This is a genomic window from Bradyrhizobium sp. USDA 4011 (assembly GCF_054063415.1).
The window spans coordinates 4076534-4983789 of the sequence record NZ_JBSSGG010000001.1 but is presented as its reverse complement, the minus strand read 5'-3'; the positions used below and the strand labels follow the sequence as shown (position 1 = coordinate 4983789).

834 protein-coding genes, 9 tRNA genes, 1 other RNA gene, 21 pseudogenes and 1 riboswitch (2 of these 866 running past the window's edge) are annotated in these 907256 nt (G+C 64.7%); of the genes and pseudogenes, 429 read left to right on the top strand and 436 right to left on the bottom strand.

The features are described 5' to 3' along the window. The 13 genes from phoB to ACVW1C_RS23280 form a co-directional block, all read right to left on the bottom strand. A protein-coding gene (phoB, locus tag ACVW1C_RS23340; RefSeq protein ID WP_016844067.1) for a phosphate regulon transcriptional regulator PhoB crosses the window boundary here: on the bottom strand, positions 1-267 show its start. It extends 444 nt beyond the left edge of the window; the window shows 267 of its 711 coding nt (coding positions 1-267); it begins with the start codon at positions 265-267; its stop codon lies beyond the left edge, outside the window. A 130-nt stretch (positions 268-397) separates the two neighbouring features. Further along, entirely contained in the window at positions 398-1114 is a 717-nt protein-coding gene (gene phoU, locus ACVW1C_RS23335) for a phosphate signaling complex protein PhoU (protein WP_050403109.1), read from the bottom strand. Between the two features lie 11 nt (positions 1115-1125). Then, positions 1126-1947 (bottom strand): phosphate ABC transporter ATP-binding protein PstB, encoded by an 822-nt coding sequence (pstB, locus tag ACVW1C_RS23330; protein WP_456760414.1) that lies wholly within the window; start codon positions 1945-1947, stop codon positions 1126-1128. After that, entirely contained in the window at positions 1944-2789 is an 846-nt protein-coding gene (pstA, locus tag ACVW1C_RS23325; protein ID WP_456760413.1) for a phosphate ABC transporter permease PstA, read from the bottom strand. The genes pstB and pstA overlap by 4 nt, the downstream gene beginning before the upstream one ends. A gap of 4 nt (positions 2790-2793) precedes the next feature. Then, complete coding sequence (pstC, locus tag ACVW1C_RS23320) at positions 2794-3783, bottom strand: phosphate ABC transporter permease subunit PstC (RefSeq protein WP_456760412.1); 990 nt, start codon at positions 3781-3783, stop codon at positions 2794-2796. Between the two features lie 229 nt (positions 3784-4012). After that, positions 4013-5023: a phosphate ABC transporter substrate-binding protein PstS gene (pstS, locus tag ACVW1C_RS23315; protein ID WP_456760411.1), complete on the bottom strand. Its 1011-nt coding sequence runs from the start codon at positions 5021-5023 to the stop codon at positions 4013-4015. A 136-nt stretch (positions 5024-5159) separates the two neighbouring features. Then, positions 5160-6473, bottom strand: coding sequence for an ATP-binding protein (locus tag ACVW1C_RS23310; RefSeq protein ID WP_456760410.1), 1314 nt, complete (start codon positions 6471-6473; stop codon positions 5160-5162). Positions 6474-6557: 84 nt separating this feature from the next. After that, on the bottom strand, positions 6558-7613 hold the full coding sequence (locus ACVW1C_RS23305; RefSeq protein WP_456760409.1) for a UPF0104 family protein: 1056 nt from the start codon (positions 7611-7613) through the stop codon (positions 6558-6560). A gap of 354 nt (positions 7614-7967) precedes the next feature. Beyond that, positions 7968-8195 (bottom strand): SelT/SelW/SelH family protein, encoded by a 228-nt coding sequence (locus ACVW1C_RS23300; RefSeq protein ID WP_456760408.1) that lies wholly within the window; start codon positions 8193-8195, stop codon positions 7968-7970. 19 nt (positions 8196-8214) lie between these two features. Next, positions 8215-9117: a haloalkane dehalogenase gene (locus tag ACVW1C_RS23295; RefSeq protein ID WP_456763152.1), complete on the bottom strand. Its 903-nt coding sequence runs from the start codon at positions 9115-9117 to the stop codon at positions 8215-8217. Between the two features lie 2 nt (positions 9118-9119). Then, positions 9120-9710, bottom strand: coding sequence for a TetR family transcriptional regulator C-terminal domain-containing protein (locus ACVW1C_RS23290; RefSeq protein ID WP_456760407.1), 591 nt, complete (start codon positions 9708-9710; stop codon positions 9120-9122). Positions 9711-9818: 108 nt separating this feature from the next. Further along, positions 9819-10115, bottom strand: coding sequence for a hypothetical protein (locus ACVW1C_RS23285; RefSeq protein WP_456760406.1), 297 nt, complete (start codon positions 10113-10115; stop codon positions 9819-9821). A 2-nt stretch (positions 10116-10117) separates the two neighbouring features. Next, on the bottom strand, positions 10118-11512 hold the full coding sequence (locus ACVW1C_RS23280) for an OmpA family protein (protein ID WP_456760405.1): 1395 nt from the start codon (positions 11510-11512) through the stop codon (positions 10118-10120). Positions 11513-11681: 169 nt separating this feature from the next. Here ACVW1C_RS23280 and ACVW1C_RS23275 point away from each other — a divergent pair, with 169 nt between their 5' ends. Continuing rightward, positions 11682-12740, top strand: coding sequence for a polysaccharide deacetylase family protein (locus ACVW1C_RS23275; RefSeq protein ID WP_456760404.1), 1059 nt, complete (start codon positions 11682-11684; stop codon positions 12738-12740). A 257-nt stretch (positions 12741-12997) separates the two neighbouring features. Beyond that, entirely contained in the window at positions 12998-13798 is an 801-nt protein-coding gene (locus ACVW1C_RS23270) for an SDR family NAD(P)-dependent oxidoreductase (protein ID WP_456760403.1), read from the top strand. A gap of 175 nt (positions 13799-13973) precedes the next feature. Here the strand turns inward: ACVW1C_RS23270 and boxB are convergent, their stop codons facing one another. The 4 genes from boxB to ACVW1C_RS23250 form a co-directional block, all read right to left on the bottom strand. Further along, positions 13974-15410 carry a benzoyl-CoA 2,3-epoxidase subunit BoxB gene (boxB, locus tag ACVW1C_RS23265; RefSeq protein ID WP_456763151.1) on the bottom strand — a complete coding sequence of 479 codons (1437 nt, stop codon included), beginning with the start codon at positions 15408-15410 and terminating at the stop codon, positions 13974-13976. Between the two features lie 184 nt (positions 15411-15594). Next, complete coding sequence (boxC, locus tag ACVW1C_RS23260) at positions 15595-17283, bottom strand: 2,3-epoxybenzoyl-CoA dihydrolase (RefSeq protein WP_456760402.1); 1689 nt, start codon at positions 17281-17283, stop codon at positions 15595-15597. A gap of 164 nt (positions 17284-17447) precedes the next feature. Continuing rightward, on the bottom strand, positions 17448-18257 hold the full coding sequence (locus tag ACVW1C_RS23255) for an alpha/beta fold hydrolase (protein WP_456760401.1): 810 nt from the start codon (positions 18255-18257) through the stop codon (positions 17448-17450). A gap of 37 nt (positions 18258-18294) precedes the next feature. Continuing rightward, entirely contained in the window at positions 18295-19842 is a 1548-nt protein-coding gene (locus ACVW1C_RS23250; RefSeq protein ID WP_456760400.1) for a benzoate-CoA ligase family protein, read from the bottom strand. 165 nt (positions 19843-20007) lie between these two features. On the opposite strand from ACVW1C_RS23250, the gene ACVW1C_RS23245 reads away from it, so the two are divergent. Beyond that, a complete protein-coding gene (locus ACVW1C_RS23245; RefSeq protein WP_456763150.1) occupies positions 20008-20919 on the top strand; it encodes a helix-turn-helix transcriptional regulator in 912 nt (303 codons plus the stop codon). A 110-nt stretch (positions 20920-21029) separates the two neighbouring features. Here the strand turns inward: ACVW1C_RS23245 and ACVW1C_RS23240 are convergent, their stop codons facing one another. Next, on the bottom strand, positions 21030-21815 hold the full coding sequence (locus tag ACVW1C_RS23240) for an IclR family transcriptional regulator domain-containing protein (RefSeq protein ID WP_456760399.1): 786 nt from the start codon (positions 21813-21815) through the stop codon (positions 21030-21032). Positions 21816-21920: 105 nt separating this feature from the next. Between ACVW1C_RS23240 and ACVW1C_RS23235 the strand changes: the two genes are divergently transcribed. After that, a complete protein-coding gene (locus tag ACVW1C_RS23235; protein ID WP_456760398.1) occupies positions 21921-23279 on the top strand; it encodes an aromatic ring-hydroxylating dioxygenase subunit alpha in 1359 nt (452 codons plus the stop codon). A 193-nt stretch (positions 23280-23472) separates the two neighbouring features. Next, positions 23473-24909 carry a glutamine synthetase family protein gene (locus ACVW1C_RS23230; RefSeq protein WP_456760397.1) on the top strand — a complete coding sequence of 479 codons (1437 nt, stop codon included), beginning with the start codon at positions 23473-23475 and terminating at the stop codon, positions 24907-24909. 70 nt (positions 24910-24979) lie between these two features. Here ACVW1C_RS23230 and ACVW1C_RS23225 read toward each other — a convergent pair whose 3' ends face one another. The 5 genes from ACVW1C_RS23225 to ACVW1C_RS23205 form a co-directional block, all read right to left on the bottom strand. After that, complete coding sequence (locus ACVW1C_RS23225; RefSeq protein ID WP_456760396.1) at positions 24980-25723, bottom strand: ABC transporter ATP-binding protein; 744 nt, start codon at positions 25721-25723, stop codon at positions 24980-24982. Beyond that, positions 25716-26483 (bottom strand): ABC transporter ATP-binding protein, encoded by a 768-nt coding sequence (locus ACVW1C_RS23220; protein ID WP_456760395.1) that lies wholly within the window; start codon positions 26481-26483, stop codon positions 25716-25718. Before ACVW1C_RS23220 ends, ACVW1C_RS23225 begins: the two co-directional genes overlap by 8 nt. Beyond that, on the bottom strand, positions 26476-27423 hold the full coding sequence (locus ACVW1C_RS23215; RefSeq protein WP_456760394.1) for a branched-chain amino acid ABC transporter permease: 948 nt from the start codon (positions 27421-27423) through the stop codon (positions 26476-26478). Before ACVW1C_RS23215 ends, ACVW1C_RS23220 begins: the two co-directional genes overlap by 8 nt. Continuing rightward, positions 27420-28337: a branched-chain amino acid ABC transporter permease gene (locus ACVW1C_RS23210; protein WP_456760393.1), complete on the bottom strand. Its 918-nt coding sequence runs from the start codon at positions 28335-28337 to the stop codon at positions 27420-27422. The genes ACVW1C_RS23215 and ACVW1C_RS23210 overlap by 4 nt, the downstream gene beginning before the upstream one ends. Positions 28338-28597: 260 nt before the next feature. Next, complete coding sequence (locus ACVW1C_RS23205) at positions 28598-29770, bottom strand: ABC transporter substrate-binding protein (protein ID WP_456760392.1); 1173 nt, start codon at positions 29768-29770, stop codon at positions 28598-28600. A gap of 385 nt (positions 29771-30155) precedes the next feature. On the opposite strand from ACVW1C_RS23205, the gene ACVW1C_RS23200 reads away from it, so the two are divergent. Both ACVW1C_RS23200 and ACVW1C_RS23195 read left to right on the top strand, forming a co-directional pair. After that, positions 30156-30710: a DUF805 domain-containing protein gene (locus tag ACVW1C_RS23200; protein ID WP_456760391.1), complete on the top strand. Its 555-nt coding sequence runs from the start codon at positions 30156-30158 to the stop codon at positions 30708-30710. Positions 30711-30898: 188 nt separating this feature from the next. Continuing rightward, positions 30899-31939 (top strand): IS110 family RNA-guided transposase, encoded by a 1041-nt coding sequence (locus tag ACVW1C_RS23195; protein WP_456759367.1) that lies wholly within the window; start codon positions 30899-30901, stop codon positions 31937-31939. Between the two features lie 336 nt (positions 31940-32275). On the opposite strand, the gene ACVW1C_RS23190 is transcribed toward ACVW1C_RS23195, so the two are convergent. Then, a complete protein-coding gene (locus ACVW1C_RS23190; protein ID WP_456760390.1) occupies positions 32276-33172 on the bottom strand; it encodes a sigma-70 family RNA polymerase sigma factor in 897 nt (298 codons plus the stop codon). Between the two features lie 50 nt (positions 33173-33222). Further along, positions 33223-33531: a hypothetical protein gene (locus ACVW1C_RS23185; protein ID WP_092122972.1), complete on the bottom strand. Its 309-nt coding sequence runs from the start codon at positions 33529-33531 to the stop codon at positions 33223-33225. Between the two features lie 179 nt (positions 33532-33710). On the opposite strand from ACVW1C_RS23185, the gene ACVW1C_RS23180 reads away from it, so the two are divergent. Together ACVW1C_RS23180 and ACVW1C_RS23175 are read left to right on the top strand one after the other, a co-directional pair. Then, positions 33711-35201 carry an MFS transporter gene (locus ACVW1C_RS23180; RefSeq protein WP_456760389.1) on the top strand — a complete coding sequence of 497 codons (1491 nt, stop codon included), beginning with the start codon at positions 33711-33713 and terminating at the stop codon, positions 35199-35201. A 31-nt stretch (positions 35202-35232) separates the two neighbouring features. Beyond that, on the top strand, positions 35233-36507 hold the full coding sequence (locus ACVW1C_RS23175) for an NAD(P)/FAD-dependent oxidoreductase (protein ID WP_456760388.1): 1275 nt from the start codon (positions 35233-35235) through the stop codon (positions 36505-36507). Between the two features lie 2 nt (positions 36508-36509). Here ACVW1C_RS23175 and ACVW1C_RS23170 read toward each other — a convergent pair whose 3' ends face one another. Beyond that, on the bottom strand, positions 36510-37511 hold the full coding sequence (locus tag ACVW1C_RS23170) for an NADP-dependent oxidoreductase (RefSeq protein ID WP_456763149.1): 1002 nt from the start codon (positions 37509-37511) through the stop codon (positions 36510-36512). 53 nt (positions 37512-37564) lie between these two features. Beyond that, positions 37565-38422 carry an oxidoreductase gene (locus tag ACVW1C_RS23165; RefSeq protein ID WP_456760387.1) on the bottom strand — a complete coding sequence of 286 codons (858 nt, stop codon included), beginning with the start codon at positions 38420-38422 and terminating at the stop codon, positions 37565-37567. 115 nt (positions 38423-38537) lie between these two features. On the opposite strand from ACVW1C_RS23165, the gene ACVW1C_RS23160 reads away from it, so the two are divergent. Together ACVW1C_RS23160 and ACVW1C_RS23155 are read left to right on the top strand one after the other, a co-directional pair. Next, a complete protein-coding gene (locus tag ACVW1C_RS23160; protein ID WP_456760386.1) occupies positions 38538-39089 on the top strand; it encodes a TetR/AcrR family transcriptional regulator in 552 nt (183 codons plus the stop codon). 172 nt (positions 39090-39261) lie between these two features. Further along, positions 39262-40842 (top strand): tannase/feruloyl esterase family alpha/beta hydrolase, encoded by a 1581-nt coding sequence (locus tag ACVW1C_RS23155; RefSeq protein ID WP_456763148.1) that lies wholly within the window; start codon positions 39262-39264, stop codon positions 40840-40842. 19 nt (positions 40843-40861) lie between these two features. On the opposite strand, the gene ACVW1C_RS23150 is transcribed toward ACVW1C_RS23155, so the two are convergent. Continuing rightward, on the bottom strand, positions 40862-41812 hold the full coding sequence (locus ACVW1C_RS23150; RefSeq protein WP_456760385.1) for an AraC-like ligand-binding domain-containing protein: 951 nt from the start codon (positions 41810-41812) through the stop codon (positions 40862-40864). 149 nt (positions 41813-41961) lie between these two features. On the opposite strand from ACVW1C_RS23150, the gene ACVW1C_RS23145 reads away from it, so the two are divergent. Further along, positions 41962-42615, top strand: a complete 654-nt coding sequence (locus ACVW1C_RS23145) for an isochorismatase family protein (protein ID WP_456760384.1) — start codon at positions 41962-41964, stop codon at positions 42613-42615. Between the two features lie 166 nt (positions 42616-42781). On the opposite strand, the gene ACVW1C_RS23140 is transcribed toward ACVW1C_RS23145, so the two are convergent. Next, a complete protein-coding gene (locus ACVW1C_RS23140; protein ID WP_456763147.1) occupies positions 42782-44008 on the bottom strand; it encodes an ABC transporter substrate-binding protein in 1227 nt (408 codons plus the stop codon). A 56-nt stretch (positions 44009-44064) separates the two neighbouring features. Beyond that, positions 44065-45267 carry a cytochrome P450 gene (locus ACVW1C_RS23135; RefSeq protein WP_456760383.1) on the bottom strand — a complete coding sequence of 401 codons (1203 nt, stop codon included), beginning with the start codon at positions 45265-45267 and terminating at the stop codon, positions 44065-44067. Between the two features lie 82 nt (positions 45268-45349). Between ACVW1C_RS23135 and ACVW1C_RS23130 the strand changes: the two genes are divergently transcribed. After that, a complete protein-coding gene (locus tag ACVW1C_RS23130; RefSeq protein ID WP_456760382.1) occupies positions 45350-45874 on the top strand; it encodes a MarR family winged helix-turn-helix transcriptional regulator in 525 nt (174 codons plus the stop codon). Between the two features lie 549 nt (positions 45875-46423). On the opposite strand, the gene ACVW1C_RS23125 is transcribed toward ACVW1C_RS23130, so the two are convergent. After that, positions 46424-47464 (bottom strand): IS110 family RNA-guided transposase, encoded by a 1041-nt coding sequence (locus ACVW1C_RS23125; RefSeq protein WP_456759367.1) that lies wholly within the window; start codon positions 47462-47464, stop codon positions 46424-46426. A 218-nt stretch (positions 47465-47682) separates the two neighbouring features. Then, entirely contained in the window at positions 47683-49548 is a 1866-nt protein-coding gene (locus ACVW1C_RS23120; protein WP_456760381.1) for a feruloyl-CoA synthase, read from the bottom strand. A gap of 153 nt (positions 49549-49701) precedes the next feature. Here ACVW1C_RS23120 and ACVW1C_RS23115 point away from each other — a divergent pair, with 153 nt between their 5' ends. Both ACVW1C_RS23115 and atzF read left to right on the top strand, forming a co-directional pair. Further along, the gene (locus ACVW1C_RS23115; RefSeq protein ID WP_456760380.1) at positions 49702-50232 is read left to right on the top strand and encodes a MarR family winged helix-turn-helix transcriptional regulator; all 531 of its coding nucleotides are present in this window, start codon (positions 49702-49704) and stop codon (positions 50230-50232) included. A gap of 204 nt (positions 50233-50436) precedes the next feature. Further along, positions 50437-52257: an allophanate hydrolase gene (atzF, locus tag ACVW1C_RS23110; RefSeq protein WP_456760379.1), complete on the top strand. Its 1821-nt coding sequence runs from the start codon at positions 50437-50439 to the stop codon at positions 52255-52257. Between the two features lie 164 nt (positions 52258-52421). On the opposite strand, the gene ACVW1C_RS23105 is transcribed toward atzF, so the two are convergent. From ACVW1C_RS23105 to ACVW1C_RS23065, 9 genes are all read right to left on the bottom strand, one after another. Continuing rightward, positions 52422-53159, bottom strand: a complete 738-nt coding sequence (locus tag ACVW1C_RS23105; RefSeq protein ID WP_456760378.1) for a GntR family transcriptional regulator — start codon at positions 53157-53159, stop codon at positions 52422-52424. A 29-nt stretch (positions 53160-53188) separates the two neighbouring features. Beyond that, positions 53189-53581, bottom strand: a complete 393-nt coding sequence (hpxZ, locus tag ACVW1C_RS23100) for an oxalurate catabolism protein HpxZ (protein WP_456760377.1) — start codon at positions 53579-53581, stop codon at positions 53189-53191. Between the two features lie 2 nt (positions 53582-53583). Then, positions 53584-54960, bottom strand: coding sequence for an AtzE family amidohydrolase (locus ACVW1C_RS23095; RefSeq protein ID WP_456763146.1), 1377 nt, complete (start codon positions 54958-54960; stop codon positions 53584-53586). 28 nt (positions 54961-54988) lie between these two features. Next, a complete protein-coding gene (locus ACVW1C_RS23090) occupies positions 54989-55168 on the bottom strand; it encodes a DUF4089 domain-containing protein (RefSeq protein WP_456760376.1) in 180 nt (59 codons plus the stop codon). Positions 55169-55188: 20 nt separating this feature from the next. After that, on the bottom strand, positions 55189-56994 hold the full coding sequence (locus ACVW1C_RS23085; RefSeq protein WP_456760375.1) for a dipeptide ABC transporter ATP-binding protein: 1806 nt from the start codon (positions 56992-56994) through the stop codon (positions 55189-55191). Between the two features lie 283 nt (positions 56995-57277). Beyond that, the gene (locus ACVW1C_RS23080; protein WP_229167812.1) at positions 57278-58177 is read right to left on the bottom strand and encodes an ABC transporter permease; all 900 of its coding nucleotides are present in this window, start codon (positions 58175-58177) and stop codon (positions 57278-57280) included. Positions 58178-58187: 10 nt separating this feature from the next. Beyond that, positions 58188-59201: an ABC transporter permease gene (locus ACVW1C_RS23075; protein ID WP_176533972.1), complete on the bottom strand. Its 1014-nt coding sequence runs from the start codon at positions 59199-59201 to the stop codon at positions 58188-58190. Positions 59202-59427: 226 nt separating this feature from the next. Next, complete coding sequence (locus tag ACVW1C_RS23070; RefSeq protein ID WP_456760374.1) at positions 59428-61050, bottom strand: ABC transporter substrate-binding protein; 1623 nt, start codon at positions 61048-61050, stop codon at positions 59428-59430. Positions 61051-61324: 274 nt separating this feature from the next. Beyond that, the gene (locus ACVW1C_RS23065) at positions 61325-61750 is read right to left on the bottom strand and encodes a winged helix-turn-helix transcriptional regulator (RefSeq protein WP_456760373.1); all 426 of its coding nucleotides are present in this window, start codon (positions 61748-61750) and stop codon (positions 61325-61327) included. 117 nt (positions 61751-61867) lie between these two features. Between ACVW1C_RS23065 and ACVW1C_RS23060 the strand changes: the two genes are divergently transcribed. Then, the gene (locus tag ACVW1C_RS23060) at positions 61868-62740 is read left to right on the top strand and encodes an NmrA family NAD(P)-binding protein (RefSeq protein WP_456760372.1); all 873 of its coding nucleotides are present in this window, start codon (positions 61868-61870) and stop codon (positions 62738-62740) included. 122 nt (positions 62741-62862) lie between these two features. After that, positions 62863-63222 (top strand): DoxX family protein, encoded by a 360-nt coding sequence (locus ACVW1C_RS23055; protein ID WP_456760371.1) that lies wholly within the window; start codon positions 62863-62865, stop codon positions 63220-63222. 9 nt (positions 63223-63231) lie between these two features. Here the strand turns inward: ACVW1C_RS23055 and ACVW1C_RS23050 are convergent, their stop codons facing one another. After that, a complete protein-coding gene (locus ACVW1C_RS23050; protein ID WP_456760370.1) occupies positions 63232-64182 on the bottom strand; it encodes an aminoglycoside phosphotransferase family protein in 951 nt (316 codons plus the stop codon). Between the two features lie 287 nt (positions 64183-64469). Further along, positions 64470-65777 carry a sn-glycerol-3-phosphate ABC transporter substrate-binding protein UgpB gene (ugpB, locus tag ACVW1C_RS23045; protein WP_456760369.1) on the bottom strand — a complete coding sequence of 436 codons (1308 nt, stop codon included), beginning with the start codon at positions 65775-65777 and terminating at the stop codon, positions 64470-64472. Between the two features lie 188 nt (positions 65778-65965). Between ugpB (ACVW1C_RS23045) and ACVW1C_RS23040 the strand changes: the two genes are divergently transcribed. The 6 genes from ACVW1C_RS23040 to ACVW1C_RS23015 all read left to right on the top strand — a co-directional run bounded on the left by ACVW1C_RS23040 (position 65966) and on the right by ACVW1C_RS23015 (position 75700). Further along, positions 65966-66961, top strand: a complete 996-nt coding sequence (locus ACVW1C_RS23040; RefSeq protein WP_456760368.1) for a TRAP transporter substrate-binding protein — start codon at positions 65966-65968, stop codon at positions 66959-66961. 34 nt (positions 66962-66995) lie between these two features. After that, positions 66996-69062, top strand: a complete 2067-nt coding sequence (locus ACVW1C_RS23035) for an ATP-binding protein (RefSeq protein WP_456760367.1) — start codon at positions 66996-66998, stop codon at positions 69060-69062. After that, entirely contained in the window at positions 69032-70780 is a 1749-nt protein-coding gene (locus ACVW1C_RS23030; RefSeq protein WP_456760366.1) for an ATP-binding response regulator, read from the top strand. The genes ACVW1C_RS23035 and ACVW1C_RS23030 overlap by 31 nt, the downstream gene beginning before the upstream one ends. After that, positions 70777-71514 carry a response regulator gene (locus ACVW1C_RS23025; RefSeq protein WP_456760365.1) on the top strand — a complete coding sequence of 246 codons (738 nt, stop codon included), beginning with the start codon at positions 70777-70779 and terminating at the stop codon, positions 71512-71514. Before ACVW1C_RS23030 ends, ACVW1C_RS23025 begins: the two co-directional genes overlap by 4 nt. Before the next feature lie 214 nt (positions 71515-71728). Further along, positions 71729-74782, top strand: coding sequence for a DNA polymerase I (gene polA / locus ACVW1C_RS23020; RefSeq protein ID WP_456760364.1), 3054 nt, complete (start codon positions 71729-71731; stop codon positions 74780-74782). 282 nt (positions 74783-75064) lie between these two features. Further along, a complete protein-coding gene (locus tag ACVW1C_RS23015) occupies positions 75065-75700 on the top strand; it encodes a LysE family translocator (RefSeq protein ID WP_223974893.1) in 636 nt (211 codons plus the stop codon). Positions 75701-75947: 247 nt separating this feature from the next. On the opposite strand, the gene ACVW1C_RS23010 is transcribed toward ACVW1C_RS23015, so the two are convergent. Next, on the bottom strand, positions 75948-76574 hold the full coding sequence (locus ACVW1C_RS23010) for a glutathione S-transferase family protein (protein ID WP_456760363.1): 627 nt from the start codon (positions 76572-76574) through the stop codon (positions 75948-75950). Positions 76575-76788: 214 nt separating this feature from the next. Here ACVW1C_RS23010 and pyrE point away from each other — a divergent pair, with 214 nt between their 5' ends. After that, positions 76789-77352: an orotate phosphoribosyltransferase gene (gene pyrE, locus ACVW1C_RS23005; protein WP_173639249.1), complete on the top strand. Its 564-nt coding sequence runs from the start codon at positions 76789-76791 to the stop codon at positions 77350-77352. Positions 77353-77703: 351 nt separating this feature from the next. Beyond that, positions 77704-78501, top strand: coding sequence for a DUF2865 domain-containing protein (locus ACVW1C_RS23000; RefSeq protein ID WP_456763145.1), 798 nt, complete (start codon positions 77704-77706; stop codon positions 78499-78501). Between the two features lie 135 nt (positions 78502-78636). Here ACVW1C_RS23000 and ACVW1C_RS22995 read toward each other — a convergent pair whose 3' ends face one another. Beyond that, positions 78637-79068 (bottom strand): hypothetical protein, encoded by a 432-nt coding sequence (locus tag ACVW1C_RS22995; protein ID WP_092122888.1) that lies wholly within the window; start codon positions 79066-79068, stop codon positions 78637-78639. A gap of 186 nt (positions 79069-79254) precedes the next feature. Between ACVW1C_RS22995 and ACVW1C_RS22990 the strand changes: the two genes are divergently transcribed. Next, a complete protein-coding gene (locus tag ACVW1C_RS22990) occupies positions 79255-79545 on the top strand; it encodes a GIY-YIG nuclease family protein (protein WP_456760362.1) in 291 nt (96 codons plus the stop codon). 286 nt (positions 79546-79831) lie between these two features. Here the strand turns inward: ACVW1C_RS22990 and ACVW1C_RS22985 are convergent, their stop codons facing one another. Continuing rightward, entirely contained in the window at positions 79832-80065 is a 234-nt protein-coding gene (locus ACVW1C_RS22985; RefSeq protein WP_456760361.1) for a hypothetical protein, read from the bottom strand. Between the two features lie 244 nt (positions 80066-80309). Between ACVW1C_RS22985 and ACVW1C_RS22980 the strand changes: the two genes are divergently transcribed. The 3 genes from ACVW1C_RS22980 to rocF all read left to right on the top strand — a co-directional run bounded on the left by ACVW1C_RS22980 (position 80310) and on the right by rocF (position 84983). After that, positions 80310-82820, top strand: a complete 2511-nt coding sequence (locus tag ACVW1C_RS22980; RefSeq protein WP_456760360.1) for a glycogen/starch/alpha-glucan phosphorylase — start codon at positions 80310-80312, stop codon at positions 82818-82820. Positions 82821-82996: 176 nt separating this feature from the next. Next, positions 82997-83815, top strand: coding sequence for an acyl-CoA thioesterase (locus ACVW1C_RS22975; RefSeq protein WP_456760359.1), 819 nt, complete (start codon positions 82997-82999; stop codon positions 83813-83815). A gap of 190 nt (positions 83816-84005) precedes the next feature. Further along, complete coding sequence (rocF, locus tag ACVW1C_RS22970) at positions 84006-84983, top strand: arginase (protein ID WP_456760358.1); 978 nt, start codon at positions 84006-84008, stop codon at positions 84981-84983. 202 nt (positions 84984-85185) lie between these two features. Here rocF and ACVW1C_RS22965 read toward each other — a convergent pair whose 3' ends face one another. The 3 genes from ACVW1C_RS22965 to ACVW1C_RS22955 all read right to left on the bottom strand — a co-directional run bounded on the left by ACVW1C_RS22965 (position 85186) and on the right by ACVW1C_RS22955 (position 88425). Further along, positions 85186-86802, bottom strand: coding sequence for a phosphoenolpyruvate carboxykinase (locus ACVW1C_RS22965; RefSeq protein ID WP_456760357.1), 1617 nt, complete (start codon positions 86800-86802; stop codon positions 85186-85188). A 420-nt stretch (positions 86803-87222) separates the two neighbouring features. After that, positions 87223-87600: a hypothetical protein gene (locus ACVW1C_RS22960; protein ID WP_456760356.1), complete on the bottom strand. Its 378-nt coding sequence runs from the start codon at positions 87598-87600 to the stop codon at positions 87223-87225. A gap of 90 nt (positions 87601-87690) precedes the next feature. Further along, positions 87691-88425 (bottom strand): HugZ family pyridoxamine 5'-phosphate oxidase, encoded by a 735-nt coding sequence (locus ACVW1C_RS22955; protein WP_456760355.1) that lies wholly within the window; start codon positions 88423-88425, stop codon positions 87691-87693. Positions 88426-88663: 238 nt separating this feature from the next. Here ACVW1C_RS22955 and ACVW1C_RS22950 point away from each other — a divergent pair, with 238 nt between their 5' ends. The 5 genes from ACVW1C_RS22950 (at position 88664) to ACVW1C_RS22930 (ending at position 92660) form a co-directional block, all read left to right on the top strand. Further along, entirely contained in the window at positions 88664-89365 is a 702-nt protein-coding gene (locus ACVW1C_RS22950; RefSeq protein WP_016843287.1) for a response regulator transcription factor, read from the top strand. Positions 89366-89475: 110 nt separating this feature from the next. Further along, on the top strand, positions 89476-91284 hold the full coding sequence (locus ACVW1C_RS22945; protein WP_456760354.1) for a stimulus-sensing domain-containing protein: 1809 nt from the start codon (positions 89476-89478) through the stop codon (positions 91282-91284). Beyond that, positions 91281-91721, top strand: coding sequence for an HPr kinase/phosphorylase (locus tag ACVW1C_RS22940; RefSeq protein WP_456760353.1), 441 nt, complete (start codon positions 91281-91283; stop codon positions 91719-91721). The genes ACVW1C_RS22945 and ACVW1C_RS22940 overlap by 4 nt, the downstream gene beginning before the upstream one ends. Before the next feature lie 214 nt (positions 91722-91935). Then, entirely contained in the window at positions 91936-92337 is a 402-nt protein-coding gene (locus tag ACVW1C_RS22935; RefSeq protein ID WP_021076632.1) for a PTS sugar transporter subunit IIA, read from the top strand. After that, a complete protein-coding gene (locus ACVW1C_RS22930) occupies positions 92334-92660 on the top strand; it encodes an HPr family phosphocarrier protein (protein WP_456760352.1) in 327 nt (108 codons plus the stop codon). Before ACVW1C_RS22935 ends, ACVW1C_RS22930 begins: the two co-directional genes overlap by 4 nt. A gap of 185 nt (positions 92661-92845) precedes the next feature. Here ACVW1C_RS22930 and ACVW1C_RS22925 read toward each other — a convergent pair whose 3' ends face one another. The 3 genes from ACVW1C_RS22925 to ACVW1C_RS22915 form a co-directional block, all read right to left on the bottom strand. After that, a complete protein-coding gene (locus ACVW1C_RS22925; protein ID WP_456760351.1) occupies positions 92846-94459 on the bottom strand; it encodes a glycosyltransferase family 39 protein in 1614 nt (537 codons plus the stop codon). Positions 94460-94633: 174 nt separating this feature from the next. Next, positions 94634-95401 carry a M15 family metallopeptidase gene (locus ACVW1C_RS22920; protein ID WP_456760350.1) on the bottom strand — a complete coding sequence of 256 codons (768 nt, stop codon included), beginning with the start codon at positions 95399-95401 and terminating at the stop codon, positions 94634-94636. Beyond that, on the bottom strand, positions 95402-96775 hold the full coding sequence (locus ACVW1C_RS22915; RefSeq protein ID WP_456760349.1) for a YARHG domain-containing protein: 1374 nt from the start codon (positions 96773-96775) through the stop codon (positions 95402-95404). It lies immediately after the preceding gene. Positions 96776-96936: 161 nt separating this feature from the next. Here ACVW1C_RS22915 and lepA point away from each other — a divergent pair, with 161 nt between their 5' ends. Then, positions 96937-98748, top strand: a complete 1812-nt coding sequence (gene lepA, locus ACVW1C_RS22910; protein WP_456658930.1) for a translation elongation factor 4 — start codon at positions 96937-96939, stop codon at positions 98746-98748. A gap of 200 nt (positions 98749-98948) precedes the next feature. Then, on the top strand, positions 98949-99278 hold the full coding sequence (locus ACVW1C_RS22905; RefSeq protein ID WP_456760348.1) for a hypothetical protein: 330 nt from the start codon (positions 98949-98951) through the stop codon (positions 99276-99278). A 71-nt stretch (positions 99279-99349) separates the two neighbouring features. Here the strand turns inward: ACVW1C_RS22905 and ACVW1C_RS22900 are convergent, their stop codons facing one another. Continuing rightward, positions 99350-99796 (bottom strand): methyltransferase family protein, encoded by a 447-nt coding sequence (locus ACVW1C_RS22900; protein ID WP_456760347.1) that lies wholly within the window; start codon positions 99794-99796, stop codon positions 99350-99352. A 275-nt stretch (positions 99797-100071) separates the two neighbouring features. On the opposite strand from ACVW1C_RS22900, the gene ACVW1C_RS22895 reads away from it, so the two are divergent. Both ACVW1C_RS22895 and ACVW1C_RS22890 read left to right on the top strand, forming a co-directional pair. Then, complete coding sequence (locus ACVW1C_RS22895; protein WP_456760346.1) at positions 100072-101298, top strand: MFS transporter; 1227 nt, start codon at positions 100072-100074, stop codon at positions 101296-101298. A gap of 142 nt (positions 101299-101440) precedes the next feature. Beyond that, the gene (locus ACVW1C_RS22890; protein WP_456760345.1) at positions 101441-102613 is read left to right on the top strand and encodes an acyl-CoA dehydrogenase family protein; all 1173 of its coding nucleotides are present in this window, start codon (positions 101441-101443) and stop codon (positions 102611-102613) included. Between the two features lie 46 nt (positions 102614-102659). Here ACVW1C_RS22890 and ACVW1C_RS22885 read toward each other — a convergent pair whose 3' ends face one another. The 4 genes from ACVW1C_RS22885 to ACVW1C_RS22870 form a co-directional block, all read right to left on the bottom strand. Then, positions 102660-103184, bottom strand: coding sequence for a DUF2867 domain-containing protein (locus ACVW1C_RS22885; protein WP_456760344.1), 525 nt, complete (start codon positions 103182-103184; stop codon positions 102660-102662). 423 nt (positions 103185-103607) lie between these two features. Beyond that, positions 103608-104039, bottom strand: a complete 432-nt coding sequence (locus ACVW1C_RS22880) for a DUF2721 domain-containing protein (RefSeq protein WP_456760343.1) — start codon at positions 104037-104039, stop codon at positions 103608-103610. Between the two features lie 417 nt (positions 104040-104456). Then, the gene (locus ACVW1C_RS22875) at positions 104457-105884 is read right to left on the bottom strand and encodes a DUF1254 domain-containing protein (protein WP_456760342.1); all 1428 of its coding nucleotides are present in this window, start codon (positions 105882-105884) and stop codon (positions 104457-104459) included. Between the two features lie 281 nt (positions 105885-106165). Then, positions 106166-106285: a hypothetical protein gene (locus tag ACVW1C_RS22870; protein ID WP_456760341.1), complete on the bottom strand. Its 120-nt coding sequence runs from the start codon at positions 106283-106285 to the stop codon at positions 106166-106168. 425 nt (positions 106286-106710) lie between these two features. Here ACVW1C_RS22870 and ACVW1C_RS22865 point away from each other — a divergent pair, with 425 nt between their 5' ends. Together ACVW1C_RS22865 and ACVW1C_RS22860 are read left to right on the top strand one after the other, a co-directional pair. After that, positions 106711-108678 (top strand): methyl-accepting chemotaxis protein, encoded by a 1968-nt coding sequence (locus ACVW1C_RS22865; RefSeq protein WP_456760340.1) that lies wholly within the window; start codon positions 106711-106713, stop codon positions 108676-108678. A gap of 70 nt (positions 108679-108748) precedes the next feature. Then, positions 108749-109195: a DUF1801 domain-containing protein gene (locus tag ACVW1C_RS22860; RefSeq protein WP_456760339.1), complete on the top strand. Its 447-nt coding sequence runs from the start codon at positions 108749-108751 to the stop codon at positions 109193-109195. A gap of 237 nt (positions 109196-109432) precedes the next feature. Here the strand turns inward: ACVW1C_RS22860 and ACVW1C_RS22855 are convergent, their stop codons facing one another. Both ACVW1C_RS22855 and ACVW1C_RS22850 read right to left on the bottom strand, forming a co-directional pair. Next, a complete protein-coding gene (locus ACVW1C_RS22855) occupies positions 109433-111541 on the bottom strand; it encodes a putative bifunctional diguanylate cyclase/phosphodiesterase (RefSeq protein ID WP_456760338.1) in 2109 nt (702 codons plus the stop codon). Between the two features lie 407 nt (positions 111542-111948). Beyond that, positions 111949-112146, bottom strand: coding sequence for a hypothetical protein (locus ACVW1C_RS22850; protein WP_456760337.1), 198 nt, complete (start codon positions 112144-112146; stop codon positions 111949-111951). A gap of 223 nt (positions 112147-112369) precedes the next feature. Here ACVW1C_RS22850 and mepA point away from each other — a divergent pair, with 223 nt between their 5' ends. From mepA to ACVW1C_RS22820, 6 genes are all read left to right on the top strand, one after another. Continuing rightward, positions 112370-113332 (top strand): penicillin-insensitive murein endopeptidase, encoded by a 963-nt coding sequence (mepA, locus tag ACVW1C_RS22845; RefSeq protein WP_456760336.1) that lies wholly within the window; start codon positions 112370-112372, stop codon positions 113330-113332. 133 nt (positions 113333-113465) lie between these two features. After that, the gene (locus ACVW1C_RS22840; protein WP_456760335.1) at positions 113466-113975 is read left to right on the top strand and encodes a hypothetical protein; all 510 of its coding nucleotides are present in this window, start codon (positions 113466-113468) and stop codon (positions 113973-113975) included. A gap of 189 nt (positions 113976-114164) precedes the next feature. Further along, positions 114165-114950: a molybdate ABC transporter substrate-binding protein gene (gene modA, locus ACVW1C_RS22835; protein ID WP_456760334.1), complete on the top strand. Its 786-nt coding sequence runs from the start codon at positions 114165-114167 to the stop codon at positions 114948-114950. A gap of 2 nt (positions 114951-114952) precedes the next feature. Continuing rightward, positions 114953-115648, top strand: a complete 696-nt coding sequence (gene modB, locus ACVW1C_RS22830) for a molybdate ABC transporter permease subunit (RefSeq protein ID WP_456760333.1) — start codon at positions 114953-114955, stop codon at positions 115646-115648. Between the two features lie 2 nt (positions 115649-115650). Next, positions 115651-116322 carry a molybdenum ABC transporter ATP-binding protein gene (modC, locus tag ACVW1C_RS22825; protein ID WP_456760332.1) on the top strand — a complete coding sequence of 224 codons (672 nt, stop codon included), beginning with the start codon at positions 115651-115653 and terminating at the stop codon, positions 116320-116322. A 93-nt stretch (positions 116323-116415) separates the two neighbouring features. After that, the gene (locus ACVW1C_RS22820; protein WP_456760331.1) at positions 116416-117624 is read left to right on the top strand and encodes a hypothetical protein; all 1209 of its coding nucleotides are present in this window, start codon (positions 116416-116418) and stop codon (positions 117622-117624) included. Between the two features lie 9 nt (positions 117625-117633). On the opposite strand, the gene ACVW1C_RS22815 is transcribed toward ACVW1C_RS22820, so the two are convergent. Next, positions 117634-119427: a potassium/proton antiporter gene (locus tag ACVW1C_RS22815; RefSeq protein ID WP_456760330.1), complete on the bottom strand. Its 1794-nt coding sequence runs from the start codon at positions 119425-119427 to the stop codon at positions 117634-117636. A 323-nt stretch (positions 119428-119750) separates the two neighbouring features. Here ACVW1C_RS22815 and ACVW1C_RS22810 point away from each other — a divergent pair, with 323 nt between their 5' ends. Further along, positions 119751-121067, top strand: a complete 1317-nt coding sequence (locus ACVW1C_RS22810; protein WP_456760329.1) for a mechanosensitive ion channel family protein — start codon at positions 119751-119753, stop codon at positions 121065-121067. A 169-nt stretch (positions 121068-121236) separates the two neighbouring features. After that, positions 121237-122061, top strand: coding sequence for a type I methionyl aminopeptidase (gene map, locus ACVW1C_RS22805; protein ID WP_092122802.1), 825 nt, complete (start codon positions 121237-121239; stop codon positions 122059-122061). On the opposite strand, the gene ACVW1C_RS22800 is transcribed toward map, so the two are convergent. Then, positions 122015-122779: a DNA-3-methyladenine glycosylase I gene (locus tag ACVW1C_RS22800; RefSeq protein WP_456760328.1), complete on the bottom strand. Its 765-nt coding sequence runs from the start codon at positions 122777-122779 to the stop codon at positions 122015-122017. The genes map and ACVW1C_RS22800 overlap by 47 nt on opposite strands. A gap of 124 nt (positions 122780-122903) precedes the next feature. Between ACVW1C_RS22800 and radC the strand changes: the two genes are divergently transcribed. Beyond that, on the top strand, positions 122904-123617 hold the full coding sequence (gene radC / locus ACVW1C_RS22795) for a RadC family protein (RefSeq protein WP_456760327.1): 714 nt from the start codon (positions 122904-122906) through the stop codon (positions 123615-123617). Positions 123618-123824: 207 nt separating this feature from the next. Here the strand turns inward: radC and ACVW1C_RS22790 are convergent, their stop codons facing one another. Further along, positions 123825-124910 carry an IS4 family transposase gene (locus tag ACVW1C_RS22790; RefSeq protein WP_456756841.1) on the bottom strand — a complete coding sequence of 362 codons (1086 nt, stop codon included), beginning with the start codon at positions 124908-124910 and terminating at the stop codon, positions 123825-123827. A gap of 397 nt (positions 124911-125307) precedes the next feature. Between ACVW1C_RS22790 and glgX the strand changes: the two genes are divergently transcribed. From glgX to ACVW1C_RS22770, 4 genes are all read left to right on the top strand, one after another. After that, complete coding sequence (gene glgX, locus ACVW1C_RS22785) at positions 125308-127422, top strand: glycogen debranching protein GlgX (RefSeq protein WP_456760326.1); 2115 nt, start codon at positions 125308-125310, stop codon at positions 127420-127422. 348 nt (positions 127423-127770) lie between these two features. Next, positions 127771-129642: a sigma-54-dependent Fis family transcriptional regulator gene (locus ACVW1C_RS22780; RefSeq protein ID WP_456760325.1), complete on the top strand. Its 1872-nt coding sequence runs from the start codon at positions 127771-127773 to the stop codon at positions 129640-129642. An 81-nt stretch (positions 129643-129723) separates the two neighbouring features. Further along, positions 129724-131307 (top strand): hypothetical protein, encoded by a 1584-nt coding sequence (locus ACVW1C_RS22775; protein WP_456760324.1) that lies wholly within the window; start codon positions 129724-129726, stop codon positions 131305-131307. Continuing rightward, on the top strand, positions 131307-131711 hold the full coding sequence (locus tag ACVW1C_RS22770) for a hypothetical protein (protein WP_456760323.1): 405 nt from the start codon (positions 131307-131309) through the stop codon (positions 131709-131711). The genes ACVW1C_RS22775 and ACVW1C_RS22770 overlap by 1 nt, the downstream gene beginning before the upstream one ends. A 27-nt stretch (positions 131712-131738) precedes the next feature. Here the strand turns inward: ACVW1C_RS22770 and ACVW1C_RS22765 are convergent, their stop codons facing one another. From ACVW1C_RS22765 to ACVW1C_RS22755, 3 genes are all read right to left on the bottom strand, one after another. Next, a complete protein-coding gene (locus ACVW1C_RS22765) occupies positions 131739-132293 on the bottom strand; it encodes a flavin reductase family protein (protein WP_176534046.1) in 555 nt (184 codons plus the stop codon). A 79-nt stretch (positions 132294-132372) separates the two neighbouring features. Beyond that, positions 132373-133473: an LLM class flavin-dependent oxidoreductase gene (locus ACVW1C_RS22760; protein WP_456658903.1), complete on the bottom strand. Its 1101-nt coding sequence runs from the start codon at positions 133471-133473 to the stop codon at positions 132373-132375. A gap of 224 nt (positions 133474-133697) precedes the next feature. Beyond that, entirely contained in the window at positions 133698-136037 is a 2340-nt protein-coding gene (locus ACVW1C_RS22755; protein ID WP_456760322.1) for a mechanosensitive ion channel family protein, read from the bottom strand. Positions 136038-136361: 324 nt separating this feature from the next. Between ACVW1C_RS22755 and ACVW1C_RS22750 the strand changes: the two genes are divergently transcribed. Then, complete coding sequence (locus ACVW1C_RS22750; RefSeq protein ID WP_456760321.1) at positions 136362-138092, top strand: ATP-dependent Clp protease adaptor ClpS; 1731 nt, start codon at positions 136362-136364, stop codon at positions 138090-138092. A gap of 24 nt (positions 138093-138116) precedes the next feature. On the opposite strand, the gene ACVW1C_RS22745 is transcribed toward ACVW1C_RS22750, so the two are convergent. Then, complete coding sequence (locus tag ACVW1C_RS22745) at positions 138117-140207, bottom strand: tetratricopeptide repeat protein (RefSeq protein WP_456763144.1); 2091 nt, start codon at positions 140205-140207, stop codon at positions 138117-138119. A gap of 329 nt (positions 140208-140536) precedes the next feature. Between ACVW1C_RS22745 and ACVW1C_RS22740 the strand changes: the two genes are divergently transcribed. Next, a complete protein-coding gene (locus tag ACVW1C_RS22740; protein WP_456760320.1) occupies positions 140537-141001 on the top strand; it encodes an Rrf2 family transcriptional regulator in 465 nt (154 codons plus the stop codon). Further along, positions 140988-141818 carry a class I SAM-dependent methyltransferase gene (locus ACVW1C_RS22735; RefSeq protein WP_456760319.1) on the top strand — a complete coding sequence of 277 codons (831 nt, stop codon included), beginning with the start codon at positions 140988-140990 and terminating at the stop codon, positions 141816-141818. The genes ACVW1C_RS22740 and ACVW1C_RS22735 overlap by 14 nt, the downstream gene beginning before the upstream one ends. Positions 141819-141831: 13 nt before the next feature. Here ACVW1C_RS22735 and ACVW1C_RS22730 read toward each other — a convergent pair whose 3' ends face one another. From ACVW1C_RS22730 to ACVW1C_RS22695, 8 genes are all read right to left on the bottom strand, one after another. After that, the gene (locus ACVW1C_RS22730; RefSeq protein ID WP_456760318.1) at positions 141832-142017 is read right to left on the bottom strand and encodes a hypothetical protein; all 186 of its coding nucleotides are present in this window, start codon (positions 142015-142017) and stop codon (positions 141832-141834) included. 91 nt (positions 142018-142108) lie between these two features. Beyond that, on the bottom strand, positions 142109-142393 hold the full coding sequence (locus tag ACVW1C_RS22725) for a hypothetical protein (RefSeq protein WP_456760317.1): 285 nt from the start codon (positions 142391-142393) through the stop codon (positions 142109-142111). Positions 142394-142470: 77 nt separating this feature from the next. Further along, entirely contained in the window at positions 142471-142890 is a 420-nt protein-coding gene (locus tag ACVW1C_RS22720) for a DUF3597 domain-containing protein (RefSeq protein WP_456760316.1), read from the bottom strand. Positions 142891-143234: 344 nt separating this feature from the next. Next, a complete protein-coding gene (locus tag ACVW1C_RS22715) occupies positions 143235-143735 on the bottom strand; it encodes a Rab family GTPase (protein WP_092122751.1) in 501 nt (166 codons plus the stop codon). Then, entirely contained in the window at positions 143735-145486 is a 1752-nt protein-coding gene (locus ACVW1C_RS22710; RefSeq protein WP_456760315.1) for an OmpA family protein, read from the bottom strand. Before ACVW1C_RS22710 ends, ACVW1C_RS22715 begins: the two co-directional genes overlap by 1 nt. A 1-nt stretch (position 145487) precedes the next feature. Beyond that, positions 145488-145850, bottom strand: coding sequence for a hypothetical protein (locus ACVW1C_RS22705; RefSeq protein WP_456760314.1), 363 nt, complete (start codon positions 145848-145850; stop codon positions 145488-145490). Positions 145851-146009: 159 nt separating this feature from the next. Beyond that, complete coding sequence (locus tag ACVW1C_RS22700) at positions 146010-146666, bottom strand: response regulator transcription factor (RefSeq protein WP_050406118.1); 657 nt, start codon at positions 146664-146666, stop codon at positions 146010-146012. A gap of 46 nt (positions 146667-146712) precedes the next feature. Then, on the bottom strand, positions 146713-147783 hold the full coding sequence (locus tag ACVW1C_RS22695; protein WP_456760313.1) for a sensor histidine kinase: 1071 nt from the start codon (positions 147781-147783) through the stop codon (positions 146713-146715). A gap of 248 nt (positions 147784-148031) precedes the next feature. On the opposite strand from ACVW1C_RS22695, the gene ACVW1C_RS22690 reads away from it, so the two are divergent. Beyond that, positions 148032-148337: a hypothetical protein gene (locus ACVW1C_RS22690; protein WP_456760312.1), complete on the top strand. Its 306-nt coding sequence runs from the start codon at positions 148032-148034 to the stop codon at positions 148335-148337. Positions 148338-148374: 37 nt separating this feature from the next. Here the strand turns inward: ACVW1C_RS22690 and ACVW1C_RS22685 are convergent, their stop codons facing one another. Then, entirely contained in the window at positions 148375-149328 is a 954-nt protein-coding gene (locus ACVW1C_RS22685) for an alginate lyase family protein (RefSeq protein WP_456760311.1), read from the bottom strand. 251 nt (positions 149329-149579) lie between these two features. Here ACVW1C_RS22685 and ACVW1C_RS22680 point away from each other — a divergent pair, with 251 nt between their 5' ends. The 4 genes from ACVW1C_RS22680 to ACVW1C_RS22665 are packed head-to-tail and all read left to right on the top strand — an operon-like array spanning position 149580 to position 152196. Continuing rightward, a complete protein-coding gene (locus ACVW1C_RS22680; protein WP_456760310.1) occupies positions 149580-150032 on the top strand; it encodes a MarR family winged helix-turn-helix transcriptional regulator in 453 nt (150 codons plus the stop codon). Positions 150033-150072: 40 nt separating this feature from the next. Further along, complete coding sequence (locus tag ACVW1C_RS22675) at positions 150073-150648, top strand: isochorismatase family protein (protein ID WP_456760309.1); 576 nt, start codon at positions 150073-150075, stop codon at positions 150646-150648. Continuing rightward, a complete protein-coding gene (locus ACVW1C_RS22670) occupies positions 150635-150964 on the top strand; it encodes a hypothetical protein (protein ID WP_456760308.1) in 330 nt (109 codons plus the stop codon). The genes ACVW1C_RS22675 and ACVW1C_RS22670 overlap by 14 nt, the downstream gene beginning before the upstream one ends. Then, positions 150961-152196, top strand: coding sequence for an MFS transporter (locus tag ACVW1C_RS22665; RefSeq protein WP_456760307.1), 1236 nt, complete (start codon positions 150961-150963; stop codon positions 152194-152196). The genes ACVW1C_RS22670 and ACVW1C_RS22665 overlap by 4 nt, the downstream gene beginning before the upstream one ends. Before the next feature lie 37 nt (positions 152197-152233). Here the strand turns inward: ACVW1C_RS22665 and ACVW1C_RS22660 are convergent, their stop codons facing one another. The 7 genes and pseudogenes from ACVW1C_RS22660 to ACVW1C_RS22630 all read right to left on the bottom strand — a co-directional run bounded on the left by ACVW1C_RS22660 (position 152234) and on the right by ACVW1C_RS22630 (position 158809). Continuing rightward, positions 152234-153451 carry an acyl-CoA dehydrogenase family protein gene (locus ACVW1C_RS22660; protein WP_456760306.1) on the bottom strand — a complete coding sequence of 406 codons (1218 nt, stop codon included), beginning with the start codon at positions 153449-153451 and terminating at the stop codon, positions 152234-152236. A 90-nt stretch (positions 153452-153541) separates the two neighbouring features. Then, the gene (locus tag ACVW1C_RS22655) at positions 153542-153970 is read right to left on the bottom strand and encodes a phasin family protein (protein ID WP_456760305.1); all 429 of its coding nucleotides are present in this window, start codon (positions 153968-153970) and stop codon (positions 153542-153544) included. Positions 153971-153993: 23 nt separating this feature from the next. After that, entirely contained in the window at positions 153994-154608 is a 615-nt protein-coding gene (locus ACVW1C_RS22650) for an alpha/beta fold hydrolase (RefSeq protein WP_456760304.1), read from the bottom strand. A gap of 43 nt (positions 154609-154651) precedes the next feature. Further along, positions 154652-154801 (bottom strand): annotated as a pseudogene (locus ACVW1C_RS22645) (alpha/beta fold hydrolase); the annotation flags it as partial. Between the two features lie 136 nt (positions 154802-154937). After that, entirely contained in the window at positions 154938-156641 is a 1704-nt protein-coding gene (locus ACVW1C_RS22640; RefSeq protein WP_456760303.1) for an alpha/beta fold hydrolase, read from the bottom strand. Next, positions 156638-157114: a MaoC family dehydratase gene (locus ACVW1C_RS22635; protein ID WP_456760302.1), complete on the bottom strand. Its 477-nt coding sequence runs from the start codon at positions 157112-157114 to the stop codon at positions 156638-156640. Before ACVW1C_RS22635 ends, ACVW1C_RS22640 begins: the two co-directional genes overlap by 4 nt. A 42-nt stretch (positions 157115-157156) precedes the next feature. After that, a complete protein-coding gene (locus ACVW1C_RS22630) occupies positions 157157-158809 on the bottom strand; it encodes a fatty acid--CoA ligase (RefSeq protein WP_456760301.1) in 1653 nt (550 codons plus the stop codon). A 386-nt stretch (positions 158810-159195) separates the two neighbouring features. Here ACVW1C_RS22630 and ACVW1C_RS22625 point away from each other — a divergent pair, with 386 nt between their 5' ends. Beyond that, the gene (locus ACVW1C_RS22625) at positions 159196-160236 is read left to right on the top strand and encodes an AraC family transcriptional regulator (RefSeq protein ID WP_456760300.1); all 1041 of its coding nucleotides are present in this window, start codon (positions 159196-159198) and stop codon (positions 160234-160236) included. Between the two features lie 36 nt (positions 160237-160272). Here ACVW1C_RS22625 and ACVW1C_RS22620 read toward each other — a convergent pair whose 3' ends face one another. The 16 genes from ACVW1C_RS22620 to ACVW1C_RS22545 form a co-directional block, all read right to left on the bottom strand. Then, complete coding sequence (locus ACVW1C_RS22620) at positions 160273-160449, bottom strand: hypothetical protein (protein WP_224924689.1); 177 nt, start codon at positions 160447-160449, stop codon at positions 160273-160275. Positions 160450-160564: 115 nt separating this feature from the next. Beyond that, complete coding sequence (locus tag ACVW1C_RS22615) at positions 160565-160984, bottom strand: hypothetical protein (RefSeq protein WP_456760299.1); 420 nt, start codon at positions 160982-160984, stop codon at positions 160565-160567. Positions 160985-161106: 122 nt separating this feature from the next. Further along, positions 161107-161994, bottom strand: coding sequence for a lytic transglycosylase domain-containing protein (locus ACVW1C_RS22610; RefSeq protein WP_456760298.1), 888 nt, complete (start codon positions 161992-161994; stop codon positions 161107-161109). Between the two features lie 39 nt (positions 161995-162033). After that, positions 162034-162564: a YbjN domain-containing protein gene (locus ACVW1C_RS22605; RefSeq protein WP_456760297.1), complete on the bottom strand. Its 531-nt coding sequence runs from the start codon at positions 162562-162564 to the stop codon at positions 162034-162036. A 13-nt stretch (positions 162565-162577) separates the two neighbouring features. After that, on the bottom strand, positions 162578-163627 hold the full coding sequence (locus tag ACVW1C_RS22600) for a peptidylprolyl isomerase (RefSeq protein WP_456760296.1): 1050 nt from the start codon (positions 163625-163627) through the stop codon (positions 162578-162580). Next, positions 163624-164217 carry a hypothetical protein gene (locus tag ACVW1C_RS22595; RefSeq protein WP_456760295.1) on the bottom strand — a complete coding sequence of 198 codons (594 nt, stop codon included), beginning with the start codon at positions 164215-164217 and terminating at the stop codon, positions 163624-163626. Before ACVW1C_RS22595 ends, ACVW1C_RS22600 begins: the two co-directional genes overlap by 4 nt. 2 nt (positions 164218-164219) lie before the next feature. Beyond that, the gene (locus ACVW1C_RS22590) at positions 164220-166118 is read right to left on the bottom strand and encodes a putative porin (RefSeq protein WP_456760294.1); all 1899 of its coding nucleotides are present in this window, start codon (positions 166116-166118) and stop codon (positions 164220-164222) included. Positions 166119-166181: 63 nt separating this feature from the next. Continuing rightward, on the bottom strand, positions 166182-166991 hold the full coding sequence (locus ACVW1C_RS22585) for a TonB C-terminal domain-containing protein (protein ID WP_456760293.1): 810 nt from the start codon (positions 166989-166991) through the stop codon (positions 166182-166184). Continuing rightward, positions 166988-167521: a hypothetical protein gene (locus ACVW1C_RS22580; protein WP_456760292.1), complete on the bottom strand. Its 534-nt coding sequence runs from the start codon at positions 167519-167521 to the stop codon at positions 166988-166990. Before ACVW1C_RS22580 ends, ACVW1C_RS22585 begins: the two co-directional genes overlap by 4 nt. Positions 167522-167541: 20 nt before the next feature. Beyond that, positions 167542-167946, bottom strand: coding sequence for an ExbD/TolR family protein (locus tag ACVW1C_RS22575; RefSeq protein WP_092122695.1), 405 nt, complete (start codon positions 167944-167946; stop codon positions 167542-167544). A gap of 5 nt (positions 167947-167951) precedes the next feature. Further along, positions 167952-169997: a DUF2341 domain-containing protein gene (locus ACVW1C_RS22570; RefSeq protein WP_456760291.1), complete on the bottom strand. Its 2046-nt coding sequence runs from the start codon at positions 169995-169997 to the stop codon at positions 167952-167954. Next, entirely contained in the window at positions 169997-171655 is a 1659-nt protein-coding gene (locus ACVW1C_RS22565; RefSeq protein ID WP_456760290.1) for a ShlB/FhaC/HecB family hemolysin secretion/activation protein, read from the bottom strand. Before ACVW1C_RS22565 ends, ACVW1C_RS22570 begins: the two co-directional genes overlap by 1 nt. Positions 171656-172048: 393 nt before the next feature. Further along, positions 172049-173032, bottom strand: coding sequence for a FecR family protein (locus tag ACVW1C_RS22560; RefSeq protein WP_456760289.1), 984 nt, complete (start codon positions 173030-173032; stop codon positions 172049-172051). Between the two features lie 455 nt (positions 173033-173487). Next, complete coding sequence (locus ACVW1C_RS22555; protein ID WP_456760288.1) at positions 173488-174030, bottom strand: RNA polymerase sigma factor; 543 nt, start codon at positions 174028-174030, stop codon at positions 173488-173490. Positions 174031-174232: 202 nt separating this feature from the next. Beyond that, on the bottom strand, positions 174233-174961 hold the full coding sequence (locus ACVW1C_RS22550) for a TonB family protein (RefSeq protein WP_456760287.1): 729 nt from the start codon (positions 174959-174961) through the stop codon (positions 174233-174235). Then, the gene (locus ACVW1C_RS22545) at positions 174958-175719 is read right to left on the bottom strand and encodes an STN domain-containing protein (RefSeq protein WP_456760286.1); all 762 of its coding nucleotides are present in this window, start codon (positions 175717-175719) and stop codon (positions 174958-174960) included. The genes ACVW1C_RS22550 and ACVW1C_RS22545 overlap by 4 nt, the downstream gene beginning before the upstream one ends. 421 nt (positions 175720-176140) lie before the next feature. On the opposite strand from ACVW1C_RS22545, the gene ACVW1C_RS22540 reads away from it, so the two are divergent. From ACVW1C_RS22540 to ACVW1C_RS22515, 6 genes are all read left to right on the top strand, one after another. Further along, a complete protein-coding gene (locus ACVW1C_RS22540; RefSeq protein WP_456763143.1) occupies positions 176141-176848 on the top strand; it encodes a TetR/AcrR family transcriptional regulator in 708 nt (235 codons plus the stop codon). Positions 176849-176866: 18 nt separating this feature from the next. Beyond that, the gene (locus ACVW1C_RS22535) at positions 176867-177838 is read left to right on the top strand and encodes an ABC transporter permease (protein WP_207833677.1); all 972 of its coding nucleotides are present in this window, start codon (positions 176867-176869) and stop codon (positions 177836-177838) included. A 41-nt stretch (positions 177839-177879) separates the two neighbouring features. Beyond that, the gene (locus ACVW1C_RS22530; protein WP_050626838.1) at positions 177880-178896 is read left to right on the top strand and encodes a sugar ABC transporter substrate-binding protein; all 1017 of its coding nucleotides are present in this window, start codon (positions 177880-177882) and stop codon (positions 178894-178896) included. Between the two features lie 78 nt (positions 178897-178974). After that, positions 178975-181098, top strand: coding sequence for an ABC transporter permease (locus tag ACVW1C_RS22525; RefSeq protein WP_456760285.1), 2124 nt, complete (start codon positions 178975-178977; stop codon positions 181096-181098). Then, positions 181095-182192: a hypothetical protein gene (locus ACVW1C_RS22520; protein WP_456760284.1), complete on the top strand. Its 1098-nt coding sequence runs from the start codon at positions 181095-181097 to the stop codon at positions 182190-182192. Before ACVW1C_RS22525 ends, ACVW1C_RS22520 begins: the two co-directional genes overlap by 4 nt. After that, the gene (locus ACVW1C_RS22515) at positions 182189-183685 is read left to right on the top strand and encodes a sugar ABC transporter ATP-binding protein (protein ID WP_456760283.1); all 1497 of its coding nucleotides are present in this window, start codon (positions 182189-182191) and stop codon (positions 183683-183685) included. Before ACVW1C_RS22520 ends, ACVW1C_RS22515 begins: the two co-directional genes overlap by 4 nt. Positions 183686-183699: 14 nt before the next feature. Here the strand turns inward: ACVW1C_RS22515 and ACVW1C_RS22510 are convergent, their stop codons facing one another. The 6 genes from ACVW1C_RS22510 to ACVW1C_RS22485 form a co-directional block, all read right to left on the bottom strand. Then, complete coding sequence (locus ACVW1C_RS22510; protein WP_456760282.1) at positions 183700-184635, bottom strand: phosphatase PAP2 family protein; 936 nt, start codon at positions 184633-184635, stop codon at positions 183700-183702. Positions 184636-184813: 178 nt separating this feature from the next. Next, complete coding sequence (locus ACVW1C_RS22505; RefSeq protein ID WP_456760281.1) at positions 184814-185101, bottom strand: DUF5658 family protein; 288 nt, start codon at positions 185099-185101, stop codon at positions 184814-184816. After that, positions 185088-185888 (bottom strand): sterol desaturase family protein, encoded by an 801-nt coding sequence (locus ACVW1C_RS22500; protein ID WP_456760280.1) that lies wholly within the window; start codon positions 185886-185888, stop codon positions 185088-185090. The genes ACVW1C_RS22505 and ACVW1C_RS22500 overlap by 14 nt, the downstream gene beginning before the upstream one ends. Before the next feature lie 233 nt (positions 185889-186121). Continuing rightward, positions 186122-186379 (bottom strand): hypothetical protein, encoded by a 258-nt coding sequence (locus tag ACVW1C_RS22495; RefSeq protein ID WP_456760279.1) that lies wholly within the window; start codon positions 186377-186379, stop codon positions 186122-186124. A 184-nt stretch (positions 186380-186563) separates the two neighbouring features. Then, positions 186564-186640 (bottom strand) — tRNA-Arg (locus ACVW1C_RS22490). A gap of 153 nt (positions 186641-186793) precedes the next feature. Next, positions 186794-188272, bottom strand: a complete 1479-nt coding sequence (locus ACVW1C_RS22485; RefSeq protein WP_456760278.1) for an ATP-binding protein — start codon at positions 188270-188272, stop codon at positions 186794-186796. A 364-nt stretch (positions 188273-188636) separates the two neighbouring features. Between ACVW1C_RS22485 and rpmH the strand changes: the two genes are divergently transcribed. The 11 genes from rpmH to dapE all read left to right on the top strand — a co-directional run bounded on the left by rpmH (position 188637) and on the right by dapE (position 197585). Continuing rightward, positions 188637-188771 (top strand): 50S ribosomal protein L34, encoded by a 135-nt coding sequence (gene rpmH, locus ACVW1C_RS22480; RefSeq protein ID WP_008542748.1) that lies wholly within the window; start codon positions 188637-188639, stop codon positions 188769-188771. A 32-nt stretch (positions 188772-188803) separates the two neighbouring features. Next, positions 188804-189184, top strand: a complete 381-nt coding sequence (gene rnpA / locus ACVW1C_RS22475; RefSeq protein ID WP_456658865.1) for a ribonuclease P protein component — start codon at positions 188804-188806, stop codon at positions 189182-189184. A gap of 3 nt (positions 189185-189187) precedes the next feature. Further along, positions 189188-191059: a membrane protein insertase YidC gene (gene yidC / locus ACVW1C_RS22470; protein WP_456760277.1), complete on the top strand. Its 1872-nt coding sequence runs from the start codon at positions 189188-189190 to the stop codon at positions 191057-191059. Between the two features lie 158 nt (positions 191060-191217). Beyond that, positions 191218-191871: a ribosome biogenesis GTP-binding protein YihA/YsxC gene (yihA, locus tag ACVW1C_RS22465; RefSeq protein ID WP_173639330.1), complete on the top strand. Its 654-nt coding sequence runs from the start codon at positions 191218-191220 to the stop codon at positions 191869-191871. Further along, entirely contained in the window at positions 191868-192236 is a 369-nt protein-coding gene (locus ACVW1C_RS22460; protein ID WP_456760276.1) for a DUF423 domain-containing protein, read from the top strand. Before yihA ends, ACVW1C_RS22460 begins: the two co-directional genes overlap by 4 nt. Before the next feature lie 91 nt (positions 192237-192327). After that, positions 192328-193221 (top strand): acetylglutamate kinase, encoded by an 894-nt coding sequence (gene argB, locus ACVW1C_RS22455; RefSeq protein WP_016848093.1) that lies wholly within the window; start codon positions 192328-192330, stop codon positions 193219-193221. Between the two features lie 71 nt (positions 193222-193292). Beyond that, complete coding sequence (locus ACVW1C_RS22450) at positions 193293-194279, top strand: DUF1036 domain-containing protein (RefSeq protein ID WP_456763142.1); 987 nt, start codon at positions 193293-193295, stop codon at positions 194277-194279. Positions 194280-194462: 183 nt separating this feature from the next. Further along, the gene (locus ACVW1C_RS22445) at positions 194463-195158 is read left to right on the top strand and encodes a pyrimidine 5'-nucleotidase (RefSeq protein WP_456760275.1); all 696 of its coding nucleotides are present in this window, start codon (positions 194463-194465) and stop codon (positions 195156-195158) included. A gap of 143 nt (positions 195159-195301) precedes the next feature. Next, the gene (gene dapD / locus ACVW1C_RS22440; RefSeq protein ID WP_021079579.1) at positions 195302-196147 is read left to right on the top strand and encodes a 2,3,4,5-tetrahydropyridine-2,6-dicarboxylate N-succinyltransferase; all 846 of its coding nucleotides are present in this window, start codon (positions 195302-195304) and stop codon (positions 196145-196147) included. A 42-nt stretch (positions 196148-196189) separates the two neighbouring features. Further along, the gene (locus ACVW1C_RS22435) at positions 196190-196381 is read left to right on the top strand and encodes a hypothetical protein (RefSeq protein ID WP_456760274.1); all 192 of its coding nucleotides are present in this window, start codon (positions 196190-196192) and stop codon (positions 196379-196381) included. 49 nt (positions 196382-196430) lie between these two features. Beyond that, on the top strand, positions 196431-197585 hold the full coding sequence (gene dapE, locus ACVW1C_RS22430; protein ID WP_456760273.1) for a succinyl-diaminopimelate desuccinylase: 1155 nt from the start codon (positions 196431-196433) through the stop codon (positions 197583-197585). Between the two features lie 63 nt (positions 197586-197648). On the opposite strand, the gene truA is transcribed toward dapE, so the two are convergent. The 3 genes from truA to def all read right to left on the bottom strand — a co-directional run bounded on the left by truA (position 197649) and on the right by def (position 200015). Beyond that, entirely contained in the window at positions 197649-198386 is a 738-nt protein-coding gene (truA, locus tag ACVW1C_RS22425; protein ID WP_456760272.1) for a tRNA pseudouridine(38-40) synthase TruA, read from the bottom strand. Then, complete coding sequence (gene fmt, locus ACVW1C_RS22420; RefSeq protein WP_456760271.1) at positions 198386-199321, bottom strand: methionyl-tRNA formyltransferase; 936 nt, start codon at positions 199319-199321, stop codon at positions 198386-198388. The genes truA and fmt overlap by 1 nt, the downstream gene beginning before the upstream one ends. Before the next feature lie 166 nt (positions 199322-199487). Next, positions 199488-200015 (bottom strand): peptide deformylase, encoded by a 528-nt coding sequence (gene def, locus ACVW1C_RS22415; protein WP_456760270.1) that lies wholly within the window; start codon positions 200013-200015, stop codon positions 199488-199490. A 170-nt stretch (positions 200016-200185) separates the two neighbouring features. Here def and ACVW1C_RS22410 point away from each other — a divergent pair, with 170 nt between their 5' ends. Then, on the top strand, positions 200186-201394 hold the full coding sequence (locus tag ACVW1C_RS22410) for a DNA recombination protein RmuC (protein ID WP_456760269.1): 1209 nt from the start codon (positions 200186-200188) through the stop codon (positions 201392-201394). 321 nt (positions 201395-201715) lie between these two features. Beyond that, complete coding sequence (locus ACVW1C_RS22405) at positions 201716-203092, top strand: AmpG family muropeptide MFS transporter (RefSeq protein WP_456760268.1); 1377 nt, start codon at positions 201716-201718, stop codon at positions 203090-203092. A gap of 41 nt (positions 203093-203133) precedes the next feature. On the opposite strand, the gene ACVW1C_RS22400 is transcribed toward ACVW1C_RS22405, so the two are convergent. The 5 genes from ACVW1C_RS22400 to ffs form a co-directional block, all read right to left on the bottom strand. Then, positions 203134-203562 carry a hypothetical protein gene (locus ACVW1C_RS22400; RefSeq protein WP_456760267.1) on the bottom strand — a complete coding sequence of 143 codons (429 nt, stop codon included), beginning with the start codon at positions 203560-203562 and terminating at the stop codon, positions 203134-203136. A gap of 146 nt (positions 203563-203708) precedes the next feature. Beyond that, entirely contained in the window at positions 203709-204314 is a 606-nt protein-coding gene (gene recR / locus ACVW1C_RS22395) for a recombination mediator RecR (protein WP_028335942.1), read from the bottom strand. Further along, the gene (locus tag ACVW1C_RS22390) at positions 204315-204635 is read right to left on the bottom strand and encodes a YbaB/EbfC family nucleoid-associated protein (protein WP_166213505.1); all 321 of its coding nucleotides are present in this window, start codon (positions 204633-204635) and stop codon (positions 204315-204317) included. A gap of 21 nt (positions 204636-204656) precedes the next feature. Then, positions 204657-206510, bottom strand: coding sequence for a DNA polymerase III subunit gamma/tau (locus ACVW1C_RS22385; protein ID WP_456760266.1), 1854 nt, complete (start codon positions 206508-206510; stop codon positions 204657-204659). A 112-nt stretch (positions 206511-206622) separates the two neighbouring features. Continuing rightward, positions 206623-206719: signal recognition particle sRNA small type (gene ffs, locus ACVW1C_RS22380), an RNA gene on the bottom strand. A gap of 97 nt (positions 206720-206816) precedes the next feature. On the opposite strand from ffs, the gene ACVW1C_RS22375 reads away from it, so the two are divergent. The 4 genes from ACVW1C_RS22375 to ACVW1C_RS22360 all read left to right on the top strand — a co-directional run bounded on the left by ACVW1C_RS22375 (position 206817) and on the right by ACVW1C_RS22360 (position 209792). Continuing rightward, positions 206817-207236 (top strand): HIT domain-containing protein, encoded by a 420-nt coding sequence (locus ACVW1C_RS22375; RefSeq protein WP_456660736.1) that lies wholly within the window; start codon positions 206817-206819, stop codon positions 207234-207236. Positions 207237-207242: 6 nt separating this feature from the next. Then, the gene (gene nudC / locus ACVW1C_RS22370) at positions 207243-208193 is read left to right on the top strand and encodes an NAD(+) diphosphatase (RefSeq protein ID WP_456760265.1); all 951 of its coding nucleotides are present in this window, start codon (positions 207243-207245) and stop codon (positions 208191-208193) included. A 74-nt stretch (positions 208194-208267) separates the two neighbouring features. Then, positions 208268-209215, top strand: a complete 948-nt coding sequence (locus tag ACVW1C_RS22365) for a sugar kinase (RefSeq protein ID WP_456760264.1) — start codon at positions 208268-208270, stop codon at positions 209213-209215. Between the two features lie 76 nt (positions 209216-209291). Further along, a complete protein-coding gene (locus ACVW1C_RS22360) occupies positions 209292-209792 on the top strand; it encodes an Lrp/AsnC family transcriptional regulator (protein ID WP_024578797.1) in 501 nt (166 codons plus the stop codon). Positions 209793-209937: 145 nt separating this feature from the next. Here ACVW1C_RS22360 and ACVW1C_RS22355 read toward each other — a convergent pair whose 3' ends face one another. Further along, a complete protein-coding gene (locus ACVW1C_RS22355; protein WP_456760263.1) occupies positions 209938-211437 on the bottom strand; it encodes a phosphomannomutase/phosphoglucomutase in 1500 nt (499 codons plus the stop codon). A 671-nt stretch (positions 211438-212108) separates the two neighbouring features. On the opposite strand from ACVW1C_RS22355, the gene ACVW1C_RS22350 reads away from it, so the two are divergent. From ACVW1C_RS22350 to ACVW1C_RS22335, 4 genes and pseudogenes are all read left to right on the top strand, one after another. Further along, positions 212109-212762, top strand: a complete 654-nt coding sequence (locus ACVW1C_RS22350; protein ID WP_456760262.1) for a hypothetical protein — start codon at positions 212109-212111, stop codon at positions 212760-212762. Positions 212763-212774: 12 nt separating this feature from the next. After that, a pseudogene (locus ACVW1C_RS22345) lies at positions 212775-212955 on the top strand (IS701 family transposase); the annotation flags it as partial. Positions 212956-213176: 221 nt separating this feature from the next. Continuing rightward, a complete protein-coding gene (locus ACVW1C_RS22340; RefSeq protein ID WP_456760261.1) occupies positions 213177-213569 on the top strand; it encodes a hypothetical protein in 393 nt (130 codons plus the stop codon). Between the two features lie 4 nt (positions 213570-213573). Continuing rightward, complete coding sequence (locus ACVW1C_RS22335) at positions 213574-213729, top strand: hypothetical protein (protein ID WP_456760260.1); 156 nt, start codon at positions 213574-213576, stop codon at positions 213727-213729. 266 nt (positions 213730-213995) lie between these two features. Here the strand turns inward: ACVW1C_RS22335 and ACVW1C_RS22330 are convergent, their stop codons facing one another. From ACVW1C_RS22330 to hrpB, 4 genes are all read right to left on the bottom strand, one after another. Beyond that, on the bottom strand, positions 213996-215081 hold the full coding sequence (locus tag ACVW1C_RS22330; protein WP_456756830.1) for an IS4 family transposase: 1086 nt from the start codon (positions 215079-215081) through the stop codon (positions 213996-213998). A gap of 125 nt (positions 215082-215206) precedes the next feature. Further along, positions 215207-215719, bottom strand: coding sequence for a TIGR02281 family clan AA aspartic protease (locus ACVW1C_RS22325; RefSeq protein WP_456760259.1), 513 nt, complete (start codon positions 215717-215719; stop codon positions 215207-215209). Between the two features lie 347 nt (positions 215720-216066). Next, positions 216067-217533: an NCS1 family nucleobase:cation symporter-1 gene (locus ACVW1C_RS22320; RefSeq protein WP_456760258.1), complete on the bottom strand. Its 1467-nt coding sequence runs from the start codon at positions 217531-217533 to the stop codon at positions 216067-216069. A gap of 297 nt (positions 217534-217830) precedes the next feature. After that, positions 217831-220299 carry an ATP-dependent helicase HrpB gene (gene hrpB, locus ACVW1C_RS22315; protein WP_456760257.1) on the bottom strand — a complete coding sequence of 823 codons (2469 nt, stop codon included), beginning with the start codon at positions 220297-220299 and terminating at the stop codon, positions 217831-217833. Positions 220300-220523: 224 nt separating this feature from the next. Here hrpB and ACVW1C_RS22310 point away from each other — a divergent pair, with 224 nt between their 5' ends. The 9 genes from ACVW1C_RS22310 (at position 220524) to ACVW1C_RS22270 (ending at position 228784) form a co-directional block, all read left to right on the top strand. Beyond that, a complete protein-coding gene (locus tag ACVW1C_RS22310) occupies positions 220524-221591 on the top strand; it encodes an acyltransferase family protein (protein WP_456760256.1) in 1068 nt (355 codons plus the stop codon). A 246-nt stretch (positions 221592-221837) separates the two neighbouring features. After that, on the top strand, positions 221838-222449 hold the full coding sequence (locus ACVW1C_RS22305; RefSeq protein WP_456760255.1) for a sigma-70 family RNA polymerase sigma factor: 612 nt from the start codon (positions 221838-221840) through the stop codon (positions 222447-222449). A gap of 414 nt (positions 222450-222863) precedes the next feature. Continuing rightward, positions 222864-223559 carry a cytochrome c biogenesis CcdA family protein gene (locus ACVW1C_RS22300; RefSeq protein ID WP_456760254.1) on the top strand — a complete coding sequence of 232 codons (696 nt, stop codon included), beginning with the start codon at positions 222864-222866 and terminating at the stop codon, positions 223557-223559. Between the two features lie 18 nt (positions 223560-223577). Next, entirely contained in the window at positions 223578-224156 is a 579-nt protein-coding gene (locus ACVW1C_RS22295; protein ID WP_456760253.1) for a redoxin domain-containing protein, read from the top strand. 119 nt (positions 224157-224275) lie between these two features. Further along, entirely contained in the window at positions 224276-225682 is a 1407-nt protein-coding gene (locus tag ACVW1C_RS22290; RefSeq protein WP_456763141.1) for a cytochrome ubiquinol oxidase subunit I, read from the top strand. Beyond that, positions 225679-226689, top strand: a complete 1011-nt coding sequence (gene cydB / locus ACVW1C_RS22285; protein ID WP_456760252.1) for a cytochrome d ubiquinol oxidase subunit II — start codon at positions 225679-225681, stop codon at positions 226687-226689. Before ACVW1C_RS22290 ends, cydB begins: the two co-directional genes overlap by 4 nt. Positions 226690-226790: 101 nt before the next feature. After that, the gene (locus tag ACVW1C_RS22280; RefSeq protein WP_092122578.1) at positions 226791-226919 is read left to right on the top strand and encodes a DUF2474 domain-containing protein; all 129 of its coding nucleotides are present in this window, start codon (positions 226791-226793) and stop codon (positions 226917-226919) included. A 170-nt stretch (positions 226920-227089) separates the two neighbouring features. Further along, positions 227090-227683, top strand: coding sequence for a L,D-transpeptidase (locus tag ACVW1C_RS22275; RefSeq protein WP_176534117.1), 594 nt, complete (start codon positions 227090-227092; stop codon positions 227681-227683). Positions 227684-227746: 63 nt separating this feature from the next. Continuing rightward, positions 227747-228784 (top strand): amino acid ABC transporter substrate-binding protein, encoded by a 1038-nt coding sequence (locus ACVW1C_RS22270; RefSeq protein WP_456760251.1) that lies wholly within the window; start codon positions 227747-227749, stop codon positions 228782-228784. Positions 228785-229229: 445 nt separating this feature from the next. Here the strand turns inward: ACVW1C_RS22270 and ACVW1C_RS22265 are convergent, their stop codons facing one another. Together ACVW1C_RS22265 and ACVW1C_RS22260 are read right to left on the bottom strand one after the other, a co-directional pair. Beyond that, entirely contained in the window at positions 229230-230369 is a 1140-nt protein-coding gene (locus tag ACVW1C_RS22265; protein WP_456760250.1) for an acyl-CoA dehydrogenase family protein, read from the bottom strand. A 164-nt stretch (positions 230370-230533) separates the two neighbouring features. Continuing rightward, positions 230534-231718, bottom strand: a complete 1185-nt coding sequence (locus ACVW1C_RS22260; RefSeq protein ID WP_456760249.1) for an acyl-CoA dehydrogenase family protein — start codon at positions 231716-231718, stop codon at positions 230534-230536. Positions 231719-231885: 167 nt separating this feature from the next. Here ACVW1C_RS22260 and ACVW1C_RS22255 point away from each other — a divergent pair, with 167 nt between their 5' ends. After that, positions 231886-232431, top strand: a complete 546-nt coding sequence (locus tag ACVW1C_RS22255) for a carboxymuconolactone decarboxylase family protein (protein WP_456760248.1) — start codon at positions 231886-231888, stop codon at positions 232429-232431. A 134-nt stretch (positions 232432-232565) separates the two neighbouring features. After that, positions 232566-233060 carry a VOC family protein gene (locus tag ACVW1C_RS22250; protein WP_456760247.1) on the top strand — a complete coding sequence of 165 codons (495 nt, stop codon included), beginning with the start codon at positions 232566-232568 and terminating at the stop codon, positions 233058-233060. A 222-nt stretch (positions 233061-233282) separates the two neighbouring features. On the opposite strand, the pseudogene ACVW1C_RS22245 reads toward ACVW1C_RS22250, so the two are convergent. Together ACVW1C_RS22245 and ACVW1C_RS22240 are read right to left on the bottom strand one after the other, a co-directional pair. Next, positions 233283-233722, bottom strand: a pseudogene (locus ACVW1C_RS22245) (DUF2938 domain-containing protein). A 55-nt stretch (positions 233723-233777) separates the two neighbouring features. Then, positions 233778-234641, bottom strand: coding sequence for a class I SAM-dependent methyltransferase (locus ACVW1C_RS22240; RefSeq protein WP_456760246.1), 864 nt, complete (start codon positions 234639-234641; stop codon positions 233778-233780). Positions 234642-234736: 95 nt separating this feature from the next. Between ACVW1C_RS22240 and ACVW1C_RS22235 the strand changes: the two genes are divergently transcribed. Beyond that, on the top strand, positions 234737-235174 hold the full coding sequence (locus tag ACVW1C_RS22235; protein WP_456760245.1) for a helix-turn-helix domain-containing protein: 438 nt from the start codon (positions 234737-234739) through the stop codon (positions 235172-235174). A gap of 79 nt (positions 235175-235253) precedes the next feature. Here ACVW1C_RS22235 and ACVW1C_RS22230 read toward each other — a convergent pair whose 3' ends face one another. From ACVW1C_RS22230 to ACVW1C_RS22215, 4 genes are all read right to left on the bottom strand, one after another. Continuing rightward, on the bottom strand, positions 235254-236471 hold the full coding sequence (locus ACVW1C_RS22230; protein ID WP_456760244.1) for an MFS transporter: 1218 nt from the start codon (positions 236469-236471) through the stop codon (positions 235254-235256). Between the two features lie 118 nt (positions 236472-236589). Then, positions 236590-237834, bottom strand: a complete 1245-nt coding sequence (locus ACVW1C_RS22225) for an MFS transporter (RefSeq protein WP_456760243.1) — start codon at positions 237832-237834, stop codon at positions 236590-236592. Positions 237835-238125: 291 nt separating this feature from the next. Then, positions 238126-238623: a type II toxin-antitoxin system HicB family antitoxin gene (locus ACVW1C_RS22220; RefSeq protein WP_456760242.1), complete on the bottom strand. Its 498-nt coding sequence runs from the start codon at positions 238621-238623 to the stop codon at positions 238126-238128. Positions 238624-238936: 313 nt separating this feature from the next. Continuing rightward, positions 238937-239626, bottom strand: coding sequence for a DUF938 domain-containing protein (locus tag ACVW1C_RS22215; RefSeq protein ID WP_456760241.1), 690 nt, complete (start codon positions 239624-239626; stop codon positions 238937-238939). Positions 239627-239857: 231 nt separating this feature from the next. Here ACVW1C_RS22215 and soxX point away from each other — a divergent pair, with 231 nt between their 5' ends. The 8 genes from soxX to ACVW1C_RS22175 all read left to right on the top strand — a co-directional run bounded on the left by soxX (position 239858) and on the right by ACVW1C_RS22175 (position 245646). Further along, the gene (gene soxX, locus ACVW1C_RS22210; protein WP_456763140.1) at positions 239858-240148 is read left to right on the top strand and encodes a sulfur oxidation c-type cytochrome SoxX; all 291 of its coding nucleotides are present in this window, start codon (positions 239858-239860) and stop codon (positions 240146-240148) included. A gap of 32 nt (positions 240149-240180) precedes the next feature. After that, positions 240181-240675 carry a thiosulfate oxidation carrier protein SoxY gene (gene soxY / locus ACVW1C_RS22205; protein ID WP_456760240.1) on the top strand — a complete coding sequence of 165 codons (495 nt, stop codon included), beginning with the start codon at positions 240181-240183 and terminating at the stop codon, positions 240673-240675. 22 nt (positions 240676-240697) lie between these two features. Continuing rightward, positions 240698-241009 (top strand): thiosulfate oxidation carrier complex protein SoxZ, encoded by a 312-nt coding sequence (gene soxZ, locus ACVW1C_RS22200; RefSeq protein WP_456760239.1) that lies wholly within the window; start codon positions 240698-240700, stop codon positions 241007-241009. Beyond that, positions 241006-241866 (top strand): sulfur oxidation c-type cytochrome SoxA, encoded by an 861-nt coding sequence (gene soxA, locus ACVW1C_RS22195; RefSeq protein WP_456760238.1) that lies wholly within the window; start codon positions 241006-241008, stop codon positions 241864-241866. The genes soxZ and soxA overlap by 4 nt, the downstream gene beginning before the upstream one ends. Continuing rightward, entirely contained in the window at positions 241863-242177 is a 315-nt protein-coding gene (locus ACVW1C_RS22190; RefSeq protein ID WP_456760237.1) for a hypothetical protein, read from the top strand. Before soxA ends, ACVW1C_RS22190 begins: the two co-directional genes overlap by 4 nt. A gap of 35 nt (positions 242178-242212) precedes the next feature. Next, on the top strand, positions 242213-243961 hold the full coding sequence (soxB, locus tag ACVW1C_RS22185) for a thiosulfohydrolase SoxB (protein WP_456760236.1): 1749 nt from the start codon (positions 242213-242215) through the stop codon (positions 243959-243961). After that, entirely contained in the window at positions 243958-244413 is a 456-nt protein-coding gene (locus ACVW1C_RS22180; RefSeq protein ID WP_456760235.1) for a DsrE family protein, read from the top strand. The genes soxB and ACVW1C_RS22180 overlap by 4 nt, the downstream gene beginning before the upstream one ends. Before the next feature lie 192 nt (positions 244414-244605). Continuing rightward, positions 244606-245646 (top strand): MBL fold metallo-hydrolase, encoded by a 1041-nt coding sequence (locus ACVW1C_RS22175; RefSeq protein ID WP_456760234.1) that lies wholly within the window; start codon positions 244606-244608, stop codon positions 245644-245646. Positions 245647-245749: 103 nt separating this feature from the next. On the opposite strand, the gene ACVW1C_RS22170 is transcribed toward ACVW1C_RS22175, so the two are convergent. The 3 genes from ACVW1C_RS22170 to ACVW1C_RS22160 are packed head-to-tail and all read right to left on the bottom strand — an operon-like array spanning position 245750 to position 248399. After that, on the bottom strand, positions 245750-246541 hold the full coding sequence (locus tag ACVW1C_RS22170; RefSeq protein ID WP_456760233.1) for an ABC transporter substrate-binding protein: 792 nt from the start codon (positions 246539-246541) through the stop codon (positions 245750-245752). Between the two features lie 44 nt (positions 246542-246585). Then, positions 246586-247359, bottom strand: a complete 774-nt coding sequence (locus tag ACVW1C_RS22165) for an ABC transporter ATP-binding protein (protein WP_456760232.1) — start codon at positions 247357-247359, stop codon at positions 246586-246588. Further along, positions 247356-248399: a FecCD family ABC transporter permease gene (locus ACVW1C_RS22160; RefSeq protein WP_456760231.1), complete on the bottom strand. Its 1044-nt coding sequence runs from the start codon at positions 248397-248399 to the stop codon at positions 247356-247358. The genes ACVW1C_RS22165 and ACVW1C_RS22160 overlap by 4 nt, the downstream gene beginning before the upstream one ends. Before the next feature lie 112 nt (positions 248400-248511). Beyond that, a riboswitch (cobalamin riboswitch) is annotated at positions 248512-248709 on the top strand. Between the two features lie 181 nt (positions 248710-248890). On the opposite strand from ACVW1C_RS22160, the gene ACVW1C_RS22155 reads away from it, so the two are divergent. Both ACVW1C_RS22155 and ACVW1C_RS22150 read left to right on the top strand, forming a co-directional pair. Continuing rightward, positions 248891-251095: a TonB-dependent receptor gene (locus ACVW1C_RS22155; RefSeq protein ID WP_456760230.1), complete on the top strand. Its 2205-nt coding sequence runs from the start codon at positions 248891-248893 to the stop codon at positions 251093-251095. 110 nt (positions 251096-251205) lie between these two features. After that, the gene (locus ACVW1C_RS22150; protein WP_456760229.1) at positions 251206-251379 is read left to right on the top strand and encodes a hypothetical protein; all 174 of its coding nucleotides are present in this window, start codon (positions 251206-251208) and stop codon (positions 251377-251379) included. Between the two features lie 181 nt (positions 251380-251560). On the opposite strand, the gene ACVW1C_RS22145 is transcribed toward ACVW1C_RS22150, so the two are convergent. Further along, the gene (locus ACVW1C_RS22145; protein ID WP_456760228.1) at positions 251561-252850 is read right to left on the bottom strand and encodes a hypothetical protein; all 1290 of its coding nucleotides are present in this window, start codon (positions 252848-252850) and stop codon (positions 251561-251563) included. Between the two features lie 224 nt (positions 252851-253074). Between ACVW1C_RS22145 and ACVW1C_RS22140 the strand changes: the two genes are divergently transcribed. Then, on the top strand, positions 253075-254307 hold the full coding sequence (locus ACVW1C_RS22140) for an MFS transporter (protein ID WP_456760227.1): 1233 nt from the start codon (positions 253075-253077) through the stop codon (positions 254305-254307). A gap of 33 nt (positions 254308-254340) precedes the next feature. Here ACVW1C_RS22140 and ACVW1C_RS22135 read toward each other — a convergent pair whose 3' ends face one another. Both ACVW1C_RS22135 and ACVW1C_RS22130 read right to left on the bottom strand, forming a co-directional pair. Further along, a complete protein-coding gene (locus ACVW1C_RS22135) occupies positions 254341-255930 on the bottom strand; it encodes a CYTH and CHAD domain-containing protein (RefSeq protein ID WP_456760226.1) in 1590 nt (529 codons plus the stop codon). A 180-nt stretch (positions 255931-256110) separates the two neighbouring features. Next, positions 256111-256347 carry a hypothetical protein gene (locus ACVW1C_RS22130; RefSeq protein ID WP_456760225.1) on the bottom strand — a complete coding sequence of 79 codons (237 nt, stop codon included), beginning with the start codon at positions 256345-256347 and terminating at the stop codon, positions 256111-256113. Between the two features lie 23 nt (positions 256348-256370). Between ACVW1C_RS22130 and ACVW1C_RS22125 the strand changes: the two genes are divergently transcribed. Next, positions 256371-258089 carry an N-acyl-D-amino-acid deacylase family protein gene (locus ACVW1C_RS22125; RefSeq protein WP_456760224.1) on the top strand — a complete coding sequence of 573 codons (1719 nt, stop codon included), beginning with the start codon at positions 256371-256373 and terminating at the stop codon, positions 258087-258089. A gap of 249 nt (positions 258090-258338) precedes the next feature. Here ACVW1C_RS22125 and ACVW1C_RS22120 read toward each other — a convergent pair whose 3' ends face one another. Next, on the bottom strand, positions 258339-259655 hold the full coding sequence (locus tag ACVW1C_RS22120; RefSeq protein ID WP_456760223.1) for an MFS transporter: 1317 nt from the start codon (positions 259653-259655) through the stop codon (positions 258339-258341). Between the two features lie 248 nt (positions 259656-259903). On the opposite strand from ACVW1C_RS22120, the gene ACVW1C_RS22115 reads away from it, so the two are divergent. The 5 genes from ACVW1C_RS22115 (at position 259904) to ACVW1C_RS22095 (ending at position 265596) form a co-directional block, all read left to right on the top strand. After that, positions 259904-260662 (top strand): class I SAM-dependent methyltransferase, encoded by a 759-nt coding sequence (locus ACVW1C_RS22115; protein ID WP_456760222.1) that lies wholly within the window; start codon positions 259904-259906, stop codon positions 260660-260662. Positions 260663-260702: 40 nt separating this feature from the next. Continuing rightward, entirely contained in the window at positions 260703-261356 is a 654-nt protein-coding gene (locus ACVW1C_RS22110; protein ID WP_456760221.1) for an ABC transporter ATP-binding protein, read from the top strand. Continuing rightward, positions 261353-263812 carry an ABC transporter permease gene (locus ACVW1C_RS22105; RefSeq protein ID WP_456760220.1) on the top strand — a complete coding sequence of 820 codons (2460 nt, stop codon included), beginning with the start codon at positions 261353-261355 and terminating at the stop codon, positions 263810-263812. The genes ACVW1C_RS22110 and ACVW1C_RS22105 overlap by 4 nt, the downstream gene beginning before the upstream one ends. Positions 263813-263978: 166 nt before the next feature. Continuing rightward, the gene (locus ACVW1C_RS22100; RefSeq protein WP_456760219.1) at positions 263979-265100 is read left to right on the top strand and encodes a lipocalin-like domain-containing protein; all 1122 of its coding nucleotides are present in this window, start codon (positions 263979-263981) and stop codon (positions 265098-265100) included. Positions 265101-265206: 106 nt separating this feature from the next. Further along, positions 265207-265596 (top strand): MAPEG family protein, encoded by a 390-nt coding sequence (locus ACVW1C_RS22095; RefSeq protein ID WP_456760218.1) that lies wholly within the window; start codon positions 265207-265209, stop codon positions 265594-265596. A gap of 209 nt (positions 265597-265805) precedes the next feature. Here ACVW1C_RS22095 and ACVW1C_RS22090 read toward each other — a convergent pair whose 3' ends face one another. From ACVW1C_RS22090 to ACVW1C_RS22080, 3 genes are all read right to left on the bottom strand, one after another. Then, a complete protein-coding gene (locus ACVW1C_RS22090) occupies positions 265806-266996 on the bottom strand; it encodes an ABC transporter substrate-binding protein (protein WP_456760217.1) in 1191 nt (396 codons plus the stop codon). Positions 266997-267269: 273 nt separating this feature from the next. Then, on the bottom strand, positions 267270-270443 hold the full coding sequence (locus ACVW1C_RS22085) for an efflux RND transporter permease subunit (RefSeq protein ID WP_456760216.1): 3174 nt from the start codon (positions 270441-270443) through the stop codon (positions 267270-267272). Continuing rightward, on the bottom strand, positions 270440-271624 hold the full coding sequence (locus tag ACVW1C_RS22080) for an efflux RND transporter periplasmic adaptor subunit (RefSeq protein WP_456763139.1): 1185 nt from the start codon (positions 271622-271624) through the stop codon (positions 270440-270442). Before ACVW1C_RS22080 ends, ACVW1C_RS22085 begins: the two co-directional genes overlap by 4 nt. Before the next feature lie 873 nt (positions 271625-272497). Between ACVW1C_RS22080 and ACVW1C_RS22075 the strand changes: the two genes are divergently transcribed. From ACVW1C_RS22075 to ACVW1C_RS22055, 5 genes are all read left to right on the top strand, one after another. Continuing rightward, positions 272498-279076, top strand: coding sequence for a hypothetical protein (locus ACVW1C_RS22075; RefSeq protein WP_456760215.1), 6579 nt, complete (start codon positions 272498-272500; stop codon positions 279074-279076). A gap of 281 nt (positions 279077-279357) precedes the next feature. Continuing rightward, the gene (locus tag ACVW1C_RS22070) at positions 279358-279855 is read left to right on the top strand and encodes a phage tail protein (RefSeq protein WP_456760214.1); all 498 of its coding nucleotides are present in this window, start codon (positions 279358-279360) and stop codon (positions 279853-279855) included. Between the two features lie 12 nt (positions 279856-279867). Next, entirely contained in the window at positions 279868-280371 is a 504-nt protein-coding gene (locus ACVW1C_RS22065; RefSeq protein ID WP_456760213.1) for a phage tail protein, read from the top strand. A 9-nt stretch (positions 280372-280380) separates the two neighbouring features. Next, a complete protein-coding gene (locus ACVW1C_RS22060) occupies positions 280381-280908 on the top strand; it encodes a phage tail protein (RefSeq protein WP_456760212.1) in 528 nt (175 codons plus the stop codon). Between the two features lie 109 nt (positions 280909-281017). Next, positions 281018-281578 (top strand): N-acetyltransferase family protein, encoded by a 561-nt coding sequence (locus ACVW1C_RS22055; protein ID WP_456760211.1) that lies wholly within the window; start codon positions 281018-281020, stop codon positions 281576-281578. Here the strand turns inward: ACVW1C_RS22055 and ACVW1C_RS22050 are convergent. Next, positions 281560-281862, bottom strand: coding sequence for a DUF6916 family protein (locus tag ACVW1C_RS22050; RefSeq protein ID WP_456760210.1), 303 nt, complete (start codon positions 281860-281862; stop codon positions 281560-281562). The two genes, ACVW1C_RS22055 and ACVW1C_RS22050, sit on opposite strands and share 19 nt — an antisense overlap. A 480-nt stretch (positions 281863-282342) precedes the next feature. On the opposite strand from ACVW1C_RS22050, the gene ACVW1C_RS22045 reads away from it, so the two are divergent. The 9 genes from ACVW1C_RS22045 to ACVW1C_RS22005 all read left to right on the top strand — a co-directional run bounded on the left by ACVW1C_RS22045 (position 282343) and on the right by ACVW1C_RS22005 (position 292879). Further along, positions 282343-283497, top strand: a complete 1155-nt coding sequence (locus ACVW1C_RS22045) for an iron-containing alcohol dehydrogenase (protein WP_456760209.1) — start codon at positions 282343-282345, stop codon at positions 283495-283497. 88 nt (positions 283498-283585) lie between these two features. Further along, entirely contained in the window at positions 283586-285136 is a 1551-nt protein-coding gene (locus ACVW1C_RS22040; protein WP_456760208.1) for an AMP-binding protein, read from the top strand. Positions 285137-285258: 122 nt separating this feature from the next. Further along, positions 285259-285957: a DUF2270 domain-containing protein gene (locus tag ACVW1C_RS22035; protein ID WP_456760207.1), complete on the top strand. Its 699-nt coding sequence runs from the start codon at positions 285259-285261 to the stop codon at positions 285955-285957. Positions 285958-286036: 79 nt separating this feature from the next. Further along, positions 286037-286924 carry a TauD/TfdA dioxygenase family protein gene (locus tag ACVW1C_RS22030; protein WP_456760206.1) on the top strand — a complete coding sequence of 296 codons (888 nt, stop codon included), beginning with the start codon at positions 286037-286039 and terminating at the stop codon, positions 286922-286924. A gap of 420 nt (positions 286925-287344) precedes the next feature. Beyond that, positions 287345-288940 (top strand): ABC transporter substrate-binding protein, encoded by a 1596-nt coding sequence (locus ACVW1C_RS22025; protein WP_456760205.1) that lies wholly within the window; start codon positions 287345-287347, stop codon positions 288938-288940. 91 nt (positions 288941-289031) lie between these two features. Beyond that, entirely contained in the window at positions 289032-289979 is a 948-nt protein-coding gene (locus tag ACVW1C_RS22020) for an ABC transporter permease (protein ID WP_074129975.1), read from the top strand. 4 nt (positions 289980-289983) lie between these two features. Next, on the top strand, positions 289984-290877 hold the full coding sequence (locus tag ACVW1C_RS22015) for an ABC transporter permease (protein ID WP_456760204.1): 894 nt from the start codon (positions 289984-289986) through the stop codon (positions 290875-290877). Beyond that, positions 290877-291890, top strand: a complete 1014-nt coding sequence (locus ACVW1C_RS22010) for an ABC transporter ATP-binding protein (RefSeq protein WP_456760203.1) — start codon at positions 290877-290879, stop codon at positions 291888-291890. The genes ACVW1C_RS22015 and ACVW1C_RS22010 overlap by 1 nt, the downstream gene beginning before the upstream one ends. Next, positions 291887-292879: an ABC transporter ATP-binding protein gene (locus tag ACVW1C_RS22005; RefSeq protein ID WP_456760202.1), complete on the top strand. Its 993-nt coding sequence runs from the start codon at positions 291887-291889 to the stop codon at positions 292877-292879. The genes ACVW1C_RS22010 and ACVW1C_RS22005 overlap by 4 nt, the downstream gene beginning before the upstream one ends. Positions 292880-293059: 180 nt before the next feature. Here the strand turns inward: ACVW1C_RS22005 and ACVW1C_RS22000 are convergent, their stop codons facing one another. From ACVW1C_RS22000 to ACVW1C_RS21985, 4 genes are all read right to left on the bottom strand, one after another. After that, on the bottom strand, positions 293060-295039 hold the full coding sequence (locus tag ACVW1C_RS22000) for an acetyl/propionyl/methylcrotonyl-CoA carboxylase subunit alpha (protein WP_456760201.1): 1980 nt from the start codon (positions 295037-295039) through the stop codon (positions 293060-293062). Further along, a complete protein-coding gene (locus ACVW1C_RS21995) occupies positions 295036-296652 on the bottom strand; it encodes an acyl-CoA carboxylase subunit beta (protein WP_456760200.1) in 1617 nt (538 codons plus the stop codon). Before ACVW1C_RS21995 ends, ACVW1C_RS22000 begins: the two co-directional genes overlap by 4 nt. Beyond that, positions 296652-298247, bottom strand: a complete 1596-nt coding sequence (locus ACVW1C_RS21990; protein WP_456760199.1) for an AMP-binding protein — start codon at positions 298245-298247, stop codon at positions 296652-296654. The genes ACVW1C_RS21995 and ACVW1C_RS21990 overlap by 1 nt, the downstream gene beginning before the upstream one ends. Positions 298248-298356: 109 nt before the next feature. After that, a complete protein-coding gene (locus ACVW1C_RS21985; protein ID WP_456760198.1) occupies positions 298357-299223 on the bottom strand; it encodes a 3-keto-5-aminohexanoate cleavage protein in 867 nt (288 codons plus the stop codon). A gap of 215 nt (positions 299224-299438) precedes the next feature. Between ACVW1C_RS21985 and ACVW1C_RS21980 the strand changes: the two genes are divergently transcribed. Continuing rightward, positions 299439-300662: an ABC transporter substrate-binding protein gene (locus ACVW1C_RS21980; protein WP_456760197.1), complete on the top strand. Its 1224-nt coding sequence runs from the start codon at positions 299439-299441 to the stop codon at positions 300660-300662. A 43-nt stretch (positions 300663-300705) separates the two neighbouring features. Here ACVW1C_RS21980 and ACVW1C_RS21975 read toward each other — a convergent pair whose 3' ends face one another. The 5 genes from ACVW1C_RS21975 to ACVW1C_RS21955 all read right to left on the bottom strand — a co-directional run bounded on the left by ACVW1C_RS21975 (position 300706) and on the right by ACVW1C_RS21955 (position 306256). Continuing rightward, positions 300706-301530, bottom strand: a complete 825-nt coding sequence (locus ACVW1C_RS21975; RefSeq protein ID WP_456760196.1) for a helix-turn-helix domain-containing protein — start codon at positions 301528-301530, stop codon at positions 300706-300708. Positions 301531-301736: 206 nt separating this feature from the next. Then, the gene (locus ACVW1C_RS21970; protein WP_456760195.1) at positions 301737-302393 is read right to left on the bottom strand and encodes a glutathione S-transferase family protein; all 657 of its coding nucleotides are present in this window, start codon (positions 302391-302393) and stop codon (positions 301737-301739) included. Positions 302394-302492: 99 nt separating this feature from the next. Continuing rightward, positions 302493-303704 carry an acyl-CoA dehydrogenase family protein gene (locus ACVW1C_RS21965; RefSeq protein WP_456760194.1) on the bottom strand — a complete coding sequence of 404 codons (1212 nt, stop codon included), beginning with the start codon at positions 303702-303704 and terminating at the stop codon, positions 302493-302495. 60 nt (positions 303705-303764) lie between these two features. Next, on the bottom strand, positions 303765-304925 hold the full coding sequence (locus tag ACVW1C_RS21960) for an acyl-CoA dehydrogenase family protein (protein WP_456760193.1): 1161 nt from the start codon (positions 304923-304925) through the stop codon (positions 303765-303767). Positions 304926-305119: 194 nt separating this feature from the next. Further along, a complete protein-coding gene (locus tag ACVW1C_RS21955; protein ID WP_456760192.1) occupies positions 305120-306256 on the bottom strand; it encodes an acyl-CoA dehydrogenase family protein in 1137 nt (378 codons plus the stop codon). 215 nt (positions 306257-306471) lie between these two features. Here ACVW1C_RS21955 and ACVW1C_RS21950 point away from each other — a divergent pair, with 215 nt between their 5' ends. Continuing rightward, the gene (locus ACVW1C_RS21950) at positions 306472-308013 is read left to right on the top strand and encodes an acyl-CoA synthetase (protein WP_456760191.1); all 1542 of its coding nucleotides are present in this window, start codon (positions 306472-306474) and stop codon (positions 308011-308013) included. Positions 308014-308140: 127 nt separating this feature from the next. Further along, positions 308141-309361, top strand: a complete 1221-nt coding sequence (locus tag ACVW1C_RS21945) for an ABC transporter substrate-binding protein (RefSeq protein ID WP_456760190.1) — start codon at positions 308141-308143, stop codon at positions 309359-309361. Between the two features lie 289 nt (positions 309362-309650). Here the strand turns inward: ACVW1C_RS21945 and ACVW1C_RS21940 are convergent, their stop codons facing one another. Continuing rightward, entirely contained in the window at positions 309651-310415 is a 765-nt protein-coding gene (locus tag ACVW1C_RS21940; protein WP_456760189.1) for a helix-turn-helix domain-containing protein, read from the bottom strand. Between the two features lie 253 nt (positions 310416-310668). Here ACVW1C_RS21940 and ACVW1C_RS21935 point away from each other — a divergent pair, with 253 nt between their 5' ends. The 3 genes and pseudogenes from ACVW1C_RS21935 to ACVW1C_RS21925 all read left to right on the top strand — a co-directional run bounded on the left by ACVW1C_RS21935 (position 310669) and on the right by ACVW1C_RS21925 (position 316086). After that, positions 310669-312882: a marine proteobacterial sortase target protein gene (locus ACVW1C_RS21935; protein ID WP_456763138.1), complete on the top strand. Its 2214-nt coding sequence runs from the start codon at positions 310669-310671 to the stop codon at positions 312880-312882. A 201-nt stretch (positions 312883-313083) separates the two neighbouring features. Beyond that, complete coding sequence (locus tag ACVW1C_RS21930) at positions 313084-313695, top strand: class GN sortase (protein ID WP_456760188.1); 612 nt, start codon at positions 313084-313086, stop codon at positions 313693-313695. Positions 313696-313862: 167 nt separating this feature from the next. Then, positions 313863-316086, top strand: a pseudogene (locus ACVW1C_RS21925) (acetate--CoA ligase family protein). Between the two features lie 159 nt (positions 316087-316245). Here ACVW1C_RS21925 and ACVW1C_RS21920 read toward each other — a convergent pair. Further along, positions 316246-317007 carry a S1 family peptidase gene (locus ACVW1C_RS21920; RefSeq protein ID WP_456760187.1) on the bottom strand — a complete coding sequence of 254 codons (762 nt, stop codon included), beginning with the start codon at positions 317005-317007 and terminating at the stop codon, positions 316246-316248. Between the two features lie 439 nt (positions 317008-317446). Between ACVW1C_RS21920 and ACVW1C_RS21915 the strand changes: the two genes are divergently transcribed. The 10 genes from ACVW1C_RS21915 (at position 317447) to ACVW1C_RS21870 (ending at position 326471) form a co-directional block, all read left to right on the top strand. Continuing rightward, positions 317447-318121 (top strand): LuxR C-terminal-related transcriptional regulator, encoded by a 675-nt coding sequence (locus tag ACVW1C_RS21915; RefSeq protein WP_456760186.1) that lies wholly within the window; start codon positions 317447-317449, stop codon positions 318119-318121. Positions 318122-318471: 350 nt separating this feature from the next. Further along, on the top strand, positions 318472-320925 hold the full coding sequence (locus ACVW1C_RS21910; RefSeq protein WP_456760185.1) for a cyanobactin maturation protease PatG family protein: 2454 nt from the start codon (positions 318472-318474) through the stop codon (positions 320923-320925). A gap of 173 nt (positions 320926-321098) precedes the next feature. Beyond that, positions 321099-321290: a hypothetical protein gene (locus ACVW1C_RS21905; RefSeq protein ID WP_207833783.1), complete on the top strand. Its 192-nt coding sequence runs from the start codon at positions 321099-321101 to the stop codon at positions 321288-321290. 58 nt (positions 321291-321348) lie between these two features. Next, positions 321349-321528 (top strand): hypothetical protein, encoded by a 180-nt coding sequence (locus ACVW1C_RS21900; RefSeq protein WP_092126523.1) that lies wholly within the window; start codon positions 321349-321351, stop codon positions 321526-321528. A 36-nt stretch (positions 321529-321564) separates the two neighbouring features. After that, entirely contained in the window at positions 321565-321906 is a 342-nt protein-coding gene (locus ACVW1C_RS21895; RefSeq protein ID WP_456760184.1) for a hypothetical protein, read from the top strand. 99 nt (positions 321907-322005) lie between these two features. After that, positions 322006-322692: a methyltransferase family protein gene (locus tag ACVW1C_RS21890; RefSeq protein WP_456760183.1), complete on the top strand. Its 687-nt coding sequence runs from the start codon at positions 322006-322008 to the stop codon at positions 322690-322692. Positions 322693-322847: 155 nt separating this feature from the next. Beyond that, on the top strand, positions 322848-323480 hold the full coding sequence (locus ACVW1C_RS21885; protein WP_456760182.1) for an HAD-IA family hydrolase: 633 nt from the start codon (positions 322848-322850) through the stop codon (positions 323478-323480). A 172-nt stretch (positions 323481-323652) separates the two neighbouring features. Further along, on the top strand, positions 323653-323976 hold the full coding sequence (locus ACVW1C_RS21880) for a hypothetical protein (protein ID WP_456760181.1): 324 nt from the start codon (positions 323653-323655) through the stop codon (positions 323974-323976). A gap of 164 nt (positions 323977-324140) precedes the next feature. Next, positions 324141-325088, top strand: coding sequence for an AAA family ATPase (locus ACVW1C_RS21875; protein WP_456760180.1), 948 nt, complete (start codon positions 324141-324143; stop codon positions 325086-325088). Between the two features lie 6 nt (positions 325089-325094). Continuing rightward, positions 325095-326471 (top strand): vWA domain-containing protein, encoded by a 1377-nt coding sequence (locus ACVW1C_RS21870; RefSeq protein ID WP_456760179.1) that lies wholly within the window; start codon positions 325095-325097, stop codon positions 326469-326471. A 112-nt stretch (positions 326472-326583) separates the two neighbouring features. On the opposite strand, the gene ACVW1C_RS21865 is transcribed toward ACVW1C_RS21870, so the two are convergent. Beyond that, positions 326584-327111 carry a hypothetical protein gene (locus ACVW1C_RS21865; RefSeq protein WP_456760178.1) on the bottom strand — a complete coding sequence of 176 codons (528 nt, stop codon included), beginning with the start codon at positions 327109-327111 and terminating at the stop codon, positions 326584-326586. Positions 327112-327445: 334 nt separating this feature from the next. Between ACVW1C_RS21865 and ACVW1C_RS21860 the strand changes: the two genes are divergently transcribed. The 4 genes from ACVW1C_RS21860 to ACVW1C_RS21845 all read left to right on the top strand — a co-directional run bounded on the left by ACVW1C_RS21860 (position 327446) and on the right by ACVW1C_RS21845 (position 333838). Beyond that, complete coding sequence (locus ACVW1C_RS21860; protein WP_456760177.1) at positions 327446-328666, top strand: T6SS phospholipase effector Tle1-like catalytic domain-containing protein; 1221 nt, start codon at positions 327446-327448, stop codon at positions 328664-328666. 244 nt (positions 328667-328910) lie between these two features. After that, the gene (recQ, locus tag ACVW1C_RS21855) at positions 328911-330779 is read left to right on the top strand and encodes a DNA helicase RecQ (protein ID WP_456760176.1); all 1869 of its coding nucleotides are present in this window, start codon (positions 328911-328913) and stop codon (positions 330777-330779) included. Positions 330780-331062: 283 nt separating this feature from the next. After that, complete coding sequence (locus ACVW1C_RS21850) at positions 331063-332811, top strand: flavin-containing monooxygenase (RefSeq protein ID WP_456760175.1); 1749 nt, start codon at positions 331063-331065, stop codon at positions 332809-332811. A gap of 82 nt (positions 332812-332893) precedes the next feature. After that, positions 332894-333838, top strand: a complete 945-nt coding sequence (locus tag ACVW1C_RS21845; protein ID WP_456760174.1) for a metallophosphoesterase — start codon at positions 332894-332896, stop codon at positions 333836-333838. 178 nt (positions 333839-334016) lie between these two features. Here ACVW1C_RS21845 and ACVW1C_RS21840 read toward each other — a convergent pair whose 3' ends face one another. From ACVW1C_RS21840 to ACVW1C_RS21830, 3 genes are all read right to left on the bottom strand, one after another. Beyond that, positions 334017-335279, bottom strand: coding sequence for a S1C family serine protease (locus tag ACVW1C_RS21840; RefSeq protein ID WP_456760173.1), 1263 nt, complete (start codon positions 335277-335279; stop codon positions 334017-334019). A 204-nt stretch (positions 335280-335483) separates the two neighbouring features. Next, complete coding sequence (locus tag ACVW1C_RS21835) at positions 335484-335729, bottom strand: hypothetical protein (RefSeq protein WP_456763137.1); 246 nt, start codon at positions 335727-335729, stop codon at positions 335484-335486. Between the two features lie 383 nt (positions 335730-336112). After that, positions 336113-337126 carry a 1-aminocyclopropane-1-carboxylate deaminase gene (locus tag ACVW1C_RS21830; RefSeq protein ID WP_456760172.1) on the bottom strand — a complete coding sequence of 338 codons (1014 nt, stop codon included), beginning with the start codon at positions 337124-337126 and terminating at the stop codon, positions 336113-336115. Positions 337127-337287: 161 nt separating this feature from the next. Here ACVW1C_RS21830 and ACVW1C_RS21825 point away from each other — a divergent pair, with 161 nt between their 5' ends. Then, a complete protein-coding gene (locus tag ACVW1C_RS21825) occupies positions 337288-337752 on the top strand; it encodes an Lrp/AsnC family transcriptional regulator (RefSeq protein ID WP_456760171.1) in 465 nt (154 codons plus the stop codon). Positions 337753-337772: 20 nt separating this feature from the next. Here ACVW1C_RS21825 and ACVW1C_RS21820 read toward each other — a convergent pair whose 3' ends face one another. After that, entirely contained in the window at positions 337773-338015 is a 243-nt protein-coding gene (locus ACVW1C_RS21820) for a hypothetical protein (RefSeq protein ID WP_176534192.1), read from the bottom strand. Positions 338016-338311: 296 nt separating this feature from the next. Here ACVW1C_RS21820 and ACVW1C_RS21815 point away from each other — a divergent pair, with 296 nt between their 5' ends. From ACVW1C_RS21815 to ACVW1C_RS21805, 3 genes are all read left to right on the top strand, one after another. Then, a complete protein-coding gene (locus ACVW1C_RS21815) occupies positions 338312-338518 on the top strand; it encodes a hypothetical protein (RefSeq protein WP_176534193.1) in 207 nt (68 codons plus the stop codon). Positions 338519-339007: 489 nt separating this feature from the next. After that, positions 339008-339997 (top strand): LysM peptidoglycan-binding domain-containing protein, encoded by a 990-nt coding sequence (locus ACVW1C_RS21810; RefSeq protein ID WP_456760170.1) that lies wholly within the window; start codon positions 339008-339010, stop codon positions 339995-339997. Positions 339998-340053: 56 nt separating this feature from the next. Further along, the gene (locus tag ACVW1C_RS21805; protein ID WP_456760169.1) at positions 340054-340911 is read left to right on the top strand and encodes an NAD-dependent protein deacetylase; all 858 of its coding nucleotides are present in this window, start codon (positions 340054-340056) and stop codon (positions 340909-340911) included. Positions 340912-341031: 120 nt separating this feature from the next. Here the strand turns inward: ACVW1C_RS21805 and ACVW1C_RS21800 are convergent, their stop codons facing one another. The 8 genes from ACVW1C_RS21800 to ACVW1C_RS21765 form a co-directional block, all read right to left on the bottom strand. After that, positions 341032-341328 carry a hypothetical protein gene (locus ACVW1C_RS21800; RefSeq protein ID WP_092122321.1) on the bottom strand — a complete coding sequence of 99 codons (297 nt, stop codon included), beginning with the start codon at positions 341326-341328 and terminating at the stop codon, positions 341032-341034. After that, a complete protein-coding gene (minE, locus tag ACVW1C_RS21795; protein WP_171948207.1) occupies positions 341325-341603 on the bottom strand; it encodes a cell division topological specificity factor MinE in 279 nt (92 codons plus the stop codon). The genes ACVW1C_RS21800 and minE overlap by 4 nt, the downstream gene beginning before the upstream one ends. Then, positions 341603-342418: a septum site-determining protein MinD gene (gene minD / locus ACVW1C_RS21790; protein WP_456760168.1), complete on the bottom strand. Its 816-nt coding sequence runs from the start codon at positions 342416-342418 to the stop codon at positions 341603-341605. Before minD ends, minE begins: the two co-directional genes overlap by 1 nt. Positions 342419-342439: 21 nt before the next feature. Continuing rightward, on the bottom strand, positions 342440-343156 hold the full coding sequence (gene minC / locus ACVW1C_RS21785) for a septum site-determining protein MinC (RefSeq protein WP_456760167.1): 717 nt from the start codon (positions 343154-343156) through the stop codon (positions 342440-342442). 169 nt (positions 343157-343325) lie between these two features. Continuing rightward, on the bottom strand, positions 343326-343577 hold the full coding sequence (locus ACVW1C_RS21780; protein WP_456760166.1) for a hypothetical protein: 252 nt from the start codon (positions 343575-343577) through the stop codon (positions 343326-343328). A gap of 47 nt (positions 343578-343624) precedes the next feature. After that, the gene (locus ACVW1C_RS21775) at positions 343625-344341 is read right to left on the bottom strand and encodes a TetR/AcrR family transcriptional regulator (RefSeq protein ID WP_456760165.1); all 717 of its coding nucleotides are present in this window, start codon (positions 344339-344341) and stop codon (positions 343625-343627) included. A 201-nt stretch (positions 344342-344542) separates the two neighbouring features. Next, a complete protein-coding gene (gene pstS, locus ACVW1C_RS21770) occupies positions 344543-345553 on the bottom strand; it encodes a phosphate ABC transporter substrate-binding protein PstS (RefSeq protein ID WP_456760164.1) in 1011 nt (336 codons plus the stop codon). Positions 345554-345745: 192 nt separating this feature from the next. Further along, a complete protein-coding gene (locus ACVW1C_RS21765; RefSeq protein ID WP_456760163.1) occupies positions 345746-346561 on the bottom strand; it encodes a tripartite tricarboxylate transporter substrate-binding protein in 816 nt (271 codons plus the stop codon). A gap of 164 nt (positions 346562-346725) precedes the next feature. Here ACVW1C_RS21765 and ACVW1C_RS21760 point away from each other — a divergent pair, with 164 nt between their 5' ends. Further along, the gene (locus tag ACVW1C_RS21760) at positions 346726-346986 is read left to right on the top strand and encodes a hypothetical protein (RefSeq protein ID WP_456760162.1); all 261 of its coding nucleotides are present in this window, start codon (positions 346726-346728) and stop codon (positions 346984-346986) included. A 141-nt stretch (positions 346987-347127) separates the two neighbouring features. On the opposite strand, the gene ACVW1C_RS21755 is transcribed toward ACVW1C_RS21760, so the two are convergent. Further along, the gene (locus ACVW1C_RS21755; protein ID WP_456760161.1) at positions 347128-349392 is read right to left on the bottom strand and encodes a spermidine synthase; all 2265 of its coding nucleotides are present in this window, start codon (positions 349390-349392) and stop codon (positions 347128-347130) included. A gap of 171 nt (positions 349393-349563) precedes the next feature. Here ACVW1C_RS21755 and ACVW1C_RS21750 point away from each other — a divergent pair, with 171 nt between their 5' ends. After that, the gene (locus tag ACVW1C_RS21750) at positions 349564-349737 is read left to right on the top strand and encodes an AMP-binding enzyme (RefSeq protein WP_456760160.1); all 174 of its coding nucleotides are present in this window, start codon (positions 349564-349566) and stop codon (positions 349735-349737) included. A 60-nt stretch (positions 349738-349797) separates the two neighbouring features. Here the strand turns inward: ACVW1C_RS21750 and ACVW1C_RS21745 are convergent, their stop codons facing one another. Next, positions 349798-350745, bottom strand: coding sequence for a helix-turn-helix domain-containing protein (locus tag ACVW1C_RS21745; RefSeq protein ID WP_456760159.1), 948 nt, complete (start codon positions 350743-350745; stop codon positions 349798-349800). A 9-nt stretch (positions 350746-350754) separates the two neighbouring features. Next, the gene (locus ACVW1C_RS21740; RefSeq protein WP_456760158.1) at positions 350755-351234 is read right to left on the bottom strand and encodes a MarR family winged helix-turn-helix transcriptional regulator; all 480 of its coding nucleotides are present in this window, start codon (positions 351232-351234) and stop codon (positions 350755-350757) included. Between the two features lie 149 nt (positions 351235-351383). Between ACVW1C_RS21740 and ACVW1C_RS21735 the strand changes: the two genes are divergently transcribed. The 3 genes from ACVW1C_RS21735 to ACVW1C_RS21725 all read left to right on the top strand — a co-directional run bounded on the left by ACVW1C_RS21735 (position 351384) and on the right by ACVW1C_RS21725 (position 352489). Then, entirely contained in the window at positions 351384-351668 is a 285-nt protein-coding gene (locus ACVW1C_RS21735) for a hypothetical protein (RefSeq protein WP_456760157.1), read from the top strand. A 396-nt stretch (positions 351669-352064) separates the two neighbouring features. Then, entirely contained in the window at positions 352065-352310 is a 246-nt protein-coding gene (locus ACVW1C_RS21730) for a hypothetical protein (RefSeq protein WP_456760156.1), read from the top strand. A 2-nt stretch (positions 352311-352312) separates the two neighbouring features. Then, positions 352313-352489: a hypothetical protein gene (locus tag ACVW1C_RS21725; protein WP_456760155.1), complete on the top strand. Its 177-nt coding sequence runs from the start codon at positions 352313-352315 to the stop codon at positions 352487-352489. Here the strand turns inward: ACVW1C_RS21725 and ccoS are convergent. The 12 genes from ccoS to ACVW1C_RS21665 form a co-directional block, all read right to left on the bottom strand. Beyond that, positions 352471-352638, bottom strand: coding sequence for a cbb3-type cytochrome oxidase assembly protein CcoS (gene ccoS, locus ACVW1C_RS21720; protein WP_176533342.1), 168 nt, complete (start codon positions 352636-352638; stop codon positions 352471-352473). The genes ACVW1C_RS21725 and ccoS overlap by 19 nt on opposite strands. Next, positions 352638-354824, bottom strand: coding sequence for a heavy metal translocating P-type ATPase (locus ACVW1C_RS21715; protein WP_456760154.1), 2187 nt, complete (start codon positions 354822-354824; stop codon positions 352638-352640). Before ACVW1C_RS21715 ends, ccoS begins: the two co-directional genes overlap by 1 nt. A gap of 11 nt (positions 354825-354835) precedes the next feature. Next, a complete protein-coding gene (locus ACVW1C_RS21710) occupies positions 354836-355336 on the bottom strand; it encodes a FixH family protein (protein WP_456760153.1) in 501 nt (166 codons plus the stop codon). A gap of 15 nt (positions 355337-355351) precedes the next feature. Beyond that, positions 355352-356809, bottom strand: coding sequence for a cytochrome c oxidase accessory protein CcoG (gene ccoG, locus ACVW1C_RS21705; protein ID WP_456760152.1), 1458 nt, complete (start codon positions 356807-356809; stop codon positions 355352-355354). 96 nt (positions 356810-356905) lie between these two features. Further along, the gene (gene ccoP / locus ACVW1C_RS21700; protein ID WP_456760151.1) at positions 356906-357778 is read right to left on the bottom strand and encodes a cytochrome-c oxidase, cbb3-type subunit III; all 873 of its coding nucleotides are present in this window, start codon (positions 357776-357778) and stop codon (positions 356906-356908) included. A 6-nt stretch (positions 357779-357784) separates the two neighbouring features. After that, positions 357785-357949 carry a cbb3-type cytochrome c oxidase subunit 3 gene (locus tag ACVW1C_RS21695; RefSeq protein ID WP_050402627.1) on the bottom strand — a complete coding sequence of 55 codons (165 nt, stop codon included), beginning with the start codon at positions 357947-357949 and terminating at the stop codon, positions 357785-357787. 10 nt (positions 357950-357959) lie between these two features. Beyond that, positions 357960-358694: a cytochrome-c oxidase, cbb3-type subunit II gene (gene ccoO / locus ACVW1C_RS21690; protein ID WP_456760150.1), complete on the bottom strand. Its 735-nt coding sequence runs from the start codon at positions 358692-358694 to the stop codon at positions 357960-357962. An 8-nt stretch (positions 358695-358702) separates the two neighbouring features. Then, positions 358703-360325, bottom strand: coding sequence for a cytochrome-c oxidase, cbb3-type subunit I (gene ccoN, locus ACVW1C_RS21685; protein ID WP_456763136.1), 1623 nt, complete (start codon positions 360323-360325; stop codon positions 358703-358705). Between the two features lie 26 nt (positions 360326-360351). Further along, entirely contained in the window at positions 360352-360849 is a 498-nt protein-coding gene (locus tag ACVW1C_RS21680) for a hypothetical protein (protein WP_456760149.1), read from the bottom strand. Positions 360850-360962: 113 nt separating this feature from the next. After that, a complete protein-coding gene (locus tag ACVW1C_RS21675) occupies positions 360963-361190 on the bottom strand; it encodes a hypothetical protein (RefSeq protein ID WP_106320070.1) in 228 nt (75 codons plus the stop codon). 223 nt (positions 361191-361413) lie between these two features. After that, positions 361414-361623, bottom strand: a complete 210-nt coding sequence (locus ACVW1C_RS21670; RefSeq protein WP_456760148.1) for a hypothetical protein — start codon at positions 361621-361623, stop codon at positions 361414-361416. Further along, positions 361620-362369, bottom strand: a complete 750-nt coding sequence (locus ACVW1C_RS21665; RefSeq protein ID WP_456760147.1) for a CBS domain-containing protein — start codon at positions 362367-362369, stop codon at positions 361620-361622. The genes ACVW1C_RS21670 and ACVW1C_RS21665 overlap by 4 nt, the downstream gene beginning before the upstream one ends. A 696-nt stretch (positions 362370-363065) precedes the next feature. Here ACVW1C_RS21665 and ACVW1C_RS21660 point away from each other — a divergent pair. The 3 genes from ACVW1C_RS21660 to fixJ all read left to right on the top strand — a co-directional run bounded on the left by ACVW1C_RS21660 (position 363066) and on the right by fixJ (position 365789). Beyond that, a complete protein-coding gene (locus tag ACVW1C_RS21660; protein WP_456760146.1) occupies positions 363066-363422 on the top strand; it encodes a hypothetical protein in 357 nt (118 codons plus the stop codon). 331 nt (positions 363423-363753) lie between these two features. Then, positions 363754-365184, top strand: a complete 1431-nt coding sequence (locus tag ACVW1C_RS21655) for a PAS domain S-box protein (RefSeq protein ID WP_456760145.1) — start codon at positions 363754-363756, stop codon at positions 365182-365184. Then, positions 365181-365789 carry a response regulator FixJ gene (gene fixJ / locus ACVW1C_RS21650; protein WP_456760144.1) on the top strand — a complete coding sequence of 203 codons (609 nt, stop codon included), beginning with the start codon at positions 365181-365183 and terminating at the stop codon, positions 365787-365789. The genes ACVW1C_RS21655 and fixJ overlap by 4 nt, the downstream gene beginning before the upstream one ends. 2 nt (positions 365790-365791) lie before the next feature. Here fixJ and ACVW1C_RS21645 read toward each other — a convergent pair whose 3' ends face one another. The 3 genes from ACVW1C_RS21645 to ACVW1C_RS21635 all read right to left on the bottom strand — a co-directional run bounded on the left by ACVW1C_RS21645 (position 365792) and on the right by ACVW1C_RS21635 (position 368284). Further along, positions 365792-367480 carry a cache domain-containing protein gene (locus ACVW1C_RS21645; RefSeq protein ID WP_456760143.1) on the bottom strand — a complete coding sequence of 563 codons (1689 nt, stop codon included), beginning with the start codon at positions 367478-367480 and terminating at the stop codon, positions 365792-365794. A gap of 47 nt (positions 367481-367527) precedes the next feature. Beyond that, positions 367528-367743: a hypothetical protein gene (locus tag ACVW1C_RS21640; RefSeq protein ID WP_456760142.1), complete on the bottom strand. Its 216-nt coding sequence runs from the start codon at positions 367741-367743 to the stop codon at positions 367528-367530. 244 nt (positions 367744-367987) lie between these two features. Then, complete coding sequence (locus tag ACVW1C_RS21635; protein WP_456760141.1) at positions 367988-368284, bottom strand: hypothetical protein; 297 nt, start codon at positions 368282-368284, stop codon at positions 367988-367990. An 859-nt stretch (positions 368285-369143) separates the two neighbouring features. Here ACVW1C_RS21635 and ACVW1C_RS21630 point away from each other — a divergent pair. Next, on the top strand, positions 369144-371555 hold the full coding sequence (locus tag ACVW1C_RS21630) for a phosphoketolase family protein (protein WP_456760140.1): 2412 nt from the start codon (positions 369144-369146) through the stop codon (positions 371553-371555). Between the two features lie 9 nt (positions 371556-371564). Continuing rightward, positions 371565-372758 (top strand): annotated as a pseudogene (locus tag ACVW1C_RS21625) (acetate/propionate family kinase). Positions 372759-372848: 90 nt separating this feature from the next. On the opposite strand, the gene ACVW1C_RS21620 reads toward ACVW1C_RS21625, so the two are convergent. From ACVW1C_RS21620 to ACVW1C_RS21610, 3 genes are read right to left on the bottom strand one after another with little or no spacing between them, the layout of a single operon-like run. After that, positions 372849-373958, bottom strand: coding sequence for an ABC-type transport auxiliary lipoprotein family protein (locus ACVW1C_RS21620; RefSeq protein ID WP_456760139.1), 1110 nt, complete (start codon positions 373956-373958; stop codon positions 372849-372851). Positions 373959-373974: 16 nt separating this feature from the next. Next, positions 373975-374712 carry an ABC transporter ATP-binding protein gene (locus ACVW1C_RS21615; RefSeq protein WP_456760138.1) on the bottom strand — a complete coding sequence of 246 codons (738 nt, stop codon included), beginning with the start codon at positions 374710-374712 and terminating at the stop codon, positions 373975-373977. Between the two features lie 2 nt (positions 374713-374714). Continuing rightward, the gene (locus ACVW1C_RS21610; protein WP_456760137.1) at positions 374715-375827 is read right to left on the bottom strand and encodes an MlaE family ABC transporter permease; all 1113 of its coding nucleotides are present in this window, start codon (positions 375825-375827) and stop codon (positions 374715-374717) included. A 179-nt stretch (positions 375828-376006) separates the two neighbouring features. Between ACVW1C_RS21610 and ACVW1C_RS21605 the strand changes: the two genes are divergently transcribed. Beyond that, positions 376007-376417, top strand: coding sequence for a hypothetical protein (locus ACVW1C_RS21605; RefSeq protein WP_456760136.1), 411 nt, complete (start codon positions 376007-376009; stop codon positions 376415-376417). Here ACVW1C_RS21605 and ACVW1C_RS21600 read toward each other — a convergent pair. The 3 genes from ACVW1C_RS21600 to ACVW1C_RS21590 form a co-directional block, all read right to left on the bottom strand. Next, positions 376387-379158 carry a bifunctional acetate--CoA ligase family protein/GNAT family N-acetyltransferase gene (locus ACVW1C_RS21600; RefSeq protein ID WP_456760135.1) on the bottom strand — a complete coding sequence of 924 codons (2772 nt, stop codon included), beginning with the start codon at positions 379156-379158 and terminating at the stop codon, positions 376387-376389. The two genes, ACVW1C_RS21605 and ACVW1C_RS21600, sit on opposite strands and share 31 nt — an antisense overlap. Continuing rightward, positions 379140-379616 (bottom strand): CBS domain-containing protein, encoded by a 477-nt coding sequence (locus ACVW1C_RS21595; protein WP_456760134.1) that lies wholly within the window; start codon positions 379614-379616, stop codon positions 379140-379142. Before ACVW1C_RS21595 ends, ACVW1C_RS21600 begins: the two co-directional genes overlap by 19 nt. Before the next feature lie 74 nt (positions 379617-379690). After that, a complete protein-coding gene (locus ACVW1C_RS21590; RefSeq protein WP_456760133.1) occupies positions 379691-380164 on the bottom strand; it encodes an Hsp20/alpha crystallin family protein in 474 nt (157 codons plus the stop codon). Positions 380165-380296: 132 nt separating this feature from the next. On the opposite strand from ACVW1C_RS21590, the gene ACVW1C_RS21585 reads away from it, so the two are divergent. Genes ACVW1C_RS21585 through ACVW1C_RS21575 form a run of 3 tightly spaced genes read left to right on the top strand, consistent with a single transcriptional unit; the run spans position 380297 to position 383176 of the window. Then, on the top strand, positions 380297-381280 hold the full coding sequence (locus ACVW1C_RS21585; protein WP_456760132.1) for a zinc-dependent alcohol dehydrogenase family protein: 984 nt from the start codon (positions 380297-380299) through the stop codon (positions 381278-381280). Next, positions 381277-382890, top strand: a complete 1614-nt coding sequence (locus tag ACVW1C_RS21580) for a bifunctional aminoglycoside phosphotransferase/ATP-binding protein (protein WP_456760131.1) — start codon at positions 381277-381279, stop codon at positions 382888-382890. The genes ACVW1C_RS21585 and ACVW1C_RS21580 overlap by 4 nt, the downstream gene beginning before the upstream one ends. A gap of 37 nt (positions 382891-382927) precedes the next feature. Then, positions 382928-383176, top strand: coding sequence for a hypothetical protein (locus ACVW1C_RS21575; protein ID WP_456760130.1), 249 nt, complete (start codon positions 382928-382930; stop codon positions 383174-383176). Positions 383177-383408: 232 nt separating this feature from the next. Here ACVW1C_RS21575 and ACVW1C_RS21570 read toward each other — a convergent pair whose 3' ends face one another. From ACVW1C_RS21570 to phbB, 5 genes are all read right to left on the bottom strand, one after another. Then, entirely contained in the window at positions 383409-383579 is a 171-nt protein-coding gene (locus ACVW1C_RS21570) for a hypothetical protein (protein ID WP_456760129.1), read from the bottom strand. Positions 383580-383712: 133 nt separating this feature from the next. Beyond that, entirely contained in the window at positions 383713-385527 is a 1815-nt protein-coding gene (locus ACVW1C_RS21565; RefSeq protein WP_456760128.1) for a PHA/PHB synthase family protein, read from the bottom strand. Positions 385528-385612: 85 nt separating this feature from the next. Next, entirely contained in the window at positions 385613-385993 is a 381-nt protein-coding gene (locus ACVW1C_RS21560) for a hypothetical protein (protein WP_456760127.1), read from the bottom strand. Next, positions 385990-386469 (bottom strand): CBS domain-containing protein, encoded by a 480-nt coding sequence (locus tag ACVW1C_RS21555; protein ID WP_456760126.1) that lies wholly within the window; start codon positions 386467-386469, stop codon positions 385990-385992. The genes ACVW1C_RS21560 and ACVW1C_RS21555 overlap by 4 nt, the downstream gene beginning before the upstream one ends. A 14-nt stretch (positions 386470-386483) precedes the next feature. Next, positions 386484-387209, bottom strand: a complete 726-nt coding sequence (phbB, locus tag ACVW1C_RS21550) for an acetoacetyl-CoA reductase (protein ID WP_456760125.1) — start codon at positions 387207-387209, stop codon at positions 386484-386486. A 165-nt stretch (positions 387210-387374) separates the two neighbouring features. Between phbB and ACVW1C_RS21545 the strand changes: the two genes are divergently transcribed. From ACVW1C_RS21545 to hemN, 5 genes are all read left to right on the top strand, one after another. Beyond that, positions 387375-388211 carry a universal stress protein gene (locus ACVW1C_RS21545; protein WP_456718757.1) on the top strand — a complete coding sequence of 279 codons (837 nt, stop codon included), beginning with the start codon at positions 387375-387377 and terminating at the stop codon, positions 388209-388211. Between the two features lie 45 nt (positions 388212-388256). Next, positions 388257-388580, top strand: coding sequence for a c-type cytochrome (locus tag ACVW1C_RS21540; protein WP_173640686.1), 324 nt, complete (start codon positions 388257-388259; stop codon positions 388578-388580). 62 nt (positions 388581-388642) lie between these two features. Then, positions 388643-389365: a CBS domain-containing protein gene (locus ACVW1C_RS21535; RefSeq protein WP_456760124.1), complete on the top strand. Its 723-nt coding sequence runs from the start codon at positions 388643-388645 to the stop codon at positions 389363-389365. Between the two features lie 371 nt (positions 389366-389736). Then, the gene (locus ACVW1C_RS21530) at positions 389737-390414 is read left to right on the top strand and encodes a helix-turn-helix domain-containing protein (RefSeq protein WP_456760123.1); all 678 of its coding nucleotides are present in this window, start codon (positions 389737-389739) and stop codon (positions 390412-390414) included. 53 nt (positions 390415-390467) lie between these two features. Continuing rightward, positions 390468-391820 carry an oxygen-independent coproporphyrinogen III oxidase gene (gene hemN, locus ACVW1C_RS21525; RefSeq protein ID WP_456760122.1) on the top strand — a complete coding sequence of 451 codons (1353 nt, stop codon included), beginning with the start codon at positions 390468-390470 and terminating at the stop codon, positions 391818-391820. A gap of 27 nt (positions 391821-391847) precedes the next feature. Here the strand turns inward: hemN and ACVW1C_RS21520 are convergent, their stop codons facing one another. Further along, the gene (locus ACVW1C_RS21520; protein WP_456760121.1) at positions 391848-393041 is read right to left on the bottom strand and encodes an OpgC domain-containing protein; all 1194 of its coding nucleotides are present in this window, start codon (positions 393039-393041) and stop codon (positions 391848-391850) included. Positions 393042-393129: 88 nt separating this feature from the next. On the opposite strand from ACVW1C_RS21520, the gene ACVW1C_RS21515 reads away from it, so the two are divergent. Next, positions 393130-393951, top strand: coding sequence for a CBS domain-containing protein (locus ACVW1C_RS21515; RefSeq protein ID WP_456760120.1), 822 nt, complete (start codon positions 393130-393132; stop codon positions 393949-393951). A 69-nt stretch (positions 393952-394020) separates the two neighbouring features. On the opposite strand, the gene ACVW1C_RS21510 is transcribed toward ACVW1C_RS21515, so the two are convergent. Continuing rightward, positions 394021-394233 (bottom strand): DUF6894 family protein, encoded by a 213-nt coding sequence (locus ACVW1C_RS21510; protein ID WP_176533379.1) that lies wholly within the window; start codon positions 394231-394233, stop codon positions 394021-394023. Positions 394234-394436: 203 nt separating this feature from the next. Continuing rightward, positions 394437-394601 carry a hypothetical protein gene (locus ACVW1C_RS21505; protein WP_456659333.1) on the bottom strand — a complete coding sequence of 55 codons (165 nt, stop codon included), beginning with the start codon at positions 394599-394601 and terminating at the stop codon, positions 394437-394439. Between the two features lie 346 nt (positions 394602-394947). Here ACVW1C_RS21505 and mgtA point away from each other — a divergent pair, with 346 nt between their 5' ends. Next, positions 394948-397557 (top strand): magnesium-translocating P-type ATPase, encoded by a 2610-nt coding sequence (mgtA, locus tag ACVW1C_RS21500; protein ID WP_456760119.1) that lies wholly within the window; start codon positions 394948-394950, stop codon positions 397555-397557. Between the two features lie 373 nt (positions 397558-397930). Here mgtA and ACVW1C_RS21495 read toward each other — a convergent pair whose 3' ends face one another. The 5 genes from ACVW1C_RS21495 to ACVW1C_RS21475 all read right to left on the bottom strand — a co-directional run bounded on the left by ACVW1C_RS21495 (position 397931) and on the right by ACVW1C_RS21475 (position 400211). Next, entirely contained in the window at positions 397931-398191 is a 261-nt protein-coding gene (locus tag ACVW1C_RS21495; RefSeq protein ID WP_456760118.1) for a hypothetical protein, read from the bottom strand. Between the two features lie 9 nt (positions 398192-398200). After that, positions 398201-398413 (bottom strand): YgaP family membrane protein, encoded by a 213-nt coding sequence (locus ACVW1C_RS21490; RefSeq protein WP_210285273.1) that lies wholly within the window; start codon positions 398411-398413, stop codon positions 398201-398203. A gap of 121 nt (positions 398414-398534) precedes the next feature. Next, positions 398535-399356: a universal stress protein gene (locus tag ACVW1C_RS21485; RefSeq protein WP_456760117.1), complete on the bottom strand. Its 822-nt coding sequence runs from the start codon at positions 399354-399356 to the stop codon at positions 398535-398537. A gap of 112 nt (positions 399357-399468) precedes the next feature. Beyond that, entirely contained in the window at positions 399469-399753 is a 285-nt protein-coding gene (locus ACVW1C_RS21480) for a hypothetical protein (protein ID WP_456760116.1), read from the bottom strand. A gap of 86 nt (positions 399754-399839) precedes the next feature. Further along, positions 399840-400211 carry a carboxymuconolactone decarboxylase family protein gene (locus ACVW1C_RS21475; protein WP_456760115.1) on the bottom strand — a complete coding sequence of 124 codons (372 nt, stop codon included), beginning with the start codon at positions 400209-400211 and terminating at the stop codon, positions 399840-399842. 285 nt (positions 400212-400496) lie between these two features. Between ACVW1C_RS21475 and ACVW1C_RS21470 the strand changes: the two genes are divergently transcribed. Continuing rightward, the gene (locus ACVW1C_RS21470; protein ID WP_456763135.1) at positions 400497-401231 is read left to right on the top strand and encodes a CBS domain-containing protein; all 735 of its coding nucleotides are present in this window, start codon (positions 400497-400499) and stop codon (positions 401229-401231) included. Between the two features lie 303 nt (positions 401232-401534). Here the strand turns inward: ACVW1C_RS21470 and ACVW1C_RS21465 are convergent, their stop codons facing one another. Next, the gene (locus ACVW1C_RS21465; protein ID WP_456760114.1) at positions 401535-401876 is read right to left on the bottom strand and encodes a c-type cytochrome; all 342 of its coding nucleotides are present in this window, start codon (positions 401874-401876) and stop codon (positions 401535-401537) included. An 84-nt stretch (positions 401877-401960) separates the two neighbouring features. Then, positions 401961-402260: a hypothetical protein gene (locus ACVW1C_RS21460; protein ID WP_456760113.1), complete on the bottom strand. Its 300-nt coding sequence runs from the start codon at positions 402258-402260 to the stop codon at positions 401961-401963. Between the two features lie 206 nt (positions 402261-402466). On the opposite strand from ACVW1C_RS21460, the gene ACVW1C_RS21455 reads away from it, so the two are divergent. The 5 genes from ACVW1C_RS21455 (at position 402467) to ACVW1C_RS21435 (ending at position 408622) form a co-directional block, all read left to right on the top strand. Next, positions 402467-402610 carry a hypothetical protein gene (locus ACVW1C_RS21455; RefSeq protein ID WP_456760112.1) on the top strand — a complete coding sequence of 48 codons (144 nt, stop codon included), beginning with the start codon at positions 402467-402469 and terminating at the stop codon, positions 402608-402610. A 219-nt stretch (positions 402611-402829) separates the two neighbouring features. Further along, a complete protein-coding gene (locus ACVW1C_RS21450) occupies positions 402830-403930 on the top strand; it encodes an HlyD family secretion protein (RefSeq protein ID WP_456760111.1) in 1101 nt (366 codons plus the stop codon). Next, positions 403927-406665, top strand: a complete 2739-nt coding sequence (rbbA, locus tag ACVW1C_RS21445) for a ribosome-associated ATPase/putative transporter RbbA (RefSeq protein ID WP_456760110.1) — start codon at positions 403927-403929, stop codon at positions 406663-406665. Before ACVW1C_RS21450 ends, rbbA begins: the two co-directional genes overlap by 4 nt. 3 nt (positions 406666-406668) lie before the next feature. Continuing rightward, complete coding sequence (locus tag ACVW1C_RS21440; protein WP_456760109.1) at positions 406669-407796, top strand: ABC transporter permease; 1128 nt, start codon at positions 406669-406671, stop codon at positions 407794-407796. Between the two features lie 106 nt (positions 407797-407902). Next, complete coding sequence (locus ACVW1C_RS21435) at positions 407903-408622, top strand: CBS domain-containing protein (protein WP_456760108.1); 720 nt, start codon at positions 407903-407905, stop codon at positions 408620-408622. A gap of 36 nt (positions 408623-408658) precedes the next feature. Here ACVW1C_RS21435 and ACVW1C_RS21430 read toward each other — a convergent pair whose 3' ends face one another. The 4 genes from ACVW1C_RS21430 to ACVW1C_RS21415 form a co-directional block, all read right to left on the bottom strand. Beyond that, the gene (locus ACVW1C_RS21430; RefSeq protein WP_456763134.1) at positions 408659-410014 is read right to left on the bottom strand and encodes an MBL fold metallo-hydrolase RNA specificity domain-containing protein; all 1356 of its coding nucleotides are present in this window, start codon (positions 410012-410014) and stop codon (positions 408659-408661) included. A gap of 29 nt (positions 410015-410043) precedes the next feature. Then, positions 410044-411063, bottom strand: a complete 1020-nt coding sequence (locus ACVW1C_RS21425; RefSeq protein ID WP_456760107.1) for an LOG family protein — start codon at positions 411061-411063, stop codon at positions 410044-410046. Further along, positions 411060-411245 carry a hypothetical protein gene (locus tag ACVW1C_RS21420; RefSeq protein WP_456760106.1) on the bottom strand — a complete coding sequence of 62 codons (186 nt, stop codon included), beginning with the start codon at positions 411243-411245 and terminating at the stop codon, positions 411060-411062. The genes ACVW1C_RS21425 and ACVW1C_RS21420 overlap by 4 nt, the downstream gene beginning before the upstream one ends. Positions 411246-411430: 185 nt before the next feature. After that, on the bottom strand, positions 411431-411892 hold the full coding sequence (locus tag ACVW1C_RS21415) for a CBS domain-containing protein (protein ID WP_456760105.1): 462 nt from the start codon (positions 411890-411892) through the stop codon (positions 411431-411433). 69 nt (positions 411893-411961) lie between these two features. Here ACVW1C_RS21415 and ACVW1C_RS21410 point away from each other — a divergent pair, with 69 nt between their 5' ends. Further along, positions 411962-412330, top strand: coding sequence for a LysE family translocator (locus ACVW1C_RS21410; RefSeq protein ID WP_456763133.1), 369 nt, complete (start codon positions 411962-411964; stop codon positions 412328-412330). Positions 412331-412373: 43 nt separating this feature from the next. On the opposite strand, the gene ACVW1C_RS21405 is transcribed toward ACVW1C_RS21410, so the two are convergent. Continuing rightward, positions 412374-412838, bottom strand: coding sequence for a host attachment protein (locus ACVW1C_RS21405; protein WP_456760104.1), 465 nt, complete (start codon positions 412836-412838; stop codon positions 412374-412376). 129 nt (positions 412839-412967) lie between these two features. Here ACVW1C_RS21405 and ACVW1C_RS21400 point away from each other — a divergent pair, with 129 nt between their 5' ends. Further along, positions 412968-413654 carry a CBS domain-containing protein gene (locus ACVW1C_RS21400; protein WP_456760103.1) on the top strand — a complete coding sequence of 229 codons (687 nt, stop codon included), beginning with the start codon at positions 412968-412970 and terminating at the stop codon, positions 413652-413654. Between the two features lie 84 nt (positions 413655-413738). Here ACVW1C_RS21400 and ACVW1C_RS21395 read toward each other — a convergent pair whose 3' ends face one another. The 7 genes from ACVW1C_RS21395 to ACVW1C_RS21365 form a co-directional block, all read right to left on the bottom strand. Beyond that, complete coding sequence (locus ACVW1C_RS21395) at positions 413739-414509, bottom strand: S1C family serine protease (RefSeq protein ID WP_456760102.1); 771 nt, start codon at positions 414507-414509, stop codon at positions 413739-413741. Positions 414510-414526: 17 nt separating this feature from the next. Then, positions 414527-415027, bottom strand: coding sequence for a hypothetical protein (locus tag ACVW1C_RS21390; protein WP_456760101.1), 501 nt, complete (start codon positions 415025-415027; stop codon positions 414527-414529). A gap of 182 nt (positions 415028-415209) precedes the next feature. Further along, positions 415210-415815, bottom strand: a complete 606-nt coding sequence (locus tag ACVW1C_RS21385; RefSeq protein ID WP_456760100.1) for a c-type cytochrome — start codon at positions 415813-415815, stop codon at positions 415210-415212. A gap of 208 nt (positions 415816-416023) precedes the next feature. Then, a tRNA-Ser gene (locus ACVW1C_RS21380) sits at positions 416024-416113 on the bottom strand. Between the two features lie 442 nt (positions 416114-416555). Continuing rightward, positions 416556-418004 (bottom strand): trehalose-6-phosphate synthase, encoded by a 1449-nt coding sequence (locus tag ACVW1C_RS21375; protein WP_456760099.1) that lies wholly within the window; start codon positions 418002-418004, stop codon positions 416556-416558. Between the two features lie 214 nt (positions 418005-418218). Next, on the bottom strand, positions 418219-419052 hold the full coding sequence (otsB, locus tag ACVW1C_RS21370) for a trehalose-phosphatase (RefSeq protein ID WP_456760098.1): 834 nt from the start codon (positions 419050-419052) through the stop codon (positions 418219-418221). Positions 419053-419055: 3 nt separating this feature from the next. Next, a complete protein-coding gene (locus tag ACVW1C_RS21365) occupies positions 419056-420498 on the bottom strand; it encodes an MFS transporter (RefSeq protein WP_456760097.1) in 1443 nt (480 codons plus the stop codon). A 232-nt stretch (positions 420499-420730) separates the two neighbouring features. Between ACVW1C_RS21365 and ACVW1C_RS21360 the strand changes: the two genes are divergently transcribed. Further along, entirely contained in the window at positions 420731-421123 is a 393-nt protein-coding gene (locus ACVW1C_RS21360) for a DUF3175 domain-containing protein (RefSeq protein ID WP_456760096.1), read from the top strand. 56 nt (positions 421124-421179) lie between these two features. On the opposite strand, the gene ACVW1C_RS21355 is transcribed toward ACVW1C_RS21360, so the two are convergent. After that, positions 421180-423213, bottom strand: a complete 2034-nt coding sequence (locus tag ACVW1C_RS21355) for a methyl-accepting chemotaxis protein (protein ID WP_456760095.1) — start codon at positions 423211-423213, stop codon at positions 421180-421182. A gap of 453 nt (positions 423214-423666) precedes the next feature. Here ACVW1C_RS21355 and ACVW1C_RS21350 point away from each other — a divergent pair, with 453 nt between their 5' ends. Both ACVW1C_RS21350 and ACVW1C_RS21345 read left to right on the top strand, forming a co-directional pair. Continuing rightward, complete coding sequence (locus ACVW1C_RS21350) at positions 423667-424839, top strand: FIST N-terminal domain-containing protein (RefSeq protein WP_456760094.1); 1173 nt, start codon at positions 423667-423669, stop codon at positions 424837-424839. Then, a complete protein-coding gene (locus ACVW1C_RS21345) occupies positions 424836-426209 on the top strand; it encodes an ATP-binding response regulator (RefSeq protein ID WP_456760093.1) in 1374 nt (457 codons plus the stop codon). The genes ACVW1C_RS21350 and ACVW1C_RS21345 overlap by 4 nt, the downstream gene beginning before the upstream one ends. A 316-nt stretch (positions 426210-426525) precedes the next feature. Here ACVW1C_RS21345 and ACVW1C_RS21340 read toward each other — a convergent pair whose 3' ends face one another. The 4 genes from ACVW1C_RS21340 to ACVW1C_RS21325 form a co-directional block, all read right to left on the bottom strand. Next, the gene (locus ACVW1C_RS21340; protein ID WP_456760092.1) at positions 426526-427305 is read right to left on the bottom strand and encodes a LuxR C-terminal-related transcriptional regulator; all 780 of its coding nucleotides are present in this window, start codon (positions 427303-427305) and stop codon (positions 426526-426528) included. A 118-nt stretch (positions 427306-427423) separates the two neighbouring features. After that, a complete protein-coding gene (locus ACVW1C_RS21335) occupies positions 427424-428068 on the bottom strand; it encodes a response regulator (RefSeq protein WP_456760091.1) in 645 nt (214 codons plus the stop codon). Positions 428069-428206: 138 nt separating this feature from the next. Next, entirely contained in the window at positions 428207-429409 is a 1203-nt protein-coding gene (locus ACVW1C_RS21330; protein ID WP_456763132.1) for a c-type cytochrome, read from the bottom strand. 26 nt (positions 429410-429435) lie between these two features. Continuing rightward, positions 429436-431151, bottom strand: coding sequence for a PQQ-dependent dehydrogenase, methanol/ethanol family (locus ACVW1C_RS21325; protein ID WP_456760090.1), 1716 nt, complete (start codon positions 431149-431151; stop codon positions 429436-429438). A 408-nt stretch (positions 431152-431559) separates the two neighbouring features. On the opposite strand from ACVW1C_RS21325, the gene ACVW1C_RS21320 reads away from it, so the two are divergent. From ACVW1C_RS21320 to ACVW1C_RS21305, 4 genes are all read left to right on the top strand, one after another. Continuing rightward, the gene (locus ACVW1C_RS21320; RefSeq protein ID WP_456760089.1) at positions 431560-432045 is read left to right on the top strand and encodes a (2Fe-2S)-binding protein; all 486 of its coding nucleotides are present in this window, start codon (positions 431560-431562) and stop codon (positions 432043-432045) included. Positions 432046-432135: 90 nt separating this feature from the next. Next, on the top strand, positions 432136-434475 hold the full coding sequence (locus ACVW1C_RS21315; RefSeq protein ID WP_456760088.1) for a xanthine dehydrogenase family protein molybdopterin-binding subunit: 2340 nt from the start codon (positions 432136-432138) through the stop codon (positions 434473-434475). A 13-nt stretch (positions 434476-434488) separates the two neighbouring features. After that, positions 434489-435289 (top strand): FAD binding domain-containing protein, encoded by an 801-nt coding sequence (locus ACVW1C_RS21310; protein ID WP_456760087.1) that lies wholly within the window; start codon positions 434489-434491, stop codon positions 435287-435289. 249 nt (positions 435290-435538) lie between these two features. Further along, positions 435539-436651 carry a CaiB/BaiF CoA transferase family protein gene (locus tag ACVW1C_RS21305; protein WP_456760086.1) on the top strand — a complete coding sequence of 371 codons (1113 nt, stop codon included), beginning with the start codon at positions 435539-435541 and terminating at the stop codon, positions 436649-436651. Between the two features lie 71 nt (positions 436652-436722). On the opposite strand, the gene hppD is transcribed toward ACVW1C_RS21305, so the two are convergent. Then, a complete protein-coding gene (gene hppD, locus ACVW1C_RS21300; RefSeq protein WP_456760085.1) occupies positions 436723-437841 on the bottom strand; it encodes a 4-hydroxyphenylpyruvate dioxygenase in 1119 nt (372 codons plus the stop codon). Between the two features lie 123 nt (positions 437842-437964). Here hppD and ACVW1C_RS21295 point away from each other — a divergent pair, with 123 nt between their 5' ends. Next, a complete protein-coding gene (locus tag ACVW1C_RS21295) occupies positions 437965-438441 on the top strand; it encodes an Lrp/AsnC family transcriptional regulator (protein WP_456760084.1) in 477 nt (158 codons plus the stop codon). A gap of 84 nt (positions 438442-438525) precedes the next feature. Next, entirely contained in the window at positions 438526-438837 is a 312-nt protein-coding gene (locus tag ACVW1C_RS21290) for a DUF1272 domain-containing protein (RefSeq protein WP_456760083.1), read from the top strand. Between the two features lie 165 nt (positions 438838-439002). On the opposite strand, the gene fahA is transcribed toward ACVW1C_RS21290, so the two are convergent. From fahA to ACVW1C_RS21265, 5 genes are all read right to left on the bottom strand, one after another. Further along, positions 439003-440274: a fumarylacetoacetase gene (gene fahA, locus ACVW1C_RS21285; RefSeq protein WP_456760082.1), complete on the bottom strand. Its 1272-nt coding sequence runs from the start codon at positions 440272-440274 to the stop codon at positions 439003-439005. A 208-nt stretch (positions 440275-440482) separates the two neighbouring features. After that, entirely contained in the window at positions 440483-441829 is a 1347-nt protein-coding gene (hmgA, locus tag ACVW1C_RS21280; protein WP_456760081.1) for a homogentisate 1,2-dioxygenase, read from the bottom strand. Next, on the bottom strand, positions 441829-442785 hold the full coding sequence (locus ACVW1C_RS21275; protein WP_173639538.1) for an MBL fold metallo-hydrolase: 957 nt from the start codon (positions 442783-442785) through the stop codon (positions 441829-441831). Before ACVW1C_RS21275 ends, hmgA begins: the two co-directional genes overlap by 1 nt. A gap of 221 nt (positions 442786-443006) precedes the next feature. Further along, positions 443007-443234, bottom strand: a complete 228-nt coding sequence (locus tag ACVW1C_RS21270; RefSeq protein ID WP_456760080.1) for a DUF2783 domain-containing protein — start codon at positions 443232-443234, stop codon at positions 443007-443009. Positions 443235-443243: 9 nt separating this feature from the next. Further along, positions 443244-444869, bottom strand: a complete 1626-nt coding sequence (locus ACVW1C_RS21265) for an FAD-dependent oxidoreductase (protein WP_456760079.1) — start codon at positions 444867-444869, stop codon at positions 443244-443246. Positions 444870-445066: 197 nt separating this feature from the next. Between ACVW1C_RS21265 and ACVW1C_RS21260 the strand changes: the two genes are divergently transcribed. Beyond that, complete coding sequence (locus ACVW1C_RS21260) at positions 445067-445627, top strand: MarR family winged helix-turn-helix transcriptional regulator (protein WP_456760078.1); 561 nt, start codon at positions 445067-445069, stop codon at positions 445625-445627. Between the two features lie 210 nt (positions 445628-445837). Here ACVW1C_RS21260 and ACVW1C_RS21255 read toward each other — a convergent pair whose 3' ends face one another. Further along, positions 445838-446779 (bottom strand): NAD(P)-dependent oxidoreductase, encoded by a 942-nt coding sequence (locus ACVW1C_RS21255; protein ID WP_456763131.1) that lies wholly within the window; start codon positions 446777-446779, stop codon positions 445838-445840. After that, positions 446776-447582 (bottom strand): N-acyl homoserine lactonase family protein, encoded by an 807-nt coding sequence (locus tag ACVW1C_RS21250; protein ID WP_456760077.1) that lies wholly within the window; start codon positions 447580-447582, stop codon positions 446776-446778. The genes ACVW1C_RS21255 and ACVW1C_RS21250 overlap by 4 nt, the downstream gene beginning before the upstream one ends. Before the next feature lie 368 nt (positions 447583-447950). On the opposite strand from ACVW1C_RS21250, the gene ACVW1C_RS21245 reads away from it, so the two are divergent. The 4 genes from ACVW1C_RS21245 to ACVW1C_RS21230 all read left to right on the top strand — a co-directional run bounded on the left by ACVW1C_RS21245 (position 447951) and on the right by ACVW1C_RS21230 (position 454680). Beyond that, entirely contained in the window at positions 447951-449549 is a 1599-nt protein-coding gene (locus ACVW1C_RS21245; protein ID WP_456760076.1) for a caspase family protein, read from the top strand. Positions 449550-449689: 140 nt separating this feature from the next. Continuing rightward, complete coding sequence (locus ACVW1C_RS21240) at positions 449690-450340, top strand: OmpA family protein (protein ID WP_456760075.1); 651 nt, start codon at positions 449690-449692, stop codon at positions 450338-450340. A 256-nt stretch (positions 450341-450596) separates the two neighbouring features. Next, positions 450597-451514, top strand: a complete 918-nt coding sequence (locus ACVW1C_RS21235) for an efflux RND transporter periplasmic adaptor subunit (RefSeq protein ID WP_456760074.1) — start codon at positions 450597-450599, stop codon at positions 451512-451514. A gap of 13 nt (positions 451515-451527) precedes the next feature. Then, on the top strand, positions 451528-454680 hold the full coding sequence (locus tag ACVW1C_RS21230) for an efflux RND transporter permease subunit (RefSeq protein WP_456760073.1): 3153 nt from the start codon (positions 451528-451530) through the stop codon (positions 454678-454680). A gap of 374 nt (positions 454681-455054) precedes the next feature. Here the strand turns inward: ACVW1C_RS21230 and ACVW1C_RS21225 are convergent, their stop codons facing one another. The 5 genes from ACVW1C_RS21225 to ACVW1C_RS21205 are packed head-to-tail and all read right to left on the bottom strand — an operon-like array spanning position 455055 to position 460823. After that, entirely contained in the window at positions 455055-455690 is a 636-nt protein-coding gene (locus ACVW1C_RS21225; protein WP_456760072.1) for a pyridoxamine 5'-phosphate oxidase family protein, read from the bottom strand. Positions 455691-455714: 24 nt separating this feature from the next. Continuing rightward, a complete protein-coding gene (locus ACVW1C_RS21220; protein WP_456760071.1) occupies positions 455715-457418 on the bottom strand; it encodes a dipeptide ABC transporter ATP-binding protein in 1704 nt (567 codons plus the stop codon). After that, a complete protein-coding gene (locus ACVW1C_RS21215; protein ID WP_456760070.1) occupies positions 457415-458248 on the bottom strand; it encodes an ABC transporter permease in 834 nt (277 codons plus the stop codon). Before ACVW1C_RS21215 ends, ACVW1C_RS21220 begins: the two co-directional genes overlap by 4 nt. Beyond that, positions 458248-459249 carry an ABC transporter permease gene (locus ACVW1C_RS21210; protein WP_456760069.1) on the bottom strand — a complete coding sequence of 334 codons (1002 nt, stop codon included), beginning with the start codon at positions 459247-459249 and terminating at the stop codon, positions 458248-458250. Before ACVW1C_RS21210 ends, ACVW1C_RS21215 begins: the two co-directional genes overlap by 1 nt. Continuing rightward, on the bottom strand, positions 459246-460823 hold the full coding sequence (locus tag ACVW1C_RS21205) for an ABC transporter substrate-binding protein (RefSeq protein ID WP_456760068.1): 1578 nt from the start codon (positions 460821-460823) through the stop codon (positions 459246-459248). The genes ACVW1C_RS21210 and ACVW1C_RS21205 overlap by 4 nt, the downstream gene beginning before the upstream one ends. Positions 460824-461009: 186 nt before the next feature. Here ACVW1C_RS21205 and ACVW1C_RS21200 point away from each other — a divergent pair, with 186 nt between their 5' ends. After that, positions 461010-461870: an AraC family transcriptional regulator gene (locus ACVW1C_RS21200; protein WP_456760067.1), complete on the top strand. Its 861-nt coding sequence runs from the start codon at positions 461010-461012 to the stop codon at positions 461868-461870. Positions 461871-462113: 243 nt separating this feature from the next. Here ACVW1C_RS21200 and ACVW1C_RS21195 read toward each other — a convergent pair whose 3' ends face one another. Continuing rightward, positions 462114-462788 carry a Crp/Fnr family transcriptional regulator gene (locus tag ACVW1C_RS21195; protein WP_456760066.1) on the bottom strand — a complete coding sequence of 225 codons (675 nt, stop codon included), beginning with the start codon at positions 462786-462788 and terminating at the stop codon, positions 462114-462116. A 212-nt stretch (positions 462789-463000) separates the two neighbouring features. On the opposite strand from ACVW1C_RS21195, the gene ACVW1C_RS21190 reads away from it, so the two are divergent. From ACVW1C_RS21190 to ACVW1C_RS21165, 6 genes are all read left to right on the top strand, one after another. Then, positions 463001-465007: an AsmA family protein gene (locus ACVW1C_RS21190; protein ID WP_456760065.1), complete on the top strand. Its 2007-nt coding sequence runs from the start codon at positions 463001-463003 to the stop codon at positions 465005-465007. Positions 465008-465174: 167 nt separating this feature from the next. Next, positions 465175-467673, top strand: a complete 2499-nt coding sequence (locus tag ACVW1C_RS21185) for an adenylate/guanylate cyclase domain-containing protein (protein ID WP_456760064.1) — start codon at positions 465175-465177, stop codon at positions 467671-467673. A gap of 214 nt (positions 467674-467887) precedes the next feature. Continuing rightward, positions 467888-468097, top strand: a complete 210-nt coding sequence (locus ACVW1C_RS21180) for a cold-shock protein (protein WP_029084280.1) — start codon at positions 467888-467890, stop codon at positions 468095-468097. A gap of 233 nt (positions 468098-468330) precedes the next feature. Further along, on the top strand, positions 468331-468576 hold the full coding sequence (locus tag ACVW1C_RS21175; protein WP_456760063.1) for a hypothetical protein: 246 nt from the start codon (positions 468331-468333) through the stop codon (positions 468574-468576). Positions 468577-468674: 98 nt separating this feature from the next. Next, entirely contained in the window at positions 468675-468890 is a 216-nt protein-coding gene (locus ACVW1C_RS21170) for a hypothetical protein (RefSeq protein ID WP_456760062.1), read from the top strand. Continuing rightward, a complete protein-coding gene (locus ACVW1C_RS21165; protein ID WP_456760061.1) occupies positions 468887-469831 on the top strand; it encodes an efflux RND transporter periplasmic adaptor subunit in 945 nt (314 codons plus the stop codon). The genes ACVW1C_RS21170 and ACVW1C_RS21165 overlap by 4 nt, the downstream gene beginning before the upstream one ends. A 297-nt stretch (positions 469832-470128) precedes the next feature. Here ACVW1C_RS21165 and ACVW1C_RS21160 read toward each other — a convergent pair whose 3' ends face one another. Further along, positions 470129-470983: a caspase family protein gene (locus tag ACVW1C_RS21160; RefSeq protein ID WP_456760060.1), complete on the bottom strand. Its 855-nt coding sequence runs from the start codon at positions 470981-470983 to the stop codon at positions 470129-470131. Positions 470984-471343: 360 nt separating this feature from the next. Between ACVW1C_RS21160 and ACVW1C_RS21155 the strand changes: the two genes are divergently transcribed. The 9 genes from ACVW1C_RS21155 (at position 471344) to ACVW1C_RS21115 (ending at position 483420) form a co-directional block, all read left to right on the top strand. After that, positions 471344-473071, top strand: a complete 1728-nt coding sequence (locus ACVW1C_RS21155) for a hypothetical protein (protein WP_456760059.1) — start codon at positions 471344-471346, stop codon at positions 473069-473071. 256 nt (positions 473072-473327) lie between these two features. Next, the gene (locus ACVW1C_RS21150) at positions 473328-474053 is read left to right on the top strand and encodes a thermonuclease family protein (RefSeq protein WP_456760058.1); all 726 of its coding nucleotides are present in this window, start codon (positions 473328-473330) and stop codon (positions 474051-474053) included. Between the two features lie 81 nt (positions 474054-474134). Beyond that, entirely contained in the window at positions 474135-474965 is an 831-nt protein-coding gene (locus ACVW1C_RS21145) for an LssY C-terminal domain-containing protein (RefSeq protein ID WP_456760057.1), read from the top strand. A 132-nt stretch (positions 474966-475097) separates the two neighbouring features. Next, positions 475098-476282 carry a pyridoxal-phosphate-dependent aminotransferase family protein gene (locus ACVW1C_RS21140; protein ID WP_456760056.1) on the top strand — a complete coding sequence of 395 codons (1185 nt, stop codon included), beginning with the start codon at positions 475098-475100 and terminating at the stop codon, positions 476280-476282. A gap of 199 nt (positions 476283-476481) precedes the next feature. Next, complete coding sequence (locus tag ACVW1C_RS21135) at positions 476482-476790, top strand: GIY-YIG nuclease family protein (RefSeq protein ID WP_456760055.1); 309 nt, start codon at positions 476482-476484, stop codon at positions 476788-476790. Positions 476791-477054: 264 nt separating this feature from the next. Beyond that, the gene (locus tag ACVW1C_RS21130; protein WP_456763130.1) at positions 477055-478107 is read left to right on the top strand and encodes an ABC transporter ATP-binding protein; all 1053 of its coding nucleotides are present in this window, start codon (positions 477055-477057) and stop codon (positions 478105-478107) included. 23 nt (positions 478108-478130) lie between these two features. After that, entirely contained in the window at positions 478131-479195 is a 1065-nt protein-coding gene (locus tag ACVW1C_RS21125; RefSeq protein ID WP_456760054.1) for an ABC transporter substrate-binding protein, read from the top strand. A gap of 181 nt (positions 479196-479376) precedes the next feature. After that, complete coding sequence (locus ACVW1C_RS21120; protein ID WP_456760053.1) at positions 479377-481095, top strand: ABC transporter permease; 1719 nt, start codon at positions 479377-479379, stop codon at positions 481093-481095. Positions 481096-481311: 216 nt separating this feature from the next. Further along, on the top strand, positions 481312-483420 hold the full coding sequence (locus ACVW1C_RS21115; protein ID WP_456760052.1) for a S9 family peptidase: 2109 nt from the start codon (positions 481312-481314) through the stop codon (positions 483418-483420). A 343-nt stretch (positions 483421-483763) separates the two neighbouring features. On the opposite strand, the pseudogene ACVW1C_RS21110 reads toward ACVW1C_RS21115, so the two are convergent. The 4 genes and pseudogenes from ACVW1C_RS21110 to ACVW1C_RS21095 all read right to left on the bottom strand — a co-directional run bounded on the left by ACVW1C_RS21110 (position 483764) and on the right by ACVW1C_RS21095 (position 488675). After that, positions 483764-484782 (bottom strand): annotated as a pseudogene (locus ACVW1C_RS21110) (IS110 family RNA-guided transposase). Positions 484783-485209: 427 nt separating this feature from the next. Further along, on the bottom strand, positions 485210-485929 hold the full coding sequence (locus ACVW1C_RS21105; RefSeq protein ID WP_456760051.1) for a ribonuclease activity regulator RraA: 720 nt from the start codon (positions 485927-485929) through the stop codon (positions 485210-485212). 153 nt (positions 485930-486082) lie between these two features. After that, positions 486083-487823, bottom strand: a pseudogene (gene araD / locus ACVW1C_RS21100) (L-arabinonate dehydratase). A gap of 219 nt (positions 487824-488042) precedes the next feature. Next, positions 488043-488675, bottom strand: a complete 633-nt coding sequence (locus ACVW1C_RS21095; protein WP_173639567.1) for a response regulator transcription factor — start codon at positions 488673-488675, stop codon at positions 488043-488045. Positions 488676-488828: 153 nt separating this feature from the next. On the opposite strand from ACVW1C_RS21095, the gene ACVW1C_RS21090 reads away from it, so the two are divergent. Next, a complete protein-coding gene (locus ACVW1C_RS21090; protein WP_456760050.1) occupies positions 488829-489137 on the top strand; it encodes a hypothetical protein in 309 nt (102 codons plus the stop codon). Between the two features lie 166 nt (positions 489138-489303). Here the strand turns inward: ACVW1C_RS21090 and ACVW1C_RS21085 are convergent, their stop codons facing one another. From ACVW1C_RS21085 to ACVW1C_RS21060, 6 genes are all read right to left on the bottom strand, one after another. Further along, entirely contained in the window at positions 489304-489621 is a 318-nt protein-coding gene (locus tag ACVW1C_RS21085) for a hypothetical protein (protein ID WP_050404430.1), read from the bottom strand. A gap of 3 nt (positions 489622-489624) precedes the next feature. After that, positions 489625-490482 (bottom strand): CheR family methyltransferase, encoded by an 858-nt coding sequence (locus tag ACVW1C_RS21080; RefSeq protein WP_456760049.1) that lies wholly within the window; start codon positions 490480-490482, stop codon positions 489625-489627. 35 nt (positions 490483-490517) lie between these two features. Continuing rightward, positions 490518-490907 carry a response regulator gene (locus tag ACVW1C_RS21075; RefSeq protein ID WP_456760048.1) on the bottom strand — a complete coding sequence of 130 codons (390 nt, stop codon included), beginning with the start codon at positions 490905-490907 and terminating at the stop codon, positions 490518-490520. A gap of 43 nt (positions 490908-490950) precedes the next feature. Continuing rightward, complete coding sequence (locus ACVW1C_RS21070; protein ID WP_173639571.1) at positions 490951-491424, bottom strand: chemotaxis protein CheW; 474 nt, start codon at positions 491422-491424, stop codon at positions 490951-490953. Between the two features lie 23 nt (positions 491425-491447). Continuing rightward, the gene (locus ACVW1C_RS21065; protein ID WP_456760047.1) at positions 491448-494171 is read right to left on the bottom strand and encodes a hybrid sensor histidine kinase/response regulator; all 2724 of its coding nucleotides are present in this window, start codon (positions 494169-494171) and stop codon (positions 491448-491450) included. Positions 494172-494558: 387 nt separating this feature from the next. Then, positions 494559-496160, bottom strand: coding sequence for a flagellin N-terminal helical domain-containing protein (locus ACVW1C_RS21060; protein ID WP_456760046.1), 1602 nt, complete (start codon positions 496158-496160; stop codon positions 494559-494561). A gap of 556 nt (positions 496161-496716) precedes the next feature. Between ACVW1C_RS21060 and ACVW1C_RS21055 the strand changes: the two genes are divergently transcribed. The 3 genes from ACVW1C_RS21055 (at position 496717) to ACVW1C_RS21045 (ending at position 498745) form a co-directional block, all read left to right on the top strand. Beyond that, positions 496717-497427: a Crp/Fnr family transcriptional regulator gene (locus tag ACVW1C_RS21055; RefSeq protein ID WP_456760045.1), complete on the top strand. Its 711-nt coding sequence runs from the start codon at positions 496717-496719 to the stop codon at positions 497425-497427. A 193-nt stretch (positions 497428-497620) separates the two neighbouring features. Beyond that, positions 497621-498340, top strand: a complete 720-nt coding sequence (locus ACVW1C_RS21050) for a Crp/Fnr family transcriptional regulator (protein ID WP_456760044.1) — start codon at positions 497621-497623, stop codon at positions 498338-498340. Positions 498341-498496: 156 nt separating this feature from the next. Continuing rightward, a complete protein-coding gene (locus tag ACVW1C_RS21045; protein WP_456760043.1) occupies positions 498497-498745 on the top strand; it encodes a hypothetical protein in 249 nt (82 codons plus the stop codon). Positions 498746-498884: 139 nt separating this feature from the next. On the opposite strand, the gene ACVW1C_RS21040 is transcribed toward ACVW1C_RS21045, so the two are convergent. Beyond that, on the bottom strand, positions 498885-499493 hold the full coding sequence (locus ACVW1C_RS21040; protein WP_456760042.1) for a helix-turn-helix domain-containing protein: 609 nt from the start codon (positions 499491-499493) through the stop codon (positions 498885-498887). 575 nt (positions 499494-500068) lie between these two features. Here ACVW1C_RS21040 and ACVW1C_RS21035 point away from each other — a divergent pair. Continuing rightward, entirely contained in the window at positions 500069-500500 is a 432-nt protein-coding gene (locus ACVW1C_RS21035) for a hypothetical protein (RefSeq protein ID WP_456760041.1), read from the top strand. Positions 500501-500589: 89 nt separating this feature from the next. Here the strand turns inward: ACVW1C_RS21035 and ACVW1C_RS21030 are convergent, their stop codons facing one another. After that, positions 500590-500772 carry a hypothetical protein gene (locus tag ACVW1C_RS21030; RefSeq protein ID WP_207833927.1) on the bottom strand — a complete coding sequence of 61 codons (183 nt, stop codon included), beginning with the start codon at positions 500770-500772 and terminating at the stop codon, positions 500590-500592. 96 nt (positions 500773-500868) lie between these two features. Then, positions 500869-501870, bottom strand: a complete 1002-nt coding sequence (locus ACVW1C_RS21025; RefSeq protein ID WP_456760040.1) for a glycoside hydrolase family 3 N-terminal domain-containing protein — start codon at positions 501868-501870, stop codon at positions 500869-500871. Between the two features lie 187 nt (positions 501871-502057). On the opposite strand from ACVW1C_RS21025, the gene ACVW1C_RS21020 reads away from it, so the two are divergent. Beyond that, entirely contained in the window at positions 502058-504103 is a 2046-nt protein-coding gene (locus ACVW1C_RS21020) for an acetoacetate--CoA ligase (RefSeq protein WP_456760039.1), read from the top strand. Positions 504104-504119: 16 nt separating this feature from the next. On the opposite strand, the pseudogene ACVW1C_RS21015 reads toward ACVW1C_RS21020, so the two are convergent. Next, positions 504120-505042, bottom strand: a pseudogene (locus ACVW1C_RS21015) (LysR substrate-binding domain-containing protein). A 71-nt stretch (positions 505043-505113) separates the two neighbouring features. On the opposite strand from ACVW1C_RS21015, the gene ACVW1C_RS21010 reads away from it, so the two are divergent. Genes ACVW1C_RS21010 through ACVW1C_RS21000 form a run of 3 tightly spaced genes read left to right on the top strand, consistent with a single transcriptional unit; the run spans position 505114 to position 508092 of the window. Next, positions 505114-506274: a DSD1 family PLP-dependent enzyme gene (locus ACVW1C_RS21010; protein WP_456760038.1), complete on the top strand. Its 1161-nt coding sequence runs from the start codon at positions 505114-505116 to the stop codon at positions 506272-506274. Between the two features lie 17 nt (positions 506275-506291). Then, positions 506292-506948: an HAD-IA family hydrolase gene (locus ACVW1C_RS21005; protein WP_456760037.1), complete on the top strand. Its 657-nt coding sequence runs from the start codon at positions 506292-506294 to the stop codon at positions 506946-506948. 13 nt (positions 506949-506961) lie between these two features. Continuing rightward, positions 506962-508092 carry a threonine synthase gene (locus tag ACVW1C_RS21000; RefSeq protein WP_456760036.1) on the top strand — a complete coding sequence of 377 codons (1131 nt, stop codon included), beginning with the start codon at positions 506962-506964 and terminating at the stop codon, positions 508090-508092. A 24-nt stretch (positions 508093-508116) separates the two neighbouring features. On the opposite strand, the gene ACVW1C_RS20995 is transcribed toward ACVW1C_RS21000, so the two are convergent. From ACVW1C_RS20995 to ACVW1C_RS20980, 4 genes are all read right to left on the bottom strand, one after another. Continuing rightward, positions 508117-509148 (bottom strand): glycosyltransferase family 4 protein, encoded by a 1032-nt coding sequence (locus ACVW1C_RS20995; protein ID WP_456760035.1) that lies wholly within the window; start codon positions 509146-509148, stop codon positions 508117-508119. Beyond that, positions 509148-509984 carry a UDP-2,3-diacylglucosamine diphosphatase gene (locus ACVW1C_RS20990; RefSeq protein WP_456763129.1) on the bottom strand — a complete coding sequence of 279 codons (837 nt, stop codon included), beginning with the start codon at positions 509982-509984 and terminating at the stop codon, positions 509148-509150. Before ACVW1C_RS20990 ends, ACVW1C_RS20995 begins: the two co-directional genes overlap by 1 nt. A gap of 284 nt (positions 509985-510268) precedes the next feature. Beyond that, positions 510269-510928 carry a DedA family protein gene (locus tag ACVW1C_RS20985; RefSeq protein WP_456760034.1) on the bottom strand — a complete coding sequence of 220 codons (660 nt, stop codon included), beginning with the start codon at positions 510926-510928 and terminating at the stop codon, positions 510269-510271. A 10-nt stretch (positions 510929-510938) separates the two neighbouring features. After that, on the bottom strand, positions 510939-511517 hold the full coding sequence (locus tag ACVW1C_RS20980; protein WP_456760033.1) for a class I SAM-dependent methyltransferase: 579 nt from the start codon (positions 511515-511517) through the stop codon (positions 510939-510941). A 334-nt stretch (positions 511518-511851) separates the two neighbouring features. On the opposite strand from ACVW1C_RS20980, the gene ACVW1C_RS20975 reads away from it, so the two are divergent. Next, positions 511852-512526 (top strand): response regulator transcription factor, encoded by a 675-nt coding sequence (locus ACVW1C_RS20975; RefSeq protein ID WP_456760032.1) that lies wholly within the window; start codon positions 511852-511854, stop codon positions 512524-512526. Between the two features lie 5 nt (positions 512527-512531). Continuing rightward, positions 512532-513899: a sensor histidine kinase gene (locus tag ACVW1C_RS20970; RefSeq protein WP_456763128.1), complete on the top strand. Its 1368-nt coding sequence runs from the start codon at positions 512532-512534 to the stop codon at positions 513897-513899. 86 nt (positions 513900-513985) lie between these two features. Here the strand turns inward: ACVW1C_RS20970 and ACVW1C_RS20965 are convergent, their stop codons facing one another. After that, positions 513986-515179 carry a serine hydrolase domain-containing protein gene (locus tag ACVW1C_RS20965; protein WP_456760031.1) on the bottom strand — a complete coding sequence of 398 codons (1194 nt, stop codon included), beginning with the start codon at positions 515177-515179 and terminating at the stop codon, positions 513986-513988. A gap of 89 nt (positions 515180-515268) precedes the next feature. Next, positions 515269-516909 carry a flavin-containing monooxygenase gene (locus ACVW1C_RS20960; protein ID WP_456760030.1) on the bottom strand — a complete coding sequence of 547 codons (1641 nt, stop codon included), beginning with the start codon at positions 516907-516909 and terminating at the stop codon, positions 515269-515271. A 299-nt stretch (positions 516910-517208) separates the two neighbouring features. On the opposite strand from ACVW1C_RS20960, the gene ACVW1C_RS20955 reads away from it, so the two are divergent. After that, a complete protein-coding gene (locus tag ACVW1C_RS20955) occupies positions 517209-518111 on the top strand; it encodes a helix-turn-helix transcriptional regulator (RefSeq protein WP_456760029.1) in 903 nt (300 codons plus the stop codon). Between the two features lie 30 nt (positions 518112-518141). Here the strand turns inward: ACVW1C_RS20955 and ACVW1C_RS20950 are convergent, their stop codons facing one another. Next, the gene (locus ACVW1C_RS20950) at positions 518142-519176 is read right to left on the bottom strand and encodes an aldo/keto reductase (RefSeq protein WP_456760028.1); all 1035 of its coding nucleotides are present in this window, start codon (positions 519174-519176) and stop codon (positions 518142-518144) included. Between the two features lie 22 nt (positions 519177-519198). Continuing rightward, positions 519199-520380, bottom strand: coding sequence for an MFS transporter (locus ACVW1C_RS20945; RefSeq protein WP_456760027.1), 1182 nt, complete (start codon positions 520378-520380; stop codon positions 519199-519201). A 100-nt stretch (positions 520381-520480) separates the two neighbouring features. Here ACVW1C_RS20945 and ACVW1C_RS20940 point away from each other — a divergent pair, with 100 nt between their 5' ends. Together ACVW1C_RS20940 and ACVW1C_RS20935 are read left to right on the top strand one after the other, a co-directional pair. Continuing rightward, the gene (locus tag ACVW1C_RS20940) at positions 520481-521437 is read left to right on the top strand and encodes a LysR family transcriptional regulator (RefSeq protein ID WP_456760026.1); all 957 of its coding nucleotides are present in this window, start codon (positions 520481-520483) and stop codon (positions 521435-521437) included. 7 nt (positions 521438-521444) lie between these two features. Then, positions 521445-521933, top strand: coding sequence for an SRPBCC family protein (locus tag ACVW1C_RS20935; RefSeq protein ID WP_456760025.1), 489 nt, complete (start codon positions 521445-521447; stop codon positions 521931-521933). Positions 521934-521951: 18 nt separating this feature from the next. Here ACVW1C_RS20935 and ACVW1C_RS20930 read toward each other — a convergent pair whose 3' ends face one another. Then, positions 521952-522701, bottom strand: a complete 750-nt coding sequence (locus ACVW1C_RS20930; RefSeq protein WP_456760024.1) for a class I SAM-dependent methyltransferase — start codon at positions 522699-522701, stop codon at positions 521952-521954. Positions 522702-523043: 342 nt separating this feature from the next. Here ACVW1C_RS20930 and ACVW1C_RS20925 point away from each other — a divergent pair. From ACVW1C_RS20925 to ACVW1C_RS20915, 3 genes and pseudogenes are all read left to right on the top strand, one after another. Continuing rightward, positions 523044-525412: pseudogene (locus ACVW1C_RS20925) on the top strand (glucose/quinate/shikimate family membrane-bound PQQ-dependent dehydrogenase). Positions 525413-525561: 149 nt separating this feature from the next. After that, positions 525562-526881, top strand: coding sequence for an Hsp70 family protein (locus ACVW1C_RS20920; RefSeq protein WP_456760023.1), 1320 nt, complete (start codon positions 525562-525564; stop codon positions 526879-526881). A gap of 138 nt (positions 526882-527019) precedes the next feature. Beyond that, positions 527020-528603 (top strand): ABC-F family ATP-binding cassette domain-containing protein, encoded by a 1584-nt coding sequence (locus ACVW1C_RS20915; RefSeq protein ID WP_456760022.1) that lies wholly within the window; start codon positions 527020-527022, stop codon positions 528601-528603. Positions 528604-529438: 835 nt separating this feature from the next. Here ACVW1C_RS20915 and ACVW1C_RS20910 read toward each other — a convergent pair. The 6 genes and pseudogenes from ACVW1C_RS20910 to ACVW1C_RS20885 form a co-directional block, all read right to left on the bottom strand. Further along, a pseudogene (locus ACVW1C_RS20910) lies at positions 529439-531735 on the bottom strand (heavy metal translocating P-type ATPase). A 1776-nt stretch (positions 531736-533511) separates the two neighbouring features. After that, positions 533512-533805, bottom strand: coding sequence for a putative quinol monooxygenase (locus tag ACVW1C_RS20905; protein WP_456760021.1), 294 nt, complete (start codon positions 533803-533805; stop codon positions 533512-533514). Then, positions 533793-533999, bottom strand: coding sequence for a nuclear transport factor 2 family protein (locus tag ACVW1C_RS20900; RefSeq protein WP_456760020.1), 207 nt, complete (start codon positions 533997-533999; stop codon positions 533793-533795). Before ACVW1C_RS20900 ends, ACVW1C_RS20905 begins: the two co-directional genes overlap by 13 nt. A gap of 73 nt (positions 534000-534072) precedes the next feature. Beyond that, the gene (locus tag ACVW1C_RS20895; protein ID WP_456760019.1) at positions 534073-534846 is read right to left on the bottom strand and encodes an SDR family NAD(P)-dependent oxidoreductase; all 774 of its coding nucleotides are present in this window, start codon (positions 534844-534846) and stop codon (positions 534073-534075) included. 45 nt (positions 534847-534891) lie between these two features. After that, on the bottom strand, positions 534892-535188 hold the full coding sequence (locus ACVW1C_RS20890) for a YciI family protein (RefSeq protein WP_456760018.1): 297 nt from the start codon (positions 535186-535188) through the stop codon (positions 534892-534894). Between the two features lie 60 nt (positions 535189-535248). Next, positions 535249-536082, bottom strand: coding sequence for an oxidoreductase (locus ACVW1C_RS20885; protein WP_456760017.1), 834 nt, complete (start codon positions 536080-536082; stop codon positions 535249-535251). A gap of 169 nt (positions 536083-536251) precedes the next feature. Between ACVW1C_RS20885 and ACVW1C_RS20880 the strand changes: the two genes are divergently transcribed. Next, positions 536252-536845, top strand: coding sequence for a TetR/AcrR family transcriptional regulator (locus ACVW1C_RS20880; protein WP_456760016.1), 594 nt, complete (start codon positions 536252-536254; stop codon positions 536843-536845). 189 nt (positions 536846-537034) lie between these two features. On the opposite strand, the gene ACVW1C_RS20875 is transcribed toward ACVW1C_RS20880, so the two are convergent. Then, positions 537035-537226, bottom strand: coding sequence for a hypothetical protein (locus ACVW1C_RS20875; RefSeq protein WP_456760015.1), 192 nt, complete (start codon positions 537224-537226; stop codon positions 537035-537037). A 99-nt stretch (positions 537227-537325) separates the two neighbouring features. Then, positions 537326-537415, bottom strand: a tRNA-Ser gene (locus ACVW1C_RS20870). Positions 537416-537628: 213 nt separating this feature from the next. Between ACVW1C_RS20870 and ACVW1C_RS20865 the strand changes: the two genes are divergently transcribed. Continuing rightward, positions 537629-538504: an alpha/beta fold hydrolase gene (locus tag ACVW1C_RS20865; RefSeq protein ID WP_456760014.1), complete on the top strand. Its 876-nt coding sequence runs from the start codon at positions 537629-537631 to the stop codon at positions 538502-538504. 198 nt (positions 538505-538702) lie between these two features. Here ACVW1C_RS20865 and ACVW1C_RS20860 read toward each other — a convergent pair whose 3' ends face one another. Further along, the gene (locus tag ACVW1C_RS20860) at positions 538703-539860 is read right to left on the bottom strand and encodes an ROK family protein (RefSeq protein ID WP_456760013.1); all 1158 of its coding nucleotides are present in this window, start codon (positions 539858-539860) and stop codon (positions 538703-538705) included. Between the two features lie 453 nt (positions 539861-540313). On the opposite strand from ACVW1C_RS20860, the gene rplU reads away from it, so the two are divergent. From rplU to ACVW1C_RS20845, 3 genes are all read left to right on the top strand, one after another. Further along, positions 540314-540784, top strand: a complete 471-nt coding sequence (rplU, locus tag ACVW1C_RS20855; protein ID WP_456760012.1) for a 50S ribosomal protein L21 — start codon at positions 540314-540316, stop codon at positions 540782-540784. A gap of 103 nt (positions 540785-540887) precedes the next feature. After that, a complete protein-coding gene (rpmA, locus tag ACVW1C_RS20850; RefSeq protein WP_024583287.1) occupies positions 540888-541157 on the top strand; it encodes a 50S ribosomal protein L27 in 270 nt (89 codons plus the stop codon). 170 nt (positions 541158-541327) lie between these two features. Beyond that, entirely contained in the window at positions 541328-541924 is a 597-nt protein-coding gene (locus ACVW1C_RS20845; protein WP_456760011.1) for a GNAT family N-acetyltransferase, read from the top strand. A gap of 313 nt (positions 541925-542237) precedes the next feature. Here ACVW1C_RS20845 and ACVW1C_RS20840 read toward each other — a convergent pair whose 3' ends face one another. Further along, positions 542238-543278 (bottom strand): IS110 family RNA-guided transposase, encoded by a 1041-nt coding sequence (locus ACVW1C_RS20840; RefSeq protein WP_456759367.1) that lies wholly within the window; start codon positions 543276-543278, stop codon positions 542238-542240. Positions 543279-543479: 201 nt separating this feature from the next. Further along, positions 543480-544394, bottom strand: coding sequence for a DMT family transporter (locus ACVW1C_RS20835; RefSeq protein ID WP_456760010.1), 915 nt, complete (start codon positions 544392-544394; stop codon positions 543480-543482). Positions 544395-544560: 166 nt separating this feature from the next. Here ACVW1C_RS20835 and ACVW1C_RS20830 point away from each other — a divergent pair, with 166 nt between their 5' ends. The 12 genes and pseudogenes from ACVW1C_RS20830 (at position 544561) to ACVW1C_RS20775 (ending at position 555960) form a co-directional block, all read left to right on the top strand. Beyond that, entirely contained in the window at positions 544561-545043 is a 483-nt protein-coding gene (locus ACVW1C_RS20830) for a MaoC family dehydratase (protein ID WP_456760009.1), read from the top strand. Positions 545044-545192: 149 nt separating this feature from the next. After that, complete coding sequence (gene obgE / locus ACVW1C_RS20825) at positions 545193-546242, top strand: GTPase ObgE (RefSeq protein ID WP_456760008.1); 1050 nt, start codon at positions 545193-545195, stop codon at positions 546240-546242. A gap of 83 nt (positions 546243-546325) precedes the next feature. After that, positions 546326-547468 (top strand): glutamate 5-kinase, encoded by a 1143-nt coding sequence (gene proB / locus ACVW1C_RS20820; protein ID WP_456760007.1) that lies wholly within the window; start codon positions 546326-546328, stop codon positions 547466-547468. Between the two features lie 123 nt (positions 547469-547591). Further along, positions 547592-548884, top strand: coding sequence for a glutamate-5-semialdehyde dehydrogenase (locus tag ACVW1C_RS20815; RefSeq protein ID WP_456760006.1), 1293 nt, complete (start codon positions 547592-547594; stop codon positions 548882-548884). A gap of 45 nt (positions 548885-548929) precedes the next feature. After that, complete coding sequence (locus ACVW1C_RS20810) at positions 548930-549553, top strand: nicotinate-nucleotide adenylyltransferase (RefSeq protein WP_176534335.1); 624 nt, start codon at positions 548930-548932, stop codon at positions 549551-549553. Between the two features lie 201 nt (positions 549554-549754). Beyond that, a complete protein-coding gene (rsfS, locus tag ACVW1C_RS20805; RefSeq protein WP_173640701.1) occupies positions 549755-550123 on the top strand; it encodes a ribosome silencing factor in 369 nt (122 codons plus the stop codon). 50 nt (positions 550124-550173) lie between these two features. Further along, on the top strand, positions 550174-550656 hold the full coding sequence (gene rlmH / locus ACVW1C_RS20800; RefSeq protein ID WP_456760005.1) for a 23S rRNA (pseudouridine(1915)-N(3))-methyltransferase RlmH: 483 nt from the start codon (positions 550174-550176) through the stop codon (positions 550654-550656). Positions 550657-550696: 40 nt separating this feature from the next. After that, positions 550697-552097, top strand: a complete 1401-nt coding sequence (locus ACVW1C_RS20795; protein ID WP_456760004.1) for a murein hydrolase activator EnvC family protein — start codon at positions 550697-550699, stop codon at positions 552095-552097. Next, entirely contained in the window at positions 552094-553461 is a 1368-nt protein-coding gene (locus tag ACVW1C_RS20790) for a S41 family peptidase (RefSeq protein WP_456760003.1), read from the top strand. Before ACVW1C_RS20795 ends, ACVW1C_RS20790 begins: the two co-directional genes overlap by 4 nt. A gap of 150 nt (positions 553462-553611) precedes the next feature. Then, positions 553612-554828 (top strand): annotated as a pseudogene (locus ACVW1C_RS20785) (divergent polysaccharide deacetylase family protein). A gap of 81 nt (positions 554829-554909) precedes the next feature. Beyond that, positions 554910-555413: an RNA pyrophosphohydrolase gene (locus ACVW1C_RS20780; protein ID WP_092121642.1), complete on the top strand. Its 504-nt coding sequence runs from the start codon at positions 554910-554912 to the stop codon at positions 555411-555413. Between the two features lie 46 nt (positions 555414-555459). Beyond that, positions 555460-555960 carry an RNA pyrophosphohydrolase gene (locus ACVW1C_RS20775; RefSeq protein ID WP_456760002.1) on the top strand — a complete coding sequence of 167 codons (501 nt, stop codon included), beginning with the start codon at positions 555460-555462 and terminating at the stop codon, positions 555958-555960. 34 nt (positions 555961-555994) lie between these two features. On the opposite strand, the gene ACVW1C_RS20770 is transcribed toward ACVW1C_RS20775, so the two are convergent. The 6 genes from ACVW1C_RS20770 to ACVW1C_RS20745 form a co-directional block, all read right to left on the bottom strand. Next, positions 555995-556183 (bottom strand): hypothetical protein, encoded by a 189-nt coding sequence (locus ACVW1C_RS20770; protein WP_456760001.1) that lies wholly within the window; start codon positions 556181-556183, stop codon positions 555995-555997. A gap of 161 nt (positions 556184-556344) precedes the next feature. After that, positions 556345-556752 carry a F0F1 ATP synthase subunit epsilon gene (locus tag ACVW1C_RS20765; RefSeq protein ID WP_456760000.1) on the bottom strand — a complete coding sequence of 136 codons (408 nt, stop codon included), beginning with the start codon at positions 556750-556752 and terminating at the stop codon, positions 556345-556347. Positions 556753-556845: 93 nt separating this feature from the next. Then, on the bottom strand, positions 556846-558288 hold the full coding sequence (atpD, locus tag ACVW1C_RS20760) for a F0F1 ATP synthase subunit beta (RefSeq protein WP_456759999.1): 1443 nt from the start codon (positions 558286-558288) through the stop codon (positions 556846-556848). A gap of 26 nt (positions 558289-558314) precedes the next feature. Then, positions 558315-559193, bottom strand: coding sequence for a F0F1 ATP synthase subunit gamma (locus tag ACVW1C_RS20755; RefSeq protein ID WP_173639623.1), 879 nt, complete (start codon positions 559191-559193; stop codon positions 558315-558317). A gap of 119 nt (positions 559194-559312) precedes the next feature. Next, on the bottom strand, positions 559313-560842 hold the full coding sequence (gene atpA, locus ACVW1C_RS20750; RefSeq protein ID WP_456759998.1) for a F0F1 ATP synthase subunit alpha: 1530 nt from the start codon (positions 560840-560842) through the stop codon (positions 559313-559315). After that, positions 560842-561402 (bottom strand): F0F1 ATP synthase subunit delta, encoded by a 561-nt coding sequence (locus ACVW1C_RS20745; protein WP_456759997.1) that lies wholly within the window; start codon positions 561400-561402, stop codon positions 560842-560844. The genes atpA and ACVW1C_RS20745 overlap by 1 nt, the downstream gene beginning before the upstream one ends. Positions 561403-562032: 630 nt before the next feature. Here ACVW1C_RS20745 and ACVW1C_RS20740 point away from each other — a divergent pair. After that, positions 562033-562521, top strand: coding sequence for a septal ring lytic transglycosylase RlpA family protein (locus tag ACVW1C_RS20740; protein ID WP_456759996.1), 489 nt, complete (start codon positions 562033-562035; stop codon positions 562519-562521). A gap of 102 nt (positions 562522-562623) precedes the next feature. Here ACVW1C_RS20740 and ACVW1C_RS20735 read toward each other — a convergent pair whose 3' ends face one another. Further along, positions 562624-564834, bottom strand: coding sequence for a primosomal protein N' (locus ACVW1C_RS20735; RefSeq protein WP_456759995.1), 2211 nt, complete (start codon positions 564832-564834; stop codon positions 562624-562626). A 161-nt stretch (positions 564835-564995) separates the two neighbouring features. On the opposite strand from ACVW1C_RS20735, the gene ACVW1C_RS20730 reads away from it, so the two are divergent. Next, the gene (locus tag ACVW1C_RS20730) at positions 564996-565946 is read left to right on the top strand and encodes a tyrosine recombinase XerC (protein ID WP_456759994.1); all 951 of its coding nucleotides are present in this window, start codon (positions 564996-564998) and stop codon (positions 565944-565946) included. A 167-nt stretch (positions 565947-566113) separates the two neighbouring features. Next, a complete protein-coding gene (locus ACVW1C_RS20725) occupies positions 566114-566704 on the top strand; it encodes a DUF4337 domain-containing protein (RefSeq protein WP_456759993.1) in 591 nt (196 codons plus the stop codon). 143 nt (positions 566705-566847) lie between these two features. On the opposite strand, the gene ACVW1C_RS20720 is transcribed toward ACVW1C_RS20725, so the two are convergent. The 12 genes and pseudogenes from ACVW1C_RS20720 to ACVW1C_RS20665 all read right to left on the bottom strand — a co-directional run bounded on the left by ACVW1C_RS20720 (position 566848) and on the right by ACVW1C_RS20665 (position 581108). After that, positions 566848-567387, bottom strand: a complete 540-nt coding sequence (locus ACVW1C_RS20720) for a hypothetical protein (RefSeq protein WP_456759992.1) — start codon at positions 567385-567387, stop codon at positions 566848-566850. Between the two features lie 39 nt (positions 567388-567426). After that, positions 567427-568827, bottom strand: coding sequence for a dihydrolipoyl dehydrogenase (gene lpdA / locus ACVW1C_RS20715; protein ID WP_456759991.1), 1401 nt, complete (start codon positions 568825-568827; stop codon positions 567427-567429). A 182-nt stretch (positions 568828-569009) separates the two neighbouring features. Then, a complete protein-coding gene (locus ACVW1C_RS20710) occupies positions 569010-569759 on the bottom strand; it encodes an SDR family oxidoreductase (RefSeq protein WP_456759990.1) in 750 nt (249 codons plus the stop codon). Positions 569760-569831: 72 nt separating this feature from the next. Then, the gene (gene odhB / locus ACVW1C_RS20705; protein WP_456759989.1) at positions 569832-571079 is read right to left on the bottom strand and encodes a 2-oxoglutarate dehydrogenase complex dihydrolipoyllysine-residue succinyltransferase; all 1248 of its coding nucleotides are present in this window, start codon (positions 571077-571079) and stop codon (positions 569832-569834) included. 173 nt (positions 571080-571252) lie between these two features. Then, positions 571253-574213, bottom strand: a complete 2961-nt coding sequence (locus tag ACVW1C_RS20700) for a 2-oxoglutarate dehydrogenase E1 component (protein ID WP_456759988.1) — start codon at positions 574211-574213, stop codon at positions 571253-571255. A gap of 257 nt (positions 574214-574470) precedes the next feature. After that, positions 574471-575352, bottom strand: a complete 882-nt coding sequence (sucD, locus tag ACVW1C_RS20695) for a succinate--CoA ligase subunit alpha (RefSeq protein WP_456759987.1) — start codon at positions 575350-575352, stop codon at positions 574471-574473. A 37-nt stretch (positions 575353-575389) separates the two neighbouring features. Further along, positions 575390-575867, bottom strand: a pseudogene (locus tag ACVW1C_RS20690) (DUF1579 family protein). Between the two features lie 2 nt (positions 575868-575869). Then, positions 575870-577066, bottom strand: a complete 1197-nt coding sequence (sucC, locus tag ACVW1C_RS20685) for an ADP-forming succinate--CoA ligase subunit beta (RefSeq protein WP_456759986.1) — start codon at positions 577064-577066, stop codon at positions 575870-575872. A 159-nt stretch (positions 577067-577225) separates the two neighbouring features. Continuing rightward, the gene (mdh, locus tag ACVW1C_RS20680; RefSeq protein ID WP_456759985.1) at positions 577226-578194 is read right to left on the bottom strand and encodes a malate dehydrogenase; all 969 of its coding nucleotides are present in this window, start codon (positions 578192-578194) and stop codon (positions 577226-577228) included. Positions 578195-578415: 221 nt separating this feature from the next. Next, positions 578416-579612, bottom strand: coding sequence for a cell division protein ZapE (zapE, locus tag ACVW1C_RS20675; RefSeq protein ID WP_456759984.1), 1197 nt, complete (start codon positions 579610-579612; stop codon positions 578416-578418). Between the two features lie 133 nt (positions 579613-579745). Beyond that, positions 579746-580282, bottom strand: a complete 537-nt coding sequence (gene thpR / locus ACVW1C_RS20670; protein ID WP_456759983.1) for an RNA 2',3'-cyclic phosphodiesterase — start codon at positions 580280-580282, stop codon at positions 579746-579748. A gap of 166 nt (positions 580283-580448) precedes the next feature. Further along, positions 580449-581108, bottom strand: coding sequence for an arylesterase (locus ACVW1C_RS20665; RefSeq protein ID WP_456763127.1), 660 nt, complete (start codon positions 581106-581108; stop codon positions 580449-580451). Positions 581109-581163: 55 nt separating this feature from the next. On the opposite strand from ACVW1C_RS20665, the gene ACVW1C_RS20660 reads away from it, so the two are divergent. From ACVW1C_RS20660 to ACVW1C_RS20645, 4 genes are all read left to right on the top strand, one after another. Further along, a complete protein-coding gene (locus ACVW1C_RS20660; RefSeq protein ID WP_456759982.1) occupies positions 581164-581883 on the top strand; it encodes an ABC transporter ATP-binding protein in 720 nt (239 codons plus the stop codon). Between the two features lie 13 nt (positions 581884-581896). After that, a complete protein-coding gene (locus ACVW1C_RS20655; RefSeq protein WP_456759981.1) occupies positions 581897-584479 on the top strand; it encodes an ABC transporter permease in 2583 nt (860 codons plus the stop codon). Between the two features lie 234 nt (positions 584480-584713). Further along, on the top strand, positions 584714-585505 hold the full coding sequence (locus ACVW1C_RS20650; protein ID WP_021078796.1) for a Bax inhibitor-1/YccA family protein: 792 nt from the start codon (positions 584714-584716) through the stop codon (positions 585503-585505). A 90-nt stretch (positions 585506-585595) separates the two neighbouring features. Continuing rightward, on the top strand, positions 585596-586141 hold the full coding sequence (locus ACVW1C_RS20645; RefSeq protein ID WP_176534358.1) for a GNAT family N-acetyltransferase: 546 nt from the start codon (positions 585596-585598) through the stop codon (positions 586139-586141). A gap of 34 nt (positions 586142-586175) precedes the next feature. On the opposite strand, the gene ACVW1C_RS20640 is transcribed toward ACVW1C_RS20645, so the two are convergent. The 3 genes from ACVW1C_RS20640 to acnA form a co-directional block, all read right to left on the bottom strand. Next, positions 586176-586547 carry a DUF2794 domain-containing protein gene (locus tag ACVW1C_RS20640; RefSeq protein ID WP_456759980.1) on the bottom strand — a complete coding sequence of 124 codons (372 nt, stop codon included), beginning with the start codon at positions 586545-586547 and terminating at the stop codon, positions 586176-586178. A gap of 547 nt (positions 586548-587094) precedes the next feature. After that, a complete protein-coding gene (locus ACVW1C_RS20635; RefSeq protein WP_456759979.1) occupies positions 587095-587856 on the bottom strand; it encodes a DUF1223 domain-containing protein in 762 nt (253 codons plus the stop codon). A 161-nt stretch (positions 587857-588017) separates the two neighbouring features. Beyond that, on the bottom strand, positions 588018-590738 hold the full coding sequence (gene acnA / locus ACVW1C_RS20630) for an aconitate hydratase AcnA (RefSeq protein WP_456759978.1): 2721 nt from the start codon (positions 590736-590738) through the stop codon (positions 588018-588020). Positions 590739-590978: 240 nt separating this feature from the next. Here acnA and ccmA point away from each other — a divergent pair, with 240 nt between their 5' ends. The 6 genes from ccmA to ACVW1C_RS20600 all read left to right on the top strand — a co-directional run bounded on the left by ccmA (position 590979) and on the right by ACVW1C_RS20600 (position 594705). Further along, a complete protein-coding gene (gene ccmA / locus ACVW1C_RS20625) occupies positions 590979-591581 on the top strand; it encodes a heme ABC exporter ATP-binding protein CcmA (protein ID WP_456759977.1) in 603 nt (200 codons plus the stop codon). A 268-nt stretch (positions 591582-591849) separates the two neighbouring features. Continuing rightward, entirely contained in the window at positions 591850-592518 is a 669-nt protein-coding gene (ccmB, locus tag ACVW1C_RS20620) for a heme exporter protein CcmB (RefSeq protein WP_173639644.1), read from the top strand. Positions 592519-592606: 88 nt separating this feature from the next. Continuing rightward, positions 592607-593398, top strand: a complete 792-nt coding sequence (locus tag ACVW1C_RS20615) for a heme ABC transporter permease (RefSeq protein WP_456759976.1) — start codon at positions 592607-592609, stop codon at positions 593396-593398. Positions 593399-593402: 4 nt separating this feature from the next. Beyond that, positions 593403-593582, top strand: a complete 180-nt coding sequence (ccmD, locus tag ACVW1C_RS20610) for a heme exporter protein CcmD (protein WP_456759975.1) — start codon at positions 593403-593405, stop codon at positions 593580-593582. After that, positions 593579-594172 (top strand): DsbE family thiol:disulfide interchange protein, encoded by a 594-nt coding sequence (locus ACVW1C_RS20605; protein WP_456759974.1) that lies wholly within the window; start codon positions 593579-593581, stop codon positions 594170-594172. Before ccmD ends, ACVW1C_RS20605 begins: the two co-directional genes overlap by 4 nt. Positions 594173-594330: 158 nt before the next feature. After that, positions 594331-594705: a helix-hairpin-helix domain-containing protein gene (locus ACVW1C_RS20600; RefSeq protein WP_456759973.1), complete on the top strand. Its 375-nt coding sequence runs from the start codon at positions 594331-594333 to the stop codon at positions 594703-594705. A gap of 66 nt (positions 594706-594771) precedes the next feature. Here ACVW1C_RS20600 and ACVW1C_RS20595 read toward each other — a convergent pair whose 3' ends face one another. Together ACVW1C_RS20595 and ftsY are read right to left on the bottom strand one after the other, a co-directional pair. Then, positions 594772-595371 carry a septation protein A gene (locus ACVW1C_RS20595; protein WP_173639649.1) on the bottom strand — a complete coding sequence of 200 codons (600 nt, stop codon included), beginning with the start codon at positions 595369-595371 and terminating at the stop codon, positions 594772-594774. A gap of 132 nt (positions 595372-595503) precedes the next feature. Further along, a complete protein-coding gene (gene ftsY, locus ACVW1C_RS20590; RefSeq protein WP_456759972.1) occupies positions 595504-596448 on the bottom strand; it encodes a signal recognition particle-docking protein FtsY in 945 nt (314 codons plus the stop codon). 49 nt (positions 596449-596497) lie between these two features. Between ftsY and ACVW1C_RS20585 the strand changes: the two genes are divergently transcribed. Both ACVW1C_RS20585 and ACVW1C_RS20580 read left to right on the top strand, forming a co-directional pair. Further along, a complete protein-coding gene (locus ACVW1C_RS20585) occupies positions 596498-597199 on the top strand; it encodes an RluA family pseudouridine synthase (RefSeq protein ID WP_456759971.1) in 702 nt (233 codons plus the stop codon). 168 nt (positions 597200-597367) lie between these two features. After that, complete coding sequence (locus ACVW1C_RS20580) at positions 597368-598507, top strand: DUF2336 domain-containing protein (protein ID WP_456759970.1); 1140 nt, start codon at positions 597368-597370, stop codon at positions 598505-598507. Between the two features lie 551 nt (positions 598508-599058). On the opposite strand, the gene mtaB is transcribed toward ACVW1C_RS20580, so the two are convergent. Together mtaB and dapF are read right to left on the bottom strand one after the other, a co-directional pair. Continuing rightward, positions 599059-600321, bottom strand: a complete 1263-nt coding sequence (gene mtaB, locus ACVW1C_RS20575; protein ID WP_456763126.1) for a tRNA (N(6)-L-threonylcarbamoyladenosine(37)-C(2))-methylthiotransferase MtaB — start codon at positions 600319-600321, stop codon at positions 599059-599061. An 18-nt stretch (positions 600322-600339) separates the two neighbouring features. Next, a complete protein-coding gene (gene dapF / locus ACVW1C_RS20570) occupies positions 600340-601212 on the bottom strand; it encodes a diaminopimelate epimerase (protein WP_456759969.1) in 873 nt (290 codons plus the stop codon). Between the two features lie 346 nt (positions 601213-601558). Here dapF and ACVW1C_RS20565 point away from each other — a divergent pair, with 346 nt between their 5' ends. Both ACVW1C_RS20565 and ACVW1C_RS20560 read left to right on the top strand, forming a co-directional pair. After that, on the top strand, positions 601559-602269 hold the full coding sequence (locus ACVW1C_RS20565; protein ID WP_456759968.1) for a GyrI-like domain-containing protein: 711 nt from the start codon (positions 601559-601561) through the stop codon (positions 602267-602269). Positions 602270-602274: 5 nt separating this feature from the next. Then, the gene (locus tag ACVW1C_RS20560; protein ID WP_456759967.1) at positions 602275-603003 is read left to right on the top strand and encodes an SIMPL domain-containing protein; all 729 of its coding nucleotides are present in this window, start codon (positions 602275-602277) and stop codon (positions 603001-603003) included. 145 nt (positions 603004-603148) lie between these two features. Here ACVW1C_RS20560 and ACVW1C_RS20555 read toward each other — a convergent pair. Further along, positions 603149-604127: pseudogene (locus ACVW1C_RS20555) on the bottom strand (MBL fold metallo-hydrolase). Between the two features lie 520 nt (positions 604128-604647). Here ACVW1C_RS20555 and ffh point away from each other — a divergent pair. The 3 genes from ffh (at position 604648) to rimM (ending at position 607153) form a co-directional block, all read left to right on the top strand. Beyond that, entirely contained in the window at positions 604648-606195 is a 1548-nt protein-coding gene (gene ffh / locus ACVW1C_RS20550; RefSeq protein WP_207834007.1) for a signal recognition particle protein, read from the top strand. An 85-nt stretch (positions 606196-606280) separates the two neighbouring features. Continuing rightward, complete coding sequence (gene rpsP / locus ACVW1C_RS20545; RefSeq protein ID WP_029081296.1) at positions 606281-606613, top strand: 30S ribosomal protein S16; 333 nt, start codon at positions 606281-606283, stop codon at positions 606611-606613. 18 nt (positions 606614-606631) lie between these two features. Further along, the gene (gene rimM, locus ACVW1C_RS20540; protein ID WP_456759966.1) at positions 606632-607153 is read left to right on the top strand and encodes a ribosome maturation factor RimM; all 522 of its coding nucleotides are present in this window, start codon (positions 606632-606634) and stop codon (positions 607151-607153) included. Between the two features lie 13 nt (positions 607154-607166). On the opposite strand, the gene gcvA is transcribed toward rimM, so the two are convergent. Then, entirely contained in the window at positions 607167-608078 is a 912-nt protein-coding gene (gene gcvA, locus ACVW1C_RS20535) for a transcriptional regulator GcvA (RefSeq protein ID WP_456759965.1), read from the bottom strand. A 171-nt stretch (positions 608079-608249) separates the two neighbouring features. Between gcvA and ACVW1C_RS20530 the strand changes: the two genes are divergently transcribed. Further along, positions 608250-609443, top strand: a complete 1194-nt coding sequence (locus tag ACVW1C_RS20530; protein ID WP_456759964.1) for an MFS transporter — start codon at positions 608250-608252, stop codon at positions 609441-609443. A 470-nt stretch (positions 609444-609913) separates the two neighbouring features. On the opposite strand, the gene ACVW1C_RS20525 is transcribed toward ACVW1C_RS20530, so the two are convergent. Beyond that, positions 609914-610936, bottom strand: coding sequence for an IS110 family RNA-guided transposase (locus ACVW1C_RS20525; RefSeq protein ID WP_456759963.1), 1023 nt, complete (start codon positions 610934-610936; stop codon positions 609914-609916). Between the two features lie 181 nt (positions 610937-611117). Between ACVW1C_RS20525 and ACVW1C_RS20520 the strand changes: the two genes are divergently transcribed. The 5 genes from ACVW1C_RS20520 to ACVW1C_RS20500 all read left to right on the top strand — a co-directional run bounded on the left by ACVW1C_RS20520 (position 611118) and on the right by ACVW1C_RS20500 (position 615637). Next, entirely contained in the window at positions 611118-612200 is a 1083-nt protein-coding gene (locus ACVW1C_RS20520) for a zinc-binding dehydrogenase (RefSeq protein WP_456759962.1), read from the top strand. Positions 612201-612209: 9 nt separating this feature from the next. Then, positions 612210-612971, top strand: a complete 762-nt coding sequence (gene trmD, locus ACVW1C_RS20515; RefSeq protein WP_456759961.1) for a tRNA (guanosine(37)-N1)-methyltransferase TrmD — start codon at positions 612210-612212, stop codon at positions 612969-612971. 108 nt (positions 612972-613079) lie between these two features. Next, complete coding sequence (rplS, locus tag ACVW1C_RS20510; protein ID WP_050402537.1) at positions 613080-613460, top strand: 50S ribosomal protein L19; 381 nt, start codon at positions 613080-613082, stop codon at positions 613458-613460. 361 nt (positions 613461-613821) lie between these two features. Next, complete coding sequence (gene leuC / locus ACVW1C_RS20505; RefSeq protein ID WP_456759960.1) at positions 613822-615228, top strand: 3-isopropylmalate dehydratase large subunit; 1407 nt, start codon at positions 613822-613824, stop codon at positions 615226-615228. Positions 615229-615433: 205 nt separating this feature from the next. Beyond that, entirely contained in the window at positions 615434-615637 is a 204-nt protein-coding gene (locus tag ACVW1C_RS20500; RefSeq protein ID WP_456759959.1) for a hypothetical protein, read from the top strand. 52 nt (positions 615638-615689) lie between these two features. Here ACVW1C_RS20500 and ACVW1C_RS20495 read toward each other — a convergent pair whose 3' ends face one another. The 4 genes from ACVW1C_RS20495 to ACVW1C_RS20480 form a co-directional block, all read right to left on the bottom strand. Then, entirely contained in the window at positions 615690-616256 is a 567-nt protein-coding gene (locus ACVW1C_RS20495) for a hypothetical protein (RefSeq protein ID WP_456759958.1), read from the bottom strand. Positions 616257-616442: 186 nt separating this feature from the next. Further along, positions 616443-616757, bottom strand: a complete 315-nt coding sequence (locus ACVW1C_RS20490) for a hypothetical protein (protein ID WP_456759957.1) — start codon at positions 616755-616757, stop codon at positions 616443-616445. A 28-nt stretch (positions 616758-616785) separates the two neighbouring features. Beyond that, positions 616786-617121, bottom strand: coding sequence for a hypothetical protein (locus ACVW1C_RS20485; RefSeq protein ID WP_456759956.1), 336 nt, complete (start codon positions 617119-617121; stop codon positions 616786-616788). 500 nt (positions 617122-617621) lie between these two features. Next, positions 617622-617948 (bottom strand): hypothetical protein, encoded by a 327-nt coding sequence (locus tag ACVW1C_RS20480; RefSeq protein ID WP_173639671.1) that lies wholly within the window; start codon positions 617946-617948, stop codon positions 617622-617624. 114 nt (positions 617949-618062) lie between these two features. On the opposite strand from ACVW1C_RS20480, the gene ACVW1C_RS20475 reads away from it, so the two are divergent. The 5 genes from ACVW1C_RS20475 (at position 618063) to ACVW1C_RS20455 (ending at position 621000) form a co-directional block, all read left to right on the top strand. Further along, positions 618063-618461 carry a metallopeptidase family protein gene (locus tag ACVW1C_RS20475; RefSeq protein WP_456759955.1) on the top strand — a complete coding sequence of 133 codons (399 nt, stop codon included), beginning with the start codon at positions 618063-618065 and terminating at the stop codon, positions 618459-618461. A 187-nt stretch (positions 618462-618648) separates the two neighbouring features. After that, positions 618649-619251: a 3-isopropylmalate dehydratase small subunit gene (gene leuD / locus ACVW1C_RS20470; protein ID WP_456759954.1), complete on the top strand. Its 603-nt coding sequence runs from the start codon at positions 618649-618651 to the stop codon at positions 619249-619251. Between the two features lie 85 nt (positions 619252-619336). Beyond that, a complete protein-coding gene (locus ACVW1C_RS20465) occupies positions 619337-620128 on the top strand; it encodes a hypothetical protein (RefSeq protein WP_456759953.1) in 792 nt (263 codons plus the stop codon). A gap of 76 nt (positions 620129-620204) precedes the next feature. Next, positions 620205-620630 (top strand): hypothetical protein, encoded by a 426-nt coding sequence (locus ACVW1C_RS20460; protein WP_456759952.1) that lies wholly within the window; start codon positions 620205-620207, stop codon positions 620628-620630. 10 nt (positions 620631-620640) lie between these two features. Beyond that, positions 620641-621000: a c-type cytochrome gene (locus ACVW1C_RS20455; protein WP_176534390.1), complete on the top strand. Its 360-nt coding sequence runs from the start codon at positions 620641-620643 to the stop codon at positions 620998-621000. A 125-nt stretch (positions 621001-621125) separates the two neighbouring features. Here the strand turns inward: ACVW1C_RS20455 and ACVW1C_RS20450 are convergent, their stop codons facing one another. Beyond that, the gene (locus ACVW1C_RS20450) at positions 621126-622004 is read right to left on the bottom strand and encodes an HpcH/HpaI aldolase/citrate lyase family protein (protein WP_456759951.1); all 879 of its coding nucleotides are present in this window, start codon (positions 622002-622004) and stop codon (positions 621126-621128) included. Between the two features lie 142 nt (positions 622005-622146). On the opposite strand from ACVW1C_RS20450, the gene ACVW1C_RS20445 reads away from it, so the two are divergent. Beyond that, complete coding sequence (locus ACVW1C_RS20445) at positions 622147-622803, top strand: carbonic anhydrase (RefSeq protein WP_456759950.1); 657 nt, start codon at positions 622147-622149, stop codon at positions 622801-622803. Between the two features lie 124 nt (positions 622804-622927). Here the strand turns inward: ACVW1C_RS20445 and ACVW1C_RS20440 are convergent, their stop codons facing one another. Further along, positions 622928-623479 (bottom strand): TIGR00645 family protein, encoded by a 552-nt coding sequence (locus ACVW1C_RS20440; protein ID WP_050402526.1) that lies wholly within the window; start codon positions 623477-623479, stop codon positions 622928-622930. 28 nt (positions 623480-623507) lie between these two features. Next, positions 623508-624542 (bottom strand): aspartate-semialdehyde dehydrogenase, encoded by a 1035-nt coding sequence (locus tag ACVW1C_RS20435; RefSeq protein ID WP_456759949.1) that lies wholly within the window; start codon positions 624540-624542, stop codon positions 623508-623510. Positions 624543-624658: 116 nt separating this feature from the next. On the opposite strand from ACVW1C_RS20435, the gene ACVW1C_RS20430 reads away from it, so the two are divergent. Then, positions 624659-625453: a hypothetical protein gene (locus ACVW1C_RS20430; RefSeq protein WP_456763125.1), complete on the top strand. Its 795-nt coding sequence runs from the start codon at positions 624659-624661 to the stop codon at positions 625451-625453. 178 nt (positions 625454-625631) lie between these two features. After that, complete coding sequence (locus tag ACVW1C_RS20425) at positions 625632-626039, top strand: hypothetical protein (protein WP_456759948.1); 408 nt, start codon at positions 625632-625634, stop codon at positions 626037-626039. Positions 626040-626148: 109 nt separating this feature from the next. Here the strand turns inward: ACVW1C_RS20425 and leuB are convergent, their stop codons facing one another. After that, entirely contained in the window at positions 626149-627261 is a 1113-nt protein-coding gene (gene leuB, locus ACVW1C_RS20420) for a 3-isopropylmalate dehydrogenase (RefSeq protein WP_456759947.1), read from the bottom strand. Positions 627262-627411: 150 nt separating this feature from the next. Between leuB and ACVW1C_RS20415 the strand changes: the two genes are divergently transcribed. Together ACVW1C_RS20415 and ACVW1C_RS20410 are read left to right on the top strand one after the other, a co-directional pair. Next, positions 627412-627945, top strand: a complete 534-nt coding sequence (locus tag ACVW1C_RS20415) for a hypothetical protein (RefSeq protein WP_456759946.1) — start codon at positions 627412-627414, stop codon at positions 627943-627945. Between the two features lie 89 nt (positions 627946-628034). After that, the gene (locus tag ACVW1C_RS20410) at positions 628035-629213 is read left to right on the top strand and encodes a YbfB/YjiJ family MFS transporter (RefSeq protein WP_456759945.1); all 1179 of its coding nucleotides are present in this window, start codon (positions 628035-628037) and stop codon (positions 629211-629213) included. Positions 629214-629338: 125 nt separating this feature from the next. On the opposite strand, the gene ACVW1C_RS20405 is transcribed toward ACVW1C_RS20410, so the two are convergent. The 3 genes from ACVW1C_RS20405 to ACVW1C_RS20395 all read right to left on the bottom strand — a co-directional run bounded on the left by ACVW1C_RS20405 (position 629339) and on the right by ACVW1C_RS20395 (position 631503). Beyond that, positions 629339-630124, bottom strand: a complete 786-nt coding sequence (locus tag ACVW1C_RS20405; RefSeq protein WP_456759944.1) for a molybdopterin-binding protein — start codon at positions 630122-630124, stop codon at positions 629339-629341. 11 nt (positions 630125-630135) lie between these two features. Then, positions 630136-630768: a cytochrome b/b6 domain-containing protein gene (locus ACVW1C_RS20400; RefSeq protein WP_456759943.1), complete on the bottom strand. Its 633-nt coding sequence runs from the start codon at positions 630766-630768 to the stop codon at positions 630136-630138. Positions 630769-630948: 180 nt separating this feature from the next. Further along, positions 630949-631503, bottom strand: coding sequence for a fasciclin domain-containing protein (locus tag ACVW1C_RS20395; RefSeq protein ID WP_456759942.1), 555 nt, complete (start codon positions 631501-631503; stop codon positions 630949-630951). 310 nt (positions 631504-631813) lie between these two features. On the opposite strand from ACVW1C_RS20395, the gene ACVW1C_RS20390 reads away from it, so the two are divergent. Next, a complete protein-coding gene (locus ACVW1C_RS20390; RefSeq protein ID WP_456759941.1) occupies positions 631814-631963 on the top strand; it encodes a hypothetical protein in 150 nt (49 codons plus the stop codon). Between the two features lie 152 nt (positions 631964-632115). Here the strand turns inward: ACVW1C_RS20390 and ACVW1C_RS20385 are convergent, their stop codons facing one another. After that, positions 632116-632877 (bottom strand): SDR family oxidoreductase, encoded by a 762-nt coding sequence (locus ACVW1C_RS20385; RefSeq protein WP_456759940.1) that lies wholly within the window; start codon positions 632875-632877, stop codon positions 632116-632118. Positions 632878-632963: 86 nt separating this feature from the next. On the opposite strand from ACVW1C_RS20385, the gene ACVW1C_RS20380 reads away from it, so the two are divergent. Together ACVW1C_RS20380 and ACVW1C_RS20375 are read left to right on the top strand one after the other, a co-directional pair. Beyond that, on the top strand, positions 632964-634493 hold the full coding sequence (locus ACVW1C_RS20380) for a malonate--CoA ligase (RefSeq protein ID WP_456759939.1): 1530 nt from the start codon (positions 632964-632966) through the stop codon (positions 634491-634493). A gap of 26 nt (positions 634494-634519) precedes the next feature. Continuing rightward, positions 634520-635047, top strand: a complete 528-nt coding sequence (locus ACVW1C_RS20375; RefSeq protein ID WP_456759938.1) for a hypothetical protein — start codon at positions 634520-634522, stop codon at positions 635045-635047. Here ACVW1C_RS20375 and ACVW1C_RS20370 read toward each other — a convergent pair. Together ACVW1C_RS20370 and ACVW1C_RS20365 are read right to left on the bottom strand one after the other, a co-directional pair. Beyond that, a pseudogene (locus tag ACVW1C_RS20370) lies at positions 635025-635886 on the bottom strand (sulfite exporter TauE/SafE family protein). The gene ACVW1C_RS20375 and the pseudogene ACVW1C_RS20370 sit on opposite strands and share 23 nt — an antisense overlap. Positions 635887-635897: 11 nt before the next feature. Beyond that, the gene (locus ACVW1C_RS20365; RefSeq protein ID WP_456759937.1) at positions 635898-636146 is read right to left on the bottom strand and encodes a hypothetical protein; all 249 of its coding nucleotides are present in this window, start codon (positions 636144-636146) and stop codon (positions 635898-635900) included. A 104-nt stretch (positions 636147-636250) separates the two neighbouring features. On the opposite strand from ACVW1C_RS20365, the gene ACVW1C_RS20360 reads away from it, so the two are divergent. From ACVW1C_RS20360 to ACVW1C_RS20340, 5 genes are all read left to right on the top strand, one after another. After that, positions 636251-637171 carry a LysR family transcriptional regulator gene (locus tag ACVW1C_RS20360; protein ID WP_456759936.1) on the top strand — a complete coding sequence of 307 codons (921 nt, stop codon included), beginning with the start codon at positions 636251-636253 and terminating at the stop codon, positions 637169-637171. Positions 637172-637400: 229 nt separating this feature from the next. Continuing rightward, positions 637401-637799: a succinate dehydrogenase, cytochrome b556 subunit gene (gene sdhC, locus ACVW1C_RS20355; RefSeq protein WP_092121389.1), complete on the top strand. Its 399-nt coding sequence runs from the start codon at positions 637401-637403 to the stop codon at positions 637797-637799. A 14-nt stretch (positions 637800-637813) separates the two neighbouring features. Continuing rightward, positions 637814-638188, top strand: a complete 375-nt coding sequence (sdhD, locus tag ACVW1C_RS20350) for a succinate dehydrogenase, hydrophobic membrane anchor protein (RefSeq protein WP_083992366.1) — start codon at positions 637814-637816, stop codon at positions 638186-638188. A gap of 3 nt (positions 638189-638191) precedes the next feature. Then, positions 638192-640033: a succinate dehydrogenase flavoprotein subunit gene (sdhA, locus tag ACVW1C_RS20345; RefSeq protein ID WP_229169595.1), complete on the top strand. Its 1842-nt coding sequence runs from the start codon at positions 638192-638194 to the stop codon at positions 640031-640033. Positions 640034-640051: 18 nt separating this feature from the next. Further along, complete coding sequence (locus ACVW1C_RS20340) at positions 640052-640837, top strand: succinate dehydrogenase iron-sulfur subunit (protein ID WP_021078861.1); 786 nt, start codon at positions 640052-640054, stop codon at positions 640835-640837. Between the two features lie 28 nt (positions 640838-640865). Here ACVW1C_RS20340 and ACVW1C_RS20335 read toward each other — a convergent pair whose 3' ends face one another. From ACVW1C_RS20335 to ACVW1C_RS20325, 3 genes are all read right to left on the bottom strand, one after another. After that, entirely contained in the window at positions 640866-643616 is a 2751-nt protein-coding gene (locus ACVW1C_RS20335) for a bifunctional acetate--CoA ligase family protein/GNAT family N-acetyltransferase (protein ID WP_456759935.1), read from the bottom strand. Positions 643617-643729: 113 nt separating this feature from the next. Further along, positions 643730-645604, bottom strand: coding sequence for a ferrous iron transporter B (gene feoB, locus ACVW1C_RS20330; protein ID WP_456759934.1), 1875 nt, complete (start codon positions 645602-645604; stop codon positions 643730-643732). Further along, on the bottom strand, positions 645601-645888 hold the full coding sequence (locus ACVW1C_RS20325) for a FeoA family protein (RefSeq protein WP_456759933.1): 288 nt from the start codon (positions 645886-645888) through the stop codon (positions 645601-645603). Before ACVW1C_RS20325 ends, feoB begins: the two co-directional genes overlap by 4 nt. 361 nt (positions 645889-646249) lie before the next feature. Here ACVW1C_RS20325 and ACVW1C_RS20320 point away from each other — a divergent pair, with 361 nt between their 5' ends. From ACVW1C_RS20320 to ACVW1C_RS20295, 6 genes are all read left to right on the top strand, one after another. After that, complete coding sequence (locus ACVW1C_RS20320) at positions 646250-648394, top strand: ATP-binding protein (protein WP_456759932.1); 2145 nt, start codon at positions 646250-646252, stop codon at positions 648392-648394. Positions 648395-648632: 238 nt separating this feature from the next. Beyond that, positions 648633-650681, top strand: coding sequence for an ABC transporter ATP-binding protein/permease (locus ACVW1C_RS20315; RefSeq protein WP_456759931.1), 2049 nt, complete (start codon positions 648633-648635; stop codon positions 650679-650681). A gap of 30 nt (positions 650682-650711) precedes the next feature. Continuing rightward, a complete protein-coding gene (locus ACVW1C_RS20310) occupies positions 650712-651569 on the top strand; it encodes an FkbM family methyltransferase (RefSeq protein ID WP_456759930.1) in 858 nt (285 codons plus the stop codon). Positions 651570-651735: 166 nt separating this feature from the next. After that, a complete protein-coding gene (locus tag ACVW1C_RS20305; RefSeq protein WP_456757919.1) occupies positions 651736-652899 on the top strand; it encodes an IS4 family transposase in 1164 nt (387 codons plus the stop codon). Between the two features lie 180 nt (positions 652900-653079). Further along, positions 653080-653466 carry a VOC family protein gene (locus ACVW1C_RS20300; protein WP_456759929.1) on the top strand — a complete coding sequence of 129 codons (387 nt, stop codon included), beginning with the start codon at positions 653080-653082 and terminating at the stop codon, positions 653464-653466. A gap of 128 nt (positions 653467-653594) precedes the next feature. Continuing rightward, positions 653595-653828 carry a hypothetical protein gene (locus tag ACVW1C_RS20295; RefSeq protein WP_456759928.1) on the top strand — a complete coding sequence of 78 codons (234 nt, stop codon included), beginning with the start codon at positions 653595-653597 and terminating at the stop codon, positions 653826-653828. Positions 653829-654020: 192 nt separating this feature from the next. On the opposite strand, the gene ACVW1C_RS20290 is transcribed toward ACVW1C_RS20295, so the two are convergent. Further along, entirely contained in the window at positions 654021-654692 is a 672-nt protein-coding gene (locus tag ACVW1C_RS20290; protein ID WP_456759927.1) for a hypothetical protein, read from the bottom strand. A gap of 485 nt (positions 654693-655177) precedes the next feature. Here ACVW1C_RS20290 and ACVW1C_RS20285 point away from each other — a divergent pair, with 485 nt between their 5' ends. Then, positions 655178-656323: an OmpA family protein gene (locus tag ACVW1C_RS20285; protein ID WP_456759926.1), complete on the top strand. Its 1146-nt coding sequence runs from the start codon at positions 655178-655180 to the stop codon at positions 656321-656323. A 267-nt stretch (positions 656324-656590) separates the two neighbouring features. Here ACVW1C_RS20285 and ACVW1C_RS20280 read toward each other — a convergent pair whose 3' ends face one another. Then, positions 656591-656956: a nuclear transport factor 2 family protein gene (locus ACVW1C_RS20280; protein ID WP_456759925.1), complete on the bottom strand. Its 366-nt coding sequence runs from the start codon at positions 656954-656956 to the stop codon at positions 656591-656593. 96 nt (positions 656957-657052) lie between these two features. Between ACVW1C_RS20280 and ACVW1C_RS20275 the strand changes: the two genes are divergently transcribed. Next, positions 657053-657640: a TetR/AcrR family transcriptional regulator gene (locus tag ACVW1C_RS20275; protein WP_456759924.1), complete on the top strand. Its 588-nt coding sequence runs from the start codon at positions 657053-657055 to the stop codon at positions 657638-657640. A 62-nt stretch (positions 657641-657702) separates the two neighbouring features. Here the strand turns inward: ACVW1C_RS20275 and argG are convergent, their stop codons facing one another. The 6 genes from argG to ACVW1C_RS20245 all read right to left on the bottom strand — a co-directional run bounded on the left by argG (position 657703) and on the right by ACVW1C_RS20245 (position 663453). Further along, positions 657703-659040: an argininosuccinate synthase gene (gene argG / locus ACVW1C_RS20270; RefSeq protein ID WP_456759923.1), complete on the bottom strand. Its 1338-nt coding sequence runs from the start codon at positions 659038-659040 to the stop codon at positions 657703-657705. 78 nt (positions 659041-659118) lie between these two features. Further along, complete coding sequence (locus ACVW1C_RS20265; protein ID WP_456759922.1) at positions 659119-659901, bottom strand: phosphatase PAP2 family protein; 783 nt, start codon at positions 659899-659901, stop codon at positions 659119-659121. Between the two features lie 39 nt (positions 659902-659940). Continuing rightward, positions 659941-660426: a hypothetical protein gene (locus ACVW1C_RS20260; RefSeq protein ID WP_028340885.1), complete on the bottom strand. Its 486-nt coding sequence runs from the start codon at positions 660424-660426 to the stop codon at positions 659941-659943. 121 nt (positions 660427-660547) lie between these two features. After that, entirely contained in the window at positions 660548-661762 is a 1215-nt protein-coding gene (gene rlmN / locus ACVW1C_RS20255; RefSeq protein ID WP_456759921.1) for a 23S rRNA (adenine(2503)-C(2))-methyltransferase RlmN, read from the bottom strand. Between the two features lie 75 nt (positions 661763-661837). Then, a complete protein-coding gene (locus ACVW1C_RS20250; RefSeq protein WP_456763124.1) occupies positions 661838-662395 on the bottom strand; it encodes an invasion associated locus B family protein in 558 nt (185 codons plus the stop codon). 218 nt (positions 662396-662613) lie between these two features. Next, the gene (locus tag ACVW1C_RS20245) at positions 662614-663453 is read right to left on the bottom strand and encodes an SDR family oxidoreductase (protein ID WP_456759920.1); all 840 of its coding nucleotides are present in this window, start codon (positions 663451-663453) and stop codon (positions 662614-662616) included. Positions 663454-663558: 105 nt separating this feature from the next. Between ACVW1C_RS20245 and ACVW1C_RS20240 the strand changes: the two genes are divergently transcribed. After that, the gene (locus ACVW1C_RS20240) at positions 663559-664539 is read left to right on the top strand and encodes an NADPH:quinone oxidoreductase family protein (protein ID WP_456759919.1); all 981 of its coding nucleotides are present in this window, start codon (positions 663559-663561) and stop codon (positions 664537-664539) included. 171 nt (positions 664540-664710) lie between these two features. Here ACVW1C_RS20240 and ACVW1C_RS20235 read toward each other — a convergent pair whose 3' ends face one another. Continuing rightward, complete coding sequence (locus ACVW1C_RS20235) at positions 664711-665091, bottom strand: YkvA family protein (protein WP_456763123.1); 381 nt, start codon at positions 665089-665091, stop codon at positions 664711-664713. Positions 665092-665186: 95 nt separating this feature from the next. After that, positions 665187-665492: a 4a-hydroxytetrahydrobiopterin dehydratase gene (locus ACVW1C_RS20230; RefSeq protein WP_176534427.1), complete on the bottom strand. Its 306-nt coding sequence runs from the start codon at positions 665490-665492 to the stop codon at positions 665187-665189. 211 nt (positions 665493-665703) lie between these two features. On the opposite strand from ACVW1C_RS20230, the gene ACVW1C_RS20225 reads away from it, so the two are divergent. The 3 genes from ACVW1C_RS20225 to ACVW1C_RS20215 all read left to right on the top strand — a co-directional run bounded on the left by ACVW1C_RS20225 (position 665704) and on the right by ACVW1C_RS20215 (position 670101). Then, a complete protein-coding gene (locus tag ACVW1C_RS20225) occupies positions 665704-667110 on the top strand; it encodes a TAXI family TRAP transporter solute-binding subunit (protein ID WP_456759918.1) in 1407 nt (468 codons plus the stop codon). A 280-nt stretch (positions 667111-667390) separates the two neighbouring features. Further along, positions 667391-668953, top strand: coding sequence for an alkaline phosphatase D family protein (locus ACVW1C_RS20220; protein WP_456759917.1), 1563 nt, complete (start codon positions 667391-667393; stop codon positions 668951-668953). 149 nt (positions 668954-669102) lie between these two features. Next, on the top strand, positions 669103-670101 hold the full coding sequence (locus tag ACVW1C_RS20215) for an N-acetylmuramoyl-L-alanine amidase family protein (RefSeq protein ID WP_456759916.1): 999 nt from the start codon (positions 669103-669105) through the stop codon (positions 670099-670101). Between the two features lie 26 nt (positions 670102-670127). Here the strand turns inward: ACVW1C_RS20215 and ACVW1C_RS20210 are convergent, their stop codons facing one another. After that, positions 670128-671288, bottom strand: a complete 1161-nt coding sequence (locus ACVW1C_RS20210; RefSeq protein ID WP_456759915.1) for a hypothetical protein — start codon at positions 671286-671288, stop codon at positions 670128-670130. 93 nt (positions 671289-671381) lie between these two features. After that, positions 671382-671756 carry a response regulator gene (locus tag ACVW1C_RS20205; RefSeq protein ID WP_456759914.1) on the bottom strand — a complete coding sequence of 125 codons (375 nt, stop codon included), beginning with the start codon at positions 671754-671756 and terminating at the stop codon, positions 671382-671384. 200 nt (positions 671757-671956) lie between these two features. Between ACVW1C_RS20205 and ACVW1C_RS20200 the strand changes: the two genes are divergently transcribed. From ACVW1C_RS20200 to ACVW1C_RS20185, 4 genes are all read left to right on the top strand, one after another. Next, on the top strand, positions 671957-672721 hold the full coding sequence (locus ACVW1C_RS20200) for a Crp/Fnr family transcriptional regulator (RefSeq protein WP_456759913.1): 765 nt from the start codon (positions 671957-671959) through the stop codon (positions 672719-672721). Between the two features lie 264 nt (positions 672722-672985). Continuing rightward, entirely contained in the window at positions 672986-673147 is a 162-nt protein-coding gene (locus ACVW1C_RS20195; protein WP_456759912.1) for a hypothetical protein, read from the top strand. A gap of 285 nt (positions 673148-673432) precedes the next feature. Then, positions 673433-675259, top strand: a complete 1827-nt coding sequence (gene typA / locus ACVW1C_RS20190) for a translational GTPase TypA (protein WP_050400796.1) — start codon at positions 673433-673435, stop codon at positions 675257-675259. Between the two features lie 164 nt (positions 675260-675423). Then, a complete protein-coding gene (locus tag ACVW1C_RS20185) occupies positions 675424-676671 on the top strand; it encodes a flavin monoamine oxidase family protein (RefSeq protein ID WP_456759911.1) in 1248 nt (415 codons plus the stop codon). Positions 676672-676802: 131 nt separating this feature from the next. On the opposite strand, the gene ACVW1C_RS20180 is transcribed toward ACVW1C_RS20185, so the two are convergent. The 3 genes from ACVW1C_RS20180 to ACVW1C_RS20170 are packed head-to-tail and all read right to left on the bottom strand — an operon-like array spanning position 676803 to position 679020. Next, entirely contained in the window at positions 676803-677210 is a 408-nt protein-coding gene (locus ACVW1C_RS20180; protein WP_456759910.1) for a thiol-disulfide oxidoreductase DCC family protein, read from the bottom strand. Beyond that, positions 677207-678535, bottom strand: a complete 1329-nt coding sequence (locus ACVW1C_RS20175) for an SDR family oxidoreductase (RefSeq protein ID WP_456759909.1) — start codon at positions 678533-678535, stop codon at positions 677207-677209. Before ACVW1C_RS20175 ends, ACVW1C_RS20180 begins: the two co-directional genes overlap by 4 nt. A 17-nt stretch (positions 678536-678552) precedes the next feature. Beyond that, on the bottom strand, positions 678553-679020 hold the full coding sequence (locus ACVW1C_RS20170; protein WP_456759908.1) for a DUF2269 family protein: 468 nt from the start codon (positions 679018-679020) through the stop codon (positions 678553-678555). 372 nt (positions 679021-679392) lie between these two features. Between ACVW1C_RS20170 and ACVW1C_RS20165 the strand changes: the two genes are divergently transcribed. Next, the gene (locus ACVW1C_RS20165; RefSeq protein WP_173639947.1) at positions 679393-679902 is read left to right on the top strand and encodes a GNAT family N-acetyltransferase; all 510 of its coding nucleotides are present in this window, start codon (positions 679393-679395) and stop codon (positions 679900-679902) included. A gap of 165 nt (positions 679903-680067) precedes the next feature. Continuing rightward, a complete protein-coding gene (gene ppa, locus ACVW1C_RS20160) occupies positions 680068-680598 on the top strand; it encodes an inorganic diphosphatase (protein ID WP_024583161.1) in 531 nt (176 codons plus the stop codon). Positions 680599-680757: 159 nt separating this feature from the next. Here ppa and ACVW1C_RS20155 read toward each other — a convergent pair whose 3' ends face one another. The 3 genes from ACVW1C_RS20155 to ACVW1C_RS20145 are packed head-to-tail and all read right to left on the bottom strand — an operon-like array spanning position 680758 to position 682307. Further along, entirely contained in the window at positions 680758-681642 is an 885-nt protein-coding gene (locus ACVW1C_RS20155) for a bifunctional methylenetetrahydrofolate dehydrogenase/methenyltetrahydrofolate cyclohydrolase (protein WP_456759907.1), read from the bottom strand. 1 nt (position 681643) lies between these two features. After that, the gene (locus ACVW1C_RS20150; RefSeq protein WP_456759906.1) at positions 681644-681979 is read right to left on the bottom strand and encodes a DUF167 domain-containing protein; all 336 of its coding nucleotides are present in this window, start codon (positions 681977-681979) and stop codon (positions 681644-681646) included. Positions 681980-682016: 37 nt separating this feature from the next. Then, positions 682017-682307 carry a YggT family protein gene (locus ACVW1C_RS20145; RefSeq protein ID WP_456759905.1) on the bottom strand — a complete coding sequence of 97 codons (291 nt, stop codon included), beginning with the start codon at positions 682305-682307 and terminating at the stop codon, positions 682017-682019. Between the two features lie 297 nt (positions 682308-682604). Between ACVW1C_RS20145 and ACVW1C_RS20140 the strand changes: the two genes are divergently transcribed. Next, positions 682605-682680, top strand: a tRNA-Ala gene (locus ACVW1C_RS20140). 116 nt (positions 682681-682796) lie between these two features. Here the strand turns inward: ACVW1C_RS20140 and ACVW1C_RS20135 are convergent. From ACVW1C_RS20135 to ACVW1C_RS20105, 7 genes and pseudogenes are all read right to left on the bottom strand, one after another. Next, a complete protein-coding gene (locus ACVW1C_RS20135) occupies positions 682797-683606 on the bottom strand; it encodes an enoyl-CoA hydratase (RefSeq protein WP_456759904.1) in 810 nt (269 codons plus the stop codon). Between the two features lie 146 nt (positions 683607-683752). Beyond that, positions 683753-684556 carry a glutamine amidotransferase gene (locus ACVW1C_RS20130; protein ID WP_456759903.1) on the bottom strand — a complete coding sequence of 268 codons (804 nt, stop codon included), beginning with the start codon at positions 684554-684556 and terminating at the stop codon, positions 683753-683755. A gap of 143 nt (positions 684557-684699) precedes the next feature. Then, the gene (locus ACVW1C_RS20125) at positions 684700-685479 is read right to left on the bottom strand and encodes an SDR family NAD(P)-dependent oxidoreductase (RefSeq protein ID WP_456759902.1); all 780 of its coding nucleotides are present in this window, start codon (positions 685477-685479) and stop codon (positions 684700-684702) included. 226 nt (positions 685480-685705) lie between these two features. Next, a complete protein-coding gene (locus ACVW1C_RS20120) occupies positions 685706-686209 on the bottom strand; it encodes a tellurite resistance TerB family protein (RefSeq protein WP_092121262.1) in 504 nt (167 codons plus the stop codon). Positions 686210-686379: 170 nt separating this feature from the next. After that, entirely contained in the window at positions 686380-687789 is a 1410-nt protein-coding gene (locus tag ACVW1C_RS20115; RefSeq protein ID WP_456759901.1) for a DUF5939 domain-containing protein, read from the bottom strand. Between the two features lie 138 nt (positions 687790-687927). Beyond that, a complete protein-coding gene (locus ACVW1C_RS20110; RefSeq protein ID WP_456759900.1) occupies positions 687928-689313 on the bottom strand; it encodes a cytochrome P450 in 1386 nt (461 codons plus the stop codon). Positions 689314-689396: 83 nt separating this feature from the next. Next, positions 689397-690759 (bottom strand): annotated as a pseudogene (locus ACVW1C_RS20105) (hydrolase). A gap of 151 nt (positions 690760-690910) precedes the next feature. On the opposite strand from ACVW1C_RS20105, the pseudogene ACVW1C_RS20100 reads away from it, so the two are divergent. After that, positions 690911-692591: pseudogene (locus ACVW1C_RS20100) on the top strand (MFS transporter). Positions 692592-692651: 60 nt separating this feature from the next. On the opposite strand, the gene ACVW1C_RS20095 reads toward ACVW1C_RS20100, so the two are convergent. Both ACVW1C_RS20095 and ACVW1C_RS20090 read right to left on the bottom strand, forming a co-directional pair. Then, complete coding sequence (locus tag ACVW1C_RS20095; RefSeq protein ID WP_456759899.1) at positions 692652-692867, bottom strand: cysteine rich repeat-containing protein; 216 nt, start codon at positions 692865-692867, stop codon at positions 692652-692654. Positions 692868-693024: 157 nt separating this feature from the next. Continuing rightward, positions 693025-693315 carry a hypothetical protein gene (locus ACVW1C_RS20090; protein WP_456759898.1) on the bottom strand — a complete coding sequence of 97 codons (291 nt, stop codon included), beginning with the start codon at positions 693313-693315 and terminating at the stop codon, positions 693025-693027. A gap of 219 nt (positions 693316-693534) precedes the next feature. Here ACVW1C_RS20090 and ACVW1C_RS20085 point away from each other — a divergent pair, with 219 nt between their 5' ends. Beyond that, a complete protein-coding gene (locus tag ACVW1C_RS20085) occupies positions 693535-694590 on the top strand; it encodes a polysaccharide deacetylase family protein (protein WP_456759897.1) in 1056 nt (351 codons plus the stop codon). A gap of 290 nt (positions 694591-694880) precedes the next feature. Here the strand turns inward: ACVW1C_RS20085 and ACVW1C_RS20080 are convergent, their stop codons facing one another. Then, entirely contained in the window at positions 694881-695309 is a 429-nt protein-coding gene (locus ACVW1C_RS20080) for a hypothetical protein (protein WP_456759896.1), read from the bottom strand. 1001 nt (positions 695310-696310) lie between these two features. Then, a tRNA-Thr gene (locus ACVW1C_RS20075) sits at positions 696311-696386 on the bottom strand. Here ACVW1C_RS20075 and ACVW1C_RS20070 point away from each other — a divergent pair. Further along, positions 696360-696497, top strand: a complete 138-nt coding sequence (locus tag ACVW1C_RS20070) for a hypothetical protein (RefSeq protein ID WP_456759895.1) — start codon at positions 696360-696362, stop codon at positions 696495-696497. The two genes, ACVW1C_RS20075 and ACVW1C_RS20070, sit on opposite strands and share 27 nt — an antisense overlap. Here ACVW1C_RS20070 and ACVW1C_RS20065 read toward each other — a convergent pair. From ACVW1C_RS20065 to ACVW1C_RS20055, 3 genes are all read right to left on the bottom strand, one after another. Continuing rightward, positions 696494-698248 (bottom strand): heme biosynthesis HemY N-terminal domain-containing protein, encoded by a 1755-nt coding sequence (locus tag ACVW1C_RS20065; RefSeq protein ID WP_456759894.1) that lies wholly within the window; start codon positions 698246-698248, stop codon positions 696494-696496. The two genes, ACVW1C_RS20070 and ACVW1C_RS20065, sit on opposite strands and share 4 nt — an antisense overlap. A 20-nt stretch (positions 698249-698268) precedes the next feature. Continuing rightward, a complete protein-coding gene (locus ACVW1C_RS20060; protein ID WP_456759893.1) occupies positions 698269-699525 on the bottom strand; it encodes a hypothetical protein in 1257 nt (418 codons plus the stop codon). A 207-nt stretch (positions 699526-699732) separates the two neighbouring features. Further along, positions 699733-700470, bottom strand: coding sequence for a uroporphyrinogen-III synthase (locus tag ACVW1C_RS20055; RefSeq protein WP_456759892.1), 738 nt, complete (start codon positions 700468-700470; stop codon positions 699733-699735). A 174-nt stretch (positions 700471-700644) separates the two neighbouring features. Here ACVW1C_RS20055 and tsaD point away from each other — a divergent pair, with 174 nt between their 5' ends. After that, on the top strand, positions 700645-701718 hold the full coding sequence (gene tsaD / locus ACVW1C_RS20050) for a tRNA (adenosine(37)-N6)-threonylcarbamoyltransferase complex transferase subunit TsaD (protein WP_456763122.1): 1074 nt from the start codon (positions 700645-700647) through the stop codon (positions 701716-701718). 194 nt (positions 701719-701912) lie between these two features. After that, positions 701913-702893 (top strand): NAD(P)H-dependent glycerol-3-phosphate dehydrogenase, encoded by a 981-nt coding sequence (locus ACVW1C_RS20045; protein ID WP_456759891.1) that lies wholly within the window; start codon positions 701913-701915, stop codon positions 702891-702893. A 65-nt stretch (positions 702894-702958) separates the two neighbouring features. Here ACVW1C_RS20045 and ACVW1C_RS20040 read toward each other — a convergent pair whose 3' ends face one another. Then, positions 702959-703723, bottom strand: coding sequence for a haloacid dehalogenase type II (locus ACVW1C_RS20040; RefSeq protein ID WP_456759890.1), 765 nt, complete (start codon positions 703721-703723; stop codon positions 702959-702961). Positions 703724-703836: 113 nt separating this feature from the next. On the opposite strand from ACVW1C_RS20040, the gene ACVW1C_RS20035 reads away from it, so the two are divergent. The 3 genes from ACVW1C_RS20035 (at position 703837) to ACVW1C_RS20025 (ending at position 706569) form a co-directional block, all read left to right on the top strand. Beyond that, positions 703837-704742: a LysR substrate-binding domain-containing protein gene (locus tag ACVW1C_RS20035; protein WP_456759889.1), complete on the top strand. Its 906-nt coding sequence runs from the start codon at positions 703837-703839 to the stop codon at positions 704740-704742. Positions 704743-704864: 122 nt separating this feature from the next. After that, the gene (locus ACVW1C_RS20030; RefSeq protein ID WP_456759888.1) at positions 704865-705977 is read left to right on the top strand and encodes an alpha/beta hydrolase; all 1113 of its coding nucleotides are present in this window, start codon (positions 704865-704867) and stop codon (positions 705975-705977) included. 178 nt (positions 705978-706155) lie between these two features. After that, positions 706156-706569, top strand: coding sequence for an EVE domain-containing protein (locus ACVW1C_RS20025; RefSeq protein ID WP_456759887.1), 414 nt, complete (start codon positions 706156-706158; stop codon positions 706567-706569). 129 nt (positions 706570-706698) lie between these two features. Here ACVW1C_RS20025 and ACVW1C_RS20020 read toward each other — a convergent pair whose 3' ends face one another. After that, complete coding sequence (locus ACVW1C_RS20020) at positions 706699-707877, bottom strand: DNA topoisomerase IB (RefSeq protein WP_456759886.1); 1179 nt, start codon at positions 707875-707877, stop codon at positions 706699-706701. Positions 707878-708696: 819 nt separating this feature from the next. Between ACVW1C_RS20020 and acs the strand changes: the two genes are divergently transcribed. Next, entirely contained in the window at positions 708697-710637 is a 1941-nt protein-coding gene (gene acs, locus ACVW1C_RS20015) for an acetate--CoA ligase (RefSeq protein ID WP_456759885.1), read from the top strand. A gap of 373 nt (positions 710638-711010) precedes the next feature. Next, positions 711011-711526: a L,D-transpeptidase gene (locus tag ACVW1C_RS20010; RefSeq protein ID WP_456759884.1), complete on the top strand. Its 516-nt coding sequence runs from the start codon at positions 711011-711013 to the stop codon at positions 711524-711526. Positions 711527-711730: 204 nt separating this feature from the next. Here ACVW1C_RS20010 and ACVW1C_RS20005 read toward each other — a convergent pair whose 3' ends face one another. Both ACVW1C_RS20005 and ACVW1C_RS20000 read right to left on the bottom strand, forming a co-directional pair. Next, positions 711731-712339: a thermonuclease family protein gene (locus tag ACVW1C_RS20005; RefSeq protein ID WP_456759883.1), complete on the bottom strand. Its 609-nt coding sequence runs from the start codon at positions 712337-712339 to the stop codon at positions 711731-711733. 51 nt (positions 712340-712390) lie between these two features. Then, positions 712391-712618, bottom strand: coding sequence for a DUF1674 domain-containing protein (locus ACVW1C_RS20000; protein ID WP_456759882.1), 228 nt, complete (start codon positions 712616-712618; stop codon positions 712391-712393). A 183-nt stretch (positions 712619-712801) separates the two neighbouring features. Between ACVW1C_RS20000 and ACVW1C_RS19995 the strand changes: the two genes are divergently transcribed. The 3 genes from ACVW1C_RS19995 (at position 712802) to purH (ending at position 717883) form a co-directional block, all read left to right on the top strand. Next, complete coding sequence (locus ACVW1C_RS19995) at positions 712802-714148, top strand: RsmB/NOP family class I SAM-dependent RNA methyltransferase (protein ID WP_456759881.1); 1347 nt, start codon at positions 712802-712804, stop codon at positions 714146-714148. Between the two features lie 137 nt (positions 714149-714285). Beyond that, a complete protein-coding gene (locus tag ACVW1C_RS19990) occupies positions 714286-716037 on the top strand; it encodes a heparinase II/III family protein (RefSeq protein WP_456759880.1) in 1752 nt (583 codons plus the stop codon). A 253-nt stretch (positions 716038-716290) separates the two neighbouring features. Then, entirely contained in the window at positions 716291-717883 is a 1593-nt protein-coding gene (purH, locus tag ACVW1C_RS19985; RefSeq protein WP_456759879.1) for a bifunctional phosphoribosylaminoimidazolecarboxamide formyltransferase/IMP cyclohydrolase, read from the top strand. Between the two features lie 146 nt (positions 717884-718029). Here the strand turns inward: purH and ACVW1C_RS19980 are convergent, their stop codons facing one another. After that, on the bottom strand, positions 718030-719409 hold the full coding sequence (locus ACVW1C_RS19980) for an MFS transporter (protein ID WP_456759878.1): 1380 nt from the start codon (positions 719407-719409) through the stop codon (positions 718030-718032). Positions 719410-719535: 126 nt separating this feature from the next. On the opposite strand from ACVW1C_RS19980, the gene ggt reads away from it, so the two are divergent. From ggt to ACVW1C_RS19965, 3 genes are all read left to right on the top strand, one after another. Next, positions 719536-721281, top strand: coding sequence for a gamma-glutamyltransferase (gene ggt, locus ACVW1C_RS19975; protein ID WP_456759877.1), 1746 nt, complete (start codon positions 719536-719538; stop codon positions 721279-721281). 218 nt (positions 721282-721499) lie between these two features. Continuing rightward, positions 721500-722798 carry an MFS transporter gene (locus ACVW1C_RS19970; protein WP_456759876.1) on the top strand — a complete coding sequence of 433 codons (1299 nt, stop codon included), beginning with the start codon at positions 721500-721502 and terminating at the stop codon, positions 722796-722798. A 186-nt stretch (positions 722799-722984) separates the two neighbouring features. Further along, complete coding sequence (locus ACVW1C_RS19965; protein WP_456759875.1) at positions 722985-723881, top strand: SDR family oxidoreductase; 897 nt, start codon at positions 722985-722987, stop codon at positions 723879-723881. 1 nt (position 723882) lies between these two features. On the opposite strand, the gene ACVW1C_RS19960 is transcribed toward ACVW1C_RS19965, so the two are convergent. After that, positions 723883-724218 carry a GIY-YIG nuclease family protein gene (locus ACVW1C_RS19960; RefSeq protein ID WP_456759874.1) on the bottom strand — a complete coding sequence of 112 codons (336 nt, stop codon included), beginning with the start codon at positions 724216-724218 and terminating at the stop codon, positions 723883-723885. Positions 724219-724321: 103 nt separating this feature from the next. Here ACVW1C_RS19960 and ACVW1C_RS19955 point away from each other — a divergent pair, with 103 nt between their 5' ends. Next, positions 724322-724747, top strand: coding sequence for a DUF1330 domain-containing protein (locus ACVW1C_RS19955; RefSeq protein ID WP_456759873.1), 426 nt, complete (start codon positions 724322-724324; stop codon positions 724745-724747). Positions 724748-724755: 8 nt separating this feature from the next. On the opposite strand, the gene ACVW1C_RS19950 is transcribed toward ACVW1C_RS19955, so the two are convergent. Then, positions 724756-725421 carry a glutathione S-transferase family protein gene (locus tag ACVW1C_RS19950; protein ID WP_456759872.1) on the bottom strand — a complete coding sequence of 222 codons (666 nt, stop codon included), beginning with the start codon at positions 725419-725421 and terminating at the stop codon, positions 724756-724758. 131 nt (positions 725422-725552) lie between these two features. Here ACVW1C_RS19950 and ACVW1C_RS19945 point away from each other — a divergent pair, with 131 nt between their 5' ends. The 4 genes from ACVW1C_RS19945 (at position 725553) to panE (ending at position 729483) form a co-directional block, all read left to right on the top strand. Further along, on the top strand, positions 725553-726140 hold the full coding sequence (locus ACVW1C_RS19945) for a DUF2239 family protein (protein ID WP_456759871.1): 588 nt from the start codon (positions 725553-725555) through the stop codon (positions 726138-726140). Positions 726141-726361: 221 nt separating this feature from the next. Next, positions 726362-727717, top strand: a complete 1356-nt coding sequence (locus ACVW1C_RS19940) for an MATE family efflux transporter (RefSeq protein WP_456759870.1) — start codon at positions 726362-726364, stop codon at positions 727715-727717. A gap of 122 nt (positions 727718-727839) precedes the next feature. Next, the gene (locus ACVW1C_RS19935; protein WP_456759869.1) at positions 727840-728445 is read left to right on the top strand and encodes a DsbA family protein; all 606 of its coding nucleotides are present in this window, start codon (positions 727840-727842) and stop codon (positions 728443-728445) included. A 117-nt stretch (positions 728446-728562) separates the two neighbouring features. Next, a complete protein-coding gene (gene panE / locus ACVW1C_RS19930) occupies positions 728563-729483 on the top strand; it encodes a 2-dehydropantoate 2-reductase (protein WP_456759868.1) in 921 nt (306 codons plus the stop codon). 69 nt (positions 729484-729552) lie between these two features. Here panE and ACVW1C_RS19925 read toward each other — a convergent pair whose 3' ends face one another. From ACVW1C_RS19925 to ACVW1C_RS19905, 5 genes are all read right to left on the bottom strand, one after another. After that, positions 729553-730134, bottom strand: coding sequence for a c-type cytochrome (locus tag ACVW1C_RS19925; protein WP_456759867.1), 582 nt, complete (start codon positions 730132-730134; stop codon positions 729553-729555). Positions 730135-730318: 184 nt separating this feature from the next. Then, on the bottom strand, positions 730319-731596 hold the full coding sequence (locus tag ACVW1C_RS19920; protein WP_456759866.1) for a PQQ-dependent sugar dehydrogenase: 1278 nt from the start codon (positions 731594-731596) through the stop codon (positions 730319-730321). A gap of 268 nt (positions 731597-731864) precedes the next feature. After that, positions 731865-732131: a hypothetical protein gene (locus tag ACVW1C_RS19915; RefSeq protein WP_456759865.1), complete on the bottom strand. Its 267-nt coding sequence runs from the start codon at positions 732129-732131 to the stop codon at positions 731865-731867. A 154-nt stretch (positions 732132-732285) separates the two neighbouring features. Continuing rightward, positions 732286-732360, bottom strand: a tRNA-Gly gene (locus ACVW1C_RS19910). A gap of 183 nt (positions 732361-732543) precedes the next feature. Then, positions 732544-732975 (bottom strand): SRPBCC family protein, encoded by a 432-nt coding sequence (locus tag ACVW1C_RS19905; protein WP_456759864.1) that lies wholly within the window; start codon positions 732973-732975, stop codon positions 732544-732546. Between the two features lie 238 nt (positions 732976-733213). On the opposite strand from ACVW1C_RS19905, the gene trxA (ACVW1C_RS19900) reads away from it, so the two are divergent. Next, positions 733214-734134: a thioredoxin gene (gene trxA, locus ACVW1C_RS19900; protein WP_456759863.1), complete on the top strand. Its 921-nt coding sequence runs from the start codon at positions 733214-733216 to the stop codon at positions 734132-734134. A gap of 31 nt (positions 734135-734165) precedes the next feature. Next, entirely contained in the window at positions 734166-734840 is a 675-nt protein-coding gene (locus ACVW1C_RS19895; protein ID WP_456759862.1) for an LON peptidase substrate-binding domain-containing protein, read from the top strand. 16 nt (positions 734841-734856) lie between these two features. On the opposite strand, the gene ACVW1C_RS19890 is transcribed toward ACVW1C_RS19895, so the two are convergent. The 4 genes from ACVW1C_RS19890 to ACVW1C_RS19875 all read right to left on the bottom strand — a co-directional run bounded on the left by ACVW1C_RS19890 (position 734857) and on the right by ACVW1C_RS19875 (position 739087). Continuing rightward, entirely contained in the window at positions 734857-735411 is a 555-nt protein-coding gene (locus ACVW1C_RS19890) for a cytochrome b/b6 domain-containing protein (protein WP_456759861.1), read from the bottom strand. Positions 735412-735421: 10 nt separating this feature from the next. Further along, positions 735422-735706, bottom strand: coding sequence for a PepSY domain-containing protein (locus ACVW1C_RS19885; RefSeq protein ID WP_456759860.1), 285 nt, complete (start codon positions 735704-735706; stop codon positions 735422-735424). A 221-nt stretch (positions 735707-735927) separates the two neighbouring features. Then, a complete protein-coding gene (locus ACVW1C_RS19880; protein ID WP_456759859.1) occupies positions 735928-738462 on the bottom strand; it encodes a bifunctional diguanylate cyclase/phosphodiesterase in 2535 nt (844 codons plus the stop codon). Between the two features lie 274 nt (positions 738463-738736). Beyond that, positions 738737-739087: a hypothetical protein gene (locus ACVW1C_RS19875; RefSeq protein ID WP_092126409.1), complete on the bottom strand. Its 351-nt coding sequence runs from the start codon at positions 739085-739087 to the stop codon at positions 738737-738739. 93 nt (positions 739088-739180) lie between these two features. On the opposite strand from ACVW1C_RS19875, the gene ACVW1C_RS19870 reads away from it, so the two are divergent. From ACVW1C_RS19870 to ACVW1C_RS19860, 3 genes are all read left to right on the top strand, one after another. Continuing rightward, positions 739181-739717 (top strand): TetR/AcrR family transcriptional regulator, encoded by a 537-nt coding sequence (locus tag ACVW1C_RS19870; protein WP_456759858.1) that lies wholly within the window; start codon positions 739181-739183, stop codon positions 739715-739717. 47 nt (positions 739718-739764) lie between these two features. Further along, positions 739765-739962: a Trm112 family protein gene (locus tag ACVW1C_RS19865; RefSeq protein WP_018269337.1), complete on the top strand. Its 198-nt coding sequence runs from the start codon at positions 739765-739767 to the stop codon at positions 739960-739962. A gap of 62 nt (positions 739963-740024) precedes the next feature. Continuing rightward, positions 740025-740939, top strand: coding sequence for an alpha/beta hydrolase (locus ACVW1C_RS19860; RefSeq protein ID WP_456759857.1), 915 nt, complete (start codon positions 740025-740027; stop codon positions 740937-740939). A gap of 20 nt (positions 740940-740959) precedes the next feature. Here the strand turns inward: ACVW1C_RS19860 and ACVW1C_RS19855 are convergent, their stop codons facing one another. Further along, positions 740960-742180 (bottom strand): ubiquinone biosynthesis hydroxylase, encoded by a 1221-nt coding sequence (locus ACVW1C_RS19855; RefSeq protein ID WP_456759856.1) that lies wholly within the window; start codon positions 742178-742180, stop codon positions 740960-740962. Positions 742181-742411: 231 nt separating this feature from the next. Between ACVW1C_RS19855 and tesB the strand changes: the two genes are divergently transcribed. Continuing rightward, positions 742412-743275: an acyl-CoA thioesterase II gene (tesB, locus tag ACVW1C_RS19850; protein WP_212312813.1), complete on the top strand. Its 864-nt coding sequence runs from the start codon at positions 742412-742414 to the stop codon at positions 743273-743275. Between the two features lie 98 nt (positions 743276-743373). On the opposite strand, the gene ACVW1C_RS19845 is transcribed toward tesB, so the two are convergent. After that, positions 743374-744267 carry a DUF4339 domain-containing protein gene (locus ACVW1C_RS19845; RefSeq protein ID WP_456759855.1) on the bottom strand — a complete coding sequence of 298 codons (894 nt, stop codon included), beginning with the start codon at positions 744265-744267 and terminating at the stop codon, positions 743374-743376. 326 nt (positions 744268-744593) lie between these two features. On the opposite strand from ACVW1C_RS19845, the gene ACVW1C_RS19840 reads away from it, so the two are divergent. From ACVW1C_RS19840 to ACVW1C_RS19805, 8 genes are all read left to right on the top strand, one after another. Beyond that, positions 744594-744932, top strand: a complete 339-nt coding sequence (locus tag ACVW1C_RS19840) for a P-II family nitrogen regulator (protein WP_092121117.1) — start codon at positions 744594-744596, stop codon at positions 744930-744932. Between the two features lie 155 nt (positions 744933-745087). After that, a complete protein-coding gene (locus ACVW1C_RS19835; protein WP_456759854.1) occupies positions 745088-746404 on the top strand; it encodes an ammonium transporter in 1317 nt (438 codons plus the stop codon). A 141-nt stretch (positions 746405-746545) separates the two neighbouring features. Next, positions 746546-746860: an ArsR/SmtB family transcription factor gene (locus tag ACVW1C_RS19830; RefSeq protein WP_456729344.1), complete on the top strand. Its 315-nt coding sequence runs from the start codon at positions 746546-746548 to the stop codon at positions 746858-746860. Next, positions 746857-747225, top strand: a complete 369-nt coding sequence (locus tag ACVW1C_RS19825; protein WP_456759853.1) for an SRPBCC family protein — start codon at positions 746857-746859, stop codon at positions 747223-747225. Before ACVW1C_RS19830 ends, ACVW1C_RS19825 begins: the two co-directional genes overlap by 4 nt. Positions 747226-747280: 55 nt before the next feature. Further along, positions 747281-747883, top strand: coding sequence for an ATP-dependent Clp protease proteolytic subunit (locus ACVW1C_RS19820; RefSeq protein WP_456759852.1), 603 nt, complete (start codon positions 747281-747283; stop codon positions 747881-747883). A 314-nt stretch (positions 747884-748197) separates the two neighbouring features. Further along, complete coding sequence (locus ACVW1C_RS19815; protein ID WP_021082517.1) at positions 748198-748536, top strand: P-II family nitrogen regulator; 339 nt, start codon at positions 748198-748200, stop codon at positions 748534-748536. 39 nt (positions 748537-748575) lie between these two features. After that, positions 748576-750024, top strand: coding sequence for an ammonium transporter (locus tag ACVW1C_RS19810; protein WP_456759851.1), 1449 nt, complete (start codon positions 748576-748578; stop codon positions 750022-750024). Between the two features lie 197 nt (positions 750025-750221). Beyond that, a complete protein-coding gene (locus ACVW1C_RS19805) occupies positions 750222-750626 on the top strand; it encodes a GFA family protein (protein WP_456759850.1) in 405 nt (134 codons plus the stop codon). Positions 750627-750848: 222 nt separating this feature from the next. On the opposite strand, the gene ACVW1C_RS19800 is transcribed toward ACVW1C_RS19805, so the two are convergent. The 3 genes and pseudogenes from ACVW1C_RS19800 to ACVW1C_RS19790 form a co-directional block, all read right to left on the bottom strand. Continuing rightward, complete coding sequence (locus tag ACVW1C_RS19800; RefSeq protein WP_456759849.1) at positions 750849-751622, bottom strand: GGDEF domain-containing protein; 774 nt, start codon at positions 751620-751622, stop codon at positions 750849-750851. Between the two features lie 133 nt (positions 751623-751755). Beyond that, on the bottom strand, positions 751756-752058 hold the full coding sequence (locus ACVW1C_RS19795) for a hypothetical protein (RefSeq protein WP_456763298.1): 303 nt from the start codon (positions 752056-752058) through the stop codon (positions 751756-751758). Between the two features lie 70 nt (positions 752059-752128). Then, a pseudogene (locus ACVW1C_RS19790) lies at positions 752129-752230 on the bottom strand (NUDIX domain-containing protein); the annotation flags it as partial. A gap of 191 nt (positions 752231-752421) precedes the next feature. On the opposite strand from ACVW1C_RS19790, the gene ACVW1C_RS19785 reads away from it, so the two are divergent. The 4 genes from ACVW1C_RS19785 to ACVW1C_RS19770 all read left to right on the top strand — a co-directional run bounded on the left by ACVW1C_RS19785 (position 752422) and on the right by ACVW1C_RS19770 (position 758116). Then, positions 752422-753648 (top strand): aminotransferase class I/II-fold pyridoxal phosphate-dependent enzyme, encoded by a 1227-nt coding sequence (locus ACVW1C_RS19785; RefSeq protein ID WP_456759848.1) that lies wholly within the window; start codon positions 752422-752424, stop codon positions 753646-753648. Positions 753649-753664: 16 nt separating this feature from the next. Further along, positions 753665-756139 carry a DNA translocase FtsK gene (locus ACVW1C_RS19780; protein WP_456759847.1) on the top strand — a complete coding sequence of 825 codons (2475 nt, stop codon included), beginning with the start codon at positions 753665-753667 and terminating at the stop codon, positions 756137-756139. A 100-nt stretch (positions 756140-756239) separates the two neighbouring features. Further along, on the top strand, positions 756240-757064 hold the full coding sequence (locus tag ACVW1C_RS19775) for an outer membrane lipoprotein carrier protein LolA (RefSeq protein WP_456759846.1): 825 nt from the start codon (positions 756240-756242) through the stop codon (positions 757062-757064). Positions 757065-757300: 236 nt separating this feature from the next. Next, entirely contained in the window at positions 757301-758116 is an 816-nt protein-coding gene (locus tag ACVW1C_RS19770) for an exodeoxyribonuclease III (protein ID WP_456759845.1), read from the top strand. A gap of 36 nt (positions 758117-758152) precedes the next feature. Here the strand turns inward: ACVW1C_RS19770 and ACVW1C_RS19765 are convergent, their stop codons facing one another. From ACVW1C_RS19765 to ACVW1C_RS19755, 3 genes are all read right to left on the bottom strand, one after another. Next, positions 758153-759157 (bottom strand): IS30 family transposase, encoded by a 1005-nt coding sequence (locus ACVW1C_RS19765; RefSeq protein WP_456759844.1) that lies wholly within the window; start codon positions 759155-759157, stop codon positions 758153-758155. Positions 759158-759327: 170 nt separating this feature from the next. Further along, positions 759328-759768, bottom strand: coding sequence for a Crp/Fnr family transcriptional regulator (locus tag ACVW1C_RS19760; protein WP_456759843.1), 441 nt, complete (start codon positions 759766-759768; stop codon positions 759328-759330). Between the two features lie 57 nt (positions 759769-759825). Continuing rightward, entirely contained in the window at positions 759826-760512 is a 687-nt protein-coding gene (locus ACVW1C_RS19755; RefSeq protein ID WP_016841446.1) for a response regulator transcription factor, read from the bottom strand. A gap of 242 nt (positions 760513-760754) precedes the next feature. Here ACVW1C_RS19755 and ACVW1C_RS19750 point away from each other — a divergent pair, with 242 nt between their 5' ends. Further along, positions 760755-761294, top strand: coding sequence for a L,D-transpeptidase family protein (locus ACVW1C_RS19750; protein WP_456759842.1), 540 nt, complete (start codon positions 760755-760757; stop codon positions 761292-761294). A gap of 117 nt (positions 761295-761411) precedes the next feature. Beyond that, positions 761412-762197: a 2-keto-4-pentenoate hydratase gene (locus tag ACVW1C_RS19745; protein ID WP_456759841.1), complete on the top strand. Its 786-nt coding sequence runs from the start codon at positions 761412-761414 to the stop codon at positions 762195-762197. 165 nt (positions 762198-762362) lie between these two features. Here ACVW1C_RS19745 and ACVW1C_RS19740 read toward each other — a convergent pair whose 3' ends face one another. Then, positions 762363-763067 (bottom strand): YggS family pyridoxal phosphate-dependent enzyme, encoded by a 705-nt coding sequence (locus ACVW1C_RS19740; protein WP_456759840.1) that lies wholly within the window; start codon positions 763065-763067, stop codon positions 762363-762365. Positions 763068-763176: 109 nt separating this feature from the next. On the opposite strand from ACVW1C_RS19740, the gene ACVW1C_RS19735 reads away from it, so the two are divergent. The 4 genes from ACVW1C_RS19735 to holA all read left to right on the top strand — a co-directional run bounded on the left by ACVW1C_RS19735 (position 763177) and on the right by holA (position 769325). Then, positions 763177-764868 carry a sensor domain-containing diguanylate cyclase gene (locus ACVW1C_RS19735; protein WP_456759839.1) on the top strand — a complete coding sequence of 564 codons (1692 nt, stop codon included), beginning with the start codon at positions 763177-763179 and terminating at the stop codon, positions 764866-764868. 248 nt (positions 764869-765116) lie between these two features. Further along, positions 765117-767741, top strand: a complete 2625-nt coding sequence (gene leuS / locus ACVW1C_RS19730) for a leucine--tRNA ligase (protein WP_456759838.1) — start codon at positions 765117-765119, stop codon at positions 767739-767741. Further along, on the top strand, positions 767728-768285 hold the full coding sequence (gene lptE / locus ACVW1C_RS19725; RefSeq protein ID WP_456759837.1) for an LPS assembly lipoprotein LptE: 558 nt from the start codon (positions 767728-767730) through the stop codon (positions 768283-768285). The genes leuS and lptE overlap by 14 nt, the downstream gene beginning before the upstream one ends. 8 nt (positions 768286-768293) lie before the next feature. After that, the gene (gene holA, locus ACVW1C_RS19720; RefSeq protein WP_456759836.1) at positions 768294-769325 is read left to right on the top strand and encodes a DNA polymerase III subunit delta; all 1032 of its coding nucleotides are present in this window, start codon (positions 768294-768296) and stop codon (positions 769323-769325) included. Positions 769326-769448: 123 nt separating this feature from the next. Here the strand turns inward: holA and ACVW1C_RS19715 are convergent. The 7 genes and pseudogenes from ACVW1C_RS19715 to hemJ all read right to left on the bottom strand — a co-directional run bounded on the left by ACVW1C_RS19715 (position 769449) and on the right by hemJ (position 777874). After that, positions 769449-770340: pseudogene (locus ACVW1C_RS19715) on the bottom strand (ParB/RepB/Spo0J family partition protein). Between the two features lie 141 nt (positions 770341-770481). Continuing rightward, positions 770482-771333 carry a ParA family protein gene (locus ACVW1C_RS19710; RefSeq protein ID WP_207834163.1) on the bottom strand — a complete coding sequence of 284 codons (852 nt, stop codon included), beginning with the start codon at positions 771331-771333 and terminating at the stop codon, positions 770482-770484. A 31-nt stretch (positions 771334-771364) separates the two neighbouring features. Next, entirely contained in the window at positions 771365-772030 is a 666-nt protein-coding gene (rsmG, locus tag ACVW1C_RS19705) for a 16S rRNA (guanine(527)-N(7))-methyltransferase RsmG (protein WP_456759835.1), read from the bottom strand. A gap of 130 nt (positions 772031-772160) precedes the next feature. Next, positions 772161-774044 carry a tRNA uridine-5-carboxymethylaminomethyl(34) synthesis enzyme MnmG gene (mnmG, locus tag ACVW1C_RS19700; protein WP_456759834.1) on the bottom strand — a complete coding sequence of 628 codons (1884 nt, stop codon included), beginning with the start codon at positions 774042-774044 and terminating at the stop codon, positions 772161-772163. 265 nt (positions 774045-774309) lie between these two features. Further along, entirely contained in the window at positions 774310-775635 is a 1326-nt protein-coding gene (mnmE, locus tag ACVW1C_RS19695; RefSeq protein ID WP_456759833.1) for a tRNA uridine-5-carboxymethylaminomethyl(34) synthesis GTPase MnmE, read from the bottom strand. A 299-nt stretch (positions 775636-775934) separates the two neighbouring features. Beyond that, positions 775935-777200, bottom strand: coding sequence for a transcription termination factor Rho (gene rho / locus ACVW1C_RS19690; protein ID WP_028341998.1), 1266 nt, complete (start codon positions 777198-777200; stop codon positions 775935-775937). Between the two features lie 251 nt (positions 777201-777451). After that, positions 777452-777874: a protoporphyrinogen oxidase HemJ gene (gene hemJ, locus ACVW1C_RS19685; RefSeq protein ID WP_456763121.1), complete on the bottom strand. Its 423-nt coding sequence runs from the start codon at positions 777872-777874 to the stop codon at positions 777452-777454. Between the two features lie 449 nt (positions 777875-778323). On the opposite strand from hemJ, the gene ACVW1C_RS19680 reads away from it, so the two are divergent. From ACVW1C_RS19680 to dnaQ, 4 genes are read left to right on the top strand one after another with little or no spacing between them, the layout of a single operon-like run. After that, complete coding sequence (locus ACVW1C_RS19680) at positions 778324-779160, top strand: pyruvate, water dikinase regulatory protein (RefSeq protein WP_173639852.1); 837 nt, start codon at positions 778324-778326, stop codon at positions 779158-779160. A 24-nt stretch (positions 779161-779184) separates the two neighbouring features. After that, positions 779185-779793 (top strand): Maf family protein, encoded by a 609-nt coding sequence (locus ACVW1C_RS19675; protein WP_456759832.1) that lies wholly within the window; start codon positions 779185-779187, stop codon positions 779791-779793. 36 nt (positions 779794-779829) lie between these two features. Continuing rightward, positions 779830-780429, top strand: coding sequence for a dephospho-CoA kinase (gene coaE / locus ACVW1C_RS19670; protein ID WP_456759831.1), 600 nt, complete (start codon positions 779830-779832; stop codon positions 780427-780429). A gap of 31 nt (positions 780430-780460) precedes the next feature. Continuing rightward, the gene (gene dnaQ / locus ACVW1C_RS19665; RefSeq protein WP_092121030.1) at positions 780461-781183 is read left to right on the top strand and encodes a DNA polymerase III subunit epsilon; all 723 of its coding nucleotides are present in this window, start codon (positions 780461-780463) and stop codon (positions 781181-781183) included. 103 nt (positions 781184-781286) lie between these two features. Here dnaQ and secB read toward each other — a convergent pair whose 3' ends face one another. Then, positions 781287-781775: a protein-export chaperone SecB gene (gene secB / locus ACVW1C_RS19660; protein ID WP_092121028.1), complete on the bottom strand. Its 489-nt coding sequence runs from the start codon at positions 781773-781775 to the stop codon at positions 781287-781289. 421 nt (positions 781776-782196) lie between these two features. Here secB and ACVW1C_RS19655 point away from each other — a divergent pair, with 421 nt between their 5' ends. The 3 genes from ACVW1C_RS19655 to ACVW1C_RS19645 are packed head-to-tail and all read left to right on the top strand — an operon-like array spanning position 782197 to position 785070. After that, positions 782197-782901, top strand: a complete 705-nt coding sequence (locus ACVW1C_RS19655; protein ID WP_092121026.1) for a Tim44/TimA family putative adaptor protein — start codon at positions 782197-782199, stop codon at positions 782899-782901. Beyond that, the gene (locus ACVW1C_RS19650) at positions 782879-784483 is read left to right on the top strand and encodes an MltA domain-containing protein (protein ID WP_456759830.1); all 1605 of its coding nucleotides are present in this window, start codon (positions 782879-782881) and stop codon (positions 784481-784483) included. The genes ACVW1C_RS19655 and ACVW1C_RS19650 overlap by 23 nt, the downstream gene beginning before the upstream one ends. Then, the gene (locus ACVW1C_RS19645; RefSeq protein ID WP_456759829.1) at positions 784480-785070 is read left to right on the top strand and encodes a Smr/MutS family protein; all 591 of its coding nucleotides are present in this window, start codon (positions 784480-784482) and stop codon (positions 785068-785070) included. The genes ACVW1C_RS19650 and ACVW1C_RS19645 overlap by 4 nt, the downstream gene beginning before the upstream one ends. Before the next feature lie 59 nt (positions 785071-785129). Here the strand turns inward: ACVW1C_RS19645 and ACVW1C_RS19640 are convergent, their stop codons facing one another. The 4 genes from ACVW1C_RS19640 to hslV form a co-directional block, all read right to left on the bottom strand. Then, positions 785130-786254: a hypothetical protein gene (locus tag ACVW1C_RS19640; protein ID WP_456759828.1), complete on the bottom strand. Its 1125-nt coding sequence runs from the start codon at positions 786252-786254 to the stop codon at positions 785130-785132. A gap of 160 nt (positions 786255-786414) precedes the next feature. Then, positions 786415-787719: an ATP-dependent protease ATPase subunit HslU gene (hslU, locus tag ACVW1C_RS19635; RefSeq protein WP_456759827.1), complete on the bottom strand. Its 1305-nt coding sequence runs from the start codon at positions 787717-787719 to the stop codon at positions 786415-786417. A 124-nt stretch (positions 787720-787843) separates the two neighbouring features. Further along, entirely contained in the window at positions 787844-788329 is a 486-nt protein-coding gene (locus tag ACVW1C_RS19630; RefSeq protein WP_456759826.1) for a GNAT family N-acetyltransferase, read from the bottom strand. A 2-nt stretch (positions 788330-788331) separates the two neighbouring features. Continuing rightward, a complete protein-coding gene (hslV, locus tag ACVW1C_RS19625; RefSeq protein ID WP_024583062.1) occupies positions 788332-788889 on the bottom strand; it encodes an ATP-dependent protease subunit HslV in 558 nt (185 codons plus the stop codon). A 182-nt stretch (positions 788890-789071) separates the two neighbouring features. Between hslV and hisB the strand changes: the two genes are divergently transcribed. The 7 genes from hisB to coaA all read left to right on the top strand — a co-directional run bounded on the left by hisB (position 789072) and on the right by coaA (position 793932). Then, positions 789072-789665, top strand: a complete 594-nt coding sequence (gene hisB / locus ACVW1C_RS19620; protein ID WP_021078165.1) for an imidazoleglycerol-phosphate dehydratase HisB — start codon at positions 789072-789074, stop codon at positions 789663-789665. A gap of 86 nt (positions 789666-789751) precedes the next feature. Next, complete coding sequence (locus ACVW1C_RS19615; RefSeq protein ID WP_456759825.1) at positions 789752-790282, top strand: DUF2628 domain-containing protein; 531 nt, start codon at positions 789752-789754, stop codon at positions 790280-790282. After that, positions 790279-790929 carry an imidazole glycerol phosphate synthase subunit HisH gene (gene hisH / locus ACVW1C_RS19610; RefSeq protein ID WP_456759824.1) on the top strand — a complete coding sequence of 217 codons (651 nt, stop codon included), beginning with the start codon at positions 790279-790281 and terminating at the stop codon, positions 790927-790929. The genes ACVW1C_RS19615 and hisH overlap by 4 nt, the downstream gene beginning before the upstream one ends. Further along, the gene (gene hisA, locus ACVW1C_RS19605) at positions 790926-791657 is read left to right on the top strand and encodes a 1-(5-phosphoribosyl)-5-[(5-phosphoribosylamino)methylideneamino]imidazole-4-carboxamide isomerase (RefSeq protein ID WP_173639840.1); all 732 of its coding nucleotides are present in this window, start codon (positions 790926-790928) and stop codon (positions 791655-791657) included. Before hisH ends, hisA begins: the two co-directional genes overlap by 4 nt. A gap of 9 nt (positions 791658-791666) precedes the next feature. Beyond that, the gene (gene hisF, locus ACVW1C_RS19600) at positions 791667-792443 is read left to right on the top strand and encodes an imidazole glycerol phosphate synthase subunit HisF (protein WP_092121002.1); all 777 of its coding nucleotides are present in this window, start codon (positions 791667-791669) and stop codon (positions 792441-792443) included. A gap of 173 nt (positions 792444-792616) precedes the next feature. Beyond that, positions 792617-792940, top strand: coding sequence for a phosphoribosyl-ATP diphosphatase (locus tag ACVW1C_RS19595; protein ID WP_092120999.1), 324 nt, complete (start codon positions 792617-792619; stop codon positions 792938-792940). A 35-nt stretch (positions 792941-792975) separates the two neighbouring features. Next, entirely contained in the window at positions 792976-793932 is a 957-nt protein-coding gene (coaA, locus tag ACVW1C_RS19590) for a type I pantothenate kinase (RefSeq protein ID WP_456763120.1), read from the top strand. A gap of 64 nt (positions 793933-793996) precedes the next feature. On the opposite strand, the gene ACVW1C_RS19585 is transcribed toward coaA, so the two are convergent. The 3 genes and pseudogenes from ACVW1C_RS19585 to ACVW1C_RS19575 form a co-directional block, all read right to left on the bottom strand. Next, complete coding sequence (locus ACVW1C_RS19585) at positions 793997-796303, bottom strand: response regulator (RefSeq protein WP_456759823.1); 2307 nt, start codon at positions 796301-796303, stop codon at positions 793997-793999. Between the two features lie 103 nt (positions 796304-796406). Beyond that, entirely contained in the window at positions 796407-796925 is a 519-nt protein-coding gene (locus ACVW1C_RS19580; RefSeq protein ID WP_456759822.1) for a hypothetical protein, read from the bottom strand. Positions 796926-797044: 119 nt separating this feature from the next. Further along, positions 797045-797953, bottom strand: a pseudogene (locus ACVW1C_RS19575) (YifB family Mg chelatase-like AAA ATPase); the annotation flags it as partial. 153 nt (positions 797954-798106) lie between these two features. On the opposite strand from ACVW1C_RS19575, the gene ACVW1C_RS19570 reads away from it, so the two are divergent. Together ACVW1C_RS19570 and ACVW1C_RS19565 are read left to right on the top strand one after the other, a co-directional pair. Then, complete coding sequence (locus tag ACVW1C_RS19570; protein WP_456759821.1) at positions 798107-798958, top strand: hypothetical protein; 852 nt, start codon at positions 798107-798109, stop codon at positions 798956-798958. A gap of 108 nt (positions 798959-799066) precedes the next feature. Continuing rightward, positions 799067-799143, top strand: a tRNA-Ser gene (locus ACVW1C_RS19565). 605 nt (positions 799144-799748) lie between these two features. Here ACVW1C_RS19565 and ACVW1C_RS19560 read toward each other — a convergent pair. The 7 genes and pseudogenes from ACVW1C_RS19560 to rsmI all read right to left on the bottom strand — a co-directional run bounded on the left by ACVW1C_RS19560 (position 799749) and on the right by rsmI (position 806701). Continuing rightward, the gene (locus ACVW1C_RS19560) at positions 799749-800798 is read right to left on the bottom strand and encodes a hypothetical protein (RefSeq protein ID WP_456759820.1); all 1050 of its coding nucleotides are present in this window, start codon (positions 800796-800798) and stop codon (positions 799749-799751) included. Continuing rightward, the gene (locus ACVW1C_RS19555; protein WP_456759819.1) at positions 800795-802444 is read right to left on the bottom strand and encodes a recombinase family protein; all 1650 of its coding nucleotides are present in this window, start codon (positions 802442-802444) and stop codon (positions 800795-800797) included. Before ACVW1C_RS19555 ends, ACVW1C_RS19560 begins: the two co-directional genes overlap by 4 nt. Before the next feature lie 45 nt (positions 802445-802489). Then, positions 802490-803131 (bottom strand): annotated as a pseudogene (locus ACVW1C_RS19550) (magnesium chelatase domain-containing protein); the annotation flags it as partial. A 107-nt stretch (positions 803132-803238) separates the two neighbouring features. Beyond that, positions 803239-804210 carry an MBL fold metallo-hydrolase gene (locus ACVW1C_RS19545; protein WP_456759818.1) on the bottom strand — a complete coding sequence of 324 codons (972 nt, stop codon included), beginning with the start codon at positions 804208-804210 and terminating at the stop codon, positions 803239-803241. A 189-nt stretch (positions 804211-804399) separates the two neighbouring features. Then, the gene (gene gshB / locus ACVW1C_RS19540) at positions 804400-805347 is read right to left on the bottom strand and encodes a glutathione synthase (RefSeq protein ID WP_456759817.1); all 948 of its coding nucleotides are present in this window, start codon (positions 805345-805347) and stop codon (positions 804400-804402) included. 30 nt (positions 805348-805377) lie between these two features. Then, complete coding sequence (locus ACVW1C_RS19535) at positions 805378-805761, bottom strand: YraN family protein (RefSeq protein WP_456759816.1); 384 nt, start codon at positions 805759-805761, stop codon at positions 805378-805380. Then, a complete protein-coding gene (gene rsmI, locus ACVW1C_RS19530; RefSeq protein WP_456759815.1) occupies positions 805748-806701 on the bottom strand; it encodes a 16S rRNA (cytidine(1402)-2'-O)-methyltransferase in 954 nt (317 codons plus the stop codon). The genes ACVW1C_RS19535 and rsmI overlap by 14 nt, the downstream gene beginning before the upstream one ends. Before the next feature lie 250 nt (positions 806702-806951). On the opposite strand from rsmI, the gene ACVW1C_RS19525 reads away from it, so the two are divergent. Continuing rightward, positions 806952-808166 (top strand): penicillin-binding protein activator, encoded by a 1215-nt coding sequence (locus ACVW1C_RS19525; protein WP_456759814.1) that lies wholly within the window; start codon positions 806952-806954, stop codon positions 808164-808166. Positions 808167-808474: 308 nt separating this feature from the next. On the opposite strand, the gene ACVW1C_RS19520 is transcribed toward ACVW1C_RS19525, so the two are convergent. From ACVW1C_RS19520 to rph, 5 genes are all read right to left on the bottom strand, one after another. Then, entirely contained in the window at positions 808475-808771 is a 297-nt protein-coding gene (locus tag ACVW1C_RS19520) for a hypothetical protein (RefSeq protein WP_456759813.1), read from the bottom strand. A 13-nt stretch (positions 808772-808784) separates the two neighbouring features. Continuing rightward, positions 808785-809888: an IS5 family transposase gene (locus tag ACVW1C_RS19515; RefSeq protein WP_456759812.1), complete on the bottom strand. Its 1104-nt coding sequence runs from the start codon at positions 809886-809888 to the stop codon at positions 808785-808787. Positions 809889-809964: 76 nt separating this feature from the next. Further along, positions 809965-811122: a radical SAM family heme chaperone HemW gene (gene hemW / locus ACVW1C_RS19510; protein WP_456658418.1), complete on the bottom strand. Its 1158-nt coding sequence runs from the start codon at positions 811120-811122 to the stop codon at positions 809965-809967. Beyond that, positions 811109-811744, bottom strand: a complete 636-nt coding sequence (gene rdgB / locus ACVW1C_RS19505) for an RdgB/HAM1 family non-canonical purine NTP pyrophosphatase (RefSeq protein ID WP_456759811.1) — start codon at positions 811742-811744, stop codon at positions 811109-811111. Before rdgB ends, hemW begins: the two co-directional genes overlap by 14 nt. An 11-nt stretch (positions 811745-811755) precedes the next feature. After that, positions 811756-812469 carry a ribonuclease PH gene (gene rph, locus ACVW1C_RS19500; RefSeq protein ID WP_456759810.1) on the bottom strand — a complete coding sequence of 238 codons (714 nt, stop codon included), beginning with the start codon at positions 812467-812469 and terminating at the stop codon, positions 811756-811758. A 173-nt stretch (positions 812470-812642) separates the two neighbouring features. On the opposite strand from rph, the gene hrcA reads away from it, so the two are divergent. Further along, complete coding sequence (gene hrcA, locus ACVW1C_RS19495) at positions 812643-813731, top strand: heat-inducible transcriptional repressor HrcA (RefSeq protein ID WP_456759809.1); 1089 nt, start codon at positions 812643-812645, stop codon at positions 813729-813731. 165 nt (positions 813732-813896) lie between these two features. After that, positions 813897-814502: a nucleotide exchange factor GrpE gene (gene grpE / locus ACVW1C_RS19490; protein WP_456759808.1), complete on the top strand. Its 606-nt coding sequence runs from the start codon at positions 813897-813899 to the stop codon at positions 814500-814502. 45 nt (positions 814503-814547) lie between these two features. On the opposite strand, the gene ACVW1C_RS19485 is transcribed toward grpE, so the two are convergent. From ACVW1C_RS19485 to ACVW1C_RS19470, 4 genes are all read right to left on the bottom strand, one after another. After that, complete coding sequence (locus tag ACVW1C_RS19485) at positions 814548-814973, bottom strand: VOC family protein (protein WP_456759807.1); 426 nt, start codon at positions 814971-814973, stop codon at positions 814548-814550. Positions 814974-815040: 67 nt separating this feature from the next. Next, positions 815041-815835, bottom strand: a complete 795-nt coding sequence (locus ACVW1C_RS19480) for a helix-turn-helix domain-containing protein (RefSeq protein WP_456759806.1) — start codon at positions 815833-815835, stop codon at positions 815041-815043. A gap of 82 nt (positions 815836-815917) precedes the next feature. Beyond that, positions 815918-816628, bottom strand: coding sequence for a bifunctional nicotinamidase/pyrazinamidase (pncA, locus tag ACVW1C_RS19475; protein WP_456759805.1), 711 nt, complete (start codon positions 816626-816628; stop codon positions 815918-815920). A gap of 96 nt (positions 816629-816724) precedes the next feature. After that, on the bottom strand, positions 816725-817660 hold the full coding sequence (locus tag ACVW1C_RS19470) for a hypothetical protein (protein ID WP_456759804.1): 936 nt from the start codon (positions 817658-817660) through the stop codon (positions 816725-816727). Positions 817661-818232: 572 nt separating this feature from the next. On the opposite strand from ACVW1C_RS19470, the gene dnaK reads away from it, so the two are divergent. The 8 genes from dnaK (at position 818233) to ACVW1C_RS19430 (ending at position 825477) form a co-directional block, all read left to right on the top strand. Continuing rightward, complete coding sequence (gene dnaK / locus ACVW1C_RS19465) at positions 818233-820134, top strand: molecular chaperone DnaK (RefSeq protein WP_456759803.1); 1902 nt, start codon at positions 818233-818235, stop codon at positions 820132-820134. A gap of 158 nt (positions 820135-820292) precedes the next feature. Then, positions 820293-821420 (top strand): molecular chaperone DnaJ, encoded by a 1128-nt coding sequence (gene dnaJ, locus ACVW1C_RS19460; RefSeq protein ID WP_456759802.1) that lies wholly within the window; start codon positions 820293-820295, stop codon positions 821418-821420. Positions 821421-821520: 100 nt separating this feature from the next. Further along, the gene (locus ACVW1C_RS19455; RefSeq protein ID WP_092120946.1) at positions 821521-822123 is read left to right on the top strand and encodes a class I SAM-dependent methyltransferase; all 603 of its coding nucleotides are present in this window, start codon (positions 821521-821523) and stop codon (positions 822121-822123) included. Between the two features lie 131 nt (positions 822124-822254). Further along, the gene (locus ACVW1C_RS19450; protein WP_456759801.1) at positions 822255-822833 is read left to right on the top strand and encodes an NADPH-dependent FMN reductase; all 579 of its coding nucleotides are present in this window, start codon (positions 822255-822257) and stop codon (positions 822831-822833) included. 6 nt (positions 822834-822839) lie between these two features. Beyond that, positions 822840-823550 (top strand): orotidine-5'-phosphate decarboxylase, encoded by a 711-nt coding sequence (gene pyrF, locus ACVW1C_RS19445; RefSeq protein ID WP_456759800.1) that lies wholly within the window; start codon positions 822840-822842, stop codon positions 823548-823550. 23 nt (positions 823551-823573) lie between these two features. Further along, positions 823574-823870 (top strand): DUF1330 domain-containing protein, encoded by a 297-nt coding sequence (locus ACVW1C_RS19440; protein ID WP_456759799.1) that lies wholly within the window; start codon positions 823574-823576, stop codon positions 823868-823870. Positions 823871-823994: 124 nt separating this feature from the next. Further along, on the top strand, positions 823995-824807 hold the full coding sequence (dapB, locus tag ACVW1C_RS19435; protein ID WP_456759798.1) for a 4-hydroxy-tetrahydrodipicolinate reductase: 813 nt from the start codon (positions 823995-823997) through the stop codon (positions 824805-824807). A 46-nt stretch (positions 824808-824853) separates the two neighbouring features. Beyond that, positions 824854-825477 (top strand): 2,3-bisphosphoglycerate-dependent phosphoglycerate mutase, encoded by a 624-nt coding sequence (locus ACVW1C_RS19430; RefSeq protein ID WP_456759797.1) that lies wholly within the window; start codon positions 824854-824856, stop codon positions 825475-825477. 147 nt (positions 825478-825624) lie between these two features. Here the strand turns inward: ACVW1C_RS19430 and ACVW1C_RS19425 are convergent, their stop codons facing one another. Together ACVW1C_RS19425 and ACVW1C_RS19420 are read right to left on the bottom strand one after the other, a co-directional pair. Continuing rightward, a complete protein-coding gene (locus ACVW1C_RS19425) occupies positions 825625-826521 on the bottom strand; it encodes a methylated-DNA--[protein]-cysteine S-methyltransferase (protein ID WP_456763119.1) in 897 nt (298 codons plus the stop codon). 112 nt (positions 826522-826633) lie between these two features. Further along, on the bottom strand, positions 826634-827194 hold the full coding sequence (locus ACVW1C_RS19420) for a DUF2244 domain-containing protein (protein ID WP_456759796.1): 561 nt from the start codon (positions 827192-827194) through the stop codon (positions 826634-826636). Positions 827195-827216: 22 nt separating this feature from the next. Here ACVW1C_RS19420 and nth point away from each other — a divergent pair, with 22 nt between their 5' ends. The 3 genes and pseudogenes from nth to ACVW1C_RS19405 all read left to right on the top strand — a co-directional run bounded on the left by nth (position 827217) and on the right by ACVW1C_RS19405 (position 830869). Then, on the top strand, positions 827217-828002 hold the full coding sequence (nth, locus tag ACVW1C_RS19415) for an endonuclease III (RefSeq protein ID WP_456759795.1): 786 nt from the start codon (positions 827217-827219) through the stop codon (positions 828000-828002). A gap of 123 nt (positions 828003-828125) precedes the next feature. Next, positions 828126-829221, top strand: a pseudogene (locus ACVW1C_RS19410) (HlyD family secretion protein). Next, positions 829208-830869: an MFS transporter gene (locus ACVW1C_RS19405; protein ID WP_456759794.1), complete on the top strand. Its 1662-nt coding sequence runs from the start codon at positions 829208-829210 to the stop codon at positions 830867-830869. The pseudogene ACVW1C_RS19410 and the gene ACVW1C_RS19405 overlap by 14 nt, the downstream one beginning before the upstream one ends. Here ACVW1C_RS19405 and ACVW1C_RS19400 read toward each other — a convergent pair. The 3 genes from ACVW1C_RS19400 to ACVW1C_RS19390 all read right to left on the bottom strand — a co-directional run bounded on the left by ACVW1C_RS19400 (position 830866) and on the right by ACVW1C_RS19390 (position 834260). Continuing rightward, a complete protein-coding gene (locus ACVW1C_RS19400; protein WP_456759793.1) occupies positions 830866-831618 on the bottom strand; it encodes a sulfate transporter family protein in 753 nt (250 codons plus the stop codon). The genes ACVW1C_RS19405 and ACVW1C_RS19400 overlap by 4 nt on opposite strands. A gap of 150 nt (positions 831619-831768) precedes the next feature. After that, on the bottom strand, positions 831769-833181 hold the full coding sequence (locus tag ACVW1C_RS19395) for an MFS transporter (RefSeq protein ID WP_456759792.1): 1413 nt from the start codon (positions 833179-833181) through the stop codon (positions 831769-831771). Positions 833182-833336: 155 nt separating this feature from the next. Continuing rightward, positions 833337-834260, bottom strand: a complete 924-nt coding sequence (locus ACVW1C_RS19390) for a LysR family transcriptional regulator (protein ID WP_207834204.1) — start codon at positions 834258-834260, stop codon at positions 833337-833339. Positions 834261-834431: 171 nt separating this feature from the next. Here ACVW1C_RS19390 and ACVW1C_RS19385 point away from each other — a divergent pair, with 171 nt between their 5' ends. Both ACVW1C_RS19385 and ACVW1C_RS19380 read left to right on the top strand, forming a co-directional pair. Beyond that, positions 834432-835601, top strand: coding sequence for a CaiB/BaiF CoA transferase family protein (locus ACVW1C_RS19385; RefSeq protein WP_456759791.1), 1170 nt, complete (start codon positions 834432-834434; stop codon positions 835599-835601). Between the two features lie 7 nt (positions 835602-835608). After that, the gene (locus ACVW1C_RS19380; RefSeq protein WP_456759790.1) at positions 835609-836550 is read left to right on the top strand and encodes a hydroxymethylglutaryl-CoA lyase; all 942 of its coding nucleotides are present in this window, start codon (positions 835609-835611) and stop codon (positions 836548-836550) included. Between the two features lie 178 nt (positions 836551-836728). Here ACVW1C_RS19380 and nikR read toward each other — a convergent pair whose 3' ends face one another. Continuing rightward, positions 836729-837172 carry a nickel-responsive transcriptional regulator NikR gene (nikR, locus tag ACVW1C_RS19375; RefSeq protein ID WP_456759789.1) on the bottom strand — a complete coding sequence of 148 codons (444 nt, stop codon included), beginning with the start codon at positions 837170-837172 and terminating at the stop codon, positions 836729-836731. A gap of 189 nt (positions 837173-837361) precedes the next feature. Between nikR and ACVW1C_RS19370 the strand changes: the two genes are divergently transcribed. Then, entirely contained in the window at positions 837362-839524 is a 2163-nt protein-coding gene (locus tag ACVW1C_RS19370) for a TonB-dependent receptor domain-containing protein (RefSeq protein ID WP_456763118.1), read from the top strand. On the opposite strand, the gene ACVW1C_RS19365 is transcribed toward ACVW1C_RS19370, so the two are convergent. Together ACVW1C_RS19365 and ACVW1C_RS19360 are read right to left on the bottom strand one after the other, a co-directional pair. Beyond that, positions 839525-840745, bottom strand: coding sequence for a glycosyltransferase family 39 protein (locus ACVW1C_RS19365; RefSeq protein ID WP_456759788.1), 1221 nt, complete (start codon positions 840743-840745; stop codon positions 839525-839527). It abuts the gene before it with no gap. A 555-nt stretch (positions 840746-841300) separates the two neighbouring features. Then, a complete protein-coding gene (locus ACVW1C_RS19360; protein WP_456759787.1) occupies positions 841301-842182 on the bottom strand; it encodes a YiiX/YebB-like N1pC/P60 family cysteine hydrolase in 882 nt (293 codons plus the stop codon). Positions 842183-842380: 198 nt separating this feature from the next. Here ACVW1C_RS19360 and ACVW1C_RS19355 point away from each other — a divergent pair, with 198 nt between their 5' ends. Together ACVW1C_RS19355 and ACVW1C_RS19350 are read left to right on the top strand one after the other, a co-directional pair. Then, complete coding sequence (locus ACVW1C_RS19355; RefSeq protein ID WP_456759786.1) at positions 842381-843790, top strand: flavin monoamine oxidase family protein; 1410 nt, start codon at positions 842381-842383, stop codon at positions 843788-843790. A 233-nt stretch (positions 843791-844023) separates the two neighbouring features. Beyond that, the gene (locus tag ACVW1C_RS19350) at positions 844024-845064 is read left to right on the top strand and encodes an IS110 family RNA-guided transposase (protein WP_456759367.1); all 1041 of its coding nucleotides are present in this window, start codon (positions 844024-844026) and stop codon (positions 845062-845064) included. Positions 845065-845411: 347 nt separating this feature from the next. On the opposite strand, the gene ACVW1C_RS19345 is transcribed toward ACVW1C_RS19350, so the two are convergent. From ACVW1C_RS19345 to pheS, 5 genes are all read right to left on the bottom strand, one after another. Beyond that, positions 845412-846356, bottom strand: coding sequence for an MBL fold metallo-hydrolase (locus tag ACVW1C_RS19345; RefSeq protein WP_456759785.1), 945 nt, complete (start codon positions 846354-846356; stop codon positions 845412-845414). 34 nt (positions 846357-846390) lie between these two features. Next, positions 846391-847167 (bottom strand): sulfite exporter TauE/SafE family protein, encoded by a 777-nt coding sequence (locus ACVW1C_RS19340; RefSeq protein WP_456759784.1) that lies wholly within the window; start codon positions 847165-847167, stop codon positions 846391-846393. Between the two features lie 200 nt (positions 847168-847367). Then, positions 847368-849776, bottom strand: a complete 2409-nt coding sequence (gene pheT / locus ACVW1C_RS19335) for a phenylalanine--tRNA ligase subunit beta (RefSeq protein ID WP_456759783.1) — start codon at positions 849774-849776, stop codon at positions 847368-847370. Beyond that, positions 849773-850207: an endonuclease domain-containing protein gene (locus ACVW1C_RS19330; protein ID WP_456759782.1), complete on the bottom strand. Its 435-nt coding sequence runs from the start codon at positions 850205-850207 to the stop codon at positions 849773-849775. The genes pheT and ACVW1C_RS19330 overlap by 4 nt, the downstream gene beginning before the upstream one ends. A 182-nt stretch (positions 850208-850389) precedes the next feature. After that, complete coding sequence (gene pheS, locus ACVW1C_RS19325; RefSeq protein ID WP_456759781.1) at positions 850390-851472, bottom strand: phenylalanine--tRNA ligase subunit alpha; 1083 nt, start codon at positions 851470-851472, stop codon at positions 850390-850392. 195 nt (positions 851473-851667) lie between these two features. On the opposite strand from pheS, the gene ACVW1C_RS19320 reads away from it, so the two are divergent. Beyond that, on the top strand, positions 851668-852078 hold the full coding sequence (locus ACVW1C_RS19320; protein ID WP_456759780.1) for a hypothetical protein: 411 nt from the start codon (positions 851668-851670) through the stop codon (positions 852076-852078). A 2-nt stretch (positions 852079-852080) separates the two neighbouring features. Here the strand turns inward: ACVW1C_RS19320 and rplT are convergent, their stop codons facing one another. The 3 genes from rplT to infC all read right to left on the bottom strand — a co-directional run bounded on the left by rplT (position 852081) and on the right by infC (position 853697). Continuing rightward, entirely contained in the window at positions 852081-852440 is a 360-nt protein-coding gene (gene rplT, locus ACVW1C_RS19315) for a 50S ribosomal protein L20 (RefSeq protein WP_029081033.1), read from the bottom strand. Between the two features lie 75 nt (positions 852441-852515). Continuing rightward, positions 852516-852716 (bottom strand): 50S ribosomal protein L35, encoded by a 201-nt coding sequence (gene rpmI, locus ACVW1C_RS19310; protein ID WP_008539890.1) that lies wholly within the window; start codon positions 852714-852716, stop codon positions 852516-852518. Between the two features lie 441 nt (positions 852717-853157). Continuing rightward, positions 853158-853697, bottom strand: a complete 540-nt coding sequence (gene infC, locus ACVW1C_RS19305; RefSeq protein WP_456763117.1) for a translation initiation factor IF-3 — start codon at positions 853695-853697, stop codon at positions 853158-853160. Positions 853698-853925: 228 nt separating this feature from the next. On the opposite strand from infC, the gene ACVW1C_RS19300 reads away from it, so the two are divergent. Both ACVW1C_RS19300 and ACVW1C_RS19295 read left to right on the top strand, forming a co-directional pair. Then, a complete protein-coding gene (locus tag ACVW1C_RS19300; RefSeq protein ID WP_456759779.1) occupies positions 853926-854732 on the top strand; it encodes an alpha/beta hydrolase in 807 nt (268 codons plus the stop codon). A gap of 134 nt (positions 854733-854866) precedes the next feature. Continuing rightward, the gene (locus ACVW1C_RS19295; protein WP_456759778.1) at positions 854867-855337 is read left to right on the top strand and encodes a nuclear transport factor 2 family protein; all 471 of its coding nucleotides are present in this window, start codon (positions 854867-854869) and stop codon (positions 855335-855337) included. Between the two features lie 35 nt (positions 855338-855372). Here the strand turns inward: ACVW1C_RS19295 and ACVW1C_RS19290 are convergent, their stop codons facing one another. The 5 genes from ACVW1C_RS19290 to ACVW1C_RS19270 form a co-directional block, all read right to left on the bottom strand. Beyond that, positions 855373-857004 (bottom strand): PEP/pyruvate-binding domain-containing protein, encoded by a 1632-nt coding sequence (locus ACVW1C_RS19290; RefSeq protein ID WP_456759777.1) that lies wholly within the window; start codon positions 857002-857004, stop codon positions 855373-855375. Between the two features lie 13 nt (positions 857005-857017). Beyond that, on the bottom strand, positions 857018-858943 hold the full coding sequence (locus ACVW1C_RS19285; protein ID WP_456759776.1) for a hypothetical protein: 1926 nt from the start codon (positions 858941-858943) through the stop codon (positions 857018-857020). Between the two features lie 263 nt (positions 858944-859206). Next, positions 859207-860004, bottom strand: coding sequence for an acyl-CoA thioesterase domain-containing protein (locus ACVW1C_RS19280; RefSeq protein ID WP_456759775.1), 798 nt, complete (start codon positions 860002-860004; stop codon positions 859207-859209). 34 nt (positions 860005-860038) lie between these two features. After that, a complete protein-coding gene (queG, locus tag ACVW1C_RS19275) occupies positions 860039-861229 on the bottom strand; it encodes a tRNA epoxyqueuosine(34) reductase QueG (protein WP_456759774.1) in 1191 nt (396 codons plus the stop codon). Beyond that, positions 861178-861870, bottom strand: coding sequence for a glutathione S-transferase family protein (locus tag ACVW1C_RS19270; protein ID WP_456759773.1), 693 nt, complete (start codon positions 861868-861870; stop codon positions 861178-861180). Before ACVW1C_RS19270 ends, queG begins: the two co-directional genes overlap by 52 nt. A 263-nt stretch (positions 861871-862133) precedes the next feature. On the opposite strand from ACVW1C_RS19270, the gene ACVW1C_RS19265 reads away from it, so the two are divergent. Then, positions 862134-862940: an undecaprenyl-diphosphate phosphatase gene (locus ACVW1C_RS19265; RefSeq protein WP_456759772.1), complete on the top strand. Its 807-nt coding sequence runs from the start codon at positions 862134-862136 to the stop codon at positions 862938-862940. A 188-nt stretch (positions 862941-863128) separates the two neighbouring features. On the opposite strand, the gene ACVW1C_RS19260 is transcribed toward ACVW1C_RS19265, so the two are convergent. Continuing rightward, on the bottom strand, positions 863129-864097 hold the full coding sequence (locus ACVW1C_RS19260) for a complex I NDUFA9 subunit family protein (RefSeq protein WP_456759771.1): 969 nt from the start codon (positions 864095-864097) through the stop codon (positions 863129-863131). A gap of 148 nt (positions 864098-864245) precedes the next feature. Here ACVW1C_RS19260 and ACVW1C_RS19255 point away from each other — a divergent pair. Then, positions 864246-864332, top strand: a tRNA-Leu gene (locus ACVW1C_RS19255). A 260-nt stretch (positions 864333-864592) separates the two neighbouring features. Here ACVW1C_RS19255 and ACVW1C_RS19250 read toward each other — a convergent pair. Further along, positions 864593-865858 carry an MFS transporter gene (locus ACVW1C_RS19250; RefSeq protein WP_456759770.1) on the bottom strand — a complete coding sequence of 422 codons (1266 nt, stop codon included), beginning with the start codon at positions 865856-865858 and terminating at the stop codon, positions 864593-864595. Positions 865859-866221: 363 nt separating this feature from the next. On the opposite strand from ACVW1C_RS19250, the gene ACVW1C_RS19245 reads away from it, so the two are divergent. The 9 genes from ACVW1C_RS19245 (at position 866222) to ACVW1C_RS19205 (ending at position 873650) form a co-directional block, all read left to right on the top strand. Then, positions 866222-866836 (top strand): ribonuclease H-like domain-containing protein, encoded by a 615-nt coding sequence (locus ACVW1C_RS19245; RefSeq protein WP_173639784.1) that lies wholly within the window; start codon positions 866222-866224, stop codon positions 866834-866836. A gap of 182 nt (positions 866837-867018) precedes the next feature. Then, entirely contained in the window at positions 867019-867744 is a 726-nt protein-coding gene (gene lptC / locus ACVW1C_RS19240) for an LPS export ABC transporter periplasmic protein LptC (protein WP_456759769.1), read from the top strand. 5 nt (positions 867745-867749) lie between these two features. Next, positions 867750-868481 (top strand): LptA/OstA family protein, encoded by a 732-nt coding sequence (locus tag ACVW1C_RS19235; protein WP_456759768.1) that lies wholly within the window; start codon positions 867750-867752, stop codon positions 868479-868481. 262 nt (positions 868482-868743) lie between these two features. Then, positions 868744-869730, top strand: a complete 987-nt coding sequence (gene lptB / locus ACVW1C_RS19230) for an LPS export ABC transporter ATP-binding protein (RefSeq protein ID WP_456759767.1) — start codon at positions 868744-868746, stop codon at positions 869728-869730. 90 nt (positions 869731-869820) lie between these two features. Continuing rightward, positions 869821-871476 carry an RNA polymerase factor sigma-54 gene (rpoN, locus tag ACVW1C_RS19225; RefSeq protein ID WP_456759766.1) on the top strand — a complete coding sequence of 552 codons (1656 nt, stop codon included), beginning with the start codon at positions 869821-869823 and terminating at the stop codon, positions 871474-871476. Positions 871477-871661: 185 nt separating this feature from the next. Further along, on the top strand, positions 871662-872261 hold the full coding sequence (gene hpf / locus ACVW1C_RS19220; protein WP_456759765.1) for a ribosome hibernation-promoting factor, HPF/YfiA family: 600 nt from the start codon (positions 871662-871664) through the stop codon (positions 872259-872261). A 232-nt stretch (positions 872262-872493) separates the two neighbouring features. Beyond that, positions 872494-872955 (top strand): PTS IIA-like nitrogen regulatory protein PtsN, encoded by a 462-nt coding sequence (ptsN, locus tag ACVW1C_RS19215; protein ID WP_016843543.1) that lies wholly within the window; start codon positions 872494-872496, stop codon positions 872953-872955. A gap of 53 nt (positions 872956-873008) precedes the next feature. Further along, complete coding sequence (locus ACVW1C_RS19210) at positions 873009-873305, top strand: nucleotidyltransferase family protein (RefSeq protein ID WP_456759764.1); 297 nt, start codon at positions 873009-873011, stop codon at positions 873303-873305. 36 nt (positions 873306-873341) lie between these two features. Then, positions 873342-873650 (top strand): HepT-like ribonuclease domain-containing protein, encoded by a 309-nt coding sequence (locus tag ACVW1C_RS19205; RefSeq protein ID WP_456759763.1) that lies wholly within the window; start codon positions 873342-873344, stop codon positions 873648-873650. Positions 873651-873732: 82 nt separating this feature from the next. On the opposite strand, the gene ACVW1C_RS19200 is transcribed toward ACVW1C_RS19205, so the two are convergent. Then, positions 873733-874371 carry a TetR/AcrR family transcriptional regulator gene (locus ACVW1C_RS19200; RefSeq protein WP_456759762.1) on the bottom strand — a complete coding sequence of 213 codons (639 nt, stop codon included), beginning with the start codon at positions 874369-874371 and terminating at the stop codon, positions 873733-873735. A 331-nt stretch (positions 874372-874702) separates the two neighbouring features. On the opposite strand from ACVW1C_RS19200, the gene ACVW1C_RS19195 reads away from it, so the two are divergent. The 8 genes from ACVW1C_RS19195 (at position 874703) to ACVW1C_RS19160 (ending at position 881713) form a co-directional block, all read left to right on the top strand. Further along, positions 874703-875506, top strand: a complete 804-nt coding sequence (locus ACVW1C_RS19195; protein ID WP_456759761.1) for an SDR family NAD(P)-dependent oxidoreductase — start codon at positions 874703-874705, stop codon at positions 875504-875506. Between the two features lie 36 nt (positions 875507-875542). Beyond that, positions 875543-876673, top strand: a complete 1131-nt coding sequence (locus ACVW1C_RS19190; RefSeq protein WP_456759760.1) for a DUF5938 domain-containing protein — start codon at positions 875543-875545, stop codon at positions 876671-876673. A gap of 143 nt (positions 876674-876816) precedes the next feature. Further along, complete coding sequence (locus ACVW1C_RS19185; protein WP_456759759.1) at positions 876817-878367, top strand: AMP-binding protein; 1551 nt, start codon at positions 876817-876819, stop codon at positions 878365-878367. Between the two features lie 180 nt (positions 878368-878547). After that, the gene (locus ACVW1C_RS19180) at positions 878548-879021 is read left to right on the top strand and encodes a hypothetical protein (protein ID WP_456759758.1); all 474 of its coding nucleotides are present in this window, start codon (positions 878548-878550) and stop codon (positions 879019-879021) included. A 91-nt stretch (positions 879022-879112) separates the two neighbouring features. Continuing rightward, positions 879113-879355: a hypothetical protein gene (locus ACVW1C_RS19175; RefSeq protein WP_456759757.1), complete on the top strand. Its 243-nt coding sequence runs from the start codon at positions 879113-879115 to the stop codon at positions 879353-879355. Between the two features lie 36 nt (positions 879356-879391). Further along, positions 879392-879592 (top strand): hypothetical protein, encoded by a 201-nt coding sequence (locus tag ACVW1C_RS19170; protein WP_456759756.1) that lies wholly within the window; start codon positions 879392-879394, stop codon positions 879590-879592. Positions 879593-879695: 103 nt separating this feature from the next. After that, entirely contained in the window at positions 879696-880043 is a 348-nt protein-coding gene (locus ACVW1C_RS19165) for a DUF6665 family protein (RefSeq protein ID WP_456759755.1), read from the top strand. 338 nt (positions 880044-880381) lie between these two features. Next, on the top strand, positions 880382-881713 hold the full coding sequence (locus tag ACVW1C_RS19160; protein ID WP_456759754.1) for an MFS transporter: 1332 nt from the start codon (positions 880382-880384) through the stop codon (positions 881711-881713). Positions 881714-881816: 103 nt separating this feature from the next. Here the strand turns inward: ACVW1C_RS19160 and ACVW1C_RS19155 are convergent, their stop codons facing one another. From ACVW1C_RS19155 to ACVW1C_RS19120, 8 genes are all read right to left on the bottom strand, one after another. Further along, complete coding sequence (locus ACVW1C_RS19155; RefSeq protein ID WP_456759753.1) at positions 881817-882083, bottom strand: BQ00720 family protein; 267 nt, start codon at positions 882081-882083, stop codon at positions 881817-881819. Positions 882084-882133: 50 nt separating this feature from the next. Next, positions 882134-882559 (bottom strand): Hsp20 family protein, encoded by a 426-nt coding sequence (locus tag ACVW1C_RS19150; protein WP_092120814.1) that lies wholly within the window; start codon positions 882557-882559, stop codon positions 882134-882136. Between the two features lie 274 nt (positions 882560-882833). Continuing rightward, positions 882834-883916, bottom strand: coding sequence for a sn-glycerol-3-phosphate import ATP-binding protein UgpC (locus ACVW1C_RS19145; RefSeq protein WP_456759752.1), 1083 nt, complete (start codon positions 883914-883916; stop codon positions 882834-882836). Then, complete coding sequence (gene ugpE / locus ACVW1C_RS19140; protein ID WP_092120808.1) at positions 883916-884764, bottom strand: sn-glycerol-3-phosphate ABC transporter permease UgpE; 849 nt, start codon at positions 884762-884764, stop codon at positions 883916-883918. Before ugpE ends, ACVW1C_RS19145 begins: the two co-directional genes overlap by 1 nt. Next, positions 884764-885645 carry a sn-glycerol-3-phosphate ABC transporter permease UgpA gene (gene ugpA, locus ACVW1C_RS19135; RefSeq protein WP_173639768.1) on the bottom strand — a complete coding sequence of 294 codons (882 nt, stop codon included), beginning with the start codon at positions 885643-885645 and terminating at the stop codon, positions 884764-884766. The genes ugpE and ugpA overlap by 1 nt, the downstream gene beginning before the upstream one ends. 151 nt (positions 885646-885796) lie before the next feature. Beyond that, positions 885797-887113 (bottom strand): sn-glycerol-3-phosphate ABC transporter substrate-binding protein UgpB, encoded by a 1317-nt coding sequence (gene ugpB, locus ACVW1C_RS19130; RefSeq protein WP_456759751.1) that lies wholly within the window; start codon positions 887111-887113, stop codon positions 885797-885799. A gap of 263 nt (positions 887114-887376) precedes the next feature. Beyond that, the gene (locus ACVW1C_RS19125) at positions 887377-888582 is read right to left on the bottom strand and encodes a CaiB/BaiF CoA transferase family protein (RefSeq protein WP_456759750.1); all 1206 of its coding nucleotides are present in this window, start codon (positions 888580-888582) and stop codon (positions 887377-887379) included. Positions 888583-888790: 208 nt separating this feature from the next. Further along, complete coding sequence (locus ACVW1C_RS19120) at positions 888791-889216, bottom strand: organic hydroperoxide resistance protein (RefSeq protein WP_173639766.1); 426 nt, start codon at positions 889214-889216, stop codon at positions 888791-888793. A gap of 172 nt (positions 889217-889388) precedes the next feature. Here ACVW1C_RS19120 and ACVW1C_RS19115 point away from each other — a divergent pair, with 172 nt between their 5' ends. After that, complete coding sequence (locus ACVW1C_RS19115; RefSeq protein ID WP_212312971.1) at positions 889389-889850, top strand: MarR family winged helix-turn-helix transcriptional regulator; 462 nt, start codon at positions 889389-889391, stop codon at positions 889848-889850. A 15-nt stretch (positions 889851-889865) separates the two neighbouring features. Here ACVW1C_RS19115 and ACVW1C_RS19110 read toward each other — a convergent pair whose 3' ends face one another. From ACVW1C_RS19110 to ACVW1C_RS19100, 3 genes are all read right to left on the bottom strand, one after another. Then, positions 889866-890102 (bottom strand): GIY-YIG nuclease family protein, encoded by a 237-nt coding sequence (locus ACVW1C_RS19110; RefSeq protein WP_456759749.1) that lies wholly within the window; start codon positions 890100-890102, stop codon positions 889866-889868. A gap of 141 nt (positions 890103-890243) precedes the next feature. Continuing rightward, a tRNA-Ala gene (locus ACVW1C_RS19105) sits at positions 890244-890319 on the bottom strand. Positions 890320-890414: 95 nt separating this feature from the next. Continuing rightward, positions 890415-890822, bottom strand: a complete 408-nt coding sequence (locus ACVW1C_RS19100) for a TIGR02300 family protein (protein WP_029082481.1) — start codon at positions 890820-890822, stop codon at positions 890415-890417. 146 nt (positions 890823-890968) lie between these two features. On the opposite strand from ACVW1C_RS19100, the gene aroA reads away from it, so the two are divergent. From aroA to ACVW1C_RS19030, 14 genes are all read left to right on the top strand, one after another. Further along, the gene (aroA, locus tag ACVW1C_RS19095; RefSeq protein ID WP_456759748.1) at positions 890969-892306 is read left to right on the top strand and encodes a 3-phosphoshikimate 1-carboxyvinyltransferase; all 1338 of its coding nucleotides are present in this window, start codon (positions 890969-890971) and stop codon (positions 892304-892306) included. Further along, entirely contained in the window at positions 892303-892932 is a 630-nt protein-coding gene (gene cmk / locus ACVW1C_RS19090) for a (d)CMP kinase (RefSeq protein WP_456759747.1), read from the top strand. Before aroA ends, cmk begins: the two co-directional genes overlap by 4 nt. Before the next feature lie 41 nt (positions 892933-892973). After that, positions 892974-893243 carry a hypothetical protein gene (locus ACVW1C_RS19085; protein ID WP_456759746.1) on the top strand — a complete coding sequence of 90 codons (270 nt, stop codon included), beginning with the start codon at positions 892974-892976 and terminating at the stop codon, positions 893241-893243. Positions 893244-893306: 63 nt separating this feature from the next. Further along, positions 893307-895016, top strand: coding sequence for a 30S ribosomal protein S1 (rpsA, locus tag ACVW1C_RS19080; RefSeq protein ID WP_173639763.1), 1710 nt, complete (start codon positions 893307-893309; stop codon positions 895014-895016). A gap of 336 nt (positions 895017-895352) precedes the next feature. Continuing rightward, positions 895353-896330 (top strand): signal peptide peptidase SppA, encoded by a 978-nt coding sequence (gene sppA, locus ACVW1C_RS19075; protein ID WP_456759745.1) that lies wholly within the window; start codon positions 895353-895355, stop codon positions 896328-896330. Positions 896331-896504: 174 nt separating this feature from the next. Further along, the gene (locus ACVW1C_RS19070; protein ID WP_456759744.1) at positions 896505-896834 is read left to right on the top strand and encodes an integration host factor subunit beta; all 330 of its coding nucleotides are present in this window, start codon (positions 896505-896507) and stop codon (positions 896832-896834) included. An 83-nt stretch (positions 896835-896917) separates the two neighbouring features. Then, positions 896918-897304 carry a LapA family protein gene (locus tag ACVW1C_RS19065; RefSeq protein ID WP_207834248.1) on the top strand — a complete coding sequence of 129 codons (387 nt, stop codon included), beginning with the start codon at positions 896918-896920 and terminating at the stop codon, positions 897302-897304. A 77-nt stretch (positions 897305-897381) separates the two neighbouring features. After that, positions 897382-898053: a phosphoribosylanthranilate isomerase gene (locus ACVW1C_RS19060; RefSeq protein ID WP_456759743.1), complete on the top strand. Its 672-nt coding sequence runs from the start codon at positions 897382-897384 to the stop codon at positions 898051-898053. Then, the gene (gene trpB / locus ACVW1C_RS19055; RefSeq protein WP_456759742.1) at positions 898050-899267 is read left to right on the top strand and encodes a tryptophan synthase subunit beta; all 1218 of its coding nucleotides are present in this window, start codon (positions 898050-898052) and stop codon (positions 899265-899267) included. Before ACVW1C_RS19060 ends, trpB begins: the two co-directional genes overlap by 4 nt. Then, positions 899264-900100: a tryptophan synthase subunit alpha gene (trpA, locus tag ACVW1C_RS19050; RefSeq protein WP_173639758.1), complete on the top strand. Its 837-nt coding sequence runs from the start codon at positions 899264-899266 to the stop codon at positions 900098-900100. The genes trpB and trpA overlap by 4 nt, the downstream gene beginning before the upstream one ends. 104 nt (positions 900101-900204) lie before the next feature. Further along, a complete protein-coding gene (gene accD, locus ACVW1C_RS19045) occupies positions 900205-901146 on the top strand; it encodes an acetyl-CoA carboxylase, carboxyltransferase subunit beta (protein ID WP_092120775.1) in 942 nt (313 codons plus the stop codon). Positions 901147-901241: 95 nt separating this feature from the next. After that, a complete protein-coding gene (locus ACVW1C_RS19040) occupies positions 901242-902486 on the top strand; it encodes a bifunctional folylpolyglutamate synthase/dihydrofolate synthase (protein WP_456763116.1) in 1245 nt (414 codons plus the stop codon). Between the two features lie 76 nt (positions 902487-902562). Continuing rightward, entirely contained in the window at positions 902563-903303 is a 741-nt protein-coding gene (locus ACVW1C_RS19035) for a metallophosphoesterase family protein (protein WP_456759741.1), read from the top strand. A 156-nt stretch (positions 903304-903459) separates the two neighbouring features. Continuing rightward, entirely contained in the window at positions 903460-904482 is a 1023-nt protein-coding gene (locus tag ACVW1C_RS19030; protein WP_456759740.1) for an IS110 family RNA-guided transposase, read from the top strand. Positions 904483-905012: 530 nt separating this feature from the next. On the opposite strand, the gene trxA (ACVW1C_RS19025) is transcribed toward ACVW1C_RS19030, so the two are convergent. Together trxA (ACVW1C_RS19025) and addA are read right to left on the bottom strand one after the other, a co-directional pair. Beyond that, entirely contained in the window at positions 905013-905333 is a 321-nt protein-coding gene (gene trxA, locus ACVW1C_RS19025; RefSeq protein WP_016847387.1) for a thioredoxin, read from the bottom strand. A 115-nt stretch (positions 905334-905448) separates the two neighbouring features. Beyond that, positions 905449-907256 carry the 3' portion of a double-strand break repair helicase AddA gene (gene addA / locus ACVW1C_RS19020; protein ID WP_456759739.1) on the bottom strand. The gene runs 1669 nt beyond the window's last position, so 1808 of the gene's 3477 nt are visible here — the last part of the coding sequence; its start codon lies beyond the right edge, outside the window; its stop codon occupies positions 905449-905451.

Here is a 907256-nt window from a genome sequence, read left to right as displayed (position 1 = left end):
GCTCTCCTCGCCGCGCGCGGTGAGCATGATGATCGGAAGCTGCTTGGTCTCGGGACGCGCCCGCAGGCGGCGGCACAGCTCGATGCCGGACAGGCCCGGCAGCATCCAGTCCAGTACCACGAGGTCGGGAACGCGCTCCTTCAGGCGGGTGTCGGCATCGTCGCCGCGCCCGACCGTTTCGACATCGTAGCCTTCCGCATCGAGGTTGTAGCGCAACAGTGTCGTCAGCGCTTCCTCGTCTTCGACTACCAGAATGCGTGCGCTCATCGGTTTAAGTTCTCTCTCTGTGGTGATCCGTTGCCCAGACGCAAACCGAAACGCTTACTTTCCTGGGCATAATCCCCGCGGAAACGACTTGTCGTGAAGACAATCCGGCTCCGCGCCCGCGGATCATGTCCTAGGTACCCGGCACAGTGGTGGCAAAATTGGTCATGTCGCCCTTCGGGCGCTTGTCGGTGATCTGCTGGCCCTCGATCATGTAGAACACGGTCTCGGCGATATTGGTGGCGTGATCGCCGATCCGCTCGATGTTCTTGGCGCAGAACATCAGATGGATGCAGAACGAGATGTTGCGCGGATCCTCCATCATGTAGGTCAGCAGCTCGCGGAAAAGCGAGGTGCAGATCGCATCGACCTCCTCGTCGCCCTTCCAGACGTTCATCGCCGCCGGCAGGTCGTGCGCGGCATAGGCGTCGAGCACCGACTTGACCTGCGACAGCACGAGGTCGGTCATGTGCTCCAGGCCGCGGATCAGCTTCAGCGGCTGGAAATCGCTTTCCAGCGCCGCGACGCGCTTGCCCATGTTCTTGGCGAGGTCGCCGATCCGCTCGAGGTCGGTGGCCACGCGCATCGCGCTGACGATTTCACGCAGGTCGATCGCCATCGGCTGGCGGCGGGCGATCGTCAGCACTGCGCGCTCTTCGATGACGCGCTGCAGATTGTCGATCTCGATGTCGGCGGCGACCACGCGCTTGCCGAGAGCGACGTCGCGACGGATCAGCGCGTCGACCGACTCGGTGATCATCCGTTCGACGAGGCCGCCCATCTCGGCGACCAGGCGGGTCAACTCCTGCAGGTCGCTGTCGAATGCCTTGGCGGTATGTTCAGAAGCCATCTTGTATCTCCTCAGCCGAACCGGCCGGTGATGTAATCCTGAGTCCGTCGATCGCTCGGCGAGGTGAAGATCTTGTTGGTGTCGTCGAACTCGATCAGCTCACCGAGATACATGAAGGCGGTCTTGTCGGAGACGCGCGCCGCCTGCTGCATGTTGTGGGTGACGATCGCGATCGTGTAGTCCTCGGAGAGCTCCTGGATCAGCTCCTCGACCTTGGCGGTCGAGATCGGATCGAGCGCGGAGCACGGCTCGTCGAACAGGATCACCTCGGGCCGCACCGCCACGGTGCGCGCGATGCACAGGCGCTGCTGCTGGCCGCCGGAAAGCGACAGGCCGGAGGCGTTCAGCTTGTCCTTGACCTCGTTCCACAGCGCGCCGCCGCGCAGCGCCTTCTCGACCCGGTCGTCCATCTCGGACTTCGAGATCTTCTCGTAAAGGCGGATGCCGAAGGCGATGTTCTCGTAGATCGTCATCGGGAACGGCGTCGGCTTCTGGAACACCATGCCGACCCGCGCACGCAGCAGATTGAGGTCGAGCTTGGGATCGAGAATGTTGGTCTGGTCCAGCATCAGCTGACCGACCGCGCGCTGGCCCGGATAGAGATCGTACATCCGGTTGAATATCCGCAGCAGGGTCGACTTGCCGCAGCCGGACGGACCGATGAACGCGGTGACGCGGTTGGTACCCAGCGTCAGGTTGATGTTCTTCAGCGCGTGGTGCTCGCCGTAATAGAAATTGAGGTTGCGCACCGTGACTTTCGGCGGCGCTTCCGGCAGCGGCGTATGCGGTGCAACGTGGCTCGGGTTACTGGTTGAAACGGAGAGCTCGGTCATTTTGCGGCCCTTTCGGCACCAAGGATACGCGCGCCGATATTCAGCGCGAGCACGGTGAATGTGATCAGCAGTGCGCCGCTCCACGCCAGCTCTTTCCAGTAGGCGTAGGGGCTCTGCACGAAATTGTTGATGGTCACCGGCAGGTTGGCCATCGTCTTGGTCAAGTCCCAGCTGAAAAACTGGTTAGACAGCGCGGTGAACAGCAGCGGCGCGGTCTCGCCGGCGACACGGGCGGTCGCCAGCAGCACGCCGGTGATCAAGCCGCTACGCGCAGCACGATAAGCGATCCGCTTGATCACCAGCGAGCGCGGCAGGCCGAGCGCGGAGGCCGCCTCGCGCAGCGGATTGGGCACCAGCAGCAGCATGTCCTCGGTGGTGCGCAGCACGACCGGGATCACGATCACGGCGAGCGCTAGACTGCCTGCGATCGCCGAGAAGCCACGCATCGGCACCACCACAGCACCGTAGATGAACAGGCCGATGATGATCGAGGGCGCGCTGAGCAGGATGTCGTTGATGAAGCGGATCACCGAGGTGAGCTTGTCGTGCCTGCCGTATTCGGCGAGGTAGGTGCCGGCGAACAGGCCGAGCGGCGCCCCGATGCCGACGCCGATCACCGTCATGATGACCGAGCCGACGATGGCATTGAGCAGGCCGCCTTCGGTCGAGCCCGGCGGCGGCGTGTTCTGGGTGAACAGCTGCACGCTGAGGCCGGCAACGCCGTTGTAGACCAGCGTGATCAGGATCAGCGCCAGCCAGGTGACGCCGAACAGCGCCGCGCCGACACAGAGTGCGCGAATGACGATGTCGCTGCGGCGACGGGATTTGTAGATCGGGTTCATGACGCTAGTTCCCCGCTTTCGTTTCAAGCCGCATCAGCATCAGCCGGGCGCCGGCGAGCACGAAGAAGGTCAGCACGAACAGCAGGAGGCCGAGCAGGATCAGGCCGGACTGGTGCAGACCGTCGCTCTCGGCGAATTCGGAGGCGATCGCCGCCGAGATCGTGGTGCCCGGCGCGAAGATCGACGACGAGATGCGGAACGAGTTGCCGATGATGAAGGTCACCGCCATCGTCTCGCCGAGCGCGCGGCCGAGCGCCAGCATGATGCCGCCAATCACGCCGACCCGGGTGTAGGGGATCACGACGCTGCGGACGACTTCCCAGGTGGTGCAGCCCATGCCGTAGGCGGCCTCTTTCAGTACCGGCGGCACGGTCTTGAACACGTCGACCGAGATCGCGGTGATGAAGGGCAGCACCATGATGGCGAGGATCAGCGCGGCGTTGAACAGGCTGAGATAGGACGGCGGACCTGCGAACACCGCACCCAGCACCGGGACGCCCTCGAAGATCCGGATCATGAAGGGCTGGAACGTGTTGGCCAGGAACGGGCCGAGCACGAAGAAGCCCCACATGCCGTAGATGATCGAGGGAATGCCGGCGAGCAGCTCGATGGCGATGCCGATCGGGCGGCGCAGCATTTGCGGGCACAGCTCGGTGAGGAAGATGGCGATGCCGATGCCGACCGGAATGGCGATCGTCATCGCGATGACCGAGGTGATCAGGGTGCCGTAGATCGGGCCAAGCGCGCCGAGCACCGGCGGATCGGCAGAGGGCGCCCAGCGCTGCGTCCAGAGGAAGGCGAGGCCGTATTCCTTCATCGCCGGCCAGGCGCCGGCGACCAGCGACAGGATGATGCCGCCGAGGATCAACAGGACCGAGATCGCCGAGATACGGGTGATCCAATAGAAGGTGAGATCACCGAGCTTGAAGGCGCTGAGGGCCTTGGCGCGATCGTAAGGTCCGGCGGCTTCCATCACATCGCTCTGAACAGCCATGTCTGCCACGCCAATCCCCTCATTACCATGTGAAAGCTACGCAAACCGCTACGCCCCGAAGCGATCTTCACTGACGCATTTGGCCGGGCGTCGTTCCGGTTGCGCCTCGCAGGGCGCGAACCCGGACCCCGCCCCGCGCTTCTTGCCGCGGTGATGGAGCCCGGGTCTTAATCGCTCGACCTGTGCCGCCCTTGGGAGGCGGCACAGGTGTTGTTTCAAAGCGTCGGACTTAGCTCTTGATGTCCGAGGACCAGGTCTTCTCGATCTGCTGGATGACATTGGCCGGCATCGGGATATAGTCGAGTTCTTCGGCCATCTTGGCGCCGTTCTTGAACGCCCAGCGGAAGAACTTGATGGCTTCCTGGGAGGCCGCCTTATCCGTCGCTTCCTTGTGCATCAGGATAAAGGTCGACGCGGTGATCGGCCAGGACTTGTCGCCGGGCTGGTCGGTCAGGATCACGTAATAGCCGGGCGCATGAGCCCAGTCAGCGTTGGAAGCGGCCGCCTGGAACGCTTCGACCGTCGGCTGCACCGTCTTGCCAGCCTTGTTGACCATGCCGGTGTAAGTCAGCTTGTTCTGCTTGGCGTAGGCATACTCGACATATCCGATCGAGTTTTTGGTCTGGCCGATGTTGCCGGAGACGCCCTCGTTGCCCTTGGCGCCGACGCCGGTCGGCCATTCCACCGCGGTGCCTTCGCCGACCTTGCTCTTCCAGTCAGGGCTCACCTTGGAGAGATAATTCGTGAAGTTGAATGTGGTGCCGGACCCATCCGAGCGGCGAACCACCGTGATCGCGTCCGAGGGAAGCTTCACATTCGGATTGAGCTTCTTGATCGCCGGATCGTCCCACTTGGTGATCTTGCCGAGGTAGATGTTGGCGAGCGTCTCGCCGTCGAACACCATGTCGCCGGGCTTCACGCCCTCGAGATTCACCACCGGAACGATCGCGCCCATCACCATCGGCCACTGGACGAGGCCGTCCTTCTCGAGCTGCTCGGCCTTGAGCGGCATGTCGGTCGCGCCGAAGGTGACCGTCTTGGCCTGGATCTGCTTGATGCCGCCGCCGGAGCCGATCGACTGATAGTTCAGGCCATTGCCGGTCTCCTTCTTGTAGGCGTCAGCCCACTTCGAATAGATCGGGAACGGGAACGTTGCGCCTGCGCCGGTAATATCGGCAGCGAAGGCCGACGTCGAAGCGGCGACCATGCCGGCAGCGACGATTGCTTTGATGAAATTCATGGGGTGGTCTCCATCTTGTGAGCGAAGCGCCAATTGCGCCCGATCGCGCCCACGCCGGTCCATCTAGGAGCGGTCGGTGCCGCTTTTACGAAGGTTGGATGACAGTTGGATGACAGTACTAAGCGACTGAAAACGCTTAGCTTTGGGTCGGCAACGGGGCCTTCGGCCGGGGAAAACAGGCGGTAAAGGTCGCGCCATTGTTCGGCACGCTCTCGATCAGAAGACGCCCGCGATGACGGTTAAGAATATGTTTCACCAGCGATAATCCGAGGCCGGTTCCGCCCTGGTTGCGGCTGTCGCCGACGTCCACCCGGTAGAACCGCTCAGTCAGCCGCGGCAGGTGCTCCGGGGCGATGCCGGGGCCGAAATCCCGTACCAGGACACGGATTTCGGGACTTCCCTCGCCCGATGCGCCCGAAACGGTCTGATGGAGCGACACTATGACGCGGCCGCCCGAGGCGCCGTATTTGAGGGCATTCTCGATCAGGTTCTCGAACAGGCGGAGCAGTTCCTCGCGGTCGCCCGCAATCGTGACCGGGGTCGGCGGCAGGTCGACGTCGATCTCGACCTGGCGCTCGCTGGCCAGCGCCTCGAGCCCGTCGGCCACCTGGCGGATGATCGGCACGATATCGATCGACGCCTCGGGCCGCACATGGGCCGACAACTCGACCCGCGACAGCGACAGCAGGTCGTCGATCAGCCGCGCCATGCGGGTGGCCTGGGTGTGCATGATGCCGAGGAAGCGCTCGCGCGCCCGCGCGTCCTCGCGCGCCGGCCCCTGCAGCGTGTCGATGAAGCCGGACAAGGCGGCAAGCGGCGTGCGCAGCTCATGGCTGGCATTGGCGACGAAATCGGCGCGCATCTCCTCGACCCGGCGCAGCGGGGTCAGATCGTGGAAGGTCATCAGCATGCATTTCTCGGTGCCGCCGAACTGGGTCGGCACCGGCACCGGCGTGATCACCAGTTCCATCCAGCGATCGACCGGAACGTGGTCGGAGTAGGTGGCGCGGCGCGGCTCGGTGGTCGCGATCGCCTCGCGCAACGCAGTGATAATCTCCGGCGAACGCAGGGCAAATTGCGCCAGCTCGTTCTTGCGCAGGGCCGGCGCAAGCTGCGCCGCGGCGGTGTTGAGATGGATGACGCGGCCGGCGCGGTCGAGCAGCACGGCCGGGTCCGGCATGCCGGCGACGACGGCGCTGACGGCGGTCGCCTCGACCGGATTGCCGTGGCGGACATCCTCGCGCGAGGTGCCGGCATCATGCAGCCGCCATGGCACCAGCGCCGCGGCCGCGATGCAGACGAACACCGCGCAGGCGCGCACCAGCGACAACTCGCCGAGCGCGACCACCACGCTCAACGCCAGCGCTGCGGCAAGCAGGATCAGCGCGGAATGGCGCAAGCGGTCGGGCCAGGGCGAGAAGATCGAATGCGGCGTATCGTCAATGGCCATTGCGGCGGCTTTCTTCCCGTCGGTTCATGTCTCGCCCAGGCGCGGTCACATCGACCGTCCCTCGGGAGGCATCGGGCCGCGTCATCAGACCCCGGAGTCACCGCGCTTGCGAACCAGAACCGCCTCGTGGTGCGGCTCAGTGCGGGGCCCCGAATCAGTCTGCGGCAGCCGTTTGAGTCGGGCGCCGACGATAACCTCCCGAAACGTCAGCAAGATTACAGATATGACGAACGGCGCAATATAGTAGAGCAGCCGGAACAACAGCATACCGCCGAGCAGGTCCTCGCGGTCCATCTGCCAGAGGCCGACCAGCATGGCGGCGTCGAACACCCCGAGCCCGCCGGGGGAGTGGCTGGCGAAGCCGAGCAGGGTCGCCGACACGAAGATCACCGCGACCACGACGAAGCCGAGATTGGGCTCGTCCGGCACCAGCACGTACATCGCCAGCGCGCAGAAGCCGAGGTCGACGATGCCGATCGCGATCTGCAGCAGCGTCAGCGGGCCGCCCGGCAGGGTCACCGTCCAGGGACCGCGGCCGACCACCCGCGGCTGGGTCCAGACCCAGACCACATAGGCGACCAGCGCAATGATGATGCCGAACGCGAGCGTGCGGTTGAGCCAGGGCGGCAGCTGGTCGATGTTGGTTGCGGCTTCCGGATGATAGGCGATGCCGAGCCCGAGCACGGCGGCATTGCCGAGCCAGAAGGTCAGGCCGGCGAGAAAGCAGATCTTGGCGACGTCGATCGCGTTCAATCGCCAGGCCGAATAGATCCGGTAGCGCACCGCGCCGCCGGTGAAGACGCTGGCGCCGACATTGTGGCCGATCGAATAGGAGGTGAACGCCGCGAGCGCATTGATGCGATAGGGCACGTGGGCGTGACCGATCGCGCGCACCGCGAACAGGTCGTAGAAGGTCAGCGTGAAGTAGCCGGCTGCGACGAACAGTCCCGCCAGCGCGATTTGTCGCGGCTCGGTGCTCTTGATGGCCTCGAGCACCTCATTGGTGTCGATGCCGCGCAGCATATGATAGAGGACGTAGCAGGCGATGCCGATGACGGCGATGCTGATGACAACACCCAGCCGATGCAGGATTTGCTTCTGGCGCAGAAACGCCATCGCCCTGCGTATTGCTTCCAGCATCTAGACCTCGAATTGCGATCCCGCGACGACGGCTCGCGGGCGAACCCCGCCGGCGCTTCGCTGTGCCCTGACCCCTGTAGCGCGTTTTAAGCCGGAGTGGAATTCGTCAAACGACAATAAAACGCGCATCTTCAAGATATTAGGGATGATTCATGACAGCGGGTGCACAAATATGCGCGTTTCTCGCCACCTTCGACAAGACTTGACCGCGACGTGCGGCAGTTAGTCCGGCGAACGCTACGCAAGGTCATCCGGGAAACTACGGGAAGCGAGAGCGACGCCGCAGCGCCTGCGCAGCGAAAACCGCCGCCGCAATGGTGATGCGACGGCGACGAGACAAGCCTGCGTAGATTTTTATGCCCGTGCCGTAGTCACAGCGCTGACGATTTCGGCAGCATCCGGGAAATGCCCCTTGGCGCGCTTGGCGATCACTTTGCCGTCAAGCCTGACCTCGAAGACGCCGCCCTTGCCGGGCACCAGCTCGGCATCGAGCCCAAGGCGTTCGCGCAGCAGCGCGGCGGCCTCCCTGGCGCGCTTCTCGTAGCCGCAGGGACGGCAATAAATGATCGAGAGGTCGGTCATGGCGTGCGCTCCCATCCACTCATGCCGCGAGATGTTGCGCGTTCACGGCTTCGATGCCGGCGATCCACCCGGCCACCGAGCGGCCGATCGCCTCCGGATGGTCTTCCTGCAGATAATGCGCACCGGCGCCGAGCTGAATGACCGCGCAATGCTGCAACTTCGCCGCGAAATCGGCGGCGAAGGCCGGCGACACCAAGGCTCCGGGCGAGCCCGTGAACAGCAGCTTCGGATAGGTCGATGCCGCAAGCGCCGCATGCGCGACAGTGAGCGCCTGATCGACATCATCAGGTTCGCCCGCGATCGGCAGCTCGCGCGGCAGCATCAAGGTCGGCTTGCGGCTCTCGCGCGTCGCAAACGGCGCGCGGTAAGCTTCCATCTCCTCCTCGCTGAGCGTGCGCAGGATCGAGCCGGGCAGCACGCGTTCGACGAACGCATTGTTGTCGAGGATCATCGCTTCGCCCACTCCCGGCGTGCGGAATTTCCGGAACGTGTCCCTGGCGGCCTCGTGCTGGTGGAAGTCGGACCAATCCCGCATCGGCCGGATGAACTCCATGAAGGCCAGCCCACGCACGAGTTGCGGACGGCGCGCCGCGAGATGGAACGCGAGCGCCGTGCCCCAATCCCGCGCGACGAGATACGCCGAACTGATACCGAGCTGGTCGATCAGCGCATCGAGATAGTCCGCATGGTCGAAGAAGCGGTAGGCAATGTCGGGCTTGCCGGACTGGCCGTAGCCGATCAGGTCGGGTGCGATGCAGTGCCCGACCGGCGCCACCAGCGGCATGATGTTGCGCCAGATATAGGATGAGGTCGGATTGCCGTGCAGGAACAGCACGTGCGGCGCGTCGCTGCGCCCAAGCTCGCGATAGGCCATCGTGGTCCCGAACACCGGGCGATGATGCAGACTGATATCGGCAGACATGGTCACGGCAGCTCCTTGAACACGGTTTGGAAGGCGATCGTCTTGAAACGCTCGAGCGCGGCCGCGCTGCGCTCGACCTTCATGCGCAACATCGCGCCCTGCCAGGATGCGAGCAGGAAATCGGCAAGCTCATCGGGATCGAAGTCGGACGCGATCTCGCGTTTGGCCTGAGCTTCGGCGATGCAGGCCGCAAACGGCGCGCGCCATTCCCGGAAGATCTCGTCGAGCTGCTCGCGCAGCATCTCGCTCGAGCCCGACGCCTCGAGGCTGAAATCGCCGATCAGGCAGCCGCGGGTGAAGCCGTCATGCGCGAGCTTGCCGGTGATCAGATCGAGATAGCGCCGGAGCCTGTCGCGCGGCGGCAGCGTCGTGTCGCCGAGCGCTTCGGCGACGAGGCCGCGCACATAGAGGAAGTAGCGGTCGAGCACTTCCGACGCGAACAGCTCCTTGGAGCGGAAATGGTTGGTGAACGAGCCCTGCGGCGCGCCGGCCGCGGCGGTGACGTCGCGCACGCTGGTGCCGTGATAGCCGGTCCGGAACATTTCCTTCAGGCCGGCGTCGAGGATGGCATCGCGGAGAGAGGGCTTTGGCATGGGCGCGATTTAATACGTACGTACGTATTAACGTCAAGCAGCAAAATGCATGGGCGCGCGCCGCGCTTGGCGACGCCGCTCAGTCCTGTTGGGTCAAGGGTTTAGGGGTCAGCTCGCTGGCCTGCTGCGCGAAACCACCCAGTCGCGCAGCCAAGAGCCGATCGCGCAACCGACGAGATAGAGCGCGAACATGACGAGGAAGAGATCGAGCCAGTAGCCGAACCGGCCGGGCACGACCCGCGCAAACGATGCCGCGACCAGCGCGGCGGCGAGCAGCGCGAGCCAGCGCATCCACATCTTCGAGACGCCCTGCGCCCGATGCACCACCGCGATCCAGCCCATGCCGAAGCCGAGCAGCGCGGCGCCGAGCAGCCAACCCCAGAAGAATGTCGCAAGCGCGGTCATCGCTACTTCACCACGAATTCGATGCGGCGGTTCTGCGCCTTGCCGTCTTCACTCTCGTTGCCGGCGAGCGGCTGCGTGCTGCCGTAGCCGATCGGCGTGAAACGGTTGGCAGGCAGTCCGGCGCGCACGAGGTAATCGACCACGGCCTGCGCGCGGCGCTCCGACAAGGTCTGGTTGGCCGCCTCCTCACCGTCGCTGTCGGTATGGCCGGCGACTTCGATCGTCGCATTGGGACAGCGCATCGCGGTCTCGATCAGGCGGTCGAGCAGACCGGCGGAGTCAGGAACGATGTCGGCCTTGCCGGACTCGAAGCGGATCTTGCCCTTGGAGAGGATCTCGGAAAACAGCTGCTGACACACCGTCGGATCGACCGGCGCCGCCGCCGGCTTGACCGTGACCTCGGCCTTGTATTGCCAGCCCTTCGGAAAATCCTTGCCGAGCCCGTCGCGGATCTGGCCCGCCGCGGCATCATAGAGCGCATCGCCCGACAGCTTGACCTCGCGATCCGATACCACGAGCGTCCCGGTCGACAGCCGCGACAGCGCGCCGAGCGCAGGCACCACCGCCGCCGCAAATCCCGAGGGCGCGCCGATGCTGGCCTTGAGATTGTCGACCACCTTCTCGCTGAAGAACTTGCGGCCGGCGGCGGCGACCAGCGCGGCATGCACGTTGTTGTCGGGCACGTAGCCGGTCAGCGTCAGCGTCACCGCGACCGGGTCCTTGTAGGCCTGGAACACGTAAGGCGGCGCCTTGATGTCGTTGGCGGCGATCGAATAGCCTTCCGGCAGGTTCTTCAGCGCCGCCGCGACCGCCTCGCGTCCGCCGAGTTCGCGCGCCATGCCCGCAAGAGCAACCTTGTTGTCGGTCAGCGTGATCTTGCCTTCCTTCAGCTTGCCGATCTGGTCGAGCAGCAACAGCGCCGCCGGGTCGAACCGCGACGGCGCGCCGCGCGCGAGCGCCATCTGATCCACCACCTCGACACCGCCGAGACTGGCCTTCGCGGCCTCGGTCAGCTTGCTCTTGCTCGACGGCAGCGGCGCATTGCCGCCAAGCGTGACCCGAACCACGTCGCGTTCGGCTGACCACACAAATGGCTTGGCTTCGGGAACGAGGCGGGTCTCGTCGTTGACCAGCCGCACGCCCGGCACGGCCTCGACCGACGCCACTGCACTGAGACGGCCGTCCTCGGAGAAGGCATTGGCCGCAAAGGTCACGTCGCGGCCGTCGACGCTGATACGGCGCTTGTCGAGCACGGTGTCCTTGAGTGCGGCATTAGAGCGCGCAGCAAGATCGGCCTCGACCGTTCCTGTGCTGGTCCAGGCCGCGATGCCCCACAGGACGACCAGTGGAATCACCCCCGGCCACCACTTGCTACTCCACTTGAAAAGTCCGTGCATTCAGCGTCCTGCGGGTCTGGAACCAGAGAGAAATCAAACCCTTGGCTGACTGTCAAACCCCAAATCAAAGGCCATGGCGGGGGCGCCATATTGGATCGGGATAACAGTTTCTTCAGTGCTCTTTCGCTAAGTTTGCGACGGAATGCAAATCGGCCGGCCCGTGCCCCTCATGAAACAACTCCGCAACACCGTGATCCGTGCCGGGATGGAGGCGTTGTATTTCTCGGGTGCCCATATCCTGCTGCGGCCGATCCTCGCCGGCGTCGGCGCCATCTTCATGCTGCACCACGTCCGCCCGCGGCGCGCCGATGCATTCCAGCCCAACCATCATCTCGAGGTCACGCCGGACTTCCTGCGTGCGATGCTGACGCATCTGCGCGTGCTCGACGTCGAAATCGTCAGCATGGACGAGGCGCATCGCCGCCTCACCGAACGGAATTTCGCGCGGCGCTTCGCCTGTTTCACCTTCGACGACGGCTACCGCGACAACCGCGATTTCGCGCTGCCTGTCATGCGCGAGTTCGGCGCGCCGTTCACGGTCTATGTCGCGAGCGACTTCGCCGAGGGCTGCGGCAAATTGTGGTGGATCGCGCTGGAGCGGGTGATCGCGGCTGCGTCTGCCATCGAGGTGCCGATCGACGGCGTCATGACGCGGATCGATACCGCGACGCCGCAAGCCAAGCGCATAGCGTTCGGGCGCATGCACGACTGGTTGCGTTCGCTGCCGGGCGAGAAGGAGATGCAGGCCGAGATCTCCGCGCTGTGCGCCCGCCACGGCGTCGACGAGACCGGCATCGCGCGCGAGCTCTGCATGTCTTGGGACGAATTGCGCGGCTTTGCCGACGATCCGCTGGTCACGATCGGCGCCCACACCATCACCCATTGCAATCTCGCCAAGCAGAGCGAGACCATCGCATCGTTCGAGCTCGCCACCAGCCGGGCGCGGATCGAGGAGACGCTGCAGCGTCCGGCGCTGCACCTCGCCTATCCCTATGGCGACCGGATCGCCGCCGGGCCGCGCGAGTTCGCGCTCGCCAGATCGATCGGCTTTCGGACCGCGGTGACGACGCGGCCGGGCATGCTGTTTGCCGAAAGCGCCGACCACCTGACCGCGTTGCAGCGGGTCTCGCTCAACGGCAATTACCAGGACGCGCGGCTCTTGCCGGTGCTGACATCCGGCGCCGCGACCGCGGTGTGGAACGGCTTTCGCCGCATCGACGCGGCGTGATCCGCGTTTAGGACATATCGCCTCAGATCTTCAATCTTCTCCTTCCCCCTGAAAGGGGGAAGGTCGGGATGGGGGTCAGCCACAAACGAAGGTGTCTGCGGAGAGAGCGGATCCCCACCCGCTTTGCTCTGCGAGCAAAGCGACCTCCCCTTTTCAAGGGGAGGTGGCGAGCCATGCTCCCGATTGCGCCTCTTTCCCTCTTCTTGACTCGATCCCCGGCCGCGCCCAGAACCATCGGCAACGCAATGGAGGAGCGCATGTTCAAGGATCTGTTCTCACTGAAGGGCCGCGTCGCACTGGTGACCGGGGGATCGCGCGGCATCGGCAAGATGATCGCGGCCGGCTTCCTCGCGCAGGGTGCCGCCAGGGTCTACATCACCGCGCGCAAGGCCGGTCCCTGCGAGGCTACCGCCCAGGAGCTCACCGCCGCCTATGACGGCGAATGCATCGCGCTGCCGATCGACATCTCGACCGTCGAGGGCTGCGACAAGCTCGCGAACGAAATCATCAAGCGGGAGCCGAAGCTCGACATCCTGGTCAACAATGCCGGCGCGGCATGGGGCGCGGACTTCGACGAATTCCCGGAGAGCGGCTGGGACAAGGTGATGAACCTCAACGTCAAGTCGATCTTCTTCCTGACCAAGGCGCTGGCCAAGCCGCTGCGCGCGGCGGCGACGCATGACAGACCGGGCAAGGTGATCAACATCGCCTCGATCGATGGCATCTTCGTCAACCCGATGGAGACCTATTCCTATGCCGCCAGCAAGGCCGCGGTGATCCATCTGACGCGCCGGATGGCGACGCGGCTGATCAAGGACAACATCAATGTCACCGCAATCGCGCCCGGCGCCTTCAAGTCGGACATGAACCGCGCCGCGCGCGACCACGCCGACGAGGTCGCACAGCGCGTTCCGTCGCGGCGCGTGGGCAGCGACGAGGACATGGCGGGGACCGCGATCTATCTCGCCTCGCGCGCCGGCGACTATGTCGTGGGCAACACCATCGCGGTCGACGGCGGCGTGGTCTACGCCACCGCCGGGCTGGAGATCGCGGGGTAGGCGGCCGCGCCTCTCACGCGCATCGGCGCGCAGATGTGGCCTGACGAACTTGCAAATGACGATTGAGGCCAGCTTCGTACGGACATCTGACCAAAAAGAAAAGGGGCGAGCCAGGACCTTATCGGCTCACCCCTTTTCGGCCTCTCCGGGAGGAGAGGAACGCGTTAGTTGAGGATCAGCTCTCGATCCTCACATATTCGAAATCGCCCGGCTTGTTGTCGATGCCGACCTTGGGCGGCGAGATCCAGGAAGCGAACTCGCCGGGCTCGGTCACCGGCTTCATCAGCGAGGCGATGAAGTCGCCGTCGGCGGTCGACGGCAGCCAGTCGTTCTTGCGCTTCGCCCAGGTGGCGTCGTCGATCAAGAGGCCATCGGGCGTCGCATGGATGTCCTTGAACTCGCCGATCTGGCGGTGGAAGGCGGTGTGCGGCACCGTGAGCTTGTAGTCGATGCCAGCGGTCGAGATCACCTTGTTCCAGCGCAGCATACCCTTGACGCAATCCTGCGTGTAGTCGTCGCGCAGCCGCATGTTGAGCGCGGTCAGCGCCGGCTCGTCGACCAGCTTGATCTGGCCGTCCACCATCTTCATGACCGGATAGGTCGAGCTCTTGAGCTGGTGATCGTCGTCGATCGTGGTTTCCTTGTAGCGGCCCTTGATGCCGGCGTTGAAGGCGTTGGCCGCATTGGTCGACACTTCGGAGCCGAACAGATCGAGCGACAGCGAATAGTGCAGGTTCAGCTTCTTCTGGATGGTCGGCAGGTCGATGACGCCGAGCGCACGGACCCTGGCGATGTCGTTCGGATCGGTGATGCCGGCTTCCGTCATCGCATCGCAGGTGCGCTGCACGACGCGGGTGATGCCGGTCTCGCCGACGAACATGTGATGGGCTTCCTCGGTCAGCATGAAGCGGCAGGTGCGCGACAGCGGATCGAAGCCCGACTGCGCCAGCGAGTGCAGCTGCATCTTGCCGTCGCGGTCGGTGAAGTAGGTGAACATGAAGAACGACAGCCAGTCCGGCGTCGCCTCGTTGAAGGCCCCCAGCATGCGTGGGCTATCCGCATCGCCCGAGCGGCGGCGCAGCAAATCGTCGGCCTCCTCGCGGCCGTCGCGGCCGAAATACTTCTGCAGCAAATAGACCATCGCCCAGAGATGGCGGCCTTCCTCGACATTGACCTGGAACAAATTGCGCATGTCGTAGAGCGAAGGCGCGGTCTTGCCGAGATGGCGCTGCTGCTCGACCGAGGCCGGCTCGGTGTCGCCCTGGATCACGATCAGGCGGCGCAGCATCGCGCGATGCTCGCCGGGGACTTCCTGCCAGGCCGGCTTGCCGTAGTCTTCGCCGAACGGGATGACGCGGTTCTCTTCCTGTGGTGCAAGCAAAATGCCCCAGCGATATTCGGGCATCCGCACATAGTCGAACTTGGCCCAGCCGCGCGGATCGACCGAATAGGCGGTGCGCAGATAGACCAGCGACTCCTGGAAGCCTTCCGGCCCCATGTCGCTCCACCAGTCCATGTAGCCGGGGTGCCAGCCCTCCAGCGCCTTGAGCACCTGGCGGTCTTCGGCGAGATTCACGTTGTTTGGAATCTTGGTCGAGTAATCGACGTTCATGATGTTCATGGCGTGCTCCTTGGTATCGGTCCGACGTCTATCGTGTCTTGCTCAACCGTCATCCTGAGGAGCGGCGTCTTCGCCGCGTCTCGAAGGATGCTGGCTTGCTTCCAATCCTCGCTAACGCTCGCACCTCCAGCGACAATGGCGAAGCCATTGCGCGGGGATGACGGCGTCATTTGCCTCAAACGCGCGTCATGTCGAATTGCGCCTTCTGGCCGGTGCCGTAGCGGCGCAGCGCGCCGTCTTCCCCGACCGCATTGGGCCGCTGGAAGATCCAGTTCTGCCACGCCGTGAGGCGCGAGAAGATCTTCGATTCCATGGTCTCGGGCCCGACGAAGCGCAGATTGGCTTCCATGCCGGTGAGGCCGTCGGGCGAGAACGAGGCGCGCTCCTCGAAGAACACGCGGACCTCGTCGTCCCAGTCGATGTCGTCGAGCGCGAAGGTGACGAGACCGAGCTCCTCGGCCTCCTCCGCATCGAGCGCCTTGCCGATCGATGCCTGCGCCCGCTCCAGATCCATTGGGTCGGCCTGGAAGCGCGATTGCAGCCGGGTCAGGCCGTGGCTCATCGGATAGGGCCCGAAATTCATCGCCGTCAGCTCGATCGCCGGCGGCGGGCGGTTGTCGCCCTGCTTCTGGCCGATCAGCATGTAGGAGCGGTCGGCGGCGAACACGAGTTCGGCCAGGGTGCCGACGAAGCAGGAGCCGGGCTCGACCAGCGTCACCAGCGTGCGCGAGGTGACGTCGATGCGCTTGAGCACGCGCTTCCAGTAATGCCTCACCTCGTTGACCAGCCAGTGCGCCTTGTTGGCCTCCAGGAACGCGTCATAGGACACGACGTTGGCGCGGTCGCCATGGCTCTTGAACACCAGCATCGCGGTCTCGAGCTCGTTGATGCGCAGATGCAGGATCGCATCGTCGAGCTCGCGGGCGACCTGCAGCGGCCAGAACGAAGCGCCCTGCGCGATCATGCCGTCGACGTCGGCGGGCGCCGTGGTTTCCGGCGCCTTGATCGAGATGGTGGCGATGCGCGCCACGCGGTCGATGTCGACGCTGACAAAGCCATAGCGGATCGCGCTGTCGTCGATGGTGCGCTGAAGCGGCGACAGCACGATGCCTTTGCCCTCCCCGTTGCGCTTCGATTTGGCGGCGAATTCCTTGACGCGCTCGGCAAGCTTGCCTTCGAGCTTGGAGTTCGGCGCGATCTCGTCGACCAGGCGCCACTGCACCGCGCGCTTGCCCTTGATGCCTTCCTCGATGGTGCAGAAGAAGTCGGCGTGGTCGCGGCGCACCTTGCGCTTGTCGACGACGCGGGTCAGGCCGCCGGTGCCCGGCAGCACCGCGAGCAGCGGCACTTCCGGCAGCGCGACGGCGGCGGCGCCGTCGTCGGCCATCATGATGTGGTCAGTCGCGAGCGCCAGCTCATAGCCGCCGCCGGCCGCGGTGCCGTTGACGACGGTGATGAAGCTCTGGCCGGAATTGTCGCTGGAGTCTTCAAGACCGTTGCGGGTCTCGTTGGTGAACTTGCAGAAGTTGACCTTGTGGGCGTGGGTCGAGCCCGCCAGCATCCGGATGTTGGCGCCGGCGCAGAACACCCGGTTCTTGCCCGAGCGCAGCACCACGACCTTCACCTCGGGATGCTCGAAGCGCAGCCGCTGCACGGCGTCGGCGAGCTCGATGTCGACGCCGAGATCGTAGGAGTTGAGCTTGAGCTGATAGCCCTCGAACAGGCCGGCATTCTCGTCGACGTCCATGGTCAGCGTCGCGACGTCGCCCGCGACGTCGAGCTTCCAGTGCCGGTAGCGCGACGGGTTGGTCTGGAAATCGATGTACTTCGCCCCGCCTGCAAGGACGCGATCGTCACCAGCCATGGGCCACCCTTATCTGTTGTTCGTTTGAAGGTTCGTCGTCGTGATCTTCATGCACAATAATGCATGTTTTCGATCTGGTCTAGTTCAAAGCGCAAAAACATGCATTTTGTTTCATGTTCTGGAATTCACCCATTGGGCCAATGACCTGGCACCGGCACCAAATGTCAGGCCGCCAGTGCCGGGTCGTCCCGGAGAGTTGCCCTGGCGAATTCGGTGACCGTTTCCAGCGTCACCGCGGGCGCCTCGCGGTGCGGCGAGTGACCGGCACCTGCGATGGCCGCGACATCGACCGGGCAGTAGCACTCGTCCTGGGCGATCTCGACCTGGCGCATCGTGCCGTATTGATCGTCCGCGCCCTGCACGATCAGCACCGGCACGCGGATATAGGCGAGATATTCGGAAATATCCCAGTCGCGGAATTTCGGATCGAGCCAGGCGTCGTTCCAGCCATGGAAGGCGTTGTCGACATCCTTGTGCCAGCGCGCCAGCTTCTCCTTCAGATTGGTGGTCTCATAGGCCGTCTTGATCTCGGCGATCGACTTCACCGAGATGTCCTCGACGACGAAGTGCGGCGCGATGAGCGCAAGCCCGTGCAGGCGATGATCCTGATGCGCGCCGGCATAGATCGCCGCGATCGAAGCGCCGTCGGAGTGACCGACCAGCAGGCCGCGGCGGAAGCCGATCCGGTCGAGCAGTTTCGGCAGCACGTCGAGCGCCTCGCGATGCATGTAGTCGACCGGACGCGGCAGCTTCGCCGGCGACGAGGAGCCATAACCCGCGCGCGAATAGGCGAACACGCCAGCGCCGGTCGCCGCCTGCAGCTTCTCGGGAAAATCGCCCCACAGCCCGACGCAGCCGAGACCTTCATGCAGCATCACGAGGGTCGGCGCCTCCTCGGGTAACGGGCCGATCATCCGGTATTCGAGATCGGCGCCGTCGATGTTGAGAATGCCTGTGGGGTTCAAATTCGTCATGATGGGCCTTCCTCACTCGTCGTCCCGGCGAAGGGAGCTAGTGCTCGTGTTCTCGCAACTTGAACCGCTGGATCTTCCCGGTCGCCGTCTTCGGCAGATTGTCGACCACATCGATCCAGCGCGGATATTTCCACGGCCCGATCTTCTGCTTGACGTGCTCCTTCAGTGCCTCGTGCAAACCGTCGGCCGAGCTCTCGGGCCGCAGCACCACATAGGCCTTCGGCTTCAGCAGGCCTTCCGGGTCGGCCTCCGGCACGACGGCGGCTTCGAGCACCGCGGGATGGGTGATCAGCGCGCTCTCGACCTCGAACGGCGAGACCCAGATGCCGGAAACCTTGAACATGTCGTCGGCGCGGCCGCAGAAGGTGTAACGGCCGTCGGCATCGCGCGTGTATTTGTCGCCGGTGCGGGTCCACGCACCCTCGAACGTGGCGCGGCTCTTGGCACGCTGGTTCCAGTAGCTCTCGCCTGCCGAGGGCGCATCGACCAGCAGTTCGCCGACCTCGCCATCGGCGACATCGGCCCCTTGCTCGTTGACCAGCCGCACCTTGTAGCCGGGCACCGGACGCCCCGAGGAGCCGTACTTGATGTCGCCGGGCGCATTCGACAGAAAGATGTGCAAGAGCTCGGTCGAGCCGACGCCGTCGAGGATGTCGACGCCGAACCGCGCGCGCCAGGCATTGCCGACCGATTCCGGCAACGCCTCGCCGGCCGAGGTGCAGACCCGCAGGCGATTGCCCGCGGCTTGCGTCTTCATCGCCTCGTCGTTCAGCATCGACGCGAACAGGGTCGGCACGCCGAAGAAGATGCTGGGATGATATTTGTTCAGCAGCGCGAACATCACCGCCGGCGTCGGACGCTCCGAATTGAGCACCGTGCTGGCGCCGACCGACATCGGGAAGGTCAGCGCATTGCCGAGCCCATAGGCGAAGAACAGCTTTGCCGCCGACAGGCCGACATCATCCTCGCGGATGCCGAGCACCTGTTTCGCGTAGGTCTCCGCGGTCGCCGCGAGGTTGGAGTGCAGATGACGCACGCCCTTCGGCATCCCGGTCGAGCCGGACGAATAGAGCCAGAATGCCGGCTCGTCGGCATGGGTCGGCGCGGTGGCGAACACGTCGCTCTCGCGCGCGATTTCATCCGACAGCTTCTTGTGGCCGTGCGCGTCCTTGCCGGAGACCACGACATGCTCGAGGTCGGGTATGCGCGCGATGATGTCCCTCACGACCGGCAGCAGCGCCTCGGAGACGAACAGCACGCGCGCGCGGCAGTCGCCGAGGATGTAGGCGTATTGCTCCGCGGTCAGCAGCGTGTTGAGCGGCACCGGCACCACGCCGGCGCGGATCGCGCCGAGGAACACGATCGGGAAATCGATCGTATCCAGCATGATCATGGCGACCCGCTCCTCGCGGCGGACGCCGAGCCGGCGCAGCATGTTGCCGACGCGGCGGGTCTGCTGCTGCAACTGGCCGTAGGTGATTTGCGACACCGTATCGTCGAACACGACCTTGTCGCCGCGGCCCTCATCGACATTGCGGTCGAGCAGCCAGGACACAGCATTGTAAGGCACTGCGTTGGTGGTCATGGCCCGCTCCTCAGGCACAGGCGCGTCGCGCCTGCCCTCTCCCATCAAGATTTAAGAATTATAATTCATACAAAGCCACCACATTGGCTTGCTGTCAATCCTCGTCGGCATTATGTTTCCTAGATCATTGGACCTGATTCAGTCAGGACCGCGCGTCGCACGGGGATCATGACCGCAGCCAACGATCCGGAAGCCGACTTCCTCGAACAGCTCGGCCAGCGCGTGCGCACCATGCGCGCTTTGCGCGGCATGTCGCGCAAGGTGCTTGCCAAGGTCTCCGGCATTTCCGAACGCTACATCGCCCAGCTCGAAAGCGGCAAAGGCAATGTCTCGATCGTGCTGCTGCGCCGTGTCGCAGGCGCGATGGGCGCGCATCTCGAGGATCTGATCCCCTCGAGCGAGCCGGTTCCGGACTGGGCCGTGATCCGCGATCTCTTGCGCAAGGCGTCGCCGAACCAGATCGCGCAGGCCAAGGACATGCTCGCCGGCAGCAGCCCGCTGGCGCCGCGCGGCGCCTCGTTCTCCGGCATCGCGCTGATCGGCCTGCGCGGCGCCGGCAAGACCACGCTTGGGCGGATGCTGGCGAAGAAGATCGGCTGGAGCTTCGTCGAGCTCAACAAGGAGATCGAGGCGCAGAACGGCCTGTCCGTCGCCGAGATCATCGCGCTGTACGGCCAGGAAGGCTTTCGCCGCATGGAGCAGGCCGCGCTGACGCAGCTGCTCGCGCGCAAGGAATTGATGGTGCTGGCGACCGGCGGCGGCATCGTCTCCGAGGCGCTGACATTCGACCTGATCCTGTCGTCGTTCTACACGATCTGGCTGAAGGCCGAGCCGGAAGAGCACATGGCCCGTGTCCGCCGCCAGGGCGACCTGCGCCCGATGGCCGACGACCGCTCGGCGATGGCCGAATTGCGCAACATCCTGGTCAGCCGCGAACCGCTCTATGCGCGCGCGTCGGCGGTGGTCGACACCGCCGGACTCTCGGTCGACGCAGCCGCGGCGCGGCTGATCGATTCCGTGCGGCCGGTGCTACAGAACGAAGCGCGCTCGTTCGGGCTGCGTAGCGTGGCACTTTAGCTTCACAGCCGCCCCGTCATTGCGAGCGAAGCGAAGCAATCCATCTTTCCGCGCGCGGATGCATGGATTGCTTCGTCGCTATCGCTCCTCGCAATGACGGCGCGGAGCCCCTACAGCAACCGGCTCTTCACGTCCTCGGCGCCATCGCGCAGCAGCGGCAGGAAACGGTCGATCAATTCCTTGGCCGGCACGCGATCGACATGCGCGCCCATGTTGATCGCGGCGACGATGGTGCCGTCATAGCGACGCACCGGCACCGAGATCGAGCGGAAATGCGGCTCCGCCTCGCGGTCGACCAGCGAATAGCCCTGCGCGCGATCGGCGATGATGGTGGCGAGCAGCTTCTTCGGATCGGTCGTGGTCTGCGGCGTCACCGGATCGCGGCGCATCGCCTTGAGGCGTGCCGCGAGTTCGGCATCGCCGAGCCGGCCGAGCATGGCGCGGCCCACTGACGTGCAGAACGCCGGCAGCCGGTAGCCGATATCGAGACCGGCGGAAAACATGCGGGTCGGACTCGAGCGCGCGACGAACACGACGTCGTCGCCGTCGAGCAGCGCGAGCGAGGCGATCTCCTGCGCTGCGGTGGCGATGCGATCGAGCACCGGCTGCAGCACCGTCACCACCTGGTTGGATTGCAGGAAGGAGCCTGCCAGCGTCAGCACATGCGGGGTCAGCGTGAACAGCTTGCCGTCCGTGGCGACGAAGCCGCCATGCGCGAGCGTGAACAGGATGCGGCGCGCGGTGGCGCGCGGCAGATCGGCGGCACGCGCGAGATCACTCAACGTCGCTGGACCGCTGACCGTGCCGAACACCTGCAACAGGCGCAGGCCGCGATCGAGCGCCTCGACGAAGTCGGTGGCGCGCTCGTCCTGATCGGTCCGCTTCAGCTTGGGCATGGGCTTTGAACGGTTCAAAAATTACGCTTGCTGTTGGAATGAGACATGGCATAATTCGCACATTCGTTCAATAGGCGAACAAATCCAAATTCGGGAGACGCCGCCATGATGAGCCAGGAAGCGAACGATCTGATCACCCGCACGGGGGCCAAGGACCCTTGCGGAAAGCTGATGCGGATGTACTGGCAGCCGGCGGCGCTGGTCGATGAATTGGAAGGGCCGCGCCCGGTTCGGCCGGTGCGGCTGCTCGGCGAAAACCTGGTGCTGTTCCGCGGCGAGGACGGAAGCTACGGGCTGATCAATCGCCACTGCGCGCATCGCGGCGCCGACCTCGCCTTCGGCCGGCTCGAGCACGGCGGGCTGCGCTGCGCCTTCCACGGCTGGCTGTTCGACACCAGTGGCCAGTGCATCGAGACGCCGGCCGAACCGGTCGGATCGCAGCTCTGCAAGGGCATCAAGCAGCGCTCCTATCCGGTGGTCGAGAAGAGCGGCATCCTGTGGGCCTATCTCGGCGAAGGCGCCCCGCCGGCTTTTGCGGAGCTCGACTGCTTCGTTGCGCCCGGAAGCCATACGTTTGCGTTCAAGGGCCACATGAACTGCAACTGGCTGCAGGCGCTCGAGGTCGGCATCGATCCGGCGCACGCGTCTTTCCTGCATCGCTTCTTCGAGGACGAGGACACCTCGGCCGCCTACGGCAAGCAATTCCGCGGCGCCTCCGCCGGCAGCGACATGCCGATGACGAAAATCCTGCGCGAATACGATCGCCCGATCATCAATGTCGAGCACACCGAATACGGCCTGCGCCTGATCGCGCTGCGCGAGCTCGACGAGGAGCGCACCCATGTGCGCGTCACCAACCAACTGTTCCCGCACGGCTTCGTCATCCCGATGTCGACCGAGATGACGATCACGCAGTGGCACGTGCCGGTCGATGACGAGAACTGCTACTGGTATGCGATCTTCACCAGCTACGCGGCGCCGGTCGACAAGCAGAAGATGCGCGACCAGCGGCTCGAGCTCTACACACTGCCCGACTACAAGTCGCGCAAGAACCGCAGCAACGATTACGGCTTCGATCCGCACGAGCAGGCGACCGCGACCTATACCGGCATGGGCAGCGACATCAACGTCCACGACCAGTGGGCGGTGGAATCGATGGGCGCGATCCAGGATCGCACCAACGAGCATCTCGGCCAGAGCGACAAGGCGATCGTGCAATATCGCCGCCTGCTACGGCAGGAGATCGAGAAGGTCGGCGGCGGCGAGAAGCCGATGCTGTTCCTCGACGACGCCTCGGCGCGCAGCATCCAGGGCCCGGCGACGATGGACGGCATCGGGCCGACCCAAGGTTGGGAGCTCTACTGGATGGAGGTCGACGTCAAGCGCCGCCGCGGCGCGCCGTGGGCAGCTCCCGTGCCGCGCGAGTTCGCAGGCAAGGTGCATCATCTGACGGCGGCGGAGTGATGATGGCTCCGGTGGCGCCGCACTGTATCCTTCACCTCGCCCCGCTTGCGGGGAGAGGTCGGATTGCATCGCCAGATGCAATCCGGGTGAGGGGGTACAGGTCGATCGACATATCGTGGTGGCGGAGAGAGCCCCTCACCCCGACCCTCTCCCCGCGAAGAGCGGGGCGAGGGAGCAGCAAAGGAGTGCCGCAGTGAGTTTCGTCGAGCGTCACGGCCTGTGGTCGGATGAGCAGAAGGAGGCCGCGAACCGCCTCCGCCGTATCGTCGAGGAGAAGAACCTCGAAGTCGTCAGGCTGTCATTCCCGGACCAGCACGGCATCCTGCGCGGTAAGACGCTGATCGCCAGCGAAGCGGTGCGCTCGCTGGAGGGCGGCTGCTGCATCACCACGACGATGCTCGCCAAGGACACCTCGCACAAGACTGTGTTCCCGGTGTTCACATCAGGCGGCGGCTTCGGCATGAAGGAGATGGAGGGCGCGGCCGACGTGCTGATGGTCGCCGATCCCACCACGTTCCGCGTGCTGCCCTGGGCGGAGAACACCGGCTGGGTGCTCTGCGATCTCTACTTCAGCGACGGACGGCCGGTGCCGTTCGCGACCCGCAACCTCTATCGCAAGGTGCTCGATCAGCTCGGAAGCCGCGGCTACGATTTCGTCGCCGGCCTCGAGGTTGAATTCCATCTGTTCAAGCTCGACGATGCGCATATGGCGCCGGAGGATGCCGGCCAGCCCGGGCGACCGCCGTCGGTCAGCCTGCTGTCGCATGGCTACCAGTACCTCACCGAGCAGCGCTACGATCTGATGGAGCCGGCGCTCGAGATCATCCGCCGCGACATCCTCGCACTCGGCCTGCCGCTGTGCTCGGTCGAGGTCGAGTTCGGCCCGAGCCAGTGCGAATTTACCTTCGCGCCCACCGTCGGACTCGAGCCGGCCGACACCATGGTGCTGTTTCGTTCGGCGGTGAAGCAGATCGCGCGCCGCCACGGCTATCATGCGACCTTCATGTGCCGGCCGAAATTGCCGAACGTGTTCGCCTCCGGCTGGCACCTGCACCAGTCCTTGGTGTCGCGCGCCAATGGCGAGAATGTCTTCATGGCCAAGGAGAGCGGCGAGCCGCTCAGCGCGCTCGGCCGCGCCTGGCTCGCAGGCCTGATCGAGCACGCGCGGGCGTCGACCGTGTTCACGACGCCGACCATCAACGGCTACAAGCGCTACCGCTCCTATTCGCTGGCACCCGACCGCGCGATCTGGGGCCGCGACAACCGCGGCGTCATGATTCGGGTGCTCGGCGGCACGAATGATCCTGCGACGCGGCTGGAGAACCGGATCGGCGAACCGGCCGCCAATCCCTATCTCTACATGGCTTCGCAAATCCTCTCCGGCCTCGACGGCGTCGACCGCAAGCTCGATCCCGGCCCATCCGCCGACACGCCCTACGAGACCAAGGCCGCGCTCTTGCCGAAGTCGCTGCGCGAAGCCGTGTTCGCGCTTCAAGACGATCCGTTCTTCCGCCAAGCGCTGGGGCCGGAGTTCGTCGACTATTACGTCTTCATCAAGAACGCGGAGATCGAGCGTTTCCAGGCCGAGGTGTCGGACTGGGAGCAGCGCGAATATTTCGAGATGTTTTGATCCCCACTTTTCTCGTCGTCCCGGCCTACGCCGGGACGACGTTGAGTATGGTGCGAGAGCGGTGCCCGCCTCAAATCCCGAGATACTTGTGCTGCAGCTCCGGCTCGGCGATCAGCTGCTCGCTGGTGCCGCTCCACACCGTCCTGCCGCGCTCGATGATGTAATGGCGGTCGGCGATGCGGCTGAGGTTTCCGACGTTCTTGTCGATCACCAGCACCGACTGCCCGCGTCCCTTCAGCATCGACAGGCAGCTCCAGATCTCGTCGCGGATCAACGGCGCAAGCCCTTCGGTGGCCTCGTCGAGGATCAGGAGCCTCGGATTGGTCATCAGCGCGCGGCCGATCGCGAGCATCTGCTGCTCGCCGCCGGACAGCGTGACGCCCATATTGCTGGTGCGTTCGGCGAGCCGCGGGAACAGCGCATGGATCTTGTCGATCGTCCACGGATCGGAGGCGCCGAGCCGATTGCCTGATGCAGCGACGAGATTTTCACGCACCGTGAGATTCGGAAAGATCTGGCGTCCCTCGGGCACCAAGCCGATCCCAAGCTTTGCGATCTTGTACGACGGCAGGCCGCGCACCGCCTCGCCGGCGAAGCGGATGGCGCCTGATCGCGCGGGCGTCAGGCCAATGATCGAGCGGATGGTCGTGGTCTTGCCCATGCCGTTGCGGCCCATCAGCGCGACCATCTCTCCCGCCTTGATCTTGAGCGACAGGCCGAACAGCACCTGGCTCAACCCGTAGCAGGTCTCGATCGCGTCGACATCGAGCAGGGTTTCAGCGGATTTGGCGTCAGCCATTTTGGTATCAGCCATGGCGCGTCACCGCATGCTGATCGCCGAGATAGGCGCGCTTGACCTCTTCGTCCTTGCGGATCGCGTCCGGCACGTCGCAGGCGATGACGCGACCATAGACCAGGACAGTGATGCGGTCGGCGAGCGCGAACACCGCCTCCATGTCGTGCTCGACCAGCACGATGGTGACTTCCTTGCGCAGCTCCTTCAGCAGCGCGACCATCCGCGCGGATTCGGTGACGCCGAGTCCGGCCATCGGCTCGTCGAGCAGCAAGAGCTGCGGCTTGGTGGCGAGCGCGACCGCGAGCTCAAGCTCGCGCTGCTCGCCATGGCTCAGTTGCGACACCACGATATCGGCGCGCTGGCCGAGGCCGACGCGCTCCAGCGCCGCGCGCGCGGTGGCGCGTAGATGCCGCTCCTTGCGCGCATTGCCCCAAAAGCGGAACGAGTGGCCGTCGTGCGCCTGCGCCGCGAGCGCGACGTTGTCGATCGCCGAAAAGTCCTTCAGCAGCGAGGTGATCTGGAACGAGCGCGCCAGCCCGAGCCGGCTGCGCTTGTAGGACGGCAGGCTCGTGACGTCGCGGCCGGCAAAGCGGATGGTGCCGGAATTCGGCATCACCTGCCCGGTAAGCTGGCTGATCAGCGTGGTCTTGCCGGCGCCGTTGGGGCCGATGATGGCGTGCAGCTCGCCCGGCAAAACCTCCATCGAGAGATTGTCGGTCGCGGTGATGCCGCCGAAGCGGCGGACCAGATTATCGACGCGGAGCAAGGGATCAACCACGGCTCATCCTCCCGAGCAGGCCCATGATGCCGCCGCGCGCGAACAGCACGATCAACAGCAGCACCGGGCCGAGGATCAGTCCCGAATATTCGGTGAACTGCGACAGCAGCTCCTCGAGCAGGAGATAGATGGTCGCGCCGACGACAGGGCCGAACAGCGAGCCCATGCCGCCGAGGATCACCATCACCATCAGGTCGCCGGAGCGGGTCCAGTACATCACGGCGGGGCTGACGAAGTCGGTGTTGTTGGCGAGCAGCGCGCCGGCGAGGCCGCAGATCGTGCCGGCAATGACGAAACAGACCAGGCGATAGCGGTTGGCATGGAAGCCGATCGCCTGCATGCGCTGCTCGTTGGAGCGGACGCCCTGCACCACGAGGCCGAAGCGCGAATTGACGATCCGCCAGATCAGATAGAGGCCGCCGAACAGGCAGGCGAGGCAGAGATAATAGAACTGGTTGCGGTCCGACAAATTGATCAGGCCGGCGAAATAGCTGCGCTTGTAGACGGTCAATCCGTCGTCACCGCCATAGCGCGACAGCGCGGAGGCGACGTAATAGGCCATCTGCGCAAAGGCCAGCGTGATCATGATGAAATAGACGCCGCGGGTGCGCAAGCTGAGCGCGCCGATCAACAGCGCAAACAGCGCCGAGACCGCGAGCGCCACCGGCCACTGGATGAAGCCGGAACCGATGCCCTCGGCGGCGAGGATGCCGACGGCATAGCCGCCGATGCCGAGATAGGCGGCATGGCCGAAGCTCATCATGCCGCCATAGCCCATGATCAGATTGAGGCTCGCAGCCGCCAGCGCATAGATCGCGATGCGGGTGAACAGCGTGAGGATGAAGATGTTGCCCGTCACCGCCGAATAGACCGGCAGCAGAACCAGCGCGGCGCACAGCAGCGCCGCAACCGCGTTCGAAGCGTTGAGCTTGGGCATCATCGTTTGGCCGCCGGGAACAGCCCTTCGGGCCGCAGCACAAGGACGATCGCCATCAGCAGATAGATCAGCATCGAGGACAGCGCCGGCGCCGCGGTCGAGGCCGCCGCCCCGCTCAGCACCTTGCGCAGCAGGTCGGGCAGGAACGCGCGGCCCATCGTGTCGATGATGCCGACGAAGATCGCCGCCATGAAGGCGCCGCGGATCGAGCCGATGCCGCCGATCACGATGATGACGAAAGCCAGGATCAGGATGTTCTCGCCCATGCCGATCTGCACGGTGAGGATCGGCGCCTGCATCAGCCCGGCGAGGCCGGCGAGCGCGGCGCCAAGGCCGAACACCAGCGTGAACAGCAGCTTGATGTTGATGCCGAGCGCCCCGATCATCTCGCGGTTGGAGGCGCCGGCGCGGATCAGCATGCCGACGCGAGTGCGCATCACCACCAGATAGAGCAGGGCTGCGACCGCGAGCGCCACCACGATGATCATCAACCGGTAGGCCGGATAATACACGCCGGGGATGATCTGCACCGGCACGGTGAGCCAGGCCGGCAGCGGCAGCGCGAGGCCAGCCGGGCCCCAGATCAGCCGGACGGCGTCGTTGAAGAACAGGATGAGGCCGAACGTCGCCAGCACCTGGTCGAGATGGTCGCGGCCGTAGAGATGCCGGAGCGCGACATATTCGAGCACGATGCCGAGCAAGAGCGTCGCCCCCAGCGCCAGCAGCGCGCCGAGCACGAAGCTACCGGTCCAGGCCACGAAGGTCGCCGCGAAATAGGCGCCCATCATGTAGAGCGAGCCGTGCGCCAGATTGACGAAATCCATGATGCCGAACACCAGTGTCAGTCCGGCCGCCAGCAGGAACAGCAGCAGGCCGAATTGCAGGCCGTTCAGCAGTTGTTCGACGACGAGATACATCGTGAGGCTACATCATCCCTAAAAAAACAGCGGCAGTGCATGCCCACCGCCGCATCGCTCGCTGCGTCTTCTCCCTCGCCCCGCTCTTGCGGGGCCGGGACGAGCAAAGCTCGCCCTGAGAGGGTTGGGGTGAGGGGTAGCTCCGCAGACCGGATTCGCGGAAAGAGCCCCTCACCCAATCGCTTCGCGATTGACCTCTCCCCGCAAGGGCGGGGCGAGGTCAAAAAGAAGCAAAGCGTGGGCCAGGATTGCCCTAAGAATCACTTCATCGGGCACTTGTCGTGGAATTTGTCCTGGTCGTCCTTGACGATGGTCGCGACCGTCTTCAGCGAGAGCTGGCCGTCGGCGTCCTTGACCACGTCCTGCAGGTAGAAGTTCTGGATCGGGATGTGGTTGTTGCCATACTTGAACGGGCCGCGCAGCGACTTGAAGTTGGCCTTCTCCATCTCCGCCTTCAAGGCGTCCTTCTTGGTGAGGTCGCCCTTCACTGCGACGACGGCGCTATTGATCAGCTGGGCGGCGTCATAGGCCTGGGCGCCGTAATAGGTCGGGCGCAGGCCGGGATACTTCTTGCGATAGTCCTCGACGAACTTCTTGTTCTCGGCGTTCGGCAGGTCGTTGACCCATTCCTGCGCGCCGGGAATGCCGATCGCGTTGTCCTTCTGCAGCGGCAGCGACAATTCGTCGACCGTGAAGGCGGTGTAGAGCGGGATCTGCGCCTTGATGCCGGCCTGGGCGTACTGGTTCAGGAACTGGACGCCGGCCGCACCCGGATAGAATACGAAGATCGACTCCGCGCCCGAGTTGCGCGCCTTGGTCAGTTCGGCCGAGAAGTCGAGCTGGCTCGGCCACACCGTATATTCCTCGCCGACCACCTTGCCCTTGAAGGTGCTCTTCACGCCCGCGAGCATGTCCTTGCCGGCGGCGTAGTTCGGGCCGATCAGGAACACCGACTTGACGCCCTTCTGGTTCATGTAGAGGCCCATCGCGGCGGGCGTCTGGTCGTTCTGCCAGGAGGTCGAGAACACGTAAGGCGAGCACAATTCGCCGGCGAGCTGCGACGGACCGGCATTGGCCGAGATCAGGAAGGTTTTCGAATCGACCGCGGTCTTCAGCGACGCCAGCAGCACGTTCGACCAGATGTAGCCGACGATGAAGTCGACCTTGTCGGACTGCACCAGCTTCTCGGTCTTCTGCTTGCCTACGTCCGGCTTCTGCTGGTCGTCCTCGTAGATCACCTCGACCGGCTTGCCGTCGATCTTGCGGCCAAGATGGTCGAGTGCGAGCTCGAACGAATTGCGCATGTCGTTGCCGATCACGGCGGTCGGACCGCTGAAGGTCGAGACAAAGCCGATCTTCACGCTGTCAGCCGCCGTCGCGGGCTGCGCGAGCGCCAGGGCCATGGCGCCTGCCAGCCAAAATGCCTTTTTCATATTTCACTCCCCTCCTCAACCAAAGATCCCGCCAGGCTCGATCACGAGGGCCCGGGGGTCACGCTTTGCGCGCGCCGTTCTGTGACGTGTTTTGTGCGCGATATCGCAAGTGTGCAGCAAGCATGAACCGACAGCACTCGATTAGAACCTTCGGCGCATACCCCAGCGCCTTGCATCATAATTCGTCCAAATCAACCATTGCAAGAAATATAATGCCGGTTGCGTAGGCAACGATTGTCGCAGGGCGCGTCTCTCCCTTTGGGCGGTACAGCGGAATTGACACATCCGGTCAAGCAACCGGAAACCACCGCAGTCGGCGAACCCGGCGCGTTCATGGTCCGGAAAGTAGTGCCGCGCGAGCCTCAGCCGAGAGGAACGCATCACCATGTTGGGATTTCTGTTCGGTTTAAACGCCCGGATCGGCCGGCTGCACTATTTTCTCGCCTCGATCGCCCTTGGCATCGCGGTGACAGTGATGTGCATGGGCATCGCGAGCCAAGCCTATCAGAAGGTCCGCTACGGTGCGCCGCTGACGCTGGAGCAACTGGGCTGGCCCGTTCTCGCAGTCGCCGGCATCTTCATTGTGGCCTCGTTCACGCTGCACTGCATGCGCATCCGCGACATCGGATGGGATCCGGTCGTCGTGGTCGTCGGCTGGATCGCATTTACGATCATCGACGGGTTAATCGCCCAGAAGTTTCCGGCATGGGCGATCGGCGCCAGGCATCGAGCGACCGCCGTGGGTGCCTTTGTCAATCTCGGGCTGACGATCGCCCTCCTGTTCTGGCCGAGCGGTTATGCCGATGATGAGCCGCCAGCGCAGCCGCGCGATACAGGCGGCGGATCGGATGGCTTCTGGAGCAGGAGCAGCGCGCCGGCCACACCAACCAGCCGCATCGCGCGCATCGCCAATGGCGAGTTCGGCGGCAAGACGCGCTAGCGGCCTCACACTCTACCGTCGTCCCTGCGAAAGCAGGGACCCATAACCACCGTCCTGTGTTGTCGAAGCTAGCTGCTGCCCCAGCATCGCGCACCGACTGTCATTCGTGGTTGATGGTGTGGACGGCCCCCTACGGCATCAGTGTGCCAGAATGAGGTTGTTGCAAATCTCAGACATGGGAGCCGTCCGTGAACCAGATTATCCGCATTGGGATGGATACGTCGAAGCATATTTTTGTGCTGCATGGGGTTGATGCGTCCGAGCAGCCGGTCTTACGCAAGAAGCTTTCGCGCAAACTCGTGCTGGAGTTCTTCGCCAAATTGCCGCCGACGGTGATCGGGATGGAGGCCTGCGGGGCGTCGCAATATTGGGCGCGAGAGCTTTCCAGGCTGGGCCATGAGGTGAAGCTGATGGCACCGCAATTGGTGAAGCCCTACGTGATGCGGAACAAGAATGACGGGCGAGACGCAGAAGGCCTGTGTGAGGCGATGAGCCGGCCGAGCATGCGCTTTGTGCCGGTGAAAAGCGCCGAGCAGCAGGCTGCGCTGATGCTGATGGGGGTCCGCGACGGACTGATCGCCCGGCGCACCCAATTGACCAACACGATCCGCGGCCATGCGGCGGAGTATGGCCTGATCGCGCCCAAGGGGCTGGAGGCGATCGAACCGCTGCTGGCGCGGATCGCGCAGGACGAGACGCTTCCCGCTCTGGCGCGCGAGCTGTTTGCCATGCTGGGCCGGGAGTGCGTCAGGCTCGAGGACGAGTTGGAGGCGGTTGAGGCCAAGCTGATGGCCTGGCACCGCGGCGATGCCACGGGCCGGCGCCTGGCGCAGATTCCGTCGATCGGTCCGATCATTGCAACGATGCTGGTGATGAAGACACCTGATCCGGCCGCGTTCCGCTCAGGTCGTCACTTTGCGGCTTGGCTCGGCCTCACGCCCAAGGACCACTCCACCGCAGGCAAGACCAGGCTTGGCAAGATCACGCGGGCGGGCGATGAGGACCTGCGCCGTCTGCTGGTCGTCGGGGCCACGGCGGTGATCCAGCAGGCCAGGCGCGGACGCGGTCATCACTCGCGCTGGCTACTGGCGCTGATCAAGCGCAAGCCGCCGAAGCTTGCGGCCGTAGCGCTTGCCAACAAGGTGGCGCGCATCGCCTGGAAGCTGATGGTGACGGGTGAGAGTTATGACGCCGCACGGCTGAATGCCGCTACGACGGGTACCGCTTAACAGATTGGCCGGCCGGCGGGCTCGCTCGCCGACCGACCGACCGGAGCTGCAAGAGCAGATGGAGCGATCGATCGAGCAACGATGCGAGACAATCCGTGGGACCCATCGGCCGTCAACAGGTCGCGTGGTTGTTTGGAACTCGCATCGCGCAAACCATCTTGGCCAGCGATTCATTCGATCGCACTCAACAGGCCGGACATATGGATGCAAGCGATCCGATCAATCCCAGAAAGCTCTTGTGCCACGGGGGCCGTCCACATATGGGTCCCGGCTCGGAGGCCGGGACGACACGGAGTTTGCGGCACGGTCACTGAGCCCAGGCTCAGCCGCGACCGTTCACCCTTGATCCACCGCCCATTCGGCGTCGTCGATCGCATAGGGCGCGTGGCGGAAATCCCGGATCGTAGCGACCTTGTCGGCCGACCAGTCGAGCAGCATGAACGACCTCGGCGGAGCGCCCTGTGCGTTCGGATCGAACACCAGGATCGCGGGACGGCCCTCGACCTGTCCGGTCACCAGGTGCCAGTCGTCGATCTTCGAATAATTGCCGAAGTAGCGCGACACCTCGGCCTTGCCGTTGAGCCGCGTCTTGTTGACGAGCTCGAGCCTGATGTCATCGGCGATCATGGCGCGGATGGCATCGAAGTCGCGGGCGTTGAAGCGGCCGACATAGGCGTTCAGCCTGAGACGATCAGCCGGCGACAGGCCGGGCCGTGGCGCATCGTCGGGCTCGCGGGCGAATTGACGCAGTTGGGTGCGTCCGCGATGCAGTGCGGCCTTCACCGCAGGCAGGCTGAAATCCATGATGCCGCAGACCTCCTGCAACGAGCAGCCGAGCACGTCCATCAGGATCACGCTGGAGCGCTGCGCGGCCGGCAGCCGCATGAAGGTGCGCAGGCTGCTTGCTGCGATCTCACGGCGGCTGACGTCGTCAAGCTCTCCGGCCATCATGTCCACCTCCTCCGCTGCGTGCAGCGCGTCCTGGCGGTCGCGCCGCCTGAGGAAATCGAGCGCGGTGTTGTGCGCGATCCGGAACAGCCAGGCTTCCGGGTGCTGGATCGGGGCCGAGGGCGCGAAGGCTTCCATCGCCTTGATCAGCGCGTCCTGCAGCACATCCTCGCCGTCGATGACCGATCCGACCATGCGGGCGCAGTAGCGATGCAGCCTTGGCCGCATCGCCGCCAGCAGCGCCTCGACATCGGTCGCGGCCGGCGCCTGGGGTGGTGACGTCATGATGGCTCCGCCAGATCGCTTCAAGGCAAGTCGGTTCAAGGCCCGCCGGTTCACGGCGCATCCAGCATACGATAGTTTCCGACAATCACAGCACTGCGAACCAGCGGCGGCTCGGCGCAACGATCGCGGATGCCGTCCTGGAAGGCCTGGAAAGCCGCCAGCTTCGGAATCGGGCTCGAGCCGTCATCGGCGGCGGTCTCGACCATATGGATGAAGGTGTCGTCCTCCAGCCGCAGGGTCAGATAGCGCACGCCATCCGGGTTGGCCGCCTTCAGCTCGGCGAACACGGCCGCAACCAGCGCCGCATTCTTCTCCGCCATTTCCGGCTTGGTCTTGTACCTGATCAGGGTCCGTCTCATCGCAGCCTCCTTGGCCTGGTTCTGCGGCCCGAACAGGCCGCGTCATACCCAAGGACGTTCGCCGGCGGCGAAAGGATGCGGTCCGGCAAAAATAATTCTTTGCCGAATCCTTTGCCCATCCCGGATCGTCTTGTCGCCGAGCGCGCCGCACCCCAGCGGCACGCCAACGGAGAACGACCATGCAGACCCCTCGAGAGCGCAACGAGCAGCGCTGGGTGCTCGGCCTCACCGCGCTGGCATCCTTCATGATGGCGCTGGACGCCATGATCATGACCACCGCCTTCGCCACCATCCGCGCCGATTTCGGCAGCGCCGTGGAGACGCTGCAATGGACCGTCAACGCCTTCAATCTGACTTTCGCGGTGCTGCTCCTGACCGGCGCGGCGCTCGGCGACCGTTTTGGTCGGCGCAGGATGTTCGCGGCCGGGATCGGCCTGTTCGTCGTGGCCTCCGCGGCCTGCGCGCTGGCCGGCGATGCCGCGGCACTGATCGCCGCGCGCGCCCTGCAGGGCGCAGGTGCGGCGCTGGTGATGCCGCTGGCGATGGCGATCCTGAGCGGCGCGTTCGGCCGCGAGGAGCGCGCCCGCGCGCTCGGCATTTTCAGCGGCATCACCGGATGCGCGCTGATCATCGGACCCGCGATCGGCGGCTTCATAACCGAACATCTCGGCTGGCGCTGGATCTTCTGGATCAACCTGCCGATCGGCCTCGTCGCGATTGCCCTCGTGCTGGCGCGCCTGCGCGAAAGTTTTGGTCCGGCTGCGCCGCTCGACATCACCGGACTGTCGCTGGTCGCGCTCGCGGCGCTGGCGCTGGTCTGGGGCCTGTTGCGCGGCAACAGCGCCGGATGGGCGAGCGCGGAAGTGACGGGCGCCCTGATCGCCGGCGCCGCGCTGGCAGCAATGTTCGTACTGTGGGAGCTGCGCGCGGCCAGCCCGATGGTGCCGATGCGGCTGTTCGCGGCCAGACCGTTCGCGGCCGGCATCGCCGCAAGCGTGCTGTTCTATGCCACGATGTATGGCGTGCTGTTCCTGCTGCCGCAATTCCTGCAGATCGCGCTCGGCTTCGACGCCTTCGGTGCCGGGCTGCGGCTGTTGCCGTGGACGGCGACGCTGTTCGTCACAGCACCGATCGCCGGCGCCGTGGTCAACCGGTTCGGCGAACGCACCCTTGTCGTCACTGGCCTCCTGATGCAGGCGATCGGGCTCGGCTGGATCGGCGAGATCGTCACCCCGTCGATGCCCTACTCCGCGCTGGTCGCACCACTGGTGCTCGCCGGCGTCGGCGTATCGATGGCGATGCCGGCCGCGCAGAACGCGGTGCTGAGCGCGGTCGCCGTCAGCGAGATGGGCAAGGCGTCGGGCGTGTTCAACATGGGCCGCTTCCTCGGCGGCATGTTCGGCATCGCGGCGCTGGTGGCAAGTTTTTCCGCGAATGGCTCGGCCGATTCATCCGGACATTTCGCAAACGGATTCGCTGCGGCGATGAGCCTTGCGGCAACGCTGTCATTCGCGGGAGCCGTCGCGGGGATGTTCCTGCCGATGCGGCGACGAGTTGTCGCCACGGCCGCGCGGCAGGATGCGTCAGGCTTGCCGCGATTGGGCTTTGCTATCGGGCGATCGGGCATTTCGTGTTGGAATGAGACCGCGAATGACTACATAATCAAATGACGAAGCCGTTCGAAACCGAGGGCGACATCAGATGACGCAAGCGCCGGCCAAACCTCATCGCGTGGTGATCGTCGGCGCCGGCTTCGGCGGACTGGAAGCCGCCTTCGGTCTAGCGGGCGCGCCGGTCGAGATCACGCTGATCGACCGCCGCAACCACCATCTGTTCCAGCCGCTGCTCTACCAGGTCGCGACCGCATCGCTTGCCACCAGCGAGATCGCCTGGCCGATCCGCTATCTCCTGCGCGACCGGCCCGAGGTGACGACGCTGTTCGCCAATGTCTGCGGCGTCGACGCGGCAGCGAAGCAAGTGCAGCTCGACGATGGCGCCAGCATTCCCTATGACACGCTGATCCTCGCCACCGGCGCGCGTCACGCCTATTTCGGCCATGACGAATGGGAGCCGTTCGCGCCCGGCCTGAAGACGCTGGAGGACGCCACGACGCTCAGGCGGCGCATCCTGGTCGCCTTCGAACGCGCCGAGCGCGAGACCGATCCGGGCAAGCGTGCGGCGCTGCTGACCTTCGTCATCATCGGCGCGGGGCCGACCGGCGTCGAGATGGCCGGCACCATCGCCGACCTCGCCAAGGATACGCTGCCGCAAGACTTCCGTCACATCGACACGCGCAAGGCGCGCGTGGTGTTGATCGAGGCCGGCCCGCGCGTGCTGGCAGGATTTCCCGACGATCTCTCGGCCTATGCGCAAGCGTCGCTGGAGAAACTCGGCGTCGAGGTGATGCTGGGCGAGCCGGTCACCGAATGCTCGGCCGACGGCGTCGTGTTCGGCGGCAAGAGGCTGGAGGCGCGCACCATCGTCTGGGCCGCCGGCGTGCGCGCCTCGCGCGCCGCCGAATGGCTGAACGCGCCGGCCGACCGCGCCCATCGGCTGCAGGTCGAGCCGGATCTGACCGTGCCCGGTCATCCCGACATCTTCGCCGTCGGCGACACCGTCACGATCAAGGGCCCCGACGGCAATCCGGTGCCCGGCATCGCACCGGCCGCCAAACAGGAAGGACGCTACGTCGCCGCATTGATCAAGGCCCGGCTCGACGGCAAGACGCTGCCGCCGTTCCGCTACAAGCATGCCGGCAGCCTCGCGCAGATCGGCAAGAAGAAGGCGGTGATCGATTTCGGCTGGCTCAAGCTGCGCGGCTCGCTGGCATGGTGGATTTGGGGCCTCGCCCACATCTACTTCCTGATCGGCGTGCGCCATCGGATTGCGGTGGCGATGAACTGGCTCTGGATCCACACCCGCGACCAGCGCGCCGCACGGCTGATCACGCAGGGCAGCAGCAAGGTCGCGCAGTAGCATCACATCATCTGAACAACCACCTTGCCCTTGGCTCGGCCCGTTTCGAGATATGCGAGCGCCTGCTTGGCCTGTTCGAACGGAAATATCCTGTCGATCACCGGCCGGATGCGCCCCGCCTTGAGCAGCTCGCCGATTTCGGCAAGTTGCCTACCGTCGGGATGCACGAACAGGAACGAATATGCGACGCCGCGCCTCCTGGCGCGGCGAATGATTTTACGGCTCAGCAATCCGAACAGGAACACCATGAAGTAGTTCATCCCGCGGGCTTGAGCGAACGCAGCGTCTGGTGGGCCGACGAGCGAAGCAACGATGCTGCCAGGCTTCAAAATCCGAAGCGATTTCTCGATCGCATCGCCCCTGACCGTGCCCAGCACGGCGTCGTAGTGCTGCAGCACCTCCTCGAATTGCCGTTTCTTGTAGTCGATCACTTCGTCCGCACCGAGGCTCCGGACCAGATCCACATTCCCCGTGCTCGTGGTCGTCGCAACCATCGCTCCGAGGTACTTCGCAAGTTGGATCGCGAAGGTTCCGATGCCGCCGGCGCCCGCGGGGATAAACACCTTCTGGCCGGGCTTGAGACGGGCACGCTGCTTGAGCGCCTGCCAAGACGTCAGGCCGACCATCGGGATCGATGCGGCCTGCACGAAGTCCAGATTTGGCGGCTTGAGCGCGGCGGCATCCTCCGGCACGCGCGCAAATTCGGCGAGCGCGCCCGTTCCGAGATCGAAGATGCTGGCGAAGACGGCGTCGCCCGGCTTGAAGCGAGTCACGCGGCTTCCGACTTCGACGACAACGCCCGCCAGATCGCTGCCCAGCGTGGCCGGCAGTCGAAATCGAAGGATGGGCTTGAACGTCCCCTTCGGAATCATGTTGTCGATCGGGTTCAAGCCAGCGGCGTGAACCTGAACCAGAATTTCGTTCGGCTTCGGCGTCGGCCGAGGGATATCGACAATCGCCACCTGATCCGGCTTGCCGTAGCGCTTGAAGACAAGTGCTCTCATTTTGCTCTCGGTTCTAAGCTCCATGGCGGTGGCAGGAGGCGACGCTTCAGCGATCAGAAAGCCCGCGCAGTGCGGTTGGGCTGCGATGCCGCCGGCACATCGAGCCGGAGGTCCTTTCGAATCCCGGCATCCACCAGGCCTTGGGGCGCAAATCGGCGCAGCAGGCGCAGACGGTTCGCAAGCTTGCCGGCCGCGTATCGCAGTTTCGGGTGCGGCGCATTGGCGGCCTTCAGCACGGTGTCCGCCACGACGCTGGGCTGCTCGGCCGTTGCCATCACCTCGCCCAGCCTCTTGTTCATGCCCGTACGAGCCTCCCGGTACTCGTCGAGCTTGGCATCCGCCTCCATGAAGTTCGCGTCGAACGACGTCCGCATGTATGCCGGCTCGATCACCGAGACGCGGATGCCCCTCGTGCGCAGCTCATGGTCGAGCGATTCCGAATAGCCCTCCACCGCGTGCTTGGTTGCGGCATAGAGCGCGCCATAGGGCATCGGCAGGAAGCCCAGCACGGAGCCGATATTGACGATGCGGCCGCTCTCTTGGCGTCGCATGTGAGGCACAACGGCGCGCGTCATCCGGATCAATCCGAAGAAATTGGTCTCGAAGATCGAGCGGGCCTGCTCTATCGAACTCTCCTCCGCGCCGGCGGGCGCGACGCCGAAGCCGGCGTTGTTCACCAACAGGTCGATGCGACCGTCGCGCCGCATCACTTCGCTGACAGCGGCTTCCACCGATTCATCGCTGGTCACGTCGAGCGGCAGCATCTCGAACGATCGCTTGCCTGGCCTGGCTCCTCGTCGGCTGGTGCCGTAGACCTCGTAGCCGGCTTCAGCGAGCCGTTGGGCGACGGCCTCTCCGATGCCTGACGAGGCGCCCGTGACGAGGGCAATCTTTGGTCCGATGCCATTCATGAGCTTCTCCGATGACGCCGGCGGATCTCGATCCGCTTTGATTACGATCGTAACTATTGATATAAATGACGATCGCTATTATAATTGTCAAGGCCCGGGGAAAGGGATCTGCGTCATGCGCGTTTCAAAAGAAAAGGCGGCCCAAAACCGCGAACGGATTCTCGAGGCAGCCTCCCGCCTCATGCGGGAGCACGGCATCTCCGGCGCCAGTGTCGACGCGCTGACCGAGGCGGCCGGGATGACTCACGGCAGCCTGTACAGTCAGTTCGGCTCAAAGGAACGGCTTGTCGAGGAAGCCGTGACTCACGCGATCGCTTCCAAGGGACGGGATGTGTCCGAGGAAGCTGCGCTCGGCGACTATGTCTCGGAATACCTGTCGCCGGCGCATCGCGACCAACCGGGAAGCGGCTGCCCTTTCGCAGCGTTATGTTGTGAGATCCCGCGCCAAGGCATGGCCGTCAGAGAGCGGTTCACGGCCGGAGTGCGCGGCATGATGTCCCTGCTGAGCCGGCGAATGCAGTCCGGCCTGAGGCCACGGCAGCGCGAGGAGAAGGCGCTCGCGACCATGGCCTCCCTGGTCGGAGCACTGGTACTCGCCCGCGCCGTGAGCGACCCCAAGCTGTCGGACGACATTCTTCGCGCGACCCGAAACGAATTGGGCGACTGACCGCTCACCCGACTATTGCCACCATTGTGCGCCGATGCCGCGCGTGAAATACTTGCCGTAGCAACGATCATACGGGAGGAAAACGATGCGGATCGATGCGCCTGCGATCGCGCTCGCGGCCTGGCTTGTCACGCCGACGGCCGGAGCATGGGCAGAGACCGCCGACATCAAAATGACCGGCGCCCCCGCCGCGACCTGTAGCGGGCTTGCCGGCCTGGCCGACGGCGCCGTCAAGATCGACACGGCAACGCTGCAGCCGCCGACGCCGCTCTCGGTCGCCGACAAGGCGCCGACGCCGGCGGCGCGGATCATCCCGGCCAATCCCGCCTTCTGCAAGGTGCTCGGCCATATCGATCCCGCCGATCCCACGGCGCCACCGATCAAATTCGAGGTCAACTTGCCCATCGAGTGGAACGGCCGCTCGCTGCAATATGGCGGCGGCGGCTTCAACGGCGTGCTGGTATCAGGCCTCGGCCTGCCGCCGGCCTATCCATTCGACAAGGCCTCGCCGCTGGCGCTCGGCTTCGTGACCGTCGGCACCGACTCCGGCCACGAGCAGAAGCCCGGCGAGCCGCCGCAGCTGTTCGCGCTCAACGACGAGGCGTTCGAGAATTTCTCGCACAAGGCCTACAAGAAGGTGCGCGACGCCGCGCGGGCGCTGACGGTCCGCGCCTACGGCAAGCCGCCGGCGAAGATGTATTTCATGGGATCGTCCGAGGGCGGCCGTGAAGCGCTGACCATGGCGCAGCGCTATCCCGACGATTTCGACGGCATCTTCGCGCGCGTTCCGGTGATCAACTGGGTCGGGTTGCAGCATGCCGGCACCCGCTCCGGCCTCGTGACGATGGGCGAGGGCTGGATCAGGCCGGCCCAGGTCAAGCTCGTGGCCGACGCCGTGCTGAAAGCCTGCGACACGCAGGACGGCTCCGATGACGCACTGGTGCAGGATCCAATCGGCTGCAAGGCCAGGTTCAAGCCGGCCACGCTGGCATGCGCCGCGGGCCACAGCGGCGACGACTGCCTGACCGACAAGCAGGTCGCCGCGATCGAAACGCTGCATGCGCCGTACAAATTCTCGTTCCCGCTCGCCAACGGCCTCGACGACTATCCGGGCTGGGGCGTGTCGGGCGAGAACACGCCGGCGTTCGGCCCGACCGGCGGCTGGAAGGCCTGGTGGCTCGGCAGCACGGCGCCGGCGCAGCCACCGGCTCCGACCAATGGCATCGCCTGGATCTACGGCGCCGGCGGCATTCAATATGTCTTCGCCCGCGATCCGAAGCTCGACGTCACGACCTACAAACCCGAGGACCACAAGGCGCGCGTACTGGAAGTCTCCGCGCTGATGGATTCCACCGATCCGGACCTCACGCGCTTCCACGCCCACGGCGGCAAGCTCGTGATCCTCGAGCACATGGCCGACTACGCGCAAAGCCCCTATGCCGGGATCCGCTACTTCGAGAATGTCGAGAAGACGCTCGGCAAGGACAAGGTCGCGGAGTTCGCCCGGCTCTACACTGCGCCCGGCGTCGACCATGTCGGCTCCGGCGCACCCGCCAATGTCGACATGCTGGCCGTGCTGGTCGACTGGGTCGAGAACGGCACGGCGCCCGGCGATCTCGAAGTGCGCGAGCAGAAGACCGAGGCGCCGGCCTTCGACACCCTCCGCGCGCTGCCCTTGTGCCGCTGGCCGGCCTGGCCGCACTACAAGGCAGGACCGGTCACCGCGGCGGCGAGTTTCGTTTGCGCGCCGTGACGGGAAGTCGCCCCGCGCGTCACCCCATCACCTGATGCGGCGAGCGGCCGAACGCGGCCTTGAAGGCGCGGCTGAAATGCGAGACGTCGCTGAAGCCGAAGCTGAGCGCCGCATCGGTGACATGGCTGAAGCGCCGCTCAGCCAATGCCTGATAGGCGCCCGCGAGGCGCTGCTGCCAGAGCCAGCGGATCGGCGTCGTGCCCTCGCGCGCGAACAGGCGATTGAGCGTGCGCGGCGCCATGTTCTGCGCCGTGGCGATCGTATCGAGATCGAGCTCGGGATCGTCGAGATGGGCCAGAATGTAGGCCTTGACCCGTGCCAGCCGTTCGTCGCCGCGCCGCGGCACATCGTCCGTTAGTTCGGTCTGGAGCGTCGTCGCGAAAATATCGAGCATTGAGGCGCCAAGCTTTATCGCCGCAGGCCCGGCGTCGTCATCGAGCCGCGTCAGCCGGCGGATCAACGATCCCGCCAGCGCGCCCACTTTCGACGCGTTGCCGACCCGCCGTGCCGTCAGCCGCTGCGCATCCGGCAGCCGCGCGAGCAGCAGCGGCCGCGGGATCGACACCATGATCGAACGCGCGGCCGGGGCGAACTCGAGCGTGAACGGCTGCGCCTGGTCATGCAGCATGAGATCGCCCCGGCGCATGCACACCTCGCGGCCGCCCTGTGCGAAGCTGACCTCGCCGCGCAGCGTGAGCCACAGCATGAAATAATCGCGCGGGTCGCGACGGACGTCGCTCGCACTGCGCATCACCCGAATGCGGTCGGCGGCCGGCGTCGACGACCAGATGTCGTTGATCGCAAGCGGGCCGAAATTGCGGATCGAGATCGACGCGGCAAACGCCTCATCGGCGACGCGGCGGCATTCGGTCAGCGAGAATTCGCGGCAGGTGACGTAATGCCAGCGGTCGAAACTGTCACCCGGCGCAACAAGCGTTTGCGCGATGACTGGATGATCTGGGGTCTGCATCGGACCTTGCTCCCGCCCAACCCGGCAGGGGGATATACTGCGTCCAGCCCCCGTTTCTGGCAAGCAGAGTCCAGCGACTGGCCGGCGCAGCCAAGAACCGCCGCCGCGACGGAGGTAGAAAATATCTCCGACAGGACAGGAGACACCACATGGGCTACCAGTGCGAAATCATCGACCCGGCGCGAACCGTCATGATCGTTGTCGACATGCAGAACGATTTCGTGGCCGAGGGCGCCAAGCTGCGGTCGGCGCAGGCCGCCGCCATGGTGCCGAGGCTGGCGCAGACCCTGAAGGCCTGCCGCGACAAGGGCATCCGCGTCATCTACACCGCCCATGTGCATCGCCGCGACGGCAGCGATATGGGGCTCTATGACGATCTCTACGCGCCGATCGCCGACCGCTCGTCGCTGGTCGACGGCACCGCGGGCGTCGAAATCTTCAATGACCTGGCACCCGCACCGGGCGAGCATGTCATCAAGAAGCACCGCTACAGCGCGTTCTTCGCCACCGATCTCGACCTCATCCTGCGCGAATGGGGCATCACAACGGTTATCATTTCGGGAACGACCACCGAGAACTGCTGCCACGCCACCGCGCGCGACGCCATGTTCCACAATTACAAGGTCGTCTTCCTGTCGGACGCGACGGGCACGTTCGACTATCCCGACGTCGGCCAGGGCGCCCTGTCCGCCGAAGAGGTGCATCGCGCCACGCTGACGATCCTCGCGTTCTCGACCGCGCATGTGATGACGGCGGCCGAGATGCTGGGGCGGGTGAAGGTGGCGAGCCCGAAAGCGGCATAGTTTCTTCTCCCTCTCCCCGTTCTTACGGGGAGAGTGTTGGGGTGAGGGGTTCCATCCACGAACGCAATTCGCGGAGAGTCCCCCTCACCCGCCGCGCTCTTCGAGCGCGTCGGCCTCTCCCCGCAAGCGGGGCGAGGCGAACAGAGACGCGGGCGGCAGCCGTCCTTTATTTCACCAGCGAGCACCCGCCATCGGCCAGCGGGCGGAACGCCTGCTCGGCCGGGATGGTCGCGATCAGCTTGTAATAGTCGTAGGGGTATTTCGACTCCTCGGGCTTCTTCACCTCGAACAGGTACATCGGGTGGATGACGCGGCCGTCCTGGCGGATCGTGGTCTCGCCGAACAGTCTGTCCTTGCCCTTGAAGGTCTTCATCTGCGGCACCACGACCTTGGCGTCGTCGCTGCCGGTGGCGGCGACCGCGTTAAGATAGGCGAGCGTCGAGGCATAGACGCCGGCCTGGTTGCCGCTCGGCATCTTGCCGTTCATGCCGGGCCGCGCGGCAAAGCGCTTTGCGAACGCGCGGGTGTCGTCGTTCATGTCCCAATAGAAGGCCTCAAGCAGCTGCAGGCCCTGCGCGACCTTCAGGCCCATGCCGTGGACATCGTTCACGAACAGCAGGAACGCCACCATGGTCTGGCCGCCCTGCTGGATGCCGAACTCGGCCGCCTGCTTCACCGCGTTGATGGTGTCGCCGCCGGCATTGGCGAGCCCGATCACCTTTGCTTTCGAGTTCTGCGCCTGCAGCAGGAAGGACGCGAAGTCGGAGGTGCCGAGCGGATGCTTGCTCGATCCCAGCACCTTGCCGCCGTGCTTCTCGATGTAGTTGGTCGCCTCGGCTTCAATGCCCTTGCCGAGGGCGTAGTCGACGGTCACAAAATACCAGTCCTTGCCGCCACGCTGCATCATCGCGGCCGCGGTGGTGTTGCCGGTCGCCCAGGCGTCGTTGACCCATTGAATGGTGTTGGGCGAGCAGGCCTTGCCGGTGAGATCGGAGCTTGCGGTCGACGACGCCAGGAACGTCATCCGGCTGTCGCGCAGCACGGTGTTGATCGCAAGGCCGACCGCCGAGTTCGGCACGTCGACGATGGCGTCGACACCCTCGACATCGAGCCATTTGCGCGCGATCGCGGATCCCACATCGGCCTTGTTCTGATGATCGGCATAGACGATCTCGACCTTGATGCCCTTGCCGCCGCCGTTGAAATCCTCCGCCGCCATGCGCGCGGCCTCCACCGAGCCCATGCCGTTGGTGTCCTGGAAGATGCCGGAAATATCGTTGAGCACGCCGACGCGCACGACATTGTCGGAAATCTCCGCGCGTGCGCTGCCGGCGGCGCAGGCCAGTGCCAGCGCAAGTCCAATCCCAAATCGCCCAACCCCAAAGCCCCGCATCGTCTCCCCTCTCATGTTTCCTCAACCGGCCTTTTTTGCCGGGATTGAACTTCTCGTCAGGCCGGTGTGATCTCGATCGGCAGGCTGCTCAGCCCGCGCAGCGTGTTGTTGAACAGGCGCTTCGGCTCGCCTGACATTTCGATCCTGGCGACACGACGCGCCAGCGCCGCCATCATCACTTCGCCTTCGAGGCGGGCGACGAGTTGGCCGACACACATATGGATGCCCGAACCGTAGCCGACATGACCCGACGTGCGACGCGTGATGTCGTAGCTATCGGGCGCTTCCCAACGGCGCGGATCACGATTGGCCGCAGCCAGGAACATCAGCACCTTCTCGCCTTCGGGGATGCTGGCCCCGCTGAGCTCGACGTCGCGGGTCGTGGTGCGGAAGAAGGTCTGGACCGGGCTTTCGAACCGCACCGCTTCCTCGAAGGCGTTGCGCGCCAGCGTCGGATCGCCGCGGAGTTTCTGGAACTGGTCGGGGAAGCGGGCAAGGCAGAAGACGGCGGCGCCGATGCCGTTGACGGTCGTGTCGAGACCGGCCGATAGCAACGAGCGCACCAGCAGCGGCGCTTCGGTCGCAGTAATGGCACCGCTATCGACATGGGCGTGGATGCAGGCGCCGATGCCACCCGGGGTGAGATTGTCGCGTTGGCACTGTTCGGCGATATAGGCCTGGTGCGGCGCAGAGCGCTCGATCGCCTGCTTGCGCAACTCGTTCGGCGGCCCGAAGGCGTTGAACACCAGGCTTGCGTAAGGCAGCAGATGCTCGCGGCCCTCCGGCCGCAAGCCCAGCGCATCCGGGAAGATCGACAGCGGATAGGCCTCCGCCAGATCCTCGATCGCGTCGAACCTGCGCTTCTCCAGCAGCGCGTCGACCCGGGCCTCCGCGGCCGCGGCAAATCGCCCGCGAAGCTGCTTCATCACGGTCGCGGACAGCACCGTGCTCAGCACCGTGCGGGTGCGGGTGTGCGCCGGCGGGTCCGCCTCCAGGATCAGGCTCGGCGGCCGCCACGGCTTCTCCTTGGAGAAGTCGCTAAGGCCGACGCCGCGGCTGGAGCAGAACGTCTCGGGATCGTTCAGCACCGCATGGACCTCGGCATAGCGCGCCACGCCATACACATTCCACTTGTCGAGATAGACCACCGGCCCGGCCTCGCGCAGCCGCTCATGGGTCGGGAACGGATCGGCGAAGAATTCGAGCGCGAACGGATCGACGTCGAGATGCGGGACGGATGCACCTTCTGTTGCAGTCATCGGGACCTCCCGAGGTTTGAACTTGTCAACACGGGCCGCATGTCACTTGCTCCCGAACAGTTTCGCAGCGATGATTTGGGAAATGAGTAGCCAGCCCCTCCCCCGAAAGCCCCGCCGGCCAAGACCGGCCGATCCCGCAGATGCCACCGATGGCCCGCTGCTGGACCTCAATCGCTATGTGCCGGCGTTCATCACCTTCATCGGCAACAAGCTGTCGAACAGTGCCACCGCATTTTACCAGAAGAATTTCGGCGTCAACGTCACCGAGTGGCGAATCATCTCGCAGCTGGCGATCGAGCCGGGCATTCCCGCCTCCCGGATCTGCCAGGTGATCGGCTTCGACAAGGGCCCGGTCAGCCGCAACCTCGCGGCGCTGCAGAAGCGCGGCCTCTTGACCATCCGCACCGCGCCGGATGACGGCCGCACCCATTCGATCACCCTGACCGCGCGCGGCCGCGCCATCCACGACAAGGTCATCGTCGCGGCGCTGGAGCGCGAGCGGCGGCTGCTGTCTTGCCTGAAAAAGGACGAGCGCGAGGTGCTGATCGACCTGTTGCGCCGGCTGCATGAGAATATCGGCGCCGTGACCGGGCCAAGCACGAACTGACCGTGCGGCGACGCCGCGGGCGGCGCCCTGTGCCACCACGTTATTTGTCCGCGTGTCCATGCGTGCCGTTCGCGCCGTGCTGCGCAACATCGTCCTCCCAAAAGCGTGACCGTTGACCGGCCCTGTCCCTATGGGTGCGGAAACTCGCACAGCTTAGTTGCCATAGCAACTAAGAATACGAACCCCCGCGGAGCAAGGCCCCAAGGAACCGGAGCAGACGGCTCAAGTGAATGGCCCGCCAAACGTGTCACAAACTCGGTGTCGTCCCGGCCTCCGAGCCGGGACCCATATGTGGACGGCCCCCGTGGCACAAGAGCTTTCTGGGATTGATCGGATCGCTTGCATCCATATGTCCGGCCTGTTGAGTGCGATCGAATGAATCGCTGGCCAAGATGGTTTGCGCGATGCGAGTTCCAAACAACCACGCGACCTGTTGACGGCCGATGGGTCCCACGGATTGTCTCGCATCGTTGCTCGATCGATCGCTCCATCTGCTCTTGCAGCTCCGGTCGGTCGGTCGGCGAGCGAGCCCGCCGGCCGGCCAATCTGTTAAGCGGTACCCGTCGTAGCGGCATTCAGCCGTGCGGCGTCATAACTCTCACCCGTCACCATCAGCTTCCAGGCGATGCGCGCCACCTTGTTGGCAAGCGCTACGGCCGCAAGCTTCGGCGGCTTGCGCTTGATCAGCGCCAGTAGCCAGCGCGAGTGATGACCGCGTCCGCGCCTGGCCTGCTGGATCACCGCCGTGGCCCCGACGACCAGCAGACGGCGCAGGTCCTCATCGCCCGCCCGCGTGATCTTGCCAAGCCTGGTCTTGCCTGCGGTGGAGTGGTCCTTGGGCGTGAGGCCGAGCCAAGCCGCAAAGTGACGACCTGAGCGGAACGCGGCCGGATCAGGTGTCTTCATCACCAGCATCGTTGCAATGATCGGACCGATCGACGGAATCTGCGCCAGGCGCCGGCCCGTGGCATCGCCGCGGTGCCAGGCCATCAGCTTGGCCTCAACCGCCTCCAACTCGTCCTCGAGCCTGACGCACTCCCGGCCCAGCATGGCAAACAGCTCGCGCGCCAGAGCGGGAAGCGTCTCGTCCTGCGCGATCCGCGCCAGCAGCGGTTCGATCGCCTCCAGCCCCTTGGGCGCGATCAGGCCATACTCCGCCGCATGGCCGCGGATCGTGTTGGTCAATTGGGTGCGCCGGGCGATCAGTCCGTCGCGGACCCCCATCAGCATCAGCGCAGCCTGCTGCTCGGCGCTTTTCACCGGCACAAAGCGCATGCTCGGCCGGCTCATCGCCTCACACAGGCCTTCTGCGTCTCGCCCGTCATTCTTGTTCCGCATCACGTAGGGCTTCACCAATTGCGGTGCCATCAGCTTCACCTCATGGCCCAGCCTGGAAAGCTCTCGCGCCCAATATTGCGACGCCCCGCAGGCCTCCATCCCGATCACCGTCGGCGGCAATTTGGCGAAGAACTCCAGCACGAGTTTGCGCGAAAGCTTCTTGCGTAAGACCGGCTGCTCGGACGCATCAACCCCATGCAGCACAAAAATATGCTTCGACGTATCCATCCCAATGCGGATAATCTGGTTCACGGACGGCTCCCATGTCTGAGATTTGCAACAACCTCATTCTGGCACACTGATGCCGTAGGGGGCCGTCCACACCATCAACCACCAATGCTGATTATTGCACACCAGCGGAACGACGACGTTTATACACAACGTCGGCCGCGGAGTATGGGTCCCTGCTTTCGCAGGGACGACGGCGGAGGACGTGGCGTCCTCCCAACTCCGCGCCGGTACAAATCATGTCACGGGCAGGCACAGGCGATCGGCTCGGACGAGGCGTCGTCTTCCAGCACCGCCACCGCTGCGGTGCGGCGCGTCAGCACGGCGCGCTGGTTGATGTAGCCCTTGTCGGTGATCTCTCCGCCATCGACCGAGGCGGGCTCGGCGAGCAGCAGCGCGCGGGTGGCATGGCCGGAAGAATGGCCGCCCTGCGCCTTCAGCCGTGCCAGCCCTTGCCCGATCGCGGAACGGACCGCCGGATGGCCGATGACCTCCTGCGCGCCGGCGCTCTCGGGCAGTCCCGCAAGCGAACGGCAGGCGGCGAGGTTCGGGAACACCAGGAAACGGACCTCGTCGCGGCCGTGGCCCGCGACGACGATATCTTGCGCGAGCGGAGCCAGCGCCGCGATGCCGGCGACGCGCAGGGTGCCGACGCTGACCCAGGTGCCGGAATTGAGCTTGAAGTCCTCCGCCACGCGGCCGTCGAAGAACAGGCCAAGATCGGGCCGGTCGGGATCGGCAAAGGTGACGGCGTCGCCGATCTTGTAGAAGCCCTCGTCATCGAAGGCCTCTCGGGTGAGTTCGGGCGCCTTCCAGTAACCCGGCGTGACATTGGGCCCGCGCACACGCACCTCGAGCTTGTCGCCCGAGGGCACGAGTTTCAGCTCGGTGCCGGGGATCGGCACGCCGATATTGCCGGAGCGTCTGGCGAGGAAGTGGCAGTCGGTCGCCAGCGGCGAGGTCTCGGTCGATCCCCAGGCCGACACCATCGGCAGCCTGCGGCCGATCGTCTGCAGCGACAATTCCTCCAGCGCGTCCCACAAATTCTGCGGCAGCGCCGCGCCGGCATAGAAGGCGAACTTGGTGCCCGCAAAGAACTTGCGGCATAGTTCCTCGTCGGTGCGGAGCGCCGCGATCAGCATGTCGAAGCCGCGCGGCACGTTGAAATAGACCGTCGGTACCACGCTGCGCAGATTGGCGAGCGAGGTTGCGAACAGGCCGGGCGCCGGCTTGCCGCCGTCGATATAGAGCGTGCCGCCGTTGCGCAGCACCAGATTGAAATTGTGGTTGGCGCCGAAGGTGTGACTCCAGGGCAGCCAGTCCAGGATGATCAGTTCCTCGCCAACCTGCTCCAGGAACGTCCAGGTCTGCGCCTTGGCCTGCTGGCTCGAGGTCAGCATGCGCTGGGTGTTGATCACGGCTTTCGGCGTGCCTGTCGATCCCGAGGTGAACAGGAATTTTGCGATCGTGTCCGGCGTCACCGCGGCAAAGGCCTTGGCGACCTCTGATGCTTCCGGCGTCGCGACAATGGATCGGAATAGCAGCGCATCGGTATCGTCGGGATTGCCGCTGACGGTGGTTGCGCGATGCAGCGGCCGGATCGCGGTCAGCGCCGCCGCGAACGGCGTTGTGCCTGTGACATAGATCGCGCCGGGATCGAGCAGCGCGATCATGCTCTTCAGCTTGTCGAAATCTTTCGACATCAAGGAATAGGCCGGCGAGATCGCAGCCGAAGGCACGCCGACATGCTGGGCGGCAAGCGCGAACAGCGCGTGGTCGATGCCGTTGTCGGCGAGGATGACCAGCGGCCGCTCCGTGCTCAGCCCTTGCGCCAGGATCCACGACGCGGCCCGCCGCACGATTCCGAGCGCATCGCGATAGCTAACGGTGCTCCAGGGCGCTTCGGCGCTGGCGCGTTCGCCGAGGAAGATGCGATCCGGCGCCTGCTGTGCCCAGTGCTCCAGCCAGTCGCCGACGCAGCGGGCGCTTGCTTTCAGCGGCGTGGTGGAGCGGACCAGGATGCTGCCGTCGTCCCTGATATCGGCAACAATCGCAGGCGTCGCGAACAGGCGGTGCGGATCGTCTCCGCTGGCGGCGGCCGTCGTCATGGTTTCCTCCTCGCCCGTGTCTTTTCGGGATCGCGCCGCAACATGGTGCGACATCGCGGTCCCGGCCGGGCTCTTTGCCATAATGTCGCGGACATCAATTGTTGTCGTCAACAACAATCTTTCCCTCCCGTCTCGGGCGCGCTAGCCTTGGGCATGGCGAGCAAGCAACAGCCGTCGCGCAAGGCGACAGGAACGAAAGCGGCAATCCGCCGCCCCCGGACGCGCGCGGCGAATGGCCGGGCGCATGGCGGTGACGCCAATGACGACATCGGTCTCGACGCGCTGGTCGGCCACGCCGGCTATGCGGTGCGGCGCTTCCAGCTCTGGATCTTCCAGGACTTCATCAAGACGCTGGCAACCGTCGATATCCGTCCGACCCAATATTCGGTCATGACCGTGATCGGGGCCAATCCGGGCCTGAGCCAGATGGCGGTCGCGAAGCGGCTCGGGATCGAGCGCGCGCGCCTGGTGCACCTGCTCGACAGCCTGGAAGAACGCGACTTCGTCAGCCGGATCCCATCCGCCACCGACCGCCGCTCCCACGCGCTGCATCTGACCGCGCGCGGCAAGAGCGCGCTGGCCCAGTTCAAGCGGCTTGCCGCCGAGCACGAGCGGCATGTCGCCGAGAAGATCGGCAAGGAGAACCGCCAGCAACTGCTGCAGATCCTCGCCTGCTTCACCTGATCGAGCGACCGGATTTCGACTTGGTCACGCTTGCCTTAGAATTGAGCAGACGCGCTCTCAAGCGAGCCCGCGTCAGCTCCCCGCGACCATTTCAAGCAACTGATATTGTGCAATAATCTGTCGCGCCGCGGGCGCAGGTAAATTGTACACAATGGCACATTGCTTGCTTCGATCCGGCTGCAATTCCCTCGCGGCGGGCATCCCATGCCTCACCGCGCCAGAGACGAGGCCAACCACGTGACTGAAACTGTCGCCGCGATCGTTGCCGCACACCGCGCCGGGACCATGACGCCGGCACAAACGGTGGCGCGCAGCTACCAGCGCATCCGCGAGCACAATGATCCCGCCATCTTCATCACCCTGCGCGACGAGAGAGACGCGCTCGCCGAGGCCGCGCGGCTCACAGATCCGACGCTGCCGCTCTACGGCGTGCCGGTCGCGGTGAAGGACAATATCGACGTCGCGGGGCTACCGACCACGGCCGCCTGCCCGGCATTCTCCTACATGCCCGCGCAGGACTCCACGGCAGTCGCCAGACTGCGCGCGGCCGGCGCCATCATCATCGGCAAAACCAACCTCGACCAGTTCGCCACCGGCCTGGTCGGCGTGCGCTCCCCCTACGGCATTCCCAAAAACCCGGTGCGCGATGATCTGGTGCCGGGTGGATCGAGCTCGGGCTCCGCGGTCGCTGTCTCCGCCGGTCTCGTGCCGCTGTCGCTCGGCACCGACACCGCGGGCAGCGGCCGCGTGCCGGCGATGCTCAACAACATCGTCGGGCTCAAGCCGAGCCTCGGGCTGATCTCGAACGCGGGGCTGGTGCCGGCCTGCCGCACGCTCGACTGCATCTCAATCTTCTCGCTCACCGTCGACGACGCATTGGCCGCGCTTGCCGTGATGGCCGGGCCGGATGAAGCCGATCCGTTCTCGCGCGACCGGCCGCTGTCACCGCTAGCGGCCATTCCTTCCAAGCTGAAGCTCGGCATTCCCAAGAGCGGCCAATTGATCTTCTTCGGCGATCGCGAGGCCGAGAAAGCCTATGGCGAAGCCTGCAAGCGCTGGCAGTCGCTCGGCGCCGAACTCATCGAATTCGACCTCGAGCCGTTCTACGAGACCGCGCGGTTGCTTTACGAGGGCCCATGGGTCGCCGAGCGCTATCTCGTGATCCGCGACCTCCTGGCGTCGTCGCCGGACGCGATCCATCCGGTGACGCGCGAGATCACGATCGGCGGCGCGCGGCCCACCGCGGCGGATACCTTCTCCGCGCTCTATCGCCTCCAGGCGCTGCGCCGCGTCGCCGAGCGCACCTTCGCACAGTGCGATGCGATCGTGCTGCCGACGGCACCGACGGTCTATTCCACCGCTGACGTGCTGGCCAACCCGATCGAGCTCAATTCGCGGCTCGGCACCTACACCAATTTCGTCAACCTGCTCGATCTGTGCGGCCTGGCGCTGCCGGCGGCGATGCGGCCTGACGGCGCGCCGTTCGGCATCACGCTGCTCGCTCCCGCCGGCCGCGACGCGGCGCTTGCCGGCATCGGCCGCGTGTTCCATGCCGACACCGGACTGGCGCTCGGCGCCAAGGCGGTGCCGCAGCCGCCGCTGGCCGCAGTGCCGGCGCAGGCCGGCGCCGACGAAATCACGATCGCGGTGGTCGGTGCGCATCTCTCCGGCATGGCGCTGAATCGTGAACTGACCACGCTCGATGCGCGCCTGCTGGAAGAGACGGTCACCGCAGCGGACTACAGACTCTACGCGCTCGACACCACGCCACCGAAGCCAGGCATGCTGCGCATCGAGGCGGGCGCGGGTCATGCGATCAAGCTCGAGCTGTGGGCGATGTCGCCGGCCGCGTTCGGAAAATTCGTCGCCGCGATCCCGCCGCCGCTCTCGATCGGCACGATCAGACTCGCCGACGGACGACAGGCCAAAGGCTTTATCGTCGAGCCCGCCGCGATCGCCGGCGCGAAGGATATCTCGGCCTATGGCGGCTGGCGGGCGTTCATGGCGGAGAGGGCGAAGGCCTAGCAGCAGCGGCAGCGCGCTCCCTCGCCCCGCTCCTGCGGGGAGAGGGTTGGGGTGAGGGGCTTCTCTCGGCGAGCACTGCTTGTCGATAGACCTGTACCCCCTCACCCGGATCGCATCTTCGATGCGATCCGACCTCTCCCCGCAAGGGGGCGAGGTAGCAGGACCTACACCGACACTGCGTAGGTCTCATATTCCCCGCGCACCTGCTCGATATGGGCGCGCATCGCGGCGGCGGCGCCTGGCTTGTCGCCGCGCAGGATTGCGACGACGACGCGGTCGTGCTCGGCGTGGGATTTTGCCAGCCGCCCGAGGTTGCGGAACTGGGCGCGGCGGAACGGCTGCACGCGCACCCGTGTCGCCAGGGTGATCTCGGCGATATAGGCATTCTGCGATCCGGCGTAGATCGCGTTGTGGAAGCGCTCATTGACCTCGTGGAAGCGCTCGGGATTGCCGGTGTAGCTCAGCACCCGCAGCTCCTCGTGGACCGCCTCCAGCGCGTGGCGCTCCGCCGGCGTCATCCGCTCGGCGGCAAGGCCGGCGCACATCGCCTCGAGCTCGGCCATCGCCTCGAACATGCCGGTGAGCCGCTCGAGCGAGGGCCGCGCCACCACCGCGCCACGATGCGCGCGCGCGTCGATCAGGCCGCTGGCGGCGAGCTGCCGCAGCGCCTCGCGCACCGGCGTGCGCGAGACCTTGAAGCGGCGCGCCAGATCGGTTTCATCGAGCCCGGCGCCCGGCGGCAGCGTGCCGCGCACGATCTCGTCGGCGAGTTGCAGCCGGAGTTCTTCGGCGCGGGTCGTCTTGTCGACCAGCGACGACGCGCGATCGACACGCCGCACCAGCGGCTCCGGCTCGGTGCCCTGCGGCTGCGGCGCGCGGGTCGGAAGATCGTCCAGGCTCATGGCTGAAGCGCCCCTTCAATCATCCTGGTTCAAGCGCCCTTTGTTTCATCAATGACGCTGACATGGGCGGCGACGATTCTCCAGCCCTCGGCGAAGCGAATCCATGTCTGCATCTGCCGCCCCACCCGCCCGGGCGCGCTGTCCCGATAGAACAGCGTCGAGGCGATCGCGGTGTCGCAGCCATAGGTCGTGATCACGGTGCGGTCGATCCGGCGCATCAGGCCAACCGGCGAGCGCCCGGCGCGAAACGCTGTGATCTCGGCGTAGCCATAGAGGTTCTCGCCGATGCCGTAGCGCAGCGTGCGGCTGTCGTTGTGGAACAGCTCGTCGAGCACCGCGACGTCGTTCGACACCAGCGCCTTCTCGTAGCGCTGGAACTGCGCCGTCACTTCGGCAACCACCTCGGGAAGATCGATATCCATCATTAGATCCCTCTGGGCGCCGGCGCGACCGCGACGCCCATCTGTTCCAGCGCATAGGCGACCCGCAGCGCGATATCCTCGCGCCAGGGTGCGGTGATGATCTGAACACCGATCGGCAGCGGCTCGAGCGGCACCGGCACCGCCACGACCGGCAGGCCGATGAACGAGATCGGCTGGGTGTGGATACCGATATTGGCGCGCACCGGCAGCTCGACGCCATCGAGCGTGAAATTGACCTGACCCAGCTTCGGCGCCGTGCACGGCGTCGCCGGCGCCAGGATCACGTCGACCGACTGAAACAGCTCCAGCATCCTGGCGCGGTACCAGCGGCGGAATTTCTGCGCCTTGTCGACATAGACACCCGGCACCATCGCGCCTGCGATGAAGCGGTCGCGCACCGCCGGATCGAAATCGTTCGGACGCTTGCGTAGCCGGTCGAGATGCAGCGCGGCGCCTTCGGTGGTGGTGATGATATAGGCTGCGGCGCGGGCGCGCGCGGCTTCCGGCAATTCCACGGTCTGCTTCGCACCGAGCGCCTTGGCGACGCGCGCGACGGCTTCGATGGCCTCCGGAAACACGTTCTGCTGGAAATAGCCGCCGGCGATCGCGATCCGCAGCCCGCGGACATCGTTGGCCAGCAACGGCACGGTCGGCTCGACCGATTGCACGATGCAGGCGGGATCGTCGGCGTCAGGTCCCTGCATCGCGTCATAGGCCAGCCCGAGATCCTTCACGCTGCGCGCCAGCGGACCGAGATGATCGAGGCTCGCGACGAACGGATAGGAGCGCGCGCGCGACAGCCTGCCATAGGTCGGCTTCAGGCCGAACGTGCCGCAGAACGACGACGGCACCCGGATCGAGCCGTTGGTGTCGGAGCCGAGCGCGATCGGCACCAGCGCGCCGCCGACGGCGCTGCCCGAGCCGCCCGAGGAGCCCCCGGTCATCCGCGTCGGATCGTGCGGATTGCGCGACGGGCCGTCATGCACGTTCTCGCCGGTGAAGTCGTAGGCGTATTCGCCCATGTTGAGCGCGCCGACCAGCACGGCGCCGGCCGCTTCCATCCGCTCGATCAGCGCGGCATCGCGCGGCGACGGCGGCAGGTCGCGATTGATCTTGGAGCCGGCGCGAGTCGAGAGGCCCTGCACGTCGAACAGGTTCTTCACCGCGAAGGGCACGCCGGCGAGCGGGCCGGCCGGCTGGCCCGCCGCGATCGCGGCATCGACCGCCTTGGCCTTGGCACGGGCGCGATCGGCGGTGACGTCGGTGAAGGAGTTGAGCACCTCGTCATGCGCCGTAATGCGCGCGAGCGCGGCCTCGGTCGCGGCAAGGGCTGTCATTTTGCGGCTTGATACGGCCTGCGCGATTTCGGCGGCCGACATGGCAACGGAAGTTTCGGACATCGCGATCTCAGGTCGAATAGACGGCGGCTGACGCGAGATCGTCAGGCAGCGGGAAGTCATCGACCAGCCGCGCAAGCCGCAGCGCGACCTCGAGATTGGCGCGCACCGCGGGACGCCAGGCATCTTCCAGCGGCAGCGCCATCGCACTGGCGACCGCGTTCATGTAGTCGTCGAGATGATCGGCCATTTCACTCCCTGCATAATTTCTCAGGACACCGGCAACGGCGGGTGCGGGATCGCCGTGAGCAGCTCCCTTGTATAGGCATCCTGCGGATTGCCCAAGACGTGTTCGGATGCGCCCTGCTCGACGATGCGACCGCTGCGCATCACGATGACGCGATCACACAGCAGGCGCACCACGTTGAGATCGTGCGACACGAACAGATAGCTCATGCCCATCGATTGCTTGAGGTCCTGCAGCAAATTGAGCACCACCGCCTGCACCGAGACGTCGAGCGCCGCGGTCGGCTCGTCGAGGATCACGAGCTTCGGGTGCAGCGCGATCGCGCGCGCGATGCCGACGCGGGCCTTCTGGCCACCGGAGAGCTGGTGCGGAAAGCGGTCCAGCAGATTGACCGGCAGGCCGACCAGCCGCGCCAGCTCCTCGCAGCGGTCGCGGAGCGCGTCGCGTCCCCTGATATCGCTGAGCTGCATGATTGGATCCGCGATCGCGCGCGCCGCGGTGAAGCGCGGATTGAGGCTGTCGGTCGGATCCTGGAACACCATCTGGATCTGGCTGCGTCGCGGCAGCCGCGCGAAGGATTGCGGCATGATGCCGCCGATGTCCTCGCCGTCGAACGTGATGCGGCCGGAGGTCTGGTCGAGCAGCCGCATCACCATCATCGACGTCGTCGACTTGCCGCAGCCGGATTCGCCGACCAGCCCGACGCTCTCGCCATGGTCGATCGAGAAGCTGATGCCGTCGACGGCGCGGAAGATGTCCTCCTCGACCGGCGGCTTGCGGCCGAATAGTTTTGCGAGCATCGAGCCTGCACCCTGGCGGGGATATTCCTTGACGAGCTTTTCGACCAGCAGAAGGGGTTGTGTCTGCTCCCTCTCCCCGTTCTTCACGGGGAGAGGGTTGGGGTGAGGGGCTGCGTCCGCAGACACGGCTCGTGGAGAGTCCCCCTCACCCGCCGCGCTTCGCACATCGGCCTCTCCCTGCACGCGGGGAGAGGCAAGGGAATCTTCCTCCGGCAGCAGGTCCCGCAATGACACCCCGATCCGCGGCGTCGCGCGCATCAGCTTCTTCGTATAGTCGTGCTGGGGCGCGGCGAAGATGTCGGCGGACTTCGCCGTCTCCACCACGCGGCCCTTCTCCATCACCACGACGCGGTCGCAATAGGCGGCGGCGAGACCTAGATCGTGCGTGATCAGGATCGTCGACATCGATCGGCGCCGAGTCAGCTCGACGATCAGGTCCATCACCGCCTTCTGGGTGGTGACGTCGAGGCCGGTGGTCGGCTCGTCCGCGATCAGAAGCTGCGGGTTGCAGGCGAGCGCGAGCGCGATGACGACGCGCTGGCACATGCCGCCGGAGAGCTCGAACGGATAGGCGTGATAGCGCTCGCGCGGACGCGCGATCTTGACCTGCTCCAGCGCCTCGATCGCCGTCTCGCCGCGATCGGTGACCTGTGCTTGCTGCACATGCTGGCGCAGCACGTCCTCGATCTGGTGCCCGACCTTGCGGATCGGATTGAGGGCGGCGCGCGGATTCTGGAAGATCATCGAGACTTCGCGGCCGCGCAGATCACGCATCTGGCTTTCGGTTGCCGCCTTGACGTCGATGCCGGAAAACATCACCGAGCCTTCGGCGATCCGGCCGGCCCGGTCGAGAATCCGCATCACCGCATATGACGTCACCGACTTGCCGGAGCCGGACTCGCCGACGATGCCGACGGTCTCGCCCTTAGCCACGGATATGTTGACATGCTGCACCGCCTTGACGATGCCGCGACGCGTCGTGAACTCGACGGTGAGGTCGCTGACGTCGAGCAATGGCTGGGCGGTCATGTGCGGCTCTCAAGAAATATCGAAAACAACCCCATGCAAAGGAGCAGAACGGTATCACAGCACCGTACCGAGGCGGCCATCACGTCCTCCCCTTGTTCAGTGCGCCCCCTCGCCCCGCTCTTGCGGGGAGAGGGTTGGGGTGAGGGGCATCTATCGGCACGTACAACTGGCTAAGGAGTGCGCGGAGAGCCCCCCTCACCCGGTCCGCTAACGCGGCCCGGCCTCTCCTCGCACGCGGGGATAGGCGAAGAAAGCGCGCACGCGTTAGCCAGGTCCACATCATCTACGTCCTCCGCTGCGGGTCGACGATGTCGCGCAGGCCGTCGCCGAGCAGGTTGAAGCAGAACACCGCGATCATCAGCGCAAGGCCCGGGAACAGCGCGATCCACCATTCGCCCGACACCATGAAGCCGGCGCCCTCGGCAACCATGATGCCCCACTCCGCGGTCGGCGGCCGGACGCCGAGGCCGATGAACGAGAGTCCCGCGGCGTTGAGGATCGCGTAGCCCATGGTGAGCGACATCTGCACGATCATGATCGGCATGATGTTGGGCAGGATGTGCCCGAGCAGGATGCGGTACTCGCCATTGCCGGAGAGCCGCGCCGCCTGCACGAAGCCGGCATTGCGGCGGACGTTTGCTTCGGCGCGTGCGACGCGGGCATAGAGCGGAAAGTTCACGATCGCGGTCGCGATGATGATGTTCTGCACGGTGTTGCCGAGTGCCGCGACGATGCCCATCGCCAGCACGAACAGCGGAAACGCCATGATGGTGTCGGCGATGCGGCCGACGATGCGATCGGTCCAGCCGCCGAAATAGCCGGCGGCGATGCCGGCCAGCCCGCCCATCAGGAACACCAGCACGACGGAGGCGACCGCGATGAAGGTGTCGAGCCTGGTTGCAACGATGACGCGGCTGAAGATGTCGCGGCCGAGTTGATCGGTGCCGAACCAGTGCGCGGCGGACGGCGGCTTCAATGCAGCCGCGGTGTCGGAAGCGAGCGGATCATAAGGCACCACGTAGGGCCCGAACAGCGCGGCAAACATGATCACGACCAAGAGCGCGAAGGCAAAGCCGGTGACCTTGTTCTCGCCCAGCACATAGCGGGTCTGCTCGAAGACTGCGGCAAGCCCGGAGGTGCGGGCGGGACCTGCGGGTTCGACGGTCGGTGCAACGCTGCTCATACGCCCCTCCCTAGCCTTCCAGCCTGACGCGCGGATCGATCACGCCATAGAGGATGTCGATCAGGAGATTGAGCAGCACGTACATGACCGCCATGGTCAGCACGAAGCCCTGCACCGGCGCGAAGTCGGACGCGATCAGCGCCTCGACCGCGTAGGAGCCGATGCCGGGCCAGGCGAACACCTTCTCCACCAGCACATTGGCCCCGAGCAGGAAGGAGAACACCATGCTGAGCGTGGTGATGACCGGCAGCATCGCGTTACGGAAGGCGTAGGTCACGATCACCTTGCCGGGCGACAGGCCGCTGGCGCGCGCGGTGCGGACGAAATCGGACGCCAGCACCGCCAGCATCGAGGCGCGCGTCATGCGCGCGATCGGCGCCAGCGAGAAGATCGCGAGCGTCACCGCCGGCAGGATCAATTGGCTGAGCGCAGAACGAAAAGCCTCGAAGTCCCGCGCGATCAACGCATCGATGAGATAGAAGCCGGTGACGGTCGGCGGCGCGCTATAGAACACGTCGAGCCGGCCGAGCGGCGCCGGCGACCAGCCGAGCCGGAAATAAAACACGTAGACCAGCACGAGGCCGGTGAAGAACACCGGCAGCGACACGCCCGCCGTCGTGGTGACGCGGCAGAGATGATCGATCCAGGAACCCGGCCGCGTCGCCGCCAGCACGCCGAGCGGTATAGCGATCACGATCGAGACGACGAGGCCGAGCAGAGTGAGCTCGGCCGACGCCGGCAGGCGGTTGCGCAGCTCGGCGGCGACCGGCTGCCCCGTGGTCAGCGAGGTGCCGAGATCGCCATGGGCGAGATCGTTGGTGTAGCGGACGAACTGCTCGATCAGCGGCTTGTCGAAGCCGAGCTTCTTCCGGATCTGGTCGACCGCCTCCTTGGTTGCCGCAGGCCCTGCAAAATACGCCGCGGGATCGCCCGGCAGCGCGCGCGTCAGCAGGAATGTCACGATCACAACCCCGATCAGCGACGGGATCGCAAACAAGAGGCGCTTGCCGATGAGGGTCAGCATGGCGTGCTCCCGAATGTCTCGCGCAAAGCCACAACGGGACTGAGCGGGCTCCCTCCCCCCTTGCGGGGGAGGGTTGGGGAGAGGGGTAGCCACGAGCACCGCCGTCTGGGCTTACCCCTCTCCCTGCCCCTCCCCCGCAAGGGGGGAGGGAATGAGAGAGCGGTGCTCACCTCACTCGAACCAACAGCGCGTCCGGATGCGTCGTCGACTGCGAGCCTCACAGCACTCACCCCTTCGCCATCGCGCGATAGTCGAGCCGGCGGTGGAACCAGTACTGGTAGCCGCAGATGTTCTTCTGCATCGCGACGTTGACGAACGGCTGATAGAGCGGGATGCGCGGGATGTCGGCGAAGGCGAGATCGACAAAGCCCTTCACGTCGGCGTCGTAGGCGGCGGTGTCGCCGTTGGCGGCGGCGATGCGCGCGCCGTCGATAAGCTTGTCCATCTCCGGCGATTTGTAGCTCATCGTGTTGAAGATCGAATTGTTGCCGTGATAGCACCAGTAGAAGAAGTACTCGGGGTAATCGAGCCAGCCCGAGAACACGTTGGTGAACAGCGGCATTTCCTTCTTGGTGAGCTCGGTGCGCCAATTGGCGCCGGGCACCTTGTTGATGGTGGTCTTGATGCCGAGCTGCGCAAGGCTCTCCTGCACCAGCACGCAGAGCGGCTCGTTGACGCCCGCGAAATTCAGGTCGAACGAGATCGTGGTCTCGAAGCCGTTGGTATAACCGGCCTCCGCGAGCAGCGCCTTGGCCTTCTCCATGTCGGTGAAGTACTTCGTCGGCTGCGGCCAGGCGACCTCGGTCGGCTTGTCCTTCGGTGCGCCGAACATCGGGTTGGCGAGGCCGAACAGCACCGCATCCATGATCTTCTGGTACGGCATCGCATAGGCCATCGCCTGCCGCACCTTGGGATTGTCGAACGGCGGCTTGGTCACGTTCATGCCGATGTACTGGATGCCGTTGGAGAACGGCAGCGAGACCACGTTGAGCTTGCCGTTCGTCTTCATCTCCTGGAAGTCCTTGAACGGCAGTTCGTAGGAGATATCGGCATCGCCGCGCTCGAGCAGCGCACGGCGGTTGCCGGCCTGCGGCACCATGCGCCAGATCACGCGCTTGATCTTCGGCATCGGGCCAGAGACCCAGTCGTCGTTGCGCTCCATGATGACTTCGGTGCCGGCGGTCCATTTGGTCACCTTGTAGGCGCCGGAGCCCGCGGTCTGCTGCTTGGTGAATTCGAGACCCCACGGATCCTTCTCGCTGGCGTTCTTCTTCACCAGCTCGGAGTTGACGACGCAGGGCACGATCACCGCGAGGACGGGGATCGTCAGTCTGTCCTTCTTCAGGAAATCGACGCGCACCGTATGGTCGTCGACGACGACGAACTGCTCGGGCTTGGTCAGCGAGCCCGCGCTCATCTGGAAGGTCGGGAAGCCGCCGACGCTGACGGCACGGTCGAGCGACCATTTGACGTCCTTCGCCGTCACCTGCGCGCCGTCATGGAATTTGGCGTTCTTGCGCAGCTTGAAGGTGACCGACATGTCGCCGATGTTGAAGTCCTCGGCGAGCTCGGGCTTGAACTTGTCGCGGTCGTAATAGGGCACGCCGCCCGGACCGCTCTTCATCTCGTGGCTGATCAGCCGGTCGTAGCAATTCCACGACACTTCATAGCCGGGCACGTTGGTGCCGACGCCGTGGATATCGAGATTGTTGGGACCGCCTTCGGAGACGATCAGCAGCGTCTCGGAGCGCGCGTCGGCCTTGGCCGGCGACCAGATCGCGGGCGCGGTCGGCGCCAGCGCCCCCGCTGCCAGCCCGGACACCGATTTGAGGAAATCGCGACGCTTCATGTGATGCTCCAACGCCCGTGAGAATGGCCTTGGAACTCAGATCGCAAGGATTGTGCCAACCCTTAACGAAACTTTATGAGATGCTAACCATCTGAAGGAATGAAAGAAACCGTCAAAGGTATCTCGATCTGGTACTCGTGGGCGCGCTCGAAATTGCATACAAAGAGGGGTTATCTGCTCAATGAATAAGCAAGCCGCGAACGATGCTTGTTTTCTGGCCGACCCTACCACCGCCAAGCCTCACACGTGCGGCAAAGCGAACTTCAGCCCCGAATCACTGGCGCTGGACCTCACGGGGTGCTCCGTCAAAGCGGACGCGCGCGGCATGGATATCGGGATAGCGACGGTCGGCCCAATCGATGAGGCTCGCCATCGGCTCCAGCAGGGATTGGCCCAGCGGGGAAAGGCAATATTCAACGCTCGGCGGCTTGGTCGGAAAGACATGACGGGTGATCAGTCCGTCGCGCTCCAAGTCTCGCAGCGTCTGGGTGAGCATGCGTTTGGAGATGTCGCGTATGGCGCGATGAAGCTCGCTGAAGCGCTGCGGTCGCGTCGCGAGGGTCATGATCATGAGTATGCTCCATTTGTCGCCGATACAGTCGAGCACATCGCGCACCGGGCAATGGACGGGTTTTACTGACCGGGCGTCGTCCGATTGATATCGGCTGAATCGCTCGATCGCGCTCAATGCGTCGCTCATGCCGGGTCCCCTTTTTCTCTCCTGGTTACAAAAAACTGCCTCCTTACGGAGCAGGCCGAAGGTCTTTATCTGAGACCTACCCTCAAACATAGACCAGACTGGGCCAGGAGAATACGCATGTTTCTAGTCACTGGAATTACAGGAAAAGTCGGCGGCGCAACGGCCAGGCATCTGTTGGCGCAAGGCAAGAAAGTACGGGCGCTGGTTCGCGACCGCGCGAAGGCGGCAAGCTGGACGGACCAGGGTGTGGAACTGGTGGACGGCGACTGGAACGACACGGCCGCCATCGAGCGGGCGCTCAAGGGCGTCGACGGCGCGTTTGTCATGTTGCCAGCCGTCTGGGCCCCCTCGCCGGACTTCAAGGAAGCCAAGAGCGTCATCGCGAACTATGTCGAGGCGCTGACCAAGGCCGCGCCGCCGCGGGTCGTCGGGCTCTCGTCGATGGGCGCGAACAGAACCAGCGAGCTAGGGATGATCACAGCCCTGTCGTTGCTGGAGCAGAGCTTTCGTAAACTGACATCGCCGACCGCCTTTGTGCGCGCCGGCGGGTTTTTCGAAAACTTCCTTTACGGCCTGCACGTCGCCCAGGGCGGCACGCTCCCCGTGTACTACAACCCGACCAACCGGAAATCGACCATGGTCGCGACGAACGACATCGGTGCCGAGGTGGCGACGCTGCTGACTGGGCCGGCGTGGTCGGGGCAGCGCGTCATCGAACTTGGTTCGATGGTCAGCGCGGATGAAGTCGCCACGCAACTGGGCGATGTCATGCAGCGCGAAGTCACGGCCTTCGCTGTCCCGCGTGCCGAGTGGCCGGCAGCATTCGAGCAACTCGGCATCCCGAAGGGCCAAACCGGACCGGCTGAAGCGATGTTCGACGCCGTCAACGCTGGCTGGATGGACCTTGGCGTAGCGGGCACGGAGCGCGTCGCCGGCACAACGCTTCCCCGCGATGTCTTCGCGGCGGCCAAGAAGGCGGCTACGGCGTAGGTCCGCGGATCAGCGATGAGATGCGACTTCGGACCTGTTCCGGAAATTCGCATCTTCCTCGGAGCGAATGCGTCGCGGCCGGCCGTCTCTCCGCGACGCCCTCATCAGAAAAGGATGGACAAATGTCACCGATTTCCTGGCGCCGAGTCTCGGCCTTGGCGCTTGCAGCCTTCTTCGTCGTGGGATCGCTCAGCAACATCTTCGCCCCTGAGTCTATCTACGAAGAGTATCTGCGGTGGGGATACCCGCACTGGTTCCATTTCGTCACCGGATCGCTGGAACTCACGACCGCCGTTCTGTTGGCGCGGGCACGGACGCGGCTGTGGGGCTCGGCGCTCGGCTGTGCCGTGATGTTGGCGGCGCTCGCGACCGTCACCCTCCACGGCGAATACGGGCACGGGGTGCCGCCGACTATCGTGGCGACACTGTCAATAGCCGTTGGCTGGATCGCCTGGCGGATACGGCTCCCCAGATCGGCATGACTGTCACCGCTAGTCCGGCCAGACCAACTCCTGCAACTGGACGAAGTCATCGACCCGATCCGGCCAGCCCGCGATGCAGATATGGCGCAGCGGATCGCTGGCCGAGTGCAACATCATCAGCGCCATCAACCGCCGCTTCAGCGCGAACGTCACCTCGCTGCGCGGGATGCCGTAGCCGTCGAACAGGCTGCGCACCCGGCGCGGATGCCCGGCGGCCATGAAGGCGCTGGGGCCGAGCAGGTCGTACTCGCCCCATCCGGTCCGGACGTCGCCGAAGTCGAACAGGCCGGCGACGTGCCAGCCGTCGGCGCGGCGGCCCAGCAGGAAATTCTCCGGGATGTACTCGCCGGTCAGGATCACCGGCGGCGCGTGCATCGGGATCAACTCAGTGGCGTCGCGCAGGAGATCGTCGAGCGAGGTGAGCAATTTTGCCGGCAGGCCGAGCCGCTCGTGCCGCGCCCGGCACTGCGCGATCTGGCCGCGCATGAAGGCCTCCCAGCGCGGCTCGATCGCCAGCAGGCCGCCGGGCGGCACGCGCTGCACCTCGGCGATCACGGCGCTGATCTCGGCGAGCACGCGCTCGCGCTCGGCCTCCGACAGCGATGGCCACACCTCCGAGCCGACGGTGCCGGCGAGGTGTGTAATGACGAGATAGGGCCAGCCGTCGCGCTCGCCTTCCGCGATGAGATCGGGAATCGGAATGCCGAGCCGTCCGCGCAACTGTGCCAGCGCGCCGCGTTCGGACACGAATTGCGGGCGCAGAAACGGCGGAAACAGTTTCAGGATCAGCTCACCGTCGAGCCCGACGACGAGGTTGGTGCCGGTCGAGAACACGTGCGGCGCGGCGCAGGACAACCCATAGTCGTCGGCAATGTCGCGCGCGATGGGCAACCAGCGCGACGCGTCGCCGCGCCAGGCGCGGTAGGTGTCGTAGTCGGCAAATGGTGGAAGGGATATCATTTCAAGGAATCTCGTAGCCCACTCTATCCTCGTCATCCCTGCGCAAAGGCTTGTTCAACTGTCGTCCCTGCCTAGTGCGCAATTGCGCACGGGAGCAGGGACCCATACTCCGCGGCGGATGTTATAAAAGGGACTCGTCGTCCCTGTGGTGCACAACTATGAGCTTCGGTGGTTGTGGGTCCCTGCTTTCGCAGGGACGACACCGAATCTGATGCGCAGTCACGGAGTCATACATTCATCCAGGCTGCTCAACTGCTTGTCCGTCATCCTGGGAGGAAATGTGCCCTTCACCGATCCGGATTGGCGCGCTCGAACTGGCGCAGCAGGCGGTTGCCGCGCTCGACGGCGTTGTCCATCGCGGCCTGCGCCGAACGCTTGCCGGTGAACACCTGCTCGAGCTCCTCCTCGATCACGTCGCGGATCAGGACGAACGAGCCGAGCCGGATGCCTCTGGAATTGTCGGTCGGCGGCTTCAGCGTGACCTCCTCGATCGAGATCGAGGCGCCGGGATTGCGCTCGTAGAATCCCTGCGTGCGACTGAGATCGAACGCGGCGCGGGTGATCGGCAGGTAGCCGGTGTTCTGATGCCAGGCGGCCTGCACCTCCGGCCGCGACAGATAGGCGAAGAATTTCGCCACTCCGGCATATTCGGCGCGCGGCCGGTCGCGCAGCACCCACAGCGTCGCGCCGCCGATGATCGAATTCTGCGGCGCGCCCTGCACGTCGGGATCGAACGGCATCATGCCGTAGCCGACCTCGAATTTGGAATTGGCCTTGATGTCGGCACGGGTGCCCGACGAGCCGATGAAGATGCCGCACTCGCCCTTTTGAAAGCGCGGCTCGGCGGCCTGGCCACGGCCGCTGTAGTCGAAGGTCTTGTCGGCCTGCCACTGCGCGAGCTGCGCGATGTGGCGCACCACCAACGGGTTGTTGAAGATCAGCTGCGCGTCGAGCCCGGCAAATCCGTTGGCCTTGGTCGCGATCGGCAGGTTGTGAAAGGCGGAGAAATTCTCGACATTGATCCAGGACGGCCATGACGTGGTCACGCCGCACATCGCACCCGCCGCGCGCAGCCGCTTGGCCACGATGCCGAGCTCCGGCCAGGTCTTCGGAGGCTCGCTCGGATCGAGCCCGGCCGACCGGAACATATCCTTATTGTAGTACAGGATCGGCGTCGAGGCGTTGAACGGGAACGACAGCATATTGCCGTCGACATCGGCATAGTAGCCCGCCACCGCGGTCAGATAGGCCGACGGCGCGAACGCCTCCGATTGATCCCGCATCAGCTCGAACACCGGATAGATCGCGCCGCGCGCCGCCATCATGGTTGCGGTGGCAATCTCGTTGACCTGAACGATCGCCGGCTGGCTGCGCGAGCGGAACGCGAAGATCGCCGCGGTGACGGTCTCGGTGTAGTTGCCCTTGTAGGCGGGCACGATGCGGTAGTCGGATTGCGAGGCGTTGAAGTCGGCGGCGAGCTTCTCGAGCTGCTTGCCGAGCTCGCCCGACATCGCGTGCCACCACATGATCTCGGTCGCAGCTCGTGCCGGCGCCACAAGCAGAAGGGCCGCGACGACGAGGTGCAAGACATTCAAGGCGAGCTTCACAACCAACCGTTCCCGGATGCCAACACGCGGTCATAAGGCGCTACAACCACAAATTCAATCGACACCGCAGGTTGCAGCTCGGTTTTAACGTATGGCGGATGGGCGAACCACCGCCATTCTGCTAAAAGTGTTGAACCTTTTGCTCCCGCCCCAGACACAAACCACAAGGGGAATTGTTGCCTGTGTACCGCCGCGCCGGCCTTTCGCGGACAATAACGCTTGCCGTCGCGCTGTTATGCACAGCGGTCTCGGCGAGTGCTTTTGCGCGCGAATTCCGCACCGCCGATACCCAGAATGAAGACTATCCGACGGTCCAGGCGCTGAACTACATGGACCGCCTGATCGCCGAACGCACCGGCGGCCGGCACCGCATCGTGGTCTTCCATTCCCGCCAGCTCGGCGAGGAAAAGGAGACGCTGGAGCAGACCCGGGCCGGCGCCATCGATCTGAACCGGACCAATGTCGCGCTGATCGGAACCATGGTGCCTTCGGTGAACGTGCTGGCGATGCCGTTCCTGTTTCGATCCCTTGAGCATCTGCAGCATGTGCTGGATGGACCGATCGGCAACGAGATCCTGAACGGTCTCGAGGCCCACGGCTTCGTCGGGCTGACCTTCTACGATTCCGGCGCCCGCTCGATCTATAACAGCGTCCGCCCGGTACGTTCGCTCGACGACCTCAAGGGGCTGCGGCTGCGCGTGCAGCAATCCGAACAGATGTCGGACATGATCCGCGCGCTCGGCGCCCAGCCGGTCCAGATGGCCTATGGCCAGGTGCTGACCGGGCTCGCCAACCGGCTGATCGACGGCGCGGAGAACAACTGGCCGTCCTTCGTCACCACCGGCCACTACAAATACGCCGGCTACTATACCCTGACCCGACACACCGTGAGCCCCGAAGTGCTGGTGATGTCGCGCAAGGCCTGGGCCAGCCTCACGCCGGACGAGCAGACCATCTTCCGCGAAGCCGCGCAGCGCTCCAGCATCTACATGCGCGAGAAGTGGCGGGAGCTCGAGGAGCGCTCGCGCAGGCAGGCGGAGCAGGCCGGCGTCAAGGTCGTGACCGATTTCGACCGCAAGCCGTTCGAGGCGGCGATGGCCGGCATCTATGCCAAGGCGGAGCGCGATCCGGCGATAGCTGCGCTGATCGAACGCATCCGCAACATGGAGTGACCGGATCTTGGACGCGCCCAAACAGGACGGGACGATGCGACCGCGGGCGGCCTTTGGGCCGCAGGGCCGCTTCCGCATCGTCCAGTTGCTGCGTGCGGTGCCGATCCGCTGGCGCATTCTTTCGATCGCGCTGCTCAATTCCGCCGTCGTGGTCGTGCTGGCGGTGCTGATCTGGAACGGCTCGAAGGTGCTCGGCTCGGCCTGGGACGACGTCCGCCAGGTGCGGGAATCCGACAAGATCCTGGCCAAGCTCGAGAGCGAGACCAGCCGTCTGCAGAACCTGATCCATCGCTACATCAACCAGCCGAGCCCGGACCTGTTTGCGGAAATCCTGCTGCTCCGCGAGGCCGTGCTCGGCACGCTGACCAACCGGGCCTCGACCGACCCGATGCTGTCGGGCTCGGTCGAGCAGCTGGAGCGCGTCACCAGCCGTTTCCTCGACGGCTTCGGTGAATTGCGCACCCTGCAGACCACGATCTCCAAGACCTATGACGAGCAGGTGCTGTCGCCGACCAGGGACATGGCCGGGCTCTATTCGATCATCGAGGGCGCCACCGGCCATCGCGACGCGCTGATCTGGCCGGCGCTCGGCAAATCGCGCGAAGCCTTCACCTCGCTCCTGGTCGCCGCCAACGCCTACTACCTTTCGCTTGCCTCCTCGTCGGCCGAGGAAGCCCGCCGCAACATCGATACGATCGAGAAGACGATTCCCGTCATGACCGATCTGGCCGAGAACGACCTGCAGCGCATGGCGCTGGCGCGGCTCAAGGTCAAGACCGCCGAGCTGCGCGACGGGCTCGGCAAGCTCAGCGAACAGCTCACCAACCGCACCGATCTGTTGCGCAACTCGATCGACGCCAGCCAGGCCGACGCGATCGGCGCGATCGACGAGCTCTCGGTGAAGATGCGCCAGCGCGAGCAGAAGGCGCAGGAGACGTTCGACAAGACGCTGACGTCGATCTCGCGCCGGGTGCTGTCGATCGCCGTGATCTTCCTCGGCGTCATCATGTCGGCCGGCGTCATGATCGCACTCTCGATCCGGCTGCCGCTGGCGCAGATCATGGCCGCGATGCGCACCATCACCTCGGGCGACCTCGACCGGCCGGTGCAGGGCACCTCGGCCAAGGACGAGGTCGGCGCCATGGCGCGCGCGGTCGAGGTGTTCCGCGAAAACGCGATCGCCAAGCGCAAGACCGAGGACGAGCTGCGCAGCGCCAAGGAGAAGGCCGAGAGCGCGCTGCTCGAGCTCAACGCCGCCCAGCAGAACCTGATCGATGCCGAGCGCCTCGCCGCGCTCGGCGGGCTCGTTGCGGGCGTGGCCCACGAGGTCAACAATCCGATCGGCATCAGCCTGACGGTCGCCTCGAGCTTTGCCCGCCGCAGCGAGATGTTCGAGAACGACCTGAAGACCGAGCCGCTGCGCCGCTCCAGGCTCGACGAATTCGTGCGTGCCTCGCGTGACGCATCACAGCAACTGGTTGCGAACCTGCAGCGCGCCGGCGAACTGATCCAGTCGTTCAAGCAGGTCGCCGTCGATCGCTCACATGCCGAACGCCGCCAGTTTGCCTTGAGCGAATCGACCGACCAGATCGTGGCGAGCCTGCGGCCGGTGCTGAAGAAGGCCGCGATCGCGCTGTCCGTCGACGTGCCCGATGGGCTCCTGATCGACGGCTATCCCGGCGCCTATGGCCAGATCTTAACCAATCTTTTCCTCAACGCCGTCAATCATGCCTTCGCCGACGGCCGCTCCGGCAACATCACGATCTCGGCGCGCGGTCGCGGCACCGATGATGTCGAGATCATCTTCGCGGACGACGGGGCTGGCATGACGCCGGACGTGCAGCGACAGGCGTTTGACCCGTTCTTCACGACCCGACGCAACGAAGGTGGCACGGGCCTCGGCCTCCATATCGTCTACAACCTCGTCACCCAGCAGCTCGGCGGACGCATGATGCTGGAGTCAAGGGTAGGACAAGGCACCACTTTTCGCATTATCATGCCCAGGATCGCCAAGGGGGCTGCCATGGGCGAGCCCACGATCACTGACGCAGCAGCCGACGGAACCAGTCAATGGCCGAACAGGACGATGTCCTCCAACTGATCGACGACACCGAGAGCCCCCCGGAGGACTCGCCGGTACGGAAATGGAAGATCGCCGTGATCGACGACGATCACGCCGTCCACGAAGGCACCCGATTTGCGCTCAGCGATTACAACCTGAACGGCGCGACGCTGGAGATCCTGTCGGCCTACTCTGCGGCCGAAGGCCGCACGCTGATGCGGGACAACCCCGACATCGCGGCCGTGCTGCTCGACGTCATCATGGAGACCGACGTCGCCGGCCTCGAGCTCGTCGAATACATCCGCAACGACATCAAGAACGAGACCGTCCGCATCATCCTGCGCACCGGCCAGCCCGGCCAGGCGCCGGAGCGGCGCGTCATCGTGCAATACGACATCAACGACTACAAGGCGAAGACCGAGCTCACCGCCGACAAGCTGTTCACCTCGCTGACCGCCGCGCTGCGCAGCTACCAGCAGCTCGAGCGCATGGTGCAGACAAGGCGCGGGCTCGAGATCATCATCGATGCGGCCTCGACGCTGTACGACTTCAAGTCGATGCAGCGGCTGGCCGAGGGCGTGCTGACGCAGCTCGCCTCGCTGCTCAATGTCGATTGCGCCGGCATCCTGGTGCTGCGCGACGACGGCAACGCCGCCGCCGCCGATTTCTCGGTGCTGGCCTGCTCGGGCTGCTACAGCCGCTTCATCGGCACGACGTCATCGAAGGCGCTCGATCCCGACCTGCGGCACATGGTGGAGGAAGCGTTCCAGCGCCGCAAGAACGAGTTCGCCGACCACCGCAGCGTGCTCTATTCGCGCACCGGCAGCGGCCGCGAGGTCGTGGTGCTGCTACAGGCCGAGCGCCAGCTCTCCGACACCGACCGCGCGCTGGTCGAGATCTTCTCGAGCCGGCTGTCGATCGCGTTCGACAACGTGATCCTCTACCAGCAGCTTCAAGAAGCCAACACCCAGCTCGAGGACCGCGTCGCGCAGCGCACCCGCGCGCTGATGCAGGCCAACCGGCGGCTGTCGGCACAATGGCTGCGGCTGCAGCGTGCCAACGGCTTCAAGAACGAAATCCTCGGCACTGTCGCCCACGATCTGAAGAATCCGCTCGGCGTGATCCTCGGCCGCACCGAGATGCTGACCGAATTGATCAGTGCCGGCTCGCCGAAGGAGAACGTCACCGCCCAGGTCGAGCACATCAGGGATGCGACCAGGCGGCTGACCTCGATGGTCGACCACCTGATCTCGGATGCGATGGCCGACGCCTTCGACATCACCATCCGCCGCGAGCCGGTCGACGTCGCGGCCCTCGTCAACGAGGTCACCGAGGCTAATTTACCCTCGGCCGTCAACAAGCAGCAGAGCATCTCGGTCTCGGGGCCGCAGCAATTCGTCACGATGTGCGACGGCGACCGGATCCGCGAGGCGATCGACAATTTGGTCAGCAACGCCATCAAGTACTCGCCGATCGGCGGCAAGATCACGGTGGCGGTCAGCCACGAAGGTGACGACACGGTGATCCGGATCGCCGACCAGGGCCCCGGCCTCAGCCCCGAGGATCTCGGCCGGCTGTTCGGCCGGTTCCAGCGGCTGTCGGCTAAGCCGACCGCGGGCGAAAGCTCGACCGGCCTCGGCCTTTCCATTGTCAAGCGTATCATCGACATGCATGGCGGCCATGTGACCGCACAGAGCCCGGGCCCCGGACAGGGGTCGACCTTTACGGTTACACTGCCGGCGACAGAGACATCATGAACCAGAACCCGCATATCTTCATCGTCGACGATGAGGCGCCGGCCCGCGAGATGGTCGGCGATTACCTCAAGATGCACGGCTTCGGCGTGACGCTGTGCGATGGCGGCAAGAGCCTGCGCAAGGAGATCGAGAGCAGCACGCCCGATCTCGTGGTGCTGGACCTCAACATGCCCGAGGAGGATGGTCTGTCGATCATCCGCGACCTCAAGAGCAAGATCAACGTCCCCGTCATCATGCTGACAGCTACTGCCAGCCCGATCGACCGCGTGGTCGGGCTCGAGCTCGGCGCCGACGATTACGTGGCCAAGCCCTGCGAGCTGCGCGAGCTGATGGCACGCATCCGCTCGGTGCTGCGGCGGAGCGGACCCGCCAAATCAGCTGCGCCGGAACCGGCGAGCACCAAGGCCGAAAAGGAGCAGCTGGTGCGGTTCGGCACCAAATGGCTCGATCTCGAGGCCCAGGCGCTGCGCGACGACGAGGGCAATGAGCACCCGCTGACCGCCTCCGAATTCGGCCTGCTGAAGGTGTTCGCGGCCAATCCGAAGCGCGTGCTGTCGCGCGAGCGGCTGCTGGAACTGGCCAATGCGCGCGACGCGGAAGCCTTCGACCGCGCCGTCGACCTGCGCATCATGCGCATCCGCCGCAAGATCGAATTCGACCCAACCAAGCCGTCGGTGATCCGGACCATCCGCGGTGGCGGCTATCTGTTCTCGCCGACCGGGGACAAGGCGTAGCTTCTCGGCGTCGTGCTGGCGCTGTTCCCGTCATCCTAAGGAGCGCGTAGCGCGTCTCGAAGGATGCACGGCCCGGTCGGTGGCCGTCGATCCTTCGAGACGCCGCTTCGCAGCAGGATGACGGGTCTCAAATTCATCGAATTCGTTGTGTGGCACGGGCGGATTCAGCGACACAAAGGCTGTCAATCTCCGCAAAAATCCCTAAGTTTCGGCCATGCCGAAAACAGCCTCCAAAGACCCCGCCAAATCAGCCCCGCAGACCGCAGCCAAGCCCGTCGCCGCCAAGCCCGTTACTACCAAGCCCGCGGCGAAGGGCGACCATATCTTTTTGGTCGACGGCTCGGGCTACATCTTCCGCGCCTACCACGCGCTGCCGCCGCTGAACCGCAAGTCCGACGGGTTGCAGGTCAACGCCGTGCTCGGCTTCTGCAACATGCTGTGGAAGCTGCTGCGCGACATGCCGGACGACAACCGGCCGACCCATCTGGCGATCGTGTTCGACAAGTCGGAGATCACGTTCCGCAACAAGCTCTATCCCGACTACAAGGCGCACCGGCCGCCGGCGCCCGACGATCTGATCCCGCAATTCGCGCTGATCCGCGAGGCGGTGCGCGCCTTCGAGCTGCCCTGCCTCGAGCAGGCCGGCTTCGAGGCCGACGATCTGATCGCGACCTATGCGCGGCTCGCCACCGAGCGCGGCGCGACCACGACGATCGTATCATCCGACAAGGATCTGATGCAGCTCGTCAACGACAAGGTCGTGATGTACGACACGATGAAGGATCGCCGCATCGGCCGCGACGAGGTGATCGAGAAATTCGGCGTGCCGCCCGAGAAGGTCGTCGAGGTGCAGGCGCTGGCCGGCGATTCCACCGACAACGTGCCCGGCGTACCGGGCATCGGCATCAAGACCGCCGCGCAGCTGATCATCGAATATGGCGATCTCGACCAGCTGCTGTTCCGCGCCGGCGAGATCAAGCAGCCGAAGCGGCGCGAGGCGCTGCTCGAGAATGCCGAGAAGGCGCGCATCTCGCGCCAGCTCGTGCTGCTCGACGACAGGGTCGATCTCGAGGTGCCGCTCGACGACCTCGCCGTGCACGAACCCGACTCGCGCCGGCTGATCTCCTTCCTCAAGGCGATGGAGTTCTCCACCCTCACCCGCCGCGTCGCCGACTATGCGCAGATCGACCCCGCCGATGTCGATGCCGATCCCGGCAACAAGAGCGGCGCCAGCGTGTTCTCGCCGCTGCCGCCGTCGGACGTGACGCCGGCGCCGGGAGACGCTCCGACATCGGCCGCAGCACCACCCGCGAGGGCCAAGCCGACCGGCGCACGCGACGACAAGAACTCCAGCCTGAAGGGCACGCCGGCAACGCTGGCCGAGGCCCGCGGCGAGGCGATCCGCAAGACCGGCTTCGATCGCAAGGCCTATCAGGCGATCGGCAGTCTCGACCAGCTCGGCGCCTTTGTCGCGCGCGCGCACGACACCGGCTACATCGCGATCGAGGCGATGTCGGAATCGATCGACCCGATGCAGGCCGAACTGTCGGGACTGGCGCTCGCCGTGGCGCCCAACGATGCCTGCTACATCCCGCTCGGCCACCGGCAGGCCGGTGGCGGCGCCGGGCTGTTCGATGCGGGCCTCGCGCCCGGCCAGATCAAGACCGCCGATGCACTGAAGGCGCTGAAGCCGCTGCTGGAGTCCGCAGGCATCCAGAAGGTCGGCTTCAACGTCAAGTTCACCTCGGTGACCCTGGCGCAGCACGGCGTCACGCTGCGCAACATCGATGACGCCCAGCTGATGTCCTACGCGCTCGATGCCGGCCGCGGCTCGCATGCGCTGGAGGCGCTCGCCGAGCGCTGGTTCGGCCATGCCGTCGTCAGCTATGGCGGCCTCGTCGGCAGCGGCAAGGGCAAGCTGACCTTCGATCAGGTCACGATCGACAAGGCGACCGAATATGCGGCCGAAAGCGCCGACCTGATCCTGCGGCTGTGGCGGGTGCTGAAGCCCCGCCTCGTGGCCGAACGAATGACGACGGTCTACGAGACGCTGGAGCGGCCGCTGGTGTCGGTGCTGGCGCGGATGGAGCGGCGCGGCATCTCGATCGACCGCCAGGTGCTGTCGCGGCTGTCGGGCGATTTCGCCCAGACCGCGGCGCGCGTCGAGGCCGAGATCCAGGAGATCGCCGGCGAGCCGGTCAATGTCGGCAGCCCGAAGCAGATCGGCGACATCCTCTTCGGCAAGATGGGATTGCCCGGCGGCACCAAGACCAAGACCGGCGCCTGGTCGACCACCGCGCAGGTGCTCGACGAGCTCGCCGAACAGGGCCACGAATTCCCGAGGAAGATTCTGGAGTGGCGCCAGGTCTCGAAGCTGAAATCGACCTACACCGACGCGCTGCCGACCTACGTCAACCCGCAGACCCATCGCGTGCACACGACCTACGCGCTCGCCGCGACCACGACGGGCCGGCTGTCGTCGAACGAGCCGAACTTGCAGAACATCCCGGTTCGTACCGAGGACGGCCGCAAGATTCGCCGCGCCTTCATCGCAACACCCGGTCACAAGCTGGTGTCGGCCGACTATTCGCAGATCGAACTGCGGCTGCTCGCCGAGATCGCCGAAGTGCCGGTGCTGCGCCAGGCGTTTCGCGACGGGCTCGACATTCACGCCATGACGGCTTCCGAAATGTTCGGCGTGCCGATCAAGGACATGCCGAGCGAGGTGCGGCGCCGCGCCAAGGCCATCAATTTCGGCATCATCTACGGCATCTCGGCGTTCGGCCTCGCCAACCAGCTCGGCATCGCGCGCGAGGAAGCCTCCGCCTACATCAAGAAGTACTTCGAGCGCTTCCCGGGCATCCGCGCCTACATGGACGAGACCAAGGACTTCTGCCGCCGCAACGGCTATGTGACGACGCTGTTCGGCCGCAAGTGCTACTACCCGGACATCAAGGCGTCCAACGCCTCGGTGCGCGCCTTCAACGAACGCGCCGCGATCAACGCCCGCCTGCAGGGCACCGCAGCCGACATCATCCGCCGCGCCATGATCCGGGTCGAGGACGCACTCGCCGAGAAGAAGCTCTCGGCGCAGATGCTGCTGCAGGTGCATGACGAACTGATCTTCGAGGTGCCCGACAACGAGGTCGCGGCGACGCTGCCGGTGGTGCAGAAGGTGATGCAGGACGCGCCGTTCCCGGCGGTGATCCTGTCGCTGCCGCTGCAGGTCGACGCCCGCGCCGCGAACAACTGGGACGAGGCGCATTAGACTCCACCTCGCCCCGCCTGCGGGGAGAGGTCGGATCGCATGCAGCGAAGCGGAATGCGATCCGGGTGAGGGGGAATCTCCGCGAACTCACTCTCACCGTCTTTGCGGAAGCAGCCCCTCACCCCAACCCTCTCCCCGCATCCGCCTTCGCACGAAGGCGGGCTTCGGCGGACAAGAGAGCGGGGCGAGGGAGCAGAGCGACATTGCTCCGAGAGCAATTCCAACATGGCAGCGTGGCGGATGACGCGCTAGAAGTGTGCGTATCCCCTTGCGAGCCCCATTATGCCCCACACATCCGCGTTGCTCGGCTTTGCGCTCGTCTGCCTCGGCATGGTGCTGACGCCGGGACCGAACATGATGTACCTGATCTCGCGATCGATCACCCAGGGGCCGGCGGCCGGCATCGTCTCGCTCGGCGGCGTCGCGCTCGGCTTCGTGTTCTACATGCTGTGCGCGGCGTTCGGCATCACCGCGCTGCTGTTTGCGATTCCCTATGCTTATGACGCGCTGCGTTTCGCCGGCGCCGCCTATCTGCTCTGGCTGGCGTGGCAGGCGCTGAAGCCGGGCGGCCGCTCGCCGTTCCAGGTCAAGGCGCTGAAGGTCGACGGCCCGCGCAAACTGTTCGCGATGGGCTTCATCACCAACCTGCTCAACCCGAAGATCGCGATGCTCTATCTGGCGCTGCTGCCGCAGTTCATCGATCCCGCAGGCGGCAGCGTGCTGACGCAGTCGCTCGCGCTCGGCTCGATCCAGATCGTGATCAGCGTCAGCGTCAATGCGATGATCGCGCTCGCCGCCGGCTCGATCGCGGTGTTCCTCGGCACCCGCCCGACCTGGCTGCTGGTGCAGCGCTGGCTGATGGGCACGGTGCTCGCGGGACTTGCGATGAAGATGGCGCTCGAGGCGCGGCGGGCGTGACTTGCTCTCTTACCTCGCCCCGCTTGCGGGGAGAGCATAGGCCGCCTCCGGCGGCCGTCCTCAAGAACGCCGAAGCAAGGCTTCGGCTATGTCGCATCGCCAGATGCGATCCGGGTGAGGGGGAGCCACCGCGAATACAACTTCCAACTTCTTTGCCGAGAGAGCCCCTCACCCCGACCCTCTCCCCGCATCCGCCTTCGCACGAAGGCGGGCTTCGGCGGACAAGAGAGCGGGGCGAGGGAGAAGATCAATCCAGCTTCGCCTCCATGCCCCGCTTCGTCGCCGGGCGGGCCATCAGCGCATCGTACCAGCGCTTGACGTTGGGGAAGTCGGCCAGGTCGACCTTGTGGCGCGGATGGCGCCAGGCCCAGCCGAGGATGGCGAAATCGGCTACCGACAGATCGCCGGCGACGAACTCGCGGCCATCCAGCCGGCGATCCAGCACGCCGTAGAGCCGCCGCGTCTCGGCCATGTAGCGCTTCAGGCCATAGGCGCGGTCCTGCTCGTTCTCCAGCGCGATGAAATGGTGCACCTGACCCGGCATCGGGCCGAAACCGCCCATCTGCCACATCAGCCACTCATAGACCGGGATCCGTTCCGCCAGCGGCTTCGGCAGGAACTTGCCGGTCTTCTCGCCGAGATAGAGCAGGATCGCGCCGGACTCGAAGATGCTGACCGGCTTGCCGCCGGGACCATCGGGATCGATGATCGCCGGGATCTTGTTGTTCGGGCTGATCGCGAGGAACGCGGGCGCCATCTGCTCGCCCTTGCCGATATTCACCGGGATCACCTTGTAGGGCAGCCCCATTTCCTCCAGCGCCACCGAGATCTTGCGGCCATTGGGGGTGTTCCAGGTGTGCAGCTCGATGGTCATTTCCGCTTCCCGTGCAAGTGTTTGGCCGAGTGTTTGGCGCCTGCTTACGGGGATTGCAACGGCCGCACAACCCGCGCTTTCCGCACACGGCTGCGCTGAAAATGGCGGCGCGGGCACTGTTGACGGCGGGATTTACCCGCTGGAATGTGCGGGAGACCGCCGATAGATTGCCGGCCGTTTCAGAAGCCCCAAAGAACCCCCAAGGGAAAAGCCTTTGTCCAAGTCAGCCTCCCGTGCCCGCCTCGCCGAGATCATCCGCAAGCGCTCGTTCGGCCGCGGCGAGATCACCTTGGCGTCGGGCCGCAAGAGCGATTTCTATTTCAACCTGAAGCCGACGATGCTCGATCCCGAAGGCGCAGCGCTGCTCGCCGAGCTCACCTATGAGGCGCTGAAGGACGACCGGCTCGATTTCGTCGGCGGGCTCGAGATGGGCGCGGTGCCGCTCGCCGGCGCCATCGCCCAGCTCTCCTGGCTGAAGGGTCATCCGATCGCGGCGTTCTTCGTGCGCAAGAAGCCGAAGGAGCACGGCGCGCGGCTCGCCGTCGAAGGGCTCGCCAAGGGCGAGACGCTGGCAGGCAAGCGCATCGTGATCGTCGAGGACGTCACCACGACCGGCGGCTCGGCGCTGAAGGCGGTGGAAGCCGTGCGTGAGGCCGGCGGCGAGATCGCACTGGTCTTCACCATGGTCGACCGCGAGGAAGGCGCCACCGAGACGTTCGCCGAGGCCGGCTTGCCGTTCCGCGCGCTGTACAAGGCCGGCGAGTTCTTGAAGGACTGACGGTCTTTCCTCCCCCTCGCCCCGCTCTCTTGTCCGCCGAAGCCCGCCTTCGTGCGAAGGCGGATGCGGGGAGAGGGTTGGGGTGAGGGGCCTCTCTCGTCAGTTGCGATCGTCGAGAGACCTGTACCCCCTCACCCGGATCGCATTGGGCTACGCTCCATGCGTTCCGACCTCTCCCCGCAAGCGGGGCGAGGTAAGCGAGGTTCACACAATCTCGACTTCTTCCGGTCACCCCCAATCAATCGCCCGTTTACCATCACGCCTTAAGGTGAATCCGCCGGGGCACCTTGTCGCCGCGGCGAGGCGCGTCGGGTGGAGTTGGCGTTGCGTACAGAGTTGAGTGATCGGCGGATGCGGCGCCGCGTGATGCTTGCCGCCGCTGCGTTTGCGGGTTCCGTCCTGGTCGTGCCCGCTCCCGTCTCGGCCGAAGGGCTGTTCGACTTCTTCTTCGGCGGTTCCCAGAAGCAGCAGGGCCGGCAGGCCCCGCCGCAAGCCAATTTCTTCGCCGATCCGTTCGGTCTCAATCAGCAGCCGGAACGGCAGACGTCCGCGCCGGTCTCGGCGCCGCGCGTGGCCGGTTCCGGGCCGGCCTATTGCGTGCGCAGCTGCGACGGCAAGTATTTTCCGCTGACGATGCGCGGCAACGCGACGCCGGCGCAGCTCTGCCAGGCGTTCTGTCCCGCGAGCGCGACCAAGGTCTATTACGGCAGCCATATCGACAGCTCCGCCTCGGCTACGGGTGAGCGCTACGCCGACAGTGAGAACGCCTTCGCCTATCGCAAGGCGCTGCACGCCGACTGCACCTGCAACGGCCGCGACCCGGCCGGGCTCGCGCCGGTCGACCTCGCGCTCGATGCCTCGCTGAAGGCCGGCGACGTGATCGCGACCACCGACGGCCTCGTCGCCTATACCGGCGTCCGCGTCGGCAACGAGCAGTCCTTCGACTTCACGCCGATCGCTTCCTATCCCGGGTTGACCGCGGCGGTCCGCGCGCGGCTCGGTGAAATGAAGGTCGCGCCCGTCAGCGCGGAGATCGCGAGCGACGCACCGCTGCCGGAAACCAGCCGCGATGTCGCGCCATCGGCACCATCGTCCGTGGTGCCGAAGGGCAACGCTGCAAAGCCCGCCAAGCGGGCCGAGGCGAACTGACGGCCTGCGCTCGTCATTGCGAGGAGCTCGCGACAAAATTGCGAAGCAATTTTGCGCTGAAGCGACGAAGCAATCCACACTCGGGTTGCGGGACGATGGATTGCTTCGCTGACGCTCGCAATGACGGAGGGATAGCTACCGCGCCACGATCACGCCGATCACGTTCGGCGCGGCCATGTACTTCTCCTCGATCGCGGCCCGCGCCGCCGCGCGGTTCTCCGGGTTGAGGAGGCCGCGCTTCTCGGCGAGGATCATCCAGCAATAGCCCCACCAGTCGGTCAGCATGCCGTGATCGTCGACGAGGTCGTAGCCCTGCTCGCCGGCGAAGATGCGCGCATGCGCTTCATCGAGCGAATCGAGCCAGGCGTGATCCTCGTCCGAGAACAGCTCGTCGCTGAAATCATCGGTGGTGTAGCCCCAGATCGACATGCAGACCGCGTTGAACTCGCGGTCGAGCTGGTCATCGTCGATCGGCTGGCGCCGCGAGGCCTGGTGCAGCCGCGACAGCGACCGCGCGAAATCGGCAATCCGGGTCAGAGCGAATTGGTCAAAGGCGATGGTGGACATGTAGCCCTCGCGGAGACTGAGAGACCATAGATATTGTGTCGGCGCAGGTGCCGAATCACAATGATATATCAAAGACTTGCTAAAGTGTTCTTAATTCGTTCCAGCGCCATCAATGAGCATCGCCCCGGCGAAGGCCGGGGCCCATAACCACCGCGATCGGACAGTTCACGTGATCGGTGCCCCGAAATGAATGCGGCAGTCTATTACGTCTACATTCTCGCGAGCCGCCGCCATGGAACGCTCTACATCGGTGTCAGCAACAATCTTTGCACTCGGCTTGCGCTTCATCGCGCTGGACGCGGCTCACAATTCGTCAAGAAATACGGCGTCACGCGACTGGTTTACATGGAGGTCTACGCTTCACCACAAGAGGCGATCGCACGAGAAAAAGCGCTGAAGGAATGGCGCCGCGACTGGAAGGTGCGCCTGATCGAGCAAGATAATCCGGAGTGGAGCGACCTGTCCCACCTTCTCTGACGGCTGTGGTTATGGGCCCCGGCCTCCGCCGGGGCGACGAATCGCGGTGACTGCATTTGCCGCATGGGAAAAGCGGTCGCCATGTTCGCACAGCCCACAAAGCAATTCGGGCCGCTGACCAGGTCAGCGGCCCGTTGAAAAATTGCTTCGGAATGAAATGCGTCGAAGCTGGAAAATGTGCCCGCCCCACGCGCGACAGCTGTGTTTGTAAAGAACTCGTTAAGTCTTGGAAATCCGTATCAGCACGGTGTTCCCGATGGCGCGTAAAAGCGCGTTGTGCGGCCACCTAATTCGCTGCGGACAGCAGTTTGTCGCCGCAGGCATTCGCGTAAAACTTGCCGCCGCATTGCCGCTTGATGGCGGCGCAGCGCGCGGCAGGCGAAGCGTTCTGGGTCACGCTGTAGCTGCAGCGCAGGCTGTCGGCGCTGCGGCCAGGTTTGCCCGCCGCATAGGCTGCACTTGTGGCGGTGATGCACACCATGAGCAACGCCGTGGCCGCGATCTCGATCAAGAGTCTCATCACGCATCCTCCGCCAAATTGCCGCAAAATTCCGGCTTTCACGGCCGATCGTAGCACCGGCGACGATGGTTCCGAAGGCCCCTCAATCGGCCCGGTCCTTGCATAATATGCCGGCAGCGCCAGGCACGGCAACGCTTCGGGCGGTTTCGATTGCCGGGCAACGCGCGTATCATCGACTTGGGGCATGATCCGGACAATATGATCGCATCATGATCCGGACTCTGAACGGCAGGGATTGAGCGCTTTGCACGAACAAACAAACTACCCGGTGTTGAACCAGCCGATCGACGAGCTGGCGCTGACCGAGATCAAGGGCGCGATCCTCGCCAAGCTCCGGCTTGCGATCGGCAAGGACGCCACCGTCGCGACCAGGCGCGACTGGTACAAGGCGGCGGCGCTGGCGCTGCGCGACCGCATCGTGCACCACTGGCTGACGGCCGAGAAGCAGACCTACGACGCCGGCGCCAAGCGCGTCTATTATCTCTCGCTCGAATTCCTGATCGGCCGCCTGTTCACCGACGCGCTGAACAATATGGGACTGTTGCCGCTGTTCGAGGCCGCGCTCGGCGACCTCGGCGTCGATCTGTCGGACCTGCGCAAATGCGAGCCGGACGCGGCGCTCGGCAATGGCGGTCTCGGACGGCTCGCGGCCTGCTTCATGGAGAGCATGGCGACGCTGGCGATCCCGGCGACCGGCTACGGCATCCGCTACGATTTCGGCCTGTTCCGCCAGATCATGAACCATGGCTGGCAGCAGGAATATCCCGACGAATGGCTCGCCTTCGGCAACCCCTGGGAATTCCAGCGCCCTGAGGTGGTCTACAACGTCCACTTCGGCGGCCATGTCGAGCATGTCGACGACCGCGGCCGCGACCGCGCCACCTGGCATCCGGCGGAAACCGTCGAGGCGATGGCCTACGACACGCCGATCGTCGGCTGGCGCGGCCAGCACGTCAACGCGCTTCGGCTCTGGTCGGCGCACGCGCCCGATCCGCTCCAGCTCGACGTCTTCAACACCGGCGACTACGTCTCGGCCAGCGCCGAGCAGGCGCGCGCGGAGGCGATCTGCAAATTCCTCTATCCGAACGACGAGAGCGCGGCGGGCCGCGAGCTGCGGCTGCGCCAGGAGTATTTCTTCGTCTCGGCCTCGTTGCAGGACCTCGTGAAGCGGCATCTCGCCTCCGACGGCGGCCTGCGCAACCTCGCGCAGAAGGCGGCCGTGCAGCTCAACGACACCCATCCGAGCCTTGCGGTCACCGAGCTGATGCGCATCCTGGTCGACCTGCACAGTTTCCGCTGGGACGAGGCCTGGAAGATCACGGTCGCGACGCTGTCCTACACCAACCACACGCTGCTGCCGGAGGCACTCGAGACCTGGCCGGTCGAACTGTTCGAGCGGCTCTTGCCGCGACATCTCGAGATCATCTACCGCATCAACGTGGCCCATCTCGCGCTCGCCGAGGAGCGCTTCCCCGGCGACATCGAATACCGCGCCTCGGTCTCGCTGATCGACGAACGCAGCGGCCGCCGCGTGCGGATGGGCCAACTCGCCTTCGTCGGCTCGCACCGCATCAACGGCGTCTCCGCGATGCATTCCGACCTGATGAAGGAGACCGTGTTCCACGACCTTCATCATCTCTATCCCCAGCGCATCACCAACAAGACCAACGGCATCACCTTCCGCCGCTGGCTGATGCTGGCCAACCCGCGGCTGACCGCGCTGCTGCGCGAGACCTGCGGCGAGGCCGTGCTCGACGACTTCTCGCTGCTCGAACGGCTCGAGCCCCACTCAAGCGATCTGGAATTCCAGAAGCGCTTCCGCGACGTCAAGCATCACAACAAGCTGGCGCTGGCGCGGCTGATCGGCGAGCGCAACCACATCAAGGTCGACCCGTCGGCACTGTTCGACGTGCAGATCAAGCGCATCCACGAATACAAGCGGCAGCTGCTCAACATCCTGGAGACGATCGCGCTGTACCACGCGATGAAGGACGAGCCGCAGCGCGACTGGGTGCCGCGCGTGAAGATCTTCGCCGGCAAGGCGGCGGCGAGCTACCGCTACGCCAAGCTGATCATCAAGCTGATCAGCGACGTCGCCGAAATCGTCAACAACGACGCTTCGCTCGGCGGCAGGCTGAAGGTCGCCTTCCTCGCCGACTACAATGTCAGCCTCGCCGAGGTGATCATCCCCGCCGCCGATCTCTCCGAGCAGATCTCGACAGCCGGCATGGAGGCCTCGGGCACCGGCAACATGAAGCTCGCGCTGAACGGCGCGCTGACCATCGGCACGCTCGACGGCGCCAATATCGAAATCCGCGACAATGTCGGCGAGGAGAACATCGCGATCTTCGGCCTCGAGGCCGGCGACGTCATGGTCCGTCGCAAGCAGGGGCTCGATGCCAGCGACGTGATCGGCAAATCGCCGCGGCTCGAGCGCGCGATCCGCGCCATCGAGAGCGGCGAGTTCTCGCCGGGCGATCCCGCGCGCTTCGCCTCGATCGGGCACGCGCTGCGCTACCTCGACCACTACATGGTCTCGGCCGATTTCGATTCCTACTACGACGCGCAGCGCGGCATCGACGCGCGCTGGCAGGTGGCGCCGGCCTGGACCCGCGCTTCGATCCTCAACGTGGCGCGCATGGCGTGGTTCTCCTCCGACCGCACCATCCGCGAATATGCCGAAGACATCTGGCATGTGCCGGTGCACCCGAGCGCCTCGCCGCAGTTCGGCAACCAGCGCGAGGCGAAGGGCTGACAGTCCCGGGACGTGGAAATCGATGACGTCCGACGTCATTGAATTCCGCCTTCTTGCCGGGATATTGCTTGTCCGGATAAGGGCGTCATTGCGAGGAGCAAAGCGACGAAGCAATCCAGACTTGCTTTGCGGCTTTGGATTGCTTCGCTTCGCTCGCAATGACGGAACCGAAGAATATGCTCACCAAGACCCCGCATTTGTTCGACGAAGCCACCGCCGTCACCGCCGGCGACAGCCGCTGGCAGGGGCGAACCAGCCCGGATTACTGGGCGTTCGTCGGCCCGTTCGGCGGCTGCACCGCCGCGACGATCCTGCGCGCCGTGATGCAGCACCCGCAGCGGGCGGGCGATCCGCTGGCGCTGACAGTCAATTACTGCGCACCGGTCGCCGAGGGCATGTTCGATCTCGACGTCCGCCTGGTCCGTGCCAATCGCTCGAGCCAGCACTGGTCGGTCGAGATGACGCAGGGCGGCGGCGAGGTCGCGACCTTGGCGACCGCGGTGTTTGCCGAGCGCCGACCGTCGTGGTCGCATCAGCCCGCCGAGTTTCCCGGCGCGGTGCCGTTCGAGGAGCTGCGGCCCTATCCGAAGCTCGCGATGACCTGGGCCAATCAGTATGATTTCCGCTTCGCCGAGGGCGAACCGGAACTCGGCGGCGGCGCCGCCAAGCAACCGTCGAGCCCCTATTCAAAACTCTGGATCGCCGACCGCGTGCCGCGCAAGCTCGATGCGCTGTCGCTGATGTCGATGTCGGACGCGTTCTTCGGCCGCGTGTTCCACGCGCGGCACGAGCTGGTGCCGTTCGGTACGGTGTCGCTGACGACCTATTTCCATGTCGATGCAATCGACCTGGATGCGGAGGATACCACCCGCGTGCTCGCCACCGCCGATGCCAAGATCTTCCACAAGAGCTACGGCGACCAGCACGGCGAATTGTGGTCGCCGTCCGGCCGCCTGCTGGCCACCACGACGCAGATCGCCTATTTCAAGGCCTAGCGCGTTTTCAAGCGAAGCCTGTCCCGCACTTGATACGGGATGGGCACCGGTTCGCGGTGAAGAAAGCGCGTCAAATCTGGACGCACGACTCAACTATCCACATGGCCGGATTGGACCGGGTTGCCTATTTCAAGGGTTGGGGGAACAGTGGCGCGTCGCTTCTGTTCCACGACTTTGGGAGCCCTGCCGCATGTCCGAAGCCGACAACTCGAGACCCTCGCGCATCGCCCTGCTCGGCGTTCCCATCGAGATCGGGGCGTCGCAGCCCGGCCCGCTGATGGGCCCGGACGCGCTGCGCACCGCGGGCATCGCGCGCCTGCTCGAGCAGCTCGACTTCCGGGTCGACGACCATGGCAACCTTGCGATCCCGGCCGTGGTCGCCGACGGCCCGGCGCCGCCGAATACCAAGTTCTACGACGAGGTGAAGACCTGGACCCGCGCGCTCTCCGAGCGCGCCTACTGGCTGGCGCATTCCGGCGCGATCCCGATCTTCATGGGCGGCGATCACTCACTGTCGATGGGGTCGATCAACGGCGTCGCACGCTACTGGCAGGAGAAGGGCCGGCCGCTGTTCGCGCTGTGGGTCGACGCCCATGCCGACTACAACACGCCGTCGACCACCATCACCGGCAACATGCACGGCATGTCGGCCGCCTTCCTGTGCGGCGAGCCGGGGCTCGACAACTTGCTCGGCGGGCTGCCGCGGGCCTCGATCCCGCCGGATCAGCTCGACCTGATCGGCACGCGCTCGGTCGATCCGCTGGAGCGCAAGCTGCTGCGGCAGCGCAACGTCTCGATCGCGGACATGCGCCAGATCGACGAGTTCGGCGTCGCCGTGCTCACCCGCCGCGTCATCGAGCGCGTCAGGGCGAAGAACGGCGTGCTGCATGTCTCGTTCGATGTCGACTTCCTCGATCCGGCAGTGGCGCCCGGCGTCGGCACCACGGTGCCGGGCGGCGCGACCTATCGGGAAGCGCATCTGATCATGGAGCTGCTGCACGACTCCGGACTGGTGCGCTCGCTCGATATCGTCGAGCTCAATCCGTTCCTCGACGAGCGCGGCCGCACCGCGCGCGTCGCGGTCGAACTGATCGGCAGCCTGTTCGGCCTGCAGATCACCGACAGACAGACGCCGAGCAATGCGATGCTGCCGGAGATGGGGGAGTAGTCCCAATCCCGTCATCCTGAGGTGCGAGCGGAGCGAGCCTCGAAGGATGCACGGCCCGGCTGGTGGCCCCCTTCGAGACGGCCGCTTCGCGGCCTCCTCAGGTGACGGATTGAGGGAGTGTCGCGCGGATAGAGGAAGCGAGACTGCAACAAAAAGGCGGCCACGAGGGCCGCCTTTTCAAATCGCGTATCACTTGCGCGAACTACTCCGCCGCCAGCTTCACTTCCGGCGCGGCGGCGCGGACTTCGGCGTCGACCTGCGCTTCGAACTTGGCAAAGTTCTTCTGGAACATGCCGACCAGCGCACGCGCGGTCTTGTCGAACTCGGCCTTGTCGGCCCAGGTTTTGATCGGATCGAGGATGTGCGGCTCGACGCCCGGCAGCGAGGTCGGCACCGCGAAGCCGAAATACTTGTCGGTGCGGAAATCGGCGTTGCGCAGCGAGCCGTTCAGCGCCGCAGTGAGCAGCGCGCGGGTCACCTTGATCGGCATCCGGCGACCGGTGCCGTATTTGCCGCCGGTCCAGCCGGTGTTGACCAGCCAGCAATCGACATTGTGCTTGGCGATCAGCTCGCGCAGCATGTTGCCGTAGACCGACGGATCGCGCGGCAGGAACGGCGAACCGAAGCAGGTGGAGAACTCCGGCTGCGGCTCGTTGCCGAGGCCGCGCTCGGTGCCGGCAACCTTCGCGGTGTAGCCGGACAGGAAGTGATACATCGCCTGCGCCGGCGTCAGCCTGGCGATCGGCGGCATCACGCCGAAGGCGTCGGCGGCGAGCATCACCACGTTCTTCGGATGCGGCGCGCAGCCGGTGCGCGAAGCGTTGGGAATGAAATCGAGCGGATAGGCCGAGCGGGTGTTCTCGGTCTTCGAGCCGTCGTCGAAATCGGGCACGCGATCGTTGGCACCGAGCACGACGTTTTCCAGCACGGCGCCGAAGCGCTTGCTGGCGGCATAGATTTCCGGCTCGGCTTCGCCTGAGAGCTTGATGCACTTGGCGTAGCAGCCGCCTTCGAAGTTGAAGACGCCGTCCTCGCTCCAGCCATGCTCGTCATCGCCGATCAGCGTGCGCTTGGGATCGGCCGACAGCGTGGTCTTGCCGGTGCCGGAAAGGCCGAAGAAGATCGCAGTGTCGCCGTCCGGGCCGACATTGGCCGAGCAGTGCATCGGCATCACGCCCTTCTCGGGCAGGTAATAGTTCAGCGTGGTGAACACGCTCTTCTTCATCTCGCCGGCATATTGCGAGCCGCCGATCAGGACGATCTTGCGGGCGAAATCGATGGCGACGACGTTTTCCGACTTGCAGCCGTGGCGCTTCGGATCGGCGCGGAAGCTCGGCAGATCGATGATCGTGAGTTCGGGCACGAAGCTCGCCAGCTCCGACGTCTCGGGGCGAATGAGCAGCGTGCGGATGAACAGCGAGTGCCAGGCGAGCTCGGTGAAGACACGCGTCTTGATGCGATGTTTCGGATCGGCGCCGCCGTAGAGATCCTGCGCGAACAGCGTCATGCCTTCGGCATGCTTGAGGAAGTCGGCATGCAGCGTCGCGAACTGCTCCGAGGTGATCGACTGGTTGCCAGCCCACCACATGCTCTTGTCGGTGAGACCGTCGCGGACCGTGAACTTGTCCTTCGGGCTGCGGCCGGTGAACACGCCGGTGTCAGCGCAAAGCGCGCCATCGGCCGAGAGCACCGCTTCGCCTGATCGCAACGCGTGCTCGTAGAGTTGCGGCGCGCCATAGTTCCAATGCACGCCCTTGAGATTTTTTAAGCCGAATTTGTCGGCGCCGAAGGCACCGTTATGCACGCCCGTCTCTTGCACGAAGAACCTCCTCGAACCCGCGTATCCTTGTTCGCGCGAACATCGCTAGTCGCGCTCCGCCGCGGTGACCGTCATCAGAATAATATAGCCTCTCGGCCCCGGTCCGGCGACCTAATAGTGGGGATCGCCGGGCTTGCCAAGCCAGTCGAACGGCTTTTGGTTCATTCCAAGGCGGGCACATCATCGGGCGCAAATACCGCAGCGCGAAACACTTTCGCTTTGCTTTCGCTTTCTCGTTGTTTTCGCGGCGATCGGGCGATGTTTCGTGGCCTTTCCCGCTGCGAGCAAGGCGTTGCGATGCACAAAGAGTGCCAGCGACTGGCGTGTATCCGCGCCGAGCAACGCAGCAGGCACAGAGAATGCCGGGCATGCGTTTCGCGCTGAGGATGTGTCGTTGCGGCGGACCACCGCGAGTTGACCCTACGCTGCAGTGCCAGACATGTCGTCCACGATCGTGTTGCACGCGGATTGCACCACTGGGTCGGCATTGAGCTGCATGCGATTGAGCTCAGCCCCCGTCGTCGAAGCTGGATGATTGCAATGCTCGGCAAGCAGCGAATGTTCCGCAACGCGAGCTGCGTTCGGCGGCAACAGGATCACTGATCGTAGCGATCGATGGTAACGCAACCACCGCGCCGCACGTGCGTCAGCGCGGTTGAAGCTCGCGATCCGAGCGATCTTCCGGAACAGCAGCGCCAGGAATTCTCGCAGTCCGCATCGCGTCCATCGGCGGCGATACCAGCGCGGGCACGAAATGATCGCGCTGTCGGAGACGCCACACCCGGCCTCGGCAAACACGCACGCGGAGCCGCACCGTGCGACACCATGCCTCGTCGCGCACAGCACCGCCGCTCGGTGCCGACCGGCCGTGCTCCCAATCTTTCCCCTCTATCCCTTGGCGCGCGCCTCGCCGGCGAGCCGCACCAGCATCTTGCGCAACTCGGTGCCGTTGCTGACCCGCTCGGGGAAATCGAGCCGCAGCGTGTCGCGGCCGGCCTGCATGTCCATGCCGTCGGGATCGCAGCCGGTGCACAGCCAGTCGCCACTTTCCGCAGCCAGCAGCCGCGTGGCGTAGAGGTTCATGGCCTCGCGGTGATCCTCGTTCATATGCGCCACCGCGCCCGGCTCGGCCTCCAGCAGCGCTTCGGCACCGCCGAGGTCGGTCAGAAACTGCGCAGGCTTGAGGTCGACGATCCGGCCGAACCCGGCGACCAGATGGGCGCCGCTCGGCCGGATCACGAAAAACGAGAAATCCTTAAATTCTACAAAGGCTTCCGCTGATGGATGAGCGCCAAGGTAGCGCCGCCGGACGAGATCCTGCTCAGCCTCCGCGACCTCCTCCGCCCTCCCCGCGAGCATGATCCGGGCCCCCTCCAGCGGATCGCCCTCGGCGCGCTCGTCCAGCATCAGCGACACGCGGTTGTCGGCCAGGATATTCCTGGTGTGCAGCGCCAGCCGGGAAATCAGCAGGATCGGCGAGCCGTCGGGATGGCTGGCCAGATTGACCAGCGAGCAATAGGGATCGCCGGAACCGGCCATCAGCGTGGCGAGCGCGCCCTGGCGGCTGCGGCGGAGCAGCGAGCGGGCAAGATGGGCGGGGTCGAAGTCGGCGGTCGGTTGCATGGGCCTATCGGGTCATTTTGGAGGCGAATCGGGCCGGTTCCCGTTGAAAAAAGAGCCTTTTCTCACGGTCTCAGGATGCTATATGGGGGTCCAACGCGTGGGTCGCAGAGCGTTTTGCGGAACTCGGTCACACTTCAGCCCAGCTTGCATTGCTCGTTGACCGCGTTCGAAGCCCATATTCTACGGTGAGTCGCCAGAGTGCCCGCCGTCTAAACCACTCTCATTGTGAAAGCAGCTCATGCCCACAATCGCCTTGGTCGACGACGACCGCAACATTCTCACGTCGGTCTCGATCGCGCTCGAAGCCGAAGGCTATCGCATCATGACCTACACGGACGGTGCGTCGGCGCTGGATGGCTTTCGCACGTCACCGCCCGATCTTGCGATCCTCGATATCAAGATGCCGCGCATGGACGGCATGGAAACGCTGCGCCGGCTGCGCCAGAAGTCCGACCTGCCGGTGATCTTCCTCACCTCGAAGGATGAAGAGATCGACGAATTGTTCGGCCTGAAGATGGGCGCCGACGATTTTATCCGCAAGCCGTTCTCCCAGCGCCTGCTGGTGGAACGCGTCAAGGCCGTGCTCCGCCGCGGCCAGCCGAAGGATCCGACCGCGGCACCGAAGGAGCCGGACGCGCGCGCGCTCGACCGCGGCCTGCTGCGGATGGATCCGGAGCGCCACACCTGCACCTGGAAGAACGAGCCGGTGACGCTCACCGTGACCGAATTCCTGATCCTGCAGGCGCTCGCCACCCGTCCCGGCGTCGTGAAGAGCCGCAACGCGCTGATGGACGCGGCCTATGACGACCAGGTCTATGTCGACGACCGCACCATCGACAGCCACATCAAGCGGCTGCGCAAGAAGTTCAAGGTGGTCGACGACGATTTCGAGATGATCGAGACGCTGTACGGCGTCGGCTATCGCTTCAAGGAAGCCTGATCTGCGCTTCCCGGGCGGCTTGTTAACTGACAGGCCCTGCACGGCTGGGGTAAGCTCGGGCGAGGACCTGCTTCGCGGGACGACATCCATACCAACCGGCAGCTTTGCCAGTGCTTGATCGAACGCAGCTCGAGCAGGGACTGAACACCGAGGACGCGTCACAGCTCCTCGATCAAGAGGCCGTGGCCGACGATTTGGCGCGCGACAAAGGCTGGCGCCGCCCGCTCGGCTGGGTGCGCCGCGCCGGTCAGTTCTTCTTCGCGCTGTCGTTCTCGAGCCTGACGCGCCGCATCGTCTCGCTCAATCTGGCCGGCCTCGTCGCGCTGGTCGCCAGCATCCTCTATCTCTCGCAATTCCGCGCCGGCCTGATCGAGGCGCGCACGCAGAGCCTGCTCGTCTATGCCGAGATCATCTCGGAGGCGATCGCGGCGTCTGCGACCGTCGAAGGCAATACCGTCACCATCGATCCCGACCGGCTGCTCGACCTCAAGCCCGGCGAGAGCTTCGGCCAGCCGGATGAATCGGCGGATTTCCCGATCAACCCCGAGCGCGTCGCGCCGACCCTGCGCCGCCTGATCGCGCCGACAAAGACGCGGGCCCGCATCTTCGACCGCGACGGCGGCCTGATCCTCGACAGCCGCAACCTGTTCGCGCGCGGCGACGTGCTGCGCATGGAGCTGCCGCCGCCCTCGGAGAAGACGTCGCTGTATGAGAAGACCAAGGCCACGATCAAGACCTGGCTCAACCGCGGCGACCTGCCGATCTACCGCGAGCTCGGCCCCGAAGGCGGCAAGGGCTATTCCGAGGTCGCGCAATCGCTCGAGGGCATGAAGGGCAGCGCGGTGCGCGTCACCGACCGTGGCGCGATCATCGTCTCGGTTGCCGTTCCGGTGCAGCATTTCCGCGCCGTGCGCGGCGCATTGATGCTGACCACGCAGGGCGACGACATCGACCAGCTGGTGATGTCCGAGCGCCTCGCCATCCTCAAGATCGGCGGGGTCGCCTCCACCGTCATGATCATGCTGTCGCTGTTGCTGGCGAGTACGATCGCAGGTCCAGTGCGGCGGCTCGCCGACGGCGCCGAGCGCGTTCGTCACCGCATCCAGACCCGCGTCGAGATTCCCGACTTCACCGGACGCCGCGACGAGATCGGGCATCTCTCGGGCGCGCTGCGCGACATGACCAACGCGCTCTACAGCCGCATCGAGGCGATCGAGATGTTCGCCGCCGATGTCGCCCATGAGCTGAAGAATCCGCTGACCTCGCTGCGCTCGGCGGTCGAGACGCTGCCCTTGGCGCGCAACGAGAACAGCCGCGCGCGGCTGCTCGCCGTGATCGAGCACGATGTCAGGCGGCTCGACCGCCTGATCTCCGACATCTCCGACGCGAGCCGGCTCGACGCCGAATTGCAGCGCCAGGACATGGCGCCGGTCGATCTGCGCCGGCTGCTGACCACGTTGACCAGCGTCGCCAACGAGACCCGGCTCGGCCACGACGTCGCCGTCGAAGTCCGCTTCGAGGGCCGTGGACCGACCGACACGCTCTCGGTACCCGGCCATGATTCCCGGCTCGGCCAGGTGATCTCGAATCTGCTGTCGAACGCGCAATCGTTCTCCAAGCCGGGCGACAAGGTGCGCATCGTCTGCCGACGCACCCGCGGCGAGGTCGAGATCGTGGTCGACGATGACGGGCCCGGCATCGGCGAGGACGCCCTGGAGCGGATATTCGAGCGCTTTTACACCGACCGGCCGCACCAGGGCTTTGGCCAGAACTCCGGCCTCGGGCTCTCGATCTCCAAGCAGATCATCGAGGCGCATGGCGGACGCATCTGGGCCGAGAACCGTCTGGGCCCTGCGGACGAAGACCGCAAGCCCACGGTCGCCGGCGCCCGCTTCGTGGTCAGGCTGCCGACACTATGAGCGACAATTCAAGCGTGCACGCATCCGCCGTTCTGGTCGGCGAGCGTGCGGTGCTGATCCGCGGTCCGTCGGGCGCCGGCAAGTCGCGCCTGGCCTTCGACCTGATTCTCGCCGGGCGCACCGGAGCGCTTCCGCCGGCCATTTTGGTGGGGGATGACCGTGTCCATCTCGACACAGCCGGCGAACAATTGTGGGTTCGCCCGGCACAGCAATTGGCCGGTCTGATCGAGATCCGAGGCCTCGGAATCCGCCATTGCCCGTTCGCAGGTGAGGCTGTGGTCGGCCTGATCGTCGACCTTGCCGCCGACGATGCCGAGCGGCTGCCGCCGCCCGAGGCGCTCAAGATCCGCCTTAATGGTGTTTCAATACCGCGAATTCCTGTGCGGGCCGGCTTCCAACCCCTGCCGCTGGTTGTCGCTGCGCTGACGACAACCTGAAAGTTCATCCTCCCGTAATCTTGCGGCCAATTGTGGGAAGCGAATTGGTAACCATATCACGTCCACTATCGCGTCGGATTTTGCCGGCGCAGCCTCCCCTCTCTACCGCCAGGAACCGGGAGACTAGCCAAGATGCCCTCTTGCGCAGGGCCTCTGGATGGTCAAAGTGGCGCGTTCGTGCGGTGCACCAAAGGGCGCCCGCGAGGAGTTTCCGATGATTGGTCTAGTGCTGGTGACCCATGGGCGCCTTGCTGACGAGTTCAGAGCCGCGCTCGAACACGTCATGGGTCCGCAGAAACAAATTGAAGCAATTACGATCGGGGCCGAGGACGATTCCGATCTCTGTCGAAGCGACATCATCGAGGCGGTGAACCGCGTCGATAGCGGCGACGGCGTTGCGATCCTCACCGACATGTTCGGCGGCACGCCGTCGAACCTGGCGATCTCCTGCATGAGCCGCCCGAAGGTGGAAGTGCTCGCGGGCATCAATCTTCCCATGCTGGTCAAGCTTGCCAAGGTTCGCGAGGAGCGCTCGCTGCCCGACGCGATCGCGATGGCGCAGGAAGCCGGCCGCAAATACGTCACCATCGCCAGCCGCGTTCTCGCAGGCAAATGAGCGGCGATGCCCCGGGCGAAAACCATGTCGGCCCGGGCGTGCCAGCGGGCGCCATTTCGCGCGAACTTCTGATCGTCAACAAGCGCGGCCTGCATGCGCGGGCATCGGCCAAGTTCGTCCAGCTGGTCGAGCGCTTCAACGCCGAGATCTGGGTGACGCGCGGCGGCGAGACTGTCGGCGGCACCTCGATCATGGGCTTGATGATGCTGGCCGCAGGGCCCGGCACCACGGTCGTGGTCTCCGCGAAAGGCGACGAGGCGCAGCAGGCGCTGGACGCCATCGCCGAACTCGTCGCCAGCAAGTTCAACGAGGAAGGCACGTAAGTGCTGCCTCGCTCTCCAGCCGCGGATGCGGTCCACTCCCTCGCCCCGCTCTTGCGGGGAGAGGGTTGGGGTGAGGGGCTCTAACCGCCATGGCGGTCTACCGATAGACCTGTACCGCCTCACCCGAAATTCGAGCGCGCTCGAATTTCGACCTCTCCCCGCAAGCGGGGCGAGGTAAGAGGAAGCTACTTCGCCGGCGGCACCAGATAGACCTTCCACACCGTCGACGGACCGGGATGGCCGTTGAAGAAGCGCATGGTGTTCATCACCAACGGCTCGGCATCCTTGGCATGCTCCGCCATCCATGCCTCGCATGGCTGCAGGAACACCGGATCGGTGGTGTCGCAGACGCCGATGAAGCCGAGACGCTTGGCTTCGTCGAGCGACGTCAGCCCCGACGACCACGCTTCGCCCGGCACGAGCGAGGCCGGATGATCCGGACTGTAGAACGTCATCGGCTCGCCGATGTCGGAGCGTGCGACGACCACCGCCCAGCGCGAATGGAATCTGTCCTGCCAGGTCTGGGTGAGCTCGCGCGCCAATTCAGAGCGCGCGGCGTAGGTCGAGCCACCGACGCGGTTGGACGCGATCTCCTGCGTGGCGATGCTGGGCGCGGCGATCAGCGTGGCGATCGTGGCCACGAACCACACCGCCGTGATCGAGAACAGCGCCATGCGCGGGAAACGCAGCGAAGGGATCGCAACCAGCGCAAGCGGAACCAGGAAGAACAGCGGGATGCCCCAATCGGTCTTGATGTAGACGGTGAACGCCAGCGCGCCGAGCGGCGGCCCGATCGCGACGATCAGCTGGATGATCCAGATGTTGAGCGCCTGCGCAAGGTTGACGGCCGGATTGGGTCCGCGCGACCAGATCCGTGTCAGCACGTCCGACGGCCGCCACGGCACCGACCCCAGCAGCAGCGCGATGAGGCCCAGCACGATCGGAATCGCGAGCAGACCGAGATTGTGCACGATGTAGCCGATCACGAGCTGGACATTGAGCTCGCGGCTCGACAGCGCATAGACGTCGCCGGCATAGGTGAACGGCACGAAGTTCACCTCCTCCAGCCACACCAGATGCGGGATCATCGTCACGATCATGGTGCCGATCGCAACCCATGGCGCGGGCGAGCGCAGGAATTGCATCCGCTGCGGATGGATCAGCGCGGCAAGCCCGACGGCGCCGATCATCGTCACCACCCAGTATTTGGTCATCAGCGCCAGCATGCCGGCAAAGCCGAGCCAGAGCCCCGATTTGAAGCTGCGCTTCTCGAATGCGTTGAGATAGGCCAGCACCAACAGCGGCAGCGGCACCAGCTGCGCGAGGTCGGCGTTGTATTTGAAGCCCTTGAAATTGAAGATCGGGTAGAGCGCCAGCATCACCACCATGAAGAACGCACGGCGGCGATCGACGACGCGCAGCGCGATCAGCCAGCACACCACCAGCGCGAAGCTGACGGTTGCCATCGCGAGCGCGTAGGTCGACCAGTTGGTGACGGGAAAGATCCTGAACCAGACCCCGGCGATCCAGCCCGACAGCGGCGGATGCTTGCCATAGCCGAGCAGGAAGCGCTGGCCCCAGGCATAGGCCTCTGCGACGTCCATATGGACGTCCTGCGCAGCCTTGAGCTTGACCAGGATCAGCGTCCACAGCACCGCGTGAACCAATGCGAAGCCGATCACCAGCCACAGGCTGGTCTTGGGATCGGTGGCGCGCGAGGCAATCCAGGCGGCGATCCGCCGGATCGTCAGTCTGCGGGTCGTGCGCCTTGCGGCAGGGAGGGTGGTGGCGGTCGACATGGCCTGTGCCTGAGGCATGACCCGCAAACGTGGAAAGCGGTTTCCCGGTAGGATCATGCCGAATGGAAGCGGAAAGGGGCGATGAGTGAGTGCTCACCAGCATTTCGTCGCGCTTTAGCGCGTTTTTGTGACCAGTGTAATCAGCTTGGCGTGAGAACGCCTCCAGCCGCCGGTTCATTTTTCGAGAAGCTCAGGCCGGTACTCGAAATGCATGGTATCGTAATGATACCACTTGCCGCCCCAGATGAAGCCATGGCGCTCGAAAATGTCGACGATCTCGTGCGGCATCCGGTTCTTGTAGGGGATGGTTTTGCCCTTGCCCGCCCACAGCCAGTAATCCGAGACTTTCAGGTTGAGGTCGATCGCGGCCGCATAGCCATGCATGCTCATCCGCCCGGTATCGGCGACGGCGCGACAAGATAGCACACCGGCGATCGGAAAGGCCGCGGCGCGCAGCGCCGGATCGAGCGCGTCGATCTCGGCGGAGACCTGCTTGAGGCGCTCGGCCACGCCGTTGACCCGCGTGACCTGAACCGGCTTGGCCCAGGATCGCGGCAGCCAGGTGATGGTCACCAGGTTCCGCCTGACCTCGGCCGTGTTGCAATCGCCATACATCTTCTTGAAGAAGGCCTCGTTGCGGAAGCGTCCGGGATCGACGTTCGGGGCCGGTGGCGCCGCCGGCCCGGACGGATAGGGCTGCCGCATCTGGTCGAGGATCGAGGCATTGCGCAGCATCTGGTCGAACGGCTTGCCGGAGACGCCGTCGTCGACCTTCATCACCGTGCCGTCGCGCCAGGTGATCGTGGTGTCGTCATGGCCGGACAGCGCGTCCGGATAGGCGCGCACCAGGCGGTCGAGCAATTCGCTTTTGCTCTGCGCGTGCGCAAACGGCGGCAGCAGCGCCAGCAAGGCAACGATGCAGGCCGTGCCGCGCGCGGCCATTCAGCGCTTTCCGGCCTGATCGATCAGCGCGACATTGGCCTCCTCGATCGCGTTCAGCTTCGGATTCCAGCTGTTCGGCGCATACCAGGGAAAGCGCGAGAAATACGCCTTGAGATCGGCGGAATCGAAATATCGCCCCCTGCGGGCGAAGATCTCGTTGCGCGCGATCCGCAGCTCGTCCCGCGACAGCCGCCGCAGATCGGCAGGGGTCAGCAGACGGCGGTCGGAATCCGGGAAGATGAATCCGCTAGGTGCAGCGCCGCCGCCGGATTCGAAGCGATCGATCAGCGCGACATTCGCGCTCTCGATCGCATTGAGCGGCGGATCCCATGATCGGGGCACGTACCACGCGAACCTGCTGAATCGCGCGGTCAGGTCGGGCGCGTTGAAGTAGCGCCCGCGCCGCGCGAAGATTTCATTGCGCGCGATCCGCAGATCGTCCTTGCTGAGCAGCCTGAGATCGCTCTCCGACAGCAGGCGGCGGTCGGAATCCGCGATGATGAAGTCCGATTGCGTGCGCATCACCGGCGGCGCCGATGGCGGCACGTTTTGCGGCGGCAGGCTTTGCTGCGGCGGGATCGCCGTTGCCGGCGGATCCACGGTTGCAACCTGAGCCGGCGCGTTGCCGGCGAAATAGAACGAGCCGTCGATCGGCGAGGTCGAGACCCAGGGCTGCTGCGCGCTGCCGGTCGCGCGCTTGACGATGAGGCCGACCTGATTGAACGCCTGCAGCACGTCGAGCCCGGGCTTCTGCATGGTGTCGACGAGAGCACGCGTGTAGGGGCTGTGGCCGTCATCGCCGTCGAGCGCGACGTTGCCCGGCTGGGTCGCGTAGGACAACAGCGTGCCCTCCGGCGCGCGGATCTGGGCGAGGCCGCCGTCGGCGGCGCGCAAGCCGCGCCCGCCGAACGGATTGTTCCGGCAGGCGTCCAGGATGACGATGTTGAGCCGCGTGCCGGCGCCTTCCATCTGGCGCAGCACCAGGCCGACATCGACCATCTGGAAATCGACATCGGCCTCGCGCACAGGATTCGCCGAGACCGGCACCAGATAATTCGTTCCGCGCACCTGGATGCCGTGGCCGGCGTAATAGAACAGCGCGACGTCGGCGCCCATCAGCTGGCTGCCGAAGCGCTGGATCGCGGCATCGAAACCGGCCTTGTCCAGATCGACCTGGGCCTGCCCGCCGACCAGTGCAAAGCCGAGCCGCTGCAGCGTGTCGGCCACGAGTTGCGCATCGTCCTTCGGATTCTGCAGCCGCGACACGTTCTGATAGGTCGAATTGCCGACCACCAGCGCGACGCGTTTGTCGGCGGCTGCGGGCGTTGCGAACAACACGGCGAGCAATCCGGCGGCGAGAAGGGTCCAGCGCATCGTCAGATCCACGGTTTTGGGCCGAAAGACCTAGCAGAAACGTGCCCGAAAATCGATCACGGCAGATCTGACTGAAACACGGCCGTGATTCGCCGTCACAGCCCTGCAAAATACCGCAATATAGTTGCCCGCGCGGGGGTGCGGATGCTATCCCGCGCCCCATGACAACTGCCCCGATTTCGAACATCCGCAACTTCTCCATCGTCGCCCATATCGACCATGGCAAATCGACCCTTGCCGACCGCCTGATCCAGATGACGGGCGGCCTGTCGGATCGCGAAATGGCGGGCAAGGAGCAGGTGCTCGACTCGATGGATATCGAGCGCGAGCGCGGCATCACCATCAAGGCGCAGACCGTCCGGCTGAACTACCGCGCCAAGGACGGCAAGGATTACATCTTCAATTTGATGGACACGCCCGGCCATGTCGACTTCGCCTACGAGGTCTCGCGGTCGCTGGCGGCCTGCGAGGGTTCCCTGCTCGTGGTCGACGCCAGCCAGGGCGTCGAGGCGCAGACGCTCGCCAACGTCTACCATGCGCTCGACGCCGGTCACGAGATCGTGCCGGTCCTGAACAAGGTCGACCTGCCTGCGGCCGAGCCCGAGAAGGTCAAGCAGCAGATCGAGGACGTGATCGGCATCGACGCCTCCGACGCCGTGATGATCTCGGCCAAGACCGGCCTCGGCGTGCCCGACGTGCTGGAGGCCGTCGTCACCCGCCTGCCGCCGCCGAAGGGCGACCGCGACGCGACCTTGAAGGCGCTGCTGGTCGACAGCTGGTACGACGTCTATCTCGGCGTGGTCGTCCTGATCCGCGTCGTCGACGGCGTGATGAAGAAGGGCAGCCGCATCCGCATGATGGGCACCGGCGCGGCCTATGACATCGAGCGCGTCGGCTTCTTCACCCCGAAGATGCAGCAGGTCGAGGAGCTCGGCCCCGGCGAGATCGGCTTCATCACTGCGGCGATCAAGGAAGTCGCCGATACGAGAGTGGGCGACACCATCACCGACGACAGGAAGCCGGTCACCGAGATGCTGCCGGGCTTCAAGCCGGCGATCCCGGTGGTGTTCTGCGGCCTGTTCCCGGTCGATGCCGACGATTTCGAGACGCTGCGCGCGGCGATGGGCAAGCTGCGCCTGAACGACGCCAGCTTCTCCTTCGAGATGGAAACGTCCGCTGCGCTCGGCTTCGGCTTCCGCTGCGGCTTCCTCGGGCTGTTGCATCTGGAGATCATCCAGGAGCGGCTGTCGCGCGAGTTCGACCTCAATCTGATCGCGACCGCGCCGAGCGTGATCTACAAGATGAAGCTGACCGACGGCACCGAGCTCGAGATCCACAACCCGGTCGACATGCCCGACGTGGTCAAGATCGCCGAGATCGAGGAGCCGTGGATCGAGGCGACGATCCTCACCCCCGACGAATATCTCGGCAGCGTCTTGAAGCTGTGCCAGGACCGCCGCGGTTCGCAGAAGGAGCTCACTTACGTTGGCTCCCGCGCGATGGTGAAATACGACCTGCCGCTCAACGAGGTGGTGTTCGATTTCTACGATCGCCTGAAGTCGGTGTCGAAGGGCTACGCCTCGTTCGACTATCATCTGACCGACTACAAGCCGGCCGACCTGGTCAAGATGCAGATCCTGGTCAATGCCGAGCCGGTCGACGCACTGTCGATGCTGGTGCATCGGACCCGCGCCGAGGGCCGCGGCCGCGCCATGGTCGAGAAGATGAAGGAGCTGATCCCGCCGCACATGTTCCAGATTCCGATCCAGGCGGCGATCGGCGGCAAGGTGATCGCGCGCGAAACCGTCCGCGCGCTGCGCAAGGACGTCACCGCGAAGTGCTACGGCGGCGACATCACGCGCAAGCGCAAGCTTCTGGAGAAACAGAAGGAAGGCAAGAAGAAGATGCGGCAGTTCGGCAAGGTCGACATCCCGCAGGAAGCCTTCATCGCCGCGCTCAAGGTGGACAGCTGAGGCGCCGTCACGAACCGTCGCCAGCTTGACGACAGCGCGCCGGCCCGGTCCTAATCGAAAATCTCGAAAACAACCCCATGCAAAGCAGCCCGATAGCTGACACGCTGTCGCAGGCGCGCTTGTTGCCCGTTCTTGTCCCGGCAACAAAACGCACCATGATTTGAATCGCCACGGCGCGGCGCGCCGACTAAGCTCCCGTCATGTTGCGCATCCTGTCTCTCTCGATCGTCATCCTCGCCCTGCTGCAGCCTGACCTGAGCGCGGCCGCTTCCTCGAAGAAGCGGCAGACCGCCCGCTGGCATGGCTATGGCTTCCTGCCCGGCTACCGCCAGCCGCCCAACCAGACCATTCCGGTGCTCGGTCCGCGCGGCGCCGCCCGCGGCCGGCCGGATTACGCGCCGCAATACTGGTACGGCGGCGACTGGTACTATTTCGGCCGGCCGGGATTCTATCGCGGCCGCTACAATGGCGGCAGTTTTGGTCCATGCTGGACCTGGACGCCGATCGGACGGGCGTGGCAGTGCGGCTAGGCGCCAGCCGGTACCGCACGCCCTCGCAGCCAAGCAACGCGGCGTGAAGGCCGCAAACGAGCTTTGCTCATTCACACCCAGCGCCGCACCCGCGCGACATAGTCGTCATAGGCCGCGCCGAACTGACGGCGCATCTTGGTCTCCTCGAAGGGAATGTGGACCCAATTGGCGGTCGCGAATACTGCAACTGGCACGATGAACATCGGCCAGGCCCCGACCCACACCGCGATGCCCAGCACGAGCAGCACAAGGCCGGAATACATCGGATTCCGTGTGAACCGGTAGGGACCGCTGGTGACCAGCACGCGATTGGTCGGCGACGTCGGTTCGATCTCGGTGCCTTCGCGCCGAAACAGGACGAACGCCCACACCGGCGCGATGAACGCGATCACCACCAACGCGATTCCGAGCAGCGGAATCGGCAGCCCAGGGAGCGTCGGCCAGCCGAGCCACCAGCTCAGCGTCGCGCCAACAAGCAGATAGATCAACGTCCAGATCGGCGGAGGGAGCTTGAGCATGGTCGAACCCCGTTGCGATAGACGCACAATCAGCGTCTCGGTTGCCATTGCGGCGTAGTGCTACCACACAAACTTGTTCGCTTCGGGTTTTGCCGTGCCGATTCATCCAGCAAATGGAACGCGGCGCAGAATCGAGACGGCGTACACTTAATCCGGATCGTCGCGACGCCGCGATGACCAATCTGCGACGGATCATCTCACCTTGCCCTCATGCACCGGATGAGCGACCATTCCCCGGCCGTCCAGCAACAACACAAACGGGCGGGAGGAAACGCATGAGCAAGGACGCTCGGTTCGACTATGGCTGGGTCGTCGTCGGCGCGGGCGCGCTGATGACCTGCGTCGGCTTCGGCACCATGCTGTCGCTCGCGGTGTTCCTGCAGCCGATCTCGGATGCGATGGGCTGGTCGCGTGCCGGCGTATCGGCGGCGGCGACGCTGGATTTCCTCTGCATGGGTCTTGCGGCGTTCGCCTGGGGCGCGCTGTCCGACCGCTTCGGCACCCGCATCGTGGTGCTGGCGGGCAGCCTGCTGCTCGGGCTTGGCCTCGTGACGGCAAGCCGGGCGCAGAGCCTGTGGCAATTCCAGCTCTGCTTCGGCGTGCTGATCGGGATCGCCGCCGGCAGCTTCTATGCACCGATGATGGCGCTTGCGAGCGCCTGGATCGACAAGCATCGCAGCCTCGCCGTCGCACTGGTGTCGGCCGGCATGGGCGTATCACCGGTGACGGTCGCACCATCCGCGAGCTGGCTGATCACGGCCTATGACTGGCGCTTCGCGATGCTCGTGATCGGCATCGCCGCGTGGGCGCTGCTGATCCCCGCATCGTTCCTGGTGCGCCCGGCGCCGCAGGGAACGACCGTCGCGATCCCAACGGCTGGCAATGCACCGCAAGCGGAATGGAGCGTGGCGCAGGCGCTGCGCACGCCGCAATTCATCACGCTCGCACTGGCCCATTTCGCCTGCTGTGCGGCACATTCGGGCCCGATCTTCCACATGGTGTCCTACGCCATGGTGTGCGGCATCGCGCCGCTCACCGCAGTCACGGTCTACAGCCTCGCCGGCTTCTCCGGCCTCGGCGGGCGGCTGCTGCTCGGTGTGCTGGCCGACCGGCTCGGCGCCAAGCCGGTTTTGGTCGGCGGCCTCTTGGTGCAGGCGCTGTCGATTGCGACTTATCTTGCGGTGGCGCAGCTCGGCGAGTTCTACGCGCTGTCGGTGGTGTTCGGCCTCGCCTATGGCGGCGTGATGCCGCTCTATGCCGTGCTGGTGCGCGAGTTCTTCGGCGCGCGCATCATGGGCACGGTGTTCGGCGCCGTGTCGGCTTTTGCGAGCCTCGGCATGGCGCTCGGGCCGTGGGCCGGCGGTTACGTGTTCGACACGTTCCACGGCTACACGTGGCTGCACGCCGGTTCCTTCGCGATCGGCCTTGCCGCGGTCGCGGTGGCGCTGAGTTTCTCGACCAGGCGCCAGCCGTCGCTCGATCTCGGCCGCGCCGCCGCCTGAGCGCGGATGCATGCGTTGATCGCGCGCGGCCGCGATGGATAGCTGATCTGCGCCGGTGCCGCCCCGCCTTGCCCTCTCCTGCCGGATGGGCCACCATCGCCTGCCCCCAACAACAACGTCAGAAGGGGCGCCGAGGACACGCATGAACAAGCCGCAGGGAGTAGACCTTGTCGAGCGGGCGCGCGCGCTGGCGCCGCTGATCATGAGCGAAGCCGACGAGATCGAACGGACGCGGCGGCTGACGCCTTCCGTCACCGCGGCGCTCGTCGAGAACGGGCTCTATCGCGCGCTGCTGCCGAAGCGTTTCGGCGGCGCCGAGGCGACGCTGGACGCGTTCATGCAGATGCAGGAGGAGATCGCCAAGGCCGATGCATCGACCGCCTGGTGCCTCGGCCAGTGCAGCGTCTGCGCCATGACCGCGGCCTATCTCGAGCCCGACGCGGCCAACGAAATCTTCAACAACGCGCCCGGCATCCTGGCCTGGGGCGCGATCGCCCACGAGGTGCGCGCCGAGCCCGGCGGCTACCGCGCCAGTGCGCGCTGGGATTTCGCCTCGGGCTCGCGGCAGGCGAGCTGGCTCGGCGCCCATGTCCGCGTCATCGAGGCCGACGGCTCACAGCGCAAGAAGGCCGACGGCTCGCCGGAAATTCGCACCATCCTGTTTCCGGTGTCGCAGGCTGTGATGTACGACGTCTGGGACGTGATCGGCCTGAAGGGCACCGGCACCGATTCCTATTCGGTCGACAACCTCTTCATCCCCAACAAATTCGCCGCGCTGCGCGACGACCCGGCCGCGTGCCGCGAGCCGGGGCCGCTCTACAAGCTGTCCACCAACATGGTGTTCAGCATGGGCTTTGCCGCGACCTCGCTCGGCGTCGCCCGCGCCATGCTGGATGCGGCGACCGAGCTTGCCCGGGCCAAGACCCCGCAGGGCCTCAAGGCGATGCGCGACAACAACGCCGTGCAGGGCCAGATCGGCCGCACCGAGGCGAGCGTGCGCGCCGCGCGCGCCTATCTGTATGCGACGGCCCACGACGTCTGGAGCGATCTCGCCCGCGGCGATCCGATCAGCGAGGCACATCGCATCGCGATCCGCATCGCCTCGACCTGGACCATCCACCAGTCGGCCGCCGTGGTCGACATCGCCTATCACATGTCGGGGGCGACGGCGGTGTTTGCGAAGAATCCGTTCGAGCGCCGGTTTCGTGACATGCACGCGATCGCGCAGCAGATCCAGGCCCGCGACACCCAGTATGAGGACGCCGGCAAGGCGATCCTTTCGGGCAATCTCTCCGCGCCGCCTACGACGCGCTAAAGCGCGACGACGTCAGATTGAACCGGGGCGTGAACGCCATGCAGCTCTACTGCAGTTGTGTCTGTGCACAGCGTGCCAGATTGGCCCTGACCACGAGGTGATGAAAAGGCCTGATCGCGTTGAGATAGGTGAAGCCCAAGGCATTGTGGGTATGCACAACGGTTGTCGCGATGAGCAGCGTGCCCGTTGGAGAATGGCGCCGGAGCAGCGATAGCCGGAAGTCCAGGTGTCGATCATCCGTACCGAGCACAATTTCGTCCTTGCCCTCCCAGTGCACCGGGAAGAAGTCCACCCGTTCATGGCTGTCGGGAGACGTCCTGACGGTATCGGAGGTTTTGATGCCAAAGGGCGTAACCATGGCGTCGCGCAGCGCGATCAACGTCTTCTGCCACGCGGGTGGATTGACGAGTGTCCGCGTCGCCAGCTCGCGCATGCTCGGCTGTTCCGATGCACTCAAGTCAATGCTGTAGCTATCGAGTAAACTGGCGTTCTCGTACCAGCTCGCAACGACACTTTCCGGCGGCGGCGTCGTCCGGCGTACCTGCGGTTTGCGGTCTAAGCCCAGGCTCATGACGATGTCACCTATGCGAGGGGGCAATTGGAAAAGCTATTCTCAATCTTAGACGCGGTGATTTCCCTACGCTGAGCTCGCAACTCGTCACCGGTTTGCAGATCTTCAACTCTACGGTGATCGGCGCGGGGTCTCAAGACCGATCTGCGTGTCAAAGAATTGATGCCACGAACGATAGAGGGGTCAATGTGCGAGGCACGTTCACACTCAAATCGCGAGGGACTGATTGCAACTAGCTGCATTGAGAAGGACGCCCGCTTTAGGCCAAAAGCCGTCGATCGCGACCGAACCCAGGGACTTCCGGTTCACTTCGGAGAGCCGACCTTCCCGAAGGTCATTCAGACCGTCAGCTACGGGACCATCAACGGAATTGCCTCCATCGCCTGTTGAACAAGGGATGTGGCGGCGAAGGATCAGTTAGGCTCAGTCGTAGTTGTTGGGATCCATGATCGCTATTCGGATCTCCCGAGCGAAACTGATGAGAGAAACCCCAAATAGTATAAGTGCTAGGGTAAACAACAGAGCAACGCCTCTTTCATGAGGCAGCTCAAAAAACGCATCTACGAATGCGACGATCATGAGAAGAATGGTGACGAGCGCACTTGCTACCGCCCAAAAAAGCGCTCGGTTGATGAGCGCCGCACGGCGGTTAAGTTGCAACATATCGGGGTAAACCCGCTCCTTAGTCGGCTCGGCGCCTTCATGAAACCCAACAACGCGACACCTGTCGATGATCCGGTTGAGGCGTGTCACCAGAACAGATATGAAGCCGGCAACAGCGCCCAGGATGAATGCGGGCGCAATCGCGTGACTGATGACTTGGGAAAGCTGCGAGACTGATGGCGTTTCAAGCATGCGCGCCGGTCATCCCCGCACAGCACTACAGGTGTTGCCGGTGCAATCCCGATAAACACCCCGGCACTCCGGGGATGGTATTTGCTTCAAGGACAGGCAGTCGCGATATCGTGCACGGCAGGTATTCATGCATTGCTGTTTGGCCGTCTGAGCCGCAGCGAAAATGAGAGGGGCGAGATCGGCGTCGCGCGCATTGAGCGTTCTCGCACACCATGGCTGAAGAACTGCGAAGACCACGGAGACGACAGCAAACTGCTTACTACAATTCATGGCTCAGCCCCTTTAGGTCGAACAATGCGGCAATCAAATACCGGTCGTAGTTCGCGATTGACGTACTGCCCTTATGTTAGGCAACAACAAGGGTCTCACCAAGACGAGGAGTACGGGGTCTGCTCGACCCCGTGCTCACTCCCCACATCACACCTTCTTCACCGGCGGAATCTTCCATGATCCGTCGATAATCGAAGGATCGCTTTCGTCGGGCCAATACATCCGCAGCATCAGGATAAAATCACCGGGAGGTGCGGGAAGCCAGTTCGACTCCTTGTCGGCTCCGGGCGAGTCTTTCTGAATGTACAGATCTGTCGATCCATCCGGGTTCGATTTCAGTTTTTGCCGCGCGCTGATCGAGTAACGATTGAGCGGATTGTTTACGAAGAAGTAGCTGGCATCGTACATCGTTAACGACCAGAAACCCTCCGCAGGTGGTAGTTGGCCTTCGGAGAAGCGCATTACGTATTTGTTCGCGCCGTTGTACTTCTTGCCTTCTCCGTCCTTCATCGAGGTCGGGTAGACCGCATCCTGCGGCCGGTTGGCACCGAGCCCAATAGCGGTGACGAGCGCCCGCATCAGATAATCGGTACCATAGATGCCGGTCTTGGTCGTATAGGCCCAGCCGTTCTCGTCCTTGACGTCCTTGTTGATCTTGAACTGCAGCATGATCCGGTCGAAGCCGACCTCGGGCACGCGTTTGACGAAATCCGCCTTGAGCTTGGTCGCATCGAAGTCCTGACCGGGAACGATGCCAATGCTCGCAAACTTGGCGAGCTGAGGTGCGTCCGCTGCCGCTGGCGGATTTTCTTTCATGAGCTTGCAGAGCAGCGTGAAGTACGCCACAGCGTCCATGCGGTTGACCTGCTCGCGCACGGCCGTCTTCATGTCGATCGATGGATCGACCCTGCCTGCGGGAGGCGTGTAGGGTTTGCCGTACGAGCTAAGCGGCACGAGCTTAAACTCATCCTGCAGCTTGTGGACCTCGGCATAATCTTCAGGCGTGCCGGTGCAGTAGATGCGGCCTAGTAGCCAGACAATGTTGGTCGGAGATTTGTACTCCTTGACGCCAGCGGGCAGTGTGCCCTTCCATCCGGGGCCAGTTACCGCGTAGGTCTGCGCACCGGTACCGGTGGTACGCTTACCCGGCACCTGAAACACGGTGGTCCAACCATCCAGCATCGGGAAAAGCGCATAACGCCCGTTCATATCCGGAATGCTGAGTACCCAAGGCTCCTTGCCGACATCGAAGAACGCGGTCGTGTATAGCGTGTCGGCATTCGGCGCCGTTACGTCCCGGAACGAAGCATCTGGATACTGGCGTAGCTTGATGATTTGGCCCATCGGCCCGCGCGTTCCGATCGGGTCTGCCACGTTGGTTATGACCCTCCGCGTCGTCTCCATCGTGACCAGCGGATAGCCAAAGATGTAGGCGTCGGTGGCAAGTATGAAATCCTCAAGTCCTTCCCCGATCCCAAGAAAAGAGCCGAGTTCGGCCCGGCTTACGGTGCTTGCGGATGTTCCGGCTAGCAGGCTGAGACCGCCAAGCGTTGCGGCGCGGCGAGTGATGCTCATCATAATCCTCCAGTTGGGTTGCTGGCTCTCCGATGCTTTCAGCTCTCCCAAAGGTTACACCGTATCATGGCCTCGACCTGTGCGATATGCCCTTCCGGACAGCTTTGACGTCCGATCAGGGGCAAACTTACAGAGCAGCTGACCCTCGAAATAGGTCCGTACCCGATGCCGAACCCCAAGGCTGGCAAGGCCAGCCTTGGCATCGATCCAAGGTGCAAATCAAACCGGCGTCGCGAGCGGTTTGCCTTTCTCCACGATGTAATTGATCAATAACCTGGTTTTCATCTCGCAGGCTTGCCGCCGGCATGCGGGGTCTGAGGCCGGATCTGAAAGGCTTCGCCGACCTTGAGTATGCGCGTCGGTTGCCCCTCGACCGGAAGTTCGCCCCCACCACCTTCCATGACGTAACTCGACTCGATTCCTGGATGCGTGTGACGTGCTACCTCCGCTGGCGTTTATGAGTACGCGCCCTAACGACCGCGAGGACGCTGCGCTCCTCTCTCGCTCGTGGAGGGCTGGGGGTAGCGCCGCGAATGCCATCGTGGAGAGCCCCGCGCGCCGCGCTCCGGACGACGCTCCGGGTCGCTCGGGGCGCGTCGGCCTAAGAGCGAGCTTCGCTGGTCTCGACCGCCCCGCAAGCAACGGAGGCGAAGCGAGTTTGCGGTCCGACTGCTTCAACCCAGTCTCATCGCGTCTTAGCGAACGGTACGAAAGTAGCACCGGCAACAACGATCACGGTACGAATACCGGCGGCAACAACACCCGGTTGTTAAGCTTTTTCTGAGACTTTCCGGCCGCCGATAATGCCTGGAGTTCCACTGGCCCCATGTTCAAGCTTCGATCGATTGCCACCCGCCTGATCCTGGCGATTTCACTGACCGTGGCCGTCGCCTGCGCCATCCTCGGCGGCTTCTGTATCAGCCAGCAGCGCACGCTGACGCGGCTCGCGCTCGATCAGCAGCTCAAGCTGCAATATGACAGCGTGATTGCAGCGATCGAATACGAAGGTCGCGCGGCATTGGCCGTCAGTTCCGCCATCGCGGCGCTTCGGCCGGTCGGCGACGCGATCGTCAGGAACGATCGCGACGCCCTTGCGGCGCTGCTCGGAGACGCCAACAAGGCACTGATCGCGCAGGGCATCCCGCTGATTACCTTCCAGACACCCCCGGCGCTGTCGTTCTATCGCGTGCACGCTCCCAAGGTCTTCGGCGACGACGTATCCGGGCGCCGCACGACCGTGGTCGAGGCAATCAAGAGCGGCCGGTCGATCGTCGGCGTCGAGCCTGGCCGCGAGGCACTCGGCATCTTCGGCATGACTCCGATCATCCGCGACGGCAAAAGCATCGCCAATGTCGACGTCGGCGCCGCCTTCGGCAAGGAATTCGTCGACCGCGCCAAGAAGCGCTTCGGCATCGACCTCGCCGTGCATTCGTTCGACGGCAAGGGCTTCAGGCGGCTGTCCTCGACCTTCGGCGACACCGTGGTCGCGACCTCGGACGAGCTCAAGAGCGTGATGAACGGCGCAGCGCTGCTGCGCGATGCGAAGCTCGACGGCCATGCGGTGGAGCTCTATCTCGGGCAGATCAGGAACTATGCCGGCCAGCCGGTCGCCGTGCTCGAGATCATCAAGGACACCAGCGAATATGAAGCCGCCGCGGCGAGCGCGCAGCGCAATCTGATCCTCGGCACCGTCGCGATCCTGGCCGCGGCCGTGTTGCTCGCGTTCCTGCTCGGCCGCGGCCTGTCACGGCCGCTGACCGCGATCACCGCGGTGATGAACCGGCTGTCCAGCGGCGACACCAGCGTCACGATCCCCGGCAGCGAGCGGCGCGACGAGCTCGGCACGATGGCCAAGGCGGTCGAATTGTTCCGCCGCGGCATGCTCGAAACCTCCACGCTGCGCGATGCACAGGAGGCCGACAAGCTGAAGGCCGCGGCCGACAAGCAGGCGCTGCAGCGGCAGATGGCCGACCGCTTCGAAGCCGACGTCAAGGGCATGGTCGCCGCCGTCGCGCAGTCGTCGAGCGCCATGCAGCGCGTCGCGGGCGAGATCACCACCAGCGTCAACGGCACCTCCGAACGGACCGCAGCGGCAGCCGCCGCGTCCGAGGAGGCGTCGGCCAGCGTCAATGCGGTCGCAGCCGCCACCGAAGAGCTGGCCTCCTCGATCACCGAGATCGGCCGCCAGGTCAGCCATTCCAGCCGCGTCGCCGACAATGCGGTGGCCAAGGCGACGGAGACCACCGAGATGGTGACGAGCCTCGCCGCCTCCGCGGAGAAGATCGGCGACGTGCTGCGCCTGATCAGCGCGATCGCGAGCCAGACCAATCTGCTGGCGCTCAACGCCACCATCGAGGCGGCGCGCGCCGGCGAGGCCGGCCGCGGCTTTGCCGTGGTCGCCGCCGAGGTGAAGGAACTGGCAAGCCAGACCGCGAAGGCGACAGAGGAGATCGCCGGCCAGGTCGGCGCGATCCAGTCCGCCACCGGCAACTGCGTCAGCGCGATCGGCGACATCAGCGGCACCATCCGCGAGATTTCTGGCATCGCCACCGCGATCGCGGCCGCCGTCGAGCAGCAGGACTCGGCGACGAGGGAGATCGCCCGCAGCGTGCAGCAGGCGTCCTCCGGCACCGTCGAGGTCTCCGCCAATATCGCGGGCGCCAGCGAAGCCGCCGGCCATTCCCGCGCCCTCTCCGGCAACGTGCTGGATACGTCGAGCCAGCTCGGCGATCACGCCTCCGCGCTGTCGCACAGCGTCGACACGTTCCTCGCCGGTCTGCGCAACGCGGCCTGAGCGGCGGGCCATGTGACGTTCAAGGCGCTATGGTAGATTGACGCGAGACGTCGTCCTCGCGGAGCCCTCCATGCGCAAGCCGGCAACATCGACCAGCAAGGTGGCACGACGCCCGCAAGCAAAAGCGACGGACGCGCTGTTCGACGCATACCCTGCCCCCGTCAAGGCCAAGCTGCTGGCGCTGCGGCGGCTGATCTTCGACACCGCGAAGGCAACCAGGGGCGTCGGCGCACTGGAAGAGACGCTGAAATGGGGGCAGCCGAGCTACCTCACGCCGGAGACCGGCAGCGGCAGCACGGTCCGGATCGATCAGGTGAAGCCCGCCGCCGACCAGGTCGCGGTCTACTTCCACTGCCAGACCAATCTGGTCGAGACCTTCCGCGAGCTTTATCCCGAGCTCAGCTACAGCGGCAACCGCGCGATCCTGCTCGATGTCGCGGGCAAGCTCCCGGAGGCGGCGCTGCGCCACTGCGTGGCGCTGGCGCTGACCTATCATTTGAACAAGAAGGCGACGTAGCCCGTGATGAGGTTAGGTCGAGGAGCGGCGGCGGTGCGCTCCCTCGCCCCGTTCTTACGGGGAGAGGGTTGGGGTGAGGGGCCGTCTCCGCACATTCGGTGATAGCTGCGTTCGCGGAGACTCCCCTTCACCCGGAACGCATCTGACGATGCCTTCCGGCCTCTCCCCGCACGCGGGGCGAGGCGAAGCGGGGTTCGACGCTTGGTCCGAGATAACATCATTTCACTTTAGACTTCGCTACGCGGCCGTCGCGACGCGCTGCGCCTTCAGCAGGCTGATGACCTCGGCGTTCGGCCGGGCACGGCTGAACAGGAAGCCCTGGCCTTCGTGGCAGCCCTCGGCGCGCAGGCAGCTCAGCTCCGCCTCGGTCTCGACGCCCTCGGCGGTGATGGTGACGCCGAGCCCCACGCCGAGGCTGACGATCGAGCGCACGATCGCCTGCGCGTCCGGGTTCGCGCCGAGGTCGCGCACGAACGACTGGTCGATCTTGATCTTGTCGAACGGAAAGCTGCGCAGATAGCTCAGGCTCGAATAGCCGGTGCCGAAATCGTCCATCGACATCCGCACCCCGAGCGCACGGAGCGCATGCAGCGTTGCCAGCACCTGGCTGCTCTTCTCGAGCAGCAGCGTCTCGGTGATCTCGAGCTCGAGCCGTCGCGCCGGCAGGCCGGATTGCCGCAGCGCGTCGGTGACCAGCGCCAGCAGGTTGCCGGTGCGGAATTGCAGCGGCGACAGATTGACCGCGACGCGGACGTCGTCGGGCCATTGCGCCGCGTCCATGCAGGCGCGACGCAGCATCAGCGCGCCCAGCGGATTGATCAGGCCGGTCTCCTCGGCCACCGGGATGAACTCGCCGGGCGAGATCATGCCGCGCTCCGGATGCGGCCAGCGCACCAGGGCCTCGAAGCCGGTGATGCGACCGCTGGTGAGATCGACCAGCGGCTGGTAATAGGGCCGCAGGCCCTCATTCTGGATCGCGCCGCGCAGATCGATCTCGATCTTGCGGCGGCTCTGCGCGCGCGCATCCATCTCGGCCTCGAAGAAGGAGAAGGTGCCGCGGAATTCGCTCTTGGCGCGCGACAGCGCCATGTCGGCGCTCTTCAGGAGCTTCTCGGAATCCTCGCCATCGCCGGGCGACATCGCGATCCCGATGCTGGCGCCGACCACCACCGAATGGCCATCGAGCAGATAGGGCTCGCCGATCGCATCCAGGATCCGTCGCGCGAGAAGCACCGCGTCCTCGGGCCGCATCACGCCGCCCTGCACGATGGTGAATTCATCGGAGTTGAGCCGGGCCAGCGCGTCTTCCTCGCGCAGCGTCGAGCGCAGCCGCTTGGCGACCCCGCGCAACAGCTTGTCGCCGATGCCGTGGCCGAGCGTGTCGTTGACCGCCTTGAAATTGTCGAGCCCGAGCATCAGCACCGCGACCTTGTCGGTCGAGCGACGGGTGTGCTGCAGCATATCCTCCATCTGCTGGCGCAGCAGATTGCGGTTCGGCAGGCCGGTCAGGCTGTCGTGCTGGGCCATGAAGGCCAGCCGCGCCTCGGCGCGCTTGCGCTCGGTGATGTCCATCAGCGCGAGCAGCATCGCCGGCTGGTCGCCATGCATCAGCTGGCGCGAATAGATCGCCAGGTCGATCAGCGTGCCGTCCGCGCGCACATGCTTCCAGGTCCGCGCCGCCTGCTCGTCGCTGCTGCGGCCTGCGGCCCAGGGCAGCTCGGCATCGAACGCCTGCAGGCTCTTGATCGTCATCTTCTCGAATTCGGCACGGACATAACCATAGTGCGCGATCGCGGCGTCGTTGACCGCGAGGATCTTCTCGCCGTCGAGCGCGCACAGGATCATTGGCACCGGATTGCCGTCGAACAGCAGGCGGAACGAGGCCTCGCGCTGCTTCAGTTCGGTGATGTCGACGCGCAGGCCGACGATGCCGCCATCCGAGGTCAGCCGCTCCTCGATCAGCACCACGCGGCCATCGGCCAGCACCTGCTCGTGCCGCTCGCCCGGCCGGTACATCTTCTCGAGCCGCTCGGCGATCCACTCCTCCTCGCGGCCGGCGGCCTCGGGATAGTCGCCGCGCGCAACGCCGACGCGGATGGTGTCTTCCAGGCGCGCACCCTGCTCGAACAGGTCGGAACTGCGCTTGTAGATTTCCGAGTATTTCTTGTTCCAGAGGGTGTAGCGACCTTCGCGGTCCAGGAACACGATGCCTTGCGGCAGGATGTCGATCGCCTCACGCAGCCGCGCATTGGACTTGCGGGCCTCGGCGATCGCGGCATCGGCCTGCGCGCGCTGACGCACCAGTTCGCCGATCTCGACGGCGGTACGGCGCGAACTGCCGGACATTTTCGGCAGCGGCCTGGCTCGGCGGCCCCGAGGACCGGACAGTTTGGCCTGTTTCGGTTTCTTGATCTTTTTCGGCCGCATCATCGGTATCGCACGCCCCACGCGCATTCCAGTTCGACGACACTTCTGCGATAAGTGTCTGAAAAATTGGTATCTCTCGGCGAATAGCTGCGCTGTTTGAGAAAGCCGTACGTGCCTGCTTTACAGGCGAGCTCACGCCGAACGCGAGGGGCTGGCGCTGCGCAAGCGGCGAACAGCGCAGATTTGCAGCGTGGAAGCGCCGGAGCGTGGTGAAGGAAGGGTAAACCATCGTCCGCCTGCACAGTGAATGCGCCGAAACCGCTGCAAGCGCATCAATGTTTGCCAGCGTGTGACAGGGTTATCACGCGGTAAAGGCGCGACCGGATTCACGCCGTGCTGCGACGCCAGTTGGTGATCTCGATCCGCGTGCCGTAGCCGCAGCGCCCGGTCGGCACCGGCCAGTTTGAGCGCGTCGCGCCGTCGACGCTGACCGCCATGCGCTGCGCTGATTTATCGATGTGAACGACGATGTCGGCTTGCGCCGGAGAGAGTTCCAATGTCGACGCGGCAAATCGCGGCGGCATATGCCAGCCGTACGCAACATACGCCCGTCGTCATAACGCCTGCCCTGAAATGTTGCGCGCATGATGTCGCGAGCTGCGCGCTGGTAAAGTGGCGTAGCTCACATGCGAGCCGGGAAGCCGCGGGCCATCTTGATCGGCCTTGTGGGCGATCAAGCAAATGGGATGAAAGCGCGGTTGGCCGGCCTCGAATCCATGTTAGCCTTGCGCAGACAGAGTGATCCGAATGACACCCCGCTTGCGTCTGATCCCGCTCCTGATCTCGACCCTCCTCGCCTACAGCATCTCCGCGCGTGCGCAGGACAAGGGCTCGCTCAATCCGCAGCCATTGCCGCCGCTCGCCAACCCTGACGATCCAACGATCGGGGCGAAGCAGCTGTTCGCGCGCAAGGTTCTGCCGGCGGCGCTGCCGACCCAATCGATCGGCGGCTACACCAAGGGCTGTCTCGCCGGCGCCGCGCAGATGCCGCTCAACGGCGACACCTGGCAGGTGATGCGCCTGTCGCGCAACCGCTATTGGGGTCATCCCGCCATGATCGCGCTGTTGAAGCGGCTGGCGGCCAACGCGCACAAGGACGCCGGCTGGCCGGGCATCCTGATCGGCGACATCGGCCAGCCGCGCGGCGGCCCCGCGCTCTCCGGTCACGCCAGCCACCAGATCGGCCTCGACGCCGACATCTGGCTGACGCCGATGCCGGATCGCAAATTGTCGCGCGAGGATCGCGAGGAGATGTCGGCGGTGATGATGGTGCGCGACGACCGGCTCGATATCGATCCGCGCGTCTTCACGCCCGGTCATGTGCTGGTCCTCCGCGACGCGGCGCGCGAGCCGGCGGTGCAGCGCATCTTCGTCAATCCCGCGATCAAGAAGGCGTTGTGCCGCGAGGCCAAGGGCGACCGCCGCTGGCTGTCGAAGATCCGGCCGTGGTGGGGCCACGACTATCACTTCCACATCCGCATGCGATGTCCGCCCGGCAGCCCGGCATGCGAGGGACAGAAACCGCAGACCGAAGGCGAAGGCTGCAAGCCGTCCGATCTCGCCTTCTGGTTCAAGGATTCGGTGCTGCATCCCAAGCCTCCGCCGAAGCCGCCGAAACCGCGCCCGCCGATGACGCTGGCGCAGATGCCGGCGGCCTGCAAGACGGTGCTGAACGCAGCCGACGCCAAGCAGCAATATTCAGAGCAATAACATCTTTGTCAGGCGGCTTTTCCGGCCGGCTTGAACTGCGTTATGATCTCGCGTCGTCGCGCCGTAAGCGCGTTCGAGCGATGGATCGGGGCCGCTGATCTCTTTCCTCCGTCACAATTGCACTGGACCAGTCATGCGCAAATCGCTCCTCGCCGCATCGCTCCTGCTTGCCTCGGTTCCCGCCTTCGCGGCGGAAGAGCCGAGCGGCTGCGACAAGTTCAAATGGTCGATCGACCGCGCGCGCGCCGCGCTCACCGCGCCCGATCGCGCCAAGCTTGCCTCGGGCAGCGAACAGGCCGCGCTGCCGTCGACCGCCATCACGCTGGCGCTGGTCGCGCCCGGCGAGGCCAAACTGCCGACGCCGCCGGAGCGTGCACCGAAGGACGGCACCTTCGCCGGGTTCGCCAGCTTCAAGGCCGCACCGAAGGCCGGGCTCTACACCGTCAGCCTGTCGGCCGGGGCCTGGGTCGACCTGGTGCAGGACGGGCATTTCCTGAAGCCCAAGGCGTTCAGCGGCGCGACCGATTGCGACGGAATCCGCAAGACCATGAAATATGACCTCACCGCCAGCCCCTTCGTGCTGCAGGTCAGCGGCTCAAAAGAGAACTCGCTGTCGATCGCGATCCAGCCGTCGGATGAATAGCACCACCGGTTAGACAAACGGTCGCCTTTACCGTAAGTCCCAGCCTGCTATGTTTGCAGCGCGATATCCCGAGGACCGTAAGTCCTTCGGAGACCCGCGGAACAGCGCTTCCGTCCGTCGCGCCCAGAACCCACCCACCGCCTGTTTCGCGCGCGCCCGTTTGCGCGCGAGCTCGCACGGAGCGCTTCCATGTCACGACTTGCCGGACTTTTCACTGCCTTCGTCATCTTGCTCGGCGCGATCCATTCGCCCGCGAGCGCCGAAGACAAGACGCTCACCGTCTTTGCCGCCGCCTCGATGAAGAACGCGCTCGACGAGATCGATGCGGCCTACACCGCCAGGACCGGCGTCAAGATCAGCGCCAGCTATGCCGCGAGCTCGGCATTGGCAAGACAGATCGAGCAGGGCGCGCCGGCCGACGTGTTCGTCTCCGCCGACACCGACTGGATGGACTACGCGATCAAGCAGAAGACCATCAATGAGCCGACGCGGGTCAACCTGCTCGGCAACTCGATCGTGCTGATCGCGCCGAAAGATTCCATGATCGGCAAGGTCAGCATCGGACCCGGCTTCGATCTCGCCAGGCTCGCCGGCGACGGCAAGATCGCCACCGGCGACGTCAAGGCGGTGCCGGTCGGCAAATACGCCAAGGCCGCGCTGGAGAAGCTCGGCGCCTGGCAGGCAGCGGAGCCGAAATTCGCGATGGCCGAGAGCGTGCGCGCGGCATTGACGCTGGTAGCGCGCGGCGAAGCCGTGCTCGGCATCGTCTATTCGACCGACGCCAAGGTCGAGCCGGGCGTCAAGATCATCGGCACCTTCCCGGCCGACACCCATCCCGCGATCATCTATCCGGTCGCGGCGACCACGACCGCCAAGCCCGAGACCGCTGACTATCTCGCCTTCCTGCGTTCTTCCGCGGCGAAGACGATCCTCGAGAAGTACGGCTTCAAGTTCCTGATCAACCCGACGACTTGAGCGTGTTCGAGATCTCGCCGACCGAATGGACGGCGATCCTGCTGTCGCTGCGGGTCGCCGTCATCGCAACGGTGGTGGCGACCCCGTTCGGCATAGCGGTCGCCTGGCTGCTGGCTCGGCGTGATTTCTGGGGCAAGTCGCTGCTCGATGCCGCCGTGCATCTGCCGCTGGTGCTGCCGCCCGTCGTCACCGGCTATCTGCTGCTGCTGACCTTCGGCAAGCGCGGACTGGTCGGCGGCTGGCTGGCCGATCATCTCGGCATCGTGTTCGCGTTCCGCTGGACCGGCGCTGCGCTCGCCTGCGGCGTGATGTCGTTCCCGCTTCTGGTCCGCCCGATCCGGCTTTCGATCGAGGCGGTCGACCGCCGCCTCGAGCAGGCCGCCGAGACGCTCGGCGCCGCGCCCTGGCGGGTGTTCGCAACGGTGACGCTGCCGCTCGCGCTGCCGGGCGTGCTGGCCGGCATGGTGCTCGGCTTTGCCAAGGCGATCGGCGAATTCGGCGCGACCATCACCTTCGTCTCCAACATCCCCGGCGAGACCCAGACCATTTCATCGGCGATCTATTCGCTGATCCAGACGCCCGACGGCGACACGGCCGCAGCGCGGCTCGTGATCATCTCGGTGGTGCTCGCGGTTGGCGCGCTGGTCGCAGCCGAAGTGTTCGCGCGCCGCGCCACCGCCCGCCTGCACGGACAATAGCGATGCTGCGCGTCGACATCACCAAGCAGCTCGGAGAGTTCTCGCTGGCGGCATCGTTCACCAGCGAGGGCCGCGTCACCGGCCTGTTCGGCGCGTCCGGCGCCGGCAAGACGTCGCTGATCAACATGATCGCCGGGCTGGTTCGTCCTGATCGCGGCACCATCGTGATCGACGGCGAGACGGTCGACGACACCGCAGCCGGCATTCACGTCCCGACCTGGCGCCGCCGCATCGGCTACGTGTTCCAGGACGCCCGGCTGTTTCCGCATCTCGATATCAGGCAGAACCTCGATTACGGCCGCCGCATGAACGGCCTCACCGAGGATCCTGCGCAACACAAGCGTGTCGTCGACCTGCTCGACATCGGCGCCCTGCTTGACCGCCGCCCCGGAAAGCTCTCCGGCGGCGAGCGCCAGCGCGTCGCGCTCGGCCGGGCGCTGCTGTCCAAGCCGCGGCTATTGCTGCTGGATGAGCCGCTGGGTGCGCTCGACGAAAGCCGCAAGCTCGAGATCCTGCCCTATCTGGTGCGGCTGCGCGACGAGGCCGGCGTCCCGATGGTCTATGTCAGCCACGACGCGGCCGAGCTTCGCCAGCTCGCCACCCAGATCGTGATGCTGCGCCGCGGCCAGGTCACCGCGTTCGGCGGTGTTAAGGTGTTGACGGGCGGCGCGTAGCTGGCCGTTTTTCCGAAAGTCGGCATAAGATAGCCCATCTTATCTGCTAGGCCCGGATCGGGACGTCCGATCGGGCATGGGGAAAGGTGCACTTTGCGACTGACTGGCTGGGTATTGCTGCTGATCGGCGGGCTGCTGTGCGCCACGATTTCGTGGGCCGCGCTCGGCTTCCTGCTGATGGGCATCGGCCTGATCTCGCTGCAGGTCGCCGAGCGCCGCCGACGCCTCGGCGATGACGCCGTGCCGGCCGGGGCTGGGGGATTTACCCCACCGCGCCTCAGTGCCGGGCTGCAGCCGCCGACCCTCGACCCGGTCGCTGGCCAAGACACCGGCCGGGACACCGGGCCGCTGCGCCAGCCGCGCCGGGTGGCATGGCCCGACAAGAACGCGGACGCGCCCTATGACCGGCAGGCTTGGCGCCGGCTGGTCCAGAGCGATCCCGATCTCGCCCAGCTCGCCAAGGTGCTGGCCGATTACGGCCCGCAATATGTCGATGAGCTCGCGGCCAGCTATCTCGCCGCCCCCGACAAGAGCCGCCTGGGCGCGATCGTCGACGGCATCATCGCGCGGGCCCGCGACGGCCAGCCGGCCCCGCCGCCCACGCCGGTCGAAGGATCGCAGCCACCGCCGCTGCCGCCCCGGCCGGAGCCGCCTCAGGTGGCCGCACCTGCCGCCAAGCCAGCGACTTCGCCGAGCAATTCCGCCGATGCGCTGGAAGCGTCCCTGCTCGCCACGGTCGAGCAGGCTTCCGCCAGGATCGCGGCCGAACGCGCGGGTCTCTTCAAGCCTGCCAGGGACCTTGGAAAGGAGCCGGGCAACGCCACCGACAGCCGGCCATCGACGGCGAGCCAGCGGGAACCGCTGTTCGGTCGTGCACGCCGGGACGCAAAGCCCCCCGAGCCGCCGCCAATGCCAGCGGCACCGCCCCCGGTCCCGACCGGGACGCCCGCCGACCTCGAAGCATCGTTGATCGCCGCGGTCAGCGAGGCCGCCGCCAGACGGGCCGACACATTCAAGCCGGAGCCGCCAGAGCCAACGCCGCCGAAGCCCGAGATCCGCGCCGTCGCTCCGCCGAAGCCCGTTGCGCCACCGCCCGCCAACACGCCGCCTGCAAAAACACCGGCCGACAATCTCGACGAGACGCTGCTCGCGGCGCTGGCCGAGATTTCCGGCCAGAAGTTCAAGGACGAGCCGAAGCCGGACGCTGCGTCCAAGGCCCCGCCGGGCACACCGACGGACGACAGCCTGTCCGACATGATCAAGAAATTCGCCCCGGATTCGAGCTTCCTGCGCAAGCAGTGACGGCGCGGCTCAGACGCCGGCGACCGACGCCCAGATATCGGCGAGCTTGCGCCGGACGGTCTGCATCCGCGTCTGCGGTGCGACCTCCTCCTCTTCCTCCGGCAGGCGCAGACCGACGACATTGACGCGGCCGCCGCTGATGCTGCGCGCCACCAGCACGATCTCGTCGAGCGCGAGCTCGGCACCTTCCTTCGGCGCGCGGTCGAGATTGACGTCGAAATAATCCGCCAGCGTCAGCTTGGCCTGGTGCTCGTCGACCTTGACGCCGTAGATCTCGGCGAGCTCGCCGAGCGTATGCTCGCCGGACACCATGAAGTCGCCGAGCAGATGCGGATCGGGCGCGCTCGACGGCGCCATGTCGACAAAGAAGCGATCGAGCGCCTCGGCGCGCTCCGGCGGCGCCAGCAGGTAGATGTAGTCACCGGGCGCAACCGGATCGGCCTCGACAGGCGTCAGGATCCGCTCGTCGCGGATCACCAGCGTCGGCTTCGACCAGGACGGGATCAGGCCGCGGCGGAAATACAGGCTCTTCGGCCGCACCGGATAGCCGACGAGCTGCTGCTCGAGCTGGCCGGGCAGATCCAGTTCGACACGGCGCGGGCCGCGTTCGGCGCGCGGCAGCGCGACGTGCAGCCGCCGCGCCGCCGGCGCCAGCGTCCAGCCCTGCAGCAGCAGCGAGATGATGACGACGACGAAGGCGACGTCGAAATAGAGATAGGCCTTCGACAGGCCGACCAGCATCGGGATCGAGGCCAGGAAGATCGCGACCGCGCCGCGCAGGCCCGTCCAGGCGATGAAGACCTTCTCCCGCCAGTTGAACTTGAACGGCGCTAGACAGACCAACACCGCCAGCGGCCGCGCCACCAGCATCAGCGCGAACGCCACCAGCACCGCGCCGCCCGCGCTGGAGAGCAGGCGATGCGGCGACACCAGGAGGCCGAGCAGCACGAACATCACGATCTGCGCCAGCCAGGTCGCGGCGTCGAGGAACGTCACCACCGAATTGTGCGCGCGGGTCGGCCGGTTGCCGATGATGATACCGGCGAGATAGACCGCGAGGAATCCCGAGGCATGCACGATCTGGGAGCCGCCGAAGATCACCAGCGCCGCGGTCGTGACGAACGGCGCATGCAGGCCCTGCGGCAGCGCGACGTGATTCAGCGCGATCACCACCAGCCGGCCGCCGATCACCCCGATGATGGCGCCGAGCACGGCTTCCTGGATGAACTCCATCGCAATGTGCGAGGCCGAGCTCTGGCCAATCGAGATGAACTCGACCAGCATCAATGTGAGGAAGATCGCGAACGGATCGTTGGTGCCGGATTCCGCCTCCAGCGTCGCGCCGACGCGCGGGCGCAGGCGCAGGCCCTGGGTGTGCACCAGGAGGAACACCGCCGCCGCGTCGGTCGAGGCCACGACGGCGCCGACCAGCAACGACTCGGTCCAGTTGAGGTCGAGCACATAGCGCGCGACCGGCGCCGTGATCAGCGCGGTCAGCAGCACGCCGGCGGTCGCCAGCATCATCGAGGGCGCCAGCACCGTGCGGATGCTGGCAAACCGCGTCTTCAGTCCGCCGTCGAACAGGATCAGCGCGAGCGCCACCGAGCCGACCAGATAGGTGGTGCGGACGTCGTCGAACTGCAGCCGCCCGGGGCCGGAATCGCCCGCCAGCATGCCGACCAGCAAGAACACCAGCAGCAACGGGGCGCCGAACCGCAGCGCCAGCAGGCTCGACAGGATGCCGGCCATCACCAGCACCGCGCCGAGCAGGATCGCTATACTGACGGAGTCGAGGGATGCCATGCGCCTTCGGAGGTCTCAAATACTTGCAATTGCATCCTTATCGTCGCCACACTGGGACGCCAACCGATTTCTGTCCTAAGCGGCAATGTGCCCGCTCCCGTCAGCCCCAAGAGCCTTTTCCGTTCCGATAAATCGGAACGGGGCTCTCGATTCTTGTTTTGACGCGTTTTCTTCACGCGAACCGGTGACCACTTCGCTCGAAAACGCTCTAACTCGCCCCGACACTGTGGTGTATCGATGGTCGCGCGCGCGCCTTTGTGGGAATCTCCCTGCATCATCGAATCACATTTGCCTGACCCGCGCTTCAAGTTGAGATTTTGCCGATGGACATGAGCTGGAAGGACGTCCTGGAATCGATCCAAATGGCAGCGCGCTCGGTCGGCGCCGAGATCGCCTCGCCCTGGTTCTACCTGCAGTTCGGCATCATCCTCGCCGCAACGGGCCTCGCCTACGCCGCCGATACCGCCATACATGCGCGGGTCAATATGTCGTCGCTGGCGAGCCGCTGGCCGTTGCCGCTCCGGCACTTTGCCCGCGTGATGGTATCGAGCGCCTCCACCGCCGTGTTCGCGATCCTGATGGTGATCTCGCGCATCGTGATGTGGCACGCGACCTGGCCGAGCCGCAGCTATTTGATCGCGGTCTCCGCCAAGCTGGCGCTGGCCTGGCTCGTGATCCGCCTCGTGACCTCGGTGATCGACAACGCCTTCATCGTCAAACTGGTCTCGGTCGCGGCCTGGGTGGTCGCCGCCCTCAGCATCATCGGCCAGCTCGACTGGGCGGCCGATACGCTGGATTCGTTCGCGGTCGTCGTGGGCGGTCTGCGGCTGAGCCCGCTGCTGCTGATCAAGGCCGGCGCGGTGCTGATCCTGGCGCTGTGGCTGAGCAATATCGCCAGCAATTTCATCGACGGCCAGATCACCCGCTCGACCGACCTGACCCCGTCGATCCAGGTGTTGCTGGTCAAGATCATTCGCATCGGCCTGATGGTGGTCGCGGTCGCCATTGCCTTGAGCGCCGTCGGGATCAACCTGTCGGCGCTGGCGGTGCTGTCCGGCGCCGTCGGCGTCGGCATCGGCTTCGGCCTGCAGAAGATCGTCGCCAATTTCATCTCGGGCATCATCCTGCTGGTCGACAAGTCGGTGAAGCCGGGCGACCTCGTCACCATCGGCGACAGCCAGGGCCGCATCAGCGCGATGAAGACCCGCTACATTTCCGTCGCCGCCGGCGACGGCCGCGAATTCCTGATCCCGAACGAGGACCTGGTGACGCAGAAGGTCACCAACTGGACCTACACCGACAAGAATACGCTGGTGAAGATCGCTTTCGCCGCCAATTACGACGCCGATCCGAGGCTGGTCTGCAAGCTCGCGATCAACACCGCTACGGCCCACGCCCGCGCGCTCAAGGGCAAGCCGCCGAACTGCATCCTGACCGAATTCGCCGAGCTCGGCATGAAGTTCTCGCTGACCTTCTGGATCGCCGACCCCGACGGCATGGACAATGTAAAGAGCGACGTCATGCTGTCGCTGTGGGATGCCTTCAAGCAGGAGGGCATCAAGGTGCCCTACCCAGTGCGGGAACTCCGCATCCGCGGCGGCGCGCTGCCGGTCGAGAGCGCGGTCGAGGTCTCCAGCTAGCGCCTCCGTGCGGCTTTTTCGGACAAGCGGACGCGGCTGTTCCGGATTTGGCCCGAAAAATCAAGCCGTTTGAGCATTGTCCCCATGCCCAACCTTGGCTTGCGCCGGGCGCGCCGATCATTAAATTAGGGCCTGAAATCAGCCCCTTGCCCACAGAAACATCCCGACCATGAGCTATATCGACGCCACCGACACCTCGCTTCGCAAGACCGGCCAGATCAAGCTGCACGGACCGAGCGGCTTTGCCGGCATGCGCAAGGCCGGCGCCCTGGTGTCGAAATGCCTCGACGCACTCACCGACATCGTCAAGCCGGGCGTCCCGACCTCCGTGATCGACGATTTCGTCCGCAAGTTCGCCTTCGACCACGGCGCCTATCCGGCGACGCTGATGTATCGCGGCTATCGCTACTCGACCTGCACCTCGATCAATCACGTGGTCTGCCACGGCATGCCGGGCGACCGCCCGCTGAAGGAAGGCGACATCGTCAATGTCGATGTCACCTTCATCGTCGACGGCTGGTACGGCGATTCCAGCCGCATGTATGCGATCGGCGCCATCGCGCGGAAGGCCGAGCGGCTGATCGAGGTGACCTATGAGGCGATGATGCGCGGCATTGCCGCCGTGAAGCCCGGCGCCACCACCGGCGATATCGGCCATGCCATCCAGAGCTTCGTCGAACCGCAGGGCATGAGCGTGGTGCGCGATTTCTGCGGCCATGGCCTCGGCCGCCTGTTCCACGACGAGCCGAATATCATCCATATCGGCCGCCCCGGCGAGGGCGCGCCGCTGAAGCCCGGCATGTTCTTCACCATCGAGCCGATGATCAATCTCGGCAAGCCGCATGTGAAGATCCTGTCCGACGGCTGGACCGCGGTGACCCGCGACCGCTCGCTGTCGGCGCAGTTCGAGCACTCGGTCGGCGTCACCGCCGACGGCGTCGAGATCTTCACGCTGTCCGAGCGCCACGGCGAGAAGCCGTGGGTTCAGGTGTAAGCGGCGGCGCCCGCGTACGCCTCTCGATCTCCTCGGGCGTGTGGTTCTCGCCGACCGACATCGCGCAGATCCGCGACAGATGCAGATAGGACAGCCCGGTCTCCTCCGCCCAGGCGTTGAACTGCGCCTGCACCTTGGCGAGATCGCGCTTCGACTTGACCTCCTCGGCAATATCGAGCCCGGCATCGCGCAGGCAGGCGACGACGTCGCGCGAGGTGACGAAACCGTCCCAGCCGAGGAAGCGCAGCAGCATCTGCCCGGTGTTGCCGCCGAGCCGGCTGCCGCGCTTGGTCAGCAGATCCAGCAGCCCGATCTCGTCCGATGACGGCCACGCTGCGAGGAATTTGCCGAAGCTGCCGTGCTCGCGCGCGATCTCCTGCACGAAGCGGCCATTGTCGCGCACCGACATGATCTTGGCGCCGTTGCGCACGATCCTGGTGTCGCTGGTCAGCTTCTCCCAATATTCGTCGGGCTTGAACGCGAGCTTGGCGGGCTGGAAGCCGAGAAAGGCGTCCTCGAAGCCAAGCCATTTGGCGTCGATCACGCTCCAGGCGAAGCCCGCGCAGAACACGCGCCTGGTCATTTCGGCCAGCACGCGGTCGTCGCCGAGCTTTGCCAGCGCCTTGGCGCCCGCCGGCGGCCGCAGCAGTTTCTCGAGCGCCTTCGGCCCGCCCTTGCGCTTCTCGGCGCGCGAGCGGATCACCTTGAATGATGTCACGCCGCCCTCCCCCTCTTCGATCCTGAACGCTGCAGGTAACGGTAATTCGCCCGTCGCATGGTGGCAAACCGGGACATTGCATCGCCCCTTGCAAAACGCGGCAGGCACGGCATGGTTGTGACCGATGCCCGCCAAACCCGACGCCAGCAACGACGACACCAGTGAGACGCCGCATTATCACGGCCATCGCGAACGGCTGCGCGAGCGCTTCTACGCCGCCGGGCCGGACGCGCTGACCGACTATGAGCTCTTGGAGATGGCGCTGTTCGCCGCGATCCCGCGCCGCGACACCAAGCCCTTGGCCAAGGCGCTGTTGAAGAAGTTCGGCTCCTTCGCCGAGGTCGTGCATGCGCCGGTGCCGCGGCTGCGCGAGGTCGACGGTGTCAAGGATGCCTCGATCCATCAGCTCAAGCTGCTCGCCGCGGCAGCGGGCCGGATCGCCAGGGGCGAGATCAAGCGCAGCATCGCGCTGTCGTCCTGGAACGACGTCATCGACTATTGCCGCACCAGCATGGCGTTCGCCGACAAGGAGCAGTTCCGCCTGCTGTTCCTCGACAAGCGCAACCAGCTGATCGCCGACGAAGTGCAGCAGACCGGTACCGTCGATCACACCCCGGTCTACCCCCGCGAGGTGATCAAGCGCGCGCTCGAACTGTCCGCGACCGCGCTGATCCTGGTGCACAATCATCCCTCCGGCGACCCGACCCCGTCGCAGGCCGACATCCAGATGACCAAGGCGATCGTCGAGATCGCAAAACCGCTCGGCATCGCCGTGCATGATCACATCATCGTCGGCAAGAACGGGCATACGAGCCTGAAAGGCATGCGGCTGATGTGAAGCTCGCCGTCGTCCTGGCTTTCGCCCATAGGCGCTAAGATAGTTTGATCATTGCCTGATAGCGGCGCTTGCGTCTGGGGGGCTCGCGCAGATGTCGCCGGAGAGCACGGCTTGCTCTGCGCAGACAAGCGATCGTGGGTTGGGGAATGACGGCTTGGAGCAATGAGGCGATGAGCTGACGTAGCAGGCGCCATGCGGAAGGTCTGGTCAGGCGGCTTCGTCCAAGCGGGGAGAGTCCTCGAGTTCGTCGACCAGCGGCTCGAGCAGTAGAGTGATCAGCAGGTGAGCGAGGATATGGGGTTTAGCGGACCGCTGGTCAGTTCCGGGAGGTCCCTTCAAGCCAATCAAGCTCTTCAGCCGCTTGAAGCCGAGCTCAATCCGCCATCGCAACCGGTAGAGGGCAATGACGTCAGCAGCCGTGAAGTCCTCGCCCTTGAGCGAGGTCGCCAGGATTACCCAATCTGCGGCCTCAAGCGTTTGCCTGGAGAGTTGATGGCCTCCCTTCTGGGCTGTCCTGCGTGCCTTGCGTCGCGCCTCCGCGGCCGCATGCGCCGGCTTTTTGACCGCGACCAAGCGCACAGCAAGCGGTTGCGCACCGGACTTGCGCTCTATCCAGATCGGTCGATCGATCATGCCGCCTGCCAAGGCCTTGCGCAGCTCTGCGATGAGATCGACAAGGTTGCCGTTGCGATCCAGCCAACGCGCGCTCTTCCAGCCCGCGCGGATCACGAAGTCCGCGCCGGCATCGACCAGATGCGCCATGCGCTCTGGTTGCAGGTAGGCACGGTCGGCAAGACGGATCTCGCCGGCAGTCACGGGTATCCGATCCAGTGTCTCGCCTGCGCCCTCATCGGTCAGCTCGAAGTGCCCAAAGCGCTCTTGCGGAAGATCGAACGCACTGTGGATACGCCACACTGCGTTGTTTTGCCTGCCCTCGGTTCCGGCTTTGGGGACCGTCGTGGCGTCAACGATGCGGATCAGCCGACCGCGGCTTGCCTTCGGCGCACCACTCGCAAGTGCCTGACCTATCAGTTGCGCCAGCCAATCTCCGGACTGACGCAAGCGATACAACAGAGCCACGTTGGAGATGTCGACAAGGCCCACCGACGTCGCCCACGCCGCCGTCAGCCGCAAACCCCGCGTGCCCAGACAATACGCAAGGATCAGCCGCAGCAAATCAACCGCATTGGTGATCTCGCGCGGACGAACAAACGCCTTCGTCTCGCGCGCGCCAACCTCCAGAGCCTTAGCCCCACCAAGCCGAGCAACAACACGCGCCCAGTCTTCGTTCACAAGCGATTCGTGTCTCATCCCTTCTTGGAATCACATACAAATTCAACGCGCAAATCCTATTTTAGCGCCTATGGGCTTTCGCCAGGACGATATTTTGCACGATCGCAAAGCTCGTTCAGCGTCATCACCCGCGCATGCGGGTGATCCAGTATTCCAGAGGCCGCAGTGCTTGAACCGAGAGGCCGCGGCGTACTGGATCGCCCGGTCAAGCCGCGCGATGACATAGGTGAGTGGGGACGCAACCTTCCATCTTGCGGCACCGGAAAGACTTCGCACGCGCCCCGGCGTCATACGGCCATGTGTTGCTGCCGATAAAATCATCAATGCAACGTTTCCTGCGTGGCGGCGTTTGTTGCAGGTTGATTTGATAGCTGTGTTCCAGACCCTGGGGGGACCGATGTCCGATTATGTCATTGAGGAAGGGCTGCCCTATCCGCTCGGCGCCCATTGGAGCGGCCACGGCACCAACTTCGCGGTGTTTTCCGCCAACGCCACCAAGGTCGAGGTCTGCCTGTTCGACGGCGAGCGCGAGACGCATCGCTTCGAGCTGCCCGAATATACCGATCAGGTGTTTCACGGCTTCATCAACGGCGTACAGCCCGGCACGTTCTACGGCTATCGCGTGTACGGCCCCTACCAGCCCGATGGCGGCCACAGGTTCAATCCGAACAAGCTGCTGCTCGATCCCTATGCCTGTGCCCATGCCGGCAGCCTGACCTGGAATCCGGCGGTGTTCGGCTACAAGATGGAAACCGGCGACGATTTGACCTTCGACGAGCGCGACAGCGCGCCGTTCATGCCGAAATGCGTGGTGGTCGATCCCAATTTCGACTGGGTCCAGGAAGCGCAGCGGCAGGACGTGCACTGGGACGAGACCGTGGTCTACGAGACCCACGTCAAGGGTTTCACCAAACAGCATCCGGGCATCCCCGAGAACCTGCGCGGCACCTATGCCGGCTTCGGCGCGAACGCGGCAATCGATCATCTGAAGGCGCTCGGCATCACTTCGGTCGAGCTGCAGCCGGTGCATTCCTTCATCAACGACAGCAATCTGCTGGACAAGCACCTCACCAATTACTGGGGCTACAACACGATCGGCTTCTTCGCGCCGGACCCGCGCTATGCAGCCGACGTGCCGAACAGCCTGCGCGAATTCAAGGAGATGGTGTCGCGGCTGCATGGCGCCGGGCTCGAGGTGATTCTCGATGTTGTCTACAACCACACCGCCGAAGGCAATGAACGCGGCCCGACGCTGTCGTTCAAGGGCATCGACAATGCGAGCTATTACCGGCTGCTGCCCGACAAGAGGCGCTACTACATCAACGACACCGGCACCGGCAACACGGTGAACCTGTCGCATCCGCGGGTGATCCAGCTGGTGATGGACAGCCTGCGCTACTGGGCCGGCCACATGCATGTCGACGGCTTCCGCTTCGATCTCGGCACCATCCTGGCGCGCGAGGTCTATGGCTTCGACGAGCAGTCCGGATTTCTCAAGGCTGTCAACCAGGACCCGCTGCTTTCGACCGTCAAGCTGATCGCCGAACCCTGGGACTGCGGCCCCGGCGGCTATCAGGTCGGCGGCTTCCCGCCGGGCTGGGCGGAATGGAACGACAAGTATCGCAACACCGTGCGCGATTTCTGGCGCGGCGAGACGCCGCCGAGCGCGCTGGCGCCGCGGCTGCTCGGCTCGCACGACGTGTTCAACCGCGAGGGCCGCCGCACCTGGGCCAGCGTCAATTTCATCACCGCGCATGACGGTTTCACGCTGAACGACTGGGCGAGCTACAACAACAAGCACAACGAGGCCAACGGCGAGCACAACAACGACGGCACGTCCGACAACCACTCCTGGAATTGCGGCGCCGAGGGGCCGACCGACGACCCCGAGATCCGCACTTTGCGCGAACGCCAGAAGCGCAACATGCTGGCGACCCTGCTAGCCTCGCAGGGCACGCCGATGCTACTCGGCGGCGACGAGTTCGGCCGCACCCAGCGCGGCAACAACAACGCCTATTGCCAGGACAACGACATCTCCTGGTTCGACTGGAATTTTTCCGACGACGCCAACAGGCTGCTCGCCTTCACCAAGCGGATGATCAAGCTGCGGCGCGATTATCCGATCCTGCGCCGCAGCCGCTTCCTCGCAGGCGATCGCGATTCCCAGCTCGAGATCCGCGACGTGGTCTGGATCAACAGCTCGGGCGTGGAGATGACGCAGGCCGACTGGACCACCGGCTGGATCAAATGCTTCGGCGTCGTGCTCGACGGCCGCGCCCGCAAGACCGCCATCGCGCGCAAGGGTGAAGACGACACCGTGCTTGTGATCCTCAACAGCTACGAGGGCGAGGTCGACTTCAAGCTGCCGCCGACGACCGCCGGCCCGCAGTGGTCACTGCTCGTGGATACCAACGCGCCGGAGCAACCGGCGGGTGCGCAGTTTGCGTTTGGCAGCATGTACAAGACGGCCGGGCGTTCGTTCGTGCTGCTCACGGCCGGTGAGGTGAAGTAGCTCCGTAGCCCGCCTTCTCCTTCCCCCTGAAAGGGGGAAGGTCGGGATGGGGGTCAGCCACAAGCGACGCTCGATGCGGAGAGAGTAGATCCCCACCCGCTTTGCTCCGCCGAGCAAAGCGACCTCCCCTTTTCAAGGGGAGGTTAGAACCGTGCGCCTGCACTCAGACCGTGCAGGCCTGAACGATCTTCGCCGGAACCGCACGCGGAATGGCGGATGACGCTTCGCTGATCCACCCCACACTCCCCACGTCCACCCAACCTCCCCCTCCCCGCGACCCCGTCGGCCAATTGACATTCGCTGTCGGGATGCCAGACTTCGCGGAAAATTAGGGGTGGAGACCTCTGGATGGCCAATCTTTCGGCCTCGAATCACGTCGCCCGTGTTTTATCGGCGGCCAATCAGGTGGCCAGCGTCGACACCGAGGCGCGGATTGCCGCGTCCTGGCGGCGCTGCGTGGTCAATCACAACCTCGATCCGGCCCGGCGCGGACCCCCGCAGACCCTGACCGAAGCCGAGGTCCGGCACATCGCCGAACCGATGGAGGATTTGATCCAGGTCGCAATCCCGGAGCTCGAGGACCTTGCCCGCGTGCTCCACGACTCCGGCTACTGCGTCAACCTCGCCGATCCCAACGCCACGATGCTGGTGAGCCGCCTGCCCGGAGGCGACTACGCGCGGATGTTCCTGGAGTGGAAGATCTACACCGGCTCGAACTTCGCCGAGACCTTCGAGGGCACCAACGGGCTCGGCACCGCGCTCGCCGAGCAGCGGCCGATCATCGTGCACGGCGACGAGCATTTCCGCGAGCAGTGGCACATGTTCACCTGCGCGGTGTCGCCGCTGTTCGACCATGCCGGCCGGCTCGCCGGCGCCGTCAACATCTCCTCCTGCCGCAGCGATCTCGGCCGCAGCGCGCATGAACTGGCGCTCGCCGTCACCGCGGAGGCGACGCGGCGGATCGAGCAGTCGTTCTTCCGCCGGCGCTACCGCGCCTCCTGGATCGCGACGCTGCCCGGCGACGGGCATGGCATGCTCGCCTATGACGACGACCGCCGCGTCGTCGGCGCCTGCCGCACCGCGCGCGGCGAGTTCGGGCTGACCGATGCGATGATCGATGACGGCATCGACCTGTCGTGCCTGATTCAACTGGACGATCGCGCGGCGCGTTCCGCGGACGAACCGGTCACGCTGCGCCGGGCCGACGGCACGCCATGGGGCCGCGGCCGCGTGGCGCCGCCGGTGCGCGCGCGTGTCACCCGCCCGCTGCCGGCGCCGGCGCCGGCGCGCGAGGCGCCGGCCGGACAGTTTTCCGGCCTGCACCGGCTGGCGGGGCGCGATCCCGTGCTGATCAAGGGCGTGAAGCGGCTGATGACAGTCGGCAATCTCGATCTGCCGATCCTGCTGCGGGGCGAGACCGGCGCCGGCAAGGACGTGTTCGCGCGCGCCATCCATGCGGCGAGCAATCGCGCCGGCCGCAATTATGTCGCGCTGAACTGCGCGGCTATGCCGGAGAGCCTGATCGATGCCGAGCTGTTCGGCTACGAGGCCGGCGCCTTCACGGGCGCGCGGCGCGAGGGATCGAAAGGGCTGATCGTGCAGGCCTCTGGCGGCACCCTGTTCCTCGACGAGATCGGCGACATGCCGCTGTCGCTGCAGACGCGGCTGCTCCGCGTGCTGGAAAATCGCGAGGTCTGGCCGCTCGGCGCGCTGAAGCCGGTCGCTGTCGACATTCGCCTGATCAGCGCGACCCATCGCGACCTCGCGCGGATGGCCGAGGACGGCAGCTTCCGCTCCGATCTGTATTACCGGCTGCGCGGCATGGAGATCCGGCTGCCCGCCTTGCGCGAACGCGCCGACCGCAGGGACATCATCACGCAGATCGCCGACGAGGAAGCGCCGCACTGCCGCATCTCGGCCGATGCCTGGGCGCAGCTGATCGCCTATCCGTTCCCCGGCAACATGCGCCAGCTCCGCCACGTGCTGCGGCTCGCAGGCGCCACCGCCGAGGGCGGCGTCATCACCGAGGCCGACCTCGATCTGCCGCCGTTCGGCGCACGCCACGTGGGGGCCGATCACGCGGCGGCCGATCGCGCCGCGATCGTCGATGCGTTGCGGACCAATGACGGAAGAGTGACGGACGCGGCGAAGGCACTCGGGCTCAGCCGTGCGACGTTGTACCGGAAGATCAAGGCGTTAGGGATCGAGCTGGACAGCTAGACCAGAAGCGCAGCTCCTGTTCCGGCCGCGCGGGAACGGTGTTATCATACGCCTTTCATTCAACGCCACGGAGCGGGTCCCATGACACGGTTTCCCCTCGCTGTGGTCGTTGGCCTGGTTGCCGCGACCATTTCGCAGCCTGCCGCCTCGGATTCTACTGAACAACGATTGGGCAAAGTCCATTTTGCGACATCCTGCAAACCGGAAGCGCAGGAGGCGTTCGATCGCGCCATGCTGTATCAGCATTCGTTCTGGTACAGCGCATCGCGACGCACCTTCGAGGAGGTGCTCGAGGCCGACCCGCAATGCGCCATCGCCTATTGGGGGATCGCGCTCAGCTATCTCTACAATCCGCACGGCCCGCCGCCGCCGGAGAACCTTCCGCTCGGCCTCGAAGCCGTGAAGAAAGGCCAGGCGCTGGGCGCGAGCACTCCGCGCGAGCGCGAATATATCGATGCGATCGCGGCGATGTATGTCGACTATGACAAGGTCGATCACCGCACTCGCGTGCAGAGATTCCTCGCGGCCGAAGAGCAGGTCGCGACACACTATGCCGACGATGACGAGGCGCAGATCGCTTATGCGATCACGCTCAACGTCGCAGCATCCCCGAGCGACAAGACCTATGCCAACCAGCTGAAAGGTGCGGCGCTGCTCGAGCCGATCTTCAAGCGCCAGCCCGAGCACCCCGGCATCGCCCACTATCTGATCCATCTCTACGACTATCCGGCGCTCGCGGAGAAGGGCCTCCCCGCGGCGATGCGCTATGCCAAGATCGCCGAACGCGCGCCGCATGCACAGCACATGCCGTCGCACATCTTCACGCGCGTCGGCTACTGGAAGGAGTCGATCGCCTCGAACAAGGAATCCGCGCGCATCGCCAAGGAAGACGGCGAACAGCAGGACCAGGCGCACGCGATGGACTATCTGGTCTACGCCTATCTGCAGCTGGGCCAGGACAAGGAGGCCCGCGCGGTGGTCGACGAGCTCGGCAAGCTCGAGTTCAAGCAGGATCGGTTCGCCGGGCCTTACGCGGTGGCGGCAAGCCAGGCCCGCTATGTGTTCGAACGCGGCGACTGGAAGGAAGCTGCCGCGCTTCAGGTCCGTCCGACCAAATACGCCTATGCGGACGCCATCACCTATTTCGCGCGGGCGGTCGGCGCCGCGCGCTCCGGTGATCCGGCGGCCGCCAAGGCCGATGTCGCCAAGCTCGCCGAGCTGCGCGACAAGCTGAAAGACGCCAAGGACGCCTACTGGTCCAACATCGTCGATATCCAGCAGCAGATCGCGAGCGCCTGGGTGCTGTACGCCGAAGGCAAATATGACGAGGCGCTCGGCGCGATGAATGCCGCTGCGGAGGCGGAAGACAAGACCGAGAAGCATCCCGTCACTCCGGGACCGCTTGCGCCCGCGCGCGAGCTCTACGCCGCCATGCTGCTCGAGCGCGGCAAGGCCGCCGACGCGCTCGCCGCCTACGAGGCCGTGCTCAAGAAGGAGCCCAATCGGCTGGCGGCCTATGTTGGGATGATCAAGAGCGCCAGGGCGGCCGGCGATCAGGCCAAGACCCGGGAATGTGCTGATCACATCGCCCAGCTCACTGCGGATGCGGATCTGTCGAGGCCGGAGCTGATCGAATTGCGCCAGACAACCGGAAGCAAGCTGTGATGCCGCTGACGAAATGGCGCAACGGTGGTGCGGCGCTGCTCGGCGCCGTTGCGCTCTGTCTTTGCCACGTGCCGCCGCTCGGTGCGATGGAGATCCTCGGCCAGGCCGGCGTGCTCGGCGAATGGGAGCTGACCGGACATCTCACCGAAAGCGGACCGGATGCGCGCAAGCAATTCGCCGGGCCGCTGAAGATGAAGCATGTCGGAATCTGCGTGCAGGACGGACCGGAGGAACGCGCCGGCGAGATCCGGCTGCAATTCACAGGCACGGATTCGCAGGTCACGGCCGAACTGGTGCTGGACGGCGCGCCCTGCACCTACAGCGCCCGCAAGACGCACAATTATGAGGGCACGCTATCCTGCGAGGGCCGCGCGCCCGTCCCGCTGCTGGTGTGGCTCAAATAGAAGTTGTCGTTGAGATCTGCCGCCGCTTCACGAAAACTCGTTCCAGCTGACACGCCGCGCGTCGACGTCGCCAAGCGTGATCGGATCGTGGATGTTGCGCACGCTCTGGAAGCCAGAGCGCAGATAGATCAGCGGATCGACCGTGGTCACGGCGCGGACATGCTGGACTTCGCCGATGAAGATCGAATGGGTCTTGGTCTCGAGCTCCTGCGCCAGGACGCAATCGAACGCCGCGACGGCATCCTCCAGCACCGGGGCGCCGGTGGCGCCGGTGGTCCAGCGGCCGAAGCCAAAGCGGTCGTCGCCATTGACGCCCTTCTGGCCGGAGAAGGTCAGCGCCAGCAGCGCGTGGTCCTCGTTCAGGAAGTTGATGACGAAATGGCGCTCGGCGCGGATGCGCTCATGCGCGCTGGCATTGCGGTTGACGCAGACCAGCACCGAGGGCGGATTGTCCGACAGGGAGCAGGCCGAGGTCACCGTCAGGCCGGTGCGCTGCCCCGGCTCGCGGCCGACCGTCACCAGCGCCACCGCACCCGCGCAATGCCGCATCGCCTGCTTGAAACTCTGTGCGTCGACCGTCATGCCCGGACCCTGATGCGAAAAACCACGGTTAAGATATGCGAGGCAGGGTGCGAGGCAAGCCCCGCACCCTGCCTATCTGTCATGCAGCCTTCTCGAACTCGGCGCCGAGATGCTTGAGCCGCGGCATCACCTCGTTCTTGAGCAGGTCCAGCGAGTGCCGCCAGGCTTCCGGCTTGTGCTTGTAGTCGAAGCCGAACACGCAGAGCACGCCGAAGCCGCCGACCTCCCGGTAGATCTTCTCGATCTTCTCGGTGACGGTCGCGGGTGAGCCGACGATCCAATTCCGGCGCGCGCAATATTCGACGGTGACGTCGCTGTCGGGCACGTCGGGCGCGTGCTTCAGATAGTCCTTGAAGCCGAAATGGCCGAGCAGCGGCAGGAAATACTCGCCCATCATCCGGCCCATCATGTCGCCGGTCGACAGCCTCCACGCCTCCTCATCGGTATCAGCCACGAACACCTCGCGCACCAGCCGCCAATCCTTGCGGCTCGGCTTGCGGCCGGTCTTGGCCGCGCCGGCTTCCACCGAGTCCCAGTGGCTGCCGACATAGGCCGGGTTGAGGTTGAGGCTCATCGGGATGAAGCCGCGCTCGCCGGCGAGTTTCAGCGTGTCGGAATTCTTCGACAGGCCGGCGACGCCGATCGGCGGATGCGGTGCTTGCTGAGGCTTGATGTGCGGTTTGAGGAAGTCGAACATCGTGTCCGGCTTGCTCACCGTCCAATACTTGCCCTTGTGCGTCCACGGTCCGGGCTCGGACCACATTTTCAGGATGATCTCGAGCGCCTCACGGGTCATGTCGCGGTTCTGGCCCGACATGCCGTCGACGTTGAACATCGCCCAGTCGCTCGGCAGGCCCGAGGCCGCGACGCCGAAGTTCAGCCGCCCGTTCGAGAGATGGTCGAGCATCGCCACGCGGTTGGCGAGTTCGGCCGGGTGATGATACGGCAGCAGGAAACCGCCAGGTCCGATGCGCAGATTCTTGGTCTGCAGCAGCGCCTGCGCGACCAGCAGGTCGGGCGACGGATGCGGCTCCCACGGCGCGGTGTGATGCTCGCCGATCCAGGCTTCCTGATAGCCGAGCTCGTCGAGCCAGCGCAGCGTCTGCAGGTCCCAGTCGTGGCCCTCCTTCAATCCGCACTCCGGCGGGTGCGAGGGCATGGTGAAGTAGCCAAGCTCCATGTGCGTTTCCTTCCTTTGCTTGAGATTCAGTCATGCAATGCGTCTTGCCGCGCATTCGAAGCTGCATTGAGCAAGCGCTGTGCCAGCGCTGAAATCGCGGGAGAGGAGGAGAAAGGCGGCGTTTTCGGCCAAGTGCGAGCCATGCCTCGGGTCCAGCGAGGCCCTTGCCGTCTCACCGTCGCGAGACAGTGTCGCAACGATGAGACGCAACGCGGTGTCGCAAATCAGCCCGCCGCGCGGCGCGGCAGCTTGTTGGAATCCGGCTCCGACGGCGCGGGGAGCTGCATCAGGATGGTCTGGCCCATCGAGGCGATCTCGATGCCTTCCTCCTGGAAACGCCGCTTCATGCGGCGGTTGAACTCGCGCTGCACCGACCAGCGGCCGCCGTCGGTGCAGCGGATCTGGCCGACGATGGTCACGACCGAGCCGTCGACCCTGTCGACGCCCCACAATTCGAGATCGCCGCGGATCAGCGCGCGATACGCCGTCTCCTGACGCATTTGGGCGACGATGTCCTTCAGCACCTCGCCGGCGCGATCGGTGTCCTCCTTGTAGGACACGTTGACGCTGACCGCGGCGTTGCCGGCGCCGCGGCTGGCATTGGTGATCGTCGTCACCGCGCTGAACGGCACGATATGCACCGAGCCGTCGCCGGCGCGCAGCCGCATGGTGCGGATCGAAACGTTCTCGACCACGCCCGACAGGCCTGACACCGTGACGGTGTCGCCGACCTGCACGGTGTTCTCGAGCAGCAGGAACAGCCCGGTGATGAGATCCTGCACCAGCTTCTGCGAACCGAAGCCGATCGCGATGCCGACGATGCCGGCGCCGGCGAGCAGCGGCGCGACATTGACGCCGATCTCGCTGAGCGCGGTGAGCCCGACCACCGCGACGATCACGCAGAACAGCGCGGTGCGCAGCATCGGCTGGAAGGTGCGCAGGCGCGCGGCGCGGGCGAAATGCCCCTCACGCGACAGCGTGTCGATCTGCCGGTCCATCAGCGCATTGGCGACTTCCCAGATCACCGCCGCGGCGAGCGCGGCAATGCCGATCGTCACCAGCGCCGAGATCAGCCGAGAGCCGATCTGGCCGCCATAGAACCAGACGATGGCATCGACCCCCCAGACCTCGAGCAGCGCGACGAAGCCGACCAAAGCGATCACCGCCGTGACCACCTTGCGCAGCAGCGGCAGATAGCGATTGGCGCGGGTCTCGAGCCCCGGGAAGCGCTGCATCAGGTCCGGGCTGATGCGGAAGCCGCGATCGATCAGACTCAGCACCACCATGGTGACGAGCCGGGTGACCAGCAGCACCGCGACGGTGCCGACGAAATATTGCAGCAGCAGCGAATAGCCGTTTCGGATGTTGAGCGCCCACACCGCCCACAGCGCGAGATCGAGCGCGATCGCCAGCACATGCCACAGCGAAGCGAGACGGTTGCGCGTCCGCGCCGCGAGGCCGGTGCGATCGGCCGGCGCGCGGATGACGTCGGCGACCTGGCGGCGGCACTGCAGGATGATGACGACGATGAAGAGATGCACCACCAGCATCACGAGCCGGAGCAGCGCGGCGTAGCCGGCGTGGGACAGCCCAAGCAGCAATGCGACATTGGCCAAGCAGATCCCCGAGACCCCGACGGCGACGATGCGCCGTGCCCATATCTCGATATAGGCCGCGGTCTCGGCACGGACGCGGACCAGGCCGAACGGGCCGGCCAGCGCGCGCACCGCGCAGATCAGCGCGCGCGAGAAGGCATAGGCGTTGATCACCGCGAGGATCACGAGCCGCGTGGTCGACTGATTGCCGATCTCGGTGCTGAGCAGCGCGGCGGCCACGCTGAGAAACACGACCACCGGCAGCAGCTCGAGCACGAGGCGCCCGAGCACGAAAGGCAGCCGGACCAGCGACTGCCAGGCCCGTGCCAGGCTGAGCCGGCGGCGATGCAGATCGCCCTCCGGCGTGACGTCGGCAACCGACGACGGCGGATCGGCGCTGGCGAGCGCCTGCACCGGCACGCGCGCGGTCTGCGGCAGCCGCGCTTCAAGGAACGCGACCGGCCGCTTGATCAGGCGGAACACCACCCATTCGGCTGCCAGCGCGCAGCCGAGCACCAGCGCCAGCTTCCAGGCGATATCGATCATGAGGCCATAGGCGGCCGGATCGTTGGCGGTGCGCAGGAACCAGTAATAGAACGCCGGGAAATGCGTCAGCGTGCGCGCCACGTCGGCGACCTCGCGCGACATCTCGCCGACCTGCTCCGAGACCATCAGCAGAAGCTGCGCTCCGAGGCTGTCCGCGCTGAGCGGGATCGGCGACTGCTGCTCGGGCGCCGCCTGCGCGGCCGCCTGCGGCGAGGCATTGGCGATGGCGCGCAGCGTGTTGATGATCTCGCCGCGTTTCTTGTCGTCCTGCAGCGTCTCGAGCGCGCGCTTCGCCTGCTCCGGCGTCAATGCGTCGCTGGTACTGGACTGCGGCGGCGCCGGCTTGGCGGCCGGCTGCGCAAGCGCCGGCGAGACGAACAGGGTGAGGATGAGGAAAAGCGCAAAGCGAAATCTGTGCGACACGAGGGCCTCTTACTAAAAGTCATTGCGCGACGGCTGATCCCTGGAAGGAATCAGCACTCGCGCTCGCGCCATGTCGGATGCTCCTTTTCGCCCCGATGATGTGTCGGAAGTTTGCCTCTGTGGCGGCCATGTCTTGGCATTTGCCGCAACACAGACGTCACAAGTGTTGAGCGGCGTTTACGCATGCAGCGCGCACCCGGCTGGCCGGCCGATCGGCTCACCACACGTTAGGGATGAGGCCGCGGAATCTTTCGCTTGACGTAGGCCGGCGGCCGTGATGTTCTTATTTTGTTCTTTTGGTTCCGATTGCGTTTCGAGGTGATCATGCACGATGTCTTTGCCGAGGGCGGCCCGATCAAGCTGTTCATTCACGACGATAGCGAGACACCGATAGAATTCATGCGCGACCTGCTGCGCACGGTATTCGGCAAGTCCCGGAAAGAGGCGGTTGCCGCCACCGCACGGATCGAGACCCTTAACGGAATCGCCTGCGGCCCCTATCCAGCGGCCGTGGCCCAGGCGCTGTTGGAGTCCGCCCAGCAGCTGATCCGCAGCAATGGTCATTCGTTGCTGATCACGAGCACGGCTGCCGATGCGGCCAGGCCGTGCGACCTCTGTGGCGCGCTGGATCCTGTGACGGACGTTTTTCTCAGCCGCAAGACGGTCTGCCTGTGCAGCAACTGCCTGCTCGCCGCCAGGGCCAGTTCGGAAAAGCTGCCGGGCGAGGAGTTCCGATATGCCTTCATAGCGCTCGATTGGCATTTTGCGGGAGTGCCACGCAACCAGATCCTGACCCGGTCGCGGCAATTTCCCGGTCACATGCGTGCCGATGTTCAGATCGCGATCGACCGGCTGTTCGATGCGCCGCTCCATTTCTTCGGCCTCCATGAGGAGCATCGCTACGAGACCCTCGCTTTCGCCGCGCTGATGGAAAACAGCCGCAACGCTCCGGCGATCGCGCCGCCGCAATATCACGACGTCGACGTCGGCGGGTCCGAGCCGGTGAAATGCCTCACCAATGGCTTGTGGCTGTGCCAGACCGAAGAGCTGCGCTACGCGGTGCTGCTCAGCCACCATCGAGATTATCGGAGCGAGCCGGGCTTGCGGATCGAGCTCGCGGTGCCCGCAGGCATCGCCGGAAACGCCTTGGTGCAACGAACCTTTGCCGAGCTAGAAGCGGCCGTGCATGCGGCACGATCCTATCGCGGCAAGATTCTGTCGCTGGAAGATGCCGCCGACTATCGCGGCCGCGCCCGCGGCGTGACCGTGCATCGGCTGCCGACGGTTGCCCGCGATGACGTGATCCTGCCGGAGCGGACACTGCGGCTGCTCGACCGCAACGTGCTCGGCTTTGTCGAAAGCCGAGATCTGCTGCGCAAGCTCGGGCAGTCGACCCGCAAGGGCATCCTGCTCTACGGCCCGCCCGGCACCGGCAAGACCCACACCATTCGCTATCTCGCCACCAACCTGCCAGATCATACCACGCTGATCATCACCGCCGAGCAGGTCGGCCTGCTCGGCGCCTATATGAACCTCGCCCGCCTATTGCAGCCGACCATGGTCGTGATCGAGGATGTCGACCTGATCGCGCGCGACCGCGACGAGATGAGCGGACCGTGCGAGGAATCGCTGCTCAACAAGCTGCTCAACGAGATGGACGGCCTGAAGGAGGATTGCGATATCCTGTTCCTGCTGACCACCAACCGTCCTGAAGAGCTCGAGGGCGCACTGGCCGGCCGGCCCGGCCGCATCGACCAGGCGATCGAGATGCCGCTGCCTGACGAGACCGGGCGCGGCAAGCTGGTCCGGCTCTATGGCAAGGGCCTGCCGCTCACACAGCCCGTCATCGACGAGGCCGTGCGACGCACCGAAGGCGTCAGCGCGGCCTTCATCAAGGAGCTGATGCGCCGTCTCGCCCAGGCCAGTATCGTCCGCGATGGCGGCGGGGAGATCACCGCCTCCGACCTCGACGGCGCGGTCAGTGAAATGCTGTTCGACGGCGGGCGGCTCAACGCCAAGCTGCTCGGCGGCGCGCAGGGGATGAGCGCGGGGTGACTGGCCGGGAGGCTCGGCTGGTCGTCAGCGGTGCGTCGTTTGCGGCAGCAGCAGGTGCCGCTCCCCCCGTGCGACGCGCGCGAGCTCGTCGGCCATCCGTGTCAGCACGGCCTCCCAGGCCTGCGGTCTGTCCTGGCGGAACAGCCGCATGGTCGGATACCAGGGCGTGTCGGCGCGATCGCGCAGCCAGCGCCAGTCGAGCGCATAGGGGCACAGCATCCAGACCGGACGGCCCAGCGCGCCGGCGAGATGCGCCACCGAGGTGTCGACGGCGATGACGAGATCGAGCGCGCAGACGGCCGCGGCGGTATCTGCAAAATCGCCGAGCGTCGGTGCGAGGTCGACGATATCGGCACCAAGGCCGCGCAGCACCGGGGCATCGTCCGGCCGCGGCTCCTTCTGCAGACTGTAGAGCTGGACGCCAGGTGTGACCAGCCGCGGCAGCACGGCATCGGCCGGCAGCGAGCGCTGGCGGTCGCCCTTGTGCCTGGCATTGCCGGCCCAGACCACGCCGACCTTCAGCGCGGACACGCCGGAGAGCGCCTCGCACCAGCGCGCGAGCTTGGTGGCGTCCGCCTGCAGATAGGACACGGCAGCGGGAATGGTCTCGACGGTGGTGCGGAAGATCCGCGGCAGGCTCAGCAGCGGCAGTTGCAGGTCGAACGGCGGCAAGGGCTCGCCGCGCGCGAACACCGCGACATCGGGCAGCAGCGGCCGCAGCAGCGAGACCAGCGCCGGCTGTACCTGCAGAATGATCCGGCCGCCTCTGCCCGCCAGCATCGGCACATAGCGGACGAAATTGATGGCGTCGCCGAGCCCGTATTCGGCAAACAGCAGCAGCGTGCGTCCCGCCAGCGGCTCCCCCTGCCATTCCGGCTCGTCGAACACGGGATCGCCTTCGCTGAGCATCTTGGTCTTGCGGCGCCACTGATATTCTTCAAAACCTTCCTCGAACTCGCCGTTCATCAGCAGGAAATGCGCGTGGTTGTAATGCGCCAGCGGCTGCTCGGGATCGAGCGCGATGGCGCGGCGCGAGGCCACCAGCGCGGCATCGATCTCGCCGGCATTGCGCAGCGCGACCGCAAGATTGGCATGGCCCTTGGCGTAATCGGGTTCGAGCTCGATGGCCCTCCGATGCGCGGCGACCGCCGCCTCGACCAGATTCTGCGCCTCGAAGATGATTCCAAGATTGGTGTGCGCGGCGGCATAGTCCGGCTTGAGCGCCAGCGCCAGTTCGGCGCAGGCGATGGCGTCGTCGACCTGTCCGAGCTCGAACAGGCAGGCGCCGAGATTGTTGAGGATGACGTGATCGGACGGATCGCGGGCCGAGACCTGCCGATAGATGCGGACCGCCTCCTCGCGCGCGCCCAGCTCGTGCAGCACCATGGCCAGCAGGCGCCGCGGCGCGAAATTGTCGGGCTCGAGCGCGATCGCGCGGCGATAGTGCTGGACCGCGTCCTCCAGCCGGCCGAGGCGGTAGAGCGCCGCCCCGAGACCGCTATGCAGGCCCGGATGATCGGGATCCGCGCCGAGCCCGCGGCGATAGGCGGCGGCGGCGGCGTCGTGCTTCTTCTGATCGGTCAACGCATTGCCAAGGTTGAGCCAGACCCCGCGATAGGTCGGATCGCGCGCGATCACCTCGCGATAGGCCTGCTCCGCCTCGACCGGCCGCAGCTGCCCGGCCAGCGCAACGGCGAGGTTGAATCGCGCCCGCGTCAGGCCGCCATCGAGTGCGATCGCGCGGCGAAACGCCGCCTCGGCCTCGTCGAAGCGCGACAGCTCGCATAGCGCAACGCCGAGCTTAATGTGCAGGCCGGCATCCTTCGACCGCAATGTGATGCCGCGCTGGAACGCCGCCACCGCGCCCTCGTGCTCGCCCTTCACGGCGAGCGCATCGCCGAGCGTGGCGAACGCCGGTCCATGATGCGGATCGAGGCTGAACACCCGGTTCAGCAGCACCGCGCCTTCCGCGGCGCGATCGGTCACGAAGGCGATGACGGCGGACAGATGCAGCGCCGGAATATGGTCGGGATCGGCGGTGAGGATGTCGCCGCACAGCGTGCCGGCCTCCGTCGCGCGGCCCGCGCCATAATGCGCCACCGCATCCAGCAACATCCGATCAACAGCCACACTGCCCACGATACCGCCCCCGCCTCTCAAGACCCCGATGGGGATTAAACGGGCGGCGCCGCCAAATCCGGCACGCGATCCATGACCTGGGTGCAGGCCCTGATCTCTTCTCCTTCCCCCTGAAAGGGGGAAGGTCGGGATGGGGGTCAGCCACACGCACCGCTGCTCTCGGATAGAGCAGATCCCCACCCGCTTTGCTCTGCCGAGCAAAGCGACCTCCCCTTTTCAAGGGGAGGTGGAAGGGCGACCAGGACCGATGATGCCCGCCATCGCCCCTCTTGACGTCGGGCCCATCATGCAACATGTAAAGTTACATGATACGCGATAGCCGTCTATCCGGTGTCCTGCACGGCCTGCTCCACATGATCGGAGGGGGCGAATCGGTCACGTCGGAGCAACTTGCACAGGCGATGGCCACCAACCCGGTGGTCGTCCGCCGCGTGATGGCGGGCCTGCGCGAGCAGGGCCTGGTCCGCTCGGAGAAGGGCCATGGCGGCGGCTGGACGCTGGCGCGTGATCCGGCCGACATCAGCCTCGCGGACATCTATCGCGCAGTCGGCGCGCCGACGATCGTTGCCATGGGCCACCGCTCGGAAAATCCCGGCTGCCTGGTCGAACAGGCGGTCAACGACGCGCTGTCAGGCACGTTTCGCGAGGTCGAAGCACTCTTCCTGAAGCGGCTCGGCGCGGTGACGCTCGACGCGCTCGCGAAGGATTTCAAGCGCCGGCTCGCCAAACACAAGCAAAGTCTCGAGGACCAGATTCATGCAGAAAAGTGAGCAGGCGAAACCGCTTCCGTTCAACGATCCCGCGCACTGGGACAAGATGGTCGCGACCTACGAGGCGCAGTCGCAGCCGTTCACGACACACTTCGCCGAGGCCGCCGTCGCGATGCTCCCGATCGGCCCGTCATCGAAGGTGCTCGACGTCGCCACCGGTACGGGGGCCGCGGCGCTTGCGGCCGCGCGCAGGGGCGCCGACGTCACCGCGATCGACTTCTCGGCCGGTATGGTGGCACGGGTCCGCGCGCATGAAGTGGCGAATATCGAGGCGCGGCAGATGGACGGCCAGGCGCTCGATCTGCCCGATGCGGCCTTCGATGCGGCGGTGTCGGTGTTCGGCGTGATGCTGTTTCCGGATTGGCGCGCCGGGCTGCGCGAGATGGCGCGTGTGACGCGCCCTGGCGGATCGGCGGCGATTGCGGTCTGGAAGAGCGCCGACGGCGCCGCCGTGCATCTGCTGCTCTCGCAGATCATCCGGCGGCTCTATCCCGATAACGTCACGCCGATGCCGTGCACGGGCCTCGCCGAACTCGCCGACCCCGGCCGCCTCAGTGCGGCGGTTGTCGCGGCCGGCTTCTGCGATCCTGTCGTCGCCGAGATCACCCACGACTTCAAGCTCAACGTCGCCAATTCTGCCGACGTCGACAAACTGTTCGAGTTCATGCCGCATTGGAGCGGGCTCGACGCAGAGCAGAGCGCCGCCGTTGCCCGCGCCTTCCGGAGCGAGATCGAGCGAGGGCGGGTCGGAGACACCTTCGCGATTCCCTCGACCGCACTGATCGCGACGGCCCAGCGGCGCCAGCGCCACGCGTAGCAATCGCCGCAGATCAATTGCCGATTGGAGCACGCCAGTGCTTGTCGTCGTCCTTGTCTCCGTCACTCGGCGGCTGCAGGCCGGGGCTGTTGGCCCAGCGATCGAGCTCCTCGATGACCCGCCGGTGGCTCGGCCGCAGCGACCGCGGAGCACCGGGCTCTTGCGACAATTTTCGGGGCAGCTTGACCTGTTCTGGCATGGTGAGGCTCCAGAGCCGGGCGGCGTGCGGGCCACTCGCCGCGACCGTCACGCAAATGCGCGGATCGCCGGCCGCAACGATGGCACGAAGATTATTTGTGGTCCGACGGCTGCGCTGACGCTGCGACCGGCTGCACCGGAGCAGCCTGCTCCCACGGCGCCGGCAGGATGACCCGCGCCGGCGGCAGGGTCTGCGCGGCACGCTGTACACCGGCATTCGCGTGCACCGCCTGCGGCTCGTCGCCGACGTTGTCGGCGCGCGCGACGGCGATGGAGATGCCCAGCACCATTGCCGCAAGGCCGAGTCCCGCGCCGATCGAAGCGGCAACGACGCCGGTCCGCGGCCTGTTCAGGATAGCAAGATGAGATGGGGTCATCGCAACTGCTCCTCACGCGATACGCATCGTTCGGAGCCGTGCGGGACGCGTGCGCCACGCACGGCTCAAGGCTGAGATCAAGTCTTGATATCGGCCGGCAGCTTGCCGCCATTGGCGGCGAGCTTGGCCATCACCTGCTGATGCAGCCAGACATTCATGGTGGCGGTGTTGTTGGTATCGCCGGTGTAGTGCAGCTCCTTGGCGAGCTCCTTGCGCGCAGCAAGGCTGCTGTCGAGGCCGAGCGCCTTCATCAGGTCGACGATCGAGGTGCGCCAGTCGAGCTTCTCGCCGGTGGCAGCCGCCGCCTTGTCGACGATCGCCGCGACGTCGACCGTCTGCGCCGCTGATGTGCCGGCTGCCGGCGATGCAGATACAGATGCAGACGTTGACGTCGATGCCGGTGCAGTGCCGGGTGCTGCCGTCGCCGTGGTCTCAACGGTTTTGGCCTGGGCGCCGTGGCCGAAGATTGCACCCATGATGCTTCCAAAAATGCTCATGATCTCTCACTCCGTGCGCCCGGGACACCGTTGGTCCCGTGACTGGTTCCAGTGACGAGTGAACGATAGGCAGGCCATTGACCGAGCGGAAGATGACCATCGTCACTATCGGAGTGTGGGACGGCGTGGTGCAGTTGGAGAGAGAATCGTGCGGTCCTGCACCGCACGTCGCGCGCGTTTCATCGTACGCCCCACGTGCGATGAAGTCAGCCGTCCCGGCCCGATTCGCCAGCCCCGAGAAGTCGGGGCGGCTGACACAAACCTGTGCGGAGTTATAAGAACTAAAGCGTTTTCGAGCGAAGTGGACACCGGTTCGCGTGAAGAAAACGCGTCAAAACAAGAATCTAGAGCTGACGGCGGCGGATGGTCTGGGCCAGCTCGACGAAGCTTTCGGCAATGCCGACGCCGGTCTTGGCGCTGACCGGCTTGACGCTCGACTTGGCGAGTTCGGCAATCGCGCCGGCGCTGCCGGCGGCTTCGGGCAGATCGATCTTGTTGAGCAGTGCCCGGTAGGGCCGGCCCGGGAAGCGCTCCTCGAAACCGCGGACCAGCTCGACCATGCGGGTCACGGTCTGCGGCCGCGTGACATCCGACACGATGATGGCAGCGGATGCACCGGTGACATAGACGGTGTCGAAAATCTGCGTGCCGAAATCGCCGTCGGTGTCCCACAGCACGAGGCGCATCGGATCGCTGCCATCCGCCGGCACCACGTCATGGCTCAGAATCTCGACGCCCAGCGTGGATTTATACTGGCCCTCGAACCGGTTGTAGATCAGCCGATAGAGGATCGACGTCTTGCCGACCCCCATATCGCCGAGCAGCATGACTTTTGCGGTGAGCATCAGCGGGCCACTTCGCCCCGGTAGACCGTCTCGAACGCCACGCGGCGGTTGCCGCCGACGGTCGCGTCGAGCCGGTCGGTGATCGGCATCGTCGCAGCGCGCGACACCAAAATCAACCGCGACGGATCGACCCCGAGCGCGGTCAGCTTGCGCTGCACCTGCTCCGCCCGCTTGCGCCCCAGCGTCTTGTTGGTGCCTTCGGTGCCGCTCTGATCGGCGTAGCCGACGATCCGCAGCCTGAGATCATTGTTCGTCAGCAGCCCGGCGACCTCGCGCAGCTGCTGCTCGGCCTGGTCGTTGTCGAGGAATTCGTCTGAATTATTGACGAAGAAGATCGCGGTCGAGGCGATGAAGCGGTCGAGCCGCGCCGCCGGGCCGTCGGCGACGGATTGCAGCTTCGCAGCCTGCTCGCTCAACTTCGCGTACTGCTCGCCGAGCTTGTCATATTGCGCGGTCAGCGCGGCATATCTCTGGTCCGCCGACTTCGCCTGCGCGCCCATCGCCTCGCGCATCTGGTCGAGGCTCGCCTGCAGGCGCGTCAGGCTCTGCTGCAGGCCTGCAATGCCGGCCTGCGATGCCGCCGCCTGCTCCGGCGTGGACACCGATCCAATGCGGTCGACCACCTTATAGGGTGCCGCGGCCGCAGCGAGCGCGTCGATCAACGGCGCGGTTTCCAACCGGCTCGGCTCGATGCCCGAGACGGCCACACTTCGGCTGCCGTGATCGAAGTCGAGCCGCAGCGGGAAGGTGACGAGCAAGGGCTGCTTCGCGGCGAGCTGCTCCAGCGCGGCATGGGTCCGCCGCTCCAAAAGAGCGCGCGTCACCATGGTCGCGGCAAAATAGAGCAACAGCGCGGCCACAGCGGCGAGCATGGCAAACAGGATCACCTTGCCGCGCCGGCTCGCGATCCGCCGCGGCGTGTCGTCGGTCTCGATCGCGGCTGCGAGCGAGGCCAGCATCGGCGCATCGCAATCCGCGCCGCGGTCGATGCGCTCGATCGCATCGAAGAACAACGAATTGATCCTGGCATTGTCGGTTGGGCGCAGCGGCCCCAGGCACTCCGCCGCCAGGATGAAGCGGGGCGAGGCGCGCAGCGCCAGCTGCCGACCGCCGAAATCGAGCGTCTGCAGATTGCCTTCGCCGGCCAGCGCCTGCACGGAGAATTCGAGGATCGCCGCAACCATGGCGCTGAGCAGGTCGGCGCGCTCGTCGACGGTCGCCTCGCGCTTCCAGTCGGCGATCAGGCGGCCATTGCCGCGTTCGATGATCAGCAGCCGGTTGATCTGCGGCGGACTGTCGGCGAGCACGAACTCGCTGATCGGACGTCCCGTCACCAGCGACTTGACCCGCCCGACCCACAATTGCGCCGAGGTCAGGGCATTGATGCGCTGCTCGAGCGAGGCGACCAGTTCCCGGAACGCGTTCGCGACCGCGGCGCTGACCAGCCGGCCGACGATCGGATAGAGCGCCTCGATCATCTGCTCGCGCGAATTCTTGATCTCGCTGCGGATCGCGGAGACCACGACCGGCGCAATCGCGCTGGCGAGCTCGCGCGGCCGGTTGACTTCGGCGCGCTCCAGCGCCTCGACCAGAATGCCGGCGGTGGCCGTCTCCAGGCGATCGGCGTTGCCGACATAGCGCTGCAGCGAGTCGAGGTCGGCCTCCAGCGACGTCAGACGCGTCGCTTCGGGCTGAAACAGCAATGTCTTGAGCTGCTCGATCTCGCGGTTCTGGCCGGCAGCGGCTGCCATGCTATTTGCCCGTGCGGCCGGATCCCAATCCGCTGATCGCAGCGCCGAGCTGGGTGATGGCCGCACCGACATCCTTCAGCGAGTCGAGGCGCTTCTGCTCGGTATCGCGTTCGAGGTCGGAGAGCCGCGCCTGCAGCGCGGTGAGCTCGTTGGTGAAGTCCGCCTGCATCTGCTTCAGCGATGCCTGCATCTCCTGGCGCAGACCCGAGAGGTTGGTCTCGAGCGAGCGTTGCGCGCCGCCGAACAGGAGATCGCGGACCTGATCGATTGCCGCCATGCCATGCGCCGCGGCATCGGCGCCGTTGCCGACCGCCGCGTTTGCCAGTCCATCCGTATCCTTGGTCTGGCGCTCGATACCCTTCATGGTCATTCCCTGTTTAGTCAAAGCCGCGCAATCCGGACCTGCGTGTCAAAAAAAGCAAATCCGAAACAATCCTATAGCCAATTTTGTCGGCGCGGCCCAGAAAAAGGCGAGCAATCTCAGCCGGATCAACCGCGTGGTGTGCGACCGGAGCAATTATTTCTAGTAAGTTATTGCCTTTATTGCCAGTTCCGTACGGTTCTTGACCTGGCATTTCTCCAGGATGGTGCTGACATAGTTCTTCACCGTGCCCTCGGCCAAATGCAGCCGTTCACCGATCTCGGTATTGCTCTTGCCCTCGACGATCAGCGTGAGAATTTCATTCTCCCGCGCCGTCAGCCCGTCGCGAACCGGCAGCTTCGCCGAGACGCGCGGGCCGCGCAGCCGCTTGAACTCGTCGAGGATGCGCGCGGCGACACTGGGCGACAGCCCGGACTGGCCGTTGATCACCGCGCGGATGGTCGATGCGATCTCCTCCATCCTGGCGTCCTTCAGGAGATACGCCTTGGCGCCCGCGCTGACCGCCTCGAAGATCAGATCGTTGGTCTCGAACGTCGTCAGCACGACGATATGGGTCTGCGGCAGCTCGCGCAGGATCCGCTGGGTCGCCGCGATGCCGTCGACACGCGGCATCTGCAGGTCCATCAGGATGACGTCCGGCCGATAGCGCCGCGCGAATTCGATGGCCTGCTCGCCGTCGGACGCACCGGGAAGGATCTCGAAATCGTCGTTCTGCTGGGCAAGCAGGGTGGCGATACCTTCCCTGATCAGGGTCTGATCCTCGGCGATCAGCACCCGCACCTTCTCAATTCTGCTCACGGGCTTCAATCATCCTCTCGAAGGTCTCGAATTGGCGGCAACGACATCAATCGGCCAGCAGGCCGGCAGACGCTGCCGGCGGCACCGCCACGGGGAGCGATATCCGGACCAGCGTTCCCTGTCCGGGCGCGCTCTCCACCGCGCAGCTTCCGCCGACGAGTTCAGCAAATTCGGCCATCCCGATCAATCCGAAATGTCCGGGAGTGGGCACCGCGAGATCGAAGCCGCGACCGTCGTCGCGGATCTCGACAATGAGCTTGCGACCGACCGCGGCCGGCGCCTCGAAGGCGTGAAACGAGACTCGGCGTGCTTGAGCATGCGCCTGAACGTTGCGTAACGCCTCGCTGAGGATGCGTTGGACCGTCAAGCCGCAATCGCGCAAGCCGGGACGCGCCTCTTCGTCGATCTGGATCGACACCCTGACGCCGCTGCGCGCGGCGAAGTCGCTGAGCAGTCCCTCGACATCGGGATCAAGCTTCAAATCGTCGGGCGTGCGCAGGCGATCGATGGCCTCGCGGGCACGCGAGAGGCCGCTCGCGGCTGCGTCTTCGGCGGTTGCAAGGCTGTCCGCCACGCGCGCCGGGTCGGCCGAAAGATAATGCCTGATCAGCCGGATCTGGGTCAGCAGCGCCACGATCGAATGCACCAGCGTATCGTGCAGATCGCGCGCCAGCCGCAGCCGCGTCCGCGCCAGCGAGGCAAAGCGCACTTCCGCGCTCGCCGCCTCGAGTTGCTGCTCCATCAGGCGGCGGGCCCTGCGCTCGCTGCCGAGCAGCGTTTCGACCTGACGTCCCGCGAAGTCCGGCATGGCGATGACGAAGTAATGCGACTGCGCGCCGTTCCACAGCACGACCGCCGTCATCGGCTGCGCGATGTCAGGCGAGGCACCGCGGACACCGGCCAGTGCGATCATGTCCCGCTGGCCTGCGGCAAGCGCCGCCAGCTCGGCCTCCATGCCGACCAGCAGCATGCATTCGCAACAATCGACGCCGATCGCGGGAAGCCATTCGACCAGCCGCCCGATCTTCCGCTGCATGCTTCGGTCGGCACCGATGACGGCGAGACCGATGACGTCGGCTCCTGCCGCCGCAAGCAAATCCGCGCTCAAATCGATCATGCGTTGCCCATCAACCCAGCGAGCAGCCCACTGTGGCGTAAGCCGGCAGCGGCCGCAAACGAATATGACTTTCGTCATAACTGATCCTGACTTTCGTCAGATGCCGCCGCCGCTCGAAATGCGGTTCTGTCTTACGAATGAGCAACAGCGCAAGCCATGATGTGCCACATGCCGGCGTCCATGGCGATGCCGGCCGGGCGCCGCGCCTCGCGGAAGGTCGCGCCAGTCGGCCGGAGTGTGAGCTGACAATGAAGGCAGCGCCACGGAAATCGTTGGGTATCGAGCTCATGTTGGCGGAAGCGGAAAAACCTGCGCGGCGCCGGCGCCTGAGCGCGACCCAGAGGCTGGCGTTGCAGGAAGCGCTCGCCGGCCGCCTGCAGCTCTACCCGCGCGGATATGCCGCGAGCAAGACCGGCCCGTTCCACTCGCGCCGCGCCATCCTGGGACTGGTGCGCGCCGGCCTGATGACCCTCAGCGCGACCGCGCGCTATGCGGCGGTGACCAAGCGCGCACGGGACATGTACGCGGCGCCGGCGGCCAGCGAGAGCGAATAACACGCGTCATCGGGGTGCTGAGCACCTCCGACCGGGCCTAGTCCGGCAGGGGTGCGCCCCAAGTCGCCGTCACGTTGCCGCCCAGCCTCGGATTATCCAAGGGCCTTCTCGAGCTGAGAATTGGCGGCAAGCGCGGATCGTGAAACCGGGCGTAATACGGCTCCATCCAGGCAAGGTCTCCCTGGAACGTCCAGGGGAAGAGCTGCTGCGGAACATTGGTGAGAGCGCCGAAGCTGCGCTCGTCCTGCACCGCGCGAACAATCAGGTCGGCGAGCCGACGGATCGCTCCGTTGTTCTCCGCATAGAGGTCGAGCTTCCGGCGGCTGGCGAGCACGGCGCAGAACACCAGCGGGATCAGCGCAAAGTTGTGGTAGTGCAGCGCGCGCTCGCCGCGCTTCAACTCGCGTTCCAATTCGCCGTGGGCGCCGATGTCCCTGATGCCCTGGCGCGCCCGGGAAATGCCGGCATCGACCAGATCAGCCCGATCCGTCAGGGTGCCGATCGACATCAGATCGAGCCCGGCCCAATAGACCAGATTGTTGCCGAGATGGTTGATGCGATCGGCATCGCGGGTTTCCTCGGCAATCCGGATCAGCCACGGCTTGATCTGCTGGAAACGGTGATCGGCCTTGGTCGACGCGTTGGGGAAGCGCAGCAACGCCAGCGCGAAATCGGTGCCTGCCCAGGAGCGTTCGAAATCGCCCTGATAGTTCGCGCCGATCGTCAGCAGCGCACTTCCGCAGGCCCAGCCTGCGAGCAAGTCCATGACGCAATCCAGATCGCGTTCATCGGCGGCCTTGTTGACCTGTGCAATGAACGCATGCAGCGGCTTGATCGCTTCCGCGTAACCGCCTGCATCCCGGTAGAAGCCGGGCGGATCGACCGATGTCAGCGCCGGTGGCGGCTCGCAGGTCCGGGCCGCTGCCGGCTGCGCGAGGCAAGCAAGGACGATCGATACGCCGATCGCCCTTAAACGAACATCAAACTTCATTCCAAACAACTCCGCGAGCCACCGCGGGGACGAGACGCCGCATCGTGATCGCCGGCGCAGTCATCGACAAACGCGCGCAACATGACAACCAAATCTAATGTGATGCGCACCAGAACCGAGTTCAGCGGCCGTTCAGATTTTCAAGCATCGTCCAGCAATGCTCTGCCGCGCGCTGACGATCACGGTAATATGAAGGTAATCTGCGAAGATAATCTTTACAGTTTACCTTCATATATGCCAGGATGATCGGCATGAACAATGCAGCGGCCCGTACCGGATCAGCGCGCACATCGGCGCTCGCCGAGGATCTTCGTTTGTTGATCGGAACGCTGAAGCGCCGGCTGCGCGAGCAGGGCCAGCGTGAGGATCTTCCGCCGTCCCAGGTCGCGGTGCTGCTGCGCCTCGAAAAGGACGGCCCCGCGACCGTGTCCAGCCTGGCGCGGTCGGAAGGCATGCGTCCGCAGTCGATGAGTTCGGCGATATCAGCGCTCGAGGCCGCAGGCCTGGTGCGCGGCGCGCCCGATCCGGACGACGGCCGCCAGACCATCATGTCGCTCACCGATATCTGCCGCGAGCGGCTGCGCACCGGCCGCGCCGCGCGGCAGGACTGGCTGTCGCGCACCATCGCCGCGCGGCTGTCGGCGCGGGAGCAGGATGAACTCGCCGCCGCCGTCGGCCTGCTGAAACGGCTGGTCGCGGATTGATGCCGGCCGCGCCGCGCAATTGTGGAAACAGGAAGCGATCATGGCTCTGACGACGCTCGATCCGATCACCGCCCTCATTGTCGTAGATCTGCAATCAGGGCTCGTCGGCGCACCGTTCGTGCATCCGTTCGGAGACGTCGTGGTTCGCGCCCGCGCCCTCATCAATTCGTTTCGACGGCATGGACTGCCGATCGTGCTAGTCAATGTCGACGGCACGGCACCCGGACGAACCGAGCGGCCGCGCCACAGTGGACAATTTCCCGACGGCTGGACCGATCTGATTCCGGAGCTCGACCGGCAGCCGGGCGACATCGTCGTGACCAAGCGGACGTGGGGTGCGTTCGCCAGCACCGATATTGAGAAGCAGCTGCGCGCCCGCGGCGTCACGCAGGTCGTGGTCGCCGGCGTTGCGACCGGCACCGGCGTCGAATCCACGGCACGGCAGGCCTACGAGGCCGGCTTCAACGTCACGCTTGCGATCGACGCCATGACCGATGCGCGGCCGAACGCACATGACTACAGCATCGAACAGGTGTTCCCGCGGCTCGGCGAAACAGGCTCGACGCAGGCGATCATCGATCTGCTTGAAAGGACCAATGCGCATGAGCTGGCTTGACCTCGTCGCCTACTTCTTCGGCGGCGCCTTCCTCACCAACGCGATCCCCCACGTCGTCGCCGGCATGATGGGCGAACCGTTCCAGAGCCCGTTCGCAAAGCCGGCGGGCGAGGGCCTGTCGTCATCAACCGTCAACATCGTGTGGGGTTTCTTCAACCTCGCCGTCGGATATCTCCTGGTCTGCCGCGTCGGCGACTTCGGCCTGAGAACCACCAGCGACGTCGCAGCGCTCGGTCTCGGCGGCCTGCTGATCGGCCTGTTGCTGGCGCGGCGGTTCGGACGGTTTCACGGCGGCAATGATCCGCAGAGACCATGAGACGCGTCTTTCGATCGCTCGCAAGCTTCAACTACCGGGTCTGGGCGGCCGGCGCGCTGGTGTCCAACATCGGCACCTGGATGCAGCGCGCCGCCCAGGACTGGCTCGTCCTCACCCAGCTCACGCAGCATAGCGCATCCGCCGTCGGCATCGTGATGGCGCTGCAATTCGGCCCGCAGCTATTGCTGATGCCGTGGAGCGGCTTTGCCGCCGATCATTTCAACCAGCGCAAGCTGCTGATGGCAACCCAGGCGACGATGGGCGCGCTCGCGCTGGTCCTCGGGCTTCTCACCGTCACCGGACTGGTGCAGCTCTGGCACGTCTATGTGTTCGCCTTCCTGTTTGGCTGCGCCGCAGCGCTCGACGCGCCGGTGCGCCAGACCTTCGTGGCCGAACTGGTCAGCGACACGAACCTGTCGAACGCGATCGCGCTGAACTCGACCTCGTTCAATGCCGCGCGCATGATTGGCCCCGCCGTCGCCGGCCTGATCATCGCCTCCGTCGGCACCGGCTGGGCGTTCCTGTTCAACGGCGCATCGTTCCTGGCGGTGCTGACCTCGCTGATCCTGCTGCGCACCTCCGAACTGCGTCCGAATGCGCGGGCCCATCCCGCCAAGGGCAGCGTCATGCAGGGCTTCCACTATGTGTGGTCCCGCCCAGATCTGCGGGCGACGCTGATCATGCTGTTCCTGATCGGGACCTTCGGACTGAACTTTCCGATCTTCATTTCCACCATGGCGGTCGGCGTGTTCCACACCGATGCGCGCGGCTTCGGGCTGCTGTCATCGGTGATGGCGCTCGGCACAATGTCGGGCGCGCTGCTGGCCGCGAGCCGCGATCGACCGCGATTCTCTTCCCTGATGCTGGGCTCTGCGATCTTTGGCCTCGGCTGCACGCTCGCCGCGCTGGCGCCGAACTATTGGCTGTTCGCCGCCGCGCTCGTCGTGATCGGCGTCGCCGCGCTGACCGTCACCAACACCTCGAACGCGCTGATGCAGCTCTCGACCGAGCCGGCGATGCGCGGCCGGGTGATGGCGCTGCGGCTCGGCGTGGCGCTGGGCGGCACGCCGATCGGCGCACCGATCGTCGGCTGGGTCGCCGATCACCTCGGCCCGCGCTGGGCGCTCGGCGTCGGCGCCGCCGCCGGCTTTGCCGCCGCGATCGTCGCCCTTGGCATGCTGTCGCGGACAACTGCCGAAGCTGGCCATGGCAGCCTGCCGCGGGCGGAGTGAACCAGGGTCTCCTTCGACGGCGTGGCTGCGCCGCGCCTCAGACGAAGGCGCTCAGTCCCGTGATCGACTTGCCGACGATCAGGGTGTTCATCTCGCGGGTGCCCTCATAGGAATAGATCGCCTCGGCATCGGCCACGAAGCGGCCGATATGGTTCTCGAGCAGGATGCCGTTGCCGCCGAGCAGTTCGCGCGCATAGCCGACGGTCTCGCGGCATTTGACGGTGCAGAACGCCTTCGCCAGCGAGGCATGCTCGTCCAGCATCACGCCCTCGTCCTGCATCTGCCCAAGCCGCAGCATCATCGCCTGCGTCGCGGTGACGTTGCCGAGCATCCGGACCAGCAGATCCTGCACCAGCTGGAAGCCGCCGATCGGCCTGCCGAACTGCTGCCGCTCGGTTGCATAACGCAGCGCGTGCTCATAGGCGCCCATTGCGCAGCCGACGGCAAACCACGCCACGCCGGTGCGGGTCATGCGCAGCACCTTGGCGGTGTCCTTGAAGGAGTTGGCGTTCTGTAGGCGGTCCGCCTCGGGCACGCGGCAGTCCTTCAGCGTGATCAGGCCGTTCTGCACCACGCGCAGCGCCATCTTGGTCTTGATCTTCTCGACCGAGAAACCGGGATTGTCCTTGGCGACGACAAAGCCCTTGACCTGGTTCGAGCCCTCCTCGCGCGCCCAGATCACGTTGATGTCGGCGAAGGTGGCGTTGCCGATCCACTTCTTCTGGCCGTTGAGGATCCAGACGTCACCCTCGCGCCGGCAGGTGGTCAGCATCCCGCCCGACGTTGCCGAGCCGACCAGCGGCTCCGTGAGACCAAACGAGCCGATCTTCTCGAAGCGCATCATCGCAGGCAGCCAGCGCTGCTTCTGCGCCTCGTCGCCGCACAGATAGATCGAGCCCGCCGAGAGCCCGGTGTGCACGCCCCAGAAGGTCGCAACCGAGGAATCGACCCGCGCCAGCTCCATCGCGACAAAGCCGTTCAGCAGCCAGCTGCCGCCGGCGGCGCCATAGCCCTGGTAGCCGACGCCGCCGATGCCGATCTCGGCCATCTTTGGAATGATCGCGAACGGGAATTCGTCACGGCTCCAGAACTCTTCGATGACCGGCGCGACCACACCCTCGGTGAATGCGCGCACGCGCTGCACCAGCGCGCGCTCCGTGTCGTTGAGGACGGTCGCAATCCCGTAGAAGTCGCCGTTGATCGGCGGCGGCGCGTAATCCGGCTTGGCTGATCGTGTCGCCTGCGCGTTAGCCATGGTGTCCTCCCTGATGCATGGCGATGCGTCGCCCTTATCCCGCGCTCCCGACAGGACCCACGCCCTGCCGGGATTCATCTCAACGTGACGTCAGGTTGGCTTGTTCGGGCGGACGCTGGCGCGGAACTCCTCGAAATTCTCCTTCATCCGGTCCTGGATGATCTTCACTGCTTCCGTGGTCGACTGCCGCGCCGTCGACGCGCTGTCCTCCGCGCCCTTGACCGCGATATCAAACACCTTCCGCGCGAATTCGGTTTGCAAGGCGAGGTTCTCATGAATCTTGCCGAGCGGCTTGTACTCGCGCGCCAAGGTCGAGGCCTCGCGCAAGCCCGCCTCAATCACCTCGCGCTGCTTCTGCGCCACCGATTGGGCGCCCTGGGCCGCAACCTTCGCGCTCTGGCCGAGCGCCTCGAGGTTCTTCTTCTGGGCCTGCAGCAATTCGTCCACGTTCAGCTTCGGCAAGCCGAGATCACTGCCGAACTTCCGCAGCATGTCGATGTAAGAGGTATTGTCGGTCACGATATCCTCCCTGGTTGCCGTGTTTAAGGCTTCTGCTGTCCGCCTCCGGACGTTGGAACGAGATCCCTGAAGTAGCTCGTCGTGCGCGAGAGCAGGGATGACGATACGGCCTGACGGCTTTCGTCAGCCAGAAACGCTTCGATCAAGTCGGCGGTTTCCGTTGGCCGCGTCACCATGAACAGATGCCCATCGTCGATCAGGCGCAGCTCGGCATTCGGGATCAGGCTCGCCATGATCTGACCGTTGACCGGAGGGACCAGCGGATCGTCATGGCCCATCAGGATCAGCGTCGGCTGCGGCAGCGACCACAGCCAGGGCAGGCTGGTCCAGCCGGTCATCGCGAGCAGCTGATAGAAGTAACCCATGCTGCGCGCGCCGTGCATCGCGGCCGCATGCCGGCCGATCAATGACGGATCGTCGCGAAACGCCCCGCCATAGATTTCGGCGGCGATCGTTTTCATGTAGCCCTTGTCGGTGTAGCGGCGCGGCGTCGCCATCTTCCACAGCACCGCAGGGCTTGCCGGCACCATGGTGAAACCTGGCGCGGTCGCGGCGAGCACCAGGCGGCGGCAGCGCTTTGGAAACTGATGCGCGAATTGCTGCGCGATGCCACCACCCCAAGGACACGCCGGCGACATCGACCTCGGCGTAGCCCAGCTCCGCGACGAGCCCGGCGGCAAGCCGCGCCAGGGTCGACGGACGATAGGGCCATGCCGGCCTTGGCGATCCGCCGACCCCGGGCACGTCGAAGATGATGGCGGTGGTGCCGGTCAGCGCATCGAGGAACGGTCTCGCCAGCTCCCAATTGGCGCCGATCCCGTTGAATAGCAATAGCGGCGGCCCGCTGCCGTCGCCGTGCCGGATCGCGACCTGAACCAGCTGGCCGTCGATCGCGATTTGCCGCGTCTCGATCGTGCCGCGCTGCCTAACTGGCGCCGGCCCGGCCTTGTCAGCGCTGGTGAGATCGTCAGTCAAAGACGTAGGTCCCCGGTGCCGCGCCAAGGGATGGATAGCGCGCGCTGCCGAGCGAGGCGGGCGCCCCCACCTCGTCGCCCGAACGCGCCTGCAGCCAGTCGCGCCAGTCGAGCCACCAGCTGCCCTTGCGCTTCTCCGCCGAGGCCATGAACGCATCGGGCTTGTCCGTGGAGATCGGCCCGATCATGAAGGACGCCTTCGGATTGCTCGGCGGATTGAGCAGGCTCTGCAGGTGCCCGCTGTTCGACAGCACGAAGGTGGTACCCTCGCCCATGATCTGCGCGGTCTTGTAGACGCCCTTCCACGGCGTGATGTGGTCGGTCACGCCTGCGACCACGTAGCTGTCGGCCTTGACCTTGCTCATGTCGATAGTCTTGTCGTTGAGGGTCAGCTTGCCGGCGTTGACGAACGGGTTGGAGAAATAGAGATCGAGATAGTCGCCGTGCAGCGCCGCCGGCAGACGGGTCGTGTCGGCGTTCCAGTACAGGATGTCGAACGCCGGCGGCTGGTTGCCAAGCAGGTAGTTGTTCACCCAGTAGTTCCAGATCAGGTCGTTGGGCCGCATCCAGGCGAACATCCGCGCCAGGTCGTGGCCGTCGACGATACCGCGCAGCTGCGACGTCGCCTTGGCCGCGCGCATGGTCTCCGGCGTCATCAGGCAGCCGAACGTGCTCTCCTCGGCCGAGTTGGGATCGAGCAGGCAGACCGCCAGCACCAAATTCTTGATCTTCTTTTCAGTGGTGCTGCCGAGCGTCGCGAAATAGGCCGTCGAGGTGATGCCGCCGGAGCAGGATCCCATCATCGAGATGTCCGCGCTGCCGGAAATCTCGCGCGCCGCGTCGACCGCCTCGTCGAGCGCCGCGACATAGGTGTCGAGCCCCCAGTCGCGATGCGCCGCGGTCGGGTTGCGCCAGCTCACGGCAAAGACCTGAAAGCCGCTCTCGAGCAGGAAGCGGACCAAGCTCTTGTCCGGCGACAGGTCGAGCGCGTAGTACTTGTTGATCTGCGGCGGCGTGATCACCAGTGGCCGCTTCCTGACCGTCGGCGTTGTCGGGGTGTACTGGATTAACTCGAGCAGCTCGTTGCGGAAGATCACCGCGCCCGGCGTGGTCGCGAGGCTCTCGCCGACCTTGAACGCGCTCATGTCGACCATCGACGGCATGCCGCGATTCTGCGTCAGATCGCCGATATAGTTCTTCAGCCCGCTCCACAGGCTTTGTCCGCCGGTGTCGATGAACTTGCGGACCGCCGCCGGGTTGGTGAGCATGGTGTTGGTCGGCGCGACCGCATCGATCAGGATATCCGTGATCAGATGCGCGCGCTGCTTGTCGATGTCGCCGAGGCTGGTCTTGTCGACCAGGCCGTTGACCGCCTCGCCCCACGCCAGATAGGCCTTGAGCAGGCCGGAGTGCAGCGAGCTCTCCTTCCAGGTCGGATCGGCAAACCGCTTGTCGCCGGCCTTCGGTGCGCGCTCGGATTTGCCGGCGGCGATCGAGCCGAGCTCGCCGACGAACGACAGCCACTGCTCGGTCGCGACCTTCGGCTCGTTGATGACCGCCTTGAACAGGATGCCGGCGCCCTCGACGAGGTCCTGCCCCTGGATGCCGACCAGCGGATTGAGCGCCAGCGTATTCCTGGACGCCGCCTCGGACATGTCAGACGCCGGGGACTCCAGACTGCGATTTTCCGTGCTCATTGCTTTGCTCCCGCCGCGGGGATCAGAAGGGCCAGCGTTTCGGCGATCAGCGCCGGCTTCTCGGAACCTTCGACCTCCAGCGTGTTCAGGGTTTTCATGATCACCTGGCCGCCGTCCCTCGGCTCAACGCCGGACAGCACGACTCTCAGCCGCACCCGCGCGCCTGATGGCACCGGCGCCAGGAAGCGCACCTTGTCGACCCCGTAGTTCAACCCGGCGGCGGCATCGCGCGGGATGATGCCGACCTGCATCGCCAGCGGCGCCACCATCGCAAGCGTCAGATAGCCATGCGCGATCGGGCCGCGGAACGGACTCTCCCGCTTCGCGCGTTCGACATCGACGTGAATCCACTGGAGATCGCCGGTGCAGGACGCGAACGCGTCGATGCGTTGCTGATCGATCGTGACCCAATCGGAGAGCCCGAGCTCCTTTCCGAGGTGTTCGCTCAGGCCGGCAAGTGTGAGGTTGCTCATGACGTCGTCCTCCACGATCTTTTCTCGACTGCACCGAAGCCGTCATATGTCGCCGTACAGCTCGCGCAGCTCCTTCTTGTTGATCTTGCCGACACTGGTCTTTGGAATGCTGTCGATGAACAGGATCTTGCCGGGGATGCCGTATTTCGAGATCACGCCCTTGTCGGCGAACAGCTTGAGATGATCCTTGACGGCCTCGTCGCTGAGACCGTCGGCACCCGACGGTTTCTTGACCACGAGCGCGAGCGGTCGCTCGCCCCATTTCTCGTCCTTGACGCCGATCACCGCAGCCTCGGCCACGCCGGCGCATTGCGAGATCAGATCCTCGATCTGCAGCGAGGAGACCCATTCGCCGCCGGTCTTGATCACATCCTTGATCCGGTCGGTGATCTGGACGTAGCCGCCCGGGCTGACCACGGCGATATCGCTGGTGTGCAGATAGCCACCCTCCCAGAGTTGCTCCGAGCCCTCGGGATTGTTGAAGTAGCCCTGGGTGAGCCAGGGCGCCCGCAGCACGATCTCGCCGGGTGACTTGCCGTCATGCGGCACGTCCTCCATGTCGGGATCGACGATGCGCAAATCGACCAGCGGGCCGGCCATGCCGGCGCGGGTGCGAAATTCCACCTCGCCGTCAGGATCGCCGCTGAGATCCCTGGATTGGACATGGGACACCGCGGCAAGCGGGCCGGTCTCCGACATGCCGTAACCCGCGAAGATGTCGATGCCGGCCTCCATCGCCTGCTTGGCCAGCGCCTTCGGCAACGCAGAGCCGCCGATCACCATCTTGAGGCCCTTGAGATCGACCTTGGCCGCAGCGGCGGCGTTGAGCAGCATCTGCAGGATGGTCGGCACGCCGTGGGTGAAGGTGACGCCTTCGCTCTTGATCAGCTTGACCAGCATCGCCGGCTCGTAGCGCCCGGGATAGACCTGCTTGGTGCCGGCCAGCGTCGCCGACCATGGAAAGCCCCAGGCGTGAACGTGGAACATCGGCGTGATCGGCATGTAGACGTCGTCGCGCGAGAAGCGCCCCTGCGACCCGGCCATGCCGAACAGTGCAAGCCCGGCGATCGTGTGCAGCACGAGCTGGCGGTGGCTGTAATAGACGCCCTTCGGCAGACCGGTGGTGCCGGTCGTGTAGAAGGTGGTGGCCTGGGTGTTCTCGTCGAAATCGGGAAAGTCGTAATCCGGCGAGGCCGCCGCGAGCAGGCCCTCATACTCGCCGATGAAGGACAAGCTGCCGGTCTGCGGCGACGGCTTGTCCGACATCACGATCATCCGCTCGACCTTGGGCAGCTGCGCCTTGATGCCCTCAAGCAATCCGACGAACTCTTCATTGACCAGCAGCGTCGACGCGCCGGCGTGATCGATCGTATAGGCGATCTGCTCCGGCGACAGGCGGACGTTCACCGTCTGCAGCACGGCCCCCATCATCGGGATCGCGAAAAACGCTTCGAGGAAGCGATGGCTGTCCCATTCGAGCACGCCGACGGTGTCGCCGGGCTCGACGCCGGCCTTGCTGAGCGCCGAGGCGAGACGGCCGATCCGCTCTCGGGTTTGTCGATAGGTCTGGCGCTTGAGATCGCGATAGACGATTTCCTGGTCCGGCGCCTGGACGCTCGGCGTGTGCCAAAGCTGCTTGAAGATGAGCGGATAGTGATAGGCGGATTGGGCAGTCTGAATCAGCCTTCCAACCATGGAAGCCTCCCTCGACCTGGCATGTCCTCCGACCGTTGCGTCCGCAGTTCTAAGCGAGCGGATCGTGCGGTCTGCCGTGCTGCATCACGACGGTCTGACCGTGTGACATTAGGACGAAGCCTCGCGTGACGCCCGAGATTTGTGAAGGTCCGAAACGGACATCGGCGGGGTCTCAACCGGACAAGGTGCTTTTCATCAATGGCGACGGTCTTGCTGCTGCGCAGCAAGGGAGGCCCATTGATGAGTCTTGGGTTTTGGCGCGGACCGGCTATGTTCCAGGGGCTCGCGAACGGAAATCCACTCGGGCCAGGTTTGCGGCGCACTGCTTTCCGACCGAAGGGAAAGGCTGGTTCACTTTGCAACCAACCACGCGACTGAAGAGGCCTGTGGGCTCCCGCAACGACATCCTGACCGTCGGCACCGGCGACAAGGTCTATGAGACGACCAAGCTTGGCGCTGTCTTCGACATGCTGGCCGGCGCCGGCGTCCCGGCCGACGCCATCCTGCGCGACACCCGCATTCCGCTGGCCGATGTCCACTCACCGCAGGCGCGGATTTCGCTGACGCAGCTGATGACGGTTTGTCAAAACGCCCTACGCCTGTCGACCGACCGTCACCTGCCCTATCGCATCGGCGCATCGATCCACATCTCGACCTACGGAATGTACGGCTATGCGCTGCTGTGCTGCCCGGACTTTCGCAAGGCAATGGAATTCGCGATGCGCTACCACGCGCTCGCCGCGCCGCTGGCGACGATCGAATTCAGCGAGGACAAGGCCCATGCGAGATGGACCATCGAACCCAATCTGCACGCACTTGCCGATTCCGCCCTGTACCGGTTCGTCGCCGAGATGCAGATCGGCATCCACATTTCGCTGATGCGCGACATCATGGGACCAAGCTTCGCTCCGTTTGAAATCACGCTCGCCTATCCGCAGGCACAGGATTTCGATCTCCCGCTCGATCACGTCGGGTGCCCGGTGCGCTTCGATCAGCCGGCCAACCAGATCGTCTTCAAGGCGCAGTTGCTGGACCGGAGAGCCGATCTCGGCAACAAGACGACGTATCCGACCATCGTCGCGCTCTGCGACGAGTTGCTCGGAGACTTGAGATTGCGGACCGGCATTGCCGGAAAAATCCGCGCCATCCTGCTTCGCGACATCGCAAACCCGCCGACCTTCGAGGCCATCGCCAAGCAGCTCGGCGTGAACGACCGGTCGTTGCGCCGCCAGCTTCGTCAGCAGGGCTTTTCCTTCCGGGGGCTGCACGACGAGCTGCGGACCCAGATTGCGCTGAAATATCTCCGCAGCACGACGCTGGCCAATGACGACATCGCATTGGCGCTCGGCTTCAGCGATGCGGCAAACTTCAGGCGTGCGTTCCACCGCTGGACCAACAAGGCCCCGAGCGATATCCGCGGCGAATGATTGCGGGCCGCGATCGCACCGCTGCTGGCGCGAGCACTAATACGCGTAGGATGTCTTGCCCGGCTGCACGGTCAGCCGAAAGGCGACGTCTGTCGAACCGTCCATCAGCTCGATCAACTGGTCACACACCAGGCATCGAAACTCGCCGGCGATGCCGCCCTTCGACGTCAATTCGATCCGGCGATAGCCGGCCTGGCAATGGGGGCACGTCACGTCAGATTTTCGCATGGAATCAGCAAACCGTTACTCTCTCTATCTTCCATATGCCCATCGTCAGAAATGTGACGGCGTCACGATCTGTGCGAAACGGACGGTGTCTTCGCTGACGTTATCGATGACTGTAGACGGGTGCCGGCGGGCGATAGGGAAACGCCGAGACTCCAAAGTTGCGGCCATATTGCTGCTGCACCGCCGGGACGTTGACCACGCCCACCTTGAGGTCCTGCGATTTCGCGTCGATCGGCGGCGTGTTGGTGACGGGCGGATTGACCCGATCGACCTGCTTCTTCAACCGCTCGTTGATGCAGCCAAGCGAGGCCGCATCGCCGCAGCGCTCGGCCGGCGCGCCCGCGCCGCCACCTCTTGCCGCAGCCCGGCCGGTGCCGCCACTGGCGTCGCGGTTCAGGTTGAGCACCGGCGGCGGTGTGCCGACGACAATTTCCGGCAGCGGCGTGTGCTGCTGCGTCTGCGCCTGCGCCTGCATCGCCGACAATCCGGCAACGGCGACCGCCAACATGATCACTTTCATCGGTACTGCTCCTTGCAGAACCAGAATTGTTTCAAACGATAGGAAGCCAAGGGCGGATATCAAGGACAGATATCAAGCGAGGATATCGAGGTAACGATATGAATTCGGGCGGCACGGCCTTGCTATTTCCCTCCCCGGGCCTGGATCACGAGCGCGTTGAGCCGCGTGTTGAGCGCGACGAGATCGACGCGCCCGATGCGTCCGCCGCCGCCGAGGCATTTGCGGCCACATCCGCCGCCACCGCCACGGCCCGGTTCGCCGAAGGTCGCGACCGGTACGGTGCCGGTCACCCGAAAGCCGCGGGCAAACAGCCGGGCGCGCACCGCCACGCAATAATTCACCGACAGATAGGAGAAGCGGGTCTCGCCATGACCGGCGCGGTACTTCATGACCGCGGTGCACAGGTCGCCGCCGGCAAGGCGCCATGCTTGCGCAAGATACATGACGCCGAAGTGAATGTTGTTTTCGGGAATCGCGAGTTCGGCAAGCGAGCCGGAAAAGCCGAGCATGCGCGCGGTCGACGGTAGCAGTTGCATCAGCCCGATTTCGCCGACGCCACCGATCACGTCGGGATTGTAGCCGCTCTCCACGCCCATCACCGCCTCGGCGATCTCGGGCGCGAGCCCGCTTCCGGCCGCCTCCTTCTCGATCAGCGCGCGATAGCGCATGCGCGCGTCCGACACCGCGGGCTGGCTTACCGGCGGAGGCGCGAGCGCTTTCCCGCCGGCGTCCTTCGCCGCATCTTTGGCCGGCGCGGCCGGCTTCGCCGTCGCCTCGGCCGGCGGCTTAGCCGTGGCGTCGGCTGAAGGGTCTGCCGACTCGACGGCGGCAAAGCGCGTGCTGAATGACGACGCCGGCCTCTCTCCCTCGGCATGGGCGGGCTGGACAAGACAAAGCGCGAGCACAAGACCGCCGGCTGCGATGCGGCTGCCCCGGTGACGAGCAGGATCAAGCAGCTTCCGCCATCGGCTGAAGCTGCCCGCCTTCATCGTTGAGGCACCGTCATTCATCGGTCGCTTACGGCCCTGATCGTCGCGTGTCCGCATGATCTACTGGATGGTGGGAACTGCCCCCGCTTCCGCGGCGTGCTCATGCGCCGGCTGCTGGACCGGCGCACTCGGCTGCGGGGCAGCCGCCGCGCCATTGCGGGCGACGATCTTCGGCAGCTCCTCGCGCAGATAGCCGATCAGCTCCTGAACCAGCCGGTCCCAGACCTCGATCTGCGCCCGCACGAAGTTCGGCGCCACGCCGCCGGCCACGGAGATATCGAGACAGAACATCAGGAATGGCTGGCTGAACTGCAGCCGCCCGAATCGCCGCGTCGTGTTCCAGCGATTGACGAGGTCGAGCGGCAGCTCGCCCTGCACCTGAAGCGTGGTGACCAGCGTGGCGTCGACAAAACTCTGCTCCTCGCCGACGAGCTGGTTTCCCGGACGGATCTCGAAGCCGAGCCCCGCCGTCGCCGAGCGCAGATAGGTCGTGTTGACGACCGGATCGGTCAGCGTTTCGACGCGATAGCCGACATTCTGGAAGCCGTCGCGCAATCCGTCGATGGTGAGTTTGGTGATGATCTCGGACATCTCTATCTCCGTATTACTTCTTCGACGCGTCGAGCAGGCTCGACAGTGCAAGCTCGTTGAGGACGGGCGGATGCTGCTTCAGCAGCTCGGCGAGATAGGCCCGTCGCATCATGTTCGACCGCTCGGAGCGGATCTGCAGCACCAGCTGGTCGCGCACTTCCGGCAAGGTGCGGGTATAGGACGCCTTGGTGTCGAGCAGCTTGATGATGTGCCAGCCGTCGTCGAGCTTGATCGGCTCGGACACGCTGTTCTTGGCGAGCCCCATCACCTGGTTGCGGATCTCCAGACGGATCTGGCTCTCGGCAACCCAGCCGAGGTCGCCGGCATCCTTGGCGGCGTTGTTGTCGCCGCGCGCGATCGCCGCGAAGTCGGCTCCCGGCGCCTTCAGCTTGCGCTGCACGTCGTCGAGCTCCTGCTTCGCCTTGTCCTCTGCGGCCTTGTCGCCCTCCTTCGGAGCGGCGACGAAGATCTGCGCGAGCTGGAATTGCCGCGGCATCAGGAATGCGGCGCGATTGGCCTCATAGACCTTCTGCAAATCGTCCTCGCTCGGGAAATTGGCCGGCGGCGTCGACACCGATTGCAGGTAGAGCTCGACCACCGCGCCCTCGCGTGCCCGGTCGAGCTGCGCGGCGACGGCGGGTTGCTGATCCCACTTCTTCGCCACCGCCTCCTGCAGCACGAGGCGGTTGGCGAGCAGCAGCCGGACCGCCTGGCTCAGCATGGCCGGATCCTTGGCCAGCGCAGCCTGCTCGCGCGGCGCGAGGGCTGCGACATAGCTGCGGAGATCATCGGCCGAGATGTTGGTCTCGCCGACCCGCGCGATGACATTCTCGGGCGCGGCGGGCTTCGGCGCGGCCGCGACCGGCGCGGGCGTGGCGGCGGCTTGCGCCTGCGCGGCGGGCTGTGGCTGCAGCTTCCTGACCGGAGCCTGCACGGCGCGCGGCGCGGGAGCCTGGGTCTGGGCCTGCGGCTGCGCCGAGACATCGAGCGGCGCAACGAAAGCCGCGACGGCGACGGCGAGACCGATCGACCGGAGCGGCTTCACAATAAGAGCGGTCGTCATGGATTCACCTTCTGATCAAGGAACTTGTCCTGGCTTTCCTGCAGCTGATTCTGGATTTCGACGCGGCGCTGCTGGATCATCGGCTCACGCGAGACCACGATCTCGCCGATGGTCAGGTCCTTGTAGCGCTGCACCATCTCCTTGCCGGCCTTGATCAGCTGAGTGTTCTTGGCAATGCAGCTTTTGGTGCTGGCCTTGTAGGCGGTGGCCTCACCTTCGAACCTGGCCCGCTCGGCGTCCTTGGTGCGGGCGACCGTGGCAGCTTCTTCGTAAGCCGACTTCCACTTCTCCAGCGTCTCATCGCGTTCGGCGAGCCGTTGATTGAACTCGTCGACGGCGTCGCGATGCTCCTTGTCGGCTTTCTTCAGCTGCGCCTTGAGGTCGTCGACCTCCTTCTTGGCCGCCGCCTTCTCGCGATCGGCGTCGGCGACCTTGGCCTGCAACGCCGTGCGCTGGTCTTCCAGCGCACGGGTCTGCGCCGTCGCGCTGCGCAAGGCGTCGCGCAGGCGGTCGGTCTCGGACTGGGCGAATGCGGTGCCGGAGCTCAATGCTCCGATCGCCATCATCAGGACGAAGAGTGCGGTGCGCATGGTCAGAACTTCGCGTTGAGGTCAACTTGCAGGACGTCGACGGCATAGGGGCTGCCGGCGATGCTGTTGGCGCTCATCCAGCGCAAGGTCGCCCAGACATTCTCGCCGAGACCGATATTGCCGCCGACGAAATAGCCCTTGAGATTGGTGCCGCCGAGACCGAAGTCGGAGTCGGCGAAGGCATCGATGGTGGCGTCGGATTCCAGGTATTTGTAGCCGGCGTGGACGTTCCAATCCCAGAGATGCTTGATCTCCCTGTTGCCGACGGTGACGCGGCCGAGCCAGCCCTGATTGCCGCCGTTGAACGGGCCCGGCGTGGTGCCGCCATCCGGGCTTGGCCCGCGGTTGTTCATCAGCACCCCGTAGGTTGCCGCGGCCGTGTTCATGAAGGAGCGGCTGAACGCGGTGTTGTAGACATACTCGCCGTCGAGCACGATGTGGGTCGGATGGAATTGTCCGAGATCGAGCTGTCCGCTGACAACGACCGGCCGATATTGGCTGACCAATCCGAAATATTCGAACTGGTTGATCGTGCCGCCATTGTTACCGGTGCCCGGAGGATCGGCGATGATGTTACGCAGCGGGAAATAGGTATTGCCCTTCTGCGCGAAGGACGGCCGGGTCAGGTCGGTGTCGCAGACGTCGGATGCGGACGAGACCCTGCAGGGGCTCGAGAACTGGCCCTGAACATTGTCGAAGTCGTAGAAGGCAACGCCGAACCGGAATGAGTATTCCGGGCTGAACCGGGCATTGAAGCCAACCTGGCCTCCGAACAGCCACTTGTCGTGGCTGGCAAACTTGCTGGGCGGCGAGTTCAGGTTGCTCGGATCGGCCGGTAGATTGCTGCCGGCATTGAAATCGGTGTTGTAGATCGGGAACGCACCGCCCACGGCAAACGGAGTGAAGCCTTTCCAAACCTCGTGCTTGGCCTGAACGGCAAAACCGTCGAAGCCGAGCTCCTTGTACCAGACCAGATCGGTCGGCGACCAGAATGGATTGTCGATGCGACCTGCCGAGATCCTCAGATCGTCGCCCCAACTCTGCCAGTTGATGTAGCCGCGATCGAGCCAGACGCCATACTTCGAGAAGTTGCCGCCGCCGCCGCCAAGGGTCTGGTTGGTCGACACCGGCGAGCTGTTCTCGCCGGTCGCAATGCGCAGACCGGCAGTGAACCCGTACAGCAGGTCGGCTTCCATGCCGAGCCGGCCGCGGAAGCGGAACTGGTTGCGATCCTGCGTGGCGTCGTAGGTCGGACCAAACGCCGTGCTCGAAATGTCATACGGCGGCCCGGTATTGATCGCGTTGTAGTTGGCCGCGCCGGCCTGGTCGTTGCCGGTCGGGAAATAGTTGCCCTGGTAGCGCACGCGCGCATCGCCGTAGAAGCGGATGCGTTGCGCCCATTCCGGGTAGGTTCCGGGCGACGCCCAATTTTCTTTCTGCGCCTTGGCCATCACCTCCTGCTTAATCTCTTCCCGTAACTGTCTTTTGACGACTTCGGGAACGTAGGTGACGTGCCGCGTGCCGGGCGGCTGCGCCGCCGCCGCGGCGGCGGTTGCGGCCTTGGTGGCGTCGTCGGCCTTGGTCGTGGCGTCCTTGGCGGCCTGGCGGGAGACATAGGCCTCGTCCTCGGCCTGCTTGATCAGCGCCTGGGCCTGCTCCTCCTTGAGGACGCCCTGCTGCACCAGCAGATTGACGAGGTTGACGGTGGCATTCGACGATGTCGGCTTGGTGCTCGACACCTTCGGCTTCTTTGCGTCGGTCCGCTTCGCCGCGGCGCCGGGACCCTGCTCGGCAGCCTGGTCCGCGGTCTGGCCCACGGCCGGCGTTGCGCAGGCGAGCGCGCTCAGCGACACCGCAAGCGGCAACGCGCGCCATTCTGCGTGAGCTCGTTTCTTAAACATCAGTCCCCCAGTTCTCACTCGCACATTGAATTTCGAAGGTTGGTCGTTCGTCAGTCGGCCTGGTCAGCTCGGCCGTCGCGCGGTGACGCGCGTGACCACCGGCATCGGCATGTCCTTGGGTGGCGGCTCGCGCAGCGTCAGGCTGCCGATCACCTCGTTGCGAAGCGCCGCATCGATCTCCGGATTGCCGGAGGACGGCGTCAGGACGACACGGGTGACGTGGCCGGAGCCGTCCACCCACAGCCGCACCTGGATTTGCGTCGCCATGTTGCGGGTCTTCGGATTGGCGCGGATCGCCGCCTCGACCTGCGAGGTGATGATCGTGGTGTACCAACCCCAGCGGCTGCCACCGCCGCCGCCTCCGCCATACGGGTTGCCGCCGGGCTTGCCGCCGAGATTGAACAGATCGCCGGGTCCGGTCGGCTTGGCATCGAGCGACAGCGGACCGGGCGGCTCGTCGTTCTTGGCGTCCTTGGCCGGCTCGTCCTTCGGCTTGTCGACCGGCTTCTCTTCGTTGAACTCGGGCTCCGCCATCTTGGGCTGCTCGATCATCTTCTGCTCGGGCTGCGGCTGCGGCGGCGGAGGCGGAGGTGGCGGCGGCAGCGTCACATTGACGATGGTGAGATCGCGCACCTGACGCGGCGGCGGCAGATCGTCGTGACCGAGAAAGAAATAGACGATGCCGCCAAGGAACAGCGCGACCACCGCCACCACCGCGCCGTAGCGCAGCAGTGCACTGCGCTCGCCCTTCCGGGCGGCCGTGTTGCGGGCGGCGGTCGGCGGCGCCGCGGCTGTTGCGGGCGCGACGGCAACATCGTGATCGTCGACTGGCGGCGCGGCACGCGCGTTCTGGTCCCGCATCGGCGCGTTCATGGCGCGGCCTCCGCCGAGGCGCGGTCGAGCAGCCTGTCATTGACGTATTGCATGACGAAGCTGGCAAGCGCGTCGAAGTCCGTGGTCTTCAGGATGACCTTGGTGTCGGGGCCTGCTTCGATCGCTGCGTGAAAGGTCTCGACCTCGCTCAGATAGTCGACATAGGCCATCGCGTCGATCGACAGGCGGGCCCACGGGCATCGCGAGATCGTCAGCCGCAGCGGGTTGTCGGCGGGCCCACGGCCTGCGACGTGCCGGCGCAGCACGTCCGCGAGCTTGACCAGCAAGGCCTCGCCATGAACGGGAAATGTCACCACCTCGCCGCGCGGCTCTTCGCGCCCAACCGGGGCGACCGGCAACACGGGGAGGTCCGCGCCAATACCGGCGCGGATCGACACCTGCGACACGGGCTCGGCACGCGTGACGTCCGCGGCACCGCAGCCATGATCGAATGATCGCATCATGCCGCTCAGCCACGACCGCAGCGTCCTGCGCTCGGTCAGCGGGAAAGGTGATGGCTGCGTGATCATGGCGTCGCTTCCCGACTGGCTCACTTCACGAGCGGCTTGGTGGCGAGCCCGACCTGGCTCAGGCCAATACGGCTGAGCAGATCGAATACATCCATCACGCTCTGGTACTGCGCCTGCGCATCGCCGCGCAGCACCACCGGAAATTCCGGCGTCAGCGCCTTCTGCTGGATCAGCCGCTGCTCGAGCTCGGCCAGAGTCACCGGAATGGTGTCGAGGAAGATCTTGCCGTCATTGGCGACCGTGATCGCCTTGGTGGTCTGGGTCGCAAGGCTCGGCGCCGCCGAGGCCTTCGGCAGATTGACCTTCTGGCCCTGCACGGTCGCCGTCGTCATGATGATGAAGATCACCAGCAGCACGTAGGCGAGGTCCAGCATCGGCGTGATGTTGATGTCGTCATAGGGCTTGGAGTCGGCCTGGATCTGCATGGCCGTTACTCCGCGGCGATGCGGTGTTCGATCGGGTCCGGCCGGTCGGCGGAATAGAATTCCGCCATCTTGGTCACGAACTCGTCGACGAAGACCTGAATATCGTTGGTCAGGTCCTTGATCCGGGAGATCAGGTAGTTGTAGCCGAACAGCGCCGGGATCGCGACGCCGAGACCGGCGACGGTTGCGACCAGCGCCGCGGCGATGCCGGGCGCGATCGCGTTGACGTTGACGTCGCCGCTCGCCGCGATCGCCGCGAAGGTGATCATGACGCCGACCACGGTGCCGAGCAGGCCGAGGAACGGTCCGCCGGAGATCGCGATGGTCAGCACCACCATCAGGCGGTTGAGGCGCTGCATCTCCTTGACGACGCCGGAGTCAAGCGCCGCGCGGATCGCCGCGATCGAGACCGCCGACAGCACCGGCGCGCGCTGCGAATTATTCGCCCCGAAGCGATGGCGGATTTCCGCGGCGCCGATGTGGTAGATGCGGTAGAGCGAGGACGAGCGCATCATCTTGGCGTCGGCCTCGGTGAGGCGTCCGCCCAGCGTCGAGATGTCGTCGGCATCGCCGCGATCCAGCATGGTGAGATCAGCCGCGATCTCGCGGAACCCCTTCATGAACTGGGCATTCGCCTTGGCCTGCTTGCTGAGATACGAGGCTCTGTCGAACATCACCACCCAGCTGACCGCCGCCATGATCAACAGGATGCCGATCACCACCCAGCCGTCGAGCGTCACTGACTTCAGGATCACCGCGAAGTAGCCGGACAGCCAGCTTGCGGTCTCCTCGTCGACGCTGAATGCCATCAGCTTGGCCTGGTCGGGCCCCTGCCCGATCGCCATCACCTTGATGAGTCCGGCGGGGCGCGCGACCTTGCTGATCTGCAGTTCGTCCATGTCGCCGACGAAGCCGGCCATCGCGGCGGCTACAGGCGCCGGTGCCGGCGCTGCCGCCGCATCCGGCGTCGCCGCGGGCGCGGCGCCACCGTCCGCAGCCGACGCATCAGGGGGCACTGATGGTGTTGCTGCGGACGGGGTCGTCGCAGGCGCGATCGGAGAGGCACTGGAGGTCGACGAGTCTCCTCCGATCAGGCCAACGGTATTGAGGGCAGGCAGGCTCGCGCTGAGCGCGGCGTAGGATACGCCGTCGAGATAGAGCGTGACCTGGCCGTTTCCGGCAACGACGGCGACATGATGCCAGCTGCCGGCCGCCACCGGCGCTCCGGCGCTCGAGCGCTGCACGGAGCCCGCGTTGGTGACTTCGACAAACGGGCTGCCATTGTCGACACCGACCACCAGCGCGTTGGCGCCGTCACGCCGGCTGAACAGCGCGGCGTTGGGCTGCAAGGCGGCCGGCTTGATCCAGGCCGACCAGGTCAGCGCAGCACCATCGGGCGATGCGAGCGACGGCGAGGCCGGCACAGTTACCGGCGCACGGCCGTCGAGCCGCAAGCCGGTCCCGATCAGCGAACCGTCCGCCGGCTGGCCGACGCTTTGGGCGTTGTTGGCCCAGACCGAGGAATCGATCGCCGGCGTGCCGCGCTCGTTGAAATGATAGACCGTCAGGGTATCCGGATCGTAGGTGCCCTTCGGATCGCTGGTCGCGAGCGCTTTCTTGTTGCCGTAATAGAGCCAGATATCGGTCCGCGCGCCCGGCGCGATGTTGGGCACCGCGACCCAGACCAGGCCTTCGCCAAGCAGCGAATCGAACTTCTCGATGTGATGCTTCAGCGGCGTCTTGTCGTCACCGGCGACGAACCGCAGATCGCTACCGTCGTCTTTGGCCGAGCTGAAGCGGAAGTTGCCGACATGCAGCCGCACCAGCACCGGCACCCCGCCGATCGGATCGGTGACGTTGGCGCCCGACGCGCTGGCATCGATCGTGATCTTCTTGCGCAGCGACCATTCGTCGTTCCACCACGCATTGGCGGGCGCGAGCGACGCCACCAGGGCGACGAGCCCGAACAACAATGCCGTCGCGGCGTTCGCAATGCCTCGGCGCAGCGCCGGCCGGCGCGTGCCCCGCTCGAGAGTAAGACCCATCCCCATCAGAATTCACCCCAGATTCGGAAGTTCACGCGCGGACTATTTGCGTGCGTGTATTGTTGAGCGACCCCGGGCACCGAAAGCGCGACCATGCCGTTGAAATATTCGAAGGTCTTGAATCGGGTGCCGAGGCCGTAGCTCCATGCGACGAATGACGATTGCTGATCAGGCAACGGCTGCTGGATCGACGCGTAGCCGGCATCGAAGAACGTGAAGAAGCGCCAATCGTTGAAGGTGATGAAGCGCGGCTTGCCGTCGCCGGTTTCGCTCTTGAGCTCGCCTTGCAGCATGCCGCCGACATTGGGCGTGCGCAGCTCGAAATTGGCGACCGCGCCGTTGTCGCCGAGCACCTCGGATTCGAGGTAGCCGCGAACGGTATCGAGACCGCCGAGGCTGAACTGCTCGCTCGAGACCAGCGGGCCGTCGGCAATCTGGCCCTGCACCTTGCCGTAGAGCTGGAACCCTTCCGGCAGCTCCTGGGTATGCGAGACGTCGAGGTTGAGGTGGGTGAAGCTCGGCGAAGCCTTGAAGCGCTTCGCGTCGAACTCGTCCCACGGGCTGCTCAGCGTCCGGATGTTGTAGGTGACGCCGGCATTGAACTGCGTCGTGAACTTCTCTTCCTGGAACGTCGCCCCGTAAGTCGCGACGACGGGATAGTAAGTGACTGGTGACGAGAACCCGTCGGTGCCGAGCTTCACGGTCTGGTCGAAATGCTTGTAATCCATGCCGACCGACAGCGTGTGGAAGAGACCCTCGCGCGTCGGCAGCGTGATCACGGCGCGCTCGCCGATGATCGTGCCGGGACCGACCACGTTGGTGCCGCCGATCGTCGCGACATTGCTGTTCGACTTGACGCTGTAGAACAGCAGACTGAGCCAATCGGCGTTCGGTATCCGCGCCATGTACGAGCCGGAGAACACCTCGGCATCGCTCGGGCGCTCCGGCGCGACCTGATAGGTGAAGCTCAGAGAATGCCCGAGCTGCCACAGATTGTCGTAATGCACGGTGGCGGAGACGCGGCTCGCTGTGGTGGACGGCGATTGCCGGTTGTTGGCTTCGACGCTGGCGTGGAACGGTGCCTTGTCCTCGACATTGAGATCGACATCGACGGTGCCCGGCGCAACGCCGGCGCGCAGCGCCGGAGTCACGCGGCGATCCGGCCACTGGTTGAGCGACACGATGTCCTTGGTGACGTCACCGAAATTCGGGACGGTGCCTTCCTTCAGCGAAGGCGCGCTGTCCTTGATCCGGTCGAGATCGAAATAACGCGAGTTCTTCACCCGCAGCCGCCCCACCTTCAGCTCGGTCACCTTGAGGGTGACCACACCGCCGGTCACGTTCTGCTGCGGGACCGCGACGCTGACGGTCTGGAAGCCCTTGTCGTGATACGCCTTCTCCAGCGCGGCCCGCGCCTTCTCGACGTCCTCCGAGGTCTTGCCCGGACCGAGGAAGGGATAGATCGCCTCCTCGATCTCGACTTGCGGCAGTCTATCGGCGCCCTGCACGGCGAAGTCGTCGATGTCGAAGCGCTGCAGCGGCGCCGACGGCTTTTGCGCCGGTGCATTCGCCTGCGTCGGCTGCTTGTCCGCCGCCGGCGCTGCGGCCGTAGCCGCATCTTTCGCTGCTTCCTTTGCCGCACGCGCCGGAACGATGGCTGCCACGGAGCCAACCACGGTGAGTGCCGCAGCCGACACCCGCAACCCGATCCGGCATCGCTGACGATGCCCGAAAACCCGATGATCTCTTCGACTACGCACAGACGTCCCACTTACTTCGCGCAGACGCGCGCCATCGCGACAGGAAGGCCGCGATGACGACGCCTTACTCAAAAGACGACTGGGCGAACGCAAACCCGCAAAAGAATCTGCGGCAGCGCAAAAGAAATTTTTGGTTTGTTAGGAGATCGAACGACGCGGCGCCGATTCGTTCGACTTTAGCCGCGCTTCGATTGCAGCGAACGGGACTAATGCATCTTTCTGATGCGTCGTCTTCACGCGAACCGGAATCCATCCCGCATCAAGTGCGGGACAGGCGTCGCTCGAAAACGCTTCACGTCAACTCATCAGCACCACACCGCCGGGCAGCGATGTGATCCGCGCGCCGAACAGTTGCTCGACCTGAGCGACGAAATTGTCGAGCTTGTCGACCTGGAAAGTGCCGTTGACCAACCGGCGTTTCAGTTCCGCGTTGGTAATGATGATCTTTCCGGCGCGGTACCGGTTCACTTCGTCGACGACGCTCGCCAGCGGCCGGTCGCGGAAGATCAACAATCCGGTCTGCCAGGCCGCGACCTGCTTGGCGTCGACCGGAAGCGATGCCTGCAGGCCCGCGCGCGAATAGGTAACCTGTTCGGCCTTGCGAAGCTGCACAGAACGGCCGTCCTGCTCGACGGTGACGATGCCGTCGAGGCACGTCACCGAAACCACGCCATCGAGGCAGCGCGCATTGAAATCGGCCTGCAGCGCGCTGATGCGCCCGTCGCGCGCCAGCATCACCAGCGGCATCGGCGACGACCTGCGGGCGACCACCGAGGCCTCGCCCGAAATCAACTCGACCCGCGTCTCGTTCGGCGCGGGTCGCAGCGCCAGGCTGGTCTGGGTATTCAATTCAACCGAAATGTCGGGCGCCAGCATCACCTTGCGCTGTTCGCCCTTCGCGGTCCGGTAGTCGGCCGAGAGCTCCTCGATCGACGGCCACATGTCGAGTGGCGGGCGGATCATCACGTAGCCGGCTGCGGCTGCGATCGCACCGCCTAACACGATGCGCCGCGTCAAGAGGCGTGATGGCCGGGGCGGCAACGCCACCACGGGGGCCGCGGCGGCCTGCTCATCGGCGAGTTCCTTTGCCGCGGCGCTGGCGTTGCGGAGCAGCCGGGCAGCCGCCCTGAAAGCATCCTCGTGGTCGGGACTTTGCGCGCGCCAGCGTTGCAACGCGTCGACGTCGGCGCGTGTCGGCGCGCCGGCTTTCAGCCGAACAACCCAGTCAAGCGCCTCATCCAGCAACGGATCGGGCCCGGAAGTGCGGGTCGGCTCGGTCACGACGGATTGCTCATCACCCTGCTCGCCAACCTCAACCTCCCGACCGCGTCGAGCACATAGCGAAGGTTGCTATATAGACGATTCCGACGGCAGCATGGCACCGCAATCGGCCGCGCACAACGCAGGCAGAAACATCCGGTAATCGCAGCTTGCGCCCCATCGCGCGCCCGAAGGCCGCGCGGCGTTCGCATGCCAGGGCGATCAGGCCTGCATGTGTTTTCAGCCGACGCAACACTTCCGGCGAACCTTTCCCTGGCACCCAACCGGTCCTTATGAGATCGCTCTCTACCCTATAGACGACGGAAAGCCCGCTATCCCGCAGAACAGAGGTTGAAAATCCTGCAGCTTTTGCCCCCTGATTTCAGGTCAAACGCCTGCAGTTGTTGGAAATAGTTCCGGCAACAAATTTCGACGGCCCGCCGCGCGTGACGGCGTGCGCCGCGACCGCGGCGGGATCACGTGCGGGGACGAGGACCGCCGAGACGACGGATCAGAGTATAATCGAGGCAATCGGCACAATGGCTCAGGGCCAACTTCAAATCGCTTTCCACCGTTCGCACGCTGACACCCAGGCGGGTCGCCACGTCGCTCGGCGTCCGTCCCTCGATCGTAATACTATAAAGCACATCGCGCGGCCGCTCCGGCAATTCGGCCAACGCCCGCTTGAAAGCATCAATATCGGAGCGAGCCTCGACGATTCGCGCCGGGCTCGGTCCGTCGTCGCTGACGTCGAGCAATGAATCGATTTCGGCCGCGCTGACGCGGAGATTCTGCGCCTTCTGGCGATCCCGGGCGATGTTGATCGCGATACGGAAGATATAGTCGGCTGGGCTGCGGATCGGCACCGCGTCAGTGACCCGCTCCAGCCGCAGAAACGTCTCGTGTAGGGCTTCGTAGGCGAAGTCCGACGATCCCAGACGGCGGGTCAATTTCCTGACCAACCCGTCGTAGTTCTCTGCAAGCTGGCCCCGCAGCCGCACTCGATTGATTTCAGCCACGTTTCGCGGCCTCCCAGACACCAGCCCGATATCCAGATTGAATTGTTCTTGAAGCTGCCCGTCTCGTAACGGCCGCGCACAACACATTTATGACGGCAACAAGTCGGCGCCGAACGACACGCAAGCTGGTTACATCGCGGTCACATCCAAACAATGAACTGCCGCTCGCGCTTGCGAAGCCGAACGGGCCCGCGCAATTGGATCAGGCCGGGTCGAAGACCAAAGTGATCTGAATATTGAGCCGGTCGGGCAGCGCCGACGGGATCAACGGCAGCGGCTGCGCCCGCCGGATCGCGTCGACCGCAGCCTTGTCGAGCACGGCCTGTCCGGAACTGGTCTTGACCCAGACATCGAGCAGGGTGCCGTCCCGCTGCATGGAGAACAGCGTCTCGACCGCCCCATGCAGCCGACCAAGCCGCGCCGCGTTCGGATAGCGCTGGTAGCGTGCCACGTGGCGAAGCAGCGCCTGCTGAAATTTCACGGCGACACTGTTGGGCGGCGCATCGGCGGGCGACGGCGTCGGACGCAGGCTCGGCACGGCAGGCTCCGCCGGCATCGGCTCCCGTGCCGGGGCCGCGGTCAGATTGTCGAGCGGCGGATCGGAGTTCTCCAGCGACACCTCGGTCCGGCTCGCGAGGGTCGCGGTTTGCGGCTGCGACACGGGTGCAACCGGTATAGGCGCAGGTGATGGGCTCGGCAGCAACCGAACCTGGACGATCGAGCTCTGCTCCCGGCTTGCCGGTCCGGCCGGCGGCTGCAACCGGATCCAATAGATTCCCCCGACGAACAACAGGGCTGCGATCGCCGGCACCAGGAGCAGGCGCAGCACCTCGCCCGAGGTCCAGGCGCTCGGATCCTCGGGATGAAACACCAGGGTCATCGGACTCATGCCGCCCACGCCATCGGGTCCGCTGCTGTCGTCGGCACTCATTGGAACGATTTCACCCGGATCGCGATCCGCACCGGCTGCGACGCATTCGCAGGCGTCGTTCGGCTCACGGTCAATCCTTGCAGCGCCGCGGTCACGGCGGCATCACGGTTCTGATCGCCGGTCGATCGCGACAGCCGGGTTCGCTGGATCGTACGCGAGGAATCGATCCACAGATCGACGACGAGCTGATAGCTGCCGCCGCGAGACCCAATATTCTTCTGCAGCGCTTTTTGAATGTCGAGCTGCAGGCTTTCGCTGTAGTCGCGCAACGCGCTGGTGTCGTTGCCGTCACCGGTCGCGCGCACCTGCAGCGTCCCCAGCGACAGATCCGCGGTCGCAAGCGGGCTCGCCGGCGGATGGTCGGCGCGCGAAGCAAGCGTGATGGCGTCCGGACGAATGTACTGGACCTTCAGATCGGTTCCCTTCAGAAGCAGGTTCAATGCTTCCTCAGGCGTGAGGGTCCCTTCGACCGGCGCCGACTTCCGGCCGGTTGCCGAGTTGCTCTCGTAAAGCACCTGCACGCCGGTGCGTTCGCCATAAGCCTGCAGCGCGCTCGCAAGCGGCTGGGACGGGATGTTGAAGTCGATCGGCGTGGATGTGGCAACGATCTCGCGCTGCTGCGCGGCGACCGCGCAAATGCCGCCGATCAACAGCGCCGCGCAAATCCCGAACAGATACCGCGACGTTGCGGAGGCTCCCGGAGCGCCAGCGCCGATCGCAGCGCCCGCGCGTGCACAATATGATCCAACTGCCGTCATAACCTTGCTTCGGCCCAAAGTGACCGTGGGTGAAATTCGGCCAGCATGTCTGTGCGGGTTGACCTTCCGGGCCGGCGAGCCTGCGTTCTTTATATCTGGAATGTGACGGCCGTCTAACCGGCGACATGATCGGCCGGAGTGCCGGGAATTTGTGCTGACCTTTCAGCGCGAAAAGTTCCCGAACAGCGCCGGAGCTGCGCCGGGCTCCAGGCAAGCGACGCGGCGCGGCCCAAAAAACGAGCGAGCGCTCTCTCAGAAAAATTGATCATCCCCCTTTTCCGAACCGCGGTTCGTGGGCTAGGAATTGAGCAAGGGCGAAAAGCCCGGCCCGGATCGGCAACCAAATGAAATGATCCGGGGACATAGCCAGGGAGGCAACGTGGGTCTCGCGCGTCAGCGGCCGGGGACGAATGCGTTCGCGATGGACGTGCTTTGCGCACGCATTCTCGAACGCCATCGTGATTCCATCCGGGTCCAGAAGCCGCATCTTGCCGTTCCGAACCTCACGCGCATCATCGGCGCGACGCTGACGCTGTCCAACAAGCACGGCTTTCATGCCACTACGCTGCGCCAGCTCGCGGAGGCGTCAGGCCTCAGCATGGGCGGCCTCTATACCTATTTCGACAGCAAGCCGACGCTGCTGTCGATGATCCTCGGCGAGGTCGCCGAAACGGCCGCCGAGGTCCTCACCGCACCGCCCGCCAGCGTGAAGCAGGATGCGCGCAAGCACCTGCACTGGATCATCGCCACCCATGTTCGCATGAGCGAGGCGATGCAGCCCTGGTTCGTGTTCTCCTTCATGGAAGCGAAGTCGTTTCCGCCCGCGGAGCGCCAGCGCGCCGTCGAGATGGAGGTGATGACCGAGAAGATCATCGCCGACGTCCTCAAACAAGGCGTCGCCAGCGGGGTGTTCGCCATCGACCAGGTCACGCTGACGGCCTCGCTGATCAAGCCGCTGCTGCAGGACTGGTACGTCAAGCGCGCGAAGTACCGCAGACGCGGCACCTCGATCGAGGCCTACATCAACGCCGTCGGCGCCTTCGTCGACGCCGCGGTCGCCGGCCGGACGCGGCCCGGCCGCGTCGCGACCGGCTCCCGCACGAGATCCAGGCCGACGGCGCAGCCATAGCAGCAGGAAGGACGAGGAATGAAGCGATTGCGGTTCAATCAACAGGAGATCGTCTTCGCCGTATTCGCCGTGCTCTTCCTGGCGTTCTCGATTTTCCTGCGCGGCTTTCTGACGCCCGAGAACATGCTGACGCTGCTGCAGAACGTGGCGGTGCTGGGCATCCTCGGGCTCGCCATGGCGCTGGTCGTGATCGGGCGCGGCATCGACATCTCGCTGATCGCAGCGCTCGCGGTCCCTCCGGGGCTCGTGCTGCAGATGGTGCAGAACGGCCACTCGCTGCCGGCCTCGCTGCTGACGGCCGTGCTGCTCACGATCGCCTTCGGCCTGGTCAATGGCTGGCTGATCGCCTACGCCGAAGTCCCTTCGCTGTTTGCGACGCTGGCGACCGGCCTGCTGCTCGCCGGTCTCGGACAGGCCGCGCTGTTTCAGCTCGACGTCGTGCAGTGGAGCGACGGCATGCAGGGCTTCGAGCGGCTTGGACAAGGCACCATCCTCGGCATACCGACCTCGATCGTGATGTTCGCGATCGCCTGCGTGGTGGTCGCCTTCCTGCTGCGCCAGACCCGCTGGGGCGCCTATATCTACGCGATCGGCGACAATCCCTATGCGGCTCGCGTCACCGGCATCCCCTCGCGGCCGATCATCGTGCTGCAATATGTCGTCGCGGCCCTGATCGGCTGCTTCGCCGGCCTGGTGATGGCGGCGTCGGTCAACTCGATGCCGACCCGCGTCTTCAATTCGACCCTGATCTACGACGTCATTCTCGTCGTCGTGCTCGGCGGCATCGGGCTGTCGGGCGGCCGCGGCGGCGTTCTCAACGTCATCATCGGAACGCTGCTGATCGGCACCATGCTGAACGGCATGACCATCATGGACATTTCCTACGCCGGACAAAACCTCGTCAAGGGCGTCGTCCTGCTGCTCGCCGTCATCACCGATTCATTCCTGAATCCGCGCAACGAAGAAACCGCACAGCAGGGCGACATCTGAACCAAGCTACAAAGAGATCAATCACGACCAAGGAGGAAGCAATGAAGTACGCTGTCAGGACTGCCAAGGTGATCGCCGCAGCGCTCGGGCTCGCGGCCATCGCCGCACCCGCTTTGGCCCAGCAGGGCCTGGACGAGCCGTTCCAGAAGCCGTTCAAGGAATCGCTCGCCGGCAAGACGGTGGCCTATGTTCCGGTCGCCATGAATTTCGACCTCACCGAAGGCTGGTACGCCGGCATGAAGAAGGAGCTCGAGCCTTACGGCGTCAAGTTCGAGATCCGCGATCCCAATTGGAACACCAATGCCGGCGCGCAGGCGGTGACCTCGCTGATCTCGGAGAAGCCGGCCGTGATGGTGATCCATAATCCGGACGTGCAGACCTACGCCAAGCTGCTGCAGCGCGCCGAGAACGAAGGCATCTACGTCATCCAGATCAACATGGGATCGGCCTATCGCTCGTCGGCCTTCGTCGGCGCCAACTGGATCGAGATCGGCGAGAAGGACACTGAGGCCGTGGTCAAGGCCTGCCAGGGCAAGTCGAATAAGATCGCCATCGTGCAGGGCGCGCTCTCGGCCGCCGCCAGCGCCTACACGCTCAAGGGCGTCGAGAACGTGCTCGCCAAGCATCCGGAGATCAAGGTGGTCTCGAGCCAGGCGGCCGACTGGGATGCGGCGAAGGCCAAGGCGATCACCCAGACGGTGCTGAAGCAGAATCCCGATCTTTGCGGCATCGTCGGCTTCTGGGACGGCATGGACATCGGCACCGCGGCGGCGGTGAAGGAAGCCGGCCTGACCGGCAAGGTGTTCGTCGCGACCTCCGGCGGCGGCGAGCGCAAGGGCGCCTGCGAGCTCGTGAAGTCCGGCGCCTTCGACCTCAACCTGAGCTACGACGTGCCGACCCAGGCGGCGCAGATGGCAGGCACCATCAAATGGCTGCTGTCGTCGGGTGCCAAGGCCGGTTCGATCAAGGGTTCGGAATACACCACCCTGATTCCGATCACCAAGGAGAACGCGGACAGCCAGACCGCGTGCTGGAATCTCAGTGACCTGAAGAAATAGCCCGGCCATTCCCCGCTGAACGTCCCGGGCGCATCCCGCCCGGGACGTTCATCTCCCAAAATCGAACGCCTTGCTGGAATGCCGATGCGCGATACCCTGACGAGCCTGCGTTACCGCTATTGGCCGGATCATCTCCTCGGCGAGATCCTGTCCAAGCGTTGGACCGAGACCGCTATTCCGGTGATACTGCTCTTGATCGTCGGCTTCGCGCTGAGCCGCTCCATCGATCACTTCCTGTCGCCGGCGAGCCTTGCCGACACCGCGCGGCAGGCCGGCGAGATCGGCTTCATCGGGCTCGGCATGGCGCTGGTGGTCATCGTCGGCGGCATCGATCTGTCGGTCGGCTCGATCTTCGCGCTGACGGATTTCTGCGCGCTCTATCTGCTCGACGTGCTGAACTGGCCGGTGCCTGCGGTGGTGGTCGCCACCGTCGCCTGCGGCGCGCTGCTCGGCGCCGTCAACGGCGTCCTGATCGGATATCTTCGGCTGCGCGCCTTCATCACCACGCTCATCACCTTGATCATCTACCGTTCGGCATTCGATCTGCTGATCCAGCGCTACTCCAATTCGATCGCCGCGGCCTTTCCCGACATCCCGTCCTGGAATTTCATCGGCGGCGGCGACGTGTTCGGCATTCCGAGCGTCGCGCTGGTCTACATCGCGATCGCGATCTTCGGCCATATCTTCATGACACGGCTGCGCCCGGGCTGGCACATCACCGCGATCGGCGGATCGCGCCGTTCGGCCTACAATTCCGGCATTCCGGTTCGCCGCACCATCGCGCTGTGCTATGTCGCGAGCGGCGTGCTGACCAGCATCGCCGCATTGTTCTTCGCAGCACGGCTCGGCACCGTCGGCGGCGACATCGGCGTCGGCCTCGAGGTGATCGTGCTGACCGCGACCGTGCTCGGCGGCATCACGCTCGGCGGCGGCAAGGGCTCGGTCGCCAAATCGCTGGTCGGTGTTCTGATCGTGCTCCTGATCACCAACGGCCTGACCACGCTCAATGCCCGCGGCGGCATCAACCGCATGGCGCTCGCGGGCATCCTGCTGATCGCCGCGATGGTCGACATCCGCTGGCAGAAGAACCGCACCCGCATCATCAGCAAGGTCTATGTCGCGCCGACCTATCACGCTTTGCCGCCGCCCCCGGCCACCGAGATCGGCGAGGGCGGCCCGTTCGAGCAGAACGACAAGCTGCGCGACGTCGAATTGATCGGTCTCGGCCGCATCGAAGCGCCGGAGGACGTGATCCTCGATCGCAACGACAATCTCTACGCCGGCTCGCGCCACGGCGACATCATGCGCTTCTTCGCGCCCGACTATCAGCGCATCGAGGTGTTCGCCCATATCGGCGGCCAGCCGCTCGGCATGGCGTTCGACCGGCAGGACAATCTCTATGTCTGCATCGGCGGCATGGGCCTGTACCGGATCACGCCCGACGGCACCGTGGAGAAGGCGACCGACGAGACCAATCGCAGCATGCATTCGGTGAACGACGACAGCCGCCTGCGGCTGGCCGACGACCTCGACATCACCGACGACGGCCTGATCTTCTTCTCCGAAGCCACCGTGCGCTACGAGATGGACGAATGGCCGATCGACGGCCTCGAGGCGCGCGGCAACGGCCGCATCATCTGCTACGACACCAAGACCGGCGCCACCCATACGGCGCTGCGCGGCCTCAAATTCCCCAACGGCATCTGCGTCGCCAGCGACGGCCAGTCGATCCTGTTCGCCGAAACCTTCGGCTGCTCGATCAAGCGGCTGTGGTTCGCAGGGCCGAAGAAGGGCCAGGTCGAGGTGGTGATGGACAATCTGCCGGGCTATCCCGACAACATCAACCTCGCCTCCGACGGCAATTACTGGCTGGCGCTGGTCGGCATGCGCAGCCCCTCGCTCGACCTCGCCTGGAAGATGCCGGGCTTTCGCCGCCGCATGGCCAAGCGCGTCCCGGTCGACGAATGGCTGTTCCCGAACATCAACACCGGCTGCGTCGTCAAGTTCAACGAGCAGGGCAAGATCCTCGAATCGTTATGGGACCTGCGCGGCGAGAACCACCCGATGATCACCTCGATGCGCGAGCATCGCGGCTACCTCTATCTCGGCGGCATCATGAACAACCGGATCGGCCGCTACAAGCTCGAGAACGCGGACCCGAACTTCGTGCAGTATGACAAGCGCTGGGGGAAGGCGTCGTGATCGCGGCCGTCAGGGAATTCGCCAACCGCTTTCTCGGCCGTGGCGAGGCCACCATCACCGTGCCGTCGTTCGACGGCGCGCTCAAGCCCAACCAGAAACTGGAGGCCGCGACCATCCTGCTGGAGTGCGAGGCTCCCGAGGATCTCGCGACCGACGGCCGCAATCTCTATGTCGCCGACGGCCGGCGTCTGCTGCGCCTCGACGGCAGCGCCGCGACCGAGCTGCGCAGCTTCGAGCAGCCGATTTCGGCACTCTGTATGCTCGCCGACGGCGGCCTCGCGATCGCGCTCGGCGGCCGCGAAGTGCGCCTCTACGCCAATCCTTCGGCGGGCGAGCCTGGCGTGACATTCCGCGACGCCGCCTTCAATGCGATCAACGCGCTGACGCTGGCGGACGACGGAGCCTTGATCGCGACCGACGGCTCAGCGACCTGCGGCGTCGACGATTGGGCCCGCGACCTGATGGAGCTCAACCGGAGCGGCCGCGTGTTCCGGCTCGATCCCAGGACCCGCTCGGTGAAGCCGCTGGCCTCGAAGCTCGGCTACGCATTCGGCGCCTGTGCGCGCGGCGATGGCGTCTTGGTCAGCGAGAGCTGGCGGCATCGTCTCGTGCTCATCGCGGATGGCAGGCCGCCGCAGATCGTGCTCGGCCACCTGCCGGTCTATCCGTCGCGGCTGTCGAAGGCCACCGGCGGCGGCTATTGGCTCACCGCGTTCACCGCACGCACCCAGCTGATCGAATTCGTGCTGCGTGAGCCCGCCTATCGCCGTCGCATGATGGCCGAGATCGACCCGGCCTATTGGGTGGCGCCGCGGCTGCGCTCGGGATTCTCGTTCAAGGAGCCTATGCAGGGTGCGCACATCAAGACGATGGGCGTCATCAAGCCGTGGGCGCCGCCGCGTTCCTACGGCCTCGTGATCCGGCTGGGCGAAGACGGCAAGCCGCTCTATTCGCTGCACAGCCGGGTCGACGGCGTCAATCATGGCGTCGTCGCAGCGCTCGAGCTGGGCAGCGACCTCGTGCTGATCGCCAAGGGACCGGGCCGCGTGCTGAAACTGCCCCTCGCCGGGCTCGCCGAGGAGGTCGGCTCATGAGCGACACCGTGCTGTCCCTGCGCAAGGCCACCAAGCTTTACGCCGGCGTGCCCGCCATCGAGGGCGTTGACTTCGAGCTTCGCCGCGGCGAAATCCATGCGCTGGTCGGCGAGAACGGCGCCGGCAAGTCGACGCTGACCAAGGTGATGGCCGGCGTCGTGACATTGACGTCGGGCAGCATGACGGTCGACGGCTCCGACGTCGCGCCGCGCACGCCGCTCGAGGCCCGCAATCTCGGCATCGCCATGGTGTTCCAGGAGAACAGCCTGGTGCCGACCATGACCGTGGCGCAGAACCTGTTCCTCGGGCAGGAGAAGTTCTACAACCGGCTGCGCGGCATCTACATCGCCGCCCAGCAATTCCTGCAGTCGCTCAACTTCGACGTGACGCCGACCGCGACCGTGAGCGGACTCGGCGCTGCCAAGAAGCAGATGGTGGAGATCGCGCGCGCGGTCCTGCACAAGGCCAAGGTCATCATCTTCGACGAGCCGACCGCATCGCTGACGCCGGAAGAGAAGAAGTATTTCTTCGACCTCGTCCGAGACCTCAAGAAACGCGGCGTCTCGATCATCTTCATCTCGCACGCACTGGAAGAAGCCCTGCTGCTCGCCGACCGGATCACCGTGCTGCGCGACGGCAAGCACGTCATCACTGACGATGCGGCGAAGTTCGACCGCGCGGCGATCGTGCAGGCGATGGTCGGACGCGACCTCTCCAACACGCTGTACGGCGCCAGGAAGACCAGCGTGCGGCCCGCCGGCGCGCGCGTGCTCACGGTGCAGAATCTCAAGATGGCGCCGATGGTAAAGAACAATTCGCTGTCGGTGTTCGCCGGGCAGATCACCGGCGTGTTCGGCCTGGTCGGCGCGGGCCGCACCGAGACCTTCAAGATCGTATCCGGCGTGTTGAAGCGCGACTTCTTCCATGGCGGCGAGATCCTGCTGCATGACAAGCCGGTGCGCTACCGGGTTCCGGCGCCGGCGGTGAAGGCCGGCATTGCCTATGTTACCGAGGATCGCAAGGTCGAGGGCTTCTTCGAGACCGCCTCGATCGCCCGCAACATCTATCTCGGCCTGCTCTCGAAGTTTCCGGCCGGCCGGATGTTGCTGTCGCGACGCGAGACCAACACGGTGGGCAAGACCTGGACCCAGCGGCTGAAGGTCCGCGCCATCGGCGACGAAGCCAGGGTGGTCGAGCTGTCGGGCGGCAATCAGCAGAAGGTGGTGATCGCCAAGTCGCTGGTGCAGGAGCCCGAGCTGATCATCTTCGACGAGCCGACCCGCGGCGTCGACGTCGGCGCCATTGTCGAGATTCACGAGTTGATCAACCAGCTCGCCGACGCAGGCAAGGCGGTGGTGGTGATCTCATCCTATCTGCCCGAGATCATGGCCCTCTCCGACCGCATCCTGGTCTCGCGCCAGGGCAAGGTGGTCGAGGAATTCTCCGCGGTCGAGGCGACCGAGGAGAAGATCATGTACGCGGCGATCCATTGAGGGCTGAAATGCTCTTAGAACGAAAGTTTGCGCGCTCGCAACACGAACATGGCCGCAGGCACGGTGGCCAGCCCGACGACAATATCGCTCAGATGGTGACCGCCAGCGGTCAGCGCCGATACGATGATGAGCACGTTGAGCGGGAGAAAGACGGCGAACAGGAAGGTGCCCCGGCTCGACAGGATGAGGATCAGTGCAAGCGCTGCATGGAATGAAGGAAACTGAATGATGCCGTTGATCCTGGACAGATCGATAACTCTCATGGATCCGTCGCGGATCGCATAGAAGTCAGCCAGGTAATAGGCGCTTGTCAAATGCGACACGCCGTAATGCGCCCAGGCTCCCTCCGCAGGCAGCAGCATCGACAGCGGAAGGATCATCAGCAGCGTGAGCACGAAGAGCCAGGCGAGTTGTCTTGCCCTTTCGAGCTTTCCGATTGTGTTCAGCACGACCAGCAGGATGCCGAACTCAATGAAGAGCGTATCGTAGATGATATCGAGCGACCAGCCGATGGTGGGATGCGCCAGTTTCACCCAGTTGAAGTATGCGAGCCAATCGAAGCCGATCGCGGAATCGGTCGCCGCAAGAGCGTTGTCGACCAGAGGAAATCCGGCGGACGCAGCAAGATAGCTGAGAACGGTTCCGACGTTGGTGAACGCAACCAGCTGCGCGGAGGTGAGGGCAAATGACGCGATGCGTCTGTTGGGCCTGATCCTGGTGTAGACCACATTGAGGCCGACCAATGCCAGGAAGCCGACGACGATCGCAGGGTTGAATGAGATCCGAAGTCCCGACAGAACGAGCCCGGCGGCGGCAACTCCGGTGAGCGCGGCGATGACGATCCAGAGGCTCTTGGCTTCTGCGGCTTCAGAATATCGGTGAGGGAACGCGCGCGCGGCCAGCGCAACCGGGCCGGGCGAACAAGGTTGCACCCCGTCAACATTACCCATGGAAAGCCCTTATCGTTCTAAAATACCCGAATCACACCACAGCAACGCCGGGGCGATCAACGCCGGCGGATTTCGCTGTCATTATCGTCCTGCTGAGCGAGTGGATCGTCCCGCGCCGGGCGCGATTCTGTTTGATCGTGCTTGCAGCAAGATGCTGCCGGACGAGCGCTTCGCCGGCTCAGCTCGTACCCGCGATGATGACGAGATTATTCAGGACAGGCGTACAGCAGAAGGCGACGACGAGAGCGATGTTGTAGACGTTATTGCTGCGCCAAAGTAACCAAGTCAGGACAAACGTGAGACCGAGCTTGGGGACCAGCCACCATACGCCGAACCAGGTCTGGGCCAGATGCATGAACGGGTTCAACTCGCCCAACCCGAGAGTCAAAATCACATTCGTCGACACGAGGTCGGCGTACCCCAGGAGCAAGGCAAAGAACAGCAACAGACCTTTAACCCAGTTCATTCTTTGACTCTCCATGCCGAAGATGCCGGATCGGCCAGATCACGCTATTGATGATGTCCACCCGTTCGGCAGGCACGAGTCCTGTCGCAGGATACTCGTCCGGCTTCGGCACCCACGCCGTGCCGAACAGAATGTCCAGGAGCGGAAAGAAGGCAGCAAAATTCTTGTCCCGATGCTCGGGATGGATCGAATGATGAATCCGGTGCCATTGCGGATTGTTGATCCAGGTTACGAAACGACCGAGTGGGATGCGGACGTTGAGATGCGCACAGGCATCGGGGACGAAGAAGATAAATCCCGCGGCAATGGCCATATCCGGCGGGATCAGAAACAGGATCGCCAGAATAGGAAGAAAGGCGTCAGACAGCACCCTCTCCAACCAGAAATGCCGGGCGCCGGTAATGAAGGTAATGCCGTTCGCGCTGTGGTGGAACGAGTGCATCGCCCAAAGAAAGGGGATCGCATGTTGGAGGCGATGGAATGTATATTTGTAGAGATCGAGCGCCACCACGACGATTGCGAGGGAGGCGTACCACCAGTAGCCTTCGGTCGGCAACTTGATCCAACCGACCCCGGCGAAGCTCGCAATCGCACCCGCGCTGATCGCCGCGATCGGGGCCAGCATGTGCTCCAACCCGACGCTTACGATAACGGCTAGCCAATCATCGCGAAACTCGGCGCGGGAAACATCGGCAATGGGCCACCTCTTCTCGAGGATGCGACTGCCGTAGATGACCCCCAGAAATATCGCTGCTAACAAAACAGCGTTTGAGATCTCGCTCGACATGACGGATGACCCGCCGGTTCAAATGGACAGAAAAAATCAATAAAAACGTTCTGCTGCTTATAGGCTGAAAGACCTTATTTTTTCTCAACGGTCCGACGAGCGCAAGCAGGGTTTTTACGGGACGGCCCCTCGCCTTCACCCGCTCCGGCGACGTCTGCAGCGTTCGCAGGCTCGCATATAAGGAAGCCCGCGACGTTGTCGCGGGCTTTCTCAAGGCGGACCGGCTATGCCAGTCAGTGCAACGAGCGGACAGAAGCCCGAGCGGTCGTGATCTTGCTTCGCGGCGTCAGAACATTGAGCTGATGTGGAGTGGCCGACGTCGCGGCTACCGGCGCCTGCTCGTGGACGTTGGCAGCGCCAAGCACACCAGCCTGCACCGGCGAGATCGGCAGGCCCGCGGCTTCGAAAGTCGGACGCTCCGCAGCGGATGCGACCGTCGCGCTCGCGATCACAAGGGTGGCGGCTATGATGGAAAGAGAAATCTTGGTCACGTGAAGGCTCCTCGATAGGACTCGAGCAGCACACGTAGATTCATTTTATTGCATTGCAATAAAATATGCTGCGCCGCACAGGTGTTTGATGCGCGCACCAAGCCTGGGCATTGGCGATCAACGGCACAGCCGTCGCTTCGACCAGCGGGATGCGACGCGAAACTTCAATGAAAACAAAGGCAAATGGCGCGCCCGGAACGATTCGAACGTCCGACCCTCAGATTCGTAGTCTGATGCTCTATCCAGCTGAGCTACGGGCGCATTTTCGCGGCAAGGCTTGAAACCCGCATGGCTCCGGCAGCCCCGGAACGTCGCGAAAGAGCGCTCTAGCTACAGGCTCCCGGTCCGGTTGGCAAGCTCTGGAAACGCCAATTTCGGCGGCGGTTTCAGCCGCCCCGGAATACCAGGAAACCTCTAGGCCCTCGCCCGCTCGCTGCGGACCGACAGCAGTTCCACCGGGCGATCCGGGATCGAAATCCGGAAGGTGGCGCCGATGGTGCCCTCGACCAGATGGATATGGCCGCCATGGGCGCGGATCAGCTCGGCGGCGATCGCAAGGCCCAGCCCGCTGCCGCCGGGGCGGCCCGAGGTCTGGAACGCCTCGAACAGATGCTCGCGCGCCTTGGCTGGAACGCCGGGGCCGGTGTCGGAGACCTCGATGATCGCAACCGTCCCCTCGCGGCGGCCGGTGATGCGGATCTGCTGGGCACCGCCGTCGCTGTCCTGCCGGGTCTCCAGAGCCTGGGTCGCGTTGCGCACCAAATTGAGCAGCACGCGGAACAGCTGGTCCGGATCGGCGTCGATGGTGAGGCCGCGCTCGATCGCACTGATCCAGGTGATCGAGTCATCGGTTGCAAGCCCGGCAGACTCGCGCACCTCGGCAACCGCAGGCTCCACCATGATCACGCGGCGGTCGGGCGCCGCCTCCTGCGCGCGGCCATAGGACAATGTCGACTGGCAGAAGGCGATGGCGCGCTCCAGCGAGCGCAGCAGCTTCGGCGCGAAGCGCTGCACCCGCGGATCCGGCACGCTGGCGAGCTGGTCCGACAGCAGTTGCGAGGACGCCAGCAGGTTACGCAGATCGTGATTGATCTTGGAGACGGCGAGCCCGAGCGCGGCTAGCCGGCTCTTCTGATGCAGCATCGAGACCAGGTCGCGCTGCATGTCCGACAGCTCGCGCTCGGCAACGCCGATCTCGTCGCCGCGCTGGCTGGGCACGATGATTCGCGCCGAGCTCTCCGGATTCTCGTGGAAGCCGACCAGGCTCGCGGTCAGCCGCCGCATCGGGCGGACGAACAGATAATGCAGCGCCAGATAGACCAGGCCGGCGGTCAGGCCGGCGATCAGGAGCGCGACGACCAGAACGTTGCGCGAGAAGCGGTACATCGCCTGCCGCAGCGGCTTCTCGTCGATCACGACCTCGATGAATTGCGCCTGGCCCGGCGCGGGTCCGACCACGCGGATGGTCTGGTCGCCGTGTTCGAGCATGATCTCGAAGGCATCGACGATCGCCGACCACACCGTCATGGCCCGCATGTCGACATCATGGTCGATCGCGGCCGGCAGGTCGGCGCTGGCGAGCAGGCGGCGCTGCTGCCCGAGCTTGATGGCGACGGCGCGGGCGCCGATGCTGGTCAGGATCTGCCGCGCCAGCGAATCCGGCACGAGGCCGGAGGGGGCTGCATCGAGCACCAGCGCCGCGGTGTTGGCGGCGGCCAGGCGGTCATTGAGCCGGTTCATCCGGAAGTTGGCGATGGCCGGCACGTAGATCAGGAGCCCGGCGATCATCACCAGGGGGATCGTCAGCAGCAACAGCTTGCCGGACAGCCCGAGCCGAAGGGGCGGCTTGGGCCGCTGCTTCTGCGCGGTCGCCTGATCGTCAGTTAGAGCCACAAGATAAGGCCTTGTTGGGCTTAGGGGTCGGAAGATGCGGCCCGGCCCCCAAGCCGGTCAAATTACGGATCGCTAATGTCGGCGGTTCCCCGAACGCCCCAAAGCGCTCCTCACTGGCAAAAACCCCGCGAAAACAGTTATATTCGCCCCAATTGCGACGTTTCAAAGAAGCCTCTTTGCGACGCCCTGTGACATTGACGAAAACAGGGCGCTCCCTTATAAGCCGCGCCAACTGTCCGCGATGGCCCGGTTCTTGACCGGGGGCGGCTCATTTGGGGCCGTAATCGGCTCGCTTGGGCCTGCCAGCATCATCGGACTCCATCTCAATACAACGGCAAATTGCCCGGTCAGCGGAGAATTACCCGTGAAGCGGACTTATCAACCCAGCAAACTGGTGCGCAAGCGCCGTCACGGCTTCCGCGCCCGTCTCGCCACGGCCGGCGGCCGCAAGGTCCTCGCTGCGCGCCGTGCGCGTGGCCGCAAGCGCCTGAGCGCCTGAGCCCGGACGTCTCCTCTCCGGAGATACCCAGTATGGATCGGCTGAGGCAGCGGGCGGATTTCCTCGCCGTTGCCAATGGCGCACGGGCGAATACCGCAGCTTTTGTGCTGCAGGGCCGCCGTCGCGACGATCAGGGCCCGATCCGCGTCGGCTATACCGTCACCAAGAAGAACGGCACCGCGACCGAGCGCAATCGCATCCGCCGCCGGCTTCGCGAAGTGATAAGACGGGTCGATGCCGTATTCATGCGGCCGCACCATGATTATGTGCTAGTCGGCCGTCGTGACGCGCTGACCCGCGACTTTGCGACCATGATTGACGACCTGCGGTCGGCGCTGCGCCGCCTCGACCGGCCTGCGCCAAAGGCGGGTAACAAGAGCGCTCCCAATCCGAATGGAATGACGAGACCCTAAGAGATGTCCGACAACCGCAATACGATCATCGCCGTCATTCTGTCGGGCCTCGTCCTGATCGCCTGGCAATATTTCTATAACGTGCCGCAGATGGAGAAGCAGCGCGAGGCGCAACGCCAGGCCGAGCTGTTGAAGCCGGCACCGCAGGCGACCCCTGGTGCTGCTCCCGGCGCCGCTCCCGGAAGCTCCGCGACGCCGTCACCGACGGCAGCCGTGCCCGCTGCCGACGCTCCGGTGGCGAGCCGCGAGACGGTGCTCGCAGCCGGCCCGCGCATCAAGATCGAGACCCCGCGCGTGATCGGCAGCATCGCTCTGAAGGGCGCCCGGATCGACGACATCTCGCTGGTCCAGTTCCGCGAGACGGTCGATCCCAAATCGCCGGCCGTCGTGCTGCTGTCGCCGTCGGGCACGGCCGAGCCTTATTACGCCGAGTTCCTGTGGCTGACCGCCAGCGGCTCTTCGGTGAAGACCCCGAACGCCGAAACCGTCTGGCAGCAGGAGGGTTCGAACAGCCTGTCGCCAAGCACCCCGGTGACGCTGAAATACGACAACGGCCAGGGCCTGACCTTCCGCCGCATCATCTCGATCGACGATCGCTACCTGTTCAGCATCAAGGACGAGGTCGTCAATCAAGGCAGCGCGCCGGTGACGCTGTATCCGTTCGGCCTGATCTCGCGCGGCGGCAAGCCGCCGGTCTCCGGCTACGCGATCCTGCACGAAGGCCCGATCGGCTATCTCGGCGAACAGGGCCTGCAGGAATACACCTACAAGAACCTCGACGAAGCCAAGACCCCGACCGGCGGAAATTCGCGCGGCATCGTGTTCTCGAAGGTCACCGACGGCTGGCTCGGCATCACCGACAAATACTGGGCCACCGCGCTGCTGCCGGAAACCAATGCGACGCTGGACACCGCCCGCTTCACCACCGGCGACAAGCGCTACCAGGCCGACTACATGCTCGGCGCGCAGACCATTCCGATCGGCGGCACCGGCGTTGCCAATGCGCGGCTGTTCGCCGGCGCGAAGGAGGCCGCCACGGTCGGCCTCAACTTCCCGCTGGTCGGCTTCGGCGGCTACAACAAGCAGCTCGGCCTCAACCATTTCGATCTTCTGATCGACTGGGGCCATTTCTACTTCATCACCAAGCCGATGTTCCTGGCGCTCGACTGGTTCTATCGCCTGGTCGGCAATTTCGGCATCGCGATCCTGCTGGTGACCGTGATCGTGAAGCTGTTGTTCTTCCCGCTCGCCAACAAGTCCTACGCCTCGATGGCGAAGATGAAGTCGGTGCAGCCGCAGCTGCAGGCGCTGAAGGAGCGCTATCCTGACGACCGCGTGAAGCAGCAGCAGGAGATGATGGAGATCTACAAGAAGGAGAAGATCAACCCGATCGCCGGCTGTCTTCCCGTCGCCTTGCAGATCCCGGTGTTCTTCTCGCTCTACAAGGTGCTGTTCATCACCATCGAAATGCGGCACGCACCGTTCTTCGGCTGGATCAAGGACCTCTCCGCGCCCGATCCGACCAATCTGTTCACGCTGTTCGGGCTGATTCCGTTCGATCCGATCGCGCTGCTCGGACCGCATTTCGGCGCCTATCTCGTGATGGGCATCTGGCCGATCATCATGGGCATCACGATGTGGGTGCAGATGAAGCTCAACCCGGCGCCGCCGGATCCGACCCAGAAGATGATCTTCGACTGGATGCCGCTGATCTTCACCTTCATGCTGGCCGGCTTCCCGGCGGGTCTCGTGATCTACTGGGCCTGGAACAACACGCTCTCCGTGCTGCAGCAGAGCTTCATCATGCGCAAGAACGGCGTCAAGGTGGAGTTATTCGACAATCTGAAGTCGACCTTCGCCAAGAAGCCGACATAGCTTCCTGCGCCCGATCTATCACTGCGTCATGCCCGGCCTCGTGCCGGGCATCGACGTATTTGGCGGCCAGCAAAACGTTGACGGGGATGGCCGGGTCGTCTTACGCCAAAGCTGCGCCCGGGGCTTTCGCCCGGCCACGATGAAATGGGATCCTTCGCATGACCGCCGAACCTGATGCGGAGCTGATCGAGCAGGGGCGAAAGCTGTTCGCCGGCGACTGGCGCTTCATCTGGGCCTCGCCCTCGATCGAGACGCTGCCGCCGATGGCCGGCCTCGAGGTCGCCTTCGCCGGCCGCTCCAATGTCGGCAAGTCGAGCCTGATCAATGCGCTGACCGGCCGCAATGCGCTAGCTCGCACCTCGCATACGCCGGGCCGCACCCAGGAACTGATCTTCTTCGAGGGCCCGGAAAACGCGGACATTCGTCTCGTCGACATGCCCGGTTACGGCTACGCCTCGGCGCCGAAGACCAAAGTGGCGTCATGGACGGCGCTGATCCACAAATTCCTGCTCGGGCGCGCGACGCTGGCGCGGGTCTACGTGCTGATCGACGCCCGCCACGGCATCAAGGACGTCGATCTCGACGTGCTGAAGACGCTGGACAAGTCCGCGGTCAGCTACCAAGTCGTGCTGACCAAGGCCGACCAGGTCAAGGCCGGCGAGCTCAAGACCGTCACCGCCGAAACCATCGCAACGCTCGCAAAACATCCCGCCGCGTTCCCCGAAGTGCTGGTGACCTCGTCGCGCACCGGCGACGGCATGCCGGAGCTGCGCGCCGCCATGGTGCGCCTGATCGAGGAGCGGCGCCGATGAACGGCGCATCCCGGCTCCTGATCGGCCTAGCCGCTATCATGGGCGCCTGCGGCGTGATATTGGCGGCAGCCGCGGCCCATCTACCGGACGCTTCGCGGCTGGCGGCAGCGTCCTCGATGCTGCTGTTCCATGCCACCGCCGCCATCGCGACCATTGCGGTCGCGGAGCGCGGGATCATCCATCTGAAGCTCGGCGTCGTGGCGGCGGCAGGCTTCGTCATCGCGGCGTCATTGTTCGCGGGCGACCTCACGCTGCGCCAATATGGCGGCCATGGCGTGTTTCCGATGGCGGCTCCATCAGGCGGAACGCTGCTGATCCTGAGCTGGCTGGTGCTGGCGGTTTCGGCCATGTGGCCGAAGCGTTGATCCGTCGCCCGGAATACCTCTCCCACTTTGCGCCCTGCCCGGCAATCAGATAGAACCGCGCCCGTCCCTCCGCTGACGTGAGACCAGCCCCATGACCGACCAGCACATCAGCCCGCTCGATCAGGCCCGCATCCTGTCCGAGGCGCTGCCGCACATGCAGGAATATGACGAGGAAACCATCGTCATTAAATATGGCGGCCATGCCATGGGCGCCGAGGACACCGCCAAGGCGTTCGCGCGCGACATCGTGCTGCTCGAGCAGACTGCGATCAATCCGGTGGTCGTGCACGGCGGCGGGCCGCAGATCGCGACCATGCTGAAGCGCCTCGGCATCCAGTCGGAATTCGCCGCCGGCCTGCGCATCACCGATGCCGCGACCATCGAGATCGTCGAGATGGTGCTGGCGGGCTCGGTCAACAAGCAGATCGTCGGCTACATCAACGAGGCCGGCGGAAAGGCCGTGGGCCTCTCCGGCAAGGATGGCAACATGGTGAAGGCGTCGAAGACGACCCGCACCATGGTCGACCCGGATTCCAACATCGAGAAGGCCATCGATCTCGGCTTCGTCGGCGACCCCGAAAAAGTCGATCTCACCCTGCTCAATCAGCTGATCGGCTATGAGCTGATCCCGGTGCTGGCGCCGCTGGCGACCTCGCAGGACGGCCAGACCCTGAACATCAACGCCGATACCTTTGCCGGCGCGATCGCGGGTGCGCTGAAGGCCAAGCGCCTGCTGCTGCTGACCGACGTGCCCGGCGTGCTCGACAAGTCCAAGAAGCTGATTCCGGACCTGTCGATCAAGGAGGCCCGCAAGCTGATCGCCGACGGCACGATCTCCGGCGGCATGATCCCGAAGGTCGAGACTTGCATCTACGCGCTCGAACAGGGCGTGCAGGGCGTCGTGATCATCGACGGCAAGACGCAGCACGCCGTGCTGCTCGAACTCTTCACGAACCAGGGCACCGGCACGCTGATCCATAAGTAATGGCAGACGAGGTCGTCATCGCGGGACGCGCGGCGAGGATGCCTCGCCGGTCGCCGCCGGCGCGGCTCGCGATGTCGCTGCCGGCCGCGCTGGTGTCGTTCCTGTTCTCGTCGGCGCCGGCGCATGCCGATCTCAAGCTCTGCAACCGCATGAGCTATGTGATCGAGGCGGCGATCGGCATCGACGACAAGGCCGCGACGGCGACACGCGGCTGGTTCCGGATCGATCCCGCGACCTGCCGCGTCGTGGTGCAGGGGGCGCTGACCGCGGACCGCGTGCTGCTCAATGCCCGCGCGCTCGGCGTCTACGGTGCGTCGCCGATCCCGCAGAACGGCACCGATACGCTCTGCGTCGCGCAGGACAATTTCGTGATCGCGGCCGCGCGCCAATGCCGCTCCGGCCAGACACCGGCGCAGTTCACCCAGATCACGCCGACGCAGACCGATGACGGCAATCTCGTCGCCTACCTCGCCGAAGACAGCGAGTATGACGACGAGCAGGCGCGGCTCGCCGGCATCCAGCGCCTGCTGGTGATCGCAGGCTACGACGCAGCACCAATCGACGGCGTCGACGGACCGAAGACCCAGAGCGCGCTGTCGGCATTCCTCAGGAGCCGCGGGCTCGGCAGCGACATCGTGCAGTCGCCGAACTTCTTCGCCACCATGATCGATGCCGTGCAGAAGCCCTCGCCGTCGGGACTGACCTGGTGCAACGACACGCCGCACAAGGTGATGGCCGCGGTTGCGACCGACGACGGCAAGATGGTGACCAGCCGCGGCTGGTATCGGATCGACCCCGGCAAATGCCTGCATCCCGACGTGTCCGGCACGCCGAAGCAGATCTATTCCTTCGCCGAAGCCGTCGACGGCGACAACCGCGCCATCCGCATCAAGGACAAGCCGCTGAACTGGGGCGGCGCGGTCCAGCTCTGCACCCGCGAAAGCAAGTTCGAGGTCAACGAGCAGGGCGACTGCGCCACCCGCGGCCTCACCGCGCTCGGCTTCACCACGGTCGACATGACCAGCGGCGGCAAGACGCTGCGCTTTGCGATGCCGTGATGAAGACAGTGGCGCCACATGGATCACCGTCGTCCTGGCGAAAGCCAGGACCCATTACCACAGGCAATCATTTGGCGAAGACTGGTAGTGACCGACCGTTGCGCGGTATTGGCACCGCGCTTCATTTGATGGATCACGCGGTATGGGTCCTGGCTTTCGCCAGGACGACGACGGAAAGATAACATGAAAACTCCCCGCAGCTTCGGCCATGTCGAGACCTGGGTGTTCGACCTCGACAACACGCTGTACCCGCATCACGTCAATCTGTGGCAGCAGGTCGATGCACGGATCGGCGAGTTCGTCGGCAACTGGCTGAAGATCTCGCCCGAGGAAGCGCGGCGGCTGCAGAAGGACTATTACCTGCGCTACGGCACCACGATGCGCGGCATGATGACCGAGCACGGCGTGCAGGCGGACGACTATCTAGCCTATGTGCACAAGATCGACCACTCGCCGCTGCAGCCGAATCCGGCGATGGGCGCTGCGATCGCCAAGCTGCCGGGGCGCAAGCTGATCCTGACCAACGGCTCGGTCGACCATGTCGACGCGGTGCTCGGCCGGCTCGGCATCGGCCACCATTTCGACGGCGTGTTCGACATCATCGCCGCCGATCTCGAGCCGAAACCGGCGCCGCAGACCTATCAGAAGTTCCTCAGGCTTCACGACGTCGACCCGGCGAAGGCCGCGATGTTCGAGGACCTCGCGCGCAATTTGGTGGTGCCGCATGAGCTCGGCATGACCACCGTGCTGGTGGTGCCCGACGGCAGCCAGGAAGTGGTGCGCGAGACCTGGGAGCTCGAAGGCCGCGACGCCGCTTATGTCGACCATGTCACGGACGATCTCACCGGGTTCTTGCAGCGGCTCGATCGGAAGCGGTAGCCTCGGGTGTCGTCCCGGCCTGGTGCGCAATTGCGCACGGGAGCCAGGACGCGGTGGGGTTTGCCTTGACTCCATGGCCCCAAATTCCGAAAAAGCCCTGCAAAATTCCCGTCATATCCCCGATACGCCCAAGGATTGTCCCGATGTCGCTGTCCGCCCTCGAAACCACCGTCAACACCGCGTTCGACGCCCGCGAAGGCATCTCGACCTCGACCAAGGGCGAGGTCCGCGAGGCCGTCGACCACGCGCTGGAGCTGCTCGACAAGGGCGAGGCCCGCGTCGCCGAGCGCGAGGCCAGCGGCAAGTGGAAGGTCAATCAGTGGCTGAAGAAGGCGGTGCTGCTCTCGTTCCGCCTCAACGACATGGGCCAGATCGCGGGCGGCCCGGGCAAGGCCTCGTGGTGGGACAAGGTGCCCTCGAAGTTCGAGGGCTGGGGCGAGAACCGCTTTCGCGACGCCGGCTTCCGCGCCGTGCCGGGCGCGATCGTGCGCCGCTCCGCCTTCATCGCCCGCAACGTCGTGCTGATGCCCTCCTTCGTCAATCTCGGCGCCTATGTCGATGAAGCCACCATGATCGACACCTGGTCGACGGTCGGCTCCTGCGCCCAGATCGGCAAGCGCGTGCACATTTCCGGCGGCGTCGGCATCGGCGGCGTGCTCGAGCCGCTGCAGGCCGAGCCCGTGATCGTCGAGGACGACTGCTTCATCGGCGCGCGCAGCGAGGTCGCCGAAGGCGTGATCGTGCGCAAGGGCGCGGTGCTGTCGATGGGCGTGTTCCTCGGCGCGTCCACCAAGATCGTCGACCGCGAGACCGGCGAGATCTTCGTCGGCGAAGTCCCGGAATATGCCGTCGTGGTGCCGGGCACCCTGCCGGCCAAGCCGCTGAAGAACGGCCAGCCGGGCCCAGCCACCGCCTGCGCCGTGATCGTCAAGCGCGTCGACGAGCGCACCCGCGCCAAGACCAGCATCAACGAGCTGCTGCGGGACTGATCGAACCAGATTCCGTCTGACGCCGATGGTTCCTACTGGCTGATGGCCGCGGGCGCGGTCGTCTTCGTGCCCTATGTCTGGGGCTTCATCGAGCTCGCGTTTCTGCCCGGCACCCGCTACCCGAATCGCTACGGTCCCAATCCGCTTGGAAAAACCCATGTGAGCCGAGGCGGCAACCGCGACAGTGGGTCGCGCTCCAGGCACGGCTGGGATCAACAGAGCGAGCTCGAATGATGCGGTACAAAGCTGGTCCACCCGCGGTGTGACGTGTTAAGCGAGGCGCATGACCGATGCCGTCTCGATTACCCGCGATCTGGTTCGCTGCCCCTCCGTCACCCCGGCCGACGCCGGCGCGCTTGGCGTTCTCGAAAATTTGCTGAAAAGCGCAGGCTTCGACGTCCATCGCGTGACCTTCTCCGAGCCTGGCACGGCCGATGTCGACAATCTCTACGCCCGCATCGGCACTTCCGCGCCGCACATCACCTTTGCCGGCCATACCGACGTGGTGCCGCCCGGCGATGAGGCGGCGTGGACGCTCGGCGCGTTCTCTGGCGAGGTCAAGGACGGCTATCTCTACGGCCGCGGCGCCGTCGACATGAAGGGCGGCATCGCCTGCAGCGTCGCCGCGGTGCTGCAATATCTGCGGGATCATGCTGGCAAGGCAAACGGCTCGATCTCCTTCCTGATCACCGGGGACGAGGAAGACGTCTCGATCAACGGCACCGTCAAGCTGTTGAAATGGTGCGCCGAGCGCGGCGAAAAATTCGACCATTGCGTGCTCGGCGAGCCCTCCAATGTCGAGGTGCTCGGCGACACGATCAAGATCGGCCGGCGCGGCTCGCAATCCGGCACGCTCATCGTCGATGGCGTGCAGGGCCACGTCGCCTATCCGCACCGCGCCTCGAATCCCGTACCGGATATCTCGCGGCTGATCGTCGCGCTGAGCGACGAGCCGCTCGATCACGGCAGCGCGCAATTCCAGGCCAGCAACCTCGAATTCACCACCGTCGATGTCGGCAACACCGCGAGCAATGTGATCCCCGGCCAGGCGCGGGCGAAATTCAACATCCGCTACAACGACAACCACACCCAGGAGAGCCTGCGGCAGCTGGTCGACGCACGACTGGCGAGGGCCTGCGGCAACCGCATCCGCGCCCATATCGACTGGCAACCGTCGAACTCCAACGTGTTCGTCACCCAGCCCGGGCCGTTCACCGACCTCGCGGTCGCCGCGATCGAGGAGGTCACCGGCCGCAAGCCGGAGCTGTCGACCTCGGGCGGCACCTCGGATGCGCGCTTCATCTCGAGCTATTGCCCGGTGATCGAGTTCGGCTTGGTCGGCCAGACCATGCACCAGATCGACGAGCGCACGCCGGTGGCTGACCTGGAGAAGCTGACGCGGATCTATCGGGGCGTGCTGGACAGGTATTTTGCGTGATCCAGCCGCTCGGCTGGACAAGAACATCGAAAACAACCCCATGCACAGTAGGGATTGGGGCCGCTAGTAGTCCACCCGCACCAGATATAGCCCCTCCGGCGGCGCGACGGGGCCGCAGGCGGCACGGTTGCGGGCGGCGAGCGCACCAAAGAGATCGTCCGCGCTCCAGCGGCCCTCGCCGACCCAGACCAGCGATCCCACCATCGAGCGCACCTGGCTGTGCAGGAACGAGCGCGCCGACGTCACGATGTTGATGGCATCGCCCTCGCGCGTGACGTCGAGCTGATCGAGCGTCTTCTCCGGCGACTTGGCCTGGCACTCGGTGTCGCGAAAGGTGGTGAAATCGTGCTTGCCGAGCAGCCGCTGCGCCGCCTTGTGCATCGCGTCGGCATCGAGCGCACGCGGCACGCGCCAGACGCGACCGATGTCGAGCGCGAGGTTCGCGCGGGTGTTGGTGATGCGATAGAGATAGTGCCGCTTGATCGCCGAGAACCGCGCCTCGAAATCGTCGGGCACGATGTCGGCCGCCAGCACGCCGATCGGATTGGGCCGCAAATGCGCGTTCAGCCCGTCGCGAAAGCGGCCGGGCGGGAAATGCTTGGCGACGTCGCAATGCGCGACCTGGCCGCGCGCATGCACGCCGGCATCGGTACGCCCTGCGCCATGGACGCGCACGTCCTCGCCGCAGATCGCCTTGACCGCCGTCTCCAGCGCGCCCTGCACGGTCGGTGCATTGTCCTGAATCTGCCAGCCGGAGAACGGCGTCCCGTCATATTCGATGGTGAGCTTGTAGCGCGGCATCAGGCGAGCCGCGCCGGCGGCTTCAGCGGCGTGCCGCGCAAAAAATCCGCCGCCTTCATCGGCGCCTTGCCGGCGCGCTGCAATTCGAGGATCCGGATTGCGCCATCGCCGCAGGCGATCGCAAGATTGTCGTCGAGCACATCGCCCGGTTCGCCCGCGCCTTTCGCCAGTTCGCAGCGCAGGATTTTCAGCCGCACCGGCTCGCCCTCGCCTACGAGCTCGCACCAGGCGCCGGGGAACGGCGAAAGCCCGTGAATGTGCCGCAGCACCGCACGCGCCGGCTGCTTCCAGTCGATCCGCGCCTCGGCCTTCTCGATCTTGGCGGCGTAGGTGACGCCGTCTTCGCTCTGCTTCGTCAGCTGCAACCCGCCACGCTGCAGCGCGCCCATCGCGCGCACCATCAGATCGGCGCCGAGCGGCGCCAGCGCGTCGTGCAGGTCGGATGCCGTCATGCTGTCGGAGATCGGCAGCCGCTCGACCATCGCGACGTCGCCGGTGTCGAGGCCGACATCCATCTTCATCACCATCACGCCGCTTTCGGCGTCGCCCGCCATGATGGCGCGGTTGATCGGCGCGGCGCCGCGCCAGCGCGGCAATAGCGAGGCATGCAGGTTGAAGCAGCCGAGCTTCGGCGCGTCGAGAATCGCTTGCGGCAGGATCATGCCATAGGCGACCACGACGGCTGCATCGGCGTCATGCGCGCGAAATTCCTCGAGCGCCTCCGGCGTCTTCAGCGTCTTCGGCGTCAGCACGGGAATGCCGAGGCGGCGCGCCTCCTGCTCGACCGGCGTCGGCTGCAACTGCAGGCCGCGCCGCCCGCCCGGCTTCGGCGCGCGGGTATAGACCGCCACGACCTCGTGGCCATGGGCCACCAGCTCCAGCAGCGTCGGCACCGCGAAGTCGGGCGTGCCCATGAAGATCAGACGGAGAGGCATCAGACAGGGCTCGATGGCATTTGGAGTGCTCCGTTATGCACGGGCTCAAGCGCGAAGCGCGTCTTCGCATCAGAGGCCCCGGGCATCCACGTCTTTCGTATCAGCGAAGCAAGACGTGGATGGCCGGGTCAAGCCCGGCCATGGCGCGTCCAGGGAAGCGACTGCGTCACTCCGCCGCGCGCTTGGCGGCCTTCTCGAATTTCTTGAAAACGCGGTCGCGCTTCAGCTTCGACAGATAGTCCACGAACAGCACACCGTTGAGATGGTCGATCTCGTGCTGGATGCAGGTGGCGTAGAGCCCCTCGGCATCCTCCTCGTGCAGCTTGCCGTCGAGGTCGGTGAAGCGCAGACGGACCCGCGCCGGGCGCTCGACCTCCTCGTAATATTCGGGGATCGACAGGCAGCCCTCTTCGTAGACCGACAGCTCTTCCGAATGCGAGATGATCTCCGGGTTGATGAACACCCGCGGCTGCGGCGTGGTCTCGCCGTTATCGTCGCGCCTGGCGAGGTCCATGGTGATCAGCCGCAGCGGCTGCGCGACCTGGATCGCCGCCAGCCCAATGCCGGGCGCGTCATACATGGTCTCGAGCATGTCGTCGGCGAGCTTGCGGATCTCCGGCGTCACCTTCTCGATCGGTTTCGACACCAGACGCAACTGCTTGTCCGGCAGGATGATGATTTCTCGTAATGCCATGGCGGCGATTTAAGCTGCTGACTTCATGGGGTCAATGCGCTCAGGAACCGGTTAAGGCGGCCTTAACCACGTTTCTTCACGCAACGTTAACCAGGAAATTTAAGGGAGGGTTTACCATAAATGTTCCCTTTTCGTTCGATGACGGTGCCGAATCGGCTACAACTGATGGCATGAACGAGATTCTGCTCACGATTGGCGACCTCCCCGTCCGTGTCTCCGACGCGTTGATCGGCCTTGGCGCGCTGGCGCTGATCCTGCTGCTCGCCATCGCCGTGGTGATTGCGCGCGCCAGCCGGCGCGGCGCGGAACTCGCGATGGCCCAGGCCGTTCGCGCCGACGAGCTGGAGGAGCGGCTCGCCGACATGCTACGGGCCCAGAGCGAGGCCTCGGGACGGGTCGACGCGATGGGGCAGGCACTGGCCGGCCGTCAGGCCGAGATGGCCCGTGCCGTCAACGAGCGGCTGGATTCGGTGACCCACCGGGTCGTCCAATCGATGGAACAGACCACGCGCAACACGATGGATTCGCTGCGCGTGCTGCATGAGCGGCTCGGCATCATCGATCACGCGCACAAGAACCTCAACGAGCTCACCACCCAGGTCACGACCTTGCGCGACGTGCTCGCCAACAAGCAATCGCGCGGCGCCTTCGGCCAGGCGCGGATGGAGGCGATCGTCCAGGACGGCATGCCGAAGGGCTCGTTCGAGTTCCAGTACACGCTGACCACGGGCAAGCGGCCGGACTGCGTCGTGTTCCTGCCCGACCAACGCCCGCTCTGCATCGACGCGAAGTTTCCGCTGGAGGCCATGACCGCGCTGCACGACGCGCGCAGCGACGAGGAACGCAAATTCGCCAGCCAGCGGCTGCGCGCCGACGTGCTGAAGCATGTCAGCGACATCGCGGAGAAATACCTCATCCCGGGCGAGACCCAGGACACCGCGCTGATGTTCGTGCCGTCGGAATCGGTCTACGCCGAAATCCATGACGGCTTCGACGACGTGGTCCAGAAGGCCTATCGCGCCCGCGTCGTGCTGGTGTCGCCCTCGCTCTTGATGCTGGCGATCCAGGTGATGCAGCAGATCCTGAAGGACGCCCGCATCCGCGACGCCGCCGACCAGATCCGCAACGAGGTGATGCATCTCGGCGACGATCTCGGTCGCCTGCGCGAGCGCGTGCTCAAGCTGCAAAATCACTTCGGCCAGGTCAACGAGGACGTCAGGCAGATCCTGATCTCGGCCGACAAGATCGAGAAGCGCGCCGGCCGCATCGAGGAACTCGACTTCAGCAAGTCCGAGACCCCGATCGAGGTGCCGCGGTTCGTGAAACCCAGCGCGCCCGAGCTGTTCCCTGCCCCGCGCAAACTGCAGGCGGGGGAGTGAGTGTCGAACCGCGATTTCACCGCATAATCGCGGTCATCGTCCGACTTGACCGCGGCCCGGTGAAGCCGGTCGACGACAGACGAAGGTGGGAACCAGATTATCTCCACCTGTCGTCCCTGCGAAAGCAGGGACCCATACGCCGCGGCTTTCGTTGTTGAAGGGGCTCGTCGTTCCGACATCGCCCACCAATCACCATTGGTGGTTATGGGTCCCTGCTTTCGCAGGGACGACACCGATGTGGCATCCGCGCCAAGCTTTCGGTGTCGTCACCCGCCGGGCGATGACAGTCTTTTTGCTGCCGAATCTGGTAACACCTCATCTATGACAGCACCTGAAGCGACGTCGGACGCGACTGCAAGGCCGGAACCAAAGCCCGCCCCCACCTCGTGGCGCGACAGCTTCGCGGTGTATTTGCAGCCGCGGGTGCTGATCGTGTTGCTGCTGGGCTTCTCCTCGGGCCTGCCGCTGGCACTATCGGGCTCGACGCTGCAGGTTTGGATGAAGGAAGCCGGGGTCGATCTCGGCACCATCGGGCTGCTCGCGCTGATCGGCACGCCCTACACGCTGAAATTCCTCTGGGCGCCACTGGTCGACGCGCTGCACGTGCCGCTGTTCACGCAGGTCTTCGGTCGGCGCCGCGGCTGGCTGCTGCTCTCGCAGCTGTTGCTGATCGCGACGATCCTGGTGCTGGCGCTGGCCGATCCCGCGCGATCGCCATGGTTCGCGGCCTTCGCCGCGCTGCTGGTCGCCACCGCTTCGTCGACGCAGGACATCGTGGTCGATGCCTTCCGCGTCGAAAGCCTGCCTGAAAGCGAGCAGGCCGCCGGGATGGCATCCTATGTCGCGGCCTATCGCGTCGGCATGCTGGTCTCCACCGCAGGCGCGCTGTTCATCGTCAGCGGTTTCGAAACCGCCGGCGTCGCGCGCCCGTCGGCATGGATGTGGGGCTATGTGGTGATGGCCGCGCTGGTCGCGATCGGCATCGTCACGGCGCTGGCTGCGACCGAGCCTGCGCAATCGAAAGGCGCGGAGGCGGCCACGCATGCGCAGAACGCCGCCGAACGCGTCCTGCACGCGGCGCTCGGCGCATTCTCCGAGTTCCTCAGCCGCAAGGACGCATTGGCGGCGCTCGCCTTCGTGGTGCTGTTCAAGTTCACCGACGCCTTCTCGGGCACCATGACCGCGCCGTTCGTGATCGACATCGGCTTTTCCAAGGTCGATTACGCCGCGATCGTGAAGGGTGTCGGCCTTGCCGCAACCTTGATCGGCGGCTTTGCCGGCGGCTTCGTGGCGCGGCGTTATTCGCTGGCGACCAGCCTGTGGATCGGCGGCGTGCTGCAGGCGGTCGCCAATCTCTCGTTCTCCTGGCTCGCGCATGTCGGCGTCGATCAATGGGCGCTGGCGCTTGCGATCACCGCGGAGAATTTCACCAGCGCGATCGGAACCGTGATCTTCGTCGCCTACCTTTCGGCGCTATGCCGCAATCCGCTGCACACCGCGACCCAGTATGCGCTGCTCACGGCGCTCGCCGCGGTCGGCCGCACCTATCTGTCATCGGGCGCGGGCTATGTGGCGAAGGCCGTCGGCTGGCAAATGTTCTTCGTGATCTGCGTGCTGGTCGCGATCCCGAGCCTGATCCTGCTCGCCTGGCTGCAGCGGCGCGGGCATTTCGATGAGCTGGGGCCGGTGAGGGTTTAGCTCCGCTGTCATCACCCGGCTTGCCGCCTCCGCTGACGCAGCTACTTCGCCACCACGCTCCACTTGGTGACGATGGCTTCGCTCATCTCGCCGGCATCCTTTGCGCAGGCGATCTCGTCGACCTTCACCGAGATGGCCTTGCCGGAGAGGCTCTTGAGCTGCGCGGCCTGGGCGTCGTTGGTCGGAATCAGCTGAAAAGTTTCCGGCCCGGTTTCGAGGTTGCAGAGACCGTTCGGCGGCGGCAGGCGGCGCGGCTCGCTGGTGATCTGGTAGGTCGCGACGCGCTTGCCGCGATGCTTGGTGTCGCGCACCTTCATGACGCCGAGTTCTCCCGACAGCACGTCGCCGGCCCGGATCATCTTGCCGGGCTTCTGCGGCGCGTCGCTCTGCTGCGCGATTGCACAGGGCGCGGCGAAGGTGACCGCCAGAAGCGCAACGCCCAGGCGTACGCCGAATCGGTGTATCGTCATTTGCAGTGGTTCCGTACTTGATTCGTCAGAGCGTGGATGACCGTCCCCGAATCGTCATCCACCCTATCGTTTTGTTTCAGTGCGATCTTTTCGACTTATGAAGGATCGCCCGGCAAACGCCGGTGCGTCCGGCCTTCGAGCGCGCGCTAGAACAGCGTCCGCTGCCGCATCGCAGCCGATAGCGTACCTTCATCGAGGTAATCAAGCTCTCCGCCGACCGGCACGCCATGCGCCAGCCGCGTCACCCGCACATTGGCCTCCGACAGGAGGTCGGTGATGTAATGCGCGGTGGTCTGGCCGTCGACGGTGGCATTGAGCGCCAGAATGATCTCGCTGACCTCGGGCGCATGTGCGCGCGCCACCAGCTGATCGATGGTGAGATCCTGCGGGCCGACACCGTCGAGCGGCGACAGCGTTGCGCCGAGCACATGATAGCGTCCATTGGTCGCATTGGCGCGTTCCAGCGCCCAGAGATCGGCGACATCGGCGACCACGACGATGATCGAGGGGTCGCGGCGTGGATCGGTGCAGACCGTGCAGGGGTTTTGTGTATCGATATTTCCGCAGGTCTTGCAGACCTGGATCTTGTCGATCGCGACCTGCAGCGCCGCAGTGAGCGGCGTCATCAAGGCCTCGCGCTTCTTGATCAGATGCAGCGCCGCGCGCCGCGCCGAACGGGGCCCTAAGCCCGGCAGCCGCGCCAGCAACTGGATCAGGCGTTCAATCTCGGGGCCGGCAACGCTCGCAGCCATTTAGGTCGGACCAAATCCCGGCGGCAGGCCGAGCCCGCCGGTAAGCGCCATCATCTTCTCCTGCATCGCGGTCTCGGCCTTGCGACGCGCGTCGCCCAGCGCGGTGACCAGCAGATCCTCGAGCACCTCGCGCTCCTCCGGCTTCATCAGCGACGGATCGATCTTGATGCCCTTCACTTCCATCTTCGCGGTCATGCGCACGGCAACCAGGCCGCCGCCGGAGATGCCCTCGACCTCGACATTGCCGAGCTCGTCCTGCATCGCCTGCATCTTGGATTGCAGCTGCGCTGCCTGCTTCATCATGCCGAGAAAATCAGCCATGGGTGCGTTCCTATCGCCAGATCAATCGTCGTCGCTGTCGGAAGTTTCAATCGGGTCTTCGCCGGTCGCGTCAGCCGCCGGAACCTCGGCGGCAAGGCGGCGGACCTCGACCACCTTGGTGCCGGGGAAGCGGGCCAGCACCTCCTGTACGCGCGGATCGGCCTCCGCGGCACGCTGATGCTCGCTGCGCGCCAATTCGTTCTGCGAACGCACCGTGGGCTGGCCGGCCTCGTTGGAAATGATCACGGTCCAGCGCCGCCCGGTCCATAGTTCGAGCTTGCGCGACAAATCGGTAACGAGCGCGCGCTGCGCCTTCGGCTCGAGCGCGATTTCGAGCTGGCCGTCCTCGATGCGCACCAGCCGCACATCGGCCTCCAGCGCGCTCTTGGTCATGATATCGCGCTTCTCGCCGGCGAGCGCGATCAGTTGCGGAAAGCTGGTGATGCGCAGCGCCGGCGCGGCATCGGCGACCGGCGCGGCCATCTGCGGACGTGCGGCGAGATCGACGCGCGACGAGGCCTGCGGCGCCCGCATCGGCGCCGACGGCATGGCCGACATCGTCGAGGCCGGCGCGCCACGTGGCTGTGGCGAGGCGGTAGAACCTGACGTCGCGGGCGCCGCGCCGCCGCCATTCTGCTCGATCATCCGGATCGCTTCATCCGGCGTCGGCAGGTCGGCAACATAGGCGATCCGCACCAGCACCATCTCGGCAGCGGCGGCCGGGCGCGTCGCGGTCTGCACCTCGGCGATGCCCTTGAGCAGCATCTGCCACATCCGCGACAGCACCCGCATCGACAGCTTGGCGGCGAATTCACGCGCGCGCACCCGCTCGGTCTCGCCGAACGCGACATTGTCGGCCGTCGATGGCACGACCTTGACGCGGGTGACGAAATTGACGAACTCGGCAAGGTCGGACAGCACCACGACCGGATCGGCGCCGACATCATACTGCGCGCGGAATTCGGCGAAGGCGCTGGCGAGATCGCCGCGCGCCAGCGAATCGAAGAGATCGATGACCCGGGTGCGGTCGGCGAGGCCGAGCATCTGCCGGACTGCGTCGGCCTTCACGAGGCCTGCGGCATGCGCGATCGCCTGGTCGAACAGCGACAGGGAATCGCGCACCGAACCTTCGGCGGCGCGCGCGATGATGCCGAGCGCCTCGGGCTCGACCTCGACGCCTTCCTTGGCCGCGATGTTACCGAGATGCTTCATCAGCACGTCGGCCTCGACGCGGCGCAGGTCGAAGCGCTGGCAGCGCGACAGCACCGTGATCGGAACCTTCCGGATTTCGGTGGTGGCGAACACGAACTTGGCGTGCTCCGGCGGCTCCTCCAGCGTCTTCAGGAAGGCGTTGAAGGCCGCCGTCGACAGCATGTGGACTTCGTCGATGATGTAGACCTTGTAGCGCGCGCTGGCCGGCGCATAGCGCACGCTGTCATTGATCTGGCGGACATCGTCGACGCCGGTGTGGGACGCGGCGTCCATCTCCAGCACGTCCATGTGCCGGCTTTCCATGATCGCCTGGCAGTGCACGCCGAGGTCGGGCATGTGGATGGTCGGCCCCTTCACCGAACCGTCCGGCTTCGCGTAGTTCAAGGCACGGGCGAGGATGCGCGCGGTGGTGGTCTTGCCGACCCCGCGGACGCCGGTCAGGATCCAGGCCTGCGGAATCCGCCCGGTCTCGAAGGCGTTCGAGACGGTGCGTACCATGGCCTCCTGGCCGATCAGATCCTCGAAGCTGGAGGGACGGTATTTGCGGGCGAGAACGCGGTACGGCTTGGCCGTATCAGGCGCGCCACCCAAATCAAAACCGCCGTCAAGGCTTGCTTTGCCTGCGCCGTCGGACGGTTGGGAGGGGTCGCCAGCGTCGTTCATGCATCGATCCGCAACTTGGGAATTGTTTCGTCAACCGGCGTGCGGATAGGAGCCGAAATCGAGCGCCGGGCGCGGAGACCGCCGTTCCAGCGCGATTCGCTCGGAAAAACAGGTAGGAGACTGACGAGCGACCCGATCCGGACCTCGTTAGGGCTGCTTCCTTCCGGACCTGACCCGGTTGGCGAGTGGCTCGTCCACCGCCAATCTCCCGGTCCCTATTTGGGGCCAAAACCGCCGGAAAGCAAGCGGCCTGACCGGGCTTTGTGGGGCTTGTCTGGGAACACGGAAAGGCATTACTTGCGCCTCATGCCCGCCTCCAACTGGTCGCTGCATTCGCAGCTCAAGAAAGACACCATCGACATCGGCGACCTGCCGCTGTGCAAGGTGCTCGTCATCAAGGATGCGCATTATCCCTGGCTGCTGCTGGTGCCGCGGCGCGACGGCGCGGTCGAGATCATCGACCTCGACGAGGTCGAGCAGGCGCAGCTGATGACGGAGATCACCCGCGTCTCGCGGGCCCTGAAAGAGGTCACCAAGTGCGACAAGCTGAATGTCGCAGCGCTCGGCAACCTCGTCCCGCAACTCCACGTCCACGTCATCGCGCGCCGCACCAGCGACGCTGCATGGCCGCGTCCCGTTTGGGGCGTGATGCCGCCGCTGGCGCATGACCCCGAGGAAGTGCAGAATTTCATCAACGCGCTTCGCCGCAAGATCTGGTTGGGTTGATTTTCGATGTCTGCATCCGATTCATTTCCGCTCGGCCAGCCGGCCTTCGTCACCCATGTGCTGGACCGCGCCGCGCATCTGCGCAGCAATGACGAGAAGCTGTTCGCGCTGGAAGGCCACCGCGAGGCGAGAGCCTATGTGATCTATCGCGACTCGCTGGTCGTGAAGCAGGAGGAAGGCGGCGCCCGCGCCCTGCTCTCGCTGGAGGAGGCCCGCAGCTTTGGCGCCAATCCCGGCACGATCTTCCTGGGGCTACGCGATGCCGCGCCGATCTTCGGCATGGGGATCGCGCCGCAGGCGGCCGAGAAGCTGGTCGGGCGCAGTGACGTCGCGATCACCGAATTGCGCGGCATGGCGATGCAGGGCGTGGTGCCGCCGGAGCAGCTGTCGGCCATCGCGATGGCGAAATCGATGGTGACCTGGCACCAGCGCCACGGCTTCTGTCCGAACTGCGGCACCCGCACGGCGATGAAGGACGGCGGCTGGAAGCGCGAATGCCCGAGCTGCAAGGCCGAGCACTTTCCGCGTACCGATCCGGTCGTGATCATGCTGGTCACGTCGGGCGACAAGGTGCTGCTCGGCCGGCAGAAGCAGTTCATGCCCGGGATGTATTCCTGCCTCGCCGGCTTCGTCGAAGCCGCCGAGACCATCGAGGACGCGGTCCGGCGCGAGATTTTCGAAGAGGCCGGCATCCGCTGCACCGACGTCAATTACTACATGACGCAGCCCTGGCCCTATCCGTCATCGCTGATGATCGGCTGCACCGCGCGTGCGACCAACGAGGACATCGTGGTCGACCGCACCGAGCTCGAGGACGCACGCTGGTTCGACCATGCCGAGGCGACGCTGATGCTCAAGCGCCAGCATCCCGGGGGCCTGGCCGGCCCGCATCCGTTCGCGATTGCCCATCATTTGCTCGGCCGCTGGGTGCACCACCGAAATCCGTTGGACCAGTAGCGGGAACCGGACATCGTTCTGCCGATTACATCCGGACAGGTTGAGTTGACGGAACCATTGCGACGGACCCCTGCATGAATTTTCAGAACGGCGCCACGAAAGTCCCGCCCCGCATCCTCTGCATCGGCCTGCCGGTGCGCGACCTGACCTTCCGCGTCAACGTACCGGCCCGCGGTTCCAAGGAGAACGCCACCCATTTCGACGAGATCTGCGGCGGCAACGCGCTGAACGCCGCCATCGGCATCGTGCGGCTGGGCGGCCGCGCCTCGATCTGCGGGCCGATGGGCGATTCGCGGGAGACCTCGAGCCGCTACATCTTCGACAAGCTGGCCCAGGAAGGCATCGAGACCAACCATCTCATCCACATGCCGGACCTGGTTACCCCGATCTCGGCGATCATGATCGACGACACCGGTGAGCGCACCATCGTCACCTTCCGCGATCCCGAGCTGTGGAAGGTCAAGCTGCCGCCGACCGAGCTGCTGCTGGAGGATTGCGCGGCGATCCTGACCGAGAGCCGCTGCGCGCCGTTCTGCACCGAGCTTTGCGCCGAGGCGGTCAAACGCGGCATTCCCGTGGTGGTCGACGTCGACCGCGCGATGTCGATGCGGGAAGGGCTGCTTACCGCCTCCTCCCATCTGGTGTTTTCCAGCGAGCCGCTGCAGCAGACCGCCGACGTCACCGACGACGGCCAGGCACTGCAAAAGCTCGCCAAGCTCACCCCGTCCTTCCTGGCCGGCACGCGCGGCCCTCAGGGCACGATCTGGCTCAACGAGAAGGGCGGGCTCGAGGAGACGCCGGCCTTCCCGGTCCATACCGTCGACACGCTGGGCGCCGGCGACGTCTTCCATGGGGCGTTTGCCCTCGCCATTACCGAGAAGCAGGAGCTGCGGCAGGCGCTCCGCTTTGCCTCGGCCGCCGCCGCGCTGAAATGCACCCGGTTCGGGGGCGCTTATGCCGCACCGCAACGTACTGAAGTTGAAGCGTTTTTGGGCGAACACGCCGACGTCCGGCCGGCCTGATCGGCCACGACCCGCTTGATTTGGAAGATTTTTCTCTATATGAGGGAGTTTGAACCTTCATGTGGAACTTTCTTCTATGACCGATGTCGCCATTCAGCTTCATGACAACAACCGCCGCCTCGACGCGATCGATCGCAAGATCCTGACCGTGTTGCAGGAGGACGCCTCGCTCTCCGTCGCCGAAATCGGCGACCGGGTCGGGCTGTCGTCGACGCCGTGCTGGAAGCGCATCCAGCGGCTCGAGGCCGACGGCGTGATCCTGCGCCGCGTGGCGCTGGTCGATCAGAACAAGATCGGGCTCGGGATTTCGGTGTTCGTCTCGGTCGAGAGCGCCGACCATTCGGAAGCCTGGCTGCGCAAATTCGCCGACGCCGTAAGCGCCATGCCCGAAGTGATGGAGTTCTACCGGATGGCCGGCGACGTCGACTACATGCTGCGCGTCGTGGTCGCCGACATGCAGGCCTACGACGTGTTCTACAAGAAGCTGATCAGTGCCGTGCCGCTGAAGAACGTCACCTCGCGCTTCGCGATGGAGAAGATCAAGTCGGTGACGGCGCTGCCGGTGCCGGCGGCGTAAGCGCCGCCCGCTGAACCGCCATCGCGCGGCTCGACCGGGCGATCCAGTACGCCGCGGCCTCTCGGCTCCATTACTACCGTCTCTGGAATACTGGATCACCCGCATGCGCGGGTGATGACCCCATTCTTCGCGGCGAGTACCCAGCTCAAATCTTCTGATTGTATTCGCCGACCTCGGGGTGCGTGCGCAGCACCGAATCCATCGCCTCGAACATGTCGCGCATGCGCTGCTCGCTGACCGGGCTTTCCACCACGACCACGAGCTCCGGCTTGTTGGAGGATGCGCGCACCAGGCCCCAGCTGCCGTCAGCGACCGTGACGCGCACGCCGTTGACGGTGACGAGATCGCGGATGTACTGGCCTGCGACCTGCGCGCCGTTCCGTTGCAGCGTCTCGAAGTGCTTCACGACCGCGTCGACCACGCCATACTTCGCCTCGTCGGCGCAATGCGGCGACATGGTCGGCGACGACCAGGTCTTCGGCAGTGCGTCCTTCAGGTCGGCCATCGACTTGCCGGGGGCGCGGTCTAGCATCTCGCAGATCGCGATCGCCGACACCAGGCCGTCGTCATAGCCGCGGCCGAACGGCTTGTTGAAGAAGAAGTGGCCGGACTTCTCGAAGCCGGCGAGCGCGCCCAATTCGTTGGTGCGGCGCTTCATGTAGGAATGCCCGGTCTTCCAGTAGACCGTTTTCGCGCCCTGCTTCTGCAACACGGGATCGGTCACGAACAATCCGGTCGACTTCACGTCGACGACGAACTGCGCATTGGCGTTGATCGCCGACATGTCGCGCGCCAGCATGACGCCGACCTTGTCGGCAAAGATCTCCTCGCCGGTGTTGTCGACCACGCCGCAGCGGTCGCCGTCGCCATCGAAGCCGAGACCGACATCGGCCTTGTGCGCCAGCACCGCATCGCGGATCGCGTGCAGCATCTCCATGTCTTCGGGATTCGGATTATATTTCGGGAAGCTGTGATCGAGTTCGGTGTCGAGCGGAATCACCTCGCAGCCGATCGCCTCCAGCACCTGCGGCGCGAACGCGCCCGCGGTGCCGTTGCCGCAGGCCGCCACCACCTTCAGCTTGCGCTTCAGCTTGGGCCGGCTGGTGAGGTCGGCGATGTAGCGCGCCGGATAGTTCTCGTGAAACTGGTAGGAGCCGCCGGCCTTGTTGTCGAACGCGGCGTTGAGCACGATCTCCTTCAGCCGCGTCATCTCGTCGGGGCCGAAGGTGAGCGGACGGTTGGCGCCCATCTTGACGCCGGTCCAGCCATTGTCGTTGTGCGAGGCGGTGACCATCGCGACGCAAGGCACGTCGAGATCGAACTGCGCGAAATAGGCCATCGGCGTCACCGCGAGCCCGATGTCGTGCACCCTGCAGCCCGCCGCCATCAGGCCCGAGATCAGCGCGTATTTGATCGAGGCGGAATAGCCGCGGAAATCGTGACCGGTGACGATCTCCTGCTTGACGCCGAGCTCCGCGATCAGCGCGCCGAGCCCCATGCCCAGCGCCTGCACGCCCATCAAATTGATCTCCTTGTTGAACAGCCAGCGCGCGTCGTATTCGCGAAACCCGGTGGGCTTCACCAGCGGCTCGGATTCGAACGCGTAGGTGTTCGGCACCAGCGCGGATTTCGGCTTGGGAAACATCAGAAATGGCCTCGTAGAAATGCGGAGGAACAATGCCGCTGGCTTTAGCGAATGCATCGCCGCAGCGGAAGGCAGGATCGACGGGTTCTGGCTAATAATTACGGCAGATTTGGCGTCGGCGAAATACTTGCACGCCCGCGCAATACGCCGCGCTGTTGTGCCATACGAGCTGCTTGACCGCCAATCGCTCCGACCCAGCATGGTTTCGGCAGAAGGTGTGACGCCAGGCAAGGACAGGCATTGCCGTGCGGTTATTATTTCAGCCGCTCTGCAATCTGCCCGTCGAACAGATCAGCCCGTCGAATAGTTACACGTCGGGCAACTCACCGATATATTTTCACCATCGCAACAATTGAGCCCGCACCGGAAAATCCGCTGCGGGCTTTTTGAATCGGACAGGCCGCTGTCGGCCAATACGCTGCCGAGCGCACCGAAATTGGCCACCGCAGCGAACCGAACTGGCTGATAGCCAGGGCCGCCCCCACCGACAGACGGACGCCCCGCGAAGACGATGGGCAAGCCGAACCGGAAGCGACACTTCCGCACCATCGCGCAAGCCATCCTTCAAGCGCCTGCCTTCAAACATCCAACGCCAACCCAGCCCTCTCCGCGAGGTGCGGTCACGCACGGGCTCGCTCGAAGCTGTCCGTAACATCTGTAGGTGATGATCAATGCCCGATTACTCTCTGGTGCCGGTAGACCATCAGCCGGATTTCGATGACTACTCGCTCGTTCCGGTTGACCACGATCCGTTCGCCGCGGATCGCCTCGCTCAACAGGCGCAGATTCAACTGGCTCAGTCCCGGCCGCAAGGCCCACAGCAGCAACAGCCAGCAACGGAAGCCGGTCAGCCCGACGCCGGTGCGCCTGCTGCAGGCGGTGATCCCAGCGGATCGGTAGGCGGCGGCATCGGCCCCGCTGGACGTGTCCCCAACCCGACCTTGGATCAAGGCGCAGCCAAAGCTGCTCCCTTTGGCGGCCACGCTAATCCGACGCCAACAGACTCGCTTCCATCACACGGTGGCCCAATTCCCTTGCTTGAACATGGTAAGGTTGACAGCTATTTTTACGCAAAGAACTCGATTGGCACCCCGCCAGAAGGCCCGCAGGTTACTACTGCCAATCGGAATCTCACCATCACTGCCACTGACAACGCCAAACCCACGAATTTCAGTGGGGTTTATGGACATACGCTAACGTTCTCAGAAGCCGGTAGCAATAATTTGAGAATAATCACCGCTGCCGACCCAACTGGTTTGTTAGTAGCGACCCCGGTTGAAGGTAATCCAAACCTCCTGAGTGTCAGAGAGTACAAGGGCTACTAAGTAACCGCGGTCGAGCGGCATATCCCCGATGTATTGTCGACGGCCGCCGAAGACACGCTGGCCAATGCCAAGTGGCAAAAATGCGAACTGGCGAAACTCGACCAAGGGCCGGCGGGAAGCTGGCTTCGCCGCGGTTCGCGCGCGGACCGCTGATGGACCTGCCAGCCTTGTGCCAAGCCATCGTCGAACTCATCGTTCGACTACGAACTCTCGAGGCCCGTACTGCAATAGACAAATCGGTGAAAAGCAACGGCGTGAATAAATCTGCCAAAATAGTGCCAGACTATGGACTCATTGGTGCGTAGCCAAATGCGGATTGATGCGAGTTTGACGAATGCCGGATAACTAGCTGCGAGTTTATCGTATCTGATTGCGACGCGGTCCGCATCACAGGGGAAGACATGGAGAGGTCTTATGAGGCTTCTGAGGACCGGGATACTCGCACTTTCGCTAACCGTGACGGCGACCGTTGGGCTGGCTGCGGATTACGAAATTTTCGCTGAGTTTGCGACTGTGGAGACTGGGGTAAACCATTATGCTGTCGAACGCCTCGACCACAAGAACGAGAAGCTTCATCACTGCACCGCAGTCCTCGACGCCGAGACTAAGCAATTGACCGGTCAATGCACCGAGAGGCCCGGCTTTCCGGAGAAACCGACCGGCAAAGGACTTAACGTACAGGGAGGGATTTCAAACATTTTTGGCGGATTGCCAGTGTTAGGCTCTTGGAAAATCGATCAGACTACCGGGAAAACTGAGTTCTGTATTTCAGACCCTGCTCAGTGCGTGGAGGTAACTCCGCAATAGACATTTGAAAAATGCCAAGCTGGCCCAGGCCCAGCCGCAAAGCCCACCGCAGCAACAGCGCGTCAAAGTCAACGACGACTTCATCAACTATGTGCCGGAGTGGCCGCAAGCCGAGGGGTCAGGCGCGGCGACGCGCAAGATGTGTCCCATATCAACGTGACACCGGAGGTTCGCGCCGGCCTCCTCAGCATGACGGTGACAGATTCGAGCCCGCGATCTCGGCAATCGTCGTCCTGGCTTTCGCCCATAGGCGCTAAGATAGTTTGATCATTGCCTGATAGCGGCGCTTGCGTCTGGGGGGCTCGCGCAGATGTCGCCGGAGAGCACGGCTTGCTCTGCGCAGACAAGCGATCGTGGGTTGGGGAATGACGGCTTGGAGCAATGAGGCGATGAGCTGACGTAGCAGGCGCCATGCGGAAGGTCTGGTCAGGCGGCTTCGTCCAAGCGGGGAGAGTCCTCGAGTTCGTCGACCAGCGGCTCGAGCAGTAGAGTGATCAGCAGGTGAGCGAGGATATGGGGTTTAGCGGACCGCTGGTCAGTTCCGGGAGGTCCCTTCAAGCCAATCAAGCTCTTCAGCCGCTTGAAGCCGAGCTCAATCCGCCATCGCAACCGGTAGAGGGCAATGACGTCAGCAGCCGTGAAGTCCTCGCCCTTGAGCGAGGTCGCCAGGATTACCCAATCTGCGGCCTCAAGCGTTTGCCTGGAGAGTTGATGGCCTCCCTTCTGGGCTGTCCTGCGTGCCTTGCGTCGCGCCTCCGCGGCCGCATGCGCCGGCTTTTTGACCGCAACCAAGCGCACAGCAAGCGGTTGCGCACCGGACTTGCGCTCTATCCAGATCGGTCGATCGATCATGCCGCCTGCCAAGGCCTTGCGCAGCTCTGCGATGAGATCGACAAGGTTGCCGTTGCGATCCAGCCAACGCGCGCTCTTCCAGCCCGCGCGGATCACGAAGTCCGCGCCGGCATCGACCAGATGCGCCATGCGCTCTGGTTGCAGGTAGGCACGGTCGGCAAGACGGATCTCGCCGGCAGTCACGGGTATCCGATCCAGTGTCTCGCCTGCGCCCTCATCGGTCAGCTCGAAGTGCCCAAAGCGCTCTTGCGGAAGATCGAACGCACTGTGGATACGCCACACCGCGTTGTTTTGCCTGCCCTCGGTTCCGGCTTTGGGGACCGTCGTGGCGTCAACGATGCGGATCAGCCGACCGCGGCTTGCCTTCGGCGCACCACTCGCAAGTGCCTGACCTATCAGTTGCGCCAGCCAATCTCCGGACTGACGCAAGCGATACAACAGAGCCACGTTGGAGATGTCGACAAGGCCCACCGACGTCGCCCACGCCGCCGTCAGCCGCAGACCCCGCGTGCCCAGACAATACGCAAGGATCAGCCGCAGCAAATCAACCGCATTGGTGATCTCGCGCGGACGAACAAACGCCTTCGTCTCGCGCGCGCCAACCTCCAGAGCCTCAGCCCCACCAAGCCGAGCAACAACACGCGCCCAGTCTTCGTTCACAAGCGATTCGTGTCTCATCCCTTCTTGGAATCACATACAAATTCAACGCGCAAATCCTATTTTAGCGCCTATGGGCGAAAGCCAGGACGACAGCGAGTGTGTTGCACGGTACCCCGTGAGCATAGTTACTGCTCCAGCAACAATTTGCCGTTGGCGTATTCGAAGCGCTTCAGCTTGGACAGGAAGGACAGGCCGAGCAGGTTCTCGGACAGCGCCTCGTCCGGCAGCACCATCGCGTCGACGTCACGCACAGTGAGGCCGCCGATCTCGATCATGGCGAGGCGAGCCCGTGCCGCCTTGATGGTGCCATTGGCGGTGGTGACACGCGAGGTGTAATCGCCCGGCACCGGACGCAGGCCGAAGCGCGCCGCCGAGGTCTCGTTCAGGGCGACCACGGAAGCGCCGGTGTCGACCATGAAGTTGATGCGCTGGCCGTCGATCCGGCCGTCGGCCGCGAAGTGACCGCGCGGATCGGGCGCAATGCTGAGCGTGCGGGCGCTGGCCTGCGCCACCGTGACGGCTGGGGCCATGGTCTGCTTCGCGGTGGTCGCGGCGGCGGGCGACATCTTGCTGGCCATCTGGGCCATGAAGGTGCCCAGCCCGATCAGGATGGCCGCGAAAATCATCAGGTTACGCATGACACCATACTCGGAAAACCGAACACGCAATTTCACCACGCCCGCCGCCCTGCCGCGAGCGAGGGCTGCAGCGCGAGGCTGCCATTTTGGCGAAAAGGATGAGCGAAGAGTTAATATGAGCCGGCAGAAACGGCCGAACTGCATCGCCGGACGTTCACCTCTCCCTTGGGAGAGGTCGGCGCGTAGCGCCGGGTGAGGGGTTACGCTCTCTCGTTGGAGCTGCGGCCCCTCACCCGATTTGCTGCGCAAATCGACCTCTCCCCAACGGGGAGAGGTAAGTCCGGTCTGCGGACCCTGCTCAACCCAAACTCATACCGGTTCAGGTGGCCATTCAAGCGACGCCGCCATCAGGCGGTCTTGGCGACCGGGCTCGGCATCGCAACGCGCAGCGCGTAGTAGACCGCGCCTGCGATGGCGACGCCGAAGAACCAGCCATAGACCGCCCACCAGGCCGGCAGGATCGAGGTGAAGTTCGGCAGCACCGACGAGAACAGGGCGCCGATCGCGGCTGCGATCAGCGCGCTGACGTTCCAGCCGTTCTGGAAGCGATATTCGCCGTCCTCCTGGTACAGCGCCGGCACGTTCACGCGACCCTTGGCGATCAGATAATAATCGACCATCATGATCCCGAAGATCGGCCCCATGGTCGCGCCGATCAGCCCGACGAACGAGGCGGCACTGCCCTCCCAGGGCGCGAACGGATACAGCGCCAGCGCGATCAGCGCCGCGATGTAGCCGCCCTTCTTGAAGTCGATATGCCGGGGAAACACGTTCGAGAAATCGAACGCCGGCGAGACGAAGTTGGCCACCACATTGATACCGAGCGTTGCCACCGCGAAGGTGACCGCCGCGAGCAGCGCCAGGAACCAGCTATCGAACTTCGCCGAGATCTGGTCGGGATGCAGCAGCACCTCGTGATAGACGTTGAACGCCGCGATCGTGGTGACGCCGGCGACCAGCGAGAACAGGATCAGATTGACCGGCAGGCCCCAGATATTGCCCTTGCGCAGGGCCTTGGCGTCGGGTGCGTAACGCGAGAAGTCGCAGAAGTTGAGATAGAGCGCCGCGAAATAGGTGATCCAGGTCGCGGCGACGGCGCACAGCGCCGGGAACGAGCCTGGCACGCCGGGTACGCCGGCATCCCTGGTCTTCTCCAGCAGCACATCCTGCGGGATCGGCGCGGTGAGCGAGATGCCGCCGGCCGCGATGCAGAGATAGATCGCGAGGATCAGCATCATCAGCCACACCGCCGGCCCCGCCCAGTCCTGGAAGCGGCGCACCGTCTCCATGCCGCGCTGGATGATCAGGAGCTGCAGCGCCCAGATCACGACGAAGCAGATCACCTCGAGCCCGGAATGGCCGAGCACATGGGTGGACTGGTGGAACGCCTTGAAGCTGTCGATGCGGCTCAGCAGCGCGACGATGGCGCCCGAGGCCGCCGCGGTCTGCGCGCCGTACCAGAAGCAGGCGACGATGGCGCGCACCAGCGCCGGAATGTTGGCGCCCCAGATTCCGAACGAGGCTCGGGCCAGCACCGGATAGGGCACGCCGGTCTTCACGCCGGCATTGCCGATCAGGCTCATCAGCACGAAGATCACCAGCGAGCCGGCACCGATCGCAAGGATGAAGTTGACGAAGCTGCCGCAGAGCAGGAACAGGCTGGCGGCGAGATAATAGCCCCACAGGCTATGCACGTCCGAGGTCCAGACATTGAAGATGCTGAAGGCGCCCCAGTTGCGCTCCTTGGCTGGCGCCAGGTCCTCATTGTACAGCGACGGCGAGGCGTTCTTGATCTCAGGATTTTCGAGGTTCATGCGGCGTCCCCAGGTTGCGAGCCCGTGATCCCGGCATGCAAATCTAACCACCGTTGACGAACACTTGCCAGCGCCAGACCTCAGAGGTGTGAATCTTTGCAACCCGTCGTCCCTGCGAAAGCAGGGACCCATAACCCCTAAAGGCCACAGTTGCGCGACGCTGTGGCCACAGCGTTCTTCAACGACCCAACCCTGTGGCTATGGGTCCCTGCTTTCGCAGGGACGACACTGGATGTTTGGTGCCGCTCGTGGGTCACATTCTCTCAGGACGACGGGTCATAGGGAATTCACAAGCCCTCAAGTGCCGCGAGGCTTCACGCGCCTGGTCGGCATCGCGCTGGCGGGATCTTCCGGCCAGGGATGGCGCGGATAGCGGCCGCGCAGGTCGGAACGCACCGCAGCGTAACTGCCGCGCCAGAAGCCCGGCAGATCGCGCGTCACCTGCACCGGCCGCTGCGCCGGCGACAACAGTTCCAGCACCAGCGGCACCGCGCCCTTGGCGATCGAGGGATGGGTGTTGAGCCCGAACAACTCCTGCAGCCGCACCGCGATGGTCGGGCCCTGCTCGGCCTCGTAATCGATCGCAAGCTGCGTTCCGGTCGGCGCCTCGAAATGCGTCGGCGCCTCGCGATCGAGCCGCGCGCGTAACTCCCACGGTAGTAGCGTCATCAGCGCGTCCGACAGGTCACCGGCGGACAGATCCTTCAGCGCGGTCTTGTCGTAGAGCGCGGGAACCAGCCAGTCGTCGGCGCGCGCGGCGAGCGCCGTGTCCGACGGATCGGGCCAGCTGTCGTCCTCGGCTTTGCGCAGGAACATGACGCGGTCGCGCCACTGTTTCGAATGCTTCGACCACGGCAGCCGGTCGAGCCCGGCCGCGATCAAGCCGTCGGCGAACACGCGCGCGGTCTCGGCCGATGGCTTGAGCGACATCGGCGCTTCCGACAGCGTGATCGCATGCAGCGAACGGCGGCGGCGCGCGCGCAGCGCCATCGCGCCGCGGTCGAACGTCACCTCTTCCACGCTCTCGATCTGGTCGGCGAAGCGCTGCTCGATCTCCTCCTGGGTGATCGGCGCCGCCAGCAGGATGCGGCCGCTCGCCGCCGTGCCGGTCAGTTCGGCGACCACGATATAGGGCAGCCGCGCCAGCGCCGCGGTCTGCTCCACGGCGGCGCCGCGGCCATTGGCCAGCACGAAGCTGCCATTGCCGCGGTTCTTCGCAACCCGGTCGGGAAAGGCGAAGGCCAGCATGACGCCAGTGGAGAGATGCTTCCGCTCGCCGGTCGCCGCCTTCACCTGCGAAGCCCAGCGCGCGGCCATGCTGCGCGCGCTCGATGCCCGCTGCGAGCGGTCGCGGCGGAACTGGTCGAGCCTGTGGTCGAGATCGACGCTGTCGCCGCCGAGCCCACGCTCGCTCAGCACGGCGGCAATCTCGGCCGCCTCCTCGCCCGCACCAAACCGCGCGGAATCCACGATCATGCGCGCCAGCCGCGGCGGCAGCGCCAGCGCGCGCAGGCTCTTGCCCTCCTCGGTGATGCGGCCGTCGCCGTCGAGCGCGCCGAGCTCGCCGAGCAGCGATCTCGCTTCCTTCAGCGCCGGTCCCGGCGGCGGGTCGAGGAAGGCAAGGCTTGCGGGATCGCTGACGCCCCATTGCGCGAGGTCGAGCACCAGCGAGGACAGATCGGCGGAGAGGATCTCGGGCGCGGTGTAGGCCGGAAGCGACGCGGTCTGCGGCTCGTCCCACAGACGGTAGCAGACGCCGGGCTCTGTACGGCCGGCGCGGCCGCGCCGCTGATCGACCGCGGCGCGCGAGGCCCGCACGGTCTCGAGCCGGGTCAGCGCAATATCCGGCTCGTAGCGCGGCACCCGCGCCAGGCCGCAATCCACCACGATGCGCACGCCCTCGATGGTCAGCGAGGTCTCGGCGATCGAGGTCGCCAGCACCACCTTGCGAATGCCCTTCGGCGCCGGCGCGATGGCGCGATCCTGCACGGCGGCATCGAGCGCGCCGAACAGCGGCACGATCTCGACCGAGGCGTCGTGCACGCGCTCGGCGAGGAAGGTCTGGGTGCGGCGGATCTCGGCCGCGCCCGGCAGGAAGGCCAGCACCGAGCCGGCATCGGCACGCAGCGCGGTCGCGATCGTCTCGGCCATCTGCCGCTCCAGCGGCGCGTCGACCTTGCGGCCGACGTAACGGGTCTCGACCGGGAAGGCGCGGCCCTCGCTCGCGACAACAGGCGCGTCGCCGAGCAGCCTTGCGACGCGCGCGCCATCGAGCGTTGCCGACATCACGAGAATGCGCAGGTCATCGCGCAGGCCGGTTTGCGCGTCGCGCGCCAGCGCCAGCCCGAGATCGGCATCGAGCGAGCGCTCATGGAATTCGTCGAACAGCACCGCGGCGACGCCGTTGAGCTCGGGATCGTCGAGGATCTGGCGCGAGAAGATGCCCTCGGTGACGACTTCGATCCGCGTCGCGCGCGACACCTTTGAGCCGAAGCGCACCCGATAGCCGACGGTCTCTCCGGGACGCTCGCCGAGCGTCTTCGCCATCCGCTCGGCGCTGGCGCGCGCGGCGATGCGGCGCGGCTCCAGCACGATGATCTTCTTCCCCTTGGCCCACGGCGCGTCGAGCAACGCCAGCGGCACGCGCGTGGTCTTGCCGGCGCCCGGCGGCGCGACCAGCACGGCGGCATTGTGGCGATCGAGCGTGCGGTCGAGTTCATCGAGCACGGCGTCGATCGGCAGCGGGCTATCGAAATGGTGCGGCAAGGAGTCTCATCGCGGCAGCGGCCCTCGGCCGACCTGCGTCCTGTGGTTAACGAACCCCGGATTCGCTCAGGATTCTCTTGGGATTTCCGGGCCTCTTAGACCATTCGCCGGTTACAGGGAACCGGGGAAAGGTCCGCCTTCGGCGGCACATCATTTGTAAGGATAAAGGAGAAAGCAACCGATCGGGCCGATGATGAGCCCGATCACGCCGGAACGGGACAAGGATGACCACAAACGGCACACAGGCTGCGACAGATCGTTCCGCCGGGAACGCGGCCGCGCGCGTCGATTGGGTCGACTATGCCAAGGGCATCTGCATCGTCATGGTCGTGATGATGCATTCGGTGCTGGGGGTCGAGAAGGCCGCCGAGCAGACCGGCTTCATGCATTATGTCGTGATGTTCGCAAAACCGTTCCGGATGCCTGACTTCTTCTTGATCTCGGGGCTGTTCCTGTCGGTCGTGATCGATCGCGATTGGCGCACCTATCTCGACCGCAAGGTGATGCACTTCGCCTATTTCTATGTGCTGTGGGTGTCGATCCAGTTCGGCTTCAAGGCGCCGTCGCTGGCCGCTGAGGTAGGCTGGGCCGCGGTCGGGCTGCAATATCTCGAGGCCTTCATCGAGCCGTTCGGCACGCTGTGGTTCATCTATCTGCTGCCGATCTTCTTCGTCGTCACCAAGCTCACGCGCAATGTCCACCCGCTCGCGATCTGGCTCGTTGCCGCGGCGCTGGAGAGCGCGCATATCGTGACCGGCTGGACCGTGATCGACGAGTTCTGCGCCCGCTTCGTCTACTTCTTCACCGGCTATGTGCTCGCTGCTTACGTATTCGCGCTGTCGGACCGCGCCCGGGCACGGCCTGCATTTGCGCTGCTCGGGCTTGGGCTCTGGGCGCTCGTCAATGGCAGCCTGGTCGCGCTCGATATCAGTGAATGGCCGCTCGTCTCGCTGGCCCTCGGCCTGGCCGGCGCCTGCGCGATCATCGTGACCGGCACCCTGCTGGCACGCGCGCACCGGCTCGGCTTCCTGCGCTTCTGCGGCGAGCACTCGATCGTGATCTACCTTGCCTTCTTCCTGCCGATGGCCGCGACGCGCACCCTTCTGCTGCGGTTCGATGTCATCCACGACATCGGCCTGGTCGCGCTGATCGTCACCGCGGTCGGCGTCGCCGGCGCGCTGCTGATCTGGCGGCTGGCGCTGGCGGCCCGGGCCAATTTCCTGTTCGAGCGGCCCGACGCGTTCTGGATTGCCCCGAAAAAGGCGGCGCCCACGCTGCAGGCGGCCGAATAGGCCGCCGGTAGTGCCGGAAGTCATGGACCGGATTCGTTCCGACAGCGGCGAACCTGGCCATTCCAATTTTCCGTACGTTGAAATGACTGGCTTTTTAGTCCCGAATGTTTCGTCGCCGGGGCCGCGACGAAACAATTCTCCCGGTCACGAAACCATTTTCCGCTTTTCGCGCAGACATCCGGAAACGGGCGCTAACTAACAATTCTCCCAACGAACCGCCGCCCAACGGCGAACTGGGAGCCTGTCATGCCGAACGTCATCGCCATCAACCCTGCAGCCAGCAAGCACATCGACGCTGCACGCGCGACCTCGGATGAAACGCTGCTCGCGCATATCGCCAAGAATAACCGCACCTCGATGCACACGCTCTATGCCCGTCACAACGTCCGGGTTTACCGCTTCGTGCTCCGCATGGTGCGCGACACCACGATGGCCGAGGACCTGGTCAGCCAGGTGTTCCTGGACGTCTGGCGCACCGCGGCCCAGTTCGAGGGTCGCTCGCAGGTCTCGACCTGGCTGCTGTCGATCGCCCGCTTCAAGGCGCTGACCGCGCTGCGTCAGCGCAGGCATGAGGACATCGACCAGGACGACGTGCTGGAGATCGCCGACGGCGCCGACACGCCGGAAACCTCGCTCGATCGCGCCACCACCAGCGAGATCCTGCGCGCCTGCGTGGCCAAGCTGTCGCCGGCCCACCGCGAGATCATCAATCTGGTCTACTACCATGAGAAGTCGGTCGAGGAGGCCGGCCAGATCATCGGTATCCCGCAGAGCACGGTGAAGACCCGCATGTTCTATGCCCGCAAGCAGCTCGCCGACCTCCTGAGGGGCGCCGGCGTGGACAGCGTCGCGGCCTAAAGTAAAGCAAAATCAGGTTCTTAGCAGGAGATCAAGCAATCCTGGCAATTGTCCACGAAGCCAAAAAAGTTCGGCGACGAAACAATTGAAACAATCGACGACATCACCCGGAAAAACGCGATCTCTATACCCATATCCAACGACGCAACCTCAACCCCAATTCACTGACCCAGATTTCGATACCTCCCTAGTTCTAACCTCCCAAGTAATCTCCAACGACCCGGCCGGGATGCCCCCCAGCCGGGTCGCTCTGTTTCTGGCGCGCGGTCGTGAAGCCGAACGCAGTTCGTCTCACACGGACGTGACGTCGTCCGCGGCCAACTCTCCGTAACGGCCACGCCGTCCTCGCGAAGAACATCAGGCGTACCCGGCACGGCCCTCTGGCGCGCCGGGACTTCTGATGGACGGACGACGATGCTCAGCCTTGCCCTTGCCCTGCTTGCCGGTGTCGCAACCGTCGCCGCCCCTTGCACCCTGCCGATGCTGCCGATCCTGCTCGGGGTATCGATAGGCCAGACCGGCAAGGCGCGGCCCGCGATGATCGCGCTCGGCTTCGTGATGTCATTCTCCGCGGTGGCATTGCTGCTGAGTGCGATCACGCGTGCCTTCGATTTCGATCCGAACCTGCTGCGGACCGGCGCCGCCATCCTGCTCGCGGGCTTCGGCCTGTTGATGATCTGGCCGGCGCCGTTCGAGTGGCTGTCGATCCGGCTCAGCGGCGCCGCCGGCAGCCTCAGTCAGGCCGGGCCGTCGCCGAGCCTGTTCGGCGGCTTCGTGCTCGGCTCTACGCTCGGCCTGGTGTGGACGCCGTGCGCCGGTCCCGTGCTCGGCTCGATCCTGACCATCGTCGCGACCTCGAAGGACACAGCGTGGGCGAGTCTGCAGCTCGTCACCTACGCGATCGGCGCCGCGATCCCGATGCTTGCCATTGCCTATGGCGGGCAGGCCGTCACCACCCGCGTGCGCAGCATGGCGCGGATCGCGCCGCGCCTGCAGCAAGGCTTCGGCGTCGTGATCATCGCCTTCGCCGCGCTGTCCTACCTGCAATACGACACGCTGATCGTGGCGTGGCTGACCCAGTTCTATCCCAACGGCCAGATCGGCCTGTGAGCTCATAAGGAGAGATCGATGTCCCTGCGCTTGATTGCTGTATCCACCCTTGTTGCGGGCCTTGGCCTCGGCGGCGCCATCATCCCCGGCCTCTGCACCGAGTCCAACGCGCCGGCCGTGCCCGTTCCAATGGCCACCGCGATGACCACCGCGCAGAGCCAGGCCGCGCCCGAATTCGCAGGGATCAGCAACTGGTTCAATTCGCAGCCGCTGAAGCTCGCCGATTTGCGCGGCAAGGTCGTGCTGGTGGATTTCTGGACCTATGGCTGCGTCAACTGCGTCAACACGCTGCCGCACGTCACCCAACTTTATTCAAAGTACCGGGATCGTGGCCTCGTCGTGATCGGGGTCCACACGCCGGAATTCCCGTTCGAGCATTCGGCCTCCAACGTGCAGGCGGCGCTGAAGCGGCACGGCATCCTCTATCCGGTGGCGCAGGACAACAATTCGCAGACCTGGAACGCCTACGGCAACCAGTATTGGCCGGCGCAATACATCATCGACCAGAACGGCAAGATCGTGTTCCAGCACGCCGGCGAGGGTCAGTACGACGAGATCGACCGCACCGTCGCCCGGCTGCTCAACGCCAATAGCTGATTGGACAATTTGTCAGCCAATTGGACAATCCGCCGTCATTCCCGGCATGATAGGCTTAACGCCGGGAATGCGCGATCCCGAACGTGATCGCGCCCGACATGAATGACGGACGGTGCGTGATGTTCGAAGGCTGGGATGCGGTCGTACTCGCCCGCGCGCAATTCGCTTTCACGATGTCGTTCCACATCGTGTTTCCCGCATTCTCGATCGGGCTTGCGAGCTATCTCGCAGTGCTGGAAGCACTGTGGCTTGCCACCGGGCGCGAGGTCTACATCAACCTGTTCAATTACTGGCTGAAGATCTTCGCGGTCGCGTTCGGCATGGGCGTGGTCTCGGGCATCGTGATGTCCTACCAGTTCGGCACCAACTGGTCGTCATTTGCCGACAAGACCGGGCCGGTGATCGGCCCGATGATGGCCTATGAGGTCTTGACCGCGTTCTTCCTCGAGGCCGGCTTTCTCGGCGTGATGCTGTTCGGGCTGGAGCGCGTCGGCCCCAGGCTGCATTTCGTGGCGACGCTGATGGTCGCGATCGGCACGCTGATCTCGGCGTTCTGGATTCTGTCGGCCAATTCCTGGATGCAGACGCCAACCGGTCATGCCGTCAATGCCGACGGCCAGTTCGTCGCCGCCGACTGGCTGAAGGTGATCTTCAATCCGTCCTTTCCCTATCGCCTCGTGCACATGGTGCTGGCGGCGTATCTCACCACCTCGCTCGTGGTCGGCGGGGTCGGTGCCTGGCACCTGCTGCGCGACCAGCATCTCGCCGGCCCGCGCGTGATGTTCTCGATGGCGATGTGGATGGCGACCCTGGTGGCGCCGATCCAGATCCTCGCCGGCGACCAGCACGGCCTCAACACGCTGGAGCACCAGCCGGCCAAGGTGATGGCGATGGAAGGCCATTATCAAAGCCACAAGGACGGCGCGCCGCTGATCCTGTTCGGCTGGCCCGACCAGCGCGATGCCAGGGTGAAATACGCGATCGAGGTGCCGAAATTGTCGTCGCTCATCCTGAAGCATTCGCTCGATGCGCCGCTCGCCGGCCTCGACACCGTGCCGCGCGAGAACTGGCCGCCGGTGCCGATCACCTTCTGGTCGTTCCGCATCATGGTCGGGCTCGGCTTCCTGATCCTGGGGCTCGGCCTGTTCAGCCTGCTGATGCGCTGGCGCGGCATGATGTACCGGTCACAGCTGCTGCATCGCTTCGCGGTCCTGATGGGCCCGGCCGGCTTCGTCGCGGTGCTCGCCGGCTGGATCACCACCGAGACCGGGCGGCAACCGTTCACCGTCTATGGGCTGCTGCGCACCACCGATTCGGCATCGCCGCTGGCGGCGCCGGCGGTGGGCTCCTCGCTGATCGCCTTCATCATCGTCTATTTCGCCGTGTTCACCGCGGGCGTGATCTATATCCTGCGGCTGATGGCGCAGCCGCCGCATCCCGGCGAGCAGGGCCCGACAAAGGACCTTCCCGCCCGTGCGGCCGGCATCACGCCGGCGGCAGGTGCAGCCGTGGAGGGCGTGCGATGAGCATTCCCATCGACCTCGCCACGATCTGGGCCTTCATCATCGCCTTCGCCGTGTTCGTCTATGTCGTGATGGACGGCTTCGACCTCGGCCTCGGCATCCTGTTTCCGCTGTTCCCGCAAAAGACCGATCGCGACGTCATCATGAACACGGTGGCGCCGGTGTGGGACGGCAACGAGACCTGGCTGGTGCTCGGCGGCGGCGGCATGATGGCGGCGTTTCCGCTGGCCTATGCGGTGCTGATGCCGGCGCTCTACACGCCAATGATCGCGATGCTGCTCGGCCTCGTGTTCCGCGGCGTCGCCTTCGAATTCCGCTGGCGGACCCAGAAGGCGCGCAACAAATGGGACCTCGCCTTCGCCGGCGGCTCGCTGGTCGCGACGCTGGCGCAGGGCATCGCGCTCGGCGCCATCCTGCAAGGCATCCATGTCGAGGGACGCCACTATGCCGGCGGCTGGTGGGACTGGCTGACGCCGTTCAGCGTCCTGACCGGCATCGCGCTGGTGATCGGCTATGCGCTGCTGGGGGCGACCTGGCTGGTGATGAAGACCGAAGGCGAGCTGCGCGAGCGCGCCTATCATCTGAGCTGGATGTTGTTGGTCGCGATGCTGTGCGCGATCGGCGCCGTCAGCATCGCAACCCCGTTCCTGAGCGTGCAGTACACCCAGCGCTGGTTCGCCTGGCCCAACATCATCCTCACCGCGCCGGTGCCGATCGCGGTCGCCGCCGTCACCGCGCTCTTGCTGCGCGCGCTCAGCAACAAGAACGACCACCAGCCGTTCTTCCTGGCGCTCGGGCTGTTCGCACTGTCCTATGCCGGGCTCGGCATCAGCATGTATCCGTACATCGTGCCGCAGAGCATCACGATCTGGCAGGCGGCAGCGCCCGCCAACAGCCAGATCTTCATGCTGGTCGGGGTCTCGATCCTGGTGCCGCTGATCCTCGGCTACACCGCCTGGGCCTATTGGGTGTTCCGCGGCAAGGTGCGCCCCGGCCACGGATACCACTGATGCTACCAGAACGTTTTCCAGCGAAATGGATCCCGGTTCGCGTCAAGAAAACGCGTCAAAAAGGGAATCGAGAGCCTCGTTCCGATTCCATCGGAACGGAAATGGCTCTCGTGCCGAATCAGCGGCCGCTCGGCCAGCGCCTGCTGTGGTTCGCAGCGCTCTGGCTCGGCGGCGTCGGCACCGTGACCCTGGTCTCTTTCGCGTTGCGACTCTGGATTGCGCCGAAATAAGCCAGCCAGTCTGGCGCGCTCCAGCGCTCAATGACAAAAAACAGAAGAATTACAGAGATATACCTATAGCGTCGCCCTAAACTTGCCATCAAGCTGCCGCTGAGATTTGATGCCTCCCGCGAATTGGGCGAAGCAAGCAATTTGGCCGCGTGCCACAAGGAGAGCTTTGCATGACGAAACTTCGTCACCTGGTCTGGATGTTGATCGCCACGGGCGCTCTCGTGCTGTCGACATCGCAAGGCTTTGCCCAGAGCCGACCCGATGCCGACGAGCCGGGCTTGGTCGCCGACGACAGCTACGAGCTCGATCCGGAATGGCAGAAGCAGGTTGTCTACTACCGGACCAACGAGGCGCCGGGCACCATCATCGTCTCCACCGCCGAACGCCATCTCTACCTCGTGCAGGGCAACGGCCGCGCGCTCCGCTACGGCATCGGCGTCGGCCGCGACGGCTTTCAATGGCAGGGCCTGGTGACCATCACCCGCAAGGCCGAGTGGCCGGATTGGACCCCGCCGCCGGAAATGATCGCCCGCCAGCCCTATCTGCCGCGCTTCATGGCGGGCGGCCCGGGCAATCCGCTCGGCGCCCGCGCGATGTATCTCGGCACCACGGTGTACCGCATCCACGGCACCAACCGCCCCGACACCATCGGCACCGCAATCTCGTCCGGCTGCTTCCGCCTGGTCAACGCCGATGTCGCCGATCTCTACAATCGCGTTCCCGTCGGCACCAAGGTGATCATCCGGCAGAAGCCCGAACTGTAATCTCGACCCACCCGCCTTCGATATTCGACCTGTTTTTCCCCGATCATTCGCGAGAGAGAATCCATGCGTACATTTCGAGGCGGCCTGACGATCGGGCTCGCGGTCGCCGCGCTGGTTGCGGCCGCCGCCATCACTTATGAGCGTTACGACACCCGCACGCTGAAGCGCACGGTCCGCCGCGGCGACGTGCTGTGCGGCGTCAACAAGGGCCTGCCGGGCTTCTCGAACCCGGACGACAAGGGCAACTGGACCGGCTTCGACGTCGACTTCTGCCGCGCGGTGGCTTCGGCGATCTTCGACGATCCGTCGAAGGCGAAGTTCGTTCCGCTCGACGCCAGCGAACGCTTCAAGGAGCTGCAGAACCGCAAGGTCGACATCCTCTCGCGCAACTCCACCTGGAGCATGTCGCGCGAGACCAATTACGATCTGTATTTCCCGGCGGTCGCCTATTATGACGGCCAGGGCTTCATGCTGCCGCGCGCGCGCAACATCGATTCCGCGCTCGACCTGAACGGCAGCAAGGTCTGCGTGCAGGCCAACACCACGACGCAGCTCAATCTCGCCGACTATTTCCGTGCCAACAACATGAAGTACACGGAGATGAAGTTCGACAAGCTGGAGGATGTCGTGAAGGCCTATGACACCGGCCAGTGCGACACGCTGACCTCGGACGCCTCGCAGCTCTATGCGCTCAGGCTCAACCTCTCCAAGCCGAACGACCACACGATCCTGGCCGACATCATCTCCAAGGAGCCGCTGGCGCCGGTGGTCCGGCAGCGCGACGACGACTGGATGATGATCGTGAAGTGGACGCTCTACGCCATGATCAACGCCGAGGAGCTCGGCATCACCTCGAAGAATATCGACGAGGCGCTGAAGTCGAAAAAGCCGGAGGTGATGCGGCTGGTCGGTACCGAGGGCTCCTATGGTGAGGATCTCGGCCTGACCAAGGACTGGGCCGTGCGCATCATCCGCCATGTCGGCAATTACGGCGAGGTCTACGACCGCAACGTCGGCGCCGATTCCAGGCTGAAGATTCCGCGGGGCATGAACCAGCTCTGGAACGCCGGCGGCGTCCAGTACGCGCCGCCGATTCGCTAGACTCCTTCCATCGTCATTGCGAGGAGCGAAGCGACGAAGCAATCCATTTCACCGCGCGTGGAAAGATGGATTGCTTCGCGTCGCTCGCAATGACGAGCCTATTCCGAGCCACCTCACCGCTGTCACCCGCGAAAGCGGGTGATCCAGTACGCCGCGGCCTCTCCGCTCAAATACGACTGTCTCTGGAATACTGGATCGCCCGGTCGAGCCGGGCGATGACAGTGAGGTGTGCGGAGATGTCCCCGCCGCTGATCGACGGCGCGGCCTGAACCACCGTTGCTACCGCATCCTCAATTGTCATCACCCGCGAAAGCGGGTGATCCAGTACGCCGCGGCTTCTCTACTCAAATACGACTGTCTCTGGAATACTGGATCGCCCGGTCGAGCCGGGCGATGACAGCCTGCTGTGTGGCGACAGCGCGTTGCGCGGCGCCGACACGGCCTCTCAGTAGCCCTTGCCGCTCGCCAGCTGGTCGGTGTGAAAATTGCTGTCGCCGAACAGCTCCTGGCAGACGCGGGCGCGCTTCATGAAGAAGCCGATGTCGAACTGGTCGGTCATGCCCATGCCACCGTGCATCTGCACGCCCTCCTGGACGGCCCGCGTCGCGGTGGTGCCGGCGCGCGCCTTGGCCACCGCGACCGCATTGCCCGCCTTGCCCAGATCGGCATCCAGCGCCTGCAGCGCCTTCAGCACGGCGGCGCGGGTGATCTCGATATCGATGTAGAGTTCGGCGGCGCGGTGCTGCAGCGCCTGGAATTCGCCGATCGCCTTCCCGAACTGCTTGCGCTCCTTAAGATAGGTCACGGTGCGGCCGAACACTTCGTCGGAAAGACCGACCATTTCGGACGCGACCGCGCCGCGGCCGATATTGAGCACACCTTCGAGCAGCCCAAAGCCCTGATCGACCTCGCCGAGCACGCTGTCGGCATTGACCTCGACATTGTCGAACACGATGCGCGCCGCGTTGTGCGAATCGACCATCGCGGTGCGCTCGACCGCGAGGCCCTTCGCCTTCGGATCGACCAGGAACAGCGTCAAGCCGTTCTTGTCGCCGGCGCTGCCGGCCGTGCGCGCCGCGACGATCAGAAGATCGGCGGTGTGGCCATCGACCACGAAGGCCTTGTCGCCAGACAGCCTGAAGCCGTTGCCGGAGCGCGTCGCCTGCAACTTGGTCTGCAGCGGGCGATGCTTGGCGCCCTCATCGATCGCGAGCGCGGCGAGCAGCGAGCCGTCGGCGATGCCAGGCAGATGCTGCGCCTTCTGCGCCTCGCTGCCGCCGCGCGACAGCGCCGAGGCCGCAAGCACCGAGGTCGCGAGGAATGGCGAGGGCATCAAGGTGCGGCCGATCTCCTCCATGACGATGCCGGCCTCGACGCAGCCGAGCCCGCTGCCGCCGAACTGGTCCGGCACCAGGAGGCCGGAGAAGCCCATCTCGGCGAAGGTCTTCCAGAGCTCGCGCGAGAAGCCGGTAGAGTCCTTGCTGTCGCGCAAGGAGCGCAGATGCGCCACCGGCGCCTTGTCGCTGATGAGACCGCGCGCACTGTCGCGCAGCATGGATTGTTCTTCGGTGAGGACGAGGGCCATGGATGGATTCCGCTCTTCAATAATTCAGATTCAGACGATGTTGAGTTCGTCATTCCGGGGCGCGACATAGTCGCGAACCCGGAATCCATACTCCCGATCGTGGTTATGGATTCCCGGCCTGGCCCTTTGGGCCATCCCGGAATGACGCGTGGTGAAACTGCGCCTCACGCGCCCGGCAGATCGAGGATGCGCTTGGCGACGATGCCGAGCATCACCTCCGAGGTGCCTCCCTCGATCGAGTTGGCCTTGGTGCGCAGCCAGGCGCGCGGGCGGGCGCCGCCCCTGGAGCGGTCGCTCTCCCATTCCAGCGCGTCGATGCCGCCCGCCGACATCAGGATCTCGTAGCGCCGCTTGTTGAGCTCGGTCCCGTAATATTTCATCGCCGACGAGAATGCCGGATGCGACTGGCCCGCCTTGGCGAGATCGACCGCGCGCTCCGCCGCCGCGGCGAGCGCGGCCTCGTCGACCTCGAAGCTCGCGATCTGGCTGCGCAGCTGGGCGTCGTCGAGCTTGCCTTGCGCGTCCGCGCCGACCGAGTCGGCGGCGATCTGGCCGAGCGGACGGCCGACGCCGCGCTCGCCCATGCCCGAGATCATCGCGCGCTCGTGCTGCAGCAGGTATTTCGCGACATCCCAGCCGCGATTGACGGTACCCACGACGTGCGACTTCGGCACGCGGACATTGTCGAAGAAGGTTTCGCAGAACGGCGAATAGCCCGAGATCAGCAAGATCGGCTTCGTGGATACCCCCTTCGACGTCATGTCGAACAGAATAAAACTGATGCCGTCGTGCTTCTTGGCTGCGGGATCGGTGCGCACCAGGCAGAAGATCCAGTCGGCGTAATTGGCGTAGGACGTCCAGATCTTCTGGCCGTTGATGATGTAGTCGTCGCCGTCGCTCACCGCGCGGGTCTGCAGCGAGGCGAGGTCGGAGCCGGCGTTCGGCTCGGAATAGCCCTGGCACCAGCGGATCAGGCCCGCGGTGATCTTCGGCAGATGCTCCTTCTTCTGCTCCTCGGTGCCGTATTTCAGCAGCGCAGGTCCGAGCATCGAGATGCCGAACGAGGTCAGCGGCTGACGCGCGCCGATCGCCGCCATCTCCTGGCGCACGATCTTGGCTTCCTCGCCGTCGAGGCCGCCGCCGCCATATTCCTTCGGCCAATGCGGCACGGTCCAGCCCTTGTCGCGCATCCGCTCGAACCAGACCCGCTGCGCGTCCGACGAGAATTTCGTGTTGCGGCCGCCCCAGAAGGTGTCGCCATCGGAGGTCATCGGTTTGCGCATCTCCGCCGGGCAGTTCTGCTCCAGCCAGGCGCGGGTCTCAGCGCGGAATTTCTCGAGGTCAGCCATGGTGCGTTTCCAGTCAAATCGTCGAATTGGAATCGACCTTAGCCCCGCGCGGCCGCCGAGTTCAATATGCCTCGCAGCCGCGCCATGCTCTGGCGCCGCTACTCCCCTCACGCGATCGGGTGTATCGCCGAAGTGGGGTAACGATTGAAAAACAAGAGGAAACGGACATGCGGCTGAAGCTGCTTTCGCCTAGCGAAATGAACCCCGCCCAGAAAGAAACCTACGACGAGTCGATCGCCGGCAAGCGCGACGCGCCACCGGCACCGATGATGGCCTGGCTGAACAGCCCGGAGATGGCGCGGCATGCCACGCGGCTCGGCGAGGTGCTGCGGTTCGACACGGTCTTCCCGCCGAAGCTGTCGGAAATCGCGATCCTCGTCACCGCGCGGCACTGGACCGCGCATTACGAATGGTATGCCCACAAGCGCCTCGCGCTGAAGGGCGGCCTCGATCCGAAGATCATCGAGGACATTCGGGTGCGCCGGACGCCGAGCTTCGACGATCCTAAGGCCAGGATGATCTACGACGTCGCCAAGGCGCTGCACGAAGGTCATGGCCTGCCGAAGGGACTGTATGACGAGGCGGTCGAGGTGCTGAGCCTGCGCGGCCTGGTCGAGGTGATCGGCCTCTGCGGCTACTACACCATGGTGTCGATGACGCTGAACACGTTCGAGTTCCAGCTGCCGGGCGGCGAGTTGTCGGAGCTCTGCTAGGCTTGGCCGACCGTGGCGCCGTTCGGAAACGCTGCGTTTCAGGATGCGTGCTCCGGCCCCGGCAAATCCGGACTATATCAGGTGACGAAGCCCTGCCCCTGACGGCACGGCATTGATGCCAACGGAGCCAGGTCATGCCGGAAAATCCCCCCATCATCGCGGGCACGCGGATCGGGCATGTCCACCTCAAGGTCGCCGATCTCGAGCGGGCGCTCGGCTTCTATTGCGGCGTGCTCGGTTTCCAGTTGCAGCAGCGCATGGGCGCGGACGCGGCCTTCATCTCGGCCGGCGGCTATCATCACCACATCGGCCTCAACACCTGGGAGAGCAGGGGTGGCCATCCGCCGCCGCCCGGCACCACCGGCCTGTTCCACACCGCCATCCTTTATCCGACCCGCCCGGCGCTCGCCGATGCGCTGCATTGCGTGCTGTCGGCGGGCATCCAGCTCGACGGCGCCAGCGACCACGGCGTCAGCCAGGCGCTCTACCTGCGCGACCCCGACGAGAACGGCGTGGAGCTCTATTGGGACCGTCCCGAAGCCGAATGGCCGCGCAGCGCGGACGGCAAGCTTTCGATGTTCACGCGACGGCTGGACCTCGAAGACCTGCTGAAGCAGCGGGTGGCGTAATTCCGCAAGTCGGATAATTTCGCAGCCCCGTCTCGCGTCGCCGCATCCGGCTACAAGTGTTTATTCCCCTTCCCCCTGAAAGGGGGAAGGCCGGGATGGGGGTCAGCCGCGGGCTCTGCAGCAAGTCGAGAGAGCAGATCTCCACCGCTTTACTCTTGCGAGCAAAGCGACCTCCCCTTTTCAAGGGGAGGTGGAACGGTAGATCGGGCAGAGCCAACGGGGCTACGGATGCAGCAATAGGCGTGTCAGCCAGCCAGCAGCGTAGAGCCCAACGCCGAACACCGCATGTGTCAGGAGGCTTTGCAGCCGCGCGGCCCATGGCTGGGGCGTGCGGCTCGCGGCAATGCCGGCGCCCATCGCGGGCTGCATCACCAGGAACGGCGCGGCCACGCTGCCGCTCCCGACGATCAGAGCCGGACCGATGCTGGGCTGCCGCGCCCAATCAATGCCGAAGGTCGCAAGCAGCACGCCGGCAAAGCCGATCCCGATCAGATAATGCGCGGCCCATCCGATCGCCCGTTCGCCCGCGACCCGCGGCGAAGCGGCGATGCGGTCGTCATGCAGGCGCCGGATGCGAAATGACCGAGCCAGCGGCCGACCAGGGCATAGTCCAGCGACGGGATGCCGAGCAGGCGCTTGCGGACCAGTCCCCAGATATCCATCACGACCGTCGCCCCGGTCCCGATCAGCGCCGCGCGCACCGGAAAATCCACGGCGTCAACCATGCGCAGCCTCCACTGGTGCTCGTGCCGCGACCATCCAGCAGGCCGCGGTGAAGCGAATTTCGTTGCCGTGGACGTAGCGATCGAAGGCAGCGCGCACGGCCTCGATCACTTGCGTGCGACGCGGCTCTTCCATGCCCTGTAGCATCGTCCCGACCGGGCCGAGCCAGCTCACATAACGGGTCAGCTCCGATGCCGGAAAGCGCAAGGCAACATCGATCGGCTCGAGCGCGATCGCGCCCCAGCCGCTGTCCTCCAGGATGCGCGCGACCCGCTCCCCGTCCGCGAAGCCGAACTGCCCCGGCGCGTCGGGACGCCGCGCCGGAAGATCCGGCAACAGCGGCTTCGCCGCCCGCTCCGCCGTGGTCATGAACGGGTTCTCGGCCGCATCACGCCAGGCGATGAAGCGGAGCGCAGCACCCGGTCGGGCCGCGCGGCGCAGATTGGCGAAGGCCTGCACCGGATCGGCAAAGAACATCACGCCGAGACGCGAGATGATGATGTCGAAGCTCGCCGGCGCAAAGCCATGGGACTGTGCGTCGGCGCAGATGAAGTCGGCAGGCCGCCCTTCCCGCTCCGCGCGGTCACGCGCCGCCGCGATCATCGGTTCGGAGATGTCGATGCCGGTGCAATGCCCCTGCGGGCCGAGCACGTCAGCGACGGCGAATGTCGTGGCGCCCGTGCCGCAGCCGATATCCAGCACATGGCCGGCCCCGGCATCGGCCACCGCCCGGATAAGCAGCTCTTCAAGCGGCTTGAACATCCCCTCCAGCACGTCGCGTGTCTCGACCCAGGCGCGCCCGGCTGCGCCGTTCCAGAGTTTGACCTGCTCGTCCCCGGCCTGCGGTGCGATACTCATGATCTCGTCCTTTTGCTATTTGCCCGTCCTGATGCTTGCCTTAGGCAAGCGCCTGGCGGCACACTGCCAGTTCAAGTGAACTTGAGGTCAAGGCCATGCGGGACGTCGACATCGCGGAGGTGGCGCAATTGTCGGGCGTTCGCGCCTCGACTTTGCGCTTCTACGAGGAAAAAGGACTGATCGCCTCGCATGGACGGCGCGGGCTGCGCCGGCTGTTCGATCCTGCAGTGCTCGACCGGCTGGCGCTGATCGCGCTCGGGCGCGCTTCCGGCTTCTCGCTCGACGAGATCGCGAGAATGTTCGCACCCGACGGCAGGCCGCGCATCGACCGGAAGATGCTCACAGCCAAGGCCGACGACCTCGACCGCACCATCCGCCGCCTCAACGCGATGCGCGACGGCCTGCGCCACGCCGCCGTCTGTCCCGCGCCGACCCACATGGAATGTCCGACCTTCCGACGCCTGCTGCGGGTCGCGGCGGCCGGCAAGATCGGCGAGCCGAAGAAGGTGCGACGGCCACGGAAGAAATCGTAGATGGGGTAACGGGCCGGCCGCCCGATCGCTACGGCGCGATTTGGAAGCGCGCTCGCGAGCGGCCGGCCCGTTACCCCATCTACGTTTTTCGGCCGATCATGATCGTCACCGCCGCGATCAGTTCGAGACCGATACAGCCGTAGAACGGCAGCGTGTAGCTGCCGGAGAGGTCGTGCAGCAGCCCGATCACGCCGGGGCCGAACGCATAGGTGATCTGGTTGATCGCGGTGATCAGGCTGACCAGCACCCCGAACGCGCGCGGGTCGAATTCGCGCTGCACGATCAGCGCCGGCAGCGTGATCAGATTGCCGACGGAGAAGCCGAACAGCGCGCAGGCGGCGATCTGCGCGACGTCGTTGTGCACATTGATGATGATGACGAGCGCGATCGCCTGACTAACGAAGGATAGCGCCGACGCCAGCCGCTGGTTGAGCCGGTCGATCACGAAAGAGAAGGAAACGCGGCCGACCACCGCCATCGAGGTCAACAGCGCCATCGCCACCGTCGCGCGCTCGCGCCCGATCACCTGATCGAGATAGGCGATCAGATGCACGATGAAGCCGACCTGGGCGAACAGCACCAGTGCAAAGGCAATCGAGACCGAGAGGAAACGGATGTCGCGCAGTGCCCGGGCGCGCACCTGGGTCGCCGACGGCGCATCGGCCGCCGCTGAAGTCACGGCATGCGGATGCACCGGTGGCCGCCCGACGAAGATCAGGATCACAGGCACCATCACCACGACGAGCGCTACCGCGGCCGCGATCATCGCGCCGGAGAAGCCGAAAGCGCCGATCGCCGCCACCAGCAGCGGCACGCCGACAATGCCGCCGAAGCTGGCGCCGTTCAGCGCCAGGCTGATCGCCATGCCGCGCTTCCTGTCGAACCAGAGACCGAGCGTGTTGGTGATGATGCCGAGGCTGGTGCCGGCCCAGCCGAACGCCAATAGCGCGTCGGCGAGATAGAGCTGCCAGGGCTCACGCACCTCGCCGATCGCAACCGCCGCAACCGCCATCGCGAGGGTGCCCGCGATCAGGCAGCTGCGCGCACCGAACGCCTTGATCGCCTCGCTGACAAAGGCGACCAGCGCGGCTCCGAACAAGTAGAAGAAGGTCGTGCCCGACGAGATCAGCGACGCCGGCCAGCCGTGCAGCCGCTGCAGCTCGGCGACATAGACGCTCTGTCCATAGAAGCCCAATCCCCAGCCGAAGGTCGCAAGCAGGAAGCAGACGACGACGATCCGCCAGCCTTCGTAGCCGAACGAGGATTCGTCATGCAGCGTGGGCGATGATGCGTCCATTTCTTGCTCTTGCTTCTCACATCGTCATGGCCGGACCAATCCGTTCCCACGATGTGAGCAGCCTTGCAAGCCGGTCATTTCGAAGCCGATCGAAGTGTCAGCAATTGGCAGCAGGAAATCAGATGCTGGGGTCTGGAATCTCGGCCACCGCGCGTAATCTCGCCCGACGCTTGGCGAACGACGCGAGCGACAGCACGGCAAGGCCGAGCAGCACCGGCGGAAACACCACCATGTTGACGGCGTTCCAGCCGTAATGCGCCAGCATCTGGCCCGACGAGAAAGAGCCGATCGCCATCATGCCGAACACGAGGAAATCGTTGAACGCCTGCACCTTGTTGCGTTCCTGCGGCCGGTGCGTCTCCAGCACCAGAGCGGAGGCGCCCACGAATGCAAAATTCCAGCCGATGCCGAGCACGAACAGCGTGGCCCAGAAGTGCGGTGCCGTGATCCCTGACAACCCGATCATCGCGGCGACCGCCTCCAGCGCCAGCCCGAGCGCGACGATGACGGGCGCGCCGAAGCGGGCGATCAGCGAGCCCGTGAAGAAGCTCGGGCCGTACATCGCCACGATGTGCCACTGGATGCCGAAATTGGAATCGCTGACCGACAGCCCGCACATCTTCATGGCGAGCGGCGCCGAGGTCATCACCAGATTCATCATCGGATAGGCGATCACGCCGCACATCGCCGCCGCAATGAAGCGCGGCTGTCTGGCGATCTCGAGCAGAAGGCGGCCGCCGTGCAGATCCGCCGCCGCGGGCTTCGGCGCGTCGACGCCCGACAGCACCGCCATCGCCACCAGCGCGACCAGCGCCTGCATCACGAAGGAGAACGCGAACAGATAAGGCGGCCAGATGTCCATGGTCCATTGCACGAGCTGCGGCCCGAGCACGCCGGCGAACACGCCGCCGGCCATTACCCACGACACCGCCTTGGGCCGGAATGCGACGCTGGCGCCATCGGCGGCGGCAAAGCGATAGGACTGCGCGACAGCACCATAGAGCCCGCCAAGGAAGGTCGCGCCGCAGAACAGCCAGAACGATGAGTGCAGGATCGCCCAGGCGCCGAGCGCACCGGTGAGCGTGCCGCAGAAGGTGCCGACGATGAAGGCGACCCGCCTGCCATAGGCGCGCGAGATCGCGCCGGTCGGCAGCGTGCCGGCGGCAAGCCCGAGCACATACATCGAGAGCGGCACCGTCGCGAGCGAGATGTCGGGCGCCAGCGTCGCACCGACGATCGAACCGGTGGCGAAGATCACGGCCGAATTGGCGCCGGTCAGCGCCTGCGCCGCCGCCAGCCGCCACACGTTGCTACGCGCCCGCGCGTCATCGCTGATTTCGTCCGCAGCCGTCACGTCGATCATCGGTCGTCCCGCCTTGAAGCCCCGGCGGGAGCCTCCAATCGCGCGCACTATGGAGAGCAGGTGCAGGCCGATCAACCGGCGCAAACGGACGTAGGCCATGCGGGAGGCGCACAAGGGTTAGCTGGTCGAATACTCACGCCCCGCGTCGCCCTGGCGAAAGCCAGGACGCATAACCACCGAGTTTTGTCGTGAGAGGGATCGCGGCCCCAGCTACGCGCAACAACCAGCATTTGGCGTAATGGGTACTGGCTTTCGCCAGGACGAGGCCACGCGTGTTACATCGCGCGTCACCTACCGCGCAGGCTTCTTCCCCGGCCGCTTCTCGGCGCGCAACGCGCCGGTCTTGTGCACCTTGGAGCGCGGCGTGATCGGGGCGCCGCGCGGATAGCCGCCCGGCCATTCGAGCGCGAGCGAGCTGGCAAACCCGAAAAAGCTCGAACGGCTCATGCCGAGCTCGGCGGCGCGCCTGTCGATGCGCGCGATCAGGCTTTTCGGCAGGTAAACATTCACGCGCTCGGATGGATCGGGCGGATCGACCCCGACCATGAAGAAGGCGGCAACGTCGGAGCCTTTCGGCGGCACGATCCGCGCGATCGGCGTCGGCTCCGGCAGCGCACGGCCCTGCTCGGCCCAGCCGTCGACTGCCTGCGCCAGGGCCCGCTCGGCCCGCTCGATCGCCTCTTCCTGCGACTTGCCGCCGGCAACGCAGCCGGGAAAGTCGGGAAACCAAGCCCCGAACGCGCCGCGCGGCCCGCGCTCCAGCACGGCCGGATAAAGTCGCCTCGTCATTCTGGGCCTCCGTCCTTAGAGTATGCTATTTCACACACTTCGGTGCGTCAAATGACACATCTTGGATCAACGAGGCAAGCCTGGCGATCGACGACGGCGGCTGACACGAGGTGACGCAGCAGTGCCGGGATTGCCGACGAACGTTGCCGGCTGCGTGGGGACTAATGGTGCCCGGCTTATGGCTAAGCCAATATGACCTTGCAGGGCGGTCTAGCGAAGCATAACCCGCCATCGTTCGCGGCACGTCACAATGGTGGATTACGCCTTCCGCCTTCGCACGCTGCGCTACGGCGGACGCAGTCGGCTAATCCCTCTACGATTGAGCCGCATCCTTCCGGACGAACATCAGGATCATGTTGTTGGCCGGCATCTCGAAGCTGCGGTCGAGCTTCAGCCCGACGCTCTTCGCAAGAGTCTCGACATCGGCGATATCGCGCACGCCCCACTCGGCGTCGCGTTCGCGCAGCGACGTGTCGAACACCGCGTTGCTGAGCGCGGTGTGCTTGCCACCGCGCTTGAACGGGCCGTAGAGGAACAGCCGGCCGTCGGCGCGCAGATGCCTGGAGGCGCCGGCGAACAGGCCCTCGGCGACGCGCCACGGCGCGATGTGGATCACGTTGGCGCAGAAGATCGCGAGCAGTTTGTCCGGACCTTTGCCGTCCGATGACACGGGCGACCATGTCGGATCCGACAAGTCGATCGGTTGCGGCGGCTGGATGTTTGGGAAGCCGGCATGCACACGCCAGGCCTCGATGCTGCGCAGATGCGCGGCATGGAGGTCGCTCGGCCACCAAATGATGTCAGGCGTCCGACCGGCGAAGTAGACAACATGCTGGCCGGTGCCGCTGCCGGCTTCCAGCACGTCGCCGGATCGGCCGGCAAGGTAGTTCTTCAGGACCGCCCAGATCGGCTGGTGATTGCGGTGGAACGCTGCCGCGTCGAGCCGCCCGTCCACCTCGACCGGCCTGCCGTCCTTGCCGAACTCCACCACAAACTCCGCCACCGCGCCTTCTCCTTAAGGGCTCAACTACACAAACATGACAGGCGGACGGACCGCCACGCTTCCATTAACCCCGTCGCAACACGCCTATTCTCCGAGTTGCCAGCCGATGGCCTTTGTGCTTTCCACTCTTTATATTGCGATGGGATCATCGAGATTGAAGCCCGGGAAACGTCCTTGATCGCCACTTTCTCCAAGCCAGCCCTTGTCCTGGCGCTGCTGGCCGGCACCGCCATGGCTGCGCCCGCGCAGGCCCAATCCGCCGCCGAGGGTGAGAGGCTCGCCTTCGACCGCGGCAAGGGCAATTGCCTGACCTGCCATGTCATCAAGGGCGGCGAGCTGCCCGGCACGATCGGCCCCGAATTGACCGGGCTCAAGGCAAAATACAGCCGCGACGAGCTGATCGCGATCGTGACCGATGAAACCAAGCGCAACCCAAAGACCGTGATGCCGCCGTTCGGCCGCAACCGGATTTTGAGCGAGAGGGAAATCAACGCGGTGGTGGATTTCCTGCAGACGCTGTGACGCGGCGACATCAGCTTGAGGAGCTTTTTTCGATGAACATCACGACCAGCGAATTTTTTAGGGACCGCCGCCTGGTGCTGAAGAGCGCGGGCGTCGCCACGCTGATCGGCCTTGGCGTCATTCCGTTCGACGTGCCGCAGGCGCTCGCCGCCGCCAACGACAAATATCCGGAAGAGGCGTTCAAGCAGAAGAACGAGGCCGATGCGATCAAGGCGCTCTACGGCAAGACCGCCGAGCCCTCGGACAAGGTCAAGATGGACGCACCCGAGATCGCCGAGAACGGCGCCGTGGTGCCGATCTCCGCCACCACGACGCTGGCCGACGTCACCTCGATCTCGTTCCTGGTCAGCGAAAACCCGATCTCGCTGATCGCCTCGTACAGGATTCCGGCCGGCACGCTGCCGAGCGTCGCCAACCGCATCAAGATGGCCAAGACCAGCAACGTCACCGTGATCGTCGAGGCCGGTGGCAAGCTCTACAGCGCCCAGAAAGAAATCAAGGTCACCGTCGGCGGCTGCGGCGGCTGAGCTCAATCAAGGGACAATCAAGATGGCATCGAGCATTCGCGTGCGCGCCACGTCAAACGGCGACACCACCGAGGTGCAGGCGCTGATCCAGCATCCGATGGATTCCGGCTTCGTCAAGGACGCCAAGGGCCAGATCATCCCGCCGCATTTCATCCAGGTGCTGACCTTCGAGCATGACGGCAAGCCGGTGTTCGTCGCCGACTGGGGCGGCGGCGTCTCCAAGGATCCCTATGTCAAGTTCGCCTTCAAGGGCGGCAAGAAGGGCGACGACCTGAAGGTCAGCTGGGTCGACAACAAGGGCGCGACCGACACCACCACGGCGAAGATTCAATGACGCGGCGGTTCGCAATCCGCGCAGCAATTGCCACGCTCGCCCTCGGCACTCTCGCGAGCACGCCGGCTGCGCACGCAGCCGGCGCCGTCGATCCCGCCGCCGACAAGGCCGCGTTCCAGAAATTCTTCACCAGCAAATTCCCCAAGCTGAAGCTCGAGGATTTCGTCAACGGTCCCTATTCGATGAATGAGGACCTGCACAAGCAGTGGGAAGAGAAGGAACAGTTTCCGCCCTACGAGTTCTCGCTCGAAGCCGGCAAGGAGATGTTCTCGACGCCGTTCAAGAACGGCAAGACCTACGCCGACTGCTTCCCGAACAAGGGCATCGGCATCCGGCAGAACTATCCTTATTTCGACGAAAAGGAAGGCAAGGTCGTCACGCTCGAGCTCGCGCTCAACCGCTGCCGCGAGGCCAATGGCGAGGCGCCGTTCTCCTATGTGAAGGACGACATGGCGGCGCTCACCGCCTACATGGCCTTCACCTCGCGCGGCAAGCCGATGGACATCAAGATTCCGGACGATCCGCGCGCGCTGGAGGCCTATCAGAAGGGCAAGGAGTATTTCTATACCCGCCGCGGCCAGCTCAATTTCTCCTGCGCCACCTGCCACGTCCAGAGCCCGGGCGAGCGCATCCGCGCCGAGGTGCTGGCGCCGGCGCTCGGCATCCTGAACGCGATGCCGATCTACCGCTCGGAATGGTCGGGCATGGGCACGACCAGCCGCCGCTTCACCACCTGCAACAGCCAGATCCGCGGCGTGCCGCTCAACCCGCAGGACGACGAGTACCGCAACCTCGAATACTACCTGTCCTATGTCAGCAATGGCCTGCCGATTTCGGGTCCGGGAGCAAGGCCATGAGCGCGGCCATCAGAGCCATCTTCGCGGCATCGGCCCTGCTGATCGCGACGGCGACCGCAGCCCTCGCCGCCTCCGAAGCCGACTACAAGGCGGCCTACGCCGCGGCTGAGGCCGCCAACAAGGAAGCAGGCCTGCTGCGCAACCAGTGGACCACGACCGCCTCGACGCTATCCGCCGCAAAAAAGGCCGGTGAGGCTGGTGATTTCGACACCGCAGTCGCCCAGGCCAAGGAGGCCGAGGCGCTGGCAAAGGCATCGATCTTCCAGGCGACCAGCGAAAAGGAACGCTGGAAGGACATGGAAGTTCGCTAAAGGCGCGCAGGCCACGGGGCCGCGCGGAGAGAGTGATGATCATCCGCCGCCGCGATTTCCTGAGAGCTTCGGCCGCCGCAACGCTTGTGGCCGGCCTGCCCCGGCTCGCGCGCAGTGCCGATACCGCCAGCGTCTACGACTTCGAACGCTTCGGCAACGCCCGCATCCTGCACATGACCGACACGCATGCGCAGCTGAAGCCGGTGTTCTTCCGCGAGCCCGGCGTCAATATCGGCGTCGGCGCGATGGCCGGCCAGCCGCCGCATCTGGTCGGCAAGGCATTCCTCGACCGTTTCGGCATCCGGCCCGACAGCGCCGATGCCTATGCCTTTACCTGCGTCGAGTTCGAGAAGGCCGCCGTCCGCTTCGGTCGGCTCGGCGGTTTCGCCCATCTCAAGACGCTGATCGACAAGCTGCGCGCCGATGTCGGCGAGAAGCGTTCGATCCTGCTCGACGGTGGCGACCTCTGGCAAGGCTCAGGGCTCGCCAACGCCATGAACGGCGCCGACATGGTGGAGGCCGCCAATCTGCTCGGCATCGAGGCTATGACCGGGCATTGGGAATTCACCTATGGCGAAGAGGTGCTGCGCGACAATCTCTCCCGCTTCGAGGGCGAGTTCCTGGCGCAGAACGTATTCCTGACCGAGGAGGCCGCGTTCAACGACGCCAAGGCGTTCGATCCGGCCTCGGGCCGGGTGTTCAAGCCGTCTGTCATCAAGGAAATCGGCGGCCATCGCGTTGCGATCATCGGCCAGGCCTTCCCCTATGTGCCGATCGCGCATCCCAAGCGCTTCACGCCGGACTGGAAGTTCGGCATCCGCGACGAGGAGCTGCAAAGACTCGTCGACGGCCATCGCAACAACGACAAGGTCGAGGCGGTGATCCTGCTGTCGCATAACGGCATGGACGTCGACCTCAAGCTCGCCAGCCGCGTCACCGGCATCGACGTCATCCTCGGCGGCCACACCCATGACGCGATCCCGATCCCCATCACCGTGACCAATGCCGGCGGCGTCACGCTGGTCACCAATGCCGGCTCCAACGGCAAGTTCATCGGCGTGCTCGATCTCGACCTCGCCAAGGGCAAGGTCGCCAATCTCCGCTACCGCCTGCTGCCGGTGTTCGCCGAGCTCTTGAAGCCCGATCCGGCGATGCAGACGCTGATCGACAAGATGCGCGATCCGCATGCCGACGAATGGAGCGACAAGCTCGGCACCGCCGACCGCCTGCTCTACCGTCGCGGCAATTTCTCCGGCACCGTCGACCAGCTGATCTGCGATGCGCTGCTGAACGAGCTCAACGCCGAAATCGCGCTGTCGCCCGGCTTCCGCTGGGGCCTCACCACGCTCGCCGGCCAGCCGCTGACCATGGAAGACGTGCTGTCGGAAACCGCGATCACCTATCCCGAGACCTACGTCGCGACGATGACCGGCAGCCAGATCAAGGATGTGCTGGAAGACGTCTGCGACAATCTGTTCAATGTCGATCCCTATTATCAGCAGGGCGGCGACATGGTCCGCGTCGGCGGTCTCGCCTACACCTGCACGCCGGGCGAGACCGTCGGCAAGCGCATTTCCGAGCTGAAGCTCGGCAACGGCAAGCATCTCGAAGCCGGCAAGCATTACAAGGTCGCGGGCTGGGCCTCGGTCAACCAGCAGAACGGCGCGCCGATCTGGGATGTCGTGGCCAGGCATCTGCGCTCCGGCCGGCCGCCGAACCGCGACGAACCCGGCGTGACGCTGAAAGGCGTCGAGGACAATCCGGGCATTGCGAGGCACGGATGACGCGGCGCGCGCTCATCGCGGCGCTCGGCCTTGCGGCGATCGCGCTGGCAACGCCGCCGGCCCGCGCCCAGCTCGCGCCGCTGCAGGACAAGCCGTTCGCCGAGCACAAGGTCGTGCTGCAGCTCTCCGACAATGATCCGAAGAAGCAGGGCCTCGTCATCAGCGTCGCCAACAACCTGATGAAGCACTACGACCCCGACAAGGTCGCGGTCGAGATCGTCGCCTTCGGCCCGGGCATCGAACTGCTCAAGCCCGATAACGCGAACCGCAAGCTGGTCGAGAGCCTGGTCGCGCAGGGCGCGCGGGTCGACATCTGCCTCAACACCGTCGACACGATCGAGCGCGACACCGGCAAGCGGCCGGACTACATCGCAGCCGCCACCCCCGTGCAGGTCGGCGTCGCACAGATCCTGCTTCTCACCGAGAACGGATACACGCTGGTCCGTCCTTAACACCGCGGTCGCCTGAACGCGCACAACCCCCTCCCGCCGAAGGAGCAGGCCGTGCGCCCTTCGAGACGCCGCGACGCGGCTCCTTGGGGTGACGGGGATGGGCTTAGTTGGGGGATGGATTTGCTTTGAATCGACCCAATCTATGGAATAATATCCTCCATGTGACTCGCCCCGGAGAACAGGTAAGCCGTCATGATCTTTCGCCAGCTGTTCGACAGCGTGTCCGGCACCTACAGCTATCTGCTCGCGAGCCGCGCCGGCGGCGAGGCGCTGATCCTCGATCCCGTGCTGGAGAAGGCCGACCGCTACTGCAAGCTGCTGCAGGAACTCGACCTCCGACTGGTCAAGGCCGTCGATACGCACCTGCATGCCGATCACATCACCGGCCTCGGCGAGCTGCGCGACCGCACCCAGTGCATCACCATCATGGGCGAGCAGAGCAAGGCCGACGTGGTGTCGATGCGCGTCTCCGACGGCGACAAGGTGACGATCGAGGGCCTCTGCCTCGAAGCGTTGTACACGCCCGGCCACACCGACGATTCCTATAGCTATCTGATGGGCGACCGCGTCTTCACCGGCGACACGCTCTTGATCCGCGGCACCGGCCGCACCGATTTCCAGAACGGCAGCGCGCGGGCGCAGTATGATTCGATCTTCAACCGCCTGCTCAAGCTGCCGGAGGAAACCCTGGTATTCCCCGCGCATGACTACAAGGGCGACACTGTCTCCACCATCGGCGAGGAAAAGCGCTACAATCCGCGGCTGCAGGTGAAATCGATCGACGACTACGTCGAGCTGATGAACAATCTTCATCTCCCGAACCCAAAGATGATGGACGTCGCGGTACCCGCCAACATGCATGTCGGCCTGCACCAGGACGAGCTTGCCAAAGAAGGCCTCTCCCTCAGCGCGCGCGACGCCATCGCGAGCCTCGGCCGGCCCGATATCCTGCTGGTCGATTTGCGCGAGAGCGGCGAGCGGGCCAAGCACGGCATGCTGCCCGGCGCCCTGCACGCGCCCTATCCCGGGATCTGCGCCACATTGCAGCCCGGCGGCATGCTGCGCGAGGTCGCGGCCGCGACCGGCCGCCGCGTCGTGTTCTTCTGCGCCTTCGGCGAGCGTTCCGCGATGGCCGTTGCCGCCGCGAAGAAGGCAGGGCTGGCGAACACCGCCCATATCGAAGGCGGCATCGACGCCTGGAAGAAGGCCGGCGGGCCGTTGGTGCAAGGGTAGGTCACTTCCCGTCATTGCGAGGAGCGAAGCGACGAAGCAATCCATGCTGCAGCACGCGGAAGGATGGATTGCTTCGCTTCGCTCGCAATGACGATAGAGATTCCTACCGTGTCACGCGCTGCAACTCCGCCGTCAGCCGATCCAGCGCATCGGCCAGCATGACGCCGCCGCACACCGTCAGCCGCTCCGGCACCACGATCCGCTTGTCGGCCGGATAGAAGCGTTCCAGCGCCGGATGCAGCAGGAAGGCGCGGCCCTCGTCCTGGGCGCGATCGCCGGCCTCCGACACCAGGATGAAATCCGGCCGCAGTTTTACGATTGCCTCCAGCGAAGCAAATCCGCCCGCGTCGAGCCCGAGTTCGCCGGCCGCGTTGCTCAGGCCGGTTGCCGCCAGCAGTGAGCTGATCAGGCTGCTGCGACCTGCGACAAAGCCGCGGCGCTCCACCGGCAGCACGCGATAGTGATGACCATCAGCCGCCGCCCGCGCCCGCGCGATCGCCGCATCGAGCCGCGCAATCTCGGCTCGCGCACGATCCGGATGCTGCAACACGTCGCCCATCGCGCGGATCTGGTCCCTCACCTCATCCAGCGTGCGCGGCACCGTGAATTCGACCAGGTGCAGCCCATTGGCCTTCAGCAAGTCGCGCGTCGCGCGCTTGTCGAACAGGCTGACCACGACAAGGTCGGGCTTGAGCAGCAGCACATCCTCGGCCTCGCCGGACAGGCGCGGAAAGTTTTGCGCCTGCTCGGCGGCCCAGGATTGCCAGGCATCGCGCGAAAAGCGGCTGAGGCCGAGGATCTGGTCCGGGTCGGCCAGCGACAGCACGAGCTGGTCGTTGCAGACGTTCATCGAGACGATGCGCGGTCCGGCGGCGGACGCGGCTGCATACGACATCAGCCATGCCGCTGCGGCCACCGCTGCGAGACGCCGCATCCCCATCACACGTCGGCCCATGGCACGATGACGGCCTCGCGCTGAAATTCGGTGCGGTAGGCGCTGACCCGGAACACGCGGGCCAGAACATTCTCGGACAACGCCTCAGCAGGCGCGCCTTGCGCCGACAGCCGCCCCTCCGACAGCACCAGCACATGGTTGGCAAAGCGCGCGGCGAGCCCGAGATCGTGGGTCACCACGATGACCAGCACGCCGGTGTCGGCGACGTTGCGCAGCTTCTGCATCACGTCGATCTGGTGACGCGGATCGAGCGAGGCGGTCGGCTCGTCGGCGAGGATCACCGGCGCCTCCACCGCTAGCACCCGGGCCAGTGCGACGCGGCTGCGTTCGCCGCCGGACAACTCAGTGACACGGCGGTCGCTGAATTCAGTGACGTCGACCGCCTGCATCGCGCGCAGCACCGCCTCCATATCCCTCGGCGACAACCGCGCCGGATCGGTCGCGCCATGCGGATAGCGGCCGAGCGCGACGATATCGCGCGCCGGCAGCGGCCAGTGCACCATGTGCCCCTGCGGCAAATAGGCGAAACGCTTCGCCCGCTCGCGCAGCGGCAGCGAGGCCAGCGCGTCGCCGGCGATCCGGATCTCGCCGTCGGATGGAATCAGCCCGGCGAGTGCGCGCAGCAGCGTGGTCTTGCCGGCGCCGTTCGGGCCGACCAGCGCAACCAGATGGCCCGCTTCCAGCGACAGCGAGACATCGTGCAGCACCTTGCGGCTGCCGAGCGAGGCATTGAGCGCGGTGGCGGAGAGCAGCGTCATGCCACGCCTCCGCCGAGCGCGCGGCGTTCGCGCATGATCAGATAGAGGAAGAACGGCACGCCGATGATCGAGGTCAGCACGCCGACCTTGATATCCGACGTCGAGGGGATGATGCGCACCGCGATATCGGCGGCGAGCAGCAACGCCGATCCGGTGAGCGCGCTCGGCACCAGCAGCCGCGCCGGATCGTGACCGATCAGAGGGCGCATCAGGTGCGGTGCGACGAGACCGATGAAGCCGATCGTGCCGGTGACCGCGACCGCGCCGCCGACGCCGAGCGCAACACCCGCGATCACGAGCAACCTTAGCCGCCCGACATCGACGCCGAGACTCTGCGCGGCTTCCTCGCCGAGCGTCAGCGCACGGAAGGCGCTCGCCTGGCTGAGCAGGATGGCCGCGCCCGCGATGATGAAGGGCAGCGCCAGCGCCACGTGCTGGAAGCTGCGGTCCTCCAGCGAACCGAGCAGCCAGAATGCGATCTCCAGCACCACGAACGGATTGCTGGAGAGATTCATCACCAGCGCCGTCGCCGCCCCCGCAAAGCTCGAGATCGCGAGTCCCGCGAGGATCAGGATCAAAAGCCCGGCATTGCGGCCGGCAATCGCCAGCAGCGCGAGCACCGAACCGAACGCGGCGATGATCGCCACCACCGGCAGCGCGTAGGAGCGCACATCGGCGAGGCCCAGCGCAATCACCAGCACCGCACCGAATGCCGCAGATTGCGGCGCGCCGAACAACGACGGCGAGGCCAGCGGATTGCGCAGCAGGCCCTGCAGCGCTGCGCCCGATAGCCCGAGAATACCGCCGATCGCGAACGCCAGGATGGTGCGCGGCAGCCGGATCTCGCGCACGATCACCTGCGCCACGTCGCTGCCGCCGCCGAACAGCGCCTCGATCACCGCAAGCGGCGACAGCCGCACCGGCCCGATGCCGAGCGAGAGCACCAGCAGCAGGACCACGAGCGCGAGCAGCGCCGCGGTAGCGCCCCACCGGCGCCGCGCCGCGACCTCGGCCGCCAAGGCAAAATCCTGCACGTTCATTGGATCCATGCTCTTACAGCGATCGCCGTGGCAGACAAGCGACACTCGACAGAAACCGTGGCCGCGTCGTCCCCGCCCGACGTCCGCCGGATTGACTTTGCCGCCCGGCCGAACCCTAGATGAACATGACGGTTCTTTCATGAGATGAAAAGGGAATGCGGTGCGGGGAAACCTCCTCAACGCCGCGGCTGCCCCCGCAACTGTATGCGGTGAATCCTTCGTCACAGGCCACTGGGAGTCTCGGTCCTGGGAAGGCGACGAAGGGTAACGACCCGCGAGCCAGGAGACCTGCCGTCAGCCGTGGTCACACGCGAAGATGCCGGTCGGGGAGTACAGGCATGAGCTTCACCTGAGGCTGCAAGCAGCTGAGCCTGCGAGCACGATGGTGAGACTGGTTCGCGGTGACGTGCCACTGACGTTACCGAGGTCTCACCTAGATGTTCTCCAACTCTTCTTCCCGGCGCCGCCGCGCGCTTCTGCTCGCGTCGACGATGATCGTGCCGACAATCGTTCTCTCGACCGCACGGGCGCAGCAGGCGCCCTCTCCCGATCAGCTGCCAGCCATCGAAATCACCAAGCCGGGCGACCAGAATGTCACGCGCGCCAGGCCGGCCGCGGACGAAGCGCCGGCCCCGCGCCGCCCGGCGCCGGGCACAGGACAGGGCAGCGGGAGCGGATCGGGCTCGACAGGGACCGGACCGGCCACCGGAACGGGCGGCACCGGCGGCGGCGGCCGCCAGTTCGCCGGCATTGTCGGCTCTTCCTCGACCGTGATCACCGCCGACGACATCGCGCATTCGCCGGTGCAGTCGCTGCCCGAGATTCTCGCGCAGGTGCCGGGCGTGCAGCTGCAATCGCTTTATGGCGGCCCGAACGGCGCCAAGACCGCGGTCGACCTGCGCGGCTTCGGCGCATTCGCCTCCGACAACACCCTGTTCCTGCTCAACGGCCGACGGCTCAACGACGTCGACAAGGCCGGCTTCGATCTCACCACGATCCCGCTCGATTCGATCGAACGCGTCGAGATCACGCGCGGCAACAGCGGCGCGGTGCTCTACGGCGACAACGCGGTGGGCGGCGTGGTCAACATCATCACCAAGACCGGCGCTGGCGGTCCACCGGCGACGATACGGGCCGAAGGCGGGTTCGGCTCGTTCAACACCCGCATGGCCGCGGTGTCCGCGGCGCTCAATTCCGGCCCGTGGTCGACCTCGTTCTACGGCAACGGCATCAAGTCCGACGGCTACCGCGTCAACAACGCGCTCGACCAGCGCAACGCCGTCGGCAACGTCAACTACACGACATCGGACCTCACCGCCTTCCTCACCGTCACCGGCAGCGACCAGAAGCTCGGCCTGCCCGGCGGACGACTGGTCGATCCGTCGATCGGCGTCAACGAGCTGCTCACCAATCGCAGAGGCGCAGCGACGCCGTTTGACTATGCCAATCAGCAAACCGCCAGCGTCACCACCGGCTTCACCAAGACGCTGATGAACGGCGTCGACCTTATCGTCGACGGCGGCTGGCGCCAGCGCGAGACGCAAAGCGGCTTCTTCGGCACCGTGCCGACCATCAGCTTCGCCTCGACCTATAATGATGCCGCGCTACAGACCTGGTCGATCACGCCGCGGCTCAGCGTCAAGAACGTGATGCTGGGAATGCCGTCCACGGTCCTGACCGGCATCGACTATTACGACTCGACGTTCCGTGAGGCACGCGGCGCCTATCAGGGCGTCGATCCCTACCACATCTACAATATCGAGCAGCAGACCGTGGCCGGCTACTGGCAGCATACACTGGGCGTGCTGCCGACCACCGATTTCTCGTACGGCGCGCGCGTCCAGAATACCAGCGTCTCGGCACGCGACCGCTACGACCCGAACGCACCGTTCGCCTTCGACGCGCAGGCGGCGCCGCTCGACAGCAACGAGACCCAATACGCGCTGCATGTCGGCGCCGAGCATCGCTTCACCGACACCTTCTCGGTATTCGGCCGCGCCGCGCGCGCATTCCGCACGCCCGACGTCGACGAGCGCGTCGCGTCGGGTCCGTCATTCGATCCGCTGACCTTCGCCCCGATCCCGCAAAACTTCCAGCTCAGAACCCAGACATCGCAGGACGTCGAGGGCGGGTTCCGCGTCAAGACCAACCTGTTTCAGGTCCAGACCAGCGTCTATCTGATGGATCTCGAGAACGAGATCCATTTCAACCCGGTGCTGTTCTACAACGTCAACCTCGACCCCACCCGCCGCTACGGCTCCGAGACCAGCGCCTCGCTCAAGGTCAGCGACACCGTGACGTTGCGCGGCGGCATGGCGATCACCCGCGCCGTCTTCCGCGAAGGCATGTGGACCGGCAACGACGTGCCGCTGGTGTCGCGCTATACCGGCAATCTCGGCGTGACCTGGAATATCTGGCAGAACTATCTGGTGTTCGATGCCACGGTGCGGGCCTGGAGCTCGCGCATCATGGACAACGACCAGGCCAACACCCAGAACCGGATTCCCGGCAACGCCACCGCCGATCTCAAGCTCAGCGGGCAATACGACCGCTTCTTCTGGTCGCTGAGCGTGAACAATCTGTTCAACGCGCTCTACTACGACTACGCCATCGCGAGCTCGTTCACGGCCGGCCGCTTCTCGGCCTATCCGCTGCCCGGCCGCACCTACATGGTCAAGGCTGGCGCGACGTTTTGAGCTATCCGGCGCGGCGGGTGTGACCGGCCGCGCCCATCTCCTTACGTTACAAGCACCGGCGAACTGGGGTAGAATTCCGGCTGCTGATTTGACCCGCGCAGGGGAAACGGATGGCCAAGGCCGGAAAGAAGAGCAAGGGCGGCGGCAAGATCGACGACAAGACCGACGACAAGTCGAAAAAGCCTCCACCGCCCGCGGCGCCACAGGACGACGATTATTACGAGGATGGCGACATCGCCACGCCGAAGCTCGATCGCTACGGCAATGATGACGAGCCGTTGTGAGGGACGAGCGCAATATAAGTCGCCGTCGTCCTGGCGAAAGCCGGGAGCCACAACCACAGGATTGAATTGTTGAAACGCGCTGTGGCCCCAGCGCGTCGTAACAATCACCGCTGATGGTTATGGGTCCCGGGTCGCGCTTCGCTTGCCCGGGACGACGTGGGGATGGAGATGCGTCCGGTGGTTATGGGTCCGGGCTTTCGCCAGGACGACGTGGTGAGGTATCGCGCAAAAAATCCTCCCGCTCGATCGTCTTGATACTGCCGCGATCGAGCAGATGCGCACCGAAGCCGCCGCGCGCCAGCGATGAGGCGATCGGCGGCGATGCCAGCAGCAGCAGTGTCGTCATCGCGAGCGGCACGGCACTGAGCCAATCGAGTCGCACCGGCGTCAACTCCTCGCTGCTCCCCCGATAGAGACCTTCGCCCGCGGCGATGCGGCCGCACTCCCTGATCAGGTCGCGCCGGGTGCCGTCGCGCGAGGCGCTGCCGAGCAGCGCCTGCATCGCCAGATGCGTGCGCACCCCGGCGCGGCTCTCGGCCAGCGGCGCCGGCGTCTCGCCGAGCGAGACCCGCAGCAGCAGGTCGACCAGATCGGTGCCGGACCGGTACGCGTTGACAGGCTCGACCAGCCGCGGGTTGCAGTCGATCAACAGCGGCGTTGCGCTGTCGAGCGGCATGATGACGTCGACCGAGAGCGCGCCGTGCCAGCCGAGATGCGCGCCGATGGTCTCGAGCGCGGCGCGGATCGCCGGCCGGCTCACGCTGTCCTTGATCGCCTCACCGCCGCCGACGCCGGCCGCGATCTGCCGGTAGGCGTGAAAGCCGACCAGCGTGCCGCGGCAGAACACCGACTGGGCCTTCTCGACGGTGCCGGTGATGAGATCCTGTGCCAGCACCTCGCCGGCAAAATCGCCGGCGGATTCGAGATCGTAGAGCGCGCGGTTGAGATCGCCGGCGTCGCGCACGAACCAGACGCCGCGGCTCGCGGTACCGACCGACGTCTTGACCACGGATGGAAACCGCACCGCCTCGCGCAGTCCGTCGGCCGAGTTCACGATCCGGGTCGGCGGCTGCGGCAGGCCGATGTGGTCGAGCAGGCGGCTGAAGCCGGCCTTGCTGTGCACCGCGCGATAGCTGGCAAAATCCGGCAGCGCCAGGCCGGTACGTGATGTCAGCCGCGCCGCGGCGCGGGCGAACAGAAAGCCCTGCTCATGGGTCGGCAGCAGCACGTCGAAATGTCGTGACGCCAACAGGCGCTCGACGAAGCGGAGGAAGCCGGCCGGATCTGACCGCAGCGGCGGACAATGGTGGTATTTGCGGACAAAGCGGGAATAGCGCGCCAGGCACCAGCGCGAGGGGTCGCAGACCTCGACGTGATGGCCGGCCAGCCCCAGGATCGTGATCGCCTCGCGGCCGGAGGTGCTGGAGCCCTCTGACACAAGCACCCGGAGCGGCTTTTTGGCGTCGATCATGGCCGATCATCACCGCAGGACCACACTTTGTCGCCGCCTTTAATGCCGCATGTGTCGATCCGGCACGCTCGCGCCGGGGGCAGCCATGCAGGGGCGTTCATGGACAATTGGCGGCCAGCCTTTATTTTCTGCGGGCCCTGCCGGGCTTTTTTTTGACGCGTTTTCTTCCCGCGAACCGGTACCCACTTCGCTCGAAAACGCTTTGGAATTGGGGTTTCACGGACATGGTCGACATTCTGGCCGCACCGCAGCAAGCGAAAGCCGACAGCGCGCTGCGCACGCTGACGGGGATTTCGGTCGCCCATTGGGTCAGCCATTTCCATATCTTCGTGCTGCCGATGCTGTTCCCGTTCCTGAAGCAGCAGCTCGGCGTCGGCTATGTCGAGCTCGGTTTCGCGCTGACGGTGTTTGCGGTGGTCTCCGGCCTGACCCAGGCGCCGATCGGCTACCTCGCCGACCATATCGGCGCGCGCAAGATTCTGCTGGTCGGGCTGACCATCGGCGGCTGCGCGCTGATCGGGCTCGGCCTGCATCTGAGCTATACCTCGCTGATCGTCTGCGCCGTGCTGCTCGGCCTCGCCAACAGCGTCTATCATCCCGCTGACTACGCGATCCTCTCGGCCCATATGGACGAGGCGCGGATGGGCCGCGCCTTCTCGATCCACACCTTTGCCGGCTTCCTCGGCGGCGCGGTGGCGCCTGCGATCATGGCCGCGCTGGTCGCCTCGATCGGCGGGCTCGGCGCGCTGATCGTCGCCGGCGCAGTGGGACCGCTCGTGGCACTGTTTTTGATCGTGCTCGGCATTCCCGATGCCGGCGCCAACAAAAGCAAGTCGAAGGACGATGCGGCGCCGAAGGCGAGCGTGATCACGCCGGCGCTGATGGTTCTGACCGCCTTTTTCACGCTGCTCAGCCTGTCGACCTCGGGCATCAACAATTTCGGCGTGGTCGCGCTGATGGGCGGCTACGGCGCGTCGTTCTCGACCGCCAACATCGCACTCACCGCCTTCCTCGGCGCCAGCGCCGCGGGCGTGCTCGCCGGCGGCTATCTCGCCGACTGGACCCATCGCCACAGCCAGCTCGCCGCGGCCTGCTTCGCGGTCAATGCCGTTCTGGTGCTGCTGATCGCGCTGATGAACCTGCCGCCGGTCGTGCTCACGCTCGCGATGGGGCTTGCCGGATTCCTCGGCGGCGTGATCGCGCCGTCCCGCGACATGATGGTGCGCAACGCGGCGCCTCCCGGAGCCGCCGGCCGCGCCTTCGGCATCGTCTCCACCGGCTTCAACTTCGGCGGCATCGTCAGCCCGCTGCTGTTCGGCTGGATCATGGACCAGCACATGCCGCATTGGGTGTTCGGCGCGTCGGTGTGCTTCATGGTGATGACCGTGCTGCTTGCGCTGGTCACCGAGCGCAAGCCGCAGACTTCCGCAGTTGCAATGCAAGCGCAGTCCCGTTAGGCAACCCGCGCGGATCGCCTTCCGCTGCCAAACTCATCGGCCCCAGAATGCCGGCGTCGTCTTGAACCGCCGCCAACTCTTGCGCAGCGTTTTCGCCACCGCGATCTGATCGCGGGCGAGCCAGCCGGCCATCGCGCCGATGCCGAGATGCAGCGCAGGCTGGTCGTCCTGCCGGATCGCATGGAGCAGCATGCGCGTGCTTCCGATGTCGCAGACCCGCCCCAGACTGGTCTGCAGCCCGGCGAGCCGCTTCACGTAGCGCTTCGCCGGCGCGTGGGACGCATAGAGCGGCAGGAAGAACTCCGCTGCATAGCGCAGCTTCTTGAGGTTGATTCTGAGATTGTGCTGCGCGTGGATATCGAGCCGCCGGAAGCGCGCACCACGCTTCAACGTCTTGCGATGCAATCGTTCCAGAATTTTGTCGGCGAGCACCGGCATCGGTTGCGACAGGACAGCCAGCGCTTCGCTGTCGATCTCGTTGCGCCAGCTGCGGCGTTCCACCACCTGCCCCAGCGAGAGCAGGAAGCGGCTGCAACGGGGATCGGCCAGAGCGCCATGCAAGGTGCCGTAGCTCGACTTCCGCTGCTGTTCAACCGCCTGGCGGAGGCCATCCAGGTCGATATCCGGAGCCGCGCGGGCCAGGCGGGCAATCGTCTCCTTGGCGAAGACGTCCCAATCCCGGGCCTGGCCGAGCTGCCGCATCAGCCATTTTGCTTCGCTGTTGATCGCCAGGAATGCCGGCGACGGAATGTCGCGCCGGAACAGCGCACAGATCGTCCGCAAGCGCCGCAACGCCACCCGCATCTGGTGCACGCCTTCGGGGTCGGATCCCTGTTCGGCCACCGCGTGATTTCTCAAAAGATGATGCCAGCAGGAGCCCACCAGCAGCGCGATGACGTCGTCGACCACAAGTTCCGCGGTGATGCCTGACAACTCGGCTTTCGCTGCCGATGGCGCGACATCATACGCTAGCGCATAGCCGCGTTCCGCCTTGCTGCGCGTGCCGATCTGCAGCGGCGCCGCATCGAGCAACTGGGTTCCGAGATCGAACAGGACGCCGGCATTGCCGCTCTTCAGTTCAAGCTCGATTTCCGACAGGACCTCCCGGCGCGCATCGGCCTCGATCGTCCCCTCATCGAATACGACTTCAACCGACGCATCGGACAGATCGAGCTGCCGTGCGTGCCGGCGTACCTTTGTCGCGAACACCGGCACCAGCGCATCGTTGCTCAGCGCCGCCACGGGATCGCCGACCTCGTCGGCGGGCAATCGCGCCAGATCAGGGGCGATGCTCTCAAGTGGCACCTCCCATTGGCGCCGCCTCAGAGGCTGCGAGCCATTCGGTGAAAGCTTCAGCGTCTGGATGAAGGTTTTGCCGCTGCGTCGCACGCGCAGTGACATGCCATGCTGAAACAGCAGCCGCTCCGGCGTGTCGTAATAGACCGTCTCCAGCCGGTGAAATGCACCGCGATTGCGCGCATGCTGCACGATGCAGGCTGCCTCGCGCAGTTTTTCGAGGCTTCCTTGCGGCGCAAGCAGCTTGAGTTCGATTTCCGCCTGATCGCCATGCCTGACGGCAATGGCAGTGCCCGCCTCGGTCACGACCGGCTGCCGCTCATTCAATGATATCGCCCCCAAGTGCAGCGTATGAAGCTTTCATGACAATAACAAGCCATATCCCCTGTATTGCAGCGTGCATTGGCCGCGAATTATATCCAGCTTAGCGCCGTCAAGTTGCATTTGACTGCGCGCTGCCAGCCAAGGGCGAGGAACTCCTCGCAAAGCATCGGGCACGCCGCGCATTCATTCCGATCGCCGCGACAGCACTTGCTCCAAGAGCGGCTCGATCCGCGACAGCTCATCGAGATGAACCGCAGACAGTTCGGCGAGATGACCGGCCAGATCGCCGATCGTGACCGGGCCGCCGCCCGGATCCGCCGCGGAACAAATCCTCGCCGGCAAATCGCCGCCAGCGCATCCCAGAGCTTCATCGGCGCTGGTTGACAGCATCAGGGGCTCACCCATGATGCCGGCAACCAAGAACAGCCTCGGGATGAAACGCCATGACCTCGACCCCAGACCTCGTGATCCGCGGCGGCAACATCGCCGACGGCAAGGGCGGCGACCTCTATGAGGCCGATGTCGCGATTTCGGGCGGCAGGATCACCGAAGTCGGCAAGGTCTCTGCAAAAGGCAAGGAGGAGATCGACGCGCGCGGCAGACTGGTGGCGCCCGGCTTCGTCGACGTTCACACCCATTACGACGGCCAGGTGACCTGGAGCCAGGACATCACGCCGTCGTCGCAGAACGGCGTCACGACGGCGATCATGGGCAATTGCGGCGTCGGCTTCGCGCCGTGCCGGCCGAGCGACCACAACAGGCTGATCCAGCTGATGGAAGGCGTCGAGGACATTCCGGAGCCGGTGTTGAGCGCCGGCATTCCCTGGGCTTGGGAAAGCTTCCCCGACTACATGGAATGGCTGTCGAAGCGCAGTTTCGACATGGACATCGGCGCGCAACTGCCGCACGCGGCGCTACGCGTTTATGTGATGGGCGAACGCGGCGCGCGCCGCGATCCCGCAACGCCCGAGGACAACCAGGCGATGGCCGCACTCGCGGGCGATGCGGTGCGCTCGGGCGCGCTGGGTTTCTCGACCTCGCGCACGCTCAATCACCGCACCTCGACCGGCGACTACACGCCGACACTGAAAGCGGGCGAAGATGAATTGACCGCGATCGCCGGCGCGATGCACGGCGTCGGCCGCAGCGTGCTGCAATTCGTGCTCGACCAGAGCACCGTCCACGAAGACCTGCCGATGATGCTGCGGGTCGCCGAGAACACAAGATGCCCGATCTCGTTCTCCGTCGCCCAGGCCGACAAGGCGCCGCGGCGCTGGCGGCAGACCATGGACACCATCAATGAGGCCGCCGCGCGCGGCCTGTCGATCACGACCCAGATCGCGGCGCGGCCGGTCGGGCTGCTGCTCGGGCTCGAATTGTCGCGCAACCCGTTCCAGACTCATCCGAGCTATCGCGCGATCGCCAGGCTGCCGCTGGCCGAGCGGCTGACGCATCTGCGCCGGCCCGAGGTGCGCGCGGCGATCCTGAGCGAGAGCGCGACAGCAACCGACGATCCGCTGTTCTTCCGGCCGAACTACGACAAGATGTATCTCCTGGGCAACCCGCCGGACTATGAGCAGCCGCCGGAGAACGCGCTCGGCCCGCAGGCGCGCCGCCAGGGCCGCCAGCCGGAAGAACTCGCCTATGACGCGATGCTGACCGACGAGGGCCGCGGTATGCTCTATGTGCCGTTCCTGAATTATGCGGACGGCAATCTCGATGCCGTGCATGAGATGCTGCGCGAACCCAGCGCCGTGCCCGGCCTGTCCGACGGCGGCGCGCATTGCGGCATCATCTGCGATGCCAGCTTCCCGACCTATCTCTTGACGCACTGGACGCGCGACCGCAGCCGCGGCGAGAAGCTCTCGATCCCGTTCGTGATCGCGGCGCAGTCGCGCAAGACCGCGCTGTCGGTTGGGCTCACTGATCGCGGCGTGATCGCGCCGGGCTTCAAGGCCGACGTCAACGTGATCGACTACGACCGGCTGCATCTGCATCCGCCGAAGGTGCATTACGACCTGCCGGTCGGCGGCCGTCGCCTCTTGCAACAGGTCGACGGCTACGACGCCACCATCGTCTCCGGCGTCGTCACCCAGCGCGAGGGCAAGGCCACCGGCGCACGGCCGGGCAGGCTCGTCCGCGGCGCGCAGGGAATGAACTGAGGTAGCTTGTAGCCCGGTCCGGGCCACAGAGAGCTCGACATTGACGCGAACCGCGGCCGCCGCGTCACCCTCGCCTGGAGGGGGAGGGTCGCTGGGCATGTAGCGAAGCGGAATGCGCAGCGGGGTGGGGTGACGGTCTCTCCACACGGATGCTGCCCGTGTTGAGAGATCACCCCACCCCGTCTCACATTTCGCTGCGCTCAACGTGATCCGACCCTCCCCCTCCAGGGGAGGGTGGAAGGCACGCCCCTACGTCGGCGACATCGCGCCCTTGATCGTGCCGGCGGGCTGCGCGCTGCCGGTCAGCCGCGCACGCTCGGTGTTCGGCCACAGCAACAGCAAGCCGAGCAGGCCCGACCCCGCCATGATCGCGGCGTTGATGGTGAAGCCGCTCATGTAGCCGGCCATCGGGGTCGTGGCGTGCTGGATCACATTGCCCATCACCATCGGCGCCAGGATGCCCGAGATGGTATAGAGCGCACCGTAGATCGCGATGATCGCGCCGCGCTGCGACACCGGCGTGAACTCGCCGAGCATCGGCGGGCACACCACATAGATCGAGCCGCACAGGCCGGAGCCGATCACCAGCAGTGCGATCATCAGCGCGCCCGGCGGCGCATAGGGCAGCGCAGCGAGGATGCAGCCGCCGACGATCAAGGGCACCGAGCCGAGCACGCCGCGCGCGCCGCGGGTGGTGAAGCCGCGCGCCAGCATCAGTTGCGAGATCCAGCCGGTCAGGATCACGATCGTCGCACCGAAGATCCAGGGCAGGATCGAGACGAAGCCGGCTTGGTGCTGCGAGAAGCCGAGCCCCTCGATGATGAAGGAAGTGAACCATGTCAGCCCGAGCGACAGCGCCCAATAGGCGCCGAAGGTCGCGACCACGCAGCCGACGAAGGTGCGCGAGGTCAGGAGCTTCCAGTACGGAATCCTCGGCTCCTCGGCCATCACGGCCGCGGTCGAGACCAGCGGCCCCTCCTTGCCGAGCGCGAACCAGGCGACGGTCCAGATCAGGCCGACGATGCCGAGCGCGCCGAAGGCGTGATGCCAGCTGTGATTGACGATGATCCAGTTCAGCGCCGGCACCGCGAGGATTACGCCGAACGCCGAACCCTGCGACAGGATCGCGGTCGGCAGCGTGCGCTTCTCGTCCGGAAACCATTTGTAGATCGCGTGCGCGGCGACCGAGAAGGCCGGCCCCTCGCCGGCGCCGAGGATGATGCGGCAGATCACCAGCGTCGCGTAGCTGACGGTGCCGATCATCGGGAATTGTGCCAGCGACCAGACCACCGCCAGGATCAGCAGCACCCAGCGCGTATCAACGCGGTTGACGATGAAGCCGACCACGATCGCCGAGATAGAGAACAGGATGAAGAAGGCCGAGCCCAGATCGCCGAACTGCTCCGGGGTGAGACCCATCTCCTTCCGGATCGGCACGCCGGCGAGCCCAACCACGATCTTGTCCGCAAAGTTCACCACCATGAACAGGAACAGCAGGAAGGTGATTGTCCAGGCGCCTTTGGGCGTCCCCGCTGACGTCCCCTTGGGCGTCGGTTGCGTCGTCATGTCTGGCTCCCCGTCGTTTCGTTTTTTGGCTTCGTAAGATCGGCCCCGTCAGGCGATGCTAGCCATGCCTCGCCGCGCAACGCAACCCGCATTTCCTCGGGTTCTGTGGCCGGCGCGACACGATGGCCGGGCAAGCGCGCCCCGATCACGATCGCGTCGTCGCGGCCAGTGAAGCGGTGATCTGTCATGGGCCGGCTGCTATGCTCGGGGCAACGAAAAGCTGAGGTTATCCAAGGTTGGGTTATTTCATGAACAGATCGATCCTTCGCGCGGCCGCCTGCGCTGCGCTTGTGTCCGCCACGCTGCTCGCCGTGCCTGAAGTCCGCGCCGAGGACGCGGCAAGCCCGGACTATGCGGTGATCGTCGCCGCGCCCGATCGGAGCGAAGCGGATCGCCAGGTCGACCAGCGCCGCCAGCCGGCCAAGATGCTCGCCTTTGCCGGCGTCAAACCGGGCATGACCATCCTCGACATGGCGGCGAGCGCCGGCTACAGCACCGAACTCCTGGCGCGCACCGTCGCCCCTTCGGGCAAGGTCTACGCGCAGGATTCGGCTGCCGTGCTCGAGCGCTTCGTCAAGGACAAGTTCGACACCCGCGCCAAGGCGCCGGCGATGAAGAATGTCGTCCATGTCGTGCGCGACTACGACGACCCGATCCCGCCCGAGGTCAGCAACCTCGACATGATCACCTTGTTCTTTTTCTATCACGACATCAGCTATCTGCCGGTCGATCGCGCCGCGATGAACAAGAAGATGTTCGCCGCGCTGAAGCCAGGCGGCTTCCTGGTCATCGCCGACCACTCGGCCAAGGCCGGCGAAGGCACAAGCGTCGCCAAGACGCTGCACCGGATCGAGGAGAGCACCCTGAAGCAGGAGATCGAGGCGGCCGGCTTCAAGCTGGTGGCGGAGGCCGATTTCCTGCATCATGCGGAGGACCCGAAGGACATTCCCGTCTTCAAGGCGCCGGTGCCGATCGACGAGTTCGTCCTGAAATACCAGAAGCCTTGAATGAGGCACGGCCATCGCTTCACCAGACCAGACCGCCGCGGTGCTTCGCGTCACCGGCCTGACCAAGAGTTACCGCTCTGCCGGTGAAGACGTCGCGGTGCTGCGCGGCGTCGATCTCACTGTCACAACCGGCGAGAGCGTGGCGCTGTCAGGCGAATCCGGCAGCGGCAAGAGCACGCTGCTGCATCTGATCGCGGGGCTCGATGCCGCCGACAGCGGCGAGATCAGGCTTGCCGACATCGCGGTCTCCGGGCTCAACGACGCCGGCCGCGCCGAGCTGCGCCGCGACCGGCTCGGCCTCGTGTTCCAGCAGTTCAACCTGATCCCGAGCCTGACGGTTGCGGACAATCTCGTGTTCCAGTCGCGCATCGCCGGCCGCCACGATGCCGCCTGGCATGACGAGTTGGTCGAACGCCTCGGGCTCAGGCAGCTCATGAAGCGCTATCCCGAGCAATTGTCCGGCGGCCAGCAGCAGCGCGTCGCGATCGGCCGCGCCCTGGCGCCGAAGCCGCTGTTGCTGCTTGCCGACGAGCCGACCGGCAATCTCGACGAGGACACCGCCGACGAGGTGCTGCATCTGGCGCGCGATCTGGTTGCTCGCACCGGCTGCGGCTTCCTGATGGTCACTCACAGCGCGCGGCTCGCCGCGACGCTCGACCGCCAGGTCACCCTGCATGCCGGGGTGATCGCATGAGGCGGGCGCTGTGGATCCTCGCCGTGCTGCTCAGCCATTGGCGACGGCATCCGATGCAGCTCGCAACGCTGCTGATCGGGCTGATCTCGGCCACCGCGCTGTGGAGCGGCGTGCAGGCGCTGAACCAGCAGGCGCGCATCGCCTATGACCGCGCCGCCGCGACCTTCGGCGGCTCGCGCACCGCCATGCTGGTGAGCCGCGACAGCGCGACCTTCCCGCAAAAACTGTTCGTCGATCTGCGCCGCGCCGGCTGGCCGGTGTCGCCGATGCTGGAGGGCCGCGTCCAGATCGACGGGCGCAGCTTCCGCCTGCTCGGCGTCGAGCCGGTGACGCTGCCGTCCGAGGTCGGCAACGCGCCGGCGGTCGGACGCGGCAGCCTGCTATCCTTCGTCACGCCGCCCGGTGAAATGCTGGTGGCGGCCGAGACGCTGCGCGATCTCGGCCTCAAGGAAGGCGAACGGCCGCAGGCCAACGGCACGAGCTTGCCGCCGCTGCGCGTGCAGGCGGAGCTCGCACCCGGCGCACTGGTCGTCGATATCGGCATCGCGCAGGACATCCTGAAGATGCCCGGCCAGGTGTCGCGCCTGCTGGTCGGCAAATCGCCAGCGCCGCGTGCGGCGTTGGAGAACGTTGTCGGCGACAAGCTGCGGCTGGTCGAGCCGAGCGCCGAGAGCGACCTCGAACGGCTGACCGACAGTTTCCATCTCAACCTCACCGCATTCGGCCTGCTGTCGTTCTTCGTCGGCCTGTTCATCGTCAATTCCGCGATCGGCCTCGCTTTCGAGCAGCGGTTGCCGATGCTGCGCACCTTGCGCGCCTGCGGCGTCTCGGCGCGGCTGCTCAACACCGTGCTGGTGATCGAGCTGGTGTCGCTGGCGCTGGTCGCCGGCCTGATCGGCCTCGTCTGCGGCTATTTCATCGCGGCGGCCTTGCTGCCCGATGTCGCGGCCTCCCTGCGCGGGCTCTATGGCGCGCAGATCCCGGGACAGCTTTCGCTCAAGCCCGTCTGGTGGTTCGCCGGCATCGCCATCAGCATTCTGGGCGCGCTCGCAGCCGCCGCCGCGAGCCTTGCCAAGGCGATCCGGATGCCGGTGCTGGCGACGGCGCAGCCGCAGGCCTGGCAGCAAGCGCAACGGCGCTGGCTCATGTTCCAGAGTGCCGCGGCGCTCGCGGTGTTTGCGGTCGCGGCGGCTCTGATTCAGTTCGGCGATTCCCTGATCGCGGGCTTTGCGGTGCTAGCCGCGCTGATGCTCGGCGCGGCGTTGATCCTGCCGATGGTGCTGCAAATCGCACTCGCGTTCGGCCAGCGCAGCGCGCGGGCGCCGGTCGGCATCTGGTTCTGGGCCGACAGCCGCCAGCAGCTCTCGGGCCTTTCGCTGGCGCTGATGGCGCTGTTGCTTGCGCTCGCGGTCAATGTCGGCGTCAGCACCATGGTGGAGAGCTTCAGCCGCACCTTCCTGGTCTGGCTCGACGGCCGGCTCTCCGCCGACGTCTACATCAGCGCGGCCAGCGATCAGCAGGCAAAGGAGATCAAGGCGTGGCTGCGCGATCGGCCCGAAATCGCGGCGATCCTGCCCGGCGGCCGCGCCGATACCCAGCTCGGCGGCGCGCCGGTCGAGGTGCTCGGCCTGCCCGACCACGCCACCTATCGCGACAACTGGCCGTTGCTGGAGAGCACGTCCAATGCCTGGGTCAGGCTGCGCCCCGGCGACACCTGTCTGGTCAGCGAGCAGCTGTCGCGTCGGATGAAGCTTGCTCTCGGCGATCATATCGAGGTCCCTGCCCCCGGCGGCAACTGGCCGCTCGAGATCGTCGGAATCTATGCCGATTACGGCAACCCCAAGGGCCAGATCGCCGTCAACTTCGCTGCGCTGACCCGGCGTTTCCCGCAGACGCCGCAGACCCGGATCGGACTGCGCGTCGCGCAAGATCACATCGCACCGCTGATTGCGGCATTGCAGGAGAGGTTCGGCCTCGACGACCGCAACGTTGCCGACCAGGCGACGATGAAGCGGGAATCCAAACGGGTGTTCAACCGCACCTTCTCGGTAACCGCTGCGCTCAACGCCTTCACGCTCGGCGTCGCCGGCATCGCGCTTTTGACCAGCCTGCTGACGCTGGCAAATTCGCGGCTGCCTCAGCTTGCGCCGCTGTGGGCAATCGGCCTGACGCGGCGGCGGCTCGCGGCGCTCGAACTGTTGAAGACCATGGCGGTCGCATTGATCACCGCACTGTTCGCGCTGCCGCTCGGCCTTCTGGTCGCCTGGTGCCTGCTTGCGATCGTCAATGTGAAGGCGTTCGGCTGGCGGCTGCCGTTCCAGGTCTTCCCGCTGCAGCTGATCGAGCTGCTCGCGGTGGCGCTGGCTGCCGCGTTCTGCGCGGCGGCGCTGCCGGTCGCTAGACTGGCGCGCATGCAGCCAGCCAGCCTGATCAGGATCTTCGTCAATGAGCGCTGAGACGCGATGAGGGCAATCAGCGACCGCAAAGAAACTCTTTCCCCTCTCCCGCTTGCGGGGGAGGGTCAGGGTGGGGGTATCTCCGCGAATCGCATTGCGGAAAGAGCCCCCACCCGTATCGCATCTTCGATGCGATACGACCTCCCCCGCAAGCGGGAGAGGTGACATGAGGTTGCGGATGCGCTGGTCCGTACGACATACGCTCACCGCTCGCGCGATCATCACCCGTCGCGCTTTTGCCGGCGGCGCGCTGGCGCTCGCGCTTGGCAGCAAAAGCCTTGCGCAGGGCTTTGCCGGGCTTGGCGAGAATGCCGAAGGTTTTGCCGCCGTCACGCCCGGCAAACAGTTCGTATTTCCCATCGATCACGGGCCGCATCCGGAGTTCCGGATCGAATGGTGGTACGTGACGGCGAATCTCTCCGACGCGAATGGCGCGGCCTATGGCGCGCAATGGACGCTGTTCCGCCAGACCATGAAGCCGGGCGGACCTGCCGAGGGCTGGGCCAACCAGCAGCTCTGGATGGGCCACGCCGCGGTGACCAGCGCCACCACGCATCGCTTCAGCGAAACCTTTGCGCGCGGCGGCGTCGGTCAGGCCGGCGTCGAGGCCACGCCGTTCCGTGCCTGGATCGACGCCTGGGAACTGCACGGGCTCGAACTGTTCGATGCGCAGCGCGTCGCACCGCTCGAGCTGACGGCCTCGGCTGCCGACTTCAGCACCGCGCTCCGCCTCGAGGCCAATCGCCCGCTGGTGCTGCAAGGCGACCACGGCTACAGCCGTAAGTCCGATCGCGGACAGGCCTCCTATTACTACAGCCAGCCGTTCTACCGGGCGTCCGGCCGCATCGCGATCGACGACAGACCGGTCGACGTCACGGGCATGGCCTGGCTGGATCGCGAATGGAGCAGCCAGCCATTGGCGGCGGACCAGACCGGCTGGGACTGGTTCTCGCTGCATCTGCCCGGCGACGAGAAGCTGATGCTGTACCGGCTGCGCCAGAAGGACGGTCGCGAGAACCTGTTCGGCAACTGGTTCACGCCGGACGACCGCTCGGCCGAGATCGCTGGCCCCGGCAACAGCATCACGCCGGTTGCGACCACCGAGATCGACGGCCGCAAGCTGCCGACATCATGGCGCGTCGCCCTTCCGGCGCGCGGCCTTGCCATCGAGACCACGCCGGTCAATCCACGGAGCTGGATGGGGACCAGCTTCCCCTATTGGGAAGGCCCGATCCGCTTTGCGGGCAGCCACGCGGGAATCGGCTATCTTGAGATGACCGGGTACTGAAACGCCGACAGAAGATCGGCGCGCCCAAAATCGTCCAGCCAGTCACACTGGTCGCTGCCGCCCCGTCAAGACATCGGGGCCAATGAAACAAGAGGACACGCCTGACATGTACCACTACACGGCCATCGTCACCTGCCTTGCGGTCGCGTTCTATTTCTTCACCTCGACACAGGTCTCACGCGCCCGAGCCGCCTATGGCGTCAAGCTGCCGGCGATCTCGGGTAATCCGGATTTCGAGCGCATCTTCCGCATCCAGATGAACACGCTGGAATGGATGCCGATCTTCCTGCCGTCGCTGTGGCTGTTCGCGATCTATATCGGCGACGCAGCAGCCGCAGCCATCGGCGCACTCTGGGTGATCGGCCGCATCGTCTACTTCATCGGCTATCGCGAGGCGGTGGCAAAGCGCAGCCGCGGTTTTGCCATCCAGGCGACAGCGTGCATCGTGTTGTGGATCGGCGTGCTCGGCGGCGCGGTGTGGCGGCTGGTGCATTGAAGGCGCGATCGCGCCACACACTCCTCTGTCGTCCCGGGCTTGACCCGGGCCCCATAACCACAGGGTCGAGTTTTGCGATGGCTGGGGCCCCAGCCTGATCTCACAACCAAGTTCGGTGGTTGTGGGTCCCTGCTCCAGTGCGCAATTGCGCACAAGGCAGGGACGACGGTGATGTTGTGTCACGAGCTGCGTGATACGTCAGCTGCGCGTCACTTGGTCAGCGGGCAGCCGCTCTCCTTGGCGGAGAAGAAGGCCTTGTCGCCGGGCACCACGGCGAGCTGCTTGTAGTAGTCCCAGGGCTTCTTCGATTCCGAGGGCTTCTTGACCTCGAACAGGTAGAGGTCGTGGACCATGCGGCCGTTCTCGAGCACCTTGCCCTTGGCGAAGGCGTCGTCGACCGGCAGCTCCTTCAGCTTCTTGGCGACGGCTTCGCTGTCCTTGGTGCCGGCCGCCTTCACGGCCTTGAGGTAGCTCAGCGTCGCCGAATAGGTGCCGGCATGGATCATGCTCGGCATGCGGTTGGTGCGTTTGAAGAAGCGCTCGCTGAAGGCCCGCGAGGCATCATCGTGATCCCAATAGAACCCCTCGGTGAGCACGAGACCCTGCGCCGCCTCGAGCCCGAGACCGTGCACCTCCGACAGCGTCATCAGCAGGCCGGCAAGCTTCTGGCCGCCGCGCACGATGCCGAACTCGGCCGCCTGCTTGATCGAGTTGGTGGTGTCGAGCCCGGCATTGGCGAGCCCGATGATCTTGGCCTTCGAGCTCTGCGCCTGCAGCAGGAAGGACGAGAAGTCCGACGAGTTGAGCGGCACGCGGACCGAGCCGACCACCTTGCCGCCCTTCGAGGCGACGATGTCGCTGGTGTCCTTTTCCAGCGCGTAGCCGAAGGCGTAGTCGGCGGTCAGAAAGAACCACGTGTCGCCGCCCGCTTCCGTCAGCGCGCCGCCGGTCCCGACCGCGAGCGCGCGGGTGTCATAAGCCCAATGGAAGCTGTAGGGCGTACAGGCGTCGCCCGAGATGCGCGAGGTCGCCGCACCGACCACGATGTCGATCTTCTTCTTTTCCTTCGACAGTTCCTGCACCGCAAGCGCGACCGACGAGGTGGTGAGCTCGGTGATCATGTCGACGTTCTCGACCTCGTACCAGCGCCGGGCAATCGCGGTCGCCAGGTCCGGCTTGTTCTGGTGGTCGGCGGTGACGATCTCGATCTTCTGTCCCAGCACCTCGCCGCCGAAATCCTCGACCGCCATCCGCGCAGCTTCGAGCGAATATTTGCCGCCGTAATCGGCGTAGACGCCGGACTGATCGTTCAGGATCCCGATCTTGACCCCCTGGGCCATCGCCGGCGCCGCCAGCATCAGGCTGCAAGCCGCGACCGCGGCCAAAAATCCGGACTTCATTTCATGCTCTCCCAGCAGTTTCTATCAGGAAAAATCGGCGCGACATTATTTAATAACCCCGCGCCTGCCCATCTCTTTCGGCTCAGCCGTTAGTATGGGCTGCCGACGCAAGTCCGCACAATATCTGCTCCGTCACCCTGAGGTCCGAGCGCAGCGAGCCTCGAAGGGTGAACGGCCACCAACCGGGCCGCGCATCCTTCGAGACGCCTGCTTCGCAGGCTCCTCAGGATGACGGGGAAAGACTTGCTGCCGCGGTACGCCGAATGCCGCTCACTACCCCGCCACGCTCGCTGCGGGTTCCTTCGGCTTGCCCTCGTTCTTTCCTTCCGCGAGGTTGCGCACCACCATGTAGAAGATCGGCGTGAAGACCAGGCCGAACAGGGTGACGCCGAGCATGCCGAAGAACACGGCGACACCGACCGCCTGGCGCATCTCCGAGCCCGAGCCGGTCGACAGCACCAGCGGCAGCACGCCGAGGATGAAGGCGAACGACGTCATCAGGATCGGCCGCAGGCGAAGCCGGCAGGCCTCGATGACCGCCTCCAGCCGTGGCCTGCCCTCGAGCTCGATATCGCGCGCGAACTCGACGATCAGGATCGCGTTCTTGGCGGCGAGGCCCACCAGCACCACGAAGCCGATCTGGGTCAGGATGTTGACGTCTTGGCCCATGATGCGCACGCCAATCGTGGCCGCGAACAGGCACATCGGCACGATCAGGATCACCGCGAACGGCAGTGTCCAGCTGCCATATTGCGCGGCCAGCACCAGATAGACGAACAGCACGCAGATCGGGAACACGTAGAGGCCGGCGTTAGCGCCGTTGATCTGCTGGTAGGACAGATCGGTCCATTCGAACGAGAAGCCGCTCGGCAGGGTTTCGTCGGCGAGCTTCTTGATGGCGTTGAGCGCCGTCGTCGAGCTGACGCCCGGCGCCGGCTCACCCTGCAGTTCGGATGCCGAGTAGAGATTGTAGCGTGCGACACGGTCGGGGCCCGAGATGTCCTTGAAGTCCACGACACTGCCGAGCATCACCATGTCGCCGGCGGCGTTGCGGGTGCGCAACCGCGAAAGATCGGTGGTCTCCTTGCGGAACGGCAGATCGGCCTGCGCCGTGACGTGATAGGTGCGCCCGAACAGGTTGAAGTCGTTGACATAGGTCGAGCCGAAATAGGTCTCGATCGTGTCGGTGATGTTGGCGATGGGAACGCCGAGCTTCTGCGCCTTGACGCGATCGATGTCGACGAACAATTGCGGCGTGTTCGCGGAATAGGGCGAGAACACCGAGGTCAGGCTCGGCGACTTGCGCGCAGCCAACACCAGTTCATCGGTCGCGGACGCCAGCAATTCGGGCCCGCGCCCCTGTCGATCCTGGACGCGGATGGTGAATCCACCGCCGGTGCCGATACCGGGCACGGCCGGCGGCGGAATGACGATGATGAAGGCGCCCTGGATCACCGACAGGCGCTTGCGCAGGTCGGCCGTGATCGCGGTCGCCGTCAGTCCCTTCTTCAGGCGTACCTCCGGCTCGTCGAACACCGGGAACAGCGCCGCGGCATTACCCGCCTGCGTGCGCGTCGCGCCGGAGAAGCCGGCGAAGGCCGCGACGCGAACGATACCGGGCGTATCCAGCGCAATCCGCTCGATCTCGCGCACGACAGCCGTGGTCCGCGCCAGCGATGCGGCGCCCGGCAGTTGCGCCGAGATGATGACGTAGCCGCGATCCTGCGCCGGAATGAAGCCCTGCGAGGTGGTCGCGAGCAGCCAGCCGGCGCTGCCGATCAACACGAGGTAGATCGCGACCATCACCACCGTGTGCCGGATCACGAAGTCGGCGACCGCCGCGTAGCCATGCGCCAGCCGATCGAATACGCGGTTGAACAGCGCGGTGAAGCTGTCCCAGCCGCGCGCGATGATGTTCCAGCGTGCCGGCGGGCGTTTCTCCTCGTGCGGGACCAGGATCTGCGAGGCCAGCGCCGGCGACAGCGTCAGCGAGCAGAAGCAGGAGATCGCGGTCGCGACCGCGATGGTCACGGCGAATTGCTGGAAGAACTGTCCGGAGATGCCGCCGAGGAAGGCGGTCGGCACGAACACCGCGCACAGCACCAGCGCGATCGAGACCAGCGCGCCGCCGACCTCCTCCATGGTCTTGAGCGCAGCCTCGCGCCGGCTCATGCCGTGCTCAAGATGCCGTTCGACATTCTCGACCACCACGATGGCGTCGTCGACCACGATGCCGACCGCGAGGACCAGGCCGAACAGCGTCAGATTGTTGATCGAGAAGCCGAGCGCGGCCATCACCGCGAAGGTGCCGACCAGCGACACCGGGATCGCAATGATCGGGATGATCGCAGGCCGCCATCCCTGCAGGAACACCAGCACCACGATGACGACGAGCGCCATCGCCTCGTAGATCGTCTTGATCAGCTCATGAACCGATTGGGCGATGAACTCGGTCGGATTGTAGCCGATGTTGTAGTCGAGCCCCTTCGGGAAACCCGCCTTCATGTGCTCCATCGTGTCGGAGATGCTCTTGGCGGTAGCGAGCGCGTTCGATCCGGGCCGCTGCGTCACCAGCAGGGCGACCGCCGATTTGCGCAGCAGGAAGCTGTTGGTGGCGTAGGACAGCGCGCCGAGCTCGACGCGGGCGACGTCGCGCAGCCGCACGGTACGGCCGTCGGAGCCGGCCTTCACCACGATGTCCTCGAACTGCCTGATGTCCTTGAGGCGGCCGGTGAAGACGAGGTTCGGCTGGAAGGCGCGATCGGCGATCGGCGGTTCCGCGATCTGTCCGCCCGCGATCTGCAGGTTCTGCGCCCGGATCGCGGCCAGCACCTCGCCCGAGGTCAGGCCGAGATTGGCGATCCGGTCGGGATCGAGCCACAGCCGCATCGAGTAATCGCGCGCGCCGAACATCTGGATGTCGCCGACGCCGTCGAGCCGCAACAGCTGGTCACGGACCTGCAGCAATGCGTAGTTGGAGATGTAAAGCTGGTCGAACGTGTCGTCGGGCGACAGCATGAACACGACCATCAGGATGTCGGGCGAGTTCTTGCGGGTGACGACGCCGTTGCGCTGCACTTCTTCAGGCAGCCGCGGTTGCGCGATCGCGACGCGGTTCTGCACCAGCACCTGGGCCTTGTCGAGGTCGGTGCCGAGCTTGAAGGTCGCAGTGATCGTGAGCTGGCCGTTCGAGGTCGCCTGACTGTAGAGATACAGCATGTCCTCGACGCCGTTGATCTCCTGCTCGATCGGAGCGGCGACGGTGTCTGACACGGTCTGCGCCGAGGCGCCCGGATACTGCGTGGTCACCGTGACGGTCGGCGGCACGACCTGCGGATATTCCGAGACCGGCAGCGTCGGATAGGCGATCGCGCCGACGATCAGCAGCACGATCGACAGCACCATCGCGAGGATGGGCTGGTTGATGGAGAGCCTGCCGAGATTCATGGCTTGGCACCTGCCGACGGCTTGTCTCCAGCCGGTGACTTGTCGCCTGCCGGAGGCTTGGTCTCAGCCGGAGCCTGCGCCATTTTCGGCGTCACCTTGGCGCCGACGCGGGCGCGTTGCAGTCCGTCGACAATCACATGGTCCTCCGGCTTGAGGCCTTCGCGAATCACGCGCAGGCCCTCATCCAGCGGTCCGAGCGTGACCGCTCGTGCTTCCACCGTGTTGTCGTCCTTGACCACGAACACGATCTTGCGCGACTGGTCGGTGGCGATGGCGGTATCCGGGATCAGCAGCGCCTCATAAGGCGAGGAGCCGATCAGGCGGACGCGGCCGAACTGGCCGGGCAGGATCGAGAGGTCCTTGTTCGGGATCACCGCGCGGCTGCGCAGCGTTGCGGTCGAGACATCGAGGCGGTTGTCGAGGAAGTCCATCTTGCCCTCGTGCGAGGGCTTGGTCTCGCCGGTCAGGGTCACCTGCACCGGGTTCGGCGTGTCGCGCGAGCTCGGCCGCTTGCCTTCGAACCATAGCTTGCTGTTGCGCTGATAGGTCGCCTCGTCGACGTCGAAATAGATGTAGATCGGATCGAGCGAGACGATCGAGGTGAGCAGCGTCGCTCCGCTCTCGCTGCCTTGCACCAGGTTGCCCGGGGTCACCAGATGCCGGCTGACGCGACCGGTGATCGGCGCCAGCACATGGGTGAATTCGACGTTGAGCTGCGCGGCCTTCAGCGTGCCCTCGGCCTGTGTCTCGGCGGCGCGCGCGGCCTGCAACGCCTGGCGGCGCTGGTCGACGACCTGCTCCGAGACCGCGCTGGTCTGCACCAGGTTCAGCCCGCGCTCGAGATCGCGCTTGGCAAGCTCCCCCTTGGCGCGCGCATCGGCGAGCTGACCTTCGGCCTGCAGCACGACCGCCTCGAACGGCCGCGGATCGATGACGTAAAGCAGGTCGCCGGCGTGGACGATCGCACCGTCCTTGAACTCGACGCTGTTGACGAAGCCGCCGACGCGGGCGCGGACCTGAACCTCCTCGATCGCCTCGAAGCGGCCGGTGAATTCATCCCAGTCGGTAACGGTGCGCTTGACCGGCTGCGCGACGGTCACGGGCGGCGCCGGAGGCGCGGCCTGCGATTGCGCGCTCTTGTCGCCGCAGCCGCCGAGCGCCAGCGCGGCCAACAGCCCGATCGGCGCGAGGCCACGCCGGCATGCCCTGACAAATCCCTGGCGGCGAAGCGAATGGCGCCCGACGCCGGTTACCGGAGCCGGACGCTCCGTTCTGTCAATCGAACTCAATTCGCTCTCCCCCAAAAGACTACGAAGCACGCCGACCAAATCAGGGCTACGAAAGTCGCAATTGAACTTGCGGTGATTCAACGCGGCTGGACCACCGCAATGTCGCGGCAGCGGACGTCACAGATGTAGCCGCACCCCAGTCTGTTCAAGATGGCCGCCGGATCAAGCGAATAGTTGCGCAATCTGAACGCCTTACGACACGCTCGCGAAACCGTGACGACGAAAAGGGGCAGTTTAGCTGGCCTATCGGAGCTGCGAGGTCACAGAGAGGTCGTCTCGAATCAATCACAGCGCGAGTTCGCTTCACAGATTCGTCACACTGGCCCCGAGTCCACTTTTGGCACAGAAACCTCCGGCCCGCTGATGGCCGGACCAGTCGACTTCCCATACTCTACCTCCCGCTGTACGGGCGGAATTATGACTAACGGCGTGGTTGTTATCCCGGCACACATTGACACCCGGTAGTATCGCCAATACGGTCATGGTTGCCAAAGCATGAATATTCTTGGCCGGCCGCGTTTTTCTCGAACATTCATTGTGTTTTGTCGCGGCGCGAGTGTGTGAAGGCGACTACGTAAATGGCACGCGCATTTGATCTTGCTGATGCCGCGGCTCCGCGAACATCGCGGCTTTCTCGAATTGCAGGCGGCTTGGCGCGATCGCCGGCCGCGGGCGATCAACTTAAACGTGTGAGCGGCTTCACACGTCATCGTCCCCAACAATTGTAAATATTGATCGGCTTTCACGCCGGTTGCAGGAGCGCGCATGACGACCATACCTGCTTATACAATCGGTGGTTTAACGCGCCCCGAACTTCACCTCGATCCGACCGGTCATATCGTCCTCGACGCGGCCGCCCAAGCGTTCGCTGACACGTATGGTCTGCAATATCTCTACCTCGGCTGCCCTCCCGGCACACTTTGGCCGCCGGTCACGGACTCGCTGTCGGCGCCGGTCGACGCCAATTCGGCAAACAACGCGGTCATCGAGGGCGCCGCGGCCAACACACTCGTCAACGTCACCGCGCTGGCCGCCAGCAGCAGTGGCAATGCCGTCACCTATTCCTTGACCGGCGACACTTCCAGCGGCGGGTTCAAGATCGATCCGAACACCGGCATGGTGTCGGTCGCGAACCCCGCCAAGATCAACTACGTGACCAGCTCAGGTCATGCCTACACCATCACCGTTCAGGCGAGCGACGGCATCGCGACGAGCGCGCAGAGCTTCACCATCGCAGTCACCGACGTTGCACCGTCCACGCCGGTCGACAGCAATGCAGCAGCCAACAAGGTGGCGGAAGGCGCCGCGGCCGGCACGGCTGTAGGCATCACCGCGACATCGACCGATATGAATCCCGTGACCTACAGCCTGACTGGCGACAGTTCGGGCGGAGGCTTCACCATCAATGCCACGACAGGTGTCATCACCGTCGCCGATCCCAGCAAGATCAACTATGTCAGCGCGCCGGGTCACGCCTATACCGTCACCGCGACCGCGAGCGACGGCACCCTGAGCAGCTCGCAGACCTTCACGATCGATGTGACATTGGGTGCGGCAACTCACTTCGCCGTGAGCATTCCTGCCAACGGCGCAGCGGGAACGCCAGGCACGGTCACCGTCACCGCGCTCGATGCCTTGAACCACGTCGTCACCAACTACACGGGCACGGTTCACTTCACGTCAACCGACGGCCACGCCGCGCTGCCCGCCGACGTGACGTTGACCAACGGCACCGGCAGCTTCAGCGAGACCCTCGACACCGCCGGCAGCCAGACCATCACCGCGACCGACACAGTGAACAGCGCCGTCAAGGGCACATCGAATTCCGAGATCGTGACACCGGGCCTCGCCACGCATTTTTCGGTCAGTCTCCCCGCCAACGGCACGGCAGGGACACCGGGCTCGGTCATCGTCACGGCGCTCGATGCCCTCAACAATGTCGCGACCAGTTATTCGGGGATCGTCCACTTCACGTCGAGCGACGGCAGCGCCGTGCTGCCGGCCGACATGACGTTGACCAACGGCGCCGGCAGCTTCAACGAGACATTCAAGACCGCCGGCAGCCAGACCGTCACCGTGACCGACACGGTCAGCGCCATCACCGGCACGTCGAACACCGAGACAGTGACGGGCGGCGCCGCCACGCATCTTGTGGTCAGCATTCCGGCGAACGGAGCCGCGGGGACACCAGGCTCGGTCATCGTTACCGCGTTCGATGCCTTCGGCAACGTCGCCACCGGCTATTCGGGTACCGTGCACTTCACATCGAGCGATGGCCACGCCGTGCTGCCCGCCGACGTGACACTGACCAACGGCACCGGCAGCTTCAGCGAGACATTCGAGTCGGTCGGAAGCCAGACCATCATCGCGACCGACACGCTCAGCCCCGGCATCACCGGCACCTCGAATGCCGAGACCGTGACGGCGGGTCCCGTCACACACTTCGCGATCAGCATTCCGGGCAGCAGCACCGCGGGAGTCGCAGGTTCAGGCACCGTGACCGCGCTCGACGCCTTCGGCAACGTCGTCACCGGCTACACAGGAACCGTGCACTTCACGTCGACCGACGGCCATGCCGTGCTGCCGGCCAACATGACGTTGACCAACGGCACCGCCACGTTCAGCGAGACGCTCGACTCCGCCGGAAGCCAGACCATCACCGCGACCGACACGGTGACGAGCGCGATCACCGGCACCTCGAATGTCGAAACCGTGACGGCGGCCGCCGCCACGCACTTTGCGGTCAGCATCCCGGGCAGCGGCTCTGCCGGTACCGCAGGCTCGGGCACGGTGAGCGCGCTCGATGCCTTCGGCAACGTCGTCACCGGCTACACCGGAACCGTGCACTTCACGTCGACCGACGGCAGCGCCGTGCTGCCGGCCGACATGACGCTGACCAATGGCACCGGAACCTTCAACGAGACCTTCGATACCTCCGGCAGCCAGACCATTACCGCGACCGACACGGTCAGCGCCATCACCGGCACGTCGAATGCCGAAAACGTAGCGCCCGGCCCCGCCACGCACTTCGTGGTGAGCATCCCGGCCAACGGCCGGGCGGACATCGCGGGACCGGTCACGGTCACGGCGCTCGACGCCCATGGCAACGTCGCCACCGGCTACACCGGCACCGTGCACTTCACATCGAGCGACCCGAGCGCCGTGCTGCCCTCTGACACGACGCTGACCGGCGGCATCGGCACCTTCACCGAGAAATTCGAGACCGCCGGAAGCCAGACCATCACCGCGACCGACACGGCCAGCGCCGGCGTCACCGGCACGTCAAATGCCGAGACCGTGGCTCCTCCGGACGCACCGCCCGTCGTGACCGGCGGCCATACCCTGAACTACATCGAGGAGCAGGCCGCCACCGCCTTCGACCCGGCGCTGACGGTCACCGATGCCGACAACGCGACGCTCGATCACGTGACGGTGCAGATCACCGGCAACTATTTCAACGGCCAGGATGTCCTCGGCTTCGTCAACACCGCGAACATCATCGGCGCGTGGGACGCCTTGCACGGTGAGTTGACCCTGACCGGCACCGCCGCCTCCACGGTCGCCGACTTCCAGACCGCGCTGGATTCGATCACCTACTTCAATACCAGCAACAATCCGTCCGGTCTGGCCCGCGCGGTGACCATCACCGCAAATGACGGCACGCTCGACGGCGCGCCTGCGACCGACACCATCGACGTCACGCCGGTCAACAACCCGCCGGTGGTGACAATCGGCACCATCACCGACTTCAGCGAGCCGCCGGTCGGCACACCGCCGGCGAATTCGATCCCGGTCACGATCGCCCCGAACCTCACGATCACCGACGTCGACAGCGCCAACCTGATCAGCGCGACTTTCGAGCTGAGCGACCTCAAGCCGTCGGACGTGCTGTCGATCGCGGGTCACGCCGGCACCAGCGGTGACATCGGCAATATCCACTTCGCGATCTCCAGCACGGCCACCACCGAAACTGTCACCCTGACCGGGACCGACACGATCGCGCATTACAACGCGGTGCTCGATGCCGTCCAGTTCAACAACACCGGTGAGCCTCCCGACACCACGGCGCGCTCCTATACCGTGACCGCCGTCGACGACGGCGGCACCGCGAACGGCGGCAACGACACGGGATCGGCAACCGCAACCCAGACCGTCACCGCGATCGACGATCCGCCGACCGCGACGGTGCCGACGGATTCATCGGTTGGGACGGCCTTTTCGCACACCAACCTCGCGATATCGGGGCTTTCGGTCGCCGACATCGATTCCGCAGGCGGTAACGAAACCGCAACGATCACTTCGAACCACGGCGCGCTGTCTTTCGACCCTACCGGACTTGCCAGTTTCACCAACAACGGCAGCCATACCGTCACGCTGACAGGGACGATCGCGCAGCTCAACACCGCGCTGGCGACGCTGACCTACAACAGCGACGACGGCTTCACCGGCAGCGACACGATTTCTCTGAACATCAACGACAACAGCCATACCGGCACCGGCGGCCCGCTCTCATCGGGCGCCCAGAGCTTCCATGTCGGCGTCGTTCCGCAGGTGTTCTACATCGACAACTCGACGACAGGCACCAGCCACAATCTCGGCACCCAGGCCGATCCCTACACCTCGATCGCCGCCTTCAACGCAGCGAATCCGGCCGGCTCCGGCGACTATGTCGTGCTCGAGCACGGCACCGGCACCTACAGCGAAGCCAACGGCATCAACCTCGCCAGCGGCGTCAACCTGATCGGCGGCAGCCATACCCTGACGTTCACCAATCCGGTGACCAACGCCACGGTGACCGCGAATGTCGGCACCGGCACCGATCCGGTCATCCATGTCACCGGCGCCGATAACGGCATCGACCTGCTCGGCACGTCGGGCCACACCATCACCGGCGTCAGCATCGACACCTCGGCCTCGACCGGCATCGGCATCAGCGACGACGGCAACAATGTCGGCACCGTCACGATGTCCGACATCGTGATCAAGACGGCCAGCGGGGCCGGCATGAACTTCACCCATGGCGGCACCATCACCGTCACAGGCAGCAACAACACCATCACGTCGACGACTGGCACCGCCCTCGATGTCGAGCACACCAACATCGGCGCCGGCAATCTCACCTTCAAGAGCATTTCGGCGACAGGCTCGTCGGGCAATGCCGGCATCATCCTCGACACGACGGGAACGGCCGGCGGGCTCACGGTCACCGGGACCGGCTCCGCGGGATCCGGTGGCACGATCAACAACAAGACCGGCGGCGATATCCTGAGCGGCACCGACGCCGGCGGGCAAACCACATCGGGCGACGGCGGTACCGGCATTTTCCTGCACAACACCGCCAACGTGTCGCTGACTGACATGACGCTGCACGACTTCAGCAACTTCGCGATCTACGGCAATGGCGTCACCAATTTCACGCTCGCCAATAGCGCGATCAGCGGCACCAACGGCACCACCAATGCCGGCGACCGCGAGGAAAGCAGCATCCGATTCGACAATCTGCTCGGCACCGCGTCGATCACGGGATCGAGCATTTCGGGCGGCTTCGCCCAGAATGTCGATCTCTACAACACCAGCGGCACGCTGAACCGCCTGACCATGGACAGCGACACGTTCGGCCTGATCGGCTCGAGCGGCAACGACAACGTCCTCGGCCAAGTCTACAACTCCGCGACTGCCAACTACACGGTGACCAACAGCACGTTTTCCGGCACACGGTCCGACTTCATCGCGTTCGTCGCCAACAACAATTCGTCGATGGACGCCGTGGTGCGGAGCAACACCTTCCACAACGGCCAAGCAATCGTTCCCGGCGGCGGCACGGCGGTCGACATCAGGAGCGGCTCCGGCGGCAATGTCTCCGCCGCGACCACCACGTTCGACATCTCGCACAACATCCTGACCGACGGCGGCGCCAACGCCTTCGACACGGTCGGCATTTTCGTGGCGAAGGGCCAGGACAACGGCACCATGTCCGGCACCATCGCCAGCAACGATATCGGCCCGGCGAAGGTGGGATCCAACTCCGACGGCATCTTCGTCCGCGACGCAGGCGCCGGCAGCCTGACGATGCTGATCCAGAACAACACCATCACCGGCGTCGGCGACGCCGGCATCGCGCTGCAGAATAACGACGGCAGCTCGACCCTCAACGCCACGCTCTACGGCAACTCGGTGTCGTCTCCGACCTCCAACGGTCCGTTCGCGGCGCTCGATGTCGAGAACGGCGCGACGGCGACCGACACCAGTACGACGAATGTCGTCATCGGCATGGGCGCCGGCGGCACGGGCAGCAAGAATACGCTGAACCATAGCACGCTCTACGCCACCGACGTCGAGTTGAGCAATTTCGGCGCCAGCACCCATCTGAACCTCTCGAAGAACGGTTCAACATCGGGGACCGCCGCAGGCGTGATCACCGACGACAACACCAGCGCCACGGGCGGCATCACCGTCGACACCACGGGCGGCAACGGCATGACGACGCTGGTCAGCACGCTGCCTGCACTGCCCGCGGCGGTCGCGCCGCTGCTTGCCGAAGCGGGCGGCGTTCAGGCGTCGACCCCGAGCACCGGCGAGATGCACCTGACGCAGGCCGAGCTCAATTCGGTGGTGTCGGCGGCGATCGCCGAATGGGCGATTGCGGGCGCCAACGCGACGCAGCTTGTCCTCCTGCATGCCGCGACCTTCAGCATCGCCGACCTCGCCGGCCAGATTGTCGGTCAGGAAGGCGCCTTGCATATCACGATCGACGCCGATGCCGCCGGCCATGGCTGGTTCATCGACCCGACCTCGTCGGACAATTTCGAATTCACCCACGCCGTCAACGCCGCCGGTACCGATCTCCTGACCGATCCGTCGACGGCCGCGGCAGGTCATCTCGATCTGCTGACCACCGTGGTTCACGAACTGGGTCACGTGCTCGGCCTTCCCGACTCGATTTCGCCGTCGGATGCCAACAGCCTGATGTATATCGGCCTCGCCGACGGCGAACGCCGGCTTGCCACTACCTCGGATGTCGCCCAATCCAACGCGGCCTTGCAGAAGGCGATGCCGACGCAAGGCACCGCAACCTCGAACCAGCAAACCGCCACTTTGCAGACCACCGGTACGCTCAAGGTGACCAGCGGCGACAGCTTCGACTTCTCGTCATTGACCCAGACGCAGTCGCAGACCAACACAAGCCATACGGACCTGACCGCGAACACCCAGACCTTGTCCGATCTGTTCAGCGGACAGTCCAGTGGCGCGACGCCATGGTGGGTCGGCCACGAGATGACCTGCGCCGCCATGGGCGGCAACCCGACCGATCATCTCCAGACCCATCACGATCTGGTGGTTTGATCGAACGTCGCAACAGCCTGAGCAACGCCTGCTGGAACGATCCGGCAGGCGTTTCGATTCGGTCGCGCCGCATTCACGGCAATCGTCGTCGCGAAGCGCCACGTCATCGCAACGACATCCGCGCGTCATGCGCTCGAACAAAAATCACAAAACTCCGACAATCGTTTAGGTTGCACTTGGCGCAAAACACGCTATCGTGCATTCGTAATCGCGCGACCGCATTTGCCTTGCATTTTCATTAATTGAGTCACTGACGAGACGGATCGTCTGACGGAGGATCGATGTCCCTACCGTTTCTCTCTGAAATCAGGATGATGTCGTTCAACTTTCCGCCGAAAGGCTGGGCCTTCTGCAATGGCCAGTTGCTGCCGATCAACCAGAACCAGGCGCTGTTCTCGTTGCTCGGCACGATCTATGGCGGCAATGGCCAGACGACCTTCGCGCTGCCCAACCTGCAGGGAAAAGTGCCACTGCATGCGGGGTCGGGATTCACGATCGGGCAGACTGGCGGTGAAACATCCCACACACTATCGATCGCCGAGATGCCACAGCATCCGCATATTTTTCAGGGCACGACCAACGGCGCAGACAACGCCGCGGTCACCAACAATCTGATGGCGACGTCGGCCAATCTCTATACCGCTGCCAGCAATTTGACGACACTGGCTCCGAGCACCGTCGGCAATGCTGGCGGCTCACAGCCGCACGAGAACATGCAGCCCTATCTCACGCTGAGCTTCTGCATCGCATTGCAGGGCATCTTTCCCTCCCGGACCTGAAGGACGCGCGCCATGGGCCAGCCTTACGTTGGCGAGATTCGCATGTTCGCCGGCAATTTTGCGCCGGTTGGCTGGATGCTCTGCCAGGGACAGATCCTGCCGATCTCCCAATACGACACGCTGTTCAATCTGATCGGAACCACCTATGGCGGTGACGGCCAGCAGACGTTCGCCCTGCCGAACCTGCAAGGCCGTCTGCCGTTGCACCAGACCAGTGGCTTCGTCATCGGGCAGACCGGGGGCTCCGAACAGGTGACGCTGACCACCCAGCAACTGCCCACCCACAACCACTCGATGGCTGCGTCCCTGAACAATGCGACCGGCAACACGGTGACCGGCAATGTCGTGGGCGCGGTGGGAGCGACCCAGATCTACCGCGAGGTCGCGGCCGCCTCGCCGATGGCGAGCCAGGCGTGCTCATTCGTCGGCGGCAGCCAGCCGCACGACAACATGCAACCCTACCTCTGCTACAACTTCATCATTTCACTGTTCGGCGTTTACCCGAGCCAAAACTAGGACGGGACCATGTCTGATCAATTCCTTGCCGAGATCCGCATTTTCCCGTTCAACTTCGCGCCGTTGGGGTGGGCCGTCTGCAACGGGCAACTCATGCCGATCTCGCAGAACACCGCACTTTTCTCCCTGCTCGGCACCTTTTATGGCGGCGACGGCAAGAGCAACTTTGCGTTGCCCAACCTGCAAGGCAGCGCGCCGATGCAGCAGGGGCAGAGTTCCTCCGGCACTTTCTACGACATCGGACAGTCCGCCGGTACGACGACCGTGACGCTGCTGCAAAGCCAGATGCCCCAGCACAACCATGGGGTTCTGGGCAATATCAATCAGTCTCAGCTTGCCACGCCCGGTCCGGCACGATCCCTTGCACGGGCAAACCCGGGACAGGCCTACACGGCGACGCTGACCAACGTTTCGCCGTTCTCGGCAACCAGTTCAATTCTGCCGAACGGCGGCAGCCAGCCCCACAACAACCTGATGCCCTATCTCACGTTGAATTTCTGCATCGCGTTGCAGGGCATTTTCCCGCAGCGCAGCTAGAGCGTTTTCGAGCGAAGTGGACACCGGTTCGCGTGAAGAAAACGCGTCAAAACAAGAATCTAGGGCTCCGTTCCGATTCAATCGGAACGGAAAAGGCTCTAGACCGGCCATGACGGATGGTTTGAGCACTGATGCGGCTGCCGCGGCGTTCGGATGGACGCGCGCCGCGGATGCGGGCCTGAGCTTCCGTCGTATCGCCGATGCCGATTTGCCCTTCCTGTCGCGGCTCTATGCTTCGACGCGCACCGATGAACTGGCAGTTGCACCGTGGAGCGCGGAGCAGAAGGCCGCTTTCCTGGCGATGCAGTTCCAGGCGCAGCATGCGCATTACCAGCAGCACTATCCGACGGCCGACTGGTTGGTGACGATGCGCGGTGGAGAGGATATCGGCCGGCTCTATGTCGACCGCTGGCCGAGCGAGCATTGCGTCATCGATATCGCCTTCCTGCCCGAACGCCGCGGATCGGGTCTCGGCGGCGCGCTGATGCGCGACCTGCTCGACGAGGCCGCCGGCGCAGGCAAGGCGATGTCAATCCACGTCGAGAAGTTCAATCCGGCGATGCGGCTCTATCGCCGGCTCGGCTTCGTCACCGAGGAAGACAGGGGCGTCTACGACCTGATGCGCTGGCGCGGGACCGCAGGTTCCGACCGTCAGGTGAAGACCGCCTGATAGCCGTTGCCGTCTCCGAGCGGGCCGATCGGCACCAGGAAGATCTCGATCACGCCGAGTGCCGGATGCCGCACCGGATAGATCGCCTGCGGCAGCCAGGCTCCCTTCGGCCTCGCGAACAGCAGCGAGAACGCGCCGCCCGGCCGGCCGCTGTTGCCCGCGGGCTCGACCTTGGCAAGCTTCAGCGCCAAGACGCCTTCCGCCGTCTGCATCTCGAACTCCGCGTCCTGATGCGGCCGGAAGTCATCGATATGCAGTTTCGCGAGATCGACGGTGGATGTCATGCGCACGCCTCTGTTGCCTTCGAGGTGTAACACACGCTGCGATGTTGCCGTCAAGATTTCTGCCGGCCATCCGCGGTCTGAACCAAAGCACTTCGTCATTCCGGGGCGCCGGGGAATTGCGGGTGGATGGAGCCGTGCCCCTCCTGCCGCACCGGCTTTCCCTGCGCTCTCTGCTCAAGTGGAAGGCAGGTAAACGCAAGACTCGGGTGCAGCGCGCCGCGAGGATGGGGATGCATGACTCTCAAGCCGCGCAACATACTCGGTGTCGTCCCGGCGGAGGCGGGGACCCATAACACCAAATGCAAGTCGTTGCGCGATGCAGGAAGCACGAGCCCCGGCGTATGGATCCCGGCCGACTACGGTGAACGCGGAGCCTCCGACCGTACAGCCCAGAGCCCTGATGACGGCTCCGATTTCCTCCGCTAACCTCTCGGCAAACGGCCGCCGGCAAGGCGGGCCATCTTGAGGGAGGACAGCCGCGTGCATCGAGGCCGTGTCGTATTCGGCGCCATGGACGAGGTCGTGTTCGGGCGGCCCGCCCGTGAGGCCGTCGTCGAGCAACTGGACCGGCTTGGCGCCCAGCGCGCCTTCCTGATGGTGTCGGGTACGCTGAACCGCGAAACCGACGAGATCGAAAAAGTCCGCCAGGCGCTCGGCGCCCGCTGTGTCGGCACCTTCGATCAGATGCCGGCACACACGCCGCGCGCCGCGGTGATCGCGGCGACGGCACAGGCGCGTGATGCCAAGGCCGATCTGATCGTCACCATCGGCGGCGGTTCGATCACCGACGGCGCCAAGGCGGTGCAGCTTTGCCTTGCCAACAACGTCACGACATCGGACGGCATCGACACGATCCGCACCCGCGGCGGCGTCTCGCCCGAGATGAATCCTCCGGCCGTGCGCCAGATCAGCGTGCCGACCACGATCGCCGGCGGCGAGTTCTCGTCGATCGCAGGCGTCACCAACGAGGCCAAGCGGCAGAAGGAGATGCTGCGCCATCCCCTGGTGATGCCGCGCGCCACCATCCTCGATCCGGACCTGTCGGTGCACACGCCGGACTGGCTGTTCCTGTCGACCGGCATCCGCGCGGTAGATCATTGCGTCGAGGGCATATGCTCGCGCGAGGCGCATCCTTACGGCGATGCGCAGGCGCTGAAGGGGCTCGAGATGCTGGCGCAGGGCCTTCCGCGGGTGAAGGCCAACCCGAAGGATATCCCGGCGCGGATGGATTGCCAGATCGGCACCTGGCTCTCGACCGGTCCGCTCGCCTCCGGCGTGCCGATGGGCGCGAGCCACGGCATCGGCTACGTGCTCGGCGCCGAGTTCGACGTGCCGCACGGCTACACCTCATGCGTGATGCTGCCGGCGGTGATGCGCTGGAACAAGCGCGACAACGCCGACCGGCAGGCGCTGGTCGCGACCGCGATGGGGCATCCGGGCGCCGACGCCGGCGACGTGCTCGACCGCTTCATCCGCGACCTCGGCATGCCGCGCAGCCTGAGGGAGGTCAACGTCGGCCCTGAGCATTTCGACCGCATCGCGGCGGGTGCGATGCGCACGCCCTGGGTGCCGCGCAATCCGCGCAAGATCGATGGTCCGTCGCAGGTTCGCGAGATTCTGGTGATGGCCGCTTAAAGCATGGTCCGGAAAGGTGCGAAGCGGTTTTCCGACAAGATCATGCTCAAACAAGAAGCAAAGTGACATGAGGGAGATCTGAGCTTCGATGTACACCGGCAAGCATGCTTACCTGCGCCCGCTGCAACCGGCCTTCATCATGGCCGGGACCGGCGAGATCGTCACTTATCGAGAGCTTGAGGCACGCAGCAACCGTCTCGCGCATCTGTTCCGCAACCGCGGCATGAAGCGGCTCGACCACTATTCGATCTTCATGGAGAACAACAACCGCTACCTCGAAGCCTGCGGCGCCGGGGAACGTTCCGGCCTCTACTTCACCTGCGTCAATTCCTACCTCACGGCCGGCGAGCTCGCCTACATCCTGACCAACAGCCGGTCACGGATCCTGATCACCTCGAAGCTGAAGCTCGACATCGCGCGCGAGGCGCTGAAGGAGTGCCCGCAGGTCGAGCTCTGCATCGTGGTCGACGGCGACAGTGAGAGTGATCGCATCGTCGGACTGCAACAGGCGACCGCTGGCCTGCCGGCGACGCCGATCGCGGACGAATATGCGGGCACCGCGATGCTCTATTCTTCCGGCACGACCGGCCGGCCGAAGGGCATCGTGCGGCCGCTGCCCGAGCAGCCGCCGTCGCAAAACCTTCCGCTGTTCGACTTCCTGACCAAGCTCTGGCACTACCGCGAGGGCATGGTCTATCTGTCGCCGGCGCCGCTCTATCACTCGGCGCCGCAGGCCGCGGTCAATCTCACCATCCGGATGGGCGGCACCGTCGTCATCATGGAGAGCTTCGATCCCGAGCGCTATCTCCAGCTGGTCGAAAAATGGGGCATCACCCACAGCCAACTGGTGCCGACGATGTTCTCGCGCCTGCTGAAACTGCCCGAGGAGGTTCGCAGCCGCTACGATCTGTCGACGCTCGAGATCGCGATCCATGCCGCGGCGCCCTGCCCGGCGCTGGTCAAGGACGACATGATCAAATGGTGGGGCCCGATCATCCACGAATATTACGGCGCGACCGAGGGCCTCGGCTTCACCGCCTGCAACAGCGAGGAGTGGCTCGCCCATCGCGGCACCGTCGGCAAGGTGCTGCTCGGCGACCTGCATATCCTCGACGAGAACATGCAGCCCTGCCCGAAGGGCACGCCGGGGACCGTGTGGTTCAAGACCGCCACGCCGTTCGAATATTTCAACGATCCGGCCAAGACCAGCGAGGCGCGCTCGGCGGACGGCAGCATGAGCACGGTCGGCGACGTCGGCTATGTCGACGACGACAACTTCCTCTATCTGACCGACCGCGCCACCTTCATGATCATCTCCGGCGGCGTGAACATCTACCCGCAGGAATGCGAGAACCTCCTGATCACTCATCCCAAGGTCGCCGACGCCGCGGTGTTCGGCGTGCCCAATGTCGATCTCGGCGAGGAGGTGAAGGCGGTGGTGCAGCCGGTCGACGGCATCGCGCCGGGGCCGGAACTCGCCGAGGAGCTGATCGCCTTCTGTGCAAGCTCGCTGTCGCGCCAGAAGGTGCCGCGCTCGGTCGATTTCGAAGCCGAGCTGCCGCGGCTGCCGACCGGAAAACTCTACAAGCGACTGCTGCGCGATCGCTACTGGGGCAACAAGACCTCGCGGATCGTGTGAACATTTGATGCGGCGAGCCGGACCGTCGCAGCCCGGGACGCCGGGCGGCGTAACGGACTCGCCCCTCGCGCGGATTTCGCGCTATGCTCCGGGATCGCAAGCCAGCTTCGCCGGAGGCCGCCATGCCGTCGCCCCAACCGCGCGAGCCCGAGCCGGTACAGGCCGGAAGGCTCGAATTCACCGCCGCCGAGATCGGTGCGCTCGCCCATCTCTATCGTGGCGAGGTCTACCGCAGCACGGTCTGGCGCACCCGCCTGGACAGCTCGACCAACTGGGCGGTGGTCACGACCGGCATCGCGCTGTCGGCGACCTACAGCAGCGCGGAGGCTTCGCCTTTGCCGATGGTGCTGGTCGGGTTGCTGGTCACGGTGTTTCTGTTGTTCGAGGCGCGGCGCTATCGCTACTTCAACGTCTGGCGCGCCCGCGCGCGGCTGCTCGAAACCGATTTCTACGCGCCGATGATCCGCGGCGAAGGTCCCACGCCGAACTCGGCCTGGACCGAGCTGCTCGCCAACGACTACCGCCGCCCGAGCTATCACATCAGCCTTGCCCGGGCGATCGGCCGACGGCTGCGCCGGACCTATGGCTGGATCTTCGCGATCCAGGCCATCGCCTATTACGGCAAGCTGGCGATCCACCCCCTGCCGCTGACCACGGTGAGCGATATCTGGGACCGCGCCTCGATCGGCCCGATTCCCGGAGCCATCGTGGTTCTGGCCGGCGTCGCCTTCCATTCCAGCTGGGCCCTGTTCGCCTTCGTCACGCATCGCATGGAGGTCGCCGACCGGCGGACGCGGCACAAACTGATCGCGATGGGGTGAGGCGGCGCGAGCCGCGTTGCCGCTGGCCGGCTTTTCCCCTAACCTCGCCTCAACAAGAAACGTCAGGGAGGATTTGCCGATGGAAGTGATCCCACTGCGCGAGGGATTCGGAGCCGAACTGCGCGGCGTCACGCTTTCGGATGTTGCCGCCAGCGATGCCCCCTATGCCGCGGTCCGCGCTGCGTTCGAGGAACATTCGGTGCTGGTGTTCCGCGGCCAGGAGGTCAGCGACGACATCCAGCTCGCCTTCTCGCGCCGCTTCGGTCCGCCTGAGACGACCAAGGTCGGTTCGATGGGCACCGGCTCGCATTTCGTGATCCTCTCGACCTTCGGACCTGACGGCAAGGTGGTTCCGTCCGACCATCGGCAGCAGCTGCGCGCCAGGGCCAACCAGCTCTGGCACACCGACTCCTCCTTCAAGCGCGTGCCGGCGCTGACCTCGATCCTGTCCGCGCGCATCATCCCCGAACATGGCGGCGAGACCGAGTTCGTCTCGATGCGGCTGGCCTTCGAGCGGCTCGACAAGGATGTGGCCAAGCGGCTGGAGAACTCCTTCGCCTGGCACTCCTACGCGCATTCGCGCAGCAAGGTGGCCACCGGGCTCGCGACATCGGAGGAAGTCGATGCACTGCCGCCGGTGTGCTGGCGCATGGTCTGGCGCAATCCGGTCAACGGCCGCGGCGCACTGTATCTCGCCTCCCACGCCTATGGCGTCGAGGGCATGGATGCCGATGCCGGCAAGGCGCTGATCGAGCAGCTGACCGAAGCCGCCACCGCGCCCGGCGTCAGCTATCTGCACCAGTGGAAGCAGGGCGACGTCGTGATGTGGGACAACCGCGCCACCATGCATCGCGGCCGCCCCTGGCCGGCGCATGAGGGCCGCCTGATGATCCGCACCACGATCTCGGCGACCGAGGCCGATGGTGTCGCGAACATGCAGCCGCCCTCAACGCAGGCGGCGGAGTGAGGTGATGTGGCGCCGGTCATGCCGTCATCCTGAGGAGCCGCGAAGCGGCGTCTCGAAGGATGAACGGTCCGGCTCGTGGGCCTGCATCCTTCGCGGCTCGCCCAGCGGCGCAATTGCGCCGCAAGGCTCGCGCCTCAGGAAGACGGTGAGAAGCATCGCGATTGGATCGGCGACAAACTGTCGCTCATTGTGGGGCGCTTCACGCCTCGAATTTGAACGGAGAGGCGTCACCACCGCGTAGCAAACCAACCAGAGTTCCCCGCACAATCACAGCCATTATCCCCCGTCCGTGGAAATTTTAACGCTGCCACGTCATCCGAATTGCCAATCTCCGCACCGCCGTCGCCGGTTGCCCGACAGCCTCACCGTGGTATCGTCGATGCCAATCGGCCATTGAGACCGAAATTCGTGGAGGGGACCATGCGGAGCGTGCAAGCGCTGGCCGTCGCGGTGTTGTTTGTGCTGACCATCGGCGGCGTTTCACGCGCAGCCGAGCCGAAAGCCGGCGGCATCTTCAGGATCTATCACCGCGACAGCCCCGGCAGCGCCTCGATCCACGAGGGTGCGACCTATTCGGTGAACATTCCGTTCATGCCGATCTTCAACAACCTCGTCATTTTCGATCAGCACATCGCCCAGAACAGCGCCAGCACGATCCGGCCCGAGCTTGCAGAGAGTTGGGCCTGGAGCGGCGACAACAAGACTCTGACCTTCAAGCTGCGCAAGGACGTCAAGTGGCACGACGGCAAGCCGTTCACCGCGGCCGACGTCAAATGCACCTTCGACATGCTGATGGGCAAGTCGCCGCAGAAGTTCCGCCAGAACCCGCGCAAGTCCTGGTACGAGCAGGTCGACGAGGTCACGACCAACGGCGACTATGAAGCATCGTTCAAGCTGAAGCGCCCGCAGCCCGCGCTGCTGTCGCTGCTCGCCTCGGGCTATTCGCCGGTCTATCCCTGCCATGTGTCGCCGGCAGAAATGCGCACCAAGCCTGTCGGTACCGGCCCGTTCAAGTTTGTCGAGTTCAAGGCCAACGAGTCGATCAAGCTGACCAAGAACCCCGACTACTTCAAGAAGGGTCTGCCCTATCTCGACGGCATCGAGTTCACCATTATCACCAACCGCTCGACGGCGATCCTCGGCTTCGTGTCAGGCAAGTTCGACATGACGTTCCCGACCGAGGTCTCGATCCCGCTGCTCAAGGACGTCAAATCGCAGGACCCGACAGCGATCTGCGTGGTGGAACCGAACAACGTCTCCACCAACATCATCATCAATTCGACCGCGCCACCGTTCGACAATCTCGACATCCGCCGCGCGCTGGCGCTGGCGCTCGACCGCAAGGCCTTCATCCAGATCATGTTCGAGGGCCAGGGCGACATCGGCGGCACCATGGAGCCGGCACCCGACGGCCTGTGGGCGATGCCGAAAGAGATGCTGGAATCGATCCCCGGCTACGGTCCCGACATCGAGAAAAACCGCGAGGAAGCGCGCAAGCTGATGCAGAAGGCGGGCTATGGCCCGGCCAAGCACCTGCAGATCAAGGTGTCGACCCGCAACATCGCGGTCTACCGCGATCCCGCGATCATCCTGATCGACCAGATCAAGAGCATCTATATCGACGCCGAGCTCGACGTCGTCGACACCGCGCAATGGTTCCCGAAGGTCGCCCGCAAGGATTATTCGCTCGGCCTCAACCTCACCGGCAACGCCGTCGACGAGCCTGACCAGTCCTTCTACGAGAACTATGCCTGCGGTTCGGAGCGGAACTACACCAACTATTGCAACAAGGATATCGAGAAACTGTTCGATCAGCAGTCCGAGGAGACCAACGTCGACAAGCGCAAGAAGCTGGTCTGGGAGATCGACAAGAAGCTGCAGGAAGACGTCGCGCGCCCGATCATCTTCCATGCCCGGACCGGCACCTGCTGGAAGCCTTACGTGAAGAATGTCACGATCATGTCCAACAGCTCCTATAACGGCTATCGCTACGAAGACGTCTGGTTGGACAAGTAGCGCGAAGTGTTTTCGAGCGAAGTGGACACCGGTTCGCGTCAAGAAAACGCTTCAAGCGAAATCCAAAGGCGAGATCAGGGAGGGAGCCAGGGTGTTTGCCTATATCGTGCGGCGACTGTTCCTGATGCTCGTGACCCTGTTCGGGATCTCGGTCATCATCTTCGTGCTGCTGCGCGTCGTTCCCGGCAACATCGTCGATATCCTGTTCGACGCCGCAGGCTTCGTCGATCCCGCCGACAAGGCCAATCTCGAGCGCGAACTCGGCCTGAGCCAGCCGATCGTGATCCAGTATCTGCATTGGATCGGCGGCCTGCTGCACGGCGACCTCGGCTATTCCTATGTCTCGGAGAAGCCGGCGCTGGAGGAGATCCTGCCGCGGATCCCGATCACCGCGCGGCTGGCGGGGCTGGCGCTGCTGTTCTCCGCCTCGATCGGCATTCCGCTCGGCGTCATCAGCGCCGTGCACCAGGGCTCGAAGCTTGACTATGCGCTGCGCGTCGTCAGCCTCAGCGGCCTGTCGTTGCCGTCGTTCTGGCTCGGCCTGTTGATCCTGATGGCCTCGGTCTCGCTGTTCGGCACCATGCCGATCTTCAATCCGAACCCGAAGACCTGGCTCGAGGCGCTGACCATCTACGCGGTGCCGGCGATGGCGGTCGGCTTCCGCAGCGCGGCGCTGACCATGCGCATCACCCGCTCCTCGATGCTGGAGATCCTGCGCCAGGACTACATCCGCACCGCGCGCGCCAAGGGCGCCTCCGAAGCTTCCGTGAACTATCACCACGCGCTCAAGAACGCGGTGCTGCCGGTCATCACGGTGATCGGCATCGAGGCCGCCTTCCTGATCGGCGGGCTGATCGTCACCGAGACCGTGTTCAACATCCCCGGCATCGCCCGCTTCCTGGTCGAGGCGCTGCGCTGGCGCGATTACCCGATCGTGCAGAACCTCGTGATGTTCATCGCGGTCGTCGTCGTGGTCGTGAACTTCATCGTCGACATGCTCTATGCGGCAATCGATCCGCGCATCCGGTTCGGAGACTGAACGCGTGGCAACGATCAATTTCGACAGCGAACTGCGACGCGCCGGAGCCAACGCCACGACCGGCTGGGGGCGGTTCGCATTCCTCGCGCAGCGCCATGTGCTCGGCACTATCGGCCTGATCATCATGCTGTCGTTCGTGCTGACCGCCATATCAGCCGATCTGATCAGCCGCTACGATCCGCTCACCGTCGATTCCGCGCACCGGCTGGCCGCCCCCTCCACGCTGCACTGGTTCGGTACCGATTCCTTCGGCCGCGACGTCTGGAGCCGCATCGTCCATGGCGCGCGGATCTCGCTTGCGGTCGGCATCGGCTCCACGACGCTCGGCGCCACGCTCGGAGTCATTGTGGGTCTCACCTCCGGCTATCTCTCCGGCTGGGTCGATCTCGTTTTCCAGCGGGTGACCGACATCCTGCAATCGCTGCCACTCCTGGTGCTTGCGCTGGTGATGACCGCGGCGCTCGGCCCCTCGCTGCCGAACGTGATCCTTGCCATCGCCATTCCCCTGATCCCGACGGTTGCCCGCGTGATCCGCGCCAACACGCTGGCGCTGCGCGAACAGCCGTTCGTGGAGGCCGCCAAATCGATCGGCATGAGCGAGACGCGCATCGCGCTGCGCCACGTGCTGCCGAACACCATCGCCCCGCTAATCGTGCTGGCCACCGCGCAGCTCGGCTCAACCATCCTCACCGAAGCGTCGCTGTCGTTCCTCGGCCTCGGCATTCCCGAGCCTTATCCGTCCTGGGGCCGCATGCTGTCGGAATCCGCCGCTGAATATGTCCGCACCGCGCCGTGGCTCGTGATCTTCCCCGGCATCGCGATCAGTCTCGCGGTGTTCGGCACCAATCTGTTCGGCGACGCGCTGCGCGACATACTCGATCCGAGGCAGCGCGGCTGATGAGCGACGCTCTTCCTGCAGAGACGGTTCTCGAGGTGAAGAACCTGCAGACGGTGTTCTTCACCAACTCCGGCCTGTTCCGCGCGGTCGACGACGTCTCGTTCTCGGTCCGCCGCGGCGAGACGCTGGCGATCGTCGGCGAATCCGGCTGCGGCAAGAGCGTCAGCGCGCTCTCGATCATGCGCCTGGTGCCCGACCCGCCCGGCCGCATCGTCGGCGGCTCCGTGACGCTCGAGGGCACCGACCTCCTGAAGCTCGACGATGCCGCGATGCGCGCCATCCGGGGCAACCGCATCTCCATGATCTTCCAGGAGCCGATGACCTCGCTCAATCCGGTGATGCGGATCGGCGACCAGATCACCGAGGCCGTGCGCCTGCATCGGAAGATGAGCAGCAAGGAGGCGTGGGCGCAGGCGGTCGACATGCTGCGGCTGGTGCGCATCCCGGAGCCGGAGCGCCGCGCGCAGGAATATCCACATCAGCTCTCCGGCGGCATGCGCCAGCGCGCCATGATCGCGATGGCGCTGGCCTGCCGCCCGGCGCTCCTGATCGCGGACGAGCCGACCACCGCGCTCGACGTCACCATCCAGGCGCAGATCCTGGCGCTGATCGTCGATCTGCAGCAGCGTCTCGGCACCGGACTGATCCTGATCACCCATGACCTTGGCGTCGTCGCGCAGACCGCGCGGCGCGTGATCGTGATGTATGCCGGCAAGAAGGTCGAGGAGGCGACAGTTGAATCCTTGTTCGAGACGCCGCTGCATCCCTATACGCGCGGGCTGATGGCCTCGATGCCGGCGGTGATCGCGCTCGGCGCGACGACCGATGCGCGACTGACCGAAATTCCCGGCATGGTGCCGTCGCTGACCAATCTGCCGCCCGGCTGCGCCTTCGCGCCGCGCTGCAAGCTCGCGATCGACCGCTGCCTCAAGGAGTATCCGCCGCTCGACGAGGTCAAAGCCAAGCACTGGGCGGCCTGCTGGCGCGCCGGCGAAATGGTCGAGGCGTCATGACCGAGCAACGCCCGCTCCTCGAGGTGACCGATCTCGTCAAGCACTACGCGGTGCGCGGCGGCGTGCTGCGCCGGCAGGTCGGCACCGTTCACGCAGTCGACGGCGTGAGCTTTTCGCTCGGCGCCGGCGAGACGCTCGGCCTGGTCGGCGAATCCGGCTGCGGCAAGTCGACGGTCGCGCGCACCGTGCTGCGGCTGGTCGAACCGACCAGCGGCGCCATCAAGCTGGATGGCGAGGACATCGCACCGCTCAGCAAGAGCGCGCTGCGGCCGTATCGCCGCTCGATGCAGATCGTGTTCCAGGACCCGTTCGCCTCGCTCAACCCGCGCATGACGGCCGGTGACATCGTCGGTGAGCCCCTGACCGTGCATGGGCTCGCGACCGGCACGAAGAAGCAGGAGCGCGTCGCGGAGCTGTTCCGGCAGGTCGGTCTCCGGCCCGACCAGATGAAGAATTTTCCGCATCAATTCTCCGGCGGGCAGCGCCAACGCATCTGCATCGCCCGCGCGCTGTCGCTCGGCCCGCGGCTGATCGTTTGCGACGAGCCGGTTTCCGCGCTCGACGTCTCGATCCAGGCGCAAGTAATCAATCTGTTAATCGACCTGCAGCGCAAGCAGAACTTCTCCTACTTGTTCATCGCGCACGATCTCGCGGTGGTCGCCCATATCAGCCACCGCGTCGCGGTGATGTATCTCGGCCGCATTGTCGAGATCGCCGACAAGCGCGAGCTGTTCGCCAATCCGCGGCATCCCTATACGCAAGCCCTGCTCGCCTCGGTGCCGATCGCCGACCCCAAGGCCAGGCGGCTCACGCCGCTGATCGATGGCGACGTGCCAAGCCCGATCAACCCGCCGCCTGGCTGCGCCTTCCACACCCGCTGCCGCTACGCGATCGATCGCTGCAAGACCGAACGCCCGGCGCTGCAGGCGGCCGGCACCGGGCATCAGGTCGCCTGCTGGCTGAATGACGGGACGGGGCGCGAGGCGTGAATGGTTCGGTGTCGTCCCTGCGAAAGCAGGGAACCATAACCACGAATGTTCATTGTTGCGCCGAGCTGTGGCCACAGCCTGTCCAACAACATCGATCGGTGGTTGGGTCCCGAGTCGCGCGGAGCCTGTCATCGGGCGGCGCTTCGCGCCGACCCGTTGGCTTGCCCGGGACGACAGCAGCTATGCCGCCGCCTCGATCTCCACCACGATCTTTCCCGTGGTCACCTGCTCGCCCTCGGCAACGTCGATCGACGACACTGTGCCCGCGACACCCGCCGTATGCACGTGCTCCATCTTCATCGCCTCCAGCGTCATCACCGGCTGGCCGGCCGCGACCTTGTCGCCGGCCTTCACCAGCACCGCGACGACCCGGCCGTTCATGGCCGCGCGGACCCTGCCATCGCCCCCGGCAGCCGCAGCGCTCTGCGGCGGCGCGAGCGTGAGATCGCGTACCGATAGCGTGACGCCGCGGTGCAGGATATGGAGCCGATCGCCGTCGCGCAGGAACCTGGCCTGCTCCGTCAAGCCATCGTGATGGAAGCGGATGCTGTCCTGATCCAGCTCGTCGATCTCGAAGCTGAAGCGATCGCCGTTGCGGGTCGCGCGGTAGCTGCCGTCGCGCTCGCGGACGATCTCGATCTCCTGCACGCCGTGACCGAGGTCGATCCGCAGGCCGAGCGGAAATGTCGCCGACAGCGAGCGGCCGCGCCGCCATGGCGGCGCGTGCGGATTGGTGACGTAGAGCAGCAGCGCCGCGAGCGCGAGGTCGCTGCCGCGATCGGGCCGCGGCGCCAGCAGGGTATCGCGGTTGTTGCCGATGAAGGCCGTGGTCGCCTCGCCCTTGGCAAAGACCGGATGACGCAGGCAGTCGATCAGGAAGCCCTGATTGGTGGTGACGCCGAAGGCCGTGACCTGCTCCAGGGCGCAGATCAGCTTGCCGCGCGATTCATCGCGGGTTGCGCCGTGGCTGATCACCTTGGCGATCATCGAATCGTAGAACGGCGGAATCTCCGAGCCGGACTGCAATGCGTGCTCGACGCGGATGCCTTCAGGCATCCGCCACCGCGCCATCGTGCCGGATTGCGGCATGAAATCATGCCCGGCATCCTCCGAGCAGAGCCGCACCTCGATGGCATGACCGGAGAAGGTGATGTCCTCCTGCCTCAGGCCGAGCCGCTCGCCGCTGGCGACGCGGAGCTGCAGCTCGACCAGATCGAGCCCGGTGATCGCCTCGGTGACGGGGTGCTCGACCTGAAGCCGCGTGTTCATCTCCATGAAGTAGAAATTGCCGGCGCGATCGAGCAGGAATTCCAGCGTGCCGGCCCCCTCGTAGCCGATCGCCTTGACCGCCTGGACGGCGACCGCGCCCATCCGCGCGCGGAGCTCCGGCGTCACCGCCGGTGACGGCGCCTCCTCGATCAGCTTCTGGTGCCGCCGCTGCACCGAGCAATCGCGCTCGCCGAGATGGACGGCGTTGCCATAGCGATCGCCGAACACCTGGATCTCGATGTGGCGGGGATCGACGATCGCGCGCTCGAGGATGACGGTGGGATCGCCGAACGCGCCCTGCGCCTCCGACCGCGCACTGCGCAGCGTACCCGGAAACGCCGCGGCATCCGCGACCAGCCGCATGCCACGGCCGCCGCCACCGGCGACCGCCTTGATCATGACCGGAAAACCAATTGCCTTGGCTTCCGCCAGCATCACGGCATCGCTCTGGTCGGCGCCCTGATAGCCGGGCACGCAGGGCACGCCAGCCTTCTGCATGATCTCCTTGGCGCCGGCCTTGTTGCCCATCGCAAGGATCGCCTCCGGCGACGGGCCGATGAACACGAGCCCGGCATCGCGGCAGGCCTGCGCAAAGTCCTCGTTCTCGGCGAGGAAGCCGTAGCCGGGATGCACCGCGCCGACGCCACTCGCCTTGGCCGCTGCGACGATCGCGTCGATCTTCAGATAGGATTGCGCGGGCAGCGCCTCGCCGATCCGCACCGCCTGATCGGCTTCGCGCACATGCAGTGCGTCGCGGTCGGCGTCGGAGTAGACCGCGACGACGCCGTAGCCGAGCCGCCGCGCCGTGCGCATGATGCGCAGCGCGATCTCGCCGCGGTTGGCGATCAGGATCTTGAAGAACGGTGTCCGCTTCACGATTGCCCCGCTCATGGCCGCGCCACCGAGAACTGCATCCGCTGCGGGCTGCGCGCCTCGGCCTCGCGGCAGATCGCCAGCACCTCGGCGAGCACCGTCCGCGTATCGCGCGGATCGATCACGCCGTCATCGAGCACCCGGGCGCTGGTCGAGAACACGTCCATCTGGCCATCGAACACACCGGTGATCTGCGCCTTCATCGCCTCCAGCTTCTCCTTCTCGATCGGCTTGCCGCGCCGCGCAGCAGCGGCCTCGGTAACGATCGCCATGGTTTCGGCAGCCTGCTCGCCGCCCATCACCGCGGTCTTGGCGTTGGGCCAGGAGAAGCAGAAGCGCGGATGGAAGCCGCGGCCGCACATGCCGTAATTGCCGGCGCCGAACGAGGCGCCGCAATACAGCGTGATCTGCGGCACCGTCGCCGAGGTTACCGCCTGGATCATCTTCGAGCCGTGCTTGATCATGCCGGCCTCTTCATAGGCGCGGCCGACCATGTAGCCGGTGGTGTTGTTCATGTAGAGGATCGGCGTGCGCGACTGGCAGCAGGCCTGGATGAAATGCGTTGCCTTGTTGGCGCCGGGCACATCGAGCGGCCCGTTATTGGTGATGATGCCGATCGCTTGGCCCTCGATACGGGCATGGCCGCAGATCGTGGCCGGACCGTAGCTGGCGCCGAACTCGGTGAAATCGGAATCGTCGATAAAGCGCGCGATCGCCTGGCGCATGTCGACGGGCCGCTTGTGGTCCATCGGCATGATGCCGAGCAGCTCCTCCGCGTCATAGCGCGGCGGCTTGAATGCGGCCGGCTCCGGCGCCGGCCGGTCCCACGGCAGCTTGGCCATGATGTCGCGCGCGATGCGGAGCGCATCGCGATCGTCCTCGGCGAGATAATCGCCAAGCCCGGATACCTGCGTATGCATCTCGGCGCCGCCGAGCTCCTCCTCGGTCGCGATCTCGCCGGTGGCGGCCTTGAGCAGAGGCGGGCCGGCGAGGAACGCGCGGGTACGGCCGCGCACCATCACAATGTAATCGGAGAGGCCTGTCTGGTAGGCGCCGCCCGCGGTCGAGGAACCATGGGTGACGGTGACAACGGGAAGCCCCGCCGCCGACAGCCGCGCCAGATTGCGGAAGATGTTGCCGCCGCGCACGAAATCCTCGACGCGGTAGCGCAGCAGATTGGCGCCGGCGCTTTCGACGAGCTGCACATAGGGCAGCTTGTTCTCCAGCGCCAGCTCCTGCACCCGCAGCGTCTTGTCGAGCCCGTAGGGTTGCAGCGCGCCGGCGTCGATGCCGGCATCATTGGCGCTGACCATGCAGCGGATGCCGGAGACGAAGCCGATGCCGGCAACCAGGCCGCCGCCGGGCACGCTCTTGTCCGCGTCCGGCACGTCGAACATGTAGCCGGCGAGCGTCGCCAGCTCGAGGAACGGCGAGCCGGGATCTAACACCAGCGCGACGCGCTCGCGCGGCAAGAGCTGGCCGCGCTTGTGGAAGCGGTCCTTTGCCACGGCGGAGGCCGCGCGCGTCCGCTCTTCCAGCCCCCGCATCCGGGCGATCAGCGCCAGCATGCCGTCGCGATTGCCCTGGAACGCGGCGCTGCCGGTGGCGATGGTGTTTTCGATGATGGTCACTAGGCGCGCTCCACAAAATGCCCGCTGTACTGCTGCCGCAGCTCGACCTTGCGCAGCTTGCCGGTCGCGGTCATCGGCATCTCCTCGAGGATACGCACCAGCTTCGGCACCTGGAAGCCGCCAAGATGCTTTCTGCAATGCGCCTCGATGCCGGCCTCGTCGGCCACCGCGCCGGGTTTCAACTTGACGAAGGCGCAGACCGCCTCGCCCCATTGCGGATGCGGCAGGCCGACCACCGCGGCATTCTGCACGGCGGGGTGCGCCAGCAGCGTCTCCTCGATCTTGACGGAAGCGACGTTCTCGCCGCCCGACTTGATCATGTCCTTCTTGCGATCGAGGAACAGCACCTCGCCATTGGCGTCGATCAGGGCAAGATCGCCGGTATGGTGCCAGCCGAACTTGCGGGCCTCCTCGGTCGACTTCGGGTCCTTGTAATAGCCCATCATCACGTTGGGGCCGCGATGCACGAGCTCGCCAATCTCGCCGCGCGGCAGCAAATTGCCGTTGTCGTCCATGATCGCGGTCTCGTTGACGATCAGCGACTCGCCCCAGTAATTGCCGAAGCGCTCGAGCTGCACCTCGGGCCGCGACATCGTCGCTGGATACATTTCGGTCTGGCCGCTGGACAGCACGAAGTTCGGACAGAGATCGGCGATCGCGCGCTCCAGCAGCGGCTTACCCATCGGCGCCATGGTGTAGATGCAGCAGCGCAGGCCCGATAGATCATATTCGCGCCGGCGCGGATGATCGAGGATCGCCTGGTACATCAGGGACAGGCCGACGAACACCGTGAGCCGGTCCCGCACGATCGCCTCCATGCAGACCACCGGGTCGAAGCCACGCATCAGCGCCATGCGGCCGCCGACCGAGAGATAGCTCAGCAACAGCACGTGGCCGGCGCAGTGGAACAACGGAAACTGCCCGGTGATCCCGTCATCGCGCGAAAGCTGCATCTCGATGCAGTTGCTCATCACGGCCATGACCACGGCAAGGTGGCAATGCATCGCCCCCTTCGGCCGCGAGGTCGTGCCTGACGTATAGATGATCATCGCAAGATCGCGGTCGTTGATCTCGATGTCAGGCTCGATATCGGATTGCCCCTTGAGGAGACCGTTAAACTCCTGCAAGCCGGTCTTGCCGGCATTGCCGGTCAGGTCGACCGCGATCATCTCCACGCCGCGCCCTTCCAGCGCGGCGCGCCGGTCGACCTGACCGTGGAGATTGTCGTCGATGACGGCAAAGCGCACCTCGGCATGGTCGAGGATGTAGTCCATGTCCGACGGCCCAAGCATGGTGTTGATCGGCACCCAGACGAGACCGGCGCGGTGGATGCCGAACAGCGCTTTGACGAACTCGACCGAGTTGTTGCAGATCGTCGAGATCTTCTCGCCCGGCTTCAGCCCGCGCTGCACCAGATGATTGGCGAAGCGATTGGCGTCGCGGTCGAGCTCGGTGAAGGTGACCTGCCTGCCGCCATCGGTCAGCGCGACGCGATCCGGGAACCGCCGCGCTGCGCGTTTGAGGAGATCGCCGATCGCGACCCGTCCGATGCGGCCCGGCCCGGTGACGCCGCTGGTTGCTGCGAGATTGTCCATGTGATTTTCTCCTGCCTCGTCATTGCGAGGAGCGAAGCGACGAAGCAATCCACCCTATCTTCGAGTGGCAAGATGGATTGCTTCGCTCGCAATGACGGCCGGGTTGACGTCAGTGCCTGACCCCAAAAATCTGCCGTGCTTCCGCCGGGCTCGCGATCTCGCGCCCCGCACGCCGCGCGCAGGCGGCGAGTCCTTCGACGAGCTGCCCGTTCGACGTCACCTTGGTGCCGTCGCCGAGATAGAACGTGTCCTCCAGGCCGCTGCGCAGATGACCGCCGAGGTCGGCGGCGCGCTGGTGCAGCGGCCAGATCTCGGCGCGGCCGATCGCCGTGACCTGCCAATGCGCTTCCCCCACTTTCAGCTTCAATAGGATCGGCAACAGCTCCGGATCGGCCGGCATCCCCGAGGCGACGCCCATCACGAAATTGTACTCGAGCGGGCCGGAATACATGCCGGTCTGCCGGTACATGCCGACGCAGCGCACGATGCCGACATCGAAGCACTCGAATTCGGGGATGGTGCCGGCCATATTCATCACGTCGAGATAATCCTGAACTTTCTCGACCGCGTTATCGAACATCATCGGCGGCCAGGCCCAGGTGTTGTCGGCCTTGACCTTCAGATAGTTCAGCGAGCCGGCATTGCAGGCCGCGATCTCGGGTTTTGTCTCGCGCACGCAGTCGAGCGCGCCCTGGTAGTTCGGGCCCGAGGTGCCGGTGGTGTGGTTGATGATCACGCCGGGGCAGGCCTCACGAATCGCCTGCTGGATTTCCTTGCTGACGCCGACCTCCCACGACGGCAGGTGGCCCTCGTTCGGCGCCTGCTGGCGCAGATGGATGTGCATGATGCTGGCGCCGGCGTTGAACGCGGCCTTGGCCTCGCGCGCCATCTCTTCCGGAGTCACCGGAACATTGTGCTGTTTCGGGTCGGTAAGCACGCCGTTCAGCGCGCAGGTGATGACGGCCTTGTCGCTCATGGGTCTCTCGTCCGGGTTGCAGCGCACCTGCGCGGCTGATTTTCCCATGATGAGAAATTTGTCTGTGCGCCATCTTGCGTTGACTGGCTAAGTGGATGCGCTCACGACGGAATCCGCCGTCAGCCGGTTAACACAAGACGCGACGCCCGCGCGGCGCATAGAGTTGCTTGCAAAGCAGAAGCGGCGCAACAAGCCGGCATCACGGGGAGAAGATCATGGTCTCGATCAACCGGCGCAGATGGCTCACCGGCGCCGCAGGCGCGGGGCTTGCCGCGGTCGCGGGCCTCAAGCCCTCACTTGCCGAAGATACGCCCGGCGTCACCGCGACCGAGATCAGGATCGGCAGCACCACCTCGCTCAGCGGCCCGGTGTCCGCGCTGGGCGTGCAGGCGCGCTGCCAGGAAGCCTATTTCAAGATGCTGAACGAGCAGGGCGGCATCGCCGGCCGGCAGATCAAGTACATCTACTACGACGATGCGTTCAATCCGGCGAAGACCGTCGAGCAGGTGCGCCGCCTGATCGAGAGCGACAATGTCGCCTTCCTGTTCAACATGCTCGGCACCGCGCCGAATTCATCGGTCGTCAAGTACATCAACGCCGCCAAGGTGCCGCATCTGTTCCTGTCGGTGAACGGCGACAAATGGGGCGACTACAAGACCTATCCCTGGACCATGGGCTTTGCGCCGAGTGCGCGCACCGAGGCGCAGGTGTTCGTCAAATATGCGCTGAGCCAGAACAAGAACGCGAAGTTCGCCGTGCTCTACCAGAACGACGATCTCGGCAAGGATTTCGTCGCCGGCGCCAAGGATGTGCTGGGTGAGCGGTTCGCGACATCGGCCGTAGTGGCTTCGCACGAGGTCACCGATCCCACGATCGATTCCCAGATAGTCGCGCTGCGCGGCGCCAATCCCGACGTGCTGATCTCGGGCACGACGGCGAAATTCTGCGCGCAGTCGATCCGCAAGATCTACGAGCTCGGCTGGAAGCCGATGCATTTCATCGCCAGCGGCGCGGCCTCGATCTCCTCGACTATCGCGCCCGTCGGTCTCGACAAGTCGCAGGGCACGATCTCGTCGGCCTATGTGAAGGACGTCGCCGATCCGGCCTGGGCCAACGACCCGGGCGTCAAGGATTTCCTCGCCTTCATGGGAAAATACTTCCCCGACGGCAATCCGAAGGAAGGTTACAGCCTCTACGCCTACACGGTGGCGCAGGTGCTCAAGATCGTGCTCGAGCAGTGCAAGGGCAATTTCACCCGCGACAACATCATGGCGCAGGCGAACAGTTTAAAAGATGTCGAGGTCCCGACGCTGTTACCCGGCATTCGCGTCAACACCAGCCCGACCAATCACCACCCACTGCAGCAGCTTCAGCTGCAACGGATCGAAGGGCCCGGCTGGCTGCGGTTCGGCGAGGTGATCCAGGGCGCGAATTTGTAGCGGCAGAAGAATCCCAAATGTCGTCCAGGCGAACGCCGGATGGTTACGTCAACGCGCGCTCTTGCCCAGTGCGATAAATCGCAAGATCCCGCGAGCCGGAGAAGATCGCGCGCGGCTTCAGGCCGTAGAAGCGGCGGATCGAGTGGCTGAAATGCGTGCTGTCGGGATAGCCGATATCCTGCGCGAGATGCGCGAGGTTGATGTCCTGGTTGGCGAAATGCAGCAGATGCCGTGCGCGCTTCCAGGCACGGAAGGAGCGGAACGAGATTCCGGTCTCCTCCTTGAACAGATGCAGGAAGCGCGAAGGCGACAGCCCGGCCTCGGTGGCGCAGCCTGCCGCGGTCACCGGCTCGCCGGAGAACTGCCCGATGCGGCCGATCGCACGCACCACCCGCGGATCGAGCACACGCTGCGGCAGCGCGTCGCCGAAGCACATGGTGTCGAACTCGGCATTCGCGATCGCGTCGCGATGCTGCATCTCGGCAAGCGTCGCATAGGCGTTGCGAATCCGGTTCGCGAACAAATGGGAGTCGGGTCCTTGCAGGCGGCGCGCGACTGCCTCCAGCGTGCCGTCGGGCACGCTCTCCGGCTCGATCGCGACGCAGATCGCGGAACGATATTCGCTGGTGATGGTGTGGCGCAGGTTCGGCATCGTCACCGCGAGCTCGCCGTGGGATTCGCGGCCCTCGCTGGTCGACAGATGCAGGCCCTCGCGGATCGCGACATAGACATGGAACGCTCCGGGACAGCGCTCGCGCGGACGGCCGAGCAGCCCGGCATAGAACACCCGCTCCGGCGTGATCAGCATCCGGTGGCCGGACTGCTGCTGGCCGGACTCTTGGCACTTCGCGTCCACGATGGCGTCCATGGCGGTTCCTCCTCGCGCGGCTCTTTAGGCCGCTGCGGCGGAGCTACCATAGCGCAAATTCGCAAAAGCGATACGTCGTCATTCCGGGGCGATGCGACGCATCGAGCCCCAATGCGCAATTGCGCATTGTGGGATCTCGAGATTCACAGATGCACAATTGTGCATCTGTGGTGTGGTCCTTCGGACCACCCTGGAACAACGCATCATCAGGGCCGCGCTCGCGGCGCAACGTTCTGTTCCTGCCCGGCTTTTTGCTCCGACGCCACCGCGCGCCTGTAGCCTTCGCGCTGCTGCAGCCGCGCCCAATAGGCCGCGACATTCGGCCCGAAATCCTTGGCGAGGCCGATATTGCTGGCGAGCCGGAGCGCATAGCCGTTGGCAATGTCGGCGGCCGTGAACCGTTCCGCACAGAGGAATTCAGAATTCGCGGTAACGGCCTCGACCGCGCGCAGGCGGCCCAAGAACCATTTTGCATAATCGGCCGAGACCTGCGGGTTGCGCCGCTCCTCCGGCTCGAGCTGGCTGTAGCGAAGCACCAGTGTCTGCGGAAAGGTCAGCGTCGCATCGGAAAAATACATCCAGTTCAGGAACGCGCCATAGGCCGGCTCGTCGGGACCTACGACCAGCGGCGTCGGGCCGTATTTGGTGCCGAGGTAGTGGCAGATGCCGGAGGACTCCGTCATCTTCGTCTCGCCATCGACCATGAACGGAATGGTACCGAGCGGATTGATGCCGAGATATTCCTTGGCGAATACGCGCGGCGGGAACGGCAGCATCTTCAGCTCATAGGGCAGCCCGAGCTCCTCCAGCATCCACAACGGACGGAACGAGCGCGCGGCATCGCAGTGATAGAGCGTGATCATCAGGCGTTTCCCATGTTCTTGATCGCCGCCACCATGGAGTGCCGGCGAGGTGACTGCAACATTGTCGTGCGCGATGCCTTCCTCCCGCACATTTCCGGTTCAGGCATTGCCGTATTTGCGTAGCTCGAGCCGCGCGATCTGGTTGCGATGGACCTCGTCCGGACCGTCGGCGAGACGCAGCAGCCGGGCCGTCGCATAGGCTGCGGCGAGCCCGAAGTCGTTGCTGGTGCCGCCGCCGCCATGCGCCTGGATCGCCCAGTCGATGACCTGGCAGGCCATGTTGGGGACCGCGACCTTGATCATGGCGATCTCGGCCTTGGCCACCCTGTTGCCGACCGTATCCATCATGTGGGCCGCGTTGAGCGTCAAGAGCCGCGCCTGCTCGATCATGATGCGCGATTCCGCGATCCGCTCCTGCGTAACGGTCTGCTCCGCGACCGGCTTGCCGAACGCGACCCGGCTCCTGGTCCTGACGCACATCTTCTCAAGCGTGCGTTCGGCAAGCCCGATCAGCCGCATGCAGTGATGAATGCGGCCCGGGCCGAGCCGCCCCTGCGCGATCTCGAAACCGCGGCCCTCGCCGAGCAGCATGTTGCTTGCGGGCACCCGCACATTGGTGAACACGACCTCCGAGGCACGGTCCGGCACGCCGTAGAAGCCGAACACCGGCAGCGGCCGTAGCACTTCGATGCCCTGCGTATCCATCGGCACCAGGATCATCGACTGTTGGCGATGCCGGTCCGGATTATCGGGATCGGTCTTGCCCATGAAGATGCAGATCTTGCAGCGCGGATCGGTGGCGTTGGTGGTGTACCATTTGCGGCCATTGATGACGTAGTCATCGCCGTCGCGCACGATCGAGCTCTCGATGTTGGTCGCGTCGCTGGAGGCAACGGCCGGCTCGGTCATCGCGAAGCAGGACCGGATCTCGCCCGCGAGCAGCGGCTTCAGCCATCGCTCCTGATGCTCCCTGGTGCCGTAACGCGCCAGCACCTCCATATTGCCGGTGTCGGGCGCCGAGCAATTGAAGAGCTCCGGCGCAAGATGCGACCGGCCCATGATCTCGCACAACGGCGCATATTCGAGATTGGAGAGACCTGCGCCGTGCTCGCTCTCGGGCAGGAACAGATTCCACAGCCCCTCGTCCCTGGCTTTCGGCTTCAGCTCCTCGACGACCGGAAAGACTTTCCATGGGCCGAGCTCTTCCGCCTCGCGGTAGAACCGTGCCTCGTTCGGATAGACATGGCGATCCATGAACGACTGAAGCCGATGCTTCAGCTCCACGACTTTCTGGCTCTCCTGATAGAGCATATCGGCCTCCATCCCTGCGGTCGTACCGGCGGCGCATGCGATCCGCCGGACGGCTTCGTGCTAGTTCGTCTTCATCCCGGGCAGCGTGCCCATCATCTTGCACAACACCATCAGCATCACCTCGTCGGCGCCGCCGCCGATCGAGGTCAGGCGGCTGTCGCGATAGGCCCGGCTGACCGGCGTCTCGTTGGTGAAACCCATGCCGCCCCAATATTGCAGGCAGGCGTCGGTGAGCTCGCGGCCGAGCCGGCCGGCCTTCAATTTCGCCATGGTCGCAAGCCGCGTCACATCCTCGCCGGCGACCAGCGCCTCGCCGGCACGATAGATCAGCGAGCGCAGCAGCTCGACCTCGGTCTGCATCTCCGCGAGCTTGAAGTGCACCACCTGGTTGTCGAGGATCGAGCCGCCGAACGCCTTGCGGTTGCGCGTGTAGTCGATGGTCTCGTTGATGATGTATTCATGCGCCTTCAGGCAGGCGGCCGCGCCCCACAGCCGCTCTTCCTGGAACTGGATCATCTGGTACGTGAAGCCCTGACCCTCCTCGCCGATCCGGTTGCGCTTCGGCACCCGGACATTGTCGAAGAAGATCTGCGCGGTGTCGGAGGAGCGCATGCCGAGCTTGTCGAGCTTGCGCGCGACCTGCACGCCTTTGGTCTTCATCGGCACGCAGATCAGCGACTTGTTGCGATGGACCTGGCCGTCGCTGGTGTTGGCGAGCAGGCAGATCCAGTCGGCCTGGGTGCCGTTGGTGATCCACATCTTGCCGCCATTGATGACGTAGTCGTCGCCGTCGGAGCGGGCATTGGTCTTGATCGAGGCGACGTCGGAGCCGGCGCCGGGCTCGGAGACGCCGATGCAGGCGACCTGGTCGCCTGCAATTGCAGGGACCAGGAATTCGCGCCGCACCTCGTCGGAGCCGAACCGCGCCAGCGCGGGCGTTGCCATGTCGGTTTGCACCCCGATCGCCATCGGCACGCCGCCGCAGGTGATGGCCCCTAACTCCTCGGCCATCATCAGCGCGTAGGAATAATCCAGCCCCTGGCCGCCGAATTCGACCGGCTTGTTGAGGCCGAGGAAGCCGAGATTGCCGAGCTTCTTGAACAGCTCATGCGCCGGGAAGATGTCGGCCTTCTCCCATTCATCGACATGGGGATTGATCTCGGCCGCGATGAATTTCTGGAGCGCGCGGCGCGGTTCGTCGTGATCGGCGGTGAAGAGCATTGTTGGTCTCGTCTTTCCGTGGTCGTCTCTCTCTTCACCTCCCCCTGAAAGGGGGAGGTCGGCGCGCTCGGCAACGCCGAGCGGGCCGGGTGGGGGTCAAACTGCCAATCGGACTCGCGGCTTGCCCCCCACCCTGTCCTCCCCCTTTCAGGAGGAGGGTGTTTCCTCACGCACCGCGTCGTCTGCTGCCTCGTTCACAACCCCATCTGCCGGCTCGCGAGATCCTTCATGATCTCCTCGGTGCCGCCGCCGATGGCGTTGACCTTGACCTCGCGGTAGATGCGCTCGACCTTGACGCCGCGCATGAAGCCGGCGCCGCCGAAGATCTGCACCGCTTCGGAGGCGCAATGCGCCATGGTCTGCGTCGCCTGGTTCTTCATCATGCATATCTCGGCGACCGGGCTTTCGCCCTGGCCGAGCCGCCACGCCAGCATTTCCAGCATCGCCTGCGAGGCCGCGACCTTCTGCGCCATGTCGACGATCTTGTGCCTGATCACCTGGTGCTGGGCGATCGGCTTGCCGAAGGTCTTGCGCTCCTTGGCATAGGCGACCGCCTCGTCGAGGCAGACGCGTGCATAGGCGGTGCAGCCCGCCGCCATGCCCATGCGCTCGCTGTTGAAGTTCTGCATGATGATCTTGAAGCCCTGGCCTTCCTCGCCGATCAGGTTCTCGACCGGCACGCGGCATTCGTCGAAATGAAGTGTCGCGGTATCAGACGCCCACCAGCCCATCTTCTTCAGCTTGGTGCGGGAGAGGCCCGGCGTATCGCCTTCGATCAAGAGCAGGCTGACGCCGCCGGGGCCCTCGCCGCCGGTGCGCACCGCGACCGTCAGATAGTCGGCGCGCATGCCCGAGGTGATGAAGGTCTTCTCACCAGAGACGACATAATGGTCGCCGTCGCGCCGCGCCTTGGTGCGGAGGTTCGCGACATCGGAGCCGCCGCTCGGCTCGGTGATCGCCAGCGCGGAGATCTTCCTGCCCGCAAGCACATCCGGCAGCACCCGCGCCTTGACCTCGGGGCGGGCGGCGCGGGCGATCGGCGGCGAGCCGATGGTGTGGCTCATCAGGCTCGCGGAGACGCCGCCGGCGCCGGCGCGTGCCAGCTCCTGCGAGGCCACGATCTTCATGAACTGGTCGGCGGCGATCCCGCCATATTCTTCCGGGAAACCGAGGCCGAGCAGCCCGATTTCGGACGCCTTGGCATAGAGCGCGCGGGGAAACTCGCCCTCTTCGTCCCATTGATGGGCATAAGGCTCGATTTCCCTGGCCACAAAGCGCCGCATCACCTCGCGAAAGGCCTCATGCTCGCTGGTGTAGAATGGGTTTGCCATCCGCGTGCTCCGTTGATTCCCGCCTCCGACGATGTCCGGATTCTTCCCGGTTCACTTGCGTCGAGTGGCTGTCGCTGGACCGGCCTTCCATCTCGCCAGCCGCCAGCCACTAAACGCAAGACAGTATCCCCGATACGCCCCCTCCATTGCCAATTCATGGCATCAATCGAGCTAGGAACAGGCGGCGCAAGACTGCCGTTCCAGAGGAGGGACATTTGCCGGTTCGTTATTACGACTGGATCGCGCATCATCGCCGGCGCACGCCGGACAAGATGGCGCTTGTCGATCTCGCAAGCGGTCGCCGCTTCAGCTATGCGGAACTCGACGCCCGCGTGTCGCGGCTCGCGGGCTATCTGCGCGACGAGCTCAAGGTCGCCAGCGGCGACCGGGTCGCGGTGCTGGCGCTGAACACGACGGATACGCTGGAGGTCCAGTTCGCCTGCTTCCGGATCGGGGCGGTCTTCCTGCCGCTCAACACCCGCCTCACCGTTCCCGAGCTGCGCTACATCACCGGCGACGCCGCGCCGAAGGTGATGATCCATGACGACGACCTCGCCGAGACGGCGCTTGCGGTCGCCAAGCTCTGCGATGTCGCGTCGACCGTGCGGCTCGGACCCGGCGGTGCCTATGAGGCCGGCATCGCGGCGGCGAAACCGCTCGAAAGGTTCGAGGAGGTCACGCTCGATGACATATCGACCATCATGTACACCTCGGGCACCACGGGCCAGCCCAAGGGCGCGATCATCACGCATGGGATGACGTTCTGGAATTGCGTCAATCTCGGCGGCCCCGCCTACATCTCGCCGGCCTCGGTGCTGCTGACCGTGCTGCCGCTGTTCCACACCGGCGGGCTGAATTGCTACACCAACCCGGTGCTGCATGCCGGCGGCACGGTGCTGATCATGCGCGCGTTCGATCCCGGCGAGGCGCTGAAGCTGATCAGCGATCCCTTGCAGGGCATCAACGTGTTCTTCGGCGTGCCCGCGATCTACCAGTTCATGGCGCAGCATCCGGCCTTCGCGTCAGCGGATTTCAGCCGCCTGATAATCGGCGGGGTCGGCGGCGCACCGATGCCGGTACCGCTGCTGAAAACCTGGGAGGCGCGCGGCGTGGCGCTGCAGCAGGGCTACGGCATGACCGAGACCTCGCCGGCGGTGATGGTGCTCGACCGCGAGGATGCCGCGCGCAAGGCCGGCTCGTCCGGCAAGCCGGTGCTGCACACCGAGGTCCGGATCGTGCGGCCCGACGGCAGCGATGCCGCGGTCGGCGAACTCGGCGAACTCTGGGTCAAGGGCCCGAACATCACGCCGGGCTACTGGAACCGGCCGGACGCCAACGCATCCTCCTTGACCGACGGCTGGCTGCATACCGGCGACGCCACGCGGATCGATGAGGAAGGCTTCTACTACATCGTCGACCGCTGGAAGGACATGTACATCTCCGGCGGCGAGAACGTCTATCCGGCCGAGGTCGAAAGCGTGCTGCATCAATTGGCCGCCGTCGCCGAGGCCGCCGTCATCGGCATCCCGAACGAGCAATGGGGCGAGGTCGGGATGGCCGTGATCGCCGTGAAGCCGGGCCACACGCTGACGCCGGCCGAGATCCACGCGCATTGCCAGGCCAATCTGGCGCGGTTCAAGTGCCCGCGCCTGATCGAATTCATCGATGTCCTGCCGCGGAATGCGACAGGCAAGATTCATAAGCCGACGCTCCGGCAGCAATTCAGCCAGCCGAAGCCAACCGATACCGCGGCGTGATCCGAAAACAAGCCTCGCGCGTTTCGGATCTCACAGTGACAAGAATTGCCCCGCAACCGTCTGCCGGGACCGGCTGCGGGTTCGTTGCGTAAGTCCCCAACCAGAATCAATCGAGGAAATTGCCTTTATGAAAGCCACAAAATTGTCGCTGCTGGCCGCCGCCGCGGCGCTCTGCCTGCTCTCAACCCAGGCCGCCTTTGCACAAAAGAAGTATGACAGCGGCGCCTCCGACACCGAGATCAAGATCGGCAATGTCGAGGCCTATAGCGGTCCCGCCTCCGCCTACGGCGTCATCGGCAAGACCGAAGAAGCCTATTTCAAGATGATCAACGATCAGGGCGGCATCAACGGCCGCAAGATCAACTGGATCTCCTATGACGACGGCTACTCGCCGCCGAAAACCGTGGAGCAGATCCGCAAGCTGATCGAGAGCGACGAGGTCTTCCTGGTGTTCAACGCGCTGGGCACGCCGACCCAGACCGCGGTGCAGAAGTATCACAATGCCAAGAAGGTGCCGCAGCTGTTCCTCGCCACCGGCGCCAGCAAGTGGAACGATCCGAAGGATTTCCCGTGGACCATGGGCTTCCAGCCGAGCTATCGCGTCGAGGCGCGGATCTTCGGCAAGTACATCCTCAAGGCCAAGCCGGATGCCAAGGTCGCGATCTTCTATGCCAATGACGATTTCGGCAAGGACTACCTGGTCGGCCTCAAGGAGGTGCTCGACAAATCGAGCGCCAAGATCGTCGCCGAGGAAAGCTACGAGACCACCGAGCCGTCGATCGACTCCCACATCGTCAAGCTGAAGGAGACCGGCGCCGACGTGTTCGTCAACATCTCGACGCCGAAATTCGCGGCGCAGGCGATCAAGAAGATCGCCGAGCTCGGCTGGAAGCCGATGCACGTGATGACCGACGTCTCGATCTCGATCGGCGCTGTCATGAAGCCCGCTGGCCTAGAGGCTTCGGAAGGCGTGCTGTCGGCCGGCTACCTCAAGGACGCGTCCGATCCGCAGTGGAAGAACGACGAGGGCATGAAGAAGTTCATGGCCTTCGCCGAGAAGTACATGCCGGGCGCCAACCTGTCCGACGCCAATCTGGTCTATGGCTACGCCGCGGCGCAGACCATGGTTCAGGTGCTGAAGCAGGCCGGCGACAACCTGACGCGTGAGAACGTGATGAAGCAGGCCGCCAGCCTGAAGGACTTCACGCCCGACACGCTGATCCCCGGCATCCGGATCAACACCAGTGCGACCGACTTCGCCCCGGTCGAGCAGCTCAAGATGATGCAGTTCAAGAACGGACAGTGGGAGCTGTTCGGCGACATCATCAGCGCCGAGACCGGCGGCTAGCGCCACGCGCACCGCGACCAAACATCAGGCATTGCGAAGCCGCCCAATCGGGCGGCTTCGTTGTTCTTGCGGAGTGCTTTGTATGAAGCGAGAGGCCAGATTGAACCAGCCGGTGGCACACCACTCTCTCACCGTCACCCTGAGGAGCGCGCTCTTGCGCGCATCTCGAAGGGTCGACGGCCCCGCTGGTGGCCGCGCATCCTTCGAGGCTCGCTCCGCTCGCACCTCAGGATGACGGGGCTAGCATCGGAGTGTACCGACGACGTCCTTGTCGCCGCGTAACCTGCGACTATGCCGGCAGGAAGATCGCGAACGGCTCGTCGATCGTGCGGCGCAGATGCTCGCGGTAGAGGGCGTAGTTCGCATCATCGGCCGACACCCGGCCGAGGCTCGGCTTCGGCACGTTCTTCACCGGCAGGAATGCGATCGGCGCGGCGACCGGCGTCAGCAGCGAGCCGCGACCGGCGAGCAGCGTCGTGATGATGCCGTACATCTCACCGGAATTGCGCGGGCGCGAGACCGTGATCACGCGATGCTGGCCATGCCGGTTGGTCACGAGATAGACGAAGCCCGATTCGTTGGGCACCGCCACCTCACCATACTGGGTGTAATCGGCATCCTGCCGCTCGCCCTCGCGGAAGCCGAGCGATGACGCCGCATCGTCCCAGGCGATCTCCGTCCGATAGGCATAGACCGCGCCCTGCTCGCCGAACGACGGGCGCACCGTGACGTAAGTCCCTTCGATCCGCGCCACCGAGCGGCGCGAATAGGATCCGAGGCTGTCGGGCGCGATCCCGCCATTGGCAGGCGCGGCCACCGTGATCGTCTCCGGCAGCTTGCGCAGGGACACGCCGAGCGCCTGCTCGAGCCGCACGGTGGTCGCCAGCGTGAACGGGCGGCGGCCGCCGAGCACCTTTTCCAGCGTCGAAAGGCTGAGCTTCGCCTGCTCGGCCAGGGTCTGCCGCGAGATGCGGCGGCGCGCGATCTCCTCGCGGATGGTCTCCGCGACCTGCTGGCTCAGCTCGGCGGAAAGCTGCTTGTCAGGCGTCGGCATCGTGATTCCTGCCCGGTTCCCCTTGATTCCGCGCAGTCTAGCAGACCGGACAATCCATCACAAAACCGCACAAACCCGCCTCCGACAGCGGCGGGCCGCGACGGATGGCGGCCAATCATTGCCGATCATTCTGCTCGCGCCAAAACCGCCGCTCTCCATGATCGCGAGGCAGCGAAAGTCTCGCTCGGGAGTGACGAAAATGACGATTTACGATGCATGTGAGAGCGGCCCGCAGATCCGGCTGTCGCGCCGGATGCGCATTGCGCTGTTCTTCCTGGTGGAAGGCGTCGCCGCGCTGGCGATCGGCTTTGCGGCGCTGTTCGTGAGCTTTGATCCGGTGTGGTCGGCCGAGTTGCCGCAACAGGCGGTGCTGCGGCCAAGCGACGCGCGCTCCGGCTCGCTGCTGTTCAAGACCGACGACGGCTATGCCGACGCGCTGCGGCTCGGTGTCGATGTCGATCTCACGGTGTCGGGCCCGACCGTCCGCGCCCGCGTCACGCAGATCTTCCGCAACCCGACCAAGGACTGGGTGGAAGCGACCTATGTCTATCCGCTGCCGGCAGGCGGCGCGGTCGACACGCTGAAGATGGTGGTCGGCGACCGCATCGTGGTCGGCGACATCAAGGAGCGGCAGCAGGCCCGCGCCATCTACGAGCAGGCCAAGCAGAATGGCCAGAAGGCCGCGCTCACCGAGCAGGAACGGCCGAACATCTTCACCAACTCGGTCGCCAATATCGGTCCCGGCGAAACCGTGCTGGTGCAGATCGAGTATCAGGAGCCGGTGCAGCAGAACGGCAACGAATTCTCGCTGCGGGTGCCGATGGTGGTCGGACCGCGCTACAATCCGCGCCCGGTGGTACAGAGCGTCGACCTCCGCGCCGATGGCAGCGGCTGGGGCGCCACCACCACCGATCCGGTGCCGGACCGCGATCGGATCGCCTCCGAGGTGCTCGATCCCGCGACGAACGCGCCGGTCAATCCGACCAACATCACGGTGCACCTCAACGCCGGCTTTGCGCTCGGCGAGGTGAAGAGCCATTTCCACCAGGTCAGGATCGAGAGCCCCGACAGCACCACGCGCGTCGTCAAGCTCGCCGAAGGTCCGGTGCCGGCCGACCGCGATTTCGAGCTGAGCTGGAGGCCGGCCGCCGAAAAGGCACCATCGGTCGGGCTGTTCCGCGAGCATGTCGGCAATTCCGACTATCTGCTGGCTTTCGTCACCCCGCCAGCGGTCGAGCAGGCGCAACAGAAGCTCCTGCCGCGCGAAGTGATCTTCGTGATCGACAATTCCGGCTCGATGGGCGGCACCTCGATCATCCAGGCCAAGGCGAGCCTCATCTACGCGCTCGGCCGCTTGCAGCCGACCGATCGCTTCAACGTGATCCGCTTCGACGACACCATGGACACGCTGTTCCCGGCGCCGGTTGCGGCCAATAGCGCCAATATCGGCAACGCGACGTCGTTCGTCAGCGCGTTGCAGGCGCGCGGCGGCACCGAGATGGTGCCGGCAATGCGCGCGGCACTCTCCGACACCAATCATGACGACGCCGACCATGTCCGCCAGGTCGTGTTCCTGACCGATGGCGCCATCGGCAACGAGCAGCAATTGTTCGAGACCATCAGCGCGCTGCGCGGCCGCTCACGCGTCTTCATGGTCGGCATCGGCTCGGCGCCGAACACCTACCTGATGACGCGCGCCGCCGAGCTCGGCCGCGGCACCTTCACCCATATCGGCTCGGTCGAGCAGGTCGACGAGCGGATGCGCGACCTGTTCGCCAAGCTGGAGAATCCCGCGGTGACGAACCTCGCCGCAAAGTTCTCCGATACAGCGGCCGACTTGACGCCGTCCGCACTCCCCGACGTCTACCGCGACGAGCCGCTGGTGCTGGCCGCGAAGCTCGAGAAGCTTGCCGGCTCGGTGGAGATCAAGGGCCGCATCGGCGACCGTCCGTGGAGCGTGACGCTGCCGCTCGCGAATGCGGCCGAAGGCAAGGGCCTCTCCAAGCTGTGGGCGCGCCGCAAGATCGCGGATGCCGAGGTCGCGCGCACCACGCGGCAGGCGAGCCCGGAGGACGCCGACAAGACCATCCTTGCGTTGGCGCTGGAGCATCAGCTTGTGACGCGGCTGACCAGCCTCATTGCGGTCGACAAGACGCCGAGCCGTCCCGAAGGCGAGCCGCTCAAACTCTCCGAACTGCCGCTCAACCTGCCCGCCGGCTGGGATTTCGCAAAGGTGTTCGGCGAGCGTCCGCGCCTGCCGGCCGCACCGACCGAACGCCGCGCCGACGGCGGCGACGTGCAGCTCGCCGCGCTGAAGCGGTCACCGGTCGCGACGCCAGGTCCCGGCACGATCCAGCTGCCGAAGACCGCGACCGATGCCGAACTGAAGATGATCGCGGGTGTGATCCTGCTCACGGTCAGCCTTCTGCTTCTGGTGTTCAACCGGCGTCAGACGTCGTCCCACTGACGTCGGATGAAAGGAGGAGGTGCCCCCCGACCTCCTCTTTCAAGAGCGCGCGCGGCCTTCTCACCCGTCCCCCATGGGCCGCGCGCGCCACTTCTCTCGCTAAGCGTCATTGCGAGGAGCGAAGCGACGACGCAATCCATGGCTCCCCATATGCCGCATGATGGATTGCTTCGCTTCGCTCGCAATGACGGGAGTAAGCATATGCGCCGCTTCATCCTCCCGCTCGTCTTCGCCCTCATCGGCCTGATCCTGCTCGGCCAGGGCACCTATATCCACGCCAAGGCACTGCTTGCGCAGGTGTTGCTGGAGCGCGCCTTCGCACAGAGCATTGCGACCGGCCACCCCGTGAAGCCGTGGCGCTGGGCCGATACCTGGCCGGTCGCCCGGATCGAGGTGAAGCGCCTGCACGCGTCGGCAATTGCGCTTGCCGGCAGCAGCGGCCAGGCGCTGGCGTTCGGCCCCGGCCATGTCGAACAGACCGTCGATGCCGGCGAGCCGGGCGTTGCGGTCTATTCCGCGCATCGCGATACCCATTTCCGCTTTCTGAAGGATGTCACAATCGGTGACGAGATCGACGTCACGAGAAGCGACGGCAAGATTTTTCGCTACCTCGCCGATCGCAGCGCGGTCGTGCTCTTCGACCAGTCCGGCATCGATCCGCTCACCAACCGGTATGAGCTGGTGCTGTCGACCTGCTGGCCATTCGACGCGCTGACATCGGGGCCCGAGCGCTATCTGCTGCACGCGACCATGATCGACCCGGATTCGAACCCGTTCGAGACGGATTCGAGCCGAGCCAAATCAGGTTCCTGATCGGCATCGATTTTGCGCCTGCCGGGATATTACAAGCGATGCCTGACTTGCATCAGCGTGAGTTGCTACCCCCTTCCATCAGCCATAAAAACAATGAAAAATCGCGTTCTGCGGTGATGCGCCGTGGGCCAGAGGAAACAAGTAGAACAAGGATAAGGGCAGGCTCCATGGAAGCTTTCGCAGGCACCGCGTCACATCCGTCCCGCAAATGGGCACCGCCCGCTGACGCGAGCGACATCGTCAAGAGCATCCATGCGATGCTGCACCCGCGCAACATCGTGCTGGTCGGCGCCACCGACAAGCCCGGCAACTACGCCGAACGGATCTGGAACAATCTGATCAAATACGAGTATGCCGGCGGGCTGTTTCCGATCAACGCCAAGCGCGAAAACGATCTGGGGCGTCACCTGCTACAAGGATTTCGCCAGCCTTCCCGAAAAGCCCGACCATGTGCTGGTGCTGGTACCGGCCCGCTTTGCCGTGCAGGTGATCCGCGATGCGGCCGCCGCCGGCGCCCGCTCGGCGACCATCGTCACCTCCGGCTTCAGCGAGCTGCAGGATGAAGAGAGCCAGCGGCTCGCGGTCGAGCTGAAGCAGGCGATCAAGGAGACCGGACTTGCGGTCACCGGGCCGAATTGCCTGGGCAATCTCAGCGCCGGCGAGAATCTGTTCACCAATATCGACGACCGCATCGTCACCATGGAGCCAGGCCCGGTCGCGATCGCCGGCCAATCCGGGGCGATCGTGATGGCGATCCGCCAGGCGCTGGAGGATCGCGGCGTCGGCGTCGGCTACATGGTCACGACCGGTAACGAATCCGGCCTCGAGACCCCGGACCTGATGAGCTATTTCGCCGCCGATCCGAGCGTCCGCGTCATCGTGGTCTATCTCGAAGGCGTCAGGAACACGAAGGTTTTCCGCGAAGCCTGCAAGGCCGCGCGCGCCGCCGGCAAGCCGGTGATCGCACTCAAGCTCGGTGCCTCCGAAGGCGGCCGCGCCGCCGCGATGGCGCATACCGGCGCGCTCGCCGGCTCGATCGAGACGTTCGATGCGATCTCGACCCGCGAAGGCGTGATCCGCGTGCGCGGCCTGGATGAACTGATCGAAACCACCGAGTGCTTCGTCCATGCCGATCCGCCGAAGGGCAGCCGCCTTGCGGCGGTGTCGCTGTCCGGCGGCAAGCGCGGGCTGCTGATCGACGCGTTCTATTCCGCCGGCCTGAATTTCGCACCGCTGAGCCCGAACGCGACGGAGCAGCTGGCGAAGATGCTCGGGCCCGGCAGCATCGTCGGCAATCCACTCGATGCCGGCTTCGCCGCGGTGGTCGATCCCTCCGTCTACATGAAGTCGATCAAGATCATGATCGACGATCCCGATACTGACATCGTCATCATCGATGCCGAGCTGCCGAAGGCGCCGCATGAGCTGCGCGAGCGCAATCTGCGCATCGTCAACGAGATGGCGGGCCGGGCCAACAAGCCGGTGATCTATATCAGCGCGATGTCGATCGGCTTCACCGAATTCACCAAGGGACTGCGCAAGTCGCTGCCCAATATCGCAGTCATGCAGGGTCTTGACCGCGCAGTCGGCGCGATCAAGTCGCTGATCGAATATGCCGGTCTGCGCAAGGAAGTGCCCGACATCGTGTCAAGCTCGAAGGCATCCGCGCGCGCGATGCTGGAGAAGACGCTGAAAGCGGCCAACGGCGCCGCCGCACTCGACGAGGTTGCCTCGAAGCAGCTGCTCAAGGCCTACGGCATCCCGATCTCCAAGGAAGACGTCGCGCAGACCGCGGCGGAGGCCGTAAAGATTGCCAAGGCGATCGGCTTCCCGGTGGTCGCGAAAGTTGTCAGCCCCGACATCCTGCACAAGTCTGATATCGGCGGCGTGGTGCTGAACCTTGCCAACGCGGCCGAGGTGAAGAAGGCGTTCAACGACATCACCGCGCGGGTGAAGAAGCTGAAGGGCAAGCCGAAGCTCGAGGGCATCCTGATTGCGCAACAGGTCAAGGCCGACCTCGAGCTCGTGGTCGGCGCCTCGCTCGATGCCGAGATGGGCCCCGTGGTGCTGTTCGGTACCGGCGGCGTCGATATCGAGCTGCTGAAGGACGTCGCCCTTGCCGGCGCGCCGCTCGATGCCGCCGAGGCGAAAGAGCTGATCGCCAAGACCAAGGCCGGGGTCAAGCTGAAGGGCTATCGCGGCAAGCCCGCGCTGCACGAGCCGTCGGCGGTGAAGGCGCTGGTCGGACTCTCGAACCTGATGGCCGACGCCAATGGCCGCATCGCCTCGATCGACGTCAATCCGTTCCTGATCAACAGCAAGCTCGGCGTCGCCGTCGATGGCCTGATCGTGCTGAACAACGCCGCCGCGAACAAGGCAGCGGGGCATTAGGGCTCTCATCTCCCTCTCCCCGTTCTTACGGGGAGAGGGTTGGGGTGAGGGGCTATCTCCGCATACACAATGGCAAGCCGATTCGCGGCGACTCCCCCTCACCCTGATCGCATCTTTCGATGCGATCCGACCTCTCCCCGCAAGCGGGGCGAGGTAACTTCAGAAGCTCGCACCCCACTGCCGCGCGGTCTGCATCACCCAGTCGCGATAGAGCGTGAGCGGCGTCACCCCGGTGATGCCGCCGCAGCCGGCGGTGCCGTTCGGGCCGGTGGACCAACTCACCACGCCGACGATGACAGGCCCGCCTGGCTTGTCCTCGAACACGGGCGCACCGGAATCGCCGGTGCAGGCGCCGAGCCCGTCGCGCACGCCCTGCCCGACCGGATCGACCAGACGAATCTGCAGCGTGCCGGGCTTGCCGCTCGCGATCAGGCCGGCGACGCGAATGCTGCCGCCGCTCTTGCCGTCGCCGCGCACGGTGACACCGACGCCTGCGACCGTGAAGCGGCCGCCGACCTGGATCGGAATGTTGGGCATACCGAGCACGGCCGGCGCCTTGCCTGCGGCTGGGTCCGCAAGCTGCAGCAGCGCGACATCGGCGGTCGCGACATGATTGGTCATCGCCTGCATCCGGAAGGCTGGATGAATCGCGACCGTCTTGACGTCCTGCAGCTTCGGCTGCCGGTCCGGCCCATAGTCGACGATCTTGTAGTCGGCACCGGGCTGCACGCAATGCGCCGCGGTCAGCACCACCTTCGGCGCGATCAGCGCGCCGGTGCAGAAATTGCCGCGCGAGCCGACGATGGTGACGACGGCGCGCGCGACGCCATCGGTCGACGGCGCGCCACCACCGACGATCGCGAAGGCCGGCGTTGCCGTCAACAGGGTCAGAAAGGCTGTCACTCGAATCACGCTCGTCATGGAATCCTGTCGATCTGCATCTGGATTGAGCACATCCGAGGCGCGGCATTGCGTCGCTCACACTCGGTCGAAGAACACGCAATCTTGTACAGAGCACCTGCGCCGACACGCGTCAATTATCTAAATATCTAGGCGTCGATCACTACGGCGTTGAAGTCACCACGAGATTTCCTGCAGCCCTTGGTGCGCACGCGCTGCGTCTCGTCACCTTGCCGCGATATCCATCACATCGTATCCTGCATCGTGCTGTCGGCACGACGTTCGAATGTGAACTGTATCTCTTGATCCCGCGCGTATCAGAGCCGTAATTTCGACCTGATAATATAATACAACTTCTGGCAGCATACCGCATACTTACCTTCATGACTTTCTGGATGCCGGTGCCGTCGACATGCAGACGGCTTTTCATCCGCCATTTCGTTGAGTTTCGAGGATAATGATGAGGATCGCGGTCGTCACGCCGATCAGGCTGTTCAGCGAGGGGCTTGCCTCGAGTTTCCGGAACCACGCCGAGTTTGCCGTCGAGGCGGCGGTCGCCGATCTTGCCGGCCTGCGCGCGACCCTCGAGACCGGTAATGTGAGCGTCATTCTGATCGACGTCACACAGGGCATCGATCTCGACGAGGTGCGTGTGATTGCGAGCGAGCATGCGGAAATCGCGCTGGTAGCGCTCGGCCTCAACGAGGACCGGCGCGACGTGGTCCGCTGCGGCCGGGCCGGATTCAGCGGCTACATTTCCCGGAATGCCAGCTTCGACGAGCTGTGCCGCGCACTGTCTGACGTGGCGTCAGGGCGGCTTGCCTGCAGCGCCGAGATTTCCGGCGGATTGCTGCGGGCGTTGTTTTGCATGGAACGTCAGACGGATACGATCGATACGGACCAGGGACTGACGCGCCGCGAAAGCGAGGTTCTCAAGCTCATCGGGCAGGGCATGTCGAACAAGGAGATCGCGCGCGATCTCAGTCTCAGTCTTGCAACCGTCAAGCATCACGTCCATCACGTGCTGCAAAAGCTCGGCCTGCCGCGCCGGGCGCAGGCGATGCGGCGGGTCCGCGAAGCGCCGTGGCTCGCATCATCTGCGCCGGCTCTCGATCGCCGCCGCGAGCTCGACTGACACCAGCGACGTGAATTCCGTATTCGACTGACCGCAGCGCGCGCGCATTGGTGCGCAGATGCGGCGCCGCTTTGCACGCATGCGCGCCGCATCACATCGCGAGACAGATCCCGACTAAACCCTTTGATCGATCTTTCGAGGCGCAGGATCGATCTCATGGATCGGTCGATCCGTATCATCGGCTCGATCCTTTCTGATCCACCACGACGAATAGGCCTTTCGCGGCACACCTGCCACAACAGCACCAACGCAGCGACATGCCGCTCTTTTCGTTCGCTGCGCGATTGCAGATTGCCGTGGAAGACGGATCGGCTGCACGAATTCGCAGCAGATCGGCCAGGATCGATTTCATGAATCCAGTTGCCGACATCGCTGGTCTGGCTGCCTTGTGGCAGAGAACGTCGGGTGGCGACCCCGCGGTGAAGATCGCGATCATCGACGGCCCCGTCGATCTCAATCATCCCTCGCTCAGGCAGGCCCGTGTCGCCATGGGCGGCGAGTTGGTCGTGCCGTCTTCATCGATCATCCAGTCCGAGCACGGCACGCATGTCACGAGCGTGCTGATGGGCACGCCCGGCAGCCCGGCGCTCGGCGTCGCGCCGAACTGCAGCGCAACCGTGTTCTCGATCTATCGCGAGAATGCCGCCGGACAGATCGAGCCGTCCTCGCAAAGCACCTTGGCGCTCGCGATCAACCAGGCGCTGGCGGTGGGCGCCGACATCATCAACATCAGCAGCGGTCAGCAATCCGCGACGGGGCAGGCCGATCGCATTCTGGTCGACGCGGTGCGGGCCTGCGAACGCGCCGGCAAGCTGATCGTCGCCGCCGCCGGCAATGATGGCTGCCGCTGCGTCCAGGTGCCGGGCAGCCTCGCTTCGGTGCTTGCGGTCGGCGCGTGCGATCTGGCCGGCAACCCGCTGCCGTTCAGCAATTTCGGCGACGCCTATCTCGAGAACGGCATCCTGGCGCCGGGCGAGAACATCGCCGGCGCCTCGCCGGTCCGCAACGTCAGCCTGCGTTCCGGAACGAGCTACGCGGCGCCGATCGTCACCGGTGTCGTCGCGCTGCTGCTCTCATGCCTGCGCCAGAACGGACGCAAGGCCGATCCGCAAGCCGTTCGTGCCGCGCTGCTCGAAAGCGCGGTTCCCTGCCGCAACGATGGCAGCGCCGCGCGCTGTCTCGCCGGACGGCTCGATATTCCCGCGGCTGTCGCCGCCCTGCTTGGCGAGCAGGCGGACGCCGTCATGCCGTCGGGTGCCACGGCCGCGCCTCCCCGCTTCTGGGGAGTGTCCGCGCGCCCTTTCGTCCAACCGTCATCCGCCGCTCAGCCAACTGCAACCAGAGAGGGTTCCATGGGAGATCTATCAGCAATGTCTGCACCATCGGCTCCGCGCATATTCGGGCCGGACGGCTCGGTCCTGCGAAGCAACGGCGGGATCATGCCAAGCGAGGCGCAGCCCGCCGCGCCGGCGGCACCTGCGGCCATGGCCGTCCCCGTTGATCACGGCGTCGTCGCCGCGCCGATCGCCGCACCCGCGCCTTATCCGTATCACGCTCCCCATGCGGGCGGCGACATGGTCTGGATGCCGGCACCGGCACCCCAGATGGTGATGCCGCCGATGATGATGCCGCAGATGGCGATGCCAACGGCCAGCATGATGCCGCAAACCTGGCTGCAGCCGCAGCAATTGCCTACGCTGATGCCGAGCAACGCGCTTCCCGTCGCAATGCCCCAGGCGCTGCAGGCGTATGAAGCACCCGCGGTGCGAACCAGCGAAAGGAGCTGCGGCTGCGGCGGCGGCATGCGTCCGCAGGGCGCTGCGTCCGAGTCCACCGGTCAGCTCGCCTTCCCGATCGGCCGGCTATTCTACGATTTCGGCAAGGAAGCTCGCCTCGATTACTTCGTGCAGGCGATCGCCAACTGGCGCGACAGCCTGATCGGACGCGGCGATCCGGTGTTCGGGCCCGAGCGCGACCGCTCCGGCGATACCTCGGCGCCGTACAATCCAGCGATCATGGCACGCTATCTGTTGAACCAGGCCGAAGGCGAGACCGCGACGCCGGCCGGCTCCGGCAACAACTTCCCGGATGCCGACGCCATCATCTGGACGATGACGATCGACTCGATTCCGATCTACGCGGTCAAGCCGCTCGATGTGTTCGGTCTCGGATTCTTCGCCGCGCTGATCCTGGCGCTTTGGCACCAGGAGGTCTCGCATGACGATCCGTCGAACACCCGAAGCGTGGTGGCGGCAGCACGTGGCGGCGACGACACCCCACCGACCACGCCACCAGCGTTCCCGCCGCGCGGCGGCGTTGCGCGGATTTCGATGGCCGGCTGGGTCGACAGCACCAACACGACCAAGCTCCTGAACGGGACCGTCGTGCCGACGCTGGTGACCGACTGGCGCGGCTTCTACCAGTGGGATCTCTACACGCTGTTCGGACCAGATCCCGAGACCTGGCCCGACGGCGCCGAGGGTTTCCTCGAGCGGATCTACAACGAGTTCCGCAATGTGGGCCTCTCGCCGCAGGATCGCGCGCTGAACTATTCGGCGATGAACGCCTACAACACGCGGAAGATCTTCACCGACGTCGCCAAGAAGGGCCTGCGGCTCGACACCGTGGAAGTTGACCAGAGCGTCATTTGCCGCCCGGAATCGATCTGCCACGACGTGACCTACCGCTTCTTCAATCCGACCCAGGTCCTGACCCAGGCTCGCGAAGTCTATCAGTACACGATCGACGTGAGCGACGTGGTGCCGGTCGCGGTTGGGCCGCTGCGGCAGTGGCAGGTCTACTGAGGCGATTGCTCCTCTGCATCCGGAGGAGATCAGAACGTGGCGCGATTTAGCGTCACGTGGTCCGGGGGACCGACGCGATGAGCGATCCCCTGGGCGACGTCCAGCGACGGCTGCCCGGTCGGTGCCCACCTCCCGTAGCTGCCGTCAATTCAAACCGAAAGAAGGAGCTGAACATGTACGCAAGGAACGACTTTGAGACCTTCGGCAGCGTGCGTAGCCCGATCCAGTGTGAGGGCATCGAGCGCGGTCCGAAGCGGATTGCCGAAGTGGCGACCAACGGGTCGGTCAACCCGCAGGGTTGGGGGGACATCCTCGGCGGCGTCGCGCAGGCGCTGCCGGGCGTCCTCGGTGCTTTCGGCATCTGATCGCCAAACTCGGGGCCCGGCGCTGTCGGGCCCCACCCCTGCCCTCGAGGAGGCCGACATGATGCAGAAATCCACCGCCAGGAGCCCACAGCAACAGCAGCAGAACGGTCGCCGGATCGAGCCGTCCGGAAAGATCGTCGTGTCGTCAGTCGTGAGCCACGCCTCGCTGCTCGCCGCGATCAGCGACCGCAACCCGATCATCGCCAAACGCACCACATCCGACGAAGACAAATCCTGACGTCGTCGTCATCACCGAACCAATGGAGCCGATGCCATGGCAAAACCGCCCCGCAAATCCGGATCCGACAGCGCCGCCTCTCCGCCGCCGGCGGAAACACCATCCGCAGCGTCAAGCCTTGCCGACGCGCGGCGCCCGTTGGAGGCGGCTGTTGTCGCCCGTCCGAAGATCGCCACCACGCCCGCCCCGCCGACAACGTCGGCCTACATGGCGCCGCCGCAAGGCCCCGGTGCTGCGCAGCAGATGCGCCATGATGGCTCGCCGCGTTCGGAGGAGCGGCTCAACACCGCGATGAAGATCCTGCTCGATCCCACGGCCCGCGCGCTGCCGAGCAAGGTCTATTCCGGACAGGCGCGAAACTGGACCCGCAGACCGTAACCAGGCCCACGCACTGAGCGGCGCTTCGATCCGCTACCCGGACATGCAACGGCCCGCCCGATCCGGCGGCGCGGCCGTTGCCGCTCGTCGGAGAGAGACATGAACCAGAACGGCAGTTCTCCTCGCATCAATCTGCGCCGCGCCGCCTGCACAGTTGCGGGCCTTGGGACGCTCCTGTTTCTAGCGGCCGGCACCATGCGATGGGCCGGCGCCTGGATGTTCCTGCTCGAGATCACGATCGGCGGACTGATCACCGAGGCATGGCTCGCAAGACATGATCCGGGGCTACTGGCGGAGCGCCGCACCGCGCGCGGCCAGGCCGGGTGGGATCGCGTCATCACGACGATCATGCCGCTGTTGTGGCTGACATGGCTGCCGCTGATGGCGCTCGACGCGGCGCGCTACCGGACATCGTTCGTCCCGTTCTGGCTGCAATGCGCCGGCGCGGTGATGATCGCGGCATCGTTCTGCATCGTCTATCGGACCTACCGCGAAAACAGCTACGCCGCCCCGGTCGTGAAGATCCAGCGCGAGCGCGGGCATGCTGCGGTGACCACGGGGCCGTACGCCTATGTGCGCCACCCGATCTATGCGAGCGGCCTGTTGACCTATGTCGGCACGCCGCTGCTGCTCGGATCCTGGTGGGGCCTTGGCATCGTGCCGGTCATGGCGGCGCTGCTCGGCCTGAGATCCATGATGGAGGAGCGGATGCTCACTGCCGAGCTCGACGGCTATGCCGAATATCTCGCCCGCGTGCGTTACCGCCTGGTTCCGATGGTCTGGTGAGCCCGTTCCGCGTGGCGGAGTTTGCCGCGAACTGGCGGCTTGCCTGATTGGCGGCAATTCCAATAAAGAAGGCTGAACGCGTGTTTCCCTGTCTTCGGCCAAAACGGCCGGACGACCCGAGGCGAAGCCGCCGCGTTGCAACGGGCAGGACATTGATGATCGAGGCAGTGATCTGGGATTTCGGCGGCGTCTTGACCACCTCGCCGTTCGAGGCCTTCGCGCGCTACGAGACCGAGCGCGGCCTGCCGATCGACATCATCCGCCGCACCAACGCCGCCAACCATCTGGAAAACGCGTGGGCCAAGTTCGAGCGCGCCGAGATCGGTATCGACGCATTCGACGAGCTGTTCGCCACGGAATCGAAGGCGCTCGGCGCCGAGGTGCGCGGCAAGGACGTGCTGCCGCTGCTCTCCGGCGACCTGCGCCCGGAAATGGTCGAGGCGCTGAAGCGCATCAAGGCAGAATTCAAGACCGGCTGCATCACCAACAATCTGCCGTCGAACGCAATCGGCAGCCACAGCGGACGCACGCTCTATGTCGCCGAGGTGATGTCACTATTCGACCACGTCATCGAGTCCGCGAAGATCGGCCTGCGCAAGCCCGATCCGCGCATCTACCAGATGATGGTGGGAACGCTGCAAGTGAACCCGAAGCACTGCGTCTATCTCGATGATCTCGGCGTCAACCTGAAGCCGGCGCGCGAGATGGGCATGACCACGATCAAGGTTGCGAACGCCGCGCAGGCGATCTCCGAGCTCGAAGCGGCGACCGGTCTCACGCTGAGGTGAAGTGGCCTGCCGGCATATTCACTCCGCGTTCAGGCGGCAGTCGCTAGTTCTCAGCCTCCCCTGGGTCACGGCGCGACTATGGAATCGCATCGTGATCCCATTCCCGGTCTGAGCATGACGTTCCGGAAAACCGACGTTCGCTTCTCCGGATCATGCCCGCGGAGGCACCCCCATGAAACATCTCGTCGTCGCCCTGGTCTCGGCTGGTTCGCTGCTGGTCTCGGTCGCAGCGTTCGCGCAATCAACCTCAACCCCCGCACCGGCGGCAGCGCCGGCGGCGCCTCTCGCGCAAGAGAGCACGTCGGCGGCAGCGCCCGTCCCCGGTGCCAAACGCGCGGCCTGCCAGAGCGCAGCGCAGGCGTTGAAGGGACAGGACCGGCATGATCAGATGCAGCTCTGCATGGCGCAGGCGCATCTCGACTACCTGAAGCAGGCGATCGACCAGAAGATCGTCGGCCCACAGCGCAAGGATTTCGTGAAGAGCTGCGCGGGCTAGAGGCTGCCGTCTCCTCCGTATTGCGCTCGGCGGAAATAGCCCGGAACCATGCGCTAACTCCAGCCTTTAATCCCTTTGCCTTTGTCGGGCAAACGAGCCTTGTGCTTTGCCCGCAACGGGAGCAGAACAGGTCCGAGTTCAAGGCAAATTCGGAGCTGATCCTCGTGGCTGACACCAGGCCCACCGCCTCGATCGAGGCCGTGGAAAGCGGCCTCGCCGCGCAAGGCTATATTGCGAGTCGGCAGATCGCGACCGCCGTCTATCTGTCGCAGCAGATCGAGAAGCCGATCCTGGTTGAGGGCCCTGCCGGCGTCGGCAAGACCGAGCTTGCGAAGGCGATCGCCGCCTGGCGCGGCCTGAAGATGATCCGTCTGCAGTGCTATGAAGGCCTCGACGAAGCCAAGGCACTGTATGAGTGGAAATATGCCAAGCAGCTGCTCTACACCCAGATCCTGAAGGACAAGCTCGGCGAGGTGCTCGGCGGCGCGCAGACGCTGGCCGCAGCGCTCGACCAACTCCACACCTTCGGCGACGTGTTCTTCTCCAAGGAATTCGTCGAGCCGCGACCGCTGTTGCAGGCGCTGGAGCAGCCCGCCGGCTGTGTGCTGCTGATCGACGAGATCGACAAGTCGGACGCCGAATTCGAATCGCTGCTGCTGGAAATTCTCTCGGACTTCCAGGTCACGATCCCCGAGCTCGGCACCGTCTCCGCGGTGGCGCCGCCGACCGTGATCCTGACCTCCAACAGCGAACGCGATCTCGGCGATGCCTTGAAGCGGCGCTGCCTGCATCTGCATATCGGCTTCCCCGAGCAGAAGCTGGAAGAGCGCATCGTCGAGAGCCGGATTCCCGGCATCTCGCAGACATTGCGCAAGCAGATGGTCGGCTTCATCCACGAGATCCGCTCGCTGGACCTGAAGAAGCTGCCCTCGGTCAGCGAGGCGATCGACTGGGCGCGCGTGCTGGTGCTGCTGCAGGCGAGCGAGCTCGACACCGAGATCGTCAAGGACACGCTCAACGTGCTCCTGAAATACGAGGCCGACATCGAGGCCGCGACGCCGCAGATTTCGTCCTTCATCGCCAAGGCGTCGCGCCAAGGCGTGTTCAGCTAGACCAAGATGCGCGAGAACCTGCATCGCTTCTTTCGTGCGGCGCGGGGAGCCGGGGTCCGGGTCTCGCCCGCCGAAAGCATCGATGCGATGCGGGCGGTCGCCCAGGTCGGCTTTGCCGACCGCGACATCCTGCGCGACACGCTCCTGCTGACGCTTGCCAAGACCCAGGACGAGAAGCGCTCGCTCGGCGAATGCTTCGACCTGTTCTTCAGCCAGCCCGAGCCGCAGCAGGAAAGCGCCGAGCAGAACAAGACCGACGACAACCGCGAATCCGGCGCCAACCCGTCGGCCGATGAGCATGGCGATGCGGCGGGCGGCGCCGCCGGCGAGAATCTCGGGCCGCTGGCGCAGATGCTGCTGTCGCAGGATCGCTCCGCGATATCGACGGCGATCGCCAATGCCTCCGGCGCCGCCTCGCTGCCCGATATCCGCTACTTCACCCAGCGCGGCATCTTCCAGACCCGCATCCTCGATGCGATGGGCATCCAGCGCCTGCGCGACGACATCGACGAGCAGACCACGCGCAATCCGGCGCTCGCCGAGCGGCTGCAGGAGGCGCTCAACGGCCTGCGCGGCACCGTCCGCGACGCGGTCTCGCAAGCCTTGCTGCTCTACGGGCGCGAAGAGACCGAAAACCTGCGCAATGAGATCCTGCGCAACGCGCCGCTGGCGCGGATCGAGCCGCGGCAGGTCGAGCAGATGCGCGCGCTGATCCGCCAGATCGCGCGCCGGCTGCGCGAACGCTATTCCAAGCCGCGCAAGCGCCAGCGCCGCGGCCATCTCGACGTCCGCCGCACGCTGCGCCGGAACGCGGCCTGGGGCGGTGTGCCGTTCCTCACCGCATGGAAGCGCAAGCATCGCGACCGGCCGAAGATCGTCGCGCTGTGCGACGTCTCGGGTTCGGTTGCCCGCGTCTCGGACTTCTTCCTGCTCCTGATCCACAGCCTGCACGAGGTGGTCGACGACGTCCGCTCCTTCGCCTTCTCGGGCCATCTGATCGAGGTCAGCGACATCCTGGAATCGAAATCGCCTGAAGAGGCGATGAAGGAGATCATGTCCAAGGTCGGCTTCGGCTCGTCCGACTACGGCAATTCCTTCGCCGACTTCGAGGACAATTGGATGAGCGCAATCACGCCGCAGACCACGGTGATCGTGCTGGGCGACGCCCGCAGCAACAATCTCGATCCGCGCGCCGACATCCTGCGCCGCATCGGCGAGCGTTCGAAGCGGCTGGTATGGCTCAATCCCGAAGGCCGCATGGTCTGGGGCTTCGGCGATTCCGAGATGCCGCGCTACGCAACCTTCTGCACTGTCGTGCGCCAATGCGCGACCGCCCGGCAGCTCGAGCGCGCCGTCTCCGACATCGTGGCGACCTATCAGTAGACGCCAGCGCTTTAGCGCGTTTTCGAGCGAAGTGGACACCGGTTCGCGTGAAGAAAGACGCGTCAAAACAAGAATCTGGAGCTTCGGTTCTGATTCAATCAGAACCGAAGCTCTAGAGGCGAAGCGAGTTGCTGTGAGATAGCCATCCGGCAAATGCGACCAGCGTCAGCACGATCGAGGCAAAGATGCTGACGAGCTTGATCGTCGTGATCGCCTTCAGGATCGAGACGGAACGTGCTGCCGCATGCGGGTCGCCGTGCAGCAACAGCCAGGCCAGCAAGCAGTCCTCGATCAGGTCACTCAGCAGATACACCGCCGGCACGACCAGGCCGAGCCACGCTACAGTCGGATAGATCTGGTCGAGCCAATATGACGACGCCGCGCCCATCGCGCCCGCCAGCGCCAGCATGACGATAAGATCGAGCGGGAACAGAATCGGGAAGACATATTTCATCCGGAGATCGGATTGCACCAGCTCGCCGAGCTGATCGCCGCTGTAACTCAGCGTCTTCTCCGGAAAGCGGGTCCGAAATCTGTTGGCGAATACGCGATCGGAGTAGCTGCCGACCCACCAGAACAGTCCGAACGCACTCACCACCAATCCCGCGAGAATGACCGTCACGAGAGCTTGGTGGCTCATGCCGATCCATTCCCGTCCAGGCTAAGGAAGCTGCGGAAGGCAGCGGGCGAGATGATCGCGCGCACCGGCGAAATCCCTGAAGGGGAGGAAAATATCGACGCAATATCGCAATGACTGGCGATGAGATTCCCACCTTTTCCAAAGTGTTGCAATTGAATTCTGCGGATCGCTGGTTAGAGCGAGCACGCGCGCCCGATGCCGGCCGCAGACTCCGAAACGACAGTTGGCGGTCACACCGCGTACACAGAACCGTCTTCAATTGGAGATTGAACCGTCCCCGTGTTCTGCCGTACATTGAGGTCGCGAATTTTCACGGCGGCCGCGGGGGCAACGGATGCCGAAGGATATTGTGATTTGTTGCGACGGCACCGGCAACGAAATCGGCGCCAATATTTCCAACGTCCTGAAGCTGTTTCGCGTCGCCGACAAGGATGACCGGCAGCGGATCTACTATCATCCGGGTCTCGGCACGATCGGCCTGCAGAACAGCTGGGGCCGCTTCAAGCAGGAAATGCGCGGCCTTTTCGGGCTGGCCTTCGGCGCCGGTCTCGACGAGGACACGCTTGGCGCCTACCGGTTTTTGTGCCGGCTCTGGGAGCCCGGCGACCGGGTCTGGATGTTCGGTTTCAGCCGCGGCGCCTATACCGTGCGCACGCTGGCGGCCTTCGTCCATGTGATGGGCCTGTTGCCGGTCGACCAGCTCGACCTCGCCAGCTACGCCTTCGGCACCTACAAGAAGGCCAGTTCCGATGCCCAGAAGTCCGACGGGACGTTTGACCCTGCCCCGTTGAAGGAAGTCTGGCACTTCAGCCAGATCGCCGGCGGACGCAACATCGACATCGAGTTCGTCGGAGTCTGGGACACCGTGGCCTCGATCATCGTGCCGCGGCAGGACAACTTCCTGTTCGACATCCAGACGCTGCTGTTCACGCGCACCAATTCCAGTGTCAGGCGATTCCGCCAGGCGATCTCGATCGACGAACGCAGGCGCATGTTCCGCCTCAACCGCTGGATTGAACCGCAGAAGTTCCGTTCCGATCCGTTCGATCCGGCGACGGAGGTGGAGCAGGACATTCGCCAGGTCTGGTTCGCCGGCGTGCACTCAGACGTCGGCGGCGGCTATCCCGAGGACAAGAGCGGGCCGTCAAAATTTCCGCTGATCTGGATGCTCGCGCAGGCCGGGGGCGCCGGGCTGCACCTGGATCAGGCGCTGATCGATCATCTCGCCTGGGGGACGCCGCTGCCGCCGCACAAGCACGACTATGTGCCGCCGAGCGCGACGGCCCCGCTGCACAATTCGCTGACCGCCGCCTGGGAAATCCTGGAATGGATTCCGAAGAGCGACAAATGGAAGGAATGGCCGGAGCGGAAGTCCTTCCTCGGCTTCTATCTGCCGCGCGGCGAGCCGCGGCCGATACCGGAAGGGGCGACCATCCACGCCTCGGTACTGGAGCGCATGGAGAAGGATCCGGCCTACCGGCCGATCAACCTGCCGAAGACCTACAAGGTCGAGCCAATGACGCCGCCACCGGCGCCGCCCGCTCCGACGGCCTGACGGCGTCGGAGTTCCCCATCTTGAGGCGCTTTTCTTCACGCGAAGCGGCATCCACTTCGCTCGAAAGCGCTTTGCGCATCGATCGGCATCCTTGATCCGCGTGCGGCTGAGCTCAGCCGACCGCATCGGCGCGCGCGACGGCCGGCAGCCATGGCCTCAATTGAGTTTATCGCGGGACGGTGTATTAACACGTTTCGTTCCGGAATCGTTCGATCCGGGAATCCGAATCGCCCTCTCAGGGATCATGACCGCCCAACCAGCCCTCGATCGCGCATCCGACCCGTCTCGCGACGCGCTGTCCGTGCTCAGTTCCGTATTCGGCCTGTCCGGCTTCCGCGGCGCGCAGGAGAAGATCATCCGCCACGTCACCGATGGCGGCAATTGCCTGGTGCTGATGCCGACCGGCGGCGGCAAGTCGTTGTGCTACCAGTTGCCGTCGCTGCTGCGCGACGGCTGCGGCATCGTGGTGTCGCCCTTGATCGCGCTGATGCGCGACCAGGTCGCGGGCCTCTCGGAGGCCGGCGTCAACGCCGCGGTGCTGAACTCGACGCTGTCCTATCAGGAAGCCTCCGAGGTCGAGCGCCGGCTGCTCGCCGGCGATCTCGATTTGCTCTATGTCGCGCCGGAACGGCTGCTCACGCCGCGCTGCCTCAATCTGCTCGGCCAGGCGCAGATCGCGCTGTTTGCGATCGACGAGGCGCATTGCGTCTCGCAATGGGGCCACGACTTCCGCCCGGAATATATCGGCCTGTCCGCACTCGCCGAGCGCTTCCCCAATGTGCCGCGCATCGCGCTGACGGCAACCGCGGACGCATTGACGCGAAAGGAGATCGCCGAGCGGCTGTCCCTCACCGACGCGCCGGAGTTCGTCGCAAGCTTCGACCGCCCCAACATCCGCTACGAGATCGTCGATAAGCAGAACGCCACCACGCAGCTGAAGTCCTTCATCAAGGAGCGGCATGCCGGCGATGCTGGCGTGGTCTATTGCCTGTCGCGCGCCAAGGTCGAGGACGTCGCGGCATCGCTCTGCGAGGCCGGCATTCCCGCGCTGCCCTATCACGCCGGGCTCGATGCCAGCGTGCGGGCCCGGCATCAGGACCGCTTCCTCAACGAGGACGGCATCGTGATCGTCGCTACGATCGCGTTCGGCATGGGCATCGACAAGCCAGATGTTCGCTTCGTCGCGCATCTCGATTTGCCGAAGAGCATCGAGGCCTACTACCAGGAGACCGGACGCGCCGGCCGTGACGGCAAGCCGTCGGCGGCGTGGATGGCCTATGGCCTTTCCGACATCGTGCAGCAGCGCCGCATGATCGACGAATCGACCGGCTCCGACGCCTTCAAGCGCGTCTCGATCGGCAAGCTTGACGCGCTGGTTGCGCTCGCCGAGACCGTGCATTGCCGGCGGCAGCGCCTGCTCGGCTATTTCGGCGAGACCCGCTCGGATGAAAGCTGCGGCAATTGCGACAACTGCCTGACGCCGCCGCGTGTCCGCGACGGCAAGGTCCTGGCGCAGAAGCTATTGTCCTGCGTGTATCGCACCGGGCAGCGCTTTGGCGCCATGCATCTGATCGACGTGCTGGTCGGGCGGCTGACCGAACGCGTCAAGCAGTTCAACCACGAGCAATTGTCGGTGTTCGGCATCGGCCGCGAGCTCAACGAGAAGCAATGGCGCGCGGTGCTGCGCCAGCTGGTGGCGATGGGCCATCTGCGCGCCGACAGCGACGCTTTCGGCGCGCTGAAGCTGACCGACAGCGCCCGCGGCGTGCTGAAGGGTGAGACCGCGGTGATGTTGCGCGAGCAGCCGGAAGGCGCGCGCAAACGCGCGGTCCGCGGCAAGTCGCGCCGCGGCGAGCTCGCGCCCGCGGCCGACAGTCCCGGCGGGGCCGTCGGCCCGGCGTTGCATGCCGCCCTGCGCGCCTGGCGCTCGGAAGTCGCACGCCAGCGCGGCGTGCCGGCCTATGTGGTGCTGCACGATTCGACCATCGACGGCATCGCCGCGATGCGTCCGGATACGCTGGGCGAACTGCGCAACATCGCCGGGATCGGCGACAAGAAGCTCGAGCATTACGGCGACGAGCTGATCCGGATCGTGAAATCCAACGACGGCTGAACGTCGCGCAGGGCCTTGAGCCGGTCCAAGCGTACCGCATTGACTGCGGTCGCAAGCTCCGCAGGGGCCGCCCACCTCCACGCAATCCTCGGCTGCATCGTCCCAACCTGCTCCGGATACCGCAGCGAACGGCGCCCAGGCATAGGAGCCATACCGGCGGGGCAACGCGTGCGCTTGCGGGCCGCGCCGCCCTCGCCCTAATCTTTCGGTCGTCGCATCCAACGAGGCGCGGCCGAGACTTAACGACAAGACATAACGACAAAAGATAGGGAAGAGACGGGCCATGGCTCAGGAGAGCACCGCGCGCAGAGCCGCGCGCCCTGCCGAAAGTGGAACGTTCGACGCCGTTGTGATCGGCGCGGGGTTCGCCGGCATGTACATGCTGCATCGGCTGCGCGGGCTCGGCTTCACCGCGCGGGTCTACGAGGCCGGCGGTGGCGTCGGCGGCACCTGGTACTGGAATCGCTATCCCGGCGCGCGCTGCGATGTCGAGAGCCTGCAATACTCCTTCTCGTTCTCCGAGGAACTCGATCAGGACTGGAGCTGGTCGGAGAAATATTCTCCGCAGCCCGAAATTCTCGCTTACGCCAACCACGTCGCCGACCGCTTCGACCTGCGCAGCCAGATCGTGTTCGACAGCCGCGTCACCGCGGCGACCTTCGACGAGAAGGCAGGCAGCTGGCTGATCGAGACCGACCGCGGCGACAAGGTCACCGCCAAATTCTGCATCATGGCGGTCGGCTGCCTGTCGGCGCCGAACCGACCCACTTTCACCGGGATGGCAGATTTCCGCGGGCCGATCTATCACACCGGCGAATGGCCGCATGAGGGTGTCGATTTCACCGGCCTGCGCGTTGGCGTCATCGGCACCGGCTCGTCCGCGATCCAGTCGATCCCGATCATCGCGCAGCAGGCGTCCGAGCTCACCGTGTTCCAGCGCACCGCGACCTGGTCGGTCCCGGCATGGAACGAGCGGCTGTCGGCGGAGTATCTCAAGGAAGCCAAGGCGCATTATCCGGAGCTGCGCGCGAAAGCGCGAGCGCGCCCGACCGGCTTCTACTTTCAGTTCAACGCCCAGCCCGCCTTGCAGGCGAGCGAGCAGGAGCGCGAGCGGCTCTATGAGGAAGCCTGGCAGCGCGGCGGCCTGCCCTTCCTCGGCGCGTTCGGCGACCTCCTGTTCGAGAAGGCCGCCAACGACACCATCGCCGATTTCGCGCGCGAGAAGATCCGCGGCATCGTCAAGGATCCCGCCACCGCCGAGCTGCTGTGCCCTCGAAACGTGTTCGGCTGCAAGCGGCTCTGCGTCGATACCAACTACTTCGAGACCTACAATCTGCCGCATGTGAAACTGGTCGACGTGTCGAACACACCGATCGAGCGCTTCACCACCAACGGCATCGTGGTCGACGGCACCGAATACAGATTCGACGCGATCGTCTCCGCCACTGGCTTTGCCGCCATGACGGGCTCGTTCGACAAGATCGCGATCACCGGCCGCGGCGGGCAGACGCTCGCCGAAAAATGGCAGGCCGGCCCGCGGGCCTATCTCGGCCTCGCCTCGGAGGGATTTCCGAACCTGTTCATGATCACCGGGCCCGGCAGCCCATCGGTGCTCGCGAGCATGATCCAGGCGATCGAGCAGCATGTCGACTGGCTTGCCGATTGCCTCGGCCATATGCGCGACGTCGGCGCCGGCACGATCGAGGCGGTGCGCGACGACGAGGATGCCTGGGTCGCCCATGTCAACGACGTCTCCACGGTCTCGCTGCGCTCGACCTGCAGCTCCTGGTATGTCGGCGCCAACATCCCGGGTCGTCCCCGCGTGTTCATGCCCTATATCGGCGGCTTCCCGATCTATGTGCAGAAGTGCAATGAGGTGATGAATTCGGGCTATGACGGCTTCGTGCTGCAGGGTGGGCGCAAAGGCAACGAGCCGCCGCAGGTCCGCTTCACCGAGCGCTGGCAGGTGCCGCTTGATATCGAGGTGATCTCGCCGGCAGCGGTCGCCGCCAAGCGCGTCCCGGTGGTCTGAACCTCAGCCGTATCGCCGCCGGGATTGCGCATGATAGTGTCGTGCCATACCGCGTTTCGCATCGCGGGCCGCACGGGGGACGATGGCCGACACGGCATTGCAGGGATTGGTCGAGCGGATCGGCGCGGATCACGTCGTGCGCCGACTTGGAATCGAGGCCGCGCACGAGAGGCAGCTGTTCGGACAGGGCACACTCGTGTTCAACGTCGAGAACTGGAAGCTGGCGCCATGGGTCGTCGAGACTGCGCTCAAGCTGGCCGGCCTCCATGGCCGCGCCCGCCGCAACGCCGACCGGGTCGAGGTCCGACGCAACCTGGTGACGTCGGCGCGCCTGCCGGCGGCGTTCGACGGCTTCACCATCCTTCATCTCAGCGATCTCCACGCCGACATCAGCCAGGGAGCGATGCGGCATCTGGCGGACATCGTCCGCTATGTCGCCGGCGACATCTGCGTCCTGACCGGCGATTATCGCGGCAAGACGTTTGGCCCGTTCGAGAGCAGCCTCGCGCTGATGAAGGATCTCTGCGCGCGGATCAAACTGCCGCTCTACGGCATCCTCGGCAATCATGACAGCATCCGCATGACGCCGGCGCTGGAGGCGATGGGCATCAGAATGCTGTTCAACGAGCAGGAGCCGATCACGCGCGATGGCGCGACGATCCATCTCGCCGGCATCGACGATGCGCATTTCTATCGCACCGACGACATTGCAAAGTCTGCCGCGGCGATCCCGCGCGATGCGTTCTCGATCCTGCTCGCGCATACGCCGGAATCCTATCGCGCGGCGGCCGCCGCCGGCTTCGACCTGATGCTGAGCGGCCATACCCATGGCGGCCAGCTCTGCCTGCCCGGCGGCATCGCGATCAAGCTGGAGGCGCGGCTACCGCGCAGGATGGGCAAGGGCGCCTGGCGTTTCCAGACGCTTGCCGGTTACACGTCGGCCGGAGCCGGCACCAGCCTGGCGCCGGTGCGGCTGAACTGCCCGGCCGAGATCACGGTGCATACGCTGCACCGGCTCGGCCGCTGAACTCGGATACGCCGCCTGTACGTCGCAGGCGTGGGCGTAGGCGCGCATTGCCAAAATATCGAAAACAACCCCATGCAAAGCAGCCGGCGGCTGCCCGGACTCAGCAAGGAAAGGCATGTGGCCGATGGCCATATACGATCGCCGTGCCGTAAGGATGGGAGAGAGAGTAGCGGAGGTCTCAATTGCCCTTCTTCGCGCTCGCGCTCTGCTCGTTCACCGTGCAGGTGATCAACAGGGTGTAGCCGCGCGCATCCTTGGCGATATCGGACGTCTCCTTCTTGGTCCCGTCGCGCCATTCGGCGGTCCGGTACATCACCGCGCTGTTGTCGAGGAAGTCGCGCAGCGCGCCGGTCTTGATGGCGAAGTTGATGTTTTCCGGGATCGATCCCGTGGCCCGCGCCATCCTGACCGCGTCGAGCTTCGCGGCCACCACGCCGACCACGGCGCCGCCGAGATCGAACAGCGGCCCGCCGCTGTTGCCGGGCTGTACCGCGGCGCTGATCTGCAGATGACGCGTGTCGTTGAGGATGCCGCTCAGCGAAGAAACGATGCCCGTGGTCACGGTGAAATCGGATGTCAGCAGGCCATGATAGGGGTAGCCGATCGCCACGACTCCGTCGCCAACCCTAATCGAGTTCTGCCGGATGCTCGCGACATCCTTGAACGGGGACGGCGCCTGCAGCAGCGCGAGATCGTTGGTCTCGTCGTCGGACACTAACCGCAATTTGACCGCCGCCGCACCGCTCAGATTGCCCGTGATCTCGCTGCAACCATCGACGACATGATGGTTGGTGACGACGTGGCCGCTATCGCTGACGACGAAGCCGGTGCCGGTGCCTGATCTCGCCTGCTTCGTGGGCGGCGCGTTGGGTGCAGCCTGCTGCGGCGGCGCAGCCGCAGGCTTTGTCGCGACCGCGAACTCGCCGGCGTTGGAGACGCCGTTCTTCTTCACAGAGACCACGCAGTTGAGCAGCGCCGGCAGCAATTGCGCGGTCTGATTGAGATTGAACTGAAACAGTTGCCCTTGCGCGAACGCCGTCATCTGGCGCGCCTTGCGGAACTGATTGATCAGCGCCGAATTCACCGGCATCTCGACATTCACGAGCTTCTCGCCGAGCGGCATGCCGTAGACATTGAACGCGGGCTGGCCGTCAAAGGTCAGCGCGAGCGGAAAGGCTTCGCCCGGCGTCAAACGCCAGCTGTCATGAGCCAAGCCCAGCCGCCAGCTGCCATTCGCGGCAACCGCCACCATGAAGAAGATGCCGCTCTGGTATGTGCTCCCCGCCGAGCAATGCGTGAACGCACCGCTCTTGTCGTCGGTAAAGGCGCCGCCCTTCCAATTGCCGACCGTGATCGAGCCGTAGGGACCGCGGGCGCTCGATGGAGTTGCGGACGCAAACAGCCACGCGGCCACAACGGCCGCCCAGATCGCAACTCTCATGACATCCACTCCCCAGCCACAACCCCTTATAGGAGGCGGAGAAATTCATCCGCAAGTGGTGCGCGGCTTGGCCTTTGCTGCAGCGGCCACGCAATACCGCCGCGGATGAGGCGATCGCCACACCCTCAGGTTACAGACGGTATGTTCCTATTATGTTCCGAAGATGTCAACCCGGACATAGCCAGCCGCCGCGCCAGGCGGACGCTATTGCGGCTCCCGAACCGAAGACTGCGCCGGCGGATTTGGATCGCTGGACCAGTAGCGGGATGCGAAGGCATGCACGCCGACGCCGATCAGGAAGATGCCGGCATAGAGCTCGATCTCGCTGTTCATCGCCAGCAGGCGGGCGCGCAACAAGGCGCCGTGGCCCGGGTAAGCCCAAAACCAATGCCCCACCGCGACGATGCCGACGCCGAGCGCGGCGATGGCTCGGCCGGCCGCATTCATCATCCTCACGCGAAGGTCTCCCGACTCGCCCGGCCTGGACAGGATATCGGGAGAAGCTGACGCCGACCTGACGCGTCAGCCTCGCGAGAGCCCGTGGACGTAGCCCGGACGGAGCCAACGGGTCGCGCAAACGCGCGCCCGATGACAGGCTCCGCACAATCCGGGACGGTCTTTCCGCGGAGGGGTGCCTGTCTTCTCCTTCCCCTGAAAGGGGGAAGGTCGGGATGGGGGGCAGCCGCAGGCGATGCTGCAAGCGGAGAAAGCAGATCCCCACCCGCTTTGCTCTGGCGAGCAACGCGACCTCCCCTTTTCAAGGGGAGGTTTGGAGCAGCGTCGCCCGGAGTTCGCTTCCGTCCGGTCTATGAAACTACAAAGCGTGCCCCGCCTCAGCCGTTCCTGAATGCGTAGGCGTAGCCGTTGAGCGCCGGCGCACCGCCGAGATGGGCGTAGAGCACCTTCGACCCGGCCGGAAAGAAACCCTTCTGCACCAGATCGATCATGCCCTGCATCGATTTCCCCTCGTAGACGGGGTCGGTGATCATGCCTTCCAGCCGCGCGCTGAGCCGGATCGCCGCCTTGGTCTCCTCCGACGGCACGCCATAGGCGGGATAGGCGTAGTCCTCGATCAGCACGACATCATCCTCGACGATGTCGCGGCCGAGCTCGACCAGGTCAGCGGTATTCTGCGCGATCGACAGCACCTGCGCCTTGGTCTGCGCGGGCGTGAACGAACCGTCGATGCCGATCACGTTGCGCGCGCGCCCGTCGGCGGCGAAGCCGACCAGCATGCCGGCATGAGTCGAGCCGGTCACCGTGCAGACGATGATGTAGTCGAACTTGACGCCGAGCTGGCGCTCCTGCGCGCGCACCTCTTCGGCGAAGCCGACATAGCCGAGCCCGCCATATTTGTGCACGGAGGCGCCGGCCGGGATCGCGTAGGGCTTGCCGCCCGCCGCGTTCACTTCCTCGATCGCCTGCTCCCAGCTCTTGCGAATGCCGATGTCGAAGCCCTCGTCGACCAGGCGCACATCCGCGCCCATCACGCGCGAGAGCAGGATGTTGCCGACGCGGTCATAGACTGCGTCCTCATGCGGCACCCAGCTTTCCTGCACCAGCCGGCACTTCATGCCGATTTTGGCCGCGACCGCCGCGACCATCCGGGTGTGGTTGGATTGCACGCCGCCGATCGAGACCAGCGTGTCGGCGTTGGAGGCGATCGCGTCGGGGATGATGTATTCGAGCTTGCGCAGCTTGTTGCCGCCGAAGGCGAGCCCGGAATTGCAATCCTCGCGCTTGGCATAGAGCTCGACCTTGCCGCCGAGATGCTTTGACAACCGATCGAGCTTCTCGATGGCCGTCGGCCCGAAGGTGAGCGGGTAGCGTGCGAACTTCTCCAGCATACTGGCATCCTCTTTGGTGGTCTGGAACGGCGGCCAGAACTATCACTACAGCCGCGAAAGGTGCTCTCTAAGTCAGGCCGCCTGATCGCCGAAGATTGCCGAATTCGCACCAAATGATATGTTTTCTCTCACATTACTGGCCATCAGTGAGAGATTCTTTCATGTCCGCCCGGCTCGACCGGATCGACCTCAAGATATTGAGATTGCTGCAAAAGAACGGCCGGCTCAGCAACGCCGAGCTGGCCGATCAGGTCGGCGTCAGCCCCGCCACCTGCCATCGCCGGACCCAGGCGCTGTTCGACGAGGGCTATGTCAGCGGCGTCCGCGCCATGGTGGCGCCGCGCAAGGTCGGCAAGGGCGCGCTGGTGATGGTCGGCGTCGTGCTCGACCGCTCGACGCCGGAGAGCTTTGCGAGCTTCGAGCAGGCGGTGGCGAAGCTGAAGTTCGTGCTCGACTGTCACCTCGTCGCCGGCGACTTCGATTATTTCCTCAAGATCCGCGTCGGCGACATGGAGGACTTCAACCGCATCCATGGCGACCAGCTGATCGCGCTGCCCGGTGTGCGGCAGACCCGCACCTTCTTCGTGATGAAGGAAGTGGTGGACAATGCGGAGCTGGAGTTCTGAGCTGCGGCTCCGCTCGGCAGCTACTTGGATGCTTTGGCGATCTTGTGCGCGAGATGGCCGGTCTGATGATCTCTGCGGAGCTGGCTCAGCGAGGTCTCGTTCAGCGCAGCCAGGACATCGCTCAGCTTCTCGGTTTCGGGATAACCCGCCGCGAAACCTGGCCCGTAAACCTTGCGCAAGGTGCGGAGCAGCGTGTTTCCGTGCTTGCCGCTGATTTCGCCATCCTTGTTGGGATGCCGGTGGTCGAGACCTGCCTTGCTCATGTCGCTCTCCCTTGTACCATTGACTGGCAGCATCTGCCTGCGGAGATCAAATGGCAATTGAGGCCGCAAACGGCCGGGAACCCACCCAGCGCCCTCACCCATCCTTGGTCGAAGGCGAGTATTCGGTGGCTATTTGCGGCGTATTCGGTCAATGTAACCAACGTGCTCCTGCGGACTCCGGAGAGGCCTGACGCGGCCATCGAAGCAGCAAGTCGCGTCCATACGGGAAGCCACAGCTCCATTGCGTCACAGCATAGTCCTGCGTGAGAGCACCCCCAAACTGCAGAGGTGGACAGATGTCATATGCCTACAAGCTGAATGAAGACGTTCACCACCGGGCCCAGGGGCCGCAAGGTCGTGCCGAGGCCGATGAGCCGGCGGTCTACACCATCATTCAACGCATGCCGATTGAAGCCGACGGGCGGCTTCGGTACCGGATCAGAAGCAAGGCAGGTAATATCGAGCGCGTGGTGACGGAAGAACAGCTGTCGTATTCGCAATAGGCAACGTGCCGCCGTCGAAGATCGGCGCAGGCCATCTGCCGCGGACCGCGAGCGAGCGTGCAGCGAAGATTTACCCGTAAGTCTGAGCAGGACATCAACCCGGCCACTGTTGTCGTGCGCGCCACCGGTGGCGGACCATGCGGCGCCGGAGTTCTGAGCCAGACGCGATCTCCAACAGCTGCTGCGTCGGCCAGCCTGCCCGGGAGGAGTAGCCCTTTCATTCGACTTGATGGGCCGCGCAAATCGGCGCAGTCTCTCCCGCGGACTCCCCACAGAGCCGCAGGGTCGCGCGCGCGGATACGCGGGTCGATTCATCGGGGGATGACAGTCATGAACGTCACGGCGATGAGACTGGCCATACCGTTGCTGGCACTTGCGGCCGGCGGCACCGCTGCGTTCATCTTTGGCATCCACCAAACCCAGCAGATCCTGGGCGTAAACACCCGCTTGATGGCGACGGCGCCAGCGGCGCCCGCGCGAGAGCAAGACGTGGGGAACCAAGACAAGACTGCGCTGGCAAAGACACAGACCGAGACCGCGGCGCTGGCCAACGCTTTGGCAGGACCGTCGCCAACACCGGGCGGCAACGCGGTGCCGGAGTTCGACGTCGTCAGCATCGAGCCGACCGGCGAGACCGTTGTCGCCGGCCGGGCGCTCCCTGGCGCGACGGTGGAATTGCTGCGCAATGGCGAGGTGCACGATCGCGCCGTGGCGGACAAGTCCGGCCAGTTCGTCATGGTGCCGCGCCCGCTTCCGCCCGGAAACTACGACCTCACCCTGCGCATCACGCATGACGGCAAGCCAGTGACCTCCAAGCAGAGCGTGGCAGTGGCGCTCGACGCGGCGGCCAGCGAGCGGCCGATGGTCGCGCTGATGGCGCCGGACAAGCCGATCCGCGTGCTGTCGCAACCTGCGGCGGCGACGCACGGGAAGGTGGCTGTCGAGGCCGTCGAGACCGAACCGGGCGGCAAGCTCCATGTCAGCGGTCAGGCAACTCCCGGCGCGACCGTCAGGCTCTATCTCAACGACAGTCTGATCACATCCGCGACTGCCGACGCGGCGGGACACCTCTCGGTCACGATCAACAAGGGCGTAACGACCGGCGATTATCGGATCCGGCTTGACGACGTCGACCCCGGCTCTGGCAAGGTCCGCGCGCGTGCCGAAGTGCCGTTCAACGTTCCGGACACGACGACGACCGCATCGATCCCGGCGCCTGCGGCTGCGTCCGGCCGTACGGATGGGACCACGCCGCAGCTCGCGGCGGCAACCACCGCCGCATTGAGCTCACCCTCCGCCGTGATCGTGCCGAAGATCACCACGACCACCGTGGCGCGCGGCGACAGCCTGTGGCGGATCAGCCGGCGCACATTGGGTGCCGGCCAGCGCTACGCGGTGATCTATCGGGCCAACTCGCAGCAGATCCGCAATCCCAATTTGATCTATCCCGGTCAGGTGTTCGTGCTGCCGGCTCGGTGAGGCCGGCATTCCGGCATCGGTCACCCGCCTCAGGGCCACGCCGGTTGTTGCCGTCCTTGGCGGGGTGGCAGGTCTGGCGCCCCCGCGCGCGCCACACTAGATGTGCTGCCATGCAGCACCCCGCCCTTGAGGATTTCGTCGCCGGCCACCAGCGCCTGTTTGTCCTGACCGGGGCCGGCTGCAGCACCAATTCCGGCATTCCCGACTATCGCGACAGCGACGGTAACTGGAAGCGGACGCGGCCGGTCACGATCCAGGCATTCCTGGGTGAGGCGGCGACGCGGCAGCGCTACTGGGCGCGCAGCATGGTCGGTTGGCGGCGGTTCGGCCGCGCGGCGCCGAACGGCGCGCATCGCGCACTGGCGAAGCTCGAACAACAAGGCCGTTGCGAGCTGCTCTTGACGCAGAACGTCGACCGCCTGCACCAGGCCGCGGGCAGCCAACGCGTGATCGATCTGCACGGCCGGCTCGATGTGGTGCGCTGCCTCGGCTGCGGCGCGACCATGCCACGCGAGCAGTTTCAGGGCGAGCTCGCGCGACTGAATCCGGCCTGGCTCACGCTCGATGCCGTCGATGCCCCTGACGGCGATGCCGATCTCGAGCAGGATTTTTCGTCGTTCGTGGTGCCGGCCTGCGAGGCCTGCGGCGGCGTGCTGAAACCCGACGTGGTGTTCTTCGGCGAGAACGTGCCGCGCGATACCGTCGCGTCGGCGCAGGCGCATCTCGAACAGGCCGACGCTCTGCTGATCGTCGGCTCCTCGCTGATGGTCTATTCCGGCTTTCGCTTCGTCCAGATGGCGGAGCAGCGCGGCTTGCCGATCGCCGCGGTCAATCTCGGCCGCACCCGCGCCGACGAGCTGCTCACGCTCAAGATCGAGGACCAGTGCGAGACCGCGCTGGCGTTTTTGCTGTAGCGCGCCGCACGCTCCACGTCATTGCGAGGAGCGACAGCGACGAAGCAATCCATTGTCACCCCGTGCGGAGGGATGGATTGCTTCGCTTCGCTCGCAATGACGACGGGCCGGATTATCCGCTCACGCGCGATGGCGCTGCGACTTGGCCATCGGCATGTTGGCGTTCCAGTGCGTCCAGCTGACGCTGGCAAGGCTGCCCCGGTCCGTTGCCAACGGACGACGCGTGCGGCGCTCGTACTCGGCGATGCAGCGGCCGGATTCGCCGATCTTGCGCTGCAATTCATCGATCGTCATCTGCGTCGCGCGGCCGCAATTGGCCTTGCCGAGCTGATCGACCTCGATCGCCTTCAACGCCGCACGCAGCTTCTTCAGCTGCGCGCGCTGCCAGGCAATGTGACTGTTGCTGTCTGCTGTCATGTGGCCGCCACCATCTTTGATCGTTGCACGCCGTTGGGAACCTCGATGTCGACTTCCAGCATCGAGACGAACTTGCCCCGGTCCATCCGGACCACGACCTTGTCGGGATCGACGTCGATATGCTTGGAGACCACGCCCAGGATTTCCGAGCGGAGCATCTCCAGAAGGTCCGGCGTGCCGGTCCGGCCGCGCTCATGCGAAAGCAGGATCTGCAACCGCTCCCGCGCGACGGGCGCCGATGCAGAGCGGCCGCCGAACAGCCGCATTACGTTCATCATGCCGCCCTCCGTCGCAGCAACCGGTCCATCAGCCCCTTGCGTTCGACCGGCACGGTCATCTCCACCGCCTCGCCCATCAGGCGCCGCACCGCGTCGGTATAGGCCCGCGCCGGCGCGCTGCTCGCAGCGTTCAGCGTGACCGGGCAGCCGACATTGGAGGCGCGCAGCACGTCCTGGCTTTCGGGGACGATGCCGAGCAGCGGCGTGGCAAGGATCTCCAGGATGTCGTCGATCGACAGCATCTCGCCGCGCGCGGCGCGGGCGCTGTCGTAGCGGGTGACCAGCAGATGCTTCTCGACGCGCTCGCCGCGCTCGGCGCGGGCCGTCTTGGAATCCAGCATGCCGATGATGCGGTCGGAATCGCGCACCGACGACACTTCCGGATTGGTGACGATGATGGCCTCGTCGGCATAGCGCATCGCGAGCGTCGCGCCGCGCTCGATGCCGGCCGGGCTGTCGCACAGGATCCAGTCGAACTTGGTCTTGAGATCGGCGATCACGTGCTTGACGCCTTCTTCGGTCAGCGCGTCCTTGTCGCGGGTCTGCGACGCCGGCAGCAGCCAGAGATTCTCCAGCCGCTTGTCGCGGATCAGCGCCTGCGGCAGCTTGGCGACGCCCTGCACCACATTGATGAGGTCGAACACGACCCGCCGTTCCGCGCCCATCACCAAATCGAGGTTACGCAGGCCGACGTCGAAATCGATGACGACGACGTTCTGGCCCATTTGCGCGAGCGCCGCGCCAAGCGCGGCGGTGGAGGTCGTCTTGCCGACCCCGCCCTTCCCGGACGTCACGACCAATACCTTGGCCATTCTCTCTCTCCTTGTGGTCGATCAGTTCAAAGCTGTGATGCGCAGCATTTCGCCCTCGAGCCACGCCTGGGCGGGTCGGTTGCGCAAGCTGTCGGCGATTTCATCTGCGGTCTGGTAGTAGCCATCGATGGCGAGCAGTTCGGCCTCGATCTTCTGGCAGAAGATCCGGGCCGCCGAATTGCCGTTGATGCCGGCCATCGCGCGGCCGCGCAGCGTGCCGTAGACATGGATCGAGCCGCCCGCGACGATTTCGGCGCCGGAGCCGACCGAGCCGAGCACGGTGACATCACCTTCGGCAAACACGATCGACTGGCCTGAACGCACCGGGCTCTCCAGCAGCAGCGACGGCAGCTTGGTCTTGTCCTTGTCTTTGTTCTTTTCCTGCGCCGGCGGCGTCTTCGGCTCGACATGGGTGATCGCGCACGCGCGGCCGCCGGTCAGAAGCGGCGGCAGGTTGGCGCCGAGCTTGGATTCGTCGACACCTTCGATGCCGAGAATGCGGATGTTGCGTTCAGCGAGGCTGCCGACCAGATGCGCGATCGCGGCCTGGCTGAGGTCGACCGCCGAGAGGTCGAGCACCACAGGCTTGCCGGCGAAGAAGCCCGGCGACTTCCCCAGCGTCGCGTCGATCTCGGCGAGCCAGGACACCACGGGCACGACGGGCGTGAAAACGAACGCAACATAGGAACGGCCGCGCATGCGGACCTGCTGACGTGCCACCTGTTGAGTTGCGTCCATCGCCCCTGACTCGGCTGTATTTTCGAATGGTTAACAATCGGCCCGCATGGTTAATCAAAGGTTAACAGAGGGTGGTGTTTTCACGGATTTGCGAGGGCTGCTCCTCTGGCAACCGCTGTTGGCTGCGACCTGTTGCCTGGACGCATGATTCCGGGACCGGCGGCGCGAATCACCGCCGAGCTGTCGGCGATCGCTCGGCCTGCACCGACGCATCGAACACCGCGCGGCATGACGGGCTGAGCTGTTCGACCTGCGCGGCCATGCAATCCGTGATCCGGCCGCGATCCGGAATGTAGGCGCCGCACAGCCGGACCGCGTCGCCCATGCAGGCCTGACGCTGCATCGATTCGTTTGGACCGGACTGGGCCATAACGGGCGCGACGGTCGCACCGAGAAGCACGAGGGCAAGGCGAAGTCTCATGGATCACTCTCTCACTGGCAGGTTGAAGTGGTGGTCGAGACTGGATGTCACGACAGCGGCGTGCGGCCGCTGCCGGCGGCGGATTCGGCGTCGGTTTGCGACGGCGGAAGATGCAGAAGCGTTGCGATCGTCGTATCGAGCAGCTGCGTCCGCGCTGTCTCGGGATCGATCTCGGGCGCAAACCGGCCGAGCAGCATCGGAAACGCCGGCGGCTGGTTGAGCGCCGCGTTGAGCAACGCAAAGAACAGCGCCGGATGGCTGCTGCGGATGATGCCCGCCGCGATGCCGGCCTCGAAGAGCTCGCGCGCGCTCTCATACGCCGGACGCAGCAGCTTTTCGGTCACCATTGCGGAGCGCTCCGGCGCCTCCGCGCCGTGGCGAACCACAAAGTCCCTCACCTGCGGATGCGCGGCATAGAACGTGGCGACGCGGATGATGAGATCGCGCAACCGGTCGCCCAGCGAGCGGTTCGCGTCGGTGGCGATCGCATGCACCTCGGCCATCACGGGTATCGCAAGCACCACGATGCGGTCGAGACAGGCCTCCCACAGCGCGGCCTTGTTGCCGAAGTGGACGCGCACGAGATTCGGCGCGACGCCCGCCGCCGCCGCGACGCTGCGCAGGTCGGCGCCGTCGAAACCGAGACTCGCAAAGGCCTCGGTCGCCGCGATCAGCAGCGCCTGGCGGCCGTCGGGCATGTCCTTGCTGCGGCGTCCCTTGGGCCGGGAGGCCGGCAGCGCGGCGGCAGTTATCGCTCCAATCATCGCACACCAAATATGTTCAGATGAACATATAAATTGGTGAGTCCGCATTTCAAGTTCGGGGCACAATCAAAAAAAGACAAAAAAAACTCAGATAGATAGAGGAAATGCCGCGAATGTGAGCGTGGCGGCCAACCGGCAAAGAAAAAGCCGGCGTCAATCGACGCCGGCTTCATGCCATTGAGCGGGTCCGAAAGGGGCAGCTCAGCTCTTGACCTCAGCAGTCCAGGTCTTCTCGATCTGCTTCACGACGCTGTCGGGCATCGGAATGTAGTCGAGCTCTTCCGCGCTCTTGGCGCCCTTCTCGAAGGCGAACTTGAAGAACTTGAGCGCTTCCTTCGAGGCTGCCTTGTCGGTCGCATCCTTGTGCAACAGGATGAACGTCGAAGCGACGATCGGCCAGGACTTGTCGCCCGGCTGGTCGGTCAGGATCAGGTAGTAGCCGGGCGCGTTGGTCCAGTCGGCGTTCGACGCCGCAGCCTGGAACGCTTCGTTGGTCGGCTGAATGGTCTTGCCCGCCTTGTTGATCAACGCGGTGTAGGTCAGCTTGTTCTGCTTGGCGTAGGCATACTCGACATAGCCGATCGAGTTCTTGGCCTGCGCGATATTGCCCGCGACGCCTTCGTTGCCCTTGGCGCCGACGCCGACCGGCCATTCGACCGCAGTGCCGGAACCGATCTTGCTCTTCCAATCCGGGCTGACCTTGCTCAGGTAGTCGGTGAAGTTGAAGGTCGTTCCCGAACCGTCGGCGCGATGAACCACCGAGATCGCCTCGGACGGCAGCTTGGCCTTCGGATTGAGCTTCTTGATCGCGGTGTCATCCCACTTGGTGATCTTGCCGAGGAAGATGTTGGCAAGGGTCGGACCGTCGAGCACCAGATCGCCGGCCTTCACGCCGTCGAGGTTCACCACCGGAACGATCGCACCCATGATCATCGGCCACTGCGCAAGACCGTCCTTCTGCAGCTGGTCGGACTTCAACGGCGCGTCGGTGGCACCGAAGGTCACGGTGTTGGCTTCGATCTGCTTGATGCCGGCACCCGAACCGATCGACTGGTAGTTCACGCCACTGCCTGAATCCTTCTTGTAGGCGTCGGCCCATTTGGAGAGGACAGGGAAGATAAATGTCGAACCGGCACCGGTGATGTCGGCTGCGAAGCTCGGCGTCGCCATAGCCACCAGACTGGCGGCCACGATTGTCTTGACGAATTTCATGTTGATCTCCGTGGAAACGCGAGAGGTCTCGCGCGCTCGATGCTCTCGTAAGCAGCCGCAACGTTTTTTCGGAGGCCCATGACGATGGGATGACAGTGCCCCGTAACCTTCGGCCTACGTCAAAAGTTCGGAACCGCACGGGATACCGCCTGTCGCGGTTCCCCTGAGTTTGACGGAGCGTTGTGCTGGAAGTTATTCCGCCGTGATGTTGGCCGACTTGACGATCGGCCACCATTTCTCGACCTCGGCGGCTTGATGGTCGCGCAGCGCGGCGGGGGTCTGCTTTTCCGGTGACGGGATCTCCTGCCCGAGTTCTGCGAAGCGTTGCCGAACGACGGGCTCGGCGAGCGCCGACATCACCGCCTTCGACAGCGTCGACACGATATCGGCCGGTGTGCCCTTCGGCGCCCAGATGCCGTGCCAATAGGCGATGTAGAGACCCGGCAGTCCGGCTTCGTCGACGGTCGGAATCTCGGGTGCCGATGCGAGCCGCGACGACGCGGTCACCGCAAAGGCCTTCACGGTGCCGCTCTTCACCTGCGGCAGCGAGTTGGAGGCCTGATCGAACATGATGTCGATATGCCCGGCCATCAGATCGTTCAGCGCGGGGCCGGCGCCGCGATACGGCACGAACGAGAAGTGGGTGGCCGTCAGCTGCTGGAAGAACACGCCCGCGACATGCGCGCCCGAACCCGGGCCCGCGGTGCCGGCGGTCGCCTTGTCGCCGTTGGTCTTGAGCCAGGCGATCAGCTCCTTCAGATTTGCCGCCGGCAGATCGGGCCGCCCGATGATGAGCTGCGGTCCGCTCGCGACCAGTGCAATCGGTGCGAATTCGCGCACGTCATATTGCAGCTGATAGATCGCGCCATTGAGGCAATGCGTGCCCCAATGTCCGATCGTGATCGTGGTGCCGTCCGGCGCCGCGCGCGAGGCGCGCAGGCCCGCGACAGTACCGGAGGCGCCCGTGACATTCTCGATGATGACAGGATGGCCGAGCGTATTGCGCATATATTCGCCGGAACTGCAGCAGGCGACCAATCCGGCGACGCCATCCCTACTACGCAGATGCCAAGGCTTACATCCTGGCCCACGCCGCCGATCTGCATATCCAGAAGCTGCTCGACCGCGACGAACTGACCAAGCTCTATGAGGATCCGTTCCACAACAGCCGGGTGCCGGACTTCATCGCCATCACCGATCATGGCGTCATCTGCACCGGCGGCAGCAAGCTCGCCGAGCATGGCGGTTTCTCCAACGACGATCGCAACGTGCTGCTGCTGGTCTCTTCGCCGCGCATCAAGCATGCGAGGGTCGTCGAGGAGACGACCTTCACCACCCAGATCGCGCCGACGATCCTCCATGCGCTCGACCTCAATCCGCGCAGCCTCCAGGCGGTCCGTGACGAAGGTGTCGAGGCCTTGAAGATAAAATAGAGCCGCAAAGGGGCATTCCCTCCAGCGGCACAACGCACCAAACGGCTTGCATCGGCACGCCGTGACCGGGCACGCCGAGCGGCCTGGCCTACATATCGGCGCCCCTATCGCGGGGCGCCGATGCTGTTTGCCATGACAGCGTCAGGAGCCGAGCTTCGCCCGCAGCATGGGACCAAGGAGATTCGAGTAGTCGTCCGTCCAGAGTGCGCTGGCCGCATCCGGCGACATGGCGGCCCAATGCCGGGCCGCCATGCCGACATCGTCAGGCATGCGCGTAAGCATCACCACCCGAGACGCCGTCCTCAGCGTGGTCATGACGTCGCCGACGGGATGTCCTTCCTTGAAGAGTGCGATCAACCCCTGGGACTGCGCGATATTCGCCATGATCGGCGCGAGATCGAGATGGCGGTTGGAGATGTGCACGAGGATGACCCCGTGCGGCGCCAGCTTCGACACATAGCCGGCGATCGCTTCACGCGTCAGCAGGTGGACCGGAATGCTATCGGACGAGAAGGCGTCCAGCACGATCAGGTCGTAGCGATCAGGTGAGGCCTGCAGTGTGAGACGCGCATCGCCGAGCACGAGGCTGGCCTTCGGCGCGCAGCGCGACAGGAACGTGAAGAAGGCAGGATTGCTCGCGATCCGGATCACCTCGGGATCGATCTCGAAGAATGTCCAGTCCTCTTCGCCGCCACGGTAGCAGGCGAGCGAACCAGTACCGAGACCGACCACCGCAACCCGCTCGAGGCTTCCCTTGACGCTGCGTGCCGCCGCGATCCCTTCGGCAAGCGGGCTGCCCGGGTAGTAGTAGCTCTGAGGCTCAGGCGCGCCGGAGACTGGCGTGCCGTCGTCGTTCCGCAACCGCTCTGCGCCATGCATCGTGTTGCCGTGGAACAGCAGCCGCGCGCGGCCGTCCGCGAGGTCGACCACGGTGTGGACCCCGAAGAAGCTGCGCGCGGTCTCGATCGGGGCCATGCCGGGACGCCAGAACGTCGTCAGCATCAGGCCGGCGATCGCCAATCCGGCGAATGACACCGGCCGCTGGCGCAAAAATATCATGCCGGCCGCCAGCAGGACCAGCAAGGCCCGGAACGGCAGCTCGAAGGAGGCCGGAAGCTGCAGTTGGGTCACGTACCAGACCGTGGCAAGCGCGATCGCCACCGCCAGCCATGGCGACGCCTTCATCAGCGCGTGGCGCGCACCGCCTGCGAACATGCCGGGCAGTGCCAGCAATGCGAGTGCGATCAGGATCGGATATTCGTAATTGCCGGAAAATATCTGCGGCGCCAGCAGCCCCGCGAAGGCGCCGCCCAGCACGCCGCCGAGCGAGGTGCAGAGGAAGAACTCCGTCAGCCGCTGCGGGTGCGGGCGCCGGGCATAAAGCTCGCCATGACAGAGCAGCGCCAACAGCGCGAACACGACGAGATGGAGCACGATCGTCGTGAACCAGAACACCTTGGCGCCGACCAGACTGATCGCAAGCGGGGCCACGGCGAACGGAACGAGGCGCACCACGGTCGCGTGGCTGATCCACGGCCGATCGCGGAACACGACAACGAAAGTGAACAGATAGAGCGCCAACGGAATAACCCAGAGAAAGGGCGCGGCCGCGACGTCAGTCGTCAGATACGCGGTCACCGCGATGACCAGCCCAGACGGAATGGCCGCAAGCGCGATCCATTGCAGCCTGTCGGCCGCGCTGACGACCGGTGTCTCTGGCGACGGCGTCGCCTTCGCGGCGCCATCGCCTCGTCCGAGCATGAAGGCAACCGCCGTGACGAGCAGCGCGAGGACCGCAAAGCCGACCGACCAGATGCTCGCCTGCATATTCAGCGCCAGGAGTGGCTCGATAACGACAGGATAGGCAAATAGGGCCGCGAACGAGCCAAGATTCGACGCGGCATAGAGCACATACGGATTGCTTGCATCGCGATGGCCGCTTCCGGCGAACCAGCTCTGCAGCAAGGGGGCGCTCGCGGACAACGCGAAGAACGGCAGGCCGATTGACGCAGCGAACAGCCCGAACAGCCAGAGCGCGGTTCCATCGGCGGGTGGCGCCCCCCAATTGGGCGCGATCGCGATCGGCAAGGTCATGGCCGTGACGGCGAGCAGGAGCAGGTGGACGAGCCCCGCGCGCTGCGGCCCGAACAACCGGCTGAGCAGATGTGCATAGGCGTAGCCGGCGAGCAGGACGGCCTGGAAGAACACCATCGCCACCGACCAGACCGAGGGCGCGCCACCGAGCTTCGGCAGCACCATTTTCGCGAACATCGGCTGAATCAGGAACAGCAGTAGCGCGGATACGAACAGCGTCGCCACGCTGAGGACCGGCAGCAGGCGCGTTTCATCGGCAGAACGCGATACCTCTGGGAGCGTGCGCTCCGGCGCGTTCTCGAAAAGTGACACTGGTTGATCCCTGCAATCCGTGCTTCAGGGTAGATTAGGCGCGCCTAAGCAAGCGTTAATCGGAGTTCAGGGAGCGTCTATCGGTGGCAGAGAAAGGCCCGGCAATCTTGTTGAATGACAAAGCAATCGTCGACCTGCTGGGAACCCACCAATTGAGCCATTACCGGCGGGGTGGTCAAGGCCTCCATCGTCCCGGTCCCGCGTGCCGAACTGGACACCGCCCAGCTCGTGGCATGGGCGCGCCGGAACATGGCGCCTTACAAAGTACCGCGCGACGTCAGCTTCGTTACGGAGTTGCCGCGCTCACCGGCTGGCAAGCTGTTGCGGCGGTTGCTCAAGGACTGACGCTGCAGTGAACTTGCCCCGACCGGCTGACGGCGCCAGCCAGACGCCGGCTCCGCCGACCTAGAACCCTCGTACCCGTGAGAGGGTTTCCGACGGCATCTCGCCATATGCTCGGCCATAACATCTCGCGAAGTCGCTCATGTGCCAGAAGCCGTTGGCCCGCGCCGCCGCGGTCACGGTAACGAGCGGGCCTCCTTTGACGAGGAGCTTGCGGACCGACCACATGCGTTTCGACCGCAAATGTTGATGCAGGCTAACGCCAAAGACGCGCTGTACGGCGGTCTGGAGCGTACGAACGGAAACGCCGAGCGTCTGCGCGAGACTAGCGCTGTAGAGGTCGGCCTGTCCCAAAGTGGCCACCAGTTCATCCAAGCGTTCAACCAGCTTCCGATGCCGGTCGAACGAGCCCGGAGGCGCCCGCTTGACACTGTCCTCGACGAGGGCGCTGTCGAGCCCGGCGACAAGCGTTTCCTGCAGCCTTCCGCTCAATAGCTCGAATTCCCCGAGATCCGTGCAGTTGGAAGCCAGGCAAAACATGTCCAGAATTGCCGATCGTATCGCCAGCATCTTGACCGGCGCCAGCCGGAACAGCTCGATTCCCTTGTCGAAGTCGGCCCACCCGCGATTGCTCATGTCGGAGCGGAAGCGCAGCATGAGATAGGTGTTTGCATGCCGTTCGAGGACATCGACAGGCGCCTGGCCGCGAATGACGCCGATCGTGGAATTGCCGACCTCGGTCCCGTTCATCGTTGCGTGGAAGGCCAGAGGAATGACGACCCCAACCCCGCGATTTGCTCCGAGATCTCCCTCCATTCGCCGGGCGAAAGATCGCTGCAGCACGAGAAGGCAGTCGGGAAGCGCCAGAATACTCCGCGAAGCCGAGATGGGCGACGAGTCCAGCGGCGTACTTCTCATTCCGCCAATAACATCGTTGGGACGGAATTCGTCGAAGCTGCTGAAGCGCTCGACACGCAGCACCGGCGACGGATCGAGCCAGCGGACGGGCATCGTGACCTCCTACGAGAGCGGATGATCCAGCAGGGCCTCGCCCGCGCGCGCAATTCCCTTCATCAGTTCGACTGCCGACCGGAAGCTATCTTCGCCGAACCGTTCGGCCAAATTCGCCTGTACTTCTCGCCAGCGCGGCAGTGCACGCGACAAGGTTTTCCTGCCTTTGGCGGAGATCGAGATGTCGCGCACGCGACGGTCCGCTCCGGGCGCGATCCTCACCAGACCGCGACGTTCAAGAATCGTGATGTTGCGTGCGAGCGCGCTTGGGTCCATCGACATCCTCCTCGCAAGTGCTCCCATGGTCACAGTCTCTTGCCGCGCGCAGGCAACGAGCAACATAAATTGCGTTGGCTCCACCCCGACCGGCGCGAAGGCCTCGGCATAGAGCCGGGTGATCACGCGGCTTGCCTTCCGGACATTGAATGCGGCGCAGCAACTACCCACCACGGCTAGTTCCTCGGGCATTGGCGACACAACCTGCTTCATCGCGCACCTGCGTTATATGCATATACTGGTATTAAATTCCCGCAATTTGCCGGATTCCGATAATCGTATTGATCAAGCAATTAAGACGGTGCCCTCAATATTCCCCCGAAAGGACATCGACACCGAGCACACGCCAAGGGAGAACCACCATGCCGGACATCGCGAACCTTGATCGACGTAAGCGTCACCGCCCCGCGCCGTCGCTGGCATGCCGAGCAGCGCCGATCGATCCGTTTGAGCTTTGGAGTGTTCACCGGCAGAATGCGCGCGAGGCGCTACAAGAGGCGGTCTTCGCACTTCAGATCACTCATGCCCGAACATCGATCGCGATCGAAAAGATCGACAATCTGGAGAATCGCAAACAATTGCAGGCGCAATCCACGCGGATCGGTACGCTGATCGACCTCGCCTGGCGCAGACTCGGCGATATCTGAGCGCTGGCCGCCCGGTTCGGCTCGGAGGGAGCCGCCCCTCCCGCTGCTCATCCGCTTGCTGCCGCGATGCCGACGACCGTTGGACATCTAGACTAAAGAGAAAACGCGCCATTCCGATGAGCGTCGAAAGCGACTGCGATCACCGATCATTGAGCGGCCCGACCTGCCCTCGGGACCGCCGATGACGCAGCCTGGCAGGATACATCCTGCCGGGCTGCGATGCACGCTGCGTCGCTTGCGTATCGGTCATTTCCAGAATACGCCGCGTTTCCGGTAGTCGACCTGTATCAAGCAACGTCGACCTCCTTGCTGCCAACCTGCTCTCGGTTGAGCCACATCAATGCATCGGCGATCGGGCGTGCGATCATTGCTCATTCTAGTCAGAGGCTTCGCGGCATGCGTCGAACATTCCCCTCACTGTTCCGCTGGCTCACCCTTTTCGGGTGGCGGGACATCGCGACCGCCCCGGTCGACTGCGCGGTCGAGATTGCCGTGATCGACGTCGAACAGCACAGGCTAGGCTTCCCCTGTCTCAAGCATGGCGGTGGATGGTTCGATGCCGCGACCATGCAGCCCATTGCGATGGCGCCGACCCACTGGCGCTACTGGCAGCCCGACGTCCCGCCGATGAGTTGTTGCTGACCATGCCACGCCTTGCCGCCATCAATCGGCTGGTCGCGGTGCTGCTGCTGCTGCGGTCACGTGCTTCTCCGTCGCAGCGGCGTCCCGACTGGACGCTGATCCTGGCGCTCGCCAGCACGGCGCTGACTGTCGTCTCGGCAGTCTCGCTGGTCTATTTTCACTATTTGGACGGACCCTGATCGTTCGCGGGTTCGTCGTCGGCAATGGCTCGCCACGCCGCGCCATCGAGATCGTCATACTGGCCGCTCTTCAGCGACCATAGAAAGCCCAGCAGCCCGACGAAGCCGAGCGCAAGGGCGAGCGGAACCAGATAGACCAGGACTTCCATCAGACCGTCCCCCGCCCCCGCGCCCTCATCGCGTTGAGCATGACCAGCACCGACGAGCCGGACATCGCCGCCGCTGCGATGAGCGGCGTCACCAAGCCTGCGATCGCGATCGGAACCGCAAGGACGTTGTAGACCACGGCAAGCCAGAGATTCTGCCGCATCAAGCGCAGCGCCTTGCGCGAGACCACGATCGCTGTCCGCACCGGCGCGAGGCGTTCGCCGAGAAAGACCGCATCCGCGACCGCCTGGCTCACATGGGTCGCACTAACCGGCGACATCGAGGCATGCGCCGCGGCTAGCGCCGGCGCATCGTTGAGGCCGTCACCGACCATCAGCACCTTGCAGCCCTGACGCGCCAGTTCCTCGATCCGGGCGATCTTGTCGACCGGAGAAACCCCGGCGCGCCATTCATGGATGCCGAGCGTCTCGGCCGCGAGTCGAACGGCGGGTTCGCGGTCCCCGGAAACGATCTCGACCGCCAGGCCGAGCCGTTCCAGACCCGAGACAACGTCAGCCGCGTCGGCCCGCAGCTTCTGGCGAACGGCGAAGACGTGCCTGGTGTCGCCATGGCTGAATGCGACGACGGAGGACTCAGGGTCGCGATGCAGAAGCTCGTTGGCGAGGCTGTCGGCACCGCAGAACGACGGCCGGCCAAGCCGGATCGGCTGACCCTGGTGGTAGCCGTGGACGCCCTGCCCCGGATCTTCCTCGATACCCGGCAGCGGCGCGGCGGCGCCGGCCGCGCGCGCCACGGCGGCCGCGACCGGGTGACGGCTCGACAGGGCCAGCCGGCCGGCAAGCTCGATGACGTCGTCGGGAATGCTCGCGAGATTGGCGACATCGAGCTCGGGCAGCGTCAACGTGCCTGTCTTATCGAAGATCACGCGATCGATCTCGGCAATGCGTTCGATCGCATCGCCGGCATTGAGCAGCACGCCCGAACTGAACAGCGCACCCGATGCAACGGTCTGCACGGCCGGAATGGCGAGCCCCAGCGCGCAGGGGCAGGTAATGATCAGGACCGCAATCGCCGTCACGATCGAGTCATGAAAACTCGCGCCATAGGCCAGCCAGCCCAGCATCGTCAGCAACGCGGTCGCGTGCACCACCGGGGCGTAGAGCCTCGATGCACGCTCCGCCAGGCGAAGATAGCGCGAGCGCGCCTGCAGCGCGTGATCGAGCAGCCGGGATATCTCATCCAGCAACGTGCCACCCGAGGCCGCCGACGCGCGGACGCGCAATGTGCCGGAACGGATCAGCGTGCCCGCGAACACGGCGCTGCCGGGCGCCGCCATCGCCGGCAAGGTTTCGCCCGTAATCAGGCTCTGATCGACCTCCGAGCGGCCATCGATCACATTGCCGTCGACCGCGCAGCGCTCGCCGGGCCGCAGCAGCACGATGTCGCCGGGGCGGATCGCAGCTGCCGGGACCGTTCTGATCTCGGTTGGGCTAATGAACTTCGTCGCGGTCTCCGCCTTCAGCGCCGCGAGGTTACCGGCAAACGCCCGAGTACGCCGTCGCATGTTCTGATCGAGGTAGCGACCGGCGAGCAGGAACGCGATCAGCATGATCGCGGCATCGAAATAGGCGTGTTCGGCGTGATTTATCGTCTCGATCACCGAAATTGCCAGCGCGAGCACGATACCGATACTGATCGGAACGTCCATGTTGACGCCGCGCGCTCGCAGGGCTGACAGCGCCGACGAGAAGAAAGGCTGCGCCGAATAGGCTGCGGCCGGCAGCACGATCAGCGCCGACAGCCAGTGGAAGAAATCGCGCTGCTCCGGCAGCATGTCGGAGACGTTGCCGGACCATACGGGTATCGACAGCATCATGACGTTCATCGCGGCAAAGGCGGCGACGCCCAGCCGTCGCAACAAGCCTTGGGCTCGCTGCGCATCCAGCGTTTCGGCGTCATTCCGCTCGAACGGATAGGCCTTGTAGCCGAGCTCAGCGAGCCGGCTTACGAACAGCGCCGGATCAAGAGCACCCGCCTTCCATTCCAGCGCCAGACGGCTGTCGGTCAGGTTTACGCGAGCCGAGGTGACGTCCGGTATGGTTGACAGATTGCGCTCGATCTTGGCCATGCAGCCCGCGCAATTGATGCCCTCCACCGCGAGATCGAGATGGATGAGCCCGGCGCCCGCACTCTTCAGATAATGTGAGAAATCGATATCCGCCTGCATGAGATGCGCCCTCAGTTCAGGACGATTCGGTTCTTCGACAGGAACATGCGGCGGCCATCCGCGTCGCCCTCGATCACGAGGTCCCACTGCCCCGCGGCGACGCCCTCGGCGCGGCCGCGATAGCTGCCGGGGCCGGTCTCGCTGATCTCGATCGCCCGATCGGCGCGACGATCGATCGGGCGTTCGAGCCGAGCAAGGAAATTCAATGCCGTCAGGAGCTCGCCAGCGTGATCGCGCGCCTCAAGTGCAATTGCGGCACTTCCATCGGGCCGCCGATCGATATGCGCCTGGACCTGCCAGTCGCGCTCGTTCTGCTGCCTGGCTGCGTCGATCTCGCGCTGATAGGCGAGGCTGGCACTGTAGGCGCTGTCGACCTCGGTGCCCGGAAGAGTCGTGATGGCGAGGCGCATCATGACTATGTTCACGCTGATCACGACGGCGAAGAACGCGATCGTCGTGATCAGGACGAAACGTCCGGTGATGGGTCGCGCGACTGGACTTGAGGCTGCCATGGCTAGATTCCATCGTTATGGAAGGACGAAGTGGTCGGTCGCGGAGGCGACCTCTCCGAGACCGATGTCAGTGACGCGAAACGTGACCGGCACCGACTTTTCCGCTTTTTCATTTAGCGGTGCCGTCACCAGCACCCGAAGTTCGGTGGTGGTATCACGGCCGAGGACGATCATCGGACGGTCTGGCGTCACCGAGTCCGCACCGATGACGTGCAACTTCGCATCGGCCGGTCCATCGACGTCGATCGCGATCACACGATCGAAGCCGCGCTTGTTGAGGAAGCGCAGCGTGTATCCATTGCGGATCGCGCCGTCGCTGAGACGCACCGCGATCGGGTTGCGGTCGTGCAGCACGTTGACGTCGAGCAGGGTTCGCGACATCAGCGCGTAAAGCATCACCGCGCAGACCACGGTGATCAGGCTGGCGTAGACGACTGTGCGAGCGCGAACGGGCTTGAAGATTTCCTCCTTGCCGGCAAGGCGTCGCTGAATGTTGATATCGTTATCGTAACCGATCAGACCGGTCTTGCGGCTGACCTTGGTCATGACGGCGTCACAGGCATCGATGCACAGGCCGCACTGGATGCAGCCGAGTTGCGCGCCATCGCGGATGTCGATCCCGGTCGGGCACACGGCGACGCACTGGTTGCAATCGATGCAATCGCCGGCCTTCTCGCCGAGCGCTCGGATGTCGAACGCCTTCTTCACCGAGCAACGCGGCTCGCCGCGATCGTATTTATAGGTGACGTTGAGCGCCCATTCGTCGGTCAATGCGGCCTGGATCCGCGGCCACGGGCACATATAGACGCAGACCTGCTCGCGCATATAGCCGGCCAGCAGATAGGTCGACGCGGTCAGGATCGCGATCCAGAGGTAGGCGATCGTCGGTGCCTGAAAGGTCGCCAGATCGCGCACCAGTGTCGGCGCATCGGCGAAGTAGAGCACCCATGCGCCGCCGGTCCACCACGCGATCATCAACCAGATCGCGTGCTTCAGCACTCGGCGACCGGCGCGCTTTACGGTCATTGGCCCGGCATCGGCCTTCATCTGTGCGCGACGGTCGCCTTCGACCAGGCGCTCGACCGCATAGAACAGATCGGTCCAGACCGTCTGCGGGCAGAGATAACCGCACCAGATTCGGCCGCCGAGCGCGTTCATCAGGAACAAGGCGAACGCCGCCAGCACCAGAAGGCCCGTGAAGTAGTAGACCTCCTGCGGCCACAGCTCGATGAAGAAGAAATAGAAGCGGCGGTTGGGAAAATCGATCAGGACCGCCTGATCGGGCGCGCCGAGGCCCCGATGCCAACGCACGAAGGGCAGCAGATAGTAAACGCCGAGGCAAACGGCCATCAGCCGCCATTTGATCGAACGGAATCGGCCGGAGACGCTCTGGGGAAAAACCTTCTTGCGAGGCGCATAAAGCGGCCCGTCTTCGTCGGCTATGAGTTTATCAGGGGGCACGGGCTTGTTCATGGATTGCTCGAATGAGGCTCTCGTTGAAACCTACATCCCCGCACCAGGTCCGGGTTTGACCTCGGTCAATGAACCCGGACGCCCTCGCAGTGGCGGCTACCTGCCGCCCCCCAACGAGTGCACATAGACCGTCAGCGCCTTGATGGTGACCGGGTCGAGCCGACCGACCCAGGCCGGCATGACGCCGGTGCGGCCATTGGTGATGGTCTCGACCAGCGTCTCCTCGTCGGAGCCGTAGAGCCAGATCTGATCCGTCAGGTTCGGCGCACCGAGCTCCGGGTTGCCCTTGCCGCTGTCACCATGGCAGCTGGTGCAGTTCTCGGTGAATATCTTCTTTCCGGCAGCGGGGTCGAACTTCGGCATGGTGGAAAGACCGGAAAGCGAGCGCACGTAGTTGGCGACGGTCACGATCTCGTCCTTCTTGAGGACACCGTCGCGGCCGAACGCCAGCATCTGCCCTTCATGGGTCTTTGCGTGTCCGGAACGTGCGCCGAACTGGATAGTCTGCATGATCTGGTCAAGCGAGCCGCCCCACAGCCAGTCGTCGTCGTTCAGATTCGGATAACCCTTCGCGCCGGCGCCGCCGCTGCCGTGGCACGGCGCACAATTGTCGGCGAACACGGTCTTGCCGCGGGCACGAGCCAGCGCCAGCAGGGCCGGATCCTTCTCGATGTCGGCCAGCGACGCGTTGCCGAGCACCGCCATCTTCTCGCCGCGCAGCTTCTCGAGATCGGCAAGGTCGGTCGCGACACTGGCGCGGGTGGAATACTGGAACAGACCGGTGGTGTAGCCTGAGACCAGCGGCCAGGCCGGATAGACGACCCAGTAACCGATCGCCCAGATGATCGTTGCATAGAATGTCAGGACCCACCACCGCGGCAGCGGAGTATTCAGTTCCTTGATGCCATCCCACTCATGACCGGTCGTGCTGCGGCCGGAAACGCGGTCGATCTCATTGTGCTCGCTCATGATCGGTCAGTCCTCCCGCAGCGGCATCCGGGCTGCAGCATCGAAGAGAGATTTGTTGCGGGGCCAAAGCGCGTAGACGACGATGGCGATGAAGATCCCGACAAAGACCGGGGTCCAAAGTGTACCGACCAGGCTCGACGCAAAATTCTCGACTTGAATGATCGCTTTCATGCTCGTGCCCTCAGCGCAGATTGGCTTTTTCGTTGTAGAGTTTGAAGTCGACGAGCGTGCCGAGCATCTGCAAATAGGCGATCAGCGCGTCGAGTTCGGTCGGATTGCCGGCCTTGCCGTCGAAGTTGCGGACCACCGCCTTCGGATAGCGCTTCTGGAACGCGTCGGAGCCGGGGTTGTCGGGGTCGACCTGCGCCTTGAGATCGGCGGCCGCGTTGGCGATCTGCTCGTCGGTATAGGGTACGCCGACCGCGCGATTCGTGCGTAGATGGGCGGCGGCGTCCGATGGGTCGAGCTCCGTCCTGGCGAGCGCCGGGTATCCGGGCATCACCGATTGCGGGACGATCGAGCGTGGATTGATCAGGTGCGTGACGTGCCAGTCGTCGGAGTACTTACCGCCGACGCGCGCAAGGTCTGGTCCGGTGCGCTTGGAGCCCCACTGGAACGGATGGTCATACATGCTCTCGGCGGCCAGCGAGTAGTGGCCGTAGCGCTCGACCTCGTCGCGCAGCGGGCGGATCATCTGCGAGTGGCAGAGATAGCAGCCCTCGCGGACATAGATGTTGCGGCCTGCAAGTTCGAGCGGCGTATAGGGCCGCACACCGTCGACCGCCTCGATCGTGCTCTTCAGGTAGAACAGCGGCGTGATCTCGACCAGTCCGCCGATCGCAATGACGACGAGGATGCCGACGATCAGGATGATCGAGTTCTTCTCAAAGATCTTGTGTCTGTTCCAGAGAGACATATCGTGACCTATTCGGCAAGCTGGAGAGCACCGGCGCCCTCGGTTTCGCTGGCTTGGCCGGCGTTAACCGTCATCCAGAGGTTGAAGGCCATGATCAGGGCGCCGACCAGGAACAGCGCGCCGCCGGCCGCGCGGATGATGTAGAAGGGATGCATGGCCTCGACGGACTCGATGAAGGAGTATTCGAGGAAGCCGAGCGAGGTGTAGGCACGCCACATCAGGCCCTGCAGGATCCCCGACACCCACATCGCGGAAATGTAGAGCACGATGCCGATCGTCGCGATCCAGAAGTGCCAGTTGACGAGCTTCAGACTGTAGAGCTGGCGATTCCACAGCCACGGGACGAGGCAGTACAGTGCGCCGAACGAGACGAAGCCGACCCAGCCCAATGCACCGGAATGCACATGGCCGATGGTCCAGTCGGTATAGTGGCTCAGCGAATTGACCACCTTGATCGACATCATCGGGCCTTCGAAGGTCGACATGCCGTAGAAGGCGACCGACACCACCATCATGCGCAGCACCGGGTCAGTGCGCAGCTTGTCCCAAGCTCCCGACAGCGTCATCAGGCCGTTGATCATACCGCCCCAGGACGGCATCCAGAGCATGATCGAGAACGTCATGCCGAGCGTCTGCGCCCAGTCGGGCAGCGCCGTGTAGTGCAGGTGATGCGGGCCGGCCCAGATATAGAGGAAGATCAGTGCCCAGAAATGGATGATCGAAAGCCGGTAGGAATAGATCGGACGCTCCGCCCGCTTCGGGATGAAGTAGTACATGATCGCCAGGAAGCCGGCGGTCAGAAAGAAACCGACCGCATTGTGGCCGTACCACCACTGGAACATCGCATCCTGCACACCGCCCCAGGCGATGTAGGACTTCGAGCCGAGGAAAGAGACCGGCAGCGCGGGGTTATTGCCGAGATGGAGCACCGCAATCGTGATGATGAACGCCAGGTAGAACCAGTTGGCGACGAAGATATGCGGCTCCTTGCGCTTCACCAGCGTCATCAGGAACACGAGCAGATACGTCACCCAGACGATCGTCAGCCAGAGGTCGGCGTACCATTCCGGCTCGGCGTATTCCTTCGACTGGGTGACTCCGAGCAGGTAGCCCGTGCCGGCGATCAGGATGAAGAAGTTGTAGCCGACCACGACGAACCAGGGCGACAGGTCGCCTGCAAGGCGCGTGCGGCAGGTCTTCTGCACGACATAGAACGACGTTGCGATCAGGACGTTGCCGCCGAACGCGAAGATCACGGCCGACGTATGCAGCGGCCGCAGGCGACCGAACGTCGTCCAGGGCAGATCGAAGTTAAGCGCCGGCCAGGCCAGCTGCATGGCGATGATCAAACCCACCGTGAAACCCGCGATGCCCCAGAACATCGCCATGGCCGAGGCGAACTTGATCGGGCCGAGATTGTAATTGGGGCGCCCGCCGATCTCCGCCGGAGGCAGTTGCGCCGGACGGGCAAGGTAGCGATTGCCGATCATGATCACGGAGATCAGGCTGACGGCGCAAGCAAGCGACGCGTGAAAGCTGAACGCCGCATCGTGCCCCATCGCCGCGCCGAGAAAGCTGACGAAGGCAGAAGCTGCGAGTACCGACACCAAGCCGGCTTCGCCCATCGTCATCGACTTTGAAACGGAAGATGGACCTGTCATGTGGAGGCTTTCTTTGGGTGCGATGAGGTCATGAAAATCACACTCTCGCTGCCAGCCGTTTGATCGGCATCAATTCCTGCGCCATGCCGCGTGCCGCTGGCGCCGCGGCCCAGCGCGGCCAGGGTCAGTTCGTTCGGACAATATCTTGCCGGACTCGCCCGCCGCTCCCGCGCGAGATCCGCGGCACAACGTGCCTTCTCACGGCATAGACCGCACACTCGCTGCAGATCACGCAACACATCGCAATAGGAAGAGGTGAGCATCTGCTCGGACAGACCTGCATGCTCAAGACGCTTGCTCAGCAACTCCGGCGAGCCTCGCTCACGGGCGAGCGCACGAAGGTCCGACGTCGAGAGATTTAGCTCATGCGCGATCTCGTCGACCTCCCGATCGGTCATCAGATCGAATTCGCGGCATCGAGACAGAAACGCACGCAAGCGACCGATGAGACTCTCGAACTGCGGCGAGCTATTGCCAGCTGATCGATCGGTCATTTCTCATACCCCCCTTTTGGCTCGCCACCTTTAGCTAAGGAAGCTGATTTCCGATTTGATCTTGGTCAAACGCGATGCCGCGGCAGTCGACCGCGATCGCCGCCCAAAAATCGTCAACCGCCCCAGGCTGATGGCAAAGCCGGCGGTGTCCGAAGCTCCATGGAATCGGCAAAGATCGTCCAGTCTCGGACACCCTTCTGTCTGCAGAAGTCGGCCTCGGCCAACTGTGCAGCCGTGGAAAGCGAGGCGGCGTCGACCTTGAACGCTGCCTGGCAGGCGCGATGTTCATGGCCGGTGTCGTCGCAAACGGTCTTGATGAAACGAACGTCAAATGATGGCATGGCACCCTCGCATGGGCTGGTTGGTTATTGTTCACGCTGCCATGAGTGCGCGATGCCGGTATTGATCTTTCGCAAGAATGTCGTGCAGGAGCAGATGTCGTATCTGTGGAGGATAGCGAATGCGAGCAGGGCCATCAGCGATCCCGACCACAACGTCCATGAGCCGCGCACGTATCGTGACGCGCAGCTCACGAGATCCGCAAACAGGGCCGGACGGGAGCTGCTATTTGCGGTGAGATTTCCGGTCTGCGGATGACGGCCGAACTGCTGTTGTTGACATCGTCTTGCCGTTGACGGTCCAACCGGAGGCAACGATCGCGAAGCCGACGATCAGGCAGATCGCAAGTAACGTTACGGCGAATCCCACGACTTCTGCGCTGACCACTGCGGTTGCGATCAACGGGAACACCAGGATTGCGGGACGAGCGATCATCCTGCCATCTCCTTCGTAGCTTTCGCGGCAGCCGCTCGTTCGTCCTCCGCGGATTGGATATAGAAGCCGGAATAGGTTTCGACGTAGCACAGGTGATCGTGCACTTCCTTGACGCCGGCGACATTCTCCGCGGCGACAATCGCCGCCTGCCTCGCCCGCTCATCCATGATGACTCCGCGGAGATGCACCACGCCGTTGCGCACCGAGACTTGCAGCCCGAGCGGGCACCAGTTTGCACCATCGAGTGCCCGCACGATGCGATCGTGGATGTGGGTGTCATCCGCCGTGGGATCCGGAATCTGGTGCGCGATGGACGCTACTGCCCGCAGCAGGTCCGCGCGGGTCACGAGGCCAACGAGTTGCCCGTCGCGCATCACCGGCAGCCGCTTGACGCCCTTCTTCTCCATGAGATCGACCAGATCAGGCAAGGGCGTTTCTTCCGTCACGGTGACGGGATCGCACGACATGATCTCTCCGACCTTTCGGCCGCGCTCGTGGACGAAGTCCGCGGCTGCATAGCCGGAGCCGAGAAGGAACTGAAACCAGCGGCCGCGCCGGCGTTGTGTGCCGATCTCGCTTCGCCGCAAAAAGTCGCTCTCCGAGAGGATGCCGACCAGCCTTCCAGCCGCATCGACCACCGGCAGGCCACTGATATGGTGATCCATCATCAGCTTCGCAGCATCGAGAATGGATGCCTCGGTTCCGACAGTGATGACGTGTCTCGCCATGATCTGATGTGCGCGCATTGCTGGTCTCCTTCCATCGCCTACCACCAAGGTCACACGCAATCGGCTCATCTGCTTTGATCTCCCTCAACGCCTGCGCTTGACGGAAATCAAGGCGACGCGACCGATGATCGACGATGCTGACGCCCTGTCAGGAGATCACATTCATGTTGCAGAACCTGCTTGCCTCGATGGGAGTGCTGGCGATTGTCGTTGTGACGTTCGCCTGGATGCGCCTGCCGCCAAGGCGGCCGCTAAGGCAGCCCGCCAGGTCAGGCACCCACCGGCTCCGTCGGCGCCGACCGTTCTAGGCCGCCGCCCCGATCCGACCACCCGGGCGGAATTTTGACCTGCATCAAACCGGAGCGCCGCGCCGCCGCTAAGGATGCTCATCCGTCAGGATCGTGCAAATGGCAGACATAAGGGCTTGGCGCCCTATCATCTTCTCGTGTCCAAATACCGGCGATCGGGTTCAAGGCTTGCTACCCGCCGACGCATCCGAGCCGCTGGCTGGCGAGCTGCACTCGATCACCTGCGCTGCCTGCGACAGCGTCCACTTCATCAATCTGCGTACCGGTGCCGTCGTCAGTCCCAAGCGCAGCTAGCCTGGTCGCGACAACCAGCGCGGGCCGGAAGCCACCATCAAGTTGACGCGCGTCAACGCGCAGGCGCGGCCGGCATGAGAAACAGTACTTCCCTCAACGAAGGATGTTGGACATGACAGACCATAGCGAAGCCCGTCCCGTCTCCGACGCCATCCAGAGCTACGCGAAGCGGGCAATGGCGGTCCAGTCGGAATTCTCGGAAAAACTGATCGAGGCAAACCAGCACTGGTTCGAGCAGATCCAGATCGAATCGAACGAAGCCTGGGAGCTTTTCCGCAGGTTCAATTCCACCGCCTCGGTGGCCGAGAAGATCACTGCTCTGCAGGACTGGGCCAAAGGCGTCACCGCGCGCGGGGCGAACGACGCGACGTACGCGATCGAGACCGCACGTTCGCTGGGCACGATCGAGCTGAACCTGCTCGCACGAAAGACCCGCAGTGTCGACGAGGCCGCTCAGAAGGCTGCCTGACGTGCCAGCACGCGACGCTCCCGAACGCCCTGAGGCAGGCGTCAGCGCGATATGGGAGGGGGTCGCGACGGCCCCCTTCGGTCGAGATCTCGAACTCGCCGTGATCGAGGGCAACGCCATTCACAAGCTCGTCTTTCCATGCCGCCGCATCCCGGGCGGTTGGGCAAAGGCGGAGACCGCCGAACGCATCATGGTGCAGCCGACGCATTGGCGTGCCTGGGTCAGATAGACCTGTCCCCCGCCGCCGTGGCCGGCTCGTGCCGAGCGGCCGGTGGCTTCGGCCGTCCGAACGTTGTAGTATCGATTCAACTGAGGGCTTCGCCGGGGAAATATGTCCGATCGCATCTGGTACCGCTATGGCACTGCCGTGGCAGCGGCCGCGCTCGTATTCGCGGTGCGCGCGGGGCTTGATAGTTATTTCGAAGACCGGACCTTCACGATCATCTATGTGCCCGCCGTGCTGTTTGCCGCTTTCGCCGGAGGTCGCGGCCCAGCAATCGTCACCACCCTGCTCTGCCTCGTCATCAGCGTCAAATTCCTCGGGACAAGCCTGGTTACTGAACCTGCGAATCTGATGGATATCGCTTGCTTTGCGATCCTCGGCCCGATCCTCGGCTTCATGGGCGACCGGCTCTTGAGGGAAAGCGATCAGGCGCGAAATCGCCAGGCCCACCTACAGTCGATCCTCGACACGGTCCCCGACGCCATGATCGTCATCGACGACCACGGTATTATTCGTTCCTTCAGCGCAGCGGCCGAGCGGCTGTTTGGCTGGAGACCGGACGAGGTCGTCGGCAGGAACGTCTCGAAGCTGATGCCCCAGCCATATCGCGGCGAGCACGATCGGTACCTCGAACGCTACCTTACGACTGGCGAACGGCGCATAATCGGCATCGGCCGCATCGTGGTTGGAGAACGCAGCGACGGCTCGACCTTTCCGATGGAACTCGCCGTCGGCGAAGCCAAGGTAGGTGGAGAACGCTTTTTCACCGGCTTTATCCGCGATCTCACCGAGCGTCGAGCGCAGGAGCGGCGGCTTCAGGAGCTGCAGTCCGAGCTGGTTCATGTGTCGCGGCTGACCGCCATGGGCGAAATGGCGTCCTCTATCGCCCATGAGATCAATCAGCCACTATCCGCCATTACCAACTATATGCGCGGCGCGAGCCGGCTGCTGACGCCGGAGACACCGGACGCGACGCGAATTCGTGACGCGCTCGAGCGAGCCGCACAGCAAGCGCTGCGAGCCGGCGACATCATCAAGCGTTTGCGCGAATTCGTTGCCAAAGGCGAGACCCAACACTCCCTGGAGAGTCCCGCCAGCCTGCTCGAAGAGGCCGTCGCACTAGCGCTGCTCGGCGCCAAGGAGCAGGGAGTCAGGTTCGCGATCCGCAGCGACCGGGATATGCCCTCGATCATCGTCGACAAGATCCAGATTCAGCAGGTCGTGCTCAACCTGGTTCGCAATGCGATCGAGGCGATGGCCTCCAGCCCGCGCCGCGAATTGACCGTCGGCGTCACCAAGACTAACGGTGTAGCGACGTTCACCATTGCCGATACCGGTCCGGGCATCAGCCCTGACATCGCCGAACGCCTGTTTCAGCCCTTTATCACGACAAAGGAGCATGGCATGGGCGTCGGCCTCTCGATCTGCCGGACCATCATCGAATCCCATGGTGGACGCATCGAGGTGATGCCAAACGCCGGAGGCGGCACAGTTTTTCAGTTCATCCTCCCGTTCGCGGAGGACGGAGAAGAAGCATGACGACGCGGCGTACAATTCTTGTCATCGACGACGATCCCGCGATGCGGGACTCACTGGCATTCCTGCTCGATGTCAACGGCTTTGCCGTAACGACTTATGAGACGGCAACCAGTTTTCTCGATCATCTCAAGAGCAGCACGGTCGACTGCATCGTATGCGACATACGCATGCCCGGCATGAGCGGCCTCGAACTGGTCCGCAAACTCAAGGCTGACGCAGCGGCATGCCCCGTCATTCTGATGACTGGCCATGGTGACGTCGCACTTGCGGTCGAGGCGATGAAGGCTGGCGCGGTTGACTTCATCGAAAAGCCGTTCGAGGACGAAGCGCTGTTGCGTGCGATCCGCGAGGCCCTGCAAACACAGTCAGCAGTACCGGCCGACGAAACGGTCAAGCGCGACGCTGAAGCTCGTCTGGTGGACCTCTCGCCGCGCGAACGTGATGTCTTGCGAGGGCTCGTGGCGGGCAAGATCAACAAGGTGATTGCCCATGACCTTGGCATCAGCCCGCGTACGGTCGAGGTTTACCGAGCGAACCTGATGGCCAAGACCAATGCGCGCAGCATGTCCGAGCTGATGCGGATCGCGATCGCTGCCGGGCTCTAGCCTTAAGCTGCTGCCGAATGCGCGCACTCGCTCGAGAGTACCGCAGCCAACTTTTGCTCGGTTTCCGCCGACAGATTCAGGTTAATCAATACCGCGCCGGGATCCATACGCGCGACGACACCGCCAAGTCGGAACGAGAGCCCATCAATCGCCAGTTCGACGGGCTCGCCTGTCGCTGCGTCCGGCAATGCGCACTCGATCGATACCGCCTCCATCGACACGTCGCGGACCTTGATATCCTTCGTCTCGCTGCGCCAAACCAAGGTACCGGATCGTCGAAGCGCAACGCGTGACGAGCGCCGACGATCAACATCGGTGGTCGACGTACGAATGACACGGATAAGCGTCGTGCGCAGTTCGGCCACTTTCTCGGCAATTGCCGTTGATCCGTCGTGCATCTCCGACGCCCGTCTGCCGGTTTCAACCGCTTCGGCAGACACCGAGGCGATTTGAGACGCCACCTCGCGGGCAGCGTGCGAGGTCTCTTCGACCGTCCGCGAGATATCGGCCGTGACGACGTTTTGCTCCTCGACCGCGGCGGAGATCGCGGCTGATACGACGCTGCGAATGACCTCACCAATGGTGCCCATGGACGCAACCGAGGCATGTGTCGCCTCCTGGATCTCGGTGATCTGATGCGCAATCTCGTTTGTTGCTCTCGCGGTCTGTTCGGCCAGCGACTTCACCTCGACCGCAACGACTGCGAAACCGCGACCAGCAGTTCCGGCCCGGGCGGCTTCGATCGTCGCGTTCAATGCCAGGAGGTTTGTCTGGGCGGCAATTTCGCTGATCAGGCTCGTCACAGTTCCAACCTTCGAAGCAGCCTCCGACAGCTTGACGATTGTCGCCTGGGCCTGTGTCGATGCCGTCACAGCCTCCAGTGTCAACGAACGCGACGCTCCCACTTGATCGACGATCTGCGATATCGAAGTAGCCAGCTGGGAGGATGCTCTTGCGACCGTCTGGGCGTTGGCGAGCGCCTCCTCGGCAGCGGCCGCAACGCTACTGCTGTTTCTCTCCAGCGTCAGCGCCGTATCCCTCATCATGGACGCGTTTCTTGCCATGCGATCCGTGCCGGAGGCAACTTCGCCGACAGCGACCTTGGTGGCATTTTCGACGTTCGCCGCCATTTGCTGCAACGCCGATGCCCTGGCTTCCTCGGTAGCGCGCCGCCTCTCCTCGTCTTGCCTGACCTCGTCACGCACCTTCTCGGCAGCTCTGACCCTGAACTGTTCGATTGAGCGGGCCATGTCGCCCAGTTCGTCGGACCGCTCGAGCCCCGGGAGCTTCATGTCGAAATCACCGCCGCTCAAGCGGTTGAGAGCACTGGTCATTGTCACCAGAGCCCCCGATATCCGTCGCGCAAGCAGTAGTGTTATCAGCCCGACGGACATCACGATCGCAGCTGCAACAATGATGATGCTTCGTACCCGCTCCCAGACCTGCGCCTGGAGATCGTCCACATACACGCCTGTCCCGATGACCCAGTTCCACGGTTGAAAGCCCGCGACAAACGATAGCTTCGGTTGCGGCGTATCCAGTCCCGGCTTTGGCCATTGATAGTCGACAAACCCCTCGCCGTTTCGCTTCACGATCTCGGCAAATTCGACAAAGAGCTGCTTGCCGGTTGGATCCCTGATGTCACGCAAATCCTTGCCGTCGAGCTCCGGCTTGATCGGATGCTTGATCATCGCGGGACCGAGATCGTTGATTCAGAAATAATCCCTGTTGCCAAATCTCAGCGCGCCGATTCTGGCTGCTGCATTGCGGCGTCATGCTCCTCCTGCGCAATGCCAAGAGCCAATTGGGTAAGGTGCTTCAACTCGCTCTGCCGCTGCCCGCGCAAAGCATCTGCCAGATTGCTTGTCTGGATAGCCGCCAGCCCGGTCAACCCACAAAAGCTCAGCCCGACAATTGCGTAGATGCGCTGCGCCAGAGAGATCCTGAAATTCATCGCTCTTCACCAACCGATCTACCGCAAACGGGTTGCCCGATCTGACCTGGGCATGGGCAAGTCAATATCGGCCGCCTGGGCCGGTGCGGACTATTGGGCCGCGAGATTTAACTCACGTAAAATCCCCTATCGGAATTCTGCAGCAGGGCTCATTTTTCGCATGGCGACGGCCAGGACGATCTGTCGTCAATCCGATGAAATGTTGCGCCTCGGCGAATGGTGCCGCCCGCAATGTGGACCGACATCAATCGCCGATCAGCGCTCGCGCATGCTGTCGCGTGACCGCAAGGCGACCGAGTAGTTGGTCGTGCTGCTGCTGCAGCTTCGTTCTGGCCTCTCCGGCCGGACACACGGCGACCAAGCCGCTGATCTGGAGCAGTTGCAGTTCGAGCATCAACAACACTTGACGGAAGGAATGGCGAACGTCCGCTCTCGACGCCACCTCTCCGTGGTTCGCCCGACGCGATTCCGGAAAGTGCACGAGGTTTCCCATCACCCTGGCCAGCCCATCTTCGAGAGGAGGAAGCTCAATGGCAAGCAAGCTCCCTTTCGACCATCAACAGCAAACGAGATGCGCCTATTCCGCCTTGATCCGGATCAAACGAAATGAGCTGAGGCAGATCAAGATGCTGTCGCCATAAGGCTTTGCCGGGTGACGTCGACCGAACGAGAAAGGGGCATCAATGGACGGGATCACGCATTTCATTGCCCTGCCGTACGACCGGACCGATGGCGGGCTCGTTCCGGGCCAGCAGGCCAAGTGCGCCAGCCCTGCAGCGGCGATAGAGCATGCCAAGCACTTATGGAAGACATTCGGCCACGCTGGTGCCGCAGCTATCGTCCGTACCGGCCATCCGGAGATGAGAACCACCGTGCTGAGGACATATGGAATGGTGCCAAACGACCTGGAGCAAGAACCATCCGCTCTCCATTTGAGGTGAGGAGCAATCTGCGATTCCTTGCGCTGGCTCAAATCGCCGCGGGCCGCCGCATGCTTACATTAAGAATGAGTACCCCATACTCCCGTGTTAATGCCCGGCTCGCTTTTGCCGGGCATCTTTTTGTCCTGCCGCGTGGGCTGACGACAGAGCAAAGGCAGGTGACGGATGTTGTCCACGACAGCGGAGCGCCGCGCCAGCGCAGGCATGCTCACGAAGCAAAACTCACCGGAACTCCTGGAGCGCGAGCTAAACTGACCTCGCGGGGGTCCGGTTCCGTTTCCGACATCGACTTTCCGTTCCTTGAACGTCCCGTGTGGGCGGACGTTCAAGGAATGCGGCCGTTGGGGCCCGAATTGGCATGCGTCTTTGAGTTGGCTCAAGCCATTCCCGTCATATTCGCCCTCTAACGTGGAACCGATAGCGGCGTCCGAGGTCATCTTCGAATCCCGGGAGAGCGACATGCAATCTGCGACCCGTCCAAACGAGCAAGCACGCATGGATGATCTTGAACTGCTCGACCGTTATTGGCGAGCCGCCAATTACCTCTCCGTTGGGCAGATCTATCTGCTTGCGAATCCCCTCCTGAAAGAGCCGCTGAAGCCAGAGCATATCAAGCCGCGCCTGCTCGGGCATTGGGGTACCACGCCCGGGCTCAATTTCATCTATGCCCATCTCAATCGCGCAATCCGCGCTTCCGACCTCAACGTCATCTATATTTGCGGTCCCGGTCATGGTGGTCCCGGCATGGTTGCGAACACCTATCTCGAAGGCACCTACACCGAAATCTATCCGGAGGTGACGCGCGATGCGGACGGCTTGCGCAAGCTGTTCCGCCAGTTCTCCTTCCCCGGCGGCATTCCAAGCCACGCGGCGCCGGAGACGCCCGGCTCGATCCACGAAGGCGGCGAGCTCGGCTATGCACTGGTTCACGCGTATGGCGCAGTGTTCGACAACCCCGATTTGGTTGCCGTTTGCGTCGTCGGCGACGGCGAGGCGGAGACCGGTCCGCTCGCGGCGTCCTGGCATTCCAACAAGTTCTTGAACCCGGTACATGACGGCGCAGTGCTGCCAATCCTGCACCTCAATGGCTACAAAATTGCCAATCCCACCGTGCTTGGGCGGATGGATGATGAGGAAGTCCGTAGCCTCTTCATCGGCTACGGCTACGAGCCGCTGTTCGTCGAAGGCGAAGATCCGCATGCCATGCATCGGTTGATGGCCGACACGCTCGACACCGCGCTCGCCGGCATCCGCTCGATCCAGCAAGCCGCACGCCAGCAGACCGGCGGCCTTAAGCGACCGCGATGGCCGATGATCGTGCTGCGCAGCCCGAAGGGCTGGACCGGACCGAAGGAAGTCGACGGGCTGAAGGTCGAAGGCTTCTGGCGTGCACATCAGGTTCCGATCGCCAACCCGCGCGGCAACCCCGAGCATCTGAAACTGCTCGAACATTGGATGAGCACCTACGAGCCCGACAAGCTGTTCGATTCGAACGGCCGGCTCGTACCTGAATTGCAAGCCCTTGCGCCCGCAGGCGACCGTCGGATGGGGGCGAACCCGCACGCCAACGGGGGCCTCCTGAAGCGGGAATTGAAGCTGCCGGATTTCCATGCGCATGCGGTCGAGGTCACCGCTCCGGGTGACGCCGTCGCCGAAGCCACGCGAGAACTCGGCAAATTCTTGCGCGAGGTCGTAGAGCTGAATGCGGAGGCCCGCAATTTCCGCATCATGGGTCCGGACGAAACCGCATCCAACCGGCTCGACGCGGTCTTCGAGGCCACCGACCGGGTCTGGATGGAGGGCATCGAGCCCTATGACGTCCATCTGGCTCATGACGGGCGAGTGATGGAGGTCCTAAGCGAGCATCTCTGCCAGGGCTGGCTCGAGGGCTACCTGCTTACCGGCCGCCACGGCTTCTTCTCCTGCTATGAGGCCTTCATCCACATCGTGGATTCAATGTTCAACCAGCATGCCAAATGGCTGAAGGTCTCGCGCGCGCTGCCCTGGCGGCGGCCGATCGCGTCGTTGAACTATCTCCTCACCTCGCATGTCTGGCGTCAGGACCACAATGGATTCAGTCATCAGGATCCCGGCTTCGTCGATCTCGTCACCAACAAGAAGGCCGACATCGTCCGCGTCTACTTCCCGCCTGATGCGAACACCCTGCTCTGGGTCGCGGACCACTGCCTGCGCACCTATGACCGCATCAATGTGATTGTCGCCGGCAAACAACCCGCGCCGCAATGGCTCTCGATGCGCGATGCGATCACCCATTGCGAGGCGGGCATCGGCATCTGGAAATGGGCCGGCACCGAAACAGTCAACGCCGAGCCGGACGTGGTGATGGCCTGCGCGGGCGACGTTCCGACGCTGGAGACGCTCGCCGCCGTCGATCTGCTCCGCAAGGCGCTGCCGCAGTTGAAGATCCGCGTCGTCAACGTGGTCGACCTGATGACGCTGCAGCCGACGGAGCAGCATCCGCACGGCCTGTCCGACCGCGACTTCGACAGCCTGTTCACCCGCGACAAGCCCGTCATCTTCGCCTATCACGGCTATCCCTACCTGATCCATCGCCTGACCTACAGCCGCACCAATCATGATGGAATGCACGTGCGGGGCTTTGCGGAGGAAGGCACCACCACGACGCCGTTCGACATGGTGGTGTTGAACGGCCTCGACCGCTTCCATCTCGCCATCGAAGCAATCGAACGCGTGCCGGGGCTCGACATCGCGGCCGCCCACGTCAAGCAGCAGTTCCGTGACGCCCTGATCGAGCATACGCGCTACGTGCGCGAGCATGGCGAGGACATGCCTCAAATCCGTGACTGGGTCTGGCCCTACGGCGCGACAGGTCACAAATCCGTTGACTGAGGCACACTCATGTCCGACAGCGTCCTGGTGCTTAACGCCGGCTCGTCCAGCATCAAGTTCGGCCTGTTCGACATCGCGCCGTCCGAGCCAGAGCTGCAATGCAAGGGGCTGCTTGACGAGCAGGAGAAGGTCCCGCGCATCGTGGTGAGCGATGTCGGGCAGGCCGCTGTTCGAGAAGCGCCGCGCGAGCGGCACGTTGGAAGACAACGGCCTGTTCGGCGATATCTTTGCCTGGATCGAGGACTATCTCGACGGCGGCAGAATCGCCGCCGTCGGCCATCGCATCGTCCATGGCGGCCGTGAGTTCTACGGGCCGGTCGTCATCGCAGGGCAGACTCTCGATGCGCTGGAGGCGTTGACGCCGCTGGCGCCGCTGCACCAGCCGCGCTGCCTTGCGCCGGTCCGGGCCGTGCGGTCACTGCAGCCGGAGCTGACGCAGATCGCCTGCTTCGACACGGCCTTCCATCACGGTCTGGCGCCGCCGGTGAGCCGCTTTGCCATCCCGCAGCAGTTTGAGCAGCGCGGCATCCGCCGCTACGGTTTCCACGGCCTTTCCTTCGAATACGTCGCCAGCCGGCTCGCCGCGATCGCGCCGCAATGGGCCGACAAGCGCGTCGTCGTGGCACACCTCGGCAATGGCGCGAGCCTCTGTGCCTTGCGAAAGGGCGACAGCGTCGACACCACGTCGACACCACGATGGGATTGACCCCACTCGACGGTCTCGTGATGGGGACACGCTGTGGAACGATCGACCCCGGCGTGCTGCTTTATCTCATGCAGGAAGAGAAAATGTCGGTCGATGACGTGCAGCACCTGCTGTATGAACGTTCGGGTCTGCTCGGCGTCTCCGGGGTGTCAGCCGACATGCGCGCCCTGCTGGCGAGCCATGATCCTGCGGCTCGCGAAGCCGTCGATCTCTTCACATTTCGTGTCGCCGCAGAAGTCGCCTTGATGGCAAATACCCTCGCCGGCCTCGATGGCCTGGTGTTCACCGGCGGCATCGGCGAGCACGCCCCGGAAATCCGTCAGCGCATCTGCGATCGTCTCTCCTGGCTCGGGGTCAGCATCGATGCAGCCGCAAATGCTCAGGGCGCACAGCGTATCGCCGCGAAGGGCAGCCCGGTCGACGTACTGGTCATTCCGACCAATGAGGAAGTCAGTATTGCGCGGCACTGCCGCAGCCTGCTGGTCACAGGTCGCTAGGTCGCTAGGTCGCGACGACCTTGGCTCGGCGGCAGCCGCCGAGCAAGCCTGATCCAGGACGTTCGTTGTGAGACGCTGCAACGATCTGGTTCAGTCCGTCGCCGCAACCCACATCACGAGCTCCCTCGCGAGGGTGCCGAACGCCTTATCGAAGGCGGCGGCCGCCTCGGACGGCATCAGCGCGCTAATTCCTTCGGATCCCTCGAGAAGCTTTGCAGCCTTTACCTGACCATTTCGATCCACGATCTTCGCGGACAAGGAGATCGTCGCGCGCGGTTGCGGTCCCTGCACGATTTCGAACCGGCGCAGGTCGATCAGCAGACGCGGCGCACCTTCTACGCCGCTGTCGGCGCGCAGTGGCGCATGCTCGACGTCGTAGTTCTCGAAGCTCTGCAGCAACCGCGCCTGCACCAGCACGGGGAGACTATCGCTCCACTGCGCACCTTCGAATCCCTGAATTTCCTCATCCGGCATGAACAAGAAGCGCTGGGTCTGGAGGCGGGCGATCGCGGTCGGCTCCGCCATGACCAGCTGCTCGGGCAGATTCGCATGGCGTTGCGCGCCGAAGCTGTCCACCGCGTGAAGGTCATACGCCACCTTGCGCGGCGCGGGCGCACCGCCGCCGGTCATGCGTTCGAGTCCGGCCACAATTCCATCGAGCTTCGGCGTGTTGCGCGCGAGCCCTTCAGCGAACGTGCTGAGATTGTCGATCGTGCTGTGCAGCGGCGCGGCGTTGTCGGACAGCACGGCGTCGACCCGGCGTAGCGCATCGCGGGCGGCCTGCGTCATGCTCCGCCCGGCCCCCTTTTCGGCCACCAGCGGTTCTCGCGCCGGCGGCGCCTGGGGATCATCACCGCCTTCCAGCGCGATCACCGGGACACCAGTCAATCCCTGGAAGTCGAGGCCGACGCGCGTGTCGGTATGCACCGGCGTGCGCTCGGCGACTGCGATTCTGGCGCGAACCTCGCGCGGGCGCTCCGGAACCAGTTCAAGGGCCGTGACCTCGCCGACGCGGATACCGTTGAAGAGAACGCCCGCCCCGACGAGGAGACCAGGCACGGGGTCAGTAAAGACGAGCTGATATGTCTCCCGCTTTCCAATTCCACCGAAATTGTTCAGCCAGTAGACGAAGCCGAACACGGCGACGATGGCCGACAATACGAATGCACCAATGACAATGTAGGGCGCGCGGATTTCCATATGTGTCTCTCTCTGCCTAATTGCCGAGACCAAGCTTTTGCGCCCGAGCTCCGTGAAAGTAAGCCTGGACCCAGGGGTGATCGGACTTGAGCACCGATGACAGCCGCCCGATTGCTGCGATCCTGCCGTCGGCAAGGGCGGCGACGCGGTCGCAGATGGCTTGCAGGCTGTTCAAGTCGTGCGTCACCATGAACACAGTGAAACGCAACGTCCGATGTAGCGTCCGGATCAGGGTATCGAATTCGCCCGCAGCGATGGGATCGAGCCCGGACGTTGGCTCATCGAGAAACAAGAGCGAGGGGTCGAGCGCCAGTGCCCGCGCGAGCGCAACCCGCTTGGTCATGCCGCCCGAGAGCTCGGACGGATACTTGTCCCCGTCTTCGCGCGTCAGGCCGACCATTTCGAGCTTGGCGTCCGCAATTTCGTCCAGCAGCCCTGGCGACAGCCGGGCGCGCTCGCGCAGCGGAAACTGGATGTTCTGGCGAGCCGTCAAGGCCGAGAACAGCGCCCCCTGCTGGAACAGCACGCCCCAGCGGCGTTCGTCATCGCTGTCGCCTGCGAAATCGATCTGCCCGCTCCGCTTCGGAAGCAAACCGACCAATGACCGCATCAGCACCGACTTTCCGCCGCCGGACGCACCCACGAGGCCGAGAATTTCACCGTCGTTCACATCGAGATCGAGATGATCGAGAATGATCTTCTCGCCGAAGCCGACCACGAGGTCGCGGATATGGATCGCTGGCGTGTTGACCATGGCTACATCCCGATCGATGCAAAGAACACCGCGAACAATCCGTCGAGCACGATCACGAGGAAGATCGATTTCACGACCGACGCCGTCGTCTGCTGCCCCAACGACTCCGCGCTGCCCTTGACGCTCAATCCCTCCACCGCCGCGACAAGCCCGATCACGAGTGCCATGAATGGCGCTTTGATGATACCGACCTCGAAATGAGTGACTGAAACCGCGTCGTGAAGGCGCGCGATGAAGATCGCCGGACTCATGCCGCCATAGAGCCAGGCGACGAGCCCGCCGCCATAGAGCGCCGCGAGCGAGCCGAGAAAGGCGAGAATCGGCAGCGCCACCACCAGTGCCAGGATCCGCGGCAGAATCAGGACTGCGACAGGATCGAGCCCCATGGTGCTGAGCGCATCGATCTCCTCACGCATCTTCATCGCACCGATCTCGGCCGTATAGGCGCTGCCCGAGCGCCCGGCCACCATGATGGCCACGATCAGCACGCCAATCTCGCGCAGCACGAGGATGCCCACCATGTCGACGACATAGGATTCCGCGCCAAAACGGCGGAAATGGAAGATGCCCTGCTGAGCAATGATGGCGCCGATCAGGAACGTGATCAGCACCATGATCGGCACCGCTTGCCAGCCCACCCGGCCGAGCTGATAGACGGTCGACGTCAACCGGAACGATCGCGGATGCCTGAGAATGCCGAGCAGCGCCACGCTGAAGGCGCCGAGCATATGCAAGAATGCCGCCGAATCGGACGCCAACCGCCTGCTGCCGCGGCCTAGCTGATCGAGTCTCTGCAGCACGGGGTTGACTGATCTGCGTTCGGCGGGGCCGGAACGGTTCAGTCCTCGTACCTCTTCCAGCAGGTCGCCATATGGACCGTCGGCACCTGTGAGGGCTGCTCTGGCAGCGCCACCGCGGGCAAGCTTTTCAAGAAGCCAGGCCCCGACGGTGTCGAGCGCGGTGACACGACGTACATCGATCGAGCCGATATCGGTGCGCGCGGCGTTCGTACACAGCCGCTCCAGCGCTTCGACGTTGGCAACGTTCCAGGCCCCACATGCGGTAAGCACGCGCGGATCGTCCGCATTCGCTGTCAGGGCCGGGGCGTTGAGCAAGATTCTCACTCCAATTTGCAGCTTACCTTAGGCTGCTGGAGAGGGTTGTGTTTGACGCAGCGCAATCGACTTCACCGTGCCCCAGACATGCGCTTGACCCAAATCAACGGCTTGGCGCGCCGCGGCTCTAGAATTGAGCAAATTGCCCGACAGCTCGGGCATGTTCAGGGAGATTTCTGATGAATCGCGCCGCCTTCACGCCTCTGCAAAACACTGCGTTGCCGCACTCGTTCAGGCAGGTTCGGCTTGAGCGCGCGCGCGAGCATGATCACCCCGAGGGCGCGCCCGCGATCGGCTATATCATCGTCGCCCCGCTCGACACGGCATCACGGATCGATGTCGAGACCTGGAAAACCCATCGCGAGGCTTGCCGCGTCGTGCGTCAGCGCCCCACGGAAGACGATCAGCTCGGTCACCTCGTTCATGGTCCGGGCGGCAGCTGGCGCTTCCATTACGACGTGGCCGGTTCGACAGCCGATGAAGCCGGATATCATTTCGGCAACGAGCGCTTTCGGCTCGGCGAATACGTCTCCGTTCATGAGGCGGACGGCATGCACCCCTACCGGGTCGTCTCCGTCACACCGCTTTGATCGCGACTGCGCCGGATCAGGATGTCGGCGCCCAAGGCATCGACTGCCGAAACGGAGAGGTCGAGGACGACATTGACGATCCGGTGGTCGGTCGGCGCCGTCACGGCGGTGAATCCGAGTTCATGGCACATGTTCAGCATGGTGGTGTTCTCGGCCAGCACTTCACCTGACAGCCGCTTCAGCCCTTCCGACCTTGCATACTGAATCAGAAGCTGCATCAGCGCCCACCCAAATCCTCTGCCCTTGAGGTCGGATTGCAGCAGGATAGCGTATTCGGCATTCTCGTAGAGCGAGTCCGAATGAAGCTGGACCGCTCCCACCATAGCACCGGTGCTCGGATCCAGCGCCGCAAAGACCATCGCACGCGCATAGTCGAGCTGGGTCAGCCGGGCAATGAACGCATGCGAAAAATTCTTCATTGCCTGGAAGAAGCGAAGCCTGAGATCCTCGGCCGTTACACGCCTGAAGAAGCTCTCGACCATGGGCTCATCTTCCGGCCGCAACGGTCTTATCACGACGCGCGAGCCGTCCCTCAGGGCAAGCTCTCCTTCCCATTGCGACGGGTAAGGCCGCACCGCGAGCCGCGTCCGACCTGCAAACAGCCGCGCCGGCTTGCGGACCGCCACCCGCGCATCGAGCGCGAGCACGCCGGTTTCATCCGCCAGCAGCGGATTGATATCGAGCTCTGCGACTTCCGGAATATCGGCCGCCATCTGCGCCAGTTTGACGAGGGTGAGGGGCACGACCTCGGCCGGGACCGCGGGCACATCGCGATAGGCAGCCAGGAGCCGCGAGACCTGTGTCCGGCTCACCAGGTCGCGCGCCAGGTTCATGTCGAGCGGTGGCAGCGCCAGCGCCTTGTCGTTCATCACCTCGACCGCGGTGCCACCGCGGCCAAACACGACGACGGGACCGAAGGTCGGATCGTCGGCAATGCCGAGGAGCAACTCGCGTGCCGCCCGTCGCTCGATCATCGGCTGGATCGTCACGCCTTGCAGGACGGCATCCGGACGCGCGTTCCGGGCGCGCGACAACACTGCCCTCGCTGCCTCGGCGACACGTTCGCGCGTCCGCAAGCCGAGGATGACGCCGCCGACATCCGACTTGTGGCTGATGTCGCGGGAGAACACCTTGACCGCAACCGCAAGTCCCTGGGCCAGAAACGGCGCCGCCTTGTCTGCGGCATCGTCGGCACCACAGGCGGCGACGGTAGGAACGATCGGAATATCGTAAGCCTCAAACAGGGCGACGATCTCGGCCGGGTCGAGCCATTCCCGCCCTTCGGACAGCGTCTTCGCTATCACGCTCCTTGCCGCCGCCGTTTTCGGCGTAAACGTCGAGGCGATACTGGGCGGAGTTGCAGCCAGCGCGGTGGAGGCCTCGCGATATCTCACCAAGTACATGAACGCGCGCACTGCGTCATCTTCGGTGGGGAAATGCGGGACGCGGGCCGCTTCGAAGGTTGCCGCCGTGCGCTCGTCGGCACCATCCCACGATGCAAGCACCAGCACGGCAACGTCGCTCTTTTTGGCCCGACGGTCGCGAACACATTGTGCCACCGCTTCGGCGATTCCTTCGGTCGGCGCGACCGCGGTTTCCACGTTCATGACCAGCACGGCGTCGCTGTTGACGTCCTCCAGCAGCACGCCGAGCGCAGATACGTAGCGGGCAGCATCGGCATCGCCGGAGATGTCGACGGGGTTCGCGCGAGACCAGCCTTGCGGCAGAACCCGATCGAGCGCCGCGATCGTCTCAGTCGACAGGCTCGCTGGAACACCCCCGAGCTCAACGAGCCGGTCGATCGCGAGGATGCCCAGCCCGCCGCCATTGGTCAGGATCGACAGCCGGTTGCCGCGCGGAACGAAGCCGCGGCCAAGCAACTCGGCGCAGTCGAACAATTCCCGAAGGTCGTACACGCGCAGCATGCCGGCCCGGCGGAACGCCGCATCATAGACCGCGTCCGAACCGGCCAGCGCGCCGGTATGGGTAGCGGCGGCCTTGGCGCCCTGGGCCACTCGGCCCGCTTTCACGACAATCAGTGGCTTGAGCCGCGCCGCGGCGCGCGCGGCCGACATGAATTTGCGCGCGTCCTTGACGGCCTCGAGGTAGAGCACGATCGCGTTGGTATGATCGTCCTGCGCGAAATAGTCGAGCAAATCAGCGACATCGACGTCGAGCTGGTCTCCGATCGATACGATACCGGAGAAGCCGAGCCGCCGCTCTGCCGCCCATTCGATCATCGCTGCAGCAATCGCCCCGGACTGCGAGATCAGCGCAAGACGCCCGTCGGCGGGCCGATGTGCGGCAAAGCTCGCATTGAGCTTTGCGCGCGGCACCATGACGCCGAGACAGTTCGGCCCGATCAGGCGCATACCCTGCATGCGCGCCGTCCGGGCGACCGTCTCGGCAAACGAGCCGACGCCATGTCCGAGACCGGACGACAGGATCACCGCACCGGCGACACCGACCGCAGCAGCGTCCGAGATGATTCCGGGAATCGCTGTCGCGGGCGCCGTGATTGCGAGGAGGTCCGGAACGAATGGAAGTGACTTGAGATCCGGGAATGTAACCTCGCCATCGATCGCAGTGTAATTCGGATTGACCACGGCGATGCGGCCGGAAAAGCCGCACGCCTTGAGGTTCATGAGCACCGCCAAGCCGAGCGAAGATGGACGCGAACTGCCGCCGACAAGTGCGACCGTTCGAGGCGAAAGAACCCGTTCTAGACCAAACGTAGACATCGGACGGTCTCGCAGGGAACGAGCGGAGGCGCCTGCCGTTTCGTGCAGCGCGCCAGAGCCCGCATGACATCCTCGCGAGCAATGATCCCGACCAGGTGGTGATACTTGTCAATCACGGGCAGGCTCTTAAGCCGATGTGCGACCATCATCTGCAGAACACGCTGCAAATTCATGTCCGGCTCCACCGCGATCACGTCGGACGACATGATCTCATCGACCGTCGTTCCCATCCGATCGTCGTAACGTGGCAAGATGTGATCTGTCGGACAGGCGAACACCTTCAGGGCGTCGAGCTTCGTGACGAAGCCGACCACGACATCGTCGCGGAGCACGGGATAGGCGTCATAGTCGTCTTTTGCGAACAACCGGTACAAGTCGCTGACCGTCATTTCGGGAGCGACGCTTCGTACCGACCTCGTCATGTTGCTCGCGACGGTTTCCTGAAGAAACTCGTACATGGCTAATCCCCTTGGATGGATGGCTATTTCGTGGGCGCGTCGCTCGCCGACGGGCGACGCACCCGGCAGGGCGGCTACGCTGCCGTCTTGATCTCGATCTGCCTGCTTTGCTTGGGAGCCGGCTTCTTGACGGTGACCTTGAGCACGCCCTTGGCGATTTCGGCGCTGACGTCTTCCGCCTTGACGCCCTCGGGCAATGCAACGGACCGCGAGAACGCGCCGAAGCTGCGCTCGATCAGGTGATAGTCCTTGTCCTTCTCCTCGCGCTCGCTCTTCTTCTCACCCCGGATCGTGAGCGTGTTGTCGGCGAGATTGAGCTGAACGTCCTTGGTCTCGAGGCCAGGCAGCTCGGCGGAGATCTCGACGGTCTTGTCGGTCTCGCTGACGTCCATTCGCGGCATCATCGCCTGCGACGCGGCGAATGTCGGAAAATTGCGGCCGAATCCATCGAACAGCCGATCGATTTCCTGCTGCAGAAATGTGAAGGGGTTGTTCTCCCGCCGCGCCAAGGCGCGCTCGGTTCGAACGGGGATCATGTCGTTGACCATCAATACCTCCTGTTTGAGTGTCGCTTACGTGTCAACGTTAATCAGGAGCAGCCACGCGGCTGTTGACCGGGATCAAAACCGGGCCAATGTGATGTGATCAAAGGAGGGGCACAGACCGAAGCGAGTCCCGTCATGCACGCCATGATCCTGCCCGCGCGAAGCGCGCGGCTGCAATATGCGGAGCGGCCCGACCCACTTCCGGGACCGGGCGAGGTCCGCGTCAAGGTCGGCGCCTGTGGCGTTTGCCGCACTGACCTGCATGTCGTCGACGGAGAGCTGCCCGACATCGCCTATCCGATCGTTCCCGGCCATGAGGTGGTTGGCCGTATCGATGCGACCGGCGACGGCGTAGACCATGCGCATCTTGGCACCCGCGTCGGCGTTCCCTGGCTTGGATCGACCTGCGGGCATTGTCCCTACTGCCGGGAAGGCAAGGAAAACCTCTGCGACGCCCCCCTGTTCACCGGCTATACGCGGGACGGCGGCTTTGCCACCCACCTGGTGGCAGACGCGCGCTATTGCTTTCCGCTCGGCGAAGACGGCGAGGACGCGGAACTTGCACCGCTGCTCTGCGCCGGCCTGATCGGCTGGCGCTCCCTGGTGATGGCTGGCGACGGCCGCAAGCTCGGCATCTACGGTTTTGGCGCGGCGGGACATATCGTCGCGCAAGTGGCGCGTTGGCAAGGGCGGGATGTGTACGCTTTCACCCGTGCGGGCGACACCGAGGCCCAACACCTGGCTTTGTCGCTCGGCGCATGCTGGGCCGGCGCTTCGGGAGATCGGCCGCCGGCCGAACTTGATGCCGCAATCATCTACGCCCCGACCGGGCCGCTTGTCCCGCTCGCGCTGCGCGCGCTGCGCAAAGGCGGACGTGTGGTCTGTGCCGGCATTCACATGTCGGATATTCCGAGCTTTCCCTACGACATCCTTTGGGGTGAACGGCAGATCGTTTCCGTTGCCAACCTGACGCGACAAGATGGCGTCGACTTTCTCAAGACGGCGGCAAAAGCTGGAATCCGGACGCACGTCACCGTCTTTCCGTTGGATCAGGCGAATGAAGCACTGGCGCGCTTGCGGGACGGCAAGCTCGTCGGCGCAGCCGTTTTGAAACCATGACGACGCCGACATCAACACCCGGCGCGGCCACAGGCGAAACTGGCCAAGCCGCTGTATTGTCGTTCCTGGCCGGGTCTGGCCAGCCGACCGTGCCGGTAAGGCGGATCGACACCCATTGTTCGATCGTCTTTCTCGAACCTTCGCGTGTTCTGAAGATCAAGCGAGCTATCAAGCTGCCATATCTCGACTTCTCGACACTGGAGAAGCGGCGGCGCGCCTGCGAGGATGAGATCGCCATCAACAAGCGCAACGCCCCCGCCATCTATCACAGGGTGGTTCCGATCACGCGCGGGCGCGATGGTCTTGCGATCGGAGGGAACGGACCGGTTGTCGAATGGGCCGTCGAAATGGCTCGCTTCGACGAAAACAAGACGCTCGATCGTCTTGCCGAGCAAAATGCAATCCGGCCGGAACTCGGCGAGGGACTGGCCGCCATCCTGCTCGAATCCCATCGGACCGCAACCAGACGCGAAGGGACCCCATGGCTTGCCTCGCTCCCGGTCATCATCGATCGCAATACGGAGCAGTTTTGCGCCGAGCCAGTTCTCTCCCGGCAGGAAATCGATAGATTGCACGAACGGAGTCATCAGGCCCTCGCGCGCAACCTCGAACTGCTGCGCCGCCGCGCCGCCGCTGGGCAGGTCCGGCACTGTCACGGCGATGCACATCTCGGCAACATCGTCCTGCTCGACGGCCAGCCCGTTCTGTTCGATGCGATCGAGTTTGACCCCAATATCGCGACGACCGACGTCCTCTATGACCTCGCATTCCCCGTGATGGACCTGCTGTACTTTGGGCAGGAGCCGACGGCCAACAGACTGTTCAACAACTATGCGCAAGCCACCTGGGATGCACAATCGAACGCGCTGTCCTTGCTACCGCTGTTTCTGTCGATGCGCGCTGGAATACGCGCCAACGTGCTGTTCACCAAGCGGCGACAATACCAAAGCGACCAAACGATCACCGCTCACGCAGAACGGTATTTCCAGCTTGCGCACCGGCTCATTGAACCCGGGCCATCCCGCCTGCTTGCAATTGGTGGGAAGTCCGGTACCGGCAAGAGCGTGCTGGCACGCGACATGGCGCATCTGATCACGCCGTCCCCGGGCGCCCTGGTTCTGCGATCGGATGTCATTCGCAAGCAGCTCAACCAGGTCGCCGAGCACGCCACGTTGCCGCCGGAGACCTATACTCCCGAAGCATCCGACCGCGTCTACCAGACCATGCTCGATCGTGCCGGGCACGCCTTGGCGCAAGGAATCTCAGTTATTCTCGACGCCGCATTCCTGCAGCAAGCCGAACGCGACGCCGCAAAAGCAGTTGCGCGCCGTGCCAAGGTCGAATTCAGCGGGATATTTCTGACTGCCGATGACACCCTGCGGCTGCAACGTGTCGCATTGCGGCGACACGACGCCTCCGATGCGACGGTCCACGTTGTCAACGCCCAAGCGAAGATTGATACCGGCGAGGTCGATTGGGAAATCGTGGACGCCTCCGGTTCGCCGGCCACGACACTCCACCGCAGCATGTCCTGTTTCAAAACGAACCGTGCCCCTCCAACGCGCGGAAGGCCCCCTAAGGGAATATCCGGAATTGGTCGAGCCGACTAAGTCTGTCAGCATCCTTTTACGAGAACAGGAGGATGCTATGAAACGCGCATTGGGTGTTCTTTTTGCCGGAAGCGCAATCGCTACGGCGGCGCTTGTTCTATTCTACAATTGGTTCTTCCCCGACGCGATGCCGCTAGCCTCGACCGAGCCGCTTCTGGCTTGGCGATTTGACGCGGCCTTTGTCGTATCGGCGGTAGCTTGGACCGCAGCCTTTGTGGCAGCGGCGTCTGCGTTGTCGTTGCTGCTGATAGCCTTCACCGGTCGGGACGCCACCGTCGAGCGCTAGAAGGGGTCGCCTAACCAGCCTTGACGTCCGCCATGCATCGAGGGCCGACCTTGCAGGGGCCGGCCCTCGATGCATTCGCATGAAAGATCATCCACAGGCTGGCGATCGGCGGCTGCGCTCGAAGCTGACGTTCAAGCCTCGTCGACGTGAGCCGATCCGGTGCTTCCCAGGATCGCAGCGAACCGAGCCGCCATGCTGGAGCGACACCGCCACTCACGCGGATGATGGACGGTCACGCCTGGCGCCGCCACACACTCCAGAGCGCACCGACCATCAGAAGTCCGGTTACGAGTAGAACGACGACGAACATCTGCATGATGTCGAAATTGAGTGTATCGCGCGCGACAAACAGCGCTGCGACGAACCCCGCGAGTATCAAGAGAATTCGAACGATGAGATTCACGGCTCACTCCTGCAGACGGCGGGGCATTGAACCAGACCCTCAACCCTGCGGGCGGCGCTGCTACCATAGGGACCAGACACCAGCGAAGCTTTGCGGCAGATCAAGCCCGTCTCCTCGGCGACAGCCGGCCGGATCAATGCTGCAGGACGTACTGTCCGGGCGCATCGTCGAGCGGCAATCTACCCTCGGGCGCGCAAAGCGCCGACTGCGCCGGCACCCATGCACCGGAATGCGCCGTGAGGAAACGAACCCACTCCAGCCACCAGGATCCGTCGCGATTCACCGCCTTCCGCAGCCACTCGTCGGGGCCGACATAAGGTTGATCCGCCTTCTTCTCCAACAACTGATAACTGCGCCCCTCCTCCGAGGGCGAAGCAACGATGCCGGCGTTGTGACCGCCGCTCGCCAGCACGAAGGTGATATCGGCATCGGCCAACAGGTGAATCTTGTGAACCGACCGCCAGGGCGCGACGTGATCACGAACGGTGCCGACCACGAACATGGGGGCGCGAAGGTCGGAGAGGGCCACCGGCTGCCCGTCCGCCAAATAGTGGCCCTCGGCAAGGTCGTTGTTGAGAAACAGCTTGCGCAGATAATCCGAATGCATCCGGTAGGGCATGCGAGTCGCATCCGCATTCCATGACATCAGGTCACTCGGTGCGGCGCGCTCTCCCATGAGATAATCTCGTACCAGGCGCGACCAGATCATGTCGTTCGACCGCAGCAACTGGAACGCACCGGCCATCTGCGCCGTCTCGAGCACGCCGCGCTGCCGCATCATATCCTCCAGGAACGCAACCTGGCTTTCGTTGATGAAGAGCGTCAGCTCGCCAGCATCGGTGAAATCGACCTGAGCTGCCAAGAGCGTCACCGAGCGCAGGCAGCCGGGCCGCTCCTTCTGCAGCCGAGCAGCCGCAATTGCGAGTAGCGTTCCGCCAAGGCAGTAGCCGGCCGCATGGATTGGACGTTCGGGAGCAAGCTGATTGATCACGTCGATCGCGGCGTCGATCCCAAGCTTGCGATAGTGATCGAGACCAAGTTCGCGATCGGCTGGCCCGGGGTTGCGCCATGAGATCATGAACACCGTAAAGCCGCGTTGAACCAGGAAGCGCACGAGCGAATTCTGCGGCGAGAGATCTAGGATGTAATACTTCATGATCCACGCCGGCACGATAAGTACCGGTTCGGGGCAAACGTCGGCCGTCTCGGGTGCGTATTGGATGAGCTCGATCAGCTCATTCCGGTAGACAACCTTGCCCTTGGTCGCGGCAACATCCTTGCCGACCACAAATGGGACGGGTCCGGACGGACTGGCGCTCAACAGGTCCCTGCAATCTTCCAGCCAGTTATGCCAGCCCGACACGAAGTTGCCACCACCTGAATCCATCGCCCGCCGCAGCACCTCGGGGTTGCTGAACGCGAAGTTGGACGGCGCCACGACATCGAGACATTGGCGGACGGTGAAATCGACAATTGCTGCATTTGCCTTCGAGACGCCACGCAGGTCGCTGGCCGCCGAATGCCACCACTGTTCGCCCAGCAGGAAAGCCTGGGCCATGATATTGAAGGCCGGCAGCGACCAATCCTGGCCGGAAAACCTATTGTCGCCCGGCTGAGGCTTGACCATGAACCAGGGCTGCCAGGCCGCATGCGGCGTCGACACCATTCGCGCGAAGCGTGAGCCGTCACCAAGAGCTTTCAGTGCAAGCTCAAGCCGTTTTCCGGGCGACGCCGCGAGGTGGAGCTGCCAATCGGCAAACGCGAGCGCAAGGCTCGCCGGCGAGATGCCCCCAGTCCATCGCGCCATTGCCGCGTGAGCCAACTGGTCGATCGATTCGGCCGCCGTCGATCCTTCACTTTCAGGGACCACGGAGGCTGGCTTTCTGGCAGCCGCCACATCGTCGTTGGCCGGGGATGTGGTCTGGTCGAGAACTGCTTGGACTGTCATCGCTCACCTTCTTGCTCGAGCGGGATGAGCTCGGCCCTTACTTGTGTTCGCGTTCGGCGCCTGCTCCGACGCCAGACGTCCCTGCCTATTCGAAACGGAACCGTTTCCGGCCCAATGCCACGATCTCGCCGTCCGTCGGATGATCGCTCGGCTCAACATGCACATTGAGGTCGGGCCTTGCCGTTCTGAGATACTGCATCAGCTCGGTCTTCTCGGTGCCTGGTCCGATGACGATCAGATCGCTGCAACCGCCCACAGCCTCCCCTACCCGGGCGAGGAATGTCGCGTCGGCCTGGACGCGGCCGTCACCGATGGTATTCGCCTTGTGATGCAGATGCTGCGAGGGCAAATGCGCATGAACGGCCGCGGCGCTGACGCCTGTCAATCCAATGCCGAAAACCTTCGCGACAAGGTGATCGATCCAAACGACGACATGCGCATGTGTTTGCAAGGCGATCTCGCTCATGAAGTGACTCCGGTGCTTGCTTTCTCTGCTTCTCTCAATCGTTGCGCCAATGCTGCAAGCAGTTCCCTGCGGCTAACAATGCCGACGACGGCACCGGCACAGACCACGGGAACCTGGGCAACATCGTAGATATCCATCTGCGCGACGACGTCCTCGATCGAGGCCTCGACATCGACGGTGATCGGAGAAGAGCTCATGAGCGAACCGACCCGCAAGGTGCGCATGCGTTCGCGTTCGGGCGTGTTCTCTGCAATGCCGAGCAGCGACTCCAGCCAGTTTCCGGATGGTGGGCTGACGCCAAGCTCGTCACGGTGAAGGAAATCGCCCTCCGAAACCATGCCAATGAGAGCTCCAGCATCGTCGATCACCGGCAGGCCGCGCTGATCGGTCTCAAGCAGCAGGTCGACGGCGTTGAGCACCGTGGCGGTCGGCTTGATCGTCGCGAATGAACTGCGCATCACATCGGTTGCAAGCATGGTCATTCTCCCATTCAGCACATGTGCTGGCCGCCGTTGATCGACAGCGTCGACCCGGTGATGAACCCTGCTTCGTCGGCGGCAAGAAATGCGACGGCACGGGCAATTTCTTCCGGCTGCCCCAGCCGCCCAACCGGGATCTGCGGCAGAATTGAGTTCTGCATGACTTCAGTCGGCACCGCGGCCAGCATCTCGGTATTGATGTAACCCGGGCAGATCGCATTGACCGTAATCCCAAACCGCGCGCTTTCGAGCGCGAGCGCGCGGGTGAAGCCGAGCTCGGCGGCCTTCGCCGCGGCATAATTGGTCTGGCCGATCTGGCCCTTCTGCCCGTTGATGGACGAAATGTTGATGATCCTTCCGAACTTGCGCGCCCGCATGCCCTCGATCAGCGGCCTGCACATGTTGAACAGCGAATCCAGATCAGTTCGGAGCACCGCGTCCCATTGCGGCTTCGTCATGCGGTGCAGCGCGGCGTCGCGCACGATGCCGGCATTGTTGACCAGGATGTCGATCGGACCGAGCGCGGCTTCGACCTCGCGGACACCAGCTGCGCAGGCATCGAAGTCGGCAACATCCCACCGGAAGGTGCGAATTCCGGTCTGCTCGCCAAATCGGCGCGCAGCGTCCCCATTTCCGGCATAGCAGGCCGCAACCCGATATCCAGCAGCTGCGAGGGCGCGCGAAATCGCCGCGCCGATTCCCCTGCTTCCACCCGTAACCAATGCGACGCGCGCCATGCCCGCTCCTCCAAGCTCGGCGCAACATTTGCGCGAAATACACGCTCGATGAATTGATCTCGCTCAATCAGAATCCACGAACGCGCATGAGGCAGATCAAATCGGCCCACCTCGACCGGTGCTTTAATGACACATGCTCTTCCACCCCCCTTTGGAGAACGGCCCATGTTCAAGAACATCCTGGTCCACATTCCGACGGAGCTGTCGCCACGTCCCGCGGTCGACGGATCGGTTTCGCTCGCGCTCGGCATCGGCGCGCATCTCGACGCAATGGCGATCGGCTACGAGACTGCCAGCGTACCGCTGGTCGCCGAAGGAGGGGTGGCGGTCGCCTCCCTGTTCGAGGCCGAGCACGATCAGGCTCTCGAACGCGCCGAGGCGGCGCTGCGCGTCTTCGACATCGAGGCACGGAATGCAGGGATATCCTACGCGACCCGCGCCGTGGGTGCGCTTCCGATCGATGCGCGCGAGATCATCTGCGCGAACGCGCGTCTGCACGACCTCACCGTGGTCGCCCAGCCGCTGGGCGACTACAACAGCTATGACAATGTGATCCCACGTGAGCTTTTGTTCCAGGCCGGCGGTCCCGTCCTGTTCATGCCCTACACGTTCCACGGCGCATTTTCAGCGAAGCGGATCGGGATCTGCTGGGACGGCAGCCGGCTTGCCGCCCGCGCGCTGCATGATGCGATGCCGCTGCTGCGCGCTGCCGACGCCCTTGCCATCATCACCATCGATGGCCCTGACCCTATCCCTGCGGAGAGCTCCGCCGACCATCTGGTGCGATATCTTGCCAAGGCCGGTCTTCCGGCCAAGATCACATCGTTGCCGGCGTCCAAGTCGGAGGTTCAGTCGATCCTGCTGTCGATCGCGGCGGATGAGAGCCTGGATCTTCTGGTGATGGGTGGGTACGGCCACTCCCGTCTGCAGGAAACTCTGCTCGGCGGCGTCACGCGCGACATGCTGCGCGCGATGACCGTTCCGGTCCTGATGTCTCACTAAGCGAGGCGAATTGTGAAGTATCCTGCCGGAACATTTCCAAGGCATGTGGCCCGCGGATTCGCCATCATCGGCGCGATCTGCGCCGCACTGACTCCAGCTGCTGCGGACCAGGCGCAAGGCCGTCGCCTTGCGCAGCTCTACTGCGCCCGCTGCCATGCAATCGACAAGGTGAGCCCGAGCCCGCTGAGGATAGCACCTCCGTTCCGGACATTGCACGAACGCTATCCGGTCGAGATGCTGCAGGAATCGCTGGCGGAAGGAATCGTCACCGGCCATCCGACCATGCCCCAGTTCAGCTTCGAGGCGGACCAGGTGGGCGACTTCATTCTGTTCTTGAAATCACTGGAGCGCGGGCAAGCAGACCGTTGAGCCAGGTCAATGTGCGGAGGGCACGGCGCTTTATTGTATTTTTCTCAACACGGAGGTCCGACATGCGTGCGCATCAGATCATGACCAAGCATATCATCGCCGTCAGTCCGCACACGAAGATCCTGGATGCGGCCAACATCATGCTGCGATGTCACCTCAGCGGTCTGCCGGTGATGGACGAAGACGGCACGCTCAGGGGCATGGTGTCCGAGGGAGATTTCCTGCAGCGCGGCGAGATCGGCACGGGCCACAAGCGCTCAGCATGGCTGGAACTGTTCACCGGCGTGGGTCGTGCCGCGACCGATTTCGTGCACGAGCGCGGTCGCAAGGTCGAGGATGTCATGACCGCGAACCCGATCACCGTCGAGGAGCAGACGCCGCTCGACGAGATCGTGCATCTGATGCAGAAGCATGGCGTGAAGCGGGTGCCGGTCGTGAACGGCAAGACCATGGTCGGGATCGTCACCCGGGCGGACATCCTGCAGGCCGTCGCATCGCTGGCGCGCGAGGTTCCCGACCCGACCGCCGACGACAGCCATATCCGTGAACGGATCCTGCGCGAAATCAACGCCACCGGCTGGCGTCCCGCCGGCTTCCAGGTCTGGGTCCGCAACGGCGTCGTGCATCTGCACGGCCTGATCTTCGATGACCGCGCGCGCCAGGCCGCGATCGTGCTCGCCGAGAACACCTCGGGCGTCAAGGAGGTCCATGATCACCTCTGCTTCGTCGACGGTTATTCCGGCTACTATGTGGAATCGCCGGAAGACATCAAGGCGGCCGGCTGATCAGATCGAGGAGCTCAACATGGCAATGAGTACACTACTCGTCGTCACAGCCGTCTGTCTCATCTTCTCGATCTTTGCGCTCGCGCTCGCCTTGACCGATCGCAGCACGACGCGCTGGCGTCGGGAACAGGATGAGAATCGAGCCACCACACGCGCTGCCTATCCCGATAAGAACGGGACCTAGCCTCGCTTTTCGTCCCGCGCGCCGAGACACTGATGTCTCGGCGCGCGGCCACCGTCTGTCCCTCTATCCCCTGGACCTACGTACAAATACGTAAGTGGCTTCTACTTAGGGGAAATATCCAAATTTCCCAATCCGTGAGATGCGATCAACCTGGCTCCATCGATCTTCCCATCCATGGAGCATCGCCATGCAGACCCAGAACGCCATTTCTCTCGAGAACAGCCGTCACCCGACCAGCATCCTCAACCGACAGGCGCGCGTTGAAGGGCCCTTCGGCATGATTGGAACGCCGATGCGGTTCGCACGCAACAGCGAGATTTACGGCGAGGATGAGGCCGCGGAATACCTCTACCAGGTCGTCTCCGGCGCCGTCCGAACCTACAGAATTCTGGAAGACGGGCGTCGCCAGATCGGCGCTTTTTATCTGCCCGGAGATATCTTCGGCTTCGAGGCCGGCGAGACCCATATCTCCTCGGCCGAGGCCGTCTCCGAGGCCCGGGTCATCGTGGTCAAGCGCGCCGCGCTCATGGTCCGTGCCGGCCACGAAAAGGATCTGGCACGGCAGCTGTGGGACGCGACGGCCCAAGAGCTGCGCCGGTTCCAGGAGCATCTGATGCTCCTGATCTGCAGCGCCGAAGATCGTGTCGTCGGCTTCCTTCATGACATGGCGCGCCGCGCCTTCAAGAATGCCGCCATCGAGCTTCCGATGTCGCGCCAGGATATCGCGGACTATCTCGGCCTGACGATCGAAACGGTGTCACGCACCTTTACCCAGCTTGAGCAGAACGGCGTGATCTCGCTTCCGACCTCGCGCCGGGTGGAACTGCGCAACTGTGCGATGTCGAACCGGATCATGGCGGCGTGAGAAAGGCGCGCCAGGCTCCGAGAGCCGGCGGCGAGTGAGAGGCAAGGAATCGAATGCGGTCGAACTTGGCGATCACCTATGGGCAGGACAGGCTGCCGCGCTACACCAGCTATCCCACGGCTCCGCATTTTACCGCGGAGGTTTGTGAGGCTGATTACCGGACATGGCTCAGGTCGGTTTCAACTCGCCGGCCGGCGTCGATCTACCTGCATGTGCCGTTTTGCCGGTCGATGTGCTGGTACTGCGGGTGCCACACCTCCATCACCCAGCGTGACGAACCGGTCGCCATTTACACCGCCGGCCTTCGTACCGAAGCGTACCTCGTTGCGGAAGCGGTCGGTCAGCGATTGCCCGTCTCCCACATCCATTTCGGTGGCGGCACCCCGACGATCATGACGCCCGAAACCTTCGCCGATCTCGTCAGCGCGCTACGCTACTCGTTCTTCGTGCAGCCCGACGCCGAGGTCGCCGTCGAAATCGATCCCCGCACCCTGACCGAGCCGATGGCGGAGGCATTGGGCTACAGTGGCGTCAACCGCGCGAGCCTTGGCGTTCAGAGCTTCGATCCTGTCGTTCAGCACGCCATCAATCGTTCGCAGACCCTTGAGCAGACCGCGGAAGCGGTCGAGCGGCTGCGCCGTGCTGGCGTCGGTCGCATCAACTTCGACCTGCTCTACGGCCTGCCCTCTCAGACTGTCGCGTCCTGCCTGGATACCGTCGGCAAATGCGTCGCGCTGCGGCCCGACCGATTTTCCGTGTTCGGATATGCCCATATTCCCTCCTTCAAGAAGCACCAGCGCATGATCGACGAAGCGTCGCTGCCGGATAGTCTCGACCGGCATCGTCAGTCCGAAGCAATCGCGCAGGCGCTGACCGATGCCGGATACATTCGTATCGGCCTCGACCATTTCGCGCTCCCTGGCGATAATCTGGCCATGGCAAAGCGCCAGGGCCGGCTGCGGCGTAACTTCCAAGGCTATACGGACGATTCTGCCGAGACCCTGATCGGTCTGGGGGCCAGCGCAATCGGCCGCATGCCGCAAGGCTTCGTGCAGAATGCAGTCTCGACACGCGACTACCTTGCGCGCATCGCCGAGGACCGGCTTGCCACCGTCAAGGGCTACATGCTGACCGCGGAGGACCGTTTCCGTGCCGACATCATCGAGCGCATCATGTGCGACATGGCCGTGGACCTGCCGGGAATGTGCCGCCGACACCGCTGGGATCCTGGTTCGGCCGTCGTCGATCGTTCCAGGCTCGACAGGCTGATCGCGGACGGTGCCGTGACGATGAAGGGTGATCGCCTCTCGATTAACGATGACGCGGAATTCCTGGCCCGAAGCGTCGCCTCGGCGTTCGACGCTCACCTTGGTCGCGCCGCGGCTCGGCATAGCCAAGCGGTCTAGGTTGCGACCATGGCTTGGGGCGCCCCCTTAGAGCAACTTTGGATGTTGCCTGCTTCGTTTGCTGATCCAGGTCATGCATGTCGCGAGCAGAACGAGCACCGCGATCCCTGCAGCGCTTACCACGAACTGCGACGCAATGCCGTTGGACACTTCGGTGAGATAGCAACCCGCCAGCAGGGATAGCACGACGGCCGCACAATAGGTTTCGAGCGAACGCTCGCCGCAACGAATTGCGCCCTTCAGGCCGCCCCTGGTAAATCTCTGCCAATTCGGCGGCACAAACCTCGCCACGACGACCGCGATCGCCAGGAAATGCAGGAGCCGCAGCGGGTCCAGATCCGTCTTGTCGATTGGATAGATCACCCGCGCAATGTAGCTCGGGATCGCGGCCGCCAGTGGCTCGATCTCCCAGCTCAATGTGATCACGAGGCTAAGGCCGAGATACGCTATCGCAGTTACAACGACGGGCCACGACACGATTTCCCGCCCGAATATTCGGTAGCCCCGAATCGCCCACCACGCCCCAAGAACGACGAGGAACTGCCAGGCAAGCGGGTTGAAGTACCACTGATTGACCGGCCACTCCGGCAAGTTCCAGTCGTAAAATTGGACCAGCGCATAGATGAAGGCGGAGATCAGCAGGGACGCATTCGGAAACTTCAATATTCCCCAGAGGACAGGTGCAAACGATAGATGAAACAGCACGAAGGTCGGCAGGACATCCGTATTCACGGGGCGATACATCAGGATGGCGGCATGGGCCAGCGCTGCACCCGGCTTTTGCAGCAGGATCTTCACGTTGGCTTGGTCCGCCAGTTGGTCGCTACCCGAGCCATACACGACCACGGCAAGCGCTACGGTCAGGATGAGGAAGGCCGCGTAGATCTCCCAGCTTCGCAGCAGCGTATGCGCGAAGACTGAAGCCCACCCATCACGACGGCGGACATCGCTGTAGCTCAGCGCACAGGTCACGCCGGACACGAACATAAAGACTTCGGTCGCATCGCTGAAGCCATAGTGGCGCAGGGTCAACCAGCTGAAGATATTATTGGGAACGTGATCGAGGAAGATGCACCAGAGAGCAAGACCTCGGCACACGTCAAGCCGGAGATCGCGGTCCAAGGGCACGCCGTCGTCGTTCCCCGGATGAACCGTCAGGGGTGCGTGATTCCGGTGAACATTCCGGCCGGTCAGGCGGCCGGTCGAACAATCAGAGAGCATCGACCGTTACCAACTGTGGGCGGCTTGCCCAACTCGGTTGCCTGCCCAATACCGAACATATCAGCGCTATTACACGGCTGTCCGGTTGATGAGGATCAACACACATTGTTCCTTCCAGGAGCTAGCATATCAGCTCATGTCGGAGGATCTAGGCGTGCGCGTACGGGAGATCATGTCACGGAACGTCATCACAATCGATGCCGATGCATCGGTGATCGATGCCATCAAGACAATGCTATCCTATCACATCAGTGGCCTTCCGGTCGTCGATCGGGATGGAGCACTTGTCGGAATTTTGTCGGACGGCGATTTCATCCGCCGCGTGGAAGTTGGAACGGAGAAGCACCGCGGCCGCTGGCTTGCGATGCTCGCAGGCACGAGCCAGGTCGCGCTCGACTTCACCCGTCAATACGGCCGCAAGGTCAATCAGATCATGTCACCCAACCCGATCACTATCGAGGAGGACACCCCGCTCGAGCAGGTCGTGCAACTCATGGAATCGCACGGCGTCACGCGATTTCCGGTCATCCGCGATAAGAAGCTGGTCGGGATGGTCACACGTACGGATTTCATGACCGCCATCGCAAACCTTCGCCTCGACCTATCCTCCTCTTCCGGCAACGACGACCAGATTTGCGCATCCGTCATTGCGGCACTGGCGCATGCGCCCTGGCGACCCGCTGCGCTGAACGTGAGCGTGCGTGACGGGGTCGTCAGCTTGCGCGGCAACATCCGGAACGACAATGCGCGCAAGGCCACGACGGTTGCAGTGGAGAACATTGCGGGCGTGAAGCGGGTCGACGACCAATTGGTGAAGATCACCTACCCGCCGCCGGAGGAGGACTATGGCGGTGGCGACTTTGTCTCGTTGGAGGAAGAGCCTTCGACCGAAGACGATCAGCCCTTGTAGGCTTGGGGAGAGGCCCGACGATCGTGCCAATGGCGCCTGGGCGTCCCAGTTTAGGCGCCAACTCCGTCTTCAGGCAGGATAGATCGCCTCCCGGTGAATTTCCTCGCCCGACTCGTCGATGACCACCACGTGACGATCGACGTCGCCAGAGGGATTCTCGCGGCGAATCCTGCCCGCCATTTGCTTGCCGTGCGTGATCGCGGCAGCGGCGTTCGCGAATTCAAGTCCGATGCGATCCCGGACCGGGACACCATCCTTCGTGTCGAAATAGTAGGTTCTCATCAGGATCTACAGGTCTCCGATGGAACAGCGTCCCCAAAGAAGCTGCCAGCTTGCGCCAGCCGACAGCTTCAGTGGGCTGCTGTGCGCAGTTGGGGGATCTGCGCGACCCAAGCAAAGCGGATTGCTGAGGCGTCGGACTTGATCTGCATCAATCCGGATTGCGGATCCTCGGTCGTGCCGTGCCCATGATCGTGACACGGACCTTATTCTGCGGCCTTTGGGCTTGGGTTTTGCTTGCGCCACTCGGCTAGCTTGGCTTCTTCCTCAGCCAGCAACTTATGAAGCATTTCGATCTTCCGTGCGTCAGTCTCTGTGGCCAGCAGCTCCTTGTAGTGCGCGATGTTCGCCCTGAAGATGAAATCAGCCATGGCTCATTCCCCTTACATAGGAGCCAAGAAACGATTTTGTCGGACTGGTGCGGGCATAACAATATACGTTGCTATGTATACCGTGGAACTACGGTGCGGCCAAGCGTCAGCAAATCTACCCTACCGAGACCGCCCTCCCAAGCAGCTCAAGCCATTGCGGTCGGAAACAGGCCAGCAACAACAAGCCACTCCGGGATCATCAAGCCGCGAGCGGCGCTGTCAGACCTCGGCACCAATGGATTGCTGGCAATGGGTCTTAGCCCGGGCGGCTTGAGCCACGTCAACCCCGGACCCAAACGGCCGCACTAGGTTTCGTTGCCAATCCTTCCAGCAGCGCGAGACTCTCATGCCGCTCAAGCCGTCTGTGTATGGCCCAGCCACTGAAGCGTTCTGGCGCCAGCCAACCAGTTCGCTCTTGCGTAGTCTCGACACTCAACGTTGCGGTTTGCGCCAACGGGAGGCCGAGAAGCGGCTCGCCCGGATCGGCCCGAACCTCGCAGAGCCATCGCAAACGCGATCAATCCTGCAGAAGATCGTACATCGTCTGGTCAACCCGCTGATCGCCATCCTGATCGCGGCGGCAGCGGTGTCGGGGTTCAGCGGCGACCTCGCGAGCTTTGTGATCATTACGCTTGTGGTAGGCCTGTCGCTGACGCTGGACATCTTGCAGGAACATCGCGCGGAAATCGCCGCCGATGCCTTGCGGCGCTCGGTCGCGATTCAGGCCGATGTCATTCGCGATGGCGCAATCGTCGCGCTGCCGGTGAGCGAGCTCGTGCCTGGAGACGTCGTTGAGCTGCGGACCGGCGACCTCGTGCCGGCCGACGGGGTCGCGCTTATGGCCCGCGATTTCCAGCTGAACGAGGCCCTCATGACGGGTGAACCGTTTCCGGCCGCCAAGACGACCGAGCCATGCGCCACCAGTCTGCCCGCGGAAGCGAGCAATGCCCTGTTCGCCGGCACCAGCGTCGTCGGCGGCAGCGGGGTCATGCTGGTCGTCGAGACCGGGCGTCGTACGCGCTTCGGCATGATCAGCGCCGAGCTGTTGGCGAACGATCCCCCAAGCGCCCTCGAGCAAGGCGTCCAGAAGCTTGGCCTGCTCATTCTCAAGCTGACGCTTTTTTTGACGCTGTTCGTGCTGCTCGCCCATCTCATGGCACATCGGCCAGCCATGGAATCGTTCCTTTTTTCCGTCGCGCTGGCTGTCGGCCTGACACCCGAGCTCTTGCCGATGGTGATGACGGTGACATTGGCGCGCGGAGCGCAGCGGATGGCGAAGCGCCAGGTGATCGTCAAGAGGCTGTCCGCAATCCACGATCTCGGTGCGATGGACACGCTATGCGTCGACAAGACCGGTACGCTGACGGAAGCCAAGATCACGCTCGCGGCACATCTCGATCCTGCGGGACGCCCCAGCGATCGGGTGCTCGAGCTGGCCCGATTGAACAGCGCTTTCCAAACCGGCATCCACAGCCCGCTCGATGAGGCGTTACTTGCCGCAGACAGCCCGCCGGGAAGCAGCGCCTGGACCCGGCTCGCCGAGATTCCCTTTGACTACGAGCGGCGCTGCCTCTCGGTCCTTGCGGCGCGAGACAACGACCGATTTCTGATCGTCAAGGGCGCGCCGGAAGCGATCATGGCCCGCGCGGTCGCGGTCGAGGTCGATGGCTTGGCCCGACCGCTGGATGATAGCCACCGTACTCAGCTCGTTCGTCTGGAGGATGACCATGCCCGGCAGGGCTTTCGGCTGCTCGGCGTCGCTATCCGAAGCATGGCGCCGGACCGGGTCAATGTCACGACCGAGGATGAATCTGTCCTTACGGTGGTCGGTTTCTGTGCCTTCGCGGACCCTCCCAAGCGCGATGCGGCCGACTCGGTCCGGGATCTGAAGGCGCGCGGCGTCGGCATCAAGGTGCTCTCCGGCGACCACGCTGCGGTGGTCGCGCATGTCGCGGATGCCGTCGGTCTCCCCTCCGGTCGCATCCTGACCGGCGGCGAGATCGCCGATTTGAGCGATCAGGCGCTCGCCGCGCAGATCGAGGATGTCGACTTGTTTGCCAGGATCGATCCCGAGCAGAAGAGACGGATTATCCGGGCCTTGCGTCAACGCGGTCACGTCGTCGGCTTCATGGGCGACGGCGTCAACGACGCTCCGGCGATTCACGCCGCCCATGTCGGAATTTCCGTCGCCGGCGCGACCGAGGTGGCACGCGCCGCCGCAGACATGATCCTGCTGGCCCCTGACCTCTCGGTGCTGGGTGCGGGCGTGATCGAGGGACGGCGAACGTTCGCAAACATCTCCAAATATGTCCGCATGGGAACCAGCTCGAATTTCGGCAACATGCTATCCATGGCCCTGGCATCCATTGCCCTGCCGTTCCTGCCGCTGTTGCCACTGCAGATCCTCCTGAACAACCTGCTCTACGATCTCTCCGAGATCGGTATTCCATTCGATGAAATCGACGAGGAGGATGCCGAGAGACCCCAATCATGGAATATGGCGGATATCCTGCGGTTCACGTTCGTCATGGGCTCGATTTCATCGCTGTTCGACGTTGCGACTTTCACCATTCTCCTGAAGGTCTTCCACACCGATGCGGCCGCATTCCAAACCGGCTGGTTCCTGGAATCCATTGCTACCCAGATCCTCGTGATTTTTCTGATCCGCACGCGGCGGCCGCCATGGCGCGCCAGCCGACCGCATCGCATCCTGGCGTTGGGCTCGCTGGGCGCGCTTGCTTGCGGCATTTTCCTGGCGCTGGGACCGGCCGGTTCCTTGTTCGGTTTCGCCGGCCTGCCGCCTGTGCTGCTGGGTGCGATAGCTTTGATAACGATCAGCTACCTCGCCACGGCCGAGGCTGGAAAGCATCTCGCTCTCCCAGTCGCTGCACGTGAGAGAAATCGCGATGCGCTACGGCCACAGCATCCTGCTAGCGATGCCGCGGTGAATGGATGATCCGCAGACGCCACACATTAGCGGGACCGCGTGACCGGAGTTGATCCGCATCAAGGCCTTTCGTCCCCCGAATGCGATCATTGTATTATACGATGCATGGCTTTGACCACAAATGGATCGATCGCGGCAACGGAATGAGCAGAGACCGGGCGACGCGAGCGATAGCGATGCTCACGCCGTCGCAACCTCGGCGCCGGCGCCAACGCTCGACCAACCGATGCGACGCCGGCCTCCTCGGAACGGTCCGACCGTCTCATGGTACGGCCGTCTGATGATCGTCGGCGCATTGCTGGTTGGCGCCGGCTGGGAGATCTTCCGGCTGCTCCTAACCATCATCACTCTCGACTGAAGGTTCGTTGAATGGATTTCGGATTCAGCGTGACGTTGGGGGCGCGTCCTGCACCAACTCGACCGAACGATACGCGTCGGGGTTCGATTTTCGGAAGTACACCGAGCCGTCTCCCGGAACGCTCACGCAATGGTGCTTCCTGGCAAATTGTGCGGCCTTGGCGGCAGCGACCTCGTTGATCCCAAACAACCGCTCATAATCATGATCGGAGATTCTTAAAACAGCGCCAACGCCGAGACGATCGAGTCGCGAGCGCAACTCAGCAAGGGTCAGGTCTTTATTCATACGCTATCTCTAGACCGAACTGGACTTCTGCCGAGTGTTGATTCCCAGCAACGTGTAGAGCGGACAGTACGAGAAGAATGCTGTCGCGATCAGAACGAATCCGAGTGTCCCGGCAACCAGCCATCCTGCTCCAAGCGAGCCGTCCCTCAGCGTATATGCGATTACAGCCAAGCCGATGATGATCCGGGCGTACTGATCAATGAGTCCGACGTTGCGTGTCATGGCAATGTGCCTCCTCTGATACAGTTCAATTTTGAACGCATTCCGGCTCACGGCCCTTGATCGTGATCAATTCACACGGTGCAGACCAACCAGCGCCAGGCCCCGGGGGGACACAGCCGGTCTAATGCGACATCAGCAGGCAGATTGGGGCGTGCTGCAGCAAGCCGCGCGTCATGCCGCCGAACATCCATTCACCGAGCCGGCTATGCCCGTAGCCCCCGGTGACGATGAGGTCGGCGCCTTCGTTCCTTGCCAGCCTGACAAGGTACTCTGCGTCCGGCTCGGCCGTGTGGACGCGAACGTCGAACTGGCAATTTACGCTGTGCTGTTCGAGATAGCTCGCGACATCTCGCAAGCGGCGGTTCGCTGCGTCCTGCTCGTCAGACGTGCAGATTTCGGCGACAGTCACCTTCGAAGCCCGGGTCAGGAAGGGTAATGCGTCGCGGACCGCCAGGCGGGCCTCGCGGGTGTCCTTCCAGCCGACGACAATGCGGTCGGCCGACAAGCCGGTCACGCCTTCCGGCACCGACAGCGTGGGACGTCCCATCCGCAGGATGGCCTCGGCCGAGTCGAGGTAATGGAAATTGTCGGACTGGCCTTTCCGGCGCTTGAAGACAACCAGATCTGCCACCCTGGCCTGCTCCGCCAGGAATGCAGTCGGGGATTCCAGCGCCCATCGCCATTCCACTTTATGGCGCTCCCGCCCGACGATCTTCCTGAACCAATCGCCCTTCGCCGCGAGATCGGCCCGCATCCGCTTGATATCATCCTCGGTAGTCTGCTCGATGATCACGCCCTCGGCGACAAGGGGCGGATCGATGGCTGACGCTGAAACGCCGATCATCGATGCATGAAGCTTGTCCGCAATGCCTTCGGCGACACGAACCTGTCCCTCGTCCTGCTGCTGAGGGTCAACGTAAACCATGACATTGGCCAAATACATGTGCCTGCTCCACCAAGGTGAAATGATCGTCTATTGTTGGGCGTGGCGTCGCTGCCAACGTTGAGCCAGGTCAAGCCTGCCTCGACCCCTTAACTATTCGTCGGTCGCCTGCCTAATCTGGATCCCGCCCGACGCTGCGAGCCGAGCGCGCGAGCGCCTCATATCCGGCCGCAATCTTCATGAAGTGATCGCGAGTCGCCTGGTCCTGATGTCGTGCAGCCTGGCGCTTCGTCCGCTCGGCGCGGGACGCCCAGTATGAAGCGTCGTCCTGAGGCTTTCCGGCACGCGGCTTCTTCTGCGCGACCTCAGCGGCATTCTTCGCCGCCTGACGTGGCAACTGCGCTTCGGTACCGCCTTGCTGCGACGGCGGCTGCTTGGCATATCCAGAGCACATCATACAAATCTCCCAGCTGTCGAAGCACGACAACTCCGGTGCCATCCGGTCGTTCGCCAACCGCCTCGCGGCGGGCGGCGTCGATCGGATCAATCCATCGCCGGCTCGGCAACCACAGCGCGCTCCTGAAACTGGTCGTAAGCCCCGATCGCGTCAGCGGCGTACATCAAGGACGGTCCACCGCCCATGTAGACCGCCATCGCGAGCGCCTCCTCGACCTCCTTGCGGCCGACCCCAAGCTTGACCAGGGTCTCGGCGTGGAAGCCGATGCAGCCGTCGCAATGAGCGGCAACGCCCAATGCGAGCGCGATCAATTCCTTGGTCCGGACATCGAGCGCGCCACTTCTGGTGGCCGCCTGCGCCATGGCCGAGAACGCGCGCATGGTTTCAGGAATGCCCTTGCGCAGCTGGCCCAGATTGCTGGAGATGTGCTTGCAGACGTCGGCATAATCCTTTTGCATGCGACCCTCGATCTTTGATACTGGAACGGTCCAGGCGAAGGGCGGCTTACCGACGGGGATGCACCGGCGAACGCCGCCCTCATCCAACGCAGCCCGGCAACACGATCCGGCCTCTCTGAAGGACATGCGTGTTCGGCCTGCAAGGACGCGGACTTTTTAGCGCAGCGATCCCGCGTGACATTGCGCCAGATCAAACCGCGTGCAGTTTGCTGCTTGCGTCAGATCAACACGTCCCACGCATCTGGCACTAAGCTGCCAAGTTCCAGAACGATGGGAGATATTCGGATATATGCGCACCAGATCATGGCTCGCAAGGTGCTTTCGACAACGCCGGACAGCACGATCCTCGACGCGGCAAACATCATGCTTCAGCACCGTGTCAGCGGGCTCCCCGTGGTCGATCGCGACGGCACGCTCGTCGGCATTATCACCGAAGGCGATTTCCTTCATCGCAGCGAGATCGGCACCGAGAGGAAGCGCAACTGGCTGGCGACTTTCGTCCTTGGACCGGGAAAGTGGGCAGAGGACTACGTATTCGAGCATGGACGCAAGGTATCGGAGATCATGACACGCACGCCGGTCACCGCGGCCGAGGATGCACCGCTGACAACGGTCGTCGAACTGATGGAGAAGAACAACGTCAAGCGGCTGCCGGTGGTTCGCGGCGGCAAGCTTGTCGGCATCATCACCCGCAGCAACTTGCTGCGAACGGTGGCGAGCCTTGCACGCGATGTATCCGCTCCGACGGAGAACGACGACCAGATCCGGCGGCGCATTCTGGACGAGATCGAAGGGCACGCCTGGTGCCCCTTGGGACTCAGCGTCATCGTCCGAAACGGTATTGTCCACTTGAACGGCGTGATTACCGAAAGCAGATTTCGCAAGGCTGCGATCGTCGCGGCTGAGAACGTGCCCGGAGTCCTCGAGGTGCATGATCACCTCTGCTGGGGTGATAGCTTCTCGGGCTACTATCTGAAATCTCCTGAAGATCAGGAGATGGAGGAGAAGCAGGCTCACTGAAAGCGGGCTCGGTCCGCGCGGGATACGCCGCGATCCTATCCATCGCTTCCGGTATCATCGTTCTCCGGCGGTCCGTCGGTTACACGGCCTTGGCTTTCGCCGGCAACTGCGCCCTGTGCGACAAGCTCCTCGAACCTGCCGTAGGGATTGGTTTCGATGGTGTTGCGCGCAATCAAGTACCACTGCATCAAGAAGATGCCGAACCAGCCAAACGCCGGTATCGCAAGCCAATGAGACCCGCTTCCGCGTCGTTGACTTTTCGCTCATCTCCTGCGGTCCTCCGACCATCGTTACGCGCCGCGATCAGGAATGATCACGCAGGCTGAGGATATAGGCGACGACCTCATCAATCTGATAATCCGCCAAGCGTGGATTCGGCATGCGCCCGGACGGCCCCATATCCGGATGCTTCGTATCAAGATAGGTACGCAGACCGCCGTCGGTCGTGGATGCCCGCCTGGCGATCTGCACGAAAGATGGACCCGGGTCGCGCAGGATCGGTGTCTGCCTGTCTTCGGATACGACGTGACATGCGCTGCATACAAGTTCCGCGAAATCGCGGCCACGAGATACCAGATCGGATTGCGCGTGAAGAAAGCCACCGCAGCACGCGCTTACCGCGACCAAGGTCCACCACTGTCGCATCGCGATTTCCCGATCCCGACGTGAGCCGACGCCAGATGCGTCACAATGCTCGACCTGTGAGCCTGTATTATCGGTCGATGGCCGCTAGCGGCGGGCCTTGGCGTCACGCGCCAATTCCAAGCATATCAGCAGCTCAACGTAGCTACCGCTACCGTCGGCGGTTGTCGCGCGCGCGCAAGCCCGCCTGTCGGCGGTCACGAATTGCGTCCACTGGGACTGTAGCTGCGACCGCGCCTGCTCCTCGTCCTTCACGCATCGCTCGAGAGACACGTCCGGTCCGCTTTCAGACCGGCATTCGCGCGCGATGTCGAGTTTTGGGATCACGCTTGCCGCACTCGTCAGGGGCAGCGCAGCCAGCATCACAATCGGCAGGTACAAGAACATCACGTTCTCCCAAGCTCATTCAGCAGCTTTTTTTTGCCACTGTCTCGCTTGTTCAGGTTTGATCCGTGTCAAGAAGTCCGAACGCGACGTTGCACGCCTCGCGGGCGACTGCATCAAGCGCTTCGGTTGTCGCTTTATTGATTCAGAGCAACAACATGCCGCTGCTATTGCGCTCAACTTCAGGCCACGCATCCGGAGGCTCTCGCATGACCAGTGAAACGGTAAAAGCCCTTTTGATGGTTTTCCTGTTCACGTCGCTTTCAGTTGCCATTTACGTGTCGGAGAGCAGCGCGACGAAGCGACTGAGGGTACTGGCACTGCAGGCACTACGCCGCGCTCAACGTCAATAGGACGATACTCAGTGCAACTGCATCGAGCGCCTTGGTCGCGCGTTCATTGTCTGATGGGGACAATGAGGCGGATCATGTTCAGGAATCATCTGGCTCGACCAAACGATCGCCACGCGCCGCAATCGACGCGCTCGTTTCATTCGCATGATCCAACGAAGCTTACGTCGATGCGGTTGGCCGTGTCGATGCCGATGTCGCACTAGGGGAGGCCGCGAAATCATGAGCAACCAGGAAGACCGCGTTCTGGACAAGGCGCAGCCGACCGGGCATCCCGAGCCGAACGCGGTGACCGTAGTCAATCGCACGACACTGCCCTCGACCGTACCGCCGCCAGAAGTCAAGCGACGCAGATGGACCCTTGCCATTCCACTCCTTGCAATCCTGCTGATCGGCGGTGGCGGCGGATATTATTGGTGGGCCCTCACGCACCCTCCGCTGCCGGCCGGCATCAGCCTGGGCAACGGGCGTATCGAGGCGGAAGAAATCGATATCGCCACCAAATACGCCGGCAGGGTCTCGGAGCTGTTTGCCGATATCGGCGACATGGTCGAGCCGGGGCAGGTGGTAGCGCGAATGGATACGCGCGATTTGCAGCAGTCGCTCTCGAAATCCGAAGCACAGGGCCGGCAGGCGCAGCACGCCGTAGACGAAGCCCGGGCTAATCTCGCGCAACAACAGACGCAGAAGCTTCTGGCCCAGCAGGAGATGGACCGCGCCAGCAACCTGCTTAAGCACGGCTGGACCACGCAGGAGATCGTCGACCAGCGCAGGCAGGCGCTTGATGCGGCCATCGCCGGGCTGAACGTCGCGCAGGAGAGAATAGCGCAGACACAGCACGCGCTTGATGCAGTCGAGCATGATGCCGGCTACTTCCGGGTGGAGATCGCTGACAATACGCTGGTCGCCCCGAAGACGGGGCGCATCCAGTACCGACTCGCGAACCTCGGCGAGGTCCTGCCAGCGGGCGGCAAGGTCTTCACCATGCTGGACTTCACCAACGTCTACATGGACATCTACTTGCCGACGCAGCAAGCCGGCAAGGTCAAGATCGGGGCGGATGCACGCATCGTGCTCGAGGCCTATCCCGATCATCCAATCCCTGCGAAAGTCTCCTTCGTCGCAAGCCAGGCACAGTTTACGCCAAAGACAGTCGAGACCCAAACCGAACGCGACAAGTTGATGTTCAGGATACGGGCCCGCATCGACGAAGAGCGACTGCGCGCACACATCGATGCCATCCGAAGCGGGCTGCCAGGCATGGCGTATATCCGTTGGGACCAGACGGCGGCCTGGCCGAAAAATCTGCAAGGTTCGCCATGAGCGCCGTCAGGCGTCCGGTCGCGGTCGTTGCCAACGTCTCGCACCGCTACGGCAAGGTGACCGCGCTTGATAACGTTTCGCTCGAAATTCCCTCGGGGTGCATCGTTGGCCTGATCGGTCCGGACGGTGTCGGCAAATCGTCGCTGCTCGCAATCCTGGCCGGCGCGCGCGAGATTCAGCGCGGCCGCGCAACCATCCTGGAGGCTGACGTATCGGACGCACGGGCACGCGCGCGGGTGTGCCCACGCATAGCTTATATGCCCCAGGGGCTCGGCAAGAACCTCTATCCCGATCTCAGTGTGCGCGAGAATATCGAGTTCTTCGCGAGGCTGTTCGGGCAGACACAGGACGAGCGCAATTGGCGGATTGACGAACTGTTGAAGAGCACGGCGCTCGCCGATTTTGCCGGCCGCCCGGCTGGGAAGCTGTCCGGCGGCATGCGGCAGAAGCTCGGGCTCTGCTGCGCACTGATCCACGATCCCGATTTGCTGATCCTGGATGAACCGACGACGGGCGTTGATCCCCTGTCGCGTCGCCAGTTCTGGGACCTGATCGATCGCCTGAGGACACGCAGCTCATCGACGATGAGCGTGCTCGTGGCCACGGCCTATATGGAGGAGGCAGAGCGCTTCGACTGGCTGATCGCCATGAATGCGGGCTCTGTGCTGGCGGTCGGATCGCCGTCCGACCTGAAGCGCCAGACCGGAACCTCCTCGATCGAGGACGCCTTTGTCTCACTGCTGCCCGAGCAGCCGCGTGCCAGGCGCCCCGAGCCTGCTGGACAGCCAGCGCTCGAACCAGACAGTACGCCCGTTATCATTGCCCGGGACCTGACCTGCCGCTTCGGTGATTTCACCGCGGTCGACCGGGTCAGCTTTTCGATCAGACGAGGCGAGATATTCGGCTTCGTCGGCTCGAACGGTTCAGGCAAGACCACCACAATGAAGATGCTGACGGGCCTCATCCCGCCCACTGACGGCGAGGCGCTCATCTTCGGCGGGAGCCTGCAGGCCGGGGACCTCGAGGCGCGGCGGCACGTCGGCTACATGTCGCAGTCCTTTTCCCTCTACGGTGAGCTCACGATTCGGCAGAACCTTTCCCTGCATGCCAGGCTGTTCAACTTGCCGCGTGCATTCGCAGAAAGCCGGATCACCGAGCTGGTGGACGCGTGCGACCTCGCCGATCACCTCGACAGTCTCGCATCGTCGCTGCCGCTCGGGATCCGCCAGCGATTGTCGCTCGCCGTCGCCATCGTCCATCAACCCGAACTCCTCATTCTCGACGAGCCGACCTCAGGCGTTGATCCGGTCGCGCGGGACCAGTTCTGGCGCCTGCTGATCGACCTGTCGCGCAATCAGGGAATGACCATCTTCGTGTCGACGCATTTCATGAACGAGGCCGCTCGCTGCGACCGGCTGTCGCTGATGCATGACGGGCGCGTGCTGGCGACGGATACCCCCGAGGGACTGATCAGACAACAGAACACGAACAGCCTTGAGGATGCGTTCATCGGCTTCCTCGAGGACGCGGCCGCGGTCCGCGCTGCGCCTGGCTTGAGGACGCTGCCGCGCGACCATGCTCCGGTGGAGCGGAAGAAGCCGGCGAGTACCCTGTTCAGCTCGCGCCGGCTATTCGCCTATACCATTCGCGAAGGCCTGGAACTGCTCCGCGACCCGATCCGAATGACGTTCGCGCTGTTCGGCACCGCATTCCTGATGGTGGTGTTCGGCCTTGGCATCTCGACCGACGTCAACAATTTGACGTTCGCCGCGCTCGATCGCGATCAGACGCCGGAGAGCCGTGCCTACCTCGAAGAGCTGAGAGGCTCGCCGTATTTTGTCGAGAAGGCACCTCTGACCGACTATGCCGGACTCGAGAAGCGGATGAAGAACGGCGACATTCGGGCCAGCATCGAAATTCCGCCGGGCTTTGGAATGGATATCAAGCGCGGTCGACCGGCATGGGTCTCGGCGTGGGTCGACGGCGCCATGCCATTTCGAGCGGAGACGATCCGCGGTTACCTGCAAGGTATGCACCAGCTTTATCTTACCGACCCCATGGTGAAGACGACGCAGCCCGCAGCTCCCACGCCCGCCGATATCGAAGTGCGCTTCAAATACAATCAGGACTTCGACAGCGTCTATGCCATGGTGCCGTCGACGATCGCGATGATGCTGGCGCTATTTCCGGCGATCTTGATGGCGCTCGCCGTGGTGCGAGAAAAGGAGCTCGGCTCGATCACAAACCTCTATGTGACTCCGGTGACGCGACTGGAATTCCTGCTCGGCAAGCAGCTTCCCTATGTTGCCGTGGCGTTGGTCAATTTCGTGATCATGCTTCTGATGGCGCTGTTTCTGTTCGGGGTGCCGCTGAAGGGCAGCCTCCTCGCGCTCATGGCCGGAACCGTGATCTACGTGTTCACCACCACAAGCTACGGGATGTTCATCTCGACTTTCTGCAAGACCCAGATTGCCGCCCTGTTCGGCACCGCGATCCTTACCACGCTGCCTGCCAGCGAGTTTTCGGGCATGAGAGTGCCTGTTTCGTCGCTGTCCGGCTTGGCGCAAATCATGGGCCTGTGCTTCCCGATGACCTATTTCCACCCGATCAGCGTCGGCACCTTCACCAAAGGGCTTGGATTTCCCGATCTTTGGATGAGCATGCTGGCGCTCGCCCTGTTCATTCCAGCGCTTACCATGGCGAGCCTATTCTGCCTTCGGAAGCAGGAGCGCTGAACCATGCGCTCGCTGTCCAACATCTTCTGGCTCGGCACCAAGGAACTGCGCAGCTTCTTTAGCGACTTCGTGCTGCTCGGCTTCGTGGTCTATTCGTTCTCGCTTACCGTGATCAGTCAGGCGCATAGCAATTCCCAGGAGCTCTACCACGCCTCGGTCGCGATCGCTGACGAAGATCATTCGGAGTTATCGCGCCGGATCGCGCACGCGTTCCTGCTGCCCTATTTCAAGCCGCCCGTCTCGATCTCGCAATCCGAGATCGAGCCTCTGATGAACAAGGGTCGTTTTACTTTCGCACTGGACATCCCGCCGAACTTCGAGCGCGATGTGCTGGCCGGCCGACGGCCCGGCCTGCAGGTCAACGTCGACGCAACTGCTATGGTTCAGGCCGGATTGGGCGCCGGCTATGCGCAGCAGATCATCAGCACCGAGATCGCGAATTTCGTGTCGAAAGAGCAGGATACATCGCTGTCACCAGTCAACCTGGTGGTCCGTATCGCGTTCAACCCGAACGTCACCACTTCGTGGTTCACCAGCGTGATGGGCATCATCAACAACGTCACCATGCTCGCGATCATCCTTGCAGGCGCAGCGCTGGTACGGGAGCGCGAACACGGCACCATGGATCATCTCCTGGTCATGCCGCTGAGTCCATTCGAGATCGCCATGTCCAAGATATGGGCGAACGGTCTCGTCATCGCCGTTGCCGTCGGATTGTCGCTGTATCTGGTCGTCCGCATGCTCCTGCAAATACCGATCAACGGCTCGATCCCCCTCTTCCTGTTCGGCGCAGTTCTCTACCTCTTCTTTGCAACCGCTATCGGGCTGTTTCTTGGAACGATCGCGCGTTCGATGCCCCAACTGGGGCTGATCTACATGCTGGTGGCCCTTCCGATGAACCTGCTGTCAGGCAGCGCCACGCCGCTCGAAAGCATGCCCCCGTTCCTGGCCACAGCCATGCAGGCTTCGCCTTCCACCCACTTCGTCTCGTTCGCCCAGTCGATCCTCTATCGCGGTGCGGGCCTGGACGTGGTCTGGCCGCAGTTCGTCGCCGTGGCAGGCATCGGGGCGCTGTTCCTGTTCCTCTCGCTGCTGCGCTTTCGCTCTGCGGTAACATCGAGCTCCTCCTGACGGACGGAATCGATCGTGGCGAACGCCGTTGCAGCCGGTTGAGCCAGGTCAAAGCAGGGAGCCGTAAAGCCCCTATTTTGACCCGACAGGTTCAGTGGAGGCATTTATGCGCGCCCACCAGATCATGACCAGGAATGTCGTCACCGTTACGCCTCGGACCTCGATCGAGGAGGCCGCCAACATCATGCTTCAAAACCATATCAGCGGCCTGCCGGTCGTCGACAAGGGCAAGTTGACGGGAATTGTCTCGGAAAGCGACTTTATGCGCCGGCGCGAAATCGGAACCGCGCGCAAGCGCTCGGCTTTTCTCCAGTTCCTGGTCGGACCTGGCCGCGCAGCGGAGGACTTCGTCCACGAGCGCGGTCGCAAGATCGAGGACGTGATGACGCTGGATCCGGTCACGGTCGAAGAACAAACGCCGCTCGAGGAGTTGGTGCACTTGATGGAGAAAAGGGGCATCAAGCGCCTGCCCGTGATGCGCGGCAAGGACCTTGTCGGCATCGTGACCCGGTCAAATCTGCTCCAGGCCGTGGCCAGTCTGGCGCACGAGATTCCGGATCCGACCGCAGACGACGATCATATCCGCGATCGTATCCTCCGGCAGATCGACGCCGTGAGCTGGCGCCCTATCGGGTTCGAGGTGACCGTCCGCAACGGCGTTGTCCATCTGCATGGCATCGTCACCAGTGACCATGCGCGCGAAGCAACCATCGTGGCCGCGGAGAGCACCGCCGGCGTCAAGCAGGTACATGATCACCTCTGCTTCGTGGATACCTATACCGGCTTCTACGTCGAATCTCCCGAGGACATGAAGGCGGCGAGCTGAAACGACCGGATCGTCCGACTCGCTTTCGCAGGCCGCCTAGAGATCGAACACGTCGCCCAGGCGCGGCAGCTCGACCCGCTGGCCCTGCAAAAGCGCGGCGAGTGCCTGCATTGCGGGCTCTTCGCCATGGACCAGGAACGTTGCCTCGCATCCCTCGATCGCGCGTCGCCATGCGAGCAACTCCTCCTGGTCGGCGTGAGCTGAAAATCCGTTGATCGTGTAAATCGTGCTGCGAACCGCAATGTCTTCGCCGAACAGCCGCACCGACTTGGCCCCATCGATGATCTGCCGCGCGATCGTTCCCGAGGCGGCGTATCCGACGAATACGACCGCCGATTCCTTGCGCCAGATATTATGCCGAAGATGATGGCGAATTCTGCCGCCGGTGCACATCCCGGACCCGGCCATGATGACGGCACCGCCGGTTATCCTGTTGATGGCAACCGAATCGGCACTCTCGCGGACCAGACGCAGGTTTGCCGGGCGCAATGGATCCCGCCCTTCACGAAACATCGAAGCGGCCTCAAGGCTGAGGCATTCGGAATGCCGCTTGAATATCTCGGTCGCCGAGATCGCCATCGGCGAGTCCAGGAAGATTTGCATTGCCGGCGGCAGCCTGCTGCGCTCTACCCCCTGGCGCAGCACATAGAGGATCTCCTGGGCACGCTCGAGCGCGAAGGTCGGAATGATGACGTTGCCGCCGCGCGCCAGCGTGCTGCCGATCGCGCCGTAAAGCTCCTCGATGGAGTCTTTCAGCGATCGATGACGCCTGTCTCCATACGTCGATTCCATGACGACAATGTCGGCGCGAGCCGGAGGGCTCGGCAGCCGCAGCAGCGGACGACCGGCGTTGCCGAGATCACCCGAGAACAGAACCGAACGCGTGCGGCCGTGCTCGGCGGCCTCGATCAGGATGCTCGCCGAGCCCAGGATATGGCCGGCATCGAAGAAGGTCGCTCGGAGTCCCTCCGCGAGTTGCAGCGGCTGTCCATATTCAGCCGTCCTTCCAAACCGATCGAAGCAATCGAGGACATCGACAACGGTGTAGAGCGGCGACGACCTATCTTCTTCCCCACGCCTGCGCCACTGGCGGGCCCTCCGCTGCGCGTCTTCCTCCTGAAGATGCGCGGCATCGACCAGCACGAGGCGGGTCAGTTCACGACTGGCCGCAGTCGTGATCACCTCACCCCTGAACCCTCGCTTGGCGAGCAATGGAATCCTGCCGCAGTGATCAAGATGAGCGTGGGTGAGCAGAATATAGTCGATGGTCGCGGGATCGAATTCGAAGGCGGCGACGTTCTCTTCTACCAGGTCGCGACTTCCCTGAAAAAGTCCGCAATCGATCAGAATGCGTCGGTTCAGGCATTCGACCAGGTGACAGGACCCGGTCACCGCCCGGTCGGCGCCATGAAAGGATAACTTCACGATCCGACCTCTTGACTGATCGACCTGCCGCGTGAGGCGTCGTCTCCAACCGGAAGAAGCGGCCGGCCGGCCGCCTCGTACCACCGCAGAATGCCTCGCCAGGCTTCCTCGGCGGACTCTGCAAACCAAAACAGGTTCCTGTCTTCCGGATCGATGACACCCTCCTCCACAAGGAAGTCCGGGTCAAACGCGCGACGCCAATACGACTCGCCAACCAGCACGACCGGCACCGGCGCAATCTTGCGGGTTTGCGCCAACGACAGCACTTCGAACAGCTCGTCCATCGTGCCAAAGCCACCCGGGAACGCCACCAACGCCCGCGCGCGCATCAACAGATGCAACTTTCGCATCGCAAAATAGTGAAACCTGAAGCAGAGCTCGGGCGTGACATAGGGGTTAGGGTCCTGCTCCTTTGGAAGGGTGATGTTCAGTCCGATCGACTGGGCCCCGACGTCGTGCGCACCCCTGTTGGCTGCTTCCATGATGCCCGGGCCGCCACCGGTCATGATCAGGAGGCGCCCGCCGATGGCCTTTTCGCTTGCGGCACCGACGAGCTGTCCAAATTCGCGCGCGATTCGGTAATACTTGCTGTTCGCCGCAATACGCCGTGCCGCCTTGAGACGACGCTGCAAACCGTCGTCGTCGGGATTCAATGCCAGCGCATCAGCTATCGAGGCGACGGCGCGGCGCGCCGCCGGCGCCTCGCAAATGCGAGTGCTGCCAAAGACGACGATCGTATGAGCGATCTGATGCTCTCGCAGCAAGGTTTCGGCCTTGAGAAAATCAAGTTGGAGGCGAATGCCGCGTGTGGCTTCGCTCTGCAGGAAATTTTCGTCCTGATCCGCCTCCTGATAGCTTGGCGATTGCAGGATGCTGCGCAGAGCGCCGGACGCGCGAGTACCCTCTTCGGCGTCCTCGGGCTGATCACTCGGGAGTGCCGCGGCCTTGTCGACACGGTGGGGCGGCTTCGGGATCGAGCTCGGACGGGTTGATCGCGGACCGCCTTCGTCAATCATGCGCTGGCCTGTCGTTTTGCTTTGGAGGGAGCAAGCGCCGCATCGTGCTTCAGGACCTCACGAACTTCGTCGTCCTCCAACGCATCCAGAAGCCGGCGGCGATCGCGCGACCATTCGCAACCAATATTTGCTCCATATTTCACAGGTTGCTCGACGGCAGGCAACTTCATTCGATCAGTCATGGCGGACCTCCTAATGCCTAGCATCCAAGACCGGATGCATAGATACCTTGAGCAAGGTCAATTCAGCAGTAGCATTCTTGATGGAAAGGCACGGCGATCACCCTACTTCTCGCTCTTCCTGCGCTCGACCAGAAATGCGCCCGAATCGCTCGCACGCTCCACAATTGTCTGCCGCGGTCTCCGCGTCAGTCGCCCTCGGATCGCGCGAGTATTCGCTCAAGCGCGATGATCAGCTGCACGCGGCCAACGATGCCAACGACCCGCGTATCTCGGAGAACCATGACTTGCGATATCTGGTGATTGTCCATTTCGGCGACGATCTCATCCACAGTCGCGCGTTCGTCGACGCAAACCGGCTCGCGGCTCATCACAGCGTCGACGCTGAGGGCCCGGGTCCGCTCGCGGACCAGCCGCCCCTCCTCTCTGCTCAGCAGCCATTCGAGCCAAAAGCCCTCTGGCCAATGCACTCCGAGTTCGCGACGGTGAAGAAAGTCGCCCTCGGAGATAATACCGACCAGCGCCCCTGAGCCATCGAGCACGGGCAAGCCGCGCTGGCCAGTTTCCAGCAATAGACGAACGGCGTCGAGCAATGGCGCGCCCGGTTTGATCGTCGCGAACGACGTGCGCATGACATCCAAAGCCAACATGGCAAACTCCCCAGAGCTTGGTGTCTGCCAGCATCGATCAAAAATGGAAGGTCAGGCTGATCTGGATCAATAAGCCGTGCAGCTTTTGTAGCCGCTGGTTTTCGCCGCGAGACCATTCGGCGAACTGCGACGGCGAACACCAAATTCTTTCTCAGGGGCTTGATTACCAATCTGCTCAATCCCAAGGCCGGTGTGTTCTATCTATCGATTTTTCCAACCTTCATCGATGAGGCACGGCCATTGCTTCCGCAGACTGCGATTTTGCTGACGGCGTACGTTACGATAGCGACCATAATTCATTCGGCTGTTGTCGTTTCAGCAAGCGCCATCCGGCCAAGCATCGAAGAACGGGCAAACACAATGCTCATCGGGCGGATAATGTCGGTGTTGCGGGCCGCTGTCGCAATCTGGCTGTTTTATACGACGAGACGGACTTAGTCTTGAACTCGCTCCTCTTGAGACACAGTCGGCCGTACAGTGGCTATCGTGTGGGCGACGCAAGCGCTTCCACAATGTGCTTTTCAATTTCCCCGACGGGAAGCCTGGTCAAATCCTTGGGAATCTCCGCAATGATGTCGCGCCTGACATCGGCAGCGAGTGTCGCTCGAAGCTGTGCCAGAGTACGCGGTGGAGCGACGATGACAAGCGCCGTCGCTCTTCCACTCCGGACAATGGCCTCTGCAGCCCGCGCAACTCGCCTTGTGAACCGATACTCCTCGAGCTCGTGCCAGTTCGTCGGCTCGACGGCTCCCCGCTGACCGGAGACGACCCCCTTTACGAAGTGTCCGGGGCGGTCCGTGCCTTGCAGATGCGTCGCCGGGTTCTGATCTTCGAAGACAGCCCCCGCCTTCAGGTTGGGGAACCGATCGTCGCCTTCGTTGCGGAGCAACAGCGCCTTGCGACCGTCTCCGACAAGCACGAGCGCCTTCCTTGGAATTCCCGCCATCTCGACATCCTCCGCTTCAACGAGTCCTCTCTACGGCCAGGAAACTCCAGACCGATTGATCGGGGTCAAATCACCCCTGCGCGAGATCCCGCAGAATGTGACATCTTCCCGTCTACGGAGAGCACGATCATGCAAGCGCGCGACGTCATGGTGTCACCCGTCATCACGGTGGACTCCAACGCAACGGTGCAGCGGGTTGCTTCCCTGCTGCTCCAGCACCGCATCAGCGCCGTTCCTGTTGTGGGCAAGGACAGCGAACTCGTCGGAATCGTCACGGAAAGCGATTTGATGCATCGGACCGAAGCCGGCACCGAGCGCCCGTATTCGTGGTGGCTGCGACTTCTGGTCGGCGACGCGCAAATGGCGTCCGACTACGTGAAGTCCCATGCTGTCAAGATAGCGGACATCATGACCCGTAAGGTCGTGACCGCGGCGCCGGAGACACCTCTGCATGAAATTGCGATGCTGCTCGAGAACCATGGCATCAAGCGCGTCCCCATCGTCAATGAAGCCGGCCACCTCCTCGGCATCGTCAGCCGGGCCAACTTGCTGCAGGCCGTCGCGAGCGCCCGGCCGAAGTTGGAGATATCACCCACCGATTCCGCTATCAGGAAGAAATTACTCGGCGAGCTTCGCGAGCAACCATGGGCACACACCTTCAATCTGACCGCGACCGTACAGAACGGCGTCGTCGACCTGTGGGGATATGCGCCATCCGCTGCCGAGCGCACGGCGATCCGGATTGCCGCGGAGGCAATCCCCGGTGTCGTTGCAGTGAACGATCACCTGCTGGAAACGCCGATCATGGTCTACTGATCTCTCGGCGGCGATCGCAGCGCGGCCACCAATCAGTCAGCGGATCAAACGGCTTCAAATCGATCCACGGATCGAACTGAATACCTAGTTCATCCTAATGAAGAGGCGATCGATGGCATCCGAGGGAATCGCAAAGGCGCGCTCGGATTCGGTCTCGCCGGTGCTGGCGGCAACGATGCCGATCACTTCGCCCCGCAGATTGAACAGCGGCCCGCCTGCACTGCCGCGATCCAGCAGGGCGTCGGTCTGAATGAGATCCTGGCAAGGGATGCCGGGCCATGAACGATGCAGAGCGCTGACGATACCGAAGCTAATGCTTTGAGTGAGCCCCGAAGAGCCGCCGACCGCAAGGACGAAATCCCCGGGCTCTGCGTCGATCGATCGACCGATGCGGGCTGCGGTCAGGCCCGATGCCGAAATCCTCAGCATCGCCAGGTCATATCGCTCGTCGGCCACCACGAACCTGGCGTCAAGCTGGCGTCCGTCCGGCAATCGGACCGAAAGTGTCTTGGCGCCGCTGACCACATGATTGCTCGTCACGATCAATCCGGGCTCCGCCTTGATGATGACGCCCGCACCATACACATCCTTCGTCGTGGAAGGCGGACCATTGGGAAGCCCGGGCCCCGTGTCGATCGACCGGGAAATCGCCGCTGTCTCCGTAGTGGCTTTTATGCCGACGACACTTTGGATGATCTTCCCGACCAGAGGCGCAAGTGTCTGCACATCCCGGATTTCTCCTGCTGGCACCTGTCCGGGCCACAGCAGGAGCATCCACGTCATGATCACCATGGATGCCGACAGGCGGCCGGCCCACTTCCTCGCCAGCCTGCGGCAGGGCCCTTTCGGGTTCATCTCGTGCCCGCCCCGCACTATTCGGCTGCGGTGATTGGCAGCACGCCAGGCCTCTCCGCCGTAATGAGTGCCTTCCACAATGCAGCGATACTGTTCTGGGTGGCTGGCAGGATCGAGCAGTGCCCGGCGGCATCGAAATCACAGAACCGCGCGGCAGGATCGTCACACATCTCGGCGAACGCCCGGTTGATGAGGTCGAGGCATTCGAGGAGCTTGGTGATATTCTCCAAACCAGCACGACGCTGAAGATCGAGGAGACGGAACGTCACGACCGGCGGATCGCCGAAGGAGAGCTCGGGATGGGCGAGCCCGAAGAACACTTCGACAGCAAACGGCACCTGTCTAATGCGACTGAGAAGGTTCGCTGCCTGAGCTCCAGTGCAAGCAACCAGGTGCGGCGACGACGCTCCGGGTGCCGGCCTTGGACCGAGAGCCGCCGATATCTGCTGCTCCAGCCAGAGGCGAACGGGAGCCGGGGCGCTCTGAATTTGCTGGGCATCAAGCACTATGCTGGTCATCATTGATCCTCCACTTTCCATATGACCACTAACGACTTTGCTCGCAGCGGCCTTGATGGGGATCAATGTTGCGCGCGGCGGCCGTCGCGCACACAGCGCTGCCGCTCATCCATTGCAGGAGATCGCGTCGCCGCGGCCGAGCAGCGTCGGCAGCACGACGATCCCGAACGCCTTCACGGTCGCTACTTTTGCTGAATGCGGTTCAGATAATCGATAACGGCGAGGATTCGTGTTCGCACGACGACCTCCCGCAGATCCCGGGAAGGATCGAGCGCGTCGTAGGCCGGATCGACAATGTGAGGCAAGCTTTTAACGGGATTGTATCGTTCCCCCCAAATCGGCATCTCATGCGTGCCGTGCGCGGAAATTGCTCTTCGCCCGTCTATGGCTTCATAAACGGCGGTTATAGGAAAGACCCCGTTGTTGTTCTTGGCCAACGCCGTCAAATCGGCAGGCGGCGCCTTCAACTGCTGAGCGACGGGTCCCCTGCCCTTTCCATCCACGCCATGGCAGCTTGCGCACGAGGCTTGAAATTCGACCTTGCCGACATCGGCATCTTCAGCGTGAGCGGCCGCAGCGAAAACAGCGATCAGACTGACGATCATCAGCGGCTTCAGGCAAACGGCCATCATATCGCGCCCCCGGGGCTTTCGGATAAGTCCGTTTAGCGGTGATGGATTTGCTTCAGTTTGACGTAAATCAATGGAAAGCAAACTCGCGGCCTTGCCGCGCAGCCGACGCCTCTTCAGAACGGAGATCGACGGAAGCATCTGGTTGCTGGGCTTCATGCAGCACGATCTCGCACAGTTCGGCCTGCAACCCTCTCGACAATCCGTTCGGCGCGGGGTTGTCTCACGTGGAGCTGCGATCGGTTACCTTAATCCTGGAGCTGGACGGAAGCAAAGTGGCGGAGGGAGTTTCAGTCAACTCTAAAGCGCTGTCATCTAGCGCATGACATCGCGGGAAATCGCAGTCTGGCGTACAAAATCGTGCAAATGGCGGAGAGAGTGGGATTCGAACCCACGGTACGGTTTCCCGCACACACGCTTTCCAAGCGTGCGCCTTAAGCCACTCGGCCATCTCTCCGGGAGGCCTCTCTTGAAGGGCCGAGGCGGATTTTGCAAGGGGCGTGCGGCCGGACTGCGAAATTTCCCCAATTAGTTGAAAATACTGGGCAAATTGGCGGCGCCCGTAGCCCCGTCCGGCGGCCTTGCTTGCAACCGCGCGCGATTTTGGCCGCTGGCCGGTCAAGATCGGCGCAAATCACGCCATGCAATCGATCGGCCGCTCCTCGTCACGCCTAGGTGTGCAAATGCGCGCCCCGGCGCATCCGGCTGTCGACCTTTGCTCGGGGCCCATGAGTGCGATCGGCGCCCGGGCTTTCCTTGCGCCCGCTGTTCGCAGGGCGACGAGACGAAATGCAGAGCTCGGACAAATCATGTCGCGAGAATGCGAGTCCTCCAAGGCCGTGCCGCACCTTCATTGTCGTCCCGGCGAGCAAGCGCGCCAATGCTGCTATGCGATACGACTAGTGATATCGCGCGGCGAGATCCGCCGTGCGGCGCGGCCACAGGCTTGGCTCCGGCAGCGCCGCGGCACCCGCACTGTGCGTATCCTGCAGCGCCTCGATGAAATCGGCGAACCATTGCTGGATGGTGCCGCTGTTGAGCTTCTTCATCATGGCTTCCCAGCGCATCCGCCGCTCGGTCAGCGGCATCGCGAGCGCCGTTGCCAAGGTGCGCGCCATGCCGTCGATGTCATGCGGATTGACCAGCAACGCGGCGTCGAGCTCGTTCGCGGCACCGGCGAATTTCGACAGCACCAGCACGCCGGGGTCGGCCGGATTCTGGGCCGCGACATATTCCTTGGCGACGAGGTTCATACCGTCCTGCAGCGGCGTCACCACGCCGACCTGCGCGGTGCGATAGAGGCCTGCGAGCACGCCCTGGCCAAAGCCCTTGTTGAGGTAGCGGATCGGAGTCCAGTCCACCTCGCCATGCACGCCGTTGACGTCGGTGACGAGCTTCGCGACCTCGCTCGCGAGATTGCCATAGGCCTCGATCGCGCCGCGCGACGGCGTTGCGATCTGCAGCAGCGACACCGAACGCTTCAGGTTCGGGTGCAACGTCCACATCTTGTCAAATGCCTTGATGCGGTTGACGAGGCCTTTGGAATAGTCGAGCCGGTCGACGCCGATTGCGAGCTTCTCGCCATTGAGGCTGCGCCGCAGCCGCGTCACGTCGGGATGCATCATCGCCTTGGTCGCCTGCTGCGCGAACTTCCCGGGATCGATCCCGATCGGAAACACCGCAGCGCGGGTGCGGCCGAACGACGAATTGATCACGCCGTCGCGCACCGCGAATTCGAGATCGTTCTGCACGTAGCTAAGGAAGTTCTCGCGGTCCTCATCGGTCTGGAAGCCGATCAGATCATAGGACAGCATCGCCTCGATCAGCTCGCGATGATTGGGCACGCCCGCGATCACTGCGCGCGCCGGCCAAGGCGTGTGCAGGAAGAAGCCGATCGGCTGCGTGACGCCGAGATCGCGCAGCTCGGCGCCGAGCGCGAGGAAATGATAATCCTGGATCCAGAACACGGAATCAGGCTTGCGGAAGCGCAACAACGCGCGCGCCATGAACGCGTTCACTTCGCGATAGCTCTTATAGTCTTCGTGCGAGGCACGGATCAGGTCGGCGCGCGAATGCATCGCGGGCCACAGCGCCGAATTGGCAAAGCCTTCGTAGTAGCCGCCATAGTGCGCGGCCGGCAGATCGAGCATCGCCAGCGCGCCAGCGCCGAGAGCTTCGACCTCTGCAAAAGGTTCCTTGTGGTTCCCGTCGCGGACACGTCCGCTGGAACCAACCCATATTGCCCCTGTCTTTTCCACCACCGGCAACAAGGCCGCAGCCAGCCCCCCCGTCATGGGTTCATTGGGTTTTCCGCGCGAGACGCGGTTCGATACGACGACGAGGTTCACCCGGTCCCCTCCTGTTGGTCAACTCGCGTATTAACAACCATTCATCAAGATGGTTCCGGATCAAGGAATCTCCCAATTGAAACCGAATTCTGGCGAAGCGCGAAGGAACTCGCGGGAACTCGCGAAAAGAAAAATTCACGCGAGACGTCCGCCACGACGCAAAACGACCGCATTCGGCAAATGCGCCGCGCGACGTGCGATGCTGATGATTTGGTTAGGACAGGCTGCCGTCCCTATCGTCGTCGATCAGTTGCGCGAGAAACGCGCGCACATCGCTCGGCCCGTCGAAATGTCCGGCGACGCCGGTGGCGCGGCGGCCGACGGAGAACGCGAGACCGTTGAAATCCGACATGATCGCAAACACGGTCTCGTCGGTGACGTCGTCGCCGATGAAGAACGGGCGGCGTCCCTTGAAGGGTTCATGCGTCATCAGCTCGAGCACGCCGGTCGCCTTGGTGAAGCCCGAATGCTTGATCTCGCAGACGCTCTTGCCCGGCAGCACCTCGATCGGCGCATTCGGCAGCTCGGCGCGGATCAGCGACACCGCCTCATAGATCGCCCTCTCCGCCTGCGGCGCCAGCCGATAGTGCAGCGCCAGCGAATAGCCCTTGTCCTCGAGCAGAATGCCGGGGCTGAGCTTGGCGATCGCGGCGAGCCGGCGCTTCAATTCCTTGTCGAGCGGCGGCGCGTGCGCGGCGACCGCCTCGCTGTCCGGCTGCAGCCGCATCTCGGCGCCATGGCCGCCGACCGCGGGAAACTGGTCCGGCGCGAAGATCAGGTCGATGTCGTTGAGCGAACGGCCGCTGACCAGCGCCAGCGCGCCGCCAGTGCGCTCATGCAATTGCTTCAGCGTGGTCGCGAGCTCCGGCGGCACCCAGACCTCACGCGGGGTCGGCGCGAAATCGAGCAAGGTGCCGTCGATGTCGAGCAGCACCGCGGTGCGATCCAGCGGCGGAATCAGCGATGCCGGCGCCGACACGCTGCCGGTCGTCGCATTGGGGGCGATGTCGTCATCCAGGGGCATTTCGGCCAATTCATGCTTCGTCATAGTCTACTCCACAAATGCCAACGGTCGCGCGACAGATTCGAGCGATTTTCGCTCGGCCGCGATGGCATAGCGCCATGCAACGGCTGCGGCGACCATCATGAGTGCCGACCCCAGAAGGTAGCCGGCGAACACGCTGTTGCGCGATCCGGTGTCGATCAGCACGCCGAACAACGCCGGTCCAATCACGCCGCCGATGCCGGTGCCGACAGCATAGAAGACGGCGATCGCAAGCGCCCGGACCTCCAACGGAAACGTCTCGCTGACGGTGAGGTAGGCGGCGCTCGCCGCCGGCGAGGCGAAGAAGAAGATCACCATCCAGGCGATGGTCTGGGTCTGCGCGCTGAGCGCGCCGATCGAGAACAGGTAGCCGGACAGCGCCAGCAGCACGCCCGAGATGCCATAGGTCAGCGCGATCATGGTGCGGCGGCCCAGCGTGTCGAACAGGCGGCCGAGCAGCAGCGGCCCGAGGAAGTTGCCGGCGGCGAACGGCAGGATGTACCAGCCGACATGGCTGGCGGCGATGCCGAAGAAATCGGTCAGGATCAGCGCGAAGGTGAAGAAGATCGCGTTGTAGAAGAATGCCTGCGCGGCCATTAGCGCGAGCCCGACCAGCGAGCGCTGCCGGTAGGTGGAGAACAAGGTCACCGCGACCTCGCGCAGCGGCGTGTGATGGCGCATCCGCAGCTTGATCTTCTCGAAGCTCTCGCTCGGCTGTTCGTGACCGAGCACGGAGGTCTCGATATCGGCAACGATCTTGTGGGCTTCTTCGGGGCGTCCATGGATCATCAGCCAGCGCGGGCTTTCCGGAATCCACATCCGCATCAACAGCACGACCAGGCCGAGCGCCGCGCCGGTGAAATACGCGATCCGCCAGCCGTGATCCGGCGCAAGCAACGCAGGATCGAGCAGGACGATCGCGCTCACCGCACCGATCGCGGCGCCGATCCAGAAGCTGCCGTTGATGACAAGATCGGTCCAGCCGCGATAGCGCGCCGGCACCAGCTCCTGGATGGTCGAATTGATCGCGGTGTATTCACCGCCGATGCCGGCGCCGGTGAGGAAGCGAAACAGCGCGTAGCTCGCGACATTCCACGACAGCGCGGTCGCGGCCGTCGCCGAGAGATAGAGCGCGAGCGTGATGAAGAACAGCTTCTTGCGGCCGATCCGGTCGGTGAGCCAGCCGAAACCGAGCGCGCCGAGCACGGCGCCGGCGAGATAGGCGCTGCTGGCAAGCCCGACATCGGCGTTGGAAAAGCTCATCGTCGGGCTCTCCTTCAGCGCGCCCGACAGCGCTCCGGCCAGCGTCACTTCGAGCCCGTCGAGAATCCAGGTGATGCCAAGCGCCAGCACGACGCGGGTGTGGAAGCCGCTCCAGCGCAGGTTGTCGAGGCGGAGGGGAATCGAGGTCTCGATGATGCGGTCGTCATTCGGCGTGACTGGAGTCATCGCCTCGTGCGTCGTCGCAGAACTCAACTGTGTCCGCTGCAGTGTCATCAGAATGGACCAATGGGAAACACCCCGGAAGCGCTGTGTTCCAAGGTGCTCTTTCCCAGGATTGCGGCAAACGAGTGCCCGCCACGCGATGTCAACGCCGCAGCTCGGCAAGGGTTCCCGCAATGCGGCATAGGAACCGCGATTGCGGCGGACGGTTTTCGGCTCTACAGCCACGGAGGAATTGATGGCCGCACACAAGAAAGCCACGCGCAAGACGGCAAGAAAATCAACGGGAAAACCAGCAAGGAGGTCGGCCGCACGATCCGCCAGCATGACACGCCGCAAGCGCGGAGCGAGCAAGACGACGACGAAGCGCTGGTCGCAGCGGGTCACGAAGGAGAGCGATGCGCTCGACCTCAAGCGCGGCGTGTTCAAGCAGACGAGCGCGAAGAAGATCGCATCATCGCTGAAAACATCCGCCGAGCACAGCACGCGCCGCAAGAGCGGCGCCTATCGTTCCGCGTTGTCGATGCTCACCTTCTATATCAACCGCGCCGGCAAGACGCTGCCGAAGCCCGAGCGCTCACGGCTGGAGCGTGCCAAGGTCGAATTGAAGCACCTGTTCGGACGGGATTAACCCCGTCGTCTCGCCAACCGACGGTGTCGTCCCGGGCCGGGACGACACTTGTGGGTCTACGCCGCGCGGATGTTCGCCATGAAGCGGTCGAGCTCCTCGCGCAGCCGCGAGCTCTCGACCGACAGCGAGCGGGCCGAGTTCAGCACTTCTTCAGATGCGACTCCCGTCTCGGTGGCGCCGCGGTTGACCTGGGTGACGCTGGAGGCGGCTTCCTGGGTGCCCTGCGCGACGTTCTGCACGCTGCGCGCGATCTCCTGCGTTGCCGCGCTCTGCTGCTCGACCGAGCTCGCGATGTTGGTCGCGATCCCGGAGATCTGCCCGATCGTGCCGCCGATCTCCTTGATCGCGGCAACCGATTCCTGCGTCGCGGCCTGCATGCCCGAGATGTGGGTCGAGATCTCGTCGGTGGCTCTCGCGGTCTGGCTCGCCAGCGACTTCACCTCGGCGGCGACCACGGCGAAGCCGCGGCCCGCATCGCCGGCGCGCGCAGCCTCGATGGTGGCGTTCAGCGCCAGGAGATTGGTCTGCTCGGCGATCGCCGTGATCAGCTTGACCACGTCGCCGATCTCCTGCGCGGCGCGCGAGAGCTTGCCGATCCGCGCGTCGGTCTGCTCGGCCTGACGCACGGCGGAATCGGCGATCTGGCTGGATTCCTTGGCGCGGCGCCCGATCTCGTCGACCGACGCCGACAGCTCCTCGGTCGCGGAAGCAACCGACTGCATGTTGCTGGAGGCCTCCTCGGAGGCGCCGGCGACCTGGCTCGACAGGTTCTGCGTGGTCTCGGCAGTGCGGGTCAGCGTGCCTGCCGCGGATTCGAGCTGCACGGCGGAAGCCGACACATTGGAGACGATCGAGCCGACGGCGGATTGGAATTCATCGGCGAAGCGGATCAACTCGGCGCGCCGCACGGCCGCGCTCGCCTTGTTCTGCGCTTCCTGGGTCGCGGCATCGCGCTCGGCCTTGGCGACCGCCTGGACCTTGAACTCTTCGACGGCGCCGGCCATCTCGCCGAGCTCGTCGCGACGGCCGAGGCCCGGCAGCACCACGTCGAAATTGCCGGCCGCAAGCTCGCGCATCGCCGCACACATCGCCGCGATCGGGCGCGAAATGCCCTTGCCGAGCAGGAAGGCCCACACCAGTCCGAGCACGAAGCTGCCGGCCGCAAGCATCAGGATCAGCTGCTCGGTCTCGCCGATCATGGAATGCGATTCGTTCTCGAGCCGCTTCTGGTCGGCGAGCAGGTCGGACTTCATCGCCGCCGCACCCTGGCTGATGGCGGCCGCGGATTCCGTCATCTCGACTGTCAATTCGTCGATCGACTTCGCATTCGCGATCAGCTTGGCCAGCGCCTCGCGGTACTCTTCAAGCAACCCGGTGATGTCCTTCACGCCCTGGGCGATCCGCTCGTCCTTCGAGGTGATCCCCTTGACGAGATTGTCGGCGAATTTCAGCCGGGCGAGCGCGCTGGAGGCGACCGTCTTGTCGCCGTTGACGACGAACGTGTTGACGGCGCCGGTGATCGACTGCAGCTGGTCGGCGACCTTCTTGGCGCCGAACTGGATCGACTGCAGCTCGGAATCGTCGGCATTGCTCGGCAGATCGTCGAGCTTGTAGCGCATCGAGGTCGCACTGCGGACCAGTCTGTTCTGCGCGGTCTGCGCGCTCTCGTCCTTGATGCGGACGATCTCGGCAAAAATCTTGGTGAAGGCGCGGAATTCGCGCTCCAGCTTGGTGATCTGCTCGAGCCGGGCTGGATTGCTGGTGCCCTTCATCGACGCCACGATGGCATCCTTCAGGCTGGCCTCGGCGGCGAGCGCGGCCTTGGCGTCGTCCTCCTTGCCGGTGGCGACGTAGTAGCGCACCAGCGAACGGTAGGAGATCAATTCGCGATCGATGTTGCGGGCGAGGTCGGCTTCCGCGACGCTCTGGCGGTAGGAGCCGACACCGGCGGAGACCCGCTCGAAGCCCATATAGGCAAAGCCCATGGTGGCCGCCGACAGCGCCAGCGTGACGGCAAAGCCGAGCATGATCTTGGCGCGGAATCTGAGGGTTGGGAATCTGATCGACAACGATCGCTTCAGTCCCGGCATTCCAACCCCCGTCTTCATTCTGAAAACCACGCGGGGTCCGGCAGCAACCCGCCCCAGCCCCCGGAGGGCAAAACTAAGGCAGAATCGATAAGGCCCGGTAAATGGGCAGCGGCTGCCCGGTACTACCTTGGTCGGGCAAAGGCGGTAGGCTTGCGGATTGACGCGCCGATCCGGCCCGATAGTTTAGAACCGATCAAACCTGTCCCTGCCCGGGCCGGGAGAACACATCGGGAGGTGTCCCATGTCATCGCGTCGAACGGCGCCGTTGGCGCTTGCGGCGTGCGTAGCTGCCGGCGAAGCCGCGCGGCCCATGACATCCCCCTCACGACCTAGAACATAAAGGCCAGGGCGGACCGCGAACCATCGCGGCTTGGCCCGGATGCCCTTACGGCCCGCGCGGCTTCAACCGGCCGCGCCAAGAAAAGCAAAAAATTCTGGTCAGGGAGAACGCCTTTGGCGAAGCAGAACGGCAGCGCCACCGACAGTATTGTCGTGGTGCAGGCAAAGACCAACGGGCCGCAGGAAGCCGCCGACGAGATCGCGCGCCAGTTGGCGGCGGCTGATCTCGCCATGCTCGTGGTGTTCGTGTCGCCGTTCTATGACCCGAAGGAATTCATTGCCGAACTGTCGAGGCAGATGCCCGACGTTCCGATCTTCGGCTGCACCACGGCGGGCGAATTGTCGCCCGGCGGCTGGGATGAGGACAGCGTCGTCGCGATGGGCTTCAACGCCGCCGATTTCGTCATCGCGGCCCGGCCGCTGTTCGATCTCGCGACATTCCGGGTCGATCACGGCCGCTCGATGTGCACCGAGTTGCAGAACGAATTCGCGCAACGCACCGAGCATTGCGATCACACCGACGATTCCTTCGGGCTGCTCTTCATCGACGGCATGTGCCAGCGCGAGGAAACCATCATGTCGGCGATCTACGCATCGCTCGGCGACATTCCGGTGGTCGGCGGCTCCGCCGGCGATGGCCTGCGCTTCGAGAAGTCGTGGATCTTCTACGGCGGCGAAGCCTTTACCGACGCTGCCGTCCTGATCCTGATCCGGACGCGGCTGCCGTTCCGCACCTTCAAATGCGACCATTTCGAGCCGACCTTGACCAAGATGGTGGTGACCGAGGCCGACATCGAGCACCGTATCGTCAAGGAATTGAATGCCGAGCCCGCCGCGATGGAATATTCGCGTGCCGTCGGCCTCAGCGACAGCAAGCTTGAACTGTTCTCGTTCGCCGCGCATCCGGTCCTGGTGCGCGTCGGCGGCGCCTATTACGCGCGGTCGATCCAGCGGACCAATCCGGACGGGTCGCTGCAATTCTTCTGCGCCATCGACGAGGGCATGGTGCTGACGGTGGCGCGCGAGCGCGACCCGATCGACGTGACGAGCCGCCTGCTCCAGGAGCTGACCGAGGAGCTCGGCGAGGTCTCGATGTTCATCGGCTTCGAATGCGTGCTGCGCCGGCTCGATGTCGAGCAACGCCAGCTGTCGCGGGAGATGTCGGAGCTCTATCGCCGCAACAAAGTGATTGGCTTTCAGACCTATGGCGAGCAGTATCGCTCCATGCATGTCAACCAGACGCTGACCGGCATCGCCATCGGCAAGCGGGCTGTCGCCCCGCAATGACCGACAGCACGACCACGCGCATTGCGGCCCTCGAACGCGAAGCCGAGAAGCTGCGCAAGATCAACGCGGCGCTGATGTCGCGCGTCGAACGTTCGACCGACCAGCAGCTCAATGCCTTCTCGCTGTTCGAGACCGCCATCGCGCTGGATCAGCAGGTGCGTGACCGCACCCAGCAGCTCAAGCAGGCGCTGCAATCGCTGGAAAAGACCAACGGACGCCTGCTGCAGGCCAAGCAGCAGGCCGAGGCGGCAAGCTCGCTGAAATCATCGGTGCTGGTTTCGGTGACGCACGACCTGTTGCAGCCGCTCAATGCGGCGCGGCTGACGCTGTCCGCGCTGACCGAGATGGCCAACGAATCCAAGAGCGTCGCGCTGACCGACCAGATCGACCGTTCGCTGGCGACGCTCGAGGACATGTTGCGGACGCTGCTCGACATCTCGAAGCTCGATGCCGGTGTGCTCAGGCCCGAATTCGGTCCGGTCGCGATCGCCTCGCTGTTCGAGCCGCTGGAGCAGGAATTCGTGGCAACCGCCGCCAAGCGCAACCTCGGCTTCAAGATCATGCCGTCGTCCGCGGTGGTCCGCTCCGACCCGCTGATGCTGCGCCGCATCCTGCAGAACCTTGTGGCCAATGCGCTGCGCTACACCCAGCGCGGCACCGTACTGATGGGGTGCCGCCTCAAGGGCGACGACATCTGCATCGAGGTGCATGACACCGGGCCGGGTATCCCGGAAGCCCAGCGCGAAGCCATCTTCGTCGAGTTTCAGCGCGGGGACGCCGGCAGAGGCGACAAGGCCGGCATCGGGCTTGGCCTTTCGATCGTGCGCCGGTTTGCCGACCTGCTCGGTCATGACATCAGGCTGAGTTCACGCGCCGGCAAGGGCTCGGTGTTCTCGGTCACCGTGCCCCGCACCCTCGATCCGGTTGCGATCCCCGTGCGCGAACAGGCCAGCGTCGACTATCGCTATGGCGGCATGGAGGGCGCGAAGATCCTGCTGATCGAGAACGACCTCTCGAGCGCCGAGGGCCTCGCCCATCTGCTGGAGAAATGGGGCTGCGACGTCGCCGTGACGATCTCCAAGACCGAGGCGCTCGAGCGCATCCACGCGCTGGACGGCATCCCCGACGCCATCATCGCCGACCTGCACCTCGACAATGGCGAGACCGGCATCCAGGCCGTCGACGTGATCCGCGGCGAGATCAACGCCAAGGTTCCGGCGATCATCGTGACCGCCGACTACTCGGCCAAGGCCGCCTCCGACGTCTCGGCCTTCGGCCACGAATTGCTGAAGAAGCCGATCAAGCCCGCCGAGATGCGCTCGCTGCTGTCGTTCCTGCTGGCGGCGGAGCAGTCGAGCGCACGGCTATGATCAGAGCGTTTTCGAGCGAAGTGGATACCGGTTCGCGTGAAGAGAACGCGTCAAGACAAGAACCTAGAGCCCCGTTCCGATTCCATCGGAACGGGAAGGCTCTAAAGCATGATGAGATTAGGTTAAGCCGGATCGGCATCGGAGGTTCACCTCTCCCTTGGAAGAGGTCGATTTGCGTAGCAAATCGGGTGAGAGGTTACGGTCGATCGAGAGAGCAAGAGCCCTCACCCGGATTGCTTCGCAATCCGACCTCTCCCCGTCGGGGAGAGGTGAACCGAAGCCGCCGTGAGCCGATTTAACCCAATCTCATCGCGCTTTAGTCGCCGTGCGACGGCGGCGAGACCATCACCGGTGCGTGATCGTGCTTGCCGAAATCCAGTTTCGACAGCGCGATGATGGCCTCGGTCCGGCTGCGCACACCGAGCTTCCGCAGGATCTCCGAGACGTGCACCTTCACGGTGGTGACCGAGATATCGAGCTGATAGGCGATGTGCTTGTTCTGCAGGCCGCGGCAGATCATGTCGAGCACGCGAAGCTGCTGCGCGGTGAACTGGCCGAGTTGCTGCACCAGTTGCCTGGTGTCGGCCTGGCCCTTCCGTGCGGCAGCTGAATCGCGGAAACGCGTCGGCAGGCACACCTCGCCTTCGAGAATGCCGCGCAGCAGGCGCGCCAGTTCGACCTTCGGCGTCGACTTCGGAATGAATCCGGAAATGCCGAGCGCGATCGCGCTGCCGATGATCCGTGAATCGTCATGCGCCGACACGATCACGAGCGCGCTACGCGGCGCCGCGGCCCGCACCCGGTAGGCGCCGAGCAGGCCAGTGGTTCCCGGCATCGACAGATCGAGCAGGATCAGATCGAGGCCGTCGCGCGCGGCGATCACGTCGAGCGCGCCGTCAATCGAGGTCGCCTGCAGCACCTCGGCGTCGGGAAACTCGGCCCCGATCACGCCGATCAGGGCGGCACGGAACAGCGGGTGGTCCTCGACGATCAGCAGTCGAGGCGCACCCGCCTTATCGAGCGGCGGCTGGTCCGCCAGGGGCGCGGTCGTGGTCAATGCTGCGCCGTCCTCCCTCGGATCGCTGATGACAGCCATTGTTCGGACGACGTTATCTCAAAGCCGGGCGGCAGCCTATAGGTAGCACCCCGGATGGTTTCGCCTTGCAGCGCAGCAAACCTAGGGCGCCTTCTCTGCCTTCGCACCCGAGCTGGCTTCAAGGACCGGGAAGCGGAATCTTGCCGAGCTCGATGATCGCCTTGTTGCGGCTGAACAGCTTCAGCTTGCGCAGGATCTCGGTGACATGCGCCTTCACGGTGGATTCCGCGAGCTTGAGCTCGGCGGCGATTTCACGGTTCTGCAGGCCGCGGATGATCAAGTGAAGCACGCGGATTTGCTGCGGCGTCAGCTTCTGGATCCGCTCGCGCAGCGTCCGCGCCGTCTCGGACTGTTCCAGCGCGCCGACCGCGACGAAGTCCCGCGGCGCCGAGACCGATCCGCTCAGCACGCGCGCGATCGCCTGCGAGAGCTCGCCGAGCGAGGTCGACTTCGGTAGGTAGCCGACCGCACCCATTTCCAGTGCCTCGCGGATGGTGTGCTTGTCCTCCTCGCTCGAGACGATCGCGATCGGCAGCCGCGGATAGCGATCCCTGATCTTCTGAAAGCCGGAGAAGCCGACGACGTCGGGCAGCAGCAGATCGAGCAGCGCGAGGTCGATATTCGGCTCGCTGGCGAGGATGCCAAGGGCCCCCTTGATGGAGGTGGCCTCATAAATCCGGGCATCGGGATGCGAGATGCGGATGGCGTTGCCAAGCGCCTCCCCAAACAGGGGGTGATCGTCGATGATCAGGAACCCCATCATGAGGACCCTCGCACTGCTCGAGCCGTTTCCGTTCCGATTGAATCGGAACCGGGCTCTCGATTCATGTTCTGATGCGTTTTCTTCACGCGAACCGGTATCCACTTCGCTCGAAAACGCTTCTATTGCGGATCGCGGCAGCTAATTCGACCCGCCGGTATCCTGCAGACCCTGCAGATAGGCATATACGTTTCTGAGCTCGTCGTCGCTGAAGACGTCCTTCCAGGCCGGCATGCCCTTGGCTGGCCGCCCGTCATGGACCGTCTTCCAGAAGGTCGACTCCATGTCATCAGCATAACGCTTCTTGAGCAACCTGAGATCGATCTTTCGCTCGGCCTGCACCGCGTCCGGACCGTGGCAATGGGCGCAGGTGCCGTTGAAGACCTCCCGCCCCGCCGTGGCATCGCCTTTGGCATCCCCGGCGGTTGCGGCGGTCTGGACCGGCTTCTCCGCCGAAGCCGCCTGCCCGACCGTGACCGGTTCGCTGGCTCCGGCGGACGACGTCGTCGCCCGGTCTGCCTCGCCGAACTTCACCGGAGCGCCGTTCGGCACGCCATATTTGGCAAACAGGGCGGAAATCTCCGGCTGCAGCGACGGCAGCACGGCGTCGACTTCATCGCGCAGCGCGCCGGACGCCTTGGCGAAGCCGACCGCGGTCGCCCAGAGCAGGCCGTCGCCCTCGGTCGAGACGATCTGGTACTTGTCGCCGTAGCTGGTCTTGTTGAGCCACCCCGCCACCGGCGCCCAGATGAAGGCGATGTCGACCTTGCCCTGTTCGAGGGCGGCCATGCCCTCCTCGGGGCTGAGCACGGTGACCTTCTGGATGTCGTCACGCAGCGCCAGCAGATTTTGCGGCGTCGATTGATATTGCACCGCAACCCGTAATCCCTTGAGGTCGTCGATGCCGGCCAGTTTGCGATCCCTGGCGCCGACCAGCGCATAGCCTTCATGGGCGATCGGCTTCGAGAAGATCACCGCCGGCCCCATGAAATCGTCGACCAGCGGCAGGCCGACCATGGCGTCGCACTGCTTGCTGAGCAGCGTCTCCCGCACGGTGCGCTTGCCGAAATAGGACTTGTACCAGTTGGTGCTCACCGTGCGGCCGAGCTTCTGCGCCACCGCCTGGCCGATCTCGAGATAGAGGCCGGGCTTGCCCGGGTCGTCGCTCGAGAACGGCAGGTTGGTCGGGTCGGCGCAGAGCCGCAGCGGCGGTTTTGTCTCGTCGGCGCCGGCCGCCAGGGCCGGCACCATAAGCAGGGCGGAGAGCAGCACGGTCCGGATTGCATGTTCCAACCGCGTGTTGCGCGAGGGGGTGCGCAGTTCGTTTCGGGCGATGCAAGACACGGACAATGCTGCCTCCTTGACGATCGTTATTGCAGGGCGAACACGAACAGCGAGCCGCCTTCCGGCGCCGCGGCGACCATCTTCTTGCCGATGTCACCAAGGAAGGCGGGCAGCGCCGCGGTACGACCGACCACGATCGCGACATACTGCTTGCCGTCGACCGAATAGGTCACGGGACCCGCGCCGATGCCGCTGCCGAGGTTCTTGCTCCACAGCACCTTGCCGTTCTTGGCATCGATGGCGCGGAAGTCGCCATGCAGATTACCGGAGAACACCAGATTGCCCCCGGTCGTCAGCGTGCCACCGTTGAAGGGCAGGTCTTCCTTGATGCTCCACACCTTCTTGTTGGCGATGGGATCCCAGGCCACGAGTTCGCCGAGGAAGCCGCCAGGGCCCGGCTTGGTGGGGAATTCGGCGCCGAGATAGAACACGCCGCGCTTGTAGTTCACGTCGGAGACCGACCAGTCCATGCACACGTTGTTGCTCGGAATGTAGACGAGGCCGGTCTGCGGGTTGAACGACATCGGCTGCCAGTTCTTGCCGCCGATCAGGTTCGGGCAGATGTCCTTGGCGGGATGGCCGGGGCCGGGACGCTTGTCCGGATCCTCTTCCGCCCGCATCGTGTTGATGTCCCACTTCTTGGCCCAATTGGCGAAGACGTACTTCTCGGCCGAGATCACCTTGCCGGTCTCGCGGTTGGCCACGAAGAAGAAGCCGTTGCGGTCCGCCTTCATCAGGACGGGCGTCTCGGCGCCCTTGATCTTGAGGTCGGCGAGCAAGAGCTCGTTGACGCCGTCATAGTCCCAGGCGTCGGCCGGCGTGCCCTGGATGTGCCACTTGATCTTGCCGGTGTTGGGATCGATCGCCAACGTCGAGGCGGTGTAGAGATTGGTCAGCTTGCCGAAATTGCCGTCGCCGGTGGAGCGTACGCCTGTATTCCACGGCCCCGGATTGCTGGTACCCCAGTAGACCGTGTCGGACTTGGCATCGTAGGAGCCCACCAGCCAGGCGGCGCCGCCGCCGTGCAGCCCGGTGTCGCCCTTCCAGGTGTCGCTGCCGGGCTCGCCCGGCGCCGGCACCGTGAAGGTCTGCCAGAGCAGCTTGCCGTCCTTGAGGTTGAACGCCTGCAACGCACCGCGGACGCCGTATTCGCCGCCGCCGAAGCCGGTGATCACCTTGTCGCGGACGATCAGCGGCGGCGAGGTGATGACCGAGCCCTGCTTGTAGTCGACCACGGTCGAGGTCCAGAGCTCCTTGCCGGTCTCGGCGTCGAGCGCGGTCAGCTTGCCGTCGAGGCGGCCGACCAGGATCTTGCCGTCGGCGTAGGACACGCCGCGGCTGTTGACGTCGCAGCAGGCGTATTGAAGCACGTCATCCGGAATGTCGGGCTGCCAGGTCCATTTGCGTGCGCCGGTCGCGGCGTCGATCGCATAGACGTATTTCGGCCCCCACGAGGTCGACACGTAGAGGTTCTTGCCGATCACGACCGGCGAAGCCTCGTTGGAGCGCAACGAAGCCAGCGACATCGAGTAGACGAGCTGCAGCTTGCCGGCGTTCTCGGAATTGATCTGCTTCAGCGGGCTGAAGCGCGTGTTGCCGTAATCGTGGCCGGCGATCGCCCATCCGTTCGGATCGGACACCGCCTTTGCGACGGAATCATTCGCTTTCGACGCAGTAATACCTGCCATCACCATGGCAACCAGCGACACGCCGGCAAAGAAAATCCCGCTCCTCAGCTTCATTGGCTTCCTCCAATATGGTTTCGTTGCCGCGATGGATGCATCGCGCGCCGCGTCTCACTACCCAATTCGTGAACCAGCGATCTTCAGTCGCTATGTGCGATGAAAATGCCAGCTAAGCTTTTTTGTCGTTATAGGCGGAAGGTAGTAGCAATCGCCGTGGCGGTTTCGACATGGCGCAAACCATATCGGCCGGCGGAAAATCCGTTGCGCTGCGGCGCGATTTCGTCGCGCCGGAGCACGCCAGAAGCAGCTTGCAAATTGCCCCTCGAACGGCTGCCTGCTAGGATCGCAGCCACTGCCCGCCGCCTTTCATGACAGGGCCGCGACTACGACTTTGATCGCGGTTACGGCCCAAATGAAGCGTGGTCTACTGGGCCCATAACGAAGCTAAGCTATTGGGAGAAACGCGTGTCTACAGTCAAACTGACGGTAAACGGCAAGGCGGTCTCGGTCGACGTCGAGGACCGAACCCTCCTCGTGCATCTCTTGCGCGAAAACCTCAACCTCACCGGCACCCATGTCGGCTGCGATACCAGCCAGTGCGGCGCCTGCGTCGTCCATGTCGATGGGCGGGCGGTCAAATCCTGCACCATGCTGGCCGGCCAGGCGGCGGGCTCCAACGTCATCACCATCGAAGGCCTCGCCAAGGGCGACGAGCTGCACCCGATGCAGGCGGCGTTCCGTGACAATCACGGCCTGCAGTGCGGCTATTGCACCCCCGGCATGATCATGTCCGCGGTCGATATCGTGCATCGCCATGGTGGCAAGCTCGACGAGGAAACCGTTCGCCACGAGCTCGAAGGCAACATCTGCCGCTGCACCGGCTACCACAACATCGTCAAGGCGGTGCTCGATGCAGCCGGCCGCATGAACGTCGCGCAGGCCGCCGAATAGCCGGCCCACGCAGTACACACGATCAAGCTCATCACCGCCGGTCTCGATGGAAACGGCGGCAAATCGAATCTCCGTCGGGAGGACTAGACCATGGGTGTTGAAGGAATTGGCGCACGCGTCGTGCGCAAGGAAGATCGCCGGTTCATTACCGGCCAGGGACGTTACGTCGACGACGTCAAAATGGTGGGCATGAGCTACGCTCACTTCATCCGCAGTCCGCATGCGCATGCCAAGGTCAAGGGCATCAACTCCACCGAGGCCATGAAGATGCCCGGCGTGATCGCGGTGCTGACCGGGCAGCAGATCGTCGACGACAAGGTCGGCAATCTGATCTGCGGCTGGGCCATCACCTCGAAGGATGGTTCGCCGATGAAAATGGGCGCGTGGCCGGCGATGGCGCCGGAGACCGTGCGCTTCGTCGGACAGGCGGTCGCGGTCGTGATCGCCGAGACCAAGAACCAGGCCAAGGACGCCGCCGAAGCCGTCGTCGTCGACTATGAAGAGCTTCCCGCGGTGGCCGACATCAGGGCCGCGATCAAGTCGGGCGCGCCGCAACTGCATCCGGAGGCCCCCGGCAACATCGTCTATGACTGGCATCTCGGTGATGAAGCCGCGGTCAAGGATGCGTTCAGCAAGGCTGCCAATGTGGTGACGCTGGACCTCACCAACAACCGCCTGGTGCCGAATGCGATGGAGCCGCGCGCAGCGGTCGCGCATTACGACCAAGCCGAGGAGCACTACACGCTCTACACGACCTCGCAGAATCCGCACGTCGCCCGCCTCGTGCTGTCGGCGTTCTACAACATCGCGCCCGAGCACAAGCTGCGCGTGATCGCCCCCGACGTCGGCGGCGGCTTCGGCTCCAAGATCTACATCTATCCGGAAGAGATGGTGGCGCTGTGGGCCTCGAAGAAGGTGGGTCGCCCGGTGAAATGGACCGGTGATCGCTCCGAAGCCTTCCTCACCGACGCGCATGGCCGCGACCATGTCTCGAAGGCCGAGATGGCGTTCGACAAGGACAACAAAATCCTTGGCCTGCGGGTCAAGACCCACGCCAATTTCGGCGCCTATATGTCGTTGTTCTCCTCGGCGGTCCCGACCTATCTCTATGCGACACTGCTGTCGGGCCAGTATGTGATCCCGGCGATCTATGCCGAGGTGATCGGCGTCTACACCAACACCACGCCGGTCGACGCCTATCGAGGCGCCGGCCGCCCCGAGGCGAGCTATCTGCTCGAGCGGATGATGGAGACTGCCGCGCGGCAGCTGAAGGTCGACCCGACCGAACTGCGCAAGAAGAACTTCATCAACCAGTTCCCGTACCAGACACCGGTCATCATGGCCTATGACATCGGCGACTTCCACGCCTCGCTCGATGCCGCGATGAAGGCGATCGATTATGCCGGCTTCCCGGCCCGCAAGGCCAAAGCGAAAGCCGACGGCAAGCTGCGCGGCATCGGCGTCTCCTGCTACATCGAGGCCTGCGGCATCGCGCCGTCGAAGGCGGTCGGCAGTCTGGGTGCCGGCGTTGGCCTGTGGGAATCGGCCGAGATTCGCGTCAATCCGGTCGGCACCATCGAGGTGCTCACCGGCTCGCACAGCCACGGCCAGGGCCATGAGACGACGTTCTGCCAGATCATCGCCGAGCGGCTCGGCGTGCCGATCAGCCAGGTGTCGATCGTGCATGGCGACACCGACAAGGTGCAGTTCGGCATGGGCACCTACGGCTCGCGCTCGATCGCGGTCGGCGGTGCGGCGATCGTAAAGGCGATGGAGAAGGTGGAAGCCAAGGCCAAGAAGATCGCGGCGCATGCGCTCGAGGCCTCCGAGAGCGACATCGTGATCGAGAACGGCGAGTTCAAGGTCACCGGCACCGACAAGTCGATCGCGCTGCCGATGGTCGCGCTCGCGGCCTACACCGCGCACAATTTGCCTGACGGCATGGAGCCCGGCCTGAAGGAGACGGCGTTCTACGACCCGACCAACTTCACCTTCCCGGCCGGCGCCTATATCTGCGAGCTCGAGGTCGATCCCGGCACCGGCAAGACCTCCTTCGTCAACTTCGTGGCAGCGGACGATTTCGGCCGACTGATCAACCCGATGATTGTCGAGGGCCAGGTCCATGGCGGCCTGGCGCAGGGCATCGGCCAGGCACTGCTGGAAGGCGCGGTCTATGACGGCACCGGCCAGCTCGTGACCGCGTCGTTCATGGATTACACCATGCCGCGCGCCGATGACCTGCCGTCGTTCCAGCTCTCCCACACCACGACGCTGTGTCCGGGCAACCCGCTCGGCGTCAAGGGCTGCGGCGAAGCCGGCGCGATCGGCGCCTCTGCTGCCGTGATCAACGCGATCACGGACGCCATCGGCAACAACAAGCTGGAAATGCCGGCGACGCCCGATCGCGTCTGGCACGCCATTCACGGTTGAGGGAGGAAGAGCCATGTACGAGACAAATTATCACCGCGCTTCCTCGGTCGCCGACGCCGCGGCCACGTTTGCCAAGGGCACGGAATCCAAATTCCTTGCCGGCGGACAAACCCTGCTCCCCGTGATGAAGCAGCGTCTCGCCGCCCCGTCCGACGTGATCGACCTTTCCAAGGTGCAGGAGATGATCGGTATCGAGGTTTCGGGCGACACTGTCACCATCAAGGCCGCGACGCCGCATTACGATGTGGCGCAAAGCGATGCGGTCAGGAAGGCAATCCCGGCGCTTGCCAATCTGGCCTCGATGATCGGCGACCCCGCCGTGCGTTATCGCGGCACGATCGGCGGCTCGCTCGCCAACAACGACCCGGCGGCGGATTATCCGGCGGCGGTGCTGGCGCTCGGCGCGACGGTCAAGACCAACAAGCGCTCGATCCAGGCGGATGACTTCTTCAAGGGCCTGTTCACGACGGCGCTCGAGGATGGTGAGATCATCACGCAGGTCACGTTCCCGATCCCGGCCAAGGCGGGTTATGCCAAGTTTCCGAACCCGGCCTCGCGCTTCGCCCTGACTGGCGTGTTCGTCGCCAAGACCAAGTCGGGTGACGTCCGTGTCGCCACGACCGGTGCATCGCAAAGCGGCGTCATGCGGGTACCGGCGATCGAGCAGGCGCTGAAGGCGAATTGGGCGGCCTCGGCGCTCGACAGCGTCACGATCGCGGCGAGCGGCCTGCTCGCCGACATCCACGGCTCGGCTGACTACCGCGCGAATCTGGTGAAAGTGATGGGACAGCGGGCGGTGACTGCCGCCGGCTGATAGCGCCTAAATACAAGTCGAGCGGCGGCGCGCAGCGATGCGCGCCGTTCGCGTTTTACCGCCGCCTCGTTTTACCGGCACTTCGGGGCAAAAGACGCTTGCCTCATCGCGCGTTCGGCGAGACAATTTAGCTAATCAGCTAATTAAAAATTCCGTCCCACGGACGGCTGGGAGAACGCATGACATTCGGCGCCAAGCCAGCCGTAAGCATCTCAGCCGCTTAACGCCCCACAACGAACGGATAACAACGTGCTCGATAAACCTGCCTCCCAGACCGCCACTCGCATTTCGGGCCCGCTCGCCGGCTTCCGCATCGTCGAATTCGCCGGCATCGGCCCCGGCCCGTTCGCCTGCATGTTGCTCGCCGATATGGGTGCCGAGGTCATCACCCTCGATCGGGTCGGCGCTGGCAAGAATTTGAAGGCGGTGGCAACCCGCGGCCGCAAGGTCATCGAGCTCGACCTCAAGAACAAGACGACGATCGCTGAAGTGCTCGACCTGCTCAGCCACGCCGATGCGCTGATCGAAGGCTTCCGCCCCGGCGTGATGGAGCGCCTCGGTCTCGGCCCGGATGTCGTGCTGGCGCGCAATCCGAGGCTGGTCTTCGGCCGCATGACCGGCTGGGGCCAGGAAGGCCCGCTGGCGAACGCCGCCGGCCACGACATCAACTACATCTCGATCACCGGCGCACTCGCTGCAATCGGACCTAAGGAGAAGCCGGTGCCGCCGCTCAATCTGGTCGGCGATTTCGGCGGCGGTGCGCTGTATCTCGTGGTCGGCGTGCTCGCCGCGCTGCTGGAAGCGCAGAAGTCCGGCAAGGGCCAGGTGGTCGACGCCGCGATGTGCGACGGCGCGGCCTCGCTGATGTCGATGTTCTACGACATGCGCGCGCAAGGCCGCTGGAGCGGCGGCCGCGACCAGAACTTCCTGGACGGCGGCGCGCATTTCTACGGCGTCTACGAATGCTCCTGCGGCAACTTCATCTCGATCGGCTCGATCGAGCCGCAGTTCTACGCGCTGCTGCGCAAGCATGCCGACCTGACCGACGCCGACTTCGACGCCCAGATGGACCGCAAGGCCTGGCCCGCGCTGAAGGAGAAGCTGACCAAGGTGTTCAAGAGCAAGTCGCGCGCGGACTGGTGCACAATCATGGAAGGCACCGACATCTGCTTCGCGCCGATCCTGACCATGGAAGAGGCCCCGAAGCATCCGCACATGGCCGCCCGCCAGGTGTTCGTCGAACGTCACGGCGTCACCCAGCCCGCCCCCGCGCCGCGCTTCTCGCGCACGCCGTCGGCGATCCGCGAGCCGGAGCTGGCCAGCATCGGTGACGTGACGAACGCGTGGAAGGCGGGAAAATAGCCTCGCTGTCGTCCCGGCGAAGGCCAGGACGACAGCTTCGACCTTGCGCCGGCGAACGCCCCTTGCGCTACTCAGGCCGCGTGATCGACCTTCAGCACGCCGCGGCGGATCTGGTCTTCCTCGATCGATTCGAACAGCGCCTTGAAGTTGCCTTCGCCGAAACCGTCGTCGCCCTTGCGCTGGATGAATTCGAAGAAGATCGGCCCGATCGCATTCGCCGAGAAGATCTGCAGCAGCACCTTGGTCTGGCCGCCGGCGACCACGCCCTCGCCGTCGATCAGGATGCCGTTGGTCTTTAGCCGCGCGACGTCCTCGCCATGTTTCGGCAGGCGGGCGTCGATCCGCTCGAAATAGGTGTCGGGCGGCGACGGCATGAACGGCAGGCCGTCCGCGCGCAGCGTCTCCACGGTGCGGTAGATGTCACGTGCGCCGCAGGCGATGTGCTGGATGCCCTCGCCGTGATAAATGTTGAGATATTCCTCGATCTGCCCGGAATCGCCGGCATCCTCGTTGATCGGAATCCGGATCTTGCCGTCCGGGCTGGTCAGCGCGCGCGAGAACAGGCCGGACGCGCGGCCCTCGATGTCGAAGAAGCGGATCTGGCGGAAGTTGAACAGCTTGGCATAGAAGCCGGTCCAGACATCCATGCGGCCGCGATGGACGTTATGGGTGAGATGATCGATGTAATACAGGCCTGAGCCTGCGGGACGCGGATTCTTCTCTCCGAGCCACTCGAACTCGGCATCATAGGCCGAACCCTTGGCGCCGTAGCGGTCGACGAAATACAGCAGGCTGCCGCCGATGCCCTTGATCGCGGGCACATCGAGCGTCTTCTCCGCGGACGACACATCCGCCGGCTCCGCGCCGAGCGCGATCGCGCGCTCATAGGCCTGCTTCGCATCGACCACGCGGAACGCCATCGACGGCGCACAGGGGCCGTGCGCGGCGACGAAGTTGAAGCCGTGAGTACCCGGCTCTTCGTTGACGAGATAGTTGATGTCGCCCTGGCGATAGACCGTGATGGTCTTGGCCTTGTGGCGGGCGACCGCGACAAAGCCCATCAGCTTGAACAGGCCATGCAGCTCGCCGGGATTGGGGTGGGCATATTCGACGAACTCGAAGCCGTCGGTGCCCATCGGGTTCTCAGTGCTGATTTCGGCCAGTGGCGCATCGTGCGGAAACGGTCCCATGGCGGTAACTCCCTGATTTGTCTGGAAGTTAGTTTCCGTCACCTGCCGCGCAACGTGCGTGCAAACTGGCCCCTTATTTGCTAGAACTACGCACGATCCGTGCATGAAATGGACATTCTACGCATGCCAGACGTCGATGCCTTCGACCTCAAGATGCTCGCCGCGCTGCAGGATGACGGCCGGCTGACCAACCAGCAGCTCGCCGACCTGGTCGGGCTCTCCGCCTCGCAATGCTCGCGGCGGCGGATGCGGCTGGAGGAGGAGAAGGTGATCTCCGGCTATCACGCCGACCTCGCCGGCGAGGCACTCGGCTTCGGCCTGATTGCCTTCATCCACATCACGCTCGCGACCCACTCGCCCGACAACGCCAAGCGGTTTCGCGAGCTGGTCAACCGCGTTGACGACATCCAGGAAGCCTATGCGCTGACGGGCGATGCCGACTATGTGCTCAAGGTGATGCTGCGCGACCTGAAGAGCCTGTCCGACATCGTCAACAACGTGCTGATGCCGCACCAGAGCGTGGCCCATGTGCGCTCATCGATCGTGCTCGATCGCCTGAAGGAGAGCACCAAGCTGCCACTAAAATCGCTCCAGGCGTGATGGCTCAAATCGAGGGAATTCCGTCATTCGCTTCGGTGGCACGACCTGCGATCATTCCACCAACATCCAGTTAGAGAGACGACCATGGCGCTGCAGCTGCGACCGAACTGCGAATATTGCGACAAGGACCTGCCACCGAGCGCCACCGACGCGCGGATCTGCTCCTATGAATGCACGTTCTGTGCGGATTGCGCCGAAACCAAGCTCGGCAATGTCTGCCCGAACTGCGGCGGCGGCTTCGCGCCGCGGCCGATCCGCCCCGCCAAGCCGTGGCGGCCGGGCGTCTGCATCGTGAACCAGCCGCCGTCGGACAAGCGGGTACACCTGAAATACAGTCTCGATGAGTGTGCGGCGCACACGGCGCGCTTGAGGGATATCAGGCCGGAGGAACGGTGAGGCTGCACGGCTGTCGGGCACCTTCCCCCTGAAAGGGGGAAGGTGGGATGGGGGTCAAGCCGCGAGTGCTGGCGTTGGTGGAGAGAGCAGATCCCCACCCGGCTTGCTGCGCAAACCGACCTCCCCTTTTCAAGGGGAGGTGGAGCAGCGCAAGACGGCCAACAGCTACTCCGCCGCGACGATCGTGCCTTCGACCTCGCCAAAGCCGATGCGATAGCCGTCGCCCTGGCACCAGCCGCGCATCACGAGTGAATCGCCGTCCTCCAGGAACGAGCGCGTGACGCCGCTGGCGAGTTCGACCGGCTCGGTGCCGTTCCAGGTGATTTCCAGGAGGCTGCCGCGCTGATGCTTTTCGGGACCGGAGATCGTGCCGGACCCTAAGAGATCGCCGACATTCATCGCGCAGCCGCTGGATGCATGGTGCACGAGCTGCTGCACCGACGACCAGTACATGTATTTGAAGTTGGTGCTGCAGATCGTCTTCGCCTCGTTCATCGCTCCGGCGCGCAGCGCGACGTCGAGTTGCATGTCGTAATTGTTCGGCTGGGTCGGCTTCAGGTATGCGAGCGGCTCCGGCTCTTGCTTCGGACCCTGCATCCGGAACGGCTCCAGCGCCTCACGCGTCACCACCCACGGCGAGATCGAGGTCGCGAACGCCTTGGCCTGGAACGGGCCGAGCGGCACGTATTCCCATTGCTGGATGTCGCGCGCGCTCCAGTCGTTGAGGATGACGAAGCCGAAGATCATCTCCTCGGCCTGCTTCTCGGTCAGCATCTCGCCCATCGCTGATGCCTGTCCGACGACGACGCCCATCTCGAGCTCGAAGTCGAGCCGCTTGCAGGGGCCGAAGCTCGGCACCTCAGCGGTCGGCGGCTTCAGCTGGCCACGCGGCCGCCGCACCTTGGTGCCACTCACCACCACCGTCGAGGCGCGGCCGTTGTAGCCGATCGGCATGTGCAGCCAGTTCGGCTGCAGTGCATTGTCCTTGCCGCGGAACATGACGCCGACATTGGTGGCGTGCTCCTTCGACGAATAGAAATCGGTATAGCCCGAGACGGCGAACGGCATGTGCAGCCGGACGTCCGCCATCGGCACCAGCGCCCGCGCCCGCAATTCCCTGTTGTCGCGCAGTTCGGGATGATCGGCGCGCAACAGCTCGCTGATCCGCGCCCGCGTCGCCGACCAGACCTTCGGCCCGAGCGCCATGAAGGCATTGAGCGACGGCTGCGAGAACACGCCGAGCGGCCCGACGTCGAGCCGCGCGTCCTGTTCGAGCTCCCAGAGGTCGAGCACATAGTCGCCGATCGCGACGCCGACGCGTGGCGCAAGGCCGTCCTTCGACGAAAACACGCCGTAGGGCAGGTTCTGGATCGGGAAGTCCGAAGTGGGCGCGATGTCGATGAAGGAGCGGAGCTTTGGGTCGTTGGGGTGGGGCATGGGGGTTCCGATGTGCAATCAAGTGCAACAGCTGATCTTCTTGATCCTCCCCTGGAGGGGGAGGGTCGACGCGAATGAAATGCGCGGCGGGGTGGGGTGACGGTCTATCCGCGAACACATCGCCCGCTTGAGAGATCACCCCACCCCGTTTCGCATTCCGCTTCGCTGCATGCGAACCGACCCTCCCCCTCCAGGGGAGGGTGAATGCTTACGGCTTGGTCGGGTCGAACTTCTTCTCCAACCCCTTCCAGCAATCCGAGTAGTCGTCCTGCAGCGTCGCCGAGGTCGCGGCATGCTGCGTCACCCGCTGCGGGTAGCGCGTCTCGAACATGAAGGCCATGGTGCCGGTCAGCTTCACGGGCTTGAGCTCGCCATTGCTGGCATGCTCGAAGGCTTCACGATCAGGGCCATGCGGCAGCATCATGTTGTGCAGCGAAATACCCCCGGGCACGAAGCCCTGCGGCTTGGCGTCGTAGACGCCGTAGATCAGGCCCATGAACTCGGACATGATGTTCATGTGGTACCACGGCGGCCGGAAGGTGTTGTCGGCCACCATCCAGCGTTCCGGGAAGATCACGAAGTCGATGTTCGCGGTGCCGGCGGTCTCCGACGGCGAGGTCAATACCGTGAAGATCGACGGATCGGGATGATCGAACGCGATCGCGCCGACCGGCGAGAAGGTGCGCAGGTCGTACTTGTACGGCGCATAATTGCCGTGCCAGGCGACAACGTCGATCGGCGAATGCGGCAGCGTGGTCTTGAACAGCGCGCCGCCCCACTTCACGTAGAGCTCGGTCGGCGTGTCCTTGTCCTCGTAGGCAGCCACCGGCGTCAGGAAGTCGCGCGAATTGGCCAGGCAGTTGGCACCGATCGGGCCGCGCTCCGGCAGCGTGAAGGCGCCGCCGTAATTCTCGCAGAGATAGCCGCGCGCAGGGCCATTCGGAATCTCGACGCGGAACTTGACCCCGCGCGGGATCACCACGATCTCGCCCGGCTCGGCATCGATCCGGCCGAACTCGGTGACGAGGCGCAGATTGCCCTGCTGCAGCACGAACATCATCTCGCCATCGGCATTGTAGAAATGCTGATCGACCATCGATTTGGTGATGAGATAGATGTGCGCCGCCATGCCGGCCTGCGTATTCGCGTCACCGGCCGTGGTCATGGTCTGCACGCCCTGCAGGAAGGTCATGTCCTGCTTCGGGATCGGAGCAGGATCCCAGCGCAGCTGCGCGATCGGCATGTCGTATTCGTGGCACGGCGCGGTGCGCCACAGCCCGGCATCCGCCTTGGCGAAGCGGCCGGAATGCCGCACCGACGGACGGATGCGGTAGAGCCAGGAGCGCTCATTGGTGCCGCGCGGCGCCGTGAACGGCGAACCCGAGAGTTGTTCGGCATAGAGCCCATAGGCGCAGCGCTGCGGCGAGTTGCGCCCCATCGGCAGCGCGCCGGGCAAGGCCTCGGTCTCGAAGCTGTTGCCGAAGCCGGACATGTAGCCCGGCGTGACTTGCCCCGAGCTGCGAACGATCTGATCAGGCGAGGTATTGATGTTCATCATGATCCTCCTTGCAGGGCGGCCCACATTTCCTGGTCGCGCTTGTCGGTCCAAATCACGGGATCGTCGATCCCGGACGCCTCGTCATAGGCGCGCGAAACGTTGAACGGCAGGCAGTGCTCGTAGATCGCAAACTTCGAGAATTTCGGATCCATCACCTCGCGCGTCGCCGCCATCGACTCCTTCAGGCTGCGGCCCTTGGCAACGGACGATTCGGCGGCGCCGTAGAGCGTGGTGACGAAATCGCGGGTCATCGCGATCGCATCGCGCCCGGTCTCGAGGCCCTTTAGCGCATCGCCGCGGCCCGGCGCGATCGCCTTCGGATTGAAGGCGCGGATCTCGTTCAAGGTCATCGGCCATTCGCGCAGATGCGCGTCGCCGCAATAGCAGGCCGAGTGATACTCGATGAGGTCGCCGGAGAACATCACCTCGGCATCCGGCACCCAGGCGACGATATCGCCCGAGGTGTGACCGGCGCCGAGCTGCATCAGCCGCACCTCGCGCTTGCCGAGATAGATCGACATCTCGCCTTCGAAGGTCAGCGTCGGCCAGGTCAGGCCGGGAATGCTCGCGGCATCCTGAAACAGCCGCGGGAAGCGGCCATATTCGGAATCCCAGTCCTGCTGGCCGCGCTCCTGGATCAGGCGATAGGTCTCCTGCGACGCGACGATGCCCTGTGCGTGATAGGCCGAGGCGCCAAGCACGCGCACCGCATGATAGTGCGACAGCACGACGTATTTGATCGGCTTGTCGGTGACGGTCTTGACCCGCTCGATCACCTTGTTGGCCATCGCGGGCGTTGCCTGCGCGTCGAACACCAGACAGCCGTCCTCGCCGACGATGACGGCGGTGTTGGGATCGCCCTCGGCGGTGAAGGCGTAGAGATCGGTGCCGATCTCGGAGAAGGTGACCTTCTTCTCCGCGAGATCCGTGGTCGATGCAAAACCTTTGGCCATCAGTTCAATCCTGTCTTCATGCACTCCCTCTCCCCGTTCTTACGGGGAGAGGGTTGGGGTGAGGGGCTGTCTCCGCATAAACGGTTACAGATGCGTCCGCGGAAGCTCCCCCTCACCCGGAACGCATCTGACGATGCGTTCCGACCTCTCCCCGCAAGCGGGGCGAAGTGAAGCGAAAGCTGCCGTTCGATTTGATCCACAATCATCCAGGCTTGCCCGTGCTATTGTTGTTGCTGTTGTTGCTGCTGGCTCGTATCCAGCGTACGCCGCTTCGCCAGCGCGATCGCCTCCCGCAGCACGTCGAGATCGCCGATATGGTTGGCGAGCACCAGAACCAGCGCGGCGTCGAGATCGGCGCTCTGCGCCTCTGTGAGGCCGCGATGCGCCTCGACGATGGCGCGGAAGGCGTCATCGGGACTGACGAAGTTCGAACTGGTCGACAGCGCCATGACCGCTCCTCAATTCAGGCCGGCTGCGCGCGCCAACGCCGCATCGAGGGCCGGCCGCGTGACGTTGCGGAAGCGTGCCGCGACATAGCCGTCCGGCCGCAGCAGATAGGCGGTACCGGGCTCGGCATCGTAGCGCTTGCCGGCAAGACCTTGCGCATCGACCAGCCCGCCCTCGCCGCCAACCCGGATGGTGCCGACGCCGTCAGGGACATCGGCAGCCGCGCCATTGCCAAACTCCAGCAGCGTGAAACGCGTTCCCTGCCGGATGAAAACGTCGGTCAGATAGCTGGATCCGCCCTGCTCGGTCACCGGCGCGTCCAGCATCGAGGCGCCCGGCGGCGGGCCGCCGCGCCAGCTGTCGCGATCGGCGGTCGACAGCGGCGTGTCGTAGACCGACGGCACCGACAGCCGGCCGCCATTGACCATGCGCTTGCCGAACTCGGTATCCTCGGCGAGCGACAGCACAGCCTGGCGCAGCCGCGCCTCCTGTTTCGTCACCGGCGCCATGAAATCGGTCGAGCGGGTGGACTCGCGGATGTTCTCATCCGCCGCCGCACTGCGCTCGATATGATAGCTCTCCAGCAAGCCCTCGGGCGACAGCCCGCGCAGCACACGATCGAGCTTCCACGCCAGATTCTCGGCATCCTCGAGCCCGGAATTGGCGCCGCGCGCACCGAACGGCGAGACCTGGTGCGCGGAATCGCCGGCAAAGATCACGCGGCCATGGATGAACCTGGCCATCCGGCGGCACTGGAACTTGTAGAGCGAGATCCATTCGAACTCGAACTTGTCGTGCCCGAGCATGCGCTCGATCCGCGGCCGGACATTCTCCGGCTGCTTCTCGGCCACCGGATCGGCATCCGGATTGAGCTGCAGGTCGATCCGCCAGATGTCGTCCGGCTGCTTGTGCAGCAGCGCCGAGCGTCCAGCGTGGAACGGCGGATCGAACCAGAACCAGCGCTCGGTGGGGAACGCGGCGGTCATCTTGACGTCGGCGATCAGGAACTGGTCCTCGAACACCTGCCCCGCAAAGTCCGCACCGACCATCTGCCGCAGCGACGAGCGGGCGCCGTCACAGGCGACGACAAACGACGCGCGCACCTGGTAGGTGCCTTCCGGGGTCGCGATAGTCAATGCAACGCCATCGTTGCGGCTCTCCAGCGCGATCACCTTGTTGCGCCAGCGCAGATCGATTTCAGGCAACTGCTCGACCCGGTCGACCAGATAGGCCTCGGCGTAGAACTGCTGCAGGTTGATGAAGGCGGGCCGCTTGTGACCTTCCTCGGGAAGCAAATTGAACTGGTAGAGCTGCGAGGCGCCGTGGAAGATCTTGCCGACGCTCCACACCACGCCCTTCTCGACCATGCGATCGCCGACCCCGAGGCGGTCCCAGAACTCCAGCGAGCGCTTCGAGAAGCAGATCGCGCGCGAGCCCTCGCCGATCCGGTCGGCATCGTCGAGCAGCACCACGCGCTGGCCGCGCTGCGCAAGGTCGATCGCGAGCGACAATCCCACCGGCCCGGCGCCGACCACCACGACCGGATGCTCCGCGACGTTGGCGCCCGACCGGTCCTGGTCGGGATGACGGCGATAGCCGAACTGGGTTTTGGCCTGTGCCGTATTGGCTTGTGCCATTGCGTGACCCTGATTGCGTGACCCTGGATGTTCCCGGATGCCGCCGGCTTTTGGCTGCGGCTTGTGCGCCCGGTTTGCGACCAGGACCTTTTGCGACAAAACCTTGCGAGCCGGCCGCAACCTTGCTAAATTAGTCTCACCTGCAACTATCTTAAACTCCCAGTCGGGCTCGCCGTCAACTCAAATTGGAGGAATTTTTGGCCAGGACCTCTGCAAGCCAGCCTCCAGCCCGGCCGCGCAACGCCGTGGAAGCGGACGCGCGCGACAATGCAGCAGCAACCAAGAAGCGCCTCGACCTCTTCCACTTCATGCCGTTCCGCCTGAACCGGCTGGCGGCCGAGGTGTCCTCGGCGCTGTCGAGCGAATATCAGGCGCGCCACGGCCTCGACATTCCCGAGTGGCGCGTGCTCGCCACGCTCGGCTTCCGCAGCGATCCCTGCAGCGCGCAATATATCGCGCATTGCACCCGCACGCACAAATCCACCATCAGCCGCGCCGTCTCCGCGCTGATGGAGCGCGAGATCGTCGAGCGCGTCGAGAACGCGGACGACCGCCGCGAATTCCGCCTGCGACTGACAAAGAAGGGCCAGGCGCTGTATGAGGAGCTGATCCCGCGCCTGCTGCGCAAGGAGCAGGAGATCCTGTCCTGCCTGTCCGCGCAGGAGCGCCGCGATCTCGCAAGCCTGCTCGGCAAGGTCGAGACCAGCCTCGAGCTGGTGCAGACCAGCGAAGAGGCCGACGCGAAGGACGTGTATTAAACCCTGCCGTCGTCCTGGCGAAAGCCAGGAACTATACGCCGCGGCCGGTGTTGCGGACGGGACTCGTCGTTCCTGCGAAGCACAACAAGCGACATTTGTGGTTATAGGTCCTGACTTTCGCCAGGACGACGCTGGGGGTTGGCCGGCGTCCCAACACGAGCACTGCCGCGTAGGGCGGATCCGCCCTACGCGGCTCGTGCGGCGCGAGAGCTACGCCCGATCGATATGTTTCGCGATCACCGGGAAATAATTATCCTTCGATCCCTTGTCGATCGCCTCCTGCAGTACCGTGCCGATCAGTTCCGCGCCGCGGATCTTGATGCCGGCGTCGGCGGCGAGTTCCAGCGCGTAGGACAGATCCTTCAGCGCATATTCGGTCGAGAACGCGCGCTCCGGAAACACGCCGGGCACGATCGCCTTCATGCCGTGGTTGCGCAGCGCAAAGCTGTCGGCCGAGCCCTTCGACAGGGTTTCCAGCAGCAGCTTTGGGTCGACGCCATTGGGCTTCGCCACCGCGACGGCCTCGGCCAGCGCGTTCACCGTCTCGAACAGCACCATGTTGTTGAGGATCTTGGTCACCTGCCCCGCGCCGACTTCGCCGCATTTGGTGACATCGGTGGCAAAGCAGCGGATCAAGGGCTCGATCGCGGCATAGAGCGCGGGCACCGCACCGACCATCACGCTGAGCGTGCCGTCCTGCGCCGCCTGCCGGGTGCGTGCGATCGGCGCGTCGGCCCACGCCGCGCCTTTGGCCTGCAGCTGCCCGGCGAAGTCGCGGGTCTGGCTGACCGAAGAGGTGCCGAGATCGACCACGATTTGGCCGGCTCTCGCATTCTTCAGAATGCCGTCGCCCTCGAACACCGCGCGCACATGCCTGGCGCTCGGCAGGCAGAGGAACAGCACATCGCTTTGCTTGATGACATCGGCGACCGAGCCCGCAATCTCGGCACCGTCGGCGCGCAGACGCTGCAGCGGCTCGGTCGACAGGTCGAACGCGATAACGCGCTTGCCGCTCTTCTTGACCAGGTTGCGGCAAATCGGCTCACCCATCACGCCGAGGCCGATGAACCCGAGAGTCTTGTATTCAGTCATATCGCTTCTTCTTTTTGACGTTTCTTGACGTGTTACGCCTCGCCCAGCCGGCGAGGCTATTTCGCGAACGATCGCGACGGCGCCAGATGCAATGCGAACGCATCGACCTTGTCGCTGGCGCGCGGATAGATCTCGCTGACGATCGGATCGTGGCCCGGGATGAAGCGGTCGGGATGACCGGCAAGCCGCTCGACGGTCTCCCAGCCCTGCGCCATGTCGCCGACATTGTAGACGATCGGGAACGGGCTCTTCTTGTGCAGGTTCGCATAATAATGCGCGGCGTCCGATGCCAGCACGACCGGCCCGCGCGCGGTCTCGACCCGCACCACCTGCAGGCCGTCGGAATGGCCGCCGACGCGATGCACGGTGACGCCGGGCGCGATCTCGCCGTCACCGGAATGGAAGGTGACGCGCTCGCCATAGACATGGCGCACCATCCGCGTGACATGTTCAATGGAGAACGGATGGCGCAGCATGCCGTTGCACATGCAGCGGCCGGTCGCGTAGCTCATCTCGCGTTCCTGCAGATGGAATTTGGCATTCGGGAAGCGATCCAGATTGCCGGCGTGGTCATAATGCAGATGGGTGACGATGACGTCGCGGATCGCATCGGCGCTGACGCCGAAGTCGGCCAGCGCATCGACCGGGTTGAGCGTCAGCTTGCGGGCGCGCGCCTTGGCCTCCTCGGCGTTAAAGCCGGTGTCGACCAGGATGTCGCGGCCGTGGCCGCGAATCAGCCAGACGAAATAATCGAGATCCTGCGCCGTGGTGTCGTGCGGATCGGGCACCAGGAAATTGAGGTGGGGCGTGCGCGGCGACATCGTCGCATAGCGCAGGGCGTAGATTTCGTAGGCGTTTCCCATCGGTATCGCTCTTGTTGGCTGTTCTTGAATAGCTTGGCGTCCCGACCACAAAGCCATCGCCTCGCGCAAAGGTCAAACCGCGCAGAGTGCGACGAGCGCATGACAGGACGACCGCAGCCTCTGTAAATGCAATTACACTATCCGGTCGCAGGAACCTGCACCATGCCGCGGAGGCGATGGCCGCCATGATCGCGGCTGTTGCACTGCGGCCTCGTTATCGCCGCCGCGATTAGCGATGGTGCAGCAAGCCGTTGACGGGGGTTTGGCCGTGGTTTGATAATGGATTTTCGCTAGAGTAAGGTTCCCGGGGCGCAGGCTGAAAGCGGCGCCATTTCATTGCAATGCCGCGATCTGGATTAGCCGCGATTATGAGAATCCGCCTTGCCTTGCTCGCCACGCTGATTTTTTCAATCGCGTCGCCAACCCTGTCCGTTGCCGCCGGCGATCGTTTCGCGCTGGTCATCGGCAACGCCAAATATCCCGACGCCGACGCGCCGCTGAAGGAGCCGGTCAACGACGCGCGTGACGTCGCCGATGAGCTCAAGCGCGACGGCTTCACCGTCGAGGTCGGCGAGAATCTGACGGGCGACGGCATGCGGCGCGCCTTCGACCGGCTCTATGGCAAGATCAAGCCGGGCTCGGTCGCGCTGATCTTCTTCTCGGGTTACGGCATCCAGTCGAACCGGCAGAGCTACATGATCCCGATCGATGCCCAGATCTGGGCCGAGGCCGACGTTCGCCGCGACGGCTTCAGCCTCGAGACCGTGCTCGGCGAGATCAGCAGCCGCGGTGCCGGGGTCAAGATCGCCCTGGTCGACGCCTCGCGGCGCAACCCGTTCGAGCGCCGCTTCCGCAGCTTCTCGGCGGGGCTCGCCCCGGTGATCGCACCCAACGGGACGTTGGTGATGTATTCGGCCGCGCTGTCGTCCGTGGTCTCGGACAATGGCAGCGACCGCAGCCTGTTCGTGCGGGAACTGCTGAAGGAGATCCGCACCCCCGACCTGATGGCTGAGGAAGCGCTGAACCGCACCCGCGTCGGCGTCACCCGCGCCTCACGGCAGGAACAGGTGCCGTGGATCTCGTCGTCGCTGGCCGAGGATTTCTCGTTCAGTCCGGGCGGCGCAGCCATTCAAGCCGGCGCAGCGACTCCAAGCGGCGCAGCCGTTCCAGGCGCCGCGCCGGCGCCGTCGAACGCTGCGCCCGGGCCGGCCGCATCACCGTCGCCCGAGGTGGCAACGGCACCGCCGGTCTCGCCGCCGCCAGCCCCGCCCGTTGCAACGCCGAAGCCGACACCGACGCCTCCGGCGGCAACCGCGCCACCGCCGGCGCCGCCGAAGCCAGCCGTCGCGACAGCGCCGGCCGCACCCCCGCCTCCGCCAAAAGCGCCCGAGATCGCGCTGCCGCCTCCCGCGCCTCCGCCGCCGGTGGTGATCCAGCCCACGCCGGCCCCGAGCAATTCGCCCGTGCTCGCGGATGATCCGACGATCAAGAGCCTGAACGAAAGGCTCGACAAGAACCCGGATGACGCGGCTGCGCTGTATCGCCGCGGCCAGGTCTTTGCCAGCAAGGGCGCCTACGACCTCGCGGTCAAGGACTTCACCAATTCGCTGCGGCTGAACCCGAAGGATGTCGAGGCCTATAACAACCGCTGCTGGGTTCGCACCGTGATCGGCGACCTGCAGGCGGCCCTGAAGGACTGCAACGAGGCGCTGCGGCTGCGCCCGAACTTCGTCGATGCGCTCGACAGCCGCGGCCTGATGAACCTGAAGGGCGGGCAGAACAAGAACGCCATCGCCGATTTCGACGCCGCGCTAAAGATCAACCCGCGGCTGACTTCGTCGCTGTACGGGCGCGGCCTTGCCAAGAAGCGCAACGGCGCGGTCGCGGAAGGCGATCTCGACATCGCCAACGCCAAGGCGATGGACCCGAACATCGTCAAGGAATTCGCCGACTACGGCGTGCAGTGACAAATGAACGAGGCCTGCCCGCGGCTCGAACCGCGGGCGAAATTGCGCGACTAATCAGCGGGTGCGTGCCGGGCAGCGATGCCCGCGATCAATCCGAAGAATTGCATGGAACCGCGCCAGCCGGCGCAGGAGGGACCGAAATGTTCAAGCCGTCGGCAAGGGCCGCGCTCCTTTCAATCGTGACCGTCGGCGCCGTGCTGTCGTTCGGCATGGCGGCCGCCTGTGCCGGTGACAACGTCACCGAGGACCAGATCATCAAGGCGCTGACGCCCGAGAAGAAGCCCCTGACCCGCGGCCTCTCGGTCGGCCCGCAGACCTCGCCCGGGTTGAACGCCGACCAGGCCAAGTTCGTGCAGAGCATCCGTGGTCGCGCCACCCGCTCGCTGTCCTCGACTGAGCGCGAGGAAATCGCGACTATCGTCCAGGACAAGCCGAAGATCGATCTCGAGATCAATTTCGACTACAATTCCGCCGACATCAGCGCGAAGTCGCTGCCCTCGGTGCAGGCGCTCGGCCGCGCCTTGACCAATCAGGACCTGAAGGGCTCGACCTTCGTGGTCGCCGGCCACACCGACGCCGCCGGCAGCGAGGACTACAATCAGGGCCTCTCGGAGCGCCGCGCCGACGCCATCAAGCGCTATCTGGTCGACAAATATGGCATCAACGGCAGCGATCTCGTCACTGTCGGCTATGGCAAGAGCAAGCTGAAGGACCCGAGCCACCCGATGGCGGACGTCAACCGGCGCGTCCAGGTCGTGAACGTGGAAAACAAGGACACCGCGTCCAAGTGATCTAGAGGTGATGGGCGGTGGCGCGGCCCCTTTTTGAGGTTACAATGCGTCCCGCACCCCGGCGGGGCGCATTTGCTTGTGGGCGAACGCCCAAAGCGGCCCACAGGTGCCCCGCCTCACATGACATCAGGGCATGATCCGGAACAACGGACCCCGGCCTTTCCGATGCCCACACAATACGACGGCGAGATGAGACTTCGACGAGCGCCCAAGACAATCACTGTCGATACGCGCCAAGTTCTGGATTGATCAGGCGATGAATTTTTCCCAATACCTCAAGCCTGCGCTCGGCACGGTGGTCTTCCTCGCGCTGGCTGTCGCCTATTACACGTTCGAGCACCGCTCCCATCCGGAGGAGAAGGAGACGCCGGGCCAGGCGCTGGTCGTGGTGACGAAGTCGACCAATGCCTGCTTCTCCGACATGGTCCGCGTCACCGGCTTCATCGTGCCGCGCCGCGAGGCGCAGGTGAATGTCGACCAGGACGGCTCCAAGGTTACCGATGTGCTGGTCCGCGAGGGCGACACCGTGACCGAGAACCAGGAACTGGCGCGGCTGACCCCGCCGCCGCAGCAGGCGGCGCAGGGCAATGCCAAGCCGATCGTTCTGCGCGCGCCGGCCGCCGGACTCGTCACCGAGGTGCGCACCGCGCCCGGCGCTCCGGCCTCGCCGCAGGCTCCGCCGATGTTCAAGATCTCCGTCAACAACGAGATCGAGCTCGACGCCGAGGTGCCGGGCTTCCAGCTCCTGAAGCTCAATCCCGGCGCCAATGTCCGGATCAGCCGCGACGACGCGCCCGACATCGTCGGCAAGGTCCGCCAGATCTCGCCGCAGATCGACCGCGCCACCCAGCTCGGGCACGTCCGCATCACCATCAACAACAATCCGACGCTGAAGGTCGGCATGTTCGCGCGCGCCAATATCGACGCCAAGCGCTCCTGCGGCGTCGCGGTGCCGCGCACCGCGATCGACCGCCTCACCCTGCAAGTCGTGAAGGGCAACACGGTCGAGACCCGCAGGGTGCGCGTCGGGCTGACCTCCGACACCTCGACCGAAATCCTTGAAGGCCTCGACGTCGGCGAAATCGTCGTGGCCGATGCTGGCACCTCGCTGCATGACGGCGACCAGATCAAGACCATGTTCGCCGACGAACTCGATCGCACGCGATCACGCTAATTCGGGCACGCTAATGGCTTTGAACATCTCGGCATGGTCGATCCGGAACCCGCTTCCCTCGATCGTCTTCTCGATCATCCTGCTGGTGCTGGGCTGGGTCTCCTTCACCAAGCTCGCCGTGACGCGGCTGCCGAGCGCCGACATTCCGGTGATCTCGGTCGCGGTCTCGCAATTCGGCGCGGCGCCCTCGGAACTTGAGTCGCAGGTCACCAAGACGATCGAAGACGGCGTCTCCGGCGTCGAGGGCGTGCGCCACATCTCCTCCTCGATCACCGACGGCCTGTCGGTGACCACGATCCAGTTCGCGCTGGAGACCAACACCGACCGCGCGCTCAACGACGTCAAGGACGCGGTGACGCGGGTGCGCGCCAACCTGCCGCAGAACGTCACCGAGCCGTTGATCCAGCGCGTCGACGTGATCGGCCTGCCGATCGTGACTTACGCCGCGATCTCGCCCGGCAAGACGCCGGAGCAGCTCTCTTACTTTGTCGACGACGTGGTCAAGCGCGCGCTGCAGGGCGTGCGCGGCGTCGCCCAGGTCGAGCGCATCGGCGGCGTCGAGCTCGAGATCCTGGTCTCGCTCGATCCCGACAAGCTGCAGGCGGTGGGGCTCACCGCGGTCAATGTCAGTCAGATCCTGCGCGGCACCAATGTCGACGTCGCCGGCGGCCGCGCCGAGATCGGCAAGAACGACCAGGCGATCCGCACCCTGGCCGGCGCCAAGACGCTGAACGAGCTCGCGGGCACCATGATTCCGCTGTTCGGCGGCGGCGAGATCCGGCTCGACGATCTCGGCACCGTCACCGACACCATCGCCGACCGGCGCACCTTCGCCCGCTTCAACGGCGAGCCGGTGGTGGCGCTCGGCATCAAGCGCTCCAAGGGCGCCAGCGACGTCGTCGTCGCGGCCGCGGTGCAGAAGCGGATCGACGCCCTGAAGGTCGCCTATCCCGACGTCGACCTCAAGCTGATCGATACCTCGGTCGAGTTCACCAAGGGCAATTACGAGGCCGCGATCTCGACCTTGTTCGAGGGCGCGATCCTCGCCGTCATCATCGTGCTGCTGTTCCTGCGCGACATGCGCGCCACCATCATCGCCGCGGTCTCGCTGCCGCTGTCGATCTTCCCGGCATTCTGGGCGATGGACCTGCTCGGCTTCTCGCTCAACCTGGTGTCCTTCCTCGCCATCACGCTGTCGACCGGCATTCTGGTCGACGACGCCATCGTCGAGATCGAGAACATCGTCCGCCACATGCGGATGGGCAAGACGCCCTACCGGGCCGCGCTTGAAGCCGCCGACGAGATTGGCCTCGCGGTGATCGCGATCTCGCTCACCATTATCGCGATCTTCGCCCCCGCAAGCTTCATGTCCGGGATCGCCGGGCAGTTCTTCAAGCAGTTCGGCATCACCGTGTCGGTGCAGGTGTTCTTCTCGCTGCTCGCCGCGCGCTTCGTGACGCCGATGCTGGCCGCCTATTTCCTCAAGCATCATGACCACGACGACCCGCCGCCCGGCCGCATCCTGCGCAGCTATCACGGCCTCGTCACCTGGTCGGTGAAGCACCATTACATCACCGTGCTGATCGGCTTTGCGGTGTTCGCCGCGTCGATCTGGAGCATCACGCTGCTGCCGCAGGGCTTCCTGCCGGCGCAGGACACCGCGCGCTCGCTGCTCGCGATGGAGCTGCCGCCCGGCTCGCAGCTGGCCTATACCGAGAAGGTCACCGAGGAGATCGTGGCGCGGCTGCGCAAGCGGCCCGAGGTGCGCAGCGTGTTCGTCGACGGCGGCCGCGTGCCGCCGGGCATCCAGGAAGTCCGCCGCGCCGCGCTGATCATCAACTACACGCCGAAGGCGGACCGCAGGATCACCCAGCGCGAGCTGGAGCTGTCGATCGGCAAGGAGCTCGATAACGTCCCCGATATCAGGTTCTGGTTCCTCGACGAGAACGGCCTGCGCGCCATCTCGCTGGTCGTCACCGGCACCGACAGCAACATCGTCAATAACGTCGCCAGCGAGCTGGCGACGCAGATGAAGCGGATCCCGATCATCGCCAACGTGATCTCGGAGACCGCGCTCGACCGGCCCGAACTGCGCATCCGTCCGCGCGCCGAACTCGCGGCGCGGCTCGGCGTCTCGACCGAGAGCCTGTCGCAGACCATCCGCGTCGCCACCATCGGCGACGTCGGGCCGGCGCTGGCGAAGTTCGACGCCGGTGACCGCCAGGTGCCGATCCGCGTCCAGCTCGAGGACAGTGCGCGCAGCGACCTTCAGATGCTCGAGCAGCTGCGCGTGCCGCTCGGTCAGCGCGGCGAACGCGGCGGCGTGCCGCTCTCCGTCGTCGCCGACATCCAGCTCGATCAGGGCCCGACCAGCATCAACCGCTACGACCGGGAGCGGCAGGCCACCGTCGCGGCCGACCTCGTAGGCAATGCCGCGCTCGGCGATGCCACCAAGCTGATCTACGACCTCCCGGTCATGAAGAGCCTGCCGAAGGGCGTGAGGGTCAGCCCGTCCGGCGACGCCGAGAGCCTCGCCGAACTGTCCGACGGCTTCGCGACCGCGATCACCGCCGGCCTGATGATGGTCTACGCCGTGCTGGTGCTGCTGTTCGGCACCTTCCTGCAGCCGATCACCATCCTGTTCTCGCTGCCGCTCTCGATCGGCGGCGCGATCGGCGCGCTGCTGCTGACAGGCAAGCAGCTCACGACGCCGGTGTGGATCGGCATCCTGATGCTGATGGGCATCGTCACCAAGAACGCCATCATGCTGGTGGAATTCGCGGTGGAGGCGATCCGCGACGGCAAGGCGCGCGAGGACGCGATGATCGATGCCGGCATGAAGCGCGCCCGCCCGATCGTGATGACGACGATCGCGATGGCCGCCGGCATGATGCCGTCAGCGCTGGCGTTCGGCGCCGGCGGTGAATTCCGCTCACCGATGGCGCTCGCGGTGATCGGCGGCCTGATCTTCTCGACCGTGCTGTCGCTGGTGTTCGTGCCGGCGATGTTCATGGTGATGGACGATATCGGCGGCTTGATCTGGCGCTTCGGCAAGCGGCTCGTGGTCTCGCATGCCGACCACGAGCTAACCCCGAGCGAGCCCCAGACCGACCAGACCAAGCGGCCGCCCGGCCCGCCAAGCGTCATCTCGCCTGCGGCGGAGTAAGCTGAGGGCGCGGCGCGTCAGCGCACGATGAAGGGGTGCCCACCAAAATATCGAAAACAACCCCATGCAAAGTAGCCGGCGGCTGCCGGCGTTCGACACGGCAGCTTGACTCGTCGGGCAACTCAGCGGTATTTTTCCATTATTCCGAAATTATGATGTGTGTCTGCCGGCTCACGTCGTCCCTGCGAAAGCAGGGACCCATACTCGGCGGCGGACCTTATTGAAGGGACTCGTTGTTCCAGCATCGTCCAGCAATCGGCAGGCGTGGTTATGGGTCCCTGCTTTCGCAGGGACGACGTGTCGAAGGATCTCGATCCAAGGCGTCACACCACCCGGTGTCATCACCCGCATGCGCATGCGGGTGATCTCAAGCTCTAATACAGCCGCGTGCGATAGGCCTCTTCCATCGTCTTCTCGGCGACCTCGACCTCGACCGCCGCGGTCTGCTCGGCGATGATCCGGCCAAGCGTCGGAAAACTGTGGCGCTCGACCTGCACGGCCGGGTTCCAGAGCTTTGAGCGCATCAGCGCCTTGCCGCAATGGAAATAGGTCTCATCGACATGCACTTTCATGCCGATGATCGGCGTGACGTTCTGCACCGTCAGCGGCGTCAAAAGATCCGGCTCCTGCGAGATCTCGGCCCGCCCGTTGATCCGCAGGGTCTCGTTGATGCCCGGCACCATGAAGATCAGGCCGACCCCGGGCGAGGCCAGGATATTGCCGAACGTATCGACGCGGTTGTTGCCGCGCCGATCCGGGATCAGCAGCGTCTTGTCGTCGATCACCGAGACGAACCCCGGCGCATCGCCGCGCGGGCTGGCGTCGGCATGGCCCTTGCCGTCGCTGGAGGCGATGACCAGAAACGGCGACAGCGCGATGAAGTCGCGGCAGAACTTGTCGAGATGATTGAGCACCTTCTTCTCGGCGAGCGGGCTCAACTGCCCGAAATGCGCGCGAAGATCCTCCTGCGACTTGACCGGCGGCTTGCCGCCTGCGCCCTCGTGACCCATAGCGAACCTCCCTTTGTTGTTAGTTTATACCGCGTCGATGCCGGAATCGATCCTCGCCGTCTGGCGTGCGCCGTCCGCGGCCGCAAAGCCCGGCTGGTCGAAGAAATCGCGGCCGGGAATCGCATCGAGCAGATCGCGGGTATAGGCCTGACGCGGCGCGGTGAAGACCTCGGCCGTCGTGCCTTCCTCGACGATGCGCCCCTTCTGCAGGACAATCACGCGGTCGGCGATCTCGGCGGCGATGCGCAGATCGTGGGTGATGAAGATCATCGCAAGCCGCATTTCCTGGCGCAGCTCGGCGAGCAGTGCCAGCACCTGGGCCTGCACCGAGACGTCGAGCGCCGACACCGCCTCGTCGGCGATCAAGACCCGCGGCTTGAGCGCGAGCGCCCGCGCGATGCAGATCCGCTGGCGCTGGCCGCCCGAGAATTCGTGCGGATAGCGATCCGCAGCGGTCTCGGACAGGCCGACCCGGACCAGCAGCTTCCTCGCCTGCGCCATCGCTTCGGCACGCGATGTGCCGTAGGCCATCGGGCCGCGCGCGATGGCATCGCCGACCTTCTGGCGGGGATCGAGGCTGGCAAACGGATCCTGGAACACGATCTGAAGCTGCCGCCGCGCCTGACGCAGCGCCTCGCCGCGCAGCTGCCGGAGGTCGGCGCCGCCGAAGCGGATGGCGCCGGCATCCGGCTCGGTCAGCCGCAGGATCATGCGGCCGAGCGTCGACTTGCCGGAGCCGGATTCGCCGACGACGGCAAGCGTCTCGCCCTCGTGCAGCGTCAGCGAGATGCCATCCGCGGCGACCACCTCGCGCGGCGGCTGCAGCCAGCCGCGCTTGACCCGAAAGGTCTTTTGCAGGCCGACGATTTCCAGTAGCGGCTCCGGTCGCACGATCGTGTCATGGATGTCGGCGAGCCGCGCCTTCGGGACCGCGTCGATCAGTTCGCGCGTGTAGGCGGCTTGCGGATTGCGCAGCACCTCGCTGACGGTGCCGTGCTCGACCACCTTGCCGTGGCGCAGCACCACAACGCGGTCGGCGACATCGGCGACGACGCCGAAATCATGGGTGATCAGCAACACGCCCATGCCGCGCTCGCGCCTGAGATCGTCGATCAGGCGCAGGATCTGACGCTGGGTCGTGACATCGAGCGCGGTCGTCGGCTCGTCCGCGATCAGCAGCGCAGGCCGGTTGGCCATCGCCATCGCGATCATCACGCGCTGGCGCTGGCCGCCGGACAGCTCGAACGGGTAGCTCTTTTCCAGCAGAAGCGGATTCGGTAACCCGACCTGCGTCAGCAGCGTCTGCACCCGCTCGCAGACCTCCGCCATCGATGGCGTGGGCCGCTGGTGCGCAAGGATCATCTCCTCGATCTGTTTGCCGACCCGCTTCAGCGGATTGAGCGAGGACAGCGGCTCCTGAAAGATCATCGCGGCATCGCCGCCGCGCAAGTTCCGCAGGCCACGGCTGTCGAGCTTCGACGGATCCCGTCCCGCGACCGTCACGGCGCCGGATGCGATATCGACGCCCCGCGGCAACAGCTGCAGCACCGCATGGGCGATCATCGACTTGCCGGAGCCGGATTCGCCGACCAGACAGACCACCTCGTTCGGCTTGATCTCAAACGACACATTCTCGACCGCGAAGGGCCGGTCGCCGCCCTTGGGAAGCGCGATCGAGAGGCGATCGACGGCGAGAACCGGCGCGCTGGACTGCATGGTTTCGCTCATGACCGGCGCCTCGAGACGCGCGGGTTGAGCACATCGGACAGGCCTTCGCCGAACAGGTTGATCGCCAGCACGGTGACGAGGATGGCAAGGCCGGGAAACACACTCATCCACCACGCATTGCGGATCACGGTGCGCCCCGCGCCGATCATGAAGCCCCATGACATCAAATTGGGATCGCCGAGCCCCATGAAGGACAGCGCGCTTTCCAGCAGGATCGCGGTCGCCACCGTCAACGACGTCACGACCAGGATCGGCGAGATCGCGTTCGGCAGGATATGGCCGAGCACGATGCGCCAGGTGCGCTCGCCCTGGCACAGCGCCGCCTCGACGAACTCACGATGCCGCAGGCGCAAGAATTCCGCGCGCGTCAGCCGCGCCAGCGGCGGCCAGCTCACCGCCCCGATGATCAGGATGATCGTGAGCAGCGACGGATTGAAGGTTGCGACCAGCAGGATGGCCAGCACGAAGGCCGGAATGGTCTGGAACAATTCCGTCATCCGCATCAGCACCAGATCGACCTTGCCGCCGAAATAGCCCGAGATCGCGCCGACGACGACGCCGATCGCCATCGCGGCGAGCGCCGACGCGATGCCGATCAGGAGCGAGACGCGCGCGCCATAGGCGACGCCGGCCGCGACATCGCGGCCGAGCGTATCGCCGCCGAGCCACAGCCCGTCCTCGCCGGGCGGCGTGAACGGCGCACCGACCATCTCCCAGGGCGAGACCGGAAACACGATCGGCGCGATGATCGCGACGACCACGACGACGAGCAGCAGGACAAGCCCGATCATGCCGCTGGGATGCCGCAGGAACGCGCGCACCGTCTCCATCACGCCGCTCCCGTGGTCATGCGCGGATCGATCAGCCGGTAGACCAGGTCGGTCAAAAGGTTGAGCGCGATCACGACGATCGAGAGGATCAGGAAGATGCCGAGCAGGACCGGATAGTCGCGCTGCAGCAGGGCCTCGAAGGTCAGGCGGCCGAGGCCGGGCCAGGCAAACACCGTCTCGATCACCACGGCGCCGCCGACCAGCGCGCCGGCCTGCATGCCTGCGACGGTGACGACCGGCACCAGTGCATTGCGCAGCATGTGGCCGACGACGATCCGCGTTCCGGACAGGCCCTTGGCGCGCGCCGTCTTGATGAAATCCTGCTGCGCGACCTCGATGATCGAGGACCGCATCAGCCGCGCATAGATCGCCAGATAAATCGCCGCCAGCGAAGTCACCGGCATGATCATGTGTTTCATGATGTCGAGCGCGTGCTCGATCGGCGAGAGCTGGACGTTGATGGTCTCGTAGCCGAACGGCGGCAGCCAGCCGAGCGTCACCGAGAACACCAGCACCAGCATCAGGCCGAGCCAGAATACCGGCGTCGCATAGAGCACGAGCGAGAGCACGGTGAACACCGTGTCGAGCACGCTGCCGGCCGCGAGCCCCGCCAGCGCGCCGAGCGCGGTGCCGATCAGGAGCGCGAGACAGAACGCCGTGACCGTCAGCAAGAGCGTCGCCGGCAGCCGTTCGAGGATCAGATCGACGACCGGGCGGCGCTGACGATAGGAATAGCCGAGATCGAGCCTGACGACGCGGCCGAGGTGGTTCACGAGCTGGACGAAATACGGCTTGTCGAGCCCGTACTCCTTGCGCAGATCGTCGAGCAGCTTTGGATCGGACGCGCCGGATTGTCCGGCCATGACCTGGGCCGGGTCGCCGGGCGCAGCGCGCACCAGCACGAAGTTGAACGTCGCGATGACGAGGATCACGGCGACGAGCTGGGCGATGCGGCTGATCGCCTGGAGCCCGATCGCCGCTGCGCTCCCGAACCGCGTCACGATTTGTAGACCGACCCGAAGGTTTCGTGCGAGCCGATGCCCGTGGTCACGATGTTCTTGAACGCCTTGTCGTAGATGATCGGATATTCGATCTCGAGCGTCCAGGCTACCGGAACATCCTCGACCAGGATCTGCTGCACCTTGCTGTAGAGCTCCTGGCGCTTGGCTTCATCCAGCGTGATCGCAGCTTCGTCGAACAGTCTGTCGACCTCGGGATTCGAGTAGCCTTGGGTGTTCGAGAACAGGATACCCTTCTTGATGTTCGACGAAATATAGGTGCGCGCCACGCCGAGCGCGGGATCACCGAGCTGGTAGAGCAGGTTCTGGGTCATCTCGTAATCCCAGTTGCCGACCTTCTCGGCCCAGCCGGCCATGTCGGTGCCGACCAGCACGAGATCGATGCCGACGCGTGCAAAGCTCTGCCGGAAGAACTCGCCGGCGCGCTGATAAGACTCGCCGTAGGGCGGCACGATGTACTTGATCTCGGCCCGCTTGCCGCTCGCGCCAGGCTTCAGTCCCATGTCGTCGAGCAGCGCCTTGGCCTTGTCCACGGAGAATCCGTAGCGCTTCACGTTCGGATCGTAGAACCGCGTCTTCGACGAGATCGGGCCGGTCGCGACCTTGGCGTTGCCGAAATACACGCGCTTGCTGAACGCCTCGCGATCGATCAGATGCATCACCGCCTGCCGGAACCGCTTGTCATTCATCGGCGCGATGCGGTTGTTCATTTCGAGCCATTGATGCGGCGCGAAATACTCGTAGCCCTTGGTGGTGAATTCGAGGTTCTTCTGCGCCTTAAAGCGCTGCACGTCATAGAATTCGACGTCGGACCATTGCACCAGCTGCACCGTGCCGTTCTCGAGCGCGAGCGCACGCGACGCCGCGTCCGGAATCACGCGGTAGACGATCTCGTCGAGATAAGGCTCGTCCTTCAGATAGTAACCGTCATGGCGGACCAGGTGAACATGCGAGCCGCGCACCCATTCCTTCAGCTTGAAGGGGCCGGTGCCGATCGCCTTGTCGTTCTCCGGGTTCTTGCGATAGTCGGTGCCGTCGTAGATGTGCTTGGGCACGATCGGCGCGGACGTGCAGTCGAAACAGCCGATGAACGGCGCGAACGGCTGCTTCAGCTTGAACACGACGGTGAGCGGATCTGGCGCTTCGGCCGACGCCACGCGGGCGAAGTTCTGCCGCGCGCGCGGATGCGTCTCCACCGGCAGCTTCATGCAGCTGAAGACCACGTCCTCCGAGGTCATCGGCTTGCCGTCGTGGAAGGTGATGCCGGGAAACAGCTTGAATGTGTAGGTCAGGCCGTCGGGCGAGATCTCCCAGGACTGCGCCATGCCGGGCATCGGCTTGAGGTCGGCGCCATATTTCAGCAGGCCTTCATAGATCTTGCCGCCGAGCGTCAGGGTCGGTTGCTGCTGGTTCAGCGCGGTCACCAGAACCGGCGGCTCCGGCTGTATGATGGTGTTGAGCGTTCCACCGCGGGTCTGGCCCGCCGCCCGCGTGATGCCGAACGGGATGGCTGCACCGCAGGCCAGCATCGCCTTGGTGAATTCGCGTCTGTTCATCGGACCTCTCCGTCGCCGCGCGTCAGGCATTCGATTTCGGCGAATGTCGCGGGGTGAGGCATTGTTGCCAAACGCCGTATCCCGCGCTACCTGATTGGGGACAACAACCATCGCGATCGGGCCAACTGGCCCGGAAGATGCATGAGCGCCCTGCGAAAACGACGATCGATCAGGAGCTCACGACACTTGAAAGTCGCAGCGCGACGAAATGACACCGCCGGCCTGCGCGTGTGCCGCAAGCAATCCGGTCCCGCAGCTGCCGCGCATTATGCCGGACAACTGCAACAGGTCGAACGGCCGCTCGCGGCCATGGCGGCCTCTTATCCGAACGAAAGCACGAGCGCGCGACACGCGCATCGACGCGACCAGTTCATCTTGCAGACCGCAGGCGTGACCTCGATGATGACCGAGCGCGGCCACTTCGTCGTGCCGCCTGGCCATGGCCTGTGGATTCCGGCCGGCGTCGCGCACCAGTCGCGTGCATGGGGCGAGGTCGAGATCCAGACCATCTATGTCACGCCGGACCGTGTGCGGAATGCGCCGGCAACCTGCCGCCTGATCAAGGTCTCCGCATTGGTCGAAGCACTGATGGAAGAGGCGGTGCATATGCCGACGCGTTACGACCCCGAAGGGCGCGACGGCCGGCTGGTCGACTTCCTGCTCGATGAGATCGGCAGGATGCCCGAAGTGTCGCTGCATGTGCAGGTGCCGCCCGACCCGCGGCTTGCCGCGATCTGCGAAGCGGTGCTGGTCGATCCGAGCTCCGATCTGACGCTCGACCAATGGGCCGACCGCTGCCAGCTCAGCCGGCGGACATTGACGCGCCTGTTCCGTCGCGAGACCGGACAGAGCTTTGCGGCCTGGCGCCAGCGGGTGCGGTTGCTTGAAGCGCTGGCGCGGCTCGGCGCCGGCGAGGCCGTCACCTGCGTCGCGCTCGACGTCGGCTATGACAGCCCGAGCGCGTTCGCCGCGATGTTCAAGCGCGAACTCGGCGCCGCGCCGCGCCAGTATCTGCGCTGGGCCAATCCCGAAGTGGTGTTGAGGTAGGCGAATTCGCGTCACGCATCTGCGGAACGCAAAACCCCTGCGGTCAACGGGAAAGACCGCAGGGGTTTGCAGGTGGATGGCGTGAGGCCAGCGAGGCTGGGTGTCACCCCAAGGACCGGCACGCGGATGAAAGCGATACCCGCCTCCTCATGCAAGCAAGACTTTTAGGCAGGAGTGCGTCAACATTCGCAAGCAAGGCGCGCGAGAGGACGCGATCCTCGCGCGCGCGTTGCATGCAACCGTTTAGTCGTTGCGTGCGACCGCCGTCAGCTTGGTCATGTTGTGGAGCATGATCCGGCCGCGCTGCAGGTCGACGATGCCGTCCTTGCGCCAGGTCTGCAGTTGCCGGTTGACGCTCTCGCGCGCCGCGCCGACGAAGATGCCGAGCTGTTCCTGCGAGATATGCACCTCGGAACCGAAATCCTCGGCCAGCGCGCACAGCCGGCGTGCGAGGCGGACCGGCAACGGCTGCAGCACGGATTCTTCCATCCGCTCGCTCTGCCAGCGGATGCGCTGGCACAGCAATTCGATCAGGCGGACCGCGACCTTCGGCTCGCGCTCGAGGAAGCCCAGGAAATCCTCCCGCCGCAGGACGAACAATTCGGTGGGCTCGCCGGCGGTCGCATCCGCGGTGCGCTCCTGACCGTCGAGGACGGCGACTTCGCCGAACAGGTCGCCGGATCCCATGAAGTTCAATGTGAGCCGGCTGCCGTCGGCGGCGCCGGTTTCGATGCGAATCTGGCCGCGGCGGACCCCAAACAGGGCGTCGCCGGGATCGCCTTTCTGGAACAGCACCTCGCCGGCAGCGAGCTGCTGGGTGTGGCAAAGGCCCGCAAGCCGCGCCAATTCGTCCGCACCGAGATCGGCGAACATCGGGTTCATTTTCAGAATGACCGCAAATTCGGCCTGTTTGCTCATTGTATTGCCTTCCAAATCCATCCGAGCGGTCCCCCGACGCCGGGTTAGCAACAATCACCCTCATAAGAGTGTGTGAGAGGTCACATAAGTTCATGCTGGTAACGGATTATTTTTCCAGCCGTTGGAGCGAGGTCCCGTTTGCGGGATAATCTCGTGCGTTCGGCCGTGCCTTTCCACGGCGGAACCCTGTCTGCCCGGCCTGGAATATCGAGATGAGAGCACTGAAATTCGCCGGGGCCGCCATCGCTGCCGTGATCGTGATCATCGCGCTGGTGGCCGCGGTCGGGATCCCGTCCTCGTTCCTCACATCGGCCATCACCGAGCGGGTCGAGCGGGAGACCGGCTACACGCTCACCATCAATGGCGGCGCCAGGATTGGCCTCTGGCCGGCCGTCAGTCTGACGCTGCGCGACGTCGTGTTGCAGGATCCGCGCGAGCGCGAGGCCAACAACCGGTTCGCGGCTGATCGGGTCGAGGCCGCGATGACGCTGTCGAGCCTGTGGTCGGGCGAGTCCGACATCACCGACCTCGCGATCGTCAAGCCGGTGATCAATCTGCCGCTGCAGCGCGAGCGCACCCGCGACCACAATCCGCCGGCGAAGTCTTCCGCGTCCGACAGCGGCGGCCTCACGATCCGGCATGTCAGCGTCACTGGCGGCACCATCGTGTTCTCCAATGTGCGCGACCGGGTCGAGAACCGGATCGAGGCACTCAATGCCGATGCGACCATTGGCAACGACCGCAAGATCGTCGTCACCGGGAGTGCGAGCGCCAGTGACAAGCCACTGAAGTTCGAGATCCGCGCGACCGCGCCACAGGCAGCGCTGGAACGCCGGAACGTGCCGGCGGAGTTCAACATCGACGCGCCTGGCCTGTTGCCCGCGGCGATCAAGGCGAATGCGGAAGTGCGCCTGAACGGCACGGTGGTGATGTTCAACGGCGTGTCCGGCACGCTCGGCGATGGCGGCTTCACCGGCTGGGCCTCGGTCGACTTCGCCAGCAACAAGCCGCTGGTTAAGCTCGATCTCGACTTCCAGCGCATCTCGATGGCGCTGACGCCGAGCCAGCCCGATGCGGCGCAGCCATTGGGCACCAACAGCTGGAGCAATGCGTCGATCGACCTTGGCGGGCTTAACTATGTCGACGCGCAGGCGCGCATCTCGGCGGCGGAGCTCGTGATCGGCGCCGGCCGCTTCGCGCAGGCTGAGATCGATGCATCTGTTGACAGCGGCGTGCTGAAGGCCCGGCTCGCCAATCTCGGCGCCTATGAGGGCACCGCCAATGGCGACGTCACGATCGATGCGAGAACCACCACTCCAACCTACGCGCTGCGGCTCGACCTCGCCGGCGTGCGCGCGCTGCCGGTGCTGAGGAGTCTTGCCGAATTCGACAAGCTCGACGGCAAGATGCAGGCGAAGATCGCGCTGACATCGCAAGGCACCAGCGCACGCACGATCGTCGGCAATCTCGGCGGCACGGCCTTCGTCGTATTCCAGGATGGCAAGATCCTCGGCCTCAACGTCGCGCAGATGATCCGCAACCTCACCACCAGCACGCTGTCGGGCTGGCAACAGGGCCAGGAGCTGTCGACCGATCTCAGCCAGCTCTCGGCCTCGTTCAAGCTCGACAAGGGCCAGGCCGTCACCACCGATCTCAACCTGATCGGGCCGCTGGTGAAAATGACCGGGGTCGGCACCGTCGATCTCAATACCCGCCAGATCGGGTTCCGCGTCGAGCCGCAGCTCGTAATGACCACCGAAGGCCAGGGTCGCGCCGGCAATCCGGTCGGCCTCGGCATCCCCGTGATGATCGAGGGGCCCTGGGTGTCCCCGCGGATCTATCCGGAGATGCAGGGCATCCTCGACAATCCAGAGGCGGCCTATGCCAAGCTCAAGGAGATGGGCAAGGGTTTGTTCGGCGCGAACGGCCAGGGGCTGAGCCAAGGCCTGAACGGGCTCAGCAACCTCCTCAACGGCGTACAGGGCGGCGGAACCGGAGCGCAGTCCGGCACGGGCCAGGCGCCTGGCGGTGCGACCGCCGGCCAGAACACCCCGCTCGGCGGGCAGCTCGGCGACACCATCGGGAACCTGCTGCAGCAGGGCCTCTCAACCCTCAATCAGGGCAGCGCCTCCCGCCCGAGCCGCAGCCTGGCCCAGCCCACCCCGGACGCGCCGCCGCCAGCCGACACCGCCCCGAGCAGCACGACAATCCCGCGATGAACGACTGCTGCGGCAGCTGTTCAACCGTTGAAATATTCCCGGGTCGCCCGCCGGAATGCGAGGGCTAACCATGCGACGGGAGGCCCCGCCCTGCCCGGCCGATCCGTGCTAAACAGCAACGACAAAGTGGCGCACCCGACTGATCGGAGGGGAACGGACGAGGCTGGATGAACGGGGCTACGGACAAGGGCAAGAACTGGTTCCTGCGCGGCGGCCTGTTCGCCAAATACGTCCTCGCGCTGGTCGGCCTCGTCGTCTTCGTGCTGGCGGTCAACGGCGCGCTCGAGACCTGGATCAGCTACCGCGGCATCAAGAGCACGCTGACCGACGCGATGAGCGAGAAGGCGGACGCCACCGCCAAGCGCATCGAGCAGTCGATCGCCGATCTGGAGCGGCAGATCTCCTGGGTGACCCGCGCCTCCTCCAACACGATCGAGCTGCGCCGCGCCGATTATGCCCAGCTGCTCGGCCAGGTGCCGGCGGTGAACCAGCTCACCCTGATCAACGGCCAGGGCCGCGAGATGCTGCGGCTGTCGCGCCAGACCTACACCGTCAATTCCAACGCCGACTTCTCTCGCGACCTCCGCTTCACCGAGGCGATCGAGCGCGGCACCGCCTACGCGCCGGCGTACTTTCGCGACGAGCGGCCGTATATGTCGATCGGCGAGCAGCATTCCGGCTTCAACGCCGGCGTCACCGTGGCCGAGATCGACCTGCGCTTCCTGGGTGACTATTTCCGCGATTCCCAGGTCGGCCGCACGGCCTATGCCTATCTCGTCGACGCCAAGGGCCGGGTGCTGGCGAGCTCATCGAAAGGCCCCGAGGTCGGCAAGGATCTTGCCGCGCTGCCGCAGGTCGCCGCGGTGCTCGCGCCCAATGGCAGGCCGATCACCTCCGGCAAGGATGTCGACGGCAACGCGGTGCTGACGACCGTGACATCGGCGCCCGACCTCGGCTGGCATGTCTTTGTCGAGCAGCCGACGGCGCAGGCGCTGTCGCCGATCCGCGACCAGCTGGTGCGCATCGCGCTCTTGATCGCGCTCGGCCTCGTGGTCGCCATCATCGCCGGCACGATTTTGGCGCGGCGCATGCTGGTGCCGATCACGGCGCTGCGTACCGGCGCGCGGCGGTTAGGGGCCGGCGATTTCGGCCACCGGATCGAGGTGAAGACCGCGGATGAGCTGGAGGAGCTGGCCGGGCAATTCAACAGCATGGCCTCGCAGCTTGCCGAGACCTATTCCGACCTCGAAGGCAAGGTGAAGGAGCGCACGCGCGATCTTGCGCAATCGATCAACGAGCTGAAGGTGCTGGAGGAGGTCGGCCGTGCGGTGGCGTCCTCGCTCGACCTCAACGCGGTGCTGCCGACGATCGCCGCCCGCGCGCTCGAGATCACCCATGCCGACGCGGTGCTGATCTATGGTTATGACGCCGCACAGCGCACGTTCAACCTGACGCAATCGATCGGCATCGACGCCGATGCCGAGGGCCATCATCGCGCGATCGACGCGGCGAACAGCCCGCTCGGCGAAGCCGCGGCCAAGGGCGAGCCGCTGGCGTTTCCTGATATCGCAACTAGAGCGTTTTCGAGCGAAGTGGATACCGGTTCGCGTGAAGAAAACGCGTCAGAACAAGAATCCAGTCCCGATCATCCGCTGCGCGATGTCGTGGTCGGCGCCGGCTTCCACTCGGTGCTGGTGGTGCCGCTGGTCGATCAGCAGGGCGTGCTCGGCTCGCTGGTGGTGCTGCGCAAGGCGGCCGGCGATTTCCCCGCTGGTCTGATCGGCCTGATGAAGACTTTTGCGCACCAGGCGGTGCTGGCGATGCGCAATGCGCGGCTGTTCACTGAAGTGGACCAGAAGAGCCACGCGCTGGAGCAGGCCAACGCCACCGTGCGCGAGCAAGCGGACAAGCTGAGGCAGCAGACCGAAGAGCTCACCGACTGGAACAAGTCGCTGGAGGCTCGCGTCGAGACCCAGCTCACGGAGATCGAGCGCATCCGCAAGCTCGAGCGTTTCCTGGCGCCGCAGGTGGCGCAGCTGATCGCCTCCTCCGACGGCCATGAAGGGCTGCTCGACAGCCACCGCCGCGAGGTCACGGTCGTGTTCTGCGACCTGCGCGGCTTCACCGCCTTCACCGAGGCGACCGAGCCGGAAGAGGCGATGAACGTGCTGCGCGAATATCACGCAGCGCTCGGCAAGCTGATCTTCAAGTACGAAGGCACGCTCGACCGCTATGCCGGCGACGGCGTGATGATCCTGTTCAACGCGCCGATCCAGCTTGCCGACCATACGCTGCGCGCGGTGAAGATGGCGGTCGAGATGCGCGACACCATCGGCGCGCTGACCGAGAAGTGGCGCAACCGCGGGCACAGTCTCGGCTTCGGCATGGGGATCGCGCTCGGCTATGCCACGCTCGGCCAGGTCGGCTTCGAGCAGCGGCTGGAATATGCCGCGATCGGCAGCGTCACCAATCTCGCTTCCCGCCTGTGCGGCGAGGCCAAGGCGGGCCAGATCGTGGTGAGCCGCCGCGTCTACGGCATGGTCGAGCCCCATGTCGAAGGCCGCGCCATCGACGACCTCGTGCTGAAGGGCTTCAATCACCCGATCCTCGCCGCGGAGATTTTGCGCTGGAAGGGCGAGCCGTCAGCGGAAGCGGCGGCGGAGTGATCCGCGCTCCCTCCATTCCGTCAGTCCGAGCGGGAACCCACTACCGCCCGAACCTTGCATTCGCGCGGAAAGTGTGTATATTGGGCCCATTCGATTAGCCGTTGCGCCTTGTTGAATGGTCAGAACGGCCCTCCTCCAAAGACATCGTCAGTTGAATGGATGGCGCGCGATTCTGCGCAACACATGCGCAGATGCGCATTTTGGAGAAGAGAAGATGGCGACAGGTACTGTGAAGTGGTTCAACGGCCAGAAGGGCTTTGGTTTCATCGAGCCGAGCGATGGCAGCAAGGATGTGTTCGTTCACATCAGCGCAGTCGAGCGTGCCGGTCTGACTGGCCTGGCTGAAGGCCAGAAGGTCTCGTTCGAGCTGAAGACCGACAAGATGCGCGGCAAGACCAGCGCCGAGAATCTTCAGATCGTCTGAGCTTTTTACTCGGGCATGATTGCCGCGCAAACGCGTTCCGCGTTTGTCGCGATCATGCCGGTTCGTCATTCCACGGATGTACTGGGATGACGTTGCGGCCCGCTCGATCCCCCCGGATTGGGCGGGTTTTAGCATGTCTTGCTGCGCGTGATCCCAAAGCACGCTGCATCGCGCCGTTCTGTGCACCAGGCGCGAAGCGTTCGCAGAGGGATGATGCCTTGGAGAGAATGCCGATGACCGCCAGGAAGCCCACGCCATCGCCCGCGAGCCTCGCCAGGGCCGACCGCCAGCGCCTGGCTGCCGAGGAAGGCGCGCGCGCCATCGCCGAAGTCGAGCGCGACGGAGCCGCGATCCGCAAGAACATGGAGCGGCTGCGGGCACTGCGCGAAGCCCGCGAGGCCCAGGCCGCCGCCGAGGCCGAACTGGCGCCTACACCCATCGCAAAGAAGAAAGCGCGCGTGAAGCGCATCGTGCGCTGACGCTGCTGCAACGACCGCCGTCATTGCGAGCAAAGCGACTTGTCCGCCGAAGCCTTGGCGAAGGCGGAAGCAATCCATAGTTCGGCATACGCGGAGCCGTGGATTGCTTCGTCGTTATCGCTCCTCGCAATGACGGTCTCAATTCCGTCATCCTGCGGATGATCGAGCAGGCCGACAAGCTGCCTTACGATTTCAACGCCGCGTCCGCCTTGCGGGTGCCGACGCTGCTGGTGTCGGGCGGCGCAGCCGGCTGGCTCGGCGAGGCCGCATCTGGTATTCAGGATCCCCTCATTTTGGGGATAATCTGCAGATGAGTTTGAGGCTCGAGCGATTGATGGGTTTCGCGGAGTTTATCATCGGGCCGCGCGTTGCGCGGACCCGTTGGCTCTACCCATCCTACGGACCGTCGATTGTCGTCGCGCTGCTGTTGCTTGCGGCCTCTCCCGCGCTTGCCGCGGGCGAGGCCGACGCGGTGCCGAAGGGTGCGGCGGTGACGGTGCTGAAGGCCTCGAAATTCTGCTTCGGAAATATCGTCGAGGTGTCGGGCATCGTGCTGCCGCGCGACGAGCAGCAGATCCGGCCCGACCGCTTCGGCTTGAAGGTGGCGGAGGTGAAGGCCGATCCCGGCGACACCGTCACCGCGGGCCAGGTGCTGGCGCGGCTGACCGACGGCACCAACGCGATCAACCTCACGGCGCCGGTGGCGGGCACCATCTCGGCGTCCTCGGCGATCATAGGCAGCCCGGCCTCTGGCAAGGACGCGCTGTTCTCGATCATTGCCCGAAACGAATACGATCTGGTCGGCATGGTGCCGACCCGCGACATCGCCAAGCTCAAGACCGAGCAGACTGCGCGGCTAAAGATCATCGGCGCCGGCGAGATGGACGGCAAGGTGCGGACGATCGCGCCGACCATCGAGCCGAACAGCCAGCTCGGCCAGGTGTTCGTCGGCATCGCCTCGAACCAGCGGCTGCTGGTGAATTCGAGCGGGCGGGCGCAGATCAAGACCGGGCAGAGCTGCGGCGTCGCGGTGCCGCTGACCGCGATCCTCTATTCCACCGCCGGCACCGTGGTGCAGGTGGTGCGCGGCGGCCGCGTCGAAACGCGGCGGGTGGAGACCGGATTGATGTCGGCCGGCCAGGTCGAGATCCGCGACGGCATCCAGGAAGGCGACATCGTCGTCGCCCGCGCCGGCGCGCTGCTGCGCGAGGGCGATCCGGTGCGGCCGGTGGGCGCGAGCGCGGATGCGAAGTAGGCGGCGCCGCTAGATTCGTCGCGCAGCGGAGCAAGCGGCACCCCTCTCCCTAACCCTCTCCCGCAAGGGGAGAGGGAACCCGCCCGCCGGGGGCTCCCTTACACGACGTGCCTATGCAACGCATGCTAAGACACGCGGACGTGCAGCGTGAGACCGTCATGCAGCGTGAGGTGAGCACGCATGTCAGGCTCCCTCCCCCTTGCGGGGGAGGGCTGGGGAGCGGGGTTCTCTCCGCTGGGCATGCTTGTGATTTTGGAACGGAAGCGCGGGCCAAGCCCGCGCGGAAAATCCGAGGCCTCAGCCGCCGAGCTTGATGTCTTCCAGCAGTGACGACGACACGCTCGGCACCTGCTCGCCTTCGCTGGCGCGGGAGATCGCGACGCGGGTCTTGTTGAAGGCGGCCTCGGCGCCGGCCTGGGCGTTGAGGTTGTTGATGAGCTCGGAGACCAGCACGCTGTTCGGCGCCTTGGAATCGTCGGCGACCTTGCCCGGCGTCGCCGATGTCAGCACGATCGTATTCTCCGGCGGGCTGATCGGGGCGAGGCCGTGCGAGAAGGCACGGAAGCGGCGCTCATAGGGATTGCGGCGCGAGGCATCGAGCACGACGAGCTTGGCCTTGGCGCCACGCTCCTTCATCGCATCGAGCACGGACTCGACGCTGACGCCGGTGCGCTTGACGTCGGCTTCCTTCCAGATCGTGGCATCGACCGGGATCATGTAGCTCTCACGGCCGACCTGCACGCCGTAGCCGCCGAAGAACAGCATCACGACGGTGTCGGGGCGGATCTTGGCCTTCATGCGCTCGACCGCGCGGAACATGTCGTCCTTGGTCGCGTCCTCGACCACGTCGACGTCAAAGCCTTCGCGGCGCAGCGCCGACGACAAAGTGCGGGCATCGTTGATCGGCTGGGCCAAAGGCGCCGCAGCGTCCGGGTAATGTCCGTTGCCGATGATCAGCGCGAGGCGGGAGGAGCCGCCCGCAATGCTGCCGGTCTGCCCGGCGGTGACGGCGCCTGCGACAGTCTCCCTGGCAACATCCGGTGTTCGCTTGTTGAGCGCGGCATGGGCGCCAATCGCTAGCGACACCGTGCCGGCCACCGCCACGCAGACGGCGATGGTGCGACGGGAAATATGAAGCTGCCTAAGGTTCATAACGTTCTAGTCCCAATCTCTATCCCGATGGCGTTCGAGCGAAATCGCGCCAGTTAGTCGCGTCAGTGACGATCAGGTTTAATGGGGTTGAGGTGTGTGTGCCGTTGAATTCAGCTCAATTTGCGGCGCCGCAACAAACACTCCCTTAACCCGGCTGGACCGCCGGAGCAACCCGGTTTGCAGCATGCTGCCGCCCGGCACAGGCCATTGACGCCGTTAAGATCCCGTTATGTGACTTCGGTCACATTTGTATTCTGTACGGATTCATGTAGCTTTCCAAAGGCTTGCGCGTTTGGGGGGAGGACCGGAGGAAACACCGCCGGGGCGGCGGCGTTAACCGGTTCCTTGAGAAAGGGATTCATGAGCCTTCATGAGATCGCCGGCGCCGTGTGCCGGGCGCTGACCGCAAAGAAGGACGGCCCGTCGCTTTACGACGTCTGCGACCCCGTGCTGCAGGCCTATCGCGGCGGCGATGCCCATCTCGGGAAGTTCTACCGGACCGCGCTCGGCAATCCGCCGCTGCGCGCGCTGCTCCGCCGCACCGGCCTGCCCGCCCTCAACGACGCCGACCGCCTGGCGGGCCTGCGCGCGGCGTTGACCGAGGCGCGCGACGCCGCGGCGCCGGACTGGGCCGCGATCGGCGCCCCGGTCGCCGACCTGATGGACGGCATCGGCGTGCGCCACCCCGCCCCGCCGGCCGCGACGACGACTAGCCATCCGCCCGCGATGGCCGAGATCGACCGGGTGATCCGTTTGACCGGCGCGCATCTGCTCGGCTCGTTCGGCCGATGCGGCTTCATCCCGACCTATGCCGCCTTCAACCTGATCGGCGATGCCGACATCGGCGGGCGCGAGATGCTGATGGCACTGACCGGGCTGAACGCCCGTGGCTACAAGAACTCGACCTTGCTGTTCAGCCTTGCGCGCATCTTCATCGCACATTCGCCGGCGCGCGCGCTGATCAACCCGCCATGGCGCGGCATCGCCGAGCCGATGTGGGAGCCGGTGCAGATCCGCCATCGCTCGGCCTATTACGATGCCTTCTTCACCGAGGCGCTGCTGAGCTATGTCGAGACCGGGCTCGCGTCACCGGATGAGGCAGGCGCGGCCCGGCGCGCGGTCGCCGAGATGGTGGAGTTCTGCCTGAAGACCAGCGCCGAGGAGGTGCCGTCGCATGACGGCTCGGTCGTGAAGGTAATCACCGCGCTGGCGCCGGGACGGCATCCGCGTTTCTCGCGCTTCTTCGCCCAGATCAAGCAGGACCTCGGCTTCGGCGTCTATGTGCCCGACTGCGACACCACGGCGTGCGCATTCTCGGCCGCAACGCAAGCCGGCTCCGACGATCCGATCCTGCAGCAGCCGCTGCTGGATTTCTACCGCGGCTACCAGGTCCGCGCAGGCGCCAACGAGCCGCGCGTCACCGTGCCGCTCAACGACAACATCGATTATGAGGGCGGCGTCGTCACCTGGATCGACAATCTCGCCGGCGAGCGGCCTTATGGCAACGACCTCGATCCAACGCTGAACCTCGACATCCTCGAGGTCTCGTTCCGCAACCTTGTCCGCTGGCAGATCATCGAGACGCCGCAGCGGCTCGAGACCGTGCATCGCATCATCGCGTTCCAGAAGAATCTGGTCGAAAGCGGCGCGTTCAGGAATCCGCGTTCGCACATCTATTATCTGCCGGAACTCTATTCGGCCTATTTCGGCCGCTGCTACGCCGCCTTCATCGCCCTGCCGCTGGCGGCGCAGCGCGTCATCGATCCCGGCAATGTGTTCGCGCTGATCCGCGCCCGCGTGCTCGGCTACGTCCAGGGCGAACTGATCGCGCATGAGATGAACCCATTCGACGCGGCACTCGCGCTGATGGCGCTGGCGCATCTTGGCGCCGAGGTCTCGACCTTCACGCCAGCGCTGCACTGCATCGTGCAGGGCCTCGGCGAAGGCGGCCGCAAGGGGCCCTACAGGGCCTATGAATGGAATAAGATGAAGACGCCGACGCGGATCCTGGTCGGCGGGCCCGAGGTGACGTCGGCCTTCGTGCTGATGGCCCTCGCGCTGGCCAGGAAGCGGATGGTTGCGGTGTAGCGGCGTAGGATGGGATCCCTCCACACGGGCACCGTTTCTGCGGAGAGACTGTCACCCCACCTCGGTTCGCATTGCGCTTCGCTTCATGCGAACCGATCCTCCCCCTCCAGGGGAGGATGACATCGCGGAGCGGGATGACGCGAAGTTGAAACTGGCGGAAGCACAACACCACTGGCAGGGTTGCCCAATTGCCCGCACAATCCTCGCCGATCCTTTGGGCCCTGAACGCTGAACGAAAGACTGGCCGGAAACGCCGATGCTCAAGACGCTGCTCACTGCTGGCCTGCTGCTGTCGCTGCCGACGCTGGCTGTCGCCGCCGACATCACCGGCGTGCCAAAGATCCGCGACGGCGACCAGCTCATGATCGGCAATGTCAAGATCCGGCTCGGCGGGATCGACGCGCCGTCGACCGACCAGCTCTGCCTCAACACCAAGGGCGAGCGCTGGACCTGCGGCGTCGCCGCGCGCGACGAGCTGATCAAGCATGCCGGCAACAAGAGCTGGACCTGCCACGCGCGTTCGGTCGATCGCCGCGGCCGCACCATTGCGCGCTGCGAGGTCGACGGCGAGGACATCCAGAAATGGATGGTCAGCAATGGCTGGGCGCTGGCCTACACCCGCATCTCGCATGACTACGAGCCGGACGAGAAGGCGGCGCGCGAGGCCAAGGCCGGGATGTGGCAGGGCGCATTCATCGCGCCGTGGGACTGGCGCGTGCGCAACAAGAAGACCACCGTGCTCGGCACCGTGAAAGTGCCGGAGAGTGCACACTCGATCCTGCTCGCCTCGGCCTCCGGCCCGGTGGCGCCCTCGCCCGACTGCACCATCAAGGGCAATGTCAACCGCTCCGGCGAATGCATCTTCCACCAGCCGACCAGCCGCTGGTACGCCAAGATCGAGATGAAGATCAGCAAGGGCACGCGCTGGTTCTGCTCGGTCGAGGAAGCCGAAGCCGCCGGCTGCCGCGAGACGCGGCGCTGACAAATGATGGAATGAGATTGACGTGCGGCCGCATCGGCAATGCGCTACCTTCCCGCTTGCGGGAGAGGTAAGGAGGCGGTCGTGACCAACGTCGAGACCAACCCGCCTGCGGCGCGCCGTCGCAAACGCGTGCGCTATCTGCAGCTGCTGCTGTTCGTCCTGGTCATCTATCTGATCGCGGCCTATCTGGTGCTGCCGGCGCTGTGGACGCATCACGAGCACCAGAAGGGCCTCGCCAATCTGCCGATGGTGACCCGCACCGCGCAGGGCATTCCCGGCGACCCCATGAATGTCGGGCTGATCGGCGACACCAAGGACGTGGTCTGCGCGATGCACGAGGCCGGCTGGTTCCCGGCCGATCCGGTCACGCTGAAATCCTCGATCGAAATCGTAGGCAGCGTGCTGCTCGACCGTCCCTACAAGGATGCGCCGGTGAGCAACCTGTTCTATCTCGGCCGCCGCGAGGACCTCGCCTTCGAACGGCCGGTCGGATCGAGCGCGGATCGCCGCAACCATGTCCGCTTCTGGCGGGTGCTCGACCAGGGCGAGGAGAAGCGCCCGGTGTGGCTCGGCGCTGCGACGCTCGACCGCAGTGTCGGTGTCAGCCACTACACCGGCGCGGTGACGCATCATATCGCGCCTGATCTGGACGCCGAGCGTGCGCTGCTCGCCGCTGATCTGGAATCCGCCGGCATGGTCACCGCGAAATATCAGGTCACCGGCATCGGCCCGACCTTCAACGGCCGCAATGGCGGCGGCGACCTCTATTACACCGACGGCGAGATCTGGGTGCTGCGGCTGGTCGAGGCCTGCAGCAAGAACCACGGCGCCGTCGCGCAAATCCCGAGCCCCGCCGCGACCGAATTCAAGGACCAGATCTGGCGCGCGGTCGTCGAATCGATTGGAAAATAAGGCTGTGTCCCGCGCTTTTGGAAACGCTGGATTGCTTGGACCTGCTCGCAATCGCGGCCGCGATGGCATATCCTTCACCCTTGACCCCTCAGACGCATGATTTGCGTAGCTTTACCCAAAAGGAACAGGACGATGACCGTTCGCGCGGGCCGGGAATTTCTGGCCATCCCCGGGCCCACCACGATGCCTGATCAGGTGCTGCAGGCGATGCATCGCCCGGCGCTCGATATCTACTCCGCCGAGATGTTCGAACTGACCGAAAGCCTGCTGCGCGATCTCTCGAAGCTGTTCGCCACCATGGGCAAATCCTACATCTACATTGCCAACGGCCACGGCGCCTGGGAGGCGACGCTCTCCAACGTGCTGTCGCGCGGCGACAAGGTGCTGGTGCTGGAGAGCGGGCGCTTTGCGATCGGCTGGGGCCAGGCGGCGGCCGCGATGGGCGCCGATGTCGAGGTGCTGAAGGGCGACTGGCGCCGTGCGATTCGCCCGGCGGAGGTCGAGGAGCGGCTGCGCCGCGACAAGGAGCACAAGATCAAGGCGATCCTCGCCGTGCAGGTCGACACCGCCTCGGGCGCCTATAACGACATCGAGGCGATCGGCAGGGCGATCAAGGCGGCGGGCCATCCCGCGCTGTTCATGGTCGACACCGTCGCCTCGCTCGGCTGCATGCCGTTCGAGATGGACAAATGGTATGTCGACGTCGCGATGTCCGGCTCGCAGAAGGGCCTGATGACGCCGCCCGGCCTCGGCTTCGTCGCCGCCAATGACCGCGCCTGGGACGCACACAAGAAGGCCGATCTGCGTACGCCGTATTGGGACTGGACCGAACGCGAGGGCTCTGAGCACTACCGCAAATATGCCGGCACCGCACCGGTGCATCTGTTGTTCGCGCTGCGCGAGGCGATCAACATGCTGCACGCCGAGGGCCTCGAGAATGCGTTCGAACGGCACCGGCTGCTCGGCGAAGCCGTGCGCCGCGCCGTCGCCGTTTGGGGCGAGGGCCAGGTGCTCGGCTTCAACATCACTGAACCCGCCGAGCGCTCCAACACGGTGACGACCGTGACCGTGAAGGGCGCCGATCCCGCCGCGATTCAGCGCTATGCCAAGGAGAAATGCGGTGTGGTGCTCGGCACCGGCATCGGCGACCTGCAGGGCCAGGCCTTCCGCATCGCGCATATGGGCCACGTCAACGCGCCGATGATCCTCGGCACGCTCGGCGTCGTCGAAGTCGCGCTCACCGCGCTGAACATCCCGCACGGCAAGGCCGGCGCCGACGCCGCCATCCAATGGCTCGGCGAGAACGTGAAGGCGTAACGGGCGAGCAGCAGATCGAGCCGCCGCCGAATCCGTCACCCTGAGGAGCCGCGCTTCGCGCGGCGTCTCGAAGGGTCGACGGCCGAGCTGCCGCCGCGAAGCTGACACAGGCGCGCGGAGATATCCGGGCCGTCGATCCTTCGAGGCTCGCTCCGCTCGCACCTCAGGATGACGGGACACTGGTCACAGGGTCATCACAATGGGCATCTACGTCTACATGCTTCGCTGCGCCGACAACTCGTACTATGTCGGCAGCGCAACGGGCGATGACCTTGCACCGCGCATCGAGCAGCACAACGCGGGCACCTTCCCCGGCTACACCTACAATCGGCGACCAGTCGTCCTCGTCTGGTCGGAGTACTTCGAGCGCATCACCGACGGCATCGCGACGGAACGGCAGATCAAAGGCTGGGGCCAGGCGAAGAAGGAAGCGCTGATCCGATCGGATTGGGTCACGATCAGCCAACTGGCCCATCGACGCGGAGCAACTCCTTCCCCGTCATCTTGAGGAGGCCGCGCAGCGGCCGTCTCGAAGGATCGACGGCCGAATTGCCGCCGCGCGGCAAGATGAGCGCGCCGAGAAATCCGGGCCGTCCATCCTTCGAGGCTCGCTCCGCTCGCACCTCTCAGGATGACGGGAAGGGAATTGCGCGAGGCGCATTGCTAGAGATGCATCAACACTATTCGTCGTCATCATTTTCCGCTTTACTGCCGGCAACAGCCGGGCACGGATCCCTGCGACAGAACAAAATGGAGGGATCGCTTGGCATCGGTGGAGCTGCGTGGCCTGGTCAAGCGGTTTGGATCGTTTGTCGCGGTTGATGACGTCTCGCTCAGGATCGATCACGGCCAGCTGGTCTGCCTGCTCGGGCCGTCCGGCTGCGGCAAGACCACGACGCTGCGGCTGATCGCAGGCTTCCTCGAACCATCCGGCGGCGAAATCCGCGTCGGCGACCGCGTCGTGTCATCGAAGGCGCGCACGCTGCCGCCCGAGCAGCGCAACATGTCGATGATCTTCCAGAGTTACGCGCTGTGGCCGCATATGACGGTGGCCGAGAACATCGTCTATGGCCTGCGCCTGCGCAAAATGGATCGCGACACGATTGCGAAGAAGCTCGCCGCGATCCTGGCGACGACCAGGCTGGAGCCGCTGGCGCAGCGCTATCCGGGCGAGCTCTCCGGCGGCCAGCAGCAGCGCGTCGCGCTGGCGCGTGCGCTGATCGTCGGCCCCGAGACGCTGCTGCTCGACGAGCCGCTGTCCAATCTCGACGCCAATCTGCGCGAGGAGATGCGGTTCGAAATCCGCCGCCTGCACGACGAATACCGCTACACCACGGTCTACGTCACCCACGATCAATCCGAGGCGATGACGACGGCCGACCTGATCGCGGTAATGAATGCCGGCAAGATCGACCAGCTCGGCGCGCCTGAGGACATCTATGCGCGGCCGGAATCCGAATTCGTGGCGCGCTTCATCGGCGCGGCCAATGTGATCAAGGGCACCGCGCGCGATGCGAGCCATGTCGAGTTCGCCGGCGCGACGCTGGAAGTGGTCGGCGCCAGGCTCACGGCCGGCCAGAGCGCGCCGGTTGCGATCCGCCAGCACGAGATCCAGCTCTCGACGCAAGCCCCCGCAGGCGCGCAGAACACCCTCAAGGCTACCGTGACGCGGCAAGTCTATCTCGGCATGAATCGCGACTACATGGTGGAAACTCAGGACGGCACGTCGCTGCGGGTGACCACGCCGACCGAGACCGCGGTCGAGAAGGGCAGCGAGGTCTGGCTGACACTGCCGGCGGAACGCTGCCGGGCACTCAGCCGATAACGAACAAGAAACGGAGGGACGCGATGCGGAAGCAAATCTCCAGACGCCACGTCCTGAAAGGCTCCGCGGCGCTTGCGTTCGGCAAGCTATTCGCTTCGCCCGCACGCGCCGCGCCACCCGAGCCGGCCGCGATCACGCCCGAGCGGGTGGCGGCCGCGACCAAAGAAGGCAAGCTCGTGTTCTATTCGTCGATGGACCTGCCGGTCGGCGAGAAGCTCGGCAAGGCGTTCGAGGCCGCCTATCCCGGCATCGCCGTGCAGATCGAGCGCTCGGGCTCGGAGCGGCTGTTCCAGCGCGTGGCGCAGGAATTCGACGCCAACATCCATGCTGCCGATGTCATCAACAGCGCCGATGCCTCGCACTTCATTCCCTGGAAGAAGAGCGGCTGGCTGATGCCGTTCGTCCCCGAGGACGTCGCAAAGCATTTTCCCGACGGATATCGCGACCCGGACGGCATGGCCGTGACCACGCGGCTGTGGCTGTCGTCGATCGCCTACAACACCAATCTGGTGAAGGCGGAGGATGCGCCGAAGAGCTTTGCCGATCTGCTCGACCCGAAATGGGCCGGCAAGATGGTGAAGGGCCATCCGGCCTATAGCGGCACCATCATGACCGCCACGTTCCAGATCGTGCGCGAGCTCGGCTGGCCTTACCTGGAGAAGCTTTCGAAGCAGCGCGTGATGCAGGTGCAGTCGTCGACCGATCCGCCGAAGAAGCTCTCGCTCGGCGAGCGCGCCGTGATGGCCGACGGCAATGAATACGGCATCGTGCTCTTGAAGGAGGCCGGACAGCCCGTCGAGCCGGTCTACCCGACCGAGGGCACGCCGACGATCTCGGGACCGACCGGCATCTTCGCCGGCGCGCCGCATCCGAACGCCGCAAGGCTGTTCCAGGCCTGGCTACACACCCGCGCGACCCAGCAATTCTTCGTCGACTTCACCGGCCAATATTCGGTGCACGCGCAGGTGCAGCCGAAGGCCGGCCGGCGCAAGCTCGCCGACATCAAGCTGATGAAGGAAGATCCGGCGGGGGTCGAGGCGATGACCGAAGAGATCAAGACGCGCTATGCGCGGTTGTTTCGGGTTTGAGGATGCGACGTAACCCTCACTATCGTCATTCCGGGGCGTGCCAACGGGTCCGCGCAGAGCGCGGCCCGATGACAGGCTCCGCGCGAGCCCGGAGTCCATTTCTCCGCCTGCACCCGCGGCCCGATGGATTCCGGGCTCATCGCTTCGCGATGCCCCGGAATGACGAGGGGAGATATCTCGCATGACTCTTACAACCACCTCCCCCACCGCCCACGCCCGCATCGACTGGACGCGCCCCGTGCTGTGGCTGTTCGCGGCGGTGCTCATCCTTCTGATCCTGCTGCCGCTGTCGTGGCTCGCGGTCTACGCCTTCACCGACAAGAATCGCCATCCGACACTGCAAAACTTCGTCACGCTGTTCAGCAATCCGGATTTCCTCGATCCGCTGCTGACGACCGCGATCATCGCGACGACGTCGGCGCTGATCTGCTGCATCGTCGCGGCGCCGCTCAGCTGGCTGGTGTCGCGCACCGACATGCCGGGCCGGCAGACCATCCGCGCGCTGGTGACGGCCTCGTTCGTGACGCCGCCGTTCCTCGGCGCGGTCGCCTGGGAACTGCTGGCGGCGCCGAATTCGGGGCTGCTCAACCAGCTCTACCGGCTGTTCGCGGGCGAGGATGCCGACGCGCTGTTCAACATCTATTCGATGACCGGGATCATCTTCGTGATCTCCTGCTACACATTCCCGTTCGTGTTCGTGCTGGTGGCCAATGCGCTCGACACCATGCCGGGCGAGCTGGAGGACGCCTCCGCGATCCTCGGCGGCAATGCCTGGACCACGGCGCGGCGGGTGACGATCCCGCTCGCGCTGCCCGCGCTGGTCGCGGGTGCGCTGATCGCCTTTCTGCAGGCGATGACGCTGTTCGGCTCCCCCGCGATCCTGGCGCTGCCGGCCGGCTTCCACACCATGACGACCAAGATCTGGAGCCTGTTCCAGTATCCGCCGAAGCTCGAGCTCGCGGCGGCGGCTGCCGTGCCGCTGCTGGTGCTGACGATCCTGCTGTTGCAGGGCCAGAAGGCGCTGCTCGGCCGCCGCGGCTATTCGGTGATCGGGGGCAAATATGGCGCGCCGCGCCGGGTCGAGCTGCGCGGCTGGCGCTGGGCCGCGCTCGGCTTCTGCCTTTTGGTCTTGCTCAATCCCGTGTTCCTGCCCTATCTGGCGCTGCTCAATGCCGCGTTCTCGCCGAACGCTACCACGCTGGTGACGCCGACGACGGCAACGTTGCACAACATCGTCTTCGTATTCACCGAGCTGTCGTCGACCCAGCTCGCGCTGAAGAACACTGTGATCCTCGGCACCGCCACCGCGACGATCGGCACCATCCTCGCGCTGGTTATCGCCTATGTCACGACGCGGAAGGTGATCGCGGGCCACCGCATCCTCGGGTTCCTCGCCACGGCGCCCGTGGCCGTCCCCGGCATCGTGCTCGGTGTCGGCCTTTTTCTAAGCTACACGCGGCCGCCCTTCGTGCTCTACGGCACGCTCTGGATCCTGCTGCTGGCGTTCCTCACCATCAATTTGCCGTCGGCCTATCAGCAGCTGCAGGCGGCATTCACGACCATTCATCCCGAGCTCGAGGAGGCGAGCCGTATCCTCGGCGCGACGCGGCTGCAGGCGCTGCGCCAGATCACCGCGCCGCTGCTGCGCACCGGCGTGATCGCAACCTGGTGCTTCATCTTCATCGGCGTGATGCGGGAACTGTCGGCCGCGATCGTGCTGTTCACCTCGCAGACCAAGGTGCTGTCGGTCCTGATCTACGACCTCAACGAAGGCGGCGACCTCGCCGCGATCGCCGTGCTCGGCATCGCGATGCTGGTGATCACATTCGCCGTAGTGCTGGCGGTGAACCAGATCCCGATGTCCGGCGGCAACGCGGGTGCGAAGCTGCGGAACGGGTAACGCTTGATCCGCACCGTCATTGCGAGCCAACGGGTCGCGCGAATGCGCGCCCGATGACAGGCTCCGCGAAGCAATCCATCAGTCCGCTTACGCGGAGACATGGATTGCTTCGTCGCTCCGCTCCTCGCAATGACGGGAAAAACGGCAGAGCTTCCCCATCTGGCAATCGCCACATTCATCCCGATATAAGGCGGAACCCCGCACCATGAGGATCGTGTGACCAAATCCGCCACCACAACACCGCCCCCTGTCGCGCCGCGCCGGCCGCATTCCTTCACCACCCACGGCATTACGGTGACGGACGACTATGCCTGGATCAAGGATCCGAAATGGCAGGAGGTGCTGCGCGATCCCTCGATCCTCGATCCTGACATCCGCAGCTATCTCGAAGCCGAAAACGGCTACACCGAGAGCCTGCTCGGCCACACCGACGGCCTGCAGAAGCGGCTGGTCAAGGAGATGCGCGGGCGGATCAAGGAGGATGATTCCAGCGTGCCGTCGCCGGACGGCCCGTTCGCCTATTTCCGCAAGTTCCGCGAAGGCGGCCAGCACGAGCTGTACTGCCGCACGCCGCGCGATGGCGGCGACGCGCATGTCGTGCTCGACGGCGACGCACTGGCAAAGGACCACAAATATTTCAAGTTCGGCGGCAGCCGGCATTCCAACGACCACCGCCTGCACGCCTGGAGCGCCGACACCAAGGGCTCCGAATACTTCTCGATTCGCGTGCGCGACTGGGCAACCGGCGGCGACCTCGACGACCTCGTCGAAGAGACCGACGGCGGCGTGGTCTGGGCCGCGGACTCCAAGAGCTTCTTCTACGTCAAGCTCGACGACAATCACCGCCCGATGCAGGTGTGGCGGCACAGGCTCGGCACCAGGCAGGCCGACGACACCCTGATCTATGAGGAGCAGGATTCCGGCTGGTTCACGCATCTGCACGAGAGCGCGAGCGGCCGCTTCTGCGTCATCGCGGGCGGCGACCACGAGACCTCGGAACAGCGACTGATCGATCTTTCCAATCCCGACGCGCCGCCGCGGCTGGTCGCGGCGCGCGAGGAAGGCGTGCAATATTCGATCGCCGACCGCGGCGATGAGCTGTTCATCCTGACCAATGCCGACGACGCGATCGACTTCAAGGTCGTCACCGCGCCGCTTGCGTCGCCGGAACGCGCCAACTGGCGCGACCTGATACCGTATCGCGAGGGCGTCTATGTGCTCGACGTCGAGCTCTATGCCGGGCACATGGTGCGGCTGGAGCGCGCCAATGCGCTGCCGGCGATCATCATCCGCGACCTCAAGAGCGGCGAGGAGCACGCCATCGCGTTCGACGAGGCGGCCTATTCGCTCGACACCATGGGCGGCTACGAATTCGACACCACCAACCTGCGCTTTGCCTATTCGTCGATGACGACGCCGTCGGAGGTCTATGACTACGACATGACGACGCGGACGCGCGTGCTGCGCAAGCGGCAGGAGATTCCCTCCGGCCACAACTCGGCCGACTACGTCACCACGCGCATCATGGCGACCTCGCATGACGGCGCGCAGGTGCCGGTCTCGATCCTGCACCGCAAGGACTTTGCCCGTGACGGCAACGCGCCGCTGCTGCTCTATGGCTACGGCTCCTACGGCATGGCGATGCCGGCGTCGTTTGCCGCCAACCGGCTGTCGCTGGTCGACCGCGGCTTCGTCTATGCTATCGCGCATATCCGCGGCGGCGCCGACAAGGGCTGGGGCTGGTATCTCGACGGCAAGCGCGAGAAGAAGACCAACACGTTCGACGATTTCGCTGCCGCCGGCCGCGCGCTGATCGAGGCGAAATACACGGGTGAAAAACGCATCGTCGGCCATGGCGGCTCGGCCGGCGGCATGCTGATGGGCGCAGTCGCCAACCGCGCCGGCGAGCTGTTTGCCGGCATCGTCGCCGAGGTGCCGTTCGTCGACGTGCTCAACACCATGCTCGACGACACGTTGCCGCTGACGCCTCCGGAATGGCCGGAGTGGGGCAATCCGATCGAGAGCGAGAAGGATTTCCGCACCATCCTGTCCTACTCGCCGTATGACAATGTCGCGGCAAAGGACTATCCGGCGATCCTCGCGATGGGCGGGCTCACCGACCCGCGCGTGACCTATTGGGAGCCGGCGAAATGGATCGCGCGGCTGCGCGCCACCATGCGCGGCGGCGGCCCGGTGCTGCTGCGGACCAACATGGGCGCCGGCCACGGCGGCGCCTCCGGCCGCTTCAACCGCCTCGACGAGGTCGCGATCGTCTACGCCTTCGCGCTGTGGGCGGTGGGAATGGCGGAAAGAGCGGAGGTGTAGGGCGCCGTAGCTCGGATGAAGCGCAGCGAAATCCGGGGCGGGTCGCGCCGCATGCAAGAGTCCCGGATTACGCTTCGCTCCATCCGGGCTTCTGTAACGGGCCTTGTTTAGTCAATCCCTTTTTGCGTCATCCACTCGCCGGGCACTTGCTTCTGTACGGGATCGGCGCGGTGGCCGTCGCCTGATGGGGTGCATTGAGGAGCCGGCCGGCCAATCTACGGAAGCGTGGTTGTGAGCCACTTCCCGGATGGCGGCCTGACCGGATCCATCGTCCCGGCGAAGGGACTTCGCTCGGGGAGAGCCTGGTGTCGTGGCCCGCCCAGAACCGATTGATGCTCCTGGTTTAGATGGCGTTGGCCAACGGGTTGAATGGTTTCGCATCGGCGAGCATGCGATGCAGGATGACAGCGAGCTTGCGCGCCAGCGCGACCTTGGCCTTGCGCATGCCGGCACGCCTGGCGATCCGCATGGCCCAGCCCTTCAGCGCCGCGCAATTCCTGACCGGCTTGGTCAGCATCACGTGAGCCGCCTGATAGAGCGCCTCGCGCACGGACGCATCGCCGATCTTGCTGATGCGGCCGGTGTAATCGGTTTCCCCCGATTGGTATTTCTTCGGGGTGAGGCCAAAATGCGCTCCTGTCGCCTTCGATGACCGGAAGCGCTTCGGGTCGTCGACCGCCGAGGCGCCACGATCGGGCCGACGGACGGCGTCGTCATCAAGAGCCTGGCCTGCGGGTGCGATTTGGCGAGCTTCTGGACCTGCTTGTCCAGGCTGTTGAACTCGCGCCGCAGCACGGCATGGGCTTCGAGCAGCGCCTGCGCCACCACCTCAAGTCCAGGATGGCCCGCAACGAGCTCCCGGATGCGTTCGGCGAAGGTGCGCTCGGTGGTCGCGCCGACCTTCAGGCCAAAGCCGCGGAGCACGCCGCGCAGGCTGTTCTCGACGTCGCGCAGCTTGGATTGCAGCAGCTTGCGCGCCGTCAGAATGGCACGGCTCTCCTGCGCCGCGATCGATTTGCAGTGCACCGGCCGGAACCAGCCGAGCCGCATCAGTTGCGCGATCCCGCGCGCATCATTGCGGTCCGACTTCACCACCATTGCCTTGAACGCATCGCGCACATGCCGGGTCTCCAGAAGCTCAACCGCAAGTCCCGCCTCCCGCATCGCCGCGTACAGCCATTGCGACAAGGGACCTGCCTCCAGCCCGATCCGCTCAAGCACCAGCCCCAGCGACCGGAACCAGCCGATCAGGGCCTCCGGCTCGCTCGCAACCTTCGCCTCGCGCAAAATCTTGCCGGCCCCGTCGACAAGGCAAACACTCGAGCATTCCAAAGACACGTCGATTCCTGCATAGTGGTACATGGTCGTCCCTCATGATGCTTGGAGCGGGCTTGCCTCACTCCGTTTGACACCATCAGTTCGAGGGACGACCGCCTTCCAACCAACAGGCCGCTCGCGAGCGCGCCTCCAAATCGCGCCGTAGCGAGCGGGCGGCCGGCCCGTTACCCCATCTACGAGCGCGACCGAGGCTACTGGCAGCGGTTGGCTTGCCCGGCCCCATCCCCATCGTCGTCCCGGCGAAGGCCGGGACCCATACCGCGTGATCTATCGAGCAGGGAAGTCGCAGTACCACGGCACACAACGCAACTGCCAGTCTTAGCCAAACTCCTCCCTGTGGTTATGGGTCCCTGCTTTCGCAGGGACGACAGCGGAATGTATGGCGGCCGCTCATCAAGACGGCGGAATGTGTGGCGATCGCTTATCAAGAACGACGGCGGAGAGTGAGCGGCTACCGCCCCTTCGCCTTCCGCCAGGCCGCGAAATCCTTCAGCGTCTGCTCGTCGGTCGCGGGATAGAGGCCGAAGATGCCGCGGCCGTTCTGCACCTGCTCGGTGACGAAATCCTCGAATGCGGTCATCTCGAAAGTCTCGTTCGCGATCTCGTCGGCGAGGTGCGCCGGGATCACGATGACGCCGTCGCTGTCGCCGAGGATCACGTCGCCGGGAAACACCGGCGCGTCGCCGCAGCCGATCGGCACGTTGATCTCGATCGCCTGATGCAGCGTCAGATTGGTCGGTGCGCTCGGGCGATGATGAAACGCCGGGAAACCGAGCCGCGCGATCTCGGCCGAATCGCGGAAGCCGCCGTCGGTGACGACGCCGGCGCAGCCGCGCTTCATCAGCCGCGTCACCAGGATCGCGCCGGCAGAGGCCGCGCGCGCATCCTTGCGGCTGTCCATGACCAGCACGCTGCCCGGCGGGCAGTCCTCGATCGCCTTGCGCTGCGGACGCGCGCGGTCGCGGAACACCTCGATCGTGTTGAGATCCTCGCGCGCCGGCATGTAGCGCAGCGTGAAGGCCTCGCCGACCATGGTCGGCTGATCCGGGCTCAAGGGGTGAACATCCTGGATCATCTGGATGCGCAAGCCGCGCTTGAACAGCGCGGTCGCAACCGTCGCGGTGGAGACGGATTTCAGCTTGTTGCGGGTGGTGTCGCTGAGTTTTGACATGACTTGCTTGCTCTCTCCATTCGTCATTCCGGGATGCGCCGAAGGCGCGGGCCCGGAATCCATTTCACCACAGCGCATGCGGCCCGCTGGATTGCGGGCTCACCGCTGCGCGGTGCCCTCAGCTGCGCAATTGCGCACCTGGGAATGCCAGCATCAATAGATCGACGGCTCGCCCACCGGTTTGCCAAAGCCGGCCTCGAGGAAATCGAAGTCGCAGCCTTCATTGGCCTGCTTGATGTGCTTCGAGAACATCCAGCCATAGCCGCGCTCGAAGCGTTTCTCAGGCTGCTTCCATTCCGCGCGGCGCCTGGCCAGCTCCGCCTCTGGCACATCGAGATCGATGGTGCGCGCGGCGACGTCGAGCGTGATGCGGTCGCCATTGCGGACCAGGGCCAGCGGGCCGCCGATATAGGATTCCGGCGAGACGTGCAGGATGCAGGCACCGTAGCTGGTGCCGCTCATCCGCGCATCCGACAGCCGCACCATGTCGCGCACGCCCTGCTTCACGAGCTTGGTCGGGATCGGCAGCATGCCCCATTCCGGCATGCCGGGCCCACCCTGCGGGCCGGCATTGCGCAGGATCAGCACGTGATCCGCTGACACGTCGAGATCGGGGTCATCGACCGCCATCTTCATCGAGGGATAGTCGTCGAACACCAGCGCAGGTCCGGTGTGCTTGAGGAAGCGCGGATCGCAGGCGGACGGCTTGATGACGCAGCCATCGGGCGCGAGATTGCCCTTCAGCACCGCCAGCGCGCCCTCCTTGTAGATCGGGTTGTCGACGGTGCGGATGACATCGTCGTTATGAACCTCCGCGCCTGCGATGTTCTCGCCGAGAGTCTTGCCTGACACAGTCATGCAGTCGAGATGCAGATGCTGCTTGATCCGGTTCATCAGGCCTGGCAGTCCGCCGGCATAGAAGAAATCCTCCATCAGATAGAGGTCGCCGCTCGGCCGCACGTTGGCGATCACAGGCACCTTGCGGCTTGCGACTTCGAAATCGTCGAGCGAAATGTCCTGGCCGGCGCGGCGCGCCTGCGCAATGAGGTGTATGATGGCGTTGGTCGAACAGCCCATCGCCATCGCCACCGTGATGGCATTCTCGAAGGCCTTGCGGCTCTGGATTTTCTGCGGGGTGAGATCCTCTCCACACCATCTCGACGATGCGGCGGCCGGTTTCCGAACTCATCCGGATGTGGTTGGCATCGGCCGCGGGGATCGACGAGGCCCCGGGCAGCGTCATGCCGATGGCTTCGGCGATCGCGGTCATGGTCGAGGCCGTGCCCATGGTCATGCAGGTGCCATAGCTGCGGGCGATGCCGGCCTCCATGTCGACCCAGTCCTTGTCGGAAATCTTGCCGGCGCGGCGCTCGTCCCAGTATTTCCAGGCATCCGAGCCGGAGCCGAGCGTCTTGCCTTTCCAATTGCCGCGCAGCATCGGTCCGGCCGGCAGATAGATCGACGGCAGGTTCATGCTGGTGGCCCCGAGCAGCAGGCCGGGCGTGGTCTTGTCGCAACCGCCCATCAGCACCACGCCATCGACCGGATGGCCGCGCAACAGCTCCTCGGCGTCCATCGCCAGCATGTTGCGGTAGAGCATCGTGGTCGGTTTCAGCAGCGATTCCGACAGCGACAGCGCGGGCAGCTCGAGAGGAAAGCCGCCGACCATCAGCACGCCGCGCTTGACGTCGTCGACCCGGCTCTTGAAGTGCATGTGGCAGGGCTGCGCGTCCGACCAGGTATTGATGATCGCGATCACCGGCCGGTCGCGCCATTCCTCCGGCGCGTAGCCCATCTGCATCGCGCGCGAGCGATGGCCGAAGGCTCTGAGATCATCGGGCGCAAACCAGCGCGCGCTGCGCAGTTGATCCGGGGTCTTGTTCTTCTTGGTCATCTTGGTTGCGCCATATGTTTCGATATCGCGTGTCTCGACATTGCTGGCACGCGCGCGGTCTCGGCACGCATGCCCTGCGCCACGCATATACAGGATTTCCGGACGTCTCGTCCCGCGCGCGGCGCAGACGTGCCGTTCGCCGCCCGTGTGCCGGGAGTGCGGCGCACACACCCCGCGATGTGCAAATCGGAGCGTAAACCGGGCTTGCCCGGCCCTGGCTTACTTCTGCTGCGCCGTCATCACGATGCGGACGAGGTCGGCGGCGTTGCGCGCGCCGAGCTTCTTCATGATGTTGGCGCGGTGATCCTCGATCGTCCGCGGGCTGATCCCGAGGTGACGCCCGGCCTCCTTGTTGGAAGCGCCCGCGGTGAACTGCTCGAGCACCTCGCGTTCGCGGCGGGTCAGCGGCTCGCGCCCCGGAAAATGCAGCGAGGCGATGCGCGACGCCGAGGTCTCGGCCTGGCGCCTGGTATAGGCGTCGATCGCCTCATTGAGGCGGCTGACGATCTCGTTGCCGCGGAACGGCTTCTCGATGAAGTCGAGCGCGCCATTCTTGATAGCGCTGACCGCCATCGTGATGTCGCCCTGGCCGGAGATCATGAAGATCGGCGCCGGATAATCCTCGCCGTGCAGCTCCTTCAGGATATCGAGGCCGGATTTGCCCGGGATATGCACGTCGAGCAGGATGCAGGCCGGCGTCCGGCTGCGCGCCACCGCGAGCAGGGCAGCGCCGTCCGCAAAGCAGATCACCTTGTAACCGGCGGTCGACAGGACCACGGAAAGCGTCTCGCGAACGGCGGGGTCGTCGTCGACTACAAAGATTTCCCCGCGAGGAGCGCCATTCTCAACCATATGTCTCGTCCATCAGAGGTGAAGCGTGCTGCCCGGACTGCACAAGAAGTAACTCGACCATCTCGATCAATGGACCCGTATTTGTACGGGACGTACGCTTAACGCACAAGTAGCACCGCATTCCCTAAAAGTGGGGGCAGTGAGGAAACATGCATGGAAAATGCAGCGGCGGACGGCGTTGCGGTGTGCCTGGACGAGGGCAGCGATCCCTACAGCCTGATCGTGACGGACCTGGTCGCGCTGATCGGCCATGTCCAGGCGAGCCTGCGGCTGATCGAGGCGGCGATTGCGCGCGAGGCATTTCTGGCCGAGCAGGATGCTGCCGCCGACATCTTCGTGCTTGACGACGTCACCCCGCGCTATGCCATGGCGTCCACGGCTCTGAAGGCCTGCGACGCCAGCCTCGGCACGGCGTTGGATCGGCTGCGCGATCCGGAGGCGCAGGCACGCCTCCTGAACTGACCAGCCGGACCGGCCGCCACCGAATTCGGCGCCATCATGCAGTTGTGCCGACGACGCCCCAACCCTCGAGGCGGCCAACCGTTCCACATTCGGATTGGCGGCAGGCATCGACCGTCAAGCCGGGTCAGGCCTTCGTCAGGCCTCGCGACGTCGGGCCTTCTTGATATCAGGCTCTGGCCCGCTCTTCGTCGGAGCCCGACCGCCGCTTGCTCGGCTTGCCCTTGAGGAAGCTGATGTCCATTTCAGTGCCGTTGACACGGACGAGCTCGCAGCGGCGATAGGCGAGCCCGGTCGACGACAGCAAGAGGAAGAACTCCTTCAGGTTGAGCCCCTGAATGGAACCCTCGACGGTCAACGCTGCGTCATTGTCGGAGATGGCATTGAGCTGGCAGTCGCGCCGCCAGGTGCCGTCGATGGCCATGATGCAGACATCGACGCCCCGGCTGAACGTGACACGCTCAATGGATTTGCCGTCCTCCGTCATCGCTCAATATCCGACCGCCATGGCAGGCCTCGGCATCGCAAGCGCCGCCCGCACCCCGCTCGGCCGGTAGAGGCCACGCCGCTCGGGAATCGGCTTGAACGTGTCGGTCAGGCCGACCACGGTTTCGGCGGCGCCGAGCACCAGGAAGCCGTCGGCCTCCATCAACCGGGCGAGCCGGTTGAAGATGTTGATCTTGGTGTCCTGATCGAAATAGATCAGCACGTTGCGGCAGAAGATCACATCGAACGTGCCGAGCTGGGAGAAATCGTGCAGCAAATTGAGCTGACGGTGCTGCACCATCGCGCGCAATTCGGGATTGATCTGCCAGTATTCACCGGACTGCTTGAAATATTTCACCAGCAGCTGGATCGGCAGCCCGCGCTGCACCTCGAACTGGCTGTAGATGCCGGCCTTCGACTTCTCCAGCACCTCCTGCGACAGATCGGTCGCTGTGATCTCGACCCGCCATCCGGCAAGCGCCGTGCCCATCTCCTTGAGGCACATCGCCAGCGAATAGGGCTCCTGGCCGGTCGAGCCGGCGGCGCACCAGATCCGGATGTTGCGGCGCGCGGCACGTGCCTTCAGGACCTCGGGGATGATGGTGTCCCGGAAATGGTCGAACGGCACCTTGTCGCGGAAGAAGAACGTCTCGTTGGTGGTCATGGCCTCGACCACCTGGACGGTGTGCGTCGATGAGCCGGCCCTGATCTTGGCGATCAGGTCGGGGATGCCGGACAGGCCGCATTTGCGCGCCAGCGGCAGCAGGCGGCTCTCGATCAGATATTGCTTGTCCGCGGACAGATCGAGACCGGAATGGTCCTTCAGGAGCTTACGCAGATACTCGTAGTCGGGGGGCGTCACGGGAGCCTCGCAAAGGCAAAGGGTGAAACTGGGTGTTAGGCTTCGGCCGACGCATCGAACGCCAGCAGACCCACTTCCTGGAATTTCGCGATCACGATATCCTTGTCGAACGGCTTCATGATGTACTCGTTGGCGCCGGCATGCAGCGCCCGCGAGATGTGGTCGATGCCGTTCTCGGTGGTGCAGAACACCACCTTCGGCACGTCCCCGCCCGCCATGCGGCGGAGCTGCACGAGGAATTCGAAGCCGTCCATGACGGGCATGTTCCAGTCGAGCAGCACCGCGTCCGGCATGGCCTGCTTGCAGGCTTCGAGCGCGACCGCGCCGTCCTCGGCTTCGATGACGGTGAATTCCATTCCTTCGAGGATGCGGCGTGCGATCTTTCGCACCACACCGGAATCGTCGACGACAAGACATGTCTTCATATGTTGGCCTCCTTGTAGAGTCCGCCGTCTCCGCGGCGGAGCGTTACGCTGCAGCAAGTGTCTTCGGCACCAGTTCGAGCACGCGATCGACATCGAGGACGACCATGAGCTGGCCATCGAGGCGGTGAACGCCGCCGGCGAGCCTCGCCATGCGGGGATCGAGGTTGACCGGGTTGTCCTGGCGGCTGTCGTCGGGCAGCCGCAGCACCTCGCCGATCTGGTCGATCAAGAGGCCGTAGGATTCGCCGCGCTGGTCGACGCCGACCGCCATCGGCGGCGTGCCGTCGTCGGCCTTCGGCAGGCCGAGCCGGGCCCGCATGTCGACCACGGTGACGATGCGGCCGCGCAAATTGAGCACGCCTGCGATCTCGCTGGAGGCCAGCGGCACCCGCGTCAGCCGCTCCGGCATGAACACGTCCTGCACCCGCGAGATCGGCAGGCCGAACAGCTGCCCGCCGATCACCGCGGTGACGTATTCGGCCATCGCGCCTTCACTGGTCTCGGTCTTGCTGCTCATCGAAGCTGTTTCCCTGGGTTCCGTCATGCCGCCCGCCGGATCTCGGCGGTCTGCTCTTTCAGCGCCGCGATCAGCCCGGGACGATCGAACTTGGCGACATAGTCGTGGAAGCCGGCCTGGCGGCCGCGCTCGATCGCCGCCGGCGACACCATCGCCGACAGCGCGATGATCGGCAGCCCGACGAGGTTGTGGTCAGAGCGGATGTTCTCGGCGAACTCGAAGCCGTTCATCTCGGGCATCTCGATGTCGGTCAGCACGACGTCGAAGGCCTGCCCCGAGCGTAGCGCGGCGAGCCCTTCCTGAGCGCCTCCCGCGGTCCGCACCTTGTAGCCGGCGGCCTTCAGCACCGGCGCCAGCATGTTGCGGAAGAACGCCGAGTCGTCGACCAGCAGCACCGACTGCGCCGTGGCCGACGGGCGCATCTCCTTGCGCGAGAACCAGTCGGCGAACGCCATCGGGAGGAAGTGGCCGACGTCGATCACCTCGGTGGCCTGGCCCTTGATCACGGCCGAGCCCAGAATGCCGTCCTGCGAGCCCGCGACCTCGATGTTGAGCCGCTCCTCGACGATGTCGATGATCTCGTCGACCACGAGCCCCATCGAGCGGCCGTCGTCGGCGAACACCAGGATCGGCTGCGCGCCTTGGGTCCGCACCTCGACGCCTGCCATCTGCACCAGCGGCATCAGCTGCTCGCGGTACTGCACCATGTAGCGGCCGTTCGAGAGCTCGATCTTGTCGGTTGCGATCTCCTCCAGCCGGGTGACGAGGCCGAGCGGCACCGCCTTGGGCTGGCTCGAACCGGCGCGGAACACCAAAAGCGAAGTCAGCTGCTCGCCGCTCGAGGCATGCGCCGCGGCATTGTCGTCGGCCATGTCATGGGCCGCCGCGCTGGAGGCGCCGAGCGCCTTGGCGATGCCATTGGGGTCGATGATCATGATGACAGCGCCATCGCCCAAAATGGTGTTGCCGGAGAACATGTCGATGTGCCGCAGCTTGGTCGACATCGGCTTGACCACGATCTCCTCGGTGTGGAACACGCCGTCGACCACGATGCCGAAGGTCTGGCTGCCCACTTGCGTGACCACGATGAAGCCGTTCTCGGCATCGCTGGTCGCGCCGTCGTCGATCTTCAGCAGCTTCTTCAGATGGATCAGCGGCAGCAGCTTGTTGCGCAGCCGCAGCACTGCCGTGTCCTTGATCCGCTCGATGCGGTGCTCGGAGTTGGCGCGCGCCCGCACCAGTTCGACCACCGACAATTGGGGAATGGCAAAACGGTCGCCGCCGGCTTCCACGATCAGGGCGGAGACGATCGCCAGCGTCAGCGGGATCTTGATGGTGACGGAGGCGCCCTCGCCGGCCACGCTCTTGATGTCGATGGTGCCGCCGATCTGGTCGATATTGGTGCGCACCACGTCCATGCCGACGCCGCGGCCGGACACCGAGGTCACCTGCGCGGCGGTCGAGAAGCCCGGCGCGAAGATGAACTTGTGGATCTGGGCCTCGGTCATCTTCTCCAGTTCGGCCTCGGTGACGAGACCGTTCTGGAGCGCCTTGGCCTTGATCCGCTCGGTGTTGAGCCCGCGGCCATTGTCGGCAATGCAGATGATGATGTGGCCGCCCTCGTGATAGGCGCTGAGGCGGATGGTGCCCTGCTCGGGCTTGCCGCTAGCGACCCGCTCGGCGGTGGTCTCCAGGCCGTGATCGGCGGAGTTGCGCACCATGTGCGTCAACGGATCCTTGATCAGGTCGAGCACCTGGCGGTCGAGCTCGGTGTCGGCGCCGTGCATCTCCAGCTCGATCTGCTTGCCGAGTTCGCCGGAGAGATCGCGGACGATGCGCGGCAGCTTCTGCCAGGCATTGCCGATCGGCTGCATGCGCGTCTTCATGACGCCTTCCTGCAGCTCGGCGGTGACGTTGGAGAGCCGCTGCAGCGGCACCTTGAACTCGGTGTCTTCGTTGCGCCTGCTAATCTCGAGCAGCTGGTTGCGGGTCAGCACCAGCTCGGAGACCATGGTCATGAGGTGTTCGAGGGTGTCGACATTGACCCGGATCGACTGGTTGGCGATCTTGTCGCCTTCCTGGACGTCCTCGGTGGCGGCCTTGCGGGCCGGCTTCTTCGCAGCCTCGGCCGGATCGGCTGCGGGCGCAGCGGCGACGGGCTTCGCGACCGGGACAGGCGCGGGTGCGGCGACTTCGATCTCGGTCTCGCGGAAGGCGCGCTCGAGCTCGTCGAGCGAGACCTCGCCCGGGCGCAGCGGACGCTCCAGCGTCTGCACCACCAGCGTGCCTTCGGTCATGGCTGCCTGCAGTGCCGGCGCTTCGACGACGGGCACATCTTCTCCAGCATCCTCGCCGGCTGCCATTGCGGCCATGCCGTGCTCGACCATCGCTTCGAGCTGATCGATCAGGTCGCGGTCGTTGCCCTCGGGCTCGGCCTCGGTCGCCTCCAGCCCGCCAAGGATCTCCTTGATGCGGTCGATCGAGGACAGGATCAGCGTCACGGCTTCCGCCTTCACCGGCATGCCGTCGCGGAATTTGCCCATCAGGGTCTCGCCGGCATGCGCCAGCGCTTCCAGCCGCGGCAGCCCGAGGAAGCCGCAGGTCCCCTTGATCGTGTGCACAAGCCGGAAAATGTTATCCAGGATCTTCGCGTTGTTCGGATCCTGCTCGAACTGCACCAGCTGGTTGTCGACCGTATCCAGGCTCTCGCTGCTCTCCGTCAGGAACTCGCGCAACAGATCGTCCATGGATAGGTCCCCTCAAGGTGCTACGGAACGCACGCCTCGCATCGATAACTTGGCCGGCTTCACGGCGACGTTAATTTCGTCGTCCGTGCAAATACGGACGATGAAGCCGTTCAAGGACGACGCATCACAGCATCACAGCCGGTTTCACAGCAACAAGGCCTTACCACCCGGACGGGAAAGAGCCCGTTCCACCCGCCGTCGCAATTTGAACGAAATGAGATCGAGGGGTCGTCAAATCCAGCGAAACGCTGGCGGACACGACATCCACCTGCATCAGGACGTGATCGCCCATGGGTTGAAACCGGTCGCATGGTTAAGCGAACCCAAAAACAAAGGCGGCGGAGTTTCCTCCGCCGCCTCGATAGTCGTTGTCTGTCGCGGCTACGCTTAGCGGAGCAGCTGCAGCACGCTCTGCTGCGACTGGTTGGCCAGCGCCAGCGCGGACACCGCGATCGACTGGCGGGTCGACAGCGCCTGGCTGTTGGCCGCTTCCTCGTTGGTGTCGGCCAGCGTCAGGTTGGACGAGCCGGTCTGCAGCACGTTGATCAGGTTCTTCGAGAAGTCCTGGCGGATCTGCACGATCGACAGGTTCGAACCGAGGGTCGAAGCCTGGGTGCGCAGCAGGCCGCTCGCGCTGTTGAGCGTCTTCAGCGTAGCGTTGGCCGAAGCGTTGTCGATGAAGTCCGTGCCGGCGGTCAGCTTGGAGAGGTTGAGACCGGCGGCATTGAAGGTCACGCCCTGGATCTTCAGCGTCGAGGAGCCCGTCTCGTTGAAGGTCAGCTTGAGCTGATCGCCGTTGAGCAGGTTGATGCCGTTGTACGACGCGTCCTGGGCGGTCGTGGTGATCTGGTCCAGGATGTTGTTGTACTGATTGACCAGGTTGGCGCGGTTCGCCAGCCCATTCGGGTCCTGCACCGGAGCGCTGCCCGCCAGGCCGTTGAACAGCTTGCCTGCGCCGGCTGCCGTGCCACCGATCGTGCCGATGGTCGCGGACGCCGCATCGTTGGTGGTGCTGATGGTGAGCGCACCGCTCGCGCTGAGCGACGCCTGCAGGTTGTTGGCCGACAGGGCGTTGTTCAGGTCGTTGAGGGATTTCACCTGGCCTGCGCCGCTGCCAAACGTGATGTTGGTGGCGGTGCCATTGCCGGTCGCGCCGATCGTCAGCGTCAAGCCGTCCAACGGTGAAGGCGTTGCCACGGTGCGCGCCGTGGTTCCGGCGGTAAGGCCGAAAGCGCCCAGCGCGGAGCCGGAGATGTTGAGATCCTGGTTGATGCCGGTGCTGATCTGGAGCGCGCCAGCCGCCGACACGGTGGAGGCCGTGGTCGCACCGGTGATGCCGTCGATCGCCGAGAGCAGGTCGCCGACCGTCAGCGTGCTGCCCGCGCCCGTGCCGAGGGTCACGTTGCCGGACGAATCGCTCGTCGAAGTGGTCTGCGTGTTCGAGAACGTGATCGTCTTGCCGTTGACGCTGATCGTACCTGTCGGGGTCGCCGCCAAGGTATCGGAGTTGGTCGCACTGACGAGCTTGGTGGCGGCGGTGATCGGCGCGGGCGTCGTGAGATTATTGTTGACGACCGTACCAGCCAGGGTGGCATTGCTGTAGGTGGCGGTACCGCGGATATCGTCGGTGGTCGCGCCAGTGACCACGGCGGTCGTCACCTGCGATTTCTGGGAATAGCCGACCGCGGCCTGCAGGGCCTGGTTGGCGACCGACTTGGCGCTGTCGACGAGCTTCTGCAGCGAGGTGATGCCCGTGTTGGCGGCCTGCAGCACCTGCACGCCGTTACCGATTCCGTCCAGCAGGTTGTTGATGTCACTGGCGCGGTTGTCGAGCGACTGCGCCGTGAAGAAGTTGGTCGGATTGTCGAGAGCGGTGTTGACCTTCTTGCCGGTGGACAAGCGGTTCTGCGTGGTGGCGAGCAGGTCGGCCGTCGACTGCAGCGAAAGCAGGTTCTGACGGACCGATGACGAAAGGACGATGCCGGACATACTGGTACCCTTCTGGATGAACACGATTGACGCGACGCCGTAAATTTCGCACGGCGACCGGTGCCACACTGGTCCGTCCGCGCTACCCGTTCGTTAAGGGGCCGCTCCGTACAAATACCCAGAATAGCTTTGCCGGTAATTATGCGGCCGCCGCGCAGACGCGCGGTTGGACGGCGCGTATTCACCGCCGGATCAATCTCGTGACAGCGAATTTGTCCCCGCCTTTGCGGGACTTGCCCGCATGCTAGCACTGCCGACCGCGGGCTTCGACATCCGCAACGGCAGCCGCGACGATGTGCGCTAGGGTACGCATGAGGGTTAATGGAAATCAATAAATGCGAGACAATGTCGCAACCGTCTCGTCCGGGAGGCGCGGCATTCGAATCCCCTCGAGCGCCGCGCAGGCCGATGCGATTGCCGACCGTCTGCCCCCTAGAGGGTATGGAGTTCGCACCACAACCCTTGTGCTATTGGACAGGCAAGCTATGTTCGCTCTCCACACGCCAAGAGTAGGTGATGCGAGACCGTAGTGCTCCCGCCCTCGGCAGGAGCTCCAATGTCTGCGGTATCGCGTCCGCCCAATCGTCTGTTGCAAGCACTTCCCTCCCCGGAATACGCGCAACTTCATCCCCTTCTGGAAACCGTCGACCTGACCAAGGAAACGGTGCTCGCCGATGCCGGCGCGCCGGTGCAGCGGGTCTATTTCCCGCACGGCGGCGTGGTCTCGATGATGGTCAATCTGTCCGACGGGCAATCCGTCGAGATTGCAACCATCGGTCGAGACGGCATCGTCGGCGCATCCGCCGCCCTCCATGAGCGGCCGCTGCTCGCCGACGCGATTGTCGTGGTGCCGGGCACGGCATCGATGGTGCGGGCGGAAGATTTCCGCGAGGCCGCCAATCGCAGCGCGGAGTTCCGGACCCTGGTTGCTCTCTATGAGCAGGCGCTGATGGCGCAGACCCAGCAATCGGTCGCCTGCAACGTGTCGCATCCGGTGGAGGCGCGGCTGTCGCGCTGGCTGCTGCGCGCGCGCGACCTGTGCGGCAGCGAAGCCTTGCCGCTGACCCAGGAGATGCTGGCGCAAATGATCGGTGTGCGGCGCAATGCGGTTTCGATCGTCGCGCATGGGTTTCAGCAGGCCGGTATCCTGCGCTACAGCCGCGGCCATATCGAAATCACCGATATCGACGGTCTGCGGAAGGCGGCGTGTGAATGCTATGCGACCGTCAAGGCGCACGCCGAACAATTGATCGGGCCGGAAGATTGATCGGGGCGGCGCGCACGCTCAACTGATTGCCAGGCAACACAAATGCGATCCCGGGGCGATATGTATTCCTAATGGAACCAAGATATGTTTCCATTGGAACCAAGATGTGCCAGAATAAGTTGCATAACTGCTCAACTGCACGCGTCAGCCCTGATGACCAGAGACAAGCTTTGCCGGGAGGCAGGAGGTTGCTTTGGATACGGTTCCGCGATCGCCCAACGGATTTCTGTCTTCGCTCTCGGAGAGCGATTTTGGGCTGATCCGGCCCTATTTGCGGACGATCGACCTCGCCGCCGAGTCGGTCCTGATCGAGACCGACGAGATGCTGGAGCGGACATACATGCCGCACAAGGGGGTGATCTCGCTGGTGGTCAAGCTGGCAAGAGGCGTGTGCGTGCAGATCGCGATGGTCGGCCGCGGCAGCATCTATGGTGCGTTCGCGGGGCTTGGTGAAGCCCCCACGCTGAACAGCGCCGTGGTGCTGGTGCCTGGCGTCGCTTCGACGATCGAGGTCGAAGCCTTGCGGGCGGCCGCCGGCCAGAGCCCAACTCTGCGAGCGAAGCTGATTCGGCACGGTCTCGCCGTCTATGCCCAGATCCAGCAGACGGCCGGCTGCAACGCCGCGCACACCGTCGAGTCGCGGCTGGCGCGATGCCTGCTGCAGACGCGCGATCTCTCCGGCAGCAACAAGATCGCCCTGACGCAGGAGGCGATGGCCCAGATGATCGGCGCACGCCGCAACAGCGTGTCGCTGGTCGCGCATACCTTGCAACAGGCGAATTTCATCCACTACAGCCGCGGCCACATCGAGATCACCAATGCGGATGGACTGATCAGGACCGCGTGCGAATGCTATGCCACGGTCAAGGCGCAGTATGCGAGGCTGCTGGGCTGCCAGGAAACCGGCGGCTAAAGCTGCCATTCTTGACGCGTCTTCTGCACGCGAACCGCTACCCCGCTTTGCGCAAAAGCGCTCCCGCCGGCGCACAAGCCGTACTTCTACGGCGTACGATTTTCACCGTCGGATAACGCTGCATCCGCAAAGTCGCGTGGACGCACGGGGGAGCCGATGTTCACGTACGAGACCACCGACCGGAAGGAAGCCCGGCGCTTCCGCATGGCCCAGTTCAACGGCCGGACCGCCACCATCAGGTCCGCCGGCGCGACGGTCACGGGACGTGTGCGCGCGATCGTCGAAAGCAAGTCCGGCGCGACGGCGGCATGGGTGGTCACGATTGTTCCGGACGAACCGAAGACAGCCGCTTCCGCCGAGCGGCTCGCGCCGCGCCTGTGCTTCGCCGCGGAAGACGATTTCTGAGTACCGCCAACCAATTCACCGCTCAGAGCCCGCTCCGACGGAATCGGACGGGCTCTGGACTTTTGTTTTGACGCGTTTTCTTTGCGCGAACCGGTACCACCCCGCATCAAGTGCGAGGCAGGCTTCGCTTGAAAACGCTTTATGCGGAGTGCAACAAGGCCTTGCGGACGAGATCTGCGGTGTTGCGCGCACCCAGTTTGCGCATGGCCTCGGCGCGATGGCTCTCGAACGTGCGCGGGCTGATGTTCATCCGCAGCGCGCCCTGCTTGTTGGAATAGCCGTCGCTGATCAGGCTGAGCACCTCACGCTCGCGCTTGGTCAACGGCTTGCGCCCTGCCTCCGGCGTGAACATGACATCGGGTGACCGGGCGTCTGCCGGCTTGTCGTCAAGCGGCGGCCTGAGATCGGTGGCCGGTATCGCATTCGGGTAGAGATCGGAGATCTGCTTCAGCATCGCGGACACTCGCTCGGTCTGCTCGAGCGCGTTCTCGATCACCTGCCGCAGATAGACGCCGTTGCCGGGCGCATGCGCGAACTGCTGACTGTGCTGTTTGAGCTCGTTCATGTAGAGCAGCAGCGCCGTCACCGGCCCGTTGAACTGCCGGACGATCGCCGCCCCGGCGTCCGCGGTCACCTGCGTTCGCGGCCCGGCGGCTCCCTGAATCTCGGGTGGCTGCGCCTCGAGCGTCGCGGTTCCGCCCATCCATGGCGGAAGGCGCGCCTCGGCTCGATTGTCATGTTGCGTCATAAGTATGGTTTACCGAAGGTGAACTTGTGGCCGCGTTAACACGGGACTCCGTAGAACTACGGGTGACGCAACTGTGACCTCGGGCCCCGATCTGCCAAGCAGGCGCAGATTACCGCTGATTTGGCAACGAATCTCGCTTGTTTGAGCTGAAGGACAGTAGTCTTACGGGACATCGAGGCGCTCTAGCTCGATGATCCCACAGCTGGAATTTTACCTCCCCGAGGCGCTTCCGGCCGCATTCGCGCCCACATCCGCCTTTGGCTTCAGGTTGAAATGGGCGGGATACGTGCCGCCCGTCAGACATCAAGGGCGCCGGAGCCGAAGGAATTTCTGCAGGAACCGTCCCGAAAGGACGAACCTGAACCACCAATACGCCATTCGCCGGGTCGTCATCGACCACCTCCGGGCATCGGGATCGCATCGAGTTACCGCACGCCGGGCGCCGCGCTTATGAGACGGATCACATTGGCCCGAGGTCGCGTCGATCGGCGTCGGGTCAGGCGAATGTCAATTTACAGCCCCGGCATGCGCCACGATGATCGCCGCCTCTCGATCAACAACAAAAAGGCGCGACCATGAAGCGAGGGCGGACCGGGCGGATTGGATCCTGGATGACGATTGCGGCGCTCGCCGCAGCACTGTTGGTCAGCACCGGCGCGCGGGCCCAGACCACGCCGACCGGCAATGCCGCGCCAACGTCAGACGACGCGATCATGGTGACCATCTTCTTCAGGCATGATCAGTCACGCCCGCTCGGTGAGTTGAATGCGCAACTCGAGCGGCAGGGCTTCTACAAGGCGTTTCCGCCCGAAGGTGTCGAGGTCGTGAGCTGGTACGTAATGATGGGGGTCGGCCAGGTGGTGACCCTGCGGCTACCGGCCTCGCGGCTGCGCGAGGTCAACCGCGTCATCGAGAACAGTGCCTGGGGCGCCTACCACACCGAGTTCTATCCGACCTACGATTACAAGGCGGTCGGAGTCGACAAGCATGAAAAGGCAAAACAATAGCCGGCCGCGAGAGTAGAGTTGAAGCCATGCGCCGGACTTACCGGTTCTGAATCAGTCAGAACCGGTTCACCTTTGACCCGATGCATTGCCTATGCGTGGGCCCGCGTGCGCTGGCTCAGCCGCTTCGCCAGTGTCCGCAGATCCTGGCGGCGCCCGCTGCAAAGCAGGCGGCTGAATTCGTCGGGATCGATGGAGGCAGGTGGAAGATCGGCTGGGCTGCGTGCGACGCGGCGTAGCCAGGTCAATCGGAAGAGACGCTTGAGCATCTTCATGGTTGTTAGCCCCGATGAGCGTCTTTGTTAAATCGCGGCAATGAAATTTGGTTCCGCTCTCTATGGTCGCGCGGCAGAGAATTTGGTTCAATGCCGTCAGGCGAGCAGTGCCTTGCGCTGTTGCACCCGCGCAATGGAGCGCTGCACCGCGGCCTGATCTAGCGATCCGTCGTGCGCTGCCCCCTCGACCGCGGTGGCGATGCCGGCCATCGCCTGCTCCTGGTCGAGCAGATTGTTGCCGATGCAGATCATGTCCATGCCGGCGGCGATCGCCTGCAGGCTGGCCGCGCTGGTGCCGAGCGCCTTCTGCAGCCCCTGCATCTGCATGTCGTCCGTAATCAGCAGCGTCGCGGGCAGCCGGTGGCGCAGCCGGCCAATTCCCGCCGGCGACAGGGTCATCGGATGCTGCGCGTCCCACCGGCGGACAATGGCGTGGCTGACCAGCACCGCATCGCCGAAGATCTGCGGCGCCAGCGCGTAGAATAGTTCTTCCTGCTCCGGTCGTAGCGCATCGGAGATGTCCATGAACTCCAGATGTGAATCGACGTGCGCGCCGCCGATGCCCGGATAATGCTTCAGGCAAAGACCCACGCCTGCCTGCCGCGCCGCAGCGTCGACCAGGCGGGCATTGGCCTCGACCTCGCCGATCTCGGACGAATACGACCGCTTGATCCTGCCGACGTTGGGATTGTCGGGATTGTAATCGACGTCGATGACGGGCGCGAAGTTGTAGCGGATGCCGAGCCGACGCAGCTCGCCATAGCTTGCAGCCAGGATCGTCTGCTTTTCCGCATGGCCGAGCCGGTTGAAATCCTTCGCGCTCGGCAACGGCTGGAAACCCAGCCCGTCCTTGAGCCGGCGCACCAGACCGCCCTCCTGGTCAACGAAGACCAGCGGCTGCGACGGCAGCGCCACGATCTCGGCGCAGAGCGACTGCACCTGCGCGGGCGAGGCGATATTGTTGTCGTATTGCCGGGTCTGGCAGGAATAGTCGAACAGGATCACCCCACCGAGCCCGAACCGCGCGGCAAATTCCCTCAGCCAGGACGGGATGGCCTTGCCATGGAAGCCGAGGATGAAAAGTTCGCCGACGGACATCGCCGCTCGCTCGTTGGATACACATGGAATCAGCCCGCACCCCTACCGAATAGCATGCTGCGACGACGGTAAGAATATGACGCAGCTTGCTGCGCGACTGCGTTCCCCGCGTTCGCATCACTATGTTAAGACACGCAGGCACGCCTCGATCGCGCATGCCACAACACAAGACATTTCGGAAACGCCCATGACAGCACCTTACGTCCCGCAAATGGCCCTTTACCGCCAATGGCTGAAGGACACGCGCGGCCTCGCGTTTGCGGATTTCGAGGCAATGCGGCGCTGGTCGGTCACCAATATCGACGCCTTCTGGCAGAGCGTCTGGGATTATTTCGATCTGCGCTCGCCGACGCCGCATTCGGCGGTGCTGGCCGAGCGCAAGATGCCGGGCGCGATGTGGTTTCCCGGCGCTTCGGTGAATTACGCGCGCCAGGTTTTCCGGCACGTCGCGCCGGCGCATGCCGCCGGCCTGCCGGCCCTGATCTCGAGCGGCGAGGACGGCAAGCTTTCGGAGACCAGCTGGCCGGAGCTGCAGCGCAAATCAGCGGCGCTTGCACTGCACCTAAAGGCCAGGGGCGTTCACGCCGGCGATCGCGTCGCGGCCTATCTGCCGAACATCCCCGAGACGATCATCGCGTTTCTTGCGACCGCGAGTATCGGCGCGATCTGGAGCGTCTGCGCGCCCGACATGGCGGCGCCCGCCGTGATCGACCGCTTCAAGCAGATCGAGCCGAAAGTATTGATCGCCTGCGACGCCGTGACCTATGCCGGCCGGCGCCATGACCGGAAGTCGGTGATCGAGGAGTTGCGGCGCGCGCTGCCGACGGTCGAGCATGTCATCCTGCACAGCGATGCCGCGCCGTCAGAGATACGATTGTCATCCATCCTTGCGGGCGAGAGCGCGGAGATCGACGCGTTCGAGCCCGAATGGCTCCCGTTCGATCATCCGCTCTGGATCGTCTACTCCTCCGGCACCACGGGATTGCCGAAGCCGATCCTGCACAGCCATGGCGGCGTGATCGTCGTGGCGCTGCCGCTCTCGACCCTGCACAACGACATCGGCTGCAGCTACCAGCCGAACTCGTTCGGCGAACGCTTTCACTGGTACTCGTCGACCGGCTGGATCATGTGGAACTGTCAGACCAACGGCCTGCTCAACGGCACGACCTGCTGCATCTTCGACGGCAGTCCCGGCGGCACCAAGGACAAGCCGGACTGGACCACGCTGTGGCGCTTCGTCGCCGACGCCAAGGCGACCTTCTTCGGCGCGGGCGCGGCGTTCTTCGCCAATTGCACCAAGGCGGAGATCGATCTCGCTGATGTCGGCGACCTCTCCGGCCTGCGCACGCTCGGCTCGACCGGCTCGCCGCTGTCAGCCGACACGCAAGCCTGGTTCAACGAGCGCTTCGCCGCGCTTTCGACGCAGAATGGCAACGCCGCGCAGGCCGACATGTGGTGGGCCAATATCTCCGGCGGCACCGATTTCGCCGGCGCCTTCATCGGCGGCAATCGTGAACTGCCGCAGACTCCGGGCATCATGCAATGCCGGCTGCTCGGCTGCGCGGTGGAAGCTTTCGACGAGCAGGGCCGTGCCGTGATCGACGAAGTCGGTGAGCTCGTCTGCACCGAGCCGCTGCCCTCGATGCCGTTGCGCTTCTGGAACGATCCCGGCAATGCGCGCTACATGGCGAGCTATTTCGAGACCTATCCCGACAATTTCGACGGCACCGGCCGCGGCCCGGTGTGGCGGCATGGCGACTGGCTCAAGATCAACCCCGACGGCTCCTGCGTGATCTACGGCCGCAGCGACGCCACCATCAACCGCCACGGCTTGCGGATGGGCACCAGCGAGCTCTATTCGGCAATCGAGGCGCTGCCGGAGGTGCTGGATTCGATGGTCGTCGACCTCGAATATCTCGGCCGCGACAGCTACATGCCGCTGTTCGTGGTGCTGCGCGAGGGCATTGTCCTCGATGCCGCGATGAAGGCAAAGATCAACAAAGCGGTCGAGGCCGGGCTGTCGCGCCGCTTCCTGCCCAACGACATCTTCGTCGTGGCCGAGATTCCGCGCACGCTGTCCGGCAAGAAGCAGGAGTTGCCGGTCAAGAAGCTGTTGCTCGGCCACCCCGTCGAGAAGGTCATCAACCGCGACGCGATGGCCAATCCCGGCTGCCTCGACTGGTACCTCGACTTTGCCAGGATCTATCTGAGCAGGCAGGCCGGCGCGGCGTAAGCGATCGCGACGTCTGTCAGCGCGGCCTGCTGCGCCACGGCGGCGGCACGAGGGCGGTGCGCAGATGCTGGACGAAAGCCTGCGTGCGCCTGGCCCGGCCGCCGCGGCCGGGATTGAGCAGCGCGACGATATCAGCGGGCGGCAGGCGAAAGTTCGGCAGGACCCGCACCAGCCGGCCACCGGCGAGATCCTCGGCGACATCCCACTCCGACCTGACGATCAGGCCGTGATCCGCCAGCGCCCAGGCCTTCACCACCTCGCCGTCATTGCTCGACAGCATCGGCTCGATCCTGATGACGTCAGGCTGCGCCGGCGCGCGCCTGTGCGAGAAGCGCCAGAGCGTCACGTCCTCCTCGTTCTCGCGCAACGCGATGCATTGATGCGCGCGCAGCTCCTGCGGGTTCGCCGGCGTTCCGCGGCGCTTCAGATAGGCCGGCGAGGCACAGAGCAAGCGTTCATTGGGCGCAAGGCGCAGCAGGCGAAGGTGGAGTCCTTCAACGCACCGATATGGATCATGACATCCCACGCACTCGCTGCGGCACGTCCCGGCCGATCGGACAGTTCGAGCTCGACCGACACGTCGGGATGGCGGGATCGGAAGGCCGCAACGGCCGGGGCGATGTAGCGGCGTCCGAAGCCGAGCGGCGCAAGAATCTTCAGATGGCCCGCGATGGTTCCGCGACGCGCCTGCAGCGCTTCCGTCAACTCCGTCGCCTCGTCGAGCAGCGTGCCGCCGCGCAGCACCAGCAGCTCGCCCTCGTCAGTCAATGTCAGCCGCCGGGCCGAACGGCTGACCAGTTGAACGCCCAGGCGCTGCTCGAGGCTCTGCAGCCGCTGCGAGACCGCCGATGGCGTCACGTCGAGCGCCCGCGCCGCGGCCGCGAGCGACCGGGCCGCAGCGATGGCCAGGAAGAAGCGGATGTCGTCGGTCGAGAGCATTAAGTCCAGACTTAATATAAGAATGACATTCGGTAAATTGTACTTAGCATGGAAACGGCTAGTCTCGCCGGATGTCATCAGCCCCTGTTTTGAACGCCTCGCATCCGCTTGCCGATATCGAGACGCCCTGCCTCGTGCTCGACGAGGACCGGATGCTGCACAACATCGCCCGCCTGAAGACGCGGCTGTCGCGGCTCGGCGTGCCGCTGCGCCCGCATCTGAAGACCGCGAAATCCATTCCGGCGGCGCGCGCCGTGATGGACGGCCCAGGCGGCCCGGCGGCGGTCTCGACCCTCCAGGAGGCCGAGGTCTTTGCCGCGGCAGGCGTCAAGGACATCCTCTACGCCGTCGGCATCGCGCCGCAAAAGCTCGATCGCGTCGCCGCGCTGCGGCGGCAGGGCGTGGACCTGTCCGTGGTGCTCGACAGCATGGAGCAGGCGGCCGCCGTCACCGCGATGGCGCGCATGACGAACGACCGCATTCCCGTGCTGATCGAGATCGATTGCGACGGCCATCGCGCGGGTGTCGGCGCGCACGATCCGCTGCTGGTCGAGATCGGCCGCGCGCTGCATCAAGGCGATGCCGAACTGCGCGGCGTCATGGCGCATGCCGGCGAATCCTATTCCTGCCGTAGCGTGGCGGCGCTCGAGCAGGCGGCCGAGCAGGAGCGCGCCGCCGCGGTTGCCTGCGCCGAGGCGTTGCGCGCAGCCGCACTGCCCTGCCCCATGGTCAGCGTCGGCTCGACGCCGACGGCACATTTCGCCGGCCGGCTCGACGGCGTCACCGAGGTGCGCGCCGGCGTCTTCGTGATGTTCGACCTGGTGATGGCCGGGATCGGGGTCTGCGCGGTCGAGGACATCGCGCTGTCGGTGCTCGCGACGGTGATCGGCCATCGTGCCGATCGCGGCTGGACCTTCATCGACGCCGGCTGGATGGCGCTGTCGCGCGATCGCGGCACCGCGAAACAGCCGATCGACCAGGGCTACGGCATCGTCTGCGACATTCATGGACGGCCCTATCCCGATTTGATCGTGACCGAAACCAATCAGGAGCACGGCATCATCGCCCGCCGTCCCGGCAGCACAGCGCCGCAAGTGACGCTGCCGGTCGGCACGAAGGTGCGGATCCTGCCGAATCATGCCTGCGCCACCGGAGCCCAGCACGACCGCTACCATGTCGTCGCCGCCGGCTCCGACACGGTCAGGCAATGGGAGCGATTTCGCGGATGGTAGCAGACGGAGCGCAGCCGATGACCCGAGCCTATGACGCCGTTCTGTTCGATCTGCTGACCGCGCTGCTCGACAGCTGGACGCTCTGGAACAAGGTCGCGGGCTCCGATGAAGCCGGGCTACGCTGGCGAGCCGAGTATCTCAGGAACACCTACGCCACCGGACGTTACCGTCCCTATGAGGATCTGGTGGGCGAGGCGGCGCGCAACGTCGGGCTGCCGTTCGAACGGGCTGGGGAGCTCGGCGCGCGCTACGCGGAGCTCGTTCCCTGGCCCGAGGTTCGCGATGTTCTGCAAACACTGCACGATGCGGGCGTCGCGCTCGGCGTCGTGACCAACTGCTCGGAGCGGCTCGGCCGCATCGCCGCCGATCGCATCGGCGTTCCCTTCACGGTGTTCGTGACGGCCGAGCGCGCCGGCTATTACAAGCCGCAGCCGCAACCCTATCAGCTCGCGCTCGACGAACTGCCGGTCCCGGCCAATCGATGCCTGTTCGTCGCCGGGTCGGGCTATGATCTGTTCGGCACGGCACGTGTGCAGTTGCCGACTTGGTGGCATAATCGGGCCGGAATGAACCTGCCGGAAGGGGCGCCCGCCCCGATCGTTGTTCGTGACAGCCTTGCGACCTTGCCGGCCTTCGTGCTCGGTCGCGAGATGTCCGGCCGGCGCGCGACTTGAGGACCGAACCGAGATGCCATCACCCAGCTACATCGACCCGCTCAACGGAAAGCTCTATCCGCTGGATGTCCCGCGCTGGTGCTCCGACGAGGGCAAGCCGCTGCTCGTCACAGCGCTGCCCGGCATCTCTCGCGACGAGGTCGAGCGCGGGACGCGGTCGCTGTGGCGCTATCGCGCGGCGCTGCCGGTCGAGATCAAGCAGCCGATCACGATGGGCGAAGGCTGCACGCCCGCGGTCGAGAAGGCGTGGGGCGATCTGCGGCCGCATTTCAAGCTGGAATGGTTCAACCCGACCGCGAGCTTCAAGGATCGCGGCACCACGGTGATGCTGTCCTTCCTGCGCCAGCTCGGCGTCGACGCGGTGCTGGAGGACAGCTCCGGCAATGGCGGCGCGTCGGTCTCGGCCTATGGCGCGGCGGGCGGCATGCGGGTCAGGATCCTTGCGCCGGCGACGACATCGCCGATGAAGGTGGCGCAGATGCACGCCTTCGGCGCCGAGGTGCAACTGGTCGAAGGCCCGCGCGAGGAGTCCGAGGCGGAGGCGATCCGCCAGTCGAAGCGGATCTTCTACTCCAGCCACAACTGGCAGCCGTTCTTCCTGCAAGGCACGAAGTCTCTGGCCTACGAGATCTGGGAAGGTCTTGGCTTCACCGCGCCCGACAATGTCATCATGCCTGTCGGTGCCGGCAGCAGCCTGCTCGGCTGCTATATCGGCTTCAAGGAGCTGCTCGCGGCCGGGCAGATCACGCGGCTGCCGCGGCTGTTCGCGGCCCAGCCGCTCAACTGCTCGCCGGTCGATGCCAGCTTCGTCGCCGGCGTCGATACGCCGGTCGATCGCGCGGTCCACAAGACCATCGCCGAAGGCACCGCGATCAAGCATCCGCTGCGCCTGAAGCAGATGATCGCAGCGCTGAAGGAGAGCGGCGGCGGTACCGTCGCAATTCCCGAAGACGGCATCGTCGCCGCATTGAAGCGGCTGGCGCGTACCGGCCTGTTCGTCGAGCCGACCTCGGCCTCGGCCGCCGCCGCGCTCGACGTCCTGGCGGCGCGCGGCGCGATCCGGCCGGCCGAGCGCACCGTCGTCATCATCAGCGGCACCGGGATCAAGGCAGCCGGGCTGATCACCGAATTGCTGGGCAGCTAGTCGGCCCGCGAATCGAGCGCAGCGTCAGCCTCGCGCGACTGCTGCGCGCGCCGCCGAGGCGTGCGCCCGTCCGATGTTGTCGAGGAACTGCCGCACGCTTTCCCGCCAGGTGAAGGTCAGGGCGTGGGCGCGGCATTTCTCGCGCGGCACCAGCAGCGCGCCGAGTGCCGCGCGGCGCAGATCGTGATCGAGACAACCGCAGCCCGACTTGCCGATCACATCGAGCGGGCCCATCACCGGAAAGGCCGCGACCGGCAGGCCGCTGGCCAGTGCCTCGAGGATCACCATCCCGAACGTATCGGTCAGACTTGGAAATACCATGACGTCGGCGGACGCATAGACATCGGCGAGCGCGCGGCCCGTCCGCGTGCCGAGAAAATGGACGTGCGGAAACCGGACCTGCAAGCTGCTGCGCAGCGGCCCGTCCCCGACCACGACTTTCGAGCCCGGCAGGTCGAGACCGAGAAAGGCGTCGAGGTTCTTCTCGACCGCAACGCGGCCGACATAGAGGAACACCGGTGCCGGGAAGGCGAGCGGCCGCTCTGTACGCGGACAAAACAGCTCGGCGTCGACCCCGCGCGACCACGGCATCAATTTGCGGAAGCCGTGCGCCTGCAGCGCCTGCTCGAGCGACGGCGAGCCGACCATGATGCCGTCTCCGCTATTGTGGAAACGGCGCAACGCCGCATAGCTCCACCGCAGCGGAACCGGCAGCCGCGCGGCTAGATATTCGGGAAAGCGCGTGTGGTAGCTGGTCGTGAACGGATAGCCGCGCGTCCGGCAGACATGCCGGCTGATCCATCCGATCGGACCTTCGGTCGCGATGTGCACCGAGTCCGGGCGCGCAGCTGCGATCGCGCGCGCGATCCGCCCGACCGTCGGCAGCGCGAGCCGGATTTCCGGATAGCCGGGCAACGGCACGGTGCGGAAATCGGCCGGCGTCAAGAAGGAGATTTCCGCGCCGAGCGACGGCGCTTCACTGGCGAGATATTCGAGTGAGCGGACCACACCATTGATCTGCGGCCGCCAGGCGTCGGTTGCCACCAGCACGCGCATCAGGCGACCGCCTGCGTGAGCGGCGCGAGGTCTGCCCTATTCAACGCCGCCCGCGCTTCCGTCCATCTGACGATTTCAAACTGCCCGTCATAGCGTTCGACCACGCCCGTGCACGACTCCACCCAATCCCCGGTGTTGATGTAGCGGACGCCGAAATCGTCGTGCAGCGCCGCATGATGGATGTGGCCGCAGATCACGCCTTGAACGTTGCTGCGCGCGGCTTCCGATGACAGCACCTCCTCGAACCGGCCGATGTGGTTGACCGCATTCTTGACCCGCAACTTCGCCCAGGACGAGAACGACCAATAGCCGAACCCAAATCGGCGCCTGACCCAGTTGAGCCAGACGTTGCAGGCCAGCGCGGCGCGATAGCCGACATCGCCGATCAGCGCGAGCCAGCGCGCATGCCGCACCACGAGATCGAAATGATCGCCGTGTACGACGAGATAGTCGCGGCCGTCGAGGCCACGATGGATCGCCCGTTCGACAATCTCGACGCCGCAGAACGCCGCGCCGGCATAGTCACGCAGGAACTCGTCGTGATTGCCGGGAATGTAGACCAGGCGACGGCCCCGTTGCGCGAGCTCGATCAGCTCCCGCACGACGGCATTGTGCGCCGTTGGCCAGTACCAGCTCGACCGCAGACACCAGCCATCGACGATGTCGCCGACCAGGAACACGGTTTCGGCATCATGGTGGCGGAGGAAGTCGATGAACCGCTCGGCCTGGCATCCCCGGGTTCCGAGATGGACGTCGGAGATAAACAGGCTCCTGACCTTGACGACATCCCGCGGCGCGGCCCGCCTCGCTTCCGCGCGATCGCTTGCCCCATGCATCGCAAATCGGGAGTCGGCTTTGCCGCCGTCCGGTCGAAACGCCGCCGCCATGGCCTCGGCCAATCCCGCGAGAACCTTCGTGACATCGCGGCTGGCGCATCGCCTGAAGATCGAGCGGTGCCAATAGATGCCTGCGATAAGCACCAGCAGCGCGAACTCGGCCGCGCGATATCGCCCGCCGGAAGCAGCGTGACCGAACTGATAGCTCGCGGCCAGGACCAGCAGGGTCGCGGCTGCACGCTCGAGCGTATCCGAGCCGGGCCGCAGGCGGGACAGCAGGGCTCTCATACGCCTTCCTCCACCGGCAAGCGTGAGGGTAGTAAGCGTGGCTCCCCGAGAGGGCGCGGCGCGAGCGAGCGCTTATAGAAGCGAAACCCCAGGAACAGCGCGACCTCCACGGCGATCAGGATGACCACCACCCAGAAGCCGAGGCTGACCGGATCGTGGCTGCTTCCGCGCAGGGCATAGCCGAGAGTGAGGAACGGCATGTTCCAGATCACGGTGCCAATCGCCGTCGCCATCACGAAGGCGCGCGGCTCCAGGTGCAACACCCCGGCCGGGAGAGCGAGGTAAATCCGCACGGTGGGCAGCGTCTGACCGATCAACGTCACCCAGAAATGATTGCCGCGATAGGCGTCGGTGAGCTGTCGGTAGAGCGAAGGCCGCAGCAACACGAACTTGCCATAGCGCGCCACCAGCCCTTCGATGCGCCGCGAGCCGAGCGCGCGCCCGAGCCCGTACCAGCCGACGGCACCGACGACGGACCCGACGCTGGTCGCGAGGATGGTCATCGCGAGCATCGTGCCGTCGGGGACCGCCAAGCCGAGCAGCATCAGCAGGACGTAGGACGGCAGCAGCGGAACGAACTTCTCGGCGACGGCGAGGCAGCCGATGCCCACCAGGCCGAAGTGCAGAAACATCGCGATCGTGCTCGACGTGTCCATGGCGTCTCGGTCAAGCGTGGGAGTGGCGGCGGCTGATCCGGTACACGGAAGCCGGAGGCAGGTTGAGGAACGTCTGCCCGATGCAGTTCGCCTGCAGATCGAGGCGATCCAAGATCGCGTCTGCGACAGGACAACGCGGACCATAGGTGATCTGGTAGAACGCCCCGCCGGCGCGGAGATAGCCGAAGGCGCCGTGGAGGATGGTTATGACTTTCTCCGGCGGCATCATGAGGAGCCCGAGGCCGCTCACGACCGCACCGACCGGCGCCCCATCGAACAGCCTTTCCCTCCGCAGCCAGGCCGCGTCCATCCACAGCACCCGCGCGCCCGGGAAGCGCCGCTGCAGCAGCGGGATGAACTCGGAGCCGTATTCCACCAGCGTCAGATCCTGCTGCCTGACGCCGCGCTTCAGCAACGCGCGGGTAAAGACGCCCGTTCCGGGGCCAAGCTCGAGCACGGGGCCGGTGTCCGCGGTGATCTCCTGCGCCATGAGCGACGAGACAGCAGGCCCGGACGGCGCGACCGCGGCGACACGCAACGGATTGCGCACCCAGGCGCGGACGAACGGCAGGATGTCAGCGGCCGACATGCTGGAGCTCCCGCACGATGAGCGCGCAATCGGTCTGGCGCCACGGATTCATTAACAAGGCCATTCGCATGTCTTTCGCATTGCGGGTGCCCACCATCATGTGTGGCACGCTCCCGCCGGTTGAGCAGTGTCGTTCGGTGTCGAGACGATTCGACCGTCCCGATGCACGTCTCTGTCTCATGCGAAGGTTGCGCTAGCCTGTCGCGAATGCGCGCGCGTGCGAAAATTTGGCTTGCGACGCATTCGCGCGGAGAAAACCGCAAGGTTGCCGCAATGAATCGGGCATAAAGCCGGCGGATCGAATGACGAACCGATGCAGGGATAAGGACGACGAATGCGCGTGCTGTTGGTGGAGGACCAGCCGGACATGGTCGCGGCGCTGCGTGCGGCACTCGCGCGCCACGACATGCTGGTCGATCACGCGCCGGATCTTTTGGAAGCCGAGGCGATTGCCGCAGCGGGAAGTTACGACGCGATCGTGCTGGATCGCCAGTTGCCTGATGGCGACGGGCTGTCGCTGATTCCGAAACTGCGTGCGAGCGGCAACACCGTGCCGGTGCTGGTGCTGACCGCCCGCGGCGAGCTCGCGGACCGGGTCTCGGGTCTCGATAGCGGCGCCGACGATTATCTCGGCAAGCCGTTTGCATTCGAGGAGTTGCTGGCGCGGTTGCGCGCGCTGTTGCGCCGCCCCGCGAGCGTGCAGGAGCATGTCGCGCGGATCGGCCGCCTGTCGTTCGACTTCACCCATCGCGAGGCCAGCGTCGATGGACATCCCCTGGAGATGCCGCGTCGCGAGCGGCTGGTGCTCGAGACGCTGCTGCATCGGATGGGACGCATGGTGCAGCGCTCCGCGCTGATGGAGGCGGTCTACGGCCTCGACGACGAGGTGCAGCCCAATGCGCTCGACACCCATGTGTCGCGTTTGCGCCGCAGGCTCACCGAGGCCGACGCCGGCGTCACCATCAACGGCGTTCGTGGCCTCGGCTATGTGCTGCGGGAAACACCGTGAGCGTACTGCGACCGCGATCCCTGACCTGGCGCCTGATCGGGCGCCTCGCGGGCCTGCAGGCCGTCACGCTGACTCTCCTGATCCTGCTGATCGGAGCCGCCGCGATCGGGCTGCTGCGAGCGGGACTGCTGATCGGCGAGTACGAAGGCAGTACGCTCGATACGCTGCGCGACGCCATCGCCCGCGATGAAGCGGGCGGACTGACGCTGCGCCAGACGCCGGAACTGGCCGCCTTGCGCGCCGAGCACGCCGATCTCTGGTTCGTCATCCGCGACGCCGAGGGACACCGGTTGGCCGAAGGCGCGGTGCCCGCACAATTCGCGCCGATCGCCTCAGCGCTCGATCATGTGAGCGAGGCGCGGCTCAAATGGAATGCGGCGGAAGCCACGCGGCCCGCAGGTCTCGTCAAATGGGTCGATACCTCGGCAGGGCAGATCCAGATCCTGACCGGCACTTACGGCCAGCTCTCGATGTGGCGCGCGCTGGAGAGCACACCGCTGCTGTTCCTCAACATGATCCTGCCGATCGTCGTGCTGATGACGCTGGCGACGCTGGTCGCGACCCCGTTCGTGGTACGCCGGGCCATGAAGGGCCTCGCACAGGTCGCGGCGCAGGCCGAGCGTATCGACATCGACCAGCGCGGCGCGCAGTTGCCGCTCGACGAGGTGCCGATCGAGATCACCCCGCTGGTCAAGGCCATCAATGCCGCACTCGACCGCCTCGACAAGGGTTACGAACGCCACCGCCGCTTCCTTGCCGATGCCGCGCACGAGTTGCGCACGCCGATCGCGATTCTCTCGACACGGGTCGCTTCGCTCGAGGCCGGACCGGAGAAGACCCATCTGCTCGAGGACGCGACACGCCTCAGCGTCATGGCGGGCCAACTGCTGGACCTGCAACGGCTCGATCAGCGCGCCGACACGTTCGGGCCCGTCAATCTCGTCGGCATCGCGCGGCAGGTCGTGCTCGACCTCGCGCCGCTCGCCTTCGCGGCGGGATATGAAATGTCGTTTGAGCACGACGTCGAGACGGTCATGGTGAGCGGCGACCAGACCTCACTCGAACGTGCCCTCACCAATCTCGTGCAGAACGCGATCGACCACGGACAACGGCGCGGCACGATCCTCGTTCGGGTGACGACAGCCGGTTGCCTCGAGGTCTGCGACGACGGCGACGGCATTCCGCCCGACGAGCGCGAGCAGATCCTGGAGCCGTTCCGCCGGCTGCATCCCGGCGGACGCGGCGCCGGCCTCGGCCTCGATCTGGTGCAGAGCATCATGCGTCTGCACGGCGGCCGGATCGAGGTCGATCAGGCGCCGTCCGGCGGCGCCCGCATGCGCATGGTGTTCCCGACGGCTCAGCCGGCGTGCTGATCGAGCGGAGGTGGTCGCGGCACGCCGCGACCAGCGCCGTTCCGATGAAATCGGAACGAACTCGCCGTCCGCCTCGCTTGAACGTTCTAACCCGCCTTGCGCAGCTTCAGGGCCTCGTAGAATGCTGTCTCGAGATTGATGTAGCCGATGAAGGATGTCGGATCGCCAAACGGCAGGATCTGCGTCGCCCAGAATCCGCCGAAACCGTTCTGGCGATCGATCCAGTAGAACAGGTTGGCGAGGCCGGCCCAGCCGAGCGCGCCGGCGGGACGGCCGGTCGGAGCCTGCTCGTCATTGATCATGAAGCTGAGCGCCCATGATTTCGACTGGCCGGGGAAGAACTCGGCGTCGTTGGCGAGCGAGGTAATCACGCCGGTGATGGCGGTGACCTTGTTGTTGCCGAGATGGTTCTTCTCCGCCATCCGCACGGTTTCGGCCTTCAGGACCCGGCCATGCTCGCCGGCGCCGTCGTTCAGCCACATCCGGATGAAGCGCATATAGTCGCCGATGGTGCCGTAGAGTCCGTGACCGCCCATATGGATCTCCGGATCGGCCGGCAGCTCGAAATCCATCGGCGTGAGCGAGCCGTCGGCGCTACGGGCGTGAATGCTGGCGAGCCGGCGGCGCATCGCGTCAGTGAGCTCAAATGCCGTATCCTGGATTCCGAGCGGCTCGAAGATCCGTGTCTTGAAGACCTCGCCGAGCCGCCGGCCCGTGATCGCCTCGACGATCTGGCCGCACCAATCCAGGTTGGTGCCGTATTCCCATCGCTCGCCGGGATCGAACAGCAGCGGCGTCATCAACGAAGCCTTGGACGCCGTGATCACGCTGGGCTGCCCCTTTTCCTGCGCGAGGCGATTGTAGGTGTGATTGATGAAGTCGTAGCCCAGGCCCGCGCTGTGAACCATCAGCATACGCGTGGTGATGTCGCGCTTCGGTGCACGCAGCCGCGGTTCGCCTTTGTCGTCGAAACCCTCGATGACCTGGAGCTTGCCGAGGTCGGGTGCGTAGGTCTTGGCCGGCGCATCGAGATCGAGCTTGCCTTCCTCGACGAGTTGCAGGACGGCCGTCCCGGTGATCGCCTTGGTGGTCGAGAAGATGGCGAACACGCTGTCGGTCGTCATGTCCGCGGCCTGATCGAGGCGGCGCTTGCCGGCGGCACCTTCGTAGATGTTGCGATGGCGGTCGGTCACCATGGCAACGACGCCGGGAACGCGCGGGTTCGAGGTCACCACGCCGTCGAGAATCGCATCTGCCGTCGCACCGAAATTCGTGCTCATTGTCTTTCTCCCATAATGATTGTGATATCGTCGATCGCAGGCAGCGCCGCCGGTTCACGAAGACTGCGGCGCCAAGTCGCGATCAGGCGCTATTGCACGGCGAAGCCCTGATAGCCGCTCGCGGCGACCTCGTCGCATTTCTGGCGATAGGTGCCGACGCCGCCGCAATAGGACAGCACCCGGCGCGGCTTGCCCTCGACATTCGAGCCGAGGTACCAGGAGTTGGTCTTGGCGATCAGCGTTGCGTTGGCGGTCTCGTCGTGGTGCGCCACCCATTGATCCTCGGCGCCTCTGGTCGGCTCGATGACGCTGAGGTTCCTGCCGCGCAGATACTTGATGCAGTCGGCGATCCACTCGACCTGCTGCTGCAGGCAGGTCGTCATGTTGCAAAGCGCCGCCGAGGGCGCGAGCGGCACCGCTGTCGTGAACAGGTTCGGATAGCCGTGAACCTGCAAGCCCATCGTGGTGCGGATGTCCCTGCCCCAATCATCCTTCAGCGATCGTCCGTCGCGACCGCGAATGTCGATGCGCGTCAACGCCCCCGTTCCGGCGTCGAAGCCGGTGGCCAGTATGATGACGTCGAACGCGTGCACGGAGCCGTCTGCGGTCTGGATGCCCTCCGGCGTGATGCGGGCGATCGGATTGTTCTTGACGCTGACGATCTCGACATTGGGCCGGTGGAAGGCCTCGAGGAAATTGCTCTCCAGCGGCACCCGGTGCGTGCCGAAACCGTAGTCGGACGGAATCAGCTGCTCGCACAGCTTGGGGTCCTTGATCCGCTCGCGCATCTTTTCGCGCACGAACTCCGTGATCTCGGCGTTGATGGCTTCGTCGAAGAACAATTCGGCGAAGGACGAAACCCACAGTTTGAGCGATCCGTCATTCCAGCAGTCCTCGATCACCTGGCGGCGCTGCTGCGGCGTCAGGTCGGCCCAGACGTGCTCGAAGTCGAACTCGAATCCAGTGAACGTCTTCGGCAGCCGTTCGGTAAGGAACTTGAATTTCGACTTGTAGGCCTCGGCATCCGCCGCGTCCCATTTCGGGTTCTTCATCGGAATGATGTATTGCGGGGTGCGGATGAAGACCTTGAGATGGCCGACCTCGCCGGCAATCGACTGGATCACCTGGATTCCGGTCGCGCCGTTGCCGACCACGCCGACACGTTTGCCGGCGAGTTCGATCGGTCCCTTGGGCCAGCGCGCGGTATGGAACAGCTCGCCCTTGAAGGTCTCCTGTCCGGGGAAGGACACATGCGGCGCCGAGAGCATGCCGCAGCAGGTGACCAGGAATTGCGCGTCGATCACATCGCCCTGGTCCGTCGTCACCAGCCAGCGTTGCGTCGCCTCGTTGAAGTGCGCGCTCTTCACCGTGGTGCCGAACTGGATGTCTTTTCGGAGGTCGAGACGGTCGGCGACGTAGTTCAGCCAGCGCTCGATTTCCGGCTGGCCCGGGAACCGCTCGCTCCAGCTCCAGCCTTTGTAGAGTTCTTCGGAAAACAGGTACTGATAGGTGTGGCCTTCGGAATCGAAGCGGGCGCCGGGATAGCGGTTCCAGTACCAGGTGCCGCCGACGCCTGAACCGGCATCGATTGCCTTCACACTCAGTCCCTGCTCACGCAGGCGGAACAATTGATAGAGACCGGCGACGCCGGCGCCGACGACCACGGCGTCGAGCCTGGTCGTTGCACGCGCACCATTGCTTCCATTCGACCTTGTGACGGTCTCGGCCATCGTTTCCTCCTGTTGTCTTGCTTCGCACGCGCTCATACCCGCCGTGTCGCCGGGTGATGGTGCGTTGCGTCAATTGGGTCTCGGCCACTGGCGTTGTCGCCGAGACGCAGAGCAGGCTACGGATTGTGCGACCGAGCGGCTTGGATGAAACCGACAATCTCTGGAACGCGGCCGTTCAATCGAGCCATCGGCCGTTGGTCGGCTTGGCAAACCGCGAAAGCGGCCTATCCTGCGCTCCAGACGTCCAGCCAAGAAGAAGCGCTCAACCGCGCCACGGATCCACGGAGGAGGCTCGCGCGATGGGCCAATTGATCACGGTCGAGGAGCTGCCGCGCTACGCGCCCGGAGAGATGAAGCTGGACAGCGCCTCAGTCGGGAGGAGCGACTTCCGGCTGCGGATTTTCCGCTACAAACCATCGGATATCTGGGTTCCCCCGTCGGAAAACTTCCTGCTCGTGCTCTATCGCGACGGCGTGACGTCGATGAACCGTCGCGTCACCGGCGCGTGGAAGCAGGATCACGTCGGTCGCGGCGTCACGTCGTTGCTGACCCGCGCCGAGCCATCGAGCTGGCACTGGAAGAACGACATCGAGGTCACCCATTTCTATATCGCTCCAGCGCTCATGATGAAGACCGCGAGCGATGCCTTCGACCGCGACGCCGAGGCGATCGAGCTTCACGACCTGCTCAAGGCCGAAGACCCGATGCTGACCTGGATCAACGACCAGATGGTCCAGGAGGTTGCCGCAGGCGGTCCGGGCGGACGCCTCTGCTATGACGCGCTGGCGCTGCAGGCCAGCGTGCACATCCTGCGGAAATATGCGGCGATCGAATTCAAGATGCCGTGCGCGCAAGGACGCTTTCGCCCGGCACATGCGCGCTTGATCGAGGACTATATCGAGCAGAACATTTTCCGGAACATCACGCTGGAAGAGCTCGCGAACATCTGCAATTGCACGCCGATCCAGTTCGCCCGCAAATTCCGCGTGCATTACGGCACGCGGCCGCATGCCTATGTCCTGCGGCGCAAGGTGGAGCACGCGTGCCAGCATCTGCGCAAGGACCGCGTTGCGCTGAAGGAGATCGCGCTGCTGAGCGGCTTTGCCGATCAAAGCCACCTCAATCGCGTGTTCCGGCAGCACATGAACGTCACGCCGGCGGAATATCGCCGGCAGGTCTGCAAACATTCCGCGCAAGCGTGAGACCATGATGCCGGCGGGCCGGCGGCCGGCTCACACCGGTGGCGGGTTGAGCCGCGCAAAGCCGTCCTGGATTCGATAAGGGTAGTACGGATAAGCCGGCATCACCGCGCTCGCTCTGTCGAGACGCGCGATCTGGTCTGCCGAAAGCGACCATCCGACCGCGCCGAGATTGTCGCGAAGCTGCGCTTCATCGCGCGCGCCGATGATCACCGACGACACGCTGGGCCGCGCCAGCAGCCAAGCAATCGCGACCTGCGGCACGCTGCGGCCAGTCTCTGTGGCGACGACGTCCAGCGCGTCGACGATCGCGTAAAGCTTCTCGTCGTCGACCGGCGGCCCGAACTGCGCGGTCTCATGCAGGCGGCTGTTTTTCGGCAATGGTTGCCCGCGCCTGATCTTGCCGGTGAGCCGGCCCCAGCCGAGCGGACTCCAGACCAGCGCACCGACGCCCTGGTCGAGCGCGAGCGGCATCAGCTCGGATTCATAGTCGCGGCCGACCAGCGAATAATAGACCTGGTGCGCGACGTAGCGCGGCCAGCCGTGCCGCTCGGCGATGCCGAGCGATTTCATCAGGTGCCAGCCGGAGAAATTCGAGGCGCCGACATAGCGCAGCTTGCCGACGCGCACCAGCGCATCGAGCGTCGACAGCACCTCGTCGATCGGCGTGAAGGCGTCGAAGGCATGAAGCTGCAAGAGGTCGATGTAGTCGGTGCCGAGCCGGCGCAGCGCGGCGTCGACCGCGGCGACGAGGCGGTATCGCGACGAGCCGGCATCGAGCGGGCCGTCTCCCATCGGCAGGCCGGTCTTGGTCGAGATCAAGACCTTGTCGCGGCGGCCCTTGATCGCGGCGCCGAGGATCTCCTCCGATGCGCCGTTCGAATAGACGTCGGCGGTGTCGAACAAGTTGACGCCGGCATCGAGGCAGATGTCGATCAGCCGCCGCGCTTCGTCGACACCGCTGCGGCCCCAGGCCGAGAACAAGGGTCCCTGGCCGCCGAAGGTGCCGGTGCCGAAGCTGAGCACGGGGACCTTGAGGCCGGACGCGCCGAGATTGCGATATTCCATCGTCATACTCCTTTGATCCGGTTCATTCCGCAGGGCACTGCGTGGCGAGGACCGCCGGCCGGTCGAGGCGCAGGCTCCAGAGCGCAAGCAGCAGCCCGACCGCGGTGATGACGGCGGCAACCAGCGGCAGCGCGCCGAGACCAAGACCGCGATCGATGGTGACGCCGCCCGCCCAAGCGCCGAGCGCGTTGCCGAGATTGAAGGCCGCGATGTTCAGGCTGGACGCCAGCGTCCGACCTTCCACGCCTGCGGCCTCCAGCACGCGGAGCTGCAGCGGCGCGACGGTCGCGAACGCGGCGATGCCGAGCACGAACAACAGGGCGACCGCCAACGCCTTGATCGAGATCACCGCCGCCAGCGCGACCAGCACGGCGGCGAGGCCGCCGAGCGATACCAGCAGCGCACGCGCAACTCCCTCGTCGGCGAGCCGGCCGCCCGCGACATTGCCGATCGCGAGGCCGGCACCGAACACCAGCAGGATCGGCGACACCGCTGCCTCGGAAAATCCGGTGAGCCGCGTCAGGATCGGCTGCACATAGGTGAAGACCGCGAACAGCCCGCCGAAGCCGAACACCGTCATCGCAAGCCCGAGCAGGACCTGCGGGCGGCCGAGCACGGCAAGCTCCTCGCGCAGCGGCGCCGGCTTGTCGTTGGCTCCGACATGGCCGGGCACCAGCATCGCCAGCACGACGAAGGCGATCACGCCGATCGCCGCCACCGCCCAGAATGCCGCGCGCCAGCCCAGCATCAGGCCGAACCACGCGCCGAAGGGAACGCCGAGCAGGGTCGCGACCGTCAGCCCGATGAACATCGTGGCGATCGCCGACGCGCGCTTGTCCTCCGGCACGAGGCTGGTCGCGACCACCGAGCCGACGCCGAAGAAGGTGCCGTGCGCCAGCGACGTCAGAATGCGCGCCGCCATCAGCAGTTCGTAGTTCGGCGCCAGCGCGCAGGCCGCGTTGCCGAGCGTGAAGATCGCCATCAGCGCCAGCAGCACCGCCTTGCGCGGCATCCGCCGCGTGGCCAGCGTCAGGATCGGCGCGCCGACGAACACGCCGAGCGCGTAGCCGGAAATGAGCAGCCCCGCGGCGGAGACCGACACATGCATGTCGGCGGCGACCTGCAGCAGCAGTCCCATGATGAGGAATTCGGTGGTGCCGATGCCGAAGGCACCGGCGGTCAAGGCAAGGACTGCAGCAGGCATGTGTCGCTCCGGAGGGAAGGATTCCGCAATGCGACATAGCGGTCCGGACGAGGAAGGATTAGAATGGCCGCAATCCAATCATTTGTGACGTGAATTCAAGATGTCCCGAACAGACACCAACCGCTCCGGGGAGATGGACGTGTTCGTCCGCGTCGTCGATCTCGGCGGCTTCACGGCGGCCGCGAACAGCCTGCGGCTGACGCCGTCGGGCGTCAGCAAGCTGGTCTCCCGGCTCGAGACGCGGCTCGGCACGCGGCTGGTCAACCGCACCACCCGCAAGCTGCAGCTCACCGAGGAGGGCCAGGCCTTCTATCAGCGCGCCCAGCGCATCCTCGCCGACATCGACGAGGCCGAACGCGAGGCCGCCTCCTGCGTGCCGCGCGGCCATCTCACCGTGAACAGCAACATCCCGTTCGGCATGCTGCATGTGATGCCGCTGCTGCCACGCTTCATGCGCGAGCATCCCGACATCACGCTCGACATCGTGCTGACCGACACGCTGGTCGATCTGATGCAGGAACGCGCCGACGTCGCGATCCGGGTCGGCCCGCTCGGCGCCTCGCGGCTGATCGCACGCAAGCTCGGCACCAGCCGCATGGTGATGGTCGCCGCGCCGTCCTATCTCGCGCGCTTCGGCACGCCGAAAACCCCGGCGGACCTCGCGGCGCATCGCGGCATCGGCTGGACCTTTCCGCGCAGCATCCGCGGCTGGCCGTTCCGCCGCGCTGAAAAAATCGAGGAGGCGCTGCCGCCGCCGGTCGCCCGCGTCAGCGACGGCGAAGCCGCGCGCCAACTTACGCTCGGCGGCATCGGGCTCGGACGGCTGGCGCTGTTCCACATCGGTCCCGACATCGATGCCGGACGTCTCGTGCCGGTGTTGCAAAACCTGAATCCCGGCGATCGCGAGGACATCCACGCGGTCTATGTCGGCCACGCCGGCCCGCTGCCGGCGCGGGTACGTGCCTTCATCGACTTTCTCGCGCAACACATCCGCATCGGCGATCCGGCGCTGCGACGTGGCGCGGACGGAAAATGGAAAGTCGTGAGCGACAAGTGAGCATGCAATGACGGATGAACCGCTGGCCTTGCAGACTGTCACCGGATCGATCCGAATTGCCGCGCAGGCTGAACAGGTGTGGGACGCGATCACGGATCCCAGGGCCGGCGAGCTATGGCGCAACGCGCATTTCAACACCGATTGGCAGATCGGCGCACCGATCGAGATCGAGGCCGAGATCGGCGCGAAGCGCTATCGCGACAAGGGCTACGTGCTCCATGTCGAGCCGCTGTCCCGGCTCGCTTACTCCTATTGGTCGCAGGTCTCCGGCCTGCCGGATATTCCGCAATCCTATGCAACAATCACGATGACGCTCGCGGCTGACGGCGGTGAGACGTTGCTGACCGTCACCCAGCAGGTGCCGCCGTCGCCGATTCGGCGCGGGGACGGTTGGGAAATCGGCGCCGACTCCGGTGCGAAGCACGTCGCGTTCTACTGGCGCATGACGCTGCCGCGCCTGAAGCAGGCCGTCGAGCAAGGACGCGCCGCGCAATAGCGAGGTCTCGAAAACGCTCTACGTCCGCTTCAGCAAAAAGAGCTGCGTGACATAGGGAAACACCACCTCGTCGGCATCACCGAGGCCGGCCTCACGCAGGATGGCATCGGTCTTGTCGCGAAGGACCGCCTTTTCGGCGTCGGGAAGATTGGCGACATAGCTCGTCGACACGACGCGTTCATAGACACCCTGTCGCGCCATCCGATGCGGATGCTCCTGCACGATTTCCTTCTCGAGCGCGAAGCGAGGGTCTTTCAATATCCAGCGCCAGCGTCCTGTCCGCTGCCGAGGCGTATCTCCGGCGTAGCCTTCGATCATGACGGACAAGGCGTCGACCCACGGTGCGCGGTCATCCCTGTTGTTCCAGACCAGCGCCAGCATACCGCCGGGATGCAAGAGGCGCGCGATCTCGGCGACCGACGCCTCGTTGTCGAACCAGTGGAACGCCTGCGCGCAGGTCACGAGATCGACGCTGCCGGTTTCGAGGCCGATCGCATCGGCGTGGGTGTTGATGACCTCGATCCCGGCTTCGTTCGCGAGTTTCGCGGACATTTCGGCGACGGGCTCGATCGCGACCAGACGCGCCGCCTCGGACAAATGCGGAAGCAGCAGGCGAGTGAACTTGCCGGTTCCGGCGCCGAGATCGACAACACAGCGCGCGGCCTGCAGCGGCAGCGCGGCGACGATCTCCGCCGGATAGCTGGGGCGGCCCGCCTCATAGGCGGCGACCGCGACGCGATAATTCCTGGCCGTAGGGTTCAGTGTCATGTTCGCTTCTCCTGCGAGCCGACGTTCTGCCGTGAAATCTACCCGACGTTATAGAGCAGCGCCTGCACAGGACTGGAAGAGGGCGTCGATTCAAAATTCGCTTGGGATCGTCACCTTTGCGTCAGCGCACCGGTCCGGTGCTGCTTGTTCAACAAGACACGCGCATTTTGAACGATTTTTCTTCGGCTGGTCTTGCACGGCAACCTTGCGCGCTTGTGTTGCATCGAGGCCGCAGTTCCAGGTTGCAAGTTACGATGGACTGAATGACAGTTATTGATAGCGGACGCGGTCTGTTGCGCTTGCGCGGGACAAGTCCAGTCCCGCTTCCGCACCGGAGCGACCATGCAGCGATCCAGGGCAGTCTTCATCACCGGTATTGTCTACGCCTTGATCGGCCTGGTCCTCACCGGCGGCGGCATCTGGCTCGCCGCGTTGGGCGGGTCCATCTCCTACATTGTCATCGGCGTCGGCATTCTTGCTACGGCTGCGCTCTTGCTGGCGCAGCGACATCACGCGCTCTGGCTGTTTGCGATCGTGCTGGTCGGCACGCTGGCATGGGCCGTCTACGAGGTGCGATTCGACTGGTGGTCGCTCGCGGCGCGCGGCGACATCATCTTCCCGATGGCGCTCTGGCTGCTGACACCGGTGATGGTTCGCGGGCTGCTGCGAAACGAGCCGATGTCCTACGCGCGCGCGACCGCGCCGCTCTGGGTCGGCGTCGTGGCGGCTGCGGCGGTCCTCGTGGCCGGGCTGCTGTCGAGCTATCACGACATCAACGGCACGATTGCCGAAGCCGGGCCCGCCGTGCAGCAAAGCGAGGCCGACCCGCAACCGGACGGCGATTGGCGCGCTTATGGCCGCACGCAATTCGGACAGCGCTATTCACCGCTGAAGCAGATCACGCCCGACAATGTCGGCAACCTCAAAGTCGCCTGGACCTTCCGCACCGGCGACGTGAAGACCCCGGAGGATTCCGGCGAGACCACCTTCGAGGTCACCCCGATCAAGGTGCGCGACACGCTCTATCTCTGCTCGCAGCACCAGGTGCTGTTTGCGCTCGATGCCAAGACCGGCACCGAGCGCTGGCGATACGACCCCAAGCTTGTGCACAACAAGACGTTCCAGCACATGACCTGCCGCGGGGTCTCCTATCACGAGACCACGGCTGGTGCCGTCGACAGCAGCGGCGGTCCGGCGCCGGCCGAATGCCCACGCCGGATCTTCCTGCCGGTCAACGACGGCCGCATGATCGCGCTCGATGCCGACAGCGGCAAGCTCTGCGATGGCTTTGCCGATCACGGCATCCTCGACCTGCAGCAGGGGATGGGGATCAAGACCGCCGGGTTCTTCGAGCCGACCTCACCGCCGGTCGTCAGCGACAGGATCCTGGTCGTCGCCGCCGCGGTGATCGACAATTACGGCGTCGAAGTACCGTCGGGCGTGATCCGCGGCTTCGATGTCTACACCGGCAAGCTGGTCTGGGCCTGGGACTCCGCCGCGGCCGACGAGAACGCGCTACCGTCGCCGACGCGCCATTACACCAACGGCTCGCCGAATTCCTGGATCACGGCCTCGTTCGACCCGAAGCTGAATCTCGTCTACATCCCGACCGGCAACAACGGGCCCGACATCTGGGGCGGCAATCGCGATGCGCTGGTCGAGCGCTATTCCAGCTCGATCGTCGCGCTGGATATCAACACCGGCAAGCGCGCCTGGTCGTACCAGACCGTGCATCACGATCTTTGGGACATGGACGTTCCCTCGCAGCCGAGCCTGGTCGCTGTGACGACAGCGAAAGGCGTCGTCCCCGCAATCATCCAGCCGACCAAGGTCGGCAACATCTTCGTGCTCGACCGCAGGACCGGCGAATTGATCGTGCCGGCGCCGGAACGTCCGGTGCCGCAGGGCCCGGCGACCGCTCCGCACCGACCCAGCCGTTTTCCGAGCTGACATTCCGACCGGAGGCAAAGCTGACCGGCGCCGACATGTGGGGCGGCACGATCTTCGACCAGCTGCTGTGCCGGATCATGTTCCACCGCTTGCGCTACGAGGGTACGTTCACGCCGCCCTCGTTGCAGGACACGCTGGTCTTTCCGGGCAATCTCGGCATGTTCGAATGGGGCGGCATCGCGGTCGATCCTGTCAGGCAGATCGCGATCGCCAATCCGATGTCGCTGCCGTTCGTCTCAAGACTTATTCCACGTGGCCCGCAAAATCCGCCGGCGCCGACCGCCGAGAAGCCGGTCGGCAGCGAGGTCGGGGTGCAGCCGATGTACGGCACGCCGTTCGGGGTGGATATCTCGAGCTTCCTCTCGCCGCTCTCCGTGCCGTGCTACCGGCCGCCATGGGGCTCGATGGCCGCGATCGATCTCAGGACGATGCAGATCGTCTGGCAGCATCCGAACGGCACGATCAGGGACACTACGCCGCTGCCGCTTCCGTTCAAGATGGGCGTGCCGATGCTGGGCGGGCCGATCACCACCGCCGGCGGCGTCGCGTTCTATACCGGGACCTACGAGTATACGATCCGCGCCTATGACGTGCGCGACGGCAAGGTGCTCTGGGAAGATCGCCTGCCTGCCGGCGCCCAATCGACGCCGATGAGCTACGAGGCTGGCGGCAAGCAATACGTCGTCACCGCGGCCGGCGGCCACGGCTCGTTCGGCACCAAGCGCGGTGACTATGTCATCGCCTACGCATTGAAGGACTGAGCTCTTACGGAGTGCGACGCCGCCGAGATAACGCGGTGGTGATGAGACGTTGGGCCTGAGAAATGAGTTCCGTGATGCCCAGACGGGTTGGCAAGACCGGCCAAAGCCGCTAAAGGTCCGCCCCCTTTCACAGACAATCCGAGCATGACATGACGAGCGCCCCGCCCGCCGTCTCGATTGGCGTCGATTTTGGCACCAGCAACACCGTGGTCGCGCTGTCCGATGCCGACGGCCGCGTCGAGGCGATCCGCTTCGACCATGGCGGCCGCACGCATAGCGTCTATGTCTCCGCGCTGTGCTTCTGGGAGGACCGGCCGGGCGCCGGCCTGCATCCGCGCGCCGAGGGTGGCCCGTGGGCGATCGAGCAATTCCTCGAGGGACGCACGATCCATCGCTTCATCCAGTCGTTCAAAACCTTTGCGGCAAGCTCAGCGTTCAACACCACCCAGATCTTCCGGCAGCGCTACAAGTTCGAGGATTTGCTCGCGGCGTTCCTGCGCACGCTGACGCGCCATGCCGGCGAGGGCTTCGACTTGGGCGCACCGACCATCATGGTCGGCCGCCCGGTGAAGTTTGCCGGCGGCAATCCCAACGACGAGCTCGCCATGCAGCGCTACCGGGCCGCGTTCGAGCGGCTCGGCGCCGGCCACGCGCGCTATGTCTACGAGCCGGTCGGCGCCGCTTTCTCCTTCGCGCGCAGCCTCGATCACGATGCGACCGTGCTGGTCGCCGATTTCGGCGGCGGCACCAGCGACTTCTCCGTGATGCGCTTCTCGCGCAAGAGCGGCGTGCTGCGCGCCGAGCCGCTGGGACATTCCGGCATCGGCATCGCCGGCGACACCTTCGACTACCGCATCGTCGACCACATCGTCTCGCCGCGGCTCGGCAAGGGCACCAACTACCGCTCGTTCGACAAGGTGCTGCCGATCCCCAATCACTATTATTCGAGCCTCGCGCGCTGGCATCAGCTCGCGATGATGAGAGGCAATGGCGATTTGCGCGAGTTGCAGCAGCTCGCGCGCACCGCGATCGATCCGGCGCCGCTGCACGACTTCATCACCATCGTCGACCACGATCTCGGCTTCGCGCTGTACCGCGCCGTCTCCGACACCAAGGTCGCATTGTCGAGCCGCGACCGCGTCGAGTTCCGCTTTGCCCGCCAAGGCATCGATATCGGCGCAACCGTGACGCGCGACGATTTCGAATCCTGGATCGCCGACGACATCGAGCGGCTGGGCGCAACGGTGGACGAGGCGCTGGCGAAGTCGGGCATCACCGCGCGCGACGTGGAGAAGGTGTTCCTGACCGGCGGCACCTCGTTCGTGCCGGCGGTGCAGCGCCTGTTCGCCGAGCGTTTCGGCGAAGCGCGGCTGACCTCGGCAGATCAGTTCGAATCGATCGCCTATGGTCTCGCGCTGATCGGCCGCACCCCTGATCCCGACCGCTGGACCTTCGCCGAAGCGGCGTGACGAAGAGCGTCGTGCCTTGATCGGGGCTCAATAGACGATTACATCTGCTCAATCATCAATTCGAGAGGATGCCGACAGCCATGGATTTCATCCGGACAGCAACGCCCATCAGCCTTGCCCACGGGGATATCCATTGCCATGCCTGCATCGATCACGCTCTCCCATCTGACCCTGTCCGTGCCTGACGGCCGGGTTCTCCTCTCCGATATCGACCTCAGTTTCGGACCCGAACGGACCGGCCTTGTCGGCAGGAACGGCGTCGGGAAGACGACGCTGCTCGGCCTGATCGCGGGCGGGCGCGCGCCGCAATCCGGCACCATCGCGGTTCAGGGACGCGTCGCGATGCTGCATCAGACAGTTCAGGTGACGCCGGACGAAAGCGTGGTCGACCTGTTCGGCGCGCGCGGTGCGCTGGCCGCGTTGCGCCGGGCCGAACAGGGCCTTGCGAGCGCCGAAGAGCTTGCGGATATCGACTGGACGCTCGACACCCGCATCGCATCAGCGCTGACGCGCGTTGGACTGAACGACGTGCTGGACGCGCCGCTGGCGACGCTGTCCGGCGGACAGGCCACCAGGGCGCGCCTCGCCGCACTGACCTTCGCGCAGCCGGACTTTCTGCTGCTGGATGAGCCCACCAACAATCTCGACCGCGCGGGACGCCAGGCGGTCATCGACCTGCTCGCCGACTGGCGGCACGGCGCTATCATCGTCAGCCATGACCGCGAGTTGCTCGAGACCATGGATGCGATCGTTGAACTGACCTCGCTGGAAGCCCGACGCTATGGCGGCAATTGGAGCCAGTACCGCGCCCGCAAGGCCATCGAGCTGTCGGCAGCACGACACGATCTGGCCGATGCCGAGAAGCGCGTCGCCGAGATCGACCGCAAGGCGAGGGAAACGTCTGAACGGCAGGCGCGCCGGGACGGCGCCGGCTCGAGGAAGCGCGCCAAGGGCGATCTGCCGCGCATCGCCGCCGGGCTGCGCAAGGATCGCAGCGAGGACACCGGCGGCGAGAACGCCCGCCTCGCCGAGCGGCGGCGGACGCAAGCGCTCGAATTGGCCGCCGCGGCGCGCCAGCGCATCGAGGTGCTGCAACCGTTCTCGGTGCAGCTGCCGTCGACGCAGCTGCCGGCGGGCCGGATGGTGCTGCGGATCGAAGGTGCCGATGCCGGCTACAGCGCGGGCGCGCCGATCCTGCGCGATCTCACCTTCTCCATGTCGGGTCCGGAGCGCGTTGCGATCACGGGCCCGAACGGCGCCGGCAAGACGACGCTGCTCAAGCTCGTCAGCGGCGACCTGACCGCGGCGCGCGGCAGCGTCGAGGTGATGACCCGCTTTGCGATGTTCGATCAGGCGGTCAGCCTGCTCGATGCGTCAGCCTCGATCCTGGATAATTTCCGGCGCATCAATCCGGATGCCAATGAGAACGCCTGCCGCGCCGCGCTGGCGCGTTTCATGTTTCGCGCCGATGCCGCCCTGCAGACTGTCTCCAGCCTCAGCGGCGGCCAGTTGCTCCGCGCCGGCCTCGCATGTGTGCTGGGTGGCGTGAGCCCGCCGCCGCTCCTGATCCTCGACGAACCGACCAATCACCTCGACATCGAATCGATGGAAGCGGTCGAGGCCGGGTTGCGCGCCTATGACGGCGCACTGCTGGTGGTCAGCCATGATGAAACCTTCCTCGAGGCGATCGCAATCACCCGCAGGTTGGATCTCGCTTCGTGAAGATGATGCGGAGATTTGGAGGAATTGCCATCACGATCAGTGCTTCGAACGACGAAGGTCGGTCAGGAAGTGAACAGCCGAGCACGCGTCGCCTTGGGGCAGGTTATAGGCGCGGTGCTCGGCTGTCAGGCCGCGCGGCGGTGCGGCCATCCCGCCAGCCACGCTCACCCCCATGAGCGAGGCCGTCGGAACCAAATCTCGCCTGTTGCTAAATCCGCGCCGTCGAATGGAGTGCGTTTCTCCAGAGGGCAAATGCGACGAAGCCTGCCAGCAGCAAAGAGCCGCCACCGGCCGCGATCAAGACATGCGCGAACGTCATCTTGGAAATCCCAATTGAGAAGCATCATGCGGCGCGACATGCACCGCAACCTGGCAATCAAATGCACTTCAGAATTGATTTGCCCCGCCGGCCGCAGCCGGACAGCCCGAAAGGTGGCTGGCACTGCGCTCTGCCCACCCTTCGATTCCAGAGAGGCCGTCAAGCCACTCGGCTGTTTCCCCTCGTCGTGCGGTTCGTCACACCGCTCAAGTGTCACCAGGATAATCGATAAAACTTTATCGACAATCGAAACGGAAAATTAAGGTTACCGGCGCGCCGGCAAGGATCGATCGCCGCCGGCGGCCGCGGCTCCCAGCAAAATATCGAAAACAACCCCATGCAAAGTAGCCCGCGGCCACCGCTCCGGCCTGAGCGGCGGTCAACCGGAGCAACGCCGCATGCCGGTTTCTCTTACTGGCAGGGCGGGAGCACGGCTGGTATTCAATTAGAGGTGATCGGACCCACACGGGAGCCGCCCGACGTATCCAGGAAATATCTCACTTATCGTGCTCGGAACTAAGCTCCAACGGCTTGCTCGTAGATATCTTCCTCCTGGGCATTATGGATACGCACAAGCGCTTCAATCCCCTCAATGACGCGCTGCGCGTCCCTAATCAGGTAATGGTCCGTATCCGGGGGAGTGAGGCCATCGGTGAGCCGACGCAGAAGTCGCGCCATGTGTATAATCTCGCGGTGCGCTCGGCTCATTGCCCCTAGCCCGTGGCGATTTCCCAAGAATTTAGCGACGCGCGGATATACGACACTTTCATCGTCGCGCTCATGTTCGGCGATCTGCCTCGAAACGATATCGTCAGCTTCGGAAATCAGCGTCACCGCTCCCGCTCCCTCAACGGCATCAAGCGCATCCGCAATTTCTCTCAGCCGGTCGAGCGTCGGCCCCATTCGCTCGTGGTCCTGGCGCAGCGCTGTAGCTGCAGCCGCCGGCATTTTTTTGTGACCAAACTCGTGGCCGGAAGTCAACGCGCGCAACGCATTGAGGATCACCGCAACATCGATGGCTTCCTGCGTCAAAGCACCTGCGATTGGCGGCAACAGGCCGACGGCGGCAAAGCACATTGCCAATCCGGAGAGTGCCATTCCGCAAACTATGCTCTGCAGCGCGATGCCGCGGGTACGCCGTGCGATGGCGACGGCATCGGAAACTCGATCGAGACGATCGACGAGAATTACAACATCGGCTGCTTCCGACGAAGCACTTGCGCCGCGGGCCCCCATGGCGATGCCGACGTTAGCTGCCGCCAACGCAGGCGCATCATTGATACCGTCACCGACCATCACGGTGGGGCTTTGGCGCTGCTCGGTTGCGACGGCATCGACCTTGTCGGCCGGCTCCCGTTCAGCAAGAACCGCATCGAGATCAAGCGCGGCGCCGATCGTCTCAGCGGCGTCTGCTCGATCGCCCGTCACCATGACGATCCGCGCAACCCCGGCCGCTCGCAGCGATTGTACGGCGCGCGGCGTCTCGCGTCGAAGCTCGTCAGCGAGCAATACTGCGCCGATCGTGCGTCCACCTACGGCGACAAATACACTCAGCGCGGAGCGCCATGTTGCACGTCTCAGGGCCCGAGACGCCCAGGTCTCCGGCTTGCGAGCCCCATGGACCATTTGATACGACCCCACTCGAACAGTCTGTCCGTCAACCACACCTTCCAAACCAGAGCCCATGGTCTCTCGGACTTCGGATGGAATAGTAAGCTTGAGCCCCTTCCCCATGGCCGCTTCGACGATCGCCGCAGCGACTACATGATGTGAGGCTTGTTCCAAGGAACCTGCGATCCGCAGAACTTCGTCAGCGCTTTGGGCGGGAGCGACCTCAATTGCAACGAGCCGCGCCCCGCCGACCGTCAGCGTACCCGTCTTATCGAACATCACCGTATGAGTGCGAGCGAGCGCTTCGAGCGGCGCACTGCCTTTGATGAGAATTCCGCGCTTTGCGGCCTGTGCGACCCCCGCGATGAAGGCGACCGGCGCCGCCAGAATAAGCGGGCATGGCGTTGCTGCGACCAGCACGGCAAGTCCGCGGACAGGATCGTCAGAGAAGAACCAGCGCCCCCTGCAATTGCCAGCGTGATCGGCAAGAGCAGCAGCGCAAAGCGGTCTGCCAGGCGTATGAATGGAGACTTTGCCGTCTGCGCCGCACTGACCATGCGGACAATGCCCGCATAGGTACTTTCGCTTGCCGGGGCGGATGCGCGGAGTTCGAATGTATCTCCAGCGTTGAGAGAGCCGCTTCGAGCGAGTTCACCAGCTCGACGGGAAACCGGAATCGGCTCCCCGGTAAGTGCCGCCTCATCGATCGTGGCCAACTGGCTGGTTATGAACCCATCGACAGGTATGACTTCGCCTGCGCGAACGAGAATGTAATCACCGACCACGACTTGCTCGATAGGCACGTCATCGATAATCGAGTCGATGCAACGATGGGCAATTCTTGGTGCTCTATCAATTAACGACCTAAGATCACGCTCAGCCCGTGCGACCGCAAAGTCCTCAAGCAGATTTCCGCCCGCGTACATGATGGCGACGACGATGCCGGCCAAATTCTGCCCGAGCACGAGCGCGCCCGACATTGAGACGAAGGCGACCGAATCCACCCCAATACGACCCGCCAAGAAGTCGCGGATCATGGAAATCAGTAGACCTAACAACACCGGAAAAGTGCCGGCGCCCCAACACCAATTTGCAACATCGCTCCGCCCATTGGCCCAGGCCACAACTCCAAAAGCGAGCCCGCCAAGCGCTATCGCAATCAATGCTCGTCGAAACATCCTTTCAGTCAGCAGCCCCGACATCCAAGTGTCCCCCGGAGGATAGAGCGAGATCATATGTAATTAGCACCAAACCAGGTACGCTGATTGACCGAAATCAAGGGTAGTGATTAGCGGAAGTGCGAGTTGGGTCTGTATTGCAAACGGCGCCGGAGTGTCCGAGAAGGGCCATCAAGCGACATGGCAAACTTGATCTGATGATCTGATAAAGAAAGAGCCCGCCAACTGAAGCGGCCTCACGGAATCGGAGTAGCCGCGGGATGTGGCGACAGGTGAGCCGCTCGGCTCGCTGTTGGGTGCAGCGAGTGGATTTATTGGCGTCTTCCATGCTGTGCGGAAGTCGAGCAAGCCAACGCCCACGAACTAGGCCATGGAACCCGTCGGATGAGCGAGGTCTCCGGTTACTCTCAAAAGCAGACATCGACGATGTTAGAGTGAATGTCCGGGCGCGGCCTACCTAGGTGTCCCCGCAGACTGGACTCAGCCTTAATCGTCGTCCCAGGTTCGCTCGTGGCATACGCTGCACTCGAACATGCGGACGTGCTTGCCAGTGTGGATACTCAGCATGGTCCGGACCAAATCTTGCGGCTTGCCGCATCGACAAGGTTTGATCGGTTGGTTTTCGATCTCTTGGATTCTCTGCCCGATTGCGCTCATGACCTTGCCCCCTCCAGCGAGGCGAGAACCTAAGTTACAAAGTGAACACTTGTTCCTAGGTCGTGGGGCAGAATCCACAAAAGACATGGAACGTTCTTGGTTGAGCACTCTGGCCGGTACCCCGTGATTTCCCTTGCGGAGAATCACGTAAGGAACGGCTTGGTGACCCCATAAAATTCCCCTATGGGCGTAAGGTCGATGCCCCCACTGCAAACGCCGCCAACCGATTAAGGGTACTGCGAAAATCAAGCGAGGCAGTCACGGTAAAGACCGGCGGGCACTACCGCATGAATGAGAACGAAAGCAGACTCATCCCCGAAGCCGCCCTTGGGTCAGCGGCCCGGCACGGTCCAACCCGTAAGCCCCCAAAGCGGGACCGTGCTTTTTGAATCGCGCCCCTTGCCCGCCAACGCAGAACAGCAGGCAGGAGTTTGCGCGTCGAAACGACGTGTCCCTGCTGATGCGAGCCGCTCTCCGGCGTAGATCGTCCGTTGAGCCGAAGTCGACGTACCACAAGCGATGGCCCCGTGCTCCTCGCGAACCTTCGGGAGACAAACTTCGCGCTGGTCTGAAAGGGTGGCCTGCCACTTGACGGCCGGCAACGCGCAGGGTGGCGGAGAGGGAGTCAGTCAATCCCCATTGAAAAATAATGCATTTTTGATTTTCTTAGGCGGCCATGACGCACCAGTTGAGCTACGGCGAAATTGTCGTTTCCATGCTTCATTTGGAGTCCGAAAGCCGAACGTCCGCTGTCCGCCCAAGAGCCGTTTTCCCCGCCCGAAAATGGCTGGCTCCGCGGCGCGGGACACTGCAGCCGCCGACGGACGTGGCCGCGCCCTGGTGGTGGACGCGGCGGCGGCCTCTCCATTGGGGTACTCGGAGACCCTATCGCCGGAAGCGCCGATGGTTTGGACCGAATCGTGGTTTACCGGCGCCGTGAGTGACTCGCAAGCGGTCAATGCCTTGCGGATCGGCGTGCGCGCTCCCGGTATCGACGCGTCGATCGTCGCTCGACCGGGCAGGCAAGCGCGAAGTTGTCCTACGCTATTAATCGGCTTGGGGTCCCCACGCCGATCGGCGCGCTAAGTCTATGATTCAGATAAAAAGCGAAGGAGTCATGGTTCGGCGCCGATCTACGGCCGCTCATTCGGTTAAGTCACAACGCACGCCATTGAGGCTCACTTGCAGTCCGGCCGAATCGCGCCGCATCTGCTGGATCGAGGCGCCGGTCAGGTGAGCATCGAATGCCTCGCTCGATGCATACACTTCATACAGCATGACGGTGTCGGCTTCCGCTTGCGGCAGGAGTATCTCAAAAACCAGAGTGCCAGGCTCTGTCGCTCTGCAACGCTGTGCGTGAGCGTTCAGGTGCTTTAGGTATTCGGCCCGCTTCCCGGCGGCGGTCTTGATCGTTGCGACGATTGCTAGTTTAGCCATGTGCTGATCTCCCGTCTGGTCAAGCCTGTGATCGGCTCGAACTGTGCCGGATTGTGATAGGTCACGTCGTCGACCAGCAAAGCGGGGAGTTGGTCCCAATCTCGCTCCGTCACGATGCGGTGCCACTCCTCCAGGGCAGCTTGCGCTGCTGGATGCGGCACGCTTGTGCGAAGGTTTGAGTTCTCGTGACCCATATCAGTCTCCGTCAGTTGAAGGGTTTTGCGGGATGAGCGGGTAAATCAGTGGCGACGACGACCAACTTCGCCCTCAGGCCCGATAACGCGCGGCGGGCTTGGCGTTGTTAAAGCCTGCCGCCAAAACACCGCGCGCCTTCTCAAAGGCGTCCCACGCCGCCACATCGGGCACCGGCGGAATCGTCACCAATTCCTTGCGATCGAAGCCGACCAGCGCCGCATCCACGAGATCTTCAACCTCCATGACATTGGGCACCTTGCTGGCGTCGCCACCAGCTCGTTCGTAGATTTCGGTGCGCGTGGCCGCAGGGAGCACGGCCTGCACATAGACGCCTTTCGACGCGACTTCGGCAGCAAGGCCTTGCGACAGCGTCATCAGGTAGGACTTGGTCGCCGGGTAGATGCCCCGGGAATATTCGGGGAGCAGAGCCAGCACCGACGCGATGTTGATGATCGCGCCGTTGCCGCGTTCAACCATGCGGCCGACGACGGCGGACGCGAGCAACGTCGGCGCGACCACATTCAGCCGTAGCAACTCGTCCATCTTGGCCGGATCGGCGGTCGCGAAATCGCCGATCAACGCCGCGCCTGCATTGTTGACGAGGATATCGATAGGCGGATCGGAGCGGAGGCGCCGGAGAACCGGTTCGAGTTGGGAGCCGTCGACCAGGTCGGCCGTGATGACTTCGACCGCAACGCCTTGCGCATTGCGTAACTCGGTGGCGAGGGTGTTGAGCCTGTCGGTCGCGCGAGCGATGAGCACGAGATCGTGGCCGCGTGCGGCCAGGCGGCGTGCGTAAACTGCGCCGATGCCGCTCGAAGCGCCCGTGATGAGTGCTGTGGTCATGGGTTGCCTCGGTGAGTGTTGCTAAAAAGGGTGGCAGCAGGCAGGTCAGCCGCGCGCCTTCAAATGCAGCATGGGATGATGCTCATAGTGCCCGGCGCCATTCTTCACGATCGGGTCTTCCGAGGTAATCGACTCGATGTCTTGGTCATCGGCGATCTGATAGAGCGACACGCCATAACCGCCACTCGGGTCCATGACAGGGCCGTGCGCGACGACCTGCCCCTTTTCGAGCAGGTCATCCAGGAACGCGCCGTGCTGCTTCATCCATGCTTTCTCATCCGCGGTCATGGTCGCGAGAAAATCGGCGCGCGGCGGGACGTACTTGCACAAATAGTACTTCATGGCTCGCTCCACGGTGAAAGAGACATTTCAGCTTGCTTGGCGATCTCTCGATTTGAGGGATCAATCGGCCACGCCCATCTGCTTGCGAAAACTCTTCTCGAAGGTCTTTTCGGGAACAAAGCGCCGCATCAGACGGAGACGGCCCGCCACCTTTCCAGGCGTGTACCGAATGCTCGGCTGTTTTTCGGTGGCAGCCTGCACCACCTTGTCCGCCACCGCTTCCACGGGATCGCCCGCCGCGATGCCGTTGCGCCAGGTCGAGTTCATGGCCGCGCGTCCCTTGTCGTAGACGCTCAGGATCCGATCGGGCTTGTCGCCATTCTCTTCCAGCGCGGTGCGGGTGAAGACCGGCTCGACCAGTGAGACACGAATGCCGAACGTTCGCAGTTCGTGATCGAGCGATTCGGAATAGCCTTCGACGGCGTGCTTGGTGGCGGTGTAGAGCGCTGTGTATGGTCCGGGCAGGAAGCCGGCCACCGAACTGATGTTGATGATCCGGCCCTGGCCCTGCTTGCGCATGATGGGCAGCACTTCAGTGGTGGTGCGAAGGATGCCGAAGACGTTGATGTCGAACAGGCTCTGGGCTTGAGCGAGAGATGATTCCTCGGCGGCGCCGATCAAGCTGCGGCCGGCATTGTTCACGAGCACGTCGATCCGGCCTGCAAGCCCGACGACGTCCTTGATCAGTTGTTTGACGGACTCATCATCGGTGACGTCGCAGCGGAGCATATGAATGCCCTGTCGCACCTCGTCGGGCGCGGCCTGACGGCTGGTGCCGAACACCCGATATCCCGTGCGGATCAGGGCAACTCCGGCCGCAAGCCCGATGCCCCCGGAAGCGCCGGTGATCAGGGCGACCTTTTCGCCCGCTGCGCGTGATTGTGCCTGTGCCATCTCGCATTCCTTGTCAGCACCGCTTAATGATTATGTTCGTAATCATCGTGGATTTATGATTATGTACGTAATCATTGTCAAGGGGTTTTTGGGACCACGGTTCGAGCCCCGATGAAAGAGGTCACGCCGGCGTTATGTTTCGGCCGTCGCCATCGGAAGGAGAGGGCTCGTGAAGGTCAGCAAGGAAACGGTCGAGCAGAATCGCGAGCGGGTGATCGCGACCGCCGCAAGGCTGTTCCGGGAACGTGGGATCGACGGTATCGGGCTTGTTGACTTGATGAGGGCTGCCGGACTCACTCCCGGAGGCTTCTACCGGCAGTTCAAGTCAAAGGACGACCTCATCGTTCAGGCGGTCAAGCGGGCCTACAAGGATATGAGCGAGGATATCGCGGGCCGAATTGCAGCGAGCGATGATCCGCTGGAAACCCTCGTGCGTTATTACGTATCGGACTACCACCGAGACAATCCGGGGCAGGGGTGCGGCCTTGCAGCAATGGCTGCCGACGCAGCACGTCACGACGATCCGGCGCTGCGGGAGTGCTTCGGCAGCATCGTCGGCAACTATATCGGGCTTCTCACCAAGCTCGTGCCGGGAAGTAGTGGAAAAACGAAACGGAATGCGGCGATAACGGCGCTTGCCGAGATGATCGGATCGGTTGTCCTCTCCCGCGTGGTGTCAGATCCCGCACTGTCCGGTGAGATCATCGACACGGTCTCGAATGATCTGGTGAAACGTCATGCGAAATCTTCTCGAACCGCTTGATGAGCCGCTCGCACTTTAGCCGGGAATCCAGAAACTTTGCTCGACTTGATTGAACGAATAGATGGGGATTGCTCGCTTCACTTATCCTCTGAACTACGAACCTTTGCTATCCTGACAGGTGTCGCGTTCGAATATCCACGAGACGTCGGCCGTGTTCTTGCTCCCCAAGGGCACCGCGGCACGAGCGCTTCAGCCACGCGGCAGCCAAGCAGGCGTATAGCTCACGCGAGTTGGGTTTTCCCGATGGTGTGTCGGATTGGGGGAAGCGATGCCCACCGCTTTGTGAGCCGGCATCGCGGCCACCTCGGCCTCGAGCGCGACCTGCATTTCAAGGCCACCGATCGGTGGTTTCGGTGCGGCAATCTTCACGTTCGGCGACAAAAAAGCCTCATGAGGCTTCTGTTGTTGCCTTAGGCCGTAGGCGTGCATTCGGCAAAACTGACTGACCCACGCGCGTGAAATCGTACAAAATCGTGTAAATGGCGGAGAGGGAGGGATTCGAACCCCCGATAGGCTTGCACCTATGCCGCATTTCGAGTGCGGTGCATTCAACCACTCTGCCACCTCTCCGATGGCCCGGGTGATTTGCGCCACCCGCGGTCGGGGCGTGTTCTAGGCGAGGATGGCGGGCCAGACAAGGCGCTGCAATAATATTTCCGTCACCGGCGCCTCGCGCCATCGAAGCACCGGGATGACGCAAGAAAGTGCGCGGAAACAAAGCGCTAGCGGGACCGGTCGGGTTCGATCGGCGCGCGGGCGAAGCAAAAGCAGCAGGAGCGGCCCATGGAGCATGTGACGATTCGAGCCAATGGCGCGGCGTTGCACGTCGCGCGGACCGGGAGCGGCAGGCCGCTGCTGCTGTTGCACGGCTGGCCGGAATTCTGGCTGACCTGGAAGCCGGTCATGGCGCGCCTCGCCGACCGCTACACCCTGATCGCGCCCGACCTGCGCGGCTTCGGCGACAGCGACAAGCCGCAGGGAACACGCCAGGGTTCATTTGGCCCCGATCAGCATACCGACGACATGCTGACGCTGCTGGACGCGCTCGGGATCGAGGAGGCCGGCGTGGTTGGCCACGACGTCGGCGGCGCCGTGATGCAGCCGCTCGCGCGCAAGGCGCCCGAGCGCATCGCCGGGCTGTTCTTCTTCGATTTCGTCTATCCCGGTATCGGGACGCGGATGGCCGCGCCCGACCGGCTGAACCACATCTGGTACCAGTCGTTCCACCAGATGGAGATGGCGCCCGCGCTGGTCGGCGCCAGCCGCGAGACCTGCCGCACGTATATCGGCCATTTCCTGCACAACTGGACGCACCGCAAGGCCGCGTTCGACGACGTGATCGAGGACTTCGCCGATAACTTCCACAAGCCCGGCAATCTCGCCGGCGGCTTCGCGCATTATCGCGCGTCGCATGCGGGGCGCGTCAAGATGATGCAGGGCGAAGCGCCGGCGCTGCCGCCGATCACGGTGCCGACCTGCGTCCGCTGGGCCGAGCATGACCCGCTGTTTCCCTATGCCTGGACCGACCGGCTGGGCGAGACCTTCTCGAATCTGGACCTGAAGATGTTCCCCGATGTCGGGCACTTCCCGCATCGCGAGGATCCCGACCGCGCCGCGGCCGAGACCGCCGGCTTCTTCGCGCGGATCAATTGGAAGTAGAAAGTGGTGGGACCGCCAGGACGCGACAAAAACTGGCGGTCCCGTGCCGCTTCTCAATATTGCCGGCCGGGAAGTGCGGCTTCGCCGGTCGGCGGGAGCGACGCCTCCACGGTAGCGGCCGGCGCTGGATCAGCAACGCGAACCCGATCTTAACCTAACCGATCAACCTTACCGCGCGATCGGCTGCACCCAAGAGCCTCAGGCATCGGCCTTCCTGGCTTTCCTGGCCTTTTTCTCGCCGTTTTCGTCGTCGTCGTCCTTGTCCTTTTTCTCGGCCTTCTTGTCGCCCTTGCCGTTGTCTTTCTTGCGATTGGTGTAGCGGGCATTGCCGAGCCCGGTTCCGATCGTCAGCACGCCCCAGCGCGCGACATCCTGCATGAACGGGACCTCGGCCAGTCCCTGCGCCACGCCGTCATTGTGCATCACGATCGCAGTGTCATGATCGCCGATCTGCGGGATCGCCTCGACCAGGCTCGCCGGCAGGTTGAATTTGCTGCTCTCCCAATTGCCCGGCAGATTCTGTGCGCCCTTCTCGATCGAGCCGTCCTCATTGATGACGCCGGGACAGGCGATGCCGATGAACGGCGCGAGCTTGAGGTTCTCCTTCTCGGCGGCGGCAATCAGATCCTTCAGCATCTTCACCAGCCGCTTCACCGCGCCTTCACGCGTCGGCTCGTCATTGGCGTGGCGCCACAGCTCGGATTTCCAGACCGCCGCCTTGGAGAGATCGGGCGCCTTCTTCCAGCGCGTCTCGACGATGCCGCAGCGGATATTGGTGCCGCCGATATCGACGGCGAGCACGCCGTCATGGGCCTCGAAAATCCACGACGGCGCCAGATGCAGCGTGCCGATCAGCCCGGCATCATCGGGATGAAAGCGGATCGGCACCAGATCGACCTTGAAATCCTCCGACTTCAGGATGATGTCGGTCCGCGCGATGGCGAGTTCGCCGAGCCTGGAGTCGCGAAAGCCGCCGCCGACCACGATGCGCTCGGTCTTGGCCCAGGCCTTGGTGCCGAGGAAGCGCCGCGTCACATAGGCGAGCTCCTGCGCAAACTCCTCGATCGCACTGTGCACGACCGCGGAGGCCTCGGTGTCCTCGCCGATCAGCAATTCGTCGAGCTTCTTCTTGCTGATCTGGTCCGAGGGCTCGTCGCCGAACGGATCCTCCCCCGATTTGCGCAGCGGCTTGCGCCAGCGGTCGAGGATCTTGCGAAAAGCGCCCTTGGAGGCGCGATCGCCGAGAAAACCCTCGTCGTCCTTCAGCTCGATGTTGAAGCTGTCGATGTCGACGGATGGCAGCCGCGCGGCACCGTGGTGCGCGATTCCCGTGGTCAATCCAGTGTCTTCGGCCATTCGCCCTGCCCGCTTGACGTTCCCACCACCAACGGCTGGGAACTCAAATGGTTGCTTCCCGTGCAGCGTGCTTAGGCCGCCATTCAATGAACGAAATTGCACCTGGCCTTGCCGACCGCGAGCGGATGCGGCGGGCGTTCTGCGGGTGTTGGCCCGGCCACTCCAGGCCATCCGACGGCGCCGGGGCGCAGGCTTGAGCCGCCAATCCAGGCCAAAATCACGCCAAACCCTTCATTTTTGGCCAGTTTTTGCCCTGCTTTACCTTGACTCCGCGTCGTCAGCAGCTATAAGTCCGCCCATCCGGCGCGGAGTTTTCTCGCGCCGATTGTTTTTGTGCGATCCAGTTTGGGAATTCATTCCCTTCGCGCGAAACACATAACCCATAGCGACTGAACAAAAAGCCGACCCGGGCTAACCGTCCGAGGCCGGAACCGAACACGAAGGAATCAAACGATGTTCGCAGTCATCAAAACCGGCGGCCGGCAGTACCGTGTCGTTCCGAATGATGTACTCGAGATTGGCAAGATCGCCGGCGATGTCGGCACGATCGTGCAGCTAGGCGAAGTTCTGGTGCTCGGCGGTGACACGCCGGTGCTGGGAACGCCCACCGTGGCAGGCGCCACCGTTGCGGCCGAAGTGCTGCAGCACAAGCGCGGCGCCAAGGTGATCGCGTTCAAGAAGCGTCGCCGCAAGAATTCACGCCGCAAGCGCGGCTATCGCGACGAGCTCACGGTGCTTCGCATCACCGAGATCCTCGCCGATAACGCCAAGCCGACCGTCGGCCCGCGGCCGAAGAAGGAAAAGGTCGCAGCGCCCGCCGATGATGGCGAGGACGCAGCACCGAAGGCGGCCAAGAAGAAGGCGCCCGCAAAGGCGCCGGCCGCGAAGAAGGCTCCGGCCAAGAAGGCCGCGGCCAACAGCTAAGTAAGAAGTGATCGTCGCGCCTTCAGATTTGAAGCGCGACAAAACGTGAAATGATTCCGTCAAGGAATTGATCTAGAGATCAAAGCGAAGTCGGAGACGAGCTATGGCTCATAAAAAAGCAGGCGGTTCATCGCGCAACGGACGTGATTCCAAGGGCAAGCGCCTTGGCATCAAGGCGTTCGGTGGCGAGCGCGTGATCCCCGGAAACATCATCGCGCGTCAGCGCGGCACCACCTGGCATCCTGGCCTTAATGTCGGCATGGGCACCGATCATACTCTCTTCGCCAAGGTCGAGGGTCATGTCGAGTTCCGTGCCAAAGCCAATGGCCGCACGTTTATCTCGGTTATTCCGATGGCAGAGGCGGCCGAGTAGACGGTGGACACACATGAGTCCGCCGGGTCCTGTTGAACCGGCGGAGCAGCACAAGAGCTCCAAGGGGAGGCGGGATGACCGGCCTCCCCTTTTTGTTGCGCGCGTTCGACTTCGACCGCGCGCGACGTTCCAAGCGTTGCGTACCGATTGTCGCATCACAGGAGCTCGACATGTTGCAGGACATCCCGACGCCGACCTTGCGCGAGGCAAGAGCTTGCGTCCTCGAGACCGAACGGCTGACATTGCGCAAGCCGACGCTCGCGGACGTAAAAGCCATCGCACGCCTCGCCAATGACCGACGCATTGCGGAGAACACCCGCCGCCTGCCGCATCCCTATACCCAGGACGACGCCATCGACTTCGTGCGCGCGCTCGGCGCCGGCGGACGCGAAACCGTCTTCCTGATCGAGAACAATCACACGCCGATCGGCATGGTCGGCATCGACTGGCGCGACGAGACCGCGGCCGAACTCGGCTACTGGCTCGGCGTCGATTATTGGGGCCAGGGTTTCGGCACCGAGGCCGCGCGCGCGGTGATCGACTACTTCTTCGAGGAATTCGATCTCGACCAGCTGATCGCGGGCGCCCGCGTCGTCAACCCGTCGTCGCGCAACATCCTCGAGAAGTGCGGCTTCCAGTGGAGCGGCGTCGAGCTGCACCGCTTCGAGGCGCTGGGCTCATCGAGCCCGGTGGATGCCTTCCGGCTCTCGCGCGGCGTCTGGGCGTCGCTGAAGAGCTGGAACAACTCGACCCGGCGGGAGAGCTAAGGCTCGATCCACAACAACGGTCGTCGTCCCCGCGAACGCGGGGACCCATATGTGGACGGCCCCCGTGGCACAAGAGCTTTCTGGGATTGATCGGATCGCTTGCATCCATATGTCCGGCCTGTTGAGTGCGATCGAATGAATCGCTGGCCAAGATGGTTTGCGCGATGCGAGTTCCAAACAACCACGCGACCTGTTGACGGCCGATGGGTCCCACGGATTGTCTCGCATCGTTGCTCGATCGATCGCTCCATCTGCTCTTGCAGCTCCGGTCGGTCGGTCGGTCGGCGAGCGAGCCCGCCGGCCGGCCAATCTGTTAAGCGGTACCCGTCGTAGCGGCATTCAGCCGTGCGGCGTCATAACTCTCACCCGTCACCATCAGCTTCCAGGCGATGCGCGCCACCTTGTTGGCAAGCGCTACGGCCGCAAGCTTCGGCGGCTTGCGCTTGATCAGCGCCAGTAGCCAGCGCGAGTGATGACCGCGTCCGCGCCTGGCCTGCTGGATCACCGCCGTGGCCCCGACGACCAGCAGACGGCGCAGGTCCTCATCGCCCGCCCGCGTGATCTTGCCAAGCCTGGTCTTGCCTGCGGTGGAGTGGTCCTTGGGCGTGAGGCCGAGCCAAGCCGCAAAGTGACGACCTGAGCGGAACGCGGCCGGATCAGGTGTCTTCATCACCAGCATCGTTGCAATGATCGGACCGATCGACGGAATCTGCGCCAGGCGCCGGCCCGTGGCATCGCCGCGGTGCCAGGCCATCAGCTTGGCCTCAACCGCCTCCAACTCGTCCTCGAGCCTGACGCACTCCCGGCCCAGCATGGCAAACAGCTCGCGCGCCAGAGCGGGAAGCGTCTCGTCCTGCGCGATCCGCGCCAGCAGCGGTTCGATCGCCTCCAGCCCCTTGGGCGCGATCAGGCCATACTCCGCCGCATGGCCGCGGATCGTGTTGGTCAATTGGGTGCGCCGGGCGATCAGTCCGTCGCGGACCCCCATCAGCATCAGCGCAGCCTGCTGCTCGGCGCTTTTCACCGGCACAAAGCGCATGCTCGGCCGGCTCATCGCCTCACACAGGCCTTCTGCGTCTCGCCCGTCATTCTTGTTCCGCATCACGTAGGGCTTCACCAATTGCGGTGCCATCAGCTTCACCTCATGGCCCAGCCTGGAAAGCTCTCGCGCCCAATATTGCGACGCCCCGCAGGCCTCCATCCCGATCACCGTCGGCGGCAATTTGGCGAAGAACTCCAGCACGAGTTTGCGCGAAAGCTTCTTGCGTAAGACCGGCTGCTCGGACGCATCAACCCCATGCAGCACAAAAATATGCTTCGACGTATCCATCCCAATGCGGATAATCTGGTTCACGGACGGCTCCCATGTCTGAGATTTGTAACAACCTCATTCTGGCACACTGATGCCGTAGGGGGCCGTCCACACCATCAACCACCAATCATCGCTGCTCGGCCGAGCTGCGGCCCCAGCCCGTGCAGCGACAGGCAACGGTGGTTGGGTCCCTGCTTTCGCAGGGACGACAGCTCCGTGCGTGGACGCACTCATCCCACATAGTCACGCCGGCGGATTGATCGCAGAATCCGCCCGTCCAAGCTGCTGCTCGCGCACGAAGATGTAGAGGCCGGCCGCGATGATGATTGCGGCGCCGATGATCGTGGCCCAGGACGGCACGTCGCCGAACACCACAAAGCCGAAGATCACCGCCCAGACGATCATCGAATACTGGTACGGCACCACCACGCTCGCCGGCGCGAGTTTCAGCGAGCGGTTCACGCACAGCAGCGCCGCGACCGAGATGATGCCGGCGGTGAAGAACAGCACGAGGCTGCCGGGGGTCGGCGTCACCCAGCCGATCGGCGAGAGCACGAGGCCCAGGATGAAGGTGCCGCCGAATTGCGACGTCGCCAGCACGATATCGGGCGTCGCGCGCAGCGAGCGCGTGATCAGCATCAACACCGCAAACGACAGGCTGCCGCCGAGCGCGATCATCGCCGGCCAGCTGATGGTCTGCGCCGATGGCCGCAGCGCGATCAACACCCCGCAGAAGCCGACCAGGATCGCGGTCCAGCGCCGCCAGCCGATATGCTCGCCGAGCACGAGGCCCGACATCGCGGTGACGAAGATCGGCCCGGCCAAATAGTAGGTGATGACGTCGGCGAGCGGCAGATAGACGGTCGCCAGGAAGAACGCCGCGACCTCCAGCGTCGACAGCGTGACGCGCAGCAATTGCAGCCACGGACGCTCCAGATGCAGGAAATCCGCCCGCCGCTGCCACACGATCGGCAGCAGCACGAGCAGCGCCGCGCAGGCGCGCAGCCACAGCAATTGCCCGACCGAATAGGTGGCGACGATGAATTTGCCCATCGCATCGCCGAACGAGAACATGAAGATCGACAGCAGCATCAATCCGATGCCGGCGAGCCGCGCCGATCGATCGTCGTAGGAGGACAGTTTTGCGAACAGGCTCATTGTTCTCTTGTTGTCGCCGCCTCTGAGTCGGGCCGGTCCTGCCGCCGTTTTACCGACGTCGTTGCGCAGGACAACCCCGGCAGCTGCAGATCGAACCAATTGTCGCAGCGCGGCGCCTGCGCTACCGGTACGGCAGCCATTCAAGAAGCAGAGCAGGAAACGCCGCATGAGCGAATTCGACCCCACCCAGCATCGCATGGTCCCCGCGCAGCGGTGGTTCGAGGATTTCGTGCTCGGCGAGCGCTTCGTGATTCCGAGCCGGACCCAGACCTCGGCCGTGTTCGCGGCGTTCCAGACCGCCAGTGGCGATACCCATCCGATCCATTACGACGCCGAATATTGCCGCACGCGGGGCATGCCTGACCTGCTCGCGCATGGCTTCCAGACCCTGGTGCACACCGCGCCCGGCGCCGGGCTGTTTCCCTATGTCGTGGAGGAGTCGCTGGTCGGCTTCCTGGAACAGTCGAGCAAGTTCCTGAAGCCGGTCTATGCCGGCGATACCATCTACCCCGCGCTGGAGGTGGTCGAGCTCGCGCCCGGCCGGACCACGGGCGTCGTGACGCTGCGCTCGACCGTGCACAACCAGCGCCGCGAGCTGGTGCTGGAGGGGATGCAGAAATTCCTGGTGCGGCGGCGGCCCGCAGCATGATCCGGAAAAGTGTGAAGCGGTTTTCCGAAAAGTCCATGCTCAAACAAGGAGCTTGGGCCGTAAAAAGGCCCGAAAATTAAGGCTTTTCGCCGAAGTCAGGGCCTTTCCGGGTTGCCGCCGCGGCCCCCCTGCCCTAACTAGTACGGATCATGAAATTCCTCGATGAAGCCAAGGTCTATATTCGCTCCGGCGACGGCGGCAACGGCTGCGTCGCGTTCCGGCGCGAGAAGTTCATCGAGTTCGGTGGTCCCTCCGGCGGCAATGGCGGCCGCGGCGGCGACGTCATCATCGAGTCCGTCGACGGACTGAACACGCTGATCGACTACCGCTACCAGCAGCACTTCAAGGCGCAGAAGGGCGGCAATGGCATGGGCAAGGATCGCCATGGCGCCAACGGCAAGTCGATCGTGCTCAAGGTGCCGGTCGGCACCCAGGTGTTCGACGAGGACCGCGAGACGCTGCTGCACGACTTCACCGAGCTCGGCGAGACCTTCGTGCTCGCCAAGGGCGGCAATGGCGGCTTCGGCAATGCGCATTTCAAATCCTCCACCAACCGCGCGCCGCGCAACGCCAATCCCGGCGCGCCGGGTGAGGAGCGCTGGATCTGGCTGCGGCTGAAGCTGATCGCCGATGCCGGCCTGGTCGGCCTGCCCAACGCCGGCAAATCGACCTTCCTGTCGGTGGTCAGCGCGGCACGGCCGAAGATCGCCGACTATCCCTTCACCACGCTGCATCCGCAGCTCGGCGTCGTGAATTACGGCGGCCGCGAATTCGTGCTCGCCGACATCCCCGGCCTGATCGAAGGCGCGCATGAAGGTGCCGGCCTCGGCGACCGCTTCCTCGGTCATGTCGAGCGCTGCCGCGTGCTGCTGCATCTGGTCGATGCCACCAGCGAACACGCCGGCAAGGCCTACAAGACGGTGCGCACCGAGCTCGAAGCCTATGAAGGCCAGCTCGCCGACAAGATCGAGATCGTCGCGCTCAACAAGATCGATGCGGTGGAGCCGGACGAGTTGAAGAAGCAGAAGGACCGCCTCAAGCGGGCGGCGAAGAAGACGCCGCTGTTGCTCTCAGGCGTGACCGGCGAAGGCGTGCAGGATGCGTTGCGCGCGCTGGTCGAGGTGATCGGCGAGGCGCCGGTGTCCAACAAGGCCAAGGGCCAGGCGGAGCCGTGGGCTGTGCCAGTGCCGCAGGGTTGAGCGGCACATCGATCTCTCAGGCCACCCCACTTCCAAGCCCATCGTGGCGCCTCTTGCTTCCACCTTCCTGCCAGACCGAACCCATGAAACGCCCCGCGCTCAAGAACTTTCGCCGCATCGTCGTCAAGGTCGGCTCATCGCTATTGGTCGACTCGCAGGCCGGCGAAGTCCGCGCGTCCTGGCTCGCCGCGCTGGTCGACGATATCGCAAAGCTGCACAAGGGCGGCCGCGAGATCATGGTGGTGTCGTCGGGCTCGATCGCGCTCGGCCGCAGCCGCCTAAAGCTGCCGCGCGGCCCGCTGAAGCTCGAAGAGAGCCAGGCCGCCGCGGCAGTCGGCCAGATCGCGCTGGCGCGAATCTGGTCGGAGGTGCTCGGCCATCACGGCATCGGTGCCGGGCAGATCCTCGTGACGCTGCAGGACACCGAGGAGCGCCGCCGCTATCTCAATGCGCGCTCGACCATCGCCAAGCTGCTGGAATGGCGCGCGGTGCCCGTCATCAACGAGAACGACACGGTCGCGACCACCGAGATCCGCTACGGCGACAATGATCGCCTCGCCGCCCGCGTCGCCACCATGGCGAGCGCGGACCTGTTGATCCTGCTGTCCGATATCGACGGCCTCTACACCGCGCCGCCCGCGCTCGATCCCGACGCGAAGCTGATCCCGGTGGTCGAAAGCATCACCTCGGAGATCGAGGGGATGGCCGGCTCGGCCGGCTCCGAACTGTCGCGCGGCGGCATGACCACCAAGATCGAGGCGGCGAAGATCGCGACCACCGCCGGCACCCATATGCTGATCGCCTCCGGCAAGATCGAGCATCCCTTGCAGGCGATCGCCGACGGCGGCCGCTGCACCTGGTTCCTGACCCCGGCCAATCCCGTTACCGCGCGAAAGCGCTGGATCGCAGGCTCGCTCGAGCCGAAGGGCACGCTGACCATCGATGCCGGTGCGGTGGCGGCGCTGCGCGCCGGCAAGAGCCTGCTGCCAGCCGGCGTGATCCGGGTCGACGGCCAGTTCGCCCGCGGCGATGCCGTGGTGGTGCGCGGCCCCGACACCCATGAGATCGGCCGCGGCCTCGTCGCCTACGACGCCGAGAATGCCGAGAAGATCAAGGGCCGCTCCTCGCCCGACGTGATGGCCATCCTGGGCATCAGCGGCCGGTCGGAGATGATCCACCGCGACGACCTCGTGATCGGCCCGGCCGGCGCGATCCCGGCCAAGTAGGCCATCGGGTAGGCCATTGGCCGAGCGAGGCAGCCTGCCGCCCACCTGCCATGCCGGTTCCGCGCCTCGCCACCCCTCAATTGCCATGCTAGAACATGGCCTTAATCCAAAGCCGGAAATTCCATGAGCGCCCCCCTGAAGGCGATCGACGGCAACGCCGATCTCGCCGCCCTGATGACCGACCTCGCCGCCAAGGCGCGCGCCGCCGCGCGCGTGCTGGCGCTGGCGCCGCCGGAGCAGAAGAACCAGGCGCTCGCCGCGATCGAGCGCGCGATCCGCGCCAACGCGCCGGCCATCCTCGCCGCCAATGCCGAGGATGTCGCCGAGGCGCGGGCTGCCGGCATGACCTCTGCCTTCGTCGACCGCCTGACGCTGACGCAGGCGCGCGTCGCCGGCATGGCCGATGGCGTGGCCACCGTGCGCGAGATCATTGATCCGGTCGGCGCCGTCACCGAAAGCTGGCAGCGCCCGAACGGCATGACCATCGAGCGTGTCCGCGTGCCGCTCGGCGTGATCGGCGTGATCTTCGAAAGCCGCCCCAACGTCGCCGCCGACGCCGGCGTGCTGTGCCTGAAATCCGGCAACGCCGTGATCCTGCGCGGTGGCTCCGACAGCTTCCGATCCTGCCGCGCGATCCATGATTGTCTGGTGCAGGGCCTGCGTGAAGCCGGCCTGCCTGAGGCCGCGATCACCTTGGTGCCGACCCGTGACCGCGCGGCCGTCGGCCTGATGCTGACGGGATTGAACGGCGGCATCGACGTGATCGTGCCGCGCGGCGGCAAGAGCCTGGTCGCGCGCGTCGAGGCGGAGGCGCGCGTTCCGGTGTTCGCGCATCTGGAGGGCGTCAACCACATCTATGTCGATGCCAGCGCCAGGCTCGATATGGCCAAGGCGGTCGTGCTGAACGCCAAGATGCGCCGTCCCGGCGTCTGCGGCGCCGTCGAAACCCTCCTGATCGATCGCAACGCTGCCGCGACGAAGCTGAAACCGCTGGTCGAGATGTTGATCGATGCCGGTTGCGAGGTGCGCGGCGACGACATCGTGCAAGGCGCCGATGCCAGGGTGAAGCCCGCATCCGACGAGGACTGGGACACCGAATATGAGGACGCGATCATCTCGGCGAAGATCGTCGGCAGTCTCGATGAAGCGATTGCGCATATTCAAGATCACGGCTCGCATCACACCGATGCGATCGTGACGGAGGATGCCGCTGCCGCGCAGAGATTTCTCAACGAGGTCGATTCGGCGATCGTGCTGCACAACGCCTCGACCCAATTCGCCGATGGCGGCGAGTTCGGCTTCGGCGCCGAGATCGGAATTGCCACCGGCAAATTCCACGCCCGCGGGCCGGTCGGCGCCGAGCAGCTGACGAGCTTCAAGTACCGCGTCCACGGCACCGGGCAGACCCGGCCGTGATCATTGTCGCACGCGCACGGTAGACCCTTGCAACAAGCTTCCACCGTGCCGTTATCCCCAGCCCAGGCGCTTCCGTTCTATACCAACGGCATGCGCATCGGGCTGCTCGGCGGCTCGTTCAATCCGCCGCACGCCGCGCATCGCGCCATCAGCCAGTTCGCGCTCAAGCGTTTGCAGCTCGACCGCGTATGGTGGCTGCTGACGCCGGGCAATCCGCTGAAGAACCATGACGGCCTGCATGCGCTCAACGAGCGCGCCGCGGCCGCGCGTCGCGTTGCCGACGATCCGCGTATCGACATCAGCTGTCTCGAAGCTGTCATCGGTGTCCGCTACACTGTCGACACGATCATCCATTTGCGCCGCCGTGTCTCCGGCGTGCACTTCGTCTGGATCATGGGCGCTGACAATCTCGCGCAATTCCATCGCTGGAAAGATTGGCGGCGCATCGCGTCCGACGTGCCGATTGCCGTGATCGACCGTCCGCCCCAGAGTTTCCGCGCCCTGGCCGCACCGGCGGCGCAGGCGCTCATGCGCTATCGTTTGCCCGAAAATCAGGCGACACGGCTGGCCGACCAACAGGCGCCGGCATGGGTGTTCCTGACAGGAATGAAATCCAATCTGTCTTCGACCGGACTGCGGAACCCGGACGGGAGCTGGAGAACGGCGTGAGGCGCAAAAGGGTTACTGGAATATTGAAACCATTAACCCCACATGCGTAATATGGCGCGTGGGGCCGAGGATTCGGCGCCCGCGATACAGTGAAAGGAATGGTCCCTGGCCACATCTGTATTGTCCAAGTCTGTTTTACCCAAGGTTCCCAAGACTTCAGGTCCCAAGACTGCGCGTAAAACATCGACGAAAACCGCGGCCTTGCAGGCGCAACCGGATGCCGACAAGCCGGATGCCAACAAGACGCTGAGCCTGATCCTCTCTCGCCTCGACGACATGAAGGCGGAAGAGACGGTCACCATCGACCTTCGCGGCAAATCCGCATATTCCGACTACATGATCGTCACCACCGGCCGGGTTAACCGGCACGTTGGCGCGATCGCGGAAAATGTGACGAAGAGCCTCAAGGAAAACGGGGTCAAGAACATCCACGTCGAGGGCTTGCCCAATTGCGACTGGGTGCTGATCGATTCCGGCGAGGTGATCGTGCACGTGTTCAGGCCTGAGGTGCGTGAGTTCTACAACCTCGAGCGGTTGTGGACTCAGAACCCGGCGGTCGCGGCGGTCTAAGGCGTATCGAAGCCGATGCGAATCGGCTGCAGCGCATATAGTTTGCGCTGATGCGCCTTGTCGTGATCTGCATCGGCCGCCTGAAACAGGGCCCTGAACGGGAGCTCGCCGAGCGTTACCGCGAGCGCTTCGAGGATATCGGCCGCAAGCTCGGCTTTCGCGGCCTCGACATCCATGAGATTGCGGAGAGCCGCGCGCGCGACACGCCCGCGCGCATCGCCGAGGAGGCCGCGGCGATCGCGGCGCTGCTGCCGGAAAAGCACATGCTGGTCGCGCTCGACGAACGCGGCAAGAGCATCGACAGCGCAAGCTTTGCGCAGCAGCTCGGCCGCTGGCGCGACGAGGGGGCAGCACATACTGTCTTCTTGATTGGCGGCGCGGACGGACTTTCGCCTGAATTGCAGCGCAAGGCTTCGTTGCGTATTGCATTCGGCTCCGCGACCTGGCCGCACCAAATGGTCCGCGTCATGCTTCTGGAACAGATTTATCGGGCCGCAACCATTTTGGCCGGCCACCCCTACCATCGCGCCTGAGGCGCGGTGACGGACAGTCGAAAGCGCCGAACGCACGCGAATGCAGCACAAGCGGGACACAGCTTCGGATTCGCATCTCGGCACCGCCCGCCGCCGCTGGTTGCCGGCATCCCTGCCTCTGTCGATCGCCATGCTCGCCGCGTATCCGCTGGCCGCGGCGCATGCGCAGGCGACACCACCCGCGCAACAGTCCGCCCCGCCGGCACAGCAGGCCGCAACAGCGGAGACATCGCCCGACGCCATCAAGCAGCGCGAGCAGGAGCTCGAGGCCGCGCGCGAACAGCAGCGCAAGGCCACCGAGTTGCAGGAGAAGCTGAAGGCCGACATCGCCGCGATCGGCCAGGACCGCAGCAAGCTCAATCAGCAGCTGATCGACATTGCCGGCCAGGTGCGCGGCGTCGAGACGCGGATCGCCGACGCCGAGGCGCGCCTGCAGCCGCTCGACGGCCGCGAGCGCGACATCCGCGGCTCGCTCGATTCACGCCGCTCCGAAGTGATCGAGGTGCTGGCCGCGTTGCAGCGCGCCGGACGGCGCACGCCGCCAGCGCTGCTGGTGCGGCCCGAGGACGCGCTGCAATCGCTGCGCACCGCGATGCTGCTCGGCGCGGTGGTGCCGGAATTGCGCGTCCGCGCCGAAAAGCTTGCGGCCGATCTCGGCGAACTGGTGGCGCTGCGCAAGACCATCTCGACCGAACGCGATGCGCTGGCGGCCGACCGCGACAAACTCAGGGAAGACCAGACCCGCCTGGCGGCGCTGGTCGACGAACGGCAGCGCCAGCAAAGCGCGGCCGAAAAGGACTTGGAGGCCGAGGGCGCCCGCGCCATCGCGCTGTCGAAGCAGGCCGCCGATCTGCAGAGCCTGATCGCCAAGATGGAGCAGGATCTCAAGAGCGCAGCCAAGGCCGCCGCCACGGCCAGCCTCCAGGGGGCCCCGGCGACCGTGAACGGCAAGCCCAATCTGGGGGCGCTCAAGGACCCGGCCCGCATGAGCCCGGCGGTCGCCTTCGCCTCGGCCAAAGGCCTGTTCTCCTATCCCGTGAATGGCACCAAGATTCGCGAATTTGGCGGTTCCGACGGCGCGGGGGGCGTACAAAAGGGCATTTCCTTGGTCGCCAAACCGGGCGCGCAGGTCACAACCCCGTGTGACGGCTGGGTTGTTTACGCTGGTCCTTTCCGCAGCTATGGACAACTCTTGATCCTCAATGCCGGGGGCGGGTATCATGTCCTGATCGCCGGGATGGAGCGTATTTCGGTAAACATCGGCCAGTTTGTGCTAACGGGGGAGCCGGTTGCGACCATGGGGTCGACGTCCCAGGTTGCATCCATTCTCGCGACCAATGCGAGCCAGCCAGTGCTCTATGTCGAGTTCCGGAAAGACGGCACTCCAATCGATCCAGGTCCATGGTGGGCCGCAAATGAAGGCGAAAAGGTTCGCGGATGATGCGCAAGACTTCGGTAATTCTCCTTAGCGCCGCCACCGGCGCGGCCCTGACGCTTTTCGTCACGCAGCCCCGCGCTGTGCTGATGGGATCGAGCGCGCGCGCCGCGACGTCGGACACCTACCGCCAGCTCAATCTGTTCGGCGACGTGTTCGAACGGGTGCGCAGCGACTATGTTGAGAAGCCGGACGACAGCAAGCTCGTCGAGTCCGCGATCTCGGGCATGCTGTCCGGTCTCGATCCGCACTCGAGCTACATGGACGCCAAGAGCTTCCGCGACATGCAGGTGCAGACCCGCGGCGAGTTCGGCGGTCTCGGCATCGAGGTCACGATGGAAGACGGCCTGATCAAGGTCGTCTCGCCGATCGACGACACCCCGGCCTCGAAGGCCGGCATCATGGCCAACGACATCATCACCAATCTCGACGACGAAGCGGTGCAGGGCCTGACGCTGAACCAGGCCGTCGAGAAGATGCGCGGTCCGGTCAATACCAAGATCAAGCTCAAGATCATCCGCAAGGGCCAGGACAATCCGATCGACGTCACGCTGGTGCGCGACAACATCCGTGTCCGCTCGGTACGGGCGCGCGTCGAGGCCGACGACATCGCCTATATCCGCATCACCACCTTCAACGAGCAGACCACCGAAGGCCTGAAGAAGGAGGTCGCCAACCTGCAGAGCCAGATCGGCGACAAGCTGAAGGGCTACATCATCGATCTCAGAAACAACCCCGGCGGCCTTCTTGAAGAAGCGGTCACGGTGTCCGACGCCTTCTTGGAGCGCGGCGAGATCGTCTCGACCCGCGGACGCAATGCCGAGGAAACCCAGCGCCGCGCCGCGCATCCCGGCGACCTGACCAAGGGCAAGCCGGTCATCGTGCTGATTAATGGCGGCTCGGCATCGGCCTCCGAAATCGTCGCCGGCGCGCTGCAGGACCACAAGCGTGCGACGCTGGTCGGCACCCGCTCGTTCGGCAAGGGTTCGGTGCAGACCATCATCCCGCTCGGCTCGGGCAACGGCGCACTGCGCCTGACCACCGCGCGCTACTACACGCCATCGGGCAAGTCGATCCAGGCCAAGGGCATCGTGCCCGACATCGAGGTGCTGCAGGACGTGCCGGAAGAGCTGAAGGCGCGCACCGACACCAAGGGCGAGGCCTCGCTGCGCGGCCATCTGAAGAACGACGGCGACGAGAAGACCGGCTCGCAGTCCTACGTCCCGCCGGACGCCAAGGACGACAAGGCGCTGAAGATGGCAGACGACCTGCTGCACGGCATCAAGTCGACCTCGAGCGCGACGCCGGCACCGGCAGCGCCCGGCGACAAGGCCGCGGTCGACAAGCCCGGCAACAAGGCCGCGAACTGATCCCATCCAATGGTTTAGGCGAAAAGGGCGGCCCTCGGGCCGCCCGTTCTGCTTTCGCCGTCCACCGCCAGCCGTGCTTTGACGGGGAGGCTGGCGCGCGGGAATGCACCGCATCGTGCTATCGTTCGCGCTGTTGATTCGGGGAGGGTCATGGCAGAAGCGGCCGACGAACTGAGCACGCCGCTTGGGCAGAACACCGTGGGCAGGACGCGCCGTGTCCGCTTGCCATTCACGGCGATGCAGGCGTTAGCCGTGCTGCTAGGCCTCGTGCTGGTCGGCTTCGCCGGCGTCGCGCTGTTCAACGACAATCCGCTCGGCGGCGAACCGATTGCCCGCATCACGCTCCGTAATCCCCCGCCCGCAGCCGCCGACGATAAACACGCCCCGGCCGAACCCGTGGTCAAATCCGCCACCAAGGCGCCGGCCGCAGCCGGCGATGCCAAGAACGACGCCAGGACCGTCACCATCATCGACGGCTCCAGCGGCAAGCGCCAGGACGTGGTGATCGGTGCCGGCGATCCGGCCGAAAAGACGACGGATGGCGACGCGCCGCCGCTCGCGATGACCGGGATCGACCCGCGCCTGCTGGAAAAATCGCGCTACGGCATGATCCCACTGCGGTCGCCGACGGCCTGAAGCCGTTCACGGTCTATGCGGCCGAAGCCGACCGCGCCAAGGCGGCCCGGATGCCCGTGGTCGCCATCGTGGTCGCCGGCCTCGGGGTCGGCGCCGCCAAGACCACCGACGCCATCATGAAGCTGCCGCCGGCCGTGACGCTGGCCTTCACGCCCTACGGCGCCGATCCCGGCAAGCTCGCGGAACGCGCCCGGACGCAGCGCCACGAGATCCTGCTGCAGATCCCGATGGAGCCGTTCGACTATCCCGACAACGATCCGGGCCCGCAGACCCTGCTGACCACATTGAGCAGCGAGCAGAATCTCGACCGTCTCTATTGGCACCTCAGCCGCCTGCAGGGATATGCCGGGATCGCCAATTTCATGGGAGCCCGGTTCGTCGCGACCGATCCCGTGATGCAGCCCATCGTGCGCGAGGCGGCCAAGCGCGGCCTGAGCTTTTTCGACGACGGTTCCACCCCGCGCAGCGTCGCGCAGAGCCTCTCGACCGGCCAATCGTTGCCGTTCGCCAAGGCCGATTTCGCCATCGACGCGGTGCCGACATCGGCGGAAATCGACCGCGCGCTGGTCAAGCTGGAAACGATCGCCAAGGAACGCGGCACGGCCGTGGGCGTCGCCTCGGCGCTGCCGGTCTCGATCGAGCGGCTCGGTGCCTGGCTCAAGACACTGGACTCCAAGGGTATCATGCTTGTGCCATTGACAACGGCGATGCTGAAATCAAAATCGGGCTAGAGATCAATCTGTTGGTGCAACCTAAGACCTTGCCGGGGGGCCGGGTCGGCGGCGCCAGGAACTGTGCGAGGTAGCGGCGGCATGGCACGTTATGAAGACCTGCCCTATCGAACCTGCGTCGGCATCATGCTGCTGAATACGGCGGGACTGGTCTTCATCGGACGCCGCGCCGGCGGCATCGAGCATGTCGACGACGCGCATGTCTGGCAGATGCCGCAAGGCGGCGTCGATCCCGGCGAGGATACGTTTCAGGCCGCACGGCGCGAGCTCTATGAAGAGACCAGCGTCAAGTCGGTGGAGAAGCTCGGCGAGGTCTCGGACTGGCTGATCTACGATATCCCGCGCACGGTCGCAGGGCGCGCCTGGAAGGGTCGCTACCGCGGCCAGCGGCAAAAGTGGTTCGCATTGCGCTTCACCGGCGACGAGAACGAGATCAACGTCGCCCACCCCGGCGGCGGCCACAAGGCCGAGTTCATCACCTGGCGCTGGGAGCCGATGAAGAATCTGCCGGAGCTGATTGTGCCGTTCAAGCGTCCGGTCTATGAGCGCGTCGTGAAGGAATTCGCCGGTCTGGCGGCCAAATAGACGGCCATATGATCGGCCAGACAAACGCGCGGCGGCACCGGTCGAGATGTCATCAGATAAGCCCTATCGCCCCAATGTGGGCATCGCGCTGTTCAACGGCGACGGACGCGTGCTGATCGGCCATCGGATCAAGGACGACGGCCCGGAGATCGTGCTGCCCGGCCTCGAATGGCAGATGCCGCAAGGCGGCATCGACGCTGGCGAGGACCCGCGCGAGGCCGTGATGCGTGAATTGTGGGAAGAGACCGGGGCGGTCAACGCCGACTATCTCGGCGAGACCGACTGGATGACCTACGAATTCCCGGCCTATGACGGGCCGGCATCGCATCGGCTGGCCAAATTCCGCGGCCAGCGGCAGAAATGGTTTGCGCTGCGCTTCACCGGGCGCGACGAGGATATCGATCCATTGACGCCGCGCAACGGCCAGCCCGCCGAGTTCGATCAATGGCGCTGGGAGCGTCTCGATCGCGTCGCCGATCTGGTGGTGCCGTTCCGCCGCGAGGTCTATCGGGCGGTCGCGATCCGGTTCGCGGAATTCGCCGGCTGATCCTGCGGCGGAAGGCGCCGTGCATCACCCGGCGTCATGCCGGCTCAAACAGCGCATGCAATTGCCGGAGTGAAGTGCCGAGCTCGGTGGCGACCGCGGCCGGCGTGAGCGAGGCGCGATGCAGATCGCACAGCGGGATTTCTTGCGCGGCATGAAAGTAGCCGGCGCGCAGCGCGGCACGCCGTCCCGGCGTCCCGACCGCAACGCGCAGTCCTGCCGTCACACACGCTTCCGGGCGCAACAACAATCCACCGCCCGCCGGCGTACGGCGAGCGTTGAATGCTTCAAGTCTTGACAGACGATGACTGGAAAAGTGTGAGCGATTTCACAAAGGGAGCCGGCTCACTCGACGATATGGCGCGATCGCTGGTCGGCAATCGCGCCTTAGTGCATAGCGGTCGCGTTGAGCTCGTGCTGGATGCTCTTGAAGTGATCGAGCCGCTCGATCTCGTGGTCGAGCTCGGAGCCTTCCTTCTCGGAGAGCTTCTCCTGCATCTCGTTGATCGTCTCGGCGAACTTCGCGCGATCGAGATCAGCAAGCGTGGTCGCGACGTCGGCGAGCACGGTGAGGCCCTTGTCCGACACCTCGGCAAGGCCGCCGAGCACGATCACCTTCTCGCGCTTGCCCGCGGTCGTGATCGTCAGGATACCCGGACGAATCGTGGCGACGACCGGCGCGTGTCCGGCGAGCACACCGAAATCACCCTCCACACCGGGGACGTCAACCTGATCGACCTCGCCGGAGAAGGCGAGCTTTTCGGGAGAGACGAGATCGAAGTGGAAGGTGGCCATGGGAACCTGCGAATAGTGAGTGGCGAATAGCTGATGGCGATGCAGGGAGTAGGCGATTGACTATTCGCTACTCCCTATTCGCCATTCGCTTGCTTAGGCCGCTTCGGCGGCGAGCTTCTTGCCCTTCTCGATGGCTTCCTCGATGGTGCCGACCATGTAGAACGCCGCTTCCGGCAGATGGTCGTACTTGCCCTGGCAGAGATCGCGGAAGCCCTTGATGGTGTCGGCGAGGTCGACGAACTTGCCCGGCGAGCCGGTGAAGACTTCGGCGACGTGGAACGGCTGCGACAGGAAGCGCTCGACCTTGCGGGCGCGGGCGACCGTCAGCTTGTCCTCTTCCGACAGCTCGTCCATGCCGAGAATGGCGATGATGTCCTGCAGCGACTTGTAGCGCTGGAGGATCTGCTGGACCATACGCGCGGTGTTGTAGTGCTCTTCACCGACGACCAGCGCCGACAGCATGCGCGAGGTCGAGTCGAGCGGGTCCACCGCCGGATAGATGCCCTTTTCCGAGATCGCGCGCGACAGCACCGTGGTGGCGTCCAAATGCGCGAACGAGGTCGCGGGCGCCGGGTCGGTCAAGTCGTCGGCCGGCACGTAGATCGCCTGCACCGAGGTGATGGAGCCCTTCTGGGTGGTGGTGATGCGCTCCTGCAGCGCGCCCATGTCGGTCGCGAGCGTCGGCTGATAACCCACCGCCGAAGGAATACGGCCGAGGAGCGCCGACACTTCCGAACCCGCCTGGGTGAAGCGGAAGATGTTGTCGACGAAGAACAGCACGTCCTGGCCCTGGTCGCGGAAGTGCTCGGCGACCGTCAGACCGGTCAGACCGACGCGGGCGCGGGCGCCCGGCGGTTCGTTCATCTGGCCGAACACCAGCGCGCACTTCGACTTCACGCTCGGATCCGGATTGTGCGGATCGGCGTTGACCTTCGATTCGATGAACTCGTGATAGAGGTCGTTGCCTTCACGGGTCCGCTCGCCGACGCCGGCGAACACGGAGTAACCACCGTGCGCCTTCGCGACGTTGTTGATCAGTTCCTGGATCAGCACGGTCTTGCCGACGCCGGCGCCGCCGAACAGGCCGATCTTGCCGCCCTTGGCGTACGGAGCAAGAAGATCGACGACCTTGATGCCGGTGACGAGAATTTCCGCTTCGGTCGACTGGTCGGTGTAGCTCGGCGCTTCCTGGTGGATGGCGCGCAGGCCTTCGGACTTGATCGGACCGGCTTCGTCGATCGGCTCGCCGATGACGTTGATGATGCGGCCGAGCGTGCCTTCGCCGACCGGCACCCGGATCGGCTCACCGGTGTCGGTGACTTCCTGGCCGCGCACCAGACCTTCGGTGATATCCATCGCGATGGTGCGGACGGTCGATTCACCGAGATGCTGCGCGACTTCGAGCACCAGGCGGTTGCCGCCGTTCTTGGTCTCGAGCGCATTCAGAATCGCCGGAAGGTGGCCTTCGAACTGCACGTCGACCACGGCGCCCGTGACCTGGGTAACGCGACCGATCTGATTGGCTGCTGTAGCCATGGACTATTCTCCTTCGAAAATCTGCCTTAGACCGCCTCAGCGCCGGAGATGATCTCGATCAGCTCCTTCGTGATCTGGGCCTGACGGGTTCGGTTGTAAATCAGGGTTTGCTTACGGATCATCTCGCCGGCGTTGCGCGTCGCGCTGTCCATCGCGCTCATCTGCGCGCCGTAGAACGAGGCGTTGTTCTCCAGCAGCGCACGGAAGACCTGCACCGCAAGGTTGCGCGGCAGCAGGCTGCCGAGAATCTGGTCCTCTTCCGGCTCGTATTCGTACGAGGTCGCGGGAGCCGCGCTGGCGGCCGGTGCAGCCACCTCGAGCGGGATGATCTGCTGCGCGGTCGGGATCTGCGCGATCACCGACTGGAAGCGCGAATAGAACAGCGTGCAGACATCGAATTCGCCGGCCTCGAACCGTGCCAGCACCTTGTTGGCGATGTCCTCGGCGTTGACGAAGCCGATCTGCCGCACCGAACGCAGGTCGAGGTGCTCGACAATCCGCTTCTCGAACGTCCGCCGCAGCTGCTCGTAGCCCTTGCGGCCGACGCAGAAGAATTTGACTTCCTTGCCTTGCGCGAGCAGCGCGTTCGCCCGCTCGCGCGCGAGGCGCACGATGGCGGAGTTGAAAGCGCCGGACAGGCCGCGCTCGCCGGTGCAGACCAGAAGCAGGTGCACCTGGTCGTTGCCGGTGCCCGCCAGCAGCGCCGGCGCGCCGGGCGAGCCGTTGGCCGCGGCGGCGATGTTGGAAATCACCGCATCCATCTTGGTGGCATAGGGCCGCGCCGCCTCGGCGGCGTTCTGCGCGCGGCGCAGCTTCGAGGCTGCGACCATCTGCATGGCCTTGGTGATCTTCTGCGTCGCCTTGGTCGAGGCGATGCGGACCCGCATGTCTTTCAGTGACGCCATTCTTCGTCCACCCCGGCAATCCGACCGCAACGGTCAGATCGCAAGCCTCTCTGTTCCTATCGCCCGGCCGACGGCCAGGCGATGCCCCTGTGCGAAGGTCTTCCTACGCAAACGTCTTCTTACGCAAACGTCTTGGCGAAGCCCTCGACCACCGTCTTGAGCTTGGCTGCGGTGTCGTCGGACAGATCGCGACTGGTGCGGATCGCGTCGAGGATCTCGACGTTCTTGCCGCGCAGCAGCGACAGCAGGCCGTCCTCGAACGCCTTCACCTTGTTGAGCGGCAGCGGATCGAGGTAGCCGTTGGTGCCGGCCCAGATCACGCAAACCTGCTCTTCCATCTTCAGCGGCGAGAACTGCGGCTGCTTCAGTAGCTCGGTCAGGCGGGAGCCGCGGTTGAGCAGGCGCTGGGTCGAGGCGTCGAGGTCCGAGCCGAACTGCGCGAACGCCGCCATTTCGCGGTACTGCGCGAGCTCACCCTTGATCTTGCCGGCGACCTTCTTGGTTGCCTTGGTCTGCGCCGACGAACCGACGCGCGACACCGACAGACCGACGTTCACCGCCGGGCGGATGCCCTGGAAGAACAGGTCGGTTTCCAGGAAGATCTGGCCGTCGGTGATCGAGATCACGTTGGTCGGAATGTAGGCCGACACGTCGTTGGCCTGGGTTTCGATGACCGGCAGCGCCGTCAGCGAGCCCAAGCCATGCTCCTTGTTGAGCTTGGCGGCGCGCTCGAGCAGGCGGGAATGCAGGTAGAACACGTCGCCCGGATAGGCTTCGCGACCCGGCGGGCGACGCAGCAGCAGCGACATTTGGCGGTAGGCGACGGCCTGCTTGGACAGATCGTCATAGATGATCACGGCGTGCATGCCGTTGTCGCGGAAGTACTCGCCCATGGTGCAGGCGGTGAACGGCGCAATGTACTGCATCGGGGCCGGATCGGACGCGGTGGCCGCGACGATGATCGAGTATTCCAGCGCGCCCTGCTCTTCCAGCACCTTGACGAACTGCGCGACGGTGGAGCGCTTCTGGCCGATCGCGACGTAGACGCAATACAGCTTGAGGTTCTCGTCCGGCTGGGCGTTCAGCGGCTTCTGGTTCAGGATGGTGTCGAGCGCGATCGCGGTCTTGCCGGTCTGACGGTCGCCGATGATCAGCTCGCGCTGGCCGCGGCCGATCGGAATCAGCGCATCGATCGCCTTCAGGCCGGTGGCCATCGGCTCGTTCACCGACTTGCGCGGAATGATGCCGGGCGCCTTGACGTCGACGCGCTTGCGTTCGGTGGCCTGGATCGGGCCCTTGCCGTCGATCGGGTTGCCGAGCGCGTCGACGACGCGGCCGAGCAGGCCCTTGCCGATCGGCGCGTCCACGATCGCGCGGGTGCGCTTGACGGTCTGGCCTTCCTTGATCTCGCGGTCGGCGCCGAAAATCACGACACCGACGTTATCGGTTTCGAGGTTGAGCGCCATGCCGCGCGTGCCGTTCTCGAACTCGACCATTTCACCGGCCTGGACGTTGTCGAGACCGTAGACGCGAGCGATACCGTCACCGACCGACAGCACCTGGCCAACTTCGGTGACTTCGGCTTCCTGGCCGAAATTCTTGATCTGGTCCTTGAGGATCGCAGAAATTTCTGCGGCGCGGATGTCCATCAGCCTGCCTCTTTCATCGCGTTCTTGATCGAATTGAGTTTGGTGCGAAGCGAACTATCCACCATGCGGCTGCCGAGCTTGACCACCAGGCCACCGATAATGGAGGGATCGACCTTCACGTTGAGCGCGACGTCCTTGCCCGTCACTGATTTCAGTGCGGCCTTCAGCCCGTCGAGATTCTTGTCACTGAGTAGCTCGGCGACGGTGACTTCCGCAGTCGCCTCGCCCTTGAACTTCGCCACCAGCGCGCGATAGGCGCGGATCACATCGGCCACGACGAACAGCCGGCGATTGGCGGTGAGCACCTTGAGGAATTTCGCCGACGTGCCGGCGATGCCGGCCTTGTCGAGCACCGCCGTCAGCGCCTTCAGCTGGGCGTCCGCGGCAAACACCGGGCTGCGGACGAGGCGCTTGAGATCGGCGCTGTCGTTGAGCATGGCTTCGAACTTGTCGAGATCGGCCCTGACTTGATCGACGGATTGCTCGTCGCGCGCCAACTCGAACAGGGCCGTTGCGTAACGACCGGACACTCCCGAAACGGACGGATCTTCAGCAGCCACGAGCTCGCTCTTTTTTGCTGTCAAATTCGCAAGGGAAAAACCGTCGCCACCAAAGCAGCGCCTAGCGATCCAAGCCCTTGGAATTCAAGCGGGACTTCGATTTTCGACCGGCACAGGACGTGCCGGGATCGTTAAAATCGCGGCTTTGCTAACATAGCAATCGCGCAGGTGCAACATGACGGCATCGTGCGAGCCGCCTTGTCGCATGCGGTTTTTGGCGACCGCAGCCGGCGCTCCAATCAGAAAAATTCGGCGCGCGGAAATTCAGCGCGCAGCTCCCGAGCCACGTCATCGCGTATTTGTTCCATCGAAAATTGCATGGGCCTATGGCCGAGCGCGCAAGGAACCCGAAACGCACAGCCGTTTCATTTGGCGATTACTTACTGAAAACTTACCGCTAGCCTACTAATCAGTATTCGCGAGTATATTCTTGGTTAAAAATTCGTTAAAGGCCAAGATTACGGAACCTCGATTGAATACCCCAACGCGGTAACAAGATATTTCAGCCCGAGACAATTGGGAATTACTGCCCAATTCGTGCCTCATTGCGAAACCAAACGGCTTTGGTCAACGAAGGGACGGGGGTTCCACTTGCCGTGTTAGCGGCAATACTGTCTGAGGGTCTTATCAATGCTGAATATCAAGAAGCCGGCGGGCAATGTCACCCGCTCGCGTACGGCGCTTGCTTTTGTAGCCGCAACTATCCTGGTCGGGGGCAGCGTGACCGAGGCGTCCGCGAAGTCCAGGCACCACCATCATCGCCATCATCATCACCAGGCCCGCGCCGAAGGTTCGTCCTGGCGCGATGCCAATGCATCGATCCAGCCCTCCGGCGGCCACACGTTCTCTGGGATGGCCTCGTTCTACGGCAATGAGTCGGGCAGCCGCACCGCTTCCGGCCAGCGCTTCAACCAGAACGCCATGACTGCGGCCCACCGCTCGCTGCCGTTCGGCACCAAGCTCCGTGTCACCCATGGCGGCCGCAGCGTCGTCGTCACCGTGAACGATCGTGGCCCGTTCGTCCGCGGCCGCGTGCTCGACCTCTCGACCGGCGCAGCCCGCGCCATCGGCCTGACCGGCGCCGGCGTCGGCCGCGTCACCGCCGAGGTCGTCTCGTAAGCGCTTCAGTAAGCGTTGCGTTGCGTAACGGCCGCGAGGCCTGCTTCGCGCCAAAAGGCCTGCCGTCGCGAATGACGGCAGGCTTTTTCTTTGCCGGCTCGCCTACAGGAAGCTCTGCGGATCGACGTCGACCTCGAGCTTCAGATTGCCCTTGGTCTTCGGACCGGCCTCGAGCCATTCGCGCAGATATTGTGACAGGTCGACATTGCGCAGCGACTTCACCAGCAGGCGGAAGCGGTAGCGGCCCTTGATGACGGCAAGCGGGGCCTCGGCGGGGCCGAGCACCTGGATCCGCTCGTCGAGCGGCGCCATCGCGGCGAGCTTGCGGGCAAAGCCTTCCGCCGTCGGGCGATCGCCGGCGGAGACGATCAGGCTCGCCAGCCGGCCGAACGGCGGATAGCCGGTGCGCTCGCGGATATCGATCTCGCTGGCGTAGAACGCCTCGCGGTCGTTCGCGATCAGGGCCTTGATGACCGGATGTTCCGGCTGGTGGGTCTGCAGATAGCCGATGCCACGGCCCTGCTCGCGGCCGGCACGGCCGACCACCTGGTTCAGCAACTGGAACGTCCGCTCGGCGGCGCGCGGATCGCCGTTGCTGAGGCCGAGATCGGCATCGATGACCCCGACCAGATTGAGCCGCGGGAAGTTGTGCCCCTTGGCCACCAACTGGGTGCCGATGATGATGTCGACGCGGCCCTCGGCGATCTCGTTGAGCTCGCTGCGCATGGTCTCGATCGAGGTGATGAGATCGCTCGACAGCACCATGGTGCGGGCCTCGGGGAAAATGTGAGCGGCCTCCTCCTGCAGGCGCTCGACGCCGGGACCGACGGCGGCCAGCGATTCCTCGGCCGCACAATGCGGGCAGATGTTCGGACGCGGCATCGAGAAGCCGCAGTGATGGCAGACCAGCCGCTGCCGGAAGCGATGATCGACCAGCCATGCGTCGCAGATCGTGCAGGCGAAGCGGTGGCCGCAGGCGCGGCAGAGCGTCAGCGGCGCGTAGCCGCGACGATTGAGGAACAGCAGCGCCTGCTCGCGGCGCTCGATCGCATGGCGAATCTGCTCGGCCAGAACCGGCGAGATGAAGCGCCCGCGCGGCGGCGGCGCGCGGCGCATGTCGATCGCCTCGATGTGCGGCATGTGCTGGCCGCCGAACCGCGACGGCAGCGCCACGCGCTGGTAGCGCCCCTTGCGCGCATTGACCTCGCTCTCGACCGAGGGCGTCGCCGACGCCAGCACGATCGGGATCCTGGCGATATGGGCGCGGACCACCGCCATGTCGCGCGCGTGATAATGCGCGCCCTCGTCCTGTTTGTAGGCCTGGTCGTGCTCCTCATCGACGATGATGAGACCGAGATCGGCGTAAGGCAGGAACAGCGCGGAGCGGGCGCCGACCACGACCGGCGCCTTGCCCTCGGAGATCGCCGCCCAGTTTCGCGCCCGCGTGCGCGGCGTGAGCTCCGAATGCCATTCCAGCGGTCGCACGCCGAAGCGCTGCGCGAAACGGTCGAGGAACTGGCCGGTCAGCGCGATTTCCGGCATCAGGATCAGGGTCTGCTTGCCGCGGCGGATATTCTCCGCGATCGCCTCGAAATAGACCTCGGTCTTGCCGGAACCGGTGACGCCGTCGAGCAGTGCGACGTGAAAGCTGCCGCTCGCCGCCAGCGTCCGCATCACATCGACCGCGCTGCGCTGCTCGCGCGAGAAATCCGGCTGCGCATAGGAGGGATCGGGAATGGGTGGCGGTGCGGGCGGCGGCATCGCCTCGACCGTCAGCGTGCCCTCGTCGACCAGGCCGTCGACCACGCCCGAGCTGACGCCGGCCTCCCGCGCCGCCTCGGACTTGCCGTGCAGCAAGCCATCCGACAGCACCTCGATCAGCCTCCGGCGCGCCGGTGTCAGGCGCCGTGGCGGCTCGCCCACGAGGCGCACCCCGAGCCGCGTCCGCTCCGGCCCAAGGTTGTCGCCCATCCGCAGCGTCATCCGCAGCACCATGCCGCGCGCCGACAGAGTGTAAGTGGAGACCCAGTCGACGAGCTGGCGCAGCTCGGCCCTGAGCGGCGGAACATCGAGCTTCTCGCTGACGTCCTTGAGCCGGTTGTGCAGCCGCGGATCCGGCTTGGCATTCTCGGCCCACACCACCGCGACGACCTCGCGCGGCCCAAGCGGAACACAGATCACATCGCCGGGCGCAAGCTCCATGCCGCGCGGCACGCGGTAGGAATAGGTCTGGTTCAGCGCGACAGGCACCAGCACGTCGACGACGCGGGTCGTCGATGCGGAGGCTGGGCTGGGGCGCGTGGTGTGGTCCATTGAATCAGAGCTTTGAGCCGGGCTAGCACCGCTGCGCGGTCTTAGCGAACGGTAAACGAAGGCAGTGCGATATAATCAGGAGATTAGCAGCGCCAATAGCCCTTAAGGACGTGCCCGCTCAAGACATGCCCGCTCAAGACATGGCCCGGACCGATCAGCCCATGCAACCGCTTGAGTTCGACTGCGCCGACGTGTCGGTCACGCAGGAGATGACGCGCTGGCTGTCGCATCTGCGCGCCGAGCGGCGGCTGTCGCCGAAGACGCTCGAGGCCTACGCCCGCGATGTGCGTCAATGCCTGACCTTCCTGGCCGGGCACTGGGGCGCGCGCGTGACGCTTGCGGCATTTTCCGCGCTCGAGGCCAGCGATGTCCGCGCCTTCATGGCGATGCGCCGCACTGAGGAGATCGGCGGGCGATCGCTGATGCGGGCGCTGGCCGGCCTGCGCTCGTTCGGACGTTTCCTGGAGCGCGAAGGCAAGGGCAAGGTCGGTGCGCTCTCGGCGATCCGCGCCCCCAAGGTGGCGAAGAGCCTGCCGAAGCCGATCCATATGGAAGCGGCGAAGCGCTTTGCCGATGCCGACGAGCGCGCCGGCGAAACCCGCGAGACCTGGATCCTGGTGCGTGACGCCGCCGTGATGGCGCTGCTCTATGGCTCCGGTCTGCGCATCTCCGAGGCGCTGGGGCTGAAGCGGCGCGACGTGCCGCAGCCGGGCGAAGGCGACGTGCTGGTCGTCACCGGCAAGGGCAACAAGACCCGCATGGTCCCGGTGCTGCACAACGTGCTGCAATTGATCGCGGACTATGCGGCGATCTGTCCGCATCAGCTCAGCCCGACCGGGCCGATGTTCGTCGGTGCGCGCGGTGGACCCTTAAGCCCGCGCATCATCCAGCTCACCATGGAGCGGCTGCGCGGCGCGCTCGGCCTGCCCGACAGCGCAACGCCGCATGCGTTGCGGCACTCCTTCGCCACCCATCTGCTCAGCCGCGGCGGCGATTTGCGCGCGATCCAGGAATTGCTCGGCCACGCATCGCTGTCGACCACGCAGATCTACACCGGCATCGACAGCGAGCGCCTGCTCGAAGTCTATCGCTCCGCGCACCCACGCGGCTGAGCGCCCGAGTCCAAGTTCAAAATGAGGCGCGGGCTCAGGCCCCGCACCGATGCGCCGTTCATCTTGCACCGTTCATATTCATTCATACGGCTGCCACAAATCGCTCGGCCCTTGCCTTGTGCGCCGCATTCAGCAATCGTGGCGCGGTCTCATCCGGAGGGGGAATCATGAGCGCGCATGAAAGTATGGAGCACGCGGAGCATGCCGAGCATGCGTCGGCCGAGAACAGGAAGATCGCCCTCCTGATCGCCGTGATCGCGCTCTGCCTGGCGCTGTCGGAAACGCTCGGCAAGGGCGCCCAGACCGAATCGATCAGCAAGAACGTCGAGGCCTCCAACCTCTGGGCCTTCTTCCAGGCCAAGAGCATCCGCCGCACCGCGGTGCAGACCGCAGCCGAACAGGGCAAGCTCAACCTCGCGACCACCACCGACGAGGCGGCCAAGGCCGCGCTGCAGAAGCAGATCGACGACTGGCAGAAGACCGCGGCACGCTACCGCTCGGAGCCGGAGACCGGCGAGGGATCAGAGCAACTCTCCGAACGCGCCAAGCACGCCGAGCATCAGCGCGACGAGGCCACCGCGAAATATCATCACTTCGAGCTTGCCTCCGCCGCCTTCCAGATCGCCATCGTGCTGGCGTCCGCGACCATCATCACCGGCATCGCCGCGCTGGCCTGGGTGTCAGGCCTGGTGACGCTCGCCGGCGTCGCGATGACCTTGCTCGGCCTGTTCCAGCCGCATCTGCTGCCCTTGCATTGAGCTGAAAGGCTCCGCCTTCCCTCCGTCATCCTGAGGAGCGCGCATTGCGCGCGTCTCGAAGGATGAACGGCCTGGCTGGTGGCCGTCGATCCTTCGAGGCTCGCTCCGCTCGCGCCTCAGGATGACGGGGAAAGGGTCGTTGCCTAGAGCACCTTGCTGGTCTGGTGGACGCTTTTGCGGAAGCGCGCGATCAGGCGCAGCGTGCGCGCGGTCCAGCCGTCACCATCGCCACTGATCATCTCGAGGATGCGCCGCTTGACCGGCTCGACCAGCGCGGTGGCCTTGGCGCGCAGGGCCATCACGTAATTATAGAGCGCCTCGAACCAGGGCATCTCCAGCAGTTTCGATCGCGTCACGTCGAACAGGAAAGCGGTGACGCCGACGCCGACGATCTTGGCGAACAGGATCAGCGAGACCGCGCTGAACCAGTATTGGTTCGCCAACAGCCAGATTCCGACCAGCTTGAGGGGAAACAGCGGGATCAGCGGCACGACGAAGACGATCAGCGTCATCGCCGGCGACAGTGAATCGACCCGGTCGGCAAGCCATTGCTTGAACGCGGGCAGCGGGATCCACGCCACCACCCGGGCCACGATCGGCTCGACGTGATCCCATAGCCAGGCCTCGATCAGGAAGATGATCGCAAGCAGGACCCAGAACGGCTGAAGCAGGCGGCGCAACATCACTACGATCTCTACCCGGCACGCGACCGGGATGTTCGATCACATATGGATGGCGCGCTTGCCCACCGCAAGCGCGGCTTCCTTGATCGCTTCGGAGCGGGTCGGATGTGCGTGACAGGTGCGCGCCAGATCCTCGGCCGAACCGCCGAATTCCATCAGGACGCAGGCCTCGTGGATCATTTCGCCGGCTTCCCGGCCGACGATGTGCACGCCGAGCACACGATCCGTCTTCGCATCTGCGAGAACCTTCACGAAGCCGTCGGTGGTCTGATTGACCTTGGAGCGGCCGTTCGCGGTGAACGGGAATTTGCCGACGGTATAAGCGACGCCGGCCTGCTTGAGATCTTCCTCGGTCTTGCCGACCGACGACACTTCCGGCGTGGTATACACCACACCTGGAATGACGTCGTAGTTCACATGGCCGGCCTGGCCCGCGATGATCTCCGCGCAGGCAACGCCCTCGTCTTCCGCCTTGTGCGCCAGCATCGGCCCGGCCACGACGTCGCCGATCGCGTAGATGCCCTTCACATTGGTCGAGAAGTGCGCGTCGATCTCGACGCGGCCACGATTGTCGAGCGCAACGCCGGCTTCCTTCAGCCCGAGGCCTTCGGTGTAGGGCACGCGGCCGATGCACACGAGCACGACGTCGGCTTGGATGGTTTCCGCGGCGCCGCCCGCGGCTGGCTCGACCTTGACCTGAAGCGTCTTGCCCGAGGTGTCGACCGCGGTGACCTTGGCGCCGAGCTTGAAGGCAAAACCCTGCTTTTCCAGGATGCGCTGGAATTGCTTCGCCACTTCGCCGTCCATGCCGGGCAGGATGCGGTCGAGGAATTCCACGACGGTGACCTTGGCACCGAGACGATGCCAGACCGAGCCGAGCTCGAGCCCGATCACGCCGGCGCCGACGATCAGCAGGCTTGACGGCACCTTCTCCAGAGATAGCGCGCCGGTCGACGACACGATGCGCTTCTCGTCGATGTCGATGCCCTTCAACCGCGCGATGTCGGAGCCGGTGGCGATCACGATGTTCTTGGTCTCGACGGTCTCGGACTTGCCGTCGCCGGAGACCTCGACCTTGCCGGCCCTGATGATCTTGCCGGTGCCCTTGAGGACGTCGATCTTGTTCTTCTTCATCAGGAACTCGACGCCCTTGACGTTGCCGTCGATGCCCTGCTGCTTGAAGTCCATCATCGCGGGCAGATCGAGCTTCGGCGCGGAGACGCTGACGCCCATCTTGGCGAAGGAGTGCGCGGCTTCCTCGAACATCTCGGAGGCGTGCAGCAGCGCCTTCGACGGCATGCAGCCGACATTGAGACAGGTGCCGCCCAGCGTCGCGTTCTTCTCGACGACGGCAACCTTCATGCCGAGTTGCGCCGCGCGGATCGCGCAGACGTAACCGCCGGGGCCAGTGCCGATGACGACGAGATCGTAAGAAGCCATGATAGAGGTCCTGTAGCTAAACTCTGTGACAGTTGGGCGGGCGCGGTCCGATCGGAAGGCCGCTTCCCGCTGCTTGATCGTGTTCTAGAGCCCCGTTCCGACTGAATCGGAACGGGGCTCTAGGTTCTTGTCTTGACGCGTTTTTTTCACGCGAACCGGTATCCACTTCGCTCGAAAACGCTCTAGCGACCGCCCGACACGTCGAGGATCGCGCTGGTGACGTAGGAGGCTTCGTCGGAGATCAGCCAGACGATGGCGTTGGCGATCTCGTCCGCGGTGCCGACACGCTTCATCGGCACCATGTGGGCCAGCCGGTGCGCGCGATCGGGCTCGCCGCCCGCGGCGTGGATGTCGGTGTCGATCAGCCCGGGCCGGATGCCGGCGACGCGGATGCCTTCACCCGCGACTTCGTAACCGAGGCCGACCGTGAAGGAATCGATCGCCCCCTTGGAGGCGGCATAGTCGACATAGGTGTTGGGCGCGCCGAGCCTTGCCGCGACCGAGGAGAGGTTGACGATGACGCCGCCCTGGCCGCCGTGCCTGGTCGACATGCGCTTCACCGCCTCGCGCGCGCACAGGATACTGCCGGTGACGTTGACCGCCATCATCTGCTGGATGCGCTCGGCCGACATCTCGTCGACACGCACACCGCTCTTGCCGACGATACCGGCATTGTTGACCAGCGCGCCGAGCGTGCCGAACCCGTCGGCCGCCTTGAACAGCGCCAGGATGTCCTGCTCGCTGCCGACGTCGCACTTCACCGCGATCGCTTTGCCGTTGCTGGCCTCGATCGCGGCGACGACCTCGTTGGCCGCAGCCTGATTTGTGGCGTAGCCGACCACGACTCGATAGCCGCGCGCGGCAGCCGCAAGTGCGGTGGCGCGGCCGATGCCGCGGCTGCCGCCGGTGATGACAACGACCTTATCCGTCACATCGATCCCCAAACGTAAGCACCCAACGAAACGCGACGCCCGAACCGATCGGGCGCCGCGCGCGATACGACCTTAGAGATCCAGCACAAGCCGTGCCGGATCTTCCAGGCTCTCCTTGACGCGCACCAGGAAGGTGACCGCTTCCTTGCCGTCGATGACGCGGTGATCGTAGGACAGCGCCAGATACATCATCGGCCGCACCTCGATCTTGCCGCCGACCACCATCGGCCGCTCCTGGATCTTGTGCATGCCGAGGATGCCGGACTGCGGCGCGTTGAGGATCGGCGTCGACATCAGCGAGCCGTAGATGCCGCCATTGGTGATGGTGAAGGTGCCGCCCTGCATCTCGTCGATCTTGAGCTGGCCGTCGCGGGCGCGGCGGCCGTAATCGGCGATCGACTTCTCGATCTCGGCGATCGACTTGTGGTCGCAGTCGCGCACCACCGGCACCACCAGGCCGCGGTCGGTGCCGACCGCGACGCCGATGTGGTAGTAGTTCTTGTAGATCAGGTCAGAGCCGTCGATCTCGGCGTTGACGGCCGGAATGTCCTTCAGCCCCTGCACGACCGCCTTGGTGAAGAAGCCCATGAAGCCGAGCTTCGAGCCGTGCTTCTTCTCGAACGGATCCTTGTAGAGGGCCCGCAGCTTCATCACCTCGGTCATGTCGACCTCGTTGAAGGTCGTCAGCATCGCGGCGGTGTTCTGCACGTCCTTGAGGCGGCGCGCGATGGTCTGGCGCAGCCGGGTCATCTTCACGCGCTCCTCGCGCGCGGCATCGTCCGCCGGCGACGGCGCACGGACCTGCACGGCGGCGGCCGGCTGGTTGACCGGGGTCGGCGCCGAGGCGGCCTTCTCGATCGCGGCCAGCATGTCGCCCTTGGTCACGCGACCATCCTTGCCCGAGCCCGGAACGGTGGAGGCATCGACGCCGCTTTCGGCGGACAGCTTGCGCACCGAAGGCGCCAGCGGCGCATCCGCCGGCGGCACCTTGGGCGCGGCAGGGGCCGGTGCAGGAGCGGCGGCAGGCGCCGCAGCAGCCGCTGCCTTCGCCTGAGCGGCGGCAACAGCCGGCTTGGCCGGAGCCGCACCGTCATTGATCTGGCCGAGCAGCGCGCCGACGGCGACGGTCTCGCCATCCTTGGCGATGATCTCACCCAGCGTGCCGGCGACCGGCGCGGGCACCTCGATGGTGACCTTGTCGGTCTCCAGCTCCACCAACGGCTCGTCCACCGCGACGGCCTCGCCGGCCTTCTTGAACCAGCGGCCGATCGTAGCCTCGGTTACGGATTCGCCGAGCGTTGGAACGCGAATTTCAGTCATGATCTTTTCCTCGATAACCTTGCGGTCGCAAATTTGGTCCAGCCACCATCCGCCAAAGCGAATGACCCGGTACTCCGTGACGACAGCGGTGAGGCTGGATGACGCGGGATACCGGATGCCCCGCTCCAGTGCGCAATTGCGCACAAGGCGGGGCATGGCTTCAGTGAAGGTCGTTAGTTCAGAGCGTCGTCGAGCAGCGCCTTGAGCTGCGCGAGATGTTTCGACATCAAGCCGGTGGCGGTCGCCGCCGATGCCGGACGGCCGGCATAGCGCGGACGCTTGTTGGCTGCGTTGGTCTGGTTGAGCACCCATTCCAGATAGGGCTCGATGAAGTGCCAGGAGCCCATGTTGCGGGGCTCTTCCTGGCACCAGACCACCTCGGCAGCCTTGAAGCGGCCGAGCTCCTGCACCAGCGCCTTCAGCGGCACCGGATACAGCTGCTCGATGCGCAGCAGGTAGATATCGTCGATGCCTCGCTTCTCGCGCTCCTCGTACAGGTCGTAGTAGACCTTGCCGGAGCACAGCACGACGCGGCGGATCTTGTCGTCCGGCACCAGCTTGACCTTCTCGTCCGGCAGCATCTGCGCGTCATCGTACAGGATGCGGTGGAAGGTGGCGTTCTTGCCGAGCTCGTCGAGCCGCGACACGGCGCGCTTGTGACGCAGCAGCGACTTCGGCGTCATCAGGATCAGCGGCTTGCGGATCTCGCGATGCAGCTGGCGCCGCAGCACGTGGAAGTAGTTCGCCGGCGTGGTCGGATTGACCACCTGCATGTTGTCCTCGGCGCACATCTGCAAATAACGCTCGAGGCGCGCGGAGGAGTGCTCCGGTCCCTGCCCCTCGTAGCCATGCGGCAGCAGGCAGACGAGGCCCGACATGCGCAGCCATTTGCGTTCGCCCGAGGAGATGAACTGGTCGAACACCACCTGGGCGCCATTGGCGAAGTCGCCGAACTGCGCTTCCCAGAGCGTCAGCGCGTTCGGCTCGGCCAGCGAGTAGCCGTACTCGAAGCCGAGCACCGCCTCTTCCGACAGCAGCGAGTTGATGACCTCGTAATGGCCGGTGTCCTCGCCGCCGAGATGGTTGAACGGCGTGTAGCGGCTCTCGTCCTCCTGGTCGATCAGGACCGAATGGCGCTGCGAGAAGGTGCCGCGCTCGGAATCCTGGCCGGACAGGCGCACATGGTGGCCTTCCTGCAGCAGCGTGCAGAACGCCAGCGCCTCGCCGGTCGCCCAGTCGATGCCGACACCGGTGTCGATCGCCTTGGCGCGATTGTCGAGGAAGCGCAGAATGGTGCGGTGGGCGCGGAAGCCGTCCGGCACCTTGGTGATCTTGCGGCCGATCTCCTTGAGCACGGCGACATCGACACCGGTGACGCCGCGGCGCGCGTCTTCTTCCTGATCGGCCGACTTGAAGCCGGCCCATTTGCCGTCGAGCCAGTCGGCCTTGTTGGGCTTGTAGCCCGAGCCGGCTTCGAGCTCGGCATCGAGCCGCGCGCGCCAGTCGGCCTTGGCCTTCTCGACTTCGCCCTCGGTCAACACGCCGTCGGCGACCAGCCGCTTGGCGTAGATCTCCAGCGTCGACGGGTGCGAGGCGATCTTCTTGTACATCACCGGCTGAGTGAACGCCGGCTCATCGCCCTCGTTGTGGCCGTGACGCCGGTAGCAGAACATGTCGATGACGACCGGCTTGTGGAATTTCTGCCGGAACTCGATCGCGACCTTGGCCGCGAACACCACGGCCTCCGGATCGTCGCCATTGACGTGGAAGATCGGCGCGTCGATCATCTTCGCGACGTCCGACGGATAGGGCGACGAGCGCGAGTAGCGCGGATAGGTGGTGAAGCCGATCTGGTTGTTGACGATGAAGTGCAGCGAGCCGCCGGTGCGGTAGCCCTTCAGGTCGGACAGGCTGAAGCATTCCGCCACCACGCCCTGGCCCGCGAAGGCCGCGTCGCCGTGCATCAGGAGCGGCAGGACCGAGATGCGCATGTCCGGCGGATCGCCGTGCTGATCCTGCTTGGCGCGCACCTTGCCCATCACCACGGGATCGACGATCTCGAGATGCGACGGATTCGCGGTCAGCGACAGATGGATGTTGTTGCCGTCGAACTCGCGGTCCGAGGACGCGCCGAGATGATACTTGACGTCGCCGGAGCCTTCGACCGAGTCCGGATTGGCCGAACCGCCCTTGAATTCATGGAACAGCGCGCGGTGCGGCTTGCCCATCACCTGGGTCAGCACGTTGAGACGGCCGCGATGCGGCATGCCGACCACGATCTCCTTCACACCGAGATTGCCGCCGCGCTTGATGATCTGTTCGAGCGCCGGGATCAGCGATTCGCCGCCGTCGAGGCCGAAGCGCTTGGTGCCGGTGAATTTGGTGTCGCAGAACTTCTCGAAGCCGTCAGCCTCGATCAGCTTGTTGAGGATCGCGCGGCGGCCCTCGGGCGTGAAGCTGATCTCCTTGTCCGGACCTTCGATGCGCTCCTGGATCCACGCCTTCTGCGCGGCATTGGAGATGTGCATGAACTCGACGCCGAGCGTCTGGCAGTAGGTGCGCTCGCAGATCTGCACGATCTCGCGCAGCGTGCCGTATTCGAGGCCGAGCACGTGGTCGAGGAAGATCTTGCGGTCGAAGTCGGCCTCGGTGAAGCCGTAGGAGCGCGGATCGAGCTCCTCGCGGTCGCGCGGCGCCTCGATGCCGAGCGGATCGAGCTTGGCGTGGAAATGCCCGCGCATGCGATAGGCGCGGATCAGCATCAGTGCGCGAACCGAATCGCGGGTTGCCTGATGCACGTCGGCGTCGGACAGCGCCGCGCCCTTGGCCTGTGCCTTGGCGGCGAGCTTGGTGCCGACCGTTTTCTCGACCTGGGCCCAGTTGCCGTCGAGCGCCGAAGTCAGCTCGTCACGCGGCGTCACCGGCCAGTTGGCCCGGCCCCACGAGGCACCCTCGGCGTTCTTCTGGACGTCGGCCGGGGCGTCCTTCAGGCTCTTGAAGAAATCCTGCCATTCGGCGTCGACCGACGATGGGTCCTGCTCGTAGCGGGCATAGAGATCGTCGATGTAGGTGGCGTTGGTGCCTTGCAGGAATGATGAGAGAGCAAAAGCAGCATTCGCGTCTTGGCGAGACATGGGGCAGTCCTGGTGATTTTTTCGGTTCGCGCGTAGGAGACGGCGCTGGTGCCGGTCTGGAAGTGCGCCGGCTGGATCGATACCCTTTACCCTATCTAGGACAGATATTCCTGCCTAAAAGAACCAAGAAATGAACTTATTTTCATATTTTATTGATCGGCATTCTGCTGGCAAAACGCAATAAAAGGGCGGGTTCCCTCATGAGAACCCGCCCAAAACCACGTCAAACCTCGAAGGGAACTTTGCCGAACGGGCGGTTACTTCAGCATCTCGGCGAGCGTGTGCCCGAGCCGCGCCGGCGACGGCGACACCTTGATGCCGGCGGCTTCCATCGCCGCGGTCTTGGAACCGGCGTCGCCCTTACCGCCGGAGATGATCGCGCCGGCATGGCCCATGCGGCGGCCGGGAGGTGCGGTGACACCGGCGATGAAGCCGACCATCGGCTTCTTGCGGCCGCGCTTGGCCTCGTCCTTGAGGAACTGGGCGGCGTCTTCCTCGGCGGAGCCGCCGATTTCGCCGATCATGACGATCGACTTGGTCGTCTCGTCGGCCAGGAACATCTCCAGCACGTCGATGAACTCGGTGCCCTTGACCGGATCGCCGCCGATGCCGACCGCGGTGGTCTGGCCGAGGCCCTCCTGGGTGGTCTGGAACACCGCTTCATAAGTCAGGGTGCCGGAGCGGGAGACGATGCCGACCGAGCCGGGCTTGAAGATGTTGGCCGGCATGATGCCGATCTTGCACTCGCCGGCGGTCATCACGCCGGGGCAGTTCGGCCCGATCAGCCGCGACTTCGAGCCCGACAGCGAGCGCTTGACGCGCACCATGTCGAGCACCGGAATGCCCTCGGTGATGCAGACGATCAGCGGGATCTCCGCATCGATCGCCTCGCAGATCGCGTCCGCCGCACCCGGCGGCGGGACATAGACCACGCTGGCGTCGGCGCCGGTCTTCGCACGCGCGTCGGCGACGGTGTCGAACACCGGCAGGTTGAGATGGGTCGAGCCACCTTTGCCCGGCGCCACGCCGCCGACCATCTTGGTGCCGTAAGCGATCGCCGCTTCCGAATGGAACGTGCCGTTCTTGCCGGTGAAGCCCTGGCAGATGACCTTGGTGTTCTTGTCGATCAGAATGGACATGGTTCGAGATGCTTTCGCGAGACGGTCGGTGAAGGGTTCAGTGGATACGCCGGTACACGCCGGTGAGCACGTCGGCCCACCCTTCCGCGTCAGGCGAGAATTGGATCTTCATGGTGTAGGTGTTGTCGTCGACGACCTCGTAGACGTGACGGGCATTGCCGCGCAACGAGCCGCGCACCAGGATCAGCGACTTGCCCGCCCAGCCGCCGGACGCCGGCGACGGCGCGGTAGTAGCCGAGCGAATCGTGCCAGAACAATCGGTAGGCCCGATCCTCGCGGTCGTAGGTGAAGACGCCGTGGGTGGCGAAGCTCTCCTTGCCGTCGCGGGTCTGCACGCAGTCCTGGATCAGGTAGAACCCGTTGAGCGCGATGCGCGCAACGACATGCGAGGTGGCCGGACCACCAGCGGTCCAGCGCGACGGATAGACCATCTCGTCGCCGTTCCACTCGCCCGCGAAGACCGCGAGCTTGCGGTGTTCGTCCAGCGGGGTCGGAGCGTCGAGATGATCGGCCATCGTTAGCCTCCCTTGACGGCTTTCACGATCTTCTGTGCGGCGTCATCGAGATTGTCGGCGGGTACGACGTTGAGGCCGCTGTCGCGGATGATCTTCTTGCCCTGCTCGACATTGGTGCCTTCGAGGCGCACCACGAGCGGCACCTTGAGGCCGACCTGCTTCACCGCGGCGACCACGCCCTCGGCGATCACGTCGCACTTCATGATGCCGCCGAAGATGTTGACCAGGATGCCCTTCACGTTCGGATCGGCGGTGATGATCTTGAAGGCAGCCGCAACCTTCTCCGCGCTGGCGCCGCCGCCGACGTCGAGGAAGTTCGCCGGCTCCATGCCGTAGAGCTTGATGATGTCCATCGTCGCCATGGCGAGGCCGGCGCCGTTGACCATGCAGCCGATCGTGCCGTCGAGCGCGACATAGTTGAGGTCATATTTCGACGCCTCGATCTCCTTGGCGTCCTCCTCGGACTCGTCGCGCAGCGCGACCACGTCGGGGTGACGGTAGAGCGCGTTGCTGTCGAACGACACCTTGGCATCGAGCACGCGAAGCTGGCCCTGCTTGGTGACGACGAGCGGATTGATCTCGAGCATCGCCATGTCCTTGGCGGCGAACGCTGCATAGAGCTGACCGGTCAGCTTCTCGGCCTGCTTGGCGAGATCGCCCTTCAGCTTCAGCGCCTCGGCGACCGTGCGGCCGTGGTGAGGCATGATGCCGGTGGCGGGATCGACCGAGAACGAGACGATCTTTTCCGGGGTCGAATGCGCAACGTCCTCGATGTTGACGCCGCCTTCAGTCGACACCACGAAGGAAATCTCGGAGGTCTCGCGATTGACCAGGATCGAGAGGTAGAACTCCTTGTCGATGTCGGAGCCTTCCTCGATGTAGAGGCGGTTGACCTGCTTGCCGTGCGGGCCGGTCTGCACCGTGACCAGCGTCGCGCCCAGCATCTGCTTGGCGAACTCGTCGACCTCGGCAACCGACTTGGCGATGCGGACACCGCCCTTGTCGCCGGCGGATGCTTCCTTGAACTTGCCCTTGCCGCGACCGCCGGCATGGATCTGGCTCTTCACCACCCAGATCGGGCCGGGAAGCTGCTTGGCCGCCGCATCGGCATCTTCCGGCTTCAGCACCGGCACGCCGCGCGAGATCGGCACGCCGAATTCATGCAGCAGAGCCTTGGCCTGGTATTCGTGGATATTCATGGAAAGACGCTCCAAACCCTCGTGCGGCGAACTTCACGTCAGCCTTGACGCTGGTATACCATATACCAAAGCTCGCACAACTACAAAATCCGCCGGAATTTCATCACCTTGCACCCGACAGGCGATTGAAATCGTCTATCGGGCCATTGCCGATCGAGATTACTTGCCGAGCAGATCGGGCGCGATCTTCTTGCAGGCGTCGACCAGGCCCTGCACCGCGCCAACCGACTTGTCGAAGGCTTCACGGTCCTTGCCGGCGAGCTCGATCTCGACGATGCGCTCGACGCCCTTGGAGCCGATCACGGTCGGCACGCCGACATACATGTCCTTCACGCCGTACTCGCCGTTGAGATAGGCGGCGCAGGGCAGCACGCGCTTCTTGTCCCTCAGATAGCTCTCGGCCATCGCGATGGCGGACGCGGCCGGCGCGTAGAAGGCGGAGCCGGTCTTGAGCAGGTTGACGATCTCGGCGCCGCCATTGCGGGTGCGGTCGACGATCTCGTCGATGCGGGTCTGCGAGGTCCAGCCCATCTTGACGAGGTCTGGCAGCGGAATGCCGGCGACGGTCGAGTAGCGGGTCAGCGGCACCATGGTGTCGCCGTGGCCACCGAGCACGAAGGCGGTGACGTCTTCGACCGAGACGTTGAATTCGTCGGCCAGGAAATAGCGGAAGCGCGCGGAGTCGAGCACGCCGGCCATGCCGACCACCTTCTTGTGCGGCAGGCCCGAAGCCTTCTGCAGCGCCCAGACCATCGCATCCAGCGGATTGGTGATGCAGATGACGAAGGCGTCGGGCGCGTACTTCTTAATGCCGGCGCCGACCTGCTCCATGACCTTGAGGTTGATCGACAGCAGATCGTCGCGGCTCATGCCGGGCTTGCGCGGCACGCCCGCGGTGACGATGCAGACCTTGGCGCCGTCGAGCGCTTCATAGGAGTTGGCGCCGACCAGGTTGGAGTCGAAGCCGTCGACCGGCGACGACTGCGCGATGTCGAGCGCTTTGCCCTGCGGCACGCCCTCGGCGATATCGAACAGCACGACGTCTCCGAGTTCCTTGAGGCCAACGAGGTGCGCCAGCGTTCCGCCGATCTGTCCGGAGCCAATCAGTGCAATCTTGTCGCGTGCCATGGGAAATCAGTCCTTTGAACTGGTGCAGGAGGGAGGGAAGTCGGTTGCAAGGGTGGTTATCCCTTTCGAATGATCCATTCAAGTCGCGGCCTGCCCTATTGGAGGCCCTGCCTGCAATTCGGTCAGGCATGCCAGCAACATCCGTCCCGGAGGCACGAAAAGTTGCTCCGAACCGGACCGCGCGCAAGACCGATTTCGAGGCTGAATTTTAAGACTGAGTTTCAGGTCTCGACCAGGCCGGTCGACGCGCCGCTGGCCGAGGAGTCCTTACGGCCGTGCGGCAGCGCCAGATAGGATTCCGAGCTCATCTCGATCAGGCGCGAGGACGTGCGCTTGAACTCCATCGCCTCAATCCCGTCGGTCGCAAGGTACAGCAACACCGGATCGGCCTCGGCCGAGGCCATCAGCTTCACGGCATTGTCATAGAGTGTGTCGATCAGCGAGATGAAGCGCTTGGCGGCGTTGCGGTCGGCGTAATCCATCACCGGAATATGGTCGATCAGGATCGTGTGGTAGTCGTGCGCGAGCCTGAGGTAATCGGACGCGGCAAGCGGCTTCTCGCAGAGATCGGCGAAGCTGAAGCGCGCGACGCCATGCGACGAGCACGGCACCGTCAGCAAACGCTTTTTGATCTCGATAAGGCGCGCCTTGCACGGCGCGTTGCCGGTCATCTTGCGCCACGCCGCATTGAGCACATTGCGAGCCGCGTCATCCGCGGGCACCAGCCACATCTTCACGCCGACGAGCTTCTCGAGCCGGAAGTCGGTGCGTGCATCGAGCCGCAGCACATCCATGTGGTCGGAAATCTGCGCGATGAACGGCAGGAACAGCGCGCGATTGAGACCGCCCTTGTAGAGATCATCGGGCGCGACGTTCGAAGTCGCGACCACGACGGTGCCGAGATCGAACAGCTTTGCAAACAGCCGACCGAGGATCATCGCATCCGCGATGTCGGTGACGTGGAATTCGTCGAAGCAGAGCAGCCAGGCTTCGTCGAAGATCGCCTGCGCGGTGAGCGCGATCACGTCGCCGTCCGCGATCTCACCGCGCGCGATCTGCTGGCGGTAGCCGTAGATGCGCTCATGCGCCTCGGCCATGAATTCGTGGAAATGCGCGCGGCGCTTGTGCTCGACCGGGCTCTGCTGGAAGAACAGGTCCATCAGCATGGTCTTGCCGCGGCCGACCTCGCCATGGACGTAGAGGCCGCGCGGCGGCTTGTCGTCCTTATCGCCTCTGAACAGCCGCCCGAACAGGCCCTGCTTGCGCTGCGGCTTGTAGCTCGCGAGCCGCTCGTCCAGCGCGCCGAACGCATCGGCGGCGCGGGCTTGCGCGGGATCGGCCTCGATCGCGCCGGAGGCGACCAGGGACTTGTAGTGATCGAGAAAAGGAACTGGGCGAGGTGGACAGCATGAGCCCACCTTACGGCCCTAGTGCGCGGCAAATTGCAAGCCGTGAATTGTGCCAGTGGGGTATGCAAGCGCAAGCCCTTGCATACCACGGCCGACCGCGCCGGCCGCTGCCCGACACCTCAAGCCGCGATCCGAAGAAACCTCACGCGCAGAGCGCGTAGGAATCCTCGACCACGTAGGGGCCGCCGCCTGTCGAGGCGCGCGACGAGAACAGCACGAAGCGGTCCGCCATGAAGCTGCGGCTCGGGAAGTAGCCGCGCACCGACAGATAATCCGCGACGTCCTGGCTCGATGCGTCATGCAGACGCGCGAGCGTGACGTGGGGCGTGAATTTCCTGCCCTCGGGATCGAGCCCCATCCGCTGCATCATCCGCTCGAGCTCGGCCTGCAGTTCGATCAGCGGCCGACTGGGCTCGACGGCGGCAACCACCGCGCGCGGCTTGCGTCCACCGAAGCTCGACAGGCCCTGCAGTTTGACCTCGAACGGTTTTCGGTTCACCCGAAACAGCATCGTCGCGATCTCGTTGGCCCAGAAGCCATCGATGTCGCCGATGAAGCGCAGAGTGACGTGATAATTTTCGGGATCGATCCAGCGTGCGCCGGGAAGGCCGCCACGCAAGCTGGAGAGGGTTTGGCCGATATCGGCCGGAATTTCCAGACCAGTGAACAGACGCGGCATCGCAATAATCCTCGATGCTTGGCGCGGGTTTTGGGAGCCCGCCCCTGTAACAAGCCCGGCGACGAATCACCGATGCCTATTTGTACCCGAGATATGTGACTCTGCGAAGCATGACCCGTTAACAGCTCGTAAACCTACGGGCACAACTCGGCGCGCTGCCTGCATTTCAACTGCGTTGCCCTGATAATGCGCCGAGAAATGCCTCCACCGTGGGCAGCATGTTCTTCACGACGATGTCCACACCTTCCGCCGTCGGATGCATGCCGTCGGCCTGATTGAGCTTGGCATCGGCAGCAACGCCGTCAAGGAAGAACGGATAAAGCGGCACGCCCAGCGACTTCGAGAGATCCGGATAGATCGCGTTGAACTTCGCTGCATACTCGCTGCCATAGTTCGGTGGCGCGAGCATTCCGCACAAGAGCACGGCGATCTTGCGCGCCTGCAACTTTGTGATGATGTCGGACAGCGCGGCACGCGTCACTGCGGGATCGATGCCGCGCAGCGCATCGTTGGCGCCGAGCTCGACGATCACGGCGTCAGTTCCGTCAGCCACCGACCAGTCGAGCCGCTCGCGGCCCCCTGAGGCGGTGTCGCCGGATACTCCGGCATTGGTCATATTGACCTTTATCCCCTTGTTTTCCAAGGCTTTTTGCAGCCGGACCGGGAATGCCGCCGCGGCCGGAAGGCCGTAACCGGCGCTGAGGGAATCGCCCAGAACCACCATCTTGATCGGTTTCGACGAACCTTGCGCCGGGCCTCTTTCCACCCCTGGCGTCTGCGCACTTGCCGCCGTCATCAAGCCCATAAGCAACACGAGTATGTGCACGAAGATTCTCAACCGGCCCTCGACCGCAGCAGCGGAAGTGCCATATGACCGAACCATGGACAGTCTCATCGAATCCTCTTCACTGACCGACATCGAGCCGGACACCATTGCCGTCAGGCACGTCAATCTCTCGCTCGGCACCGGCGCGGCACGGGTCCATATCCTCAAGGATATCAGCCTTCGTGTGGCAGCGGGTGAGGCCATCGGCCTGATCGGCCCGTCGGGTTCGGGCAAGTCGACCTTGCTGATGGTGATGGCGGGGCTTGAACGTCCTGACAGCGGAGAAGTGGTCGTCGACGGCACGTCGTTCAATGCCCTCGATGAAGATGCGCTGGCGCGCTTCCGCGGCCGCCAGGTCGGCATCGTCTTCCAGTCGTTCCATCTGATCCCGACCATGACGGCGCTGGAGAACGTCGCCGTGCCGCTCGAGCTCGCAGGCAATCCCGATGCCGCCGCGCGCGCTGCGCAGGAGCTGCAATCGGTCGGGCTCGGCGAACGGCTGCACCACTATCCGACGCAGCTGTCCGGCGGCGAGCAGCAGCGCGTCGCGATCGCACGTGCGCTCGCGCCCGATCCCGCGATCCTGGTTGCCGACGAGCCGACCGGAAATCTCGACGAGACGACGGGAAAGCAGATCATAGACCTGCTCTTCACCAAGCACACCGAGCGCGGCATGACGCTGGTGCTGGTGACGCACGACCTCTCGCTCGCGCAGCGCTGCGATCGTGTGGTGCGCCTGCGCTCCGGCCGCATCGACGGACAATCCAAGACATGAGCTGTGCCATCACATGAGCATTGCGTCCGAAGTCGCGGGGCAAGTCCGTACCCAGGGCCGCGCGTCGTCGCTTGCCTTCCGTTACGCGCTGCGCGAATTGCGCGGCGGCCTGCGCGGATTCTACGTGTTCATCGCCTGCATCGCGCTCGGCGTGATGGCGATTGCCGGCGTCGGCTCGGTCGCCGCGAGCCTCGGCGACGGCCTGTCGCGCGAGGGCCGCACGCTGCTCGGCGGCGACGTCGCCTTCTCGCTGATCTCGCGCGAGGCCAAGCCCGACGAGGTCGCGTATCTGCGCACCCGCGGTGAGGTTTCGGTGGCGGCCACGCTGCGCGCGATGGCCCGCAGCGGCGACGGCAAGCTGGCGCTGGTCGAGCTCAAGGCAGTCGACGGAAAATATCCGATGCTCGGCGAGCTGACGCTTGAGCCGAACATGCCGATCACCGATCTGCTCGCCAAACGCGACGGGGTCTATGGCGCGGCCGCCGACTCCACCCTGTTGGCGCGGCTCGATCTGAAGCTCGGCGACCGCGTCACCATCGGCAGCGCGACCTACCAGATCCGCAGCGTGGTGGCGGCCGAGCCCGATAAGCTCGCCGGCGGCGTCGGCCTCGGCCCGCGCTTCCTGATCAGCGAAGCGAGCCTGCGCGCCACCGACCTGCTCCAGCCAGGCAGCCTGGTGCGCTGGATCTACCGGGTGAAGCTACCCGACGGCGCCAACGACGATCGCGCCACCACCGCGTTGATCGACGGCGCACGGGCTGCCGCGCCGGAGGCCGGCTGGGAAGTCCGCAGCCGCAACAACGCCTCGCCGCAGCTTGAACGCACCATCAACCGCTTCACCCAGTTCCTGACCCTGGTCGGCCTCGCCGCGCTGCTGGTCGGCGGCGTCGGCGTCGCCAACGCGGTGAAGAGCCATATCGACCGGCGCCGCGACGTCATCGCCGCGTTCAAGGCGCTCGGCGCCACCGGCCGCGACGTCTTCACGATCTACTGCACGCAAGTGGTGGTGCTGGCCGGGATCGGTTCGCTGATCGGGCTGGTGCTCGGCGCCGCGCTGCCCTTCGTCATCGTCGGCCTGTTCGGCAAGCTGCTGCCGCTGCCGGTGGTGCCGGCCCTGCATCCCGACGAGCTCGCGCTCTCCTTCCTCTACGGCCAGCTCACCGCGCTGGCGTTCGGGCTGTGGCCGCTCGGCCGGGTCCACGACGTGCCGGTCGCGGCGCTGTTCCGCGAGACCGTCGCCAGCGAATGGCACCGCCCGCGCTGGAGCTATCTTGCGCTGATGGCGGTGGTGGTCGCGCTCCTGATCGGGGTTGCGATCGGGCTCGCCTATGACAAGCGGGTCGCCGCCGTGTTCGTTGCCTCGTCGATCGCGGTGTTCCTGCTGCTGCGCGGGGTCGCCGAGATCCTGATGGCGGTGGCGCGCCGGCTGCCGCGCAGCCGCATGACCATGCTGCGGCTCGCAATCGCCAACATCCACCGCCCGGGCGCGCTGACGCCGTCGGTCGTGCTGTCGCTGGGCCTTGGCCTCGCGGTGCTCGTCACCATCACCCAGATCGACGGCAATCTGCGCCGGCAATTCCTGGCCGCATTGCCGGAGCGGGCGCCGTCGTTCTTCTTCATCGACATCCCCTCCACCGAAGCCGATCGCTTTGCCGCCTTCCTGTCGCGGATCGCTGCCGGCTCGACCGTCGAGGACGTGCCGATGCTGCGCGGGCGCATCGTCGCCGCGCGCGGCGTCAAGGCCGACCAGCTCAAGCCGTCGGTCGATTCGGAATGGGTGCTGCAAAGCGACCGCGGCCTGACCTACACCGGCGAAGTTCCCAAGGGCTCGAAGATCGTCGAGGGCGAATGGTGGGGACCGGACTACAGCGGACCTCCGCTGGTCTCGATGGAGAAGAAGATCGCCGACGGCCTGTCCTTGAAGATCGGCGACGAGATCGTGGTCAACGTGCTCGGCCGCGACGTGCCGGCCAAGATCGCCAATCTGCGCAACATCGACTGGCAAGGGCTCGGCATCAACTTCGTGCTGGTGTTCTCGCCGAATGCCTTCAAGGGCGCCCCGCATAGCCACGTCGCGACCCTGACGGAACCCCATGGTGACGGCCCCGATGATGCGCGCATCATCAAGCAGGTCGCCGACGCGTTCCCGATGGTGACCAGCGTGCGCGTCCGCGAGGCGCTGGAGACGGTCGGCACCGTCGTCAGCAACCTGGTGCTGGCGATCCGCGGCGCCAGCGCCGTGACGCTGATCTCGGCGATCCTGGTGCTGGGCGGCGCGCTCGCCGCCGGGCACCGCCACCGCGTCTATGACGCCGTGATCCTCAAGACGCTCGGCGCCACGCGGGTGCGATTGCTCGGTGCCTACACGCTGGAGTATCTGATGATCGGTTTTGCAACCGCAGTATTTGGGGTGATCGCCGGTTCGGTCGCGGCCTGGCTGATCGTGACGCGGCTGATGACGCTGAGTTTCATCTGGCAGGCCGGCAGCGCCGCGCTGGTCGTGGTCGCCGCGCTGGTCGTCACCGTCGGATTGGGGCTGGCCGGAACGCTGCTCGCGCTGAACCAGAAGCCGGCCTCGGTGTTGCGGAATTTGTGACAATTTGTAGCGGCGGCAGCGCCGTTTTGCCTATAAATGCTAGGCCAGAGCGACATTCGGCCGCGCGTGGAAGCTTGCGTCGGATGTGTTAATTTCCCACATACCAGTCAGGTCGGATGGTCGGCTTGAATGACACGGAATTAATATTCCGCAAACCGAGCCATCTGAGATAGATTTAAAACCGGCGCCGCAAATCCCTTGCGCTCCACCGGGACCAACCACGGGAATTCGACCATGTCGGACCTAGACCGCAACTACGCTTCTCCTTTCGGCCGGGCCGCCGGGCGCATTGACGCTGCGGCCGTCGACGCCGGTCTGCGCGCCTACATGCTGCGCATCTACAACTACATGAGCATCGGCCTGGCCATCACAGGCTTAGCCGCGCTCGGTGTCTACATGGGTGCGGTGACCACGGACCAGTCCGCCGCCGTCGCCAAGTTTGGCAACGCCTACCTGACGCAGTTCGGCTACGCGATGTTCGTGAGCCCGCTGAAGTGGCTGTTCATCCTCGCCCCTCTGGCGATGGTGTTCGTCATCTCGGCCGGCATCAACCGCCTGCAGCCCGCGACCGCCCAGCTGTTGTTCTGGGTATTCTCGGCGCTGATGGGCCTGTCGCTGTCGTCGATCTTCCTAGTGTACACGCACACCTCGATCGTGCGCGTGTTCTTCATCACCGCCGCGACGTTCGGTGCGCTGAGCCTCTACGGCTACACCACCAAGCGTGACATGAGCGGCATGGGCTCGTTCCTGTTCATGGGCCTGATCGGCATCATCATCGCGAGCCTGGTCAACCTATTCCTGGCGAGCTCGGCGCTGCAGTTCATCGTGTCGGTGGTCGGCGTGCTGGTGTTCGCGGGCCTCACCGCCTGGGATACCCAGCGGCTGAAGAACGACTACATCTATGGCTACGCCTCGCAGGGTGGCGTGATGGCAGAGCGTGCGGCAATCACTGGTGCGCTGTCGCTTTACCTGAACTTCATCAACCTGTTCACGCTGCTGCTGCAGCTGCTCGGCCAGCGCGACTAAGCGCCTCGCGCGAGACGATCGATCCAATCCAAGCCCCGGCCTTGCGGCCGGGGCTTTTCTTTTGCGCGGCGCAAAAATACTGTCGCGCCCATGTCCAATCCTGCGGGGTCCAATCCGGAAATCAGGCTAACCGTCGAGGCGGACCTGCCCTCGATCACGGCGATCTACGAGCACGCGGTGCGCTTCGGCACCGCAACCTTCGAGCTGATCCCGCCCGACCTGGCCGAGATGACCCGCCGCTACAGCGCGCTGATCGATGGCGGCTTCCCTTATTTCGTCGCCGTGCTCGACGGCCACGTCGCCGGCTATGCCTATGCCGGTCCCTACCGGCCGCGGCCGGCCTATCGCTTCACGGTCGAGAACTCGGTCTATCTGGACCCTGCGGTCCATCGCCGCGGCATCGGCCTCCGGCTGATGGAGCGCCTGATCGCCGAATGCGACGGACGTGGCTTCCGGCAGATGATCGCGGTGATCGGGGACTCGGCCAATGCCGGCTCGATCGGGCTGCACCGCCGCTGCGGATTTCAGATGATCGGGACGCACCCGAATGTCGGCCTGAAGTTCGGCCGCTGGCTCGACACCGTGATGATGCAGCGCGCGCTCGGCGAGGGCGCGGCGACGGTGCCGGCGGATTAGACGGCAATCCGTAACGCCTACACCTCCGTAGCACCTATACCAGCGACAGCTTGCGATCGATCACGAACAGCACCCGTTCGAGTTCGTGGCCGCGGCGCAGGATCAGGCCGGTCGCCGAAATCACGCTATACATGCCCTGCTTGCGCGCCAGCCGGGGATCCTTCTCGATCCGGTAGATCGGCATTTCGGATGCGCGCCGGAACACCGAGAACACGGCACGGTCCTTCAGGAAGTCGATCGCATAATCGCGCCACTCGCCATCTGCGACCATGCGGCCGTAGAGATTGAGAATGCGGTTGAGCTCAAGTCGGTTGAATGTCACGCGGTTGGGCTGAGGGGTCGCGGCGGCGGGACGCGCCGCGGCACGACTCCCACTCGGATCACTATCCTCCGAGATCAAACTCATCGAGCGCCTCCTGTCATCCCGGTGACGATCGGGTTCCGAAGGCCGGTGCCCCCCACTTCGGGATCGTCACGAGAGTGACATGATTGCGCTAAGCGCCGGAGCCTGCAAGGGGCCATTCGCCATGCAACCAGCCCTTAACCACGGCCAGGCGCGACGGATTGTCCGGAAAACCGAAGAGTCACGGGAACGTTAGAGGAATCATATTGCTGCCCCACTTCCGCCCATCGCCCGCCCCGCTGCCCTGCGAAAAGAAAATCCTGCGTTGGCCCGGTCCTTTCGGTTCCGGATTCCTCAGCCCCCAGCCCCCCGGGGCCGTCGGGATCGGGCCTGTTCGCAGGGGAGTCAAATCCCAACACACTGGGCCAACGAAAGTTGGTCCTTTTTGTTTTTGGGGCCCTGCTCGATTACGCGCGGTCAAGACGTGCGACGCCTCGGCGCTTCCCTCTCAGCAGATCACTGGATGCACGCGTGCCGGCGCGCGGAGAGCTTCACGACAACATCCGTGCGGCCCAACGACGCAAGTGACAGGGGCCGGCACCGCGTGGCGCTAGTGAAGCGAGGTGAATGCGGCGCCCAGCATCGGGCCCGGCTTGTCGCGATTGCCGTCCTGGACGTACACGGCCGCGGCATCGACGCCATCGCGCGTGATGTTCTCGAGCGGCACGGTCCAGCTCCCGGACGAGCCGTTCCAGTCGCCGACCTTCAGGAGATTGCGCACCACGTTGTGGTAGGTGATCTCGCGGCCGCGGTTCTCACCGCGCGCGATCGAGATCGGCACCGACTTCGAGATCGAGCAGATCCAGACTTCGCCGCGCGACACCGCGGGCGATTTCGATGCGGCCACCGACACGTTGATCTGCTTGCCGGTCAGCGTCAGCGTCACCGGCACCGACATCACGCCGCCGCTCTTCTCGGTGTCCTTGATAGCATCCTCGATGCCGGCGCGGTCGCTGCCGATCACATGGGCGGAGCCGTTGATCACGGCCTGCGGCGTGTAGACGTCGCGGTCGCCGCGCATATGCGAATAGGCTTTCTGGCGCGCGCTGAAACGGGAATCGGCCAGCGTGTCCTTCCAGCCGAGATAGTCCCAATAGTCGATCGGCATGCTCAGCGCGATGACGTTGGGGTCCTTCGCGAGGTCACCGATGATCTTGTCCGCGGGCGGACATGACGAGCATCCCTGCGAGGTGAAGAGTTCGACGACAGCACGCGGATCGGCGTGAGCGGGGCGGATGATCGCGACGATCGCGCAGAAACCAAGCGCGCTGGACCATCGCGAGATACAATTATAGGCGATCATCGCTGTCATACTGCGAACCAGTCGTGATGATTTCCATCCGTATTTGTACGGAGCATGAAGTTGTCCCTTGAACTTGCGTGCCCCAGAACGCGAGAAGGCGGCCTTGTCATAGGCCGCCTTCTTTTTAGCCGCTACTCACTAAGCAGTGAGGCACTGATCACAAATCCGCGCTAGGCCGCGAGCTTGCGCAGCACGTAATGCAGGATGCCGCCGTTGCGATAGTAGTCGAGCTCGTCCAGCGTATCGATGCGGCAGAGCAGCGGGACGTCCCGCTTGCCGCCGTCGGCGGAGCCGATTTCGGCCGTCAGCGTCTGGCGCGGCTTCAAATCGCCCTGCAGCCCGCGGATCGTGACCTTCTCGTCGCCCTTGAGGCCGAGCGAGGACCACGACGTGCCGTCCTGGAAGGTGAGCGGAAGCACACCCATGCCGACCAGGTTGGAGCGATGGATGCGCTCGAAGCTCTGGCAGATCACTGCGCGCACGCCGAGCAGGCGGGTGCCCTTCGCGGCCCAGTCGCGCGACGAGCCGTTGCCGTATTCGGCGCCGGCGAACACCACCAGCGGCACGTTCTCCTGCTGGTACTTCATCGCCGCGTCGTAGATCGACATCTGCTCGCCGTCGGGCCAGTGCTTGGTCAGACCGCCTTCCGGAATATTGCCGTCGGCGCCCTTGAGCATGAAGTTCTTGATGCGGATGTTGGCGAAGGTGCCGCGCATCATCACTTCATGGTTGCCGCGCCGCGTGCCGTACTGGTTGAAGTCGGCGGGGCGCACCTGGTGCTCGCTGAGGAACTTGCCGGCGGGCGAGGTCAGCTTGATCGAGCCGGCCGGCGAGATGTGGTCGGTGGTGATCTTGTCGCCGAACATCGCGAGGATCCGCGCGTCGACCACGTCGACGATCGGCTCCGGCTGCTTCTTCATGCCTTCGAAATAGGGCGGGTTCTGCACATAGGTCGAGCTCATGTTCCAGCGATAGGTCTCGCTTTCCGTGGTCTTGATCTTGCGCCAGTTGGTGTCGCCTTTGAATACGTCGGCGTACTTCTTCTTGAAGATCGTCGCGGTGACGTACTTCTTCATGAAGGCGTTGATCTCCTTGGCGGTGGGCCAGATGTCCTTGAGGAACACCGGCTTGCCGTCCTTGCCGATGCCGATCGGCTCGACCGCAAGATCCTTGGTCACGGTGCCGGCGAGCGCATGCGCGACCACCAGCGGCGGCGAGGCGAGGTAGTTCGCCTGCACGTCCGGCGAGACGCGGCCTTCGAAGTTGCGGTTGCCCGACAGCACGGCCGCAGCGACGATGCCGTTCTCGTTGATCGACTTCGAGATGTCTTCCGGCAGCGGGCCGGAATTGCCGATGCAGGTGGTGCAGCCGAAGCCGACCAGGTTGAAGCCGACCTTGTCGAGATCGGCCTGCAGGCCGGAATTGGCGAGATATTCCGCCACCACCTGGCTGCCCGGCGCGAGCGAGGTCTTCACCCACGGCTTGGCCTTCAGGCCCTTGGCGGCCGCCTTGCGCGCCAACAGGCCGGCGCCGATCAGCACGCTCGGGTTCGAGGTGTTGGTGCAGGAGGTGATCGCCGCGATCACGACATCGCCATGACCGAGATCGAAGTTGCGGCCCTCGACTGCGAAGCGCTTCTGCTCGCCATCGGGCTTCTTGTATTCGTTGACCAGCGCGGTGGCGAAACCGGTCGACACCGCCGGCAGCGCGATGCGGCCTTCGGGGCGCTTCGGTCCGGCCATCGACGGCACCACGTCGGCAAGGTCGAGCGTCAGCGTGGTGGTGAACACCGGATCGGCCGACTTGGCGGTGCGGAACAGGCCCTGCGCCTTGGCATAGGCCTGCACCAGCTTGACCCGATCGGCCTTGCGGCCCGAGGTCTTCAGGTAATCGATGGTCGCGGCATCGACCGGGAAGAAGCCGCAGGTCGCGCCGTATTCGGGCGCCATGTTGCCGATGGTCGCCTTGTCCGCGACCGACAGGAAATCGAGGCCCGGGCCGAAGAACTCGACGAACTTGCCGACCACGCCGAGCTTGCGCAGCATCTGGGTGACGGTCAGCACGAGGTCGGTCGCGGTGACGCCTTCCTTGAGCTGGCCCTTGAGCTTGAAGCCGACCACTTCCGGCAGCAGCATCGACAGCGGCTGGCCGAGCATGCAGGCTTCCGCCTCGATGCCGCCGACGCCCCAGCCGAGCACGGCGAGGCCGTTGACCATGGTGGTGTGCGAGTCGGTGCCGACGAGCGAGTCGGGATAGGCGACCTCGAAGGTGCCGGTCTTCTTGCCGACCGTCATCTTCTCCTTCTTGGTCCACACCGTCTGCGCGAGATATTCGAGATTGACCTGGTGGCAGATGCCGGTGCCGGGCGGCACCACCGAGAAGTTCGAGAATGCCTTCTGGCCCCACTTCAGGAACTCGTAGCGCTCCTGGTTCTGCTTGTATTCCTCGGTGACGTTCTTCGCGAACGCCTTGTTGTCACCGAAGAAGTTGACGATCACCGAGTGGTCGATGACCAGATCGACCGGCACCAGCGGGTTGATCTTCTCGGCGTCGCCGCCGAGGTTCTGCATCGCGTTGCGCATCGCCGCGAGATCGACCACGGCCGGAACGCCGGTGAAATCCTGCATCAGGACGCGCGCCGGGCGGAACGCGATTTCGTGCTCGAGCTGGCGCTTCTTCAGCCACTTCGAGACCGCAACGATGTCTTCCTTCTTGACGGTGCGGCCGTCCTCGTTGCGCAGCAGGTTCTCGAGCAGAACCTTCATCGAATACGGCAGCTTCGAAATACCCTTCAGTCCGTTCTTCTCTGCTTGGGGCAGGCTGTAATAGACGTAGGACTTGCCGCCGACCTTCATGGTCTTGCGGCATTTGAAGCTGTCGAGCGAGGTCATGCGAGGAATCCCAATTTTCAGTTATACCCGGCAAGGGTAACTAAACACCGGCGATCGACACGGGCCGAGGGGGTGGCCTGGATGGCTTGCGGCCGCCGATTGTGTGTGCTGCATCAAGTTCCGGGCTTATAGAACCTTTCTAGAAGCACCGCCACACCGACAAGCGTGCGACAGCGTTGCGCGACCCAAAAATTCTCACGCGGTAGCGAAAGATTTCAGAGGGCTGTGACAAGACGAACCATGCGGCTCTCGGGACGAAATCTGAAATGCGTGCGCGGCGGACGCGAGGTGTTTTCCAGCCTCGATCTGTCGGCGACGGCCGGAGAGGCGCTTGCCGTCACCGGGCCCAACGGCGCGGGCAAGACCTCGTTGCTGCGCGTCCTCGCCGGGCTCTTGGTCCCCGCCGAGGGCTCGATGGCGCTCGAAGGCGGCGACGCCGAGCTCAGCCTGCCCGAACAGGCCCACTATCTCGGCCACCGAGACGCACTGAAGCCGGCGCTGAGTGTCGCGGAAAATCTTTCCTTCTGGCGGGAATTCCTCGGCGGCGAGACGGAGGATGCTGGCCGCTGCCTAGCCGCCGTGGCGCTCGACCATGCCGCGCATCTTCCCGCCGCCTACCTCTCCGCCGGCCAGCGCCGCCGGCTGTCGATCGCGCGCCTGCTCTCGGTGCGGCGGCCGGTCTGGCTGCTGGACGAGCCGACATCGGCGCTCGATGCGGCCGGACAGGCGCTGTTCGTCGGCCTGATGCGCGACCATCTCGCGAGCGGCGGCCTGATCGTCGCCGCGACCCATCTGCCGCTAGGCATCGATGCGCGCGATTTGCGGATGGGAGGCGCGGCATGAGCAAGCTTTTCTATCTCTCGCCGCCGTGCGCAGCTCTCTCCGTCCCCTCCCCCCTTGCGGGGGAGGGTCAGGGAGAGGGGTGCCACACGACGTGCTCTCTCCGTCTATCTCTCCGCGACAGGTGGCCGAGATTGCATAACCGACCTTGCCGGCGAATATCTCGCCCGGGGCCACCCCTCTCCCCAGCCCTCCCCCGCAAGGGGGGAGGGAGCGCACTGGTTGCGCGGCACGACATCGGCTCGCACAGCGACTGCTGCGGAGGCGCGGCATGAGCGCGCTGGCCGCATTGATCCGCCGCGACATCAAGATCGCGCTGCGCGTCGGCGGCGGGGCGTTGATCGGCGTGCTGTTCTTCCTCACCGTCACCGTGCTGATGCCGTTCGCGGTCGGGCCCGATCTGGCGCTGCTGTCGCGGCTCGGCCCCGCCATCCTCTGGCTCGGCGCGCTGCTGGCGAGCCTGCTCACCCTCGACCGGCTGTTCACGGCCGACCACGAGGACGGCTCGCTCGACCTGATCGTGATGAGCCGGACGCCGCTGGAACTCGCCTGCGCGGCCAAGGCGCTGGCGCATTGGATCGCAGCCGGCCTGCCGCTGATCATCGCGACGCCGGTGCTCGGCCTGCTGCTCAATCTCGACGGCACGGCGACGCTTGCGGTCGCGGCGACCTTGCTGGCGGGAACTCCGGCGCTGACCTTCACCGGCATGATCGGCGCGGCATTGGCGGTGACGCTGCATCGCGGCGGGCTTTTGCTCGCCGTGCTGGTGCTGCCGCTGTCGATCCCGGTGCTGATCTTCGGCGTTGCCGCCTCGCAGGCGGCGATATCGGGGTCCCTGCCCTTTGGAACACCGTTCTCGATCCTCTGCGCGCTGTCACTTGCCAGCCTCGTGATCGGCCCGTTTGCCGCCGCCGCGAGCCTGCGGCACGGGCTGGACTGAAATTGGCCGGCAATATGAGCCCGATCAAATCTCGCCGAGAGAAATTCGGCCAATTGCCTGCGACACATCGGACGACTATCAGGGTGCCATGACGCTGACCGACCTCGCCAACCCGACCAAGTTCCTGGCGCTGACCGCGCGGATCCTGCCGTGGCTGGCGGGCGTGACCGCGATCCTGCTCGCGATCGGGCTCTACCAGTCGGCAATGGCGCCCGACGATTACCAGCAGGGCGCCACGGTCAAGATCATGTTCATCCACGTGCCGAATGCGTGGCTGTCGATGTTCGTCTGGGGCGTCATGAGCGTGGCCGCGCTCGGCACCCTGGTGTGGCGGCATCCGCTCGCCGACGTCGCCGCGAAAGCCGCAGCCCCGATCGGCGCCGCCTTCACCTTCCTTGCGCTGGTCACCGGCTCGCTGTGGGGCCGGCCGATGTGGGGCACCTATTGGGAGTGGGACGCGCGGCTGACCTCGGTCTTGATCCTGTTCCTGATGTATCTCGGCCTGATGGCGCTGTGGCGCGCGGTGGAGGACCCTTCGCGCGCGGCGCGGGCGGCAGCGGTCCTGACCCTGGTCGGCGCCATCAACATCCCGATCATCAAGTTCTCGGTCGACTGGTGGAATACGTTGCATCAGCCGGCCTCGGTGCTCCGGATGGGCGGATCGACACTCGACAAGGCGTTCCTGTGGCCGCTGCTGGTAATGGCGATCGCGTTTTCGCTGCTCTTCATCACCTTGCACCTGGCTGCAATGCGCAACGAGATCCTGCGCCGGCGCGTGCGCAGCTTGCAGATGATGCAAGCGAACCGCGTCTCGTTTACGAGCGAAGTGGGCACCGGTTCGCGTGACGGAAACGCGTCACAAGAAATTGGAGCGGCGTGACACGATGTCGCTTGGTCCCTACGCCTCTTTCATCGTGACGTCCTATGCGCTGGTCGCGGCGGTCGTGCTGCTCTTGATCATCTGGATCATCGCCGACTATCGCCGGCAACAGGCGCGCCTCAAGGAGATCGAGGCCAGCGGCATCACACGTCGCTCCGGCCGCAGCGCGGCGGATATAAGATGAGCGATCAGGCGACCAACAGCCCGCCGCAAGCCCGCCGCCTGCTGGTGGTGCTGCCGCTGGTGGTTTTCCTCGGGCTTGCCGGGCTGTTCCTGCTGCGGCTCTATGGCGGCGATCCCTCCAAAATTCCGTCGGCACTGATCGGCCGGCCGGCGCCGCAGACCGCGCTGCCCGCGCTCGATGGCCTCGTGAAGGACGGCGCGCCTGTCCCCGGTCTCGATCCCGCGGCCTTCAAGGGCAAGGTCTCAATCGTCAACGTCTGGGCGTCCTGGTGCGTGCCCTGCCATGACGAGGCGCCGCTGCTGACCGAGCTCGGCAAGGACAAGCGCTTCCAGATCATCGGCATCAACTACAAGGACTCGCCCGAGAACGCGCGGCGCTTCCTCGGCCGCTACGGCAACCCGTTCGGCATCGTCGGCGTCGACGGCAACGGCCGCGCCTCGATCGAGTGGGGCGTCTACGGCGTGCCTGAGACCTTCCTGGTCGGGCGCGAGGGCAAGATCGTCTACAAGCTGGTCGGCCCGGTGACGCCGGACAATGTCAACACTGTGCTCAAGGCCGAAATCGAGAAGGCGCTGCGCGCGGACAAGTAATCGCGTCACCCACACGCGAAGCGCGAACAGATCGCGCGCAAACCTGCGACAAAATAATTCGACACGTTTATCTGCGGTTCATTTCGCGGCCACCGCAACGCCACGAACGCAACCCCAACTCAGCAGCGTTGACATCAACGTTCCTCAGGAGGGGACATATGCGCAAGACCACGCTCGCTTCACTTCTCGCCACCGCGCTCACACTCGGCATGATCACGGCACCGCCGTCGATGGCCCAGACTCCGCAGCCGGCTGCGCCCGCCGCGAAGTCGGAGAGCAAGATGGCTCCCGCCCCGAAAGCCGCCACCCCTGACTTGAAGACGACGGGAATGGCGAAGGACGACCTGCTCGACATCAACAGCGCCAGCCCCGACCAGCTCGACGCGCTTCCTGGTGTCGGCAAGGCCTATTCGGCCGCGATCATCAAGGGCCGCCCCTACAAGGGCAAGGATGAACTGGTGCAGAAGAACATCCTGCCGCAGGCGACCTACGACAAGATCAAGGGCAAGATCGTCGCCAAGCAGAAGAGCTGAGCTCTGAAGAGTTGATCTCCGAAGCGTCGGACGCAGCGCGGCGCAATCGCCCGCGCTGCGTCCGGATTACTTTCTTAGATCGCCGGCGTCCGCCTCGCTGGTTTCCAGCGAGACCGGCTCCAGATGATAGCGCTTGGTCAGCGGCATCTGGGCGATGGCGAACACCATGGTCAGCGGCGTCACGCCGAACACCTTGAAGTTCACCCAGAAATCCGTGGTCTGCGTCCGCCAGACGATCTCGTTGAGAATAGCCATGCCGGCGAAGAACAGCGCCCAGCGCATGGTGAGGATGCGCCAGCCCTGCGGCGTCAGATTGAACATCTGGTCGAACATGACGGCGATGAAGGAGCGGCCGAACAGCAGTCCGCCGCCGAGCACGGCCGCGAACAGGCCGTAGATGATGGTCGGCTTGACCTTGATGAAGGTTTCGTCGTGCAGCACCAGGGTCAGGGTGCCGAACACCAGCACGACCGCGCCGGTCACCAGCGCCATGATCGGCACGTGCCTGGTCACCACATAGGATGCGATCATGGCAGCTACTATCGCGACCATGAACGCGCCTGTCGCGAAGAATAAATGGTATTTGGCGTTCGCGATGAAGAACACGAGCAGCGGCCCGAGCTCGGTCGCAAGCTTGAACAGCGGATGTGGCTGGGTCTTGTCCATCAATTCAGTCCATTGAACCCGTGTCTTGGCCATCCTTCGAGACGGCGCTCCGCGCCTCCTCTGGATGACGACCCTTCGTATCCCACCGCCATCCTGAGGAGGCGCGCACCAGCGCGCGTCTCGAAGGATGAATTATTCGATCCCGGCAATCGCCTTGGCAAAATCCTTCGCCGTGAAGGGCGCGAGGTCCTCGACGCCTTCGCCGACGCCGACGAAATGTACCGGCAGCTTGTGCTTCTCCGACAGCGCGACAAGGATGCCGCCGCGTGCGGTGCCGTCAAGCTTGGTCATCACGAGGCCGGTGACGCCTGCCGTACGATGAAACGCCTCGACCTGCGACAGCGCATTTTGTCCCACCGTGGCGTCGAGCACGAGCAGCACCGCATGCGGCGCCGACGCATCGACCTTCTTGATGACGCGCACGACCTTTTCGAGCTCGTTCATCAGCTCGGATTTGTTCTGCAGCCGGCCGGCGGTGTCGATCAGCAGCACGTCGCGCGCCTGCTCCCTTGCCGCGGTCAGCGCGCTGAAGGCGAGGCTGGCCGAATCCGAGCCCTGGGCCCCGGCAATGACCGGCGACTTGGTGCGCTCGCCCCAGACCTTGAGCTGCTCGATCGCCGCGGCACGGAAGGTATCGCCGGCGGCCAGCATGACCTTGCGGCCATCGGCGGAGAATTTCGCGGCCAGCTTGCCGATCGTCGTGGTCTTGCCGGAGCCGTTGACGCCGACGACCAGGATGACGAAGGGTCGCTTCGACGCATCGATTTCGAGCGGCTTCGCCACCGGCGCCAGCACCTTCTCGACTTCGGTCGCAACCACCTCCTTGACCTCATCGGCCGAGATCGCCTTGTCGTAGCGGCCCTTGCCGACCGCCTCCGCGATCCGCACCGAGACCTCGGTACCGAGGTCGGCGCGCAGCAGCACCTCCTCGATATCATCGAGCATGGCTCGGTCGAGCTTGCGCTTGGTGACGAGATCGGCGACGGCCGTGCCGAGCGCGCCCGAGGTGCGCTTGAGGCCGCCTTTCAGCCGCTGCCACCAGCTCTGTTTTGGAGTTCCTGCAGTGGTATCGTTCATGGCGCGGACGTGTTAGCCGTTTCGGCCCATAAACGAAAGTCTCGACGAATTGATCGATGTTCCCCAATTGACCGCGGAAGAAATCTTAGGCCGGGTGCTCCACCGCGACGGGCTGATGCTGGTCATCGACAAGCCAGCGGGCCTGCCGGTGCATCGCGGCCCCAAGGGCGGCCCCAATCTGGAGGCCTCGTTCGACGCGTTGCGGTTCGGCCTGCCGCGGCCGCCGGTGCTGGCGCATCGGCTGGACAAGGACACCTCCGGCTGCCTCGTCCTGGGACGCCATCGCAAGGCGACCGCCTCGCTCGGGCTGCTGTTCAAGCACAGCAAGATCGCAAAGACCTATTGGACCGTGGTCGAGGGCGGCCCCACCGAGGACGAAGGCACCATCGACATGCCGCTCGGCCGGCTCAACGCCGAGCGCGGCTGGTGGCAGAAGCCGGATCCGGATGGCCAGAAGGCCATCACCAACTGGAAGGTGCTGGGACGCGGCGACGGCCTTGCCTGGCTCGCGATGGAGCCGGTCACCGGCCGCACCCATCAGCTCCGGGTGCATTCAGCGGCGATGGGCTGGCCGATCGTCGGCGACAACATCTATGGGAATGGCCCGCGCTTCGGCGAGCCGACCCTGCATCTGCATTCCCGCGAAATCGGCATCCCGATCTCCAGGAACAAGGAGCCGGTGCATGTCGTCGCGCCGGCGCCGGTGCACATGCGGGAGCGGCTCAAGGCCTGCGGCTGGAACGGCGAATAGAGCGTTTTCCAGCGAAGTGGATACCGGTTCGCGTAAAGAAAACGGGTCAAAAACGTAGGGCTTCCTCCGGGATTCTACTGATCATTATCCTTACGAAACGTTCAGGTCCGCCCGCTAAAGCTGCAAACCGGCTTAGAACAAGCAATCGGGACGGGCTCAGGACGAGCAATGCTGACTGCCGGGCAGGCAATTGTCGACGAGGTCGAGGCTGCGATACGCGCTGGCTCCGCCGAAAGATGCATCGCCACGGCGAGGCGCGTCACCGACCTGTTTCTCCACTCCGCCGGTAGCTTCAACAGCGAGCAGATCGAACTGTTCGACAATGTGCTCGAACGGCTGGTCAAGACCATCGAGCTGCGCGCACTCGCCGAGATCAGCGCCCGGATGGCGCTTGCCGAGATGAGCGAGCAGCTCGCGCCGGTCGCGCAGGCGCCGCCCGCGATCGTTCGCCGCCTCGCCAAAAACGACGAGATCCGGATCGCGCGGCCGATGCTGCAGGAATCCTCGCGCCTGAGTGCCGAGGACCTGGTCGAGATCGCGCAGACCAAGAGCGAGCAGCATCTGCTCGCCGTCGCCGGCCGCTGGTGGCTCAAGGACGCCGTCACCGACGCGCTTCTGGCTCGTCGCTTTGCGAGCGTGAGCCACCGCCTCGTCACCAATCCCGGCGCCAAGGTATCGCCGGGCGGATTTGCCGTGATCCTCGCTCAGGCCGAGCACGATCCGACCCTCGCAGTCGAGACCGGCATCCGCGCGGACCTGCCGGCGGAGCTCCGTCTTAAGCTCCTGCGCCAGGCAACGGAAGAGGTTCGCGGCCGTTTGCTGGAACGCGCCCCGCCGTATCTGTACGAGGAAATCCGGCACGCGATCGCCGCAGTCGCCGCCGGCGTCGAGCGCGAGATGTCGCAGGTCCGCGATTTCACCGCAGCCAAGCGCCACGTCGCGAAGCTGAAGGACAGCGGCGAGCTCGACGAGGCCGCCCTGCTCGGCTTCGCCAGGCAGCGAAAATATGAAGAGACCGTTGTTGCGCTGGCGTATCTCGCGCAGTCGAACATCGAGGTGATCCGCTCCCTGATGCAAAGCCTGCGCAGTGAAGGCCTTTTGGTGCCGTGCCGGGCGGCAGGCCTGAGCTGGGCGACCACCGCCGCGGTGATGGAATGCCGCTATGCGACCGGCTCCATGGGCGCCGTTGAGCTCGCCCACGCGAAGAGCCAGTTCACCAAGATGACCCGCGGCAACGCCGACCGCCTGTTGCGGTTCTGGCAGGTTCGCGCGTCACAGCCGTCAAGGCCCGGCGGCCGCGCGCACTGAGTGCGTCATGCGCGATGGCGCGACGGATTTCGATTTCAACCTGTCAGTGATGTGTCGGAACAGGTGTCAGCCATGTCTCCGGTCTAAACAGCATGCGGGTGATCCAGTATCCCAGAGATGTCGCTGCTTGAGCCGAGAGGCCGCGGCTGCTTCTCCCGGCGTCGTCCCTGCGAAAGCAGGGACCCATACTCCGCGGCGGGTATTGTGAACGGCATCGCGGCCCCAGCATCGCACAACAATTCTCATTTGGGGTAATGGGTCCTGGCTTTCGCCAGGACGACACGGAATGTGTTGCGCCGGTGGCGAGTCATACTTCCGCATTCTCGCGACATTCGCTCGAGCTTTGCATCTCTTGTGTCGCCCTCTCATCTTCGGTGGGCACAGGGACGATTCCATTTCCGTCATCCTGAGGGGCGAGCGGAGCGAGCCTCGAAGGATCGACGGCCACCAGCCGGGCCGTGCATCCTTTGAGGCGTGCGTACCGCGCTCCTCCAGCGACAAAGGCAAAGCCTTTACGCGGGGATGACGGGGATGGAGTCGGGGTGAGCGTCTCAGCGGTCCTTTGCAACGAGCCGCGCGCCGTCATGGCCCGTCATGGCGAGCCGCCGCACCATACCCGGCACATCGTCATCGATCGCAACCGGCAGGAAATGCTCCGTGCGGCCCTGCCTGTCGCTCTCGATCAGCACCTCGCGCGTCGCGCCGACTTCCGCAGCAAGCCGCCGCACCAGCGCGGCTTCGCCGGCTGCGCGCAGCCGCTTGGCGCGCTCCCTGATCGTCCCGCCCTCGACCTGCGGCATCCGCGCCGCCGGCGTGCCCGGACGCTTCGAATAGGGAAACACATGCAGGAAGGTGAGATCGCATTCCGCGACCAGATCGAGCGAGCGCGCAAACATCTCCTCAGACTCGGTCGGGAAGCCCGCAATGATGTCGGCGCCTAGCGCGATGTCCGGCCGCAGCCGGCGGACCTGCGCGCAGAAATCGATCGCGTCCCGGCGTGAATGCCGGCGCTTCATCCGCTTCAGGATCAAGTCGTCGCCGGACTGCAACGACAGATGCAGATGCGGCATCAGCCGCGCGTCGTCGGCGATTACGTCGAGCAGATCGCGATCGGCCTCGATCGAATCGATCGAGGAGATGCGCAGCCGCTTCAGCTCGGGCACATGGCGCAGGATCTGCCGGGTCAACTGGCCGAGCTTCGGCGTACCCGGGAGATCGCCGCCATAGCTCGTGAGATCGACGCCGGTCAGCACGATCTCGGCATGGCCACGCTCGACCAGCGTGCGGACCTGATCGACCACCGCGCCCATCGGCACCGAACGCGAATTGCCGCGGCCATAGGGAATGATGCAGAAGGTGCAGCGATGATCGCAGCCGTTCTGCACCTGCACGAACACCCGCGGCAGGCCGCGCTCGAAGCCGTCGAGCAGATGCGGCGCCATCTCCGTCACCGCCATGATGTCAGCGACCGCGACCTTCTCGCTTGCGCCGATGTCGAAAGCGGCACGCGTCGCCTGCCAGGCTGCGCCGCGCATCTTCTCGTCATTGCCGACGACGCGGTCGACCTCGGCCATCTCGGCGAACATCTCGGCTTGCGTCTGCGCTGCGCAGCCGGTGACGACGATGCGCGCGGCCGGGCGTTCACGCTTCAACTTGCGGATCGACTGCCGGGCCTGCGCCACCGCCTCATTGGTGACGGCGCAGCTGTTGATGACGATGGTGTCGGTGAGGCCGGCATGCTCCGCCTCGCGGCGAATCACCTCGGATTCGAACGCGTTGAGGCGGCAACCAAAGGTGACGATTTCGACGCCCATCATCGATCCCGCGCCCGATCAGGCGACGCTGGCGAACAGCGCCGGATCGAAGCGGCCCTCATACTCGAAATCGGCGGTGCCGGTCATCAGCACGTGATCGTCGCGCTCGCGCCACTCGATGCCGAGCTTGCCGCCGGGCAGCGTGATCTCGACCATCCGGTTGGCGCGCTTCAGCCGCGCCGCCGCAACCGCGGTCGCGCAAGCCGCCGAGCCGCAGGCCCTGGTGAGGCCGGCGCCGCGCTCCCAGGTGCGGATCGTGATGTGGTCGCGATCGACGATATAAGCGAGCGTGATGTTGGCGCGCTCCGGGAAGATCGGATGGTTTTCCAGGAGCGGCCCGAAACGTTCGAGGTCGTAGGCATTGACGTCATCGACCCAGAAGACCGCGTGCGGATTGCCCATCGAGACCACCGAGGGCGAATGCAGCACCGGATTGTCGATCGGCCCGACCTGCAGCTCGATGTAGCGGGTGTCGCGAAATTCCTCAGCCAGCGGAATGTCCTGCCAGCCGAACTTCGGCGCGCCCATGTCGACGGTGTAGAGATCGGGCGCCGGCCCCTGCCAGCAATTGAGCAGGCCGGCGCGGGTCTGGAAGGTCGCCGATGTCTGGCCGGTCTTCTCGAAGATCCGCCGCACCACGCAGCGCATGCCGTTGCCGCAGGCCCCGGCCTCCGAGCCGTCATTGTTGTAGATCGAGATGAACGCTTCGGTGCCGTCGAGCCGCGGCGGCTGCAGCACCATCAGCTGGTCATAGGGCACGCCAGCCGGCGAGGCCACCGCGCGCGCTTCTTCCGCCGACACCTGTGCTTTGGAATCCCGCAGGTCGACGACGACGATCTCGTTGCCGATGCCGTTCATCTTGGCGAATGCGTGATTGGCGAGCGCGCTCATCGATTTTCCCAAATTCCGCCCGGTTATATGGCGAGTGGTGGCCAGATGGCTAGTGCGGCGAATTTGAAGCTCCTACGGTGGCTCCGCAGGGTTCTGTAGGAGCTTCAAATTCGAAACCGCACTTAGAAGCAATTGTTTGCTGGTGCTCCTCTAATTCCGAAGTTCGCACAGTTTCTGCCGCACTCGCCTGCGAACTTCGGAATTGGAGCACCAGTCAGAATGGCCCTATGACACATCTGTCATGGGACGAATGCAGAACTCGCGTGTTAGGAATATCGCACCTCAGGGACCGCGCGCGCCGGGACAGATCGAGCGGCCGTTTGAGGAAGGGGATGGAGAATACCGAATGAACCGTATCAACACGCTCCGCGCGGCCCTGGTCGCGCTGCTCCCTTTGGCCGCGATCACCCTGGCAAGCCCGGCGCCTGCCCAGTCGCCGTCAGCCTCGCCCGCTCCGGCGGCAAGCCCGAACCCAACTCCCGCGCCTGCGCCATCGGCAACGCCGGTACCCCCGCCGGCCGAGACCAAGTCGCCGGCCGACAGCCCGGCCGCATCGCAGTCCCCGACGCCGCCGCCGGCCGCCCCGGTGCAGACCGCCGACCCGTTCGGCGAGCCGTTCACGCTGGAACCGAAGAAGGTCGTGATGCTGAAGGGCACGGCCAACTGGGATTCGGCCTTCGACGCGCTGATCGAGGCGTTCAAGCAGCTCACCGCGCTGCTCGACAAGGACGGCGTCAAGGCAACGGGCAATCCGATGATCGTCTACACCTCGACCGACGACACCGGCTTCACCTTCATCGCCGAAATCCCGGTCGACCAGGACGTCAAGAACCTCGGCAACAACATGAGCATGGGCAATTCGCCCGACGGCAAGGCGCTGAAATTCGTCCATCGCGGGTCCTACGACAACATGGACAACACCTATGAGGCGATCACCAATCACCTCGACGACAAGAAGCTCGAAGCCAAGGACACCTTTATCGAGGAATACATCACCGATCCGCTGAAGACCGCCGAAGACAAGCTTGTGATCAACGTCTACGTACCCCTGAAGTGAGCCAGATGACCAACCGCCTCCCCGTCGGCCTCCCCCTCGCTGCCACCCTCATCGCGACCACGCTGCTGGCTGCGCCCGCACTCGCCGACAGCGACTTTCCGCCGGCGATCTCGGTCACCGGCGAGGCGACCGTATCGGCGGCGCCCGACGAGGCGCAGCTCGATGCCGGCGTCACGACCGACGGCAAGACCGCACGCGAGGCCACCGACGCCAACAATGTAACGATGGGCAAGGTGCTGGCCGCGCTGAAAGGCGCCGGCCTCGCGGAGAAGGACTATCAGACCTCGCGGCTGTCACTGCAGCCGCAGTTCGCCAACCGTACGCCGTCGTCGCCGAACGCCCCGCCCAGCATCGTCGGCTATCACGCGAGCAATCGCGTCACGATCAAGCTGCACGATGTGAGCAAGGTCGCTGGTGTCATCGACGTGCTGGTGGGCGCCGGCGCCAACGATATCGGCGGGCTCAATTTCTCGGTGTCGCAGGCCTCGAAGCTGCTCGATGACGCACGCGAAAGGGCGATTGCCGACGCCCGCCGCAAGGCGGAGATCTATGCCAAGGCCGCCGGCGTCGCGCTCGGCGCGCCCTTGAACATCGCGGAAGTCGGCTCGGCGCCGGTGCCGATGTTCCGCGCCAAGATGGCCACGGCAGGATTCGCCGCCCCCACGCCGGTCGCCCAGGGCGAGGAAACGCTGACCGTCAATGTGACCGTCTCCTGGGCGATCAAGGAGAAGTAGCAGTTACTGTCGTCCCTGCGAAAGCAGGGACCCATAACCACGGGATCGAGTCGTTCTAGCGAGCTGTGGCTCCAGCGTTGTCCAACAATCAGCGCTTGTGGTTATGGGTCCCGGGCCGCGCTTCGCTTGCCCGGGACGACAGCTCCTAAATCTCGAACACCTGGCCCGGCTTCAGCGTCAAGAACTTCTCGCGCGACACACTCGCCGCGTCGAGCGCTTCACCGAGTGCGGTCGCGGGCGCGTCGATCGCCTCGTCGGTCAGCTGGAACGTGCCGTGGTGATGCGCCAGCGCCTGGGTGGCGCCGCAATCGGCCAGCGCCTTCACCGCATCCTCCGGGTTCATGTGCTGGTCGCGCATGAACCAGCGCGGCTCGTAGGCGCCAATCGGCAGGATCGCGAGCCGCAACGGGCCATGCGCTTCCGCAACCCTGCGGAAGTGCCGGCCGTCGCCATAGCCGGAATCGCAGACGATGTAGAGCTTGCCGGCCGGCGTCTCCAGCACGAAGCTCGCCCACAGCGCCTTGTTGCGATCGAACAGGCCGCGCGCCGACCAGTGCCGCGTCGGCACCAGCGTCACGGCAACGCCGCCTCCGAGTTCGACGCGCTGATGCCAGTCGAACGCCTCGGCCTTGATCGCGGCATCGGAGGCGCGCATCGTGACGTCGTTGCCGAGCGACGTGATCACGCGCGGCGCAAACGCCGCAGTCAGCTTCGACAGCGTCGCGACATCGAGATGATCGTAGTGGCCGTGCGACACCAGCACGACGTCGATCCTGGGCAACTTCTCGAAAGCAATGCCGGGATCGTTGTGCCGCTTCGGCCCTGCGAAGCCGAACGGCGAGGCCCGCATCGACCAGACCGGATCGACCAGGATGTTGAGGCCTGCGGTCTGGATCAGCCAGCTGGCATGGCCGACGAAGCAGAGCCGCACCTTGTCGCCGTCGACGCGCGGCGGCGGCGTATCGGCATAGGGGCTCGGCGCCCATTCCGGCCAGACCGCGCTGCCGCCCTCCCCCGAACTGCCAGCGCAATACCTCGCCGAGCGATTTCGGCGGCGCGCCGTCCGGATCGAAGAAGTGCAGGCCGTCGAAATGATCGGAGACGGGGCCGTCATAGGTTTTCATCAGGGACATCCAGATCGAGGGCACGCCGAGCGTGGCAGCGGCTCCGGTCAAGGTTGCAAGAAGGCGGCGGCGAGTAACGATGGGCACGCGGGTTCCCAAACAGGAGGCAGGTCCGCTTATATGGGCGGCGGCGACGAATTCGGAACCGACATGGCAAATTGACGCAATTTCAATACCTTAGGGTCTAAACCGAGCGAATTGCGGCGAAACTTTCCTTGACTTTCTTCCCCCGGCAGCGTTTAACGCCGCCACTTTCTCGGAAAGATCCGTCTTTTCGACCCGCCGACTGGCCCTGGAGGCCAGAGGCCAACGCCCGACAGCGCGATGCGCCCTCGGGCGCGAAAGTGTTTGGACTCCCTTCTCCCTCGCCCCGCTCTTGCGGGGAGAGGGTCGGGGTGAGGGGCTCTCTCCGCCCGCACAGCGCGTGGATGGCCTCGTACCCCCCTCACCCGGATCACATCTGGCGATGTGATCCGACCTCTCCCCGCCGGCGGGGCGAGGTGAAAAAAGGACAACGGCATTGTTCGACAATCTGTCGGAACGGCTTGGTGGCATTCTCGATCGTCTGACGGGGCGCGGCGCGCTGACCGAAAAGGACGTCGATGCCGCGATGCGCGAGGTGCGCCGCGCGCTGCTCGAAGCCGACGTCGCGCTCGAGGTCGTCCGCAGCTTCATCGATCGGGTCCGCGAGCAGGCGATCGGCGCCACCGTGGTCAAGTCGGTGACGCCGGGCCAGATGGTGGTGAAGATCGTCCATGACGAACTCGTCGCCACGCTCGGTTCCGACGGCCAGACCATCGACATCAACTCCGTGCCGCCGGTACCGATCATGATGGTCGGTCTGCAGGGCTCCGGCAAGACCACCACCACCGCAAAGCTCGCGCGCCGCATGGTTCAGCGCGACAAGCGCAAGGTGCTGATGGCCTCGCTCGACGTCTACCGCCCGGCGGCGATGGAGCAGCTCGCGGTGCTCGGCCGCGACCTCGACATTCCGACGCTGCCGATCGTCGCCGGCCAGATGCCGCCGCAGATCGCCAGGCGCGCGATCGAAGCCGGCAAGCTCGGCGGCTACGACGTCGTGCTGCTCGACACCGCCGGCCGCACCACGCTCGACGAAGACATGATGAAGGAGGCGGCCGAGATCAAAGCCGCCGCCAACCCACATGAAGTGCTGCTGGTCGCGGACTCCCTCACCGGCCAGGACGCGGTCAACCTCGCGCGCGCATTCGATGAGCGCGTCGGCCTCACCGGCATCGTGCTGACGCGCGTCGACGGCGACGGCCGCGGCGGCGCCGCGCTGTCGATGCGCGCGGTGACCGGCAAGCCAATCAAGCTGCTCGGCACCGGCGAAAAGACCGACGCGCTGGAAGACTTCCATCCGAACCGCATCGCCGGCCGCATCCTCGGCATGGGCGACGTCGTGTCGCTGGTCGAGAAGGCCGCCGCCAATATCGACGCCGAGAAGGCCGCGCGCACCGCCGAACGGATGCGCAAGGGTCAGTTCGACCTCAACGACATGCGCGAACAGCTGCAGCAGATGGCGAATATGGGCGGCATCGGCGGCCTGATGGGCATGATGCCCGGCATTGCCAAGATGAAGAACCAGATCGCGGCTGCCGGCATCGACGACAAGATCATCAAGCGTCAGGTCGCGGTGATCGATTCGATGACGCGGCAGGAGCGCAAGAATCCGGACATCCTCAAGGCGAGCCGCAAGAAGCGCATCGCGGCGGGCGCCGGCCAGAGCGTCGAGCAGGTCAACAAGCTCTTGAAGATGCACCGGAACATGGCCGACATGATGAAGGCCATGGGAAGCGGCAAGCGCGGCCCGCTCGCCGGCATCGCGCAGGCGATGGGCTTTGGCGGCGGCATGAAGCCGCCCTCGGCCGAGGAGATGAAGGCGCTCGCCGAGAAGATGCAGGGCGGCGCCGGTGGCGGCCTGCCCAATTTGCCGAAGGATTTGCCCGTTGGGCTGCGCGGCGGCCTGCCCAACGTGCCGGGCCTGACCGGCCTCAGCGGCAAGCCGACACTGCCGGGCCTCGGCGGCTTCCCGGGCAAGAAGAAATGAGGAATTCGTCGCGACGGCTCACATGCGGCCGGCGCGACGCGGAATGCCAATCAATCGAACACATCGACCTTTGAAGGAGAACTAAATGTCCGTTGTTATCCGCCTCGCTCGCGCAGGCACCAAGAAGCGTCCGGTCTATCATGTCGTCGTCGCCGACTCGCGCTTCCCGCGCGATGGCCGCTTCATCGAGCGTCTCGGCCACTTCAACCCGCTGCTGCCGAAGGACAACGAGGCCCGCCTGAAGCTCGACATGGACAAGGTCAAGGCTTGGCTCGCCAAGGGCGCGCAGCCGTCGGATCGCGTGACCCGCTTCCTCGACGCCGCCGGCGTCGTCAAGCGCACCGCGCGCAACAACCCGGAAAAGGCCGTGCCGCGCAAGGAGCGCAAGGCGCAGGCCGAAGCCGCCGCCAAGGCTTAAGGCTGAACGGCGACCACGGTGGCTGCACCGGTCTGTGTCGCCCGTATCGGCGCTGCGCATGGTGTGCGCGGCGCCGTCCGGCTGTGGACCTTCACCGAAGATCCGCTGGCCGTGAAGGACTACGGCCCGCTGATGACCAAGGACGGCACGCGCCAGTTCGAGGTCACCCATGCGCGCGAGGCCAAGGATCATCTGGTGGTGACGCTGAAGGGCGTCGCCAGCCGCGATGACGCCGAACGGCTCAACGGGCTCGAGCTCTACGTGCCGCGCGACCGGCTGCCGGAAACCGACGACGGCGAATACTACCACACCGACCTGATCGGGCTCGCCGCGGTGACGACATCAGAGCAGCCGCTCGGCAAGGTGATCGCGATCCATAATTTCGGCGCCGGCGACATCATCGAGATCGCCCCGCCGCAAGGCGCGACGATGCTGCTGCCCTTCACCAATGCGGTGGTGCCATCGGTCGATCTCGCCGGCGGCCGCGTGGTGATCGACCTGCCGCAGGAAATCGACGGCGACGATCCGTCGGCAGCCTGACCAGGGATAATCCTCAGCCGGTCATCCGGCCCTGTTGCTCGAGCCAGTCGCAGAACACCGCGCTGTGCGGATCGTTGCTGCGGCCCGCCGGAAAATACGCGAAGTAGCTCCGCGCCGGCAGGCTGATCGCGGGGAACGGCGTCACCAGGCGCCCGGCCGCGAGATCGTCCGAGATCAGCGCAGTCGGGCCCATCGCAACGCCGAGACCATCGAGCGCGGCCTGGATCGTCAGATAGAAATGATCGAAGGTCAGCGCCGCCGCCGGCTCCAGCGCGGACTGCCCGGCCTCGGTTAACCAGTCGCGCCATAGCCGCGGCATCGACGTGACATGCAGCAGCGTATGCCTGGAGAGATCCGCGATCTCATGCAGCGGCAGTCGTTCGGGCAGCGACGGGCTGCACACCGGCAATCTCCGCTCCGACACCAGGAAGCGCGACGAAAAGCCGTGAAACGTGTCCGGACCACCCCGGATCACGACGTCGAATGATTCCGGCAACGCGTCCACCGGATCGTTCGACGTGCTCAGGCGCACCTCGATATCAGGATGCTCGGCACGAAACCGGCTCATCCGCGGCAGCAGCCAGCGCAGGCTGAAGGTCGCGAGCGCGTTGACGCGCAGCACCGCCACGGCGGCATCGCCGCGCCGCTCGCGATGCTGCTGCACGGCGGTGGAGATCCGGTCGAGCGCCGGCGCGAATTCCGCCAACAGCGCCGCACCCGCCGGCGTCAGCACCACGCGCCGCACCGACCGCCGGAACAGCGCCGGCGCGCCCAGCCACTCCTCGAGCAGCCGGATCTGCTGGCTGACGGCGCCATGGGTCACGCTGAGCTCGGCGGCCGCTTCCTTGAAACTGCCGAGCCGCGCGGCGGCCTCGAAGGCGCGGACCGCATTGAGCGGCGGCAGGCTACGGCGTGGGACGAACATCATCTCTCAATACCAGATTTTCTAACGCATGGCCCGATTATTACTGATTTGTGACAGTGGCCGTTCGAGCGCATATTGCGCAGCAAGCTACTTACATATCTCCTCTTTTCGAAGGCCTCCTCCGATGCGCAGCCGCTCCATCGTTAGATTTTATTTCTCTGGATGGCAACGATGAGCGTATCCGCCGAAGCCGGCACGTCCCGTCCTGGCCATGCCCGGGCGACGCGAACGCTGTCCGTGACCGGGCTCAACCACGCCCTCCATGACGGCTACACCGACCTGATCTACGTGCTGCTGCCGGTCTGGCAGGCGGAGTTCGCGCTGAGCTACGGGCTGCTGGCTCTGCTGCGCGGGCTCTATGCCGGCGCCATGGCCGGGCTGCAGATTCCGGTCGGACGCATCGCGGAGCGGATCGATGGCAAGATCATCCTGATCGCGGGCACAGCGCTGTCGGCGCTCGGCTACGCGTTCGCCGGATTGTCCGGAGGCATCATCGGACTGGGCCTGGCCCTTGCGCTCTCCGGTGCAGGCTCAAGCACGCAGCATCCGATCGGATCGGCCGCGGTGTCGCGGGCCTATGGCGCGGCGGCGCGCGGGCCGCTCGGCATCTACAATTTCTCCGGCGACCTCGGCAAGGCCGCGATCCCGGCCCTGACCTCGATCCTGCTCGTGATCATGTCATGGCGTCACACGCTGCTCGTGGTCGCGTTTGCAGGCCTGCTTGTCGCGATCAGCATCGCGCTCTGGATGCCGTCGGTCGGCAAGGGTGCCGAGCATAAGGCCACCGCCGCATCGCGCCGTGACGGCGCCGGCTTTCCCTGGCTGCTCGCGATCGGAATTCTCGACACCGCGGTCAGGATGGGCTTTCTCACCTTCCTGCCGTTCCTGTTGCGCGACAAGGGCGCCTCGCTGCCGACCAACGGCCTCGCGCTGGCGCTGGTCTTCATCGGCGGCGCCGCCGGGAAATTCACCTGCGGCTGGCTCGGCGAGCGCGTCGGCACGCTGCGCACCGTGCTCATCACCGAAGGCGGCACGGCGGCGCTGATCGTGGCCGTGCTGGCGTTGCCGCTGGCGCCGGCCATCGTGCTGCTGCCGCTGCTCGGCGTGATGCTCAACGGCACGTCCTCGGTGCTCTATGGCACGGTGCCCGAACTCACGCCGGTGCATCAGACCGAGCGCGCGTTCGCGCTGTTCTATACGGGCACGATCGGATCGGGCGCGATCGCGCCGGTGCTCTACGGCTTGCTCGGTGATGCGCTCGGCCCGACGCTCGCGACCGCGGCGACCGCGCTCACGGCGCTGGCGATCTGTCCGCTTGCCGTCGCACTCGCGCGGCATCTCTCGGACGATCCAACGACGGCGTGACGCATAATTGGCCTAAGCCCGGGCTGCTGTCTGTCTTCTTCCCCCTGAAAGGGGGAAGGTCGGGATGGGGGGCAGCCGCGGGCGACGATGCAAGCCGACAGAGCTGATCCCCACCCGCGTTGCTCTGGCGAGCAAAGCGACCTCCCCTTTTCAAGGGGAGGTTGGAGCCAATCGGCAAGTGGACCCATCCCGGATTGCGCTCCGCTCCATCCGGGCTTCTGTAACGGGCCTTGTTTAGTCAATCCCTTTTTGCGTCATCCACTCGCCGGGCACTTGCTTCTGTACGGGATCGGCGCGGTGGCCGTCGCCTGATGGGGTGCATTGAGGAGCCGGCCGGCCAATCTACGGAAGCGTGGTTGTGAGCCACTTCCCGGATGGCGGCCTGACCGGATCCATCGTCCCGGCGAAGGGACTTCGCTCGGGGAGAGCCTGGTGTCGTGGCCCGCCCAGAACCGATTGATGCTCCTGGTTTAGATGGCGTTGGCCAACGGGTTGAATGGTTTCGCATCGGCGAGCATGCGATGCCGGATGACAGCGAGCTTGCGCGCCAGCGCGACCTTGGCCTTGCGCATGCCGGCACGCCTGGCGATCCGCATGGTCCAGCCCTTCAGCGCCGCGCAATTCCTGACCGGCTTGGTCAGCATCACGTGAGCCGCCTGATAGAGCGCCTCGCGCACGGACGCATCGCCGATCTTGCTGATGCGGCCGGTGTAATCGGTTTCCCCCGATTGGTATTTCTTCGGGGTGAGGCCAAAATGCGCTCCTGTCGCCTTCGATGACCGGAAGCGCTTCGGGTCGTCGACCGCCGAGGCATAGGTGAGCGCCACGATCGGGCCGACGGACGGCGTCGTCATCAAGAGCCTGGCCTGCGGGTGCGATTTGGCGAGCTTCTGGACCTGCTTGTCCAGGCTGTTGAACTCGCGCCGCAGCACGGCATGGGCTTCGAGCAGCGCCTGCGCCACCACCTCAAGTCCAGGATGGCCCGCAACGAGCTCCCGGATGCGTTCGGCGAAGGTGCGCTCGGTGGTCGCGCCGACCTTCAGGCCAAAGCCGCGGAGCACGCCGCGCAGGCTGTTCTCGACGTCGCGCAGCTTGGATTGCAGCAGCTTGCGCGCCGTCAGAATGGCACGGCTCTCCTGCGCCGCGATCGATTTGCAGTGCACCGGCCGGAACCAGCCGAGCCGCATCAGTTGCGCGATCCCGCGCGCATCATTGCGGTCCGACTTCACCACCATTGCCTTGAACGCATCGCGCACATGCCGGGTCTCCAGAAGCTCAACCGCAAGTCCCGCCTCCCGCATCGCCGCGTACAGCGACAAGGGACCTGCCTCCAGCCCGATCCGCTCAAGCACCAGCCCCAGCGACCGGAACCAGCCGATCAGGGCCTCCGGCTCGCTCGCAACCTTCGCCTCGCGCAAAATCTTGCCGGCCCCGTCGACAAGGCAAACACTCGAGCATTCCAAAGACACGTCGATTCCTGCATAGTGGTACATGGTCGTCCCTCATGATGCTTGGAGCGGGCTTGCCTCACTCCGTTTGACACCATCAGTTCGAGGGACGACCGCCTTCCAACCAACAGGCCGCTCGCGAGCGCGCCTCCAAATCGCGCCGTAGCGAGCGGGCGGCCGGCCCGTTACCCCATCTACTTAAGCAATGGTGTCACGGAGCATCCCAATGACAAGCACGCACAAGGCCTGGCGGCTGCACGCCCACAATGATCTCCGCTTCGAGGATGTCGCAACGCCCGGGCCTGCGCCCGATGGCGTCGTGGTCCGGGTCGAAGCCGGCATGGTGCTGTCCTATACCAACAAGCTGCTGTCGGGCGCGCTGCCCTACAGCCTGCCGCCGATGCCGTTCGTGCCGGGCACCAACGCGATCGCGCGCGTCGTCGCCACCGGCGAGAACGTCACGCATGTGCGGAGCGGCGACCGCGTATTCCTCAGCCCGCATCTGCGCGGCGACGTGCCGGATCGCGATCCGCCGCAGATCCTGATCGGCCTCACCGCCACGGTGACGACGCCGGAGGCGCTGGCGCTGCAGGCGCGCTGGCGCGACGGCGTGTTTGCGGAGATCGCGCATTGGCCGGCGGCCTGCGTCACGCCACTTGCCAATCTCGACGACAAGCCGGCGACCGAGCTGGTCGGGTTGGCAAAACTGATCGTGCCGTTCGGCGGATTGCAGCGCTGTGGCCTGCGCGGCGGACAGACCATCATCGTCAACGGCGCGACCGGCTATTTCGGCTCCGGCGGCGTGATGCTCGCGGTCGCGATGGGCGCGGGGCGTGTCGTCGCGGTCGGACGCAAGCAGGCCGCGCTCGAGCAGTTGCGCGACGCATTCGGCCCGCGCGTCATTCCCGCTGTCGTGACCGGCGATGCCGCCGCCGATCTTTCGATCATCCGCCGCGCCGCCGGCGGCAGCGCCGATGTCGTGCTCGATTTGCTCGGCGCCGCCAAGAGTACCTCGACCACGCTATCCTGCCTGCGCGCGCTCCGGCGTGGCGGCCGGATGGTGCTGATGGGCAGCGCCGAGGTGCCGCTCGAGCTGTCGTTCCGCGAGATGCTGGCCAACGACTGGGAGGTGGTCGGGCAGTTCATGTACGATCGAACGGCGCCGGGCCAACTCGCCGGCCTTGCCGCCGAAGGCTTGCTGGATCTGCGCAAGATCAACGTCGCGACCTTCAAGCTCGCCGACTTCCGCCGTGCGGTTGATGCGGCCGCGATGATGCAGAGCCTCGACCTCACGGCCGTGGTGCCGTAACCAGAGGCCATGACATCGCAAGAGACCCCATCCCAGGCGACACAATGGCGCGCGACCGTGCTGACCCTGTTCCCAGAGATGTTTCCGGGACCGCTCGGCGTCAGCCTCGCCGGCAAGGCGCTGGCCGGCGGCCTTTGGGCGCTGGAGGCACGTGACATCCGAGCGTCAGCCACTGACAAGCACCGCAGCGTCGACGACACGCCGGCCGGCGGCGGCCCGGGCATGGTGCTGCGGGCGGATGTGCTGGCGGCAGCGATCGATGCCGCGACCATTGCGCCTGACCGTCCGCGCCTGTTGATGAGCCCGCGGGGTCGGCCACTGACCCAGACCCAGGTCGCCGGGCTTGCCGCCGGGCCCGGGCCGCTGATCGTCTGCGGCCGCTTCGAGGGCATCGACCAGCGGGTGATCGAGGCGCGCCGGCTCGAGGAGGTCTCGATCGGCGATTATGTGCTGTCCGGCGGCGAAATCGCCGCGATGGCGCTGATCGACGCCTGCGTTCGCCTGTTGCCGGGGGTGATGGGGAAGCTGGCCTCGGGAACCGAGGAGAGCTTCTCCGAAGGACTACTGGAATACCCCCAATACACCCGTCCGCAGGAGTTCGAGGGCCGCCAGATCCCGGAAATCCTGATTTCCGGCGATCACGCCAAGGTGGCGGCCTGGCGGCTGGCCCAGTCCGAGGCCCTGACGGCGGCCCGGCGGCCCGATCTCTGGGCCCGGAGGGCCGGCCAAAAAGCCGCTCCTCGAGGGACAAAAAACACGACAGACGGGTGACAAACCCTGCGCTTTGCCTTATAGGCACGGCCTAATCCGCACACGCGCAGGATAGATGGACGTTTGCGCAGCCCGCACAGGCTGGGCGCGCCGCCGATGGAGATTTCGATGAACCTGATTCAGCAGCTCGAAAAAGAGCAGTTCGACAAGCTCGCCGCCACCAAGACCATCCCGGAATTCGGACCCGGCGATACCGTCATCGTCAACGTGAAGGTGGTCGAAGGCGAACGCACCCGCGTGCAGGCCTATGAAGGCGTCTGCATCGGCCGTTCCGGCCACGGCCTCAACGAGAGCTTCACCGTGCGCAAGATCTCGTACGGCGAAGGCGTGGAGCGCGTTTTCCCGGTGATGTCGCCGATGATCGACTCGATCAAGGTCGTGCGTCGCGGCAAGGTGCGTCGCGCCAAGCTCTATTACCTGCGCAACCTGCGCGGCAAGTCGGCCCGCATCGTCGAGAAGCAGGACCGCCAGACCGCCGTCGGCGAGTAACGTTTCCCTTCAGGGGATGTGACCAAAAGCGCGGGGCCCTGCCCCGCGCTTTTTTGTTGCGGCATACCTATCTGGTGGACAGGTCCGCGCATCGATCGATTGTCGCGCCCGCGAGCCCTGTGATAGAAATTTAGAATGGTTCCGGATCAAGCAAGCCAGCGCTGCCCAAGTCAGACCTGCAAGCGCGTCGTGATCGACGATCGCTCGCGGCTGCCCGGCCGCTTCTTCGGACGCTTTGCGACGTCGGCAACATCAGAGCTTACGCGCGCAGCGTGAAGCTACCTGGACGCTGTCGCCTGCTCGCGCGCTTAAGACGCGCTTAACGCCATTCACCACTGAATTTCTTCTGGAGCTGAAGCTCATGTCCAAACCGACCACGCTGTACGACAAGATCTGGAACGACCATCTGGTCCACGAGGCCGACGACGGCACCTGCCTGCTCTATATCGATCGCCACCTGGTGCACGAGGTGACCTCGCCGCAGGCGTTCGAAGGCCTGCGCGCCGCGGGCCGCAAGGTGCACGCGCCCGAGAAGACGCTCGCCGTCGTCGACCACAACATCCCGACAACCGACCGCTCGAAGCCGAACCCCGATCCGGAAAGCATCGAGCAGATGCGGGTGATGGCGGAGAACGCCAAGGAATTCGGCATCGAATACTACAACGAGTTCGACAAGCGTCAGGGCATCGTCCACGTCATCGGCCCGGAGCAGGGTTTCACGCTGCCTGGCACCACCATCGTCTGCGGTGACAGCCACACCTCGACGCATGGCGCGTTCGGCGCGCTCGCGCACGGCATCGGCACCTCCGAGGTCGAGCACGTGCTGGCGACGCAGACGCTGATCCAGAAGAAGGCCAAGAACATGCGCGCGATCGTCGACGGCAAGTTGCCGGACGGCGTGACCGGCAAGGACATCATCCTGGCGATCATCGGCGAGATCGGCACCGCCGGCGGCACCGGCTATGTGCTGGAATATGCCGGCGAGGCGATCCGTGCGCTTTCGATGGAAGGCCGCATGACGGTCTGTAACATGTCGATCGAAGGCGGCGCGCGCGCCGGCCTGGTTGCGCCCGACCAGAAGGCGTTCGACTTCCTGCGCGACCGCCCGAAGGCCCCGAAGGGCGCGGCCTGGGATGCCGCGATGCGCTACTGGGAAACGCTGCGCTCCGACGAGGGCGCGCATTTCGACCACGAGCTCCGGCTGGACGCCGCGAAGCTGCCGCCGATCGTCACCTGGGGCACTAGCCCCGAGGACGTCATCTCGGTGACCGGCTTCGTGCCAGATCCGGACAAGATCGCGGATGAGGCGAAGCGGCTCTCCAAGCACCGCGCGCTGAAATATATGGGCCTGACCGCCGGCACCAAGATCACCGACATCAAGCTCGACCGCGTCTTCATCGGCTCCTGCACCAACGGCCGCATCGAAGACCTGCGTGCCGCCGCGAAGATCGCCGAGGGCAAGACCGTCAACGCCAACGTCAATGCGATGATCGTGCCGGGCTCGGGCATCGTGAAGGAGCAGGCGGAAGCCGAAGGCCTCGACAAGATCTTCCTCGAGGCCGGCTTCGAGTGGCGCGAGCCGGGCTGCTCGATGTGCCTGGCGATGAACCCGGACAAGCTGAAGCCGGAGGAGCGCTGCGCCTCGACCTCGAACCGCAACTTCGAGGGTCGGCAGGGCTTCAAGGGCCGCACCCATCTGGTGTCGCCCGCGATGGCCGCGGCCGCCGCGATCGCCGGTCACTTCGTCGACGTCCGCGACTGGCGGTAAGGTAAGCGCGGGAGCTTCGGTTCTGACCAGATCAGAACCGAAGCCCGATTCTCTTTTTTTGACGCGTTTTCTTCACGCGAACCGGGACCACTTCGCTCGAAAACGCTATGGCTTGCCTCAAGCTCGAGCCGTTTCGGAAACGGCTCGTTAACGGGGCGCACGCACACTGGCTCCTTGCGAACACAAGCTTCGTGGGGAGCCGGACGTGGCCGACAAGAGCGAATTCGTCGATATGATCAGTGAGGCGACGCGGCAGAAGCGACGCCGCGCCGCGCCACGCATCATCGATCCGCTTCCCGAGGTGAAGGAAACCTCGCGCCTCAGCCACTGGCCGCCGGAGCGCTGGACGCAATGGCGGATGGAAAACCTGACGCCGTGGAAGATAAAGTCCTGGAGGCTGAAGAACTGAGACTAGGCTGAAAAAGACGGGCGCCGTGAGGCGCCCGCTGTCGTTTCAGCCCTTACCAATAGACCCCGTACGGCCGCCAGTAATGGCGGTGGTGCCACCACGGCCGGCAGATCCGGCGCGGTCCGTAATAGGTCCAGACCACCCGGCAGCGGCGGTGATAATAATAGGCCGGGTAATAGTAGGACGAGCCGTAGAAGTAGCGCCGGTGATGGAAGTGCCGGCGGTAGCCGTAGCGGTAACCGCTGCCATAGAAGCGGTGGTAGCCGCCGTAGTGGCGATGGAAGCCGCCATAGCGATAGCCGCCATGGAACACCGGCGCGGCGCGGAAACCGCCGCCATGGAAGCCACGAAAGCCGCCGCCATGAAATCCACCGCCGTGAAATCCGCCACCGCGGAAGCCACCGCCATGAAAACCTCCGCCGCCGTGGCCGCCGCCACCGCCATGCCGAACCTGGGTCGTCATGGCATCGGCCGCAGACTTTGCCGCAGGCACGGTGCCCGGGCTCGCCAGCGACAGCGCTTCGGCGCGGTGCTGCGAGACGATCGACAATGCGAAGACCGCGGCCGCCGCAACACCGAGACGGCGCAGCAGTCCACGCCGCAAAGAGCTCTCCCTCATCTCGGAACCTCCCTGACAACAGCGATGAGAACCGCGCTGCATGGCAGCCGGTCTCATTGCGTTCATTGCAGTCGCTCCCCGCGTGACGCTAGAAAGTCCTGAGTGAATGCGCCATGAACGCGCGAAACCGTGCGGCGAAAAGTCCGAGCGGGAATGTCGGCGACGCGCGCAGCGCGGCCGACTGCATCACCAGAACGGGCCGAACCCGAAGCCAAAGGTGAACGGTGCCGGCACCGCGTATGGATACGGCCGATAGTAGTAAGGCCGCCCGTAATAATAGGAGCCGTACGGCCGGTAATAGGAATAGGGCTGGTGGTACGGCCGATAATAGGGCCGGTAGCCGTGGTGATAGTGGTGACGATGGTATTGGCGATGATGGCGCTGCGCGCTGAAGTCGGTCGCCTTCCCCGCCTCCTTCTGTTGTGCCGCGGCGGTTGCCGATGCCGGCGCCGTCAATGCGAATGCACAAGCGACCGCGGCAACACCGATCCATTTCATCATGATCAACTCCTGCAGATTGCGATTGATATCATCTCGGGCGCGCGAATCTGCCGGTTTGATGGCTGAGAACGACAACAGGCCCGTTGCTCACGGGCCTGTGTCTCAACTGCGCTGATACGCCGCGCGATCTGCGGCGCCAGTGGCGACGATGGCCCCAGCCACGGTGATGTCCGCGACCCCAGCCACGATGCCAGCCGTGACCATGACCATAGCGTACCTGCGTGGTCGTCTGGTTCGCGTTGTTCTGAACCGTTGCGGCGGTGCCAGGCGTCGCGAGCGACATCGCGTTCGCGCGCTCGGCCGGCGCCGCCAAAACCAGCACGGCACCGACGGCCGCAAGCCCCAGAACCTTCATCACCTTCATGCGTCTTCGCCTTGATCCCCTGAGGTCACGTCCTGCAACGACGACTCGGGTTCGAATCGACCCCGTTGCCGCGACGCAGATCGCAAGCAGAATGCGGACGACGTGAATTGGGATTTGAATGACTGCGCCACGCTCGTGAATGCCGCTGGCGCGCGCGGGGTTCCGGCACAGCCGCAGGAATTTTCATGTCTGCGCGCAAAACCGGCATCGACAATGGTCGTACGTTGTGAGGAGCCCTCTGGCAGGAGACCGCCGATGACACAACAAGGCCCGCGCAGATAGCTGGCGCTCGGCGCGGCAGCGCTCGCTGGTTCCATCATTTCAATTGATGTCGCGCTCGCCTCGCAAGGACCGGGCGGCGGCATGGGAACGGCGAGCCAGCTCACGCAAATGCTGATGGCGCTCGTAGTCTATGGAACGGCGGGCGTGGTCGTCGCGGCCGGACTGATCGGCGCTGCGCGCCGTCATTTGCGCTAGCTTCCGCGTCGCTCGCAGCCGCTCTAGCCCGGCCGCCAGAAGCAGTTCATGCGCGGCGTGATCACGGTGCCGCTCGGCCGGTGCTCCTGCACATAGGTCGCGGTGCAATCGCGCACGGCGTTCGGACCGGGATTGTAACGCGGGATGACATCCGGTTCCCAATGATCGGGCCGGGACCGGTAGATCGGCACGCGCCTGAGCCGGCGGTGCTCGACGACCCGCTCGCGGACGGCCGGCGCCGGTTCACCGATGCGCGCTTCGGCCGCCGCGCTCTGTGCCCGCGCCTCTCCGGCCGGAAGCGAAAGCCCGACTGCTACCGCCAACAGCGTTGCCGCCACGATCCGTTTCATCACGCCACCCAAGCCCCATTCTTGAGCCTCAATCCTGGGCCGCACGGTCTCCCATTGCACCGCCAAGGTCAACTGCGCTGGCGCCGACTGAGCCACTCGCGCTAAAGGAGTGTCATGTGGACCACAGCCAAAGCCCCCTCGCTCGCCGAGATGGAGGCCATGGCGCTCGAGATTTTCGAGCGCCTGCCTCCGACGTTCCGGGCCCTCTGCGAAGGCCTGATCATCCGTGTCGACGACTTCCCGACCGACGAGGTGCTCGACGAGATGCAGGCCGAGAGCGAGTTCGACCTGCTCGGCCTGTTTCATGGCATCGGCCTGCCGCAGCAGAGCCATGGCGACGTGGCCCGGCTGCCCAACCTGGTCTGGCTCTACCGCCGGCCGATCCTGGATTACTGGGCCGAGCACGACGAAACCCTCGGCCACATCGTCCGCCACGTGCTGATCCACGAGATTGGGCACCATTTCGGCCTCTCCGACGCCGATATGGAGGCGATTGAGGCCGATGCGGGGTAAAGCGTTTTCGAGCGAAGTAGACCCCGGTTCGGGTGAAGAAAACGCGTGAAAACAAGGAAGCTGGAGCCCCGTTGCCGATCCAATCGGAACGAGGGCTCCAGCTTTGCAGAAATGGCCCTTTTACCGCAGTCACATTCGCGATAAACATCCGGCCCCTATCCCCTATTTTTGCCCGGGAAGAGCACCGATGGACAAGTTCACCACGCTGGAAGGCGTCGCGGCACCGCTGAAGATCATCAATGTCGACACCGACATGATCATTCCGAAGCAGTACCTCAAGACCATCAAGCGCACCGGCCTTGGCAAGGGGCTTTTCTCCGAGCAGCGCTACAAGGATGACGGCAGCGAGAACCCCGATTTCGTGCTCAACCAGTCCGCCTATCGCAATGCGAAGGTGTTGGTCGCCGGCGACAATTTCGGCTGCGGCTCAAGCCGCGAGCACGCGCCGTGGGCGCTGCTCGACTTCGGCATCCGCTGCGTGATCTCGACCTCGTTCGGCGACATCTTCTACAACAACTGCTTCAAGAACGGCATCCTGCCGATCCGCGTGTCGCAGGAGGACCTCGACAAGCTGTTCGACGATGCCGAGCGCGGCGCCAATGCGACGCTGACCATCGATCTCCCCAACCAGGAGATCCGCGGTCCCGACGGCGGCAAGGTGAAGTTCGAGATCGATCCGTTCCGCAAGCACTGCCTGATCAACGGCCTCGACGACATCGGCCTGACGATGGAGAAGAAATCGTCGATCGACAGCTACGAGGCCAAGCTGAAGGAGCGCGCCTGGGCCTGAGGCTCGGCGTATCATCGCACCCCGGCACCTTCAGGCGCCGGGGTTTTTCTTTGCCTCTTCGCAGACCAGCTGATAGCTGACGCGCATGCTGCCTGACATCGTCACCTTCTGGCACGGCTCGATGGACGCCCTGCGCCGGACCTGCCTGCGCTCGCAGGTGGCGGCCGGGCACAAGGTGACCGTCTACAGTTTCGATCCGATTCCCGACCTGCCCGACGGCGTCGGCAATGCCGAGGCCGAAGCGGTGCTGCCGCATGCGTTTGCCAAGAAGCTGCGTCCGCCGGAGCCTGACGGCTCATGGCGCGACTGGACCCTGCTGCAGTTCAGCGACTTCTTCCGGATGCGGCTGATGACCCAGCGCGCCGGCCTCTGGCTCGACGCCGATGTGCTGCTGCTGAAGCCGGTCGCGATCGATCCGGCAAAGCCCTATTTCGCCTGGGAACGACCGCGGCAGCTCGGCAATTCCGTGCTGTACCTGCCGCCTGATGATCCGATCGTCCGCGCCTTCGAGGCGCTGATGAAACAGGACGAGCTCACCCCGGACTGGCTGGCGCTGCGTCACCGCCTGACCTTTGCGATGCGCCGGCTGCGCGGCAAGTCGAACCGCCTTGCCGATATCAGAGTCGCGATCTACGGCCCGGCGGCACTGACCGCGCTCGCGCGCCGCGAAGGCGAGTTGCGGTACGCACTGCCGAAGCGCTCGTTCTACGCGGTGCATGCCGAGCCAAGACTGTTCTTCGAGCCGTCGGATTTTTCGCGCTACCTTGATGATCCCGAAATCATCGGCCTGCACATCTCGCCAAAGGGACGCGGCAAGGAGGCGCCGATCCCCGGCAGCCTCTATGCTTGGGCGACGGAGAGGTTTGGGCGGACTTGAGCCGATTTGATCTGCCGCAAGGTCAGGCTGCGTAGAAGGTCTCATATGGGACGGCCACTTTATTTTGGAGGCACCCATGACCACCGAAGCTCGGATGTACCCTGTCGTCGAGTATCTGATCGATGTGTTCGGCGAGTGGCTGAAGCACCGGCGGGAGCTTGGCGAGCTGCGCGAACTGGACGATGCGAGTTTCAAGCAGATCGCAAGCGACCTGCGGGTCAGCCCTGACGACCTCACGGCGTTGGTGCGCCGAGGGTCGCACAGCGCCGACGAATTGCCCAAGCTGCTCATGGCACTCGGAATCGATCAAGAGAATCTGGCACGCACCGAGTACTTGGTGCTGCGCGACATGGAGCGGGTCTGCAGCTTGTGCAATCACAAGCGACAGTGCGACCATGATCTCGCCGCCGGCACGTCCAGCGCGCACTATCATCAATACTGCCTGAACGCCGCGACGATCGATGCGCTGGGTGAGGCTACAGGTCGCAAGCCGGCGTCGTGATGGTGCGTCGATGCTGAATCAGCACCTCGTCTGGCGCCGTGCATTGCCGATCGTCGTGATCGCGATGGCTGCGCTCTTTCTGCTACGCCTGCATCAGGCCAATGGCGCGGGGCAGCCTTCAGAGAGCATTACCGCCGGGCACCGGCTGGCAGAGGCTTGGTGCATGGAATGCCACGTCGTCGGCCCGATTGCCACGGGCGTGAAGAAAGTGCCGCCGGACTTCATCGCCATCGCCAACCGGCCCTCCACCACCACGCTTTGGCTGAAGGTGTTCCTGAAGACGAGCCACCCGACAATGCCGAACATCATTGTTGGGCCGAGCGAGGCCGATGATCTCGCGAATTACATTATGAGCCTGAAGCGCGACTAAAGCGCGATGAGATCAGGTTGAATCGTCATCGCGCTCTAGCTTCTTGTCTACGCATGATCTCTTCGGACAACCGCTTCGCAGTTGTCCAGATCATGCTTTAGCGTGCATGTCACCACCGATGATCGTCAATGCCCCATCGCAGCGATCGCATCCGCGATCGCGATGGTGCGCTTCGCCATCTCGGCATGCAGGCGCTCCACCATGCGGCCGTCGAGCTGGATCGCGCCGCGCGCGGCGTTCTCCGGTTGCTCGAAGGCGGCGATGATCCTGCGGGCCTCGGCGACCTCGGCCTCCGGCGGCGTGAAGATCGCGTTGCAGGCATCGATGTGGCTCGGGTGGATCAGCGTCTTGCCGTCGAAGCCGAGATCGCGGCCCTGCGCGCATTCCTCCGCGAAGCCGTCGATATTGCTGATGTCGCCATAGGGACCGTCGAGGATCTCGAGCCCGTGCGCGCGGGTCGCCAGGATGCAATGCGTGATCATCGGGATCATCGCCGCGCGGCCCGGCTTCATCCGGATCCGGGTTTCGCGCGCGATGTCGTTCGGCCCGAACACGAAGCCGGCGAGCCGGACCTTGGAGTCCTGCGATGCCGCGGCGAGCTTGTCGGCGTCGAGCACGGCGCGTGCGGTCTCGATCATCGCCCAGACCCGGATCGAGGCAGGGGCATTGATGTCGCTGAGGCGATCGGCGACTGCGTTGAGATCGTCGACGGTGGAAATCTTCGGAACCAGAATCCCGTCCGGCTGCACCTTGCCGGCCATGCCGATGTCGTCGACCCACCACGGGCTGTCGAGCGCGTTGATGCGGATCAGCACCTCGCGCTTGCCGAAGCCCCTGGCGGCGACCGCCTTGGCGATCTGCTCGCGCGCCGTGGCCTTGGCGTCGGGGGCAACGGAATCCTCGAGGTCGAGGATGATGCCGTCAGCCGGCAAGGTCCGGGCCTTCTCCAGCGCCCGTGCATTCGATCCCGGCATGAACAACAGGCTGCGGCGCGGACGGGTCATCGGCATTCTCCTGGGGGCTCGGGCTCCGCCACCGTCCATCGTTTGGGCATCGGGTGGAACCATCTTTCAAGGCTGCCGTATCATCTCAGGATGCACGCCGAAAGTCTTGTACCCATCACCAGCATGTGGTTAGCCAGAGGCCATGCAGTCCTTTCCAAAGCAACTGATCGACGGCTATCGCGCCTTCGCCACGCAGCGGCTGCCGACCGAGCAATCCCGCTACCGGGACCTATCCGAACGCGGCCAGTTCCCTGAGACCATGGTGATCGGCTGCTGCGACTCGCGGGTTTCGCCGGAAGTGATCTTCGATGCCGGCCCCGGCGAGTTGTTCGTGGTCCGCAACATCGCCAATTTGGTTCCGGTCTATCAGCCCGACAGCAACGCGCACGGCGTCTCGGCCGCGCTGGAATATGCCGTGACCGTGCTGAAGGTGAAGAACATCGTGGTGCTGGGCCATGCCCAGTGCGGCGGCATCCGCGCCTTCGTCGACAAGATCAAGCCGCTCACGCCGGGCGACTTCATCGGCAAATGGATGCAGATGTTCATCAAGCCGGGCGAGGTGGTCGAGCAGCGCGACCATGAGAGCATGCAGGACTTCGTCACCCGCATCGAAAAGGCCGCGGTGTTCCGTTCGCTGGAGAACCTGATGACGTTCCCGTTCGTGCGCGAGCGCGTCGAGAGCGGCGAGATGCAGCTGCACGGCGCCTATTTCGGCGTCGCCGAGGGCTCCCTGTTCGTGCTCGACCGGGTCGCGAAGGAGTTCATCAGCGTCGCCGATGCCGTGAAGGCCGGCGCGTAGGCGCGATGAGTTTGAGCTGGATCGTCATCGCGCTTTAGCTCTTTGTTTGAGCATGATCTCCGCGCAAACGGTTCGCGTTTGTCGCGAGGGAAAACCGCTTCACACATTTCCAGATCATGCCCGGCTACTCATCACCGTGATAGCCGCCCCAGCGATCCGAGAGCGCAAGCAACAGCGCTGAGATCACGAACACCAGATGGACGGCGACGAGCCAGGTCATCCGCGTGGCGTCGAAGGCGGCATCGATGTTCAGGAACGCTTCCAGCACGTGGATCGCGGAGATCGCGACGATCGACGCCAGCAGCTTCTGCTTCAGCCCGGCAAAATCGATCTTGGTGATCCAGATCGGCCAGTTCGGGTTGCCCGACGTGTCGATGCGCGAGACGAAGTTCTCGTAGCCCGAAAAGACCACGATCAGAATGAGGTTGGCGACCAGCGTGACGTCGATGAGCGCCAGCGCATCGAGGATGACTTCCGTCGATTTGTAGCCGGACGCATGCAGCACGAACTCCCAGAGCATGCGCGCGAATTTCAGCAGCAGCACGGCAAGCGCCACCACCAGGCCGACATAGAACGGCGCCATCAGCCAGCGACTGTTGAACAGCACATATTCGAAGCCGCGCATGATGCGCGGCGTCGGGGGGCTCGATGGGGTGGGAGCCAGCTGTTCCGACATGGGTTGCGCCCCCCGTTGGTCCCCGCCTTCAGGCCGCTTTCTTCTTCGCGGTGATCAGTTTGCGGTTGATCAGGACTTCCGCGATCTGGATCGCGTTCAGTGCGGCACCCTTGCGCAGATTGTCCGACACGCACCAGAACGACAGGCCGTTCTCCACCGTCGCATCCTCGCGGATGCGGCTGATATAGGTCGCGTCCTCGCCGGCCGCCTCATACGGCGTGACGTAGCCGCCGGGCTCGTGCTTGTCGATCACGAGGCAGCCCGGCGCGTTGCGCAGGATATTGCGCGCCTCGTCCGCCGTGATCGGGTTGGCGAACTCGACGTTCACGGCCTCGGAGTGACTGACGAAGACCGGCACGCGCACGCAAGTCGCGGTCAGCTTGATCTTGGGATCAAGGATCTTCTTGGTCTCCGCCATCATCTTCCACTCTTCCTTGGTGTAGCCGTCTTCCATGAAGACGTCGATCTGCGGAATGATGTTGAAGGCGATGCGCTTCGGAAACTTCTTATTGATCAGCTCGTCATTGGTGTAGACGGCCTTGGTCTGCGAGAACAGCTCGTCCATCGCATCCTTGCCGGCGCCCGACACCGATTGATAGGTCGCGACCACGACGCGCGTGATCGTCGCCTTGTCGTGCAGCGGCTTCAGCGCGACCACGAGCTGCGCGGTCGAGCAGTTCGGGTTGGCGATGATATTTTTCTTGGTGAAGCCGGCGGCCGCATCCGCGTTCACCTCCGGCACGATCAGCGGCACGTCGGGGTCCATGCGCCAGGCCGAGGAATTGTCGATCACGACCGCGCCGGCGGCGCCGATCCTGGGCGACCATTCCTTGGAAACCGAACCGCCGGCCGACATCAGGCAGATGTCGACATCGGAGAAGTCAAAGTGCTCGAGCGCCTTTACCTTGAGCGTGCGGTCGCCATAGGAGACCTCGACGCCGACGCTGCGGCGCGAAGCCAGCACGACGACCTCGTCGGCGGGGAATTTGCGCTCGTCGAGAATGTTGAGCATTTCGCGCCCGACATTGCCGGTCGCTCCGACCACCGCGACTTTGTAACCCATCGTTCACTCTCCGACGAAAAATGCCCGTTCCCCCGCAAGCTGCGGAAAGGGAAGAGGCAGCGCTTCTATGCGAGAAACCCCGTCAAGACAACGTTGCGTAGCTTTTGAGCGTTTTGATGCGTTTATTTCGGGCCGATCCGGCCGCACCCCATCATACGGGAAATCCGTCTGATCTGACGAGTTTCGTCGACGAGGTGTACGCCACGCTCTCCCGGCTGTTTGCCTATGTCGCCGTGCTCGCGCTGTTCGCCGTCCTCGCCATCCATCTATGGAGGCAGCTGCCGGAAGCAACCGCAATGGCAGCGCCCGCCGCCGCGGGTTGGAGCGTAGCTGGCCGCTCGGCGCCGGCCTTCGCCATCAGCAAGATCGATCTTCGAGATAAAACAGTGACTTACGAAATCCTCCGGCATCGCGAGGGCGGCCGCAAGGATGTCTTCCGCTGGGCCGACGCCAATGGCGCGCTGGCGGCCGAGCTGGAAATCTACCGCCCCGGCGGCGAGGCTATGGTACCCGCGACCACCGAGATTGCCGGGCGCCTCGACCCCGGCGGTATCCGCGAGCTCGAGGCCGCCGGCATCGTCGACAGCAAGTTCGGCGGCGTCACCCTGCTGCGCCCGGCGCGACAGGACGGCAGCCGCGCCTGCCTCGGCTTCCTCAAACAGGCCGACGCGCCCGACCTGCGGATGTCCGGCTGGACTTGCCAGGGCGCCAGCCTGCCGGCCCAGCGCGCCGCGATCATTTGCATGCTGAACCGGCTGACCTTGCTGGCGGCGGGCAACGACCCGCGGCTCGCCGCGCTGTTCTCGCATGCCGAGCTGCGGCGCACCGACTGCGTTACCTCTGGCCCACCCGCCCTGTCGGCCGACTGGGTGACGGGCAGCGAGAACCCGCTTCTGCGCGGCGCGCTTTGATGGCGAGACCGTGGCAAGGCACTGGTTTTCATGAAACTTTTGCGCTTGGACACGCATTATCTCCGATGGTGTGGCGCAATTGACCTAGTGACGCCCCACCCTCCATGGCTACAATGTGTTCCGAGTGATTTTGGCTGATGCGCCAGCCCCCGATCGGGGCCGTAATGACGAGGATGCGATGACCTTGAAATTCCCTGCCGCGAACAAGCTCGTGGTGTTGCTTGCCGTGGCTGCCGTCACCGCAACCGCGTTCGGTATGACCGCGGCCAGCGCGCAGCAGAGCCCCAGCAAGCGCAAGCAGCAAGAGCAGTATGACCGCGACGGCCGCCGCTACTACGGCGCGCAGGGTCCGAACCGCGTCTATCAGCAGGGTCCGCGCACCCGCGTCTACGTCACCACGCGGTCGTGGCTCGACGCCGGCACCGAAGTGCTGCCGGGTGACCGCAAGTTCAACGACTACGCCTATCCGCCGGATGTCGGCTACCCGTCGTTCGCGCGCGAGAACAACAACCGTCCGATCGACCGCCAGCCGCTCAGCCCGCCGGCCGACCTCGGCGGCTATCCGCGGAGCTTCCCGCTGTACTGAGAATTTGGGCGAACAGCCGATACGAAAATGCCCGGCTCCGGCCGGGCATTTTTTGTTTTGCTGTCATTCCGGGGCGATGCGGCGCATGCCCCGGCGCGACGATGCAGCCTTACGCGTGCAGCTTCTGCAATTCCTTCAGGATCGCCTCGCCCATCTGCGCCGTGCTGACCGGCGTGGTGCCCTGTGACTTGATGTCGGCGGTGCGCAAGCCGCCGGCGAGCACGGCCGCGATCGCGGCATCGACCTTGTCGGCGAGATCGCCCATGCCGAAGGAATAGCGCAGCGCCATCCCGAACGAGGCGATCATCGCGATCGGGTTGGCGAGGCCCTTGCCGGCGATGTCGGGCGCCGAGCCGTGCACCGGCTCATACAATGCCTTGCGCTCCTTGGTCTTGGCGTCCTCCTTGCCGAGCGAAGCCGACGGCAGCAGGCCGAGCGACCCCGTGAGCATCGCCGCGATGTCGGACAGCATGTCGCCGAACAGATTGTCGGTGACGATGACGTCGAACTGCTTGGGCGTCTTGACGAGGTTCATGCCGCCGGAATCGGCGAGCTGGTGCTCCAGCGTGACGTCCTTGTATTCGCGCGCATGGACTTGGGTTATGACCTCGTTCCAGAGCACGCCCGACTTCATGACGTTGCGCTTTTCCATCGAGGTCACCTTGTTCTTGCGCTTGCGCGCCAGATCGAAGGCGACGCGGCCGATGCGCTCGATCTCGAAGGTGTCGTAGACTTGGGTGTCGATCGCGCGCTTCTGGCCGTTGCCGAGATCGGTGATGGTCTTCGGCTCGCCGAAATAGACGCCGCCGGTGAGTTCGCGCACGATCATGATGTCGAGGCCCTCGACCACCTCGCGCTTGAGGCTCGAGGCATCCGCGAGCGCCGGATAGCACACCGCCGGACGCAGATTGGCGAACAGGCCGAGGTCCTTGCGCAGCCGCAGCAGGCCGGCCTCCGGGCGCACCTCGTAGGGCACGCTGTCCCACTTCGGACCGCCGACCGCGCCGAAGATCACGGCATCGGCCGCATTGGCCTTGGCCATGTCTCCCTCGGAGATCGACACCTTGTGCGCATCATAAGCCGAGCCGCCGACCAGACCCTGCTCGGTCTCGAACTTCGCGATGCCCTGCGCATTCAGCCAGTCGATCACGCGCTGGACCTCGGCCATCACTTCGGGGCCGATGCCGTCGCCGGGGAGAAGCAGCAGTTTATGGGTCGCCATGGTTCGTTCCTCACTCAATCGGGCATGCCCGTCATCGTCAGGCGCGAGTGCTAAAACGCCCCGGGCGGATTGGCAAGGCACCCCGGACAGGGCCAAAATGGCCCGCCAAGAGCCAACCGCGCCCCAAAAGAAGCCAACAAGACGGACCTCATGACCGCAGCCATTATCTACGCCTTCGCCTCGGCCATTTTCCTCGGCGCTGGCGTCGTGCTGGCGCAGCTTGGCCTGCGCACCGTCGAGCCGCTGTCGGGCGCCGCCATCAGCGTGCCGTCCTTCACTTTGCTGTTCCTGGTGCTGTCGCCGCTGATCCTGCATGGCGAGCCGGTGGTCTGGCGCGGCCTGCCGATCTTCATCGCAATCGGCCTGTTCTTCCCGGCCTCGCTGACGCTCCTGACCTTCGCCTCGAACCGGGCGAGCCCGCTGTGGGCCTGCCTGGTCGGCTATGTCATGTCCTCGCTGGTGGTGCTGACCGTGCAGCGGATCAGCAACGGGCTCAGCGCGCTCAGCCTGTTCGCCGCGGTCCGCAATGGTCCGATCACGCTGGTGGTGCCGCTCGCCGCGATCTACCCGCTGGTGACCGTGGCGATGAGCGCGATGATGCTCAAGCACGTCGAGATCACCGCGCGGATCGTCGCCGGAACCCTGCTGACCGTGATCGGCGTCGCGCTGGTCCTGATCGCCTGATTGCCCGATACGCAAGACAGTGTTGCTGCCCGTGGCGCTGGGCAGGACCGACGCGGCCTGCCACAATGCCGGCATTGCCGGAGTGAATTGTGAGAGCCCCCGCCCCGTCCTACCCCCATCCCGCGCGGCTGATCCTGATTTTGTCGCTCGCACCGACGGTCGGTCTCGGCATCGGCCGTTTCGCCTATTCGCTGGTGCTGCCCGACATGCGCGACTCGCTGGCCTGGTCCTATTCGGCCGCCGGCTTCATGAACACGATCAACGCCGCCGGCTACCTGTTCGGCGCGCTGTTCGCCTCGCGCCTGATCCAGCGCTTCGGGCTGGCCACCTCGGTGCGCTGGTCGACGGTGGCCTGCGCGCTGTCGCTGGCGCTGTGCGCGATCTCGGGCAATTTCGCCGTGCTGAGTTTCGCCCGCCTGCTGGTCGGCTTCGCCGCCGCGATCGGCTTCGTCGGCGGCGGCGCGCTGGCGGCAACCATCGCGCAATCGCGACCGGAACGCGCCAACTTCCTGCTCAGCCTGTTCTACGCCGGGCCGGGCGTCGGCATCCTGGCCTCCGGCCTGATCGCGCCGTTCATGCTGCAGGGTTTTGGCGCCGGCTCGTGGTGGATCGTGTGGTGGGCGATGACCTTGCTCTCCGCGATCATGACCGTGCCGCTGCTGCTGGCGCCATTCCACGCCAATACTGCCGCGGGCGGCATCGTGCGGACCAAATTCGCTGTGATGCCGGTCCTGATCTACCTCGCCGCCTATTTCCTGTTCGGCGCCGGCTACATCGCCTACATGACGTTCATGATCGCCTATGTCCGCGACGGCGGCGGCGGCGCGGGAGCACAGAGCGCGTTCTGGAGCCTGATCGGCGTCAGCGCGTTCGTCACGCCATGGGTCTGGCGGCGGGTACTTGCTCTCGACCGCGGCGGGCTCGCGACCACCATCATCCTCGGCGTCAACGCGCTCGGCGCGGCTCTGCCGATCTTCGGGCATTCGCCGCTGCTGCTCGCGATCTCAGCGCTGGTGTTCGGCGTCGCGTTCTTTGCCGTGGTGGGGTCAACCACCGCCTTTGTGCGTCTCAACTACCCGCCGGAAGCTTGGCCGACCGCGATTGCGGCGATGACCATCGCCTTCGGCATCGGCCAGACCCTCGGACCGATCGTGGTCGGCGCGATCACCGACGCCGTCGGCAGCCTGTCATTTGCGCTGAACGTCTCGGCCGCGATGCTGGCGCTGGGGGCGGTGCTGGCGGCGTTTCAGAGGAAGGTCGGGCCGTAATCCCTGGTCGTCCGGCGAAAGCCGGGATCCATAACCACAGGTGATTGTGACGGAGGGAGGCGTCACCCCGCCTGCTTATTCCCTCGGCCGTGGAGTATGGGCCCCGGCCTTCGCCGGGACGACGGCTAACTCCCGCTGAACGAATTGTAGCCCTGGTCTTCCCAGTAGCCGCCCTTGTAGTCGTTGGTGACTTCCATCGAGAGCACGTATTTCGGGTTCTTGAAGCCGAGCTTGGTCGGCACCCGGATCTTCATCGGAAAGCCGTAGGCGCGCGGCAGGATCTCGTCGGCGAACTTGAACGTCATCTGGGTCTGCGGATGCAGCGCCGTGCGCATGTCCAAAGGTGAATTGTAGCCGTCCTTATCGGCGCACTGGAACCAGACATAGTTGGCGCGCGTGTCGGCGCCGACCAGCTTAAGGAAATCGCGCAAGGGCGTGCCGGTCCAGCTGCCGATCGCGCTCCAGCCTTCGACGCAGATGTGACGCGTCACCTGCTTGACCTGCGGCAGCTTGTACAATTCGTCGAGCGTCCACGACTTCTTGTTCTCGACCAGCCCGCGCACCTCGAGCTTCCAGTCTGCGCCTGCGATCTCCGGCGCGTCGTCGAGATCGTAATAGGCGTTGAACGGGAACGGCTTGGTGATCATGCTCTCGGGGAAGGTCGGCGCCAGCGTATCCGGATTGAACATCCAGGCCTGCACCGCGTCGTTGAACTTCGAGACCTTCTTCAGCAATTCCTCCGCCGACGACGAATCGACCACGTCGCAGCCGGTCAGCAGCGTCAGCGCACCGAGGCTGGTTCCGGCCGTGATGAAGCGGCGGCGCGTCAGCTCCGGCATCGTCTTCACCGCATCGCGCACGAGCAGCTTCTTGTCGACACCGGGGATCAGGAGTTTGCTGAGACGGCCCATGACACTCTCCCTCAACGTCCAACGATCATGGCGCGCAGGCTCTTCGGCACCAGCAGCGCGAGCGCGACATGGATCACCAGGAAGGCCACGATCAGCGCCATGCAGGTGAAGTGGACATAGCGGGCGATGTCGTAGCCGCCGAACAGCGATACCAGCCAATGCAACTGCACCGGCTTCCACATCGACAGGCCGGACAGCACGATCACCACGCCGACGGTGATGATGCCGGTATAGAGCAGCTTCTGCACCGAATTGTACTTGCTGAGATCGTCATGGGACAGCCTGAAGGTCAGCGCCGCCTTGGTATCGGCAATCACGCCGCCGGGGGTGATCGGCAGCAGCTTCTTGCGGAAGCGGCCGGTGGCGAAACCGAGCGCCAGATAGATCAGGCCGTTGACCATCAACAGCCACATCGCGGCGAAGTGCCAGAGCAGCGCACCGCCGAGCCAGCCGCCCAGCGTGATGCTCCGCGAGAAGGTGAAGCCGAACAGCGGCGAGGCATTGTAGATCTGCCAGCCGGACATGATCATCAGGATCATCGCGAATGCGTTGATCCAGTGCACCATGCGCACCCAGACCGGCTGGATCACCTTCGCGGGCGCCGCGGTCTCTGCCTGGTGGTCGCTGACGGCAAGGCTCGTCATGGAATGTCTCTGCTCGTGGTCGTTACCGGCTTATACGCCGGGAACCGGCGTTCCGTTACGGGGGTGCGCATCATCAGTTCGATATACGCCACTTCATATGGTCACAAAAATGCGAGCCGGGGCGAGGCTCCGGCTCGCTGTTTCGTCAGCCGCTCAGGGACCAAATCGGCCCGCCGGGTGTCAGGTCGCCGGCATCAGCACGGTGTCGACCACATGGATGACGCCGTTCGACTGGTTGACGTTGGAGATCGTCACCATCGAGGTGCCGCCCTTGGCATCGACGATCCAGACCTTGCCGTCCTGCTTCTTGACGGTCAGTTCCTCGCCCTCGGCGGTCTTCAGCTTCTTGCCGTCGGTGAGGTCGGAGGCCTCGAGCTTGCCGGGCACCACATGGTAGGTGAGAATCTTGGTCAGCGTCGCCTTGTTCTCGGGCTTCACGAGACTATCGACGGTTCCGGCCGGCAGCTTGCCGAACGCGGCGTTGGTCGGCGCGAACACCGTGAACGGGCCCTTGCCTTCCAGCGTGCTGACCAGGCCGGCGGCCTTCACCGCGGCGACGAGGGTGGTGTGGTCCTTCGAATTGACGGCGTTCTGGACGATGTTCTTGGACGGGAACATCGCGGCGCCACCGACCATCACGGTCTTTTCCTCGGCGCGGACTGGCGCCACGACGGTGGCAGTGATCGCAAGCGCGCTGAAGGCGGCGGCGGCAAGATAGGCAATACGCTTCGACATGGTTCGTCTCCCGATGGGTAATCCAGCCGGCGAGGCTTCGCCGGCAATGAAGGGGCAACAACGGCGCGTGTTGGTTGGTGTGCGTCGTCGCTGGCCTGAGCTACGGGAGGTTTTCCAGGCGGTTTCTGGAAATAACTCTTTGTGATTCTTGAAACCGGTTGGCGCGCGCTTCGTACACGTGGCGCTTCACGCAGCCGTCGCGCATTCCATTCAACGGAATGGACGGGTGCGCTGCCGCGAGCAATTTGCTTGCCGCCCTTGCCTGATTGGTTCAGCCTGAGATTGCGGCGCAGCTTCACGACGAGCGGTAGTGGGGAGAAGCAATCATGAGCAGCATCACGGCGGCTCGTTCGCGCTGTCGTTCCTCTGCATCCCCGCGCTGATGATCGCGATGGCGACCGGCGTGTACCTGTTCGTGCCCGAGCATTCCGGCCAGGAGCTGAACGAGATTAGCGAGTGATCTTGCTCCAACCTCCCCTTGAAAAGGGGAGGTCGCTTTGCTCGTCAGAGCAAGGCGGGCGGGGATCTGCTCTCTCCGCAGACAGTATCGCCTGCGGCTGACCCCCATCCCGACCTTCCCCCTTGCAGGGGGAAGGAGAAGACCCGGCGCGCCTAATCCCTGTTCGTTGGCGTCTGAATGAAGCCGCGGTTGTGCGTCGGGCTGATCAGGATCTCGTTCATGCAGACCCGCGCCGGCATGCTGGCGACGAAGGCGATGATGCGACCGCAATCCTCGGGTTGCAGCATCCTGGCCTGCTCGGCTTCGCTCGGCACCACCGGCCGCTGCTTCAGGATCGGCGTTGCGACCTCGCCCGGCGACAAGCAGCAGGCGCGCAGGCCGTTGACGCATTCGTCCATGTTGAAGGAATGGGTCAGCGCCAGCACAGCGTGCTTGGTCGTGGTGTAGGCCGGGCCGGGCATCTTCGAGACGTGGCGGCCGGCCCAGGACGCGACATTGATGATGCAGCCGTCCTGCTGCTTGCGCATCGTCGGCAGCACCGCGCGCATGCAATAGAGCACGCCGTTGAGGTTGACCTCGACCAGCTTGTCCCAGCCTTCCAGTTCCATGTCGGCCCAGCTGCGCTTCGGCACATTGATGCCGGCGCTGTTGACCAGGAGGTCGATGCGGCCGTGCTTGGCGACGATCGCCTCGGCGGCCTTGTTGACGTCGGCCTTGTTGCTGACGTCGAGCGGGATCGCCTCGGCCTTGCCGCCCTTCTTCGTGATGTTGGCCACCACGCGGTCGAGCTCTTCCTTGCGGCGGCCGGAGACCACCACCGTCCAGCCGTCCGCAGCCAGGAATTCCGCCCCGGATTCGCCGATTCCGGTGCCGCCGCCGGTGACCCAGGCCACGCGTTTCCCATTATTTGTCATGCAAACTGTCTCCGTTGCTTTCCGAAGGGCGTTTTTGCTAATCCAGCCAGAACCTTCCGGCCCTTTCGCCCTTCGGGGGATGTTGCATGAACACGACCACCAACGCCAACCTGTTTTCCCGCCTGTTCGACGGCCTCGACGACCCCAATCGGCTCGCGATCGAGCAGCTCGACGGCAGCCGCATCTCCTATGGCGACCTGATCGCCCGCGCGGGCCAGATGGCGAACGTGTTGGTGGAACGCGGCGTCAAGCCGGGCGACCGCGTCGCGGCGCAGACCGAGAAATCGGTTTCGGCCCTGGTGCTCTATCTCGCAACCGTGCGCGCCGGCGGCGTCTATTTGCCGCTCAACACCGCCTACACGCTGAATGAGCTCGAATACTTCATCACCGACGCCGAGCCGTCGCTGGTGGTCTGCGATCCCTCCAAGCTGGAGGGCATCAAGGCGATCGCCGCCAAGGTAGGCGCCAAGGTCGAGACGCTCGACCCGATCGGCAAGGGCTCGCTGACCGAGGCGGCCGACAAGGCACTGAGGGAATTCGTCACCGTGCCGCGCGGCAATGACGACCTCGCCGCGATCCTCTACACGTCGGGCACCACCGGCCGCTCCAAGGGCGCGATGCTGTCGCACGACAATCTGGCTTCGAATTCGTATTCGCTGGTCGACTACTGGCGCTTCACCGACAAGGACGTGCTGATCCACGCGCTGCCGATCTATCATACCCATGGCCTGTTCGTGGCGAGCAACGTCACGCTGTTCTCGCGCGCCTCGATGATCTTCCTGCCGAAGTTCGATCCGGACGCGATCCTGAAGCTGATGGCCCGCGCCACCGTGATGATGGGCGTGCCGACCTTCTATACCCGCCTGTTGCAGAACCCCGGCCTGAACAAGGACGCGACCAAGCACATGCGGCTGTTCATCTCCGGCTCCGCGCCGCTGCTCGCCGACACCCATCGCGAATGGTCTGACCGCACCGGCCATGCCGTACTTGAGCGCTACGGCATGACCGAGACCAATATGAACACAAGCAACCCCTATGACGGCGACCGCGTGCCCGGCGCGGTCGGCTTCGCGCTGCCCGGGGTCTCGGTGCGCGTCACCGATCCCGAGACCGGCAAGGAGCTTCCGCGCGAAACCATCGGCATGATCGAGGTCAAGGGCCCGAACGTGTTCCAAGGCTACTGGCGGATGCCGGAGAAGACCAAGGCCGAATTCCGCGGCGACGGCTTCTTCATCACCGGCGACCTCGGCAAGATCGACGGCAAGGGCTACGTCCACATCCTCGGCCGCGGCAAGGATCTCGTGATCTCCGGCGGCTTCAACGTCTACCCGAAGGAGATCGAGAGCGAGATCGACGCCATGCCCGGTGTGATCGAATCCGCCGTGATCGGCGTGCCGCATGCCGATTTCGGCGAAGGCGTCACCGCCGTTCTGGTCTGCAGCAAGGGCGCCGATATCAGCGAGGCCTCAGTGCTGAAGGCGCTCGACGGGCGGCTCGCCAAATTCAAGATGCCCAAGCGCGTCTTCGTCGTCGACGAATTGCCGCGCAATGCGATGGGCAAGGTGCAGAAGAACGTTCTGCGGGATACGTACAAGAATATCTATTCGAAGGCTTGAGGAAAGAGGGATTTCGCGAGGGAACGATGAACCGCGAGGATGCCGAGAGGATTTGTCTACAAATCTTCGATGCTTTGGACGCAATGTACGAGGCTGAAATGGCCATTGCAGGACTCGGCAAGCAGGAACGGACCCGATTCCATCATTCAGTTCAAGAGGTCATTGCGGACCTCGAGGACAAGCTTCTCCTTCCGATTTGCGAACAATATCCGGACTTGCTGCCACCCACCGAGGAGCGAAAGCCAAGCATACTCTTCAGCGAGCTGGCATGGAGCGAGGTGAAGCTTCCGTCTTCAGTGACCGAAGATCAGCTCGACGAAGTCATCTTGTCGCTTCTGACGCCGCGGTGGCGGAAGGTCGTGTGGTTCGTGACCATTGCGGAAGAACGCTACAAGGAGCTTGGCTGGGCGATCAGTCATGAAGCGACCGCGGCGCGCTTGAAGGTGCTCTCCGATATGGATCGTATCGAAGGGGTCGGCGACATGCGGTACTGGGGCAACAGCGAGGTCCGGTTGAAGGACCAAGCTGCGGCTAATGTCCGCCGAGAAGGCTGACCACAAACCGCCCGCCGACAATGAAGAGATAAGCCCCAAACGCCACCTCCAGCGCCCGCTTCGACAGTGCGTGGGCGACCTTGACGCCGAGCGGCGCGGTGACCAGCGTGGTCGGCATCACCAGCAGCGCGCCGATCAGCGAGACGTAGCCGAGCGCGAACGGCAGTTGCAGCGCGGCGACGTCGGGAAAGCGCGCAGCGGCGGGCCAGCCGGCATAAAGGTAACCCAGCGCGCCGGGGATCGAGATCAGCACCGCGAGCGCGGACGACGTCGCGACGGCCTGATGGATCGGCCGGCCGTAGAAGGTCATCAAGAGGTTGGCGAACAGGCCGCCGCCGATGCCCATCAGCGTCGACAGCAAGCCGACGAAGAAGCCGTAGATGCGCATCAGAAAGCCCTTCGGCACGTCGTCGCCGAACTTCCAGGTCTCGCGCGCCAATAGCAGCCGTGCCGCCGCCGACCACGCCGCCACGACGAACACGATCTTGAACAGCCGCTCCGGCGCGAATCGCGCGGTGACGCTGCCGGGCGGCGACGCCGATCACGATCGGCAGCCACCAGCGTTTCAGGATCTCCATGTCGACCGCGCCGCGGCGATAATGGGCGCGAAACGAGCTCAGCGAGGTCGGGATGATGATCGCGAGCGAGGTGCCGATGCAGAGCGGCATCCGCACCTCGAGCGGCACGCCGGCGAGACGAAAGCATTCGTAGAACACCGGCACCAGGATCGCGCCGCCGCCGATGCCGAACAGCCCGGCGAGAAAGCCGGACAACGCGCCGACCGCAATCAGCAGCAATGCAAGCTCGAGCAATTCCTTGGGATCGAGGCCGGCCATCATCCTTCCCGTGGTCAGGAGGCGTTCGCGGCAGTCCGGTCGGCCAGCCACAACGTGCCCAACGCGGCCAGCGGCGCAGCTGCCGCAATCAAAGCAAAGCGAAGTAGGGTGGAATACGCTGCGCCCTGCATCAGCAACGCCAGCACGTCGACTAGCAGTCCGGCGAACGAGAAAACAAGCAGGATGACCGGATCGTCGGCGCTGGTCTGGGCGGCAGTTCTGCGCCGTTCGAGGGAATTTGGATGGAGGGAAGTTGAGGCCATGTCGCGCTCCTCAGATCGTGGAGTGGGCAGACTAGACCCTTCTCAAATGTGTGAGTATTACTCCAGATGAGCAGGCTCTCTCGCGAAATGCGGAAGGATCGAGCTTGGACCAGCTTGCGGCGATGGCGGCCTTTGTCCGCGCAGTCGAGACCGGCAGCCTGTCGGCGGCGGCGCGGTCGCTGCCGAGCTCGCTGACCTCGGTCAGCCGCCAGATCAACGCACTTGAAGAGCATTTCGGCACCCGCCTGCTGCTGCGCACCACCCGCCGGCTCGCGCTGACCGATGACGGGCGCATCCTCTATGAGCGCGCGAAATCGATTCTCGGCGAGGTCAGGGAAATCGAGGCGGCGCTGGCGCGCGACCCGCATCAGCCGTCGGGCCGGATTCGGCTGAGTTCGCCGAGCCTGATCGGGCGGCTCGTGATCGCACCATTGCTGGTCGAGTTTCTGCGCCGCTATCCGGCAGTTGCCGTCGACCTGCTGTTGATCGACCGCGCCGTCGATATGGTCGAGGAGGATATCCATCTCGCGGTCCGCATCGGCCGCTTGCGCGATTCGCAGCTCGTTGCACGCAAGCTCACCGATCTGCAGATGATCGTGTGCGCATCACCTGACTATCTCGCACGGCGCGGTGAGCCGCGGACGCCGGACGATCTTGCCGAGCATGACTGCCTGGTGTTTTCCGATTCGCCAGGGAGCGCGGAGTGGCGCTTTGCCGACGGCTCGAAGACGGGTCGCAAATTCCGCATATCCGGTCGGCTCTGGATGAATAGCCTCGAGGCACTGGTCAGCGCGGCGCGCGAGGGCGCGGGCATCGTCCGCGTGCCGTCGTGGCAGGTGCAGTCCGATCTTACGAGCGGCCACCTGCAACGCCTGCTGATCGATCATGAGCCGGCCCCGACGCCGCTGCATCTGATGCTTCAGCCGTCACGCCTCGCATCGCCTAAGATCAGGGCATTCGTCGATTATCTGGTGGAACAATGGGGTAAAATCGATGCCGTCCAGGCCTCATCCGTGCACAGTTAAACGCGGCGGTCGATCAATGGGTTTTTGGATTCAGTTCTTGGTTCACTCGACCTTGCATTTGGTATACCACACTGCGGATCAATCAGAATTCGGCAACTCTAACAATGAACTTCGGTTCGACCGAAGGCTATTTGGCCGTTGCGCGGGCTGATCCTAGTCCGTAAATAGAACTCCTCTACCGCGTTCCCCGATGGGCCGGCCGCGGTCCCTCGCAACATAAAGCCCGCCGATGACCGCCAGGATCGAACGACCGCTTTCACCCCATTTGCAGACCTACCGGTGGACGCTGACGATGGCGCTGTCCATCGTCCACCGCGCCACAGGTGTGGCGCTCTATTTCGGCACCCTGCTGCTCGCCTGGTGGCTGATCGCAGCCGCCTCCGGCCCCACCGCCTACGCCAATGTCCAGGCCTTCACAGGCAGCGCGATCGGCAAGCTGATCGTGTTCGGCTACACGTGGGCGCTGATGCACCATCTGTGCAGCGGCATCCGGCATTTCGTCTGGGACCTCGGCTACGGCTTCAAGGCCAATGAGCGCGAAGCTCTGACCTGGGGCGCGCTGGTCGCCGGCATCGTGCTGACCGTGCTGGTCTGGATCATTGCCTACGCGGTTGGAGGTGGACGATGAGCGGCCCCTCTTCGATGCGCACGCCGCTCGAGCGCGTCCGCGGCCTCGGCTCCGCCCATACCGGCACGGGCGATTTCTGGCGTCAGCGCCTCACCGCGGTTGCGATGACGCTCCTGATCGTTCCCGTGATCGTCGTGGTGATCATGCTGATCGGCCGCAATCATGCCGGCGCCGCACAGATCCTCGGCTCGATCCCGATCGCCATCATCCTGCTGCTCTTCATCGTCGCCAGCACCTGGCACATGAAGATCGGCATGCAGGTCGTGATCGAGGACTACATCCATAACGAGAAGCTGAAGATCGCCAGCGTGATGGCGAACAACTTCTTCTGCGTCGCGGTCGCTTTGGCCTCGATCTACGCAATCCTCAAATTGTCGTCGGGAGTATAACCCATGGCCGGTGAAGGAAACGGCAAGGCCACCAACGGCAGTGGCCCGGCTACCAATGGCAAGGCCTACCCGATCCAGGACCACACCTACGACGTCGTCGTGGTCGGCGCCGGCGGCGCGGGCCTGCGCGCCGTGGTCGGCTGCTCGGAAGCGGGCCTGCGCACCGCCTGCATCACCAAGGTGTTCCCGACCCGCTCGCACACCGTTGCGGCGCAGGGCGGCATCTCGGCCTCGCTCGGCAACATGCATCCCGACGACTGGCGCTGGCACATGTACGACACCGTGAAGGGGTCGGACTGGCTCGGCGACCAGGACGCGATCGAATACATGGTGCGCAACGCCCCCGACGCGGTCTACGAGCTCGAGCATTGGGGCGTGCCGTTCTCGCGCACCGAGGATGGCAAGATCTATCAGCGTCCTTTCGGCGGCATGACCCTGGACTACGGCAAGGGCCAGGCGCAGCGCACCTGCGCCGCGGCCGACCGCACCGGTCACGCCATGCTGCACACGATGTATGGCCAGTCGCTGCGCCACGCGGCCGAGTTCTTCATCGAATTCTTCGCCATCGACCTGATCATGGACGACCAGGGCGTCTGCCGCGGCGTGATCGCGCTCAAGCTCGACGACGGCACGCTGCATCGCTTCCGCGCCCAGACCACGATCCTGGCGACCGGCGGCTATGGCCGCGCCTATGCGTCCTGCACCTCTGCACACACCTGCACCGGCGACGGCGGCGGCATGGTGCTCCGCGCCGGGTTGCCGCTGCAGGACATGGAGTTCGTCCAGTTCCATCCGACCGGCATCTACGGCTCGGGCTGTCTCGTCACCGAAGGCGCCCGCGGCGAAGGCGGCTATCTCGTCAATTCCGAGGGCGAGCGCTTCATGGAGCGCTACGCGCCGTCGGCCAAGGACCTCGCCTCGCGCGACGTCGTTTCGCGCGCGATGACGATCGAGATCCGCGAAGGCCGCGGCGTCGGCAAGAAGAAGGATCACATCTTCCTGCACCTCGATCACCTCGATCCGAAGGTGCTGCATGAGCGGCTGCCGGGCATCTCCGAATCGGCGAAGATCTTCGCCAATGTCGACGTCACCCGCGAGCCGATCCCGATCGTGCCGACCGTGCACTACAACATGGGCGGCATTGCCACCAACTATCACGCCGAGGTGCTGACCAAGCGCAACGGCGACGACAATTCGGTGGTGCCGGGCCTGATGGCGATCGGCGAAGCCGCCTGCGTCTCGGTTCATGGCGCCAACCGCCTCGGCTCCAACTCGCTGATCGACCTCGTGGTGTTCGGCCGCGCCGCCGCGCTGCGCCTTGCCGACAAGCTGACGGCGAACGCCAAGCAGCCGGAGCTGCCGAAGGATTCGGCCGACCGCGCACTCGGCCGGCTCGATCACTTCCGCTACGCCTCCGGCGGCACGCCGACCGCGAAGCTGCGCGACAGCATGCAGCATGTAATGCAGAACAATTGCGCGGTGTTCCGCACCGGCGACGTGCTGCAGGAAGGCCAGAACCTGATCCACAAGGTCTATGGCGGCGTCGGCGACATTTCGGTCTCCGACCGCTCGCTGGTGTGGAATTCCGACCTGATCGAGACGCTGGAATTCGACAATCTGATCGTGCAGGCGGTCGTGACGATGGATTCGGCGGCCAACCGCACCGAAAGCCGCGGCGCGCATGCGCGCGAAGACTTCTCGGCCCGCGACGACAAGAACTGGATGAAGCACACGCTGACCTGGATCGATCCGGCCGGCAAGACCGCGATCGATTATCGTCCCGTCCACGACTACACGATGACCAATGATGTGCAGTACATCCCGCCGAAGGCGCGGGTCTACTGAGAACGAAGGCGAGCAAGCATGGTTGAATTCGCACTTCCGAAGAATTCGAAGATTTCCGGCGGCAAGACCTGGCCGAAGCCGGCCGGCGCCACCGAAACGCGCGAGTTCCGGGTGTATCGCTGGAACCCGGACGACGGCAAGAATCCGAGCGTCGACACCTACTACGTCGACACTAATGATTGCGGTCCGATGGTGTTGGACGGCCTGATCTGGATCAAGAACCACATCGACCCGACGCTGACCTTCCGCCGCTCCTGCCGCGAAGGCGTCTGCGGCTCCTGCGCGATGAACATCGACGGCCAGAACACGCTGGCCTGCACCAAGTCGATGCACGACGTGGGCGCCGGCGGCGCGGTGAAGGTCAATCCGCTGCCGCACCAGCCGGTGGTGAAGGACCTGGTTCCCGACCTGACCAATTTCTACGCCCAGTATGCCTCGATCGAGCCGTGGCTGAAGACCACGACGCCGACGCCGCAGAAGGAGTGGAGGCAGAGCCACGAGGACCGCGAGAAGCTCGATGGTCTCTACGAGTGCATCCTGTGCGCCTGCTGCTCGACCTCCTGCCCAAGCTACTGGTGGAACAGCGAGCGCTTCCTCGGTCCCGCCGCGCTGCTGCAGGCGACGCGCTGGGTCACCGACTCCCGCGATGAAGCGACCGGCGAGCGGCTCGACAATCTCGAGGATCCCTTCCGCCTCTATCGCTGCCACACCATCATGAACTGCGCCAAGGCGTGCCCGAAGGGCCTCAATCCCTCGGAAGCGATCGCCGAGCTCAAGTTCAAGATGGTCGAACGCCAGATCTGATCCGACGCAACCGCGGCTGGCGCTGTGATCAGCGGCCAGCCGCCGCGGGCCGGATCAGAATATCGGCGCCGACCGCATCGACGGCAGATCGATCGAGGTCGAGCACGACATCGACGATGCTGTGATCCTCCGGATCCATCGTCACGGTGAAGCCGAGATCGCGGCACATCCCGATCATCGTGGTGTTCTCGGTCAGCACCTGGCCGGACAGCCGCTTCAACCCCTCCGATCGCGCATAGTGGATCAGGAGCTGCATCAGCGCCCAGCCAAGCCCTTTGCCCTTGAGATCGGACTGCAGCAGGATCGCATATTCGGCGTTCTGGTACAGCGAGTCCGAGTGCAGCCGGACCGCTCCCATCATTTCGCCGGTGTTCGGATCGAGCGCCACAAAGGCCATCGCGCGCGCATAGTCGAGCTGGGTCAGGCGCGCGATGAAGGCGTGCGAGAATTCCTTCATCGCGTGGAAGAAGCGCAGCCTGAGGTCTTCGGCGGTGACGCGCTTGAAGAACTCGGCGACCAACGGCTCATCCTCCGGCCGCATTGGGCGCACCGTGACGCGCGAGCCGTCGCGTAACGCAAGCTCGCCCTCCCATTGCGACGGATAGGGCCTGACCGCCAGTCTGGTTTGACCGGCGAACAGCCGCGCCGGCTTGCGGATCGCCACCCGCGCATCGAGCGCGAGCACGCCGGTCTCGTCCGCCAGCATCGGATTGATATCGAGCTCGGCGACCTCGGGGAGGTCGGCGGCCATCTGCGCCAGCTTGACCAGAGTGAGCGGCACCAATTCGACCGGGACGGCCGGCACATCGCCATAGCCGCCGAGCAGCCGCGAGACGCGCGTCCGCCCGACCAGCTCATGGGCGAGATTCATGTCGAGCGGCGGCAGCGCCACCGCCTTGTCATTGATCACCTCGACCGCAGGGCCGCCCCGGCCGAACACGATCACCGGGCCGAAGGTCGGATCGTCGGCGATGCCGAGGATCAGTTCGCGCGCCGCACGCCGCACGATCATCGGCTGGATCGTCACGCCTTGCAGCGTCGCATCCGGCCGCGCGCTTCGGGCGCGATCGAGCACCGTCCTTGCCGCTTCGACGACGCTCTCCTTGGTGCGCAGGTCGAGGATGACGCCGCCCACATCGGACGCGTGCCTGATGTCGCGCGAGAACACCCGGACCACGATCGCGTGGCCCCCGGCGAGGAACGGCACCGCCTTCTCGGCGGCGTCCTCGGCACTGTCCGCAACGACCGTCGTCACGATCGGAATGCGATAGGCATCGAACAGGGCGACGATCTCGGCGGGATCGAGCCAGGCGCGCCCTTCCGACAATGCCTTTACAACCACATGCCGCGCCGCGGCCGTCTCCGGCGTGAACACCGATGCGACGCCCGGCGGGGTCGCCGCGAGCGCCGTGGAGGCCTCGCGATAACGCACCAGATACATGAAGGCGCGGACCGCATCGTCCTCGGTCGGGAGGTGCGGAATCCGCGCCGCCTCGAAGATCGCGCCGGTGCGCTCGTCGGCGCCGACCCACGCCGCAAGCACCAATGCGGCGACCGCACTTCGTTTGGTCCTGCGGTCCCGCACGCACTGCGCCACCGCCTCGGCAATGCCCTCGGCCGGCGCCACCGCGGTTTCCACGTTCGCGACCAGGACCGCATCGTTGTTCGCGTCATCGAGCAGCGCGTTGAGCGCGACCACGTAGCGGGCGGCATCGGCATCGCCTGCGATGTCGACGGGATTGGCGCACGACCAGCCCGGCGGCAGTAACTCGTCGAGCCGCGCGATGGTCTGCGGCAGCAGCGTCGCGGGAATGCCGCCGAGCTCGGCCAGCCGATCGGTCGCAAGGATGCCGAGCCCGCCGCCATTGGTCAGGATCGCGAGCCGGTTGCCGCGCGGCACGAAGCCGCGGCCGAGCAGCTCGGCGCAGTCGAACAACTGGCGAAGATCGTAGACGCGCAGAATGCCGGCGCGGCGGAACGCGGCGTCATAGACCGCATCGGAGCCGGCCAGCGCGCCGGTGTGGGTCGCGGCGGCCTTTGCCCCCTCCGCCATCCGCCCCGACTTGACGACGACGACCGGCTTCATGCGGGCCGCGGCGCGCGCCGCCGACATGAACTTGCGCGCATCCTTGACCGCTTCGAGGTAGATCAGGATCGCGCTGGTATGATCGTCGAGCGCGAAATAATCCAAGAGGTCGGCGACGTCGACATCGAGCTGGTCGCCGATCGACGCGATGCCGGAGAAGCCGAGCCGCCGCTCCGCCGCCCACTCGATCATCGCCGACGCGACCGCGCCGGACTGCGAGATCAGCGCGACATGGCCATCCGACGGCTGATGAGAGGCGAAGCTCGCATTGAGCTTCGCGCGCGGCACCATGACGCCGAGGCAATTCGGCCCGACCAGGCGCATGCCGTGCCGTCGCGCCGTCTGCTCCACGATCTCCGCGCGCGAGCCTGTGCCATGGCCGAGACCGGCCGACAGGATCGCGGCGCCGGCAACGCCGGCGAGCCCGGCCTCTGCCACGATCTCCGGGATCGCGGCCGCCGCTGCGCTGATGACGACGAGGTCGGGAACGAACGGAAGCGACTTCAGGTCCGAAACAGTGGACTGGCCATCAACGTCCGCATAGTACCGGTTGACGACCCCCAGTCTGCCGGCGAAGCCGCTCGCCTTGAGGTTTCGCAGCACTGCCGCGCCGAGCGACGACGGCCGCGGGCTGCCGCCGACGATGGCGATGCTTCGAGGCGAAAATACCCGCTCCAGGCCGAACGTCGACATTACGTGGTCTCGCAGGGAACCCGTGGATGCGCGGGAGGCGCCCCCGAACGAACTCTACTTCGTCGCCCGCCAGGTTGCACCCATTGCCGCCGCGACAGAACGCGACGGCGCGGCTAATGCAGCCCCAGCGCCTGCGCCAAATTGAAGGTCAGGAAGCTCGCGACATAGGCCAGCGCGAGCATGTACAGGAACGTCACCACCATCCACTTCGCGCCGCCGGTCTCGCGGCGGATCACCGCGAGCGTCGAGGCGCATTGCGGGGCGAAGATGTACCAGACCAGCATCGACAGCGCGGTCGCCAGCGTCCATTTCTGCGCCAGCACCTGGCCGATCTGCTCGGCGGCCTCCTTGCCGCCCTCGATCGAATAGACCGTGCCGAGCGCCGCGACCGCCACCTCGCGTGCCGCCATGCCCGGGATCAGCGCCACCGCGATCTGCCAGTTGAAGCCGATCGGTCGCAGCAGCGGCTCGAGCGCGTGGCCGATCATCGCCGCAAAGCTGTAGTTGATCGCCGGCCCCTCGGCGCCGGCCGGCGCGGTCGGGAACGAGGCCAGGAACCAGATCAGCACCATCATCGAGAGGATCGTGGTGCCGGCGCGATACAGGAACATCTTCGCGCGATTGAGGACGCCGATTGCGATGCTGCGCAGCCGCGGCACCTTGTAGTCGGGCAATTCCAGCATGAACGGCGCCGGCGCATGGTCGCGCCACAGGAAGAACTTTGCGATCGCCGAGACCGTCAGCGCGCTGGTGATGCCGGCGGCATAGAGGCCGAACATCACGAGCCCCTGCAGGTTGACGAAACCCCACAGCGTGGTCGACGGAACAAAGGCCGAGATGATCAGCGTATAGACCGGAATCCGCGCCGAGCAGGTCATCAGCGGCGCGATCAGGATCGTGGTCAGGCGGTCGCGTCGGTTGTCGATCACTCGCGTCGCCATGATGCCGGGGATGGCGCAGGCAAAACTCGACAGCAGCGGAATGAAGGCGCGGCCGTGCAGCCCGGCGCCGCCCATGATGCGGTCCATCAGGAATGCGGCGCGCGCCATGTAGCCGAAATCTTCCAGCAGCAGGATGAACAGGAAGATGATGATGATCTGCGGCAGGAACACGATGACGCTGCCGACGCCCGAGATGAGGCCGTTCTGCAGGAAGCTCTGCAACAGGCCCCAGCTTTCCGGCAGCAAATCGTGGATCAGCTGCCCGAGCGCGGAGAAGCCGTCCGACAGCAATTCCATCGCCGGCTGCGCCCAGGTGAACACCGCCTGGAACATCACGAACAGGATCACGGCCAGGATCGCGAGACCCCAGACCGGATGGAGCACGATCGAATCGATCCGGTTGGTCAGCGTATCGGGTTTGGTCGGCAGCGTTACGGCTGCCGCGATGATGCGGTCCGCCTCGCGCTGCGCCGCCTTGAGGTCGGCGATCGTCGGCGCCGCCCACTCGCTGGCCGCCGGCTCATGCGACCGTGCCAGGAATTCGTCGGTCCGCTTCAAGAGCTCGTCGACACCGCCCTTGCGGACCGCGACCGAGGTCACGATCGGCAGGCCGAGCTCCTGCGACATGCGATCGAGATCGATCGTGACGCCGCGCCGCCTCGCGATATCGATCATGTTGAGCACCAGCATCATCGGCCGGCCGACGCGCTTCAGCTCGAGCACCAGCCGCAAGGTCAGCCGCAGATTGGTGGCGTCCGCGACGCAGAGCACGAGATCGGGCACCGCCTCGCCGTCAAAGCGGCCGAGCACGATGTCGCGGGTGATTTCCTCGTCCGGGCTGCGGCCGCGCAGCGAATAGGTGCCGGGCAGATCGAGCACCGTCACGCTGCGGCCCTCCGGCGTGACGAAGCCGCCGGATTTGCGCTCGACGGTGACGCCGGGATAATTGGCGACCTTCTGGCTGCTGCCGGTCAACCGGTTGAACAGCGACGTCTTGCCGGTGTTCGGCGCGCCGACCAGCGCCAGGCGCAGGGATGCAGTTGTCATTGGACGATCACGGCCATGGCTTCGCTCCGGCGCAGCGCGATCGTGATGTTGTCGACGCGCACCGCGATCGGATCCCGCCGGATCGTGCCTTCATGCAGGATTTCCACGCGCGCGCCCTCGACAAATCCCATCTCCACCAGGCGCTGCTCGAGCTCCTGCGGAGAGAGCGATGAACCCGTCACGAGCGCATCGAGCCTGATGATTTTTCCGACAAAACCGCGATCCGCATGTCCGAGCCGGATGTCCCGTACGTTTTCCTGGGAGGAGTTTGGATCGCCTGTCATGCGGCCTGTGTTTCAGCAGGTAGTCACAGGGTCAAGCATTTGCCCGTGGGTGGTTTTAGAACTCCTAAAAACAGCGCCCGCGAGCGTCATCCCGGCCGATTTTCCGCTTGACTGCCGCGCCCTCGCTAACATCGTGATCCCTCCGGGCGGCATCCGCCCGGCAGGCACGATTGGGTCGCCGCGCGGGCGGCATTGCCCCTCCGCGGCGGGCCCGAGCGCGGACCGGCTGCCGGCCGATCGCTCTGGACGCCCTTTCGCTGCCTGCGGACGCGGATCGCCATCCGCACGGCCATCCCGGGCGGGGTTTCGCTTCCTCCGGCGCGACGGTTTACGTTAAGGTCCGCAAGAAGCCGGAGCGCCCGTGCCGACCGCACACCGCAATTCGCTGAGACTGCTGCAATGGATGATGGCCGCCTCCCTGGCCCTTCCGCTGGCGCTGTTCTTGTTTGCTTCCGCGATGTCCCGGATCTCGACCAGCGAGGCCGCCGACCAGGAAATCCAGCGCACGCTTGACGTCGCCCATGAGCACGCGCTCAAGGTGTTCGAGACCATCGACCGCAGCCTGGCCGAGATCACCGAGGTCATCCGCGGCATGAGAGATGCCGATATCGCCGCGCGCGAGAAGAGCCTGCACGAGCGGCTGCGCCGGGTCGCCGACACGCTCCCCCAGGTGAAATCGATCTGGGTGTTCGATGCCAACGGCCATGCGCTGGTCAACAGCCTCGTGCAACCGGCCCCCGACATCGATTTCTCGGATCGGGATTACTTCCGCATCCATATGGAGCGCGACATCGGCACCTATATCGGCGAGGTGCTGACGCCGCGCGCACCCTATCATGGGTCGCGGTTCTTCAGCGTCGGCCGCCGCCGCAACAACGAGGACGGCAGCTTTGGCGGCGTGATCCAGGCCTCCGTGCTGCCGGAATATTTCGAGAATTTCTACGCCAAGATCGGCCGCGAGCCCGGCAGCTTCCTGGCGCTGATCCGGACCGATGGCTCGATCCTGGCGCATTTCCCTGTCATCGAACACGACGCCAGGTTCGAGCCGAGCGGACCGCTGGGGCGACAGATCGTCGCCAATCCCGAGACCGGCGGCATGACGATCCGTTCCCCGGCCGACGGCATCGAACGGCGAATGCGCTATCAGCGGTTGGCCGAATACCCGATCTATGTCAGCGCCGGGCTCGAAACCTCGGCGATCCAGGCGCGCTGGATCTCGACCATGGCGCAGCACCTGATCTTCGGCATACCGGCCACCGCACTGCTGTTCGGCCTGCTCGCGCTCGCCTTCCGGCGAACCCAGCGCCTGCAGGAGGAGGCCGACCGGCGCATCGAGGCCGAGGACGCCTTGCGGCATGGCCAGCGGCTGGAGGCACTCGGGCAACTCACCGGCGGCGTCGCGCATGACTTCAACAATCTGCTCACCGTGATCCGCGCGTCGGTCGACATGTTGCGGCGGCCGGACCTGCCGGAGCCGCGGCGGCAGCGCTATATCGATGCGATCTCCAACACCGTGAACCGTGCCGCCAAGCTGACCAACCAGCTGCTTGCATTCGCGCGCCGGCAAACCCTGAAACCCGAGGTATTCGACGTCTGCCAGAATGTCCGCACCCTGAGCGAGATGATCACCACCCTGATCGGCTCGCGGATCGAGATCACGGCGCAGGTGCCGGACGAGACCTGCCTCGTCAACGCCGATGCGGGCCAGTTCGAGACCGCCATCATCAATATGGCGGTGAATGCGCGCGACGCGATGGACGGCGTCGGCCGGCTCACGATCGCGGTCCGCGCCGTGAGCAAGCTGCCGTCCGAGGCAATCACGCCGCCGAGCCCGCACGGCCATGTCGCGGTGTCGGTGGCCGATACCGGTGTCGGAATTCCGCCGGAGCTGTTCGGCCGCATCTTCGAGCCGTTCTACACTACCAAGGAGGTCGGACACGGCACCGGCCTTGGCCTGTCGCAGGTGTTCGGCTTCGCCAAGCAATCCGGCGGCGAGGTCACCGTGACCAGTGAAGTCGGCAAGGGCTCGACGTTCACGCTGTATCTCCCGCGTGTCGTCGGCAGACACAACGCGCAATCGCCGCTCACGGAGGATGCCCCTTCGGTCGATCCGACCAGTGCGTCGGTCCTCATCGTCGAGGACAATGCCGAGGTCGGAAAATTCGCCGCCGACACGCTGACCCAGCTCGGCTGCACCTGCGTTCTGGTCGAGAACGCCACCCACGCGCTGGAGGAGCTGGCCGTCGACCCCAGCAGGTTCGACCTGGTGTTCACCGATGTCGTGATGCCCGGCATGAGCGGCATCGAGCTTGCGGAGGAGATCCGCCGGCAGCGGCTCGATCTGCCGATCGTGCTTGCCTCCGGCTACAGCCAGGTGCTGTCGCAGCAGGGCAGCGGCGGCTTCGAGCTGCTGCAGAAGCCGTACTCGGCCGAGCAGCTGGCGCGCGTGCTGCACAAGGCCACGCGCTCGCGCCGGCTGAAGCGAGACCAGGCGGCAGCGTCGTGACGATGGACGGCAGGTTTTCGATTCCGTTGCCTCACCGCCGGTGTCGTCACCCGCGCATGCGGGTGATCCAGTATTCCAGAGACGCCGAGTCCAATCTGATAGGCCGCGGCGTACTGGGTCGCCCGGTCAAGCCGGGGCGATGACAGCGTGGAGGAGGACGCAGCTTCGCATCCTCGCGACATGATTTGATCGCGGGTACCGCGAGGAACCGTTTGATTTGCCTTGGCGTTGTCGTGGCATGGGCAAAGCTGCGGCAACATCCGAAGCTTCGAGCAAGCAATCTTCCGCCAAGGCATCTTCGCCTCGGGCGGCGGGCGCGAAGCAAGCCGGCCTCGAAGAGGCCGACGCCGCGCAGACCGAAGACGACAAGTCGGAATTTGTCGAGGTCATCGCCGAAGACGGCGACCATGTCGAACCGCCGCCGCCGGAAATTCTCGAGCCCGATCCCGAACTGTCGCCCGAGGAAGCCGAACAGGCGCGCAAGGACTATTTGCTGACGCGGTTCTGGATCAGCGCACGGGGATATTGGGGACGCAACGGCGACCGGCTGGCGTGGCTGTTCACGATCTGCCTGTTGCTGCTGATCGTCGCCAATGTCGCCGTCCAGTACGGCATCAATGTCTGGAATCGCGCGATCTTCGATGCGATCGAAAAGCGAGATTCAATCAGTGTCTTTCACCTGACTGCCATCTTCTTTCCGCTCGCGATCGGCAGCGTGCTGCTGGGCGTCGCCCAGGTGTTCGGCCGCATGGGCATCCAACGGCGCTGGCGCGCCTGGCTGACCAACGCCGTTGTCTCGCGCTGGCTGGCGAACGGCCGCTACTACCAGCTCAATCTCGTCGACGGCGATCACAAGAATCCGGAATACCGCATCGCCGAGGATCTGCGGATCGCAACCGACTCGCCGGTCGACTTCATCGCCGGCGTGACGTCGGCGCTGCTGTCTGCCGCCACGTTCATTGTCGTGCTCTGGACGATCGGCGGCGCGCTGACGCTGACGCTCGGCGGCTCCTCCGTCAGCATCCCGGGTTTTCTTGTCATCGCCGCGATCATCTATGCCGCGATCGCGTCCGGCTCGATCACGGTGATCGGGCGCCGCTTCGTGCAGATTTCCGAGGACAAGAACCAGGCCGAGGCCGAATTCCGCTATGTGCTGACCCGCGTGCGCGAGAACGGGGAAAGCATCGCGCTGCTCGGCGGCGAGGCCGAGGAACGCGACGGCATCGACAAGACATTCTCGAACGTGCTGCGGCAATGGGCGCGGCTCGCCGGACAGCACATGCGCACGACGCTGGTGTCGCAGGGATCGAATCTCATTGCGCCGGTGGTGCCCTTGCTGCTGTGCGCACCAAAATTCCTCGAGGGCAGCATGACGCTCGGCCAGGTGATGCAGGCGGCCTCCGCCTTCACCATCGTGCAGACCGCATTCGGCTGGCTGGTCGACAATTATCCGCGGCTCGCCGACTGGAACGCATGCGCGCGCCGCATCGCGTCGCTGATGATGTCGCTCGACGGGCTTGAACGCGCCGAGACCGGCGACGGCTTCGGCCGCATCAAGCGCGACGAGACCGCGGGCGAGGTCATGCTGAGGCTCAACGACCTCTCCGTTACGCTCGACGACGGCACGGCCGTGGTCGGCGAGACTGAAGTCGCGATCGAGGCGGGGGAACGGCTGCTGGTTGCCGGCGAATCCGGGACCGGCAAGAGCACGCTGGTCCGCGCCATTGCCGGCTTGTGGCCCTGGGGCGGGGGCAGTGTCAGCCTGCATGCGGACCGCCGCCTGTTCATGCTGCCGCAAAAGCCCTACGTACCCTCGGGCACGCTGCGGCGCGCGGTGGCCTATCCCGGCGCTGCGGAGGACTGGAACGTCGATGAGATCGGCGACGCCTTGCACAAGGTCGGCCTCGACCATCTCAAGGAGAAGATCGAGGAGGACGCGCCGTGGGACCAGACCCTGTCCGGCGGTGAGAAGCAGCGGCTCGCCTTTGCCCGCCTGCTGCTGCACAATCCCGACATCGTCGTGCTCGACGAGGCGACCTCCGCGCTCGACGAAAAGAGCCAGGACAAGATGATGGAGATGGTGACGACGCAATTGCCGAAGGCGACCATCGTCAGCGTCGCCCATCGCGTCGAGCTCGAAGCATTCCATAGCCGCAAGATCGTGCTGGAGCGCCGCAAGGGCGGCGCCAGGCTGGTCAGCGACGTCGACCTGATCCCGCGCAAGGGCAAGCGAAGGCTGCTCGGACGCTTCCTGCGGCAACGGCGAGCCTCGGCCAAGGCCGCATAACGGACGTTGGCGCTCCCGTCAAAACCGGCTATGCATGCGCCGCTTTTGATGAGGCAATGCGTGATCCCGAGCAACGACATTTCGCCGGCCCCGTTCGGCGCCCTGGCGCCCAATGCGGCGCAGGCTGCCATTATCCGGCTTGCGCATGGCAGCGGATTGAAGCGCGGCGCGTTCCGGCCCTGGCTGTCGTGGCTGGTCAATCTGTTCGGTTCGGGACCGCTCGATGTGACCTATCAGGGCGCATCGTTTCGCTTCTATCATCAGGCGAGCGCGACCGAGCGCGGCGCGCTGTTCAATCCCGATTACAATCTGGAAGAACTCGCCTTCCTGCGGGCGCATGTCGGCGCCGGTGGCACCTTCGTCGATCTCGGCGCCAATGTCGGCACCTATGCGCTGGCGCTGGCGGGCGATGTCGGGCCCAATGGCAAGGTGATCGCGATCGAGCCGCATCCGATGACGCATGCGCGGCTCAAATTCAACACGCAGGCCTCCGGCTATCCGCAGGTGCGCCTGGTTGCAGCCGCCGCAGGTCCGACCGACGGCGAGCTGATGATCGAGACCGACGGCGACAATCTCGGCGCCAGCCACATCGTCACCGGCACGCCCACGGGCAAGGCGTTCAAGGTGCCGTCGCTGCGGCTGCAACGCATTCTCGAAGAGGCCGGCGCGACCAGCGTCGATGCGCTGAAGATCGACGTCGAGGGGTTCGAGGACCGCGTGCTCACCGGCTTCTTCCGCGACGCGCCGGAGCAGCTGTGGCCCCGCGCTGTCGTGATCGAGCATCTGTCAAAGGACGATTGGACCGACGACTGCATTGCGGACATGCACACGCGCGGTTACGTCGATCAGGGCCGGACGCGAAGCAACACGCTGCTGGTGCGGGAATGAGATGCGGCCGAGGTCGAGGTCGGTCGCGCCGGACGACGGACTTTGCCTTCTCCTTCCCCCTCAAAGGCAGGGCTGTCCGGGGAATGATTCACTGTGTCGCGGTGCATGCTCGGCGAAACCGAGGCAAATCGGTCTTTTCTGGTTGTCGAGACACAGAAGGCCGAGCATGCGATTTCGCGATAGCATTTTTAGTAGGCTGCTTGAACCGATCAATCGGCGGCAGTTTCAGGCGGCTGTGGATCGTCTGGACGGGGATGCCTATGACAAGTCGTTCAAGAGCTGGGATCACCTGGTAGCGCTGATCTATGCGCAGTTGAGCGGGAACAACAGCCTGCGCGCCGTGGTGACCGGCTTCAACGCCAATCCTCAGCATCACTATCACCTGGGCACCGGCAGGTTGTCCCGCTCGACACTGTCGGATGCCAACAGCCGCCGCCCGTCCAGCATTTTTGCGCAAACCTTTGCACGATTGTCGGCGATGGCAAGCCGGCAGTTGCGGGGCGAAGGCACGGAGATGGTGCGCCTGATCGATGCCAGTCCGATCCCGCTTGGCAAAGTTTGCACCTGGGCGGCGTGGAACGGCCGCATCCGCGGCATGAAGCTGCACGTGGTCTACGATCCCAAGGGCGATATCCCGAAGTGCGTCGAGGTGACGGCTGCCAACGTCAACGATATCGAGATCGGTCGCCAGACTCCGATCCAGGCCGGCACAACCTATGTGTTCGACAAGGGATATTGCCGTTTCGACTGGTGGCATAAGATCAATGACAGCAAGGCTTTCTTCGTGACCCGGCCGAAGACGAGCATCCGGCTACGCGCGGTCAGGCATCGCACCATCCGCAACAGCAAGGGGGACGGCTTCAAGATCATCGTCGACGACGAGGTGAAGCTCACCAGTAAGGGCGACTCGCGTTTGCCGATACCGCTGCGGCGCATCAAGGTCAGGCGGGAGAACGGCGGCGTGATCACGCTTCTCACCAACGACACGACCCGAACGGCTGTCGAGATCGCCGCCCTCTACAAGAGCCGGTGGCAGATCGAACTGCTGTTCCGCTGGATCAAGCAACACCTCGACATTCGCAAGTTCCTCGGCACCAATGACAATGCAATCCGCCTGCAAGTCCTTGCTGCGATGATTGCCTACCTACTGTTGCGCATTGCCGCGCGGTCCCACTGCATCAAAATGCTGCCGCTCAGGCTCGCCGAACTCGTCAGCCAGTTCCTGTTCACCCGGCGAGCCTTCGCCAGCATCGAAAAGCCTCCGCCAATCAACCCTGGCCGTCGCAAATCCACAACGTCCCTCGACCAGATGGAACTCTGCTATGGTTGAACTTCCCCGGACAGCCCTGCCTCAAAGGGGGAAGGTCGGGATGGGGGTCCAGCCGCAGGTAACGGTATCTGCGGAGAGAGCGGATCCCCACCCGCTTTGCTCTGACGGGCAAAGCGACCTCCCCTTTCCAAGGGGAGGTGAAGCGCGGATGCCAATGCGGCACAACAAGGGAAGCTCGCAATGATCGACCATATCGGCTTTTCGGTCTCCGACTACGAGCGCGCGAAGGCGTTCTACCGGACGGCGCTGGCGCCGCTCGGTTACGGCCTGATCATGGAAGTGCCCGCGGAGGTGGCTGGGCACGCGCCTGCGGCGGGCTTCGGCGCCGACGGGAAGCCTGATTTCTGGATCGGCGGCGAAGGCGCGATGAACAAGCCGGTGCATATCGCGATCACGGCCAAGGACCGCGCTACCGTCGACGCCTTCTACAAGGCCGCGATGGCGGCCGGCGGCCGCGACAACGGCGCGCCTGGCATTCGTGCGCATTATCACCCGAACTACTACGGCGCGTTCGTGCTGGATCCCGACGGCCACAACATCGAGGCGGTCTGCCACACGCCCGGATGAGGTGCTTCAAGGAACGGCGCGGCGCGCGACCCGTTATCGCTTCGAACTGCGATGGAGCGATCAATGCGCGCGACGCGACCTGACATCGATGGACCTGACATCGGCAACTGCCGCACGGTCTCGACGTAATGCCGATCGAGCCCCCCGAGATTCCACCGACGACGCCGGGCACGCCGAGTGAACCGCCGCCGGAAATTCCGCCCGGCAATCCTCAGCCGGAGGTTCCACCGCCGGTGCGCGAACCGGGCGAGCCGCCGCGACCGGACGAGCTGCCCGGCAAGACGCCCGACGAATCACCGGTGCGCGGACCGCCCGCACCAACCGGCCCGCCGCCTGCGACAGATCGACCCGCCGTCCCCTGAGTCGCCATCGCGTCCTGATTCCAGATCGATTGCGAGTGTGTCCGAGCGTTTCTTCTGAACGCGCGGTGAACAAGCGCACATGCAACCCGTTATAATGTCGAAATAAACTTCGCCGATGATTCGGCGCTCGCCACAATCCGGCCTAACGGCTGGCAATTCATCGTCCTGCCGAATTGTTCGGCTCTGACTTCCTTATCCTTCCTGCCCAGACTTTCCGCCGGGGACTCCAAGACATGACAAAGCTTCGTCTCGTGCTGCTTGCCACGACTGCGCTGACGGTGATGCAATTCGCCACCTCGGCGTCGCAGGCACAAACCTCCCCGCTGGTCGTCGCACAGGCGCAGCCAAAGGAAGAGCTCGGACCTGACGGAAAGTCGAGGCCGCGGCCCGCGCCGGGCGCACCTGCGCATCCGGCTCCGCCCGCCGCCGCACCGCATCCGCAGGCGCCACCTCCGGCAGCCGCGCCGCATCCGGCTTCGCCGCCGGCCGCAGCGCCCTCGCGTCCGACACCGCCACCTCCGCCACCGGCCGCTGCTCCGCCGCATCCGACACCACCGGCTCCGCCGACAGCCGCGCCTGCGCGCCCCACTCCGCCTCCGCCGCCCGCGGCTGCGCCCGCACACCCTGCTCCGCCAACAGCTCCGGCACGGCCCGAACCACCCGCCGCGCGCCCGGCACCGCCTCCGCCGGCAGCCGCACCCGCACGGCCCGAGCCGCCTGCCGCGAAGCCGGCACCTGCACGGCCTGAGCCGCCTGCAGCGGCGCCCGCGAAGCCTGCGACGCCACCGCCACCGGCCGCCGCGCCCGCACATCCGACGGCGACCCCGACGCCGCCTGCCGCAGCACCGCAACGCCCGGGCACACCGCCGGCCGGCGCAGGTCCCGCGCACACGCCGCCGACGCCCACCCCGGGTGCGGCAGCTCCCGCAGCACGCCCCGGCACGCCGCCCGCGGCAACGCCGACGCCGGCAGCTCCGACAGCCGCGCCGGCCGAACGCCGGCCTGGTGATCGCCCGGGCGGCGAACGTCCAAGCGGCGAACGTCCTGGCGGCGCCAAGCAACCGCCGGGCACCCCGCCCGCTGCGACCTCGCCGGCAACGCCCGCGCCGGGTGCTACACCGGGTGCTGCTGCTCCGGGAGCACGCCCCGGCTCGCCGCCCGCAGCGGCAACGCCGACGCCGGCCGCACCTGCAACACCAGGAGCTGCAACACCGACGCCGGGTCAGCAGGGACGTCCTGCCACCCCTCCCGGCGCGCCTGCGACCCCGGGGGGAGCAGCAATGGGCGCTCCCGGCGCGGCTCCGGCTCCGGGCGTTGCGCCCGGCGTATCACCGGCCCAAGGAGCCGCCATGGGCGCGCCAGCGGCGCGGCCGGCCGGCCCCTCGGCGCCGGGTGTCGTCCCCGGCTCGGCGGCCGCAACGCCCCCGCCCGGCAAGGCGCAATACGCCCCGCCGACGGTTTCGTCCGCGTTCCGGGCCGCACCAACGGTCACCGCGCCGCTGCCGCCGCCGCCGCGGCATGACAACCTCAAGCCGCTCGCGATCGGCGCCGCGGTCGGTGCGGGCGTGGTGGCCGGCGCCATCATCGGCGGCACCATCGCCGACCTGCACAACCAGCGGCAGGAGGTCGTCGAAGGCGGCCGCACCGTTTACACCGAGCCGGACCGCATCATCATCCGCGATCCGGGTGGACAGGCGTATGTCCGCGGCGACGATAACTACCGCTTCCGCTATGGCGCGCGTGACATTCGCACCGAGACGATCGGCGGCGAGACCCGCACCGTCGTGGTTCGTCCCGACGGCAGCGAGATCATCACGGTGGTCGGCCCCGATGGCCAGATGCTGCGCCGGATCCGCAGGGACCCCGGCGGGCGTGAGCTCGTCATCATCGACAACAGCTATCGAGATCCGGGCGCGGTCGGCGGCTTCTATGTCGACCTGCCTCCGCCGGTGGTCCGCATCCCCTATGATCGCTACATCGTCGAGTCCGACAGCGCGGCGCCGGACGTGATCTACGACACCATGGAGGCGCCGCCGGTGGACCGGATCGCCCGACGCTATACGCTCGACGAGATCCGCTACAGCCCGAACGTCCGCATGCTGATGCCGTCGATCGACGTCAACAGCATCAACTTCGACTCCGGCTCGTGGCAGATTCCGCCGGATCAGGCGGCGAAGCTGCAGGCGATCGCCGACGGCCTTAACCGGGCCATCCAGCGCAATCCGCGCGAGGTGTTCCTGATCGAAGGCCACACGGACGCGACCGGCAACGACACCGACAATCTGTCGCTGTCCGACCGCCGCGCGCAGTCCGCCGCCGAGCTGCTGACGCAGCAATTCGGCGTGCCGGCGGAAAACCTGACCTCGCAGGGTTACGGCTCGCAATACCTGAAGGAGCAGACCGACGGACCGAGCCGCATCAACCGGCGCGTCACCGTCCGCCGCATCACCCCGCTGCTCAACGGCGGCACCGCCTCCGCAGCGCCGCCGCGCTGAGCCGGCGCGACATCACGATACGAAATGGCCGGGAGCGATCCCGGCCATTTTTTGTTTGTGGCGCGACGCGAAGCCTCTTGCTTCACCTCGCCCCGCTTGCGGGGAGAGGTCGGAACGCATCGCCAGATGCGTTCCGGGTGAGGGGGAATCTCCGCAAGTCTAATTATCACCGTGCCCGCGGAGAGAGCCCCTCACCCCAACCCTCTCCCCGTGAAGAACGGGGCGAGGCAGCGCCGCGCCGATGTGGACGCGGACTGCTTTGTCCGATCACCGCGCCATCTGCTGCGGATCGAAGAAGAAGCGCTCCTCGACCAGTTCCTCGCCGCGCCAGGTCTGCCAGGCGACCTCCTCCATGCTGCGGACCTTGCCGTCCTTGCCGGTGAATTCGAACCGCCAGCAAATCGCCGAATGATCGCCGTCGAGCAGCAGCGGCCCGAGCCGCGTGGTCTTCACACTGGTGACCGCGGCCAGCACCGCCGCTTCGCGCGCCGCCAGCGCCTCGCGGCCGACGCGCCATTCGCCGTCGTTTTCCTGGGTGCGGGCATCGGCCGAATAGAAGTTCCTGATTGCGCCGACATGATCGTTGGATTCGACCGTGTCGGCGAAGGCTTGCAGCGTCTTGAGCGAGGGCATGGGCACTCTCCATTTACAGACTGATGGTCGGTATTTATCGACCGGGAGTCGGTAAGTCAACTGGCGCCGCTCCGGAACCTGAGCTACAGATGTGCCATGGCAACCCAGGCCGAACGGCGCGAGAAGACCAGAGCCGCGATCGTCAAGGCGGCGCGGCGCATCTTTGGCGAGCGCGGCTTTGCGGCAGCGACGATGGACGACATCGCCGCCGGGGCGCGCGTCGCCAAGGGCGCGGTCTATCATCACTTCGCGACCAAGGAGGCGGTGTTCGAGGCGGTGTTCGAGCAGGTCTCGATGGACCTCGTCGCCGATCTCGACCGCATCTCGCGCGCCGAGAACGATCCGCTCGCGGCGATGGCGGCCGGAACGCAGGGCTACTTCGCGGCGTGTTCAAAAGGCCCGACCGGCCAGATTATCTTGCGCGACGGCCCCGCCGTGCTGGGCTGGGAACGCTGGCGCGAGATCGACGCGAAACATTTCGGCGGCAAGTTTCCGCGCGCGCTGACGGCGGCGATGGATGTCGGCGTGATCGCCAAGCAGCCGGTCGAGCCGCTGGCGCGGCTGCTGCTCGGGGCGGTGACGGAGGCTGCGGTTGCGGTCTCCGCCGGGCCCGACATCGGCAAGACCGGCACCGATTACGCGCGCGCGTTTCGATCGCTGCTCGATGCGCTCAGGGTGAAGTAGCCGAACCCTCTCCCCGCGTCGTCCCGGGTCAAGCCCAGGACGACACCGAGTTTTTGGTTACCTCAATCCTTGTCGTTCTCGAGCCGGAAAATCTGCGAGCCTTCGCCGCTGGAGAGCAGGCCGGTCTTGTTGTACAGCCCGAGCTTGGCGCGGGTGTCCGATATATCCAGGTTGCGCATCGTCAGCTGGCCGATGCGGTCGGCCGGCGTGAAGGCGGCGTCCTCGACCTTCTCCATGCTGAGGCGCTCCGGCGCATAGGTCAGGTTCGGGCTCTCGGTGTTCAGGATCGAGTAGTCATTGCCGCGGCGCAACTCGAGCGTCACCTCGCCGGTGACGGCGCGCGCCACCCAGCGCTGCGCGGTCTCGCGCAGCATCAGCGCCTGCGAGTCGAACCAGCGACCCTGATACAGCAAGCGGCCGAGCCGCATGCCGCTGATGCGGTACTGCTCGATGGTATCCTCGTTGTGGATGCCGGTGACGAGACGCTCATAGGCGATGTGCAGCAGCGCCATGCCGGGTGCCTCGTAGATGCCACGGCTCTTGGCCTCGATGATCCGGTTCTCGATCTGGTCGCTCATGCCGAGGCCGTGGCGGCCGCCGATCGTGTTGGCTTCCAGGAACAGCGCGACGGGATCGGCGAACGTCTTGCCGTTCAGCGCGACCGGCTGGCCTTCCTCGAAGCGCACCACGACCTTCTCAGGCTTGACGTCGCAATCGGCGCGCCAGAACGGCACGCCCATGATCGGGTTGACGATGGTGATGCCGCTCGCAAGGCTCTCGAGATCCTTGGCCTCATGGGTGGCGCCGAGCAAATTGCTGTCGGTCGAATAGGCCTTCTCCGCGCTCATCTTGTAGGCGAAGCCCTGCGCGGTCATGAACGCCGACATCTCGGCGCGGCCGCCCAGCTCGTCGATGAACTGCTGGTCGAGCCACGGCTTGTAGATGCGCAGGCTCGGGTTGGTCAGCAGGCCGTAGCGGTAGAAGCGCTCGATGTCGTTGCCCTTGTAGGTCGAGCCGTCGCCCCAGATGTTGACACCGTCCTCCTGCATCGCCGCGACCAGCATCGTGCCGGTCACCGCGCGGCCGAGCGGCGTGGTGTTGAAATAGGTGATGCCGCCGGTCGAGATGTGGAACGCGCCGGACTGGATCGCGGCGATGCCCTCATGCACCAGCTGGGTGCGGCAATCGACCAGGCGGGCCTTCTCGGCGCCGAAATCCATCGCCTTGCGCGGGATCGCGTCGTAGTCGGCCTCGTCGGGCTGGCCGAGATTGGCGGTGTAGGCAAAGACCTTGGCGCCCTTCAGCTTCATCCAGAGCAGCGCCGCTGACGTGTCGAGCCCGCCCGAGAACGCGATGCCGACTTTCTCGCCGGTGGGCAGGCTTTTCAGAATCGTGCTCATGGGACGGTCCAATCGGTCGAAGTCGGGATGATTACGCTGCGCGAATATCAAATTTCCGGAGCCTGGGCACGCCTTTAATCAGGCTTCCGGCTGGCTCGGCTCCGCCCGGCCGCCCCGGCGCCAGCGCTGCATCAGCCGGTAGCCCGGCATCGCCAGCCGCGTCAGCGCGGCATCGACCTGGGCATCGGTCAGCCGGGTCGCGGCCCAGCGGTAGATCAGTGCATAGAACAGCCAGACGGTGAAGAACGACACCAGACCGGCGATCGCCACATCGGTGAAAAAGTGCCCGCCAAAGGCCATGCGAAGCCCGCTGGTGACGATGCCGAACACGGTCGCCCCGGCAAAGGCCAGCGGCCGCCAGGCGGGCGGTGTCAGCGCCGCCGGCGCATAGGTCCAGAACGCGGTCGCGCCCTCGCCGGAGAAGAACGAGCAGTTGCGCGGGCAGCCGCCGCGCGGGTCCCACCACGGCTTGAATGGCAAATCGCCGCCGAACTGCGTCACGAACACCGGCCGCGGCCGGCCCCAATAGTTCTTGAAGGTGAGGTTGGTGAGAACGCCGGCCGAGAGCAGCATCGTGGTGAGCAGAAACACCGCGGCGCGGCCGGACATCAGCATCGGCCGATCCGGCCGGATGAATTTCCAGACGATGGTCACGATCGCCGGCAGCACCAGCCCCCAGGCGACCCACATCGCCGCGTCGCGCGCGAACGACGCGAGCGCGTCGAGCTTCAGCGGGAAGGTTTTCTGCGCGGCATCGTAGAACATGGCCGCGAGCTTCAGGTCGAGCTCGGGATAGATCCCGAACAGGATGCCGATGATAAGCGCGAGCGCCAGCGCGATAAAAAGTCCGGTCCGGTTCATGGCGCGCGGTTTAGCCGAGGCGGATGGTCATGGGAAGCATCACGGCCGCGGCGATTGCGACGGCAACGGCGGGGGCGGCGGCAACGGGCGGGGCGGCTCGCGCCAGGCGCCGGCGGTGCGGCCGGCGATCAGCCAGTAGACCAGGCCGGCGACGATGCCGGCGCCGGTCATGATCTCCATGTGCCGGCGCACGATGCCGTGGAATTGCATCATGTCGGGATCGAACGGAACCAGGCCGAGATAGCAGGCCGCGCCGACGATCGCGCCGCCGACAGCGTAGGCCAGCACGCTCCGGATGAAGAAGGCCTCGGTGATCAGCACCACGATCAGCGCGGGCAGCAATGCAAAGCCCGAGATGAAGATGAAGCCGAAGCCGAGCACGACGTTCACAGCACTCTGGTCGATCTGCCCGCCGAAATCGCTGATCTCGGGATACAGCACCGCGACCACCACGATGATCCCGGCCACGAAGCAGGCCATCAGGAAGCCGAAGGCGACGACGAACAGGCGGCCGATCAGGGCCATGCTACGAGCGCCCCGTCATTGCGAGCGGAGCGAAGCAATCCATCTCTTGGCTTGCCGAGCCATGGATTGCTTCGTCGCTTCGCTCCTCGCAATGACGAATGGCGCAGAGCCGCGACACGTCTCAATCCGTCATCGCCATCGCGCGCAGCGCCTGGCGCTCGCGCGCGGAGAGCTTTTCGGTCTCCGACTTGAGCTGGCCGCAGGCGGCGAGGATGTCGCGGCCGCGCGGCGTGCGCACCGGCGAGGAATAGCCGGCGTTGAAGATGTATTCGGAGAACTTTTCGATCTGCTCCCAATCCGAACATTCGTAGGCGGTGCCCGGCCACGGATTGAACGGGATCAGGTTGATCTTCGCCGGAATGCCCTTGAGCAGCTTCACCAGCAGCTTGGCGTCGTCGAGCGAATCGTTGACGCCCTTGAGCATCACATATTCGAAGGTGATACGCCGCGCGTTCGAGGCGCCGGGATAATCGCGGCAGGCCTGCAGCAATTCCTTGATCGGATATTTGCGGTTCAGCGGCACCAGCTCGTTGCGCAGCTCGTCGCGCACGGCATGCAGCGAGATCGCGAGCATCACCCCGATCTCGTCACCGGTGCGCTGGATATTCGGCACCACGCCCGAGGTCGACAGCGTGATGCGGCGGCGGGATATTCCGATGCCTTCATTGTCGCCGACGATCAACAGCGCATCGCGCACCGCGTCGAAATTGTAGAGCGGCTCGCCCATCCCCATCATCACGATGTTGGTGACGCGCCGCGTGCCGTCCTCGCGGTCGGCCCAGTCGTTCAGACGGTCGCGCGCCACCATCACCTGGCCGACGATCTCGCCGGCGGTGAGGTTGCGCACCAGCCGCTGCGTGCCGGTGTGGCAGAACGAGCAGTTCAGCGTGCAGCCGACCTGTGAGGAAACGCACAGCGTGCCGCGATCGGTCTCGGGAATGTAGACGCACTCGACCTCGTGCGGCCGCTCGACCTTGTCGCCGCTCGGCAGCCGCAGCAGCCATTTGCGCGTGCCGTCATTGGAGATCTGCTCGGCGACCACCTCGGGACGGTCGACGGTAAAATGCTTCTCGAGCTCGGCGCGCATGTCCTTCGAGACATTGGTCATCTCGGCAAAGCTCTTGGCGCCGCGGAAATACATCCAGTTCCAGAGCTGCTGGGTGCGCATCTTGCGCTGCGCGGCCTGCACCCCGATCTCGCCAAGGCGATCGGCGATCTCGGCGCGCGACAGCCCGATCAGCGACGGCTTGGCCGGCGGCACATAGGTCTCAAGCGGAACCTTTTCGACCAGCGCGCTGGCGCCGGACAAGGCATTGGGGGTCACAGTGTCGGTCATGAAACCTCAAATAGGCCTTCCAGCCGGTGCTGGAAAGCCGCCAAAGACCTCAATTTTGGTCCCTCAGAGCCGGTCTTAGCGCCGGCAGTCCTGCCCCAGCCGGTCGAGCGCCTGCGCCAGGCCCTTCAGCGAGAAGCTGTCGATCGTCTCGGTGCCCTTCGCCGAGACGGCTTTTACCGTCAGATCGGCCGATTTGCGCATGGCTTCCACCATCCGCTCCTCCTCGGCCGCATTCTTGATCCAGAGGCCATCGCCCTGGGTGTACATCGCATAGGTCGCGCCGCCGACCTGGAGCGTCGATTCCGAGCCCGGCTTCAAGGTGTAGCCGATCATGATCGAGACTTCGTTGACGACCTTCTCGGCCGGGCGGGTCGAGATGAAGGCATAGGCCGGATCGCGCGGCCGGTTCGGCGGGTTGGTCTTGGACGACGACGGCTTGGCGAGCGCAAAGCACACCTTCTTGCCGTTGGGCGACGCGGTGTAGGCGCCCCAGGTGCCGAATTGGCCGATCAGCGTCGGCTCCGCGCCGCCGGCCGCAGCTGCCGCGGCCGAAGTCGCCGGCTTGGCCGCTTCCTTCGCCGTATCTTTCTTGGGTGCAGCCTGCGCCGGCGCGAGGGAGACGATCCCGCACACGACACAAACAGCCAGTGATGTCAGAATTTGCCGCACGGCCAACTGGTTCCCCCATCATTGTGACTGGAAGATGGCTCGGCGATTCCCCTCCGCCGGCCCGGATGGATAACCGGGAAACGCTTTTTTGGGAAGGCAGTTGACTCCGAACGCGCGCCGGCGACAGCCCCACGCGCGTCCATCGCTTCTCGATTCTTGCTCAGCGCTTGATCAACCCTTGTTCAACCCTTGGCGCGCGCCGCACGCAGGCTCTCCCATTGCGCATCGGTCCATTGCAGCAGGTCCTCGGCACCGGAACTGCGCAAATGCGCGCCGCCGTCCTGCACCACCATCTCGCCGTTGATGTAGCCGGCCTGATCGGAAATCAGGAAGCTCGCGAGATTGGCAAGCTCGGAATGCTCGCCGGCGCGGCCGAGCGGATTGCGCTGCGACCAGGTCTCGCCGCGCGCTTCGGGACGCAACTGTCCGGTCGCACCCGGGGTCGGGAACGCACCCGGCGCGATCGCCACGGTGCGGATGCCTTTCGGGCCCCACTCGACGGCAAGGCTCTTGGTCATCGCCAGCACCGCAGTCTTGGCCATCGACGACGGCACCGTGAAGGCGCGGCCGGTGATGGTCGAGGTCGAGAGGATCGAGAGCACCACGCCCTTGCGCTTGCCTTCGATCCAGCGGCGGCCGGCTGCGAGCGTGCAGTACATCGTGCCATGCAGCGTCGGCGCGAGGATCGCGTCCGCGGCACGGAATGACAAATGTTCGCTCTGCGCAATAAAGGTTGCGGCAGCATTATTGACGAGAACGTCGATCGGCGCCTCCTGCCAGACCTGATCCATCATCGCCTCGACCGCGGCGCCGTCGCGGATATCGCAGCGTGCGGTCGACACCTTGGCACCGAGCTCGCTGCGGAATTTGCCTGCGGTTTCCTCCAGCAGCCCCTCGCGCCGCCCACAGATGATCAGTTCGGCGCCGAGATCGGCGAAGCGGGCGCCCATCGCTGCGCCAAGCCCAGAGCCGCCGCCGGTGATCAGGATGCGCTTTTTCGCTAGCAGGCCTTTTTCAAACATAGTTTGATCCCTCCGCACTGTATTGTCGCTCCGCCGCAAATCCGGCATGAAGCTTGTAGTCCAAGATCTTGCAGCTCTTTCTGCGTCCGAAACTCAGGTGTGTCCATGAAAGCCATCCTCTGCTCGCAATACTGTCAACCCGACGATCTCGTGCTGGCTGACGTGCCCGATCCAGTGGCCGGTCCGGGCGAAGCCGTGATCGCGATCAAGGCGGCGGCGCTGAATTTCTTCGACATCCTGATGATCCAGGGCAAATACCAGATCAAGCCGCCGTTCCCGTTCTCGCCGGCTGCCGAAGTCGCCGGCGTGATCGAAAGCGTCGGCGCCGGCGTCACTGATCTGAAGGTCGGCGACCGTGTCGTTGCTTCATGCGGCCACAACGGCGCGCGCGACAAGATCGCGCTGCCGGCGAATACGATCGTGAAGATTCCCGACAATCTCGATTACGACCGCGCCGCCGGCATCATCATCATCTACGGCACCGCGCTGCATGCACTCGAAGATCGCGCGAGCCCGAAGCCGGGCGAGACGCTCGCTGTCCTTGGCGCCGCCGGCGGCACCGGCCTTGCCGCGTGCGAACTCGGCAAGTTGATGGGTCTGAAGGTGATTGCCTGCGCATCGTCGGACGAGAAGCTCGCATTCGCCAAGCAGCACGGCGCCGAGCTGACGCTGAACTACGCCAAGGAAGATCTTAAAGAAGGCCTGCGCAGGCTGACGAATGGCAAGGGCGCCGACATCGTGTTCGATCCGGTCGGCGGCTCCTATGCCGAAGCCGCGCTGCGCTCGACCGCATGGGAAGGCCGCTTCCTGGTGATCGGCTTTGCCGCCGGCGACATTCCGAAGATTCCGCTCAACCTCGCGCTGCTGAAGGGCTGCGACATCCGTGGCGTGTTCTGGGGCGCGTGGGCGCGGCAGAATCCGGAGAAGAACCGCAAGAACCTCGAGAAGCTCGTGCAGTGGACCGCGGAGGGCAAGATCTCCTCGCATGTCGACCGCACCTTCCCGCTGTCGCAGACATCAGAAGCCCTGAAGGTGCTCGCCGGCCGCAAGGCGATGGGCAAGGTAATTCTGCATCCGGGAAGCTGAGCGGCGCCACGATCACTTGCCTAACCTCCCCTTGAAAAGGGGAGGTCGCTTTGCTCGCCAGAGCAAAGCGGGTGGGGATCTGCTCTCTCCGCTTGCAGCGTCGCCTGTGGCCTAACCCCCATCCCGACCTTCCTCCTTTCAGGGGGAAGGAGACGCTTCATCTAGGTTACGCTATTCCGCATCCTCAGGCACGCCGCGCTTCAGCGCGGCGCGCGCGGCTTCGCGGTGCTCCGGGGTGATGTGGCTTGCCACCATGCGGATCGCGGTTGCGAGCACGGCGGCATCGTCGGTGAAGCCGAGCACCGGCAGCATGTCCGGGATGAAATCGAACGGCAGAATGAAATAGGCGATCGCGCCGAGCAGCGCGGCCTGCACATGGCGCGGCGTCTGCCGGTCGAAGGCGCAGTAATAGGCGGCCAGCAGATCCTCGGCGAAAGGCAGCCGCGCCACCACTTTCTTGAACTTGATCCAGAAGCGGCGGCGCACGCTTTCCGGGTCCTGCGCCAGCCGGTCGGCAGGCCCGAACCCCACGCCGGTGTCGGTCGATGGCATAGCCAGGTTCCCTTTGGCGCCGCGCGACGGATCGGCGGCGGACGATGCGAATCTGGGGATGTCGGCCAACCGGCGCAAGGTTGCGCGCAGCCGGATCAGTTGACTCCGAACTGCCTCGCGATCGCGTTCATGGCCTTGGCGAGGTCGATATCGCGCTTGGTCACCCCGCCGACATCGTGGGTCGCCAGCACGACCTCGACCGTCTTGTAGACGTTCTTCCATTCGGGGTGATGGTCGCTCTTCTCGGCGACCAAAGCGGCGCGCGCCATGAAGCCGAAGGCCTCGTTGAAGTCCTTGAACACGAAGGTCTTTGCGATCGCCTCGCGTCCGGCCAGTTCCGACCAGCCGGCCAGTTCCCAAAGCGCGGCCTTCTTTGCTTCCGCTGACAGCCTTTCGACCATGGCAACCCTCCTGTTTGACGCCGACTCTAGCCTAACCATCGGCCTCCGGGTGGGATCCATGCCGAAAATAAGGCCGAAATAGCGTCCTATCGCCGCTGGTAACCATGACGGAGATGTAACATCTGTGGCTCCAGGAATTTGCTACAAACACAGAATGCGTGCGCGTTGGTAATTTTGCGAGATTGAGCCCCGACGATTGTTTGCGAGATCGATGACCGACGGCCCCGCCAGCATATCGCCCAAGCCGCTGCGCTCTGCAAAGCGACGGCTGGTGTTCGTCTTGATCGCGGGCGCGCTCGCCATCGTCGGCGCGATGGCCGCCGGTTATTATTTCGCGGTGCGTCCGGTGACGCTGCGGATCGCAGTCGGCCCCGCAAGCAGCGATGACCTCAAGGTCGTGCAGGCGCTGGCGCAGGCCTTCAACAACCAGCAGCACACCCAGGTCAAGCTGCGCCCGGTGCAGACCGACGGCGCCACCGCCAGCGCGCAGACGCTGGCCGACGGCAAGGCCGACCTCGCCATCATCCGCGGCGACCTCGAGGTGCCGAAGAATGCGCAGGCGGTCGCGGTCCTGCGCAAGAACGTCGTGGTGATGTGGGTGCCGCCCGCAGCCAAGGGCAAGGGCCGCAAGGCTGCAAGGATCACCAAGATCGCGCAGCTTGCCGGCCGCAAGATCGGCGTCGTCGGCCGCACGCCGGCCAACGTCAATCTGCTGAAGCTGATCCTGCAGCAATACGGCGTCGACCCGATGAAGGTCGAGATCGTGCAATTCCCGGCCAATGAAGCAGTCGAGGCCACCAAGAATCTCAAGGCCGATGCCTATCTCGCCGTCGGTCCGGCCAACAGCAAGCTCACGATCGATGCGATCACGGCGTCGACCAAAGACGGCGGCGAGCCCACCTTCCTGCCGATCGACGCATCCGAAGCGATTGCGCAAAACCATCCGGCCTATGAGGCCGCGGAAATTCCCGCGGGCTCGCTCGGCTCGGCCGACCGGCCGGAGGACGAGGTAAAGACGATCAGCTTCTCGCACCATATCGTCGCGCGAAAGGGCCTGTCGGACGCGACGGTCGCGGCATTCACCCGGCAATTGTTCGCGATCCGCCAATCGCTCAAGAACGATTTCCCGCTCGCCGCCAAGATCGAGACGCCCGACACCGACAAGGACGCCACCATCCCGGTGCATCCCGGCGCGGCCGCCTTCGTCGACGGCGAAGAGAAAACCTTCCTCGACCGCTACAGCGATTACATCTGGTGGAGCCTGATGGCGTTCTCGGCGATGGGCTCGGCCGGCGCATGGTTCGCCGGCTATCTCAAGCAGGACGAGCGCAACACCAACACCTCGCAGCGCGAGCGCCTGCTGGAGATGCTGAAGGCCGCGCGGCAAAGCGATTCGACCGATGAGCTCGACCAGTTGCAGGCGGAAGCCGACGACATCCTGCGCCACACGCTCGACTGTTTCGAGCACGGCGCAATCGAAGAAGGCACGCTGACCGCGTTCAACATCGCGCTCGAGCAGTTCCACAACGCGGTAGCCGACCGCAAGGCGCTGCTGATGAGCATGCCGCAGAATTTGCAGCGCACTGCGAGCCAGTTCAGGGCGGCGGGCACGGCGTAGGGCTTACTCTCCCATCTCTCCACGAGCTCTCCTTCGCCTCTCCCGCTTGCGGGGGAGGCCGCATTGCATCGCAGATGCAATGCGGGTGGGGGCTCTCTCCGCGATACGACTCGTGGAGAGAGCCCCCACCCCACCCTCCCCCGCAAGCGCGAGAGGGAGCCTTACAGACGTGCTCACCTCACGCAGTGTACCTCCTTCCCTGTAATCTCTCCGTCATGGAATTTTTCTAGGTCTGTGCTCGCCCGCGGCGCACTGTCGCTGTGACCTGAGGAGGCTCCCCATGACGATCCGGTTCTCGCGAAATCTGACCCGCCGACGTTTTCTCTCCACGGCTGCTGCGGCCGGCGCCGGCGTGATCGCGATGCCTTATCTGTCGCGCGCGGCCGACCGCCCGGTGACCACCCATGGCGTGCAATCCGGCGATGTCGGCGTCGACGGCGGCGTGGTGTGGGCGCGCGCGGACCGTCCCTCGCAGATGATGGTCGAGGTCGCGACATCAGATTCGTTCAAGAATGCCCGCGCGCTGCCGCCGATCACGGCGTTGCCGGAGAGCGACTTCACCGCAAAGATGCTGCTGGAGAACCTGCCCTCGGGCCAGGACATCTTCTATCGCGTCCGCTTCCGCGATCTCGCCCATATCGACATTGTCGGCGAGCCCGTGGTCGGCCGCTTCCGCACCGCGCCGAGCGACCGCCGCGACGTCTCCTTCGTGTGGGGCGGCGATGTCGCCGGCCAGGGCTGGGGCATCAATCCCGACGACGGCGGCATGATCACCTTCGCCGCGATGAAGAAGCACGCCCCGGATTTCTTCCTGCATTCCGGCGACACCATCTATGCCGACGGCGTCATCACCGCCGAGCAGAAGCAGCCCGACGGCAAGATCTGGAAGAACATCACGATCCCGGAGAAGGCCAAGGTCGCCGAGACGCTCGACGAATACCGCGCCGCGCACAAATACAATTTCCTCGACGCGAACCTGCGCGCCTTCAATGCCGAGGTGCCGATCTTCGTGCAGTGGGATGATCACGAGGTGACCAACAACTGGTCGCTGTCGAAGCAGCTGCCGGCGGCCTACAAGGAGCGCGACATCAACGTGCTCGCGGCGCGCGCGGCAAAAGCCTTCCACGAGATGTATCCGATGCGCGAGAGCATCGTAGAGCCGGGCCGGGTCTATCGCACGCTGAGCTACGGCCCGCATCTCGACGTGTTTATGCTCGACGAGCGCAGCTATCGCGGCCCCAACGGTCCGAACCTGCAGGAGACCTATGGCCCGGACGCCTATTTCATCGGGCCGGACCAGATGGCCTGGCTGAAGCGCGCGCTGCTCAACTCACGCGCCACCTGGAAGGTGATCGCCTCCGACATGCCGCTGTCGCTGGTCGTCTATGACGATGCCGCCAACAAGAAGGGCTCGGAAGCGTTCGCGCAGGGCGACGGCCCGGCGCGCGGCCGCGAACTCGAGATCGCCGACATCCTGCGCTTCATCAAGACCGCCGGCATCGCCAACACGGTGTGGCTGACTGCCGACGTGCACTATGCGGCTGCGCACTATTACAATCCGAACAAGGCCCAGTTCCAGGAGTTCGATCCATTCTGGGAATTCGTCTCCGGCCCGCTGCATGCCGGCACGTTCGGTCCGAACGAACTCGACAACACGTTTGGTCCCGAGGTGAAGTTCGTCAAGGCGCCAGGCGAAGCCAACCAGAACCTGCCGCCCTCGGCCGGCATGCAGTTCTTCGGCCACGTCAAGATCGACGGCAAGAGCGGGCAGATGACGGTGAGCCTGCGCGACCGCGTCGACGCCGAGCTGTGGGCGATCACGCTCGATCCGAAGCCGGTGTAATCAGGTCGCAGCCGCCACGGAACCCGCCGTCCTGTCCTGCAGCCCTTGCCTCAAGGCAGGGGCTGCAAGATTGACGGGGGATGGACGTCACCGGCCTCTTCCGGTACCTCTATCAGAGCCGTTATGCTGGGGGCCCGGAGGGGCGGAGCATGAGGCGCTGCGAATTGATTCGCGTGCTCGGTGGCATCGTCGTGGGGCTTCGGCCGCACCGCTTGCTTGTCGTCGCGATCGCCGTGTTCGCGCTGCTGCCGATCGAGGTCAGCGATGCCGGCTGGCTGCCTGATCTCTTCACGAGCTCATCGAAGCATCCCAAAGCGCCAAAGCGCGCGAAATCGGCAAAGCCGGCCAGATTGGCAAGGTACCGCGCGCCATCAAAGCAACGCGCCACGCGGCTCGCCGCCCTCGGGCCGGTCGCCCTGCCGCCTCCCGCTTCCAAGCCGGCCGCAGCCAAATGCGATCCCTCGACATTGCGGATCGTTCTCGATGTCGGACATACCGCTGAATCGGAGGGCGCGATCAGCGCGCGCAATGTCGCCGAGTTCACCTTCAACCTGCGCCTTGCGCGGCTGATCGAGGAGAAGTTGAAGGCCGACGGCTTTGCCGAAACCAGGCTGCTGCTGACCGAAGGCAAAGCGAGGCCCAGCCTCTTCAAGCGGGTCGCCGCCGCCAACAATCTGCACGCGGATCTCCTGCTGTCGATCCATCATGATTCCGTGCCCAACAAGATGCTGGAGGACTGGGAATTCGAGGGAAAGAAGCGCCATTTCAGCGACCGCTTCAGCGGCTACTCGGTGTTCGTCTCCCGCAACAATCCGGACTTCAAGACCAGCCTGCTGTTCGCCGAGCTGGTCGCCAGGGAAATGAAGGCAGAGGGGCTGCAATATGCCGAGCAATACAGCCAGCCCATCATGGGCCACGACCAGCATCCCCTGCTGAACAAGGACACCGGCGTCTACAGCTACGACAAGCTCATCGTGCTGCGAAGGACCGCGATGCCCGCTGTCCTGCTGGAGGCGGGCTCGATCATCAACCGGGACGAAGAACTCAAGATGGACTCGCCCGAGCGCCGCAACGCGATCAGCAGCGGCGTCGCTTCCGCCGTCAAGGAATTCTGCGAGCCGCGGTGGGCGCTCCTCGGCCCGCTCTGACCGCCAAGCGATCGGCACTTCCCGGCTCAGCCCGGTTTGCCGGCCTTGATCTCCGCGAATTTGGCAAGCGCCTGTTCGAACTTGGGGCTGAAGAGCCACATCGCATCGAGGATTTCGCGGAAGCTCGCGGATGTCCTTGCCCGGTCGGCGCGACCGAAAGCGAAGACGCTGTTGTTTCGCAGATATCCCATGATCCTGGGCTCGGAAATTCTGTAATTGACGAGGTCGCCTGACTTCAGCGCGGACCTGGTCGGGCTGGGAATGATCTGGATGAGCTCGAAGAGCTTCATTTGATCGATCGGATTGGGCAGCGCCTTTGCGATCGCCGGGACCTGCGAGAAAATCTCCGCGTGCTCGTTCATGAGCGCATCGCGCACCGCGGTCCAGTGGTTGAACCGGTGATCGAGATTGCCGACACGCGCTTCTTCCATGTCGTCGCGACGGCTGAGCGCAGGATCGAGGGCGGCGATCGATTGCTTGATGGCGGCCCACTTCTTTCGACCGTTGCGATCTTCGGAAGGGCCGGTCTGCAGGCTGCCCTTGTAGGTGTTCGACCGCGCATTTCCGGCATTTTGCTTGCCGCTTGTCTCGGCAAAGAACAGGCCGAGACTGATCCGGCCGGCGACCGCGGCGTCAGCGGCATCCAGACCCCTGGCGCGCGCGATCACCGTCGCCAGCTCGACCACGTCCCTGAATGGCGTCTCGGAGCGTTGCGCGTTCGCGGGCGGCGCCTCCATCACGTCGAAGAGCTTCCTGTACTCATCGAGCAGCGGTTCATTGTCGGCGTCGAAATAGGCCGGCGGGATTCCGAATCTGTTGGGTCTTCCGATCCTGGACGGAAGCGCATCGGTGAGATCCTTGTAGGCGCTCATCATCTCGACACGGGCAAGGTAGAGGGCCTGGCCCGGCAAATCGGGCAGCGGCTGACGGGAATCGATCTGCGCGCGGCGCTGGCGCAGGATCGAGAGGAAGTTCTTCAGGGCATTGTCGTAAGTCTTGAGCGCGGCCGATTGCTCGCTCGTGAGCGCGGCTGGCTCGGCGAGGGCCGGCGACACGAAACCGGCGACGACGGCCGAGGCCAGCGACGACAACGCCGCACCGGCCATCGGATGCGTCGCAACCGGCGCGAGGAGCAGCCCGAGAGAGAGCGCCGCTGCGGGCGCAGCGGCGGATGTCCTGATCGCCATGAGGACTTCCCGATGCCTGTACGTCGCCGAATCCGATAAGCCGGATGGTAGACGACGAACGCACCGGCTGCGAGGCCGAAGCCCGGCAATCGGTCAGTGTCCGTTTCTCAGCGCGGCCTCGAGCGCTTCGCTCGAGCACGGCTTGGTCAGCCGCGGCTTGCCGGCGAGCGATTCCGGCAGCCTGATCTCAGCGCCATAGCCCGTGACGAACGCGAAAGGCACCTTCAGCACATCCAGCCGCTCGGCGATCACGAAGGTCTTCTCGCCCCTGACGAGGCCGACGTCGAGCAGCGCAAAATCCGGTGCGCGCTCGGCGATCAATTCGAGCGCGCGGGCGACGTTCGCAGCGGTGCGCACCGTCCGGGCGCCGAAGCCCAGGATGGTGTCCTCGAAATAGAGCGAGATGATCGGATCGTCCTCGACCACGAGAACGTCACCGGGCATTCCGGCATTGGGGGCGGATTCCATGGCTCGGTGTCCATTGCTTCGATGATGGATGACAGACCGGATCAGTCCGGCCGGATGGCCCGCGACCGGCGCCCAGAAGCACGCCGGCGGTTCCCGAGATGAAACTCATCACATCGCAAGCGGGCGCGTCTGTTCACTAGTGAACATAGATCCCGGAACTCTTTCAGTATGGTCCGCGTTGGGCTTTCAGGATTTTCCAAATGATTGCGAAACGGACCGATTTGGCCGGGACGAATGACCGGCCGTTCAACAATCTCTTGCGCCGGCTGAACGCCGCCGATTACGAGCTGATCGCGCCGCATCTTGCGGTGGTCGAGGCCGCGGCCGGCGATTTGCTCTACAATCCCGGCGACGATGTCCAGATCGTGCACTTCCCATGCGGACCGAGTCTTGCGTCCTACATGGTGGCCAACGAGGACGGCCGCGATGTCGAGACCATCCTGATCGGCCGCGAGGGCGCGGTCGGCGGCATCGTCAGCCAGGGATTCCTGCCGGCCTATACCCGCATCACCGTCAAGTTCGGCGGGCCGTTCGTGCGGCTGCCGATCAGCAAGCTCGACGCCGCCAAGCTGAAGTCGATCTCGGTGCGCAACATCTTCGCGCGTTATGCCGACTGCATGCTGGCGCAGATCTTCCAGTCGACCGCCTGCAATGCGATCCACTCGATCGAGCAGCGCGCGGCGAAATGGATCATTTCGGCGATCGAGCGCACCAATGGCAACGGCGTGGTGCCGCTGACGCATGAGCAGCTCTCGACCTTGCTCGGCGTCGGCCGCAGCTATACCAGCCGGGTGATCCAGAACTTCAAGGCGGAAGGCGTGCTGGACACGCGTCGCGGTGCGATCGTGATCCGCGACCCCGACAAGCTCAAGCTGCGCTCCTGCCTGTGCAACGACGCAGTGAAGGATCACTTCGAGGAAGTGCTGCGCGGGGTGTATCCGAGCGAGGACAACCCGGCGAACTAGGCAGGCCCCGCTCTTTGCGGGGAGAGGTCGGATTGCATCGTCAGATGCAATCCGGGTGAGGGGCAAGGCACACTACTCAACAAGCCCCGAGGTGCTCACCGGATAGAAGCCCCTCACCCCAACCCTCTCCCCGTAAGAACGGGGCGAGGGAGGGCAGCTAGCGCAGACCGCGAAAATCACGCTACACACGCCCCCGCCGACAGAGCCCCCTTACAAATATGCCCCCCACCGTCGCCACCGCCAAATGGCTGCGCGACCCCCTTCATGCTGATCGCAGGAATGATCTTGCTGATCCCGGGTGTCCTGTGTGCCATCATCAGCACCAAGATAGGGGCGGGCCCCGGCGGACGACCCATCACCGTACTCGCCGCGCTGGTGGCGCTTGCGGGGCTTGGACTGATGGTATTGGCGGTTGCGCGGAAGTAACCCCCGATTGGGCCGAAAAGCCCGTCAAAAGCCGCCACCGGAACCAAAATCAGCCACCCAAACCGCCAATAAACCGTTGTTTTTTGGCGTTTTCTGACTATATTGCGCCGCAACGCGCAAGGTGCCCGGTCCTCTGACCGGGCTTCCTTTTTGGGGTGATGCGTCCCCGTCAAATTTCTTGGGTATGAGCGTGATCCGGGCCCGGTGGGCCACGTGAGCGAGCGGCCGGCCAAACTGGTTCGGCGAGATCGCGCATCTGACCATTGCACGACCAGAAGAAGAGCCATGAACCTTCGCAACGTCGCCATCATCGCCCACGTCGACCACGGCAAGACCACCCTCGTCGACCGCCTGCTGCAGCAATCCGGCACCTTCCGTGAGAACCAGAAGGTCACCGAACGCGCCATGGACTCCAACGACCTGGAGCGCGAGCGCGGCATCACCATCCTGGCCAAGGCGGCCTCGGTGCAGTGGAAGGACATCCGCGTCAACATCGTCGACACCCCCGGCCACGCCGATTTCGGCGGCGAGGTCGAGCGCATCCTCAACATGGTGGACGGCGCGCTGGTGCTGGTCGACGCCGCCGAGGGTCCGCTGCCGCAGACCAAGTTCGTGGTGTCGAAGGCGCTCAAGATCGGCCTGAAGCCGATCGTCGTGATCAACAAGGTCGACCGCCCCGACGCGCGCCCGACCGAAGTCATCAACGAGGTGTTCGACCTGTTCGCGGCGCTCGATGCCTCTGAAGAGCAGCTCGACTTCCCGATCCTGTACGGGTCGGCCAAGCAGGGCTGGATGGCGGAGAGCCCGGAGGGTCCGAAGGACCTCGGCATGCAGCCGCTGTTCGACCTGATCGTGCGCCATGTCGAGCCGCCGAAGGTCGAGGAAGGTCCGTTCCGGATGATCGGCACCATCCTCGAGGCCAACCCCTATCTCGGCCGCATCATCACCGGCCGCATCTCCTCCGGTTCGATCAAGCCGAACCAGCAGGTCAAGGTGCTGTCCGCCGACGGCAAGCTGATCGAGACCGGCCGCCTGACCAAGATCCTCGCCTTCCGCGGCCTCGAGCGCACCCCGCTGGAGGAGGCCGAGGCCGGCGACATCGTCGCGATCGCGGGCCTCACCAAGGGCACCGTCGCCGACACCTTCTGCGATCCCTCGGTGGAGACCCCGCTGCCGGCGCAGCCGATCGATCCGCCGACGGTGTCGATGTCGTTCATCGTAAACAACTCGCCGCTGGCCGGCACTGAAGGCGACAAGGTGACCTCGCGCATGATCCGCGACCGCCTGATGCGCGAGGCCGAGGGCAACGTCGCGCTGCGCGTCGTCGAGGCCGCCGACAAGGATTCGATGGAAGTCTCGGGCCGCGGTGAATTGCAGCTTGCGATCCTGATCGAGACCATGCGCCGCGAGGGCTTTGAGCTCTCGGTGTCGCGCCCGCGCGTCGTGCTGCAGAAGGACGAGGCCACCGGCGCCTGGCAGGAGCCGATCGAGGAGGTCGTGATCGACGTCGACGAGGAGCATTCCGGCGTCGTCGTGCAGAAGATGAGCGAGCGCAAGGCCGAGATGATCGAGATGCGCCCGTCCGGCGGCAACCGCCTGCGGCTGGTATTCTACGCGCCGACCCGCGGCCTGATCGGCTACCAGGGCGAACTGCTCACCGACACCCGCGGCACCGCGATCATGAACCGCATCTTCCACGGCTATGCCGCCTACAAGGGCGAGATCCAGGGCCGCCGCAACGGCGTGCTGATCTCCAACGACCAGGGCGAAGCGGTGGCCTATGCGATGTTCAAGCTGGAAGACCGCGGCCCGATGATGATCGAGCCGGGCTGGAAGGTCTACAAGGGCATGATCGTCGGCGAGCACACCCGCGACAACGACCTCGAGATCAACGTGCTGAAGGGCAAGCAGCTCACTAACATCCGCACCACCTCGAAGGACGAGGCCGTGCGCCTGACGCCGCCGATCCGGATGACCCTGGAAAAGGCGCTCGCCTATATCGAGGACGACGAGCTCGTCGAGGTGACGCCGAAGTCGATCCGGCTGCGCAAGAAGCATCTCGATCCGAACGACCGCAAGCGCGCCGAAAAGGCCAAAGAGGCGGTGGCGTAAGCCTCATCTGTCATGCCCCGGCTTGACCGGGGCATCCAGTACGCCGCGGCCTATCGGCTCTATCATCGCCGTCTCTGGAATACTGGATCATCCGCATGCGCGGGTGATAACAGTCATGCGCGTGGCGGCTTCAGACCCGGCGGCGAACGTGCTAGAGCCGGGCTATGGGTTCCCTCCCCTCCACGATCGATGTCGCCATCATTGGCGCCGGCGCTGCGGGCCTCGGCGCCGCGCACGCGCTGAAGGGCAGCGGCCTTTCCAGCATCGTTCTGGAAGCCCGCGACCGTCTCGGCGGCCGCGCCCATACGATCCAGGCCGCGCCTGACGTGGTGTTCGACGTCGGCTGCGGCTGGCTGCACTCGGCCGACCAGAACAGCTTTGTCGGCATCGCCGAGCAGCTTGGCTTCGAGCTCAACAAGGACCTGCCGCCGTGGCGCGAGCGCGCCTATGGCAAGGTATTCCCGCAGGCCGACCGCGACGCGTTCATGCTTGCGCTCGACCAGTTCTACGACCGCATCGAGCAGGCCGCGCGCGGCGGCAAGGACGCATCCGCCGATCGCTATCTCGAGCCCGGCAACCGCTGGAACCCGATGATCGATGCGATCTCGACCTATGTGAACGGCTGCGAGCTCGACCAGCTCTCGATCCTCGACTTCGACGCCTATGAGGACAGCAACGTCAACTGGCGGGTCAAGCGCGGCTATGGCGCGCTGGTCGCGGCTTATGGCGAGCCAGTATCGGTCGCGCTGAACTGCGAGGTCCGGCTGATCGATCACTCCGGCAAGCGCCTGCGCATCGAGACATCGCGCGGCGTGCTTGAGGCGGACAAGGTGATCGTCACCGTGCCGACCAATCTGATCGCCGACGAGGCGATCCGGTTTTCGCCGGCGCTGCCGGGCAAGCTCGATGCCGCGCGCGGCCTGCCGCTCGGCCTCGCCGACAAGGTGACGCTGGCGCTCGCCGAGCCCGAGGCGCTGCCCAAGGAGGGCAATCTGCGCGGCGCCACCATGCGCACCGAGATGGGCACCTATCACATCCGCCCATTCGGCCAGCCCTGCATCGAGGGCTTCTTCGGCGGCCGTTTTGCGCGAGAGCTCGAAGACGCCGGCGACGGCGCCATCGCCGCCCACAGCATCGACGAGATCGTCTCCTTCCTCGGCAATGATTTCCGCCGCAAGCTCAAGCCGCTCAGCGAATCCCGCTGGGCCCGCGACCCGCTCGCCCGCGGCTCCTACTCGCACGCGCTGCCCGGCCACGCCGACAAGCGCGCCGTGCTGGCCGCCCCGGTCGACGGCCGGCTGTTCTTCGCCGGAGAGGCCACCTCGCCGCACTTTTTCTCGACGGCGCATGGCGCGCGGGACAGCGGGGAGAGGGCGGCGAAGGAAGTGGTGGCGGCTTTGCCGCGCAAATAGTGACACCGTCATTGCGGGGAGCGACAGCGACGAAGCAATCCATGCCGCCACAAGCGGGGAGATGGATTGCTTCGCGGAGCCTGTCATCCGGCGGCGCTCCGCGCCGACCGGGTGGCTCGCAATGACGGTTGCTACTCCAGCACCCTCCCTCGAAGGTCGGCATCCGGCACGAAACACGTCTCGTACTTCCCGAAAATCTTGTAACGGTTGCGGGCGATGAGGCTGTAGACCGCATCGCGCAACGGCTTGGGTACTGCGAACAGTGCGCGGGTCCAGCGCCAGCCGGGGAGATGGCTCAGCACCGTCAGTGCTGCGTCTGATTTCATCCAGGCGATGCCGTCATGAACCACGGCGTTGGTGTCGGGGTCATCAGGGTCGATGCCAAAAGTCTTTGCCAGCCGCGTGCCGTAGCCGGACTGGATCGGCGTGAAGCGGAAGCGGCGCGCGGTGTCGCGCGCGATGACGAACCGCACCCAGCGCGAGCAGAAGATGCAGACACCGTCGTAGAGGATCACATCGTCATCCGGCCACTTGCTCATCGGTTATCCAACATCAGCAACGCGACCAGCATCAGCACGATCGCAGGCCCAGTCTTCACGAGCGCGCCAAGCGGCTCGATCCAGAGATCTGGTGTCAGGATCGCCGATCCGGCCATGTAGCCGAGCGAAGCGACGACGCCCGCAACAAGACCGAACGCCGCGGTACGGCGGAAGGCGATCAGCACGCCGATGCTGATGTCCATCAGGCTGGTCAGCACTGTCATCGGCCCGACCAGGGCAGGCGGGAAATGGTGCGCGCTCAGGATGCCGGCTGCCGCGTCATAGGAGATGACCAGCGCGATGAAGCCGGACGCGACCCAGAACAGCACGAGGCTTGCGAAGATCAGCGCCTTGATCAGGAACAGCCGGGCAAACCATTTGTCCTGGATGGTCGCCGGGCGGCTGCCGACCACCTGCGCGATCGTCTTCGGCACGATGCCGGTCGCTGCCATCCAGGCAGAGGGATCGCCGGTGACGCCGCGGCGCAATTCGGCGATCGCATTGGACCGCAACGGCGGCATCCAGCCGAGGCGGCTTGTCAGATCGCCGAGGCGGGCGCCGAGATCGATCAGGAACGGCGGCGTCGGAAGGCGGACATGTTTCGCCGTGCCGAACGACCAGCGAAACTGGGCGATGACGCCGCCAAGCGAGATGGGTTGCGGCTGCATCAAATCCCATGTCACCGATCGCACCGCTTCATCGGCGACGTCGCGCGAAGCGAGCCAGGCGATGGTCGCGGCGATATCCTCGACCGTAACCGGCTGGAACGGTGTCGCGGCCTCGTCGGCCGGCAGATCGACCGGCAGCGCCGCCAGCGCGCGCAGCATGGCGCTGCCGCCATAGGCCGAAGGCGCGACGACAAAACCCGGCCGCAGGATCGCGTGCGCGATCCCGGACGCCGCGATCAGCCGTTCGGCCTCGCGCTTGGTGGTGCTGAAGGCCGTGCGATCCTCATCGGCCTTGCCCGGAATCGAGATGTGGACGAGACGGATGGCACGGTGGCCGTCGCTGATCGCCGCCAAAAGCCGCGCCACGAAGTCGCGATGCACCGCGCGGGTATCGCTGCCCGGACCATCCTGCAGCACGCCGAGGCAATTGACGACGATGTCCGCATCGTGGGTGCGAAGCAACTGCGTCAGTGCCGCCGCATCCATCGACATCACGGGAAGCTCGAGGTCGGCCGCGCTCATCTTTTGCGCCGGCGTGAAATGCCGCGCGACCCCAATCACATGAAAGCCGCGCGCCCTCAGATCGTCGGTGATGGTGCGCCCGATCAATCCCGACGCGCCGAGCACGAGGATGTTGTGTGATGCGTCGTCACTCATGGGGGTCGGATCATGCGCTAAAATGGCTTTGCGATCATCAGCCACAGGATGATCATCACCGATCCGAAGCCGGGAATCCCGAACAGGAACCAGCGGCGAAACAGCGCAAAGTAGCGCGGCGGCAGCGGAAGACCCTTCTCTGCGGCCGCCTGCGCGAGGTTACGCATCTCCATCTGCATGAAGATGACAGGAATCCAGAACACGCCGGCCAGCGCGTAGAGCGCCAGCGAAACCAGCAGCCAGCGATCGGTCAGGCTTGTGGCCGAAAGCATCATCAGCAGTCCGCCGCTCACCGGCTGCAGCAGCACGGCGCTCAGCGTGAAGATCATGTCCGCGATCACGACGGTCGCCGCCGTGCGCGCGATGAAAGCCGCATCGCGCGTGCGATGCGCCGCCAGCATGAAAAAGGCGATGCCGGTCCCGGTGCCGAGGATCACGATGGCGCCCAGCACATGCAGATATTTGATCAGGAAGTAGAGCGTCATCGCAGTCCGCTCATGATCAGGCCGGTCCCGGCGCGCAACAATACCGCCGCTGCCATAGGCCGGGCACGTGCGGAAATCCACTGCGGCGGCGCGGACACAGAACGCGCGATGCATCCAGGTTGCGACTGAATTCGCTCGCAAATTCCGGCGCCGAATCAGGTCCGAACGGCCTTTTCCCGAACTGCGGCATTGTCATCCAGCGCTCGTGATCCACGCTTTGCACAGGCCGGGATCGGCGATTGGCCGCGCAAGCCCGGCGAGTGTCCTCTTTCGGTACAAGTTTTCATGACACTGATGCAAAAAATCCACAGGTTAACCGATAATTAACGATGGACCTTGAAGGCAGCCCTCCGACTTGCTTTGATTAGGTGCATGAGCACAACGCTAATCGAGGTCCGGCCGGCCAAAGCTGCAGACGCAGCCTCGGTGGCGTCTACCCATGACGAAGCCTGGCGCTCGGCGTATCAGGGAATCATCCCCGGCGCCGAACTTGAAAAGCTGATCAATCGTCGTGGCCCGCAGTGGTGGGACAGTGCCATCCGCAAGGGCAGCCGCGTCAGCGTGCTGGTGTTCGGCGACAGGATCGCGGGCTACGCCAATTACGGCCGCAACCGCGCCCGCAGCCTGCATTTCGAAGGCGAGATCTACGAACTCTATCTACGGCCGGAATTCCAGGGCCTCGGCTTCGGCCGTCGCCTGTTCGCCGCGGCCCGCCGCGACCTCCTGCAGAGCGGCCTGAAGAGCATGGTGATCTGGGCGCTCTCCGACAACGAGTCGGCGACCGAGTTTTACCGCGCCTTGGGCGGCCGCATGGTGGCGCGCTCCTCGGAGCGGTTCGGGCCGAAGTCGCTCGACAAGGTCGCTTTCGCCTGGTCCAACTGAAAATCCTGCTTCTCTCGCAGCTGCAGCAAGGCTAAACAGCCTGAGCGTTTGCGCGCGACGGCCAGCCCGGCTCCCAAGGCCGGGCTTGAAGCTGTTTCGCGGCCTGGCGGCGCCAAGCAAAAAATCACATCCTTCTCAACTTCCAAAGGCCACGCGGAGCAATCCATGCGTATCGACGCCATATCGATCGGAAAAAATCCGCCCCACGACGTCAACGTCATCATCGAGGTTGCCGTCGGCGGCGAGCCCATCAAGTACGAAATGGACAAGGAGGCCGGCACACTGGTGGTGGACCGCTTCCTCTACACGCCGATGCGCTATCCCGGCAATTACGGCTTCATCCCGCACACGCTGTCGGGCGACGGCGATCCCTGCGACGTGCTGATCGTCAACACCCGCGCGATCGTGCCGGGCGCCGTGATGAGCGTCCGCGTGGTCGGCGTGCTGCTGATGGAGGACGAGGCCGGCGGAGACGAGAAGATCATCGCGGTGCCGTCGTCGAAGCTGACCCAGCGCTACGACAAGGTGCACAACTACAGCGACCTGCCCGACATCACGCTGCAGCAGATCCAGCACTTCTTCGAGCACTACAAGGACCTCGAGAAGGGCAAGTGGGTGAAGGTGCTGCGCTGGGGCGACGCCGAAGAAGCCCGCAAGCTGATCCTGGAAGGCATCGAGCGCGCAAAGAAGAAGTAGGCGCGCGGCCTAGACTCACTCGCCCCGCCCTTGCGGGGAGAGGGCTGGGGTGAGGGGCTGCCTCCGCGAGTTGCGAACGTCGAGAGACCTGTACCCCCGGATTGTATCTGACGATGCAATCCGACCTCTCCCCGCAAGCGGGGCGAGGTAAGGAAGAAACTACACCGCGGGCGCCGGCAGGCCGGCAATCGCGCTGGCGGCGCGCAGTGTGTTGACCAAAAGGCACGCCACCGTCATCTGCCCGACGCCGCCAGGCACCGGCGTGATCGCGCCGGCGACGTCGAGCGCTTCCTGGAATGCGACGTCGCCGACCAGCTTCGGCTTGCCGCCCGCAACCGGAATGCGGTTGATGCCGACATCGATCACGGTCGCGCCCGGCTTCAGCCAATCGCCACGCACCATCTCCGGACGGCCGACCGCGGCATAGACCAGATCGGCCTGGGCGCAGAGCTTCGGCAGATCGCGCGAGCGCGAATGCGCGATCGTCACCGTCGCGTTCTCGTTCAGCAGCAATTGCACCAGCGGACGGCCGACCAGATTGGAGCGGCCGATCACGATCGCGTTCATGCCCTCGAGCGAAGGGTGCACGCTCTTGGTCAGGATGATGCAGCCGAGCGGCGTACAGGGCGACAGCGCGGCAAGGCCGCCGGCGAGCCGGCCGGCATTGTTCGGATGCAGGCCGTCGACGTCCTTGGCCGGGTCGATCGCATTGATGATGGTCTCGGTGTGCAGCGATTTCGGCAGCGGCAGCTGCACCAGGATGCCATGCACCTTCGGATCACCATTGAGCTGTGCGATCAGCGCCAGCAGATCGGCCTGCGACACGTCCTCCGGCAGCTTGTGCTCGAACGAGGCCATCCCTGCGGCCTGGGTCTGGGTGTGCTTGCTGCGGACATAGACCTCGCTCGCCGGATCATGGCCGACCAGGACGACGGCGAGCCCTGGGGTGAGCGCATGGTCGCGCTTGACGCGGCCGACCTCGTCGGCGACGCGGGCGCGAAGCTCGGCGGCGATGGCTTTTCCGTCGATGATGCGGGCAGTCATGTCAGTCCTTCGTCTCCTGGTTCGGCCCGGCCGCGGTCAACTTCTTCAAGGTGTCGCCAAGCTGCCTCGGGTCACCGTCGACAGCCACCTGCTTCAGCCGCGAGGTGGCGCCGGACAACAGCTTCACCCTGGCCTTGGGCACGCCGAGCGCCTTGGCCAGCAGCTCGGTCACCGCACGGTTGGCCTCGCCGCCCTCGGCAATGGCGCGGACCCGCACCTTCACCACCGAGCGGCCGTTGGCCAGCGTCTCGATCCCGTCGATGTCGTCGCGGCCGCCGCGCGGCGTCACGCGCAAGGCGATGCTGATGCCCCCGGTGGAATAGCGCCAAGGATCCATCGCCAGGGCTCCATCAGCAAGGGTCGATCGCGAAGGATCAGATCACGTAGGGATAGATGTAATAGGCAATCACCCGCTGGATGAACATGATGATCAGGATCACGATGATCGGCGAGATATCGAGCCCGCCCAGATTCGGCATCACGTTGCGAATCGGCCGCAGCACCGGCTCGGTGATCCGGTACAGGAACTCGGCCACCGCGGAGACGAACTGGTTGCGCGTGTTGACCACATTGAAGGCGACCAGCCAGGACAGGATGGCGGAGGCGATCAAGAGCCAGACATAGAGGTCGAGGACGATGATGACGATGTCGAGAACAGCGCGCATATGATGGGGGCTCGCGGGTGGGACGACCAGGTGAAGCGCTACGAGACCGGACTGGGCCGCCAGCGCGCTTCTTGTTTGAGCAGGATCTTTTCAGAAAGCCGCGCCGCACTTCTTGCTGGCGCAGCCCGCCGGGTCCGCATCATGCTCTAAATATCGGTTCATCCCCCCGCAAACAAGGGAAGTTCCCGGCCGGACAGGCCGAAAACCGTTGTTTCAGCGTTCTTGACTTGGCCTTGGGCGGGACTGTAAATGGCGCCCGACTGACGGCCGGGATACTCAGCAATACCCGGCCGCAATGGGGCCATAGCTCAGCTGGGAGAGCGCGTCGTTCGCAATGACGAGGTCGGCGGTTCGATCCCGCCTGGCTCCACCAGCCTTCGCTCGCTTCGCGAGCTTCGGCTCGGCAAGCCCTCTCGTAGCGAAGGCTGCCGCGGCGTAGCCCAAGGGGCGAAGCCGGGCCGCGTCACCATCAGGCCCAATCCCTTCCCCTCACGTCCCCGTAAACCGGGGCGGGCGCTTCTCGACAAAACTCGCGACGCCTTCCCTGAAATCATTGCTCTTCAGCGCGATCTGCATTTCGCGGTTGGCATCGATGGTGGCTTCGGCGAGCGTCTGGAACGGCACGTCGTAGACTTGGCGCTTGATCACCGCGATCGCGCTCGGCGAGACGAAATCGGCGAGGTCGCGGGCATAGGCATAGGTTTCCTCGCGCAGCTTCTCCGGCGAAGAGAGCCGGTTGACGAGGCCGATGCGCAGCGCCTCCGCGGCCGACACGCGCCGCGCCGACATCAACAGATCGAGCGCGTTGGCATGACCGACGATGCGCGGCAGCATCCAGCTGATGCCGTGCTCGGCGATCAGGCCGCGCCGCGCGAAGGCGGTGGTGAACACCGCGCTGTCGGCCGCGAAGCGCAGGTCGCAATAGAGCGCGTGGACCAGGCCGATGCCGGCCGTGGCGCCGTTGAGCATCGCGATCACGGGCTTCTTGATGGCGGGGTAATAGGCGTAGCGCGTCTGCCAGTCGGCGCGGCGGTTCATGTCGAATGCAACGCCTTCACCGCGCCTGACCTCGTTGGGATCGATCCCCTTCAGCGCTTCCATGTCGGCGCCGGCGCAGAAGCCGCGCCCCGCGCCGGTCAGCACGATGACGCGAACATTGTCGTCATTGGCCGCCGCCTCCATTGCGTGGCGCACGTCGCGCTCCATGATCGCGGTCCACGCATTCATGCGGTCGGGGCGGTTCAGCGTGATGGTCGCGATCCTGTCGCTGACCTCATAGAGGATGTGTTGGTAGCTCACGGCGATCTCCCTGTACGTGTTGTTGCGTTTGTCTTGTTGTTCTGAGTTCGCGCGAGCATGCGGCGCCGCGCGCAGCCGTTGCGAGATTAGCACAGAAGCGAAAATGAAAAGCCGTGTCGTGTGACGCGCGAAATTCCGCGCGGCGGCTATTCCGCCGCCTGCAGCACGACCGGCCGCGGCACGCGCGCGATCCAGCCGTCGATGAAATGCTTCAGCCACGCGCGCTCGGCGGCATCGTGCACGGCGCGTTCGGCGAAGTGCAGATGACGCGGCTGCGCGCCGGGCGAATCCATTCGCGCGCACCCGCGCGTGGTCCAGCGATGCATCATCGCGTAGGTCACGTCAGGATGGAATTGCAGGCCGAAGGCGTTGCCGAACTGGAACGCCTGCACCGGGAAATCATCGCCCGCCGCGAGCAGGTCCGCGCCCGCGGGCAATTGAAAGCCCTCGCCGTGCCAGTGATAGACCCGCGCAGGCCAGTCCGGGCACAATGCGCGGCCCGCCTCCGTCGGCCGGACCGGGTAATAGCCGACCTCGACGCGGCCTTGCGGATGCGGCGCGACCTTGGCGCCGAGTTGCCGCGCCAGCATCTGCGCGCCGAGGCAGATGCCCAGGAACGGGCGCTGCTCGCGCAGCGGCACTGAAATCCAGTCGATCTCGCGTCGCACATAGTCGTCGGGATCGTTGGCGCTCATCGGCCCGCCAAAGATCACCGCGCCGGCATGCGCCTCGAGCGTGTCGGGCAGCGCGTCGCCGAAGCGCGGGCGGCGGATGTCGAGCGGGTAGCCCAGCGCGCGCAGGGCGTTGCCGATCCGGCCGGGGGTCGACGTCTCCTGATGCAGGACCACCAGCACCGGCCGCAGCGACGCCTGGTCTGCCGGCGTGACCGCGGCCGGCCTTCGGCTCGCGAAGGGCACCACGACACGGATTGGGTCAGACCGGAATGACATTGCCTCTGCTTAAAGTTTCGGCACGTAAGGCACGATCATAGCTAAGTGGTCGTTAACATCGTGTGAGCTTGCGCACACCCGTGCGAAGCAAATCGCGGGCCAGAGACAGCCTTAACGGCGATGAACGGGCTTTCCGGATGAAGCTAGCGCTTGCGCAGCTGAAAACCGCCGACCGCGGTCAGGATGAAGGAGCGCGGAAACAGCCGGAGCAGGAGCGGCACCAGCTTGATGAAGGCGCCGGGCAGCACGGCGCGCTTGTTGGCCATCAGGCCGCGATAGGCCTGTCGGGCGACCTCGGCCGGCGCAACGTCGAGGATGGCGGAATCGAAGCCGGGGGCAAAGCCGGCGCGGTCCTGGAATTCGGTCGGCACGGGCCCGGGGCAAACCACGGTGACGCGCACGCCCTTCGGCGCCAGTTCGCAGCGCAACGCCTCGGAAAACGACAGCACATAGGCCTTGCTGGCATAGTACACGGCCATGCCAGGGCCCGGCAGGAATCCGGCGATCGAACCGAGGTTGAGGATGCCGCCGCGGTTGCGGATCAGCTGGTCGGCAAAGCGCAGCGTCAGGTCGGTCAGCGCGCGGATATTGACGTTGATGATGTCGAGCTGTTCGGCGCGGTCGCGCTCCACGGCGAGGCCGAACAGGCCGAAGCCGGCATTATTGACCAGATATTCGACCTCGACCCCAGCCTCGGTCAGGGCCTGTGCGATCCTGTCGCCGGCATCGGTCTGCTGCAGATCGCAGGGAATCACGATCGGCGCCGCGCCGCCTTTGGCGCCGAGCTCGTCGGCGAGGGTCTTGAGGCGATCGGCGCGCCGCGCCACCAGCGCCACGCGGTGACCATTCGATGCAAACACGCGCGCCAGTTCGGTGCCTATGCCCGCCGATGCCCCGGTTATCAGCGTCACACGCTCAGTCACGTTTCAAACTCTTACTGCAAATTCTAGTGAGGTCCCGACGGGGCGACGAGAGCATAGGGATGCGGTGTGACGCAAGCCGCGTATGGGCTTGTGGATAGCGGCTGGGCCGCTGGTTTCGTGACGAAACGACCGATTTTCAGTCGGATCGCCCACAATCGCGGCGGACATTAAAATTTCGTCATCCGCAACGCCGGCAGGCGGGCGTCCACTTGCGCAGGCAGCCGTGTCAGATTGCCGCGTCTGCCGTGCCCCAAGGGCCCTTTGGCAGCTCGGCCTGCTTCTCGGCGACCCGGTGCTTGAGATCAATGCGGTCGCGCGAGGAAATGCCGAGCAGATCGGCAGCACGCCAGACCACATTGTCCTCGAACTCGCTCACCTGGCCGTCGGCATAGACCAGCTCCCACATCATCTCGACGATGCGCAGCCGTCCCTCCTCGTTCACCGAGCGCATGATCACACTGGTAAAGTGATAGAGATCCACGGCCTCGCCCTCGACGCGCATGGCGGAGGCGATCAACTTGTCGGCGGTGCCGGGATCGAGCTGGAAACGGCTCTCGATCAGGCTGTGCAGCTTGCGCGTCTCGGCCGGCGTCGGCTCACCATCCAGCGAGACGACATGCACCAATAGCGCCGTCGCCGCCAGGCGGTAGTCGCCGTCATCGAAGGCGCGGTCAGCCTGGGCATCGGGGGAGACGATATCGGCAATGAATTGGCGGAGTCCGTCGAGCATCGCTCTCTCTGTGGGATGAAGCCTGGAAGCTTTGATTGAGCATCTGTCCGGAAAACCGCCGGACCATGCGCTGTTGAAATCTATATGGCGTGGAAACAGAACCGGCGCAATCCGCGCGGGTTCCCGCTGCGGCATTACGTTTCAGCAAGCATTACGTGTCGGCAATGTGACTACGGTATCTCGTACACCACGAGCTTGTCGGCAATGCCGCGCAGCGCCGCTTCCTTCTGGATCGGCTTGATCGCCGCGCGATCGAGGATGCCCGCGACTTCTGCCGATTCCATCACCGGCTGGGTCAAATGGATTTCCTGTGACGTCGACAGACTCTGCACCCGTGCGGCGATATTCACGGTCTGGCCGAAATAGTCCTGCCGCTCGTTCAGCGTCACCGCGAGGCACGGCCCCTCATGGATGCCGATCTTGACGATCAGATCTTCCTTGCCGCGCTCGGTGTTGAGCTGCTTCATCGCGGTCCGCATGCGCAGGCCCGCCGACAATGCATGCTCGGGCCGGACGAAGGTCGCCATTACGGCATCGCCGATCGTCTTCACGACTGCGCCGTGTTCGGAGGCGATGATCTCGAGCAGAGCGTGGAAATGCGCGCGCACCAGGTCGAACGCGGCGAGATCGCCAACCCGCTCATAGAGCGCGGTCGATCCTTTGAGATCGGTGAACAGGAAGGTCAGCGCGGTGATCTTCAGCCGCTGGTCGACGGTGAGGTTGTCGGCCTTGAACACGTCGCGGAAGGTCTGGTTCGACAGCATCCGCTTCGCGGTGAGGATCGGCTTGCGCCTGCCGAGCAACTTGTGCAGCGGATCGCCCGCGATCCACACCGAAGGCAGCACGCGGACGTCGGCGTGATTCTCCAGCGAGAGCCGCAGCGGCCCCGGCCGCATCGTCGAGGTGCCGGTCGGCGCATGGGACTTGTTGAACGCGATCGAGAATTGCTGACGCTCGGTGGTCGGCTCGCCCTCGACAGCAAAGAAATGCGCCGAATGCGTCACCGGCTCGAACACGATGACGAACTGACTGGGCAGATTGAGCGAAAGGATCGCCTTTTCGCCGGGCGGCAATTCGAGCCCCTCCAGTGTCACCTCGTTGATCAGGGTCGACACCGCGCTCTCGTCGAACTCGATCCCGGAACTCCAGAACATCTGGCGGAAATATTCCCAGATCGGCAGCGTGTTGGGATCGTGCGCGGCGATGTGGCGGACCCGCGGGCTGACGGTGAAGGCAACCTCGACCAGCTCGTCGACGGAGGCCTCGTAGCCGGCCGCGCACAGCGCGCAATTATAGTCGTCATGGCGCAGCGACTTCAGCGTGGTGTGGGCGTCGAGCACGCCGCCACATCCCGGACACAGCACGTTCCAGCTCATGTCGAACAGCCCGAGCCGCGAAGCATGCAGGAAGCCGGAGATCACCTTCTCCTCTTCCAGCCCGGTGCGGCGCGAGAAATCCAGGGCGTTGATGCGATTGAGCTCGCGGTCATGGCCGTCCGCGATCAGCTGCTGCATGGCATCGACGACGGCCGGATCGGCCGTCTGCCTGAGGACTGCGAAGTGGGCTTGCGTATCGCTCATGGTGAGCCCCTAGAGCATGATCCGGAAAAGTAGCGGTTTTCCGCAAAGATCATGCTCAAAACAAAGAGATAGAGCGGGATGACGATTCGACGAAGAGTTACCCGCCGTAGATGAGCATTGGGACACCGTCGCGCAAGGTCAGCGCGGTTTGATCGTGAACACCGGCGAGCGGTTCGGCTGTGTCGTCACCACGCCGATCGGAAGCACCGGATCCTTGTCCGCCAGCGCGACACGGAATGTGCCGATGATCTTCGCGAGCGCAAGCGTCGCCTCGACCAGCGCGAAATGCGCGCCGATACAGACCCGCGCGCCGACCCCGAACGGCAGATAGGCGAAGCGATCGGGCGGCGTTTCCGCCATGAAACGCTGTGGCACGAACGCGTTCGGATCGCGCCACAACTTTTCATGCCGATGCAACAGCCACGGCGCGATCAGGATTACGTCATGCTTTCTGACCGGACGGCCCGCGATGGTGTCGGGACCACCAGCCGCACGCGCGATCAGGAACGCCGGCGGATAGAGCCGCATGGTTTCGTCGATCACTGCGCGGGTGAATTTCAGCCGCTCGATGTCGAGCGCGCCAGACGCCGTCACGCTCCTGACTTCTGCTGCCAATTGTTCCTGGGTCTCGGGATCGAGCGCCAGCAGATAGAGCGCCCAGAACAGCGCGGTCGCGGTCGTCTCATGGCCGGCCAGGATCATCGTCGCGACCTGGTCGCCGAGCTGGGCGTCGGTGAAAGCCTCGCCGGTTTCGGGATCGCGCGCGGCACCCATCAGGTCGAACAGGTCGCGGGCCGGTGCGTTGTCATCCTTGCCCGCGGCGCGGCGCTCGGCCATCAGCTGGCCGACAAACGCGGTCCAGCGCTTGCGGAAGCGGGCGCGTCGGAAATCCTGCAGGGTCGGCCAGCTCAAGGGCAGCACCAGGTCGAGCATATGCGGTCGCGCCAGCGTGTCGCCATACTCCATCACGAAGTCGCGCAGCGCGGCGCCGTGGCGATCCATGCCGAACGAGAACATGGTGCGGCCGGCGATCTCCAGCGTCATGCGCTGCATCACCTCGCGCAGATCCACCGGGCCGCCGCTCGCGGCCTTCAGCTTGGCGATGGTCTCGTCGACCGCCGCGATCATGTAGGGCACCAGCGTCGTCACCGCGCGCGGCGTGAATGCCGGCGCCAGCGTGCGGCGCTGATGCTTCCACGCGCGACCCTCGGCAATCAGCAGTCCCTCGCCCAGCATCGGACGCAGCACGCGGATGCCGGCCGGCGTGCGCGTGTAATTCTCGTAATTGTCGACCAGCACATGGCGGATCGCATCCGGCGTGTTGAGGATGAAGCTCGAGCGGCCGAGAAAGCGGCCCTGGACGATGTCGTCCTCATAGGCGCGCTGGCCCCAGGTCTCGATCGGCGAGTTGCGCATCACCCGCATCCGCTCGAACGCACCCATGTCGTCGGGCGCGCGCGGCGGCGCCGGCGGGACCAGGGGACGCCGCGTGACCGTGATATCGTGGACTTCGGCTATGCTCATGGTCCTCGCTTCCTGCCTCACGCAACGGCCGATCCGGCCACGCGATCCCGGCGCCATGAAGGCGCGCGGACCCTCTACCAGACCTAGTAAGTCAGCTCGGCGACTGCAATCCGATTCTCCGACGCCGGCCAGGCCCGCGCCACAATGCGCTCCCTATTGAAGATCGCAGCCACCGGACGGCCGACATCGGCTGCGGCGAGCCGCAACGTCGTCACCGCATCGGTCGGCACGCCGGATTTGACATCGGCCGGTTCCTTGCCGGTCCAGCAACACGATATCGCGCGGCAGCCCGAAATAGCCACGCGGCCGTGACATCAGCACGATGGCGCCCGCACCGGCATCGGCAGGCAGCAGCGGTCGTGCCGCGCGCAGATGCACGATCTCGGACGAGCGCGGAAATGGCGAGCGATAGATATGCGTCGTCACGGCATCAGGCGAGGTCAGCACGAATTCGAGCGGCCAGGACGGATCGACCTGCGCCGGACCCCAGCGGCCGTCGGCGCCGGTCTGCGAGCTGTGCAGCGGGCCGCCGATGCGCTCGCCGGTTTCGGCCGACACGCGATAGATGTCGACCGTGGCGACCGGCACCGGCCGGTTGGTCGGCACGCCGCCGGGCGTGCCCGTGACAAGGCCGCTCAGCCGCACCGCCGTCTCCGGCGTAATCTCGATCCGCGACGGCTCGTGCCCCGCGATGAACATGTAGATCTCGCGAAAGGCGCGCGGATGATACGCGGTCTCGCGATGATCCACCGCGCCGAGCACCAGGTTGGTCGCGCCTTTCAACGCCGGACCTTCGGACGTGACGTTGGTCGGCGTGCCCGGCTTGCCGATGAAGCGGCCGTCGGCTTGCGCATATTTGTCGAGGCCATCGCTGCGCAAGGTCAGGAATGCGGTGCCGACAGTCACTTCGCTGTCGCCGTCGTTCAGCCCGCGCAGGAACGGACCGCGCCCGTTGAACTCGTTGCCGAGCCCGTCGTCCGAGGCATACACACCGTGATTGGGCGTGCCGCACAGCACCGCGTGGCTGATGTCGCCGCCGCCACCATTCTTCACATAGTTGCGGATCGCATTGCCGCCGCGCGAATTCCCGACCAGCGCGATGCGTGCGGCGTCGCTCTTCTGCTTCAGCTCCCTCACCGCCTCGGCGAGCTCGCGGCGCTGATCCTCGGTCGAGGAGCGGCCCGCCTGCTCGACCGTGTCGTCCGTACGCGCCAAGGGATCGGCGAAATTGATCGCGGCCATGCGCTCGCGCGGTACGCCGTTGGATTCCATCCGCCAGAGCGTCGTCAACCAGAGCGCGGCGTGATCGCCATTGCCATGCACGAACAGGATCGGCGGGATGTCGCCGGCGGGCGCCGGCTGCGCCAGGGCCGGGACGGCAAGACGGCCGGACAGCAGGGACAGTGCGCCGGCCGCTTGCAAAATTGTTCGCCGCGTCAGCGCCATTGGTCCCCTTCCTCAGGTCTTTCAGTGGCTTGGCTGTGTCCTACAGCCCGTAAGGATACCGTAAACGCTGGACAGGACACGCGTTTCGCGGGCATCAGTTGATGCAGCCGGAATCATTCAACAAGCCATAGCAGGCCAACCGGAACCGGATATGACCGCACCGCCTGATCGACCCGACCGTATCACTGCTCCGTTGCGGCATTCAATCTTCCGGCGGATCTGGCTCGCCAGCCTGCTCTCCAATCTCGGCATCCTGATCCAGGGCGTCGGCGCTGCCTGGGCGATGACCCAGATGACCGCGGAGGCCGACAAGGTCGCGCTGGTGCAGACCGCGCTGATGCTGCCGGTGATGCTGATCGCGATGCCGGCCGGCGCCATCGCCGACATGCATGACCGCCGCATCGTGGCGCTGGTGTCGCTGGCGATCGCGCTCTCCGGCGCCACCACGCTGACGGTGCTGGCCTGGCTCAATCTGGTGACGCCGAACATCCTGCTCGCGCTGTGCTTCGTCGTCGGCAGCGGCATGGCGCTGTTCGGCCCGGCCTGGCAATCCTCGGTCAGCGAGCAGGTGCCGTCGGAGACGCTGCCCGCCGCGGTCGCGCTGAACGGCATCAGCTACAACATCGCGCGCAGCTTCGGCCCGGCGATCGGCGGCATCGTGGTCGCCTCCGCAGGCGCCGTGGCGGCATTCGCCGCCAACGCCGTGCTGTATCTGCCGCTGCTCGCCGTGCTGTTCCTGTGGAATCGCATCAGCGAGCCGTCGCGGCTGCCGCGCGAACGGCTGAACCGCGCCATCGTTTCCGGCGTGCGCTACATCACCAATTCGCCGTCGATCAAGATCGTGCTGACCCGCACCATGGTGACCGGCATCATCGGCGGCTCGGTCTCGGCCCTGATGCCGCTGGTGGCGCGCGACCTGCTGCATGGCGGCGCGCAGACCTACGGCATCATGCTCGGGGCCTTCGGCATGGGCGCGGTGATCGGCGCGCTCAACATCAGCGAGATCCGCAGCCGGCTCAGCGGCGAAGCCGCGGTGCGCACCTGCGCGCTGCTGATGGCCGTCGCGATCGCGATCGTCGCCGTGAGCAAGCAGCCGGTGCTCACCGCCGCCGCGCTGGTGGTTGCCGGCGCGGTGTGGATGCTGGCGATCGCGCTGTTCAATATCGGCGTGCAGCTGTCGGCGCCGCGCTGGGTTGCGGGCCGTTCGCTTGCGGCCTTCCAGGCCTCGATCGCCGGCGGCATCGCGATCGGAAGCTGGTGCTGGGGCCGCATCACGGACCTCGGCGGCGTCGAGATGGCGCTGTTGATCTCCGCCGGGGCTGATGCTGCTGTCGCCGGTGCTCGGCATCTGGCTCAGGATGCCGCCGGTCGGCGCGCGCAACGAGGACGCGACCGATACGCTGGCCGATCCCGAGGTGCGGCTGCAACTGACCGGACGCAGCGGCCCGCTGGTGGTCGAGATCGAATACCGGGTAGCGCAGGACAATGCCCGCGCCTTCCACAATGTGATGCAGGACGTGCAGCTCAGCCGCCAGCGCAATGGCGCCTATGGCTGGTCGATCGCGCGCGACATCGCCGATCCCGAATTGTGGACCGAGCGCTATCATTGCCCGACCTGGCTCGATTTCCTGCGCCAGCGCAACCGCGCCACCCAGATCGAGCGCGAGCTGCATCAGAAGGCGGCCGGCTTCCACATCGGCGCGGAGCCGATCCGGGTGCGCCGGATGCTGGAGCGTCCGTTCGGCTCGGTGCGCTGGAAGGAGGAGACCCCGGACCGCGCCGCCAAGGAGGTGATCCCGGTGGTCGCGACCGCGGCGGGCAGCAGCACGTAATTTCTCAGTCGTCGTTCCCGGGACACGTGAAGCGCGAGCCCGGAATGACGACGATCGGAGCTACTGCCCGTTATCGATGAGCGTCTGCAGGCAGGCCTTGCTGAGGCGGCTGCGGTGCTCCTTCAGGCAGGCCAGCACGACCTGATCGCCCTCGCCGAGATGGGCGCGGCAGAACCGCGAGGCGTCGCGCGAGCAGGCATCACGCCCCTGCTGCTGTGCCGAGGCGGCCGACGTCAACAGAACCAGTGGAACGACGGCGAACAGAAATCGGGTCATCTTCAAAGCCTCTAAGGAATGCAACGCCGGTTCTATAGCGTTTCAGGGCCGCGAAGAAGCTTGAAACCGGGGGCGAAACGGCAGGTTCCGCCCCGGGATGACCATCCCGAGATGGCCTGCGTCTCGTCGCCGCAGGTTTGCCCGTCAGATGCCAAAATCACTCCGCGGCGGCCCTGCGCTGGGCGGCGAGATCGCGATCCAGCACCACGCGGCAGCCGCTGCTCAGCTGGGAGCGATTCTTGACCATGCAGGCGGTGATCCTGGGGATGTTCGGGATCTCCGCGCTGCACAGGCGGAACGCGTCGCCCGAGCACATCTGCTGCGCCTCGGCGCTGAACGCAAAGCTCGCCGTCGGCGACAGCACGGAAACGCAGGCCGCAAAAGCCAACGCGACGCCGACGCTGCGAACTGCACGTCCTAGAACCTGACTTTTGAAGACGGTGGTCATGATCGGCTCCCATCGGCGCCGCAAATGGCGGGGCCCGTTGTTCGATCGTCCGATCCTGAACGGCAGCGCGTCCGAAGACTGTGACGGTCATCACGCATGGGTAAGGCCCGCTTTTTGTTGTCCTTCCGGCGCCTTGTTGGGATCGCGTTAAGACCTTGTTGGCATTAATCGGTCGTTACGGCTGTGGCGTATCCTTAAGTTCCGAGAGAGTGTGTAGCGATGCGTAGTGCGTTGGGCCTGATGCTGGCCAGTGTTGTAGCGGCGATCGTGATCGCCGGCGTGTGGTTCTGGACCTCCTCCCCGCGTGCCGACGCGGCTGCTCCGCAGACAACCGCCGCAGCCAAGGCCGATCCGCTCCCTGCGGCCGCGGCAAAGCAGGCTGCCAAGGACGATGTCGAGACGACCGCCGCGCTGTCGAAGCGCGCCGATGCCACCCAGGCGGCAGCCCCGGCCGCTGCCCCCGCCCCGGCGCCGGCCCCGATCGCCGCCGCACCCAGATGCGCCAATCCCGACGCGCTCGGCATCAGCCGCACTGTCGTGGTCGACACCACAGGCGGCCCGGGCTTCGGCTTCCTGCAGTACAAGCAGTATGACTTCCTGACCGACCATGAGGTCGTGCTGACCTTCGACGACGGTCCGTGGCCGACCACACCCGCCGTGCTCAAGGCGCTGGCGGACGAGTGCACCAAGGCGGTGTTCTTCCCGATCGGCCTGCACACCACCTATCACCCGGACATTCTCCGCCAGGTCGCCGCCGCCGGCCACACCATCGGCGCCCACACCTGGTCGCACGCGCATCTGGCGAGCAAGAAGATCACCGAGCAGCAGGCCAAGGACGAGATCGAGAAGGGTTTTAGCGCGGTGAAGCTGGCGCTGGGTGCGAACCCCGCTCCGTTCTTCCGCTTCCCGGCGCTGGCGCATACGCCGGCGACCACAGCCTATCTCGGCACCCGCAACATCGCGATGTTCTCGGTCGACGTCGACTCCAACGACTTCAAGTCCAAGAGCTCGGACGAAGTCATCAACAACGTGATGACCAAGCTCGACAAGGAGCACAAGGGCATCATCCTGATGCATGACTTGCAGAAGCACACCGCGCAGGCGCTGCCGACGCTGCTGCGCAAGCTGAAGGCGGGCGGCTACAAGGTGGTCTGGATGAAGGCCAAGACCCAGATCGAGACGCTGCCGGAATACGACGCGATGATGGCGAAGACCGAGAAGCCGGTCGCATCGGGCCGGCCGATCGGCAACGTCGTGCAGACGGTCGCCGAGTAACGCCGCGAACACGCTCAACGCAAAGCGCCCCTGGATCCGATCCAGGGGCGCTTTCGTTTGTGGTATCGGGGGGCAACGGTTCCCTGCCGCAGATGCGCGCCGCCAAAATATCGAAAACAACCCCATGCAAAGGAGCGGGCGGGTACTGGCGCTCGACAAAGGCAACTTGACTAGTCGGGCAAATCGCCGATATAATTCTATTATTCCGAAATTGCGTGAACGCCCCTCACCGGGACCATATGCGATCGCCCTGCCCGCAAGCGGAAGAGGGAGCAGCTTCCCTTTCGGCGCTACCAGTAAATCCCGTGGCGATGCAGTTCGCCAATGATGCGGCCCTCGGTCCAGCGCCGCGCATGGCGGCGATGGCTCGACGCGCGCGCGGTCGTCCGCTGCTCCGGCGCAGGCCTGGCGTCCGGCGACGCTGACGGCTGGACGTTCGCCTGCTGCACTGTCTCCTGCTGCATTGCCGGCTGGGCCTGCGGCTGTGGCGCCGGCGCGGCAGCTGGCACTGACCGCTCGATATATTTTGGCGCCTCCGGCGGCTTCGGCGGTGCCTCGACGGCGGGCACCCGCGCATCCGCAACCTTGTCCGCCGTGCTGACCGCATTCGACGCCGCCGCGGGCAGCGCGTGGGCCCCGCCCAACGACAGGCTTCGTTCGCCGGCCTGCGCGGAAGCGGAAGCCAAAACCATCGCCGTGATCAGGAGGAGTTTGCGCATTGGTTTTCTCCCGTAGATCGCGGGAAGACTAACCACGCCGCACGCGCGGCTATGTGAGCTGCTTCACGCAAGCCATCGCGGCCGCGCTCAGCTCCGCGTGATCGCCCGCCGCAGGCCACCACCGCGGGTGGCGGATCATCCGACAAGCAGAGGCGTTCGCGAACGTTTGGAATTGAAAAAGAGATCGTTGCGGGTCGCCCCGGTCAGAAATCATGGATCCCTAGCACTGCTCGCCGTCTCAAAAACGTTCGATACTTCGCCAGAAAATTTCCGCAGTCGCAGTCCGAATGTCTTGCAGAATCGGGCGAGCTCTTCTTCCTTGGCCGGCCTAGCTGTTCCCCTAGAGGTCCGCGGCAACAGGGAAATCGATTTCGGCGTAGCGAGGAAGGTAAGCCCCCGCCTTTGCCGCCACAGCCAATATGACGTCTCGCACGCCCAGGTCCTTTGGGCGGCAACTGCTGTCGCCTCCCGCGTTTCCGGACTAGCAGCGTTGACTGTTGCAACGTGGTGATTGCGCCAGCTCTCAAGCAAGTTCGCAGCATATCCGTCGCCCTGATCCCAGAGCGAAACGTAAATCAGCTTGGCACCTAAGCCTCTATCCTGGCCTGCAATTAGCTCAGATCGCGTTTTCCGTTGTTTCAGGCGATACTGCGCGGCCCAACAAGGGGCAGTATGATCTTTCATTCGAGCCCTCGCAGGGTTCAATTGCGAAGCCGGATGATTTCCCCTTCATCCCCTCGCAACCCTGACACCGAGGGAAATCACACAGCAGGTAAAACGCGGTTGCCCCTCGTCCACTCGATTACTCCAAGTGGAATCGATTCCCTTGGTTTCCGGCCACGCTCTGGAAATCTTCTTTTGGCCGATCGTTGATTGGCCTCTGGGGCCCCAAACAGGGAGGGGTACTATTTCGCAAAAAACCGTGGTTACTCGGTGGTTCCTACGCCTGACCTGACATCCAGGCAGAAAGCAGAAAACCGACGATTTTCAGCGCAAAATGCTGGTGCCGCAAGAGGGACTCGAACCCCCGACCCCGTCATTACGAATGACGTGCTCTACCAACTGAGCTATTGCGGCGAACCGTTCGGCAACGGCCTGACAGCGCGCCACCTGATATCGGGCATGACCTCGATTGGCAAGGAAAACGCAGCCATTGAACCGCGCGGCGGTTATCTAACCGCCAATTAGCTTCCCAAACGTGACAGAAATCCGCGCCAACCGCCGATCTGGGCCTTGGCCGGGCCGATTTGTTCCGCAAATTCGTCCACCGAGCCGTCCTCGTCGACCCCCGGGTCGTCGGGGGCCCGGACGATCGGGATGACGGCCGGAATCGGCGCAGGCGCCGATTTCGGCAGGTCGGTCCGGGAACGGAACAGGGGGGCGGGCGCCGGGGGAGCCGATTCGGCGGCCGGGGGCGGAGCCGGCTCCGATGCGGGCGGGTCGGCCTGAACTGGGGCCGGCTCAGCCTCGATAGCCGCCGGCAGCGGGGCGTTATCCTGCGCCGTCGGGGTGGCCGGCTCGATGGGCTTGACCTCGACCTTGACCTCGACCGGCTCAGGCGGGGGCGGCTCGCCGGCCAGTTCCTTTGGCGGCTCGACCCGGCGCGGCGCCAGCATCGCCTCCTCGAACGGCGAGGGCTCGATCGCATGGCCCTTGTCGGACGGCAGCGCCGCCACCGGGGTCTGCCACTGGAAGGCATCGAGACGGCCGGTGACCGGCGAGACCGGACGCCAGCGGTCGGAGACATAGCCGTCCGCGGTCCACACCGGATCGTGCAGCGCGCGCACCGCGCGCAAGGTCCAAGCCCGCGCCCGGCCGCTGTCGCCATGCTCGGTGCGCTCGATCTCCGCCATCAACAGCGCGACGCGCTGCGTCGGCGCCGCCGTGAACGGCTCCAGCGCCGCACGCGCCTTGGCGAACTCCGTCGCATCGATCGCGGCGCGCGCGATCGCCAGCGCGCCCTCGATATGGCCCGGCGTTTTCGCCGCCAGCGTCTCGACGCGCACCAGGCGCTGGCGCGCGGAATCGCCGAGGCGCACATGCGAATAGGCATCGGCGAGATCGGGATGCGGCTGCGCCAGCCACGCGGTCTCGACGATCCGCATCGCACGGCGCACCTGATGCGCCTCGCTCTCGAATTTGGCGGCAAGCACCGCGGCCGGGATCAGCGTCGGCGCCAGCTTGAGCGCCTCCATCGCGCTCGCGCGCGACAGGTCGCGATCGACGGTCTCGAACTCCAGCGCGCGGGCCGTGAGCAGCACGCCGCGTTGCCGCCGGTAGGTCGCCTTGTCGATCAACCCGGAGGCCTGGTTGTTGTCGATGATCGACAGCGCACCGGCCCAGTCACCCTTGGCGCAGCAGAAGCCGAGCACCGCATGCGAGGCCCAGGACGAGGACGGCGACATTTTCAGCGCTTCCTCGGCAATCATCACGGCCGCAACCGGATCGTCGGCACGCTGCGCCTCGATGAACAGGCCGCGCAAACCGAGCAGCCGCGTGTCCGGGCGCTCGGCCATGGCGCGGAAGGCGCGCTGCGCGCCATCGCGGTCGCCGTCGAGCTGCGCCGATTGCGCGTGCAGCAACAGCGCCAGCGGATCGCCGCCGGCATGGCGCCGCGCCACTTCGGCATGCGCCCGTGCCGCCGACGAATCGCCATGTCCGATCGCGAGCAGGCCTTGCGTGATGGCGTGACGGCCGCGCGCGTGGCGCCGCTCGCGCCTGCCGCGGCGGATATGTCCGGGGATCTTCCACAGGCCGCGCAGGATCACGCCGGCGACCATCGCGACGATGATGACGAGGCCGAGCAAATACATCGGCTGCTTGGACGTGAGGCGCAAACCGCCCCAGTTCAGCACGAGATCGCCGGGCTGATCGGCCAACCAGGCCGCACCCGCTGCGGCGAGTGCGATCAGCAGCAGGAACAGAATGATCCGGATCATCGAGAACCTATTGCAAAGACTTACTGGTTGACCGTGGCGAGCGCCGCCATGGCGTTGTCGGCAAATTTCCGCGACGCGTCGAGCGCGGCGCGGCGCGCGTCCACCTTGGCGAGCCAGGCTTGCGCCGCGGCGCGATCGGCCGGCGGCAACGACTTCAATTCGCGCTCGGTCAATGCGAGATCATTATGCACGGCGGCCGATGTCACGCGCGCGACGATGCTGCCGCGGTCGGTCCCGGTGCCGTCGGTCCGCTCGATGCGGATCAGCTTGGAAGCACCGGCCTGCAGACGATCGACCAGCCCCGCGCTGGCCGACGCGGCGTCCGGCGGCGGCGGTGCGAGTTGCGGCACGATCTCGATCAGATCGCGGCACAGCTTATTCGGACTAGGCACGCCTGACGCGGCGAAGACGTCGAGCGGCTTCAGCACGTCAGGATTGTCGGCAATCGCTTTCGCCGCCTCGAGCGCCGAGGCATAGGGATCGCCGTGACGAACCGCGACGTCGAGCAGCGATGCCGCCACCACGCGGCGCAGCGGCACGTCGTCCGCCTTCGCCTCGGCCTTGGTGTCGGCGATCTTGCTATTCTGCTTCGCGATCGCGGCGCCCTGCGCCTTCACCGCGCCCTCGATCTTGTCGATGCGTGCCGTGATGCCGGAGATGTCGGGCGCAGCCGCGCCATCGCGCGGCGTGGCCTTCGCCTCATTGACTGCCGCCGCAAGCTTGTCGGATTGCGCCCGCGTCGCGGCGAGCTCGGTGCGCAACGCGGCGATCGATTTGTCGAGCGCGTCCAGCCGCGCGGTTGCCGCGGGATCGGCGGCCGCAGTGACCGGCCTGCTCGCTTTTGCTTCAAGCGCGGTCAGCCTCGTGCCGAGCTCGGCGACCGTTGCGGCACTGGGCGGCGCGGACACAGGCGGCACCGCCGGCCAGCCGAGCAGCCAGCCGACCCCGATCACCAGCGCTGCCGCGACCGCACCCGATACCGGCGCCACCACCCAAGGCGACACCGGCCGCGACGGCTCGGCCCCGGACGCCGCGGGGGCGGCCTCGGGCTGCGGCTCCGCGTGGGGAGCAGGATCCGGATCGGGCTCCGTCTCAGGCGCAGCCGCCTCCGCTGCCTTGTCAGTATCCTTTTCGGTATCCTTGCCGGCTTCCTCACCCCCCTCCGCCTTCGGCGGCTCGCTGGAGATCTCGGTCGCCTGAAGGTCGATGGTCGGCGGCGCACGCTTGGGCCGGGAATCCGGCGAAGGTCCTGGGTCGTCGGGCCTTTCTTCAGCCATCGCGAGGGTCCTCAAAACTACTGGGCACACATTCTAGAGCATGATCCTATCCGATTGAATTGGATCATTCTTTTATCCTTTTGGTCGCGTTTTCTTAACGCGAACCGGTCCACTTCGCTTGAAGACGCTCCGTCAGAATCGGCCCAGGTTCTTAGAGCACGATCCGAAAAACGGAGCATTGCTTAACATCATGGTCAGACGAAAGAATTATTCCACCCGCGGCGGCAGGGTGCGGCCGAGCGCCTCGAGCAGGGCGTTTTCGTCCGGCCGCGCCGCCACCACCACATTGGTGGCGCCGGCGTCATGGAGCACCGCGGCTACCGCGGCCGAGATGCAACATTGCGGCAGAGCGAGCGCCGAAATCTCGATTCCGTCGGCCCGTATGATGTCCAGGAACGCCTGCGCGCTGCGGCGGGAATAATGCAGCACCGCGGTGATCCGGTTCGCCATGAAGGCGTCGCTGACCTCCGTTGGGAAGGCGGCCACCGGCGCCATCCGGTAGGTTGTGTGGGTGACGACGCTCAGCCCCTTTTCGCTGAGTTCGCCGGCGAGATCGCGCGACAGGTCGGCGCCGGCGAGATGGAGCAGCGTCGCTGATGCCGCAAGCTCACCGGCCTTGACCCGTGCAAGCACGAGATCGCGCAAGCTCACCGCATCGCCCTTGGCCACCATCACCTTGTCGAAGCCCGCGGCGCGCGCGGCGTCGGCGGTGTGCGCGCCCACCGCGAACAACGGCAGACCCAGTAGCCGGCTGCCGGCGAGATCGAGTGCGCGCAGCGCATTGGCGCTGGTCAGGATGACCCCGTCATAATCCGCGTTGTCGTCGTGGAACGGCATCGGCTCGAAGCGCAGCACCGGCGCCGCGAGGGCCTCGAAGCCGCGTTGGCGCAACGTCGCGAGCGTCGCTTCGTTGTCCGGATGCGGTCGTGTGACAAGGATCGTCACGCCTCAGGCCTCCAGCCTTGTAAATTCGACCTTGCCGACCGATTGCACTTTGAGACCTCGCAATGCTACCCCGTAAGGGGACATTCTGATGAACATGATCTTGCCGGAAACCGGTTCCGGCCTGTCCGGATCATGCTGGTAGCACAAGGGCCTGAATTGGGACACGAACCACCGATGCTGGTGCTGGGGATCGAGACCACCTGCGATGAAACCGCAGCCGCGGTGGTCGAGCGCCAGGCTGACGGACAGGCAAGGATCCTCTCCAACGTCGTGCGCTCGCAGACCGACGAGCACGCCCGCTTCGGCGGCGTGGTGCCGGAGATCGCCGCGCGCGCCCATGTCGACCTGCTGGACGGGATCGTCGCCTCCGCCATGAAGGAGGCCGGCGTCGGCTACGCACAATTGTCGGCGGTCGCGGCCGCCGCCGGACCCGGCCTGATCGGCGGGGTGATCGTCGGTCTCACCACCGCGAAAGCGATCGCGATGGTGCACGACACGCCGCTGATCGCGGTGAACCATCTCGAGGCGCACGCGCTGACGCCACGGCTAACCTGTGCGCTGGCGTTTCCCTATTGCCTGTTCCTGGCCTCGGGCGGCCACACCCAGATCGTCGCCGTGGTCGGCGTCGGCGAATATGTGCGGCTCGGCACCACGGTCGACGACGCGATGGGCGAGGCGTTCGACAAGGTGGCGAAGATGCTGTCGCTGCCCTATCCCGGCGGACCGCAAGTCGAGCGCGCCGCGGCCGGCGGCGACCCGACGCGATTTGCGTTTCCGCGCCCGATGCTCGGCCGTCCCGATGCGAATTTCTCGCTGTCGGGATTGAAGACGGCGGTGCGCAATGAAGCCAGCCGGCTGGAGCCGCTCGAGCCGCAGGACATCAGCGACCTCTGCGCAAGCTTCCAGGCCGCGGTGCTGGAATCGACCGCGGATCGGCTGACCGTCGGCTTGAGGTTGTTCCAGGAGCGCTTCGGCACGCCGCGCGCGCTGGTCGCGGCCGGCGGTGTTGCCGCCAACCACGCCATTCGCAGCGCACTGCAGGATGTCGCGGCGGAGGCGCAGACCACGCTGATCATCCCGCCGCCGGCGCTCTGCACCGACAATGGCGCGATGATCGCCTGGGCCGGCGCCGAACGGATGGCGCTTGGCCTCACCGACACGCTGGAAGCGCCGCCGCGCGCGCGCTGGCTGCTCGATGCCAACGCCAAGGCGCCGGCCGGCTACGCCAACAGCCGCGCCGGATATTGAGTCATGTTTGCCGAAGTGCGCTGCGGACACTCCTTCACCTCGCCCCGCCTGCGGGGAGAGGTCGGATCACATCGAAGATGTGATCCGGGTGAGGGGGACTCTCCGCATGCCCGGTGCCCGCGGATACAGCCCCTCACCCCAGCCTTCTCCCCGCAAGAGCGGGGCGAGGGAGCACAACTGAGCTAGGGGTTCCGATGCCCGCGCATATGTCAGTCAGCGTAATCGGTGCCGGCGCCTGGGGCACGGCATTGGCCGATGTCGCGGCGCGCGCCGGGCGCAAGGTGACGCTGTATGCGCGCAATGCCGAGCATGCCGCGCAGATCCAGGCGACGCGGGTCAATCCGCGGCTGGCCGGCGTCCAGCTGCATCCCGGCATCGCGGTGACATCGGATATCGCCGCTGCCGCGCGCGCGGACATCATTCTCGCGGTCACTCCGGCGCAGCATTTGCGCGCCGCGGTCAGCCATCTGGCGCCGCATCTTGCGCCCGATACACCTGTCATCGCCTGTGCCAAGGGCATCGAGCACGGCACGCACAAGTTCATGACCGAGGTGATCGCCGAAGCAGCACCGCGCGCGGTGCCCGCGATCCTGTCGGGGCCGAGCTTTGCCGACGACGTTGCGCGCGGATTGCCGACTGCCGTGACGTTGGCCAGCAGGGACGAGGCGCTGGCGCGCGCGCTCGTCCAGGCGCTCGGCTCGGCGACCTTCCGGCCCTATCACACCACCGATGTGCGCGGCGTCGAGATCGGCGGCGCGGCCAAGAACGTGCTGGCGATCGCAGCCGGCATCGTCGTCGGCAGGAATCTCGGCGCTTCCGCGCTCGCGGCGCTGACCACGCGCGGCTTCAGCGAACTCGCGCGATTGGGCCGCGCCTGCGGTGCGCGCACCGAAACCCTCGCCGGCCTGTCTGGGTTGGGCGATCTCCTGCTCAGCTGCTCGACCGCGCAATCGCGCAATTTCGCGCTCGGCCTCGCGCTCGGCCGCGGTGAAGCGGCGCCGGTCGGCAAGCTCGCCGAGGGCGCATTCACCGCGCCGGTGCTGTGCGAGCTCGCCGCCGCGCGGAAGGTCGATATGCCGGTGTCAAACGCGGTCGCCGCGATCCTGAGCGACCGGCTGACGATCGATGACGCGATCGAAGGCCTGCTGACGCGGCCATTCAAGGCGGAAGGTTAGCGCTTGTCGCAGTGACGCGTTTTCTCCACGCGAGACGGCGACCGCTTCGTTCAAGAGCGTTCTCATCAGCGCGCCGTCGCGAAGGCGACGAGGTCGTGCAGTCCGGCCCCCGCTCCATCGGGTGTCACGCCGAGTTCCTCGGCTGACGCGTTGCTGCGGTTGACCCAAAAGGTCGGATAACCGAACCATTTTGCGCCGGCCACGTCCCATCCGGCGAATGCGGCAAAGACGATCTCCTCCTTCTTCAGTCCAAACGCGTCGACACCCATTTGATAGGCGCGCGCGTCCGGCTTGAAGGCAGCGACCTTGTCGGTGCTCAGGTGATCTTCGAACAGGCCCTCGAGCCCGGAATTCTTGATCACCGCGTCCAGCATCGGTGCCGTGAAGTTGGAGAGAAACGCCATGCGCAGGCCGACGGCGCGAAGCTGCACGAGCGCCGGCACGACATTCGGCCACGCCTTCAGTTCCAGGTAGCACTGCATCAGGCGGTCGCGCTGCTCGGGCGAGAGCGAGATCTTCATCGCCTTTGCCGCGAACACCAGCGCGTCCTCGGTGACCCGCCAGAAGTCGGCATATTGCCCGCCGAGCGTCCTGAGCCAGCTGTATTCGAATTGCCGTGTTCGCCACACGGCGCTCAGCTGCGCACCCATGCCGGGGAACATCTCGTCGAGCCGGGCGGATACGGGACGGGGATCGATCACCGGGAAGCCGTCGAAGGCGACCGCCCGGAACGGCGGGCGGCCTGCTGCGCGCGACCGACCGGGCAGCACCGTCGCCGCCGTGACGGAAGCCGCGGCCAGGGTCGTAAACGTCCGGCGATCCAGGAGCATGTCGATTCCTCGCATTGTGTGCTGCCAGCGTTCACACAATTGCGTGTTGGCACAATCGCCCGATTTCAGCAGAGATCATTCCGTGTTTCAGAACAATCGGGGAGGGGATGACGATGGACCGGCTCGAGGAGCTCCGCCTGTTTCTCGCAATCGTCGACAGTGGAAAGTTTGCAGCCGCCGGCCGCAAACTCGCACGTTCTCCCTCCTCGACGACGCGGATCGTCGCCGAGCTCGAGCGGCGCCTCGGCATCCAGCTGCTGCAACGGACCACGCGAAAGCTGTCGCTGACCGACTCCGGCGCGCGGCTTGCGGCGCAGGCGCGCCGCCTGCTCGCCGATTATGACGACGCGATCGACGGCGCGATCGGCGAGGCCGCAAGCCTGCGCGGCAACATCAAGCTGTCGGCGCCGACGCTGTTCGGCAGCCGTCACATCGCACCGCTGGTGCGCACATTCCTTGAACGTCACCCCGACATCACGCTGCAACTGGCGCTCGAGGATCGTCTCGTCGATCTGATCGACGAGCGGATCGACATCGCGCTGCGGATCGGCCATCTGACGGACTCCTCGCTGAGGGCCCGGCGCGTCGGAGAAGTCCGGCGCATTGTCGTCGCCAGCCCCGATTATTTGAAGCGACACGGCCGGCCGCGCAGACCCGACGATCTCGCGCAGCATCACGCCGTGACCTTCGTCAATCAGGCCAGCCCCGCGATCTGGTCGTTCCAGCACAAACAAGGGGGTCCGCAGAAGGTCAAGGTATCCAGCCGCATGGAGGTCAATCGCGCCGAGACGGCGATCGGACTGACGCGCGACGGCATGGGCTTGACGCGCGTGCTGTCGTACCAGGTCGCGGGTGAACTCGCGACGGGATCCCTGGTCCGCGTGCTGAGGGATTATGAAGTCGCGCCGATACCGGTCCAGCTGGTCTATCCCAGCGCGCGCCTGATGGCGCCGCGCATTCGGAGCTTCCTGGACTTCGCCGCCGGCGAGATTCCGCAGATCGCGTTCAACCCCCTATAGCGGGTCTGCGCCGGTCGCGCTGGACGGCGCGGACTTCCGCCCAGAGATCATGCGCTGTGCTAGCGTAGCGGCGACCGTCGGATCCCGTTCCAACAACAAGAAACCGAACTTGGGGAAAGTACATGCGTCAACCGCGTCACGTTATCGTTTCGATCAGCATTCTGCTTGCCGTCGCCACCTCCTGCGCCACCACCCGCGCGCAAACGGCCGTCCCGTACGACGAACTCGCCAAGCGCGAGGCCGCGGCGAACGCCGAGGACGGCAAGCGGGTCGCCCCGCTCAAATCGATCGGCAATCCCTCAAGTGACGTCTCCCCGGAGATGCAGGCGATGATCGGCGCGCCCTACCCGCCGCATTTCAACGCCGACCCGAAGACCCCTGCGGAGTGGAAGGAGCTGATCGACCGCCGCGCCAAGCTCCTGATCGCGGGTATTCCCGCCATGAAGGCGAAGCTCGGCGTCAAGGTCGAGGAAACCAGAATTGCCGGCGTGCACTGCTACATCGTGACGCCGAACAAGATCGCGCTCGAGAACCGGCGGCGCCTGCTGATCCACGTGCATGGCGGCGGCTACGTGTTCGGCCCCGGCGAAGCCGCGTTGCCGGAGGCCATCATGATGGCCGGCTTTGGCGGCTATAAGGTGATCTCGGTCGATTACCGGATGCCGCCGGACTTTCCCTATCCGGCTGCGATGGACGACGCGATGGCGGTCTGGAAGGAAGTCCTGAAATCGCACGAGCGCCACCGGCTGGCGATCTTCGGCACCTCGACCGGCGGCGCGATGACGCTTGCGATGGTGTTGCGGGCGAGGGACGAGAAGCTGCCGCTGCCTGCGGCCATCGCGCCGGGTACGCCATGGTCCGACATCGACAAGATCGGCGACAGCTACGCGAGCAATGAGTGGGTCGACAACGTGCTGGTGACATGGGACGGCTGGCTCGGCCGTGCGGCCAAGCTCTATGCCAACGGCACCAGCCTGAAGAATCCCTACATCTCGCCGATCTACGGCGACTTCAAGGGCTTCCCGCCGACCATCCTGACATCGGGCACGCGCGACCTGTTCCTCAGCAACACGGTTCGCACGCACCGCAAATTGCGCCGCGCCGGCGTGATCGCCGATCTCAACGTCTACGAGGGGCAATCCCACGCGCAGTACCAGATGAACATCGATGCGCCCGAGACGAAGGAGGCATTCACCGACATTGCCAAATTCTTTGATCGATATTTGAAGCAGTGAGCGCGAGAGCTTCTTTATCTGGCGCGTTTTCTTCACGCGAACCGGTGCCGATCCCGCATCGCGTGCGGGACAGGCTTCGCTCGAAAACGCTCTGGCATCGGCTGCCCGCGCTTGTCGCGGGCGCCCGGGTGCCTGTAGATTGCCGCGCGATGAACGATCGAGACTGGGGTGAGTCGCAATGAACTACTGGCTGGTGAAATCCGAGCCGTCGGTCTGGTCGTGGGACCAGCAGGTCGCCAAGGGCGCGAAGGGCGAAGCCTGGACCGGCGTGCGCAATTTCACGGCGCGGCAGAACCTCGTCAACATGAAGAAGGGCGACAAGGCGTTCTTCTATCATTCCAACGAGGGCAAGGAGATCGTCGGCATCGCCGAGATCATCAAGGAGGCCTATCCGGATCCGACCGACAAGACCGGCAAGTTCGTCTGCGTCGACATCAAGGCCGACAAGCCGCTGAAGACGCCGGTGACAATGGCCGCGATCAAGGCCGACAAGAAGCTCGCCGACATGGCGCTGGTGAAATATTCGCGGCTCTCGGTGCAGCCGGTGACATCAGAGGAATGGAAATACGTCTGCAGGATGGGCGGGCTTTGACGTCGTCCCGGCGAAGGCCGGGGCCCATTACCACAGGGTTGCGTTGTTGAAGCGCGCTGTGGCCACAGCTTGTCTCTGCAATCAAGATTTGGGGTTATGGGTCCCGACCTTCGCCGGGACGACAGATCGTTACGCCCCGGCCGCCATCACCACCTGCGCCAGCAATTGCTCGCGCTTGGACTGGGTGCGGTAACCGCCCATCGTCGCGGCGAAGCGTTCGAGGATGCCGTCCTCGAAGGCGGTGACGATGGTGTCGTGGACATAGCTCTTGCGGCAGATCGCCGGCGTGTTGGAGAGCTGGTCGGCGGCGGCGCGGATCGCGTCCAGCACCTGGCGCTTGCGGCCGCGCTGGCTGGCGGCCGGCGTGATCCGCGACAACGATTCCACGACGACGGCCGAGGCCATCAGCGTGCGGAAATCCTTCAGCGAGATCTTGATGCCGGCGAGCTCGCGCAGGAACGCATTCACCGCGGTGGTCGACGCAGCGCGGACGATGCCGGAGCGGTCGTAATACTGGAACATGCGCTTGCCCGGGACGCCGCGCAGAATGCCGATCGCACGCACCAGCTTGGCCGCATCGCATTCCTTGCGCACGGCCTTGCCGCCCTTGGCCTTGAAGGTCAGCACCAGCGAATCGTCTTCCAGCGTGACGTTGGACTTCAGAAGCGTGGTGGCGCCGCGGGTGCCGTTGAGGCGGGCATAGGACTCGTTGCCGGGCCGGATCGCGGTGCGCGCGATCAGCTCGATCACCGCCGACAGCGCGAACTCGCGCGTCGGCTCGTCGCCGGACAGGAACGCCGAGACCTTGCGCCGGATCTTCGGCAGCGCGGCGACGAGCTTGGCCAGGCGATGCGCCTTGCGCTGCTCGCGGACCTTCTCCCAGTCGGCGTGATAACGGTACTGCAATCGGCCCGCGGCATCGCGGCCGACCGCCTGCAGATGCGAGCTCGGATCGCTGGAATAGCGCACCTGGCGATAGGCCGGTGGAACCGCCATCGCGTGCAGCCGGCGGATCGTCCGCGCATCGCGGACCCGCGAGCCGTTGGCACGGATGAATGAATAGTTCTTGCCGCGCTTGATGCGGCGGATGGTCAGCTCATTCTGGTCGCCGAGCCGCAGGCCGAGATCGCGCGCCAGATCCTCCACCGAGGTCTTGATGGTAGCGGGCGCCTCAAGCTTGAGCCTTGCCCGGAGCGACTGCACCTTTGCCTGCGGCTGCTTGGGCCATTGGCCCAGCGCCTTCGCCAGGGCGACAGCGGGATCGGCGGACATGGGCCGCACAGCCGCGATGTTCTGCTGATCCATCATACTTCCAAGACGCCTTGTTCCGCTGTTCTCCCGGTAATGCCGTTGCTTCGGGCTTCGTTCCGGTGGGGCCGTCCGGCCTCGGTTTCGCGATTTAGGGCGTCGAGGCCGACATTGCGAGTCGCGAATCAGTTATCGACGGTTACTAAATACCTTTCATGGGTGCCATTCGCCCGCTAACCTTGATTTTGGTCGCTCCGGGATCGGTCAAAATGGCCAGATCGCAGCCCGGAACCGGCTTTGGGGAGCCGATCAGGCCGGCTGGACCGCGCAAATCAGGTCAGAGACCATGTCCTTACACGCGCGGCGCGCAGCCTCATCCGCACGCTATAGGTTGGCCGACCCCCTGTCCGGCCGGCACGGGCCGCGCGGCGCGAACGGGCGTCCTTGCGGCAGATTTCTGGCCGGCCCGAGCAAGGCCATCCAGATCTCCAAATAAGCAATTGTTGACGCAGATCATCGCGGCGACGTCCGGCAATTCGTTCGATGGCAGTTGAAGCGTCCGCCAAAATCGGCGCCTGCGTATCGTTGTCGCGCGCGGCATTGTTGCGGTGATGGCGCGCGGCGCGGAGAGCGACATCACTACGACCAAGAGACCAGTGACCCGGAGCAGGCGATAGAGCATAGGTTTCTCCCGTCAACGAAGCGCGGTAAACCGCCCAATCAGATGCGGAAGCCTAAGGGATGTCCGGCGGCTTCCACGCGACGAAAGTGACAGCCTTTTTCCTTGCCCGGCCGGAATGCGGCAACGCATAATCGCGGCAATGATCAAGACGGCTTGTCGGCGCGTTGTGTGCGATCGGCAATGAGTGGAGGAAAATGATGTCCGAGAAGGTTTATGACGTGCCGGCCGACTGGGCCAAGCGCGCTTATGTCAACGACGCCAAATATCGCGAGATGTACGCGCATTCGGTCAAGGACCCGAACGGCTTCTGGGGCGAGCACGGCAAGCGGATCGACTGGATCAAGCCGTTCACTAAGGTCGAGAACGTCTCCTTCGCGCCCGGCAACATCTCGATCAAATGGTTCGAGGATGGCGTGCTGAACGTCGCCTGGAACTGCATCGACCGCCATCTCGAGAAGCGCGGCGACCAGACCGCGATCATCTGGGAGGGCGACGACCCGTCCGAATCCAAGCACATCACCTACCGCCAGCTGCACGACGAAGTCTGCAAGATGGCCAACATCCTGCGCACGCGGAACGTCAAGAAGGGCGACCGCGTCACGATCTATCTGCCGATGATTCCGGAAGCGGCCTACGCCATGCTGGCCTGCGCGCGGATCGGCGCGATCCACTCGGTGGTGTTCGGCGGCTTCTCGCCGGACAGCCTCGCCCAGCGCATCAAGGATTGCGACTCGAAGGTGGTCATCACCGCCGATGAAGGCCTGCGCGGCGGCAAGAAGGTGCCGCTGAAGGCCAATGTCGATGCCGCGATCGCCAAAACCGGCGGCGTCGATTGGGTCGTGGTGGTGAAGCGCACCGGTGGTGCGATCGACATGAACCCGACGCGCGACCTCTGGTATCACGAGGCCGCCGAGATGGTGACGACGGAATGCCCGGCCGAGCACATGCACGCCGAAGACCCGCTGTTCATCCTCTACACCTCGGGGTCGACCGGCACGCCGAAGGGTGTGCTGCACACCTCGGGCGGCTATCTCGTGTTCGCGTCGATGACGCATCAATACGTGTTCGACTATCACGACGGCGACGTCTACTGGTGCACCGCCGACGTCGGCTGGGTCACCGGCCACAGCTACATCCTCTATGGGCCACTCTGTAACGGCGCGACCACGCTGATGTTCGAGGGCGTGCCGAACTACCCGGACAATTCGCGCTTCTGGAACGTGGTCGACAAGCACAAGGTCAACATCTTCTACACCGCGCCGACCGCGATCCGCGCGCTGATGCAGGGCGGCGACGGGCCGGTGAAGAAGACCTCGCGCAAGTCGCTGCGCTTGCTCGGCTCGGTCGGCGAGCCGATCAATCCCGAAGCCTGGGAGTGGTACTACCGCGTGGTCGGCGAAGAGCGCTGCCCGATCGTCGACACCTGGTGGCAGACCGAGACCGGCGGCATCCTGATCACGCCGCTGCCCGGCGCGACCATGCTGAAGCCGGGATCGGCGACGCGGCCGTTCTTCGGCGTGGTGCCTGAAATCGTCGATGCCGACGGCAAGACGCTGGAGGGCGAGACCTCGGGCAATCTCTGCCTGGCCAAATCATGGCCCGGCCAGATGCGCACGGTCTATGGCGACCATGCGCGGTTCGAGCAGACCTATTTCTCGACCTACAAGAACAAGTACTTCACCGGCGACGGCTGCCGGCGCGATTCCGACGGCTATTACTGGATCACCGGCCGCGTCGACGACGTCATCAACGTCTCCGGCCACCGCATGGGCACCGCCGAGGTCGAGAGCTCGCTGGTCGCGCATGAGGCGGTGTCGGAAGCCGCCGTTGTCGGCTACCCGCACGACATCAAGGGCCAAGGCATCTACGCCTATGTCACGCTGATGAAGGGCACCGAGCCGACCGAGGCCTTGCGCAAGGAGCTCGTCGCCTGGGTCCGCAAGGACATCGGCCCGATCGCCTCGCCGGACCTCATCCAGTTCGCGCCCGGCCTGCCGAAGACGCGCTCCGGCAAGATCATGCGCCGTATCCTGCGCAAGATCGCCGAGAACGAGCCGTCGAGCCTCGGCGACACCTCGACCTTGGCCGATCCGGCCGTGGTCGACGACCTCGTGCAGAACCGGCAGAACAAGAAGTAATCCGGCAGCAACAATATCGAGACATGAAGCAAGGGCCGCGCGCGATCATCGCCGCGGCCCTTCGCTTTTCATCACGCGATTCGGCGTCGGCGGCCTGCGAGACGCGATGGGATTGGTCATTTCACGGAATCGTCAGAGGCGAGGCGCCATTGCGGCGCGTTTGTGGCCAAGTGTTGTTTTCAGGTCATTTACTTTAATCCGAACTTTTCCTTTTCTCCCCGCCATCAGGACGTGTCTCGCGGCCGGTGTGAAACCACTCGGTTAAGACACGCGGTTAATATTATGTGCGCGAGACCGGCGGGCCCGGTTTTTCAGGGCTCTGCCCCTTCGTTTTTGGCTCCGTCACAGGAGCTGTTGGGAAGTGGAGAGGTTGATGTCGATGAAGTTTGCGGCAGTGCTGGCTGCCACCCTTGGTGCTGTTGTTGTGATGTCGCAGACGGCCGAGGCGCGGCCGGAAATTGTCGGAATACACGCCGACAATTATGAGCCGGGCACCATCGTGGTGAAGACCAACGAACGGCGGCTCTACCTCATTCTTGATTCCGGCCACGCGATGCGATACCCGGTCGGCGTCGGCAAGTCGGGCAAGCAGTGGGCCGGCACGACCCGGATCGACGGCAAGTACCGCAACCCGGCCTGGTCGCCGCCCGCCGAGGTCAAGCGCGACAAGCCGAGCATTCCGAACGTGATCGCAGGCGGTTCGCCCGCGAACCCGATGGGCGTCGCCGCGATGACGCTGGCCGGCGGCGAATACGCGATCCACGGCACCAACGTGCCGGGCTCGGTCGGCGGCTTCGTCTCCTACGGCTGCATCCGTATGCTGAATCCCGACATCACCGATCTCTATTCGCGCGTCTCGGTCGGCACGACTGTTATCGTCACCCGCTGATCGCACACAGCGATTCGCCGAAAGAAAAGCCGCGCGAATGCGCGGCTTTTTGTTTGCCTGTCCTGCGCCGTCGCGGCGATGACGCTATCGCCAGAGCGGGATGAATTTGGTTGAATCGGCTTGCCGCGCTTTCGGTTCACCTCTCCCCATTGGGGAGAGGTGAACTTTCGGCGCCGTTCCAGGTCAACCCGATCTCATCATGCTTCAGCGAGCAAAATTTCCGCACCAGCCGAAGCGGTGCCCGCCATTGTAGGCGCGGGCATGGCCGGCCGCGAGCAGCACCGCCGAGACGTTGTCGGTCTTCTTCGTCGCGACGTCGGCGACGACGCGTCCCTGATATTTGTCAGGCCCGATATTGTAGATCGCGACATCGCCCTGGCCGAGCAGATCGCGCAGCGCCACCGTGGCTGCTTGCGCCATTTGCAGTTCACGCGCGCACGACGCCTTCAGCTCCGGCGCATCGATGCCGCGCAACCGGACCCGCGTATACAGATCGGGGCCCGGTGCGAGATGCACCCGCGCCTCGAACGTGTCGCCATCGATCGTCCTGATGACATCGACAGAATGGCGAGCGTCGGGTGCGCCGGCCCGCTGCCAGATCATTTCGGCATCGCGCGACCGGCTCAACGACCAGTGCGACGGCAAGGGTATCCATTGAGGCGCCCATCGGCGGATCGGGAGCATGCTGCCGACGGCAATGCCGAGGACGAACACCCACGGCATGGCCGCCGAGACGCGGCGGCCCCAGGGTGAGCGGCGAAAGGGCGGACGTCCCGTCCCACGATAAGGATTTATTCTCTCGTATGGGGACATATTCCCAGACTGGCTTGAGTCGGGCCGTCAGGCAAGACACTCCAAAACCTCTCAAAAATCCGAGGCGATGCCCTTGGTCTCCCAATCACCGTAACGCGTCGGTTCCGGTCCCTTCGGGCCCTGGAACTCCTTCGGCCGCGCGGCCGCATCCTTCGCAGCCAGCTCCTCGGCAGCCTTGCGCCGCGCCGCAGCCTCGGCGAGCGCGCGCTGCGCGGCCGGCGTCAGCGGCTTGCGCGGCGCGGGTTCCGGCGGCAATGGCGATGGCGATTTCTCAGACATAGCGGGCCTTCTTGGCAAAACTTTCTGCCTGCGAGTTTCTTATCTTGGTGTTGGCTCAGTGACGGCATCACAAGAAATCCCGCAAGACGATTCTTACATTTGGCATATTCGCATGCCAGTGGTGTTTTCGAGTTGATGGCATGAGCCGAATGTAACTCAGCACCTTCGAGATATTTCCGCTCCATGCCTCCTTCAAGATTTGCAGTTCCTGCCGAAGTCCCCGGTCTCGCGGCGCGCCGTATCGCGGCCGACATCCTCGACGGCGTTCTGCACAAGCATCGCACGCTCGACGATCAGCTCGACGGCGCCGGCGCGCATCCCGGCCTGAAATCGCTGGCCGATCGCGACCGCGCATTGATGCGCCGGCTGGTGTCGACCATCCTGCGCAAACTCGGCACGCTCGGCCATGTGCTGTCGCGGCTGCTCGACCGCGGCGTCCCGACCGATGCGCCGCGCGCGCAAAGCGCGCTCCTGATCGGCGCCGCGCAGATCCTCTGGATGGACGTGCCTGACCATGCCGCGGTCGATCTGTCGGTGCGGCTCGTACAGTCGGACCGCCGCGCGGCGAAATATGCCGGGCTCGTCAACGCCGTGCTGCGCCGCTGCGCGCGCGAAGGCCAGGGCCTGATCGACGAGATCAGCCCGCAGACGCTGGATCTGCCGCAATGGATGCTGGCGCGCTGGAATGCGCATTACGGTGAAGCCACCGCGCGCGACATGGCGCTGGCGCTCGGCCATGAGCCGTCGCTCGATCTCACGGTGAAGTCCGACGCGCCGCAATGGGCGAGCCGTCTGCATGGCGAGATATTGCCGACGGGAACCGTGCGCACGCTGCTGCAGGGTTCCGTCACCATGCTGCCGGGCTTTGCCGAAGGCCAATGGTGGGTGCAGGACGCCGCCGCCGCGCTGCCGGTGCGGCTGTTCGGCGACATCAAGGACAAACGGGTCGCGGACCTCTGCGCGGCGCCCGGCGGCAAGACGGCCCAGCTGGCGCTGGCCGGCGCACACGTCACCGCGGTCGACCGCTCGCCGGCGCGGGTCGCGCGGCTGCGCGACAACCTCACGCGGCTGGCGTTGCAGGCCGAAACTGTCGTCGCCGACGCCGCCGAATGGCCGGCGGAGGCCGCGAGCTTCGATGCTATCCTGGTCGATGCGCCCTGCACCTCGACGGGAACCATCCGCCGCCATCCCGACGTCGCCTGGCTGCGCCAGGAAGGCGACATCGCCGCGCTCACGGCCCTGCAGAAGCGGCTGCTGCATAAGGCAGCCAATCTGCTGAAGCCGGGCGGCACCCTCGTCTACTGCACCTGCTCGCTGGAGCCGGAGGAAGGCGAGCACGCGATCGCCGCCTTGCTGGCGAGCGAATCAGGCCTGCGCCGCGCGCCGGTCGAGGCAAGCGAGGTCGCCGGCCTCGACGACATCATCAGCGCCGACGGCGATTTGCGTACCTTGCCCAGCCATTTGCCCAACGCCGACCCGAGGCTGGGCGGGCTGGACGGCTTTTACGCCGCCCGGCTGGTTAAATCCTGATTTTAAACTTCAGTCTTCTAAGCTCGAAGTGATTCGTGCGGTATCAAGAGGGTGTCTTGTTTATCAAGAGGGTGCCTTGGCCGCGTTTCCGGATTAAATAAGGATTCGTTGAAAATTCCCTCCCCGCAAGGTAAGGCGTGTCGGTCGCTCAAAGCAGACGCATCTCGACGCTGATTGCTGGCCGGTTTGCCCGCAGCATGCTCGCACGCGCCAGCGGGAGCACGGTGGCGCTGTCGCGGCTCTGGCCCGGCCGCACCGACCGGCTGATCATCGCGCCGCACGACCTGCGGACCGCCGACGCCACCCGCGCTGCCGAGATCTATGCCGGGCGATTCGTGTTCGCCGGCAAGATCGTCACCTGCCACGGCCGCTCGATCTTCGATCTCGAACCGCCGTCGGAGGATTGGGAAGCCGCCCTGCTCGGCTTCGGCTGGCTGCGCCATCTGCGCGCCGCCGACACCGCGCTGACTCGCGCCAATGCCCGCTCGCTGGTCGACGACTGGATCTCTAACCAGGCCCGCAAGCGGCCGCTGGAGCGGCGCGCCGATGTGCGCGCACGGCGCGTGATCTCGCTGTTGTCGCAGGCGCCATTGGTGCTCGGCGACACCGACGGAAAATTCTACCGCAAATATCTGCGCGGGCTGGCGCGCGAGATCCGCTATCTGCGCCACTCCACGCACGAGAATGACGGCGTTCCGCGCCTGCAGGTGTTGATCGCGCTGTGCTACGCTTCGCTCTGCCTCGCCAACCAGGCGCGCAACATCAAATCGGCCACGCGCAGGCTGTCGGACGAATTGCAGCGCCAGATCCTGCCCGACGGCGGCCATATCTCGCGCAATCCCGGCGCGCTGGTCGAACTGCTCAGCGATCTCTTGCCGCTGCGGCAGACCTTTGCCGCACGGAATATCGCGCCGCCGCCAGCGCTGCTCAACGCCATCGACCGCATGATGCCGATGCTGCGCTTTTTCCGGCACGGCGACGGCAGCTTCGCGCTGTTCAACGGCATGAGCACGGCGCCGTCCGATCTCGTCGCGACGCTGCTCGCCTATGACGACACCCGCGGCGTGCCGATGGCGAGCATGCCGCACACCGGCTTCCAGCGCCTCGACGCCGGCAACACGACCCTGATCATCGACACCGGTCCGCCGCCGCCGGCAAGCGTCAGCCAGGATGCGCATGCCGGCTGCCTGTCGTTCGAGCTCTCCTCCGGCGTCAGCCGCATCGTCGTCAATTGCGGCATGCCGAACACCGGGCGCGACAATTGGCGGCCGTTCGCGCGCTCCACCGCGGCGCATTCGACGCTGACCTATCGCGAGACTTCGTCGTGCCAGTTCGTCGAGCTGTCGGCGATGAAGCGGCTGTTGCGCGGCGCGCCGGTCACCAGCGGGCCCAGCAATGTCGAGAGCTACCGCGAAGCCATCCCCGACGGGGACGTGCTGACCGCCTCCCATGACGGCTATCTATCGCGCTTCGGCGTGATCCACCGCCGCGTGTTGATGGTCTCCCGGGACGGCACCCGGATGGAGGGCGAAGACTCGCTGTCGCCGGCACCCGGCGGCCGGATCAAGGGCAGCGAGGCCGACTTCGCGCTGCGCTTCCATTTGCACCCCTCGGTGAAGGCGAGCCGCCTGTCGGATGCCCGCGGCGTCATGCTGGTGCTGCCCAACCGCGACGTCTGGACCTTCGAGGCGATGGACGACAAGGTCGACCTCGAGGACAGCGTGTTCCTGGCCGGCAATGACGGCCCGCGCCGCACCTCCCAGATCGTGATCCGGCAGGACGCAAGGCAGGCCGCCACCATCCGCTGGAGCTTCGTGCGCTCCTCGACCTCGGCCACCGCCACCAACGCCCGCCGCAACGCCCGCCGCGAGCCGGAACTGCCGCTGTAGGGCGGTGTATCGGCAACGCAACTGACCCTAGACCCGTCATCCTGAGGAGCCGCGAAGCGGCGTCTCGAAGGGTCGACGGCCACCAGCCGGGCCGCGCATCCTTCGAGACGCGCTGCGCGCTCCTCCAGCGACAAAGGCGAAGCCTTTGCGCGGGGATGACGGGGATAGATTCAGGGGAATCCGGCTCGGAGACCGGTTTCGTGCCGCACAAAACCATGCTACCCGGCTGCCTTAACAGCCAGGGATTTCCCAGATGACCGAACAGCTTCGCCGCGTGACCCGCGCTCTGTTGTCCGTTTCCGACAAGACCGGACTGATCGATTTCGCCAAGGCGCTTTCCGACCATGGCGTCGAGCTGGTCTCGACCGGGGGCACCGCCAAGGCGATCGCGGCAGCCGGGCTGAAGGTCAAAGACGTCTCCGAGCTCACCGGTTTCCCTGAAATGATGGACGGCCGGGTCAAGACGCTGCATCCGAAGGTGCATGGCGGCCTGCTCGCGATCCGCGACAACAAGGAACATGCCGCGGCGATGGCCTCGCACGGCATCGCGCCGATCGACCTCTTGGTGGTCAACCTCTATCCGTTCGAGGCCACCGTCGACAAAGGCGCCGGCTTCGAGGAGTGCATCGAGAATATCGACATCGGCGGCCCCGCGATGATTCGCGCCGCGGCGAAGAACCATGACGACGTCGCCGTGGTGGTCGAGGCGAGCGACTATCAAGCTGTTCTCGACGAGCTCGCCGCGCACAAGGGCGCGACTTCGCTCGGCCTGCGCCGGCGGCTCGCCGCCAAGGCCTATGCCCGCACCGCGGCCTATGACGCCGCGATCTCGAACTGGTTCGCCGTGCAGCTCGACACCAAGGCGCCGGACTTCCGCGCTTTCGGCGGCAAGCTGATCCAGTCGCTGCGCTACGGCGAGAACCCGCACCAGACCGCGGCGTTCTATGCCACGCCGGAGAATCGGCCGGGCGTTGCGACCGCACGCCAGCTGCAGGGCAAGGAACTGTCCTACAACAACATCAACGACACCGACGCGGCCTATGAGTGCGTCGGCGAGTTCGACCCGCAGCGCACCGCGGCCTGCGTGATCGTCAAGCACGCCAACCCCTGCGGCGTCGCCGAGGGTCCGGATCTTGCGACCGCCTATGCCCGCGCGCTCGCCTGCGATTCCACCTCGGCCTATGGCGGCATCATCGCGGTCAACCGCACGCTCGATGCAGATGCCGCGCGCGCCATCATCGGCATCTTCACCGAGGTGATCATCGCACCCGATGCGACCGAGGAGGCGATCTCGATCATCGCCGGCCGGCGCAATTTGCGCCTGCTGCTCGCCGGCGGGCTGCCGAATGCGCGCGCGACAGGCCTCACCGCCAAGACCGTTGCCGGCGGCCTCCTGGTGCAGAGCCGCGACAATGCGGTGGTCGAGGACATGAATTTGAAGGTCGCGACCAAGCGCGCGCCGACCGACGCCGAGCTGCGCGATCTCAAATTCGCCTTCCGCGTCGCCAAGCACGTCAAGTCGAACACCATCATCTATGCCAAGGATCTCGCCACCGTCGGCATCGGCGCCGGCCAGATGAGCCGGGTGGATTCCGCACGCATCGCCGCGCGCAAGGCATTGGATGCAGCGGCCGAGCTGAAGCTCGCCGAGCCCCTGACCAAGGGATCGGTGGTCGCATCCGACGCGTTCTTCCCATTCGCCGATGGCATGCTCGCCTGCATCGAGGCCGGCGCGACCGCGGTGATCCAGCCCGGCGGCTCGATGCGCGACGACGAGGTGATCAAGGCCGCCGACGAGCACGGCATCGCCATGGTGTTCACCGGCGTGCGGCATTTCCGGCATTGACTACGACTGTAGCCCCTGCGAAAGCAGGGACCCGTAACCACAGGCGTCCGTTGTTAGAAAAGCTGGGGCTCCAGCGCCGCGCAACACGAGCTGCGGTGATTATGGGTCCCGGCTCGCGCTTCGCTTGGCCGGGACGACAGCAGTGGTTACTCGCGCACCTTCGCCAGCAACACGAGCCCCACCACGAAGAACCCCACCAGCACCGCCATGCCGTATTTCTGGCTCGCGGTCGCAGCCGTGATCGCGCCGATCAGCAGTGGGCCGATGAACGACGTCACCTTGCCGGTGAGCGCGAACAAGCCGAAATACTGCGCGATACGATCCTTCGGCGCGAGCCGGATCAGGAGCGAGCGCGAGGCTGCCTGGAGCGGCGCGCCGGTGGCGCCGATCAGGCAGCCCAGCACGATATAGGCGCGCTCGGCGGCGCCCGCGAACAACGGACCGCCCGGCACCGGCGGCGCGACCGGGATGAACAGGATGGAATCCTTGTTCACCGTGAGGATCACCACGATCGCAAACAGCAGGATCACGAGGCTGCCGGTGATCACGCGCTTCGGCCCAAACGCATCGTCGAGCTTGCCGCCGAGCCAACCACCGAACGTCCCGGCGACCGCGAGGATGATGCCAAAGGTACCAATCCGGATCGTGTCCCAGCCGAACGTGCCGGCGGCATAGATGCCACCGAACGCGAACAGCGAAACCAGTCCATCGGTGTAGATCATGTTCGCCAGCAGAAACCGCGCCAATGATTTCTGCTTCGGCAGGCTGGCCAATGTTTCCCGGAGCTCGCGCAGGCCTTCGCCGAGCGCCGCACGCATCCGCCGCTTCGCCGGATGGTCCGGCGTGAACAGGAACATCGGCGTCACGAAGATGATGAACCACAGCCCGGTCAGCGGCCCGGTGATGCGGTCGCCTTCATGCATGACCGGATCGAGACCGAACAGCGGCGTGAAGCCGAACAGCGTGCGGCCGGTCTCGGCATTGGCGGCGAGGAAGCCGAGCACCAGCACGAGGCTCAGGATGCCGCCGACATAGCCGGTAGCCCAGCCGGTGCCGGAGAGCCGCCCGATCCGATCCGGCGGCACCAGCGTCGGCATCATCGCATTGTTGAAGACGGTCGCGAACTCGACGCCAACGCTCGCGATCGCATAGGCCAGCAGCAGCGTGGGGATGATGTCGGGATTGCCGGGCTTGCCGATCCACATCGCGCTCGAGCCGATCACCAGCAGCGCGCCGAAAACAGCGATCCACGGCTTGCGCCGGCCACTGGCATCGGCGATCGCACCCAGTACCGGCGACAGCAGCGCGATCGCAAGTCCCGCGGCTGCGGTGGCAAAGCCCCACAGCGCCTGCCCGCTTGCGGCATCGGGCGCGACGAAGCTCGCGAAATAGGGCGCGAACACGAAGGTCGTGATCAGCGTGAAATAGGGCTGCGCGGCCCAGTCGAAGAAGATCCAGCTGACGACGGCTGCGCGGCCGGGATAGGCCTTGGTGCAGGCCTTCGCATGTTCAGTGCCCGTCTGCATTGTTGCCGTCATCGCGAAAGATATTCCCCAACTCGAACCGCAGGCAGGCTTTCGCCGCTTCAATCCGTTCCCATATAGCATGGGCCGATTTTGCTGATACGGCGATGAACAGGGCAGGACATTTCGATGGCGCTGACAGCAACGATGTCGCGACGGCTGTTTGCCGCTCTCCTCGTGATCGGCATCGCGGCTCCCGCCCTCGGTCAGGTGCAGCGGCGCGCTTACGCGCCCTCAGCCACCAATACGATTCAAAGCATTCGCGCCGAAAACGGCATGGTGGTGGCGCAGGAGAAGCTGGCGGCGCGGGTCGGCACCGACATCCTGCGGCAAGGCGGCAACGCCGTCGACGCCGCGGTCGCGACCGGCTTTGCGATGGCGGTGACCTATCCGCGCGCCGGCAATCTCGGCGGCGGCGGTTTCATGGTGATCCATCTCGCCGGCCGCAACGAAGATGTCGCAATCGATTATCGCGAAACCGCGCCGCAGGCCGCCTCGCGCGACATGTTCCTGAACGCCGACGGCAAGCCGGACCCAGACAAGTCGCGCAACTCCGCGCTCGCGATCGGCGTTCCCGGCACGGTCGCGGGCCTTGCGCTGGCGCTGGAGAAATACGGCTCCGGCAAGTTCACGCTGGCGCAGATCGTCAAGCCGGCGATCGATCTCGCCCGCGACGGCTTCATCGTCACCGACGATACGTCGGACACGCTGTCGGACATGTATCGCCGCATGTCGCGCTGGCCGAACTCGGCTAAGACGTTCTCGCATGCCGACGGCGCGCCGCTGCATGAGGGCGACCGCCTGATCCAGGGCGATCTCGCTGGCGTACTGACGGCGATTGCCGAGCAGGGACCGCGTGGCTTCTACGAGGGCGCGGTCGCCGAAAAGCTTGTCGGCGGGATCAGGAATGCCGGCGGCATCTTTACGCTCGCGGATCTGAAAGCCTACCAGCCGGTGATCCGTACGCCGATCCGCGGTACCTATCGCGGCTACGATATCGTCTCGATGCCGCAGCCGTCCTCCGGCGGCGTCGTGCTGCTGGAGATCCTCAACATCCTCGAAGGCTTTCCGATGTCGGACATGAAGCAGGGCTCGGCCGCCTCGCTGCATGTCATGATCGAGGCGATGAAGCGGGCCTATGCCGATCGCGCCCGCTATCTCGGCGACCCCGCCTTCGTCGACGCGCCGACCCAGCTGCTGATCGACAAGGATTATGCCGCCAGGCAGCGCGCGACCATCGACCTTGCCCGCGCCACGCCCTGGACCGATGTGCGCAACGCCAAGCAGCCGCATGAGGGCGACAACACCACGCATTATTCGGTCGTCGATGCCAGCGGCAACGCCGTCAGCAACACCTACACGCTAAACTTCCCCTACGGCGTCGGCCTCGTCGCCGACGGCACCGGCGTGCTGCTCAACAATGAGCTAGACGATTTCACCGCCGCGCCCGGCGCCTCCAACGCTTTCGGCCTGGTCGGCTTCGAGGCCAATCTGCCGGGGCCCGGCAAGCGCCCGCTGTCGTCGATGTCGCCGACCGTCGTGCTGAAGGACGGCGAGCCGGTGCTGGTGACGGGATCGCCGGGCGGCAGCCGCATCATCTCCGCGGTGACGCAGATCATCGTCGACGTCATCGACTACAAGATGGACATCGCGGCCGCGGTCGCCGCGCCCCGCATGCATCATCAATGGCTGCCCGACGAGGTCCGGATCGAGCGCGGCTTTCCCGACGAGGTGCTCGCCGAGCTGCGCGCCAAAGGCCACAAACCGGTCGAGCCGCTCGGCTACTCCTCCGCGAACTCGATCCTCGTCACGACCAGCGGTCTGCTCGGCGCGCCCGATCCGCGGACACGCGGCTCGGAGGCCGCGGGATACTAGAGCTTGATCCGGACCGGTACGGCCGCGCTAGCGCAAAGTGCGAAGCGGTTTTCCCGCGACAAACGCGAAGGGTTTGCGCCGAGACCATGCTCAAACTAAAGACCTAGATCGGCAAACGCGGCTTTGCCCGGCCTGCAACATCGCGATAGATTGGCGGCCCGCGCAACTCCGGCCGCGGATCGCAAACAGCCGGTGAAAGATTTCTCCGGGGAACGCGCATGAGCACGGCCGAATCCAAAACGATCGAAGTCGCAGAGATCGAGGACACCAGTCTCCTCGCCTTCTATCGCGACATGAACCTGCCGGAGCGGCGCACGTTCTGGGCCTGCGCCTCGGGCTGGACGCTCGACGGCATGGATTTCATGATCTATCCGCTGGTGATCGGCACCATCATCACGCTGTGGAAGGTCGATGCCGGCACCGCGGGGCTCGCCGGCACCGTGACGCTGCTGGCTTCCGCCGTCGGCGGCTGGCTCGGCGGCTATCTCTCCGACCGGATCGGGCGGGTCAAGACGCTGCAGCTCACCATCATCTGGTTCTCGTTCTTCTCGCTGGTCTGCGCCGTGGTGCAGAATTTCGACCAGCTCCTGATCGCCCGCGCGCTGCTCGGCTTGGGCTTCGGCGGCGAATGGGCGGCCGGCGCGGTGCTGATCGGCGAAGCGATCCGGCCGCAATATCGCGGACGCGCGGTCGGCTCGGTGCAGTCGGGCTGGGCGATCGGCTGGGGCCTCGCGGTGCTGGCGCAGGCGATCCTGTTCTCGATCCTGCCTCCGGAGAACGCCTGGCGCTGGATGTTCGTGATCGGCGCGCTGCCGGCGCTGCTGGTGTTCTACCTGCGCCGCTATGTCACCGAGCCGGAAATATCCGCCGCGACGATGGCGCAGCACCAGGCATCCGGCAGCGGGCCCGCCGCCTTGTGGGAGATCTTTCACGGGCCGATCCTGAAGACCACGGTGCTGGCCTCGCTGGTCGGCACCGGCATGCAGGGCGGCTATTACGCCGTCACCTTCTGGGTGCCGCGCTTCCTCACCACCGAGCGCAAGCTCTCGGTGGTCGGCTCGACCGGCTATCTCGCGACGCTGATCATCGGCTCCTTCATCGGCTATCTGGTCGGCGCCTGGCTCGCCGACCGGATCGGCCGGCGCAATCTGTTCCTGATCTTCTCGCTCGGCGCCATCGCGATCGTGCTGCTCTATACCCAATTGCCGCTGTCCAACGAGGTGCTGTGGGTGCTGGGCTTCCCGCTCGGCTTCTTTGCCTCAGGCTATTTCTCCGGCATGGGCGCGTTCCTGACCGAGCTCTACCCGACCCGGCTGCGCGGCTCCGGCCAGGGTTTTTGCTACAATTTCGGCCGCGGCGTCGGCGCGCTGTTTCCGTTCCTGGTCGGCGCGCTCTCGACCACGACAACGCTCGCCAACGCGATCGCGATCTTCGCGGTGGCGGCCTATGGCGTGTTCTTCATCGCCGCCTACGCGCTGCCGGAAACTCGCGGCCGCGTGCTGCATGCGGGTGGGTAGCGCTGTAACAGGTGCGCGATGGCCGCGCCGCTTGCTCCGTCGTTCCCTCCCCCCTTGCGGGGGAGGGCTAGGGAGAGGGGTGGCCGCGAAGACGGTGCTTGTGGCTTACCCCTCTCCCCAACCCTCTCCCGCAAGGGGGGAGGGAGCCCTGATAGCGTGGGTCCCTAACGAAAGAGGAGTCGTCGCATGACAACGCTCAAAGGCAAGACGCTGTTCATCTCGGGCGCGAGCCGCGGCATCGGGCTGGCGATCGCTCTGCGCGCCGCGCATGACGGCGCCAATGTCGCGATCGCGGCGAAGACCACAGAGCCGCATCCGAAGCTGAAGGGCACGATCTACACCGCCGCCGACGAGGTCCGCGCCGCCGGCGGCAAGGCGCTGCCGGTGATCTGCGACATCAGGGACGAGGCGCAGGTGATGGCGGCGATCGAGCAGACCGTCGCCGAATTCGGCGGCATCGACGTCTGCGTCAACAATGCCAGCGCCATCAGCCTGACCAATTCGCAGGCGACCGACATGAAGCGCTACGATCTGATGATGGGGATCAACACCCGGGGCACCTTCATGGTGTCGAAATACTGCATCCCGCATTTGAAGAAGGCGGAGAATCCACACATCCTGATGCTGTCGCCACCGCTCGACATGAAGACCAAGTGGTTCGAGCATTCGACCGCTTATACGATGGCGAAGTTCGGCATGAGCATGTGCGTGCTCGGACTGGCCGGTGAGCAAAAATCCGCCGGCATTGCGGTCAACGCATTGTGGCCGCGCACCACGATCGCAACCGCCGCGGTCGGCAATCTGCTCGGCGGCGATGCCATGATGCGCGCCAGCCGCACGCCGGAGATCATGGGCGACGCGGCCTATGCGATCGTCACGCGGCCATCGCGCGAGTTCACCGGCAATTTCTGCATCGACGACAAGGTGCTCTACGCCAACGGCGTGCGCGACTTCGAGCGCTATCGCGTCGATCCCTCGGTGCCGTTGATGTCGGATTTCTTCGTGCCCGACGACGACGTGCCGCCGCCCGGCGTCACCGTGCAGCCATTGCCGTCGGCGGGCGGCGCGCAGACGTCGCGTTAATCTAGACGGCCGACGCGTTGAGCTGCGCGCGCCAATGCTGCACGCGCTCCTTGAGCAGCGTATCGCGGACATAGGCAAGCACCTCGTCCTCGATCCGCTCCAGCGTTTCGAGCGAGAGATTGTCCGCGCCATGCGCCGACCAGGCGCGCTGCAGCTCGGCATTGCGGTGGCTGCCCATCCGCAGCGTGAACCAGATGCGGTTCTGGATTTTCTCCAGATCGAGCGCCTGCCCGACCCAGACCTCCCCGGTCGCGCGGCAGCGGATCGCGAACACGCCGGCCACAGCAGCGCGCTTCTTGTAGTCGGCAATGGCCAGCTTGCGGTCCTCGGTCTTCATAGCGGCTCCTGTCGTATCGGCGCTAGTTATATCCGGGTATTATTGACAAGGCAATTATGCCCGGGTAAAACGCCGCCACCGAACGCGAATGGGACGAACTGACATGGACGCCACGTGCCATCTGGAGCCGACGTGGAATGCCGGGCGCGACTTTGCCCAGCGCGAGATCACCGGCGAGCTGGTGATGCTCAATCTGCTGCGCTTCCGCGACATCGCCGACTATTCGCAAAGCCCGGAGCTGGCCCCGCCGCACCCGGTCACGGGTGCGGAAGCCTACGACCGCTATGTCGCGCACACGCTGCCGCATCTGCGGAAGAGCGGCGGCGACATCCTGTTCGTGGGTGAAGGCGGCTCTTTCCTGATCGGGCCCGAGGGCGAGCGCTGGGATCGCGCGATGCTGATCCGGCAGAAGAGCCGTGGCGCGTTCCTCGCCTTCGCGGTGGCAGAGGCCTATCTCGCCGGCATCGGACACCGCACCGCGGCGCTGGCCGATTCACGGCTGCTGCCGTTGGTCGAGCTGCCGCGATGAGCGATCAGTTAGCGGCCAACCTCGTAAGGCCCGCCCTTCTCGAGCGCCCGCGCGTAGGCCGGGCGCGCGTGGATGCGCTCGAGGAAGGCAACACATTTCGGGTGCCCGTCCGCGAGCCCGCCGCGCGCAGCGGCCGCCTCCAGTGGAAAGCTCATCTGGATGTCGGCGCCGGAGAATTCGTTGCCGGCGAACCACTCGCTCTTGCCGAGCTCGCCTTCCCAATAGGCCATGTGCTGCTTGAGCTGCGGATTGACCAGCGTGGACAGCGCCTGGTTCGAGACCTTGCGCACCAGCGGCCGCAGCAGCGCCGGCGCGCGCTTCGGCATCAGCGTGAACAGCAGCTTCAAGAGCAACGGTGTCATCGCCGAGCCTTCGGCATAGTGCAGCCAATAGGTGTAGCGCAGCCGCTCCGGCGTATCGGCCGGCGGGATCAGACGGCCGTTGCCGTAGGTCGCGATGATGTATTCGAGGATCGCGCCGGATTCCGCGATCGTGTTGCCATTGTCGGTGACGACAGGCGACTTGCCGAGCGGATGGATCGCGCGCAGCTCCTTCGGCGCCCGCATGTCGGGCTGCCGCTGGTAGCGCACGATCTCGTAGGGCACGCCCAATTCCTCGAGCAGCCACAGCACGCGCTGCGAGCGGGAATTGTTGAGATGATGAACCGTCAGCATGGGCGTCCTCTGAAATGTCGGCGCAATCGGGCGGCGTGTGGCGCCAGCCGGGAACAGGAAAGTCGAGATCCACGCGCCGTGCTTGCTGGAAATCACCCGGGCAATACGTCGCGCAATCTGAGAGGTCTACCATGAATCCTGCCTATGTCGCCTTCGAAGGCGAGCATCGCATCGGGGCCGGTGACCTCGCGGAGGTCGCACGCGCCGCCAAGCAGCTGCTCGACCGGCACAAGGACGCCGCGGTCCTGGTGTTCAACGGCCGCACCTCGGCGCTGGTCGATATCGATTTCCGCGGCACGATCGACGACGTGCTGGCTCGGCTGCGGAAGCTCGCGCCTCCGGGCGACGAGGAGCCGGCAACGCCGGCCGCGCCGCGCGGTCCGGGACGGCCGAAGCTTGGCGTCGTCGCGCGTGAGATCACGCTGTTGCCGCGCCATTGGGACTGGCTCGCGCAGCAGAAGGGTGGCGCATCGGTTGCGATCCGCAAATTGATCGACGAGGCGCGGCGCGCGAGCGGCGACAAGGACCGCACGCGCAGCGCCCAGGACGCCGCCTATCGCTTCATGACAACGATGGCCGGCAACCGGCCAAACTACGAGGACGCGATCCGCGCCCTGTTCGCGCACGACCGGCGGCGCTTTGCGACGCTGATCGCGGACTGGCCTGCCGATATCCGCGACCACACGATCCGGCTCGCCTATAGCGATCAAGCGGACTGACGCGCGATGCCGTATTTCAACGAGCAGCCGCGAACGGAATGTCGTCCCTGCGAAAGCAGGGACCCATAACCACCGTAGTAGTTGCAGCGCGTCGAACTAGCCGCGTGCCCTTTTGCAAGAGCCGCGGCGTATGGGTCCCTGCTTTCGCAGGGACGACAGTGGTGCGCTGCCTGACCTGACCTACTCACCAAGCCGCATAAGCTCGGTACCATATTTGGAAGTTGAACGTGTCCAAGCCTCCCTCCCTACGCAAAGCCTTCCTGTCGTTCCTGGCGCCGATGCTGCTCAGCAACGTGCTGCAGTCGCTGTTCGGCACCATCAACGGCATCTATCTCGGCCAGATGATCGGCGTCGACGCGCTCGCCGCGGCGTCGGTGTTCTTTCCGGTGATGTTCTTCTTCATCTCCTTCGTGATCGGCCTGAGCGCCGGCGCCTCGGTGATGATCGGCCAGGCCTGGGGCGCCGGCGAGCCCGACCGCGTCAAGGCGGTCGCCGGCACGACCATGACCGTGACCCTGCTGCTGGCGCTTGCGATCGCGATATCAGGCGGCCTGTTCGCCCGCCCGCTCTTGATCGCGCTCGCCACGCCACCAGACGTCCTCGACGCCGCGGTGTCCTATGCGCGGATCATGATGATCACGATGCCGGTGACCTTCGCATTCCTGCTGCTCGCGGCGATGATGCGCGGCGTCGGCGACACCGTGACGCCGCTGGTGGCGCTGACGGTCTCGACCGTCGTCGGCCTCGTGGTGACGCCCGCATTGATCCGCGGCTGGCTCGGCCTGCCGATGCTGGGCGTCGCAAGTGCCGCAATCGCCTCCGCGGTCTCCGGCGTCGTCACGCTGCTGTGGCTGCATATCCACATGCTGCGGCGCAAGCATCCGCTGGCCTTCGACGCCGCGTTCCTGCGCGCGATGCGGCCGAACGGCGCCCTGCTGCGCATCGTGCTGCGGCTCGGCATTCCGACCGCGATCGGCATGGTGGTGGTCTCGCTCGCCGAACTGGTGCTGCTCGGCCTCGTCAACGGGTTCGGCTCGGACGCCACCGCCGCCTATGGCGCGGTCAACCAGGTGATCGGCTATGTGCAGTTTCCGGCGATCTCGATCGCCATATCCGTGTCGATCTTCGGCGCGCAGGCGATCGGCCGCGGCGATGCCAACCGGGTCGGCGCCATCGTCCGGACCGGGATCGAGATGAATCTCGCGCTCACCGGCGGACTGGTGGTGCTCGGCTATCTGTTTGCGCGGCCGCTGATGGGCTTCTTCATCGTCGATGGCGCCGTGCTCGCGCTCGCGCAGCAGCTTCTCTACATCGTGCTGTGGAGCATGGTGCTGTTCGGCATGGCGACGGTGTTCTCGGGCGCGATGCGTGCCGGCGGCACGGTGTGGATGCCGCTGTTCATCTCGATCCTGGCCATGGCGCTGGTCGAGGTGCCGGTCGCGATCCTGCTCAGCCGCGCCATCGGCATCAGCGGCATCTGGATCGCCTATCCCGCCACCTTTGCAACCATGTTCGTGCTGCAGATGGCCTATTACGCCCTGGTATGGCGCAAGCAGACCATCAAGCGGCTGATTTGACATCGCGCACTGCTGCTCACATGATGAGTATCATATTCTCCTGATGGCGCCTGCGGCAGCAGGCCCATGCTCGAGAAAGGCCAAACCAGCCCAAACCAGACAGGCCGAGGGGAGAGACCGCCGTGAGCCAGAATCCGCAATTCCTGTTCGATTTCGGCAGCCCCAATGCCTTCCTCAGCCACGAGGCGATCCCGGCGATCGAGCAGCGCACCGGCGTCAAGTTCGAATACGTCCCGATCCTGCTCGGCGGCATCTTCAAGGCCACCAACAACAAGTCGCCGGCCGAGACGCTGGCGGGGGTCAAGAACAAGCCCGAGTTCATGAAGATCGAGACCGAGCGCTTCCTCAAGCGCTTCAACGTCAAGCCCTACGTCTGGAACCCGTTCTTCCCGGTCAATACGCTGAACCTGATGCGCGCGGCGGTCGCCGCCCAGCTCGAAGGCGTGTTCGAGAGATACATCGAGGCGGCTTTCCACCATATGTGGGTCGAGCCGAAGAAGATGGATGATCCGGAAGTGGCCGGCAAAGCCATCGCCGCCTCCGGCCTCGACGCCGCCAAACTGTTCGCCCGCGCGCAGGACGCCGACGTGAAGGCCAGGCTGATCGCGAACACCCAGGCCGCCGTCGAGCGCGGCGCGTTCGGCTCGCCGACCTTCTTCGTCGGCAACGAGATCTTCTTCGGCAAGGAGCAGCTGCGCGAAGTCGAGGAACTGGTGTCGGGAAAGTGAGATGAGCGAATGGCCAATAGCGGGTAGCGAATAGTCGACCCGCATCCTTATCTATTCGCCATTTCCCATTCGCTCTTCGCTCGCTTCCCGGGCAACAACAAAGAAGGACAAATTCCCATGCGCGTTCTCGTGGTCGGCGCCGGTGCGATCGGCGGTTATTTCGGCGGCCGGATGCTTCAGGGCGGCCGCGACGTTACTTTTCTCGTCCGGCCCCGCCGTGCCTCCGAGCTCGCCTCCGCCGGGCTCGTGATCAAGAGCCCGAACGGCGATGTCACCTTGAACAATCCGCCGACCGTGCAGGCCGACAAACTGTCAGACAAGTTCGACGTCGTACTGTTGAGCTGCAAGGCGTTCGACCTCGAAGACGCGATCAAGTCCTTTGCACCTGCGGTCGGCGACAAGACCGCGATCATCCCGCTGCTCAACGGCATGCTGCATCTCGATGCGCTCGACAAGAAGTTCGGCGCGCAACATGTGCTCGGCGGCCTCTGCGCGATCGCGGCGACGCTGAACGAGAAGCGCGAGGTGGTGCAGCTGCAACCGATGCAGTCGCTCGGCTTCGGCGAACGCGCCGGCGGCCTGTCGGACCGGGTACGCGCGATCGCGGAGACCTTCTCCGCCATCAACGGTGCGGCCGCCAGCGAGCACGTGATGCAGGATATGTGGGAGAAGTGGGTGTTCCTGGCATCGCTCGCCGCCTCCACCAGCCTGATGCGGACCTCGGTCGGCAACATCCTGGCCGCGCCCGGCGGCCAGGATTTCCTGCTCGGCATCCTCGACGAATGCAGCGCGATCGCGGCCGATGCCGGCCACGCGCCGGGCGGCCCGTTCTTCCAGCGCACCCGCGGGCTCTTGACCACCGAAGGCTCGCCGATGACCGCATCGATGTTCCGCGACATCAAGGCGGGGCTGCCGGTCGAAGCCGATCACGTGATCGGCGACCTGATCGTGCGCGCCGATGCCGCCAAGATCCCGGTGCCGAAGCTGCGCACGGCCTACACGCATCTCAAGGCGTATGAGAAACAGCGCGGCGCTTAACGCACAACCGGTGTCGTCCCTGCCTAGTGCGCAATTGCGCACTAGGCAGGGACGACGACCATTTTGCGGCTACAGATGCGCCAGATAATGCGCGAGCGCGGTGATCTCCTCCTCGCTCAGCGGATACGCCACATCGGCCATCGCCGCCTGCGCCCCGCCGGAGCGTACGCCTGATTTGTAGTCATGCAGCGCCTTGACGAGATATTCCTCGCGCTGGCCGGCGATGCGGGCCACCGCCTTGATGCCGGCGAAGCCGTCGCCATGGCATGAGGCACAGCGGCGGCCGGCGGCGGCCTGCTTGCCCTTCTCGGACAAGTCCGGATTGTCGTCCTTGCCGCCCTTGAACGGCGTCAGCGAGGCGAAATAGGCGCCGAGATTGCGGATGTCGTCGTTGTTGAGCTGCTCGACGATCGGCTGCATCTGCTCGTTCTTGCGCGCACCGGCGCGGAAGAACACCAGCTGCCATTGAATGAACTGGTCGAGCTGGCCGGCCAGCGAGGGAACGTTCTCGGTCTGCGAGATGCCGTTGTCACCATGACACCCGGCGCAGATGTCTGCCTTCGCCTTGCCGGCGGCGACATCGGCGGCCTGGGCAAGGGAAGTCATCGCGATCGCTGACGCGAACAGCATTCCGAATGACAAAAGGCGCATCGCCAGTTTTCTCCGCGTGTCATTGCCGGGCTCGACCCGGCAATCCATCTGGCTTGAAGAAGGGTTTCTTGGTTTGGATGGACGCCCGGATCAAGTCCGGGCATGACGAGGTGGTTCCGCGGCCGATCACAACGGAGGCTGCGGCCGCCTCATCGGCCGCCGCAGCCCCGCATGGGTTCAATCGTTACTTCTTGCTGTAGCTGATGCGATAGATCGCACCCGCCCAATCGTCGGCGACGAGAATGGAGCCATCCTTGTCGAGCAGGATGTCGGCGGGACGACCGAGATAGCCCTGGTCACCCTCGATCCAGCCGGAGGCGAAGATTTCCTGCTTGGCATTCTTGCCGTCGGGGCTCGCGGTGATCTTCACGATCCGGCCGCCCTGGTACTTGTGCCGGTTCCAGGAGCCGTGCTCGGCGATCAGGATGCTGTTCTTGTACTCCGCCGGGAATTGGCTGCCGGTATAGAACTTCATGCCGAGCGGAGCCACATGGGCGCCGAGATTGTAGACCGGCGGGGTGAACTCCGAGCACTTGTGACCCATCGCGAACTTGGTGTCCGGCAGGTTGCCCTGGTGGCAATACGGATAGCCGAAGTGCTCGCCGATCCTCGAGATCATGTTGAGCTTGTCGCTCGGCAGATCGTCGCTGATCCAGTCGCGGGCATTTTCGGTGAACCAGTACTTGCCGGTGCGCGGGTCGACGTCGCCGCCGACCGAGTTGCGCACGCCGAGCGCCCAGATCTCCGCGTTGCCGGTCTTGGGGTCGACGCGGCGGATCTGCGACACCGAGGTCGGCGGAATGCCGATGTTGAAGGGAGGTCCGAACGGAATGTAGAACCAGCCGTCCTTGTCGACGGCGATGTATTTCCAGCCATGCGCCGCGTACGACGGCATGTCGTCATACACCACCTTGCCGCTGCCGAGATTGTCGAGATTGGCTTCGGCATTGTCGTACTTGATCAGCTTGTCGACCGCGATGACGTAGAGCGCGCCGTCGCGGAAGGCGAGGCCGGTCGGCATGTTGAGGCCCTTGAGGATGGTCTTGACCTCTTTCTTGCCGTTGTTGTCCTTGATCGCATAGACGTTGCCGAGGCCGAACGAGCCGACGAACAGCGTGCCCTTGTCGCCCCAGGCCATCTGCCGCGCCGAGAGCACGTTCGAGGCATAGACCTCGATCTTGAAGCCCGGCGGCAGCTTGATCTTCTTCATCATGGTGGCGAGTTCGGCGTCGGATGCGCCGGTCGGCGGACCGGACGGCGGGGCAAGGCCCTTCTGCGCTTCGGTCTCGTCGCCGAGGAACCAGTCATCCGGCGGATGGGTCCAGAATTCCTTGGTGCCGGACTCGTACTTCTTCAGCGCCCGGTTCTTGTCGGTTTGTTGCTGCGCATTGGCGAAGGTTGTCCCCGCCAGCAGCGCAATCGCCGCGAACGCAAGTATGGATCGATTGAAAGCCGATTTCATCGCGTCACTCCCCTACGCAAGCCGTTGGAGCTTGCCTGTTATTGATTTTGAACGCCCTGAGAGATGATGGTGGCGGTCTGTGAGGTAGGTCAGACGGCAAAATGGTAGCACATCCATCGACGCTGAAAAGCGCATGCTCGGGTGTGCGCTGCGTCAAAACAAGTTGAGACGAAATTTGAGACGAGATTTTCCTGCGCTGACTGCCTGATAACAAGGCATTCTGCACCGCAGCGTGATATTCGAACGAAGCTAACGCTCGCGATCGCGTCTATCGCGACGAGAGGCGCGAAAGGCCGAGCGCCTGCGCCTCGGCTTTCGACAGCGGCCTGAACAACACGCTGCGTTTTTGCCCGCTGGAGATTGCTGCGATCTTGAAGCCGTCATCGGCGGCGATGATGTCGCCGGTCCGCAGCATCATGTCGTCCTCGATCGCAATCGGTGACAGTCCGGTGGACGCGCCGGAGCCGGAATGCAGCTTCACCTCGGCGGCGGCGCAGACCGCCTCGCAGGTCCTGACATCCGCCGCCGCGCTCACGCGCGGCAGCGGGAAGAAGCGGCCGTCGCCGGCCGCGGCATCTTGACCGCGAGATCACGGCGCTGCCTGAACTGCAAAACCGTCCGAACAGCAAAAAAGCCCGCACCAATGGGCGGGCCTTCATCAGACTGTCAGCTCGGTCAGCGAGATATTTTGGAGCGGGCGAAGGGGCTCGAACCCTCGACCCCGACCTTGGCAAGGTCGTGCTCTACCACTGAGCTACACCCGCATCCGAAATGGCGGCGATCGCTCGCCGGCAACGGCAGACCTATGCCAAATGCTGTCTGTGAATGCAACACAAGAGCGCGGTCCGAACTTCACGAAATCGCACGGTTTCCTTAAAAATTGACCCCGAATCGGCCGAAACCGGTCATCGCGACGATTTCTTTTTAAGTTTCGGCCGGAACCGGCCTCAGGGCCATCTCATCCAGGAGCGATTCGAGCCAGGACTCGAACAGCCGGCGAGCGTCTGCGCCAGTTCGACGCGGCGGTCCGAATCGCAATCGAACACTGCCCACCACTCGATAAAGGCCCGGTCGCCGTCGACCACCGGGGTCACCCGGAGGGTCGCGCTGAAGTCCGTCATCGGCAGGGTCGGCGGACCGGCAAATTCGTAGGTCTGGAAGCGCTCCACGTCGGACTGTGCGAGCAGCCGCTGCCGGATCCGCCGTTCCCGGTACAAGACGTTGCGCACGGCGCCGACGGTGTCGCCGGACTTGCCGTCCTCGATCTCGCTGGTGCCCGCACCGTGGACCCAAACCGGGTAATTGTTGAAATCGCGGATGATTTTCCAGACCTCGCCGGCCGGCTGCTCGAACACGGTGCTGTAATAGGCCTTTGCCATGGGCGATCCCCTGTTGCCATGAAGGAGCGCCATCGTCGGCCGTTCCGGACCTCAAACCCACCCGATCTCCGATGGAACGGGCCGGGCGGCGAGCGATTGAATTTTGCCGGCCAACCGCCATCTACGAAGCATGTTCCGGGATCATGCTCTGGGCTGACAGAACGGCTGAACACGCCGTCCGGAGCGTGCTAGAACGGCCGCGTATTTTCCGACCTCAGAAGACCAAGGCGAGGACAACGTGACGATAATGGAGCAGGGCGGCCCCACGCCCGAGGCAGCGCCCGATCTGATCAAGGAGACGACGACCCAGACCTTCGTCAAGGACGTCATCGAGGAATCGCGCCGCCAGCCGGTCATGATCGACTTCTGGGCGCCGTGGTGCGGTCCGTGCCGCCAGCTTACCCCAATGCTGGAAAAGGCGGTTCGCAACGCCAAGGGCCGGGTCAAGCTGGTCAAGATGAACATCGATGAGCATCCGCAGATCCCCGGCCAGATGGGCATCCAGTCGATCCCGGCCGTGATCGCCTTCGTGGGCGGCCAGCCCGCCGATGGCTTCATGGGCGCGGTGCCGGAGAGCCAGATCAACGCCTTCATCGAGAAGATCACCAAGGGTGTGCCCGCCGCCGGCGAGCCCAATCTTGCGGAGATCCTGGCCGAGGCCGACGCCGTGCTTGCCGAGGGCGACGTCGAGGGTGCGGCGCAGATCTATGCCGAGGTGCTGGCGCACGACGCCACCAACATCGCGGGGCTGGCCGGCCTCGCCAAGTGCTACGTCACGTCGGGTGCGGTCGAGCAGGCCAAGCAGACGCTCGCGATGGTGCCGGAATCCAAGCGCAATGACGCCGCGGTGAAGGCGGTGCAGGCGGCGATCGATCTTGCCGAACAGGCCCAGTCGGTCGGCCCGATCGCCGAGCTGGAACAGAAAGTCGCGGCAAACCCGCTCGACCATCAGGCCCGATTCGATCTCGCGACCGCGCTCAATGCCATGAACAAGCGCGCTGAAGCGACCGAGCAGCTGCTCGCGATCGTCAAGCGTGACCGCAAGTGGAACGACGACGGCGCGCGCAAGCAGCTGGTGCAGTTCTTCGAGGCGTGGGGCGGCACCGATGAGGCAACCGTCGAGGGGCGCAGGCGGTTGTCGACGATTCTATTCTCGTAACGCACGCCCCGTCACAGCAGCGGGACCGCAGATGCCGATCAATGCCGAATATCGCGGGCCCGGCGAGCTCCCCGAGGTGATCCCGGTGTTCCCGCTGCCTGGCGCGCTGCTGTTGCCGCGCGGCCAGATGCCGCTCAACATCTTCGAGCCGCGTTATCTCGCGATGATCGACGACGCGCTGCGCGACGGTCACCGCCTGATCGGCATGATCCAGCCCGACGTGGCGCATTCGCAGAACGAGGCAAAGCCGGCGCTGTTCCGCGTCGGCTGCGTCGGCCGCATCACCCAGCTCGCCGAATCCGGCGACGGCCGCTACATCCTCGAACTGACCGGCGTCGCGCGCTTCAAGGTGGTCGAGGAGCTGACCGTGCAGACGCCGTACCGGCAGTGCAAGGTCGACTTCTTCTCCTTCGCCGGCGACTTCACCGCGCGCAAGGGCGAGGACGCCGTCGATCGCAAGGCGCTGCTCGATGTGCTGGCGGATTTCCTGGAAGCCAACAATCTGAAGGTCGACTGGGAAGGCATCGAATCCGCGCCGAACGAGGCGCTGGTCAATGCGCTGGCGATGATGTCGCCCTATGGTCCGGCCGAGAAGCAGGCGATGCTCGAGGCGCCCGACCTGAAGACCCGCGCCGAGATCCTGATCGCGGTCACCGAGATGGACCTCGCCAAGAAGCGCACCTCCGGCGACCCGCCGGTGCAATGAGGCGCGGTCAGACAGATCAACGATTGCGAAGCCGCTTGCGCCCGGTGAACATCGCGCGCACCAGGTTCTGACGCTGCAGCAATCCCACCACGATGACGCCGAGCACGTGCAGCCCGACCAGGATGATGACCGCATCCGAGGCATAGGCGTGGGTGTCCTCGACCCACCAGACGCCGAAGAAGGTGACGGTGACCTCCATTGCACCCGTAATCGCGGAGACCGCGAGCGTGAGCAGCAGTGCCACCAGCATCACGGTGCCCGCGGGATTGAGCCCGATATAGCGGCCGGTGATGCCGCGGCGGAGATTCCAGATATAGCGCGGCGCGGCACGCAATCGAACGCCGAGTTTGCCGAAGCGCGCATAGCGCGTGCCGGCGAAGCCCCAGATCAGCCGGAACGCCAATAGCCCGATCACGGCATAACCCGCCAGCCGGTGCAGCCGGTCATGGACGTTGGGCGTCACCCAGGCCACCAGGACGAGGATGGCGAGCGCCCAGTGCCAGATCCGCAGCGGCAGGTCCCAGACCTGCACGGTGGTGGCGCTGCGGGCGCCGGGCGCCGCCTTGGTCATCGCGCCTGCTTCACTTTGCGATCGTGTGCTTCAGGCTGAGATCCTCCGGGCTGTAGAACAGCTCGTAGAGCTTGCCTTCCTTGACGCCGTACACTTCGTAGCAGGAGCCCTCGACCTTCGAGCGGCGCACCTCATAGCCCGCCGCCTTGGCCTTGGCTTCGGCATCGCTTGCCGGCTTCCACGACGCCTTGTCGAGCTTGGTGCAAGTCTTGTAGCCATCGGCGAACGCCGCCGATCCCAAAAGCCCCAGAACGCACGCTGCAAGCGCAGCGCTGAAAATCACTCTCACACGCATCTCCCCTCCGTTGACGATCGTGCCCACAGCGCGATCGCGCCGAGCACATGCGTGAACAATGCCGAGGTGATTGCCAAGTCAAGGAAGCGCGGACGCGGCACGCTTTAGAGAAATTCTAACGGTCGCGAAAACCGCTTTGCGCTCCACGCGCATTTTCGTTTTGACCGCTTGCTGCGGCCTTACGCCTCATGGTTATCCGAATCTGCTGGCGGGGCCCTCGGTCAGGACGCGGCGCCCGCCATCGCGAGGCGAACTGCAGGCCGATCGGTCGCTGTCCGGGTCCGCCCACCGAGCATCTCTGCGACCTTCTCGCTCTGGACCGCGGGGCTGAAGTGGAAGCCCTGCACTTCCACGCAGGCGTCGGCGCGCAGGATGTCGAGCTGCTCCCTGGTCTCGACGCCTTCGGCCGTCGTCGTCTTGCCGAGGCTGACCGCGAAGCGAACGACCGCGCGCGCAATCCGGCGCGACTCGTCAGTTGCGCCCGAGAGTTCGGACACGAAGCTGCGGTCGATCTTGACCTTGTCGAACGGAAACTTCTGCAGGAAGCTCAGCGACGAATAGCCGGTACCGAAATCGTCGAGCGCGATCCGCACCCCGAGATCATGCATCTGACTGAGCGCCGCGAACACCGCCTCGCTGTCCTGGATGATCGCCGTTTCGGTGACTTCGAGCTCGAGCCTGTCAGGCGAAACCCCCGAGCTCGCCAGCGCGTGCACGATCACCGGGACCAGCTCCGGGCTCCTGAACTGCACCGGCGACAGATTGATCGCGATCTTGAGATCACCGGGCCATTTGGCGGCTTCTGCACACGCGGTGCGCAGCACCCATTCGCCGAGCGGCACGATCAGGCCGGTCTCTTCCGCCAGAGGAATGAACTGCGCCGGCGAGACCATGCCGCGTTGCGGATGATGCCATCGCAACAGCGCCTCGAAGCCACAGGTCTCCCCGCTCGCGACATTGATGAACGGCTGATAGTACAGCTCGAACTCACCGTTGGCGAGCGCGCTACGCATGTCGCGCTCAAGGCTGCGCCGGGTCCGCAGCTGCCGATCGAGCTCCGGCTCGAAGAAGCGGAACGAGCCGCGTCCGCCGCTCTTGGCCGAATAGAGCGCAAGATCGGCGCTGCGCAGCACCTCGTCGGAATGGCTGCCGTCGCGCGGTGCGATCGCAATCCCGATGCTGCTCGTGGTGGTCACCCGATGATCGCCGAGATCGATCGGCTCGCTGAGCGCCTTTTTGATCTTCTCCGCGAGCACACCGGCTTCCGCGACCGGATCGCTGACGTGGTCGATCACCGCGAATTCGTCGCCACCGAGCCGCGCGACCAGCGTCGTGTCGCTGACGCACCGGCGCAACCGTGCGGCCACCGACTTCAGCAACGCATCGCCCGCCGGGTGTCCGAGCGTGTCGTTGACGTCCTTGAAGCGGTCGAGATCGAGCATCAGCACCGCGAGGCTCGGCCCGCCGCACCGCGCGCCGGAGAGCGCCTGCTCCATCCACTCCTTGAGCAGCACGCGATTCGGCAAATCGGTCAGCGCGTCGTGTTGCGCCATATGGGTGATCTTGGCCTCGGAGCGCCGCTGCTCGGTGACGTCGCGATGCGTCGCCACCCAGCCGCCGCCGGGCATCGGCTGCCGCGTCACGCAGATCAGGCGGCCGTCGGCAAGCTCGTCGACCCGGCTGCTGATCTCGTCGGCCGGCAGCGCATTCAGTGTTGCGAGCACCTGGGTCGCGGCGCTGGCGCTGGTCTCGCCCTTGAGAATGCCGTTGGCGATCCGATGCGTGATGATCTCGCGATGAGCCGTGCCGGGCAGCAGCAATTCGGGCGGCAGCCGGTACATCTTGGCGTAGCGATCGTTGCACACCACGAGGCGCTTCTCCGCATCGAACATGCAGAGGCCCTCGCCCATGTGGTTGATCGCCGTATCCAGCCGGAGCCGTTGTTCCTCCAGCTCCTTCTGCGAGGCCTCGACCTGCTGCCGCGCCAGCGAAAGCTGGCTGATGATCTCCTCGAAGCGGCGGGTGCGAAGCGCGAGGCGCCGGTCGGCAAGCACGCCGACCAGGCTCATCCCGAGCACCGAGAGCGCCACGCCCGCGATCGCGATGGCGAGGAAAGCGGGAGAGAGCGACAGGGCTTCCGGAGCTTGCAGCGGGTCCGGAACGATCTCGACCGCGCCCATCGCGGTGAAATGATGCGACACGATCGCAAGCGTCAGCAACAGCGCCGCGACCAGCGACATCCAGCGATCCTGATAGCGGACCGCGACCGACAGCGCGGCGTAACCGAACAGCATGCCGAGCACGATGGAGGCCGCCACGAGATCCATCGACCACACCACGTGGCCCGGCACTTCCAGCGCCCACATTCCGAGATAATGCATGCTGGCGATGCCGGCTCCGATCACCGCACCACCGACCGGCGCACGCCAGGAGCCGGAGTCGCTGGCGGCAAGGCCGAGGCCGCCGGACGTCAGCATCATCGCGACGGCGAGCGACAGCGCCGTGAGGACGATGCCGTAGCCGGTCGGCACGCCCGGCTCGTAGGCGAGCATGGCGATGAAATGCGTTGCCCAGATGCCGTAGCCGATCGCAGCTCCCGCGATCGCGATCCAGATCAGCCGCGTCCTCGCCTGCGACGCGATCGCGCGATGGAAGATGTTGACGGCGACAATGCTGGCAACGAAGCAGACCAGGCCGGCGAGCAGAACGAGCCGCCAGTCATGCTCACCTGAAAGACACGTAAGAACACGAAACATGTGTCGGTCCATGGTTGTCCGCTCGGACAAGCTAGGCCGATTGAATTGTTGTCTCGATAATTTTCTACAACTTTCAGTGGCATGGTTATCCGCGCGTAAGCCGATTCCGCACGGAAATTGATGACCCTATAAATATTGCACACGACCTGCGATCGCACGTCTTCAGCCTTCGGCGGAACCAGGACGGTTTCGCCGGTTGCGACCAGCGACGCCTCGCCCTGCGCGTTCTCGCCGAAACATGCGCAGGCCGATGCGATCGGTCGTCCCGCGCCCGCTAATAGCCGGCGGCGGCGAGCGCCACGACGGCGCTCATCGCCATCCAGCCAAAATGCCGGCCGCGGGTCGCGACCGCATTGGCGAGCGCGGCGCTGCCGAACACGATGGCGAGCGTTGCCACGATCCAGTGCCGCGCGGCATCGGAGGCCATCGCCGGCGCGGCGACCAGCAGCACGCCGCCGCCGATCCAGGCGACCGTGCCGGCCTGATAGACCAGACGAAGCAAGAGACGCAGCCGCGGCGGCTCGACGGTGGCGCGTGCGAACACTTTGGTCTCGCCGAGAACGCCATGGATCAGGCTGACCAGAATGGCGATGAGTCCGGCGCCTTGCAGCAGAAGATCACGCATCGCGATATCTCCATACAGTACTGTATGGATAGGACACCGCCGGCTGGCGCCTGTCAATACACTTGTGTATGGTCCGGACGCGGACGGGGAACCATGATGGAACAGCTTTCGGTCAAGGACTGGCTCGATCAGGGCCTGAAGACGCTGGCGAAGCACGGCTTCACGGCGCTCAAGGCCGAACCGCTGGCCAAGGCCATGGGGGTCTCGCGCGGCAGCTTCTACTGGCATTTCGCCGACATCGGCGCCTACCGGACCGCGATCCTCAACCATTGGCGCGAGGTTGCCGCCGAGCAGGTGATCGCCGAGCTCGAGACCATTCCGGAAGGCGGCGACGCGCTGGCGCTGCTGCTGCGCCGGACCTTCTCGGCGCGAATGGCACTCGAACGCGCGGTACGCAGCTGGGCGACCGCCGATGCCGTGGCGCGCGCCGCCGTGCTCGAGGTCGACCAGCGCCGCATCGGCTATATCGAAACCCTGCTCCGGCATGCCGGATTCCCCGACGGCGTGGCGCGCGGCCGGGCGCAGATCTTCTATTGGGCGTTCATCGGCTACGCGCTGTCCGAGCAGACGCTGCCGAAGCCGCGTCAGCAGGCCGCAATCGACGAGCTGTTGCGGATGACCAAGCGCTGACAGCCGACATTTGACTGTGCTACATTACGGGTCAGCTGGAGCCATCCATGAATTCCACGACCGATCATCTCGAAAGCACCGCCGACCCAAAACTGCTCGAAATCCTGGTGTGCCCGATCACCAAGGGACCATTGGAGTTCGACGCAGCGCGACAGGAGCTGATCTCACGCTCCGCAAAGCTCGCCTATCCGATCCGCGACGGCATCCCGATCATGTTGCCGGAAGAGGCGCGCAAGATCGACTAGAGCCTGATCCGGAAAAGTGTGAGGCGGTTTTCCGAAAAGATCATGCTCCAATAAGAGGCCACATGCGCGCCCTCGTCACATGGCTGCTGCTGCTCGTCTCGGTGGCGAGCGCGACGGCCGACGAGAGCAGGCTGCGCATCGGCGCCATTGACGCGGTACTGACCGTGCCGTCCGACATCGCAAAACCGCCGGTGGCGCTGCTGATCGCCGGCTCCGGCTCGACCGATCATGACGGCAACGGGCCGCAGCTCAAGCCGGCAACGTTGAAGAAACTCTCCGAGCAGCTGGTCGCACGCGGCATCGCGACGCTGCGCTACGACAAGCGCGGCGCCGGCGAATGGAAGAAGGAGTTCGGCCGTCCGGAGGACTTTCGCTTCAAGGACTATGTCGGCGACGCGAGGGCACTGATCGAGTATCTGCGCGGCAGCGGCAAGTTCGCTCATGTTGCGGTGGTCGGGCACAGCGAAGGCGGCCTGGTCGCGATCCTCGCCGCACAGCGCGTGCCGATCGACCGGCTGGTGCTGCTGGCAACGGCGGCGCGCAAGCAGGGCGACCTGTTGAAGGCGCAGCTCGAAAAGCAGCTGCCGCCGGACAAATTCGCGCCGATCGGCAAGGCCATCGACGACATCATGGCCGGGCAGATCGTCAACCCGCCGCCGGCTGGGCTGGCGATCGCGCCTGCGATGCAGGCCGCCATCGCATCCGCCTTTACCGAGGATCCGATCGATCCGATGAAGAAGATCACCGGGCCAACGCTCATCGTCGCGGGCGGCCGCGACCATCAGCTGGCGCGGCTCGACTTCCTCGCACTCACCACCGCCGACTTCGCGGCCAAATCATTGTGGCTGCCAGACATGAATCACCTGCTGGTCGACGTCACCGACGCGGCGGACGACATGGCAAGCTACAACGAGCCGGAGCGGTCGCTCGACCCCGACCTGATCGATACAGTGGCAGGCTTCATTTCCCAGAAATGAGTGGATGCGGGCTACGAAGGCTACAGCGCCTCGCCCTTCAGCAGCCGCGGCACTTCGCCTGACAATCCCGCGGCCTGGCGGATGAACATGCTCTTCAGCGGCGGCGCGCGATCGACGAGGCCCAATCCGATGTCGCGCACGGTGCGCAGCAGCGTCGATTCGTTGGAGAACAGGAAGTTGAGCGAGTTGGTGGCAACGCCCATCGCCATCGTATCGAAGCGCCGCCAGCGCTGATAGCGCTCGAGTACGTCGGCTTGTCCGAGGTCCATGCCGAGCCGCGCCGCATCGACGACCACCTCGGCAAGTGCCGCGACATCCTTCAGGCCCATGTTGAGCCCTTGTCCTGCGATCGGATGGATCACATGCGCGGCGTCGCCGATCAGCGCCAGCCGTTCCGCAATGAACGAGCGCGCGACGAAATAGCCGAGCGGGAATGCGCGCGGCTTGTCGAGCGCCTTGATCTCACCGAGGTGCAAACCAAAACGCTGCTCGAGCTCGGCGTGGAATTCCGCCTCGCTCAGCGCCGTGATGCGCGCGGCGTTCTTGCACGTCTCGGTCCACACCAGCGACGAGCGATTGCCGGTCAGCGGCAGGATCGCGAATGGACCCGCGGGCAGGAAATGCTCCTCGGCGCGGCCGTGATGTTCGCGCTCGTGTCCGACGGTGACCACGATGCCGGATTGGTCATAGTCCCAGCCATGGGTCGCGATCCCGGCGCGCTCGCGCAGCTTCGATCGCGCGCCGTCGGCGGCAACCAGCAGGCTCGCATCGATCTCGGTGCCGTCGGCCAGCCGGACGCTGACGCCGTCGGGCCGCGAGTCGAAACTCGACACCGCGATGGCGCGCAGCTCGACGCCCTCGGCCTCGGCGCGGGTTGCGAGCGCATCGATCAGATAGCGATTCTCCACCATATGGGCGAACGGCTCGCCGGGCTCGACATTGCCGGCGAAGGTCAGGAACACCGGACGCGTGGCGTCCTCCAACTTGGAGTCGGTCACGACCATGTCCGTGATCGGCTGCGCCGTCGGCGCCACCTGCCCCCAGACGCCGAGGGTCTCGAACAACCGCCGGCAGGCCGCCACGATCGCGGTCGCACGGGGATCGCGGCTCGGGCGCTGGCCCAGCGCCGGATCGGCCACGATGACCGGAATGTCCGGCCCGAGCCCCTGGCGCAACGCCACGGCCAGCGCCAGACCCGCAAAAGCGCCCCCGCAGATGACAATACTTCGCTGTGCCGGCATGCCGTTCCTTTACGCGCCCCGCGCTCTCAGACTGTGCTTGCTACCTGATAATAGCTGGGCGAAACAGGGGGCAGAAACAAGAGCGGCTAATCAGCCCCGTCGTCATTCCGGGGCGCGCAACGCGCGAACCCGGAATCCATCAGGCCGCATCTTCCGTGGATGAATGGATTCCGGGCTCTCCTTCGCGAGCCCCGGAGTGACGGCATTTAACCCATTCAGGACGCACCCCTCATGTCCAAGAGCCTGATCGACCTGTTGTCCATCCTCGATCTCGAGCAGCTCGAGGTGAATTTGTTCCGCGGCAACAGCCCGAAGACCAGCTGGCAGCGCGTGTTCGGCGGCCAGGTGATCGGCCAGGCGATGGTCGCGGCCTGCCGAACCGTCGAGGGCCGGCTGCCGCACTCGATCCATTGCTATTTCATCCTGCCGGGCGATCCGCAGATCCCGATCATCTACCAGGTAGAGCGGCTGCGCGACGGCAAGAGCTACACCACCCGACGCGTCACCGCGATCCAGCACGGCAACGCGATCTTCTCCATTATGGTCTCGTTCCACGCCGAAGAGGAGAGCAACTTCAATCATCAGGAGAAGATGCCCGACGTGCCGCCGCCGGAGAAGCTGACCGCGGAGGAAGTGTCGAAGCAGCCGATGTTCAAGGAAATGCCGGAATTCATCCGCCGCTACTATGAGAGCGACCGGCCGATCGAGCTGCGCCCGGTCGAGCTCGGCCGCTATTTCGGTCAGCAGATCGAGGATGGCCGCATCCATGTCTGGATCCGTACCGCGGCGAAATTGCCCGACGATCCGGCGCTGCATCTGTGCGCACTCGCCTATGCATCGGATTTCTCGCTGCTCGATGCGGTCATGGCGCGCTACGGCCGCACGCTGTTCGACCGGCGCATGATGCCGGCGAGCCTCGATCACGCGATGTGGTTTCACCGCCCGTTCCGCGCCGACGAATGGCTGCTCTACGCGCAGGATTCGCCGAGCGCGCAGTCCGGCCGCGGCCTGACCCGCGGCCAGATCTTCAAGCCCGACGGCACGCTGGTGGCGTCCGTCGCGCAGGAAGGCTCGGTGCGCGAACGCAAGGCGTAAGCATTATCCGGAAGAGCGCGAAGCGTTTTTCCGAAAAGATCAAAAGAGGACCTCAAGCGCGATGACGATCAACCTGACCTCATCGCGCTTTAGCCCGCTCAGGCGCCTGCGTAGGCGCCGCGCTCGGTCAGCGCGAATTGCGAGATGAACCAGTTGGCGTACCAGCGCAGCACCCACGGAATCGGGATCAGAAAAGCGCAGCCGACCGAGAACACGATGGTTCGCCACAGCACCTCGAGGCCCGAGGCATTGAAGGTGACCTCGCGGCGCGTGCCTTCGACGTTGCGGCAGATCCAGCGCAACCACGCCGTCATCACCCAGGCCCAACCGATGATGGTGACGGCCGCGATCACCATCAGCACGTACCAGCCGACATAGACCGCCGCGCTGCCGTTGAACGAGATGGGCAGCTCCTGGCCGCTCGAGCTGAGACGGCTGAAGATCCAGCGAACGATCATCCAGCTCAGGAAGCCCTGCAGCAGCAGCGAGAGCAGCGTGACGATGTTGCTGTTGGCCGCTCCGGCATAGGTCAGAAGACCGAGCACGATGAAGACGTACCAGATGTCGAGCGGCTGCCCGGTGAAGCCGAGATGCGGCCGGCCCGGCACGCGGATATTGGGAATCGCGAAACGGTATAGGCCGGTCGCGGTCCACGGCGCGGGGATGACGAAAATCTCGCCGATGAACATCAGCAAGCTGCGCCCGAACAGGCCCCAGATCGGGAAGTCGGCGGACAGCGCGCCGCCGCTATAGCCTGCCGATGCGGCCACCGGCGGGGGTCCGCCGGCCTGCGGAAACGCCGGCGGCGCACCGGCGGCGCTCGGAACAAGGCCGGGAATCTCCCCGGCCTTCTGCCAGCCGGCCATGCCCTCGGTCCACACCAGGGTATCGGCGCCCACCATGCCACGGGTGATCAGGTCGCGGAGCTGAGCTTCAGGCAGGGGGCCTTTTTGCTGGCCTTCAGATGCATAAAACCAGTTTCGATTCGACATTTTATTGTTCCTCGGGGCGCGGGTGCACGCGCTGTGGCGAGAATGAGCCAGCGGGAGCGCTGGCCGGGGCGGGAAAGCCATATTCTGGCCGACGGTTGTCGTCCCGTACAGTGACGGAGTTCACGCGCTGCGCACGTTTTCCCCTTCAACCTGCAACTTTTTTATGCCATTTGCCCAGAAAGCTGCCAGATTTGGCGGACGGCAAATTGCCGCTCCGGTAGCGGGACGTGCAGGCTCGGAGATGGCAAGTGCCGCTCCGGAGACGGCAAGTGCCGCTCCGGGGATGGGCGCACACGGAAAACCTCAAGGAAATGAAGGCTTGAACCATGAAACTCGTCGTCGCGATCATCAAACCGTTCAAGCTCGATGAGGTACGCCAGGCCCTGACGGCGATCGGCGTTCACGGCATGACGGTGACTGAGGTGAAGGGCTATGGCCGCCAGAAGGGCCACACCGAGATCTATCGCGGCGCCGAATATGTCGTGAATTTCCTGCCCAAGCTCAGGATCGAGATCGCCGTCGACACCGCGCTCGCCGACAAGGCGGTCAGCGTCATCACCGAGCACGCCCGCACCGGCCAGATCGGCGACGGCAAGATCTTCGTGACGCCGATCGACCACGCGCTGCGCATCCGCACCGGCGAGACCGACAACGACGCGCTCTGAGCCTTGAAGCATGGCTCCTGGAGCTTGATCCGGAAAAGTGGAAGCCGGTTTTCCGAAAAGATCACGCTCAAGAAAAGTTCGAGATCATAGCCGGCAACGACGCCGGTGCACGCCGAAATCCACACCAAGAAACGACGACACGCCGGGGAATGATGATGGGGGCACGAGCTCTTCGTGCAGCGATATCAGCTGCGCCGATCACTGCTGCAATCCTGCTCTCGTGGGGTACGCCGGCGTCAGCTCAAGACTCCAGCGCCACCGGTATTAACGCCGCCGACACCGCCTGGATGATGGTCGCCACCGCGCTGGTGCTGATGATGACGATCCCGGGGCTCGCGCTGTTCTACTCCGGCATGGTGCGCAAGAAGAACGTGCTGGCGACGATGGCGCAGAGCCTCACGGCCGTTGCGATCATTTCGATCCTGTGGGTCATCTTCGGCTATTCGCTGACCTTCGTCGGCAACGGCCCGTGGCTCGGCTCGCTCGACAGCTGGTTCCTCGCAGGCATCACGATGGACAGCGTCAATCCGGCGGCAAAGACCATCCCGGAAGCGCTGTTCATGCTGTACCAGATGACGTTTGCGATCATCACGGTGGCGCTGGTTGCCGGCTCGGTCGCCGACCGCATGCGGTTCTCCGCCTATGTGCTGTTCTCGATCGGCTGGTTCATCTTCGCCTATGTGCCGCTGGCGCATTGGGTATGGGGCGGCGGCTTCCTCGCCTCGATGGGCGTGATGGACTTCGCCGGCGGCCTCGTCGTGCATCTGTCCGCCGGCATCAGCGGCCTGGTCGCGGCCAAGGTGATGGGCAACCGGCACGGCTATGGCAGCGAGAATTTGTCGCCGTTCGACCTGTCGCTCGCCGTGGTCGGCACCGGCCTGCTCTGGGTCGGCTGGTTCGGCTTCAACGGCGGCTCGGCGCTGGCGGCCAATTCGCGCGCAGTGATGGCGATCACCGCCACCCATCTTGCGGCCTGCGCCGGCGCGCTGACCTGGGGCGCGATCGAATGGGCGACGCGCCGCAAGCCGTCGGTGCTCGGCATGATCTCGGGCGCGGTCGCGGGGCTCGGCACCATCACCCCGGCATCCGGCTTCGTCGCGCCGTGGCACGGCATCGTCATCGGCATCATTGCCGGCATGGTCTGCTTCTGGGCCTGTACCTGGCTGAAGCACCGCTTCCAGTATGACGACTCGCTCGACGTGTTCGGCGTCCACGGCATCGGCGGCCTGACCGGCACGCTGCTCGCGGGCGTTTTCGCCACCGCGGCGATCGGCGGCACCTCCGGCCTGCTGGAGGGCAATCCGCAGCAGCTGCTGATCCAGCTCTACGGCGTCGTCGTTACGGCGCTCTGGTGCGGCGGCGTCACCTTCGTGCTGCTCAAGCTGGTCTCGGCCTTCGTCCCCTTGCGGGTCTCGATGCAGCAGGAGCTGGAGGGCCTCGACATATCGCAGCACGGCGAGGCGCTGCAGTAGCGGCCGAGGTCATGGGGGCGCCGCGAGGGCAAACTCGCAAAACAACCCCATGCAAAGGAACCGGGCGCCGCGATCTCACGCCGCACGGCGCGCGTAGAGTTCACGCTTGCACGACACATAAGTGTATGCTTATGTGTCGGCATGGTCGATACCGATATCTTCAAGGCGCTGGCCGATCCGACCCGCCGCAAGGTCTTCGAGAAGCTGGCCGGCGGCAGCCTGAATGCCAGCGCTTTGCGCGACGGATTGGAAATCAGCCAGCCGGCGATGTCGCAGCATCTGGCGGTGCTGCGCGCGGCCGGACTGGTGCGCGAGCAGCGGCAGGGCCGCTTCGTGAACTATGAAGTCGACCCGGACGGCATCGCCAGCATCGGGACCTGGCTCGCCCGCTACCGCGCCTATTGGCCGAAGCGCATCGAGGCGCTCGCCGATCTGCTGAAGGACATGGATCAATGAGCGACGCAGTGAAGCCTGATCACGCCGACACCGCCCTGGTGATGGAATACGAGCTCGATGCGCCGCCCGAAAAAGTCTGGCGCGCCGTCACCATTCCAGCCCTGCGCGAGCGCTGGCTGCCGGATTGTGATCTCGCGGGCGCTGAGCCGGAATCATCGATCACGGGCGAAGAGGTGCGCTACCGGCTCCGCGATTCCGAGCCGCCGTTTCGCGAGAGTCATGTCACCTTCCGGATCGAGCCGAACGAGGCCGGCGGCACCCGGTTTCGCATCATCCAGCAAGCCTGCCAGGAAATCCGCGGTGTCAGGGAAAACCAGCCGCAAGCGGCCAACAGCAACGGCCGCACCCTGATGCGCGCGGCCTGATCGCAGACTTCATCATCCGCTAAGTCTCAATCACCTGCAGACATGGAGGTCGCCGATGCGCGACATGATGCAACTCGTCCCCATGGTCGTCGAACAATCGACCCGCGGCGAACGCTCCTTCGACATCTATTCCAGGCTGCTGCGCGAACGCATCATCTTCCTCAACGGCGAGGTCAATGATGCGATGTCCGGGCTGGTCTGCGCGCAGCTTCTGTTCCTCGAGGCCGACAACCCGAACAAGCCGATCAACCTCTACATCAACTCCTATGGCGGCGTGGTCACCAGCGGGCTTGCGATGTACGACACCATGCAGTTCATCAAGGCGCCGGTGCACACGCTGTGCATGGGCACCGCGCGCTCGATGGGGTCGTTCCTGCTGATGGCCGGCGAGCCCGGTCACCGCGCGGCGCTCCCGAATGCCAGCCTGCACGTGCATCAGCCGCTCGGCGGCTTCCAGGGCCAGGCCTCCGACATCCAGATCCATGCCGCCGAGATGCAGGCGACCAAGCGGCGCATCATCCGGCTTTACGCCCAGCATTGCCGGCGCACCGAGGCGGAGGTGGAACGGACCCTGGACCGCGATCACTTCATGTCGGCGGAGCAGGCGCTCGAATGGGGATTGATCGACAGGGTTTTTGCGGCGCGCGACGCCGCCTAATGACCTAGCATTACTTTATCAGAATACCGGCGCGTGCACCGCCACTGAGCAGAATTGTGTCCGGACCCTGGCTTGCTCATGAATTAGGCCAGTCTGATTAGATTTTAGGCGCGACGGAATACCGCAGCCGCAGCTGGCTCCCGCAATGCGGGAAAAGGTCCGGATTCATAATCCATTAGCGAACCCGCGCCGTTTGGCACGGCATTTGATTCTAAGGGTCCCGGCTGTGCCCGCGTAGTGATGTCTTCCGCGTGGTGAACCTCAGTCGAAACTCCCGGTGTTCGTTCGCACCGGCCCAAGCGGGGATAGGACTCATGAAAATTGTTATGGCGATCATTAAGCCATTCAAGCTGGAAGAGGTCCGTGACGCCCTGACCGCCATTGGCGTTCACGGTCTCACGGTGACGGAAGTCAAGGGGTACGGCCGTCAGAAGGGCCACACGGAAATCTATCGCGGCGCCGAATATGCGGTGAGCTTCCTGCCCAAGATCAAGATCGAGGTCGCAGTCGGCTCCGATCAGGTCGACAAGACCATCGACGCCATCACCTCCGCCGCCAAGACCGGTCAGATCGGCGACGGCAAGATCTTCGTCATCAGCCTCGAGCACGCCGTGCGCATCCGCACCGGCGAGGCCGATGCCGCGGCCCTCTGATTTCGCGCTCAACCTTTAAGACCTCAGGAGTGAAATAACATGACGTTCAAGCGTCCCTATGGCGCGGGTTTGGCGGCCCTCGCAATCGGCCTCTTTGCCGCGACCGCCGCCTACGCCGAGCCAACCGTCAACAAGGGCGACAACGCCTGGATGCTGACATCGACGGTGCTGGTGCTGTTGATGACCATCCCGGGCCTCGCGCTGTTCTATGGCGGTCTCGTCCGCTCCAAGAACATGCTCTCGGTGCTGGCGCAGGTGTTCTACACCGTCTGCATCGTCACCGTGCTCTGGGCCCTCTACGGCTACAGCCTCGCCTTCACCGGCGGCTCCGACTTCATCGGCGGCTTCTCCAAGGCCTTCCTGATGGGCGTCACGCCGGACTCCAAGGCCGCGACCTTCTCGGTCGACGCCAATATCTCGGAGCTCGTCTATATGTGCTTCCAGATGACCTTCGCGGCGATCACGCCGGCCCTCATCGTCGGCGCCTTTGCCGAACGCATGAAGTTCTCGGCGATCGCGCTGTTCATCCCGATCTGGGTCACCGTGATCTACTTCCCGATCGCGCATATGGTCTGGTACTGGCCGGGCCCGGACGCGATCCAGGATGCCGCCAAGGCGCTCGCCGCTGCGGCTGACGGTGCGGCCAAGACCGCGGCTCAGGCCAAGCTCGACGCGATCAACGCCGATGCCGGCTGGATCTTCAAGAAGGGTGCGATCGACTTCGCCGGCGGCACCGTCGTGCACATCAACGCAGGCATCGCCGGCCTTGTCGGCGCGCTCCTGATCGGCAAGCGCACCGGCTACGGCAAGGAGCTGATGGCTCCGCACTCGCTGACCATGACCATGATCGGCGCCTCGCTGCTCTGGGTCGGCTGGTTCGGCTTCAACGCTGGTTCGAACCTCGAAGCCAATGGCGGCGCTGCGCTCGCCATGACCAACTCCTTCGTGGCCACGGCCGCGGCGGCCCTGGCCTGGATGTTCGCGGAATGGATCATCAAGGGCCATCCCTCGCTGCTCGGCGCGCTCTCGGGCGCGGTCGCGGGCCTCGTCGCGGTGACGCCTGCGGCCGGTTACGCCGGTCCGATGGGTGCCATCGTGCTCGGCCTCGTGGTTGGCGTGGTCTGCCTGTTCTTCTGCACCGTCGTGAAGAACGCGCTCGGCTATGACGACTCGCTCGATGTGTTCGGCGTCCACTGCGTCGGCGGCATCATCGGCGCGCTCGGCACCGGCATCCTGGTCAACCCGGCGCTCGGTGGTGCCGGCATCATCGACTACACCGCGATCCCGCCGAAGGTTGCCGATTACGACTTCGTGGCGCAGATGACCTCGCAGGTCTGGGGCGTCTGCACCACGCTGGTGTGGTCGGGCATCGGCTCGGCGATCCTCTACAAGATCGTGGACGTGATCGTCGGCCTGCGTGCCAACGTCGAGACCGAGCGTGAAGGCCTCGACATCACCGAGCACACGGAGCGCGCCTACAACATGTGAGTTCTCCCGGGGCGCGACCTCCCCAAGCGGTCGTTCCCAGAACTACGGTCCGGGCACATACCCGGCAATGTCCGGACCGTTGAGGGGCTCCAGCGCAAGTTGGAGCCCCTTTCTTTATTCTGCGGCTGAGAAAATATTGTCGGAATTGCCTGCCATTGTGGAATAACAGGCTACAGACAAGAAAACGGGAGGACGTCATGAAGGTGCAAGGCAGGTGCTATTGCGGCAGCGTGCGCTATGAGGCCGAAGGCGAACCGATGATGGCGGCGCAATGCCTGTGCCGCGAATGCCAGTACATCACGGGCGGCGGACCGAACTTGTTCATGGCGATGCCGACCACCGGGTTCAAATACACCGCCAGCCAACCCAAGCGGTTCACCCGGAAGGACCTCGAGCGCGCCGTGACGCGCGAATTCTGCTCGGAATGCGGCACCCATCTGGTGACCAAGGTGCCGGGCCTGCCCGCCACGATCCTGAAGGTCGGCACGTTCGACGACCCCAGCGTATTCACCCCGCAGATGACGATCTACACCTGCGACAAGCAGACCTTCCACCACGTCCCCGACGGCAAGCCGTCGTTCGAGAAGCTGCCGGCGCGGTAGTCGTCAGGCCGCGAGCGCGTCTGCGCGACCCGTTGGCTGCATCCGAGCTACAGGTCTCTTGTCTTCTCCTTCCCCCTAAAAGGGGGAAGGTCGGGATGGGGGTCAGCCGCAGGCGACACTGCAAGCGGATAGACCAGATCCCCACCCGCTTTGCTCTCCGAGCAAAGCGACCTCCCCTTTCCAAGGGGAGGTTGGAGCAGTCGTCGCCCGGATGCGCGAAGCTCACGCCGCGTCGCGCGCGTGCTCGACGCGGTCGCGGCCATGGCGCTTGGCGGCGTAGAGCGCCTGGTCGGCGGTTCGCATCAAACTGCCAAGATCGAAGCCGGAATCCTTCAAAGTGAAGCCGATGCTGATCGTCACCGGCAGAAGGGTCACGCCGTCGAGGATGGTGCGCGCCGCGCAATCGCGGCGGATTTCCTCGGCGCCGCGCGCGGTCTGCTCGTGGCTCAAGCCGGTCACGACGGCTGCGAATTCCTCGCCGCCGTAGCGGGCGACCAGCGCGCCGTGCCGGATCGCGAACTGGCGCAGCACGTCGGCGATCTCGACCAGCACCTTGTCGCCGATCTCATGGCCGTAGCGGTCGTTGATCGACTTGAAATGATCGATGTCGCACATCAGGACCGCCACCGATGCGCCACCAGCCTGCGCCCGGTCCAGCGCCGCGGCGGCCTCAGTGTCGAAGCCGCGCCGGTTCAACAGGCCGGTCAGCTGGTCGGTCTGCGAGATCTGGGCGAGCTCGCGGCGGGTATGTGCGAGCTCCAGCATCAACAGGCCGGCGCGATAGGACATCGCGCCGCTGAGCGCGATCGAGATAAAGACGCCGGCGGTGAGCCCGAACAGCTGCATCTCTCCGACCGTGATCGGCGCGGCCAGATCGCGGCCGAACACCAGCATGCCGATGGTGAAGGACATCAGCGCGGTCATGCCGGCGGCAATCGCCATCACCTTGCCGGTGCGGCGCAGAACATCGCCGTGTGTCTCGATCCTGATGGCCATGTCCGTCTGCACGTCCTCGCAATACGCGAGATCATTCGGTCGTGCTGTGTTGCGAATTGCTGAAGGAACTCGTGACGTCCGCGCTGGCCTCAATGGTGGGTAAAGCGGATCACTCGAATGCACGGCAATGGTGTCAGTCGATCAGGACTTCCTCGTCCGGCAGCTCGCTTGGCGCGCCGTCGCGCAAATAGCTTTCGAGGATGCCGGCCAGCGACAGCGGCGTGAGGCGTTCCTCCGCGCGGGATAGATCGGCGATCGGCCACCAGCGAAAGCAATCGAGCACCTTCGCCTCCGTCTTGTCGCTCATCACGGGCGCGAATCGATCCGTGTGGACGATCCGGTATTCTTCCCTCTGGGAGATCCGTCGGCCGCCCCAGTTGAAGACGTGATGTCGCCGCCAGACGGCGGGACCAAGCTCGAAATCGACCAGCCCCAATTCCTCGGCCAATTTCCCGCTGCAACGCCGCTTCGGACGTCTCGCCGTCCTCGACACCGCCACCGGGCGCGATCCAGAAACAGTCGCGGCCGTGCGGCGGGCGAATCCGGATCAGCAGGACTTCACGTTCACCGGTGATGATGAGCGCCCTGACGGCGCGGCGATGGATCATGTCTCGGTGCAATTTTGATGCGGCTTTTCAATGCGTTTTCTGAGGGGGTGCTGATATCACGCGCCGGCCAAACGTGCCGCGCCGCCGATGGTTAATCGCGTCTTAACCTCGCCCTATCTATGGTGATTTGATCGGTTTACGGTCGGCTCCCCCTCACCTCCGACCGCAGTGAAAGTGCTGGCTTTTCAACCATGGCAATGACCGCCTCATCCGGCGTGGCGCAAGGCGCCGCCGATGCCACATCCGCCGGCCAGGCCGAGCGTTCCCCGTTCTTGCGTACAACCGAGCTGCTGGCGCCCTATCAGCCGGCCAAGCCCTTGATTACGCTGTCGTTAGGCGAACCGCAGCACCCGGTGCCCGAGTTCGTCGGGCCGGTGCTGGCAAAGCACACCGCCGAGTTTGGCCGTTACCCGATCGCCAAGGGCATCGAGCCGTTTCGCCGCGCGGTCGCGACCTGGCTATCGAGCCGGTTCCAATTGCCGCGGCCGGTCGATCCTGAGAGCGAGGTGATGGTGCTGAACGGTAGCCGCGAGGGGCTGTTCTTTGCCGCCATCACCGCGTCGCGCTATGTCGCCGCGCGCAAGGGCCGGCCGGCGATCCTGATGCCGAATCCGTTCTATCCGGCCTATGGCGCCGGCGCTCGCGCGGCCGGTTGCGAGCAGATCCATCTGCCGACCACGCTCGCCAACGGTTTTCTGCCCGACCTTGATACGATCGACGAGGCGACGTGGGCCCGGACCGTCGCGTTCTTCATCGCCTCGCCGGCGAACCCGCAAGGCTCGGTCGCCTCGCGCGCCTATTTCGCGCGGCTGAAAGAGCTCGCCGACCGGTTCGGCTTCATGATTCTCTCCGACGAGTGCTATTCGGAGATCTACACCCGCGAGGCGCCGGGCAGCATTCTCGAATGCGCCGGTCCCGACTTCAGCAATGTGGTCGCGTTCCAGTCGCTGTCGAAACGCTCCAACCTGCCGGGCATGCGGGTCGGCTTCGCCGCCGGCGATCGGAAGTTTCTCGCTGCATTCCACGAGCTGCGCAACGTCGCCGCACCGCAGGTGCCGGTGCCGCTGCAGCATGTCGCGGTCGCCGCCTATAGCGACGAGGCGCACGTCGAGGAGAATCGCAGGCTCTATCGCATCAAGTTCGATTTCGCCGACCAGATTCTCGGCAACCGCTACGGCTACAAGCGTCCCGCCGGCGGCTTCTGCGTCTGGCTCGACGTCTCTGACCGCGGCGGCGACGAGGCGGTGACCGTCAGGCTCTATCGCGACGCCGGCGTTCGCGTGATTCCGGGCAGCTATCTGGCGCGCGAGCAGAACGACGGTTCCAATCCGGGCGCGGGCTATATCCGCCTTGCGCTGGTCTCCGACAGTGAATCGACGGCCGAGGCGATGCATCGCCTGGTCGAAACCCTGGGTTAATCGCGAAGCGCGAAGATTGAGTATGCCAGCGATCGAACGTGTCATCCCCCTGGTCGGCCATCTGCCGCTCTCGTTGCGCGAGGCGCTGGCGCGACGGCTGCGCGAACTCACCGGGCTCGGTCTGATCGCGCTGTCGGGCGCCGTCACCGCTGCGCTGATGACCTGGTCGGTGCAGGATCCGTCGCTGAGCCATGCCACCTCGCGCGCGATCCGCAACGTGCTCGGCTATCCCGGCGCGATCGGCGCCGACCTCTTGATGCAGATTCTCGGCCTCGGCGCCATCATGCTGCTGTTGCCGGTCGCAGTCTGGGGCTGGCGGATGCTGACGCATCGTCCGTTCGACCGCGAGGCGCTGCGGCTCGGCTGCTGGATCCTGTGCACGGTGATCGCAGCGGGCTTCGCCAGCTGCTGGCCGCACAACACCGCATGGCCATTGCCGACCGGGCTCGGCGGCGTGGTCGGCGACGCGCTGCTGCGTGCGCCGGCCGTGGTGTTCGGGCCGCCGGGCTTCATCTATCGCGTCGTGCTCGGCCTGATCCTGTTTGCCGCGATGGCCGCGAGCTTCCTGTTCGCCTGCGGTTGGGGCGCCAAGGAGCAGGACGAGGAGCTGACGCCGATCTCTGACGACGACGAGCCGTTCGTCGAGGACGAAGACAACGACCGCAGCTCGGTCTCGCTGGGCTGGCTGTTCCACGCGCTGATGAGCGCGAAGGCGCGGCTCGGCTGGCTGTTATCGACCGCCTACAAATCGCTGGTCTCGAGCGGATCGCAGGGCCGCAGCGTTGCCTTCGAGCGCCAGGAGCCCAATATCGGCGGCGGCCGATCGGCGCCCTCGATCGCGCCCGCCCATGACGAGGACGAAGACGACACCGAGGCTTTCGACGACGAGGAAGAAGAGGAGGACGAGGAGGAAGCTCCCGTTGCCCGCGCCCCGCGCAGGAAGGCCGAGCCGAAGCCGAAGAAGAAGAACTCCGACAAGTTCGAGCTGCCGTCGGTCTCGGTGCTCAGTGCGCCGAAGGCGAGCGATCGCCAGCCGCTGAGCAAGGCCGAGCTCGAAGCCAATTCGCGTTCGCTGGAAGGCGTGCTGCAGGATTTCGGCGTGCGCGGCGAGATCGTCAAGGCCAACCCGGGCCCGGTGGTCACGCTGTACGAACTGGAGCCCGCGCCCGGCATCAAGTCGTCGCGCGTGATCGGATTGTCCGACGACATCGCCCGCTCGATGAGCGCGCTGTCGGCCCGCGTCGCCGTGGTCGCCGGCCGCAATGCAATCGGCATCGAACTGCCGAACGCGCATCGCGAGAAGGTCTACCTGCGCGAGCTCCTGGTCGCCAAGGAAAGCGTCGATTCAGTTGCGAAGCTGCCGCTGTGTCTCGGCAAGACGATCGGCGGCGATCCTGTGATCATCGACCTCGCGCGCACGCCGCATATGCTGATCGCCGGCACCACCGGCTCCGGCAAATCGGTCGCGATCAACACCATGATCCTGAGCCTGGTCTACCGACTGCGTCCGGATCAGTGCCGCCTGATCATGGTCGACCCGAAGATGCTCGAACTCTCCGTCTATGACGGCATCCCGCATTTGCTGACGCCCGTTGTGACCGACCCGAAGAAGGCCGTGGTCGCGCTGAAATGGGCGGTGCGCGAGATGGAAGAACGCTACAAGCGGATGGCCAAGCTCGGCGTGCGCAACATCGACGGCTACAATGCGCGCCTCGTCGAAGCCAAGGCCAAGGGCGAAGAGCTGACGCGCACCGTGCACACCGGCTTCGACAAGGAGAGCGGCAAGGCGATCTACGAGGAAGAGAAGCTCGACCTCGAGCCGCTGCCCTACATTGTCATCATCGTCGACGAAATGGCCGACCTGATGATGGTCGCCGGCAAGGACATCGAAGGCGCGGTGCAGCGCCTCGCGCAGATGGCGCGCGCCGCCGGCCTGCACGTGATCCTCGCCACGCAGCGTCCGTCGGTCGACGTCATCACCGGCACGATCAAGGCGAACTTCCCGACCCGCATCGCCTTCCAGGTGACGTCGAAGATCGACAGCCGCACCATCCTCGGCGAGATGGGCGCCGAGCAGCTGCTCGGCCAGGGCGACATGCTCTACATGGCGGGCGGCGGCCGCATCAGCCGCGTGCACGGCCCGTTCGCATCCGACGAGGAAGTCGAGAAGGTGGTGCGCCACCTCAAGACGCAGGGCCAGCCGGAATATCTCGAAGCCGTCACCGCGGAGGAGCCGACCGACGAGGACGGCGCCGTGTTCGATGCCACCGGCATGGGTGGCGACGGCGGCGGCGATCTGTTCACGCAGGCGGTTGCGATCGTCAAGCGCGACCGCAAGGCGTCGACCTCCTACATCCAGCGCCGGCTGCAGATCGGCTACAACCGCGCCGCCTCACTGATGGAGCGGATGGAACTTGAGGGCATCGTCGGCCCGGCGAATCACGCCGGAAAGCGCGAAATCCTGGTCGGGGAAGAAGAAGGCCAGTTCTGATCGGGGGCGATCATCACGGAAAAACCATATCTCCCTCGGAAGAGGCGGGATAAAATCCGGCGAAGCGGGACGAGCGTCGAACAGAGACCTGACATATCTGATGGCAAAACATCTCATTGACCGCGGCGCGCGCACTGCGCTGGCTCTTCTCGTCACCGCCGCGATCGCCGGCGGCGCGACTGCGCAGAATGCGCCGGCGACGCCGAAATCCGTGGCCAACGCGGGACCCAAGGCTGCGCCCAAAGCCAAGGACGCCGGCGCGCAGAGCAATGCGGACAAGGGCCCGGCCACCACGGGCGCCACGCAGGCGCCGCCGGACCCGGTGATTCCCGATCCGCGCCGCAACGTGCCCGCCAACATCTTCCAGACCTTCGACGCCAACCAGAAGGCGCAGGCCGCCAAGGTCTCGGCCTATCTGTCGTCGCTGCAGACGCTGGTCGGAAATTTCGTCCAGGTCGGTCCCGACGGCACCAAGACCAAGGGCGATTTCTACATCCAGAAGCCCGGCAAGCTGCGCTTCGAATATGACAATCCGAGCACCATCGAGGTGATCGCCGACGGCTCGTCTGTCGCGGTGCGTGATCGCAGGCTCGCCACCCAGGACATCTATCCGCTGTCGCAGACCCCGCTGCGCTATCTGCTGTCGGACCGCATCGACCTGATGAAGGACACCAACGTCGTCAGCGTCGCCGCCGACGACGTGTTCGTCAGCATCACGATCGAGGAGAAGCAGGCGCTGGTCGGCACCAGCCGCTTCCTTTTGATGATCGGCGCCAAGGACGGTAAGCTCAAGCAGTGGACCGTCACCGATCCGCAGGGCTACGACACCACAGTTGCGGTCTACAATCTCGACGCGACGCAGAAGCCCGATCCGGGGCTGTTCAAGATCGATTTCACGACCTATCCCGGTTCTTCGCCGGGCTAGCCCATCCTTCTCCCTCGCCCCGCTCTTGCGGGGTCGAGACGAACGGAGCTCGCTCTTAGAGGGCTGGGGTGAGGGCTGCCTCCGCAAATTCGCCAGACGTGAGCACGCGGTGAGTCCCCCTCACCCGGATCGCATTTGCATGCGATCCGACCTCTCCCCGCAAGCGGGGCGCGGTAGGAGTCCGCCCTGTGGACAATTGAAATTCACCGCGAGAACCGTGCTAAGACGCACCTCTCATGCGGTTCTCCCTCACCACCTGGAACATCAATTCGGTGCGCCTGCGCATCGACATCGTCGCCAAATTCCTGAAGAGCGCGCGGCCGGACGTGCTGTGCCTGCAGGAGACCAAATGCATCGACGATGCGTTTCCGCTGAAGCGCTTCAAGCGGCTCGGCTATGAGCACGTCGCGCTGAACGGACAGAAGGGCTATCACGGCGTCGCCATCGTCTCGCGGCTGCCGTTCGAGACGACCGACATCCGGACGTTCTGCGACAAGATCGACTCGCGGCACATCTCGGTGTCCTTTGGCGAGAAGGCGCAGCTCTCAAAGCCGCTGGTGCTGCATAATTTCTACGTGCCGGCCGGCGGCGACATTCCCGATCCCGCGCTCAATCCGAAGTTTGAGCACAAGCTGCAATTCCTCGACGAGATGAAGGCGTGCGAGCCGCTGCATCCGCGCGGCGACGACCGTCACATCCTGGTCGGCGACCTCAACGTCGCGCCGCACGAGAACGACGTGTGGTCGCACAAGCAGCTGTTGAAGGTGGTCTCGCACACCCCTGTCGAGACCGAGAAGCTGCTCGCAGCGCAGGCCCATGGCGAATGGTTCGACATCGCGCGCGAGCGGATCCCGATGTCGGAAAAGGTCTACACTTGGTGGAGCTATCGCGCCGCGGACTGGACCGTCGGCGACCGCGGCCGCAGGCTCGATCACATCTGGGTCTCGCGCGCGCTGAAGGATCAGGTCAGCGATTTCAAGATCACCCGCGACGCCCGCAGCTGGGAGCGGCCGTCGGATCATGTGCCGGTCACGGCGGTGATGGAGGTTTGATCCCGCTGTCGTCCCCGCGAACGCGGGGAGATGGAGTCACGTTTGAAGTGCAACGATTGATTTGAGTTTGGAGAATGCCTCGGCGGGTGTCTTGAAGTCCAGGCATTTGCGTGGGGTATCGTTGAGGCGCTGAGCGAGGCGCCTGAGGGCGGCTGCCGTGATGAACTTGAGGTCAGTTTTGCGTGGCAGAGAGCGTCGTAAGCGCCCGATGGAGTTTTCCACGCCGCCTTTTTGCCAGGGACTATGGGGATCGCAGAAGAAGGTTTGGACGCCGAGGGCGTTGTGAAGCCTGTGATGCTCGGCGAACTCGGTTCCGTTGTCGAAGCTGATGGTTTTACGGATCGCCTGTGGAAGCTTGCCAAGTTGACGGGCGATGGTCCGAGCGGTGAGGACAGCTTTCCGATCGCGTGGGTGCAGCACGATGCTGAAGCGGGTTTGTCGCTCGTGGAGAACCAGCAATCCTTGGCCATATCGCGCGAACAGCATGAAGTCGGCTTCCCAATGACCCGGCGTCCCGCGGCCTTCGACCTCGGAGGGTCGTTCATCGATCGAGCGCCGTTGTTTAATGAAGCTGGCAGGGCTGCCGCCTGGGCGGCGCCGGCGCCCTCGTCTGAGTTTATGGCACGGCAGCAGGCGGTGCCAGTAATCCTTCTGGGCCGTACGATGATAGATGAAACGATAGATTGACTCGTGGCTGATCATGACGCGACCATGTTCTCGCGCCAGTCGACCAGCGATCTGCTCCGGCGAATGTCCCATCGCAAGGCTTTTGCCGACGCAGTCCCGCAGGGCCGGCTGGCGCGCCAGCTTGAAGCGGCCATCCTGCCGTCGCCGACGTTCGGCCAATTGTTGAGCCCGGACGGGCTCGTAACCGCCCTTCCAGACCTTGGTAGGCCGCGAGTTGCGCTTCAGCTCCCGACTTATCGTCGACGTCGCTCGGTCAAGCGCAGACGCAATATCGTTTTGAGATTTACCGCCTGCATGCAGGCGGTAAATCTCAACGCGCTCTTCAAGGCTGAGCTGGCCATAACATTGTCCCATCGCCACAACACCCTAGCAGGTGTTGCACTTGTGTCGTGAACCCAAGGGAACCCATAACCACAGCGCTCCGAAACTGGCAAAGTCGTCGACCCGCGTGCCCTAAAGATGGGCCGCGGCGTATGGGTCCCGGATCGCGCTCGCGATGCTCGCTTGTCCGGGACGACGAGGAATTACGTGCTCAACTTCCCGCCCGCTATCAGGATATCGCTCGCGAGCTGGCTGGTGCGCAGCGCGAGTTCGTCGCGTAGCCGGCGGGCAGCGGCCGGATCGCTTTCCAGCACGCGCTGGAACAGGCTGCGCGCGACGCGGATCACCGAGCCGCGCTCCAGCGCGATCGCGGTCGAGGGCCGTTTCATCGCGACGATCAGCGCGAGCTCGCCGATCAGCGCGCCGGGACCGGCGATGATCTCGGCGCCGCCTTCCTCGACCCGGAACGTGCCGCGCTGCACGACATAGCCGGCATCGGCCGTGTCGCCGGTCTTGAACAGCACCTCGCCTGCGTTGAAATCGCGCTGCTCGGAGCCGATCGCCAGCATGCGCAAGGAGCTGTCGCCCAACAGACGCATCGTCGGGACCTGCTCAAGCAGGGCTACGTCATCATCGATCGACATTCAGGGCCGGTAACCGCGGTGCGCCTCGACTTCACGAATCGTTGAGCGCGAAGCGTATCACGGCACCAGCTTGTAGCCACCGGCTTCCGTCACCAGGATTTCCGGATTGGCGGCGTCCTTCTCGATCTTCTGGCGGAGGCGGTAGATGTGGGTTTCCAGCGTGTGGGTGGTGACGCCGGAATTGTAGCCCCAGACTTCCTGGAGCAGGGTCTCGCGCGACACCGGCATCTGGCCGGCGCGGTACAGGAAGCGCAGGATCGCGGTTTCCTTCTCGGTCAGCCGCACCTTGCGAGCATTGGCGCCGGTGAGCATCTTCGAGCCGGGCCGGAACGAGTAGGGGCCGACCGAGAACACCGCGTCCTCGCTAGCCTCGTGCTGGCGCAGCTGCGCCCGGATCCGGGCCAGCAGCACCGCGAAGCGGAACGGCTTGGCCACATAGTCGTTGGCGCCGCTTTCCAGGCCGAGGATGGTGTCGGAATCGGTGTCGTGGCCGGTCAGCATGATGATCGGGGCCTTGAAGCCGCCCTTGCGCAGGCTGCGCACCACTTCGCGGCCGTCGGTGTCGGGCAGGCCGACATCCATCAAGACCAGATCGGGAGAATTGGCTTTGGCGGCAGTGGCGCCCTTGGCGCCGGTGTCGACTGCGGAGGCTTCGAATTCCTCGTGCAGGGACAGCTGCTCGACCAGCGTATCGCGCAGATCGGTATCGTCATCCACGATCAAGATCTTGCGGGCATTGGCCATAGGTACAATCCTTCGGGGGCGGGGCGGTCAGAAGCGGGGGACGCTCATGGCCGTAGCATCGGCTAGATACGTGCTCAGGTAGGCCGTCGTTACCGATTCACAAGGCAGCGCAGTCTACCTCAAATCCGGCGGGGTAGGACGTGAATGTCCTGTAATGCCGGGGGATAGAATGATCGAACCGCCCAAGGCAAGTTCAGTTTTGAATGATTCTTAAGGGAACACCAGCTATTTCAATCACTTATATGACAGAGAAACGTGATCGCCCGCTCTCCGCCATCGAGGTCCGCAGCGCCGCCGGCGACCCGCGCCGGGGCTGGCTGACGGCCGATGGCTGGACCGTTCCCGTGGCGCTCGGACGCGGCGGCATCCTCGCCAACAAGCGTGAGGGCGACGGCGGCACGCCGCGCGGCATCTTCCATCCGCGGCAACTCTGGTGGCGCGCCGACCGGCACCGGCGCCCCGTGACCTTCCTGCCGGCGCGGCCGATCCGCCGCGAGGACGCCTGGTGCGAGGACCCCGCCGATCGCCATTACAACCAGCCGATCCGGCTCGACCGCGAGCAGGGCGGCGACCGCCTGACGCGCGAGGATCACCTCTACGACTTCATTGTCGAGATCGACCACAACGCCGCGCCGCGCATCGCCGGCCGCGGCAGCGCCGTGTTCCTGCATCTGGCGCGGCCGAATTTCGCGCCGACCGCGGGCTGCGTCTCGATGACCAAGGCGTCGATGCTGCGGCTGCTGCGGCGGATGTCGCCGCAGACCAAAATCATCATCGGGTAAAATTCTCGAATAGCTGAGCATCGGTTTTCCCACGCGACAAGCGCGACGCGTATGTGCTGAGATTGCGCGCAGCAGAAAAACATTCCCAAGAATGATTCACGGGGTAAGCGAAAAACCATGCTCGACAACAACCAGATCGCCGCCGCTGCAAAAGTCCTGCGCGATCACTGGCGTGCCGGAACAAAACTCGGCGCGCTCGACAGCGCCATGCGGCCGCGCGACCGCGCTGAGGGTTACGCGGTGCAGGCTCAGCTGGAAAAGACATCGCGCGAAAAACTGTTCGGCTGGAAGATCGCGGCGACCAGTGAGGCCGGCCAGAAGCATATCAATGTCGCGGGACCGCTCGCCGGACGCATCCTCTCCGAAACATTGATCGCTGATGGCGGCACCGCATCGATGAAGGGCAACGAGATGCGCGTCGGTGAACCGGAATACGCCTTCCGCATGGCGCGCGATCTCACGCCGCGCACCACACCGTACAGTGTGCAGGAGGTGCTCGACGCGGTCGGCACGCTGCATCCCGCGATCGAGATTCCGGATTCACGCTTCGCCGATTTCGCATCAGCCGGCGAGGCGCAGCTGATCGCCGACAATGCCTGCGCGCATCTGTTCGTGCTCGGACCCCCAACGTCGGCCGACTGGCGCGCGATCGATCTGATCGAACAACACCCGACCTTCACGCTGCGCGGCGAGCGCTACACCGGCCACGGCAAGAGCGTGCTCGGCGATCCCCGTGTGGCACTCGCTTGGTGCGCCAACGAGTTGCGCGCGCTCGGGCTGACCTTGCGGGCAGGGGAAGTCGTCACCACGGGCACCTGCCATCCGCCGCTGCCGATTCAGGCCGGCGATATGTTTGCAGCCGATTTCGGCGCGATCGGAAAGGTGTCAGTGAAGTTTACTTGAACTGCGCGCTCGCCGCACACACCGCCGTCGTCCCGGCGAAAGCCGGAAGGCATAACCACCGCTGTCGCTTGCAAGATGAATGTCTCGCCGCGTGCCCCTTGCGATGGCCGCGGCGTATGGGTCCCTGCTCCCCGTGCGCAATTGCGCACTAGGCAGGGACGACGGTTAGTTGTGTACCACCGTCCGCGTCCCGAAGATCGCCGAGCCCACCCGCACATGGGTTGCGCCCATCTGGATCGCCACGGCGAAATCCGCGCTCATGCCCATTGACAGATTCTTCAGCCCGTTGCGCGCGGCGATCTTGGCGCACAGCGCGAAATGCGGCGCCGGGGCCTGGTCGACCGGCGGAATGCACATCAGCCCTGAAATCTGCAGGCCATATTTGTCGCGGCATGCCGCGATGAAGGTATCCGCATCCTGCGGCGCGACGCCGGCCTTCTGCGGCTCCTCGCCGGTATTGATCTGGACGAACAACTCCGGATGCTTCGCTTGATTTTTGATTTCCTTGGCTAACGCTTCGCAAATGCTGGCGCGGTCGACCGAATGGATCGCATCGAACAGCGCGACCGCTTCCTTGGCCTTGTTCGACTGCAACGGCCCGATCAGATGCAGCTGCAGTCCCGGATGAGCCTGGATCAATTCCGGCCACTTGCCCTTGGCCTCCTGCACGCGATTTTCGCCAAATACGCGCTGTCCGGCGCCGATAATCGGTAAAATTGCGTCGGCCGCGAATGTCTTCGACACCGCGATCAAGGTCACTGAGGCGCGGTCGCGCCGCGCTTCCTTGCAGGCGCGCGCGATCTCTTGCTCCACGGCGGCGAGGCCGTGTGGTGAATCAGCCGATAACGGCGCGGTCGGGCTTTGTGTCATGCTTGTGCCGTTCTCTGACAGGCGCGGGGGGTTGGCTCGAATTTTACCAAATTCGGGAAAGGCTTTTTGAAGCCCTTCACTCTACCTTGCGCCCGGGCAAGGGACCAGAATGTCGGGCGTCACTTTCAACCGCAACCGGGTCAGACTCAAGAAGGTTCTGGGCATTCGCGCCCGGCTCGCCTTGCTTGCGCTGATGCTGGTCGCGCCCTTGATGCTCGATCGCATCCGCACGCTGGAAGATTCCCGCAGCAAGCAGATCGCCCAGGCCGCGGCAGGCTATGCCAGCCTCACCGCGCATGCCGCCGAAACCCAGCGCGAGGTGGTCTCCTCGGTCGAGACCATGCTGAAATCCGCCGCCTATATCCGCGCCTCCAGCGGCATTGGGCAGAGCTGCGAGGTGCTGCGCGCCAGCCTGCCGACGATCCTGCCCTGGATCCGCAGCATCATGTTCGTCTCCAGGGACGGCGTGGTGCAGTGCTCCACCCTCAACATGCAGGTCGGGCTCGATCTCGGCGACCGCGAATATTTCAAGAAGGCGCAGGAGAATCGCGGCTTCGTGTTCAGCGACTATCTGCGCGGCAAGACCAACGGCCGTCCGATGATGATGGCGGCCTATCCGGTGGCCGCGATCAATCCGGAGCTCGATTCCGTCGTGGTCGCCGGCATCAACATCGACTGGCTGTCGCAGATCATGGCCAATCTCGGCGGCCAGCCCGGCATGTCGGCCGTGCTGGTCGACTCGACCGGCGTCGTGGTCGCAGCCCCCGCGGATCATGCGAGCCTGATCGGCCGCTCGCTCGACACCATCCCCTTGATGTCGGCGATCGCGGAGAAGGCGCTGAGCTACGACGAACCGTCAGGCTCGGTGTCGTTCACGGCGTCCGACGGCGCGCAGCGCACGGTGAGCTTCGCCCGCATCGCTGGAACGCAATCGCGCCTGATCGTGAGCATGGATGAAGCCAAGGTGACGGCGGCGATCAGCCGCGAGATCCGCACCGCCTATCTGCAGCTCGGCTTCGTCTGCCTGTTTGTGCTGCTCGGCGCCCTGGTCGGCGCGGAGCGGCTGGTCATCCATCCGATCGAGCTGATGACCAGCATGGCGCGCCGGTTCGGCGAGGGCGACTGGTCGGCGCGCGTCGCCAAGCACAGACTGCCGTCGGAATTCGTGCCGCTGGCGCGCGCCTTCAACGCGATGGCGGCGCAGCTCAGCCAGCGCGAGCGCGAACTCGTCGCCTCCAACGATCGTCTCACCGTGATGGCCTCGATCGATGCGCTGTCCGGCCTTGCCAACCGCCGCGGCTTCCAGAGCCGGCTCGATTTCGAGTGGATGCGGGCGCAGCAGTATGAATGCGAGCTGTCGCTGATGATGATCGATGTCGATCACTTCAAGCTCTACAACGACACCTACGGCCACCCCGAAGGCGACGTCTGCCTGACCCGGATCGGCGAGACGCTGGCCGGGATCGCCGCCGACACCATGGGCTTCGCCGGCCGCTACGGCGGCGAGGAATTCTGTCTGTTGCTGCCGAACACCGACGCCGCGCACGCGCTCGCGATCGGCGAGACAGTGCGCACGGCAGTGCTCGGGCTCGCCGTGCCGCACGCGCCCTCAAGCCATTGCGTCGTCACCGTCAGCGTCGGCGTCGCCACCACAAAGCCGAACGAGACCCAGCGCCCCGGCGACCTGATCGAAGCGGCCGATGCCGCCCTCTACGCCGCCAAACGCCGTGGCCGCAACGCCGTGATCGAGCACGGCTTCTTGCAGACGCTGGATGAAGCCGGGATGGCGCTGGCGAGCTGAGCGGCGTCGCGAGAATGCGGAACCATGACCACCGGCGGCGCCACACATTGTCGTCCTGGCTTTCACCAGGACGACGGGGAAGGTTGAGGGCGGCGCCCCCTGCGACAGCGGCAGGGCGGCTGCGCGACCGGATCGGGCGTTTGGAGCCCCCAAGCCGTTGACCCCATGGGCGATTTTATGGCCTAGTCCGCCGTCCCCGGATGGGACCCGAAAAATCACCCAAAGCCACCCAGAATCCCTGCGATTTCATGACCGCCGAACGCTACAACGCCCGTGAATCCGAGCCCCGCTGGCAAGCCACCTGGGACGAAAAGGCGATCTTCGCCTCCAAGAACGACGATCCGCGGCCGAAATACTACGTGCTCGAGATGTTCCCGTACCCGTCGGGGCGCATCCATATCGGCCATGTCCGCAACTACACGCTCGGCGACGTGCTGGCCCGCTTCATGCGCGCCAAGGGCTTCAACGTGCTGCACCCGATGGGCTGGGATGCGTTCGGCCTGCCGGCGGAGAATGCCGCGATCGAGCGCAAGGTGGCGCCGAAGGCCTGGACCTACGACAACATCGCCGCGATGAAGAAGCAGCTCAAGTCGATCGGGCTGTCGCTCGACTGGAGCCGGGAATTCGCGACCTGCGACCCCAGCTACTACAAGCATCAGCAGAAGATGTTTCTGGACATGCTGCGCGCCGGCCTCGCCGAGCGCGAGAAGCGCAAGCTGAACTGGGACCCGGTCGACATGACCGTGCTCGCCAACGAGCAGGTGATCGACGGCCGCGGCTGGCGCTCGGGCGCCATCGTCGAGCAGCGTGAGATGAGCCAGTGGGTCTTCAAGATCACGAAGTACTCGCAGGAGCTCTTGGAGGCGCTGGACGGTCTGGACCGCTGGCCCGACAAGGTGCGGCTGATGCAGCGCAACTGGATCGGCCGTTCCGACGGCCTGTTGATCCGCTTCGCGCTGGATCCGGCGACGACGCCGGCCGGCGAGAGCGAGCTGAAGATCTTCACGACGCGGCCGGACACGCTGTTCGGCGCAAAATTCATGGCGATCTCGGCGGACCATCCGCTGGCGCAGGCGGCGGCCGCGAAGAACCCGAAGCTCGCCGAGTTCATCGCCGACATCAAGAAGATCGGCACCGCGCAGTCGATCATCGATACCGCCGAGAAGCAGGGTTTCGACACCGGCATCAAGGCAGTGCATCCGTTCGATCCGAGCTGGAAGCTGCCGGTCTATGTCGCGAACTTCGTACTGATGGAATACGGCACCGGCGCGATCTTCGGCTGCCCGGCGCACGACCAGCGCGACCTCGACTTCGTCAACAAATACGGCCTCGGCAACGTGCCGGTGGTCTGCCCCGAGGGCCAGGACCCGAAGACGTTTTTCATCACCGACACCGCCTATGACGGTGACGGCCGCATGATCAATTCCCGCTTCCTCGACGGCATGACGATCGACGAGGCCAAGGAAGAAGTTGCCAAGCGACTGGAGAGCGAGCTGTGCGGGAACGCGCCGGTCGGCGAGCGGCAGGTGAATTTCCGGCTGCGTGACTGGGGCATTTCGCGCCAGCGCTATTGGGGCTGCCCGATCCCGGTGATCCACTGTCCCAAGTGCGACGTGGTGCCGGTGCCAGACGACCAGTTGCCGGTGACGCTGCCGGAGGATGTCAGCTTCGACAGACCGGGCAACGCGCTCGACCATCATCCGACCTGGAAGCACGTCACTTGCCCGAAATGCGGCGGCAAGGCCGTGCGCGAGACCGACACGATGGACACCTTCGTGGACTCGTCGTGGTATTTCGCGCGCTTCACCGATCCCTGGAACGCGACCGCGCCGACCACGCCCGCGGTCGCCAACCGGATGATGCCGGTCGACCAGTATATCGGCGGCGTCGAGCACGCGATCCTGCATCTGCTCTACAGCCGCTTCTTCACCCGCGCGATGAAGGCCACCGGCCACATCGACATGAGTGAGCCGTTCGCCGGCATGTTCACCCAGGGCATGGTGGTGCACGAGACCTACCAGAAGGCCGACGGCAGCTGGGTCACACCGGCCGAGGTGAAGATCGAGGTCGGCGGCAACGGCCGCCGCGCGGTGCTGATGGCGACCGGCGAGGACATCGCAATCGGCCCGATCGAGAAGATGTCGAAGTCGAAGAAGAACACCGTCGACCCCGACGACATCATCGCAAGCTACGGCGCCGACGTCGCGCGCTGGTTCATGCTGTCGGACTCGCCGCCGGATCGCGACGTGATCTGGAGCGACGAACGCGTACAGGGCGCCTCGCGTTTCGTGCAGCGGCTGTGGCGGCTGGTGAACGAATCGGCCGAGATCGCCAAAGCGGCGCCGGCGGGCCGGCCGGGCACCTTTGGGCCCGAGGCGCTGGCGTTGCGCAAGGCCGCCCACGGCGCGCTCGACAAGGTGTCGTCCGGGATCGAGCGGCTGCATTTCAACGTCTGCCTCGCCCATATCCGCGAATTCGCCAATGCGCTGTCCGAGGTGCTGGCGAAAGGCGACAAGCCGGCGCCGGACGTGGCCTGGGCGGTCAAGGAAGCCGCGACCATCCTGGTCCAGCTGTTCTCGCCGATGATGCCGCATCTGGCCGAGGAGTGCTGGGTGGTTCTGGGCCAGTCCGGGCTGGTTTCCGAGGCCGATTGGCCGCAAATCGAACGCGATTTGCTGGTCGAAGACAGCGTGACCCTGGTCGTCCAGGTCAACGGTAAAAAACGAGGTGATGTTACCGTGCCACGGGCGGCGCAAAATGCGGATATAGAGGCTGCCGTTTTGGCGCTCGATGCGGTAAAAGCCGCACTGGGCGGCAAACCCGTCCGCAAGGTGATCGTGGTGCCCATGAGGATCGTCAATGTTGTCGGCTAGGATCAGGATCGCCGCCCGGCTCGTGGCCGTGGCAGCCTTGGCCGCGCTGACGGCTGGTTGCTTCCAGCCGATGTATGCCGAGCGCACCCTCGACGGTCAGTCATCCGCCTTGCGTGAAAAGCTGATGGGCGTCGAGGTTCCCCCGGTCGACAAGGCGAACGCGTCCCGCGAGGCCCGGGTCGGCGTCGAGGTCCGCAACGCCCTCGCCTTCAAGCTCTACGGCACCGCCACCGGCGCGCCGCCGACGCACCGGCTGGTGCTGCGCTTCACCACCAGCCGCTCCTCGCTGATGATCGATCCGACCACCGCGCTGCCGAGCAGCGAGAATTACGGCATCGACGCCCAGTTCAACCTGGTCGAGATCGCCTCGAACAAGTCGGTCATGACCGGCACCACGTTCTCGCGCGTATCCTACGACATGCCGGGCTCCTACCAGCGCTTCGCCCGTACCCGCGCCCTCCGCGACGCCGAGGACCGCGCCGCGCAGGAGATCGCCGACAACATCCAGACCCGCCTCGCCTCGTTCTTCTCAGCCGGGACCTGATCGCCGCATTGGTCGCGCTTCGCGGAAAAGAGATCGACAGCTTCCTCGCCCGGCCTGATGCGGGCCGTCCGATCATCCTGCTTTACGGCCCGGACCTCGGCCTGGTGCGCGAGCGCGCCGACGCGCTGATGGCCTCCGCCGTCGACGATCCCAACGATCCGTTCTCGCTGGTGCGGCTCGATGGCGACGAGCTCGCCGCCGAACCGTCACGGCTGGTCGATGAAGCCATGACGGTGCCGCTGTTCGGCGGCCGCCGCGCCATCCGCGTCCGCGCCGGCTCGCGCAATTTCTCGAGCGGCGTCGAGACGCTGACCGAGACCACCGCGCTCAAGGATTGCCGCATCGTGATCGAGGCCGGCGAGCTCAGGCCGGAATCGCCGCTGCGCAAGATCTGCGAGCGCGCCAAGACTGCGGTGGCGATCGGCTGCTATCCCGACACCGAACGCGATCTGGCGAAGCTGATCGAGGACGAGCTGCGCGTCTCCGACCTGCGGCTCGCGCAAGATGCGCGCGCGGTGCTGATGTCGCTGCTCGGCGGCGACCGCATGGCCTCGCGCAACGAGCTGCGCAAGCTCACGCTGTTCGCGCACGGCAAGGATGAGATCACGCTCGACGACGTGATGACCGTGGTCTCCGACGCCTCCGAGCTGAAGCTAGATCCGATCGTCGACGGCGCCTTCGCCGGCAACGCCGCGCTGGTGGAGAGCGAGTTCACCAAGGCAATGGTCGCCGGCACCTATCCCGGCGTGATCATCTCGGCCGCGCAGCGCCAGGCGGCGTGGCTGCATAAATCGGCGCTCGCGATCGCGGACGGCACGCCGGCGTCAGCCGTGCTCGAGGGCGGATTCCCGCGGCTGCATTTCTCGCGCAAAGCGGCGGTCGAGATCGCACTGCGCAATTTCACGCCGCCGCGGCTGGTGAACGTGATTGACCAGCTCGCGACCGCGGCGCTCGACATGCGCAAGCAGGCCGCGCTCGCCGCCGTCATCGCGCAGCGCGCGCTGCTGTCGATCGCGGCGAATGCGAAGCGGCGGGGGTGAGGCACGATATTGGAGTGACGTCATTGCGAGCGAAGCGAAGCAATCCATCTTCCCGCATGCTCGGAAAGATGGATTGCTTCGTCGCTATCGCTCCTCGCAATGACGGAGACGGATGTCGGCGGGTTAGCCGCCCTCCAGCCGCCGCACCACCTCGTCGAGCTGCTCGAGGTTACGGTAGCTGATCTGGACGGTGCCGCCAGGATCGCGGTGGCTGACGGTGACGGCAAGGCCGAGCGCATCGCTGACGCGCTTCTCCAGCGCCAGCGTGTCGGCGTCCTTGTCGATCTTGGTCGCGCTGCCACTGCGCGGCTTCTGCGGCTTGCGCTCCGGCACGCCCTCCTCATGCGCCAGCGCCTCGGCCTGGCGGACGTTGAGGCCCTCGGCGACGATGCGCTTCGCAGCGGTGAGCGGATCGGGCACGCCGATCAGCGCGCGGGCGTGGCCGGCGGAGAGATCGCCCTTCGAGATCAGCGCCTGCACCTCGGCGGGGAGCTTGGTCAGCCGCATCATGTTGGCGACATGGCTGCGGCTCTTGCCGACGATCTTGGCGATGTCTTCCTGGCTGCGTTTGAACTCGTCGGCGAGCGCGTGATAGCCCAGCGCCTCTTCCATCGCGTTGAGGTCTTCGCGCTGGACGTTCTCGATGATCATGATCTCGAGCGCGTCGGAATCAGAGACCTCGACCGGCACGATCGGCACTTCGTGCAGGCCGGCGAGTTGCGAGGCGCGCCAGCGGCGTTCGCCGGCCGATGATCTCGTAGCGGTCCTGCACGCCCTTGATGGCGCGCACCACGATCGGCTGGATCACGCCGCGCGCCTTGATCGAATCCGCGAGCTCGCCGAGCTCGGTGTCGGCGAAGCTGCGCCGCGGATTGCGCGGGTTGGCCTTGAGGAATTCGATCGGCACCTTGCGCTGCGTGCGCGGCCGCTCGACATGCGCGGCCGCCTCGCCGCCGACATCTCCGATCAGGCTTGCCAGCCCGCGCCCCAGTCGCGAACGCGCTTCATCGGCCATTGTTGCGAGCTCCCTTGGATTCACACGCAGTACTCCAGACTTGAATTTCAGAATCGTCGGATGGGCGGCGCGCCGCGAAACCCATCGCTCTCGTTGCGTGCCAGGATGGGGTTCGCTTCACTGCGCCCATCATCGGCATCGTCAGTGCGCGCGCAGCTCGCGCTCGCGCTGGATCACTTCGGTGGCGAGCTTGAGATACGCATCGCTGCCGGCGCATTTGAGGTCGTAGACCAAGACCGGCTTGCCGTAGGACGGCGCTTCCGAGATGCGCACGTTGCGCGGGATCATGGTGTCGTACACCTTGTTGCCCATGAACTGGCGCACGTCGGCAACCACCTGGTTGGAGAGGTTGTTGCGGGAGTCGAACATCGTCAGCACGATGCCGTGGATCGACAGGGTCGGATTGAGCGTCGAGCGCACCTGCTCCACGGTCTGCAGCAATTGCGACAGACCTTCGAGCGCGAAGAACTCGCACTGCAGCGGCACCAGGATCGCATCCGACGCTGCCATCGCATTGACGGTGAGCAAATTGAGCGAGGGCGGGCAGTCGATCAGCACGTAGGTGTAATCGGAGTCCGGCGAGACATTGTTGTTCAGCCCGGCGATCGCATCGCGCAGCCGGAACGCACGGCCTGGCGTGGTGCCGAGCTCGAGCTCGAGGCCGGACAGATCCATGGTGGAGGCGGCGATGTGCAGCCGCGGCACGGCCGTGGCGACCACGGCATCGCGCAGCGGCGCTTCGCCGATCAGCACATCGTAGGTCGAGCAGCTGCGGTTGCGACGATCGATGCCGAGGCCGGTGGAGGCGTTGCCCTGCGGATCGAGATCGACGATCAGCACACGCTCGCCAATCGCAGCGAGTGCGGTGCCAAGATTGATCGCTGTGGTGGTCTTGCCGACGCCGCCCTTCTGGTTGGCGAGCGACAGGATCCGCGGATGGCCAGGCGGCTGGGACGCCTTATCCTCTTGATAAACCTCGTCCATCACAGTCATACCAAAATACCATTTGCTCTTGCGGAGTCCCCTAGCGCCGCTCGATTGACCCGAGTTCGACGATCCAGCCCTGTCCGCCGGTCCGGCTGGAGTGTAGCTTTGGCTCAATATTCCAATATTTAGTGGCCTCGGTCAATTCGGCCTCTACATCTTGACCCTTCAAAAACAGCGCCTTGGCGCCCTTTTTGACCCACGGCTCCGCAAAGCCGATGAGTTGATGTAACGGAGCCAGCGCCCGCGCGGTGACGCAATCGATGGGACCTGCGATTCTATCCACAGTATCCCCGATATCAGCCAGATGCACCGTTCCCGGTGATGCCGTGACCCGTATTGCCTCGCGCAAGAATGCGGCCTTCTTGGCGATTCGTTCAACCAGATGGATCCGTGCGCCGGGTGTCTCGGCCAACGCACACGCGAGCACGACGCCGGGAAAGCCCCCGCCGCTGCCGAGATCGACCCAGGATTTTGCTGAGGGTGCGAGGCTCAGAAGCTGCAGTGAATCGGAGACATGCCGCGTCCAGAGATTCGCAAGCGTGGAGGGCGCGACGAGATTGGTCTTGGCCTGCCACTCCAGAAGGAGGGCGACGTAGCGATCGAGCCGCACCTCTGTTTCACGTGAAACAGGCGTGAGTGCGAGCGCTGCGGCCCTGTCCTTGGCGCAGACGCTGAGTTCGGCGGATTGCGGGGCTGAAGCCATTCTTGGTGCAGGCCGTTTGTCTGACGTGGTGAAAGCCGGTGGCGACGCCGACGAACGGCACCTGGGTCGATTCGGGTCAATTCGCCTTCACAAAAGATAGGCGCTCACCCCTCCTGTTTCACGTGAAACGTCAGGCGATCGCCTTGGCCGATTTCCGTCGTGCCTCGCGCCGCAGATAGGCCGCCAGGATACCCAGCGCCGCCGGCGTCATGCCGTCAATCCGGCCCGCCTGCCCGACCGTCCGCGGCTGCGCCTTCTGCAGCTTGACGCGTGCCTCATTCGAGAGACCCGGCACGTCGGCATAGTCGACATCGGTCAGGACGAGGCCCTCGTCACGCCGGAAGGCGTCAACGTCGGCGGTCTGGCGCTTCAGATAGACATCGTATTTGGCATCGATCTCGATATGCACCGCGATCACAGGGTCAATGGCCGACAGCTCCGGCCAGATCGCCTGGACTGCAGGCCACTCGATCTCCGGATAGGCCAGCAGTTCAAAGGCAGACCGACGATGACCGTCGCGATTGAGCGCCAGCCCATGCTTGGCGGCCTCATTCGGCGTAATCGCAAGCGACTTCGCCAACGCCTTGGCCGCGCCTAGGGCCGCCATCTTGGTGTGATGGCGCTCTGCGCGAGCCGTACCGACGCATCCAAGCGCGTTGCCCTTGTCGGTCAGCCGCTGATCGGCATTGTCCGCCCGCAGCGTCAGCCGGTATTCGGCCCGCGAGGTGAACATGCGATAGGGTTCGGTGATCCCGCGGGTCACGAGGTCATCGATCATCACCCCGAGATAGCCGTCGGCGCGGTCGAACACGATCGGATCGGTCCCGCTGGCGGCCAGCGCGGCATTGAGCCCGGCAACGATGCCCTGCCCCGCGGCTTCTTCGTATCCCGTGGTGCCATTGATCTGACCAGCCAGGAAAAGCCCGCGCAGGCGCTTGGTCTGTAGGGTTGGATCGAGCTCACGGGGATCCACGTGGTCGTATTCGATCGCATAGCCCGGACGGACCATCTTCACCTGCTCGAGCCCGGGGATGCTGGCGAGGATCGCGAGCTGAACCTCTTCGGGTAGCGAGGTCGAGATGCCGTTGGGATAGACCGTGGTGTCGTCGAGCCCTTCCGGCTCCAGGAAGATCTGATGGCCGTCGCGATCGCCAAAGCGGACGATCTTGTCCTCGATCGAGGGGCAATAGCGGGGTCCGGAGCTCTTGATCTGGCCGGAATACATCGGCGAGCGGTGCACATTGGCCCGGATCACCTCATGGGTCGCCGGTGTGGTCCGGGTGATCCCGCACTGGATCTGCGGGGTCGTGATCCGGTCCGTCATGACCGAGAACGGCTCCGGAGGCTCGTCTCCGGGCTGCATTTCGACCGCGGACCAGTCGATCGTGGTGCCGTCGAGACGCGGCGGCGTCCCGGTCTTGAGCCGACCGAGCACAAAACCGGCCCGTTCGAACGAGGCAGACAGACCCATCGCCGGCGCCTCGCCGACCCGGCCGGCCGGCCAGTTGTTCTCGCCGAGATGAATCAGACCGCGCAGGAAGGTGCCGGTCGTGATGACAACGGCACCCGCTGAAAGCTGACGGCCGTCACCGAGGCGAATGCCGGTCACGCGCTTATCAACGACAATCAGCTCATCCGCCTCGCCTTCGATGACGGTCAGGTTCGCAGTCTCAGTGATCGCCGCCTGCATCGCGGCTGCATAGAGCTTGCGGTCGGCCTGGGCCCGGGGCCCGCGCACCGCCGGACCCTTCCGGCGATTGAGCATGCGGAACTGAATGCCGCCGGCGTCGGCGACCCGGCCCATCAAACCGTCCAGCGCGTCGACTTCGCGGACCAGATGGCCCTTGCCGAGGCCGCCGATGGCGGGATTGCAGGACATCGCGCCGATCGTCGCGAAACGATGGGTCACCAGGGCTGTCTTCGCACCCATCCGGGCAGCCGCACTCGCGGCCTCGCAGCCGGCATGACCGCCGCCGATGACGATGACGTCAAATGTGTTTGCCCGTGAGATCATGGCGGGACTTCTATCGCGGAGTGATGAAAGCCGGAAGAACGAAGTTGGGCCCTGAGTCCGAGAACCAATCCTGGGTCGAGATATGGATTGCTTCCGCCTTCGCCTAGCCTTTGGCGGATAAGCCGCTTCGTTCGTAATGACGGGAGCGAAGCTGTTTCACGTGAAACAGGTCCAGTCATGCCGCGACAATTGTCTCACGTGAAACGGGAGGAGCTGTCCTTAACCAGATCGAAACCATGTTTCACGTGAAACAGACGGGCGCCCGCTACTTCCCGACGCAGAACTCGCGGAAGATGACGTCGAGGATGTCCTCGACATCCACCCGACCGAGCAAACGTCCGAGCGAATAAGCGGCCTTGCGAAGTTCCTCGGCGGCAAGTTCCTCGCCCTGCCCAACTACATCGATGCTGCGCCGAAGAGATTCGACGGTCTCCTCCAGCAATCCGCGCTGCCGCGTCCGGCTGATCAGACCGCCCTCGCTGGTCGCGAAATAGTCGTGAGCGAAACCGACCAATGCGGCGATCAGTTCGGAGAGGCCGTCGCCGCGGGCCGCCGAGATCCTGAACTCGGGGTAACTGCCCCCGTCACCCGACGGGACCCTGACGAGGTCGATCTTGTTTCGCACCAGCCAGGTTAGCGTCGTTCCGCCATGCCCCACCTTGGCGCCGCGGCTGTCGGCCAGCCACAGCACGAGATCGGCTTCCGCAGCGCGGGCCCGGGCGCGGCGGACGCCCTCCTGCTCTACCGGGTCGTCGGTCTCGCGGATCCCGGCGGTGTCGATGACCGTGACGGGATAGCCGTCGAGATCGAGCTGCACTTCGATTACGTCGCGCGTGGTGCCGGCATGTGGCGAGACGATCGCGACCTCGCGCTTAGCAAGCTGATTGATCAACGTCGATTTACCGACATTCGGCGGACCTGCGATCGCGACCACCAGGCCGTCGCGCAGCCGCTCGCTTTGGCCCTGCCCGGCTAGGACTTGCTTGATCTCATCATGCAGCGTCCGAATCTTCTCAAGCGCCGGCGCGATCAGCTCCGCCGGGACATCGCCTTCATCGGAGAAATCGATGCCGGCCTCGATCAGCGCAGATGCCGCGATGATCCGCTCGCGCCAATCGCGCGCGCGATCGCCGAGCAACCCTTTGAGCTGGCGCAGCGCCTGGCGCCGTTGCCGGTCAGTATCGGCATGGATCAGATCGTCGAGGCCCTCGGCCTCGGTCAGGTCGAGCTTGCCGTTCTCGAACGCCCGCCGGGTGAACTCGCCGGGCTCGGCCGGCCGCACATTCTCGAACGCCGCGATGGCATCGAACAGCGCCGCCAACACCGCACGTCCGCCATGGACATGAAATTCGGCCACGTCCTCGCCGGTCGCACTGGCCGGTCCCGGGAACCACAACACGACTGCATCATCGATCGGCTGATGATTCGAATCGCGGAGCAACGCGCGGGTCGCCATTCGCGGCACCGGGGTCTTGCCCGCCAGTGCTGCAATGACCGACTCGGCCATTGGGCCAGACAATCTGACAACGGCAATCGCACTCGGCGGTCGCCCGGAGGACAATGCGAAGATGGTCTGGTCGCGCGGATGCATCGCCTATTTCTTCCAGCAAATCGGCAAAGGCAATGCCGCATCCATTTCGCGCGCCATACCGCAATGTGTTGCAATGCAACATAACCCAGCTCGTTGCGGCCCAGCGCGCTGCAATTTTGCTGCACGACCGCCGACCTGACCATAATCTCTACGCTATAAAGATAAATTATATCAGAAGGTTATGTGAACATTCGGTGAGCCGAACCAGCTCTATTCATGCTGCGCCTGCTGCAGCAAATCCGCAGCATGAAAAAGGCGCCCCGTTTGTGCGGAGCGCCGTATTCAGTTCGGCCGTGGCCTCACGTGTTCATGGAATCGAAGAATTCCGAGTTGCTCTTCGTGTTCCGAAGCTTGTCGAGCAGGAAGTCGATCGCGTCCATGGTGCCCATCGGATTGAGGATGCGGCGCAGGACGTACATCTTCTTCAGCACCTGCGGATCGGTGATGAGCTCCTCCTTACGGGTGCCGGAGCGGGCAATATCGATCGCCGGGAAGGTCCGCTTGTCCGAAACCTTGCGATCGAGGATCAGTTCGGAGTTACCGGTACCCTTGAACTCTTCGAAGATGACTTCGTCCATACGGCTGCCGGTATCGACCAGCGCGGTCGCGATGATGGTCAGCGAACCGCCCTCCTCGATGTTGCGCGCGGCACCGAAGAAGCGCTTCGGGCGCTGCAGGGCGTTGGCGTCGACACCGCCGGTCAGCACCTTGCCGGATGACGGCACCACGGTGTTGTAGGCACGGCCGAGGCGCGTGATCGAATCGAGCAGGATCACGACGTCGCGGCCGTGCTCGACGAGACGCTTGGCCTTCTCGATCACCATCTCGGCGACCTGGACGTGACGCACGGCGGGCTCGTCGAAGGTCGACGACACCACCTCGCCCTTCACCGAGCGCTGCATGTCCGTGACTTCTTCCGGACGCTCGTCGATCAGAAGCACGATCAGATAGCAGTCGGGATGATTGGCGGTGATGGAGTGCGCGATGTTCTGCATCAGCACCGTCTTGCCGGTGCGCGGCGGCGCCACGATCAGCGCGCGCTGGCCCTTGCCGATCGGCGCGACGATATCGATCACGCGGGCAGAGAGATCCTTCTTGGTGGAATCCTCAAGCTCCATACGGAACCGCTGATTGGGAAACAACGGCGTGAGGTTGTCGAAATTGACCTTGTGCTTGGCCTTCTCGGGATCCTCGAAATTGAGCGTATTGACCTTCAGCAGCGCGAAGTAGCGTTCGCCTTCCTTCGGGCTGCGGATGTGCCCTTCGATGGTGTCGCCTGTGCGCAGGCCGAAGCGGCGGATCTGCGAGGGCGAAACGTAGATATCGTCGGGACCAGGCAGGTAGTTCGCATCGGGCGAACGAAGGAAGCCGAATCCGTCGGACAGCACCTCCACGACGCCCTCGCCGACAATGTCGGTCTCGGCGGCGGCGAGGTTTTTGAGAATTGCGAACATCAGCTCCTGCTTGCGCATGGTGCTGGCATTCTCGACCCCGTTCTCTTCCGCAAACGAGACGAGCTCGGCCGGCGTTTTCGATTTGAGGTCCTGGAGTTTGATTTCCCGCATCGGGGTCGTCCTGTGAGGAAGTAAGTAGGGAAGGGGTGCGAGGTGGCTTGGAAAAAGCGGACGCCAAAGGAAGGTCCGCAGGTCTCAGCCAGGAAAGTGCCGTTTGGGCTTTCAAACCTGATGCGGCGCCGGCCCGAAAAGAACCGAAACGCGACCACATCCGCCTGCGTGGGGTGGGATAAGACCTATATAGAAAATCGATTCGTTCTTCGCAAGAAGGACTGAAGCATGCGTCTTGAGCATCGCGATGTCTAGAACGGCTTCACGACCACCATGATCACGATCAGGATCATCAGAAGCGTCGGCACCTCGTTGATAATGCGATAGAATTTCTTGGTGCGTTGATTCCGGTCGGCGGCGAAATCCTTCACGCAGCGGGACAAAAAGCCGTGGATACCCGACATGATGAGGACCAGCATAAATTTGACGTGAAACCAGCCCGATAGGTACCAGTGTCCGGCCCAGGCCAGGTAAAGCCCGGCGAGCCAGGTCACGATCATCGCGGGGTTGATGATCGCCTTCAAAAGCCGCCGCTCCATGAGCTTGAAGGTCTCGGACTGCTTCGAGCCTGTCTCGGCCTCGCAGTGATAGACGAACAGCCGCGGCAGATAGAGCATGCCCGCCATCCAGGAGATCACCGCAACGACGTGTAGGGCCTTGATCCAGTCATACAACATCGCGGCGATGCCTTTCAGGGAACAGCTCGGGCGGTCTCAGCGTTGCGAGCCAAGCCCTGCTTGCGAGGGACCGATACATATCCGCTCACACGGCTCTCCTAAACTTAATTAAGTTTAGAATCTAAGGTTTGAGTCTAAGTGACGGTGAATTGGACTCATGCAAAACAATCCAGCCGTTCTTGCGGGCTTGTTCACATCCCTCAACATTTCGGCCGGCGGGACCGGACAACCGGAATCTGTCGCTCAACTCAATCGGTTGCGTACCTCTGTGGCCAGCTTATGAAGAGACAAATCCACACCGGTTCACTATCATCGGTCCGATGACGTCGACTTATCCTTTTCGGCGGTGCTGTGAAGAAGGGGACGAGATATACAGGGACCCGGCGGCGGACCCGGATTCTTCTCCTCGACCTCCACAGGGATTCACAGGATAGACAGGGGCCCCGGTGCCGACGACCTCCAATTATTTCCACCTGCATCTGGTGTCTGATTCGACCGGCGAGACGCTGATCACCGTGGCGCGCGCGGTCGCCGCGCAATACGCCAACGTGACCGCGGTCGAGCATGTCTATCCTTTGGTGCGCAGCCAGAAGCAGCTCGATCGCGTGCTCGACGAGATCGAGGAATCGCCGGGCATTGTCCTGTTCACGCTGCTTGAGAAGGATCTGGTCGGTCGGCTCGAGGGCAAGTGCAAGCAGATCAACGTGCCGAGCCTGTCGATCATCGGGCCGGTGATGCAGTTGTTCGAGGCGTATCTGGGTGCTGCGACGACCGGACGCGTCGGTGCGCAGCATGTGCTGAACGCTGAATACTTCAGCCGGATCGACGCGCTGAATTACACGATGATCCATGACGACGGTCAGCATGTCGAAGGCCTCGAGGAGGCCGACGTCGTCCTGGTTGGCGTGTCCCGCACATCGAAGACCCCGACCTCGATCTATCTCGCCAACCGCGGCATCCGCACCGCCAATGTGCCGCTGGTGCCGGGCATTCCGCTGCCGCATCAGCTTGAGACCCTCAAGAAGCCATTGGTGGTCAGCCTGCATGCGACGCCCGAGCGCTTGATCCAGGTCCGGCAGAACCGCCTGCTCACGATGGGCGACCGCGACAACGACACCTACATCGACAAGCAGGCGGTGGCCGACGAAGTCGCGTTTGCACGGCGCCTGAGCGCGAAATTCAACTGGGCATTGCTCGACGTGACGCGTCGCTCGATCGAGGAGACGGCGGCTGCGATCATGAAGCTCTATAACGACCGCCAGCGCGCGCGACCGTCGGAGTAACCGCCAAATCATGAGCATCTGGCCATGAGCATCTGGCGCTGCCCGCAGAAGCTGATCCTTGCGTCGCAAAGCCGCGCGCGAAGGATGCTGCTCGAGAACGCCGGCCTCGAATTCGAGGCGCTGCCGGCCGATATCGATGAGCGCGCGGTGCAGAAGAATTCCGGCCTTTCGGCTCCGGGCGAGATCGCCTCGCTCCTGGCGCGCGAGAAGGCGCTGTTCGTATCGAGGCAGAAGCCGGGTCAATATGTCGTCGGCGCCGACCAGACGCTGGCGCTAGGGCAGCGGATGTTCAGCAAGCCTGCCGGCCGTGGCCAGGCTGCCGAGCAGCTCGGCCTGCTCGCCGGACAGACGCATGCGCTGCACTCAGCCGTCTCGGTCGCGCGCGATGGGAAAGTCCTGTTCGATGATGTGAGCGTGGCCCGGATGACGATGCGGCGGCTCGCCGCCGGCGAGATCGAAGCCTATCTCGACCAGGCCGGGGAGGTGGTGACGACCAGCGTCGGCGCCTACCAGCTCGAGGGCCTCGGCGTGCATCTGTTCGAGCGGATCGAAGGCGACCATTTCACCATCCTCGGCCTGCCGCTATTGTCGCTGCTCGCATTCCTGCGCCGCGAGAAACTTCTCGCGGTGTGAGGTACTGGGACATGGCGACGGAGAGATGCTGAACCGATGTTGATTTTGGGACTCACCGGCTCGATCGGGATGGGAAAATCCACCACGGCCAAACTCTTCATGGAGGCTGGCGTGCCGGTGTACGATGCCGATGCGGCCGTGCATCAGCTCTATGAAGGCGAAGCCGCACCTGCGATCGAGGCAGCCTTTCCCGGCACCACGGCGAACGGCAAGGTCGACCGCGCAAAACTGTCGGCACGCGTGGTGCACGACCCGGCGGCGATGCGGCAGCTCGAGCAGATCGTGCATCCGATGCTTGGCGCCTCGCGGCAGAAATTCTTTGCCGACGCGGAAGCCGCCGGCGCGCCGATCGTCGTCGTCGACGTGCCGCTGCTGTATGAGACCGGCGGCGAGAAGCGCGTCGATGCGGTCGTCGTCGTCACCACCTCGCCGGAACTGCAGCGCGAGCGCGTGCTGGCGCGGGGCACCATGGATGCCGCCAAGCTCGACGCCATCATCGCCAAGCAGATGCCGGACGCCGAGAAGCGCAAACGCGCGGATTTCATCGTGGATACCTCGCACGGACTTGATCCGGTGCGGGCGCGCATCCGCGACATTCTGGCCGAGGTTGCTAAGATGCCGGAGCGGCGAACCTGATTCGCCGCGCCTTTCCGGATTCCCTCACGTCATGCGCGAAATCGTTCTCGATACCGAAACCACTGGCCTCGACCCGCTGCGCGGCGACCGGCTGGTCGAGATCGGCTGCGTCGAGATCTTCAACCGCATGCCGACGGGGCAGACCTACCACGTCTACATCAATCCCGAACGCGACATGCCGGCGGAAGCGTTCGCCGTACATGGGCTGTCGACTGAATTCCTGGCCTCCAAGCCGCTGTTCAACGAGGTGGTCGACGAGTTCCTGGCCTTCATCGGCGATACGCCGCTGGTGATCCACAACGCATCGTTCGACATCAGCTTCATCAATGCCGAGCTCGACCGCATCAAGCGGAAGGCTATCCCGAAGGATCGGCTGGTCGATACGCTGCTATTGGCGCGGCGCAAGCATCCCGGCGTGTCGAACCGGCTCGACGATCTCTGCTCGCGCTACCAGATCGACAATTCCCGCCGCACCAAGCACGGCGCCTTGCTCGACGCCGAGCTGCTGGCCGAAGTCTATATCGATCTAATCGGAGCGCGGCAGTCGCAGCTCATCCTGGCGTCGGAAAATTCGGATGCGCGCAGCGGAAGCTACGGCGATACGCCGCGGCGGCAGCGCGAGACGGCGCTGGTTGCGCGGGTCAGCGACGCGGATCGCGAGGCGCACCGGGCGTTCGTCGCGACGCTCGGCGACAAGCCGATCTGGAACGATTATTTGCCGCCGCCAGCGCCCGCTGCAGCACCGGCGGCTTGATCTCCATATCCCCGTCATCCCCGCGCAAAGGCTTCGCCTTTGTCGCTGGAGACGCCCGCAAGAGCGGGCTCCTCAGGATGACGGGAAATTCAGTTCAGCCAGCTCAGCTCGGCTTGACGCCGGAGGCGGCCTGGGCGGCGGCCTGCCGCTCCATGTTCTGACGGTAGAGACCGACGAAATCGACGGGGTCGAGCAGCAAGGGCGGGAAGCCGCCGTCGCGGACCGAGGTCGCGACGATCTCGCGCGCGAACGGGAACAGCAGCCGCGGGCACTCGATCATGACCAGCGGATGAAGGTTCTCCTTCGGCACGTTCACGATCCGGAAGACGCCGGCATAGGCGAGGTCGAAGCTGAACATCACCTTGCCGGCCGACTCGGCCTTGCCCTCGATCGAGAGGATCACCTCATACTCGTTCTCCGACAGGTTGTTGGCGGAGACGTTGATCTGGATGTTGATCGCCGGCTGCTGTTGCTGCTGGCCGAGCGAGGTCGGCGCATTCGGGTTCTCGAACGAGAGGTCCTTGGTGTACTGCGCCAGCACGTTGAGCTGGGGAGCGGGCTGTTCGACGGGGGCGCCGTTGCCATTGGTCATGAAAATGTCTCCTGGAGCGGCGCTCGGGACTGGATGTCCGACGGCACGCGTTAAGGTTTGGAAATGCCGATGCCGGCGAGTGGCTATCATAGGCCCGGCTCGGTCCACAAGGACGACGAGCGCGTGCGGGCCGACGGCGCTGCGGCCAAATTGCCGGCATCGGGATGGTGAACGCAACTCCGCCCAATCCCTTAACGGCTTCCTAAATTATTGAAGATACGCGATTTCCGGGAAGGAACGGGTTTCCCCCCGGGGTCAAAACGCGCTACACTTGCCCGTGCCAAAAAGCGCCATTGGCCCCGGGCATAGTTTCGTGCCTACATGCTGCGGACTCAATCGGTGATGTAATCTCTGCCGTTCCCGACCGGGAACGCTTTGATGCCCGGCCCGTTGCCGGCAGAGACCAGAAAGCGAATTCGACGTGGATATCTACACCATCATCTTCCTGGCGCTGGCCGTATTTATCTTCCTGCGCCTGCGCAGCGTTCTCGGCCAGCGCACGGGAAGCGAGCGGCCGCCGTATGATCGTGCAGCACCCAACGTCCTGCAGCGCGGCCAGGATAACAACGTCGTGCCGATCCCGGGATCGGTGATCGATCAGCCGGCCCCGGCCGCGCCCGCCGAACCGGTCGAGCCCACGGAACGCTGGAAGGGCATCGCCGAGCCCGGCACGCCGCTGGCGCAGGGTCTCGACGCGGTCGTCGCCCAGGATTCCTCGTTCGATCCGCGGCATTTCCTCTCGGGCGCCCGCTCGGCCTATGAAATGATCGTGCTGGCCTTCGCCAATGGCGATCGCCGCGCGCTGCGCGACCTGCTGTCAGCCGAAGTCTATGAAAGCTTCGAGGCCGCGATCAAGGATCGCGAGAAGCACGAGCAGAAGACCGAGACGCGGTTCGTGTCGATCGACAAGGCCGAGATTGTCAGCGCGGAGACGCGCGATCGCTCGACCCAGCTGACCGTCCGCTTTGTGTCGCAGATGATCTCGGTCACGCGCGACAAGGCGGGAACGATCGTCGACGGCAGCCCGGACAAGGTCGCCGACATCACCGACATCTGGACATTCGCCCGCGACTCGACTTCCCGCGATCCGAATTGGAAGCTGGTTGGCACTGGAAGCGCTCACTAAACATCTCAGCTACGGGCGCCTCGCGATCGCGTGCTGCGCGCTCGCGGTTGTGTGCTCCACCGCGGCGATCGCCGCGCGCTACAGGTCGAGCCGGCACGCTGCGCCGCGACACGAGCATAGCCACCCGATCCCCTATCCCAATCTGGAATTGCCGCTGCAGGTCAGCGGCAGCCAGTATGAGCCGCTCGCCTGGGCCAATGTCTCCGGCTGGAGCGACGACGATCATCTCGCGGCCTACAAGGCGTTTCGCGCCAGCTGCAAGCCGATCGCTGCCCAGCAGGGCGCGCCCGCGGATTCGAAGGCGCTCGGCAGCTCGCTGCGCGATCCTTGCGGGATCGCCAAGGGACTCGATCTCGCCAGCGGCGCGAAAGCGAAGGAATTCTTCGAGCAGAATTTCGTTCCGCTGCGGATCTCGCGGCTCGGCGAGGATGCCGGCTTCGTCACCGGCTATTACGAGCCGGTGCTCGATGGCTCGCGGACCCAGACCGACGTCTACAATGTTCCGGTCTATCGCCGGCCGTCCAACCTGTTCGTGCGGGGCAAAACGCAAGCTTCTGTCGGCCTGCCCAACAGCGGTCCGGTGTATCGCAAGATCGGCCGGCGCAAGCTCGTGCCCTATTACGACCGCGCTCAGATCGAGGACGGCGCGATCGCCGGCCGTGGTCTCGAGATCGCCTGGCTGAAGAGCCAGACCGATCTCTTGTTCGCGCAAATCCAGGGCTCGGCGCGGATCAAGTTCGAGGACGGCACCACCCTGCGCATCAATTACGACGCGCATAATGGCTATCCCTATACGCCGGTCGGACGCGTCCTGATCGACCGCGGCATCATCCCGAAGGACCAGATGTCGATGCAGAAGATCAGGGAGTGGATGGAGCAGAATCCCGACGGCGCCAAGGAGTTGCGGCGGCAAAACCGGGCCTACGTGTTCTTCCGCGAGGTTCCGCTGTCCGACAAGGACGAGGCGGTCGGCGCGCAGGGCGTGCCGCTGACGCCCGGCCGCTCGATCGCGGTCGACAAGGCGCTGCATGTCTACGGCACACCGTTCTTCATTGCCGGCGAGCTGCCGATCGAATCCGAGCAATCCAAGACGCCGTTCCATCGCCTGATGATCGCGCAGGATACTGGATCGGCGATCGTCGGCCCGGCGCGCGCCGATCTCTATTTCGGCGCCGGCGCGGATGCCGGCAAGGTCTCGGGCCGGCTGCGGCACAACATGCAGTTCGTGATGCTGGTGCCGAAGACGCTCGACCCGGTCGCGCGCGGCCGCAAGCTGCCGATCCCTGACGAGCGGCCATCGGCCAGGATCGCAAAACTGTTACCGCAGACCGATCCGCTAAAGGACAAGCCGGCGGATGTGCCGACTGCGACCGTCGCCAAGGCTGGGAGCAAGGACGCGGCAAATGGCGCCCCCAAGGGCCCGACCGCGAAGGATGTCGCGCCCGCAGCACCGGCCGCAATGACCTCTGTTGCACAGTCGGCGCCTGTGGCAGAACCGGTGCCGTTGCCGGTCGCCCGGCCCGACATTCCGCAACCGGAGAAGCGGCGCACTCGACGCTATCGCCATCACCGCGATCAATGAAACGACCCGTGCCGATCCCCGATCTGTCCGCTCCGTCGCGGCGCAAACGCGCGCTGAGCGAGGAAGAGCGTGCGCTCTGGGAAAGCGTGGCCAAGCAGGTCAAGCCGCTGCGCAAGAGGTCGGCCGCACCGAAAGCCCACGCCGCAGCCTCTGACCCGGCCATGCATCACGGCGCGGTCAAGCCCATCCCGGTCAAGCCGGTGACGTCGGTCAAGGCGGCGCCGGCGCCGCGTCCGCAGGTGCCGCCGCTCGCGCCGATCGGCCGCCGCGAACGTGCAAAGCTTTCGCGCGGCCGGCAGGAGATCGATGCGCGGCTTGATCTGCACGGCATGACGCAGATCCGCGCGCATCGCGTGCTGTTCACCTTCCTGCAGCGCGCGCACAGCGACGGGCTCACCTTCGTGCTCGTCATCACCGGCAAGGGCAAGGTCGGCGGGGCGGATTCCGAACGCGGCGTGCTGCGCCGGCAGGTGCCGGAATGGCTCAGCCTGCCGGAATTCCGCTCGCTGGTGGTCGGCTTCGAGGAAGCGCATATCGGCCATGGCGGCGAGGGCGCGCTCTATGTGCGCGTCCGGCGCGCGCGCTGAGCATGATCCGGAAAAGTGTGAAGCGGTTTTCCGAGAATGATCATGCGCAAACAAAATGACTAGAACGGCCGCACGATCCCGACGCGCGGGATCAGCGTAACGATCCAGCCTGATATCGTCGTCTTGCGATCGTCTGACGGGATCGGCGGCACGTCCTTCGACGCCGGCAGCATCTTGGTGGCGTGCAGCATCAGGAACATGCAGACCGCCCAGTTCGAGATCCAGCGCGAATAGTCGAACACGGTCACGAACATCACGAAATAGCCGGCGCTGATCAAGATGAGTGCGGCGAACACGATCGGCCGATGCAGCTCATTCGCGAGCGCGCCGATCAGCCGCGCGAAATAGCGCCACAGCGGCGCGTGCAGCCAGATCAGCAGCGCAAACACCGGGACGCCCAGGATGTTCGAGGGCATCCGCGCCCAGGTGTCGGCGAACTCCTTCGACAGCGGCTGGTACCAGATGTAGCCGAACTGAAGCAGGTCGGTTCGCGACGGATCGGCCATCCGGCTCTGCAGATGACGGATGAATTCGTCGTAAGGCACCTCGACAGTGCCCGCGAACTGCGCGACCAGGAACAGGATGCCGACCGCCGCGAGCGCCATAAGGCCGACGGCGATGTTCCGCGGCGTCACGTGTTGCATCAGATAGAAGCGCAGCACCACGATCGCCGCGATGGTCGGAACATACATCAGGACGAAGATGTGATGGACCAGGATCAGCAGGATCGAGAACAGCGCCGCGATCAGCACATAGAGGACCGAGCGCGCCGGAATCAGCAGCAGCACGATCGTCAGCGCACAGCCATAGATGTCGAAATGGCCGAGCGTGTGCATGAAATTCTTCAGGAAGAACGGCGATCCCGCGATGAAGACGAACAGCGGCCAATGCGCGTCGTCGAAGCCGAATGTCCGCTGGAACAGTTTGACGAACAGGGCGAGCGTCACCAGCCATACCGCGCCGGCCAGCGCGAACACCAGCCACACCGGTACCTTGTCGGTGAACAGCGACACGACCGCGCCGATCAGCGCGCGCTTGGTGAAGCCGTAGTGATAGTCGACCAGGAGATGGATGTACGGGACGAAGGGTGGCAGCGCGATCTTGTGCAGGAACACCCCGACCAGCACGGCCGCATTGACGGCCAGCATCAAGCGCCAGGGGTTTTCCCAGACTCGCAGATTCATCGATCGCCCACTCTCATCGTCCCGGGCAAGCGAAGCGCGACCCGGGACCCATAACCACCGAAGGCAGTTTTTAGAAGGAATGTCGGCCCGAGTCTTGGTTGCTGCGGGCTGCGGGGGTTATGGGCCCCGGCCTTCGCCGGGGCGACGATGGCTGTACCGCCTACAAAATAAACCGGCTCAGATCGGCGTTCTTGGCGAGGTCGCCGACATGCTTGGTCACGTAGTCGGCGTCGACCTGGATGGTCTCGCCGTGGCGGTCGGGCGCGGTGAAGGAGATCTCGTCCAGCACTCGCTCCATCACGGTCTGCAGCCGCCGCGCGCCGATGTTCTCGACCGTGGAATTGACCGCGACGGCAACGTCGGCCAGCGCGTCGATCGCGCTGTCGGTGACGTCCAGCGTGACGCCCTCGGTCTTCAGCAGTGCGACATATTGCTTGATCAGCGACGCCTCGGGCTCGGTCAGGATTCGGCGCATGTCGTCGCGGGACAGCGCCTGCAGCTCGACGCGGATCGGCAGGCGGCCCTGCAGTTCGGGCAGCAGGTCCGACGGCTTGGCGATATGGAAGGCGCCCGAGGCGATGAACAGGATGTGGTCGGTCTTGACCGCGCCGTGCTTGGTCGAGACCGTGGTGCCCTCGATCAGCGGCAGCAGGTCGCGCTGCACGCCTTCGCGCGAGACGTCGCCGCCCTGGCGATTCTCGCGCACGCAGATCTTGTCGATCTCGTCGAGGAAGACGATGCCGTTGTTCTCGACGGCGCTGATCGCCTCCTGCACCAGCTGGTCGGTATCGAGCAGCTTGTCGGACTCCTCGTTGACGAGGATCTCGTGCGAGCCTTCCACCGTCAGGCGGCGGGTCTTGCTGCGCCCGCCCATCTTGCCGAAGATGTCGCCGAGCGAGATCGCGCCCATCTGGGCGCCGGGCATGCCCGGGATTTCGAACATCGGCATGCCGCTGCCGGACGACTGCGTCTCGATCTCGATTTCCTTGTCGTTGAGTTCGCCGGCGCGCAGCTTCTTGCGGAACGACTCCCGCGTCGCCGGGCTCGCTCCGGGGCCGACCAGCGCATCCAGCACGCGCTCCTCGGCGGCGAGCTGGGCACGGGCCTGGACGTCCTTGCGCTTGCGCTCGCGGGTCTGCGAAATCGCCACCTCGACGAGGTCGCGGACGATCTGCTCGACATCGCGGCCGACATAGCCGACCTCGGTGAACTTGGTGGCTTCGACCTTGAGGAACGGCGCGCCCGCAAGCTTGGCCAGCCGCCGCGCGATCTCGGTCTTGCCGACGCCGGTCGGCCCGATCATCAGGATGTTCTTGGGCAGAACCTCCTCGCGCAGCGAGCCGGCAAGCTGCAGCCGCCGCCAGCGGTTGCGCAGCGCGATCGAGACCGCGCGCTTGGCATCGGCCTGGCCGACGATGAAACGGTCAAGTTCAGAAACAATTTCGCGGGGGGAGAAGTCGGTCATTGGCTCTAGCTAGGTTGAAAGGATGGTCTCGGCAAGCGCCGTTCCGCGCCCGCGACGTTAGCTCATTGTTTGAGCATGATCTTTTCGGAAAACCGCTTCGCACCTTTCCGGATCATGCTGTACGTCATTTGTCGCGGATCATCAGCAGTGCAGGCCCGTCGGGCGTATCGACCATTCCGACCTCGCGAAAGCCCGCCTTCGCATAGGCGCGTACGGCACGCGCATTGGCCGGATCGGGATCGGTGACGATGCGTGGCGCGCCTTGCGCCAGCCGGTCGTCGACAAAGGCGCGGATCAGCGCCGAGCCGTGGCCGCCCGCCACCATGTCGAACGCGCCGATGAAGAGATCGATGCCGCGGGTGCCTGCCGGTTGCCTGCCGAAGCCGGAATTCCACGCCGTCAGGTCGTAGCACTGGATGTAGCCGAAATCGCTATCGTTGGCGGCAACGATGAACTGGTCCATCGCAGGCTCCTCGAGGTCGCCGCTCACGAGCGCATATTGCTCGGCCGGATCGCCCCACCACTCCCGGACATGCGGCAGGGCCAGCCACCGCTTGATCTGCGGCAGGTCGTCCGTCGTCATCGCCCGGAAACGATAGGGGCCGGCCATGCTCAGCCGCCGATCGTCTCGATCGTCACGTTCCGGTTGGTGTAGACGCAGATATCGGCGGCGATATCCAGCGCGCGGCGCACGATGGTCTCGGCGTCCTTGTCGGTATCGACCAGCGCGCGGGCCGCGGCGAGGGCGTAATTGCCGCCGGAGCCGATCGCCATGACCCCGGATTCGGGCTCCAGCACGTCGCCGGTGCCGGTCAGCACCAGGGAGACGTCCTTGTCGGCCACGATCATCATGGCCTCCAGCCGGCGCAGATAACGGTCGGTCCGCCAATCCTTGGCGAGCTCGACGGCCGCCCGGGTCAGCTGCCCCGGATATTGCTCCAGTTTGCTCTCCAGCCGCTCGAACAGGGTGAAGGCGTCGGCGGTGGCGCCGGCAAAGCCGCCGATCACGTCGCCCTTGCCGATCCGCCGGACCTTCTTGGCATTGGCCTTGATCACGGTCTGGCCGATCGAGACCTGCCCGTCGCCGCCGATCACCACCTTGCCGCCCTTGCGGACCGTGCAGATCGTGGTGCCATGCCAGACCGGCAGCTCATTTTGGGATGCTTGCATAGGTTACCTCTCTTCCGGGCAGATTTAGGCGGTCAGGCAGGGGGTTACAATCGGGCGATTTGGCAAGGAATTCCGGTCACCATGGCCCGAAGTTAGGGCGTTTCGGGGTCATCCCGCAGTAGCGAAGGTGACATCAGCCTGTTAAAAGACCGGCGTTTTCGGCACGGGAAAGCTCAATCTTCATGCGCACGGCAACCATCAAGCGCAAGACCAAGGAGACCGACATCGAGGTGACGGTCAACCTCGACGGAGCAGGCGTATCCACGGTTTCGACCGGGATCGGCTTCTTCGACCATATGCTCGACCTCCTGGCCCGGCATTCGCGCATCGACATCACGGTGAAGGCGGATGGCGATCTCCATGTCGATTACCACCACACCACCGAAGACGTCGGGATCGCGCTCGGGCAGGCCGTGAAGCAGGCGCTCGGCAACATGGCCGGCATCACCCGCTACGCCTCGATCCACATGCCGATGGACGAGACGCTGTCGCGGGTCGTGATCGACATTTCCGGCCGCCCGGTGCTGGTGTTCAAGGTCGAGTTCCCGCGCGACAAGATCGGCGAGTTCGACACCGAGCTGGTGCGCGAATGGTTCAACGCCTTCGCGATGAACGCCGGCGTGACTCTCCACGTCGAGACCCTATATGGCGAGAACAGCCATCATATCTCCGAATCCTGTTTCAAGGGTTTGGCGAGGGCACTCCGGACCGCGGTTGCGATCGATCCGCGTGCCCAGGGCGAAGTGCCCTCCACAAAGGGTCAGCTCGGCGGCTGACCCCGGGAGCATGATCCGGAAACGGTGGCACCGGTTTTCCCGGAGATCATGCGGCAAGTAAAAGTCCATCCTCGGCGGAGCGTTCGATGCCGGTCTATACAGTGCATGCCCCCGTGGCCAACGGCGCCAATCTCGCGGCGGCCGACAAGTTCGTCTTCGTGCGCGACGGCTTCCATTTCTGGGCCGCCGTCGCCGGTGTGGTCTGGCTGGCCTGGCATCGGCTCTGGCTGGCGCTGATCGGCTGGCTGGTGCTGACCTTCGCGATCGATTTTGCGCTGGCCAAGCTCGGGATCGGCCGCGGCGCGATCTTGCTCGTCGACCTGGTGTTGATGGTGCTGATCGGGCTGGAGGCTGCGACCTTGCAACGCTGGACGCTGTCGCGGCGCAAATGGCGCCAGCTCGACATCGTCGTGGCCGACAACAGGGAGGCCGCCGAGCGCCGCTTCTTCGAGCGCTGGACCGCGCGGCATCGCGGCGCCGTCAACGACCAGCGGTCTGTCGATCGCGGCGGACCACCGCCGACCCGAGACGTTCCCGGTCAATCATTCTCAAAACCCCCGCCGATGCCGCAGGGCGGCATCATCGGATTGTTTCCAGAGCCAGGAGGATCGCGATGACGGTCGCAATCATCGATTACGGCTCCGGCAATCTGCATTCGGCGGCGAAGGCCTTCGAGCGCGCCGCGCGCAGCATGGAGGATCCGCAAGCCATCAAGGTGACGCGCGATCCCGACGCGGTCTATCGCGCCGATCGGATCGTGCTGCCCGGTGTCGGCGCGTTCGCCGATTGCCGCCGCGGCGTCGATGCGGTCGACGGCATGCTGGAAGCGCTCACCGAGGCGGTGCGGGTCAAGGCGCGGCCGTTCTTCGGCATCTGCGTCGGCATGCAGCTGATGGCGACGCGCGGCAAGGAGCACGTCATCACCGAGGGCTTCAATTGGATCGGCGGCGATGTCGTGAAGATCGAGCCGCGCGACGAGAGCCTGAAGGTCCCGCATATGGGCTGGAATACGCTCGACATGGTGCGCGAGCACCCGGTGCTGGAGCGGCTGCCGCTCGGGCCGAAGGGGCGCCACGCCTATTTCGTGCACTCCTATCACCTCAACGCCGCCAACGAGGCGGACGTGCTGGCACGCGCCGACTACGGCGGGCCGGTGACCGCGATCGTGGGTAAGGACACCGCGATCGGTACCCAGTTTCACCCCGAGAAGAGCCAGCGTTTCGGCCTCGCTCTGATCGCCAATTTCTTGAAGTGGAAGCCGTGATTCTTTTTCCAGCGGTTGATCTGAAAAACGGCCAGTGCGTGCGCCTGGAGCAGGGCGACATGGCGCGCGCCACCGTGTTCAATCTCGATCCGGCGGCGCAGGCGGCGAGCTTCGCCGCGCAGGGCTTCGAATATCTCCATGTCGTCGATCTCGACGGTGCCTTCGCCGGTAAGCCGATGAACGCGCATGCGGTGGAGGCGATGCTGAAGGCCGTCACCATGCCGGTGCAGCTCGGCGGCGGCATCCGCGACCTCAAGACCATCGAAGCCTGGCTCGACAAGGGCATTACGCGCGTCATCATCGGCACCGCGGCGGTGCGCGATCCCGAATTGGTGAAGGGCGCGGCAAGGAAATTCCCCGGCCGCGTCGCGGTGGGTCTCGATGCGCGCGACGGCAAGGTCGCGGTCGAGGGCTGGGCCGAGACCTCGCATGTGACGGCGCTCGAGATCGCGCAGCGCTTCGAGGATGCCGGCGTCGCCGCGATCATCTTCACCGACATCGCCCGCGACGGCCTGCTCAAGGGCCTCAACCTCGACGCCACGATCGCCCTCGCCGACCGTATCTCGATTCCGGTGATCGCCTCCGGCGGCTTTGCCTCGATCGACGACGTCAAGGCGCTTCTTGAGCCGCGTGCCAAAAAACTCGCCGGCGCGATCGTCGGCCGGGCGCTCTACGACGGACGGCTTGATCCGGCCGCCGCGCTCAAGCTGATCCGCAGCGCGGCCTAGGAGGCATATATGTTCAAGGTTCGCGTGATCCCCTGTCTCGACGTCAAGGACGGGCGCGTGGTCAAGGGCGTCAACTTCGTCGATCTGCGCGACGCCGGCGACCCGGTCGAGGCCGCGATCGCCTATGACGCCGCCGGCGCCGACGAGCTCACCTTCCTCGACATCACCGCCACCCATGAGAACCGCGGCATCATGCTGGATGTGGTGCGGCGGACGGCGGAGGCTTGCTTCATGCCGCTGACCGTGGGCGGCGGCGTCCGCACCGTCGACGACATCAAGACCCTGCTGCGGTCCGGCGCCGACAAGGTCTCGATCAATTCCGCGGCCGTCAGCCGCCGTGAGTTCGTCAAGGAGGCGGCCGAGAAGTACGGCGAGCAATGCATCGTGGTCGCGATCGACGCCAAGCGGGTCAAGCGCGCCGGCGGCTCGGAGCGCTGGGAGATCTTCACCCATGGTGGGCGTAATGCCACCGGGATCGATGCCATCGAATATGCCCAGGAGGTCGTCGCGCTCGGCGCCGGCGAAATCCTGCTGACCTCGATGGACCGGGACGGCACGAGGCAGGGCTTTGACCTGCCGCTGACCCGGGCGATCGCGGACAGTGTCCCCGTACCGGTCATCGCGTCCGGTGGCGTCGGCAATCTCGATCATTTGGTCGATGGCGTCCGCGAGGGTCATGCCACCGGCGTGTTGGCCGCCTCGATCTTCCACTTCGGGGAATTTACCATCCGCCAGGCCAAGGATCACATGGTGCGCGCCGGCCTGCCGATGCGCCTCGATCCCTAGCGTGCGTGGTCCGAACCGGTACGGCCGCGTTAGCGCAAAATGGAGTGGAGACCGGTTTTCCGAAAAGACCACGCTCAAACCGAGTGGTTGGGGACTCCTTGTCACAAAAATGCTAAGCCCCCAGCCAGGGATGGCACCAGAGCGGTGCCGGTGCGCATGCTTGAGTTGAGTTGATGTCGCGTTTCACGGTCCACGATCTGGCTGCCACCATCGACGCCCGCGCTGCAACGGGCGGCGAGGCGTCCTATACCCGCAAGCTGCTCGACAAGGGCGCGGAGCACTGCGCCAAGAAATTGGGCGAGGAAGCGGTCGAGACCGTGATCGCCGCGGTCGGGAATGACCGCGATCATCTGATCGCGGAAAGTGCCGATCTCGTGTTTCATCTGCTGGTTCTGTTGAAATCACGCGGCGTGAAGCTGGAGGATGTCGAGGCCGCGCTGGAGAAGCGCACCTCGATGTCGGGACTGGAAGAGAAGGCGGCGCGCAAGCGCGACTAGCGCACATGATCGAGCGCATTGACAGGGGCGGCCTCATGGACATCCGGGCACCAGATCAGCAATACAACCCCTACCGCACCTTCACGCGCCAGCAATGGTCGCATTTGCGCGACGATACGCCGATGACGCTCGAGCCGGGCGAGTTCGACCGCCTGCGTTCGATGCACGACCGCCTCGATTTGCAGGAGGTCGAGGACATCTATCTGCCGTTGTCGCGACTGCTCTCCATTTATGTCGATGCGACCCAGCGGCTGTATTATTCGCAGCGCCAGTTCCTCAACATCCGCGACCGCAAGATGCCGTATATCGTCGGTGTCGCAGGCTCCGTCGCCGTCGGCAAGTCGACCACCGCCCGCGTGCTGCAGGCGCTGCTGGCACGCTGGTCGCCGCGGCCGAAGGTCGACCTGATCACGACCGACGGGTTCCTGTTTCCGAATGCTGTGCTCGAGCGGCAGGGCATCATGCAGAAGAAGGGCTTTCCTGAGAGCTACGACCTGCCGACCCTGCTGGCGTTCCTCAGCGACATCAAGGCTGGACGGCGCCGCGTGCGTGCGCCGGTCTATTCGCATCTGACCTATGACATCGTGCCGAACAAATGGGTTGAGATCGACCAGCCCGACATCCTGATCGTCGAGGGCGTCAACGTGCTCCAGACCGGACGGCTGCCGCGCGACGGCAAGGCCGTGCCATTTGTTTCCGACTTCTTCGATTTCTCGGTCTATATCGACGCCGACGAGTCCGCGCTGCGGCAGTGGTACGTCAAGCGCTTCCTGGCGCTGCGCGACACCGCGTTCACCGATCCGAGGTCCTACTTCCACCGCTATGCGCTGCTGTCGGACGAGGAAGCGACCGCAACCGCGATCGCGATCTGGGAGCGCACCAACCTCGCCAATCTCGAGGACAACATCCTGCCGACCCGGCCGCGCGCGACGCTGATCCTGAAGAAGGGCGCCGACCATGTGGTGCAGTCGGTCGCGCTGCGCCGGCTGTAGTGTTTCCAAAATCACAGCCGTCGCCCCTGCGAAAGCAGGGACGACACTGGAGAGGTTTTGCCTGCTACGCCGCGATATGCCGCGCGGCGGCAAGGCTCGCCAGCGCTTCTTCCAGCTGCTCGCGGTCGAGCGGCTTGATCAGAAAGCCATCCATGCCGGCTTCGAAGCAGGCGTAGCGATCCTCCACCAGCGTGTTGGCGGTCAATGCCAGGATCGGCGTCCGGCGTCCGGACTGGCCGGCCAGCCCGCCGGACTCGTGGGCGCGGATCTGCTTGGTGGTCTCGATGCCGTTGAGGCGCGGCATCTGGATGTCCATCAGCACGAGATCGTAGGGCGTGCCGGCCGACGTCGCCGAGAGCCAGGATTCCATCGCCTGCTCGCCATTGGTGGTGATGACGACGGTGTGGCCGAGCCGGGCGAGCAGCGAGCGCATCAGGAGCGCGTTGATCTCATTGTCTTCCGCAACCAGGATCGAGAGCCCCTTGTGCGGTGGTGCGGCCGCCGGCGCAGTGGGCGCGGACTCGGCGACCGTCTCGATCGCAAGGCTTGGCGTCACAAGACTCGGCGTCACAAGGCTTGGCATTGCAAGGCTTGGCGCGGCGATTTCGGGTGACGCGGTCAGGCGTGCGGCGAGCGACGACGCACGCAGCGGCTTGACCAGGTAGCCGGTGAATGCGGCCGCCTCGGAGGTCGAAAGGTCCTGCCGCGTCGCCGGCGTGACCATCACGATGCGATGGGTTGCGTGGATGCGAGCAGCGTTGGCGAACGCCTCGATCGCCGGCGTGCCCAGCGTGTGATCGATCAGGACCGTGTGCCAGCTCCGCTCCGGCAGCAACGCCTCGGCGACATCGGCATCCGACACGATGCAGGTCTGCGCACCCCAGCGCTGCAATCGCCGCGAGATCAGCGAAGCCTCGATGCTGTGCGGTGCGACCAGCATGATGGATTGGCCGGCGAGGTCGGGCGCCGTGAAGCCATTGGCCTCGCCGGTGTCGGCGGCGGCGAGCGGGATCGAGACCTCGAAGGTCGAGCCTGCGCCCGGCGTGCTTGCGAGCGAGATCCGGCCGCCCATTCGCTTGACGATGCGGTCGCTGATCGAGAGGCCGAGGCCGGTGCCGCCATAGCTGCGCGCGATGCGGTCGTCGGCCTGCTCGAACTCCCGGAAGATGCGCTGCTGCGCTTCCGGTGCGATGCCGATGCCGGTGTCGCGAACCAGGAAGCTGATCTCGTTCGGCCAGATGCCGGGCTCGACGATCAGCGCGACGCCGCCGGTCGCGGTGAACTTGATGGCGTTGCCGGCGAGATTGAGCAGCACCTGACGCAGCCGCGCGGCGTCGCCGGTCACCTGCATCGGCAGCCGCTCGTCGACATAGGCGGCGATCTCGATGCCCTTGGCCTGCGCGCGCGGCGCCAGCAACTCGGTGATGTCCTCGATCAAGCCGGACAGTGCAAAGGCGCGGTGCTCGAGATCGATCTTGCCGGCCTCGATCTTGGAATAGTCGAGCAGCTCCTCGATCAGCGCGAGCAGCGCGTCGCCGGAGGTCTTGACCGCCTTGACGTAGGTCGCCTGCTCCGGCGTCAGCTGGGTGTCCATCAACAGTCCGCTCATGCCGATGATGCCGTTCAGCGGAGTGCGGATCTCGTGGCTTGCCATCGCAAGGAAGCGCGATTTGGCGCGGTTGGCGGCGTCGGCCTGATCGCGGGCTTCGGCCAGCGCGCGCTCGCTCTCGGTGCGGTCGGTGACGTCGCGGCCGACGCTCTGCATCTCCGCCGGCGCGCCGGCATCGTTGCGCACGAGGCCCTCGCGCCAGGCGATCCAGCGCGGCCCGAGCGGTCCCTCGATCTTCTGGTCGTAGACCCGCGTGCCGTTGGATTCGAGCGCGGTGTCGCCCTGCTCGAGCACCTTGAGGGTGGCGGTGCTGCCGATCAATTCGCCGCGGGGGATCTGCGCCAGCGCGCAATAGGCGTCGTTGGCGTAGGTGATGAGGCCGTCGAGGTCGCGCAGCACGATCAAATCGTCCTGCGCCTCGAACAGGGCGGAGGCGCGCTGTTCGGCCTCCTGCAGTTCCCAGTTGCGGTCGGCCATCGCCTCATTGTGCATGGCGATGGTGCGCAACTTTCTGCGCAACAGCCGCAGCCGGATACCGAGCGTCACGATCCAGAGACAGGCGAGCGCGAACAGGAAGCTGACGCCGATCGCGAACGTATTGGGATCGTAGCCGCTGTGTTGCGAGAGGGCGCCGGAAATGAACCCGAAGGCACCGCCGAATGCGACGGAGAAGATCGTGAAGGAACGGACGATCGTCGCGACCCAGGAATGGCGCCGCAGGAAGCGGCGAAGGCGCAACTTGATCCGGAAGAAACGCCCCATCAATGGTGGTCCTGAGAGTGCCCGATCTGGCGATGAGGATGCGTCGGCCACCTTGAAAAGTGCTTGAGGTTGGTGGCCGTTTCGCGCCGCCCTCGGAACAGGGTTAGCGGGGGGTTAACTCCGCCATTGTCTGGTCGACGAAGCGCGCGTGCGGCGCCAGCGATGCCGCCTCGAGGCGGCGGTGTCCGCCGCGGGCGCTGACGATCAGGGCCGCGGCATCGCGCGCCGAAAACGTCTTCGACTGCACGTAGACGCGGTAATCGAACGGGCCGTCATGGGAAAGATAGATGATCGGGCCGGTCGCGGTTGGCGCGCTGGAAATCCCGATCAGCTGCGGCGCGGCGTTGCCTTCGCAGGCGCCGGCCTCGGCCTCGTCGATGTCGTCGATCACCGTGAAGTCGGCGGCCTCGGCGCTGTCGGCGACCCGGACCCGGACGGTGGCAAGGCCGGGGTCGTCGGTGAAGCTGACGTGAAGCCGCGCCTGCCAGGGGACCGATGCGATCTGCATCGTGGCATTGCCCACCTCGATGCAGGGTCGGGGGCCCGGCAGGAATTCAGCGCGGGCGAATACCGCGGCCACGGCCAGGGGGACCACCGAGGCCAAAACCTTCATACGCAACATGACACAACTCGCTCGACCCAAGCTTGCCGCGGATCGCGGTGCTTATGGTTTGCGGAGCGTAAAGGATGGTGGTTACCACCGCGTTGACGCGGCGGGCACCGGGCGGAAAACGCGGGAGATCACGCCGCGCGGCGCAAATCGTCGGCCAATGCACGATAGGACAGCGCTTCGGCGAGGTGCAGCCTGCCGATCGTCTCGGCGCCGTCGAGGTCGGCGAGCGTGCGCGCCACCCGCAGCACGCGGTGATAGCCGCGCGCGGTGAGGTGCATGGTCTCGGCCGCCTCGCGGAGCAGCTTCTGGCCATGCGCATCGGGCTGCGCGATGGTCTCGAGCAGCGCGCTCGGCGCTTCCGCATTGGTGCGGACATGCGGCATGCCGGCCGCCGCGTAGCGCGCGAGCTGGATGTCGCGCGCGGCCGCGACGCGTGCGGCGACTTCGGCCGAGCCCTCCGCCGGCGGCGGCAAGATCAGATCCGCCGCGGTCACGGCCGGCACCTCGATCCGCAGGTCGATGCGATCCATCAGCGGCCCGGAGATCCGCATCTGGTAGTCGGCGGTGCAGCGGTCGAGCCGGCCGCGCTTGCAGGAATAGCCGGGCTCATAGGCGTGGCCGCAGCGGCACGGGTTCATCGCCGCGACCAGCATGAAGCGCGCCGGATAGGTGACGCGATGGTTGGCCCGGCTCACCGAAACCTCGCCGTTCTCCAGCGGCTGGCGCAGCGAATCCAGCACGCGCGGATCGAACTCCGGCAATTCGTCGAGGAACAGCACGCCCTGATGCGCGAGCGAGATCTCGCCCGGCTTGGCGCGCATGCCGCCGCCGGTCAGCGCCGCCATGCTGGCGGAATGATGCGGGCTGCGGAACGGGCGCCGCGCGGTCAACGCGCCGTCGCGGATCTCGCCGGCGACCGACGCGATCATCGAGACTTCGAGCAGTTCGGACGGCGACAGCGGCGGCAGGATCGAGGGCAGTCGCGCCGCCAGCATCGACTTGCCGGCGCCGGGCGAGCCCATCATGAGCAGGTGATTCAGTCAATGACAAACTCATCGGGGTTTCTTCTGGGACTTGAGTTTGTAGGGGTACAAGGCAATCTGTGGGAAATCTGCGGTTGATGGACTAGTCACGAAAAACAGTGATTGCCGTTCGCTTGGAACCGTGTAGGGTGAGGTAAAGGTGACGCCATGATTCCTTCGGACGACAACACCGCCATCTGCGTCTTGCTTTCTCGCTTTCTGCGCGAGGTGGAGCTGCGCGACTTGGACCAGAAAATTATCACAGACGCGAACGTTCGTTTGAAGCAGCGCAACGACCAAGTGGCGAACCTAAAGGCCGCCTTCTCCGTGTTCGGCTTTGACCTCTCCGACGAGAACGTGTGGAAGAAGGTGGCGGAGCAAATCGGCAGGCCTGCCTACATGGCTGCGCTCGAGAAGGGCCGCTCCTTGATCCACGGTCTCAATTACGCGACGTCGGACACCACCCCGAATGGACACCGCTTCATTGCGACTATCACACTCGCTTACGAGCCGCCTGCCGCGCCCGCAGCTCCCGCGCCGCTTGCTCAAAGCGAGAACGTTCCCGAGAGTGCCACTCAGACAGTCGCTCCTGGTACCCATGAAGAGACTGATGCTTTCGGTTCAACCAGCGTATCCACGCTCGCAGAATCCGACTTAGCGGCCGCATCGTCCACCGACACCGATGAGATGTTCGGTTCCAGCGCCGAAGATGTTGCGCTCTTCGGCGACAAAGGTTCGTCGCGCGAAACCGAGGAAGAGCCGCCAAAGGTCAAAGAGACAATTCTCGAAAGGTTGAGGCTTGCTGCTCCTAACGGTCTAAAGGCTGCGGAGCTTAGGCAGTACTACGAGAATGCATTCTCTGCGAAGTTGCATGAGAAGACGATTGGGATGACTTTGTACCGTCTCTCGAAAGACGAGTTGGTACGACGCGATGGACGCGTTTGGTTCTACGTTCCGCCGGAAGGTGAAACGAAGAACCCCGGCGGTGGCACGCCGGGGCTTATCGATTTGCTCAAGTAAGAAAGGAGACCAGCACCATGTGGCACATGGTCAACAGCAGCGTCTAACCCGGGCCGGGCTGTGGTTGGGGGCACTACTCCCCGCCCGGCTCGGTTCGGCACTGCTTTCGGCCCGGTAACTCAGCAGGATAGAGTAGCCGTCTACTAAACGGCATGTCGGGAGTTCAAGTCTCCCCCGGGCCACCATCACATAAACACGCGTCGCCGCGGTGCGCAAGCAGTCTTGGCGTCGTGGCGCACGTGCAAGGTGCGGAGGAAGATTGGGAAAATGCCGTTCAGGCCGCGAGCTGGCGGGCATCACTTTCCGCCTGATGGCTCCAAATGTTGGTCTGTGAGCTCACCCGCGCGCGGTATGAAGACGCCGGAAAACCTCACCAGCCATCTTCGCCGGAATGCCGATCCCCGAGTGGACAATGGGTCCCATACGGGCGACCGGGCCCCTTTCTGCTTGACCCCCATGTCACGGCTTCAGACTACTCGGCTTCAAGGGGTCGGCCGCCGCCAGACTTGCGGCAGCAGCTCGCGCGGCAGATGGGAACACGTCGTTTTCGTGCCGCCTTGGGCTTGGTGATAGCTCATCGCGGGGGTTTCCGCAGGTAGGCCGCATACCCGGACCCGCTCTATCACTTTCGGGCCCGGACCCGGTTATTAACAATTGTCCCGCTTCGGTCCCAATTTAAGCCTTCGTTGCCCCAAAGTGTACTCCGGTTGTCGCCTTACGCCTTTTTCCGTGCCCCCAATCACCGTTCTAGCCTGTGCACGTGCATAGGGCCGGTCCATCGTGCATACCCTCAGGCCTCATCTGCGGCGGCATCGGCTATCCATTGGTCCCATGTGTCGTCCGAAGGCGTCCACCCCGCGTTCCGGCGGTCCTGCTCGGCTTCTGCCTCTCGCTGCTGCCGCAACAACGATGACCGGGCGCTGTCGATACGTTCCACGGTCTCCTGCAGCTCACGGTCCGTCATGGTTGCTAATGATGCCCGGGGGTACGTCGGTATCTCGGTGTCGCCTTCATTGCGGGTGAATTTGCGCAGTTCCCATGACAGCGGTTGGGGCAAGTGCTGGTCGTATAGCGCTAACGCGATTGCGGTAACCTCTGGGTCCTCTGAGAGCTTGTGGTGCAATCGGTTGCCCAGTGTCTTTGCGAGCTTCACGGCGGCTTCGTGCTTGTCGATCTGTCCCGGCTCAGCGCCGTCATGAGCCATCTTCGCTCGACGCCAAGTAACGTCCTTCAGCTCGGCTCCGAGGGCGGCGCGGAATTGCTTCGAGAAGTCATCTCCCTTGTCGTACTTCGCCTTGATCATGCGCATGTTGCCCACGAGCCGAGGGCTGACGACCGCAAGGCGTGCGATTTCGGCCTTGCTGCCCCAGCCTAACACCACCCGTTGCCACGCCACCTCGAAACGGTCCCGGTCAGGAATGTCGAGCTTCACCACCTCGTTGCTGGTCACAGCATGATCCAGCGCGGCCCTCACGTCTCCGGGAAACCAAGAGGCCCTGATCGGCTCCTTCCAGTCCAAGCGGCTGTACGCTTCAAGTCGGTGGTGCCCGTCCACGCAAATCCACCGCGATGCGAGCTTGACGACAACAATCGGATCCAACTCTCCGATAGTCCCAATGAGCCGCATCAGCTTATGTACGTTGCTCTCGTCAACCTCCTTGACCCCCTGCGCGAAGATGCGCGGCTGAAACAGCTGGGGTCTTGTGTCGACGTCCTGGACGCGCACCGACACCACCAGCCCGTCTTCCTTCGACGGCCGCTCTAATTCCTTGGTCGCCTTCTTGACCTCAGCGTCAAGGGTTGCGGCTGTGTGCTCGGTTTTGATCTTCTTACGGGTCATCGTTCTGCTTGCTCTTGGTCTTCAATTTGATTGGCGTCCCAGTCAAAGCGGTTCGTCATAAATAGCGTCTCCTGAGGCTCCTCCGCGTGATGCCATAGGATGTCCAAACGTCCTTCCTGTGGCCGCATGATCATGGCGCGCGCCGCTCCTCGCAGTGCCTTGTTGGCCTCCTCGGTGTCTATTGGCTCCGCTGTGAGTGCCTTCTCCAACGCCGCCAGACGCTTCTCCACGTTGGTGCCCATGAGCATCTCACGGCGCTCGATTGCGGTCCTCAGGTCGTCCCTGAGCGACTCCAGCTCCCGCTCGTATTTCTGCAACCTCTGCCTCGCTGCGGTGCTCTTGTCGGAGATGGCCAGCTCTAGAAGCTCGTTAACGGCGTCCTCACCCGCATCAATCTCCACCTTCAACTGCTCAATCTTGGCGTCCACTCCTGCGGTGTCCTTGCCTCGGGGTGCGGTGTCCAGCGTGCGCTTCAAGCCTGCCTTGAATGCGCTAACCGCCTGCGGGTAAGGCACGCTCTCGTAGGGGTGTGTGCCCGCCTTGGCATGGGCCGCTGAGCAAACGAGGTACACATGATCTCCCTTGTTGACCCTTGTAACCGTGCCGGCGCAGTGCTGGCATTTCATCACACCCGCAAAGATGGAGCGCACGGGGGCCTTGGCGTTCTTGCCACGAGCCTCTGTGGTGCTTAGACGTGCGTTCACGCGCTCGAACAATTCACGATCCACAGCCGCAGGGAACCTGTGGGCGATGGGTTCCTGAGCTATGCGTTGCTTCGTACGGTGTCCTTCGACCTTCACCACGCGGTGAGGGACGAACACGCCGATAGCCGCCTTGTTGGTGAGGAGCTTGCGGACGTAGGAACTGTGCCAGTATGCGGCCTTCCAACCTCCAGCGCCCCACGTGTCTGCCTTGGTTTCATTGAGGTGAGCTGCGATGCCATGTGCGCCGGTGCCTTCGTCCGCCATCTCAAACATCCAGCGTAGCAGCACCGCTCGGTCCTCGATCAGTTCGTAGCTCGAAGTGCTCTCGCTCCAACGTATCCACGCCGGGAGCCTGCGGGTGTACGGTTTGCTGATCTTCTGGTCGCTGGCGAACACCGCGCGCTTGTTCGCGTACGCCTCGCCCACACGTCTCGCCTTCTGGGCGCTCTCTTGGTTACCGCGTGCGAACGAAAGCAGCATCGCCATCATGTGCATGAGGCCTTCTTGGCTGCGCAGGGTCTCGGTGTTGTACTCGCGCCCAAGCCCCCCGTTGTCAGACAGGTCTACGACCGTCACGCCTGCGCGGATGATCCCTTGCATGGTGTATGACGCGTCAAATGCGGGTTCGCGGCTCAATCTGTCGAGGTTCTCAACGAGCAGCCACGAGCCTTTCGGAACTGTGCCGTCCTGTACGGCATTCAGAAACTCGCCGAGCGCTCCAACGTCTCGGTTGGCGCCTGTGTAGGCTGATACGCCTCGGTCGGTGAGGTTAAGCTCGGTGTCGAGCGGGACGCCCACGCGGTCCGCCCAATCCTGCGCCATCTTGGTCTGACGGCGCAAGCTATCCCCCTGCTCCTGTGCAGGCGTAGAGAAGCGCTTGTAGCTGTAGGCTCGGGGCTGCCGCTCGGCAGCGGTCGCGGCGGACGACGTTGTGGGTGTCATTTCGGTGACCTCTCTAGCCCGTCATGGGCATTGAGACAATCACCTGAGCAAATGGTGTCCGCCGGCAGCCGCGATCTCGAGCGCGCGTTTCGCGCTTTCCTGGCCCTTGATGTCGCGCAGGTCGAGCAGCGCTTCCTCGCGCTCATGCACCTTCGGCTGCGGCCGCGACAGCACCTGCGTGCCCTTGAAGTGATTGGCGATCTGGATCAGCGAATGGGCTGCGATGATCTGGATGTCGGGGCTCGCCCACGCGGCCTCCGAGCCGCAGGCGGCCGGACAGATCAATCCCTCATCGCGCGAATTGGCGCCGATCGCCGCGGGCAGCACGCCTGCCACCGGCGCGATCGAGCCGTCGAGCCCGAGCTCGCCGAGCACGGTGAAGCCGCTGAGCGCATCCGGCGGGATCGCCCCGATCGCCGCCATCAGGCCGAGCGCGATCGGCAGGTCGTAATGGCTGCCCTCCTTGGGCAGGTCGGCCGGCGCGAGGTTGACGGTGATGCGGCGGGCGGGAAGCGCGAGGCCGGAGGCGATCAGCGCCGAGCGCACCCGCTCGCGCGCCTCCGACACCGCCTTGTCGGGCAGGCCGACGATCGCAAATGCCGGCAATCCCGGCGCGACCTGGACCTGTACGTCGACCGCGCGGGCCTCGATCCCCTCGAACGCGACGGTGGAAACCCGCTGGACCATGCTGCCCCTATCTTCCGCCACCCAAGGTAGCGGAGCGGACTGCTCAGCGCAAGAACATTAAGGGAACATCCCGGGGGCGACGCACGCCGCCCCCGGATGATCAGCCGTCACAGCGTCATCTGCATCGGTTCAGGATAGTAGTGGAAGCCCTCGCCGGCCTTGGCGACGTGGCCGTAGCCCGGCCAGGCGAAGTGGTAGGACATCACCGGCGTCTTGTTGGCGGCCAGCATCTCCAGCAGCTTGACCCGTGAGTTCGCCGCCTGCTTCGGGTCGGTGTCGTAGGAGAACTCCATCCGCGGCCGCTCCAAGAGCAGCACCGCGTGATGCGAGAGGTCGCCGAGGAAGGCAAAGGACTTGCCGCCCGAACTGACCATGAAGATGGTGTGGCCCACGGTGTGGCCGGGCGCTGCGATCGCCTGCACACCGGGCAGGAATTCCTGGCCGTCCTTGAAGAACACGATGCGGTCGCGCACCGGCAGCAGGTTCTTGCGGGCGTGTACCACAAAGTCCTTCAACGGACTGCCCATCTTGCCTTCGTCGGTCCAGAAATCGAGATCGCTTTGCGCGATGTAGTACTGCGCATTCGGGAACAGCGGCTTGTTGTCGGCATCGACAATGCCGCCGATGTGATCGATATGCGCGTGCGACAGCACGACGGCGTCGATGTCCTCCGGCTTGATGCCGGCTTCCTTCATGCTCTTCTGCTGCCGGCCGGTGGTCGGACCGAAGGCCTTCGATGTGCCCATGCCGGTATCGAACAGGATCAGCCTGTCGCCCATGTTGACGATCGGCGAGTTCTGCTCGAGCACGACATTGTCGGGCGAGAGGAAATTGTCGGAGAGCATCTTCTTCACTTCTTCCTTCGGCACGCCGGTGAAGGTGCCGGAGGGATCGCCGAGCGGAAGCGGGCCGTCGGAGACGACGGTCACTTCGGCATCGCCGAGAACGAAGCGGTGCCAATAGGGTGTCTGCGTGCCGAGCTTGGGCGCGCGCGCCTGCGCGGTGCCGCCGAGCAGTGCGCTGGCGCCGAGACCGGCGCCGAGCGCGAGCAAGGATCGTCGTGAGACATTGAGCGTCATAACGTCTTCCTCCACATTTTTTATGAGATTTTCGCGTTGTCGCCCGCGTTGGCCCGCCGCTTGACCTGACGCAGGCAAGAGGATGCTGCCTTCGCCTGCGCAAGCTGGCAAGAAGAATAAGGCGAACGGGTACGCGGTTGAAAGCTAGATGGGCTTCAACCGGTATGTGCAGCGCACAAGGGAAGAGGATTATTTCGCGGCGCGCTTCTTCTCGATGGTATCCCAGATCATGGCTGCGACATCCGAGCCGTTGAGCCGCTGAATGGCGCGGATGCCGGTCGGCGAGGTGACGTTGATCTCGGTCAGATTGCCGTCGATCACGTCGATGCCGACGAACAGCAGGCCGCGTTCGCGCAGCGCCGGTCCGAGCGTGGCGCAGATTTCGCGCTCGCGATCGGAGAGCTCGGTCGCCTTGGCAGCACCGCCGCGCACCATGTTGGAGCGCAGATCGTCCGCCGCCGGCACGCGGTTGACGGCGCCGGCGAATTCGCCGTCGACCAGGATGATGCGCTTGTCGCCATGCTTCACCTCGGGGAGGAAGCGCTGGATCACCCAGGGCTCCTTGAAGGTGACCGAGAACATGTCGAACAGCGAGCCGAAGTTCATGTCCTGCGGCATCACGCGGAAGACCGCGGCGCCGCCATGGCCGTGCAACGGTTTCATGACGACGGCGCCGTGCTGGTCGCGGAAGGCGTTGATCTCGTCGAGGTCGCGCGAGATCAGGGTCGGCGGCATCAGCTGCGGGAAATTCATCACGAACAGCTTTTCCGGCGCGTTGCGCACGCTGGCCGGATCGTTGAAGACCAGGGTCTTCGGATGGATGCGCTCCAAAAAGTGCGTCGAGGTGATGTAGGCGAGATCGAACGGCGGGTCCTGCCGCAGCAGCACGACGTCGAAGCCGTTGAGCGGCTCCCGCTTCGGCTCGCCCAGCGTAAAGTGATCGCCGACCTTGTCGCGCACGGTGAGAGGCTGCACCGGCGCCACCAGCTCCTCGCCGCGCAGCGACAGCTTGTCGGGCGTGTAATAGGAAATGCCGTGGCCGCGCTTCTGCGCCTCGAGCAGCAGCGCAAAGGTCGAATCGCCGCGGATGTTGATGCGCGCGATGGGATCCATCTGGACGGCGATCTTCAATTTCATAAGCGTGTCCCGCGAGGTCTGAGGGTAACTTTAAGGGCTTGCGTCGAATGCCGCTAACAGATGGCGCGGCAGGCTCTTCGGCGCAATCAGAACGGCGTCGAATCTGAGATCAAATTCGGTATGTTCGGGATGCGCCATCAGCCAGGCCTGGGCGGCGTTGACGATGCGCTGCTGCTGGCGCGGCGTCACCGCATAGGCGGCGTCGTCGAGGCTGGCACGGGCCTTGACCTCGACGAAGGCGACGAGATTGCGCCGCCGCGCCACCAGGTCGATCTCGCCATAAGGGGTGCGGAAGCGCCTTGCCAGGATGCGATAGCCCTTGGCGATCAGAAGGGCCGCGGCGCGGCTCTCGGCCGAGATGCCGGTGCGGAACGCGGCGACGCGCTCGGGCGAGCCGCTGTCAGTCTTCGCCATCGCCGTCCCCGAGGGTCTTCGCGAGCTCGAGGGCGCGGGCGTAAACTTCGCGGCGCGGCCGGCCAGACAGTTCGACCGCGTGGGCCACCGCATCCTTGACGCTGCCGCGGCCAAGCTGCCCGCGCAGGAGATCGTCGAGCGCATCCTGGCCCATCATCCCGGCATCATCGGCCGGCGGTCCAATCACGAGCACGAACTCGCCGCGTGTCTCCAGCGCGTCCGCGCCTGCCGCAAGCTCGGCGACCGGCGCGCGCTTGACCTCCTCGTGCAGTTTGGTCAGCTCGCGACAGATCGCCGCATCGCGCCCAGCCATGATCGCGGCGAGATCGCGCAGCGTGTCCTGCACGCGATTGCCCGATTCGAACATCACGAGCGTCGCATCGATTCGGGCGAGCTCGGTAAGCCGCGCGCGGCGCGCGTGCTCCTTCGCCGGCAGAAATCCCTCGAAGAAGAACCGGTCGGTCGGCAGCGCCGCAACCGATAGCGCTGATAGCACCGACGACGGCCCGGGCACTGCAATGACGGCATGACCGGCGGCGCAGACCTCGCGCACCAGCTTGAAGCCGGGATCGGAGATCAGCGGCGTGCCGGCGTCGGAGACCAGTGCGATCGAGGCGCCCTGCGCCAATCGCTCGAGGAGCTTGGGCCGCGCCTGAGCCGCGTTGTGCTCGTGATAGAGCGCCAACTCGGCGGTGATTGCGTATCGTTCGGTCAGCCGGCGCGTAATCCTGGTGTCCTCGCAGGCGATGACGTCGACGCCCGCCAGCGTCTCCAGCGCGCGCAGGGTGATGTCGGCGAGATTGCCGATCGGCGTCGCCACCAGATGGAGCCCGGGCGCGGCCTTTGGCGCCGCCAGCTGCTGGCCGCCGATCGAAAAGGTCCTGGCCGCAGTGCCTGTCGTGGCATCGGAATGGTGGAGGGAACTGGCTTTTGCGCGCATAATGGCAATCTAGAGCGTTTTCGAGCGAAGTGGATACCGGTTCGCGTGAAGAAAACGCGACAAAACAAGAAACTAGAGCCCCGTTTCGATTCAAGTTGCTGAGGGGAACGGGAGCCGCGGCAACGGCGCCGCGAGGCCATAATCCTTTTGTTTTAGTTAACTATTCGCCGACAATATGCCTGAATCCCCCCGCCTCATCAGAGCTGGATGGAGTCCTGGCCGATCCTGGTCGGTCAAGAGAAGAGAGACGATGGAAGGCCCGCATCACCGCACCTCCCCGCCTGATGGCACGACCCGGCGAACCGCGCTTGGTCTGCTCGTGGGCACGCCGTTGCTGAGCGCCTGTTCCGGCGTCCAGCAGAGCTTGAACCAATTTTCCAGTCCGTTCGGCGGCAACCAGGAAGCCGGTCCGGCCGGCCCGCCGCAACAGCCGCAGGCGGTCGGCACCGGGCAGGTCAAGATCGGGCTGATCCTGCCGCTGTCGGCCTCCGGCAATGCCGGGCTCGCCGCGCAATCGATGCGGAACGCCGCCGAAATGGCGCTGGCGGAATTCCAGAACCCGAACATTCAGCTCCTGATCAAGGACGATGGCGGCAGCCCGCAGGGCGCGGCGCAGGGCACCCAGCAGGCGCTGTCCGAGGGCGCCGAGATCATTCTGGGGCCGCTGTTCGCGGGCTCCGTGCCTGCCACCGCGCAGCTGACGCGGCCGCGCGGAACGTCGGTGATCGCATTCTCCACCGATTCGAGCGTCGCCGGGCACGGCGTCTATCTGCTGAGTTTCCTGCCGGAGTCCGACATCAATCGGATCGTCGACTACTCCGCCGGGATCGGAAAGCGCTCGTTCGCCGCGATGGTGCCGGACAACGCCTATGGCAACGTGGTCGAGGCCGCATTCAAGCAGGCGGTTGGCCGCAAGAGCGGCCGCGTCGTCGCATTCGAGAAATATGGCGCCGATCGCGCAACGCCTGCGCGGACCGTTGCCCAGGCGCTGGGCCAGGCCGATGCGCTGCTGCTCGCCGACGACGGCGATTCGGTGGTCGCGACCGCCGACGCACTCACTGCAGCGGGGGCCAATCTGCGCAACATCCAGCTGCTCGGCACCGGGCTGTGGGACAATCCGCGGGTGTCCGCGAGCCCAGTCCTGCAGGGCGGCCTTTATGCCGCGCCCGATCCGTCCGGTTTCCGCAGCTTCGCCGGCCGCTATCGCGCCAAATACGGCGGCGAGCCGGTGCGCACCGCAACGCTTGCCTATGACGCGGTCGCGCTGGTGGCGGCGCTGGCGCGTACCCAGGGTGCGCAGCGTTTTGCGCCGGAGACGCTGACCAATCCATCCGGCTTTGCCGGGATCGACGGTCTGTTCCGTTTCCGCTCCGACGGCACCAATGAACGCGGCCTTGCCGTCATGAAGGTGGCGTCCGGCGGCGGCACGCCGGTCGCCGGATCGCCGAAGAGCTTTGGCGCTTAATTTTCGTCAGGCGGTCAAGCTGCCTTGTCGGGCGCCGGAACCCGCCCGCTACTTTGCATGGGGTTGTTTTCGATATTTTGGCAGCGTGCGCGCTAAAGCGCGATGAGATTAGGTTGAATCGTCATCGCGCATTAGCTCTTTGTTTGAGCATGATCTTTCCGGAAAACCGCTTCGCACTTTTCCGGATCATGCTTAGAGCGTTTTCGAGCGAAGTGGATACCGATTCGCGCGAAGATAACGCGTCAAAATAGGAATTTAGAGCCCCGTTCCGATTCAATCCGAACGGGATAGGCTCTACGGGATAGGCTCTAGCAGGCTGTTGAAGAAGTCTTTGAGCGGCGTGCGACGAATGGGATGTTGTCGCCGTTGAGGAGGCAGATCTCCCCTTCGAGTGAACCGTCATCCTTTAGTTCTGCCCAACCGTCGCCCTCCGCTGGCTCCATTTCGTCGTTTCCTTGCCAGCCGAACTCGACGGTATTGCCGTGGCTGGCTCCATGGATGGAGCCGGTGAGGCAGTCGAAGGCGAATTCGCCGCCGGCCACATCGAACAGGATGTAGGCGCTCGCCAAGGCCATGTCGTAGCCGGGCGTCTCGACGACCTCCATCTGCCCCGGATGCTCATGCCGGTGCCGCCAGAAGTTTGGGAAGCCGGATCAGATTGTAGGCTGCAAGCGCCAGGACGAAGACGGCATCGACGCGGTCGCGACCTCGCAGCTTGACCTTGGCCAAGCCAGCGGAACTCTTGATCCAGCCGAAGACTTCTTCGATGCGTTTGCGGCAACGCTGGCTGATGCCGTAGCCGCTGTGACGCGTGGTACGTGCGTCGATCGCCGTCTTGCGCCGCTTGCCGGTTTTACTCAGATGTCCATCAATCGCGATGTGCGGGGTAACCGATCTATCCCTCAGGTCGTGGACGAACTGCGTGACATCATAGGCCTTGTCCGCCCCCAGAGTGATCCGCTTCGCGCACCTCCGCCTGTCGATCATGGCAAGCGCAATCTCCCGTTCGGCGGTGCCTGTCGCCTGGCTCACTCCGCCCAAAACCGCTAAACCATTGCGGTTCTCCATCAGAGCATGGCCCATATAGCTCAGCTTGGCCGGCTGGCCGTCACCCTTCTTGTAGAGCCGCGCCTCGGGATCGGTCGTGCTCGCATGGGTCTCGTTGGACCGCTTCTCCTTGTGAAAGCTGCGCTCGGCATTGCGTCCCGGACCATCCTCGTCTTTGTCGCTGCCATCCTTCTTCCGGAAGCTCTTGATCGAGGCCCAGGCTTCGATCAGCGTACCATCCACCGAGAAGTGATCGCTCGATAGCAGGCGCTTGACCTTTGGCTGCGCCAAAAGCGCGTTCAGGAACTTGGCCGCAATCTCGCCTTCGAGCAGCCGGTCGCGGTTCTTCGAGAAGGTCGAATGGTCCCAAACCGCATCGTCCACCCCAAGCCCAACGAACCAGCGGAACAGAAGATCGAACTCGATCCGTTCCATCAGATGCCGTTCCGAGCGAACCCCGTAAAACGCCTGGAGCAGCATCGCCCGAAGCAACTTCTCCGGTGCGATCGAGGGGCGACCGAAGTCCGTATAGAGCTTGCCGAACTCCCCAGAAAGGTCGCCCAGCGCCGCATTCGCCAACTCCCGGATCACCCGCAGCGGGTGGTCGACGCGAACTCGGGCCTCCAGGTCCACATAACTGAAAAGTGAGCCGGATTGTTCGTCACTTCCCCGCATCGCGCCCCCCGGTTAAATCCTGGTCCCAGAGAATCACGATACGAAACGCTTCGCCATCGACTTCTTCAACAGCCTGCTAGGCCGCGAGATCCGCGACGACAGCGTCGAGCACCGGAAATCCCGACTTCGTCACGCGCAGCCGTCCGTCTGCATCGACGGCGATCGCGCCTTCCTCGCGCAGCATCGCGATCCGGTGCGGATCGAGCTTTCGGCCGGAGAGCTTGGCATAGCGCTGGGGATCGATGCCCTCGGCGAGCCGCAGCCCCATCAAGAGGAATTCGTCGGCGCGTTCTTCGCTGTTGAGGCTGTCATCGGTGACGACGCCATGACCGCGCTCCTCGACGTTCAACAGCCAGGCCTCGGGGCGCCGCTCGGTCGCGGTCGCGTGCCTGACGCCATCGATGTCGAGCCTTCCATGCGCGCCGGGGCCGATGCCGGCATATTGCTCGCCGCGCCAATAGACCAGGTTGTGCTTGCACTCGGCGCCGGTGCGGGCGTGGTTGGAGATCTCGTAGGCCGGCAGTCCCTCGCGGGCGCAGACCTCCTGCGTCACGTCGTAGAGCGCGCGCGCGGTCGCTTCGTCCGGGGTCTGCAATTTGCCGGCGGCATGCAGCCCGAAGAACGGCGTGCCTTCCTCGATCGTGAGCTGATAGAGCGACAGATGCTCGGCCGCTTCCGAGATCGCCTGCTTCAATTCGTCGGCCCACATCTGCGGCGTCTGGTCGGGCCGCGCATAGATCAGATCGAACGAGTAGCGGTCGAACGCGGAGCGCGCGATCGCGACCGCGTCGAGCGCCTCGCGCGCGGTATGCAGGCGGCCCAATGCCTTCAGCGAAGCATCGTCCAGTGCCTGTACGCCGAGCGAGACGCGGTTGACGCCGGCCGCGCGATAGCCGCGAAAGCGCGTCGCCTCGACGCTGGTCGGATTGGCCTCGAGCGTCACCTCGACATCGCGCGAGACCTGCCAGTGCTTGCCGATCGCATCGAGCACGGCGCCCACCGTCTGCGGCTGCATCAGCGAGGGCGTGCCGCCGCCGAGGAAGATCGAGGTGACCTCGCGTCCCGGCACCCGCGCGGCCGTGGTCTCGATCTCGCGGGCGAACGCGCGCACGAAGCGCGCCTCGTCGACCGGCGCGTGCCGGACGTGGCTGTTGAAATCGCAATACGGGCATTTGGACAGGCAGAACGGCCAGTGCACGTAGACGCCGAAAGCTTCTCGTTCAGCGTGGCTCAAGGCAGATCTCCGCGAGCTTCACGAAGGCGCGGGCGCGATGCGACAGGCCGAGTCCGAGCGGCGGCAGGCCGTGCTTCTCGATGCTGCTCATCTCGCCAAAGGTCCGCGTGTAACCGTCGGGCAGGAAAGCCGGATCATAGCCGAATCCGGCGGTGCCGCGCGGCGGCCAGACCAAGGTTCCATCGGCGCGGGCCTCGACCTCCTCGAGGTGGTCGTCGGGCCAAGCCACGCACAGCGCGGAGACGAAGTGCGCCCTGCGCTGGTCCGGCGCGATGGCGCCGCGCTCCTGCAGCAAGCGCTCGATCCGCGTCATCGCCGCCATGAAGTCCTTGCCCTCGCCGGCCCAGCGCGCCGAGTAGATCCCGGGTGCGCCGTCGAGCGCGTCGACCACGAGGCCGGAATCGTCGGCGAAGGCCGGCAGTCCGGAGGCCTTCGCGGCCGCAATGGCCTTGATCGCCGCATTGGCGCGAAAGCTGCCGCCGGTCTCCTCGGGCTCGGCGAGCCCGAGCTCGCCGGCCGACACCGCCTCCACGCCGTGCGGCGCCAGCAGTTCCCGCATCTCGGCAAGCTTGCCGGGATTATGGGTGGCGATGACGAGCCTTCCGGTGATTCGGCGATGCATGGCCAATCTGACTACGCCACCGCGATCTTTTGCAAGTCGACCAGACGCGCGACACCTTTGCGCGCCAGTGCCATCAGCGCCAGCAATTCACCTTCCGAGAACGGTGTCTTCTCGGCGGTGCCCTGCACCTCGATGATGCGGCCGTCGCCGGTCATGACGAAATTGGCATCGGTGTCGGCCTCGGAGTCCTCGGCATAGTCGAGATCGAGCACCGGCGTGCCCTGGTAGATGCCGCAGGAGATCGCCGCCACGTTGTCGCGCAACACGTTGGTCTTCAGCATGTTGCGGGTCTTCATCCAGTTGATGCAGTCGGCCAGAGCCACCCAGGCACCGGTGATCGAGGCGGTGCGGGTGCCGCCATCGGCCTGGATGACGTCGCAATCGACCGTGATCTGGCGCTCGCCGAGCGCCTCGAGGTCGACGGCGGCGCGCAGTGAGCGGCCGATCAGGCGCTGGATCTCGACCGTGCGGCCACCCTGCTTGCCGGCGGAGGCCTCGCGGCGGGTGCGTTCCAGGGTGGCGCGCGGCAGCATGCCGTATTCGGCGGTGACCCAGCCGCGGCCCTGGCCCTTCAGCCACGGCGGCAACCGCTCTTCCAAGGTGGCGGTCACCAGCACATGGGTGTCGCCGAACTTCACCATGCAGGAACCCTCGGCATATTTGACGACGCCGCGTTCCAGCGACACGGGACGCAGTTCATCGGGCGCACGGCGGCTTGGCCGCATTGGAAATCCTCCAGAATTCCGAGAAAATGAGTTGGCCGTGCTTGTAGGAGGGGGAAGGGGCAGCGGCAAGGGTTTTCGGCCCCGGTAACGTCCCGGTATCAAGGGGTTGAATGCATACTTGTCACCGGCCCCCCGGATCGACAAATTAGGCAGCAATTGTGAGGGACTGGAGTGTGACTCATCACGATCCGATCGGCCTGATCGCGCCGCATGCCGGGCTCGCCCAGCTCAATGAGCGGTCGCGCGACATTTTTCGTCAAATCGTCGAAAGCTATCTCGCGACCGGCGAGCCGGTCGGCTCGCGCAATATCTCGCGCCTGATCGCATTACCGCTGTCGCCGGCCTCCGTCCGCAATGTGATGTCGGACCTTGAGCAGCTCGGCCTGATCTATGCGCCGCACACATCGGCGGGCCGGCTGCCGACCGAACTCGGCCTGCGTTTCTTCGTCGACGCCCTGATGCAGGTCGGCGACCTCACCGAGGCCGAGCGGCAATCGATCCAGACCCAGCTGGCGGCCGTCGATCGCGCGCAGTCGGTCGAGGCGGCCCTTGGCGAAGCGCTGACGCGGCTGTCGGGGCTGACCCGTGCCGCGGCCGTGGTGCTGACGCAGAAGTCGAATGCGCGGCTGAAGCACATTGAATTCGTGCGGCTGGAGCCGGAGAAGGCGCTGGTCGTGCTGGTCGGCGAAGACGGCCAGGTCGAAAACCGGGTGCTGGCGCTGCCGCCGGGCGTGCCGTCCTCGGCCCTGACCGAAGCGACCAATTTCCTCAATGCGCGGATCCGCGGCCGGACGCTGGCCGAAGCGCGCCTCGAGCTCGAGACGGCATTGACGCAAAGCCGCGCCGAGCTCGATCAGCTCACGCAAAAGGTCGTCGCGGCCGGCATCGCGAGCTGGTCCGGCGGCGCGAACGAGGACCGCCAGCTGATCGTGCGTGGTCACGCCAATCTGCTCGAGGATCTGCATGCACTCGACGATCTCGAGCGCATCAAGTCGCTGTTCGACGATCTCGAGACCAAGCGCGGCGTGATCGATCTGCTCGGTCGCGCCGAGCGCGGTGAGGGCGTGCGGATCTTCATCGGCTCGGAGAACAAGCTGTTCTCGCTGTCGGGTTCCTCCACCATCATCGCGCCCTACGGCGACGCCCAGGGCCGGATCGTCGGCGTGCTCGGCGTGATCGGGCCGACGCGGCTGAACTATGCACGCGTAATCCCGACGGTCGACTATGCCGCGCGCATCGTCAGCAAGATGCTGGGCGGCTGATCGGGGCGGATTTGGCCTGCACTTGACGGGTTTCGTTCACCCGGGCCGGAGAGCCCGGTGCCCGAAGGGGGTATGTTACGCTTGATTTTCGCCGCCCAAAGCACGATATCCCGGGCAGCAATCCCCAAGATTTGAACCGACGCGAGTTTTTCGAGAAGGCAAGCCATGACCGATCCGAACCGGGCCAATGACAACAGCGAGAATTCGGCGCCGACGGGAGAGCCCGTGGTTTCGAAGCCCTACATCATGCCCGACGATCCCGAGGTGGGATCGGCCGAGGCGCTGGCCAAGGAACTCGCCGAGGCGAAGGACCGCACGCTGCGCACGCTGGCCGAGATGGAAAACCTCCGTCAGCGCACCCGCCGCGAGGTTGCCGACGCCAAGACCTATGGCATCACCGGCTTCGCCCGCGACGTGCTCGATATCGCCGACAATCTGCAGCGCGCGCTCGACGCGGTGCCGGCCGAGACCAAGGAAGCCGCCGATCCCGGCCTGAAGGCGCTGATCGAAGGCGTCGAGCTGACCGAGCGTTCGCTGCTCAACGCGCTGGAGAAGAACGGCGTAAAGAAGTTCGATCCGATCGGTGAGAAGTTCGATCCGAACTTCCAGCAGGCGATGTTCGAGGTGCCTGACACCTCGGTGCCGTCGGGCACGGTGGTGCAGGTCGTGCAGGCCGGCTACATGATCGGCGACCGCATCCTGCGTCCGGCGCTGGTTGGCGTCTCCAAGGGCGGCGCCAAGGCGGCCCCGACCGCCGACATCACGGTCTGATCGGTCCGACGCCGGCTCTGAAGCCGTGAGCTTGCTACTGTCGTGTCACGGCAGCGGCTTCTCATGAGCCTTCGGCCAATAGGTGCCGAAGCTCCAGAGATTTCCTTCCGGGTCACGGCAGGAGAAATCACGGCTGCCATAATCGGTGTCACGCAGTTCCATTTCGATCTTTGCACCCGCCGCCCTGGCCTTTGCATGCAGGGCGTCGGGATCGTCGACGGCGGTGTAGATTGAATCGGTGCGGCGGCCGGTGGCATCGCCGACCAGCCTGCCATACGCATCGTCGCGGCTCTGGCCCAGCATCAGCATCGAGGATCCGTAGGCGAGCTCGGCGTGGTGGATCACGCCGCCGTCGCGGTAGACCACGTGCTCGGTGAATCCGATCACCGTCTTGAGCCAGACGATCATCGCCTCGGCGTCCTTGCAGCGCAGGGTCGGGTAGATGCGCGGGGGTTCGATGTCGTGCGTCATGTCACAGGCCTCCTTGGCTGATGGCGCCACTCTGCACGAGGCAATCCGGCTTCGGCTTGAAGGTTTGTTACCAGTCCGGCTGCAGCTCGCCGGAATGCGACAGCCGGCTGTCGGTCAGCGTCAGGCGGCGCGCCCAAGCGGTCGGTGGTTCCCCGGCAAACTCGACGAACTCGCGAGCGAGATGGGCTTGATCGGCGTAGCCGCTCTCCGCAGCGATTGTGGCCAAGCCGTCGGCTGCGCCAGACTGCGCAAGCCGGCAAGCCTGATGAAAGCGCATCATGCGCGCCACCGGCTTGGGCGCGAGGCCGAGTTCGGATCGAAACCGGCCGGCGAGGTGTTTACGGCTCCAACCGATCTCCGAAGCGATCGCCGTGATCCGGGCGGTGCCGCCCGATCGCGCCAACATTCGATAAGCGAACGCGACTTCCTCGGACGGCCCGCGGCCGAGGCGGCGAAGTACGAAATCTTCAATCAGGTCGAAGCGGCGCTGCCAGCACGGTACGGCGCCGATTTGCTCGCGCAGCCGCCGCCCATCGCGGCCCAGCACATCACCAAGATCGACCATGCGCCCGGTGAGCTCGGCAATGGCGCCGCCGAAGAAGCGATAGGCGCCAAGCGGCGTGAAATCCACCTGCACGGATTCGGCGCAGCCGTCGGACTCGATGTTGACGGGTCCGGCGTGCAGTCCGGCCGTGAAGCTCAGCTGACGGTCGGATGGTCCAGGCTGACGCGCGAGCGCGATCAGATAGGGCGAGCCGAAGCTGATGATCAACGGCACGATCAGCGGTGCGGTCTGACGGTGGAAGAAGTGGCCTGCCGCCGTCTCGCGGTAACCTGTAATTCCGACAATCAGGCCCGCCATGCGCGGCGACGGCGGGCGTCGCGCGAAGTCGAATGCGACGGGGCCCCAAGCTCGGCCATACGAATCTCGCGCGAGGCGCGACTTACCCGATATCCGACGACTGGATCCGCTTGACGCCGGCCTTGTCCATGTCGGTCCATGCCTTGGCCAGCGATCCCTGGGTGTCGATGCCGCGGCAGGCGTCCTCTACGACATAGGCTTCGAAGCCGGCCTTGCGCGCATCGAGCGCGGTCCATGCCACGCAGAAATCGGTGGCGAGCCCGGCCACGAAAACCCGTTCGACATTGCGCGCCTTCAGATAGGCGGCAAGCCCGGTGGTGGTCTTGCCGTCGGCTTCGGTGAAGGCAGAGTAGCTGTCGACGTCCTTGTGAAAACCCTTGCGGATGATCAGCTCGGCCTGCGGGATCGCGAGATCCTTCGACAGCGAGGCGCCGTCGGTGCCCTGCACGCAGTGGTCGGGCCACAGCACCTGCTTGCCGTAGGCGAGGTCGATGGTCTCGAACGGCTTCTTGCCGGGATGGACCGAGGCAAAGGAGATGTGTCCCGGTGTGTGCCAGTCCTGCGTCATCACCACATTGGCAAAGCTCTTGGCGATCTTGTTGATCACCGGCACCACCTGCTCGCCGTCCTTCACGGCGAGGCTGCCGCCGGGCAGAAAGCAGTTCTGGACGTCGATCACGAGCAGCGCGGAGCCATCGTCGGGCTTGATCGCAGCCGCCCAGAGTCTGCTGGGAACCAGGGTCGCAAGCGCCAACGTGCCGAGGCCTGCAACTATCTGTCGTCGATCCAACATCGCGCCCCTCCTCGCTTTGATACCGCGCGAGGAGGCTAGTTCCGTTCGGCGAACGGCGAAAGTGGGATTTTTCCAACCGGCCTTACGAAGGGCGGATCAGCCGCGCGGCTGGATGCCGTCGCGGACCGTGCGGAAGCGCGGGAAGGCGGTCTCCCAATCGGTGCGCGGCGAGCTGCCGATGACCCGCAGCGATGTCTGCGCGCCGAATCGCAGCCACTGCACGATGGTCACCGGGGTGTTGTCCTTGCCGCTGACGGCGTCGATCCGTGTCTCGAAACCGGGCTGGCCGTCGATCCGGATCGGTTCGGACATGGTGATCCGCCCGTCGCGCACGCCGGGAATCGTGGTGGCGATCTGCTGGGCAAAGCGGCCGCGATCATCGGGCGTGGCCGGCGCCGAAGCGATGACGCCGAGCAGCATGAAGGGCTTGGCCTCAAGGCCCTTGTCGTCGCCGTCGGCCATCAGCAGCGCCGCACCCGGCGCGAGCATGCGGATATTCTTGAAACCGCTGAGCTCGGTAACCTTGAACGGCATCATGGCGAGCTGCTCGTCGACCGGCACCTCCTTGCGGATCTCGGCGGAGGCGAACATCTGCCGGACGGCGTCGTCGGTGTAGATCTTGCTCGCGTTCTCCGGCACCTGCACCGCGACATAGCCGGAGAAGGTCGGCCCCGGCAGGATCATGGAATAGCGCCGCACATTGCTGGCGCCGTCGCGGGCGCTCTCCACGGTGTAGTAGGCGAGGCCGGCCGGCGTCTCGAGGCTCTCGGGCTTGATGTTTCCGGTACCGGCCGGGTTGGCCTTGAAGGCGTTCACGACCTCGTTGTAGGCGTCCGCGGGCAGGTCGGCGATCAGGACCTTGACGCCCTGATCCTCGGTCTCGAAGCCGATGAAGGATTTGGCGCGGACGAGGCCCACCAGCGGTTTCATCCCGACATGCGCGCCCGGCGGAAACACCACGTCGGCGGCAAAGCCACGACAGGTGGCGGCAATCAGCAGGGCAACCGCAACGAGAACTCGAAAAGGCGTCATGGGGGGTCTACCGGTTTTGCTTGATGGCCGCGCAACGGGGCCGGTGCAGCTGGATGGCCTCTTCAGTCGGACCGCTTTTAGCGGTTTTGATGACCCTGCAACAGGCCGCCATATCTCCGCTCCAGGCCAGCCGGTTCGATTTCATGGGCTTTTCGCCTTGATTGGCGGGCACTTTCCAGTTTCCCGAGGTTTCCAGGAACGACCACCTGCGGCCGCCAGCGGCCAAACAGCGCGCCCTCGACCGGTGCGCCGCTCTCGCATACGACGTTTGTGAGCGTTCACTCAACAGCGCTGACGTCGTGCCGCGAATGTCGCGGTGGACGGCGGGCGGCATTCTTGCCGATTTGTTAACTTGGTCCGGGTTTGAACCGGTGCCGCGGCCGGGCTGACACAATCTTTCAAACGTCAGTCTTTTCAGGCCTCAACGTTGCGTCCAGTCCTTGCGGGCAGGACCCTCCCTCCTATATCAGGCTCACCGTCGCAATATCGCGAGTATGTGAACGTCTGGGGGTTCGGTACGGAGCGCCGTCAGGGCCCAACCAACCTGCCGTAGCAAAGAGGATATGAAAACCATGGGTAAGGTCATTGGGATCGACCTCGGCACCACGAATTCGTGCGTCGCCGTGATGGATGGCAAGAACGCCAAGGTGATCGAGAATGCCGAGGGCATGCGAACGACGCCGTCGATCGTTGCTTTCACCGACGACGGCGAGCGCCTCGTCGGACAGCCGGCAAAGCGCCAGGCGGTGACCAATCCCGAGCGTACGTTCTTTGCGGTGAAGCGCCTCATTGGCCGCCGCTATGACGACCCGATGGTCGAGAAGGACAAGAAGCTCGTTCCCTACAAGATCGTCAAAGCATCGAACGGCGATGCCTGGGTCGAAGCCGACGGCAAGACCTATTCGCCCTCGCAGGTCTCGGCCTTCATTCTGCAGAAGATGAAGGAGACCGCTGAGGCGCATCTCGGCCAGAAGGTCGATCAGGCCGTCATCACGGTTCCTGCCTATTTCAATGACGCGCAGCGTCAGGCCACCAAGGACGCCGGCAAGATCGCCGGCCTCGAAGTGCTGCGCATCATCAACGAACCGACGGCTGCCGCGCTCGCCTACGGTCTCGACAAGACGAAGGCCGGCACGATCGCCGTGTACGACCTCGGCGGCGGCACCTTCGACGTCTCGATCCTCGAGATCGGCGACGGCGTGTTCGAGGTGAAGTCGACCAACGGCGACACCTTCCTCGGTGGTGAAGACTTCGACATGCGTCTGGTCGGCTATCTCGCCGACGAATTCCAGAAGGAGCAGGGCATCAACCTGCGCAACGACAAGCTCGCCTTGCAGCGCCTGAAGGAAGCCGCCGAGAAGGCCAAGATCGAGCTGTCGTCGACCACGCAGACCGAAATCAACCTGCCGTTCATCACGGCCGACCAGACCGGTCCGAAGCATCTGACGATGAAGCTGACCCGCGCCAAGTTCGAGGCGCTGGTGGCCGACCTCGTCGAGAAGACCATCGAGCCGTGCCGCAAGGCGCTGAAGGATGCCGGCCTGACCGCCGGTGAGGTCGGCGAAGTGGTGCTGGTCGGCGGCATGACCCGCATGCCGAAGATCCAGGAAATGGTGAAGCAGTTCTTCGGCAAGGAGCCGCACAAGGGCGTCAATCCCGACGAGGTCGTGGCGATCGGCGCTGCGATCCAGGCCGGCGTGCTGCAGGGCGACGTCAAGGACGTGCTGCTGCTCGACGTGACCCCGCTGTCGCTGGGCATCGAGACGCTGGGCGGCGTGTTCACCCGCATCATCGACCGCAACACCACGATCCCGACCAAGAAGAGCCAGGTGTTCTCGACGGCCGAAGACAATCAGGGCGCCGTCACCATCCGCGTCTTCCAGGGCGAGCGTGAAATGGCGGCCGACAACAAGATGCTCGGCCAGTTCGATCTGATGGGTATTCCGCCGGCTCCGCGCGGCATGCCGCAGATCGAGGTGACCTTCGACATCGACGCCAACGGCATCGTCAACGTCTCGGCCAAGGACAAGGCGACCGGCAAGGAACAGCAGATCCGGATCCAGGCATCCGGCGGTCTGTCCGAGGCCGACATCGACAAGATGGTCAAGGACGCCGAGGCCAATGCGGCCGAGGACAAGAAACGCCGCGAAGCGGTCGACGCCAAGAACCATGCCGATGGCCTGGTTCATTCGACCGAGAAGGCTTTGGCCGAGCACGGCTCGAAGATTCCGGAGACGGACCGTCGCGCAATCGAAGACGCCGTCAGCGACCTCAAGGAAGCGCTGAAGGGCGACAACGCCGAGGCGATCAAGGCCAAGACCAACACGCTGGCGCAGGCTTCGATGAAGCTCGGCGAGGCCATGTACAAGCAGCAGGCCGAGGCCGATGCGGCCAAGGACGCTGCGAAGGATGACGTTGTCGACGCGGAGTTCACCGAGGTCGACGACGACAAGAACAACAAGAAGTCTGCCTAAGCGGGCTTGCGATCATGACCCTCACACCAAAGAGCACGCGACGCGTCTCGGAGGAGTGGGGGTCATTTTTCTTTAAGGCGATCGCTGCATCTTCCAGACAGGCGCAATCGTTTGCGCAATCCTTGGCGATCGCGACGAACTTCGGACGGAATTGAAGGATGTCCACCAAGCGCTGCTATTACGAGACCCTCGAGGTCGATCGGAACGCGGACGAGACCAAGCTGAAATCAGCTTTCCGCAAACTGGCAATGAAATGGCATCCGGACAAGAATCCGGGCGACGCCACCAGCGAGGTCCGGTTCAAGGAAATCAACGAGGCCTATGAGGTGCTGAAGGACGGCGACAAGCGCGCCGCCTATGACCGCTTCGGCCACGCTGCCTTCGAGCAGGGCATGGGCGGTGGCGGTCCCGGCTTCGGCGCCGGCTTCGCCTCCTCCTTCTCCGATATCTTCGAGGATCTGTTCGGCATGGCCGGGCAGCGCCGCGGCGGCGGCCGCGAACGCGGTGCCGACCTGCGCTACAATATGGAGATCACGCTCGAGGAGGCCTTCCAGGGCAAGACCGCACAGATCGAGATCCCGGTTTCGGTGACCTGCGAATCCTGCTCCGGCACCGGCGCCAAGGCCGGCACCAAGCCGAAGACCTGCTCGCATTGCGGCGGCGCCGGCCGGATCCGGCAGGCCCAGGGCTTCTTCACGCTGGAGCGGACCTGCCCCGGCTGTCAGGGCCGCGGCCAGATGATCGAGGACGCCTGCGCCTCCTGCGCCGGTTCCGGCCGGGTGACGCGCGAGCGCACGCTATCGGTCAACATTCCTCCCGGTGTCGAGGACGGCACCCGTATTCGTCTCGCCGGCGAAGGCGAGGCCGGTGTCCGCGGCGGGCCGCCCGGCGACCTCTACATCTTCCTGTCGCTGGCCACGCACCAGTTCTTCCAGCGCGACGGCGCCGACCTGCACTGCCGCGTGCCGATCTCGATGGTGACCGCAGCCCTCGGCGGCGAGTTCGAGGTGCCGACCATCGACAAGGGCCAGACCAAGGTGAAGGTGCCGGCCGGGACCCAGTCCAGCCGCCGATTCCGCATCGCATCAAAGGGTATGCCGGTGCTCCGCTCGCGCCAGACCGGCGACATGTATGTTCAGGTTGTGGTTGAAACGCCGCAGAATCTGACCAAGAAGCAGCAAGAATTGCTGATGGAGTTCGAAAAACTCTCGTCCGGCGCGACGCAACCGGAGGCAGCGGGTTTCTTCTCTAAGGTCAAGGACTTCTTCGGAAGCCGCTCCGTCTAGCCGCAGTCGTTATGCTTGACCGTAACGACTTCGATCTATACGTGTTTATGACTGTTTTCTGACAACCGCTCGATTGTGCGCGGTCCCGCCTGGTAGCGACATGCCTCTGCAATCGTCCGTGCGTGCGTCGAAGAAGCCCCTCCGTCTTGACGACGAGGTTCGTTTTCTCCGTTCATGGATCGAGAAGCCGCTGCATATGGGCGCGGTGATGCCGTCCGGGCGGCTGCTCGCGCGCACCATGGCGCAATATGTCGATCCTGAAGCCGAAGGGCCGGTTGTCGAACTCGGACCCGGCACCGGTGCGATCACCAATGCGCTGATCGAGCACGGCGTCGATCAAAAGCGTCTCGTCCTGGTTGAATACAATCCCGGCTTCTGTGCGTTGCTGCGCGAACGCTATCCGCAGGCCAAGGTGGTCCAGGGCGATGCCTACAGGCTTCGCGACACGTTGTGGGACGTCATGAAGTCTCCGGCCTCGGCCGTGGTCTCCGGCCTGCCGCTGGTCACCAAGCCGATGCTGACCCGCCTGAAGCTGGTCCGCGACGCCTTCCTGGCCCTCGCGCCCGGTGCGCCGTTCGTCCAGTTCACCTATTCGGTGGCGCCGCCGATTCCGAAGTCGCTGCCCGGCGTGTCCACCGAGGCGTCTGAGCGGATCTGGATGAACCTTCCACCCGCGCGGGTCTGGGTGTATCGCAAGGGCTGACGCGTATTCCGCACAAGCGGGTACCGGTTTTGCGCATGGAATACACGCAGAACATTAGCTAAGAGCATTTTCAGAGAAAATGCTCGCCCTGCGTTATCGCGCCGGGCGCGTGCCCTAACCGCGATTTCGAAATGTCCGCGCTGAAAATCCTCGTGATCCCCGGATCGCTGCGATCAGGCTCGCTCAACGCGAAGCTCGCCGCTGTGCTGGCGCAGGAGCTCGCGCAATCAGGGGCCGACGTCACCCGTATCTCGCTCGGCGATTTTCCGCTGCCGATCTATGACGGCGATTTGCAGGCCAAATCGGGCGTGCCGCAGCATGCCGTCAATCTGAAGCGGATGATCGGCGCCCATCATGGTGTGCTGATCGTGACGCCGGAATACAATTCCTCGGTGCCGGCGCTGGTGAAGAACACGATCGACTGGGTGAGCCGCGTGCAGGATCCGCACGAGACCCGTGGCCAGGTTTTCCATGGCCGCGCCTTCGCGATCGCGGCGGCATCCGGCAACCGGCTCGGCGGCACGCGCGCGCTGGCGGCGCTGCGCCTGATCCTGACCGCGTGCCATGCCGCCGTGATCCCGAACCAGCTGGCGCTGTCATTCGCCGAGCAGGCCTATGACGACATGGATCGCCTGAGGCACCAGGCCGACATCGACGCGATGCGGGCGCTGGTGCGGCAGCTGATCGACCATTCCCAACGCATGATGTGAGGTGACATGCAGCCAGCCAAGATCGTTCCAAGGGACCGGTTGATTGTGGCGCTCGATTTGCCGTCGGTCGCTGTCGCCGAGGCGATGATCGACAGGCTCGGCGACAGCGTCACCTTCTACAAGATCGGCTATCAGCTCGGTTACGCCGGCGGCCTCGCGCTGGCGAAGCAGCTTGCAGCCAGCGGCAAGAAGGTCTTCCTCGATCTCAAGCTGCACGACATCGGCAACACGGTGGCGCGCGGGGTCGAAAGCGTTGCCGCTCTCGGCGCGACCTTTCTCACCGTGCATGCCTACCCGCAGACCATGAAGGCGGCGGTCGAGGCGCGCGCCGGATCCGGCCTGAAGATTCTCGCGGTGACGGTGCTGACCTCCTACGACGACAGCGACCTGCACGCGGCGGGCTATCGCCTCAACGTCTCCGATCTCGTCGAGGCGCGCGCCAGGCAGGCGCAGGCGCTCGGTGTCGACGGCCTCGTCAGCTCGCCCGAGGAAGCCGCCGCCCTGCGCAAGATCGTGGGCGATCGGATGAACCTTGTGACACCGGGCATCCGCCCCGCGGGCTCGGCGACCGGCGACCAGAAGCGCATCATGACGCCGGCCCGCGCCATTGCCGCCGGCGCCGACTATCTGGTGGTCGGACGTCCGGTGATGGAAGCCGCCGATCCGAAGGCCGCGGCCGAAGCCATTCATGCCGAGATCGCCCAGGCGCTCGCCTGAACCAACAACAAGGGAGAACAGAGATGGCGAAGGGATACTGGATTGGACGCGTCGACGTTCACAATGAGGAGGGCTACAAGCCCTACATGGCCGCCAACCCGGCGATCTTCCAGAAATTCGGCGGCAAGTTCATCGTTCGCGGCGGCAAGTTCACCAGCGTGGAGGGCCAAAGCCGCTCGCGCAACGTCGTGATCGAATTCCCCGATTACGCGACCGCGCTCGCTTGCTACCAATCGCCGGAATATCAGGCCAATATCAAGGTGCGGCAGCCGCATTCGATCGCCGACCTGATTATCATCGAGGGGCACGACAGCCCGTAGCCCGGACGCCGGTTCGGCTGCTCGGAACAAGCCTCCGATGGCCGTCGTTTAGGCATGTTGTTGCTCCGGAAAACCGGTTTCCACTTTGCCGGATCATGCTTTATACGGCGGTGAGAGGTGAGCCATGGCTGACATGCGTCTGATTGTTGCGGGAGCCGGCGGCCGGATGGGCCGCACGCTGACGCGGGTGATTTCCGAAACCCCGGGGGCGGTGCTGGTCGGCGCGCTGGAAGCGCCGGGCTCGGAACTGCTCGGCAAGGATGCCGGCGTGCTCGCCGGCCTTCCCGCCAATGACGTCAAGCTGTCGGCCGATCTGTGGTCGATGTCGGCGGCGGCCGACGGCATCCTGGATTTCACGGTGCCGGCCGCGACCATCGCCAATGTCGCGATCGCGGCCGAGCGCGGCCTTGTTCACGTCATCGGCACCACCGGCATGTCGCAGTCCGACGATGCGGTGATCCGCAGCGTCACCAATCGCGCCATCGTGGTGAAGTCGGGCAATATGAGCCTCGGCGTCAATCTGCTCGCCGCGCTGGTCAAGCGCGTTGCGCAATCACTCGACGAGAGCTTCGATATCGAAATTCTCGAGATGCACCACAAGTCCAAGATCGATGCGCCGTCGGGCACCGCCTTGATGCTCGGCGAAGCCGCTGCCGCGGGACGCAAGATCGCACTGGAACAGCATTCGGCGCGCGGCCGCGACGGCCTGACCGGCGCACGGCGCGCCGGCGATATCGGCTTTGCCTCGCTGCGCGGCGGCACCGTGGCCGGCGATCACAGCGTGATCTTTGCCGGTCCCTCGGAGCGCATCACGCTCTCGCATCATGCCGAGGACCGCGCGCTGTTCGCGCAGGGCGCGTTGAAGGCGGCGCTGTGGGCACACGGCAAGAAGCCCGGCATGTATTCGATGACCGACGTTCTCGGGTTGAGCGACTGAGACCGCTCGACGAGATCAAATCCAGCCAAGCGAAACGGAATCTGAAATGAGTGATCGTCTTCTTGTGCTCGTTCGTCACGGTCAGAGCGAATGGAATCTGAAGAACCTGTTCACCGGGTGGAAGGACCCCGATCTCACCGAGCAGGGCGTCGCCGAAGCCAAGGACGCCGGCCGCAAGCTGAAGGCGCAGGGCCTGTCGTTCGACGTTGCCTTCACCTCCGATCTGACGCGCGCGCAGCACACGCTGAAGCTGATGCTGGAGGAGATCGGCCAGACCGGACTGCCGACCACGAAGAATCTCGCGCTCAATGAGCGCGACTACGGCGATCTCTCCGGCCTCAACAAGGACGATGCCCGCAAGAAGTGGGGCGAGGACCAGGTCCTGGTCTGGCGCCGCTCCTACGACGTGCCGCCGCCCGGCGGCGAAAGCCTGAAGGATACGCTGGCGCGCACGCTGCCCTATTACGTGCAGGAGATCCTGCCCGGCGTGCTTCGCGGCCAGCGCACGCTGATCGCAGCCCACGGCAATTCGCTGCGCGCGCTGATCATGGTGCTGGAGAAGCTTTCGCCGGAGCAGATCCTCAAGCGCGAACTCGCGACCGGCGCGCCCGTGGTCTATCGGCTCAACGCCGATTCCACCGTGGCGTCCAAGGTCGATTTGGCGGGCTAGGCAAATCGGTTTGGATCGTCGACCCGTCATCCTAAGGAGCGCGTAGCGCGTCTCGAAGGATGCACGGCCCCGCTGATGGCCGTCGACCCTTCGAGGCTCGCTTCGCGGCTCCTCAGGGCGACGGTGCAGCAGCGCGTTCGTTCTAGACTAGTGCAATCCCACCTGGCCGGCTTCCCAGCCCAGCATTGCCTGCTTGCGCGTGACGCCCCAGTGATAGCCGGTCAGCGCGCCGCTCTTGCCGAGTGCGCGATGGCAGGGCACCACGAACGACACCGGATTGCGGCCGACCGCGGCACCGACGGCGCGTGACGCCTTCGGATTGCTGATCTTGCAGGCGATGTCGGAATAGCTCACCGCGCGGCCCATCGGGACCTTGAGCAGCGTTTCCCACACCCGTACCTCGAAGTCGGTGCCGATCAAGACGACGCGCAGCGGCTGGTCCGCGCGCCACAACCGCGTATCGAACACGCGCTGGGCGAGTGCGGTGGTGCCGTCGGTGTCCTCGACGAAGGTCGCGTTCGGCCAGCGCCGCTTCATGTCGGCGAACGCGGTCTGCTCGTCGCCGGGGTCGGCGAAGGCAAGCCCCGCGAGCCCGCGGTCGGTTGCGATCACGATCGCGGTGCCGAACGGCGAGGGGTGGAAGCCGAAGCGCAGCGTCATGCCGCCGCCGCCGGTCTTCCATTCGCCTGGCGACATCGCCTCATGCGTGACGAACAGATCGTGCAGCCGTCCCGGGCCTGAAAGGCCCGAGTCGAGTGCGGCGTCGAGCACGCTGGCGGAATCGCGCAGCAGGTTCTTGGCGTGGTCGAGTGTCAGCGCCTGCATGAAGGCCTTCGGCGTCAACCCGGCCCAGCGGCGGAACAGATGGTGCAGTTCATCCGGCGTGACGGCGGCGGCATCGGCCATCGCTTCGATGGTCGGCTGCGTGCGCCAGTGCTCCGAGATGAACGCGATGGCGCGCCGCACCGAGTCATAGTCGCGCAGCGCTGCGCTCTGAAGGCCCGGCTTGGCCAGGCGCTGGTCGTGTATGGCGAGTGTCATCATGGTGTCTGATTTAGGAGCCATGGCGCGTCCAAACCACCCGATTTCCGACAAGCATGATCCGGAAAAGTGGGGACCGGTTTTCCGACGAGATCATGCTCAAAAACAAACTCGATCAAGCGATGGGATTGTAAGTCGGGCCGCGCTTCGCGGTATTCAGCGCGGCCGTCAAGGCTTTGGAAAAGCTTGCCTTTTCGTCCGGGCTCAGGAAGCTGCCGACGCTGACCCGGCGGCCGCGCGACACCAGGTAAAGCCGCTCGATGCCGAACTCCTCATGCGAAATCTGCTCGAACCGCACCCAGAGCGGGTTGAGCACCCATTCCGCCACATGGCCGCGGTGACTGATCCGGCGCACCCGTAGTTCCGACGGCGTCACGGTGATCTCCTCGCTCGCTTTGGCGGAGCGGAAATTGACCTTGAACGCCCAGTAGATCACAAGCACGTCGAGCCCGAAGAAACCGAAGATCGGCCAGGCACCGAGCCACCAGAACACTGCGCCGGCGATGAAGCTGACCACGGTGACGAACGACATCAGCACGATGAAGCCGGTGTGGTTCAGCGAGCGGTGCGGCGTCAGCAGCGCCGAGAACAGTTTCGGCTCCGCCTCGGGCGCATCGGCGTCGAGGTCATTGGCCCTGGGGTCTTCGCCCGGATCAAAGTCGTTGCCTGCGGTCATGACGTGTCAGTATATCCCGTTCATGGCCAAAATCATCCGCTCTCAACGCGCCGGCACCTCAAGCGTTCGGTCCGCGCCGAAGAAGAAAGCCGCTAAAGCGGCAAAGCCGCTGCCCAAAGGCGCGGCAAAGAAGCCGGCGACCAAGGCCGTCAAGAAGGTTGCAAAGCCGAAGCCATGGACGGCGGAGGAGGTCTATGAGGCCTTCGACCGGTTCCGCAAAGCCAATCCCGAGCCGAAGGGCGAGCTCGAGCATCTCAACCCCTACACGCTGCTGGTTGCGGTGGTGTTGTCGGCGCAGGCAACCGATGCCGGCGTCAACAAGGCGACGCGGGCGCTGTTCGCGGTGGCCGACACGCCGGAGAAGATGCTTGAGCTCGGCGAAGACAAGGTGCGCGACTACATCAAGACCATCGGACTCTATCGCAACAAGGCCAGGAACGTCATCGCGCTGTCGGAGAAGCTGATCGCCGAATTCGGCGGTGAGGTGCCGCGCACCCGCGCCGAAATCGAATCATTGCCCGGCGCCGGCCGTAAGACCGCGAATGTCGTGCTCAACATGGCGTTCGGCGAACACACGATGGCGGTCGACACCCATGTGTTTCGCGTCGGCAACCGCACCGGTCTCGCGCCCGGCAAGACGCCGCTCGAGGTCGAGCTGGGATTGGAAAAGGTGATCCCGACGGAGTTCATGCTGCACGCCCATCACTGGCTGATCCTGCATGGCCGCTATACTTGCCTCGCGCGCGGTCCGCGTTGCGACGTGTGCCTGATCAATGATCTTTGCCGTTGGCCGGAGAAGACCGTCTGAGCCATGATCGTCGTGTGCTAAGTGACGCGCCCGGCGTTCGGCGCGTGTGATTGAGGGGAGTGTGGTGTGGCAGAGCAGGTTCAAGACGGTCCGTCACAAGTCAGCCCGACCGCGCCCGCACCAGTGGCAACACCAGCCAAGCCGCAGCCTGCGGCGAGCGGCTTCTGGGGCCGCTTCGCCATCCCGCTGTTTGCGGTGCTGGCTGCGCTTGTGTTCGTCGTGGTGGCGACGACGCGTTGGGATGCCTGGGTCGGCAGTGCCACGATCCAGACCACCAATGATGCCTATGTGCGCGCCGAGTTGACCCAGCTCAGCAGCCGCGTGTCCGGCGAAGTGCTGTCGGTCGCCGTCTCCGATTTCCAGCGCGTCAAGGCCGGCGATCTCCTGGTGCAGATCGATCCTGCCGATTACCAGGCGCAGGTCGCGCAGGCCGAAGCGGGTGTGGTCGGTGCGCAGGCCGCGCTCGATAACCTCAACAACCAGGTCGAGCTGCAATACGCGACCATCGCGCAGGCCGAGGCCTCGCGGCTATCAGCGGAGGCGCAGCAGACCCTGGCGCGCCAGGAGGAAGAAGCGTCAGCAGTCGCTCTCGCAAACCGACGCCGGCACGCGGCAGCGGCTCGAGCAGGCCACCGCGGCCAGTGCCAAGGCGGAAGCCGATGTGCGCGCCAGCCGCGCGGTGATCGCCGCGCAACGCCATCAGCTCGAGGTCCTGCAAGGTACCAAGAAGCAGCGTGCCGCCGACCTCGACGCCGCCAAGGCGCTGCTGGCATCGGCCAAGCTCAAGCTCGGATACACCAGGATCGCCGCGCCGTTCGACGGCGTCACCGGCGAGCGCCAGGTGCAGCCGGGCGACTACGTCAACGTCGGCACCAATCTGATCAATGTCGTGCCGCTGCCGAACGTCTATGTGATCGCCAACTACAAGGAAACCCAGCTGACCAATGTCAAGCCGGGCCAGCCCGTCGAGGTCACCGTCGACACATTCTCCGGCCAGACGCTGCGCGGCGTTGTCGAGCGCATCGCGCCGGCGAGCGGCTCGCAATTCGCGCTGCTGCCGCCCGACAACGCCACCGGCAATTTCACCAAGGTGGTGCAGCGCATTCCGGTGCGTATCCAGTTCGACAAGGGCCAGCCGTTGCTCGAGCGCCTGCTGCCGGGCATGTCGGTCGTGACGCGGATCAACACCGGCGAGGCGGTCGCCAATGGCGGAAAGTGACGACCGCGAGCGCGGCCCGGTCTCGCGCGGCGACGTCGCGCGCTATCCGGTGTTTGCCGTCGTCGCCGTGCTGCTCGGCGCGTTCCTCGCGAATTTCGACAGCCGGCTGACCTCGGTCGGCCTGCCCGACCTGCGCGGCGCGTTCTCGCTCACCTTCGATGAGGGCGCCTGGCTCTCGACCGCTGCGATCGGCTCGCAGATCTTCATCGCGCCCGCGGTGGCCTGGCTCGCCACCGCGTTCGGTCTGCGACGCGTGCTCGGGATTCCAAGTCTGGTGTATGCCGTGGTCTCGCTGATCATCCCGTTCGTGCATGACTACACGACGCTGATCGCGCTCAGCATCGCCCACGGCATGCTGCTCGGCACCTTCGTGCCCGCGACGCTGATGATCATCCTGCGCAACCTGCCGATCCGCTGGTGGCTGCCGGCAATCGCGATGTATTCGATCCGCGTCGGCTTCGCGCTGGACTCGTCGAGCTCGCTGGTCGGATTCTATGTCGAGCATCTCGGCTGGCAGTGGCTGTACTGGCAGGGTGTCGTGATCGCGCCGCTGATGGGGCTGATGGTGTATCTCGGCACCCCGAATGAGCCGGTCAATCGCGACCTGCTGCACCATGCCGATTGGGGTGGCATGCTGCTGCTCGGCGCCGGCCTGGGGATGGTCTATGCCGGGCTCGATCAGGGCAACCGGCTGGACTGGCTGTCGTCGGGCACCGTGATGGCGCTCCTGATCGGCGGGGGGCTCCTGATCATCGCCTTCATGATCAACGAGACGGTCGCGCGCCGGCCCTGGGCGCATTTCAACGTGCTGTTCTCGCGCAATATCGGGCTCTCGCTGATCGTGATCCTGCTGTACACGCTGACCAGCCTGTCGAACTCGTCGCTGGTGCCGAATTTCCTCGGTACCATCGGCGCGCTGCGGCCGGAGCAGTCGGGCGTGCTGCTGTTCACCTACGGTGCGCTGCCGATGTTCGCGCTGGTGCCGATCTCGATTGTCCTGTTGCGTCACCTCGATCCGCGTATCGTCGTGGTGCTCGGCTTCTCGGCATTCGCAGCCGCCAATCTCTGGGGCACGCAGCTGAGCCATGTCTGGGCGCGGGAGGACTTCGTCGGCATCGTCCTGCTCACGTCGGTCGGGCAGGCGTTCACGCTGCTGCCGATCATCATCATGGCGCTGTCCAATTCCGATCCGTCGCGGGCGACCGCGTTCGCGGCCTATATCCAGATCATGCGGCTCGGCGGCGCCGAGATCGGCATCGCCCTGATGGGCACCTGGCTGCGCGTCCGCGAGCAGATCCATTCGAATTATCTCGGCCAGCACGTCCAGAGCGGCGACGTCGACGTCGTGAACCTGCTGAGGCGGTTGGCCGGTGAATTTTCCGGCCACGGCATCGGGACGGCGACGGGGCGTGCCGTCGGCACGCTCGCGGCCCTCGTGCAGCGCGAGGCCAACACGCTCGCCTACATTGACGGTTTCTGGCTGTGCTTCTGGATCGCGATCCTGGCGTTGTTTCTGGTCGCCCTGATCACGCGCGCGCCGCAGGGTCCGCTGTCGCCGGTGCCGCTTGGCTTCGTGAATAACGTGCTGCGCAGGTTCGCGCGCGATCGGGCGCCTGCATCGGTGCCGGTGCCTCGGGATGTGGCCTAGATCGAGGGTACGTTGCTTCGCCGCGCCGGCTCGATCAACTCGCGGCGCGGGCCGGATAGCCGCTTGTACATGTGCACCATGAAGGCCATCCCGAACAACGGCGTCGCCAGATTGACGATCGGGATCGACACGAAGGCGGCGATGAACAGCCCGGCGGTGAACGCGGTTGCCGCGTTCTCCTTGCGCATCGCCTTGGCGTCCGCCGGCGAGCGGAAGCGCATCGCGGCGAGCTCGAAATATTCGCGGCCGAGCAGCCAGGCGGTCGCGATGAAGAAGATGATGAAGCCCGCACCCGCGAACAGCACGAACGGCAGCGCGACCAGATAAACCAGGACCGTCAGCAGCGCCGTCTTGACGCCTTCGATCGTCGCGAGCGTGACCGGCAGCGCCGTGCCGGGATGGTCGGCCGGATAGTGCTCGCGCTCGACATGGACGGCGACGTCGTCGACAAACAGGCTCGCCACCAGCGAGGTGATCGCGGGCATCAGGAAGATGCCGCCGAGCACGACGCCGAGGCCCGCCGAGATCGAGATGATCCAGGACAGCACGTGCAGGGTGGAATGGAAGTTGGGGCCGAGCATGCCTTCGGCCCAGATCTCGCCGGTGTCGGCAAACCAGCTCAGCAGCCGCTGCAACCCGATCGCGAGCACGGTGATCAGCACCAGCGCAAGCCCGATCGAACGCCACAGGATCGTGCGCATCGGCGGCGACAGGATTTGCGAAAGCGCCTTGACGGCGGCGTCGAACATGACCGGGTTACCTCTGCAAAATGACGAGCGAGAGGTAGCCACCCAATATGGCTTCGGCAAGTGCCGCTTGTGTCGCGGCCACAGCCATTTCGAGCGAAGCCTGCCCCGCAGGTGATGCTGGGTCGACGCCGGTTCGCGCCAAGAAGCGCTTTAGGCGTCGAGCGGCTTGCCGCGGACGTTAGGTCCCCAGACACCGATCGTAATAATTACGATCACCATCGCCGCGGTGATCAGGCCAAACACCCCGCTGACGCCGGCCTCCTTCAACATGAACGCCACGATGAAGCCGGAGAAGGTCGCGCTGAGCCGGCTCATCGAATAGACGAGGCCCGCCGCGCGCGCCCGGATCGCGGTCGGGAACACTTCGGTCTGGTAGGCGTGATAGGCGTAGGACAGCGTCATGTTGGCGCCCGTCACCAGCACGCCGCTGGCGATCAGCAGAACCGGCTCGGTGAGCTGAGCGAAGGCGAGGCCGAACACCGAGATCGCGGCGGCCGCGCCGCAAATGATCCATTTGCGCTCGAAGCGGTCGGCGAAGGTTGCGGCCAGCAGCGGCGCGAGCGGATAGGCGAAGGCGATGATGAAGGAATATTGCAGGCTCTTGGTGACGTTGATGCCCTTCTGGACCAGCAGCGCCGGAACCCAGTTGGAGAAGCCGTAGACGCCGAACGCCTGGCAGAGATTGAAGATCATGAAGAGCACGACCAGCGAGGCATAAGGCGGCCGGAACAAATCGGCATAGCTGGTCTCGACCGGCGCACGTGCCGGCGCCATCGCGGCCTTGCGGGCAGGGCGCGGCGGGGCCCCAGGCGCTGAAGCCTCGAGCGTCCGCATGGTTGTCTCGGCTTCGGCAAGGCGGCCATGCCGGGCCAGCCAGAGCGGGCTTTCCGGCACGTAGAGCCGCAGCACCCAGATGATCATGCTGGCGGCGGCACCGATCAGCACCACCCAGCGCCAGCCATCGATGCCGTAAGGCGAGAGCGGCACCAGCCACCACGACAGCGCGGCGACGATCGGCACCGCCGAGAGCATCACCGCCTGGTTGATCGCAAAGGCCCGGCCGCGCAACCAGCTCGGCACCAGTTCGGTGATATAAGCGTCGATGGTGATGACCTCTATGCCGATTCCGATTCCGGCGATGAAGCGCCACAGCAGCACGCCGCCAGGGGTGGTCTGGCACGCCATGATCACCGACGCCGCGCTGTAGAACAGCAGCGAATAGGTGAAGACGGCCTTGCGCCCGTAGCGATCGGCAAGGAAGCCGAGGCAGAAGGTGCCGATGAACAGGCCGGCGAAAGTCGCCGCGACGAAGGCGCCGATCCCGGAGAAGCCGAAGAAGGCCTGCGTCGTCGTGGTCATCAGCCCGCTGCGGGCGAGGCCCGGCGCGATATAGCCGGTGAAGAACAGATCGTAGATTTCGAAGCAGCCGCCGAGCGAGAGCAGGATCACCAGCCGCCAGACATAGCTGGAGGTGGGCAGCGCCTCGAGCCGCCGCGAAATCTCGTCCGGCCCGCTTGTCGTGTTGGCAAGATCGGCAACCGAGCCGAGTTCGACGGCGCTCATGATGGTCCTCCCCGAATGGTTCAACGGCCGCCTTTCTTGCGAAGGCGTGCCGGTTGCGCATGTTTGGCAGCCGGGTGTCAGAAATCCAGACGAACATATCGAAGGAATCGTTCGATATTTTCGATAGCGCTGTTTCTGATGCGCTTGAAAGCGCCTTAGATCAGCAGCGTCGCTTCCCACGCGCCGCGCCCGACCTGTTCTGCGATCAGGGAGCGGATCAGCCGGCACATCTCCTCCATGACATAGGTCATCGGCCGGTTGCGCAAGCGGCAGAGATAGAGCGTGCGGCTCAGCCTGGGTTCGATCACCTCGCGTGCGACCAGCAGGCGCGCTTTCAATGGCTCGCTGACGAAATGCGTCGTCGCGATCGTGCAGCCGAGGCCCGCGGTCAAGGCACCGATCATGCCGCTGGTTGAATTGAGGTGCAGGATTGCATTGGCCTCCAGCCGCTTCAGCGGCACGGGGTCGTCCAGTAGTGCGCGGGCCGACAGCCCGTGCCGCAGCAGGATCAGCGGCAGCTGGGCCACCTGCTCGAACGTGATCGGTCCCTTCTTGCCGATCAGCTTCTCGGTGCCGACGCAGAACATCTGCTCCTCCAGCACCGGCTCGGCGATCAGGTCTTTTTCCGATGGCGGATTGTAGACCAGCGCGAGGTCGACATCGGAGCTCATCAGATGCAGCAGCGTCGCGCCGGAGAGACTCTCGGTGAGCGACAGCTTCAGGTTCGGATACTTCGCCAGCACGGTCCGCATCAGCGGCACGCCGATCGCCTTCATGCCGGAATTGGCCATCCCGATCGAGATCTCGCCGGCAATCGCGCTGCCGCCTTCCTTGATCTCGCGCTCGGCGGCCGCCATCGCGCGCAGGATGATGCGGGCATGCTCGTAGAGCCGCTCGCCCGCCGCGGTTGGTTCCATGCCGCGCGGCTTGCGCTCGAACAGCGGCGTGGCGAATTCCGCCTCGAGATTGGCGATGTGATGGCTGAGTGCGGATTGCGCGACATTGGCCTGATCCGCCGCCCGCGACAGGTTGCGTTGCTCGTAAACCGCGATGAAATAGCGAAGCTGGCGCGAATCCATAAGGGTTCTGCGTTCTAGAACGACGAATGCACTATTCGACAGATTATATTTTTCAGATAGCGTGCGGAAGCCTAACCTGCGCCGATCACAAAGCGTTTTCGAGCGAAGTGGGTACCGGTTCGCATGAAGAAAACGCGTCTGAACAAGAGCGCAACGAGCACGGAGAAACCGATGACCGGGAGCGGACTGCCGCTGGAAGGCGTGAGGGTCGTCGAGATGACCCACATGGTGATGGGGCCGACCTGCGGGATGATCCTGGCGCAACTCGGCGCCGAGGTGATCAAGGTTGAGCCTCCGGCAGGCGACAAGACCCGCTCGCTCGGCGGGATGGGCGTCTCGTTCTTCCCGCTGTTCAACCGCGGCAAGCGCAGCGTCGTGCTCGATTTCGCCAAGCCCGAGGACCGCGACACCATGCACCGGCTGCTCGCCGGCGCCGACGTGTTCCTGGAGAATTTTCGTGATGGTCAGCTCGACAAGCAGGGTCTTAGGCCTGAGCAGCTGCGCGCGAAATATCCGCATCTGATCATCGCCGGTCACAAGGGCTTTCTCTCCGGGCCCTACGATCATCGCCCGGCGCTCGACGAGGTCGTGCAGATGATGTCGGGGCTCGCGGCGATGACCGGCACGCGCGACAAGCCGCAGCGCGTCGGCTCGTCCGCCAACGACATCATGGGCGGCATGTTCGGCGTGATCTCGATCCTCGCCGCGCTCTATCAGAAGCGTGGCGGCAACAGGAATGGCGCCGACATCCGCATCGGCCTGTTTGAGAACTGCCTGTTCCTGGTCGCCCAGCACATGGTCGAGTACGAGATGACCGGGCGCAAGCCGCGCTCGATGCCGGAGCGCGAGCATGCCTGGCCGATCTACGACATCTTCGATACCGCCGGCGGCGAGCGCATCTTCATCGGCGTCGTCACCGAAGGCCATTGGCAGAGCTTCTGCCGCGAGTTCGGCCTGACGGAATTCGCCGACGATCCGACGCTGCGCTCGACCACGGACCGCATCATGGCGCGCGACCGGATCATTCCGCGCGTCGCCGAGGTGATCGAGGGCTGGAACGTGGCCGACCTCTCGGCCAGGCTCGACGCGCTCAACATCTGCTTCTCGCCGATCAACCGGCCGGAGGATCTGCTGCACGACCCGCATGTGCTGCGGCCGGGTGGGCTCGTCAACAATGTCAACGCCGACGGCAAGCCGTTCCGCGTTCCGGCGCTGCCGGTCGAATGGAACGGCAGCCATATCGGCGAAGGCCTGAAAGTGCCGGTGCTGGGCGCGGATACCGAGGCGGTCCGCGCCGAGCTCGCACAACAGAAGATTTCATCAACCGGAAACGCTGCGTGAGGCTGACATGACCCGCGTCCACGACATCTATCCCAACGACAAGGTAACCCTGCGCGAGGTCGGCCTGCGCGACGGCCTGCAGCTCGTGAAGACATTCCCTTCGACCGCGGCGAAGCAGCGCTGGGTGCGCGACGAATATGCCGCCGGCGTCAGGCATTTCGAGGTCGGCTCGTTCCTGCCGGCCAAGACCTTTCCGCAATTCGTCGATGTCCGCGATGTCATCGCAACCATTGCTGCGTTGCCCGGCGCGCATGGTGTCGCGCTGGCGCTGAACGAGCGCGGCGTCAACGAAGCGCTGGCCTCGGGTGTCGCCGAGATCGCCTCGGTGGTGTCGGCGACCGAGGAGCACAGCCAGGCCAATGCCAACCGCTCGCGCGAGTCGGCGATCGAGAACATCAAGCGCCTCTGTGAATTGCGCGATGCCAGCGCGCACAAGCCGCTGGTCAATGCCGCGATCTCGATGGGACTGGGCTGCTCGATCGTGGGTGCTGTCGATCCGAAGGAGGTGCTGCGTCTCACCGAGAAGCTCTATGAGGTCGGCGTCGACATGGTCGCGATCGCCGATACCGTCGGCTATGCCGGGCCGAAGCAGGTCGGCGAGCTGACGCGCGGCGCGGTCAAGATCGCCGGCTCCAAGCCGGTCTGCGTCCATCTGCACGACACCCGCGGCATGGGCATCGCGAACGCCTCCGCCGCGCTCGATGAAGGCGCTCGCGTGCTCGACGGCTCGCTCGGTGGCCTCGGCGGCTGCCCGTTCGCGCCGGGCGCCACCGGCAATGTCGTGTTCGAGGACCTCGTCTTCCTCTGCGAGAGCAAGGGATTTCCGACCGGCATCGATCTCGACCGCCTCATCGAGGTGCGCGCGATCCTGAAGTCCGAGATGCCGAACGAGCAGCTCTATGGCGGCCTCGCCCGCGCCGGCCTGCCGCGCGGCGCCAAGGCGGCGTAGCTCCTCTCCCTCGCCCCGCTCTTGCGGGGTCGAGACGAGCGAAGCTCGCTCTTGGAGGGTTGGGGTGAGGGGCTCTCTCCGCGAGCAATCTGCCAGGAAAGACCTGTACCCCCTCACCCGGATTGCATCTGGCGATGCAATCCGACCTCTCCCCGCAGGCGGGGCGAGGTAAGCACCCTCAATCATTCCTGTGCCCGTGCCCCCGCTTGCGCGGCTTCTTGTCCGCGGCCGTCGGGATCATCACGACGCGGCCGTAACGCACCCCGCGCTCGGCGATGATGTGATCGGCGAGATGGCGGACTTCGCCGCTGGCGCCCCTCAGCGCCGTCACTTCCATGCAGCTGTCGTCGTCGAGATGGACATGCAGTGTCGCCAGCGACAAATCGTGATGGCCGTGGAAGTTCTGCACCAGCCGCTTCGACAGGTCGCGCGCCGCGTGATCGTAGACATAGACCAGCGCCGCGACGCATTGCCCTGACGGCGCGTCTTCCGCGCTCTGCTGCAGACCGGCGCGCGCGAGGTCGCGGATGATCTCGGAGCGGTTCTGATAGCCGCGCGCCTCGGCGGCGGCGTCGATCTCCGCGAGCAGATCATCCTCGATGGTGATGGTGATGCGTTGCATGGACTATCCGTGTTGGCTGGTCGCCGCGGCGGTATGACATTATTCTTGAAACATCATACTATGCTTGCTAGCGTCGTTTCGCCGGGATTGGTTTAAGCTGGTGCGGTCGCCGCGTGACTGTAGCAGGATCATGCGGGGGCATGGGCGTTGCGTCGTACTGTATGGCGGATATTTCCCGCCGCCGCATCCATTGCAGCATTCGCGCCGGTCGCCGAAGCGCAGACGCTTTCCGCCGCGCCCGGGCAATTGCCGCCGGTGACGGTGACCTCGCCAGATCGAGCGCAGCCCAAGCGGGCCAGGCCATCGCAACGTCCACACCATGTCGCGGCCCGCGGCCGTAAGCCCGTCGCACCGCAAGCGAGCCCGCCTGTGCCCGCGACCACCGGCATCACCGGCCGCTCTGCAACCGCGTCTGCCTCCAACCTGCAACCGACCGCTGCCAGCGAGCTGCAGATCAGCGGCGACGAGGTGAATGCGCGGCCGGTCTCGCGCGTCGGCGAAGTTCTGGAGGCGGTGCCGGGCCTGGTCGTCACCCAGCATTCCGGCGAGGGCAAAGCCAACCAGTATTTTCTGCGCGGCTTCAATCTCGACCATGGCACCGATCTCGCCATTACCGTCGACGGCATGCCGGTCAACATGCCGACCCATGGTCACGGCCAGGGCTATGCCGATATCAACTTCCTGATCCCGGAGTTGGTCCGGTCGATGGATGTCCGCAAGGGTCCGTACTACGCCGACAAGGGTGACTTCGCCTCCGCCGGCGCCGTCGACATCAATTATCTCGACCGGCTTTCGAAGAATATCGTGGAGCTGACCGCCGGCAGTTTCTTCTATCAGCGCGCGCTGGCCGCGGGTTCGACCAGGGCCGGTGACGGCACGCTGCTCGCAGCCTTCGAGGCCAACAGATACAACGGCCCGTGGGACGTGCCCGACGATATCCGCAAGCTGAACGGCGTCGTGCACTACAGCCAGGGCACCGCGACCGACGGCTTCTCGCTGACTGCGATGGCCTATTCCAACGGCTGGAATTCGACTGACCAGGCCGCGCAGCGCGCGTTCGATCAGGGCCTGATCGGCCGTTACGGCTCGCTCGATCCGACCGACGGCGGCACCTCCAGCCGCTTCAGCCTGTCGGGCAATTGGGCGCAGTCCAGCGACTACGGGCAGACCAGGCTCAATGCCTATGTGATCCGTTCGTCGTTGCAGCTCTACAACGACTTCACCTATTTTCTCGACGACCCCGTCAATGGCGACCAGTTCAGCCAGACCGACAAGCGCACCGTCTATGGCTTCGATGCCAGCCACGCCGCCGATGTCCGCATCGCCGGCATCGATACCCAGACCCGGGTCGGCGTGCAGACCCGCTATGACGACATCAATGTCGGCCTGTTCAAGACCGCGCAGCGCGAGATCCTGTCCACGGTGCGCAACGACCAGGTGCAGGAGGGCAGTGTCGCGCTGTGGGCCGATACCACCGCGCGCTGGACCGACTGGCTGCGCACCACGGTCGGCATCCGCGAGGACTACTTCGCCGGCCACGTGCTGAGCGACACGCCGCCGAATTCCGGCAACGCGCAGGCGGCGATGACGAGCCCGAAGGTCGGCATCGTGCTCGGCCCCTGGTCCAAGACCGAGTTCTACGGCAATGCCGGCTTCGGCCTGCATTCCAACGATATCCGTGGCGCGACCATCACGGTCGATCCCAACGACAAGGTGACGCCGCTGGAAGGCGTCCCGCTCTTGGTGCGCTCGAAGGGCGCCGAGCTCGGTATCCGCACCAAGGCGATCAACGGCCTCACCTCGTCGCTTGCGGTGTTCGTGCTCGACTTCGATTCCGAACTGCTGTTCGTCGGCGATGCCGGCACCACGGAGCCGAGCCGGCCGAGCCGGCGCGTCGGTGTCGAGTGGACCAACCAGTACAAATTGCTGCCGTGGATGAGCCTCGATTTCGACCTCGCCTATACTCGCGCCCGCTTCACCGACTATGATCCGGTCGGCAATTTCATCCCCGGCGCGCCGGCCTGGGTCGCCAGCGGCGGCGTCACCTTCGGCCGCGACACCGGCTGGTTCGGCAGCCTGCGCGCCCGCTATTTCGGCCCGCGACCGCTGATCGAGGACGACAGCGTCCGTTCGCTGGCGTCGTTCATCGTCAACGCCCGCGCCGGCTATAAATTCGATAACGGGATGCGGCTGCAGCTCGACGTCCTCAATCTCTTCAACGTGCAAACCAACCAGATCGAATACTATTATCTGTCGCGGCTGCCGGGCGAACCGATCGACGGCGTCGCCGATCGTCATGTGCATCCCGCCGAGCCGCTTGCGGTGCGCCTGACGCTGGCGACGACGTTCTGATCAGTCGCGCGTGCGCCGGATCGAGCTGAAATCCTCGACGTCGGGCTGCACAGGGGGTGTTTCGCGATAAGGCGGTACGATCAGCACCACGACCCGCCGTGTCCGGCCGGGCTTGCCCAGCAGCGTCGCCTGGGCATCAAACTCGGAGCGAAAGACGTCGGTCGTGCGCAACGTCGTCCGCTCCATCCAGCTCAGGCAATCCGTCTGGTCGGCAAAGCACAATGCGGCCCAGCCGCGATCGAGCGTGGTCTTGCGCGGCAAGCCCCAGGTGTACTGATAGGCAAACGGCCGCGAATAGAACGGATGGTCCGGACTGTAGAACGCAGCGGCGAAGGCCAGCGCATCGTCGCCGCTGACCGCCACGAGCGGCATCCCGGCGGCTTCGCGCCATCGGGTGGTTAGCTCTGCCGCGACGGCATGATAGAAGTCGCGGCCTTCTTCATAGCCGTAAGCGTTGCGATAGAGGGCATGGATCGGAGCGCCGACTGTGACGGCGAGAATGGCGATCCCGGCCACCATGACGGCCAGGTTGACCGCGTAGAAGCGCTCGATCGGGTAGCTCGTTGCGCACACGATCAGAACCACGAACAGGAAGAGACCCTGCACCGCCCAGAGCGACGGCAGGTCGGTGCCGATCGCGAGCGAGACGGTCACCGGAAACAGGATGGTCCCGATTGCGACCAGCAGCAGCAAGCGGAGCCCTGGGTTTATCGCGCGGAAATCGGCCGGCAGCCGCGCCAGCCGCGGGCCGGCAATGAACACCCAGGTCACCGCCGCGATCGCGAGCGTCGCGATCAGGCCCATGATGAAGTAGGTGACTTCCCATAGCGCGGCGACATGATCGGCGCCGGCATGCGCGAGCGCATAGTCGAACGGCGTTGCGCCTGTGGTGGCGAGCCAGTGCAGGTGCGGACCAAGCACGAGCATGCCGGCCAACGCCGAGATCCAGGGCGAGGCCGACAGCAGATAGCGGCGGCGATCCGGATGCAGCACAGAAGCGAAGACGAAGCTCGCGACCAGGAAGATCGAATAATATTTGCCGAGCATCGCGAGTGCGGACGCCGCACCCGCTGCGGTCGCCCAGCCAAGCTGCCTGGGCGCCTCGAACGCACGCAGGAAGCAGTAAGTTGCCAGCGGCCAGGCCGCCAGCAGCACCGTGTTCGCATTGAAGCGCTGGGCGTGGAATTGATAGACCGGCAGCAGCATCAACAGCAGCAGCACGATCGCCCGCTTCTCGCCACGGACAAAGCGGCGGGCAATCAGGTCGACCGCCCACAGCCACCGCTGCGTTGACCATCGCCATCAGTTGCAGCGACCAGTCGGTCAGGGGGAAGATCGCCGTCCATCCCCGTGTGATCCAGCCTATCAACGGCGGATGCTTGGGGTATCCCCATGAAAGGTGCCGGCCGAGCGTCCAGGTCTCGAGCACGTCCGGATGCAGGCCGGCGCCGAGATAGGCGATGACGAGATACGCGGTCCAGATCGCGACAAAGAGGACGAGCAGAATCGGGATCGACCACCCGGTCTCGATTCCCTCCAGCCATTTGATCAATGGACGGCGCCAGCGCGCCGGGTCCTGGTCCGACGCGGCAGCCAACGCCGAGAAATTGATAAGCGAAAGCACCGTAAAACTACCCAATGAGAGCGGGCGTGAGGCGCGCGCACCCTAGTGATGCGAGCGCGAGAACTCAACGGCGGAGCCGGACGATGAGACGGATTCCGGACCCGGGTCGAGGCGGCCAGCGCTCGACATGTCGAGCCTGACGCCTGCGGCCGTCACACCGGTGCGGTTTCCGGCGCGGTCACTTCCGCAGCCGGAAGCGTCGCCTCTTCGTCAATCGCTTCAGGAGCGAGCGGCGGCGACTTGTACTCTGGAAACACACTGAATTCGCCCGCTACCTCCTGGAGCGGCTTCTGCTTGTCGGCCCAGTGCAGGGCCGTGTAGTCGAAACCGTGCACGATGGTGGGTTTGACGATTTCGAAATAGGGCGAGATGTCGAAGTCGCGCGGCATGTAGAGCGAGGAATCGCGGATGTGCAGGATCTCGCGGCGCGCCTTGCGGCTGGCAGCGCGCGTGATCTTGGGCAGGATCGGATAGCGCACGGCGTCGAATGCCTGCGCGATCAGCGCCGAACAGATGATCTTGGTCGGATCGCCGGAGCCGAACGCGATCATGCGGCGCCGCCAGCGCTGCGGGATCGGCAGCGGAAACAGATAGCGCGCGAGATCGACGATGTTCTTCGTGTCGTAGCCGAAGCCGATGCGGTTGATGGCGTAGCGGCACACCGTGGTGCGGTCCTCGAAGGACAGCCCGACCGGGCGGCAGAGCCGGGTGTGATAGGACAGGTATTTCGAAAGCGGCGCGGAGGTCACGCCGTCGCCGATATTGGCCTCGATCAGCACATGCTGTTCGCCGTCAGGCTGGAACGCGCCGTCGATCGGTCCAACGAAGAGCGCGGCATGCGACCAGGTCGACTGCGTGAGGTATTTGATGATGCCGGAAATCCGGTTGTTGCCCTCGACCAGCAGCACATCGCCGGGCTGCATGATGCCCCGCAGATGGTCCGGGTCGCTCGGCGTGAACGGCTCGTAACCGGGGACTTCCTTCTGCAGGTACCCCGCGATCCATTTACCGACGGTATCGAGCATTACGCCCATGGATTCCCCCCAGCGGTTCTACGACCGCTTCTGTTCACTTAATCATGGTCGCAAGCCGTTGCAATTTAGTTCATGCCATCGGCGGATCAATCATGATTGATTTACCATGATGGTTGCTGCGGTCGGTGAGATGCGGCACAGTTCGCGAAGCGTTCCCATTCTCCGCAAGTCCCCGGAAACCATGCCAGAAGCTATGTCATGACAGTGACCCGCCGCGATTTCCTGTCGGCGTCCGCAGCTCTCGCGCTGGCGCCCGTGCTGGGCGGCCGGGTTGTCGCTGCGCCGATGCCGCGCGAGGCCGACATCGTGGTGATCGGCGCGGGTGCCGCGGGTATTGCCGCGGCGCGACGGATCGCTGCCGCGAACCGCAAGGTGATCGTGGTGGAGGCGTCCGGCCAGGTCGGCGGGCGCTGCCAGACCGATGCAACGACATTCGACGTGCCGTTCGACCGCGGGGCGCGCTGGATGCACAATCCCGAAACCAATCCGATGATCCGGCTGGCGCGCTCCGCGGGCCTCGACATCGTCACCGCGCCGGCAGGTCAGAAGATACGTATCGGCCGGCGCTACGCCCGCCCCGGCGAGACCGAGGAGTTTCTGGCGGCGCTGGTGCGCGCCAATCGCGCCATCGATGATGCCTCGCGCAAGGCCGATATCGCCTGCGCCGCGGCAATGCCGAAGGATCTCGGCGATTGGGCCGGCACCGCGGAGTTTCTGCTCGGCGCCAATTTCAGCGGCAAGGATCTGAAGGACCTTTCGGCCGTCGACAAGGTGCGCGCGCAGGATCGCAACACCGCGATTGCCTGCCGGCAGGGGCTCGGCGCGCTGATCGCGAAACTCGGCGAGCAGCTTCCGCTGGTGCTGTCGACGCCCGCGCAGCGCATCCTGTGGAGCAATCGCGACGTGATAGTCGAGACGCCTTCCGGCAAGATCACCGCGCGCGCCGCCATCGTCACGGTGTCGAGCAACGTGCTCGCGAGCGGCAATATCAAGTTTGCGCCCGAGATCCCGAAGCGCACGCTCGACGCCGCCGCCAAGCTCGGCCTCGGCAGCTACGATCGCATCGCATTGCAGATCCCGGGCAATCCGCTCGGGTTGTCGCGCGACGATGTCATCATCGAGCAGAGCAATTCGACCAGGACGGCGCTGCTCTACGGCAATATCGCGGGCTCCTCGCTGTGCACGATCGACGTCGCAGGCTCGTTCGGCCGCGATCTGTCGGCGCAGGGCGAGAAGGCGATGTCCGCCTTCGCGGTGGAATGGCTGACGAAGCTCTATGGCAGCGAGGTCGGCACCGCCGTGAAGAAGACCAGCGCGACGCGCTGGAATGCACAGCCCTTCATTCTCGGTGCGATGTCGGCGGCTGCACCCGGCGCGCAATTTTCCCGCAGGATCCTGTCCGAGCCGATCGGCGCGATGTATCTCGCGGGCGAGGCCACGCACGAGACGCTGTGGGGCACGGTCGACGGCGCCTGGGAAAGCGGCGAGCGGGCCGCGGACGCCGCGCTGCGCAGGATCGGCGGGGTGAAGGATGCGACGCCGGAGCCCGCAGCGCCCGCCGCAAAACACAAGCGCCGCACGCATCGCTCTGCCGGGCCGATGAATTGAGTGTGGGGTGAGATCAGGCAGCTTGGTGGAGTGCGGGTAGAACGCTGCCGCATGACAGATGTCGTCCCTGCGAACGCAGGGACCCATACTCCGCGGCCGTTGTTGTGTGAACGCAACTCGTCGCTCGAGCGTCGCGTAACCATCACCATTCGTGGTTGATGGTGTGGACGGCCCCCTACGGCATCAGTGTGCCAGAATGAGGTTGTTACAAATCTCAGACATGGGAGCCGTCCGTGAACCAGATTATCCGCATTGGGATGGATACGTCGAAGCATATTTTTGTGCTGCATGGGGTTGATGCGTCCGAGCAGCCGGTCTTACGCAAGAAGCTTTCGCGCAAACTCGTGCTGGAGTTCTTCGCCAAATTGCCGCCGACGGTGATCGGGATGGAGGCCTGCGGGGCGTCGCAATATTGGGCGCGAGAGCTTTCCAGGCTGGGCCATGAGGTGAAGCTGATGGCACCGCAATTGGTGAAGCCCTACGTGATGCGGAACAAGAATGACGGGCGAGACGCAGAAGGCCTGTGTGAGGCGATGAGCCGGCCGAGCATGCGCTTTGTGCCGGTGAAAAGCGCCGAGCAGCAGGCTGCGCTGATGCTGATGGGGGTCCGCGACGGACTGATCGCCCGGCGCACCCAATTGACCAACACGATCCGCGGCCATGCGGCGGAGTATGGCCTGATCGCGCCCAAGGGGCTGGAGGCGATCGAACCGCTGCTGGCGCGGATCGCGCAGGACGAGACGCTTCCCGCTCTGGCGCGCGAGCTGTTTGCCATGCTGGGCCGGGAGTGCGTCAGGCTCGAGGACGAGTTGGAGGCGGTTGAGGCCAAGCTGATGGCCTGGCACCGCGGCGATGCCACGGGCCGGCGCCTGGCGCAGATTCCGTCGATCGGTCCGATCATTGCAACGATGCTGGTGATGAAGACACCTGATCCGGCCGCGTTCCGCTCAGGTCGTCACTTTGCGGCTTGGCTCGGCCTCACGCCCAAGGACCACTCCACCGCAGGCAAGACCAGGCTTGGCAAGATCACGCGGGCGGGCGATGAGGACCTGCGCCGTCTGCTGGTCGTCGGGGCCACGGCGGTGATCCAGCAGGCCAGGCGCGGACGCGGTCATCACTCGCGCTGGCTACTGGCGCTGATCAAGCGCAAGCCGCCGAAGCTTGCGGCCGTAGCGCTTGCCAACAAGGTGGCGCGCATCGCCTGGAAGCTGATGGTGACGGGTGAGAGTTATGACGCCGCACGGCTGAATGCCGCTACGACGGGTACCGCTTAACAGATTGGCCGGCCGGCGCTCGCTCGCCGACCGACCGACCGGAGCTGCAAGAGCAGATGGAGCGATCGATCGAGCAACGATGCGAGACAATCCGTGGGACCCATCGGCCGTCAACAGGTCGCGTGGTTGTTTGGAACTCGCATCGCGCAAACCAGCTTGGCCAGCGATTCATTCGATCGCACTCAACAGGCTGGACATATGGATGCAAGCGATCCGATCAATCCCAGAAAGCTCTTGTGCCACGGGGGCCGTCCACATATGGGTCCCTGCGTTCGCAGGGACCGCTCTCTCCTCCCGTCATTCCGGGGTTCTCGCTTCGCGAGCCCCGGAATGACGGATGGGAAGGCTCACACCGGCAGCTTCAGCTCCATCAGATCCTTGGCCACCACGATCCGGCCCTTGAAATGCGTCTTCACGTCCCTGGTCCAGTCGTCGTCGGTGACATCAGGGTCGTCGCCGGGGACGAAATGGCTCAGCACCAATGTCTTCACGCCGGCGGCGGCTGCGATGCGGCCGACGTCCTCGGTCGAGGTGTGGCTGTCGAGCAGGTGCTTCTTCAGCGTCGCGCCGTTTCTGGTCTTCGCCACCAGGCGATCGACCGCGGGAATGTAGAGACATTCGTGCACCAGCACGTCGGCACCCCTCGCGAACTCGGCAAGCTTCGGATTGTAGGCGGTGTCGCTGGAGAACACGATCGTGCCGTCCGGCGTCTCGAACTTGTAGGCGAAGTTGTCGACGATGGGCGGATGCGGCGTGCGGAACGCCGTGACGGTGACGTCAGCCGTCTTCAGCACCACGCCGTCGTCGGTGATGTCCTTCGCGATCAGCAGGTTGCGCGGATCGGGCCGGCCTTCGTCCGCGATCCGGGTCTCGACGTCGAACTTGTTCAGCTCCCAATATTCCTTGGTCATCGCCTCGATGCCCTTGGGACCGAACGAATGGATCGGCGTCGAGAGGCCGGCCGCCCAGGCGTTGTAGAACAGATTGCCGTATTCCAGATTGTGATCGGAATGGTGGTGACTGATGAAGATGTACTTCACGGAGGGGATCGGCACGCCGGCGTTGACCAGCTGCCGGCTGACTCCCATGCCGCAATCGATCACGAACGGCGTGTCGTTGACGACGACGAGATTGGCCGGATTGGAAGCGCCGATGCCGACCCGTGGTCCGCCCTTGGTGCCGAGGAACACGATGCGCGTGCGCGGCTTTGCACCCTGCGCGTGCGCCGCAGGCGCCGCGAGCATGGCAGCGCTGCCGAGCGCCATTTTCAGCGCATTGCGGCGATCGATCATCGGATCCTCCCTGAATTCCTTCTAGATAATGACCTTAGCCGCCGCGCAAAATGCCATCAAGCGCCGGCAGGCCGACGATGACGGCCGCCGCGATCAGCGCGTAGCAGATCGCGCGAAACATCCGCTCGCTGGCCTTGCCGAACAGCGAAGCGCCGAACCAGACGCCGATGCCGTAGATCGGGCCGACGATCAGCGAGAACTTGACCGATTCGATCGTGATCAATCCGGTGAACCAGTAGCTGACCAGCGAGAAGAAATCCGAGGCCCCGAAAAACAGCACGATGTTGGCGCGCGAGATCACCGAGGAGATCGGGCGTCCCAGCCAGTAGGCGACGATCGGCGGCCCGCCGGTCTGCGCAAGGCCGCTGCAGAAGCCGGAGAGGCCGCCGACGCCGACCGAGAGCGCGGCGTGATCCTTGCCGTGATAGCGCCAGCCCGACAGCAGCAGCGCGAGCAGCGCCGCGACGAAGCAGGAGATGATCCAGCGCGTCGTCACCGGCTCGAGCACCGTCAGGAAATAGGTGCCGACGGGAACGCCGACCAGCGCGCCGGCGACCATGACCGCGGTCGCCTTGCGGTCGGCATGGGTCCAGGCGTTCGGCAGCAGCGGCGCCGCCGCAACGAAGTCGATGATCAGCAGCAGCGCCGCCACCAGCCGCGGCGCCGCCACGCTGCTTGCGAGCGGCATGAAGATCAGGGCTGAGCCGAAGCCCGAGAAGCCGCGCGCCGTGCCCGACACGAACGCAATCGCGCAGATCGCAAGCGCGATGCTGGTCGAGATGTCGGAGGGGAGGAGGGTGAGGGAGGTCATGGGAGAATGTGCGCGCGGCGATCGGTGGCCTTACCTCGCCCCGCTTGCGGGGAGAGGTCGAAATTCAAGCACAGCTTGAATTTCGGGTGAGGGGGATTCTCCGCAAAGCAACTATCACCGTACACATGGAGAAAGCCCCTCACCCCAACCCTCTCCCCGCAAGAGCGGGGCGAGGGAGCAATCCATCGTCTGCGTCGACATCACGCCCGCAGCGTGCCGCCGGTCTTCTTGGTCACCTCGGCGACGACCTTTGCCGCAACCGCGTCGATCTCCTGGTCGGTCATCGTCTTCTCGCGCGGCTGGATCGTCACCGCGATCGCAATCGACTTCTTGTCGGGATCGATGCCCTTGCCTTCATAGACGTCGAACACGGTCACGTCAGTGATCAGCTTCTTGTCGACATTCTGCGCCGCGCGGACGATGTCGCCCGCCTTGACGCTGCGATCGACGATGAAGGCGAAGTCGCGTGACACCGGCTGGAACGCCGAGAGCTCCAGCACCGGCTTGGCGCGCGTCGCCCTCTGCTTGCCTTGCGGGACGCGATCGAGGATCACCTCGAACACGATCATCGGGCCGTCGGCGCCGAGCGCCTCGGCGGCACGCGGATGCAGCTCGCCGAAATAGCCGAGCACGTTCTGCGGGCCGATTTGGATGGTGCCGGAGCGCCCCGGATGCAGCCAGGCGGGACCGCCGGGGACGATCTGCAGCGCCTGCATCGGCGCGCCGGCGGCCGCCAGCACGGCGAAGGCATCGGCCTTGGCATCCATCGCGTCCGCCGTGGCCGAGCCGGTCCAATGCCGCCCGATCCCCTTCGACGAGGCGTAGCCATGGCGTACGCCGGAGGCAGCCACGAGCTGGTCCTCCGGCCGGTCGCCGCGGAATACCTGGCCGACCTCGAACAGCGCGACATCGGGATAGCCGCGGTTGATGTTGGCCTGAGCCGCCGCGACGAGGCCGGGCAGCAGGCTCGGCCGCATGTCGGAGAGGTCGGCCGCGATCGGGTTGGCAAGCACCAGCTCGCTCTGGCCGCCGCCGAACAGTTTTGCCGCGTCATTGGTGATGAACGACCAGGTCACGGCTTCCACCATGCCGCGGGCGCCGAGCGCGCGCTTGGCGCGGCGGGTGCGTTGCTGCATCGGCGTCAGCACCGGCTTGCGCGGCTCCTCGCCACGATCGAACGGCGTCATCGGCACCTTGTCGACGCCGAAGATGCGCACGATCTCCTCGACGACGTCGGCCTTGCCCTGGACGTCGGTGCGCCAGGACGGGATCGCGATCTTCACCACAGGGCCATTGCCGGCTAGCATGAAGCCGAGACGGGTCAGGATCAGCTTCACCTCGACCAGCGGCACCTCGATGCCGGCGAGACGCTTGACCTCGCTGAGCGGGAAGTCGATGACGCGATCCTCGCCGAACTGCTTGCCGACCACGACGTTCTCGGACGGCGTGCCGCCGCACAGTTCCAGCACCAGCTTGGTCGCGAGCTCGAGCCCGGGCACCATGAAGGCCGGATCGACGCCGCGCTCGAAGCGGTAGCGCGCATCCGAATTGATGCCCAGCTTGCGGCCGGTCTGCGCGATGTTGATCTCATTCCACAGCGCCGATTCGATCAGCACGTCAGTGGTGTTGTCGTCGCAGCCCGAGGCCTCGCCGCCCATGATGCCGGCGAGCGATTCGACGCCGTGCTCGTCCGCGATCACGCAGACGTTGCTATCGAGCGTGTAGGTGCGGCCGTCGAGCGCGAGCAAGGTCTCGCCGTCTTTCGCGCGGCGAACGGTGAGGTTGCCCTTGACCTTCTTGGCGTCGAACACGTGCAGCGGACGCGCGCGGTCGTAGGTCATGAAGTTGGTGATGTCGACCAGCGCGTTGATCGGGCGCAGGCCGATCGAGGTCAGCCGCTTCTGCAGCCATTCCGGCGACGGACCGTTCTTGACGCCGCGCACCAGCCGCAGCGCGAAGCCTGGACACAGCGCGGCGTCTTCCACCTTCACCTGAACCGGGCAGGGGAATTCGCCCTTGATCGGCCTGATGCCCGGGTCCTTGAACTTGCCCATGTCGGAGGCGGACAGATCGCGCGCGATGCCGTGCACGCCGGTGCAGTCTTGCCGGTTCGGCGTCAAATTGATCTCAATGACGGGATCGCCGAGCCCGGCCCAGTCGGCATAACCCTTGCCGAGCGGCGCGTCGGCCGGTAGCTCCATGATGCCGTCGTGGTCTTCCGAGATCTGCAATTCGGCCGCCGAGCACAGCATGCCGCGGCTCTCGACGCCGCGGATGGTGCCGACGCCGAGCGTGACGTCCTTGCCCGGGATGTAGGTGCCGGGCGGCGAGAACACGCTGATCAGCCCCGCACGCGCATTCGGCGCGCCGCACACCACCTGCACCGGCGCACCGCCGTCGCCGGTGTCGACCATGCAGACACGCAGCCGGTCGGCATTCGGATGCTGCTCGGCCGAGATCACGCGCGCGATGGTGAACGGCGCGAGCGCCTTCGCCTTGTCCTCGATGTTCTCGACCTCAAGCCCGATCATGGTGAGCTTGTCGGCCAGCTTGTCGAGCGGCTCGTCGGTCTCGAGATGTTCCTTCAGCCAGGAGAGGGTGAACTTCATGACGATGATTTCTCTTGTCCCCTCTCCCGCTTGCGGGGGAGGGTCAGGGTGGGGGCTCTCTCCGCAATGGCAGCGGTAATGGTTTCAAGGACGCCTGCACGGTTTGTCATGACGTCGAGATTGCTGAAGCGAAGCACTTTAAATCCTTTCGCTTCAATGACGGCTGAGCGCGCGGCATCGGCGCGTTCGCCCTGGTTTGAAAAATGCTGGCCGCCGTCGAGTTCGATCACCAGCTTTGCTGTATGGCAGACGAAATCGGCGATGTAATTGTCGATCGGCACCTGGCGGCGGAAGGTGGCGCCGTTCAGGCGATTGCCGCGGAGCTCCGACCAGAGCATTCGTTCCACATTGGTCGAGTTCTTGCGAAGTGCGCGGGCGTTGGACCGGAGTCTATCGGACACCTTCCAATTCGGATGCTCAGGATCGACCATTGCCAGCCCCTTTGCGGAGACACCCCCACCCCAGCCCTCCCCCGCAAGCGGGAGAGGGAGTCCGACCATTCGCGGCGATGCAATCTTCGTATCCACGCGAGCGGGCTCCATCCATTCCCTCTCCCGCTTGCGGGGGAGGGTCAGGGTGGGGGCTTTCTCCGCGATGGCAGCGGGAGTGGAATTCACGCGCTCAATCCTCCCGCGATCGTCGGGATGTCGAGCGGCTTGAAGCCGTAGTGGTTGAGCCAGCGGATGTCGTTCTCGAACAGCTGGCGGAGATCGGCGATGCCGTATTTCAGCATCGCGATGCGGTCGATGCCCATGCCCCAGGCAAAGCCCTGGTAGACGTCGGGATCGATGCCGCAGGCACGTAGCACGTTCGGATGCACCATGCCGCAGCCGAGAATCTCCATCCAGTCCTCGCCCTCGCCGAAGCGGATCTCGCCCTTGTCGCGGCGACACTGGATGTCGACCTCGAGCGACGGCTCGGTGAACGGGAAGAACGACGGCCGGAATCGCATGTTGATGTGATCGACCTCGAAGAACGCCTTGCAGAACTCGTGCAGGATCCATTTGAGGTGGCCGAGATGCGAACCCTTGTCGATCACGAGGCCCTCGACCTGGTGGAATTGCGGCGTGTGGGTCGCGTCCGAGTCGATGCGATAGGTGCGGCCCGGGCAGATCACGCGGATCGGCGGCTTCTGGCTCAGCATCGTGCGCACCTGCACCGGCGAGGTGTGGGTCCGCAGCAGCATGCGCGAGCCGTCCGCCTTCGGATTGAAGAAGAAGGTGTCGTGCATCTCGCGCGCCGGATGGCCGATCGGGAAATTCAGCTTGGTGAAGTTGTAGTCGTCGGTTTCGATGTCGGGACCCTCGGCGACCGCAAAGCCCATGTCGGCGAAGATCGTGGTGAGTTCGTCCCACACCTGGCTCAGCGGATGGATGCGGCCGGTCTCCGCCGGCGCCTCGCGCAGCGGCAGCGTGACGTCGATGGTCTCGGCGGCGAGGCGTGCATCGAGCGCGGCCGCTTTCAGCACATCGCGCCTGGCCGCGAGCGCCTGCGTCACCGCGTCCTTGGCGAGGTTGATTCTGGCGCCCTCGGTCTTGCGCTCCTCCGGCGACATCTTGCCGAGGGTGGCAAGCAGGGCCGAGATCGAGCCCTTCTTGCCGAGCGCGGAGACGCGCACCGCCTCGAGGGCGGCCTCGTCAGCAGCCGAGGCGATCTGGTCGAGGATGGATGTTTCGAGCGTTGCGAGGTCGGACACGGTCAATTCCTGCGCTGAGCATGATGCGGTGGGAAGAACCGGCTTCCGAACCATGCGCCAAAATTCGGCTGGGTTGTCGCCGCCCGAAGGCCGTAACGTCAAGCAAAAAGCCGGTCATTTCGGGCTTGTGGTCGGCAGCATTGAACCCCGCGCGGAGGTCGGGCTACCCAAGGGGAGCTCAAGGAGACCCACGCGATGTTGCTGCGATCTTGCCTGGCGGTGCCGGCGGTCCTGTTCATGCTTGCCACGGCGCATGCCGCCACCGAGGAATGTCCGGCCAAATCGACCCAGATGGACGACATCATCGCGGTGCTGGAGAAGGCACCGAGCTGCAACCGCGCGATGAAGATCTTCGAGGCGTGCGAATACGGCGCCAGCGGGGACGTCCAGTTCGGTGCGGTGGTCGAGAAGAAATGCGAGGCGGACTTCCTGTCCGGCCTCAACGGCGTGCCGAAGCGGGCGTACGAGCACGAGATGCAGGTCTGCGACCGCAAGTACCGGAATCAATCCGGCACCATGTACATCTCGTTTACGGCGTTCTGCCGAGCGCAGGTCGCCCAGCGCTATTCGCAGAAGGCGCTGAAAGCGGGCCCGAAAGCCCGCTAGAATCAGGCTGCCAGCGCGGCCTTGGCCTTCTCGGCGATCGCCTGGAACGCAACCGGCTCGTGGATCGCGAGATCCGACAGCACCTTGCGGTCGACCACGACGCCCGACTTGGAGAGGCCGTTGATGAACACGCTGTAGGTCATGCCGAACGGACGGACCGCGGCGTTGATGCGCTGGATCCAGAGCGCGCGGAAGGTGCGCTTCTTGCGCTTGCGGTCGCGGAAGGCGTACTGGCCGGCCTTTTCGACGGCCTGCTTGGCAGTTCGGATGGTGTTCTTGCGGCGGCCGTAATAGCCCTTGGCGGCCTTGAAGACTTTCTTGTGCTTGGCGTGAGAGGTCACACCGCGTTTGACGCGAGACATGACGGAAATCCTTGAGATCTAGAAGAAGTGACGGGGCGCCGCGCGAGGCGGCCGGGTTCAAGCAGATGAGCGCGATCAGGCGTTCGGCAAGAAGTACTTCTTGACGTTGTCGCCGTCGGTCTTGAACAGCACGCGGGTGCCGCGGAGCTGACGGATCTGCTTCTTCGTCCGCTTGATCATGCCGTGGCGCTTGCCGCGCTGGGCGTGCATGACTTTGCCAGTAGCAGTCACCTTGAAGCGCTTTTTAGCGCCCGACTTGGTCTTCAACTTGGGCATTTAGCTCTCCTGTCGCCCAACACGAATATCGCCCAAAGAGGCGTTCGGCCGGCTAAAATGCTCGTTAGAGCGTTGAAAGTGCTATGGTTTTTCCGGATTGAAAGAACCTGCACTGGACGTCGCCACGGCAGCCCTTGATCAGCCGGGCGGCGAAGGCCCGGCTTATGACAGAGGATCGGCGGTTTTGCAACGTTCGAAGCGGGAAATCGGGGTCGGAACCAGCCTCTCCTTCCCCTGAAAGGGGGAAGGTCGGGATGGGGGGTCAGCCGCAGACGCCGCTGCAAGGAGAGAGTAGATCCCCACCCGCTTTGCTCTGGCGAGCAAAGCGACCTCCCCTTTTCAAGGGGAGGTTGGCCATCCGGGCTACAGGGCTCACATACGAAACGGCCCGCCAGAGGTCCTGACGGGCTGCTCCATTTTCAACAAAGCGACAAACTCGAATTAGCGCGGCGCCAACACCATCACGACCTGGCGGCCTTCGAACCTCGCGTCCTGCTCGACCTTGGCGAACTCGGCAACGTCGGCCTTCACCTTGTCCAAGAGCTTGGTGCCGATCTCCTGGTGCGCCATCTCACGACCGCGGTAGCGCAAGGTGATCTTGACCTTGTCGCCTTCCTCGAAGAAGCGCTGCATCGCGCGCATCTTCACGTCATAGTCGTGATCGTCGATCATCGGGCGGAGCTTGATCTCCTTGATCTCGACGACCTTCTGCTTCTTGCGGGCTTCGGCGGCCTTCTTCTGCGCGGAATATTTGTACTTGCCGTAGTCCATGATCTTGCAGACCGGAGGACTGACATTCGGCGAAATTTCGACGAGATCCATGCCGGATTCCATGGCCATCTTGATGGCCACCATGGTTTCGACGGTGCCCTGGTTGACACCATCTGAATCAATCAGCTGGATCTGCGCGTTGCGAATCTCATCATTGGTGCGCGGCCCGTCTTTTGCGACTGTGGGCGGGGCTCTATTGGGACGGCGAATGGGTAACTCTCCAAAGTTGTGAAAGGGAAGGCGGATATTTTGAAGCAAGACGCTGCGACGGGCAAGCGAACTCGCTCTTTTACGCGGCAAAACCGTCAATTGCGAGGCATTTTGGCCACGCCCGGCACATATAGCGGGCGCGCCTGCTCTGCAAGGCGGGCGTGCTGCCGTTGACCGCTGCCGCGCGACGATTGAAAAGCGGATATCTGACACGCGAGTGACCAAACCATGAGCCAAACCGCCACATCCGAGCAGGAACCCGCCTTCATCGAGGTCGGCGAGGGCAGTTCGGCTCGCCGGATCGCGGTGCGCGCCCGGGCTGGCAGCAATCCCGGCCTGTTCTGGCTCGGCGGCTTCAAGTCCGACATGACCGGCACCAAGGCGATCGCGCTCGATGCATGGGCCGCCGAGCATGGCCGCAGCTCGGTCAGGTTCGACTATTCCGGCCATGGCGAATCCGGCGGCGATTTCGCCGACGGCACGATCGGCCGCTGGCTCGAGGAGAGCGTCGCGGTGTTCTCGCAGTTCTGCCGCGGGCCGCAGGTCGTGATCGGGTCCTCGATGGGCGGCTGGATGGCGCTGCTGCTGGCGCGCGAGATCGCCAGACGCGGAAGTGCGGGCGGCGACGGCACAGCCCAGCTCGCCGGTCTCGTGCTGATCGCACCGGCGCCGGACTTCACCGAGGAATTGATGTGGAAGGGCTTCTCGCCGGAGATCCGCGCCGAGATCGAGACCAAGGGCGTCTGGCTCAGGCCATCCGAATATGGCGACGGCTCGCCCTATCCGATCACCCGCAATCTGATCGAGGAGGGCCGCAACCACTTGCTGCTCGGCAGCAAGATCGACGTCGGTTGCCCGGTGCGCATCCTGCAGGGCGCGCAAGATCCCGACGTGCCGTGGAAGCATGCGTTCGCGCTGGTGCATCGGTTGCCGGCCGAGGACGTGGTGCTGACCATGATCCAGGACGGCGACCACCGATTGTCGCGTCCGCAGGACATCGCGCGGATCATCGCCGCGGTGGCGGAGATCAACTAGCACCTTGTTCGATGTCATCATCCGAGGAAGCGGATGATCCAGTACGCCGCGCCTCTCGATTCAAGGCGACTGCTCTGGAATACTGGATGCCCCGCATGCGCGGGGCATGACAGACGTGGTCGGGAGAGACGCCGATGGATACGACAACGATGCTCCGCGCGTTCTGCGACGCGGTTGAACAGCGCGACGGCAAGGCCTTCGCAAGCCTCTTCACCGAGGACGGCGTCTATCACGACGTGTTCTATGGCGCGTTCGAGGGGCGCGCCAGAATCGCCGAGATGATCGACGACTGGTTCTACCGGACCGCGACCGATTTCCGCTGGGTGATGCACGATCCGGTCAGCGACGGCACGACCCTCTACGCGCGCTACACGTTCAGCTACCGTTCGACCTTGCCGGAAGCCAAGGGGGCGCGTGCGATGTTCGAGGGCGTCGCGATCATGCGGCTGCGCGACGGCAAGATCACGGAGTACCATGAGGTCGCCAACACCGCGCCGGCCTTCGTCGACCTGAACTTCGCGCCGGAGCGGATCGCCAGGATCGTCGCCAAACAGGGCGCCGCGCTGAAGGCGAGGCCGGAGATGACGCGGCATCTGGCGCCCTGATCGCCACACTTTTCGTAACTGCAATGCGGTGCAGATCAGGCTGCGGCTGACTTGCGCTCGCGCGATCGCCGCCTGCGACCCGCACTCCCGCGCAATTCGGATCGCCATTTCGCGATCTCGGCAAGCTCCGCTTCGGGCCGTTTGGTCAAGACTTCTCGCCTTCCGAGAAAGATCTTGCCGCTGTCGCCATCGATCGTGACCCAGTCGCCTGCCGAAATCGCCGCCTTGCCGAGCTCGGCGCGTTCGCCGGCGGCATCGATTTTCATGCCGCCGCATCCGACCACACACGGTTTTCCCATCTGACGCGCCACCAGCGCGGCATGGGCGGTCCGCGCGCCAACGCTGGTCACGATGCCGCACGCCACCGCAAAACCGGCGACGTCCGCCGTGCTGGTGTCGGGGCGCATCAGGAGGACGGGGTCGCCGGCGGCTGCGAGTTGCCGCGCACCGTCGGAATCGAAGGCCGCGCGCCCGACCGCAATCCCGCCGGAAGCGCCGATCCCAGCGACGGCCGGGTCGTCCGCCGAGACCAGCGAGACCTCGACCAGCGATGCAAGGTCGATATCGGCAATACGTTCGAGCGCCTGCTTCGGCGTGATGAGCTGTTCGTGTACGAGATCGATTGCGATCCTGAGCGCGGCGCGCGGGGTGCGCTTTGCCGGCCGTGCCTGCAGGATCCACAATTTTCCGTCCTCGACGGTGAATTCGATATCCTGGACATCGCCAAACTCGCGCTCGAGGCGTGTGAGGACATGGCCGAGATCGGCGGCGAGCGTCGGCAGCGCGCGGGCGATCATCTCGCCGCTATCCGCCGTTCGCCGGCCCGACACGACGTCCTCGCCTTGCGCGTCGAGCACCAAATCGATGACGGGCTGCGCCGATCCAGTCGAAGGGTCACGCGAAAACGCTACACCCGCTCCCGAAGAAGGCCCGCTATTGCCGAAGACCATGGCCTGCACGGTGACGGCCGTCCCCGCCAGATGTTCGAGTTTTTGCAGCCGGCGGTAGGTTTGCGCCCGCTCGCTCATCCAGGATCGATAGACCGCCCGCGCCGCATGCTCGAGCTGTTCCTCGGCATCCTCGAGCCAGCGATCGTCTCCGCTCTCGATCAGCGCCTGTTCCTCGCCGGCAAGACGCTCGAGCGCTTCGCTGTCGAGCGCGCGATCATTGGCAACGCCTTCCTCGGCGGTCAGCCCAGCGATCCGCGCCGCGAAAAGTGCAGGGTCGAGGCCGAGTACGGTCTCGCCATAGCTCTCGAGGAACCGGCGCCGGCAATCCCATGCGAGCCGCGGACGTCCCGTCGAGCGGATCAGGCCGCGCACGGCGCGCGTCGTGCAGCCGACATTGAGGACGGTGTCCAGCATGCCGGGCATCGAGCGGGCCGCGCCTGACCGTACTGAAACCAGCAGCGGGCGTGCGTGATCGCCGAAACGCCTGCCGGTGGTGCGCTCGAGGAAAGCAATGCCTTCCTTCAATCCGTCGCGCAAACGGTGCTCCGAAAGCGTCCGTCCGGCAACGATGTCGGCGCAGAGCCCGACCGGCAGCACAAAGGCCGGCGGTACAGCAAGGCCGAGCGCTGCCATCCTGGCGAGATTGGCGGCCTTGGCGCCGATCTCCTCGGCAGAGTGGCAGGCGGTCGATTCGCCGCCGATGCATACGATGTGCATGTTGGACCCCTCTTCAGGCTGCCAGATCAGTCATGATGTGTTGCCGCAGCAGGTGGCCGAAGCCGGCGAGACGGTCGGTCGAGCGTTCGATGGCGCGAGCCAGCTCGAGCGCCGAGAGCGATGTCGCGGCGTCATGGCCGCCGGTGAAGACCAGCGTGGTGATGGCTCGCTCCCGTGCGTCCGCGGCGTGCTCGGCGTCGACGAGGCGCACCACCGCGGCAAGCGCGTCCTCGGAATCGGCGCAGCGGCCCTCCGGCACTTCCGCGGCCGCGGCAAGTCCACTGGCCGCCGCTTCAGCGGCCGTGATGGCAACCGCGCAGAGTTCGCCCAGGGCCGAGATCAGCGGTTTGTCGATGCCCGCCGACGTCAGGGACGCGACAAAGGCCGCCTGCTCGAGTTCGTCGACGGCCTCCTCGGCCCGGTCCACCAGCTGCAATATGATCGGCCGGGCGCCGAAGCGGTTGACCTCCTTGCGCGCTTCGAGGGCGATACGGTCCGCCTTCTGCTCGATCAGGCTGGCACGTGCCGCCAGCGCCTTGCCGTCGGTCTCCTGTCCGGCCAGCAGTCCGGCGACGTAGCGAGAGATCGCGGTGCAAAGGTCGTGCGCCAGTCCGATCTGGCGCAGCGCCATTGCGAGCAATGCGCTTTCGACGCGCTCCAAGCGCCTGACCAGCTCGGCTTCGAGCTGATCGCGCACGGTTCTCACCGATTGACCTGCGAGCAGCGCCTCGGTCGACAGGCGCAACGCGCTCTTCAGGAAATCGACCGCTGCCGCGCGGCCGAGCACCTGATCCAGCCGCTCGCCGAAACCGATGCGTGCCGGCGCGGCATTGCGAACGGCGCTGCCGAGCAGCTCGTTGCCGCCGAGTTCGAGGAAGCCGCGATGGCCGATCCTTTGCCGCGCGGCCCATTCGAGAATCTTCGCGGCGTCATTCTTGCTGACCCAGTTTCGCAACAATTTGCGCGCCTTGTTCCAGTCGATCAGGAACACCAGCGCGGAGCCGACTGCCGCCAGGAACGCGTTGCGGTCCGCCGCGGTCTTCGCCTGCAATCGCCCGGTCACGAGGAAGAAGCCGCCGTCCTCGAATCCCGTTGACGCATGATGGTCGAGGCCGCTCCATTCGGCGTCGAAGCCACCGAACAGCGAGATGAAGAATTTCGCGCGAGCGAGGTGCACGTCCGTATAGGTGACGGTTACCGCATTGCGCTTGACGGCCACCACCAGGACATGCGCGTCGGTGGTTCCGATGTCGTTCTGGATCAGGAGCCGGCCGTCGGACCTGGTCGCCATCGTGTCCAAACCGGGGTGATCGAATTTGAGAGGGCGCGTTTCGGCCAATCCCTTCATGAAGCTTTCGACCGGCGCACGGTCCTCGCTGTGCAGGCCGAACACTTTTGCTCCAGCCAGGTTCTCTTCGCAGCAGCCGGCGGCAAGCCTGTTCAGCGTCTTGTGCAGATCCATGACCAGTCGATGCAGGGTGTCGCCGCCGTCCAGCGTCACGCTTGTCAGGCGAGCGATCCGGCCAAGCTCGATTTCGCCCGCCGCATCGAGCAGTCCGGAGGTTCGAAGCGCGCTCAGGCGTGCGGTCGCCCTGTCCGCCTCCTGTGTATCGCCGGCGTTGACCGAGCGGATCATGGTGTCGATGTCGTCCTGGATCTCCTTCATCAGCTTTGCGAGGTTTGGTGCAGTCAACCGGCTCCCGCCGGCCAGATGCGAACCACTGATCAAGGATGCGATTGCGGCCGGTGCGATGCCGGCGGCTTGACTCTCGACTGCAAGGTCGTTGGCCGGACGATCGGGCTCCCGCGCATGCGCGGCGGCGGCCTGCAGCGCGCTCAGGCGCACCTTGATGCGATCGTTGGCGGACAGGCCTGCGGCGACCTGCGAGGGCAGCAGAATGTCGGACCGTCCGAGTTCCTTGATGATCTCTGTTTTCATGACACACGTGTGAGATGAGACTTCCGTTTCACCTTTATGCGTTGTGTCCGCGGCGTGATCCTTGCGCTAGATCATTCTTAAAACTGTCATGTTTCGATCGCGGCGGGTGTATCTCGCGCGACGATTTTGCTGTCGGCATTGCGAGGAGCCAACGGTCGCGCTAACACGTGCCCGGTGACAGGCTCCGCGATGAAGCAATCCATGTCTCCGCAAGCCGGAAGATGGATTGCTTCGCTTCGCTCGCAATGACAATCTGGAGAGACTTACGGCGGCGGCGGGTTGCTCATCGGCTTGCGCTGGGCGAGCGCCGCCACGGTGGAGGTGCCGATCGGGCCCTTCTCGTCATAGAGCCAGCATTCGCCGATCGCGATGCCGTCGGTGGCGTGATGGTTGACGACCTCGAAGCCGATCCAGTTGCTCACCGGCAAACGGTGCAGATAGATCGTGACGTCGCTGTTGATGTAGCCGAGGCCCTGGTCGCCGGCATTGGCGAAGGGGCTGGCGAAATCCGCGCCGGTTGCGACATGGACGAACGGCGTCATCTTCACGCCCGCGACGAGCTCGCGGACTTCGCTCATCCAGAGCCTTCGCTCGCCGAGCGAGCCCATGTGGCCGATGATCGGCCGCGTCTCCCACTTGCCGTTCATGCCGAGCCTCGGATCGGCGGGCTTCGGAATGTCCGCGGGCGCCGGCACCTGCCAGTTCGGCGGCGACCACACATTGCCGGGCGCATTTTCCGTCCTGCGCAACAATTGGCAGGAGGCACGCGCCATGCTGGTGCCGCCGGAGACGAACTCGGCCTCGATCACCTTGATGCGGAGCCCATCGCGCACGAGCTTCGTCGTCACCTCGACCGGCGTCGTGATGTTGGGCAGCCGGAACATGTCGACCGTGAGCCGTGCCGGGACGAAATCGTCGGAGCCGTGGCGCTCCTCGATGACGAAGCCAAGCAGGCCGATCACGACGCGGCCGTGCATCGATTCCGGGCTCCACGGTCCGTTCGCAACTGACGTCGGCATGAAGCCGTCGCCATGTCTGGTGAAGAAGGGCGGGTTTGTCATGGTTGTCGACCATGACGGGAACGGCGCGATGAAATCAAGAGGCGGCTGCCGCGCGCCACTCCTGCTGCACGCTGTTATCAGGCTCGCCACCGGCCCGTGACGCCAGCGCCGCGAACGCATCGCGGGCGATCAGTTGCGACAGCGCCCACACCGCGGCGCCGCGCACCAGCGGGCTTGCATCGTCGAGCAAACGCTGCGCCTCACCGGCGAGGCTTGCATCGCCGGAATTGCCGATCGCGATCAGCACATTGCGGATGAAGCGGTCGCGGCCGATGCGCTTGACCGGCGATTTCGTGAACAGCGCGCGAAACGCGGCATCGTCGAGCCGTGCGAGATCGGCGAGCGCGGGCGCGCGCAACGCGTCGCGCGCCGCAAGCTTCTGCTCGCGTCCGGCCATCGCGAACTTGTTCCACGGACACGCCGCGAGGCAGTCGTCGCAGCCATAGATGCGGTTGCCGATGGCCTTGCGGAATTCGTGCGGGATCGGACCCTTGTTCTCGATCGTCAGATACGAGATGCAGCGCCGCGCATCGAGCTTGTAGGGGGCAGGAAACGCCGCGGTCGGGCAGATGTCCTGGCAGGCGCGGCAGCTGCCGCAATGATCGGCTTCGCCCTCATCGCGCGGCAGCTCGGTCGCGGAATAGATCGCGCCGAGAAACAGCCACGAGCCGAATTCGCGCGACACCAGATTGGTGTGCTTGCCCTGCCAGCCGATGCCCGCGGCTTGCGCCAGCGGCTTCTCCATCACAGCGGCGGTGTCGACGAACACCTTCACCTCGTCGCCGGTCATGGCGGCGAGCCAGCGCGCCAGAATCTTCAGCCGCTTCTTGATCACGTCGTGATAGTCGTCGCCCTGCGCATAAACCGAGATCGCGCCATGCGATCGGCGCGCGAGAATGTTGAGCGGATCATCGTCGGGCCCGTAATTGACGCCGAGCATAATGATCGAGCGCACGCCACCCCACAGCACGCGTGGGTCCGTGCGCCGCTCCGGATTGGCCGCGAGCCAGTCCATCTCGCCATGGCCGCCGGAGCCGAGGAATTCCAAAAAATATTGTCCGGCCGCGCGCGTCGCATCCGGATCGGTAAAGCCGATGGCATCGAAGCCGAGTGCGCGCGCCTCGCGCCCAAGCGCTTCCTTGAGATCGGACGGAGAGAACCTGACCGTCCGGTTCAGAAGTCGAGGTCCACATAGGTGCGCGACGCCGGCACCCCCGCCAGCCATTCGCTGAGCAGCGGGCGGAACGACGGGCGGGATTTCACCCGCGCGTACCACGACTTTGCCGCGTCGTCCTCGCTCCATGGCACGTCGCCCAGATAGTCGATCGCCGAGAGGTGCGCCGCGGCGGCGAGATCCGCGTAGGTCAGGCGGTCGCCGGCGAGATAGTTCCGCGTCTTCGCCAGCCAGCCGATATAGTTCAGATGATAGCGCACATTGACCTTTGCGGCGCGCATGATGTCGGGGGCCGGCGGGCCGCCGCCATTGTCCTCGCTCATGAAGCGCTTGTAGATCCGCTCGGTCACCAGCGGGTTGGAGGCTTCCTCGAAGAATTTCTCGTTGAACCACGCCATCAGCCGGCGCACCTCGACGCGCTCGGCCGTCGTGGTCGGCAGCAGCCGACGTTCGCCGGCATCGAGGCCATGCGTCTCGTCGACATATTCGGCGATCACAGGCGCCCCCGGGATCGGCGGAAAGCCCTCGGCGATCAAGACCGGCGTGGTTGCCGCCGGATTGAGCGCGAGGTAAGCCTCGCGCCGCTCCCAGACCCGTTCCTCGACCAGGCGCAGATCGAGGCCATACTCGCCGAGCACGAGGCGAATGAAGCGCGAATGCGGACAGAACGGATGGTGATACAGCGTATACATGAAGCCCTTGGTAGTGTCGTGGCGCTTAAGAAACCATCAACCTGTGTGACCTGAACCTGTGATTTGGCCAGACCAGTTCCGCTCGTCTCTATGTCGCGTCGGCACGCAAACCGGTAGCCACCCCCGCAGATGGTGCGGGTCACAAAAACGCTATAGCCCAGCAAATCGGCCGGGTAACCCATTGTTTGACGATTCTTTGCGATTGCGGCCTATGTGCGAATAAGCGAGAAGAATTCGGTTTTCCACACAGGGCAGATCAGATCATGATGACGGATATGCTGCGGGCGGTGATTCTCGGCATCGTCGAGGGCGTCACGGAGTTCCTGCCGGTTTCTTCGACAGGCCACCTGCTGCTCGCGGAACGCTTCTTCAATCTCGGCGAAGGCAATTTCTGGAAAAGCTTCACGATCCTGATTCAGCTGGGTGCGATCCTTGCGATCCTCGTGCTCTACTTCACCAGGTTGTGGCGCGTCGCGCTCGGCATGTTCTCCAATCCCGACGACCGCCGCTTCGTCATCGGCGTGCTGGTGGCGTTCCTGCCCGCCGTCGTGATCGGCCTGATCGCCGGCAAATACATCAAGGAATTCCTGTTCAATCCGTGGGTGGTCTGCTTCACGCTGATCGTCGGCGGCGCCGTCCTGCTCTGGGTCGATCAGCTCGATCTCAAAGTGTACGAGGACGACGCGACCCGGTTCCCGCTGTTGATGTATTTCTGGATCGGCGTCGCGCAGTGCCTGGCGATGATCCCCGGCGTGTCGCGCTCCGGTGCCAGCATCGTGGCTGCGATGCTGCTCGGCGCCGACAAGCGCTCGGCGGCGGAGTTCTCGTTCTTCCTCGCGATCCCGACCATGATCGGCGCGTTCGCCTATGATTTCTACAAGAACCGCGCCGACTTCTCGTCGGACAATCTCAGCGTCATCGCGGTCGGCTTCGTGGTCTCCTTCATCGTTGCAATGGTCGTGGTGAAGACGTTCCTCAACTACGTCACTCGCCACGGCTTCGCGTTCTTCGCCTGGTGGCGCGTGATCGTCGGCACGCTCGGCCTGATCGCGCTGGCGATGGGAAGGTAGGAGCTAACTGACGCTGATTCACCTCGCCCCGCGAGCGGGGAGAGGTCGGAACGCATCGCAAGATGCGTTCCGGGTGAGGGGGACTCACCGCGCACGCACATGCATCAGATTTGCGGAGGCAGCCCCTCACCCCAACCCTCTCCCCGTAAAGAACGGGGCGAGGGAGCAGCGTCCCGTCGGGGCGAGGCCTACGCGCTCTTCTTCTGGAACTGTCCGGTCGCGCGGAAGCGCCAGAGATATTGCGGGGCGATCGCTTCCATCGAATCGGGTGAGATACCGAGACCCGCGAAGGTCAGGCCGGCGGCCTTGGCGGCGTCGGACACCACATTGTCCGAGCGCAGCATCGCGACCTGGTCCGGGGTCAGCGTGAATGGCCCCGGCGCGAATTGCAGCACATACGACTGCAGCTTGGCGAGGCCGAACGGCAGCGGCGCCAGCATGCGGTCGCGCTGGGTGATCCGAAGGATGATCTGCATCACCTCGCGCATGGTCAGCACTTCCGGCCCGCCGAGCTCGTAGGTCGCGCCCGGCTTCGCCTTGCCGTCGACGGCATCGGCCACGGCGTCTGCGACGTCGGCGACATAGGCCGGCTGCACCTTGTTGACCCCGCCGCCGACCAGCGGCAGCACCGGCGACATCCGCGCCAGCGCCGCAAAGCGGTTGGTGAACTGATCCTCGGGCCCGAACAGCAGCGACGGCCGCATGATGGGGGCCTGCGGCAGGGCGGCCTGCACCGCCTGCTCGCCTTCCGCCTTGGCGCGGTAATAACCCGACAGCGAATCCTTATCGGCGCCGATCGCCGAGACATGGACCATCCGCCCGCCTGCGGCGGCTGCCGCCTTGGCGATGGTCTCGGCGCCCTTCACCTGCACGGCGTCAAAGCTCTGCCCGCCGCCCTCGGCCAGGATGCCGACCAGATTGATGGCGATATGCGAATCACGCATCGCCGCCTCGACCGAGGCCGGGTAGCGCACATTGGCCTGGACCGCATGAATCTGGCCGACGCGGCCGAGCGGCTGCAGATGGCCGGCCAGTTCAGGCCGCCGCACCGCGACTCGCACGCGGTAATCGCGCTTGCAGAGCGCCCGGACCACGTTCCGTCCCAGAAAACCCGATCCGCCGAAGACCGTGACGAGCGTTTCCAGGTTCGATGCCATGAGGTCCATTCCTGCCGGATTCGAGAGCGATTGGGCGTATTTAGAGCCTCTCGCGATACGCCATCAGCCCAATCCTGTACAGGCTATTTGAATTTCCAATCGCGAATTTGACAAGCGCGTAACCGATCCTTACTAAGCCGCTCCACATGCCCAGGTGGCGGAATTGGTAGACGCGCTGGCTTCAGGTGCCAGTGGCTTAACGGCCGTGAAGGTTCGAGTCCTTTCCTGGGCACCACCCCCTTTTTAAGCGATTGAAATCGCTAACGTTCGTGGCGCGGGTTAGGCGAAGCCGTAACCCACCACCGACGAGGGCGTTTGGGCTTCAGGCAGCACTGATCTTAGAAGTAGGCGGATCGTTGCGTCGCTGCCTAACGAGATCAATCCAGTATCGACAAGACCAATCGGACGAGACGGCCAGCCCGCGCCACCAATTGGTCCGCGCTGGCCGATTCAAGCTCGTCCCGGCCGCCATACCTCCAGATACGCGAGCGCCAGTCACACCACCCGCCGCCCCGCGCGCTTTGCGATCGGCCGTTGCACGAAATACATCGCGATCAGCGAGATCATCGAGCTCGCCACGACGACATAGCCGATGCGGTCGAAATGCAGCAGCGAGCCGTCCGGATTCTCGGCGACGATCGCGGCTGCAGCCACCGAACCGAGCCCGCCCGACAATTGCTGCACCGACGCGCTGATCGCGCTGAACGATCCGCGCTGGCTGGCGTCGGGGATCGCCGACATCAGCGCCTGCGACGGGATCATGCGCGAGAAGATGCCGACGAACATCAGCACATTGACGATGATCGCGGTCAGCAGCGAGACGTGGCCGAGATGCGTGTAGATCAGCACCATGATGGCCGACACCATGCAGCCGAAGATGAAGGTCGGATATTTGCCGAACGCATCGCTGGCGCGTCCGACCAGCGGTCCCATCAGGATGCTGAACAGGCCGGAGACCAGATAGATCGTCGGCAGATGGACGATGTCGATGCCGAGATTGTGCACGGTGAAGGCGCTGCCGAACGGCATCAGCATGAAGCCGCCGGTCGCCAGCAGCGTCGTCACCAGGAAGGCCAGCGTGTAGCGCGGCTGCGCGACGGTTGAGATCAAGTGCTGGAACGGGTTGCGGTCGTGCTGCAGCTTGAGGTGCCCGTCGACCGGATCCATCACCAGCGCGATGGTGGCGATTGCCGCGATCGACAGGCCGACGATGGCGACGAAGCAGATGTGCCAGTTCCAGTGATTGGCGAGGAAAAGTCCGGCGGGCACGCCGAGCACCTGGCTCGCGGCGAACGCGGTCTGGATGAAGCCCATCACCCGGCCGCGCAGATGCAGCGGAAACAGGTCGGTGACGATGGCGAGCACGACGGAGCCGATCACGCCGCCGAACAGGCCGGTGACGATGCGGCCGAGCAGCAGCACGTGGAAATTCTGCGCCAGTGCGCACAGCACGGTGCCGAACGTGAAGCCGACATAGAAGAACAGCAACAGCCGCTTGCGGTCGAAGCGATCGGCAAAGCCGGCGGCGAGGATGCCGGAAATGCCGGCCGCGAAGGCGTAGGCCGAGACCGCGACGCCGAACTGCCCGGCCGTGATGTTGAGCGACGGCATCAGGATGGCGCCGAGCGGCGACATGATGATGAAGTCGAGGATCAGGGTGAACTGCGTGAAGGCAAGCAGCGCGATCAGGAACGATTGATAGCGCGAAAAGCCGCGTTCCTGCGGCTCGTCGATCGGCGCGGCGATGGTCTGTTCCGACATGAGGCTCATTCGTGATGATGAGTGGAGCTGCGAGCGGCTGGGCACAGATAGGGGCCCCGTTCGCGGATTTCATCGGCGCCGAAATGCAAAAAAATGCGCGCAAGCGTGATCGAGGGCCGCGAAATTTCCCATGCTTCCATATGGGAATTGTGCCGCCTCCGATCATCCCACCTCTGATCGTTTGAATTGCAGCGTGATCCAAATGCAACAGCAGTCGCGCGACTGGGCCGCCGTGTCGGGATATGGCAAAGCTGGGCGGAAACCCCTGGCTGAGGGACCCGAGACTTCCTATCCGCTCGCATCCCGGGCGTTTGAGCGCTAGTGTCGCCCGTCGAATCGATCCAAGATCCGAGGCCCTTTTTCATGACCATCCGCCTGCATCGCGGCGACCTGCCTGATCTGTCCCGCTACACCGATTCCGTGGCAATCGACACCGAGACCATGGGACTGCATCCGCACCGTGACCGGCTCTGCGTGGTGCAGATGTCGAACGGCGACGGCACCGCCGACGTGATCCAGATTCCGAAGGGGCACACCGATGCGCCGAACTTGAAGGCGCTGCTCGCGAATCCTGCGATCACCAAGATCTTTCATTTCGCGCGGTTCGACGTCGCGGTGCTCTACAACACGTTCGGCGTGATGCCGGCGCCGGTCTATTGCACCAAGATCGCCTCGCGCCTGTCGCGCACCTATACCGACCGCCATGGCCTGAAGGATCTGGTGCGCGAGGTGCTGAACGTCGAACTGTCGAAGCAGCAGCAGTCGAGCGACTGGGGTGCGCAAAGCCTGAGCGAGGCCCAGCTCGCCTATGCCGCGTCCGACGTGCTGCATCTGCATGCGCTGCGCGACAAGCTGAATGTCATGCTGGCGCGCGAGGGACGCACGGATCTCGCGAAGGCTTGCTTCGATTTCCTGCCCGCCCGCGCCAGGCTCGATCTCGACGGCTGGGAGGCCGAGGACATCTTCGCCCATTCGTGATTTCGCCCGTTCATGACGGGCGCCGAATTCGTCGCAGCGGGGCCGGTTCCGCCCCGTTTCGGCCAAACTGTTCACGCGTGGTCCGCCTTGAAGTCGGCTTGGGGGGCGCGACGCGAGGTCCGGGCTGCATATTGGGGCGGCTCCGGCTAGAATAGGGGCAATTTCGCGCCTCTGGAGCTCAGGTGAATTCGGTTCAGAATCCAGCCTATGTGACGGGCCTCGAGGCGCGCTTTGCCGCCGCCGCGCGGCACAGCCGTATGGTGCGGATCCTGCGCATCGGCGTGCCTGCAGTGGTTGGGCTGGCGATGGGGGTGATCATCTACATCGCGGTCTTCAATCCGTTCAAGGAAGTGATGGCCAAGCTGCCGGTCGAGATGGACAACCTCGTGGTGTCAGGCACCAAGATCACGATGGAATCGCCGCATATCGCCGGTTTCTCGGCCGACGGCCGGCCCTATGAAATGTGGGCCAAGGCGGCGATCCAGGACGTCACCGATCCCGACCATGTCGAGCTGAAAACCATCCGCGCCAAGGTGGCGCAGCAGGATCAGTCGACGGTGACGATGGATGCGCGCACCGGCTTCTTCGACAACAAGAAGCAGCTGCTCGACCTGCGCCAGGATATCTTCCTGCAATCGTCCACCGGCTATGAGGCGAAGCTGACGCAGGCCTTCGTCGACATCAACAAGGGCAACGTGTCGTCGGACGAGCATGTCGACGTCAAGCTGCTCGAGGGCACACTGACCGCCGACCGCCTCAGGATCTACAACAGCGGCGAGCTCGTGCGGTTCGAAGGCAATGTCGTGATGTATCTGGACAAGCTCGGCGACAACAATCCGAGCCCGCCCGCCGAGCCCGCGCCACCTCCGCCGCCACCGAAGCCGCGCAAGTCCGCTAACCCGAAATGAATTTGATGATGAGACGTTTTCCGCACGGCATCGCAATTGCGGCCTTTCTGCTCACGCTGTTCGCAGCCGGCGCTGTGTCCGCGCAGGGCTCGATGAGTGGTGTTCCCAACGCCATGCAGGGCTTTTCGCAGAACCGCGACCAGCCGATCCAGATCGAGGCCGCTTCGCTCGAAATGCGCGACAAGAAGAAGGAGGCGACCTTCGCCGGCAATGTGAAGGTCGTGCAGGGCGACACCACCATGACCTCGAAGGTGCTGGTCGTGTTCTACGAGGACAAGTCGACCCAGACGCCGGCGCCGGCTGCGGGCGGCACCAAGGCTGCCGCCGCTCAGAAAGGCGCGCCGATACAATCGGCAACGCCCGGCCCCGGCGGCGCGTCCTCGATCAAGCGCCTGGAGGCGAAGGGCAATGTCGTCGTCACCCAGAAGGATCAGGTCGTTACCGGCGAGACCGCGATCTTCGACACCAAGACCAACCTGATCACCATGCTTGGCGGTGGCGGCGGCCAGGTGGTGCTGACCCAGTGCCAGAACGTGCTGCGCGGCGACCGTCTGCTGGTCGACATGACCACCGGCGTCTCGCGGGTGGAATCCGACAGCGGCAAGGTGCAGGGCCTGTTCATCCAGTCGCAGGGCGGACAGAACGGCAAGGGCGGCTGCGGCACGCCGGCTGCCCCCGGCACGGCCCCTGCAGCCCCGTCGCCGCTCCAACTGCTTCCGGGAAGCAAGTCGAAATAGGCTCTACAAAGTAAGCTTCACGTAAGGTGATGTAGAATCAATAAGTTAGATAATATTTTGCGACCGCGAGGTTGAAGCGCGCGGGGCGAGACTGTATTTACTCCAGCGGCCCGGCCGGACGATGTGCCTTTGAGGGGGAGTTATGTTGGCCGGGACAGGGGCATCCATTCATTCAAGGCGCATGCTGGCGCTTTGCCGTGCGAATCGATTGGTCCGCAGGCAAGGTCGCGGGATCACCGTGAAAGGCTGAAGCGAAGCGGGGATGGTGGATTTTCTCGGCATGTTCCGGCGGCGTCCTGCGAAACGCAGTTCCGGATTCGCGCGCGCGCATGACGACATCACGGCGCTCGGCGACCAGTTCGGCGAGATGCTGACGTCACCGGTGCGCGACGCGCCGCCGATGGCGCGCGCCGCTCCGGTTCCCGCCGTCGAGCTGCCGCGATCCCAGCCCACAGCAGCACCCGCCCCAGCGCGGGCGAGGCCGGCCAGGAAAACCGCCGCTTCTGCGCCGCAGCTCATCAAGCGGCCGGGCTATCTGGCTGTGCATAGCGTGGAAAAGAGTTTTGGCAGCCGCCAGGTCGTGCGCGGCGTCAGCATCTATGTGCGCCGCGGCGAGGCGGTCGGCCTGCTCGGGCCCAACGGCGCCGGCAAGACCACCGTATTCTACATGATCACCGGCCTGATCAAGGCTGATCGCGGCGCGATCGAGCTCGACGGCCACGACGTCACCAAGCTGCCGATGTATCAGCGCGCGCGGCTCGGCATCGGTTATCTGCCGCAGGAAGCCTCGATCTTCCGCGGCCTGTCGGTCGAGCAGAACATCCGCGCGGTGCTCGAGGTCGTCGAGCCCTCGAAGAAGAAGCGCGAGCACGAACTGGATTCGCTGCTCGACGAGTTCAACATCACGCGGCTGCGTAAGAGCCCGTCGATCGCGCTGTCCGGCGGCGAGCGCCGCCGCGTCGAGATCGCGCGCGCACTGGCGACGCGCCCGAACTACATGCTGCTCGACGAGCCGTTCGCCGGCATCGACCCGATCGCGGTCGGCGACATCCAGGACCTCGTCCGTCATCTCACCAACCGCGGCATCGGCGTGCTCATCACCGACCACAACGTCCGGGAGACGCTCGGCCTGACCGACCGTGCCTATATCGTCTATGCCGGTGAGATCTTGACTGAGGGAAGCCCGGAGGAGATCGTTAACGATCCGGATGTCCGCCGGCTTTACCTTGGCGAGGAATTCCGCCTGTAGCCCAAAAATTGCACCCGTCAAGCCGTGTACATCCCAAGCGGACTAAGATAAGCAAGAATCGAGCCAATATTTGGGATCGTTCTTGCCTCCATGGCGCTGACGCAAAGACTAGAGTTCCGCCAGTCGCAGTCGCTGGTGATGACGCCGCAGCTGATGCAGGCGATCAAGCTGCTGCAACTGTCGAACCTGGATTTGTCGACCTTTGTCGAGGAAGAGCTGGAGCGCAACCCGCTGCTCGAGCGGGCCGCCGACGGGCCGGAACCGCCGGTGGCGGGCGAGCCGGCGATGGAGCGGCCGGACTACGGCGATTCCGATGGTTCCTTGAGCTACGGGGATGACGGCGAGGCGTCCGACATGGCCGCAGGCTCGGGCGGCGAGGCCGCCTTTGAGCCCGGCCAGGAGGAATGGCTGAACCGCGACCTCGGCACCCGCGCCGAGATCGAGCAGACGCTCGATACCGGGCTCGACAACGTCTTCTCCGAGGAGCCGGCCGAAGCCGCCGCGCGCGCCGCGCAAGACGCGCCCCCGTCGGTCTATACCGAATGGGGTGGTGGCGCCTCCAGCGACGACGAATACAATCTCGAAGCCTTCGTGGCCGCCGAGCTGACGCTCGCCGACCACCTCGCCGAACAGCTCGCGGTGGCATTCTCGGCGCCGGCGCAGCGCATGATCGGGCAGTATCTGATCGACCTGGTCGACGACGCCGGCTACCTGCCGGCCGATCTCGGTCAGGCCGCCGAGCGGCTCGGAGCGTCGCAGCAAGCGGTCGACGAGGTCGTCGCGGTGCTGCAGAAGTTCGATCCGCCGGGCGTGTGCGCGCGAAACCTGAGCGAGTGCCTGGCGATCCAGCTGCGCGAGCTCGATCGCTACGATCCGGCGATGCAGGCGCTGGTCGAGCATCTCGATCTGCTCGCCAAGCGCGACATCGCGGCGTTGCGAAAGCTGTGCGGCGTCGACGACGAAGACATCACCGACATGATCGCGGAGATCCGCCGGCTCGACCCGAAGCCGGGGCTGAAGTTCGGCACCGCCCGGACGCAGACCATGGTGCCCGACGTTTATGTCCGTCCAGGCCCCGACGGCGGCTGGCATGTCGAGCTCAACAGCGACACTCTGCCGCGCGTCCTGGTCAACCAGACCTATTACTCTGAGCTGTCGAAGACGATCCGCAAGGACGGTGACAAGTCGTACTTCACCGACTGCCTGCAGAACGCGACCTGGCTGGTCCGCGCGCTCGATCAGCGCGCCCGCACCATCCTGAAGGTCGCAACCGAAATCGTCCGCCAGCAGGACGGATTCTTCACCTATGGCGTCGCGCACCTAAGGCCGCTCAATCTGAAGGCGGTGGCGGATGCGATCCAGATGCATGAATCGACGGTGTCGCGCGTCACCGCCAACAAATACATGGCGACCAATCGCGGCAGTTTTGAATTGAAGTATTTTTTCACCGCATCGATCGCCTCCGCCGATGGCGGCGAGGCCCATTCGGCCGAAGCGGTGCGTCACCACATCAAGCAACTGATCGACGGCGAGGCGGCGTCGGCGATCCTGTCCGACGACACGATCGTGGAACGTTTGCGCGCTTCGGGCATTGATATTGCCCGCCGCACCGTCGCGAAGTACCGCGAGGCGATGCGGATACCATCCTCGGTGCAGCGCCGCCGTGACAAACAGAGCATGCTCGGTAATGCCCTTTCGGCTCCTGCCTCCTCGCCCGACCGCTCGCGCGATACAGCCCCCGTTTAGGTTACTTTGTCAGGATGACCCCGTCCGAGTACGGGCAGGATCATGTGCTCGTTGCGTTCGCGTCAAATCGCGATAGTCTCAATCTTTCCTGGTGAAGCGTCGTCCAGCAAGGGAGGTGACCGGAAGCCCAGCAAACATCAGGCTCCTGCAAGAGTGATCGAGGCATCCAGCAATTGAGGCATCAAATGACCCTTCGAGTCTCGGGAAAGAGCATCAGCATCGGCGAGGCGCTTCGCGCGCGCGTCAGCGAGCGCACCGACGAGGTCCTGCGAAAGTATTTTGATGGCAACTATTCCGGTCACATCACGCTGAGCAAGGATGGCTTCGGCTTCCGAACCGACTGCTCGCTGCATCTGGATTCCGGCATCACGCTGGAAGCCGAATCCAACGCCGCCGACGCCTATGCCAGCGCGGATGCCGCGCTCCTGATGATCGAGAAGCGGCTGCGTCGCTACAAGAGCCGGCTCAAGGACCGCTCGGCCCGCAAAACCTACGCCGCGAATGCTGCGCTTGCCGAAATGAATGGCGTCGGGCTCGACGCGCCGAGCTACGTCATCGAGGCGCCCGAGAACGAGGACGAGGTCACCGAATACAGCCCGGTGATCATTGCCGAGGCAACCACCGCGCTGAAGCGGCTGTCGGTCAGCGAAGCCGTCATGGAGCTCGATCTGACCGGCGCCTCCTGCCTGGTATTCCAGCATGGCGGCAGTGGCCGGTTGAACATCATATACCGCCGTACGGACGGCAATGTCGGCTGGGTCGATCCGCCGGCGGTGAGCCCTTGAGGATAGTTGGCAGATGGCATTGACGTCCGAAGCCGGCCCTGCTTATGGTCCGCCGCCTCCCGCAACAAGGGGGGCGGAACAGGGTTCGCAGGTGTTGGCACCGCCGATACGTTGGAGTAGAAGCCCTGCCAGCTGGACCCGGGCTAAGCCCGCATCCCACCTCAACTTCTTGACGCCGCCGCTGTAAAGCCTATTTCGCAACCTGACGGTTCATTCACCTCGGAACGTCCCAATGCCGATTACCGATTTGGTCGCACCCGAGGCGATACTCCCGGCTTTGAAAGTCATCAGCAAGAAGCAGGCGCTGCAGGAACTCGCCGCGCGCGCTTCGGCTTTGACCGGGCAGAACGAACGCGCGATCTTCGAGGTGCTGCTGCAGCGCGAGAAGCTCGGCACCACGGCGGTCGGCTATGGCGTCGCCATTCCGCACGGCAAGCTGCCCAAGCTGGAGAAGCTGTTCGGCTTCTTCGCCCGCCTCGAGCGCCCGATCGATTTCGAGGCGATGGACGGCCAGCCGGTCGATCTGATCTTCCTGCTGCTGGCGCCCGAAGGCGCCGGCGCCGACCACCTCAAGGCGCTGGCGCGCATCGCCCGCCTGCTGCGTGACCAGGACGTCGCCAAGAAGCTGCGCGCCTCGCGCGACGCCCAGGCGATCTACTCGGTGCTGGCGCTGCCGCCGGCGAGCGCGGCGTAGGGCCGCCGCACGGGTTTTGCGGGCGCTTGGCTGCTCGTGGTACAGTTTCTTTTATGACGCGGACCGAAGCCCTCAGGAAGCTGCGTGACCAGGCCGATGCCGTCAGGGCACTCGGGGCGACAGCGCTATATTTATTTGGTTCGACGGCGCGCGACGAGGCTCATGCAGAGAGTGATGTCGATCTTTTCGTCGACTACGACCCTCGCGGCCGGTTCAATGCGCTCGACCTCGTCGCAACCAAGCGACTGCTCGAAGAGAGTCTCGGCGTCGAAGTCGATCTCACTACACGTAAAGGCCTTCATCCACTGATTCGAGAGCGGATCGAGGCGGAGGCAACGCGGGTCTTCTGAATGATCGGGCGCTCTCCCTTGCTTCGGATCCACGACATGCTCGAAAGCATCCATGGCATCGAACAGGCGCTGGCAGGAAAGTCAATTCGCGACTACGAGCGCTCTTGGCTGCTGCGCTCCGCAATTGAACGCGGAATCGAGGTCATTTCGGAAGCGAGCCGACACCTCGGCAGCGAGTTGAAGGCTCGGCACGAGAATGTCCGCTGGAAAGACATCGCTGGCATCGGCAATATCTTGCGACATGAGTACCAGCGTGTTGACGCCACGATCGTCTGGAAGGCGGTCAAAGATGATTTGCCGCCACTCAAGGCCGCGCTGCTGGCGCTCAAGGCTTCGCTGGAGTAGCGAAACGTGGCCGTTCGGTCGCACGACCTTCATCAAGGCGAATCGATTGCACGCTTGTGCGTGCCGACAAGTCGCAAGTCTCTCAACAGATCGTCGGCAGCAGATGGCGGACTTCGTCGAGCAGATCGGGGATGGCCTTCTCGTCGCTGGCGAGGTGCCTGAGCAGCGCGCTCTGGAACAGGCCGTCGAACAGCGCGTAGAGCGCAGCCGGAGACGATGCCGGCTTCCTGTTGCCCAACTCCGCGTAGCGCGTGGCGATGCGCCAGATCATTGCTTCCAGGCTCTTGTCGATCTCGAGCACGTCCTTGCGAAACGCGGGCTCGAACATCGCCTGCGAGCGCAGGTCGTACCAGAGCCGGTGCATGCGGGCTTCGTCCTGCAACGTCGCCGCGAGCTTGGCGAGGAAGCCTTCGGTCAATTCGTCGCGGCTTCGTGCCGTCGTCACCACTTCGTCGTAGCGCGTCACGCATTTCGCCTTGTAGTGACGGACGCAGCAGCAAATCAGATCGAGCTTGTCGCTAAAGTAGTAGTGAAACACGCCGTGAGTGAATGCGGAGTTCTGCGCGATCTCGCGCAGGCTGGTGCGCGCGAAGCCGAGTTCGCCGAGCGTTTCCAGCGCGGCTTCCGCAAGCTCGATGCGGCGTGCGTTGAACTTCTCGTCGCGTAGCGTCTCGACCGCCACCGCCACGCGTTGGGCCGCTCCTGTCGCTTGCCGCGCCATCTCGTGCCTTTCCTGTCTCTTCCCTGCAGCAACTTATACCGCGCGAACCGCAGCGCGCTCCATCTCTTCACAATCATCCTCTTTGACACTTGTCAAATTCAGGCTTGACAAGTGTCAAGTTCCTGGACGAGGGTTGGCGCAATAATTTGGACAACCGTCAAGACGGCTGACCTAACGACATCAAGGAGGAAATGCACTGCCGGGGCGCGCCAACGCTGCGCCCGCCGACGCCGGCCGTGACCACCAATGCGCTCAGAATGCGCAAGGCCGCCGAGCGTGCTGTCGATCGCCAAAACACCGATCAATCACCAAGCAAAGGGAGGACTACGTCATGAGTGGGAAGAGCCTTGAAGGCAGGAAAGCCCTGGTCACCGGCGGCGCCCGGGGGATTGGCGCAGCAATCGCGCAGGCGCTGGCGCGGTCCGGTGCCGCGGTCATGATCAGCGACATCCTCGACGACGCCGGCAAGGCCAGCGCCGTCGAGATCGCCAAGGCCGGGGTGAAAACCGGCTTCGTCAAGCTCGACGTCACCGACGACGCGCAATGGGAGCGGGCCGTCGCCGCGACGGTCGAAACCCTGGGCGGCTACGACATCCTGATCAACAATGCCGGCATCGAGATCACCTCGCTGGTCGCCGAGATCAAGGCCGAGGACGCGCGCCGGATGTGCGACGTCAACATCGTCGGCACCGTGCTCGGCATGAAGCACGCCTTCCGCGCGATGCGGCCGGGCGGAGCCGCGGGCAAGGGCGGCGCAGTCGTCAACATCGCCTCGGTCGCGGCGACGATCGCCTTTCCGAGCATCGCCGTCTACTCCGGCACCAAATCCGCCGTCGACCGCATGACGCGGGTCGGTGCGATGGAAGCCGGCAAGCTCGGCTACGGGGTGCGGGTGAACTGCATCTATCCCGGCCTGATCCCGACCGACATGGGTCTGCAACTCGCCAATGACATCGTGAAGATCGGTCTTGCGCCCGACGTCAACGCCGCCGTCGGCTCGGTCGTGGAGCAGACGCCGCTCGGCAAGCTCGCCGAGGTCTCCGACATCGCCGACGCCGCGGTGTTCCTGTGCTCGAACGATGCCCGCTTCATCACCGGCATCGGCCTGCCGGTCGATGGCGGCATGGGCATGTAGCAACGAAGCCGACAACAAGCATTTCGGAGGATCGCAATGAGCGAGAAGAAGCCCGTCATCGTCTATGGCGCTTCCGGCTACACCGGCCGGCTGGTCTGCGAATATCTGCGCGAGTACAACATCCCCTTCATCGCCGCCGGCCGCAGCGCCGAGAAGCTCAACGCCGCGATGAAGTCGAACGTGGCCGGCATCGAAACCGCCGATCACGAGGTGGTTTCAGTGCCGCACACCGTGGCCGCACTGACCGAATTGTTCAAGGGCGCCTCGGTGGTGCTCAACACCGTGGGTCCGTTCGCCAAGTTCGGCAACGAGGTGGTGCAGGCCTGCCTGGCTGCCAAGTGCCACTACACCGACACCACCGGCGAGCAGGACTGGCTGATCACGCTCGAGCAGGAGTTTGGCACGAAGTTCGCCAATGCCGGCCTGCTGCTGGCGCCGGGCATCGCGCAGATGTACACCACCGGCGAGATCGCCGCGCAGCTGTGCCTGGAGACGCCCGGCCTCGACACGCTCGATATCGCCGTGTTCTGGGGCGGCAGCCCGACCATCGCCTCGACGCAGACCATCCTGGTCAACGCCGCGATGGCCAAGGCTTACTACCTTGAGCAGAATAAGTACGTCGAGCATCAGCCCGATGCCGGCCTCTACAACCTCGCCATCCCCGGCCAGCACGAGCTGGCGCTGGCGCTGCCGTGGGGCGGCACCTCGCACCCGGTGTGGTTCAAGCGCGATCCGCGCGTGGCCAACGTGAAGGTGTTGGGCGGCGTGTTCAACCGCGCGCTGATGCTGGGCGTGCCGCAGATCGTTGCCGCAGCGCTCGAGGCGACCAAGGACATGAAGCCCGACGAGCGCTACGCCGCGCTGGCGCAGACCGCTGCCGGCGTGATGAACACCATGCCGCCGCGCGAGAACCCGCGCATCAACAAGTCGATGGACTCGGTGTATGCCTCCGGCCCGCTGGGGCGCGCGCACTGCGTGATCTACGGCAACAGCAACTACAAACAGACCGGCATGCTGCAGGCCTTTGCCGCGGCGTACCTGCTGCAGCAGCCGCCCAAGCGCGTGGGCTTCGCCTCCGGCTGCCAGGCGTTCGGCCATCACGAACTGCTCGGGCAATTGCGCAGCTTCGGCTTGGTCGGCAAACCGGTCCTGACCGTGCACGATTGAGCTCGGGCCCCGATTGGCTCGGGGCCCAACACTCCGTTCCCTGAAGCGTTTTCGTCAAGCGGACCGGTAGCCGATCTGCCCGAAAACGCCGCTTCCGCGGGTGACGCAGTAGCGCGTCACCCGCCTCTTGCGCGAGACCTGCCATGCGCTTCATCGATTATCTCGACAAGGGTGCCTCGCTCGGCGCCGACGCGCCGTGCCTCACGATGGACGGACGGGACCTCAGCTATGGCGAAGTGCAGCGGCTGAGCTACCGGATCGCGCGCGGGCTGGAGCGATCGGGCATCGCGCCCGGCGAGAAGGTCGCGATCCTGTCCGGCAACGATCCGCTCGCGTTCGCCTGCGTGTTCGGCATCTCGCGCGCCGCCGCGGTGTGGTGCCCGATCAACCCGCGCAACGAGGCCACCGAGAACAAGTTCATCCTCGATCAGTTCGATTGCAGCCTGCTGCTGTTTCATTCGAGCTTCGCGCCGATGGTCGAAGCGGTGAAGCAGGATCTGCCCAAGCTGCGCGCGCTGGTCTGCCTCGATGCCGAATTGCCGTTTGCGCCGTCATTCGACCGCTGGCTCAGCGGTGTCGCCGATGATGTCTATCAGCGCGAGACGATCGACGATCTCGCGATGATCCCGGGCACTGGCGGCACCACCGGCAAGCCGAAGGGTGTGATGCTCTCCGGCCGCAACATCGAGGCGATGACGGCGCTGACCCTGATGGGCTACCCGTTCAAGGGCCGCCCGATCTATCTCGCGCTGGCGCCGCTGACGCATGCCGCCGGCGTGCTTTGCTTTCCGATCATGACGCTCGGCGGCCGCGTCGTGATCATGCATCACCCTGACATCGGCGAGTTCCTCGCGCTGATCGAACGCTATCGCGTTACGCATACGTTCCTGCCGCCGACCGTGATCTACATGCTGCTCGACCATCCCGGGCTCGATGCAGCCGATCTCACCTCGCTGCAATGCTTCTGGTACGGCGCGGCACCGATTTCGGCGACGCGGCTCGCGGAAGCGTTGAAACGGATCGGGCCGATGGCGCAGCTGTTCGGCCAGACCGAGGCGCCGATGATGATCTCGATGATGGCGCCCGCCGATCACTACAATGCAGACGGCACGATCGCGATGGAGCGCCTTGCCTCCGCGGGCCGGATCGGTCCGCTGGTGCAGGCCGGCATCATGGATGGCGACGGCAGGCTGTTGCCCGCGGGATCGCGCGGCGAGATCGTGGTGCGCGGTTCGCTGGTCATGGAAGGCTACTACAAGAATCCGGAGGCCACGCGTGAGGCCTCGGCGCACGGTTGGCACCACACCGGCGATATCGGCTACATCGACGGCGACGGCTACCTCTACATCGTCGACCGCGCCAAGGACATGATCATCACCGGCGGCTTCAACGTCTACTCGATCGAGGTAGAGAACGCGTTGCGTGCCCACGAGGCGGTGCAGGATTGTGCCGTCATTGGGCTGCCCGACGACAAATGGGGTGAGCGCATCGTCGCGGTGGTGCAGCCGCGCGCCGGCCAAACCGTCGATGCGACGGCGCTGGCCGCGTTCGTCAAGCAGCAGGTCGGCAGCATCAAGACGCCGAAGCAGATCGAGGTCTGGGACGATCTGCCGCGTTCCAAGGTCGGCAAGGTGCTGAAGCCGGACATCCGCGCGCGCTTGACCGAGCGTTCAGGCAGCCAGGGCGGCGCTTGATGTAGACGCTGTGGACCTGACGCTGTTGCCGCACCGGGTTTTAAATGCTCGCTATTCGCCGGCCTTGAGCGTAGAGTCGCGTCATCACCGCCCATCCACGGCATCCACCGGTGACTGAGGGTAACGTAGGGCTCCCGCCAACAGATGAGGAGCATACGTGCTTGGATTTCGTCTGGCCGATTGGATCGTGCCGCCGGTGATCGTTCCCCTGTTTCTTCTGCTCCTGGTGGCCGCTGCCGCCGTCCTGCATGGATAAGGCGACGCAACGATGAATTCGGCAGCGCCGGCGTTTGGCCACGCCAGGCGGACGCAGGATGCGACCGGCAACGCGCAAGCGCGCAGTCGGCGCACAACCAAAATCATGAAACGCTCGGTGTGAGGATCGCCCGGAAAGGCACCTGTTTGAAAACGCATCTATTCGCCGTGGTCGCGGCCGGCCTGATTGCACAAGGCGCGCTCGCCGCAGAACCGACCTGCCACAAGATCGAAGGCACGGTCGGTCGTCTCGCCTGCTACGATGCTGCGTTCCCTCCGACGGTCAAGGAGCCTCCGGCCATTGATAGCAACGCGCCGCGATCCGAATACAAGGACCCGTTGATCGCGGAAGAGGCCCGCCTTGCGGCGAAGCTGAAGAACATCTGTCGCGGTTGTTGAGATTTGCGACGAGCTACGCGAGTGGCCGGCGACGAGCGCATCGCTTCGTCCTTGGCGTCACCGCGTCCGGTGGCCGGCGGAAGGAGCCTTGATGGCAAGCGAAATGACCTACGTCGTGCAGGCGTTCAACGCCGGCAAGGGTGGGCATCTCAAGCCGGACCCTCCGATCGCCTGCAAGACGGCAAATGGCGCACTGCGAACGGCAGAGCGCCTGGCGTTGAGCAAGCTCGCCGTCGTTGCATTCTCGTCCACCGGCGATCCCGAAACGGGTGACTATGATGATGAGCCGATGGTCTTCTTCCGGAAGGGCGATCTTCCGGCGGTGTTCGGCTAAGGCCCGGTTGCGAAAGCTACGTAAGGGAGGACCCGGATGAGCGAGCGACTCGAAACACTGAAGAAAGCCCGTGATCGCATGATCGAGGACAGGGACGCGCATGCGAAAGTGCTGGCCGCTCCGTTCGATCGTGACAAGGCGGAGCGGGCTCGCAGCAAGTTCGTCGAGGTTCAGGCGTTGGTCGAAGCCCTGGACCGCGCCATCAGCGCGGAGAACCCCATTTCCGCAAGGGACTGAAACCGGATGCGGTGCGCGACGGGTTTGAACGTGTATTGACAACCGGCCGTGGCGCCAGAAAAATCCGGGGATCATCGTTCTGCATCGACCCCTGGGATAACCGATGTCCCTCGACTTTCGCTTCCATCGCACTCCCGTCGACGTTCTTACCTACGAGCTCGCCGAGGAGAAAGCTTCGGCACTCGGACGGATGGGCCGCGCGCTGGAACAGGCTCTCGCCAGGCTGCGCGAGTTCGATGCTGCCCATCCGCGCGCTGAAGCACCGGCATCCGCCCAACAGGCGCGGCGCATCCTGGTGCGGGAAGCCGGCCACGCGCTCTGGATGTTCGTGGTGCAGCGGGAAGCTTGCGGCATGCGCGACAGCCGCGCGATCATGCGCACCTACAATGTGCCCGGCGAAGTGCAGCACTGCATGGGCCCGATGCTCGCCGCATCGACCGCATCGCCATAAAGGCGCGGACCGCCACCGCGCTGCAGCAGTGGCCGACGAGCACGTTCGACGACCATTCCCACAGACCAAGGTCGAATTTACCGGGCGGACCGAAGGACTAGATTTCGGATTGCAAGACCGTGTCATGAAGGGATGTCGTACTCCCGCGATGGCGATCGGTTAGGCCGCGCGTGATCCAGGACCGGCTTCCTCAAGGCCTGCGTGGGCACGCCCCGCGCATTTGCGGCCCTGCCCCAACCAAACAAATAACCGGGCATCGATACCACCGTCCACTGCAGTGGACGGGGGACGAAACGCATTCCAGATGGCCCGAACATGCCGGGCCAGGGAGATGTACAATGACGACATTGGACATTGCAGTCGCCCCGCTCCCGGAAGCCGAGCACCAGGCGCAATTGCGTCGCGCACTGATCGCCAGCACGGTAGGCACCACCATCGAATGGTACGACTTTCTGCTTTACAGCACGGTGACCGGCCTGGTCTTTGGCAAGCTGTTCTTTCCCAAGTCCGATCCCCTGGTCGGCGTGCTGGAGGCCTTCGCCATCTACACGGTCGGCTTCATCGCGCGGCCGATCGGTGCTGCGGTCTTCGGCCACTATGGCGACCGCATCGGCCGCAAGGCGACGTTGATCGCCACGCTGCTGTTGACCGGGATCGCCACCGCGGCGGTCGGCCTCGTCCCCACCTATGACCAGATCGGCATCTGGGGTGCCGTCATCCTGACCGTGATCCGTTTCCTCCAGGGCGTCGGCGTCGGCGGCGAGTGGGGCGGCTCGGTGCTGCTCTCGATGGAGTGGGCGCGAACCAACCAGCACCGCGGCTTCATCACCTCGTGGCCGCAGCTCGGCGGTCCCGCCGGGTTGCTGCTGGCAAATATCGCGGTGCTGGTGTTCAGCCGAATCTCCGGCGACCAGTTCCTGGTTTGGGGCTGGCGCATTCCGTTCCTGCTCAGCCTCGTGATGATCGCGATCGGGCTCTACATCCGGCTCGGCATCATGGAGACGCCGACGTTCCGGCGGATCGTGGCCGAGAATCGCGTCGCGCGCGTTCCAGTGATCGAGGTGATCAGGAGGCAGCCGCGATCGATCATCCTCGCGGCGCTGGCACGGATGGCCGAACAGGCGCCGGCCTACATCTATCTCGCCTTTGTGTTCGCCTACGGCACCCAGGTCGTCCATCAAGACCGCGACTTCCTGCTGATCTGCCTGATCTGTGCCGGTCTCGTCTCGCTCGTCACCATCCCGCTGGCCGGACACCTGTCGGATCGCATCGGGCGCAAGCGGATGTATCTGATCGGCGCGGTCCTGACCGGGCTGTTCGGCTTCGCCTATTTCGGCCTGCTGAACACGGCAGCGCCGGCGCTGATCTTCATCGCCATCGTGCTGTCATTCGTGCCGCACGACCTGATGTATGGTCCGCAAGCGGCGCTGATCGCCGAATGCTTCACGCCGCGGCTGCGCTACAGCGGTTGCTCGATCGGCTACCAGCTCTCCTCGGTCATATCAGGCGGACCGGCACCGTTGATCGCCACCGCGCTGCTGGCCGCCACAGGCTCCGGCTACGTGATCGCGCTCTACATTCTGTTCTGCGCAGTGGTCAGCATTGTCGCGACCGCCATGATGCCCGACTACACCAACAAGGACATTTCCGAGGAGCACGACAGGCCCTGATGGCGTGATCCAAACGACGTCCGCAAAAAAATGCGCGGGCCACCTCGATCGGTGTCGAGGCATGCCCGCGCATTGAACTCGCGGATGCTGAATCAGCCGTGCGCTAGTGCACGCTGACGGCCTGCAGCTCGTTGCTCCAGGCGTTCGCGATCGCGGCTTCCCGGCTGTCGGTCAGCATGATCGGCGTGCCGTCGGCGGCATGCAGGGCGAACAGCATGAGGCCCGGCGCGATCTTCGGCGCCTGCGGAAAGAGATCCGGCACGTCCTCGGAACGGACCTGCTTCACATAGGCGATATGGCCCTCGCCCAGATGGGCCAGCGCTTCCGGCGTGACGCTCTCGGATTGGAAGATGGTACTCGCTTCACTCATGGTCTCGACTCCTCAGTCAGATAAGCGGTCGAGTCCGCTCGTTGTTTCTATTATTCGTGTTCATTGATAGCGATTGTCTTAACGACCCGTTCAGGTTCCGGCCTGGCCAGATCGATCGACAACAACCCGTTCTTCAGATCCGCGCCCAGCACCTGCATCCCCTCCGCCAGCACGAAGGTGCGCTGGAAGTGGCGCGCGGCGATGCCGCGATGGATGTATTGCCGAGCCTTGTCGTCCTGCTGGCGGCCGCGGATGACGAGCTGATTTTCCTCAATAGTTACATCGAGTTGGTCGCGGGTGAAGCCCGCCACTGCCAACGTGATGCGTAACCGCTCGGGCTGCCCGTTGGTACGGTCGCACCGCTCGATATTGTACGGAGGATAGCCGTCAGCGCCCTTCACGACGCGGTCGAGCGCACGCTCAATCTCGTCGAATCCCAGAAGGAACGGACTGGACAACGATGGAACACGAGACATTACAAAGTCCTCTCGAAGCGACTTTGAGGGGCCCTTGCGGCACCCCATGCAACCGGCGGGCCGCTTGCCCGTCGGTCACCAGCCAATATGGGAGTGATCTGGATAGCGTTCAAGCGCCTCTGAAACCAGCGTAAATGCCGCCTGGCGCATATCGGTTCTGATCAAATCAGGACCAATATGTTCCACTTTTTGTTTTGGGCGCGTTTCTTCACGCGAACCGGCGTCCACTCCGCTTGAAAACGCGCCAGCATGGCCCCCAATCGTTCCGGATCGGTTACGGGCCGACGCGCTTGCGGCCGTCAGCGGTAAAAAGATGCAGTTTGTCGCGCGGCGCGACCGCCCGGATCTGCTCGCCGATCGCAGGCCCCATGGCGCCGGGAATCCGGACGATCACTTCGCCGGGCGGCAGCTCGCCCGGATTGGCGGCGATGGCCCGTTCCTCGCGCTGGCGGCTGCCATAGACGAAGGTCTCGGCGCCGACATGCTCGATCGCCTCGACCGTCAGGCCGAGCGCGACGCCGCCGGATGCGGTCTCGCCCGTGATCACGAAATCCTCCGGCCGGATGCCGACGATGCCGGCACCATCGGCGCCCGCGATCTGGGAGGTCAGTTCGTCCGAGCGCAGCGGCATCAGGTTCATCGGCGGGGCGCCGATGAAGGAGGCGACGAAGGTGGTCGCCGGCTTCTGATAGATCTCCAGCGGATTGCCGATCTGCTCGACCTGGCCGCCATTCATGACCACGAGGATGTCGGCGAGCGTCATCGCCTCGAGCTGGTCGTGGGTGACGTAGATCGAGGTGGTGTTGAGCCGGCGCTGCAGCTTGCGGATCTCGACCCGCATCGCGATGCGCAGCTTGGCGTCAAGGTTCGACAGCGGCTCGTCGAACAGGAAGACTTTCGGCTGGCGCACGATGGCGCGGCCCATCGCGACGCGCTGGCGCTGGCCGCCGGAGAGCTGCCGCGGCTTGCGCTCCAGCATCGGCGAGAGCTCGAGGACGCGCGCGGCTTCCTCGACGCGGGTCTTGACCTCGGCTTCGGCCATGCCGCGGTTGCGCAGGCCGTAGGCCATGTTGTTGTAGACGCTCATATGCGGGTAGAGCGCGTAGTTCTGGAACACCATCGCGATGTCGCGATCGGCGGGCTCGATCTGGTTGACGACGCGGCCGCCGATGTCGATCTCGCCGCCGGTGATGGTCTCGAGCCCCGCGACCATGCGGAGCAGCGTGGACTTGCCGCAGCCGCTAGGCCCGACCAGCACGCAGAACTGGCCGTCGCCGACGTCGACATCGACGCCCTTGATGGCCTCGAAGCCGCCGGGATAGGTCTTGCGGACGCTGCGCAGCGTGACGTTGGCCATTACTTTTCCGTCTCCACCAATCCGCGCACGAACAGTTTCTGCATCACGACGACGACGAATACCGGCGGCAGCATCGCGAGCAGCGCGGTCGCCATCACGACGGGCCATTCGGTCAGCGCGTCGGTCGTGGTGATCATCTTGCGGATGCCGACCTGGATGGTCTGCATGTCGTCGCGCGTGGTGATCAAAAGCGGCCAGAGATACTGATTCCAGCCGAGGATGAACAGGATCACGAACAGGGCGGCCATGTTGGTGCGCGACAGCGGCAGCAGCGTATCCCAGAAGAAGCGGAACGGGCCCGCGCCGTCGATGCGCGAGGCCTCCAGCAACTCATCCGGCACGGTCATGAAGAACTGCCGGAACAGCAATGTCGCGGTGGCCGAGGCGATCAGCGGCAGCGACAGGCCGGCATAGCTGTCGAGCAGATGCAGGTCGGCGACGATCTTGTAGGTCGGATAGATGCGCACCTCGACCGGCAGCATCAAGGTGATGAAGATGATCCAGAAGATCGCCATCCGGAACGGAAAACGGAAATAGACGATCGCGTAGGCCGAGATGATCGAGATCGCGATTTTGCCGACCGCGATCAGGAGCGCCATGATCAGCGAGTTCAGCATCATGTTGAGCACCGGCTCGCGGGTCGAGCCGCTCGTGCCGACAAACAGCGTCTGATAGTAGGTCTCGAGGAAATGGCCGCCGGGTAACAGCGACATCTGGCCATTGGCGATGACGGCGTTGTCCTGGGTCGAGGCGACGATCGCCAGATAGACCGGGAAGGCGACGATCGCGATCCCGATCCACAGGATGGCGTGAGCCAGATAGCGCTGGAAGCCTTCCTCCTCGACCATCAGTAGGTCACCTTGCGTTCGACGAAGCGGAACTGGATTCCCGTCAGCACGACGACGATGACCATCAGGATGACCGACTGTGCCGCGGAGGAGCCGAGATTGCCGCCGAGCAGGCCATCCGTATAGACCTTATAGACCAGCGTTTCGGTCGCCTTGCCCGGGCCGCCGCGGGTCATCGTGTCGATGATGCCGAAGGTGTCGAAGAACGCGTAGACGATGTTGATCACCAAGAGGAAGAAGATGGTCGGCGACAGCAGCGGGAAGATCACGGTCCAGAACCGCCGCATCGGGCGGGCGCCGTCGATCGCGGCGGCCTCGATCACGCTCTTCGGGATGCTCTGTAGCCCGGCAAGGAAGAACAGGAAATTGTAGGAGATCTGCTTCCAGGCCGCGGCGAGGATGATCAGGGCCGCGGCCTGGTCGCCGTCGAGCAGCGGATTCCAGTCAACGCCCATCGCGCGCAGATAGCGCGACAGCACGCCGAGCGAGGGATGCAGCATGAACACCCAGAGCACGCCGACCACCGGCGGGGCGACCGCGTAGGGCCAGATCAGCAGCGTGCGGTACAGCGTCGAGCCGCGCAGCGGCTTGTCGGCCATCACCGCGAGCAGCAGCGCGAACGACAGCGAGGAGACGGCGATCGCGAACGAGAACGCGAAGGTTCGGACGATCGCCGCGAAATAGGCCGGGTCCTTGAATAATTCGAGATAGTTCTCGAACCACACGAAGGTGGTCGAAAGGCCGAAGGCGTCCTGCAGCAGGAAGGATTGGATCACCGCCTGCGCGGCCGGCCAGTAGAAAAAGATCAGGACGATCGCGAGTTGCGGGGCAACCAGCGCGTAAGGCAACAGTTTTGACTGGAAAATCGCTTGCTTTTGCATGATCTCTAAGAAAGTGGCAGGCCGCTTGTCGCGGCCTGCCGGTTGCCTAAAGCATGATCCGGAAAAGTGCGAAGCGGTTTTCCGAAGAGATCATGCTCAAACAAGAAGCGAAAGCGCGGTGACGATCTTCATCGCGCTTTTGCGCATCGTGTCAGTGGACGGCGGTCTTTTCAAACTGCCGCAGCATCTGGTTGCCGCGCTCGACGGCCGAGTCCAGCGCCTGCTTGGCGGTCTTCTTGCCGGCCAGCGCCTGCTCGATCTCCTCCGACCACATGTCGCGCAGCTGCACCATGTTGCCGAGGCGCAGACCGCGGGAATTCTCAGTCGGCTCCTTGTTGGTGAGCTCGAGCAGCGGGGTCTCCAGATAGGGCTGGTCCTTGTAGAAGCCCTCTTCCTTGGCCTTGGCGTAGGCGGCCTTGGTGATCGGCAGATAGCCCGAGGCCTTGTGGATCCAGACCTGGCGGTCGGTGTCCGAGAGGAAGGTCAGGAACTTGGCCACGCCCTTGTATTCCTCTGCCGACTTGCCGCCCATGACCCAGAGCGAGGCGCCGCCGATGATCGAGTTCTGCGGCGCGCCCTTGACGTCGGGATAATAGGGCATCGGTGCGGCGGTGAAGTTGAACTTGGCCTGCGCCTTGACGTTGCCGAAGAAGGCCGACGAGGTCAGGTAGATCGGGCATTCGCCCGCGGTGAAGCGGCCTTCGCCGGTGTTGGTGCGGCCGGCGTAGTCGTAGGTCTTGTCCTTCTGCAGCTCGATCAGGTTCTCGAGATGCTTGACCTGCAGCGGGCCGTTGAATTCGAGCACGGTGTCGAAGCCGTCGAGGCCGTTGGCCTTGCTGGCGAGCGGTACGTTGTGCCAAGCCGAGAGCTGCTCGAGATTGACCCAGGTGACCCACGAGCCGGAGAAGCCGCAGGTGGTGTAGCCGGCCGCCTTCAGTTTCTTGGCGTCCTCGAACACTTGCGGCCAGGTCTTCGGGATCTCCGCGATGTTGGCCTTCTTCAGCGCGTCGAGATTGACCCACATCACAGTCGACGACGAGTTGAACGGGAACGACAGCATCTCGCCCTTCGAGGTCGAGTAGTAGCCGGTGATCGCGGGCAGGTAGACGCTCGGATCGAACTTCTCGCCGGCATCGGCCATCAGCTTGTAGACCGGTTTGACGGCGCCGGTGGCGGCCATCATCGTCGCGGTGCCGACCTCGAACACCTGCATGATGTGCGGCGCGTTGCCGGCGCGGAATGCGGCGATGCCGGCGTTCATGGTGTCGGCGTAGCCGCCCTTGTAGGTCGGGATCACCTTGTAGTCGGATTGCGAGGCGTTGAAGTCGTTGGCCAGCTTGACGATGACGTCGTTGTTGGCGCCGGTCATCGCGTGCCACCATTGAATCTCAGTCACTGCAAACGCAGGCGACGCGAATACAAGCGTGGCAGCAGCTGCCGCAGCAGCGCCGAGTCGTTTGAAAATCATCAAAAGCCCCTCCGGTTGGAACACCATCTTTCGTTGCGCGCGTTATCAGCGCCGGATGACGTTCAAATGACCGTATAAACGAAAGCCATGGTACGGGGGAAGCCGAAGCGAAGGGAAGCGCTAAAAAAGGCGGAGAACGCAGCCCGCTTGCGTGCGCTGCAACGCCGGACGCGACGTTGCACCGCAGGGGCGACGTGTTGGCTTGATGCGAACGGTGCCCATCCCGCATCACCTGCGGGACGGGCTTTGCTTCGAATGCGCTGTTAGCGCTTGCGTTGGGGACCGCAGACCACGCCCTTGTCGACCAGGCCGTTGATCTCGTCCTTGGAGTAGCCGAACTCGCCGAGTACTTCCGCAGCGTGCTGGCTGAACTTCGGTGGCGTGCGGCGCAGGCTCGGCTTGGTGCGTTCGAGCCGGATCGGCGAGGCGACGCCCTTGTACCAATCCTTCTCGATGACGTCGCCGCGATGGATCGTGTGCGGGTTGGTCAGCGCCTGGTCGATCTTCTGCACGGGGCCGGCCGGCAGGCCGGCGGCGAGCAGCCGGTTGCACAGCGGCTCGGCCTCGTGCTGGCTGAACACCGCGGCGAGCTCGGCCCGGAGCGCGTCGCGGTTGGCGATGCGGTCCTTGTTGCGGGCAAAGCGCGGATCGGTGCCGAGCTCGGGCTTGCCGATCTCCTTGGCGAGCTTGCGGAAGGTGCCGTCATTGCCGACGCCGATGAAGATATTGTCGGTCTTGGTCGGGAAGATCGCGTACGGCACGAGGTTGGGATGCTCGTTGCCGGTGAGCTGTGGCGGCTTGCCATGCATGAAATAGTTCGCGGTGTGCGGATGCATGATCGCAAGCCCGGTCTCGTACAGCGTGGTCTCGAGGAACTGGCCGAGCCCGGAGCGCTGCCGCTCCGACAGCGCCATCAGGATGCCGATCGCCGCATAGAGGCCGGTCGTGATGTCGACCAGCGGCACGCCGATGCGCATCGGGCCGCTCTCCGGCGAGCCGGTCGCCGCGATCATGCCGGTCATCGCCTGGATGATCGCGTCGTAACCGGGATTGCCGCCCCGCGGGCCGTCGGCGCCGAAGCCGGAGATCCGGCAATGCACGAGGCGCGGAAATTTCGCGCGCAGCACGTCGTTGCCGATGCCCCATTTGTCGAGCGTGCCGGGCTTGAAGTTCTCGATCAGCACGTCGGCCGTCTCGAGCATCTTCATCAGCACCGCGCGTCCGCCCTCGGAGGCGAGGTCGAGGCCGATCGAGCGCTTGTTGCGGTTGATGCCGACGAAATAGGCCGCGTCTTCTTCATGGAAGGGAGGGCCCCAGTCGCGCACCTCGTCGCCGGCGGGCGGTTCGACCTTGATCACGTCGGCGCCGTGGTCGGCAAGGATCTGGGTGCAATACGGGCCGCCGAGCACGCGCGTCAGATCGATCACGCGCAGTCCGGTCATCGCACCCGTAGCCGCTGGGGTATTCATGGAAACAACCTTCGCTCAGTTGGGATCGGAAAACGAGGGTCCCAGAGCTAACGGTCTTCAGGCGAGGCAGCAATGCTTCCGTCGGCGCAGGCCCATGCGGCAGGCGGCGCGTGCGTTCGCCAAGCGAACTGGCATCTGCAATGCAATGATCCGCTGAAACGCAATAGTCCGCCACGCGGGACGTGGCGGACTATTGGCAGTGGGTGAACTAGACGACGCTCAGCTTGACGTCGACATTGCCGCGGGTCGCGTTGGAATAGGGGCACACCTGGTGGGCCTTCTCGACCAGCGCTTCGGCGTCGGTACGGGAGAGGCCGGGCAGCGAGACGGCGAGATCGACGGCGAGGCCGAAGCCGCCTTCCGAGCGCGGGCCGATGCCGACCGTCGAGGTGACGGAGGCGTCGGCGGGAACCTTGGGGCCGCCCTGCGAGGCCACGAACTTCATGGCGCCGATGAAGCAGGCGGCATAGCCGGCTGCGAACAGCTGCTCCGGATTGTTGCCGGCGCCACCGCCGCCACCGAGTTCCTTCGGGGTCGTGAGCTTGACGTCGAGCGCGCCGTCGAGCGTTGCCGCATGGCCGTCGCGGCCGCCGGTTGCCTTGGCGCTGGTCTTGTAGAGCACGTTCACAGACATCCTGGTCTCCCTTGGGTTTGGACTAAAGTTTGGATTCGACGTCGAATGTATTGCATCCAATTAGATTGCGCGCAATATAAATTATGCGGCCTCACATTTAATTGTTCGCAATTGAATCCGCGGTCCTGTGGGCCCAAAATGACCCGGAAACGAGATGGATTCGATGGGAATCATGGTCAGGAAACAGACGGCGGCGGATCAGGCGCTGCGGCTCGATAACCAGATCTGCTTTGCGGTCTATTCGACCGCGCACGCCTTCAACCGCGTCTACAAGCCGCTGCTCGACCGGCTCGGGTTGACCTATCCGCAGTATCTCGTGATGCTGGCGCTGTGGGAGCGCGACGACGTGCCGGTGAAAGACCTTGGCGAGCGGCTGTTCCTGGACTCCGGGACGCTGACACCCCTGCTGAAACGGCTCGAAGCGGCGGAGCTGATCAGGCGGACCCGCAGCACCGAAGACGAGCGGGTCGTGCTGATCGCGCTGACGCCGCAGGGCCACGCGCTGCGCGAAAAGGCCAAGGCCGTTCCGCAGTCGATCCTCGCGGCCTCGGACTGCACGGTTGGCGAGTTGATGGCGATGAAGAATGAGATCGTCGCGCTTCGCGACCGGCTGAATGCGGTGCTGGGGGAGTAGGGGGCTTGGGGGTTGCTAGAGGCGCTTCTTGGCGAAGGCGCGGCCGGATGCGGACTTCAGATATTTTTCAAAGGCGATGGCCTGCTGCTCGTCGCTGAACGCGACGTACGTCTTCAGCCGCCAAGGTCCATATTTGGATGTATGGGGTACCTCGCCGGCATTGTGCTTAGCCAGTCGAGCTCGCAGATCGTCTGTGAGGCCGACATAGAAGTGCAGGCAATCGAGGCTTTCGAGAATATAGACGTATTTCATCTGACACCCACGCGCTTGATGGGGTCGATGCTAACGCATTCGAATTTCGGTGAGAGCCCGGCTTCGCCCTTCGGGCTACGCCGCGGCAGCCTTCGCTACGGTAGGCCTTGCCGAGCCGAAGCTGGCGAAGCCAGCGAAGGCTGGTGGAGCCAGGCGGGATCGAACCGCCGACCTCTTGCATGCCATGCAAGCGCTCTCCCAGCTGAGCTATGGCCCCTTATCCAGTTGGGATGATCCTGGGGGATCGATCCCGGCCCGCGCGGCCTGGATGACTCGCGCGGCAGCACCGTTGATCATAGATCGGCGCCGATCTCAAGTCTCTTCGTCACCGCCGACGTCACCAATAATATCGGTCACGTCCTCATCGCCCTCTTCCTCGTCGGCGATGAAGGTCGAATCGTCGTCGTCATCGTCATCGATGGTCTCATCGACCTCGATATCGTCCTCGGATTCGGGAACTACGGCCTTGACCTTGCCGGTGTTCTCCTCGGCATCGGCCTCCTCGAGCGAGACCAACTCTTCGGTCTCGGCCGCCTCGGGCATCTCGGCGGCGGTCGCAGGCGAACTGACGGTGGCGCCACGACCCCGCGGCGGGGCTACAGGCGCGATCGGCACGACCTCACCGGTGTAGGGCGAAATCACCGGATTCTTGTTGAGGTCGTAGAACTTCTTGCCCGTGGTCGGGCAAATGCGCTTGGTTCCGAGCTCGGACTTAGCCAACGTGGTCATCCCAGAATTTTGCTGAAAAACGGTGCTTCACTTGGCTAGTTGAGGAGCCGCTGTCAATAGCGGTTTGCGCGCAAGTGACGGGCGCGTGACGCGGTGTTGCCTATGTGATACCTGCCGCGGCGCGAGAGGACACAATCTTGGCTCATTCCGACACCCCGACCCCGCTGGAATCGCGCGTTTGCGGCCCCCTGGCCGGCAAGGTCCGCGTTCCCGGCGACAAATCGATTTCCCACCGCGCCCTGATCCTCGGGGCACTTTCGGTCGGCGAAACCCGCATTTCCGGCCTTCTGGAAGGCGAGGACGTCCTCAATACCGCCAAATCCATGCGCGCGCTGGGCGCCAGGGTGGAGCGGACGGCGCCGTTTACCTGGTCGGTCTCGGGCGTCGGCGTCGGCGGCTTCGCCCAGCCCGCGGCACCGCTCGATTTCGGCAATTCCGGCACCGGATGCCGGCTGGTGATGGGCGCGGTGGCCGGCTGCCCGATCGCGGCCATTTTCGACGGCGACGCCTCGCTGCGCTCGCGCCCGATGCGCCGGATTCTCGATCCGCTGGAGCTCATGGGCGCCCGGACCAGCGACATCAGGGAGGGCGGCCGGCTGCCGCTCACCCTGCACGGCGCCCGCTATCCGGTACCGATCGTCTACAAGACGCCGGTCGCCTCGGCCCAGATCAAGTCCGCGGTGCTGCTGGCGGGCCTGTCCGCGCCCGGCATCACCACGGTCATCGAGCAGGAGGCGAGCCGCGACCACACCGAACTGATGCTGAAGCATTTCGGCGCCGAGATCTCCACGGAGAAGGAAGGCAGTCACGGCCGCAGGATCTCGCTGAACGGCGAGCCCGAGCTGCATGGCGCCGAGGTCGTGGTGCCCGCCGATCCTTCCTCGGCGTCGTTCCCGATCGTGGCGGCGCTGATCGTCGAAGGGTCCGACGTCGTGTTCTCCGACGTGATGACCAATCCGCTGCGCACCGGCCTGTTCACCACATTGCGCGAAATGGGCGCTTCGATCGAGGAGAGCGATGTGCGCGGCGATGCCGGCGAGCCGATGGCGCAATTGCGCGTGCGGGCCTCGAAGCTGAAGGGCGTCGAGGTGCCGCCGGAGCGCGCGCCGTCGATGATCGACGAATACCTGGTGCTGGCGGTTGCGGCGGCGTTTGCCGAGGGCACCACGATCATGCGCGGCCTGCAGGAGCTGCGCGTCAAGGAGTCCGACCGTCTCGAAGCCACCGCCGACATGCTGCGCGTCAACGGCGTCAAGGTCGAGGTTTCCGGCGATGATCTGATCGTCGAGGGCCGCGGCCACGTTCCGGGCGGCGGCCTTGTCGCCACCCACATGGATCATCGCATCGCGATGTCGGCGCTGGTGATGGGCTGTGCGTCGGATCGGCCGGTGAAGATCGATGATACCGCCTTCATCGCCACCAGTTTCCCGGATTTCATTCCGATGATGCGCGCGCTCGGAGCTGACTTCGCATGATCATTGCCATCGATGGACCCGCCGCCTCCGGCAAGGGCACGCTCGGCAAGCGGCTCGCTCACCACTACGGCTACCGCCATCTCGACACCGGCGTGATCTACCGCGCTGTGGCCTATGCGATGATGGCGCAGGGCGCCGATCTCAACGATGAGGCGCTGGCGGTGGCTGTCGCGCTCGAGCTCGATCCCGAGAAATTCGGCAATCCGATCCTGAAGACCCAGAAGGTTGGTGAAGGCGCATCGGTTGTGTCGGCCTTTCCCAAGGTGCGCGAGGCGCTGGTCAACTTCCAGCGCCAGTTCGCCGCCGATCCGCCCGGCGCGGTGCTGGATGGGCGCGATATCGGCACCGTGATCTGCCCGGATGCCGACGTGAAGATCTTCGTGGTCGCCGACCCCCGCGTGCGGGCGCGGCGGCGCACCCTGGAGGCTCGTGCCCGTGGCGAGGACGCCGACGAGGAAGCGGTGCTGGCCGACATCCTCAAGCGTGACGAGCGGGACAAGAACCGCGCCGTCGCGCCGTTGCGGCCGGCGGCGGATGCCCACACGCTGGACAATTCCAATCTCGACATCGAGGCCGGGGTCCGCGCCGCCATCGCCATCGTCGAGGCGGTGCGCGCCCGGCGCTAGAATCGCCGGCAGCGGAGGGCCCTTGCTGAAAACCCAGCAAAATGGGGCATTTCCTGCTTGCCGAAAACGGCTTGCAGGGCTATATCAGCGCCGTTCGGAGCACCATCGACCATGTCGAGGCCGCGTCTGAGCGGGCCGGCGATGGGTTTGAGCCCTCGCCGCATCTGGAGGAACGCCCGCTCCCAGGTCTTGAAGTCGATATTTTCGTTTCAGGCTCCGGATCATTCAAACGTACCGAACGTGCAGTTTTGCTGCCGGCCCGCTGTTGCACCTCCTGCAATGAGCGGTCGTCAGGGTTTGCGGAACCCTGACACTTCACGCGCGGTGCGCCCATCAACCCGAACGGCCGGCAAGATCCCGCATTTGGAGAACAAATGGCTTCGAATACTGTGTCTTCCTATTCCCCGACCCGCGACGACTTCGCGGCGATGCTTGATGAATCCTTTGCCGGCGGCAATTTGCAGGAAAGCTCGGTCATCAAGGGCAAGGTGGTTGCAATTGAGAAGGACATGGCCGTCATCGACGTCGGCCTGAAGACCGAAGGCCGCGTTGCGCTGCGCGAATTCGCCGGCCCCGGCCGTGAAAGCGATCTGAAGGTCGGCGACGAAGTCGAGGTGTTCCTCGACCGGATCGAGAATGCGCTCGGCGAAGCCGTGCTGTCGCGCGACAAGGCGCGCCGCGAGGAAAGCTGGGGCAAGCTCGAGAAGGCGTTCCAGAACAACGAAAAGGTCAACGGCGTCATCTTCAACCAGGTCAAGGGCGGCTTCACAGTCGACCTCGACGGTGCGGTGGCCTTCCTGCCGCGCTCGCAGGTCGACATTCGTCCGATCCGCGACGTCGCGCCGCTGATGAACAACTCGCAGCCGTTCCAGATCCTCAAGATGGACCGCCGCCGCGGCAACATCGTGGTGTCGCGCCGCACGGTTCTCGAAGAGACCCGCGCCGAGCAGCGCCAGGAGCTGGTGCAGAACCTCGAAGAGGGTCAGGTGATCGACGGCGTGGTCAAGAACATCACCGATTACGGTGCGTTCGTTGATCTCGGCGGCATCGACGGCCTGCTCCACGTGACCGATATCGCCTGGCGCCGCGTCAACCACCCGACCGAGGTGCTGACCATCGGCCAGACCGTGAAGGTCAAGATCATCAAGATCAACCACGAGACGCACCGCATCTCGCTCGGCATGAAGCAGCTGCTGGATGATCCGTGGCAGGGCATCGAAGCCAAGTACCCGCTGGGTGCCCGCTTCACCGGCCGCGTCACCAACATCACCGACTACGGCGCGTTCGTCGAGCTCGAGCCCGGCATCGAAGGCCTGATCCACGTCTCCGAGATGTCGTGGACCAAGAAGAACATGCACCCCGGCAAGATCGTTTCGACCTCGCAGGAAGTCGAAGTGCAGGTGCTCGAAGTGGATTCGGTCAAGCGCCGCATCTCGCTCGGCCTCAAGCAGACCATGCGCAATCCCTGGGAAGTCTTCGTCGAGAAGTTCCCGGTCGGTTCGGTGGTCGAGGGCGAGGTCAAGAACAAGACCGAGTTCGGTCTGTTCCTCGGTCTCGAGGGCGATGTCGACGGCATGGTCCATCTCTCCGACCTCGACTGGAAGCTTCCGGGAGAGCAGGTCATCGACAACTTCAAGAAGGGCGACATGGTCAAGGCCGTGGTGCTCGATGTCGATGTCGAGAAGGAGCGCATTTCCCTCGGAGTCAAACAACTTGAAGGCGACCCCTTCGCCGAGCCGGGCGACGTCAAGAAGGGCGCGGTCGTGACCTGCGAAGTGCTCGAAGTGAAGGAGAGCGGCATCGAGGTCCGGATTTCGGGCACCGAGTTCACCACCTTCATCAAGCGGTCCGAGTTGGCCCGCGATCGCAACGACCAGCGCGCCGAACGCTTTGCGGTCGGCGAGAAGGTCGATGCCCGCGTCATCCAGTTCGACAAGAAGGCCCGCAAGGTGCAGGTCTCGATCAAGGCGCTGGAAGTTGCCGAAGAGAAGGAAGCCATCGCGCAGTACGGCTCCTCCGATTCGGGAGCGACGCTTGGCGACATCCTCGGCACCGCGCTGAAGAACCGCGGCACCGACAAGTAAGCATTCGCTAGAGTTCAGGCGAACATTGGGGCCCCGGCGCAAGCCGGGGCCTTTTTGTTATCCTGCAGCCGGATGGAGCAGAGCGAAGCTGCCTTCTCCTTCCCCCTGGAAGGGGGAAGGTCGGGATGGGGGTCAGCCGCGGGCGACGCTGTAACCTGACGGAGCAGATTCCCACCCGCTTTGCTCTCGCAAGCAAAGCGACCTTCCCTTTCAAGGGGAGGTTGGAGCCTTGTTTTCTTCATATTGGGTCGCAATTGATGTATTTGGCTAAGCTGATAGTGACGCTGCGACGGCAAAACGCGCGGATTGCGCGCTGACCATTTCGGGAGAGATCGGATGTCGCTGGATTCAGACGTGATCGTCGACCGCCGCCGTATCAGGCGCAAGCTGACGTTCTGGCGCGTCGCCGCGGCGGTCATTGCAATCGCGGCCATCGTCGGCGTGGGCGTGATCGCTGCCGGCGGACGCGGCGCCTTCTCGACGTCGAACGCGATCGCGCGGATCAATATCGACGGGCTGATCCGCAGCGACCAGGAGCGCGTCGAGGCGCTGGAGCGGCTCGGCAAGTCGAGCTACGCGGCTGTTGTCGTGCACATCAATTCGCCCGGCGGCACCACCGCGGGCTCCGAGCAGCTTTACGACTCGCTGATGCAGTTGAAGGCGAAGAAGCCGCTTGTCGTCGTGGTCGAGGGATTGGCGGCCTCGGGCGGCTACATCACGGCGATCGCCGCCGACCATATCGTCGCCCAGCAGACTTCGCTGGTCGGTTCGATCGGCGTGCTGTTCCAGTTCCCCAACGTTTCCGAATTGCTCAAGACCGTCGGCGTGAAGATGGAGGAGATCAAGTCTTCGCCGCTGAAGGCCGCGCCGAACGGCATGGAGCCGACCAGTCCGGAAGCCCGCGCCGCGATCGAGGGTCTGGTCAAGGATTCCTATGCATGGTTCCGTGGATTGGTGAAGGAACGACGCGGCATGGACGATGTTCTGCTGGAGAAGGTCGCGGATGGCCGCGTCTTCACCGGCCGGCAGGCGGTCGATCTCAAGCTGATCGATCAGCTCGGAGATGAAAGGACCGCGATCGCCTGGCTGGTTGCGGAGAAGAAGGTCAAAAGCGATCTGCCGGTGCGCAATTACAAGCTCAATCCGCGATTCAGCGACCTGACCTTCCTGCGCACCGCGGCTTCAATGACGCTCGATGCGTTCGGCCTTGGCGGCATCGCGCGGCGGATCGAGCAGGGCGGCGTGGCGCAGGCGGTCGACCGGTTCGGGCTCGACGGCATGCTGGCGCTGTGGACTCCCGGAGGAGGCGACTAGTCGAGCGCGAAAGGCGTGCTGATCAGGGTATTCCCGCTCTGCGGGAATCGCCGCATGCTCTAATTGGGCTATTTGTCACGCGATTTCACGGCATTCTAAATTGATTTAGCGTCTTGACAGTGCACGGCATTTTCACGGAAATGGGTTTCCGCAAGAGCCCGGATCCCATTTTCGATGATCAAATCCGAACTTGTTCAGCGTATCGCCGAGCACAACCCGCACCTCTATCAGCGGGACGTCGAGAACATTGTGAATGCGATTCTCGATGAAATCGTCGCGGCGCTGGCGCGTGGCGACCGCGTCGAGCTGCGCGGTTTTGGCGCTTTCTCGGTGAAGCATCGCCCGGCCCGTGCCGGCCGCAATCCGCGTACCGGCGAGCATGTGCCGGTCGACCAGAAGAGCGTGCCGTTCTTCAAGACCGGCAAGGAAATGCGCGAGCGCCTCAATCGCAACGAGGCGGAGGCGGGAGCCTCCAAGATCGACGCGCCCAAGGCTGACGCTTAAGGCTGACGCTTGGCGCGACGCCCGGCGTTGCCGTTGCTGCGGGCGATGGCCCCGCACTTTCTCCATCGCTGCGAGAGATGGTCATGCGAAAGTTCTTCACGGCAGTCGTCGTCGTTCCGCTCGGGCTGATCTTCATCATCTTTGCCGTCGCCAACCGTCACTGGGTGACCGTGTCGTTTGATCCCTTCAACTCTGTGACGCCGACGGTTGCGGTCACACTGCCGCTGTTCGTCGTCATCATCGCGTCCGCCATTCTCGGCGTGATCGCCGGTGGCATTGGAACCTGGTTCAAGCAAGGGCGCTGGCGCCGTGCCGCCCGCCAGCATGAGGCCGACGCCCGCCACGTCCGCGCCGAACTCGCCGACCTCAGGGCCACCGCCTCCCGGGACGACGCGCAGCGCCGTTCGGCCCCGGCCCAGCTGGGCTTTTACGGGCCCAATGGGCGAGACAAGCAGGGCGCGACGTTGTAGAACCCGCCCCGTCGGACCCGGGATTACCCCCTGTTCCAGCCGCCCGAAAACCCGTTTTTGAGACCCGTTTCGAGACCATGCCCCTGCTCGTCAAAATCTGCGGCCTGTCCACGCGCGAGACGCTCGACGTCGCGCTTGACGGCGGCGCGGACATGGTGGGGTTCGTGTTCTTTTCCCCGTCGCCGCGCCATATCAGCCTCGAGACCGCGCGCGAGCTCGGTAGCCGCGCCAAGGGTCGCGCCGTCAAGGTCGCGCTGACCGTCGATGCCGACGACGCCACCTTGGAAAACATCGTCGAGACGCTGCGGCCGGATATCCTGCAACTGCACGGCAAGGAAACGACCGCGCGGCTGCGCGACATCAAGCAGAGGTTCGGCCTGCCGCTGATGAAGGCGCTGCCAGTCGAGACCGCGGCCGACCTCGCTCCGCTGCCGGGCTATGCCGGCGTCGCCGACCGCATCCTGTTCGATGCTCGCGCGCCGAAGGATGCCACGCGGCCGGGCGGTCTCGGCGCGCCGTTCGACTGGCACCTGCTGGAAAACCTCGATCTCGCGCTGCCCTACATGGTCTCCGGCGGGCTCAACGCCGACAACGTCGCTGAAGCAGTCCGCGTCACCCGCGCTGGCGGGGTCGACGTATCGTCGGGCGTGGAGCGCACGCCGGGCGTCAAGGATCCCGAGCTGATCCGCGCCTTCATCCGCGCCGCACGCGCAACCCAAAGAACTACCCAAGAACTGATGGTTCGATGAATCAAAACCTGCCCAATTCCTTCCGCAGCGGCCCCGACGAGCGCGGGCATTTCGGCATTTTCGGCGGACGCTTTGTCGCGGAAACGCTGATGCCGCTGATCCTCGATCTCGAAAAGGCCTACGCCGACGCCAAGGCCGATCCGGCGTTCCAGGCCGAGATGAACGTCTACCTGAAGGACTATGTCGGCCGGCCCTCGCCGCTCTATTTCGCCGAACGGCTCACCGAGCATCTCGGCGGCGCGAAGATCTATCTGAAGCGCGAGGAGCTCAACCACACCGGTTCGCACAAGGTCAACAACGTGCTCGGCCAGATCATCGTCGCGCGCCGTATGGGCAAGAAGCGCATCATCGCCGAGACCGGCGCCGGCCAGCACGGCGTGGCGACGGCGACGCTGTGCGCGCGCTTCGGGCTCGAATGCGTGGTCTATATGGGCGCGGTCGACGTCGAGCGGCAGCAGCCGAACGTGATCCGCATGGAGATGCTGGGCGCCAAGGTCGTCCCGGTGCAGTCGGGCGCGCGCACGCTGAAGGACGCGATGAACGACGCGCTGCGCGACTGGGTCACCAACGTGCACAACACCTTCTATTGCATCGGAACGGTGGCGGGCCCGCACCCCTATCCGATGATGGTGCGCGATTTCCAGTCGATCATCGGCCACGAGACGCGCACGCAGATGCAGGAGGCCGAGGGCCGCCTGCCGGACTCGCTGATCGCCTGCATCGGCGGCGGCTCCAATGCGATGGGCCTGTTCCATCCGTTCCTCGACGATCCTTCGGTCGAGATCTTCGGTGTCGAAGCGGCCGGTCACGGGCTGACGCAGCTGCATGCCGCCTCGCTTGCCGGCGGGCGTCCCGGCGTGCTGCACGGCAACCGCACTTATCTGTTGATGGACGCCGATGGCCAGATCGAGGAAGCGCATTCGATCTCCGCCGGCCTCGATTATCCCGGCATCGGCCCCGAGCACGCCTGGCTGCACGAGACCGGCCGCGTGAAATATCTCTCGGCGACCGACGAGGAAGCGTTGGCCGCATTCCAGCTGCTGTCGCGGTTAGAGGGCATCATCCCCGCGCTGGAATCGGCGCACGCGATCGCGAAACTGTCCGAACTCGCGCCGCAGCGGCCCAGGGATCACCTGATGGTGGTCAACCTCTCAGGCCGTGGCGACAAGGACGTGCCGCAGGTCGGCGACATCTTGAAGGCGAGGAAGAAGTGACCACCCGTATCGACGCACGTTTCGCCGAGCTGAAGCAGCAGGGCCGCTCCGCTTTCGTCACCTTCGTGATGGCCGGCGACCCCGACGCAAAAACCTCGCTCGACATCCTCAAGGCGCTGCCGAAGGCCGGCGCCGATGTCATCGAGATCGGCATGCCCTTCACCGATCCGATGGCCGATGGCCCATCGATCCAGGCCGCCGGTCTGCGCGCGCTCAAGGGCGGCATGACGCTGCGCAAGACGCTGGCGATGGTCCGCGACTTCCGCAAGGACGACAACACGACGCCGATCGTGCTGATGGGATACTACAATCCGATCTACATCTACGGCGTCGAGAGCTTCCTTGCCGATGCCAAGACCGCCGGCGTCGATGGGTTGATCATCGTCGACCTGCCGCCGGAGGAAGATACCGAGCTCTGCATCCCCGCGTTGAAGGCCGGGCTGAACTTCATTCGCCTCGCGACGCCGACCACCGACGACAAGCGTCTGCCGGCGGTGCTCGCGAACACCTCGGGCTTTGTCTATTACGTCTCGATCACCGGCATCACCGGCGCTGCGACGGCCGATTCGAACGCGGTTGCGGAAGCCGTCGCTCGCATCAAGCGGCATACCAAGCTGCCGGTCTGTGTCGGCTTCGGCATCCGCACCCCGGAAACGGCGCGCGCGATCGCCGAGAACGCCAATGGCGCCGTGGTCGGCACCGCGATCGTCGACGTGGTGCGCGCCAATCTCGATGCCGAGGGCCGCGCGACGCCGAAGACCGTGAGCGCGGTCGCGGACCTGGTGTCCGCGCTGGCGCAGGGGGTCCGGGGCGCCAAGCAGGCCGCTGAATAAGCCACATTTTGCGGCAACAAGGCCGCAGACGGCGGCTTGCCGGGTTCGCCCGGCCCGCCATATATCCAGCTGGTGCGGGACCGACCCGCATTTCGGAGCGAACCATGAACTGGCTCACCAACGTCGTCCGGCCGAAGATCCGCAACATCCTGCGGCGCGAGACGCCGGAAAACCTCTGGATAAAGTGCCCGGATTCCGGGCAGCTCGTATTCTACAAGGACGTCGAGGCCAACCAGTTCGTGATCCCCGGCTCGAACTACCACATGCGCATGGGCGCGGTGGCGCGGCTGAAGTCGATCTTCGACAACGAGACCTGGTTCGACGTCGCGCTGCCTGAGGTAACGGCTGATCCGCTGAAATTCCGCGATGAGCGCAAATATGTCGACAAGATCAGGGATGCGCGGGCCAAGACTGGCCTGAACGACGCGGTCAAGGTCGGCTACGGCAAGCTCGAAGGCACCGGCGTCGTGGTCGCTGTGCAGGATTTCGATTTCATGGGCGGCTCGCTCGGCATGGCCGCGGGTGAGGCGATCGTGCGCGGGCTCGAGCTCGCGGTCGAGAAGAAGTCGCCCTTCATCGTGTTCGCCGCGTCCGGCGGTGCACGGATGCAGGAAGGCATCCTGTCACTGATGCAGATGCCGCGCACCACGGTCGGCGTGCAGATGCTGCGCGAGGCGAAGCAGCCCTATATCGTGGTGCTGACCAATCCGACCACCGGCGGCGTGACAGCCTCTTATGCGATGCTCGGCGACGTCCAGATTGCCGAACCCGGTGCGCTGATCGGCTTTGCCGGCGCGCGCGTGATCGAGCAGACCATCCGCGAGAAGCTCCCGGAAGGTTTTCAGCGCGCCGAATATCTGCGCGAGCACGGCATGGTCGACATGGTCGTGCATCGCCATGAGATGAAGGCCACGCTGGCGCGGCTGTGCCGCCTGCTGACCAGGGCACCGGCGCTTGAAACCGCGTCCAAGCCCACGGTCGCCGTCACCGAGCCGGCCCAGATCGTCACGGCACCGGAGACGGTGCCGGCCGCGCCGCACGCGTGACCGCAAACGCTGCCCCAACGCAACCCTCGTTCGAGGCGTTGATCGCACGGATATCGGCGCTGCATCCGAAGCGCATCGATCTCAGCCTCGATCGCATGCGCGGCCTGATGGAGCGACTCGATCATCCGGAGCGCAAGCTGCCGCCGGTGATCCATGTCGCCGGCACCAACGGCAAGGGCTCGACCATCGCCTATCTGCGCGCGATCCTCGAAGCCGCCGGCCTGCGCGTGCATGTCTTCACCTCGCCCTATCTGGTGCGGCTCAACGAATGCTACCGACTGGGTGCCACGGGCGGCGGCAAGCTCGTCGGTGACGACGAGCTGCGCACGACGTTGGAGCATTGCGAGCGCATCAACGCCGGCAACCCCATCACCATCTTCGAGATGGAAACCGCAGTCGCGTTCTGTCTGTTCGCGAAGCATCCGGCCGATGTCGCGCTGCTTGAGGTCGGCCTCGGCGGCCGGCTGGATTCGACCAATGTGGTCGAGACGCCGCTGGCCTCGGTGATTACGCCGGTCAGCATGGATCACATGGAATTCCTCGGCGATACGCTGACTTTGATCGCCGGCGAGAAGGCCGCGATCATCAAGCGCAAGGTGCCGGTGGTCTCTGCCGAGCAGGCGCCGGACGCGATGGCCGTGATCGAGGCGGAGGCGAGCCGCATGCGCGCGCCGCTGCATGCCGCCGGCCAGCAATGGCATGTCGGCGTCGAGCGCGGCCGGCTGGTCTATCAGGACGAGCGCGGACTGATGGATCTCGCCGCGCCAAGACTGTTCGGCCGGCACCAGTTCGACAATGCGGGCCTCGCGATTGCGACCTTGCGCGCGATCGACACCTTCAAGCTCAACATCGCGGCCTATGAGGCCGGCATCGTCAATGCGGAATGGCCGGCGCGGATGCAGCGGCTGGTCTCAGGCAGCCTCGTCTGCCAGGGACCGCAAGGCTCCGAGGTCTGGCTCGACGGCGGGCACAATGCAGAGGGCGGCCGCGTTGCGGCGGCGGCGCTCGGCGATCTCGAGGAGCGCGTGTCGCGGCCGCTGGTCGTGATCACAGGCATGATGGCCAACAAGGATGCCAATGCATTCCTCGCCAATTTCGCCGGACTGACGCGCCACATCATCGCGGTCCCGGTGCCCGGCCGCGACAACGGCATGGCGCCGGACAAGCTCGCCGACGCCGCGCGTGCGCTCGGCATGCGGGTCGAGATCGCATCCGGCGTCGACGCCGCGCTGCAACGACTTGCCACGCTGGCCTACGAAGTGCCGCCGCGCATCCTGATCACCGGCTCGCTGTATCTCGCCGGCCCTGTGCTTGCGGCCAACGGCACGCCTCCTGCATGATGTCGGTGTCGTAGCCCGGATTGCGCTTCGCTCCATCCGGGCCACGGGACGTCGCGCTTGAGGACAGGACAACACCATGCGTTTTGCTGCGATCGCCGACATCCACGGCAACCATCTCGCGCTTGAAGCGGTGCTGTCGGATATCCGGGCGCAGGGAATTTCCGACATCGTCGACCTCGGCGACATGGTGAGCGGGCCGCTCGACGCCCGGCCGACCATCGACATGCTGATGCAGCTCGATGCCGTCCATCTGCTCGGCAATCACGACCGCTATCTGATCGACCGTCTGCACGAGAAAATGGGCTCATGGGAGCGGCTGACCTATACGCAGCTCGAGCCGCAGCATCTCGACTGGCTGCGCACCCTGCCGGCGAATGCGGTCTATCGCGACGCGGTTTTCCTCTGTCACGCGACGCCCCAGGACGACGAAACCTACTGGCTCGAGACGGTGCTGCCGGGCGGCGAAGTCTGCATGTCGACGCTGGAATCGATCGAGGCGCGGGCGGCCGGCGTGACGCAATCGCTGATCCTTTGCGCGCACACCCATACCGCGCGAGCGGTGCGGCTTCGCGATGGGCGGCTGATCGTCAATCCCGGCAGCGTCGGCTCGCCCGGCTATCGCGCCGGTAAGCCGCATCCGCATGTCGTTGAGGCCGGCTCGCCGGATGCGCGCTACGCGATTCTTGAACGCGTCGATGGCGGCTGGGATGTGACCTTCCGCCACATCCCCTACGATCACGCAGCGATGGCGGCGCTGGCGCGGCGCAATGGTCAAGCCGAGCTCGCCTCGGCGCTGGCGACGGGATGGATACGCTGATCCGTAGATGGGGTAACGGGCCGGCCGCCCGCTCGCTACGGCGCGATTTGGAGGCGCGCTCGCGAGCGGCCTGTTGGTTGGAAGGCGGTCGTCCCTCGAACTGATGGTGTCAAACGGAGTGAGGCAAGCCCGCTCCAAGCATCATGAGGGACGACCATGTACCACTATGCAGGAATCGACGTGTCTTTGGAATGCTCGAGTGTTTGCCTTGTCGACGGGGCCGGCAAGATTTTGCGCGAGGCGAAGGTTGCGAGCGAGCCGGAGGCCCTGATCGGCTGGTTCCGGTCGCTGGGGCTGGTGCTTGAGCGGATCGGGCTGGAGGCAGGTCCCTTGTCGCTGTACGCGGCGATGCGGGAGGCGGGACTTGCGGTTGAGCTTCTGGAGACCCGGCATGTGCGCGATGCGTTCAAGGCAATGGTGGTGAAGTCGGACCGCAATGATGCGCGCGGGATCGCGCAACTGATGCGGCTCGGCTGGTTCCGGCCGGTGCACTGCAAATCGATCGCGGCGCAGGAGAGCCGTGCCATTCTGACGGCGCGCAAGCTGCTGCAATCCAAGCTGCGCGACGTCGAGAACAGCCTGCGCGGCGTGCTCCGCGGCTTTGGCCTGAAGGTCGGCGCGACCACCGAGCGCACCTTCGCCGAACGCATCCGGGAGCTCGTTGCGGGCCATCCTGGACTTGAGGTGGTGGCGCAGGCGCTGCTCGAAGCCCATGCCGTGCTGCGGCGCGAGTTCAACAGCCTGGACAAGCAGGTCCAGAAGCTCGCCAAATCGCACCCGCAGGCCAGGCTCTTGATGACGACGCCGTCCGTCGGCCCGATCGTGGCGCTCACCTATGCCTCGGCGGTCGACGACCCGAAGCGCTTCCGGTCATCGAAGGCGACAGGAGCGCATTTTGGCCTCACCCCGAAGAAATACCAATCGGGGGAAACCGATTACACCGGCCGCATCAGCAAGATCGGCGATGCGTCCGTGCGCGAGGCGCTCTATCAGGCGGCTCACGTGATGCTGACCAAGCCGGTCAGGAATTGCGCGGCGCTGAAGGGCTGGGCCATGCGGATCGCCAGGCGTGCCGGCATGCGCAAGGCCAAGGTCGCGCTGGCGCGCAAGCTCGCTGTCATCCTGCATCGCATGCTCGCCGATGCGAAACCATTCAACCCGTTGGCCAACGCCATCTAAACCAGGAGCATCAATCGGTTCTGGGCGGGCCACGACACCAGGCTCTCCCCGAGCGAAGTCCCTTCGCCGGGACGATGGATCCGGTCAGGCCGCCATCCGGGAAGTGGCTCACAACCACGCTTCCGTAGATTGGCCGGCCGGCTCCTCAATGCACCCCATCAGGCGACGGCCGCCGTGCCGATCCCGTACAGAAGCAAGTGCCCGGCGAGTGGATGACGCAAAAAGGGATTGACTAAACAAGGCCCGTTACAGAAGCCCGGATGAAGCGAGCGAAATCCGGGATGGGTCCACTTGCCGATTGGCTCCAACCTCCCCTTGAAAAGGGGAGGTCGCTTTGCTCACCAGAGCAAAGCGGGTGGGGATCTACTCTCTCCGCAGACAGCATCGCCTGCGGCTGACCCCCATCCCGACCTTCCCCCTTTCAGGGGGAAGGAGAAGACAGCCTCGTTGAGCTGCATGCGGGCTCCGCACAAAACAAAGCGGCCGGCTTCTCGCCGGCCGTTTGCACGAATCAGCTAATTCGAAACGGATCAGACCGCAGCGGTGATCCACTGCTGCAGCTTGGCCTTCGGCGCGGCACCGACCTGACGGGACGCCATCTCGCCGCCCTTGAAGATCATCAGGGTCGGGATCGACATCACGCCATATTTCGACGCGGTCTTCGGGCTCTCGTCGACGTTGAGCTTCACGATTTTGACCTTGTCGCCCATCGCGCCGGAAATTTCATCGAGAGCGGGCGCGATCATGCGGCAGGGTCCGCACCACTCGGCCCAGAAGTCGACGACCACCGGCCCGGTCGCCTTGAGCACTTCGGCTTCGAAATCGGCGTCAGAAACCTTGCCAACGGCCATGTGATTACCTCGTTCGGTTGAGACAAAAGGGCGGCTGAGAATCGCGCCCGGGGAGCATGGGTCAAACCTATGAACGCCCCCTTGCCGGGTCAAGCTCGGTCACATTGACATGATCTTATGCCAGCCCGGCGTCCAGCGCGGAGGCCGAAATCTCCATGATTTCAGGTATTTCGGTCCAAAGCAGCGCCGTCCGGACGGGCAGTTGGGGATAAAGCTTCGCCAGCACCGCCCGATAGAGCGCGAGCTGCCGCACATAGCCCCGCGGCGCCTCGGCAGCGGTCTTGGGCGGGGCGTGGTTGGTCTTGAAATCGACGATCAGGACGTCGGTTGGCGTCACCACCAGCCGGTCGATCTGGCCCGAGACCAGCGCCTTCGGCTGGCCCGGCCGCTCCAGCCGCCCGACGATCGAGACCTCCGCACGGCTGCCGGGCGCGAACACCGCGGCGAAACGCGGATCGGCAATCAAGTCCAGCACCTGGTCTGCGAGCGCAGCTTGCTCCTCTGCGCTCCAGCCGTCGGCGTTGCGCGCGAGGTAGCCGAGCGCGGCGGTGCGCCGCCGCTCGGCGGCAATTTCGGGCAACGATTGCAGCAGACGATGCACCAGCGTGCCGCGCTGCAGGGCGCGGGCGCGCAGTAGCACCGATTCGCCGGTTCGTATCGGATGGCTGTCCCCGTCAGCCGGATCGGACGGGCGCAGCACGCCTGTTGCAGGCGCTTCAGGTGCAGCCGCCGTCCGCAGCCAGAACGGCAGCGCGATCCGCTCTGCGGCCGTTGATGCAGCAGCGCCGGTGAGATCGGCGACGTCATCCGGCCGCGAATAGCGCATCACCTTGCCGGCCGGCGTCTCGATCTCCTCGAGCTTGAGCCCGGCATTGGCGAGCCCCTTGGTGATCAGATCGTACCAGGAGGATTTCCGCACCGTGTTCATGTTGCCGGGCATGCAGCCGCCGACGATCAGCCGGTCGGCGGCGCGGGTCATCGCGACATAGAGCAGGCGGCGATACTCGTCCTCGGTGTCGCCGAGCATCGCCTTGCGCGCGTCGGCGACATTAGGGGGATCCTCGGCCTTCTTGCCGGCCCACACCACGACGCCGGGCGCGTTCGGCGCCGCATTGCCCTGCGGCAGATGGATCAGCCGCAGCCGCTGGGTGTCGGACGGCGAGGTCGTGGTGTCGACCAGGAACACGACCGATGCCTCGAGGCCCTTGGCGCCGTGCACGGTCATCACGCGAACCTCGTCGCGCGAAATCTCCATGTCGCGCTTCACCTCGGTGTCGGCGGCGCGCAGCCAGGCGACGAAGCCTTGCAGCGAGGCCGGCGCCTTGCGCTCATAGCCCAGCGCGAGCTCGAGGAATTCGTCGAGCGCGTCATTGGCCTCGTGGCCGAGCCGGCGCAGGATGCGCGCGCGCCCGCCGTCGCCGCCGAGCAGCCAGGCGTAGAAGGCGAACGGCGTCTCCTGGGTAAAGCGGCGCTCGCATTGTTCGAGGCGGCGCAGCGCGGCCGAGAATCGTTCATCGGTCGGCGCCTGTGCGGCCAACGCCTCACGCAGCGAGCCGCGGCGCTGGTACGCCAGTTTGAACAGATCGTCGTCGTCGAGGCCGAACAGCGGGCTCTTCAGCGCCACCGCGAGCGCAAGGTCGTCCTGCGGCAGCAGCAGCGCGTCGGCGAGGTTCATCAGGTCGATGATCGCGATGTGCTCGGTCAGCTTCAGCCGGTCGGCGCCGGCGACCGGGATATTGGCGTGCTTCAGCGCCTGGATCACCGCGTCGAACGCGTTGCCGCGCCGCCGCACCAGGATCAGCATATCGCCATAACGCAGCGGCCGTCGTCCGCCGACGCTGCCGGTCATGGTGCCGCTGCTGACGAGGCGCTTGATCTCGGCCTGGATGCGCCGCGCGAGTTTCACCTCGGGGCTGGTCACCG

Excerpts from the sequence above, each read along its gene's own strand:
- phoU (WP_050403109.1), bottom strand. The coding sequence starts at position 1,114 with ATGGCTTCTGAACATACCGCCAAGGCATTCGACAGCGACCTGCAGGAG.
- pstB (WP_456760414.1), bottom strand. The coding sequence starts at position 1,947 with ATGACCGAGCTCTCCGTTTCAACCAGTAACCCGAGCCACGTTGCACCG.
- pstA (WP_456760413.1), bottom strand. The coding sequence starts at position 2,789 with ATGAACCCGATCTACAAATCCCGTCGCCGCAGCGACATCGTCATTCGC.
- pstC (WP_456760412.1), bottom strand. The coding sequence starts at position 3,783 with ATGGCTGTTCAGAGCGATGTGATGGAAGCCGCCGGACCTTACGATCGC.
- pstS (WP_456760411.1), bottom strand. The coding sequence starts at position 5,023 with ATGAATTTCATCAAAGCAATCGTCGCTGCCGGCATGGTCGCCGCTTCG.
- ACVW1C_RS23310 (WP_456760410.1), bottom strand. The coding sequence starts at position 6,473 with ATGGCCATTGACGATACGCCGCATTCGATCTTCTCGCCCTGGCCCGAC.
- ACVW1C_RS23305 (WP_456760409.1), bottom strand. The coding sequence starts at position 7,613 with ATGCTGGAAGCAATACGCAGGGCGATGGCGTTTCTGCGCCAGAAGCAA.
- ACVW1C_RS23300 (WP_456760408.1), bottom strand. The coding sequence starts at position 8,195 with ATGACCGACCTCTCGATCATTTATTGCCGTCCCTGCGGCTACGAGAAG.
- ACVW1C_RS23295 (WP_456763152.1), bottom strand. The coding sequence starts at position 9,117 with ATGTCTGCCGATATCAGTCTGCATCATCGCCCGGTGTTCGGGACCACG.
- ACVW1C_RS23290 (WP_456760407.1), bottom strand. The coding sequence starts at position 9,710 with ATGCCAAAGCCCTCTCTCCGCGATGCCATCCTCGACGCCGGCCTGAAG.
- ACVW1C_RS23285 (WP_456760406.1), bottom strand. The coding sequence starts at position 10,115 with ATGACCGCGCTTGCGACATTCTTCTGGGGTTGGCTGCTCGGCGCCGCG.
- ACVW1C_RS23280 (WP_456760405.1), bottom strand. The coding sequence starts at position 11,512 with ATGCACGGACTTTTCAAGTGGAGTAGCAAGTGGTGGCCGGGGGTGATT.
- ACVW1C_RS23275 (WP_456760404.1), top strand. The coding sequence starts at position 11,682 with ATGAAACAACTCCGCAACACCGTGATCCGTGCCGGGATGGAGGCGTTG.
- ACVW1C_RS23270 (WP_456760403.1), top strand. The coding sequence starts at position 12,998 with ATGTTCAAGGATCTGTTCTCACTGAAGGGCCGCGTCGCACTGGTGACC.
- boxB (WP_456763151.1), bottom strand. The coding sequence starts at position 15,410 with ATGAACGTCGATTACTCGACCAAGATTCCAAACAACGTGAATCTCGCC.
- boxC (WP_456760402.1), bottom strand. The coding sequence starts at position 17,283 with ATGGCTGGTGACGATCGCGTCCTTGCAGGCGGGGCGAAGTACATCGAT.
- ACVW1C_RS23255 (WP_456760401.1), bottom strand. The coding sequence starts at position 18,257 with ATGACGAATTTGAACCCCACAGGCATTCTCAACATCGACGGCGCCGAT.
- ACVW1C_RS23250 (WP_456760400.1), bottom strand. The coding sequence starts at position 19,842 with ATGACCACCAACGCAGTGCCTTACAATGCTGTGTCCTGGCTGCTCGAC.
- ACVW1C_RS23240 (WP_456760399.1), bottom strand. The coding sequence starts at position 21,815 with ATGCCCAAGCTGAAGCGGACCGATCAGGACGAGCGCGCCACCGACTTC.
- ACVW1C_RS23235 (WP_456760398.1), top strand. The coding sequence starts at position 21,921 with ATGATGAGCCAGGAAGCGAACGATCTGATCACCCGCACGGGGGCCAAG.
- ACVW1C_RS23225 (WP_456760396.1), bottom strand. The coding sequence starts at position 25,723 with ATGGCTGATACCAAAATGGCTGACGCCAAATCCGCTGAAACCCTGCTC.
- ACVW1C_RS23215 (WP_456760394.1), bottom strand. The coding sequence starts at position 27,423 with ATGATGCCCAAGCTCAACGCTTCGAACGCGGTTGCGGCGCTGCTGTGC.
- ACVW1C_RS23210 (WP_456760393.1), bottom strand. The coding sequence starts at position 28,337 with ATGTATCTCGTCGTCGAACAACTGCTGAACGGCCTGCAATTCGGCCTG.
- ACVW1C_RS23205 (WP_456760392.1), bottom strand. The coding sequence starts at position 29,770 with ATGAAAAAGGCATTTTGGCTGGCAGGCGCCATGGCCCTGGCGCTCGCG.
- ACVW1C_RS23200 (WP_456760391.1), top strand. The coding sequence starts at position 30,156 with ATGTTGGGATTTCTGTTCGGTTTAAACGCCCGGATCGGCCGGCTGCAC.
- ACVW1C_RS23190 (WP_456760390.1), bottom strand. The coding sequence starts at position 33,172 with ATGACGTCACCACCCCAGGCGCCGGCCGCGACCGATGTCGAGGCGCTG.
- ACVW1C_RS23185 (WP_092122972.1), bottom strand. The coding sequence starts at position 33,531 with ATGAGACGGACCCTGATCAGGTACAAGACCAAGCCGGAAATGGCGGAG.
- ACVW1C_RS23180 (WP_456760389.1), top strand. The coding sequence starts at position 33,711 with ATGCAGACCCCTCGAGAGCGCAACGAGCAGCGCTGGGTGCTCGGCCTC.
- ACVW1C_RS23175 (WP_456760388.1), top strand. The coding sequence starts at position 35,233 with ATGACGCAAGCGCCGGCCAAACCTCATCGCGTGGTGATCGTCGGCGCC.
- ACVW1C_RS23170 (WP_456763149.1), bottom strand. The coding sequence starts at position 37,511 with ATGAGAGCACTTGTCTTCAAGCGCTACGGCAAGCCGGATCAGGTGGCG.
- ACVW1C_RS23165 (WP_456760387.1), bottom strand. The coding sequence starts at position 38,422 with ATGAATGGCATCGGACCAAAGATTGCCCTCGTCACGGGCGCCTCGTCA.
- ACVW1C_RS23160 (WP_456760386.1), top strand. The coding sequence starts at position 38,538 with ATGCGCGTTTCAAAAGAAAAGGCGGCCCAAAACCGCGAACGGATTCTC.
- ACVW1C_RS23155 (WP_456763148.1), top strand. The coding sequence starts at position 39,262 with ATGACCGGCGCCCCCGCCGCGACCTGTAGCGGGCTTGCCGGCCTGGCC.
- ACVW1C_RS23150 (WP_456760385.1), bottom strand. The coding sequence starts at position 41,812 with ATGCAGACCCCAGATCATCCAGTCATCGCGCAAACGCTTGTTGCGCCG.
- ACVW1C_RS23145 (WP_456760384.1), top strand. The coding sequence starts at position 41,962 with ATGGGCTACCAGTGCGAAATCATCGACCCGGCGCGAACCGTCATGATC.
- ACVW1C_RS23140 (WP_456763147.1), bottom strand. The coding sequence starts at position 44,008 with ATGCGGGGCTTTGGGGTTGGGCGATTTGGGATTGGACTTGCGCTGGCA.
- ACVW1C_RS23135 (WP_456760383.1), bottom strand. The coding sequence starts at position 45,267 with ATGACTGCAACAGAAGGTGCATCCGTCCCGCATCTCGACGTCGATCCG.
- ACVW1C_RS23130 (WP_456760382.1), top strand. The coding sequence starts at position 45,350 with ATGAGTAGCCAGCCCCTCCCCCGAAAGCCCCGCCGGCCAAGACCGGCC.
- ACVW1C_RS23120 (WP_456760381.1), bottom strand. The coding sequence starts at position 49,548 with ATGACGACGGCCGCCGCCAGCGGAGACGATCCGCACCGCCTGTTCGCG.
- ACVW1C_RS23115 (WP_456760380.1), top strand. The coding sequence starts at position 49,702 with ATGGCGAGCAAGCAACAGCCGTCGCGCAAGGCGACAGGAACGAAAGCG.
- atzF (WP_456760379.1), top strand. The coding sequence starts at position 50,437 with ATGCCTCACCGCGCCAGAGACGAGGCCAACCACGTGACTGAAACTGTC.
- ACVW1C_RS23105 (WP_456760378.1), bottom strand. The coding sequence starts at position 53,159 with ATGAGCCTGGACGATCTTCCGACCCGCGCGCCGCAGCCGCAGGGCACC.
- hpxZ (WP_456760377.1), bottom strand. The coding sequence starts at position 53,581 with ATGGATATCGATCTTCCCGAGGTGGTTGCCGAAGTGACGGCGCAGTTC.
- ACVW1C_RS23095 (WP_456763146.1), bottom strand. The coding sequence starts at position 54,960 with ATGTCGGCCGCCGAAATCGCGCAGGCCGTATCAAGCCGCAAAATGACA.
- ACVW1C_RS23090 (WP_456760376.1), bottom strand. The coding sequence starts at position 55,168 with ATGGCCGATCATCTCGACGACTACATGAACGCGGTCGCCAGTGCGATG.
- ACVW1C_RS23085 (WP_456760375.1), bottom strand. The coding sequence starts at position 56,994 with ATGACCGCCCAGCCATTGCTCGACGTCAGCGACCTCACCGTCGAGTTC.
- ACVW1C_RS23080 (WP_229167812.1), bottom strand. The coding sequence starts at position 58,177 with ATGAGCAGCGTTGCACCGACCGTCGAACCCGCAGGTCCCGCCCGCACC.
- ACVW1C_RS23075 (WP_176533972.1), bottom strand. The coding sequence starts at position 59,201 with ATGCTGACCCTCATCGGCAAGCGCCTCTTGTTTGCGATCCCGTCGCTG.
- ACVW1C_RS23070 (WP_456760374.1), bottom strand. The coding sequence starts at position 61,050 with ATGAAGCGTCGCGATTTCCTCAAATCGGTGTCCGGGCTGGCAGCGGGG.
- ACVW1C_RS23065 (WP_456760373.1), bottom strand. The coding sequence starts at position 61,750 with ATGAGCGACGCATTGAGCGCGATCGAGCGATTCAGCCGATATCAATCG.
- ACVW1C_RS23060 (WP_456760372.1), top strand. The coding sequence starts at position 61,868 with ATGTTTCTAGTCACTGGAATTACAGGAAAAGTCGGCGGCGCAACGGCC.
- ACVW1C_RS23055 (WP_456760371.1), top strand. The coding sequence starts at position 62,863 with ATGTCACCGATTTCCTGGCGCCGAGTCTCGGCCTTGGCGCTTGCAGCC.
- ACVW1C_RS23050 (WP_456760370.1), bottom strand. The coding sequence starts at position 64,182 with ATGATATCCCTTCCACCATTTGCCGACTACGACACCTACCGCGCCTGG.
- ACVW1C_RS23035 (WP_456760367.1), top strand. The coding sequence starts at position 66,996 with ATGCGACCGCGGGCGGCCTTTGGGCCGCAGGGCCGCTTCCGCATCGTC.
- ACVW1C_RS23030 (WP_456760366.1), top strand. The coding sequence starts at position 69,032 with ATGGCCGAACAGGACGATGTCCTCCAACTGATCGACGACACCGAGAGC.
- ACVW1C_RS23025 (WP_456760365.1), top strand. The coding sequence starts at position 70,777 with ATGAACCAGAACCCGCATATCTTCATCGTCGACGATGAGGCGCCGGCC.
- polA (WP_456760364.1), top strand. The coding sequence starts at position 71,729 with ATGCCGAAAACAGCCTCCAAAGACCCCGCCAAATCAGCCCCGCAGACC.
- ACVW1C_RS23015 (WP_223974893.1), top strand. The coding sequence starts at position 75,065 with ATGCCCCACACATCCGCGTTGCTCGGCTTTGCGCTCGTCTGCCTCGGC.
- ACVW1C_RS23010 (WP_456760363.1), bottom strand. The coding sequence starts at position 76,574 with ATGACCATCGAGCTGCACACCTGGAACACCCCCAATGGCCGCAAGATC.
- ACVW1C_RS23000 (WP_456763145.1), top strand. The coding sequence starts at position 77,704 with ATGCGGCGCCGCGTGATGCTTGCCGCCGCTGCGTTTGCGGGTTCCGTC.
- ACVW1C_RS22995 (WP_092122888.1), bottom strand. The coding sequence starts at position 79,068 with ATGTCCACCATCGCCTTTGACCAATTCGCTCTGACCCGGATTGCCGAT.
- ACVW1C_RS22990 (WP_456760362.1), top strand. The coding sequence starts at position 79,255 with ATGAATGCGGCAGTCTATTACGTCTACATTCTCGCGAGCCGCCGCCAT.
- ACVW1C_RS22985 (WP_456760361.1), bottom strand. The coding sequence starts at position 80,065 with ATGAGACTCTTGATCGAGATCGCGGCCACGGCGTTGCTCATGGTGTGC.
- ACVW1C_RS22975 (WP_456760359.1), top strand. The coding sequence starts at position 82,997 with ATGCTCACCAAGACCCCGCATTTGTTCGACGAAGCCACCGCCGTCACC.
- rocF (WP_456760358.1), top strand. The coding sequence starts at position 84,006 with ATGTCCGAAGCCGACAACTCGAGACCCTCGCGCATCGCCCTGCTCGGC.
- ACVW1C_RS22955 (WP_456760355.1), bottom strand. The coding sequence starts at position 88,425 with ATGCAACCGACCGCCGACTTCGACCCCGCCCATCTTGCCCGCTCGCTG.
- ACVW1C_RS22950 (WP_016843287.1), top strand. The coding sequence starts at position 88,664 with ATGCCCACAATCGCCTTGGTCGACGACGACCGCAACATTCTCACGTCG.
- ACVW1C_RS22940 (WP_456760353.1), top strand. The coding sequence starts at position 91,281 with ATGAGCGACAATTCAAGCGTGCACGCATCCGCCGTTCTGGTCGGCGAG.
- ACVW1C_RS22935 (WP_021076632.1), top strand. The coding sequence starts at position 91,936 with ATGATTGGTCTAGTGCTGGTGACCCATGGGCGCCTTGCTGACGAGTTC.
- ACVW1C_RS22930 (WP_456760352.1), top strand. The coding sequence starts at position 92,334 with ATGAGCGGCGATGCCCCGGGCGAAAACCATGTCGGCCCGGGCGTGCCA.
- ACVW1C_RS22925 (WP_456760351.1), bottom strand. The coding sequence starts at position 94,459 with ATGTCGACCGCCACCACCCTCCCTGCCGCAAGGCGCACGACCCGCAGA.
- ACVW1C_RS22920 (WP_456760350.1), bottom strand. The coding sequence starts at position 95,401 with ATGGCCGCGCGCGGCACGGCCTGCATCGTTGCCTTGCTGGCGCTGCTG.
- ACVW1C_RS22915 (WP_456760349.1), bottom strand. The coding sequence starts at position 96,775 with ATGCGCTGGACCCTTCTCGCCGCCGGATTGCTCGCCGTGTTGTTCGCA.
- lepA (WP_456658930.1), top strand. The coding sequence starts at position 96,937 with ATGACAACTGCCCCGATTTCGAACATCCGCAACTTCTCCATCGTCGCC.
- ACVW1C_RS22905 (WP_456760348.1), top strand. The coding sequence starts at position 98,949 with ATGTTGCGCATCCTGTCTCTCTCGATCGTCATCCTCGCCCTGCTGCAG.
- ACVW1C_RS22900 (WP_456760347.1), bottom strand. The coding sequence starts at position 99,796 with ATGCTCAAGCTCCCTCCGCCGATCTGGACGTTGATCTATCTGCTTGTT.
- ACVW1C_RS22895 (WP_456760346.1), top strand. The coding sequence starts at position 100,072 with ATGAGCAAGGACGCTCGGTTCGACTATGGCTGGGTCGTCGTCGGCGCG.
- ACVW1C_RS22890 (WP_456760345.1), top strand. The coding sequence starts at position 101,441 with ATGAACAAGCCGCAGGGAGTAGACCTTGTCGAGCGGGCGCGCGCGCTG.
- ACVW1C_RS22885 (WP_456760344.1), bottom strand. The coding sequence starts at position 103,184 with ATGAGCCTGGGCTTAGACCGCAAACCGCAGGTACGCCGGACGACGCCG.
- ACVW1C_RS22880 (WP_456760343.1), bottom strand. The coding sequence starts at position 104,039 with ATGCTTGAAACGCCATCAGTCTCGCAGCTTTCCCAAGTCATCAGTCAC.
- ACVW1C_RS22875 (WP_456760342.1), bottom strand. The coding sequence starts at position 105,884 with ATGAGCATCACTCGCCGCGCCGCAACGCTTGGCGGTCTCAGCCTGCTA.
- ACVW1C_RS22870 (WP_456760341.1), bottom strand. The coding sequence starts at position 106,285 with ATGGAAGGTGGTGGGGGCGAACTTCCGGTCGAGGGGCAACCGACGCGC.
- ACVW1C_RS22865 (WP_456760340.1), top strand. The coding sequence starts at position 106,711 with ATGTTCAAGCTTCGATCGATTGCCACCCGCCTGATCCTGGCGATTTCA.
- ACVW1C_RS22860 (WP_456760339.1), top strand. The coding sequence starts at position 108,749 with ATGCGCAAGCCGGCAACATCGACCAGCAAGGTGGCACGACGCCCGCAA.
- ACVW1C_RS22855 (WP_456760338.1), bottom strand. The coding sequence starts at position 111,541 with ATGTCCGGCAGTTCGCGCCGTACCGCCGTCGAGATCGGCGAACTGGTG.
- ACVW1C_RS22850 (WP_456760337.1), bottom strand. The coding sequence starts at position 112,146 with ATGCCGCCGCGATTTGCCGCGTCGACATTGGAACTCTCTCCGGCGCAA.
- mepA (WP_456760336.1), top strand. The coding sequence starts at position 112,370 with ATGACACCCCGCTTGCGTCTGATCCCGCTCCTGATCTCGACCCTCCTC.
- ACVW1C_RS22840 (WP_456760335.1), top strand. The coding sequence starts at position 113,466 with ATGCGCAAATCGCTCCTCGCCGCATCGCTCCTGCTTGCCTCGGTTCCC.
- modA (WP_456760334.1), top strand. The coding sequence starts at position 114,165 with ATGTCACGACTTGCCGGACTTTTCACTGCCTTCGTCATCTTGCTCGGC.
- modC (WP_456760332.1), top strand. The coding sequence starts at position 115,651 with ATGCTGCGCGTCGACATCACCAAGCAGCTCGGAGAGTTCTCGCTGGCG.
- ACVW1C_RS22815 (WP_456760330.1), bottom strand. The coding sequence starts at position 119,427 with ATGGCATCCCTCGACTCCGTCAGTATAGCGATCCTGCTCGGCGCGGTG.
- ACVW1C_RS22810 (WP_456760329.1), top strand. The coding sequence starts at position 119,751 with ATGGACATGAGCTGGAAGGACGTCCTGGAATCGATCCAAATGGCAGCG.
- map (WP_092122802.1), top strand. The coding sequence starts at position 121,237 with ATGAGCTATATCGACGCCACCGACACCTCGCTTCGCAAGACCGGCCAG.
- radC (WP_456760327.1), top strand. The coding sequence starts at position 122,904 with ATGCCCGCCAAACCCGACGCCAGCAACGACGACACCAGTGAGACGCCG.
- glgX (WP_456760326.1), top strand. The coding sequence starts at position 125,308 with ATGTCCGATTATGTCATTGAGGAAGGGCTGCCCTATCCGCTCGGCGCC.
- ACVW1C_RS22780 (WP_456760325.1), top strand. The coding sequence starts at position 127,771 with ATGGCCAATCTTTCGGCCTCGAATCACGTCGCCCGTGTTTTATCGGCG.
- ACVW1C_RS22775 (WP_456760324.1), top strand. The coding sequence starts at position 129,724 with ATGACACGGTTTCCCCTCGCTGTGGTCGTTGGCCTGGTTGCCGCGACC.
- ACVW1C_RS22770 (WP_456760323.1), top strand. The coding sequence starts at position 131,307 with ATGCCGCTGACGAAATGGCGCAACGGTGGTGCGGCGCTGCTCGGCGCC.
- ACVW1C_RS22765 (WP_176534046.1), bottom strand. The coding sequence starts at position 132,293 with ATGACGGTCGACGCACAGAGTTTCAAGCAGGCGATGCGGCATTGCGCG.
- ACVW1C_RS22760 (WP_456658903.1), bottom strand. The coding sequence starts at position 133,473 with ATGGAGCTTGGCTACTTCACCATGCCCTCGCACCCGCCGGAGTGCGGA.
- ACVW1C_RS22750 (WP_456760321.1), top strand. The coding sequence starts at position 136,362 with ATGCACGATGTCTTTGCCGAGGGCGGCCCGATCAAGCTGTTCATTCAC.
- ACVW1C_RS22745 (WP_456763144.1), bottom strand. The coding sequence starts at position 140,207 with ATGTTGCTGGATGCGGTGGCGCATTATGGCGCGGGCCGCGCGACGGAG.
- ACVW1C_RS22740 (WP_456760320.1), top strand. The coding sequence starts at position 140,537 with ATGATACGCGATAGCCGTCTATCCGGTGTCCTGCACGGCCTGCTCCAC.
- ACVW1C_RS22735 (WP_456760319.1), top strand. The coding sequence starts at position 140,988 with ATGCAGAAAAGTGAGCAGGCGAAACCGCTTCCGTTCAACGATCCCGCG.
- ACVW1C_RS22730 (WP_456760318.1), bottom strand. The coding sequence starts at position 142,017 with ATGCCAGAACAGGTCAAGCTGCCCCGAAAATTGTCGCAAGAGCCCGGT.
- ACVW1C_RS22725 (WP_456760317.1), bottom strand. The coding sequence starts at position 142,393 with ATGACCCCATCTCATCTTGCTATCCTGAACAGGCCGCGGACCGGCGTC.
- ACVW1C_RS22720 (WP_456760316.1), bottom strand. The coding sequence starts at position 142,890 with ATGAGCATTTTTGGAAGCATCATGGGTGCAATCTTCGGCCACGGCGCC.
- ACVW1C_RS22715 (WP_092122751.1), bottom strand. The coding sequence starts at position 143,735 with ATGCTCACCGCAAAAGTCATGCTGCTCGGCGATATGGGGGTCGGCAAG.
- ACVW1C_RS22710 (WP_456760315.1), bottom strand. The coding sequence starts at position 145,486 with ATGGCAGCCGCTGCCGGCCAGAACCGCGAGATCGAGCAGCTCAAGACA.
- ACVW1C_RS22705 (WP_456760314.1), bottom strand. The coding sequence starts at position 145,850 with ATGAAGGGTATCGAGCGCCAGACCAAGGATACGGATGGACTGGCAAAC.
- ACVW1C_RS22695 (WP_456760313.1), bottom strand. The coding sequence starts at position 147,783 with ATGATCGATTTGAGCGCGGATTTGCTTGCGGCGGCAGGAGCCGACGTC.
- ACVW1C_RS22690 (WP_456760312.1), top strand. The coding sequence starts at position 148,032 with ATGAAGGCAGCGCCACGGAAATCGTTGGGTATCGAGCTCATGTTGGCG.
- ACVW1C_RS22685 (WP_456760311.1), bottom strand. The coding sequence starts at position 149,328 with ATGAAGTTTGATGTTCGTTTAAGGGCGATCGGCGTATCGATCGTCCTT.
- ACVW1C_RS22680 (WP_456760310.1), top strand. The coding sequence starts at position 149,580 with ATGAACAATGCAGCGGCCCGTACCGGATCAGCGCGCACATCGGCGCTC.
- ACVW1C_RS22675 (WP_456760309.1), top strand. The coding sequence starts at position 150,073 with ATGGCTCTGACGACGCTCGATCCGATCACCGCCCTCATTGTCGTAGAT.
- ACVW1C_RS22670 (WP_456760308.1), top strand. The coding sequence starts at position 150,635 with ATGAGCTGGCTTGACCTCGTCGCCTACTTCTTCGGCGGCGCCTTCCTC.
- ACVW1C_RS22665 (WP_456760307.1), top strand. The coding sequence starts at position 150,961 with ATGAGACGCGTCTTTCGATCGCTCGCAAGCTTCAACTACCGGGTCTGG.
- ACVW1C_RS22660 (WP_456760306.1), bottom strand. The coding sequence starts at position 153,451 with ATGGCTAACGCGCAGGCGACACGATCAGCCAAGCCGGATTACGCGCCG.
- ACVW1C_RS22650 (WP_456760304.1), bottom strand. The coding sequence starts at position 154,608 with ATGTCGCCGGCGTGTCCTTGGGGTGGTGGCATCGCGCAGCAATTCGCG.
- ACVW1C_RS22640 (WP_456760303.1), bottom strand. The coding sequence starts at position 156,641 with ATGAGCACGGAAAATCGCAGTCTGGAGTCCCCGGCGTCTGACATGTCC.
- ACVW1C_RS22635 (WP_456760302.1), bottom strand. The coding sequence starts at position 157,114 with ATGAGCAACCTCACACTTGCCGGCCTGAGCGAACACCTCGGAAAGGAG.
- ACVW1C_RS22630 (WP_456760301.1), bottom strand. The coding sequence starts at position 158,809 with ATGGTTGGAAGGCTGATTCAGACTGCCCAATCCGCCTATCACTATCCG.
- ACVW1C_RS22615 (WP_456760299.1), bottom strand. The coding sequence starts at position 160,984 with ATGAAAGTGATCATGTTGGCGGTCGCCGTTGCCGGATTGTCGGCGATG.
- ACVW1C_RS22610 (WP_456760298.1), bottom strand. The coding sequence starts at position 161,994 with ATGAATGACGGTGCCTCAACGATGAAGGCGGGCAGCTTCAGCCGATGG.
- ACVW1C_RS22605 (WP_456760297.1), bottom strand. The coding sequence starts at position 162,564 with ATGTCCGAGATCATCACCAAACTCACCATCGACGGATTGCGCGACGGC.
- ACVW1C_RS22600 (WP_456760296.1), bottom strand. The coding sequence starts at position 163,627 with ATGACGACCGCTCTTATTGTGAAGCCGCTCCGGTCGATCGGTCTCGCC.
- ACVW1C_RS22595 (WP_456760295.1), bottom strand. The coding sequence starts at position 164,217 with ATGCGCACCGCACTCTTCGTCCTGATGATGGCGATCGGAGCATTGAGC.
- ACVW1C_RS22590 (WP_456760294.1), bottom strand. The coding sequence starts at position 166,118 with ATGTTTAAGAAACGAGCTCACGCAGAATGGCGCGCGTTGCCGCTTGCG.
- ACVW1C_RS22585 (WP_456760293.1), bottom strand. The coding sequence starts at position 166,991 with ATGAACGCGCCGATGCGGGACCAGAACGCGCGTGCCGCGCCGCCAGTC.
- ACVW1C_RS22580 (WP_456760292.1), bottom strand. The coding sequence starts at position 167,521 with ATGATCACGCAGCCATCACCTTTCCCGCTGACCGAGCGCAGGACGCTG.
- ACVW1C_RS22575 (WP_092122695.1), bottom strand. The coding sequence starts at position 167,946 with ATGCAGATCCAGGCCGACTCCAAGCCCTATGACGACATCAACATCACG.
- ACVW1C_RS22570 (WP_456760291.1), bottom strand. The coding sequence starts at position 169,997 with ATGGGGATGGGTCTTACTCTCGAGCGGGGCACGCGCCGGCCGGCGCTG.
- ACVW1C_RS22550 (WP_456760287.1), bottom strand. The coding sequence starts at position 174,961 with ATGAGTGCCGACGACAGCAGCGGACCCGATGGCGTGGGCGGCATGAGT.
- ACVW1C_RS22545 (WP_456760286.1), bottom strand. The coding sequence starts at position 175,719 with ATGACGGCAGTTGGATCATATTGTGCACGCGCGGGCGCTGCGATCGGC.
- ACVW1C_RS22540 (WP_456763143.1), top strand. The coding sequence starts at position 176,141 with ATGGACGTGCTTTGCGCACGCATTCTCGAACGCCATCGTGATTCCATC.
- ACVW1C_RS22535 (WP_207833677.1), top strand. The coding sequence starts at position 176,867 with ATGAAGCGATTGCGGTTCAATCAACAGGAGATCGTCTTCGCCGTATTC.
- ACVW1C_RS22530 (WP_050626838.1), top strand. The coding sequence starts at position 177,880 with ATGAAGTACGCTGTCAGGACTGCCAAGGTGATCGCCGCAGCGCTCGGG.
- ACVW1C_RS22525 (WP_456760285.1), top strand. The coding sequence starts at position 178,975 with ATGCCGATGCGCGATACCCTGACGAGCCTGCGTTACCGCTATTGGCCG.
- ACVW1C_RS22515 (WP_456760283.1), top strand. The coding sequence starts at position 182,189 with ATGAGCGACACCGTGCTGTCCCTGCGCAAGGCCACCAAGCTTTACGCC.
- ACVW1C_RS22510 (WP_456760282.1), bottom strand. The coding sequence starts at position 184,635 with ATGGGTAATGTTGACGGGGTGCAACCTTGTTCGCCCGGCCCGGTTGCG.
- ACVW1C_RS22505 (WP_456760281.1), bottom strand. The coding sequence starts at position 185,101 with ATGAACTGGGTTAAAGGTCTGTTGCTGTTCTTTGCCTTGCTCCTGGGG.
- ACVW1C_RS22500 (WP_456760280.1), bottom strand. The coding sequence starts at position 185,888 with ATGTCGAGCGAGATCTCAAACGCTGTTTTGTTAGCAGCGATATTTCTG.
- rnpA (WP_456658865.1), top strand. The coding sequence starts at position 188,804 with ATGGATCGGCTGAGGCAGCGGGCGGATTTCCTCGCCGTTGCCAATGGC.
- yidC (WP_456760277.1), top strand. The coding sequence starts at position 189,188 with ATGTCCGACAACCGCAATACGATCATCGCCGTCATTCTGTCGGGCCTC.
- yihA (WP_173639330.1), top strand. The coding sequence starts at position 191,218 with ATGACCGCCGAACCTGATGCGGAGCTGATCGAGCAGGGGCGAAAGCTG.
- ACVW1C_RS22460 (WP_456760276.1), top strand. The coding sequence starts at position 191,868 with ATGAACGGCGCATCCCGGCTCCTGATCGGCCTAGCCGCTATCATGGGC.
- argB (WP_016848093.1), top strand. The coding sequence starts at position 192,328 with ATGACCGACCAGCACATCAGCCCGCTCGATCAGGCCCGCATCCTGTCC.
- ACVW1C_RS22450 (WP_456763142.1), top strand. The coding sequence starts at position 193,293 with ATGTCGCTGCCGGCCGCGCTGGTGTCGTTCCTGTTCTCGTCGGCGCCG.
- ACVW1C_RS22445 (WP_456760275.1), top strand. The coding sequence starts at position 194,463 with ATGAAAACTCCCCGCAGCTTCGGCCATGTCGAGACCTGGGTGTTCGAC.
- dapD (WP_021079579.1), top strand. The coding sequence starts at position 195,302 with ATGTCGCTGTCCGCCCTCGAAACCACCGTCAACACCGCGTTCGACGCC.
- ACVW1C_RS22435 (WP_456760274.1), top strand. The coding sequence starts at position 196,190 with ATGGCCGCGGGCGCGGTCGTCTTCGTGCCCTATGTCTGGGGCTTCATC.
- dapE (WP_456760273.1), top strand. The coding sequence starts at position 196,431 with ATGACCGATGCCGTCTCGATTACCCGCGATCTGGTTCGCTGCCCCTCC.
- truA (WP_456760272.1), bottom strand. The coding sequence starts at position 198,386 with ATGCCGCGCTACAAGCTCACCATCGAATATGACGGGACGCCGTTCTCC.
- fmt (WP_456760271.1), bottom strand. The coding sequence starts at position 199,321 with ATGCCTCTCCGTCTGATCTTCATGGGCACGCCCGACTTCGCGGTGCCG.
- def (WP_456760270.1), bottom strand. The coding sequence starts at position 200,015 with ATGGCATTACGAGAAATCATCATCCTGCCGGACAAGCAGTTGCGTCTG.
- ACVW1C_RS22410 (WP_456760269.1), top strand. The coding sequence starts at position 200,186 with ATGAACGAGATTCTGCTCACGATTGGCGACCTCCCCGTCCGTGTCTCC.
- ACVW1C_RS22405 (WP_456760268.1), top strand. The coding sequence starts at position 201,716 with ATGACAGCACCTGAAGCGACGTCGGACGCGACTGCAAGGCCGGAACCA.
- ACVW1C_RS22400 (WP_456760267.1), bottom strand. The coding sequence starts at position 203,562 with ATGACGATACACCGATTCGGCGTACGCCTGGGCGTTGCGCTTCTGGCG.
- recR (WP_028335942.1), bottom strand. The coding sequence starts at position 204,314 with ATGGCTGCGAGCGTTGCCGGCCCCGAGATTGAACGCCTGATCCAGTTG.
- ACVW1C_RS22390 (WP_166213505.1), bottom strand. The coding sequence starts at position 204,635 with ATGGCTGATTTTCTCGGCATGATGAAGCAGGCAGCGCAGCTGCAATCC.
- ACVW1C_RS22385 (WP_456760266.1), bottom strand. The coding sequence starts at position 206,510 with ATGAACGACGCTGGCGACCCCTCCCAACCGTCCGACGGCGCAGGCAAA.
- ACVW1C_RS22375 (WP_456660736.1), top strand. The coding sequence starts at position 206,817 with ATGCCCGCCTCCAACTGGTCGCTGCATTCGCAGCTCAAGAAAGACACC.
- nudC (WP_456760265.1), top strand. The coding sequence starts at position 207,243 with ATGTCTGCATCCGATTCATTTCCGCTCGGCCAGCCGGCCTTCGTCACC.
- ACVW1C_RS22365 (WP_456760264.1), top strand. The coding sequence starts at position 208,268 with ATGAATTTTCAGAACGGCGCCACGAAAGTCCCGCCCCGCATCCTCTGC.
- ACVW1C_RS22360 (WP_024578797.1), top strand. The coding sequence starts at position 209,292 with ATGACCGATGTCGCCATTCAGCTTCATGACAACAACCGCCGCCTCGAC.
- ACVW1C_RS22355 (WP_456760263.1), bottom strand. The coding sequence starts at position 211,437 with ATGTTTCCCAAGCCGAAATCCGCGCTGGTGCCGAACACCTACGCGTTC.
- ACVW1C_RS22350 (WP_456760262.1), top strand. The coding sequence starts at position 212,109 with ATGCCCGATTACTCTCTGGTGCCGGTAGACCATCAGCCGGATTTCGAT.
- ACVW1C_RS22340 (WP_456760261.1), top strand. The coding sequence starts at position 213,177 with ATGAGGCTTCTGAGGACCGGGATACTCGCACTTTCGCTAACCGTGACG.
- ACVW1C_RS22325 (WP_456760259.1), bottom strand. The coding sequence starts at position 215,719 with ATGCGTAACCTGATGATTTTCGCGGCCATCCTGATCGGGCTGGGCACC.
- ACVW1C_RS22320 (WP_456760258.1), bottom strand. The coding sequence starts at position 217,533 with ATGAACCTCGAAAATCCTGAGATCAAGAACGCCTCGCCGTCGCTGTAC.
- ACVW1C_RS22310 (WP_456760256.1), top strand. The coding sequence starts at position 220,524 with ATGACCACAAACGGCACACAGGCTGCGACAGATCGTTCCGCCGGGAAC.
- ACVW1C_RS22305 (WP_456760255.1), top strand. The coding sequence starts at position 221,838 with ATGCCGAACGTCATCGCCATCAACCCTGCAGCCAGCAAGCACATCGAC.
- ACVW1C_RS22300 (WP_456760254.1), top strand. The coding sequence starts at position 222,864 with ATGCTCAGCCTTGCCCTTGCCCTGCTTGCCGGTGTCGCAACCGTCGCC.
- ACVW1C_RS22295 (WP_456760253.1), top strand. The coding sequence starts at position 223,578 with ATGTCCCTGCGCTTGATTGCTGTATCCACCCTTGTTGCGGGCCTTGGC.
- ACVW1C_RS22290 (WP_456763141.1), top strand. The coding sequence starts at position 224,276 with ATGTTCGAAGGCTGGGATGCGGTCGTACTCGCCCGCGCGCAATTCGCT.
- cydB (WP_456760252.1), top strand. The coding sequence starts at position 225,679 with ATGAGCATTCCCATCGACCTCGCCACGATCTGGGCCTTCATCATCGCC.
- ACVW1C_RS22280 (WP_092122578.1), top strand. The coding sequence starts at position 226,791 with ATGGCTCTCGTGCCGAATCAGCGGCCGCTCGGCCAGCGCCTGCTGTGG.
- ACVW1C_RS22275 (WP_176534117.1), top strand. The coding sequence starts at position 227,090 with ATGACGAAACTTCGTCACCTGGTCTGGATGTTGATCGCCACGGGCGCT.
- ACVW1C_RS22270 (WP_456760251.1), top strand. The coding sequence starts at position 227,747 with ATGCGTACATTTCGAGGCGGCCTGACGATCGGGCTCGCGGTCGCCGCG.
- ACVW1C_RS22265 (WP_456760250.1), bottom strand. The coding sequence starts at position 230,369 with ATGGCCCTCGTCCTCACCGAAGAACAATCCATGCTGCGCGACAGTGCG.
- ACVW1C_RS22260 (WP_456760249.1), bottom strand. The coding sequence starts at position 231,718 with ATGGCTGACCTCGAGAAATTCCGCGCTGAGACCCGCGCCTGGCTGGAG.
- ACVW1C_RS22255 (WP_456760248.1), top strand. The coding sequence starts at position 231,886 with ATGCGGCTGAAGCTGCTTTCGCCTAGCGAAATGAACCCCGCCCAGAAA.
- ACVW1C_RS22250 (WP_456760247.1), top strand. The coding sequence starts at position 232,566 with ATGCCGGAAAATCCCCCCATCATCGCGGGCACGCGGATCGGGCATGTC.
- ACVW1C_RS22240 (WP_456760246.1), bottom strand. The coding sequence starts at position 234,641 with ATGAGTATCGCACCGCAGGCCGGGGACGAGCAGGTCAAACTCTGGAAC.
- ACVW1C_RS22235 (WP_456760245.1), top strand. The coding sequence starts at position 234,737 with ATGCGGGACGTCGACATCGCGGAGGTGGCGCAATTGTCGGGCGTTCGC.
- ACVW1C_RS22230 (WP_456760244.1), bottom strand. The coding sequence starts at position 236,471 with ATGGACGCATCATCGCCCACGCTGCATGACGAATCCTCGTTCGGCTAC.
- ACVW1C_RS22225 (WP_456760243.1), bottom strand. The coding sequence starts at position 237,834 with ATGATCGACGTGACGGCTGCGGACGAAATCAGCGATGACGCGCGGGCG.
- ACVW1C_RS22220 (WP_456760242.1), bottom strand. The coding sequence starts at position 238,623 with ATGACGAGGCGACTTTATCCGGCCGTGCTGGAGCGCGGGCCGCGCGGC.
- soxX (WP_456763140.1), top strand. The coding sequence starts at position 239,858 with ATGGCTGCGCCCGCGCAGGCCCAATCCGCCGCCGAGGGTGAGAGGCTC.
- soxY (WP_456760240.1), top strand. The coding sequence starts at position 240,181 with ATGAACATCACGACCAGCGAATTTTTTAGGGACCGCCGCCTGGTGCTG.
- soxZ (WP_456760239.1), top strand. The coding sequence starts at position 240,698 with ATGGCATCGAGCATTCGCGTGCGCGCCACGTCAAACGGCGACACCACC.
- soxA (WP_456760238.1), top strand. The coding sequence starts at position 241,006 with ATGACGCGGCGGTTCGCAATCCGCGCAGCAATTGCCACGCTCGCCCTC.
- ACVW1C_RS22190 (WP_456760237.1), top strand. The coding sequence starts at position 241,863 with ATGAGCGCGGCCATCAGAGCCATCTTCGCGGCATCGGCCCTGCTGATC.
- soxB (WP_456760236.1), top strand. The coding sequence starts at position 242,213 with ATGATCATCCGCCGCCGCGATTTCCTGAGAGCTTCGGCCGCCGCAACG.
- ACVW1C_RS22180 (WP_456760235.1), top strand. The coding sequence starts at position 243,958 with ATGACGCGGCGCGCGCTCATCGCGGCGCTCGGCCTTGCGGCGATCGCG.
- ACVW1C_RS22175 (WP_456760234.1), top strand. The coding sequence starts at position 244,606 with ATGATCTTTCGCCAGCTGTTCGACAGCGTGTCCGGCACCTACAGCTAT.
- ACVW1C_RS22170 (WP_456760233.1), bottom strand. The coding sequence starts at position 246,541 with ATGTCGTATGCAGCCGCGTCCGCCGCCGGACCGCGCATCGTCTCGATG.
- ACVW1C_RS22165 (WP_456760232.1), bottom strand. The coding sequence starts at position 247,359 with ATGACGCTGCTCTCCGCCACCGCGCTCAATGCCTCGCTCGGCAGCCGC.
- ACVW1C_RS22160 (WP_456760231.1), bottom strand. The coding sequence starts at position 248,399 with ATGAACGTGCAGGATTTTGCCTTGGCGGCCGAGGTCGCGGCGCGGCGC.
- ACVW1C_RS22155 (WP_456760230.1), top strand. The coding sequence starts at position 248,891 with ATGATCGTGCCGACAATCGTTCTCTCGACCGCACGGGCGCAGCAGGCG.
- ACVW1C_RS22150 (WP_456760229.1), top strand. The coding sequence starts at position 251,206 with ATGGCCAAGGCCGGAAAGAAGAGCAAGGGCGGCGGCAAGATCGACGAC.
- ACVW1C_RS22145 (WP_456760228.1), bottom strand. The coding sequence starts at position 252,850 with ATGATCGACGCCAAAAAGCCGCTCCGGGTGCTTGTGTCAGAGGGCTCC.
- ACVW1C_RS22140 (WP_456760227.1), top strand. The coding sequence starts at position 253,075 with ATGGTCGACATTCTGGCCGCACCGCAGCAAGCGAAAGCCGACAGCGCG.
- ACVW1C_RS22125 (WP_456760224.1), top strand. The coding sequence starts at position 256,371 with ATGACCTCGACCCCAGACCTCGTGATCCGCGGCGGCAACATCGCCGAC.
- ACVW1C_RS22120 (WP_456760223.1), bottom strand. The coding sequence starts at position 259,655 with ATGACGACGCAACCGACGCCCAAGGGGACGTCAGCGGGGACGCCCAAA.
- ACVW1C_RS22115 (WP_456760222.1), top strand. The coding sequence starts at position 259,904 with ATGAACAGATCGATCCTTCGCGCGGCCGCCTGCGCTGCGCTTGTGTCC.
- ACVW1C_RS22105 (WP_456760220.1), top strand. The coding sequence starts at position 261,353 with ATGAGGCGGGCGCTGTGGATCCTCGCCGTGCTGCTCAGCCATTGGCGA.
- ACVW1C_RS22100 (WP_456760219.1), top strand. The coding sequence starts at position 263,979 with ATGAGGTTGCGGATGCGCTGGTCCGTACGACATACGCTCACCGCTCGC.
- ACVW1C_RS22095 (WP_456760218.1), top strand. The coding sequence starts at position 265,207 with ATGTACCACTACACGGCCATCGTCACCTGCCTTGCGGTCGCGTTCTAT.
- ACVW1C_RS22090 (WP_456760217.1), bottom strand. The coding sequence starts at position 266,996 with ATGAAGTCCGGATTTTTGGCCGCGGTCGCGGCTTGCAGCCTGATGCTG.
- ACVW1C_RS22085 (WP_456760216.1), bottom strand. The coding sequence starts at position 270,443 with ATGAATCTCGGCAGGCTCTCCATCAACCAGCCCATCCTCGCGATGGTG.
- ACVW1C_RS22075 (WP_456760215.1), top strand. The coding sequence starts at position 272,498 with ATGACGACCATACCTGCTTATACAATCGGTGGTTTAACGCGCCCCGAA.
- ACVW1C_RS22070 (WP_456760214.1), top strand. The coding sequence starts at position 279,358 with ATGTCCCTACCGTTTCTCTCTGAAATCAGGATGATGTCGTTCAACTTT.
- ACVW1C_RS22065 (WP_456760213.1), top strand. The coding sequence starts at position 279,868 with ATGGGCCAGCCTTACGTTGGCGAGATTCGCATGTTCGCCGGCAATTTT.
- ACVW1C_RS22060 (WP_456760212.1), top strand. The coding sequence starts at position 280,381 with ATGTCTGATCAATTCCTTGCCGAGATCCGCATTTTCCCGTTCAACTTC.
- ACVW1C_RS22055 (WP_456760211.1), top strand. The coding sequence starts at position 281,018 with ATGACGGATGGTTTGAGCACTGATGCGGCTGCCGCGGCGTTCGGATGG.
- ACVW1C_RS22050 (WP_456760210.1), bottom strand. The coding sequence starts at position 281,862 with ATGACATCCACCGTCGATCTCGCGAAACTGCATATCGATGACTTCCGG.
- ACVW1C_RS22040 (WP_456760208.1), top strand. The coding sequence starts at position 283,586 with ATGTACACCGGCAAGCATGCTTACCTGCGCCCGCTGCAACCGGCCTTC.
- ACVW1C_RS22035 (WP_456760207.1), top strand. The coding sequence starts at position 285,259 with ATGCCGTCGCCCCAACCGCGCGAGCCCGAGCCGGTACAGGCCGGAAGG.
- ACVW1C_RS22030 (WP_456760206.1), top strand. The coding sequence starts at position 286,037 with ATGGAAGTGATCCCACTGCGCGAGGGATTCGGAGCCGAACTGCGCGGC.
- ACVW1C_RS22025 (WP_456760205.1), top strand. The coding sequence starts at position 287,345 with ATGCGGAGCGTGCAAGCGCTGGCCGTCGCGGTGTTGTTTGTGCTGACC.
- ACVW1C_RS22010 (WP_456760203.1), top strand. The coding sequence starts at position 290,877 with ATGAGCGACGCTCTTCCTGCAGAGACGGTTCTCGAGGTGAAGAACCTG.
- ACVW1C_RS22005 (WP_456760202.1), top strand. The coding sequence starts at position 291,887 with ATGACCGAGCAACGCCCGCTCCTCGAGGTGACCGATCTCGTCAAGCAC.
- ACVW1C_RS22000 (WP_456760201.1), bottom strand. The coding sequence starts at position 295,039 with ATGAGCGGGGCAATCGTGAAGCGGACACCGTTCTTCAAGATCCTGATC.
- ACVW1C_RS21990 (WP_456760199.1), bottom strand. The coding sequence starts at position 298,247 with ATGGACAATCTCGCAGCAACCAGCGGCGTCACCGGGCCGGGCCGCATC.
- ACVW1C_RS21985 (WP_456760198.1), bottom strand. The coding sequence starts at position 299,223 with ATGAGCGACAAGGCCGTCATCACCTGCGCGCTGAACGGCGTGCTTACC.
- ACVW1C_RS21980 (WP_456760197.1), top strand. The coding sequence starts at position 299,439 with ATGGTCTCGATCAACCGGCGCAGATGGCTCACCGGCGCCGCAGGCGCG.
- ACVW1C_RS21975 (WP_456760196.1), bottom strand. The coding sequence starts at position 301,530 with ATGGACGCCATCGTGGACGCGAAGTGCCAAGAGTCCGGCCAGCAGCAG.
- ACVW1C_RS21970 (WP_456760195.1), bottom strand. The coding sequence starts at position 302,393 with ATGATCACGCTCTATCACTGCGATGCCGCGCGCTCGTTCCGTCCGTTG.
- ACVW1C_RS21965 (WP_456760194.1), bottom strand. The coding sequence starts at position 303,704 with ATGCTCTATCAGGAGAGCCAGAAAGTCGTGGAGCTGAAGCATCGGCTT.
- ACVW1C_RS21960 (WP_456760193.1), bottom strand. The coding sequence starts at position 304,925 with ATGCTCTTCACCGCCGATCACGACGAACCGCGCCGCGCGCTCCAGAAA.
- ACVW1C_RS21955 (WP_456760192.1), bottom strand. The coding sequence starts at position 306,256 with ATGGCAAACCCATTCTACACCAGCGAGCATGAGGCCTTTCGCGAGGTG.
- ACVW1C_RS21945 (WP_456760190.1), top strand. The coding sequence starts at position 308,141 with ATGAAAGCCACAAAATTGTCGCTGCTGGCCGCCGCCGCGGCGCTCTGC.
- ACVW1C_RS21940 (WP_456760189.1), bottom strand. The coding sequence starts at position 310,415 with ATGCCGACGCCTGACAAGCAGCTTTCCGCCGAGCTGAGCCAGCAGGTC.
- ACVW1C_RS21935 (WP_456763138.1), top strand. The coding sequence starts at position 310,669 with ATGCGCATTGCGCTGTTCTTCCTGGTGGAAGGCGTCGCCGCGCTGGCG.
- ACVW1C_RS21930 (WP_456760188.1), top strand. The coding sequence starts at position 313,084 with ATGCGCCGCTTCATCCTCCCGCTCGTCTTCGCCCTCATCGGCCTGATC.
- ACVW1C_RS21920 (WP_456760187.1), bottom strand. The coding sequence starts at position 317,007 with ATGACGAGCGTGATTCGAGTGACAGCCTTTCTGACCCTGTTGACGGCA.
- ACVW1C_RS21915 (WP_456760186.1), top strand. The coding sequence starts at position 317,447 with ATGAGGATCGCGGTCGTCACGCCGATCAGGCTGTTCAGCGAGGGGCTT.
- ACVW1C_RS21910 (WP_456760185.1), top strand. The coding sequence starts at position 318,472 with ATGAATCCAGTTGCCGACATCGCTGGTCTGGCTGCCTTGTGGCAGAGA.
- ACVW1C_RS21905 (WP_207833783.1), top strand. The coding sequence starts at position 321,099 with ATGTACGCAAGGAACGACTTTGAGACCTTCGGCAGCGTGCGTAGCCCG.
- ACVW1C_RS21900 (WP_092126523.1), top strand. The coding sequence starts at position 321,349 with ATGATGCAGAAATCCACCGCCAGGAGCCCACAGCAACAGCAGCAGAAC.
- ACVW1C_RS21895 (WP_456760184.1), top strand. The coding sequence starts at position 321,565 with ATGGCAAAACCGCCCCGCAAATCCGGATCCGACAGCGCCGCCTCTCCG.
- ACVW1C_RS21890 (WP_456760183.1), top strand. The coding sequence starts at position 322,006 with ATGAACCAGAACGGCAGTTCTCCTCGCATCAATCTGCGCCGCGCCGCC.
- ACVW1C_RS21885 (WP_456760182.1), top strand. The coding sequence starts at position 322,848 with ATGATCGAGGCAGTGATCTGGGATTTCGGCGGCGTCTTGACCACCTCG.
- ACVW1C_RS21880 (WP_456760181.1), top strand. The coding sequence starts at position 323,653 with ATGAAACATCTCGTCGTCGCCCTGGTCTCGGCTGGTTCGCTGCTGGTC.
- ACVW1C_RS21870 (WP_456760179.1), top strand. The coding sequence starts at position 325,095 with ATGCGCGAGAACCTGCATCGCTTCTTTCGTGCGGCGCGGGGAGCCGGG.
- ACVW1C_RS21865 (WP_456760178.1), bottom strand. The coding sequence starts at position 327,111 with ATGAGCCACCAAGCTCTCGTGACGGTCATTCTCGCGGGATTGGTGGTG.
- ACVW1C_RS21860 (WP_456760177.1), top strand. The coding sequence starts at position 327,446 with ATGCCGAAGGATATTGTGATTTGTTGCGACGGCACCGGCAACGAAATC.
- recQ (WP_456760176.1), top strand. The coding sequence starts at position 328,911 with ATGACCGCCCAACCAGCCCTCGATCGCGCATCCGACCCGTCTCGCGAC.
- ACVW1C_RS21850 (WP_456760175.1), top strand. The coding sequence starts at position 331,063 with ATGGCTCAGGAGAGCACCGCGCGCAGAGCCGCGCGCCCTGCCGAAAGT.
- ACVW1C_RS21845 (WP_456760174.1), top strand. The coding sequence starts at position 332,894 with ATGGCCGACACGGCATTGCAGGGATTGGTCGAGCGGATCGGCGCGGAT.
- ACVW1C_RS21840 (WP_456760173.1), bottom strand. The coding sequence starts at position 335,279 with ATGAGAGTTGCGATCTGGGCGGCCGTTGTGGCCGCGTGGCTGTTTGCG.
- ACVW1C_RS21835 (WP_456763137.1), bottom strand. The coding sequence starts at position 335,729 with ATGATGAATGCGGCCGGCCGAGCCATCGCCGCGCTCGGCGTCGGCATC.
- ACVW1C_RS21830 (WP_456760172.1), bottom strand. The coding sequence starts at position 337,126 with ATGCTGGAGAAGTTCGCACGCTACCCGCTCACCTTCGGGCCGACGGCC.
- ACVW1C_RS21825 (WP_456760171.1), top strand. The coding sequence starts at position 337,288 with ATGTCCGCCCGGCTCGACCGGATCGACCTCAAGATATTGAGATTGCTG.
- ACVW1C_RS21820 (WP_176534192.1), bottom strand. The coding sequence starts at position 338,015 with ATGAGCAAGGCAGGTCTCGACCACCGGCATCCCAACAAGGATGGCGAA.
- ACVW1C_RS21815 (WP_176534193.1), top strand. The coding sequence starts at position 338,312 with ATGTCATATGCCTACAAGCTGAATGAAGACGTTCACCACCGGGCCCAG.
- ACVW1C_RS21800 (WP_092122321.1), bottom strand. The coding sequence starts at position 341,328 with ATGACAGCAGACAGCAACAGTCACATTGCCTGGCAGCGCGCGCAGCTG.
- minE (WP_171948207.1), bottom strand. The coding sequence starts at position 341,603 with ATGAACGTAATGCGGCTGTTCGGCGGCCGCTCTGCATCGGCGCCCGTC.
- minD (WP_456760168.1), bottom strand. The coding sequence starts at position 342,418 with ATGGCCAAGGTATTGGTCGTGACGTCCGGGAAGGGCGGGGTCGGCAAG.
- minC (WP_456760167.1), bottom strand. The coding sequence starts at position 343,156 with ATGGACGCAACTCAACAGGTGGCACGTCAGCAGGTCCGCATGCGCGGC.
- ACVW1C_RS21780 (WP_456760166.1), bottom strand. The coding sequence starts at position 343,577 with ATGAGACTTCGCCTTGCCCTCGTGCTTCTCGGTGCGACCGTCGCGCCC.
- ACVW1C_RS21775 (WP_456760165.1), bottom strand. The coding sequence starts at position 344,341 with ATGATTGGAGCGATAACTGCCGCCGCGCTGCCGGCCTCCCGGCCCAAG.
- pstS (WP_456760164.1), bottom strand. The coding sequence starts at position 345,553 with ATGAAATTCGTCAAGACAATCGTGGCCGCCAGTCTGGTGGCTATGGCG.
- ACVW1C_RS21765 (WP_456760163.1), bottom strand. The coding sequence starts at position 346,561 with ATGCGCAATACGCTCGGCCATCCTGTCATCATCGAGAATGTCACGGGC.
- ACVW1C_RS21745 (WP_456760159.1), bottom strand. The coding sequence starts at position 350,745 with ATGCCCGTCCGCTGGCTCGATCCGTCGCCGGTGCTGCGTGTCGAGCGC.
- ACVW1C_RS21740 (WP_456760158.1), bottom strand. The coding sequence starts at position 351,234 with ATGAAGCAGGTTGTGTCGCCAATGCCCGAGGAACTAGCCGTGGTGGGT.
- ACVW1C_RS21735 (WP_456760157.1), top strand. The coding sequence starts at position 351,384 with ATGCCGGACATCGCGAACCTTGATCGACGTAAGCGTCACCGCCCCGCG.
- ACVW1C_RS21730 (WP_456760156.1), top strand. The coding sequence starts at position 352,065 with ATGCGTCGAACATTCCCCTCACTGTTCCGCTGGCTCACCCTTTTCGGG.
- ACVW1C_RS21725 (WP_456760155.1), top strand. The coding sequence starts at position 352,313 with ATGCCACGCCTTGCCGCCATCAATCGGCTGGTCGCGGTGCTGCTGCTG.
- ccoS (WP_176533342.1), bottom strand. The coding sequence starts at position 352,638 with ATGGAAGTCCTGGTCTATCTGGTTCCGCTCGCCCTTGCGCTCGGCTTC.
- ACVW1C_RS21715 (WP_456760154.1), bottom strand. The coding sequence starts at position 354,824 with ATGCAGGCGGATATCGATTTCTCACATTATCTGAAGAGTGCGGGCGCC.
- ACVW1C_RS21710 (WP_456760153.1), bottom strand. The coding sequence starts at position 355,336 with ATGGCAGCCTCAAGTCCAGTCGCGCGACCCATCACCGGACGTTTCGTC.
- ccoG (WP_456760152.1), bottom strand. The coding sequence starts at position 356,809 with ATGAACAAGCCCGTGCCCCCTGATAAACTCATAGCCGACGAAGACGGG.
- ccoP (WP_456760151.1), bottom strand. The coding sequence starts at position 357,778 with ATGAGCGAGCACAATGAGATCGACCGCGTTTCCGGCCGCAGCACGACC.
- ACVW1C_RS21695 (WP_050402627.1), bottom strand. The coding sequence starts at position 357,949 with ATGAAAGCGATCATTCAAGTCGAGAATTTTGCGTCGAGCCTGGTCGGT.
- ccoO (WP_456760150.1), bottom strand. The coding sequence starts at position 358,694 with ATGTCTCTCTGGAACAGACACAAGATCTTTGAGAAGAACTCGATCATC.
- ccoN (WP_456763136.1), bottom strand. The coding sequence starts at position 360,325 with ATGACGATGGGCGAAGCCGGCTTGGTGTCGGTACTCGCAGCTTCTGCC.
- ACVW1C_RS21680 (WP_456760149.1), bottom strand. The coding sequence starts at position 360,849 with ATGACCGATCGATCAGCTGGCAATAGCTCGCCGCAGTTCGAGAGTCTC.
- ACVW1C_RS21675 (WP_106320070.1), bottom strand. The coding sequence starts at position 361,190 with ATGCCATCATTTGACGTTCGTTTCATCAAGACCGTTTGCGACGACACC.
- ACVW1C_RS21670 (WP_456760148.1), bottom strand. The coding sequence starts at position 361,623 with ATGATCGCTCGTCCCGCAATCCTGGTGTTCCCGTTGATCGCAACCGCA.
- ACVW1C_RS21665 (WP_456760147.1), bottom strand. The coding sequence starts at position 362,369 with ATGCGCGCACATCAGATCATGGCGAGACACGTCATCACTGTCGGAACC.
- ACVW1C_RS21660 (WP_456760146.1), top strand. The coding sequence starts at position 363,066 with ATGACAGACCATAGCGAAGCCCGTCCCGTCTCCGACGCCATCCAGAGC.
- ACVW1C_RS21655 (WP_456760145.1), top strand. The coding sequence starts at position 363,754 with ATGTCCGATCGCATCTGGTACCGCTATGGCACTGCCGTGGCAGCGGCC.
- fixJ (WP_456760144.1), top strand. The coding sequence starts at position 365,181 with ATGACGACGCGGCGTACAATTCTTGTCATCGACGACGATCCCGCGATG.
- ACVW1C_RS21645 (WP_456760143.1), bottom strand. The coding sequence starts at position 367,480 with ATGATCAAGCATCCGATCAAGCCGGAGCTCGACGGCAAGGATTTGCGT.
- ACVW1C_RS21640 (WP_456760142.1), bottom strand. The coding sequence starts at position 367,743 with ATGAATTTCAGGATCTCTCTGGCGCAGCGCATCTACGCAATTGTCGGG.
- ACVW1C_RS21630 (WP_456760140.1), top strand. The coding sequence starts at position 369,144 with ATGCAATCTGCGACCCGTCCAAACGAGCAAGCACGCATGGATGATCTT.
- ACVW1C_RS21620 (WP_456760139.1), bottom strand. The coding sequence starts at position 373,958 with ATGGAAATCCGCGCGCCCTACATTGTCATTGGTGCATTCGTATTGTCG.
- ACVW1C_RS21615 (WP_456760138.1), bottom strand. The coding sequence starts at position 374,712 with ATGGTCAACACGCCAGCGATCCATATCCGCGACCTCGTGGTCGGCTTC.
- ACVW1C_RS21605 (WP_456760136.1), top strand. The coding sequence starts at position 376,007 with ATGAATCGCGCCGCCTTCACGCCTCTGCAAAACACTGCGTTGCCGCAC.
- ACVW1C_RS21600 (WP_456760135.1), bottom strand. The coding sequence starts at position 379,158 with ATGTCTACGTTTGGTCTAGAACGGGTTCTTTCGCCTCGAACGGTCGCA.
- ACVW1C_RS21595 (WP_456760134.1), bottom strand. The coding sequence starts at position 379,616 with ATGTACGAGTTTCTTCAGGAAACCGTCGCGAGCAACATGACGAGGTCG.
- ACVW1C_RS21590 (WP_456760133.1), bottom strand. The coding sequence starts at position 380,164 with ATGGTCAACGACATGATCCCCGTTCGAACCGAGCGCGCCTTGGCGCGG.
- ACVW1C_RS21585 (WP_456760132.1), top strand. The coding sequence starts at position 380,297 with ATGCACGCCATGATCCTGCCCGCGCGAAGCGCGCGGCTGCAATATGCG.
- ACVW1C_RS21580 (WP_456760131.1), top strand. The coding sequence starts at position 381,277 with ATGACGACGCCGACATCAACACCCGGCGCGGCCACAGGCGAAACTGGC.
- ACVW1C_RS21575 (WP_456760130.1), top strand. The coding sequence starts at position 382,928 with ATGAAACGCGCATTGGGTGTTCTTTTTGCCGGAAGCGCAATCGCTACG.
- ACVW1C_RS21565 (WP_456760128.1), bottom strand. The coding sequence starts at position 385,527 with ATGACAGTCCAAGCAGTTCTCGACCAGACCACATCCCCGGCCAACGAC.
- ACVW1C_RS21560 (WP_456760127.1), bottom strand. The coding sequence starts at position 385,993 with ATGAGCGAGATCGCCTTGCAAACACATGCGCATGTCGTCGTTTGGATC.
- ACVW1C_RS21555 (WP_456760126.1), bottom strand. The coding sequence starts at position 386,469 with ATGCTTGCAACCGATGTGATGCGCAGTTCATTCGCGACGATCAAGCCG.
- phbB (WP_456760125.1), bottom strand. The coding sequence starts at position 387,209 with ATGGCGCGCGTCGCATTGGTTACGGGTGGAAGCAGGGGAATCGGCGCG.
- ACVW1C_RS21545 (WP_456718757.1), top strand. The coding sequence starts at position 387,375 with ATGTTCAAGAACATCCTGGTCCACATTCCGACGGAGCTGTCGCCACGT.
- ACVW1C_RS21535 (WP_456760124.1), top strand. The coding sequence starts at position 388,643 with ATGCGTGCGCATCAGATCATGACCAAGCATATCATCGCCGTCAGTCCG.
- ACVW1C_RS21530 (WP_456760123.1), top strand. The coding sequence starts at position 389,737 with ATGCAGACCCAGAACGCCATTTCTCTCGAGAACAGCCGTCACCCGACC.
- hemN (WP_456760122.1), top strand. The coding sequence starts at position 390,468 with ATGCGGTCGAACTTGGCGATCACCTATGGGCAGGACAGGCTGCCGCGC.
- ACVW1C_RS21520 (WP_456760121.1), bottom strand. The coding sequence starts at position 393,041 with ATGCTCTCTGATTGTTCGACCGGCCGCCTGACCGGCCGGAATGTTCAC.
- ACVW1C_RS21515 (WP_456760120.1), top strand. The coding sequence starts at position 393,130 with ATGAGGATCAACACACATTGTTCCTTCCAGGAGCTAGCATATCAGCTC.
- ACVW1C_RS21510 (WP_176533379.1), bottom strand. The coding sequence starts at position 394,233 with ATGAGAACCTACTATTTCGACACGAAGGATGGTGTCCCGGTCCGGGAT.
- ACVW1C_RS21505 (WP_456659333.1), bottom strand. The coding sequence starts at position 394,601 with ATGGCTGATTTCATCTTCAGGGCGAACATCGCGCACTACAAGGAGCTG.
- mgtA (WP_456760119.1), top strand. The coding sequence starts at position 394,948 with ATGCCGCTCAAGCCGTCTGTGTATGGCCCAGCCACTGAAGCGTTCTGG.
- ACVW1C_RS21495 (WP_456760118.1), bottom strand. The coding sequence starts at position 398,191 with ATGAATAAAGACCTGACCCTTGCTGAGTTGCGCTCGCGACTCGATCGT.
- ACVW1C_RS21490 (WP_210285273.1), bottom strand. The coding sequence starts at position 398,413 with ATGACACGCAACGTCGGACTCATTGATCAGTACGCCCGGATCATCATC.
- ACVW1C_RS21485 (WP_456760117.1), bottom strand. The coding sequence starts at position 399,356 with ATGTATTTGGCCAATGTCATGGTTTACGTTGACCCTCAGCAGCAGGAC.
- ACVW1C_RS21480 (WP_456760116.1), bottom strand. The coding sequence starts at position 399,753 with ATGATGTGCTCTGGATATGCCAAGCAGCCGCCGTCGCAGCAAGGCGGT.
- ACVW1C_RS21475 (WP_456760115.1), bottom strand. The coding sequence starts at position 400,211 with ATGCAAAAGGATTATGCCGACGTCTGCAAGCACATCTCCAGCAATCTG.
- ACVW1C_RS21465 (WP_456760114.1), bottom strand. The coding sequence starts at position 401,876 with ATGCGACAGTGGTGGACCTTGGTCGCGGTAAGCGCGTGCTGCGGTGGC.
- ACVW1C_RS21460 (WP_456760113.1), bottom strand. The coding sequence starts at position 402,260 with ATGTTCTTGTACCTGCCGATTGTGATGCTGGCTGCGCTGCCCCTGACG.
- ACVW1C_RS21455 (WP_456760112.1), top strand. The coding sequence starts at position 402,467 with ATGACCAGTGAAACGGTAAAAGCCCTTTTGATGGTTTTCCTGTTCACG.
- ACVW1C_RS21450 (WP_456760111.1), top strand. The coding sequence starts at position 402,830 with ATGAGCAACCAGGAAGACCGCGTTCTGGACAAGGCGCAGCCGACCGGG.
- rbbA (WP_456760110.1), top strand. The coding sequence starts at position 403,927 with ATGAGCGCCGTCAGGCGTCCGGTCGCGGTCGTTGCCAACGTCTCGCAC.
- ACVW1C_RS21440 (WP_456760109.1), top strand. The coding sequence starts at position 406,669 with ATGCGCTCGCTGTCCAACATCTTCTGGCTCGGCACCAAGGAACTGCGC.
- ACVW1C_RS21435 (WP_456760108.1), top strand. The coding sequence starts at position 407,903 with ATGCGCGCCCACCAGATCATGACCAGGAATGTCGTCACCGTTACGCCT.
- ACVW1C_RS21425 (WP_456760107.1), bottom strand. The coding sequence starts at position 411,063 with ATGATTGACGAAGGCGGTCCGCGATCAACCCGTCCGAGCTCGATCCCG.
- ACVW1C_RS21420 (WP_456760106.1), bottom strand. The coding sequence starts at position 411,245 with ATGACTGATCGAATGAAGTTGCCTGCCGTCGAGCAACCTGTGAAATAT.
- ACVW1C_RS21415 (WP_456760105.1), bottom strand. The coding sequence starts at position 411,892 with ATGTTGGCTTTGGATGTCATGCGCACGTCGTTCGCGACGATCAAACCG.
- ACVW1C_RS21405 (WP_456760104.1), bottom strand. The coding sequence starts at position 412,838 with ATGGCGGGAATTCCAAGGAAGGCGCTCGTGCTTGTCGGAGACGGTCGC.
- ACVW1C_RS21400 (WP_456760103.1), top strand. The coding sequence starts at position 412,968 with ATGCAAGCGCGCGACGTCATGGTGTCACCCGTCATCACGGTGGACTCC.
- ACVW1C_RS21395 (WP_456760102.1), bottom strand. The coding sequence starts at position 414,509 with ATGAACCCGAAAGGGCCCTGCCGCAGGCTGGCGAGGAAGTGGGCCGGC.
- ACVW1C_RS21390 (WP_456760101.1), bottom strand. The coding sequence starts at position 415,027 with ATGACCAGCATAGTGCTTGATGCCCAGCAAATTCAGAGCGCCCCGGCT.
- ACVW1C_RS21385 (WP_456760100.1), bottom strand. The coding sequence starts at position 415,815 with ATGAAGCCCAGCAACCAGATGCTTCCGTCGATCTCCGTTCTGAAGAGG.
- otsB (WP_456760098.1), bottom strand. The coding sequence starts at position 419,052 with ATGACGAAGCATGAATTGGCCGAAATGCCCCTGGATGACGACATCGCC.
- ACVW1C_RS21365 (WP_456760097.1), bottom strand. The coding sequence starts at position 420,498 with ATGACTCCAGTCACGCCGAATGACGACCGCATCATCGAGACCTCGATT.
- ACVW1C_RS21360 (WP_456760096.1), top strand. The coding sequence starts at position 420,731 with ATGGCCGCACACAAGAAAGCCACGCGCAAGACGGCAAGAAAATCAACG.
- ACVW1C_RS21355 (WP_456760095.1), bottom strand. The coding sequence starts at position 423,213 with ATGCCGGGACTGAAGCGATCGTTGTCGATCAGATTCCCAACCCTCAGA.
- ACVW1C_RS21345 (WP_456760093.1), top strand. The coding sequence starts at position 424,836 with ATGACCGACAGCACGACCACGCGCATTGCGGCCCTCGAACGCGAAGCC.
- ACVW1C_RS21340 (WP_456760092.1), bottom strand. The coding sequence starts at position 427,305 with ATGGCTGTCATCAGCGATCCGAGGGAGGACGGCGCAGCATTGACCACG.
- ACVW1C_RS21335 (WP_456760091.1), bottom strand. The coding sequence starts at position 428,068 with ATGATGGGGTTCCTGATCATCGACGATCACCCCCTGTTTGGGGAGGCG.
- ACVW1C_RS21325 (WP_456760090.1), bottom strand. The coding sequence starts at position 431,151 with ATGAAGCTGAGGAGCGGGATTTTCTTTGCCGGCGTGTCGCTGGTTGCC.
- ACVW1C_RS21315 (WP_456760088.1), top strand. The coding sequence starts at position 432,136 with ATGGGTGTTGAAGGAATTGGCGCACGCGTCGTGCGCAAGGAAGATCGC.
- ACVW1C_RS21310 (WP_456760087.1), top strand. The coding sequence starts at position 434,489 with ATGTACGAGACAAATTATCACCGCGCTTCCTCGGTCGCCGACGCCGCG.
- hppD (WP_456760085.1), bottom strand. The coding sequence starts at position 437,841 with ATGGGACCGTTTCCGCACGATGCGCCACTGGCCGAAATCAGCACTGAG.
- ACVW1C_RS21295 (WP_456760084.1), top strand. The coding sequence starts at position 437,965 with ATGCCAGACGTCGATGCCTTCGACCTCAAGATGCTCGCCGCGCTGCAG.
- ACVW1C_RS21290 (WP_456760083.1), top strand. The coding sequence starts at position 438,526 with ATGGCGCTGCAGCTGCGACCGAACTGCGAATATTGCGACAAGGACCTG.
- fahA (WP_456760082.1), bottom strand. The coding sequence starts at position 440,274 with ATGCCCCACCCCAACGACCCAAAGCTCCGCTCCTTCATCGACATCGCG.
- hmgA (WP_456760081.1), bottom strand. The coding sequence starts at position 441,829 with ATGAACATCAATACCTCGCCTGATCAGATCGTTCGCAGCTCGGGGCAA.
- ACVW1C_RS21275 (WP_173639538.1), bottom strand. The coding sequence starts at position 442,785 with ATGGCCAAAGGTTTTGCATCGACCACGGATCTCGCGGAGAAGAAGGTC.
- ACVW1C_RS21270 (WP_456760080.1), bottom strand. The coding sequence starts at position 443,234 with ATGGCGCTGTCGACCAGTTCGAACTTCGTCAGTCCCGATGACGCCTTC.
- ACVW1C_RS21265 (WP_456760079.1), bottom strand. The coding sequence starts at position 444,869 with ATGGCACAAGCCAATACGGCACAGGCCAAAACCCAGTTCGGCTATCGC.
- ACVW1C_RS21250 (WP_456760077.1), bottom strand. The coding sequence starts at position 447,582 with ATGGGAAACGCCTACGAAATCTACGCCCTGCGCTATGCGACGATGTCG.
- ACVW1C_RS21245 (WP_456760076.1), top strand. The coding sequence starts at position 447,951 with ATGAGAATCCGCCTTGCCTTGCTCGCCACGCTGATTTTTTCAATCGCG.
- ACVW1C_RS21240 (WP_456760075.1), top strand. The coding sequence starts at position 449,690 with ATGTTCAAGCCGTCGGCAAGGGCCGCGCTCCTTTCAATCGTGACCGTC.
- ACVW1C_RS21235 (WP_456760074.1), top strand. The coding sequence starts at position 450,597 with ATGAATTTTTCCCAATACCTCAAGCCTGCGCTCGGCACGGTGGTCTTC.
- ACVW1C_RS21230 (WP_456760073.1), top strand. The coding sequence starts at position 451,528 with ATGGCTTTGAACATCTCGGCATGGTCGATCCGGAACCCGCTTCCCTCG.
- ACVW1C_RS21225 (WP_456760072.1), bottom strand. The coding sequence starts at position 455,690 with ATGGGTCACGAGGGCGCAGGCGGCAAGCCGCCGGTCAAGTCGCAGGAG.
- ACVW1C_RS21220 (WP_456760071.1), bottom strand. The coding sequence starts at position 457,418 with ATGAGCGAAACCATGCAGTCCAGCGCGCCGGTTCTCGCCGTCGATCGC.
- ACVW1C_RS21215 (WP_456760070.1), bottom strand. The coding sequence starts at position 458,248 with ATGGAGACGGTGCGCGCGTTCCTGCGGCATCCCAGCGGCATGATCGGG.
- ACVW1C_RS21205 (WP_456760068.1), bottom strand. The coding sequence starts at position 460,823 with ATGAACAGACGCGAATTCACCAAGGCGATGCTGGCCTGCGGTGCAGCC.
- ACVW1C_RS21195 (WP_456760066.1), bottom strand. The coding sequence starts at position 462,788 with ATGAGCAAACAGGCCGAATTTGCGGTCATTCTGAAAATGAACCCGATG.
- ACVW1C_RS21190 (WP_456760065.1), top strand. The coding sequence starts at position 463,001 with ATGAGAGCACTGAAATTCGCCGGGGCCGCCATCGCTGCCGTGATCGTG.
- ACVW1C_RS21185 (WP_456760064.1), top strand. The coding sequence starts at position 465,175 with ATGAACGGGGCTACGGACAAGGGCAAGAACTGGTTCCTGCGCGGCGGC.
- ACVW1C_RS21180 (WP_029084280.1), top strand. The coding sequence starts at position 467,888 with ATGGCGACAGGTACTGTGAAGTGGTTCAACGGCCAGAAGGGCTTTGGT.
- ACVW1C_RS21175 (WP_456760063.1), top strand. The coding sequence starts at position 468,331 with ATGACCGCCAGGAAGCCCACGCCATCGCCCGCGAGCCTCGCCAGGGCC.
- ACVW1C_RS21165 (WP_456760061.1), top strand. The coding sequence starts at position 468,887 with ATGAGTTTGAGGCTCGAGCGATTGATGGGTTTCGCGGAGTTTATCATC.
- ACVW1C_RS21160 (WP_456760060.1), bottom strand. The coding sequence starts at position 470,983 with ATGAACCTTAGGCAGCTTCATATTTCCCGTCGCACCATCGCCGTCTGC.
- ACVW1C_RS21155 (WP_456760059.1), top strand. The coding sequence starts at position 471,344 with ATGAGCCTTCATGAGATCGCCGGCGCCGTGTGCCGGGCGCTGACCGCA.
- ACVW1C_RS21150 (WP_456760058.1), top strand. The coding sequence starts at position 473,328 with ATGCTCAAGACGCTGCTCACTGCTGGCCTGCTGCTGTCGCTGCCGACG.
- ACVW1C_RS21140 (WP_456760056.1), top strand. The coding sequence starts at position 475,098 with ATGACCGTTCGCGCGGGCCGGGAATTTCTGGCCATCCCCGGGCCCACC.
- ACVW1C_RS21135 (WP_456760055.1), top strand. The coding sequence starts at position 476,482 with ATGGGCATCTACGTCTACATGCTTCGCTGCGCCGACAACTCGTACTAT.
- ACVW1C_RS21125 (WP_456760054.1), top strand. The coding sequence starts at position 478,131 with ATGCGGAAGCAAATCTCCAGACGCCACGTCCTGAAAGGCTCCGCGGCG.
- ACVW1C_RS21120 (WP_456760053.1), top strand. The coding sequence starts at position 479,377 with ATGACTCTTACAACCACCTCCCCCACCGCCCACGCCCGCATCGACTGG.
- ACVW1C_RS21105 (WP_456760051.1), bottom strand. The coding sequence starts at position 485,929 with ATGTCAAAACTCAGCGACACCACCCGCAACAAGCTGAAATCCGTCTCC.
- ACVW1C_RS21095 (WP_173639567.1), bottom strand. The coding sequence starts at position 488,675 with ATGGTTGAGAATGGCGCTCCTCGCGGGGAAATCTTTGTAGTCGACGAC.
- ACVW1C_RS21090 (WP_456760050.1), top strand. The coding sequence starts at position 488,829 with ATGGAAAATGCAGCGGCGGACGGCGTTGCGGTGTGCCTGGACGAGGGC.
- ACVW1C_RS21085 (WP_050404430.1), bottom strand. The coding sequence starts at position 489,621 with ATGACGGAGGACGGCAAATCCATTGAGCGTGTCACGTTCAGCCGGGGC.
- ACVW1C_RS21075 (WP_456760048.1), bottom strand. The coding sequence starts at position 490,907 with ATGAAGACATGTCTTGTCGTCGACGATTCCGGTGTGGTGCGAAAGATC.
- ACVW1C_RS21070 (WP_173639571.1), bottom strand. The coding sequence starts at position 491,424 with ATGAGCAGCAAGACCGAGACCAGTGAAGGCGCGATGGCCGAATACGTC.
- ACVW1C_RS21065 (WP_456760047.1), bottom strand. The coding sequence starts at position 494,171 with ATGGACGATCTGTTGCGCGAGTTCCTGACGGAGAGCAGCGAGAGCCTG.
- ACVW1C_RS21060 (WP_456760046.1), bottom strand. The coding sequence starts at position 496,160 with ATGTCCGGCATCGTCCTTTCGTCATCGGTCCGTCAGAACCTGCTTTCG.
- ACVW1C_RS21055 (WP_456760045.1), top strand. The coding sequence starts at position 496,717 with ATGTCTGCGGTATCGCGTCCGCCCAATCGTCTGTTGCAAGCACTTCCC.
- ACVW1C_RS21045 (WP_456760043.1), top strand. The coding sequence starts at position 498,497 with ATGTTCACGTACGAGACCACCGACCGGAAGGAAGCCCGGCGCTTCCGC.
- ACVW1C_RS21040 (WP_456760042.1), bottom strand. The coding sequence starts at position 499,493 with ATGACGCAACATGACAATCGAGCCGAGGCGCGCCTTCCGCCATGGATG.
- ACVW1C_RS21035 (WP_456760041.1), top strand. The coding sequence starts at position 500,069 with ATGAAGCGAGGGCGGACCGGGCGGATTGGATCCTGGATGACGATTGCG.
- ACVW1C_RS21030 (WP_207833927.1), bottom strand. The coding sequence starts at position 500,772 with ATGAAGATGCTCAAGCGTCTCTTCCGATTGACCTGGCTACGCCGCGTC.
- ACVW1C_RS21025 (WP_456760040.1), bottom strand. The coding sequence starts at position 501,870 with ATGTCCGTCGGCGAACTTTTCATCCTCGGCTTCCATGGCAAGGCCATC.
- ACVW1C_RS21020 (WP_456760039.1), top strand. The coding sequence starts at position 502,058 with ATGACAGCACCTTACGTCCCGCAAATGGCCCTTTACCGCCAATGGCTG.
- ACVW1C_RS21010 (WP_456760038.1), top strand. The coding sequence starts at position 505,114 with ATGTCATCAGCCCCTGTTTTGAACGCCTCGCATCCGCTTGCCGATATC.
- ACVW1C_RS21005 (WP_456760037.1), top strand. The coding sequence starts at position 506,292 with ATGACCCGAGCCTATGACGCCGTTCTGTTCGATCTGCTGACCGCGCTG.
- ACVW1C_RS21000 (WP_456760036.1), top strand. The coding sequence starts at position 506,962 with ATGCCATCACCCAGCTACATCGACCCGCTCAACGGAAAGCTCTATCCG.
- ACVW1C_RS20995 (WP_456760035.1), bottom strand. The coding sequence starts at position 509,148 with ATGCGCGTGCTGGTGGCAACCGACGCCTGGCGGCCGCAGATCAATGGT.
- ACVW1C_RS20990 (WP_456763129.1), bottom strand. The coding sequence starts at position 509,984 with ATGCATGGGGCAAGCGATCGCGCGGAAGCGAGGCGGGCCGCGCCGCGG.
- ACVW1C_RS20985 (WP_456760034.1), bottom strand. The coding sequence starts at position 510,928 with ATGGACACGTCGAGCACGATCGCGATGTTTCTGCACTTCGGCCTGGTG.
- ACVW1C_RS20980 (WP_456760033.1), bottom strand. The coding sequence starts at position 511,517 with ATGTCGGCCGCTGACATCCTGCCGTTCGTCCGCGCCTGGGTGCGCAAT.
- ACVW1C_RS20975 (WP_456760032.1), top strand. The coding sequence starts at position 511,852 with ATGCGCGTGCTGTTGGTGGAGGACCAGCCGGACATGGTCGCGGCGCTG.
- ACVW1C_RS20965 (WP_456760031.1), bottom strand. The coding sequence starts at position 515,179 with ATGAGCACGAATTTCGGTGCGACGGCAGATGCGATTCTCGACGGCGTG.
- ACVW1C_RS20960 (WP_456760030.1), bottom strand. The coding sequence starts at position 516,909 with ATGGCCGAGACCGTCACAAGGTCGAATGGAAGCAATGGTGCGCGTGCA.
- ACVW1C_RS20955 (WP_456760029.1), top strand. The coding sequence starts at position 517,209 with ATGGGCCAATTGATCACGGTCGAGGAGCTGCCGCGCTACGCGCCCGGA.
- ACVW1C_RS20950 (WP_456760028.1), bottom strand. The coding sequence starts at position 519,176 with ATGGAATATCGCAATCTCGGCGCGTCCGGCCTCAAGGTCCCCGTGCTC.
- ACVW1C_RS20945 (WP_456760027.1), bottom strand. The coding sequence starts at position 520,380 with ATGCCTGCTGCAGTCCTTGCCTTGACCGCCGGTGCCTTCGGCATCGGC.
- ACVW1C_RS20940 (WP_456760026.1), top strand. The coding sequence starts at position 520,481 with ATGTCCCGAACAGACACCAACCGCTCCGGGGAGATGGACGTGTTCGTC.
- ACVW1C_RS20935 (WP_456760025.1), top strand. The coding sequence starts at position 521,445 with ATGACGGATGAACCGCTGGCCTTGCAGACTGTCACCGGATCGATCCGA.
- ACVW1C_RS20930 (WP_456760024.1), bottom strand. The coding sequence starts at position 522,701 with ATGACACTGAACCCTACGGCCAGGAATTATCGCGTCGCGGTCGCCGCC.
- ACVW1C_RS20920 (WP_456760023.1), top strand. The coding sequence starts at position 525,562 with ATGACGAGCGCCCCGCCCGCCGTCTCGATTGGCGTCGATTTTGGCACC.
- ACVW1C_RS20915 (WP_456760022.1), top strand. The coding sequence starts at position 527,020 with ATGCCTGCATCGATCACGCTCTCCCATCTGACCCTGTCCGTGCCTGAC.
- ACVW1C_RS20905 (WP_456760021.1), bottom strand. The coding sequence starts at position 533,805 with ATGGCTAAACTAGCAATCGTCGCAACGATCAAGACCGCCGCCGGGAAG.
- ACVW1C_RS20900 (WP_456760020.1), bottom strand. The coding sequence starts at position 533,999 with ATGGGTCACGAGAACTCAAACCTTCGCACAAGCGTGCCGCATCCAGCA.
- ACVW1C_RS20895 (WP_456760019.1), bottom strand. The coding sequence starts at position 534,846 with ATGACCACAGCACTCATCACGGGCGCTTCGAGCGGCATCGGCGCAGTT.
- ACVW1C_RS20890 (WP_456760018.1), bottom strand. The coding sequence starts at position 535,188 with ATGAAGTACTATTTGTGCAAGTACGTCCCGCCGCGCGCCGATTTTCTC.
- ACVW1C_RS20885 (WP_456760017.1), bottom strand. The coding sequence starts at position 536,082 with ATGGCACAGGCACAATCACGCGCAGCGGGCGAAAAGGTCGCCCTGATC.
- ACVW1C_RS20865 (WP_456760014.1), top strand. The coding sequence starts at position 537,629 with ATGGAGCATGTGACGATTCGAGCCAATGGCGCGGCGTTGCACGTCGCG.
- ACVW1C_RS20860 (WP_456760013.1), bottom strand. The coding sequence starts at position 539,860 with ATGGCCGAAGACACTGGATTGACCACGGGAATCGCGCACCACGGTGCC.
- rplU (WP_456760012.1), top strand. The coding sequence starts at position 540,314 with ATGTTCGCAGTCATCAAAACCGGCGGCCGGCAGTACCGTGTCGTTCCG.
- rpmA (WP_024583287.1), top strand. The coding sequence starts at position 540,888 with ATGGCTCATAAAAAAGCAGGCGGTTCATCGCGCAACGGACGTGATTCC.
- ACVW1C_RS20845 (WP_456760011.1), top strand. The coding sequence starts at position 541,328 with ATGTTGCAGGACATCCCGACGCCGACCTTGCGCGAGGCAAGAGCTTGC.
- ACVW1C_RS20835 (WP_456760010.1), bottom strand. The coding sequence starts at position 544,394 with ATGAGCCTGTTCGCAAAACTGTCCTCCTACGACGATCGATCGGCGCGG.
- ACVW1C_RS20830 (WP_456760009.1), top strand. The coding sequence starts at position 544,561 with ATGAGCGAATTCGACCCCACCCAGCATCGCATGGTCCCCGCGCAGCGG.
- obgE (WP_456760008.1), top strand. The coding sequence starts at position 545,193 with ATGAAATTCCTCGATGAAGCCAAGGTCTATATTCGCTCCGGCGACGGC.
- proB (WP_456760007.1), top strand. The coding sequence starts at position 546,326 with ATGAAACGCCCCGCGCTCAAGAACTTTCGCCGCATCGTCGTCAAGGTC.
- ACVW1C_RS20815 (WP_456760006.1), top strand. The coding sequence starts at position 547,592 with ATGAGCGCCCCCCTGAAGGCGATCGACGGCAACGCCGATCTCGCCGCC.
- rlmH (WP_456760005.1), top strand. The coding sequence starts at position 550,174 with ATGCGCCTTGTCGTGATCTGCATCGGCCGCCTGAAACAGGGCCCTGAA.
- ACVW1C_RS20795 (WP_456760004.1), top strand. The coding sequence starts at position 550,697 with ATGCAGCACAAGCGGGACACAGCTTCGGATTCGCATCTCGGCACCGCC.
- ACVW1C_RS20790 (WP_456760003.1), top strand. The coding sequence starts at position 552,094 with ATGATGCGCAAGACTTCGGTAATTCTCCTTAGCGCCGCCACCGGCGCG.
- ACVW1C_RS20780 (WP_092121642.1), top strand. The coding sequence starts at position 554,910 with ATGGCACGTTATGAAGACCTGCCCTATCGAACCTGCGTCGGCATCATG.
- ACVW1C_RS20775 (WP_456760002.1), top strand. The coding sequence starts at position 555,460 with ATGTCATCAGATAAGCCCTATCGCCCCAATGTGGGCATCGCGCTGTTC.
- ACVW1C_RS20765 (WP_456760000.1), bottom strand. The coding sequence starts at position 556,752 with ATGGCCACCTTCCACTTCGATCTCGTCTCTCCCGAAAAGCTCGCCTTC.
- atpD (WP_456759999.1), bottom strand. The coding sequence starts at position 558,288 with ATGGCTACAGCAGCCAATCAGATCGGTCGCGTTACCCAGGTCACGGGC.
- ACVW1C_RS20755 (WP_173639623.1), bottom strand. The coding sequence starts at position 559,193 with ATGGCGTCACTGAAAGACATGCGGGTCCGCATCGCCTCGACCAAGGCG.
- atpA (WP_456759998.1), bottom strand. The coding sequence starts at position 560,842 with ATGGACATCCGCGCCGCAGAAATTTCTGCGATCCTCAAGGACCAGATC.
- ACVW1C_RS20740 (WP_456759996.1), top strand. The coding sequence starts at position 562,033 with ATGCTGAATATCAAGAAGCCGGCGGGCAATGTCACCCGCTCGCGTACG.
- ACVW1C_RS20735 (WP_456759995.1), bottom strand. The coding sequence starts at position 564,834 with ATGGACCACACCACGCGCCCCAGCCCAGCCTCCGCATCGACGACCCGC.
- ACVW1C_RS20730 (WP_456759994.1), top strand. The coding sequence starts at position 564,996 with ATGCAACCGCTTGAGTTCGACTGCGCCGACGTGTCGGTCACGCAGGAG.
- ACVW1C_RS20725 (WP_456759993.1), top strand. The coding sequence starts at position 566,114 with ATGAGCGCGCATGAAAGTATGGAGCACGCGGAGCATGCCGAGCATGCG.
- ACVW1C_RS20720 (WP_456759992.1), bottom strand. The coding sequence starts at position 567,387 with ATGTTGCGCCGCCTGCTTCAGCCGTTCTGGGTCCTGCTTGCGATCATC.
- lpdA (WP_456759991.1), bottom strand. The coding sequence starts at position 568,827 with ATGGCTTCTTACGATCTCGTCGTCATCGGCACTGGCCCCGGCGGTTAC.
- odhB (WP_456759989.1), bottom strand. The coding sequence starts at position 571,079 with ATGACTGAAATTCGCGTTCCAACGCTCGGCGAATCCGTAACCGAGGCT.
- ACVW1C_RS20700 (WP_456759988.1), bottom strand. The coding sequence starts at position 574,213 with ATGTCTCGCCAAGACGCGAATGCTGCTTTTGCTCTCTCATCATTCCTG.
- sucD (WP_456759987.1), bottom strand. The coding sequence starts at position 575,352 with ATGTCCATTCTGATCGACAAGAACACCAAGGTCATCTGCCAGGGCTTC.
- sucC (WP_456759986.1), bottom strand. The coding sequence starts at position 577,066 with ATGAATATCCACGAATACCAGGCCAAGGCTCTGCTGCATGAATTCGGC.
- mdh (WP_456759985.1), bottom strand. The coding sequence starts at position 578,194 with ATGGCACGCGACAAGATTGCACTGATTGGCTCCGGACAGATCGGCGGA.
- thpR (WP_456759983.1), bottom strand. The coding sequence starts at position 580,282 with ATGCCGCGTCTGTTCACTGGTCTGGAAATTCCGGCCGATATCGGCCAA.
- ACVW1C_RS20660 (WP_456759982.1), top strand. The coding sequence starts at position 581,164 with ATGGACAGTCTCATCGAATCCTCTTCACTGACCGACATCGAGCCGGAC.
- ACVW1C_RS20655 (WP_456759981.1), top strand. The coding sequence starts at position 581,897 with ATGAGCATTGCGTCCGAAGTCGCGGGGCAAGTCCGTACCCAGGGCCGC.
- ACVW1C_RS20650 (WP_021078796.1), top strand. The coding sequence starts at position 584,714 with ATGTCGGACCTAGACCGCAACTACGCTTCTCCTTTCGGCCGGGCCGCC.
- ACVW1C_RS20645 (WP_176534358.1), top strand. The coding sequence starts at position 585,596 with ATGTCCAATCCTGCGGGGTCCAATCCGGAAATCAGGCTAACCGTCGAG.
- ACVW1C_RS20640 (WP_456759980.1), bottom strand. The coding sequence starts at position 586,547 with ATGAGTTTGATCTCGGAGGATAGTGATCCGAGTGGGAGTCGTGCCGCG.
- ACVW1C_RS20635 (WP_456759979.1), bottom strand. The coding sequence starts at position 587,856 with ATGACAGCGATGATCGCCTATAATTGTATCTCGCGATGGTCCAGCGCG.
- acnA (WP_456759978.1), bottom strand. The coding sequence starts at position 590,738 with ATGACCTCGCTCGACAGCTTCAAATGCCGCAAGACCATGAAGGTCGGC.
- ccmA (WP_456759977.1), top strand. The coding sequence starts at position 590,979 with ATGCGGCTCTCGGGACGAAATCTGAAATGCGTGCGCGGCGGACGCGAG.
- ccmB (WP_173639644.1), top strand. The coding sequence starts at position 591,850 with ATGAGCGCGCTGGCCGCATTGATCCGCCGCGACATCAAGATCGCGCTG.
- ACVW1C_RS20615 (WP_456759976.1), top strand. The coding sequence starts at position 592,607 with ATGACGCTGACCGACCTCGCCAACCCGACCAAGTTCCTGGCGCTGACC.
- ccmD (WP_456759975.1), top strand. The coding sequence starts at position 593,403 with ATGTCGCTTGGTCCCTACGCCTCTTTCATCGTGACGTCCTATGCGCTG.
- ACVW1C_RS20605 (WP_456759974.1), top strand. The coding sequence starts at position 593,579 with ATGAGCGATCAGGCGACCAACAGCCCGCCGCAAGCCCGCCGCCTGCTG.
- ACVW1C_RS20600 (WP_456759973.1), top strand. The coding sequence starts at position 594,331 with ATGCGCAAGACCACGCTCGCTTCACTTCTCGCCACCGCGCTCACACTC.
- ACVW1C_RS20595 (WP_173639649.1), bottom strand. The coding sequence starts at position 595,371 with ATGGACAAGACCCAGCCACATCCGCTGTTCAAGCTTGCGACCGAGCTC.
- ftsY (WP_456759972.1), bottom strand. The coding sequence starts at position 596,448 with ATGAACGATACCACTGCAGGAACTCCAAAACAGAGCTGGTGGCAGCGG.
- ACVW1C_RS20580 (WP_456759970.1), top strand. The coding sequence starts at position 597,368 with ATGCTGACTGCCGGGCAGGCAATTGTCGACGAGGTCGAGGCTGCGATA.
- mtaB (WP_456763126.1), bottom strand. The coding sequence starts at position 600,321 with ATGGGCGTCGAAATCGTCACCTTTGGTTGCCGCCTCAACGCGTTCGAA.
- dapF (WP_456759969.1), bottom strand. The coding sequence starts at position 601,212 with ATGAGCGCGCTCGCCAATCACGCATTCGCCAAGATGAACGGCATCGGC.
- ACVW1C_RS20565 (WP_456759968.1), top strand. The coding sequence starts at position 601,559 with ATGAACCGTATCAACACGCTCCGCGCGGCCCTGGTCGCGCTGCTCCCT.
- ACVW1C_RS20560 (WP_456759967.1), top strand. The coding sequence starts at position 602,275 with ATGACCAACCGCCTCCCCGTCGGCCTCCCCCTCGCTGCCACCCTCATC.
- rpsP (WP_029081296.1), top strand. The coding sequence starts at position 606,281 with ATGTCCGTTGTTATCCGCCTCGCTCGCGCAGGCACCAAGAAGCGTCCG.
- gcvA (WP_456759965.1), bottom strand. The coding sequence starts at position 608,078 with ATGTTCGTCCCACGCCGTAGCCTGCCGCCGCTCAATGCGGTCCGCGCC.
- ACVW1C_RS20530 (WP_456759964.1), top strand. The coding sequence starts at position 608,250 with ATGAGCGTATCCGCCGAAGCCGGCACGTCCCGTCCTGGCCATGCCCGG.
- ACVW1C_RS20525 (WP_456759963.1), bottom strand. The coding sequence starts at position 610,936 with ATGTACCACTATGCAGGAATCGACGTGTCTTTGGAATGCTCGAGTGTT.
- ACVW1C_RS20520 (WP_456759962.1), top strand. The coding sequence starts at position 611,118 with ATGACAAGCACGCACAAGGCCTGGCGGCTGCACGCCCACAATGATCTC.
- trmD (WP_456759961.1), top strand. The coding sequence starts at position 612,210 with ATGACATCGCAAGAGACCCCATCCCAGGCGACACAATGGCGCGCGACC.
- rplS (WP_050402537.1), top strand. The coding sequence starts at position 613,080 with ATGAACCTGATTCAGCAGCTCGAAAAAGAGCAGTTCGACAAGCTCGCC.
- leuC (WP_456759960.1), top strand. The coding sequence starts at position 613,822 with ATGTCCAAACCGACCACGCTGTACGACAAGATCTGGAACGACCATCTG.
- ACVW1C_RS20495 (WP_456759958.1), bottom strand. The coding sequence starts at position 616,256 with ATGAGGGAGAGCTCTTTGCGGCGTGGACTGCTGCGCCGTCTCGGTGTT.
- ACVW1C_RS20490 (WP_456759957.1), bottom strand. The coding sequence starts at position 616,757 with ATGATGAAATGGATCGGTGTTGCCGCGGTCGCTTGTGCATTCGCATTG.
- ACVW1C_RS20485 (WP_456759956.1), bottom strand. The coding sequence starts at position 617,121 with ATGAAGGTGATGAAGGTTCTGGGGCTTGCGGCCGTCGGTGCCGTGCTG.
- ACVW1C_RS20480 (WP_173639671.1), bottom strand. The coding sequence starts at position 617,948 with ATGAAACGGATCGTGGCGGCAACGCTGTTGGCGGTAGCAGTCGGGCTT.
- ACVW1C_RS20475 (WP_456759955.1), top strand. The coding sequence starts at position 618,063 with ATGTGGACCACAGCCAAAGCCCCCTCGCTCGCCGAGATGGAGGCCATG.
- leuD (WP_456759954.1), top strand. The coding sequence starts at position 618,649 with ATGGACAAGTTCACCACGCTGGAAGGCGTCGCGGCACCGCTGAAGATC.
- ACVW1C_RS20465 (WP_456759953.1), top strand. The coding sequence starts at position 619,337 with ATGCTGCCTGACATCGTCACCTTCTGGCACGGCTCGATGGACGCCCTG.
- ACVW1C_RS20460 (WP_456759952.1), top strand. The coding sequence starts at position 620,205 with ATGACCACCGAAGCTCGGATGTACCCTGTCGTCGAGTATCTGATCGAT.
- ACVW1C_RS20455 (WP_176534390.1), top strand. The coding sequence starts at position 620,641 with ATGCTGAATCAGCACCTCGTCTGGCGCCGTGCATTGCCGATCGTCGTG.
- ACVW1C_RS20450 (WP_456759951.1), bottom strand. The coding sequence starts at position 622,004 with ATGACCCGTCCGCGCCGCAGCCTGTTGTTCATGCCGGGATCGAATGCA.
- ACVW1C_RS20445 (WP_456759950.1), top strand. The coding sequence starts at position 622,147 with ATGCAGTCCTTTCCAAAGCAACTGATCGACGGCTATCGCGCCTTCGCC.
- ACVW1C_RS20440 (WP_050402526.1), bottom strand. The coding sequence starts at position 623,479 with ATGTCGGAACAGCTGGCTCCCACCCCATCGAGCCCCCCGACGCCGCGC.
- ACVW1C_RS20435 (WP_456759949.1), bottom strand. The coding sequence starts at position 624,542 with ATGGGTTACAAAGTCGCGGTGGTCGGAGCGACCGGCAATGTCGGGCGC.
- ACVW1C_RS20430 (WP_456763125.1), top strand. The coding sequence starts at position 624,659 with ATGCGTTTATTTCGGGCCGATCCGGCCGCACCCCATCATACGGGAAAT.
- ACVW1C_RS20425 (WP_456759948.1), top strand. The coding sequence starts at position 625,632 with ATGACCTTGAAATTCCCTGCCGCGAACAAGCTCGTGGTGTTGCTTGCC.
- leuB (WP_456759947.1), bottom strand. The coding sequence starts at position 627,261 with ATGGCGACCCATAAACTGCTGCTTCTCCCCGGCGACGGCATCGGCCCC.
- ACVW1C_RS20415 (WP_456759946.1), top strand. The coding sequence starts at position 627,412 with ATGACCGCAGCCATTATCTACGCCTTCGCCTCGGCCATTTTCCTCGGC.
- ACVW1C_RS20405 (WP_456759944.1), bottom strand. The coding sequence starts at position 630,124 with ATGGGCCGTCTCAGCAAACTCCTGATCCCCGGTGTCGACAAGAAGCTG.
- ACVW1C_RS20400 (WP_456759943.1), bottom strand. The coding sequence starts at position 630,768 with ATGACGAGCCTTGCCGTCAGCGACCACCAGGCAGAGACCGCGGCGCCC.
- ACVW1C_RS20395 (WP_456759942.1), bottom strand. The coding sequence starts at position 631,503 with ATGTCGAAGCGTATTGCCTATCTTGCCGCCGCCGCCTTCAGCGCGCTT.
- ACVW1C_RS20385 (WP_456759940.1), bottom strand. The coding sequence starts at position 632,877 with ATGACAAATAATGGGAAACGCGTGGCCTGGGTCACCGGCGGCGGCACC.
- ACVW1C_RS20380 (WP_456759939.1), top strand. The coding sequence starts at position 632,964 with ATGAACACGACCACCAACGCCAACCTGTTTTCCCGCCTGTTCGACGGC.
- ACVW1C_RS20375 (WP_456759938.1), top strand. The coding sequence starts at position 634,520 with ATGAACCGCGAGGATGCCGAGAGGATTTGTCTACAAATCTTCGATGCT.
- ACVW1C_RS20365 (WP_456759937.1), bottom strand. The coding sequence starts at position 636,146 with ATGGCCTCAACTTCCCTCCATCCAAATTCCCTCGAACGGCGCAGAACT.
- sdhC (WP_092121389.1), top strand. The coding sequence starts at position 637,401 with ATGACCGCCAGGATCGAACGACCGCTTTCACCCCATTTGCAGACCTAC.
- sdhD (WP_083992366.1), top strand. The coding sequence starts at position 637,814 with ATGCGCACGCCGCTCGAGCGCGTCCGCGGCCTCGGCTCCGCCCATACC.
- sdhA (WP_229169595.1), top strand. The coding sequence starts at position 638,192 with ATGGCCGGTGAAGGAAACGGCAAGGCCACCAACGGCAGTGGCCCGGCT.
- ACVW1C_RS20340 (WP_021078861.1), top strand. The coding sequence starts at position 640,052 with ATGGTTGAATTCGCACTTCCGAAGAATTCGAAGATTTCCGGCGGCAAG.
- ACVW1C_RS20335 (WP_456759935.1), bottom strand. The coding sequence starts at position 643,616 with ATGTCGACGTTCGGCCTGGAGCGGGTATTTTCGCCTCGAAGCATCGCC.
- feoB (WP_456759934.1), bottom strand. The coding sequence starts at position 645,604 with ATGACAACTGCATCCCTGCGCCTGGCGCTGGTCGGCGCGCCGAACACC.
- ACVW1C_RS20325 (WP_456759933.1), bottom strand. The coding sequence starts at position 645,888 with ATGACAGGCGATCCAAACTCCTCCCAGGAAAACGTACGGGACATCCGG.
- ACVW1C_RS20315 (WP_456759931.1), top strand. The coding sequence starts at position 648,633 with ATGGGCAAAGCTGCGGCAACATCCGAAGCTTCGAGCAAGCAATCTTCC.
- ACVW1C_RS20310 (WP_456759930.1), top strand. The coding sequence starts at position 650,712 with ATGCATGCGCCGCTTTTGATGAGGCAATGCGTGATCCCGAGCAACGAC.
- ACVW1C_RS20305 (WP_456757919.1), top strand. The coding sequence starts at position 651,736 with ATGCGATTTCGCGATAGCATTTTTAGTAGGCTGCTTGAACCGATCAAT.
- ACVW1C_RS20300 (WP_456759929.1), top strand. The coding sequence starts at position 653,080 with ATGATCGACCATATCGGCTTTTCGGTCTCCGACTACGAGCGCGCGAAG.
- ACVW1C_RS20295 (WP_456759928.1), top strand. The coding sequence starts at position 653,595 with ATGCCGATCGAGCCCCCCGAGATTCCACCGACGACGCCGGGCACGCCG.
- ACVW1C_RS20285 (WP_456759926.1), top strand. The coding sequence starts at position 655,178 with ATGGGCGCGCCAGCGGCGCGGCCGGCCGGCCCCTCGGCGCCGGGTGTC.
- ACVW1C_RS20280 (WP_456759925.1), bottom strand. The coding sequence starts at position 656,956 with ATGCCCTCGCTCAAGACGCTGCAAGCCTTCGCCGACACGGTCGAATCC.
- ACVW1C_RS20275 (WP_456759924.1), top strand. The coding sequence starts at position 657,053 with ATGGCAACCCAGGCCGAACGGCGCGAGAAGACCAGAGCCGCGATCGTC.
- argG (WP_456759923.1), bottom strand. The coding sequence starts at position 659,040 with ATGAGCACGATTCTGAAAAGCCTGCCCACCGGCGAGAAAGTCGGCATC.
- ACVW1C_RS20265 (WP_456759922.1), bottom strand. The coding sequence starts at position 659,901 with ATGAACCGGACCGGACTTTTTATCGCGCTGGCGCTCGCGCTTATCATC.
- ACVW1C_RS20260 (WP_028340885.1), bottom strand. The coding sequence starts at position 660,426 with ATGGCCCTGATCGGCCGCCTGTTCGTCGTCGCCTTCGGCTTCCTGATG.
- rlmN (WP_456759921.1), bottom strand. The coding sequence starts at position 661,762 with ATGACCGACACTGTGACCCCCAATGCCTTGTCCGGCGCCAGCGCGCTG.
- ACVW1C_RS20245 (WP_456759920.1), bottom strand. The coding sequence starts at position 663,453 with ATGTTTGAAAAAGGCCTGCTAGCGAAAAAGCGCATCCTGATCACCGGC.
- ACVW1C_RS20240 (WP_456759919.1), top strand. The coding sequence starts at position 663,559 with ATGAAAGCCATCCTCTGCTCGCAATACTGTCAACCCGACGATCTCGTG.
- ACVW1C_RS20235 (WP_456763123.1), bottom strand. The coding sequence starts at position 665,091 with ATGCCATCGACCGACACCGGCGTGGGGTTCGGGCCTGCCGACCGGCTG.
- ACVW1C_RS20230 (WP_176534427.1), bottom strand. The coding sequence starts at position 665,492 with ATGGTCGAAAGGCTGTCAGCGGAAGCAAAGAAGGCCGCGCTTTGGGAA.
- ACVW1C_RS20225 (WP_456759918.1), top strand. The coding sequence starts at position 665,704 with ATGACCGACGGCCCCGCCAGCATATCGCCCAAGCCGCTGCGCTCTGCA.
- ACVW1C_RS20220 (WP_456759917.1), top strand. The coding sequence starts at position 667,391 with ATGACGATCCGGTTCTCGCGAAATCTGACCCGCCGACGTTTTCTCTCC.
- ACVW1C_RS20215 (WP_456759916.1), top strand. The coding sequence starts at position 669,103 with ATGAGGCGCTGCGAATTGATTCGCGTGCTCGGTGGCATCGTCGTGGGG.
- ACVW1C_RS20210 (WP_456759915.1), bottom strand. The coding sequence starts at position 671,288 with ATGGCGATCAGGACATCCGCCGCTGCGCCCGCAGCGGCGCTCTCTCTC.
- ACVW1C_RS20205 (WP_456759914.1), bottom strand. The coding sequence starts at position 671,756 with ATGGAATCCGCCCCCAATGCCGGAATGCCCGGTGACGTTCTCGTGGTC.
- ACVW1C_RS20200 (WP_456759913.1), top strand. The coding sequence starts at position 671,957 with ATGATTGCGAAACGGACCGATTTGGCCGGGACGAATGACCGGCCGTTC.
- ACVW1C_RS20195 (WP_456759912.1), top strand. The coding sequence starts at position 672,986 with ATGCTGATCGCAGGAATGATCTTGCTGATCCCGGGTGTCCTGTGTGCC.
- typA (WP_050400796.1), top strand. The coding sequence starts at position 673,433 with ATGAACCTTCGCAACGTCGCCATCATCGCCCACGTCGACCACGGCAAG.
- ACVW1C_RS20185 (WP_456759911.1), top strand. The coding sequence starts at position 675,424 with ATGGGTTCCCTCCCCTCCACGATCGATGTCGCCATCATTGGCGCCGGC.
- ACVW1C_RS20180 (WP_456759910.1), bottom strand. The coding sequence starts at position 677,210 with ATGAGCAAGTGGCCGGATGACGATGTGATCCTCTACGACGGTGTCTGC.
- ACVW1C_RS20175 (WP_456759909.1), bottom strand. The coding sequence starts at position 678,535 with ATGAGTGACGACGCATCACACAACATCCTCGTGCTCGGCGCGTCGGGA.
- ACVW1C_RS20170 (WP_456759908.1), bottom strand. The coding sequence starts at position 679,020 with ATGACGCTCTACTTCCTGATCAAATATCTGCATGTGCTGGGCGCCATC.
- ACVW1C_RS20165 (WP_173639947.1), top strand. The coding sequence starts at position 679,393 with ATGAGCACAACGCTAATCGAGGTCCGGCCGGCCAAAGCTGCAGACGCA.
- ppa (WP_024583161.1), top strand. The coding sequence starts at position 680,068 with ATGCGTATCGACGCCATATCGATCGGAAAAAATCCGCCCCACGACGTC.
- ACVW1C_RS20155 (WP_456759907.1), bottom strand. The coding sequence starts at position 681,642 with ATGACTGCCCGCATCATCGACGGAAAAGCCATCGCCGCCGAGCTTCGC.
- ACVW1C_RS20150 (WP_456759906.1), bottom strand. The coding sequence starts at position 681,979 with ATGGATCCTTGGCGCTATTCCACCGGGGGCATCAGCATCGCCTTGCGC.
- ACVW1C_RS20145 (WP_456759905.1), bottom strand. The coding sequence starts at position 682,307 with ATGCGCGCTGTTCTCGACATCGTCATCATCGTCCTCGACCTCTATGTC.
- ACVW1C_RS20130 (WP_456759903.1), bottom strand. The coding sequence starts at position 684,556 with ATGTCATTCCGGTCTGACCCAATCCGTGTCGTGGTGCCCTTCGCGAGC.
- ACVW1C_RS20120 (WP_092121262.1), bottom strand. The coding sequence starts at position 686,209 with ATGCTCGACGGACTCCGCCAATTCATTGCCGATATCGTCTCCCCCGAT.
- ACVW1C_RS20115 (WP_456759901.1), bottom strand. The coding sequence starts at position 687,789 with ATGAGCGATACGCAAGCCCACTTCGCAGTCCTCAGGCAGACGGCCGAT.
- ACVW1C_RS20110 (WP_456759900.1), bottom strand. The coding sequence starts at position 689,313 with ATGAGCATAGCCGAAGTCCACGATATCACGGTCACGCGGCGTCCCCTG.
- ACVW1C_RS20095 (WP_456759899.1), bottom strand. The coding sequence starts at position 692,867 with ATGACCCGATTTCTGTTCGCCGTCGTTCCACTGGTTCTGTTGACGTCG.
- ACVW1C_RS20090 (WP_456759898.1), bottom strand. The coding sequence starts at position 693,315 with ATGACCACCGTCTTCAAAAGTCAGGTTCTAGGACGTGCAGTTCGCAGC.
- ACVW1C_RS20085 (WP_456759897.1), top strand. The coding sequence starts at position 693,535 with ATGCGTAGTGCGTTGGGCCTGATGCTGGCCAGTGTTGTAGCGGCGATC.
- ACVW1C_RS20080 (WP_456759896.1), bottom strand. The coding sequence starts at position 695,309 with ATGCGCAAACTCCTCCTGATCACGGCGATGGTTTTGGCTTCCGCTTCC.
- ACVW1C_RS20065 (WP_456759894.1), bottom strand. The coding sequence starts at position 698,248 with ATGATCCGGATCATTCTGTTCCTGCTGCTGATCGCACTCGCCGCAGCG.
- ACVW1C_RS20060 (WP_456759893.1), bottom strand. The coding sequence starts at position 699,525 with ATGGCTGAAGAAAGGCCCGACGACCCAGGACCTTCGCCGGATTCCCGG.
- tsaD (WP_456763122.1), top strand. The coding sequence starts at position 700,645 with ATGCTGGTGCTGGGGATCGAGACCACCTGCGATGAAACCGCAGCCGCG.
- ACVW1C_RS20045 (WP_456759891.1), top strand. The coding sequence starts at position 701,913 with ATGCCCGCGCATATGTCAGTCAGCGTAATCGGTGCCGGCGCCTGGGGC.
- ACVW1C_RS20040 (WP_456759890.1), bottom strand. The coding sequence starts at position 703,723 with ATGCTCCTGGATCGCCGGACGTTTACGACCCTGGCCGCGGCTTCCGTC.
- ACVW1C_RS20035 (WP_456759889.1), top strand. The coding sequence starts at position 703,837 with ATGGACCGGCTCGAGGAGCTCCGCCTGTTTCTCGCAATCGTCGACAGT.
- ACVW1C_RS20030 (WP_456759888.1), top strand. The coding sequence starts at position 704,865 with ATGCGTCAACCGCGTCACGTTATCGTTTCGATCAGCATTCTGCTTGCC.
- ACVW1C_RS20025 (WP_456759887.1), top strand. The coding sequence starts at position 706,156 with ATGAACTACTGGCTGGTGAAATCCGAGCCGTCGGTCTGGTCGTGGGAC.
- ACVW1C_RS20020 (WP_456759886.1), bottom strand. The coding sequence starts at position 707,877 with ATGATGGATCAGCAGAACATCGCGGCTGTGCGGCCCATGTCCGCCGAT.
- acs (WP_456759885.1), top strand. The coding sequence starts at position 708,697 with ATGTCCGAGAAGGTTTATGACGTGCCGGCCGACTGGGCCAAGCGCGCT.
- ACVW1C_RS20010 (WP_456759884.1), top strand. The coding sequence starts at position 711,011 with ATGTCGATGAAGTTTGCGGCAGTGCTGGCTGCCACCCTTGGTGCTGTT.
- ACVW1C_RS20005 (WP_456759883.1), bottom strand. The coding sequence starts at position 712,339 with ATGTCCCCATACGAGAGAATAAATCCTTATCGTGGGACGGGACGTCCG.
- ACVW1C_RS20000 (WP_456759882.1), bottom strand. The coding sequence starts at position 712,618 with ATGTCTGAGAAATCGCCATCGCCATTGCCGCCGGAACCCGCGCCGCGC.
- ACVW1C_RS19995 (WP_456759881.1), top strand. The coding sequence starts at position 712,802 with ATGCCTCCTTCAAGATTTGCAGTTCCTGCCGAAGTCCCCGGTCTCGCG.
- purH (WP_456759879.1), top strand. The coding sequence starts at position 716,291 with ATGACCGAACAGCTTCGCCGCGTGACCCGCGCTCTGTTGTCCGTTTCC.
- ACVW1C_RS19980 (WP_456759878.1), bottom strand. The coding sequence starts at position 719,409 with ATGCAGACGGGCACTGAACATGCGAAGGCCTGCACCAAGGCCTATCCC.
- ggt (WP_456759877.1), top strand. The coding sequence starts at position 719,536 with ATGGCGCTGACAGCAACGATGTCGCGACGGCTGTTTGCCGCTCTCCTC.
- ACVW1C_RS19970 (WP_456759876.1), top strand. The coding sequence starts at position 721,500 with ATGAGCACGGCCGAATCCAAAACGATCGAAGTCGCAGAGATCGAGGAC.
- ACVW1C_RS19965 (WP_456759875.1), top strand. The coding sequence starts at position 722,985 with ATGACAACGCTCAAAGGCAAGACGCTGTTCATCTCGGGCGCGAGCCGC.
- ACVW1C_RS19960 (WP_456759874.1), bottom strand. The coding sequence starts at position 724,218 with ATGAAGACCGAGGACCGCAAGCTGGCCATTGCCGACTACAAGAAGCGC.
- ACVW1C_RS19955 (WP_456759873.1), top strand. The coding sequence starts at position 724,322 with ATGGACGCCACGTGCCATCTGGAGCCGACGTGGAATGCCGGGCGCGAC.
- ACVW1C_RS19950 (WP_456759872.1), bottom strand. The coding sequence starts at position 725,421 with ATGCTGACGGTTCATCATCTCAACAATTCCCGCTCGCAGCGCGTGCTG.
- ACVW1C_RS19945 (WP_456759871.1), top strand. The coding sequence starts at position 725,553 with ATGAATCCTGCCTATGTCGCCTTCGAAGGCGAGCATCGCATCGGGGCC.
- panE (WP_456759868.1), top strand. The coding sequence starts at position 728,563 with ATGCGCGTTCTCGTGGTCGGCGCCGGTGCGATCGGCGGTTATTTCGGC.
- ACVW1C_RS19925 (WP_456759867.1), bottom strand. The coding sequence starts at position 730,134 with ATGCGCCTTTTGTCATTCGGAATGCTGTTCGCGTCAGCGATCGCGATG.
- ACVW1C_RS19920 (WP_456759866.1), bottom strand. The coding sequence starts at position 731,596 with ATGAAATCGGCTTTCAATCGATCCATACTTGCGTTCGCGGCGATTGCG.
- ACVW1C_RS19905 (WP_456759864.1), bottom strand. The coding sequence starts at position 732,975 with ATGGCAAAGGCCTATTACAGCACCGTGTTCGAGCAGCCGGCCGGCGAG.
- ACVW1C_RS19895 (WP_456759862.1), top strand. The coding sequence starts at position 734,166 with ATGCCGATCAATGCCGAATATCGCGGGCCCGGCGAGCTCCCCGAGGTG.
- ACVW1C_RS19890 (WP_456759861.1), bottom strand. The coding sequence starts at position 735,411 with ATGACCAAGGCGGCGCCCGGCGCCCGCAGCGCCACCACCGTGCAGGTC.
- ACVW1C_RS19885 (WP_456759860.1), bottom strand. The coding sequence starts at position 735,706 with ATGCGTGTGAGAGTGATTTTCAGCGCTGCGCTTGCAGCGTGCGTTCTG.
- ACVW1C_RS19880 (WP_456759859.1), bottom strand. The coding sequence starts at position 738,462 with ATGTTTCGTGTTCTTACGTGTCTTTCAGGTGAGCATGACTGGCGGCTC.
- ACVW1C_RS19875 (WP_092126409.1), bottom strand. The coding sequence starts at position 739,087 with ATGCGTGATCTTCTGCTGCAAGGCGCCGGACTCATCGCCATTCTGGTC.
- ACVW1C_RS19870 (WP_456759858.1), top strand. The coding sequence starts at position 739,181 with ATGATGGAACAGCTTTCGGTCAAGGACTGGCTCGATCAGGGCCTGAAG.
- ACVW1C_RS19865 (WP_018269337.1), top strand. The coding sequence starts at position 739,765 with ATGAATTCCACGACCGATCATCTCGAAAGCACCGCCGACCCAAAACTG.
- ACVW1C_RS19860 (WP_456759857.1), top strand. The coding sequence starts at position 740,025 with ATGCGCGCCCTCGTCACATGGCTGCTGCTGCTCGTCTCGGTGGCGAGC.
- ACVW1C_RS19855 (WP_456759856.1), bottom strand. The coding sequence starts at position 742,180 with ATGCCGGCACAGCGAAGTATTGTCATCTGCGGGGGCGCTTTTGCGGGT.
- tesB (WP_212312813.1), top strand. The coding sequence starts at position 742,412 with ATGTCCAAGAGCCTGATCGACCTGTTGTCCATCCTCGATCTCGAGCAG.
- ACVW1C_RS19845 (WP_456759855.1), bottom strand. The coding sequence starts at position 744,267 with ATGTCGAATCGAAACTGGTTTTATGCATCTGAAGGCCAGCAAAAAGGC.
- ACVW1C_RS19840 (WP_092121117.1), top strand. The coding sequence starts at position 744,594 with ATGAAACTCGTCGTCGCGATCATCAAACCGTTCAAGCTCGATGAGGTA.
- ACVW1C_RS19835 (WP_456759854.1), top strand. The coding sequence starts at position 745,088 with ATGGGGGCACGAGCTCTTCGTGCAGCGATATCAGCTGCGCCGATCACT.
- ACVW1C_RS19830 (WP_456729344.1), top strand. The coding sequence starts at position 746,546 with ATGGTCGATACCGATATCTTCAAGGCGCTGGCCGATCCGACCCGCCGC.
- ACVW1C_RS19825 (WP_456759853.1), top strand. The coding sequence starts at position 746,857 with ATGAGCGACGCAGTGAAGCCTGATCACGCCGACACCGCCCTGGTGATG.
- ACVW1C_RS19820 (WP_456759852.1), top strand. The coding sequence starts at position 747,281 with ATGCGCGACATGATGCAACTCGTCCCCATGGTCGTCGAACAATCGACC.
- ACVW1C_RS19815 (WP_021082517.1), top strand. The coding sequence starts at position 748,198 with ATGAAAATTGTTATGGCGATCATTAAGCCATTCAAGCTGGAAGAGGTC.
- ACVW1C_RS19810 (WP_456759851.1), top strand. The coding sequence starts at position 748,576 with ATGACGTTCAAGCGTCCCTATGGCGCGGGTTTGGCGGCCCTCGCAATC.
- ACVW1C_RS19805 (WP_456759850.1), top strand. The coding sequence starts at position 750,222 with ATGAAGGTGCAAGGCAGGTGCTATTGCGGCAGCGTGCGCTATGAGGCC.
- ACVW1C_RS19800 (WP_456759849.1), bottom strand. The coding sequence starts at position 751,622 with ATGGCCATCAGGATCGAGACACACGGCGATGTTCTGCGCCGCACCGGC.
- ACVW1C_RS19785 (WP_456759848.1), top strand. The coding sequence starts at position 752,422 with ATGGCAATGACCGCCTCATCCGGCGTGGCGCAAGGCGCCGCCGATGCC.
- ACVW1C_RS19775 (WP_456759846.1), top strand. The coding sequence starts at position 756,240 with ATGGCAAAACATCTCATTGACCGCGGCGCGCGCACTGCGCTGGCTCTT.
- ACVW1C_RS19770 (WP_456759845.1), top strand. The coding sequence starts at position 757,301 with ATGCGGTTCTCCCTCACCACCTGGAACATCAATTCGGTGCGCCTGCGC.
- ACVW1C_RS19765 (WP_456759844.1), bottom strand. The coding sequence starts at position 759,157 with ATGGGACAATGTTATGGCCAGCTCAGCCTTGAAGAGCGCGTTGAGATT.
- ACVW1C_RS19760 (WP_456759843.1), bottom strand. The coding sequence starts at position 759,768 with ATGTCGATCGATGATGACGTAGCCCTGCTTGAGCAGGTCCCGACGATG.
- ACVW1C_RS19755 (WP_016841446.1), bottom strand. The coding sequence starts at position 760,512 with ATGGCCAATGCCCGCAAGATCTTGATCGTGGATGACGATACCGATCTG.
- ACVW1C_RS19750 (WP_456759842.1), top strand. The coding sequence starts at position 760,755 with ATGACAGAGAAACGTGATCGCCCGCTCTCCGCCATCGAGGTCCGCAGC.
- ACVW1C_RS19745 (WP_456759841.1), top strand. The coding sequence starts at position 761,412 with ATGCTCGACAACAACCAGATCGCCGCCGCTGCAAAAGTCCTGCGCGAT.
- ACVW1C_RS19740 (WP_456759840.1), bottom strand. The coding sequence starts at position 763,067 with ATGACACAAAGCCCGACCGCGCCGTTATCGGCTGATTCACCACACGGC.
- ACVW1C_RS19735 (WP_456759839.1), top strand. The coding sequence starts at position 763,177 with ATGTCGGGCGTCACTTTCAACCGCAACCGGGTCAGACTCAAGAAGGTT.
- leuS (WP_456759838.1), top strand. The coding sequence starts at position 765,117 with ATGACCGCCGAACGCTACAACGCCCGTGAATCCGAGCCCCGCTGGCAA.
- lptE (WP_456759837.1), top strand. The coding sequence starts at position 767,728 with ATGTTGTCGGCTAGGATCAGGATCGCCGCCCGGCTCGTGGCCGTGGCA.
- ACVW1C_RS19710 (WP_207834163.1), bottom strand. The coding sequence starts at position 771,333 with ATGACTGTGATGGACGAGGTTTATCAAGAGGATAAGGCGTCCCAGCCG.
- rsmG (WP_456759835.1), bottom strand. The coding sequence starts at position 772,030 with ATGGCTTCAGCCCCGCAATCCGCCGAACTCAGCGTCTGCGCCAAGGAC.
- mnmG (WP_456759834.1), bottom strand. The coding sequence starts at position 774,044 with ATGATCTCACGGGCAAACACATTTGACGTCATCGTCATCGGCGGCGGT.
- mnmE (WP_456759833.1), bottom strand. The coding sequence starts at position 775,635 with ATGCATCCGCGCGACCAGACCATCTTCGCATTGTCCTCCGGGCGACCG.
- rho (WP_028341998.1), bottom strand. The coding sequence starts at position 777,200 with ATGCGGGAAATCAAACTCCAGGACCTCAAATCGAAAACGCCGGCCGAG.
- ACVW1C_RS19675 (WP_456759832.1), top strand. The coding sequence starts at position 779,185 with ATGAGCATCTGGCGCTGCCCGCAGAAGCTGATCCTTGCGTCGCAAAGC.
- coaE (WP_456759831.1), top strand. The coding sequence starts at position 779,830 with ATGTTGATTTTGGGACTCACCGGCTCGATCGGGATGGGAAAATCCACC.
- dnaQ (WP_092121030.1), top strand. The coding sequence starts at position 780,461 with ATGCGCGAAATCGTTCTCGATACCGAAACCACTGGCCTCGACCCGCTG.
- secB (WP_092121028.1), bottom strand. The coding sequence starts at position 781,775 with ATGACCAATGGCAACGGCGCCCCCGTCGAACAGCCCGCTCCCCAGCTC.
- ACVW1C_RS19645 (WP_456759829.1), top strand. The coding sequence starts at position 784,480 with ATGAAACGACCCGTGCCGATCCCCGATCTGTCCGCTCCGTCGCGGCGC.
- ACVW1C_RS19640 (WP_456759828.1), bottom strand. The coding sequence starts at position 786,254 with ATGAATCTGCGAGTCTGGGAAAACCCCTGGCGCTTGATGCTGGCCGTC.
- hslU (WP_456759827.1), bottom strand. The coding sequence starts at position 787,719 with ATGACCGACTTCTCCCCCCGCGAAATTGTTTCTGAACTTGACCGTTTC.
- ACVW1C_RS19630 (WP_456759826.1), bottom strand. The coding sequence starts at position 788,329 with ATGGCCGGCCCCTATCGTTTCCGGGCGATGACGACGGACGACCTGCCG.
- hslV (WP_024583062.1), bottom strand. The coding sequence starts at position 788,889 with ATGCAAGCATCCCAAAATGAGCTGCCGGTCTGGCATGGCACCACGATC.
- hisB (WP_021078165.1), top strand. The coding sequence starts at position 789,072 with ATGCGCACGGCAACCATCAAGCGCAAGACCAAGGAGACCGACATCGAG.
- ACVW1C_RS19615 (WP_456759825.1), top strand. The coding sequence starts at position 789,752 with ATGCCGGTCTATACAGTGCATGCCCCCGTGGCCAACGGCGCCAATCTC.
- hisH (WP_456759824.1), top strand. The coding sequence starts at position 790,279 with ATGACGGTCGCAATCATCGATTACGGCTCCGGCAATCTGCATTCGGCG.
- hisF (WP_092121002.1), top strand. The coding sequence starts at position 791,667 with ATGTTCAAGGTTCGCGTGATCCCCTGTCTCGACGTCAAGGACGGGCGC.
- ACVW1C_RS19595 (WP_092120999.1), top strand. The coding sequence starts at position 792,617 with ATGTCGCGTTTCACGGTCCACGATCTGGCTGCCACCATCGACGCCCGC.
- coaA (WP_456763120.1), top strand. The coding sequence starts at position 792,976 with ATGGACATCCGGGCACCAGATCAGCAATACAACCCCTACCGCACCTTC.
- ACVW1C_RS19585 (WP_456759823.1), bottom strand. The coding sequence starts at position 796,303 with ATGGGGCGTTTCTTCCGGATCAAGTTGCGCCTTCGCCGCTTCCTGCGG.
- ACVW1C_RS19580 (WP_456759822.1), bottom strand. The coding sequence starts at position 796,925 with ATGTTGCGTATGAAGGTTTTGGCCTCGGTGGTCCCCCTGGCCGTGGCC.
- ACVW1C_RS19570 (WP_456759821.1), top strand. The coding sequence starts at position 798,107 with ATGATTCCTTCGGACGACAACACCGCCATCTGCGTCTTGCTTTCTCGC.
- ACVW1C_RS19560 (WP_456759820.1), bottom strand. The coding sequence starts at position 800,798 with ATGACCCGTAAGAAGATCAAAACCGAGCACACAGCCGCAACCCTTGAC.
- ACVW1C_RS19555 (WP_456759819.1), bottom strand. The coding sequence starts at position 802,444 with ATGACACCCACAACGTCGTCCGCCGCGACCGCTGCCGAGCGGCAGCCC.
- ACVW1C_RS19545 (WP_456759818.1), bottom strand. The coding sequence starts at position 804,210 with ATGACGCTCAATGTCTCACGACGATCCTTGCTCGCGCTCGGCGCCGGT.
- gshB (WP_456759817.1), bottom strand. The coding sequence starts at position 805,347 with ATGAAATTGAAGATCGCCGTCCAGATGGATCCCATCGCGCGCATCAAC.
- ACVW1C_RS19535 (WP_456759816.1), bottom strand. The coding sequence starts at position 805,761 with ATGGCGAAGACTGACAGCGGCTCGCCCGAGCGCGTCGCCGCGTTCCGC.
- rsmI (WP_456759815.1), bottom strand. The coding sequence starts at position 806,701 with ATGCGCGCAAAAGCCAGTTCCCTCCACCATTCCGATGCCACGACAGGC.
- ACVW1C_RS19525 (WP_456759814.1), top strand. The coding sequence starts at position 806,952 with ATGGAAGGCCCGCATCACCGCACCTCCCCGCCTGATGGCACGACCCGG.
- ACVW1C_RS19520 (WP_456759813.1), bottom strand. The coding sequence starts at position 808,771 with ATGGAGGTCGTCGAGACGCCCGGCTACGACATGGCCTTGGCGAGCGCC.
- ACVW1C_RS19515 (WP_456759812.1), bottom strand. The coding sequence starts at position 809,888 with ATGCGGGGAAGTGACGAACAATCCGGCTCACTTTTCAGTTATGTGGAC.
- rdgB (WP_456759811.1), bottom strand. The coding sequence starts at position 811,744 with ATGCATCGCCGAATCACCGGAAGGCTCGTCATCGCCACCCATAATCCC.
- rph (WP_456759810.1), bottom strand. The coding sequence starts at position 812,469 with ATGCGGCCAAGCCGCCGTGCGCCCGATGAACTGCGTCCCGTGTCGCTG.
- grpE (WP_456759808.1), top strand. The coding sequence starts at position 813,897 with ATGACCGATCCGAACCGGGCCAATGACAACAGCGAGAATTCGGCGCCG.
- ACVW1C_RS19485 (WP_456759807.1), bottom strand. The coding sequence starts at position 814,973 with ATGACGCACGACATCGAACCCCCGCGCATCTACCCGACCCTGCGCTGC.
- ACVW1C_RS19480 (WP_456759806.1), bottom strand. The coding sequence starts at position 815,835 with ATGGCGGGCCTGATTGTCGGAATTACAGGTTACCGCGAGACGGCGGCA.
- pncA (WP_456759805.1), bottom strand. The coding sequence starts at position 816,628 with ATGTTGGATCGACGACAGATAGTTGCAGGCCTCGGCACGTTGGCGCTT.
- ACVW1C_RS19470 (WP_456759804.1), bottom strand. The coding sequence starts at position 817,660 with ATGACGCCTTTTCGAGTTCTCGTTGCGGTTGCCCTGCTGATTGCCGCC.
- dnaK (WP_456759803.1), top strand. The coding sequence starts at position 818,233 with ATGGGTAAGGTCATTGGGATCGACCTCGGCACCACGAATTCGTGCGTC.
- dnaJ (WP_456759802.1), top strand. The coding sequence starts at position 820,293 with ATGTCCACCAAGCGCTGCTATTACGAGACCCTCGAGGTCGATCGGAAC.
- ACVW1C_RS19455 (WP_092120946.1), top strand. The coding sequence starts at position 821,521 with ATGCCTCTGCAATCGTCCGTGCGTGCGTCGAAGAAGCCCCTCCGTCTT.
- ACVW1C_RS19450 (WP_456759801.1), top strand. The coding sequence starts at position 822,255 with ATGTCCGCGCTGAAAATCCTCGTGATCCCCGGATCGCTGCGATCAGGC.
- pyrF (WP_456759800.1), top strand. The coding sequence starts at position 822,840 with ATGCAGCCAGCCAAGATCGTTCCAAGGGACCGGTTGATTGTGGCGCTC.
- ACVW1C_RS19440 (WP_456759799.1), top strand. The coding sequence starts at position 823,574 with ATGGCGAAGGGATACTGGATTGGACGCGTCGACGTTCACAATGAGGAG.
- dapB (WP_456759798.1), top strand. The coding sequence starts at position 823,995 with ATGGCTGACATGCGTCTGATTGTTGCGGGAGCCGGCGGCCGGATGGGC.
- ACVW1C_RS19430 (WP_456759797.1), top strand. The coding sequence starts at position 824,854 with ATGAGTGATCGTCTTCTTGTGCTCGTTCGTCACGGTCAGAGCGAATGG.
- ACVW1C_RS19425 (WP_456763119.1), bottom strand. The coding sequence starts at position 826,521 with ATGATGACACTCGCCATACACGACCAGCGCCTGGCCAAGCCGGGCCTT.
- ACVW1C_RS19420 (WP_456759796.1), bottom strand. The coding sequence starts at position 827,194 with ATGACCGCAGGCAACGACTTTGATCCGGGCGAAGACCCCAGGGCCAAT.
- nth (WP_456759795.1), top strand. The coding sequence starts at position 827,217 with ATGGCCAAAATCATCCGCTCTCAACGCGCCGGCACCTCAAGCGTTCGG.
- ACVW1C_RS19405 (WP_456759794.1), top strand. The coding sequence starts at position 829,208 with ATGGCGGAAAGTGACGACCGCGAGCGCGGCCCGGTCTCGCGCGGCGAC.
- ACVW1C_RS19400 (WP_456759793.1), bottom strand. The coding sequence starts at position 831,618 with ATGTTCGACGCCGCCGTCAAGGCGCTTTCGCAAATCCTGTCGCCGCCG.
- ACVW1C_RS19395 (WP_456759792.1), bottom strand. The coding sequence starts at position 833,181 with ATGAGCGCCGTCGAACTCGGCTCGGTTGCCGATCTTGCCAACACGACA.
- ACVW1C_RS19390 (WP_207834204.1), bottom strand. The coding sequence starts at position 834,260 with ATGGATTCGCGCCAGCTTCGCTATTTCATCGCGGTTTACGAGCAACGC.
- ACVW1C_RS19385 (WP_456759791.1), top strand. The coding sequence starts at position 834,432 with ATGACCGGGAGCGGACTGCCGCTGGAAGGCGTGAGGGTCGTCGAGATG.
- ACVW1C_RS19380 (WP_456759790.1), top strand. The coding sequence starts at position 835,609 with ATGACCCGCGTCCACGACATCTATCCCAACGACAAGGTAACCCTGCGC.
- nikR (WP_456759789.1), bottom strand. The coding sequence starts at position 837,172 with ATGCAACGCATCACCATCACCATCGAGGATGATCTGCTCGCGGAGATC.
- ACVW1C_RS19360 (WP_456759787.1), bottom strand. The coding sequence starts at position 842,182 with ATGGGCGTAATGCTCGATACCGTCGGTAAATGGATCGCGGGGTACCTG.
- ACVW1C_RS19355 (WP_456759786.1), top strand. The coding sequence starts at position 842,381 with ATGACAGTGACCCGCCGCGATTTCCTGTCGGCGTCCGCAGCTCTCGCG.
- ACVW1C_RS19345 (WP_456759785.1), bottom strand. The coding sequence starts at position 846,356 with ATGATCGATCGCCGCAATGCGCTGAAAATGGCGCTCGGCAGCGCTGCC.
- ACVW1C_RS19340 (WP_456759784.1), bottom strand. The coding sequence starts at position 847,167 with ATGACCTCCCTCACCCTCCTCCCCTCCGACATCTCGACCAGCATCGCG.
- pheT (WP_456759783.1), bottom strand. The coding sequence starts at position 849,776 with ATGAAGTTCACCCTCTCCTGGCTGAAGGAACATCTCGAGACCGACGAG.
- ACVW1C_RS19330 (WP_456759782.1), bottom strand. The coding sequence starts at position 850,207 with ATGGTCGATCCTGAGCATCCGAATTGGAAGGTGTCCGATAGACTCCGG.
- ACVW1C_RS19320 (WP_456759780.1), top strand. The coding sequence starts at position 851,668 with ATGTTGCTGCGATCTTGCCTGGCGGTGCCGGCGGTCCTGTTCATGCTT.
- rplT (WP_029081033.1), bottom strand. The coding sequence starts at position 852,440 with ATGTCTCGCGTCAAACGCGGTGTGACCTCTCACGCCAAGCACAAGAAA.
- rpmI (WP_008539890.1), bottom strand. The coding sequence starts at position 852,716 with ATGCCCAAGTTGAAGACCAAGTCGGGCGCTAAAAAGCGCTTCAAGGTG.
- ACVW1C_RS19300 (WP_456759779.1), top strand. The coding sequence starts at position 853,926 with ATGAGCCAAACCGCCACATCCGAGCAGGAACCCGCCTTCATCGAGGTC.
- ACVW1C_RS19295 (WP_456759778.1), top strand. The coding sequence starts at position 854,867 with ATGGATACGACAACGATGCTCCGCGCGTTCTGCGACGCGGTTGAACAG.
- ACVW1C_RS19290 (WP_456759777.1), bottom strand. The coding sequence starts at position 857,004 with ATGCACATCGTATGCATCGGCGGCGAATCGACCGCCTGCCACTCTGCC.
- ACVW1C_RS19285 (WP_456759776.1), bottom strand. The coding sequence starts at position 858,943 with ATGAAAACAGAGATCATCAAGGAACTCGGACGGTCCGACATTCTGCTG.
- ACVW1C_RS19280 (WP_456759775.1), bottom strand. The coding sequence starts at position 860,004 with ATGACAAACCCGCCCTTCTTCACCAGACATGGCGACGGCTTCATGCCG.
- queG (WP_456759774.1), bottom strand. The coding sequence starts at position 861,229 with ATGGCTGGCGGGGGTGCCGGCGTCGCGCACCTATGTGGACCTCGACTT.
- ACVW1C_RS19270 (WP_456759773.1), bottom strand. The coding sequence starts at position 861,870 with ATGTATACGCTGTATCACCATCCGTTCTGTCCGCATTCGCGCTTCATT.
- ACVW1C_RS19265 (WP_456759772.1), top strand. The coding sequence starts at position 862,134 with ATGATGACGGATATGCTGCGGGCGGTGATTCTCGGCATCGTCGAGGGC.
- ACVW1C_RS19260 (WP_456759771.1), bottom strand. The coding sequence starts at position 864,097 with ATGGCATCGAACCTGGAAACGCTCGTCACGGTCTTCGGCGGATCGGGT.
- ACVW1C_RS19250 (WP_456759770.1), bottom strand. The coding sequence starts at position 865,858 with ATGTCGGAACAGACCATCGCCGCGCCGATCGACGAGCCGCAGGAACGC.
- ACVW1C_RS19245 (WP_173639784.1), top strand. The coding sequence starts at position 866,222 with ATGACCATCCGCCTGCATCGCGGCGACCTGCCTGATCTGTCCCGCTAC.
- ACVW1C_RS19235 (WP_456759768.1), top strand. The coding sequence starts at position 867,750 with ATGATGAGACGTTTTCCGCACGGCATCGCAATTGCGGCCTTTCTGCTC.
- lptB (WP_456759767.1), top strand. The coding sequence starts at position 868,744 with ATGGTGGATTTTCTCGGCATGTTCCGGCGGCGTCCTGCGAAACGCAGT.
- rpoN (WP_456759766.1), top strand. The coding sequence starts at position 869,821 with ATGGCGCTGACGCAAAGACTAGAGTTCCGCCAGTCGCAGTCGCTGGTG.
- hpf (WP_456759765.1), top strand. The coding sequence starts at position 871,662 with ATGACCCTTCGAGTCTCGGGAAAGAGCATCAGCATCGGCGAGGCGCTT.
- ptsN (WP_016843543.1), top strand. The coding sequence starts at position 872,494 with ATGCCGATTACCGATTTGGTCGCACCCGAGGCGATACTCCCGGCTTTG.
- ACVW1C_RS19210 (WP_456759764.1), top strand. The coding sequence starts at position 873,009 with ATGACGCGGACCGAAGCCCTCAGGAAGCTGCGTGACCAGGCCGATGCC.
- ACVW1C_RS19205 (WP_456759763.1), top strand. The coding sequence starts at position 873,342 with ATGCTCGAAAGCATCCATGGCATCGAACAGGCGCTGGCAGGAAAGTCA.
- ACVW1C_RS19200 (WP_456759762.1), bottom strand. The coding sequence starts at position 874,371 with ATGGCGCGGCAAGCGACAGGAGCGGCCCAACGCGTGGCGGTGGCGGTC.
- ACVW1C_RS19195 (WP_456759761.1), top strand. The coding sequence starts at position 874,703 with ATGAGTGGGAAGAGCCTTGAAGGCAGGAAAGCCCTGGTCACCGGCGGC.
- ACVW1C_RS19190 (WP_456759760.1), top strand. The coding sequence starts at position 875,543 with ATGAGCGAGAAGAAGCCCGTCATCGTCTATGGCGCTTCCGGCTACACC.
- ACVW1C_RS19185 (WP_456759759.1), top strand. The coding sequence starts at position 876,817 with ATGCGCTTCATCGATTATCTCGACAAGGGTGCCTCGCTCGGCGCCGAC.
- ACVW1C_RS19175 (WP_456759757.1), top strand. The coding sequence starts at position 879,113 with ATGGCAAGCGAAATGACCTACGTCGTGCAGGCGTTCAACGCCGGCAAG.
- ACVW1C_RS19170 (WP_456759756.1), top strand. The coding sequence starts at position 879,392 with ATGAGCGAGCGACTCGAAACACTGAAGAAAGCCCGTGATCGCATGATC.
- ACVW1C_RS19165 (WP_456759755.1), top strand. The coding sequence starts at position 879,696 with ATGTCCCTCGACTTTCGCTTCCATCGCACTCCCGTCGACGTTCTTACC.
- ACVW1C_RS19160 (WP_456759754.1), top strand. The coding sequence starts at position 880,382 with ATGACGACATTGGACATTGCAGTCGCCCCGCTCCCGGAAGCCGAGCAC.
- ACVW1C_RS19155 (WP_456759753.1), bottom strand. The coding sequence starts at position 882,083 with ATGAGTGAAGCGAGTACCATCTTCCAATCCGAGAGCGTCACGCCGGAA.
- ACVW1C_RS19150 (WP_092120814.1), bottom strand. The coding sequence starts at position 882,559 with ATGTCTCGTGTTCCATCGTTGTCCAGTCCGTTCCTTCTGGGATTCGAC.
- ACVW1C_RS19145 (WP_456759752.1), bottom strand. The coding sequence starts at position 883,916 with ATGGCCAACGTCACGCTGCGCAGCGTCCGCAAGACCTATCCCGGCGGC.
- ugpE (WP_092120808.1), bottom strand. The coding sequence starts at position 884,764 with ATGGTCGAGGAGGAAGGCTTCCAGCGCTATCTGGCTCACGCCATCCTG.
- ugpA (WP_173639768.1), bottom strand. The coding sequence starts at position 885,645 with ATGCAAAAGCAAGCGATTTTCCAGTCAAAACTGTTGCCTTACGCGCTG.
- ugpB (WP_456759751.1), bottom strand. The coding sequence starts at position 887,113 with ATGATTTTCAAACGACTCGGCGCTGCTGCGGCAGCTGCTGCCACGCTT.
- ACVW1C_RS19125 (WP_456759750.1), bottom strand. The coding sequence starts at position 888,582 with ATGAATACCCCAGCGGCTACGGGTGCGATGACCGGACTGCGCGTGATC.
- ACVW1C_RS19120 (WP_173639766.1), bottom strand. The coding sequence starts at position 889,216 with ATGTCTGTGAACGTGCTCTACAAGACCAGCGCCAAGGCAACCGGCGGC.
- ACVW1C_RS19115 (WP_212312971.1), top strand. The coding sequence starts at position 889,389 with ATGGTCAGGAAACAGACGGCGGCGGATCAGGCGCTGCGGCTCGATAAC.
- ACVW1C_RS19110 (WP_456759749.1), bottom strand. The coding sequence starts at position 890,102 with ATGAAATACGTCTATATTCTCGAAAGCCTCGATTGCCTGCACTTCTAT.
- cmk (WP_456759747.1), top strand. The coding sequence starts at position 892,303 with ATGATCATTGCCATCGATGGACCCGCCGCCTCCGGCAAGGGCACGCTC.
- ACVW1C_RS19085 (WP_456759746.1), top strand. The coding sequence starts at position 892,974 with ATGGGGCATTTCCTGCTTGCCGAAAACGGCTTGCAGGGCTATATCAGC.
- rpsA (WP_173639763.1), top strand. The coding sequence starts at position 893,307 with ATGGCTTCGAATACTGTGTCTTCCTATTCCCCGACCCGCGACGACTTC.
- sppA (WP_456759745.1), top strand. The coding sequence starts at position 895,353 with ATGTCGCTGGATTCAGACGTGATCGTCGACCGCCGCCGTATCAGGCGC.
- ACVW1C_RS19070 (WP_456759744.1), top strand. The coding sequence starts at position 896,505 with ATGATCAAATCCGAACTTGTTCAGCGTATCGCCGAGCACAACCCGCAC.
- ACVW1C_RS19065 (WP_207834248.1), top strand. The coding sequence starts at position 896,918 with ATGCGAAAGTTCTTCACGGCAGTCGTCGTCGTTCCGCTCGGGCTGATC.
- ACVW1C_RS19060 (WP_456759743.1), top strand. The coding sequence starts at position 897,382 with ATGCCCCTGCTCGTCAAAATCTGCGGCCTGTCCACGCGCGAGACGCTC.
- trpB (WP_456759742.1), top strand. The coding sequence starts at position 898,050 with ATGAATCAAAACCTGCCCAATTCCTTCCGCAGCGGCCCCGACGAGCGC.
- accD (WP_092120775.1), top strand. The coding sequence starts at position 900,205 with ATGAACTGGCTCACCAACGTCGTCCGGCCGAAGATCCGCAACATCCTG.
- ACVW1C_RS19040 (WP_456763116.1), top strand. The coding sequence starts at position 901,242 with ATGCGCGGCCTGATGGAGCGACTCGATCATCCGGAGCGCAAGCTGCCG.
- ACVW1C_RS19035 (WP_456759741.1), top strand. The coding sequence starts at position 902,563 with ATGCGTTTTGCTGCGATCGCCGACATCCACGGCAACCATCTCGCGCTT.
- ACVW1C_RS19030 (WP_456759740.1), top strand. The coding sequence starts at position 903,460 with ATGTACCACTATGCAGGAATCGACGTGTCTTTGGAATGCTCGAGTGTT.
- trxA (WP_016847387.1), bottom strand. The coding sequence starts at position 905,333 with ATGGCCGTTGGCAAGGTTTCTGACGCCGATTTCGAAGCCGAAGTGCTC.